The organism is Streptomyces sp. Mut1, from assembly GCF_030719295.1.
Taxonomy (GTDB): Bacteria; Actinomycetota; Actinomycetes; order Streptomycetales; family Streptomycetaceae; genus Streptomyces; species Streptomyces castrisilvae.
This window is the reverse complement of sequence record NZ_CP120997.1, coordinates 1,960,124-2,857,500: the sequence shown is the minus strand read 5'-3', so window position 1 is coordinate 2,857,500 and position 897,377 is coordinate 1,960,124. Positions and strand designations below refer to the sequence as shown.

Below are 897,377 nucleotides of genomic sequence, written 5' to 3'. Positions count from 1 at the left end.
TAGTGGCGAGCGAAACTGGATCAGGCCAAACCGTTTACGTGTGATACCCGGCAGGGGTTGCGTGAGCGGGGTTGTGGGATCTCTTTTTCATAGTCTGCCGGCTGTGAGACGAGTCAGAAACCGTTGATGTAGGCGAAGGACATGCGAAAGGTCCGGCGTAGAGGGTAAGACCCCCGTAGCTGAAACATTGACGGCTCGTTTAAGAGACACCCAAGTAGCACGGGGCCCGAGAAATCCCGTGTGAATCTGGCGGGACCACCCGTTAAGCCTAAATATTCCCTGGTGACCGATAGCGGATAGTACCGTGAGGGAATGGTGAAAAGTACCGCGGGAGCGGAGTGAAATAGTACCTGAAACCGTGTGCCTACAAGCCGTGGGAGCGTCGCGCATCGAGCTTGCTCGGTGCGTCGTGACTGCGTGCCTTTTGAAGAATGAGCCTGCGAGTTTGCGGTGTGTTGCGAGGTTAACCCGTGTGGGGAAGCCGTAGCGAAAGCGAGTCCGAATAGGGCGGTTTAGTAGCGCGCTCAAGACCCGAAGCGGAGTGATCTAGCCATGGGCAGGTTGAAGCGGAGGTAAGACTTCGTGGAGGACCGAACCCACCAGGGTTGAAAACCTGGGGGATGACCTGTGGTTAGGGGTGAAAGGCCAATCAAACTCCGTGATAGCTGGTTCTCCCCGAAATGCATTTAGGTGCAGCGTCGTGTGTTTCTTGCCGGAGGTAGAGCACTGGATAGGCGATGGGCCCTACCGGGTTACTGACCTTAGCCAAACTCCGAATGCCGGTAAGTGAGAGCGCGGCAGTGAGACTGTGGGGGATAAGCTCCATGGTCGAGAGGGAAACAGCCCAGAGCATCGACTAAGGCCCCTAAGCGTACGCTAAGTGGGAAAGGATGTGGAGTCGCAGAGACAACCAGGAGGTTGGCTTAGAAGCAGCCACCCTTGAAAGAGTGCGTAATAGCTCACTGGTCAAGTGATTCCGCGCCGACAATGTAGCGGGGCTCAAGCGTACCGCCGAAGTCGTGTCATTCATACACATATCCTCAACGGGAGTATGGATGGGTAGGGGAGCGTCGTGTGCCGGGTGAAGCAGCCGCGGAAGCGAGTTGTGGACGGTTCACGAGTGAGAATGCAGGCATGAGTAGCGATACACACGTGAGAAACGTGTGCGCCGATTGACTAAGGGTTCCTGGGTCAAGCTGATCTGCCCAGGGTAAGTCGGGACCTAAGGCGAGGCCGACAGGCGTAGTCGATGGACAACCGGTTGATATTCCGGTACCCGCTTTGAAACGCCCAGTACTGAATCAGGCGATGCTAAGTCCGTGAAGCCGGCCCGATCTCTTCGGAGTTGAGGGTAGTGGTGGAGCCGATGAACCAGACTTGTAGTAGGTAAGCGATGGGGTGACGCAGGAAGGTAGTCCAGCCCGGGCGGTGGTTGTCCCGGGGTAAGGGTGTAGGCCGTGTGGTAGGTAAATCCGTCACACATTGAGGCTGAGACCTGATGCCGAGCCGATTGTGGTGAAGTGGATGATCCTATGCTGTCGAGAAAAGCCTCTAGCGAGTTTCATGGCGGCCCGTACCCTAAACCGACTCAGGTGGTCAGGTAGAGAATACCGAGGCGTTCGGGTGAACTATGGTTAAGGAACTCGGCAAAATGCCCCCGTAACTTCGGGAGAAGGGGGGCCATCACTGGTGAGGGAACTTGCTTCCTGAGCTGGGGGTGGCCGCAGAGACCAGCGAGAAGCGACTGTTTACTAAAAACACAGGTCCGTGCGAAGCCGTAAGGCGATGTATACGGACTGACGCCTGCCCGGTGCTGGAACGTTAAGGGGACCGGTTAGCTGCCTTTCGGGGTGGCGAAGCTGAGAACTTAAGCGCCAGTAAACGGCGGTGGTAACTATAACCATCCTAAGGTAGCGAAATTCCTTGTCGGGTAAGTTCCGACCTGCACGAATGGCGTAACGACTTCTCGACTGTCTCAACCATAGGCCCGGTGAAATTGCACTACGAGTAAAGATGCTCGTTTCGCGCAGCAGGACGGAAAGACCCCGGGACCTTTACTATAGTTTGATATTGGTGTTCGGTTCGGCTTGTGTAGGATAGGTGGGAGACTTTGAAGCGGCCACGCCAGTGGTTGTGGAGTCGCCGTTGAAATACCACTCTGGTCGTGCTGGATGTCTAACCTGGGTCCGTGATCCGGATCAGGGACAGTGTCTGATGGGTAGTTTAACTGGGGCGGTTGCCTCCTAAAGAGTAACGGAGGCGCCCAAAGGTTCCCTCAGCCTGGTTGGCAATCAGGTGTTGAGTGTAAGTGCACAAGGGAGCTTGACTGTGAGACCGACGGGTCGAGCAGGGACGAAAGTCGGGACTAGTGATCCGGCAGTGGCTTGTGGAAGCGCTGTCGCTCAACGGATAAAAGGTACCCCGGGGATAACAGGCTGATCTTCCCCAAGAGTCCATATCGACGGGATGGTTTGGCACCTCGATGTCGGCTCGTCGCATCCTGGGGCTGGAGTCGGTCCCAAGGGTTGGGCTGTTCGCCCATTAAAGCGGTACGCGAGCTGGGTTTAGAACGTCGTGAGACAGTTCGGTCCCTATCCGCTGTGCGCGTAGGAATATTGAGAAGGGCTGTCCCTAGTACGAGAGGACCGGGACGGACGAACCTCTGGTGTGCCAGTTGTCCTGCCAAGGGCATGGCTGGTTGGCTACGTTCGGAAAGGATAACCGCTGAAAGCATCTAAGCGGGAAGCCTGCTTCGAGATGAGTATTCCCACCAACTTGATTGGTTAAGGCTCCCAGTAGACGACTGGGTTGATAGGCCAGATGTGGAAGCCCGGTAACGGGTGGAGCTGACTGGTACTAATAGGCCGAGGGCTTGTCCTCAGTTGCTCGCGTCCACTGTGTTGGTTCTGAAATAACGAACTGCCGTGTTGTTGTCCGGTTTTGTTTATTTCATAGTGTTTCGGTGGTCATTGCGTTAGGGAAACGCCCGGTTACATTCCGAACCCGGAAGCTAAGTCTTTCAGCGCCGATGGTACTGCAGGGGGGACCCTGTGGGAGAGTAGGACGCCGCCGAACAATTATTGTGGGAAAGCCCCGTGCCTCTGGCACGGGGCTTTTCTGCGTTTACGGACCTGTTTGTGTTGATGTGCTCGACGCCGCCTCCGGTAGTCATGCCCACTAAAGACGCCCCGCTGCTTTGAGAGCCAGGTAGGCGTCGGCAAGGGCGGGTGCGAGGCTGTCCGGCGGGGCATCGACGACGACCACTCCGTGGCGCCTGAGTTGCTCGGCGGTCCTACGGCGTCGGGCCTCGGCCTCAGCGCCGGCAGCCGCTTCGTATATCGCGTCCACTGTGCCTCGTACCCGGGCCATTTCCTCGACATGCGGGTCACTCACGGCCGCCAGCAGCACGGTGTGGCGCTGGGTGAGCTGGGACAGCACGGGCAACAAACCCTCTTCGACGGGGGCGGCGTCGAGAGTGGTCAGAAGTACGATCAGTGAACGGCGAGGAGCATCTGCCAGAGCTGCGGCAATGAGACCGCGCGCATCGGTCTCCACCAGTTCCGGTTCGAGTGGCGTCAGTGCATCGACCACGGCTGACAGAACCTCCCCGGCACCCCGGCCCTGGACCCTCGCCCTGACGCGGCGGCTGTAGGCGAGCAGTGCGACACGGTCGCCGGCGCGGGTCGCGAGAGCGGTGAGGAGCAGCGTGGCGTCCATGGCCGCGTCAAGGCGTGGCACGTCGCCGACCCGGCCCGCCGAGGTGCGGCCGGTATCCAGGACGACAAGGACGTGCCGGTCGCGCTCGGGGCGCCAAGTGCGGACAGCGACCGCGGACTGGCGGGCGGTGGCCCGCCAGTCGATCGAGCGGACATCGTCACCGGGGACATAGGCACGCAGGCTGTCGAACTCGGTGCCTTCGCCGCGGGTGAGGACGCTGGTGCGGCCGTCCAGTTCGCGGAGCCTGGCGAGCCGGGAGGGAAGATGCTTGCGGCTCGCGAACGGCGGAAGGACACGGATCGTCCACGGCACCCGGTGGTTGCCCTGGCGCGCGGCCAGCCCCAGCGGCCCGTACGAGCGAACGGTGATCTGCTCGGCTCGGCGGTCACCTCGGCGGGTCGGACGCAGCAGAGTTCTCAGGCGCCGTTGTTCGCCGGGCGGAACCGTCAGCGTGTGACGGGACGCGGCCGGTTCGGTGCCGGGCAGCCAGCTGCTGGGAGGCCACGCATCGCGGAGGTGTGCACGCAGGCGCCGACGGGAAGGGTTGGTTACGGTGAGTTGCACTTCTGCCTCGTCACCGAGTCGAACGGATGTGTCACCGGATCGGGTGAACTGTAGCGAACGCACTGGCGCTGCCAGGGCGTAGTCGCACAGAATTGCCAGTGAGAGCGGGGCATTGACCGCGAGCATTCCCGTCCAGCTCGGGGCCACGATGCCTACAGGGAGTGATCCGAGGGCGGCCAGCAAGGCGGCGCGTCCGGTGAGGGTCACAGTTCATCGCCTCATCGGGGTACGGGGACATGGGCGAGAACAGCGGTGATGAGGGAGTCGGGGGTGACCCCTTCCATCTGTGCCTCGGGGCGCAGTTGGATGCGGTGCCGGAGCGTGGGGAGGGCCAATGCCTTCACGTCGTCCGGAGTTGCGTAGTCGCGACCGGTGAGCCATGCCCAGGCTCGGGCGGTGGACAACAGCGCGGTCGCTCCACGGGGAGAGACACCGAGTGAGACCGAGGGGGAATCACGCGTGGCACGACAGATATCCACTACGTAGCCGGCGATTTCGGGCGAGACGGTTGTCCGCGCGACCGCGACGCGGGCGGCTTCCAGATCGGTGGGACCGGCGACCGGGCGTATGCCCGCTGCCTTCAGATCGCGTGGATCGAAACCGCCGGCGTGGCGCGTGAGGACGTTGATCTCGTCCTCGCGGTTGGGCAGCGGGACCGTCAGTTTCAGCAGGAACCGGTCCAGTTGGGCCTCGGGCAGCGGGTAGGTGCCCTCGTACTCGACGGGATTCTGTGTCGCGGCGACGAGGAAGGGATCCGGCAGAGGGCGGGGTGTTCCATCGACGGTGACCTGACGTTCCTCCATCGCCTCCAGAAGGGACGACTGGGTCTTGGGAGGCGTCCGGTTGATTTCATCGGCAAGGAGGAGGTTGGTGAAGACGGGGCCCGGCTGGAAGGAGAACTCGGCGGTGCGGGAGTCGTAGACGAGCGAGCCGGTGACGTCGCTGGGCATCAGGTCGGGCGTGAACTGGACGCGTTTGGTGTCGAGTTCGAGTGACGCGGCAAGGGCTCGAACCAGCAGCGTCTTGGCGACCCCCGGGACGCCTTCGAGGAGGACGTGCCCTCGGCACAGGAGGGCGACGACCAGCCCGGTCACGGCCGGGTCCTGGCCGACCACGGCCTTGGCGATCTCGGCGCGCAGCGCCTCCAGGGAAGCGCGGGCCGCGTCGTCGCCGCTGACGGTCCCGGTTGTGCCGACGGGCACGGGTGGCGGGGCGCTCATGAGGTTCGGACCTCTCTTTCGAGGGAGTCGAGTTGGTCTGCAAGAAGCACGAGGGCGGCGTCCGCGGCAGGGGCCGGGCCGAAGAGCAGGTCGTTGGTCACGCCGTGACCACGGGGGAGGCGCGCCGACAGAGCGGGGAGGAGGACGGCGGGGGAGTGGGCGTCCCGGGGAGAGACGCCCACGAGGGGCGCCACGCGGGTACGGGTGGCGCGGCGGAGTGAGGCGGCGGCCCTGTCGCGTGCGTTGGCCTTGCGGTTGAGCCGGGCGCGGCCTTCCGTGGACTCGGAGGCTCGGATGGCCACCGGCAGGCGTTCGGTGACGAGAGGACCCAGGCGCCGGGCCCTCCAGATCGCGGCGAGCACCGCGGCGAGTGCGAGTTGCAGCGTGCCCCACAGCCAGCCGGACGGGATCAGCTCGATGAAGCTGCTCTCACCGTCGGCCGTGTCGCCGTTCGTAGTGCCGTCGCCCGGGGCGCCGGCGGCGGAGGGATCAGCGAGCGAGGGGAGGTACCAGACCAGATGGGGGCGGGAACCGAGGAGTTGCAGGGCCAGGGAGGCGTTCCCCTGGTGGGCCAGGCGCTCGTTGTACAGGAGGTCGGGGGAGCCGAGAAGAACGGTGTCGCCCGCTGTGGGCTGCCGCAGGAGGAGAACGGAGGGCAGGCCGGCGGCCGGGTAGCAGGCGATGGCGTCGAGGCCGCTCGATGCGTAGCGGATGCCACCCGTCTCAACGGCGCCGGCTCTCCGGGCCTCGGCCATGGAGCAGCCGGGGGGACGTGTCACCACGGAGGCGGAGGGTTCGGCGCGGACGCCGGGGGCCAGGGTGCCCAAGGATGCGGAACTCGCACCGAGGAGAACGGTGCGGCCGGATGTGGCGGTGGTGGCCGCGCGCAGAGTGGTCTGCTGGTGGGGCGTGAGCAGATTGGGGGCGGTGACCAGGAGGGTTGTGTCGGCGCCGGTCGCGGAGACGGCGTCCTGGAGCGTGGTGACGACGCGGACGGATATGCCGTGGTCCTTGAGGAGTTCGGCGATGGCCTTGCTGCCGTAGCGGTCGGCGGAGCGGGGGTCGAGGCGACCGTGCTGGTCCCCGGAGCGGGTGGCGGCCAGGGCTGTGCCCGTGACGACGAGCAACAGGACGGCCAGCAGTACTCCGCGGGCGCGGAGCCAGACCTGGCGAGGGGTGACGGAGGACGAGGTGGGAGGGGTGGATACCGCGGTCACTCGGCGGCCCCCTCGCGCGTGCCGGACAGGTGTGGTTTGGCGGACTGGAGGGCGAGGTCCAGATCGAGCAGGGGCAGATACGTCGACTGGTCGGCGATGCGGCCGCCGTATGCGACGTCGTCGAACCGGCGGGCCGCCGCCCGCAGGCGGCTGTCGTGCGCCGGGAGGGCGAGCCCCGCTTCCGCGGCCGCTTCGTCGGCGGTCCGTCCGGGGCGCGGGTCCAACAGGGCCCGTTCCTCCAGGGAGCGGACGATGGCGCGCATCCGTTCCTGGACGGCCTGGTTCCAACGACCGGCGGCGGCGTGGGCCTCGGCGGCGGCGCGGTGGTCCGCGGTGCTGCGGGGGCCGTCCTCGAAGAGCGTGTCGGCGGGCCGCGCGCCACGTTGCGGAATGCCGAGCCGCCACCAGAGGGCGGCGGCCAGGGCGACGACGATCAGGAGGAGCACGACCAATCCGGCCGGGCCGCCCGGCGAGGCCCCGGCGGCAGCCGAGATGAGGTCGCCGAACCAGGTCCACACATGGTCGAGAGCGCGTTGGAGGAGGTTCGGGTCGTTCTCGTGGTACGCGCCCTTGGACAGTTCGCGTTCCGCCGCCTCCCGGGCCGGGAGGCGCCCGGTGTCCACGGGAGTGCCGTCGCCCGTCCGCATCAGCCGGAGTGCTGCTGCCCCGCCCGCCCCCGACACGGTGTCAGTTCCTGCTGTCGTAGCCCGGCAGGCCCGCTGCCCTGGCGAGGTCGAGGTCGAGTGCCTCGCGGCGGATCCGCTGGTCCACGTAGAGCAGGGCCATGACGCCGGCGTAGAGGGGATAGGTGATCGTCGTGACGACCACGTCGCCGATGGCGGAGATGATCAGGAACGGCCAGCCGAAACCGGTGATGCTGCCATCGAGGAAAGAGTCCATTGTGCCGCCGTCGGCACTGATCGCGATCTGCGCGAAGGGGATGCCGACGAGCACGGCAACGACGAGCACCAGAGCCATGGTCAGGGCGAGGATGCCGAAGATCCTCCACCAGGCACCGCGGACCAGCTTGGCGGAGCGTCGCATGGACAGGATGATCGGCTGCCGTTCCAGCATCAGCGCCGGGGAGGCGAGGCTGAAACGGACCGTCAGCCAGAGGAAGACGCCCGTTGCCGCGAGCAGCACGAGCACCGCGAGGCCGGCCGCCGCGGTGTCGCCGACCAGGAAGACCGGGAGGATGCCCACGGCCATGACCGCCGCGCCCAGGACGGGAATCAGGAGCGTGAGGCCCAGCAGGGGAAGGAGCCTGGGCCGGGCCTCGGTCCAGGCGTCGGACAGGGTGACCGGGCGCCCCAGCACCGAGCGGCTGATCACCACGGTCAGTACCGCCGTGATGAAGATCAGGGCCAGCATGGAGATGAGCATGGACGGGGCGGACTCGAGCAGGCGGAAGCGGAGGGAGTCCGCGGTCTGGCGCAGGGCCTCCGGGCCGGTGGCGTTCCGGTCGAATGCCGGAGGTTCGGGCAGCAGGTATCGCTGAACGAGGAGGTTGGCGGTCTGGGCGACCACGGAGACCGGGAGCGAGATGCCGAGGACCGTGCGCCAGTGCGCGCGCATCGCGGTGACGGCACCGTCCAGGATCTCGCCGACGCCGAGCGGCCGGAGCGGGATGACGCCGGGCTTCGCAGCGTCCGGCTGACGGCCCCAGCCGGGCCCCTGCGGGGCGGAGCCCCAGCCCTGCCCCTTCGGGGAGGGGCCCCAGCCGGGGCGGGGAGGCTGGGTGCCGGGGCCGGTCGGGGTGTTGCTCGGCGGGGACCACTGCCCGGCGGGCGGCTGCGTGGAAGCCCAGGTTCCCGTGGTGCCGCTGCCGTCGACGGGCTCGGAAGGCCGGGGGACGCCCGTCTCCTGGCCGTCGGAGGAGGCATCGGAGGGGGCAGATCCGGGCGAGGCCCAGCCCGGAGTGTCGTTCATTGTTGCTCCTTCACGGTCCTGGCCGCGCATCGGGGCGTCAGGTTGGCAGCCATCGTGCCACGCGTCGCACGGGTGCGGGCCTGGCCCTGTATCTCCCCAGTCCCTTCATGTCCGGGCGAGTCACCGGGCAGACTGGGCGGATGGCTGATCAGGACGCACAATCGCCGGTGGGCAGCGAGCCCGCCGGGCTATCCGTACTCCGCTGGGAAGAACCTCCGGAAGGCCCCGTACTGGTGCTCCTCGACCAGACACGGCTGCCGGCCGAGGAAACGGAGCTGGTGTGCACCGACGTACCGGCACTGGTGGATGCGATCAGGACCCTCGCCGTGCGGGGCGCCCCTCTGCTGGGCATCGCGGGGGCCTACGGGGTGGCTCTGGCAGCGGTGCGGGGCTTTGACGTGGCGGAGGCCGCCGGGCTGCTGGAGCAGGCGCGGCCCACCGCGGTGAACCTCGGGTACGGCGTACGGCGGGCTGCCGCGGCGTACTGGGCGGCCCTCGACAAGGGGGCCGGGCCGGAGCAGGCGGGGGCGGTCACGCTGGCGGAGGCCAGGGCGCTGCACCGGGAGGACGCCGAGGCCAGCGGGCGGATGGCCCGGTTCGGGCTCGACCTGCTGGACGAGCTGGTTTCGGGCGGCAGCCACCGGTTGCTGACCCACTGCAACACCGGGGCGCTTGTCTCCGGGGGCGAGGGGACCGCCCTCGCGGTGGCGATCGGGGCGCACCGGGCAGGCCGGTTGCGGCGGCTGTGGGTGGACGAGACGCGTCCGCTGCTCCAGGGCGCCCGGCTGACGGCGTACGAGGCGGCGCGCAATGGCATGCCGTACAGCCTGCTCACGGACAACGCGGCCGGTTCGCTGTTCGCCGCGGGGGAGGTGGACGCGGTGCTGATCGGGGCGGACCGCATCGCCGCGGACGGTTCCGTGGCCAACAAGGTGGGGAGCTATCCGCTGGCGGTGCTCGCGAAGTACCACCACGTACCGTTCATCGTGGTGGCGCCGACGACGACCGTGGATCTGCTCACCGCGGACGGGGCGTCGATCACCGTGGAGCAGCGATCCGGGCGAGAAGTGACGGAGCTCACATTCCCGCCGCGCGGGGCGGGGGACGAGGGGACCGGCGGGGTGCCCGTGGCCCCGGTGGGAACCCAGGCGTACAACCCCGCATTCGATATCACGCCGCCGGAACTGGTCACGGCGATTGTCACGGAGGAGGGCGTAATCTCGCCGGTCACGGGGGCCGGGCTGGCAGAGCTGTGTGCCAGATCATCGCAGGTAACGATTAGCTAATGGGATGATGTCGTTTATGAAGGGACGCGTCCTTGTCGTCGACGACGACACCGCACTGGCCGAGATGCTCGGCATTGTGTTGCGTGGTGAGGGTTTCGAGCCGTCGTTCGTAGCGGACGGTGACAAGGCACTTGCTGCATTTCGAGAGGCGAAGCCGGACCTGGTCCTGCTCGACCTCATGCTGCCCGGCAGGGACGGCATCGAGGTCTGCAGGCTGATCAGGGCCGAGTCGGGTGTGCCGATCGTCATGCTCACTGCCAAGAGCGACACGGTTGACGTGGTGGTGGGCCTGGAGTCCGGGGCCGACGACTACATCGTCAAGCCGTTCAAACCGAAGGAGTTGGTCGCCCGCATCAGGGCACGTCTGCGCAGGTCCGAAGAGCCGGCCCCGGAGCAGCTGACCATCGGGGATCTGGTCATAGATGTCGCCGGGCACTCGGTGAAGCGGGACGGGCAGTCCATCGCTCTGACGCCGCTCGAGTTCGACCTGCTGGTCGCCCTCGCCCGGAAGCCGTGGCAGGTCTTCACCCGTGAGGTCCTGCTGGAGCAGGTGTGGGGTTACCGCCATGCCGCGGACACCCGCCTGGTCAACGTGCATGTTCAGCGGCTCCGCTCCAAGGTCGAGAAGGACCCGGAGCGGCCGGAGATCGTGGTGACCGTGCGGGGCGTCGGTTACAAGGCCGGACCGAGCTGACATGTCCCTGGGTAGCACTGCTCCGAAGCCCGGGGAGCCGGGAGTCCGTGCGGAGCGGGCTGCCGGTTCAGGGCACACGTCGTCTCCCGTCGAGCGCTTCCTGCAGGGCGGCCGGTTGTTCCAGGACCGGGCGCCCGGCGGGCCGGTGCCTCGGTTGCTGATGCGCTGGGTGCGGCGTCCGCTGCTGCCCGCCGTACGGCTGTGGCGGCGCAACCTCCAGCTGCGGGTCGTCGCCGGCACGCTGCTGATGTCACTCGGAGTGGTGCTGCTGCTCGGCCTCGTCGTGATCGGGCAGGTGCGCAACGGCCTGCTGGACGCGAAGGGCAAGGCCGCCCAGACGCAGGCCGCGGGCGGGTTCGCGGCGGCCCAGGAGAAGGCCAACGCGCCTCTCACCCCCGCCACCGGCCAGGGCGACGACGCAGTGGACGGCACGACGGCCAACAACTCCTGGCGCACCGAGCTCGTCGACCAGCTCGCCAGTGGCGGGAAGAACGCCTTCAACGTGGTGGCGCTCAGCGCCGACGAGGGCTCCCGTGCGCCACGCGGCTCGGGAAGCGTCGAGGCCGCGAGCATTCCGCAGAGCCTGCGCGATTCGGTGAACAAGGGCCCCGGGGCGTTCCAGACGTACTCCCTGATCCAGTACGCGAACGGGCAGGAATCGCAGCCCGGTCTCATCGTGGGCAAGCGCCTCTACGACATCGACCGCAATCCCTACCAGCTGTACTACGTCTTCCCGCTGACGCAGGAGGAGAAGTCCCTGACCCTGGTCAAGGGCACCCTGGCGACGGCGGGGCTGTTCGTGGTCGTGCTGCTGGGGGCCATCGCCTGGTTCGTGGTGCGCCAGGTCGTCACCCCGGTACGCATGGCCGCCGGGATCGCCGAACGGCTCTCCGCGGGCCGGCTCCAGGAACGGATGAAGGTCACCGGCGAGGACGACATCGCCCGCCTCGGTGAAGCCTTCAACAAGATGGCGCAGAACCTCCAGCTGAAGATCCAGCAGCTGGAGGAGCTGTCCAGGATGCAACGGCGTTTCGTCTCGGACGTCTCGCACGAGCTGCGCACACCCCTGACCACGGTGCGGATGGCCGCAGACGTCATCCACGAGGCGCGCGTCGACTTCGACCCCGTCACGGCCCGGTCGGCCGAGCTGCTGGGGGACCAGCTCGACCGCTTCGAATCGCTGCTGTCCGACCTGCTGGAGATCAGCCGCTTCGACGCCGGCGCGGCCGCGCTCGAGGCGGAGCCGATAGACCTGCGGCAGGTCGTGCGCAGGGTGATCGGCGGCGCCGAGCCGCTGGCCGAGCGCAAGGGCACCCGCATCCGGGTGGTCGGGGACGAGCAGCCGGTGATCGCCGAGGCCGACGCGCGGCGGGTCGAGCGGGTCCTGCGCAATCTCGTCGTCAACGCCGTCGAGCACGGCGAGGGACGCGATGTCGTGGTGCGGATGGGAGCGGCGGGCGGAGCGGTCGCCGTCGCCGTCCGGGACTACGGCGTCGGGCTCAAGCCCGGCGAGGCGACCCGGGTGTTCAACCGCTTCTGGCGGGCCGACCCGGCCCGTGCGCGGACGACCGGCGGCACCGGCCTCGGCCTGTCCATCGCCGTCGAGGACGCACGGCTGCACGGCGGCTGGCTGCAGGCCTGGGGCGAGCCGGGCGGGGGTTCGCAGTTCCGGCTGACGCTGCCGCGCACGGCGGACGAGCCGCTGCGGGGCTCGCCGATACCACTGGAACCCGAGGACTCGCGGCGCAACCGGGAGGACCGGGACCGGGCCGCGGACCCCTCCGCCACCGGCAGCGAGCACAGGCTGCTCGCGGTGCCCTCGCAGCACGCCACCACGGGCCGCTCGCCGCTGCCCGTCCCGTCCCGCGCCCCCATGCGGGCCAGGACCGCGCCCGCCTCGGTGAACCCGGCGGCCCTGCCGGGCAACGGGGCGCGTGTGGTGCCGCGCCCCGCCGAGGAGCGGCAGGCCGGATCCAACGACTCTCCGGGGCGCGGTACCGGGGCGGGAGGACACGACTCGTGAGCACTGAGCGTCTTCAGGGCGGCCGTCGGCGTGCGGCGGGGACGACCGTGCTGATCGGGTGCGGCGCGCTGCTGCTGTCCGCGTGCGGCTCGATGCCCGTCACCGGGGACGTCAAGGCCGTAGACGCCTCGCAGCCCGGGGACTCGCAGGTGCAGGTGTACGCGGTCGCCCCGCGGGACGGCGCCACACCGAACGAGGTGGTCGACGGCTTCCTGGAGTCGATGACCAGTGACGACTCCGACTTCCGGACGACGCGCAAGTACCTCACCAAGGAGGCGTCGCGCCGCTGGAAGCCGAGCGCGGGGACCACCGTCCTGGCCAAGGCGCCGAACCGGAGCGACCGGCCGATCCACGAGGGTGACCACAGCACCACGGAGGTCACCTACACCCTGACCGGGGAGAAGGTCGCGACGGTCGACGAGCAGAACGCGTACCAGCCGCTCGCCCCCTCCGACTACTCGCGCACGCTCCACCTGGTGCGGGAGAAGGGGCCGGACGGCAAGGAGTGGCGCATCGACTTCGTGTCCGACGGGCTGGTGCTCGGCCAGTCGGACTTCAAACGGCTCTACCGCTCCGTCAACAAGTTCTACTTCGCGTCCGGCCTGTCCGACGCGCAGGCCACCCTCGTCGCCGACCCCGTCTACCTCCGGAACCGGACGGACCCCGCCACCGGGATGGACACGGTGACGCAGGCGGTCCGCAGCCTTCTGCGGGGCCCGACCGACTGGCTGCGGCCGGTGGTCAAGTCGAGCTTCCCCGCCGGGACCGGACTGAAGAAGGGCGTCGCCTCCCTGACGCCCGACGACCGCAACGTCCTGAAGGTGCCGCTCGACAAGAAGGCCGACGGGACCGGGCAGCGGTCCTGCCGGATGATGGCCTCGCAGGTCCTCTTCACCCTCCGCGACCTGACCTCCGCGCGGGTCGAGCAGGTGGAGTTGCAGCGCTCGGACGGTTCGCCGCTGTGTGTGCTCGCCGCGGACCAGGCCGAGGAGTACGCCCCCGACCGTTCCTCGGGCGGACCCGACAGCCAGTACTTCGTGGACGCCAAGGGGCGCGTGGAGCGCATCCCCGGCAGCACCAGGGGCAGCGGCGAGCCGGAGCCGGTGTCCGGCCCCTTCGGCAACGGCGCGCTGCGGGTGAGCGCGGTCGGGGTGGCCCGGGACGAGCAGTCGGCGGCGGCGCTCTCGCAGCACAACGACGCGCTCTATGTGACGTCCATAGCCGTGGACGGCGAGCTGCCCGTACCCGCCGTGACCAGTCTGGCGGGCAAGGCCGAGGACCGGCTGACCGCGCCCAGCTGGGACGGCCGGGGCGACCTCTGGGTCGCCGACCGCGACCCGAAGAACTCCAGGCTGCTGCGCCTGCCCCAGGGCAAGGGCAAGCCGCAGGAGGTCACGGTGCCGAGCCTCGACGGCAGCCGGATCACGGCGCTGCGGCTGTCCTCGGACGGGGTGCGCATAGCGCTCCTGCTGACCAAGGACGACCACACGACGCTGAAGATCGGCCGGATCGAGCGGCAGGGACCGCAGGACGACGCGCAGGTGTCCGTGGTGGACCTGCGGCAGGCGGCACCGCAGCTCGCGGACGTCACGGCGATGTCCTGGTCCGGCCGCAGCCGCCTCGTGGTGGTCGGCAAGGAGCAGGGCGGCGTGCAGCAGGTCCGCTACGTCCAGGCGGACGGCTCGACGCCTTCGTCCGGGGTGCTGCCCGGGGTCAACCAGGTGCTCGCCATCGCCGCCGCGGACGACGATCAGCTGCCGCTGATGGCGGACACGTTCGGCGACGGGATAGTGAAACTGCTGCCGGGCGACAACTGGCAGACGGTCCTCAAGGAGGGCTCCGCGCTCGTCTACCCGGGCTGAGACCGGCGGTTGTCCACAGGGGTGGCCCGGTCGCCCCGATGCGCGCACAGTGGAGTCATGCGCGGGTGGTGGCGGGAGATCACCGGACTCGTTCTGCCGGTGTCCTGTGGCGGCTGCGGCAGAGCGCGTACGGAGCTGTGCGAGACCTGCGGCGCACAGCTGCACGGCGGGGCGCCACGCCGGGTGCGGCCCGCCCCCGAGCCGCCCGGCCTGCCCGTGGTCCATGCCGCCGCCGGATACGAGAACGCGGTACGGGCGGCGCTGCTGGCCCACAAGGAGCGGGGCGTGCTCGCCCTGGCACGGCCGCTCGGCAGGGCCCTGGCGGTGGCCGTGAGGGCCGGGGCGGGGCAGGTACCGGACGGGCGGCCGCTGCTGCTCGTCCCCGTGCCGTCCACGCGGCGGGCGGTGGCGGCGCGCGGGCACGACCCGGGGCGGCGGATCGCGTGGGCGGCCGCCGCGCACCTGAGGCGGACGGGTACGCCGGCGACGGTGGCCGCGGTGCTGCGCCTGCGGCGGGCGGTGGCGGACCAGGCCGGTCTCACCGCGCCGGAGCGCCGGGCGAATCTGGCGGACGCGCTGAGCGTGGTGACGGGAGGCGGCCGGCTGCTCGCCAACGGGCGGGTGGTGCTGGTGGACGACCTGCTGACAACGGGGGCCACGCTGGCCGAGGCGGCACGCGCGCTCACCTGCGCCCAGGGGCGTGCGGGCAGCGGTGCGGCGGTGCGCGACGCTGCCGTCGTCGCGGCGTCCCCCGCGGCCTTCGACGCAGCATGTCCCGCCGCCCGCGAAATAAACCGGAACTGAAACTGAACTTGCATCGTTGCAGGTAGTGAGTGGGTAAAGAGACCTGAACGGAGGTACGCGTGAGTAGCGGGTGCCGACATCCGTCCGGGCAGGCTATGTTCGGTTGTGAGGAATGGTGAATGCCAAACCTCGACGAATGCACCATCAGGTTTCGGGCAGGCGACCCACCAGTAGCCGGCAGTAGCCGAAGAACCGGAAATTCGGTGGGGTGGATCCCCTGCCGACGGGGGAGGAGGAGGTGGAAGTCACCGAGTCCGCGGCTCCGGTCGTCACCGGAGCCAGGTGCAAAAGGGAGATGCTCCGCCACTGAGCGGAGTGATCCGGGAACGGAGTTCTGCGTGGACATCGTCGTCAAGGGCCGCAAGACCGAGGTGCCCGAGCGGTTCCGCAAGCACGTGGCCGAGAAGCTGAAGCTGGACAAGATCCAGAAGTTCGACGGCAAGGTGATCAGCCTCGACGTGGAGGTGTCCAAGGAGCCGAACCCTCGTCAGGCAGACCGTTCCGACCGGGTGGAGATCACGCTCCGCTCGCGTGGACCGGTCATCAGGGCAGAAGCGGCCGCAGGCGACCCGTACGCAGCGCTGGACCTGGCCACCGGCAAGCTGGAGGCCCGGCTGCGCAAGCAGCACGACAAGCGCTACAGCCGTCGGGGTTCGGGGCGCATCCCCGCTGCGGAGGTCGGCGAAATGGTGCCGGACGCGGCATCGTTCAACGGCGACGGCGAACTGATCGCCGACGAGACGGCACAGCCCGTACCCACCACCAGGATCGGCTCGCTCGAAGTCCAGGGCGAAGGGCCGCTGGTGATGCGCGAGAAGACGCACGTCGCGGCGCCCATGTCGCTCGACCAGGCGCTCTACGAGATGGAGTTGGTCGGACACGACTTCTATCTGTTCGTCGACAACGAGACGAAGGAGCCCAGTGTCGTCTACCGACGGCACGCCTACGACTACGGTGTCATCCACCTGAGGACCGATCCGCTGGCCGCCGATGAGGCGGGCGGCGCCGGCGGTGCGCTCGGCGGCTGACGCCACCCGCGTGGTGCCCCTGGAGCGTCTGTGCGCCCCCAGGGGCACCTGTGTGCCACCGAGGGATCACCGCGCTGAGCGCCACGGCATGAAATCATGGCGGCCCAAGCCAATCGGTGCTCTGTGAACTGCCGTTGGCGGACAGTTCGTGAACTTCAGGCCGTGGCCTTCAGGGGGAGGAACGATGGCGGACACCTTCGGGCCCGTGCGCGATGCGAGGGGCGCCGGCGAAACGGCGGCCGTCCCGGCCGGTGACGACCGGGACAACGGCTACCGCAAGGAGCCGATCAGGGTCCTGGTCGTCGATGACCACGCCCTTTTCCGCAGAGGCCTGGAAATCGTCCTCGCGCACGAGGAGGACATCGAGGTCGTCGGCGAGGCGGGGGACGGGGCGGAGGCGGTCGACAAGGCGGCCGACCTGCTCCCGGACATCGTGCTGATGGATGTGCGGATGCCCAGGCGGGGCGGCATCGAGGCCTGCACCTCGATCAAGGAGGTGGCCCCCAGTGCGAAGATCATCATGCTGACGATCAGCGACGAGGAGGCCGACCTCTACGACGCCATCAAGGCCGGTGCCACGGGATATCTCCTCAAGGAGATTTCCACGGACGAGGTGTCCACCGCGATTCGCGCGGTCGCCGACGGGCAGTCACAGATCAGCCCGTCCATGGCGTCCAAACTGCTCACCGAGTTCAAATCGATGATCCAGCGGACCGATGAACGCCGGCTGGTACCGGCGCCCCGGCTCACCGAGCGCGAACTCGAAGTCCTCAAACTGGTTGCCACCGGCATGAACAATCGCGATATCGCGAAGGAACTGTTCATTTCCGAGAACACCGTGAAGAACCACGTCCGCAACATTCTGGAGAAGCTCCAGCTGCACTCCCGCATGGAAGCAGTGGTCTATGCCATGCGGGAGAAGATCCTCGAAATCAGGTGACCCGCGGGCACGGCGCGGCGAACGGCGGCGCGCCCGGCGGGGTCAGGCCAGGAGGCGCGCGATTTCCGCCGTGAGCGGACCGCGCAGCTCCGGCGCCTCCACCCGCTCCAGCCGGACGTCCGTGCAGCCGACCCAGGAAGCGGCCTCCACCAGAGCCTGGGCCATCGGCGCCACGGCCTTCCTGCCGGCCAGGGACACCTGCCGGGCGATCAGCGTGGTGCCGTCACGGGCCGGGTCGACCCGGCCCTGGAGCCTGCCGCCGGCCAGCAGCGGCATCGCGAAGTAGCCGTGGATCCGCTTCGGCTTGGGCACGTACGCCTCAAGGCGGTGCGTGAAGCCGAAGATCCGCTCGGTGCGCGCACGCTCCCAGACCAACGAGTCGAAGGGCGACAGCAGCGTCGTCCGGTGCCGGCCGCGCGGTTCGACGGCAAGCGCCGCCGGGTCCGCCCAGGCCGGCTTCGCCCAGCCCTGCACGGTCACCGGGACCAGACCGGAATCCGCCACCACCGCGTCGAACTGCTCCCCCTTGAGCCGGTGGTAGTCCGCGATGTCCGTCCGGGTGCCCACGCCCAGCGACTGTCCGGCGAGCGCCACCAGCCGGCGCAGGCACTCCGCGTCGTCCAGATCGTCGTGCAGCACGGCGTCGGGCAGGGCGCGCTCCGCGAGGTCGTAGATCCGCTTCCAGCCGCGCCGCTCGGTGCACACCACCTCGCCGTACATCAGGGCGCGCTCGACGGCGACCTTCGACGCCGACCAGTCCCACCACTCCCCGCCGTTCTTCGCGCCGCCCAGTTCCGTCGCCGTCAGCGGGCCCTCGGCGGTCAGCTGCTTGATGACCTTGTCGTACGCGCCGTCGGGCAGGTCGTGGTGCCACTGCGGGCGCGCGCGGTAGGCGCGGCGGCGGAAGGCGAAGTGCGGCCACTCCTCGACGGGCAGGATGCACGCCGCGTGCGACCAGTACTCGAAGGCGCGGCCGCCCGACCAGTACGCCTCCTCGACCGTGCGCCGGCCGATCGCGCCCAGGCGCGCGTACGGAATCAGTTCGTGCGAACGCGCCAGCACCGAGATCGTGTCCAGCTGTACGGCGCCGAGGTGGCGCAGCACTCCGGGCACCCCGGATCGGCGGTCCGGGGCGCCCAGGAAGCCCTGGGCGCGCAGGGCGATCCTGCGGGCCTGGTCGGCGGAGAGTTCGACTGCGGGTGGCTGCACAGACGTCATGCCCCGCACTTTATGGGGCGGCACTGACATCGCCCGCCGGGATGTAGACCCGGGTGCTGGGCAGGCCGAGGTCGGAGGGGAGCAGCGCGCCGACCCACGTATCGCGGCGCACGCCCTTGTTGAGCAGCCCCGAGCGCTGGTCGCCCTCCATCCGGAAGCCCGCCCGCAGCGCGACGGCCCGCGACGGGACGTTGCCGGTCTCGGCCTTCCACTCCAGCCGGTCGCAGCCCAGCGAGGTGAAGCTCCAGCGGGCGGCGCACAGGACCGCCTCGGTCATGTAGCCGAGGCCCCGGTGCTCCTTCGCGGTCCAGAACCCGACCTCGTACGTGCCCGGTCCGCTCCGGCTGTTGATGCCGAGGGCGCCTATGAGGGCCCCGCCCGTGCGGGGCACCACGGCGAAGTTGTACATCGAGCCGTCCCGCCAGCCGTCCGGACAGAGCCGCGCGGTGAAGAACTCCGCGTCGGGGCGGCCGTACGGCGAGGGGACCACCGTCCAGCGCTGGATGTCCGGGTCCTGACAGGCCTCGTACACCGCGTCCGCGTCGTCCGGGGCGAAGGGGCGCAGCCGCAGGCGGCCGCTGGTGAGAATGATCGGTTCCATGAAGGGATTCTGGTGAGACGGCGGCGGGGAAGCGAGGACTTTTCGCGTTTCCCGGCACCTTCCGCACCCTTCGTCCGTTGATTCGGAAGGGCACCGCGGGGACAACGCGGTGGCAGCCCTCCCGGCGCGGCGGGGTCCTCGCTTACGATGGCCGTTGCGGTGGGGCCCACCTGCCGTGCCCGCGCCAGAGTCCATAACACGACCCAGTGCCAGGCCCGACCGGCAAGGAGACCAGCCTCAGTGTCCGTCTTCAACAAGCTCATGCGTGCAGGCGAAGGCAAGATCCTGCGCAAACTGCACCGCATCGCGGACCAGGTCAGCTCCATCGAAGAGGACTTCGTCAACCTCTCCGACGCCGAGCTGCGGGCGCTCACCGACGAGTACAAGGAACGGTACGCGGACGGCGAGAGCCTGGACGACCTGCTTCCCGAGGCGTTCGCGACCGTCCGCGAGGCGGCCAAGCGCGTCCTCGGCCAGCGCCACTACGACGTCCAGATCATGGGTGGTGCCGCGCTGCACCTGGGGTATGTGGCGGAGATGAAGACCGGTGAGGGCAAGACCCTCGTCGGCACGCTGCCCGCGTATCTCAACGCCCTGTCCGGCAAGGGCGTGCACCTGATCACGGTGAACGACTACCTCGCCTCGCGTGACTCCGAGATGATGGGCCGGGTCCACAAGTTCCTCGGCCTCGACGTCGGCTGCATCATCGCGAACATGACTCCGGCCCAGCGCCGTGAGCAGTACGCCTGCGACATCACGTACGGCACGAACAACGAGTTCGGCTTCGACTACCTCCGCGACAACATGGCGTGGTCGAAGGACGAGCTGGTCCAGCGCGGCCACAACTTCGCGATCGTCGACGAGGTCGACTCGATCCTGGTCGACGAGGCCCGTACGCCGCTGATCATCTCCGGCCCGGCCGACCAGGCCACCAAGTGGTACGGCGACTTCGCCAAGCTGGTCACCCGCCTGACCAAGGGCGAGGCGGGCAACCCGCTCAAGGGCATCGAGGAGACCGGCGACTACGAGGTCGACGAGAAGAAGCGGACCGTCGCGATCCACGAGCCCGGCGTCTCCAAGGTCGAGGACTGGCTCGGCATCGAGAACCTCTACGAGTCGGTGAACACCCCCCTCGTCGGGTACCTCAACAACGCCATCAAGGCCAAGGAACTCTTCAAGAAGGACAAGGACTACGTCGTCATCGACGGCGAAGTCATGATCGTCGACGAGCACACCGGCCGTATCCTCGCCGGCCGCCGCTACAACGAGGGCATGCACCAGGCGATCGAGGCGAAGGAAGGGGTGGACATCAAGGACGAGAACCAGACGCTCGCCACGATCACCCTGCAGAACTTCTTCCGCCTCTACGGCAAGCTCTCCGGCATGACCGGTACGGCGATGACCGAGGCCGCCGAGTTCCACCAGATCTACAAGCTGGGCGTCGTGCCGATCCCGACGAACCGGCCGATGGTCCGGGCCGACCAGTCGGACCTGATCTACCGCACCGAGGTCGCGAAGTTCGCCGCCGTCGTCGACGACATCGCGGAGAAGCACGAGAAGGGGCAGCCGATCCTCGTCGGCACGACCTCCGTCGAGAAGTCCGAGTACCTCTCGCAGCAGCTCTCCAAGCGCGGTGTCCAGCACGAGGTGCTCAACGCCAAGCAGCACGACCGGGAGGCGACGATCGTCGCCCAGGCCGGCCGCAAGGGCGCGGTGACCGTCGCGACGAACATGGCCGGACGAGGCACCGACATCAAGCTCGGCGGCAACCCGGACGACCTCGCCGAGGCCGAGCTGCGGCAGCGGGGCCTCGACCCCGTCGAGCACGTCGAGGAGTGGGCGGCCGCGCTGCCCGCCGCGCTGGAGAAGGCCGAGCAGGCGGTGAAGGCGGAGTTCGAGGAGGTCAAGGACCTGGGCGGGCTCTACGTCCTGGGCACCGAGCGGCACGAGTCGCGCCGTATCGACAACCAGCTGCGCGGTCGTTCCGGCCGTCAGGGCGACCCGGGCGAGTCCCGCTTCTACCTGTCCCTCGGCGACGACCTGATGCGGCTGTTCAAGGCGCAGATGGTCGAGCGCGTCATGTCGATGGCCAACGTGCCGGACGATGTGCCGATCGAGAACAAGATGGTGACGCGGGCGATCGCGTCGGCGCAGTCGCAGGTCGAGCAGCAGAACTTCGAGACCCGTAAGAACGTCCTGAAGTACGACGAGGTGCTCAACCGGCAGCGTGAGGTCATCTACGGCGAGCGGCGCCGGGTTCTGGAAGGCGAGGACCTCCAGGAGCAGATCCGCCACTTCATGGACGACACCATCGACGACTACATCCGCCAGGAGACGGCGGAGGGCTTCGCCGAGGAGTGGGACCTGGACCGGCTGTGGGGCGCGTTCAAGCAGCTCTACCCGGTGAAGGTCACCGTCGCCGAGCTGGAGGAGGCGGCGGGGGACCTGGCCGGGGTCACCGCGGAGTTCATCGCCGAGTCCGTCAAGGACGACATCCACGAGCAGTACGACGAGCGGGAGAAGACGCTCGGCTCCGAGATCATGCGTGAGCTGGAGCGGCGCGTGGTGCTTTCGGTGCTGGACCGCAAGTGGCGTGAACACCTCTACGAGATGGACTACCTCCAGGAAGGAATCGGCCTGCGGGCCATGGCGCAGAAGGACCCGCTGGTCGAGTACCAGCGCGAGGGCTTCGACATGTTCAACGCCATGATGGAGGGCATCAAGGAGGAGTCCGTCGGCTACCTGTTCAACCTGGAGGTCCAGGTCGAGCAGCAGGTCGAGGAGGTGCCGGTCCAGGACGCGGAGACGTCGCTGACCAAGGAGGACGCGGTGCCGGCCGCGCGGCCGGAGATCCGGGCCAAGGGGCTGGACGCTCCGCAGCGGCCGGACCGGCTGCACTTCTCCGCTCCCACGGTGGACGGGGAGGGCGGCGTGGTCGAGGGCGACTTCTCCAACGCGGACGCTGCGGGATCGGGCGCGGGTGGTGCCGGGGCCGGGTCGGACGGGCTTACTCGGGCGGAGCGGCGTAAGGCGCAGAAGAGTGGGGGCGGTGGGGGGCGGCGGCGTAAGAAGTAGCTTGCGCTGACGTTGTGGTTTGCGGCCGGGCCGGACACCGATTGGTGTCCGGCCCGGCCGTGTGTGGGGGTGGGGGCGTGTGTGGCGGTGAGGGTGCGGGTGTGGGGCGCCTGCGGCGGGCCTGTTCCCCTACCCGCCCCTTCCCGAAACCGGGGCGCTGCCCCGGGCCCCGCTCCTCAATCGCCGGAGGGGCTGGGGTGGGGCGTGGGCGGGGGTGACCCGCGGGCTGGGAGGTGGGTGGGGCTGGGGATCGGCCCGGGGTTCGGGGTTCGGGGCTCTGCCCGGGTTCGGGGCTCCGCCCCTGGCCCCGGGGCCTCAAAGCCGGCGGGGCTGGGGTGCCTCAGGGGCCCTGGAGGCCTCCAGGGCCCCCACCGCCACCCTTGGGCTCTCTTGATGGTTCCCTGGGTCCCTGCTTGGCCCCAGAGGCCCCCAGAGCCGCAAAAGGGCCCCTGAGAGCGCCCCAAGCCTCTTGGGCGCTCTCAGGGCGGCCCCTGGGGGTTTCTGGGGCCTTTGAGGGCTCATGCGGGCCTCTGTCAGGGGTCTGTAGGCCCCCTGACAGGCCCCTGCGGGCCGACGGGCCCCTCCGCAGTCCTTGTGAAGCCGCGGGGCCACCGCCGACCTCTTCAGCCCCCTGTGGCGCCTGCCGGCGCCCCGGCCGCCCCTGCGGGCCTGCTGTCCCGTCCGCCCCTGCGCTCGTCCGCCCCTGCGCCCCTGCGCCCCTGCGCCCCTGCGGCCCCGGAGAGGCGCCGGCGCGGGCGGGGGAGGGGTGTTGGCGGGTGGAGGGGCTCGGTGGGCAGGTGCGCCGGAGGGGCGCGGATTTGTTGGCATCGGTGGGTCATCGTGTTCGCATCGGGGTGTTGCCCAGTTCCACCGCCGCGCAGCGCCAGCGGAGGTCGGGGCCCTGTTCCAGGCGGAAGGCCATGGCTCGTACCTCTTCGCCCGCGGCGATGCTGGCGCAGGCCTCCACCACGCCGGGGGCCGGCTGGGCGCCTCGGCAGAGGCGGATGCCGGGCGGGTGCCTCGGGTTCTGAGGGGGGTGTGGGGGGCCAGTTCGGCGAGTTGGTCGTAGGCCTCGCCGATGGTGTGGCCGAGCATCCAGTGGACCGGGCGCTGGCCGCTCAGGACCGCCAGCAGGCGTTCCGCGAACCAGTGGTGGGGGCGCATGCGCCTCGGGGTCCGGTGGCGTTGGGCGGGTACGGTCTCGGGCCTGCGTGCGTCGTGCCGGCCTGCGGGCCGGGTCCTGTTCGTGGTCATCGCTGTAGCCCCCGTGCTCCAGAGGCCCGGTGAATACCGGGCGGTAACTTCTGCTGGTGATCTTCTACGGGGGCGCGGGGGCCGCCGCAAGCGTGGGTGGGGCCGGTCGGGTACCGGCTCGAATTCACCTGTCCGGGTGGTCGGGGCCTGCCGGAGCGGGGGCCCGGGGCGGGCCGGGCAGGGTGAGCGGACGTCACCGGGTGGACGGGGCGGGGCCCGTACGCGTAACTCCAAAGGGGGACGTCGCACGTATCCTGAGGGGGTCTCCGACTACGAAAGCGGCCCTGCCATGCGCGTGTACGTTCCTCTGACCCTCGCCGGTCTCGCAGCGGCGCACCGGGCCGGCGAACTGGGGCCCGGTCCGTTCACCGCCTACGCGGTGACCCCCGCCCTGCGCGAGTGGTACGTCTCCGACGACATCGAGGAGCTGGAGTACGCGGCGCTCAGCCGGGCCGCCTCCGCCTCGCTGCGGCTGATCGCCGGGGACCCGCAGGCCGTCCGGCGCCGGGTCGTCGTCGCCGTCGATGTCCCGGACAACGCCGCGGTCGCCGACCCGGACCACATTCTCGACGCCTCCTCGCTCGGCGAGGTCACGATCCCCGTCGCCGTGCGGCTGACCGCCGCCGCAGCGGTCCATGTCGACTCCGACGACGCGGACAAGGACGTCACGGCCGCCGCCGCCGCGCTCGGGGCCGCGGACCTCGGTGACGACGACGCGCAGTTCACCGTGGACGGCGCCGAGGACCACGAACTGCTCTGGTTCGGGGTCCAGGAGATTCCCCACCTCATCGGGTAGCCGGTCCGTTGTCAGTGGGGGCGAGTATTTTTCTGGGCATGGGTACTACGCCGGGAAATCGCCGCACGCATCTGGTCTGGGACTGGAACGGCACGCTGCTCGACGACAACACCGCCGTCGTCGGCGCGACCAACGCCGCGTTCGGCGAGATCGGCCTGGCCCCGATCACCGTGGAGCGGTACCGGGAGACGTACTGCGTCCCGATACCCCGTTTCTACGAGCGGCTGATGGGCCGCCTTCCCACCGACGCCGAGTGGGAGCGCATGGACGGCGCCTTCCACCGCCACTACACCGAGCAGCGGGACGCCTGCGGGCTGACCGCCGGCGCCGCCGAGCTGCTCGCCCAGTGGCAGCTGACCGGGCGGAGCCAGTCGATCATGAGCATGTACCAGCACGAGGAGCTGGTCCCCGTCGTACGGGGGTACGGCATCGAGCGGCACTTCGTGCGCGTCGACGGGCGCACCGGACCGTCCGGCGGCAGCAAGGCGCGGTACATGGAGCGGCACCTCGCGGAGCTCGCGGCCCTGGGCGGGATATCCCCGCGCCACACGGTCGTCATAGGCGACGCGGTGGACGACGCCGTGGCCGCCGCCCACGTCGGGGCCAAGGCGGTCCTCTACACGGGCGGCTCGCACAGCCGGGCCGGTCTGGAGAAGGCCGGTGTGCCCGTCGTGGACAGCCTGGCCGAGGCCACGGCCCTCGCGGAGCGGCTGGCGGAGTAGGGCGTTCCCGGTCGGGTGGGCCGTTCCCGGGTGCGCAGCCGTTCCCCGCGCGGCGGGCCCGGTCTGTCCAGAGTGTCAAATTTCGTGGCGTTCTTTTGTACACATCCGGAACGTGACGGTGACGGGCGCGGGCGAGATAGCCTGGACCCCGTGATCAGCGCGATACGCCTCGGGGGCAGCGAAGCCCCCGGCCGCCGCCCGGAGCGCCACAGTGCCCGGGTCGTCCCGACTGATCCTTCTTGCCCGGCCCGACCGCCGAAAATGGCCAATAAGGTCCCGGGGATCTCTCATCGCGGCATAGCGTCGACCCAGACCGGAAACCCCGCGTCTTGGCGTTACGCCGACCTTTTCACCTACGTCACGCAACGGCGCGCGACAGGAGCCAGAGGACATGCAGACCAAGCTGGACGAAGCCAAGGCCGAGCTGCTCGCACGGGCTGCCAAGGTAGCTGACAACAGCCCGGGCGGTGGTGTCGGCGGGCCGGGCGGTGCGGCCCGGGTGCGCGTCGCGGCCGCCTCGGCCGACGACGGCACGGGGGCCGGTCAGGAGGGTTCCCGCCAGGACGTCCTGCTCTCCTATCTCCAGCGCTACTACCTCCACACCGCTCCCGAGGACCTCGCGGGCCGGGACCCGGTCGACGTCTTCGGCGCCGCCTCGTCCCACTACCGGCTCGCCGAGGACCGGCCCCAGGGCAAGGCGAACGTCCGGGTGCACACCCCGACCGTCGAGGAGAACGGCTGGACGTGCAGCCACACCGTGATCGAGGTCGTCACGGACGACATGCCGTTCCTCGTGGACTCCGTCACCAACGAGCTCTCCCGCCAGGGCCGCGGCATCCACGTCGTGATCCACCCGCAGGTCATCGTCCGGCGTGATCTGACCGGCAAGCTGGTCGAGGTCCTCACCGAGGGCGCCGGTATCTCCACCGGACCCCAGCTCGGCCGGAAGAACGCCAAGGGGGCGAAGGACGCCAAGGCGGCGCTGCCGCACGACGCGGTCGTCGAGTCCTGGATCCACGTCGAGATCGACCGCGAGACCGACCGCGCCGACCTCAAGCAGATCCAGAGCGACCTGCTGCGCGTCCTGTCCGACGTACGGGAGACCGTCGAGGACTGGGAGAAGATGCGGGACGCGGCGCTGCGCATCGCCGACGACCTGCCCGGCGAGCCGCTCGACGACCTCGCCGACGACGAGATCAACGAGGCCAGGGAACTGCTGCGCTGGCTCGCCGCCGACCACTTCACCTTCCTCGGCTACCGCGAGTACGAGCTGAAGGACGACGACGCCCTGGCCGCCGTCCCCGGCACCGGCCTCGGCATCCTGCGCTCGGACCCGCACCACACCGAGGACGAGGCGCACCCGGTCAGCCCCTCCTTCGACCGGCTGCCCGCCGACGCCCGCGCCAAGGCCCGCGAGCACAAGCTGCTCGTCCTGACGAAGGCCAACAGCCGGGCGACCGTGCACCGCCCCGGCTACCTCGACTACGTCGGCGTGAAGAAGTTCGACGCCGAGGGCAACGTCATCGGTGAGCGCCGCTTCCTCGGCCTGTTCTCGTCCGCCGCCTACACCGAGTCCGTGCGCCGGGTCCCCGTCGTCCGCCGCAAGGTCGCCGAGGTGCTGGACGGCGCGGGCTTCACGCCCAACAGCCACGACGGCCGCGACCTGCTCCAGATCCTGGAGACCTACCCGCGCGACGAGCTGTTCCAGACGCCCGTCGACCAGCTGCGTTCGGTCGTCACCTCGGTGCTCTACCTCCAGGAGCGCCGCCGGCTGCGGCTCTACCTGCGCCAGGACGAGTACGGCCGCTACTACTCCGCGATCGTCTACCTGCCGCGCGACCGCTACACCACCGGTGTGCGGCTGCGGCTGATCGACATCCTCAAGGAGGAGCTGAACGGCACCAGCGTCGACTTCACCGCCTGGAACACCGAGTCGATCCTGTCCCGGCTGCACTTCGTCGTCCGGGTCGCCCAGGGCAGCGAGCTGCCGAGCCTCACCGACGCCGAGGCCGACCGCATCGAGGCCCGCCTGGTGGAGGCCGCCCGTTCCTGGGCCGACGGCTTCCAGGAGGCGCTGAACGCCGAGTGCGGCGAGGAGCGCGCCGCCGAACTGCTGCGCCTGTACGGGCACTCGTTCCCCGAGGGCTACAAGGCCGACCACTCGGCGCGCGCCGCCGTCGCCGACCTGGTCCACCTCGAAGCCCTCAAGGACAGCGAGCGGAACTTCTCCCTCAGCCTGTACGAGCCGGTCGGCGCCGCCCCCGGCGAGCGCCGCTTCAAGATCTACCGCACCGGCGAGCAGGTCTCGCTGTCCGCCGTCCTGCCCGCCCTCCAGCGGCTCGGCGTCGAGGTCGTGGACGAGCGCCCGTACGAGCTGCGCTGCGCCGACCGTACACACGCGTGGATCTACGACTTCGGTTTGCGGATGCCGCAGGGCACGGGCAGCGCCGGCTACCTGGCCGACGGCGCCCGCGAGCGGTTCCAGGAGGCCTTCGCCGCCGTCTGGACCGGCGAGGCGGAGAACGACGGCTTCAACGCGCTGGTGCTGGGCGCCGGTCTCGACTGGCGGCAGGCCGTGGTGCTGCGTGCCTACGCGAAGTACCTGCGCCAGGCCGGTTCCACGTTCAGCCAGGACTACATGGAGTCCACCCTCCAGAACAACGTCCACACCACCCGGCTGCTGGTCTCGCTCTTCGAGGCCCGGATGTCCCCGGGGCGCCAGAGCGCGGGCACCGAGCTGATCGACGGGCTCCTCGAAGAGCTCGACGGCGCCCTCGACCAGGTCGCCTCGCTGGACGAGGACCGCATCCTGCGGTCCTTCCTCACCGTCATCAAGGCGACCCTGCGCACCAACTTCTTCCAGCGCGGGGACGACGGCGGGCCGCACGCGTACGTGTCGATGAAGTTCGACCCGCAGTCCATCCCGGACCTGCCCGCGCCCCGCCCGGCGTTCGAGATCTGGGTCTACTCGCCGCGCGTGGAGGGCGTCCACCTGCGCTTCGGCAAGGTCGCCCGCGGCGGACTGCGCTGGTCGGACCGGCGCGAGGACTTCCGTACCGAGATCCTCGGCCTGGTCAAGGCGCAGATGGTGAAGAACACCGTCATCGTGCCGGTCGGCGCCAAGGGCGGCTTCGTCGCCAAGCAGCTTCCCGACCCCTCCGTGGACCGGGACGCCTGGATGGCCGAGGGCGTCGCCGCCTACCGCACCTTCATCTCCGCGCTGCTCGACATCACGGACAACCTGGTGGCCGGCGAGGTCGTGCCGCCCAAGGACGTCGTCCGGCACGACGAGGACGACACCTACCTCGTGGTCGCCGCCGACAAGGGCACCGCGAAGTTCTCCGACATCGCCAACGAGGTCGCCGTCGACTACGGCTTCTGGCTCGGTGACGCGTTCGCCTCCGGCGGGTCCGCGGGTTACGACCACAAGGGCATGGGCATCACCGCCCGCGGCGCCTGGGAGTCCGTCAAGCGGCACTTCCGGGAACTCGGGCACGACACCCAGACCGAGGACTTCACCGTCGTCGGCGTCGGCGACATGTCGGGCGACGTCTTCGGCAACGGGATGCTGCTCTCCGAGCACATCCGGCTCGTCGCCGCCTTCGACCACCGGCACATCTTCATCGACCCGACCCCGGACGCCGCGACCTCCTACGCCGAGCGGCGCCGCCTCTTCGACCTGCCGCGCAGCTCCTGGGCCGACTACGACAAGGAACTGATCTCCGCGGGCGGCGGCGTCCACCCGCGCAGCGCCAAGTCCATCCCGGTCAACGCCCACATGCGCGAGGCGCTCGGCATCGAGCCGGGGGTCATCAAGATGACGCCCGCCGAGCTGATGCAGACCATCCTCAAGGCCCCCGTCGACCTGGCGTGGAACGGCGGCATCGGCACGTACATCAAGTCCTCCGCCGAATCGAACGCGGACGTCGGCGACAAGGCCAACGACGCGATCCGCGTCAACGGCGCCGACCTGCGCGCCAAGGTCGTCGGCGAGGGCGGCAACCTCGGTGCCACCCAGCTCGGCCGGATCGAGTTCTCCCGGGGCGGCGGCCGGATCAACACCGACGCGATCGACAACAGCGCCGGTGTGGACACCTCCGACCACGAGGTGAACATCAAGATCCTGCTCAACGGCCTCGTCCGGGACGGCGACATGACCGTCAAGCAGCGCAACAAGCTGCTCGCCGAGATGACCGACGAGATCGGCCACCTGGTGCTGCGCAACAACTACGCGCAGAACACCGCCCTGGCCAACGCCGTCACCCAGGCACCCTCGCTGCTCCACGCCCACCAGCGGTTCATGCGCCGGCTGGGCCGCGACGGGTATCTCGACCGGGCCCTTGAGTTCCTGCCCACCGACCGGCAGATCCGTGAACTGCTGGCCGCCGGCAAGGGGCTCAGCCAGCCCGAGCTGGCCGTGCTGCTCGCGTACACGAAGATCACGGCGGCGCAGGAGCTGATCGGGACCAGCCTGCCGGACGACCCGCACCTGCAGAAGCTGCTGCACGCCTACTTCCCGCAGCAGCTGCGCGAGCGTTACGCCGAGGCGGTCGACGCCCACGCGCTGCGGCGCGAGATCATCACCACGGTCCTCGTCAACGACACGGTCAACAGCGGTGGTTCGACCTTCCTGCACCGGCTGCGGGAAGAGACCGGTGCCTCGATCGAGGAGATCGTGCGGGCGCAGTTCGCGGCCCGCGAGATCTTCGGGCTCAGCCAGGTGTGGGACGCCGTCGAGGCCCTCGACAACAAGGTCGCCGCCGCTGTGCAGACCCGTATCCGGCTGCACTCGCGCCGGCTCGTCGAGCGGGGTTCGCGCTGGCTGCTCGGCAACCGGCCGCAGCCGCTCGCCATCTCCGAGACGGTCGACTTCTTCCGCGACGGCGTCGAGCAGGTGTGGGCCGGGCTGCCCAAGATGCTGAAGGGTGCCGACCAGGAGTGGTACCAGGGCATCCTCGACGAGCTCACCGAGGCGGGCGTCCCGGACGAGCTGGCGCAGCGCGTCGCCGGCTTCTCGTCCGCCTTCCCGGCGCTCGACATCGTGGCGATCGCCGACCGTACGGGCAAGGATCCGCTGGCCGTCGCCGAGGTGTACTACGACCTCGCGGACCGGCTGGGGATCACCCAGCTGATGGACCGGATCATCGAGCTGCCGCGGGCCGACCGCTGGCAGTCCATGGCCCGTGCGTCCATCCGTGAGGACCTGTACGCGGCGCACGCGGCGCTCACGGGCGATGTGCTGAGCGTGGGCGACGGGGCGTCCTCGCCGCAGGAGCGGTTCGAGGCGTGGGAGGAGAAGAACGCGGCGATCCTGGCGCGGTCGCGGTCCACGCTGGAGGAGATCCAGGGGTCGGACGCGTTCGACCTGGCGAACCTGTCGGTGGCCATGCGGACGATGCGGACGTTGCTGCGTACGCACGTGTAGGCGTGGTGTGGCGGTGAGGTGAGGCGGCTGCCGGGGCGTCCCGGCAGCCGCCTTGTCCTTGCCGGACGGGCTTGGGTGGGGGCGCGGTGATTGCGGCTCGGGCTTTGTCCTCAAGCGCCGGACGGGCTGAAGGACGTCCTCAAGCGCCGGACGGGCTTGAAAAGTGTCCTCAAGCGCCGGACGGGCTTGAAAGATGTCCTCAAGCGCCGGACGGGCTGGGGGTGGTCGGGCGGGCTTGGAAGCGTTGTCGCGGTTTCTGGCCGGGGCCTTGTCCTCAAGCGCCGGACGGCTCGAAGGACGTCCTCAAGCGCTGGACCGGCTTGAAGGACGTCCTCAAGCGCTGGACCGGCTTGAAGGACGTCCTCACGTGTCGGGCGGGTTGGGTTGGTCTCAGGTGGGTGGGCCGGGTGGGCTCACTTGGTTCGTCGGTCGGGGCGGGTGGACTTTTCGTAGGCTGCCACCACTTCCTTCGCCGGGCCGTCCATGCGTAGCGTGCCGGCCTCCAGCCAGAGGGCCCGGTCGCAGGTTTCGGTGATCGACTTGTTGTTGTGGCTGACCAGGAACACCGTGCCGGCCAGACGGCGGAGTTCGATGATCCGGTCCTTGCTGCGGCGCTGGAACTTCGCGTCGCCCGTCGACAGGGCCTCGTCGATCAGCAGGACGTCGTGGTTCTTCGCGGCGGCGATCGAGAAGCGCAGGCGGGCGCCCATGCCGGAGGAGTACGTGCGCATCGGCAGCGTGATGAAGTCGCCCTTCTCGTTGATACCGGAGAAGTCGACGATCTCCTCGTAGCGCTCGCGGATCTCCGCGCGGGTCATGCCCATCGCGAGGCCGCCGAGCACGACGTTGCGTTCACCGGTCAGGTCGTTCATCAGTGCCGCGTTCACCCCGAGCAGCGAGGGCTGTCCGTGCGTGTGGACGCGGCCCTTCGTGGCGGGCAGCAGTCCGGCGATGGCCTTCAGCAGGGTGGACTTCCCCGAGCCGTTGGAGCCGATCAGCCCGATCGCCTCGCCCTTGTACGCGGCGAAGCTGACGCCCTTCACGGCATGCACCTCGCGCACCCCCGGGCTCTTGCGGCGCGAGGCGATGCGGCTCAGGGCGGAGGTGGCGCTGCCCCTGCCGGCGCGGGCGCCGTTGACCTTGTACGTGATGTGGACGTCGTCGACGACGACCGTCGGCACCGCGGAATCCGTGTGCTCAGCCACGTCCGTAACTCTCCTCGGCCTTCCAGAAGTAGATGAAGCCGCCCACTCCGCAGATCAGTGCCCAGCCCGCCGCGACGGCCCATACGTGCGGGGGCAGTTGGCCCGCGCCGAAGCTGTCGATGAGCGCGAACCGCATGAGGTCGATGAAGACGGCCGCCGGGTTGAGTTCCAGGGCGAGCTTCACCACGTGCGGGACGCTGTTGCCCCGCAGCATCGTGTCCATGCTCCACATCACGCCCGACGCGTACATCCAGGTGCGCAGGATGAACGGGGTGAGCTGGGCGATGTCCGGCGTGCGCGCGGCCAGGCGGGCCACGACCATCGAGACGCCCGTGTTGAAGACGGCCTGGAGGGCCAGGGCGGGCACCGCGAGCAGCCAGGACGGGCGCGGGTACTGGCCGAAGGCCAGCAGGATCAGGGTCAGCGCGCCCAGCGAGAAGAGCAGTTGCTGGAGCTGTTGCAGGGCGAGCGCGATGGGCAGCGAGGCGCGCGGGAAGTGCAGCGCCCGGACCAGCCCGAGGTTGCCGCTGATGGCACGGGTGCCCGCGGTGATCGAGGAGCTGGTGAAGGTCCAGATGAAGACGCCCGTGACCAGGAACGGGACGTAGTCCGGCACGCCGTGCTTGGTCTTCATCAGGATGCCGAAGATGAAGTAGTAGACCGTCGCGTTGAGCAGCGGGGTCATGATCTGCCAGATCTGGCCGAGCTTCGCCTGGCTGTACTGGGCGGTGAGCTTGGCGGTGGCGAAGGCCGTGATGAAGTGCCGCCGCCCCCACAGCTGCCGTACGTACGCCGGCAGGGACGGCCGCGCTCCGCTCACGGTCAGCCCGTGCCGTGCGGCGAGGGCCGCCAGCTCGCCCGATCCGTACACGGGCGGTTCGTACACCGGCGGTTCGTGCAGGGGCGGGGAGGCGGGCGGCGGGGCGTCCGCCGGGGCCTGGGCTGTTGTCTGGCTCACCACGATCGCTTTCGACGGGAGGCGGAGGAAGCGGAGAAGCGGGGATGCGGGGTGCGGGGGTGCGGGGGTGCGGGGTGCGGGGGTGCGGGCAGGTCAAGGCAGGGAAGCGGGTAGGGCGGGACGGCGAAGAGGGAACCGGCACCGCAGGGCCCGCGAGCCAGGCCGCGTGGCCAGGAAAGGACCGCTCGGCGACGGGACGGGACCGTATCGTCGCTACGCCGAGGGTAGGACGGTCCGACGCCGGAACGCAACCGTTTCGTCGTCGCGGACTATGATTCGGCCATGACCACCGACCCCGGAAGCCGCCGCCGAGCCCCGGCGGGAGCCGCCGTCCTGCGCGAGGACGTGACCGACGCCATCCGCAGCGCGGTGTTCGCGGAGCTGGCGGCGGTCGGCTTCGCGCGGATGTCCATCGAGGGCATCGCGCGGCGGGCGGGCGTCGGCAAGACCGCGGTCTACCGGCGCTGGAAGTCCAAGCTGCACCTGGTCCTGGACCTGGTCTCCGCCGTCGCCGCACAGGGCATGCCCGCCCCGGCCACCGGCTCGCTGTACGGGGACGTGCGCGCCGTGCTCGAACTGGCCGCGTACGCCCTGCGCCACCCGCTGGCCTCCCAGGTCATCCCGGACCTGCTGGTCGAGGCGGCCCGGAACCCGGAGATCTCCGATGCCATCAAGGCCGCCCTGCTCGACCCCCAGCAGGGCGTCGCAGCCGTGGTCGTCCGGGACGCCGTCGCACGCGGCGAGCTGCCGCCGGACAGCGACCCCGACCGCGCCCTCGACCTGATCGTCGGCCCGCTCTACTGGCGGCTCGCGGTGGTCCGGGGCGAGCTGCCGGCGGGGTATCTGGACGACCTCGCCGCCTCCGCCGTGGCCGCCCTCACACACCGGGCGGACCCCGCCGTGTGACGCTTCGATCATGTGTCCAAGCGTGCTTGTAGGGGTCACCCTTCCATCGGTTAGTCTGGTGGGCGGGCCGCCCACCGGGCCTTCCGGAGCACGCGTTCACCGTGCACCAGGACCGCCCGGGTGAAGCCCCGGGCAGGCGAGCACGGTGCAGGCGTAGTCACTCGTTCGGGACCGTAACCGGTGACCCCCGACCGTCCATACGGTTGAGCCCTACGGATAGCCAGGCCCTTGATGAACGGACGTGCTCAACATGCCGCCACGGCTCAGTGTCGTTGTCCCCGTCTACAACGTGGAACTCTTCCTGACGGACTGCCTGAAGTCCCTCGCGGAGCAGACCATGACCGACCTCGAGGTGGTGATGGTCGACGACGGGTCCACCGACGGCAGTGCCGCTCTGGCCGCCGAATTCGCCGCGCGGGACGACCGCTTCAAGCTGGTCAGCCAGAAGAACGGCGGACTCGGGCACGCCCGTAACACCGGTGTCCGCAACTGCGACCCGGAGAGCCGCTACCTGGCCTTCGTCGACAGCGACGACGTGATCCCGCCGAACGCGTACGAACTGCTCGTCGGCGCCCTGGAGGAGACCGGCTCGGACCTCGCGTCCGGCAACGTGCTGCGCCTGCGGGGCGGCGGCAAGCTCCAGCAGTCGCCGATGTTCCGCAAGCCGATGGCCACCACCCGGCTGAAGACCCACGTCTCCCGCGACCTGGACCTCCTCGGCGACCGCATCGCCTGCAACAAGGTCTTCCGGCGCTCCTTCTGGGACAAGAACGAGTTCGCCTTCCCGGTCGGCGCGCTGTACGAGGACATCCCCGTCGTGCTGCCCGCGCACTTCCTGGCCAAGTCGGTCGACATCATCAAGGACCCCGTCTACCACTGGCGCGACCGCCCCGGCTCGATCACCACCAGCCGGGCCGTCGTCCGGGGCGTCCGCGACCGCGTCGCGCACGTGCAGGGCGTCTCGACGTTCCTGGCCCAGAACCGCACGCCCGCCGACAAGAACCACTACGAGGACCACGCGCTGGCCAACGACCTCTGGTACTTCATGGAGGTCCTGCCCGACGGCGACGAGGAATACCGCGCCGCGTTCCTCACGTACACCAACAAGTTCCTGGACCAGGTCGACCCCTCGGTGCTCGACGGGCTTCCGCTGCGCCTGCGCGTGATGTGGTACCTGGTGCGCGAGCACCGCATGGACGAGCTGCTGGCGCTGCTGATCCAGGAAAAGCGCGAACCCGGCGCCTTCGAGGTCAGCGGTGTGCGCCGGCGCCAGGCCAACTACCCCGTCCTCACCCGGCCCGTGCCCGCCCCGGTGCTGCGCGTCGCCGACCGCGACCTGCCGCTCGCCGCCCGGCTGCGCGACGCCCAGTGGCGCGACGGCAAGCTGCACCTCAAGGGCTACGCGTACGTCCGCAACCTGCCCGTCACCTCCGGGCCCAGCGAGTTCCGGATCGGCTGGCTCCGCGCCGGCCGGCGCAACGTCGTCCCGCTGCGGCTGCGCCGGGTCGACGAGCCCGAGGCCACCGCCCGCGCCCGCCAGAGCCTGCACGACTACCACCGGTCCGGCTTCGAGACCTCCGTCGACGCCTCCAAGCTCCGCATCCGGGGCGACGGCGGCCCCAAGCAGCTCACCTGGCAGTTCGAGGTCGGCATCGCCAGGAACGGCCTGCTGCGCCGCGCCTACCCGTCCGTCCGGGAGGCATCCGTCGCGCCGCCCGTCCACCGCCCCGACGGCGACCACCGCATCGTGCCCGCCTTCGAGGGCGACAAGCTGGTGGTGCACGCCGAGCGGGTCGACGCCCGGTTCGAGTCGCACGACGCGGGCGACACGGCCGGCACCGTCCGGGTCACCGGCGTGGTCCGGTCCCGCCTCGTCAAGGGCGAACTGACGCTGCGTCTGACGCACGGCGCCACCAAGGCCACGTACGAGGCCCCGGTCACCGTGAGCGGAGGCGGCGGCCCCGCCGCCGGCTGGAGCCGCTTCACCGCCGAACTCCGGCTCTCCGCGATCGAGGAGGCCCGCCCCACGGAGGACGACGCGCCCAGGAGCGTGGCGTACAGCGTCCACCTGACCGGCCCGGGCGGCCTGAAGGCGTCGCTCGACACACCGGGCGCGGTGCCGCCCGGCCGCTACCCCCTCGCCGACTCCTCCGGCGGCGGGGCCGGCGAGCTGGCCTTCTTCGCCAGCGCGCGCGGCAACCTGGTGATCAGCGACCGCCCCGTGCAGCCCGCCGTCGAACTGGCGAGCTGGACGGACGACGGCCGGCTGTTCCTGGAGGGCACCTACCCCGAGGACCCGGAGCACCCGGTCGAGCTGGTCGCGCAGAACAGCAGCCACCGCGAGGAGCAGATCTTCCCGGTCGAGTTCACCGGACCCGAGGACGCGCGCCGCTTCCGCGCCGAACTGCGGCCCGACGCCGTCGAGGGACCGGGCGGCGCGCTGCCGCTGGGCGAGGGCAACTGGTACTTCTTCCTCCGGGACAGGGGCGCCGCCGACGAGAGCCGCGACCGCGCGCTGCGCATCCCCGCCTCGGCCTTCCACACCCTGCCCGTCACCCGCCACCTCTCCGGCCGCGACTACACCCTGGAACGGCGCTTCGGCGACCAGCTCCTCGTCGTCTCCGGCTCCGTGCTCGGCGCCGCCGAACGCGGCCCGCGCGCCAAGCGCCTGCTGAGCGAGGCCTACGCGGCCCAGCGCACCGAACCGGTGCGCGCCGCCGCCCTCTACAGCACCTTCGACGGCCGCCAGTTCTCCGACTCGCCGCGCGCCGTCTACGAGGAGCTGGTGCGCCGGGGCACCGAGGTGGAGCACCTCTGGGTCGTCCGCGACCAGCAGGCCATCATCCCCGAGGGCGCCACCGCCGTCGAGCACGGCTCGGTCGCCTGGCACGAGGCGCTGGCCCGCAGCCGCTACATCGTCACCAACACGCAGCTGCCCGAGTGGTTCGAGCGGCGCGAGGACCAGACCGTCGTCCAGACCTGGCACGGCACCCCGCTCAAGCGCATCGGCCTCGAACTCGCGGGCACCGCCCAGGCGAACGCCGCCTACATCGCCACCCTCGCCGAGCGGGCCAGGCAGTGGAGCTTCCTGGTCTCGCCGAACACGTACTCCACACCCGTCCTGCGCCGTTCGTTCGGCTTCGAGGGCGAGGTCCTGGAGTGCGGCTACCCGCGCAACGACATCTTCCACGCCCCCGACCGCGCCAAGGTCGCCGCGGCGGTACGGGAGAAGCTCGGCATCCCGGCCGGCAAGCGCGTCGTCCTGTACGCGCCGACCTGGCGCGAGGACCAGCGCCTGGGCGGCGGCCGCTACTCGCTCGGCCTCCAGCTCGACCTGGCCGCCGCCGAACGCGAACTCGGCGACGACACCGTGCTTCTGGTGCGCCGTCACTACATGGTCACCGACCGGCTCCCGGACAGCGGCACCGGCTTCGTCCGCGACGTCTCCCGCTACCCCGACGTCGGTGAACTCATGCTCATCAGCGACGCCCTGGTCACCGACTACTCCTCGCTGATGTTCGACTTCGCCCAGACCGGGCGGCCGATGCTCTTCCACACCTACGACCTGGAGCACTACCGCGACACGCTGCGCGGATTCAGCTTCGACTTCGAGTCCCGGGCGCCCGGACCCCTGATCCCGGGCTCCGACGACCTGATCGAGGCGCTGCGGGACCCGGAGCGGGCCATCGCGGGACACGCCAAGGCGTACGAGCAGTTCCGGCACGACTTCTGCGACCTCGACGACGGCCGGGCGTCCGCCCGCGTGGTCGACCGCATGCTGTAGCCGACACCCCTGGGGCCCACCGCCCCTCCCGTGCCCGGCCGGTACCGCCACCGGCCGGGCACGGGTGTGTCCGGGGCGGGGGGTTTACGCGACGGTGACGGTTCGGTGCGTTGCTTAGCGTCGCCTCCTTGCTACGTTCTGCTTTCATGGGTATCCGAATGTGGGGCGAAAGGGACGTACGGCGGGCCGGAGCCGCCGTACTCCTCGCGGCGGCCGCCGGCCTCATCGCCCGCATGATCATCGCGGCCAACTCGCCCGGCCCGGCCGACGTGCGCATCTTCCGGGGGTTCGCCGAGGCCATCACCGTGTACGGCCCCGTCCGCATCTACGAGCACCCGCTTCCCGGCCTGCCCGTCTACAACCACCCACCGCTGGCCGGCTGGATGCTGATGGGGCTGGACAGCCTCACCGGCCTCGGCTTCTCCTTCTCCACCCTGATCAGGATCCCCGCGTCGGCCGCCGACTTCTGCTGCGCGCTCCTCGTGTTCGAGATCGTCCGCCGCCGGGCCGCCCCGCGCACCGCGATGCTCTGCGGCATCGGCGTCGCCGTCAGCCCGGTGCTCATCGCCACCTCCGGCTACCACGGCAACACCGACGCGGTCGCCATCGCCTTCGCCCTGGCCGCGGCCCACCTGCTGGCCGACCGGAAGGCGCCGCTCGCCGCGGGCGTGGCCGCGGCGCTCTCGATCAGCGTCAAGTTCATCCCGGTGGTGGTGATCCCCGCCCTGTTCGTGGCCGCGCTGCGCGGCGGGCGCCCGGTCCTGGTCCGCTTCGCCGCCGGCTTCGCGGGGCTCGGCGCGCTCGTGTGGGGGCCGGCCCTGGTGACCGTGCCACTGGACCTGGAGCGCAACGTCCTGGAGTACGCGGGCGGCAGCTACCGGCTGTGGGGCCTCGTACGGTTCGCGGACGTCATCGGGCTGCCCGAGTCCGTCATCACCTTCATGCAGGGCGGCGGCCACTTCCTCGTCGTACTCGTCTGTGTGGCCGCCGGAATCCGGCTCGCCTGGCTGCGGCCCGCCCAGCTCCCCGGTGTCGTCGCCCTCACCCTGGGCCTGCTGCTGCTCCTGTCCACCGCCTCCGGCCTCCAGTACCTGACCTGGGCGGCCGCCGGGATGTTCGTACTCGGCGCGGCCGAGGGGTTCACGTACAGCGCGGTCGTCGGCCTGGTCGCCGTACTCGGCTACAGCGGGCGCTCCGCCGTGCGCTGGAGCGAGCCCGTGCTGTACCTGGGCGCCGCCGGCTGGCTCGTACTGGCGGCCGGGCTCGCCACCGGTCTGCGCCGGGTCCTCGCGGCCGCCGGCCCTGCCCATCCGTCGACCGAAACCGCCCCCCGAGCGCAACTGGAGAACGCCCCGTGAAGGAAAGCCCGAGTCCCAGGATCGGCATCCTGGTGGTCGCGTACAACGCGGAGACAACGCTGGAGAAGACCCTCGACCGGATTCCGGAGGACTTCCGGTCGAGGATCGACGAGGTCCTCATCCTCGACGACGCGAGCCACGACGCGACCTTCACCGCGGGCTGCCGCTGGTCGCAGGCCGAGGGAATGCCGCGGACCGTGGTGATGCGGCACACCAAGAACCTCGGCTACGGCGGCAACCAGAAGGCCGGATACGCCCTGGCGGCCGAGCACGGACTGGACATCGTCGTGCTGCTGCACGGCGACGGACAGTACGCCCCCGAACTCCTCCCCGAGATGGTCGCCCCCATCGAACGCGGCGAGTGCGAAGCCGTGTTCGGGTCACGGATGATGACGTCGGGCAGCGCCCTCAAGGGCGGCATGCCGATGTACAAGTGGCTCGGCAACCGCGTCCTCACCCGGCTGGAGAACGGCCTGCTCGGCTCCGGACTGACCGAATTCCACTCCGGATACCGCGCCTACAGCGTCGCCGCCCTGAAGCAGCTGCCGATCGACCGGAACACCGACGCCTTCGACTTCGACACCCAGATCATCGTCCAGCTGCTGAACGCGGGCATGCGGATCAAGGAGATCCCGGTGCCCACGTACTACGGCGACGAGATCTGCTACGTCAACGGCATGAAGTACGCCAAGGACGTCGTCAAGGACGTCCTCGAATACCGGCTGGCCGTCAAGGGGTTCGGGACCTGCCCCTGGATCCCCAAGCCCGTCGACTACGCCTTCAAGGAGGGCGACGGCTCCTCGCACGCCGTCATCCTGGAGAAGATGCGCCGGCTGCCGCCCGGCCGGGTCCTCGATCTCGGCTGCTCCGGCGGCCTGTTCGCCGAACGCCTGGAGTCCCTGGGCCACGAGGTGACCGGCGTGGACTACGTCGAGGTGCCGGGCGTGCGCGAGAGGTGCACCCACTTCCACCTCGCCAACCTGGAGGAGGGGCTGCCCGCGGACATCGGCACCGGCTTCGACTACGTGGTGGCCGGGGACGTCATCGAGCACCTCTCCCGCCCCGAACGCGTCCTCGCCGAGGTCGCGGGCGTGCTGCGGCCCGGCGGCCGGGTGCTGCTGTCCGTGCCCAACTTCAGCCACTGGTACTCCCGGCTGCGGGTCGCCGTCGGGGCCTTCGGCTACGACCGCCGGGGCATCCTCGACGAAACGCATCTGCGCTTCTTCACCCGGGCCAGCCTGCGCCGTACCGTGCGCGCCGCCGGATACGACGTCCTGGACCTCGCGTCCACCGGGGCGCCGTTCTGGTCGCTGCTCGGCCGGGGACCGCTCGCCGCGGTGCTCGGCGGGATGTCGCGGCTGCTGACCCGCATCAGGCCGACGCTGTTCGGCTATCAGCACGTCGCACTGCTCACCCCGCATGCGGCCGAGACGATCATCGCTGGAGAGCACGTCGATGTACAGGACATCCTCAACCGACAGTACGTCCCCGCCGACCGGGTCGGTGTCTGAGGCACCCCGCCCCGGGCCCGCCGCGGTCCCGGCGCCCGAGCCCCCCGCCCCCGCAGTCAGGAGCAAGGCCTTGACCCTCCCCAGTGTGCTGCTGCTCCTGTTCGCCGTGTTCTCGTCGGCGGGCGGCCAGATCATGCTCAAGCACGGGATGAAGGGCGCCGCTGCCGCCGCCGGGCGGGACGGCGGCTCCGTCGCCCTGCGCGCCGCCGGCAGCCCCTGGGTCGTGCTCGGCCTGGTGGTCTTCGCGGTGTCCGCGCTCGCCTGGATGACGACACTGGCCAAGGTGCCGCTCTCCGTCGCGTACCCCTTCAACGCGCTCGGCTACCTGCTGATCGTGCTCGCCGGGGCGACCGTGCTGCACGAGCGGACCTCGCTGTGGACCTGGGGCGGCTCGCTGCTCGTGGTGGTCGGCCTCGTCACGGTCATGGCCGGTCAACAGGGCTGAGTCCGTACGACGCCGAAGGGCCCGCCACCGGAACGTTCCGGCGGCGGGCCCTTCGGCGTCGTACAAACTCAGACGGTCCCGGCGGCCGGCGGCTCCTCGCCCAGCAGGACGCGGCGCACGACGCGCTCGGAGGCGCGGCCGTCGTCGTACGGGCAGAACCGCTCCTTGAACGCCTTGAGCAGCGCCTCGTTCTCCGGGCTGTCCCAGCTGCCGTCGGTGAAGGCCGCCGCCAGCTCCTCGGTGGTCGTGGCCACGGCGCCCGGCGTCTCGCCCGGCTGCCCGGACAGCAGGTCGAAGACGACACCGCGCACCGTGCGGTACGTCTCCCAGTCCGGGGCGTGGACGACGATCGGGCGGCCGAGGTGGGCGTAGTCGAACATCACCGACGAGTAGTCCGTGATCAGCGCGTCCGCCGCCAGGCACAGGTCCTCGACGCGCGGGTACGTGGAGACATCGATGACCGACGCGTTCTCGGGCAGGCCCGCCCCGCCGTAGAAGTAGTGGGCGCGCATGAGGACCACGGTGTCGGGGCCCACCTCCGCGCAGAACTCGTCCAGGTCCAGGCGGTTGGTGAAGCCGGACTCGTAGTCGCGGTGGGTCGGCGCGTACAGCAGGGCGCGCTGCCCGGGGCGGATGCCGAGGTCCTCGCGGATCCTGGCGATCTGCTCCTCGGTCGCCGTCGCGAAGACGTCGTTGCGCGGGTAGCCCGTCTCCAGCGCACGCGCGGCGCTCGGGTAGGCGCGGGACCACACCTCGGTGGAGTGCGGGTTGGCGGAGACGCTCCAGTCCCAGCGGTCGACGCGCTTGAGCAGCCGGTCGAAGTTGAGCCCCTGGGCGGCCGCCGGGTAGTTCTGCTGGTCCATGCCCATGATCTTCAGCGGGGTGCCGTGATGGGTCATCACATGGATCTGGCCGGGGCGCTTGACCAGGTGGTCGGGGAAGTTGACGTTGTTGAAGAAGTACGTGGCGCGGGCCAGCACCGACCAGTAGCGGCGGGTCCCGGGCACCACGTAGTCGATGCCCTTGGGCACCGAGTCCACCTGGTTCTTCGACACCACCCACACTCCGTGGATGTCCGGTGCCAGTTCCTTCGCCTTGCGGTAGATCGCCTCGGGGTTGCAGCTGACGCCGCGGTTCCAGTAGGCGGCGTACACGGCCAGCTTGGGGTCGAGCGGGAGCTTGAGCTGCGCCTTGTAGTAGCGCTTGGTGAACTGCTTCTTCGCCTTCGCCCGCGCGGTGGTGGGCGCGGAGCGCAGGTTGCGGCGGGTGGCGAGCGCGGTGTCCAGGGCGCCGAGCGCGGCGTACTTCCCGCCGCCCATCAGCTGCGGGCGCAGGCCCTTGGCGCCGCCGGGGAACTTGAAGCCGTCCGGGCGGTGGGCGCCGTGGAACGAGGCGACCGCGCTCACGTACTGGCGGCGGCGCCTGGTCACCCCCGGGTAGGCGGACAGCAGCTCCTGGACCGCGCGGTCGAAGAGGAGGCCGCGCACCGGCTTCAGGGCCGGGCGTGCCTCGACGAAGGTCATCAGCGCGTCGTACGCGTCGACGAGCTCCAGCGGCGTCGAGCCGACCGAGGGCTCGGCGTCGTCCACGAGGCCGGGCAGGTGGCGCTGCGTGCGGTGCTCGACGCAGGCCGTGTCCAGGGTGGCGACGGAAGCGGCGACGGCGACGGCCTCCAGCGCGTACATCCGCTCGCCGTGCGGGCCGGGGCCGAAGACCAGGCTCTCGCGCTCGGCGAGGGTGCGGCGCACCGCCCGGTTCCAGGACACCGGGGCGATGTCGAGGAGGTCGTGGCGCTCGGCGAGGGTGAACGGTCCCTCGGGCATCGCGGCCAGCTTCTCCAGCGACCTGGTCGAGCGGGTCTTGCCGCGGAAGGGGCGCTTGCGGTGGCCGAACAGCAGGGCGTCCGGGTCGCCGGTGGCCTCCAGCCGGTCGGCGATGGCCTGGAGCGCGCCGGGCAGGTGGATGTAGTGGCCCTCCAGGAAGAGGAGGTAGTCCCCGGTCGCCCGCTCGGCACCGGCGTTGCGCCGTCCGTGCGCGCCGGCGCCGGGCGCCAGGTGCACGGCCTGTACGCGGCTGTCGCGCGCGGCGAACTCGTCCAGAACCAGGCCGGAGCCGTCCGGAGCACCGTCGTCGACCCCGATGACCTCGATGTCCGCGAACGACTGGGAGAGCACCGACTCCAGGCACTCGCGCAGACTGCCTCGGGCGCGACGGACGGGGATGATGACACTCAGCCGGGGCATACGGACTCTTTCTCGGACTGTGCGTACTGGGAGAGCACACAGCGTACTGGGGGTGCGCTCCGCAGGACGGTCAGGGGGCGGGCAGACGTACGAGGGTCGAAGAGACGGGCGCGTCGGGCCCGGGTGAGTGGTCGACCGCGCGGCTGATAAAGGCCCCACTTATCATACTACCCGGGACAGTAAGTGAACCTTGGGCAATTCGGGGCGCACGGGTGGATGCCGGGCGCCCCGGCCCGTGCGCGGCGGTGCCAACGGCCCGTACGCGGCAGGGCGGGGCGGTCCGTGACTGCCGGACCGCCCCGCCTGCTCGCGTCTGCGCGTGTGTCCCGCCGGTTATTTCACCGCCCCCGCCATCACGCCCGAGACGAACTGGCGCTGGAAGGCGAAGAAGACGGCGAGCGGGATCACCATCGAGATGAAGGCGCCGGGAGCCAGCACGTCGATGTTGTTGCCGAACTGCCGCACCTGCTGCTGGAGCGCCACCGTGATCGGCGGGGACCCGGAGTCCGCGAAGATCAGCGCGACCAGCATGTCGTTCCAGACCCAGAGGAACTGGAAGATCCCGAGCGAGGCGATGGCCGGCCCGCCCAGCGGCATCACGACCCGGGTGAAGAGGCGGATCTCACCCGCCCCGTCCAGCCGCGCCGCCTCCAGCAGTTCCCGGGGGATCTCCGCGAAGAAGTTGCGCAGCAGGAAGATCGCGAAGGGCAGCCCGAAGGCCGTGTGGAACAGGATCACCCCGAGCGTCGTCTCGAAGATCCCGATCTCGCCGAACAGCTTCGACACGGGGATCAGCGCGACCTGCACCGGGACCACCAGCAACCCCACGACCAGCAGGAACCACCAGTCCCGGCCGGGGAAGTCCATCCAGGCGAACGCGTACCCGGCGAGCGAGCCGATCACCACCACCAGGACCGTGGAGGGCACGGTGATCATGATCGTGCTGAACAGCGAGTGGGTGAACGTCGAATTGTCCAGCAGCCGGGAGTAGTTGTCGAAGGTCAGCTCGGACGGGGCGGTGAAGATCTTCCACCAGCCGGTCGACGCGATCCGTTCCGGGCTGCGCAGCGAGGACAGCAGCAGCCCGATGGTCGGCATCAGCCAGAACAGGCCCACCAGGATCAGGAAGACCCGCATCGCGCCGCCGCCCGCACGCGCCGCGATCCGGGCGCCCCGCGACCGCCGGGCCTTCAGCGTGCCGATGTCCGGGGCGCCGTTCGGCCCGCCGGGGGCGGTGGTGGCCGAGGGAGTCGTCATCGGCGCCCCTCCTTCCGTATCCGCCTGATGTTGAAGAGCATCACCGGGATCACCAGCAGCAGCAGGAGTACGGCGATGGCGCTGCCGATCCCCAGGTCCGCGTCCGTGCCGAACGAGGACCGGTAGAGCTGGAGCGCCAGCACGTTCGCGTCGTCCTGGGACGAGCCCGGCGCGATGATGAACACCAGGTCGAAGACCTTCAGCACGTTGATCATCAGCGTGACCAGCACCACCGCGAGGACCGGGCCGAGCATCGGCACGGTGATCCGGCGGAACACCTGCCACTCGTTGGCCCCGTCCACCCGGGCCGCTTCGAGGAGTTCACGTGGCAGACCGGCGAGGCCCGCCGCGATCAGCACCATGGCGAAGCCCGCCCACATCCAGACGTAACTCCCGATGATGCCGGGCGTCACGAGGCTCGGGCCGAGCCATTCCACGCCGTTGTACGGCTCCTTGAAGTTGGACGCCGGGAGCCGGAGTTCGGCGCCGTCCGCGGACGCGGGCAGCGTGAACGTACCGTCGGCGCCAGCCGTGGCCGAGGCGACCACCTTGCCGTCCTTGACGGCCTCCACCTTGATGCCCTTGAGCCCCAGCTCCTTGGCGTCGATGACATTGGGTCTGCCCCCGCCGCCCTTGGTGAAGTCCAGCCACGCGGTGCCGGTGATCTCCCCTTCGTTCCCCGGTCCGGGTGCCCTGGCCGGCTTGGCGTCACCCGGCATCTTCGCCGGAAGGACGCCGACCAGGGGCAGCTGGACCGGCTCTCCCGCCCGTACCGGAGTCTTCGTCACGAAGGCCCCGCCGCCCGCCGCCTTCAGCGGGTGGACGGGCAGCGGATGCGCCTTGGGGAAGCCCGACGACTCGGCGAACGTGTCGTGCACGCCCACCCACACCGCGTTGGCCACCCCGCGCTCCGGCGCCTGGTCGTACACCAGCCGGAAGATGATGCCCGCGGCGAGCATCGAGATCGCCATCGGCATGAAGACGACCAGCTTGAACGCCGTGCCCCAGCGGATGCGTTCGGTGAGGACCGCGAAGATCAGCCCGAGGGCGGTGGCGACGGTCGGGGCGAACACCACCCAGATCGCGTTGTTCTTGACCGCCGTACGGATGGTGTCGTCCGTGAACAGCGCCTTGTAGTTGTCGATGCCGGCGAAGCCCGTACCCGCCTGGTCGAAGAACGACCGGTAGACGGAGTACACGATCGGGTACACCACGAGCGCCCCGAGCAGCACCAGCGCGGGCAGTAGGAAGACCGCCGCGATCACCCTGCGGGTGCCCGTTACGCTCCGTCCGCTCCGCGCGCCGGGGGAGCCGGACGGGGCGGGCCCGGCCTTTCTGGGGGCGGGTACCGAAGTCCCGCCTGGAGGTTGCTTGTCGGCGGGGGGCGCCTCGTCGGCGCCCCCCGCTGCCGCTGTCGTCATGCCGTCAGCTCTTGTACGCCTTGGCCGCCGCCGACTCCAGCGCTGCCTGGGTCCCGGCGATGTCCTTCGGGTTCTTCAGGAAGTCCTGGAGGATCTTCCACTCGCCCTTGCCGGGCGTCCCGCCGAACGACTGCGGAGTCTGGTCGGACATGTCGAACCGGACGGCGTCACCGGCCGCGATCAGCGCCTGGGCCATCGTGCGCTGCACCTCGTTCGGGTACGCGGCCGGGTCCAGGGCCTTGTTCGGCGAGATGAACCCGCCCTGCTCGGCGGCGATCTTCGCGGCCTCGGTGGAGGCCAGCCAGGTCAGCAGCGCCTGGGCGCCCTTGCCGTCCTTCAGCGCGATCGCCGCGTCGCCACCGGTCACCACGGGCGACTCGGCGCCGACCGCGGGGAACGGGAAGACCTTGGCGTCCGTGCCGATCTTCGCCTTCGTCTGCCCGATGTTGACGGCGACGAAGTCGGCCTCGTAGACCATGGCGGCCTTGGGCTGGTCGCCCCCGGTGAAGGTCTGGGTGACCGACGCCGGGAACTCGGTCTGGAGCGCGCCGTCGGCGCCGCCCGCGATCAGGGACGGCTTGCCGAAGAGCTGGGCCAGCGTGGTCAGCGCGTCCTTGACGGACGGGTCCGTCCACTTGATCTTGTGCTGGGCCAGCTGGTCGTACTTCTCCGGGCCCGCCTGGGAGAGGTAGACGTTCTCGAACCAGTCGGTGAGCGTCCAGCCGTCCGCGCCGCCGACCGAGACCGGGGTGATGCCCGACGCGGACACCGTCTCGGCCGTCGCCAGGAAGTCCTTCCAGGTCTTCGGCTCGGACGCGCCCGCGTTCTCGAACACCGCGGTGTTGTACCAGACCAGCGACTTGTTGGCGGCCTTGTAGTAGACGCCGTACTGGGTGCCGTCCACCGCGCCGAGGTCCTGCCAGACCTTCGCGTAGTTCTTGCCGAGCTGGGCCTTCGCCTCGTCACCGAGCGGCTTGGCCCACTTCTTCGCCACGGCCTGCTGGATCGCCCCGACCTGCGGGATCACCGCGACGTCCGGCGGCTGCCCGCCCGCGATCTTCGTACCGAGGAAGTTGACGATCGGGTCCTGCGCCGGGACGAACGTCACCTTTGCGCCGGTCCGCTTCTCGAACTCCTTGAGGACCTTGACGAAGTTGGCCTGTTCGGCACCCGTCCAGACCGCGGCGACAGAGAGCTTCTCGCCGTCCAGTTTCGGTAGAACGACGCTCGGTGTGGAGTCCTTGCCCGTCGTGGAGCCGCCTTCGTCCGTCTTTTTGTCTCCGCCGTCACCGTCGTCGCTGCAACCGGTGAGGGCCAGTGCGCCGATGGCGGCGAACACCACGGCTGCCCTGCGCATCCGAAGGGTTGTGCCCATTCCTGCCCCGTCTCTCTGTGCGCGTGCGCCGTGACCGGCACCGGTCCGGAAAAACCGCGCTGCCGGTCGTGCGTCACGTCGTCGTGTGCGCACAGTCCTACGCCCGGTGACCGGGCGCCGCAATACCGTCTTCGGGGCCAACTCCTTGATCGTGATGGGCTCGTGACGTCCCCTCAGTGCAGGTATCCGGCCATTGGGGGATGAGGGGGGAGTGGGGCTCCGGTGCCGCTCAGGGGTGGCTCCGGCATGACTCGGGTTCCGCTCAGGGCGCGGCCCGTTCCCAGGGGTCGGCCCGGCCTCCCGTACGGGGCCCGCCGGCGTCCCCCGAGGGGGGTACGGGGGTGGCGCGGCCCCGCACGCGGGGTGTAGGGCCTGTCGGACTTCGTGAGGGCGTGCGGGACCTCGGTCCGGGCGTGCGGGACTTCGGGAGGGCGTGCGGGACCTCGGTCGGGCGTGCGGGGCTTCGCGGTGGCCGGGCCCGGTTCCGTCAGACGTGCAGGGGCGTGAGCGGTTCCGCGTTGACCGAGCGGGCCGCCCGCTCCAGCGCGCTGGCGAGCAGCGCCAGGTCCGTCGGCCCGTTGCCCAGCTCCCGGACCGGGCGGCGGGTCGGCGGATCGCCCATCCGCTCCCACTCCAGCGGGACGACCGTCGGCCGCAGCGTCGCCGTACGCGGGATGCGGCCCGTCACCCGGCCGCCCTGGAACGGCGTCACCCGCCCGTCCGGATGCCCGAGCCGGCCCCGGCCCGGCGCCGGCTCGTCCGGCGAGGGCGGCACGGCGGGCGGGTCGAGCACGATGCGCAGCCGCGCCCCGCGGGCCAGCTCGGTGTCCTCCGTACGGTCGGGGCGGGCCGAGGTCGCGACCAGGTGGATGCCCAGCCGGCCGCCGTCCCTGGCCACCGCCTCCAGCGCCCGCACGACCGAACCGGCGGCGGGCCGCCCCGGGCTGCCGAGCGCCGGGGCTATGAGCGCGTCGAAGTCGTCCACGAGCACCACCAGCCGGGGCAGCGGCGACGGCCCCGGGTCCACGGTCCGGCCGGCCGCCGGGCGCAGCCGCAGGGTGCCGCTCAGCGGCGCCTCGATATCGCCCCGCTGCTCGGACGCGCCGGGGGAGCGCGGGCCGGCCGCGCGCCGGTCCGCCTCCTGGGCCGACGCCGACTTCTGTGCCGGAACGGGCGCGGACATCCGCCCCGCCTCGTGCCGGCTGTGCCACTCGGCGAAGTCCAGCCCGCCCAGGAGCTCGGCGCGCCGCTTCACCTCACCGCCCAGCGCCTGCGCGAACTCCCGCATCCTGACCGGGTCGGAGGCCACCAGGTGCGTGAACGCGTGCGGCAGCTCGGTGCAGGGGCGCAGGCTCTCGCCGCGCTCGCCGCCCGCCCCGTCGACCAGCACGATGCCCAGCCGGTCCGGCCGGGCGGCGGCCGCCAGCGACGCGGCGACGGCCCGCAGCAGTTCCGTACGCCCGCTGCCGCCGGGGCCCTCGATGAGCAGGTGCGGCCCCTCGTCGGCGAGATCCACACTCACCGGACCCCGCGGCCCGGCCCCGAGCACGACGACCGGCCGCCCGGCGTAGACGGCGGGGCGGGGGACGGGGGCGCCGGAGGACGTGCCGGTGCCCGTCCGTGTCCTCGGGGTCCTCGGGTCCGGCTCGGCGGCGCTCGGATACGGGGTGCGGCCGGAGCCGCCCGTGGTGGGGCCCGGATACCGGGAACGCCCCGAACCCGGGGAGTCCAGGGACTCCGGAGACGTCCGCTGGGCGCCCACCCGCGGCGCCGCCGGACGGGCCTCGTCGCCCGCTCCGCGCACCGTCGCCCCCGGCTGGTCGTCCGCCGTGGACGCCCAGCGGGCCATCAGGGACGCCGGGGTGGCACGGGCGAGGCCCAGCTCGTCGAGGAGGCGCGTGGACGGCGGGAGCGCCACGGGCGCCTGGCGGCCCGGCAGCGCGGCCGAGCCCTCCGCGCGCAGCGGGGCCAGCGCCCGGCCGAACCGCTGCGCCCAGTGCGCCGACACCGCGTCCACCGCCGCGACCGTGCCGTGCCCGGCCGCGCGTCCGCCCGCCGTGCGCAGCAGCCGCAGCGCCGTCGCCACGTCGCCGCTCAGCATCCCCACCGCCCCGCACTCGCGGAAGGCGATCGACGCGTGGCACGCCGCCTCGTACGTCGCGGCGACCGGCGAGGTGGGCGTGGCGGCCGGGGTCCGGGCCAGACAGATCAGATGGATGCCCGCCGCAGCGCCGGCCGCGGCCAGCCGTGCCGTGTTCTCCCGGAGCACCGCCGAGCCCGGGTCGCCGTCCACGATCACCACGGTGAACGGGCCCTCGTACCGCGCGACCGCCTCGGCGACCGTCGCCGGATCCAGGCTCGCCCAGCCGGGGCCGAGCGGCCCGTCGTCCAGCCGCCGCACCAGCTCGGCCGTCCTGGCGAGGGCCTGGTCGCGGTCGTACGCCAGCAGCAGCCGGCAGTCCTGGCCGTGCATCGGCCGCAGATGGGGCAGCCAGCCCAGCCAGGCCCACTCGCGGCGCCGCTCCTCGACGGTGCGCGACCGGTCCGTGCTGATCAGCACGATCTCCAGATCCGTGGGGGAGTGCAGTGCGGCCAGCTGCGCCACGGCGGACCTGGCGAGCCCCGACAGCCGCTCCGGGGGACCGGCGAGCCCCAGCGAACCGGCCTCCCGCAGCCCGACGGTCACCGGCACGGCGGGCAGGTCGGCCCGGTCGGTCGTGCCCAGCCGGACCACCAGCGCCTCCGGGTGCGCGGGGTCGCGCTCCCAGAGCCGGGGGCCCGGCCCGAGGGCGGTCAGCAGGATGGCCGCCGGATCGGGCCAGGTGCACTCCGGGGCGGTGGGCAGCGAGGTGAACGTGGCGTCGGGGGCGGGCGGGGCGGGCGCCTCGGGGGCGCTCGCGGGGACGGGCTCGGATCTGCCGCCCTTGAACCGGCGGGCCCAGGCGCCTATGCCGCCGCGCCGGGGCATCTCCTGCTCCGGGAAGCGGCCGGGGTGCCCGTCCGCCGAGCCCGGCCGGGCCCCGGTCCCGTCGTCGGCTTCGGGGCGGTCGTGGCCGGCCGGCCGGCCCTCGGGGCCGCTGCCGGGGGCGGCGGGGGCGTCCGGGCCGTCGTACGCGGGGTCGGGGACGGGCTCGGCCGGGGCCTTGGCCACCCGCAGGTGGCCCTCGCCGTCCGGGGTCGTCCGCAGCGTCGGCGTACGCGCGCCCGACGCGAGCCTGAGCGTCGATTCGCCGAGGCGCAGCAGCGCGCCGGGCTTCAGCCGGACCGGGCGGTCGCGGACCTCCGCCCCGTCCAGCGAGGTGCCGTTGGTGGAGCCCAGGTCGGCCACCGTGACCCGGCCGTCGTCCGCGACGGTGACCTCGCAGTGCAGCCGGGACACATCGGGGTCGTCCAGCGGGACGTCGGCCTCGGCCGAGCGGCCGATCCGTATCGTGCCGCCGTGCAGCAGGTGGACCCCGCCCGCGTCCGGTCCGGCGATCACCCGCAGCTGGGCGGGGACGGGATCGTCCGCCGTCTCGCCCTCGCCGGGCGCCTGGAGCGAGAGCACCGCCCCGTCCACCAGGGGCGGTTCACCGAGGGCGCACCGCTGGGCGTCCAGCCGCTCCCGTCCGGCGAAGAGCACCACGGCGCCGCTGCCGAGGGACCCGTCGGGACCGGCGACGGCCATCGCCAGGCCGGACGCGACGGCGGCCAGGGCCGTCCCCGCGGGGGCGGTGACCAGCACATCGCAGGCGCGCGCCGGGGTCTGGCCGCTGGGCGGCGCGAGGACGGTCAGCCGGATCTGCATCGCCGTCAGCGGTCCCTTCTGCGCGTGGTGCCCGGCAGGGGGAACGCCCTGTGATTCCCCCCACCCGGCACGGACGCGTCGTCCGGTACAGGTTCGTCACGCACCGCGGGGCTCCCGACCCACAGTCGTGCTGGAGGCATCCTCGCACCTGCCACTGACAACACGCCCGGCGGTGACCAGTAAGTGATCTTGAAAGGTCTGCTGTGGCCCCAAAAGTGCCGCATGACCGGTTCTCCCGGCCCCGCCCGGACCCCGCCCGGCAACCTTCCCGTCCGCGCGGACGTCTTCCTCCGCGATCGGGGCCACAGGCGCGGTACTCCGTACAGGACCTAGAGTGGGCCGGAAACTCCGGAGGGACATCCGGGGACCGCGAGCACCGACGAGAACCATCAACCACCATGACCAGCAGGGAGCGCATGACGTGCGGCCGGTAGGCAGCAAGTACCTGCTTGAGGAGCCGCTCGGACGCGGCGCCACGGGCACCGTCTGGCGTGCCCGCCAGCGCGAGGAGGCGGGCGCCGAGGCGGCCGTGACCGGCCGGCCCGGCGAGACCGTGGCGATCAAGGTCCTCAAGGAGGAGCTGGCCAACGACGCGGACGTCGTGATGCGGTTCCTGCGGGAGCGCTCCGTCCTGTTGCGGCTGACCCACCCCAACATCGTGCGCACCCGCGACCTCGTCGTCGAGGGCGACCTCCTCGCCCTCGTGATGGACCTGATCGACGGCCCCGACCTGCACCGCTACCTCCGCGACAACGGCCCGCTCACCCCGGTCGCCGCCTCCCTGCTCACCGCGCAGATCGCCGACGCGCTCGCCGCCAGCCACGCCGACGGCGTCGTCCACCGCGACCTGAAGCCCGCCAACGTGCTGCTGGCCGACCCCGACGGCGAGATGCACCCGATGCTCACCGACTTCGGCATCGCGCGCCTCGCCGACTCCCCGGGCCTGACCAGGACCCACGAGTTCGTCGGCACCCCGGCGTACGTGGCGCCGGAGTCGGCCGAGGGCCGCCCGCAGACCTCCGCCGTCGACATCTACGGCGCCGGCATCCTGCTGTACGAGCTGCTCACCGGCCGCCCGCCGTTCGCCGGCGGCACCGCGCTCGAAGTCCTGCAACGGCACCTCAGCGAGGAGCCCCGCCGCCCCAGCACCGTCCCGGCACCGCTGTGGACGGTCATCGAGCGCTGCCTGAGCAAGGACCCGGACCGCAGGCCGAGCGCCGAGAGCCTGGCCCGCGGCCTGCGTACGGTCGCCGCCGGCATCGGGGTCCACGCGAACGCCGCGCAGATCGCGGCCGCCGACGGCGTCGGGGCCCTCCTCGCGCCCGACCCGGCGCCCACCGCGGTCCCGGAGGTCCCCGGAGCCGCCGACCCGACGCAGGTGCTGCCGAGCAACGCGGGCTCGTACGACCCGGGCGCGCCCACCAGCGTGCTGCCGCACAGCGGCGGTCCCGGCGCCGGTTCCCAGGCCGACCCGACCGCCGTGCTGCCGCCCGTGCCGCCGAACGACGGCGTCCCGCCCTCCGACGAGCCGCACCCCTGGCAGTCCCAGCTCCAGGCCGCCCGGGACCGCAACGAGCAGACGCAGGTCCAGTACCTCGACCCGAGCCAGGACCCGCTGCGCCGCCGCCCGCAGCGCCAGCAGCAGCCGCCGCAGCAGCAGCCGCAGCGCGGCCGGCAGCAGTACCCCCAGCAACAGCAGCAGCAGCCGCAGCAGCAGTACCCCCAGCGCCGGCAGCAGCAGTACCCGCCGCAGCAACAACAACAGCAGCAGTACAGGCCCCAGCCCCAGCAGCAGTACCAGCCGCAGCAACAGCAGTACCAGCCGCAGCCGCAGCAACAGCCGTACGCGCCGCCGCAGCAGCCCCAGCAGCCCGCGCAGCGCCCGCCCCGCGAGCCGAGGCAGCGCAGCGCCAACCCGATGAAGATCCCCGGGCTCGGCTGCCTCAAGGGCTGCCTGTTCACGCTCGTCCTGCTCGTCGTGGCGAGCTGGCTGATCTGGGAACTCACCCCGCTCAAGGACTGGATCGGCGAGGGCCAGAGCTACTGGCACGCGATCACCGACGCCGTCTCCACGGTGAAGGACTGGATCTCCGACCTGGGCGGCGGAGCCTGACCGCGCCGCCACCGGCCGGCCGGAGAACCCCGGCCGGCCGCACAACTCTGTAGCTATATCGACTTCCGCGGACCAATTCCGAGGCAATTCGCCCGCAGAAGTGAAGGTTGGCGCCAACCAGGGCGCACAGGCCCCCGATCGCCGCGTAACTTTGTCGACCGGGGGTTGTTGAGCGAGGGTCCATCGCCAGCCGCTGAGGGAGCAGTCTTGGCACGGAAAATCGGCAGCCGGTACACCGCCCACCAGATACTGGGGCGCGGCAGCGCCGGCACGGTGTGGCTCGGGGACGGCCCCGAGGGGCCCGTGGCCATCAAACTGCTCCGCGAGGACCTCGCGTCCGACCAGGAGCTCGTCGGCCGCTTCGTCCAGGAGCGCACCGCGCTGCTCGGGCTCGGCCATCCGCATGTCGTCGCCGTCCGCGACCTCGTGGTCGACGGCAACGACCTCGCCCTGGTCATGGACCTGGTCCGGGGCACCGATCTGCGCACCCGGCTCGACCGCGAACGCCGGCTGGCCCCCGAGGCCGCCGTCGCCATCGTCGCGGACGTCGCCGACGGTCTCGCCGCCGCGCACGCCGCGGGCATCGTCCACCGCGACGTCAAGCCCGAGAACATCCTGCTCGACATGGAGGGCCCGCTCGGCCCCGGCAACGCCCACCCCGCGCTGCTCACCGACTTCGGCGTCGCCAAGCTCATCGACACCCCGCGCCGCACCAAGACCACCAAGATCATCGGCACCCCGGACTACCTGGCGCCCGAGATCGTCGAGGGCCTGCCGCCGCGCGCCGCCGTCGACATCTACGCGCTGGCCACCGTCCTCTACGAACTCCTCGCGGGCTTCACGCCGTTCGGCGGCGGCCACCCCGGAGCCGTCCTGCGCCGCCATGTCACCGAGACCGTCGTCCCGCTCCCCGGCATCCCCGACGAGCTGTGGCAGCTGCTCGTCCAGTGCCTGGCCAAGGCCCCGGCCTCCCGGCTGCGCGCCTCCGAGCTGGCCGCCCGCCTCCGGGAGCAGCTGCCGCACCTGGCCGGCATCCCGCCGCTGGAGGTGGACGAGCCGGACGACGAGCCGGAGGCCCCGCAGGGCTACGACGAGCAGCAGTACACCCCGGCCGGCGACGAGCCCCGCAGGCGCGGAGCCGTACCGCTGGTCCCCGGCTCCTCCCCGGACTCCAACCGGGACACCCACACGAGCATGCGCGTCCCGGCCCCCGACGAGCTGTCCGGCGGCCCCCGGGGCACCGCCCGCGCCCCGCGCGCCCCCGGCCGGCCCCGCCCCGGCTCGGCCCGCAACAGGTCCGCCGCCATCCGCAAGCGCCGCCTCACCCTGGGCGCGGCCGCGCTCCTCCTGGTGGCCGGGATCGGGGTGGGCGGCTGGTTCGCGCTGAGCGGCGACGACTCCGGCGAGGGCCCGCAGGACACCAGGAACTCCGCCCCCGCGGCCCCCTGAGGGCGGCCCGGCCCGCCGCGCCGGGACGGCCCGGCGGGCGGTGATCGGGCGGCCCGAGGAACGTACGCGCCGACAGCCGTTACGCTGGACCCGTGGCAGTCGTCGATATTTCCGAAGAGCTGAAGTCCCTCTCCTCGACCATGGGGTCGATCGAGGCCGTCCTTGACCTGGATGCGCTGAGGGGGGACATCGCCGTGCTCGAGGAGCAGGCGGCCGCCCCGTCCCTGTGGGACGACCCGGAGGCGGCGCAGAAGATCACCAGCAAGCTTTCGCACCTCCAGGCCGAGGTCCGCAAGGCCGAGGCCCTGCGCGGCCGGATCGACGACCTCGAAGTCCTCTTCGAGCTCGCCGAGGACGAGGGCGACGCGGACGCGCGGGCCGAGGCCGAGACCGAGCTCGAAGCCGTCCGCAAGGCGCTGGACGAGATGGAGGTCCGCACCCTGCTGTCCGGCGAGTACGACGCCCGCGAGGCGCTCGTCACCATCCGGGCCGAGGCCGGGGGCGTCGACGCGGCGGACTTCGCCGAGCGGCTCCAGCGGATGTACCTGCGCTGGGCCGAGCGGCACAACTACAAGACCGAGGTCTACGAGACGGCGTACGCCGAGGAGGCCGGCATCAAGTCGACCACCTTCGCCGTCGAGGTCCCGTACGCCTACGGCACGCTCTCCGTGGAGCAGGGCACCCACCGCCTCGTCCGTGTCTCCCCGTTCGACAACCAGGGCCGCCGCCAGACCTCCTTCGCGGGTGTCGAGGTGCTGCCCGTGGTCGAGCAGACGGACCACGTCGAGATCGACGAGTCCGACCTGCGGGTCGACGTCTACCGTTCCTCCGGCCCCGGCGGCCAGGGCGTCAACACCACGGACTCCGCGGTGCGCCTGACCCACCTGCCGACCGGCATCGTCGTCTCCTGCCAGAACGAGCGCTCGCAGATCCAGAACAAGGCGTCCGCGATGAACGTCCTCCAGGCGAAGCTCCTTGAGCGCCGCCGCCAGGAGGAGCAGGCCCGGATGAACGCCCTCAAGGGCGACGGCGGCAACTCCTGGGGCAACCAGATGCGTTCCTACGTCCTGCACCCGTACCAGATGGTCAAGGACCTGCGTACGGAGTTCGAGATGGGCAACCCGGAAGCGGTCTTCAACGGCGAGATCGACGGCTTCATCGAGGCCGGTATCCGCTGGCGCAAGCAGAGCGAGAAGTAGCCGGCAGGCGGCGGCCCGCGGGCCGGAATGCGGAGAAGGTGTGGCGGGTGCGTCACAGTCGTGGCCCTGAAACGCCGTCAACTCCCCCTGAAACCGGCCATACTGCCCCGGAACCGCCTTGACGTTCTCCTTAACTCTGGCAAGGGTGCTGGGGCAGCGTGTGTATGTCTGGACGGTTGTGAGCGGGGGCGGGCGGCATGGCCACAGCACCACGTGAGCCGGCGCTCGGAGCGAACCCTGCCGGAGAACCACCCCGTATACCGCTGCTCCACTGACGAGAACGGCTACTGGGGGTAGCAGTACATGACGAAGAAGACGCGCGTACGCGTCGCGCGCATCGCGGCGGGCGCGGTCATCGCCGCGGGTGCCTCGCTGACCGCCGCGGGCGCGGCGCAGGCCGTCGGCATCAATGTCGCGGGGGTGCAGATCGGCGCCGGAACGTCGGCCGACGACCCGGGTGACGACGACGGCGAGCCGTGCAGCCCGGTCGACCCGCGGTGCGAGCCGACGGACCCGCCGACCGATCCCACGGACCCGCCGACGGACCCGACGGACCCGCCGACCGACCCGACGGACCCGCCCACGGACCCGACCGACCCGCCGACCGATCCCACGGACCCGCCGACGGGCCCGACGGATCCCACGGACCCGCCGACCGACCCGACGGACCCCACCCCGGACCCGACGGACCCGACGACGGACCCGACCGACCCCTCGGACCCGACCACCGACCCGACCGACCCCGGTGACGGCAGCGCCACCGCCGGTCAGACCGGTTCGACCGGTGGCGGCGGCAACACCGACACCGACTCGGTCGGCAACCAGCCGGTCGAGCAGGGCAAGGGCAAGGACGAGCTCGCCGAGACCGGCGCCGCCGAGACCACGTTCCTGCTGGTCGGCGCCGCGACGATGATCGCCGGAGGCATCGGCTTCCGCATCCTGCCGCGCCTGGTGAACAGCCGCACGGCCGCCTGAGGGTGCTGACGCACAGCTACGAGAGGGGCCCGGACCGCGATCGGCGGTCCGGGCCCCTCCTGTGTGAGCCGGTGGCAGGTGTCGGTCTACACGGTCTGGTGGGCCAGCAGGGCCAGGGCGCCCAGGAGCACCACCATCAGGACGGCCAGCGTCGCGGGGCTGATTCCGGCGAAGAGCCCCTGTCCCTGCTCCCGCATCCGTTCGCGGCTCGCCCGGCACACGGGGCATCGGCCCTCGTTCACCGGCGCCGCGCAGTTCGCGCACACCAGTCGGTCATAGGTCATGCGCTTTCCTCCTCCCGCGCGGCGGAGCCGCACAAGCAATCCCTCCGCACAACGCTCACGGAAACGCAACCGTTCCCCTACCACTGTGCCAGCTCGCCGGGCTTTCGGCCCGTCCCGGCGGATTCGCCCCCGCCTCTTCCCCGCCGCATCGCCCGGGAATCGGGGCTGTTTCACCGTAAATCACCCATCCCGGTATACGTGCCTGCACGCCAGAGCCCGGTTCGCGTATGGTCACGCTCACCTACTCCCGGCCGACCGTGGTGCATCCGTGATCCGATTCGACAACGTGTCCAAGACCTACCCGAGGCAGAGCCGTCCCGCTCTACGGGATGTGTCTCTCGATATCGAGAAGGGCGAGTTCGTCTTCCTGGTGGGCTCTTCCGGCTCCGGCAAGTCCACCTTCATGCGACTCATCCTGCGTGAGGAACGCGCCAGCACGGGGGCCGTCCACGTCCTCGGCAAGGACCTCGCGCGCATGTCCAACTGGAAGGTGCCGCACATGCGCCGCCAGCTGGGCACCGTCTTCCAGGACTTCCGGCTGCTGCCGAACAAGACCGTCGCCCAGAACGTGGCGTTCGCCCAGGAAGTGATCGGCAAGCCGCGCGGCGAGATCCGCAAGGCGGTGCCGCAGGTCCTCGACCTCGTCGGACTCGGCGGCAAGGAGGACCGGATGCCCGGCGAGCTCTCCGGTGGTGAGCAGCAGCGCGTGGCGATCGCGCGGGCCTTCGTCAACCGGCCCATGCTGCTGATCGCGGACGAGCCGACCGGAAACCTCGACCCGCAGACCTCCGTCGGCATCATGAAGCTGCTGGACCGGATCAACCGGACCGGCACCACCGTGATCATGGCGACGCACGACCAGAACATCGTCGACCAGATGCGCAAACGCGTCATCGAGCTCGAAAAGGGCCGTCTCGTACGCGACCAGGCGCGCGGCGTCTACGGCTACCAGCACTGAGCACCCAGCACTGAAAGGACGCCATGCGCGCCCAGTTCGTCCTGTCGGAGATCGGCGTCGGCCTCCGTCGCAACCTCACGATGACCTTCGCCGTCGTCGTCTCCGTCGCCCTCTCGCTCGCCCTGTTCGGTGGCGCGCTGCTCATGCGCGAGCAGGTCAGCACGATGAAGGACTACTGGTACGACAAGGTCAACGTCTCCATCTACCTCTGCGGCAAGGGCGACGCGGAGACGGTGGTCCAGTGCGCCAAGGGTGCGGTCACCAAGCAGCAGAAGGACGAGATCCAGGCCGATCTCGGAAAGATGGACGTCGTCGAGAAGGTGCTCTACGAGTCCTCTGACGAGGCGTACAAGCACTACCAGGAGGAGTTCGGCGACTCCCCGATGGCCGGCAACATCACGCCGGACCAGATGCCGGAGTCCTTCCGCGTCAAACTGCACGACCCGACCAAGTACAAGGTGGTCGCCACCGCCTTCGCCGGCCGGGACGGGGTGCAGTCGGTCCAGGACCAGAGAAGCATCCTGGACAACCTCTTCGGCCTGATGAACGGCATGAACGTCGCCGCGCTGTTCGTGATGGCGCTGATGCTCGTCATCGCGCTGATGCTGATCGTGAACACCGTCCGTGTCTCCGCGTTCAGCCGGCGCCGGGAGACGGGCATCATGCGGCTCGTCGGCGCGTCCGGCTTCTACATCCAGGCGCCGTTCATCATGGAGGCGGCCTTCGCCGGTCTGATCGGCGGTGTGCTGGCCTGCGTGATGCTGCTGGCCGGGCGCTACTTCCTGATCGACGGCGGACTCGCCCTCCAGGACAAGCTGAATCTGATCGACTTCATCGGCTGGGACGCGGTCCTCACCAAGCTGCCCCTGGTGCTGGCGATCGGCCTTCTGATGCCCGCCGTTGCCGCTCTCTTCGCGCTGCGCAAGTACCTGAAGGTGTGATGTGCGCCCCGTGAGGCGCGTGGCCAACGCACCATGCGCCCCCTGGACGTTGTCCTAGAATCGGCGCCATGTCGGACCCCGAGTGTCGCGTCGGGCCCCGCGGTCTGCGCCGCGGGGCGGCCCTGACGTTGGTCTTCGCGAGCGTCCTCGCCGCCGGAGCCGCGACCGGTGCGCTGCCCCACGGGGAGAAACCGGAACCCCCGGTGCACGCCCGTTCCGTGGCCGCCACCGCCGACCGCGACGCGGTGGCCGAGGCCGCCGCGGAGGCGGTCGCCGACGGCAAGTCCGGTACGGAGGCGGCCGAGGAGGCCGTCAGCCGGAGCGGCGACCGCTGGGGCGCCGTCTACGACGAGCGGGAGTACCAGGAGTTCGAGCAGGCCCTCGACGGCACGTACACCGGGGTCGGGCTCGCCGCCAGGCGCTCGGCGGACGGGCAGGTCTCCGTCTCCCGCGTCCAGCCGGGCAGCCCGGCCGACCGGGCGGGCATCCGCGCGGGCGACCTGCTCCGCACGATCGACGGCCGCCGCGTCGACCGCCTGCCGGTCTCCGACGTGGTGGCCCTGCTGCGCGGCGACGCCACATCGGCCGAGGTAGGGAGCACGGTCAGCCTGGGCGTCCGGCGCGGGACCGTCAGCAGGACCGAGACGCTGCGCCGGGCCCGTCTCGCCGTCGAGGCGGTGACCGTGCGGCGGATCGGGGGTTCCGGTTCCGCCGGGGCCGTGCTGATCGAGGTCGGCTCGTTCACCAAGGGCTCGGGTACGGCGGTGCGCGACGCGGTCCGGCAGGCGCCGGCGGGCGCCGGGGTGCTGCTGGACCTGCGCGGCAACCCGGGCGGGCTCGTCACGGAGGCGGTCACCGCGGCCTCCGCGTTCCTGGACGGCGGCCTGGTCGCCACGTACGACGTGCACGGTGAGCAGCACGCCCTGTACGCGGGGGCGGGCGGGGACACCGAGCGCCCGGTCGTCGTCCTCGTCGACGGCGGCACCATGAGCGCGGCGGAGCTGGTGACGGGTGCCCTCCAGGACCGGGGCCGCGCGGTCACGGTCGGCTCGCGCACCTTCGGCAAGGGTTCCGTCCAGATGCCGAGCGAGCTGGCGGGCGGTTCGGTGGCCGAGCTGACTGTGGGCCACTACCGCACACCGGCCGGGCGCGGGGTCGACGGGAAGGGCATCACACCGGACCTCGCGGTCAGCTCGCGGGCCCAGGAGCGGGCCGAGACGGTATTGAGTGGCCTCGGGGGTGGGTCGTAGTGCGAAAATGGCCGCACTATGGCTAAGGAAAAGGACACCGGGCGCAAGCTCATCGCGCAGAACAAGAAGGCGCGCCACGACTACACCATCCTCGACACCTACGAGTGCGGCCTCGTGCTCATGGGCACCGAGGTCAAATCGCTGCGCATGGGCCGCGCGTCCCTGGTCGACGGGTTCGTCCAGATCGACGGCGGCGAGGCGTGGCTGCACAACATCCACGTCCCGGAGTACGTCCAGGGCACCTGGACCAACCACTCCGCCAAGCGCAAGCGCAAGCTGCTGATGCACCGCGCCGAGATCGACAAGCTGGAGTCGAAGTCGCAGGAGACCGGGCACACGATCGTGCCGCTCGCCCTGTACTTCCTGAACGGCCGGGTCAAGGTCGAGATCGCGCTCGCGAAGGGCAAGAAGGAGTACGACAAGCGCCAGACGCTGCGCGAGAAGCAGGACACCAGGGAGACGAACCGCGCCATCTCGGCGGCCCGCCGCCGTCAGCGGAGCGCCTGAGAGGGTCCCGGCACCGGCCGCCGGCCGGTCCGGCAGGAATACGCTGGCATCGGTCCGTGTTGTTCACGTACGATGGCACCGCACCCCGGCGAGGGTGTGTACCACCTTTGAAAAATCAACATGGGGATGATCGGTTTCGACAGCGGATGTCGAAGCAGGGGAAGCGAGTCGAGGAAGCGGCAATGATCTCGTAAACCATATGTCGCAACCAATAATCGCCAATTCCAAGCGCGATTCCTCCGCCTTCGCCCTTGCTGCCTAATTAGCAGCTAGCGAAGACTCTGCGGAGTGTCAGCCCGGGGGTGATCCCGACCCGGATCCTGGCATCATTCAGGGATCTAAACTTCTGAGTCCGGTCACGGGTCTCTGAAGGAAATCAAACAGTGACTGGGCCTGTCGGAGGCTTGTCCGTGTGACCTCCGGGGCCGAGAAAAGCGCAGCGGACTGCACTCGGAGAAGCCCTGGTTCCGCACCGTTGGACGCGGGTTCGATTCCCGCCATCTCCACAATTCCCATGTGAACGAGGACCCCGTTGCCACCCGGCAGCGGGGTCTTCGCGTTGTGCGCCCGGACGGGCTCACGCGCGGGTCCGGCGCGAAGGGGCGTGCGCCCGGCGTGCGTGCCTGTGCCGCGCTCCCACCGGAGAGACGTTCGCAGCACGGTTCGAAAACAGATGTATCTCTCATGTTGAACAACAACGGTCAGCGGGTTCGGACTGTCCTCGGCGTGCGCTACATTCAGGGACCGGGTGCACGTGGTATGGGCTCGTGGACAGGGTGGGGGCCCGGTCCTGAGACACACGGCCGGTCAGTTGTGCGCACCCGATCCTGAGTGGGGGAAGTGCGTACACCAGTGGAAACTTGGCGTGAAGGTGCCCGGACGGGGCACACACACGAGCCGAACGAAGTCACCATCCAGCTGGACGGCCTGGGACGGCAGCTCTCCGAGCTCCTCCCGGAACCCAGCGCTCCGGATGACTCCGACGGCCCCGTCTTCGTGGACGAGAGCGGCCGTCGCGGCAAGACGTTGCGCCGGGTCGGCTGGGTCCTGGCCGCGGTCTTCGTCTGTTACGCGGTGACCCTGGTCATCGCCATGCTCGGCGGCAACTCCAGCGCCCCCTCCCTCCCGATCTCCGGCCAGGAGGAGCACCAGAAGACGGAAGAGGTGCAGGCGCCCGCATCGCCCGACGCGAGCCCCAGCACCGAAGCCACCCCCGGTGCGAGCACCGGCGCCTCGCAGTCCGCCCCCGACCCCGGAAGCAGCGCGGTCCTGCCGGGCGGCACCGGCACCGAACGCTCCCCGGCCCCCGGAACCAGCTCCGCCGCCTCGACGCCGGCCACCCCGAAGGGGGACGCGGGCACCGCCGGGAGCAGCGGCAGCAGCACACCCGCCGGGGAGGCGACGGCCTCCGGGCGGCCCGCCGACGACGGGACCCCGGTCGCCGATCCGGATCCGCCGGCCCCCGACACCACGTCTCCCACCGCCGGGCCCCCGGACCCGCCCGCGGAAGAACAAGAAGGCGCCAACTAGATGACCACCCCTGCCCCCCGGGGCAGGCGCAACAACCACAGGAAGAAGCAGACGCGCCGGCGCAGACTTCCCATGCGCTACATGCTGCCCCTCCTGTTTCTCGTTGCCCTGCTCGCCATGCTGATGCTGCGTGGCTACGTACACAGCGAAATCCTCGCCGACCACCGCATCCAGCACCCGGTCGGCACCGACCGCGTGCCCGACGAGGTGCTGGAGGGCGGGCCGGTCATCGACGCCCGGAGCACCACCGAGCCCGCGAAGTCCCTGCGCATCCCCGACCACAAGATCGTGCTGACCTTCGACGACGGCCCGGACCCGGTGTGGACGCCGAAGGTGCTGGACGAGCTGAAGAAGTACGACGCGCACGGTGTCTTCTTCGTCACCGGCACCATGGCCTCGCGCTACCCGGACCTGGTCGCGCGCATGGTCAAGGAGGGCCACGAGGTCGGGCTGCACACCTTCAACCACCCCGACCTCTCCTACCAGTCCACCAGCCGCATCGACTGGGAGCTGTCCCAGAACCAGCTGGTGCTGGCGGGCGCCGCCGGCATCCGCACCTCGCTGTTCCGGCCGCCCTACTCCTCGTACGCCGACGCCATGGACAACAAGTCCTGGCCGGTGACCCAGTACATCGGCAGCCGCGGCTACCTCACCGTCGTCAACAACACCGACAGCGAGGACTGGAAGCGGCCGGGCGTCAGGTCGATCATCAAGCGGGCCACGCCCAGGCACGGCAAGGGCGCGATCATCCTGATGCACGACTCCGGGGGCGACCGGTCGCAGACCGTCACCGCGCTGGGGAAGTTCCTGCCGAAGATGCAGAAGCAGGGCTACGCGTTCGCCAACCTCACCGACGCCCTCGGCGCGCCCAGCGCGCACACCCCGGTCACCGGCTTCGACCTGTGGAAGGGCAAGGCGTTCGTCTACGCCGTGGACGTCTCGGACCACATCACCGATGTGATGGTGGCCGGCCTCGCCGTCATCGGCGTGCTGGTCTTCGCCCGCTTCGGGCTGATGCTGCTGCTGTCCTTCGCACACGCCCGGCGGGTCCGCCGACGCGGCTTCCACTGGGGCGAACCGCTCACCCGCCCGGTGACCGTCCTGGTGCCCGCGTACAACGAGAGCAAGTGCATCGCGAACACGGTGCACTCGCTCGTGGCAAGTGACTATCCGGTCGAAGTCATCGTGATCGACGACGGCTCCACGGACGACACCGCGGACATCGTCCAGCGGATGCGCCTGCCGAACGTCCGGGTGGTGCGCCAGCGCAACGCGGGCAAGCCCGCTGCCCTGAACAACGGCATCGCGCACGCCCGCAACGACATCATCGTCATGATGGACGGCGACACGGTCTTCGAGCCGTCCACCGTCCGTGAGCTGGTGCAGCCCTTCGGCGACCCGCGCGTCGGGGCCGTCGCGGGCAACGCCAAGGTCGGCAACCGCGACTCGCTCATCGGCGCCTGGCAGCACATCGAGTACGTGATGGGCTTCAACCTCGACCGCCGCATGTACGACCTGCTGCGCTGCATGCCCACCATCCCCGGCGCGGTCGGCGCCTTCCGCCGGGACGCGCTGGACCGCATCGGCGGCATGAGCGAGGACACCCTCGCCGAGGACACCGACGTCACCATGGCCCTGCACCGGGACGGCTGGCGCGTCGTCTACGCGGAGAACGCCCGCGCCTGGACCGAGGCGCCGGAGACCGTCCAGCAGCTCTGGTCGCAGCGCTACCGGTGGTCGTACGGCACGATGCAGGCCATCTGGAAGCACCGCCGCGCGGTCATCGAGCGGGGTCCCTCGGGCCGCTTCGGACGCGTCGGACTGCCCTTCGTCGCCCTGTTCATGGTCGTCGCCCCGCTGCTCGCCCCCCTCATCGACGTCTTCCTGCTCTACGGGATCGTCTTCGGCCCCACCCAGAAGACCGTCGTCGCGTGGCTCGGCGTCCTCGGGGTGCAGCTCGTCTGCGCCGCGTACGCGTTCCGGCTCGACCGGGAGCGGATGACGCATCTGATCTCGCTGCCCCTCCAGCAGGTCCTCTACCGGCAGCTCATGTACGTGGTGCTGCTCCAGTCCTGGATCACCGCTCTCACCGGAGGCCGGCTGCGCTGGCAGAAGCTGCGCCGTACGGGGGTCGTCGAGGCGCCCGGTGCAACGCAGTCCCAGAGCAGGCGCGGCAACGACCGGAGGCCCGTCGCATGACCCACCCGAACCACCCCTCCGGGTACCCGCAGCAGCCGTACGGGGAGCCGCACACCGTGCCGTTCCCGGTGCAGCCGCCGCCGCAGCACCGGGCGCGCCCGGCCGGCGGCCCGGCGCCGTGGGCGGAGCGGCCCGAGCTCCGGGTCCCGGAGCCGGCGCCCGCGGCGACGCTCGCGCCCGCCCCCGGGCAGGCGCCCGCCGCGGCGCCCGCCAAGGGCGGCCGGGACCGCTATCTCGACCTGCTGCGGGCCGTCGCGCTGGTCCGTGTCGTGGTCTTCCACCTCTTCGGCTGGGCATGGCTGACCGTCGTCTTCCCGTCCATGGGCGTCATGTTCGCCCTGGCCGGATCGCTGATGGCCCGGTCGCTCTCGCGGCCCGCGTGGAGCGTCATCCGCAGCCGGGTGCGCAGGCTGCTGCCGCCGATGTGGGCGTTCGTCGCCGTCGTCGTGCCGGTGGTCTTCCTGCTGGGCTGGAAGCCGGTGCGGGAGGAGGGCATCTGGTGGTTCCTCAAGCTGGCCTGCTACGTCTTCCCGATCGGCACGCCGCCCTTCCCCTGGGAGAACGGCTCCGAGAGCGGCCTCCTGGAGTCCTCCTGGGCCGAGCAGGCGCTCGGGCCGCTCTGGTACATCCGCGCCTACCTGTGGTTCGTCCTGGCCTCCCCGCTGCTGCTGAAGGCCTTCCGGAAGCTGCCCTGGGTGACGATGCTCGCCCCGGTCGGGCTCACCGCCGTCATCGGCACCGGCCTGGTCACCGTGCCGGGCACGGCCGGTGAGGGGCTGGTCGACTTCGCGGTGTTCGGCTCCTGCTGGATCCTCGGCTTCGCGCACAACGACGGGCTGCTGAAGACCGTGCCGCGCTACCTCTCGGTGTCGCTGGCCGCGATCCTCATGGCCTTCGCGCTGTGGTGGGCCTCCGGCCACCTCACCGAGGAGGGCTGGAACCTGGACGAGATCCCGCTCGCCCAGTCCGCCTGGTCGCTGGGCTTCTGCGTGATCCTGCTCCAGTACGCGCCCTCCTGGCGGGAGCTGCCGGGGCGGCTGGCCGGCTGGGACAGCCTGGTCACGCTCGCCAACAACCGGGCGGTGACGATCTACCTCTGGCACAACCTGCTGCTGATGGCTACCTTCCCGATCATCGACCAGCTGTGGGAGGTGCCCTGGGTCGGCGACCACCTCGGCACCTACATCGACGCCTCGTACAACACGCTGGCCCTCATCCTCATCTGGCCGCTGATAGGGCTGATGATCGTCTCCGTCGGCTGGGTCGAGGACGTCGCGGCCAAGCGCCGCCCGAGGCTCTGGCCCAACGGGACCGGCAAACCCCGCGCCCGGCACTGACCCCCGTCTCACCGGGCCGGCCCCGGCCCGGTGAGAGCAAGGTTGCCCACAGGTCACCTCGCGGCACCGCGCCGAAACGCGCGCTCCCTAGGTTCGGGACAACACCCCCGAGCCCCCCGTGGAGGCGCGTGATGGCCGGCCGTTGGATCGAGCAGTGGGACCCGGAGGACGAGACCTTCTGGCGGACCAGGGGCGAGCGGATCGCCCGCCGCAACCTCTGGTTCTCCGTCCTGTCCGAGCACATCGGCTTCTCCGTCTGGACCCTGTGGTCCGTGATGGTCCTGTTCATGGGACCGGAGTACGGGGTCGACCCGGCCGGCAAGTTCTTCCTGATCTCCACCGCGACGCTGGTCGGGGCCCTCGTCCGGGTGCCGTACACCTTCGCGGTGGCCCGGTTCGGTGGCCGGAACTGGACGGTGTTCAGCGCGCTCACCCTGCTGGTGCCGACGGTCGCCGCCCTCGTGGTGATGAAGCCGGGGACCTCGTACGCCACCTTCCTCGCGGTGGCCGCGCTCACCGGGATCGGCGGCGGCAACTTCGCCTCCTCGATGACCAACATCAACGCCTTCTTCCCGCTGCGCCACAAGGGCTGGGCGCTCGGCCTCAACGCGGGCGGCGGCAACATCGGCGTGCCCGTGGTGCAGCTGGCCGGGCTTCTGGTGATCGGCACGGCGGGGGCCGCGCACCCGCGGATCGTGCTCGGCGCGTACATCCCGCTGATCCTGCTGGCCGCGGTGTGCGCCGCGCTCTTCATGGACAACCTGGCGCCCGTACGGAACGACACCGGGGCCGCGAAGGACGCGGTGCGCGACCCGCACACCTGGATCATGGCGGTGCTCTACATCGGCACGTTCGGCTCGTTCATCGGCTACAGCTTCGCGTTCGGGCTCGTCCTCCAGACCGGGTTCGGCCGCACCCCGCTCCAGGCCGCCTCGCTCACCTTCATCGGCCCGCTGCTCGGCTCGCTGGTCCGGCCCGTCGGCGGCCGGCTGGCCGACCGGTACGGCGGCGCCCGCATCACCCTCGTCAACTTCGCCGCGATGGCCGCCGCGACCTGCGTCGTCGTATACGCGTCCCGCACCGCGTCACTGCCCGTGTTCCTCGTCGGCTTCACCGCCCTGTTCGCGCTGTCCGGGCTCGGCAACGGCTCGACGTACAAGATGATCCCCGGCGTCTTCCACGCCCAGGCCCTCGCCCGTGGGCTGCGCGGCGAGGAGGCGGCGGCCCGGGGGCGGCGGCTGTCCGGGGCGGCAATGGGCCTGATCGGCGCGGCCGGGGCGCTCGGCGGGCTCGCCGTCAACCTCGCCTTCCGCCGGTCCTTCGAGACCTCGGGCACCGGAACGGCCGCCTTCTGGTCCTTCCTCGCCTTCTACGCGGTGTGTTCGGCACTCACCTGGGCGGTATACCTTCGCCCCGCCGCGGCCGCCCTGGCGAAGCCGCAGCTCAGCCACGCCGAGGTGGGATGATGTACGGGCGGCGCCCGGCGCCGTAACGAGCGGGAAATACGGCTGAACCGGGTCTGTCACGCGGCGTTGGCAGGCTCGGTCCTCCGCACCATCGAGCAGCAGCGGGACGAGAGCCGGGTAGACCTCATGCACGACGGACAGCACGACGAAGCACAGTACGGGCCTCTTTCGGGCTTCACGGTCGGGGTCACCGCCGCACGCCGGGCGGAGGAGCTGGGCACCCTGCTGCGGCGCCGGGGCGCCGCCGTGGTGCACGCCCCCGCCCTGCGGATCGTGCCGCTCGCCGACGACGGCGAACTGCTCGCCGCCACCGAGGAACTGATCGCCGACGCCCCGGACGTGGTCGTCGCGACCACCGCGATCGGCTTCCGCGGCTGGATCGAGGCCGCCGACGGCTGGGGCATCGGCGACCGGCTCCTGGAGACCCTGCGCGGCGTCGAACTCCTGGCGCGCGGCCCCAAGGTGAAGGGCGCCGTCCGCGCCGCCGGCCTGACCGAAACCTGGTCACCGGCGTCCGAGTCCATGGCCGAGGTCCTCGAACGGCTCCTGGCCCAGGGCGTCGACGGCCGTCGCGTCGCCCTCCAACTGCACGGCGAACCCCTCCCCGGTTTCGTGGAGTCGCTGCGGGAGGCCGGCGGCGAGGTCGTCGGCGTCCCCGTCTACCGCTGGATGCCGCCGGAGGACATCGCGCCCCTCGACCGCCTCCTGGACCTCACCGTCGCGCGCGCCCTGGACGCGGTGACCTTCACCAGCGCCCCGGCCGCCGCCTCGCTGCTGCGCCGGGCCGAGGAGCGCGGGCTGCTCGCCGAGGCGGTGACCGCCCTGCGCGGCGACGTCGTGCCCGCCTGCGTCGGCCCGGTCACCGCCGTGCCGTTGCAGGCGCGCGGCATCGACACCGTCCAGCCGGAGCGCTTCCGGCTCGGCCCGCTCGTCCAGCTCATCTGCCGGGAGCTGCCCGCCCGCGCCCGCACGCTGCCCGTCGCCGGCCACCGCGTCGAGATCCGCGGCCACGCCGTCCTGGTCGACGAGGAGCTGCGCGCGGTGCCGCCGGCCGGGATGGCCCTGCTGCACACCCTGGCCCGCCGGCCGGGCTGGGTGGTCTCCCGCTCCGATCTGCTGCGCGCCCTGCCCGGCAGCGGTACGGACGAGCACGCGGTGGAGACGGCGATGGCCAGGCTGCGCACCGCGCTGGGCGTGCCCCGGCTGATCCAGACCGTGGTCAAGCGCGGCTACCGGCTGGCCCTGGACCCGGCGGCCGACGCCAAGTACGCCGGCTCCTGAGCGGGGCCGCTCCGGCGCGCACCGGCGTACGGGGCGCGCAGCAGGAGCGCGAGCGCGGCGGTGCACAGGAGGGCACGCACGGTGTTCCACGCGTTCCAGGCGTCCTCGAACCGGTCCCGCACCGTGGCCGGATCGGCGAGGCGCGCGGGATCCCCGGCGTCGGCGAGGGCGTTGTTGAGGGGCACGTTGACGCCCGAGGTGAGCAGGAACGCCACGGCGTACACCACGAGCGCGGCGACGATCCACCCGCGCGGCCCGGGGGAGCGGCGGTGCTGCCAGGCGGCGACGGCGGTCAGCAGCAGGGCGCCGAAGAAGCCGGCGAAGAAGACCGGGTTCTCGATGACGTCGTTGATGTCCCGCATGACCGCGATGAAGGTCCGGTCGTCGCTGCGCCCGAGCGCGGGCATCACCGCACAGGAGAACGCGTAGAAGGTGCCCGCCGTCAGACCGGTGGTGACGGCGGCGGCGCCGAGGACGAGACGGCGGGATGCGGGGGTCGGCCGGTCGGGCCGGTTGGTGATGGTCATGGGTCCAGTGAAGGGGCGGCGAGGCGCCCGTTCCATGGCCGGGAAGCGCAGCCGCCTACGCGAGCGTCCACGCCACCGGCGGCCCGGATAGCGTGCGGTCATGATCGATGACGTGCACCCGCTCGACGCGGAGATCCGGCTGCGCCCCGCGTCGGCGTCCGACGCCGCCTCCCTCGCCGCCTCGCTGACCCGCAGCCGGGCGTACATGAAGCCCTGGGAGCCCGAGCGGCCCGACTCCTTCTACACGCCGCAGGGGCAGCGCGAGCGGCTGGCCGGACTCCTTGCGGAGCGGGAGGCGGGGCGCGTGGTGCCGTGGGTGCTGTGCGACGGCGAGGACCGGGCGGTCGGCGGGTTCAACCTCAACGCCGTGGTGCTCGGCCCGTTCCGCAGCGCGACCCTCGGCTACTGGGTGGACGTCGCGTACGCGGGCCGGGGCCTGGCCACGGCGGCGGTGCGGCTCATCTGCGGGCTGGCCCGGGACGAGCTGCGGCTGCACCGGATCGAAGCGGGCACGGTCCCGCACAACACGGCGTCCCAACGGGTGCTCGAAAAATGCGGGTTCGAGGAGTTCGGCATGGCCCCGCGCTACCTCCACATCGACGGCGAGTGGCGCGACCACCGGCTCTTCCAGCGCATCCTGCACGACGGCCCGGTGACCGGCGCGTGTGACTGAGGCCGGCCGGCTACCCCTCGCGCGTGTGGCGGTGGCCCTCGTCCGGCCACGGCGGGCACGGGGGCAGCAGCTCCGTGAAGGCGTACCCGGCCTTCTCCGCCACCCGGCACGACGCCTCGTTGCCCACCTGGTGCAGCAGTTCGAGCCGGGCGAGCCCGTCCCCGGCGAACCGCGAGAACGCCCAGTCCGAGAGCGCTTCGAGGGCGCGCGGGGCCAGGCCCCGGCCGCGTGCGGGCGCCGCCGTCCAGTACCCCACCTCGGCCGAGGGCGAGCCGGGCGCCGGGAAGGAGAGGGCGACGTTGCCCACCGGGCCGTCCCCGAGCCCCGGGTCCACCACCGCGAAGCCGTACCGCAGACCCGAGGCCCGGCCCTCCTCCTGGGTCCGCAGCCACGCGGCGGCCGCCGCCTCGTCCGCCACGGGCGCCCGCGAGCCCGCCCGGATCGCCGGGTCGCGGTAGGCGTCGAGCAGCACCCCGAGGTCGCCGGGCAGCCAGGGGCGGAGCACCAGCGAACCGGCCAGGAGACGGTCGTCGCGCGGGTCGGCGTTCATCCGGTCATCGTACGAGGGGAGTTGACGCGGCCGCCCCGGCACCGGCGGTGCGCCCCGGGGGCCCGTCACGCAATCGATATCCGGAAGCGCCCCGCGCGGGCGGGGCGGCAGGTGCGCGAAGGGCCCCCGTCGCATAGGCTTGACGGCTGCCCAATGCACGTCAGAAGGGGGCCTCGGTGGCCGCGCAGGATGCCGCTGTCGATTCGTTGCGGGACCGGGAGATCGGTGTCGAGCAGGAACATCTCGACCGTGTGTACCAGCGCCTCGAGGAGAAGATCCACGAGGCGGAATTTCTCATGAACGATGCCGCCAAACGCGGCCAGGTGGGGACACCGGGGGCGCTCGCCGAGCGCGACGCCCAGGTCTTCCGCGCCGGAATCCACCTCAACCGGCTGAACAGCGAGTTCGAGGACTTCCTCTTCGGCAGGATCGACCTGCTGCTGGGCAAGGACGGCGAGCGCGGCCCGGACGGCGCCTTCACCTCCGTCGAACCCGCCGACGACGTGGTGCGCGAGGACGGCACCGCCGACATCGCCGAGACGCTGCACATCGGCCGCATCGGGGTCCTCGACTCCGACTACGCCCCGCTCGTCATCGACTGGCGCGCCCCGGCCGCCGCGCCGTTCTACCGCTCGACGCCCAAGGAGCCCGGCCGGGTGGTCCGCCGCCGCGTCATCCGCTCCAAGGGCCGCCGGGTCCTCGGCGTCGAGGACGACCTGATGCGCCCCGAGCTGACCGCGTACCTGGACGGCGACAAGCTCCCGGTCGTCGGCGACGGCGCCCTGATGGCGGCGCTCGGGCAGGCCCGCAGCCACACCATGCGGGACATCGTCTCCTCCATCCAGGCCGAGCAGGACCTCGTGATCCGGGCGCCCGCCGCCTCCGTCACCGAGGTCTCCGGCGGCCCCGGCACCGGCAAGACCGCGGTCGCCCTGCACCGCGCCGCGTACCTGCTCTACCAGGACCGGCGGCGGTACGCGGGCGGCATCCTCGTCGTCTCGCCGACGCCGCTGCTGGTCGCGTACACCGAAGGCGTGCTGCCCTCGCTCGGCGAGGAGGGGCAGGTCGCGATCCGCGCCGTCGGCTCGCTCTCCGACGAGGCGGCGGGGCCGGACGGGGCGACCACGTACGACGAGCCGGCCGTCGCCCGGATCAAGGGTTCCTCGCGGATGCTCCCGGTGCTGCGCAAGGCGGCCCGCGGCGCGCTGGAGCAGCCCGCGCCGCGCCCCGCGCCCCGGGACGGGCAGCTGGAGTTCGGCGGGGCGGACGAGGCCCCGCAGCGCACCGGCACGCCCACCCGGCTGCGCGTGGTGGCCTTCGGCGCCCGGGTCGAGCTGCTGGAGGACGAGCTGCGGCGCATCCGCAACAACGTGCTCAGCGGCACCGCCCCGGTCAACCTGCTGCGCCCGCGCGCCCGCCGGCTGCTGCTCGACGCGCTGTGGAATCGTTCCTCCGGCCGGGGCCGCTACACCGACCCCGAGCTGGCGGCCGAGCTGCGCTCCTCGTTCGACGAGGACGTGTCCACCGAGACCCCGTTCATCGAATTCCTGGACGCCTGGTGGCCCGAGCTCACCCCGCGCGGGGTGCTCGCCGCGATGGCCGACGAGAAGCGGCTGGCCCGGTGGGCGCGGCGCACCCTCAACCAGGGCGAGGTGCGCCGGCTCGCGCGCTCCCTCAAGCGCCTGGACGCCGCGGGGCGGGGGCCGCTCTCGGTCCACGACGTGGCGGTCCTGGACGAGCTCCAGACGCTGCTCGGCACTCCCAGCCGCCCCAAGCGCAAGCGCGAGGCGGACCCGCTGGACCAGCTCACCGGCCTGGAGGAGCTGATGCCCCGGCGCGAGGAGACCCAGTGGGAGCGCGCCGAGCGGCTCGCGGCGGAGCGCACGGAGTACGCCCACGTCATCGTGGACGAGGCACAGGACCTCACGCCCATGCAGTGGCGGATGGTCGGCCGGCGCGGCCGGCACGCCACCTGGACCATCGTCGGCGACCCGGCCCAGTCCTCCTGGTCCGACCCGGACGAGGCGGCGGCCGCCCGTGACGAGGCGCTGGGCAGCCGCCCGCGCCGGAACTTCACGCTGACCGTCAACTACCGCAACCCGGCGGAGATCGCCGAGCTGGCCGCGAAGGTGCTGGCGCTCGCGATGCCGGGCATGGAGTCCCCGGCGGCGGTCCGCTCCACGGGTGTGGTGCCGCGCTTCGAGACCGTGCGGGACGGCGACCTGGCCGGCACCGTGCGCGCGGAGGCGGGGCGGCTGCTCGGCGAGGTGGACGGCACGGTCGGGGTGGTCGTGGCGATGAACCGGCGCGCGCAGGCCCGCGAGTGGCTCGCGGAGCTGGGCGAGCGGGTGGTGGCGCTGGGCAGCCTGGAGGCGAAGGGGCTGGAGTACGACGCCACGGTGGTCGTCTCACCGGCCGAGATCGCGGACGAGTCCCCGGCGGGGCTGCGGGTGCTGTACGTGGCGCTGACCCGGGCGACGCAGCAGCTCACGGTGGTCTCGGGGGAGCGCGACCTGCCGGACGGGGACGGGGTGCCGGACCTGCTCAGGGACTGAGGGCGGGGGCGGCGGACGGCCCTTCCCGGGGTCAACCCGCGCGGGGGAATCACTTTTCCAGGTGGTTTGTTAGCCTGGAAGCGGCACCGACTCGATCCAAGCCCCCGGGCCCAACCTTAGTCGCTTCGAGCGACCACTTGCCGCGAGGCGAGCATGGCGGGTCGGTGCCGTTCAACTGAACGAAGAGGCCCGCGTCACCCTCCGGTGGCGCGGGCCTCTTCGCGTTCCCTCCCCGTTCCCCTCGCGACCCTCGGCAGGGGTTCCATCGCACCCCCGTCTTCTCGTATGGTGGAAAACAGTTTCCGCGCTGCGACAGTCATTAACGGCTACTCGTCGGTAGGTGCGAATATCGGAAGGCATGTCCGCTACCGAGGATGCTCGGGCTTCGGACACGCGTAGCAATGAAGCTAAGGAAAGCGAAGGACTCGGCCATGGCAACGGCGCCCAGCGTCTCGTACTCGATGACGGTCAGGCTGGAGGTGCCCGCGAGCGGCACAGCGGTCTCCCAGCTCACCACGGCCGTGGAGTCCTCCGGCGGCTCGGTCACCGGCCTCGACGTGACCGCTTCCGGCCACGAGAAGCTGCGGATCGACGTCACGATCGCGGCCTCCTCCACGACGCACGCCGACGAGATCGTCGAGGGGCTGCGGGCCATCGAGGGCGTCGTCCTCGGCAAGGTCTCCGACCGTACGTTCCTCATGCACCTCGGCGGCAAGATCGAGATGGCGTCCAAGCACCCCATCCGCAACCGTGACGACCTCTCGATGATCTACACCCCCGGGGTGGCCCGCGTCTGCATGGCGATCGCCGAGAACCCCGAGGACGCCCGCCGCCTCACCATCAAGCGCAACTCCGTCGCAGTCGTGACGGACGGCTCCGCGGTCCTCGGCCTCGGCAACATCGGCCCCAAGGCCGCGCTGCCCGTGATGGAGGGCAAGGCGGCCCTCTTCAAGCGCTTCGCCGGCATCGACGCCTGGCCGATCTGCCTGGACACCCAGGACACCGACGCCATCGTGGAGATCGTCAAGGCCATCGCGCCGGGCTTCGCGGGCATCAATCTGGAGGACATCTCCGCGCCGCGCTGCTTCGAGATCGAGGCCCGGCTGCGCGAGGCCCTGGACATCCCCGTCTTCCACGACGACCAGCACGGCACCGCCATCGTGGTCCTCGCCTCGCTGACCAACGCGCTGCGCGTGGTGGGCAAGGCGATCGGCGACGTGCGGGTCGTGATGTCCGGCGCCGGCGCGGCGGGTACGGCGATCCTCAAGCTGCTCATCGCGGCCGGCGTCAAGCACGCCGTGGTCGCCGACATCCACGGTGTGGTGCACTCGGGCCGCGAGGACCTGCGCTCCGCCGCCCCCGACTCGCCGCTGTGCTGGATCGCCGACAACACCAACCCCGAGAACGTCACCGGCACCCTCAAGCAGGCCGTCGTCGGCGCCGACGTCTTCATCGGCGTCTCCGCCCCCAACGTGCTGGACGGGGACGACGTGGCGGCCATGGCGGAGGGCGCGATCGTGTTCGCGCTCGCGAATCCGGACCCGGAGGTCGACCCGGCCATCGCCCGTCGCACCGCGGCGGTCGTCGCCACCGGACGCTCGGACTTCCCCAACCAGATCAACAACGTGCTGGTCTTCCCCGGCGTCTTCCGCGGACTGCTCGACGCCCAGTCCCGCACCGTCAACACGGAGATGATGCTCGCCGCCGCGCGCGCCCTGGCCGACGTGGTCGCCGAGGACGAGATCAACGCGAACTACATCATCCCCTCGGTCTTCAACGACAAGGTCGCCGGAGCGGTCGCCGGGGCCGTCCGGGACGCCGCCAGGGCGGCCGGAGTCGCTGTGACGGGGCCCACGTCCGTCTGACGTACGGCGCGTCGCGGGTCGCGGTGCCCCAAACGCCCCTTTAGGGTGGGCGGGCGACGCGTCCCGCAGAGCCCCGCATCCGCTGCGGACCGCTTTGGGGGAGTCGACGAGACGTCACCACGACGAGGCAGTGGTGGTTTTCGTCCGACTCCCGGAGGGTGCCGGATTGGCTTTCCCGCCGCAGGTGGGGGCAGGATGCTTCCTCAAGGACTACGTCCAGGGGAGACCCCACAGGGCGCGAGGTCTACCGGACCCTCTGAAGGGCAGACCCGGGTACGGGGACTGTCCGAGGGCCCTGGCAGCATCGGCTTCGATCTCACGCCTCACAGGCAAGAAGAACACGGGAGTAACAACATGAACCGCAGTGAGCTGGTGGCCGCCCTGGCCGACCGTGCCGAGGTGACCCGCAAGGACGCCGACGCCGTGCTGGCCGCGCTCGCCGAGACCGTCGGTGAGATCGTCGCCAAGGGCGACGAGAAGGTCACCATCCCCGGTTTCCTGACCTTCGAGCGCACCCACCGTGCCGCTCGTACCGCTCGTAACCCGCAGACCGGCGACCCGATCAACATCCCGGCCGGCTACAGCGTGAAGGTCTCCGCGGGCTCCAAGCTCAAGGAAGCCGCCAAGGGCAAGTAGGACCCCTGGGCACGACGAAGGGCGGTCACCCCGACCAGGGTGGCCGCCCTTCGGTGTTCGGCCCGCAGAGAGCCGTTCCGTGCCGTCCGGGGGGCAACACAGGCCGGTTCCGGGCTACCGCCGCGGCGAACGGCGCCCCTACGTTGAGTCCTCGGCCTCGGACGTGGGGCCGTCGACCGCTGAGAACCAGCACCCGGGGGGACCGTGTCCAGACACGCCACGCTGCACATCCGGCGCCGGACCGCGCTGCGCTACCTGGCCCTGGGGGCCGCCGCGTCACTCGTTTCGGCCTGCGGGGGCAACGGGGCGGGCGGCGGGCCGAAGCGGCAGGCGATCAGGGCCTTCGTCGTGGGCAAGTGGCGTTACCGGGCGGAGGGCACGGCCGTCGACGCCACCCTCACCGTCCACGAGGACGGGACCTGGGAGAGCGACCAGTGGGACGGCATCACCGGCGCGTGGCGCTCCGACGGCGACGGCGTGTCCGTGGAGGCCCCGAACGGCTTCGGGGCCTCCGGTGAGGAGGACGTGTCCGCGCTGTCGGTCAGCGGCTTCCCGGGAGCGATTCCGTCGGATTTCGACGGCGACTGCGCATACGCGCCCGGCTGGGACGGGCTGCCGGTGGACAGCCTCCACATGCGTGTGACGGGACGCGACGTCCGGCTGACGCTGTCCCGGGGCACCGAGAAGGGCGCCGTGATCAACTGCAAGCGCCTCTGAGCGCGCGGGGAAGCACCCGGGCCCCGCGCATGCGCGGGGCCCGGGTGCTTCCCCGCGCGGACAGGCCGGTCAGACCAGTGAGCCGCCCGGCAGCTCCACCTTCGCGCCGAGCTTCTCCAGCTTGTGCATGAAGTTCTCGTAACCGCGGTTGATCAGGTCGATCCCGTGCACCCGGGACGTGCCCTGGGCCGCCAGCGCGGCGATCAGGTACGAGAAGCCGCCGCGCAGGTCCGGGATGACCAGGTCCGCGCCCTGGAGCTTCGTCGGGCCGGAGACGACCGCGGAATGCAGGAAGTTGCGCTGGCCGAAGCGGCAGTCGGAGCCGCCCAGGCACTCGCGGTAGAGCTGGATGTGCGCGCCCATCTGGTTCAGCGCCGAGGTGAAGCCGAGCCGGGACTCGTACACCGTCTCGTGCACGATCGACAGGCCCGCGGCCTGCGTCAGCGCGACGACCAGCGGCTGCTGCCAGTCGGTCTGGAAGCCGGGGTGCACGTCCGTCTCCAGCGCGATGGCGTTCAGCGCGCCGCCCGGGTGCCAGAAGCGGATGCCCTCGTCGTCGATCTCGAAGGCGCCGCCGACCTTGCGGTAGGTGTTCAGGAACGTCATCATCGAGCGCTGCTGGGCGCCCCGCACGTAGATGTTGCCCTCGGTCGCCAGCGCGGCGGACGCCCACGAGGCGGCCTCCAGGCGGTCCGGGAGGGCCCGGTGCGTATAGCCGTCGAGGCGGTCCACACCGGTGATCCGGATGGTCCGGTCGGTGTCCATCGAGATGATCGCGCCCATTTTCTGCAGGACGCAGATCAGGTCCTCGATCTCCGGCTCCACGGCCGCGTTGGACAGCTCAGTGACGCCCTCGGCGAGCACCGCCGTCAGCAGCACCTGCTCGGTGGAGCCCACCGACGGGTACGGCAGCCGGATCTTGGTGCCGCGCAGCCGCTGCGGGGCCTCCAGGTACTGGCCGTCCGCCCGCTTCTCGATCGTCGCGCCGAACTGGCGCAGCACGTCGAAGTGGAAGTCGATCGGCCGGCCGCCGATGTCGCAGCCGCCGAGACCGGGGATGAACGCGTGGCCCAGCCGGTGCAGCAGCGGCCCGCAGAACAGGATCGGGATGCGCGACGAGCCCGCGTGGGCATCGATGTCGGCGACGTTGGCGCTCTCGACGTGGGTGGGGTCAAGGATCAGCTCGCCCGGCTCGTCACCGGGGCGGACCGTCACCCCGTGCAGCTGGAGCAGTCCGCGCACGACCCGCACGTCACGGATGTCGGGCACGTTGCGCAGCCGGCTGGGCCCGCTGCCGAGCAGCGCGGCGACCATCGCCTTGGGCACCAGGTTCTTGGCGCCTCGGACGCGGATCTCGCCCTCCAGCGGGGTTCCGCCGTGGACAAGCAGGACATCGTCTGTGCCGGTCATGGATCTCGCGTTCCGGAGTGGTCGGGCAGGGGGGCCAAACGAAAGGGTAATGGGCCCGCGCGCCCCTTCCGTAAGGGAACGGGCGGTGTACGAACGATGGGGAACCGCCGCGCCACGCTCTGCTGTTCGGCTCTTGCGGAGGGTCACCGTCCGGATGCCCGGCCCCGGCGTGCGCTCCTCATGCACCCGTGCGCCCTGAGCTGCGCTCGGGCACCCAGTGCGACGGCCGGGTCACTTGGGCCCCGCGAGGGCCGAAGATGCGGGATCATTTCTGCCATGACCGAGGTGTCCTCGCTCACAGGGCGGCTGCTCGTGGCCGCGCCCGCCCTGGCGGACCCGAACTTCGACCGCGCGGTCGTGCTGCTCCTCGACCACGACGAGGAGGGCTCACTCGGCGTGGTCCTCAACCGCCCCACCCCGGTGGGCGTCGTGGACATCCTGGCGACCTGGGCCGGGCTGACCGGCGAGCCCGAGGTCGTCTTCCAGGGCGGACCCGTCTCGCTGGACTCGGCGCTCGGCGTGGCGGTGATCCCGGGCGGCGAGGGGCCTCTCGGCTGGCGCCGGGTGTACGGGGCGATCGGATTGGTCGACCTGGAGGCCCCGCCGGAGCTGCTGGCCGCGGCCGTCGGATCGCTGCGGATCTTCGCGGGGTACGCGGGCTGGGGGCCGGGGCAGCTGGAGTCGGAGCTGTCCGAGGGCGCCTGGTACGTCGTCGAGTCGGAACCCGGAGATGTCTCCTCGCCGCGCCCGGAGGGCCTGTGGCGTGCGGTCCTGCGCCGCCAGCGCAGCGAACTGGCCATGATCGCCACGTATCCGGACGACCCTTCGCTGAACTGATGTCCCGTCTTTCAGTACGCTTGGCGGTTATGAGCACTCTTGAGCCCGAGCGCGGGGCAGGTACCGGAACCCTCGTGGAGCCGACGCCACAGGTGTCGAACGGCGACGGCGACCACGAGCGCTACGCCCATTACGTCCAGAAGGACAAGATCATGGCGAGTGCCCTGGAGGGCACCCCCGTGGTCGCACTGTGCGGCAAGGTCTGGGTACCGGGGCGCGACCCCAAGAAGTACCCGGTCTGTCCGATGTGCAAGGAGATCTACGAGTCCATGGGCGCCGGCGGCGACAAGGACAAGGGCGGCAAGGACAAGAAGTAGGCGCAGCGGCCGGTACCGGCAGGAGCTGAACGACCCGGGAGAACCCCCGGGGCACGCATCCGCGTGCCCCGGGGGTTCTTCGTCGTCCGGGACCGGGTGCGTTGCACGGGCTGCTTCGCCGGGTCACAGAGTGGTGGAGACCACTTGTCGCCGCCCTGGTCCGCACCTACTCTCCTGCCTGTTGTGCAGAACGAAACGAGCGTTGCGTATGTTGCAATGCCTACCGGTAGGGGTTCCGGATGAAGCTTTCTGCCCGAATCGCCGCCCCGGCCGCGGCGCTGGTCCTGGCGGGCCTCACGGCCACCGCCTGCGCGCCGCAGACCTCCGACACCGGAGCCAAGGGGGACGAGAAGACCGGCACACTCCGCGTCTGGCTGTTCCAGGAGGTCGGCAACAAGCCCAAGGAGAAGGTCGTCGACACCGCGGTCGCCGCCTTCGAGAAGGCCCACGAGGGCGCGAAGGCCGAGATCGAGTACATCCCGGTCGAGACCCGCGCCCAGCGCGTCAAGGCCGCCTTCAACGACCCGAAGAGCGCCCCCGACCTCATCGAGTACGGCAACACCGACACCGCCGGATACGTCAAGGACGGCGGACTCGCCGACATCACCGGCGAGTTCGGCGACTGGGCGGACGCCAAGGACACCGACCCGGCCGCCAGGCAGTCCGTGACGGTCGGCGAAAAGGTCTACGGGGCCCCGCTCTTCGTCGGCGTACGCGCCCTGTACTACCGCACCGACGTCTTCGCGGACCTGGGGATCGAGGCACCCAAGTCCCAGGCCGAACTGATCTCCACCGCGAAGAAGGTCCACCAGGCGAAGCCCGGCATGTACGGGCTCGCCGTCGGCGGCGCCTACACCTACGGCGCGATGCCGTTCATCTGGGCCAACGGCGGCGAACTGGCCGACCGGGACGGCTCCTCGTACAAGGCGGCCATCAACAGCCCGAAGGCCCGCGAGGGCATCGAGGCCTACACCTCGCTGTTCGGCGACACCAACTGCCCGCCCGCCAAGTGCGCGGCCATGGGCGGCAACGCGACCGTCACCGCCTTCGCCTCCGGCAAGGCCGCCATGGCCATCGGCGGCGACTTCAGCCACGCCGCCGTGGAGGCCGGCAGCGTCAAGGGCAAGTACGCCGTGGTGCCGCTGCCGGGCGTCGCCGAGGGCTCCGTCGCACCCGCGTTCGCGGGCGGCAACAACATCGGCGTGCTGAAGAGCAGCAAGCACCGCACCCTGGCCGTCGCCCTGATGAAGGAGCTGACCGGCAAGGAGACCCAGGCACGGATGTTCGACGCGATGGGCTTCCTGCCGACCTACAGCGACGTACGGGCCGCAGCCGCGAAGCGCGAGCCGTTCGTCGAACCCTTCGTCAGGACGCTCGCCGCCGGAGCCAGGTTCGTCCCCGCGTCCCCGGCCTGGGGACAGATCGACTCCTCGCTGATCCTGCCCACGATGTTCCAGGAGATCGTCAGCGGCCGTAAGGACGTGGCGAAGGCATCGGACGACGCCGCGAAGAAGATGGACGCGGCGTTCGCCGACGCGGGCTGACGATGACCGCGAACAGCACGGCGTACCACGCGCCCCCCACGCCCGCGCCGGGCCGTCCCGCACGCTCCCCGCGCCGCCGCCCGGTCTCACCGGCCCGGCGGCCGGGCTGGACACCCTGGCTCTACCTGCTGCCCGCGCTCGTCCTGCTCGGCGGGCTGCTGGTCTACCCGATCTACCAGCTCGGCCTGATCTCCTTCCTGGAGTACACCCAGGCCCAGGTCAGCGGCGGCGAACCGGCCACCTTCCAGGGATTCGGCAACTACACGGCCCTGTTCGGCGACAGCCAGTTCTGGCAGGTGCTCGCCGCCACCGTGGTCTTCGCCACGGCCTGCGTCCTGGCCACACTCCTCGTCGGCTGCGCCCTGGCCGTCCTGCTGACCCGGATACGGGCCGTGCCCCGGCTCGCGCTCATGATGGCCGCGCTCGGCGCCTGGGCGACGCCCGCGATCACCGGGTCCACCGTCTGGGTCTTCCTCTTCGACGCCGACTTCGGCCCCGTCAACCGGATCCTCGGCCTCGGCGACCACTCCTGGACGTACGGGCGCTACAGCGCCTTCGCGCTGGTGCTCCTCGAAGTCCTCTGGTGCTCCTTCCCGTTCGTGATGGTGACCGTCTACGCGGGCATCCGGGCGATCCCCGCCGAGGTGCTGGAGGCGGCCGCGCTGGACGGCGCCTCGCAGTGGCGGATCTGGCGGTCGGTCACGGCCCCGATGCTGCGGCCGATCCTGACCGTCGTCACCATCCAGTCGGTCATCTGGGACTTCAAGGTGTTCACGCAGATCTACGTCATGACCAACGGCGGCGGCATCGCCGGACAGAACCTGGTGCTCAACGTGTACGCGTACCAGAAGGCGTTCGCGTCCTCGCAGTACAGCCTCGGCTCGGCGATCGGCGTCGTGATGCTGCTGATCCTGCTCGCCGTCACGCTCGTGTACCTGCGCCTGGTCCGGCGTCAGGGGGAGGAACTGTGAGCCCGCCCACCCTGTGGCGCGTCCGCCGGCCCGGCCGGCTCGCCGCCGAGGCGGCGGCCCTGCTGATCGCCGCCGCCGTCGCCTTCCCGCTCTACTGGATGGTGCTCTCCGCGTTCAAACCGGCGGGCGAGATCCAGTCCACGCACCCCAGGCCCTGGACCCTGTCGCCGTCCCTGGACTCCTACCGGCGGGTCTTCCAGCAGCAGGACTTCGGGCGCTACTTCCTCAACAGCCTGCTCGTCGCCGGCACGGTCGTCGTCGCCTCCGCGCTCATCGCCTTCCTGGCGGCCACCGCGGTCACCCGGTTCAGATTCCGCTTCCGCACCACGCTGCTGATCATGTTCCTGGTCGCGCAGATGGTGCCGGTCGAGGCGCTGACCATCCCGCTGTTCTTCCTGATGCGGGACTTCGGGCAGCTGAACACGCTCGGTTCGCTGATCCTGCCGCACCTGGCGTTCTCACTGCCCTTCGCCATCTGGATGCTGCGCGGATTCGTCCGGGCCGTGCCGGAGGCCCTGGAGGAGGCCGCTTACATCGACGGGGCGAGCCGCACCCGCTTCCTGTGGCAGATCCTCTTCCCGCTGGTCCTCCCCGGCCTCGTGGCGACCAGCGTCTTCTCGTTCATCTCCACCTGGAACGACTTCCTCTTCGCGAAGTCCTTCATCATCAGCGACACCTCCCAGTCGACGCTCCCGATGGCGCTGCTGGTCTTCTTCAAACCCGACGAGAACGACTGGGGCGGGATCATGGCAGCCTCGACGGTGATGACCGTGCCCGTGCTGGTCTTCTTCGTACTCGTACAGCGACGCCTGGTCTCCGGACTCGGCGGAGCGGTTAAGGACTGACGTCATGGACCTGGAACTGATCCCGGCGCCCCTGCGCGCCGACGACCGGGGGCGGTGCGGATTCGTCCTCGATCCGTCCACCACCATCGCGGCGGCCCCCGGCACCGAAACCACCGAGCGCTGGCTGCGCGCCACCCTGGGCGCCGCCTTCGGCCTGCCCCTCGCGCCCGGCACCGACACCGCCCCGCGCGCGATCGTGCTGCGCACCGACGACTCCCTGGAGCCCGAGGGCTACCGGCTGACCACCGGACCGGACGAGAGCGTCGCCATCACCGGCGGCAGCCCCGCCGGGGTCTTCTGGGGCGCCCAGACACTGCGCCAGCTGCTCGGCCCCGAGGCCTTCCGCCGGGCGCCCGTCGGCGAAGCCGCCACGGCCGGCTTCGGATTCACCGACATCGAGGACGCGCCCCGCTTCGGCTGGCGCGGCCTGATGCTCGACGTGGCGCGGCACTTCATGCCCAAGGACGACGTCCTGCGCTACCTCGACCTGCTCGCCGCCCACAAGCTGAACGTCTTCCACTTCCACCTCAGCGACGACCAGGGCTGGCGCGTCGAGATCAAGCGCCACCCGCGCCTGACCGAGATCGGCGCCTGGCGGGCCCGCACCAAGTACGGCCACCGCGCGTCCGAGCTCTGGGACGAGATGCCGCACGGCGGCTACTACACCCAGGACGACATCCGCGAGATCGTGGCGTACGCCGCCGCCCGGCACATCCGGGTCGTCCCCGAGATCGACATCCCGGGCCACTCGCAGGCCGCCATCAGCGCCTACCCGGAGCTCGGCAACACCGACGTCGTCGACACCGCGGCCCTCACCGTCTGGGACGACTGGGGCGTCACCCCGAACGTCCTGGCCCCCACCGACCACGTCCTGCGGTTCTACGAGGGCGTCTTCGAGGAACTCCTCGAACTCTTCCCGCCGGAGACCTCGCCGTTCGTCCACATCGGCGGCGACGAGTGCCCCAAGGACCAGTGGAAGCAGTCGCCGGCCGCCCAGGCCCGCATCAAGGAACTCGGCCTCGCCGACGAGGACGAGCTCCAGTCCTGGTTCATCCGCCACTTCGACACCTGGCTCACCGCGCGCGGCCGCCGGCTCATCGGCTGGGACGAGATCCTGGAGGGCGGCCTCGCCCCCGGCGCCGCCGTCTCCTCCTGGCGCGGCTACGCCGGCGGCATCGCGGCCGCCGAGGCCGGGCACGACGTGGTGATGTGCCCCGAGCAGCAGGTCTACCTGGACCACCGTCAGCACGGCGGCCCCGACGAGCCGATGCCCATCGGATACGTCCGCACCCTGGAGGACGTCTACCGCTTCGAACCCGTTCCGCCGGCCCTGGGCGAGGAAGCGGCCCGGCACGTCCTCGGCACCCAGGCCAACGTCTGGTCCGAGGTCATGCAGAACCGCTCCCGCGTCGACTACCAGGTCTTCCCCCGTCTCGCCGCCTTCGCCGAGGTCGCCTGGTCGGCCCTGCCCGCCCCCGCCGAACGGGACTTCGCCGGCTTCGAGCGCCGCATGAACGCCCACTACGCCCGGCTCGACGCGCTCGGCGTCGGCTACCGGCCGCCGTCCGGCCCGCTGCCCTGGCAGAAGCGCCCCGGCATTCTCGGACGCCCGATCGAGGGAGCACCCCCGAACGTGTGAGCCAGGCCGCAACGCCCTCTCCCGCCACCACGGTCCCTGCGACCGTGGTGGCGGCGTCATGAAGCGGGGTACTCCCGGAACGGATGAAGCCGTACGAGTACACAGAAGACCGGCAAAGGGAACTCACCGCCGAACAGTCGGGAAACCGGGACCATTACCCTGACTGCGGACGGATGCTCCCTTCGCGGACCTGCGCGTCGGGCCGGTCCGAAGATGTGCCAGAGTTGCCACGTCCGGGCTTCGAGCACGTACCGTACGGCGAAACAGGCGGGAGCGCCGGGACACCGGGAAGGGGCAGCTGGGTTGACCACGCACGCACCGCAGGCGGCGCAGTCCGTCACGCTGCCTGCCTCACTGGACGAGGCCGTGGCGGCACTCGGCGCCATGCCGGCCGCCGTCCCCGTGGCAGGCGGCACGGACCTGATGTCGGCCGTCAACAAGGGGCTCCTGCGCCCCTCCGGTCTGGTCGGTCTCGGCCGGATCAGTGAGCTGCGCGGCTGGCACTACCAGGACGGTCACGCCCTGCTGGGCGCCGGCCTGACCCACGCCCGCATGGGACGGCCCGACTTCGCGGCCCTCATCCCCGCGCTCGCCGCCTCCGCGCGTGCCGCGGGCCCCCCGCAGATCCGCAACGCCGGGACGCTCGGCGGCAACATCGCCACCGCCGCCCCGACCGGCGACGCGCTTCCGGTGCTCGCCGCGCTGGAGGCCGAACTCGTCATCGCGGGACCCGGCGGCGCCCGCCGTGAGATCCCGGTCTCGCACCTGCTGGCCGGGCGCGAGATGCTGGAGCCCGCCGAGCTGATCGGCTTCGTCCGCGTGCCCCTGCTGCACGCCCCGCAGGTCTTCCTCAAGGCCACCGGGCGCACCGGCCCCGGCCGCGCCACCGCCTCCGTCGCGATCGTCCTCGACCCGGCCAGGCGCGGGGTGCGCTGCGCGGTCGGCGCCATCGCGCCGATGCCGCTGCGCCCGCTGGAGGCCGAGCGCTGGATCGCCTCGCTGATCGACTGGGACGGGGCGCGCGGCCTCGCGCCCGACGCGCTGGCCGCCTTCGGCGAGTACGTCGCGGCCGCCTGCATCCCGGACCAGGAACCACCCGCCGACGGGGGCCAGGCACCGCCGCTGCCCCCCGCCGTACTGCATCTGCGGCGCACCGTCGCCGCGCTGGCCCGACGCGCGCTGGGGAGGGCACTGTCGTGAGCAAGGAGAACCCCGCCGAGCAGCACGGCGGCTGGGAGCCGACCCCGCAGGGCGGGGAGTACGACGGCGAGGCGACCGCCTTCGTCCACCTGCCGCCGGAGGATCTCGCGGACATCCCGCTGGCCGCCCCCGGCCACGGATACGTGCCGCCGATGATCCTGCCGCTGACCCCCGCCGCCGGGCTCGACCCCGCCGCCACCGGCAACTGGGCCGTCCAGCCCCCGCCGCCGCAGGCCGGGCAGCAGGAGCACGGCACGCAGGCGCAGCCGCCCGCGCAGGGCGCGGTGCACTGGCCCGACCCGAACCAGCAGTCCGGCTACGGCTACCCGCCCCCCGGGGCGCAGCAGCCGCCGAGCCCCTACCAGGAGCCGTACGCGGGCGACCCGGCCGCCACCGGTCAGTGGTCCGTCGACGCCACGGCCTGGCCGCCGCCTGCCCCGGAGGCCCCGGAGACCCCGGCGTCCGGGCCGCTCTCCGACGACTCCGGCGAGCTCTACACCGCCCCGCCGGCCGCCGACTGGTACGCGGACCGCCCCGCGACCCTGCCGGGCGGCGCGACCGCGCCGTGGGCGACGCGGGAACCGGCGCCGGAGCCTTTGGCGCCGGAGCCTCCGCCGGCGGAGCCTTCGGCCGCGGAAGCGGAAACGGAAGCCGAAACGGACGCCGAAGCGGAAGCGGAACAGGCCGCCGAGAACGCGCCCGATGCCGCCGCCGCTGATGACGCGCCTGCCCGGAGCCGCGAAGACGCTCCGTCGGACGCGCTCTCGGACGCGCTCTCGAACGTCCCCTCCGACGCCACCCCGGGTGTCCCGTCGGAACTCCCCGAGGCGCGGCCGGCCGCCGGAGAGCAGCCCGAAGCCGCCGAACGGCCGGCACCCGCATCCGTACCGGCGGACGAGGACGTCGTCCCGGACGCCGGACCGGAGCCCGTGGCGGAGGCGTCCGACACCCCGCCCGCCGCCGGGCCCCCGCTGCCCAGCGAGCACCCCGCCGCCTCGTACACGCTGCACGTGAACGGCGTGGACCGGCCCGTCACCGATGCCTGGATCGGTGAGTCGCTGCTCTACGTGCTGCGCGAGCGCCTCGGCCTGGCCGGTGCCAAGGACGGCTGCTCGCAGGGCGAGTGCGGGGCGTGCAACGTCCAGGTGGACGGCCGTCTCGTCGCCTCCTGCCTGGTCCCCGCCGCCACCACGGCCGGCAGCGAGGTCCGTACGGTCGAGGGCCTGGCCGTCGACGGGGAACCGTCCGACGTGCAGCGGGCGCTGGCCTCCTGCGGGGCCGTCCAGTGCGGCTTCTGCATCCCCGGCATGGCGATGACCGTCCACGACCTCCTGGAGGGCAACCACGCCCCCAGCGAGCTGGAGACCCGCCGGGCGCTGTGCGGCAACCTCTGCCGCTGCTCCGGCTACCGGGGCGTCCTGGACGCCGTCAACGAGGTCATCGCCGGCCGCGAGGCCGCCGCCGAGGCCGCCGCGCCCCCGCCGGAATCCGCGGAACCGGAAGAGGCCCGCATCCCGCACCAGGCGGCGCCCGGCGCGGGTAGTGTGCAGGCCCACCAGCAGGACGGAGGCATGGCGTGAGCAACGACGCGGCCACGGCGATCAGCATCCCGTCACTGGACGGCCCCGGCGGCCCGGAGGCCGAGCGCCCGCTGCTGGGCATCGGCGCCTCGCTGCCGCCGGCCGACGCCCGCGCCAAGACCGAGGGCACCTTCCCGTACGCCGCCGACCTGTGGGCCGAGGGCCTGCTCTGGGCGGCCGTCCTGCGCTCCCCGCACGCGCACGCCCGCATCCTGTCCATCGACACCTCGGCCGCCGTGGAGATGCCGGGCGTCCGGGCGGTCGTCACCCACGAGGACATCCCCGGCGAAGCCCTGTACGGCCGCAAGGTCGTGGACCGCCCGGTCTTCGCGTCCGACCTGGTCCGCCACCACGGCGAGCCGATCGCCGCCGTCGCCGCCGACCACCCCGACACCGCCCGGCTGGCCGCCGCCGCCATCGCCGTCGAGTACGAGGTGCTGGAAGCGGTCACCGACCCGGAGAAGGCCTTCGCCGCCGAGCCGCTGCACCCCGACGGCAACCTCATCCGCCACATCCCGCTGCGCTACGGCGACCCGGAGGCGGCCGGCGAGGTCGTCGTGGAGGGCCTGTACCGCATCGGCCGCCAGGACCCGGCCCCGATCGGCGCCGAGGCCGGGCTCGCCGTGCCCCGGCCGGACGGCGGCGTGGAGCTCTACACCGCCTCCACCGACCCGCACACCGACCGCGACCTCGCCGCCGCCTGCTTCGGCCTGGAACCGGACCGGGTCAAGGTCGTCGTCACCGGAGTGCCCGGCGCGACCGGCGACCGCGAGGAACCCGGCTTCCAGCTGCCGCTCGGCCTGCTCGCCCTGCGCACCGGCTGCCCGGTCAAACTGGCCGCCACCCGCGAGGAGTCCTTCCTCGGCCACGCCCACCGCCACCCGAGCCTGCTGCGCTACCGCCACCACGCGGACGCCGAGGGCCGCCTGGTCAAGGTCGAGGCCCAGCTCCTGCTGGACGCGGGCGCGTACGCCGACTCCTCGTCCGAGTCCCTGGCCGCCGCGGTCGCCTTCGCCTGCGGCCCGTACGTCGTCCCGCACGCCTTCATCGAGGGCTGGGCCGTCCGTACGAACAACCCGCCCTCCGGCCATGTCCGGGGCGAGGGCGCGATGCAGGTCTGCGCCGCCTACGAGGGCCAGATGGACAAGCTGGCCGCCAAGCTGTCCATCGACCCGGCCGAGCTGCGGCTGCGCAACGTCCTGTCCACCGGCGACATCCTGCCCACCGGGCAGACGGTCACCTGCCCCGCCCCCGTCGCCGAACTCCTCAGCGCGGTACGGGACTTCCCGCTGCCCGCGTTGCCCAAGGACGACCCCCAGGACGACTGGCTGCTGCCCGGTGGCCCCGAGGGCGCGGGCGAGCCGGGCGCGGTGCGGCGTGGCGTCGGGTACGCGCTCGGCATGGTCCACATGCTCGGTGCCGAGGGCGCCGACGAGGTGTCCACGGCCACGGTCCGGGTCCACGACTCGGTCGCCACCGTCATCTGCGCGGCCGTCGAGACGGGCCAGGGCTTCTCGACACTGGCCCGCCAGGTCGTCCAGGAGACCCTGGGCGTCGAGGAGGTGCACGTCGCCTCCGTCGACACCGACCAGCCCCCGGCGGGCCCGGCCACCCACGGACGCCACACCTGGGTCTCCGCCGGCGCCGTCGAACGCGCGGCGAAGATGGTCCGCACCCAGCTCCTCCAGCCGCTGGCCCACAAGTTCGGCATGTCCACGGAGCTGCTCCAGATCGCCGACGGCAAGATCACCTCGTACGACGGGGTGCTCTCCACGACCGTGGCGGAGGCGCTGGACGGCAAGGAGCTGTGGGCCACCGCCCAGTGCCGCCCCCACCCCACCGAACCCCTGGACGGGTCCGGCCAGGGCGACGCCTTCGTGGGCCTGGCGTTCTGCGCGGTCCGCGCGGTGGTGGACGTCGACATCGAGCTCGGCTCGGTCCGGGTGGTCGAGATGGCGGTCGCCCAGGACGTCGGCCGCGTCCTCAACCCCTCCCAGCTGGCGACCCGCATCGAGGCGGGCGTCACCCAGGGCATCGGCGCCGCCCTCACGGAGAACCTGCGCACCGCCCGCGGCCTGGTCCGCCACCCCGACCTCACCGGGTACGCGCTGCCGACCTCCCTCGACGCCCCGGAGATCCGCATCGTCGAACTGATCGAGGAGCGCGACGTGGTGGCCCCCTTCGGCGCCAAGCCCGCGTCCGCGGTCCCCGTCGTGACCTCCCCGGCCGCGGTCGCCGCCGCGGTCCGCTCGGCGACCGGCCGCCCGGTCAACCGCCTCCCGATCCGCCCGCAGGCGGCGGTGGCGGCGCCGAAGGTCTGAGCGGTCCGTAGACGCAACCCCGGTGGCGGTCGGTGACTGAGTATCCGTACTCAAGTCACCGGCCGCCACCGGGGTTAATTTGTGGCGGACCTGCGACCGAGGGGGGAAGCATGGGCACGCCGATCAGCGGCGGCACGCGAGGACTCTGGATCGATCCGCACGAGGTGGGGAAGGCGGCCAAGGCCGCCGACAAGGTCGCCGAGGACGTACCCGGCGACATCAAGGGCTTGTTCGCACCGACGGACGCGGCGGTGACGGGGCTGGCGGGTTTCCAGTCCGCCCACGCGCTCGACGAGTGCGTGGAGGCATGGACGAAGGCGCTGCGCGCGCTGGCGGGCCTGGTGGGGGGCGCCGCGGACGCGGTACGCGAATCGAACAACGGCTTCGCGCACGACGACCGGCAACGGCGCGAGGCGTTCCTCGGCCCCTACGCGCCGGGCGCCGAGCCGCCGGACATGTACTACTCCTCGTACACCCCGTACACCCCGGACTTCACCACCCCGCCGTCGGCGAACGGGGGGCGCTGAGATGCGGTTGCCCGAACTCCGTGACGCGGAGCCCCTCCTGATGACCGACGCGGGCGACGCCTGGTCCGCGCTGGCGGAGAGGATCACCACGCGGGCCGGCGAGTTCGGCACGTACCTGCACCGTCCTCTCGTCGAGGAGCAGGCGTGGGGCGGGATCACCGCCGAGTCCGTCGCGGAACGGCTCGGCCGGATCCGGTCGTACATGAACGTCGCCAAGACGGAACTCGACAGCGTGTGCACCGTGCTGCGGGCCTGCGGCGAGGAACTGATGAACCAGCAGGACCTGCTCAAGACCGCGCTCGCGGACGCGTCCGGCGCCGGCTACAAGGTCGCCGACGACGGCTCGGTCACCGCCCCCACTGTCGACACCGCCCACATGGCGCCGGGCGACGTCGGGATGATGCACCGGGACCAGGCGGCCCGCGCCCAGGAGTACGCCGACCGGATCGCCGATGCGTGGCGCGGGGCGCAGGCGGCGGACAAGGCGTACGCGGCGAGGATCAAGCTCTTCACCGACGCGGCCGAGCGGTGCGCCAAGGGCGACTGGTCCCGTCTTCTGATGGAGCTGGCGACGGTGAGCGCGCTCGACAACGAGCTGCTGACCAGGCTCGGCATGCCGGACGCCAAGGCCCCGGCCGACGCCGTCCAGTCCTGGTGGTCCTCGCTCTCACCCGCGCTGCGGGCCGAGCTGATCCAGAACCACCCGGAGGTGATCGGCAACCGCGACGGCATCCCGGCCGTCGACCGGGACCGGGCCAACCGCACGTACCTGCCGATCCTCCTGGACAGCCTGGAGGCCCAGTACGCTGCGGCCTCGGGGGACGAGGCGGCGGCGCTCAAGGACAAGATCGAGGGCGTGAAGGGGATCCAGCAGCAGTTGGACCAGGACCGTGAGTTTCGCCCGTACCTGCTGGGTCTCGGGGCTCAGGGCAACGGTCGGGCCATTGTGTCGTTCGGCAACCCGGATACGTCGCAGAACGTGTCCGCGTACGTGCCGGGTCTCAATACGAAGCTCAGTGGCCATTTCGCGTCGGCGGACGTGGAACGCGCGTGGAATGTGGCGCAGATGGCGCACGACAAGTACCCGGGCACCACGACCGCGTCCATCGTCTGGCTCGGCTACGACGCACCGCAGTTGGACGGCTTCACGTGGTCGTCCACCGAGGTCACGCGCGAGGGTGACGCCAAGGAAGGTGCTCCGGCCTACAACAGCTTCCTGAACGGCATTCGTGCCACGCACGAATCCGGATCGCCGCATGTGACGGCCATCGGCCACTCCTACGGATCTCTGACCGTGGGCCAAGCCACCCAGTTGCCCGGCGGAATCCCCGCCGACGATGTGGTCCTTGTGGGCAGCCCGGGCGTCGGCGTCGACCGGGCCGCACATCTGGGTGTGGGCGCCGACCACGTCTACGTCGGTGCGGCGGAGAATGATCAAGTGACCGACCTGACGGCGGCACCTCCGGGGAGAGAGTACGGGGGCGAGAAGCGCAACTGGTTCGGCACCGACCCGGCCGACAGCCACTTCGGAGGGCATCACTTCAGCGTCGCAGCCGGCGAGGACACCGGCATTGTGGGACTTGTGACCGGAAATACCCCAGCGCATTCGATCTATTTCGATCCGAAAGAGGGGGGCAACTCTCTGTACAACATCGCGAGCGTCGTAGCCGGTCACGGTGAGGCGATCAAGACGACGGCACCGAGGTGACGAGTGTGAGGAGGTCGGTGCGGCTGCTGGGCTGTGTGCTTCTGGCCGTGTTGCTCACTGCTTGTCGAGTCGAGAAGGATCAGGAAGAACCCAAAATGGACATGCAGCAGGCGGGTCAGCGCGCGGAGGCGATTCTCGATGGCACGATGGCGGCGATCCAGCCGCCGGTGGAATGGGTCCGAGGGTCAACGTCGGAATCGCCGTGCAGCACCGGCCTCAATGAGCCGACCGGGACGACGACCGTCATGCGTGGCAGAAACATCCTTACCGTGATCTCCGAGCATCGACGTGGCGAATTGCTGGAGATGGTCCAGCGGTACTGGGAGGATCAAGGGTTCCGGGACTTCGACATCGACCACGACAAGAAGATGCCGCAGATCCGTGCCACGGCTGCCGACGGACTCACCGTGATCCTGGACGTCGGCAATATCGGCAATGTCTACATCCACGCCGGGTTCGGGTGTGCGCAGGACTCCGAGATGACCTACCCGGAGGGGACGCCCGGCCGGCCAGGGGGGCCGAAAAAGGTGGAGCGGATTCCCCGGGAGCACTCGCCCTACTGGTCCGTCACCGGTCCGTGAGGAAGCCGGTGCGGCTGCTGGGCTGTGTACTTCTGGCCGTGCTGCTCACTGCCTGCCAGGGTGGCAAGGAAAGGGAAGACCCCCAGATGAACATGCAGCGAGCGGGGGAGCGGGCGGAGGAAATCCTGGACGGCACGATGGCGGCGATCCGGCCGCCGGTGACGTGGTCCTACGGGAACCCTTCGGACACGGCGTGCAGCACCGGTCTCAACGAGCCGTCCGGCACCACGACCGTCTTCCGTAGCCGGAACATCACCACCGTGGTTTCCGAGCAGCGGCGGGACGAGCTGTTGAAACAGGTCCGGCAGTACTGGGAGCAGCAGGGCGCACGGGGCTTCACCGTTCACTCCGGCAAGGGAATGCCGCGTATGCGGGCCCGGACAGCTGACGGATTCGCTGTCATCCTGCAGGTCGGCAGCATCGGAAACGTTTTCATCGAGGCGGGTGCCGGCTGTGTCGCGGATTCCGCAATGACCTACCCGGCAGGGACACCCGGCCTTCCAGGCGGCCCCGACGAGCCGGACCTCAGGCCCCGGGAGCACTCGCCCCACTGGTCCGTCACCGGTGTGCCGCGCTGACCCGTAACGCCGCACCGCCCGCCCCTCGGAGTGAGGGGCGGGCGGTGGTGTGGAGACCGTGACCGGATTCGAACCGGTGTAACTCGAGTTGCAGTCGAGCCCCTGAGCCTCTCGGGCACACGGTCCTGCGTGGTGTCGCTGGAATGAAGGTAGGCCCGGACGGGTGGGGTGCGAAAGGGTGCGTGGCGGTGTGCAACGCGACTGCCATGCCGCGTTCACGATCCGGGCGCCGGGCCTACGACCAACGGTGGAGCGCGGGGGCGACTTCCGACAGGGCCCATCGTGGGTTTCGCCCCTTACTCTTGGCTCATGACCGCCCTGGAACCGCGTGACGCCGATGTCTCGCCCCTCATCGAAGCCACCGACGGCACCGGCCCCATCGATCACACAGACCCCTCCGGCCCCGCGTCGCCGGAGGGGGTTCTCGGGCGGACCTACCGGGCGCTGAGCATCGGCATCGTCTCCGTGGTGTTCCTGATCGCCTTCGAGGCGACCGCCGTGGGGACCGCGATGCCGGTCGCCGCCCGGGAGCTGCACGGCATCCCGCTGTACGCGTTCGCGTTCTCGGCGTACTTCACGACCAGCCTCTTCGCGATGGTGCTGTCCGGGCAGTGGGCCGACCGGCGCGGGCCGCTGGCCCCGCTGGCCGCCGGGATCAGCGCCTTCGCGGTGGGGCTGCTGCTGTCCGGGACCGCGGGCTCCATGTGGATGTTCATCGCGGGCCGGGCCGTGCAGGGGCTCGGTGGCGGGCTGGTGATCGTCGCGTTGTACGTGGTGATCAGCCGGGCCTACCCGGAGCGTCTGCGGCCGGGGATCCTGGCCGCGTTCGCCGCGAGCTGGGTGATCCCCTCGGTCGTCGGGCCGCTGGCCTCCGGAAGCGTCACCGAGCACCTGGGCTGGCGCTGGGTCTTCGTCGGCATCCCGGTCCTGGTCGTCTTCCCGCTGGCGCTCGCGCTGCCCGAGATCCGGCGCATGGCGTCCGGGCCCGCCGACCCGGCGGCGCCCGTCGAGCCGTACGACCGCCGGCGCATCGCGCTCGCGCTGGGCATCTCGGTGGGCGCCGGGCTGCTCCAGTACGCCGGTCAGGAGCGGAACTGGCTCTCGCTGCTGCCGGCCGCCGCCGGGGTCGCGCTGCTCGTCCCCGCGATCCGGGGCCTGCTGCCCCCGGGCACGGGCCGCGCGGCGCGCGGGCTGCCGTCGGTGGTGCTGCTGCGCGGGGTCGCGGCCGGGTCGTTCATCGCCGCCGAATCGTTCGTCCCGCTGATGCTGGTCACCGAGCGCGGCATGTCCCCGACCCTGGCGGGGCTCTCCCTCGCGGCCGGCGGCGGTACGTGGGCGCTGGGCTCCTACGTACAGTCCCGGCCCCGCCTGGAACCGCATCGCGAGCGGCTGATGGTCGGCGGCATGATCCTGGTCGCCGCCGCCATCGCGGCGGCCCCCGCCGTGCTGATCCACTCCGTGCCGGTCTGGACCGTGGCGGTCGCCTGGACCTTCGGCTGCTTCGGCATGGGCATGGTGATCGCATCGACCAGCGTCCTGCTCCTGAAGCTGTCCGCCCCCGAGGAGGCCGGCGCCAACTCGGCCGCCCTCCAGATTTCCGACGGCCTCTCCAACGTCCTCCTGCTGGCCGCGGGCGGCGCCGCGTTCGCGGCCCTCGGCGGCGGCGCGGTGGACGCCGCCCACGAGGCGGTGGAAGCGGGCTCCGCCACCTCACACCCGGCCGCGTTCGCGGTGGTCTTCCTGCCGATGGCGGCGGTGGCCCTGGCGGGGGCGTGGGTGGCGGCGCGGGTGCGGACGACGTAACTGGTGCCAGTCCGGCCCCAGGCGGCGTAGCGTTTCGGTACGGCTATGAACCTGCGCCTCCGCGACGACCAGACCGAAGCCCTCAAGCAGCGCGCCGAGCAGGAGGGCACGAGCTTGCACGCCATAGTGCTCCGGGCCGTGGACGACTACCTGGCCCGGACCGCTCAGCAGGCCATCGTCCGCCGGACCGCCAAGGAGCAGGCCGCCAAGTGGGGCGAGCTCATGGAGCGGCTCAAGTGAGCTGTGTCCACCCGAGCTCCGAGGACATCCTCGTCATCGCCGAGCACGCCTGCCCGGACATGCAGATCGTGCTCCGCGACGTCGGCCTCCTGGAGTCGGCGGCCCACCGGCCGTCGGCGTCCATGTTCGGCCAGGAGGCATATCAGGAGGCATATACGGACGTTATCGACAAGGCGGCCGCACTCCTGCAGTCCCTGGCGATCAACCATCCGCTCTTCGACGGCAACAAGCGCACCGCCTGGCTGTCGTGCGTCACCTTCCTCGCCATGAACGGGGTCGGTCTCCGCCCCGATATCGACGCGGCGGAACGCCTCATCATCGCGGTCGCGACGGGCGAGACGGACGAGGTGAAGGTCATCTCCCAGGGCCTTTGCGACCTGACGGCCGACCCCGTGTGAGAGCCGTCGCAATTCCGTGCGGGGCGGTGCGGTACGCGGCGGAGCCGGGTGCCGGTCCCGGTAGGGTGGCCCGGTTGTCGTATCGCGTGCGGGGCCGGCCCGGCCCTTGCGGACAGCGCCACACGTACCCGAGAGACCCGAACCGGAGACCGTGACTACTACCGCCTCCCACCACCTCTCACCCGCCTTTCCCGGCCGCGCCCCCTGGGGCACGGCCGGCAAGCTGCGAGCCTGGCAGCAGGGCGCCATGGAGAAGTACATCCAGGAGCAGCCGCGCGACTTCCTCGCGGTCGCCACCCCCGGCGCGGGGAAGACCACCTTCGCGCTGACCCTCGCGTCCTGGCTGCTGCACCACCACGTCGTGCAGCAGGTCACCGTCGTCGCACCCACCGAGCACCTGAAGAAGCAGTGGGCGGAGGCGGCCGCCCGGATAGGGATCAAGCTCGACCCGGAATACAGCGCGGGGCCGCTGAGCAAGGAGTACCACGGGGTCGCCGTCACATACGCCGGCGTCGGGGTGCGCCCGATGCTGCACCGCAACCGGTGCGAGCAGCGCAAGACCCTGGTGATCCTGGACGAGATCCACCACGCCGGTGACTCGAAGTCCTGGGGCGAGGCCTGCCAGGAGGCGTTCGACCCGGCGACCCGGCGGCTCGCGCTCACCGGTACGCCGTTCCGGTCGGACACCAACCCGATCCCGTTCGTCGTGTACGAGGAGGGCAACGACGGAATCCGCAGGTCCTCGGCCGACTACACCTACGGCTACGGCAACGCCCTGGCCGACGGCGTCGTGCGCCCGGTGATCTTCCTCAGCTACAGCGGCAACATGCGCTGGCGCACCAAGGCCGGCGACGAGATCGCCGCCCGGCTCGGCGAGCCGATGACCAAGGACGCCATCGGGCAGGCCTGGCGCACCGCGCTCGCGCCGACCGGCGAGTGGATCCCCAACGTGCTCAGCGCCGCCGACAAGCGCCTCACCGAGGTCCGCAAGGGCATCCCGGACGCGGGCGGGCTCGTCATCGCGACCGACCAGGAGTCGGCGCGCGCGTACGCCAAGATCCTGAAGAAGGTCACCGGGGAGACACCGGCCGTCGTCCTCTCCGACGAGAAGGCCGCCTCCAAGAAGATCGACAAGTTCAGCGCGGACGACTCGCGCTGGATGGTCGCCGTCCGCATGGTGTCCGAGGGCGTCGACGTGCCCCGCCTGGCCGTCGGCGTGTACGCCACCACCATCTCGACGCCGCTGTTCTTCGCCCAGGCCGTCGGCCGCTTCGTGCGCTCCCGCAGGCGCGGCGAGACCGCGTCCGTCTTCGTCCCCACCATCCCGATGCTCCTCGACTTCGCCAACGAGATGGAGGTCGAACGGGACCACGTCCTCGACAAGCCCAAGAAGGGCAGCGACGAGGAGAACCCGTTCGCCGAGGAGGACCAGCTCCTCGCCGACGCCGAGAGGCTGGAGGACGAGGAGACCGAGGAGCAGCTGCCCTTCGAGGCGCTGGAGTCCGACGCGGTCTTCGACCGGGTGCTGTACGACGGCGCCGAGTTCGGCATGCAGGCGCACCCCGGCAGCGAGGAGGAGCAGGACTACCTCGGCATCCCCGGGCTGCTCGAACCCGACCAGGTGCAGCTGCTGCTCCAGAAGCGGCAGACCCGGCAGATCGCGCACAGCCGGCAGAAGCCCGCGTCGGAGGCCGACCTGCTGGAGAAGCCGGCCGAGGACCGGCCGGTCGTCACGCACAAGCAGCTGCTCGGCCTGCGCAAGCAGCTGAACACCATGGTCTCGGCCTACACCCACCAGAGCGGCAAGCCGCACGGCGTCATCCACACCGAGCTGCGCCGGGTCTGCGGCGGGCCGCCGAGCGCGGAGGCCACGGCCGGGCAGATCGAGCAGCGCATCAAGAAGGTCCAGGAGTGGGCCACCCGGATGAGGTGAGCCCCGTACGGCACACGTGCGGGCACCGGCCCGGGGCAGGGACGGCCGTCCCCGCCCCGGGCCGGCGTCATACCGGGCCCGCTACCAGACGAACGGCGCGGACAGGGCGGACGTCGCCACACACGGCACGGTGGCGGACGTCGGGGACGAGGCCACGATCTGCAGTGACCAGTTGGAGGCGCCCGGGGGAGTGGGCAGCACCACGGAATCGGTGCTGTCCCCGGCCGCGAGCGTGCCGGAGGTGAGCTTCAGCGGTCCGAGCGTGATCGGATTGCCGCCGCTCAGACCGGGGTTGGTCTTCGCGGAGAACTGCACCTGACTGGTGACACCGCCCGAGCTCTTGGTGAGCTTGAGCGTCGTCGTGATGCTGTTCGGGTCGGCACTCGTGCCGGCCGGCATCGTGATCGCCGTGGACGTGACCTTGATGGTCTTGCCCGAGGCGCCGTCGGCGGCGGTCAGGGTGGCGAGACCGCTGCCCCAGGAGCCGCAGTCGTAGGTGGCCGTCGCCGTGAGCGGGGCCACCGCCGACGCCGTGGGGGCGGACAGGGCGAGCAGCGCTCCGGTCGAACACGCCGCCGCCAGGACCAGCGGCAATCGTCTTCGGCCCGGCGCTCTCGAAGCGCGTGAAGAGATCGACATGACGGGTGGAACTCCTTCCGGTTGAATTCCGCGGATTCGCCGTACGCGCCGTGTGCGATGCCTTGCTCGTACGTACGGATCTGCGTGCCGGGCCCGGCATGTCGGGTGCAGTGAAACGGTGATCTTCGAAGAAGTCAACAGGCGTGCGGGGGCGCTGCGGAAAACCGTCGGGAATTCCTTTCGGGGGCGGCCGGAGCGGCTCCGAAAAGGATCAATTCGGTGTCTCTTGACTTCTCTGGACGCGGCCTCCTCAATGTGCGCAATCAACGCTCCAGGAAAGGGTGTCAGGTGATCCGACGACGAAGACCCGGAGTGACCGGGCTGCTCGCTGCCTGCTTCGTGCTGTCGCTGGGCTGCGCCGGTGCCTCGGCCTCCCCGCGCCCGGTCCCCCTTCCGGAATCGGCGGCGGGGACGGTCACCCCGACCGTCCACTGCACCCTGCCGGCCGGGCAGGGCGAGGCGACCGGGCCGCAGCAGATGGACGTGGAGCTGTCGCCCGCCGTCGTCGAACCCGGCGGCAAGGTGCATGCCAAGGTGACGCTGGGCCCGTCCCCGGCCACCAGCGCGCTCGCCCTCGCCGAAGTGCCGACGATCCCCAGCATCGACCTCGCGATGTCCGGCGGCGCCACGGGTACGGTCACCGTGCGCGGCCCCGAGATCGTCATGGACATCCCGGCCGGGGTGCCCATCGAGATCCCGGCGTACGAGGGTGACTTCCTGGTCCCGGCGGACGCGTCCGGAGACATCGCGTTCGCGGTGGTCCGCACGCTGACCCAGACCAAGGTGCTCGGCTCCGTCTTCGAGACGCCCTGCGACATCGTCGGCGGCGAGGCCGGTGTCGGCACCGTCACGGCGGAGGGCTCCGCATCCGACCCGGCCACTCTGACCGCTCCCGCCGACCCGGTACGCCCCAACACCGCGGTCAGGCTGAGCGGTTCCGGCTGGACCCCGGACGCCTCACCCGTGCCGTCGCTGTGCGCGGCCGGCGGCGGAGGCTGCGACCCGCTGAAGTTCACCTCGCACACCCTGCGGATCGACGCCTACGGGACCCTCACGGGCACCGCGACCCTCGGCGAGGCCGGGGCGGTGCCGAACGGTTCGTACCTGGTGAAGGTCGGCGACGGTACGAAGGAGGCAACCGCCCCCCTCACCGTCGAGGCCGTCGCGGCCGGCAACCGGGAGATCGCGCTGACCCCCGACAGCGGCCCGGTCGGCGGCGTGATCACCGTCAGCGGCCGCAACTACAACCCCGACCGCTGGATCAACGTCATCGGCCTCGACGCGTCGGGCACCGCGCTCGACGACAGCGCGGTCTACGTCAAGAGCGGCGCGGACGGCACCTTCGCCGTCGACTTCACCGTGATCTCGGACGCGGTGACGGCCGTCCAGGCGGACGAGGGCAACGACCCGGCGACCGTACGCACCGCGCCGTTCACCGTCACCACCGAAGGCGGCGGGGGCGGCGGCGGTACGGCCGAGCAGCGCCTGACCACCGAGATCAGGGCCGGGACGCTGTCCATGACCCAGGACGGCGATTCCGTCGACTTCGGTACGACGGTGCTCGGCGAAGGCGGCGGGGTGCAGCGCGCCCGGCTCAACCGGGTGGAGGTGGAGGACGCCCGGGGCGTCAACAGCGGCTGGTCCCTCACCGGCACCCTGACCGCCTTCACCAGCGCGGGCGGGGACACCATCCCGGCCGGAGCCGTGCGCTGGGCACCCGCCTGCACCCCGCAGGACGGCAGCGTGGGGACCCCGGTGGCCGGATCGCCCACCACGCTCGGCGGCGAGGCGGCGAGCCTGTGCCGGATGAACCCGGACGGATCACGTCCGTTCACCGGCGGAAAATTCGACGCCGACGCGGGACTCGCACTCACCGTTCCCGAATTCACCCGCCCCGGAGATTACAGCGCAACGCTCACCCTGACCCTGCTCTAAAGGGGCCGGGAAAGATCCGCCGACGCCCGCCTGTTCCGTCGCCCGTTCCGTACGGCAATGGAACGGGCGGGCGCCGCCATTTCGCCCCGCATTCGGGGTCTCCGCATTCCCCTTTCCTTCGGAGGAGCCACATGTTCGCGCAGCGCGGATCCACCGGCGGTCCCGGCCGCCGCCCGGCTTTATGCCGGGCCGTCGCCCTCGGCGCCACAGCCCTACTCGTCTGGACCGGCGGAGCCGTCGCCCTCGCCCCCGTCGCCCACGCCGGCACCATCACCCCCACCGTCCACTGCACGCTGCCCGCCGGCCAGGGCCAGGCGGACGGGCCGCAGGAGTTCGGCGTGGAGCTGACCCCCGACGTGGTCGACCCCGGGGGCAAGGTGCACGCCAAGGTGACGCTCGGCCCGTCCCCCGCCACCAGCGGGCTCAGCCTCAGCGACGTACCGACCACCCCGAGCCTCGACCTCGCCATGTCCGGCGGCGCCACCGGCACGGTCACCGTCACCGGGCCGCAGATCAACCTCGACGTGCCGTCCGGCAAGCCGATCGAGATCCCGCCCTACGAGGGGGACTTCCTCATCCCCGCCGACGCGAGCGGGCCCATCACCTTCACCCCGCTGCGCAACCTCACCCGCACCAAGGTCCTCGGCTCCACCTACGAGACCACCTGCGCCATCACCGCGGGCGGCGGGCCCGTCGGCACGGTGACGGCGGAGGGCAGCGCCGGGAAACCGCCCACCCTGATCGCCCCCACCACACCCGTCCGGCCGTCCACGGCCGTCACCCTCTCCGGCAGCCGCTGGACCGCGGGCGCCACCCCCGTGCCCTCGCTCTGCGCGGCGGACGGCGGCGGCTGCGACGCCGGGAAGTTCGCCGGCTCCACCCTCGCCATCGACGGCTCCAGCCTGCTGACCGGCAACGCGGTCCTCGCGGAGGCCGGCGCCGTGCCGGACGGCTCGTACCTCCTGAAGGTCGGCGACGGTACGAAGGAGGCGACCGCGTCCCTGACCGTCCAGTCCTTCGTCCCCGCCGGGCCCCGCACGATCGCGCTGTCCCGGAGCAGCGGGCCCGTCGGCAGCGTCGTCACCGTCACCGGTAGCGACTACTACCAGGACCGGTGGATCAACACGGTCGGTCTCGACGCCACCGGGGCGACGCTCGACGACACCGCGGTCTACGTCAAGAGCCGGCCCGACGGCACGTTCTCGGCCGAGTTCACCGTCTCCGACCCCGCCGTCGCCGCCGTCCAGGTGGACGAGGGCAACGACCCGGCGACCGTCCTGACCACCCCGTTCACCGTCACCGAGGCCACCGCGACGCTCTCGGCCGGTGCCGCCAAGGTGAAGCCCGGTGCCACGATCGGGGTGTCCGGTGACGGCTGGCCCTCCGGCGTCGCCCCCTCCGCCGCCCTGTGCGCGGCCGACGGCAGCGGCTGCGACGCGGCCGGGATCAGCGGCTCCACCCTGCGGATCGCCGCCGACGGCACCCTCGCCGGTACGGTCACCCCGGCCGGTTCCACCCCGCGCGGGGTCTACGCCCTCCGGGTCACCGCCGGAGTCTCCGAGGCACTGACCCAGCTGACGGTCTCCCCGACGTTCGTCGTCCTCACCCCGGACGCCGGGCCGAAGGGCACCGCCGTCACCGTCCTGGGCCAGGGCTTCGCGAAGGTGGCCACCGTGTCGATCACCGGGCTGCGGGCGGACGGCTCCAGGACCTCCGACCCGGTGCGGACCAAGGTCGTCGGGCTCGACGGGGCGTTCTCGCAGACGTTCACCGTGGGCGCGGCCGACACCGTGGCGATCCAGGTCCGCGAGGTCCTCGTCAACCCCCGGACCGAGACCGCCGCGTTCACCGTCCAGGACGGCACCGCGCCGGCCGGCGCGTCCTTCGCGCTCTCGCCGCCCGAGGGGCCGCCCGGCACGGTCGTCCAGGTGACCGGCAAGGGCTTCGCCCCCGTCGCCACGGTCTCCGTCACCGGGCGCACGGCTTCCGGGGACCGGACCTCCGACGGCTACGTCACCCGGGTCATCGGGCTCGACGGCACCTTTGCCCTCAACTTCACTGTGCGGGACCCCTCGACGAGGTCGATCAGAGCCTGCGAGGTCCTCGTCAACGGAAAAATCGTCCAGAAAATGTTCACGGTGAGTTAACGGCGGTTTACATCCCGTCTACGGAGCGTCGCGAGGGGAGTCGGCCGACATGGACGCGCGTAGATGCGCCGTGATCGGCCGACGCGCCGCTGACCGGCGCTTATGCTCCCGCGGCGCGGCCGCGTCCTTGGAGGAGACCGGATTCTGGACGAGGTCTTCCGCTGAGCGGACTCGCTCGCTACTGTCCCAAAAATGTGAACGCCCCGTGGCAACGCCGCCGCGGAGCAGCCGGTGCCTTGGCCAGGCCGGCGGCCTCTCCGTGCGTCGCCGCTGGGACCGGCGACGCACAATCCACGGGAACCAGCCGCCGCCGCTCACCACAGAGGAGAGGGCGTCGTGACCGCGGAGACCTCCCAGACGCTCGACCGAGGACTGCGTGTCCTCAAACTGCTCGCCGACACCGATCACGGCCTGACGGTCACCGAGTTGTCCAACAAACTCGGCGTCAATCGCACCGTGGTCTATCGTCTGCTCGCCACCCTGGAACAACACACCCTGATCCGCCGCGACTTGGGCGGCCGGGCACGGGTCGGTCTGGGCGTCCTGCGCCTGGGCCGTCAGGTGCATCCGCTCGTACGCGAGGCGGCGCTGCCGGCGCTGCGGTCGCTGGCCGAGGACATCGGGGCCACCGCCCATCTGACGCTGGTCGACGGCGCCGACGCGTTGGCGGTCGCGGTCGTCGAACCCACCTGGACCGACTACCACGTGGCCTACCGGGCGGGCTTCCGCCATCCCCTCGACCGGGGCGCGGCCGGCCGGGCGATCCTGGCCGCCCGCCGCAAGCCGGTGAGCGAGACGGCCTTCACCCTCACCCACGGCGAACTCGAAGCGGGCGCGAGCGGGGCGGCGGCCGCGCTGATGGGCGTCACGGGGGTGGAGGGCAGCGTCGGCGTGGTCATGCTGGCGGACTCCGTCCCGGAACGGGTGGGGCCCCGCGTGATCGACGCGGCCCGGGAGGTCGCGGACGCGCTTCGCTAGCGCGGGTGCGGTGTGCGGGCGGGCCCGCTCTGCGGTTCGGGCCCGCCGCGTGGTGCCGGCCCCCGGCGGGCCGGTTCCGCCCTCAAGCGCCGGGCGGGCTTGGGTGTGCCGCGCGGCCCGGGCGGGCTTGGGTGTGCCGCGCGGCCCGGGCGGGCTTGGGTGTGCCGCGCGGCCCGGGCGGCCTGGGCGTCCCCGGCGGCGTGCCGGGGTGGGCGGGTTAGATTGGGCGGGTGTTCACACCCGGTACCCGCCCCCGCACCCTCGCCCTCTGCGGCCTTCCCGTCGTCGCCCTCCTCGGGGTCGCCGCCTTCGCGCCGTTGCCGTTCACGTTGGCGCAGCCGGGGACGACCGCGAATGTGCTGGGGGACGATCACGGGGCCCCGGTGATCAGTATCGAGGGGGCCCCCACCCGGGACACCAAGGGCGAGCTGCGGATGACGACGATCGTGGCGACGGGGCCCAAGGCCGACGTCGGCATCGGTGACGTGGTCGACAGCTGGTTCCGTACGGACCGGGCCGTGCTGCCCCGCGACTCCGTGTACCCGACCGGCGGCTCCGAGAAGGAGATCGAGAAGCACAACCTGGACGACATGGCGCGGTCCCAGGACGACGCCGTCGACGCCGCGCTCAACCACCTCGGCAGGAAGCCGGGCTCGGTGGACGTGACCCTGCACCTGGCCGACGTGGGCGGCCCCAGCGCCGGCCTCTTCTTCGCGCTCGGCATCGTGGACAAGCTCGACGGCGACGGCTCGGGCGGCGACCTGACCGGCGGCCGCACCGTCGCGGGCACCGGCACCATCGACGCGGACGGCAAGGTCGGCGCGGTCGGCGGTGTCTCGCTGAAGACTCAGGCGGCCCGGCGGGACGGGGCGACCGTCTTTCTCGTACCGAAGGCCGAGTGCAAGGAGGCGAAGTCCGAGCTGCCGAAGGGCCTGCGGCTGATCCCGGTCACGACGCTCAAGGACGCGGTGAACTCGCTGCGGGCCCTGGATCACGGGGGCAGGATCCCGAGCTGCTGACCGGGGCCGCCCCGGGGGTCCCGGCCCCCGCCGCCTCCGGCGCCCCGGACATACCGGCCGCACCGGACGCGTCGGCCGAACCGGCCCCCGACGCCCCGGAGACCTGGGCCGAACCGGCTCCCGACGCCCCCGGCGCCTCGGCCGCCCCGGCCGAACCGGCCCCCGACGCCCCGGCCGCCCCCGGCGTCACGTCGTCCAGCGTCCGCCAGGACGGGAAGACCAGCGGGCTCAGCGTGGCGAGCAGATACACCGCGCCCATGGCCAGCAGCGCCCCGTCCGCGCCCGCGCTCTCCACCAGCAGGCCGGCCGCCAGGCCGCCCACCGGCATGGCCAGCTCGGCACCCGCGGTGATCGCCCCGGAGACCCGGCTGCGCAGCGCGTCGGGCACGCTCCCGTAGATCACCGTCGTGAGGATCGGGTTGAGGACGCCGCCCGCGATCCCGCTCAGGACCATCGTCACGGCGAGCGGCAGCGTCGTACCGGTCAGCGCGGCGACCAGGAACCTCGGCGCCCCGCACAGCACCACGCACACGCTGAACACGGCCCGCGCGGAGTAGCGGTGCCCCACCGCCCCGTACACGAGGGCGCCGGTCAGCCCGCCCGCCCCGAACAGCGCGGTGAGCAGTCCGAGGTCGCGGGCCCCGCCGAGTTCGGCCGAGGTGTGCACCGGGAGCAGGACGGCGTTCCAGCCCTGGTCGGTGCCGTTCATGAACAGGACCATCACCACGACGCCCAGCAGCAGCCGGTTGCCGAACAAGTACGCGTAGCCCTCGCGCAGTTCGTGGCGGTAGGTGCGCAGCGAGACCGGTGCGGCGGCCTTGACCGGCTGCGCCGCGCGTACGCCCCGCAGGCCCGCCGCGACCAGCGCCGCCGAGGCGAGGAAGGTCGCCGCGTCCAGCAGGAGCACGGTCTCGGCGCCGACCAGCGCGATCAGCACTCCGGCCAGCGCGGCACCGACCATCCGGGCCCCGCGCGAGACCGCGTCGAAGAGGCTGGCGGCGCGGGGGAGCGTGGTGCCGGCGTGCTCGGCGAGGTCGGGCACGAGGACGTAGCGGGCGGTGTTGCCCGGGGTGTGGACGAGTCCGTTGAGCGCCATCAGGGCGCACAGCATCCAGAAGGCGAGCGCGTCGGCGAAGTACAGCAACGGCACCGCGCCGACGGCGAGTCCGCAGACCGTGTCGGAGGCGATGGCGACCCGGCGCCGGCCGATCCGGTCGATGACGGGACCGCCGATCAGCGCGGAGACGACGATCGGGAGCGTCGCGCAGAAGGCGACCAGTCCGGCCTTCCCGGCGCTGCCGGTCGTCTCCAGGACGAACCAGGGGACGCCGATCAGGGTGAGTGAGGTACCCGCTGTGGAGATGGAGTTGGCGGCGAGGACGGCGACGAGCGGCATCCGGCCGGGTGTGTGCTGCGTGTTCTTCCCCCCGTCCATGGCGCTACGCCGTGCGAGCGGCATGGGCCTGGCCGACGCGGGCCGGCACCAGGCGCAGGCCGCACTCGATCAGGGTCCAGCCCAGCTTGCTCCGCAGCTCCTGACGCCGGGCGGTGCGGCGGGCGAGACGGAGGCTCTCGGTGTGGAAGCGCAGTTCGGTGTTGTGGACGCGGTACAGGGCGAGGTGGGCCTCGGGGTGCATGACGGTGGTCCCTTCGGTTCGGTTCGGTTCGCTGAGGAGGCTGGGCCGGTTCGGACGGTCGAGCTGGTTCAGTCCGTGGGGCGCGGGAAGACGTGCAGGTGGGTGCGGACGACGGCGGATCCCTCGGTGCCCTCGGGGACGCGGCCGCGGTAGCTGTTGATCAAGTCGTGCATCTTGTCTGCCAGTTCGCGGGAGAGGTCCGGGGTGAGCCGCACCTTGAAGTCGCTGAGGTCCGAGCCCTCGTACCACTCGCGCGGCCACTCCTGCATCGTGCCGAGCCAGGTGCTCAGCTCCTGTGCGTGCACCGTCGCGACCTCGTGGAGGACGACACCCATGGCGCTGCGGACCTCGGGATCGGCGTCGTACAGGAACTCGGCGTCGAAGGAGGCGCCGGCGTGCACCGCCCGCCACCAGCGCTCGCGGCCCTTGCCGCGGGTCGGGTCGTCCTCGACGAAGCCGAACGAGGCCAGCTGGCGCAGGTGGTAGCTGGTGGCGCCGCTGGACTCGCCGAGCCGGTCGGCGAGGCCGGAGGCGGTGGCGGGGCCGAACTCCCGCAGGGCGCTGAGCAGGCGCAGCCGCAGCGGGTGGGCGAGGCCGCGCAGGGCGCGGGCGTCGATGCTGAGGACGTTGGGGTCGGACGCCGTGGCGGTGTGGTCGTCGTTCGGTTCCTTGGTGGGCATGGCTCAACAGTAGAGTTGCAAAGAAGCTTTTGCAACAGTGCTTTGCAAAGAATCTTTGCAACTTCTCGGGGCCCGCTTCTCCCGGCTCTCACCCCTCCTTGATGAACCCCTCCGCGACCAGCCAGTCCTTCGCCACCTCGTGCGGGTCCTCGCCGTCCACGTCCACCTTGGCGTTCAGCACCTGCGCGACCTCCGTCGTCAGCCGGGCGCTGAGCGGGTTCAGGAGGCCGGCGATCTCCGGGTACTTGTCCAGCGTCGCGGTGTGCACGACGGGCGCCGCGTTGTAGTTGGGGAAGAAGTGCTTGTTGTCCTCCAGGACGTCCAGGTGCATCGCCTTGATGCGGCCGTCCGTGGTGAACACCTCGCCCAGCAGGCAGGAGTTGGACTTCGAGACCTGGGTGTAGACGATGCCCGCGTCCATCTTCTTGATGTTGCCGGCCGGCAGGGACATCCCGTACGCCTTCTCCATGCCGGGCAGCCCGTCGTCGCGCGAGGCGAACTCGTTCTCCACGCAGACCGTCACCGCCGACGGGTTCTTCTTCGCCAGGGCGGCGACGTCGGAGAGCGTCCTGAGGTGGTACTTCGCGTTGTTCTTCCGGCTGATGGCGAGCGCGTACGTGTTGTTGAGGGTGGAGGGCCGCAGCCAGGTCACCCCCTTCCTGAGGTCGGCGTCGCGCACCGCACGCCACTGCTTCATCGGGTCGGTGATCGGCTTCGCGTGCCCGAGGTAGGTGATCCAGCCGGTGCCCGTGTACTCGTACATCGCGTCCGCGTCGCCCTTGACGATCGCCTCGCGGGCGCTGATCGAGCCGGGCAGGTTCGTCCGGTCCAGGACCTCCGCGCCGGCCGCCTTGAAGACGAGGCCGATCATCTGGCCCAGGATGATGTTCTCGCTGAAGTTCTTCGAGGTGACCGTCAGCGAAGCGCCGTCCAGCGGCTGCCCCTGCCCGACCGACCCGGGCGCCACGTCGTCCACCATCGGGGAACCGCTCTTCAGCCCGCACCCGGCCAGCACCAGCGCCAGCGCCGCCCCGCCCAACAGGGCCGTACGCATCCGCCGCGCCGCCCGCCGCGCCGTCCGCCGGGTCCTCATCGCCCCACCTCCAGTCCGCGCGGGGTGAGCGCCACCTCGGCCAGCGAGGCCAGCCAGTCCACCAGGAGCGCCAGCACCACCGTCAGTACGGAGCCGAGCACGAGCACCGGCATGCGCTGGGTCTGGATGCCCGAGGTGATCAGGTCGCCGAGCCCGCCGCCGCCCCCGAACGTCGCCAGGGTCGCCGTGCCGACGTTCAGGACGAGCGCGGTGCGGACACCGGCCAGGATCAGCGGGACGGCGAGGGGGAGTTCGACCTTGGTGAGGGTGCCCATGGCCGACATGCCGATGCCGCGCGACGCCTCCACCATGCTCGGCTCGATCGCCTTGAGGCCGGCGACCGTGTTGGAGAGCACCGGCAGCACCGCGTAGATCACCATGCCGGTGATGGCCGTGGACGGGCCGATGCCGAGCCAGATCACCAGCAGGGCCAGCAGGCCGATCGCCGGGGTCGCCTGCCCGATGTTGGCGATGGCCGTGACCACGGGCGCCGCCCTGCTCACGCCGCGCCGGGTCAGCGCGATGCCCAGCGGAATGGCGATGATCAGCACCCAGAACGTCGAGATCGCGGTCAGCCGCACGTGCTGCCACCAGCGCACCTGGACCGTGTCACCGGCCAGCGAGTTCTCCGCGATCGAGTCCAGATGGACGTTGTTGATCCAGACGTACGTGAGGACCAGCACCACCGCCAGCGCCGCCGGGAGCACCACCAGCTTGCGCCAGGTGATCCGGCGCGGCGGGCGCGAGGGCGCCGGGGCCGGCTCGTCCTCCTCCTTGTCGCGGAAGGCGAGACCCTTCACGTCGTGCTCGCCGGGCGGCCGGTCCCTGCCGGGAGCCCGGGAGGAGCCGGAGGGGGAGTCGGGGGTCATGCGCCCGCACCGCCCTCCTGCTCCTGGGCGGTCTGCTGGACGCGCAGCTCCTCCAGGTCGTGCTGGTGCTCGATGGCGGTGAGCCGGTCGGCCTCAAGGAGTTCGTGCACCGAGTTCATCAGGGTGTGCATGTCCACGACCCCGGTGAACTCCCCGCGCCGGCCGGTCACCGCGACCCGCCCGCCGCTGTCGGTGAGCACCGCCTCCAGCGCGTCGTGCAGCGTCGCGTCCCTGGTCACCGTGTCATGGACCAGCTGCCCGGCCCGCGCCAGCGAACCCCTCGCCCGCATCAGGTCGCCGCGCCGCAGCCACTTGTACGGGCGGTTCCTGCGGTCCAGCATCAGCAGCTCGTTGTGCGGACCGCTGCGCAGCTTGTTGAAGATCGACTGGAGCGGGTCGTCCACCGTCACGGTCGGGAACTCGGCGATCTCCACGTCCCGCACGCGGGTCAGGTTGAGCCGCTTCAGCGCCGCGCCCGCGCCGACGAAACCGGAGACGAAGTCGTCCGTCGGGTTGGTGAGGATGGCCTCCGGGGTGTCGAACTGCGCGATGTGCGAGTGCTCGCGCAGCACCGCGATCCGGTCGCCCAGCTTGATGGCCTCGTCGAAGTCGTGGGTGACGAAGACGATCGTCTTGTGCAGTTCGTGCTGGAGCCGGATCAGCTCGTCCTGGAGGTGGTCGCGGGTGATCGGGTCGACCGCGCCGAACGGCTCGTCCATCAGGAGCACCGGCGGATCGGCGGCCAGCGCCCGCGCCACGCCCACGCGCTGCTGCTGACCGCCGGAGAGGGCGCGCGGATAGCGGCCGTGGAACTCGCGCGGGTCCAGCCCGACCAGGTCGAGCATCTCCTCGACCCGCTCCTTGACCCGCGACTTCGACCAGCCCACCATCTTCGGGACGAGGGCGATGTTCTCGGCGACCGTCATGTGCGGGAAGAGACCGGACGACTGGATCGCGTACCCGATCTTGCGGCGCAGCCTCACCGGGTCGATGTCCGTGACGTCCTCGTCGCCGATCCTGATCCGGCCCGACGTCGGCTCGATCAGCCGGTTGATCATCTTCAGCGTGGTCGACTTCCCGCAGCCGGACGGTCCCACGAGGATCACCGTCTCACCGGCCCTGATCTCCATCGAGACGTTGTCCACGGCCGGGCTCGGGTTGCCCGGGTAGCGCTTGGACAGGCTCTCCAGCTGGATCGGGGCGCCGGATGTGGCGTCGGCGGCGGGCTGTTGCCCGGTCTCGGCCGCGGTCTCAGACACGGATCCCCCTCGGGATGGTGAGCCGCCCCAGCAGCACGTACGCGGCGTCGAAGAGCAGGGCGAGGATGACGATGCCGAGCGTGCCGGCGAGCACCTGGTTGATCGCGTTGGCGCTGCCCAGCGAGGCGATGCCACGGAAGATCTCGTTGCCGAGGCCGGGCCCGGAGGCGTACGCGGCGATGGCGGCGATCCCCATCAGCATCTGCGTGGAGACCCGGATGCCGGTCAGGATCGGTGGCCAGGCCAGCGGCAGCTCCACCCGGCACAGCCGCGCGGTCCGCGACATCCCGATGCCCTTGGCCGCGTCCACCAGCGCGGGATCGACGCCGCGCAGCCCCACGATCGAGTTGCGGACGACCGGCAGCAGCCCGTACAGCGTCAGGGTGATCACCGTCGGCGCCACACCGAGGCCGACCAGCGGGATGAGCAGACCGATGGCGGCGAGCGACGGGATCGTCAGGACGGTCGCCGTCGAGGTGATCGCCACCGACGCCCCCCAGCCGCTGCGGTAGCTGACGACCCCGATCAGGACGCCGAGCACGGTGGCGATGACCATGCACTGGAAGACGGCGCTCACGTGCTGGAACGCGTCGGTGAGCAACTGCTGGTGCCGGTTCGCCAGATACTCCCAGAAGCTCACCCGTCACTCCTCGGCTCAGTCGGTGTCCTGCGCCGCCTGTTCGACGAGCGGGATGACGCGCAGTGGCACCGGGTTCTCCATGACGATGGCCGTGGAGGCCCGGACAATGCCATCAAATCCGACAACCCGGTCGATCACCCGCTGGAGATCGGCGTTGGACCGCGCGACGAGCCGGCAGAGCATGTCGCCCTGCCCGGTGGTGGTGTGCAGCTCCAGCACTTCCGGTACGGAGCCCAAGTGCGCGCGTACGTCGGCGCCTTGGCCCTGTTTGATCTCCAGCGTCGCGAACGCGGTGACGGGATAGCCGAGCGCCGCCGGGTCGACATCGGGGCCGAATCCCCGGATGACGCCATTCGACTGAAGGCGGTCGAGACGCGCCTGCACCGTCCCGCGCGCCACGCCCAGCCTGCGCGACGCCTCCAGGACCCCGATCCTGGGTTCACGTGCCAGCAGCACGATGAGCCGCCCGTCCAGATGATCGATGGCCACGGTCCGCCTCCGAGGGGTTCACTGTGATGAGCACCATGTACAGATAGCCCGCCCATCATGGGCATCCGCTATGCAGATTGACCAGTGAATGCGCGAACTGTTGCGCACCTTGCGGAGTGGCGGGAACCTTCGGACATGACAGAGACGATGCACAGCACCCCCGAGACATCCCGGCAGGCCGATCCCTTCCCGGTCAAGGGCATGGATGCCGTTGTCTTCGCCGTCGGCAACGCCAAGCAGGCCGCCCACTACTACTCGACGGCCTTCGGCATGAAGCTGGTCGCCTACTCCGGACCGGAGAACGGCAGCCGCGAGACCGCCAGTTACGTCCTGAGCAGCGGCTCGGCCCGCTTCGTGTTCACCTCCGTCATCAAGCCGTCCACGGACCACGGCCGCTTCCTCGCCGACCACGTGGCCGCCCACGGCGACGGCGTGGTCGACCTCGCCATCGAGGTCCCCGACGCCCGCGCCGCGTACGCCTACGCCGTCGAGCACGGCGCGACCGGCCTGGACGAGCCCCACGAGGTGAAGGACGAGCACGGCACCGTCGTGCTGGCCGCCATCGCCACGTACGGCAAGACCCGCCACACCCTGGTCGAGCGCGGCGGCTACGAGGGCCCCTACCTGCCCGGCTTCGTCGCGGCCGCCCCGATCGTCGAGCCGCCCGCCAAGCGCTTCTTCCAGGCCATCGACCACTGCGTCGGCAACGTGGAACTCGGCCGGATGAACGAGTGGGTCGGCTTCTACAACAAGGTCATGGGCTTCACCAACATGAAGGAGTTCGTGGGCGACGACATCGCCACCGAGTACTCCGCGCTCATGTCCAAGGTCGTCGCCGACGGCACGCTCAAGGTCAAGTTCCCGATCAACGAGCCGGCCGTCGCCAAGAAGAAGTCGCAGATCGACGAGTACCTGGAGTTCTACGGCGCCGCCGGTGTCCAGCACATGGCGCTCGCCACGAACGACATCGTCGCCTCGGTGAAGGCGATGCGCGCCGCCGGTGTGCAGTTCCTCGACACCCCCGACTCGTACTACGACACGCTCGGCGAGTGGGCGGGCGAGACCCGGGTGCCGGTGGAGACCCTGCGCGAGCTGAAGATCCTGGTCGACCGCGACGAGGACGGCTACCTGCTCCAGATCTTCACCAAGCCGGTCCAGGACCGGCCGACCGTCTTCTTCGAGATGATCGAGCGGCACGGCTCGATGGGCTTCGGCAAGGGCAACTTCAAGGCCCTGTTCGAGGCGATCGAGCGCGAGCAGGAGAAGCGCGGCAACCTCTGACGGCTGCGCTGCGAGCAGAGGGGCGGGCCGTCGGCGGCCCGCCCCTCACCGTTGCCCGTCCCGCGGTCAGCCGGCCGCCGAGGGCCCCGCGGACGGCTGAGCGGGCGCGGAGGGCCGCGCCTGCTGCCCGGCCGGCGGTCCCGCCGCCGGGGCCGGCGCGCCACCGGGTGCCTGACCCGCGTCCGGGCCGGGCCCCGCCGGAGCGGCCGGCTCCGGCTCGGGCGCCTGCGGCGGCTCCGGTGCCGGGTCCGGCCGCATGTCCCGCGGCCCGCCCGCCGGAGGCTGCCCCATCGCGTCCAGGGCCTCCTGCGCCAGGGGCGCGTCCAGCGGGGAGAACTTCGGGTTCGTCCGCAGGGCCTCCTCCAGATGGCGGCGGGCCGGCCCGTAATCGTTCAACGCGCGCTGGACCATGCCCAGGTGGTACGCGTACGAGGCGTTCTGGCCGCCCGAGTCGACCGCCCGCTCCGCGTACTCCAGCGCCCCGTCCGAGTCACCCGACCGGTGCAGCGCCCAGCCCAGCGCGTCCGCCACCGCCGCGCTGCGGTGCCCCCGGTCCCACTCGGCCCGCAGCACCTCCACCGCCGCGTCCGCGTCCCCGTGCGCCGCCTCGAACCGGCCGAGCAGCAACGACTCGTCCACGCCCCGCGCCTTGCCCGCGTCCAGCGCCGCGCGGAGCTTCTCGTACTGGCCGACCGAGTCGCCGTCCAGCCCCAGCGACTCGTACAGCTCACCCAGCTCCAGCAGATACGCCGGGCGCGGCGACTTCGCCAGCGCCGCCTGGTAGTCGCGCAGCGCCTCGTCGGTGCGCCCGAGGGCCGCCAGCGCACGCGCCCGGCCGGCCAGCGAGGCGTGGTGGCCCTTGTCGATCCGCAGCGCGGCCCCGTACTGCGCCACGGCCTCCTTCGGCTCGCCCCGCTCCCAGGCCAGTTCGCCGAGCCGGGCCAGGCAGGCGGTCTTCTCGGCGGGTGCCGTCGCCCGGTTCGCCGCGTCCTGGGCGGTGGCCAGCGCGTCCTCGCGCCAGCCCCGGTCCCGGTACATCTCGGCCGCCCGGCCCAGCGCCGGCACCCCGGCCCGCAGCGCGGTGAACTTCTCCACCGCCGTGATCGCCGACTTCCGGTCGCCGAGGCCGTTGTACGCGTCGATCAGCTCCGGGTAGACCGACCACTCCTTCGGCTGCCGCGCCCGTACCGTCTCGCCCCACTTCTTCGCCGTCACGAAGTCGTGCCGGGCGTTGGCCAGCGAGGCGAGGCCCACCCAGGCCGCCGTGTTGCCGCTCTCGCCGGGCCGCACGTCCAGCGACCGCTTCAGCGCCTGTTCGGCCCGGGTGTAGTACGCCGGGTCGGCGGCCCGCCGCCCCCACTCCACGTACGCCGACCCGAGTACCGCCCACGACCCCGCGTCCGAGGGATGCGTGCCCACCCACTTCTGCCGGTCCCCGATGAGCGCGGTCAGATCGGAGAGCGAGGCGGGGGAGCCGGCGGCCGTCGCGGTCATCGCACGGGAGACGGGCCCCGGCACGGGCGGCGCCGCGTCCTTGTCGTCGTCGGGCACCGCGACCACCGCCCCCGTCACCAGCACCGCGCCCGCCACCATCCCGAACGCGGCCCTGCGCAGCGTCGTCCGCATCGTGGCGGGCGGCGGCTCGGCCAGGGACACCGGGTCCGGCGGCAGCCCCGGCGGGGGCTGGCCGGGCGGGGGCCAGTCGGCGTCAGGGGCGTAATCGGGGGCGAGGTCCGGCCCGGGGGCCTTCGGAGGCTGCTGAGGCGTGACGTCCATGCCGATCACTGTGCGTCAGTACGAAGATCACACCGCGTCTTGGGAACGTCACCGCAGACGGGTTCACACCAATGGGCCCGGGTGCCACGCTTGGATCATGGACGATCTCCTGGAACTCCTGCGGGCGGGTCTCCCCGCCGATGCCCTGATCACCGATCCGGACATCACCGCCTCCTACTCCCACGACATGGCGAGCTTCTGCGAGGCCGGCGCCCCCGCGGTCGTCGCACTCCCACGCACCGTCGAGCAGGTCCAGCACGTCATGCGCACCGCCACCGCGCTGCGCGTCCCGGTCGTCCCGCAGGGCGCCCGCACCGGGCTGTCGGGCGCGGCCAACGCCACCGACGGCTGCGTCGTGCTCTCCCTGGTCAAGATGGACCGCATCCTGGAGATCAGCCCCGCCGACCGCATCGCCGTCGTCGAGCCCGGCGTCATCAACGCCGCGCTGTCCCGCGCGGTCGGGGAACACGGCCTCTTCTACCCGCCGGACCCCTCCAGCTGGGAGATGTGCACCATCGGCGGCAACATCGGCACCGCGTCCGGCGGCCTGTGCTGCGTGAAGTACGGAGTCACCGCCGAATACGTACTCGGCCTCGATGTCGTCCTCGCCGACGGACGCCTGCTCACCACCGGCCACCGCACCGCCAAGGGCGTCGCCGGATACGACCTGACCCGGCTCTTCGTCGGCTCCGAGGGCAGCCTCGGCATCGTCGTGAAGGCCGTGCTCGCACTCAAACCGCAGCCGCCCCGGCAGCTCGTCCTGGCCGCCGAGTTCCCCGGCGCGGCCGCCGCCTGCGACGCCGTCTGCCGGATCATGGAAAGCGGACACACCCCGTCACTCCTCGAACTGATGGACCGTACAACCGTCCAGGCCGTCAACCGGATGGCGCACATGGGCCTCCCCGAGACCACCGAGGCGCTGCTGCTCGCCGCCTTCGACACCCCCGACCCCTCCGCCGACCTCGCCGCCGTCGGCGAACTGTGCACGGCCGCGGGCGCCACCGCGGTCGTCCCCGCCGAGGACACCGCCGAGTCCGAGATGCTGCTCCAGGCCCGGCGCATGTCGCTGACCGCGCTGGAGACCGTCAAACCGGCGACGATGATCGACGACGTGTGCGTACCCCGCTCGCGGCTCGGCGCCATGCTGGAGGGCACGGCGGAGATCGCCGAGAAATACGGCCTCACCATCGGCGTCTGCGCCCACGCGGGCGACGGCAACACCCACCCCGTCGTCTGCTTCGACCCGGCCGACGCCGACGAGTCCCGGCGGGCCAGGGAGTCCTTCGACGCGATCATGGCGCTCGGCCTCGGACTCGGCGGCACGATCACCGGCGAACACGGCGTCGGCGTACTGAAGAAGGAATGGCTCGCCCGCGAACTCGGCGACGTGAGCGTGGAACTGCACCGGGGCATCAAGCAGGCCTTCGACCCGCTGGGGCTGCTCAACCCGGGCAAGGTGTTCTGACCGGCCCCCGGCCACGCCGCTCAACTCTCCCCGTCCTGCGACTCGTCCGAGGGCCACGGGTCGCTCATCCACAGGTCGTCGGCCGGCAGCGGCGCCAGCAGATCCGCCAGCCCCTCGTCGATGCCGAGCCGCCCGCTCTCCGTACCGGGCGGCACCACCCGCAGCGTCCGCTCCACCCACACCGCCACCGCGACGGCCGGCACTTCGAGCAGGGCGTTGCCGTCCGGAGACGTCAGCGCCACACAGATGACGCTGCTCCCGTCGATCTTGGTGGGCCAGATCCGCACGTCCCCCTGCCCGCACGGCCGGAACACCCCTTCCACCAGCAGATCGCGGGCGAACGTCCAGTACACCGGCGAGTCGGAGCCGATGTGGAAGGTGATGTGCACGGCGTACGGGTCCTGTGTGCGGTACGTCAGCCGGGCCGGCACCGGGATGGAGCGCTCGGGGGACAGGACCAGCTTGAGCTCCAGCTCGTGTTCCACGACGGTGTGCATGAGGCGTCCTTTCGTTGCCCGCGGCCGGTCCCACGACCGGCCCGCACAGACAGAGAGCGCCCTCCCCGCCATCCATTACGCGACTTCGCGAAAAAAGTTCTGGGTGACCGGAAAGTGGTCCAAACAGCCGGACCGGCCCGGGGATACGCGGTGGTCTGATAGATGTGGACCCTTGTATTGAGACCGACCCCATCCCCCGACGGCCGGCCGGTCTGACGCCTCGAAGAGATACGGGACCACGGTGATGAGCGCCCCAACCCCGGCACCCGGTGACGAAGCCCCCCGCGAGGGGTACTACCCCGACCCGTCCATCCCCGGATACGTCCGCTACTGGAACGGCGCCTCCTGGGTGCCCGGCACGAGCCGCCCGGCCCCGGAACAGGGCGAGGCACCGCCCGCCGCCGCACCCGCTCCCACGCCCGCCCCGACCCCCGCTCCGGTGGACGAGACCGGTCCGGTCTTCCTGGAGGAGCCGTACGGGGCCACCCGCCCCGAACCCGCCACCGCCTGGCAGGCCGACGCCTCCCGCCAGGCCGGCTTCGGCGGCGACCGCGACCGCCGGGTCTCCTGGGGCGGCGCGGGAGGGGAAACGGACGGGGACACGGGCGCCGGTACCACCACGGGGGCGGGCGCGCCCGCCGCGTACCCCGCCCCGGCGGAAGCCCAGCCCGCCACCCCTTCCCCTTCCTCCTCCGCTCCTTCCGCTCCCTCCGCCGAGGTGGCCCGCCGCAGTCCCGCCTCCGCCGAGGTGGCCCGCCGGGCCCCGGCGGGCGGCGAGCCGGCCGGCCGCACCCCCGTGGACCCGCGCCGCCCCGCCGCTCCCGCCGCGCCCGGGGCGGCCGGTGGCGGGGTGCCGGGCATGCGGGAGGACGGGGCCCCGGCGCCCGAGAACACGGTCGCCATCCGCGTCGGCCGCCCCGGCGCCACGAGCGGGGAGGCCCCGCGGCCGCCCGCCGAGAACACCGTCGCGATCCGGGCCCTGCGCCGCACGGGCGGTGACCGGCAGCCCCCCACCGATGGCACGGTGACCATCCGCGCGATCGGTGCGGGCACCGGCCCCGCCGCCGCTCGGCAAAGCCCGCCCGCACCGATGCCCGCACCGACGCCCACGCCCCCGCGGCAGGCCGCCCGTCCCGCCCCCGGACCCTCCCGGCAGGCCGGCCCGGGAGCCGGAGCCGGAGCCGGAGCGGGCTCCGGGGCCTGGGGGCATCAGGCACCGGCGGCACCCGCCACTCCCGCGCAGCCCGCCTTCCCGCAGCAGGGCCGGTCCGACGAGCCGGTCGTGCCGTGGAAGCCCCCGGTCGACGACCACTTCCAGCAGCTCGCGGCCGCCCGGACCGCCGGGCGCCCCGCCCCGCTCGGCAAGCGGCTGGCCGCCCGGCTCATCGACACCGTCGTCGTCGGGGCGCTCACCGCTGCGGCCGCGGTGCCGCTCGCCGGCCGGGCCGTGGACCACATCAACGACAAGATCGACGCGGCCGAACTGTCCGGCGAGACGGTCACCGTCTGGCTGCTGGACTCCACCACGGCCGCACTGGCGGGCGCGGTGCTGGGCGTGTTCCTGGTGCTGGGCGTCCTCCTGGAGGCGCTGCCCACCGCCAAGTGGGGCCGGACGCTCGGCAAGAAGCTGTGCGGGCTCGACGTACGGGACATCGAGTCGCACGAGGCGCCCGGCTTCGGCGCCGCGCTGCGCCGCTGGCTGGTGTACGGGGTGCTGGGCGTCCTCGTGGTCGGGGTGGTCGATGTGCTGTGGTGCCTGGTCGACCGGCCGTGGCGGCAGTGCTGGCACGACAAGGCGGCGCGCACCTTCGTGGCGGGCTGAACCCCGTCCCCCGAACGCACCTGAGCCGTTGCGGGGCCCCGGGCGGCGCGATGCACTGACCCCCATGAGCAACGATCAGCCGCCGTCCGGTCCGCCGCCCGATGACGACCCGTTCCGGAAGAGGCCGCCGGGGGACCAGCCGCCGCCCTCGGGCTCGCCCTACGACAGCGCGCCGCCTCCGCCGCCGTACGATCCGGGTCCCTACGGGGGCGGCGGGCCGTACGGCGGGGCGGACCCGCTGGCGGGGATGCCGCCGCTCGCGGAACCCGGCAAGCGCATCCTGGCCCGGCTGATCGACTTCCTGATCATCTCGATCCCGCTGTACCTGATCTCGCTGCCCTGGGGCGGCGCGGTCGGGGGGTCCAGCGGCAACGGGAACGACGACAACGTGGGCGACATCTTCGCCCAGACCTACAGCGGGCATCAGCTGATCTGGTCGCTGATCGGCCTGGTGGTCTACGTCGCGTACGACACGTACTTCACGCACAAGGACGGCCGCACCCTCGGCAAGCGGCTGCTGAAACTGCGGGTCGCGATGCTCAACGACGGCCGGGTGCCGGACACCGGGGCCGCCTTCCTGCGGGCCGTGGTGCTGTGGCTGCCGGCGCTGCTGTGCTGCCCGTGCCTGTGGTGGCTGATCAACATCGTGCTGATGTTCACCGACAAGCCCTACCGCCAGGGGCTCCAGGACAAGGCGGCCAAGACCGTGGTGGTGACCGTCAACTGAACGGGCTCAGTGGCGCAGTGAGTGCTCGCGCTGCGTGGCGGTACGCGCGGCGGGAATCCCGCTCCGCAGGGAGACGGGGGCGTCCGTCCTCGCCGGACGCGCCGTGTGCCGTCGGGCCGGCGCGGGTACGGTGACGGACACCAGCAGCCCGAGGGCGAGCGCGACCGTGCCGACGGCGGCGATACCGAGGCCCGAACTGGTCCGGAACAGCAGCAACATGGCCAGGGTCGAGAAGACGACGGTGACCGAACCGTAGAAGAGCTGCGCGGCAGTGGGACGCGGCATGGCGTTTTCCAGTCCTCGGGACGTCGGATGGGCGATCTCTCGACACGGTCGTACTGTCAAGCGACTCTACGACGGTGGATGCCCGCGAGGAACGGCTAGTAAGCGTAACCTAACCCACAGTGCCGGTGCATGGGGGGCGCACGGAGTCATCTCGCGCGCCCGTACCGGGGTCTGACGCGCCGGTGGTTCGCGAACGCTTCGTCCGGATACCGGAATGGTGCTCCTGCATAGTGCACTTGCTCTGTTCAAGTCAAGGTCTGTCTTTTCTCCCGTAACTCCGGTCGAATGGCGTCACTTGTGACGCGTTTCCGCGCGCGGCCTCTCCACACTCCCGGGCCGACGCCGCGGGCGCCGGGGAGGACTGCATCACGTGATCATTAAGAGACGGGCGCTTCGCACCGGAGCGGTTGTCGTGGCCATGGCCGCGACCGCCGCCACCGCATCCGCCTTTGCCACCGCTCAGGCCGATGACCAGGCGTCAGGCGCCCCCGCCTCCATCGAACGCCGGGATCCGGGGTCGGCCGAGGGCAACGCACATAACCTGGAGGGCCCGTTCAGCAAGCAGCAGGACGCCCAGCGTCAGGCCGCTCTGGAACAGGTCATATCCGGCGACAAGAAGGTGTCGCCGCGCGGCGGCTCCAACGTCGTCAAGCTCGACGACAACAAGTACGTCGAACTCGGCCGTGAGAAGACCGACAAGATCTTCACCATTCTGGTGGAGTTCGGCGACCAGGTCGACGACACGACCATGTACGACCCGGACGGCGAGGGCCCCAAGCCCCCCGTCAAGAAGTACGGCGGCACGCCCGGACCGGCGCACAACAAGATAGCCGAGCCGGACCCCAAGAAGGACAACAGCACCGCCTGGCAGGCCGATTACAACCAGGCCCACTTCCAGGACCTGTACTTCGGCGAGGGCGCGGGCAAGAACTCCCTCAAGACGTACTACGAGAAGACCTCCTCCGGCCGCTACTCGGTCGACGGCGAGGTCTCCGACTGGGTCAAGGTCCCGTACAACGAGGCGCGTTACGGCTCGAACTTCTGCGGTTCGACCAACTGCTCCAACGCCTGGGACATGATCAAGGACGGCGTGAACGCCTGGGCCGCCGACCAGAAGGCCAAGGGCCGTACCGCCGAGCAGATCAAGGCGGACCTCGCCCAGTACGACCAGTGGGACCGGTACGACTACGACAACGACGGCGACTTCAACGAGCCCGACGGCTACATCGATCACTTCCAGATCGTGCACGCGGGTGAGGACGAGTCCGCCGGCGGCGGCTTCGAGGGCACCGACGCCATCTGGGCGCACCGCTGGTACGCGTACGGCACCAACGTCGGCGCCACGGGCCCGGCCGAGAACAAGGCCGGCGGCACCGAGATCGGCGACACCGGCATCTGGGTCGGCGACTACACCGCGCAGCCCGAGAACGGCGGCCTGGGCGTCTTCGCCCACGAGTACGGCCACGACCTCGGTCTCCCGGACCTCTACGACACCACCAACACCGCCGAGAACTCGGTCGGTTTCTGGTCCCTGATGTCGGCGGGCTCCTGGCTCGGCACCGGCAAGGACAGCATCGGGGACATGCCCGGTGACATGACCGCCTGGGACAAGCTCCAGCTGGGCTGGCTCGACTACGCCGAGGCGAAGGCCGCGACGAAGTCGACCCACAAGCTGGGCGTCTCCGAGTACAACACCAAGGACAAGCAGGCGCTCGTCGTCACGCTGCCCGCCAAGCCCGTCACCACCCCGGTCACGACGCCCGCGGAGGGCGCCAAGCAGTGGTGGAGCGACATGGGCGACAACCTCAGCAACACGCTGTCCCGCCCGGTCGACCTGACCGGCAAGACCGAGGCGTCCCTGGACCTCCAGGGCTGGTGGGACATCGAGGCCGACTACGACTACCTCTACACCGAGGTGTCCACGAACGGCGGCAGCAGCTGGACCGCGATCGACGGCACCGCCGACGGCAAGGCCATCCCGCGCGACGCCAGTGACAAGCCGGCCCTGACCGACGTCTCCGGCAAGTACCAGAAGCTCTCGTACCCGCTGAACGCCTACGCGGGCAAGAAGATCGACATCCGCTTCCGCTACGCCACCGACGGCGGCGCGGGCGGCGTGGGCTTCGCGGCCGACACCATCTCGGTCACCGCCGACGGTGCCACGCTCTTCAGCGACGACGCCGAGGGCGACGACAACGGCTGGACCAGCGACGGCTTCTCGCGGGTCGGCAAGTCGTTCACCAAGGACTACCCGCAGTACTACATCGCGGAGAACCGTCAGTACGTCAGCTACGACGAGACCCTCAAGGTCGGCCCGTACAACTTCGGTTTCTCCACGACCCGTCCGGACTGGGTCGAGCACTTCCCGTACCAGAACGGTCTGCTCATCTGGCTGTGGGACACCTCGCAGAAGAACAACAACGTCTCGCAGCACCCGGGCCAGGGTCTGATCCTGCCGGTCGACGCGCACGCGAAGCCGCTGACGTGGTCGAACGGCACGATCATCCGCAACAAGATCCAGCCCTTCGACGCGCCGTTCAGCTGGTACCCGACGGACGGCTTCACGCTGCACAACGCCGACGTGGCCACGAAGATCAAGCCGCAGCTCGGCGTGCCGGCCTTCGACGACCGCAAGGGCACCTACTGGTACAAGGAGAACCCGACCGGAAGCGTGAAGGTTCCTGACACCAACACCAAGATCACGATCATCAGCGAGCCGCTCAACGGCTCCACGATGACCGTCCAGGTGGGGTCCTCGACCAAGTAATCCGGCATCACCGCAGGTCACAGCATGATCGGCCGTCGCCCCCTAGCGGGCGGCGGCCGATCGTGTTTAGGTGCCTCTTGTTCACTTTCTTATTGACACGACGTCTCACGGGGGAGCGCGGAAGTATGGCAGGCGGAGGATTCAGCAAGTTGCCGAACGGCAGTGTGGTCGTCGCGATCACCCTGCCGAGACCGGCGGAGTGCGCGGCGGGGGGCACCCCCGTCCGCGTCCTGGTGCACGCGGGCAACCGGGCGCGGGCCCTGACCAGGCTCCGCAACCTGGGCCTGCGCGCCGTCTACCTGCGCGGCAACGCCGAGCCGCCCACGCCGGACGAGATCACCGCCGTCCTGCACCACCCGGACGGCCTCCTGTGGCGCGCGAGACCGGAGCGGGCCCAGGAGCTCTGGCACCCCATCCGCGCCCTCCTGCGGCCCGCCGTGGCGGCCGGACAGGGCTGAGGGAGCCTTCCCGGGCCCCCGGACGGGGCTGTCGCCCTCCGGGGCCCGGACGGGGCCGAGGGCCCCGGGGCCGCTCAGACCACCGGCTCGCCGGTCAGCACCACGCCCGCGTCGCGCATCTCGTCCAGCGCCCGGTCCGTCGTGGCCTCGGCGACACCCGCGGTCAGGCCGAGCAGCACCTGCGTGGCGAAGCCCTCACGGACGGCGTCCAGTGCGGTGGCCCGCACACAGTGGTCGGTCGCGATGCCGACCACGTCGACCTCGCGGACCTCCCGCTCCCGCAGCCAGGCGGCGAGCCCCGTGCCGTTCTCGTCCAGCCCCTCGAAACCGCTGTACGCCGCCGCGTGCGCGCCCTTGTCGAAGACCGTGTCGATCACCCCCGAGGCGACCGCCGGAGCGAAATTGGGGTGGAAGCCCACGCCCTCCGTACCGGCGACGCAGTGCGGCGGCCAGGAGTGCTCGAAGTCCGGCTCCGACGAGAAGTGGTCACCGGGGTCGATGTGGTGGTCCCGGGTGGCCACCACGTACCGGTAGCCGGGCCGGCTTCCGCCGATCAGGTCCGTGATGGCGGCGGCGACATCGGCACCCCCCGCCACGGCGAGGCTCCCGCCCTCACAGAAGTCGTTCTGAACGTCCACGACGATCAAGGCGCGGTGCATGCTGGGTGTCCTTCGGTGGGGGAGCGAGCGGTGGTCACGAGGTGACGGGGGTGGCTTGAGCCTAGGGATTCGGGCGCCGCAATCAAGCGCCCCGGGAAAATTCGGGCCCGCCCGCACCAAACCGGTCCGGGCCGCACAAAATCAAGCCGGGCCGCGCGCATTTCAAGCCCGTCCGGCGATTGAGGACAGAGCGGTCATCCGGACGCACCCGGCACCACGCACCGGCCCCCGGCACCACGCACCCGGCCCACCGCCCCGCCCTCACACGTACTCCGTGGGCAGCACCGGCTCCCCCCGGGACAACTGCATCGCCGACATCGGCAGCCCCGCCCGCGCCGCGATGTGCCGCTCCCGCGCCTCGTCCAGCGGCTCACGCGCGACCACCTCGCCGCCCTTGACCAGCTCCACCAGCAGCTGCTGCCCGGCCAGCTCGTCGGGGACCGGTCCGGTGCCGATCACCTCGGCCTCGGCCACGCCCTCCTCGTCCCGCCGGCGCGCCGCCCACTTGCGGCCGCCCTTCGAGGACTTCGAGCCCATCGACTTCTTCGCCACCGGCCGCAGCTCGTCCGCCGGATCGGCCGAGGCCGCGCGGGCGACCAGCTTGTAGACCATCGAGCAGGTCGGCTGCCCGCTGCCGGTCACCAGCTGGGTGCCCACCCCGTACGCGTCCACCGGCGCCGCCGCCAGCGAGGCGATGGCGTACTCGTCCAGGTCCGAGGTGACCACGATCCTCGTCTCCGTGGCACCCAGCTCGTCCAGCTGCTGGCGCACCCGGTGGGCCACCAGCAGCAGGTCGCCGGAGTCGATCCGTACCGCCCCCAGCTCCGGCCCGGCGATCTCGACCGCGGTACGGACCGCCTCCGTCACGTCGTACGTGTCCACCAGCAGCGTCGTGCCGCGCCCCAGCGAGTCGACCTGGGCGCGGAACGCGTCGCGCTCGGAGTCGTGCAGCAGGGTGAAGGCGTGGGCGCTCGTCCCGACCGTCGGGATGTTGTAGCGGAAGCCGGCGGCCAGGTCGGACGTGGTGTCGAAGCCGCCGATGTACGCCGCCCGGGACGAGGCCACCGCCGACAGCTCGTGGGTGCGCCGCGCGCCCATCTCGATCAGCCCGCGCCCGCCCGCGGCCGCCGACATCCGGGAGGCCGCGGCGGCGATGGCCGAGTCGTGGTTGAGGATCGAGAGGATCACCGTCTCCAGCAGCACGCACTCGGCGAAGGAGCCCTCGACCCGCAGGACCGGCGAGCCCGGGAAGTACACCTCGCCCTCCGGGTAGCCCCAGATGTCGCCGCTGAAGCGGTAGTCGGCCAGGTAGTCCAGGGTCGGCCCGTCGACGACGTCCTGGTCGCGCAGGAAGCCGAGCATCTCGTCCTCGAAGTGGAAGTTCTCCACCGCGTCCAGGACCCGCCCGGTGCCCGCGACGACGCCGTAGCGCCGCCCCTCGGGCAGCCGGCGGGTGAATGCCTCGAAGACCGAGCGCCGGTCGGCGGTGCCGGCCTTCAGCGCGGCCTGCACCATCGTGAGCTCGTACTGGTCGGTGAAGAGAGCTGTCGACGGCACACCGACCCGTCGCCCAAGGTCCGCAGAGTTCATGCCAGGGATGCTACCCCTATTTCGTCAAAGTGACGAGATGGGGGTCCGGGGCCGGGCGCGGCGCGGGGGCCGTTTGTGCGATGGGCCACTGTGAGTGGCAGCATGGGGTAGGTGAGTGTCGCCCCCGTAGAGATCGAACGTCCCGAATCGGCCGAGGAGAACCTCGTCGTCCCCGAGCCCGACGTCCCCTGGGTGACGCTGGTCCACAACGACCCGGTCAACCTCATGAGCTACGTGACCTATGTCTTCCAGGCCTACTTCGGCTACTCCAAGGACAAGGCGCACAAGCTCATGCTCGACGTCCACCAGAAGGGCCGCGCCGTCGTCTCCAGCGGCAGCCGCGAGGAGATGGAACGCGACGTCCAGGCCATGCACGGCTACGGACTGTGGGCCACGCTCACCCAGGACCGCAACTGACCCGCTCCGCACCGCCCCCGTCCGTCCCGCCCGACCACCATCGGAGACAACCCATGGCCGGCCACTTCGAGGCCACCCCCGGCGGCGGCGCGGCCGTCGCGCTCGACGAGGTGGAGATCGCGATCCTGCGCTCCCTCGCCGTCCAGCTGCTGGAACTCATCGGCCCCGGCGACGAGCCCGCCGAGGGCGAGGACCCGCTCGCCGCGCTGTTCACCGAGGGCCCCAGCGAGCCGCCCGCCGACCCGGCCCTGGCCCGCCTCTTCCCCGAGGCGTACGGCGACGAGGACGACGAACTGCGCGCCGCCTCCTCCGAGTTCCGCCGGTTCACCGAGAACGACCTGCGCACCCGCAAGCGCGAGGACGCCCTCGTCGTCGTCCGCACACTGGACGCGCTCACCCCGCAGTCGGAAGGGACCTCGCCCGGCGACTCGGGCAAGGGCGGCGGCGGGCGACAGGAGGGCGGCGCCGCCGTGCTCACCCTCACCGCCGACGAGTGCCGCAACTGGCTCGGCTCCCTCAACGACCTCCGCCTCACCATCGGCACCCGCCTGGAAGTCTCCGACGAGGACGAGGGCGACGAGGGCTCGCTGTACCGGCTCCCCGACAGCGACCCCCGCAAGCCCATGGTCATGGCCTACCTCTGGCTCGGCGCCCTCCAGGAAACCCTGGTCGAGACCCTGATGCGGTGACCGGGCGCGCCCGCGTCACCTGAACGGCCTTTCCCGCGGCGCCCGAACCGCCCCGCCCGCCTTTACTTGTGGTGTCCGCCACAAAACGTCCGCCGGACCGTCGTTGTGCCCGACCCGGTCCGCGGCCGAAAGGCGCGGACCGGCGTGGAGAAAGGCGCAGCCACATGACATCGGCGCAGATCGACGACAAGGAGCCCGACGGCCCGCACGCCGCGGTCGCGGATGCCGCCACCTCCGCCGAGGGATACCGCAGAGCCCTCGGCGCCCGCCAGATCCAGATGATCGCGATCGGCGGGGCCATCGGCACCGGCCTCTTCCTCGGCGCCGGCAAGGCCATCGCCAAGGCCGGACCCAGCCTCGTCCTGGCCTACGCCGTCGCCGGCCTGGTCATCTTCTTCATCATGCGGGCCCTGGGCGAACTCCTCATGTACCGCCCGGTGTCCGGCTCCTTCTCGGAGTACGCCCGCGAATTCATCGGCCCCTTCGCCGGATTCGTCACCGGCTGGACGTACTGGCTGTTCTGGGTCGTCACCGGAATCACCGAAGTCACCGCCGCCGCCCAGTACATGACCTTCTGGTTCGCCATTCCGCAATGGGTGTCGGCCCTCCTCTTCACCGTCATCCTCTACGCCGTGAACCTCATCTCCGTCAAAGTCTTCGGAGAGCTGGAATTCTGGTTCTCGATGGTCAAGGTCACCGCCATCGTCGGCATGATCCTCATCTGCGCCGGAATCCTCACCCTCGGCTTCTCCGACGCCGGGGACACCGCGAGCGTCACCCACCTGTGGTCCGCCGGCGGCTTCTTCCCGCACGGCGTCAAGGGCACCCTGATGACCCTGCAGATCGTGATGTTCGCCTTCCTCGCCGTCGAACTCGTCGGCGTCACCGCCGGTGAGTCCAAGGACCCCCGGACCGTCCTGCCCAAGGCCATCAACACCGTGCCCTGGCGCATCGCCGTCTTCTACGTCGGCGCGCTCGTCATGATCCTCGCCGTGGTGCCCTGGACCGAGTTCTCCGCCGGCGTCTCCCCGTTCGTCGAAGCCTTCGAGAAGATGGGCCTCGGCATCGGCGCGGGCATCGTCAACTTCGTCGTCCTGACCGCCGCGCTCTCCTCCTGCAACTCCGGCATGTACTCCACCGGCCGCATGCTGCGCGACCTCGCGCTCAACGGCCAGGGCCCGGCGCTCTTCACCCGGCTCACCCGCGGCGGCACCCCGCTCATCGGCACCACCTTCTCCGCCGCCCTCATGCTCGTCGGCGTCTGGATCAACTACCAGTGGCCCGGCGAGGCCTTCACCTACGTCGTCTCCTTCGCCACCATCTCCGGCATGTGGGCCTGGATCATGATCCTCATCAGCCAGCTCCGCTACCGCCGCCTCGCCGACCGCGGAGTCCTCCCGCAGTCCGCCTTCCGGGCCCCCGGAGCCCCGTACACCAGCGTCTACGCCCTGGCGTTCATCGCCCTGGTCATCGTCATGATGGCCATCGACGAGGACACCAGGATCTCGCTCTACTGCGCCCCGCTCTGGGCGCTGATCCTCGGCGTCTCCTACCTCGTCCTGAAGTCCCGCGACCCGCAGGGCAAGGCATTCGTCCGCCGCTGAGCGACCCGCCCCCACCAGGGCGTTCCCACGATACGGACCCCCACGTACCACTCCTCGGTACACCGCGGCCCGTCGTCCTATCCTGGGCGCCATGCTGACCATCACCCAGACGCTCCACGACCAGATCGTGGCGCACTCCCGCGCCGACCACCCCGACGAGGCCTGCGGCGTCGTCGCCGGACCCGTCGGCTCCGGCCGCCCCGAACGCTTCATCCCCATGCTGAACGCGGCCCGCTCACCCACGTTCTACGAGTTCGACTCGGCGGACCTCCTCAAGCTCTACCGCGACATGGACGACCGCGACGAGGAGCCCGTGATCATCTACCACTCGCACACCGCGACCGAGGCCTACCCCTCGCGCACCGATGTCACCTACGCCAACGAGCCCGGCGCGCACTACGTCCTCGTCTCCACCGCGGACGCCGACGACGCGGGCCCCTTCCAGTTCCGCTCGTACCGCATCCTGGACGGCGAGATCACCGAGGAGGAAGTCCAGGTCGTCGAGGCGTACCCGGCCGCCTGACCCCGCCCGCACCGCCTCCGCAGGGCCCGGACAGGGCCGCCGCACCCCGGCCCTGTCCACCCAGCGAACACCGAACATCCACCAGGTGAGATCACACTCCGAATCCCCGACCGGGAATCGATACGATGACCGCATGGTTCCCCATGACGTGAGTGACAAGACGCCGGGCACGCTGCTCGTGGCGCGCCTGCACGTCGACCTGTGCCGCCTCTCCAGCGCCATCTGTACGAACCACCGGTCAGCCGGCCGCGAGGCCTGAGCCCGGTCCCGGCGCCGCCCGGCCGGGCGCCACACACCACGCACCGACCCCCGCGCGGGGGCAGAGCCGCGCGCCCCACGCCCACCGCCACCACTCCGCTTCGACAGGAGCCCACGCCATGGCCATCGAGGTCCGCATCCCGACCATCCTCCGCACCTACACCGACGGCGCCAAGGCCGTCGAGGGCAACGGGGACACCCTCGCCGACCTCTTCACGGACCTGGAGAGCCGCCACACCGGCATCCGTGAGCGCATCGTCGACGGCGAGCAGCTGCGCCGCTTCGTCAACGTCTACCTCAACGACGAGGACGTCCGCTTCCTCGACGGCATCTCCACCAAGCTCAACGACGGCGACAGCATCACCATCCTCCCGGCCGTCGCCGGCGGCATGAACTGATGCGCTTCGACAGCCCGCTCGCCGCAGTGGGCAACACCCCGCTCGTCCGCCTGCCGCGGCTGTCACCGTCGGACGACGTCCGCATCTGGGCCAAGCTGGAGGACCGCAACCCCACCGGCTCGATCAAGGACCGCCCCGCGCTCCACATGGTCGAGCAGGCGGAGAAGGACGGCCGGCTCACCCCCGGCTGCACCATCCTCGAACCCACCAGCGGCAACACCGGCATCTCGCTCGCCATGGCGGCCAGGCTCAAGGGCTACCGCATCGTGTGCGTGATGCCGGAGAACACCTCCCAGGAGCGGCGCGACCTGCTCGCCATGTGGGGCGCCGAGATCATCTCCTCACCGGCCGCGGGCGGCTCCAACACCGCCGTCCGCGTCGCGAAGGAACTGTCGGCCGAGCACCCGGACTGGGTGATGCTCTACCAGTACGGCAACCCGGACAACGCGGGCGCCCACTACGCCACGACCGGGCCGGAGATCCTCGCCGACCTCCCCTCCATCACCCACTTCGTCGCGGGCCTCGGCACCACCGGCACCCTCATGGGCGTCGGCCGCTACCTGCGCGAACACGTCGAGGACGTCAAGATCGTCGCCGCCGAGCCGCGCTACGACGACCTCGTCTACGGCCTGCGCAACCTGGACGAGGGCTTCGTCCCCGAGCTCTACGACGCCTCGGTCCTCACCACCCGCTACTCCGTCGGCTCCGCCGACGCCGTCACCCGCACCCGCGAACTCCTCCAGCAGGAAGGCATCTTCGCGGGCGTCTCCACGGGTGCGGCACTGCACGCCGCGATCGGCGTCGGCAACAAGGCCGTCAAGGCCGGCCAGACCGCGGACATCGTCTTCGTCGTCGCGGACGGAGGCTGGAAGTACCTGTCGACAGGCGTGTACACCGCACCGACGACGGAGGCGGCGATCGCCACGTTGCAGGGGCAGCTCTGGGCGTAGCGCCCTCGCGCACCTTGTTCACCCCGGACGCCGGGGACCGGGACCACATCGGTCCGGGTCCCCGGCGTCCGCCGTTTCACGGGGGCGGAACCCCGAAAAGTCAGCCCCTCCGGCGCTTGAGGAGCAGGGTCCGGGGCCGAGCCCCGGTTCCGGGAAGGGGCGGGCAGGGGAACAGGCCCGCCGCAGGCGCGCACCCCACCCCCGCCACCCGAACCGGTGACACCACAGGTGAGTTCCCCCACAACGGCACTCCCCGAAGGAGCGACCAGCTCTTTCGCGCCTTACGCTCAACAAACCGCATCGCCCCGCAAGAACCGCACCGCACGAACCCTCCCCGTTCCCACGTCTCGGAGGTTCACGCTCCATGAAGCTCACCGTCGTCGGCTGCTCCGGCTCGTTCCCCTCCGCGGGATCGGCATGCTCGAGCTACCTCGTAGAGGCCGACGGCTTCAGGCTGCTCCTCGACATGGGCAACGGAGCCCTCGGCGAGCTGCAGCGTTACATCGGTCTGTACGACCTCGACGCCATCTTCCTCAGCCACCTGCACGCCGATCACTGCATCGACATGTGCGCGTACTTCGTCGTCCGGTACTACCCCCACGGCGGCGACCGCCCCGCCCGCATCCCGGTCTACGGCCCCGACGGCACGGAACAACGGCTCACCACCGCCCACGCCGACACCCCGTCCGACCACGCGATGGGCGAGGTCTTCGACTTCCACACCCTGAAGCCGGGCTCGTTCGACATCGGCCCCTTCGCGGTGCGTACGGAGAAGCTCTGCCACCCCGTGGACACGTACGGCATCCGCATCGAGCACGGCGGCTCCTCGCTCACGTACTCCGGGGACACCGGCACCTGCGAGGCGCTGGACGAGCTGGCCGAGGGCACGGATCTCTTCCTCTGCGAGGCATCGTTCGTGCACGGCAAGGAGGACATCCCGGACCTCCACCTCAACGGCCGGGAGGCCGGCGAGCTGGCCGAGCGGGCCGGGGTGGGGCGGCTGGTGCTCACCCACATCCCGCCGTGGACCGACGCGGAGCGCAACCTCGCCGACGCCCGCGAGGTGTTCACCGGGCCGACCGAGCTCGCGGCGCCGGGCGCGGTGTACCAGGTCTGAAGCTCTGAAACGGACACGGGGAAGCCCCTCACCTTCCCGGAAGGTGAGGGGCTTCCCCGTGTCCGTACGGGGACCGGGACCTACTTGGTCAGGTCCTCGATCTCCTCCTCGGGCTCGCGGCCCGGGGTGGTGAGGTTGAACTTGGTGATCGCGAAGCGGAAGACCACGTAGTAGATCACCGCGAAGACGAGCCCGATCGGGATGATCAGCCATGGCTTGGTCGCCAGGTTCCAGTTCAGGGCGTAGTCGATGAAGCCGGCCGAGAACGTGAACCCGGCGTGCACGCCCAGCGCCCAGGTGACGGCCATCGAGATCGCGGTGAGAACCGCGTGGATCGCGTACAGCAGCGGCGCGATGAACATGAACGAGAACTCGATCGGCTCGGTCACACCAGTGACGAACGAGGTCAGCGCCAGGGAGACCATCATGCCCATCACGGCCTTGCGGCGCTCGGGACGGGCGGAGTGCGCGATGGCGATGGCCGCGGCCGGGAGACCGAACATCATGATCGGGAAGAAGCCCGACATGAACTGACCGGCGGTCGGGTCGTGGGCGAAGAAGCGGTTCAGGTCACCGTGCACGACCGTGCCGGCGGCGTCGGTGAAGTCACCCAGCTGGAACCACGAGACCGTGTTGACGAACTGGTGCATGCCGACGGGGATCAGCGCGCGGTTGATCAGGCCGAAGAGGCCGGCGCCGCCGGCGCCGAGACCGGTCATCCACTCGCCGAAGTTGGATATGCCGTCGCCGATGGGCTCCCAGACCAGGCCGAAGAAGACTCCGAAGACCACGCCGACGAAGGCCATGATGATCGGGACGAGCCGGCGGCCGTTGAAGAAGCCGAGCCAGTCCACCAGCTTGGTGCGGTGGAACCTCTGCCACAGGAGCGCGGCGACGAGACCCATCAGGATGCCGCCGAGGACACCCGGGTTGTTGTACGTCGCCGCGGTGTCCTCGCCCTTCTGGATCACCGCTTCGGTGACCGGGAAGGCCTTGAGCACGTTGCTGTAGACCAGGAAGCCGACCAGGGCGGCCAGGGCCGTGGAGCCGTCCGACTTCTTGGCGAAGCCGATGGCGACACCGATGCAGAAGAGCATCGGAAGGTTGTCGAAGACCGCGCCGCCGGCCGTGGCGAACACGGAGGCGACCTTGTGCCAGCCGAGGCCGTCGTCGCCGAATACATCGTCCTGGCCGAGACGCAGCAGGATGCCCGCGGCGGGCAGCACAGCGATCGGCAGCTGAAGGCTGCGCCCCACCTTCTGCAGGCCCTGGAACAGGCCGGAGCTCCGCTTCTTCGCGGGGGCCGCCGAAGCGGTGGCCGTACTCATCAACTTCCTCCAGTAAGCAAGGCGCCGCCGGGGACAGGGGATTTGGGTGGGCGGCGACTCAGGAACGTGACGCGGGGACGCCACGTGGTCTGGACCACTGAGTGGTGTAGACCAGTTGTAGCACGGTGAGGGTTAGATAAGGAACCTGCGATTTCCGACTACTTCGCAGCAGCTACCGGGTACGGACCGTGACACGCGAAAGGCCCCCGGACCGCAAGGTCCGGGGGCCTTTCCGAAGGGGTCGGCGACCCCTTTGACCAGCTACTTCGTGAGGTTCTGCTCGATCTCCTCCTCGACCTCCTCGGGCTCGCGGCCCGGTGTCTGGAGGTTGAACTTGGTGATCGCGAAGCGGAAGATCACGTAATACACGACGGCGAACGCCAGTCCGATCGGGATGATGAGCCAGGGTTTCGTCGCCAGACTCCAGTTGATGACGTAGTCGATCAGACCCGCCGAGAAGCTGAAACCGTCCTTCACGCCGAGCGCCCACGTGACCGCCATCGACACACCCGTGAGCACCGCGTGGATCGCGTACAGAATGGGCGCGACGAAGAGGAACGAGTACTCGATCGGCTCCGTGATTCCCGTCACGAACGACGTCAGACCGACCGAGACCATCATGCCCGCCACCGCCTTGCGCCGGTGCGGCTTCGCGCAGTGATAGATCGCCAGCGCCGCCGCCGGCAGCGCGAACATCATGATCGGGAAGAAGCCCGTCGTGAACTGACCGGCCGTCGGGTCGCCCGCCAGGAACCGGTTGATGTCACCGTGCACGACCGTCCCATCCGGCTTCGTGAAGTCACCGAACTGGAACCAGACGAACGTGTTCAGGAACTGGTGCATGCCGATGACCAGCAGCGCGCGGTTGGCGATACCGAAGATGCCCGACCCCAGCCAGTTCAGGTCCACCAGCCACTTCGAGAAGCTGATCAGACCGTCACCGATCGGCTGCCACAGCCAGGCGCACAGCGCGGCGAAGAGCAGACCGACGAACGCCATGATGATCGGGACGAGCCGGCGGCCGTTGAAGAAGCCCAGCCAGTCCACCAGCTTCACCCGGTGGAACCGCCGCCAGAACCAGGCCGCCATCAGCCCCATCACGATCCCGCCGAACACCCCCGGATTCTGGTACGCGGCCGGAGTCACCGTCGCGTCGCCCGCGACACACGTACCGAACCAGACACCACCCGATACGAACGTCGACCCCTTGTCGCAGTCCACCGGGAACGCGTGCAGCACCGCGTAGAACACGAGGAAGCCCGTCACCGCGGCGAGCGCCGTCGAACCGTCCGCCTTCCGCGCCATCCCGATCGCCACACCGACGCAGAACAGCAGCGGGAGCCCCAGCCCCGAGTCCAGCAGCGCACCGCCCGCCGCCGCGAACACCTTGGCCACGTTGTTCCAGCCCAGACCCTCGTCGCCGAAGACGTCCGGCTGGCCGAGCCGGTTGAGAATACCGGCCGCCGGCAGTACGGCGATCGGGAGCTGAAGACTGCGCCCCATCTTCTGGAGGCCCTGGAAGAGGCCGTTCCACCACCGCTTCTGTGGGATGGCGGCTTCGCTGCTGGAGCTCATCGGCGTCCTCCCGGAACAAGCCTCATTTGGCGGTCGTCGCAGACTGGTGTAGACCAGTTGCGGTACGGTGCGGAGCCCGCTCGCGGGGCAGGGCGCCGGTGATCGTCATCATTGGTGACGGCCGGGGCGCTCGCTAGCGAAGTTGGGCCAACCGTGAGTTACCGTGACGAAACGGACCCACGGTGGGCCGTCGCATGTACGGGAAGAACCAGGGAGAAGGCCATGGCCAGCAAGGCTGAGAAGATCGTCGCCGGGCTCGGCGGAATCGAGAACATCGAAGAGGTCGAGGGCTGCATCACCCGCCTGCGCACCGAGGTCCACGACGCGAGCAAGGTCGACGAGGCCGCGCTCAAGGCCGCCGGCGCCCACGGCGTTGTCAAGATGGGCACCGCGATCCAGGTCGTCATCGGCACCGACGCCGACCCGATCGCGGCCGACATCGAAGACATGATGTGACCCACCGCTGAACCGGTCGGCCCTCGGCCGACACCGCCGGACCCCGCCGGCCGGCACCCCGCAGGCCCCGCCCCGACCAGGGCGGGGCCTGCGGCGCGTACCACCCCCGCGCCGGGGCGCCCCGCACCCCGGCGGGCACGGGCTCCGCACCCCGGCGGGCACGGGCTCCGCACCCCAACGGGCACGGGCTCCGCACCGCCCCCGCGCCGGGATTCACGCCTCCCCGCACCCGCTAGGCTCGACGCCATGTCTCGTATCGACGGCCGCACCCCCGACCAGCTCCGCCCCGTCACCATCGAACGCGGATGGAGCAAGCACGCCGAAGGTTCCGTACTCATCTCCTTCGGCGACACCAAAGTCTTCTGCACCGCCTCCGTCACCGAAGGCGTACCGCGCTGGCGCAAGGGCAGCGGCGAAGGCTGGGTCACCGCCGAATACTCCATGCTGCCCCGCTCCACCAACACCCGCGGCGACCGCGAATCCGTACGCGGCAAGATCGGCGGCCGCACCCACGAGATCAGCCGCCTCATCGGCCGCTCCCTGCGCGCCGTCATCGACTACAAGGCCCTCGGCGAGAACACCATCGTCCTGGACTGCGACGTCCTCCAGGCCGACGGCGGCACCCGCACCGCCGCCATCACCGGCGCCTACGTCGCCCTCGCCGACGCGATCGCCTGGGCCCAGGGCAAGAAGATCATCAAGCCCGCCCGCAAGCCGCTGACCGGCACCGTCGCCGCCATCAGCGTCGGCATCGTCGACGGCACGCCGCTCCTCGACCTCTGCTACGAGGAGGACGTACGCGCCGAGACCGACATGAACGTCGTCTGCACGGGCGACGGGCGCTTCGTGGAGGTCCAGGGCACCGCCGAGGCCGAGCCCTTCGACCGTACGGAACTGAACGCGCTGCTCGACCTCGCCACCGCCGGCTGCGTCGACCTCGCGCGCTTCCAGAACGACGCCCTGGCCGCCACGCTCGGCGCGTAGGACCGGCCCCGGAGCAACCAACTCCCTCTCCCACGGCGTCGATACGCATACGGGCGCACGGGTCGAACCGTGCGCCCGTCCGCGTATCCGCACCCGGGGAGGGACCACACCATGGCCGCGCGCCACCGGCACCACCGCACCGCACTGGCCGTCACCGCCGCGCTCCTCACCGTCACCGCGGCGGCGGGCTGCGGCGCCCTCGACAAGACACTCGACTGCGTCCGCACCGCCGACGCCATCGCCACCAGCGTCGACAACCTCCAACGGGCCGTCGCCAACGCCTCCAGCGACCCCACCCAGGCGTCCGAGGCCCTGGACGAGATCCAGAAGGAACTGGGCAACCTCGGCGACAAGACGGACAACGCCGACCTCAGCAAGGCCGTCGACGATCTCCGGTCCGGCGTCACCAACGTCCGCGACTCCATCGACAAGGGTGACGCCACGCCCGACATCACCCCGGTCACCGACGCCGCCAAGGAGATAGGCAAGGTCTGCACCCCGTGAGCGACCGGGACGGACACGGCGATAATCGACCCATGACCCGTCTCATCCTCGCCACCCGCAACGCCGGCAAGATCACCGAACTCCACGCGATCCTCGCCGACGCGGGCCTCACCCACGAACTCGTCGGCGCCGGCGCGTACCCGGAGATCCCCGACGTCAAGGAGACCGGCGTCACCTTCGCCGAGAACGCCCTCCTCAAGGCCCACGCCCTCGCGCAGGCCACCGGCCACCCCGCCATCGCCGACGACTCCGGCCTCTGCGTGGACGTCCTCGGCGGCGCCCCCGGCATCTTCTCGGCCCGCTGGTCCGGCACCCACGGCAACGACCGCGCCAACCTGGACCTGCTCCTGGCCCAGCTCTCCGACATCGACGCCCCCCACCGCGCCGCGCACTTCGCCTGCGCGGCCGCCCTCGCCCTGCCCGACGGCACGGAACGCGTGGTCGAGGGCCGCCTCACCGGCACCCTGCGCCACACCCCCGCCGGCGGCTACGGCTTCGGCTACGACCCGATCCTCCAGCCCGACGGCGAAACCCGCACCTGCGCCGAACTGACCCCGACCGAAAAGAACGCGATCAGCCACCGCGGCAAGGCGTTCCGGGCACTGGTGCCGGTGGTGCGGGAACTGGTGGGCTGACGCCCTTTGCGAACGCAGCAGGCCCGACTCGTCGCTGTTGCGAGTCGGGCCTGCCGATGGGGTGCGCGAGGAGGGACTCGAACCCTCACGCCGCTAGGGCACTGGTACCTAAAACCAGCCTGTCTCACCAATTCCAGCACTCGCGCCTCCCCGGCAGTCTACAAGGGGAGGCGCCGTCGGCCCGAGGGTTTAGGGCGTGCTCGTCTCTTTGGCGCGTCGGTTGCGACACCATGTCTCGGTGAGCGCATGGCAGTTGGGGCACAGATAGCGAAGGTTCTCGGCCCGGTTGTCGAGCCAGTTACCGTTGATGTGGTCGATCTGAAGCGTGAAGGACTGCCTCAGCCACTTCCCTCTGTTGCCGCAGGACGCGCACCGGTAGGCGACGCCGATCTCCTGCAGAGCGCGGTGAAGCCTTTCCCGGTTCGTGCGTCCCGACCCCGGCGGTCTGATAACCAAGGTCGTCGGCGCGATAGCCCTGGGCTTACGCGCTTGTGGCACTGCCCAGGCGCGGCGCTTGAAGTGGCTCGTGTCGAGCTCCAGTCGAAGAACCATGCGTCGTACGCGGCGGTGATTCGTGTCGTTGACCTCAAGACGGAGCGCGCGCATGACGTCCGCGTAGCTCGTGGCTTGCGGGAGGGCGCTTCTCAGTGCGGCCTCCGGAATGGCGAGACGTGCGTTACGGAAGTGGGAGGTGTTGATGCCTCTCCTGCGGAGCAGGGCGGCCAGGGCCGAGCGCGACTGGCTGTCGTCGCCCATTCCCAGGATTCTGGCCGCTCCGCGCACGCTGTCGGCAGTCAGCGCCGCGACCTGTAGTTCCTCCGTGGTGAAGATCAGATCCAGATGTGGGCGATTCATCCCGGGGAAGTGGCTGACATCGATTCCCGCCGCTTTGATGCGGCGGCTTATGTGAGACAGTGCGCCGGTCGCCGGTGGTGCGCCGAGTTTGACCACGACCTCACGCAGTGACGAGGACGATGCGACAGCCTCAGCGATCGCCGAGTCCGGGTACTTTCGCCATGGGCTGCGCTTCGTGAAGTGGGCTGTGTCCAGCTTGTGTCCGGCTACCTTCTCCTGGAGCACGCGCCGCTGGCCGCCGCTCTTCTTGAGCCCGAGCCGACGCATGAGGTCTGTCCAGTTCGTCGCCTCTGCGACAGCCTCGGCGAGCCGTTGCCGTTCGTACGCGTCAGACATGTCGCTGCCTCGTTGAGACGCCGCCTCTGCCGTTCGGCACTTCGCATGTGCACCGGACCTTCACGTTCCCCTCCGTATCCGGCCACCCGTTCGCGGCCTCGTACGGAGTAACGAACCGAATATCGGAGGGTCACGTCCGATATCCGACAAAATGCGGAACGGCCCGTACCGCTTCGAGGGGAAGCCGTGCGGGCCGCAGGTGGGGCGGGCAGGGTCAGAACTTCGGGTCCGGGGTCTGGGAGGCGACCAGTTCTTCCGCTTCTTCTGTCGTTTCCACCGACGGCGGGGAGCCCGCCAGGGGCTTGTTGGCGGTTTCCTTCATGCAGGCCACCGCGATCACGCCGACCAGGGCCGCGGCCATCGCGTAGTACGCCGGCATCAGGTTGCTGCCCGAGAGGCTGATCAGGGCCGTGATCACCAGCGGGGTCGTACCGCCGAACAGCGACGCGGAGAGGTTGTAGCCGACCGAGAGGGAGCCGTAGCGGACGTTCGTGGGGAACAGGGCCGGGAGGGCGGCGGACATCGTGCCGAGCATGCAGACCAGGGAGAGGCCCAGCATGAGCATGCCGATGATGATGGCCGGGATGCTGCCCTGGCGGATCAGGAGGAAGGCCGGGAGGGAGAAGATCAGGAAGCCCAGCATGCCGGTCATCAGCAGGGGTTTGCGGCCGAAGCGGTCGGAGAGCTTGCCGATCTGGTTGATGATCAGCATCAGGAAGACCATCACGCCGAGCAGGATGAGCAGACCGTGGGTCTCGCTGTAGCCGAGCTCGTCGGAGAGGTACGTCGGCATGTACGACAGCAGCATGTAGTCGGTGATGTTGTACGCGCCGACCAGGCAGATGCAGAGGATCAGCGTCGGCCAGTAGTCGCGGAAGATCTTGGCGAGGTCGCCCTTGGCCGTCGTCTCGACGCTGTCCGCCGCCTCCGTGGCGTGCGCGGTGCCGCCCTCCAGCTTCTGGAAGGCCGGGGTCTCGTCCAGGCGCAGTCGCAGGTAGAGGCCGACGAGGCCGAGGGGGCCCGCGACGAGGAAGGGGACGCGCCAGCCCCAGGACTCCATCTGGGCGTCGCTGAGCAGCGCGTAGAGCAGCGTGACCAGGCCGGCGGCGCCCACGTAGCCGGCGAGGGTGCCGAATTCGAGGAAGCTGCCGAAGAAGCCGCGCCGCTTGTCGGGGGCGTATTCGGCGATGAAGGTCGAGGCCCCGCCGTACTCGCCGCCCGTCGAGAAGCCCTGGAGCATGCGGAAGAAGATCAGCAGGACGGCCGCCCAGATGCCGATCGTCTGGTGCGAGGGGATGAGGCCGATCGCGAACGTGCCGATCGCCATCATGATCATGGTGAGGGCGAGGACCTTCTTGCGGCCGATCTTGTCGCCCATGGGCCCGAAGAACATGCCGCCGAGGGGGCGCACGAGGAAGGCGACCGCGAAGGTGGCGAAGGAGGAGAGGAGCTGGGTGGTGTCGTTCCCGGACGGGAAGAAGACATGGCCCAGGGTGGCGGCGAGGTAGGAGTAGATGCCGAAGTCGAACCACTCCATGGCATTACCGAGTGAAGCCGCCTTGACCGCGCGCTTGACCGCCTGGTCGTCCGTGATGGTGATGTCCGTGCGGCGCAGCTTGGGGTTCTGGCGCTTTCGGATGGCACGGAACAGGGCGGGGTGGCGTTTGACCGCTTCGGGGTCGGCCGACTGGTGGGGGTCGGAGGCCGCCATGGCCGGTTCCTTTCCTCGGCGAGTGTTTCAGGAAAGGCTTCTGCGCGGACATGGCGGTCGCAAACCGATTCGGCGAAGGATTGGGATGTCCATCACACGATTTCGGCCGTTCGGCCCAACGGTTCGGCTGGTGCCGGACCGCTCGGGGCCGCTCCGGGGGAACGGGCGGGTCTCAGATCTTGAGGTCCTTGATGATCTTGGCGACGTGGCCGGTGGCCTTCACGTTGTAGAAGGCGTGTTCGACCTTGCCGTCCTCGTCGACGACGACGGTGGAGCGGATGACGCCCGTCACCGTTTTGCCGTAGAGCTTCTTCTCGCCGAAGGCGCCGTACGCCTCCAGCGTCTCCTTGGCGGGGTCGCCCACCAGGGTGACCTTGAGGTTTTCCTTCTCGCGGAACTTGGCGAGCTTCTCCGGCTTGTCGGGGGAGACGCCGATGACGTCGTAGCCGGCGTCGGTGAGGAGGCCGAGGTTGTCGGTGAAGTCGCAGGCCTGCTTGGTGCAACCGGGGGTAAGTGCCGCGGGGTAGAAGTAGACGATGACCTTGCGGCCCTTGTGGTCCGCGAGCGAGACGTCGTTGCCGTCGGCGTCGGGGAGGGTGAAGGCGGGGGCGGTGTCGCCGGGCTTGAGGCGCTCGCTCATGGTTCTCCTCGTTGGTACGTGGGGTGTACGGGACCGAGGGTAGTAGGGGGTGCCGCCGGGTGCGGGGGCGGTGGAACTGACAGACTGTCGATGAAGGTTTACCGGACGAGGACCACGGAGGCGGCGCGGTGTCGGATGCCAGGACCCCTGCGCAGATCGAGGCGGACATCATCAGCAGGCGTGAGCAGCTTGCGGTGGTACTCGATGAGATCGGGGTGCGGGTGCACCCGAAGACGATCATCGGTGACGCGAAGGCGAAGGTGGCCGGGACCGTGGACCGGACGGCCGGGCGCGCGTACGTCGCGGTGAACCGGGCGGTGTCGGATGTGAAGGCGCAGTTCGTCACGGTGGAGGGCTCGCCCCGGCTGGAGCGGGTCATTCCGGTGGCGCTGCTGGCGGTCGGTGTGGTGGGCCTGGTCGTGGCTTCCGGGCGGCGCGGCAGGCGTTGAGGGGCCGTCGGGCCCGTTCGGCGGATCTTCGCGGGCCTGCCGGACGGGCCCCTCGCGCGCACGGCCGGGCGGTGGCCCGGTAGGTTGCGGGGCGTGAGCGAGAACACCGACGACAAGCTGCCCATCCGGATGCTGCACGATCGTGTGCTGGTCCGGTCCGAGTCGCCCGAGGGCGAGCGGCGTTCGGGCGGCGGCATTCTGATTCCCGCGACGGCCGCGGTGGGCCGCCGGCTGGGGTGGGCCGTGGTGGTCGCGGTGGGGCAGAACGTGCGGACGGTCGAGCCGGGTGACCGGGTGTTGTTCGACCCGGAGGACCGGGCGGAGGTCGAGGTGCGGGGCGTGGCGTACGTGCTGATGCGTGAGCGCGATCTGCACGCGGTGGCCGCGGACCGGTTCGAGGGTTCGGAGGATTCGACCGGGTTGTATCTGTAGCCCGCGCCGGTCCGCGCCGGTCCGCGCCGGTCCGCGTCGGTCCGCGCGGAGAGGCTCTGAGGGTCCGGTGACCGTTGTCACCGGGCCCTTTGCCTGTTTTTTGCTACGGTGGACGTACCCGACGAGACGCGCCGTACCGGGTTTCGCAAAGACGACGCACCCGTGTTGTTCGCGTGTTCTGTCTCGTCGGAGGTGCTGTCGTGGCGTGGGTTCTGCTGGTCGTCGCCGGTCTGCTGGAAGTGGGCTGGTCGATCGGGATGAAGTACACGGAGGGGTTCACCCGGTTGTGGCCGAGTGTGTTCACCGGCCTGGGGATCGTGGCGAGCATGCTGTTGCTGTCGCATGCGGCGCGGACTCTGCCGATCGGTACGGCGTACGGGGTGTGGGTCGGGATCGGTGCGGCGGGTGCGGCGGTGCTGGGGATGGTGGTGCTGCACGAGCCGGTGACGGCGGCCCGGATCTTCTTCGTCTGTCTGCTGCTGGTGGCCGTGGTGGGGCTGAAGGCCACGTCGGGGCACTGACGCCCTGGCGATCAGGGGCGGCCGGTGGGGGCCCTCGTGCCCTGGGGGCCTTCGAGGAAGCCGCCGGTCTCGCCGTTGCCGCCGCCCCCGTCGTCGTTCCCGCCGGTGTCTCCGCCGCCGTTGCCGCCCCCGTCCGCGCCGCCGGTTTCCGTACCGCCGTCCGTCGTGCCGCCGTTGCCGGTGCCTCCGGCGGGGGTGTCGGTGGTGCCGGGGGTGGTCTGCGGGGTGGACGGGGTGCTCGGCCGGGTGGTGGACGGGGAGCGGGTGGGGGAGTCGGAGGGGCGTCGGCCGGTCTCGCCGGGGGCGGTGTCCTCCGCGGTGGGCAGCGCGGTGTCGTCCGTGCCGCTCTCCAGGTCGAGGTCGAAGTCCTTGGCGGGGGTGGAGCGCAGGGCGGCTCCGGTGTACTGGGCCCAGGTCTCGGCGGGGGCGCCGCCGCCGTTGACGCGGGGGAGCCCGAGTGCGCCGTAGAGGGGTTTCTGCGCGCCGGTCTCCGGGTTCTGGCCCATGACGGCGATGACGGTGGCCAGGTCGGGGGTGTAGCCGGCGAACCAGGCGGCCTTGTCCTCCTCGGCGGTGCCGGTCTTGCCGGCGGCGGGGCGGCCGGCGGCCTGGGCGGCGGTGCCGGTGCCGCCGTCCACGACGCTGCGGAGGATCGAGGTGGTGGTGTCGGCGGCCTCGCGGCTGACGGCCTGTTTCACCGTGCGGCCGGGGAGTGTGACGCTCTCGCCGTTCTTGGTGATCTTGGTGACGAGGACGTGGTCGCCGTGTTTGCCGTGGTTGGCGAGGGTGGCGTAGGCGTCGGTCATGTCCAGGACGCTGGCGGTGGCGGGGCCGAGGGCGATGGAGGGGGAGGCGGTGAGGTCGGGGGTGTCCTTGGGGATGCCGAGTGCGATGGCGGTCTGCTTGACCTTCTCGGGGCCGACGTCCTCGGCCATCTGGGCGTAGACGGCGTTGACGGACTTGTCGGTGGCGGTGCGGACGGTGATGGGGCCGTAGTCGACGTCGTCCTCGTTGGCCGGGTCGTAGCCGGTGGGGCCGTCGGGGCCCTGGACCATGCGCTTGTTGGTGCCGTCGAAGATGGTCTCGGGGGTGATGCGGCGGCCGTCGCGGGTGGTGGAGTCGTTGGCGACGGCGGAGGTGAAGACGAACGGCTTGAAGGTGGAGCCGACCTGGTAGTCGCGGCGGGTCGCGTTGTTGACGTACTGCCGGGTGTAGTCGATGCCGCCGTAGAGGGCGACGACATGGCCGTTGGCGGGGTCGACGGACGCGCCGCCGACGCGGACGTTGCGGTCGGCGTCGCGGTCCTGGTCGGTGCGGGACATCACCTTGTCGTCCACGGCCTTGACCAGGGCGTCCTGGTTCTTCTTCTCCAGTGTGGTGGTGATGCGGTAGCCGCGGGTGGCGAGGGTCTTCTCGTCCAGGATGTCGCGGTCGACGAGGTAGTCCTCGACGGCTTGGACGATGTAGCCGCGCTGGCCGGAGAGGCTGTTGGCGGGCTTGACGGCGCCGGGGGTGGGGAAGGTCAGGCCGGCGCGTTCGCCGGCGCCGAGCCAGTCCTCCTTGACCATGCCGTCGAGCACGTAGTTCCAGCGGGCGACGGCCGCGGCCTTGTTCTCGGGGTGGGTGACGACGTCGTAGGCGCTGGGGGCGTTGAGCAGGGAGGCGAGGTAGGCGCCTTCGGCGGTGGTGACGTCGCCGACGTCCTTGCTGTAGTACGCCTGGGCCGCGGCCTGGATGCCGTAGGCGTTGCGGCCGAAGTAGCTGGTGTTGAGGTAGCCCTCGAAGATCTGGTCCTTGGACTGTTCGCGGTTGAGCTTGATCGCGATGAAGAATTCCTTGATCTTGCGGACGACGGTCTGTTCCTGGCCCAGGTAGTAGTTCTTGACGTACTGCTGGGTGATGGTCGATCCGCCCTGCTTGCCCTTGCCGGTGACGGTGTTCCAGCCGGCCCGGAACATCGCCTTGATGTCGACGGCGCGTTCGGAGTAGAAGTCGCGGTCCTCGGCGGCGAGGACCGCGTGCTGGACGGTGCGGGGGACCTGGGCGAGCTTGATGTTCTCCCGGTTGACGTCGCCGTCGCGGGCGATGACGCTGCCGTCCTTGTAGAGGTAGACGTTGGACTGGGCGGTCGCGCTGGCGTTGGCGGCGGGGATGTCCACGAGCTGGTAGCCGGCGATGAAGCCGCCGACCAGGATCAGGGCGATGAGCAGGGCGCCGCCGAGGACCATCCGCCAGGTGGGGACGAGCCGCCGCCAGCCGGTGCGCTTGGGGCGCTTGGCCTTCGGGGGCTTCTTCCCGCCGGTTCCGGCCGGTGCGCCCCGGCCTTCGGGGGCGGAGCCGGGGGCGGCAGCGTCGGCCGGCAGGTCCCTGGGGGCCCAGCCCCCGGGGTTGGAGTCCCCGTTCTGCTGCTGTGGCTCGTCGCTCATGTCGGTGCAGACTCCTCGGCCGCGGTCAGTTCCCCCATACTGCCCCCTTCTGTCGCATAAGCCTCGGAATAACCCTCGGATCGCCCGCCGAAAAGCGGTCGCGGCGCCCGGTCCGGCCGGACTAGGCTCTTGCGCTTTGGTGTCCACGCACGGTGCGGCACCCGTGAACGGGGGAGGCGGTTGCTGTGCGGGTCTACGCGGTGGTGGCGGCGGGTGGTTTCCGCCGCTATGCCACCTATCGGATCGAGACGGTCGCGGGGGTGTTCACCAACACCGTCTTCGGCTTCATCCTGGCTTACACGTACACCGCGTTGTGGGACGAGCGGCCCCGGCTGGGCGGGTACGACATGCCGCAGGCGCTCACGTTCGTCTGGCTGGGCCAGGCGCTGCTGATGACGTGCGTGATGATGGGCGGCGGTTTCGAGGACGAGCTGATCGAGCGCATCCGTACGGGCGACATCGCGGTCGACCTGTACCGGCCGGTCGACCTGCAAATGTGGTGGCTGGCGGGTGACTTGGGGCGGGCCGGTTTCCATCTGCTGGGGCGCGGGATCGTGCCGATGGTCCTCGGCGGGCTCGCTTTCGACCTGGCGCTTCCGTCGGAGGCCGGGACCTGGCTGGCGTTCCTCGTCGCGGTGACGCTGGGCGTGGTGGTGAGCTTCGCGATCCGCTATCTGGTGGCGCTGTCCGCCTTCTGGCTGATGGATGGCGCGGGTGCGGCGCAGATCGCGTTCCTGGCGGGGCTGTTCTTCTCCGGGATGCTGCTGCCGCTGACTCTGTTCCCCGGGCTGCTCGGCGAGGTGGCGCGGATGCTGCCGTGGTCGGCGCTGCTCCAGGTGCCGGCGGATGTGTTCCTCGGGAAGTACACGGGCTGGGGTCTGGTGCGGGTGTACGTGTTCCAGGCGTCCTGGGCCGCGGTGCTGCTGCTGGTGGGGCGGATGGTGCAGTCGGTGGCGACGCGGAGGGTGGTGGTCCAGGGTGGCTGAGGTGGTGGAGGGTGCCGTGACGCGGGCGCCCGAGGAGCTGTTCGTGCCGAAGCCGCGGCTCGTCGAGGGGGTGCGGGCGTACGGGCTGATCGTCGGGATGTGGCTGCGTTCCACGATGGCCTACCGGGCGTCGTTCCTGATGACGGCGTTCGGGAATTTCACGGCGACGGCGTTCGACTTCGTGACGATCGTGCTGATGTTCGGGCACGTCGACGCGCTGGGCGGTTACACGCTCCCGGAGATCGCCCTGCTGTACGGGGCCGCGGGGACGGCGTTCGGGCTGGCGGATCTGCTGATGGGGTCGATGGACCGGCTGGGCCGCCGGGTGCGTGACGGGACCCTGGACACGCTGCTGGTGCGGCCGGTGCCGGTGCTCGCGCAGGTGGCGGCGGACCGGTTCGCGCTGCGCAGGCTGGGGCGGATCACGCAGGGGCTGCTGGTTCTCGGTTACGGGCTGGTGGCCGCGGACATCGACTGGACCGTGGCGAAGGCGGCCGTGCTGCCGCTGATGGTGCTGAGCGGGTCGGTGATCTTCGGCGCGGTGTTCGTGGCGGGCGGGGCCTTCCAGTTCATCGCGCAGGACGCGTCGCAGGTGCAGAACTCCTTCACGTACGGGGGCAACACCCTGCTCCAGTACCCGCCGACGATCTTCGCGAAGGACCTGGTGCGCGGGGTGACGTTCGTCGTGCCGCTGGCCTTCGTGAACTGGCTGCCCGCGCTGTACGTCCTGGACCGGGACTATCCGCTGGGGCTGCCGCGCTGGGTGGCGTTCCTGCCGCCCGTGGTGGCGGCCGTGTGCGCGGCGGGGGCGGGGCTGGCGTGGCGGGCCGGGCTGCGGGCGTACCGGAGTACGGGAAGTTGACGAGGAACGGGCGAGAAGAGGCAGCGGGATGAGCACGGACACCGAGACGACCGCGGAGAAGGCCACCGGTAGGGCCTTCATCGAGCTGGACGGCCTGGAGAAGGTTTTCGACGTCCGTCGCAGGACGGGTTTTCTGCGCGCCGAGCGCCGTCAGGTGCGGGCGGTCGACGGGATCAGCTTCCGGGTGGAGCGTGGCGAGATGGTCGGCTACATCGGGCCGAACGGGGCCGGGAAGTCGACGACGATCAAGATGCTGACCGGAATCCTGACCCCGAGCGGGGGTTCGCTGCGGGTGGCGGGCATCGATCCGTCCCGGGAGCGTACGCGGCTGGCGCACCGGATCGGGGTGGTTTTCGGGCAGCGTACGACGCTGTGGTGGGACCTGCCGCTGCGCGATTCGTACCGGCTGATGCACCGGATGTACCGGGTGCCCGACGCCCGGTTCCGCGCCAATATGGAGCGGTGTGTCGAACTTCTGGATCTGGGTGAGCTGTTGGACGTACCCGTACGGCAGCTTTCGCTGGGGCAGCGGATGCGCGGTGACATCGCGGCGGCGCTGCTGCACGATCCGGAGGTGCTGTATCTGGACGAGCCGACGATCGGCCTGGACGTGGTGTCCAAGGCCAAGGTGCGGGAGTTCCTGCGGGACCTGAACGCGGAGCGCGGTACGACGGTGCTGCTGACGACTCATGACCTCACGGACATCGAGCAGTTGTGCCGGCGGGTGATGGTGATCGACCACGGTCGGCTGATGTATGACGGCGCGCTGGCCGGGCTGCACGAGGTGGGGGAGAGCGAGCGGACGCTCGTGGTCGATCTGGAGCGTGAACTGCCGCCGATCCGGCTGGAGTCGGAGCCGTCGGTGCGGACGGTGAAGGTGGAGGGGCCGCGGCAGTGGCTGGCGTTCCCCGCGTCGGCGTCGGCGGCGCCGCTGGTGGCGCGGATCGCCGCGGAGTACCCGATGGTGGACCTTTCGGTGCGGGAGCCGGACATCGAGGCGGTGATCGCGAAGATGTACGCGTCGGCCACCGGCCGGTAGATCGGTGACGTGAGCGTGCGCGTTCAATACTCTTCTCGGTATGACAAGCGAACTTCCGGATATGCGGGCCTCCGACGCCGAGCGTGAACGTATTGCCGAGATCCTGCGCGAGGCGGTGGCCGAGGGCCGGCTGGAGATGGAGGAGTTCGACCAGCGCCTCGACCGGGCGTACAAGGCCCGTACGCACGGGGAGCTGGAGCCGCTCGTCCGCGACCTTCCGGGGGTCGGTTCGCCGTCCTCGGCGCCGGCCGCCGTGCAGCCCCGGTCGGGTTCGGCGGCCCGTTGGTCGGAGCGGGTCGGCAAGCCGGCCACCTCGGGTGGTGCCTTCGCGTTCTGGGGCGGGTTCCGCCGCCGGGGCAACTGGACGGTCGGCAAGGTCTTCACCGCGTTCGCCATGTGGGGCGGCGGCGAGATCGATCTGCGCGAGGCGAATTTCGAGGACCGCGAGGTCGTCATCCGCTGCTTCACGATCATGGGCGGCATTCATGTGACGGTCCCGCCGGACCTCAACGTGGACGTCCGGGGCATCGGCATCATGGGCGGCTTCGGTGAGGACGCCAAGGACGACGCGGCCCCCGCGCCGGACGCGCCCCGGGTCCGGATCACCGGCTTCGCGCTGATGGGCGGTGTCGGTGTGGAGCACAAGCGCAGCAAGGCCGAGAAGCAGCGGCTGCGTGAGGCGGAGCGCGAGCGGGCCCGCCTGGAGAAGGGTGAGGGACGGGGCCGGCTGGAGAAGGGCGACGGGGGCGGCCGGTAGCGCGTACGCGCGGAGCGCCTGCCGTCGCCCGCCGTCCCCGGGGTCAGAGTGCGTCGGTCGTGGCCTTGGCCTTCAGCAGCGCGTCGGTGTCCACGAGTGCGCCCAGGTGTGCGTAGCCCGCGTCGTTCAGGTGCAGGTGGTCGCCCGCGTCGTAGGCGGGCCGCAGCCGCCGCGGGTGGTCCGGATCGCGCAGCGCGAGGTCGGAGTCGAGGACCTCGTCGAAGACGCCGCCCGCCCGGATCTCGGTGTTGACCCGCTCGCGCACCGCGTCCTGCGCGGGCGTCCAGGTGGCGTACCCCTGGTACGGCATGAGGGTCGCGCCGATGACCTTCATGCCGCGTGCGTGGGCCCGCTCGGTGAGGGTGCGCAGCGCGCCGGTGATCCGCATCGCGTCGGTCTCCTGCGGGAACGCCTGGATGTCGTTGACGCCGAGCGCGATGACGACGGTCTTCGCGCCCGCGATGCCGAGGACGTCGCGCTCGAAGCGGTCCAGGGCGCGGGGGCCGATGCCCTCGCGCAGCAGGCGGTTGCCGCCGATGCCCTGGTTGACCACCGCGTACCGGCCGCGCAGCCGGTCGGCGACGGTGTCCGGCCAGCGGGTGTTCGCGTCCGTGGTGGAGCCGGTACCCGCGGTGAGCGAGTCGCCGAACGCGACGAGCGTCGCGGTCGCGGCGCCGCCCCGCACGTCCACGGCGGTGAGGTAGCGCCACTGCGTGGTGCTCCAGGTGCCCCGCTCGTCCTCGGTGTAGGAGGTCTGGTGGCTGTTGGGGTGGGAGGTGACGGGGCCTTCGGCGGTCGGGGTGCGCAGCGTGACCACGAGGTCGGCGTCGGCGGAGACCGGGACGACGACGGCGTCGCTGACGGTCTGCCGGCCTGCCGCGACCGTGACGGAAGGGGCGCCGTCGAACGTCACGGGGCGGGTGTCCACGGTGACGTGGTCGATGAGCAGCGGCCGCGTACCGAACAGGTTGGACAGGGTGACGCGGGCCTGGGTGCCGCCGGCGCTGGTGTGTACGACGTTACGGATGGTGCGCCGGCTCTGGTCCCGGGCCTGGTCCGGGTCGCTCACCCCGACGACCGGGGCCGCCGCCCAGGTGGCGAGCCAGCTGCCGGAGGAGTGCGCGGGCGCGGCCGGGGTCCGGGCCACGCCCTGCGGGGCCGTGCTCGCCGCCGCCGTCGCCCGGGGCCCGGAGAACAGCAGGGAACCGGCGAACGCCACGGCGGCGGCGAGCGCGGCGGTGCCCGCCACTAGGGCTATGAGCAGGGCGTACCCCTGGCGCCTGGGCATGGGCGGTGTGTCTCCTTGCGGAAAAGAGGAAGAAGGGGGGATGGACCGGTTCCATGATGCGGCAGGGCGCGGGGAACTCGACGTGCGGCCCGGGAGTAGGTCAGGCAGGGACAATGCCTACGCGGCGCCGGGGGCGAAGCGCGGGCGGACGGGTGGAGCGGATGGAACGGATCGACGGTGCCGGGCGGACCGAGCGGGGCGAGCTGCCCCCGGGGCCCGGCGGACAGGTGCGGGGCGAGGGTGCCCGGGAGCGGCCCGCGGGCCTCGCCTCGTTCGCGTACACCGCCGCGGACGAGGAGAAGCGTCGTGGCGTACGCCGGATGAAGACCATGGCCACCGGCCTCCTTCTGCTGGTCGCGCTCGTGTACGTCCTCGCCACCTGGGCGAAGAACGAGGGGGTGAGCGGCTGGCCGGGCTTCGTCGCGGCGGCCGCCGAGGCGGGCATGGTGGGTGCGCTCGCCGACTGGTTCGCCGTCACGGCCCTCTTCAAGCGTCCGCTCGGTCTGCCGATTCCGCACACCGCCATCATTCCCACCAAGAAGGACCAGCTCGGGGCCTCGCTCGGTTCCTTCGTCGGCGAGAACTTTCTCTCCGGGGGCGTCGTACGTGACCGGATTCACTCGCTGGGCATCGGTGGCCGGGTCGGCGGGTGGCTCGCGGAGCCGGCCCACGCGGACCGGGTCACGGCCGAGCTGTCGACCGCGCTGCGCGGGGCGCTGACGGTCCTGCGGGACGCGGATGTGCAGGCCGTCGTCGGTGAGGCGATCACCCGGCGGGCGAACGCGGTGGAGATCGGCCCGGGACTCGGCAAGATGCTGGACAAGGTCGTCGCGGACGGCGGCCACCGCAAGCTCGTGGACCTGGTCTGCGCGCGGGCGCACGACTGGCTCGTCCAGCACGGCGACTCGGTGATGGACGCGGTGCAGGGCGGGGCGCCGGGCTGGACGCCCCGTTTCGTCGACAAGCGGGTCGGTGAGCGGGTCTACAAGGAGCTGCTGCGGTTCGTCACCGAGATGCGCGACATGCCGGGGCACCCGGCGCGCGGCTCGATCGACACGTTCCTGGCGGACTTCGCGGCCGATCTCCAGACCGACTCGGAGACCCGGGACCGGGTGGAGCGGCTGAAGTCGGAGATCCTGGGGCGTGGCGAGGTCCAGGACGTCATCGCCTCCGCCTGGGCGTCCGTGCGGGCGATGGTGATCGCGGCCGCGGAGGACGAGCAGAGCGAGCTGCGGCTGCGGGCCCGTGCGTCGCTGATGTCGCTGGGTGCCCGGCTGGCCACGGACGAGCGGCTCCAGGCGAAGCTGGAGGGCTGGCTGGAGGACGCGGCGGTGTACGTGGTGACGACGTACCGGGCGGAGATCACGTCGCTGATCAGCGACACGGTGGCCGGCTGGGACGCGGACCAGACCTCGCACAAGATCGAGGCCCATATCGGGCGTGACCTGCAGTTCATCCGGATCAACGGCACGGTGGTGGGTGCGCTGGCGGGCCTGGCGATCTACACGGTGTCGTGGGCGCTGTGGTGAGCGGGTCCCCCGGGGCGGTGGGCCGGGCGGTGGCCGGGGCCGCGGGGGACGGCCGTCTCAGGCGGACCGGCGGGTGACCGCCCAGGACGCCGCGGCCACGGTGCCCGCCGCGGTGAGGACGGCGGGCCAGGCGCCGACCTTCTTCGCGAGCGGGTGCGAGCCCGCGAACGCGGCCACATAGGCGGTGGTCAGGGCGGCGGCCGTGCGGGGGCCCGCCTGCCGGTTCCACTCGTACGCGGCCACGCCGCCCGCCGCCAGGAGCGCGACCCCGCCCAGCGGGCGCTTGCGGGTCCACCGCGCGACGGCGTATCCGCCGACCAGTCCGCCCGCCGCCACCGCCGCTGCCGGCACCTTCGCCATCGCAGCCACCTCCGCCTTCGTCACGTCATGGGGTGCGCGCCGGGCGCACAACCGGGTTCGGTCCGAGGCTAACGCGCGCTTCCGGCATCCCGTCGCGGAGGGGGTGCACAGACGTTTACCCTGAAGGTGAACAACTGTGCACCCCTGGCCCCGCAGTCGATCACCGCAACGGAGAACCATGCCCGCGGACATACCCGCCCCCGCAGCCCCGACGACTCCTGCGGCCCAGGCCCCGCACCCGCGCTTCGCGGTGGGCGTGCTCGCCTTCTGCGGGGTCGTCGTCGCGGTCATGCAGACGATCGTCGTCCCCCTGCTCCCGCACATCCCCGCCCTGACCGGCGCCACCCCGGCCGCCGCGAGCTGGCTGGTGACCGTCACCCTGCTCACCGGCGCGGTCTTCACCCCGGTACTCGGCCGGGTCGGCGACATGTACGGCAAGCGGCGGGTGCTCATCGCCTCGCTCGCCGTCCTGGTGGTGGGCTCCGTGCTGTGCGGGGCCAGCTCCCACATCGGCGTACTGATCACCGGCCGCGCCCTCCAGGGCGCCGCCATCGCCGTCGTACCGCTGGGCATCAGCATCCTGCGCGACGAACTGCCGCCCGAGCGCGTCCTGTCCGCCGTCGCCCTGATGAGCTCCACCCTCGGTATCGGCGCCGCCGTCGGCCTGCCGATCGCCGCGCTCGTCGTGGAGAACTTCGACTGGCACACCATGTTCTGGGTCTCCGGCGCCATCGGCCTCATCGACATCGTGCTCGTACTGGCCTTCGTCCCGGAGTCCCCGCTGCGCACCCGCGGCCGCTTCGACGCGCTCGGCGCCCTCGGTCTGTCCGGCGCGCTGGTCTGCCTGCTGCTCGCGGTGACGCAGGGCGGCGACTGGGGCTGGGCCTCGGCCCGGACGCTCGGCCTGCTCGGAGCGGCCGTGGTGGTGGCGCTGGTCTGGGGGGCGTACGAGCTGCGCGTCACCACGCCCATGGTCGACCTGCGGATCTCCGCGCGCCCGGCCGTCCTGCTCACCAACATCGCCGCTCTCCTGATCGGCTTCGCCTTCTACGCGAACTCGCTGGTCACCGCCCAGATGGTGCAGGAACCGAAGGCCACCGGCTACGGGCTCGGCGCCTCGCTCGTCGTCAGCGGTCTGTGCCTGCTGCCGGGCGGTGTGGCCATGGTGGCGCTGTCGCCCGTGTCCGCCCGGATCTCCGCCAAGCACGGCCCCAAGGTCAGCCTGGCGCTGGCGGCCGGCATCATCGCCGTCGGCTACGGCGTGCGCTACTTCACCAGCCACAGCCTCTGGCTCATCATCGTCGGCGCCACCGTGGTCGCCTCCGGAACGGCCATCGCCTACTCGGCGCTGCCCGCCCTCGTCATGCGCGGAGTCCCGGTCAGTGAGACCGGCGCGGCCAACGGCCTGAACACCCTCATGCGCTCGATCGGGCAGGCCTTCTGCAGTGCCACGGTCGCCGCCGTCCTGGCCAACATCACCTTCCAGGCCGGGGGCAGGACCGCCCCGACCCTCCACGCGTACCAGCTGGTCTTCGTCATCGCGGCGGGCGCGGCGCTCGCCGCGCTGGCCGTCACACTGTTCCTGCCGGGCCACAGGCGGACCGGGGCAGGTACGGTCGGAGAGAGCCGCGAGGCGCCGGGCACCCGGAAGGGCGGTGCGCGGCCGGCGGGAATCCAGGAGGGCGCATGACCGGCGGCCATGCCACCACGGCGGCCCCCGCCGACACCGGCACGGGGCGGGACGCCATCCTCCGTGCCGCGCGGCGGGCCTTCACCCAGCGCCCGTACGCGGAGGTGACGATCCGCCGGATCGCGGCGGACGCCGGGGTCAGCCCCTCCCTCGTGGTCAAGCACTTCGGCCGCAAGGAGGAACTCTTCAACACCGTGGCCGACTTCGGCCCGGCCGCCGCCGAACTCCTCGACGCCCCGCTCGACGCCCTGGGCCGCCACATGGTCGTCACGCTGGTGACCCGCCGCCGCGAGGCCCAGTCGGACCCGCTGCTGCGCGTCGTCTTCTCCCTCGGCAACCAGGACGAACGCTCCCTGCTGCGCGACCGCTTCCACGAACAGGTCACCGACGCGCTGACCGCCCGCCTCCCCGGCACCGACCGCGCCCTGCGCGCCGAGCTCCTGGCCGGCCACCTGCTGGGCCTCGGCGCGACGCTGAGCCTGCACCGCGAGGGCGCGGGCGCGCTGGCGACCCCGGAGCGCATCGCGGACCTCTACGCGCCCGCGCTCCAGCGGCTGATCACGGGCTGACGCCTCCAGGGGCGCTGCCCCCGGGCCCTCGCTCAGCAACCGCCGGAGGTGCTTGAGTTCGCGGGTCGTCGATGTCGACGGCGAGTTCGAACTCCGCGGTCGAGTGGAACGCAGCGACATTCCCTGACACCCGGATCCGGTCGAACGGGTTGGAGTCCGAGAAGAACAGCGCCCAGATCAGCTTACGGTCGGCAGTCAGCCGGGCGATGAATCCGTCCGCGCCCATTGGGCCCTCGCCGGCCCACAGGAGCCCCCTGTCCCCCAGATCCGCGACGGCGCGCCCGTCCACCGAGGACACCCAGGACGGGTCCTCCGCCAGCATCGCGTCGAGGTCGAAGGGCTCGAGCACCGTGAGGCCCGCAGGCGTTCCGGGGGTGATGGCGACATCATAGGAACGCCCGTCGGCGAAGTAGAGCCCGTCCTCGGCGGGAAGCTGGTAGTCCTCCGCCCAGAGCCGTTCGATCGTGGTCATTTCTTCTTGCACTTTCCGTTGCGCACGTGCTTTGGCCTTTCCTTCAGCCCGGTCGGTGGGACCGGCTCACCTAGTTCGTTTCTGTTCCGCGGGTCATTTCTGCGCCTTTTGAATTGCTCCGTCCAGGATCGTCCGCTGGGCGAATCAGGGTAAGGCGCGTTCGGGTCGAGGCGCTCGATGATGACCGGCCGCCCCACTTCGCGTGCCGCGTCGAGGCGTCGGTTGTCGTACGAGACCAGCTGACCGTCCACTTCCATGACCTTCAGCGCGGTGCCCGGGCGTTGCCAGTCCCACACCCCGGAGCGCATCCTCTCCACGTAGTCGTTCGGCGACACCGTACGTTGGGAGAAGTTGATGTCGTCCGGGTTGGCCCATTCCGGGTCGCCGGAGAGCCCCAGGTGGTCGGTCCAGCTGTGGGGGTTGCGGACGTAGGCCGCCGCGTTGGGTGCCGGCGCCAGTCCGAGCGGGTCCGGTGTGGTGTAGCGGGCGGTTTCCGGGTCGTAGTGCCGGAAGTAGTTGTAGTGGAGGCCGGTTTCCTCGTCCGCGTACTGGCCGGGGAAGCGGAGCGGGCAGTCCACCTCGTCTGCCGTGGCGGGCAGGGGGGTGCCCCAGAGGGTGGTGCGGGCCTGCCAGGCGAGCGTGCCGTCCGGCGTGACCAGTTCGACGGGCGTGCCGACCAGGTCCGTGACGATTGCGAAGAAGCGGGTGTCGTACTCCGACTGGGGGGTGGTGTCGGTCTCGGCCGACCGGCGGGTGGACTGGGCCATCGGGCGGTGGGTGCCGGGGGCATAGTCCCAGGTGGTCGTCGTGGCGTCCGGGGTGGACTGCTCGGCCAGGCTGGTGCCGTCCCAGGCGAAGGTGAGGAAGGTTCCGTCGGGACCTGTTTTGGAGACGCGGCGGCCCAGGGGGTCGTAGGCGTACGTCCGTTCCTCGCCGCTGGGGGTGGTGGCCCTGGTGAGGCGGTTCTCCCCGTTCCACGTGTACGTCCAGGTGCGGGTCTGGCCGTTGAGGAGCTTGCGGGTCCTGCGGATCAGCCGGCCGGCGGCGTCGTGTTCGTAGGTGGTGCGGCCCGCCCGGCGGATGAGCGCGCCGTCGTAGCTCCGCTCTCCGGTCGTGGGGTGGTGCGGTGCGTCGGCGTGGGTCTGGTTGCCCGTCCTGTCGTACGCGTATCTCTCGCTCCACCCGTGTGCCTGGACGTCCGTGACCCGGCCTATGGGGTCCAGCGTGAAACGCCGTGTTCCCGTGGTCAGTTCGCGTATCTCGGTGAGGTAGCCGTCCGGGCGGTAGGCGTAGGTGCGCTGCTGGAGGATCCGGTCCGCCTCGCTCCCGTCGTGGACGGCGAGGGTCTGGGTGGTGAGGCGGTTGCCCTTGTCCCAGGCCTGCGTGAGGGTGGTGTGCTCCCCGATGCGGCGTTCCGTCTCACGTCCCGCGGCGTCATAGGCGAAAGCGAGGTCCGCGTCGCCCCGGCGCAGCCCGGTGGGGCGGCCCGCCGGGTCGTAGGACCATTCCGAGCGCACACCGGCGGGGGTGATGCGCGAAGTGCGGCGGCCCATGGCGTCGTATGCGTAGGCACTGGTGCGGCCGTTGACCGACTCCGATATGACCCGGCCGACTGCGTCGTGCTCCCGAGCCACCGCCGTGTCCGCATTAGCCGCGTGGAGCAGGGCACCGTTCGCGGCGTACGCGTAGGACGTCACCTCACCGCTGGACTCGTCGAGCTGGGCGATCATGCGTCCGAGCGCGTCGAGGGTGAAGCGCAGTGTCTGGCCCACCGCGTTCGTCTGGGCCGTGAGGCGGCCTGCCGGGTCGCGTTCGTAGGTGCGGGTTGCACCGTCGAAGTCGGTCTCCGCGACCAGGTGGCCCGCCGCGTCGTAGGTGTAACGCCATTGCCTGCCCTGCGGGTTGGTGACCTCGGTCAGGCGCAGCTCGGTGTCGTAGACGAAGGTGTAGTGCGCCCCGTCGGGGTCGGTCCTCGTGGCGGGCTGGTCGAAGTGCGTGTACGTGTAGGTGGTGGTGTTGCCTGCTTCGTCGGTGTGGAGGACAAGGTTGCCCTCGGTGTCCCACTGCCACTCCTCGCGGGCGCCGTCCGGCCCCTCGCGCCAGGCCGGCATGCCCTCGATCGTCCAGCCGTGATGCGTGGTCTGGCCCAGGGCGTCGGTGACGGCAGTGACCTGGCCGTGCGGGCCGCGGCGCATGCGGAGGGTGGAGCCCATGGGGGTCGTCGTCTCGACCGGGAGGCCCGCGGCGTCCGTAATGAAATAGGTGGTGTGTCCCAGCGGGTCGGTGACGGAGGTGAGGTGGCCCGAGTCGTTGTAGCCGTAGTGGGTGACGGCGCCGCCGGGGTCGGTGGTGGACGTGTGGGAGCCGCGCTCGTCGTACGTGTGGCGCCACACCGCGCCGCCCGGCTCCCGGGTCTCCAGCGGCAGGCCGCGGTCGTCGTAGACGGTCCCGGCCACCGTTCCGTCGGGCCGCTCGACGGTGACCAGCCGGCCTTCGTCGTCGTAGCCGTAGCGCGTGGTGCGGCCCAGTGGGTCGGTGACGGCGACGGGATGCCGGTTGTCCTCGTCCCACTCCGTTAGCGTGGTGTTTCCCAGCGGGTCCGTGTAGGCGACGATCTTGTACGCCTCGTTGCAGACGTACACGGAGGTGTTGCCCTGCGAGTCGGTGTAGCGGGAGGTGCGGGCGTCCGTGTCGTAGTGCATGCGGCCCGACAGGATGCCGTCCGGCCCGACGCCCCGCAGGACACGGCCCTGCCGGTCGTAGACGTAGCCGTACGAGGTGCCGTTGCGGTCCGTCCACGACGTGACTCGGTGCGCCGCGTCGTATCGGTAACGCATTGCCCTGTCGGTCGAGTTGAAGACCTGAGCCAGGTTGCCTGCGGCGTCGTAGGAGTAGGAGACGAGCGTAGTGCTGTGTTCGCGCCGTGCGCCGTGCAGGAGGCGAAGGGCGGTGATCCGCGGTATGCCGGGGTCGGTGTCGACGGCGATGCGGTAGCCGCCGGAGTGCCTGATCTCCTTCGGCGTGCCCTCGGTGTCGTAGACGACGTCGATGCGGTCGCCGTCGCCGGTCCGGTCGGTGATCGCGGTCAGCGCCAGTTCGCGGCCGTTCACGGGCAGTGGGGCGAAGTGGAGCATGCGGTTGCTGTCCGGGACGACGATGCGCATGGTGCCGGCCGGGTCGCCGTCCCAGTACAGCGGCCAACGGGGTCCCGAGGTGGGGAGCGTGGCCTCACCGGGCGTCGGCACTGGGTACGTCAGCAGCATGCCGCCGTCCGTGATGTAGACGATCCCCTTGCCGTCGATTTCCAGCCGCTGGTCGAGCGTCCCCGCCCAGGTGGGCCCGTACCACCCTCCGCACGGGTGTCCCGAGACGTAGTGCCGCTCCAGGATCACCGGCAGGGCGCCAGGCAGCGTGACGTCGGTGGCGGACATGAGCATTTCGCCCGTCGCCACGTCGATCGGCTCGCCGGTCGTGGGGCGCTGCTGGTTGGGCGTGGTGTTCCTGTCCGGGTGGCTGTCCGTCCGCGTGCGGGCGCTGCCGTCCCTGCGCAGGCCCTCCGCCCGGCCGCGCAGCCGCTGCGCGGCGTTCTTGGCGACGGAGGCCCCGCGCCGAGCGGAGCCGGCGCCGCCGGTGGCGAGGGCGAGGAGGATCTCGGGCGTCAGCAGACCGGCAGCCCTGGCCGGGTTCCGTTGCCATTCGTCCCAGTGAACAACGGCCTTGGCGAACTCCTGGGGGTGCTGCACGGCGTACGATGCCCCGTCCACCATGCCCGCCAGGTGCAGACCGAGGCCGTCGGGGCCGTCGTTGACGAGGTCGTCGAACCCCTCGTACCAGCCGCGCATGGTGTCACCCGCGCCGCCGAAGAAGTCTCCGGCCCCCTTCTGAAACTTGTCCCATCCCTTGCGGGGCGGCGGCTTGTCGGGGGCTTCCTCTGCGGCGTTGTCGAGCTTGCGCTTTGCCGCGCCGATGACGGTGTCGAGCTCGCTCTCCAGCTTGTCCAGGCGGCCGTAGCAGTCCTGCAGCGCGGCCAGGCCCGGATCGTCGTCCGGCGGACGCTCCGGCAGCGGGTCTTCCTTGCGTTCCAGAGCGGCGTTGTAGTCCGTGACCCGCTGCCAGTACTTCTTGGAGGTCGCCCGGGCCTCGTCGGCGTCGTCGATGATCGGCCTGACACGAGTGTGGACCGAGCGCAGCGTGTACGCGTAGGAGTCCAGGGCCGTCCCGGAGGCTTCGAAGTATTTCTGTGCCGACTCCAGTTCCTGGGGGAGCTTTCGGGTGGCCTCCTTGAACCCCTCCGAGCCGGCCCCGGTCCAGTCCATCAGGGACAGGTCGTCGAGCTTGTCCAAGCCGTCCTTGAACGCCCCCGCGTAGGCGAGGAGTTTCAGGGCGAGGCCGTCGACGACCTCCGGGTCGCCATAGATGACGTCGTCCGGCTTGGCGTGCGGAGGTATGCGTTCACGTTCGCCGCCGGCCAGCGCGTCGCGGCTCGTCATATCACTGGCCCCTTATTCGATCCGCCGTCCACTTCCCAGCCGCCGTCCACCCGCAGGCGGGGGTGCCGGGGCACATCCTGGTAACTGCCGGAGCCGCCGTCGTCCAGCCACGGCTCCTGGTAGATCTCGGGCGGCGGGTCGAACTTCGGCCGGGACCCCTCCTGCCAGGCCTTCATGCCTTCCTCGCCGAACGGCAGCTTGGCGATGTTGGCCGCGGTCGGCGAGAAGTTCTCGATGCACAGCATGTCGGCCAGCACGTAGGCGGCGAGGACCACCCGGAGGGTCTCCACCACCGTGTCCGTGTCCTCGGCCACCCGCCCCATGCCGAAGCCCCACTTCTCGAGCATGGTCCGGGTCGGGCCGACGATGTCGAAGTCGGCCGACTCCGAGATCTGGGCAGACAACGTATTCCAGTCACGCTTGATCTGGTGCGCGGCGACCACGGACTCCTCCAGGGGAGCCAGCACCTTGCGCACCGAGTCGATCTCGATCCGGTACCCGTCTCCCGGGGCCGGCCCCGGCCCCGTCGGCGTCCTCCCGGCCTCAGGATCCGCCATCGTGTGCCTCCCCCGTCTTCGCCACTTCGAGTGTCTGCGCGTCCAGCACGAGCGGCCGCCGGCCCAGTGGGTCCACCAGCGCGCGGACGCCGGGGGGCAGTAGCTCCACGAGGTCCTCGACGGTGGTGGACGCCCACTTGCAGGGACCGGCGAACAGCCCCAGCGCTTCGACGGAGGTGAAGACCGGCACAACCGACCCCTCCGTGGTCTCACTCACCAGGAAACCGGGGGATTCGGGGCGTTGGAAGTACAGGCGGGCGGAGCGTAAGGCCGCCATTTGCTCGGAGCAGGACATCGACGCGAACATTTCGTTGCGCAGCAGGTCACGCAGCGACATGTTTTCCCCCGGTTTGCCTTCGCTTTCGCCCAGGAAAAGCTATCGCACGTGCGTGTTACGTCTCAGCGCATTTCGGCCGGGGCGTGTGGAACCCCACTGGCGTTCAACCGCTCATGGCTCCGCCGCCGTGTCGCCCCAACGCGCCGCTCACCCCAACGCGTTGCGCCAGACCGTGATGTCGATCGTGATGTAGTTGCTGGGCGAGTCCTCGGGGGACTGGCCCTGGAACGTCATGAGCCCCATGTGGCCGGTGCCCGTGGTGACGCAGACCTGGCGGCCCTTGGAGAGCTGGTCCACGTTGATGTGGTTCGCGAACCGGGTCTCCGCGCGGCAGATGTCCAGCGAACCGTGCTGGCCGGTGTCGAGCAGGATGAGCTTGCCGCCCTCGGTCTCCGAGTCGATGTACCCGTCGTCGTCGTAGGAGAGTTCGTACCCGTCGTTCTCGCCCTCCTGCGGGCGCACCTCGTCGTCCCCGAGCGTCAGGTGGTAGCCGGCGGTGAGGTTGATGCCGGGGAAGTCGTCGGGCGTCGGGTCGGCCGTCGGGGTGGGGTCGACGTCGGCCTCCTCCGGGCTGCCGCCGTCCGCCGCCTCGTCGGAGGTGTCCTCCGGGGTCGGCGTGGGAGTCGTCTCTCCGGCCGGCGGGGTGGCCTTGTCCTTGGCGGACGAGGTGCCCCGGTCGTCCTTGCCGTCGTCCTTGAGCATGAAGTACGCCGTTCCGCCGCCCGCGAGACCGAAGATCAGGGCGGCGGCGATGGCGAGGGCGACGATCCGGCCGCGCCGGCGCTTGGTGGGCGCGGGTGCCTGCGGGGTCGGCTGCGTCGGGTGCCCGGAAGCCGGCTGCGGGTAGCCGTACGTCTGCTGCGGATAGCCGTACGCCGCGGGCTGGACGGGCTGGGCACCGTACGGGCCCGGCTGCACCGGCTGCGGGCCCTGGCCCGGCGGCGGGGTGACCGGCGGGCCGTACCCCGGGGGCGGGGTGCTCGCCGCGGGCGCCGGCGGCTGCTGGACGGTCGCCGGTTCCGGTTCCGGGGCCGGGGGCGTGGCGGGCGTGGCCGTCTCCGCGGGGGGCGTAGCCGGCGCGGCGGACGGGGGCGGCGGGGTCTGGACGGGGGCGGGGGCCGCCGCACGGACGGTGATGTCGGCGGCGACCGGTGTCGGCAGCCAGTCCTCGGGGCGGCGGAGCACCGTCTCCGCGTTCGCCGTCTGGCACAGCTGGATCACCTCGGCGACCGAGGGCCGGTCCTCCGGGTCCTTGGACAGGCAGCGCCCGACCAGTTCCATCAGCCGCTCCGGGACGCCGGTGAGGTCCGGGTCCTCGTGCACGATCCGGTAGAGCACCCCGTGCGAGGTCCCCTCGCCGAAGGCCGGCGATCCCGTGGACGCGAAGGCGGCGACCTGGCCGAGCGCGAAGATGTCCGTCGCCGGGGTGACCCGGCGTCCGGCGGCCTGCTCCGGGGCCATGAACGACGGGGTGCCGATCGTGACACCGCTGCCGGTGAGGGACGTCGCGTCGGCCGCGTAGGCGATGCCGAAGTCGATGACGCGGGGCCCGTCCGCCGCGAGCAGCACGTTGGACGGCTTGAGGTCGCGGTGCACGATGCCGGCCCCGTGGATGACGTGCAGCGCCTCCGCCATACCGGCGATCAGCAGCAGCACCGCCTCGACCGGCAGCGCCCCGTGCGCCACGACCGCGTCGGCGAGCGAGGGCCCCGGCACGTACGCGGTGGCCAGCCACGGCTGCGCGCCCTTGGTGTCGGCGTCGATGACGGGCGCGGTGAACAGCCCCTGCACGCGCTGCGCGGACTGCACCTCCTGTGCGAACCGCCTGCGGAATTCGGGGTCCTCACCGAATTCGGGCCGGATCACCTTGATGGCGACGGGCCGTCCGCCGGGCGTGTACGACAGGTAGACCTTGCCCATGCCGCCCGCGCCGAGCTTGGCGGCCAGCCGGTATCCGGCGATGGTGGTCGGGTCGTCGCCCGCGAGGGGCTGGAAGACCTGCGAGGCGCCGGCTCTGCGTGGCTGCTGACCGCTCATGAACTCGTAACTCCCCCGGAGAGCTCTGCTGTAGACACGGCACTTTATCCAAATCCCGGGGGCTTCGGACCTTCCGGAGCACGAAGGTTGGGACGGACGGGGAAAACGTGAACGGCGCCCCCGTGGCCTGTTCCGGCGCCCGCGGCCGCCGCCGCCGGGCGGTGTCGGAGGGCCGCACTAGGACCTGTCTTCAAACTGCCGTCTGCCGGGCGACGCCATGCACGCACTCTCGCCGCACCGGCCCCAGACCCCGGTACGTCCAGTACAGGGGCCTGGGGCCGGCACACCGAGAGCACACACCTGACGCCGCCCGGCCGCCCTTCGGGCGACGACGGCAGTTTGAAGACAGGCCCTAGGCTGTCGATCATGTCGGACGACCTCCCTCTCATACAGAGCCTGCGCACCGCGGTCGCCGCCGCGCCCGCCGACGTGCCCCTGCGACTGCACCTGGCCCAGCTCCTGTTGGAGGCGGACCGCGCCGACGAGGCCGTTGCCGAGGCGGCCGTGGCCCTTCAGCACGCGCCCGGGGACGCCCGGGCCAGGGACCTGATGCTCAGAGCGATGGGCGCGCCGCCCGCACCCGTACCCGCGCCTCCGTCCGCGTCCGCACCCGCACCCGCACCCGCACCCGCGTCCACGCCCACGCCCGCGTCCCCGGACGAACGGCCGCGTCCGCGCGCCGGGTTCGACTGGAGGGCCGCCGAGGACCAGGTCGGGGACGTCGTTCCGCCGCGGTTCGCCGGGACACCGGTCCGCGCGGACGGGCAGGACGAACCGGGCGACGCCGAGGCGTGGGACGTGGAGCGGCCCGGCGCCGTGCGGCTGGCCGACGTCGGCGGCATGCAGGACGTCAAGGACCGCATGGAAGCCGCCTTCCTCGCCCCGCTCCGCAACCCCGAACTGCGCAAGCTGTACGGGAAGAGCCTGCGCGGCGGGCTGCTGCTGTACGGCCCGCCCGGCTGCGGCAAGACGTTCCTCGCGCGGGCGGTGGCCGGCGAACTCGGCGCCGCGTTCCTGTCCGTCTCCGTGAACGACGTGCTCGACATGTGGATCGGCAACTCCGAGCGCAACATGCACGAGATCTTCGAGACCGCCCGCCGCAAGGCCCCCTGCGTGCTCTTCCTGGACGAGCTGGACGCCCTCGGCGCCAAGCGCAGCCGCACCGCGCACAGCGGCATGCGCAACGTCGTCAACCAGCTGCTCAGCGAGCTGGACGGCATCGAATCCGCGGCCAACGAGGGCGTCTTCGTGCTCGCCGCCACCAACGTGCCCTGGGACGTGGACAATGCCCTGCGCCGCCCCGGCCGGCTGGACCGGACCATCCTCGTCCTCCCGCCCGACGGGCCCGCCCGGGAGGCGATCCTCCGCTACCACCTGCGCGACCGCCCCATCGAGAACGTCGACGTGGGCAAGCTGGTCAAGGCCACCGACGGCCTGTCCGGCGCGGACCTGGCCCATGTCTGCGAGGCGGCGGCCGAGCGGGCCCTGCTGGACTCGGTGCGGACCGGAACCGTACGGATGATCGGCACGAAGGACCTGCTGGCCGCCGCGAAGGAGACCGTGCCGTCCGCCGAGCCGTGGTTCGCCTCCGCGCGCAACGTGGCGATGTTCGCCAACGAGGGCGGCATGTACGACGACCTGGTGACGTACCTGAAGAAGAGGCGCAAGCTGTGACCGGCTCCCCGCATCCCGCCGTGGAGCGGGCCGATCTGCTCATCGACCTCAAGCGGTACGAGGAGGCCAGGGAACTGCTGGCCCGGCGGCTCGCGGAGGACCCCGAGGACATCCGGGCCTGGACCGAACTCGCCCGGAGCCATCTCGGGGACCAGCAGAACGGCGCGAAGGCCCTGGAGGCGACCGAGCGGGCCCTCGCCCTGAACCCCGAACACGTCGGGGCGCTCCTCGTGCACGCCAACGCCCTGCGCGTGGGGGGCCGCTTCCCGGAGTCCGAGGGCGTGCTGCGCGAGGCGATACGCCTGGCCCCCGACCACTGGTTCGGCTACGCCCGGCTCGCCGACTGGCTCTGGCGCATCCGGATGATCAGCTCGGGTCAGGCCAACGGCGGCCAGGTCCGGCGCGAGGACATGACGGCCGGGCTGCGGGAGGCCGACCTGATCGCCCAGGAGGCCATCCGGCTGGCCCCCGAGGAGGTGTACGTCTACGAGGTGGCGTGGCTCATCGCCGACATGTCCGGCGACCGCGCCGCCGCCGACCGGATGGACGAGGCGATCCTCCGGCTCGACCCGCAGCACGAACGCGCCCTGGCCCGGCGGACGCGGAAGGCGGCGACCGCCCCCGGCGTCAAGGCGACCGAGGCCGCCACCCTGTACGCCGACGCGCTGGCCTCCGCCCCGGGTTCCACACCGATGCGGCAGGGCCTGGACGCGGCCTCGTACCGTCTGCTGCGCGGCCTGCGCTGGCCGGCCCTGCTCTGCCTGGCGTTCGCCGCCGCGGGCATCGACCTGTTCCGGACGGACGGCGAGACGCAGCGGGAACTGCCCCTGGTCCTCGGCCAGCGGCTGTGGGACCTCGTCCTCATGGCGGTCATCTGGGCCCTGTGCGCCCTGCTGCGCTACCGCCGGCTGCGGGCCGGGATCCGGGTCAACCTGCCCTCGCTCATCCGGCGGCTGGCGTGGGCCCGCATCGTCCTGGGGCAGGCGGCGTGGGCCCTGCTCTGCGCGCTGCTGATCACCCAGGTCCCCTGGACGGAGCGCACGGTTCCGCTGGTGCTCTTCTGGGCGGGGCTGGTGCCGTCGGTGGCGACGATGTGGTTCGACCGGCCGAAGAAGGGCTGACCCCGGCCGGGCCCTGGAAGGCCGGATTCCCGTTGCGTGCGCGGAAAGGCCTGTCCGACCATGGCGGCCGACGGCCCCGACGGGCGGCGGCCGCCACCGGACGAAAGGCCGTACGTGCGCAAGCTCGTGTACTTCATCGCCTCCACCCTCGACGGCTTCATCGCCGGACCGGACGGGGACGACCCCAGCGGACCGGACGGCTTCTGGCCGATTCCGGAGGACTACCTCACGCATCTGATCGCCACCTACCCGGAGACCCTGCCGGGTCCGGCGCGGGCCGCGCTCGGTGTGACGGCGGAGGGCACGCACTTCGACACGGTGCTGGAGGGCCGCAGGTCGTACCAGGTCGGCCTCGACGCCGGAGTCACGGACGCCTACCCGCATCTGCGGCACCTCGTGTTCTCCCGCACCCTGGGCGAGAGCCCCGACCCGGCGGTGGAGATCGTCGCGAGCGACCCGGTCGCGAAGGTGCGGGAGCTGAAGCAGGAGGACGGCAAGGACCTCTGGCTGGTCGGCGGCGGTGAACTGGCCGGTGCGCTCCACCCGGAGATCGACCGGCTGATCGTGAAGCTGAGCCCGATGACGCTCGGCGCGGGCATCCCGCTGTTCGGGCGGCGGGCGGCCTTCGACCCGACGGCCTGGTCGCTCACGGACCACACGGTCCTGGAGAGCGGGGCGGCGTACCTGACGTACGAGTGCGCCACCACGAAGGTGGCCGTCACCGACTGAGGTCCGGGCGCCGGCCGGCGGGGCCGGGAGGCTCCCACCGGCCGGCACCGTGTCAGGCGACCGTGCAGGCGGCGCCGTTGAGAGTGAACGCGGCCGGTGCGGTGTTCGTGCCGTTCTGGCTGCCGGTGAACCCGACGGTCACCGAGCCGTTCGCGGCGATGGCGGAGGTGTACGAGGCCGGGACGACGGTCACCGAACCGCCGCTCTGGGCCGGCGTTCCGCCCCACATGTTGGTGACGGTCTGGCCGTCGGCGAAGGCGAAGCCGAGCGTCCAGCCGTCGATGGCCGTGGTGCCGGTGTTGCTGATGGTGATCTCGCCCTGGAAGCCGCCCTGCCACTCGCCGACGACGTCGTAGCCGACCGCGCAGCCGCCGGCCGGGGCGGTGGAGCCCTCGTCCGTGGTGACGCTCACGGCGGCCGAGCGCGCCGAGCGGTTGCCGGCGGCGTCCCGTGCGTAGACGGCGAAGGAGTACGCGGTGCCGGCGGTGAGGCCCGGGACGGTGACGGTGGTGCCGGCGGATGAGGCGACGGTGGTCTCCGTGGCACCGTTCACGCGGACGACGTCGTACCCGGCGACGGCAACGTTGTCCGAGGACGCGGCCCAGGTCAGGGACACGGAGGTGTCCGTCACCGCGGAGGCCGTCGGGGTGCCGGGCGCGGTCGGGGCCTCGGTGTCGTCGGACGCGCCGCCGAAGACGGTGGCCTCGTGGGAGGTCTGGGCGATGCCGTCGGCGCCGTGGAAGACGCGCTCGCCCCAGGAGCTGAGCCGCGCCGGGTCGAAGTCGATGGCCAGGTCGAGGACGGGGTCGGTGTTGCCGCTCCAGGACCAGGCGATCCAGCCGAGCCCGAGCTGCTCGGCGTCGGCCATCATCGTGTCCTCGTCCGGGTCGCCGTACTGGTCGGCGGGCCCGCCGAACTCGCCGATGACGAGGGGCAGTCCGGCGTCCACGAAGGTGTTCAGGTAGTCGGTGACCTTCTGGGCGGTGTCGTAGACGCTGTACATGTGGATCGAGAAGAGGAGGTTGCCGGTGGAGTCGGCGTCGTAGAGCGCCTGGGCGTTGTCCCGCATGACGCCCTCCCAGTCCTGGCCCCAGTTGGGCGCGTCGATCATGATCGTGTGCGCGAACCCGGCGGCGCGCAGCTTCTGGATCGCGGCGGTGGTGGGGGCGGTCCAGCCGGCCGGGTCGGTGTTGCCCCAGGGCTCGTTGCCGATGTCGATGACGACGTAGTCCTCCTGGCCGTCGAGGACGTCCTTGAGGCTGATCCAGTAGTCGGCCGCGTGATCCAGCGTGCCGGCGGCGGAGTCCTCCCCGTACCCGGTGGTGTCGTGCACCTCCAGTACGCAGATGAGCCGGTTGGCCTTGCACTGGTCGATGACGGCGGCGACGTCCTCGGGGCTGTTCCTGCTCCAGCGGTAGCCGTCGGACAGCACAACGCGGACGGTGTTGGCGCCGGTCGCCTTGATGTCGGCCAGCGACTGGGTCTCGCCCGGATACCAGGCGTGGGCGTGGTTGACGCCGCGCATGATGAAGTCGTTGCCGTTGCCCTCGACCAGCCGGCCGTCGCTGATGTGGAGACCGGTGCCGGCCGCGGACGCGGCCTGCGCCGGGGCGAGGCCGCCGAGGGCCAGGAACCCGAGGAGGGTGGACAGGACGGTGAGGATGACGGTGGTGGTGCTCTTCGCTGTGCGTCTCGCTGTTCTCACTGCGGCTCCAGAAGGGGGAGGGAGAAGGGCGGATCAGCGGAGTGGGAGCGCTCCCACACCGGTGCGCTCCCATGAAGCCATTCAGTCAGGGGCACGTCAAGAGATCGGACGACTCGGGTTGGCGGGGGTTATCGTCAACCCGGCTCCGTCGCTGTCTCCGGTCCCGCCCCCGGTGTGGTGTCGGATTCGGCGGCGGCCGTTCGTCGTCCTCATGAAACGTTCGGAACGCCCGCAAGGAGAACGGTCATGAAGTACGTGTTGTTCATCGCCACCGACCCCGCCGGGGAGCCTGCCGACGAGAGCCCCGAGGCGTGGGTCGAGAAGTGGAACGGCCGCGGTGTCCGCGTGGAGGGGATGCCGCTCAAGCCGGTCGCCGAGACCAGGACGGTCCGCGCCCGCGGGGACCAAGTGCTGGTCACCGACGGCCCGTTCGCCGAGACCACTGAGTGGATCGCCGGGTACGACCTCGTGGAGGCCGCGGACCTGGACGAGGCGATCGAGGTCGCCGCCTCGCACCCGATGGCGACCGCCGGACGCATCGAGATCCGCCCCGTCGAACCGGTCGACCTCGGCCCCGGCACCGGCAACGTCCCGCACGAGGGCGACGCGCCGGCCTCCCGCTTCCTCGGCATCCTGCGCACGGACCCGGGCGCGCCCCCCTTCACCCCCGACCCCGCCGCGGTCGCCGCCTGGGTCCGCGACGGCCTCGCCTCCGGCCGCTACCTCGGCGGCGAGCACCTGAGCCCCGTCCGGGACGCCACGCTCGTGCGCCGACGCGGCGGGGAACTGCTGATCACCGACGGCGCCTACACGGACGTACCGGAGTGGGTGTCCGGCATCGTCTTCGTCGACGGGACCTGGCAGGAAGCGGTCGACTACCTCGCGCGGTGCCCGATGACCCGGTCCGGGGCCGCCGAACTGCGGGAGTTCTGGCGGGACTTCTCGTGAGCCGGGGCAGGCTTCGAGCGAGTCCGGACGGACCTTCCGCGCGTCCCGGGCCGGCCCAGGTGCGGGCGGTGCTCGCCGGGGCGTACCGGGAGGAGTGGGGTGTCGTCTTCGGCACGCTGGTGCGCCTGACCGGTGACTGGGAGCTTGCCGAGGACTGCGCGCAGGACGCGTTCGCCCGCGCGCTGCCGGCCTGGGAGCGTGACGGGGTGCCGGACAGGCCGGGGGCGTGGCTGGTGACCGCCGCCCGGCGCCGGGCCGTCGACGTACTGCGCCGCCGGACGGCCGAGCGCGGCAAGCTGGCGGAGATCGCGGAGATGACGCGGACCGGGACGAGCGCCGATGTCGCGGAGAGCGCCGAGGCCGCCGCGCTGGAAGCCGTCCACGAACCGCGCGCCGCCGAGGACGAGCGGCTGCGGCTGATCTTCACCTGCTGCCACCCGGCGCTCCCGCTCGCGTCCCGGGTGGCCCTCACCCTGCGGACGGTCGGCGGCCTCACGACGCGCGAGATCGCCCGCGCGTTCCTGGCGGGCGAGGACACCGTCTCGCAGCGCGTCCTGCGGGCCAAGCGCAAGATCGCGGCGGCCGGAATCCCGTACCGGGTCCCGCCGCCGGGGGCGCGCGCCGAACGGCTGGCCGGCGTCCTCGCCGTCATCTACCTGATCTTCACCGAGGGTTACGCCCCCAGCGACGGCAGCACCACCCGCGACCGGCTCGCCGACGAGGCCGTCCGGCTCGCCCGTCTCGTCGCTGCCGAGGCGCCGGACGAACCGGAGGCGCGCGGTCTGCTCGCCCTGCTCCTGATCCAGCACTCCCGGCGCGCCGCCCGGCTCGCCGCGGACGGCCACCTGGTCACGCTGGAACACCAGGACCGCACGCGCTGGGACCACGCCCTCATCACCGAGGGCGTCACCCTCGCCCGCGAGGCCGAGGCGGCGGGCGGCCCCTACGCGCTCCAGGCCGCCATCGCCGCCCGGCACGCCCTCTCCCCGACTGCCGCCGCGACCGACTGGGCGGCGATCGTGGCCCTGTACGACCGCCTCCTCGCCCTGCGTACGAACCCGGTCGTCGCCCTCAACCGCGCGGTCGCCCTCGGCATGCGCGACGGCCCGCGGGCCCAGCTCGACGCCGTGGACGCGCTGGGTACGCCGAAAGAGCTGGCCGGCCACCACGCCCTGCCCGCCGTCCGCGCGGACGCGCTGCGCCGCCTCGGCCGTACGCGGGAGGCCGCGCGGATGTACGAGGCGGCGAGGGCCGCCGCCCCGAACGAGGCGGTCGCGCGGGAGTACGCGCGGTGGCTCGACGGGGGCACCGAAAGCAGCACAGGCAAGAGCGCCAGCTGAAGCGTCAACCGAAGGGAAACGTACCGCCGTGGCCGATGCCCAGCACGAAGAAGTCCTCGCCCGGATCGCCGAGGGGCTCCTCTACACCGAGACCGAGGCGGCCTTCCTGGCGCCCCGCCGCCGCCAGGACGAGATCTTCGCCTACAACCACACGCCGCCGGGCGAAGCGGAGCGACGCCGGGAGCTGCTGGTCGAGATCCTCGCCTCCGTCGGTGAACGCACCGTGCTGCTGCCCCCGTTCCACGCGGCGTTCGGCAGCAACGTCCACATCGGCGACGACTTCTTCGGCAACGTGAACCTGACGTTCGTGGACGACGTCGGCATCCGCATCGGCGACGACGTCATGATCGCCCCCGGCGTGACCCTGACCACGACGGGACACCCGGTCCATCCCGCGCGCCGCGCCGACTTCGGCCGGTTCTCCGAACCGATCGTGATCGAGGACAAGGTGTGGATCGGCAGCAACGCGGTGGTCCTGCCCGGCGTCCGTATCGGATACGGCTCGGTCATCGGCGCCGGCAGCGTCGTCAGCCGCAGCATCCCTCCGATGAGTGTCGCCCTCGGAACACCGTGCCGGGTGGTCCGCCCCATCACGGAGGAGGACCTCGCGGAACGTACGGCGTAGGCGTGGCGGACAGGCCCTAACGGGCGCCGTGGTGGAGGACGCCCAGGATCAGGGCGGCCACCGCCGTGGCGAGGAAGACGATCCCGCCGACGATGTCGCGGGAGCCCACCCGCAGATGGGCGATGATCGCGCCGATGAAGTAGAGGATGAGCCCGGACGCGGCCAGGGTCCCGAGGAGCGGTACGGCGAGCCCGGCCAGCAGACCCACCGTGCCGGCGGCCAGCAACAGGCCGAGGACCGGCACGTACGTGCGCGGGATGCCCTTCATGTCCGCCTGGGACTTGGGGTATTCGTGACCGATCAGGTAGGTCACGGCCGCCGCGCCGTTGAAGAAGATGCCGAGGATGGTGACCGTGAGGTACGCGGTGCGCATGATGTCTCTCCGCTTCCGAGGGGTAGGTGCCGCCGGCCGCCCCGAGGCGGGACGTCGCTCTCCCGGCCTGACGATCCACGCCGCCGTTTCGTGAGGTTGCCGAGGTCAGGGCCTGTGCGGTGGCTCGTCGGTGAGCAGTTCGGCCAGCCGGTCCGCGAACGCGGTGATCCACTCCAGCTCCGGCCCGCCCCGCGCCACCCGGAACCCGTGCCTGCGCGCCCAGAACGCCGCCTGCACGGCATGGAACTGCGCCCACCGCCGCACCCGTTCACGCTCCAGCTCCGCCGCGTCGGCGAAGACGTCCAGGACGCGGTGGACGGCCCGGCCCAGGTCGTCCGCCTCCGCGAGGCTGAAGGCACGGGACTTCAGCAGGGTGCCGCCGTCGTACGCCGGGTCGCCGACGTAGCCCTTGGGGTCGACCGCCAGCCACGGTTCGCGTTCGGCCCGCAGGATGTTACGGGCGTGCAGGTCACCGTGGACGAGGGTGTCCGGCTGGTCCCGGCCCAGCTCCCGGGCGGTCGCCACGGCGGCGTCCACCACCGCCCGGGGCAGCGCGTGGGTCAGCTCGGCGGCGTCCCCGCGCAGCTCCTCCTCCCACGCGTCGGCCCGCTCGGACAGCCGGGGCAGGCCGTCCGGCGCGGGCACGGCCAGCCGCCGCCCCAGACGCCCGGCGACCGCCACCACCTCGTCCCCGTCCGGCACCGAATCCGCCAGGGTCTGCGGCCGGGCCCGCTCCAGCAGCATCGCGTACCGCGCGTCGTCCCTCTCGTACAGCTCGACGGCCCCGCGCCCGCCCCACGCGACGAAGGTGTCCGGCTCGTGGTCGTTGCCGGGATGCGGGAAGGACACCTTCAGCACGGCGGGCGGCGTCCCGGGCCGCCGCACGGGCACGATGAGGCCGACGCCCCCGTACATGACGTCGCCGTCCGGCGCGCACCCCCAGCGCCCGGTCAACTCCGTCACGATGCCGGGCAGTTCCCCGAGCCACGCGGACCCGGCCCCGCCCTCCCGCGCGACGGTGGTCCGCGCGAACTCCTCCGGAATCACGATCATCCGGGCACCCTACGCGCGGCCCCCTTCCCCCGTCCCGGCCAGCCGGTCCAGCGCCGCGGCCGTGAGGGCCGTGATCGCCGCGGGCAGTGCGGTGCGGACGGCGGGGGCGAAGTGCGGGGAGTGGTTCGGGGGAATGTCCCTGCCGCCGGTGGCCGCCCACTGCCGGGGGCTCGTGGTCCCCAGCATCCAGTAGACCAGCGGGATTCCCGTCTCGCCGTGGAGGTCGCGGCCCGCGTCCCCGTAGAGGGGGAAGTCCTCGGCGGCCAGCGAAGGGGGCCAGACGGTGACGCGTTCGCGCCCGTACAGGGCGGTGTGGGCGGCGCGGACCGCCTCGGTCGCCGCCGGGTCGCAGTGCAGGGCGGGGGAGCGGGAGAGCAGGGTCAGGTCCGGGTCGCGGGGGCAGGCCGACGCGGCGCACTCGGCCCGGACGATGCGTTCCACCGCCGCCAGCGCCCGGTCCAGGGTGTCATCGGTGAGGGCGCGCAGGCCGATGCCCAGTTCGGCGGTGTCCGGGACGACGTTGACGGCGGTGCCGGCGCGCAGGGTGCCCACGGTGAGGGTGAGCTGCTCGGCGGGGGCGGCCTCGCGGGCGACGACCGTCTGGAGGCGGCCGATCACCGCCGCCGCCGTGACCACGGGGTCGACGGTGAGGTGCGGGGTCGCGGCGTGACCGCCCCGGCCGTGGACGAGGACGGTGAGGGCGGCGCTCGCGGCGGCGACCGGGGTGTGGGGGCCGCCGTGGGCGATCAGGCCGGCGGGGAGCGGCGCGGCGTGCTGGGCGAGGACGGCACCGGGTCTGCCGAACCGCTCGTACAGGCCGTCCGCCAGCATGGCGCGGGCGCCGGTCAGGGTCTCCTCGGCGGGCTGGCCCACGACCACGAGGGTGCCGCGCCAGTGCTCGGTGGTGCGGGCCAGCAGGTCCGCCGCCCCGGTGGCCGCCGCCAGGTGGAGATCGTGGCCGCAGGCGTGCATGGCCGGGCCGGTGCTGGCGTACGGGAGGCCGGTGCGTTCCTGGAGCGGCAGGGCGTCGAGTTCGGCCCGCAGGTAGACGCGGGGGCCCTCGCCGTTGCGCAGCACGCCGACGACTCCGTGGCCGCCGACGCCCCGGGTCACGTCGAGGCCGGCGGCGGTGAGCCGGTCCGCGAACAGGGCGGCGGTGCGGGCCTCGTCGCCGGAGGTCTCCGGATGGCGGTGGACGTCCAGATAGAGGGTGAGGGCGGGGCGGACCGTCTCCTGGGCGAGAGCGGGGGACAGGGCGGGGTGGGCCGCGTCCTGGGGGTGGGTCATGGGGCTCCTGGCGTGCTCGTCGGGGCCGCTGGCGCCGGGTGCCAGCGATGTGTGTGCGGGAGGCATGCCGAGCGGTGAGCGCCGGGCGGTCCAATGGGCGGCGTACGCCCCCCTCGGGGCGTACGCCAGGTGGTGGCCCCCGGACACGGCGGCCCCGGACCGGAGGAGACACCATGGAGAAGAACCTGAGCACCCTCGCCGACGAGATCCTTGAGCTGGAGGCGGAGACCTTCGAGATCTCCGACTACTCGGACGCCAGCGAGGTCGTGCTCGCCGGTTCCACCAGCACCAGCTCGACCTCGACGTGCAGCTCCACCACCAGCACCACCTCCTGCTCCGCCTGACTTTCGGTCAGCAGTGCTGCCGGTAGGCCGTGTTCGCGCCCGGTACCCGTTCGACGGGTACCGGGCGTCGCGGTGTCCGCGGGGCGGGGAAGGGCGGGGCATGGGGCTCCGGGGCTGCTCGTCGGGGCGCTGGCGTGAGGTGTCAGCGATGTGTGTGCGGGAGGCATGCCGAGCGGTGAGTGCCGGGCGGTGCAATGGATGGCGTACACCCCGCCGGGGCGTACGCCAGGTGGTGGCCCCCGGAGACGGTGGCCCTGGACCGGAGGAGACATCATGGAGAAGAACCTGAGCACCCTTGCCGACGAGATCCTTGAGCTGGAGGCGGAGACCTTCGAGATCTCCGACTACTCGGACGCCAGCGAGGTCGTGCTCGCCGGTTCCACGAGCTGTAGCTCGACCTCGACGTGCAGCTCCACCACCAGCACCACCTCCTGCTCCGCCTGACCTCGCGTCAGCAGCGCTGCCGGCAGGCGGTGTGCGTGCGCCCGGTATCCGGCTCCCTTCCGACGGGTACCGGGCGTCTCGCCGTCCTCGGCCGGCGGGCACCGTTACGGGAAGGGGTGCGGCACCATGCGCATCTCCGCCTCGGTCAGGTCCGTCGCGCGGTGGCCGCCCCGGCGGAGCGCGGTGCGCAGGCGGGGCATGAAGGGGGCGCGGCGGCGGTTCCAGCCGAAGTCGATCGGCAGGAGCCCGGGGGCGAGGGTGGCGACGGTGCGCAGGCCCATGCGTTCCTGTTCCGGGGTGGTCTGGTCGACGGCGATCACGTCGTGTCCGGCGCGGGCGAGTTCGTCGATGACGGCCCGCAGGTCGTCCCGCAGGTCGCCGGTCCGGGGACGGCCGGTGGTCTCCCAGTCCCGGTAGACCTCGCCGAAGGGGCGTACGGCCAGGGGGCGGAGGTAGCTGTCGGCGTGGGCGGTCATCCTGGGCAGCCCGTAGAGCTGGGCGTGGTCCTTGAGGTGGCGCACCCGCTCGAAGTCGTCGGCCATCGCCTCCAGTTCGTCGCGGCGCTCCTCGGTCTGGCGGGAGAGGTGCGGGATGTAGGTGAGGACTTCGGAGAGGGCGCCCTCGACGGCTGCCCGTGGGTCCAGCGAGGCGGCCGCGGCGAAGGAGAGGGCGCCGGGGCCGCCGTCGCGGCGTACGGCGAGCGCGGTCACGACGGGGACGGCCAGGTCGACGCGGTTGTCCAGGGCGTGGACGTCGTAGCCCTGGAGCGCGGCGCGTTCGGCCATGGCGGGCGCGGCCCGTCCGCCGACGGTGGCCAGGTCGATCTCGGTGAGCCGGGCGTCGCCGTACCAGGCGTTGAGGAAGGCGTCCCGCTCCACGAGTTCGAGGAGACCGCCGAGTACGGCCTCCTCCAGGCCACCGCCGATGGCGCAGCCGTTGGAGCACTCGAAGACGAAGTTGTCGGCGGCCAGTCCGGCGCTGTAGTAGACGAGCCGGGACGGGACGAGGACGGGCTTGTCGTCGCGCAGGGACCAGCCCCATTCCCACGGGATGGCGCGGTCCGGGTCGAAGGGGTCGACGAGCGGGTCGTCACGGTAGGTGCCCGGGTCGTAGAGGCCGCACACGGCGGGGTCGAGCGCGTCGGCCTTCAGCTCCGTCCAGGAGCCGGTGACGGGGGTGGTGCGGCCGCGCCGGTGGGTTCCCGCGTAGCGTTCCAGGCCCTCCAGGAAGGCCAGGGTGCGGCTGGTGGAGAAGGCGTTCTCCTGGCCGCTCCAGGTGACGTCGTTGAGCCCGGCGTAGCCCCGGACGAAGACGCTGCCCGCGACGGGCGCCGTCGTCGGCGAGGTGACGTCGTTCCAGGTGCCGCCGCCGAGCATCCCGCAGACGGGGTTGGCCAGGGCTTCTTCCGGCAGGGGGTACGCGGACGCGGGGCGCATCCGGTAGCCGTCCGGGTCGGGTTTGGGGCGGGCGACGAGGGTGAGCGGACGGGGCCCGGCGGGGGCGGGCGGCGGGGCGCAGTCGGGGCAGAGGGGGTCGGCGAGCAGGGGGTACGTCCGTACCTGGAGGGTCGCCAGGTCGAGCCGGGTGACCTGGGGCAGGAGCCGGTCGGCCGGGCCGGTGGCGGGCGGTTCGGCGCCGGGGCCGTCGAGCAGCGCGCGGCACAGCGCGGCCACGGCGTCGTAGGCGTGGTCGGTGAGCAGCGGCCAGGCGCCCGCGGGACGGGGCCCGTCGGGGCCGCCGGTCTCCAGGGCGTCCCGTTCGCTGCGGCTGCGCAGGCGCTGCCAGCGCATCGCGAGGCAGCGCCCGCAGGCGGGGGCGGTGCCGTCGCCGCCCCAGGGGCCGATCAGGACGGCGGAGGCGGTGAGGTGGACGCGGGCGCCGGGGCGTTCGGCCGCCCAGGGGTCCGGGGCGCCCCGGTCGCCGAGGGCGGCGGTGGCGTCGGTGGCGCCGACCGGGACCACGGGGACGTCGCGCCCGGCGCGGCCGGCCAGGGCGGTGTGGAGCGCGGTGCGGGCCAGGTCCATGGGCACGGGGACCGGGGCGGCGGGGGCTGTGCGCGTGGGGGTGCTCATGAGGACCTCGTCCAGCGGAAGGTCTTGACGGCGGCGACGCCGAAGACCAGGGCGAAGGCGACGAGTCCGGCGCAGCCCACCCAGACGTCGGAGAGGTCCCCGCGTCCGGCGAGCGCGTGGGACACGGCGTCGTTGAGGTAGCGCAGCGGCAGGACCACGGAGACGTGCTGCAGCCAGGACGGCATCGAGTCCAGCGGGAAGAAGGAGCCGGACAGGAACGCCATCGGCAGCATCAGGAAGTTGGCGACGGCGGCCACGGACTCGGGGGTGTCGGCGAAGGAGCCGATGATGACGCCGAGCAGCAGGAAGGTGGTGACGCCGAGGAGGAGCACCGGGATCAGCAGGGGCCATCCGGAGGCCGGTTCGAGGCCGAACAGCGGCAGCATCGCGACGCCGACGAACAGCAGCGACTGTACGGCGCCGACGGCCAGGGCGATGACGTAACGGGAGCCGATGACGGCGGAGAGGGGGGCCGGGGACATCCGGATCAGGCGCAGGATGTCGTCGGTCCGCCACTGCATCAGGGTGAACGCGATCCCGAAGACGGCGGCGTTGGCGACGCCCCAGGACAGCACCCCGGCGGCGGTGTACGAGAGGTAGGACAGGCCGCTCTCCTCGACGTCCTGGCCGCGGAAGATCAGGCCGAAGACGACGAGGAAGAGCAGCGGGAAGGCGAAGGTGAAGAAGAGGGTGGTCTTGTCGCGGATCTGGGCGCGGTAGCCCGCTGCGGCCAGTGCGGCGTAGGCGCTCATGGCTGGTGCTCCGTGGTGTCGGCGTCCCGGGGGGACTGCGGGGGGCGGGTGAGCCGTGCCGTGAGGTCGAGGTAGACGTCCTCCAGGCCGGCGGTGCGGGTCTGGATGCCGTCGAGGCCGGTCAGCTTGTCGACGGCGCTGAGGACCCGGCCGGCCTCGCGGGTCTCCAGGACGAGGGAGCCGCCCTGGACGGTGACCCGGTCGACGCCGGGGATGGCCGCCGCCTCCTCCTCGCCGAGGCGGCCGAGCGGCAGCATCAGCCGGCTGGGTGCCTTGAATCCGCCGATGAGGTTGTGCGGGGTGTCGGTGACCGCGATCCGCCCGTCCACGAGGATCGCGATGCGGTCGCAGAGGGCTTCCGCCTCGTCCAGGTGGTGGGTGGTGTAGACGATGGTGCGGCCCTGCGCCTTGAGCGCGCGCAGCACCTCCCACAGGTCCCGGCGGGCCTGCGGGTCGAGGGCGGCGGTCGGCTCGTCCAGGAAGATCAGCTCGGGGCCGTGGACCAGGGCGGAGGCGATGGCGAGGCGCTGGCGCTGCCCGCCGGAGAGGCTCTCCACCTGGATGTCGCGCTGCTCGGTGAGCCCGACGGACTCCAGGGTGGCGTCCACGGCGTCGCGGGGGGCGCCGTAGAGGGCGGCGACGGTGCGCAGGTGCTCGTGGGCCTTCTGCCGGACGAAGAACGCGGAGGACTGGGTCTGTACGCCGACGCGGGGGAGCAGCGCGGTGTTGCGGGGCCAGGGGGATTCGCCGAAGAGGGCGACGGTGCCGCTGTCGGCCCGGCGCAGCCCCTCCATGATCTCCACCAGGGTCGATTTGCCCGCGCCGTTGGGGCCGAGCAGGCCGAAGAACTCGCCCCGTCCGATCTCCAGCGACACGTCGTCCAGGGCCTGGCGTTCTCCGTACCTCTTGGAGACGTGCCGGACGTGGACGGCGGGGGCCGGGGGGCCGTCCTGGCCGGGGGTGCTTGGCATCGCCTGTACCTCACTCATGTGGTGCGTGTTTCCTTCCGGTCGGGGATGTGCGCGCGGTGCGGTCACCTCGGGTCACCCCGTCAGGAGCAGGTACGCCGCGGTGCAGGTGCCGGCCGCGGCGAGGAGGACGAGCACGGCGAAGCCGGCGGCGTACGCCGTGTAGAGACGCCGGGCCCGGCGCGGGTACGCGGCCGCGGCGCCCGCGTCGCTGCGGCGCAGCGCCAGGTAGGTACGGGTCTCCGGGGCCAGGCGTGCGGTGCCGAGCAGGTGGCCGAGCATGCGGTAGCCGTCGAGCGGGGGCAGGGGGACGAGGTTGCTGAGCCCCTGGACGGCGCCGAGCAGCAGGAGCCCGGCCAGCAGCGCCCTGGTGGGGTCGCCGTGGGGCAGCAGCGACCACCAGAGGGCGAAGGGCAGCAGCAGCACCATGTTGAGGTGCGCGCCCGCCCCGGCGATGACGAGCCGGGCGCGCAGGCCGGGGATGAAGAGGTAGTTGTCGACGGTGCAGTAGAGCATCGCCGCCGGGAGCCGCCAGCGCAGCCCGATCTCGGTGACCCGGCCGCCGTAGTGCTGGGCGGCGATGCCGTGGGCCAGTTCGTGCAGGGTGATGCTGAACCACAGGAACAGGGCGACGGCCACCAGGGCGGCCGGCTCCCGGATCAGCCGGGCCGTGCCGTCGAGGAGTTCCCCGGCGTTCAGGGCCAGGGCCACGACGGTGACCAGGACGGCTGCCAGCAGGGGGAGTTGGACGGCCCGGTGGAGCAGGGGGCGCAGCACGCGGTGCAGCCGGGCGGTGGTCGCGTCGGCGTCGGCGACCAGGAGGCGGGTGCCGGACCAGAGGCCGCCCGTGCGGGCCGGGGCCGGGGTGGCGGGCGGCGGGTCGGGGGCGCCCGCCAGCAGGCTCCGGGTGCCGAGGAGGCCCAGGAGCCTGTTCCAGTGCTCCTCGGCGAGCCGGCGGCCGAAGCGCTCGGCGTAGGCGGGCGCGAGGTCGTCGAGGGTGCGGGTGCCGTCGAGGCGGGAGATGAGGAAGTGCTCCTTGGGCCCGACCTCGAACGCGGCGCCGCTCACGGGGTGCTTGAGCAGGTAGACCGTGCGGGGCCCGCGCAGCAGGGGAGGGCTGATGAGGACCCCGGGCCCGAGCGCGGGCCGGTACGCGCGGGCGGCGGCCCGCGCGCGGTCGGTCGCCGGGTTCACGCGCCCGCCGCCGTTTCCGTACCGGCGTCGTCCGCCGCGGCACCGGCCGGGGCCGCCGGCTCGCGCAGCACCTGGCCCAGGACGAAGGAGAGGTAGGCCTCGTCGCGGATCGTCACATGCAGCCGGTTGTTGGTCATGTGCATGTACGGGGAGAGCAGCCGGGGCAGGACGGCCGGCACATGGGTGAGCTTCTCCAGGGGGGCCGCCTCGGCCGGCTCGGAACGCTCCTGGCCGGTGTCCTCGCGGGCGGGCCCGTCCCAGACAGGGAAGAGGAGTTCGCCCCGGGTGGCGAGATCGGCGACGCGGTCCCGCAGTTCCAGGCAGTGTTCCGCCCAGCCGCGCAGGAAGGACGGCAGCCGGCCCAGCTCACCGGCGGCGACGGCGGAGCGGATCGCGGCGAAGCGGCTCCCCAGGGCGGGCGCCATCTGCGTGTAGTTGCGCTCGTACTCCTGCGATCCGATGAAGCCGGTGCCGGGGAACGCGCGGTGCCAGAACGCGTAGTAGCCGTCGAGGTAGTCGGCGAGCCGGTCCTCCTGGGGCAGGAAGCAGCTCGCCATGACCATCATCAGCTGGGCGGAGGTGCCCAGCAGCACGGTCCGCAGGTGGAGGTTCATGGTGCGGAAGGCGTCGATGACCAGGTCGCTGGAGTGCCGGAAGTGCCACTCGGCCAGCTCGACGCCGGCCGGGCCGCCGTATTTGGCGTACTCGGGGGCGTACCGCTCCAGGCTGAAGGAGTTGTTCGGCCGCAGGTTCATCCGGCCGTCCTCGCCCATGTACCGGGCGCGGTCCTCGCCGGGGAACTCGATGTCGAACAGCTCGTTGTAGAAGTCCTTGAGGAACCCGGAGTCGACCTCGTAGAGGGCGGGCCGGGTACGGAGGAAGCCGGTGAGGGCCTCCTCGGCGCGGCGCCGCACCTCGGGGGCGGCCTCGGGGCTCGCGGGGCGCAGCCGGAGCCGGACGTGCGGCCCCTCCAGCCAGTAGTTGATGAAGAAGTGGCCGGCCAGCAGCCCCTCGGCGGTCAGCTCGGCGACCAGCGGCCGCACGCAGTTGACCAGCATCGGCCGGGGGCTGGCCGCGTAGAAGACGTGCAGGGCGATCCACTCGCCCCGCTCCGTGTCCACGGGGCGGGCGGCGGGGCTGGACGAGATCAGTTCCGGCATGTCGGGCCGTCCTCGGTACGCGGGCGGGAGGTGAAGGTTTCCACGGCCAGTTCGGCGACGTGGTGCCCCTGCTCGGAGATCACGTGCGGGGCGTCCTCGGACGGGAGCGCCTCCCGCAGGACCACACAGTCGCCGGGGCCGCGTTCCAGCAGGGCGTCGAACGCGGTCAGGGACAACGGGCTGTCGAAGTCGACGTAGAGGGGCTTGGCGCCCAGGGCGCGGCGCCCCTCGCGCAGGACCGTCGCGAAGACCTGGGCGGGCAGCTGGTGGGTGCGCCGCCAGCGCCGCCAGCCGAGGAACCACCCCGCCTCGTCGGCGCCGGGCGTCCGGGCGGGCAGGACGCGGGCCTCGGCCGTCCAGCTGCGGCGGCTGATGACGACCCCGTCGTGGACCACGCGCGGCCTGCGGGTGACCCCGTCGTGGGCGGGGCCCTCGGGGACGCCTCCCCACGGGTCGGTGGGGGTCATCGTGCTCGGGGAGAGCAGCAGCAGGGTGCGGGGGATCTCCGGCAGTGCGACGGGCACGAGGTAGCCGAGGTAGACGGGGACGACCTCGCACTCCAGCCGCCGGGACCGCAGGGCGAGCCGGTCGGTGTCCTCGTCGTGCTGGAGGTAGAGGTCCTCCAGGTGGATACGGGCGTCCTCGGGGACGGTGGAGGTCTCACCGGGGCAGACGATCTGGTGGCTCGTCAGCCGCTCGTGCAGATTGAGGTTGGTGGTGATCGGCCCCCCGGTCAGCTCGGCGAGCACGGCGCCTCGGGGGGCGTGGGCCAGGAGTTCGCCGCGCAGCCGCTCCGAGAGGCCGGGGGTGGTGTCCGGGGCGGTCGTGCCGTCGGGGTCGAAGACATGGGTGAACCGGCTGAAGGGGAAGGCGAGTCCGCCGTACGAGCGGTTGAGGACGATCAGCGGCTGCCCGTCCGGGCCCGCCCCGGCGACCTGGATGTGGTGGCTCTGCGGTGTGAAGTCCGGCGTGATCGGGGCGAGTTCACCGGACACCTCGGCGAGGAGACCGGCCGGGAGCCGGATCTCGTCCGCTGCGCCGTGCTTCTCCCACTGCTCGCGCATACCCGCGACGAAGCGCCGCCGGGCGGTGTCCAGGGTGCGCAGGGCGCTCTGGCCGAGCCAGTTCTCCTCGGGGACGTACTCCCCGTCGGCGTCGAAGGCGCTGCGCTTGGAGGTGAAGGAGATGTACTGGTCGAAGAAGTCCTCGTGGAAGTCGTGCACCAGGCCGAGCAGGTCGTCGCAGCGCCCGCCGCTTCCGTGACGGGCCAGGAAGAAGCCGCGCAGGGTGATGCGCTGGGGCAGCGTGATGTCGTACATCGGGAGGATGCCCTCGACCCGCCGCAGCGCCTGTCCGGTGGCACCGGCCAGCGGTCCGGGCCCGCCGGGCAGGTCCTCGCCCGCGCTGACGTCCTCGTACACCAGGGTCTGCGGGAGCGCGGGGTCCTCGGCACCCAGCTCCCGCTGGACGTCCAGGAGCTGGGCGCGCAGCGTGCGGAGCAGGGTGCGCCGCTCGGTGAGCGGGGCGCCGGGGTACGCGGCCAGGCAGGCGGCCGGTCCGTCCAGTCCCGCCGCGACCGCGTCCGCCCAGGGGGCCCCGAGACCGCGCAGGGCCCGCTGGAAGGAGCGCAGCGGGTCGGGGCTGTGCACATCGGTGCGCAGGCCCGGCACCTGCACCATGCCGAGCTGGAGCAGGGCGGCGGCGTAACGCTCGGCCTCCTCCGGCTCGGCGCCCCGCTCGGTGCGCAGCATGTCCACGAGGTCCCGGTGGCGCAGCCGTTCGTGGGTGGAGAAGAAGGTGAGCAGCCGGTCCAGGGTGCCGCTGCTGCGGAGGTAGAACAGCCGGTCGCGTACGGCGTCGAAGGTGACGGCCGCGCTGTCGTCGCCCGTGGTCACCCACTGGCGGACGTAGCGGATGCGGTCCTCGTCGCGGCCCCAGCCCGGGGCGAGGACGACGGGGAGGTCCTGGCGGCGCACGGGGTCGGCGAGGATCAGGTCGGCCAGCCGGCCGAGGACGACGACATTGAGCCGGACATGACTGGTCCACTCCTCGCCGACGCGCAGGGCGGGCGGAGCGGAGTCCGGGGCGCCGGCGTCGAAGGTGCCGGTGGCGACGGCGGTCAACGTGCTGAAGGGGCTCGTCTTGCACGCGGTGCGGTAGAGGTACGTGAGCGCCGAACGCTCGATCTTCCGCATCCGCTTGCCGGGCTCGGCGCTCGTGTCCTTCAGGTATCCGTCGAGCCTGCTGTCCAGCGTGGGCGAGGCCAGCAGCAGCCCCAGCCGGAGGCGGTCCCCGGACAGCGCCTCGCGCAGCGCCCGGCGCGCGGCCCGCATCTCCCCGGCCAGCAACCCGGGTCCCTGGGCCAGGAGATCGCGGTACCGGGTCCGGCGGGCCAGCCAGCCGGCGAGCCGTGCGCCCGCAGGTTCGGCCAGCCCGGTCACCAGGCGCTCGGCGGCCCCGGGGTCGGCGGGCAGACGGTTGTTGAAGACCTCGCGGCGGAGGGTGAGCAGCAGGCGGCGGGCGTCGCTGCCGGCCGCGTCGGCGGCGCCGAGCAGCCCGTGCAGCAGCTCGCTGAGCGCGGCGCCCTCGGCGGTCAGCCACTGCTCCAGTTCCAGGACCGCGTTCGCCCAGTCGCCGGTTCCGGGGCAGCGCAGGCCCCGGACGGTCTCCAGGGGCAGGCCGGCCGCACGGAGCAGGAAGCGGTGCCCGGGTTCCCACACGTCGGGCGGACGGGGGGCGGTGTCGGGTGTCAGGAGTGTCATCGATGGATTCCCGTCAGGCGATCTCGTGCCGGAAGTCGGCGGGCCGGGGGCGCTCGTTGCCGAGCGGCATGATCAGCAGGGGTGCCTCGTCGCCGTCGCCCGGGACGTCGCGGACACGGTCCAGGCCGAGCTTCTCGATGAACGAGATGTTGTCGAAGCCCAGGGCGACGCCCGCGCCGAGCCCGAGCGCGGCGGCGGCCACGTAGAACGTCTGGGCCACGGCGCCCGCCGTTCCGGCCGCCAGGCGGTAGCCGCGGTCCCCGACCGCGTCCAGCACGGCGGTGGTGCGGACGGTCGGCACGAGGACGGCCCCCGCCTGCTCCAGGTTGTAGTTGGCGAGGAAGTAGTTGTCCTGGAGGAACGCCCCCTGCGGCCCCGCCTCGACGAGCCGCAGCTCGCCCGCCTCGGGGTCGTAGACGTACGCGCCCGGCTCGATGGACTCGACGTGGTTGACGAAGGCGTACATCCGGGCCTGCCGCACCGCGCCGTCCGGGTCCGCCTCGCTGGGCAGCGAGGTCCCGGCGCAGGCCGCGAGGACGGCGGAGAGCTGGGCGGGCGTGACGGGGTTCGCCGAGTCGAAGCGGCCGAAGCTGCTGCGCCGGGTGCGCAGGGCGCGCCGTACGGGGACGGCGGGGAAGACGGGGGCCGGGAGGGCGACGCGGGTGCCGCCCGCCGGGGCGGGCGGCGCGGCGGCGGCGGCCAGCGCCCCGGGGGCGGGGCGGTCCGTCGCGTCGCGGGTGGTCGCGGCGTGCATGGCGAGGAGCGTGGGGAACTCCAGCACGGTGCGCGACCGTTCGGCGTCGCGGTGGCGGACGGCCGGGTCGGGTCCCTCGGGGACCGCCGCGGCGGCCGGGGCCGGGGCGTCCCAGCGCAGCGGGACGACGGCGAACACGCCCTCCTCCTCGCCCTCGGTGCCGAGCAGGCCGTTCAGCCGGGGCTCGTCGAACCACAGGACGGGCGAGGTGACGAGGCCCCGGGCGCCCGCCCAGATCCGCCAGGTCTGCACGAGGGTGCCCAGGTCGGTGGAGACGACGTGGTAGGAGAAGCTGTTGTACTTGAACGCGTTCTGCCAGTACTTGACTCCGAGGATCAGGTACTGGTCGGTCTCCCGGGCCCCGGCGGGGGCGTCCGGCCCGAGCGCCTCCCGGACGCGGGCCGAGACGTCGCCGGTCAGCACCCGCTGCACGGCGTGCCGCTGGACGTCGTAGTAGTGGATGCCGGGGGTCAGCGGGCCGGACGGGCCGGACGCCCAGTAGACGCTGACCGGGTAGAGGCCGCCGCCGCCCGCGGTGCCCCGGGACCAGTTGGCGTGGGTGTGCAGCGGCAGCCCGGACAGGTCGCTGTTGGCCTGGATGCCGAGGCGGCGGCCGGTCAGCCCGTAGGAGTCCTTGAGCATCGCCGAAAGCAGCGGGAGGGTGAAGCCGGCCGGGTCGTCCGCCGCCCTGCCGCCGTCCGGGGCGGGCAGCAGACCGCGTGCGGCCGGGGCGTCCGGGAGGCCGTCGCCGTCGGGGAGGGCGTAGGGCTCCACGCCCGGGTAGAACTTGCCCCTGCGCGGGGCGTCGGGCCAGTCGGGGACGAAGTCGGCGGGCTCCATCGGGATGCGGCCGCGGTGCAGGACGGCGTCGGCGTACTCATGGGCGTATCCCATGGGGTCGGTCCCCTCTCGGATGGGCGGGCGGAGCTGACGTGCGGTCATGGGAACGGGTGGGGTGCGGGGTTGAGTCCGGCGGGGCCGAGGGTGGTGCGCATCCGGGGCATGTGCCGGGCGCGCTGGCGGGACCAGCCGAAGTCGATGGGGAGCAGCCCCGGGACCAGCACCTTGACGGTGTGCAGTCCGAGCGCGCGCTGCTCGGGCAGGGTCTGGTCGACGACGACCACGTCGTATCCGGCGGCGGTGACGGCGCCGACCGCGCGCAGCAGGTCGGCGCGCAGGTCGGGGGTGGCCTGGGCGCCCCCGCTGTCCGGCCAGGCCAGGTCGGCGACGGCGAGCGGCGGGCGGGGTCCGGGCTGCCGCAGCAGGAAGTCGGCGTGCCGGCCCATCTCGGGGATTCCGTAGGACAGCGGGTGGTCGTGGAGGGTGGTGACCCGGTCGAAGTCGGTGGCCATGGCGCGCAGCCGTTCCTCGTCGCGCAGCGTCCGGCCGACGAGGTTGACCGCGTCGGTGGCGATCTCGCAGAGCGCGGAGTCCAGGGCGGATTCGGGGTCGAGCCCGGCGCCCGCGCCGAAGCACATCCGGCCGGTGGCGCCGTCGAAGCGTTCGGCGCAGCCGGTGACCACGGGGACGGGGAAGCCGATCCGGGTGTCGAAGAAGCGGGCCCGGTAGCCGTACATGGCCAGCCGGTCCACCATGTGCCGGGTGGCGGGGCGGGAGCTGGTCGACGGGTCGATCTCGCGCAGCGGCACCTGCCCGTACCAGGAGAGCAGGAAGGCGTCCCGCTCGATGACCTCCATCAGGCCGAAGTAGACGGCCTCCTCAGTACTGCCGCCCGAGGCGCAGCCGTTGGAGCTCTCCTGCACGAACCGGTTCTCCAGGCCGGGCGCGTGGTAGTAGGCGAGGATCTCGGGGACCGGGCGCGGGCGGTCGTCGCGGAGCGACCAGCCCCACACCCAGGGGATCTTCCGGTCGGGGGCGAACGGCCGCACCCGGGGGTTGGCCGTGTGGAACTCCTCGGCGTACAGCCCGGTTTCGCGCGGGTCGACGGCGTCGGGGCCCAGCTCGTCGAGGGAGGCGGTGAGACGGGTGGTCCTGGCACGGGCCCGCATCCCGGCGTAGCGCTCCAGCGCCTCCAGGACCCCGATGCTCCGGCTGTGGGCGTACGTGTCCGCGTGGCCGCCCCAGAACGTCTCCCGGAGGTAGTCCCCGGAGCGGGTCGAGAAGCAGCCGACGGTGGCGGACGTGGTGGTGGAGGCGACGTCGCAGATCACCGAGGAACCGAGCGCGCCCCAGTGCGGGTTGACGAAGGCGTCCTCCGGCAGCCGGTAGTCCTCCACCCGCCGCACCCGGAAGACACCCGGCCGGTACGGGGGTGCCGGCCGCAGGGTGAGCGCGGCGCCCTCGGCGGTGTCGGGCCGGGGCGTGGAGCAGCCGGGGCACTCCGGGTCGGGGACGAGGGGGTGGCCGCGTACGGTCATGGCGTCCAGGTCCAGCAGATGGACCCGGGGGTACGGTCCGGGCTCCGGCTCCGCCCCGGCGAGCCCCGCCACCAGGGCGGCGACGGCGGTGGCGGCGAAGGCCGTGCCGTAGGGCCAGTCGCCCACCGGCCGGGTGCCGTCGCCCAGTTCGAGGCCCTCGCGCAGGGACACCGAGCGCACGCCCTGCCAGCGGCGCGCGAGACAGGTCCCGCACCCCGCGCGCCCGTCCCGGGCGGGCCACGGCCCGATCAGCACCTGGCGGCCGTACAGATGGACGGGCAGGGCGCCGTCGGCCGGGGCGTCCCCGCCCGTGGTGCCGGCCGGCGCGTACGCGTCCCGGACGCCGAGCCGCGCCACGGTCACGGGCTGCGCGCAACCGGTCTCACCGAGCGCGTCCCGCAGGGCCGCGGCGAACCGGTCGACGGCTTCGGAGCGCTCGGCCGGCCGGGGGCGTACGGCGGTCTCAGCCGGCATCGGAGGCCGCCCGGGTGAGCAGGACGCGGACGGTGTGGATGCCCGCGGTGGGCAGGTCGGCGGCGTGGGTGGGCACGACCAGGGCGTCCCGCCCGGCGGCGGCGAGGCGTTCCAGGACGCGGGTCCACCCGGCGTCGTTCCCGCCGGCCGGGGCGTCCGGGGCGGCGGGCTGTCCGGAGGTGACCGGGACGAGCGCCGGGTCCAGGTCGCGCAGCAGCGGGTCCCCGGTGTCCGGGGCGCCGGTGCCGTCGGCGGACTCCGCCCGCCCGGCGGCCGTCTGCGCCTCGCCGAGCAGGTCCCGCAGGGCGTCCACGGCAGCCGAGGCGAGGTCCGGGGCCGCGCCGACGGCCCAGAGGGCGGGGGCGGGGGTGCCGGTCGTCCTGGCGAGGACGACCGATGCCCCGGAGTGCGCCCGCTCGCCGAGGTCCAGCAGCTCGACGGTGAGGCCGAGGTGGGCCGCCGACCGCAGCAGGAACACCGGTTCGGGCTCTTCGCCGAGCGTCTCGGGCGTGATCACGCAGACCGCTCCGGCTCCTCGCACGGCCCGGCGCAGCGCGTCGTGGGCGAGCGCCGACAGCAGGCCGGCCGCGGCGGCCTCGGGCAGGTCCGCACCGGCCCCGGCACCGGCCCGGGTGGGTTCGAAGCGCCGGTCCGCGTTGTCCGCGCCGAAGGGGCGCACCGCGCCCGCCGGCACCCGCAGCGCCTCCTTGGTGAGCAGGGAGACGGCCGCCGTCCAGCGGGTGGCCGCCCCGGTCCCGCCGGTCCCGGAGGCGACGGTGAGGGTGTCCGGGTCCACGGCGGGCAGCTCCGCCGTGGCGTCGTCGGGTCCCGGGGCGGGCACCACGTGCTCGGCGTAGACCGTGGCGGCGGCGTTCAGTGCCCGCAGCCGGGCTCCGGCGGTGTGGTGGATGTCGAAGGCGGTGACCGTCCTCGGGCCGGGGGCGCCCAGGCCGCCCAGGACGACCGCGCCCACCTTCAGCGGGGTCTGGGTCAGCTGCTCGTCGGCGTAGGCGGTGAACACCCCGGCGTGCGGGCGGACGAGGGCGGAGCGGCGTTCGAGTTCGGCGAGCGGGCCCTGCGCGGCCTCGTCGTCGGGGGCGGTGGCCACGGTCGGGAGGAACGCCGGGCGGGCCGGAGCGGAGGCCAGGTCGACCGGCTCGGGAAGGGCGGCGGGGAGCGCGCAGAACGGGCAGGCGGGGTGCGGCAGCAGCGGCTCCGACGCCACGTCGAAGGAGGCCATGTCCTGGATGAGCAGCCGGTCACGGGTCTCGGCCGGCAGCGCGTCGGTGACCAGGCGGAACACCTCGTAGCCGAGCAGGTTGCCGAGCATCGCCGCGAGCGGGCCCGATGGCTGGGCGCCGGGGGTGCCGGTGCCGAGGGCCAGCCCGCTCCAGAGCCCGGCCGCCGCCGCGTCGGCCGCACCGCCGGCCGCGCCCAGCCGCAGGGCCGCGCAGGCCCAGCAGGCCGCCGCCCGGGAGGTCATGACCGGCCCGACGACGGCCCGGCCCTGGAACGTCCACGCCGGGAGCAGCGTCCGTCCCTCGGGCACCCCTTCCCGCAGCAACGACAGCACGGTGCCCGGCACATGGGGACCGGCCGCGGTGACGACGAAGTCGTACCCCTCGTACGCCGCCCAGCCGTCGCCGGCGGCCCCTGGGGCGGGCGGCTCGGGGAGCACGGACAGCTCGACGGGGCAGTCCTCCTCGGCCAGCCGGGCCGCCTCCCGGTGGACCTCGGCGAACTCCTCGGCCGTGGTGCCCCCGGAGCCGTCGACGAGGGCGGGATCGACGCCGATGGTGGCGCAGCCGTTGCGGATGAGCGACAGCACGCACCAGCGGGCCACCGGTCCGTCGCCGAGCACGGCGACCCGGGTGGCGCGGTAGCGGGCGAACCGGGCGTCGGCGTCGTCCGCGTAGTGGTCGACGTAGGCGATCTGCTGGGCGAAGCGCTCGGCGGGGGCGGGGGCCGTCCGCAGGGCCGCCGATTCGTCCGGTGCCGGTACGGGGCGGGCGAAGCCACGGGCGTAGAGGGCCGTCACGAGTTCGCCGACCATCGCCTTCTGCCGGTCGCCGAAGCCCTCGCAGATCTCCTCGACGGATCTGCTGCCGTCCAGGTGGGGCACGATGAGCGTGGCGAACCGGTAGCCGGACCTGGCGGTGAGCCGGAACCCTCCGTCGGCGTTGTGGAAGATCACGCCGTCGGGTGTCTCGGTGAACAGGACGTCACGGCGGACTCGTGGCCGGGTCCCTGCGGTCTCTGTGTACGGCGTTGCTGCCATGGGTGCGTCACACCTCTTGTTCTGGGGGTGGGACGGCCGGCCCGGGGCACGGGCCGCCCTGTCCGGCTGTAAGGGGCGTAGGGGGGGGTGTACGGAGCGGGTGGTGCCAGGTGTCATGGGCGGTAGACGTGGTGCTGGTGGTGGTGCTGGTGCTGGTGCTGGTGGTGCTGGTGGTGCTCGTGGTGTGCGTGTGGTGCTGGTGGTGCCCGTGGTGTGCGTGTGGTGCTGGTCCGGGCACGGCCGGGCGGAGGCTGCCGGATCCGGGGGCTCAGGCGCCGGGTGGCCGGTGCGGGCGGACACGGGGGGCGGTGTCCGCGGCGCGGTGACGGAGTGTCACCGCAGGGCGGTGGGACGGGTACTGCCCGCCTGGGGTGTCTCCCCGCGCCGCGGCGGGCGCAGGAGGGCCGAGGCATGGCCGACGGAGGGGGCGGCCGCGCGCCGGGCGTGTGCGCGCAGCAGTTCGTGCATCCGGAAGGCGCCGGGGTGTTCCTCCTCCAGGAGGCCCGCGTCGAGGAGCCGTTCCATCACGTCTTCGGCCGTTTCCCACGGAACGCCGAGGGCGGCGGCGGCCAGATCCGCGGTGAGCCGGCCGTGCGTCGCCGCCCCGAGCCGCAGATGCGCTTCGGCCAGCACCGGGGGGAGCCGGCCCAGGGCCTCGTCCAGGGTCAGGGGTACGGACATCCGGGGGTCGTCGGCCAGGCTGAGGCGGCCCGGCAGGTCGTGCCGGAGCCAGTCCGCGCAGTCGGCCAGCTTGAGGAGGGGCCGGGTGAGCAGCCGGGCGGTGGCGATCCGCAGGGCGAGCGGGTGGTGCCCGCACACCGAGGCCAGCAGCCGTGCGGCCGACGGCTCGGCGGCGACACGTTCCCGGCCCAGTACGGCGGTGAGCAGCGCGTCCGACTCCTCGGGGCCGAGTGCGCCGAGCCGGTGCACGGTGCCGCCGTGCGTGGCGACGAGGGCGGCCAGCCCCATCCGGCTGGTGACGATCGCGGCACCGCCCGCGTTGGCGGTGAGCAGGGGGCGCACCTGGTCGGGGTGGACGACGTCGTCGAGGATCAGCAGGGTGCGGCCCCGCCCGGTGCCGGGGTGGGCGGGCAGCGCGTCGCGGAGTTCGGCGGCGGCCTCCTCCGTCGGGCGCGGGGTGCCGTCGGGCAGGGTCAGCGGGAGCAGCAGACAACCGCCCGGGAAGTCCCCGCCCACCAGGCGCGCCACGTGCAGGGCGAGCGCGGTCTTGCCGATGCCGGGTGCCCCGGAGAGCACCGCCACCGGGGCCCGCTCGGGCCCCGTACCGGGCCGCCCGTCGAAGGAGTGACCGTCGAAGGGGTGGCCGTCGAGGGAGCGGCTGTTGGGGGAGTAGCCGTCCCCGTCGGCGCCGAACAGGGCGGGGCCGGTGTCCGTCAGCAGGGCGACCAGCTCCTCCACCTGCCTCCGCCGGCCGGTGAAGCCGGGTACCGCCGGGAGGGGCGCCACCGCGGGGAGGGGTGCCACCGCGGGGAGGGGTGCCACCTCCGTACCGCCGCCGGGGCGGGATACGGCTCCGCCCCCGCCCGGGGCGACCGGCGGAAGCGGGGCCGGCGGGGCGGCGGGGGACACGAGCGAGACGGGGGCGTGCCCGGTGTCCGGGGCGCCCAGCTCGTCGCCCCGCAGGATCGCCAGTTCCAGGCGCTGGAGTCCGGGCCGGGGGTCGACGCCGAGTTCCTCGCGCAGGTACGTCTTGATCCTCCGGTACTCCGACAGCGCCTCCGTTTGCCGCCCGGTCCGGTACAGGGCCAGCATCAGCTGCTCGGAAAACCGCTCGTGGGCCGGGTATACGCGCGTAACTTCCCAAAGATCAACAAGAGTTTCGCGGCAGCGGCCGTGTTCCAGTTCGATGTCGCAGACCCGTTCCAGGACCCGCAGGCGCTCCTCCGCCAGCCGGGGCACCTCGTCCCGGTGCAGCAGCCCGGAGGGCACGTTGGCGAGCAGCGGCCCCTGCCAGAGGGCGAGGGCGGCCCGCAGGGTGTACAGCTCGGAGTCCTCACCGGCCGTCGCGGCCCGGCCGACGAGCTGCCGGAAGTGGAGCAGGTCGAGGGTCTCGGCGTCGGCGTGGATGCGGTAGCCGCCGGCGACCGCCACGACAGCCTGGTCCTCGATGCCGTACTTGGCGAAGATCCGGCGCAGCCGGAGCACACAGCTCTGGAGCGCGGCCTTGGCCGTCGTGGGCTGCTCCTCGCCCCAGACGGCCTCTTGCAGGTGGTCGGTGGAGACGACCCGCCCCGGCCGGATGAGCAGGGCGGCCAGTAACGCGGTCGGCTTGGAGGGCGGGAGAACCACGACATCCCGCCCATCGGTGATGCTCAGGGGCCCGAGCAGTTGGAACAGCACCGTCGTCCGCCTTCCCGTGCACTCTCCGCGGCCCGTCGGGCCGCCTGCCTCGTAGCGCCGTCCCGGAGGGGACGACTACTGCCAGCCGAAGTCGTGCGGTTGGTCGCCCGGGGGCGTGAGCAGGGCGGCGGGACCGGGGGCATCGGTGGTGGTGGCGGAGTCGGAGGCGGCCGGGGCGTTCTGTACGGCGGAAGCGGTTGCGGCGTACGCGGGGGTCATGGCGAGAACCCCGCCGCTGAGCGCCAGGGACAGGAGAGCGGTACAGGAGAACCGGTGGAGACGCGTCATGCGGAAGCCCTTCGAACCATCGGTGGGGAGCGTTCGACAGCACCGTGAGTTTTGTACGCGAGCGACGCAACGGTGAAGGTGAGACCGGTGGACCGATGAGGCCATGGCCCCTTCCGTCCAGCATGTGGACGCCCGCATCCGTCCGTCCCGGTCACCAGGAGGCCGTCTGCCCTCCGCTCACGCACTCGTGCCATGCTCTTTACCGCAGCGTCAACGGGGTACTGAAGAGTAGACGGCGGCGTCTGCGGAAATAACTCCGTTAAGCGACAGAGCTCCTAGCAAGGAGGGACGATGCTCGACCCTTTGGGTCTGGACGCCACGGCGGAGGTCGTCTACCGGGCACTGCTCGGCCAGCCGTACGCGTCCCTCGCGGAGCATCGCTCTCACCTCCAACTGACACAAAATCAGTTCGACACCGCTGTCAAGGAGTTGCTCGACCTCGCCCTGGTGCGCCCGGCCGCGAACGCCGGGGAGCGGCGACTGCACGTGGTCGACCCCCGGCTGGGCCTGGAGATGCTCCTGTCCCGCCGCCGCGCCCGGCTCGCCGCCGAGCGTCAACGGCTGGCGGACGGCGAGGCCGCCGTGGCCGAACTCCTCTGCGGCCTCCCCGCCACCCACCCCGCAGCCGGTGAGTCACCCGTGGTCCACCTGGACGGCGTGGACCACGTACGGGACTACCTGACCCGGCTGCACGAGGAGGTGGAGGAGGAGATCCTCACCTTCGCGACGGGCGGCGCGCAGACAGAGGAGAACATGCACGCCTCCCGCCCGCTCAACCAGGAACTCCTGGAGCGCGGGGTGCGGATGCGTACGGTCTACCTCGACAGCATCCACAACCACCCGCCCACGGTGGCCCATGTGACCTGGCTGGCCTCGCTCGGCGCCGAGATCCGCACCGCCCCCTCGCTCAGCACCCGCATGATCATCACCGACCGCCGCCTCGCCCTGGTCGCCCTGGATGACCAGGACTCCTCGCTCGGCGCGCTCGTCGTGTCGGGTCCGGGCCTCATCGCGGCGCTGGAGGCCCTGTTCGAAAGCGTCTGGGACCGCGCCGAACCCCTCGGCCCGTCCGAGAAGCCCGCGGACCACTCGCTGACCCGGCAACAACACGAAACCCTGCGCCTGCTGGCCCGCGGCTACACGGACGAGGCCATAGCCAAGCGCCTGGGCGTCTCCCCCCGAACCGCCCGCCGCATAGCCACCGGCCTCCTCGGCCACCTGGACGCCCGCAGCCGCTTCCAGGCAGGCGTCCACGCGGCCCAACTGGGATACCTGCCGGCGGACGGGGGGCGGGCTTGAGGGGGAGGCGACCTTGAGGGGGTCGGCCCTTGAGGGGGGCGTCCCTCAACCGCCGGGCACGCCATCGACGTTGGACCCGGTCGAGACGGCGAGACGGCGAGGCCCTGGCCGGAGGCCGAACGGTTCGGTGCGCTGACATTCGGCCTGAGCCTTGGGTGCGCGCGTGGTGGGTGGGGGTGGGGAGATTGGCGCGGACGGTAGGGTTGTTGGCCGGGACTGGGCTGTTTGCCTGCTATCCGATTGTTGAGGTGGATATGCCGGACTGTGCGAAAGTGGTCAGAAACCGCGCGCTCGCCGCGTAAAGCCGCAGGTCACGTAGTCTGCTCCCCGCGCGTGCGGGGATGGCCCCGTCCTGTCTCGCCGTGCTACCGGCGCGAGATACTGCTCCCCGCGCGTGCGGGGATGGCCCCGAACCGGGCCCCCCTCCAGAGAAGTTGGAGGGCTGCTCCCCGCGCGTGCGGGGATGGCCCCCGGCGCTGACGGCCGGCGAACGGGGCGACCGGCTGCTCCCCGCGCGTGCGGGGATGGCCCCATGGGCGTGGACATCGTGCTGGACGGGGGCGGCTGCTCCCCGCGCGTGCGGGGATGGCCCCGGGTACGGCGTGGCCGGCTCGCGAGTTCCTGGCTGCTCCCCGCGCGTGCGGGGATGGCCCCATCGCCATGGACCGGTGGGGCGAGCACACCAACTGCTCCCCGCGCGTGCGGGGATGGCCCCTGGACCGGCTCGCGGGCGTCGCAAAGCGCCTGCTGCTCCCCGCGCGTGCGGGGATGGCCCCCTCTTCGCCGTTGCGGCAGCCAGGTAGGGCTTCTGCTCCCCGCGCGTGCGGGGATGGCCCCAGGCAGCACGCCATGCTGTGACACCGGGCCTGCTGCTCCCCGCGCGTGCGGGGATGGCCCCGCCAGGCTGGCGGCACCAAGTCCGGCCGATCCCTGCTCCCCGCGCGTGCGGGGATGGCCCCCGTTGGGCGCCGGCCAAGGCCCACGCCGCGGTCTGCTCCCCGCGCGTGCGGGGATGGCCCCTACGGGACTGGATCTGTTCGATCTCGGTCTCGCTGCTCCCCGCGCGTGCGGGGATGGCCCCGGCGGCGGCCCCCCTCCGTCTCCTCCGCCGGGCTGCTCCCCGCGCGTGCGGGGATGGCCCCGCGACCCGTGCGGGGGTTTCGCCGTCCAGCACCTGCTCCCCGCACGCGCGGGGATGGCCCTGCGATGCGCGCGGGCGCCGCGTACATCGAATTCTGCTCCCCGCACGCGCGGGGATGGCCCCGCCCGGACGATGACCGCGCCGATCGTGCCGCCCTGCTCCCCGCACGCGCGGGGATGGCCCCGTGATCCGGCCACCGGCGCGGGAGCGGGGGAAGGCCCTGGCTCTGCTCCCCGCGCGTGCGGGGATGGCCCCGGCAACGGGCTTGCGGTCGCAGCCGCCAACGCCTCCTCCCCGCCCGCGCGGGGATGGTCCCCGGTCCGGGGGCAGGGCCACAACGGGGCGTGCCGGCTCCCCGCGCGTGCGGGGGTGGGCCCGTGGCCGTGATGCAGGGCCCGGTGTCCTGTGCAGGGGACGCCTGCGACAGGCTGAGCCGATCGTCTGCGGCTCGCAGGAATCAGCTGGCGGATCGGCGCCGAGTCCGTACAGGTTGACCTTGCGGATTCGACAGGAGGGCGGGTAGCAGATGGCACCGGACGGGCTGCGGGCAGACGACGAGGGCGGAGACGACGAGGTGCACGAGCGCTGGTTGCGGCTACTCAACCGCTCCACCCGGGACCCCGACTATCGGGACGAGTGGTTCGACGAGCAGTGCGGTGGATGCAAGTTCTGGATCGCTCTGAGCGGCGAGCTAGGCCTGGACTGGGGAGCGTGCGCCAACGCCGACTCGCCGTTTGACGGACAAGTGCGTTCGAGCACGACGGCTGCGAACGCTTCTTCGCCCGAGCCGATGGCACCTTCGGCTGAAGGCGTTTTGGACCCGACGTTTGGCAAGGTACCCGCGGACTACGCAATGTCCCTCGCAACCTTGATCCGGAACCCGCAGGGTTCACCTACGCGGGACACCCGGACGGGCTGCTCTGCTCCCCGCACGCGCGGGATTGTCCTGGTTTCAGTGATACAGACGACCAATACGTAGGCCGAGCGGCACATGGGCGAAGCCCGTAGGCCCGGTCGGCGAAGGCATCGGTGGAGACGGTCACGACGGGGCGGTCGCTTGCTCGGAGTCACTGACAGGGACGATCCCGGCTGTGGTGGCACGGGGAGCCCTTCCGTAACCGGCTGATCATGGCCACTGACTCCGCTTGCGACAGCGACTCGCTCTGAAGCTGATGGTAGGCCGTGAGCATGGGCACAACGAGCGAGGTCTCGCGCTCGACGTGGCCCTGGGCTTCGGACTCGGCGTACGCGACGATGGACCGGTCGGCGAGAGTGAGCAGGTTGACGGGCAGGTGGAATGCCCGCCGCGCTCCCAGGGAGAACGGCGCCACGTGAAGGATCCAGTTCGGGAGCGCGGCCAGCTCTTCCAACCGTTGTAGCTGGGCGTTCATGACCTCCGGGCCGCCGACTTCCTGGAGGAGGCAGCTCTCGTCCACGACGACGAACACCATGGGCGGTCCGGGTCTCGCCAGCGTGGCCTGCCGCTCCAGCACGAGCGAGACGCGTTCCTCGGACTGTTCGGCGGTGACGGACCCACGTTGTACGTAGCCATCGTTCAAGGCCCGTGCGTACTCCGGGGTCTGCATCAGGCCGGGGATGACACTGACTTGGAAGAGCCGGACCTCCACGGCCCGGCTCTCATAACCCACGTATTCGGGGAATCCCTCCAGCATGCTGCCGTGCTTGATCCCGCGCCATTCGCGCTCGAAGGATTCGGGCGTACCGACCAGGCCGAACGCGGCATCAATCTTCCGTGAGAAAAGCAGGGTTGCCGATTTGCGACCGGTCTCGATCGCCGAGATATGGCGCCCGCTGCACCCGACCACCGTGGCGAGGTGATCCTGAATCCAGTCCCGTCCCTCACGCATCGCGCGCAATCGCGCGCCGTAGGCGGCTCGCGGTGACGAGCCCGGATTCAGCTTCTTGATATTGACCAACGTGCCCTCCCTGACCGCTACGTTGCCACGTTGCTCTCCCCGTGAAGCTAGGCCACGCTAAGCGCTCCTGGTAGTGAAATGGCTACGGAGGGACACGAAAGCGTGCCTGCAGAAGAGCATGGAGCCGCCCCGACATCCGGCCCACTTCCCACCCGCGCCGGCGAGGACGCCCTGCGGAAGGGCCCCGACCTCACGCGCTACGCATCGCTGGCGGAGTTCCCTCCGTGCAGATGCGGCGCGGCCGTCTGCCCGGACGCACCGCCGCAGCCGGGATCGCCGGACGGCATCCGCGAACGCGTACGAGAAACCAACAGCAGACACGCCCGGTACCGCCTGTAGAAGCCGCGTCAGAACGAATGCCCCCACCGAGAGGACGGAACAGATGAGTTCGACGAACAACCTGGTCGCCCGCGCGGCCGGCGGCCCCGGTGTCCCCAGGCCGGCCGAAGTCCCTGTGCACGGCATGAGCGAGCGGACAGCAACGGCGTACCCCACCCGCGAGGAGGTGGGGTACGCCCTCACGACGGCCGGCGTACTGAAGCGAGGCTGGCTGGACGCGTACACGCAGGTGCCTCGGGAGGCGTTCCTGCCGGACCGCATGTGGCCGTTCGACCTGACGAAGGGGACGACGGTCCACGCCTCGCGCGCCGAGGACGTGGCGGCATGGCGTGGCTACGCGAACGCCGACGTGCCGATCGTCACGCAGTGGGACGACGGCGACCACGAGGGCAGCGAGCCAGGACGCTTGGCGACATCGTCCGCGTCGATGCCGAGCGTCGCGTTCCGGATGCTCGACGCACTGACGGTGGACGACTACTGCCGCGTGCTGGAGATCGGTACGGGGACGGGCTGGAACGCCGCGCTTCTGGCCCACAAGGTGGGCGAGGAGAACGTCGTCAGCGTAGAAGTGGACGAGGCGGTGGCCGTACGGGCACGAGGCGCCCTGTCCCACTTCTTCGGCGCCCCGGTCGAGGTCATCCACGGCGACGGCTGCGCGGGCGCGCCGGCCCACGGCCCCTTCGACCGGGTGATCGCGACGTGCGGGGTCCGCGAACTCCCGTACTCCTGGGTCAGGCAGACCCGCCCCGGCGGAATCATCGTCGCCCCGTGGGGAACGGCCTTCACGAACGCCGACGGGATCGTCAGGCTCAGGGTGGACCCGGAGGGGGACAGGGCGAGCGGCCGGTTCACGGGCCCGGCCGAGTTCATGAAGCTACGGTCCCAGCGGGTGACCCCGATCGACCACGAGACGTACGCACCGGGCCCGCCGACCTCCGCCCCGACCCTGGAACCGGGCCCCGCACCGGCGGCCCTCGCGTCCGGCGACCGCTTCAGCGCGCTGACGTTCGCACTGAGCCTGCGCGTACGCGACTGCACGTACGTGGCCGCGGAGAAGCGGAACGGCGCCCAACCCCACTGGTTCTACAGCCTGAACGACCGCTCCTGGGCCTGCGCCCTGACCCACGACGGCCGGGAAACCCGCATCTGGCAGCACGGCCCCCGCCACCTCTGGGACGAGGTCAGGGCCGCCCACACCTGGTGGACGACCGAGGGCCACCCGGACTGGCCCCGCTTCGGCCTGACGGTGAGCGGGGCGGGGCAGCGGGTGTGGCTGGATGAGCCGGGGAACTATGTGTAGGGCCGAACTACAACGGGGTTCGATTGATGGGGCGTTGGGTGGCGGCTCGGCGGGCCGACGGGGAGGCGGGGAGGACGGGCGGGTTCAGCCGCTGAGGCTGTTCGCCTAAGCTGCCGTGCACGCGTGCTGTGGGAGCCTGGAGATGGTCACGCTGGCCTGCATGAAGGCGGCCGGAACCCCCGCTCCGGCGGGGTAAAGCCGCAGCGCGCGCTGCCTGCTTCCCGCACACGCGGGGATGGTCCCATCTACACCGCCCTCTTGACCGAGGAGGGGTGCTGCTCCCGGCGTGCGTGGGGATGGTCCCTACGCCGGAACCGCGTTCGGCGTCCACGAAGGCTGTTCCCCGCACGGTCGGGGATGGTCCCTACACGCGCTACACCGGATCCGTGACGCTGGTCTGCTCCCGCACGCGCGGGGATGGTCCGATGCTGGGCAGCATCAGGGCGAACAGGCTGTTGTGCTCCCTGCTGAAGCGGGGATGGTCCCAGGCCGATGGTGCGGGTGGCCGGGTGGTCGCCCCTGTTCCCCGCATTCGCGGGGCTGATCCCGGTTTAGGCAGCCTGAACCGCCGCTGCTGCCCGCCCGCGCAGGCGGGCGCGCGCCAGCCCGACCGACAACGAGCGTCGTATCCAGGCCAAGGAGATCCTCTTCCGCTCACCGCCCCCCCCGGAGGCCTCGGCTCCATCCGCAAGGACGAATCAGGAATGGTGGCCTCACTGGGCCGGCCACGTGCTCGCTCCTACGGTCAGCGACGGGCACCGCGCACGCACCGCCACTCGGGGAGGCGTATGTGCGGGCACGGGGCGCACTGCGTCATCAGGTCCTAGACGTCGGGCTCACGCCGGCCACCGGCATCGCGCCCGCCCGGAGTTCTACGAGTCGCTGCCATCCTGGGAGTTGGAGGGACGGATGGTTTACGGCTCGACGCGTGTCATCTCAGTTGGTTGCGCCGCCGCAGTGGACGGGCGAGAGCGGTGGCAGAGCGAGGCGGATGCGGATGGGCGGGGTGTAAGACTTGCGGCATGGATGCGGGACGCGAGTCACGGTGGGAAAAGGACGCGATGACGGTAGAGATCGTCTTCGCCCTGGTGACGGCTGCGCTGCTGGCTGCGGTAGTGCTCGCCGCCGCGCTGGTTCTCGTGCTGGTCTTCGGCGTCTCTGGTACGGCGCGGGACGGTGTATTGACTGGGGGCGCGCTGGTGGGAGCGGCGACAGGAGTGTGGCGCGTGGTGCGCGTATTGCGCCGGTTCGACGCGCGACGTCGGTTGGGTCATTGACGCGTCGCGTGAGACAAGGAGAAGGCGCTCTCAAAGGCGGGATCGCTCGGCGGGTACGACAGGTCGCGTACCTTTCCTGTGTCTCGCGTCTCCACGATGAGAATTGGGCCTTGGAGGACTCCACGAGGACCACGAAGCAATCGATCGAGAGGGCGCGCACGGTGGCCGGGCTGATGAGTTGGCCTCGCAACGTGCCGCTTATGCCTGCTGTGGGAGCCTTGGGGTGGTTATGCCGGACTGCGTGAAAGTGGTCAGAAAGCGTACCTTCGCGGGGTAACGCCGCAGGTCACACAGACTGCTCCCCGCTCGCGCGGGGATGGTCCTGAGTCGACCCTGTTTGAGGTCATCAAAACGGACTGCTCCCCGCTCGCGCGGGGATGGTCCCCGGGCCACGGGCACGAGGTACCGGCGCTCCCGCTGCTCCCCGCTCCCGCTGCTCCCCGCTCGCGCGGGGATGGTCCTGTGGTCGGGGACCCCGTTGGCGTCCTTGTCGGCTGCTCCCCGCTCGCGCGGGGATGGTCCCAACGATCAACCCGTACCCGGTCGCCAACGACACTGCTCCCCGCTCGCGCGGGGATGGTCCCGGCCGGCAGAAGCTCGGCGACCTGCTGTCCGACTGCTCCCCGCTCGCGCGGGGATGGTCCCCTCCAGGTCGACCACAACACGCTGCTGGGGAACTGCTCCCCGCACGCGCGGGGATGGTCCCACATCATCTCAGACCCTTCAGCAGCAGGGGTCCTGCTCCCCGCACGCGCGGGGATGGTCCCTTGGCCGCGTACAGCGAGATCATCGAGGTGGCCTGCTCCCCGCACGCGCGGGGATGGTCCCTCGGCCGACGCGAACTTCAGCCGGTGGTCCCCCTGCTCCCCGCACGCGCGGGGATGGTCCCCTGCCGGGTACCCCCGTATGCCAGCACGTTCGCTGCTCCCCGCACGCGCGGGGATGGTCCCGCGATCCCTTCACGGCGGGGGATCTGGGTGGACTGCTCCCCGCACGCGCGGGGATGGTCCTGCGCCTCCAGCGCCACCACGGGCTCAGCAGCCCTGCTCCCCGCACGCGCGGGGATGGTCCCCTGCCGGTGTGGTGGGCGGCGCCGGCCGCGCTCTGCTCCCCGCACGCGCGGGGATGGTCCCGACGCTGGCGTACGCGTCCACGGCCTGGGCATCTGCTCCCCGCATGCGTGGGGATGGTCCCCCGGCACCGGAGCAATCGGCTGCGCCGGAACTCGTGCTCCCCGCACGCGCGGGGACGCTCCCACGTCTCAACCCGTCGAAGCGCTCGAACCCGTCGAAGCCCTCACCCAAGAAGACAAGAAGAGGGGAATCAGCCAGGCCAACAAGTCGTCGTAGCTGCCTTCGAGCGCAACATCGAAGGGCCGGACGGAGACATCACCGGCCGGCCCTGAACTCGCCGCTCAGACCAGCAGCGGGTTCACCTCCTCGGTGCACCCGGACGCGAAGACAACCAGCCCCGGAACCGGAGGACCATCACTTCCCGGAATGGTGAACGCACCATCCACACTCACCGAGTCCGTGCAGTACTGCTGACGCGGCGCGTACTCGCCCGCACGAAGAACGACCGGACCCTTCCTCAGGTACGGAGTCGATTCCGAATAGGCGTCGGTACGAATCGCGACATCGCATCCGCCTCCGGCCACCGTAGGAACCTCACGCAAACCCAACCCCCTGGCCGCCTCGTTCAGGAGGTCCAGATTCGTTCCGGCGGGCAGCGTCCTGACGTCGACGAGCCGCCCACAGGATACGGCGGGCGTACCGCCGGGCGCGGCACTGGATACCGGTGCGAAGACCAGACCCGCGACGAGGGCGAGAGGAGCGACAGCGAGCATGCGCTTGTTCAACAAGAGGGCGTCCAATCAGGTAGTTCGGTGCGACATTGCCGTATGCAAGGCTCCAGAGCCCCGAGGGCAGGCGCAGACGGACACGGCAAACTCACCCGCATGAGCTAAGCCCTTGACCGGCGCGCGAAGGAGAGGCTTGGCGCGTGCTGGGCAACCGTCCGCACGACCGGTGCGAGAGCCTGAGAACGGACCGTGGATGCCGCCGGCTTGAGCGGTCGCGCAGACCGAATCCCGGCGAGTTACCCAGAGTTGATGCATCGCAATGACGCATTACCATGCAGCCGTGTCAGAGTTCATAAAGCAGCTTCCCGCCCTGCTCGGCTTGGTCATCGGAGCTCTTGGCTCATACGTGGTGGTCATGCGTGGTGATCGGGCGAGGTTCCGGCGGGAGCAAGGGGCCCGCTGGCAGGAGCGGCGGCTCGCGGCCTACAGCGATTACGCGTTGACGCTGAAGAAGACCGTCACTCTGAATCGCCGTGTCGCCGCGCATCTCGGCCACGACGGGCACCGTCAGCCCTTGCCGCCCGACGACGCGGCCCCCCTTCTGGACGAGGCCGCTGACGCCCGGTCACCCGCTGGAGAGGGGCTGCTGATACTCGGTTCCCCCGAGGTGGTCGATGCTGCGCACCTATGGGCGCTCACAGTGGTGGAGCTCGAAGCCCTTCTCCGTACACCGGCCTGTACCGCCGACACATGGTCGGCCCAGCTTGAGAAGCAGCGCGTGGCACGGGAGAAGTACTACACGTCGGTCCGTCGCGACTTGGAACTGCCGCCCGGCCACTCCGGCCGCTGGCGGCTCCCGCCGGTTCAGCCCTCCTGACCAATCGGCGGAACCCTTGCTGCGGCCACCGCCGGCTACCGGAAACCGTGGCCCAGATTGCCGCGCGTAGTGCGTGGCCTGAGTGAGCGGTGCAGGTGGTCGGGCTGATGGGGTGATCGTGGCTTGGGTGGTCCTATAGGCTGCCGAGTATGCCTGCCGTGGGGGTCTTGAGGTGGATATGTCGGACTGTGTGAAAGTGGTCAGAAAGCGCACCTCCGCGAGGTAACGCCGCAGGTCACGCAGACTGCTCCCCGCACGCGCGGGGATGGCCCCTGGCCAGCCACCACCGAAGACGAGTGCCGTCTCCTGCTCCCCGCACGCGCGGGGATGGCCCCCGCGGAGCGCATCGACGTTCAGGTGGGAGGGCCTGCTCCCCGCACGCGCGGGGATGGCCCCCTCGACGTCCATCTCATCGCCGCCCTCGGCCTCTGCTCCCCGCACGCGCGGGGATGGCCCCGATGCGCTCCGCATCCTGATCCGGCGCGGGGCCTGCTCCCCGCACGCGCGGGGATGGCCCCGCCTTCTCCATGGCTGTCCAGATGATGTCCGGCTGCTCCCCGCACGCGCGGGGATGGCCCCGGTGGCAGTGCTGCTTTCGGTACGCGTGACGGCTGCTCCCCGCACGCGCGGGGATGGCCCCGTCGGGGGAATCGATGGAAGCGGAGGCGACGGCTGCTCCCCGCACGCGCGGGGATGGCCCCGACGCCGCACCGCACGTCGTCATGTCGCACGGCTGCTCCCCGCACGCGCGGGGATGGCCCCACCCGCCCCACGATCACCGACCTCTACGCCGACTGCTCCCCGCACGCGCGGGGATGGCCCCCGGGGGAAGGGCAGCCCGGACAAGTGCTTGATCTGCTCCCCGCACGCGCGGGGATGGCCCCACCGTTCCCACCTCGTTCTACGACCGGCTCGTCTGCTCCCCGCACGCGCGGGGATGGCCCCCACTCGGCGGTGCTGAGGTTCCAGCGGACGAGCTGCTCCCCGCACGCGCGGGGATGGCCCCGGGTATCAGCTACGGCGCCTCGCGCGCGGAGGCTGCTCCCCGCACGCGCGGGGATGGCCCCGGACACCTGGACCTTCCCCAGGACTTCATCTCCTGCTCCCCGCACGCGCGGGGATGGCCCCCAGTCGGTCTTCCACGACGAGGAGATCGACTGCTGCTCCCCGCACGCGCGGGGATGGCCCCTGCCCGTGCCACACGGGCAGGGTCTGCGCCGACTGCTCCCCGCACGCGCGGGGATGGCCCCGCTGGGTGTATGACGACCGGCACCCCATCGGCCTGCTCCCCGCACGCGCGGGGATGGCCCCGGGCGGGCCCCGTCAGCCCCCTGACCTCGTACCTGCTCCCCGCACGCGCGGGGATGGCCCCGGGCCCGGCTTCCCTTCGACGCGGGCGAGGAGCTGCTCCCCGCACGCGCGGGGATGGCCCCCCCGCTTTTCCCTCCGGTCGCGTTCTTGCAGGTCTGCTCCCCGCACGCGCGGGGATGGCCCCCCGACTGCCCCACCCCCGAAGGGACGTACACCTGCTCCCCGCACGCGCGGGGATGGCCCCTGGCGTTCCGTGGGCAGGCTGCGGGCCGTCGACTGCTCCCCGCACGCGCGGGGATGGCCCCGTCGGCCTGAACTGCGGCCGCAGCGGTGGTGACTGCTCCCCGCACGCGCGGGGATGGCCCCGACGCGGTCGTCTCGTCGGGGGTGTCGTCGTCCTGCTCCCCGCACGCGCGGGGATGGCCCCTGGATCGGGACGTGGAGGATGAAGGCGAAATGCTGCTCCCCGCACGCGCGGGGACGCCCCCGTCCACGGCCCGAGGCCACCCGTAACAGCGTCTACTCCGCCTCCGCAGGGGTTGCCCTCGTGTCCGCGTCGCGGGCACCCGCCTTGAGGCCGGCTTCCCGCACGGGGCCCCGCACACCCCACAGCACAGGCGCCCACACACGGCGAGCACCGAAGAACGACAGCGCACTCAGGAACCGTCCAACACCCACGAAGGCCCGTCCGGCCCCCGGTACCACGCTCGCTGGCCCGCTGGCGTGACCGTAAGGCCGAAGTCCTCCCGGGCAGGGGCGCCGTCGGGGAATACGGAGGCAAGTTCCTCCACCGTGTCCCAGAGGCGGCGCGGGCCGGTCTGCCGTGCCCTTCCCGAGACGTGGACCGTGGCGGTGGAGCCGTCCTCGGTCCAGAGCCCCACCCCGGATACCTCGCCGGCCTCGTCCCGCCAGGAACACGAGCGGTGCCCGGGGAGGGCCAGGGAAAGGGGGAACCTCAGCCTGTCGAGTAAGTCGGTCGCTCGAACGGACGTGGCCCGGCCGGATTGCGCCTCCAGTCCCGCGAAGTCCGGGCTCTTCACGGGACGGCGGCGTGGCATGAAGAACGCGGGCACGGGCAGGAACCGCCCGGTCGCCTCGCCGCCGGCCGAGACGGTCACCTTCGCGACGCCGAAGCCGATGGGAGCGACGACGACCGCTCCCGCACGGGCCTGGCTCAGCAGGGCGGGAGGAATACGGCGCAGAGCGGCCGTCGCGATGACGCGGTCGTACGGTGCTCTGTCCGGGCAGCCCTCCGTACCGTCCCCGGCGAAGACGTAGGGGCGATACCTCCCCCTTTCGAGTCGCTTCCGGGCGAGTCGGACGAGATCCGGGTCGACATCCACGCTCACCACGTTGTCGCTTCCGAGCAGCGACGATGCCAGCGCGGCGTTGTACCCGGTGCCGAGGCCGAGTTCGAAGAGCCGATGACCGGGCTCGGCATCCAGGGCGTCGAGCATGGTCAGCATCAGCCGGGGTTCACTGGACGAGGACGTGGGAATGCCGTGCTCGCCCAACTGTGTTGTCAGCGCGGTGTCCGAGTACACGGCTTCCAGGTAGCCCGGGTCGCCTTCGGAGACCTCGTACCAGCGCCCGTTCTCATCCTGCTGGTAGAAGCTCGGGACGAAGTGCTCCCGCGGGACCCTGGAGAATGCGCCCACCCACTGGCTCTGGCCACCCCCGCCGAGGGAGGCGGCGAACCGGGCGCGCAGCGCGGACGACGACGTGTCGTTCGGCTCGGTCATGTCGTGGTCCCTTGCAGGTAGTCGGCGTGTGCGGCGGCGATGGGCAGGCCGGTGCGATTCTCGACCCACGACCATGTGCCGGCCGGATTGTTCTCGAAGAACACCCACTCGTCGTCGGGGGTGACGGCGAAATCGAAGGAACCGAACACGATTCCGTACGAGTCCATGAACCGGCGGACGGCCGCACCGACCGAGGCGGGCGCCTCGGTCGTACCGTACTCAAGGTTCTCGTAGTCCGTGCGCCAGTCGGTGCGCGCCTTCTCGGACGTACCGACGATGGTTCCCGCGAAGAGCTTGCCGTCCACGACGACCAGGCGCACTTCGTACTTCTTGGGAACGTCCTCCTGGAAGTAGTGCGCGGTCAGTCGCACACTGTCGTCGAAGTCGGACGGATTCACCCGGTGCGTGGCCACCATGAGCTGCCGCTCCGCGCCGGTGTTCAATCGGCCACCGAGGACGGGTTTGCAGATCAGGCGGTTGTCCACGGTTCCGGCGAAGGCGCGGGCCTCGGCCGGATCGTTCGTGATGAGGCTGCGCGGCACCCGAAGGCCCGCACCGGCCGCCGCGACCAGTTGCTGGGGCTTGTGCGCGGCGACGCGGTCGTGATGCGGATTGTTGATCCAGCGGACGGGCAGCGCGGACAGGACATTGAGCATGGCCGCGTCCGCCTGGTTCTGTGCCCACGTTGCGTACGGTTCTGCCACGGTGTCAGCAATGCGGGGATGTCCGGGCCGACGGTAGTAGACGGCCCGAACGTCTTCGAGCCGCACCGACCGGCATCCGTCGGTCAGCGAGCCTTGCCAGCCCCCCGCCGTCGGCCGGTGGCCCGCGGTCAGTGCCAGGCGTTGAGGGAAGTCGGCGGAGTCGAACCGCATCACTGGCACGCCACGCTGGTTCAGCTGGTCCACAACCATGTCGGCGGAGGCGTCGAGGCGTTCAGCGACAACGAGTACGGGCCGGGCGGCGGTCATCAGGAGGCGGGGGCGAAGTAGGGGTCGGTCACGTCGTCGCCCTTGCCGTCCAGGTTGGTGTCGGTGGTCGACGCCGCGTGGTCGGCGGTGTGCCAGGCCGAGCCGTCCGCTTGGACGTTGAGCTGGCGGTCCTCGTCCCAGGTGACACCGGCGATGGATGTGGTCACCAGGCAGGGCGGTTCGGCGGCGCGAGTGGCGAAGGGGATCGTACCGGCGGTCGTCATGTCTTCTCCTTGGTTGTCGTGCGTCGGCTTTCCGGCGATCGCGCGGAAAGGGGCGTGGAATCCGGTCGGTGAACCGGCGCTTTCCGGAAGTTCTCGAAGACGTCCAAAAAGCGCTGGGTCATGCGCGCCGCATCGCGGAGGTACTCGAACGCCTCGAAAGCCGGAGTTGCCTCGTCGGGGCGTCGGCCGGAGGAGAGCAGGGCGTACGCCTGCCTGAAGAGATCACGGACAGCGTTGTCGGAGTCGTACCCCAACTCCTCGCCCATCAGGAGGTTGAGATGCCCTCGGACCTGGCGAATGTTCGTGTCGATGGCCTCGCGCGTGGTGGTGGACAAGGGCAGTTCGAGCGCCGCGATCAGCCCGTCGCGGATGCACTCCACGTCGATCGGGAGGTCGCCGACCCCGGTATCGGAGGTCGGGGCGCTCCTCTCTTGTGCCATGGCGGTCACCACATATCTCCCTCGTGTCGGTTGGCGGCGGTGTGTGAAGAGATAACCGCGCAGAGGGCGGAGACGGGTACCGTGGAAGCGAGGGCAAAGCATGAATCCCATGAATGCGCGGGGAGTTGACGTGGCTAAAGCCTCCGAGAAGCAGCGCAACACCGGAATGAAATGCCTGCTTGGCCAGGCGCGATGGTCCGAGACACAACTCGCTCGGGCCGTGAACCGGCTCGGGACCGAGACCGGCATGGGTCTCACGTACAGCCAGTCCACGGTGGCGCAGTGGATCAGGGGCTCACAGCCGAACGAGCGGGTCAGGCCACTGATCATCGAGGCCTTCGAACGCAAGCTGGGGCGACCCGTTTCCTACGCCGAGGCCGGTCTCAGGTGCCCTGAGGGAGTGTCGGGCGCCGCGCAGGACGACTCCGTCGAGTCCTTGCTCCAACTCGGGAAGGCGGACATGGACCCGTCACGCCGTGGCCTGCTTGCCACCGGCCTGTACTCGGCCGTGCTGTCGGTCCCGTTGTTCGCCGACGTCGCCCACGCTGACGACGCCCAGCGGATCACCAGGCCAACGGGGAGGATCGGCCGGGGCGAGGTCGAGACGGTCAGACGGATGACCGACAAGATCGCCGACATCCTCGACGAACTCGGCGGCGGACACGCGCGGCCCATGGCCGCCGCGTTCCTGGTCAACACGGTGGCCTCGTACCTCAAGGCCGGAGCCGCCGAGGACGTACACAACGACATGCTGTCCGCGGCCTCCGACCTCACGTACCTGACCGGGTGGATGGCCATGTACGAACGGGCCCACGGACTCGGACAGAAGTACTACCTCCAGGCCCTGAAACTCGCGGCTGAGTCCCGCGACCAGGTCACGTACTGCCGGACGCTCAGGGGAATGAGCTTGCAGGCGACCAACCTGCGCCACGGTCGCAAGGCCCTGGAACTTGCCGACTCCGCCGCCGAGGCGGCGCCCCAGGCGGGGCCCCGGCTCGTCGCGTTCCTCCGAGGGCAGCAGGCGCATGCGTCGGCGATGGTCGGGGACAAACGGGCCGCTGTGGCGCGGCTGCGTGAGACGGAGACGGCGCTCTCGAGGGCGGACTCACGTCGTGAATCGGTTGGCGGCTACGACCAGGCCGCGTACCTCTTCCATGTCTCGCATGTCCACTACGAGAACGGGGAGTTGGCAGACTCGATCAAGGCCATGAAGCATTCGATCAAGGCAACGCCACGCCAGGAGAGGCAGGGGCGCTTGCACGCGAACGCGGTGCTGGCTCAGCGGCAGTTCGAGCTGGGCCACGTCGAGGAGGCGTGCGCCTCCTGGAGCACCTTCCTCGACGACTATGCGGTGCTCTCGACGGCCCGGGGCGATGAGCATTTCGAGACGATGCGCAGGAGCCTGGCCCGGCATGGGAAGTCCCGCGCTGTACGGGGCTTGGATGAGCGGGTGCGCGCGGTGGCTGCGGTGAAGGGGTGAGCGGTTGGGGTGGTCCTGTGCGCTGTTCCGCGTATGCCTGCTGCGGGGGCCTTGGGGTTGTTATGCCGGACTGCGTGAAAGTGGTCAGGAAGTGGGACTCTGTGGGGTAATGCCGCAGGTCAGGGAGACTGCTCCCCGCACGCGGGGATGGCCCCTAGCGGGAGGAACATTGTCCGCCTTCGTCTACCTGCTCCCCGCGCGCGCGGGGATGGCCCCCTGCCGGGAGCCGAAGGCGGGCTACTAATCACCTGCTCCCTGCGCGGGGGGATGGCCCCTGCTCGAAGAGCGGGGCGCCGGTCTCGCAGTGCTGCTCCCCGCGCGCGGGGATGGTCCCCGTGACGTCGGCGTGGCCAGAGTTCTGCGAGGCTGCTCCCCGCCCGTGCGGCGTCGACTACAGCGGCAGCGCCGACGAGGACTGCTCCCCGCACCCGCGGGGACGAGCACGCCGCAGCACCGAAAAGAAGCCTCGCCGCCCAGCACAGCAACCCCCGCCCCGCACAAGTCGCGAGCGAACATCGCGCCCGCCACCCCCCCCCGCCCCGAACGCGTCACCCGCCCAAGGCCGGCACAGGCCGCACCGCACCCAGCCGGCGCCAAGGCCGCACGCGCCGGCCCCCACCCAACTACCGTGGCCCACATGCAAAACCCGCACGCGCAAACGCGCACCCACGCCCACGCCGACACCCACGCCACCACCCCCGCCGACATCACCGCCGACATGATCCGCGACCTCCTGCGCGACCAGCACCCCGACCTGGCCGAACGGCCCCTGCGGCTCGGTGCCCGGGGCTGGGACAACCAGTTGTGGCGGCTGGGCGACGACCTGGCCGTACGGTTGCCGTGGGCGACGGAGTCCGCAGACGAGCTGCTGCACAAGGAACACACCTGGGTGCCCTCGCTCGCGCCGAACCTCCCCCTCCCGGTCCCCGTCCCGCAGCGCCTGGGCGTACCCACCGAGCGCTTCCCGCGACCTTGGCTCGTCACCACCTGGGTGCCGGGTGAACCGGCCGACCGTGTCCCGGCCACGCGCGGCGAGGAGGCGGCCGACGCCCTGGCCGCGTTCCTGACGGCTCTGCATCAGCCGGCCCCTGCCGGGGCACCCGCCGGCCGGGGGCGGGGCGGGCCGCTGGCACCGTACGGGGAACACTTCGCGCAGGGCCTGGGCGCCGTCACCGAACGTGGCCTCGTCTCCGACCCGGACGGCATCCGCGCGGTGTGGGCGGACGCGGTCGCCGCTCCGGACTGGACGGGGCCGGCGCTGTGGGTCCACGGCGACCTGCATCCCGCCAACGTGCTCACCGCCAAGGGCACGTTCTGCGGCGTCATCGACTTCGGTGACCTCTTCGCGGGCGACCCGGCCAACGACCTGGCCGCCGCGTGGAACTTGCTCCCGTCCACCACGGCCATGGACCGTTTCCATGCCGCCTACCGCCCGACCCCGGACGTGGCAACTCTCCGCCGGGCCCGGGGCTGGGCCGTCCTGCGGGCGTTGGGCGCCCTCCTCATCGCGGACGACGGCGAGCGGGGTCTGCCCAACGGGAAGCCCACGTGGGGGCCGCCGGCGCGGGCGGCGCTGGGGCGGCTCGTCGCGACGGCGGGGCGCTGACGGACGGGGTACACGTACACAGGGCGGTATGCGTGGCTGCGCGTGAGGGCGGTGCTGGTGTGTAATCACGCCAAGACGGAGCGCGTCGGCGTGGTGAGGGGGACGAACGGGTGGACGAGCTACAACCGACCGATCCGCGTCAGGTGGGGCGGTACCGGATCACCGGGCGGCTGGGCGGTGGTGGCATGGGCCAGGTCTACCTCGGGCACTCGCCCAGCGGGCGCCTGGTCGCGGTGAAGGTCGTACGGCCCGAACTCGCCCAGGACCCCGGCTTCCGCCGCCGGTTCGCCCGCGAGGTGGAAGCGGCCCGCAGGGTCACCGGCTTCTTCACGGCAGCCGTGGTCGACGCCGACCCCGAAGGCGCGACGCCGTGGCTCGCCACCGCGTACGTCCCCGGGCTGCCCCTGAACGAGGCGGTCGCCGCGCACGGGCCGTGGCCGGTGGAGTCGGTACGCACCCTGGGCGCGGGCCTTGCCGAAGCGCTGGAAGCCATCCACGCGGCCGGTCTGGTGCACCGGGACTTCAAGCCTTCGAACATTCTGCTCGCGTCGGACGGGCCCCGGGTGGTCGACTTCGGGATCTCCGTGGCCGCCGAGGCCACCGCGCTCACCCATACGGGAATGATCGTAGGCACCCCGGGATTCATGGCCCCGGAGCAGTTGGTTGGCAGGCCCGTCACACCGGCTTCCGACGTGTTCGCGCTGGGCGCCGTACTGGCGTACGTGGCCACCGGTACCAGTCCCTTCGGCACGGGCTCGGCCCAGGCGCTCAACTTTCGTATCGCGTACGAGGAACCGGACCTCTCCCGACTGCCGGGGCCGGGCCTGGAAATCATCGAACGCTGCCTCGCGAAGGACCCCGGACAGCGCCCGTCGGTGACGACGCTCATCGGGGAACTCGCTCCGGTACGGAGAGAAAGCCGCTCGGCCGAGCCGACCGCGCCCCGGACCGCCACGTGGCTACCCACGCCTGTCACCGGCGCGCTCTCCACCACCCTCCCGCTGATGTCCGCCCGGGAGATTCCGCCACCCGCAATCGAACGGCCGCAGCCCGCGCCCGTCCCAACACCCAGCGCGAGGCCCACCGCCCCGGCCCGCCCGGCCGCGCCCCCACCGCCAACCGCCTCCGGCGGCCGCACCACCTACCCCTTCTGGACCGCCATTTTGGCACTGGCAATTGCCATGGTCCTACCTCCCGTCGAGGGGTCGACCGTCGCACTGACCAGCATGTCCGAGGGCTCCTGGCCCTTTGTCATCGCTGCCGCGTTCGGGGTGGGCACCTGCACAACGGCGCTGTTCCTCGCGCACAGCTCCCACACCGCCCCCGTACCACGCTGGCCGCGCTACCTGCACGCCCTGGCCACCGTCCTCAACGGCTCGTTGCTGCTTCTTTACCATTCCGTGGGCGAGAAGGACTTCGCGCTGTACCGCGGCGGTGGGTACGCCCTCGCCCTTGCGTCGGTCACGCTCCTCCTCGGCCTCATCCGGTTCCCCACTTCCCGGCGAGGTGCGACGTGGTGAGGGACAGGTGGGGGACTTGAGCGTGGCCGGCGCGGCGAGCGGGTACGTCCGGGGCGGGGCAGCTCAGCCCCCGTACGGCCCCACGCCCTGACTGCGGGCGTGCCCATGCGCCAACCCCTGCGCGAGCCCCTGCTCCGCCGCGCCACGCGCCACAGCCCCGCGCTCACCGGCCCCACCTCGACGCCGGAGGGCGACGAGGCATACGGCGACGGCGACCACGAGCACGGCCGCGACCGAAACGATGACCATCATGATTCCCCCGCTTTCCCGCAGGGGCCGCGCTGCTGCGGCCCCTCGCTTGTTCCTCCCATGGTCGCCTGTCGCCGACTCGAAGAACAGGGAGGTTTCGGCTCGGTACCGCTCGCCGGCATGAATCGACCGGTGCCCGACCGAAGCGGCCTGAGCCCGGTCGCGCTGCCCGCAGCCGGAGTCGCCGGCCGCGTGACCGAAGATCGTTGAGCGCGTTTACCCGGCATGAACAGAATGAGGCGCATTCTTACCGGCCTTGCCCTCGCGGCGACCGTACTGACCACATCCGGAGCCGCCCACGGCGAAGGCGTCGTGGCGCCCGAGGCCGGCCAGGTCGTCCGGCTGAGTACGGGCGGAGCCCCTGTGGGCGTATTGGATGGCGACCAGTTGTTCGCCCTCCTCATTGACGGGGAGAAGGCGGCGGAGTGGGTGGTGGTCCCCGATGGCGACCACGTCCGGTTCGCCGTGCGGGGCACCAACAACGTGATCACCGCGCCGAACGAGGAAGCACGCACCCAGGCCGTCGTCCGGCCCGACGCCACGGACAAGTCCCTGTGGGACGTACGGGAGTTGGACGAGGAGGGCGGCGAGGGGGCACCGGTCACCAAGCTTGAGAGCGGCTACTACACCATCAAGCAGGACGGCAACGTCCTCGGGCGGAGCCGAGTGGAGGACTACTCCCTGCTCCCCAAGCGCGTATACAGCAGGACGGACAACCCCCGGGCGACCTGGATCATCGAAGTCACCGGCTGACCGGCTGACCGGCTGACCCGGCGAGCCCTCGGCCGAGGGCTCGCTTCGGCACAGCACGTTGCGGAGCCCATGGACCGGTGGTTCTCAGCCCCTTGGCGCGGCGTCTGCGGCTCGGCGGGGGCCGCGCCACGCTTGAGCCGCCCGCGGAGCGAACCAGTGCCCTGAAGTGCGGTGTACGGAAGCCGAGTTGGCTGCCTAGAGTTACATCCCGGGCAGGAGCGAGGGAGGGCAGGGGATGGACGCGGAGATCACCCTTTTGGCAGGCACGGCAGGGACGGCGATCGCGACGCTGCTGGCAACCGACACCTGGAACGGCGTGCGGAGCGGCGTGATCACGCTGTGGCGGCGTGTCCGGCCGGACCGCGAGGAGCAAGTCGCCGCCCAGCTCGATACTTCACGCCAGGACCTCCTGGGCGCGCGGAGCAATGGTGACGAGGAGACCGAGCGGGAGATCGCGGCGGAGTGGCAGGGCCGCATCCGCCGCCTCCTCGTCGCCCACCCCGAGCTGGTGACGGAACTACGCTCCCTGCTGACCGAAATCGACCCCGGTACATCCGCCGCTCCGGCCGTCACCCAACGCGCGACCGCTTCCGGCAGCTCACGCGTCTACCAGGCCGGCCGTGATCTGAACGTCGACCAGCGATGACTGGCCGCAACGACGGCCGGGCCACTGATCAGGGGCGGGTCTACCAGGCTTCCGGTGACCAGCACATCACCGAACACCACCATCACGGCTCCGCCTGGACGGGCCCGGACTCGGTGAGGCACCCGCCCATCGGCCGGGCGCCGGCGATCCTGAGGGATCGTGGCGAACTCATCGAACGTCTGAAGGCGGCGGTGACCGAGGGTGCCGGAAGCACCGTGTTCGTTCTGCATGGTCTGGGAGGATGCGGCAAGACCGCTGTGGCGTGCACGCTCTTCGGACACGCCACCCGGGAACGCGGGCGCGTGGGCCTGTGGGTCAACGCCTCCGACCAGGCCTCCCTGCGGGCCGGGATGCTTGCTGTGGCCGCCGACCGCGGGGCCGGCGACGGTGAGCTGATGGCTGCGCGCAACGGTTTACGCGCGGCCGCTGACCTGGTCTGGGACCGCCTCGACCGGTCCGACGTCCCGTGGCTGCTGGTGCTGGACAACGCCGATGATCCTGCGGTGCTGCGGGACGGCGGATGGCTGCGTACCAGCCCGCGTGGAACCGTCCTTGTGACCACGAGGCAGGCCGCAGGACACTGGTGGCCCGCCGCCGAGCTGCTGCATGTGGATGTCCTGCCTCGCGAGGAGGCGGCTCAGGTCCTGCGCGATCTCGCCCCGGGAACGGGTTCCGCCGAGGACGCGGCCGCCATCGCCGACAGCCTCGGCCGCTTGCCACTCGCCCTGACTCTCGCCGGAGGATTCCTGGCCCACCAGGTGATCGACCCCTGGACGATGGAAGAGTACGGGCGTCGCTTGCAGGAGCGTCCGGACCCCATCGAACTGATTGACCAGGGAGCCATCGGCGCGGGCGGCGACTCACGCCACCTGGTGAGCGGAACGTGGCAGCTTTCGCTGAACTCCCTGGCCGGGCAGAATCTGCCCGAGGCCGTCACGCTGCTGCGCCTCCTGGCCTGCTGGTCGAATGACCCGCTGCCCCTGTCGCTGCTGGCCGACGTCCGGCTCGGCTCGCCCCTGCCCCTGCCCGCCCATCGGGTGGAACTCGCGCTTCGGGGGCTGATCGACCACTCGCTCACCGAACTCGTTCCCAGCGACATCCGCTGCTTGCGTACGCACGGAGTGCTGCTCGACAGCGTCGCGCGCGTCACTCCGGCCGGTGAACGCGACCCACTCGCTGCCGCCGCTGCCGGAGTGCTTCTTCACGCCCTGCCCGCGTCCCCGGAACGCGGTTTGCGCGACAGCCTGCTCACCGCTCTGGCCCCGCATGTCCTGGGCCTGCTTCGCCGTGTCATCACCTGGCCCGAGACCACGATCGGCACCGCAGAGTCCGCGGCTACCTGCGCCCTGCGTCTGGCGACGGCCCAGCATCGTTCCGGCGATTACGCGTCCGCGCTGGCCATGGCCGAACAGGCGACGGTGCTCGCGCGACGACGGCTGGGAGACGATCACCTCCTGGTGCTGCGCCTGCGGCAGCGGATCGGGAAGGCGACCGATCGTCTGGGGCGTCTCGATGAGGCAGCGCATTTACACCGCGAGCTGCTCGATGACCTCGAACGGGTCTGTGGTCCGGAGGCGTTGGACACCCTGACCACCTGCCTCCATCTGTCCCGCCCGTTGGTCTGGATCGATCGGCTGGCGGAAGCCCTGGGGTTGATGCACCGGGCGGTGGCCGGGCGAGCCGCGCAGTTGGGCCCATGGCACCCGCTGACGCTGGAGGCGCGAGCGTGTCTGCTCGAACTGCCTCCTGGACCGGAGTTGGACCGTGAGGCACCGGCAGGACCGGAACTGGTTGCCGACTGCCGCAGAGAGTTGGGCCCTGAGCACCCAATCACCCTGTCGGCCGAGCTCAACTGCGCGGGAGCGCTGCTCGGCGCCGGAAGGCACGCCGAAGCGCTGCTGTTGGCCCGTCGTGCGCTGGCGGCGCATGAACACCGGTTCGGAACCGCCTACCCCATCACGCTGGCGGCACGAAGCCTGCTCAGCAATGTCCTGCACACGGTTGGTGAGGACCAGGAAGCCATCGAACACGCGGAAACCGTCAGGGAGTGGCGCGAGCGGGTACTCGGTCCGGAACATCCGTGGACCACGGGGATCCGGGACAAGCTCAGGCGGTACCGACGCTCTCTGGCGGAAGCAACGTCATCGGACCCGGCCTGACGTGCTGCGGATCGCTGCACGTTCAGGACTCGGAGTCCGTCACCGGTGCGGACTCCGTGATCCACACGGGGCCATTCCCGCACATCACCTTGATTCCGTCTGCCGGCTGCAACGACGTGCGCAGAACCCGCAGACGACGGCCGGCCACGGTGGCAAGGGGGCCGGATTTCCCTGAGCTGCCGAACCTGATGGCGCGTACCTGGTTGTGGATCACTTCCCTGGCGGTGCTCCAGTCGATCTGCGAGAACTCGGGTTCCATCCAGCCCGCGTAGGTCGCGGACCCTTCCCCCTGCGGTGAACCGGGCGAACCGGCCACGGCCAGCGAGAGCGCGCGGGGCAGGAGGCGCTCGATGCGGCGGTCGACCTCTTCCCACAGCGGCTGGGGGACGACATCGTCGCCCAGCGTGATCCCTGCCTCTTGCGCCAGGACCCCACCGGAGTCGAATTCGCTCTCCATCCAGTGGATGCTGACGCCGATTTCCTTGTCGCCGTTCCTGATCGCCCAATTGACCGGGATGGGCCCTCGGTATTTCGGCAGCATCGACGTATGTACGTTGATGGCCCCCAGGTTCGTCGCTCGAAGGACTGCCGGCGGCAGCTTCCAGGGGAATCCGTAGCAGACGATGAGATCGGCCTGGTACCCCGCGACGATGTGCGGCAACGCACTTTTCCGGCCCGGAATCAGCAGGTCCATCCCGTTCGGCAACGCATCGACGATCTCGCCCACGACATCGCCCGCACCGCGTCGCGTGGGTTCGCCCGGCCGCAGTGATCGCGCGTGCAGGTAAGCGACGGGAGTGTGCCCGGCCCGCTCGCACACGCTGTGCAGGAGAGCGAAGCCCTGAGCGGAGTATGAAATCAGGATGACGCGCATACGCAGCCCTTGTGCCTTGTGGTGCGACCGGTACTGGCCAGAAGTTGTTGTCGTGCCCATTCCGGGACTCGCTGCCGAGTTCCGGGCGGGACCGGTTGGAGCTACTCCTCGGTCACGGTCGGTGGAGGCATCCGGGCGACCTGGCGGCTGAAGAAGCTGTCCAACGGCTCGCCGGACTGGTGCATCTTCTGGATCGCCTGCCGGCACCGGGAAATGTCACGCGGATCGTCGAAGCGGATGCCGCCGGCGAGCCTTCCGGCATCGTCGTAGAGCACCTCGTACATCACCAAGGAGCCGAGGACGACGATCTCCGGCAGCGGGCGCTGCGATTCGTACTGCGGGATGTCGCCCCCGGGGAGAACCCTCGTGTCCTCCCCGCACTGGGCCTTCAGATGCAGCAGGTGCAGTTCCCACTGGAGATACGGAGAGATGGGCTCCTCCACACAGCGGACGCGGTGGAGGGCGAATCCGCTTCCGGCGATTCGCTGGAAGTACTCCTCATAGTGGCCCCGCTGTCCCTCGATCAGCGCCAGGGACTCGTCCCAATGCCCCTTCCGGAAGGCCTCCCAGCTCTCCACCCCGGGCTCCTGGAAGCTCTGCTGACGTTCGAGCTTCCAGAACCCATCGGAGCCGGAACGCCAGAAGTGCCGGCTGAAGTCCGCGGAGTAGTCGTCAAGTGCGAGGCGCTCACCTGGGCCTTCGGCCCGCAGGCTAGGCATCGGGAAGGTCCTCCTTCGCCGCGGCAGCCGTCCTGCGGGGGATGACGACGATCCGTTCGTCCGGGGCGACAACGAGCCCTGGGGGAAGGCTGGGCAGGTACGAATCGGTGAGGTCGCGGCCAACGACGGCGATGTCCCCGTTCTCCAGTTCCCAGATGTCCGGGCATCCCTGCTCACCACCCGTGGTCCCGAGTTCGGCGGGGGATTTACCCAAACGGCGCACCAGCGGCGAAGAAGGATCGGCTTCCCAGCCCCGAGTCATCACGGCTCTCCATTCAGTCCCACCGAAGGTAACCGAGATCACACCCGACGCGAGGCCGGATAGCGACTTCCGGCCACCGAACGCAGCGGCGCTCCCGCCGCATCGAGCGGACCGCCAGGCGGATCGGGGCCGAGCCGCCGCCACGAGCACTACGGGACTCCGTTGTCGTAGCGCGACGGGCGGTGAGGCGGAAGGGGGGGTGCGCACGCCCCAGAAGGGGGGCGCGCAGGCCTGGAGGGAGAGAACGACCGGGGATTGGCTCGGCTCCCTCGCTCGTCCCGGGCGAGGTCGCGCGACGCATGGCGTGTAGCCACCGCTCAGCGACCTACCGCTCCGCCTGCCCCTGACAGTCGCCCGTTTCGGCGTCGGCGAGTCGGGACCGTGTTGCGCTATCGGGGGGTGCCGGCCGCGGGGTTGGTTCCACGGCCGCATCAAGGTCCTGGCCCCTGGCGAGCCTTGGCCGGGCAAGTTCGGGCAGCAGCGCCGCGGTGATTGCCTCGACGGCTTCCGCGTTCAGGATCCCGAGGTAGACATACGGTCTGCCGGTCGAGGTCGTGGCCGGTCGGATGCTGCGATAGCTGCGCTCCGGGAGGCCCAGCCTTGCAAGTGCTGCCCGCAGTTCGTTGCTTGCATTCAGGGCAGCCGCACAGCTCTCGCGCCACTGAGCGAGGCTGACGTCAGTCACTGTGAATCCCCGGCGGTGTGAGGATGCCGGCCGATTCGTACGGAGGCATCGGTAGCGCGCGAGTAGTCGCCCGCACGTCTGGCTGCCCGTCGTTGTTCGGCCAAGTCGAAGCAGACGGGGCAGTTGTCAGATGGCTTGGGCGGTGCGGGAGGGATGGGAAGGTCGATGGGCTGGACGATTGTGGCTCGCGGGCTCTTCATGGCGGCAAGGATGACCACCCCTGTGGGACGTATCTTCGCTGACCGCAGCGACAGTTGGATGGGCTGCCGCTATGGTCCAAGAAGGCCCAAACGTCGCAGGGGGAAGTCTTGAATGTCGCTCTACGATCGGCTATGTCAGATGCTCGGTTGTCGCCGCGCAGGCTTGCGGCCCGCATTGGTGTCGCACCCAAGACCGTGGAGCGGTGGCTGGCCGACGCCGAGCTTGTACCCCACGCAAGAAATCGTGCTGACGCCTGTCAGGCGCTGAAGGTGGATGAACAGATGATCTGGCCGAAGGCTGTGCAGGACCGGGTGAAGTCGGGCCACGACCGAGAGCTCGTTCAGGCCTATCCCTACCGGTCCGCGTGTCCCTCGACGGTGTGGGGCGATTTGGTCGACGGGGCCACGGAGCAGATCTTCCTGGCCGGGTACACGAACTACTTCCTCTGGCTGGAGCAGCCGGCCTTCGTCGAGACCCTTCGCAAGAAGATCGATGCGGGTTGCCGCGTCCGGTTCCTGCTGGGGGATCCCGACGGTGAGGTCACCCGGCAGCGCGAGACGGTCGAAGACGTCGCTCTGAGTGTTTCCACGCGCGTCAGGATCACCCTTGAACACCTGGGGCGTCTGGGCGCCTCCAGCCGCGTCGAGGCCCGATTCAGCAGCCACGAGGACGCTGTCAACCACGTGTCCCTGTCCGTGTTCCGTTTTGATGAGCAGGCGCTGGTCACTCCACACCTGGCGCGGCTTGTCGGACATGATTCACCGTTGCTGCACCTCCGGCGTCAGGGGGATGCCGGGATGTTCGACCGGTTCACAGAACACGCCGAAGAGCTGTGGAGCCGCGGCCTGCCGGTGACCGTCTGAACCGGGCCGGCTGCGGCGAAGAGCTGAAGGTCAGAGAGCGAAGAAGCCCGGCACCCGCCCGTCGGGTGTTCCCACCAGGGCAGCGCGGTCGAGCAATATGTTGTTGTTCTCGCAGCTCGTCTCCGGAAGGAGCAGGCAGGCGTGGCAAGCGGCCATGTTCAGGCTGTCCGCCCCGCTCGCCTCGGCCTCCATGCACAGAGGGTCGTTCGAGCACCAACTCGCTCTGTGCAGGGCGGCCCGGAGGGAAGCTGCCAGACGGTCCGGCTCACCTTGTGCAACGACCCCGCCAAGGCTTCCGGCGGAGTCGCTGGTCGCTGTGTAGATCAGTACGCCTGCCATGTTCTCATCGCTGTAGAGACGCTCGCGCAGGGATGCGGCCGGATAGCCGCCGTCCAGGCTCCATTCGTTGATCAGGGCATGGGCCAAGGCGTGCAGAAGGAGGAATCGAGGCGTGGCGGGCGAAGGCGGAACCGGATTGCCCGAGTCGCCCGCACGTGCTGACAGCAGCCTCTCGTGGTTCTGGCGGATCCGGGTCGCGCGAGCGACCTGTTCCGGCTGCCTTTCCCAGGTCTGAAGCCGCTCCTGGTCGAGGCGAAGGAACACGCCTTCACCACTGACCTCGAACGCGGGTAGCCAAGTCGGCTGCGCCAGTGAGATGGCTGCCTGGCGCAGTTGGGAGTCCGCCTGGCTCGGTTCCTCAACACGCCGAAACGACTGCAGCGCTCGTACTTCGCGCAACCGCTTGACGAGCATGACCTGGGCGAGTCCGAACGACGAGCGCAGGGCGTCGGTCGGAGCGATCGGGGGCTCGCAGACGAATTCCTGTTCCTCCTCGGCGTCCTCGGGATGAGGCTTGGACAGACTTCGATACTCGCCTTCGTAGAGCCTTCGTCGGTAGTCGCCGGCGCGCTTGGCAGCCTCTGTGTCATCGGCTTCCCCCACAGCGGCGCTCTCGGCTGTGCGCCTCCGGGTCACCTCCGCCACCACGTCCTCGTCCGTGTATTTGGGGTGATGGAGCAGCAGTTTTCTTATGCGCACATAGGCCTTGATCGAAGCCGTGTCCTCGTCCTTCAAGACGTCATAGAGCGGCGCGACGAGCTTGGCGATGCCCTGACTCCACGGCGGGATGGACAGCGCCGAGTACATGACAGGGAACCAGACGGAGGAGGAACCACGCTGGAGGGCGCGCGGTGGTTCCTGGCAGACCTCGGCCGGAGCATCTCTGAGCCACGGGCGACGGCCACCGCACCGGATACCGAGCTCCCGGAGGGCCTGGCGTCGGAACGACCCCTCCATGGACACCTTCTCCACCCCGCAACTGCAACCGATCTGCACGGCACGCAGCGACGCGGTCGAGCCGTTGGCATGGAGGGTCAGTCGGCCTCCGCAACTTCCGGATTCCGTCCGGTTGCCCCGATGGACCCACTTCCAGTAGGGAAAGTCCTCCAGATGGCCGTGCGTGCACGCGATCACGAAGCGGGACGGGACCAAGCTCTCCTGGCACGTCGAGCATTCGGCGCGCCCTCGGGAGGAATTGAATTTGCGAAATGGCTGCAATTGATGGCACTGCGGGCATGAGTACATCTCCGGGAAACGCACCGCTCGTACGCCGTCCCGGGCCGAGTCGGGATCGGGGGCCGGAGGCATCCGGAACCCGGAGACACCCAACTGCCACGCCAAGCGGGGCTCAGAGATGAAGGGTGCCTCGGAGATGTCCCACGAATCGATACCACGGACGAGGAAGGACTCGTTCTCCACCGCGATCATGGCACCGACACCGTAGGTCGTGATGAGTTGGGCGCGACGGATCTCCCCGAGCTTGCGGGCGGCACGTGCGGCCGTCGAGGGGAGACCGCGGCGTCGGGTGCGGGGCGGGACGGGTCCCATGGTCAGCGCTCCTCGAAGAAGGTGGACGAGGCGTCCACGTCTCGCAGACTCCACAGGGTCTTCCACGGCGACGCGTCAGGCGACTCGTCGTCGTAGTTGGCCAACAGAGCGGCGGCGTGAGACCCGCGTGGCGCTTCGTACACGAGGTTCGGGCGCTCGTACGCCTCGCTCCGCCACCATGCGACGAACGCCTCGAAGGCGGCGGTGGTGGCTTCGACCTCAGCCGGTTCGACGGCCGAGACTCGGTCGAGCAAGGCCGCCCCGACCTGTTCACGGAGGTCGGTGAGGAAGTCCTCCACACGCGCGGCCGCGTCATTGGGCCGTGCTGCGGGCACCATCAGCCGGACCAGGGCCACCACAACAGCATGGAGTCCTCGGTCCCGGGCCCGCGCGGAGAACGGCGTGACGCTCGTGGATTCCACCTCACGGTACAGGGCGGAGTGGAAGCCTTGGAAGTCCTCGTAGTGCGACCGGTCCCTCGACCTGGTGGAGTTGAGCATGACTGCGACCAAGCCCGGGTGTTGGCGTCCGACTCGGCTCGTCGCCTGGATGTACTCGGCCGTGGTCTGCGGTTGTCCCATCACGGCCATCAGCCCGAGGCGATCGACGTCGACACCCACGGAGATCATGTTGGTGGCGAGCAGTACGTCCAGCGCGTCGGGGCTGGGGAGTCGGCGCTCAATGTCCTTGAGCCTGCGAGAGATGTCACTGGCGTTCGCGCGGCTGCTCAATTCTGTGAGAGCGTCCGCGCGGCGCACATCGGCCCCGTCCCTCGCCGCCAGGTGACCCAGCCGCTCCTGGACGTCGTCGAGTACTTGGAGCTCCGCCGCCGACAGCAGGCGCAGGCTGTTGAAGTAGCCGACCAGGGTCCAGTACGCGTCCTTCACCTCAGGCGGAGCGTCATATGCCTGCGCCCGGTGCAACAGAGCCGCATATACGCGGATCAGCAGGGTGGCCTGACTCGTGCTGGAGGTCAGCAGGCCGACATAGCATCGTGCCGCCTTGCGCTCCCGTGGCGTCTCGACGGCGAACCAGGAGTCTCGCGCGTCCAGGCCGCCGGGCGGGAACTGCGCCACCTTGCGGTCGAACAGGCGGGTGCCCTGTTCGTCGGCGCGTCGGATGGTCGCGGTCGAGGCAATCACCTTGGGGCGTTTCGACAGAGCGTCCACGGCCGTCTCGTACAGGCCGGTGAGGGTGCCGAGTGGGCCGGAGATGAGGTGGAGTTCGTCCTGGACGATGAGCTCGGGCGGTCGAACACCCTCCACGTCCCGGTTGAAGAGCGCTGCTGACGCCGGCCGCCAAGGCATCGAGGCGAACTTGTCGACCGTTGCGATGACCAAGGTAGGACGGTGGGCATAGACGGCCTCGTCGACGAGATGGACCGGGAGCCCGCGGCCGAAGTCGCAGGCTCCTGACGGGCAGTGCACCGTCATACGTTGCGCGTCCTTGTCGACCGCGTAGTCACGGGGACGCAACGGCTCTCCGCACCATGGACAGGTGCGCAGTTGGACCGGGTTCTCCGTCTGCAACTGCAAGGCGTCGTTCCGCATGAGGTCAGCCAGTTTTGCGTCGGCGGCCGCCAGGGTGTTGGGCGTTGCCGAGCGGCCCACCCACATGCCGATGGAGATCTCCTCGTGACCCAGCCGTGCCGGGTCGGCGGCCCGGAGCAGGTCCATGGCGCAGATCAGTGCCGCGGCTCGCTCGAACTGCTGCAGCGTGAGCAGCCGGAGCGTGTACCGCATGAGCACGGTGACGCCCGCTCCGGCCACCCCGTCCCGCAGCCGCCGGAAGAACGTGGTGAAGGCGATCAGGCCGAGGTACGCCTCTGTCTTGCCACCACCTGTGGGGAACCACAGCAGGTCGGAGATCTTTCGGTCGTCGTGATCGGGATCGACGATTCCGGCCAGGCAGAGGAGCATGAAGGAGAGCTGGAAGGGCCGCCACCGCCCGGCATGTTCGTCAGGGCGGCCGGACCGGCCTGTCTTGATCCACACGGTGCGTGCCCGTTGGTCCGCCATCGCCAGGTTCGCCAGCCGGAACGCGTGCATGATGTCCGGTCGCTCGCTGTCGTCCAGCAGATCCACGCCCTCACGCATCCGACGCAGGGCCTGCCGGCACAACAGGACCTGAGCAGCCGCGGCTTCGCCGTCCTCGGTCCCGCACAGCAGATCGGCCTGGTCCTTCTGGGTCTCGATCCACCGCTCGTACCCGTCCAGCAGGGTGCGCAGGGCGGACACGACCTCGTGGGCCGGGTCGGTCCCCAGCCGGTACATGGTGAGTGGCTTGTCGTCGATCCCGGGGTTCGAGTCGGTCAACAGCACCTCGTGGGAGGGGACGAACTCGGTGCGCAGGGCGGTGACTGTCGGGCGGTCCAGCGCTACGGACCCCACCGGCGGCGGCTCCCAATCCCAGTACGCGGCGCACCCGTGGCCGATGGCGAAGCTCGGCGCATGGCGATGCACGAGCCTGCTGAGTGCCTGCTCGGAGTCGACTGCGCCCGACGTGGCCGGTCGAACCACGAACACCGGGCTGGTGCCGTCTCCCGCTGTGACGGTGAGTACGGGCTGGTAGAAGCAGTGCGCGTCGCGTAGGTCGAATCGGCCCACTTCGAGGCTGTTGACGACCGTGGCGGTCACGGTCACGGTCCCGTCCGACGTGGACCGGGGGCGGACCAGCACTCGTAGTTGCAGACCCGGGTGAAGGACGAAGGGGGCGAGCAGTCCGGGGCGGGTGACATCCACATCGACGGGTTCGATCCGCAGGTCGGAGCGCCGCCAATGCTCGCGCTGGGCCTTCGTGCTCCGCGCCTCGCTCCGCTTCGCGTCCACCGGCTTCCCTTCGGCGTCCTCGGGGAGGTAGACGGCGGCGGTCACGGTCAGTCGGAGCCGGGCCGAAACGGTCGGGTCCACGGCGAAGGTCAGGCCGATGGACGAGGGCATCCGGACGTTCGCCAGCGAGACACCCAGATCGCCCGGGCCGTCCTCGATATCCCGACGGACTCCGAGCGATACCGCGTCGAGGCCGTCCCGCTCGGACTCCAGCTCGGTCGGCTCGGGCCGAGCCGGGTCGTCGGGGGATTTCGGACGTGAGCGCGGGAAGAGCACGCCGACCGGGTACATGGTGATCGGCGCGTCATCCGTGAGCACCTCGTCCACACCACCCACCGGGCCGAGCAGGTCCTGCCGCAGGGCATCGAGGAGCGAGTCGCGCACCTCGTAGTGCGCCTGGTGGGTCGACCCGCTCATCCTGTGTTCACCTCAGGTCCGTCCGTGTACCAGTGGAAGCGTCCCAGGCCGCACAGACGCGGGGCGACCCAGGCGCCGTGCGTACCCAGGCCCGCGGCCTCGGTCGCGGCGGGGCTGCCGGCGACACTCTCCACACACTCGACCCTGAGGCCGGTGATCAGCGGCGGCCACCGATCCACCTCGGAGTGGGAGGTACGGCGAAGCAACCGGTGCAGGTCTGTGCGGAACCGTTCGGACACCACCGCGATCCGCCGCCCGCCGACCACTACCGCGTACGGCGGCGACTGGTCGGCGGCGACGGGAATGCCATGCAGCAGGACCAGCTCGGCTTCGACGCCGGCGTGGACATCGGCCATGAGATGACGCCGGAGCTCCTCGGCGTTCTGTCGCAACCCCTCCGTACCTGGGGGTTGCTCGTGGGACACGTCCGCACCGATCAGTTCGATTCCGTTCCGGGCCCACGTGCTGCGACCGCCCAGATACCAGCGGTCGACCCGCTTGTCCTTCCGGACGAGCCACGAGGGGGGTGCGTCCAAGACGTAGAGATCGTCCCGTGCCCGTGTCATGGCCACATACAGCAGCCGGGCCTCCGCAGACGGGTCGTAGTCGTACTTCTTCTTCCGGACCGGGGCCGGCTCCTTCAATACTCGTGGCTCCACGATCAGAACCCGATCGAACTCCAGGCCCTTGGCCCGGTGCATGGTCGAGACCACGAGTGAGGACGGCTGGGCGGCGGTCAGCTCATCAGGAAGTCCACCTTCGGCGAGCGCCCGGTGCAGCGCGACGACGTCAAGGGTTCCGCGGCCGCGACCACGTGCCACCTTCCGGACCGATCGCCACAGCGCCTCCGGCGCGCTACCCACGGGAACGGGCAGGCCGACCAGCAAATCCTCGAAGCGCTCCCGAGTGAGAGCGGTGGTGCCGGTCGAGGCGAGTAGTTCGGCGATCCAGACAGGGGCCGAGCGCTCGCGGGCCGAACGCTGCAGTGTGTGGGGAACGCCGGCTGTGGCCAGAGTGCCGGACAACGACAACGCCTGGCCGTTGTCGCGGGTCAGGATGGCGGTCGAGTCGGGAGAGTCCCGCAGGGCTGCCAACACGAACGGGTCGTCCAGGCTTCCGAAGTTCGGTGTCGACAGGAGCAGCGCGCGCAGGTCGCCGTGGATGCGCTCCGCCTCGCCCCGGGCGGCGGTCCGGTCCCGAGGCAGGTGCTGCAACTCGGAGCCGTGGGGCAGGGCCATCCGTGCCGTGTCGCTTCGGGCACGGAAGTTGTCGCCGAGATGGATTTCCACCAGGTCCTCACCGAACGTGGCACGCACCCACTCCAGGAAGCGGTCGGTCTCCTCCGCTCGTTGATCCGGATCGGACACCTGGAACCCGTACACGGACTGGGCGGAGTCCCCCACCACGGTGAACCCGCTGTTCTCCTGGAAGCGGTCGAGCAACGCCTCGACCATTTCCCGACGGACGCCGATGAGGTCTTGGACCTCGTCGATCATCACATGGGCCGGGACGTACTCGCCGCCCTCGACGGCTCCCTTGTCGAGGGCCTCGGTGGCTGCCTCGATACGGCCGTCGAAGGAGTACGTCCCCCAGTCCACGTCAGGGTAGGCGCGGTGCAGCAGGGCAGAGGCCCAGCCGTCGAAGGTCTGCACACGGATGCGCTGCGCGGCGACGGCGTGTCGCTCGATCCGCTCGGTGAGTTCGCGAACGGCGGCGCGGGAAAAACTGAGGACCAGGATCTCTCCGGCTTCCAGTTCCTCGCGTTCCACCAACACGTCGAGCCGTCGGACCAGGGTGTACGTCTTCCCGGCGCCGGCTCCGGCCGTGACCAGGACGCGGGCGTCCCAGGGCTGGTCCACCACGGCTTGCTGCTCGGGTGTGAGCCGATGCTCGGAGGAAAGGAGAGGAGTCACCGGGCCTCGTCCCACAGGTACTCGAATTCGGTGAACGCGAGGTCGTCGCCGTAGTTGGTGATGTTGTCCCGCACGTTCAGGATCAGGCAGTTTTCCTTGCCGCCGTTCTTCGGGCCACGCAGACCACGTCCGATCATCTGCTGGTAGACGTTGGGGCTGTAGGTCGGGCGGGCGACCACCACCGCACGGGTGGCCGGGGCGTCGAAGCCCTGGGTCAGCACACCGTAGTTCGTGAGTACCTGGGTCCTGCCCTTGCGGAAGTCGTTGATCCGTTGGCGGCGTTCGTTGGTGGGTGTGCTCGAGTCGATGGCCGCGGCCTTGATGTCTCTGTCACCCAGCTTGGCGGCGAGCAGTTTGGCGTGGGCGACGGAGGTGGCGAACACCAGAACCGGCCAGTCGGAAGGCATGGCGGCGATCTCGTCGACGATGCGCTGACTGCGGTCGTGATCCTCCGCAAGTCGTTGTTCCGCACCCTTGGGCAAGGTGGCGAACGTCTCGGACTGCGCACGCTCGTCGGCTGTCAGGGAGATCGCGGCGCCCTGCAGCTCTCGGTGCTTCACCTGGGCCAGTACGCCGATGTGCTGCAAGGATTTGATGGCGACCGACAGATCTCCGTCGAAGACCCCGGTGTCCAGGCGGTTGCCGAACCGCTGGACCAGGAGCCGGGTCAGCTCCGCGTTGTTCTTGTACGGGGTCGCGGTCAGACCGACCAGGTGACGGCTGGTCCGGTGGTGCGTGAGGCCGAGCTGTTCGAGAAGACGTGTGTAGCGCTTGGACATCGCGGTGTGTGCCTCGTCGACGATGACGAGCGAGGTGGAGTCCCGCAACCAGGCGTACTTCTCCTCCGCCATGCAGCGGTCCAATTTCGCGTCGGTCGCGACGACCAGATGCGGACGCCCGTCGACCGGTGTGGCCTCGTTGGACGCCCACAAACGGCTGATGACGAGAGGGTGCTCCGGGCCCACCTTCGACCAGACGAAGCTCCAACTCTGCACGGCCTGCTCACACAGTTCTTCCGTCTGAGCGATCCACAGGACCGGGCCCGGAAGATTCTCGCGGTCCCGGATCCAGCGGATCACGCCTTCCGCCGTGACACGCGTCTTACCGGCCCCCGTCGGCAGGCTGAGCATGCCGCGCTGGGGCATCGGGTTCTTCAGCAGACCCAACAGTGCCTGAGCGAGGTCCTCCTGGTACGGGTGCAGTGCGGGGAACTCGGTCGGGCCTTCGACCTCCACGCGAGCATCCAGGGAGGGCACCTGGGCGCCGGCGAAGGAGTCCGGAAAGCCGAGGTCGGTGACGAAGAGCAAGGCCTTCTGGCCACCGCTGAAGGACGTGGGTGCCCGGGTGGGGAAATGCAGCGTGAGATCGTGCGAGTGGATCCGCAGAATCGCCTCGCCGTGTGCGTTGAATGCCATCTCGGCGACGCGCCGAGGGCTGGGTTCGCTTCCGTGCTCATGGATCTCGCTCTCCATCAGCCCGGGCGGAAGCCCGCCACGCAGGGCTTCCTCACCGATGAGCAGAGCGATCTTGTCAATGACGCTCTCGGCCTCCCGCACGGCGCGCAACCGCTTGAGGAGAGCCTGGTCGTGCTCCTGCCTCTCCTGGAGGGCGAGTGCCTGGCTGCAGCCCGCGGGTCCGAAGCCCCACTTGAACTCCTCGTCGGCGGCCCGGAGCACCTGGAGACGGTCGAGCGAGTCCAGTACGTAGAGGGTCTGGGCCTTTCTCGCGAATTCGAGGGGCTTCTGCTTGCTCCCCATGGGGGTCCGCATGACGTGAGCGAGTTCGGAACAGCGCTGGATCTTGTAGTTGCTGCCTGCCTGGCCGAGGCGGGCCTTGACCGTGGGGAACTCCTCGAGGAGGGAAGAGGCCCGCCCGATCTTCACGGCGTCGATCTCACGGCTGATGACGTCGGAGACCTTGAGCATGCCCCAGTCCTCGATCATCGCCTTGGCGGAGGCCGCATCGGCCTTCTCGGCGACCAGGAGCGCGGGGAGCTTCTCGCGGACGAGTTCGTTGAACTCCGGGGCACTCGTCGCCACGGCGATCTCGTTGTCCGGGCGTCCTTCCCAGGAGGCCCCCACGCGGCATCGGGTGGGCACGTCCTCGGGGAACTCGAATCCCACGCGGTGCAACAGGGCGTAGGCATGCCCGATGAACGCGTCGTCCTCGCTCTTCAGGAGGAGGTCCAACAACTTGCCCCAACGCCGGGCGGGCACGTCATCGGTGGTCGTGGGCATGCCCAGCCGCCGCGCTGTTTCGTCCGAGATCTCGGCGACGGGCAGCACGGAGTCGAAACTCTTGAGCTGGGGCCCGACAGCCTCGAACACACGGGTCAGACCCATGGAGGTGCGCACGAGGCCGTGCTTGGAGATCATCCACCGCAGCGGAGACACCACAGGGGTGCGTGTGTTGGCGTTGGTTCCGTACCGCATCTGCCAGTGCTGCGAGATGTCGGACGGAGGCAGGGCCGACACGAAGGCGGCGCGCCCCTCGTCGGACAGAACCGGCAGCAGGTGCAGCGGGCCCAGGGGCGCGGCGCCTTCCACCACGAGGCGGGAGATGTTGGGGCGCGGTGCCGTGCTCGGCAGGCTACGGAGATGCTGTTCGTGCACAGCCTGCCGATACTCCTCGAACCAGGTCTCACCCTGCGGCAGGTGGCCGCCGGTGGGGCGGTCGAACAGCCCGAAGTCGCGGAATACGGACTTGTCGCTGTCATGGAAGCCCATGTCGACGGTGACGCTGTTGTCCCGACTTCCGTCGGCGGGTACCACGGGGCCCGGCAGAAGACAGTCGCGCATCGGTCGGTACCGGCCGTCCAGCGTACGGACGCGCAGCGTGCCCGAGGGCTTCGGCACCTTCGTACGGATGCGTTCGGTCTGCGCGCTGCCACCGGCACTCCGGAGCAGAACCCAGAAGTTGGTCCAGGCGTCGGTGTCGTAGCCGGCGAAACCCTGGTCGAGGACGCCCTCGAACCGCCCCTGCGCGTCGGCGACCCTGATACCGATGTTGTGCAGATGCCTGGACATCTCGGGACGCTCGGAGATTGACGGGTGCACGTAGACCATGTCGTCGCGGAGGGCGTCGGCGGAGGTCCGGTGGAAGATCTCGCCGGCGACGGGCGCCACCATCCCGTGTTCCTCGGTCAGGACGATCTTCGCCCGGCGGGCCGCGGCAGTGGTCTCCGAATCGCCGCGCAGCCGGCCGGCCTGATCCTTGAGCACCATCAGGGAGAGGATTTCGATGGCGTGGGTCGAGGCCTCCGCGGAGCCGTCGGAGACAAGAGCTTCGAGCCAGTCCTTGACGCTCTCGGGAGTCTTCCCCGCCTGATCCAGGATGTGGTTCATCTTGCCGCGCCGGACCGTGGTGTCGGACGCGTCGACGGACGGGTGGAGCCAGCCGAGGGGGCGGCCGTCGTACTCGGCCCAGATCCGGACCCAATCCTTGTCGAGGTTGGGCGGCGTGATGAAGAGCTCGCGAGGCCTCTGGAGCACCCCGTTCTGGTCGGGCAGCGAGGGGCTTTCGGCGGCGTACTCCCACACGCGGCGAAGGAGGTATTCGTCGGCCCAGTTGAGCTTCTCCTTGGTGCGTCCCGGCAGCAGGGGGAGGTAGGCGGCGGGATCCTCTGCGGGTACGAGTGAGGGCAGGGTGTCAACCACCAACCGCGCCGCGACCTCTAGGAGTTCGCGGTTGAAGGGGCTTCCGTCGAGAAGGTGCTGACGATCCTCGTTCGTCTTCCACGGCGCGTTGAGGATGCCGGTCAGCGACACCTCGTACTTGGTGGGGAAGAACGCCCAGAAGGCACCCTTACCGACGGGCACGGTATACAGGCCGTTACGCACGGTGTACTCGGGCATCGCCCAGGAGACCTCCAGCACGGGCCGGCCGTGAAGCTCGCCCGCGCTCTCCTCGGCCTCGCCGGTGGGGGAGTAGGAGGCCGAGAACACCTTCCACTGTTCCGTCGTCTGTTTGGTGCCGCTCGCCACCTCCTTGAGCGTCCGGTAGGTGCCCTTGTGCTCGATCGAGATCTCCCGGCGGACCTGAGGCATGGAGCGCCGGTCGTGCAGGAACAGTTCGCCGACGTGGGGGGAGAACAACTGGAAATGGGAAGGGAAGGCCTCGGTCTCGCGTCCGTTGCGACCCCTGTGGCCGACGATGTCGCGGGCGAGGCGTTCGGCGGCGCCCGGCACCAGGGGCAGGCGGACGACGGTGGTGGCCCAATTCAGCAGCTTGCTCAGGGTGTCGTCATCAGCACGTTCCTGCTCGACGTCGAGGGGTCGGGCCATGCGCAGGACCGGCGTGTCCATGTCGAGATCGCCCTGCCGGCCGAGAGCCTGCGCGATCTCGGCAGCGGACCAGTGCTTGTCGAAGCCGAAACCGAAGGCACCGTTCCCACTGAAGAACTGGGGTGAGTCGCTCACCGAGAGCACGGACTTGACGCCGACGCCGAATCGGCCGATCTGCCCGCCACGCTTACGGGACACACCCATCCGCAGGATCGTCTCGGCTCCCTCCGGCGTGACGGGGGCGCCCACGTTCGCGCAGTAGAGGTGGGTGTCAGTGAGGACCACGTGCAGCTTGCCGCCGGGCTCGGCCGCGATCTCGTCCGCCGCGTTCTGGACGAGTTCGTACAACTGGCGCTCGCCGTAGCCGCCCTGGGTGATGCGACGCTCGCCGTTGGCGTGCTCCTGTATCAGCCCCGGATCGACCTGATAGGTCTTCAGGACGGTGGCGGACTGCCGCATCACGGTGTCGATCACGGGCGGGAGCGAGCGGTCGGCGAGCTGCCGGTCGGGCATGGGGCACCTGTCTCGAAGAGGAGAACGAACCGAGGATGCGCGGGGGGAGCGGGTGCCGGCACGCATGCCGGCACCCTGTGGGACGACGTGGAGCTGCTGAGTGGAGGGGCAGCGGAGGGTTCAGCCGCGGGTGGTCGTGACCGTGGTGACGGTCGTGACGGTCGTCGTCACCACCGTCACCGTCCCCCCGGCCGTGTGGATCCGACGGGTGCTACGGGTGACCTGGTAGCTGCGGGGGCGACCGGCGCGCCGAGGGGTGGCGGGGCGGCGGGTGGCCCGAGAGGTGCGACGCACGGCAGGGTCGGAAGGGGTGGCGACCTGCTCGGTGGGTGCGGTGGAGGGGCGGGTGAGGCGCCGCCGCTCCGCAGCAAGGACCTGGGGGTGGATCCCGTGACACGCCAGGAGCTCGGCCCGGAGGTCCGGGTCCTCCAAGGCGTCGTACTCCCGAATGAACCGGGTCATCCAGGCATCGTCGTCATCGATCATGTGGGGTTCCCCTCCCTTGGGTGTGCCAACGAGTGCTCTTGACCGGTTGGCGCACGTAAAGACCGCTTTGTGATCGAACATGAGGGCATGGCTGTGCCGCCTTCAGGAGGCGCATCCCTCAACGGTCCTGACCGGGTTGGGAGTTGCCGAGAAGAACCGTAGCACGCGCTGATCGGCTGGCCGATCAGAACAGGGGAGAATAAAAACAACCTCCGCTGGCGCTCGAACGAGACATGGGCGTCAAGTAACATTTGACAAAGCGCTGACGTCAACTGCGGTGCTACCGTGTCCCCCCTCGGCACGAAGAGGAGTGGGGTCGATGGAGGACAGCGAGGACTTCGGTGTCTGGCTCGGGCGGCAGCTGCGCCGCAAGGGCCTGTCGCAGCAGGGGCTCGGCCAGGAGCTGGGTCTGACGCGCGCGGCTGTGTCGGCGTGGGTGACGGGCAGGGCCCGGCCGAGGCCCGAGGTGATGGTCAGGATCGCCGAGATCCTGGAGACGGATGTCGCCACTCTGATCACCAGGGACGCCGACGCCGGATCGGACCGGCCGATCGGTTGGTATCACCGTCTCGCCCACCACGACGGCGGCCGGGAGTACGGCAATGCCGCGGCCTTCGCCTTCGATGCGAACCTGTCCGTGTTGGCCCGGGAGGCCACGCAGAACGCGCTGGACGAACGGCTGGACCCACGCCGTCCTGTACGGGTGCGTTTCACGCTGCACGAGCTGACCGGTGAGCACCTGCACGCCTTCCTTTCCGCGCTGAAGTGGGACGAGCTGGAATCCCACTACGCTGCCGCCGCTGAGTCCCGGCAGAAGGCGGGTCGGGTTCTGGCCGAGGGGCTCAGGGCACTGCGCGAGGACGCTTCCCTTCTGCTTCTACGGATCGATGACTACAACGCGTCGGGCCTGACCGGGCCCGAGTACGGGGACGGCCGGTACGCCGCGGTGGTCCGCCGTCAGCTGGACAGTCACAAGAGCAACGATCGGGCGGGCGGCTCGTACGGATTGGGCAAGGCGACGCTGTGGGCGGCCAGCCGGCTCGGCCTGGTCCTGATCAACAGCACCCTGTCGGAGGCGCACGAAGGTCGGACGGCTCGCCGGGTGGTCGGCCGTCTGGATCTCCCCTGGCGTGAGGTCGAGGGGGTCGCCTACGCCGGGCCCGCGTGGCTCGGCCAGCCTGACAGCGAGAAGGCGCACGAAGGCGTCTCCCGCTCCTGGTGGGCCGACGAGCGCGTGGTCGCGGACCTGCGACTCGACCGGGAAAACGACGACCCCGGAACCTCGTTCCTCGTCGTCGGCGCCCACGACGCGGCCGGCGGCAGTGACACGCTGGAGGACCTGCACGCGGCCCTCGGGCGAGCGCTCTCCGACAACTTCTGGGCCGCCATGACCTCCGGACGCTCGACGCCGGCACTGCTCGAAGCGTCGGTGCGTGCCCTTCGCAACGGCGAACCGGTGGTTGCGGAACGCCGGGTCGATCCGCTCGACCGGCACCCCGCGCTCGTGCACGCGCTGCGTGCGTACATCGACGGTGAGACGGTCGATGAGCTCACGGCCCCCGGGCAAGTAGCTGCCACGGAGGTCGCTCTCGCCGTCCCGTCGCTGCGCACGACGGGACGCAGGGGGGTGGGAAGCAGCCATCACGCGGTGCTCCTGGTCACCCAGGCCGCCGATCAGGACGAACAGCACAGCCGCATCGTGTGCATGCGGGGTAACCGGATGACCGTCATGGCTCGGCCCCCTCGCAACCTGGGGATCGGGGTGGACCCGTTCCAGGCCGTCCTCCTCGCCGGCTTCGCCACGGGCGACGACAGCTCGGCGGCACATGCCGCTGAGGAGTTCCTGCGGGCCGCCGAGCCGCCGGAGCATGACAGGTGGGGGGTGACCGACGAACTCACCGCCGCCTACGCCAACGCTCCCCGCCGCTTGTCCGAGTTCAACGCGGCCATGGACACGGCATTGAGGGGCGTGATCGGGCGGCGTGCGATGGGCCGTGGAACGGTCGGCCACGAGGTCCTCCGGAAGTTGCTCCGTCTCGACCTGCCCCCGACGGCGAGCGGCCGTCGTAGACACCCGCTGGTGGACAGGGTGGTCGGGAAGGTGGACGCGACCGGAGCCTGGACCTTGGATGTGACGTTGGACGTTCCACAACGGGATGTCGGCTGGCAGCTGTCGCCGGTGGTCAAGTTCGACGTGCGATCGGGCGGCCGCCCCTCGCTCGAGTGGGCGGAGCTGTCCGCGAAAGAGAACTGTCGGGTCGTGGAGGGAAGGCTGGTCATCGATCCGGATGTGCGTTCCGCGCGTTTCGGCGGCGTGACCGCCGTGAGCAGTCATCCGGTGGCTGCGGCCATGGCCGGTGTGATCGTGGATATTCAGCAGGTGGGAGAGGCCTCGGCATGAGCGCGGTGTACGCGTACCCGACGTTGGTGGGGAAGATCGAGGTCGCTGTCCGAGGGGCGAACATCGACGGGAAGCCTCTGCAGCTCTCGCTCATCTCGCAACGTGATCAGGTCGTCGCCCTCCATCAGGTCGAGCGGGACGACTGGAACGAGGGTGTCCTCGACATCGAAGTCTCGCTCCCCATGGACGAGTTGGCTGACGGCCCGTGGTCCGGGGTCAGCTGTGTCGCCGTACTGACCGAGGGGGCTACGAACACACGTGTGGTGAGTGGCCTGGAACGGCGCCGGCACGATACGCACTGGCGGGGCGAGGTCCGGGTGCGTCGCTCCGTCCACGCCGCGCGTGCCCTGCTCGACGTGAGCGTCGTGGGTAGTCACGGTGGCGTCGGCGGGCGCATCCTCGGTAAGGCGGACGCTCCATGGGTGGTGGACCTGCTGGCCCGTACGCCGGCCAGGCAACGCGACCTGGAGATCGTGGAGGAGGACTTCCGGGACGGCCCGCATCAGTGGTTGCGCCCGTTCGCGGAAGCGCCCTGGCTGGTCGATGCAGCGGGTGAGTCGCCGACCGTCCTGCTCAACACCTCCTTCGAGGGTCTCTCCGCACTGCTGTCCGGTGCGCGTGGTCCGTTGGAGAAGGCGACCGCAGGACTCGTGGCCGCCCAGGTCGCGGGTGAAGCATGGACGACCATGTTCCAGTCCGCTCTGAGCAACCTCGACTTCGACGAGGACGGAACCCCTCATCTGCCCACCGGTTGGCGGGGGGTTGTGTTGCGCTCGATGCTGCCGGAGGTGTTTCCTCGGCTGCCGCTTGCCGACGCGCTGAGAGAGGCCCACGACCGCCGGGCGGATGGCCGAGGATGGGCGGAGGTCCAGGCGCGGATCGAGTTCGCGGCCGGAAAGCGTAGCCAGTTGCCCAGGAACCTGCTGGCGACCATCCGAGCCGTTTCCCGTTCCCAGGAAGGTGCGCGCTGATGAACCGTACACACACGGAGATTCCTGCACGTCTCGCTCTTCTTCCCGGGGCCCGTGCCACGGGCTTTCTCACCCACGGCGTGCGTGCCGGTCAGGAGGCGCTCCCGCATGTGGCGCTCCTCCGCGCGAGCAGGCCGATCCAGGACGACTCCGTTCGGTGGAACGTCGACGCCGTACGCGAGATCGTCGAGGAGGCGATGCGCAGGTTCGACGCGGTCAGGACCGACGCCGACGCCTGGCTGGCGCCCCGGCTGCACGCCACTCTGCGCCTGACACGCGCGGAGGCGGCGGATGCCGGGCTCTGGAACTTCCTCGCCCTGGCCGTGGCACCGGACTTCGTTCTGTGGCGGCACCTACCGCCCGGCGCGGCCGGCGACGGCTCTCCCAAGAAGACCAACAGCGCCAGATTCGTGGGCCCGCACTACAGCCAGGCATTCGCCCGGCTCTGGTGGTCGGCCGAAATGTTCCGTGACGGGCCCGACTACAGGCCTGCGGAGATCGCGTGCGGTAACCAAGACATGATCAATACTGCTCTTCGACTCGACGCCATCGATCACAAGCCCACCGCTCTGGCCCTGGTATCGGTCCTCAAGGGACTTGCGGACGGCGGAGCCACGCGCCTCGGTGATCGGGTCAACGCGCTGTGCACGGCGGTCAACGTAGCGGGGAGCACACTCATGTACGAGGTGATTGCGCCCGACGATCCGCCCCGTCACGACGCGCTCACTGAGTGGATCGCGGATGCGGAGTCCGCCGCCGTGCCGTGGGAGAGGCTTCCCGACGGGCCGGACGACGGCACCGTCCGGCGCTCCTCCCTCGAGATCCTTTCACGCATGTTCGAGCAATTCTCCGCAGAGGCGCCGTTGCGTGACAGGGCCCCCTCGGGGGCTGCAAGGGATTGAATTCCCATGGGACCGAACAGCTCACACGTCCTCGGCGACGACCTCGTCCGCTTGGGTATCAAAGCGCTTCGGCTCCCATGACGCCAGCTTGTTGATCAACTCCTCGTCGGGTGGCGGGAGCCGGAGCGCACTGCTGAGGATATGCAGCGAGAGGAGCGGCGGAATGGCGTTTCCGATCTGCTGGGCCACGTCGGTGGACCGCCACGGATAGCGGGCGGGGAACGACTGGAGGAGCCCGCCCTCTTCGAGCGAGAGCCGCTCCAACTCCTCCCCCATCTCCTTCTCGCCCGCCTCGTTCTCCTTCAGGAGGAACAGTCGGTTGCGGCGGAATTTGCCGGTGATCGTCGCGGCCGGCTCCTCGGAGGTGCGGCGCCCCCGGTTCTTCGGGTCGCCGCCGGAACCGTAGTTGGAGACCAGGACGAAGTCGCGGGGGCGAGTGGCGGCGAGCGCGTCCCCGACGGACACCCAGGGCTTCTTCCTGCCGTCCGTGGAGCTCTTGGGCGGGGTGAACAGAGCGGAGCCCTGCTGTTCGGCCGTCTTGCGGTATCGCTGGTGGGTCGCCTCGGGGAAGTACACGTCCCGCCCCGTGTGCTCCGGGTCCCACTGGGCGATCAGCACGGCACGCCGACGTGTCTGTGGAACGCCGAAGGCCTCGGCTTGAAGGACATGGGCGCCGGCCGCATAGCCGATGCTGTTGAGTAGCTCGGCGTAGTGCTTCCACACGGGCAGCACGGTGGGTACCTGTTCCAGCACCACTACCTCGTAGGGCCTGCCACGCTTGAACTTCGCCTCCATGATCCAACGCAGCGGTTGGAGCACGAACCCCGTACGCGCGTCGGACATGGAGTCGGTCTCGCGCTCGACCGCGTTCCAGGCCTCGTCGAAGGCCTCGCGGTTCCTGGCGCCGACCAGGCAGCCGGCCAGCCGCTTCACGTCCTCCAGAGCCTTGTGGCCCTCCCGGTTGCCGGCCACGGAGAACGACTGGCAGGGCGGGCCTCCGGTGAGGACGTTCGCGTCCTTCACCTCCGGGTCGCACGGGCCCAGCGCGGCGACGTCCTTCTCCGTGGTGGTGCGGAGGCCGGCCGCGACGCGCGTCGCGCGGGTCGGGTCGTCCCACTCGACCCCGATGCTCTCCACTCCCATGATCGTGGCCGCGATATCGAGGCCACCCGGGCCCGCGAACAAGTCCACGATGCGGAAACTTGCAGGTGGGAGTGATGGGTGGGGCCTGGGGGTCATGGGATGGAAGTGTAGCCGGCTTTGGCTCCGCTCCCGACCGCTTCCCGCGCTCTCAATCGCGCAACGCCTCGGCGACGGCCGCGCCCAACGCCCTCCCCACCGCCGGCGGCGAGGCATGCCCGATCTGTCGATACCGAGCCGTCTTCCGGCCCGCGAAGCGCCACTCCGCCGGGAAGCCCTGCAACAGCGCCGCCTGCGCGTCCGTGAGCTTGATCAGCCCCTGGGTGTTGTCATCCTCCGGGCCGGGAACCTCGTCGGCCAGCGCCCCGCCGTTGACCCCCATCCGCGCCCAGGCGGCCTTCGTGCCGGTCGGCCCCAGGTCGGCGCCGCCTCGGTTGTCCGAGCCGCCGACCAGAGTCGGCGCCACGGCGGCCGCCCCGGCCGCCCAGGCGTCCGCGCCGCTCCACCCGCGAGCAGCCATGGAACACCGGAGCGCTCTGCCCACCGACACATGATCCTTCACCGTGGGCACCGGCGGTCGGAATCGGTCGAAGTACCGCTCCTTGAGGGCGACGACCACGCCCTGTTTACGGTCCTGCGGCACCCCGAAATCCGCTGCGTTCAGGACGAACCAGTGGAGCCGGTACCCGAGGTGCTCCAATTCCATCCGGACGAACTCGCGCAGCGGCTCGAAGGCCGCCACGTTGACGAGCCCCGGTACGTTCTCGATGATCACGGCGCGCGGCTGGATCGAGTGCGCGAGGAGGACGGCCGCCTTGAGCAGCTCCTCCTCCTCGTCGGTCTCGGCCCTTGCCGCCGTCGCGCTCGACTTCACGCGAGGAAGCCCCGCGGACAGCAGGTCGACGTCGTACGTGTGCGGATGCTCGTCCGGCACGAAGTCCAGCAGGTCCATCCGCAGGACCTTCCAGTGCGGTCGGTTCATGCCCAGCGTCTCGCAGGCGACGGGCTTCCTGTCCAACAGCAGCACCGGATCGAACCCGGCCTGTTCCAGCCCGAGGGCCAAGCCACCGGCCCCCGCGCACACGTCCACGAACCGCAATCCGCTCACGAGCCCCCGCGTCCCCTCTCCCGATCGACGGCTTCCGCCACCTTCTCCGCGACCTGGACCGGTGCCTGGTGCTCCCAGAAGCGCAGGACCGTCCAGCCCTCGGCGACGAGGTGCGCCGTGGTCTCCGCGTCCCGCGCCATGTTGCGATCCAGCTTCTGCCGCCACCATTGCGCGTTGGACTTCGGTTGCGTCGCGTGCTCGGGACAGCCGTGCCAGAAGCACCCGTCCAGGAACACGGCCACCTTGGCCCGCGTGAAGGCGATGTCGATCGTCCGCCGGGACATGTGGGGCACCCGCTCGTTGAGGCGGTACCGGTAGCCGGAGGCGTGCAACAGCTTCCGGACCGCCACTTCGGGCGCCGTGTCGCGGCTCGCCTGTCGGCTCATGCGGGCGGACACGGCCGGGGAGGAGGGTCTGGCGGTACTCATCACTGCCAAGTCTCCTACGGCCGACCCTCTTCGCGATCGATGACGGCGAAATCGTCCTTGCTCGAATCAATGGCACGGAAGCGCACCAGGTTCCGCTGTCCCGCCTTCGCCGAGGCCGGTGCGACCAGGGCGAACGCCATGACCACGTCCCCGGGGTCGATCGTGCCGCCGGGCCCGAGCCGCGGCTCGGCCTCGACCAGGGGGTAGAGGACCACGACTCCTCGCCGCTCCCGGACGAGCGATTCGACCAGGGGGTCGCCGGAGTCCTTCAGCGCACCGGCGATCCGCAGGGCGACCCCGCGGTGCTTCGGCTCGCTGATCGCTCCGAAGAGGTCGCCGCGACGTCGGGTACGACGCGCCAGGGAGAGAGGACCGTGTCCGAGAATGTTCGCCCCCGCCCCCCGTCCCGATGTCTGCTGCGGGGCGATCACCAGCCAGTCGTCGATGCCGTCGCCGGTCTCGCCCGCCGAGACCAGGGACTGGAGATGGGGCGAGAACTGGGCGGGAACGGACCACTTCAGGTCGCACAGGACGCCGAGCAGCGTGCTGTGGTCGATGGTGCCCAGCACCGCCTCGTAGCTGTCGTCCCGACCGGTCCCGGCGGCGGAGCAGCGCAGGGTGACCCGGGTCCGGTCCAACGCCCCCAACACCGCCCCCCAAGCCTCCACGTTCCCCCGCAGTTCCGCCGCCCCCACCGGGTATGCCGTCGGTTCCACCCACTGGCCCGGGGACCTGATCTCCACCAGTTCCGCGTTGAACATCTTGTTGCGGGCCGAGGGGCTGATCAGGGAGAGGTGCTGGGAGACCAGAGGGGGGATCTGGGCCGGGGTGACCTGGGGCTTGCCGTCGATCGGGGTGGCGTAGCGGGTGAGCTGGGCGCGGAACGTCTCCTCGTCGCGGCAGATGGCCTCGAAGGCCTCGTACAGGTCGATGGTCGTCGTCCTGCCCAGCGATTCCTCGCGGCCGATGTAGAGGCGGACCAGGTCGCGGTAGCCGGGGCGGAAGCCGAACCAGCGGCCCATCTGCATCAGGGTGTCGGCCTGCCGGGTGGTGCGGCGGTAGTAGGTGACCGTGAGGCCCTCGACGGTGAAGCCCCGGGAGAGCTTGGTGCCGCCGACGAGGATCTTCCACACGTGGGGGGTGCGCTCGAAGTCCAGGTCGGGCTGGTCGTAGTCGCGCTCGGTGTCGCCGTTGACGACCAGGACGGGGGTGCCGCCGGCGTTGATGAGCCGGCGGGCGCGCGAGACGTGGCCCCTGAGGTCCTCGTACGACTCCGGCATGGGCAGGCCGTCGTCGGCGAAGCGGTGGAAGTCGGAGGCGAGGAGGGCGGCCAGGCGGTCGTGGCCCTCGCGGCCGGTGTAGGCGGCCTGGTGCCACATGGAGTTGATGCGCAGGGCGAGGGCCGTGTGTTCGGCCATCCGTACGGACTCGTGGACGAGCATCGTGTGGTGGCGGAACGGTCCTGCGGGCACCCCGAGGTCGGCGCGGTACAGCTTGAGCGCGCCCGTGAGGACGAAGGCGTCCAGAGCCTCTTGGAGGCGGTCGCCCGTGTCCTCGTACACACCGCGGACGTGGGTCTCCTCGGCGGTGCCCCCGTCCGTGTCCAGGTCGTGGAAGTCCTGGACGCCCATGTAGCCGGCCGGGCGGGGCAGCGAGATGAGGAAGTCGCGCGGGAAGATGTCCTCGCCGTCGCCCGGGTCGACGAAGACGTTGGCGAACGGGGTCGCGGTGTAGCCGACGTACTGGGCGCGAGGCAGGAGGCCGAGCAGCTGGGAGATCTGGCCGTTGATGGCCGAACGGGCGACCTTGCCCTCCTCCCACTTCTTCGGGTCCGTCGTGTTGACCGATGCCTGGTCCGACTCGTCGTCGATGATCAGCGCGGGGATCTCGGAGAGGATCGGGCCGATCTTCTTCAGGTCCTTGATGAGCTTGGCCAGCACGGACTTGTTCTTCTTCACGACCATGACCCGGGCGGCCGCGTGGTGCAGGTTGGCCGGTGCGTACAGCGGCTCGGTACGGGACTGCTTCTCGAATTCGAGGGCGCGGATGCCGTTCAGCAGGCTCTTGTAGTCGTCGTCGCGGGTCGTGAGGCGCTCGATGTCGAAGGCGCCGAGGGCGGAGGGCCGGCCGCCGTGGCTGACGAACTTCTCCGGCCAGTCCGCGTCGTCCTGGTAGTCGATGCCGACCAGGGCGTCCGGGTCCGCCGGATCGGCGCCGCGCAGGATGTTCTCCTGGCCGATCAGTTCCATGTCCAGCCTGCGCTGGGTCTGGCCCCGGAGCAGGTTCAGGGTGCCGCCGAGGACGATGACCAGGCGGTATCCGGCGTCGATGGCCTTCGCGGTGACCCCGGTGAAGTTGGCGGTCTTGCCGGACTGCACGTAACCCACCACCAGGCCGCGCGCGCCGTAAGCCTCGGGGCGGGTGGGGTCCGCGAGGCGCTCGACCACGGCGTGGCTCGCCTCGTCGAGTCCGGAGACCGCCGTGTCCGGCCAGCCCTTGCGGCGCAGCAGCCGCTCGTAGGCGGGCCAGTAGAACGCGCGCGCGGCGGCCGCGTCGCGCGAGTACCAGGAGACGAACTCCTTGCTGATGACCGTCGGTCCCGGCTCCTTGAACACCGGGACCACGCTGTCCAGTGCCTTGCGCAGGCCTACTCCGAAGCCCAGCCGCTCGTACGTGTCCGAGCGGCGCGCGTCCGTACGGGCCGGTGCCGCCGACCAGTCCGCCTGCTCCACCAGGTCCCAGGCGGTCAGCGTACGGTGCCACAGAGTGATTAGCCCGTCGCCGAGGCCGGCCGCGAGAACGCGGTCCCTGAAGTGGGAGAGCCTGGTGTCGGCGGGGTCGTCGTCGTCCTCGGAGAGCGCGAGGACGAGCTTCGCGAAGGGCCTGGGTCCCCGCCGCATCGCGGCCAGGACATCGCCGTGCAGGGTGAACAGGGGGTCGGTCATGGCGGGGCGGCTCTCTCGGATCGGATCGGAACGGAACGGGGACGGGGACGGGGACGGAAGCCGGGTAGGCGGGACGCCGGGCGGGGGACGCCGGCGCGTGGATCAGCGGTCGAGTTCGCAGCGCGCCGCCGTGACCAGGACGCTGTTCCACAGCGCCACGTTGTCGGTGTGGACGGCCCGGACCCGCTCCTTCTGGAAGATCTCGTTGACCATCAGATAGAGCATGCTCTTGATCACCGGGGCGTCGTTCAGGCCCCCGCGCCGGCCCCCGTTGAGGACCTGCCGGTACGTCCTGTTGAGCCGGACCTCGCGGTTCTCCCGGTCCAGCTCGAAGAACACGTCCGCCGGCAGGCTGTCCCAGCGGAACGCGATCGGGTCCTCGCCCTCCAGCTCCGGCAGCTCGTCGCGCAGCGTGCGCCGCAGCTTCGGGTCCATCCCCTTCCCGGCCGGGAGGACGGCCTTGCGCTGCGGTTCGGTGGCGCGCCTGGCCGCCTCCCGGTACGTGAGCGCGGCCTCCTGGACGTACGCGGCGAAGCCGTGCCCCGTGGCGTCCACGGCCTGCTCCAGGCCCCGGGCGAACGCGGGGGTGACGGTGACGCCGTCCTTCTTCACCGTGAGGTTGAAGACGTCGTTCGGCGCGGACGGCAGGTCGACGGCGATCCGGGCGAGCGCGAGGTGGCCCTCCGGGCTGCGGGTGCTGTTCCAGCCGCCCGCCTGGACGAGGCGGTCGTTGCGGTAGATGTAGAAGCCCTGGCGTTCGGCGAGCGGCCCGATGCCCCGGAAGCTGACCAGCGGCGACTTCGGCGGCCAGATGTGCGCGGTCAGCGCGACCCCGCCGACGCCCTCGACCGGCGCGGTGTACGTACGGGGGAAGCCGGCCCGGCCGGGTATCCGGTAGCCGAAGGGGTCGATGGGCTCGACTCCGCGGTGGTCCAGCTCCTCCTTCGTCCGCACGTCCTCGACCACGATGTCGATGTTGAAGCCGTCGCGGGCCAGGAAGCGGTGGAGGTAGAGCCCCAGGTGGGTCTCCAGCTTCTCGATCGCGTCGTTGAGGTAGCGGTCGGCCTGGCCGGTGGTGATGGTGTCGAAGGCGCGGACCCGGTCCCAGCGCACGATCGTGCCCTGCCACTGGATGACGCCGTCGTAGCGGTCGACGAGGTCCTGGCAGTACCCCGGATCGACGATGTCGCAGGTGAAGTCGGCCTGGGCACGGGCCGTCAGCCAGCGGCGGCCGGTGGACGGGCTGCGCCTGGTACGGCTGATCACGGTGAGCGAGTCGGCGTGCGACAGCGACGCCGCCTTGAGCCCCGCGCCGAAGTGGCCGAGCGCCGCGTCGTCGTAACCCTGGCGGCCGCCCACCGTCATCGCGGTGTCCAGAGCCGCGTCGTCCATGCCGCGGCCGTCGTCGATGACGAGCAGGCTGACCAGGCGGTCCTCGTCGCGCAGGAGGCTGACGACGACGTTACGGGCGCCCGCGTCGATCGAGTTGTCCACGAGGTCGGCGATGGCCGCCTCGAACCCGTACCCCTGGTGCGTCAGCGACTCGACGTAGCGCGCGGCGGGCGGGAGCCGCTTGGTGCCGGTGGTGGGGACCTCGAACTGCCAGTCGGCAGAGGGCTGATACGGCGGCATGAAGCCTTCCTCGCGCACACAGAGCTGGGACCTGAGTGGGGAGGTGCGGCCCTGGGATGAGTAGGTGGGTTGTGATGATATTGCAAAGGTCGGACAGTGGGGAATCCCGGTGGCAAAGGGAGGGGAGCGCTGTCGGCAGGCGCGTCAGCGCCGCTGTCCGTCGAACCAGGTCCGGCACTCCGGCTGGTGGGACCGGGCCGTGAGCAGGATTGACAGGACGAGCCAGACGGCGATCAGGATCGGGACTGGCAGGAAGGCCCACAGGAGGACGGTGAAGAGGATGGCCACCCAGCCGTAGGCCATGGCCGAATTGCGCAGGTCGGGGTGGCGTGTGGGGAATTTGAGGGCCGTCACGATGCCCCAGGCGGCCACCGCCATGATGAGCAGGCCGACGAAGACCACCGTGCCCGCGTGCTCCTCGCCGGGGGACGACCGGCAGCACACCGAGGCGTCGGCCTCGCCCCAGACGGAGGTGGCGACGGAGACGCTGTTGGTCACCAGGGCGAGGCCGATGACGGCCTGGACGCCGCCGGTGACCATCATCAGCACCCGCAGGCCGCTGACCACGGCGGGCATTGGGGCGCCCTGCGGTCCGCCGCCGCCGGCGGTGGGCGGGTGCGGTGGGCGGGGCGGGCCGTCGGCTCCGGGGTTTTCGCGCTCCCAGGGGCGTGGCGGCCGCCTTCTGCCCGGTGTTCCCGGGTCGTCGGTGCTCATCCGGTGGCCTTCCCCCTGCGTCCGTGGTTCAGGAGGCCATGATCGGGGGCGGCCGGGTGCCCGGCCAGGCACAAGTCGGCCATACGTGGGGGGGAGTTACGCGGAGGCCGGTGCCGGTGCCGGTGCCGGTGTCTCCGGTCTCAGGTCCCGTACGTACCCCACCCCCGGCTTCCCGCCCAGCACCACCTCCTCGCCCGTCTCGACGAACCCCGTCCGGGTCAGGACCGACCGCGAGGCCGTGTTCGTCAGCGTGGCCGCCGCCCTGAGCGTCGTCAGGGCGTACGACGTGCCGCACAGCGTGAAGAGCCGGCGGACCGTTGCCGTCGCCAGGCCGCGCCCCGTCGCCTTCTCCGCGAGGCGGAAGCCCAGTTCGGCGGCGCCGTCGGCCACGTCCACCAGGTTGAAGCGGCCCAGGATCTCGTCCGTCCCGTCCGCCACCAGGACGTGGAAGTGGCAGGCGCCCGTCACCTGCTCGGCGAGCAACGCCGCGTGACGGGCGGGGAAATGGGCGAAGTAGTCGTCACCCCGGTCCGGGACCGACGCCGCGAAGAAGGCGCGGTTGGCCTCCTCGAAGGCGAGGACGGCCGGGGCGTGGTCGGGGCGCAGGCGCTGGAGTCCGGGCATGGCGGCAGGGTACGGAGGCGGGGTGCGGCCCGGCATCCGTAATACCGGCCGCCGCCCCGATACCGAGCAGCCCTGCTACCGGCCGGCCCCGTTATCGGCCGGGCCCCGCAACCGGTCGGCCCTGCTACCGAGCCGCACCCCCATGGCACTCCCGGTACGAGACCCCCGACCCGCACCAGCAGTCCGCGCTCTTCGCCGGGGGCCACGGGACCGCGCGGCCCCGGGCGGCCAGGGTGGTGGCGTACTGGGGGAGCAGGTCCGGGTCGGCCGGGGAGGCGGCTTCCGAGGCGGCGAAGGCTTCGTAGGAGGGGACCGTGCCCGTGACGATGCCGAGGTTGGGGGTGCCCGTGGCGTGCAGGTCGCGCAGCGCGGCCTCCAGGCGGTCCAGGTGGTCCGGGTGGGAGGTGTACTCGCTGCCCAGGCTCGGGTACGAGGTGAGGAGTTCGCGGAGTTCGTCCGCCGGCCAGTGCAGCACCGCCACCGGGAAGGGGCGCGACAACGCCGTGCGGTACGTGCCCAGTTCGGCGCGCAGGCGGGTGATCTCGGCCCGCAGCTCGCCCGGGTCGGAGGAGCCCAGCGACCACAGGCGCTTCGGGTCGTGGAGTTCGTCCAGCGGGACCGCCGCCGTGTGCAGCGTGTCGGCCAGCTCGTCCCAGGCGTCGTGCGGGACGCCCATCAGCCTGCGCACCCGGTGGCGGCCGGTGAGCAGCGACTGGGTGGCGTACGGGACCTCCTCGCCCGGCGCGATCAGCAGGCGCAGGGCCGTGGAGAAGACGTCGTGGGCCGCTTCCAGTTCGTCGTGGGCCTCCAGCGTCTCGGCCGCGATCTCCCAGGGGGCCGCCTGCTGCGGGGCCGCGGTGCGGATGCCGTCGATGAGCGCGCGGGCCTCCGCCTCGTGGCCGTACTCCCACAGGTTGGCGGCGTTGAGCGCCTTCACCAGGTGCGGGTGCTCGGTGCCGGGGGCGCCGAGCAGCTCGTCGTAGAGCGTCGTGGCGCGGGCGCGGTCGCCGGCGAGCTCCAGGTGGGCGGCGGCTTGGAGGAGCAGCGGTTCGTGGTCCTCGGGGTACTGCGCCGCGGTGCGGAGCAGGCGCTCGGCTTCTTTGAGGTGATCGGCGGGAGTGTCGGGACGCATGAATGACACCGTACTGCTGTGCGGGTGCGGGGCGGGGGTGTGTCCAGGGCCCGCCGGAGTGACTCTCGTCCCGCCTCTGGAGTGTTGCGGTGAGCGGGCCTATCGTGCGCGCCGTGGTCAAGCGGATACCGGTGGTGGTGCAGCGCGACCCGCGCCGCGGGCGTCTCGTCGCGCGCGGGCTGTGGACCGGGGCGGAGCTGGTGGTGACGCTCGGCGTCGTCCTGCTGCTGCTCGTCGCCCATCAGCTCTGGTGGACCAACCGCCAGGCCCGCGCCGACGCCGGCCGCACCGTCGACCGGCTGGAACGGGAGTGGGAAGCCCCCTCGGCGCAGCCGCCCGAACAGCCCGGGGCCGATGCCGGGCCGGAGGCCACCGCCCCGTCCGGCGGCGCCGCGCCTTCCCCGGCGGGCGGCGGCCCCTCCACCGGACAGCGCCCGGCAGCGGCGAAGCCCGTGACCGACCAGGCGTACGCCGTCATCCGCATCCCCCGCATCTCCCTCACCGCCCCCGTCGCCCAGGGCATCGGCAGGAGCGGTGTCCTCGACAAGGGGTACGCCGGGCACTACCCGGGCACCGCCCAGCCCGGCGGCCGGGGGAACTTCGCGCTCGCCGGCCACCGCAACACCCACGGCGAACCGTTCCGCTACATCAACCGGCTGCGCGCCGGTGACCGGATCACCGTCGAGACCCGGGACGCCGTCTACACGTACACCGTCGACAAGACCCTCGCCCGGACCACCCCCGGCGACAGCGGGGTCGTGGCCGCCGTGCCGCGCAGCAACATCGCGCCGTACCCCGGGTATCACCGGGCCGGGTCCTATCTGACGCTGACGACGTGCACCCCCGAGTTCACCTCCCGCTACCGGCTCGTCGTGTGGGGGAAGCTGACGGGGGCGCGGGGGCGCTGACCGGGGCGGGGCCGAGAGGCAGGCCGGCACCGGCCCAGTGGTGCCCGGCTGTCGGCCGGGCAGCTACTGACCGAGCTGCCTGGCCGAGAGGATCCGAAGGCGGCGGCGAGCGTAGTCGGTCTCGGGGTGTTCGGGGCCGAGGAGGCGCTCCCGGTCGGCCAGGACGCTTTTCGCCAGGGCGATGGCCTCCGTGATGCGCCCCGCGTCCCCGTATGAGGCGGCGAGGTTGGAGCGGGTGCGGAGGGTATCGCGGTGAACGGGGCCGAGGAACCGTTCGCAGTCGGCGAGGACGCTTTCCTCCAGCGCGATGGCGTCCGTGCTGCGCCCCGCCTGGGCGTAGTAGAGGGCGAGGCTGTTGCGGGCGCGGAGGGTATTGAGGTGGGTGGGGCCATGGAGCTGTTCCTGGCCGGTCAGGAAGCGTTCTGCCAGGGGGATGGCCTCCGTGACGCGCCCTACCTGGCTGTAGACGGAGGCGAGGGTGGCGCAGCTTGTCAAGGTGTCGCGGTGGGTGGGGCTGAGGTAGCGTTCCCGGTCGTTCAGGACGCGTTCCGTTTGGGTGATGGCGTCCTCGGTGCGCCCCACAGCCGCGTATGAGGCGGCGAGGTTGGCGCGGGTGCGAAGGGTGTCGGGATGTTCGGGCCCGAGGATTCGCGTCCGGTCGTTCAGGAGGTTCTCCGTCTGTGTGACCGACTTTCCGGTGTGCCCCACCTGTCCGTAGGCGAAGGCCAGAGCGTCGCGGGCGGAGAGGGTTTTGGGGTGTTCAGGGCCGAGGGCTTTCCTGCGGTCGGTCAGGATCTCTTTCGCCAGAGTGAGGGCTTCCGCGTTCCGTCCCGCGTCTGCGTAGAAGGTGACGAGGTCGGCGCGGAACTCGAGCGTGCTGTGATGTATGGGACCGAGGAGTCGTTCGCAGTCGGCCACGACACGTTCGGTCAGAGGGATGGCTTCCGCTTTCTGCCCCGTGCCCCTGTACAGATTGCTGAGCCCGGCGCAGGCGCGGAGAGTACTGGTGTGCGTCGGACCGAGAAACTCGCGGCTGGTGGTGACGAGGTGTTTCCAGTACGCGACCGCCGGTGCGGCGAAGCCGGTGCTGATCCAGCTTGATCCGGCGCGGTGGAGGACCTCGTGGCCCTTCGGGTGCCAGAGGTGGCTGCCAGTGAGTCGGTGGAGCTGGTCGGTGTTGGCGCGCAGGGACGCTGCCAGGTCGGGATGGTCGTGATCGGGGTCGGGCCAGATGTCCAGGAGACCATCGGCAGCCGCCCGGGCGAGGGCGGGCAGGGCTGCGTCCCCGAGCGGCTCGCGGGTGGCGCGGGCGGTGAGTGCGTGGATGCGCAGGGCACGTGGGTCCTGGCCACGGCCGCTGCTGATCAGCGCGTACCGGCGCAGGACGCGGAGGGTCGCTTCGGCCTGTTCGGCGGTGACGTCCTCGGGCCGGGGTGCGTCGTCCGGGGCCGGGTCCCGGTGTTCGGTGAGGTATGTCAGGACGGCCGGGGTCGTCCACAGGGCGCGGGGATGCCCGGCGGGGTCAAGGAAGGCGGCGAGGCGGAGGGCAGGGCGAGCGAGGCCGACTGGCTCGGTGCGCTGAGCGGCGTCGAGTGAGAGCAGCAGAGTGGTTGCGATCTCTCGTCCGTAACCCTCGGCGTCGGCTTCTTCGGGGAGCAACTGCCCGAGGGGCCGGGTGCGGTCGCTGAACAGGCCCAGATACCGCGTGCAGGAGAGGTCCTGGTTGAGCATGTAGGCGGCGGCGTGTCCGAGCGCCAGCGGCAGACGTCCGAGCACTGCGGCAAGGTCGCCGACGGCGTCGTCGAGAAGGTGCTCGGCGTCGTCCTCGGTCAGGCGGGTACGGAGGTACGCGGTTGCCTCGTCCGGTGTGTAGACGCCGACCCGTACGCGTCGTCGCCCGTTGCCCGTGAGGCGTGCGTCGTGGATACGGATGGTGGCCAGAACCCGCCCGGTACCGGTCCGGCTGGACGGCCACCAACCCCGCAGGCCCGCCGGGTCGGTGATGTCGTCCAGGACCACGAGCCACCGGCGGTCAGTGGTGGCCAGCCACGACAGAAATGCCCGCGCGTCCCGCTCGGCGTCCTCGCCGGTCGCATCCGGCACGGAGACGCGAGTGGCTGTCTGGGCGTACACCGCGATGACCTGCTGGACCTCGGTCGCGCCTGCCCACACCACGAGGTCCATGCCCGCGTGGACGGCCTCGGCGGCGTATAAGGCGGCGAGTTGGGACTTGCCCACCCCGCCGCCACCGGACAGGATCTGCGTCGGGGTAGCCGCAGCGCCCTGGGCCGGAGCGGCGTCGATCTCGTCCCGTAGCGCCGTCCGCGGCTGGAACGCCGAGGCGAGGGCGGGAACGATGCCGACCTCGATCGGCCAGGTCACCTCACGAGCGGCCAAGTGGATGTGCACGCTCCGGTTGTCGTTCACCTTGCTCTTGATGCCGACCGCGTTGTGGTTCGCGTCTCTGCCTGCCCCCACCGCACCGTCGCCCACCATGATGTGCTCGGGACTCCCCGGTGCGCGTTGAGGGTCGGGAACGGGCGCCTTCGCCGTTGTGGAGGCCGCCTCGGCGCTCCGGCGCCACCGCCAACGAGGGCTCATCGGCGTTCGCTGTCGTCGCCGAGGGCGTTATCCCGTACGTCCCCGGCGGCGGCGATTCCGTCCCGCCCGGCGCGCACGTCCGTCGGCTGCCCAGCGGCACGATTTCTGCCGGGTGCTGTGGAGGTACCGACGACTGCGGAACGGTCACCGACGGCATTGCCGACCACATCTCCGCCGGCAGCGATGCCACCTTGCCCGGCGCGCACCTGCCGTCGCCCACCACTGCTTCCGGAACCACGTGCCAGAGCGACCACGGACAACACGAGAGCGGCGAGCCCCACGACGGCACCCGTCACACTTGCGGTGCGGTCGGCCATGCCGGGATTGACGACCAGTGCCGCGATCAGCCCGGCCGAGACCAGCCCGGCCGCGATGGCGACAATCCACGCGGTGGTGCGCGCAGCCCCCGAAACAGTCATGTCCCAACCTCCCCGTCGGACCTGAAAGCACGTCAATTATCGCGTATTCGGCGGTTGCGCGACAGAGGTTCGGCGCCCAGGTGCTCGGACATGACCGGCCCACACATTCGTATCCGCACCGCGAACGGCACGAAGAGTCGGCACGACCGCTGTCAGCGCGCGCAACGGCCGGGTCGTAAGGTTTCCCGACGTGCTCAGACGACGTCCGCAGTTGTTGTGGTTGCTGGTCCCCTACGTGCTCTACCTCGGCGCGCTGCCGTTCGTGAACCGGGTGCGGCCCGTCGTTCTCGGGCTGCCGTTCCTCTTCCTCTGGCTGCTCGGAGCGACCCTGCTGACCCCCGTTGCCGTGTGGCTGACCCGGCGGGGGGACCGCCGGTGAACGCCGCCGTCGCGACCTCCGTCTTCGGGGTCTTCATGGTGGCCACCGTCGCCCTCGGGCTGTTCGCCGTACGCGGCCGGCGCGGCGGTGAGGGCGGGGGCGGGCTCGCCGAGTGGTCGGTGGGCGGGCGCAGTCTGGGGACCGTCTTCATCTGGGTGCTGATGGCCGGTGAGGGCTACACCAGCTTCAGCTACCTCGGCGCCGCGGGCTGGGGCTACAACTACGGGGCGCCCGTTCTCTACGTCGTCGCGTACATGTCCTGCGGGTACGCCGTCGGCTACGTCGTCGGGCCGCTGCTCTGGGCGTACGCGCGCGAGCACGGACTCGTCGGGATCACCGACATGGTCGCCCACCGCTTCGCGCGGCCCTGGCTCGGCGCGCTCGTCGCCGTCCTCGCGACCGTCTTCCTGCTTCCGTACATCCAGCTCCAGATCACCGGCATGGGCGTCGTCGTCTCGACGATCTCCTACGGTGCCATCAGCCTGAACTGGGCCTACTTCATCGCCTTCGCCGTCACCACCGGCTTCGTCGTCGTCAGCGGGCTGCGCGGCAGCGCCTGGGTGTCCGTGCTGAAGGACGTCCTGGTCATCGCCACGCTCGGCTTCCTGGCGATCTACGTGCCCGTGCACTACTTCGACGGCTACGGGCCCTTCCTCGACCGGCTCGTCACCGAGAAGAGCGAGTGGCTGACCTTCCCCGGGCACGGGGACAGCGGGCTCGGGCAGGCCTGGTTCATCACCACCTCGTTCCTCAACTCCCTCACCGTCGTGATCTTCCCGACCACCGTCGCCGGCTACCTCGGCGCGAAGAACGCGGACGTGCTCCGCCGCAACGCCATGTGGCTCCCCGCCTACAACGTCCTGCTCTTCGTCCCGATGCTGCTCGGCATGGCCGCCCTGTTCGTGGTGCCGGGGCTCGTCGGCGCCGAGTCCAACCTCGCCCTCTTCAAGCTCGTCGTGGACTCGCTGCCCGCCTGGTCGGTCGGGATCATCGGGGTCGCCGCCGCGCTGTCCTCGATCGTGCCCATGGCCGTCTTCATGCTGGTCATCGGCACCATGTGGGGGCGGAGCGTGCTCTCGCTCTTCCCGCGCTGGGAGCGGCGGCAGAAGGGCGCGGCCCAGCTGGTCGTCGTGGTCGCCGGAAGCCTCGCGCTCCTGCTCACCTACACCGCCCCGAACACCCTCGTCCGGCTCTCGCTCATCTCGTACGAGGGCATGGCGCAGCTGCTCCCCATGGTGCTGCTGGGGCTCGTATGGCGGCGGCTGACGTTGGCCGGGGCGATGAGCGGGCTCGCGGTCGGGGTCGGTGTGGTGTGCGGCTTCGTGTTCACGGAGAACGATCCGGTGTGGGGCGTGAACGCGGGCATCGTCGCCCTCGGTGCCAACCTCGCCGTCGCGCTCGTGGTCACGTACGCCGGTCCGCGCGAGCGCGACGAGCGGCCCGACGAGGAGGTACTGGCCCGGGACGACCTGGACGCGCCCGTCGGGGTGAGCTGACGCCCGCCTGTCCGGAGGCGGGCGCGCGGGCCTGCGCACGGGCTGTCAACGGCCGTTGACCGCTTCGGGGCATCGTGTATAACGGATGGACGGTTGGAAGCGAGTGAGTGAGCGAGTGAGCGAGCTGGGAAAGGGGGCAGCCCCATGAATGCCGACGCCATGAACCGCGTACGCCGTGGTCTCTCCCGCGCCCTGCGCCCCGCCGGGCTCCTGCTCTTCCTCCTCACCGAAGTGCTCCTCGCCGAGGGCGGCAGCCTCTCCGCCGCCGTCGCGCTCGCCGCCACCGCGGCCGCCGGCACGGCGCTCGTCGCCTGCTCGGTCATCAGCGCCCGCTGCGCGACCCCGGTGCCCCGCACCCAGGTCCGTACCGCCATGCGCGACCGGGAGAAACGCACCGCGTTCCTCCCCCAGCGGGACCCCGACGCCCAGGGACGCCGCCGCCCCCGAGCCCCGGGCCGTGCCCTCCTGACGGCCGCGTAGGGCACACCCCGTACAGGGCACACCCCCGTAGTGGGGCACACCTCCCGCCTCCCCTTCCGTGGGACGGACGGGCTCTCGCGGACCGTCATGCCGAAGCAGCAGCCCCTTCACTTCCGGCACGACGAGACCCCCGGAGGGCTCAGCCATGTCCGCCTTCATGTCCGCTTTCGCCAGCCTGGTCGGCGCCCTCGCCGACGTGCTCCACCCGCTCTTCCGGAACGGCTCCACCGCCGCCGCGATCATCCTGTTCACCGCGCTCGTCCGGCTCGCCGTGCACCCTCTGTCCCGGGCCGCCGCGCGCGGGCAGAAAGCACAGCGCCGGCTCCAGCCGCAGATCGCCGAGCTGCGCAAGAAGCACGCCAAGAACCCCGAGCGGATGCAGAAGGCGCTCATGGAGCTGCACCGCGAGGAGAAGGTCTCGCCGTTCTCCGGCTGCCTGCCGAGCCTGTTGCAGATGCCGGCCTTCTTCCTGCTCTACCACCTCTTCTCCAGCCAGAAGATCGGTGACGAGGCCAACGCGCTCCTCGGCCACCAGCTCTTCGACGCCCCACTCGGCGAGCGCTGGCACGACGCGCTGTCGCACGGCGGAGTGTTCGGCGCGCAGGGCCTCGTCTACCTGGGCCTCTTCGCGATCGTGGCCGCCGTCGCCACGTTCAACTACGGGCGCACGAAGCGCCAGATGGCCGCCAACCCCGTCACCCCGGCCACCGGCCCCGACGGTCAGCCGATGCCGGGCATGGGGGCCATGACCAGGATGATGCCGCTGATGTCCTTCTTCACCCTCTTCACCGTCGGCTTCGTGCCGCTGGCCGCCGCCCTGTACGTGGTCACGAGCACCACCTGGACCGCGATCGAGCGGGCCTACCTGTACCGGGACATGCCCGCCCCCGGCGCCGCGGTCGCCACCGCGGCGTGACGACGGCACCGGAGGGCCGGTCCAGGGGGTGAACAGGGTCTTGCGGAGTGATCGGATGTCTTGGAGGATCGGACAAGCCTGCGATGGCCGCCACCCATCCGACGGGCCCGATCCCGACCGAGGAGAGAAAGACTCTTGAAGCTGCTTCGTGTGGGTACGGCAGGCGCGGAACGACCGGCTCTGCTGGACCAGGACGGAACCCTGCGCGACCTGTCGGGCATCGTCCCCGACATCGACGCCGCGCTGCTCGCGGACGCGGACGCGCTCGCCCGGGTACGGGCCGCGGCCGCCGCCCCCGGCGAGCTGCCCGCGCTCGACGCCGAAGGGCTGCGGGTGGGCCCGCCGCTCGCCCGGATCGGCAAGATCGTGTGCATCGGGCTGAACTACCACGACCACGCCGCGGAGACCGGGGCGCAGATCCCCGACGAGCCGATCCTGTTCTTCAAGGCGCCGGACACCGTCGTCGGGCCCGAGGACACCGTGCTCGTGCCGCGCGGCAGCGTGAAGACCGACTGGGAGGTCGAGCTCGCCGTCGTCATCGGGCGCACCGCCCGCTACCTGGAGACCGCCGAGGAAGGACTCGCGCACGTCGCCGGATACGCGGTCGCCCACGACGTCTCCGAGCGCGAGTTCCAGATCGAGCGCGGCGGCACCTGGGACAAGGGCAAGAACTGCGAGACGTTCAACCCGCTGGGCCCCTGGCTGGTGACCGCCGACGAGGTGCCCGACCCGCAGGCGCTGCCGCTGAGGCTCTGGGTCAACGGCGAGCTGAAGCAGGACGGCACGACCGCCGAGCAGATCTTCCCGGTCGGCGAGGTCGTCCGGTATCTGAGCCGGTTCATGACGCTCTACCCGGGCGACGTGATCAACACCGGGACGCCGGCCGGTGTCGCGATGGGGCGGCCCGAGCCCAAGCCGTATCTGCGGGCGGGCGATGTCGTGGAGCTGGAGATCGAGGGGCTGGGACGGCAGCGGCAGGAGCTGAAGGACGCGTAACGCGTCGCGGGCCGGGCAGGGCGTTCAGAAGACGACCTGATGCCGCGGCCCCAGACATCGGAGGGGTGAGGTCCGTCGTGTGCGGACCTCACCCCTCCGCGTACGTCAGCGGCCGAGCCGCGACACGAACTGCTCCAGCGCCTCCACCACCAGCGCGTGATCCTCCGCCTGCGGCAGCCCCGACACCGTCACCGAGCCGATGACGCCCGCGCCCTCCACCGCGATCGGGAACGAGCCGCCGTGCGCCGCGTACCTGTCCGGGTCCAGCCGGGACGCCTCGTCGAACGTCGTCCCCTTCGCCCGGAACCGCGTACCGACCAGGTACGAGCTCTCCCCGTACCGCTCCACCACCCTGCGCTTGCGGTCGATCCACGCGTCGTTGTCCGCGCTCGAACCCGGCAGCGCCGCATGGAACACCTGCTGCGCCCCGCGCCGGACATCGATCGCCACCGGGGCGTGCCGCTCCCGGGCCAGGGCGACGAGCAGGCCGCCCAGCGCGTAGGCGTCGTCGTAGCCGAAATGCGGCAGGGTCAGCCGGCGCTCCTGGGCGATCAGCTCGGAGATGGTCGGAGCGGTGGGGTTCATACGGGCTGCTCCTCGGGGGTGTGGGCGGGGGAGGGGACGGGGGCTTCGGTGCCGGCGGGCCGCAGGGTGACGGTGACCCCCTCGCGGGCCGAGCGGCGGGCCGCCTCCAGGACGTCCAGCGCTTCGGCGGCCTGAAGGGCGGTCACCGGATTGTCGCCCTTTCCGCGCAGCGCGTCCGCGACCGCCGCGTAGTACGCCGGATAGTCGCCCGGCAGCGTGCGGACCGGGGTGCCGCCGCCCGTCAGCGGGGACTCGCCCGAGCCGAGCCGGCCCCACAGCTCCTCGGGCTCCTCGCCCCACGCCCCGCCGTCGGCCGGGCGGGCGCCCTCGCGCAGGTCGGCCTCCTGGGGGTCGAGGCCGTACTTCACGAAGCCGGCTTCTGACCCCAGCACCCGGAAACGCGGGCCGAGCTGGGCCGCCGTCGCGCTCACATACAGGTGCGAGCGGACCCCGGAGGCATGCGTGAGCGCCAGGAACGTGTCGTCGTCGGCCGCCGCGCCCGGACGCCGTACGTCCGACTCCGCGTACACCCGGACCACCGGGCCGAACAGCGTCAGCGCCTGGTCGACGACATGGCTGCCCAGGTCGTACAGCAGCCCGCCGATCTCGCGCGGGTCGCCCGACTCGCGCCAGCCGCCCTTCAAGCCGGGCCGCCACCTCTCGTACCGCGACTCGAAGCGCCGCACCTCGCCCAGCGCGCCGTCCGCGAGGAGCGCGCGCAGAGTCAGGAAGTCGTTGTCCCAGCGGCGGTTCTGGAACACCGAGAGCAGCAGCCCGCGCTCATCGGCCAGCGCCGCCAGCTCCCGCGCCTCGGCCGCGGTACCGGCGACGGGCTTGTCCACGACCACCGGCATCCCGGCCTCCAGCGCCGCCCGCGCCAGCGGTACGTGCGTCCGGTTCGGCGAGGCGATGACGATCAGGTCCAGCTCGTCCGCCCGCTGCCACAGTTCCTCGGGCGACGCGGCGAACCGCACGCCGGGGCAGGCGGCGCGAGCCTGCGCGCGGCGCCCCTCGTCCGTCGTGACGACCGTGTCCAGGGCGAGGCCCCCGGTCGCCGTGATCAGCGGGGCGTGGAAGACGGACCCCGCCAGGCCGTAGCCGACGAGTCCGACGCGCAGGGGGGAGCCGGTGGTACCGGAGGTGGTGTGGGCGGTCATGACTCCCACTTTGGCAACGCTGTTGCCAAAGTGCAAGCGCAGGGGACAATGGGCGCGTGAACAGGAGCAACAGCGGCGCCAATCTGCCCGCCCTGCGCAGCCACAACGCGGCACTCGTGCTGGACCTGCTGCGGGTGGCCGGCGAGCGCGGCATCAGCCGGCTCGAACTGGCCGAGCGCACCGGGCTCACCCCGCAGGCCGTCAGCAAGATCACCGCCCGGCTGCGGACCGAGGGCCTGGCCACCGAGGCGGGCCGGCGCGCCTCCACGGGCGGCAAGCCCAGGACCGTGCTGCGGCTGGTCCCGGAGGCCGGGCACGCGGTGGGGCTGCACCTGGACCGCGACGTGCTGACCGTGGTGCTCGTGGACCTCGCGGGGGCCGTGGCCGGGAGCCGTACGGCTCCGCTGGACTTCGGGGCCCCGGCGGACGAGGTGCTGGCGGCGGCGGCCGGGGCGGTCGCCGCCGTGCGGGGGGACGGGGTGCTGCCGGTGCTCGGGGTGGGCGTCGCCGTGCCGGGGCCGCTGGATCACCGGGGCGGGGTGCTGCACCGCGTCACCGGGTTCCCGCAGTGGGACCGGTACCCGCTGCGGGACGCCCTGGCCGACCGGACCGGGCTGCCCGTCGTCCTCGACAAGGACACCAACGCCGCCGCCCTCGGCCTCGCCCTCAAGGCGCCCGGCCCCGCCGACTTCGCCTACCTCCACCTCGGCACCGGCCTCGGCGCGGGGCTCGTGCTCAGCGGGGCGGTGCACCGGGGGGCCAGGACGGGGGCCGGGGAGTTCGGCCACCAGACCGTGCAGCTGGACGGCATCCCGTGCGGCTGCGGCGGGCGCGGCTGCCTCGAAGCGCTGTGCCTGGCCGCCGCGCACCGGGGCGACGCGGCCGAGGCGGCCAGGGTGCTCGGGACCGGAGCCGCCAACCTCGTCGGGCTGCTCGACATCGGCCGGGTGGTCCTGGGCGGCCGCACCGTCGCCGCCGACCCCGGCACGTACGTACGCGGGGTCCGCGCCGTGCTCGACGAACGGGCGGGGCGCGACGGGGCCGACGGCGTCCCGGTGCCGGTCGTCGCCGCCGGGGGAGGGGACCGGCCGGTCGCGGAAGGGGCGGCGCAACTGGTCCTCGCCCCACTGTTCGGCCGGGTGGACGAGGCGGCGGCGGACGGGCGGGGGCCGGTCCCCGCCGGACTGGGCTGAGCTGGCGGTGACCGACGGCCGTCCGGGTCCGGGCCGATCTACCCGGGGCGGGCGGTGGCAGGCAGGGGCGGGCGGCGATGCCCGCGTGGGGGCCGGTCACCGTTGTCGGCCGGGTGGCCGGGTGGCCGGGTGGCCGGGTGGCCGGGCGGTCGGGGTGGCCGGTCACCGTGGTCGGGGGGCCGGGGTGGTCGGGTGGCCGCCGACGCCCGCCCGGGGCCCGTCCCCGTCGTCCGGCTCGGCCGATCGGGCGGGGCCGTGCCGCCGTCCGGGGCGCCCGGCGCCGCGCCTGCGCGGGCCGCCCGTGCGCGCGTGGCAGGGTCGCCGCCCAGTGCGTGTTCCGCGAGCGGTGCCGTCCGCCCGGCCGGCAGCACGGCGTGACCGGCGGAGCACGACCAGACCGGTGAACTCCGGACCCGGGGCGCGCCGACCGTTTCCGCGAGAAGTGAAGGGCTGGCCGCCATGCCCCCCGAATCACCCGAGCCTCCCGAGTCCCCCGAGCCCCCCGGAGCCGGCCGGCCCCGGCACGGACTCGCGCTCGGGCTGGCCGCCGCGAGCGTCATGCCCGTGGTCCTCGGCGGGGCGACCGCCTCCGCCGCGCCGCAGCGCAACCCCGTCGCCGGTCCGGCCACCCGCCTGGCCCCGTCCGCCCCGTCCGAGTCCGCCACCGCCGAGCAGCAGCCCGCCTGCGGGAAGCCGGGGGCGACCGACTTCCCGATCGACACCCGCATCCACGGCGGGCCCGACACCTACGCGTCCGGCGGCGGCTACGGCACCTGGTTCCTGGACCTGACGAACACCACCACGGAGTCCTGCCGCGCCATCCACCCCGTGCTCGTCCTCACCGACGAGGACCGCGCCCTGACCTCGGACCAGATCCAGCTGGAGTTCTCCGAGCGCGCCCACCCCGGCGTCGAACACCGCGTGACCTGGGAGACGACGGACCGGGACGAGCACATCGGGGTCTTCGGCGGGGCCGGCGACGACTCGTTCCCCGGATTCACCGTGCCCGCCGGCCACACCGTCACCGTCCAGGTCCGGCTCGCCTTCACGTCCGACACCAGCCCCGGCCGGATCACCGCGAACGCCGCGATCGTCCAGCGGCGGGGCGCCGGAAGCGGCGCGGACACCACCGGCAGGGGCACGAAGGACGGCGACGGGGAGTGGGTCGGCGAGTCCGACGACTACCCGTTCACGGTGGTCGAGGACGCATCCGACGGGGACGGCACCGACAGCGGCGAGACCGGCGAGACGGACGGCGAGCGCGAGAGCGCGGGAAGGGAAGACGTGGGCGGCATCGGCCAGGATCAGGAGCAGCACAACGGCACGGGCAGGGGGAAGGGCGAGGAGGGCTACGCCGACCCCGGCCGCCGCCCCGGCGGCACCGGCACCGACCCCGCGGGAGTCCCGGAACTCGCCAGGACCGGCATCTCCGTCCCCGTACCGCTGCCCGCCCTCACCGTCTCCGGCTTCCTGATCGGCGGCGGGGCGATGGTGATCGCGGCCCGGCGGACCCGCCGCGCGCAACGCTGAGCATCCGCCCGGCGGGGCGGCGCCCGCGACGCCGGACACGCGCGCCGGTCGGGGGGTGCGCGCACCTCCCGAGCATCGGCCCGGTCGGGCGGTACGCGCGCCCGCTGAGCATCCGCCCGGTCGGGCGCTGCGCGCGACGCCGGGCATCCGCCCCGGTCAGGCAGTACCTCCACGTCGAACAGTCGGCCTAAACTCGGGTACGTCGGCGCTGCACAACGCGGTGCCGCCGGCGTCCCCGCACCTGGCGTACGGCAACTGGAGTCCCACATGGCAGAGCGCAAGCCGATCTCGTCCTGGCTCACCGACATGGACGGAGTCCTCATCCACGAGGGGACGCCCATCCCCGGTGCGGACGCCTTCATCAAGCGGCTGCGTGACTCGGGACTGCCCTTCCTGGTCCTGACCAACAACTCGATCTACACCGCCCGCGACCTGCACGCCCGCCTCCAGCGCATGGGCCTGGACGTGCCCGTCGAGAACATCTGGACCTCGGCCCTCGCGACCGCCCAGTTCCTCGACGACCAGCGGCCCGGCGGCACCGCCTACGTCATCGGCGAGGCCGGGCTCACCACCGCGCTGCACGACATCGGTTACGTCCTCACCGACCACGACCCCGACTACGTGGTGCTCGGCGAGACGCGTACGTACTCCTTCGAGGCGCTCACCAAGGCGATCCGGCTGATCAACGGCGGCGCCCGCTTCATCTGCACCAACCCCGACGAGACCGGCCCGTCCGCCGAGGGCCCGCTGCCCGCGACCGGCTCCGTCGCCGCCCTCATCACCAAGGCGACCGGCAAGGCCCCGTACTTCGCGGGCAAGCCCAACCCGCTGATGATGCGCACCGGGCTCAACGCGATCGGCGCCCACTCCGAGTCCAGCGCCATGATCGGCGACCGGATGGACACCGACGTGCTGGCCGGTCTGGAGGCGGGCATGCAGACGTTCCTGGTGCTCACCGGGCTCACCACGGTCGCCGACATCGACAAGTACCCGTTCCGGCCGTCCACGGTGGTCGACTCCATCGCGGACCTGGTCGACCTCGTCGACCTGGGCTGACACCGGATTGCGGTGGGGGGCGGGCCCGGACCGCGCCCGTCCCCCCACACTCCACCGGCCCAGCGCCCCCGCGCTGCGGATGCGAAAAGTCCCCGCACGCGTGAACCTGCCATCAGGAGGTTCACGATGCGTTCCATACCCCTCACGTTCTGTGCCGCCGCGGTGGCCGCGGCGACCCTGGTGCCCGTCCCCTCGGCACTGGCCGAAGCCGGTTCCGGCCACGAGGACCCACGGTCCCGGGCCACCCTGTCGGTCAGCCCCTCGTCCGTCGCCCCGGGCGGCGAGGTCGACCTGGAGTTCGCCGGCTGCAAGGGCAAGGAGGCCACCGGGAGTTCCGACGCCTTCGTCTCCCAGGCGCGTTTCTCGCCCGGCGCCGACCGGGCCGCCCTCTTCGCCGAGGCCCGCATCCGTTCGGACGCCGAGCCCGGTGACTACGACGTCCAGGCCGTCTGCAAGGACGACAAGCGCACCAAGGCGTCCGCCGTCGTCACCGTGGTCCACCGCAACCGGCCGATGCCCGTCGCCCCGGTCCGGGCCGGTGGCGGAGGTACCGCCGCGCTCGCGGGTGAGGCGACCGAGCAGGCCGGTCCCGGCACCGCCCACGAGGTGATCGGCCTCGCCCTGGCAGCCGTCGCCGCCGTCGCCGTCGCGTTCCGCAGCGTGCGCCGCCGCCGCCCGGCCGCCGACTGACATGTCGGCCCCGGAGGACTCGGCCGGTCACGGCAGGCTGCTCACCGGAGTGGCCTGGGCCGTCATCCTGCTGGGTCTGTGGCTGTGGGGGCGCGGGATCACCGACGGCTCGGGCATCGGCTCGGCCCCGACCACGGGCGACGTCGCCGCGGTCGGACGTCCGCTCGGCGTGCCGCTGCCCCCGGCGCACAAGCCGATCGCGGGCGTGGCGCCGCAGAGCGTCGAGATCCCGTCGATCGGTATCCGGGCCCCCGTCGTCCCCCGGGACCTGGACGCCGAGGGCGCGATCGAGCCGCCGTCCTTCGACACGCCCCAGACCGTCGGCTGGTACGGCGCCGGCACCGAGCCCGGAGCCAAGGGCCCCGCCCTGTTCGTCGGCCATGTCGACACCGAGACCAAGCCGGCCGTCTTCTACGGGCTCAGCGCGGCCCGCCCCGGCGCGAAGGTCGACGTGACCCGCACCGACGGCACCGTCGCCGAGTTCACCATCGACGACGTCCAGGTCCTCACCCGCGAACGGTTCGACGCCCAGAAGGCGTACGGCCCCCGCGAGGACGGCCGGGCGGAACTCCGGCTGATCACCTGCGGCGGCACGTACGACCGCGCCTCGCGCTCGTACACCGCGAACGTGGTCGTCTCCGCCTACCTCACCGCGGAGAAGAGCACCGGAGAGCGGAGCGCCGGGGAGAGTGCCGAGGAGAAGGTTCCCGCCGGGGCCGTCTGAGATCGCGGCACATGGCACACGGCCCGGCCCGCCGCCCGTCCTCCGGGCGGCGGGCCGGGCCGGTCCTCGACCGCGGTGCGCGGGCCGCGGGAGTGGCCCGGCGCGGACACGGGAGGTCGGTGGCGTCCGGGTCCGCCGCACGCCCACTGTAGGGGGACGAACTCCGCCCGCCCAGAGCATTTCTGACGTTACGTCGATAATCGGTCACCCTCCGCAGGCGACGAACCGGGGCAGAGCGCGGTGAAACCGCCGTAACGGCCCGGTGGCGAAACCGCACAAGGCCGTGGCCGCCCCCGCGCGCTGTGCCAGGATGGGCCGCGATGCGACAGGGCACCGCCCTCGCACCCGAGGGGGAGTGGATGTACGGCAGTCACAACGGCCGGTTCGCCATGCGTGGGGTGGCCGCGGCGGCGGGCCTGGTGCTCCTGCTCGCCGGCTGCTCCGCCTCCGAGGACGGCAAGGGTGACGGCGACCGGGCCGGCGCGGGCGCGAGCGAGGGCGGCGGGAATCCCGCCGGTATCGGCCAGCGGCCCGCCGGCACGGTCCCGTACTGGGTGAACCCGGACGGGACCGCCGCCCGTCAGGTCGCCGCGTACACCAAGGACGGCAACGCCGAGGCCGCCGCGCTGATCCGGCGCATCGCCGAGCAGCCGGTCGCCGAGTGGGTCGGCGCGGAGAATCCGGAGGCCGAGGCGAAGGGCTTCACGCGGGCGGCGGCGAAGGCGGACCGGCGGGCGCTGCTCGTCCTCTACAACATCCCGCACCGCGACTGCGGGCAGTTCTCCAAGGGCGGGGCGGCCGACGGCGACGCGTACCGCGCCTGGGTGGAGGCCGTCGCGCGGGGCATCGGGGACCGCGGTGCCACCGTGATCCTGGAGCCCGACGCGGTGGTGCACCTGGTCGACGGCTGCACCCCGCGGAAGCTGCACGAGGAGCGCTACGACCTGCTCAAGGGCGCGGTGGAGCGGCTGAAGAAGCAGCCGGGCACCCGGGTCTACCTGGACGCGGGCAACGCCGGCTGGCGCACCCCCGACGCGCTGTTCGACTCGCTGCTGCGGGCGGGCATCGGGGCGGCGGACGGCTTCGCGGTCAATGTGTCCAACTTCCAGACCACCGCCGCCAGCAAGGAATTCGGCAGGCAGCTGTCGGCGAAGGTCGGCGGCAAGCCGTTCGTCATCGACACCAGCCGCAACGGCAACGGCCCGTACACCGCGTCCGACTCCGAGGAGACCTGGTGCAATCCGCCGGGCCGGGCCCTCGGCGAGCCGCCGACCGCCGACACGGGCGACGGCCTGGTCGACGCGTACCTGTGGATCAAGCGCCCCGGCGAGTCGGACGGCGACTGCCGGGGCGGCCCGAAGGCGGGCGAGTGGTGGCCCGCCTACGCGCTGGACCTGGTCCGCGCCACGAAATAGCGCCTCCTACGGCACCTCCACCCACGTGCCCTCGGACGGGGTGCCCCGGTCGTCGGTGACGAAGAGCATGTACCAGCCCGACGGCACCAGCGCCCGGTTCTCGGGCACGGTCACCGAGATCGTGCCGTCCGCCTTCTTCAGGTCCAGGGCCACCGAGCGCTGGTCGGTGTCGGTGACATGGGTGACCGCGCTCGGCCGCATCAGCTTCGCCGAGGTGATGGACCGGGCCTGGTGGGTGGTGAAGACCGCCGTGGAGCCGCGCTCGATCTTCTTCGGGCCCGCCGTCAGCTCGGGCCGGGAGTCGCGGTAGAGGTAGGGCGGGGTGTAGATCTCGATGCGCTGCTCGAAGACGCCGGGCCGGGTGTTGGCCTTGTCGGAGTAGAGCGAGTCGGAACCGAAGATCATGACCCGGCCGTCCGGCAGGAGCACGGACCCGGAGTGGTAGTTGCGGCCCACGGCCGGGTCGGCGACCCGCTGGTAGGTGTCCGTCTTCGCGTCGTACAGCCGGGCCTGGAGCACGTCGGAGTCGCTGCGGCCCCGGTAGTCGTTGGAGCCGCCGGTGACCAGGACGGAGTCGTCGGGGAGCAGGGACGCGCTCGGGTAGCGGGTGCCCTCGTCCAGCGAGGCGCCGTCCTTGAACTCGGGGTCGGGGTCCTTGAGGTCCACCAGCCGGGACTTCTCGCTGGACTTCTCGGACTCGCCGACGCCGCCCCCGCCGATCACCATGAACTTCTCGTCCTGGGCCGGAGGCAGCCGCACCGTCGCGGAGGTCTCCATCTTGTCCGGGTCGCTCAGGCCGGGGATCTTGGTGAACTTGTTGGTCGCCAGGTCCCAGACGCCCGGGTCGCGGCCGACGTCGGCGGGGCCGTAGCCGGCGTTCGAGCCGGAGTAGAAGAGCTTGCCGTCGTCGAGGAGGAAGACCGCCGGGTAGGTGGGGAACTTCCGGACGATGCCGGTGTACTCCCACTCCTTGGTCTCCGGGTCGTAGATCTCGTCCTTGCCCGGGACGATCTGCCCGATCTCGTCCAGACCGGAGAGGGCGAGGACCTTGCCGTCCTCCAGGGTGGTCAGCGTCGGGTACCAGCGGGCCTCGTTCATCGGGTCGACGGTGATGTACTTCTCCGCCACCGGATCGAATTCGAAGGCCTCCCGGATGCCCTGGAAGTCCTTCTTGTCGAGGGCGAGCTTCTGGGCGATCCCGTAGACGTTGCGGGCGTCGGAGCCGGTCAGGCCCTGGACGCGGTAGTTGTCCTCGGCGCCCGTCTCGTACTGCGTACCGGACTTCTCGGCCTCGACGTAGATCCGGCCGTATCCCGGGTCGTTGCGCAGGAAGGCGCCGGTCTCCTTGTCGAAGACCTTGGTGGCCTTCTCCACCAGGACCGGGTCCTTGGTGACGAAGGTCTTGCCGTTGCCCTTGCCGGTGAAGCGGGTGCCGGCGGGGAGGGTGACCGGCTTGTCGGGGTCCTCGTTGTGCACGATCATCAGGCCGCCGGCCTTGGTGACGTCGCCCTTGAGCTTCTCGTACCGTCTGGTGCCGCCGGCTATGAGGAGCTTGCCGTCGGGGAGTTGGGTGTGACCGGCGCAGAACATGTCCTTGGGCGTGGGGATGTTCTTGAAGGTGTTGGTCCTGGGATTCCACAGCACCGAGCGGAAGCTCTTGGCGTCGAAGTTCTTCTGGTTGTTGCCCGAACCGGCGACGAGCAGCACCTTGCCGGTGTGCAGGAGCGCCGCGTGGATCGTGTTGATCCGGAACTCGGAGGGGATGTCCAGGAAGTCCCAGTGGCCGTTGTCCGCCTTGTAGCCGGCCCGGTTGATCTTGTAGTCGTGGTAGCGCTCGGTGCCGAAACGGTACAGCCACGGCCCGTTCGCCCCCGCGAGCGCGAGAACCACCGCCGTACTGATCGCCATGCGGCGGGTACGGCGGCTCGGACGGTACTTCATTTCTTACGACCCCCCAGGGCGATCTGCATGGTCTCGTCGTTTCCGGCCCGGTGCCCCCGGGCCGATGTCTCCGGCTGCGGCAGCGGCCGAGGAGGTGCCGCGGGCGGTGGCGTTCCCGCGCGGCGCTTCTTCTTCTCCGCGCGCACGGTGTACTGCCAGCCGATGACCGGTGCCGCCGTGATCAGCAGGGCCAGCGAGGCCCAGGTGACCATCGCCGGGTGGCTGTGGCCCAGCACGTACGAGGCCACGATGGAGCCGCCGAAGACCGCGATGAAGAAGAGGTGGATACGGAACGTGCCGAACAGCGTGTCCGGGCTGGAGGAGTCGCCCTTGGGCGTCACCACGAAGGAGCTCTTGCGGCGCAGCACGGCGTCCATCAGCGAGCGGGCGTAGACCGGCGCGGAGAGCGCGGACATCACCATGCCGGCCAGCCCGCCGGAGCCCTCGGGCTCGTGCGGCGAGACGTTGTGCCGGCGGTTCCAGACGTACAGGCCGATCTGGAGGGCGGAGGCGTTGCCGTAGAGCATCATCCAGACCGTCGGGTCGATCTGCACGCCGGACGCGCCCATGCCCAGGAACAGCGCGCAACTCAGGGCCGCGAGTATCCAGTTCATGGCGGACATCGGGTAGAAGATGATCATCATGGTGTAGTTGAAGAGCTTGCCGGCGGGCAGCGAGCCGAAGCCCTTCCAGTACTGCTTGAGGATCGTCTCGTAGGTGCCGCGCGACCAGCGCAGCTGCTGGGTGAAGAAGTCCGTCCACGCGGTGGGCCCCTCGCCCACGGCCAGCACGTCCGGGGTGTACACGGAGCGCCATTTGCGGCCGGTGCGCGGATTGCGGGCGCGGTGGATCTCGAAGCCGGTCGCCATGTCCTCGGTGATCGAGTCGTACAGCCCGCCGATCTGCTTGAGGGCGGAGATCCGCACCGCGTTGCTGGTGCCGACGAACATCGGGGCGCCGTACCGGTTGCCCGCGCGCTGGATCAGCGCGTGGAAGAGGAACTGCTGCGACTCGGCGGCCTTGGTGACGAACGTGTCGTAGTTGCCGTAGACCTGCGGGCCGATGACGAAGCCGACGTCCGGGTCGCGGAAGTAGCCGAGCATCCGCTCCAGGTAGTTGGGCATCGGTACGTGGTCGGTGTCGACCGAGGCGAAGAAGTCGTACGCGTCGCCGTGCGCGTCGAGCCACGCGTTGTAGTTGCCGTGCTTGGTCTTCGCCCGGTGCGGGCCCTTGGCCTGGTTCCAGTGCGCCACGCCCTTGCGGGAGAAGTGGTGGACGCCGAGCCGCTCGCAGACCGCCTTCACCGCCGGGTCGTCGCCCTCGTCGAGCAGCCAGACGTGCATCAGCCCGCGGTGGCGGATGCGCACCGCGGCCTCCAGGGTCTTCGTCACCATTTCCAGGGGCTCCTTGCCCGGGACGAAGGAGGTGAGGAAGGCGACCCGGGTGCCGTTCTCCGGGACGACCGGGACCGGGTCGCGGGCGACCAGCGTGGCGTGCGCGTTGGACAGGACGTTCATCGTGCGGAACAGCTCGATCAGGCCGATCGAGACCAGCATCACGACGTCGAGGACGAGCAGCGTGTCGTTCTTGAGGTTCGGGTCGCGCTGCGTCCAGTGCTCGGGCTGCATCAGCCAGACGAAGAGGCCGAGCGAGACCAGCGGGGCCGCGCCCAGCAGGAGCGCGGCGCGCACCCGGTGCGGCTCCTGGGAGAGGAGCGAGCGGTACTTCACGGTGTACGGCTTCGCCGGGTCGGGCTGGGTCAGGGGCCCGGCGAGCCGGCTGTAGTGCTCGTAGTCGTACCGGGGAAGCGGCTTGGGCTGCCGGCGTCGGTGACCGCCGGAGCGCAGGGGCCGGAGTATGCGGAGCTGGGTCGTCCGGGAGGGGTCGTCCTCCTGCCGGGGTATGCGGAGCCGGGCCGTCCGGGACGGGTCGTCGTCCTGCCCGGGTATGCGGAGCCGCGTGGTCCGGGAAGGGTCGTTGTCCTGCCGGTCACCCGGCGGCGTCGACGTCATGGGTCGTCCCCCTGCACGCAGGCGGGGCTGCGCGGTCGCTCGGTCGTTTCGTCCGCCGCGTCTCCCCCTGAAACGCGGCCGACGGGCTCAGAGCATGATGCCTGTTCGACTCCGGTCCCGTACAAGGGCCCCGTACGAGGGAGCTGTGCGAGGCCCGTCCCGCAGCGGCCGGCCAACTGCTGGACGCGACGACGCGATTGGCACCGGCCCGGGGCCGGTGCGCGAAAACTGTCAAGGCCCCCTCACCTGGAGTGAGAGGGCCTTGACTGTGCGTGCGCCGCCAGGGACTCGAACCCCGGACCCGCTGATTAAGAGTCAGCTGCTCTAACCAACTGAGCTAGCGGCGCCTGCTGACCTGGAGAACTCTACCCGATCCCGAGTGGTGCTCCCGACCATTTCATCTCTATCCCGGCCTGTCGGATGGTCGTTTTTTCTCTTCTATCCGTCAAAATGCGGTATGTCAGGACAGTTGAGACACTGACGCCCGTGCAGATGCGCCCAAAGATCTTGACGACTGCGGAGGGATTCGCATGACTGTGCCGGCCTTCGAGGAGTACGTACCCGCCATCGACTGCCCCTGTCCGGGCTGCGCCGCCCAGCGGCGCTCCGCGGCCGGCGGACTGCCCACGCGGCACGGGGGGAACCCGGCCGCGCACGGCGCGCGGCGCGTGATGGTGCTGTTCACCACTGCCGGGGTGGTGCTGAGCGCCGGCGTGCTGGAGTCCGCGGGGGCGGTCGCCGATCCGGCCCCGGTGCCCGGCACGGGAGCGCTGACCGGTCTGGCGGGACCGCTGCCGGACAGCCCCCAGGGCGGACCGGGACCGCTGCGGGGGCCGGGGTCCGGCGTCCAGGGAGCCCCCGCGGCCGACACGGCGGCGCCCGTGCTGCGGCCGACGACCCGGGCCGACATCATCAACCGCGCCAAGAAGTGGGTCACCGCGCAGGTCCCGTACAGCATGGAGAAGTACTGGTCGGACGGGTACCGGCAGGACTGCTCCGGCTATGTGTCGATGGCCTGGAACCTGGCGGGCAACGAGTGGACCGGCAGCCTCGCCACGTACGGCACGCGCATCGCCCGCGAGGACCTCCAGCCCGGCGACATCCTGCTCTTCCACAACCTCGCCGACCCCGCCAAGGGCTCCCACGTCACGATCTTCGGCGGCTGGACCGACTACACGCACACCTATTACACGGCGTACGAGCAGACCAAGCCGCACGCCCGCAAGCAGACGACGCCCCTGGCCTACTGGACCAACTCCGGCAGCTATGTCGCCTACCGCTACAAGGGGCTGACCTCGGGAAACGGCGGCAGCGAGGCGACCCCGGCCCCGTTCCCCGGCGCGGCGGAGTTCGGGCCGGGCGCGAACAACGCGAACGTCACGCGGCTCGGCACGATGCTCGTCGCCCGGGGCGGCAAGCGCTTCTACAAGGTCGGCCCCGATCCCGTCTGGACCGATGCCGACCGGCAGGCGACCCGGGCGTTCCAGGAGGCCCAGGGCTGGAAGGGCGCCGAGGCCGACGGCATCCCCGGCCCCGACACCTGGGAGCTGCTGGTGACCGGAACCGGCCACGACATCCCCGCCGCGAGCGGCCAGAACGGCCCGGCGGGGGTTCCGGCCTTCCCCGGGCGGGGCTATTTCCGGCCGGGTCAGTCCAACACCCATGTCGACAGGCTCGGCAAACAGTTGGTGAAGAAGGGATACGGCACGTACTACCTGTCGGGCCCCGACCCTCGGTGGACCGAGGCGGACCGGCGCAATGTCGAGGCCTTCCAGAAGGCCCAGGGCTGGCGGGGCACGGAGGCCGACGGCTATCCGGGCCCGGAGACCTGGCGGCGACTCTTCGCGTGACACGACGACGCACATGACGGAGGCGGTAATGCGATCCACGGTGTCGGACAGCTCCGGGAAGCCGGAGTACGGGCAGGAGCCGGAGTACGGGGAGGAGAGATACGGGACGGTCCCGGTACGGGAATGGGTCGGTCCGGGCGGCGCCGGCAGCGTCACGGACGCCTGGGCGGCAGCGGGGGAGCGGGCCGCGGAGGCGGTGGAGGACGCGGTGCCGGTTTCTGGCGGGGTGCGGGACGCGGTGCCGGTTCGCGATGGGGTGTGGGACGCGGTCCCGGTGCGGGACGCGGTGCCGGTGCGGGACGCGGTCCCGGTCTCGGACTCCGTTTCCGGGGCGGCCCCGGTCTTCGGGCCGGTCGCGGTCTCGGTGCCCGCCGGGGGTGAGGTGGTGGTCGACGTGCCGGGGAGCGAGGACGAGCCGGCGGGTGCCGGCGTGCGCGCGGAGGAGGGACCCCGTGCCGAGGCCGCGTCCGACTCCGTCGTGGACCTGGTGCTCGATCTCGTGCCGGGTGAGGACGACCGCAGGGGGCCGCTCGGTGCGACCTCGGCCTCCGTCTCGGTGCCGTCGGCCGGGGAGCGGGACGCGGCCGAAAAGGACGAGGCGGTGGCCGTAGCGGTGGACGGGACCGCGCCCGCGACCGTACCCGCGCCCGATGCCGACCCGCCGTCGGACGCCGACGCCGACGCCGACGCCGATGCCGACGCTCCCGAGCCCGTCCTCGTTCTCGCCGGAGCCGGAGCCGGGGCCGGAGCCGGAGCCGGAGCCGGAGCCGGAGTCGCAGCCGGGGCGGAGGCCGAGACCGCCACCCGCGTACCCGGGCCCGACGCCGGGCCCCCGCGTACCGACTCGGTCCGGGACACCGGGCGGCACCAGGCCGTCATCGCCAACGAGCGCACCGCCACCATCCCCGTGCACCTGCTCTTCCGCGAGGACCAGCGGCCCGGGGCCGACGCCGCCGCCCTGCCCGGGAGCGTCGTGCGGCGGGCGGGCGGGGGCGAGCCGGGGGCCGGGGTGCGGCGGCCGCCCGTGCCGAGGACCCCGCAGGTGCGGCCCTCGACCCGGCCGGCGCCCGACGCCGACCCCCGGCTCCACGAACGGCCGGGGCCCGCGCTGCCCGGCTGGGCCGCCCTGCTCACCGGCTTCGGCGGGACCGTGGCCGCGGCCGGTGTCCTGTGGTGGACGGGCGCGGTGCCGGACGCGCTGTCGGCCAGGGTCGGGCTCGGTCCGCGACCGTACGACGGGCTCGGCACGGGCGCCTGGGCGGCGCTCGTCGTCCTCGCGACCGTGGTGCTGTTCGCGCTCGGCGGGCTGAGCCGGGGACGGGTCGGATACGCGTGGGTGCTCACGCTCTTCGGCCAGTACCGGGGCAGCGTGCGGCGGACCGGGCTGATGTGGGTCAGTCCGCTGCTGCTGCGCCGCCGGGTCGACGTACGGCTGCGGCACTGGCGCAGCGAGCCGCTGCCCGCGGTGGACGCGAACGGAACGGCTCTGCGGGTCGTCGTCCTGGTCGTGTGGCGGGTCAAGGACACCGTGCGGGCGGTGCTGGGGATCGAGGGCCACGAGGAGTACCTGCGCGAGCAGGTCGAGGCGGCGATGGCGCGGGTCCTGTCCCAGCTGCCCGCCGACGCCTTCCACGAGGACGCGCACACCCTGCGCAACGCGGAGGCGGTCGGCGACGCGCTGACGCGGATGCTGAAGGCGGACTGCGAACCGGCCGGCATCGAAGTGTACTCGGCCCAGCCGACCGGCATCGAGTACGCGCCGGAGGTGGCGGCGGCGATGCAGCGGCGCCGCATCGCGGCCATCGACGCCAAGCACCGGGACAGCGTGCTGACCACGGTCGTGGACGCGGTCGATGACACCGTGACCCGGCTGACCGCCCGGGGCCTCGTAGAACTCGACGACTACGAACGCAAGGCCCTGGTCAAGGACTTGACGGTGGCCTTCTACACCGGCCGGGCCGGGGGTGACGGCGCCTGACGCCGGGTGGGGGGAGCTTTCGGGGCAACCGGAATCACGCGCTCATTGGTCTGGACATGTTCAAGCCGCGTCAATAATCTAGGCCTTGGTCTAGACCGCAGAACCCGCGCGCACAGCAATGCTCATGGAATCCCCCCTCCCCCCACGCATCCGAGGAGCGACAGCAATGCGTATGAAGGCAAGTGCGGCCCTGGTGGGCCTCGCGGTAGCGGGCGTCTCGATGTTCGCGACCAGCAGCGCCAGCAGCCACGGCTACACGGACAACCCGATCAGCCGTCAGAAGCTGTGTGCCAACGGCACGGTGACGGGCTGCGGCAACATCCAGTGGGAGCCGCAGAGCGTCGAGGGCCCCAAGGGCTTCCCGGAGGCCGGTCCCGCGGACGGGGCGATCTGCTCCGGCGGCCACGGTGAGTTCGCGCAGCTCGACGACCCGCGCAACGGCGAATGGCCCGCCACCAAGGTGACGGCCGGTCAGGGCTTCAGCTTCCGCTGGCAGTTCACCGCCCGCCACGCCACGTCGGACTTCCGCTACTACATCACCAAGGACGGCTGGGACCCCACCAAGCCGCTCAAGCGCTCCGACCTGGAACCGCAGCCGTTCATGACGGTGCCGTACAACAACCAGCAGCCCCCGGCGACCCTGACCCAGCAGGGCACCATCCCCACCCAGAAGTCGGGGAAGCACATCATCCTGAGCGTCTGGAACGTCGCGGACACCGCCAACGCGTTCTACGCGTGCTCCGACGTGCAGTTCTGACAGTACCGACGTTTCGCCGGCTCCCGTACGGCGTAACGGACGTGCTGTCGGCGGGCAGCACAATGAGCCCCGGGGTGGTGTGGGACACCACCCCGGGGCTCGCCCTTTCGCCGTCCGGCGAGGGCATGATCAGACCCGCGCGGGGACCTGGGGCGCCTCGGGAGCCCCGGCCACCGGCGCCTCGGCGGCGGGGGGCGCCGGACGGGTCGCCCGGCGCAGCAGGGTCGCGGCCAGCACGGCCCCCGTCAGCAGGATCAGCGAACCGGTCACCGAGGCGTACCGCATGCTGTGCACGAAGGCCTCCCGGCCGATCGCGATCAGCGAGTCGTCACCGGTGGTCAGCGCGCCCGGCAGGGTCCTGCGGGCCACGTCCGGGGCCGAGGCGGGCATGTCCGCCCGGTAGACCGCGGTGGCGACGGCACCCAGCAGGGCCATGCCCAGCGCACCGCCGAACTCCTGCCCGGTCTCCAGGAGCGAGGCGGCCGCACCGGCCTTCTCCGGCGGGCTGGCGGTCATCGCCAGGTCCGAGACCATGGCCATCACGGCGACGATGCCGCTGCTCATCACGCCCGAGCCGATGAGCAGCAGGGCCAGCGAGTCGGTCCCGGCCAGCGTGAAGACGCCGAAGCCGGCCGCCCCGATGACGAACCCGCCGCAGACGACGTACGCACGCTGGGTCCGCTGGCCGATCGCGGTCGCCGCGGGCGCCGCCGCACCCACCGCCAGGGACGGGGCCAGGCTCCACAGCGCGGCCTCCATCGTGCTCATGCCGAGCACCGACTGCAGGTACTGGGTGGTGAAGAAGGCCGAGCCCATCATCGCGAAGGCGGCCAGCGCGTTCAGCCCGATCCCGACACCGAAGCCGCGGCCCCGGAACAGCTCCCGGCTGATCATCGCGTCGGAGCGGCTGCGCTGCCGGCGTACGAAGACCCAGCCGATGACGAGCCCGGCGGCGATGATCAGGGCGCGCCGCGCGTCGAGTCCGTGGGCGGCGCTCTCCTTGATGCCGTAGACCACCGGCAGGACGGTGCCCATGGACAGCGGCACGCTCAGGAAGTCGAAGCGGCCCGGCTTCGGGTCCTTGAACTCCGGGACCAGCAGCGGGACGAGCACCAGCAGCAGCAGCATCGCGGGCACGTTGATCAGGAACACCGAGCCCCACCAGAAGTGCTCCAGCATCACCCCGCTGAGCACCGAGCCGAGCGCGACCCCGCCGGCCATGGCGCCCGACCAGATGCCGATGGCCTTCGCCCGCTGCTGCTCGTTGTGGAACATGTTGCGCACCAGGCCGATGGTCGAGGGCATCAGCGTCGCCCCGCCGATCCCGAGCACCGCGCGGGCCGCGATCAGCATCTCCGGGCTGGTGGCGTAGGCGGCGCAGACCGAGGCGGCACCGAAGGCGAGGGCCCCGATCAGCAGGAGCCTCCGGCGGCCGATGCGGTCGCCGAGCGAGCCCATCGTGATGAGCAGGCCCGCCAGGGCGAAGGCGTACACATCGAAGATCCACAGCTGCTGGGTGGCGCTGGGGGCGAGGTCCCGGTCGATGGACGGGATCGCGAAGAAGAGGACGGACACGTCCATCGAGACCAGGAGGAGGGGGAGGAGCAGGACCACGAAGGCGGTCCACTCCCGACGGCCGGCGAGGCCGCCGGATGCGGCGGCGGTGGTGCTCGGAGGGTTCGTCATGCCAAGGAATATACGACTGTTTAAAACAGGTGTCTAGTACGGCTGTGTAAAACATCTGTACATGACCCTGGGCAGCACAAAACGCACGAGGCGGTCTCCGTGGATACGGAAACCGCCTCGTGCGTTGTCTGTGCGCCGCCAGGGACTCGAACCCCGGACCCGCTGATTAAGAGTCAGCTGCTCTAACCAACTGAGCTAGCGGCGCCTGCTGACTCGAAAATAATACCTGGTCCCGAGGGGTGCTGATGACACGCCTAGGGCCTGCCTTCAAACTGCCGTCGTCGCCCGAAGGGCGGCCGGGCGGCGTCAGGTGTGTGCTCTCGGTGTGCCGGCCCCAGGCCCCTGTACTGGACGTACCGGGGTCTGGGGCCGGTGCGGCGAGAGTGCGTGCATGGCGTCGCCCGGCAGACGGCAGTTTGAAGACAGGTCCTAAAGCGCCAGCGACAGCAGCATCGGGGCCGCGCGCCGGTTCAGCGTGTCCGCCGCCGCGCGCAGTCGGTGGGCGTCCTCCACCGGCATCGACAGGGCCAGGCAGCCCGCCGCCGATCCGGCGGTGAGCGGCACCGCCGCGCAGACCGTGCCCACCGCGTACTCCTGGAGGTCGAGCACCGGAACCGTCGCCGGCTGGCTGTCCAGCTTGGAGAAGAGGACCTTCTCGCTGGTGATCGTCCGCGAGGTGAGCCGGGCCGTCTTGTGCCGCGCGATGTGGTCGCGCCGCCCGTTCTGGTCGAGCTGGGTCAGCAGGCACTTGCCGATCGCCGACGCGTGCGCCGCCGACCTGAAGTCCACCCACTCGTTGACCGCGGGGGTGTGCGGGCTGTCCGCGTACTGCGTGACGCGGATCTCGCCGTCCACGTACCGGCTGATGTAGACCGCTGCGCCGACCGAGTCGCGCAGCTGGGCCAGGGTCTGCTGGAGCTTGATCTCCAGGGCCTGGCGGCGGGCCGTGCCCGAGCCGAGCAGCAGCAGCGAGGCGCCCACCACGTACGCGCCGTCGGTGATCTGCTCCACGTACCCCTCGCGGCGCAGCGTCAGCAGCAGGGCCGAGAGGTGGCCGATGGGCAGGCCCGTCTCGCGGGAGATCTGCGCGTCGGTCACACCGCTGCCGTGCGTGGAGACCGTTTCGAGCACGCGGAGGGCGTACTGAACCGAGTGGAACGGAGCAGTCGGTTCGGGCTTCAACGGCACGGTTTCCCCCCTACCAGTTGTGACCGGAGGCCGGCTTGTCGGCCGGAGGCACGCCACCACGATAGCCGTCCCCGCCCTGTTCGGGGGGTGGTCCCGCGGACTTGTGGGTGCGCCCCGGAGCTGTCAGCAGGGGCGCACCCGTATGGCATATGCCACCGTCATGCGCGGACGACGGATGCCGAGGTCACAGCACCGCGTTGAGGAATTCGCGCGTGCGTTCGTGCGAGGGATCGGAGAAGATTTTTTCCGGCGAACCGGACTCCACGACCCGTCCGGCGTCGAACATCAGCACCTTCTCCGAGACGTCCCGGGCGAAGTTCATCTCGTGCGTCACGCAGAGCATCGTGATGTCGGTGTTGCGGGCGATGTCGCTCAGCAGCTCCAGCACCCCCGCCACCAGCTCCGGGTCCAGCGCGGATGTCACCTCGTCCAGGAGCAGGATCTCCGGCTCCATCGCCAGCGCGCGGGCGATCGCGACACGCTGCTGCTGGCCGCCGGAGAGCTGCGAGGGATGCGCGTCGACCTTGCCGGACAGACCGACGAGGTCCAGCAGCTCCCGGGCGCGGGTCTCCGCCTTGTCGCGGTCCATGCCGAGCACGTTGACCGGCGCCTCGGTGATGTTCTGGAGCACCTTCATGTTGGGGAAGAGGTTGAACTGCTGGAAGACCATGCCGATCCGCCGGCGGGCCGCCCGCAGGTGCTTCTCGGACGCCGGCCGCAGCGAGCCGTCCGGCGCCCGTACATGGGTCAGCGGTTCGCCGTTGATCCAGATCACGCCGTCGCTGACCTTCTCCAGCGTCATCAGCAGCCGCAGGATCGTCGTCTTGCCCGAGCCGCTGGGCCCGATCAGGGTGACGTGCTCGCCGCGCTCGACCGAGAACTCCAGCTGGTCCAGGACCGTGTGGTCGCCGTAGCGCTTGACGACCTTGTCGAAGCGGACGAGCGGGTGTCCGTCGTCCTTGGAGGTGTCGACCGGCACGACGGCCTCGGGGGCCGCGGCCGTCTTCTTCTGCAGAGGGTCAGTGGCCAAGGCGCTTCTCCAGCTTTCTCATCAACAGCGAGGTGGGGTAGCTCGCCACCAGGAAGATCAGTCCCGCGAGGGTGAACACCTCGGTGAAGACGAAGTGTTGGGCTCCGTAGTCGCGTGCCTCGAAGACCATCTCGTGCACCGTGATCACGGCGAGGAAGGGTGTTTCCTTGAACATCGAGATCGCGTAGTTGCCGAGCGCGGGCACCACGTTGCGCACCGCCTGCGGCAGGATCACGGCCTGCCAGGTCCGCCGGGGCGTCATCGACAGCGCCCGGCACGCCTCCCACTGGCCCTTCGGTACGCCGTCGATCCCGGCGCGGTACACCTCGGAGGTGTACGTGGCGTAGTGGACGCCCAGCACCACGATGCCGATGGTCAGCGGCTCCACCGAGGTGAACAGCGCGGCCGCGCCCACCAGCTGGACCAGCAGCGGGGTGGAGCGGATGAACTCCATCACCACCTTCACCGGCACGGTCACCAGCCGGGACGGCGCCCGCCCGGCGACCGCGATGGCCAGCCCGAGGACCGCGGCGACCAGGGTGCCGAACACCGTGGCCAGCAGGGTCGTCTCGAACCCCTTGAGCAGCAGGGGGAACGCGTCACCGACGGCGCCCCAGTTGAAATCACTGTTCACCGGGCACCTCCGGTGGCCTGGGCGGTCACGGCACTGCGGGACTTCAGCAGACTCTTCCCGCCGGCTGCCAGGCCGAGCCGCCGCTTGGCGGACCGCTCCAGCAGGTTCATCAGCAGGGTCAGCGCATAGGCCAGGACGAAGTAGCAGGCCAGCAGCGTGACGTAGGCGGTGAGGGTCTCACCCGTACGGCTGCGGAGCTTCTCGATGGCGGTCATCAGGTCCGCCGCCGAGATCAGCCACAGCAGCGGGGTGGCCTTCAGCAGCTGGATCAGCAGGTTGGTGAACGACGGGATCATCTGCACCCACGCCTGCGGCAGGATCACCTTGCGCATCCGGTGCAGCGGCGACATGTTCAGCGCGAGCGCCGCCTCGTACTGCCCGCGCGGCACGGAGTTGATCGCGCCGCGCACCACTTCGGCGCCGTACGCCCCGTAGTTCAGGCCGAACGCCAGCACCCCGCAGACGACCGGCGTCAGTTCGTACCCGGTCAGCTGCGGCATCGCGTAGTACAGCCAGAACAGCTGCACGTACAGCGAGGTGCCGCGGAAGAACTCCACGACCACGCGGGAGACCCCGCGCGACAGCATGAGCCGGCTGAGCGACATCAGGCCGAGGACGAACGACAGGAGCAGCGCCACCAGGGCGCCGAACACCGTGGCCTCCAGGGTCACCCACAGGCCGGACCGCAGTTGCGGCAGATCGTCGGCGAAGGCCGAGAAGAAATCATTCATGCGGTGGGTACCGTCCCTGTCAGCCCTTGCACAGATCGGCCGTCTTCAAGGTCGCCGGCGGAAGCTCGGTCGCCCCGAAGCCGTAGTCCCGGAGCAGCTCCACATAGCGCGACTTGTCCGCGACGATCTTCTTCAGCTCGCGGTTGAACGCGTCCCGCAGCTCCTCGTTGCCCTTGCGGAAGACGGCGCCGCCGGGGCTGTACTGCTTGGAGCCGTCCAGCTCGGGCAGGAACGCCTCGGTGACCTCGGTGCCCTCGTTGGTCTTGGCGAGCCAGCGCAGCGAGATACCGGTCAGCAGGAACGCGTCGACCCGGCCGCCCTTGACCGCGTCCGCCCCGTCCTGCGGCTTCTGCAGGGTCTTGATCTTGCCCTCGGGGATGCCGGCGCCCTTGGCGTACGAGCCCTCGACCGCACCCGCCATCACACCGACGGTGATCCCGGCCTCCTTCGCGGACGCGAGGTCGGTGACCTTCTTCGGGTTGCCCTTCTTGACCATCAGCGCGGTCGGCGAGATGAACTCGGGCTCCGAGAACAGGGCGTTGGCGCAGCGCTCCGGGGTGATCGCCATGCCGGCGCTGACCACGTCGTACTTGCCGGCCTGGAGGCCGGGGATCAGGCCGTCCCACTCGGTGAGGGTGGGCTTCAGCTCATCGACGCCCAGCGCCTTGAAGATCTCCCGGTGCAGCGTGGGCGCCTCGCCCTTCAGCTCCTTGCCCTCCATGTAGCCGTACGGGGCCTCGTCGGCGTACGCGACCCGCACGAACCCCTGCTTGCGGAGCTTTTCGAGCGCGCCCTCGCCGTCGGCGGAGCCCTCGCCGGCCTTGCTGCACGCGGCGAGGAGGCCGGGGACGACGAGCAGACCGCCCACCGCTGCCGATCGGTTGAGGAATCCCCGGCGGGACAGGTTCGGGAAGTCAGCCATGGTTCGCAATCTCCTGAAGGGGTCGAACAGTCCGGACAGGCTTGGGCCTGTCCGGCGGACAGGCCCTGGGCGCCTGCCCGATCCCCCGTGTCTATTCAGGAAGAACGCGCATGTAATCGAACGGTGGCCGGAGGGTGACCTTCCCGTGTCCGCCCGCAGGCCGGAAGGCGGTGTTTGCGCGGGATGTCCGGTACTCCGCTCCGGTACCCCGCTCCGGTACCGCGGCGGCTTCCCGGCGGGCCGCCGTTCATGCGTGCGGCCGGCGGTGCGAACGGTGGCCCGTCCTGCTCGGAGCGATAACCGGGGCGGATGGCGGAATACTGGAACAGGAGCGGGGAAACCGGTCAGTGCCGCCGCGGGTCAAGCGGCGGACGCGGCGGCCCAGCCGCCGCGGCAGACGCAAGGTGCAGAGAAAGGGTGGACATGACGACCGTCGGATTCCTCTACCCGGGCCACTTCGCCGAGGACGACTACCCGCGCATGGAGATCCTTCTCGACAGCACCATCAGACTCGTCGTCCACCACACCGAGTGCCCGGACGGCGCCTACCGCGAGGAGGCCCTGCGCGAGCTGGGCACCTCCTCCCGGCTCGCCGCCGGGATCGAGGAGCTGCAGCGCTCCGGGGTCCAGTCCATCGTCTGGGCCTGCGACGGCGGCAGCTTCCCGCACGGGTGGCAGGGCGCGCACGACCAGGTCGCGGGCCTCGCCCGCGCGGCGGGCGTACCCGCCTCCAGCACCTCCATCGGCTTCGTCCACGCGGTACGCAAGCTGGGCGCCGAACGCGTCGCGGTCGCCGCGACCTACCCCGAGGCCCTGGCCGCCCGCTTCACCGCCTTCCTCCAGGAGACCGGCGTGGAGGTGACCGCCACCCACGCGGCGGGCGTCACCGACGCCGCCGAGGCCGCGGCCTGGGGCCCGGAACAGCTGCGGGAACTGGCCGAGGCGGCGGACAGCCCCGAGGCGCGGGCGATCCTGCTGCCCGACACCGCCCTGCACACCGTCGCCCATCTCCCGGACCTGGAGGAGGCGCTCGGCAAGCCCGTCCTCACCGCGAACCAGGTGGCGGTCCGCGAGGCCCTGCGCCTGACCGACCGCCCCGCCTGGGCCCCGAGGCTCGGCGCGCTCTTCGCCCACCGCGAGGAGCCCCCGGCCCCGGTGGACCGGGGCAGCGGCAGCGGACGCGCGTACGCCCACGGGCAGCGGGGCCGGGGCCGCGCCTACGCGCACGGGCAGCGAGACGCGTAGGGGCGCCGAGGCCGGTCCGCCGGTCGCGCGCCGCGGCGAGGAAGGTCGGCCGCGCCGTTCCGGACCCGTGCGTTCCGGGCCGCCGCGTTCCGGGTCGGTGCGGCAACGGCCGGTGCGGCAACGGTCGGTGCGGCAACAGCCCGTCCGGCAACAGCCCGTCCGGAATAAACGGAGTCATCCTCCTGTTGCCGCCTTCCGGACATCGAGGGACCGAAACGCACCACCGGAGAGGCCAGGACGTGGACGAGATTCGAGGCGACGAGATCCAGGGCGACGAGATCCGCGGCACGGCCCGGGGCACCGCCCCCGTGCCGCTGTCCGTGCTGGACCTGGTGACCGTCGGCCAGGGCCGCACCGCGAGCCAGGCCCTGCGGACCGGCGTGGAGATCGCGCGGCTCGCCGAGCGCCGGGGCTTCCACCGCTACTGGGTCGCCGAGCACCACTCGATGCCCGGCGTCGCCTCCTCCTCGCCTGCCGTGATCCTCGCGCACACCGCTGCCCACACCGAGCGCATCCGGCTCGGCTCGGGCGGCGTCATGCTGCCCAACCACGCCCCACTCGTCATCGCCGAACAGTTCGGCACCCTGGAGGCGATGGCCCCCGGCCGCATCGACCTGGGGCTCGGCCGTGCCCCCGGCACCGACGGCGCCACGGCAGCCGCCCTGCGCCGCACCGACCGGCTGAACGAGGGTGCGGATGATTTTCCGCAGCAGCTCATGGAGCTGACCCGCTTCCTGGACGACGACTTCCCCGACGGTCACCCCTACGCCCGCATCCACGCGGTCCCCGGACCCGTCCAGGCCACCTCCGAGGGCGGCGTCCAGTCCCCGGCGCGCCCGCCCCTGTGGCTCCTCGGCTCCTCCGGCTTCAGCGCCCGGCTGGCCGGCATGCTCGGGCTGCCCTTCGCCTTCGCCCACCACTTCTCGGCCCAGAACACCGTGCCGGCGCTTGAGCTGTACCGCGAGTCCTTCCGGCCGTCCACGGTCCTGGACGCCCCCTACGCCCTGATCGGCGTCGCCGCGCTGGCCGCCGACGACGAGCGCGAGGCCCGCCGCCAGGTGCTGACCGGCGCCCTGTCCATGCTCCGGCTGCGCACCGGGCGCCCGGGGCTGGTCCCGACGCCCGAGGAGGCGGAGGCGTACGCCTTCTCCCCGGCGGAGCGCGAATTCGTGGACGGCTGGCTCGTCAACATCGTCCACGGCACCGCCGACGAGGTCCGCACCGGCCTGGACGACCTGGCCAAGCGCACCGGGGCCGACGAGTTGATGATCACCGCCAACGCCCACGGCGGCGAGGCCCGGCTGCGCAGCTACGGCCTCATCGCCGACGCGTACGGGCTGCCGGGAGCCTGAGCCGGCCCGACCGTGAGCGGGGCCCTCGGCCCTGTCCGGCGGTTCCGGGCGGGCGGCGCCCTACGCCCCCAGCGCGGGCATCCCGATCAGCTCGGCGATGCGCTCCGGGGCGACCGCGCGCGAGTAGAGCCAGCCCTGCCCGGTGTCGCAGCCGATCCGGCGCAGCCGCTCCGCCTGGCCGGCCGTCTCCACGCACTCCGCGGTGACGGTCAGGCCCAGCCGGTGCGCCAGCTGGACCATGGCCTCCACGATCGTCTCGTCGGCGGGGCTGGGGTGCGTGCCGTCCTCGTAGCGGAAGCCGCGTACGAACGCGCCGTCCAGCTTCAGTACCGACACCGGCAGGCGGCTCAGGTAGGCGAGGTTGGAGTAGCCGGTGCCGAAGTCGTCGATGGCGATGCGCACGCCCATGTCGCTGAGGGCCTGCAGGGCTCTCAGCGGCCGGCCCGCCGAGCCCATCACCGCCGACTCGGTCAGCTCCAGTTGCAGCAGCGCCGGGTCGAGGCCGGTCTCCGCCAGGATCTCCGCGACATCGGTGACCAGATCGGAGTCCCAGACCTGGCGCACGGCGACGTTGACGCTGATGAACAGCGGCGGCTTCGCCGGGTGGTCGAGCTGCCAGCGCCGGGCCTGCCGGCAGGCCGAGCGCAGCACCCACCGGCCGAGCTGCACGATCGAGCCGTCCTCCTCGGCGATGGCGACGAACCGATTCGGCGAGAGCATGCCGAACTGCGGGTGGTTCCAGCGCACCAGCGCCTCCACCCCGCGCACGATCCCGTCGGCCATGCCCACCAATGGCTGGTACTCGATGGTGAACTCGCCGCGCTCCACCGCCGGGCGCAGGTTGGACGACAGTGCCTGGCGGGTCATCCGGTGGGCGTTGCGCTCCGGGTCGAAAAGGGTCCAGCGGGCCTTGCCGTCGGCCTTCGCCCAGTACAGCGTCGTATCGGCGGCCTGCATCAGGCCGGTGGCCGAGGTGCCGGCGACGGGCCGCTCCACCACCCCGATCGACGCCGAGACCGAGAGCCGCCGGCCGGCCAGGTCGAAGGGCTGCTGGAGCGCGCCCAGCACCGTGCGCGCCAGGTCGGTCAGCTGCTCGGTGCCGGTGGACTCCTCCACCAGGATCGCGAACTCGTCGCCGCCGAGCCGCGCCACCAGCGGGGTACCGGCCGGGTACGTGCCCTCCTGCTCGGCGCAGTCCGTGAGCCGGGCGGCGACGGCAGCCAGCAGCCGGTCCCCGATCCGGTGGCCCAGGGTGTCGTTGACGGCCTTGAAACCGTCCAGGTCCAGATAGCAGAGCCCGATCCGGCCCCGCTCGGGCAGGCTGTCGTCCTGGTACGGCGGGGTACGGAGCACCGTCGAGAGCCGCTCGAAGAACAGCGTCCGGTTGGGCAGCCGGGTCACCGGGTCGTGCATCTGGAGGTGGTGCAGCCGCTTCTGGAGTTCGCGCCGGTCACTGACGTCCGCGACGGAGAGCAGCACCTGACCCGGCGCGTCGTCGTCCCCCGCGTCCTGGCCGCCGGGCATCGGCACGACGGTGATCTCGGCCCACAGCGCGCGCCCGTCGGGGTGCTTGAGCCTGCGGGTGCAGCTGAAGCGGGAGCGCCGCCCGTGCAGCACCTCGCGGTACGCGTGCCAGGCGCGGGCGTCCGCGGCGAGGTCGACCAGATCGGAGGCCGACTGCGCGGTGAGCGCTACGGCGCCGACGCCCGCCAGGGCGCCCAGTGCCTCGTTGGCCGTGACGATCAGGCCCTCGTGGTCGACGACGGCCATCGGCAGGGCGGCGGCCCGGAACGCGGCCCGGTAGTCGTGCGCCTCGGTCGCCGGGCCACGGGGCGGCCACGCTTCGTGACCCTCCGTGACCGTGGGTCTCGGTGCAGAGGGTGCTGTGCCTGCCGTGGGCCTCGGCCCCTCGGAGGTTGCGCTCACCGTTCGCTCCCGCCCTGCAGTTCTGTCCCGGACACCTCTGTGGTCGGACTGGCCCGCCGCGTGGAGTGCCGCGTCAGAGGCGGAAACCGCGCAGGAAAGCGAGGTGAAGCATAGAGGCTGGCGCCTCGGCCGTTCCAGCGCCCCGCCTCGCGCGCACCGTGCTTGCGACGCGCGTCAGCCATTCGCGCACGCATCCGGTTTGTCCCTGACTGATTGTTTCTGCGCGCCTCTGTTCTCTCTCGCTATGCGAGTGATCGATTGTGACTGTGTGTGAAGGGTGAGGGGGGTGTGGCGGCTGACCCGAGTGGGGCAGTCCGATGTGACGTAATGGAAGAAAGGTCACAAAGTGGACGGGAGGGTTCCGGAGTCCGCGCCCCGCACCGGAGGCATCCGCTCCCCGCACGGAGGTAGTTGTGCCGCGTCAGCCCGGACCCGCAGGGGTGGAGAGGCCGAGTCCGCGCGGGCTGACGGCCGGGCTGATCTCCTTGGTGGCGCTCGTCGCCACCTCCCTCGTCGCCGGGCCGTCCGCGGCCGCGTCCGGCGACGCCGCACCCTGTGCGCTGCCCCGGACCACGGCCCACCACTCGCTCGGCGTCGACCGGTGGAACGGCGCCTACCCGCGCCCGGACCGCCCCCTGGACGCCGTGATGGTGTTCCTGTCGTTCCCCGACGCCCGGCCGGTCACCACCCCCGCCGAACTCACCGCCGACTACTTCCCGGCCACCACCGAGTTCTTCGAGCGCGCCTCGTACGGCAAATTCACCCTGCGCCCGCATCCGCAGCGGCACTGGATCCGGATGCCGAAACCGTCGTCCTGGTACGGCATAAAGCGCGACTGGGCCAACGACCGGCGCAGCGCCTACCTGCGTGACGCGGTCGCCGCGGCAGACCCCGAGGTCGACTTCTCGCGGTACGACATCGTCTACCTCGTCGCGGACCCGGATGCCCCCGGCGTCGACTCCGACGCCACCAAGGTCGTCAACTTCGACCGGCCCCTGCACGCCGACGGGACGGACATCAGGCGCGTCGTCACCGTCTTCGAACAGCACCCGCCGGACCACAACGTCCTGGCCCACGAGACCGGACACGTCTTCGACCTGCCCGACCTCTACCACCGGCCGTCCGACGGCAAGGGCGACTGGGACACCTACGTCGGCGACTGGGACGTCATGGGGAGCCAGTTCGGGCTCGCCCCCGACCTGTTCGGCTGGCACAAGTGGAAGCTGGGCTGGCTGGACGACCGCCAGGTGGTCTGCGTCCAGAGCGACCGGGTCGTCACCCTCGAACCGATGGCCGCCGTGCCCGTGGCCGGCGCTTCCCTCGGCACCCGGCTCGCCGTGATCAGGACCGGCGAGGGCAGCGCGGTCGCCATCGAGGCCCGCAGCTCCACCGGCAACGACCGCTCGACCTGCGCCGAAGGCGTCCTGCTCTACCGGATCCGCAACGAGACCCCGTCCGGCGGCGGGCCCGTCGACGTGCTCGACACGCACCCCGAGACGGACGCCTGCTGGGACCGGTCGGTCTACCCGCCGCTCGCGGACGCCCCGCTGCGCGTCGGCGAGACGTACACCGTCCCCGGCGCGCACACCACGATCGAGGTCGCCGACCGCACCCCGTCGGGAGCCTGGACGGTCCGCATCACCACAGGGACGTGACGCGAGAGCCGCCGCACACGAAGAAGCCCCCTCGCTCTCGCGAGGGGGCTTCTCCCGTCTGTGCGCCGCCAGGGACTCGAACCCCGGACCCGCTGATTAAGAGTCAGCTGCTCTAACCAACTGAGCTAGCGGCGCCTGCTGACGTCGTAGACCTTAGCACCCTGATCCGGGAGAGGAAAAATCGAAATACGGGGAGTCGGGGAGGGTGCCGACCGGGCCACCCGGACACAGGCCCAGAGCAGCACGTCGGGCCCCGGCAGCCACGGGCTGCGGGTGTCCGGGGCCACCAGCCAGCGCGGCCCGGAGTAGCTCGCGCCGCAGGTCAGGGGCGGGACCGTCACCGCGTCCCCGGTGCCGTGACAGAGCAGCGGGGGCACCGTCGCCACCCCGCCGTCCGGGCCCTGCGGTCCGCCCGTGCCCCACTCCTCCCAGTCGAGGAGCGAGGGCAGCCGCTGGGCGGTGCCGGGGGAGGCGAACAGCAGCATCCGGCCCCGGTGCGAGGCGACCGGACCCGAGCCGGGGCCGTCCGCCCACAGGTGCTCCAGCATCCGGCGGCCGAACAGGGTGGGCACGTTCACCACGTCGAAGGCCGAACCGCACGGCAGCACCCCCGGCGCCGTCGGGCGCGACTCCCACTGGGCCAGAGTGCTGCGCGGATACGCCGTCGCTCCGGCCAGCCACGCGGCGCCGGCCGCGGTGACCTGAGCCGTCTGGTGCCGCGCCTGCTCGCGCAGGACGGAGAAGAGGTCGGCCTCGTGGCCCGCGTGGAGGCAGGGTCCGTCGCCGTGGTGCAGGGTCGTTTCGTCGGGCAGCCATGCGGTCATGCACACAGGTCTACCCGGAGTGATCAAGTGGATTCCGAGAGTTGCCGAAAACCGGGACAGGTCCAGGCCGCAGGGCGTAAGGTGCACCCGGGCATATGCCAGTGGTTGTACCCGGAGTCACGAACCGGCCCCGCTCCGGGCCCCCGCCCCTGGGGCCCGCGAAGATCCGGCCGGACAGTCCCTAAGGCTGCGTGGTGGTGTTCAGCAGGGTGCGGCCGTACTCCACCATCTTCTTCGCGTAGTCCTCGGTCCACTCGGCGCGCTCGGCGATGTCCGCCGTCGTCAGCCGGTCGAACCGGCGCGGATCGGCCAGCTGGGCCGCCGCCATCGCCTGGAACTCCACCGCGCGGTCCGTCGCGGCGCGGAACGCCAGCGCCAGCTCCGTGGCCCGGTCCAGCAGCTCCTTCGGATCCTCCGTCGACTCCAGGTCGAAGAAGTGCTCCGGGTCCGCGGCCGCAGCCGACGGCTCGAAGAGCAGGGGGGCGGGACGCAGCCGTTGCCGCTCGCTCCGCTCGGGTTGTGCCATGTGGTCTTCCTCCTCCGTTGGACCGCCGGACGGCCCCTCCATTCTCCAGACCCCCGCAAGGGCGCCCGGGAGCCGAGTGCGCCCCCGGCGCACTCAACAAGCCCAGCGCACGCGGTGTTCCGCCAAGTGCGCCAGCACCGCGTGGTTCGCCTCCCAGCCGTCGGGGAACTTCACCGTGACGCCCAGCTGGACCGGCTCCGTCGACGGATGCTCGTCCAGCAGATCGGCCACGCCCTCGCGGCAGACCACGACGCAGGCGTGCCGGTGCCGGGAGGCCAGGACACAGAGCCGGCCCGTCTCCAGATGGAACGCGGTGGCGTCCGGGCGGCCCGACAGCGGGTGCAGCACCACCGTCACGTCGAACTCCCGGCCCTGGAGCCGGTTCGCCGTGTCGACCGCGACCCCCGTCACGCCCAGCTCCGCGAGCGCCGCGCGCACCGCCGCCGCCTGGTCGCGGTGGGCCGTGCCGACCGCGACCCGGTCCGCCGTCACCGGGGCCGGCTCCGGGGCGCGCTCGCTGGTGGCCGCGCCGCCCCGGTCCAGGAGCCGGCGCACCACCAGCGCGACCGCCCGCACCGCCTCCGGGTCGGTGCGCGGGGTGTGCCGGGCCGGCAGCTCCAGCAGCCCCCAGCCCGACTCCGCCGCCTCGTCCAGCACCCGGTCCGCCGCCGAACCGTCCGAGGCCACCCCGAACGACAGCCGCCGGTCGCCGTGATCCGTACCGCTGCGGAACGGCGTGTACGGGTAGAACGCGTCCGACACCAGCGGCGCCGCCGAGGCCGGCAGCCGCCACGAGACGGGCAGCCGGTGCTGCGGCAGCTCCGGATTGTGCGCGAGCAGCGTGCTCACCGCGCTGGCCGACGGGTCGTAGCTCAGCCCCGCCCACTGGTCCGCGCCGACGATCGAGAACGGGTCCAGCTGCCCCGGGTCACCGACGAACAGCGCCCGCTCGAAGAGACCCGCCACGGCCAGCAGCGCGTCCGAGCGCATCTGGTACGCCTCGTCCACGATCGCGTGGCCCCACGGCTCCACGTTCTTCACATGGGCCCACTTCGCTGCCGTCGAGATGACGACGTCGAGCCCCGCCAGATCCGCCGCCTTCGCCGACTTGCGCACGTTGTCCAGGCCGTCGAGCACCTTGTCGTACGGGTCGGAGTCGCTGCTGTGCAGCCGGCCGACCGGCAGTCCGGGGTCCTTCTCGGCGAGCCGCACCACCAGGTCGTCCACCTGCGCGTTCGTCTGCGCGACCACCATCAGCGGGCGGCCCGCGGCGGCCAGTTCCAGCGCGGCGCGCACCACCAGCGTCGACTTGCCCGCGCCCGGCGGGGAGTCCACCACGACGCCGCGCGCCGTGCCGTTCAACGTGTCGTCCAGAATCGCGGCGGTCGCCAGGCCCGCCGCCGCCCCCGGGTCGAATACGGCCGTCACAGCAGGTCCTCCGGGGTCACGGGGTCGGGGCGCTCGGCCGCTTCGACGGCGCCGGGCGGGCCGCCGTGGGTCCACGGCGTCTCCTCCGCGTCCGGCAGTTGCGGCCCGCCGCGCTGGTCGTGCTCGAACAGGGTCCAGGCGATCCGGTCGCCCGGCTCCGGGACCGACCCAGGGGCGGGCTCCTTGCCGCGCCCCATCCGGTCGGTGATCCGCAGCACCAGCGAGGGCGCCCCGCCCTCCTCGTCCGCCGGGCCGTGCCCCACGAACTCCGCGGTCTGCGGCTTGCCGTCCAGCGAGCGGTAGACCTTCACCCGCTCGCCCAGCTGCGGCCGCTCATCGGTCCGGACCGTGACCAGCGGGCGCGGCGAGGGCCGCTTCGACTCGCTGTACGCCATCTCCACCGCGCTCACCTCCCCGACGAACGCCTCCCCGGCCAGCCGGCGGCCCGCCAGCACCAGCGGATCGTCCAGCGCCTCCTGGGCCTCCAGCTGCGCCTGCGCCGTCTCCCGCGCGGCCAGCTTGCGGGCGGCCGTCACCGCGTCGTCCCTGCGCGGCTGGGGCGGCTCACCGGCCCGCACCCGGTCGCGGTGGGCGGTGAACGACCAGCGGTCCCGGGTCCAGCGGTCCTCGGTCCTGGCGCCCTCCGGCAGCTCCCGCAGCAGGTCCAGCCCCCGCCACACCGCGTCCCAGGTCGGCCGCAGCACCCCGGCGAGCAGCGCCCTGATCTCCCGCTCGGCGCCGGTCAGCCCGGCGAGCCCGGCGTCCGCCGCCAGGCCGTCCTCAGCCGCCGCGAGCGAGGAGCGCGCCCGGTCGTACTTCTCGATCGCCGGGGCCAGCAGCCGGTTGTCGAAGTCCGGGTCGGTGGCGGGACCGGCCGGCGGGCACAGCAGCCGGCCCGCCGCGTCCCGGGCCAGCTCGGCGCGGAGCGCGGCCTCGGCGCCCGACTCACCGGCCGGCGGATCGATCCAGGCCAGCAGGGCCCCCAGATGCTGGTCCTCCAGATTCGACTGGCCGGTCGCCCAGTGCCGGTTGAGGAGGTCGGTGCAGGCGAGCAGGAGCGAGGAGCCCGGGACCCGGGCCCGCTCGCCGTAGTGCGTCAGCCAGCGCCCCAGCAGCGGGACCCGGGCGGGCGCCGGATACGGGGTGTCCGGGTCGTCCTCGGCGGTGCGCCGGAACCGCATGGAACGCCCCAGCAGCCGGACGAACTCGATGCCCGCCCGGCTCGGCACCACGATCTGCGCCGCGTCCACACACAGCTCGGTCTCGACCTTGACCCGCTTCCCGGTCGCGGGATCGGTCTCGTTCCGCTCGGCCGGCTCGATGACGTCGGCGTACGCCTCGATGTGCGGCAGGACCGCCTCGGCCAGGTCGGCGAGGAAGGCGAAGCGCAGGTCCCGGTCGCGCGGCTGGGCCACGGCCAGCAGCCGGGGCGCCTCCCGGTCGGTGCCGACGAGGGCGCCCAGCGGGGCGCCCGCCTCGCCCGCCGTGGTCAGCGGCACCAGGACGAGCGGCCGGCCGGTCAGCCGGCGGTGGCGGACCGTGGCCGTGGGCCGGGCCCGGCCGCTCTCCACGGCCTCCAGCCGGGCCAGCGTGCTGATCAGCGACATGCGACGCGGCCCTCCAGTGCCTCGGCGCGCAGGGCCGCCGCGCGACGCAGGGCGGCGACCGCGGGATCGGCCGGATCGCCCTCCTTGCCCGCGGCCGCGGCCAGCACCCCGGCGACCGTCGTCAGCCCGCCCAGCTCGCCCCGCACCCCGCGCCCCAGCGACTCCACGGCCCCCTCGGCGCGCGCCCGGGACCGGCAGTGGAACGCCAGCTCGCACGAGGACAGGCACTCCGGCGCATAGGCCGCGGTCACCGCCTCGACAGCCGTCTCCAGCTCCTCGGGGGAGCGCTCCGGGTCGAACGTGGTGCCCTCGGGCAGCGCCGCGGCGATCTCGTCGACGCGGGTGAGCCTGGTCAGCTGCCTGCGGGTCACCGCGCGCTGCTTGCGTACGTCGACGACGGACGCGGCCGGCAGGTTCGAGAAGTCCTTCGGGCACACCAGCAGCACCCGGTGGCCGACCCGCGCCCCGTCCGTGACCTCCGCGACCCGTTCGAGGGCCAGCACGTACACCGCGGACTGGCGGGCCGCCGCGCCCACCTTCGCCGCGTCGGCCGAGCCGTCGATCATCGGGAACGACTTGATCTCCACCACGCTCCAGGTGCCGTCGGGGTGCACCACCACCGCGTCCGGCTCCAGATAGGCAGGGGAGCCCGCCACCTCCAGGGCCAGCATCGGGTGGTCGAGCAGCGCCCAGCCGCCCGCCCGCGTCGCCTCCCGCAGGGCCAGCGCGGTCCTGGCCGCACGGCCCTCGGGCCCGGCGGCCGTCAGATCGGGCACCGCGACATCGCGCGGCGGTTCGCCGGGGCCGCCGAGGCGCTCGTACAGCAGGCGCATCAGCTCCGTACCGCCGTCGGCCTTGACCCTGGCCTCGAAGGCGTTGCCCCGCATGAAGGCGAACTGGGACTGGCCGAAGGGGGCCGGGGAGCCCAGCGCGGTGGCGAGCGCGCCCTTGTCGACGCCCGCCCCGTCGAGCAGGGCGCGGCGCTTGCAGCCGGGGTTGGCGGCGAGGGCCGCGAGCGCGCGGGCGTCCAGCGGGCGCGGGAGCGCGGGCCCCCTCAGCTCAGCGAGCCGCTGTCGCAGGGTCCCCCTCGGGGGCTCGTCCGGCCGGGGCGGCGTCTGGCCGGGCAGGCGGACCGGCCGCGGCTGCCGCGTCGGATGGTTCTGCGGAGGAGGTCCGCTGGCCGGGGATTCGCTCACCCGCCGAAGTCTTGCACCCGGCACTGACATCCGGGGACCCGCCGGACGGGAGCCCGGCCGCGAAGCGGGGGAGTACGGCCTGCTTGACCCGGTCGGCCAGGCGCATCACGGGCCGGGCCAGCAGGGCCCCGGCACCCATCACGACGGCGCCGGCGACGGCGTCCAGCAGGTAGTGGTTGGCGGTGCCCATCACCACGAACGCCGTGATCAGGGGGTAGGCGACACCGGCCGCCCGCAGGAGCGGGTGCTTGGCGTGGCGCCACAGCAGGATGCCGCACCACAGCGCCCAGCCGACGTGCAGGCTCGGCATCGCCGCGTACTGGTTGGTCATGCCGCCCATGCCGCGCGGGGCGCTCGCCTCCGTGCCCCACCACCCGTACGAGCTGTACTGGGCCATCGTGTCGACGAATCCGTGCCCGGCGGCCAGCAGCCGCGGCGGGCAGGTCGGCATCAGCGTGAAGCCGATCAGGCCGAGCATGGTCGAGGTCATCAGCCAGGTGCGCGCCCTGCGGTACGCGGCCGAGTGGCGCCGGAACATCCAGATCAGGACGGCCGGGGTGACCACGTAGTGCAGCGAGGCGTAGGCGAAGTCGGCGGGTATGCCTATGGAGGCGTGCGCGGTGAAGAGGCGGTTGAGCGGGTGCTCGGCGTTGAGGAAGAGGGTCTTCTCCAGGTGCAGGATGCGCAGCCCGTGATCGACGGCCGTCGAGACGTCGCCGCGTGCCAGGAGCCGGCCGCCGGAGTACGCCGCGTACACCAGGGCCAGGAGCGGCAGCTCGGTCCACCAGCGGGGCCGGTGGCGCGGCGCGGGCGCGGTGGTGGCATGCGGCATCCGGAAGTTCTCCATCATGTGTTCATGCGGCCGACTGCGGGCGTTCAACCGTACGGTGCGGGTCGGCCGCGGTTCCCCCGGGGGTGTGGTCGGCACCCCTCAGCTGTGCGGATCGCTCTGTGGACAGTGGGACGCCGCTGCGGCCCCCCGGGTTGCCTCGCGGGCAGGTGCGGGATGATGGAAAACCGGACGATCCGTTCGTCTCTGCTCCGTTGCTCCGCTCCGTACCAAGATTTCAGATTCCGCATCTCAGGTCTCAGCTTTTCGGGAGAACCCTCTTATGGCACCGCGCATCCTGCTCGCCCGGCACGGGCAGACGGAATGGTCCCTCAACGGCAGGCACACCGGCAGGACGGACATTCCGCTGCTCGACGCCGGCCGGGACGGGGCCAAGCTGCTCGGCGAGCGGCTGCACCGGGGGCCGTGGGACGGGCTGTCCGGCCTGGAGATCCGCACCAGCCCGCTCGTACGGGCCGCCGAGACCTGCGGACTCGCCGGCTTCGGCGACCGGGCCGAGCCGTGGGACGCGCTGATGGAGTGGGACTACGGGGCGTACGAGGGGATGACGCCGGCCGAGATCAAGGCGGGGCGGCCGGACTGGTTCATCTGGCGCGACGGGGTGCCGGAGGGGGAGACCCCGGCCGAGGTCGCCGCCCGCGCCGACGAGATCGTCGACTGGGCGCGCTCGGCCGACCGCGATGTGCTGGTCTTCGCCCACGGCCACATCCTGCGGGCGCTGGGTGCGCGGTGGCTGGGCGAGGACATCTCCTTCGGCGCCCGCATCTGGCTGGCCCCGACGTCGCTCTCCGTCCTCGGCTGGGCGTACGGGGCACCGGCGATCCAGCGCTGGAACGACACGGGGCACCTTGAGCGGTGAGCCCGCCCGGGACCGGTGCGCCGGAAGCCCTGCCCGGCCCGGGGTAACGGTTCCGTCCTCAAGCGCCGGACGGGCTGGGTTTTCCGGGGTAACGGTTCCGTCCTCAAGCGCCGGACGGGCTGGGTTTTCCGGGGTAACGGTTCCGTCCTCGAACGCCGGACGGGCTGGGTTTTCCGGCGCGCCGGTCCCGTCCTCGAACGCCGGACGGGCCGGAAGGGGCCGGGCCCAGGCGTTACGTGGCGGACGTCGCCGCTCGGTGGCGGTCCACGAAGTCCTGGATGTCCGTCGCGCCCCGCCCTCGCGGTTCCAGGACCGTCACCGCGTCCGTCAGCATCGTGCGGATGCGTGAGGACCGGACCTGTTCCAGGAGGTCCAGGACCTCGTGGCCCGTGGCCGCCGCCTCCTCCGCGAGGCCCGCGCGGGCCAGGTCCACGGTGAGTTCGGCCCGGTACAGAGCGAGGTTCCGGGTGAAGTGCGGGTCCTGCATCCGCACCGCCCGCCGTGCGTGCCGCGCGGCCCGCGACCACTCGCCCAGCGCCGCCCAGCACTGCGCCTCCAGCATCTCCAGCTCCGCCTCGCGGAAGAAGCTCATCCACTCGGGGTCCGCCCCCGACGGCCCCCGCGAGAACGCGGTGTGCGCCCGTCCGAGCGCCCGCTCGCAGCCCGTGCGGTCCCCGAGCCCCGCCCGGCCCCCCGCCTCCCGCAGCGTGAGCAGCGCCCGCAGCCGGGGTGAGCCCAGCGGCTGGGCGGCCCGCAGCCCCGCCTCCGCCGCGCGTACCGCCTCGCGCGGCCGTCCCGTGTCGCGGGCCAGGAACGACGCGTTGCAGAAGGCGTGCGCCTCCAGGGCCGCGTCCCCGGCCACCCGCGCCGTGGCCAGCGCCTCCGCGTAGTGGGAGCGGGCGTCCTCGAAGCGGGCCGAGTCATGGGCCAGCCACCCCACCGAGATGGCCAGCTCACCGGCCCCGGAGTGCAGCCGGTCCGCCGTGGCGCCCCGGCTCGCGGTCCCGGCGTCGAGCAGCGCGTACGCCGCCCGCAGCGGCTGCGCGGCACGCCGGTAGAGCCGGTCGCCGCCGTGCCGGTCGTCCAGCAGCCGGATCTCGCGCACCGCCCTCTCGACGGCGCTCACCTCCGCCTCGCCGAACCGGCGCTGCGTGGGCAGGGAAGCGGACGCCGGGCCGCCGAGGCCCAGGCCCAGGGAAGCGGAGGCCACCGCGGTGGTGCCGCTCGTCATGAATACGCGACGCAGCACGTCGCACTCCTCGTCGGTGTCGCTGCCGGGCGCGAGCAGCGGGGCAGTCGGGGGTCGCGGGACGTCGGCGGGGGGCCTCGCCGCCCGGCCGCGTACCGACGCACGCGGCGAGAAGCCGAGGTCCTCCAGGGACGCCCCTGGGAACATGTGCAGGAAGACCCGCTCGTACGCGTAGTTGGGACAGCGGATCTCGCCGGACTCCACGCGTCCGATGTACCGGGCGTCGCACGCGACCTGCTCGCCGATCTCGCGCGCGGCCCTGCGTACCGCCGCGGCGAACTCCCCGGCGGAGCGCGAGCCGCGCAGCCGCCGGAACGCGAGGTTGGGAACTGCCCGTGTCGACACCATGGCGGGGCCCTCTCTGGTGCGAGCCGGGCGTCGTTTCCGGGGTCCCGGCGGAGCAAGAACGTACCCGCTGTGATGAGGCACACACGCAGCGTTTCCCTATAAACCGGGCATCTCGCCCGCGATCCGCCATGAACTGCCACCCTTTGCGGCGGTGCTGCACCGTAGCCCTTGACGCGGTTGGGGCGTTGGTCCATGCGGAGACGGAGTCCGGCTCCACCCCGGCGATGAGAGGAGAGGTCCCTTGTTGCATGTCGACATGGCGACCGGCTCGCGGACGACCGCGACGGCCAGCAGTACAGCACCCGCCGACGAACCCTGTGATCTGGTGACCGTGCCCGCCCGGCAGGGTCTGGAGGCCGTCGACATCCTGCGCCGGGGCGCGGACCAGGAGGCCGTGGGCCCGGTCATCCACGACGGCGCCTGCGACACCCTCGGGTTCCTGGTGCCGCCCGGCACCGCCCAGGGCTGGGACGTACCGGGCAGCGCCTGTACGCGGACCGACGGTCGCGGGCTGCGCATCCCCGCCGAGCCGCCGGTCTCCGGCAGCGGCTGGCTGCTGCCGCCCGCCGAGAACATCCCGGTCACCGACCCGGCCGTGCTGCGGGCCGCGCTCGACCAGGCGGCCCGGCTGATCGAGGCGGCCGACAACTGCTGCTGAGCTCATAATGGCCGGACGGCGGGTCGCACCGATCGGCCCGTCACCGGACGCGATGAGCAGTGAGCAGGGCGAGAAGCAGTGGCACGTCGAGGAGCGGCCGGCGGCGACCGCAAGCAGCGCGCGGACCGCAGGGCCGACCGCAAGGGGGCCCGCGGCCGGGCAGCGGCCGGTGACGTCTCCGAGCAGGTCGACGGCGGCCTCGCCGAACTCGTCCCCGACCGGGAGCGCCGGCGCGCCTGGACGCTGACGATCGACGGCGCCCCGCAGTCCCATGTCGACCTGGACGACCCGGAGTACCTCTCCTTCGAATACCAGCGCAGGATCGGTCACATCGCCGACCTGGCCGCCCCCGCCGGGCAGCCGCTGCACGTCGTGCACCTGGGCGGCGGGGCGTTCACCCTCGCCCGGTACATCGCCGCCACCCGGCCCCGCTCCACCCAGCAGATCGTCGAGGCGGACGCCGCCCTCGTCCAACTGGTGCGCCGCGAACTGCCGCTGGACCCGCAGGCCAGGATCAGGGTCCGCGCCACCGACGCCCGCGCCGGGCTCGGCAAGGTCCAGGACGGCTGGGCCGACCTCGTCATCGCCGACGTCTTCAGCGGCGCCCGCACCCCCGCCCACCTCACCACCACCGAATTCCTCGCCGAGGTGCGCCGCGTCCTGAAGCCCGGCGGGAGTTACGTCGCCAACCTCGCGGACGGGCCGCCGCTGGCCCACCTGCGCGGCCAGATCGCCACCGCCGCCACCGTCTTCCCCGAACTCGCCCTCGCCGCCGACCCCACGGTGTGGCGGGGCCGCCGCTTCGGCAACGCCGTCCTGCTCGCCTCGGACACCGCCCCGAAGACCGCGGAGCTGACCCGCCGGGTGGCGACCGATCCGCATCCCGGACGCGTCGAACACGGGCGGGCGCTGGCCGACTTCACCGGCGGCGCGGCCCCGGTCCACGACGCGGACGCCCGCCCGTCACCGCCGCCGCCCCCGTCCGCCTTCCACTGACCCCGCCGGGCAGGCCTGATGACGTGACGATTGACCCCGCCGGACCGGCCCTATGACGTGACGATGTCCACCAGGGGCGCGTGGTCGTTCCAGGTGCAGTAGACGGAGACCGTCGTGCCGTCGTCCCGGGCGAAGTTCACCCTGATCCACGTCGTGTTCGCCCAGACCCGCACCGACCAGCCCGGTTCCGGGGTCGCGGACACCAGCCGCGCCGACTCGGCGCCGATCTCGAACACGATCCGGCCGCCGTCCGTCGCGTAACTCTTCGCCGTTCCGGCCGACGCGGTGGCCCCGGACGCCGGACCTGGCGTGTTCGCCGGGGTGCGCGACGGCGACGGCGCACCGGACGGGGAAGCGGCCGGCTTCGGGGTGGTGGCCCGGGGCGACGGGGCCGGCGAGGCCGAAGGGGACGGGGCGGGGCGGTGCGTGGAGGACGTCAGGGGCTCCGAGGCGGGCGCCTGGACCGGCACCGCTCGCGGCGGGTCGTACACCGTCCCCGCCAGTACGGCGTGCACGCCCCACCAGGACACCGCGACCGCCCCGCCGGTGGCGAGCGACCACGCCAGCGCGTGTACGAGACCTCGTTGCATCATCAATATCCTGCACCACGAACCCGAGGGACCCGACACCCCCGCACGGGCCCGATGGCGTACGGTGCCGCCCATGCCCAGTGTGCTCGTGGTCGAGGACGACCAGTTCGTACGATCCGCCCTCATCCGGCACCTGACGGAGGCCTCCCACACCGTACGGAGCGTCGGCACCGCCCTCGAAGCCCTGCGCGAGGTCGCCCACTTCCGCTTCGACCTGGTCATACTCGACCTCGGACTGCCCGATCTCGACGGCTCCGAGGCCCTGAAGATGCTGCGCGGCATCACCGACGTCCCCGTCATCATCGCGACCGCGCGCGACGACGAGAGCGAGATCGTCCGGCTCCTCAACGACGGCGCCGACGACTACCTCACCAAGCCGTTCTCCGTGGAACACCTCTCGGCCCGGATGGCCGCCGTGCTGCGCCGCGCCCGGTCCGCCGGCGGCGAGGCACCGCCCCCGCGCGTCATCCGGGTCGGCGGCCTCGCCATCGATCCGCTGCGCCGGCAGGCCGAACTCGACGGCACCGCACTCGACCTCACCCGCCGTGAGTTCGACCTGCTCACCTTCCTGGCCGGGCGCCCCGGCGTCGTCGTCCCGCGCAAGGAACTCCTCGCCGAGGTGTGGCAGCAGTCCTACGGCGACGACCAGACCATCGACGTCCACCTCTCGTGGCTGCGCCGCAAACTCGGCGAGACGGCCGCCAGGCCCCGCTATCTGCACACCCTGCGCGGCGTCGGCGTGAAGCTCCAGCCACCGGCCCCGGAGCGGCCCGCATGAGATGGGCCCTGGTCAAGGTCTGCGTGGCCGTCACCGCGATGGTCGTGATCGCCTTCGCCGTGCCGCTGGGGCTCGTCGTCCGGGAGATGGCCCGCGACCGCGCGTTCACCGACGCCGAACGCCAGGCCGCGACGATCGGCCCCACCCTCTCCATCACCACCGACCGGACCAAGCTCGAAACGGCCGTGCTCACCACCGAACCGGGCGCGGCCGGCCGGATGGCCGTCCACATCCCGGCCTCCGGCGAGGCGGACGGCGCCGCGGCGGACATCGGCCGCGGGCGCGCCACCGGCGAGGACCTGGAGAGCGTACGCACCTCGGGCCGCGCCGCCGTCACCGAGGTGGCCGGCGGCTCGGTGCTGCTCCAGCCGACCGCGCTGGGCTCCGGCGGCATCGCGGTCGTCGAGGTGTTCGTCCCCGACGACGAGGTCTCCCACGGGGTCGCCACGGCCTGGCTGATGCTGGCGGGCGTGGGCATCGCGCTGATCGTCGGCTCGGTCGCGGTGGCCGACCGCCTCGGCGTCCGCATGGTCGAGCCCGCCCGGCGCCTCGCGGGCGCCGCGCACGACCTGGGGGAGGGGCGGCTCGGCACCCGGGTCCGGGAGGAGGGCCCGGCCGAACTGCGCTCCGCCGCCGTCGCGTTCAACTCCATGGCCGACCAGGTCGTCCAGCTCCTCGCCAACGAGCGGGAACTCGCCGCCGACCTCTCGCACCGGCTGCGCACCCCGCTCACCGTCCTGCGGCTGAACGCCGCGTCCCTCGGCGAGGGCCCGGCCGCCGAGCAGACCAGGGCGGCCGTCGAACAGTTGGAGCGCGAGGTCGACACGATCATCAGGACCGCCCGGGAACAGCGCCCGCAGACCCAGCCGGGCGGGCCCGGGGCCGGCTGCGACGCCGGCGAGGTGATCCGCGAACGGATGGCCTTCTGGTCCGCGCTGGCCGAGGACGAGGGCCGCGAGGTGCGCCTCGCGGGGGTTGACCGCACGGTACGCATCCCGGTCGCCCGCGCCGAACTGGCCGCCGCGCTCGACGCGTTGCTCGGCAACGTCTTCCGGCACACGCCGGAGGGCACCGCCTTCGCGGTCGACGTGCACCACAGCGGGGACGCGGTGATCGTGCTCGTCTCGGACGCGGGGGGCGGCATCGCGGACCCGAAGGCGGCCCTGGCGCGCGGCGGCAGCGGGCGCGGCCGGGCCCGGGGCGAGGTGGGCTCCACCGGTCTCGGCCTGGACATCGTGCGCCGGGTCGCCGAGTCCACCGGCGGTGACGTGCGCATCGGCCGCTCGGTGCTCGGCGGCACCGAGGTGCGGGTCTGGATCGGGCTCGACGGGCAGCGGCCCGAGCGGCGCGGGCGCGGCCACCGGGTCGGCCGGCAGCGGCGCGGGGCCAAGCGGCGCGGCCCCCGGGGCGTGGCCTGAGCGCCGGCCCCGTTCCGGGCCGTTCCGTGCCCCGGGCGGGCCGAACCTTTAGGGCGGCCGATGCGCCCCTTAAGCCAACCCTAAGAACATCAACTCCGGTCCGGATCACCCCGTTTGCCCCTTTCGCTGGCGCTAGCGTGCTCCCGCATCCCCCACTTCCGTATGACGAGGCAGGAACGCGATGGGCACCAGCACGCACCGGCGCACGGTGGGCACCAGGACGAAGGCGGTCGGCGCCGTCGTCGCCGCGGCCGTGATCGGCGCAACGGTCTTCGCCCTCAACGGCACGGCCCAGGCCGCGGCGGTCGGGGCCGCCTACACCCGGACCAGCGGCTGGGGCGGCGGCTACACCGGGCAGTACGTCGTCACCAACGACACCGACCGGGCCAAGAGCGACTGGACGCTCGAATTCGACCTGCCGGCGGGCACGAGGCTCAGCTCCCTGTGGAACGGTGAGCACACCGTCAGCGGCGGCCACGTCACGGTCGGGCCCGCCGACTGGGACAAGGAGCTCGCCGCCGGAGCCTCCGTCACCATCGGCTTCGTCACCAGCTCCGACGGCACGGCCGCCGACCCCACCGGCTGCCTCATCGACGGCCAGAAGTGCTCCGTCGACACCGGGGCGACCCCCGAACCCAGCGGCCGCCCCACCGGGACCGCGACCCCCACCCCCACGGACACCCCCACCGACGAGCCCACCGGGCAGCCCACTCCCACCCCGACCCCCACACCCACCGGGACCGACGACGGCGGCGGCACGGCGAGCGGCGCCCGCTTCGCCCCGTACGTCGACACCTCGCTCTACCCGGCGTACGACCTGCTGGACACCGCCTCCAGGACCGGGGTGAAGGAGTTCAACCTCGCCTTCATCACCTCCGGCGGCGGCTGCGCCCCGCTCTGGGGCGGGGTCACCGGCCTCGGCGACGACCAGGTCGCCTCCCAGATCGGCGCCCTGCGCGCGGCGGGCGGCGACGTCCGGGTCTCCTTCGGCGGCGCCGCCGGCTCCGAGCTGGCGCTGAACTGCACCTCGGCCGCGGACCTGGCCACCGCCTACGGCAAGGTCGTCGACACCTACGGGCTGACCAAGGTCGACTTCGACATCGAGGGCGGCGCGCTGCCCGACGCCGCCGCCAACACCCGCCGCGCCCAGGCCATCGCCCAGCTCCAGAAGTCCCACCCCGGTCTGGACGTCTCCTTCACCCTGCCGGTGATGCCCGAGGGCCTGACCCAGCCCGGCGTCGACCTCGTCGCCGACGCGAAGAAGAACGGCGTGGACGTCGGGGCCGTCAACATCATGGCGATGGACTACGGCGCCTCCTACAGCGGCGACATGGGCACGTACGCCGTCCAGGCCGCCACCGCCACCCAGGCCCAGATCAAGGGCGTGCTCGGGCTCTCCGACGCGGACGCGTGGAAGGCCGTCGCCGTCACCCCGATGATCGGGGTGAACGACGTCAGCACCGAGGTCTTCCAGGTCGAGGACGCCACCCAGCTGGTCGCCTTCGCCAAGGAGAAGGGGCTGGCCCGGCTCGCGATGTGGTCGGGCACCCGGGACAAGGAGTGCGCGGGCGGCGCCAAGCCGGCCGCCGACGCGACGTGCAGCTCCATCACGCAGGAGCCCCTCGCCTTCACGAAGGCGTTCGGCGCCTACAAGTAACCACGCCCCCCGTCACCCCACGAACCATCTCCCCCCGCGCATCCCGGCCGGTCCCCATTCCCCCCACCCCCGGCCGGGGTGCGCCCCCTTCGTCCGCCGGTGGCGCTACCCCCGCGCCCGGTTCACCGCCGACAGCACGGCCGCCACCGAGGCGGCGACGCCCGAGACGTCCCGGCCCGCGCCCCAGCTGTCCTCGCCGCCGACCCGGCAGCGCGCGTACGCCGTGGTCACCCCGGCCGGCCCCGTCGGCTCCTGCTCCGTGAGACCGAGGACGGCCACCTCCACCCCGGCCGCCGCCAGCGCGTCCGCGAACGCGGTGACCGTGCCGGTGCCCGTCCCCTCGTGGTCGGCCTCCCGGCCGTCCACCCGCAGCGTGCAGACGAACCGGTGCTCACCGGCCGGCCCGGTCTGCGCCGCCCAGGACGTCAGGGCGACGGCCCCGTCCCGCCCGGGGGCCAGACAGGCCGCTTCGAACAGGTCCCACAGGTCCTCCCCGGTGGCCTCCAGGCCGCTCGCGTCGGTCGCGCGCTGCACCGTACGGGAGAAGTCGGCCCGCATCCCGGCCGGCAGGTCCACCCCGTGCCCGGTGCGCAGCAGATGGGCGATGCCGCCCTTGCCCGACTGCGAGTTGACCCGGATGACCGCCTCGTACGTACGCCCCACGTCCGCCGGGTCGATCGGCAGGTACGGCACCTCCCACAGCTTCGCGTCGCCGCTCGCGCGGTGGGCGAAGCCCTTGCTGATCGCGTCCTGGTGGGTGCCGGAGAACGCGGTGTACACCAGGTCGCCGCCGTACGGATGGCGCGGTGGCACCGGCAGCCGGTTGCAGTGCTCGACCGTGCGGCGGATCTCGTCGATGTCCGAGAAGTCGATCATCGGGTCGACGCCCTGGGCGTGCAGGTTGAGCGCCAGGTTGACCAGGTCGACGTTGCCGGTGCGCTCCCCGTTGCCGAACAGGCAGCCCTCCACCCGCTGGGCGCCCGCCAGCACGGCCAGCTCCGCGCAGGCCACGCCCGTGCCCCGGTCGTTGTGCGGGTGGACGGAGAGGATCACCGCCTCGCGCCGGGCCAGATGGCGGTGCATGTACTCGATCTGGTCCGCGTACACATTGGGGGTGGCGATCTCCACCGTGGCCGGCAGGTTGTGGACGACCGGGCGGTCCGGCGAGGCGTCCCACAGCTCGGTCAGGCTGTCGCAGACCTCCAGGATGTAGTCCGGTTCGGTCAGGATGAAGACCTCGGGCGAGAACTGGAACCGGATGTCGGCCCCGGGCCTGGCCCGCGCCAGCCGGTCCATCTGCCGCGCGGCCTCCAGCACCACGCCGTGCACCCCGGCCCGGTCGCGGCCGAGGACGACCTCGCGCCAGACGGGCGCGGTCGCGATGTAGAGGTGGACGACGACCCGGTCCATGCCCGCGACCGCCTCGAAGGTCCGCTCGATCAGGTCCGGCCGGGCGGGGGTGAAGACGACCACCGTGACGTCGTCGGGCACCGCCCCGCTCGTCGCCAGGTGCCGTACGAAGTCGAAGTCGGTGCCGCTCGCGGACGGGTAGCCGATCTCGATCTCCTTGAAGCCCATCGCGACCAGCAGATCGAACATCCGCCGCTTGCGCGCGGTGTCCATCGGCTCCGCCAGCGCCTGGTTGCCGTCCCTGAGGTCGACGGGGACCCACAGCGGGGGCCGTTCGATCCGGGCCTGCGGCCAGCTCCGGCCGGTCAGCGGGATCTCGACGCGGTCGAAGGCGGAGCGGTAGCGGTGTGACGGCATGGAGCTGGAGCGCTGGGGGTTCCAGCGGGGCGCGCCGTCGGGCACGGGGCCGCGCGGGGTGCAGATCGTGGGGAAGCCGTGCAGGGGTGACCGGGCGTCGGACGTGGCCGCGGACATGGAGTCGGGCATGAACGGTGTCTCTTCTCGCATCGCCGGATGCGACCGGCCCAGCACGGCACCCCGCGGCGGGGTGCCGATCGCTTCAGGCCCCGCCGCGGCAGCCGAGAAGAAGGAGACCGCGGTACGTCATGGCCGGTACAGTAACCAGAACGCAACCCCTCAGACAACCTGACAGGTGAACCACGTGTCCTCGCTCGGCCCGCTCCGCCCCAGTCCCCTCGTCGAACAGGCGGCCAGCCATCTGCGCGTGCGGATCACCGAGGGGCACTGGCCGGTCGGCACGAAGCTCCCGGGCGAGACCACGCTCGCCCGGGAGCTGGGCGTGGGCCGCTCCACGGTCCGCGAGGCGGTGCGTACGCTCGCCACGCTCGGCCTCCTCAGGTCCCGGCAGGGCGCCGGCGTCTTCGTCGTGGCCACCGACGCCGTGGAGGACTGGCCGGTGCGGCTGCGGCGGGCCTCGGTCGCCGACGTCTACGAGGTGCGCATGCTGATCGAGGTCCAGGCCGCCCGGCTGGCCGCGCGCCGCCGTACCGACGAGGACCTGGCCGCCCTGGACGCCGCGCTCACCGCCCGGCTGGCGGCGGGCGCCGGAACCGACGACGCCCGCTTCGTGGACGCGGACATCGCCGTGCACCGGGCGGTCGTGGCGGCCGCGCACAACCCGGTGCTGAGCGACCTGTTCGCGGAGTTCGTGCCCGCGCTGCGGCAGGGGCTCATCGACCTGGTGGAGCTGCTCGGGCTGCGCCGGGAGGACCCGCGGCACGGTCACGCGGGCCACCGGGCCCTGGTCGCGGCGGTCGTGGCGGGCGACGCGGACTCGGCGGCGCGGGCGGCCCAGGAGGAGCTTGAAGGCACCCTGGCCCGTCTGCGTACGGCCTGACCGCTCGCCACAGGGCAATGTTTCGGCCACCGTGCCCACTTGGTTCCGGCCACCGCGGGAGGTCCCGCGTCCGCCACCATCCGGACATCGAGTTCGGGCAAAGAACGCGCGAGTGCGCTCCGGCGACCTCTCCGCGCGGTGTCCCGTTCACTTCCCGGCGGGCCCCCGGGGGGAGTTCGGGGTCCCGGAAAAGTGTTTCCGGGGGATGCCGAAAAACCGACTGGTCAGCCGGTTTTCCTCGGCCGCGGCTCCATGTCACCTCCCCAACACGCCCCCCACCTGCGGGAATTCGGGAACTCCGGCTTCCGCATATTGCGCCGGTCCGCTTTGGCAAGCCCTCGGCCGGACACGGTCTCGTGACTTGCAGGACACGCTCGCGCAACGGAAGCGTCTTCAACTCTTGACACCCACCCCTCCCAGGCAGCAATCTTCCGACATCGACGCATGGGAGCGCTCCCACATCGCCCGAGGATTTCTCAGGTGAACGGCACTGCCCGTGTCCTTCCCCCCGACCCCATCGGCACCCGCACTCACCAGCGCGTATGCCACGCAGTGAGCCAGTCCCACCCTGGAACAAGGAGTAGTGGAATGCGTATCACCCGCACCGCCGCCGGTCGGAGCCGCAGAGTCGCGGTTCTGGCCACCACGGGCCTGACAGCCACGGCCCTGTTGCTGACCGGCTGCAGCAGCGACTCGGACGACTCGGACAGTGCCGGCGCCGATGCGAACGGGAAGATCACGCTGACCGTCGCCGACTTCGGCCAGTTCGGCTACAAGGAAGCCGGTCTCTTCGAGAAGTACCACGAGCTGCACCCGAACATCACGGTGAAGGAAGAGACCACCGCCAAGGAGGAGGACTACTACCCCAAGCTGCTCCAGCAGCTGAACGCGGGCAGTGGTCTCGCCGACGTCCAGGGTCTTGAGGTCGGCCGCATCAAGGAGCTCGTCGACACGAAGGCGGACCAGTTCGCCGACCTGAGCAAGGTCATCGACGTCAACGAGTGGGTGTCCTGGAAGGCGAAGCAGGCCACCACGGCCGACGGCAAGGTGATCGGCGCGGGCACCGACATCGGGCCGATGTCGCTCTGCTACAACACCGAGCTCTTCAAGAAGGCCGGCCTGCCGACCGACCGCAAGGAGGTCGCCGCCAAGATCTCCGGCGGCTGGGAGGACTACCTCAAGCTCGGTGAGGAGTTCAAGAAGAGCGCGCCTGCGAAGACGTACTTCATGGACTCCGCCAGCGCGATGTTCAACGCCGTGGTCAGCTCGAACCCGAAGCAGTACTACGACGAGAGCGGCAAGGCGATCTACAAGGACAGCCCCAGCGTCAAGCAGGGCTGGAACCTGTCGGCCGAGGCCGCGGACAAGGGCCTGACCGAGGGCCTCGCCCAGTTCGGTGACCCGTGGAAGGCCGCTCTGCGCAAGAGCACCGTGGCCACCGTGGTCTGCCCCGCCTGGATGGCCGGACAGATCTCGATCGCCGCCGGTGACGCCAACAAGGGCAAGTGGGACATCACCACCGCCCCGGGTTCGGCCGCCGCCAACTGGGGCGGATCGTTCCTCGGTGTGCCCAAGTCGGGCAAGAACGTCGAGGAGGCCGGCAAGCTCGTCAAGTGGCTGACCGCCCCCGAGCAGCAGGCCGCCGTCTTCAAGGCGATCGGTGTCTTCCCGTCCAACAAGGGCGCGTACGACCTGGCCGACGTGAAGGGCGCCACGCTCCCGTACTTCAGCGACGCCCCGATCGGGCAGATCTACGCCGACGAGGCCAAGTCCATCCCCGAGGCCGTCATCGGCCCGAAGGACGCCGCCATCAAGGAAGCCATCTCCACCCAGATCAACAACATGGAGCAGCGCGGAACCAAGCCCGACAAGGCGTGGGACGCGGCGACGGAGAAGATCGACAAGGTGATCGGCTGACGTTCGCAGCGGCGGGCGGCCTCCGGGCCGCCCGCACCTGCACGTCTCCGTCCCGCGGGTGCGGAGCCGCGCGGGGCACGTCTGCCGGCGGGCTTGCACGGGGCGACCGGGTACCTCCCCGGCCGCCCCGTGGAAGCCCACCGCACACGTCCTCGGCCCCCGCCTCGTACCCGGGTAACTCAAGCACTCCAGGGAAGGAATCCCGCCCGTGGCCACCTCGTCTCCCACCCGGGACGTATACGCCCCGCCGCCTCCTGGCTCCCAGCGGAAGCCGGCGGACACCCGCCGGCAGACGTGGCGGAGCCGCCTCTGGCGGTTCGATGACAAGGCGTCGCCGTACGCCTACATCGCCCCGTTCTTCCTCGTCTTCGGCGCCTTCGGGCTCTACCCGCTGATCTACACCGGCTGGATCGCCCTGCACCGGGTGGAGATGACCGGCCTGGACCGGATGGAGTGGGTCGGCTGGGAGAACTTCGACAAGATCCTGCACGACTCGGAGTTCTGGACGGCCGTCACCAACACCTTCCTGATCGGTGTCATGTCGACGGTCCCGCAGTTGCTCGTGGCCCTGGGCCTGGCGCACCTGCTGAACTACAAGCTCCGCGCCAGCACCTTCTGGCGGACGATCATTCTCACCCCGTACGCCACCTCGGTGGCCTCGGCCGCCCTCGTCTTCGCCCTGGTCTTCCGGGCCGACGGCGGTCTGCTGAACTGGGTGCTGGAGTTCGTCGGACTCGGTGACACCAACTGGGCCAACGGCCACTGGACATCCAAGATCGCCATCTCCGTCATCGTGATCTGGCGCTGGACCGGCTACAACACCCTGATCTACCTCGCCGCGATGCAGGCCGTGCCCTCCGATCTGTACGAGGCCGCCTCGCTCGACGGCGCCTCGCGCTGGCAGCAGTTCCTCAAGGTGACCATCCCCTCGCTGCGGCCCACGATCCTGTTCACGATCGTCATCTCGACCATCGGTTCCATGCAGCTGTTCGGTGAGCCCCTGCTGCTGGAGGGCGGCAAGCTCGGCGCGATCGGCGGCAACGAGAACCAGTACGAGACCCTCAGCATCTACCTCTTCAACTACGGCTGGAACCTGGGGCATCTCGGCCCGGCCGCCGCAGTGGCCTGGGCGATGCTCGCCCTCCTGCTGCTCATCGCCGCGGTCAACTGGCTCATCGGCCGCTTCGTACGCAAATCCGCGGTCTGACCGGGAGCGATATCCATGACCATCACCAGCCCCACCAAAGTTCCCGGGTCCGTCCGCCCGGTGCGCACCGCGCACCGCGCGCAGAAGCGCCCGAGCCGTTTCAAGCCCGGTGCCGGTCAGCAGCTGAAGGGCGGTCCGTTCGCCTACATCGCGCTGGCCGTGGTCGGCATCGGCTCGCTGCTGCCGCTGTACTGGACCCTGGTGGCCGCGTCCCACACCCAGGACGAGGTCCTGGCCACCACGCCGCCCTTCCTGCCCGGTGGACGGCTGTTCCACAACCTCGAAGCCGCCTGGGAGCAGGCGAACCTGGGCAAGGCGATCGTCAACAGCTTCATCGTCTCCGGCTGCATCACGGTGGCGACGCTCTTCTTCTGCACCCTGGCCGGCTACGCCTTCGCCAAGATGCGATTCCGCGGCCGCGGCGCGCTGATGACCGCGGTCATCGCGACCCTGACCATCCCGCCGCAGCTCAGCGTCGTCCCGCTGTTCATGATGATGGCCGACCTCGGCTGGGGCGGAAGCCTGGAGTCGGTGATCTTCCCGACTCTGGTCAGCGCGTTCGGCGTGTTCTTCATGCGGCAGTACCTGATCGAGGCGCTGCCGTACGAACTGATCGAAGCCGCCAAGATCGACGGTGCGAACAACTTCCGCATCGTGCTGAGCGTCGTGCTCCCGGTGGCGCGCCCCGCGATGATGGTGCTGGGCATGCTCACCTTCGTCCAGGCGTGGAACGACTTCTTCTGGCCCTACCTCGCCCTGAACCAGCAGAACCCCACCCTCCAGGTGGCCCTCGGCCAGCTGAAGGCCTCCTACACCCCCGACGAGAGCATCGTGATGGCCGGCGCGCTGATCAGCACCCTGCCGCTGCTCGTGGTGTTCGTGATCTTCGGCAAGCAGATCGTCGGCGGGATCATGTCCGGCGCCGTCAAGGGCTGACCCCCCGCCCGCCGCTTCTCCGTCCCGGACGCCCCGTACGGTCCTCGCCCGCCCCGCGGACCGTACGGGCTCCGGAGCCCCACCCTGTCACCGCCCCTGTCCGTCACTTCCCTGGGAGCGCTCCCGCATGACTGCCGTACGACCCGACACCGCACCGAAGCCGGCGCCCGAGGCCACGAAGTTCCCGACGGGCTTCCTCTGGGGGGCGGCCACCGCCGCCTACCAGGTCGAGGGGGCCGCCGCCGAGGACGGGCGCACGCCCTCCATCTGGGACACCTTCAGCCGCACCCCCGGCAAGGTCCGCAACGGCGACACCGGCGACATCGCCGCCGACCACTACCACCGCTACCGCGACGACGTGGCCCTGATGAAGCAGCTGGGGCTGAAGGCGTACCGCTTCTCCATCTCCTGGTCCCGGGTCCAGCCCACCGGCCGCGGCCCCGCCGTCGAGCGCGGCCTCGACTTCTACCGCAAGCTCGTCGACGAGCTGCTGGAGGCCGGGATCGCCCCCGTCGCCACCCTCTACCACTGGGACCTGCCCCAGGAGCTGGAGGACGCCGGCGGCTGGCCCGAGCGCGCCACCGCCGAGCGGTTCGCGGACTACACCGCGATCATGGCGGGCGCCCTCGGCGACCGCGTCGGTACCTGGACCACCTTCAACGAGCCGTGGTGCTCGGCCTTCCTCGGCTACGGCTCCGGCGTGCACGCCCCGGGCCGCACCGAGCCCGCCTCCGCCCTGCGGGCGGCCCATCACCTCAATCTCGCACATGGCCGGGCGATCGAGGTTCTGCGCACTCAACTCCCCGCTAGCGCGCAGACCTCGGTCACCCTCAACCTCCACCAGGTGCGCCCGCTCACGCCGAGCCCGGCGGACGCGGACGCCGCCCGCCGCATCGACGCGGTCGGCAACCGGGTCTTCACCGGCCCGATGCTGCACGGCGCCTACCCCGAGGACCTGCTCGCCGACACCGCGCACGTCGTGGACTGGTCGAAGCTGGTCCAGGACGGCGACCTGGAGGCCATCGCGCGCCCGGTCGACATCCTGGGCGTCAACTACTACACGCCGACCCTGGTCTCCACGCCCGGCGAGGGCGCGGGCGACACCCGCAACGACGGCCACGGCGCGAGCGACTTCTCGCCGTGGCCCGGCTCGGAGCACGTCGCCTTCCACCTCGCCGAGGGCAAGGCGACCACCGCCATGAACTGGTCGATCGACCCCAACGGGCTCTACAACCTCCTCATGGACGTCACCCGGGAGCACCCCGGCATCCCGCTCATGGTCACCGAGAACGGCGCCGCCTTCGACGACTACGTCTCGCCCGAGGGCCGGGTCCAGGACCCCGAGCGCATCGCCTACCTGCACGGCCACCTCGACGCCGTGCAGCGCGCGGTGGCCGACGGCGCGGACGTGCGCGGCTACTTCCTCTGGTCGCTGATGGACAACTTCGAGTGGGCGTACGGCTATTCGAAGCGGTTCGGCACCGTGTACGTGGACTACGCGTCCCAGCGCCGCATCCCCAAGGACAGCGCCCACTGGTACGCCGACGTGATCCGCCGCCACGCCCTGCCCCCGCGGGGCGACCGCGCCTGACACGTCCGTCCCTCTCCGGTACGTCCTGACCCGTACCGACCCGCTGAGACCCGGCACCCGTGCCGGGTCTCGGTCGTTTGTGCCCCTTCGGCCGCCCGCAGCGCCCCGGCCTGTGCGTCCCGCTTGACCACGCGCGTAGAGTGGGAGCGCTCCCATAGAACGGAGCGGGGGAGCGGCCGACCGGTCCCGCAGAGTGTCAAGGGAACCAACACCAGGACTTGGTTTGGTTATCCGACTGTGAGAAATTGACCGCGAACGGGAGGCAGCCATGACGGCAGCGCGAGTACGGAGCGGGGGCCGGCCCACGCTCGAAGAGGTCGCGGCACGGGCGGGGGTGGGTCGGGGCACGGCCTCGCGCGTCATCAACGGATCGCCCCGGGTCAGCGCCCACACCCGGGAGGCGGTGGAGGCGGCCGTCGCCGAGCTGGGATACGTACCCAACCGCGCGGCCCGCGCCCTGGCCGGAAACCGCACGGACGCCATCGCGCTCGTCGTTCCCGAGTCGGAGAGCCGCTTCTTCGCGGAGCCGTACTTCTCCGACATCGTGCGCGGGGTCGGCGCCGCCCTGGCCGACACCGAGATGCAGTTGCTGCTCACCCTCGTCGGCAGCGACCGGGAACGCCGCAGGCTCGCCCAGTACTTGACCGCGCACCGGGTGGACGGCGTGCTGCTGGTCTCCGTGCACGCCGACGATCCGCTGCCCGACCTGCTCGAACAGCTGGGCATGCCCGCCGTGATGAACGGCCGAAGATCTGCCACCGAGCCCCTCTCCTCGGTCGACTCGGACAACTTCGAGGGAGCCCGCGGCGCGGTGGAGCACCTGGTCTCGCGCGGCCGCCGCACCATCGCCACCATCACCGGACGCCTCGACGTCTACGCCTCCCAGCGCCGTCTGGACGGCTACCGTCAGGCCATCCGCGAAGCCGGCCTGGAACCGGACGAGCGGCTGATCGCCCCCGCCGACTTCTCCGAGGAGGGCGGCGTCCAGGCCATGCGCGACCTGCTCGCCCGCCGCCCCGACGTGGACGCCGTCTTCGCCGCGTCCGACGTCATGGCCGCCGGCGCCCGCCAGATCCTGCGCGAGGCCGGCCGCCGCATCCCCGACGACGTCGCCCTCATCGGCTTCGACGACTCCGCCGTGGCCCGCCACATGGACCCGGCGCTGACGAGCGTGCGCCAGCCGATCGAGGAGATGGGCCGGGCGATGACCCGGGTTCTCCTCGAACAGATCGCGGGCGAGAACACGGAGCGCCCGCAGATCGTGCTGCCGACGGAACTGGTGGTCCGGGACTCGTCGTGAGGGCGGGCGCGGCTTCCGTCCCCTTCCGGCTGCGGCCGCCGGTGCCCGGTCCGCCCGATCGGCCGCGTTGCGGGCAGGGCATCAGCGGGGTCGGGCCGGGTGCCGACGCCGGGCTTTGCCACTCCGCCTCCGGCGGCGCCCGAGGTCACCCATGCCGGTCGAGCTCCCGGCGAAACGTCAGCCCGCGCCGGGTGCGGGGCAGGCACTCCGGCGACTTCGGAGGGTGGGCGTGGAAATCCTGCCGCGCGGCCGACATCGACTCGCCTGCGGCGATCACCACGTACGCGCCCGTGATCCCCCGATCGCAGTCGACGCAGATCACGGCTGTACCGCCTGTTGGCGATCCTGGCGCCACTGCTGCCTCAGCCGCACCCCATCCGGACACAGGCCGGGGCCGCACCGGTCACACATGTACGTGTGGCCCACCCACGCCCTGTACGTCTCCTCGCCTTGGGGCCGGGGCTGCTTCATCTTGCTGAGGGTGTGAATCACGGAGCGCCTCCTCCGGGCAGGCCCGACAGCGCCGGGGGAAAGATGAAAACGGACGCGGAATCCCAACTCGGCCCCTTTCTGCACGAGCCGATGACTCGGCCTCACGAGGAGCAGCTTGAGCTTCGAGCCTTTCAGAAATGGTTCATGCATAGAGGCACCATGAAGTACGGCCTTCCCGTCCTGTTCCCGTTCCCCTCCCCGTACGGGCCGACCGTGAACTGAAGGCGGCGGAGAGGGAGGGCGAGGCGGTACACAGGCCTGGAACTCTGAGGTTCCGCGCGCTCTCACCGTGGCGGAGGACGGCGGGACGCGGCCTGCGGACCCGGGCTCCGAAATCAGTCGGCTGGGTTCGAGCTCTTGCGTTTGCTGGCGAGAAAGCGTTCTTTCTTCTCGCGATTGCCGCAGGTGTTCATCTCGCACCATCTGCGTGTGTGGCCCCGGCTGGTGTCGAAGAACGCGGCGCGGCACGTCGGTGACGCGCACAGGGCGATCTTTCCGGGGCGTTCTCCCGAAATGACACTGATCGCATCGGCCGCGATCACGCTGAGAGCATCTTCCACAGACCCGGAACGCAGCCGCCACTCCCAGCCCCCCTCGGCCGTCAGAACCGGAGAGGCCTGCCCGTGCGTACTGCAGTCGTTGATGACCCGGGCGGCCGAGGGGGGAATCGGATTCCGCTCCGCGACGGCAGTGGCGGCCGCATGGATCGATTCCCGTAGTTCTCGGGCGCGGTCGAGCTGGGAATCGGAGCAGGAGTCGACCACGAGTCCGTAGACCGCCAGCCAGTCCACGAGCCGGGAGGGCACGGGCACCCGCTCCACCGGCTCACCGCGACGCTCTGTGAGGGTCGCCGTGAAGCTGGTCGCCAGCACCTTGCCGAGACGGAACTCAGGGACGAATGTAACGGACATGGAACCATCTTAGCCGGTTTCCCGTGGTCGGGCAAGGTGAGGTGGGCGCGCGGAAGCCTTCGCCCGGAGCCCGGTGCGGCGTTCCTCGGCCGCCGACGGGCCTGAACAGGTCAGGCCCGGTTCAGGCCCGCCGCCGGCTCTTCCCTTGGCCGCGGGAAAGCTCGCAGAATCGAAATCGCTGGAGCGCGAACCGGCGAGAGGCGGGCGATGAAATGCCCGAGCGGCCCGGTGCCCGCATTTTCGCCGCCTCGCAGAACAGGCCCCGGTACGGGTGAACCGAAATACCGCTACCCCGCGAAGGAGACCATCACGTGAGTACCACTGTGCGCCCCGACCTGTATCCGACCCGGATCATCGGTGAGTCCGTCCCCCAGCCGCGAGTCGATCCGACGGTATGGGGAATTCCCCGGGCCCGCTGAGCAGTGAACAGTTGAACCGGTACGAGTCCGGTGGCTATCTGGTCCTCGACGACCTGCTGTCCGGCCAGGAGGTCGAGACGTACCTCGCCGAACTGCAGCGACTGGGCGAGGACCCGGTGCTGCGGGCGAGTGAGCGGGTGATCCTGGAGCCGGATTCGGACCAGGTGCGGTCCGTTTTCGAGGTCGAGAAGGTCAGTGAACTCTTCGCCGATCTCCTTCGGTCGCCCCGGCTCACCGATATCGCCCGGCAGGTCCTCGACTCGGAGGTGTACGTCCACCAGAGTCGGGTCAACTACAAGCCCGGATTCGGCGGTGCGCCGTTCCACTGGCACTCCGATTTCGAAACCTGGCATTCCGAGGACGGAATGCGCCGGCCGCGTGCGTTCAGCGTCTCGATCTCGCTGACCGAGAACCACCCGTTCAACGGTCCGCTCATGGTGATGCCCGGCACCCACAAGTCGTTCGTTCCCACGGTCGGAGAGACGCCGGAGGACTATCACGTGGAGTCGCTGCGTGTGGCCAGTCCCTCGGTCGGTTCCCCGAGCCGGTAGCACCTGACGCACATGGCGGAGAAGCACGGAATCGAGCAGATCACGGGCCCCGCCGGATCGGCGGTGATGTTCGACTCGAATCTGCTCCACGGCTCCAACGGAAACCTGTCGCCCTTCGCGCGCTCGAACATCTTCATTGTGTACAACAGCGTGGAGAACGCGCTGGAAGCCCCGTTCGCCGCGCTCAAGCCGCGTCCGCAGCACCTCAGCAACCGCGAGTTCCCGTCCGCCGAGGCCGAGTAGCGGGCGGGCGTCGGCCGTTGGCGGCCGTCGCGAAGCCGGCCGGGCCGTGCCGCGCCAGTTCCCCGCCGCGGGTGGGCCAGGACCAGTCGGCCCTGGCCCGCCCGCGGTGTGTGCCCGCGTGCGCCGCCAGGCCCGGCACGGAGGTCCGGTGCGTACCGCGCCCCTCGCCCGGCGCACTGCCCGGAGGGTGGTCGGCGAACCGCCCTGGCCGGTTGCTCCCTAAGTGTGGGCATGGTAGAACCGTCTTAGGTGGTTCTTCGTCGACTCGGAGGGGGTACTCGGCGCCCCGTGGATCCGGAGTGACTGCCGTGCTTCCTCGCAGTGATCCCGCTCTTTCTCCACTCGCCACAGAATTCCTACCGGGACGAGGTCTGCCATGTCCGTTGATGTCCTTTCTCCGGCGCGGTCCGCCGTGCCCAAGAAAATACTTTTCCCGCTGCTCCTGGTCCCGATGTTCCTCGGCGGTGTGGACTCGACCCTGTTCAACTCCGTCGCCTACGACCTGCCGGTGCTCACCGACTCGTGGCGGCTCTGGTTCATCGACGGGTACACGATCGCGCTCGCCGCGAGTGTCGTCCTCGGGTCGCGTCTGGGCGCACGCCTGGGCCCGGGCGTGACGTTGGCGGTCGGGCTCCTCGTCTTCGCGATCGCGGGCGCCGCTCCCGCACTGCTCGGTTCACCGGAGGCATGGACGGTGACCCGGTTCGTACAGGGCTTCGGCTACGCGCTGATCGTCTCCAGCGTCGCCTCGGTCATCGGCGGGCTGCCGCACACCGCGGAACGCACCCTGGGCTACTCCCTGTGGATCACCACGTACAGCATCGGCGCTGGTACTGGGCCCCTGATCGGCCGGGCGTTCGTCGACATGGGCGCCTACACCCTGCTGTTCTGGCTGCCGGCGGCGGTCGCCGTGGTGTGCGGAGTGCTCGCGACCCTGATGCTGCGCGGAATCGATCTGGGGCAGGCCGTGTCGGCCAAGATCGACGTCGTCTCCTCGGCCCTGGCACTTCTTGGCTTCGGGCTCTTCGTGGCAGGTCTGCAGAGTCACGGCGGAGTCCTCGGACGGGTCCTGGCGACGGTCGCCGGCTGCGTCATCCTGGGCGTGTTCTGCGTGCGTCAACTTAGCTCGCGGGACCCGCTCATCGATGTGCGCATGCTCCCCTTCTCCCGGCTGGGCGCGTGTTCGCTCTCGCTCGTCGTCGGCTCGGCGTGCTACACCGGATCGGTCTTCCTCTTCAGCGCGCAGGCGGATTCGCTGTTGTCCGTCCTGCCGATCTCGGTTCTGGCGCTGTGGGTCTCGCTCGGAGGATTCACCTTCCACCGGTTGCAGTCCCGGTTCTCTCCCGTGCACATGCTTCAGGTCAGCCTGGCCGCGTGCGCTGTCGGTCTGGTGACGGCGGCCTTCGTCGGACTGTGGCCGGCCAGTTTCCTGATCGGCCTGGGGGTGGGGGTCTCGATGGCATCCGGAGACGCGTACCTGCTCGGAAGCGTGCCGCCCAAGGACGTCGCACGGGCTGCGGCTCTCCAGGAGACGAGCCTCGCCGTGGGTGCGGCTCTCGGTGTGGCCGGATTCGGTGGGATCTTCGCCGCCACCGGCTCGGTCGCGGCGACGGCCGTCATCGCAGCGGTTCTCGTCACCGTCACCGTGTGGGCCCTCCGTCACAACCGCGGAGTCCTCACGGCGTAGGCGGACGGCCGCGCGGCCCGGGTGTACCGACCGCGCGCCCCGCCGGCCGCTCAGGACCAGCCGGATTCGGCGTCAACACCCGTCACCTTCAACGGCGTACGGGTGTCGCTCTGCCGGTGCGGCCGCCATGGCCGTGATGCGGCACCGCAAGCGCGTCTGATCCCCGGATCGGGTACGGCTGCGTCCCAGGCCGGGGGTGCGTGGAGTTGAAGAAGGGGGCGCACGGCGGTCAGGTGCTGAGCGGCAGCGTGGTTCGCGTGCTCACCCCTCCCGGGCCCGGGGCGCGGGCGGCTGCGAGAGCGCGGACGCCCCGCCCGGCCGATCGCACCGCCCGGCCTCCCGGATCGGATCAGGCACCGGGCGATCGGCGGCTCGTCACACGTCGGTACCGGCCTCGTCGGGAGCGGCCGGTTCGGCCGTGAGGAGTGCGGTGATCTCCTGGGCGAGGTCCGGGCCGAGCTCGCCCCAGCCGTCCTTGTAGCCGTAGACGCCCGCCAGGACGCGGGCCTCGTAGTCGCCGTTCATGATCTCAATGTCGCCGGTGGTGATGAGCGCCGGGTGGGCGACACCCACAGCGCCCGAGATCTTCAGCAGCTCCTTGCGCAGGGTGCGCAGGTAGACGGCGGCGCGGGTGGCCTTCGAGGGGGCGTCGACGCCGCGCACCAGCCACGGGTCCTGGGTGGCGATGCCGGTGGGGCACTTGTCGGTGTGGCACTTCTGCGCCTGGATGCAGCCGATGGACAGCATCGCCTCACGGGCGACGTTGATCATGTCGACACCCAGGGCGAACGCGACGACGGCGTTCTCGGGCAGGCCGAGCTTGCCGGAACCGATGAAGGTGATGTCGTCCGTCAGGCCCCGCTCGGCGAACGTGCCGTAGACGCGGGAGAAGCCCATCCGGAACGGCAGCGACACCGAGTCGGAGAAGATGAGGGGTGCCGCGCCGGTGCCGCCCTCGCCTCCGTCGACGGTCACGAAGTCGACCCCGCGATCACCCCGCGCCATCAGGGTGGCCAGCTCCTCCCAGAAGCTCATCTCCCCGACAGCGCTCTTGATCCCGACCGGCAGCCCGGTCGCGTCGGCGATCAGTTCGACGAAGTCGAGCATCGAGTCGACGTCGTGGAAGGCGGTGTGCCGAGAGGGGGAGGCGCAGTCCTCGCCGGCCGGGATGCCCCGGATCTCGGCGATCTCGGGGGTGACCTTCGCACCCGGCAGCAGCCCGCCGAGCCCCGGCTTCGCGCCCTGCGAGAGCTTGATCTCTATCGCCTTGACCGGGGCGCCCGCGACCACGCCCTTGAGCTTGTCGAGGCTGAAGGTGCCGTCCTCGTTGCGGCAGCCGAAGTACGAGGTGCCGATCTGGAGGATCAGGTCGCCGCCGTTGCGGTGGTACGGGGAGAGGCCGCCCTCGCCGGTGTTCTGCAGGGCGCCGGCCAGTGCCGCGCCCTTGTTCAGAGCCGTGACGGCCGCGCCCGACAGCGAGCCGAAGCTCATCGCGGAGATGTTCACCACGCTCGCCGGACGGAACGCCTTGGCCCGCCCGCGCGGACCGCCCAGCACCTTGGCCGAGGGCAGCGGGGCCTGCGGGTCGTGGAGGTCGGGCAGCGGGCCGGCGAATGTGCGCTGCTTCACATACGCGTGGCCCTGCACATGCTCCACGTCCATGTCCGTGCCGAAGCCGAAGTAGTTGTTCTCCTCCTTCGCGGAGGCGTAGATCCAGGTGCGCTGGTCGCGGCTGAAGGGGCGCTCCTCCTCGTTGGAGGTCACGACGTACTGCCGCAGCTCCGGCCCGATCCTCTCCAGCAGATACCGGGCGTGGCCGATCACGGGAAAGTTCCTGAGCAGCGCGTGCTTCTTCTGCACGAGGTCGCGGGCTGCCACCAGCGCCAGTGCCGCCGCTGCGGCCGTGCCGATACTCCGGGCGCGCATGAGCGTTCCTCTCTTCGACTGTGGGACAGCCCCGACCATAGAGAAGGGCCGGTTCGCCCAAGCGAACCGGCCCTTCTTCATCAAGGGTGAGTAACGGGACTCGAACCCGCGACATCCTGGACCACAACCAGGTGCTCTACCATCTGAGCTATACCCACCATGTCCGGTCGTTTCCGACCGGCCGAGAAAAAGTGTACAGGGTCTCGGAGGGTGCTCGCGCCCCCATTGCCCGGCCGCCGGTCACGGCCCCCGGAAGGGCGGTGACCAGCGGCTTCGCGGCGGTGTCAGGCGGAGGGCTGCGACAGGCGCGCCGCGATCCCCTTCGCCCGCTCGGAGTCCGGGCCGGGCTGGGGCACGAAGACCGCCTCGCGGTAGTACCGCAGCTCCGTGATGGAGTCGCGGATGTCGGCGAGGGCCCGGTGGTTGCCGTTCTTCTCCGGGCTGTTGAAGTACGCCCTCGGGAACCAGCGGCGGGCCAGCTCCTTGACCGAGGAGACGTCCACGATCCGGTAGTGGAGGTAGCCCTCCAGCAGCGGCATGTCGCGGGCGAGGAAGCCGCGGTCGGTGCCCACCGAGTTGCCGCAGAGCGGCGCCTTGCCGGGCTCCTTCACGTGCTCGCGGACGTAGGCGAGGACCTGCTCCTGGGCGTCGGCCAGCGTGGTGCCGCCGGCCAGCTCGTCCAGGAGGCCCGAGGCGGTGTGCATCTGCCGCACCACCTCGGGCATGGTCTCCAGTGCCGCGTCCGGCGGGCGGATCACGATGTCCACCCCTTCGCCGAGCACGTTCAACTCCGAGTCGGTGACCAGTGCGGCCACCTCGATGAGTGCGTCTTCCGTCAACGAGAGCCCGGTCATCTCGCAGTCGATCCACACCATGCGGTCGTTCATGCGCCCCACCCTAGGGCCTGTCGTCGCATTCCCGTCGTCCGCCCGGAGGGCGGGAACGCGACGACAGGCCCGGCCCTACGGGGCACTCCGCTGTCCGGGCAGGGCCGGGCGCCCCGCGGCGTACACGTCGGCGCCCGCCTTCCCGTGCTCGGCGCGGCCCGCGTCCAGCGCCGAGGGTGCGGCGGCGGACGGGCCCGCGACGGCGGTCCGGCGGGTCGTGGCGGTCCCCTGGGCGGGCACCGCCACCTCCGTGACCGTCGCGACCGGCTCCGGCATCCCGCCCTGCGGACGGCGGGCCCGGTAGGCGGCCCGGTACGCGGCGGGGGAGGAGCCCAGCTGGCGGCGGAAGTGCCCGCGCAGCGCGACCGGCGAGCGGAAGCCGCAGCGGCCCGCGACCTCGTCCACCGAGTAGTCGGACGTCTCCAGCAGCCGCTGTGCCTGGAGCACCCGCTGGGTGATCAGCCACTGGAGCGGTGCGCTGCCGGTGAGCGAGCGGAATCTCCGGTCGAAGGTGCGCCGGCTCATGTAGGCACGCGCGGCCAGCGTCTCCACGTCGAACTGCTCGTGCAGATGCTCCAGCGCCCAGGCGACGACCTCGGCGAGCGGGTCGGAACCGATTTCCTCCGGTAAAGACCTGTCGAGGTAGCGCTCCTGTCCGCCACTGCGCCGGGGCGGCACGACGAGCCGGCGGGCCAGTGCCCCGGCGGCCTCCGTGCCGTGGTCCGTGCGGACTATGTGCAGGCAGAGATCGATGCCGGCCGCCGTTCCGGCGGAGGTGAGCACGTCGCCGTCGTCGACGAACAGCTCGCGCGGATCGACGTGCACCGACGGATAGCGCTTGGCCAGCGTCGGCGCGTACATCCAGTGCGTGGTGGCCGGGCGGCCGTCCAGCAGCCCGGCGGCGGCGAGGACGAAGGCCCCCGTGCACAGTCCGACGATGCGGGCGCCCTCCTCGTGGGCACGGCGCAGCGCCTCCAGCGCCTCCACGGGCGGCGGTGAGGTGATCGAGCGCCAGGCGGGCACCACGACGGTGCCGGCCCTGCTGATCGCCTCCAGCCCGTAGGGCGCGGTCAGTTCGAGTCCACCGGTAGTGCGCAGCGGTCCCTCTTCACCGCTGCACACGAGCAACCGGTAGCGTGGAACTCCCGCGTCCTGGCGGTCGATTCCGAACACCGACAGCGGGATGGAGCTCTCGAAGATGGGGCCACCGCTGAACAGCAGTACGGCGACGACTTCCCGGCGTCGTCGTCCACCCAGCTTCCGTACAGCCTCCGTTGCGGTGGCGGAGTCCTGGCTCATGACGCTAAGCCCCCCTCGGTGTTCGCGTCTTCCTGGTCCTTACGGGCCTGTCGCACCTGCACTTGTCCCCTCGGTCGTGCACGAGTCCCCGGCCTTCGACGCCCAAGATCGAATCTACTGCGTCCCGTGGTGCCGTCGTGACAAGTTCACCAACCGGCTCATTGTCGACAAGGCAACCTGGCGGGAAGCGTTCGATCACGAAGCGTTTCACTCGTGAGTCGCACAGGGAAGTACGCCCGGCGTTCATGGCCCGTCCCCATTGGGCGGAAGCGTACCGCTCGGTCTCTTCCTGCCTGGTGGCAAGGGGGTTGACCGGCCATTTCGGCAAGGAATCAACCGGCCCCCGAAGTTGGCTGGAAATGTACGGTCGCGTGTGCGGAAATCAGTCGTTCTACCGGCGCACAACCCAGGGCGCCCATCCGCCCCCGCACGCCCCCTCGCCGGGGCGTGCGGCCGAGTCGGCCCGGCCGGCGCGCCGGGAGGGGCCGGCAGCCGAATACCGGCCACCGGACCGCGGCGGGGGTCACTCGCCCGATGGGTTCCGGACGCGCCTGCGCGCGACGGCTCCGTCGCCCGGACGGGTGGCTTCCGGTTGGCCGGGCAAAAGCCCCCGAGACGGACACCGGCCGGGCCCGGCAAGGCCGCACGGGGCGGCCGGGCCGGGGCGCGACGTCGTTGTACCGGGCAACCGGCATTGCCATCCGGGCCCGGTCTCGGGCATGCTCCGGGAAACGTCGCATGCGCCGTGCGCGGGACGGGCAGTGGAGGAATGGCGCCGTACCCTTGGGGGTAAGGGGTTGGGAAGATGATTCCCGGACACCACGACACAGCCCGCTGACGCACCTTCCCCACGTCGCTCTCCTCACGAGGACTCTCTTCGCCGAGACACCGATGGCCGGTCACGAAATCCCCGAACCCGCGGACCGCAAGCAGGTAGCCGACCCCATGTCGGGCCCGCAGGCGGCCGAAGAAGCGCGCCGTCCGTGCGATCCCGCCTTCCGGCATGGGGTCGTCGTCGGCTTCGACGGCTCGACCTCCAGCGAGCGGGCCCTCGCCTATGCCATCGGCATGTCCCGGAGGACGGGCTCCGGGCTGATCATCGTCCATGTCGCCAACCGGCTGCCGACCACGGTCTGGGCGGGCTGCGAGCCCCCCGTCTTCGTGGACGTGCCCGACCACCGCACCGAGGTCCTCGGTCTGGAGCTCGCCTGCGCGGACTACCTCGCCGAGGTGCCCTGGGTGCTCGTGGAGCGCGGCGGGGACATCTGCCACGAGCTGGAGGAGGTCGGCAGGGAGTACTCGGCCGACGCGATCGTCGTGGGCTCCACGCACGGCATCGTGGGCCGGATCTTCGGCTCGGTCGCGGGCCGGCTGGCCCGCCGCGCCCAGCGCCCCGTCGTCGTCATCCCGTAGCCCGCGCCGGACCGCCCGGGGCTCGCTCTTCCCGGCCTTCCGGGCATTTCGTACGCCTGCTCGCGGTGGCGTCAACTCGCCTGTGGAAAACGCCGATCGAGTGACATTACCGACACGTAGCGGGTTCCCCGGGCCCCTGTGGAAACGGCCCCGCACCCACGGGGTGTGGGTGCGGGGCCGTTTCCACGCGTGGCGGTGGGGTCACTCGACGGTGACGGACTTGGCCAGGTTCCGCGGCTTGTCGATGTCCCGGCCCATGGCCAGTGCCGTGTGGTACGCGAAGAGCTGGAGCGGGATGCCCATGAGGATCGGGTCCAGCTCGTTCTCGTTCTTCGGTACGACGATGGTGTGGTCGGCCTTCTCCTGGACCTGGTGGGCCACGGCGAGGATGCGGCCGCTGCGGGCCTTGATCTCCTCCATCGCGGCGCGGTTCTTCTCCAGCAGGTCGTCGTCCGGCACGATCGCCACGGTCGGCATCGCGGGCTCGATGAGGGAGAGCGGGCCGTGCTTCAGCTCGGACGCGGGGTAGGCCTCGGCGTGGATGTACGAGACCTCCTTGAGCTTCAGCGAGGCCTCGCGGGCGACGGGGTAGCCGCGCACCCGGCCGATGAACATCATCGACTTGGCGTCCGCGTACTCCGCGGCCAGCTTCTTGATCTCGTCCTCGTTGTCGAGGATCTCGCTGATCTGCGCGGGCAGCCTGCGCAGCCCCTCGATGATCCGCTTGCCGTCGGCGACCGACAGGTCCCGGATACGGCCCAGGTGCAGGGCGAGCAGCGCGAACGCGACCACGGTGTTGGTGAAGCACTTGGTGGACACCACGCACACCTCGGGGCCCGCGTGGACGTACGTACCGCCGTCGGCCTCCCGGGCGATCGCGGAGCCGACCACGTTGACCACGCCGAGGACCCGCGCGCCCTTGCGCTTCAGCTCCTGGACGGCCGCCAGCACGTCGTACGTCTCACCGGACTGCGAGACCGCCACGTACAGCGTGTCGGGGTCCACCACCGGGTTGCGGTAGCGGAACTCGGAGGCCGGCTCGGCGTCCGCGGGGATGCGGGCCAGCTCCTCGATCAGCTGGGCACCGATCTGGCCCGCGTGGTACGAGGTGCCGCAGCCGAGGATCTTGATCCGGCGGACCCCGCGCGCCTCGCGGGCGTCCAGGTTGAGCCCGCCCAGGTGCACGGTGGAGAACCGGTCGTCGATCCGGCCGCGCAGCACCCGGTCGACCGCGTCGGCCTGCTCGGAGATCTCCTTGTGCATGTACGTGTCGTGGCCGCCCATGTCGTACGACTCGGCCTCCCACTCCACGGTGGTCGGCGTGGCCGTCGTGGTCGAGCCCTCCGTGGTGTACGTACGGAAGTCGTCGGCCTTGAGGGTGGCCATCTCGCCGTCGTCCAGGGTGACGACCTGGCGGGTGTGGGCGACCAGGGCGGCGACGTCGGAGGCGACGAACATCTCCTTCTCGCCGATGCCCAGGACGACCGGGGAGCCGTTGCGGGCGACGACGATGCGGTCGTTGAAGTCGGCGTGCAGGACCGCGATGCCGTACGTGCCCTCGACGGAGCGCAGGGCCTCGCGGACCTTCTCCTCCAGGGTCTTGGCCTCCGAGCGGGCGATCAGGTGGACCAGCACCTCGGTGTCGGTCTCGGAGAGGAAGGCGACGCCGTCGGCGGTCAGCCGGGCGCGCAGCTCGGCGGCGTTGTCGATGATCCCGTTGTGGACGACGGCGACCTTGCCCTCGGCGTCCAGGTGGGGGTGGGCGTTCTCGTCGCTCGGGGCGCCGTGGGTGGCCCAGCGGGTGTGGGCGATGCCGGTCGTGCCGGCGAAGCGCTTGGGGACCCGGGACTCCAGCTCGCGGACCCGGCCCTTGGCCTTGACCGACCTCAGGGCGGCGGGCTTCCCGGCCGCCGGCTTCCCGGTGATCACGATGCCCGCGGAGTCGTACCCCCGGTACTCCAGCCGCTGGAGGCCCTCCAGCAGCAGCGGGGCCACGTCACGCTTTCCGATATAACCGACGATTCCGCACATAGAGCTTTCCGCCCTCCATCGACGTACAGGTAAAAGGGGTGCCCGGCCGTGAGGCGGTCTCAGCCGTAGACGATGCGGCGCAGCTGACGGAGCGAGAGCTCCGGGGGTGCGACGGCCCGGTGCGGCAGTTCGGCCGCGATCCGTTCGAAGATGTCCTTGTTCACCAGGCCGCCGGACTGCAGTTCGCGGTGGCGGCGGCGGACGAAGGCCTCCGTCGTCTCGTCGAAGTACGCCAGCACGTCGAGGATCACCCGGGCGGCTTCACCGCGGGGCAGCGCGGTGCTGCGCACCACGTGGTCAATGAGGTCGTCGTACGACGAGCGGCGTTCGAGCACCCGTCGATATTGCTGCGCACGGAGCGCGAGCGCAACAATCCTGCCCGATATCGGGCAGAGAAGTGGGAGAGTGGCCCTCTTTTTCTGGCTTGGGTGGATTTCGCGGGGTGGTGCGCGGCCACGCGGGAGGGGGTGGTCGCGGCACTGGTCGGAGCCGATGGGGTGAATTGGTCGATAAGCCATAAAGCATCTACCGGGTGCCGGACCGGCCAACGCCCGGCCGTGGTCTACACCTTGACCATCCGTGAGGCACGCGGTACGCATGGCGACGGTGCGAAAGGCCGAAGACCCAGCAGAGCGAACCCGTAGAAAGGGACCCGGTTGTGAGACTGCACACCGCCCGGCGCAGGGCTCTTCCCCGCACGCTGCCCCGGCTTCTCGGCTCGTTGCTCCTCGTGGCGGCGGCCGGTGTCTCCACCGCGTGCGCGGCCCCCACCGCGTCCGCCGCCGGCAACACCGCAACCGCGTGGGCCCCCCGGCCCCTCGGCCAGGTGGTGCCGGCGCCCGCCTCGGTGAGACCGGGCGGCGACCCGTACACCCTCACCCCGGCCACCCGCATCCGGGCCGTCGGCGCGTCCGGCGAAGCCCGGAAGGTCGGCGAGTACCTGGCGGGCCTGCTGCGCCCCTCCACCGGATACGCCCTCCCGGTCACCGAGGGCGACGGCGCCGACGGCATCCGGCTCCGGCTCGACCCGCGCGCCGGCAAGCTGGGCGCCGAGGGATACACCCTCACCTCGGCGGCCGGTTCCGTCACCATCACCGCCCGGCAGCCGGCCGGCCTCTTCCACGGCGTCCAGACGCTGCGTCAGCTGCTCCCGGCCCAGGTGGAGCGCGACAGCCCGCAGAAGGTGCAGTGGCGCGTCGCGGGCGGCAGCATCACCGACACCCCGCGCTACGGCTACCGGGGCGCGATGCTCGACGTCTCCCGGCACTTCTTCTCGGTCGACGAGGTCAAGCGCTACATCGACCAGGTCGCCCAGTACAAGATGAACACCTTCCACATCCACCTCTCCGACGACCAGGGCTGGCGCATCGCCGTCGACTCCTGGCCGAAGCTGGCCACGTACGGCGGCTCCACGGAGGTCGGCGGCGGGACCGGCGGCTACTACACCAAGGCCCAGTACCAGGAGATCGTGCGCTACGCGGCCTCCCGCTACCTGGAGGTCGTGCCGGAGATCGACATGCCCGGCCACACCAACGCCGCCCTCGCCTCGTACGCCGAGCTGAACTGCGACGGCGTCGCGCCCCCGCTCTACACCGGCATCAAGGTCGGCTTCAGCTCCCTGTGCGCCGGCAAGGACGTCACGTACGACTTCATCGACGACGTCGTGCGCGAGGTGGCCGCGCTCACGCCCGGCCGGTACTTCCACATCGGCGGCGACGAGGCGCACTCCACCAGCCACGAGGACTACGTCACGATCATGGAGCGGGCGCAGGCCGTCGTCGGGAAGTACGGCAAGACCGTGATGGGCTGGCACCAGCTCACCGGGGCCGACCCGGTCAAGGGCGCGGTCGCCCAGTACTGGGGCTACGACGCGACGAGCGCCGCGGACCGCGCCCAGGTGGTCGACGCGGCGAAGAAGGGCACCAAGCTGGTGCTCTCCCCGGCGGACCGGGTGTACCTCGACATGAAGTACAACGACCAGACGGAACTGGGCCTGAAGTGGGCCGGGCTGGTCGAGGTCAAGCGCTCCTACGACTGGGACCCGGCGACCTACCTCCCCGGCACGCCCGAGAGCGCCGTCCTCGGCGTCGAGGCGCCGATCTGGTCGGAGACCCTGACCGACAGCGACGACATCGACGCGATGGCGTTCCCGAGGCTGCCGGGCGCGGCCGAGCTGGGCTGGTCACCCGCCTCCACGCACGACTGGAACACCTACAAGGTGCGGCTGGCGGGCCTCGGGGAGCGGTTCACCGCGCAGGGGATCGACTACTACCGCTCGCCCCAGGTCCCGTGGCCGGCCGCCGCGGGGTGACATGACGGAGGCCGGGGGCCGCGTGCCCCCGGCCTGCCGCACGGACCCGGTCCGCCGGGGTCAGGCGACCTTCTTGGCGTCCTCGATGGCCTTCGCCAGGTCCTCCAGGATCGGCGCGCACTTGTCGTAGCTGTAGATCGGCTCGGTGGTACGCGGGATGACCTGGCCCGCCTTGACGGCCGGCAGCTGCGCCCAGGTCGGCTTGGAGGTGAGCGCGTCGGGCTGGAGGGCCGAGGAGCGGTTGTCCATCATGATGATGTCGGCCGCGTACTTGTCGACGTTCTCCCAGCTCAGGTTCTCGAAGAAGCCCGCCTCGTCCACCTTCGGCTCGACGAAGCCCACGCCCAGCTCCTGGAAGTACAGGGTGTCGGCGGACATCTTGGCGAGCGAGACGTAAAACAGGTCCTGGCTGGCCGAGCCGATCATGACCTTGATCTCCGGCTTGGACTTCGCGGCGGCGCGCAGCCGGGCCGCGGCCTTCTCGAAGCGGGTCTTCGCGGCGACGACCCCGGCGGCCCCGACGTCGGCGCCGAGCGAGGCCGCGAGGTCCTCGTGGCGCTGGATGGCCTTGGGGATGGTGGTCCGGGCGGCCCACAGGGCGACGCTCGGGGCCAGCTTCAGGATCTTGTCCTTGGACTGGTCCGGCACGTACCAGAGGGCGTCCTTCTCCCACATCGCGGTGACCAGCAGCTCCGGGCCGAGCGCCGCGTACTTCTCGACGTTGAACTCGCCCCAGACGTTGCCCAGGATCTCGACCTTGCTGATGTCCAGGTCGCCGGCCTGCACATCGGCCTTGCCGTCCTTGGTCCTCGTCGGGCCGAAGACGGCCTTGACCTCGATGCCGTAGTCGTGGAGGGCGGCGGCGACACCGGTGAAGGCGACGATGTTCTTCGGGACGGACTTCGCCTCGGCACTCTGCCCGCGGTCGTCCCGGAACTTCCACGGCCCGGCGTCCGCGCTCCTGGAGCCGGAGGCGGCCGAGTCCTTCGAGCCGCTGCCGCCGCAGGCCGCGAGCACGGCGCCGAGACCAACGGCGCCGCCCATGGCCAGCAGGCCACGGCGGGTGGGACGGGACGCTCGGGCAGTGCGCATGACGGAATCCGCTTTCGTACGAGCCGGAGACCGGCAGGTGACACGTTCGAAGGAAGGCTAGCCTAACCTCAGCGTGTGGCGACCTGCCGATGGGGCCCGGCCCCGGTGGACGCGGCGCCGCCCTCAGGCCTCCGTCGCCCAGACGTGCTCGTACCAGGCGCTGCCGCCCTTCGTCGCGTCGTGGTGCGGGTCCTGCTTCCACTCGCTCCTGGTCACCTTGAAGTTCGCACCCGGCATGAGCAGGACCTCGGACTCGGTGTTCTGGTAGCGGTGGAAGGGTTCGACGTCACGGCCGTACTTGCCGGTGAGCGTCAGCTCCAGCAGGATCCGGTGCGTCGCCTTGCCGGAGACCTTCTGGCCGCGCATGAAGCCCATGGCCACGGGTTCGTCCCTGCTGGTGCTGTCGAACGAGGTGGTGAAGACGGACCCCGGCCGGTAGTTCAGCGCGGCCTGCTTGCCGAGCTGGTACACCGACTCGTCGCCGCCCGCGTTCCAGTCGCCGCGGAAGACGGTGCCGGACGGGGGGCAGCCGCTTCAGCGCCTCCATCGTCATGTCGGCGTGCGCCTTCATCTCCTCGAAGAGCACGGGCGCGAGAAGGTCGATGCGCGCGTCGATGACGGCGACGGCCGCCTTCTTGGCCGTCGGGTCCGTGCCCTGGGCGGCCGCGAGCTGCGGCGCGATCACCGCGTCCTCGTCCAGGGTGTTCACCGGCTCGCTCTTGGGGTCCTGGGCGGCCCACTTGAGCTGCTTCTTGATCTGCTGGAGCGACAGCGCCTCGGCACCGGTGGTGGCCAGGCCGGCGGTGCCGTACGGCGCGTACCCCTCGGGCAGCAGCCGGCTGCGCACCACCGAGTTGATCATCTGGTGCGCGCCCCCGGTGTACGCCATCAGCGCGGTCGCGTGGGCGGGCTTGAGCCGCTCCGCGAGGGCCGCGGTGGAGGCACCGTTGTTCCTCGCCTTCCAGCCGGCGATCTCCGGCGTGGGCGCCGTGTCGCCCGCGAGGAAGTCCGCGTACCTGCGGGGTACTTCACCCGCCGTGGCCTGGCCGGGCTCCATGAAGCCGCTCGCCGCGGGGTCGACCGCGCGGGGCGTGTTGGCCTGGGCGAGATACATCAGTTCGTGCGGGAACTGCCCGTCGACGCAGACGTGTTGGCGCAGCTCCTCCTCCGTGAAGGGTGCGATGCTCTGGTACATCAGCGCCGCGCCCTTGCCCGCCCGGGCGACGGTCTCGCCCGGCCCCTTGACCCCGGCCGCCCAGGAGCCGCGCAGGATCTCGTAGAGCGAGTGGTCCCAGGACGGCAGCATCCAGCCCATCAGCGCCATCCGGTAGTCGAAGACATCCACCCCGGGCACGTTGATCCACTGGAAGGTCTTGAGCATCCGGGTCGTGGTGCCGGACATGCCGGCGACGATCGGGATGCCCCGCTCGGCGTTCGCCTTCGGCCAGGCCTGGTTCTGCTGGATCTCCCAGTAGGCCGCGCCCTCGTTCCAGGGCAGCTTGTCGTCGGGTCCGGGCTTTCCCGCGAACTCCAGCTCGCGTGCGCCGAGCGGAGCGCCGCGGTTCTCGTAGTCCCGGGGCGTTTTGCGGTTGGCGAGCTTGTCGGCCTCGCTGCGCTCCTTGCGGGGTCCCTGGCTGCCGATCATCTCCCAGGTGTCGCCGGCCATGGTCTCCGGGTCGGACTGCCACAGCAGGCCGCCCAGCGCGTACGGGTCCTTCTCGTAGTTGTACCCCTTGCCGACGGCACTCGCCCCGGCCCACAGGGACAGCCGGGTCCAGCTGTTGAGGAACGCGGAGTGCTTCTTCAGCTCCTCCTCGTTCATGCCGAGGGTCGACGCCAGCTGCGGCTTGGGCCCGATGATGCTGTTGAGGATGTTCTTGAGCGACAGCTCGGCGCCCTTGTTGTAGTAGGCGGCGTTGTAGACGGCCGTGATCAGCTCACGGACGTTGCCGTCCCGGGAGAAGAAGTCTTTGATCTGGGCGGTGGTCATCTCCTCGCCCACCTGCCCGGCGCTCGTCCGGTCGTCCTTGAAGAACGACTTGTTGGCGAGCGCGGAGTCCTTGTGCTCGATGCGGCTGTACTTGATGAGCAGCTGCTTGAGCCGGTTCACCGTCTTGCGCGCCGCCGCGAGCGCCCTCGGGTGCCCGAAGGCGTACGCGCCGAGCCGCTGCTCGAACTGCTCGGCCGACGCCTGCCAGTTCGTGTGCGCGTAGTACTGGGCGTGGTCGAAGGGAGCCTCGCCCTCGCCGAGGCGTTGTACGGCGATCTCCCCGCCGGTACGGGCCGGGCCGTCCGCCGTCCGCTGCACGGGCGCCGCCGCGGTGGGCGCGGGACCGGCCAGGACCCGGCGGGCGTTCTCCTCCGCCGCGCGCTCGAAGCGGTCGGAGGGGTCCGAGACCCGGAGCCCCGAGCCGTTGTCGGTGCCCGCGACCGGTCCCTGGCGCTGCTGGATGACGTGCGTCAGCTCATGGGCCAGCGTGTGCCGGTCCGCGCCGCCGGAGCCGATGACGACATGGCTGCCCGAGGTGTAGGCGCGGGCCCCGACCTCGGCCGCCGAGCGCTGTGCGGCCGGCCCGGTGTGCAGCCGCACATCGGAGAAGTCGGCGCCGAGCCGCGCCTCCATCTCCGTACGGACGTCACCGCCCAGCGGCCGCCCGGGGCCGCGCAGCACGTCCGGCACGGACGAGCGCTGCACGGGATCCGGCTCGCCGCGCCCGCAGGAGGGCCCGTGCTCATGGCGCTGTACGGGCGCCGACCCGCCGTTCCCGTGGGGGAGTTCGGGTATCCGGCAGTCGGCCTGCCACTGCCGCTCCAGCGCCCGGACGACGGCGGCGTTGCCCATCGAGCGCTGCAACGCCCCCAGCCGGCCCCCGGACCCCGCGCCGCCGGAGCCGACCGCGCCCGCGAGACCGTCGAGACCGGCCACCCCGGCGAGGCCGACCGGCCCGGCCGGCCCCACGGCCCCGGAGACCACGGCCGGCCCCACGGCATCGGCCGAGCGCGCGGCAGCGGGCTCCGTACGGACCGGGCGAGGGGCGGCGTCCTGCTTGTCCTGTGCGCGCATGCTCCGATCATTGGCCATCGCGCCCCCTGCGGGCTAGGGGTGTCTTGCGCATCACACGCGGGGGCTATCCGTACGCGTTGGCCCCGTCCGCGATGAGCCGGCTCGTGAAGCCGGCCCGGCACAGCCGCTCGTACGCGGCAGCCACGTCGTCCGGGACGGGGTCGGCGGCCATGAAGCCCCGCGCCGGGTAGATCATCAGACGCTGCAATGCGCCGACCAGCATGTCGATGACCATGCGGTCGTTTTGGATCGAGGCCAGGTACTCCTCGAACGTGACGGGGGCCGAGGCACACACGAAGGCGACTCCCGGCCACAGTTTGCGTGCGGTGGCGTGGGCGCGACGTTCCTCGTACGGCTTGCTCACCAGCAGGACGGACGAGATCGGGACGCCTGCCTCTTCGAGGACCGCCCGGGAGAAACGGATGTTCTCCCCGGTGTTGCGGGCGCGCGGCTCGATGAGCACCGCGCGGTCGGGGACGCCGAGTTCGAGTGCCCGCTCGCGATAGTGCACGGCCTCACCGCGCGGCATGCGCGCACGGGTGGTGGGGCTGGTGGCGCCGGTGAACACGATGAGGGGGGCCATACCGCCTTGGTAGAGGCGCACGGTCATGTCCGCGACCCCCAGGTCATGGCTGCCCAGGCCGATTGCCACCGAGCAGGGGCGCGGGTCGTGGTGCATCAGGTGGTGGTCCCACAACAGCAGGGCGTCCGACCACGACTGGGAGGAGACGGTCACGTGGTACCTCCGCCCTGGGCGGAGTCGGGAACGTCGAAATCGTACGACCAGGTGAATCGTGAGGCGGCGTGCACGCCTATCGCGAACTCGACGACCGTTCCGTCCGCCGTGTACACGGTCCTGTGCAGTTCGACCACCGGTTCACCCCCGGCCGGCATGAGCAGTTTCGACTCCTCGGGGGTCGCCGCGCGTGCAAAGAGTTCCTCGCGCATGCGGTCGATTTCGTAGCCCGCGTCGTAGAGCACGCGAAAGCCGCCGCCCCGGCCGGCAGGGCCCGGGGAAGGGTCGACCAGACATGTGCCCTCGACGTGCTCGGGGCGGTAGTAGCTGGTCAGCGTATGCGTCGGCTGCCCGGCCTCGCGTACGACGCGTGCGCGGGCGTAGACGTGCGAACCGGGAGCGAGGCCGTGCGCGGCAGCGGCGGCGGGTGGTGCCTCGACCCGTGTCACCGTCTGCGTCTGGTCGTCTCGCTTGTGGGCGCGCCCGGAAGCCACGCGGTCGGCGATGAACGCGACCTCGTCGCCGTCGCGCCACTTGGCCTTGTCGTACCGGCTGACACCGAGACGCTTGAGCGGACGCCGTTGCCGTACGACTGTGCCGTGTCCGCGCGACGAGGTGACCAGACCCTCGGCCTCCAGGGCGATTCGGGAGGGACGGCGTCCTCATCGTCCCGACAGCCGATTCGGGGGCGGAGGGAGCCGACCTCGTGCCTGGTGCGGCGCTGCGTTGGCCTCCGTGTGAGTGCGGGCATTCGTTGTGCCCCGACTACGTGCCGGAGGGCGAGGACTGAGGGGTTCGGCCCGCGCGGGGCCGGATAGCCGATCGGGGGCCCGGTGCCGGACCCCCGATCGGTGCACTCGGTGCAGTTCCTCAGGCCTGGAGCCCCAACTCCCGGGCGATCAGCATCCGCTGCACCTCGCTCGTGCCCTCGCCGATCTCCAGGATCTTGGAGTCGCGCCACATGCGGGCCACCGGGTACTCGTTCATGAAGCCGTAGCCGCCGTGGATCTGGGTCGCCTCGCGGGCGTTGTCCACGGCCACGGTCGAGGAGTACAGCTTGGCGATCGCCGCCTCCTTCTTGAACGGCTCGCCCGCCAGCAGCCGGGAGGCCGCGTCCCGCCAGCCGATCCGGGCCATGTGCGCCCGCGTCTCCATGTCCGCGATCTTGAACTGGATGGCCTGGTTGGCGCCGATCGGCTTTCCGAAGGCGTGCCGCTCGGCGGCGTACTTCACCGACTCGTCCACACAGCCCTGCGCCAGGCCCGTCGAGAGCGCCGAGATGGCGATCCGGCCCTCGTCCAGGATGCGCAGGAACTGGGCGTAGCCCCGGCCCTCCTCGCCGAGCAGGTTCTCCAGCGGGACGCGGACGTCGGAGAAGGACAGCTCCCGGGTGTCCGAGGCGTTCCAGCCGACCTTGGAGTAGGGGGCGGCGACCGTGAAGCCGGGGGTGCCGGACGGGACGATGATCGAGGAGATCAGCGGGGCGCCGTTCTCCTTGCGGCCGGTCACCGCCGTGACCGTCACCAACTCGGTGATGTCCGTACCGGAGTTGGTGATGAAGCACTTGGAGCCGTTGATCACCCACTCGCCCGACGCCTCGTCGCGCACCGCCGTCGTCCGGGTGCCGCCCGCGTCCGAGCCGCCGTCCGGTTCGGTCAGGCCGAACGCGCCGAGCGCCTCACCGGAGCAGAGCCTCGGCAGCCACCGCTGCTTCTGCTCCTCCGTGCCGAAGCGGAAGACCGGCATCGCGCCCAGCGAGACCCCGGCCTCCAGCGTGATCGCCACCGACGAGTCGACCCGGGCCAGCTCCTCCAGGGCGATGCCGAGCGCGAGGTAGTCGCCGCCCATCCCGCCGTACTCCTCCGGGAAGGGCAGCCCGAACAGGCCCATCCGCCCCATCTCGCGCACGATCTCGTACGGGAACTCGTGCCGCTCGTAGAAGTCGCCGATCTTCGGGGCGACGACGTCGTGCGCGAACTCCGCGACGGTGCGGCGCAGTTCCTCGTGCTCGGCGGTCAGCCGGTGGTCCAGGGACATGGGGACGTTCACTCCTTGTAGGGCTGGGGCGCGAGTGCGCGGACCGTACGGGACGGGCTGGGTCGGCCCAGGTGTCCGGCGAGCCACACGCTGGTGGCGGTCAGCTCGTCGAGGTCGACCCCGGTTTCGATACCGAGGCCGTCGAGCATCCACACGAGATCCTCGGTGGCGAGATTTCCGGTCGCGCTCTTCGCGTACGGGCAGCCGCCGAGGCCGCCGGCCGACGCGTCCACCGTGGTCACGCCGTGCCGCAGCGCCGCGAGGGTGTTGGACAGGGCCTGCCCGTACGTGTCGTGGAAGTGCACGCCGATCGTCTCCGTGCGCACCCCCGCCTCGTTCAGCCCGGTCAGCAGGGCCTGTACGTGGCCGGGGGTCGCGACGCCGATGGTGTCGCCGAGGGACAGCTCGTCGCAGCCGAGGTCCATCAGCGCCTTCGCCACCCGCACGACCTGGGGGAGCGGGACGGGCCCCTCCCAGGGGTCGCCGAAGCACATGGAGAGGTAGCCGCGCACATGCACCGCGTCCGCCTTGGCACGGGCCACCACGGGTTCGAACATGGCCAGCGACTCGTCCACCGTGCGGTTGAGGTTGCGGGCGGCGAAGGTCTCCGTCGCGGAGCCGAACACGGCGATGGCGCGGGCCCCGAGCGCCAGGGCCCGGTCGAGTCCCCGCTCGTTCGGCACGAGGACCGGCAGCGCCACGTCGCCCACGTCCGCGATGTCGCCGAGCATCGGGAACAGCTGCTCGGCGTCGGCGAGCTGGGGCACCCACTTGGGGTGCACGAAGCTCGTCGCCTCGATCGTGGTCAGCCCGGCGACCGCGAGCCGGCGGACGAACTCCGCCTTGATCTCCGTCGGTACGACCGCCTTCTCGTTCTGGAGGCCGTCGCGGGCGCCGACCTCGTGGATACGGACCCGGGCGGGCAGACCCTCGGCGGGCACGGTCATCGGCAGGGTGCGGGCGGTACGGGCGGTCGTCATGCTTCCTCCCCGGCGGCGGGGACCACGACCGCCAGTACCTGGTCCATGGCGACCGTGGCCCCGGCCGTGACATCGAGTTCGGTGACGGTGCCGGCGTGCGGGGCGGAGATGACGTGCTCCATCTTCATCGCCTCCACCACCAGCAGGCTCTGCCCGGCGACGACCTCGTCCCCGACCGCCACCTTGACCACCGTGACGGTGCCGGGCATGGGCGCGGCGAGCGTGTCTGCGCCGGAGCGGGCCGCGCCGGTCAGCGACGCCTCCACCGGGTCGTGGTCCCGTACGTGCCAGCTGTCGCCGTCCCGGCCGAGCCAGTGCCCCTCCGGGGAGACGGCGTACGCGAACACATGGGTCACCCCGGCGAGTTCGAGCGTGACGCGGCCGCCGTCCACCGCGAGTGTCCGCGCGGTCTCCGGGCCGCCGGGCAGCGGTCCGAGCGGGCCGCAGGCCCCCGATTCCGGGGCCGGCGGGCCGCAGACCTCGCCGACATGGCCGAACGTCAGCTCCGTGGACCCGCCGCCGCACGGCCGCAGGGCCACCTGGACCGGGTCGTGGCCCGGGATGTGGAAGTCGCGCAGGGTCCGGGCCGGGGTGCCGCCGAGCCGCCAGCCGTCACCGGCCGAGAACGGGTCGGCCCAGGCCCCGGCGCGGGGGGCGGCGGACGCGGTGTGCTGCCGCAGCAGCGCGGCCGCCGCGTACACCTCCTCCGGTACGCCCTCGGGGACCAGCGCGTCCACCTCGCGCTCCACCAGACCGGTGTCCAGTTCGCCCGCCACCACGGCCGGGTGGCCGAGGAGCCGGCGCAGGAAGCCCGCGTTGGTCGGGACGCCGAGGACGACGGTGTCCGCGAGGGCCGCCCGCAGCCGGCGCAGGGCGGTCGCCCGGTCGGGGCCGTACGCGATGACCTTGGACAGCATTGGGTCGTACAGGCTGCCGACCTCGCCGCCCTCGCCGAGCCCCGAGTCCGTGCGCACCCCGCCGCCCTGCGGCTCGCTGAGCGCCAGCACCCGCCCGCCCGAGGGCAGGAAGCCGCGCGCCGGGTCCTCGGCGCAGACCCGGGCCTCCACCGCGTGCCCGGTGAGCGTGATGTCGTCCTGCCCGTACGGCAGCCGCTCCCCGGCGGCGACCCGCAGCTGCCACTCCACCAGGTCCAGACCGGTGACCAGCTCGGTCACCGGATGCTCGACCTGGAGGCGGGTGTTCATCTCCATGAAGTAGTACGAGGACGGGTCGTTGCCCGGGACGATGAACTCCACCGTGCCCGCGCCGACGTAACCGCAGGAGCGCGCCGCCTGGACGGCCGCCTCGCCCATCGCCGCCCGTGTCCCCTCGTCGAGCAGGACGGACGGCGCCTCCTCGATGATCTTCTGGTGGCGGCGCTGGAGCGAGCACTCGCGCTCGCCGAGGTGCACCACGTTGCCGTGGGCGTCGGCCAGCACCTGGATCTCGATGTGGCGCGGCCGGTCGATCCACCGCTCCACGAGCAGGGTGTCGTCGCCGAAGGAGGCGCGGGCCTCGCGCCGGGCCGCCGCGATCTCGTCCGCGAGCAGCGCCGCGTCCCGCACCAGGCGCATGCCCTTGCCGCCGCCGCCCGCCGAGGGCTTCAGCAGCACCGGCATGCCGATCGCGTCCGCCGCGTCCGCCAGCTCGCCGTCGCTCAGCCCGCTCCCGGAGGAGCCGGGCACCACCGGGACACCGGCAGCGGCGACCGTCTCCTTGGCCCGGATCTTGTCGCCCATCAGGGAGATCGCGTCGGCGGGCGGCCCGATGAAGACGAGCCCCGCCTCCGCGCAGGCACGGGCGAACGCCGCGTTCTCCGCGAGGAAGCCGTAGCCGGGGTGGACGGCCCGGGCTCCCGTGCGGCGGGCCGCCTCCAGGAGCCGGTCCGCGCTCAGATAGCTCTCCGAGGCGGAGGCGGGCCCGATCCGTACCGCCGTGTCGGCCTCCCGTACGTGCCGCGCCCCCTCGTCCGCGTCGCTGAAGACGGCGACCGAGCGCACGCCCAGCTCGCGCAGGGTCCGGATGACCCGGACCGCGATCTCGCCCCGGTTGGCGACGAGGACCGTGTCGAACATCGTCATCTCTTCCTCACATCCGGAAGACGCCGAAGCCGGCGTCGCCCAAGGGCGCGTTGGCGCACGCGGTCAGGGCGAGCCCCAGCACCTGCCGGGTCTCCAGCGGGTCGATCACGCCGTCGTCCCAGAGCCGGGCCGTGGCGTAGTACGCGTTGCCCTGGGTCTCGTACTGCTCGCGGATCGGGGCCTTGAAGGCCTCCTCGTCCTCGGCGCTCCAGTCGTCGCCCAGCTGGTCGCGCTTGACGGTGGCGAGGACGGATGCGGCCTGCTCGCCGCCCATGACGGAGATCTTCGCGTTGGGCCACATCCACAGGAAGCGGGGGCTGTAGGCCCGGCCGCACATGGAGTAGTTGCCCGCCCCGTAGGAGCCGCCGACCACCACGGTCAGCTTCGGCACGCGGGTGCAGGCGACGGCGGTGACCATCTTCGCGCCGTGCTTGGCGATGCCGCCGGCCTCGTAGTCCCGGCCGACCATGAAGCCCGAGATGTTCTGGAGGAAGACCAGCGGGATGCCGCGCTGGTCGCACAGCTCGATGAAGTGCGCGCCCTTCTGGGCGGACTCGGAGAACAGGATGCCGTTGTTGGCGACGATGCCGACCGGGTGGCCGTGGATGTGCGCGAAGCCGGTGATCAGCGTCGTCCCGTACTCCGCCTTGAACTCGGCGAACCGGGAGCCGTCGACCACCCGGGCGATCACCTCGCGCACGTCGTACGGGGTGCGCGAGTCGACGGGCACCGCCCCGTACAGACCGGCCGGGTCCACCTTCGGCTCGTCCACCGGCCGCACCGACCAGGGCAGCGGGGCCCGGTCCGGCAGCGTCGCCACGATGTCGCGCACGATCCGCAGCGCGTGCGCGTCGTCCTCGGCGAGATGGTCGGTGACCCCCGACGTACGGGAGTGCACCTCGCCGCCGCCCAGCTCCTCGGCCGTGACCACCTCACCGGTCGCCGCCTTCACCAGCGGCGGGCCGCCCAGGAAGATCGTGCCCTGGTTCCGGACGATGACGGCCTCGTCGCTCATCGCCGGGACGTACGCCCCGCCGGCCGTGCACGAGCCCAGCACCGCCGCGATCTGCGGGATGCCGGCGCCGGACATCCGGGCCTGGTTGTAGAAGATCCGCCCGAAGTGCTCCCGGTCGGGGAAGACCTCGTCCTGCATCGGCAGGAAGGCGCCGCCGGAGTCCACCAGATACAGGCAGGGCAGCCGGTTCTCCAGCGCCACCTCCTGGGCCCGCAGATGCTTCTTCACGGTCATCGGGTAGTACGTGCCGCCCTTGACGGTCGCGTCATTGGCGACGACCACGCACTCCCGGCCGCTGACCCGGCCGATCCCGGCGATCACCCCGGCGGCCGGCGCGGCGCCCCCGTACAGCCCCTCGGCCGCCAGCGGGGCCAGCTCCAGGAAGGGCGAACCGGGGTCGAGCAGCGTGTCCACCCGCTCCCGGGGCAGCAGCTTGCCGCGCGCCACATGCCGGGCGCGGGCCTTCTCACCCCCGCCGAGCCTGGCCGTGGCGAGCCGCTTGCGCAGCTCGTCGGCGAGCGCGTGATGCGCCGCCTCGTTGGCCTGCCAGGCCTCCGAGGCGGGATCGGCCGCGCTCGCCAGCACCGGTGCCTGCTGCATCCTGTCGAGCCCCCTTGCCCGTACCGCAGTGTCGTGATGAGCGTCAACGCGACGATGTTAGTGACCGTTAACGTGTCCACAGGTTAACGACCGCTAACGCGCCTGTCTAGAATGGCTGCTCATGAGCACCCATGCCGCCGCCCGCGTCGCGGCTCCCACCCGTCGCGAGCAGATCCTCCGGGAGGCCGCCCGGCTCTTCGCCGAGCGCGGCTTCCACGGTGTCGGCGTCGACGAGATAGGGGCCGCGGTCGGCATCAGCGGCCCCGGCCTCTACCGGCACTTCCCCGGCAAGGACGCGATGCTCGCCGAGCTCCTCGTCGGCATCAGCGAACGACTGCTGGCCGGCGGGGAACTCCGGGTGTCCGAGGACGCCGTCTCGGGCGACAGGTCGCCCGAGGCCCTGCTGGACGCGCTCATCGAGGGCCACATCGACTTCGCCCTCGACGACCGCCCCCTGATCACCCTGCACGACCGTGAGCTGGACCGCCTGCGGGACACCGACCGCAAGCGGGTGCGCCGGCTCCAGCGGCAGTACGTCGAGGTCTGGGTCACCGTCGTCCGCGACCTCTACCCGGACCTCCCCGAGCACGAGGCCCGCGCCGCCGTCCACGCCGTCTTCGGCCTGCTCAACTCGACCCCGCACCTCGGGCCCGTCCGGGGCTCCAGCGCGGGGGAGGGGGCGGACGCCGTGACGCCGAAGGGGGACTCCGGACAGGCCCCGGGCCGCCCCGACGCCCTGCCAGGGCGCACCGAGACGGCGGCGCTGCTGCACCGGCTGGCGCGGGGGGCCTTCGCCGCCGCGGGGGCCCGGGAAGGTTCCTGACCGGCCGCGCCCGGACCACGGCACAATGGGCCCATGCCGATACCCAGCCGTGCCGCCCTCGTCGAACAACTCGTCCGCACGCGCATCGCGGGAGACGTCGCCACCCCGCGCGACAACAACCTCTCCCACTACCGCAAGCTCGCCAACGGCGACCGGTACTTCTGGCTGGGTCTCGAACTGGGCGACCGCTGGCGCGACGAGCAGGACGTGCTGGCCGTGATGGCCGAGCGGTGCGGGGTCAGCGACGACCCGGAGCACCGGTTCGGGCAGGACACCATCGACCCGGAGCTGACCGTCGCCGCCCTGGACCGGGCGGCCGCCCGGCTGCGGAAGGCCGCCGACGGGGCCCAGCGGGTCCTGTTCGCCACCGGCCACCCCGGCGGGCTGCTGGACGTCCACCGGCAGACGGCGGCGGCGCTGCGGGCGGCCGGCTGCGAGATCGTACGCATCCCGTCCGGGCTGATGGCGGACGAGGGCATGGTCTTCCAGTTCGCGGACGTCGCCGTCCAGGAGCGCGGCGCCACCCTCTGGCACACCCACTCCCCGGCCCCCATGGCGGCGATCCTGGACGGCCTGGAGCGGGAGGGCCGCCCGCTGCCCGACCTGGTCGTCGCCGACCACGGCTGGGCCGGGTGCGCGGCGCAGCGCGGCCTGGACGCCATCGGGTACGCGGACTGCAACGACCCCGCCCTGTTCCTCGCGGAGTCCGAGGGCACCCTCCAGGTGGCCGTCCCCCTGGACGACCACGTCCTGGACCCGCGCTTCTACGACCCGATGACGGACTACCTGCTGGACGCGGCGGGGCTGCTCTAGAGCCTGTCCTCAGGGGCTTCGGGGGTGGCGCGGGCGTACCGCGCGGCCAGGTCCCGCAGGTGGGCGACCAGCTCGGCGGGCTCCGTCACCGTGAAGTCGTACCCCAGCATCCCGAGGTGGACGGCGAGGCTGTCCAGCGTGTCCGCCCCGGTGTCCAGCACGCAGGTGTGCGCGTCGACCGGCTCCACCACGCCGACCGCCGGGTTGATCCGCTCCAGCACGGCGCCGGCCGGGGCGTGCACCGTCACCCGCGCCCGGTACCGCCAGGCCGCGGCCGACACCTTGCCCGCCACATAGACGGCGGCGTCCCCCTCCGGGTCCTCGCGCGGCGCGAAGCGCGGCCCGGACGGCGTGCGCGGCGTGATCCGGTCCACCCGGAACGTCCGCCAGTCCGCGCGGTCCACGTCCCACGCGACGAGGTACCAGCGGCGCCCCCAGTTGACGACGCGCTGCGGCTCGACCAGCCGGCGCGACGCGTTCCCCGCGTGGTCCCGGTAGTCCAGCCGCAGGCGCTCGCGGTCCCGGCAGGCCGCGGTCAGCGTCATCAGGAGGTCCGGGCCGACCCCCGGATCGGCCCGGTCGGCGGGCACCGGCACGGTGTACTGCTGAAGCGCCCGCACCCGCCGCCGCAGCCGCGAGGGCAGCACCTGCTCCAGCTTGGCCAGCGCCTGGAGCGATGTCTCCTCCATGCCCGGCATCGCGCCCCGCGCGACCGTGCGCACCGCGATCGTCACCGCCACCGCCTCGTCGTCCTCCAGCAGCAGCGGCGGCATCGCGGCCCCGGCCGCCAGCCGGTAGCCGCCGGCCGAGCCCCGGGTGGCGTCCACCGGGTAGCCGAGGGTGCGCAGCCGCTCGACGTCGTTGCGCACGGTCCGGCCGCTCACCCCCAGCCGTTCGGCGAGTTCGGAGCCCGGCCACTCACGCGGTGACTGGAGCAGGGACAGCAGCTTGAGCAGGCGCGCGGAAGTTTCCAGCATGGTCCGCACTCTCTCCGTTCATCAGGAACGAACCTTTCCTACATCGATTCTAGAGTTCTTTCCATGGAGAACAGCAGCGCCACCGCAGCCCGCACCGCCCAGGACGACTCCACCGAGGAGATCCGCCCCTTCCGCGTCGAGATCCCGCAGGCCGACGTCGACGACCTGCGTGACCGCCTCGCCCGTACCCGCTGGAACACCGGACTGCCGGGTGTCGACGGCTGGACCCGGGGCGTGCCCGCCGAGTACCTCAAGGGCCTCGCCGCGTACTGGGCCGACGGCTTCGACTGGCGGGCCGCGGAGGACCGGCTGAACGCCTTCCCGCAGTTCCTCACCGAGATCGACGGCCAGGACATCCACTTCGTCCACGTCCGCTCGGCGAAGGCCGGCGCCCCCGCCCTGCTGCTGGTCCACGACTGGCCCGGCTCGTTCGTCCAGTTCGCCGACGTCATCGAACCGCTCTCCCGCGACTTCGACGTGGTCGTCACCTCGACCCCCGGCGTCGGCTTCTCCGGACCGCTGACGTCGACCGGCTGGAACACCGGCCGGATCGCCGCCGCCTTCAACACGCTGATGGCCCGCCTCGGTTACGGAAGCTACGGGGTCCAGGGCAACGGCGGCGGGGCCTGGATCGCCGCCGAGATGGGCCGGCAGGCCCCCGACTCCGTCAACGGCGTCCACGTCAACGGCCTCGTCACCTTCCCCTCCGACGACCCGGCCGACTTCGCTGGGCTCACCGAGGCCGAGCAGGCCCGGCTGGAGCGTCTCCAGAACTTCCGCGACGACAAGATGGGCTTCAACGTCATCCAGTCGACCCGGCCCGAGACCCTGGCGTTCGGCCTGCACGACTCGCCGGTGGGCCAGCTGGCCTGGATCATCGAGAAGTTCAAGGAGTGGACCGACCCGGCCGCCGAGCTGCCCGAGGACGCCGTCGACCGCGACACCCTGCTGACCAACGTCAGCCTCTACTGGTTCACCGGCACCGCGGGCTCCTCCGCCCACCTCTACTACGAGATGGCCCACGACCCGGCCGCCTGGGCGCCGAAGGAGCGGGGCACCGTCCCGACCGCCGTCGCCGTGGCGCTCCAGGCAGACGTGGCGATCCGCCGGTTCGCCGAGCGCGACCACCACGTGGTGCGCTGGACCGAGGTCGACCGGGGCGGCAACTTCCTCTCGCTGGAGCAGCCGGAACTGCTGACGAAGGACGTCACGGAGTTCTTCACGACGCTGGGCTGAGCGGAGGTGGCGGCGGGATCAGGGGATCAGGGGGTGAGCGGCCGGCCCCCGCCACCGGGCCCGCCACGCCCCTCGCCGGGCCCGCGGCCTTCTTCGCCGGGCCCGCCACGCCCCTCGCCGGGCCCGCGGCCTTCTTCGCCGGGCTCGCCACGCCCCTCGCCGGGCCCGCGGCCTTCTTCGCCGGGCCCGCCACGCCCCTCGCCGGGCCCGCCCGCCGGATCGTCTCCGGCGGTGCGGGCCCGGCGCCGTTGTTCCCGCCCCGAAGTCGGGTCCAGATACACCCGCTTGATCGACGCGTAGCGCTCCCGCAGCCGCCGCTCGGCCACCTCGCAGGCCCGCTCGACCTGCTCGGCGCTGACCGTGTCCAGAAAGTCGACCTTCGCGGCGACCAGGACCTCGTCCGGCCCCTGGATGAGCGTGGTCAGCTCCAGTACGGCGATGACGTGGTCCACCGAGAGCAGCTCCTCCCGGATGCCCGCCCGCATCGGTGCCGACACCGGCCGGCCGATCAGCAGCTGGGCGTTGGACCGGCCGAGCACCCAGGCCACGTACACCAGCAGCGCCCCGATCAGCAGCGAGGCGACGCCGTCCCAGACCCCGGAGCCGGTCAGCCGGCCGCCGAGCAGCCCGCCCGCCGCCAGCAGCAGCCCCACCAGGGCCGCCGAGTCCTCCATCACCACGGCCTTGACGGCGGTGTCGGGGGTGCGCCGGAAGTAGTGCCTGGCGGGCGCGCCCAGCCGGACGGCCTCGCCGCGCACCTGCTTCAGCCCGGTCCGCAGCGAGAAGCCCTCCAGCAGGAAGGCGACGGCGAGCACGAGGTACGAGATCAGCGGATTGCCCAGCTCCTCGCCCGCGAGCAGGGTGTGCACGCCGTCGTAGACCGAGAAGACCGCGCCGCCGACGAAGGTGGCGACGGAGGCGAGCAGCGCCCAGATGTACCGCTCGGGGCCGTACCCCAGCGGGTGGTCCTCGTCGGCCGGCTTCCCGCTGCGCTTGAGCGCGGTGAGCAGCAGCACCTCGGTGACGGTGTCGGCGACGGAGTGCGCCGCCTCGGAGAGCATCGCGCTCGATCCGCTGATCAGCCCGGCGACCGCCTTCGCCACGGCGATGCCGAGATTGGCGAGTGCCGCGACGACGACGGTGAAGGTGGACCCCCCGCCACTGCTTTTCGCGTCAGTCATGCTGGGGAGTATGTCCGCGGCCGGGCCGCCGGTGTCCGACGCGCGGCCGGGGCCGGCGGGCCGGTCAGCGGGGGACGCGGACGACACCCTCCTGGATGACGGTGATCGCCAGGCGCCCGTCCTGGGTGTAGATGCGGGCCTGGCCGAGCCCGCGCCCGCCGGACGCGGACGGCGACTCCTGGTCGTACAGCAGCCACTCGTCGGCCCGGAACGGCCGGTGGAACCACATCGCGTGGTCCAGGCTCGCCCCCACCACGTCGCCGACCGCCCAGCCGCCGCGCCCGTGGGCGAGCAGGACGGAGTCGAGCAGCGTCATGTCGGAGACGTACGTGGCCATGCAGACGTGCAGCAGCGGATCGTCCGCCAGCTTGCCGTTGGTACGGAACCACACCTGGGAGCGCGGCTCGCGCGGCTCGCCGACCGTGCCGAACGGCGGCGCGTCCACGTACCGCAGATCGACGGCGGCCCGCGCCTCGATCAGCCGGTCCACGACGTCGGGGCCGTTGAACCGGTCGGCGTAGCGGGGCAGCATCTCGGCGGCGGTGGGCAGCGTCTCGGGGTCGGGCGCGGCCGGCATCTCCGCCTGGTGCTCCAGGCCGTCCTCGTACGTTTGGAACGACGCGGAGAGGTGGAAGATCGGCTGCCCGTGCTGGACGGCGACGACGCGCCGGGTGGTGAAGGACCGGCCGTCGCGGATGCGGTCGACGCTGTAGACGATCGGCGCGCCCGGGTCGCCCATGCGCAGGAAGTACGCGTGCAGCGAGTGCGCGATGGGGTCTCCCCCGCCCGAGTTCATTCGAGAGCTTGGGGAACGGTCGGCCGGCACGGTGCGGCCCGCGGCGACGAGCGCCTGGGCCGCAACCTGTCCGCCGAAGACCCGGGGCACGAGCGCGGACCGGCTGCTGCCCCGGAAGATGTCCCGCTCGATCTGCTCCAGGTCGAGCAGATCGAGCAGGGAACCGAGTGCGGTGCTCATGGAAGGAACGTAGTCGTTCTGCGGCTTCGCCCTACAGGCCCATGGACTTGGCGATGATCGACTTCATGACCTCGCTGGTGCCGCCGTAGATGCGGTTGACCCGGTTGTCCGCGTACAGGCGGGCGATCGGGTACTCGTTCATGAAGCCGTAGCCGCCGTGCAGCTGGAGGCAGCGGTCGATCACGCGGTGCGCGACCTCGGTGCAGAACAGCTTCGCGGAGGCGGCCTCGGCGGCGGTCAGCTCACCGGCGTCCAGCGCCTCCAGCGCGCGGTCGGCGACGGCCTGGGCCGCGTCGACCTCGGCCTGGCAGGCGGCCAGCTCGAACTTGGTGTTCTGGAACGAGGCGACGGTCTTGCCGAAGACGGTGCGGTCCTGCACGTACTCCTTGGCGAACCGCACGGCCGCCGCGGCCTGCGCGTACGCGCCGAAGGCGATGCCCCAGCGCTCGGACGCCAGGTTGGTGCCGAGGTAGCCGAAGCCCTTGTTCTCCTCGCCGAGCAGGTCCTCGACGGGCACCTTGACGTCGACGAACGCCAGCTCCGCGGTGTCGGACACCCGCAGTCCCAGCTTGTCGAGCTTGCGGCCCACGGAGTAGCCCTCGGACTTGGTGTCCACGGCGAACAGCGAGATGCCGAAGCGGCGGTCGTCCTCGCGCGGGGCGGAGGTCCGGGCGCAGACGATCACCCGGTCGGCGTGCACCCCACCGGTGATGAAGGTCTTGGCACCGTTGAGCACGTAGTGCGTGCCGTCCTCGGAGAGCTTGGCGGTGGTCTTCATGCCCGCGACGTCCGACCCGGTGCCCGGCTCGGTCATCGCGAGGGCCCACATCTCCTCACCGGTGACGAACTTCGGCAGCCAGCGCTTCTTCTGCTCGTCGGTGGCCAGCATCTTGATGTACGGCAGCCCGAGCAGCGTGTGCACCCCGGAACCACCGAACGACACGCCCGCCCGCGCGGTCTCCTCGTAGATGACCGCCTCGTACTTGTGCGACTCGATGCCCGCCCCGTCGTACGCCTCGTCCACCGTGATCCCGAAGACGCCCAGCTCCGCGAGCTTCGGATAGAACTCGCGGGGCGCCTGCCCCGCGGCGAACCACTCGTCGTACACGGGCACGACCTCGGCCGCGATGAAGGCGCGGATGGTCTCCCGGAACGCCTCGTGGTCCTCGTTGAATACCGTACGGCGCACGGGGTGCCTCCCTGATCGGCGATCTCGGCTGCTGCGGTTCATTTCCGGCATGGCTAAGCGCTTGCTCAGCCATGGTTAAAAGTTACCCGGCGGTCACGGAGCTGTCCAGGGTGATGCTGAGCACGCGGGACGGGAACGCGTGCGCCCTCGGGGGTGATCTCCGGGCCGGAGGCCCAGGGGTGCCCGAGCGTGCGGTATGTCCTTTCCGGCCGCACGCCGAGGCGTGGTGAAGGGCGGAAACGGCCCGGGTGATCGCTGCGATGCGTTTGGTGCCGCAGCTCGCTCCACTGTCCGCGGCCCGTTCTCGATTCGGCCATCTTGTGCTCCGGAAAGGCTTGCTGGTCGGCCGGAAGTCGCCCTGCTCCGTATCGCCGCGCGGCCCGCCGTAAGGAGACGCGCCGCAGAGGGGGCGCGGTCCGCCGTAAGGAGACGCGCCGCAGAGGGGGCGCGGTCCGCCGGGGTGGGCCCTCACCTCGCGGACCCACCCTCCTCACTGACATGAACATGTGTTTTTCGCCAACCGGTCATCGACGTGTCGGACTTGACAGAGGCTCATGATCGTCCGGTGATACGCTCGCGGGCACATGCCAAGTGAGTGTTCGCCTTGGCGTGGCTACAGCCAGGGGGCTCTCCGGGCGGTGGCGTCTGCCCACAGCCGAGGGTCCGCTTGGACAGATTTCGAGAGCTGGACTCCAGCCGCTCAATAGAGAGTCACATGACGAATTTTTGGCAGGATCCGACAGTCTGGGCGCTTGCCGTCGGCGTCGCTGTCGCCGCCACGGCAATCACTCGCCAGCGAATAACGATCAAGGCGCTACGTCGTCAGAAGCAGGGCTTTCAAGGTGAGCTGAACGCATCGCAGGGCAGGGTCGCCGACCTCGACTCCACCGTCACCGAGCTGCGCAGCGGCTACGACGAGGTGGTCCGCCAGGCCAAGGAAGAGGCGGAAGAGGCCACAAACACCGTACTGAAGTCGGCCATGCGGACCCTTCAAGGTCTCGCCGCGGAGCAGCAGCGGGCCATCTCCGGGCTGCAGAAGAAGTACGGCGACTCGACCGTGTTGCGGGACATGCTGGACATCGACCACATGAACTCGCAGTTCAACAGGCGTGCGCAGTCCATTGCCGTGCTGTGCGGCGGGTGGCTCGGCCGGCAGCGGGAAGCCGCGGCGGTCTATGACGTGATCCGCGGAGCGCAGGGCCGTATCCGGCACTACCAGCGCATCGAAATCGCCTCACGGGTCGATTTCGCGGTGACCAGCCGCGTCGTCGAACCGATCGCGCTGACGGTGGCCGAGCTGCTCGACAACGCGACCAGCTACTCCGAGCCGTCCACCATGGTCGAGGTCGAGGTGCGGACGGTGCCCCGGGGCATCTGCATCGTGATCGACGACGCCGGTGTCGGCATGAGCGAGGAAGAACGGACGAACGCCACCGCCCTGCTGACCAGCGGGTCCGCGGTGAGCGTCTCGGAGCTCGGCAACCCTCCCGCGTTCGGTTTCGCGGTGATCGGTGCCCTGTGCGCGCGGTTCGGCTTCACGGTCGCCATCGACAGCACCTCTCCCTACGGCGGCGTCCGCGCGGTGGTGATGGTGCCGAAGGAGTTGCTGACCGAGATGCCCGAGCCCAAAACGCCCACGTCCACACAAGAAGTCAACGCTGCCGCGAGCCGTGGTGCGGCTCTCGCGGCGACAGAGGGCGGGCTGCCCCGGCGACGGAACAAGCGCGGCATGGCGCTCGTGCCGGACGGCGGCCGCAGGTCCGATGAAGCGCCGCCGGCCCGGTCACCAGAGGCACGGGTGGCGGCCATGGGCGCGTTTCAGCGTGGCACTCTCAGCGGCCGAGGTGCGGGGGGACCGGCCGCCGAAGGTGATACCGCTGCCGATTCACACGAAGGATTCGATGCCCCGTGAGCGACGACCTGTCCTGGATGCTTGAGGACGCGCTGCAGATTCCGCATGCTCTCCACGCGGTCCTGATTTCTGCCGACGGCCTCCAGATGTCCCGTACCGCGGAGATTGACAGAGGCGATGCCGACAAGGTGGCCGCCGCTGTCTCCGGCCTGCAGTCGCTCAGCCGTGCCGTCAGCTTCTTCTGCGGTGAGCACGCGGCGAACTGGCGCCAGACGCTCATCGAGTTCGACGGGGGCTGGGTGTTCCTGAACGCCGCCGGTGGCGGCAGCTACCTTGCCGTGGCCGCCTCGGCCGAGGTCGACATGCAGGACATCACGTACCGGATGCAGCAGTTGGTCAGCCGGCTGGGCAAGGCGATGTCGACCGGCCTTCGCGGCGACACGGTCACCTCATGACGGAACCCGGCCGTCCCGAGCTCGAGTTCGTGTCCGAGGCCGGAGAACTGGTCCGGCCCTACGTCATCACCCGGGGCCGTGACCTGCCCGGTGAGGGCGAGTTCGCCCTCATCACTCTCGTCACGACGGCCACCGACGAGCAGCAGCGCCCCCAGCGGCTCTCGCCCGAGGAGCAGCAGATCCTGGAGATGTGCTCCAACGGCTACCTCTCGGTCGCTGAGATCGCCGCGCACTCCCAGCTGCCGCTCGGGGTGGTCAAGGTGCTGCTCAGTTCCCTCGCCGAGGGGGGCTATCTCGTGACCCGGGCGCCGGTGCCCTCGGCCCGTACCACCAACAAGGCCTTGCTTAAGGAGGTGCTCGATGGCCTCAAGGCTCTCCCTGTCTGAGGATGCCTATGTGCCCAGCGGCGCACAGCAGACTGCAGTGAAAATCCTGGTCGTCGGGCATTTCGCCGTCGGCAAGACCACCCTGATCGGCTCACTTTCCGAGATCACGCCGTTGTCCACCGAGGAGCGGATGACGACGCTCTCGGAGCAGGTCGACGACCTCAAAGGGGTTCAGGGGAAGGCCACCACCACCGTGGCCCTGGACTTCGGCCGGCTGACGCTGAGCGAGCGCATCGTTCTGTATCTGTTCGGCTCCCCCGGACAGCAGCGCTTCGTGAGCCTGTGGGACGACACGGCCCGCGGAGCGCTGGGCGCCCTGGTCCTGGTGGACCCCGAGCGCCTGGCCGACTCCTTCGACGTCATGGATCTGGTCGAGAGCTACGGCCTCGATTTCGCCGTGGCCATCAATCACTTCGACGGCAGTACGGCCCACACCCCGGAGGAAGTCCGGGTGGCACTCGACCTGCTGCCCGACACCCCGGTCGTCACCATCGACGCGCGCGACGAGAAGTCGTCCGTCGACGCCCTGATCACCTTGGTCCGCTATCTGCACGAGCGCGCCGACCTGGAGCACCCATGACAACCCCCTCCGTACCTCCGCCCGGCTGCCCCGCACACGGCAGCGGGCAGCGAATACCCCTGGACAGCGCGGAGTTCGCCGCCAATCCGCACGCGTACTACCGCTACATGCGCGAGCTCGGCCCCACCGCTCCGGTCACCATCGCCCCCGGCGTGGAGGCGACGCTGGTGACCGATTACAACGCGGCTCTGGAGCTGCTCCAGGATTCGACGACCTTCCGCAAGGACTCACGCCGCTGGCGTGCGCTGGCCGAGGGCTGTATACGCCCCGACAGCCCTGTCCTGCCGCTGCTGGCCTACCGGCCGAACGCGATGTTCACCGACGGCGCCGAGCATGTGCGGCTGCGGCAGGCCATCACCGACTCCTTCGCCCGCGTCAGCGACAAGCGGCTGAGCCGGATGGTCCGCCAGGCAGCCCAGTTCCTGATCAACCAGTTCAGTGCCCGCGGCAGCGCCGACCTGCTCCGCGACTACGCCCAGCAGCTCCCGCTGTACGTGTTCAACGAGCTGTTCGGCTGTCCGGCGGGGATCGGTGACCGGGTGCTGTTCGGCATCTCCGGCATGTTCGACGGAGTCAACGCCGAAGCGGCCAGCCAGGTCCTGCTCGGAGCGGTCGGCGAACTGGTGGCGCTCAAGCGCGCCCAGCCCGGGGAGGACATCACGTCCTACCTGATGCAGCATCCGGCGCAGCTGAGCGACGAGGAACTGGCGCACACGCTGGTGTTGCTCCTCGGTGCGGGCGGCGAGCCGGAGGGCAACCTGATCGGCAATGCCTTCTACACGATGCTGACCAACGAGGAGTTCGCGCGCCTGGGGCAGTTCGACAAGGCCGTGGACGACACGCTGTGGCGCAACGCGCCGATGTCCAACTACGCGCCCCACTACCCGGTGGTCGACACGGACGTGGCCGGCGACAAGGTGCGCGCCGGTGACCTGGTGCTGGTGTCCTTCGGCGCCGCCAACACGGCGCTCGCGGACCGCGGTGCCGACACCCGTGGTCACCTCGCCTGGAGCGCGGGCCCGCACGCCTGCCCGTCGAAGGAGCCGGCCAGGCTGATCGCCCTGACGGGCCTGGAGACGCTGTTCGACGCCCTCCCCGACGTTGAACTCGCCGTCCCCGCGGACAGCCTCGCCTGGCGGCCCGGCCCCTTCAACCGGGCCCTGGCCTCCCTGCCCGTCCGGTTCAGCGCGGTCACCCCGCGCGCCGCGGCGGCACCGGAGCCGACGGCCACGCCCCGCTACCAGGCACCCTCCGTCGCGGCCACGCCCACGCCCGCGGCGGCGCAGCCCGCCGGCAACAACACGGGGCGCTGGAGCAGCTTCATGAAGTGGCTGACGGGCCAGTAGCCCACACCCCCTGTGACGCATGTGACACAGGCAGTTGACGTCGCCTGCATGAATGATCAACTTCCTGGGTAGGACGGCGCGGAGTGTCTGGAGTGACAAAAGATGAAGGAGAGGCAGTGGACCTCGCAAGCATCTCCGCGCCCCCATCCGCGAGCGCCCGGCCGGGCTCGCAGCGCGCCACCCGCAGCAGGCGGGACCCGCGCGGGGACGCCGGCCCCGACCAGCCGCGGGACCGAATACCCGCTGCCCCCGGCAGCGGACCGGCCCTCGTCCCGTCCCCGGCCGGCGGAGCACGTCCCCGTACTCCCGCACCGTCCGGACGCGTTGCGCGCCACGACGTGCGAGGAACACGATGACCTCCCGACCGGGCCCCGGCATACCGGCAACCAGCCCCGGTGAGACGACGCTCGGCGACCACGTACTCGGACAACTGCGGCGCCTGGGCGCCGCGGCGGGCCTGAGCGAGGCGGACACCGACCTGTACGGGCAGGTCCTGATCGGCTCCCTCGCAGACGCCGCCCACCGGCCGCTGTTCCTGCCGCCGGCCTCGCCCAGCTTCCTCTCCGACGACCACACCCCCGTCGAGTTCTCCCTCGCCGGCTCCCCGGACGCCGCCCCGGCCCTGCGCGTGCTCGTGGAGCCCGGGTGGGCCCACGGCGACATGGCCGACAGCGGCCGCGCCGGGCTCGCGGTCATCCGTGAGATGGGCGCCCGCTGGGGTTTCGCCACCGACCGGCTCGACGCCCTGGCCGACCTGTTCTTCCCCGACGCGGCCCAGGGCCCCCTGGCCCTGTGGTACGCGCTCGATCTGCGCGCCGGAGGGGTCCCAGGGGTCAAGGTCTACCTGAACCCCTCCGCCTCCGGCCCGGAAAACGCGGCCCGCACCGTGCGCGAGGCACTGCGGCGGCTCGGCTACGGCCAGGCCTTCGAGCAACTGCCCCCGGCGGCCGGCTATCCGTTTCTCGCTCTGGACCTGGGCGCCTGGACGTCCCCCCGCGTCAAGGTCTACGTGCGACACCCGCGCATGTCGGCCGATGACGCCTGCGCGCTCAGCCGTACCTCCGGAGCCACAGCGGCCGACATCCGCTATTTCTTCCACGCGGCCGCGGGCTCCCTCGCGCCGTCCGAGCGCGGCGGGAACGACCCCCTGCGACTGGTGCGGCGGCCGGCGCTCACCTGTCACTCCTTCACCGGAGGCGACAGCACCCCGAGCGGCTTCACGCTCCACATTCCCGTTCGCGACTACGTGCGCGACGACGAGGAGGCCCTTGCCCGCGCCACAGCCCTGCTGACCCGGGCCGGCATGGACCCCACCGCCCTGAGCCGAAGTCTGGGAGCGCTCACACAGCGGACCCTCGCCGACGGCGTGGGGCTGATCGCCTACCTGGCCCTGGTGTACGAGCGCAACCGGCCGCCCCGGCTCACCGCCTACCTGAGTTCCGAGGCCTACCGCGTCCGGTCACCGCAGGAGCAGTACCCGCGGGGCACCTGGATGCCCGCGCAACGCACCCAGAGCACCCTGGACCTCGGGCACCGGGCCGTCGGCCACGTCAGCCCGCACATCGCACAGAAGGAAGTCACGTGGAGCCCTACCGCATCAAGGTCGTAGAACCTCTTGCCTTCACCACCCGGGAGGAGCGCGAGGCCGCGCTGAAGCGGGTCGCCTACAACCCCTTCGAGCTGCGGGCCGACGAAGTCACCATCGACCTGTTGAGCGACTCCGGGACCGGTGCCATCTCCGCGGACCAGCTCGCCGCGGGAATGCAGGGCGACGAGTCCTACGCCGGCAGCCGCTCCTTCTACCGGTGGCACGAGGTCGTCTCCGAACTCACCGGCTACCCCCACATCCTGCCGGCCCACCAGGGGCGCGCGGCCGAGCGCATCCTCTTCTCCTCGCTGCTGCGGCCCGGCACGAGTGTGCTGTCCAACACGCACTTCGACACCACCCGCGCCAACGTCGAACTGACCGGCTGCACGGCGTACGACCTGCCCTGCGCCGAGGCCAAGGACCTCGACAGCGACTTTCCGTTCAAGGGCAACATCGACCTGATCGCCCTCGAACAGGCCCTGGAGAACGCGGACCAGAGGCCCGTTGGGGCCGTGCTGATGACCATCACCAACAACGGTGGCGGCGGCCAGCCGGTCAGCATGGACAACCTGCACCGCACCGCCGAACTGTGCCGCCGTCACAACGTGCCGATGATCCTCGACGCGGCCCGCTTCGCGGAGAACGCCTGGCTGGTGACCCAGCGCGAACCCGGCTACGCCGACCGCACCCCGCGCCAGGTCGCCGAGGAAGCCTTCCGCCTCGCCGACGGCTGCGTCATGAGCGCGAAGAAGGACGGGATCGTCCACATCGGCGGCTTCATCGGCCTGAAGGACGCCGAACTCGCCGAGCGGTGCGGCGGTCTGCTCATCGCCACCGAAGGATTCACCACCTACGGCGGTCTGTCCGGACGCGACCTCGACATGATGGCCCGCGGCCTCATCGAAGTGACCGAGCCGGCCTACCTCGCCGAGCGTGCCGACATAGCCGCCCATCTCGCCGCACGCATCCGCGAGGCGGGCGTCGACATCGTGGAACCCGCCGGTCTGCACGCCCTCTACGTCAACGCCGGACGCCTCCTGCCCCACATCCCCCCGCACCAGTACCCCGGCACCGCACTCGTCTGCGAGCTCTACCTGCGCGGCGGCATCCGCTCGGCTGAGCTGGGGTCGCTGTACCTCGGTGAGGAGGACGAGCACGGCAACCCCGTCAAGACGGCACCCTACGAACTCGTACGGCTGGCTCTCCCCCGACGGGTCTACACCCGCAGCCACTACGACCACGTTGCCGCCACCCTGGCGGATATCGCGAAGAACCCTGAATCGGTCCGTGGCTACCGGGTTACGGGCCAGTCCCCGATCCTCCGGCACTTCAGCATCAAACTGGAGCCCGTGAAGTCCGGCGACTGATCAGCCGCTCCTGGTTCGCTACGACGCGAGACGGGTCCACGCAACGACGAAGCTCCTGGCAGCCGGGTCCTCGACCGAGATCACCCGTGTCCGCCAGGGGCTTCGCGTGCTTGTCCACCCGTCGGCGACCGGCCTGTCCGGCCGGACCCTGCGGGTTCCTGCACCGGCCCACCCGCGATGCGGACGATGCGAGAGAAGGCGTTCGTCATCCCCTGACGGCACGGGACCGTCGAAGCCCTCGCCGATGCAGGACTCGGATGCTGGGCGGGCAGGGCGGACAGGGCGTACCAAGACGCCAAAAGCCCCGTCCGCGTACCGATTCGGGGCAGGCGTCCCAAGGCGACACAGAGTTGTTCCCTCGGTCTGGCCAGCGGCCGCGAACAGGGAAGAATGCACCTGCGGCGCCGTGGTCACGGCTTCCATTTCTGCAGTGCTGATGCATCCGGATCGATGATCAGGGCCACGTGGGCTCGGAGATCCTGGTTGGCCGGATTCATGCTCGGCGTTCAGTGACCTTCGGAATGATTTATTTACTTTCGTTTGCATGCTGCGTCAAGCGCAACGTGAGTTCCGCACTGGCGAGCATCCTGACCACTTCGATTGAATCATTCATGAGCTCTTCTCGGACAATGTCGACCGGATCGACTCCGTGGGTATCTCCGTCCAGGCCGGTTGCCTCGATCACGTAGCGGTAGCCTCTGGTCGTCCTGGAGTCGTCCACGATGGTCCACCAAGCCCCATGGCATTGGATCAAAAAGTCTGCAACGTAAGCCATGAGGTCTGTCTGGAAGGTTACCCAGTCCGACTCTTCAAATTCGTGAAATGGCAACCTTGATGCGTAATTCTGCAGGGCGGGAACCAGGTTTAGCGGGTCACTTGCGTAACTGGACGGCGGGACGCCGAGCATGTCGGCAACATCGATGATGGTGAGGCGTCCCTCCTCGGCCCAGCGCTCAAGCCTGGGGTCCGGGATTCCTTCCTTCGTCATGTTGCGCCCTTCTTCTCTGGTGGATCTTGGTCGTGACACCTCCTGCCAGGAGCTTCATCGCGTTGCAGAGACGCCCAACCTGGCGGACATCGCCGTCAGGTTGGAATCAGCTCCCTGCTGCTGCCATGGATCACCCTGTTGGCGAGTTCGAAGGAGGAGTCCTCATCGTCGGCTCCTGAAGCTGCTGTGAATCGAGCCATCGGTGAAGTCGATGACCGCCAGAGGGTCCTCTCCGGCCCAGTGCCTGAGGTCGTGGGCTGGGGCCCTTTCAATGATGTCTTGACTTGATCGGTGAGGTTTTGCTTGGTGTCCGGATCAAGTTTACCGAGCCCTTGGTGTCGACCATGAAGGTCCGGAAATCGGCGCCGGAGTGTTCCAGTTGCTGCATGCTGTCAAATAGAGAAAGGGTCACCCCGCATCCCGCGCACAGCACGGCGGTGACCGCGATTCCCGCGAACACCTTGCCCAACCGCTCATCGGCGGTTCGCCGTGCGCGTCCGGCGCCGAACAGCAAGGCGTCCCGCATTCGCCGACGGCGTACTCCCACCGACTCCAGCAGTTGACTGTCGTAATCCCGTGCCATGCGCCCCCCCTTGCCGCTGCAACCTATGTCAGTGCCAGTGATCGGGACACGTCAGGGTGGCCGAATCGGGGGCACCGCGGCCGCATCCGTGGTCACCCCTGCCGCAGCGCGAGCCACAACTCCGTGCGTACGTCCATGGCGTCGAGGTCCACCCCCAGCAACTCCCCGCACCGCGCGATCCGCTGGCGGACGGTGTTGCGGTGCACGGACAGGGCCACCGCTGTCCGGTCCCAGCTGCCGTGCAGGGAGAGCCAGCAGCGCAGGGTCTCGGCGAGCGGCGCGGTGAGCGGGGCGAGGAGGGCGCGGGCGTGGGCGGCGGCCGGGCCGGGCGGGAGCAGGGCGGCGAGGCCGGTGACCGGGGTCTCCGTGTGCAGCGGGGCGCGGGTCGCCTCGGCGTGGCGCAGCGCGCGGGCCGCCCCCGTGTCGGCCTCGGCGAGATCGGCGGCGGGGCGGGGAGCGGAGGCGCCGAGCGTCCATCCGGGCTGCGGGGCCGCCGTACGGCCCCCGGGGAGCAGGACCCGCACGGGTGCGGGGCGCGCGCCCGCGCCGGAGGCGGGCCCCTCCGACCCCGAGCCGCTCCCGCCCCGGTCGTCCCCCGCACCCCCACCCGCACCGGCCGGGCGCCCGTCCCCCGCACCCCCACCCACACCGGCCGGCCGCCCGCCCCCCGCGCCCCCGCCGCCGTCCACCAGCCCCGACCCCAGCGCCGCCCCCAGCGCCTCCGCCGTGAAGTGGTCCGTCGGGGTGCCGTCCGTGCGGTGGGCGTGCACCACCGTCCACGGGGCTTCGCCGAGCAGCGGGGACACCTCGTCGGGGGTGGCCCCGAGCAGCAGGCGGGTGAGGGCCGTCGAGCGGGCGGCGGCGGGCGCGCCCCGGTGGGGGGCCGTGAGGAGGGCGAGCAGGACCGCGGCGATGCCCGCGACCGTGTGGTCGCCGGGCCGGCGGTGGGGGGTCGCGAGTGTGAGGGCCGGCTGTTCGGCGCCGCCCAGGGGGTACGCGAGCAGGTGGACGCCGTCGACCGTGTCCGTGGCGGAGGCGGGGGCGCCCGGACCCTCCCGCGCGACGAGGCGGGCCAGGCGTCCGAGCGCGTCGGTCACCCCGGGGGCCGGGCGCGGGCCCGCCGCGTGCAGTTCGTCGCCGTCCGCCGTCATCAGGGCGGCCCGGCCGTCGAGCCGGCCCGCCAGCCGGCGCAGCACCTCCGGTACCGGGTCCGGGCGGGCCGCCGCGGCGGCCAGGGCCTGCTGGGCGCGGGTCACCCGGCGCAGCTCGCGCTCCCGGGTGGCGGCCATCAGCCCCCACACCGCCCGCGCGACCGCGGTGAACGGGGTCCCGGGGTCCACCTCGACCAGCGGCATCCCGTGCCGGTCGCACGCCGCCACCAGCCCCGGCGGCACCGCCTCGTGCACCGGCCGCACCCCGAAGCCGAGCGCCGCCGCCCCCGCCTCCACCAGCCGGGCCACATACGCGTCCGGGTCGGTCAGCAGCACCCCGGCCGTCAGCAGCAGCTCGCCGCCGAGCAGGTACGGGTAGGGGTCGGCCATCTCCGACGCGTGCACCCACAGCACCTCCGCCTCGCCCGGACCCGCGATCAGCCGCAGCCCCAGTTCCTCGCGCGCCAGCAGCTCGGCCAGCCGCACGGGCGGGGCCGGGGGAGGGGAGGAGGGGGAGGGCAGCGGGGAGGGGGCAGAGGACGAGGGCGGGGGCGGGGTTGGGGGCGGGGTTGACATGGATGGTTCGTCCGTTTCTTGGGGGCGGAGTGGAGGAAACGTACACTTCAGTGCGGGCCCCGGGCCACCTAGCGTCTCCTCGGCACCCCGCACACCGAAGGAAGGGCAACCCCCACCATGAGCAGCAACGAAGCCCCGCGCGGCCCCGTCGACTCCTCCCGCGTCCCTCGGTACGCCGGGCCCGCGACGTTCGCGCGGCTGCCCCGCCTGGACGAGGTCGGCACGGCGGACGTCGCCGTCGTCGGGGTGCCGTTCGACTCGGGCGTCTCCTACCGGCCCGGCGCCCGCTTCGGCGGCAACGCGATCCGGGAGGCCTCGCGGCTGCTGCGGCCCTACAACCCGGCGCAGGACGCCTCGCCGTTCGCCCTCGCGCAGGTCGCCGACGCCGGGGACATCGCGGCCAACCCCTTCAACATCGAGGAGGCCGTGGAGACCGTCGAGGCCGCGGCGGACGAGCTGCTGGCCACGGGGGCCCGGCTGATGACCCTCGGCGGCGACCACACCATCGCGCTGCCCCTGCTGCGTTCGGTCGCCAAGAAGCACGGCCCGGTCGCGCTGCTCCACTTCGACGCCCACCTCGACACCTGGGACACCTACTTCGGCGCCGCCTACACCCACGGCACGCCGTTCCGCCGGGCCGTCGAGGAGGGCGTCCTCGACACCTCGGCGCTCTCCCACGTCGGCACGCGCGGCCCGCTCTACGGGAAGCAGGACCTCACCGACGACGCCAAGATGGGCTTCGGGATCGTCACCTCCGCCGACGTCATGCGGCGCGGCGTCGACGAGGTCGCCGACCAACTGCGGCAGCGCATCGGGGACCGGCCGCTGTACATCTCCATCGACATCGACGTACTGGACCCGGCGCACGCCCCCGGCACCGGCACCCCCGAGGCCGGCGGCCTCACCTCCCGTGAGCTGCTGGAAATCGTGCGCGGCCTGTCCTCCTGCCATCTGGTCTCCGCCGACCTGGTCGAGGTGGCGCCCGCGTACGATCACGCGGAGATCACCTCGGTCGCCGCCTCGCACACCGCGTACGAGCTGACGACGATCATGACCCGACAGATCGCGGAGGCCCGGCACCAGTGAGTCACGACCACCACGACGAGCGGCCCGCGCTCACCCCCGCGCAGATCGAGGCCGCACTGAACCCCCCACCGGGGCGCAACGGCGGCGACCTCGTCGTCGAGACGCTGCGGGGGCTCGGCGCGACCACCGTGTTCGGGCTGCCCGGACAGCACGCGCTGGGACTGTTCGACGCGCTGCGCCGCTCGTCCCTCGACTACGTGGGCCTGCGCGTCGAGAACAACGCGGGCTTCGCCGCCGACGCCTACGGGCGTGTCACCGGCGAGGTCGCCCCGCTGTTCCTGTCGACCGGGCCCGGCGCCCTGACCTCGCTCGCCGCGCTCCAGGAGGCGGCGGCCGCGTCGGCGCCCGTGCTCGCGGTGTCCAGCCAGATCCCGCTCCGGGGCCTGGGCGGCGGGCGCCACGGCCATCTGCACGAGCTGCGCGACCAGCAGGCGTCGTTCCGGGACGTCGTGAAGTCCGTCCACACCGTGCGGACCGCCTCGCAGATCCCGTCCGCGATCGGCGCCGCCTGGGAGTCCGCGCTGACGGCCCCGCACGGCCCCGTCTGGGTCGAGATCCCGCAGGACGTCCTGGAAGCGGCCACGGCGCTGCCCGTCGTCTCCGGCCTGGACGCCACCCCGCGCGAACTGCACGCCCGCCCCGAACTCGTCGCCGTGGCCGCCCACCTGCTGTCGCGGGCCGAGCGCCCGGTGATCGTCGCGGGCGGCGGAGTCGTACGTTCCGACGCGTCCGGCAAGCTGCGCGCGCTCGCCGAGCGGCTCGACGCCCCGGTCGTGACCACGTACGGCGGCAAGGGGGCCTTCCCCTGGGAGCACCCGCTCTCGCTCCAGTCCTGGGTGGAGGACAGGCACGTCACGGACTTCCTGGAGGACGCCGACGTCCTGCTCGTCGTCGGCTCCGGGCTCGGTGAACTCTCCTCCAACTACTACACGTTCGCCCCGCGCGGCCGGGTCGTCCAGATCGAGGCCGATGCCGGGAAGCTGGAGGCCAACCACCCGGCGCTCGGCATCCACGCCGACGCCCGCGACGCGCTCGCCGACCTGATCGAGACGGTCGCCCCGCGCGAGGACCCGGCCGCCGCCGAGCGCGTCGCCGGGGTCCTCGCCCGCGTACGGGAGCGGATCGCCGGCCAGGGCCGCGACCTGGAACAGAGCCTCCTGACCGCGATCCGCACCGCCCTGCCCGACGCGTCGCCCAGCTTCTGGGACATGACGATCCTCGGCTACTGGGCGTGGGCCGCCTTCGACGCGCGCCGCCCGAACACCATGCACTCCGCCCAGGGCGCGGGCGGCCTCGGCTACGCCTTCCCGGCGGCGCTCGGCGCGGCGGTGGCCGACCCGACCCGGCCGGTGCTCGCGGTCTCCGGCGACGGCGGCGCGATGTACTCGATCGCCGAACTCGCCACCGCCCGCCAGTACGGCCTGCCGGTCACCTGGCTCATCGTGGACGACGGCGGCTACGGCATCCTGCGCGAGTACCTCACCGGCGCCTTCGGCGAGACCACCGCGACGGAACTGGCCCGCCCGGACTTCGCCGCCCTCGCCGAGTCCTTCGGCGTCCCGGCGGTCCGTACGGCCCCCGAGACGCTCGCCGCCGACCTGGCCGAGGCGTTCGCGCGGCCGGGCCCCTCGGTCGTCGTACTCCCGGCTGTGCTGAAGATGTTCGAGCCGACCCACCTGTAGATGGCGCCTGTAGGCTCCCCGGACCTGCCGGCGCGCACAACTTTCCCGCCGTCCGTGAGTCATCTCTGACGGGGCGCGCCGGGGGGCCGCCCGCAGGAAACGCTCAGGGGGAATCGCACCATGACCACGTCCCGTATACCGGCGCGCGCCCGCGCCGCGCTCTGTGCCGCCGTCGCGACCGGGGTCCTCGCCCCCGTGGTGATCGGCGCGGCGCCCGCGTCGGCCGCCACCGCGCAGGTGAGCTGCGCCTCCGGCCGGGCCGGGCTCGCCGCCCAGCTGTCGAAGGACATCACCGCCGCGCTCAAGGGCCGCGCGTCGACCGTGTCGGTCGCGCTCTACGACCGGACCACCAGGACCACGTGCACGCTGCGCGCCACCTCGAAGTACGACTCCGCGAGCGTCGTGAAGGCCACCGTCCTGGCCACGCTGCTCTGGGACAACGCCAAGAACAACCGCTACCTCACCCAGCGCGAGACGGACCTCACCACCAAGATGATCACCAAGTCCGACAACGACGCGACCACCAGCCTGTGGAAGCAGCTCGGCGTCGGCAAGATCAACGCCTTCCTCAAGGCGGCCGGGATGACCCACACCGTGCCCGGCTCCGGCGGCTACTGGGGCCTGACCCAGATCACCGCCCAGGACGAGCAGCGGTTGCTGACCCTGCTCACCTCGAAGAACTCCGTGCTCAGCGACAGCGCCCGCTCCTACCAGCTCGGGCTGATGAAGAAGGTCGTCTCCTCGCAGCGCTGGGGCACCCCGGCCGGTGCCCTCACCGGGACCACCGTCCAGGTCAAGAACGGGTGGCTCCAGCGCGCCACGCACGGCTGGCGGGTGCACAGCATCGGCGCCTTCACCGGCAACGGCCACGACTACGCACTGACCGTGCTCACCCAGGACAACAAGACGATGAACGAAGGCGTCAACACCATCGAGGCCGTCGCCCGTGCGGTCCACAAGGACCTCAACCCGCGCATCATGCACCCCAGGGTCTTCACCGTCCCCGCCGCCCCGCAGGAAGCCCTCCCGCCGGTCCCGGAGGCCCCCGCCGGCCGCATGCTCACCGCGAAACCGCGCTAGGCCCTGTCCGTACGGGACCTACGACCAAGGTCCCGTATTTGTTAACGCGGGATGAAATCCGCAGCCCACCGCGTTGGTGCCTTCCGTCGGGTCAGGTCGAACGGGAGGCACCGGGTGGCGGACGCACAGGAGACGGGGCGCGGGCAGCGGGGCGGCTGGGCGCGGAGACTGAGCGGCTATGCCTGGCGCTACCGGCGCAACGTCCTGCTGGCGCTCGGCTCGTCACTCGGCGGGATGGCCGTCATGGCCCTCGTCCCGCTCGTCACCAAGGTGATCATCGACGATGTGGTCGTCGGACACACCCGCTCCCTGGCCGTCTGGACCGGCCTGCTGATCGCGGCGGCGGCCCTCGTCTACGCCTTCACCTACGTCCGCCGCTACTACGGCGGCCGGCTCGCCCTCGACGTCCAGCACGACCTGCGGACCGGCATGTACGGGACGATCAGCCGGCTCGACGGCAGACGGCAGGACGAACTGTCCACCGGGCAGGTCGTCGGACGCGCCACCAGCGACCTCCAGCTGATCCAGAGCCTGCTCTTCATGCTCCCGATGACCATCGGGAACGTCCTGCTCTTCCTGATCTCCCTGGTCATCATGGCGTGGCTGTCCCCGCTGCTGACCCTCGTCGCCGTGGCCGTCGCCCCCGCCCTCTGGTACATCGCCCGCCGCTCCCGCACCCGCCTCTTCCCCGCCACCTGGTACGCCCAGTCGCAGGCCGCCGCCGTCGCCGGGGTCGTGGACGGGGCCGTCTCCGGCGTCCGTGTCGTCAAGGGCTTCGGGCAGGAGGACCAGGAGACCGGCAAGCTGCGCGAGGTCGGGCGCAAGCTGTTCGCCGGCCGGATGCGCACCATCCGGCTCAACTCGCGCTACACCCCCGCCCTCCAGGCCGTCCCCGCGCTCGGCCAGGTCGCGATGCTCGCCCTCGGCGGCTGGCTCGCCACCCGGGGCGAGATCACCCTCGGCACGTTCGTCGCGTTCTCCACGTACCTCGCCCAGCTCGTCGGCCCGGTCCGGATGCTCGCCATGGTCCTCACCGTCGGCCAGCAGGCCCGCGCCGGCGTGGAACGCGTACTCGAACTCATCGACACCGAGCCCACCCTGAAGGACGGCACCAGGGAACTGCCCGCCGACGCCCCGGCGAGCGTCGAGTTCGAGGACGTGCGCTTCGGGTACGCCACGCCGCGCTCCGCCCCCGCCGGTGACGAGGACCTCGGAGGCGGAGCCGAGACGCGGCGCCCGGTCCTCGACGGCTTCTCGCTGACCGTCGAACCCGGCGAGACCGTCGCCGTCGTCGGCGCCTCCGGCAGCGGCAAGTCCACCGTCTCGCTGCTGCTGCCCCGCTTCTACGACGTCTCGCACGGCGCGGTCCTCGTCGGCGGCCACGACGTGCGCGAGCTGACCCTCGACTCGCTGCGGGCCGCCATCGGACTCGTCCCCGAGGACAGCTTCCTGTTCTCCGACACCGTCCGCGCCAACATCGCCTACGGCCTCCCCGGCGCCACCGACGAGCAGATCGAACAGGCCGCACGCTCCGCCCAGGCCCACCGCTTCATCGCCGAGCTGCCGAACGGCTACGACACCAAGGTCGGCGAGCACGGACTCACCCTCTCCGGCGGCCAGCGCCAGCGCGTCGCGCTCGCCCGCGCCATCCTCACCGACCCCCGCCTGCTCATCCTGGACGACGCCACCTCCGCCGTGGACGCCCGCGTCGAGCACGAGATCCACGAGGCGCTGCGTCAGGTGATGGCGGGCCGCACCACTCTGCTCATCGCCCACCGCCGCTCCACCCTGAACCTCGCCGACCGGATCGCCGTCCTGGACAACGGCCGCCTCGCCGACCTCGGCACCCACGAGGAGTTGGAGCGCCGCTGCGCGCTCTACCGGCGCCTGCTCACCGACCCGGACGAGCTCGGCACCACCTCACCCGGGCACCGGCCCGTCGCCGCCCCCGAGGACCCCGAGCAGGAGCGCGCCCTCCTGGAGGAGATCGACGCCGAGTTCGACGCCGGGCGCGGCATCACCCCCGAACTGTGGATCCGTACGGGGGAGGAACGCAGCACCGATGCGGCTGGCATGCCCGCGACGCCCGAACTGCTCGCCCAGGTCGACGCCCTGCCCCCGGCGGACGACACCCCGGAGGTGGACGAGGCCCGTGCGGTCCGCGCCGAGGACTCCTACGGGCTGCGCAGGCTGCTGCGCGGCTTCGGGCTGCCGCTGCTGGTGAGCCTCGGCCTGGTGGCCGTGGACGCCGGGGCGGGGCTGCTGCTCCCGGTGCTGATCAGGAACGGCATCGACGACGGGGTCACCAAGCTGGCCCTGGGCGCGGTCTGGGCGGCGTCCGCCGTCGCCCTCGGCGTCGTCCTCGTGCAGTGGGCGGCCCAGATCGGCGAGACCCGGATGACCGGCCGCACCGGCGAGCGGGTGCTCTACGCGCTGCGGCTGAAGATCTTCGCGCAGCTCCAGCGTCTCGGCCTGGACTACTACGAGCGCGAACTGACCGGCCGCATCATGACCCGGATGACGACGGACGTGGACGCGCTGTCCACGTTCCTCCAGACCGGCCTGGTCACCGCCTTCGTCTCCGTCGTCACCTTCCTCGGCATCATGGTCGCGCTGCTGGTCCTCGATGTGGGACTGGCCCTCGTCGTCTTCGCGACCCTGCCGCTCCTCGTGGTCGGGACCGTCTTCTTCCGCCGCAAGAGCGTCAAGGCGTACGAACTGGCCCGGGAACGGATCGGCGTCGTCAACGCCGACCTCCAGGAGTCGGTCGCCGGGCTCAGGATCGTGCAGGCGTTCCGGCGCGAGCGGGACGGCGCCGACCGCTTCGTCGCGCGCAGCGACGAGTACCGCCGGGCCAGGGTCCGGGGGCAGTGGCTGATCTCGGTGTACTTCCCGTTCGTCCAGCTGCTGTCGTCGGTGGCCGCGGCGGCCGTGCTGATCGTCGGCGCGGGCCGGGTCGACAACGGCACGCTCACGACCGGCGCGCTGGTCGCCTACCTGCTCTACATCGACCTGTTCTTCGCGCCCGTCCAGCAGCTTTCCCAGGTCTTCGACGGCTACCAGCAGGCCGCCGTCTCCCTCGGCCGCATCCAGGAACTCCTCCAGGAACCGGAGTCCACCGCCGGCCGGGGCGAGGCGCGCGAGGTGGAGTCGCTCAGCGGCGAGATCGCCTTCGAGGACGTGTCGTTCGCGTACGGCGGCGAGGAGGCCGCGCTCAGCGGTGTCGACCTGCGCATCCCGGCGGGGCAGACCGTCGCGTTCGTCGGCGAGACCGGGGCCGGGAAGTCGACCCTGGTCAAGCTCGTCGCCCGGTTCTACGACCCGACGGGCGGCCGGATCACGGCGGACGGCACCGACCTGCGCGAACTCGACCGCACCGCGTACCGCCACCGGCTCGGCGTCGTACCGCAGGAGGCGTACCTCTTCTCCGGGACGGTCCGGGACGCCATCGCCTACGGGCGGCCGGAGGCCACCGACACGGAGGTGGAGGCGGCCGCCAGGGCGGTCGGCGCGCACGACATGATCGCGACGCTGGACGGCGGCTACCTCCACGAGGTCGCCGAGCGCGGCCGCAACCTCTCGGCCGGGCAGCGCCAGCTGATCGCGCTGGCCCGCGCCGAACTGGTCGACCCCGACATCCTGCTGCTGGACGAGGCCACCGCGTCCCTCGACCTCGCCAGCGAGGCCCAGGTCAACCGGGCCACCGACCGGCTCGCGGGGCGGCGCACCACCCTCGTCGTCGCCCACCGCCTGACCACGGCCGCGCGCGCCGACCGGGTCGTGGTGATGGACCACGGCCGGGTCGTGGAGGACGGCACGCACGACGAACTCCTCGCCCTGGACGGGCACTACGCGGTGCTGTGGCGCACCTTCATAGGGGAGGACGAGCCGGCGGGCGTGTGAACCGCCGGGGCTCTGCTCGCGGATACGGCCTACTCGCGGATGGCGGAGACCTTCCCGGTCGCCAGGTCCGAGCGCACGTTCAGGTAGGTGTAGGTGGGGTTGTCCGGGGAGCCCCAGGTGAGGCGGACCGTGGACCAGGTGTGTCCGGCGCCGCTGTCGCCCGAGGTGACCCGGTAGGCGGCCGGGACGTCCTGGGCGCGCAGGACGCCGTCGGCGTGGTTGGCCGCCTCCCAGTCGGCGAGCCTGGAGCGCAGCGCCGGCGTGAGGTAGAAGCTCCGCAGCGCGGTGGCGAGGGAGCCGCCGTCCTCGGCGGACACGGCGTCGATGTAGGCCCCGTAGAAGTGGTCGACGAGCCGGGAGTCCTGGGTGGCCACCTCGTCGCCGGCCGGCGCCGCCGCGGTCGTCCCGCGCGGGGTGGCCGCGGCTGCCGGTACGGCGACGGCAACGGCGGCCAGGAGCGCGGAGGCGAGCAGCGTACGGCCGACGGCACGCCGGGCGCGGGGGCGCCGGGCGGAGCTGGTGCGGGTCATGGCGGTTCCTGCCTTTCGTGACGGTCTGTCCTGTCCGGCTCCATGGTGGGGCGCTGGGGCCGCCGGGGAGACCGAGCGCGCCGGGTGCAACCTCCGGATGGCGTCCCGCGTCGTAGGCAGGTACACGCATATGCGTCCAGGTGTCGGGTAGGGGCGCGAATGTTCGATGAGGCTATGGGGCTGCTGTGACCAGAGGGACCGAAGGACATGCCCGGGGCGTGCGGCGCGGGGTGTGCCGCCGCTTTGTGGTCCTCTCCCTGGCCACCGCCTTCGCACTGGTGATCGGCGGGGCGGTCGCGGACAGCGCGGATGCCGCCTCGGTCTGCGCGGGACGGCCCCGTAAGACGGTGAAGTTCGCGACGGGGGAGCTGCGGGTCTACAAGTCGCGCGCCTATGCCTGCGCCACCGCCGTCGCCGCGAAGCCCGGCAAGCGCCGCTCCATGTCGGTGACGATCCAGCCGCGCGGCGGCCACCCCGTCACCGACAGCGGCAGCTTCACGCAGCTGGCGGGCCCGGTGACCGTCCACGCGCTGAACCGGTGCGTGCGGGTCTCCGGGAAGATCGCCGGGAAGAGCGCGAGTACGGGCTGGATCCTGTGCTGACCGGGTGACATGTTCCGGGCCCCGGCAACGGGGTCTGGTGCCCCCGGGGTTGCCCCGCTAGGTTCACGGCGTCAATGGTGATCTCAGGGGAGGACGTGCATGCATGCGTAAGGCGCTCAGAGGAATCCTGTCGCTCGCGGTGCTCATCGGCACGGTGAGCGCGACGGGTGCCTCGGCCGGGGCGGCCACCGCCGCCGAGCCGGCCGCGCTCCGTACCGCCGCAGGTGACAGCGGGACGAGCACGGACATCAAGGACCGCATCCTGGCCATCCCGGGCATGAGTCTCATCGAGGAGAAGCCCTACGCTGGTTACCGCTACTTCGTCCTCAACTACACCCAGCCGGTCGACCACCGCCACCCGTCCAAGGGCACGTTCCAGCAGCGCGTCACCCTGCTGCACAAGGACACCTCCCGCCCCACGGTCTTCTACACGGGCGGCTACAACGTCTCCACCAGCCCCAGCCGTTCGGAGCCGACGCGGATCGTGGACGGCAACCAGGTCTCCCTGGAGTACCGTTTCTTCACCCCCTCGCGCCCCTCGCCCGCCGACTGGTCCAAGCTCGACATCCGGCAGGCCGCCGACGACCAGCACCGGGTGTTCACCGCGCTCAAGCGGATCTACTCCAAGAACTGGCTGACCACCGGCGGCTCCAAGGGCGGCATGACCGCCACCTACTACGAGCGCTTCCACCCGAAGGACATGGACGGCGTCGTCGCCTATGTCGCGCCCAACGACGTCGTCAACAACGAGGACTCGGCCTACGACCGGTTCTTCGCGAACGTCGGCACCAAGGAGTGCCGCGACAAGCTGAACGGAGTGCAGCGCGAGGCGCTGGTCCGCCGCGCGCCGCTGGAGGAGAGGTACGCGCGATACGCGGCCGACAACGGCTACACCTTCGACACGGTCGGCACCCTCGACAAGGCGTACGAGGCCGTCGTCATGGACTACATCTGGGCGTTCTGGCAGTACAGCCTGCTCGCCGACTGCGACGCGATCCCGGCCGACGCCGAGCACGCGAGCGACCAGGCGATCTGGGACTCCGTCGACTCGATCTCGGGATTCTCCGCCTACGCCGACCAGGGCCTGGCCAACTACACGCCGTACTACTACCAGGCGGGCACCCAGCTCGGCTCGCCCGACATCAAGCAGCCCTGGCTCGGCAATCTGAGCCGCTACGGCTACCAGCCGCCGCGCACCTTCGTGCCCCGCTCCATCCCGATGAGGTTCCAGCCCCAGGTGATGCGCGACATCGACACCTGGGTCAGGCACCACGCCGCCCACATGCTGTACGTCTACGGCGAGAACGACCCGTGGGGCGCGGAGCGCTTCCGGCTCGGGGCGGGCGCCCGTGACAGCTACGTCTTCACCGTGCCCGGCGGGAACCACGGCTCGAACGTGGCCGGTCTGGTCCCCTCCGAGAACGCCACGGCCACCGCGGCGATCCTGCGCTGGGCGGGCGTCGCCCCGGCCGCCGTCCAGCAGGACGAGTCGAAGGCGAAGCCCCTCGCGAAGTTCGACGCGCGGCTCGACAACAAGGAGCTGACGACCGACCACCGCCTCGGCGTCAGGCGCCCTTAGCGCCCTCCCGCCCCGGCGTCAGGCGCCCTTAGCGCCCTCCCGCCCCGGCGGCCGTCGTCGTACGGCCGCCGGGGCGGGGACGCCTCAGTACTTCAGCCCGTAGCCCACCGGGTACAGCACCTTCGAGGGGTCGTCCGCGCGCTGCACCGGCACCGGCAGCTTCCCCTCCGGCCGCGCCCGGCCCGCGATCACCCGGGCCGCCGCGCGCAGTTCGACATCGGTCCAGGAGTACGCGGCCAGGTGCGCCGCGTGCCCGGTCCCGGCCAGCTGGGCGATGTCGTACGGGTTGCGGATGGCCAGCGTGATCACCGGCACGCCCGTCGCGGCCAGCGCGCTGACCAGCGTCCGCTGCGAGCTGGTCGCCGAGACGTTGTACGTCCCCACGACCACCGCGTCCTTGCCCTGCGCCGCCGCCACCGCCGCGTCGATGTCCGCCTGGGCGGGCGCGGTGCCGGTGGACAGGGCGGTCGCCCGGTACCCCAGCTCGTCGAACGCCTCCGCCAGCGTGGTCGTCGGCGGCCCCGTCGTGCCCGAGGGGGAGGCCGGGTCGGCGCCCACCACCAGCAGGTTCCGGTGCGAGCGGCGCGACAGCGGCAGCAGCCGGCCCTCGTTGGCCAGCAGGGTGGTGGTGTGCTCGGCGATCCGGTCGGCGGCGGCCAGGTGCGCCCGGGTGCCGACCGTACGGTCCACCCCGCGCCCGGTGACGAACGGCGAGTCGAAGAGCCCCAGCTTCGTCTTCAGCCGCAGGACGCGCAGGATCGATTCGTCGAGCCGGGCCTCGCTGACCTCGCCGCTCTTGACGGCCTCCAGCAGGGCGTTCCAGGAGACGTCCAGGCTCGGCGGGTTGAGCAGCTGGTCGACGCCCGCCTGGAGGGCCAGGACCGGCACCCGGTCGTCGCCGTACTTCGTCCGCACGCCCTCCATGCCCAGCGAGTCGGTGACCACGACGCCGTCGTAGCCCAGCTCCTCGCGCAGGATGCCGGTGAGGATCGGCCGGGACAGCGTCGCCGGGTCCTCGGAGGGGTCGAGCGCCGGAACCACGATGTGCGCCGTCATGATCGAGTCGATGCCGGCGGCGATGGCGGCCCGGAACGGCGGCGCGTCCAGCTCCGCCCACTGCTCGCGGGTGTGGTTGATGACCGGCAGGCCGGTGTGGCTGTCGGTGCTCGTGTCGCCGTGGCCGGGGAAGTGCTTGGCCGTGGAGGCGACCCCGCCGCTCTGGTACCCCTTCACCTGCGCGGCGACCATACCGGCCACGGACTGCGGGTCCGAGCCGAAGGACCGTACGCCGATGACCGGGTTGGCCGGGTTCACGTTGACGTCCGCGTCCGGCGCGTAGTTCTGCCGGATCCCGATCGCGGCCAGCTCGGCGCCGGCGATCTGCCCGGCCCTGCGGGCGTCGGAGCGCGAACCGCCCGCGCCCAGCGCCATCGCGCCCGGCATCAGCGTGGCGGGCTCGCCGACGCGGCAGACGATGCCGTGCTCCTGGTCGGTGGAGATCAGCAGCGGCAGAGAGGTCGGGCCCGCGAGACCGGCGCGCTGGATGCCGTTGGAGAGGTCGGCGATCTGGTGCGGGTCGCGGGTGTTGTTCGCCCAGGAGAAGTAGATGATGCCGCCCACGTGGTACTTGGCGATCATCTCGGCCGCCGTGCGCACCCCGATCTCGGCGAGGTTGGAGTCGATGTCGGCCTGGTCCGGGTCGGTGGCGGAGTGCCCGTAGACCCGCATGACGAAGAGCTGGCCGATCTTCTCCTCCAGGCTCATCCGGGAGATGAGCCGCTTCAGCCGCCGGGTCGTGGCGGCGGAGGTGTGGCTGCTGTGCGCGGAGCCCTGCGAGGCGAGGGCCCCGGGGGCTGCCGCCACGCCCGTGGCCGCCGCGACGGCGGTGGCGGCGGTGGCGGTGAGAAGGGTGCGTCTGGAGGTGCGGTGGTGCACGTGAGCTCCTTCGGCCGTGCTCGGTGACGAGGGGGTGGTGAAAGAAACTTCCAAGGAGCACGGATATCCAGAAAATAACTTCCGGTCAAGAGCGCGGACCGTTTTCAGCGCGTCCCTGCCCGTCGTCGCCCGTCGCCCGTCGCCCGTCGCCCGTCGCCCGTTGCCCGTCGCCGCGTACGCCTGCGGCTCGTCCGCCCCCGGCCCCGCGGCTCATCCCTGTCGCAGCCCCGCGCCCGCCCCGAGCGCCTGGAGCGCCGGCACCGCCGCCGTGGTCGCGGGCCTGCGGGCCCGCTCGACTTCATGGTCCGGGTCTCGACCGTGCCCGTGCTGCCGCTGGTCTTCGGGGGTTGGGGCCGCGCCGCCCCGCCCCGGAATCGGCCCCCGCCGGAAAGGGGTTACTGCTTGGGCGCGCCCAGCCGCAGCAGGTGCGCGCGCCCCGCGTCCAGCAGCCCCGGCAGCTCGGCCGCGTGCGGGTACCAGCGCTTCTCGTACTCCCAGCAGACCCAGTCGTCCGCGGCCGGGGTGTCCAGGCACGCCCGCAGCGGCAGCACCCCCGCGCCCAGCGCCACCGGAGTGGTGTCCTCGGCCGACACGACGTCCTTCACCTGTACGTATCCCAGGTGTGGGGCCAGCACCGCGTGACTGGCCACCGGCTCCTCGCCCGCCAGCCAGGTGTGCAGGACGTCCCACAGCGCGCCGACGCTCTTGTGCCCCACCGTGCCGGCGACCCGGGCCACGTCGGCCCCCGCCCGGTGCGAGTCATGGGTCTCAAGGAGCACCCGCACGCCCAGATCGGCGGCGTACGGGGCGGCCGCGCCCAGCCGGCGCGCGGCGATGGCGTCGGCCTGGGCCGGGTCTTGGCCGCCGCCGCCGGGGAAGACCCGGACGTTCGGCGCGCCCAGGTCGCGGGCCAGCTCGGTCAGCGCGGCCAGCTCGTCCAGGACCGGCTGGTCCTCGCCCTCGGCGGCGACCTTCGCGTACCCCGCCACGGTCAGGATCTCGACCCCGCCGCGCTCGAACAGGGCGCGCACGGCGGCCCGTTCGGAAGCGGAGAGCCCCAGGTGCACCGGCTCCTCGGGGTGGGCGCGCAGCTCCACCCCCTGGTAGCCGTGCGCGGCGGCCAGCCGGACGACCTCGGGCATGGGCAGCCCCGGAACCCCGAGGGTGGAGAAAGCGAGCTTCACGTGCGAGTTCCTTCCGTCGGTGCGTTCCGCCGCAGCCTATGAGGGGCCGCCGCGCCGTCCGCGTACCCGGCGACCGGTGGTCTCATCCCCGGGGCGCGGCCGTCGAACCGCGCACCATCAGCTCGGCCGGGACCAGCGCGATGCCGCCGGGCGGCGGGTTCTCCTTGCCCATGGCCAGCCGGCCGGCGCGCGCCCCCGCCTCGAAGAGCGGCAGCCGCACGGTCGTCAGGGCCGGGACCACGTCCACCGAGAACGGCAGGTCGTCGAAGCCGGCCACCGAGATGTCCTCGGGGATGCGCAGCCCCCGGTCGCGGATCGCCGCGGCGGCGCCCAGCGCCACCGTGTCGTTGGCGGCGACGACGGCGGTGATCTCCGGTTCGCGGCGCAGCAGTTCGACGGTGGCGTCGTAGCCGGACCTGCGGTCGTACGAGCCGTGCACGGTCAGCCGGTCCTCGTCGCCGCACAGCCCCGACCCGCGCATCGCCTCGCGGTGGCCCTCCAGGCGGTGGCGGGTCGTGGTGCGTTCCAGTGGGCCCGCGACATAGCCGATGCGGCGGTGGCCCAGGGAGAGCAGGTGCTTGGTCAGCATCCGGCCGCCGCCCTGGTTGTCGAAGGCGAGCGCGGCCACCACGGCCGCCCCGTCCGGCAGCGGGGGCCGCCCGCACAGCACGACCCGGGTGCCCGCGTCCGCGAGCCTGGCGAGCTTCGCGGCCATCGCCGTCTGGTACGCCGGGTCCTCCACCGCGCCCCCGGTGAGCACGACGGCGGCGGCGCGCTGGCGCTGGAGCAGGGTGAGGTAGGTGAGTTCGCGGTCGGGGGAGCCGCCGGTGTTGCAGACGACGGCCAGCTTCTCGCCGCCCGCCCGGCCCGAGCCGTCGCCCGGACCGCCGATCTCGGACTGCGCCGCGCCCGCCATGATCCCGAAGAACGGGTCGGCGATGTCGTTGACGAGGATGCCGACGAGGTCGGATGTGGCGGCGGCCAGGGCGCTGGCCTGCCCGTTCAGCACGTAGTCGAGGTCGTCCACCGCACGCAGCACCCGCTCCCTGGTGGCCGCTGCCACCGGGTAGTTGCCGTTCAGCACACGGGAGACGGTGGCCGGGGACACCCGGGCGCGGGCCGCCACGTCCGCCAGCGTGACTGTCATCGCATTCCTCCGTGGAGTGGTGAGGGGGCCGGGACCAATCAGGGCGCCCCCTCTTGTCCGGGCCGCTGTCGGCAGGCTAGCGTCATCCCGAATAGAAAGCGCTTGCTACGGCTGTACGGAGGGAACTTTCGTGACACGCAGGACAGTGCGCATCGCCATGAACGGCGTCACGGGGCGCATGGGATACCGGCAGCACCTGGTGCGCTCGATCCTCGCGATCCGCGAGCAGGGCGGCCTCGACCTCGGCGACGGCGAGGTGCTGTGGCCGGAGCCGGTCCTCGTCGGCCGCCGCGCCCACGCGCTGGAGGAGCTGGCCGCGCGGCACGGGCTGACGGAGTGGTCCACGGACCTGGACGCGGTGCTCGCGGACGAGACCGTCGACATCTACTTCGACGCCCAGGTCACCTCGGCCCGGGTGGAGGCGATCAAGAAGGCCGTGGCCGCCGGCAAGCACATCTACACCGAGAAGCCCACCGCCACGGACGTCGAGGGCGCCCTCGACCTGGCCCGGCTGGCGCAGGAGGCGGGCATCAAGCACGGCGTCGTCCAGGACAAGATCTTCCTGCCGGGCCTGCTGAAGCTGAAGCGCCTCATCGACGGCGGCTTCTTCGGCGAGATCCTCTCCGTGCGCGGCGAGTTCGGCTACTGGGTCTTCGAGGGCGACTGGCAGGAGGCCCAGCGCCCCTCCTGGAACTACCGCGCCCAGGACGGCGGCGGCATCGTCGTGGACATGTTCCCGCACTGGGAGTACGTGCTGCACGAGCTGTTCGGCCGGGTCACCACCGTCCAGGCCCACGTCCAGACCCACATCCCCGAGCGCCGGGACGAGCACGGCAGGCCGTACGCGGCGACCGCCGACGACGCCGCCTACGGCATCTTCCAGCTCCAGGGCGGCGCCGTCGCCCAGATCAACTCCTCCTGGGCGGTCCGGGTCAACCGCGACGAGCTGGTCGAGTTCCAGGTCGACGGCACGCACGGCTCCGCCGTCGCCGGCCTGCGCAACTGCCGCGTCCAGCACCGCTCGGTCACCCCCAAGCCGGTCTGGAACCCGGACCTCCCGGTCACCGAGTCCTTCCGCGACCAGTGGCAGGAGGTCCCGGACAACGCCGCCTTCGACAACGGCTTCAAGGCCCAGTGGGAGCTGTTCCTGCGCCACATCGTGCTGGACGAGCCCTACACCTGGGACCTGATGGCCGGCGCCCGGGGCGTGCAGCTCGCCGAGCTGGGCCTGAAGTCCCACGCGGAGGGCCGCCGTCTCGACGTACCGGAGCTGACCCTGTGACCAGCCCTCTCCCCCAGGGATCACCGGAGGCAACCCCATGACCATCCACCTCCCGCAGGGCCCGTACGAACCCCGGGCCACCCCGCTCGCCCTGGCCCCGGCCGCGACGCCGCTCGCCTCCCGTACGGTCTTCTCCGCCGCCCATGTCGTCGCCGACCCGTACGCCGACGCGGGACCCGGCTCACCGGCCGCCGTCGACTGGGACGCCACGCTCGCCTTCCGCCGCCACCTCTGGTCGCACGGCCTGGGCGTCGCCGAGGCGATGGACACCGCGCAGCGCGGCATGGGCCTGGACTGGGCGGGCGCCGAGGAACTGATCCGCCGCTCGGCAGCCGAGGCGAAGTCGGCCGGCGGCCGGATCGCCTGCGGTGTCGGCACGGACCAGCTGCCCCCGGGCCCGGCCACCCTCGCCGAGGTGCGTTCCGCGTACGAGGAGCAGCTCGCCGTCGTGGAGGAGAGCGGCGCCCAGGCCATCCTGATGGCCTCCCGCGCCCTCGCGGCGGCGGCGAAGGGCCCGCAGGACTACCTGGAGACGTACGCCCACCTGCTGCGCCAGGCCACCGAGCCGGTCGTCCTGCACTGGCTCGGCCCGATGTTCGACCCGGCCCTCGAAGGCTACTGGGGCTCCGCCGACCTCGACCGGGCCACCGACACCTTCCTTGAGGTCATCGCGGAACACCCCGACAAGGTCGACGGCATCAAGATGTCCCTGCTCGACGCGGACCGCGAGATCGACGTGCGCCGCCGGCTGCCGGGCGGGGTGCGCTGCTACACCGGGGACGACTTCAACTACCCCGAGCTGATTGCCGGCGACGACCGGGGCTTCAGCCACGCGCTGCTCGGCATCTTCGACCCGCTGGGCCCGCTCGCCGCGCACGCGGTACGGGTGCTGGACACGGGTGACACGAAGGGCTTCCGCGAACTGCTCGACCCCACGGTCGAGTTGTCCCGGCACCTCTTCAAGGCGCCGACCCGGTTCTACAAGACGGGCGTGGTGTTCCTGGCCTGGCTGGCCGGCCACCAGGACCACTTCACGATGGTGGGCGGCCTCCAGTCGGCCCGCTCCCTGCCGCATCTGGCCAAGGCGTACGAACTCGCCGACCGGCTGGGCCTGTTCCCCGATCCGGAGCTGGCCGAGTCCCGGATGCGCGCGTTCCTCACGGTCAACGGAGGCACCCGATGAGCGACGGCCGTCTCTCCATCAACCAGGAGACCGTCAAGCAGTGGTCGCTGCCCGAGCTGGCCGAGGGCTGCGCCAAGGCGGGCATCGACAAGGTGGGCCTGTGGCGGGCCCCGGTCCAGGAGTACGGCGTCGAGCGCACCGCCCGGCTCCTCTCCGACCACGGCCTCTCCGTCACCAGCCTGTGCCGGGGCGGCTTCCTCACCGCCCTCGACCCGGCGGAACGGGCCCGCGCCCTGGACGACAACCGCGCCGCGATCGAGGAGGCGGCGGGCGTGGCCACGGACACCCTGGTCCTGGTCTCGGGCGGCCTGCCGGAGGGCAGCAAGGACCTGTACGGCGCCCGCGAACGCATCGCGGACGCCCTGGCCGAGCTGGCCCCCTACGCGGCCGAGCGCGGGGTCCGCCTGGCCATCGAGCCGCTGCACCCGATGTTCGCGTCGGACCGGTGCGTGGTCTCGACGCTCTCCCAGGCCCTCGACCTCGCGGAGCGCTTCCCCGCCGAACAGGTCGGCGTGGTGGTCGACACGTACCACCTCTGGTGGGACGACCGGGCCCCCGCCCAGATCGCGAGGGCCGGCGCGACCGGCCGCGTCCACTCCTTCCAGCTCGCCGACTGGATCACCCCGCTCCCGGCGGGCGTCCTGCTGGGACGCGGCCAACTGGGCGACGGCAGCGTGGACTTCAGGGCGCTGCGTACGGCGGTGGAGGCGACCGGCTTCGACGGCCCGATCGAGGTGGAGATCTTCAACGAGGCGCTGTGGGCGCGCGACGGCGCCGAGGTCGTGGCCGAGGTGGCCGCCCGCTACGCGGAGCACGCCTGCTGAACCCGTCCTCCACCCGGGGCCCGGCTGTGCGGTCCGGGCCCCGGGGGAGGGCGGCCCTACATGGCGGGCGCCTCGATGGTGACCGGCTCACCGAGGTCGTAGAAGTGCTGCGACACGGTCTTGGGCGCCCCTCCCGTGTGCGAGGTGGACTGGGCGCCCACCGGGGTCCCGTCGTCCTCGATCCACAGGATGTACTCGGTCATCTCCGCGCCCCGGTAGTCGAAGTGCGCCGCGTTGGTGATGCGCCAGGCGTGGGTGTCCTTGCCGTTCTCCAGCGAGATCAGGGCCTTCTCGGTGTCGACCTTCCAGGTCGCGAACGTCCCGACGATGTCCGAGACGACCTGCGGGTCGGAGAGCGTCCGGTACTTCCCGCCCAGCTCGGCGTCCATCGCCTCCTTGGAGTCGCTCTTCTCCCAGACCCCGTCGGACTTGATCCACTCCTCGCCGCCCAGCGAGACGAACGAGTTCTTGGCGCGCGACCCGTCCGCCCCGTCGACGTCCCCCGCCAGCGCCGGATCGTCCCCGACCCGGAACCGGGTGGTGCCCGACCGGTCCGCGTTGAGCATGTACTCGGTCCCCGTGCCGTAGGCCGCGAACGCGGCGGTCACACACGCCGCCAGGTCCTTGCCGGCGAGCTTCTTGTCCGACGCCAGTCCCAGGCTCGCGCACTCGGCCGGCTCCACGTACTCGGTCGCCTCGCTCTCCTGCGGTGCGGGGGAGGACGCGACCGCGGAGGGGGACGCGGCCGGCGACGAGGCAGCGGGCCCCGCCGCGTCCGTGTCCGGGTCGTCGGACGAGCAGCCTGTGAGGAGAGCGGCGCCAACCGCGGTGACCGTGAAGGCTGTTATGAGGTGCTTCGATCTACCCATGGCCGGGATGGTAGCGGGCCCGGGGCCCTCTTGACGGAGGGGGTGGATTGCCGCTTCGCTGACGGCGAATCACCCCCACACTCCATCGGCCCCACCGGAGGATTCCCGATGCCCCTCGCCCCGCCCTCCCCTCACCGCCCCGCCCTACGCGCCCTGTTGGCCGCGTCCCTCGCCGCCGTGCTGGCCCTCGGCGCGCTCTCCGCCGCCCATGCGGCCGGTGCGCCGGACACCTCGGCGGCGGCGCAGCTCTGCAACAAGCACTGCGACGCCCTCGACCCCGCGAGCGCGACCGGCGACCGGGTCCCGGTCACCGCCTCCCTCTACGGGCGTTCCATCGCCCTGCACCTCTCCGACAACGATGTCATGGGCTGGGCCTCCATCGACGGGGGAACCGGCGGCGACCAGGTCTGGCTGGACCGCTCCTTCGACGGCGGCCGCACCTGGGCCTCCGGCAGCAAGCTCGGCGCCACCGCGGTCCCCGACGGCCGGACCGGCTGGCGGTCGCAGATGTACAACGTGGACGACTGGAACACGGGCGGCATCGGCGCCCTCCGCGCCTGCGGGAAGGCGGGCGACCGGGCGGAGATCGCCTGCACGGACTGGGCCCGCGTCGACTGGAACGCCGGCAGCCGGAGCACGGCCGCGGCGACGGCCCTGATGATGAACTACGACCGCAACACCGGGAAGTTCGCCGGCTGGTGGACCTCGGCCACCGCGCTCACCTCGCTGATCGACAACATCCGGATCAGCCACATGCCCAGCTACCAGTACGCCGTCTCCACCACCTACGAGAAGCTCATCCACGACGAGGGCGGCGACTTCACCAACTCCTACCTGGACGACACCGGCTGGTGGGGCCTGGCTTGGGTGGCGGCGTACGACCTGACCGGCGAGCAGCGGTATCTGGACACCGCCCGCAAGGACGCCGACCACATGGCCGCGTACTGGACGGACAAGTGCGGCGGCGGGGTGCAGTGGGCGACCGACAAGCCGTACAAGAACGCCATCACCAACGAGCTGTACATCCAGCTCAGCGCCGCCCTGCACAACCGGATCGCCGGGGACACCACCTATCTGGACCGCGCGAAGGACGGCTGGGACTGGTTCAGGTCCAGCGGCCTGATCAACTCCGGCAACACGATCAACGACGGCCTGAAGGACGACTGCTCCAACAACGGCGACACCACCTGGACGTACAACCAGGGCGTCATCCTCGCCGGCCTCGCCGAACTCGGCCGGGCCACCGGCGACGGATCGCTCCTGGACAGCGCCCGCACCCTCGCCGACACCTCCACGTCCTCCGGCTACCTCAACCCCGGCGGCACCCTCCACGAGCCCTACGAGCCGGACACCGACTGCACCAGCAACGGCGACTCCTTCAAGGGCGCGTACGTCCGGGGCCTCGGCCTCCTCAACAAGGCGCTCCCGGACCACCCGTACAGCGCCTACCTCGACCAGCAGGCCGACACCACGTACGCGCAGAACCGCAACAGCCTCGACCAGTACGGCCCCCACTGGGCCGGCCCGCGCGCCGGCACCGGCAACGGCTGCCAGCACAGCGCACTCGACCTGATGAACGCCGCCCAGGACAGCTGACGCCCTGCTCGTTCCCCCCACACTCGAAGGAATCACCATGCCCGAGATACGCCCTGTCCGACGCGGACGCACCCTGCGCCGCGGCCTGACCGTCGCCCTGTCCACCATCACCTTCGTCCTGGGCGCGGCGGCCATGGCCCACGCCGAGCCGCCGCCCGCCCTCCCCGGCAACGCGGACGAACTGGACCGCACGTTCCAGCCGGCCGTGGACTACGACAAGGACGGCTGCTACGCCACCTCCGCGATCGGCCCCGACGGCACGATCGCCCCCGGTCTCAAACTGGGCGGCGCGGTGAACGGCAACTGCCGGGACCTGTCCGACCTGAACAGCAGCAACACCTACTCCCGCTCCAAGTGCGACAACGACTGGTGCGCCGTCCTCTACACGTACTACTTCGAGAAGGACCAGGCGGCGGACGGCGTCGTCTTCGGCGGCCACCGCCACGACTGGGAACACGTCGTGGTGTGGGTCCACGACAACAAGGCCGAGTACGTGGCCACTTCGCAGCACGGGGGCTTCGCCGTCCACAAGGCGGCCGACGTCCCCTTCGACGGCGCGCACCCCAAGGTCGTCTACCACAAGGACGGCATCGGCACCCACTGCTTCCGCAAGGCCACCGCCAACGACGAACCCCCGGAGAACCACCTCGGCGTCTGGCACTACGCCCCCCTGATCGGGTGGAACGGCTACCCGGACGGCCTGCGGGACAAGCTGGTGTCGGCGGACTTCGGCAGCGCGACGATCGGCATCAGGGACGACCGCTTCATCGACCAGCTGACGAGGGCACTCCCGGCGGACGTACCGTTCGACCCGACGGGCTGAGCGGGGCGGGCCGGGGCGGGTGCACGAGCACCGACCGGCCCGCAGCCGGGCGAGGTCCGACGCATCCTGCCGGGCCTCGCCCCTTCCGGTGCTTCCGGGGCTTCCGGTGCTTCCGGGGCCGGAGGGCTCCTGGCAGCCCCATGCCTCGTAGACTCGGCCCTCCGAGTGATCCGCACGCTTTCGGTACCCTCTATCACCGCATACCGCTCAGGTCCGGGCAGATCGGTTCGGTGAAGCCGCGGCCGATGAAGAGTTCGCCGAGACGCTGGGCGGCGGGATCCGGCCCACGTGGAACCGGAACAGCCTGCCCCGCTCCTCCACACCGGACGGAACCGTTACTCATGTACGTCTCCCGCGTGTACGTCGAGAACATCAAGTCGTTCCACGGCCCGCGCGCCGTCGATCTGACGCTGACCCGCCCGGACGGCACGCATGCCGGCTGGACGGTCCTCGCCGGACGGAACGGCGCGGGAAAGACAACACTGCTGCGGGCGCTGGCCCTGGCACTCAGCGGGCCGGTCGCCGCGCGGGGACTCGTGCAGGGGTTCGAGAACTGGATGTCGCGTGGAGCGGTCGAGGGCTCGGCGCAGGCGAAGATCGTCAGGGACGCGGCCTTCGACCGTTTCAGCGCGTCCGGGCGCACCCAGACCAACTTCTGGGCGGGCCTGCGCTGGACGGCTCCGGCGGAAGACATGAGCAGCCGCAAGGGCGCGCAGCCGGCACTGGAAGGCATCAGGCAGAACCCCGAAGCCACGAGCGCCACCCCCGCACAACGCGGTCCCTGGGCGGACAACCCGGCGGGCTGGTTCTGCGCCGCCTACGGACCCTTCCGGCGGATGGCCGGAGGATCGGGCGAGGTCCAGCGGCTGATGCTCGCCTCCGGACCGGTGGCCCGACAGGCCAGCCTCTTCCACGAAGACGCCTCACTGGCCGAAGGAGTCGCCTGGCTGATCGAGCAGCACCTACGGGCGCTCGAAGGCCGAGAGGGCGCCGCAGCACTCAAACGGGCAGCGCTGTCGGTTCTCGGTCACGGGCTGCTTCCCGACGGCTACCGGGTGGAGGACGTCGACTCCGAGGGGCTGTGGGTGACCCGCGACGGCCACCGGTACCCGCTACGGGAGATGAGCGACGGATTCCGCACGGTGGCCGCACTCGTGGTCGATCTGCTCAAGCAGATTCACGATGCCTTCGGCGACGACGCGTTCAGCGGAGACGAGGGGGAGCACAGTCCCGGCCTCCTGCCCGTGCCCGGTGTCGTGATCATCGATGAGATCGACGCCCACCTCCACGTCTCCTGGCAGCGCCGCATCGGCCCCTGGCTGACCGAACACTTCCCCAACATCCAGTTCATCGTGACGACCCACAGCCCGTACATCTGCCAGGCCGCCGACCCCGGCGGCCTGATCCGCCTGCCCGGTGTGGAGGAGGAAGCGGCCCCCGAGGTGGTGTCGGAGGACCTGTACGAGCGAGTGGTCTACGGCAGCGGCGACGACGCGGTCCTCTCCGAACTCTTCGGGCTCGACACCCCGTACTCCGAACAGGCCGAGCGCCGCCGTGCCGAGTTCGTGGCGCTGGAGTCCCGGGTGTACGAGGGGGACACGTCACCGGAGACGGTCGAGCGCTACAAAAAGCTCAAGGAACTGCTCACCAGCTCACCGGCCGCGCGGGTCCATGAAATGTCCGCCCAGCTCCACCGCCTCTCTGAGGAGATCGGTGACGGAGAGGGCGGCAAAGGTCAGTGATCCGGCTGGAACGGGCTCCGCTGCCTGCGGACACGGCAGCACACCTCACCACGTACACCGATCGGATCGAGCGGACCGCCGAGGCCGACCGCAAGGCGAAGGCCGCTGACCTCTGGGCCCACACCACCGTCCGCCGTCGCGTACGTGGCGGTCTCCTGGCCACCCTCGCGGACATGGCCCCCGGCCACCAGCGCTGCATGTACTGCGGCGACAGTCAGGGCACGGACATCGACCATTTCGAGCCGAAGAGCCTCGCCCCGCTGCGCACGTTCGAGTGGCTCAACCACCTGCTGGCCTGCGCGTACTGCAACAGCAACCAGAAGCGGAACACCTTCCCGCGCTCGGAGAGGGACGGCAGCCCGCTCCTTCTCGATCCCACACTTCAGGAGCCGCTGGAGCACCTGCGGCTGATCCTGCCGGTGGGCAGGTACAAAGGGCTGACGCCCCAGGGGGAGGCGTGCATAGCCGTGTTCGGACTCAATTCCCGGGGAGTCCTCGTCGACGGCCGCAGAACGGCTTACGCAACCGCCAAGCAGTCGGTCGAGCTGTGGCGGATCGCCACGGACCGAGGCCAGCACGACAAAGCGGCGGAGATCGTCCGGGTGGCCTGGAACCGGCCGCTCGCGGACGTGCTGGCGGCGATGTTCCACCAAGCCGGCCATCGCACGGCGGAGCTGTTGTTCACGGGCGAGGAAGAGACCCTGGGACTTCTGCGCGACCAGGACCTGCGCGCGGCGTTCCTGTCCCGCGTGTGACGTCGGCCCGGCGGCCCCGACGGGCGGGGCCGCCCCCGGCGTGGGGTGAGGTCAGGCGGAGAGGTGCCCGTCCTTGAGCGCGGTGACGAAGGAGGACCAGCCGGCGGGGGAGAAGGCGATGGCGGGACCGGCGGGGGTCTTGCTGTCGCGGACGGGGACGGTGGCGTGGCCGACTGCTACTTCGAGGCAGTCGCCCCCGGAACCGCCGCTGTAGCTGGACTTGAACCAACCGGTCAGCGCGCCGATGTCAGCGGCGGTGCGGTTGATGCTGCGCATGTTCGTGCTCCTCTGCGATGGCCCTGATGAGGTCCAACGATGTTCGTACGGGGGCTGCCTCGCTCAGGGCGAGAGTGTAGGACGCCTGGCAGGCGGCGACCAACGCCGGATCATCCATCAGGTTTCCTGTGCGGAGCCCCTCGACGTAGGCGAGCGGCGGTCCGTCCGCGAAGTCGAGTAGGTAGAGTGCGCTCTCCATAAGGGCGTGTGCTCCCGCCTCGAAGGGCAGCACATGAAGGCGCAACCGCCCGGAATCCGCCAAGTCCGCGACACTGCGCAATTGTTCCGCCATGACGCGCGGGCCGCCGACCCGCCGTCGGAGCGATGCCTCGTCGAGGAGCGCCCAAGCGACGGTGGCCGTCGATTCCCTGAGCATCCGGCCGCGCTCCACTCGGTTGACAACAAACGCGTCAAGCTCGTCCATGCGGTAGTTGGGGTCGTACGCCTGGAGAACGGCACGAGCGTACGCCGAGGTTTGGAGGAGCCCGGGAATGAGAGACAGGCCGTAGAGGCGTACCTCGGTGGCTTCGCGTTCCAACTCGGCCACCGGCGCGAAGAACTGGGCGAGCCCGGAGCCCAGGTCCCTCAGCCACCGCGCGAAGAAGCCGTCGGTGCTCAGTGCGGCATCGATACGCCGCGCGTCATCCGGCTTCGGTAGCCGCCGTCCTGCCTCCCAGTGGCTGATCAGGGTGGGCGAGCAGACAACGAGTTCGCTGAGTGCCTCCTGCGTCAACCCGGCGGCGAGGCGTCGCAGCCGCAACTCCTCGCCGTACATCTCTCGAAGGCTCCGCGGCGTGCGCTTCGTTCCCATGCAGTCCAACTCCCCGTCTTGACACACGTGCTGTCATCCCCGACCCCCTGGCAGCGTAGCCACGAATGACCCCACTCTGTGATGGGTTCGCTACGGAAAGAAGCGGCCGACCCTCGAACGAGGAAACCGAGAGACCCCCGCGACCGACGCAACCGGTCCGGGGGCATGGTCACCCCCCAGAAAGCAGGCTGACATGAAGCACGCTATCGCCCGACTCCTGAAGCCGGTACGCCGGCGGCCGACCCCCGCACAGCGCCAACAGCCCCCCGTGGTCCACTCGCACGCCTACGCGTACCCCTACTCGTGCACCTGCGCCGGCCGGGCCGTGGCATGAGGATGAGCACCGAACCGACCGACCGCGCCGACGCGTCGGGGATGCGGCTGCTGCCGTGGACGGGGACGGGCGGGAAGCCCTGTTACGTCGTCGGGGACGGCACCGGCTACGTCTCGCGGATGGCCGACGACGTGGAGGACATCCAGCTGGACATGGCGAACGAACTGCTCGGCCACGCCGCCGATCTGCTGGCGGACGACGCGTCCACCGGGTCGCAGGTCCGCTTCGTCGCCGACAGGCTGAACGAGTCGCTGCGACAGATCGTGCGCGTCGCGGAGAGCCGCGGGGCGCGGCTCGAAGCGCTCGCCCCGGCGAACGGGGCGCCGGACGGCTGACGCCCACCCGTCCGGCGCTCCCCGCACCGGGGGCGCCGGACGGGCGAGAGGCCCTACATCCCGGCGACGCTCCCGCAGGTGATGGTGCCGTCGACGGTGATCGAGTCACCGGTCGGGTCGGTCGGTCCGAGTTCCAGCCCGGCCACGGTGATGACCCAGGTGCCGCCGCTCTTGCTGCCGGTGATCCCGGGTGCGGAGGTGTGGAGGTAGCTCGTGCCGTCGTTCGTGGTGAGCGTGGTCATCGCCTTGTCGTCGGTCACGACGGCGGTGAACGAGGGTTTCGCGGGGGTGGAGCTGTCCGCGCTGTCCGGCGCGGTGATGGCGGCGAGCTTCCCGTTCATCACGGCGCACCCGACGCTCTTGATGGAGACCTCGCCGCTCGCCCCACCCTTGTAGCTGAGCTGCGCGGACCCCTTCCCGTCCCCCGCCGGCTCCGAGCCCTCGTCGTCCTTCGCCTTGTCGTCCTTCCCCGCGTCGGCGGGCGCGCTCGCCGAGGAGTCGGACGCGTCCTTCTTGGAGTCATCGCTGTCCGACGAACACCCGGTGAGGGCCAGCGCGGCGGCGGCCAGGGCTATGAGCGGGACGGTCAGGGCGCGGGACCTGTGCATCTTCGAAACCTTTCAACAGCCTGTGAGGACGCTCACCGTACAGGGACCGCACCTGCGGACGGCGGGACTCCGGGGGAGGGGGAGGCTCACGCGGCCACCGCACCGGTACGGACCGCGAATTCTCGTAGCCCTTCTACCCGGCTCGGACCGTACAGAAGATCCAGGGTGAGCCCGCGCAGCGCCGGTCGCCGTACCTCTTGGGGCGCCTCCTGTTCGACGCGTCGCAGCGCTGTGAAGGTCTGGGGCCCGTAACCGAGCGCGTGGTTCATACGAGCGATATCGGTCCATGCACGAGCCCTGCGTTCCGGCGTTGGCATGTGGTCGACGTTCAGGCCGGCCGTGACCTTCACCCCCTCGTCGGGCGTGCCCAGAGCGTTCAGAGCACCGATGCGGTAAACGTCGACCTGGGCACGGGTGGCTTCGACGGTGAACAGCCCCGCGACGTCGGGGAGCCGCTCAACACCTTCCTCAGCCTCGTCGAGCAGGGAAAGAGCCGTTGAGCGGTCGCCACCCGTCGCTGCGGAGTACGCCGCAGTGAGCAGCAGCGTGGTCCGTACGGCTGCGGGGCGATACTCGACGGCATCGAGTGCCGCCGCCTCGCGGGCCAGCAGGCCAACGGCGGACGACCAGCGACCGGAGCGTCGCATCGTGATCGCCAGCACTCGGGAGGCTTCTCCGACGGGTACCGGAAAACCACTGTCCCGAGCTGCCGAGAGTGCCCGGTCAGCGGCGACCCACGCTGCATCGGAGTGCTGCTTCGACGCCAACTCGGCTGTCACTACGTAGGCCCGGGCCAGGACTGCGGAGGCTTGCTGCCGCGCCAGGCCCGTTGCTGCGTCCCGGGTTGCGGCGGCGGTGGCCAGCAGGCCGGGTAGCGCACGCTCGAGATCGTTGTAGTGGGCGGCGCGGAAGGCCCTGCGTGCTGCGGCCACCCGCGCAGTCAGGCGTGGCAGTTCCAACGGTTCCTCTGTGGCCAAGCGAAAGAGGGCGTCCTCCAGTCCGGAGACCGGGTCCCCGGATGAGGGCGCGGCGGACGCACTGCCCGCGCCCACCATGGCTGTCGCGCCGGTTGCGAACGCTCCGGCCAGTAGGTTCCTGCGACGCACCGAATCCTCCTCGTCAGCCGGGTCCACGTTCGTCACCGTAGCGACCGCCGGCCCACCCATAACAGCGGAACCACCCATCCGCTCGGGTGGAATGGCCAACACCTCGCACATACGTAACATGGCGGATTGCTCCGGCCGCAGCTTGTTGGCCTCGATCCGCGAGATGGCGGACGCCGAGTAGCCGCACCTCGCACCTAATTCAGTCTGGGTGAGCCGGGCGGTGCAGCGCGCGCCGCGGATTAGAGCGCCGAAGTCGGGCAGCCCGGTGACCTGGGTCATTGGGGGTCTCCTGTGCCGTTGGGGACCAACGAACCTAGCGCCGTCCTTCACCCGCGCGACAGGGCGCGCGGAGGCACACGCTGTGCAGGCGTCGCACACCGTGTGCGGATGCGATCCGGGCCCACGCCGGAACAGCGTCCCGGCCGGAATGCTGGGTCTCACAGACGGACGGCACGGGCAGCCCTCTCGCTGTCCGTACTCCCACCGGAGGCACGCCATGGACAAAGTGCTCGTCACCGGCGGAGCCGGATTCATCGGCTCCCACTTCGTCAAGCGCATCCTGAACGCTGAAGAGGTCACCCAGGTGACCGTCCTCGATGCACTCACCTACGCAGGACACATCGAGAACCTTGGTGAGTCCTTCCTCAACCCGAAGCTGACGTTCGTGCAAGGCAACGTCGCCGACACCGATCTCGTCGATCAGCTGGTACGGGCCCACACCGACATCGTTCACTTCGCCGCCGAGTCCCACGTCGATCGTTCGTTCTTCACCGCCGGCACATTCCTCACCACGAACGTGCTCGGAACCCAGACACTCGCCGACGCCGCCATGCGCCATGGCATCGAGCGCTTCGTGCATGTTTCCACGGACGAGGTCTACGGTCCGCTGCTCGAAGGAGCGGCGGCCGAGGACCACCCGCTTCGGCCCACGGTTCCGTACGCCGCGTCGAAGGCCGCGAGTGACCTGGTGGCCCTGAGTTACCACCGCACATACGGCGTACCGGTGTGCGTGACGCGCTCGTCGAACAACTACGGGCCGTACCAGCACCCCGAGAAGATCATCCCGCTGTTTGTGACCCGCCTCCTGCGGGGACAGCCCGTCACCCTTCACGACCGGGGACAGCACGTACGTAACTGGCTCCACGTCGAGGACAACTGCGCCGCGATCGAACTCGTCCTGCGCGGCGGAGTTCCCGGGGAGGTCTACAACATCGGCGGTGGCACCGACCTCACCAGCCGTGCCCTCACCGACGAACTCCTCCGGATCTGCGGTGCCGACTGGGATGCGGTCACCCACATCCCCGACCGGCGTTGCAACGACCTGCGCTATGCAATGGACTGGACGAAGATCGCTCACCAGCTGGGCTACCAGCCCACTCACGACCTTGGCACGGGGCTCGTCGAAACTGTCGACTGGTACCGGCGCAACCCGGACCGCTGGGCCCCGCTCGCGCGTAACCCGTACTCCCCGATGCCCACCGTCCACACCCTTGCCACAGGCCAGGAGCGTGCCCATGTCCAGTGAGCGGCCCACCAATCGCCGTATCCTCGTCACCGGCGTCGGCGCCAACCCTGGCTTCGGCCTGACACGCAGTCTCCAGCGGCTCGGCCACCGAGTCATCGCGACCGACGCGCACCCCCTCGCGCCGGGGCTCCTTCTGCCCGGCACCCAGCCCAGGGTGATCCCCCGCGCCGATGAGCCCGACTACCCCGAGGCCGTCGCTGAACTCTGCCGCGAACTGGCCGTGGATGCGGTGGTAGCCGGCATCGAGAACGACATCCCACCGCTTGTGACGATGGCGCCCGGCCTGGAGGCGTCCGGTGTGCGCCTATGGCTTCCGGACGCCGCTTCGGTGCGAACTTGCATCGACAAGGCCGAATTCCACGATGTGCTCACCGAACACGGTATCGACACCCCTCGCACCTACCGTCCCGACGAGATCGACCAGGTGCCCGACGGTACGGAGCTGGTCGTCAAACCGAGACGCGGCCACGGGGCGCAGGGCGTTCACTTCTGCGAGCGGCGAGAGCAGGCACGCGTCCTGTGTGAACTTGTACCGGATGCCCTGGTGCAGGCGCGGGTCCGAGGCCGAGAGTTCACCGCCGACTGCCTGGTGGACCGCACCGGGCGGGCATCGGTGATCCTGCGGCGCCGGGACCTGGTGAAGGCGGGACTCTCCGCCGTCTCCACCACGTTCCACGACTCCACGGTGTGCTCCCTCGTCGAGAGGACGCTCTCCGCCGTCCGTGCCACCGGCCTGTCCTGCGTACAGGGGTTTATTACCGATCGGGGCACCGTCACGATCACCGAACTGAACGTCAGAGCTGCTGGAGGGTTTCCATTGACCGAGGCTGCTGGCGCCGACCTCGTCGGTCAGATGGTGCACGGCTTGTTCGGGGAGCCGGTCGACCACGACCGGCTCACCTACCGGGCGGGAATGTACCTGACCAATTACGTCGAGACCCTGGCCGTCGGCGACGCCGCAACACTTACCGATCCGGAGGGAGGACTCCGGTGACCACCGCTTCCCCAAGGCCCGACATGAAGCGCAACGCAAGCCCTTACCTTCACGGCAAGGAAGCGGCGGCAGTCACCCGTGTCCTGGAGAGCGGCCAGTACGGACATACGGCCGTTACGGAGGAGTTCGAGCAGAGGATCGCCGAGTTCCTTGGGGTCAGTGACGCTGTAGCAGTCACATCGGGAACCGCGGCCCTTCACACGGCGTTGCTTGCCGCCCGGGTTGGCGCCGGTGACGAGGTGGTCGTCCCCTCCATGACGTTCTGCGCAACAGTCCAGGCCATCCTGGCTGTCGGCGCTACCCCGCGGTTTATCGAGATCAACCCCTCTACTCTGTGCGTCGACCACCAACTGGTCCTCGACGCGGTCAACGCGAACACGGTCGCAGTCCTACCCGTCCTCTTCGGAGGCCGGGCGGTAGACCTCGGCCCCATCCAGTGCGAGCTTCAGGAACGTGGCATCAGCGTCATCGAGGACGCGGCGCACGCCTTCGGGTCCTACAACGGAGCCCGCCGTGTGGGCGCGACAGGCGCACTCACCTGCTTCTCGTTCGGGCCGATCAAGAACCTGACCTGTGGCCAGGGCGGCATGGTCATCCCACGTACCCAGAAGGAAGCCGACACGATGCGCCGGCTGCGACTCCTCGGAGTCACCCAGTCCCAGAGAGAACGCGCGAACCGCACCTGCTACCAGGTCGACTCCTTCGGGCTGCGCTACCAACTGTCGGCCATCAACGCAGCCATCGGACTGGCTCAACTCGACCACTTCGAAGACACCGTGCACACCCGACGGCACCAGTGGCGCACCTACCGTGAGCTTCTGAGGCACCTGCGGGGCGTGACTCTGGTTGACGTCGGCCTCGAGACGGCCGTACCGCACCTTTGCCAGATCCGGGTCCCTCGCCGCGACCAGGTGTTCACCGAGATGCGCGCTCACGGGGTCGGCGTAGGGGTCCACTACCCACCGAACCACCTTCAGCCGGCGTTCGCGGCATGGCGGCGGGCGCTGCCCGTCACCGAACAAGCGGGGCGGCAGATCCTCAGTCTGCCGTTTCACCAGCACCTGACCGACGATGACATCAACCACGTGGTGGCCGCCCTCGGCCAGGCCGTCGAGACTGCGAGGGCCGCGCAATGAAGAACATCCTGACGGTGTGCTTGGGGAACTATTGCCGCTCCCCGTTCGCGGCTGCCGCACTTGCCCGCCGCGGCGGGTGGGACGTACAGGTCCGATCAGCCGGACTGATCGGCAAGTGGCAGGACCAGCCCGCCAACCCGGCCATGATCAAGGCAGCCGCCCGGTTCGGCCACGACCTCAGCGCCCACCGTGCCCAGCAGATCACGCTGGAGGCGCTGGACTGGGCCGACACCGTTCTGGCGATGGACACCGCCATCCTGCAAACGCTGCGCGTGATCTGCACCGAGGGCAACGTGCGCAAGCTCGCCCTCTACCTGGGAGACCGTGACGTTCCCGATCCGATGGGCCAGGACGACGCGGTCTTCAACGACTGCGCCGTGCTGATCGAGGCCGGCACGGCGCTGCACCTCGGCCGCCGGCTATAACGCCGCGCATCAGCCATCAGCCGGACGCGGCGGACAGAATCACATCCACGAGCCTGGATGCCGCGTCCGGCCTGCCGTGTGCCCGAGCCCGGTCCGCCATCGCGTTGCGACGGGCGGGGTCCGTCAGGAGCGGGCCGACCGCTTCGGTGAGGCCCGCCGCCGTCACCTCTCCGAGCAGCGCGACAGCGGCACCGGCCTCCGCCAGGTGCCGGGCGTTGTGGGCCTGCTCGTTACCGGCGGACGTCGCGAGCGGAATGAATACGGCCGGCTTGCCCAAGGCGGTGAGTTCGGCGAGCGTGCCGGCACCGCTGCGGGAAACCACCACGTCGGCGAGAGCCAGCACGTCGGGGAGTTCCGGACCCATGAATCCAGCGAGGTGGTAGCGGCTCGCCGGCTCGGCCGCGAGGCCCGCGGCACGGCGCCGCAGCTCCTCCACGTTCGCCGGACCGCACTGGTGGATCACGTTCGCCCGCTCCAGCAACCATGGCAGAGCCCCTGCCACGACCTCGTTGATCTGCTGCGAGCCCTGCGCGCCACCGGTGACGTACACGGTCGGCAACCGCCGGTCGAAGCCGTGCAGACCCAGGGCCGTCACTGCCTTGTCCGGGTGCCCCGACAAGACCTCTGCCCGCACCGGGTTGCCGGTCACGACTGCCGCGCCGCGAACTGATTCCGGCAGCAGCGGAACGGTCGACTCCGAAGACACCGCGATCTTCGCCGCCGAGCCCGCAAGCTTCCGGTTCGCCAGTCCCAGCCGCACGGTCTGCTCATGGAGCACCAGGGGACGCTTGCACAAGCGGGCCCCCAGACCGGCGGGAACCGCCACGTACCCGCCCGTGGCAAGCACTACATCCGGCCGGAAATCCGAAATGATCTTCCGGGCCTGTGCCACCCCGAGCGGTACACGGGCCATGTCCTTCGCGTTGGCCGGGCTCAGCATCTTCAGCGGATTGCTGGATCGCCGGATCTTGCCGGTGGCGACCGTGGTGAAGGGGATCCCTTCCGCCGGGGCAACCCTGGCCTCCAAGCCGCCGGGCGTCCCGATCCACAGCACGTCGAGCCCTCGCCCCTCACCGGCCAGCCGCTCCTGGAGAGTACGGATCGCGGTCAGGGCGGGGTATGTGTGGCCGCCTGTGCCTCCGCCCGTGACGATGAGACGGAAGGCGCGAAGAGTGAGGGAAGCACTGTTCATTCGGGGCACGCTACCGGTCGCCGCCGCCCGCGACGGCCACTCCCGGATGATCAGGCGCAGAGGTGCAGCCCTTGACCGCGGTGATGAAGGAGGACCAGCCGGCGGGGGAGAAGGTGATGGCGGGCCGGAGGGGTCTTGCTGTCGCGGACGGGGACTACGGGGTGGCCGCCTGCAACGTCAAGGCAAGCGCAGATGGCCGGCCGCGCCCAAGGCCGGGTAGCGGCCGGAGGGGGCGGTCAGGCGTGGTGCCAGCGGTTGCGCCCGTCGGCGGCGGGGCCGCAGACCATCGGGGTGCCGGCGGCGGTGACGCCCGTGTCGGGGGGAGAGCAGAACGCCCCGGGGTGCACGGTTCCGGCGCTGCCGCCCGAAGTGCCTCCGCCCGAGGAACCGCCGCCGGAGGACGACCCGCCGGAGGAGCCGTCGCCCGGGGGGTTTCCGCCCGGAGGACTCCCGCCGCCCCCGGAGCTTTCGGACCGGGCGGCGCCGGATGAATGCCCGTCCCCACCCGAGGCGCTTCCGCTTCCGACCTCGTCCCCGTCGTCTTGGCTGCCGGGAGCGTTGGCCGGGTCCTCGTAGGTGGTGTCCTTGGACTCGGGACAACTCCGCACGCTGCTCTCGTCGGTCCACCGCCCCAGATCGAGTCGGACCTCGGTGGTGGAGTCCACCTGCCTCTTGTCGTCCGGCGACTGGAAGCAGACATGCCACTCGTTGCCGTTCTCCGCCGCTTCCTCGACGGTGGGGGCGTCGACATCGAGGTAGACGTCGTCCAGCGTGACGCGGCCGAGCGGGATGCCGGCGTGCGTCAGGGACTTGACCGCCGAGGCGTAGGTGGCGCCGACGACGTCCGGCATCATCGGCCACGCAAGCGGGCCCCCGTCCTCCTCCGGGCACGGCTCGCCGCTTTTGGCCGCCGCGAAGTCGATCGTCATCCTGGCCGTGTCGGCGTCCTGGAAACACACGCTCCAGTTCGCGCTGTTCTGGATGGCGCGGTTCTCCGTGGACGCGTCGTGACGGGCGGGGGTGAAACCGACGGACCGGGTCCCCTTCTCGGCCTCGGCCAGTGACCTGCCGGTGTAGTCGGCGATCACCGGAGGCGCGGACGCGGTGGCGGACGACGCGGGTGTATGCCGCTCGTCAGCCGCCGCGGGAGCCTTCGCGTTGGCCTTGTCCGCGCTGCCGTCGTCGAGTTGGCCACCGACACCCCCGCCGATGGCGAACAGCAGGAAGGCGCCGAACGTCGCGCCGAGCTTGGCGAACCAGCGCCACGGCGGAACGGTCCACATCGCCACCATCGCGGCCATCATCGAAATGACGCCGAGGTAGAGATTGAGTGCGCCGGTGAGGGCGACAAGCAGGAGAAGCCCCAGCGCGACCGGAGTGGACCTCCACCGAGACCGAGGCCGAGGCGCAGGCGAAGGCGCAGGCGAGGGCGGAGGCGGGGGTGGGGACGGGACGTTGTACGGGTTCATCGACGTTTCGTTTCTCTGGCACCTGTGGGCGGTCGGCGTACTCCCGGTGAAGTGGTGCCACGGCGAAGGCGAGATCCTGCGGCCGAACCGTGCCGTACCGGCCGGTCGGCGTGAGTGGATTCGTGGGATTCCTCGCCGTGGGCGCCCGCCCGTGCCTGGAGTAACGATCATCCGGGCGTGACGCTACGGGCGGTGGAAACGCACGGCGTTCCGGGGCGGGGCCAGGGGGGTCGAGAAGCCCTGACCGATGTCGTGCCGCCCTCCCCACGAGACGGGACGCAGGGCATCTCAAGTGCCGCGTACAACCAGTCACATAACCTCATGCGCGGAGGTCCCGCATGAGGGCGTGTTCCTCCGACCCGAGGAGGCGAAGGTGACCGGAACCGGCGCGCGGTGGCTCGTGGGGGCGCTGATCGTGGCCTGCGTGCTGCTGGCCGGCCCCAGTGCGCCGGACGGCGCCTACATCGCCAAGCCGCTGCCGGCCGACGCCCCCCAGGAAGTCGTGCCGAACCGCGTCATGACGTGGAACATCTGCAACCCCTGCAAGGGGAACGGCCGGAACATCGGCCGGGCGGCGGAGATCGCCACGTACGCGCCTCAGGTCATCGGCCTGCAAGAAGCGTGCGTGGGTGATGTCGAGAGGATCCGGGATCATCTCCGGCACCTGTACGGGCTGGTCTACCACGTCGAGTACGGCTCCGTGCTGCGGAGTTGGAGCCGCTGCGGGGGTCTGCCGTGGAGTCCGGGGGGCTTCGGCCAGGCGATCCTCTCGGCCGCTCCGATGACCGACCCCGTGAACGTGGAGTACCCCGACGGCGGTTCCGAGGACCGCGGGTACATGGCCGTCACCACCCTCGTGGACGGCTCGCCCGTCCGGGTCTTCAACACGCACCTGGCCCAGTGGAGTCAGGCCTCGGTCCGCGCCGGGCAGACCGGCGTGCTGGCGAAGGCGGTCGCCCGGCATGACCGCACGATCGTTCTCGGCGACTTCAACGCCGTGCCGGATGCCGCCGAACTCGCCGTGATGTGGGGCCTGGCCGCGGACGCGGACCCCGGGTGCGATCCCTCGGCGGCCCGTACGTGCGAGCCGACCACCGATTGGCGCCGCAAGTTCGACTACATCTTTCTGCGCGGCTTCACCCCGCTCGACCACGGTGCGCATCTCACTCCGCACTCCGACCACGATCTGGTGCGGGCCGACCTGAGGCCGGCGTAGCGAGGTGTTCTCCGGGCGGCCTGCGGGGAGCGGACGACGAGTCCCGGCCCCGGCGACGACTCCAAGGACCGGCACCGGACAAGGCTTAGGCTCGCTTTCATGCTGAGACTAGGAATCCCCGTCATCGGTGTTACGAACGTTCCCCGCGCGGAGGCTTTCTGGACCGCCGCCCTGAACCTGGTCCCCGCCGAGGAGTGGAAGACCGATACGTGGCGGACGCTCACCTACCGCGACGGTTCCGGCCGAGCCCTTGGCCTGTTGCGCAGCGCTTCGCCGGCGGAGCCGCACCCCCGTCTCCACCTGGACCTCTTCACGGACACGGCCGAGGAACAGCGGGCGGAGGTCCGGCGACTGGTCGGTCTCGGCGCGCGAACCGTCGACTGGGACCACTACCCGCCCGATCCCGACTTCGTTGTTCTCGCCGACCCGGACGACAACATCTTCTGCGTCGTGGACCTGAGCCACGCACCCAGCGGCGGTGACCGGCCGACACCCTGACGGCCCCGGCGACGGCCGGACCGGCGAGAGTCCTGCCGCCCCGGGACCCGGGCCCGGTGTCACCCCCGCCCGATACCGTCACACTCATGTCCGTCACGCCACACGCACCCAACCTGGCCGTCCTCGAAGGGGTCCTGGAGAGGATCACGTACGCCAACGAGGAGAACGGGTACACCGTCGCCCGCGTCGACACCGGGCGCGGGGCCGGGGATCTGCTCACCGTGGTGGGGTCGTTGCTCGGGGCGCAGCCGGGGGAGTCGCTGCGGATGGAGGGGCGCTGGGGCTCCCACTCGCAGTACGGCAAGCAGTTCACCGTGGAGAACTACACGACGATCCTCCCCGCCACCATCCAGGGCATCCGCCGCTATCTCGGCTCCGGGCTGATCAAGGGCATCGGCCCGGTCATGGCCGACCGGATCACCACCCACTTCGGTGTCGACACCCTCGACATCATCGAGCGGGAGCCGAAGCGGCTCGTGGAGGTCCCCGGGCTCGGGCCGAAGCGGACGAAGATGATCGCCGCCGCCTGGGAGGAGCAGAAGGCGATCAAGGAGGTCATGGTCTTCCTCCAGGGCGTCGGCGTCTCGACGTCCATCGCCGTCCGTATCTACAAGAAGTACGAGGATGCCTCGATCTCCGTCGTGAAGAACCAGCCCTACCGGCTGGCCGCCGACGTCTGGGGCATCGGCTTCCTCACCGCCGACAAGATCGCCCAGGCGGTCGGCATCCCGCACGACAGCCCGGAGCGGGTCAAGGCCGGGCTCCAGTACGCGCTGTCGCAGTCCACCGACCAGGGGCATTGCTTCCTGCCCGAGGAGCGGCTGATCGCGGACGCGGTGAAGCTCCTCCAGGTGGACACCGGGCTCGTCATCGACTGCCTGGCCGAGCTGGCCGGGGAACCGGAGGGCGTCGTACGGGAGAAGGTGCCGTCGCCCGAGGGCGGGGAGCCGGTGACGGCCGTCTATCTGGTGCCCTTCCACCGGGCCGAGATCGCGCTCGCCGCCCAGGTGCGGCGGCTGCTGCGGACGCCCGACGAGCGGATGCCGGCCTTCGCGGACGTGGACTGGGACAAGGCCCTGAAGTGGCTCGCGGGGCGGACCGGAGCCAAGCTGGCGCCCGAGCAGGAGGCTGCCGTACGGCTCGCGCTGACCCGGAAGGTCGCCGTCCTGACGGGCGGGCCGGGCTGCGGCAAGTCGTTCACGGTCCGGTCCATCGTGGAGCTGGCCCGCGCGAAGAAGGCGAAAGTGGTGCTGGCCGCGCCGACCGGGCGGGCGGCGAAGCGGCTCTCGGAGCTGACCGGGGCCGAGGCGTCCACCGTGCACCGGCTGCTTGAGCTGAAGCCCGGCGGTGACGCGGCGTACGACCGGGACCGTCCGCTGGACGCCGACCTGGTCGTCGTGGACGAGGCGTCGATGCTCGATCTGCTCCTCGCCAACAAGCTCGTCAAGGCGGTGGCACCGGGTGCCCACCTGCTGCTCGTCGGCGACGTGGACCAGTTGCCGTCGGTGGGGGCGGGGGAGGTGCTGCGGGACCTGCTCGCGGACGGCGGACCGGTCCCCGCGGTCCGGCTGACCACCATTTTCCGCCAGGCCCAGCAGTCGGGTGTCGTCACCAACGCGCACCGGATCAACTCCGGCGTACCGCCGCTCACTCAGGGGCTCAGCGATTTCTTCCTCTTCGTCGAGGACGAGACGGAGGACGCCGGGGTGCTCGCGGTGGACGTCGCGGCCCGTCGTATTCCGGCCAAGTTCGGGCTGAACCCGCGCCGGGACGTACAGGTCCTCGCCCCGATGCACCGGGGCCCGGCCGGGGCGGGCCATCTCAACGGGCTGCTCCAGCAGGCGATCACCCCGGGGAGGCCCGGGGTGCCCGAGAAGCGGTTCGGCGGCCGGGTGTTCCGCGTCGGCGACAAGGTCACCCAGATCCGCAACAACTACGACAAGGGGGAGAACGGCGTCTTCAACGGCACGGTCGGCGTCGTCACCGCCCTTGACCTGGACGAACAGCGGCTGACGGTCCTCACCGACGAGGACGAGGAGATCGGTTACGACTTCGACGAGCTGGATGAGCTGGCCCACGCGTACGCCATGACGATCCACCGTTCCCAGGGCAGCGAGTACCCCGCCGTGGTCATCCCGGTGACGAAGAGCGCCTGGATGATGCTCCAGCGGAACCTGCTGTACACCGCGGTGACCCGGGCCAAGAAGCTCGTCGTGCTGGTCGGCTCCCGGCAGGCGATCGGCCAGGCGGTCCGCACGGTTTCCGCAGGCAGACGGTGTACGGCGCTGGATTACCGGCTGGGTGGAGGCCCCGAAGGAGGATCCTCGGAAAAAAATGATCGATCAAATCGGTGGGAAACATCACGGGGGTCTTCCGGAACCGCAGTCAAGGGGGCAGGATGAATAAGTTCGCGGCACTCAGTGCCGCGAGTAGGTCCAATGGACGACCCCGAGTGCACTCTCCTGAGCCAAATGGGGGAGGGTGGAGACAGTCAGGGAACCTCGAAGAAGAGGCACTACGTCGGTGAGGGATGACGTGAGCGAGCACACCAACAACGCTGTGGTACTGCGGTACGGCGATGGCGAGTACACCTACCCGGTGATCGACAGCACCGTCGGCGACAAGGGCTTCGACATCGGGAAGCTCCGGGCGAACACCGGCCTGGTGACGCTGGACAGCGGATACGGCAACACCGCTGCCTATAAATCGGCCGTCACCTACCTCGACGGCGAGCAGGGCATCCTGCGGTACCGCGGCTACCCCATCGAGCAGCTCGCCGAGCGCTCGACGTTCCTGGAGGTCGCGTACACGCTCATCAACGGTGATCTTCCCAAGGTCGACGAGCTGTCGGCCTTCAAGAACGAGATCACCCAGCACACCCTGCTGCACGAGGACGTCAAGCGGTTCTTCGACGGCTTCCCGCGTGACGCGCACCCGATGGCCATGCTGTCCTCGGTCGTCAGCGCGCTGTCCACGTTCTACCAGGACAGCCACAACCCGTTCGACGAGGAGCAGCGCCACCTCTCGACGATCCGGCTGCTCGCCAAGCTCCCGACCATCGCCGCGTACGCGTACAAGAAGTCGATCGGTCACCCGTTCGTCTACCCGCGCAACGACCTCGGCTACGTCGAGAACTTCCTGCGGATGACCTTCTCGGTCCCCGCCCAGGAGTACGAGCTGGACCCGGTCGTCGTCTCGGCGCTCGACAAGCTGCTCATCCTGCACGCGGACCACGAGCAGAACTGCTCGACCTCCACCGTGCGTCTGGTCGGCTCCTCGCAGGCGAACATGTTCGCCTCGATCTCCGCCGGCATCTCGGCGCTGTGGGGCCCCCTGCACGGCGGCGCCAACCAGTCCGTGCTGGAGATGCTGGAAGGCATCCAGGCCAACGGCGGCGACGTCGACTCCTTCATCCGCAAGGTGAAGAACAAGGAGGACGGCGTCCGCCTGATGGGCTTCGGCCACCGGGTGTACAAGTCCTTCGACCCGCGCGCCAAGATCATCAAGGCCGCCGCCCACGACGTGCTGTCCGCGCTCGGCAAGTCCGACGAGCTGCTCGACATCGCGCTCAAGCTGGAGGAGCACGCGCTCTCCGACGAGTACTTCGTCTCGCGCAACCTCTACCCGAACGTGGACTTCTACACGGGCCTGATCTACCGCGCCATGGGCTTCCCGACCGAGATGTTCACCGTGCTCTTCGCACTCGGCCGTCTCCCGGGCTGGATCGCCCAGTGGCACGAGATGATCAAGGAGCCGGGTTCCCGCATCGGCCGCCCGCGCCAGATCTACACCGGTGAGGTCCTGCGCGACTTCGTCCCGGTCGAGGGCCGCTGACCGCCTGACCGGCTCTTCGCTTCACCCCGGCCCTGACTGACGCCGGATTCCTTCGCCCCTGACTGCCGCGCCCTCGCCCCGAGCGAGCGCGGAGTCCGGGGCGATGCGCGTTTTTCGGGGGTGCGACGCCGATGTGGGTTTGTCGGGGGCCCGCCCGCCGCCTACGGGAGCGCTCCCGTGAAAGCGAGAAGCGCCCCGCCATCGATCCCCCCACGGGCCGACAGCGAGGCGCTTCCCATATCCCGGAGCGGATTCCCCCCACGGGATCCGGCCGGGCGTTCTGTGGGAGCCGAAGCTCCTGGGTTGTTCCTCGGTACTGCTTGTCCTGCTCTTCTTCCACCTGCTCCTGTGGTCTGCCGGGGTACGTACCGACGGGAGGGCCGCTCAAAGCTCCCCGGTGTACGTGCCCCGGCCCACGCTTGCCCGGAGCATCCCCCAAGACGCTCCGCCGGACGTCCCCCAAGACATCCTTGGCATCGCACTCTAAGACTCGCGAACCCATCGAATGGTTACCCTGAAACCGATGTGATCTGAATCTCATTGTGGATATTACGTGAAGGACCGCAGGCGCAGGCTGTTCGTCACGACGAAGACCGATGAGAAGGCCATCGCCGCTCCAGCAATCATAGGGTTGAGCAGGCCAAATGCCGCAAGGGGTAGAGCGGCAACGTTGTAGCCGAATGCCCAGAACAGGTTGCCCTTGATCGTGGTGAGGGTGCGCCGGGAGAGCCGGATGGCGTCTGCGGTCACCTTGAGATCTCCACGAACCAGGGTCAGGTCGCTCGCCTCGATCGCCGCGTCCGTGCCGGTGCCCATGGCCAGGCCGAGGTCGGCGGTGGCCAGCGCGGCGGCGTCGTTGACCCCGTCACCGACCATGGCGACTACCCGTCCCTGGGCCTGCAAACCCTCGATGACGTGCGCCTTTTCCTCCGGAAGTACCTCCGCGCGGACCTCCTCGATACCGACCTCGCGGGCCACGGATTCGGCCACCGCCCGGTTGTCGCCGGTCAGCAGGATCGGGGTCAGGCCGAGTGCCCGGAGCGCGGTGATGGCCTCCGCGCTGGAGTCCTTGACCGCGTCGGCCACTTCGAGAACGCCGCGCGCCTCGCCGTCCCAGCCGACCGCGATGGCCGTACGACCCTGTGTGGCGGCCTCGGTCAGTGCGGCGGTCAGCGTGCCGGGGAGGTCGATTCCGGCGTCGGTGAGCAGCCGGGGGCGCCCGACGAGGACGGCGTGGCCGTCGACGGTGCCCTGGACGCCGAGTCCGGGGATGTTGGTGAAGTCCTCGGGGGTGGGGAGGGCGGCTCCGGTGCGGTCGGTGGCGCCGGTGGCGATGGCTTGGGCGATGGGGTGTTCGGAGGCGTGTTCGAGTGCTCCGGCGAGGCGGAGGACGTCGGTTTCGGTGGTGGTGGGGGTGGTGTGGATGGTCTGGAGGGTCATGCGGCCGGTGGTGACGGTGCCGGTCTTGTCGAGGACGATGGTGTCGACGCGGCGGGTTGATTCCAGGACTTCGGGGCCCTTGATGAGGATGCCGAGCTGGGCGCCGCGTCCGGTGCCGACCATGAGGGCGGTGGGTGTCGCGAGGCCCAGGGCGCAGGGGCAGGCGATGATCAGGACCGCGACCGCCGCCGTGAACGCGGCCGTGACGTCGTCCGTGGTGAGCAGCCAGACGATCAGCGTGCCGAGGGCGATGAGCAGGACCACGGGGACGAACACCGCGGAGATCCGGTCGGCCAGGCGCTGCACCTCGGCCTTGCCGTTCTGCGCGTCCTCGACCAGCTTCGCCATCCGGGCGAGCTGTGTGTCGGAGCCGACCCGGGTGGCCTCCACGACGAGCCGGCCGGAGGCGTTCACGGTGGCGCCGGTGACCTGGTCGCCCGCGCCCACGTCCACCGGGACGGACTCGCCGGTGAGCATGGACGCGTCCACCGCCGACGCACCCTCCACCACCGTCCCGTCGGTCGCGATCTTCTCGCCCGGCCGGACGACGAAGCGGTCGCCCACGACGAGCCGGCCCACGGGGACGCGGACCTCGGCGCCGCCCCGCAGGACGGCCACGTCCTTGGCGCCCAGATGCATCAGGGCGCGCAGCGCCGAACCTGCCCTCCGCTTGGACTTCGCTTCCAGATAGCGGCCCAGCAGGATGAAGGTGATGACGCCCGCCGCGACCTCCAGGTAGATGGTGTCCGAGGCGTCGGCGCGGGAGACCGTGAGATCGAAGCCGTGCCGCATGCCGGGCATCCCGGCGTCACCGAGGAACAGCGCCCACAGGGACCAGCCGAAGGCGGCCAGGGTCCCGACGGAGACGAGGGTGTCCATGGTGGCCGCGCCGTGGCGCAGGTTGGTCCAGGCGGCCCGGTGGAAGGGCAGTCCGCCCCAGACGACGACGGGAGCGGCGAGGGTGAGCGAGAGCCACTGCCAGTTGTCGAAGTGGAGCGCCGGGATCATCGCGAGGGCGACGACGGGGACGGCGAGCACGGCGGAGACGATGAGCCGCTGCCGGAGGCGGACCAGCTCGGGCGCGGCCTCGGTCTCGGGCCGCAGCGGCCCCTCCGGTTCCGCTTCCGGTTCTGTCGTGTGCGGCTCGGCGCGGGCGGCCTCGGAGAGCGCGTCGGTCGCTCCGGCGGTCTGCGGGGCGGTCTGCGCGGCGGCCTTCGGGGCGGGCCGGGGCACCGGCTTCGCGGTGTAGCCGGTCTTCTCGACCGTGGCGATGAGGTCCTGTACGGAGACGTCGGTGGCCGGGTAGCTGACGCGGGCCTTCTCGGTGGCGTAGTTGACGGTGGCGGTGACGCCGTCCATCCGGTTGAGCTTCTTCTCGACGCGGGCCGCGCAGGAGGCGCAGGTCATGCCGCCGATCACGAACTCGGCTTCCGAACTCGCCGCCGCCGCGGTCCCGGCCTCTGTTGCGCTGTGCATGTCCGAACTCCTGGAACGCCGACCGGGCCGTACCCCCACCAGTGTCTGCTGGTCGGTCCGGCCCGGCGGAACGGGGTGGTGCGGGGAAGGGATGGTTCCCGAGGCGGTCAGGCGCGCCCGGCGAGTTCGTAACCCGCCTCGTCGACGGCGGCGCGTACGGCCTCGTCGTCCAGGGCGGCGCCGGAGACCACCGTCACCTGGCCGGTGGACGCCACGGCCTTCACCGAGGTGACACCCTCGATGGCGGAGATCTCCTCGGAGACCGCGCCCTCGCAGTGTCCGCAGGTCATGCCGGTCACCTGGTAGGTGGTGGTCACGCCGGCCGGGGCGGCGTCCGTACCCGCGCTGTCGTGGCAGGAACCGCTGGGCGAGCAGCAGGAGCCGGTCGCCTGGGGGAGCTGGGTCTCGGCGGTCATCACATTCTCCTCTTCGACGGGCACACAGGGGTGGGCGGGCGCACACGGAGGCGCCGCCACACTCTTCACTTTATACCCCTAGGGGGTATGACGCGAGTCGTCGCCCGGCCGCTGTCCGCCGGTCCTGGGCCGTTATCCACCGTTCGGCGGAGCGTCCGCCGGGTCGGGCCGTGCGTGCGCGCCGTCGCGGACCATCGGTTCCAGGTACCGGTACAGGATCGTCTTCAGCTCCCGGATGTACGCCTCCCGCTCGTCCCCCTCGTACGCCATGATTACGTCGAGTCCGGCCTTGACGAGGTTGAAGATCATCGTGGCGACGCGGGTGACGTCGGCGGGCGGCGCGTCCGGCAGGTATCCGGCGATGATCGTCTCGACCCGGGCGAGCATCGTGACGTGCACCGCGTCATGATCCTTCGCGGGCATTCCGGGGATCTCGGAGCCGTGCATCAGCACCGTGAACGCCGGGTTGGCGCAGTTGAACTCGATCAGCGGGTCGAGGGTGGCGTCGAGGACCCGGTCCAGCGGCTGATCCCGCCGGACAGCCTGGAGGGCGGCCCCGTAGGTCTCCTGCCAGCGGGTCAGGAGCCGGTCGCCCAGCTCGACCGCGATGGCCTCCTTGTTCGGGAAGAACTGGTAGAGCGTGCCGGGCGAGACCCCGGCCTCGCGGGCGATGGCGTTGGTGCTCGCGGCGGTGTAGCCCGTCGTGCAGAAGACGTCGGCGGCGGCCTTGAGCAGCTGCGCGATGCGGGCCTCGCCCCGGGCCTGCCGCCGGCGCGGCCGGGCGGGGCCGGCTGCCGTCCCCGGCTTCTTGGTGGCGGCTTCCGCGGCCCCGGTGTCCCCGGTGCTCTCCGCTCTGGCCTGCGACACGGTGAATCCCCAGCTTTCGCGAGCAGTTGACAAACACGAGTGATCGCTCGCATTCTTATGAAACGCGAGCGGGGACTCGTGTTTGCCAGTGTATGTGGCAACGACTGATCCATGCTGCCCTGCGCGGCTGCTTCGTGCTGCCGCCCGGCGCACCCGGATCCGGGGAAAAAGGGGACATCGCACCATGTCTGAAGTCAACGGCCCGCAGCGATTGGGGGGCTGGACGCGCTTCGTCACCGCGCGCCCCCGGCTCACGCTGCTGGCGGCTCTGGTGATCACGGCGCTCGCGGTCTTCGCGGGCAGCGGGGTCGCCGACCGGATGGGCAGCGGCGGCTGGCAGGCCCCGGACGCCGAGTCGACCTACGCGACCAATGCGCTGGAGCGCGAGTTCCCCGCCTCCCAGCCGAATCTCCTGCTGCTGATCGACAGTGGCAGCGCCTCCGTCGACGACCCCGCCGTGGCCGCGGAGGCCGCACGCCTGGCCGAGCGGCTCTCCGGTGAGGCGGATGTCGTGGGGGTGCGCTCCTACTGGCAGGACAAGGCGCCCGCGCTGCGCGCCGAGGACGGCAAGGAAGCGCTGATCGCGGCCCGGATCGAGGGCGACGACAAGGCGACGGGGGAAGTGCTGGACCGGATGGCCCCGGCCTACCGGGGGACACACGGGCCGGTGCGCGTCTCGATCGGTGGCCCGGTCGCCGTGCAGCACGAGATGCAGACACTCATCGAGGAGGACCTGCTGAGGGCGGAGATGATCGCCCTGCCGGTGACGCTGGTCCTGCTCGTGATGGTCTTCGGCAGCGCGATCGCGGCCCTGCTGCCCCTGGGCGTCGGCATCGTCGCCATCCTGGGGACCAACGCCGTGCTGCGCGGCATCACCGAGCTCACCGATGTCTCCGTCTTCGCCCAGAACCTCACCACCGCACTCGGCCTCGGACTCGCCGTCGACTACGCGTTGTTCATCGTGCGCCGGTTCCGCGAGGAGCTGGCGACCGGGGCCCCGACCCGGACAGCGGTGGGTACGACGCTGCGCACCGCCGGGCGGACCGTGCTGTTCTCGGCGCTGACCGTCGCGGTCTCGCTGGCCGCGATGCTGGTCTTCCCGCAGTACTTCCTGCGTTCCTTCGCGTACGCCGGAATCGCCGTGGTGCTGCTGGCCGCCGCGGCCGCGTTGATCCTCCTGCCGGCCGCGCTGATGCTGCTCGGCCACCGGGTCAACTCCCTCGACCTCAGGAAGCTGCTGAGGCGGGGGCGCGCGAAGTCGCCCGATGCGGCGGCCGGTGCGGGCTGGGGCAGGTTCACGGCGCTGGTGATGCGCCGGGCGCCCGTCTTCGCCATCGTCACGAGCGTCGGACTCGTCCTGCTGGGGCTGCCCTTCCTGGGCGTCGAGTTCGGTACGGCGGACGACCGGCAGCTGCCCGCGTCCTCCGAGTCGCACGTGGTGCAGCAGCATCTGCGGGACGGCTTCCCCGGCAGCCCGGGTGGCGGCCTCGACATCTTCGCGGAGGGCGGGGCGACACCCGCCCAGTACGCCGACTACCGGAGCCGGATCGCCGCGCTCCCGGGGGTCCTGCGGGTCGACGGCCCGGTCACGGAAGGGAAGGCGGCCTACTTCAGCGTGCTGGGGAAGGGCGAGCCGGTCGGGCAGGAGACGCAGCGGCTGGTGAAGGACCTGCGGGCGGAGCCCGCCCCCTTCGACACCACCGTGACGGGGACCGCGGCGGTACTGGTCGACTCCAAGGCCGCCATCGGCGACCGCCTGCCGTGGGCGGTGGGCATCATCGCCGTGGTGACGCTGCTGCTGGTGTTCCTGCTGACCGGAAGCGTGCTGATCCCCGTCCAGGCCGTCGTGCTCAACGCCCTGAGCCTCACCGCGATGTTCGGGGCGGTGGTCTGGGTCTTCCAGGACGGGCACCTGTCCGGGCTGCTCTCCTTCACCAGCACGGGGGACATAGAGACGACACTGCCGGTGCTCATGTTCTGTGTCGCCTTCGGTCTCTCCATGGACTACGGGGTGTTCCTGCTCTCCCGGATCAAGGAGGAGTACGACCGCACCGGGGACCACGAGCACGCGGTCGGTTACGGGCTGCGGCACACCGGCGGACTGATCACCGCGGCGGCAGTGATCCTGGCGGTCGTGATGGTCGCCATCGGCACCTCACGGGTCACCAACACCAAGATGCTGGGGCTCGGCATCGCGCTCGCCGTGCTGATGGACGCGATGGTGGTCCGCAGCCTCCTGGTCCCGACGGTGATGAAGCTGATGGGCCGCGCGACCTGGTGGGCCCCGGCGCCGCTGCGCCGGTTCCACCAGCGGTTCGGGCTGAGCGAGGGGGAATCGGTGCGACCGGAGGCCGGGGCCGGGGCCGGGGTCGGGGTCGGGGCCGTGCCGGAGCCGTCCGCCGAGCCGGAGCGGATATCCAGCGGGGCGTAGAAGGGGCGGGGCGCGGGACGGGCGCGTTCCGGGACGTGGGGTGCGGGGCAGGCGGGGGCCGGACGAGCGGGTGGCCGGTCGGGCGGGGGCCGGACGGCGGACGGCGTACGGCCCCCGGTCGGCCCCGTCAGCCGCGGCGGCCCCGGTTGCCGGGGCGGGCGGCGACCCAGGCGCGGACCGTGTCCGCGTACCAGTAGGGCTTCCCGTTCTCCACGTGATCCGGCGCCGGCAGGAGGCCGTGCTTGCGATAGGAGCGGACCGTGTCCGGCTGAACCCGGATGTGCGCGGCGATGTCCTTGTAGGACCAGAGCCCTCTGTCCGTCATGGTGCCACCTCTCTGCACCGCGGCGGCGGCCTGGGGGCCGTCGGGGGAACTGCGCCGCGGTCACTGACGATCGCTCAGCCTGTGTGGGGTGAACGACGGGAGGCGGGAGGGGGCGGGGCCTGTCGAGCGGCTGTGACGGAAGACCCGCAGAACGGAGATATGCGTGACGAGGGGGTGATCTCGGCGAGCCGTCGGCGGGGCGGCGGGCGGCTTTTGTGCCACGGGGTGGGTGGCGGCCGGCTCGGCCCACCGGGTGGGTGGCGCCGGTTGGACGGACCAGCACCGGCCGGCCTGCGGGGTGGGTGGCGGCCAACGGGGCGGGCCCGGGGGCCCGGTCTCACCGAGGGCGACAGCAAGTACCGGCCCGACGTCACTGCCCGGGTCCGTCCGGCGTGTCAGGGAGCCCGGCGCGGGGTGCCGCAGGAGCGGAGGAATTCCCGGGTGCGGCGGGCGATGGGGAAGGGGCGGTCGGGCGGGCACGGGTACATGTCCTGCTCGACGATCGCGAACAGGTCGACGTCCAGCCGGCGGGCGGCGGCGAGGACCGGTTCCAGGGCCGGGACCCCGCCCGGCGGTTCGCACATGACGCCGCGCGCCACGGCCGGCCCGAACGGCACCTCGTTCGCCACCACATCGGCCAGGATCTCCGGGTCGACCTGCTTGAGGTGGAGGTAGCCGATCCGCTCGCCGTAGGTCTCGATCAGCTCGACGCTGTCGCCGCCGCAGTACGCGTAGTGGCCCGTGTCGAGACAGAGCGAGACGAGGTCCGGGTCGGTGGCGTCGAGGAAGCGGCTGACGTTCTCCTCGGTGTCGATATGGGTGTCGGCATGGGGATGGACGACGATGCGCAGCCCGTAACGGTCCAGGACCTCGCGCCCCAGCCGCTCGGTCTGGGAGGTGAGATGGCGCCACTGCCCGGCGGTGAGCGCGCGGTCCTCCAGCACCTCGCCCGTCCGGTCGTCGCGCCAGAACGACGGGATGACCACGAGATGGGCGGCGCCCATCGCCCGGGTGAGTGCCGCGATGTCGGCGACATGCGCCCAGGTCCGGTCCCAGACCTCCGGGCCATGGTGCAATCCGGTGAAAACGGTGCCCGCCGAGACGGAGAGCCCGCGGCTGCGGGTCTCGTCCGCGAGGCGGGCCGGATCGGTCGGGAGGTAGCCATAGGGGCCCAGCTCGATCCACTCGTAGCCCGCGGTGGAGACCTCGTCGAGGAAGCGCCGCCAGGGCACTTGGCGCGGATCGTCGGGGAACCACACTCCCCAGGAGTCGGGCGCTGAGCCGATGCGGATACCGGCCGGGGCGGAAGCGGAGGAGGAGGCCATGGGCCCACCCTCACCACGCGGGGGCGCACATGTCAAGGATACGTCCGTATGTCCGTACAAATGATTGACAGTGATCGGGGGAAGGGTTAGAACCGGGTACCGGCCGCCGTTGCGGCAGCCGCCCCACCGGTAGCCCGAAGGGCGCCCAGCCGAAGGGACGCTGAATGCCTGAGCCGTACGACGTGATCACCATGGGGCGGATCGGGGTGGACCTCTATCCGCTCAGGACCGGCGTGCCGCTGGCCCGGGTCGACACCTTCGGGAAGTTCCTCGGCGGCTCTCCCGCCAACGTCGCCGTCGCCGCGGCCCGCCTCGGCCGGCGCACCGCCGTGGTGACCCGGACCGGGCAGGACCCCTTCGGCACCTACCTGCACGACCAGTTGCGGGAATTCGGCGTGGACGACCGATGGGTGACCCCCGTCGCCGCCTACCCGACCCCGGTCACCTTCTGCGAGGTCTTCCCGCCCGACGACTTCCCGCTCTACTTCTACCGGCAGCCCAAGGCCCCGGACCTGGAGATCCACGCCTCGGAGCTCGACCTGGCGGCGATCAGGGCCGCCCGGGTGTTCTGGATGACCGGTACCGGGCTGTGCGCCGAGCCGAGCCGGACCGCGACGCTCGCCGCGCTGCGCGCCCGCGACCGGTCCGGCATCACCGTCTTCGACCTCGACTGGCGCCCGATGTTCTGGGAGCAGGCCGGCGAAGGGGCCGGACCCGCGGCCGGACCCGCGGCCGGCCCGAATGGCGCCCCGACCGGCGCCCCGGCCGACGGCCCGACGGCCGGGGCGAACACCGGGGTCACGGCTGGGGCACCCGCCGGGGCGAACACCGGCGCGGCGACCGGCGCGGCGACCGCGACGACGGCCGGCCCGACGGACGGCGCAACGGTCGGCCCGACGGCCGGGACGACGGCCTGGACACCCGCCGGGACGGCCAGGGCACCCGCCGGGACGGCCGGAGACCCCGCCGGGGCGTCCGGCGTGGTCTCCCCGTCCGCCCGCTACCGCGAGGCCCTCGCGCACGCCACCGTCGCCGTGGGCAACCTGGACGAGTGCGAGATCGCGACCGGCGAGCGCGAACCGTACGCGGCGGCCCGCGCCCTCATCGACGCGGGCGTCGAGCTGGCCGTCGTGAAGCGGGGCCCGGCGGGCGTTCTCGCCGTCCACCGGGACGGCACCGTCGCCGATGTGCCACCGCTGCCCGTCGACGTGGTCAACGGCCTCGGCGCGGGCGACGCGTTCGGCGGTTCGCTCTGCCACGGGCTGCTCGCCGGCTGGGAGACCGCCCGCACCATGCGCTACGCCAACGCCGCCGGCGCCATCGTCGCCTCCCGGCTCGCCTGCTCCTCCGCCATGCCCTTCCCGCACGAGGTCGAAGCCGCTCTCGCCGAAGGCGCCGTCACCGCCCGGGCCCCCGGAGCGGCCCGATGAGCCCGGCCGCCTCCCGCGTCTCCGACCTGGTCGACCTGCGCGTGCACCATCCGGAAGCCGTCGCCGAGGCCGCCGCCCGCCGCGCCAGGCGCCCGCTGGTCACCGGGCGCGGCCGGCTGATGATCGTCGCCGCCGACCACCCCGCCCGAGGCTCGCTAGCGGTCGGCGGCCGCGAACTGGCCATGGCCAACCGCTTCGAGCTGCTGGAACGGCTCTGCCTCGCCCTCTCCAGGCCCGGCGTCGACGGCGTGCTCGCCACCGCCGACATCCTGGACGACCTGCTGCTCCTGGGCGCCCTGGAGAACAAGGTGGTCATCGGTTCGATGAACCGGGGCGGACTGGTCGGCGCCTCCTTCGAGCTGGACGACCGCTTCACCGGACACCGCCCCGAGGACCTGGCCCGCCTCGGATTCGACGCCGGAAAGCTCCTGCTGCGCATCGACCACCAGGACCCCGGCTCCCTCGACACGATGCACACGACCGCCCGCGCCATCGACGCCATGGCCGCCCACCGGCTGCCCGTCTTCGTCGAACCCTTCCTCTGCCGCCGCGCCGCGGGCCGGGTCCACAACGACCTGAGCGCCGCCGCCGTCAGCACCGCCATCGCCATCGCCTCGGGACTGGCCGGCACCTCCGCGTACACCTGGCTCAAGGTCCCCGTCACGGAGAAACCCGACGAGATGGCCCGGGTCATGGAGAGTTCGACGCTGCCCGCCGTGCTCCTCGGTGGCGAGGTCGGCGACGAGCAGGACGCGGCGTACGAGAAATGGCGGGCCGCGCTGCGCCTGCCGACCGTCCGGGGGCTGGTGGTGGGGCGCTCACTGCTGTATCCCGCAGACGGGGAGGTGGCCGCCGCCGTCGACACGGCCGTATCACTGCTCGGTCCGGACACCACGGCCGGGGAAGGGACATGAGTATGCGAGGACAACCGACGTACCACCTGCCCGCGGGCCGCACCGCCCACGGCCCCTACGCCCTCGACATCGGCCCGGAACAGGCCGGCTGGGAGCGGTCGAGCCTACGAGTGGTGGAACTGGAACCGGGAGGAGTTCACACACTTGTCACCGGGGAGAGCGAGTGGATCGTACTGCCGTTGACCGGCAGCTGTACGGTGCACATCTCAGATGAGATCTTTGAACTGCTGGGCCGTAAGAGCGTGTTCAGCGGCGTATCCGACTTCGCCTATGTACCGCGCGACGCCCACGCACAGATCGCCTCCGGCGCAGGAGGCCGCTTCGCCCTGGCAGGAGCGAAGTGCGAGCGACGACTCCCCGCTCGCTACGGCCCCGCGCCGGAGGTACGCGTGGAGCTTCGCGGCTCCGGCAACTGCTCCCGACAGGTCAACAACTTCGCCGCCGCCGACGCCTTCGACTGCGACCGGCTGATCGCCGTGGAAGTCCTCACGCCCGGCGGCAACTGGTCCTCCTACCCGCCGCACAAACACGACGAGCACCACCCCGGCGAGGAATCCGTCCTGGAGGAGATCTACTACTTCGAGGTGGCAGACGGAGGCCTCGGCTACCACCGGGTGTCCCCGTCCCGGCCCGGCGGCACCGATGTTCTGGCCGAGGTCCGCAGCGGTGACACCGTCCTCATCCCCGACGGCTGGCACGGCCCCTCCATCGCCCCGCCCGGCCGCACCCTCTACTACCTCAACGTCATGGCGGGCCCCGGCGAGAAGCGGGAGTGGCTGATCCGCGACCACCCCGACCACCGCTGGATCCGCGACACCTGGCCGTCCCAGCCGGCCGACCCCCGGCTGCCGCTCTACGGGCCGGAGGACCAGGGATGACAGAGCGCAGCGCAACGACCGGAACGACCGGCGGGACCGGATCCACCGGCGCGCCCGGATCCACCGCGACGCCCGGAACCACCGGGGCGCCCACGCGGCGGCTCACCACCGCCCAGGCACTGATCGCCTTCCTCGCCCGCCAGTACACCGAGCGCGACGGCCACCGCCATCGGCTGATCGCCGCGACCTGGGGCATCTTCGGCCACGGCAACGTCGCGGGCATCGGCCAGGCGCTCCTGGAGACCGGCCCCGCCATGCCCTACCTCCAGGGCCGCAACGAGCAGTCCATGGTGCACGCGGCCGTCGGATACGCCCGCCAGTCGGGCCGGCTGTCCGCGCAGGCCGTGACCACCTCCATCGGCCCCGGCGCCACCAACCTCGTCACCGGCGCCGCCCTCGCCACCGTCAACCACCTGCCGGTCCTGCTGCTGCCCGGTGACACCTTCGCGACCCGCCCCGCCGACCCCGTGCTCCAGCAGCTGGAGGTGCCGTTCGCGGGCGACGTCTCCGTCAACGACTGCCTGCGCCCCGTCTCCCGCTACTTCGACCGCGTCACCCGCCCCGAGGCCCTGATCCCGGCCGCGCTGCACGCCATGCGGGTCCTCGCCGACCCGGCGGAGACCGGCGCGGTCACGCTCGCGCTGCCCCAGGACGTGCAGGCCGAGGCGCACGACTGGCCGGAGGAGTTCTTCGCCGAGCGCGTCTGGCACGTACGCCGCCCCGCCCCCGACCCGCACGAACTCGACCGGGCTGCCTCGGCGGTGCGTGCCGCCCGCAGGCCGCTGATCGTCGCGGGCGGCGGGGTCCACCACAGCGCCGCCGAGGAGGCACTCGCCGCGTTCGCCGACGCCACCCGCATCCCCGTCGCCTCCACCCAGGCGGGCAAGGGCTCCCTGCGCCACGACCACCCCGCCGACATCGGCGGCATCGGCCACACCGGCACCGCCACCGCCGACGACCTGGCCCGCACCGCCGACCTCGTCATCGGGACCGGCACCCGCTTCACCGACTTCACGACCGCCTCCGCGACCCTCTTCCAGAACCCGGACGTCCGGTTCCTCGGCGTCAACATCACCGGTTTTGACGCCCACAAGCTCGCCGCGCTCCCGCTCGTCGCCGACGCCCGCACCGCCCTGGAAGCCCTCACCGCCGCCCTGGCCGGGCACCGCACGGACCCCGCGTACGAGGCCGAGTACACCGGGGCCAAGGACCGCTGGGAGCGGCGCGTCGACACCGTCTACGCCACCCCCGACCCCCGGGCCCGCCCCACCCAGACCCAGGTCCTCGGCCTCCTGGACGAGTTGGTCACCGACGACGACATCCTCATCAACGCGGCCGGTTCCCTCCCCGGTGACCTGCACAAACTCTGGCGGACCCGCTCCCCGCGCCAGTACCACGTGGAGTACGGCTACTCCTGCATGGGCTACGAGATCCCGGCCGCGATCGGTGTCCAGCTCGCCGCCCCCGGCCGCCCCGTCTGGGCGCTCGTCGGCGACGGCACCTACCTCATGAACCCGACCGAGATCGTGACCGCCGTCCAGGAGGACCTGCCCGTCAAGCTCGTCGTCCTCCAGAACCACGGATACGCGTCGATCGGCGGCCTCTCCGAGTCCACCGGCGGCGAACGCTTCGGTACGGCCTACCGCCACCGCGCCGCCGACACCCGCTTCACCGGGCCCCCGCTCCCCGTCGACCTCGCCGCCAACGCCGCCTCGCTCGGCATGCGGGTGCTGCGCGCCGGGACGGTGGGCGAGCTGCGCGAGGCCCTGGCCGAGGCCCGCGCGGCGGACCGGCCCGTCTGTGTGCATGTGGAGACCGAAACACCTGGTGCGGGACAGGGGCCCCCGGACGCACAGGCGTGGTGGGATGTCCCCGTGGCCGAGACGGCCACCCGCCCCGCGGCGGTCGCAGCACGGAAAGAGTACGAACGCCACAGCGCCGGCCGACGCCGTCACCTCTGAAGGAGCCGCAGCATGAAGACCGTGAACCACTGGATCGGTGGCAAGACCGTCGAGGGCACGTCGGGCACGTACGGCCCGGTGACCGACCCGGCCACCGGTGCCGTCACCACCCGGGTCGCGTTCGCCTCCCCGGACGAGGTCGACACGGCGGTGGCCGCAGCGAAGGACGCGTACACGACGTGGCGCTCCTCGTCGCTGTCCGCCCGCACGGGGATCCTGTTCCGCTACCACGCGCTGCTGGACGCCCACCGGGACGAGATCGCCGCGCTCATCACCGCCGAGCACGGCAAGGTGCACTCGGACGCGCTCGGCGAGGTCGCGCGCGGCCTGGAAATCGTCGAACTGGCCTGCGGGATCACCACCCAGCTCAAGGGCGAGCTGTCCACCCAGGTCTCCAACCGGGTCGACGTCTCATCGATCCGGCAGCCGATCGGCGTCGTCGCGGGCATCACCCCGTTCAACTTCCCGGCCATGGTGCCGATGTGGATGTTCCCGCTGGCCATCGCCTGCGGCAACACGTTCGTGCTCAAGCCCAGCGAGAAGGACCCCTCCGCCGCCAACCTGCTGGCCGAGCTGGCCGCCGAGGCCGGTCTGCCGGACGGCGTGCTGAACGTCCTGCACGGCGACAGGGTTGCCGTCGACGCCCTCCTGAACCACCCGGACATCGCCGCCGTCTCCTTCGTCGGCTCGACCCCCATCGCCCGCCACATCCACGCCACCGCCTCCGCCAACGGCAAGCGCGTCCAGGCGCTCGGCGGCGCGAAGAACCACATGCTGGTCCTGCCCGACGCGGATCTGGACGCCGCCGCCGACGCCGCGGTCTCCGCCGCGTACGGCTCGGCCGGGGAGCGCTGCATGGCGATCTCCGCGGTCGTCGCCGTGGGCGCGATCGGCGACGAGCTGGTCGCCCGGATCAAGGAGCGGGCCGAGAGGATCAAGATCGGCCCCGGCACCGACCCGGCCTCCGAGATGGGCCCGCTGATCACCGCCGCCCACCGCGACAAGGTCGCCTCCTACGTGACCGGCGCCGCCGCCCAGGGCGCCGAAGTCGTCCTCGACGGCACCGGATTCACCGTCGACGGCTTCGAGGACGGCCACTGGATCGGCCTCTCGCTCCTCGACCACGTCTCCACCGGCTCCGACGCGTACAAGGACGAAATCTTCGGCCCGGTCCTGTGCGTGCTGCGCGTCGGCACGTACGAGGAGGGCGTCGCCCTCATGAACGCCTCGCCGTTCGGCAACGGCACCGCGATCTTCACCCGCGACGGCGGCGCGGCCCGCCGCTTCCAGCTGGAGATCGAGGCCGGCATGGTCGGCGTCAACGTGCCGATCCCGGTCCCGGTGGGCTACCACTCCTTCGGCGGCTGGAAGGACTCCCTCTTCGGCGACCACCACATCTACGGCAACGACGGCGTGCACTTCTACACCCGCGGCAAGGTCACCACGACCCGCTGGCCCGACCCGGCCGACACCCCGGCGGGCGTGGACCTGGGCTTCCCCAGGAACCACTGACGCACATCACGGGCCGGGGCCGACGCCCCGGCCCGTACCTCACACGTCCCTACCCCAACTCCAGCTCGCCGACCGTCTCGTCCCCGCTCGTCTCGCCCGTGGGCCGGAAACCGAGCCCCAGGTAGAAGCCCTCGGGGCCGTCGTCGCCCGGGTGCCAGGTGACGTACATGCGAGTGCCGCCGCGCCTGCGTATCTCGGTGGCCACGGACTCGACCGCGAAGCGGCCGTAGCCGCGTCCCTGTTCACCGGCCGCGATGTTCAGGCGCCAGAGCCCCGAGCGGATGTCGCGGCCCGTGCCGTCGTCCGCGAAATCGATGCCCAGGAAGGCCATGAGGAAGCCGACCAGTCGGCCACCGTCGAACACGAGGCGAGGCCAGGCGGCTTCGGGGTGCAGATACGCCTCGGCGAGGGACTTCACGACCGGGTCCACCAGATGCTCCTGGTCGGCGCGGACCTTCAGGCCGATCGCGGCGTCGAGGTTGTCGGCGGTGACCTTGGCCAGCCTGAGCGAAGTCGTCATGCCAAGACGGTAGAACACGTGGGCAACCGCATTTCGCGGCGTTTGCCGGCCGTCCGGCGACGTCAACGCGACCGTGGGGCCGCTCCCCCCCCGGAAGCGGCCCTGCGAAAACTGTGGGAGACGGTCAGCTCCCGGCCGTACGCGCCTCGTCCTCGATCATCCGCTCCATCGGCGCGACCGCGATCCGGCCCGAGACGACGAACGCCAGCACCATCGAGGCCACCAGGATCACGGTCCCGGCCCACACCATCGTCTCGACCGGCACGGTGTACGCGCCCACGGCCCGCACCGCGCACTCGGCGAGCAGCGCCCCGCCCCACACCGCCGAGAACCGCGTCTCGGCGGCCCGGAACGCCGGCGAACCGGCAGAAAGCCGTTCCCAGGCCGCCGTCTTGGCCGTCTCACCTCGCGTCAGCCACGGGCGCAGGGCTGCCGTCATCATCGGCCGCCCCCGCAACGCGGTCAGCAGGAACGCCAGGCCGATGGTGCTGCTCACCGCGCTGTCCTTGAGGAGCAGCAGCCGCGGATCACCGGCCACCAGGCCCAGCAGCAGCGAGACCACGTTGACCGACACCATCAGCGCGGCGAGCGCGTTGAGCCGCCGCTCGCGCACCACGCCCCACACGGTCCGCACCGCCGGCACCAGGCTGCTCCAGGCCAGCGCCCCGAACGTGGAGAGCCCCGCCGCCTTCAGCGCGTAGTAGGAGGCGAGCGGCACCCCGACGTCCATCAGCAGCGGCATCAGGCTGTCCAGGAGGGCCTTGCGGGGAGCGATCGGAGCGACGGTGGCCGGGGCGGCGACAGGGGCGGCGACAGGGGCGGTGAGTGTGGCGGCCGGGCTGCTCATGTCGGTTCCTCCCGTATCGGCGGCGCCCTCGCGGCTCCCGCTCTCGACACGTACAGACTGTCGGCCCGACCCCCCTTCCCGGCAGAGCCGCGTGTACTCACCTCCGTATGACGAATGTCAGTGTCCTGACGTGCAGTTGTACGGCTCCGAGCGCGTGACCGGATCGTTGCCGTGCCGCGTACAACCGTGCGCGGGTCTTCCTGGTCCCACAGGCGGTCCGGTTTTCCAGGAGAGGGGCTTGCACACACATGGCGAAGAGAATGTGGAACGCGGCGGTGGCCGGGGGAGCGGCAGCCGTGTTCACCGTGATGGCGGCGGCGCCGGCCGGAGCGGCGAAGGGCGGGGTCTCCTACTCCCAGGTCTCGGTCAACGGCGGGAAGCCGATCGTGATCGGGACTCAGGAGGAGGTCGCGGTGCCCGTGACCTTCCGGATGACGACCACGCGCACGTGGGACTGGCCTCCGATGGTCTACCCCTACCGGGGGAAGCTCGACCTCGTGAGTTCGGACATGCTGTACAGCGACTTCTCCACCAACGGCTGCCGGCCCGTGGGTAAGACGGGCTGCGACTTCGACGCGAAGCTGTACATCAACCCGAAGTACGCCATCGACGGGAACGGGGACGCCGGCACCTGGAAGACGGCCGCCGACCTCCCACTGCCCGGCGGCGACCATGTCCTCAACGACCTGAACCTCCCCCTCCAGGTCCAGCGCGCCACCCGCGTCACCGTCAACGCCGCTCCCGAGCCCGTCGTGAAGGGCAAGACGATCACCGTGACGGGCAAGGTCACCCGGGCGAACTGGGCGACCCACACGTACCAGGGGTACGGGGGCCGCACGGTCAGTCTCCAGTTCAAGGCGGACGGCGCGTCCGCGTACACCACGGTCAAGAAGGTGACGTCCAGCTCGACGGGGGCGCTCAAGACCACGGTGAAGGCCGCCGAGTCGGGCACCTGGCGGTGGAATTACTACGGCAACTCCACCTCCGGCGCGAAGGCGTCGAGCGGGGACCACGTCATCGTGTGGTCCGGCGTCCGCGTGATGCACGCGGCGAGGTAGAGAACCCGGCGGAAATTCGGTCGCCCTCCGCCCACGCCCGGTGCTGGGATGTCCGAATGACCGCATCGACCCCGCCGCAGCACGAGATCCGCGCGCTCCACACCGCCACCACCGTGACGGTCTACCAGGCCTACGCCCCGTCGCTCGGGCTGCCCGCGGCCCGCGACGGGCGTTTCCCGCCCGCCTGGAAACGGGACCGCATGACCTGGATCAAGCCGAGCTTCCTGTGGATGATGTACCGCTGCGGCTGGGGTGCGAAGGAGGGCCAGGAGACCGTCCTCGCCGTCGAGATCACCCGTGAGGGCTTCGACTGGGCCCTCGGCCACGCCGAACTCTCGCACTACGAAAGAGGCGTGCACCCCGACCGCGCCACCTGGCAGCACGACCTGCGCCGCGCGCCCGCCCGCGTCCAGTGGGACCCGGAGCGCGACCTCCACCTGGACCGGCTTCCCTACCGCTCCCTCCAGCTCGGCCTGGCGGGAGAGGCGTCGCGGCGGTACGCGGACGAGTGGACGGTCGCGATCCGCGATGTCACCCCGCTGGCCCGGGAGATCCACGAGCTGGTCCGGGCGGGCCGCACGGACGCGGCGGCCGCACTCCTGCCCGGGGAGTCCCCGTACCCCCTCCCGCAGGGCACCCCGCTGCCGGTGGCGCCGGCTACCGCCTAGTGCCTGTCCGCCGGACAGGCACTAGGCACGGGCCCACCCCGTCACGGTCACGATCTCCCGCGCGATGTCCGCCACCGTCCGCCCGTCCGTCGCCACCCGCACGGTGTCGGCCGGTGCGTGGGCGTCGAGCAGCCGGGCCTTGCGCATGCTGCCGCGCAGCTCGCTCTCCAGCTCGGAACCGATCTCGCGGCCGGTTAGCCGCTGGGCGGCCGTCGCGTCCGTCGCGGTGAGCAGGACCCGTACGATCCGCGGGCCGTCGCCCATCGCGCGCTCGAACATGGGCGCCGACTCGGCGAGCACGCACACCGTGTTGGTGTAGACGAGGCGGTGGTGGCCCAGGTCCGCGTAGTGGGACCAGACCGCCGTCAGATTGCGCTCGGTGATCCGCGAGCGGTGCGGATCGTCCTCGGGCGCCGGGTGCACCGCGCTCATGAAGTCGCCGTCCACGACGGCGTGCGCCGCCCCGGCCTCCCGCAGCAGCGTCGACACCTCCCAGGCCACCGTCGTCTTCCCCACGCCCGCGCGCCCGCCTATCAGCAGTACCTCTGGTCGGTTCATGGCGGCAGCGTTCCAGAGACGCCGGGCGGTACGCGACGCGATTACGCGGGCACGGAACCCTCGCCGCATACCGCGTGCGGAGTACGCGGGGCGCGTGCCGTACGCCTTGAGGAGGCCCGGGACCTCCGCCTGACGGCAGGCGGGGCGGGGCGGCGGGCCGCATAGGCTCGACCTATGGAGACCCCTGTTGCGCGTACGTCCCGGTGGCGGCGCCTGCTGCCCCGTACCCGAGGCCGGTGGGCGGCGGCCGCGGCCGCGCTCCTCGTGCTGGCCGGTGCGGGCACCTGGACCGCGGTGGCCGACGACAGCGCGCCGGCCGTGCACCGCGAGGACCGGATGCTGCGCGTCGACGGGGTGTCCCTGGACACCTCGTACTTCACCGGTGGAGGCACCGGGCGCCGCCCCGCCGTGCTCATCGGCCACGGATTCGGCGGCAGCAAGGCGGAGACCCGGGCCCAGGCCGAGCAGTTGGCCGCCGACGGGTACGCCGTGCTCACCTGGTCCGCGCGCGGCTTCGGCAAGTCCGGCGGCACGATCGGGCTCAACGCCCCCGACCGCGAGGTCAAGGACGTCTCCCGGCTGATCGACTGGCTCGCCGCGCGTCCCGAGGTGCGGCTCGACGCCGACGGCGACCCCCGCGTCGGCATCACCGGGGCCTCCTACGGCGGCGCCGTCTCGCTCCTCGCCGCCGGGTACGACCACCGCGTCGACGCCATCGCCCCGCAGATCACCTACTGGAACCTCGCCGACGCGCTCTTCCCCGACGGGGTGTTCAAGAAACTCTGGACCGGAATCTTCGTCAACAGCGGCGGCGGCTGCGGGAACTTCGAGAAGCAGTTGTGCGACCTGTACGAACGGGTCGCCGTCAGCGGCAAGCCCGACACCGCCGCGCGCACCCTGCTCACCGAACGGTCCCCGAGCGCCGTCGCCGACCGCATCAAGGTCCCCGCGCTCATCGTCCAGGGCCAGACCGACTCCCTCTTCCCGCTCGGCCAGGCCGACGCCATGGCCAAGGCCATCAAGGCCAACGGCGCCCCCGTCTCCGTCGACTGGATCGCCGGCGGCCACGACGGGGGTGACATGGAGACCGGCCGGGTACACGAAAGGATCGGGAACTGGTTCGACCGCTATCTGAAGGGGGAAGAGGGCGCCGACACCGGCCCCGCCTTCCGCGTCACCCGGACCGGCGGCATCGACTCCACCGACGGCGCGGCCCTTACCCGGGGCGCGAGCAGCGACACCTACCCCGGCCTGCACAGCGGCGGGGAAACCGTCGAACTGCGCGGCCGCACCCAGAAGGTGACCAGCCCGCCGGGCGGCGACCCGCCGGCCATCTCCGCCGTCCCCGGCATCGGCGGCTCGCTCGCCCAGCTGTCCACCCTCGGAGTCGGCGGCCTCTCCCTCGACTTCCCCGGCCAGTACGCCCGCTTCGACTCCGCCCCGCTGACCACCTCGCGCCGCATCACCGGCTCACCCACCGTGCGGGTGACCGTCAAGGCCGACCACGGCGACGCGGTGCTGTTCGGCAAGGTGTACGACGTGCCCCCGGACGGCAAGAAGCAGGTGCTGCCCGCCCAGCTCGCCGCCCCCTACCGGATCACCCCCGCCGAGCAGGGCAAGCCCCTGGAGCTGACCCTGCCCGCCGTCGACCACGCACTCGACAAGGGCCACCGGCTGCGCCTCGTCCTCTCCGCGACCGACCTCGGCTACGCATCCCCGGCCGAGTCCGCCACGTACACCGTCTCCCTCGACGGGCCCCTCACCGTTCCCACCGCGCCCGGCCTGGAAACCGCGTCCGCCGCGCTGCCCTGGTGGACCTGGGGCCTCCCGGCCGCCGCCGTCCTGATCGCCGCCGCCCTGCTGCTCACCGCCCGGCGCCGTACCGCGCCCCCCGCGCCCGACCCGGCGCTCTTCGACGTACCGCTCCGGATCACCGGCCTGTCCAAGAAGTACGCCAGGTCCGCCAACCTTCCCCAAGCCCTCGGCTTCGTTCGGGCGGAGGAGACCCGATTCGCCGTCCGGGACCTCTCCTTCCGTGTCGAGAAGGGCCAGGTGCTCGGCCTCCTCGGGCCCAACGGCGCGGGCAAGACCACCACGCTGCGCATGCTCATGGGGCTCATCACCCCCGACGACGGCGAGATCCGCGTCTTCGGACGGGCCATCCGCCCCGGCGCGCCCGTGCTGTCCCGGGTCGGCTGCTTCGTGGAGGGCGCCGGATTCCTGCCGCACCTGTCCGGCCGCGCCAACCTGGAGCTGTACTGGAAGGCCACCGGACGCCCCGACGCGGACGCGCGCATCGACGAGGCCCTGGAGATCGCCGGCCTCGGCGACGCCCTGGCCCGTGCCGTGCGCACGTACTCCCAGGGCATGCGGCAGCGCCTGGCCATCGCCCAGGCCATGCTCGGCATGCCGGACCTGCTCATCCTGGACGAGCCGACCAACGGGCTCGACCCGCCGCAGATCCGCGAGATGCGGGACGTGATGATCCGTTACGCGGCCGGCGGCCGCACCGTCATCGTCTCCAGCCACCTCCTCTCCGAGGTCGAGCAGTCCTGCACCCACCTGGTCGTCATGGACCGCGGCCGGCTCGTCCAGGCGGGACCGGTCGCCGAGATCACCGGCTCCGGCGACATGCTCCTGGTCACCGCGGCCGACCCGCTCACCGAACCCCTCGTGGAGAAGATCGCCGCCCTGCCCGGCATCGGCTCCGCCGTCCGCACCGACGACGGGCACGGGCTGCTGGTCCGGCTCGACGGGGCGACCTCGCCGCAGCTGATCGCCGAACTGGTACGCCTCGACGTACCGCTCACCGGGGTCGGACCGCACCGCCGCCTGGAGGACGCCTTCCTCACCCTGATCTCCGGAGGCTCCGCATGAGTACCGCAGCCGACCTCGCCGCGGCCCCCGAGGCCCCCGGCTACCACGCCCGCCGCACGCTCCCGCTGCGCGTCGAGGCCGTCCGGCAGCTGCGCAGACGGCGCACCCTGCTCATGGGCGGGGTGCTGGCCGCGCTGCCGTTCATCCTGATCACCGCCTTCGCCATCGGCGGCACCCCCGACGGCGGACCCGGGGGCGCCGACCGTGTCACGCTGATGGACACCGCGACCGCGTCCGCCGCGAACTTCGCCGCGACCTGCCTCTTCGTCTCGGCGGGCTTCCTGCTCGTGATCCCGGTCGCGCTGTTCTGCGGCGACACCGTGGCCTCCGAGGCGAGCTGGTCCTCGCTGCGCTACCTGCTGGCCGCGCCCGTGCCCCGGGCCAGGCTGCTGTGGAGCAAGCTCGTCGTCGCGCTCGGCTTCAGCCTCGCCGCGATGGTGCTGCTGCCGCTCGTCGCCCTCGCCGCCGGGGCGGCCGCGTACGGCTGGGGGCCGCTGGAACTGCCCACCGGGGGCGCGCTGGCGGCCGGGGACGCGGTGCCGCGCCTCGCGCTCGTCGTCGCGTTCGTCTTCGTGTCCCAACTGGTGACCGCGGGTCTGGCGTTCTGGCTGTCGACGAAGACCGACGCCCCGCTCGGCGCGGTCGGCGGAGCGGTCGGGCTGACCATCGTCGGCAACGTCCTGGACGCGGTCACCGCGCTCGGCTCCTGGCGCGAGTTCCTGCCCGCCCACTGGCAGTTCGCGTGGGCGGACGCGCTCCAGCCCGGCATCGAGTGGGGCGGCATGGTGAAGGGCGCTGCCGTATCGGTGACCTATGCCCTGATCCTGTTCGCTCTCGCCTTCCGGGGATTCAGTCGTAAGGACATCGTGTCCTGAGGTTGACATTCCGCCCGCCGGCCGCCCGCCGTTGCCGCATCGAAACCGTTCCGCAACGCTTTCGACCGGTCCGCGTCCCCCGCTCGCACGTCACATTCACCAGTGCTGACATGACGACACAGGGGGGTACGGCATGGAACGCCGCACACGCACATACCGAGGCGCGCTGGGGCTGCTGCTCGCGGCCGGCGTGCTGCTCACCGGCTGCTCGGGGGAGACGGGCCAACGGGACAAGGCGTCGTCCCAGCAGCGTGGCGGAGCACCCGCGCCCGCACCCGCCCGTACCGGCGGGACGGCCGAGGACGGCGCGAAGGGCAAGGAGGCGGCGGACAAGGCGGACGGGCTGAAGGAGACCGCCCCGCCGGACTACCTCTCCACCTTCGCCCTGGACGTGGACACCGCCTCGTACGGCTACGCGCGCCGCACCCTGGGCGAAGGCCGGCTGCCGGGCCCGGAGACCGTGCGGCCGGAGGAGTTCGTCAACAGCTTCCGCCAGGGCTACCACCGCCCGTCGGACAACGGCTTCTCGGTCTCGGTCGACGGGGCGCGGGCCGGCGGCGATGACGACAACTGGTCGCTGGTCCGGGTCGGCCTGGCCACCAAGGCGGCTCCCGCCACCGCCGAACGAACCCCGGCCGCCCTCACCTTCGTCGTAGACATCTCCGGCTCCATGAACTCCCCGGACCGCCTCGGGCTGGTGAAGAGTTCGCTGGGCATCCTCACCGACGAGCTGCGGGACGACGATTCGGTCTCCCTGGTCACCTTCAGCGACGAGGCGACGACCGTCCTGCCCATGACCCGGCTGAGCGGCGGGCGCGGCAAGATCCACGACGCCGTCGACTCGCTGAAATCCGCCAACTCCACCAATGTGGGGGCGGGCATCGAGCGCGGTTACGAGGAAGCGGTGGAGGGCCGCCGCAAGGGCGCCAACAACCGGGTCGTCCTGCTCTCCGACGCGCTGGCCAACACCGGCGAGACCGACGCCGACACCATCCTCGAACGGATCGACTCGGCCCGCCGCGACTACGGCATCACCCTGTTCGGTGTCGGCGTCGGCAGCGACTACGGCGACGCGTTCATGGAGCGGCTGACCAACAAGGGCGACGGCCACACCACGTACATCGCCGACGAGGAACAGGCCCGCAAGGTCTTCGTCGACCAGCTCCCCGCCCACCTCGAACTGACGGCCCGCGACGCCAAGGCACAGGTCGCCTTCGATCCGAAGACCGTCGAGAAGTTCAGGCTGGTCGGCTACGAGGACCGCAAGGTCGCCGACGAGGACTTCCGCGACGACAGCGTGGACGGCGGCGAGGTCGGCCCCGGCCACACGGTCACCGCCCTGTACGCGGTGCGCCTGCGGGACGGCGTGTCCGGCCATGTGGCCACCGCGACCGTGCGCTGGCTCGACCCGAGGACCCGCACCCCGCACGAGAAGTCCGCCGCCGTGGAGACCGGCGCGATCGGCGGGAAGCTGTGGGGCGGCAGGAGCACCCGGCTCCAGGTGACGGCCGTCGCCGCCTACTTCGCGGACACCCTGCGCGGCACCAGCCTGCCCGGCACCCCCACCCTCGCCGAACTCGCCTCCCGCGCACGGAAGCTGGCCACGGCCACGGAGGACGCCTCGGTGACGAAGCTGGCCACCGCGATCACCCAGGCGGACCGGCTCAAGAGCGGCGACCGGGACGACGGGAGCACGGTCCAGGAGGGCGAGATGGACTGAGCGCGGCTCCGGGAAGCGGCTCGCACGCATCAGCGAAATCCGGCTGTGCGGCCGCTTCCCGCAGGCCATGATGGGCGCCATGGCCTCTCTGTTCCTGACCCTCGCCGTGCTCATGAACGGCCTCTACGCGGGCTTTCTGCTCACGTTCCTCATCGCGGTGATGCCCGGCCTGGCCGCACTCCCGGACGAGGGTTTCACCGCGGCGATGCGCCGTATCAACGAGAAGGTCCCCGGACCCGCCTTCCTCCTGCTCTTCCTCGGCGCGGTCGCGTTCCCGGTGGTCGCGGTGTTCACACAGGCCGGCGAGGAGTCCTGGTGGCTGCTGATCGGCGCTTCGGCCTGCGCCGTCGCCTCCCACCTGGTCACGATCGCCGGCAACATCCCGCTGAACAACGCGCTCGCCGGCTCCGAGGGCGACGACGACACCGCGGCCCGCACGGCGTTCGAATCCCGCTGGAACACCCTCCACTACGTCCGGACCGCTCTCTCGCTCCTGGCGTTCGTCCTGCTGGCGGTCGCCGCGACCTGAAACGGGCAGGCGGGGGGCAGGTTTACGCCGTCACTACGCGGTCCTCGCTACCGTGCTCGGACCCGCCGCGCACAGACGCGCCGCCGCACAAGACGGAGGCCCTCCCGGGGGAGGGCCTGGCACGGGCTGGGCAGAGGCGCCCCCGGCAGGACTCGAACCTGCGGCCAAGTGCTTAGAAGGCACCTGCTCTATCCACTGAGCTACGGGGGCCGGTGGTGGCTGCGGTGGTCTGGAGCCCCGGGACCCGGGCGGTCCGTGACCTTGCCGGGACAAGGATAGGGCTCCGAATGGCTCGACCCGGTTGCTTCACCTGCGTGGCACGATGTGGAGGTTCAGTGAAGCGAGACGATAATCGCAGGTAGGTGCGAGCCGTGCACCGCTTTTGACGCCTCGCGCCCCGGGTGTTGTGCACTCGTTATGCCTGCGTCCCACTCATCCCCTCTGTCCGGACGGAGGAACCGGCGCGCAGAGGTGGCTATACGCTTCAAAAAGGCGCCAAAATTGGGCATTCTTCGCATGTGGTGACCTTGGACGTACGGCCTCAGCTCATCGACGCACTCTCCGCCCTGCGCGACCGTGTCGCTGCCGTGCGTCTCCCACTTCCGCTCCCCGGGGCCCCCCGCGCCAGGCAGACCAGGACCGAGCTGCTCGCCCAGCTCGACGACTACCTGCTGCCCAGGCTGAAGGATCCCGAGGCGCCCCTGCTCGCCGTCATCGGCGGATCGACCGGCGCCGGCAAGTCGACGCTCGTCAACTCCCTCGTGGGGCGCCGGGTCAGCGAGGCGGGGGTGCTGCGCCCGACCACGCGTACGCCCGTCCTCGTCTGCCACCCCGACGACCAGCACTGGTTCGCGGGCGTACGGGTGCTGCCGCAGCTCACCCGGGTCTGGCTGTCGCCCGACGAGTACGCCGACCCCGGCCAGTGCGACGACCTCGACGGACCCGACGGGCACGCGGCCGAGAGGGGCACCGCGCTGCGCGTCGAGACGGCCATGGGCCTGCCGCGCGGCCTCGCCCTGCTGGACGCCCCCGACATCGACTCCCTCGTCGTACGCAACCGCGTCCTGGCCGCCGAACTGATCTGCGCCGCCGACATCTGGGTGATGGTCACCACAGCGTCCCGGTACGCCGACGCCGTCCCCTGGCACCTGCTGCGCACGGCCAAGGAGTACAACGCCTCGCTCGTCACCGTCCTGGACCGGGTCCCGCACCAGGTGATCGCCGAGGTCTCCCGGCAGTACGGCGCCCTTCTCACCAAGGCCGGCCTCGGCGAGGTGCCGCGCTTCACCATCCCCGAACTGCCCGAATCGGCCGGCGGCGGCAGGGGACTGCTGCCCACCACCGCCGTCGCCCCGCTGCGCGCCTGGCTCACCCACCGGGCCCAGGACCCGGCCGCCCGTCAGCAGGCGGTCGGCCGGACCGCCGCCGGGGTCATCGACTCCCTGGACGTCCGGATGCCCGCACTCGCCGGCGCCGTCGCCGCGCAGTACGCGGCAGCCGTGCGGCTGACCGGTGTGGTGGAGGACGCGTACGGGAAGGAGGGCGCCCGGGTGCGGCGCAGGGTGAAGAACGGCGGCGCGCTCGCCGGCGACGCCCGCACCCGGTGGCGCGGCTACCCGCTGTACAGCACCTCGGAGGAAGTGCTCGACGCGCTGGTGGAGAGCCTGGCCGCGCTCCTGGAGTGCGCCGTCGCCGCCGCCGACGAGCAGATCCGCACCACCTGGCGGCGGGAACCGGCCGCGGCGGCGTTCGCCTTCGAGGCGGCGGGCCGGGAGGAAGGCGGATGGGGTCCGGCCGAGGACATCCGGGGCCGGATCGCCATGACCGTACGACGCTGGCGCCGGATTCTGGAGGAACTGGCCGAGGAAGAGCTGCGCCTGATGGAGCGCAACACCGCCCCGGACCCCGAGACCGTCGCCACCCTGCTGGCCGCCGCCCTGCTCGGCGGACGCCGGGCCCGGACCGCGGGTGAGCAGCTCGCCGAACGGATCGGGGCGCAGGGCGCGCTGCGGCTGCGCGACAAGGGCGGCGCGCTGCTCACCACCTATCTCGACCATGTGCTGAACGGTGAACGCGACCGGCGGCTCGCGCCCCTGGACGCCCTCGACGTGGCCCCCGAACCGCAGGCCGAACTGATCGCCGCACTGTCCCTACTGCAGAAGGAGAGGTGGCAGCGATGACTGCCGTCACTGACGAAAATCCGGGACAGGGCCGGGGCAGGACCCGCGGCCGCGGCCGCCGCACCGAGGCGGCGGGGCACCCGCGCGAGGCCGCCGGACCCGACGCGGGCCACGGCGCCGGGACGGGCTGGGACGACGGGCTCATCGCCCGCCGGGCTCAGGCCGCCCGCGAGGAGGCCACCCCCGAGACCACCTCCGAAGCCGTGGCAGCGGCGGAGGACGACGGCCGGCCCCAGGTCGAGGCGTACGTGTCGTCCGGCAGCCCGCTCCGGCACCGCCTGGACGCCCTGCGCGAACTCGTCGGACTCTCCAGGGCCCGCCTCGACCGTTCCGCCCTCGCGGAGGCGGGCCGGGTGCTCGACGAGGCGGCCGCCCGGCAGCGGCTCTCTTCCCGGCACACCGTCGTCGCCATCGCCGGGGCGAGCGGCAGCGGCAAGTCGACCCTCTTCAACGCGCTCGCCGGCGCCCAGCTCTCCGAGACCGGCCTGCGCAGGCCCACCACCTCCCAGCCCCTGGCCTGCTCCTGGACGGACGGGGCCGCCGGTCTGCTCGACCGGCTGGCCGTGCCCGGACGGCTCCGGCGCAGGCCGCAGCCGGGCGGTGCGGCGGCGGACGAGGCGCTCCAGGGCCTGGTCCTGGTCGACCTGCCCGACCACGACTCGGCGGCGAGGGGCCACCGCGACCAGGTGGACCGGGTGCTGGCGCTGGTCGACGCGGTGATCTGGGTGGTGGACCCGGAGAAGTACGCGGACGCGGCCCTGCACGAGCGCTACCTGCGGCCGCTCGCCGGCCACGCGGAGGTCACCTTCGTCGTTCTCAACCAGATCGACCGGCTGCCCGGGGACGCCGCCGACCAGGTCCTGGACGACCTGCGCCGGCTGCTGGACGAGGACGGTATGGCCCTCGGTGAACACGGCGATCCCGGGGCGACCGTGCTGCCCCTGTCCGCGCTGACCGGCGACGGCGTGGGCGAGCTGCGCGAGCTGCTCGGCCGGTTCGTCCAGGACCGCACGGCGGCCACCCGGCGGCTCTCCGCCGACGTGGACGCGGCGGCGGCCAGGCTGCGCCCGGTGTACGTCGCCGAGGGACGGCCGGGGCTCGGCGAGCAGGCTCGCGAGGAGTTCGCCGACCGCCTCGCGGAGGCCGTGGGCGCGGCGGCGGCCGGACAGGCGGCCGAGCGCGAGTGGCGCCGCAACGCCGGACGGGCCTGCGGCACGCCGTGGCTGCGGCTGTGGCGCTGGTACGAGGCCGCGCGGCAGCCCGGAAGCCGGGACCGCGCGCCCCTGGCCGCCCCGCCCGAGGAACGGCTCACCGCACGTCAGCGGGTCGAGCAGGCCGTGCGCACGGTGGCCGACGACGCCGCGGCCGGACTGCCGGGACCCTGGGCGCAGGCGGTGCGCGAGGCGGCGGTGTACGGAGCACAGGGACTGCCGGACGCGCTGGACGAACTGGCCGGACGGGCCGGGGCCGCTGAGGGCCGGGAGGCGGGCGCGGGCGCAGCGGGAGCCGAGGAGCGGGGCGGCAGCGCCGGGGCGGCGCCGGGGGCGGGAAGCGGGCGCGGGGCCGGGCGGCCGCCGCGTCCCGCCTGGTGGCCGGCGGCCGTCCTGGCGCAGGTGGCGATGACTCTGTTGCAGATCTTCGGCGGCCTGTGGCTGGCCGGTCAGATCATCGGGGTGCTGGAGCCGGGGCTGCTGACGCCCGCTTTGGTGATGCTGGCGGGGATCATCGGCGGCCCGCTGGTGGAGTGGTCGTGCGCGGCGGCGGCCAGGGGGCCCGCGCGGCGGTACGGCCAGGAGGCCGAACGGCGGCTGCGCGAGGCGGCGGCGGCCTGCGGGCGGGCCCGGGTGCTCGACCCGGTGTCGGCCGAGCTGGTGCGCTACCGCGAAGTGCGCGAAAGGTACGTGGCGGTGACGGAGTTTTCCACAACGGGCCGTTAGTCCACAGCCCCCAGCGGGATTTCCGCCTCCCCTCCAGCATGGGATCAGTGACCGCGCACACGGCGGTCACGGAGACCGGGCGAAGGGGAGGCGGAGTCATGAACGAGACCTTGGTGACGCTGGTGGGCAACGCGGCGACGGCCGTGGAGTTCCGGGACACGGCGACCGGGGGGATGGCCCGGTTCAGGTTCGCGGTGACGCCGCGACGGTGGGACCGGGTGAAGGAACTCTGGGCCGACGGACACACCAGCTTCTACACCGTGTGGGCGTGGCGCACGCTGGCGATGAATCTGTCGGGTTCGGTCGCGGTGGGGGAGCCCCTGGTGGTGCACGGCAGGCTGAAGGTGCGTGAGGAGGAAAAGGACGGGCAGCGCCGGACGTTCGTGGACATCGAGGCGATGGCGGTGGGGCACGACCTGACGCGGGGTACGGCGGCATTCCGCCGGGTGGTGAGGGGGGAGCCGGTGCCGGCCGCCCGGTCCGGCCCGGTCTCCGCCCCCGGGGCCGATCCGTGGGCGGTGCGGGAGGGTCCGGGGGAGCGGGGCGGGGCCGAGGAGCCGGTGGCGGGCGCGGAGCCGGGCGGGTCCGACGAGCCGCCGCAGGAGCGGCCCGAGCGCCCGGTGGCGCGGCCGGCGGCGCGGCGGCGGACGGCGCGTCAGAAGACGGGAGCCGCGCCTCGGCGGGCCGAGTCCGATCTGGTGACCGCGTCATGACGAGGCGTGCGGGACGGACGGTGACCCTCCGGGACCTGGGGTTACCAGGGATAACGATTCCGAGTCGGAATGGTTGTCCGACGGTATGACGGGGGACTGTGCATGGCTCGCTCCATAGGATTTCCCCGTACTCACAGGGCACTTGAGTAGGCAGGCGGGACATTCCCCACACGCGTACCGGGCGCGAGGGTCTCGCCCGGAGGGGAAATCTGTGTTTTCTGCTTCTTCAGCGACCGCCTCGTCATCCACGGCGACGGCCCGCTCCGGGCGGGGCCGGCGCATAGCCCGGCTGACCGCTTCGGTGGTGGCGTCCGGCCTCGCCGTGGCCGGGGTTCTCGTCGGCGCGGGCGGTGCGGCGGCCGACGAGGCGCCCCCGCACCAGGGCGGGGCGACCGCCGTGCTGGACGGGCTGAAGACCTACGACACCGCCGTCCTGCGCGTGGACGGCAGGAAGCAGAAGCTGCCCGCCGGGCTGTTCGAGATGACCGTCGACGGCGGCGGCAAGCTCAAGACGTACTGCATCGACATCCACAACCCCACCCAGGACCAGGCGAAGTACCTGGAGACCCCCTGGGACCAGACCTCGCTGGGCAGCAACAAGGACGCCGGCCGAATCCGCTGGATCCTGGAGCACTCCTACCCGCAGATCGACGACCTCTCGGACCTCGCCGAGAAGGCCGGCACCGGGCCGCTCACCGAGAAGACCGCGGCCGCCGGCACCCAGGTCGCCATCTGGCGCTTCTCCGACAAGGCGGAGGTGACCGCCTCCGACAAGCAGGCGGAGAAGCTCGCCGACTGGCTGGAGAAGAACGCCGCCAACAGCGCCGAGCCCAAGGCGTCCCTCGCGCTCGACCCGGTCGCGGTGTCCGGGCGCTCCGGCGAGCGGATCGGCCCGGTCACCGTCCGCACCAACGCCGGCCAGGTCTCGGTGGCCCCGCCCGCCGACTCGGCCAGCGGCATCGGGATCACCGACAAGAAGGGCAAGCCCGTCACCACGGCCGCCGACGGCGACCGGCTCTACTTCGACGTGCCCGCCGACTCCCCGGACGGCTCCGCCGCGCTGACCGTCCAGGCCACCACCTCCGTCCCGGTCGGCCGGGCCTTCGCCGGGGTCACCCGGAGCCAGACCCAGATCCTGGCCGGCTCCAGCGAGTCCACGGTCTCCGCGAGCGCCACCGCGTCCTGGGCCGAGAAGGGCGCGGTCCCGGCGGCCACCGCCAGGAAGAACTGCGAGAGCGGCGGCGTCGACATCACCGTCGGCAACAAGGGCGACGAGGCGTACACCTTCGAACTCGACGGCACCGAGCACCTCGTCGAGGCCGGCAAGTCCCTGACCGTCACCGTGCCCGTCGCCGAGGACCAGGCGTACGACGTCACGGTCACCGGGCCCGGCGGGTTCGCCAAGACGTTCAAGGGCGTCCTGGACTGCCGGACCAGCGGCAGCACCACTACGGGCGGCGTCGACACCCAGACCCTCGACCAGCCCACCACGACCACCGCCACGGCCGGCGGCGGCACGGCGGGCCCCGGGGGCAACCTCGCCGAGACCGGCAGCTCCAACGCCACCCCGGTCATCGCGGGCATCGCCATCGCCTTCGTCGTCATCGGCGGCGGCGCGGTCTTCCTCCTCCGCCGGCGCAAGGGACAGTCCACCGGTGAGTGAACGGCGGTAGCACACCGTCACACCCGCTGATGAAGGCCCCGGCGAGGCATCGGCCCACCGGGGCCTTCGCGTACCGCGGGCCGGCCCTACGCGTACCGCGGGCCGGTCTCGTGCGTACCAGGGGCGGGTCCTGCGCCTGCCGCGGGCCGGTGTCGCGCGTACCGCGGGCCGGGATTCCGCGTATCGCGCACCGGACCGGTTTCCGTCAAGAGGCGGCCGTCAGGCAAGATGGGGTGTATCTGCCCACACATCGATTGCCGGACGGTTTCTCTTGGCTGAGTACATCTACACCATGCGCAAGACGCGCAAAGCGCACGGCGACAAGGTGATTCTCGATGACGTCAACCTGAACTTCCTGCCCGGCGCGAAGATCGGTGTCGTGGGGCCCAACGGTGCCGGTAAGTCCACGGTGCTGAAGATCATGGCGGGCCTGGAGCAGCCGTCCAACGGTGACGCGTTCCTGTCGCCCGGGTTCAGCGTCGGCATCCTCATGCAGGAGCCGAAGCTCGACGAGTCGAAGACGGTCCTGGAGAACGTGCAGGACGGCGCCGCCGAGACCATGGGCAAGCTCAAGCGCTTCAACGAGGTCGCCGAGCTCATGGCGACCGACTACTCCGACGCGCTCATGGACGAGATGGGCAAGCTCCAGGAGGACCTGGACCACGCCAACGCGTGGGACCTGGACGCCCAGCTGGAGCAGGCCATGGACGCCCTGGGCTGCCCGCCCGGCGACTGGCCCGTCACCAACCTCTCCGGTGGCGAGAAGCGCCGCGTCGCGCTCTGCAAGCTCCTCATCGAGGCCCCCGACCTCCTGCTGCTCGACGAGCCCACCAACCACCTCGACGCCGAGTCGGTGAACTGGCTGGAGCAGCACCTCTCGAAGTACGCGGGCGCCGTGGTCGCCGTCACCCACGACCGCTACTTCCTGAACAACGTCGCCGAGTGGATCCTCGAACTGGACCGCGGCCGCGCGCTCCCCTACGAGGGCAACTACTCCACGTACCTCGACAAGAAGGCCACCCGCCTCAAGGTCGAGGGCCGCAAGGACGAGAAGCGGCAGAAGCGGCTCAAGGAAGAGCTGGAGTGGGTGCGGTCGAACGCCAAGGGGCGCCAGACCAAGTCCAAGGCCCGTCTCGCCCGGTACGAGGAGATGGCGGCCGAGGCGGACAAGATGCGGAAGCTGGACTTCGAGGAGATCCAGATCCCGCCGGGGCCGCGGCTCGGTTCCATCGTCGTCGAGGTCGAGAACCTCTCGAAGGCCTTCGGCGACAAGGTCCTCATCGACGACCTGTCGTTCACGCTGCCGCGCAACGGCATCGTCGGCGTCATCGGTCCGAACGGCGCGGGCAAGACCACGCTGTTCAAGATGATCCAGGGCCTGGAGACGCCCGACAGCGGCTCCATCAAGGTCGGCGACACGGTCAAGATCTCCTACGTCGACCAGTCCCGCGCCAACATCGACCCGAAGAAGACCCTCTGGGCCGTCGTCTCGGACGAGCTGGACTACATCAACGTCGGCCAGGTCGAGATGCCCTCGCGGGCGTACGTCTCCGCGTTCGGCTTCAAGGGCCCGGACCAGCAGAAGCCGGCCGGCGTCCTCTCCGGTGGTGAGCGCAACCGCCTGAACCTGGCGCTGACGCTCAAGGAGGGCGGCAACCTGCTGCTCCTCGACGAGCCCACCAACGACCTCGACGTCGAGACCCTGTCCTCGCTGGAGAACGCCCTCCTGGAGTTCCCGGGCGCCGCGGTGGTCATCTCCCACGACCGCTGGTTCCTGGACCGCGTCGCCACGCACATCCTGGCGTACGAGGGCGACTCCAAGTGGTACTGGTTCGAGGGCAACTTCGAGTCGTACGAGAAGAACAAGGTCGAGCGGCTCGGCGCGGACGCGGCCCGCCCGCACCGCGCCACGTACAAGAAGCTCACGCGAGGCTGATCGTCTTGGCACGTCACATCTACAGCTGCCCGCTGCGCTGGTCGGACATGGACGCCTTCGGCCACGTCAACAACGTGGTCTTCCTCCGCTACCTGGAGGAGGCGCGCATCGACTTCATGTTCCGGCTGGCGCCGGGGGACGGCTCGCCGTCCTTCGCCGGCGGCTCCGTCGTGGCGCGGCACGAGATCGACTACCTGCGGCCCCTCGTCCACCGGCACCGTCCGGTGACCGTCGAGTCCTGGGTCACGAAGATAGGCGCCGCGTCGCTGACGATCGCCTACGAGGTCAAGGACCCGGAGCAGGTCTACGTACGGGCCTCGACCGTCGTCGTGCCGTACAACCTGGCCGAGGAGCGCCCCCGGCGGATCTCCGCGGAGGAGAAGCTGTTCCTCCAGGAGTACCTCGCCGAGGAGCCCGCCGCGGTATGACCGTGTCCGTACAGTCGCTGCGGTTCGCCGACGCGAGGGAGGCCGCGGATCTCGCGGCCTTCCTCGGACGGCTGCTCCACTACGACCGGGCCGCGGCCGTACGCCTCCAGTCGGGCGGCGGCGCGCTCGCCGTGTTCGGCAGGCCACCGTCGTTCGACGTGCTGGCGATCCGGGCGGCGCGGCTGGCGGACGCGCACGACTTCGACGTCACGGTGTCGGCCGGGGAACTCCTGGAGTCCCTCTCCGCCGAGGGCCCGGACGCCGGCACCGGCGTCCTGCCCGCCCCGGTGACCGGGCCGCCCTGGGCCGGTGTCCTCCCGCCGCGCGGCGGCTGGGCCGAGCGTCCCGGGCTGCCCGACCCCGCCTCCCTGCGCGCCGCGCTGAACGCCGCGGTCACCGAGTTCAGGACCCGCGACGAGGCCCTGCCCGAGGAACTGCGCACCCGGGCCGAGCGGGACCGCATCGGGCACGACATCTGGTCGCGCACCGTCGCCGCCACGGAGCTCCCGCTGCGCGCCGTGCACGCCGCGCAGGCTCTCGGCTTCCTGCGCGCCGCCCCCGGCTTCCCCGTCGCCTTGCTGGCGGCCGGTGGCTGGCTGAGGCTGCGCACCCCGTACGGTTCCATCGCGCTGCGCCGGGCGGGCGCGGCCGGCGGCCTCGGGAACCTCGCGGTCTCCGTACGCGGCTGACCCGCCGCCCCGGTCACCAGCGCATGTGCACGTCCTCCGCCCAGCCCAGCAGGCGGTCCACCGCGATCTCCTTGCCGTCGTCGGTGCGGACACGGCCGTCGTAGTGGCCGAAGCACTGGTCGGTGCGGTTGGCGATCAGGCCGGCCTCGGTGCGGGCCCTGCGGTTGTGGAACGGGGTGAACGTCAGGTCCACCTGGCCGGTCAGCGGGGTGCGGATGGTCCACGGGGCGAGCGGATCGGCCGGTGACCAGCGCCAGGCCAGCTCCTCGCCGATCTTGCTGAGCCGGCCGTCCACACAGAGCCCGTTCTCCGTGGAGCCGCTGCCCAGGGTCCAGCGCCCGCCGAACTGGAGGCCCACGGTGTGCCCGTCGGTGCGCCCGGAGGCGGCGCCCCAGTTCCAGTCGACCGTACGCGGCCAGCGGCCCCGGCCGTGGTCCAGGACGGCCCAGGTGTCGTCCCCGTCGAACTCCAGGAACTCGCTGCCGATCCGGACCCGGCCGGACGCGGGCAGCGCGGTCTGCTTCGAGGTGTACTGGAAGCGCCGGCTGTCCCAGGGCACGACCACGGAGAGCGACTCGTGGCCCGGCGGCCGGGCGACCAGGAGGTCCACTTCGAGCGGCAGCCGCTCCTGGGTCAGGCAGCGCGCCCGCAGCCGGGTGCCGCCGGGCTCGTCGCGGATCTCGACGCGCACCTTGCCGCCCGTGGGGCGCGCCGGGCCGGTCACCACGTCCGGGGAGCCGGGGGCGCCTGCCACGGTGTCGGGGAGGTGGACTCCGCGGCCCGCCGGGATGATCGCGGTCCGCTCCAACTCCAGGCCGCCCGGCGCGTATTCGAGCAGGTAGACGGTGTTCAGGGCGAGGAAGTCCAGGTCGCTGACGGTCAGCGCCACCAGATGCGTGGGCGTCGTCACGCACCAGTACTCCCAGCGCTTCGTCCGGCCCCAGCCGCGCAGATTGGCGCGGTGCAGCGGCACCCGCGACCAGCCGACCGCCGCCTGATTGAGCGTGCCGTCGGGCAGACACAGGTCGACCGGCTCGGTGATCTCGCGTTCGAACGTCGTCATGGCCGGATCCTAACGGCCGTTCACCGGCCGGCCTCGGCTGCGGTCACCCCGCGGCCGCTACTCGGGGCCGGCGCTCTCCGGCTCCGCGCTCTCCGGCTTCGGGCCGTCCGGCCACACGCCGATGTGGTCCTGCTCCAGTTCCAGCATCACCCGGTGCTCCATGCCCAGCGCCTCGGTGTAGTCGGCGGGCAGTTGCAGCCGGCCGGCGCGGTCCAGCATCGCGTACTCGCGGGCCACCTGGGACTCCTGGCCGGTCGCCGCGTCGACCTCGGTGCGGCGCAGCACCTCGAAGGAGGTACGGCCGTCCCGGATAGCGACCGTACGGCGTACCTCGTTCGCGACCGCCTGGTCGTGGGTGACGATCACGATCGTCGTGCCCAGCTCCTCGTTGGCGCGGCGGAACGCGGCGAAGACCTGCTCGCCGGTGGCCGAGTCGAGTTCGCCGGTCGGCTCGTCGGCGAGCAGCACCGAGGGGGAGTTGGCGAGCGAGACCGCGATCGCCACCCGCTGCTGCTGGCCGCCGGACATCTGCTGCGGGCGCCGGTCGCGGCAGTCCTCGACCTCCAGCATCCGCAGCAACGCCTCCGCGCGCGCGGCCCGTTCGCGGCCGCGGACTCGGCCGCGCAGTTGCATCGGCAGCGTGATGTTCTGGATGGCCGTCAGATACGGCAGGAGGTTGCGGGCGGTCTGCTGCCAGACGAAGCCGACGACGTCCCGGCGGTAGCGGAGCCGTTCCTTCTGTCCCATGGACAGCAGGTCGCAGCCCGCCACCTTCGCCGCCCCCGCCGTGGGCTCGTCCAGCCCCGCCAGGATGTTCATCAGCGTCGACTTGCCGCTGCCGGACGCCCCGACCAGCGCCAGCAGTTCGCCCTCTTCCACCAGCAGGTCGAGGCCCTGGAGCGCCTGCACCTCCACGCCGTCCGTGGTGAAGATGCGCACCAGACGGTCGCAGGCGATCAGCGCGTCGTGCCCGTAGGAGGGCCGGTCGCGCCGGGCGGTGGCCCGCTGTTCGAGCTCCGCCAGCGTGGAATCGGTCGACGGCGTCGTCATCGGGAGTCTCCTGCCCTGAGTTCGGTGATCGATCCGCGGCGGCCCGCCCACCAGGCCTGCGCCCCGGCCACCGCGGCGGCGAGGACGATCACGCCCAGCGCCGGCAGGACCAGGGACCACGGGTCGGTGCGCAGCGGTGCGGTGTCCAGCAGGCTGGAGCCGGGGCCGGTCGAGAGCGCGAGGTGCACCAGGTCGATGCCCGGTGCGAGCAGTGCGATGGTGGCCCGGCCGACGAGCAGCCCGCCCACGGCGGCGAGCAGGGCCTGCGGCATGGCCTCGAAGCCGAGGAGGCGCCCGCCCTGCCGGGAGGTGAGGCCCATGGTGCGCAGCCGGGCCAGCAGCGTGGTGCGTTCCGGGGCGGTCCGCAGCAGCGAGAGGAGCACGGCGAGCAGGGCGTACCCGGCACCGGCCGCGATGGCCGCCAGGTAGATCCGCTCGGCGCCGTTCTGCATCGGGGTGTCGACGTACGAGGCGCGCTGCTCGGAGCGCAGCTGTACGGAGAACCCCTTGCCCGCGTCGGCGGCGGCCTCGCGCAGCCCGGCGGCGTCCGGGCGGTCGCCGGTGAGGAGGAGCGCGGTGGTCTGCCGGTGGGTGAGGGCGGAGGCGTCGACGATCATGAAGGAGGTGTCGGAGACGGCCGGAGTGCGGGTGACCGTGCCGGCCACCCTGACCTTGAAGTCACCGGCCAGCGACTGGAGATCGCGCGCCCCGTCCCCGAGCCGCTCGGCGACCGAGGGCGAGGCGATCACCGGCAGGACCCGGTCCTTCGACGCGGGCCGCCCCTTCTCCGGCCGCGCGTCGGTGGCCTTCAGCCGGCCGGCCGGGAAGGAGCCGAGGCCGACGGCACGGGCCAGCCGGGCGTACACGTCCGGGTCGACGCCGATCAGCGTCGCGCCCTTCGCGTCCTCGAACCCGCCGGCCGCGGGCGGCAGCGAGACCCCGTACTCGATCTGGACCCGCACCACCTCGCGTACGCCGTCCGCTGCGCCGGCCGCGCGGATCAGGGCGGCGGGCAGCGGTACGGAGTCGCCCGGACCGCTGATCCGGGCGTCGGCCCCGGTGGCGAGCACGGCCGCGTCGTCACGGGCGTCCGCGACCCCCGCGAGGACCGAGCCGCCGAACGCCGCCGTCGTCAGCGCGACCAGCAGCGCGAGCAGCGGCAGGGTGCCGGAGGCCGAGGAGCGGCCCGCCCGCGCCAGCGACAGGAAGCCGACCGCACCGCGCAGCCGGGCCACGGACCGCAGCGCGAGCCGCAGCGGCAGCGGGTAGAGCCGGACCAGGACCACGGCCGCGATCAGCGCGACCAGCACGGGCGCGGCGCTGACCAGCAGGTCGGTGCCGCCCGCGCTGTCCGTGCCGCGCCGGCGCAGCGCCGCGACGGCGCCGACGGCCAGCACCAGCAGGGTCAGCTCGGCGACCGTACGCCGCCGGGACGGGCGGGCGGTCGCCAGGTCGTCCCGGGCGCCGTGCAGCTGGTGCTTGCGGTGCAGGAGGGCCGTGTGCAGCGGGAGCGCCGCGCAGACCAGCACGACGACCGCGCCGGCCCCGGCCACGGCGGGCAGCATCCTGGCCTCGCCCACGGCAAGGACCGCGAGCAGCAGCCCCAGCGCACCCGCCGGTACGGCCGTCACCGCGGTCTCGGCGAGCAGCCGGCCCCCGATGCCGGCCAGGGACCCGCCGCGGGCCCGCAGCAGGGCCAGTTCGGCGTGCCGGCGGCCCGCGATCAGGCCGCCCGTCATCAGCAGGACGACGGCGGCGACGGCCCCGATACCGACGGCGGCCACCGTGACGACCGGCTCGATCGCCGCGCGCATGCCGTCGTAGGAGGCCAGGATCTCGTCCAGGTCAGTGGTGACGGTGACCGTGTCCCCGGCCAGTTGGCGCATCGTGAGCAGTCCGGGGCCGCCCTCCAGCGAGGCGACCGCCGTACGCAGCCGGTCCACGTCGCGGGAGTCCAGGCGGGAGCTGTCCGGCGCGAGCCGCCAGTACAGCTCGGGCTGCCCCGTCGTGGCGAGCAGGGCCGGGCCGGCGTCCGGGGGCAGCAGCAGCGCGGCCGTCCAGTAGTAGCGCGGGCTGTCCTTGCTGGGGATGGGGACCAGCGACGGGGTGCGCAGCAGCTGCTCGGCCGACCAGTAGGAGGCCTTCGGGTGCTTCGGGGCGACGATGCCGGTGACGCGTACGGTCACCTTCCCGCCGCCCCGGGTCGGGACGGCGACCGTCGCACCGGCCTCGATCCGCAGCGCCTTCGCGGTCGCCTCGGTCACGGCCGCCTCGACCTCGCGGGTCTGCATCGTCACCTGGCCGCGCGCCTTCGGCCACGACCCCGTGCGCAGGGTGGCGTGGTCGGGCAGCGCGGACTGTGTGACGTAGGTCAGGGCCGGGTCGATGCCGTACGGGCGGGGGAGCCAGGTCTCCTTCGCCGCGACCGGGTCCGAGGTGCGGACCCCGTAGGCGGACTGGGCGGCGTCGGCCCGCACCGGGTCGGGCAGCGCGTCCAGGATGCGGCGCTGCGCGGCGGCCATCGTGGCCCCGCGCACCGCCTCCTCGCGCGCGGCGGCCGGCAGTTCCAGTCCCGGCTGCGGGCCGCTCACCTCCAGGACGCTGCGCCTCGGTTCGACGACGTCGAGGTCGTGGCGCAGCCCCTGGCCCTCGTAGCGGTCGACGGAGCGGGGGAAGGCGGCGGCGAGGAACGCCGTCACCAGCACCAGCAGGAAGAACGCGCAGGCGGCGCCGGGCGCGGTCCGCAGCCGGGTCCGTACCCAGGGGGCGGATGCGGCCGCCGTGCGGGGGGTTCTCGAACGCGGGCTCATGTCAGTGGTCCCCCTGGTGGCGCAGCGAAATCGCGGGGTCGGCGCGGCGCAGGGCGAGGGCCGCGACGATGAGCAGCGGCAGGGCCGCGACCCCGGCCAGCAGCAGCGCGACCTGTCCGGCCGGCAGTCGCACCAGCACCGACGGCACCGGCTGGGCCGCCTGTCCGGTCAGCACGATCAGCGGCACCACCGCCCGGGTGAGCAGTGCCCCCAGCGCGCCCCCGACCAGCAGGGCGATGGCGATCAGCACGCCCTGCTCGGCCGCGGTCATCCGGGCCAGCTGGCGGCGCGGGGTGCCCAGCGCGCGCAGCACGGCGAATTCGGCGGAACGCTCCCGCTGCGAGCCGGTCGCCGCCACCGCGAAGCCGACCGCGGCCAGGGCCGCCGCGACGACCGCCACCGCGAGCAGCGCCGACTGCGGGCCCGCCCCCAGCGGATCGCTGACCAGTTCGTCGGCGACCTCGTCGCGGACCAGCACCTGCGCGGGGTCGGTGTCGGGCAGGGCGCGCAGCGCGGCGGCGGCCTCGGCGGTGCGGCCGGGGGCGGTGCTCAGCCACCACTCGGTGGCGGTGAGCCGGGCGCTCGGCCGCTGGGCGAAGACCTGGCCCAGGGACCTGAGGTCGAGCAGCAGCGCCCCGCCGTCCCTGGCCCGCCGGTACTCCGTGGTCGCCTCGGCGGAGCCGCCGGGGCCGGTCGTCGGCAGCCGGTGCACGGTCCGGGCGATCTTCACCCGGACCCGTTCGCCGGCCAGCGTGACGTCGACGGCCTGCCCGGTCTTCGCCCCGGTGGCCTTGAGATAGGCGTCCGTGGCGACCGCCTGGATCATGGCCGGGGTCTTGGGCCGCTCCGCGGTGATCCGCACGTTGAGGGCGGGCACCGAGTACACCGCGTCCTCGTAGGTGACCGAGCCGGTGAGGTAGTCGACGCCCAGCGGGGTGGCGGCCGACGCGGTGGGGAAGGCGGCCGCGCCGGGCTGCACGTCGCCGAACGAGTCGGCGCTCACGGCGGCCTGCCAGCGGAAACCGGAAGGCAGCGGGACCGGCCGCTCGGCGCCGTCCTCGCCGACCGTGCGCAGCTGGGTGACGGCGAGCCGGTGCGACTCGCCGTGAGCGACGGGCTGCTTGTCGTCCAGTTCGAAGCCGGTGACGGCCAGCCCGCCGGCGGCGGCCACCTTGATCTCGAACGGGCGGACCTTCCCGTCGGCCGGCACGGCCCCGGCGGCCACCTGGTACGGGAGGCCGTAGCGGTCCTCCAGCAACACGGTGAGCTGCGGGGCCATGCCGGAGGGCGAGGTCTGGTGGGCGGCGGCCGGTACGGAGATCGCCAGGTCGAAGCGGAGCCGGGTGCTGCCGTCGGGCAGCGGCAGCCCGGTGCGCGCGGTCTTCTCCGGAGCGAGCGAGTCGAACAGCCGGGCGGTGGAGCCGCCGCCGAGGTCGTCGCGCATCAGCATCCGCTCGTCGGCGTGCGTGGTGTCCAGCGCGAGGATGTCGGCGGTGCGCTCGTCGGAGAGGTCCACCGTCGTCCGGAAGGCGGGCGCCACCTCGCGTACGCCCGGCAGCCCCTCGTACGCACCGGACTTGGCCGGGTCCGCGCTGATGCCGCCCGTCATGCGCACCGAGGCACCGGACCTGAAGTCGGCCTGGTCGCTCTGCGAACGGTTCCACGAGGCGCTCTGCCCGATCGCCAGCATGCCCATCGCCACCGAGAGGACCAGCAGCAGGACCGGCCCGGCACCCCGCAGGGGGCGGCGGCTGAACTGCCAGCCGGCCAGGGCGGTCGCGAGCCCCCGGCCGCCCGCCGCCCGGCGCTCCGCGAGGCGCGCGGCGGGCGGCAGCAGCCGCAGGGTCAGCACGGTCCCGGCGAGCAGGGCCAGCGCGGGCGCGGCCACGAGCAGCGGGTCGATCCCGAGCCCGCCCGAGCGGTCGCCGCTGAGCGCGCCGCTCCCCGAGCCCTTGGTCTGCCGGTCCAGCTGCCAGTACGCGACGGCCGCGATCAGCAGCAGCGCCAGGTCCGCGCCCGCCCGGACCGGTGCGGGCAGCGCGGCCGAACGCGTCGAGCGCCTGCCCCCGGAGCTGGCGGCCAGCGCGGGCGCCACCACGGCGAGCGCGCAGGCCAGCGCGGTGACGGCGGCGATCAGCCACACCTGTCCCGTGACCCCGGTGTCCAGGCGCAGACCGATCCGGGAGAGTTCGCCGCGGTCGGCGAGGAGCCGGGTCAGCGGGCCGGCGAGCAGCGGCGCGACGACGGCGGCGGGCAGCGCGAGCAGCAGCGCCTCGACGGCCGCGAGCGAGGTGATCCGGGCACGCGATCCGCCGCGTGCCCGCAGCAGTTCGGTCTCCCCGGCGCGTTCGCTGCTGAGCAGCCGGGCCACGAGCAGCAGGGCGTACCCGGCGAGCAGGACCAGTTGCACGGCCACGATCGTCAGCGTCGAGCGGGAGACCAGCAGCGCGCGGTCGACCTGGTCGAGCACGGTGGGCAGGGATGTCCGCGCGCTCGCCCCGTCCTTGAACTCGGGCCGGGCCAGCAGCTTCTTCGGGCCTGTGGTCGCCGCGTCGTGCAGGGCCTCCATACGGCCGGTGGTGACGGTCCGGAAGTCGGCGGAGGCCAGCCAGGACACCTCGCCCGAGCTGATCCGCCCCGAGCCGAGCACCGCCGGGTCGGTGAGCAGCGGGCCGTAGGTCGTGAAGACGACCTTGCGGACGCCGCGACCGCCGAGCGCGTCCAACTGCCAGTACGGGTCGGCCTGGTCGGCGGCCTTGTAGAGCCCGGTAATCACGATGCGCACCGGCTTGCCGCCCAGCCGGTCGGTGACCTTCAGCCGCGCGCCGGGCTTCAGCGACAGGGCAGCGGCGGCGGTCGAGGGGAGGGCGACCTCGACGGGGCCGCCGCTCTTCCCCGCCCCGGCGACGGGCATGCGGCCTGCGGTGAGGCGGACGCGGCTGCGGTCCAGCGAGGCGAAGTGGGTGAGGTCCGGGTCACCGCGCCGGGCGGCCGGGGCCTGGAGGCCGCGCGGCAGCGCGTACGGACCGGAGGCCTCCAGCTTCCGCACGGTCACCGGCAGGCCGTCGAAGGACTCCCGGGCGGCCTCGCGCGCCGCGGTGTCGGCGGACTCCCGCTCGCCGGGCTCCAGTTGCGCGGAGACCAGGAGCGCGGCGGGGACGGCCGAGCGGTGGGTGAGGGTGTGGCGCAGCGCGGCGTCCCCGATGGAACCGGAGAACGCGGTGAGCGCGGCCAGTACCGAGGTGGTCAGGAGCACGGCCAGCACGGCCGCGGCGAGAAGGAGCCGGTGCGCCCTCACCCGCAGAAAGACGAACCCCGTCACACCTGGCCCCCTAGTCACCACTCACGCAACGCCCGCCCCCTGCGCTGCCTGGATGCTGTCAGACGGCCGCTGCGTGTGGAAACCGCTTACGGGTACAACTTGATGGGATTGTGACCGGTATCCGGCCGCAGAGCACCGGATTCCGCACGTATATGTTCGCCCTGTGACCGCTTCTCAGCCGTCCGTGTTCACCATCGAGGCGGCGGCGTAGGTGAGGTAGTCCCACAGCTGACGCTCGTGCTCGGGTGCCAGGCCCAGTTCGTCCAGGGCCACGCGCATGTGGCCCAGCCAGGCGTCGTGCGCCGCGCGGTCCACCCGGAACGGCGCGTGCCGCATCCGCAGCCGGGGGTGCCCGCGCCGGTCGCTGTAGGTGCGCGGGCCGCCCCAGTACTGCATGAGGAAGAGCGCGAACCGCTCCTCGGCGGGCCCGAGATCCTCCTCCGGATACATCGGCCGCAGCAGCGGGTCGTCGGCGACGCCCTGGTAGAAGCGGTGGACCAGGCGCCTGAAGGTCTCCTCGCCGCCGACCTGCTCGTAGAAGGTCAGCTCCTGCACCGTGTCGCGCGGATTCTCAGTCACCCGTCCATGGTCGCAGACGCGCCGCCCGCGAGGAGAGGGCCCGGGTGACTCCGCCGGGGCAGCGGCATGAGCGCTTTACAGTTCGTGACACGAACCATTATGTTCGTGTGGCGAACTATATGATGCGCGTACTTATGCGTGCTCATTCAGGGATGGGGATCGGCATGGCAAACGGAACGGCCCGTCGCACGGTTGTGGTCATCGGTGGGGGATACGGCGGATCGGCGGTCGCCAAAGCGCTCGACGAGGAAACCGATGTGGTGCTCATCGACCCCAAGGACGCATTCGTCCACGCGGCGGGATCACTTCGGGCCCTGGTCAGGCCCGACTGGGCGGAGAACATCTTCTTCCCGTACGACACCCTCCTGAAGCGCGGCACCTTCCGCCGCGAACGGGCCGTCGCCGTCGACCCGGGCGGCGTCACCCTGGCCTCCGGCGAGCGGATCGCCGCCGACTACCTGGTGCTCGCGTCCGGCTCCGACTACCCGTTCCCCGCCAAGACGGACACCGACCTCTCCGGCGACGCGCTGGCCCGGATACGCGAAGCCCACGCGGAACTCGCCGCCGCCGGGCGAGTGCTGATCGCCGGCGCCGGACCGGTCGGCCTCGAACTCTCCGGCGAGATCAAGGCGGTCTGGCCCGGCAAGCACGTGATCGTGACCGACCCGGCCGATGAGCTGATGCCGGGCTTCCTGCCGGAGTTCCGCGAGGAACTGCTGCGCCAGCTGGACGGGATCGGCGTGGAGCTGCGGCTCGGTACCGCGCTCGCCGGGGAACCGCCGGCCGAGCCGGGGCGCCTGAAGCCGTTCACGGTGACCACGACGGGCGGCGACGCGATCGAGGCCGACCTCTGGTTCCGCTGCTACGGCGTGCGCTCCAACGGCGGCTACCTCGCCGACGGCCGGGTCGCCGCCCGCGACGCGCAGGGCCGCGTCCCGGTCACCGAACGCCTCAACGTCGTGGGCCACGACCACATCTACGCCCTCGGCGACCTCACCGGCCTGGCCGAGGCCAAGATGGCCGGGTACGCCATGAAGCACGCCGAGGTGGTGGCGGGCAACGTCCTGGCCCAGGTGCGCGGCGAGGTTCCGACGGGCACCTACCGGCCGTCGCCGCCCTCGGCGCTGCTGCCGCTCGGCCCCGGCGGCGGGGTGGGGCAGGTGCCCACCCCGGACGGCCCGGCCGTCCTGCCGGCCGCGCAGGTCAGCGCGTACAAGGGCAAGGACCTGTTCACCGGCCGCTTCGCCGAACTCTTCGGAATCACCCGCGACGAGGGCACGGCCTAACAGCCGGGGGTGTCCGTGGGCGCGTTCTCGCAGGGACCGCGGAAGACCACCGGCACCTTGTTGTCCAGCACCAGGCGGCCGAGGAGGGCGGCCAGCAGCGCGCGGTCGGGGGCGTCGACGCCGTCCGCGAGTGCTTCCACCCGTCGGCTGGTCTCCTCGTAGAACACCTCGGCCAGCTTGCTTCCCGCCCCGGTCAGCGCCACCCGCACGGCGCGCCCGTCCTCCGGATCGGCCTCGCGGCACACCAGGCCGCGCTGCACGCTCCGGTCCACCAGTCCGGTGAGGCTGGACTTGGCCAGACCCAGCACGGTGCCCAGCTCGCGCATGCCGTACGGCTTGAGCATCAGGACGCAGAGCAGCTGGCCCTGCTGGGCGGTGATGCCGTGCTCGCGGCCGGAATCGGCGTACACGGCGTTCACCAGAAATGCGGAGCGCACCAATGCGGTGGCGATCCCCATCTGTTCGCCTTCGGCCTTTCGCATTCGCCCAGAATACGGCAGGTGGTGACGGTACGGCCCCGCCCGGGACGGACATTCGCGGCGCGAACTATCCGCACGGCAGAGCGGCCGGTGAGAGGCTTTCCGTCTTTCACCGGCCGCTCTGTGCCCGGCGGCGTCAGTCCCGGCGGACCGTGATCGTCGTCCACGCCCCGACGTGCACCCGGTCGCCGTCCTGGAGCGGAACGGGGACGTAGGGCTGGATCGGATCCTCGGCGCCGTTGACCGTGGTGCCGTTGGTGGAGTTCTGGTCGACCACGGCCCAGCTGCTGTCGGGCTGCTGGACGAGCACCGCGTGCTGGTGGGAGACGCCCGGGTCCTCCGGCGGCACCGACAGGTCGATGTCCGGGGACTCGCCCGTGCTGTGCCGGCGGCGGCCGATCGTGATCTGGCTGCCGGTGAGCGCGAGCTGCTGCTCCGGGGAGTACGCGGGCAGGTTGAGCCCGGTGGCCTCGGGGCCGCTGCGCTGCATCATCGCCAGGAAGTAGTCACGGTCCGGGGCGATGAACGCCGTCCAGTTGTTGGACAGCGGAGCCTGCCCGTGCCCCTGCCCGGGTCCGTGCTGCTGACCCGGGCCCTGCGGCCCCGGGCCGTGCTGCTGGCCCGGGAAGGGCGGCTGCTGCATCGGCGTCTGCGGGCCCTGGGCGGTCTGGGACGGCGGGGAGAGCAGCCAGTCGTCCCCGTCGGAGCGCGGCGGGGCCTGCGGGGGAGCCGTCTGCTGGAAGGCGTGCGGCGCCTGCTGCTGGCCCTGCTGCTGGAACGGCGACGGCGGGGGTCCGCCCTGCTGGCCGCCCTGAGGCCCCTGCTGGTACGGGGGCGGAGGCGGCGGACCCTGCCGGCCCTGCTGTCCGGGCTGGCCGGGCGGTCCCTGCTGGTACGGCGGCGGGGTGCCCTGCGGGCCCTGCCCGAACGGTGCGGGAGGACCGGACTGGCCGGGCCCCGCGGACAGCGGCTCGGCCGAGCGGTTCATCTGCGAGGGCCGCGAGCCCTGGTAGTCGAACGGGTCGCGCTGCTGCTGCGGCGGTTGCTGCTGCTGGGAGGGGAAGCCCTGCGGCGGATTGTGCCCGGGACCGGGACCGGGGCCGCCGTGTTGCGGGGCCAGCGGGGTGTACGAGGTCGCGGTGCTCGTGAGGAAGTTCCAGCGGCACTCCTCGCAGAACGGCGCCATCGCCTCCCTCGGCGTGCGGCACTGCGGGCACAGCTCGGCCTGGGCCGTCGCGTTCGGGTCGTGGGGCTGCGGATATCCGTAACCCCGCGCGGGCGGCGGAGGAGGCGGCGGGGGAACCGCACCCGCAGGCGCGCCCGGCCCGGTCATGCGGTGGCCGCAGACCTCGCACCAGTCCTCGGAACCCGACTGGTGTCCGTTCGGGCAGGTCGGCATGTCGGCGCTTCCCCCTCTCCTTGTCCGGCCCGCAGGCCGTTATTCGTCTTGCTCCGCGGCCCGGCGGACCTGAACCGGCGGGCTGCTGATCGGTGTGGATATGTGGCTATTTCTTGACGCGTACCGTCTTCGTGGAGCGGGTTTCGAGGGTCATCTCGTCCGCTTCCGCGACCTTCGCCTTCAGTCGCACAGTACCCGTCGCCGCGTCGACGACGTCTACCACCTTCGAAAGCAGTTTCGCAGTGTCCTCGTTCCCGGACGCGGATGCCAGCTGTACCGCACGACCCAGTTTGGCCGTGGCGCCGTCGAAGTCTCCCGACTTGCGGGCATCAAGACCCTGCTGGATGACTTGTGCCAGTTCGGCCTGACCCGTGTAGTGCGCGACCTGCGGATTGATCGAGGTGGACGCCACCATGTCGTCCGTCCACACCGCCCGCACCAGGCCCTGCGAAAGCGTCTGCGGCGCCCCGCCGGCCGGGTCGGGAAGGATCAGGGAGACCCGGGCCGCGAGCATCTCCTGACCGATTCCGGCCTCCGGGACCCGGACGCAGACGTGGTAGTCGCGGGACTCGTCGCCCCAGGAACCCGTGGGGTAGTCCCCGGCCCTGGGGCCCGCCTCGGTGCGGCGGTCGGTCAGGTCGGCGACCGTCGGCGCCACCTGCTTCACGTACTGGATCTCCACGCCGACCGGGGTCCACAGCCGCAGCGCGACGTCCGCGACCTCCTTGCCCATGGCGTTCTCCATCATCTGCGTGAAGTCCGCCGCGAGCCCCGCCGGGTCGGCGACGATGTCGGCCGTGCCGAGCAGCGCCGAGGCGATGGCTGTGACTTCTTTCACTTCCCAGTCGGTGCCGACCCCGCGGGCGTCACAGGTGAACCGCCCCGCGCAGGCGTCCAGCGCCGCGCGCAGGTCCTCCGGCGACTCGTGCTCGTTGCGCCCGTCCGTCAGCAGGATGCCGTGCCGGATGTCCACGTCGGCGGAGCCGAGCAGCCGGTCCGCCAGCCGCAGCCAGGTCCCGATCGCCGTACCGCCGCCCGCGCTCAGCCGGCGCAGGGCCTCCTTGGCCTGGGCCCGGGTCCGGGCGTCGGCGACGGCGAGCCGGCCGTTGCCCGGGTAGACCTCCCTGGCCACATGCGTACCGTCGACCACGGCGAACGAGGTGCCGTCGCGCAGGGTGTCGATCGCCGCCGCCGTCGCGTCGCGGGCGTTGCGCATCTTCGTCGGCGGGTAGTCCATCGAACCCGAACAGTCCACCATGATCACCACGGCGGCGCCGGTGGCCCGCCCCGGCCCGGACGCGCCCGCCAGGGGCACGCCCCCGGTGGTGCCGCCCCCGGTCGAAGTGACCGTGATGATGCCGTTGACCTCACGGCCGCCCTCGGGCAGGAATTCGTTCTGGTACACCTCGACGGAGAACTGCGGCACGTTCGACTTGGAGAAGTTGGCCATCTGATCGGCTCCTTGAGGCTCCACGTGTCAGATGAAGACAGATGTACGGACAAAGGCATCAAAGGTGGGCAGGGTGAACCGCCCGGTTCAGGCGGAGCCTGCCCCCTGCGGTGACACGGCGAACGGCAGCAGGGCCACTGTTACGTTGTCGTGGCCCCCGCCGTCGAGGGCGTGACCCACCAGCACCCGTGCGCCGTGCAGCGGTCGTTCGTACGCGTCCTCGGGGACCGCGGCGGCCATCTCGGCCGCGGACTCCGCGTAGTTCCACAGGCCGTCCGTGCAGACCACCACGAGGCCGGGCCGGTCCGGTTTGAACGAGACGGTGTGCGGCTCCAGTTCGTAGGCGTCGGCGCCGAGCCAGCCCGTGATGGCGTGGGCGCGCTCGTCCGCGTACGCCTCCGCCTCGCTCATCAGGCCCGTCGCGACCATCTGCGCGGCCCAGGAGTCGTCCTCGGTCAGCCGGGCGGGCGCCGTGGAGCGGTCCTCGGGCACCCAGTACACGCGGCTGTCGCCGACCCAGCCGACGACCAGCAGACCGCTCGCCATCACCGCGCCGACCAGCGTGCACGCCGGGGCGTTCTGATGGCGGTGCGGTTCGCGCCCCCGGTCCGGCTCCTGGGCCAGCCGGTTGACCGACTCCGAGGCCGCCACGATCGCCTCGTGCATCGCCTGCTGCGGATGCGTGCCGCGCGGCAGCGCCTCCAGCAGGGACTCGTTGGCCGTGCTCGCCGCCGCGGCCGAGGCCTCGTCCGGCCGGCTGGCCGACGACACCCCGTCGCACACGATCGCCACCACGGCCGCCGAGCCGTCCGGCAGGGCGGTCGTGGACACCGCGAACGAGTCCTCGTTGCGGTGGTGGCGCAGCCCCCGGTCGCTGACCGCGGCGACCGAACCGAGCTCCTGCTCCATGTGGTCGCGCTCGCGCGGCTGCGCGTGGCCGCAGTTCTCGCAGTAGCCGTCGCCGTCGACCCGGCCGGCCCGGCAGGCCACACACAGCTTGGCGCCGGCCGCGGGGGCCGTCGCGACGGCCTGCGCCGGCTTCGGGGACAGCCGCGGATCGGGCGCGGCCGCCCCCGGGGCGGCCAGCTCGAAGTCCCCGGAGCGGGCCGGGCCGTCGAGGCGCGCCCCGGAAGGCGCGGCGGCGCGCGGCGCCCCGGCATGCGGCGCACCCGCGCCGGGCGCACCGGCCGGCGGCGCGCCCGTACCCGGGCCCGGCGTGGCGATGGCGACCGTCGGGCGGTCCGGCGGCGGCTCCGGCACGGCGGACAGGTCGTACCCGCACGCACCGCAGAACAGGTCGCCCTGCTCCAACGGCTCCTCGCAGCCGGGGCACCTCGGCAACGCCGACTCCTGGCGGTTCTGCGACATGTTCACACCCACGTTCGGGGGCGGAAGCGGTTGGCCCGCTCCACCAGTTCGATCCTCTCGGCGCCGGGCTCCGCGAGCCGGGCGAGCATCCGGTACGCGCGCTCAAGACCGAAACGCAGCCCGCGCTCGTCCAGCTCGCTGCCGAGCAGCGTCCCCGGGCCCTGCGGCCCGCCGTGCGCGGACTGCTGCGGGCCCGAAGGGCTACCGGAGAGTACCCAGTCGAGCGCGGTGCCCAGCACCTCGGTCGACAACTGCTCCCGCCGCACCGCGTCGAGCCCGAGACCGGCGAGCCCCGACACCTGCGCCGAAGCGGCCGTCAGGTCCGTCAGCAGCGGTTCGCCCGGGGCCCGTTCGCGCAGCCGCGCCCGGACCGAGGCGACCCGGGCCGCCGTGAAGTGGATCGACGCCTCGGGCACCGACTCCAGCGACCGGACGGCGGCGTTCCGGTCCCCGGCGGCGAGCTGCACCCGGGCCAGGCCGAACGCGGCGCTCACGAAGCTCGGATCGGTCAGCCACACCAGCCGGTAGTACTCGGCGGCGTTGTCCAGCTGACCCAGCACCTCCGCGCAGATACCGAGGGCCAGCTTCGGCGCCGGCTCCCCGGGAAACGCGTCGTACACCGCGTCGAACGACAGCGCCGCGTTCTCCCTGTCGCCGGTCACCAGGGAGGTGAGGCCCCGGTACCAGACCACCCGCCAGTCGTCCGGGTGCCGGCTCTCCAGCTCCGTCAGGGTCTTCCCGGCCGCGTCGAGGTCGCCCATCTCCAGATACGCCCGCAGCTCACGCAGCCGGGTCTCCAGCGAGGCCGCCGGAACCGCCTGCAACGCGGCGATCAGCTCGGCGGGCGCCGACGCCATCACCCCGGCCAGGAAACCCGCGTTGGGGTCGTTCGCGTCGACCCGGGGCACCGGCAGCGCCAGCGAGGTCCCGCGCACGTCCAGCCCGGCCAGCCGGGGCGCCGGCGCGTCGGGCGGCGTCTGCGGGGCGGCCGGCACGGGCACCGGACTGCGGGGGGCGGGGACGCTCGCCGTGGCCGGCGTGTGCGGCAGGGGGCCGGAGCCGGTGCCGGGCCCGCCGGGGGCACGGACATGGGTGGCGACGGAGGGCACCGGGGCGGCGCCCGTCGCGGAGGCGGGCGGCGGACCGGCGGGCAGCGCCCCCGGAACACCCCCGGGCGGGGTCACCGCGGCGGGCGGCAGTGCCGATCTCGCCGCCCCGCCCCGCCGGCGCCCCAGGAACCCGGAGCCGCCGGGCTCGGCCCTGCGGACACCCAGCCGCGACACCTCGCCCGTCGGGGCGGCGAACAGCTCCGTGTCGGTGACCCGCAGCTCCGCGCCGAACAGCGTCGACAGCGCCGGACGCGGGCGCCCCGTCTGGAGCGACACCACCTCCCGCAGCACACCCGTCAGCTGCTCGGCCATCTCCGCCGCCGAGGCGAACCGGCGGGCCGGATCCGGGTCGGTGGCCCGCACCAGGAGCCGGTAGAACGACTCGTAGGTCCGGAACACCTCGATGTTGTCCGGGTCCGGCAGCGAGTCCACGAAGACGTTCGTGTACCCCTGGAAGTCGAAGGTGAGCACCGCGAGCGTGCGCGCCACCGTGTACAGGTCGGAGGCGACCGACGGGCCCAGGTCCGCGACCTCCGGCGCCTGGTAGCCGACCGTGCCGTAGATCGCCGACTCGTCGTCGTCCATCCGGCGGACCGCGCCCATGTCGATGAGCTTCAGCTGGTCCTCGGTCTGGATCGCGTTGTCGACCTTGAAGTCGCAGTACAGCAGGTTGCGGCTGTGCAGGTGGCCCAGCGCCTCCAGGGCCTCGATGCCGAACGCGCACGCCTGCTCGACCGGCAGCGGGTCCCGCTTCCCGGCCGGCGTGCGGCGCTCGTTGGCGATCTCCTTGAGCGACTTGCCGCCGACGTACTCCATGACGATGTACCCGTCCAGCGAACCGGTCCGCTGGTCCAGGTGCTCGACGAAGTTGTAGATGCGCACGATGTTCGAGTGCTCGATCTCGGCGAGGAACCGGCGCTCCGAGATGGCCGCCGCCATGGCGTCCTGGTCACCCGTGTCGAGCAGGCCCTTGAGGACCACCCACCGGTCGGAGACCGCGCGGTCCACCGCGAGATAGACCCAGCCGAGCCCGCCGTGCGCCAGACAGCCCGCCACCTCGTACTGCCCGTGGACGACATCGCCGCCCTGGAGCTTGGGCACGAAGGAGTACGGGTGGCCGCACTTGGTGCAGAACCCCTCGGTGCGGCCCGTCCGCTCGCCCCGCGACCGGCCCACCGGAGCCCCGCAGTCCGAACGCGAACAGAACCGCTTGCGCTCGGGCACCTCCGGGTTCTCCATCACGGCGGTACGCGGATCGGGGCGCGGCACGTCCGGGACCTGCACCAGACCCGCGCCCAGCCGGTTGCGGCCCGAGGCGTTGGTCGACTTGGCCGACGAGCGCACCGAGACCGAATGCGAGCCGGTCCGGCCGGACAGCGAGCGCGACAGCCGCCCCGAGACCGAACGCCGCGAGGTCGACGAACGCGAGGAGGCCCGGGACGACGCCCGCGACGAGGACTGCGAACTGCTGCGGGCGGAGGAGCTGCCGCTGCTCCGGCCGCTCGCCCGCCCGCCGCCCGTGATCCCCGTCGCCGGCGAACTCACCAGGCCATTGGGCGATACCACCGGCGCCAGACCGCAGGTGTCGCAGTACAGCTCACCGCCGCCCATGTCCTCGTAACCGCCCTCGCACGCGGGGCGCTGGCACTGCGTACTCATGTTCGTTCCCCCTCTTCGCCCCGCCGCCTCGGCGGCCTCGACGGTCCGTCACTCCTGCTCATGCCCGCTGCGCGCTCCCCGGACCCGGTCCGTCTCACGGGTGCCCCCGCCGGTCCCGCGGGCCGGACCCGCCCCGGCCGCTCAGCTGGTCCAGCGCCGCGTCCTGATAGCGCTGCACCGCCTGCGCGGCCACCCGCAGATCGCACGGGGCGCTCCACAGCATCCGGCGCGCCGCGTCGTAGCGCTCGATGAGGACCGGGTCCTCCGCCAGGCCGTGCCGGGCCACCTTCGCCTTGTACGCGTCGAGCCGGCCGCGCAGCTCCGCCCGGACGGCCAGCGGCGCGGTGACCGCCGTCAGTTGCTCCCGGGCCCGCAGCAACTCCTCCTCGGCCTCCCGCTCCAGGGTCTCCAGGAGCGGCGAGAGCCGGTGCCAGCGGGCGTGCCTGCGGTACTCCGACGCTGCCGCCAGGCGCTCCTGGAGCACGGTCGGCGGGCCGTTGACCACGGGCACCTCGGACGCGGCGATCTTGGCCAGCACCTCGCCGCGCGCCGTGCGGGCCTCGGCCAGTGTGCGGTCGGCCCGGGAGAGCACGTCGCGCAGGTGCACGAGGCGCTGTTCGGCGTCCTGCCGGACGGCGAGCACCGCCTCGACCTCGCGCCGCACCTCCTCCAGCGCCTGCGCCGCCCGGTCGTAGCGTGTGGTGTCCGGACGCCCGCCGCCGGGCGCCGCGCTCCCGGGCCCCGGCAGCCAGAACGCCAGCGGGTCCGAGATCACCTGCGCCCGCAGCGTCGTCAGCTCCTGGGTGATCGACTCCAGGTCGTCGCCCGCGGGGTGTTCCCCGGGCCGCACGCCCACCGAGTGCGCCAGCGAGTGGGTACGGCGCAGCTCGGCGGCGAGGAGGTCTATGCGGGCGGGCATCGCCGACCACACGGCGTCGGACGCGACGACCATGTCGAGGGCGCGCGCGTACAGCCCGTTCATCCGGGAGACCAGCTCCTCCAGCGTGAACCGCTCGGAGAGCCGGGCCGGGCCGCTGACCGACGGGTCGTGCCCGGCCGCCGCGTGCGCCACCGTGACCCCCTGGCCGCGCAGCAGCTCGGTCAGGGTCGCCAGGTCCTCCCGGTTGGGGTGGCGGCGCCTGGCCCGCACCTCGCGCGCCTCGTTCAGCACACCCGCGTACGCGTCGAAGTAGCTCCACAGCAGCGTGATCGACCGCTCGGTGACGGTCCACCGCTCCCGGGTGACACCGGTCAGCTCGGCGCCCTCCAGGAGCCGGCGGCCGGCGTGGTCCTGGAGGGCCAGGAGAGAGGTCTCGATCGCCTCGTGCTCCGCGCCGAGCCGGGCCAGCGCGCGGTCGGCCTCGTCCCGGTCCATGACAGGGCCGGGGGGCCGGGCCGCGTAGCTGGGGAAGGGACCAGCGACGCCCATCGATCACCTCTTCGCTCTCCCTGCCGGGCGGGGGGCCCGGCAGGATCAGTGCCGCCACCGCCGGCCGGACGGCCCAGGGCCTTGTCTCTGGATCGTGCCGGGCCCGCGGGCTCTGTCCCGCCTACTGCGGTTTCGGCGGCCCTTCGATTCCCGGCAGGCCGTTCGCCAGCCACTTCTTGTACGACGTCATCCAGGGGCTGCCCGCGCCACCGGAGGTGTAGTCGAGCAGCACCTTGTTGACCCGGGCCACCAGGTCGTCGGCGCCCAGCTTCGTGGCCACGCCGTAGTACTCCTCGGTGAACGGGGTGCCCTTGAGCTGCACGGCCGGATCCTGGGCGGCCTGGCCGGCGGCCAGCGCGTTGTCCGTGACGATCGCGTCCACCTCGCCCAGCTGGAGCCGCACCAGGCAGTCCAGCTGGTTGGGGACGGTCAGCTGGTCCTCGTCGGCCGGGGTGCCGTCGTGCTCGTCCTCGAAGACGGCGCCGTACGACTTCTTCTTCAGCTCGTCGTACGCCGTGGAGCCCTCGGCGGTGCAGATCCGCTTGCCGGCCAGCGTGGAGTTGTAGCCGGTGATCGAGTGGTCCTCCTTGGCGGCGAGGACCTGCTGGCCGGCCAGGAAGTAGGGGGTGGAGAACGAGACGTCGCGCAGCCGGGCGCAGTTGATCGTCATCGTCCGCACGACGACGTCGACCTTGTCGTTCTCCAGCGCCTCGATGCGCTGGTTGGTCGGGATCGCCCGGAAGATCACCTTGTTCTCGTCGCCGAGGACGGCCTTGGCGATGGCCCGCACCAGGTCGATGTCGAAGCCCTCCAGCTTCCCGGTCTCCGGGTCACGGAAACCCCACTGGAAGCTGTTCTGGTCGACGCCCGCGATGAGCTTGCCGCGCTCCTTGATCCGCCTGACCGCCTCGCCGTCCACCTCGGACGGCGGGACGCTGGCCAGCGGGTCCTTGCAGGAATCGGCCCGCGTCTGGAGGGCGTTCAGCGCGCCCGGCCCCGTCGCCTGGGGGCCGAACACGTCGTCGCCGTCGTGGGAGAGCGGCAGCAGGGTCAGCGACGCCGTCACCGCGCAGGCGGCGGCCATGGCGCTCACCCCGCCCCAGCCGCGCAGCCGGCGCAGCGGGCCGCGGCCCGTCCTCGGGTCCTTCGCTGTCATCGCTTCCCCTGTCACCGGAACTCCGAGAGCCTGCGGTTGACCCCGACGATGGCCGCGACCGCGCCCAGCACGGCCAGGACCACCGCGCCGACCGGCAGGCCGCCCAGGGCGCCGCGCCCGTCCTCCGCGGCCCGGGTGAAGTCGCTCTGTTCGTGGTCGAGCGCCTTGCGCAGGGCCTCGTCCACCTTCGTGAAGGACTCGCCCGTGGAGTTCTTCTGGCCGATGATCTGCTCCAGGGCGGTGTCGTAGTCGCCGCTGTCGTCGGCCTTGCGGGCGGTCCGGTGGCGGCCCTGCCACTCGGTGACCGCCTTGGCGGCCGAGGCCACCGGCTTGCCGCCCTCGGTGTCACCGGTGTCCTCGGCGAGCTTCGCCGCCTCGGCCAGTTCCTCGCCGAGCGCCTTCATGCCCGCGGTGTAGTCCGTCTCGTACTTGTCGCTCTTGCCGTCGGCGGTGAGCACCGCGCCCCGGGCGACCACCGTGAGGTTCTCGTCGGCGCGCGCCTTCAGCGAGTCGATGCGCGCCCGGTTCAGCACGTCCATGGACCGCTGCCCGTGCGAATCGGCCTGGGCCAGGTCGGAGCGGGCCACCGTGTGCCCCACCGCCAGCCACAGCAGCAGCACCGTCGCCGCGGCCGTCGCGGCCAGCAGACCGTGGTTGAACACCCGGTTCGTCCGGCGGTAGTTGCGCCGCTGCGCCCAGAACAGCACCGCCAGCGCGACGATTCCGATGCCCAGCGAGAAGAACGGCCGGGCCCGCGCGGAGTGCTGGTCCCGGTCGAGCCGGCCGGTCTCCGCCTCGTACAGCCGCTCGGCGGCCGGCAGCAGCTGGCCGGACATCTGCTGGTTCGCGTACCGCAGGTAGGCGCCGCCCAGCGGCAGGCCCTGCCGGTTGGTGGCGCGGGCGCGCTCGATCAGACCCGTGTAGCGCGGCAGTCCCTCGTTGAGCGTGGTGATCTCGCGGCCGGACGCCGAGGAGGTGTCCGTGTTCGCCGCGGCCTTCACCAGCAGGCGGGACGCCTCCTCGATGTCCTTCACATACTGGTCGTGCACCGCGCGCGGCTCCCGCGGACCGGCCAGGAAGCCGCTCGCCGCCGCCGCGTCCGCGTCCGCCAGCGAGCGGTAGATGCCCGCCGCGTCCGCACTGAGCGGCTGGCTGCGCTCCACCACGTCGTTGGCCGAGGCCGCGCGGTCGTTGATCTCGACCGCCGCCACCGCCCCGAACGCCAGGACCAGGAGCGCCAGTACGGCCCCGATGATCCGGAGCCTGCCCGGTTCGGTGGTCGCCGCGGCACGCAGCAACTCGACCGCGACCGCCCGGCCGCCGCGCTGCGGCGGCACGGGTACGGCCGCCGGCGCGGGTGGCTGCTCCGGCGCGCTGTGCGGCGCCCGGCGCACACTCGGCGGGTGTGTCACTCGACCTCCCCCTCGGTCACTGACGGCGGCCCGCCCCCCGGCCGATCGGGGGACTGGTACCCGGCCAGAAGTATGGCCGCAGGGACCGGTACACACATCCAGAACGCCTGGATCGAGCACCGGGCCCGTGGTGCGGCCGAACGTGGCCGGCCGCGGTCAACAGCAATTCGATCAAGACCTGCGCCGTTGATCAAGGCGAACGGCACGATCCCCCACCGGCCGTCCTCCCCACCCTTCAACACGTCCGGGCCGACCGATCGGTTCCCGTACGCGCGAGGGCGCCCCACAACCCGAAGGCTACGGGACGCCCCTGCCGCCCATCCGTCAGGCGTACTGCGCACGCAGCCTGGTGTGCACCTCGGGCTCCGCACGCGTGTGGTCCAGGCCCAGGAGACCGGCGCCCAGCACGGGGGACTCCCGCACCACCCGCACCACCGCCTTCGGGGCCCGCTCCGCGAGGAGTCCGGCGATCCGGGCGTCCAACTGCGGGTGCCGGGCCGCCAGTACGCTGCCGCCCAGGACCACCGGGGCCTCCTCACCGAGCAGCCCCAGGCGGGACAGCGCGACCGAGGCCAGCGCCACGACCTCCTCGGCCAGCCGGTCCACCAGGGCCCGCGCCACCGGGTCGCCGGCCGCGCTCGTCGCGAAGAGCACCGGCGTCAGCTCGTGCCGGCGCTCCGGCGCGATGCGGCCCAGGTGCAGCGCCTCGATCAGCGCGTACATCGAACCGAGCCCGAAGTGCGCGGGGAGCGCGCGGGCCAGCTCCGTCGGCTCGCCGCGCCCGTCCTCGGCCCGCGAGGCGAACCACATCGCCTCCTCGGACAGACCCGAACCGCCGCCCCAGTCACCGGAGATCCGGCCTATCGCGGGGAAGCGGGCGGTCCGCCCGTCCGGCACCATGCCGACGCAGTTGATCCCCGCGCCGCACACCACGGCCACCCCGCGCGGCTCGTCCACCCCGGCCCGCAGGATCGCGAAGGTGTCGTTGCGCACCTCGACCGTGCGGCCCCAGCCGCGCGCGCCGAGCGCCTCGGTCAGCTGCTCCTCCTCGACCGGCAGATCGGCGTTGGCGAGGCAGGCGGACACATGGGCGACCGCCCCGGTGTCCACGCCGGCCGAGGCCAGCACCCGCTCCACCGCCGCGCCGAGCACGTCCACCGCCGTACCGATACCGACCACGGGCGGCTGGAAGCCGCCGCCCCTGGCCGTGGACAGCACCGTGCCGTCCGCACCGATGAGTGCCACATCGGTCTTGCTGTTCCCCGCGTCGATCGCGAGGACCGAACCGTTCACGCCCACGGGAGGTGCTCCCGGTTGTGCGCGATCAGCTTGTCGGTGAGCGCCTCGGCGTACTCGAACTGGCCGATCAGGGGGTGCGCGAGCAGCGCCTTGAACACCCGGTCCCGGCCGCCGTGCAGCGCGGCCTGGAGCGCGAGGTGCTCGTACGCCGTGACGTTGGCGATCAGCCCCGCGTACATCGGGTCCAGGGCCGGCACGGCGAGCGGCGTCGCACCCGAGGCGTCGACCTTCGCCTGCACCTCGATCACCGCGTCGTCCGGCAGGAACGGCAGGGTGCCGTTGTTGTACGTGTTCACCACCTGGTGCGAGGAGCCGCTGCCGCCGAGCAGGCCGGCGGCGAGGTCCACGGCGGCCTCCGAGTAGAAGGCGCCGCCGCGCTTGGCGAGCAGCGCGGGCTTCTCGGCCAGCTCCGGATCGCCGTACATCGCCAGGAGTTCCTTCTCCATGGCGGCGACCTCGGCCGCCCGCGAGGGCTTGGTGCCCATCTCGCGCACGACCTGGTCGTGCGCGTAGAAGTAGCGCAGGTAGTACGAGGGGACGACGCCGAGGCGGTCCACGATCGCGCGCGGCATGTGCAGGTCGTCCGCGATGGCGTCGCCGTGTTCGGCGATCAGCCGAGGCAGGACGTCCTCGCCCTCGGGGCCGCCGAGGCGCACCCCCAGCTCCCACGTCAGGTGGTTGAGCCCGACGTGGTCGAGGTGCACCTCGCCGGGGGTCACGTCCAGGAGCGCGGCGAACTTGCGCTGGAAGCCGATCGCCACGTTGCACAGGCCGACGGCCTTGTGGCCGGCCTGGAGCAGCGCGCGGGTGACGATGCCCACCGGGTTGGTGAAGTCGATGATCCAGGCGTCCGGGTTGGTGCGCCGGACCCGTTCCGCGATGTCCAGGACGACCGGGACGGTGCGCAGGGCCTTGGCGAGGCCGCCGGCCCCGGTGGTCTCCTGGCCGACGCAGCCGCACTCCAGCGGCCAGGTCTCGTCCCGGTTGCGGGCGGCCTGGCCGCCGACGCGCAGCTGGAGCAGGACGGCGTCGGCGCCGGCGACTCCCGCGTCGACGTCCGATGTGGTGACGATGCGTCCCGGGTGGCCCTGCCTGGCGAAGATCCGCCGGGCGAGGCCGCCCACGAGTTCGAGCCGGTCGGCGGCCGGGTCGACGAGGACCAGCTCCTCGACCGGCAGCGTGTCACGCAGCCGGGCGAATCCGTCGATCAGTTCAGGGGTGTAGGTGGACCCGCCACCCACTACTGCGAGCTTCATGAATCAGCCCTTTACTCCGGTCAGTGTGACGCCCTCGACAAAGGCCTTCTGTGCGAAGAAGAAGACGACGATCACAGGGGCCATGACCAGAACGGTCGCGGCCATGGTCAGGTTCCAGTCGGTGTGGTGTGCGCCCTTGAAGGACTCCAGTCCGTAACTCAGGGTCCAGGCCGCCGGGTTCTCGGAGGCGTAGATCTGCGGGCCGAAGTAGTCGTTCCAGGCGTAGAAGAACTGGAAGAGGGCGACCGCGGCGATGCCCGGCTTGGCCATCGGCACCACGACGCGCAGCAGGGTGCGCAGTTCGCCGCAGCCGTCGACCTTCGCCGCGTCGAGGTACTCGTCGGGGATGGTCAGCAGGAACTGCCGCAGCAGGAAGATGGAGAACGCGTCACCGAAGGCCATCGGGATGATCAGCGGCCACAGCGTGCCGGACAGGTCCAGCTGCTTGGCCCAGAACAGGTACATCGGGATGACCACGACCTGCGGCGGCAGCATCATCATCGAGATGACGAGCATCAGCGACAGACGCCGCCCGCGGAAGCGGAACTTGGCGAGCGCGTACGCCACCGGCAGCGAGGAGACCACCGTCAGGACGGTGCCCGCGCCCGCGTACAGCAGGGTGTTCCTCCACCAGGTCAGAAAGCCCGGGGTGTCGAACACCTTCTTGTAGTTGGCCCACTCGAAGGGGTGCGGCCACAGGTCACGGGTGAGTGCCTGCTGGTCGCTCATCAGTGAGGTGAGCAGGAGGAAGACGAACGGCAGCACGAAGAAGAGGGCGGCCGCCACGCCGAGCGCGTGCACGGCGATCCAGTGCAGCAGCGCCTTGCGGCGTGCGACACGCCGGGCCGGGGTGTCGGGGTCGTTCGCCGGGCCCGCGGTCTTCGGGATGTCGAGAACCTGCGCCACGTCACTCACCTGCCTGGATCAGTCCGCTGCGGCGCCGCATCAGCAGTGCGGTGAACGCCATGGCGAGGACGAAGAGAACGAGCGCGACCACACAGGCGGAGCCGTAGTCGAAGCGCTGGAAACCGAGGTTGTAGACGAGCTGCGGAAGCGTGAGTGTCGATTTGTCGGGATAGCCCGGTTCGAACTGCTGGCCCGAGCCGCCCATCACACCCGACGCGACCTTCCCGGCCACCAGGGGCTGGGTGTAGTACTGCATCGTCTGGATGATGCCGGTGACCACGGCGAACATGATGATCGGCGAGATGTTCGGCAGCGTGACGTAGCGGAACCGGTGGTATGCGGTCGCCCCGTCCAGCTCCGCCGCCTCGTACTGCTCCTTGGGTACGTCGAGCAGCGCGGCCATGAAGATCACCATCAGGTCGCCCACCCCCCACACCGCGAGGGCGGTCAGCGCCGGCTTGGACCAGGTCGCGTCGGTGAACCAGCCCGGGGTCCCCATCCCGAGGTCACCGAGGATCGAGTTGACCGGCCCGGTGCCGGGGTTGAGCAGGAAGACGAAGCCCAGCGTGGCGGCGACCGGAGGCGCCAGGTACGGCAGGTAGAACAGCGTCCGGAAGACCCCCGTGCCCGTCTTGATCTTGGTGATCAGCAGCCCGACACCGAGCCCGAAGACCACCCGGCAGGCGACCATGACCACGACCAGCCACAGCGTGTTGCGCAGCGCCGGCCAGAACAGCGGGTAGTCGTTGAAGACGAACGACCAGTTCTTCAGGCCGCTGAACTCGGGGGCGGCGAACCCGTCGTAGCTGGTGAAGGAGAAGTAGAGCGTGGAGATCAGCGGGTAGGCGAAGAAGACGCAGAACCCGATCAGCCACGGCGACATGAAGGCCGCCGTCCGAAGCGCCGACCTGCGGCGCTTCGAACGGAGTGTGTACGTGCTCATCGTGGCGGCTCTACTTCGCCTGGGCGATCGCCGCGTCGATTTCCTTCGCGGTCTTCTCCAGGCCGGCCGCGATGTCCTTCTGCTTGCCCTTCTCGACGTCGAAGCCGAGGTTCTGGAGGGAGACCAGGTACGCGCCGCCGTTCACCGAGGGCGGGGTGGTCGTGGACTTCGGGTTCGCCGCGATGTCCAGGAAGGTCTTGAAGCGCGGGTCGTACTTCAGCCTCGGCGACTTCAGCGCCTCCAGCGTGGAGGGCACGTTGTTGATCGCATTGGCGAAGTCCACCACCGCGTCGGTGTCGGTCGTCATGAACTTCACCAGCTCCCACGCGGCGTTCTGCTTGCCGGACGTCGCCGCGATCCCGGCGATGGTGCCGGTCAGATAGCCCTTGCCGTAGGTGTCGGCCTCGTCGTCGGCGACGGGCATCGGGGCCACGCCGATCTCGAACTTCGGCTTGGTCTCCTCGGCCATGCCGAGCCGCCACTCGCCGTCCAGCTGCATGGCCACCTGGCCGGTGTGGAAGGGGTGCTTGGCGCCCCACTCGTCACCGAAGCCGGTCCGGAACTTCTCCAGCTTCTCGTAGCCGCCGAGCGAGTCGACCAGCTTCTTCTGGTTCGTCAGCATCGAGGCGAACGCCGGGTCCTTGGCGATGTTCGACTTGCCGTCCGCGTCGAAGTAGGCCGGATTCCAGCCGCCGAGGTAGTGCTCGGTGGTGGACTCGTAGCCGTGGTAGTTCGGCATGAAGCCCAGCTGCTCGTACGAGTCGCCCTTGGCCTTCGTCAGCTTCTTCGCGTCGGCCGCGAACTCCGACCAGGTCTTCGGCGGGTTCGCGATGCCGGCCGCCTCGAACGCGTCCTTGTTGTAGTACAGCCCGTACGCGTCACCCAGCAGCGGCACCGTGCAGCGCACCCCGTCGAACTGGGTGTACTCGTTCATCGCCTTCGGGAAGGTGGTGTCCGGGTCGATGCCGTCCTTCTTCAGGAACGGGTTGAGGTCCACGAACGCCTTCGAGGAGCAGAACTTGCCCACGTTGTTCGTGGTGAACGAGGACACCACGTCCGGCGCCTTGGAACCACCGGCGCGCAGCGCCTGGTTGATCTTGTCGTCGGTCATGTTGCCGACGACCTTCACATGGATGTTGGGGTGCGCCTTCTCGAAGGCGGCGATCGTCGCCTCGATCCCCTTCACCTCGCCCGGCGCGCTCCAGCCGTGCCAGAAGGTGATGGTCGTGTCCTTGGACGCGTCATCGCTGGCACCGGAGCTGCTCTGCCCGGTACAGGCGGAGGCGAACAGGGCTATCGCGGCGGTCGCGGCGAGTGCGGCGGCCGGCTTCCGGCGGTTTCCGGACATGGTGGTGTCTCCCGGTGAAGGGGTGGGCAGGAAGGACGGAACGTGTACGGGGAAGCGGGGGGCGTGAGGGGTCAGCGCGAGGTGTCGAACACTTCGTCGCGGGTGGTGGCGAGCGCGCTCTCCAGCGCGCCGCGCAGAACGGGCCGGTCGGTGACGTCACCGGCGATCAGCCGGGGCCTGGACGCCGCGAGCTGGGCCAGCTCCGCGGCGACCCGGGCGCGCAGCGGCTCGGCGCCGGCCGAGAACAGCTCGCCGGACAGGACCACGATCTCCGGGTCGAGCACGGCGACCATGGAGGCGAGACCGGTCGCCAGGCCGGTGGCGAACAGGTCGAGCAGCCGGCCGTGCGGCCCGCCCTCCTCCTCGCCGTCCGCCACGGCCCCGGCGGCCCGGCCGACCAGTACGGCGGCGATCTCGTGATGGGTGCCACTGCCGCGCACCGCCTCGTCCTCGATGCCGAGTTCCCGGGCCAGCCGGGCGAGCACCTGGGCGCCGGCCAGCTCCTGGAAGCCGCCCGCGTTGGCCTTGGTGACCTGGCGGACCAGCGGCGCCCCCGGCACCGGCAGGAAGCCGACCTCGCCGGCGCCCCCGGTGAAGCCGCGGTGCAGCCGGCCGTTGATGACGAGTGCGGCGCCCAGCCCCTCCTCGTTCCACAGCAGGACGAAGTCGTCGTGGCCCCGGGCCGCGCCGAGCCGCTGTTCGGCCACCGCGACGAGGTTCACGTCGTTCTCGTACTCCACCGGCATCGGCAGCACGGCCGCCAGCTCGTCCAGCAGGGTGGGGGAGTGCCAGCCGGGCAGGTGCGAGGCGTAGCGCAGCCGGCCCGTGCCCGGGTCGAAGGCGCCGGGGGTGCCGATGACCACCCGGTGCACGTCGGACCGGGTCAGTCCGGCGTCCTTGACCGCCCCGTCCAGCGCCCCGGTCACCTGCCGCACGACGCTGTCGGCGCGCCGCCCGGGGGTGCGCAGCTCGAACCTGCCCACCGTCTCGCCGGTCACGTCGGCGACGGCGGCGACGATCCGGTGGGCGTTCACGTCGAGCCCGGCCACATGGGCGGCCGAGGCGTTGACGGCGTACAGCTGGGCGTTGGGTCCGGGGCGCCCGGCGGCGGTCCCGGTGGCGACGACGAGCCCGGCGGCTTCGAGGCGGGCCAGGAGCTGGGAGGCGGTGGGCTTGGAGAGGCCGGTGAGCTTCCCGATCCTGGTCCGCGAGAGGGGGCCGTGCTCCAGCAGCAGATCGAGGGCGGCCCGGTCGTTCATGGCGCGCAGAACGCGGGGGGTGCCCGGCGTGGTTCCGGCCATGATCTCTGCCACCTGCCCTCTGTTAGGAAAGTTTCCTATTCGGTGAGAGGACCGTAGGGCGCCCGCCACCGGGGCGTCAATGGGCGGCACCCCGGTGGCAACCAAAGCGTTACCTGAGCGGAGACGGAACCGGCCGGGACCCGTGCGGGCCCCGGCCGGGGAGTGTCACTTCGCGATGTTCGGCGGCGGGATCGGGGTGGCCGCGAGCGACTGCGGCGAGGTGGCCGACGCGTACGCCGAGGGGGCGGCCATCCCGGCCGTGGGATCGCCGGCCGCGTCCTCGTCCGGGGCGGCGGCCACCATGGTGATGCCCGCCTCGTCCAGGGCCCTCTTGATGCGCCAGCGCAGCTCGCGCTCCACGCCCACGGCCTGCCCCGGCATCGTCTTGGCGCTCACCCGGACCGTCATCGACTCCAGCAGCACGGTGTCCAGGCCGAGGATCTCCACCGGGCCCCACAGGCGCTCGGTCCACGGGTCCTCCTTGGCCATCTCCTGGGCGGCCTCGGTGATCACCGCACGGATCCGCTCCAGGTCCTCCGTGGGCCGCACCTGCACGTCGACATTGGCCGTGGACCAGCCCTGGCTGAGGTTGCCGATCCGCTTGACCTCGCCGTTGCGTACGTACCAGATCGCGCCGTTCTCGCCGCGCAGCTTGGTGACGCGCAGGCCGACCTCGACGACCTCGCCGGAGGCCACGCCCGCGTCGATCGTGTCGCCGACGCCGTACTGGTCCTCCAGGATCATGAAGACCCCGGACAGGAAGTCGGTGACCAGGTTGCGGGCGCCGAAACCGAGCGCGACGCCGGCGACCCCGGCGGAGGCGAGCAGCGGGGCCAGGTTGATCTGGAAGGCGCCGAGGATCATCAGCGCCGCGGTGCCCAGGATCAGGAACGAGGCCACCGAACGGAGTACCGAGCCGATCGCCTCCGAGCGCTGGCGGCGGCGCTCCGCGTTGACCAGCAGGCTGCCGAGCGCGGTGGCCTGGACCGCCTGGGCGCTGCGGTTCATCCGTTCTATGAACTTGCTCAGGGCGCGGCGGACCAGATGGCGCAGCACGACCGCGACGGCCGCGATGAGGATGATCCGCAGTCCGGTGTTCAGCCAGGTGGACCAGTTCTCCTCCACCCAGCCCGCGGCGTTGCCCGCCTGCTTGGCGGCTTCGTCCAGCGAGCCTCCGGGCTCCGGTGACGGGGCTGCGGCCAACAGGGCGGACAGGGACACGGTGAGACCTCCAGGGGGGAGCGCTGAGCGGGGGAGCGCTGAACGACCACACTAACGGGGCATCGTCCGTGCTCCGTTGCCGTGACCGGGGGGAGAGACACGACTCACCCGGGGATACGGAACGCATAAGGAAACCGGTCGGAAGCGGTGCGTGTGGCGAAGCGCACACCGGGCGCGGGAGGGGCGGCGAACGGCGTCACAAGCGCCTGTTCCGGGGTGTCCGCACGGCCCGGGGCCCCCGTGCGGACGAAAAACCTTCCGGCCCGTTGCCCGTACGTGGTGGCGCTTCGACCAGGCAGGAGGGGAAACTGAGATCGGATCGTCCCGGCGCGAGCCACGCGCCGCCGGCGTACAAGGAGGCATCACCCGTGCCGCATGTCCTGGTTCTCAACGCGTCGTACGAGCCGCTCGGCGTCGTACCGCTCCGCCGCGCGCTCGTTCTCGTCCTGGAGAACAAGGCCATCTGCCTGGAGGAATCCGGCGCCTTCATGCACAGCGCCACCCGTGCCGTCCCGGCCCCCAGCGTCGTCCGTCTCAAACGGTTCGTCCGCGTCCCCTACCGGGGGCCGGTGCCGCTGACCCGGCGGGCGCTGTTCGCCAGGGACGGAGGGCGCTGCATGTACTGCGGCGCCGCCGCGACCAGCGTCGACCACGTCATTCCGCGCAGCCGCGGCGGACAGCACGCCTGGGACAACGTGGTGGCGGCCTGCCGCCGCTGCAACCACGTCAAGGCCGACCGCCATCTGCCCGAGCTCGGCTGGCGGCTGCACCAGCAGCCCGCCCCGCCCACCGGGCTCGCCTGGCGGATCATCGGCACCGGGCATCGCGACCCGCGCTGGCTGCCCTACCTGCAACCCTTCGGCGCGGACGACGCGATGGCCCGGATCGACGGCATCTCAGCCTGAGAACCCGGGCCCGCGTCGTCTTCGGGCCCTGTCACCGGCCGGCGACGGGGCCCGGTCAGCCGTGCCCGGCCACCGCGTACGCCCGTACGGACCAGAGCGAGTAGCCGTACTCGGTGGCCCGTGCGTCGCCCTGGACACGGATGAAGCGCGTGTCCTTCGCGTCCATCCGCACCGACTCCTGCCCGCCCGCGCCCTCCCGGACGGTCGCCGCGGTGCGCCAGGTGCGGCCGTCGGACGAGACCTGGACGCGGTAGCGCGCGGCGTACGCGTCCTGCCAGTCGAGCACCACCCGGCCGAGCCGGACCGGGGCGGGCAGTTCCGCCTGCCACCAGGCCGCGTCATCGGGCGGTGAGGACCAGCGGGTCTCCGGGTCGCCGTCCGAGGCGGCGGACGCCGGGAAGTCCGCGGTCTCCTCGCCCGAGGCGGAGGCGGCGGCCCCGCGCAGCAGGTCGGGTCCGGCGGTGCGCGGGTAGGCCCGGACGGTCAGGGTGGTCCGCTCACCGCCGAAGCTGAACGGCACCTCGTACTCGCCCGCCGGGGTGTCCGCCGGCACCTCGATCTCCACCGGGACCTCGGTCCGGGTCCCGCGCGGCACGGTCGTCCGCTTCGGCACCCGGACCTCGATGCCCTCGGGGGCCTTCGCGGTCAGCCTGCCCCGCACCTCGGCCGGGCGGCGGCCGGACAGCCGGGCCCGCACCTCCTGCGGCCCGCCGCCGATCACCGCGTCCGTCTCGCCGCGTGCGAGGTCGAGCCGGGCGGCGGGCTCGTCACCGAACCACGGAACCAGCGACCGCACGTCCGGGGCCGTCCCCGCACCGGCGGACGCGACCGCCAGGGGCGGGATGATCAGGGGCGGCTCCCCGGCGACCACGGGGGTGGCGGCCGGCCGGCTGATCCGGACCGCGTCGGCCCGCAGCCCCTGGCCCGCCGCCTGGGTCCAGCCGCTCTCCGACAGCGGGCCGAGCGCGTGCCAGCCCTCGCCCGGCACATGGGCCTGGAGCGTGGCGCCCGAGTTCCCGGCGCCCGGCAGGGTCGTCGCGGTGACGGCCTCCAGCTCCCTGGCCCGGTCCAGGCGCACCGTGTAGCCGCCCGGGGCCTCGGTCACCTTGCCGCCCGCCCGGTCCGTGCCGGTCCAGGAGGCCGCCTCCTCGCGCGTCCGGTCCAGGAACGGGCCGAGCACGCCCTCACCGACCGTCGCCCCGTCCGCCGCGATGGCCCCCCGCACCGGCTCCAGCGCCAGCGAAGCCTGCCAGGCGGCCGCACCGTCCCCGCGCGCCTGGGCCCGGAGCTGATCGACGGCCAGCTCACCGGCCCGGCCGTAGCGGGACAACTGCGCGGTCCAGGGCCGCACTTCCTCGCCCAGCCGCCCGCCGGCCGTCGCCGCCAGCTCACCCGGGGCCTCGCGCATCACGGTGAACGCGTCCCGCAGCCGGTCCGCCGCCCGGTCCAGGGCCTTCGCGTCGGCGCCCGCGTACGCCTTCCAGAACGCGCTGATCAGCGGCCGCAGATACGCCGACTCGGTGCCGCCCAGCACCGAGCCCGCGCTGTTGCCCGCCAGCGCGCGCAGCGCCTTCCCGCTGCCACTGTCCCCGCCCGCGAGGTCGTCGATGGCGGCCTGCCAGGACTCCTCGGCCCGGTACGCCTTCGGGTTCCACGCGAAGTCGGCCGAGGTGAACAGCGGGATGCGGGAGGCGGACGGCTGCTCCATGGCGTTGGCCAGCAGCGCCGCCGAGCCGGCCGCGACCGCCGGGTCCCGCCCGGTGTACGGGCCGAGGAAGATCCGGTCCTGCGCGTAGTCGTTGACCGGGTAGTTGTCCATGGTCACCAGCGGATGGCGGAACGCGGCCCGCGCCCCGGCCAGTTCGCCGCCCGTGATGGTTCTCGGCACGACCCCGACGCCCGTCCAGGCGACCTGCACGTCGTCCGCCAGCCGTGCGGCAAGCGCCGTGCGGTACTCCGTGGCGCCGTCCTGGTAGAACTCCGTCGGCATCACCGACAGCGGCTCCGCGCCCGGGTGGCGCCCCGCCAGATGCCGCGCCACGCCGTTCACGACGCGGGCCTGTGCCTCCGCCGCCGCCTCGGGGCCGCTGCCGAAGGTGTCCGCGTCGGCCGAGCAGTGCCACTCGCTGTAGCTGACGTCCTGGAACTGCACCTGGAAGACCCGCACCCCCAGGTCCCACATCGCCTCGATCTTCCGGTTCAGCGCCTTCAGGTCCCCGTCCGAGGACAGGCACATGGACTGCCCGGGGGCCACCGCCCAGCCGAGCGTCACATGCGCGGCCCGCGCCCGTTCGGCCAGCGCCCGGAAATCCGCCCGCCTGCCCTCCGGGTACGGGTCGCGCCAGCGGGCCTGCCGGTACGGGTCGTCACCCGCCGCGTACAGATAGCGGTTCTGCTTGGTGCGGGCCAGGAAGCCGATCTGCGCGAGCCGTGCCTCCTGGCTCCACGGCTGCCCGTAGAACCCCTCGGTCAGCCCGCGCACCGGGGTGGACGGCCAGTCCCGGACGGTGACGGCGGCGACCTCGCCGCCCCGGATCAGCCGGCGCAGCGTCTGCACCCCGTGGAACAGCCCGTCCCCGCCGACGCCGTCCAGGGCGACGGCGGCGCGCCCGGCGATCCGGCCCGTCGCGAGCCGGTAGCCGCCGGACGGCAGATCGGCGCGGTCCGCGGCGCCCAGGGCGCGCAGCGCGTCGGACGCCCCGTCGCCGCCGAGCCGGATCACCGGCCCGGCGCCCGGCAGCGCCTCGTGGACGGTCCGCACTCCCGCGTCCCGCAGGACCGCGCGCAGAGCGGCCACGGCGTACGGGTCGGCCGCCGCGTCGGCGACCAGGGTGACCGCGTCGCCGAGGGCGACCGCCTTCCCGGCGGCCTCGATGCTCTGCGGGCGCGGCCACACGGCGGGCGGCGTGGTGCCCTGCGTACGGCCGGGGCCCGCCACGGCGGTGGTACCGGGGTCCGCGGGGGCGGCGAGGGAGGGCGGGGCTCCGGCGGCGAGCAGCCCGCCGAGCACGGCCACGGCGACGGCCGTCGCCCGCGTCCTGGGCCTGAGCCGCATCCCTGTTCTCCCCTCGCTCCCACCGCCGGCCCCCGAGCCCACCACCCCGCGCGCGAGAGTGTCAACGCAAGGGGTGATCGGTACGGAAATGCCCGATGTGAGCGGTGTGATGAACGGGATGCGCGGGACGGGGCAGCACGCGAAAGACAGCGCCGAATGGCCGAAAAAAGCGAATGTCTTGCGGACAATCGGCCTTCCGGGAACGGATTGTGACCCGGAACACGTTGAACTCGTTGTCGTAACGCCTGGTCTGCGGCGGCGTCCGCTGGGTAGGTCTGCTCCGTCCTGTTCTCCACGGCCAGGAGGCCACCATGCCCGCCACCGCGCAGCTCCTGCTCTCCGACCTGCCCAAACAGGTATCCGGCCCCGACCCGCTGATCAGCGCCTGCCCCGCCACCGCGCCCGGCCCGCTCACCAGCGAAGCGCCGCTCGCCGACGCCATACCCCTGACCAGCGAGCCGCCGCTCGCCGAGGCCGTCCCCCTGACCAGCGAGCCCCCGCTCGCCGTCCTCGCCCCGCTGACCAGCGAACCGGCCATGTCCGGCAGCGCGTGGGGCACGGAGTCCCCAGGAGTCTGAATGGGCTTGTCCCGGCTCGCCGCACTGCACGGCGTCGCCACCTCCTTCTCCCCGTCCGCCGGAGTCACCGCGCCCGTCCCCGAAGGCACGGTCGTCGCCGTGCTCCGAGCGCTCGGCGTCGACGCCACCACACCCGAAGCGGTACGGGACGCGCTCGCCGCCGCCGAGTCGGCGGCCCGCTCCCGGCTGCTGCCCGCCACCGTCGTCGTGTGGTCCGGGGAGCCCCTGCCCGCCGCCCTGACCGGCCTGCCGCCCGGCACGGAGCTGACCGTCCGTCCCGAGCAGGCCGACGGAACCGGGCCGGACCGGATGCGGGTCCCTGGCGGGGGAGGGCATCCGGCCGACCCGGCCGCCACGCCCCGCTGGTGGGCCGAGCCGCCGCTCGGGGTGCACCGGCTGACCGCCCGCGCCCCCGGCCGCGCGGACCGCTCCTGCACGCTCGTCGTCGCCCCGGCCCGCGTCCCGCAGCCGCCCGGCCGCACGCACGGCTTCCTCGTCCAGCTCTACTCGCTGCTCTCCGCCCGCTCCTGGGGCATGGGCGACCTCGGTGACCTCGCCGACCTCGCCTCCTGGGCCGGCCGCGGCCTCGGCGCCGGATTCGTCCAGATCAACCCGCTGCACGCGGCGGTCATCGGCGACCCCACCGACCCCTCCCCCTACCGCCCGTCCTCCCGGCGCTTCCCCGACCCGGTGCACCTGCGCGTCGAGTCCGTCCCGGAGTACGGGCACGCCACCGACCCGGCCGCCCTCGACGAACTGCGCCGCGAGGCCGCCGAGCTGAGCGACGCCGTGCTGAGCAAGGGCGCCCTCATCGACCGGGACGCCGTCTGGGCGCTCAAGCGCCGGGCCCTGGAACTGCTCGTCGCCGTCCCGCTCACCCCCGGCCGCCGCGCCGCCTACTGCGACTTCCTCGCCGCGCAGGGCCGGGCCCTGGAGGACCACGCCCTGTGGTGCGCGCTCGCCGAGGTGCACGGCTCCGACTGGCACCACTGGCCGGCCGAGCTGCGCGACCCCCGCTCCGACGCCACCGCCCGCGCCCGCTCCGAACTGCTCGACCGGGTCGACTTCCACTGCCGGCTCGCCTGGCTGACCGACTCCCAGCTCGCCGACGCCCAGCGCGCCGCCCGGGACGCCGGGATGGCCGTCGGCATCGTCCACGACCTCGCCGTCGGCGTGCACCCCGGCGGCGCCGACACCTGGGCCCAGCAGGACGCCTTCGCCCACGGCATGTCCGTCGGCGCGCCCCCGGACGCCTTCAACGCGCGCGGCCAGGACTGGGGGCTGCCGCCCTGGCGCCCCGACACCCTCGCCGCCTCCGGCTACGCCCCGTACCGCGGACTGCTGCGCGGACTCCTCGCCCACGCGGGCGCCCTGCGCATCGACCACGTGATGGGCCTGTTCCGGCTCTGGTGGGTGCCCGAGGGCCGCCCGCCCACCGAGGGCACCTATGTCACCCACGACGCGGAGGCGATGCTCGCCGTCCTGGTCCTGGAGGCGCACCGGGCCGGCACCGTCGTCATGGGGGAGGACCTGGGCACCGTCGAACCGGGCGTCCGCGAGGCGCTGGCCCGGCGCGGCGTCCTCGGCACCTCGGTGCTCTGGTTCGAACGGGACTGGTCGGGCACCGGCCGCCCGCTCGCGCCCGAGCAGTGGCGCGAGGACTGCCTGGCCACCGCCACCACCCACGACCTGCCCTCCACCGCCGCCCGGCTGACCGGCGACCATGTGACGCTGCGCCACAGCCTCGGCCTGCTCACCCGCCCGCTGGACGAGGAGCGCCGGGAGGACGGCGCCGACACGGCCGAGTGGCTGGCCCTGCTCGCCCGGCTCGGGATGCTCCCGGAGGGCGAGGACGACGAGGAGGCGGCCGTCCGGGCCGTCCACCGCTTCCTGCTGAGCACCCCCGCCCGGATGGCCGGGGTCTGGCTCCCCGACACGGTCGGCGACCGCCGCCCGCAGAACGTCCCGGGCACCTGGGACCAGTACCCCAACTGGCGGCTGCCCATCGCCGACGCGGAGGGCCGCCCGGTCATGCTGGAGGAGCTGGCCGCCTCGCCCCGGCTGCACCGCCTGATGGACGTCCTGCGCCCCTGTCAGGAGCCTCCGGGTGCCGGTGCGGTGCCTTCCGGGACCCGTACGGCACCCCCGGGCGCGCGGCCCTCCTAGGCGTTCGCTACGTTTGCACCGTGGACAAGAAGAACGCTATGCGCGCCGGCGCCGTCGCCGCCGGAACGACGCTGATGATGCTGCTCATGTCGTCCCCCGCGCTCGCGCTCATCCGCGACGACGGCGACGACCCGGGTCCCGGCCTGAGCGTGATCGACACGGTCGGGCTGTACGTGGTGGCGCCCATCGTCCTGTTCCTGGTCATCGCGGGCCTGGTCATGGTCCTCGACAAGTCCAAGAAGCAGGTCTGACACCTGCCCGGTGACCAGGGCCCCCGGGCCCCGGTCCCGCCCCGCACAGCGCGGGCGCGCCGCACGGTAGCCGCTACCGCGCGGCGCACACGCATGTCCGGACCTCCCCCCGGCGGTAGGTTGCGGCCATGACCGAGTGGGACGTCAAGAAGCTCCGCATCCTGCGCACCCTGCGCGACCGGGGCACGGTCACCGCGACCGCCGAAGCCCTGCTGATGACCCCGTCGGCCGTCTCCCAGCAGCTCTCCAACCTGGCGAAACAGCTCGGCGTGCCGCTTCTGGAGGCCCAGGGCCGGCGCGTCCGGCTGACCGACGCCGCCCACCTCGTGCTGCGCCACGCCGAGGCGGTCTTCGCCGAACTGGAGCGCGCCGACGCCGAACTGACCGGCTATCTGCGCGGCGAGGCGGGCGAGGTGCGCGTCGCCGCCTTCGCCACCGCCGTACCCGCCCTCGTCGTCCCGGCCGTCCAGCGGCTGCGCGCCGACGGCCGCCCCGGCCCGCACGTCCGGGTCCGGGAGGCGGAGGCCGCCCGGGCGTACGAGCTGCTGGCCGCCGCCGATGCCGACCTGGCCCTGTCGCTGGCCGCCCACGCGCCGACCGCCGCCGATCCCCGGTTCGCCGTGCTGCCGCTGCTTGCCGACCCGCTCGACGTGGCCCTGCCGGCCGGGCACCGGCTCGCGGACGCGGCCGGGCTGCGGCTGGCCGACCTGTCCGCCGAGCCGTGGATCTTCGGCGGCTCGGAGCCCTGGTCGGAGATCACCACCGCCGCGTGCCGGGCCGCGGGCTTCGTACCCGAGCAGGCGCACAGCGCCTCCGGCTGGACCGCCATCCTCGCCATGGTCGCCGCCGGCATGGGCATCGCGCTGGTCCCGCGCATGGCGTCGGCGGAACGGCACGGCCGGGACGGCGTGGTGCTGCGGGTGCTGGACGCCGACCGGCCCCGGCGCCATGTGGTCGCCGCCGTCCGGCGCGGTGCGGAGGAGGGGCCCGCGGTGGCCCGGCTGCTCGAAGCGCTGCGCGAGGTCGCGGAACCGTTCAGTCTGCCTTAACGATCCGTGCGAAAACTTTCGATGGACCTGATCGCTCCCGCGTACGACAGTGAACGCATGACCTTCGAACAGAACGACCCGGGCGCACGGAATGAGAACCGCCACGAGACCACCCCCGACGACCCCCACGCCAACGACGCGGCGCCGTACGGCGGCGGCGACCCGTACGCCGACTACCGCACCGCCGCCCACCTCCCCTTCACCGGCCTCGTCGACCTCGCCGACCGCCGCCTCGGCGCGGGCGTGATCGCCGCCAACGACGAGTTCTTCGCCCAGCGCGAGAACCTCCTGCTGAGGGAGCGCGCGGTCTTCGACCCCGAGCACTTCGGCCACAAGGGCAAGATCATGGACGGCTGGGAGACCCGCCGCAGGCGCGGCGCCGACGCCGGGCACCCCTTCCCGGCCCCCGACGCGCACGACTGGGCCCTGATCCGCCTCGGCGCCCCCGGCATCATCCGCGGCATCGTCGTGGACACCGCCCACTTCCGCGGCAACTACCCGCAGCGCGTCTCCGTCCAGGCCACCTCGGCCGAGGGCTCGCCCGGCCCGGACGCACTCCTCGCCGACGACGTGAAGTGGGAGGAGATCGTCCCCCCGACGCCCGTACGCGGCCACGCCGCCAACGGCTTCGAGATCACCGACAGCCGCCGCTACACCCACATCCGCCTCTGCCAGCACCCCGACGGCGGCATCGCCCGCCTGCGCGTGCACGGCGAAGTGGTCCCCGACCCGTCCTGGCTCGCCACGCTCGGCACGTTCGACCTGATCTCGGTCCTGAACGGCGGCAGCTACGAGGACGCCTCGGACCGCTTCTACTCCTCGCCGACCCAGATCATCCTGCCCGGCACCTCCCGCAAGATGGACGACGGCTGGGAGAACCGCCGCCGCCGGGTCCGCGACACCAACGACTGGGTCCGCTTCCGGCTGCCCGCCCAGGGCGCCGTCCGCGCGGTCGAGATCGACACCGCCTACCTCTTGGGCAACGCGGCCGGCTGGATCGCCCTCCAGGGCCGGGACGGCGAGAGCGGCGAGTGGTTCGAGATCATCCCGCGCACCCGGCTCCAGCCCGACACCCCGCACCGCTTCCCGCTGCCGTCCGAGGCCGTGGTCACCCACGTCAGGCTGGACGCCTTCCCCGACGGCGGGGTCGCCCGGATGCGCCTGCACGGCTCCCTGACCGAGTCCGGAGCCGCCGCACTCACCACCCGCTTCGAGGCCTCGGCCCCGTAACGACCGGCCCCGTAACGACCGGCCCGTAACGACCTCACCCACGACAGCGAGCGGGCTCCCGACGCCCTGCGGTCGTATGCACCCCCTGCTCCCGCCCGGCGGACGGCTGCGCGTCAGCGCCTGCCCGCCGGGCGGTCTCCAGCAGGACCGCTACGCGGTGGCCGCCGCCGCGTCCGCCGCCCGCGCCCGCAGCGCCCGCTCCACACCCGAGCGGGACTCCGAGACCAGCCGGCGCAGACCCGCGCCCGGCTCGGCCGATGCCAGCCAGGCGTCCGTGGCGTCCAGGGTCTCCTGCGAGACCTGGAGCGCCGGGTACAGGCCGATCGCGACCTGCTGGGCCATCTCATGGCTCCGCGAGTCCCAGACGTCCTTCACCGAGGCGAAGAACCGCTCCGCGTACGGGGCCAGCAGCTCACGCTGGTCCGTCTGCACGAAGCCGGCGATCACCGCCTCCTGCAGGGAGTTCGGCAGCTTGTCGGACTCCACGACCGACGCCCACGCCTCGGCCTTCGCCTCCTCGGAGGGCCGCGCCGCACGGGCGGCCGCCGCGTGGCGCTCACCCGCCGCCGTCCGGTCGCGGGTGTACTCGGCGTCGATCTCGTCCTCGTCCAGCAGCCCGTTGGCCGCCAGCCGCTGCACGAACGCCCAGCGCAGCTCGGTGTCGACGGCCAGGCCCCCGACCTCCTCGGTGCCGTCGAGCAGCGACTGCAACAGGTCCAGCTGCTGCGGGGTGCGGGCGGTGGCCGCGAAGGCGCGCGCCCAGGCCAGCTGGTGGTCGCTGCCCGGCTCCGCCGCGCGCAGGTGCGCGAGCGTCGCCTCGGTCCACTGCGTCAGACCCGCGTCGCGCCACTCGGGCGCCGCGTACAGGTCGAGCGCCATCTTCACCTGGCGGTGCAGCGACTGCACGACCCCGATGTCGGACTCCTTGCCGATCCCGGACAGGACCAGCGCGAGGTAGTCGCGGGTGGCCAGCTCGCCGTCCCGGGTCATGTCCCAGGCCGAAGCCCAGCACAGGGCGCGCGGCAGCGACTCGGTGAAGTCGCCCAGGTGCGCCGTGACGACCCGCAGCGACTCCTCGTCGAGGCGGACCTTCGCGTACGACAGGTCCTCGTCGTTGAGCAGGACGACGGCCGGACGCGCGGTGCCGGCCGGGAACGGCACGGTGGTGCGCTCGCCGTCCACGTCCAGCTCGATCCGGTCCGTACGCACCAGCTTCCCGGCCTCGTCGAGGTCGTAGAAACCGATCGCGATGCGGTGCGGCCGCAGCGTCGGCTCGCCCTTCGCGCCTGCGGGCAGCGCGGGCGCCTCCTGAAGCACGGTGAACGAGGTGACGTGACCGTTCCCGTCCGTCTCGATCTCCGGGCGCAGGACGTTGATCCCGGCCGTCTCCAGCCACGCCTTCGACCAGGTCTTCAGGTCGCGGCCGGAGGTCTTCTCCAGCGCGCCCAGCAGGTCGGCCAGCCGGGTGTTGCCGAAGGCGTGCGCCTTGAAGTACGCCTGGACGCCCTGGAAGAACTCGTCCATGCCGACGTACGCCACCAGCTGCTTCAGGACGGAGGCGCCCTTGGCGTACGTGATGCCGTCGAAGTTGACCAGGACGTCGTCCAGGTCGCGGATGTCGGCCATGATCGGGTGGGTCGAGGGCAACTGGTCCTGCCGGTAGGCCCAGGTCTTCATGGAGTTGGCGAACGTGGTCCAGGAGTGCGGCCACTGCGAGCCCTCGGCGTACGCCAGGCAGGCGATCGAGGTGTACGTGGCGAACGACTCGTTCAGCCAGAGGTCGTTCCACCACTCCATCGTCACGAGGTCGCCGAACCACATGTGGGCCAGCTCGTGCAGGATCGTCTCGGCCCGCGTCTCGTACGCCGCGTCCGTCACCTTGGAGCGGAAGACGTACTGGTCGCGGATGGTGACCGCGCCCGCGTTCTCCATCGCGCCCGCGTTGAACTCCGGGACGAAGAGCTGGTCGTACTTGGCGAACGGGTACGCGTAGTCGAACTTCTCCTCGAACCAGTCGAAGCCCAACCGGGTCACGTCGAAGATGGCGTCCGCGTCCAGGTACTCCGCGAGCGACGGCCGGCAGTAGATGCCGAGCGGAACGGTCCGGCCGTCCTTCTCGTAGCTGCTGTGCACCGAGTGGTACGGGCCGACGATCAGCGCGGTGATGTACGACGAGATCCGGGGCGTCGGCTCGAACGACCAGACGTCGTCCCTCGGCTCGGGCGTCGGCGAGTTGGAGATCACGGTCCAGCCGGACGGGGCCTTCACGGTGAACCGGAAGGTCGCCTTCAGATCGGGCTGCTCGAAGCTCGCGAAGACGCGGCGCGCGTCCGGCACCTCGAACTGGGTGTAGAGGTAGGCCTGCTCGTCGACCGGGTCGACGAAGCGGTGCAGCCCCTCGCCCGAGTTGGTGTACGAGCAGTCGGCGACGACCTTCAGCTCGTTGGCACCCGCCAGCAGGTGCGGCAGGGTGATGCGCGAGTCGCGGAACACGGCCGCGACGTCCAGGGCCCTGCCGTTCAGTTCGACCTGGTGCACCGCGGGGGCGACCAGATCGATGAAGCTCTCCGCACCGGCTTCGGCGGAGTCGAAGCGCACGACGGTGACGGACCGGTAGGTCCCGCCCTCCTGCGCCCCGGAGAGGTCGAGATCGATCTCGTACGCGTCCACGGTCAGCAGGCGCGCCCGCTCCTGTGCCTCTTCGCGGGTCAGATTCGTGCCAGGCACGCGGTCATCTCCTTGATCTGTGATGTTTCCCGTCATCCTTCCACGGCCTCGCACCCAGGGCGATGTCCGATTTCCGCCGGACCGGGGGGCCGCGTCGCGGCACGCTCGTCGTATGACCACATACGAGGCACGCGCGATCGGCCCGGACGCGCTCAAGGAACTCCGGGAGACCGACGACGCCGGGCGTCCCTGCGTCCCGTACACCGCCACCGAAGCGGGCAGCCCGCTGCGGTGCTGCCTGCGCGGCAACGAGGCGGGGGAGCGCGTCGCCCTCGTCTCCTACGCACCCCTGCGGCGGTGGGCGGCCGAGACCTGGGCCCGCCCGGGGGCGTACGACGAGCAGGGACCCGTCTTCATCCACGCCGAGGAGTGCGAGGGGCCGGCGCCCGGCCGGAAGGGCTATCCGTTCTCCCGGGCGGGCGCGCTGCGGACCGTACGGCGCTACGACGCGGACGGCCGCATCGCGGGCGGCCGGCTGCTGGAGATCCCGGCGGACGAGGAGCGGGGGTACGACGAGGCGTTCGCGGAGGCGTTCGCGGACCCGGAGGTGGCCCTGGTCCACGTACGCGCGGTGGAATACGGCTGCTGGCACTTCGAGGTGCGGCGCGCCTGAGCCCTCCCGGGGCGCCGCACCGGACCCCGCTCCTCGACCGCCGAGCGGGCTGGAAATCCAGCTCCTCCGGGGATCGAGGGCACGCGGGGTCCGGGCCGAGAGGTCAGCCCCGCAGCTCCGCCGCCACCAGCTCCGCGATCTGGACCGCGTTCAGCGCCGCGCCCTTGCGCAGGTTGTCGTTGGAGACGAAGAGCGCGAGGCCGTTCTCCACGGTCTCGTCGTTGCGGATGCGGCCCACGAAGGACGCGTCCTGCCCGGCGGCCTGGAGCGGGGTCGGGATCTCCGAGAGCTCGACGCCCGGCGCGTCGTTCAGCAGCTCGTACGCGCGCGCCACGCCGATCGGGCGGGCGAAGCGGGCGTTGACCTGGAGGGAGTGGCCGGAGAAGACCGGGACCCGGACGCAGGTGCCGGAGACCTTCAGCTCCGGGATCTCCAGGATCTTGCGGGACTCGTTGCGGAGCTTCTGCTCCTCGTCCGTCTCGAACGAGCCGTCGTCGACGATCGAGCCGGCCAGCGGCAGCACGTTGAAGGCGATGGGGCGCTTGTAGACGGCGGGCTCGGGGAAGGCGACGGCCGATCCGTCGTGGGTGAGCTTGTCCGCGTCGGCGACGACCTCGGACGCCTGGCCGTGCAGCTCGGCGACGCCGGCCACACCGGAGCCGGAGACCGCCTGGTACGTGGCGACGGTCAGCGCTTCGAGGCCGGCCTCGTCGTGCAGCGGGCGCAGCACCGGCATGGCGGCCATCGTGGTGCAGTTCGGGTTGGCGATGATGCCCTTGGGGCGGTCGGCGATCGCGTGCGGGTTGACCTCGGAGACGACCAGCGGGACCTGGGGGTCCTTGCGCCAGGCGGAGGAGTTGTCGATGACGACGGCGCCCTGCGAGGCGACCTTCTCGGCCAGCGCCCTGGAGGTGGCGCCGCCGGCGGAGAACAGCACGATGTCCAGGCCGGTGTAGTCGGCCGTGGAGGCGTCCTCGACGGTGATGTTCTGTCCCTGCCACTCGATGCTGGAGCCCGCCGAGCGCGCGGAGGCGAACAGCCGCAGCTCGTCGGCCGGGAACTTCCGTTCGGCCAGGATGCTGCGCATGACTGTGCCTACCTGACCGGTGGCGCCGACGATTCCGACCTTCACAGGAACTCCCTCAGACATACGAACGGGCACGGTTGCCGTTCCATGATGCGTATGTCCACGGCTGCCTTGTCCAATCCATTGTCCGGCCTGCGGACAAGGGCGCGGACGCACAGATGGGGCGGGCGCCCGGTGAGCGCCCGCCCCACTGTTGTACGGATCACATGTTCAGCACGGTGTGGCTACGGTGTGACCTTCTCGATCACGACGCTGCCGGTGCCCGCGGAGGTGCCCCGGGCGTTCACCAGGCTGATCTCGCCGAAGAACTGCCGGCCCTCGGGCGCGGCGCCCGCGACCTCGACCTCGGCACCGACCTCGGCCGAGGCGCCGGAGGCCAGGTTCACGGCCCTCGACTCGTCGACGGAGATCGTGCCGAGCGACGCGGAGTAGTACACGTCGCGGTAGTCGTACTCGGTGGTCCCGGCCGGGACGTCGTAGCCGTCGACGACGACCGTGTACGTGCCGGCGGCCGGCTTCACCAGGCTGACGGACTCCTCGGAGCCCGCCGTGGTGGAGGCGCCCACCTGGGCGGAACCCTTGAAGATGTACAGGTCGAGGTCGGCGTTGGCGTCCGAGGTGCCGCCGATGGCGAAGTCCAGCTTCTCCACGCCCTCACCGATGGTGACCTCCTTGACGTACTCGCCGCCCGTGGAGATCGAGGGACGCTCGACGGCGGCCGAACCCAGCGAGCCGCCCGCGAGCCTGCCCTCCAGCGCGCCCGCGTTGTTGGTGACCGTCCAGTCCACCGTCGCCGGGGTGCCGATCTTCGCCTCGGCGATGGTCTGCACCGCCGGGTCGAAGGTCGCGCCGAGCAGCGCGACATCCAGCTTGTACGGGTTGTCCAGCAGCGGCGACGTGCGCCGGGCCTCGACCTCGATCTCCCAGACGCCGGCCTGCGGGTCGGGGTACGAACGCACGTCGGGGCGGCAGGTGTTGGACGGGTTCTCGTAGTTCGGGTAGCAGTACGGCGTCCCGCTGTCGTCGACCGCGACTCCGTACGGGTGGATCGAGATGAAGCGGGTCTGGCTGCCCGAGCGCAGCGCGCTCATCGAGACCTCAAGGGTCTTGGCGCCCTCCGGCACGGTCACGAAGTACGACGTGGTGCCGTTGCGCTGCACCGAGCCGGACGCCTTGAACGCGTACGACGGCTTCGCCAGCTCCTTGGAGACGACGACCGTGGCGAGGATCTGCTGATCCGTTCCGGCGGTCTTCTTGTCGTCCAGCTCCAGGATCGCGCTGTGCACGCCCGCGCTGCCCGGCTTCGCCTGGACCTTGACCGTCACCGGCTTGCCGAGCGGCAGGGCGACCTTCTTCGAGCCGACCAGCTTGAAGGTGCCGTCGTTGTACTTCCAGGAGAGCTTGTGCTCGACCTTCTTGTCCGGGCCCGTGGTGCGGGTGACCGTGACGTCGTAGGTCTTCTTCTGGCCGGCCTTGAGGCCGCCCTCGCGGTCGTAGAGGCCGGTGCCGAAGCCCGGGGTCTTCAGCGCGAAGTCGATCGCGGTGTCGACGGGGGCCTTGACCGTGTACTCGTGGGCCGGGGAGCCCTGCTTCTTGATCAGCTTCCAGGCGTCCACGATGTTGATCAGACCGGCGCCCTGGGCGTGCGCGGGCACGTCCTTGATCCGGGTGGCGGTGCTGGTCAGCGCGGTGCGCAGGTCGGCCGGGGGCAGCTCGATGTGCTTCTGCTTCGCGGCGGACAGCAGCAGCGCGGTGGCGCCCGCGGCCTGCGGGGACGCCATCGAGGTGCCCTGGAGCATGGAGTAGCCGGCCGGCAGGGAGTAGCCCGCCTCGGCGACCGGCGAACCGGGCAGCCAGGTCTGCGTCGAGTTGATCGAGGCGCCGGGCGCCGTCAGGGTCGGCGTGAAGCCGCCGTCCTCACGCGGGCCGCGCGAGGAGAAGGGCAGCATGTCGTACTTCTTGGTGACGGCCGAGCCGTAGTTGGCGGCCCAGGTCTCCTTGGAGATGGACGCGCCGACCGAGATGACGTGGTCGGCGAGGCCGGGGTCACCGATGGTGTTGACGCCGGGGCCGTCGTTGCCGGCCGAGATGACGAGCTGGACGCCGTAGATGTCGACCAGGCGCTTGTACAGCTCGGCGCGGGCGTTGTTGCCGTCGTTGAGCGCCGGCAGACCGCCGATCGACATGTTGACGACGTCGACGCCGCGGTTCACGACGAGGTCGATCATGCCCTCGGTGAGCGCGATGTTGGTGCAGCCGCCGGACCAGGTGCAGGCGCGCGATGAGACGATCTTCGCGCCGGGCGCGGCACCGTTCATCTTGCCGCCGAACAGGCCGTTGGCGGCGGTGATGCCCGCGACGTGCGTCCCGTGCTCGGACTCGATGACCCCGATGTTGACGTAGTCGGAGGTGTCGCCCGCCGCGTTGTAGACGACGTTCTCGCGGTTCTCCACGACGAACGGGATGCGCTCGACGACGTCGGTGCGCGGGTCGTCCTTGCCGAAGTAGGAGACCTGGTGCTTCTCCTTGTACGGCTTGAGCGCGGTGTCGTCGGTGAAGTCCGCGTTGTCGTTCAGGTCGACCCGGGTGGTGCCGGTGACCGGGTCGTAGAGCACGGCCCAGGTGTCGGTGGTGTCGCCGTCGCGGTTGAGGTCGCCCGCCATGTCGCCGCCCTTGGTGGCGGCTTCGGCGAACACGCTGATCCGGTACGAGCCCTTGGGGGCCTTGTACGTACGCCCCTTGTAGGTGAACACCGGACCGGAGACGGCGTCCGTCATCCGCAGCCAGGTGCCGTCGCCGTCGCTGACCGGGTCGGTCGCGGTCACCCAGTCGACGATCTTGCGCTCACCGGTCGTCGTCTTCTGGAGCGCGGGGTGACCGAGGTCGACGCCCGCGTCCAGGACACCGATGGTGATGCCGCGGCCGTCGGCCTTCGGGTTCTTCTTGACGAAGTCGACCGCACCGGTCTCGAAGGACGGGTTGTACGGGTTCTTCGCGGGGGTCTTCTTCCCGGGCGCCGCGTAGGTCCCGGTCGACTTCACCTTGGCCTTGCTGCCGGTCGCCCGGTCGGCCGCGGGGGTCGGGTCGTCCAGCATGATCTCCTGCTTGAGATCGATGCCGTGGACGGAGCTGAGCTTCGACGCCGCCTTGATGGTGGCCTCGGCGGCGGAGGTCGGCACGGTCGCCCGTACGTACCCGAGCTTGTCGTACGCACGCCCCAGCACGGACCCCTTGACGGCGTCCAGCTGCTTGGTGACCTGCTCGGTCGCACCGGGGGTGGTGGCGACCATCATGGTGATGTTCTTCTCGCCCTTGGCCTTGGCCTTGGTCAGGACTTCGGCGTCGGCCGTGCCCAGCTTGTCCGCCGGGGCGGTGCCGGCGGCCTTCACGGGTGCGCCGGCCGGGTCGTCGGCGGCGAAGACGGGGGTGACACCGGTGGCGGCCAGCGCGGCCACCAGACTGGCGGCGGCCGCCACACGGGCCGCACGTCTCGCGCCGGATATGTAACCGGGGGATTCGGAGGTCATCAGCATCCCTGTATGTGAAAGAGAGAGTCCGGAAATCGGTACCGGATGACCGCTCACCCTTTCGTAAATGACAGGGGTTTGTGGAGAGTTGCAGGAGGCTTGTTGCGGACATGGCGGAATCCCGCCACTGTGACGGAAGCGTCAGCGGGGGCGAACGGGGCGATACGTACCAATCGGCGAAGCCCTTGCCCGCGAGCGGGCAAGGGCTTCGGTCTCACGCCGGACGGGCCGTCACCGGATCAGGCCACCGCGTCGACCGCCTGCGCCCGCAGCCCCCGGGCGAGGTCGTCGCGCGCCTCCAGCACCAGCCTGCGCAGGGCCGGCGCCGCGTCCGCGTGCGACTCCAGCCACGCGTCGGCCGCCGCCAGCGTGCCGGGGCTGTCCTGGAGGGACGGGAACAGGCCCCTGACCACGGCCATCCCGATCTGGATGGACCGCTCGGCCCACACCCGCTCGATCGCCTCGAAGTACCGCTCGGCGTACGGCGCCAGCAGCTCCCGCTGCGAGGGCTGCGCGAAGCCCGCGATCGTCGCCTCCACCAGCGCGTTGGACAGCGCGTCCGACTCCACGACATCCGCCCACGCCCGCGCCTTGACCTCGGCGGACGGCCGGGAGGCCAGGCACCGCACCTGGTGCCGCTCGCCGGACGCCGTGTCGTCCCGGGCCAGTTCGGCGGCGACCGCCGACTCGTCCGCCACCACATGGGCGACCAGCGGGGTGAGGAACGCCCAGCGCAGCTCCTGGTCGACATCGAGCCCGTCGATCCTGGCCGTGCCGTCGAGCAGCCCGGACAACAGCTGGAAGTCCGTGGCCGACGCGGCGACCGAAGCGAAGAACCGGGCCCAGGCGAGCTGGTGCTCACTGCCGGGCTCCGCGAGCCGCAGCTCGCCGAGCGCGCCCTCGGCCAGCGCCCGGCCGCCCTCCTCGCGCCACTCGGGAACCGCGTAGTGCGCCAGCGCGGTGCGGGTCCAGGCGTGCAGCATCTGGAGCACCCCGATGTCCGTCTCGCGCCCGGCGAAGGCCAGGACCAGCGAGACGAAGTCACGGGCCGGCATCAGCCCGTCCCGGGTGAGGTTCCACAGCGCCGACCAGCACAGGGCGCGCGCCAGCGGGTCCGTGATGTCGCCCAGGTGCGCCCGCAGCGTGGCGAGCGACACCTCGTCGAAGCGGACCTTGCAGTACGTCAGGTCGTCGTCGTTGACGAGGATCAGCTCGGGCCGCTCGGCCCCGGCCAGCTCCCCGATCACCGTGCGCGGCCCCGACACGTCCGCCTCGGCACGCGCGTAACGCACCAGGTCGCCGTCCGGGTCGCGCCGGTACAGGCCCACCGCGACCCGGTGCGGCCGCAGCTCCGGGTGGGACTCGGCGGCCTCCTGGAGGACCGCCAGCTCGGTGATCCGGCCCGCCGCGTCGTAGGTCGCCACCGGGGTCAGCGAGTTGACGCCCGCCGTCTGGAGCCAGGAGCGCGACCAGGCGGTCATGTCCCGCCCGGAGGTGTCGGACAGCACCGACAGCAGGTCCCCGAGCCGGGTGTTGCCGTACGCGTGCTTCTTGAAGTAGCGCCGGGCACCCTCCAGGAACGCGTCCCGCCCCACGTACGCCACCAGCTGCTTGAGCACGGAGGCGCCCTTGGCGTACGTGATGCCGTCGAAGTTCAGCTTGGCGTCCTCCAGGTCACGGATGTCGGCCGTGACCGGGTGCGTGGAGGGCAGCTGGTCGGCGCGGTACGCCCACGACTTGCGGTTGTTGGCGAAGGTGATCCAGCCGTCCTGGAAGCGGGTCGCCCCGACCATCGCGAAGACGCCCATGAAGTCGGCGAAGGACTCCTTCAGCCACAGGTCGTCCCACCACCGCATGGTGACGAGGTCGCCGAACCACATGTGCGCCATCTCGTGCAGGATGACGTTGGCCCGGCTCTCGTACGACGCCTGCGTCACCTTGCCGCGGAAGATGTACTCCTCGCGGAACGTGACACAGCCCGGGTTCTCCATCGCGCCGAGGTTGTACTCCGGCACGAACGCCTGGTCGTACTTCCCGAACGGGTACGGGTAGTCGAAGTTGTCGTGGAAGAAGTCCAGGCCCTGCTTGGTGATCAGGAAGATGTCGTCGGCGTCGAAGTGCTTGGCGAGCCCCTTGCGGCACAGCGCGCCGAGCGGGATCTCCAGCGTCGTGCCGTCCTCGAAGGTGCGGCTGTAGGAGTCCGTGACGTAGTGGTACGGACCGGCGACGACCGCAGTGATGTACGTCGAGATCGGCTCCGTCTCGGCGAACCGCCACACCCCGCCCTCGCGGGACTCCTCCGCTCCGTTGCTCCAGACCGTCCACTCCTCGGGCGCCGTCACCCGGAAGCGGTAGGGGGCCTTGAGGTCGGGCTGCTCGAAGTTGGCGAAGACACGGCGCGCGTCCGCCGGCTCGTACTGGGTGTAGAGGTAGACCTCGCCGTCCTCCGGGTCGACGAACCGGTGCATGCCCTCGCCGGTACGGCTGTACGCGCACTGCGCGTCGACCACCAGGACGTGCTCGCCCTCCGTCAGGTCCGCCAGCGCCACCCGTACCCCGTCGAAGACGGCCGCCGGGTCCAGCGCCACCCCGTCCAGGGTCACCGCGTTCACGGCGGGCGCGATCAGGTCCGCGAAGGTCGACGCGCCGCCGCGCGCCGCGCGGAACCGGATCGTCGTCACCGAGCGGAACGTCGGCGGACCGGCGGTCCGGTCGTCCCGGCCGGGCTCACCTACCGCGGAACGCACGTCGAGTTCGACGTCGTAACCGTCGACGGTCAGCAGCTCGGCCCGCTCGCGGGCCTCGTCTCGGGACAGGTTCTCACCGGGCACGAGCACACTCCTTTGTGTCACGTTCGAATAGTTTGATCCTCCCATGCCGCCTTCCGGCCGGGCACTCGGGAATGGCCGGAGCGCCCCGCGGTGTTCTCGCGCACAGAGTGAGATCGGTCCGCATGAGGAGAGACATGTCTGACAACAGCACGGCAACCGGCAAGACCCCCGCCGATTTCTGGTTCGACCCGCTCTGCCCGTGGGCCTGGATGACCTCCCGCTGGATGCTGGAGGTGGAGAAGGTCCGCGACGTCGAGGTCCGCTGGCACGTGATGAGCCTGGCCGTACTCAACGAGAACCGGCTGGACGAGCTGCCCGACGAGTACCGCGACATGCTGGAGAACAAGGCCTGGGGCCCGGTCCGCGTGGTGATCGCCGCCCAGCAGAAGCACGGCGACGCCGTCGTCGGCCCGCTCTACACGGCCCTCGGCACCCGCTTCCACAACAAGGGCGAAGGCCCCACCCGGGAAGCGATCGCGGCCGCCCTGAAGGACGTCGGCCTGCCCGCCGAACTCGCCGACTACGCGGACTCCGACGCCTACGACACCGAGCTGCGCGCCTCCCACCGGGAGGGCATCGAGAAGGTGGGCCAGGACGTCGGCACCCCGGTCATCGCCGTGCCCGGCGCGGACGGCGAGCAGATCGCCTTCTTCGGCCCGGTCGTCACCCCCGCCCCCAAGGGCGAGGAGGCGGCGAAGCTCTGGGACGGCACCCTGCTGGTCGCCTCGATCCCCGGCTTCTACGAGATCAAGCGCACCCGGACCCAGGGGCCGATCTTCGACTGAGCCGGCACGGCGGACACCCGGCAGACGCGGGGCCCGGCCGGACGGCCGGGCCCCGCGGCGCCGCTGTGACGCTGTGACGCTGCTGTGACGGTGAATGTGACCTGGAGCACAGCCCGGCGCGGCACTCTTTGATCTTCTGGGCGGATGCGCCCCGCCACCGCCCTCGCCCTGTGTGCCGCCCTCGCGAGCACCGCGCTGCTCACCGGATGCGGGAAGGAAACGGCCGGGTCACGGGCCGCGTCGCCCGGCGCCACCTGCGCGTCGCCCACACCGGTCGACGACCCCTCCGGGCGCAGGTGGGACAACGCGCGCGTCATCAGCAGCGACTGCGGTCCCTCCGGCGCCCCGTCCACCGGGTTCGAGGTCACCAACACGGAGAAGGAACCGCTCACCTTCACCATCACCTTCACCCTGCTGAACGGCTTCGGCGAGGCCATGGACAACACCACGCGCACGGTCGAGGCCGTCCCGCCGGGGCAGACCGTGCGCCGCCCCCTCGACGCGGGGGACGGCCCCGGCTCCGCCCGGACGCGGCAGGCCCGGATCATCAAGGTGCGCGCCGTCCCCGCCAAGGAGGCGTCCGACGCCGGGGCATGCCCGGTCTCCGGGGTCCGCATCACGAACGACCGGGGCGACGCCGCGATGGGGCTGCGCGTCGTGGGCATCGTCCTGGAGAACTGCGGCACCACTGACTACCGCCTCGACGGCTACCCCGCACTCCAGCTGCTCGGCGAGGACCGCGAACCGGTCACCGGGGTGGACATCCTGCACGGCACCGACAAGATCTCCACCGGCATCGGCGGAAGCGACGCGCCCCAGCCCGTCAGCCTGCGCCCGGGGGAGTCCGCCCGCGCGACCCTCGCCTGGCGCAACACCACCACCGAGGGCGACCCGGTGAACGCCCCCTACGTCCGGGTCACCGCGAAGCCCGGGGCCACGCCCGTGACGGTGACCCCGGAACTCGACCTCGGGACGACGGGCCGACTCGGCGTCGGCCCGTGGACGAAGACCCCGCTGACGTGACGGTCAGGCGTAGAAGTCCCGCTGCCACCGGTGGCCGGCCAGCACGGCCAGCTGGCCGGCGGTGAGCGGATTCCCGTCGCTCAGCGCGGTGTTGCGCTCCACGTTGCGCACACTGCGCATGCCCGGGATGACCGTGGAGACCGCCGGGTGGCTCAGGACGAACCGCAGCGCGTGCTCCGCGATCGCGTCCTGCTCGATGCCCAGGTCGGCGACGATCGCCGCGACGCGCCGCTCGACCTCGGCCGGGCGGTCGTCGCGGAAGTACCGGTTGCGCCAGTCGCCCTCGGGGAACGTCGTGCCGGCGGTGATCCGGCCGGTCAGCCCGCCCTCGTCCAGCGCGACCCGCACGATCACCCCGACCCCGTGCTCCTGGCAGGCCGGCAGCAGCGCCTCGGCCGGGGCCTGGTCGAACACGTTGTAGATGACCTGCACGCTGTCCACCACGCCGCTGCGGACGAGCGCGAGGGCGCTGTCGGGCAGATGGTCGTTGACGGAGACACCGAACAGGCGGATCTTCCCCTCCTGCTTCAGCGCGGCGACCGTCTCCAGCCAGTCCCCGCGCCCCACCCACTCGTCGTTCCAGACATGGAACTGGAACACGTCGAAGTGGTCCAGGCCGGACGCGCGCAGGCTCGTCTCCAGGCTGGTACGGATGTGCTCGCCCGGGAACGCGTCGGCCGGGTCGATGCCGTCCTTCGCCGGCCACACCCCGTTCCCCGGCGGCACCTTGGTGGCCACCAGCACCTCGTCACCGGACCGTTCACGCACGACCTGCCCGACGATGCGCTCGCTCTCGCCGTAGCCGCGCGCCGTGTCGATGAAGTTCACGCCGAGGTCGATCGCCCGGTTGAGGGCGCGTACGGACTCGTCCCGCGTCGCCCCCACCCAGCTCGACTCACCGATGCCCCAGGCCCCGTAGCCGATCTCCGACACCGAAAGTCCGCTGCGTCCCAGCTCGCGGTAGCGCACAGTCATCCTCCACCTCGTCGTCCGGCTCCGCCCGGTGCCCGTCGCCTCCAGGGCGCACACCGGGCCGACCCTAGGCGACGCGCCCGCCCCGGGGCAGGTGGTTTTACGGGTGCTCAGCCGCCGACCGGGCTGCCGATCGAGACCCGGTCACCGACCCGCACCACGCCCTCGCGGACCACCGCGTTCTTCGCGCCGAAGCTGACCTTGTTGCCGTACTCCGGCTCCCGCCGGTACGTGGCCAGGGTGCGCAGCGGCTCGGGCCCCGCGCCGCGGCCGGTCAGCTGGTCGACGAGCGTGACGTTGCACCGCAGCGCCTTCACGGAGTGCGCGAGTTCGACGGTGCCCAGGGTCATCCGCGCCGCCCCGTCCTCGAAGTGCGGTGTGTCGTCACCGGTCAGCACGATGTTGGGGCGGAAGCGGTCCATGGGCACGGGCGCGGCGCCCCGGGCGGTGATCCGTTCGTTGAGACCGGCGAGGGAGGCGGTCGAGGTGACCAGGACCGCGTGCGCGTCGGCGAAGTTGAGCTTGCCGGGGGTGTCGCCCCAGCCGTCGCGGTCGAAGCCGGGGACCACCCGGACCAGCCGGGAGGGGAGCCCGAGCGCGTCGGAGAACCACTGCGCGGCCTCGTCCCCCTGGTCGACGGCCGGCCCGAGGTCCTTGCCGAACATGCTGACCTCGCGGCGCGGTCCGTCCGGGACGATGTCCGTGCGCAGCGCCCCGACCCCCTCGGTGAAGAGGGCCAGCACGGTCCCGGAGTCCAGGACCTCGGCCCTGAGCACGGCCATCGCGGGGTGGGCGCGCTGGCTGCGGAACGTGCCCTCGGCCGCGTCGACCACCATGAACGTACGGTCGTGTTCGAGGCCGGTCCCGGTGACCCGCGCCGTGTCGACCCTGACCCCGGCACAGCCCTTGACCGGGTAGTACGCCAGCTCCCGGACGGTGATCGTCATGATGTCCTCCTCATGGCGGACATCATGGCACCCGCCTCGCACCCCGTGAGTTCCTTTTCTGAACCCACTGCCCGGCGGGGCGGGCGGAAGAGAGGCCCCCGCCTGTCACGTCCAGGCGGGGGCCTCCCCTTCATCCGCCTGCCCGGTGAAGGTTGAGAAGACGATCACGAGGCAGGACGTCCGGTGCGGCGCCCGGGGCGCGCCGGGTCAGGGGGCGAGCAGCAGGACGTCCGCGCGCTCCTTGGCGGCGGCGTAGCGCTTGGCCACGTCCTGCCAGTTGACGACGGCCCACATCGCCTCGATGAAGTCGACCTTCTGGTTCTTGTACTGGAGGTAGAAGGCGTGCTCCCAGGCGTCGAAGACGAGGACCGGGACCGAGCCCTGCCCCACGTTGCCCTGGTGGTCGTAGACCTGCTCGACGATCAGCCGGCCGCTGACCGGCTCGTACGCGAGGACGCCCCAGCCGGAGCCCTGCGTGGTGGCCGCGGCCTTCGTCAGCTGGGACTTGAAGCCCGCGAAGGACCCGAAGGACTCGGTGATCGCGTCCGCGAGGTCGCCGACGCCGTCCGCCGCGAGGGGCTCGCCGCCACCGTCACCGGTCATGTTGTGCCAGTAGATGGAGTGCAGGATGTGGCCCGAGAGGTGAAAGGCGAGGTTCTTCTGGAGGCCGTTGATCGCTCCCCAGGTCCCCTTGTCGCGAGCCTCCTCCAGCTGCTCCAGGGTGTCGTTCGCGCCCTTCACGTACGCGGCGTGGTGCTTGTCGTGGTGGAGCTCGACGATCTGCGGATTGATGACCGGTTCGAGCGCGGCGTAGTCGTACGGGAGTTCCGGGAGCGTGTACGTGGCCATTGGTTTCGAACCCTCCAGCTGCTGAGCTGTTGTTATTGCAACCTATATGCAGGAGCAGGCTAACAGCAGGAGTGGCTGATAGGGGGTCAGCCCTTTGTCCTAGGGCCTGTCGTGCCGCTGGTGTACGACTCCGATCGCGGCCAGGGCCGCGGTGAGGGCCCCCGAGGCGAGCAGCTGGTCGCGGGTGCCGGGCTGGCGGAGCATCAGGACGAAGATGCCGGCCATCGCGAGCAGTGCCGCCACCGTCAGCCCCGGGAACAGCCACATCCGCACCACGAGCCGCTCCGGCGTCCCGCGTTCCAGCCGGGCGCGCAGGATCAGCTGGGAGACGGCGATGAAGATCCAGACGACCAGGATCACCGCGCCGGTCATGTTGAGCAGCCAGGGGAAGACGTCGTCGGGCCGCCAGTAGCTCAGCAGCACACATAGGAAACCGAAGGCGGAGGAGACCAGGACCGCCGTGCGCGGCACCCCGGCGGACACCCGGCCCAGCCGCCGGGGGCCCTGGCCGCGCGCCACCAGCGAGCGGGCCATCCGCGAGGCGCCGTAGATGTTGGCGTTCATCGCGGAGAGCAGCGCGACCAGGATGACCACGTTCATGATCTGCGCCGCCCGGCCGATGCCGAGGTGGTCCAGCGCCGCGTAGAACGGCCCCACCGCCACGACCTCCGGATCGCTCCACGGGACCAGCGTGACGACGACCGCCATCGAGCCCACGTAGAACAGCGCGATCCGCCACATCGCCGTCCGCACCGCCGTCGCGACGCCCCGCACCGGGTCCTTTGACTCGGCGGCGGCGATCGTGACGGTCTCCAGGCCGCCGTACGCGAACAGGGAGGCGAGCAGCCCGATGACCAGCCCCTCGGCGCCGTTCGGCAGGAAGCCGCCCGCGCCGCTCAGGTTGGCGGTGCCCGGCGCGTCCGTGCCCGGGAGCAACCCGAGGACCGCCAGCACGCCCAGCACCAGGAACAGCGTGATCGCGGTGACCTTGAGCGCGGCGAACCAGAACTCGAACTCGCCGAACCTCGCCACCGAGGCCAGGTTCGCGCCCAGGAACATCACCATGAACAGCGCCACCCAGGCCCACTCCGGGGTCCCGGGCAGCCAGCCCGTGACGATCTTCGCCGCGCCGATCCCTTCGAGCCCGACGGCGACACAGAGCAGCACCCAGAACGCCCAGCCCACCGTGAACCCCGCCCACGGGCCGATCGCCCGCTCGGCGTGGACGGAGAACGAGCCGGACGCCGGATCGGCCGCCGACATCTCGCCGAGCATCCGCATCACGAGCATGACCAGCAGCCCGGAGACCGCGTACGCGACGACGATCGAGGGACCCGCGGCGGCGATCCCCGTGCCGGAGCCGACGAAGAGCCCGGCGCCGATGACACCGCCCAGCGCGATCATCGACAAGTGGCGCTGCTTGAGCCCGTGCGAGAGGGCGGTGCCGGGCCCGGTGTCCGGCGCGACGGCCGGGGAGCCGGTGGGGGAGGGCGTGGGGGGCCGGGACATGGACGAGCTCTGTTCGTTCGGTGGGGCGGAGGGGCGTCCTCCAGTCTGAACACGCGTCCCGGCCACCGGGAACCGTGGTCCGGTATGCGGTCACCGCCCCCGTACCGCACCCCTACGGGGCGGCGGGCGGCGGGCCGCCGTCACGGGGCGGGCTTTTAGAGGGAGTTCACAGTCCCGCCCCCGCGCCCGCTCCCGGGCGGCGCCGGGAGAACGCGCCCCCACCACCGTGACAAGCATCACGCCTCGCGATGATTGCGTGGCCCACGTTGTGTGAATCCCACCAACGCCCCAACCGCCGCTTTGTGGGCCGCTGATGGTGATCGAGCGCGACTCCGTCGGCTAACGTCAGGCTCAGTCCGTCCCTGTCTGCCCTCACCCCGCGGAGTCCCGATGAGCACTGCTGCCGCCCCCGTCCGTACCGGAGTGGTCCTCGCCGACCTGCTCCCCGCCGTCCGGCACCGCTACGCCGTGGACACCGCCCTCGTGCTCGGCGGCGCCGCGCTCACCGGCATAGCCGCCCAGATCGCCGTGCCGGTCCCGGGCTCCCCGGTCCCGGTCACCGGCCAGACCTTCGCCGCGCTCCTCGTCGGCACCGCGCTCGGCGCCCGCCGCGGCTTCCTCTCCCTCGCCGTGTACGCGCTCGTCGGCATGGCGGGCGTGCCGTGGTTCGCGGGCGGCAGCTCCGGCGCGGGCGGCGCCTCCTTCGGCTACGTGCTCGGCATGCTGCTCGCCGCCACCGTGGTCGGCGGCCTCGCCCGCCGCGGCGGCGACCGCTCGGTGCTGCGCACGGCCGGCACGATGGTGCTCGGCTCCGCGATCATCTACGCGGTCGGCGTGCCGTACCTGGCGCTGTCCACCGGCATGTCGGCGAGCGCCGCGATCGCCGCGGGCCTGACGCCGTTCCTGCTCGGCGACGCGCTGAAGGCGGCGCTCGCCATGGGCGCGCTGCCCACCTCCTGGAAGCTCATCGGCCGCCGGGGCTGACCAGGCCACCGCTTCCGTAAGGACCTCCGAAGAGGCTCGCCGGGTCGTACCGCGACACCAGACCGTCGAGCCTCTCGGCCGTCCGCGCACACCCTTCGTCGGTCACCCGGCGCCGCTCGTGCCACACTCCTCCCATGCGCGTGTACCTCGGATCCGACCATGCCGGTTACGAACTCAAGAACCACCTCGTGGAGTGGCTCAAGGCACAGGGCCACGAAGCCGTCGACTGCGGTCCCCACATCTACGACGCCCAGGACGACTACCCGCCGTTCTGCCTGCGGGCCGCCGAGAAGACGGCCGCCGACCCGGACAGCCTGGGCATCGTGATCGGCGGCTCCGGCAACGGCGAGCAGATCGCCGCCAACAAGGTCAAGGGCGTCCGCGCCGCACTCGCCTGGAGCGAGCAGACCGCCGCCCTGGGCCGTGAGCACAACGACGCCAACGTGATCTCCATCGGCGGCCGGATGCACACCGTCGAGGAGTCCACCAAGTTCGTGGAGATCTTCCTCGCCACCCCGTACTCCGGCGAGGAGCGGCACACCCGCCGCATCGACATGCTCACCGCCTACGAGAACACCGGCGAGCTCCCCCCGGTCCCGGCCCACCACCCGCAGCAGGGCTGACCCCCGACCCCCTGTGCCGCCGGTCCTTCCGGCGGCACAGCCATGTCCGCCCCCGCCCCACCCAGGAGACCCGCCACCGTGCCCGAGGGACACACGATCCACCGCCTCGCCGCGGACCACCGCGAGCGCTTCGCCGGCCGCCCGGCCCGGGTGAGCAGCCCGCAGGGGAAGTTCTCGGACAGCGCCGCCCTGCTCGACGGCCGGGTCCTGGAAGCGGCCGACGCCCACGGCAAGCACCTCTTCCTCGGCTTCCACGACATCGGCTGGGTCCACATCCACCTCGGCCTGTTCGGCAAGCTCGGCTTCGGTACGGTGCCGGCCCCGCCGCCCACCGACACCGTCCGGCTGCGCCTGCTGAACGACGCCCACCACGCGGACCTGCGCGGCCCCACCACCTGCGCCCTGATCACCGACGCCGAGAAGCGCGCGATACACGACCGGCTGGGCCCCGACCCGCTGCGCGGCGACGAGGACGGCGAGCGTGCCTGGCGGCGGATCTCCCGCAGCCGGATCACCGTCGCCGCCCTCCTGATGGACCAGAAGGTCATCGCGGGCGTCGGCAACGTCTACCGCGCCGAGGTGCTGTTCCGGCACGGCATCGACCCGTACCGGGCGGGCAGGGACCTCACCCGCCGCGAGTGGGACGCGATCTGGGCGGACCTGGGCGCGCTGATGCGCGAGGGCGTACGGAACAACCGGATCGACACCGTCCGCCCCGAGCACCTGCCCGAGGCGATGGGCCGCCCGCCGCGCGTGGACGACCACGGCGGTGAGGTCTACGTCTACCGGCGCGCCCGCCAGGCCTGCCACATCTGCGGCGGTGAGATCCGCACGGCCGACCTGGCCGCCCGCAACCTCTTCTGGTGTCCCGGCTGCCAGCCCGCGTGAACACACCCGGCTACCCGCCAGTACGACACCGGTCGGGCCGATTTCGAACACATTGTCATGGGGTCCCCCTGCACCGGAGGCCGCCGGGTGGATAAGGTCCCCGCAATGGCCCGACGCGCAGGAGCAGACACGTACCCGGCCCGATTGCGGAAATCGGCGCACCGGGTCCGCAGCACGCTGCGCAGGTCCGGGGTCGACTACTTCCGCGGCGACGGCTCCGACTGGATCGCCCTGGCCGGTCTGCTGCTCGTCATCCCGGTCATCACCTGCGTCACCCTGGCCGACCCGGTCTGGTGCGCGCCCACCATGCTCGTCCTGCCGATCGTCGCGGGCGGCCTGCTGCTGCGCCCCGCCAGCCTGCTCGGCCTGTACGCGACGGCGGCCGCCGCCCTCATCGTGGAGTCGATCTGGCTCGGCCCCTACGAGAACGGCCCGGCCAGGGTCACCCCCGGCACCGTCCTGACGGTCGCTGCCTGCGGGCTCCTCGGACTGATCCTCGCTCAGTTCCGCGCCCGCGTCGGCGTGCCCTGGCGGCGCGGCGGCACCATGCTCTTCGACCTGCGCGAACGCATCCGCGTACAGAGCGCGCTGCCCCGCCTCCCGCAGGGCTGGCACCGCGAGATGGCGCTCCGCCCGGCCGGCGGGCAGTCCTTCTCCGGCGACTTCGTCGTCGCGGCCCGCACCCACGGCGGCCGGACCCTGGAGGCCGTCCTGACCGACGTCTCCGGCAAGGGCATGGACGCGGGCTCCCGCGCCCTGCTGCTGTCCGGCGCCTTCGGCGGGCTCCTCGGCTCACTGCCCCCGCACGGCTTCCTGCCCGCCGCCAACGGCTATCTGCTGCGCCAGGACTGGGACGAGGGCTTCGCCACCTCGATCCATCTGGTCCTCGACCTCGAAACGGGCGACTACGAACTCCTCTCGGCGGGCCATCCGCCCGCACTCCAGCTCCACGCCGGCAGTGGCCAGTGGGAGGAGATGGCGGCGGAGGGCCCGCTGCTCGGGGTGTACGACGGGGCCGAGTTCGACCCGGTGAAGGGCCATCTGGCCCCGGGCGACGTGCTGATGCTGTTCACCGACGGACTGGTGGAGGCATCGGACCGGGACATCGCGGAGGGCATCGACCGGCTGACCGGCGAGGCCGACCGCTATGTCGCCACCGGCTTCGAGGGCGCCGCCTGGCATCTGATCGAGGCCTGCGCGAAGGACGTCAACGACGACCGGGCCCTGCTGCTCCTGTCACGGAAGTCCTGAACCGTACGCAAACGCCGTGAACCGGGCACGCGTCAAGGGGAGTCGCACCCTCACCTGTTCGAGATTCACGGGACCGGGGTCCGCGGCAGCGGCGCGAGGGCCGGTTCCGGCCTGCCCGGCAGGAGGCGGGCCAGCCAGTGCGAGCGCCCGGCCGCCAGCGGAGCCAGGACCGCAAGGACGAGCACATAGCCCGCGATGAACGGGGAGAGCCGTTCGTTCAGGCCGGCACCGGCCGCCATCGTGGCGAGGATCAGGGCGAATTCGCCGCGCGCCACCAGGGTGGTGGCGATGTTCGCGGCGGCCTGCGGGCCGAACGCGTACACCTTGGCGGTGGCGATTCCGGAGAGGATGTTCATCGCGAGGGTGACCGCGACGGCGGCCAGCACCGGCCACAGCACGGTCGGCAGGTCGCCGGGGTCGATGGAGAGCCCGAAGGCGAAGAAGAAGATCGCGCCGAACGCGTCCCGCAGGGGGTGGACCAGCTTGCGGATGCGCTCGCCCGACGACGTGTTGCCGAGCATCAGTCCCACCATGAAGGCACCGATCGCGTCCGCGACCCCGAACCACTCGGAGATCCCGGCCACCAGGACGGCCGCCCCGAGGAAGGAGATGACGAGGAGTTCGTCGTCCCGGGTGCTGATCAGCTTGCCGATGACCCGGATGCCGTACCGGGCGGCCAGGGCGAGCACGAGCAGGAAGCCGAACGCCTTGCCGCCGTCGGTCACCGCCGCGCCGAGGCTGTCCGCGCCGGAGAGGACGGGCTGGAGGGCGGCCAGGTAAAGGGCGAGGAAGATGTCGTCGACCACGATGATGCCGAGGATCGGCCGGGTCTCCGGATCACCGAGCCGGCCCAGGTCGACCAGCACTTTGGTGACGATGGCCGACGAGGAGATGCCGAGCACGCCGGCGAGCACCAGCGCCTCGGAGGTTCCCCAGCCCAGCGCGAAGCCGAAGCCCAGCCCGGCGCCGACGTTCAGGACGAGGTAGGCGCCGCCGGCGACGACCATCTTGCGGCCGCCCGTCTTGAGGTCGTCCAGGTGGAACTCCAGGCCCAGGTAGAAAAGGAGCAGCACCAGGCCGAGCGCGGAGAGCATCTCCAGCTCGTGCGGATCGGCGACGAGGACGATGCCGGGGGTGTGTGGGCCTAGGAGGATCCCGGCCAGGATGAACAGGGGGATCGTCGGCAGCCCGATGCGGCGGCCGACGCGTGCGAGGACGGCGGCGGCGAGGAAGGCGCCGCCCATGGCGATGAGCGTGTCTGCGTGTCCGATGAGCCTGACCTTTCAAAGAGTAAAGAGAGTGTCAAGAAATGGTCAGAAGTTAGTTTACCGAATGATTGAAGTTGCAACTGAGGGGGTGGTCGGACGGCCTACATCCCCTCGCCTCGGGAACCCCCGCCGAACAGCGGAATTGAGCCAACACCCGCGAACACGACGAAGCCCGGCCGCAGTGGGCCGGGCTTCGTCAGTGGGGAGCTGAGGCGGGGTCTCAGAGCTTGGCGGACTCCTTGCGGAACGCCCAGTTCATGTCCGGCTCGGTCACGCAGCGCAGGACCCGGCGCACCGGCGGCGTGCACAGCAGCGTCACACCGGCGGATGCGACCACGGTCACGATCACCAGGCCGGTCGGCGACACGAGCCCGGGGTGGTCGTCGAAGACGCCCGCGTAGCCGACGCCCTTCACGAAGAAGCCGTGCAGCAGGTAGCCGCAGATCGTGCCGGCGCCGAGCACGGTGAACCACATGTGCCGGCGCGGCACCAGGGCCAGGAACGCGGCGGTCAGCAGTGTCGCGCAGCCGAACATCGCGAGCGTCATCACGGCGCCGGACCACCACGGCGCGCCCATGTCCTGGGCGCTGGAGTCCCGCAGGAACCAGCCCAGTTGCATCCGGGGCGCCGCCCAGTACGCGAAGACGAGGGCCACGGCGAACAGCGGCAGGGCGGCCAGCCGCGCCTCGCGGCGGCGCACCAGCTCGAAGTGCTCCGGCTTCAGCTGGAGCCCGAGCACGAAGAAGGGCAGGAACTGCAGGACGCGCGGCAGGTCGAGGTCGTCGCCGATGCTGGGGGCGAGCGAGGCGAGGACGGCGATCACGAGGGAGACGGCCAGCGGGTGGCGGAGGCTGCGCCACACCGGGGTGGTGAGCCGCCAGATGAACAGGGCGGCCAGGAACCAGGTCAGATACCAGGGCTCCAGCAGGCTGATCGGGGCGTCCGGCTGGTCGTTCGCGTACCGCCGGAACAGCGAGTACGCCGTCTCGAACACCACGTAGGGCACGGCGACCCCGGTGACCAGCCGCTTCACCTTGGCGGGGCTCAGATCGAACGACCGTGAGAAGTATCCCGAGATGAGGATGAACGCCGGCATGTGGAAGGTGTACGTCACCATGTACAGCGCGCGGGCGGCCCGGCTCCCCTCCATGACCGGGACCCATGAGTGCGCCACCGCGACCAGCACGATGGCGAGGTACTTCGCGTTGTCGAAGTGGGCGTCACGCTTCTTGGCGGGCGCGCTCCGCGCAGGCTCGTTCGCTACCGGAGCGGGTGCTTCCCCGGTCGCCGTCGGCGCAGGGTGTCTGGGCTCCGACTCCCCGGTCGCCGGGGAAACCTTGGCCCTCTGCAATGCGTTCGGAGCGTGGAACATCTCAAGCACCCTAGACGTCTCGATTGCCATTCGTGAAACCGCCATCGAATAGCGCGTGTTCCCTGCATATCAAATGGCAAACCAACGTAACTTGCCCGTTCTGCCTGGTTTTATCCGCATCAAAAGGTGCATACCGCCAGCAGGTTGACCGAAGTGAATTGCGTCGCGTTCGGCGGCGAATTTCCCTGTGAATAAACTGTGTGGATACCGAAACGATCACCGTTGCATATCGCTGCGAGGTGCGGATTCACAGGAACGGCCGATAGTGCGGCAGGGGTACGGAGCGGCCGAGTGGGGTACGTGTGCACGGTGCTGGCGCACAGGTTCGAGCCATCCGGCGCACAAGGGGCGCAGAAGGGCGCAGGATGGCGTGATATCGACAGGTCGATTCGTCACCCGGCAGCGACCCGGGGGGAGTTGGTGGCACGATGGGCGCGACGGAGGGGTGCACGGCCGCACAGCTCCGGGCCTGCAAGGCGGACCGACCGAAGGTGTGATCAGTCGTGGCCATTTCACTGTCTGTGGTGCTTCTTCTGGCCATCATCCTGGTGGTCTTGATCCGAGGCGGCTCCATCAAGGCCGGGCCCGCGGTCGTCGCGGTGCTCTTCGGCTTCTTCCTGGCATCGACCGGCATGGCGCCGTCGATCAACAGGTTCATGAACTCGATAGCCGAGACGGTCAACCAGATCAGCTTCTGAGCCGGCCCCGGGCCGCTGCCCGGCCCGGGGAACGACGAGGGGCCCGGTCCACCGGACCGGGCCCCTCGTCGTGCGTGGAGCGGGCGACGGGAATCGAACCCGCGTAGCTAGTTTGGAAGACTAGGGCTCTACCATTGAGCTACGCCCGCAAGCGGCGCGCCGCAGGTCACGGGGACCGCGGCACGAGGAGCATCGTAGCGGGTCGCGGACCCTGCCCGCACACCCCTTGCCGCGCCGGGTGGTGTCGCGCCGGACCGGCCCGCGCGAAAGCGGCCGGGCCCGAGCCTGACGGCATGTACCCTACGTGTCGCACCGACGGGGTGTGGCGCAGCTTGGTAGCGCGTCCGCTTTGGGAGCGGAAGGTCGTCGGTTCGAATCCGGCCACCCCGACCACCGGCAAGATCGCGTTCGATGATCGCGTTGTGGGAGTCCTCCCCCTTGCCGTTACTATGCAAAATGCGTGCCCGTGTGTCTGATGTACCGGGCTCGGTCCGCGAAGCCGCCTCCTGTGCGGCCGAGCAGAACCCCAAGAAGTCAGCCACCAAGGAGACCGAACCGTGAAGAGCGCCGTGGAGACCCTGAACCCGACCCGGGTTCGGCTCAGCATCGAGGTGCCCTTCGAGGAGCTCAAGGACAGCCTCGACGCGGCGTACAAGAAGATCAACCAGCAGGTCACGGTGAAGGGGTTCCGCAAGGGCAAGATCCCCAGCCGGGTCATCGACCAGCGGTTCGGCCGTGGTGCTGTGCTGGAGGAGGCCGTCAACGACGCCCTCCCGAAGTTCTACACCGAGGCCGTCAACGAGGGTGAGCTGAACGTCCTCGGCCAGCCCGAGGTCGACATCACGGAGCTGAAGGACGGCGAGCTGCTGGCCTTCACCGCCGAGGTCGACGTGCGCCCCGAGATCGAGATCCCGGACTACTCCGGCATCGAGGTCACCGTCGACGCCCTTGAGGTCAGCGACGAGGACGTCGAGAAGGCCGTCGAGCAGCTCCGTGAGCGCTTCGCCTCGACCAACCCGGTCGAGCGCGCCGCCGCCGCCGGTGACGTCGTGACGATCGACCTGCAGGCCAAGGTCGAGGGCGAGGTCCTGGAGGACGGCGTGGCCGAGGGTGTCTCGTACACCATCGGCTCCGGTGAGCTCCTCGAAGGCATCGACGACGCCGTGACCGGCCTGGAGGCCGGTGGCGAGGCCACCTTCGCCTCCGAGCTGAAGGGCGGCTCCGCCGAGGGCAAGGAGGCCGAGGTCACCGTCAAGGTCACCGCCGTCGCCGCCCGCGAGCTGCCCGAGCTGGACGACGAGTTCGCCCAGATGGCCAGCGAGTTCGACACGCTGGAGGAGCTGAAGGCGGACAGCCGCAAGCGCCTGGAGAGCACCAAGCAGTACGACCAGGCCACCCAGGCCCAGGAGCGCGTCCTGGAGGAGCTGCTCAAGCTCGCCGAGGTCCCGATCCCGGAGAAGCTGCTCGCGGACGAGGTCCAGACCCGCAAGCACAACCTGGAGCACCACCAGCTCGGCCAGATGGGTCTCACCCTGGAGAAGTACCTGGAGATCCAGGGCAAGACCCTTGAGGAGTTCGAGGCCGAGACCTCCGAGCAGGCCGTCAAGGGCATCAAGACCCAGTTCATCCTGGACGAGCTCGTCAACAAGGAGAAGCTGAACGTCAACCAGGAGGAGCTCACCGAGCACCTCATGCGGCGTGCGGCCTCCTCCGGCATGAGCCCGGACCAGTTCGCCCAGGCCGTCGTCGAGGGTGGCCAGGTGCCGATGCTCGTCGGCGAGGTCGCCCGCGGCAAGGCGCTGGCCGTCGTGGTCGAGGCCGCCAAGGTGGTCGACACCAACGGTGAGGTCGTCGAGCTGGAGGACGACGAGGAGGCCGCCGAGGAGACCGTGGAGGCCACCGAGGCCGCCGCCGGCGACGCCGAGGAGAAGACCGAGGCCTGAGCCTCGCGCTGACCCCGCACGACGGGCTCCGGACGCCACGCGTCCGGAGCCCGTCGTCGTACCGCGGCCGATTCGCCACAACCCGTGTGCCAACTGCGGACCTTGCGCTCCCAGCGAACAGTTGCGGAAGCGGGATGGCGTTGTCCCACCTGCGCGTTAGGGTCCATGAAGAGGAAGGGTCGGGGAGTCCCGGCCCACCCGGTACGAAGACGCTGAGACGGCCGGAGCCGTCAGAGACGAGCAGGTGGATACGTGACGAATCTGATGCCCTACGCCGCCGGAGAGCCGTCCCTCGGTGGAGGCCTCGGTGACCAGGTCTACAGCCGGCTGCTCGGCGAGCGCATCATCTTCCTCGGACAGCAGGTCGACGATGACATCGCCAACAAGATCACCGCACAGCTGCTCCTCCTTGCCGCCGAGCCGGACAAGGACATCTACCTCTACATCAACAGCCCCGGCGGTTCGGTGACGGCCGGCATGGCGGTCTACGACACCATGCAGTACATCCCGAACGACGTGGTCACCATCGGCATGGGCATGGCCGCCTCGATGGGTCAGTTCCTGCTCACCGGCGGCACCGCCGGCAAGCGCTTCGCGCTCCCGAACACCGACATCCTCATGCACCAGGGCTCGGCCGGCATCGGCGGTACGGCGTCGGACATCAAGATCCAGGCCCAGTACCTGCTGCGCACCAAGCAGCGGATGGCGGAGATCACCGCCCGCCACTCCGGCCAGACCGTGGAGACGATCATCCGCGACGGCGACCGCGACCGCTGGTACACCGCGGAGGAGGCCAAGGACTACGGCCTCATCGACGAGATCATCACGATCGCATCGGGCGTTCCGGGCGGCGGCGGCACCGGCGCCTGATCCGGCCCCCCGGACAGCGCCCGCGCCGCACCGCGCATCTCTCGTACGCCGAGACACCCAGCCACAGAACGCCACCAGGATGGTGAACACCCACATGAACAACTTCCCCGGCGCCTCCGCGAGCGGTCTCCACACCGGCCCGCAGGTGGACAACCGCTACATCGTCCCGCGCTTCGTGGAGCGCACCTCGCAGGGCGTGCGCGAGTACGACCCGTACGCGAAGCTCTTCGAGGAGCGCGTGATCTTCCTCGGCGTGCAGATCGACGACGCGTCCGCCAACGACGTCATGGCGCAGCTGCTGTGCCTGGAGTCGATGGACCCGGACCGGGACATCTCCATCTACATCAACAGCCCCGGCGGCTCGTTCACCGCGCTCACCGCGATCTACGACACGATGCAGTTCGTGAAGCCGGACATCCAGACGGTCTGCATGGGCCAGGCGGCCTCCGCCGCCGCCGTCCTGCTCGCCGCCGGTACGCCCGGCAAGCGCCTGGCGCTGCCGAACGCGCGTATCCTCATCCACCAGCCGTCCTCGCAGACCGGCCGTGAGCAGCTCTCCGACCTGGAGATCGCGGCCAACGAGATCCTGCGGATGCGGACCCAGCTGGAGGAGCTGCTGGCCAAGCACTCCACCACACCGATCGAGAAGATCCGCGACGACATCGAGCGCGACAAGATCCTGACCGCCGAGGACTCCCTCGCCTACGGTCTGGTCGACCAGATCGTGGCGACCCGCAAGAGCGCGGCCGGAGCGGCCGCCTGACGTGGGCCCCGACCCCTTGGCACGGACGGACACCCGGTCCCGGCCGTGTGAACCGTGCCAAGGGGGGCCCGTATGGGGGGCCAGGCAAGGTACCGTCGGATAGAGGCACCAGGAGCCGCTGAACCAGGCGTCTCCCAGGCGAAGGGGAAGCACCTCGTGGCACGCATCGGTGATGGCGGCGACCTGCTCAAGTGCTCGTTCTGCGGAAAGAGCCAGAAGCAGGTGAAGAAGCTCATCGCGGGTCCCGGTGTGTACATCTGCGACGAGTGCATCGATCTCTGCAACGAGATCATCGAGGAGGAGCTCGCCGAGACGAGCGAGGTCCGCTGGGAAGAGCTTCCCAAGCCGCGCGAGATCTACGAGTTCCTCGAGGGGTACGTCGTCGGGCAGGAGCCCGCGAAGAAGGCCCTCTCGGTCGCTGTGTACAACCACTACAAGCGGGTCCAGGCCGGGGAGAACGGCGGCGGGGCCGGCCGCGACGACGCGATCGAGCTCGCCAAGTCGAACATCCTGCTGCTGGGCCCCACGGGCTCCGGCAAGACGCTGCTGGCGCAGACGCTGGCCCGCATGCTCAACGTCCCGTTCGCCATCGCGGACGCGACGGCGCTGACGGAGGCCGGCTATGTCGGCGAGGACGTCGAGAACATCCTGCTGAAGCTGATCCAGGCCGCGGACTACGACGTCAAGAAGGCCGAGACCGGGATCATCTACATCGACGAGATCGACAAGGTCGCCCGCAAGAGCGAGAACCCGTCGATCACCCGTGATGTCTCGGGCGAGGGCGTCCAGCAGGCCCTGCTGAAGATCCTGGAGGGCACCACCGCCTCCGTACCGCCGCAGGGCGGCCGCAAGCACCCGCACCAGGAGTTCATCCAGATCGACACGACGAACGTCCTGTTCATCGTGGGCGGCGCCTTCTCCGGCCTGGAGAAGATCATCGAGTCCCGGGCCGGCGCCAAGGGCATCGGCTTCGGCGCCACGATCCGCTCCAAGCGGGAGATCCAGGCGAGCGACCAGTTCCAGGAGGTCATGCCGGAGGACCTGGTGAAGTTCGGGATGATTCCCGAGTTCATCGGCCGCCTCCCCGTCCTGACCTCGGTCCACAACCTGGACCGCGAGGCCCTGCTCCAGATCCTCATCGAGCCGCGCAACGCCCTGGTCAAGCAGTACCAGCGCCTGTTCGAACTCGACGGCGTGGAGCTGGACTTCGAGCGCGAGGCGCTGGAGGCCATCGCCGACCAGGCGATCCTGCGCCAGACCGGCGCGCGCGGCCTGCGCGCGATCATGGAGGAGGTCCTCCAGTCGGTGATGTACGAGGTGCCGTCCCGCAAGGACGTCGCCCGTGTCGTCATCACCGCCGACGTGGTCCGCAACAACGTCAACCCGACCCTGGTTCCGCGCGAGCCGCGCACGATCGGCAAGGGCGACGAGGGCCGGCACGAGAAGTCCGCGTAGCACCGCTCGATACGAGCGCGAAGGGGCGCCCGGCCGGGAGAACCGGCGGGGCGCCCCTTCGGGGTACCGCGGTCAGATCTTGGTGCGGGAGGTGTTGTAGAGCTGCGCGGCGAGATCGGCGACCTCGTCGGTCGACATGCTCTTGTTGGTCATGGCCGCGCCGATGTCCACGGCGATGACGATGCCGACCGTGCTGTAGTCGGACCAGATGCAGACGGGGGTGTTCAACTCCTTGGGTCCGTTCTGCACGGTGCCGTCCGCCTTGTCGTTGACGGTCTTGAACACCTGGCACTTCATCAGCGCGCCGTCGAAGTTCTTGGGGTTGACGGTCTCGGGCGAGCCGACGAGCGAGACCTTGCTGTCGTCGTCGCCCTCGCTCTTGCCCATCTCCTCCTTGGCGCTGGCGAACGCGGCGTCGACCGTCTTCGCCGGGTCGTCGACCTGGCCCCACAGGCCCTTGAGCATGAGCATCTTCGTGGTGAGCGGGTTCTTCTCCATGTCCCCGCTGGCGTAGCTGGCGCTCGCCTCGGTGGGCGACTTGATGCCCATGTCCTCGGCCTCGGTCTTGTCCTTGCCCGTCAGGGGACCGGACTTGTTGTCCGAGGCGTCGTCGCCCTTCTTGTAGTCGCCCACCGCGTCCGGCGGCGTCAGCTTGTACCCCTTGGTGGAGTCCGCGACCGAGGCGCTGCCGCCGTCCGACGTCAGGTAGTACACCCCGCCCGCGACGACCGCCAGGGCGACGACCGCGGCGGCGACGATCAGGCCGGTCTTCTTCTTCGGGGGCTCCGGTGCCGGGAAGCCCGGCTGCTGGCCGTAGACCGGCTGGCCGCCGTACGGCGGAGTCGGGGGCTGCTGGCCGTACGGTCCGGGCTGCTGGGCCTGCGGGTAGCCGTAACCGGGCTGGGGCTGCTGCTGGGGCGGGACGCCCTGGGGGGCCTGCTGCGGGTAGCCGTAGCCGGGCTGCCCCTGGGGCTGCCCCTGCGGGGGCTGGCCGTACGGGGGCGTGGGGGGCTGCTGGCCGTACGGTCCGGGCTGGCCCTGCGGCGGCTGGCCACCGTACGGGCCCGGCTGGTTGTAGCTCATCTGCGGTGTCCCCTGTTCGTGATGCTTACGCGTTCCGAACATCCTGACGGAAGCCCTGCGGGCACGGACCACCGGGAGGCACACCGTTACGGAACAAACCGGTTTCAGTGCATGACTGTGACGGCTCTAAACTGTCCGCGTGACCGAGAACCCAGCGCAGCAGCCAGCCAGCAACCCCGAACTGCCGACCCAGTACACGCCGGCCGAGGTAGAGGGGAAGCTGTACGAGCGCTGGGTGGAGCGCGGGTACTTCGAGGCGGACGAGCACAGCGACAAGCCGCCGTACTCCATCGTCATCCCGCCGCCCAACGTCACCGGTTCCCTGCACCTGGGCCACGCCTTCGAGCACACGCTGATCGACGCCCTCGTCCGCCGCAAGCGCATGCAGGGCTTCGAGGCGCTGTACCAGCCGGGCATGGACCACGCCGGCATCGCCACCCAGAACGTCGTCGAGCGCGAGCTCGGCAAGGAGGGGAAGTCCCGCCACGACCTGGGCCGGGAGGCCTTCGTCGAGCGTGTCTGGCAGTGGAAGAACGAGTCGGGCGGCCAGATCTCCGGCCAGATGCGCCGCCTCGGTGAGGGCGTCGCCTGGTCCCGCGAGCGCTTCACGATGGACGAGGGCCTGTCCAAGGCCGTCCAGACCATCTTCAAGCGGATGTACGACGACGAGCTGATCTACCGCCGCGAGCGCATCGTCAACTGGTGCCCGCGCTGCCTCACCGCGATCTCGGACATCGAGGTCGAGTACCAGGAGGACGACGGCGAACTCGTCTCCATGACGTACGGCGAGGGCGAGGAGATCATCGTCGTCGCCACCACCCGCGCCGAGACGATGCTCGGTGACACCGCCGTCGCCGTCCACCCCGACGACGAGCGGTACAGGCACCTCGTCGGCAAGCGGATCAAGCTGCCACTGACCGACCGCACGATCCCGGTCGTCGCCGACCACCACGTCGACCCCTCGTTCGGCACCGGTGCCGTGAAGGTCACGCCCGCCCACGACCCGAACGACTTCGAGATCGGGCAGCGCCACGACCTGCCGTTCCTCACCGTCCTCGACGAGCGCGCGGTCATCACCGTCCCCGGCCCCTTCGAGGGACTGGACCGGCTGGAGGCCCGCTCCGCCATCGTCGCCGCGCTGCGCGCCGAGGGCCGGATCGTCGCCGAGAAGCGCCCGTACGTCCACTCCGTCGGCCACTGCTCGCGCTGCAAGACCACCGTCGAGCCGCGCCTCTCCATGCAGTGGTGGGTCAAGGTCGCCCCGCTCGCGCGGGCGGCCGGTGACGCCGTCCGCGACGGCAAGGTCAAGATCCACCCGCAGGAGATGGAGAAGCGGTACTTCGACTGGGTCGACAACCTCCACGACTGGTGCATCTCGCGCCAGCTGTGGTGGGGCCACCGCATCCCCGTCTGGCACGGCCCCGACGGCGAGATGGTCTGCGTCGGACCGGACGACGAGCCGCCCACCGGAGAGGGCTGGACGCAGGACAGCGATGTCCTGGACACCTGGTTCTCCTCCGGCCTGTGGCCCTTCTCCACGCTCGGCTGGCCCGAACGGACCGACAGCCTCGCGAAGTTCTACCCGAACTCCGTCCTGGTCACCGGCTACGACATCCTCTTCTTCTGGGTCGCCCGGATGATGATGTTCGGCCTGTACATCAACGACGGCGTCCCGCCGTTCGAGACGATCGTCCTGCACGGCATGGTCCGCGACGAGCACGGCAAGAAGATGTCGAAGTCCTTCGGCAACGTCGTCAACCCGCTGGACTGGATGGACAAGTACGGCTCCGACGCGCTGCGCTTCACCCTCGCGCGCGGCGCCAACCCGGGCACCGACGTCCCGATCGGCGAGGACTGGGTCCAGGGCTCCGCCAAGTTCTCCAACAAGATCTGGAACGCCACCCGCTTCGCCCTGATGAACGGCGCGACGATCGAGGGCGAGCTGCCGTCGGCCGACGAGATGTCGGTCACCGACCGCTGGATCCTGTCCCGGCTCAACAAGACGGTGGCCGAGGTCGACTCCTACTACGACGACTACCAGTTCTCCAAGCTCAGCGAGTCGCTGCGGCACTTCGCCTGGGACGAGGTCTTCGACTGGTACGTCGAGCTGTCCAAGACCACGTTCTTCGGCGGCGGCCGCCCGGCCGAGGTCTCCGGCCGGGTCCTGGGCGAGGTCCTCGACGTGATGCTGCGCCTGCTGCACCCCGTCGTCCCCTTCGTCACCGAGACCCTGTGGACCGCGCTCACCGGCCGCGAGTCCGTCGTCATCGCCGACTGGCCGAAGGACTCGGGCTTCCGCGACGAGGCGGCCGAGCGGGAGATCGAGCTCGTCCAGCAGGTCGTCACCGAGGTCCGCCGCTTCCGCTCCGACCAGGGCCTCCAGCCCGGCCAGAAGGTTCCGGCCGAGCTGACCCTGACCGGCACCCCGCTCGCCCCGCACGAGACGGCGATGCGGCAGCTGCTCCGGCTCCAGCCGGCCGGTGACGGCTTCCACGCCACCGCGTCGCTGCCCGTCGCCGGGGCGACCGTCGCGCTGGACCTGTCCGGCACGATCGACGTCGGCGCCGAGCGCAAGCGGCTGACGAAGGACCTGGAGGCGGCCCGCAAGGAGAAGGGCCAGGCCGAGGGCAAGCTCGGCAACGAGGCGTTCCTCGCCAAGGCCCCGGACAACGTGGTCGACAAGATCCGCGGCCGGCTCACCAAGGCCGAGGCCGACATCGAGCGGATCACCGGCCAGCTGGCGACCCTGCCGCAGGCCTGAGACACACCGCCGCGAGGCCCCCGTCCTCCTCGTCCGAGGGGTGCGGGGGCCTCGCCGTGTCCGGTCCCCGGGCGGCTGCGCACGTTGTCGGTGCCCATCCGTAGACTGGCCCCGTGAGTGAGCCCCGCCCTTCCGACCGGCCCGACGCGTCCGATCCCGACGACACCTTCGCGGAGATCGTCGACGAAGCGACCCAGCGCGACCCCGACCTGGCGGTGATCGAGGCGGGGAGCCGCACGCTGCGCGCCGCCTCGGGGCCGCCCCGCGGTGACGAGATCCCCGCCCGCCCCGCCGACCCGGAGGTGGACAAGGCGCTGCGCGCGGTGGAGCAGGAGCTCGCCGGGCGCTGGGGCGAGACCAAGCTGGAGCCGTCCGTGACGCGCATCGCCGCGCTGATGGACGTGCTCGGCGAGCCGCAGCGCGCGTACCCCTCGATCCACATCACCGGCACCAACGGCAAGACGAGCACCGCCCGCATGATCGAGGCCCTGCTCGGCGCCTTCGACCTGCGCACCGGCCGCTACACCTCGCCGCACGTCCAGTCGATCACCGAGCGGATCAGCCTGGACGGCGCGCCGATGGACCCGGAGCGGTTCATCTCCACGTACGAGGACGTCAAGCCGTACGTCGAGATGGTCGACGCCCAGCAGCCCTACCGGCTGTCGTTCTTCGAGGTGCTCACCGGCATGGCGTACGCGGCCTTCGCCGACGCGCCGGTGGACGTCGCCGTGGTCGAGGTCGGCATGGGCGGCACCTGGGACGCGACCAACGTGATCGACGCGACGGTCGCCGTCGTCACCCCCATCTCGCTGGACCACACCGACCGCCTGGGCTCCACGCCCGGCGAGATCGCGACGGAGAAGGCCGGGATCATCAAGCAGGGCGCCACGGTCATCCTCTCCCAGCAGCCCGTGGACGCCGCCCAGGTGATGCTGAAGAAGGCCGTCGAGGTCGACGCCACCGTGGCCCGCGAGGGCATGGAATTCGGCGTGGTCTCCCGGGAGATCGCGGTCGGCGGCCAGCTGCTGACGCTGCGCGGCCTCGGCGGTGAGTACACGGACGTCTTCCTCCCGCTGTACGGCGCCCACCAGGCGCACAACGCGGTGGTGGCGCTCTGCGCGGTCGAGGCGTTCTTCGGCATCGGCGCGGAGCAGGCCGGTTCGCTGGACGCGGACATCGTGCGCAGGGCGTTCGCCTCGGTGATCTCGCCCGGCCGCCTCGAAGTCGTCCGCTCCAGCCCCACGGTCGTCCTGGACGCCGCGCACAACCCGGCCGGCGCCCGCGCCACCGCCGACGGCCTCTCCGAGGCGTTCGGCTTCTCCCGGCTGATCGGGGTGGTCGGTGCCAGCGGCGACAAGGACGTGCGGGGGCTGCTCGAAGCCTTCGAGCCGATCTTCGCCGAGGTCGTCGTCACCCAGAATTCCACCGCGCGGGCGATGGACGCCGACGCGCTCGCGGCCGTCGCCGTCGAGGTCTTCGGCCACGACCGGGTGCAGGTCGAACCCCGGCTCGACGACGCGCTGGAGGCGGCGATCACCCTCGCCGAGGAAGAGGACGAGTACGCGGGCGCCGGGGTGCTGGTGACCGGTTCCGTGATCACGGTCGGCGAGGCCCGGCTGCTTCTGGGAAGGCGCTGACCCATGCGCACGCTCTGTGCTTCGACGCTGATCGGCGAGTTCTTCGTGATCGGGTTCGCCGGACTCGTCGCGATGAAGTCCGACGACCTGACGAACGCCACGGTCTGGACGGTCTGCGGCATCGGGATGCTGTTCTCCGTGCTGCTGTGCGGGATGATCACCCGGCCGGGGGGCGTCCAGCTCGGCTGGGCGCTCCAGATCGCCCTGGTCGCGAGCGGCTTCGTGGTGCCGACGATGTTCATCCTCGGCGTGGCCTTCGGCGCGCTGTGGTGGGCCTCGGTGCACTACGGCCGCCGGATCGACGCGGTGAAGGCCCGGTGGGCGGCCCAGGCGGAGGCCGAGGCGCCCGCCGCGAGCTGACCCCGCCCCGGGGCGGGAGCCACGGCAAACCCGGCCGATGGCCCGCCGCCCCGCCCCTGTAATCTCGCCTCACCGCACCCGTATGCCTGCAAGGAGCCGCACATGACCCAGCGCACCCTCGTCCTTCTCAAGCCCGACGCCGTCCGTCGCGGCCTGGTCGGCGAGATCGTCGGGCGCATCGAGCGCAAGGCCGGCTGGAAGATCACGGCGCTGGAGCTGCGTACGCTGGACCGCGGCACGCTGGAGCAGCACTACGCGGAGCACGTGGGCCGCCCGTTCTACGAGCCGCTGATGGAGTTCATGCAGTCCGGTCCGGTCGTCGCCCTGGTGGCCGAGGGCGAGCGGATCATCGAGGGCGTCCGCGCCCTGGCCGGCCCCACCGACCCGATCGCCGCCGCGCCCGGCTCGATCCGCGGTGACTTCGGCACGATCACCCGGGAGAACCTCATCCACGCCTCGGACTCCGAGGAGTCCGCGGAGCGGGAAATGAAGCTGTTCTTTCCCGGACTTTCCTGAGCCGCACTCAGCCGAACAGCGCTCATGACCTGGGGCGACCGAAGTAATTCGGTCGCCCTTCGGCATAGGGTCCCCGATCGCGGGAACGCATCCCTGCGACGTAACGTCACCATGAGTGGAACGGCCACCCGTTCTGCCCAGCAAGGCGGCGGACCCTCGCGCTGTGTCGGTGCATCCGGCACTACGATGGAACCTTCCACGCCCGCAGCGCTCATCTCGCCTACCAAAACAAGCCATCAACGCTTTCGCTTGGGAAGGCCCGACGCATCCTCATGGGGAACAAGGGGAACTCAATGTCGTTCATCGGCCGTGACATGGCTATCGACCTCGGGACTGCCAACACGCTGGTGTACGTCAGGGGGCGCGGCATCGTTCTGAACGAGCCGTCCGTCGTGGCCATCAACACCAACACCGGCGGAATTCTGGCGGTCGGCGCCGAGGCCAAGAAGATGATCGGCCGTACGCCGGGCAACATCGTTGCCGTACGGCCCCTGAAGGACGGCGTGATCGCCGACTTCGAGATCACGGAGCGGATGCTCCGCTACTTCATCCTGAAGATCCACAAGCGCCGCTACCTGGCCCGCCCCCGGGTCGTGGTCTGCGTGCCCTCCGGCATCACCGGGGTCGAGCGACGCGCCGTGATCGAGGCCTCGACCCAGGCCGGCGCCCGCCAGGTGCACATCATCGAGGAGCCCATGGCGGCGGCCATCGGCTCGGGCCTCCCGGTCCACGAGGCCACCGGCAACATGGTCGTGGACATCGGCGGCGGCACCACCGAGGTCGCGGTGATCTCGCTCGGCGGCATCGTCACCGCCCAGTCCATCCGGGTCGCCGGTGACGAGCTGGACAACGCGATCATCCAGCACATCAAGAAGGAGTACTCGCTCCTCCTCGGTGAGCGCTCCGCCGAACAGATCAAGATCACCATCGGTTCGGCGTTCGATCTGGAGAAGGACGAGCACACCGAGATCCGCGGCCGCGACCTCGTCTCGGGCCTGCCCAAGACCGTGGTCATCTCCGCGACCGAGGTCCGCAAGGCGATCGAGGAGCCGGTCAACGCGATCGTCGACGCGGTCAAGACGACCCTCGACAAGTGCCCGCCGGAGCTGTCCGGCGACGTCATGGACCGCGGCATCGTCCTCACCGGCGGCGGCGCGCTGCTGCGCGGCCTCGATGAGCGGCTCCGTCACGAGACGGGCATGCCGATCCACATCGCCGAGGACCCGCTGGACTCGGTCGCGCTCGGCTCCGGCAAGTGCGTCGAGGAGTTCGAGGCGCTCCAGCAGGTGCTGGACGCCCAGCCCCGACGGTAGTGACCCCACGACCCTCCGCGCGGACGCTGCCGTTCCGCGCGGGGGATCGTTGATATACAGGCACGAACATTCCTACGAGGAAGGCACGGCCGCCGCACGTGAGGGACACACGAGAGAGCCGGCTGCTCCTGGTGCTGCTGATCGCCATCGCATTCGCACTGATCACGGTGGACATCCGCGGCGGTGAGGAGTCACCGGTGGACGGTGCCCGGCAGGCCGCCGCCACGGTCTTCGGCCCCGTGGAGAACGGTGTGGCGTCGGCGGTCGACCCGGTGGGCAACGCCATAGGAGCGGTGCGCGCCTCCGGCGCCCGGCACGACAAGATCGCCGCGCTGGAGAAGCAGAACGCCGAGCTGAAGGCCGAACTCGGCAGCGACGCCCGCAACCGCAGCCGGGTCCGCGAGCTGGACAAGATGCTGAAGAAGTCGGCCACCGGCCAGTACGGCATCAAGGCCGCCGAGGTCATCGCCATAGGAGCGGCCCAGGGCTTCTCCTGGACGGTCACCATCGACGCGGGCTCCAAGGACGGCCTCAAGCGCGACATGACCGTACTCAACGGGGACGGGCTCGTCGGCCGCGTCACCACCGTCGGCCCGGACACCGCGACGGTACTCCTCGCCAACGACCCCGACTTCACCGTCGGCACCCGGATGGAGTCCACCGACGAACTGGGGTTCGCCACCGGCCAGGGCTCGCGCCCGCTGTCCGTGCAGTTCCTGAACGGCAAGGCCAAGGTCAAGAAGGGCGACCGGCTCGTCACCTTCGGCTCCAGCAAGGACAAGCCGTTCGTGCCCGGCGTCCCGGTCGGCGAGGTCGTCCGGGTCGACCCGTCCGGCGGTGACCTCACCCGTACCGTCTACGTCCGCCCGTACGTCGGCTTCACCAAGCTCGACATCGTCGGCGTCGTCGTCCAGGCACCGCGCGAGGACCCCCGCGACATGGTCCTGCCGAAGAAGCCGAAGGCGTCCGCGAAGCCGAAGCCCACCCCGACCGTCACCGTCACCATCTCGCCCAACGGCGACATCGTCGACACCGAGGGCAACGTCGTGGGCAACATCCACGAGAGCCCCAGCCCGGACCCCAGCGAAAACGCCACGCCGAACGCCGACAACGCGGTCAACGAACAGAGGTAGAGCTGATCCCCATGCACGTCAACCGGACCCTGCTCTCCATCGTTCTGGTCGTCTTCGCCCTCGTCGTCCAGGTGTCCGTACTGGCCCGGCTCCAGCTGCCCGGTGCCGTGCCCGACCTGCTGCTCATGGTCGTCCTCGGCCTGGCCTTCGTGTACGGGCACGTCAGCGGCGCCCTCATCGGCTTCGGCGCGGGTCTCCTCGCCGACCTGGCGCCCCCCGCCGACCACGCCGCCGGGCGCTACGCCCTGGTGCTCTGTGTCATCGGCTACCTCGCGGGCCTCGCCCGGCCGGAGAACGGGCAGCTCAGGTCGGCCTTCCTGCCGATGGCCGTGGTCGTCGCGGCCGCGATCGGCTCGACCCTGCTGTACGCGGGCGTCGGCGCCCTGGTCGGCGACACGGCGGCCCGCCATGTGGGCCTGGGCAGTCTGCTGTTCACCGCCGCCGTCTACGACCTGCTCCTCGCGCCCTTCACGGTGCCGCTGATCATGGCGCTGGCCAGACGTACGGTGAACGACCCCGTCACCGAGTCCTCCTCCGGCCGCGGTGACGTGGCGGCCGGCTGGCTCGCGGCGGGCACCGGGCTGCGGATCGGCAGCCAGCGCGGCGGACTGCGCGTGAAGGCGGCCCGCAACCGGGCGGCACGCGCCGGACGGATCAAGGGAGTCAAGCGACTGTGAGGCTGCGTTCCCCGGGGCACGACCCCCGGACCACGACGGGAGGCGCCCCGTGAGCAACATTCCCGAGACGGGCCGGACGCAGCGGGTCCAGATCCGTCTCATCGTCATCCAGGTCCTCGTCTTCTCCCTGCTGCTCACCCTCGGCGGCCGCCTCTGGTACCTCCAGATCCGCAACGGCCAGGAGTACTCCGACGAGGCGAAGAACAACCACGTCCAGCAGGTCGTCCAGCCCGCGGCCCGAGGCTCCATCCTCGACGCGCGCGGCGTGCCGCTGGCCGACAACGAGACCCGCCTCGTCGTCTCCGCCAGCCGCACCGACCTGCTGAAGATGGCCGACGACGGCAAGGCCGTGCTGACCCGGCTCGCCGGCGTGCTCGACATGAAGCCGAAGGACGTCTTCGACAAGGTCCGGCTCTGCGACGCCAAGACCCCGCAGCCCTGCTGGAACGGTTCGCCCTACCAGCCGATCCCGGTCACCGACGAGGCCACCACCCAGCAGGCCCTGACCATCCGCGAACGCGCCGAGGACTTCCCCGGCATCACCGCCGAACCCACCGCAGTGCGCCGCTACGCCGCACCCGGCAAGGCCAACACCGCCCAGGTCCTCGGCTACCTCTCGCCCGTCACCGACGAGGAGATCACCAAGGCCCAGGACAGCGAATCGCCCTACCTGCGCTCCGACATGGTCGGCCGCTCCGGCCTGGAGCGCACGTACGACAAGGAGCTGCGCGGCAAGGCGGGCGTCACCCGCTACGAGGTCGACAACCTCGGCCGGGTCATCGGCCAGGCCAAGAACGACGAGGCGGAGGCCGGCGCCAGCGTCGTCACCTCCATCGACGCCCGCGTCCAGGCCGTCGCCGAGTACGAGCTCAACGAGGCCATGAAGGCGGCCCGCAAGGAGTTCGACACCAACACCGGCGAGAACTACAAGGCGGACTCCGGCGCCGTCGTCGTCATGGAGGCCAAGACCGGCCGGGTCGTCTCCATGGCCTCCCTGCCCAACTACGACCCCAACTCCTGGGTCGGCGGCATCTCCGCCAAGGACTACGCCAAGCTCACCGGCAAGAACAGCAACTTCCCGCTGCTGAACCGGGCCATCCAGGGCCAGGCCGCCCCCGGCTCCATCTTCAAGGTCATCTCCTCGACCGCCGCGGTCAACGCCGGATACCCCTTCGACGGCAACTACCCCTGCCCCAGCTCGTACTCCATCGGCGGCCAGACCTTCAAGAACTTCGAGTCCCAGGGCTACGGCAACATCACCATCGGCCGCGCTCTGGAGGTCTCCTGCGACACCGTGTACTACGGCATCGCGCACAAGGAGTGGCAGAAGGACGGCGGCAACAACCCCAAGAAGAACCCCAACGACTGGTTCTACAAGACCGCCCACCAGTTCGGCCTCGGCAAGGAGACCGGCATCGACCTCCCCAACGAGGTCAGCGGCCGCGTCCCGGACCGCCAGTGGAAGAAGGACTTCGCGGCGGCCAACCACGACTCCTGGTGCAAGCAGGGCAAGAAGGACGGCACGTACGTCGAGAAGATCGCCTACGAGAACTGCCTCGAAGGCGACAAGATGCGCGCCGGTGACTCCGTGAACTACTCGATCGGCCAGGGCGACACCCTCGTCACCCCGATCCAGATGGCCACCATCTACGCGGCCATCTCCAACGGCGGCACGCTCTACGACCCCACTGTCGGCAAGGCGATCGTCAGCGGCGACGGCAAGACCGTCCAGAAGATCGAGCCCAAGTCGCACGGCAAGCTGCCCTTCACCCGGAAGACGCGCAACGAGATAGACGAAGCCCTCGCGGGTGTCGCGACCCGCGGCTCCGCCGCCTGGCGATTCGGCGGCTGGCCGCAGGACAAGATCCCGATGCACGCCAAGACGGGTACCGCCGAGGTCTACGGCAAGCAGACGACCTCCTGGTTCGCCACGTACACCAAGGACTACACGGTCGTCATGACGATCTCCCAGGGCGGTACGGGTTCCGGCGCGTCCGGGCCCGCCGTCCGCAACATCTACAACGCGCTCTACGGCCTCGACGCCACCGGCAAGCAGGACCTCAAGAAGGCCCTCCTGCCGACGCCCCAGAAGGGGCTGCCGAAGATCGGGACGGACGGCACCATCGACGCCCCGACGATCAAGCCGTACAACCCCGCCTCGCAGAACCCGGCCACCGAGCAGACGCTCGCCGCGGTCCTCGGGAGGCGCGACTGATGGCCGGCTTCTCCGTCCAGCGCTACGCCCCCGAGCGCTCCACCTGGGGCCGGCTCGTCGCACGCGACTCGCTCGTGCGCCGGCTCGACTGGCCGCTGCTGGGATCGGCGATCGCGCTCTCCTTCATCGGCTCGCTGCTCGTCTGGTCGGCGACCCGGGGACGCGACTCGCTGACCCACGGCGACCCGTACTACTTCCTGTTCCGGCACGCCCTCAACACCGGCATCGGCATCGCGCTGATGATCGGCACGATCTGGCTCGGCCACCGCACGCTGCGCGGCGCGGTGCCGGTCCTGTACGGGCTGTCCGTGCTCCTCGTGATGGCGGTCCTCACCCCGCTGGGCGCCACCGTCAACGGCGCCCACGCCTGGATCCTGCTGCCGGGCGGGTTCTCCCTCCAGCCCTCCGAGTTCACCAAGATCACCATCATCCTGGGCATGGCGATGCTGCTCGCCGCCCGCGTCGACGCGGGCGACCAGCTGCACCCCGACCACCGGACCGTCGCCAAGGCCCTCGCCCTGGCGGCGCTGCCCATGATCGTCGTCATGGGGATGCCGGACCTCGGCTCCGTGATGGTCATGGTCGTCATCGTGCTCGGGGCGCTCCTGGCGTCCGGCGCCTCCAACCGCTGGGTCTTCGGACTTCTCGGCACGGGGGTGGCCGGGGCGGTCGCCGTCTGGCAGCTCGGGCTGCTCGACGACTACCAGATCGCCCGGTTCGCCGCCTTCGCCAACCCGGCGCTCGACCCGGCCGGCGTCGGCTACAACACCAACCAGGCGCGCATCGCGATCGGCTCCGGCGGCCTGCACGGCACCGGCCTCTTCCAGGGCACCCAGACCACCGGGCAGTTCGTCCCCGAGCAGCAGACCGACTTCGTCTTCACGGTCGCCGGTGAGGAGCTGGGCTTCCTCGGTGCCGGGCTCATCCTGGTCCTGCTCGGCGTCGTCCTGTGGCGTGCCTGCCGCATCGCCCGCGAGACCACCGAGCTGTACGGCACGATCGTCGCCGCCGGGATCATCGCCTGGTTCGCCTTCCAGTCCTTCGAGAACATCGGCATGACGCTCGGCATCATGCCGGTCGCGGGTCTCCCGCTGCCGTTCGTCTCCTACGGCGGCTCCTCGATGTTCGCGGTCTGGGTGGCCATCGGGCTGCTCCAGTCGATCCGGGTGCAACGGCCGATAACGGCCTGAGCGGTCACCCGGCGGCGCGTAGATTCGGTACATGGCGGACTCCAGGCGCGAGATCGAGCGGAAGTACGAAGCCACCGACGCCACCCGGCTGCCCGACCTGAGCCGGGTGGCCGGGGTCGGGGAGGTCCGCCACGAGGGCCTCATGGAACTCGACGCCGTGTACTACGACACCGAGGACCTCCGCCTCGCCGCCGGCCACCTCACCCTGCGCCGCCGCACCGGCGGCCCGGACGCCGGCTGGCACCTCAAGCTCCCGGTCGCCGCGGGCGTCCGCGACGAGATCCGCGCTCCGCTCTCCGACACCCCGCCGCCCCGCCTCGCCGCGCTGATCCGCTCCCGCGTCCTGGGCGCCTCCGTCGTCCCCGTGGTCCGGCTGCGCTCCGCCCGCGACGTCCACGTGCTCACCGGACCGGACGGCACGCCGCTCGCCGAACTCGGCGTCGACGAGGTCCACGCCGAGCGGCTGCACGGCGGCGACCGCACCGCCACCTGGACCGAGATCGAGGTCGAACTCGCCGACGACGGCGACCCCGCCTTCCTCGGCACCGTCGGGCGCGCGCTTGAGGAGGCCGGCATCCGGCCCTCCGCCGCCCCCTCCGAACTCGCCCGCGCGCTGGCCGAGACGGCGCCCGACGCCACGCTGCCCCGGGAGGACGAGCCGGCCGAGCCGCGCACCGCGGGCGACCACGTCCTCGCCTACGTACGCCGTCATGCCGAGGCGATCGTCGCGCTCGACCCGGCCGTGCGGCGGGGGCTGCCCGACTCCGTGCACAGGATGCGCGTCGCCACCCGGCGGCTGCGCAGCGCCCTGCGCACGTACCGCCGCGTCCTGGACCGCGAGGCCACCCGCCCCCTCGGCACCGAGCTGAAGTGGCTCGCGGCCGAGCTGGGCGTCGACCGGGACCAGGAGGTGCTGGACGCCCGGCTGCGCGCCCGGCTGGACGAGCTGCCCCGCGCCCTGGTCCTCGGGCCGGTCCGGGCCCGGCTGAGACTGTGGTCCGTGGCGGGGCGCGGCGGCTCGCGCCGGCGCACGGCCGCCGTCCTGGACTCCGCGCGCTACCTGGCGCTGCTGCGCGCCCTGGAACGGCTCCTCGCACAGCCGCCCCTGCTGCCGGCGGCCGCCGCCGCGCCCGGCGAGGAGCTGGCCCGCGCCGTCCACAAGGACCACAAGCGCCTCGCCGCCCGCGTCGCGCACGCCCGCGCACTGCCCCCGGGGCCGGACCGCGACGCCGCCCTGCACCGCGCCCGCAAGGCGGCCAAACGCGCCCGGTACGCGGCGGAGGCGGCCCGGCCCGCGCTCGGGAAGCCCGCCAAGAAGTCCGTCAAGCGGCTGAAGGCCGTACAGAGCCTCCTCGGCGACCACCGGGACGGCGTGGTCGCCCGCGAGACCCTGCGCGCCCTGGCGGTCCGGGCGCAGGGCGCGGGGGAGCCGTCGTTCACCTGGGGACTGCTGTACGGGCGGGAGGAGGCGGCGGCCCGGGAGGCCGAGCGCGCGCTGCCGAAGGCCTGGCGCCGAGCGGCCCGGACGGACGTCCGGCGGGCGTCCGGAGGCTGAGCAGCGCGGTACGCTGGATGGTCACCCCTGCCGGCTCTCGAAAGTTCGCGATGTCTGTCGATTCGGTCTTCCCACAGCTCGAAGCTCTGCTCCCGCATGTGCAGAAGCCCATCCAGTACGTCGGCGGTGAGCTGAACTCCACCGTCAAGCCGTGGGACGAGTGCGACGTCCGCTGGGCACTGATGTACCCGGACGCGTACGAGGTCGGACTGCCCAACCAGGGCGTCATGATCCTGTACGAGGTGCTCAACGAGCGTCAGGGCGTCCTCGCGGAGCGCACGTACAGCGTGTGGCCGGACCTGGAAGCGCTGATGCGCGAGCACAAGGTGCCGCAGTTCACCGTGGACAGCCACCGCCCGGTGAAGGCGTTCGACGTCTTCGGGCTGAGCTTCTCCACCGAGCTGGGCTACACCAACATGCTCACCGCCCTGGACCTGGCCGGCATCCCGCTGGCCGCGAAGGACCGGGGCATCGACGACCCGATCGTGCTGGCCGGCGGGCACGCCGCGTTCAACCCCGAGCCGATCGCGGAGTTCATCGACTGCGCGGTCATCGGCGACGGCGAGCAGGCCGTCCTGGAGATCACCGAGATCGTCCGCGCCTGGAAGGCCGAGGGCCGCCCCGGGGGCCGCGAGGAGGTGCTGTTCCGCCTCGCCAGGACCGGCGGCGTCTACGTCCCCGGCTTCTACGACGTCGAGTACCTCCCGGACGGCCGCATCGGCCGCGTCGTACCGAACAGGTCGGGCGTGCCGTGGCGGGTGTCCAAGCACACCGTCATGGACCTCGACGAGTGGCCCTACCCCAAGCAGCCCCTGGTCCCGCTCGCCGAGACCGTCCACGAGCGGATGTCCGTGGAGATCTTCCGCGGCTGCACCCGCGGCTGCCGTTTCTGCCAGGCCGGCATGATCACGCGCCCCGTGCGGGAGCGAAGCATCACCGGCATCGGCGAGATGGTGGAGAAGGGCCTCAAGGCGACCGGCTTCGAGGAGGTCGGGCTGCTCTCCCTGTCCTCCGCCGACCACACCGAGATCGGCGAGATCGCCAAGGGCCTCGCCGACCGCTACACGGACGACAAGGTCGGCCTCTCGCTGCCCTCCACCCGCGTCGACGCGTTCAACGTGGACCTGGCCAACGAGCTGACCCGCAACGGCCGCCGCTCCGGTCTCACCTTCGCCCCCGAGGGCGGCTCCGAGCGCATGCGCAAGGTCATCAACAAGATGGTCTCGGAGGAGGACCTGATCCGCACGGTCGCCACCGCGTACGGCAACGGCTGGCGCCAGGTGAAGCTGTACTTCATGTGCGGGCTGCCCACCGAGACCGACGAGGACGTCCTCCAGATCGGCGACATGGCGGTCAACGTCATCGCCAAGGGCCGCGAGGTCTCCGGGCAGAACGACATCCGCTGCACCGTCTCCATCGGCGGTTTCGTGCCCAAGCCGCACACCCCGTTCCAGTGGGCCCCGCAGCTCGGCGCCGAGGAGACCGACGCCCGGCTCGGCAAGCTCCGGGACAAGATCCGCGGCGACAAGAAGTACGGCCGCTCGATCGGCTTCCGCTACCACGACGGCAAGCCCGGCATCGTCGAGGGCCTGCTCTCGCGCGGTGACCGCCGGGTCGGCTCCGTCATCCGCGCCGTCTACGAGTCCGGCGGCCGCTTCGACGGCTGGCGCGAGTACTTCAGCTACGACCTGTGGATGAAGAGCGCCGAGGCGACGCTGCCGGACTTCGGCGTGGACGTCGACTGGTACACCACCCGCGAGCGGACGTACGAGGAGGTCCTGCCCTGGGACCACCTGGACTCGGGCCTCGACAAGGACTGGCTCTGGGAGGACTGGCAGGACTCGCTCGACGAGACCGAGGTCGAGGACTGCCGCTGGACCCCGTGCTTCGACTGCGGCGTGTGCCCGCAGATGGACACCAGCATCCAGATCGGCCCGACCGGCAAGAAGCTCCTGCCGCTGACGGTCGTGAAGTAGCCCGCCGGCATGTGACAGCTCGGTGACGAAGGCCCGGCCCGGGGAAACCCCGGACCGGGCCTTCGCGTCATGAGGTGCATGGAACAGGGAAGACACCGCGCACCCGTACGGACGGAGTACGGGAAGCACCAGGTGCCCGCGCACTACGAGAGCGGTGACGGCTGCCTCACCACGCTGATCCGGATTCCGGTGCGGATCGTGGTGCTCGTGATCGTCCTGCCGGTGCGCCTGCTGTGGGACGCCCTGGTCGCGACCGCCCGCGCCGCGGACCGCCTGCTGCTGCGGCCGCTGGGCCGCGCGCTCGCATGGCTGGCCGAGGTGCTGGTGGCGGTTCCGGCCCGGTGGCTGTGGCGTCATGTGCTCGTCCCGCTGGGCCACGGGCTGGTGTGGCTGGCCCGCGCGGTGTTCGTATGGCCGTGGGTCGCCCTGTGGCGGTACGTCGTGGTGCCCGGGGTGCGGTACGGGATCGTGGTGCCGCTCCAGTGGCTGTACGCGCACGTGCTCACCCCGCTCGGACACGGGCTGCGGTGGGTGTACCGGGAGATCCTGGTCCCGGCCGGGCACGCTCTCGCCACGGGGGTGCGGTGGCTGGGCACGGCGGTGGGATGGCTCGGCACGGCGGTGAAGTGGCTGCTCACCGCCTTGTTCGTGGTGCCGGTGGTGCTGCTGTGGCGCTATGTCCTGGTGCCGGTGGGGCGGGCCGTCGGGTGGCTGGTGGAGCACCTGCTCGTCCTGCCGCTGGTGTGGGTGTACCGGAACGTGCTCACTCCGATGGGCCAGGGCATCGCCTGGTTCCTCGATCTGCTGATCCGGGGCGTCGAGGCCGTCTTCCGGGGGGCCGGGGCCGTGCTGCGGTGGCTCGTCGTGGTGCTGCTCGTCACGCCGCTCATCTGGCTGTACCGGCGCGTCCTGACCCCGGTCGCCCACGAGATCGCCGTCGCGTTCGGCGTCGCCTGGCGCGTCGCCGGATTTCTCTCGCGGGCCGTGGGCCGGGCGCTGGTCTGGCTGGCCCGGAACCTGATCGGCGCGCCCGTGCGCTGGGCGTACCGCACGGTGTGCGTCCCGGCCGGCCGTTTCGTACGCGATGCCGTCCTGGCCCCCGCCGGGCGGGCCCTTCGCGCGGTGGGCCGCACGGCCCGTCAGACGCTGCGCGCGGCCCGCGAAACGATCCGGCAGGCCAGACGCGACGCGTGGCGCGCGCTGGTCGGCGGGCCGGTGCAACCCGAGCCCGGGGAACTCGGGAGCCCCCTTGCGCGTACTCTGGGCAGTGCAACGACTGTGCCCAGCGTGGCGCCCGAACCAGAGATCTCCCTGCTCCCGGAGAAATCCGTCCAGCAGGGGTGAGCCGGTCCGGACCCCCGGGCCACCCGCATTTCGAGGGCGGCGTGCCACCGCGTCCGCCCCGCACCGAGGAGAAGAACCACTGGGCAAGCGACAGCCCGAAGGCCCGCCGCCCGCACCGGCGGTGCAGCGCATCCGACTGCGCTACACCAAGCGCGGCCGCCTCCGGTTCACCAGCCACCGCGACTTCCAGCGCGCCTTCGAGCGGGCGCTGCGCCGCTCCCAGGTGCCCATGGCCTACTCGGCGGGCTTCACCCCGCACCCCAAGGTCTCGTACGCCAATGCCGCCCCCACCGGCACGGGCAGCGAGGCCGAGTTCCTGGAGATCGCCCTCACCGAGGCGCGTGACCCGGACGTCCTGCGCGAGCTGCTCAATGACTCGATGCCGGACGGCCTGGACATCACGGACGCCGTGGAGGCCCGCACCTCGGGCCTCGCCGACCGGCTGACCGCCTCCATCTGGGAGATGCGCCTGGACGGGGTCGGCCCGGAGGAGGCCGAGAAGGCCGTGGCCGCCTTCAACACGGCCGAGACCGTCGAGGTCGAGCGCCGTACGAAGAACGGCATGCGGACCTTCGACGCCCGCGCGGCGGTGGTCGAGCTCAGGACGGTCGATCTTCCGTCCGATAGGCCCGGTGACAGGGCCTGTGCGATACTGCGGCTGGTTGTTCGGCACGTGACACCTGCCGTACGGCCTGACGACGTCCTGTCCGGTCTCCGCGTTGTGGCCGACCTGGCGCCGCCCGTCGCCGCAGCGGTGACCAGGCTGGCGCAGGGGCTCTTCGACGAGGAGTCCGGCACGGTGACCGACCCGCTCGCGCCCGACCGCGAGGCAGCCCCGGCCGCATCAACCACGGCCACCGGGACAGCTGTCGCGACGGCGCCGGAAGGTGCAGGTTCCGCGTAAGGCGGTCGTTGTAGCGCAGCCCTCGCGCTCGGGAGCCACCTGGGCCGGGCCGCGCGCTGACCCATAAGACTTTCGCCAGGCCGTTCGCACACCGCGTACGGAACCGGCGAGCCAGACATTCAGCTCCCGTGCGGCGCCCGCGCCCCGGACGGCGGTGCCGCGACCACCATGCGGACCGAGCCGGACCGGAATCAGGTGCGGCGCCCGGGAGCGCGACGGGAGAAACGCCCGCATGCCCCAGCCGAACGAACCCGGCACCACCGGGAACGCAGAAGACAACAACACCCCCGGGGACAAGCTGCCGCCGCGCCGCAGGCGCCGCGCCGCCTCCCGCCCCGCGGGCCCGCCGTCGGCGGGCGAGCGGGCGGCCTCCGAGGCGCCGGCCATACCGGCCGTTGACGCCGGAGTGTCCGAGACCAGCACCGAGAACACCGCCGAGGCCGAGACCGCCGCCCCGGCCCGCTCCCGCCGCCGCGCGGTTCGTAAGGCGACTGCCCCGGCCGGTGCGCCGAAGGCCGCCGAGTCCGCTGAGGTCGTGGAGCCGGTCGTAGCGGAGGAGCCTGCCGAGGAGCCGGTGGAGGAGGCCGTGGCTGAGCCCGTCGCCGAGGCGCCGCGTGCCCGCCGCCGTGCCGTCCGTAAGGCGACTGCCCCGGCCGGTGCACCCAAGGCCGCTGAGGTCGTGGAGCCGGTCGCGGTCGAGGAGCCTGCCGAGGAGCCGGTGGAAGAGGCCGTGGAGGAGCCCGTCGCCGAGGCGCCGCGTGCCCGCCGCCGTGCCGTCCGCAAGGCAACGTCCCCGGCCGGTGCGCCCAAGGCCGCCGAGCCCAAGGCCGCCGAGCCGGCCGAGATCGTCGAGGAGGCCCCCGTGGTGGAGAGCCCCGAGCCCGCAGCAGAGCCCGTCGCCGAGGCGCCGCGCGGCCGTCGCCGTGCCGTCCGCAAGGCAACGTCCCCGGCCGGTGCGCCCAAGGCCGCCGAGCCCGTCGAGATCGTCGCGGAGGCGCCGGCCGCCGCCGAGAGCGCGGAGCCCGCCGCCGCGGAACCGGTCGCCGAGCCCGCCGAGGCCCCGCGCGGCCGCACCCGCCGCCGGGCATCCGCCCCGGCCGGCGCCCCGCAGGCCGCCGCCCAGCCCGCCGACGAGGCCACCGCGCCCGCCGACGAGGTCACCGAAACGGCCGAGGCCGCCGAGCAGGCCGAGCCCGTCGCCGAGGCGCCGCGCGGCCGTCGCCGTGCCGTCCGTAAGGCCACCGCCCCGGCCGGCGCCCCGCAGGCCACCGAGGAGCGCGCCGAGGTCCAGACCGGCGAGAGCCTGCCCGAGGAGGCCGTCGAGGAGCTGGCCGCCGAGGTCGCCGAGGTCGAGGAGGCCGCCCCGCGCGGCCGTCAGCGCCGCCGCGCCACCGCCGCCGCGGGCCGCCCCGAGTTCACCGCCAAGACGGAGGAGCCCGCGCGCCGCAGCCGCCGGGCGACGCGCCCGGCCGTGGCCGTCTTCCAGGCGCCGGTCTTCGCCGAGCCGATGTTCCAGACCCCGGAGACCGCGGCCGCCGCCGCTGCCGCCGCGGGCCCCGCCTCGCAGGAGGAGGAGCCCGAGGAGGAGATCACCACGGCCGAGGAGCACACCGCCCCCGCCGAGGCCGCCCCGCAGGGCGGATCGCGCCGCCGTCGCCGCCGTCGCGGTGAGGCCGCCGACGCCGAGCCCGTCGAGCAGGTGGCCCCGGCCCAGGAGCAGCCCGCCGAGGACGAGCACGAACCCGCGGGCGAGAACGACTCCGAGCACGACGGCGAGGACACCGACGAGTACGGTGACCGGCCGTCGCGCCGCCGCCGTCGGGGTGGCCGCCGCCGCCGTCGCGGCGAGTCCTCCGAGGACGACGCCGCCGAGCAGCAGCACCAGGACGAGTCCGCCGCCGAGCACACCGAGGACGAGCCCGAGGCCGCCCAGGAGTCCGACGACGAGGGCGACGAGGAGCAGGACGACCACGAGGGCGCCGCCTCCGGGTCGAGCAGCAGCCGCCGTCGCAGGCGCCGCCGTCGTCGCAGCGGTGACGCCGGGTCCGACGCGGAGAACGGCACGGACGACCCCGAGCGCACGGTCGTCAAGGTCCGCGAGCCCCGCAAGAAGGAGGAGCGGGAGCTCGGCACCGGCTTCGACGAGGTCCAGTCCATCAAGGGCTCGACCCGCATGGAGGCCAAGAAGCAGCGCCGCCGCGAGGGCCGCGAGCAGGGCCGCCGCCGGGTGCCGATCATCACCGAGGCCGAGTTCCTGGCCCGCCGCGAGGCCGTCGAGCGCGTCATGGTCGTCCGCCAGAGCGGCGAGCGCACCCAGATCGGCGTCCTTGAGGACAACGTGCTCGTGGAGCACTACGTCAACAAGGAGCAGGCCACCAGCTACGTCGGCAACGTCTACCTGGGCAAGGTCCAGAACGTGCTGCCGTCCATGGAGGCCGCCTTCGTCGACATCGGCAAGGGCCGCAACGCCGTCCTGTACGCCGGTGAGGTCAACTTCGAGGCGCTCGGCATGGCCCACGGGCCGCGCCGCATCGAGACCGCGCTCAAGTCCGGCCAGTCCGTCCTCGTCCAGGTGACGAAGGACCCGATCGGCCACAAGGGCGCCCGCCTGACCAGCCAGGTCTCGCTGCCCGGCCGCTACCTGGTCTACGTGCCCGAGGGCTCGATGACGGGGATCAGCCGCAAGCTGCCCGACACCGAGCGCGCCCGGCTCAAGACCATCCTCAAGAAGATCGTCCCCGAGGACGCGGGCGTCATCGTCCGCACCGCCGCCGAGGGCGCGAGCGAGGACGAGCTGCGCCGTGACGTCGAGCGGCTCCAGCAGCAGTGGGAGGACATCCGGAAGAAGTCCAGGAGCACCGGCAGCTCCAACGCGCCGACGCTCCTGTACGGCGAGCCGGACATGACCGTCCGGGTCGTCCGCGACATCTTCAACGAGGACTTCTCCAAGGTCATCGTCAGCGGCGACGAGGCGTGGGAGACCATTTACGGCTACGTCTCGCACGTGGCGCCCGACCTGACGGACCGGCTGTCGCGGTGGACCTCCGAGGTCGACATCTTCGCGACGTACCGGATCGACGAGCAGCTCATGAAGGCACTGGACCGCAAGGTCTACCTGCCGAGCGGCGGCTCGCTGGTGATCGACAAGACCGAGGCGATGGTCGTCGTCGACGTCAACACCGGCAAGTTCACCGGCCAGGGCGGCAACCTGGAAGAGACCGTCACCAAGAACAACCTGGAGGCGGCCGAGGAGATCGTGCGCCAGCTGCGGCTGCGCGACCTCGGCGGCATCGTCGTCGTCGACTTCATCGACATGGTGCTGGAGTCCAACCGGGACCTGGTGCTGCGGCGCCTGCTGGAGTGCCTGGGCCGCGACCGTACGAAGCACCAGGTCGCCGAGGTCACCTCGCTGGGCCTGGTCCAGATGACCCGCAAGCGGGTCGGCCAGGGTCTGCTGGAGTCCTTCTCCGAGACCTGCGTCCACTGCAACGGGCGCGGCGTGATCGTGCACATGGAGCAGCCCGCGTCGGTGGGCGGCGGTGGCGGCGGCAAGCGCTCGAAGAAGCGCCGCGGCGGGTCCGGCCAGGACCACGAGCACGACCACGGCCACGAGCACGTCTCCGACACCGAGGCCGAGACCGAGGCCGAGGTGGCGGCGGAGGCCGCCGCCCCGGTGGCGCTGCCCGAGCCGGAGTTCGTCGCGGACGAGGAGCTGTACAGCAGCCCCGCCGAGGCCGAGGCCGCTGCGCGCGGCCGTGGCCGCCGCCGGGCGTCCCGCAAGGCGTCCGCCCCGGCGGGCGCCCCGAAGTCCGCGTCCGCCCCGGCCGAGGAGACCGTGGCCGAGCCGGTCGCGGAGCCGGAGCCCGTCAAGGCCCCGGAGCCGGTGGCCGAGACGCCCGCCGAGGCACCTGCCGAGGCGCCCCAGGGCCGTACGCGCCGCCGGGCGACCCGTAAGGCGACCGCCCCCGCGGGCTCGCCCGCCCCGGCCGAAGCGGTCGTGTCCGAGCCGGTCATGGCGGAGCCCGCCGAGCCCGCTCCGGCCGCCGAGGAGCCGGCGTCCGGGCCCGACCCGGTCGCCTCCGAGGACCCGGTGGTCGAGGCCGCGCACGAGGAGGTCCCGGCCGATGAGCCGGCCGCGCCGCCGCGTGTCCGGCGCCGCGCCACCCGTAAGGTCAGCGCGCCCGCCGGTCCCCCCGCGGGGGCCGAGGAGGCCGCGGTCGTCGTGGTGGAGGCCCCCGAGGCGGAGGCCGAGGCCGAGCCGGCACCGGCCAAGAAGGCGGCCCGCAAGACCGCCAAGAAGGCCACGGCCAAGAAGGCGGCCGTCAAGAAGACCGCGGCCAAGAAGACCGCGGCGAAGAAGACGACGGCCAAGAAGGCGGCGGCGAAGAAGACGGTGGCGGCGGAGCAGCAGACCGCGTCGCCCGTCACGGCCACGGCCGACGAGGCCTGACCTCCTCGCACCGCGCGCGACGCAGTCGGGCCGGTCCCCCCGCGGGACCGGCCGGCTGCGTTGAGGCCCCGGGCCGCTCCCGTCCCCGACACGAAAGCCCCCCACATGCGCAAGATCCAGAAGGCCGTCATACCGGCCGCCGGGCTCGGCACCCGGTTCCTTCCGGCGACGAAGGCCACTCCCAAGGAGATGCTGCCCGTCGTCGACAAGCCGGCGATCCAGTACGTCGTGGAGGAGGCCGCCGCCGCGGGGCTGAGCGACGTGCTGATGATCACGGGGCGCAACAAGCGGGCACTTGAGGACCACTTCGACCGGAACTACGAGCTGGAGTCGGCGCTGACCCGCAAGGGCGACGCCGCCCGGCTGGTGCGGGTCCAGGAGTCGAGCGACCTCGCGACCATGCACTACGTCCGCCAGGGCGACCCGCGCGGCCTCGGCCACGCCGTGCTGTGCGCGGAGCCCCATGTCGGGGACGAGCCCTTCGCGGTGCTGCTCGGCGACGACCTGATCGATCCGCGCGACCCGCTGCTGGCCCGGATGACCGAGATCCAGGAGCGCGAGGGCGGCAGCGTCGTCGCACTCATGGAGGTGGCGCCCGAACAGAGCCATCTGTACGGGTGCGCGGCGGTGGAGCCCACCTTGGACAGCGACATCGTCCGGGTGACCGGGCTGGTCGAGAAGCCGGAGCCGGGCGACGCGCCCAGCAATCTGGCGGTCATCGGCCGTTATGTCCTGGACCCCGCCGTCTTCGCCGTCCTGCGGGAGACCGCGCCGGGCCGGGGCGACGAGATCCAGCTGACCGACGCGCTCCAGCAGCTGGCCGCGGACGAGAAGCTCGGCGGCCCGGTGCACGGCGTCGTCTTCCGGGGCCGCCGTTACGACACCGGCGACCGCGGCGACTACCTGCGTGCCATCGTCCGCCTCGCCTGCGAGCGCGAGGACCTGGGCCCCGACTTCCGCAGCTGGCTGCGCGCCTACGTGGCGGCCGAGCTCTGACCCGCCCGCCGGGCCCGTACGCACGCCCGCCCCGGGACATCCGCAACACCGCACCAAGGACCAAGGAGAACCCCATGATCGGCATGATTCTGGCGGCCGGCGCCGGCCGCCGCCTGCGCCCCTACACCGACACGCTTCCCAAGGCCCTGGTGCCGGTCGGCCCCGAGGGCGACGAGGAGAGCCTGACCGTGGTCGACCTGACGCTCGGCAACTTCGCCGAGGTCGGCCTGACCGAGGTCGCGATCATCGTGGGCTACCGCAAGGAGGCCCTGTACGAGCGCAAGGCGGCGCTGGAGGCCAAGTACGGCGTCAGCATCACGCTGATCGACAACGACAAGGCCGAGGAGTGGAACAACGCCTACTCCCTGTGGTGCGGCCGGGACGCCCTCAAGGACGGCGTCATCCTCGCCAACGGCGACACCGTGCACCCGGTCTCCGTCGAGAAGACGCTGCTGGCCGCCCGTGGCGACGGCAAGAAGATCATCCTCGCCCTCGACACGGTGAAGCAGCTCGCCGACGAGGAGATGAAGGTCGTCGTGGAGGACGGCAAGGGCGTCCGCCGGATCACCAAGCTGATGGACCCGGCCGAGGCGACCGGCGAGTACATCGGCGTCACCCTGATCGAGGGCGAGGCCGCCGCCGAGCTGGCCGACGCGCTGAAGACCACCTTCGAGCGCGACCCGGACCTGTACTACGAGGACGGCTACCAGGAACTCGTCAACCGCGGCTTCACGGTCGACGTGGAGCCGATCGGCGACGTGAAGTGGGTCGAGATCGACAACCACGAGGACCTGGCCAAGGGCAGGAAGATCGCGTGCCAGTACTGACCCGGCTGATACCCGCACCGGTCGTCGTCGACATCCGGCCCGGCGCTCTGGCGGATCTGGCGAGTGTCCTCGCCGATCAGCGGATCTCCGGCTCGGGCAAGCTGGCGGTGGCGATCAGCGGGGGCAGCGGCCGGGCGCTGCGCGAGCGGCTCTCGGACAGCCTGCCGGGCGCCTCCTGGTTCGAGGTGGGCGGCGGCACGCTGAACGACGCCGTCAAGCTCGCCGAGGCGATGAAGTCCGGGCGGTACGACGCCGTGGTGGGCCTCGGCGGCGGCAAGATCATCGACTGTGCGAAGTTCGCCGCCGCGCGCGTCGGGCTGCCGCTGGTCGCCGTGGCGACGAACCTGTCCCACGACGGCCTGTGCTCCCCGGTGGCGACGCTGGACAACGACGCGGGCCGCGGCTCGTACGGTGTGCCGAACCCGATCGCCGTCGTCATCGACCTCGACGTCATCCGGGAGGCCCCGGCCCGCTTCGTCCGCTCCGGGATCGGGGACGCGCTGTCGAACATCTCCGCCGTGGCGGACTGGGAGCTGGCCCACCGGGTCAACGGCGAGGACATCGACGGCCTGGCAGCCGGGATGGCCAGGCAGGCCGGTGAGGCCGTGCTGCGCCACCCCGGGAGCCTGGACGACGACGCGTTCCTCCAGGTGCTGGCCGAGGGCCTGGTGCTCACCGGGATCTCGATGTCGGTGGCCGGTGACAGCCGGCCCGCCTCCGGCGCCTGCCACGAGATCAACCACGCCTTCGACCTGCTCTTCCCGCAGCGCGCCGCCAGCCACGGCGAGCAGTGCGGACTCGGCGCGGCCTTCGCGATGCATCTGCGCGGCGCCGTGCAGGAATCCGTACGGATGACCGAGGTGCTGCGGCGCCACGGTCTGCCGGTGACGGCCGAGGACATGGGCTTCGACGTGGACGAGTTCGTCTCGGTGGTCGAGTTCGCCCCCCGGACCAGGCCGGGCCGGTACACGATCCTGGAGCACCTGAACCTGTCCGGGGACGGGATCAGGGACGCGTACGCCGAGTACGTCAGGAACGCCGCGGTCTGAGCGGGGCGGGGCCGTACCGGACCCGGTTTGACCGGTTGTCCGGGGCCCCGTAATCTTGACCCTCGGCGTTTGTTCGCCACACCTCTGAGCACTGACCTCCCGCTCGTACGGGAGAGGCCGCTCGTCCAATCCGGATCGTCACGGGTCCCCGGACCCGTGTGAGCGGCTGGCATCAGGGGTTTCCGCTTCGAGTGAGAGTGAGATCCGCGTGTACGCCATCGTGCGCAGCGGTGGCCGCCAGCACAAGGTTGCTGTCGGCGACATCGTTGAGGTTGACAAGATTCCCACCGCCAAGGTTGGCGACACGGTAGAGCTCTCTACCCTGCTCGTTGTCGACGGCGACGCCGTGACCAGCGACCCGTGGGTGCTGGACGGGATCAAGGTCCAGGCCGAGATCGTGGACCACCACAAGGGCGCGAAGATCGACATCCTTCGCTACAAGAACAAGACCGGCTACCGCCGTCGCCAGGGTCACCGCCAGCAGTACACGGCGATCAAGGTCACCGGTATTCCCGCGGCTGCGAAGTAAGGGACTGAGGAGACATGGCACACAAGAAGGGCGCATCGTCCACCCGGAACGGGCGCGATTCCAATGCTCAGCGGCTCGGCGTGAAGCGCTTCGGCGGTCAGGCCGTCAATGCCGGTGAGATCCTGGTCCGCCAGCGCGGCACCCACTTCCACCCGGGCACGGGCGTCGGCCGCGGCGGCGACGACACGCTGTTCGCCCTGGCCGCCGGCGCGGTCCAGTTCGGCACGCACCGTGGCCGTAACGTGGTGAACATCGTTCCGATCGCCGGCTGAATTCCCGGCGCTCGTCGAGCGGTATGACGTGGAGGCGGACCTCACTTCCTGTTAGGGGAAGTGGGTCCGCCTTTCGCGTGTTGCACCTATGAGGGCTGCACGAGCACTTTTCTGCACGTATGTAACTGGAGGATTCATCCATGACCACCTTCGTGGACCGCGTCGAACTGCATGTCGCCGCGGGTAACGGAGGCCACGGCTGTGCCTCCGTTCACCGTGAGAAGTTCAAGCCGCTCGGCGGCCCGGACGGCGGCAACGGCGGCCGTGGCGGCGATGTGACCCTGGTCGTCGACCAGGCCGTCACCACGCTCCTCGACTACCACCACCACCCCCACCGCAAGGCCACCAACGGCCAGCCCGGCGCGGGCGACAACCGCACCGGCAAGGAGGGCCAGGACCTGGTCCTGCCCGTGCCGGACGGCACCGTCGTCCTCGACCGCGACGGCAATGTGCTCGCCGACCTCGTCGGCCACGGCACCGCCTTCGTCGCCGGCCAGGGCGGCCGCGGCGGCCTGGGGAACGCCGCGCTGGCCTCCGCCCGGCGCAAGGCCCCCGGCTTCGCGCTGCTCGGCGAGCCCGGCGAGGCGCGGGACATCGTCCTGGAGCTCAAGACCGTTGCCGACGTCGCCCTGGTGGGCTACCCGAGCGCCGGCAAGTCCTCGCTGATCTCCGTGCTGTCGGCCGCGAAGCCGAAGATCGCCGACTACCCGTTCACCACCCTCGTCCCGAACCTGGGCGTGGTCACCGCGGGCAGCACCGTCTACACCATCGCCGACGTCCCGGGGCTGATCCCGGGCGCCAGCCAGGGCAAGGGCCTCGGCCTGGAGTTCCTGCGCCACGTCGAGCGCTGCTCGGTCCTCGTCCACGTCCTGGACACGGCGACGCTGGAGTCCGACCGTGACCCGGTCTCCGACCTCGACATGATCGAGGAGGAGCTGAAGCTGTACGGGGGGCTGGAGGACCGGCCCCGGATCGTCGTCCTCAACAAGATCGACATCCCGGACGGCCAGGACCTCGCGGACATGATCCGGCCCGACCTGGAAGCCCGCGGCTACCGCGTCTTCGAGGTGTCCGCTGTCGCCAGGACCGGGCTCAAGGAGCTGTCCTTCGCGCTGGCCGGCATCATCGCCGAGGCCCGTGCGGCCAAGCCGGTGGAGGAGACCACCCGTATCGTCATCCGGCCCAAGGCCGTGGACGACGCCGGGTTCACCGTGACCCTGGAGGACGACGGCATCTACCGGGTGCGCGGCGAGAAGCCGGAGCGCTGGGTCCGCCAGACCGACTTCAACAACGACGAGGCCGTCGGCTACCTCGCGGACCGGCTGAACCGGCTGGGCGTCGAGGACGCGCTGCGCAAGGCCGGAGCCCGCGCGGGCGACGGCGTGGCGATCGGCGCCGAGGACAACGCGGTCGTCTTCGACTGGGAGCCGACCGTGTCGGCCGGTGCGGAGATGCTCGGCCGCCGGGGCGAGGACCACCGCCTGGAGGAGCAGCGTCCGGCCACCCAGCGCCGTCGTGACCGCGAGGTGCAGCGCGACGAGGCCGTCAAGGAGTACCAGGAGTTCGACCCGTTCGCGTGAGCGTGAGCCGCTGACGGCGAAGCCCGCAACGGCGAAGCCCCGCAACGACGACGGTCCCGGCACCCCCTCGGGGAGCCGGGACCGTTTCGCGTGCTCAGACCCGCCCGGCGCGCTCCAGTGCCTCGGCGGGGGAGGGGGCCGGGGTGCGCTCGGCGAGCGGGACGACCGGCGGCAGGGCCTCCTCGCCCAGGAACACCCGGCGCACCACGCGCTCGGCGGCGTGCCCGTCGTCGTAGTCGCAGTAGCGCTCCCGGAACGCGGCGCGCAGCTCCGCCGCCTTCTCGTCGCGCCACGCGTCCGAGCCCAGGACGGCGGTCAGCTCCTCCTGCGAGGTCGCGACGGCGCCCGGGGGCTCGGCCATGAGGTCGAAGTAGGTGCCGCGCACGACCCGGTAGGTGTCCCAGTCGTCCGCGTAGATCACGATCGGCCGGTCCAGGTTGGCGTAGTCGAACATCGCCGATGAGTAGTCGGTGACCAGGGCGTCGGCCGCGAGGTAGAGCTCCTCGACGTTGCCGTGCGCGGAGACGTCGATGACCCGGCCGCTGGCCTGGAGCTCGGCGAGGCGGCCGGTCGGCTTGTAGAAGTAGTGCCCGCGCACCAGCAGGGTCACGTCGGGGCCCAGCGCCTCGGCCAGCTTCGGCAGGTCGACCCTGGGGGCGAAGGACTTCTCGTACTCGCGGTGCGTCGGCATGTACAGGAACGCGGTCGAGCCGTCCGCGAGGCCCAGGTCGTGCCGGGCCCGCACGACGTCGGCGGCGGTGGCGCGGAGCAGCACGTCGTTGCGCGGGTAGCCGGTCTCCAGCGTGGTGTACCGGCAGGGGTAGACCCGCTCCCAGACGGTGGTCGAGAACCGGTTGGAGGTCAGGCTGTAGTCCCAGCGGTCGCACCGGCGCAGCAGCAGCTCCATGTCCATGTTGGTGGACGCGGGGTACTGGGCCTGGTCGAGCCCCATCGTCTTCAGCGGGGTGCCGTGATGGGTCTGGAGATGGATCTGCCCCTCGCGCTTCACGATGGTGTCGCCGAAGTTCACGTTGTTCGTGAGGTACTTGGCGCGGGCCATGACCGCCCAGTACTCGCGCGAGCCGACGATCACCTTCTCGACGCCCTTGGGCACCCGGTCGCGGTGTTCGGAGCGCACGGCCCAGACCCGGCGCACGCCCGGCGCGAGACGGCCCAGCTCGGCCTCGATGGCCGCCGGGTTGCAGGAGTAGCCGCGCCCCCAGTACGCGGAGAACACCGCCAGGTTCTCGTCCAGCGGCATCCGCAGCTGCGACCGGTAGAACATGCCGAGGGCGGCCCGCTTGGCCCGGCCGATACGGGCCTGACCGCCCTGCCGGGCGCGGTGGCGCACGTTGTTGGCGCGGGTCACGCCGAAGAACGCGGAGTACGAGTCGACCCCGAGCAGCGCGTACTTGTAACCGCGCCCGCCCGGCGGCCGCTCGAAGCCCTCCGGGAGGCGGCCGCGGTAGTCCTTGGCCGCCCGGTGAAAGAATTCGGCGCGCGCGTTGCGCGGGAGCCGGCCCGGCCTTTCCAGAATGGTCAGGAAGTGGTCGACCATCTTCCTGAACAGCGCCGGCCGCCAGCGATCGAGTTCCGGCCGCTCGTCGAGGAACGCGAAGACCCGGTCGTACTGGTCGAAGACGTCGAAATGCTTCCGGCTGACCGTGTGGAGGATGTTCCCGCCCTCACGCCGCTGCCGGTACAGCACACAGGAGCGGTCGAGCACGGCGATGCGCTCCGCCGCGATCATCGCGCTGTACGTCCAGGGCGCGTCCTCGTAGTAACCGGGCGGGAAACGGAGTCCGTGGCGGGTGACGAAATCGCGCCGGTAGGCCTTGTTCCAGACGATTTGCAGCAGGTCCAGCAGCTGTGGCCGCTCCGCGAGGGAGAAGACCTTCGGGTCGGCCTCGGACATCAGGTCGGAGCGCTTGTTGCGCAACAGCTGCCCGTCCCAGTAGGCGCGGGTGTAGTCGTAGACCAGGATGTCCGGGTCGTCCGCCGCGTCGAGCCGCGCCGCGATGGCCGCCAGGGAGCCCGGCGCCAGGGTGTCGTCGCTGTCGAGGAAGAGGACGTAGTCACCGGTCGCCAGGTCGAGACCCGCGTTGCGCGCGCGGCCCAGGCCCACGTTCTCCGTGAGGTGCAGCACACGGATCCGGGGGTCGCGGGCCGCGTAGGCGTCCAGGATCGCGCCGGAACCGTCGGGGGAGCAGTCGTCGACACCGATGACTTCGAAGTCGGTGAAGTCCTGCCCGAGCACGGAGTCCAGACACTCCCCGATGTACCCCTGCACGTTGTACGCAGGCACGATGAGTGTCAGTCGAGGCATCGTCCACCAGTTCCAGAGAGCTTCCGCAGGGTTTGTGCGAGGGGCGCGGTCGGCACCGTGGAACAGTGGGGTGCGTCCGGCACCCGGACAGCGTAATTGATCGCCCCGGCCGCTCCCGGAGGGTGGCTCGGGCCGTCCACGTAGGGTGGAACGCTGACGGGTACAGCATCTGACAGGGAGACGCACGACATGACCTGGATGGTTACGGGCGGGGCGGGGTTCATCGGTGCGCACGTGGTGCGCGCGATGCTCGCGGGTGGTCAGCAGGTGGTCGTGTTCGACGACCTGTCGACCGGAAGCGCCGACAAGGTACCCGCCGGGGTACCCCTGGTGACCGGCAGCGTTCTCGACCGCGGGGCCCTCGACGCGGCGATCCGGGACCACGGGGTGACCGGGGTGGTGCACATCGCCGGCAAGAAGCAGGTCGGCGAGTCCGTCGAGCGCCCCCTCCACTACTACAAGGAGAACGTCACCGGCCTGGAGGTCCTGCTGGAGAGCATGGTCGCCGGTGGCGTCGACCGGCTGGTGTTCTCCTCGTCGGCCGCCGTCTACGGCATGCCCGACGTGGATCTCGTCACTGAGCAGACCCCGTGCGCGCCGATGAGTCCCTACGGGGAGACCAAACTCATCGGCGAGTGGCTGATCCACGCCGCCGCCAGGGCCCACGGGCTGCGCTGCGCCTCGCTGCGCTACTTCAACGTGGCGGGCGCCGCGTCTCCGGAGCTGGCCGACGCCGGGGTCTTCAACCTGATCCCGATGGTCTTCGAGCGCCTGGAGGCGGGCGAGTCCCCGCGCATCTTCGGCGACGACTACGCGACCCCCGACGGCACGTGCGTCCGCGACTACATCCACGTCGAGGACATCGCCTCCGCCCACCTCGCGGCCGCCCGCCGGCTCCAGGACGCCGAGCCCGGCACGGACCTCACGCTGAACATCGGCCGCGGCGAGGGCAGCTCGGTGCGCGAGATGGTCGACCGCATCCTCAAGGTCACGGACAACGGCGCCGTCACCGCCGAGGTGACCGCCCGCCGCCCCGGCGACCCGGCCCGGGTGGTCGCGGGCGCCGACCGCATCCGCGAGGAGCTGGGCTGGTCGGCCCGGTTCGGCCTGGACGAGATGATCGAGTCCGCCTGGCAGGGCTGGCGCCTGCGCCACCCCTGAGCACGGTCCGGTACGCGGGGCCCGGCACCGCTCTCGTCGGTGCCGGGCCCCACGTGTGTCCTTCGGCCCCTCAGGGCTCCCGCGCCGGTTTCGCCGCCTCCGCGCGGCGCTGGGCGGGGATGCCGGGGAGCAGCCGCTCCTCCATCCGCCGGCGGTGCGTGTCCGCGGCCCGGCACAGCTCGCGCGCCGCGTCGGCGAACCGGACGGCGGACGGCGGGTCGGACGGGCCGAGGAGCCGGAGCTTCAGGTCCGCCCGGGCCGGGGCGAGCCCGTCGCCGCCGGGGTCGCGCACCGAGGCGAGGAGGGCGGGGACGCCCGCCGCGTCCGGGGTCAGGACGGTCGCCGCCGAGACCGTCGGGAAGGCCTCCCGGAACTCCGCGTCGGACAGGGCCCCGGTGTTCGCCACGGCGTACGGCTTCTCGCCGGCCAGGTAGTCGCTGACCACGCTCGACACATCGCTGATCAGCAGGTCCGCAGCGTTGAAGCAGGCGTACAGCGCGGGCCTGTCCGACGTGACGATCTGGTGCTCCCCTTCGGGCAGGGACGCCCAGTGGGCCGCCTCCCATGCCGCCGTCGCCGCGTCGACCGCCGCCGCCCGGCCGGGCTCGGGGGTGCCCTGGGCCAGCATCCGTTCGGCGTCGTCCGCGTCGGGGCGGAAGGCGGAGGCGGTCAGGGCGTCCAGCTCCGCGGTGCGCCGGGCCAGTTCGGCGGCGGCCCCGGGGGCGGGGCGCGGGCCGGGGCGGGCGCGGTTGGCCGCGTGGATCAGTTCCTGGATGCGGGCGTCGGCGGCGCCGGCTCGCGGGTCGACCGAGCCCGTCATGGGGTGCGGTTTGTAGAGGAGCCGGACTCCGGGGTCGGCGAGCAGTTCCCGGACGATGTTCTCGCCGGCCAGGACGACGGAGGTGTTGCCGGGGTTGCCGTCCCAGCCCTCCCAGGTGGGGGCGTAGAGCACCGTCGTGTACGGGCCGGTGGGAGGGCCCGCGTACGGGGCGATCGGGGCCAGCTGGGGGCGGCCGATCTCCACCACGTCACCGTCCCGTACGCCGACGTCGGCCAGGGCGTAGCGTTCGCGCGCGGCGGGGCCCGCGACCCACACCTCGTCGTACGCCTTCGCGTACGGGTTGCAGCTGGACAGCTTGTCGCTCTCGCCGTGGTTGACGAAGGCGTGCTTGATCGTCGGGACGCGCAGGACCTGCGAGGTCCTGCCGGAGTTCGCCGGGTGGATCAGCATCTTGAGGCTGGACTGTTCCAGGCGCAGCAGCTGGGAGACCTTCGGGAGGCAGATGACGGGGAGGTCGGTGGCGCCGATGCGCTGCATCATGAAGCGCTCGCGCAGCAGGATGACCGGCCGGCCGTCGAGCGAGGCCAGCGCGTCCAGCCACATGTTGGCCTGGTACGCGGACGAGGCCCCGCCCGAGAAGTACATGCCGACGGTGGGCCGGTAGTCGGCGAGCCAGGCGTCGAACCACTCCTGCACCTCGTCGGGCGTGGCCGGCCCGCGGCGCAGCAGGCACCGCGCCAGCGTGCCGAGCGACACCGCGGCGAGGCCGACCGAGACCGCGATGCCCATGGCCGCGTACTGCGGCCGGTCGTTCGTGGCGGTCACCAGCAGCCCCGCGGTGAGCGGCAGGCCGAAGAGGATGAGGCGGGGGCCGTGGCGGCGGGTCAGCAGGGCCCGGGGAGCCGGGGTGATGCGCAGGGCCGAGGCGTCGATGTTGCGGGTGAGCAGGGGCAGGGTGCGGGACTGGCGTACCCGGATCGCCGCCGCGTGGGTGGCGAGGTGCAGCGCGTAGAAGAGGAGGAGGCCGAGGACCAGCGGCAGGTAGACCGCCTCGCTCCGTTCGCCCGGCATCCTGATCATTCCGACGAGCAGCAGGAGATCGCAGGCCAGGCGGCGGACCATGGTGTCCGCGCGCACCCTGGCGAGCAGCGTGACCTGGCCGGGCAGCCATCGGTGCAGGGCGGCTTCGGCGCACAGGACGGCCGCGGTCGCCACGATCAGCAGGACGAGGTGGGGCTCGACGGCCGCCGCTGCCTGGACGGTGAGGGCGACTACCAGCAGGCCGAGGGGGAGGGCCCTGGCGGCGGACCGCAGAGGGGGGAGAAGTGGTGGCACGGGTGGGACTCCAAAAGAGCTCAGGCTCCTGTGCGTGCGCCGTGGGGGCGGCGGCGGCGTCCGGCCGGGTCCGGACGAGCGGGGGTTCGGACGAGCGGGGGGTTCGGACATCACCGTAGGGAAACTCAGTCAATCCGATGATGAGACAAGAGTGAAGACTTTGTGAGAAACGGGCCTCCGCACGCAACCATCTGCCATGTCCATGCATACGCGCGGTGCCGGTCACGGCCGGCCGGTTACGGGAGATCGCCACTTTTCCTCCGGATGTGTCGGCAATGGGTGGGCCGGTGACGTTTTGTCCTGGATGGGGCGATAGATCTCAGTAAGGTCGCCGGTAGGTCGCAGCCGCGACAGGACCGCCGTCTCATCGGCCACATCTCATCGTGGGGGCAGAAACTGTGAAGGCTCTCGTACTCGCCGGTGGGGCAGGCACCCGGCTCCGCCCCATCACCCACACCTCGGCCAAGCAACTGGTCCCGGTGGCGAACAAACCGGTCCTCTTCTACGGCCTGGAGGCCATCGCGGAAGCCGGAATCACCGAGGTCGGCATCATCGTGGGCGACACCGAGGAGGAGATCCGCGCGGCGGTCGGCGACGGCTCGCGCTTCGGCATCGACGTCACCTACATCCGGCAGTCCGAGCCCCTCGGCCTCGCCCACGCGGTCCTGGTCGCCCACCGCTTCCTGGGCGACGACGACTTCGTCATGTACCTGGGCGACAACTTCATCGTCGGCGGGATCGCCGGCCTGGTCGAGGAGTTCCGGGCGGACCGGCCCGACGCCCAGATCCTGCTGACCCGGGTGCCCGACCCGACCTCCTTCGGCGTCGCGGAACTGGACGGGGACGGCAGGGTGGTGGCCCTGGAGGAGAAGCCCGAGTACCCCAAGAGCGACCTCGCGCTCGTCGGCGTCTACCTCTTCACCCGGGCCGTCCACGAGGCCGTCCGCTCGATCCGGCCGTCCTGGCGCGGCGAGCTGGAGATCACCCACGCCATCCAGTGGCTCATCGACCAGCAGCGCGACGTGCGCTCCACCACGATCCGGGGCTACTGGAAGGACACCGGCAACGTCACCGACATGCTGGAGGTCAACCGGACCGTGCTGGAGAGCGTGGAGCCGAGCACCGAGGGCGCCCACGTCGACGGCGAGAGCGAGATCATCGGCCGGGTGCTGATCGAACCGGGCGCCCGGGTCACCCGCAGCCGGATCGTCGGGCCCGCCATCATCGGGACCGGCTCGGTCATCAGCGACGCCTACGTCGGCCCGTTCACCTCCATCTCCCAGAACTGCCGGATCGAGGACAGCGAGATCGAGTACTCCATCGTGCTGCGGGGCGCCTCGATCGACGGGGTGCGGCGCGTGGAGGCCTCGCTGATCGGCCATGACGTCGAGGTGACCCCCGCGCCCCGCAGCCCGTCCGCCCACCGTCTCGTCCTCGGCGACCACAGCAAGGTGCAGATCTCCTCATGACCGACCCCACGCGCATCCTCGTCACCGGCGGCGCCGGCTTCATCGGCTCCCACTACGTCCGCACGCTGCTGGGCCCCGACGGCCCCGGCGACGTCACCGTCACCGTCCTGGACAAGCTCACCTACGCGGGCAACCCGGCCAACCTGGCGGAGGTCCGCGGCCACCCCGGCTTCGCCTTCGTGCACGGCGACATCTGCGACGCCGGCCTGGCCGCGCGCCTCATGGCCCGGCACGACCAGGTGGTGCACCTCGCCGCCGAGTCCCACGTCGACCGCTCCATCGACGGCGGCGCGGCCTTCGTCCGTACGAACGTCGTCGGCACCCACACCCTGGTCCACGCCGCGCACGAGGCTGGCATCGCCACCTTCGTCCACGTCTCCACCGACGAGGTCTACGGCTCCATCGACGAGGGCTCCTGGACCGAGGACGAACCCCTCGCGCCCAACTCCCCGTACTCCGCGTCCAAGGCATCCAGCGACCTCATCGCCCTGGCCTACCACCGCACCCACGGCCTCGACGTGCGGGTCACCCGCTGCTCCAACAACTACGGCCACCACCACTTCCCCGAGAAGGTCGTCCCGCTCTTCGTCACCAACCTCCTGGAGGGCCGGCCCGTACCGCTCTACGGCGACGGCGCCCATGTACGCGACTGGCTGCACATCGACGACCACGTCCAGGGCATCGAACTCGTCCGCACCGAGGGCCGCCCCGGTGAGGTCTACAACATCGGCGGCGGCACCGAGCTGTCCAACAAGGAACTCACCCGGCTGCTCCTGGAGGCGTGCGACGCCGACTGGGACACCGACGTGACCCACGTCGAGGACCGCAAGGGCCACGACCGGCGCTACTCGGTGGACTGCGCCAAGATCCGCGAGGAGCTGGGCTACGCGCCCCGCAAGGACTTCCGCACCGGCCTCGCCGAGACCGTGCGCTGGTACCGCGAGAACCGGTCCTGGTGGGAGCCGCTCAAGGAGAGGGCCGCCCTGTGAGCCCCCGCTGGCTGGTCACCGGGGCCGGCGGCATGCTCGGCCGGGACCTGACGGCCGCGCTCGCCCGCGAGGACGCCGCCGTCGTCGCCGCCGACCGGGCGGCCCTGGACATCGCCGACCCGGCCCGGGTCCGTGAGGCGTTCGCCGTCCACCGGCCCGCCGTCGTCGTCAACTGCGCCGCCTGGACCGCCGTCGACGACGCCGAGAGCCAGGAGGAGGCCGCGCTGCGGGTCAACGGCACCGGACCCGCCGTACTCGCCGCGTCCTGCCGCGAGTACGGCAGCGTCCTGCTGCACGTCTCCTCCGACTACGTGTTCGCGGGCGACGCCGTCCTGCCCTACGCGGAGGACGCCCCGACCGCCCCGCGCAGCGCCTACGGACGCACCAAACTGGCCGGCGAACGCGCCGTCCTCGCAACCCTGCCCGACACCGGCCACGTCGTGCGCACCGCCTGGCTGTACGGCGCGGGCGGCGCCAACTTCGTCCGTACGATGATCAAACTGGAGGGGGCCAAGGACACCCTCGACGTGGTGGACGACCAGCGCGGGCAGCCCACCTGGACCGTCGATCTCGCCGCCCAGCTGGTCCGCCTCGGCCGTGCCGCGCTCGACGGCACCGCCCCGGCGGGCGTCTACCACGGCACCAACGGCGGCTCGACGACCTGGTACGGGCTGGCCCGGGAGGTCTTCCGGCTGCTGGGCGCCGACCCGGACCGCGTCCGCCCGACCAGCAGCGCCGCCTTCGCCCGCCCCGCGCCCCGGCCCGCCTGCAGCGTGCTCGCGCACGACCGGTTCGCGGCCGCCGGGATCGAACCCCTCCGCGACTGGCGTACGGCCATCGGCGAGGCCTTCCCCGCGCTGCTCGCCGCCGAACGTCCGCTCAGCGCCGGGGCGAGGTGAGCGAAGGCTCGCCGGCCCGGACCCCGGGGAGCGCGGGACCACCCACCCGCAGCCGCGCGTAGTACGCCTCGCAGGCGGCGTACGAGGGGAGCAGACCCCGCGCCTCGGCCTCGGCGAGCGAGGGGGCCGAGGCGTCCTTCGGGGAGAGCAGCGGCGCGACGTCCCCGGGCCACTCGATGCCCAGGTCCGGATCGAGCGGGTCGATGCCGTGCTCGCGCTCGGGCGCGTAGCCCTCGGAGCAGAGGTAGAGGACGCACGCGTCGTCCGTCAGCGCCACGAAGGCGTGGCCCAGCCCCTCGGCGAGGTAGACCGCCCGGTGATCGGTGTCGTCGAGCCGCACGCCCTCCCACCGCCTGTACGTGGGTGAGCCGGTGCGCACGTCCACGATCACGTCGAGCACCGCACCCCGCACGCACTTCACGTACTTCGCCTGACCCGGCGGCACGTCCGCGAAGTGGATCCCGCGCAGCGTGCCCCGGCGCGAGCACGAGAAGTTGGCCTGCGCGAGCCCCAGCGCGTGGCCGGCCGCCGCAGCGAGATCCGCCGCCCTGAACCACTCGTGGAAGCTGCCGCGGCCGTCCGGGATGACCTCGGGCTCGTGCACCCAGGCCCCGGGTACGGAGAGCCGGCGCATGCGATCACATCCTCTTCCCCATCAGCCGGGCCTTCGGACGGCACCGGTACCTCATCTGCAACGAGCCGTAGGGGCGAACAGACACGGAACGGGACGAAGAGGGCGAAACGGGGTCCACGGTACGGAATGCGAAGGCGTCGTTTTCCGCTCTCGCGTAGATTGCGGGGTCCAGCGAGCGAACCTTGGGGGATGCGGGTGTCAGGGGCAAGGCAGGGCGTCACGGAAGCCCGCAGGGTCGTGGTCAAGGTCGGTTCCTCCTCCCTCACCACCGCCGCGGGCGGCCTCGACGCCGACCGGGTCGACGCCCTCGTCGACGTACTCGCCAAGGTCCGAGACGGCGGCGAGCGGGAGGTCGTCCTCGTCTCCAGCGGCGCCATCGCCGCCGGGCTCGCCCCGCTCGGACTGCACCGCAGGCCCAGGGACCTGGCGCGCCAGCAGGCCGCCGCCAGCGTCGGCCAGGGACTGCTCGTCGCCCGCTACACCGCCTCCTTCGCCCGCTACGGCGTCCGCGTCGGCCAGGTCCTGCTGACCAGCAACGACACCAGCCGCCGCGCCCACTACCGCAACGCCTACCGCACCCTCGACCAGCTCCTGGACATGGGCGCGCTGCCCGTCGTCAACGAGAACGACACCGTCGCCACCGACGAGATCCGCTTCGGCGACAACGACCGGCTCGCCGCGCTCGTCGCCCACCTCGTCCGCGCCGACCTGCTGGTCCTGCTCTCCGACGTGGACGGCCTCTACGACGGCGACCCGAGCATCCCCGGCACCACCCGCATCGCCCAGGTCACCGGCCCCGCCGACCTGGCGGGCGTCAGCATCGGCAGCGCGGGCAAGGCGGGCGTCGGCACCGGCGGCATGGTCACCAAGGTGGAGGCCGCCCGGATCGCCACGGCCGCCGGCATCCCGGTCGTCCTCACCTCCGCGAGCCACGCCGCCGACGCGCTGGCCGGACGCGACACCGGCACCTACTTCCACCGCACCGGACGCCGCTCGGCCGGCCGGCTGCTCTGGCTCGCCCACGCCTCCACCCCGCAGGGCTCGCTCACCCTGGACGACGGCGCCGTCGAGGCGGTCGTGGAACGGCACAGCTCGCTGCTGCCGGCCGGGATCGCGGCGGTCGAGGGCGAGTTCACCGCGGGTGAACCGGTGGAGCTGCGGGATCTGCGCGGCCGGCCGGTGGCACGCGGGCTCGTCAACTTCGACGCCAAGGAGATCCCGCAGCTCCTCGGCCGTTCCACCCGCGACCTCGCCCGGGACCTCGGCCCCGCCTACGAACGCGAGGTCGTACACAGGGACGATCTCGTCGTCCTGCACGCCTGACGGACCCCTGAAACGGCTGAAAGTCCAGCCATCGGACAGAGAGCTTCACGAAAACCACCCCACACCGGGCCCCGGACTGGTCCACTTTGTAGCAGGGAAACTGCGGGGTACAGCAAAGCAACACATCACAGGAGGCCGCCGGTGAGACGAGCGCGCCCGGGGGCGCCGCCCCGAGGAACGGGTGGCCGCACCCTGACCAGCGTGGGAGCGGGGACCGGTTTCGAGGGGAGCGGACCCGCGGACCGGAGGGACGAGCACACCGCCCGGCCGGAGCCGACACCGGCCGGCCAGGAGCACGTGCAGTCGAAGCTGTGGCACGTCACGCTCTGCGTCTCCGGGACCGAGTTCCCGCTGAAGGAGATCAGACGCGGCCTCGAACAGCTCGCGCACGACCACCCGTTCCTGCTGACCAGCCGTTATGCCAACGACCACGCGGAGATCCGCTACTGGGAGGAGGCCCGCGACCTGCACGACGCGGCGGCGGTGGCCCTGCGGCTGTGGGGCGAGCACCGCTCCAGCGCCGGCCTGCCGCCCTGGGTGATCGTCGGCCTCGAAGTCATCGACCGCGAGACCTACCACCAGCGCGTCGCCGAGGGATACGGACCGCCCCCGGCGGCCCCGGTCGGCGTCCACCCGTACTGACGCGGCGGCCGTCGCGGGACGGCCGTCTCGCATCACGGGATACGTGAGGAATGCCCGCAGCGTGCGCACTACTCTGCGGGCATGACCACGCTTTCGCCGTACGACAACATGTCTCCGGTGGCCCAGGCCGCCTACCGGGCCCGCTCCGCAGCCGCCGACATCGCGCCACTTCCGCGCGCGGCGAAGGACGACGCGCTGCTGGCGATCGCTGACGCGCTCGAAGTACGGACGAGCGACATCCTCCAGGCCAACGCCGAGGACGTGGCGCGCGCCCGTGAGGCGGGGACCAGCGAATCGGTCGTCGACCGGCTGACCCTCACCCCGGAGCGCATCCGCGCCATCGCCGCCGACGTACGGGACGTCGCCGCGCTGCCCGACCCGGTCGGCGAGGTCGTGCGCGGCTCGACCCTGCCCAACGGCATCGACCTGCGCCAGGTCCGGGTGCCGCTCGGCGTCGTCGGGATCATCTACGAGGCCCGGCCCAATGTGACGGTGGACGCCGCGGCCCTCTGCCTGAAGTCGGGCAACGCCGTCCTGCTGCGCGGCTCGTCCTCCGCCTTCGCCTCGAACACCGCCCTGGTGCGGGTGCTGCGCGACGCGGTCGGCGGCTCCGGCCTCCCGGCCGACGCGGTGCAGCTGGTGCCCGGTGAGAACCGCGACTCCGTGCGGGAGCTGATGCGCGCGCGAGGACTGGTCGACGTCCTCATCCCGCGCGGCGGCGCCTCGCTGATCCGCACAGTGGTCGAGGAGTCCACCGTCCCCGTCATCGAGACCGGCACCGGCAACTGCCACGTGTACGTGGACGCGCGGACCGACCTCGACATGGCCGTCGAGATCCTGGTCAACTCCAAGGCCCAGCGCCCCAGCGTCTGCAACGCCGCCGAGACCCTCCTCGTCCACAAGGACATCGCCGACGCCTTCCTGCCGCGCGCCCTGGACGCCCTGGCCGAGGCCGGGGTGACCGTGCACGGCGACGAAAGGGTGGTGGAGTACGCCGAGGGCTCCAAGGCCACCGTGGTGGCGGCGACGCCGGAGGACTGGGAGACCGAGTACCTCTCGTACGACATCGCGGCGGCCGTCGTGGAGTCGCTGGACGCGGCCGTGGCGCACATCCGGCTCTGGTCCTCCGGGCACACCGAGGCGATCGTGACCACCTCGCAGGCCGCGGCCCGCCGCTTCACCCAGTTGGTGGATTCGACCACGGTCGCCGTCAACGCCTCGACGCGCTTCACCGACGGAGGCCAGTTCGGATTCGGCGCCGAGATCGGCATCTCCACACAGAAACTGCACGCCAGGGGCCCGATGGGGCTGCCGGAACTGACGTCCACGAAGTACATCGTGACCGGCGACGGCCACGTGAGGTGAGCCCGTGAGGCGCGAATGCGCCGTCTCCCTGCCCAAAGCGCCCCGCCGGGGCTAGTCTGAAGTCGTGCCGGACGACGTGGGGGGCAAGCCGTATCCGAACGGCTGGGAGCCCGACGACGACCGCGGAGGCGCGGACGAGGACTTCGCCTCCGTGGTGTTCGACGAGGACTTCGTACGGGCCGCCGAGTTCCACGAACCGACCGCCGTCGAGCGGCTGTTGGCGGCCGCCGAAGCGCGCGCCGAGGCCGATGCCCGGCGCGCCGGCGCCCGCGGCGGCCCCCCGGACGACGAGCTGTACGACGACGGCTACGGACCGGGCGGCTACGGCGGCCCGTACGGCTACGACGACCGGCTCGACGCGGACGAGGACGGCGCCTACGACGACGGGCCCTACGGCCGCCACGGCGGCTCCCTGCGCCCCTACCGGGGTGCGGCCCGCTGGCACCGGCCGATCGCCTGGCTGCTCGCCGTCCTGATGGGCGTCGGCATGGTCGCCCTCGCCTTCAGCGCCGTCTACCGCAACACCTCCGGCGACCGCCAGGACCCCGCCCCGCCGCCCGCCACCACGGGCGTGGACAGCGCCCCGGGAGCCACCTCCGCCCCCTCCGACGCGAACGGCCACTCCCGCCCGATGGTCTCCGCCGTCCCGCGCACCCCCTGAGCCCCGCGCACCCGGCGAGACTCTCCGGTGGTTGCCGGCCGTCGTCGCGTTTACGGTCGTCGTGATCGACCCACCCTGAAGGTATGACCCCTCACGCGCTCGACGAGGGGACTTCTCACGGAGTCGGGAGAAGTCATGGCACACCGCGGAGACCCACCCGATGGCCCGGCGGAGAACGGCGCGAGCGGTCAGGACGACGAATACGGCTCACTCGTCTTCGACGAGTCCTTCGTGCGAGCCGCCCGGCTGCAGGAATTCTCCGCCCAGGAACGCATGGGCGAGCACGCCCGCGCCGTCCGCAGCCTGCACGGGCGGTCCTTTCGCAACGGCTCCCGGCTCGCGCTCGCCCTGATGATCCTGATCGCCATGGCCTTCGGCACCGCCGTCTTCATGGGCCTGCGCCACCCCTACGAGAGCCCGGCGGGCCGGCGGGCCGAACCGCTGCGGATGACCGTCGTCCCCCTCGCCCCCCGCGGCACCGTCCCCGCCGGCACCCCGGCCGCCCTCTTCGCGAGCAGCGCCGCCGCCGAATACCCGAAGGGCAAGGACGGCATCAACGCCCCGGCCGCCCGGGGCACGGCTGACTTCTCCGAGAACCAGGTCACCGCCGCCCTGGCCACCGCCAAGGACTACCTGGTCGCCTCCTCGCTCGACCCCGACGTGCTCAGCGGGAACGTGGTGCGCCCGGTGGAAGCACTGCTCGACCCCGACCAGATGGAGCAGTTCGACCGCAGCGTCTCCGAGCCCTACGACGACGGGCAGCACGCCGCGACCGGCTGGCTCGTACGCTTCGACCCGGCCAAGGTCACCCCGGACCCCGAGGTCAGGGTCCGGGGCACCCTGCGCTACGCCCAGACGGGGACCGACACCCTGGAGGTGGTCTCCGACCACACCTTCACGTACGCGCTGCGCCCCGCCGTCTCCGGGCCCCGGCAGGAGGGCGGCGCCTCGCTGTTCACCGTGCGGCGGGAGCTGCGCTTCCGGTTCGACCGGGAGGACCTGCGGCTGCACCGCCTGGAGGTGCTGACCAGCTACCTCCAGGCGGGACCGCAGTCCTGCCCCGCCGACACAGCGGCCGCGCTGCGCCCCCTGCTGGCGGGCGAGCGGGCGGCGTCCCGGGGCCCGGCGGGCACCGACCCGTACGCCACGGGCCGGCCCGTGGCCGCGCTCTGCGGGACGCTGGAGGTCAGCTCCCTGCCGTCCCGGGCCCCTGGGAATCCTCCGGGCCCTCCGTCTCCGACGACGGCGCGGAGCCGCCCGTAGCACCGCCCTTGGCGCCACCGCCCCCGCCGGTGAACTTGTCCCGCAGCTTCCCGCCCAGGTCCCCGGCGCCACCGGCTATGTCGCCGACCAGCTTCATCAGCGGGTCCTTGCTGTTGCGCACCGAATCGGCGTAGTGCGAGGCGGACTCCTTGAACGAGTCCGTCACCGAGGTGTCCTTGTCCTCGTCGCGCCGCGGGTAGTGGCCGTCCATGATCCGCTGGTAGTCGCGGGTCTCGGACCACTTCTTCAGCTCCGCCGCGCGGACCGTGGTGAAGGGGTGCGAGCGCGGCAGCACGTTGAGGATCTTGAGGACGGAGTCACGCAGGTCGCCTGCCTTCTCGTACTCGTCGGCCTGGGCGAGGAAGGCGTCCACGTTCATCTCGTGGAGGTGGTTGCCGCCGGCGATCTTCATCAGGCCGCGCATCGACGCCTGCGAGTCCTGCCCGACCAGCAGCCCGGCCCGGTCCGCCGACAGCTCCGACTTGCGGAACCACTCGCGCAGCGCCGTCACGATCGCCATGATCGCGACGTTGCCCAGCGGAATCCACGCCACCTTGAGCGCCAGGCTGGTGAGGAAGAGCAGGATCGTGCGGTACACGGCGTGGCCGGAGAGGGCGTGCCCGACCTCGTGGCCGACGACCGCCCGCATCTCCTCCTCGTCGAGCAGTTCCACCAGCCCGGTGGTCACCACGATGATCGGCTCGTCGAGTCCGATGCACATGGCGTTGGGCCGGGGGTCCTGGTTGACGTACATCGGCGGGACCTTCTCCAGGTCCAGGATGTAGCAGGCGTCGCGCAGCATGTCGTTGAGATGCGAGAACTGGGCGTCGCTCACCCGGACGGAGTCCGACAGGAAGAGAAGTCGCAGACTGCGCTCCGGCAGCAGCCCGCTCAGCGCCTTGAAGACGGTGTCGAAGCCGCTCAGCTTGCGCAGGGCGACCAGGGCCGAGCGGTCCGCGGGGTGCTCGTAGGCCCGGGAGGAGATCCCCGGGAAACGCTTGCGCTGCCTGCTCGGCACGCGCTCGTGGTTCTCGTGGCTGCTGTCGGTCATGGATGGGCCCCCTGTGTTCGTACGAGACGTCGCTCGCCCCCTGACGCCGCCCAGCCTAGGCGCTGGGGCTACGGTGTGCGGGGGGCTGTGGATAACTGAGGAGACGCCCGACATGCCGCATACCGTTGCTCTGCTCGCCGCCGCGTCCGACGAGCAGGGGCCGGGCAACACGATTCGTATCGTGCTCATCGTCTCCCTCGTGGGAGCCGCCCTGCTGGCCTGGTTCCTGCTGCGCGGATACCGCAACGACGACACCAACGACTGAGTCGGCGTGAGCGTGCCCGAGGCCCCCGCATACGATGTCCGCGACGTCTTCCCCCGACTCCCGATCGATAGGTCCTGCCGAAGATGAGCCTCACGAGCACCGCACACCAGCTGGTCACCGTCGCCGCCGAGGGCGCGGAGCACGGCGGTAACCACAACAGCCTCCAGCCGCTCCTCACCGGCGGCGGTGCGTTTGTCGCGCTTCTCCTCCTTCTGTGGATCACCACGCGCTTCAACCGCGACCGCTGAGGCCGAGGCGTACAGCTGTGCCAGTAGGCTCTGCACGCATGGGAGAGCAGGAAGTGCCTACCGGCCCCGGAAAACGCCGACTCGGCGTGATGGGCGGGACATTCGACCCGATCCATCATGGACACCTGGTGGCGGCCAGTGAAGTGGCCGCCCAGTTCCACCTCGACGAGGTGATCTTCGTGCCGACCGGGCAGCCGTGGCAGAAGAGCCACAAGCACGTCTCCCCGGCGGAGGACCGTTATCTGATGACGGTCATCGCGACGGCGTCGAACCCCCAGTTCTCGGTCAGCCGGAGCGACATCGACCGCAAGGGCCCCACGTACACGATCGACACCCTGCGGGATCTGCGCGCGGTCCACGGCGACGCGGACCTCTTCTTCATCACCGGCGCCGACGCGCTCTCCCAGATCCTCACCTGGCGCGACGCCGACGAACTGTTCTCGCTCTCGCACTTCATCGGTGTGACCCGGCCGGGCCATGTGCTCACGGACGACGGGCTGCCGAAGGGCGGCGTCTCCCTGGTGGAGGTGCCCGCGCTGGCGATCTCCTCGACGGACTGCCGCGCGAGGGTGGCCGAGGGGGAGCCGGTCTGGTATCTCGTGCCGGACGGTGTGGTCCGCTACATCGACAAGCGCCAGCTGTACCGCGGCGAGTGAGCCACGGAAAGGGGCACCGGTGAACGACCGACAGAACCCGTACGACCCGTACTACCAGCAGCCGCAGATCATCGGCTACGACGAGTACGGGCAGCCGGTGTACCAGCAGCCGGGTCAGCAGCAGTACGACCCGTACGCCCAGCAGCCTCATCAGCAGCAGCCTCATCAGGATCAGCAGCCTCATCAGCAACAGCAGTACCAGCAGCCTCCGCAGCAGGCCCCGCAGGGCGGCGGCCAGGGATACGGGTACGACCCGTACGCCCAGCAGCAGCCCCCGGCCCCGCCGCCGCAGCAGTACGACCCCTACGCGCCCCCGCAGCACCACCAGGCGCCGCAGCAGGGCTACGGCTACGACGGATACGGCTACGACACCGGGCAGCAGCCCGCCGCTGTCGACACGACCCAGCAGTGGAGCGTCCCGCAGCAGGCCCCCGCGCCCGCCCCCGAGGCTCCGGCGGCCCCTCCGGAGCCCGAACCGCAGCCGGCGCCCGAGGCGGCCGTCCCCGGGCAGCGGCGCGCGGGCCAGGACCAGGACTACCGCACCGAGCAGTTCTCCTTCATCGAGGAGCCCGACGAGGACTCCGAAGACGTCATCGACTGGCTCAAGTTCACCGAGAGCCGCAGCGAGCGCCGAGAGGAAGCGCGCCGCCGGGGCCGCAACCGGATCGTCGCGCTGATCGTCGTGGCGGCCCTGGCCGTGCTCGGCGGCGTCGGCTACCTGTGGTCCGCGGACAAACTCCCCGGCATGTCGGGCGGGGAGAAGGAGAACACCGCGACGACCGGTCCGCAGCGCCGGGACGTCATCGTGGTCCACCTCCACAACACCAAGGGCGGCGGCACGTCCACCGCCCTGCTCGTGGACAACGTCACCACCAAGCAGGGGACCACCGTCCTGCTCCCCAACTCCCTCGCCGTCTCCGACGAGGACGGGACCACCACCACGCTCGGCAAGTCGGTGGAGGACGACGGGACGTCCGGGACCCGGGAGTCCCTGGACACGCTGCTCGGCACCGACATCAGCGGCACCTGGCGGCTCGACACCCCGTACCTGGAGAACCTCGTCGACCTGGTGGGCAACATCGAGGTCGACACCGACACCGCTGTGCCGGGCGCCAAGAAGGGCGAGGGCGACCTGGTGGAGAAGGGTGAGGGGCAGACCCTCAGCGGCACGATGGCCGTCGCCTACGCCACGTACCGCGGTTCCGACGAGGCCGAGACCAAGCAGCTGACGCGGTTCGGGCAGGTCATACGCGGGGTGCTGCGGAAGCTGTCCGACGACCCGAAGGCCGCGACGGTCACCGTGCAGACGCTGGCCCAGATCCTGGACCCGTCGCTGCCCGAGAAGGACCTCGGGGCCTCGCTGGCGAAGCTGGCCGAACACGCCAAGATCGGCGCCTACAAGACGGCGGTGCTGCCGGTCCAGGACGACGGCACCCTCACCGACGCGGCCACGGAGAGCGTCGTCAAGGACATCCTGGGCGGCGCGGTCAAGGCGCCTTCCGCGGACGGGGTGATCCGGGTCGGGATCAAGAACGCCACCGGTGACACCGGCGGCACCGAGTCCGCCCGGGGCAAGCTGGTCAACGGCGGCTTCGCCTTCGTCAACGGCGGGACGGCCGACGCGGTGGCCACCTCGCAGGTCGTCTACGCGGAGGCGGCGGACAAGGAGAAGGCGACCGAGGTCGCCAAGACCCTCGGACTGCCGACGAGCACGGTGCAGAAGGGCAAGCCGGCCGGGAACGCGGACGTGTCCGTCCTCCTCGGCCAGGACTACAAGGTCAAGGCCAAGGCCGAGTAGCCGCGGCGGGGAGGGCCGGGGCCGGGCTCGGCCCCGGCCCTCCCCGCGAGAGGCTTCCGGGCCTCCCCGGAATACGACTGCGTGGACTGTCGGTTCCCCGTGAGACCCTAGGGGTCTATCCGACCGACGACGAAAGCCTGCTTGTGACCGCCACGGACCGCTCCATCGAGCTCATCAACGCCGCCGCGCAGGCGGCCGCCGACCGGCTCGCGCACGACATCATCGCGTACGACGTCAGCGATGTGCTGTCGATCACCGACGCATTCCTGCTGGCCTCGGCCCCCAACGACCGCCAGGTCAAGTCGATCGTCGACGAGATCGAGGAGCGGCTCCAGAAGGAGCTCGGCGCCAAGCCGGTCCGCCGCGAGGGCGACCGCGACGCCCGGTGGATCCTCCTCGACTACGTCGACATCGTCATCCACGTCCAGCACAGCGAGGAGCGCGTCTTCTACGCGCTGGAGCGGCTCTGGAAGGACTGCCCCGAGATCGCTCTGCCCGAGGACGCGGTGAAGACCCGCGGCAAGGCCGCTGAGCACGCGGAGCTCAACGGCGGTACGGAAGGGGACCAGCACTGAACGGCAGCAGAAGCGGCAGGGGCCGCAGGATCGTCCTCTGGCGGCACGGCCAGACCGCGTGGAACCTGGAGCGCCGCTTCCAGGGCTCGACGGACATCGATCTCACCGAGTCCGGCTTCGCCCAGGCCCGACGGGCCGCCCGGCTGCTCGCCTCGCTGAAGCCGGACACGATTGTGGCCTCCGACCTGCGGCGGGCCGCGGCCACGGCCGCCGAGCTCGCCGCGGTCACCGGGCTCGACGTCACGTACGACCCGGGGCTGCGTGAGACGTACGCGGGCGCCTGGCAGGGCCTGACCCACGAGGAGATCGTGGAGCGCTACGGCGAGCAGTACGCCGCCTGGAAGCGCGGCGAGCCCGTGCGGCGCGGCGGCGGCGAGCTGGAGACCGAGGTCGCCGACCGGGCCGCCCCCGTGGTGCTCGCGCACGCCGACAAACTGCCCGACGACGGCACGCTCGTCGTCGTCAGCCACGGCGGCACCATCCGGACCACCATCGGCCGGCTGCTGGGCCTGGAGGCGCACCACTGGGAGGGGCTCGGCGGGCTCTCCAACTGCTGCTGGTCCGTGCTGGGCGAGGGCGCCCGCGGCTGGCGTCTGCTGGAGCACAACGCGGGCACCCTGCCTCAGCCGGTGCTCGGCGACGACGCCTGACCGGTCCTCCCCGGACCGCCTCCGGGAGGCCGCGGCCGGATTTCACTTTCCGGCTGGTCACAGGCTAGAGTTCTTCTTGTTCGCAGCGCGGAAGCGCAGGGAAACACAGCGGACAGCGGGGCTATAGCTCAGTTGGTAGAGCGCTTGCATGGCATGCAAGAGGTCAGGAGTTCAATTCTCCTTAGCTCCACAATCGGAAATCCCGTCCCCGGTCAGGGGGCGGGATTTCTGCTTGCCGCGCCCCCTTCCCGGGCCCCCGTCCCGCACGGCCCCCGACGGCGCGTGCGCAGCGTCGCCAGCCGCCCCACGCTGTCCTCGTCGGCCGGTGTGTACGCGACGATCCGGCACTCGGGCAGTCCGTTGACGGTCAGGGAGACCGACGTCAGCCGTATGTCGCCGGTCACCGCCCAGTGCCGGAAGGTCTTCACGCGCCGCCCCGGCGGGACGACGTCCCCGCTGCGCCACAGCTTCGTGAAGTACGGGCTGGCCGCCGAGAGCGCCTCGATGAACGACTCCCAGGCCGGCTCGCCCGCATGGCGTCCGTAGCCACTGCGCAGGGTCGCCACCATCAGGGGCAGCTCCTGGGTGCGGTGGACGACCGGGCAGGTCCGCTCCGGCGTCGTGAACAGCGTCCACAGCACGTTGCGCGCCCGGGTCTCGTCCATGTGGGGGACGCCGAAGAGGTCTCGGTAGGCGGCGTTGGTCGCCAGCACGTCGTAGCGCGCGTTGTAGACGACCGCCGGGTGCGGGTCGAGCGCGTCGATGATGCCCTGGATCTCCTCGCCGACCTCCAGCGTGTCGGACTCCCGGCCCGGAATGAAGGCGACCCCGGCCAGTTGGTAGAGGTGCTCGCGCTCGGGCGGGTCCAGCCGCAGCGTCCGCGCCACCGCGTCCAGGACCTGCGGGGACGCGTTGATCGGGCGGCCCTGTTCCAGCCAGGTGTACCAGGTGACGCCGACGCCGGAGAGCTGGGCCACCTCCTCGCGGCGCAGCCCCGGAGTGCGGCGCCGCAGCCCCGGCGGCATGCCCACGTCGGCCGGGGTCACGCGTGCCCGGCGGCTGCGCAGGAAGGCGGCGAGCTCGGGCCGCCGGCCGGGCGCCGGTCCGTGTCCGTCCCGGCCGCGCCCGGCCTGGGTGTCCCGTCGTGTGTGCTGTTGTGTCGTCACCGTCGTCACGCCCCCATCGTCGGTGCTTCACCCGGGTGTTGCCAGGTGCTGCCAGTACCAGCATCAACGGGCTCTCGTTACCCGTATGAGCCCGGCACCAGCCTTGAGGCCATGACCGCGACATCCGAGACGACGGCCTCACGTTCCGTCACCAGTAAAGACCCCACCACTGACAAGGGACCCGGCCGGCTGCTCGCCGTCGTGCTGACGGCCCAGTTCATGGCCATGCTCGATCTCTTCATCGTGAATGTCGCCGCCCCGACCATCCGCGCCGAACTCGGCGCCTCCGCGGCCGGATTGCAGCTCGTCGTGGCCGGATACACCATCTCGTACGCCGTCCTGCTCGTCGCCGGCGCCCGGCTCGGGGGCGTGTTCGGGCACGGCCGCGCGCATCTGGCCGGGCTCGCGGTGTTCACCGCGGCCTCGCTGGCCTGCGGACTGGCGTCGGGGGAGGGCCAGTTGATCGCCTTCCGGGTGATCCAGGGGGCGGGCGCCGCGGTGATGATCCCGCAGGTGCTCAGCCTGATCCAGCAGCACTTCACCGGGGCGGCCAGGGTCCGCGCGATCGGTGCCTACAGCGCCGTCCTGGCCGTCGGGGCAGCGGCGGGACAGGTGGTCGGCGGGGTGCTGGTGAGCGCCGACCTGTTCGGGGCGGGCTGGCGGCCGGTCTTCCTGGTCAACGTGCCGATCGGGCTGGCCCTGCTGTGGCTCGGCGTCCGGGTGCTGCCGGGCGAACCCCGTACCGGGCGGGCCAGGCAGGAGGCGCGGGCGCGCGGCTTCGACCCGGTGGGGCTCGTCGTGCTCGCCGTGGGGGTCACCCTGCTGACCGTCCCGCTGGTGCTCGGCCAGGAGCTGGGCTGGCCGGACTGGACCTGGATCAGCCTGCTCGCCTGCGCGGCGGTCCTCACCGGCTTCGTGCTGTACGAGACGAGGCTCGCCGCGCGCGGCGGTGCGCCCCTGATCGCGCCCCGTGTGCTCCGGTTGCCCGGAATCTCCCTGGCCGCCCTGCGCATCCTGCTGGTGATGGCCGCCAACGCGGGCTTCCTCTTCACGCTGACCCTGCACCTCCAGGGCGGTCTCGGATACTCGGCGCTGCGCTCGGGGCTGATGTGCGCGCCGACCGCGGTGGTCTTCGGCGCGGCCGGGCTGACCTGGCGGCGGTGGCCCGCCGGGCTCCGGAGCGCGCTGGTTCCCGGCGGCTTCGTCCTGATGGCGGCCGGTGCCGCGCTCGTCGGGCTCGCGCTGCGGAGCGGTGGAGGCGGGGGTGCCGTGCTGTACGCGGGTTTCCTGCTCATGGGGGCGGGCATGGCGCTCGCGTTCAGCCCGAACCTCGCGGGTGCCCTGGCGAACGTACGGCCGCAGGACGCCGCCGACGCCAGTGGCGTCCTGGTCACCGTGACGCAGCTGGGCCAGGTCATCGGTGTCGCGACGGTCGGCACGCTCTACCTCAACCGCCTTGCGGTGCCTGGGCCGCACGCGTCGGGGGAGGCGCTGTGGGTGTGCGAGCTGGTGCTGGCGGGGGCCGCGTGCGTGGGTGCCGCGGCGGGGTTCGTACGGCGACGGCGGCCGGTGCGGACTGCGGCGGGCTGACCGTGTCGCGGGGTCATGGCAGAATCGGACCGCCGGAGGGGGCGACGGACCGAACGGGAGGGTGTGCGCGATGCCTGGGAGCCGCCACGAGGTCCCGAAGCCGCCACTCGTCCGCCGGAGCCGGAGCTGACCCATGGGTGCACACAGGCGGAAGTGCGACTGGTGCGGCAGCGGTACGCCCATCGTCAGGGACATGGACCCCGTCAACGCCGACTACCAGTACTGGTGCGAGGAGTGCGCGCGGGCGCTGATCATAAAGGGCGACCCCATCGAGACCTACCGGGAACTGGAGGGGGAGCCGATCTACGGCCGGCTCCTGGAGGAGCACTGCACCCTCAAACGCTTCTACTCCTTCGCCACGGCGTGACGGCTTCCCCGCCTCCGGCCGGTGAAAACCGGATGGACCGGAATCGATTTGGTGGACGGCCGGGGTGACCGGTACTGTTCTCGATGTCGCCAGGGAGACCGGGCGGCGCAACGAGGGGCTATAGCTCAGTTGGTAGAGCGCTTGCATGGCATGCAAGAGGTCAGGAGTTCAATTCTCCTTAGCTCCACAGTGAAGAAGGAACACAGCGGGTCATCCGGTTCGGATGGCCCGCTGTTCCGTGTGCGCGGAGTCCGGCGGGGACAACCGCCCGGAGGTGGACCGGGTCCGTGCGGTACCCTGACGCCATGCGTGCCGTAGGCCTTCTGCTTAGCGAGCCGCGCTGATCAGTCCCGACCGGTGAGAATGCCTGGTCGGCATCGGCGCGGCGTCCCCTCCTGTGCGAGGGGATTTTTCGTTTCCGTGGACGAGTGTCCGTAAACGTGGGCGCCGGCAGATGACGATCGATGGAGCTTTGAGGATCATGAGCGAGACGAATTCCGCAGCCGACGTCGCTGCGACGCACCGCTATACGGCAGCGATGGCCGCCGACATCGAGGCACGCTGGCAGGACTTCTGGGACGCCGAGGGCACGTACGAGGCGCCCAACCCGACCGGTGACCTGGCGGGCGACCCGGAGCTGGCCGCCAAGCCGAAGAAGTTCATCATGGACATGTTCCCGTACCCCTCGGGTGCGGGGCTGCACGTCGGCCACCCGCTGGGCTACATCGCCACCGATGTCTTCGCCCGCCACCAGCGGATGACCGGCCACAACGTCCTGCACACCCTGGGCTTCGACGCCTTCGGCCTGCCCGCGGAGCAGTACGCCGTCCAGACCGGCACCCACCCGCGGATCTCGACCGAGGCCAACATCGAGAACATGACGGCGCAGCTGCGCCGGCTGGGCCTGGGCCACGACAAGCGCCGCTCGTTCGCCACGATCGAGTCCGAGTACTACAAGTGGACCCAGTGGATCTTCCTGCAGATCTTCAACTCCTGGTACGACACCGAGGCGGACCGGGCCCGGCCGATCGCCGAGCTGGTCGCCCAGTTCGAGAGCGGCGAGCGCGCCACCCCGGACGGCCGTGACTGGAGCGAGCTGAGCGCCGCCGAGCGCGCGGACCTGCTGGGTGACTACCGGCTGGCCTACGCCTCCGACGCCCCGGTCAACTGGTCGCCCGGCCTGGGCACCGTCCTGGCCAACGAGGAGGTCACCGCGGACGGCCGCTCCGAGCGCGGCAACTTCCCCGTCTTCAAGGCCAAGCTGCGCCAGTGGAACATGCGCATCACGGCCTACGCCGACCGGCTGCTGAACGATCTGGACGGGCTGGACTGGCCCGAGGCCATCAAGCTGCAGCAGCGCAACTGGATCGGCCGTTCCGAGGGTGCGCGGGTCGACTTCCCGGTCGACGGCGCGGGCAGCATCACCGTCTTCACCACCCGCCAGGACACCCTGTTCGGCGCCACGTACATGGTGCTGGCGCCGGAGCACGAGCTGGTCGAGCGGATCATCCCCGCCGCCTGGCCCGAGGGCACGCACCCGGTCTGGACGGGCGGCCACGCCTCCCCGGCCGAGGCGGTCACCGCGTACCGCAAGCAGGCGGCGGCCAAGTCCGACGTCGAGCGGCAGGCCGAGGCCAAGGACAAGACGGGCGTCTTCACCGGCGCGTACGCCACCAATCCCGTCAGCGGCGAGAAGATCCCCGTCTTCATCGCCGACTACGTCCTGATGGGCTACGGCACCGGCGCGATCATGGCCGTACCGGCGCACGACGCGCGCGACTTCGCCTTCGCGCGCGCCTTCGAGCTGCCGATGCGCTGTGTGGTCGAGCCGTCCGACGACCGCGGCACGGATGCCTCGACGTGGCAGGACGCCTTCGGTTCGTACGACGCGAAGCTGGTGAACTCCGCCAACGACGAGGCATCCCTGAACGGCCTGGGCGTCACCGAGGCCAAGGCCCGGATCACCGAGTGGCTGAAGGAGCACGGCGTCGGCGAGGGCACCGTCAACTTCCGGCTGCGCGACTGGCTGTTCAGCCGCCAGCGCTACTGGGGCGAGCCCTTCCCGATCGTGTACGACGAGGAGGGCATCGCCCACCCGCTGCCCGAGTCGATGCTGCCGCTGGAGCTGCCCGAGGTCGACGACTACTCGCCGCGCACCTTCGACCCGGACGACGCCGACACCCAGCCCGAGACCCCGCTGTCGCGCAACGCCGACTGGGTCGACGTCACGCTGGACCTGGGCGACGGCGCCGGCCCGAAGAAGTACCGCCGCGAGACGAACACCATGCCCAACTGGGCCGGTTCCTGCTGGTACGAGCTGCGCTACCTGGATCCGAACAACTCCGAGAAGCTGGTCGACCCGGCGATCGAGGAGTACTGGATGGGCCCGCGCGAGGGGCAGCCGACCGGGGGCGTCGACCTGTACGTGGGCGGTGCGGAGCACGCCGTTCTGCACCTGCTGTACGCCCGCTTCTGGTCCAAGGTGCTGCACGACCTGGGCCACGTCTCGTCCGCCGAGCCGTTCCACAAGCTGTACAACCAGGGCATGATCCAGGCGTTCGTCTACCGGGACAGCCGTGGCATCGCGGTCCCGGCGGCCGAGGTCGAGGAGCGCGACGGGGCCTACTACTACCAGGGCGAGAAGGTCTCCCGCGTCCTGGGCAAGATGGGCAAGTCCCTGAAGAACGCCGTGACGCCCGACGAGATCTGCGGCGAGTACGGCGCGGACACCCTGCGTCTGTACGAGATGGCGATGGGTCCCCTGGACGTGTCGCGGCCCTGGGACACGCGTGCGGTCGTCGGCCAGTACAGGCTGCTGCAGCGGCTGTGGCGCAACATCGTCGACGAGGAGACCGGCGAGGTCACCGTCGTGGACGGCGAGCCCGGCGAGGACACGCTGCGCGCGCTGCACAAGGCGATCGACGGCGTCGGCGGCGACATGGCCGGCATGCGTTTCAACACGGCCATCGCCAAGGTCACCGAGCTGAACAACCACCTGACGAAGGCGGGCGGCCCGCTGCCCCGCTCCGTCGCCGAGGCCCTGGTGCTGCTGGTGGCGCCGCTGGCCCCGCACATCGCCGAGGAGCTGTGGCACCGGCTGGGCCACACGGAGTCGGTCGTGCACCAGGACTTCCCGGTGGCCGACCCGGCGTACGTCGTGGACGAGACCGTGACCTGCGTGGTGCAGATCAAGGGCAAGGTCAAGGCGCGCCTGGAGATCTCCCCGTCGGTCACGGACGCGGAGCTGGAGGCACTGGCCCTGGCCGATCCGGCCGTCGTCGCCGCGCTGGACGGGGCCGGTATCCGCAAGGTGATCGTCCGGGCGCCGAAGCTGGTGAACATCGTTCCCGCATAGCCACGGCCGCGGTGGGGAAGGCGTGAGGGCTTTCCCCTACGGGCAGGTTGGGGGTTCGGACAGGACCCCCAACCTGCCCGTTGCGTTTACGGTGGAGGCGACCGGTGAACGCGTGCCGGAGGCCGTCACACGATCCGAGGGGCGCTCATGGGAGTGGAAGCCGTGATCCTGATCCTGGGGCTGCTCGTCGTCGCCTTCATGGCTCTGGGCGTCTACGCGACCGTCAAGGCCGTCGGGGCGGCCAAGCGCGGCGTGGACCGGACGATCACGCAGGCCCGCCGCACCGTCGAGGACACCACCCTGCGGGCGAAGAGCTACGGACAGCTGGGCGTGGGCGCCGAGCTGGCGCAGCTCCGCCTCTCGCTGCGTACGTCGATGCGTGCCACGCAGGAGGCGCTGCGGGCGGGTCTGGCGGAGGACGCCTCGCTCTCGGAGTCCCTGGGCCTGTTCGAGCGGCTCGGGGTGCACGGCCGGGAGCTGGACGAGGAGCTGAAGGCGCTGGAGCGCGAGCCGGACAAGGCGACGGTCGCGGCCCGGCTGCCGGGCCTGAAGGAACGCACCGAGCGGATCACCGGGTCCGCCGATTCGCTGCGCTGGGCCGCCCGGGACCGGGCCCGTCAGTTCGCCGACGACGACCTGTCGACGCTGAACGCACAGATCGACATGGAGGCCGGGGCGCTGCGGCACTGGACGACGGACGAGCCGGCGGCCCGGCCCGGACGCCCGGCCGGCCGGGGCGGGGAACCGGAGGCCCCGGACGCGCCGGGCGGGGACCGGACACCGCCGGAGGCCATCACGGCTCGGGACCCCCGGCAGCACACCACCTACCCGTGGCAGAAGGCGGCCCGGCCCGAGACCACGAACTGAGCGTCGGTGCGGTGCGGTGCGGTGCCGTGCGGTGCGGTGCCGTGCGGTGCGGTGCGGTGCGGTGCCGTGTGGTGCGGTGCGGTGCCGTGTGGTGCGGTCGCGGCTGCCGCGACCGGCCCGCCCGGGTACCGTCCGGGTGCGCCGGGACCATCGGTGACCGAGCGTGGCAGGATGCGGTGCGAAGCGACCATGACTGATCAATCGCGCGGGGTCGGACTGCCGAGTCCCCGCCCCTGCGGGTAACCTCCCGCTCATGTCCCGCCATGTCGCGATCGTCACCGATTCCACGGCCTACCTGCCGCCCGACGCGATGCAGCGGCACGGCATCACCGCGGTGCCGCTGACCGTGGTCCTGGGCGACCAGGCCCTGGAAGAGGGCACCGAGATCTCGGCCCGTTCCCTGGCCCTCGCCCTCCAGAAGCGCCGCTCCGTGACGACGTCGCGCCCCAGCCCCGAGGTCTTCGCCGGCACATACCGGGCCGCCGCCGAAGCCGGTGCGAGCGGAATCGTCTCGCTCCATCTGTCCGCGGAGTTCTCCGGTACGTACGACGCGGCGCTGCTGGCGGCGAAGGACGCTCCGGTGCCGGTGCGGGTGGTGGACACGGGGATGGTCGCGATGGCCCTCGGTTTCTGCGCCCTCTCGGCGGCTGAGACGGCTGAGGCGGGCGGCGGTCTGGACGAGGCGGTGGCGGCGGCCGAGAAGCGCGCGTCGGGCACCTCCACCTACTTCTACGTCGACACCCTGGACTACCTGCGCCGAGGCGGCCGGATCGGCACCGCGCAGGCCCTGCTCGGCTCGGCCCTCGCCGTGAAGCCCCTGCTCCAGCTGGACGGCGGCCGGATCGAACTGCTGGAGAAGGTGCGGACGGCCTCCAGGGCCATCGCCCGGCTGGAGGAGATCGTCGTCGAACGCGCGGGCAGCGGGCGGGTGGACATCGCGGTCCACCACCTGGCGGCTCCGGAGCGGGCCGAGCGGCTGGCCGAGCGGCTGCGGGAACGGGTGCCCGCGCTGGTGGATCTGCATGTCAGCGAGGTGGGCGCGGTGATCGGCGCGCACACCGGCCCGGGGCTGCTGGGCGCGGTTGTCTCGCCGCGCTGACTTCACTCTCCGGAGTGGCCGAGTTATGCACAACGATCCGGTTTTCCACTGAAATCACTGGCGCTCAGCGGGTTTTGGCGGAACTGCCTAGCGTCGTGAGGCATGGCTTCCCGATCACATCGTGCAACCAGCGGACCCGGCGGACCGGGGGCCGGACCCGGCAGCGGGCCCGGACGCGCCCCGGCTTCCGACGGGCGCTTCCGGCGAGCGACGGGCCCCGGCCCCGGCCGGCGGCGCCGGACCACGGGCCGCACCGAGGCGGCGGCGCTGGCCGCGGCTGCCCGCAGCCGGGCGGACGCGCTGATGGCGGGCGGGTACGGAGGGCGCGTCGCGCGGTGGGGAGTGGACGGCGCGGAGCCGGGGGAGGGTGGTGCGGGGCCGCCGGGTGAGGCGGTCCCGGGCCGGGCTCGGGCCTCGGCCCCGGCGTTGCCCCCGGCCTCGGCGTTGCCCCCGGCCCCGGCGGTGCCGGCCTCGGCGTCGCCCCCGTCTTCGGCCGCCCCGGTGCCGGCGTCGGCTTCGCCCTCGGATGCCGGGGCTCCCGGTTCGGCTGAGGCGGTCGCGTCCGCCGCTTCCGCTCCGATGGGGCGGTGGGCGGCGGGGGTTCTCGCGGTGCGGGAGCGGTTACCGATGTGGGTGCAGCTCAGATGCGGCCTGGAGCCGAAGACCCTTGCCGCGCTCGCCGTGATCCTGGTCGCCGCCGCCGTGTTCGCCGGGATCCACTTCTGGTCCGCCGGTCCCGAGGGAGTGGAGGCTCCGGATGTCGTCGGTGAGGCGGCGCACGGGCCCGGCCCGGTGACGGACCCGGACGCGGACATGGCCGCGACCGGCCGGCCCGAGCCGTCCCCGGGTCCGGCGGCCGTGCCCGGTGCGGGCGGTCAGATCGTGGTGGACGTGAGCGGCAAGGTGCGCAACCCGGGACTGCAACGACTGCCGTCCGGGGCGCGGGTGGACGATGCGCTGGACGCGGCGGGCGGGGCGCGCCCCGGGACGGACCTGGCGGGCCTCAACCGGGCCCGGGTGCTCATGGACGGCGAGCAGATCGTGGTGGGCGCCCCACCGGCTCCGGCTCCGGCCTCGGGCGCGGGCGGCCCGGCGGCTGCCGGGGGCGGCACCGGGCCGGTGAGCCTGAACACCGCTACGGCGGACCAGTTGGAGGGCCTGCCGGGCGTCGGCCCCGTCCTCGCCCAGCACATCGTCGAGTACCGCACCGAGCACGGCGGATTCCGGTCCGTCGACGAACTCCGCGAGGTGAACGGGATCGGCGACCGCAGGTTCGCGGACCTGCGCCCCCGGGTGCAGCCATGAGCGCCCCGGACGTCCACGCGGCGTCGGGCCTGCGACTGGGTGTCTCCGACCCGCGGCAGGAGGGTCCGGCCGACCTTCGGCTGCTCGCCCCGGCAGCCGCGGCCTGGGGCGGTGCCGCGCTCGCGGTGGGCGCCCCCGGGCAGTGGACGGCGATGGCGGTGGCGCTCTGCCTGGGGGCGGCCATGGTCCTCCTCGCGGCGCCCGGCCTCCTCCGGGCCCGCGCGGCGGGCAGGCGGGGCGGCAACGAGGCGCGGGACGGCGGGGCCGCCGCGGCCCGAGCGCATCGGCGGGCGCGCGTCGCGGCCGTCGTGGCGGTGCTGCTCTGCGCGGCGGCCGGGGCGGCCTCCGCCGGGCTGCACGGTGCCGATACGCGCCGGGGGCCGGTGCCCGGCCTGGCCCGGCAGTTCGCACGGGTCGAGGTGGAGATCACCCTCACCTCCGATGCCCGGCGGACGTACCCCCGGGTGCGCGGCGACCACAGCACGCCCGCGTCCCTGCTCCTGGACGCGGAGGTCACCCTGTTGACGCGGCCCGACCGGACGGCCGTGCGCTTGCGCACACCGGTGCTGGTCATCGTCCCGCCCGGCGGCGCGACGGAGGTATGGCAGCGACTGCTCCCCTCCACCAGGCTGCGGATCGCCGGACGGCTGGCGCCGCCCCTCCACAAGGGCGAGCGGGCCGCCGCGGTGCTACGGCCCGAGGGCAAGGGCCCTCCTCGCGTCACGGGCCCTCCCAGCCTCCTCCAGCGCACGGCGGGACGGCTGCGCGCCGGGCTGCGCCGGGCGACCGAAGGACTCGGACCCGACGCACGGGCGTTGCTGCCCGGATTGGTCGTCGGTGACACCACCCGGATCACTCCGGAACTGCACGAGGCCTTCCGGGCGACCGACCTCACGCACCTGATGGCCGTGTCCGGTTCCAACCTGGCGATCCTGCTCGTCCTGTTCATCGGACCGCCCGGCAGGGCGCTGCGGGCCGAACGTGGGGGACTGGCGCCCAGGCTCGGGATCTCGCTGCGGATGACCGCGCTGCTCGGCGGCGGGCTCACGCTCGCCTTCGTCCTGGTCTGCCGGCCCGAGCCGAGTGTGCTCAGGGCCGCCGCGTGCGGGCTGATCACGCTGCTCGCCATCGCCACCGGACGGCGCAGGACCCTGATCCCCGCGCTGTGCGCCGCCGTTCTGCTCCTGGTGCTCTACGACCCCTGGCTGGCGCGCAGTTACGGCTTCGTCCTGTCGGTGCTGGCCACCGGCGCCCTTCTGACCCTCGCCCCGCGGTGGAGCGAGGCGCTGCGACGGCGACGGGTGCCGTCGCGCCTGGCGGAGGCGCTGGCCGCCGCGGCAGCCGCGCAGGCGGTGTGCTCGCCCGTCGTGGTGCTGCTCGCCTCCCGGGTGAGCCTGGTGGCGATCCCGTGCAACCTGCTCGCCGAGTTCGCGGTGACACCGGCCACGGTGCTCGGGTTCGCCGCGCTGGCCCTGGCGCCGGTGGCGATGCCGGTGGCCGTGCTGTCGGCCCGGGTGGCGGGGTGGCCGGCCGGGTGGATCGCGTCGGTGGCCAGGACCGGAGCGGCGTTCCCCGGCGCGGAGACCGACTGGCCCGACGGCCTGTCCGGCGCCGTGCTGCTGGCCGCGCTGACCGCGGTGCTGGTGTTGGCCGCCCGGTGGGTGGGGCGCCGGCCCTGGGTGTGCTCGGCCGCGGTGCTGCTGCTCGTGCTCGCCGTGCTCCGCCCCGTGCCGCTGACCCGGGTGCTGACCGGATGGCCGCCGCCCGGCTGGGCGTTCGCGATGTGTGACGTCGGGCAGGGCGATGCGCTGGTCCTCGCCGTCGGCCGGGGCTCCGGTGTGGTCGTCGACGCCGGCCCCGATCCCCGGCTCGCCGACCGGTGCCTGCGCGAACTGGGCGTCAGCCGCGTCCCCCTGCTCCTGCTCACCCACTTCCACGCCGACCACGTGCGGGGCCTGCCCGGTGTGCTGCGGGGCAGAGCGGTGGGCGCGATCCAGACGACGAGCCTGGACGAACCGCCGGAGCAGGCCGCGTTCGTCCGGAGAACGGCGGCTCGGGCGCGTGTCCCGGTGGTGCGGGCCGTCCCCGGTGAGCGGCGGCGGATCGGGGCGCTGGACTGGCAGGTGCTGTGGCCGCCGGGCGAGGCGGGCACGGGCCCGGTGGCCGGACCCGTGCCGCAGGACCCGAACGATGCCAGCGTCACGCTGTTCGTGCGGGCCGGCGGGCTCACCCTGCTGCTCCCCGGGGACCTGGAACCCCCTGCCCAGCAGGCGTTGTTGCGCAGCCGCCCGGGATTGCCGCGGGTGGACGTGCTCAAAGTCGCCCACCACGGCTCCGCGCACCAGGACAGTGCCCTGCTGCGCGCCGTCCGGCCCAGGTTCGCGCTGGTGAGTGTGGGCCGGGGCAACCCGTACGGGCATCCGGCGCCGCGGACGGTCGACGCGCTTACGGCGCAGGGGGCGGTGGTGCTGCGTACCGACAAGGACGGTGCGATCGCGGTGACGGGCACGGGGAGCGGGCTGCGGGCGGTGGGACGGTCATGACGGCGTACGTGCCCAGGCGGAGGGAGCCGCGGACCGCTCCCCGGCCGGCGGAACTGTTGGCCGCTCCCCGGCGGGTGGTGTCCTCGGCCGCTCCCCGTTCTCCGGGGCTTCCGGCCTCAGACCAGCCAGTGGCCGTCGGCCATCAGGTCGCGGCCGGGCTGCTCGTTGGACTCCCGCCACGCCCTGACCGCGTGCGGAGTGAAGCGGAGGTACACCCAGGCGGCGCGCCCCCGCAGATCCCAGTCGAACTTCGCGGCGAAGGCGTCACCCGACGCCTTCGGGAGATCCGCGCCCTCCACCATCTCGGCCGTCGCCTCGATGAGGACCACATCGCGGGTGTGGCCCAGCGCGATCCGGGCCCGGCCGTCCGGTGTCACGTTGACCGCTGTCGGGTTGGTGCGCCGGGTGGCCATCAGCAGGGTCTCCCCGTCCCACACGAACGACAGCGGCACCAGGGTCGGAACACCGTCGGCGGAGGCCGTCGACACCCAGGCGTCCTTGTCCTTCTCCAGGCGATCGAGTACGTCCTGCTTGCGCTGTTCGCGGCTGCGAGCCGGTTCCGGACGGGGCATGCACCGCACGCTAGCCGCCGGGCGCCAGCCGCAACACCGTCACCGGACCTAGGACCAGTGGCTCATGGCGCGGTCATGCGGCGCCGGACCAGACTGGGCCCATGGACCCGCACCTGCCGCAGACGATCGACGCCTATCTGGAACGCGTCGGCGCGGCCGTACCCGCCCGCGCCGACGCCCCGGCTCTGCGCGAACTGCAACTGCGCCACCTGCTCACCGTGCCCTTCGAGAACCTCTCGATCCATCTCGGCGAGGACATGGTGCTCGCGGAGGACTCGCTCCTGGACAAGATCGTGGCCGGCCGGCGCGGCGGCTTCTGCTATGAACTCAACGGGGCCTTCGCCGTACTGCTGCGGGCGCTCGGTTTCCGCGTCACCCTGCTCCAGGCGCGGGTCCACTCGGACGATGGCCGGCTCGGCATTCCGTACGACCACATGGCGCTGCGGGTCGAGACGGACGACGGGACCGGGCCGTGGCTCGCCGACGTCGGCTTCGGCGACCACGCCCGGCACCCCCTCGCGCTCGATGACCGCACGGACCAGGAGGACCCGGGCGGCGTCTTCCGGATCACGCCGATCGCGGCCGGGGGAGGTGAGGACTTCGGGGACCTCGACGTGCTGTGCGACGGCAAGCCCCGGCTCCGCCTGGAGACGCGGCCCCGGGTGCTCGCCGACTTCCGGGCCGGCGCCTGGTATCACCGCACCTCGCCCGACTCCCACTTCACCCGGGCCCCGGTCTGCTCGCGCTGCACGGACGACGGCCGGATCACGCTCACCGGCCGCAAGCTGCTCACGACGGTGGGCACCGAGCGGCGCGAGACGCCCCTGGAGAGCGACGAGGAGGTGCTGGCCGCCTACCGAGAGCATTTCGGAGTGCGCCTGGACCGGCTGCCCGTCAATTCGGACCTTCGGTAACACCTGCACCCAAGCCACTGCGAGATGCTCTGTTTGCCTCGAACGCCTCAAGGGTGGTCGAATGCATGCTCGTCGGCGGGCCGCTGCTCCGACAACGACGTCTGCCCTTCGGCCCGAGGTGGAAGCGCGCCCGGGAGTGTGTGGAGATGTTCGGACGTTGGTTCGGAAACAAAACTGCGACGGGTGCCGCGCGCGGCAACGCCCTGGCCGGACTGGTGGTACCGGACTCGGCGGGCGTACTCAGCTGCCGGGTGCTCGACCCGGTCAACGAGGCGGTGCCGCAGGCCGAGTTCGTGCTGACAGACCGGGCGGGCCGCAAGGTGGTCGGGGGCGAGACGGACCCGTACGGCAGTGTGCTTGCCACGGTGCCGGCGGGCGAGTACCGGCTTGCCGTCACGGCGGAGGGGTTCACCCCCTTCCACGGCTCGGCCACGGTCACCGAGGGCGGTCACGCGAGCCTGGGCGATGTGACCCTCCAGGTCACCACGCCGCCGCAGCTGCCCGACCCGGGCGACTGGGAGATCGAGCCGACGCACTCCCAGATCGGCTTCACGGCCCGGCACATCGGGATGGCCCGCATCCACGGCCGGTTCAACACCTTCGCGGGAGCGGTGCGGATCGCCGACCGCATGGAGGAGTCGGCGATGCACGTGATCATCGACGCCGCGTCGATCGACACGAACGTCCAGATGCGCGACGACCACCTGCGCTCCAGCGACTTCCTCGATGTCGGCCGCTACCCGACGCTGGAGTTCTACAGCGACCGCTTCGTGCACCGGGGCGGGACGCGCTGGGGTGTGAGCGGGGCGCTGACCCTGCACGGGGTGAGCCGTACGGTGACGCTGGACACCCAGTACCTCGGCCTCGGGAACGGGCTGGAGGGCGAGACCAGGGCGGCCTGCCGTGCCACCACGCAGCTGCACCGCGAGGACTTCACGCTGACCTGGCAGACGATGCTGGCCCGGGGCATCGCGGTGGTCGGCCCCAGCATCTCCATCGACATGGACATCCAGATCGTCCCGAAGGGCTGACCTGTTGGGCGGCCGGGCTACGGCGCCTCCAGCCACCCCTCGTACTCCGCGGCGAACGCGTCGAGCGCCGTGGAGTCCAGCCGGCGGTCCGGGTCCTCCACGACGACCAGCCACTGCGCGTCCTCGGCGTCGTCCTCGCCGGCCAGCGCGTCGCGCACGAGCTGCGGTTCCTCGGTGACCCCGAAGCGGTCGGCGAGCTCGTCCGCCACTTCCTGGGCGGCGTCGCGGTCGGGCAGCACCAGCACGTGTCTCTCATCGCTCACCCGCCCATTCTCGGGTACGGGCGGGGGCGCGGCGGACCCGGCCGCAGCCGGGCTGTCAGTGGCCCGTGGGATGCTGGACGGCGATGGCCACCAGAAGGAATTCCACCGACGACCCGCTCGCCCCGCTCACGCTCGCCGTGGGCCAGGAGGACCTGCTCCTGGACCGCGCCGTGCACCAGGTGGTGGCGGCCGCGCGCGCCGCCGACGCCGACACGGACGTTCGGGACCTCGCCTCCGACCAGCTCCAGCCGGGCACGCTGGCCGAGCTGACGAGCCCCTCACTGTTCGCCGAGCGCAAGGTCGTGGTCGTGCGCAACGCGCAGGATCTCGCCGCGGACACCGTCAAGGACGTCAAGAAGTACCTCGACGACCCGGTCGAGGAGATCACCCTCGTCCTGCTGCACGCGGGCGGCGCCAAGGGCAAGGGGCTGCTCGACGCGGCCCGCAAGGCGGGGGCCCGCGAGGTCGCGTGCCCGAAGACGACCAAGCCGGCCGAGCGGCTCTCCTTCGTGCGCGGCGAGTTCCGCGCGCTGGGGCGCTCCGCGACGCCCGAGGCGTGCCAGGCGCTGGTCGACTCCATCGGCAGCGATCTGCGGGAGCTGGCGAGCGCGGTGTCGCAGCTGGCCGCGGATGTCGAGGGCACGATCGATGAGGCGATCGTCGGGCGCTACTACACGGGGCGGGCGGAGGCGTCGAGCTTCACGGTCGCCGACCGGGCGGTCGAGGGGCGGGCGGCGGAGGCTCTGGAGGCCCTGCGCTGGTCGCTGTCGACGGGCGTTGCCCCTGTCCTGATCACCAGCGCGCTCGCGCAGGGCGTACGGGCGATCGGCAAGCTGTCGTCGGCGCGTGGGGGACGGCCGGCGGATCTCGCGCGTGAGCTGGGCATGCCGCCCTGGAAGATCGACCGGGTGCGTCAGCAGATGCGGGGCTGGACGCCGGACGGGGTCGCGGTGGCGCTGCGGGCGGTCGCGGACGCGGACGCGGGGGTCAAGGGGGGCGGGGACGACCCGGAATACGCGTTGGAGAAGGCGGTGGTCGCTGTGGCGGGCGCCGCGCGGAGCGCGCGCTAGCGGTGCGGTGGGGTGCCGGCTGACCGCGGTGTCCTCGATCGCCGGACGGGCTTGAACTTGCCGTCCGGGGTGTCCTCGATCGCCGGACGGGCTTGACGGTGGCCGGGGCGGGCGTTGCTCGGGCGGGGGACGTGTGGGCGCATGCCGAAGGCCCCGGCCGGGTCCTGGGGAAGGGCTCGGGCGGGGCCTCGGGGTGAGAATTGGTGCGTCGCACCCGCGTGGCGAACGCAGGTTCGGTGTGCGGCGCGGGTGCCGGGCAGGAGCGGGAGAGAGGGCCCGCGTGGTCCGTTCCGGCGGTTACATCAGAATGCTCAGCCCTGAAGGGTGGCGGCCTTGGCAGCCAGCGCCGACTTCTTGTTGGCGGCGGAGTTCTTGTGGATGACACCCTTCGAGACGGCCTTGTCGAGGGCACGCGAAGCGTCGCGAACGGCCACGGTGGCCTTCTCGACGTCGCCCGCGACAACGGCCTCACGGGCCTTGCGGATCGCGGTCTTGAGCGACGACTTGACGGCCTTGTTGCGCAGGCGCGCCTTCTCGTTCGTCTTGTTCCGCTTGATCTGGGACTTGATGTTCGCCACGAAAGAGCCTTTTCAGGTTCGTTGGATTTCTAGGTGTGTCCGCGGGGCCCGAAAGCCACGGGGCACAGCTGCCCACGGTAGCAGGAGCGGTCCGACCGGCCCAAACCGGTCGCCGCCCCGCAGGCGTGGGACGATGGGAGCTACGTACAGATCCGCCCCGACCCGACATCGACCCGAGACACGGCGTCCGGCGTCTCAAGAATCAGGACCCTGCGTGCCCGCGACTCCTCTCCACGTGCCCGAGCCGAGCCGTACCGACCCGGCGCTGATCCGCAACTTCTGCATCATCGCGCACATCGACCACGGCAAGTCGACCCTCGCCGACCGGATGCTCCAGCTGACCGGGGTGGTCGACCAGCGGCAGATGCGCGCTCAGTACCTCGACCGGATGGACATCGAGCGTGAGCGCGGCATCACCATCAAGTCCCAGGCGGTCCGGCTGCCCTGGGCGCCGACCACCGGCGAGGGCCAGGGCAGCACCCACGTCCTCAACATGATCGACACGCCCGGACACGTCGACTTCACCTACGAGGTCTCCCGGTCGCTCGCCGCCTGTGAGGGCACGGTCCTGCTGGTCGACGCCGCGCAGGGCATCGAGGCCCAGACCCTGGCCAACCTCTACCTGGCGATGGAGAACGACCTCACCATCGTCCCGGTGCTCAACAAGATCGACCTGCCGGCCGCCCAGCCCGAGAAGTTCTCCGAGGAGCTGGCCAACCTCATCGGCTGCCAGCCGGAGGACGTGCTCAAGGTCTCCGCGAAGACCGGCATCGGCGTGGACGCGCTGCTCGACCGCGTGGTGCGGGACGTCCCGGCGCCCGTGGGCGAGGCCGACGCGCCCGCCCGCGCGATGATCTTCGACTCGGTCTACGACTCGTACCGGGGTGTGGTCACCTACGTCCGTGTCGTCGACGGCTCGCTCAACAAGCGTGAGCGCATCCGGATGATGTCGACCGGCGCCACCCACGAGCTGCTGGAGATCGGTGTCTCCTCCCCGGAGATGACCCCCTCCGACGGCATCGGCGTCGGCGAGGTCGGCTACATCATCACCGGGGTGAAGGACGTCCGGCAGTCCAAGGTCGGTGACACGATCACCTCGCTGAGCGGCGGGGCGACCGAGCCGCTCGGCGGTTACAAGGACCCCAAGCCGATGGTGTTCTCCGGGCTCTACCCCCTGGACGGCTCGGACTACCCGGACCTGCGCGAGGCTCTCGACAAGCTCCAGCTCAACGACGCCGCCCTGGTGTACGAGCCGGAGACGTCCGCGGCGCTCGGCTTCGGTTTCCGCGTCGGCTTCCTCGGGCTGCTCCACCTCGACGTGGTCCGCGAGCGGCTGGAGCGCGAGTTCGGTCTCGACCTCATCGCCACCGCCCCCAACGTGGTCTACCGGGTCGAGATGGAGGACGGCACCGAGCACACCGTCACCAACCCGAGTGAATTCCCCGAGGGCAAGATCGACAAGGTGCACGAGCCGGTCGTCCGGGCCACGGTCCTGGCGCCCAGCGAGTTCATCGGCGCGATCATGGAGCTCTGCCAGCAGCGCCGCGGCACGCTCCTGGGCATGGACTACCTCTCCGAGGACCGGGTCGAGATCCGCTACACCCTGCCGCTCGCCGAGATCGTCTTCGACTTCTTCGACCAGCTGAAGTCCAAGACCCGGGGCTACGCCTCCCTCGACTACGAGCCCACCGGCGAGCAGTCCGCCCAGCTCGTCAAGGTCGACATCCTGCTGCACGGCGACAAGGTCGACGCGTTCTCCGCGGTCACGCACAAGGACAAGGCGTACGCGTACGGCGTGCGGCTCGTCGCCAAGCTGCAGAAGCTCATCCCCCGGCAGAACTTCGAGGTGCCGATCCAGGCGGCCATCGGCTCCCGGGTCATCGCCCGTGAGACCGTCCGGGCCATCCGCAAGGACGTCCTCGCCAAGTGCTACGGCGGCGACATCTCCCGTAAGCGCAAGCTGCTGGAGAAGCAGAAGGAGGGCAAGAAGCGGATGAAGATGGTCGGCAACGTGGAGGTGCCGCAGGACGCGTTCATCTCCGTGCTGTCGACCGACGAGTCCGCAGGGGAGAGCAAGGGCAAGAAGTAGGGCACGCGAGAGAACGAGGAGCCCTACCGGCAGGTAGGTACGCGGGCCCCCGCATCGCAGGAACGCTGCGGAGCGGGGGTCCGTTCGTTATCAAGCGGGGTCCGATTGCCTCTTACGCGGGGCGCGCGGGCGCTCTACCCTGATCACGGCTTCGTAGTTACTCGCCAGTTAAGCAAGCAGGATTTCAGCACGCAGAGCAAGCAGCAGCAAGCACCCACAGGCGGAGAGCGCACCGCAACCAGCAGCCGGTCGTGAAGTACTGCCGCAGGCCCGGAGGATGTCGTGAGCGACACACAGACCATGATCGAGAACCGTCCGCCCTCCGTGGCGACCCTCTTCATCGACCGCGTGGCGGCCACCCCGGACGGGGAGGCCTACCGCTACCCGGTCCCCGCGGCCGACGGCCGGGGGCCCGACGAGTGGAAGTCGCTCAGCTGGGCGCAGGCCGCCGAGCGGGTGTACGCCGTGGCCGCCGGGCTGATCGCGCTGGGCGTGCGCCCCGAGGAGCGCGTCGCGCTCGCGGCGTCCACCCGGGTCGAGTGGATCCTCGCCGACCTCGGCGTGATGTGCGCGGGCGCCGCGACCACCACGATCTACCCCTCGACCAACGCCGAGGAGTCGGCGTTCATCCTCTCCGACTCCGACAGCCGGGTCCTGATCGCCGAGGACGCGGTCCAGCTGGCCAAGGCCCGCGAGCGCCGCGCCGAGCTGCCGGACCTCGCCCACGTCGTCGTCATCGACGCGGAGGGCGCGGGACCCGCGGAGGGCGACCCCGAGGGCTGGGTGCTCACCCTGGCCGATCTGGAGGCCCTGGGCACCGAGCACCTGGCGAAGGACCCGGCAGCGGTCCGCAGCCGGGTCGACGCCATCACCTCCGACCAGCTGGCGACCCTCATCTACACCTCGGGCACCACCGGCCGCCCCAAGGGCGTCCGGCTGCCGCACGACAACTGGTCGTACATGGCCAAGGCCACCGTCGCCACCGGCCTGATCACCAAGGACGACATCCAGTACCTCTGGCTGCCGCTCGCCCACGTCTTCGGCAAGGTCCTCACCTCCGGGCAGATCGAGGTCGGCCACGTCACCGCCGTCGACGGCCGCGTCGACAAGATCATCGAGAACCTGCCGGTCGTCCAGCCGACGTACATGGCCGCCGTCCCGCGCATCTTCGAGAAGGTCTACAACGGCGTCGCCGCCAAGGCGCGCGCGGGCGGCGGGGCCAAGTACAAGATCTTCCAGTGGGCGGCCGGCGTCGCCCGCGAGTACGCCAAGGTCTCCCAGGACAACTTCCGGCGCACCGGCAAGGCGTCCGTGCCCTTCGCGCTCGGCGCCAAGCACAAGGTCGCCGACACCCTCGTCTTCGCCAAGATCCGCGAGGCCTTCGGCGGCCGGCTCCGCGCCTGCGTCTCCGGGTCCGCCGCGCTCGCCCCCGACATCGGCCTCTTCTTCTCCGGCGCCGGCATCCACATCCTGGAGGGCTACGGCCTCACCGAGTCGAGCGCCGCCTCCTTCGTCAACCCGGGCGAGAGCTACCGCACCGGCACGGTCGGCAAACCCCTGCCCGGCACCGAGGTCCGGATCGCCGACGACGGCGAGATCCTGCTGCGCGGCCCCGGCATCATGGAGGGCTACCAGGGGCTGCCGGAGAAGACCGCCGAGGTGCTGGAGGCCGACGGCTGGTTCCACACCGGCGACATCGGCGAACTGTCCGTGGACGGCTACCTGCGGATCACCGACCGCAAGAAGGACCTGATCAAGACGTCGGGCGGCAAGTACATCGCGCCCGCCGAGGTCGAGGGCCAGTTCAAGGCGGTCTGCCCGTTCGTCTCGAACATCCTGGTGCACGGCGCGGACCGCAACTTCTGCACCGCGCTGATCGCCCTGGACGAGCCCACCATCCTCGGCTGGGCCGCCGAGAACGGCATGGAGGGCAAGTCGTACGCGGACGTCGTGGCCTCGCCGAAGACCGTCGAGCTCATCGACGGCTACGTCAAGCGCCTCAACGAGGGGCTCCAGCGCTGGCAGACGATCAAGAAGTTCCGGCTGCTCCCGCGCGACCTCGACATCGAGCACGGCGAGGTGACGCCCAGCCTCAAGCTGAAGCGGCCCGTCGTCGAGCGCACGTACAAGGACCTGATCGAGGACATGTACGCCGGTTCCCGGGAGGCGTGACGGGCGCCTCGCCCGGCGCTCGCCCACTCTCGTACGCCCCCTGCAAGCCCCCCGCGTGCTCCGGCGCGGGGGGCCGGCGCGTTCAGGCCGCGCCGTCTTCACCACCCACTTCGGTAACTCGGCGCGTATCGGGAGGGCCGATCTGTCACTCTGTCGGTGTCGTCAGCGGCGCATAACGGAGAACAGGCAGAGCGAGAACAGGTCAGGAGCCGCCCTGTGGGGTCCATTCCCTTGCAGCGGGACATCGTGCAGCGTCCCGGAACCACCGCCGCTTCCACCGGCACACAGCCGGCCGCCCGGACCAGCCTGCCCGGGAACCTCCTCGCGCCCTCCGCGGCCCGGCGGTTCGTCGCCGCCGCGATCGCCGAGTGGAGCGGGCTCGGACTGCCCGCCGCCGTGGGGTTCAGCGACCGGCTGTCTGACGACGCGGCGACGATCGTCAGCGAGCTGGTCACCAACGCCGTCGTCCACGCCGGCACCACCGTCGAACTGCTCTTCCGGCTGGAGGAGGCCACCGAGGAGGAGGCGTCCGCCCTCGTCCTGGAGGTCTCCGACCACCACCCGGCCCGCGCGTTGCGCAGCGACCACGGGAGCGGCGACGAGGGCGCGGGCGAGCCGGCCGACTACGGGCGCGGCCTGGAGATCGTCGCCACCCTCGCCGAACGCTGGGGTGTCACCTACCGCACCGGCCTCAAGACCGTCTGGGCCCGCCTCCCCGTGGACGACTGGAACCCCTTCCCCGACGCCGGCGCCGAGCCCGGTTTCGAACGCGGACTGCGCGCCGCCGAACTCCTCGCCCCCACCGCGCGGCGCGCCCTGCGCGACGACGGGGACTGGGCCGGGCGCGGCGCGCTCTCCTTCCTCGCCGAGGCATCCGACCTGCTGGCCGGACAGCTGGACGAGGACATCGTCGCGGCGCTCGCCGGACAGTTACTCGTCCCCCGGCTCGCCGACTGGTGCGCGATCTGGCTGGAGCCCGAGAGCGGCGGCCCCTCGGCCGTCCCGCGCCTCGCCAAGGTCTGGCACGTGGACGAGGACCGCATCCCGCCGCTGCGCGCCCTTCTGGAGGGGGACCCGCTCCGGCTCCCCGAGCGGGTCGGCACCGGCGCCGTCTCCATGCCGTGGCCCGGCGGCGCCGAGGACGGCGGGACGCCGGAGAAGGACGAGGCCGAGGGCGTCGCGCTCGCCTACCGGATCACCTCGGGCGGCCGCACCCTCGGAGCCGTACTCCTGGGCCGCGAGTCGACCGCGCGCGTCCCCGACGAGCTGACCGCCCTCATAGAGGACTTCGTCCGCAGGGTCGGCCTCGCCGTCGGCGCGGCCCGCGCCTACACCCGGCAGGCCACCATCAGCCGCATCCTGCAACGCGGGCTGCTGCCCAGCAAGGTCGCCCGGATACCGGGCGTCGCCAGCTCCCTGGTCTACGAACCGAGCGACGACGGGGTCGTCGGCGGCGACTTCTACGACATCTTCCCGTGCCCCGGCGACCGCTGGTGCTTCGTGCTCGGCGACGTCCAGGGCAGCGGCCCCGAAGCCGCCGTCGTCACCGGGCTCGCCCGCCCCTGGCTGCGGCTGCTGGCCCGCGAGGGCTTCCAGGCCGACGAGGTCCTGGTCCGCCTCAACCGGCTGCTCCTGGACGACGCGATGGAGGCCGCCGAGGCGGCCGCGCTCATGGTCGCCGCCGCCGGCGGCCAGCACTCCGCGGACAGCGGCCAGTCCCGCTTCCTGTCCCTGCTGTACGGGGAGCTGGTTCCGCTGCCCGGCGGCGGCGCCCGCTGCACCCTGGTCAGCGCGGGCCACCCGCTGCCGCTGCTGCTGCGGCCCGACGGCACCGTGCGGCCCGCCGCCGAGCCGCAGCTGCTGCTCGGCGTCATGGACGACGCCGTCTACGAGACCCAGAGCTTCGACCTCGCCCCCGGCGACAGCCTGCTCTGCGTCACCGACGGGGTCACCGAGCGGCGCTCGGGCCCGCTGATGTTCGACGACGGCGACGGGCTCGCCCGCGCCCTGTCCGGCTGCGCCGGGCTGAACGCCGAGGAGATCGCCGACCGCATCAAACACGCCGTGCACGCCTTCGCCGAGCGCCCGCCGGACGACGATCTGGCGCTGCTGGTCCTCCAGGCCGAGTAGGCGGGGGCACGGGCGTGGCGTCCGGTTGCCGGGCGGCGCGCGACAATGGACGGTATGCCTTCCGTACTGCCCGATGGTGAGCCCGTGCCCGACGACGGGGCGCTGCCCCGCCACGCCCTGGAAGGCGCAGCCGGCCGCCCGCTCGGCTTCTACCTGCACGTGCCGTACTGCGCGACCCGCTGCGGCTACTGCGACTTCAACACCTACACCGCGACCGAGCTGCGCGGCTCCGGCGGTGCGCTCGCCTCCCGCGACACCTACGCCTCGCACCTCGTCGGCGAGATCCGCCAGGCCCGCGAGGTGCTCGGCGACGACCCACGGCCGGTGCGCACGGTCTTCGTCGGCGGCGGCACGCCGACCCTGCTGGCAGCCGCCGACCTGGTCCGGATGCTGGCCGCGGTCCGCGAGGAGTTCGGGCTCGCGGACGACGCCGAGATCACCACCGAGGCCAACCCCGAGTCCGTCGGCCCCGCCTACCTGGCCGAGCTGCGCGAGGGCGGCTTCAACCGGATCTCCTTCGGCATGCAGAGTGCCCGGCAGCACGTCCTGAAGATCCTCGACCGCACCCACACCCCGGGCCGGCCCGAGGCGTGTGTCGCCGAGGCGCGGGCGGCCGGCTTCGAACACATCAACCTGGACCTGATCTACGGCACCCCCGGCGAGTCCGACGACGACTGGCGCGCCTCCCTGGACGCGGCGATCGGCGCCGGACCCGACCACGTCTCCGCGTACGCGCTGATCGTCGAGGAGGGCACCGGGCTCGCCCGCCGGATCAAGCGCGGCGAGATCCCGATGACGGACGACGACGCGCACGCCGACCGGTACCTCATCGCGGACGAGGCGATGGCCGCGGCCGGTTACTCCTGGTACGAGGTGTCGAACTGGGCCCGCACCCCCGAGGGCCGCTGCCTGCACAACGAGCTGTACTGGCGCGGCGCCGACTGGTGGGGCGCCGGCCCCGGGGCGCACAGCCATGTCGGGGGCGTGCGCTGGTGGAACGTGAAGCACCCCGGGGCGTACGCGCAGGCGCTCGCCGAGGGGCGTTCCCCGGGGGCCGGGCGCGAGATCCTCTCCGCCGAGGACCGCCGCGTCGAGCGCATCCTGCTGGAGCTGCGGCTCGTGGACGGCTGCCCGCTGTCCCTGCTGGCCCCCGCCGGTCTCGCGGCGGCCCGCCGGGCGGTGGACGACGGGCTCCTGGAGCCGGCGCCGTTCGACGACGGGCGGGCCGTGCTCACCCTGCGCGGACGCCTGCTGGCCGACGCCGTGGTGCGCGACCTCGTGGACTGAGGCGGGGCGCTCACTTCGGCAGCAGGCAGTCCGGCGGGGTGAGGACGCGCTTCCCGGCCGCGCGGCCGCAGATGATCCGGGCGTGGCTGCGGCCGGACGTCGTCACCAGCCGGACGACGGCGAGCCCCAGCAACGCGCCCCACCAGGTGCCGGGGCCGCGCCGTCCGGCCCGCCGGTCCAGGGCGGCGTCGTACGGGGTCTCGCCGCGCCCTTCGAGCAGCTTCAGGGGGACCCGGCGCGGCAGGTTGGCCCGGTGGGTCCGGCGGGTCCGGCGCACGATCTGCTCGACCCGGGCGTCCACGGCGGCCGGCACACCGGCGTCGGCGGCCTGGAGGATCCACCGGACATCAGGCCGGAAGGGTGACGAAATCGATCAATTCCTCGACCCGGCCCAGGAGTTCGGGCTGGAGGTCCCGGTAGGAGTGCACCGAGGACAGGATGCGCTGCCAGGCCGCGCCGGTGTTCTCCGGCCAGCCCAGCGCCCGGCACACGCCCGTCTTCCAGTCCTGGCCGCGCGGCACCACCGGCCAGCCCGGGATGCCCACCGACGACGGCTTCACGGCCTCCCACACGTCGATGTAGGGATGGCCGACCACCAGGACGTCACCGTCCGAGACCCGCGCCGCGATCCGGGACTCCTTGGAACCGGGCACGAGATGGTCGACCAGCACCCCGAGCCGCGCGTTCGGCGCGGGCGCGAACTCCCGCACGATCGCCGGCAGGTCGTCGATGCCCTCCAGGTACTCGACGACCACGCCCTCGATCCGCAGGTCGTCGCCCCAGACCCGCTCCACCAGCTCCGCGTCGTGCCGCCCCTCCACATAGATCCGCCCGGCCCGAGCCACCCGCGCCCGCGCCCCGGGCACCGCCACCGAGCCGGAGGCCGTACGCGCGGGCCGCACCGGCCCGCCGGCCGACGGGCGCACCAGCGTCACGACCCGGCCCTCCAGCAGGAAGCCGCGCGGCGCCATCGGGAAGACCCGCTGCTTGCCGAAGCGGTCCTCCAGCGTCACCGTCGGCCCCTCGGCGGTCTTCTCGCACCGGATCACCGCCCCGCAGAAGCCGGTGGCGACGTCCTCCACCACCAGATCGGGCTCGGCGGGCACCTCGGGGACGGGGGCGGACTTCTTCCACGGCGGGGTCAGATCCGGCTGGTAGCTGCGCATCGCACGACGATAAGCGGGGAAGGGCTACGACACGCCGAACCGTTCCGCCAGTGCCTCGCGCTGTGCCCGGACGAACGCCGCGTCCACCACGGCGCCGTGCCCCGGCACGTACAGCGCGTCCTCGCCGCCCAGTGCCAGCAGCCGGTCCAGCGCGCCCGGCCAGCGGGCGGGGCGGGCGTCCGGGCCCGCCTGCGGTTCACCGGCCTCCTCGACCAGGTCGCCGCAGAACACGAGGGCGGGCGAGCCGCAGGAGCCCGGGACCAGCACCGCGAGGTCGTGGCCGCTGTGCGCCGCGCCCACGTTCACCAGCAGCACTTTCCGGCCGCCGCCCAGATCGAGCGCGCTCTCCCCGGACACCTCGTGGCCCGGGGCCACGAGCACATCGGTGGACTCGGCCGCGTCCGGCTCGGGCAGGCCCTGGCTCACCGCGTCGGCGTACAGCTCCTCCGCCCCCCGCCGCATCAGGTCCCGCGTGCCCGCCGCGCCGTACACGCGCACCCCGGCGAAGGCCGCCGTGCCCAGCACATGATCGAAATGGGGGTGGCTGAGTGCGATGTGCGTCACCCTCCGGCCGAGCAGCGCCTGCGCCTGGGTGCGCAGCTCCACCCCCTCACGCAGCGACGCACCGGTGTCGCAGAGCAGCACCCCGTCCGCCCCGGCCACCAGCAGGGCCGTCGCGTCCCACACCGGAAGGCGCCGACGGCCCACTCCGTGACCGAGCCGCTCCCACCCGAAGTCTTCCCAAGAGGCGTCCATACGGCGACGCTATCGGCATCGGCCCGCGCGCTCCCGCAGTGGTGTGGCCGGTCGCCCTTGCTAGGGCACCACCCCGTCGCCGTACACTGACCGGGGATCGTTGGCACTCGTACGCACCGAGTGCCAGGAGGAATCCCGGGAACGGCCCGAGAACCACCGAGGTAGACAGCTGGAGGTGTGCGCGATGCTCAGCGAACGCAGACTCGAAGTGCTGCGCGCCATCGTTCAGGACTACGTCGGAACCGAGGAGCCCGTCGGCTCCAAGGCGCTCACCGAGCGGCACCGGCTGGGGGTCTCCCCGGCCACCGTCCGCAACGACATGGCGGTGCTGGAGGACGAGGGCTTCATCGCCCAGCCCCACACCAGCGCGGGGCGCATCCCGACGGACAAGGGCTACCGGCTCTTCGTCGACAAGCTCGCGGGCGTCAAGCCCCTCTCGTCGCCGGAGCGCCGCGCCATTCAGAACTTCCTCGACGGCGCGGTCGACCTCGACGACGTCGTGGGCCGGACCGTACGGCTGCTCGCGCAGCTGACCCGGCAGGTCGCCGTCGTGCAGTACCCCTCGCTGACCCGCTCGACGGTGCGGCACGTGGAACTGCTGTCCCTGGCTCCGGCGCGGCTGATGCTCGTGCTGATCACGGACACCGGCCGGGTCGAACAGCGGCTGGTCGACTGCCCGGCGCCGTTCGGCGAGACGTCTCTCGCCGATCTGCGGGCCCGGCTCAACAGCCGGGTGGTGGGGCGCCGTTTCACGGACGTCCCGCAGCTGGTGCAGGACCTGCCGGAATCCTTCGAGAGCGAGGACCGGGGAACCGTGTCCACCGTGCTCTCGATCCTGCTCGAAACCCTCGTCGAGGAGACGGAGGAGCGGCTGATGATCGGCGGCACCTCCAACCTCACCCGCTTCGGACACGACTTCCCGGTGATGATCCGGCCGGTGCTTGAGGCACTGGAGGAGCAGGTCGTGCTGCTGAAGCTGCTCGGCGAGGCCACGGACTCGGGCATGACCGTACGTATCGGGCACGAGAACGCCCACGAGGGGCTCAACTCCACGTCCGTCGTCGCGGTCGGCTACGGTTCGGGCGACGAGGCAGTCGCCAAACTCGGCGTGGTCGGACCGACCCGCATGGACTACCCCGGAACGATGGGAGCGGTACGCGCAGTGGCACGTTACGTCGGACAGATCCTGGCGGAGTCGTAAGTGGCCACGGACTACTACGCCGTACTCGGCGTGCGCCGCGACGCCTCTCAGGACGAGATCAAGAAGGCATTCCGGAGGCTCGCCCGCGAGCTGCACCCGGACGTCAACCCCGATCCGAAGACCCAGGAGCGGTTCAAGGAGATCAACGCCGCTTACGAGGTCCTGTCGGACGCACAGAAGAAGCAGGTCTACGACCTCGGCGGCGACCCGCTCTCCCAGTCCGGGGGCGGCGGCGCGGGCGGGTTCGGCCAGGGCGGCTTCGGTAATTTCTCCGACATCATGGACGCGTTCTTCGGTACGTCGTCGCAGCGCGGACCCCGTTCGCGCACCCGGCGCGGCCAGGACGCCATGATCCGGCTGGAGATCGACCTGTCCGAGGCGGCCTTCGGCACGACCAAGGACATCCAGGTCGACACGGCCGTCGTCTGTACGACGTGCAGCGGCGAGGGCGCGGCCCCCGGCACCTCCGCGCAGACCTGCGACATGTGCCGCGGCCGCGGTGAGGTCTCCCAGGTCACCCGGTCCTTCCTCGGCCAGGTCATGACCTCGCGGCCCTGCCCGCAGTGCCAGGGCTTCGGCACGGTCGTGCCGACCCCGTGCCCGGAGTGCGCCGGCGACGGCCGCATCCGTTCGCGGCGCACGCTGACCGTGAAGATCCCCGCGGGTGTCGACAACGGCACCCGCATCCAGCTCGCGGGCGAGGGCGAGGTCGGCCCCGGCGGCGGCCCCGCCGGGGACCTCTACGTCGAGATCCACGAGCTGGCGCACGCGGTGTTCCAGCGCCGCGGCGACGACCTGCACTGCACGGTCACCATCCCCATGACGGCGGCGGCCCTCGGCACCAAGGTGCCGCTGGAGACGCTCGACGGCCTGGAAGAGGTCGACATCCGGCCGGGCACCCAGTCCGGCCAGTCCGTCCCGCTGCACGGCCGCGGCATCACCCACCTGCGGGGCGGCGGACGCGGCGACCTCATCGTGCACGTCGAGGTCACCACCCCGGTCAAGATGGACCCCGAGCAGGAACGCCTCCTGCGCGAACTGGCCAAACTGCGCGGCGAGGAGCGGCCCACCGGCCAGTTCCAGCCCGGCCAGCAGGGCCTGTTCTCGCGTCTGAAGGACGCGTTCAACGGCCGCTGACGGCACCCGTCCGTCCGGTACGGGCCCGGCCCCGGGCCCGTACCGCACCGGACGAAAGCTGTCGTGGGGCGGGCATCACGGGACAGGAGGGACATGACACGATGCGGTCATGTCCTCCGCATTGACCGATCTCTGCCGGTATCCGATCGTGCAGGCCCCGATGGCGGGCGGTCCGTCCTGCCCGCAGTTGGCGGCGTCGGTCGCCGATGCCGGCGGGCTCGGTTTCCTGGCCGCCGGGTACAAGACGGCGGACGGCATGTACCAGGAGATCAAGCAGGTGCGCGGGCTGACCGGACAGCCCTTCGGCGTCAACCTCTTCATGCCGCAGCAGAAGCTCGCCGACCCGGGTGCCCTGGAGGTCTACCGCCACCAGCTCGCCGGCGAGGCCACCTGGTACGAGACGCCCCTCGGTGACACCGACGCCTGCGGGGACGACGGCTACGAGGCCAAGCTCGCCATCCTGCTGGAAGACCCGGTTCCGGTCGTCTCCTTCACCTTCGGCTGCCCCTCGCGCGACACCCTCGACGCGTTCGCCGCCGCCGGTACGTACACCGTCGTCACCGTCACCTCGCCCGAGGAGGCCCAGGCCGCGCAGTGGGCCGGCGCCGACGCCGTCTGCGCCCAGGGCACCGAGGCGGGCGGCCACCGCTCCACGTTCCGCGACGACCCGGAGACCGACGGCGGCGGGACCGGGCTGCTGTCCCTGGTGACCCAGGTGCGCGAGACCGTGCAGATACCGGTGATCGCCGCGGGCGGGCTGATGCGCGGCGCGCAGATCGCCGCGGTGCTCGCGGCGGGCGCCGACGCCGCCCAGCTCGGCACCGCGTTCCTGGTCTGCCCCGAGTCCGGCGCCCACCTGCTGCACAAACAGGCCCTGACCAACCCGCTGTTCGTCCGCACCACGCTGACCCGGGCCTTCTCCGGGCGCCCGGCCCGCGGCCTGGTCAACCGCTTCGTGCGCGAGCACGGACCGTACGCCCCCGCCGCCTACCCCCAGGTCCACCACATGACCTCCCCGCTGCGCAAGGCGGCGGCCCGTGCCGGGGACGCGCAGGGCATGGCGCTGTGGGCGGGGCAGGGCCACCGGATGGCCCGCGAGCTGCCCGTGGGCCGGCTGGTCCGGCTGCTCGTCGAGGAACTGGACGCCGCACGGACGGCAGTGAGCGCAAGGAGTACACAGTGACGGCACCCGTCTTCGTCGTCGAAGACCTGCCCGGCGGGACCGAGTTCGTCCTCGACGGGCCCGAGGGACGGCACGCCGTCTCGGTGAAGCGCCTGCACGCCGGGGAGGACGTCGTCCTGACCGACGGCCGCGGCCGGTGGGCCGAGGGCGTCGTGAAGGCCGCCGAGGGCAAGGACCGGCTGGTCGTGGGCGGCCTGGACCCGGTGCACGAGGAGCCGCGCCCGGCCGCCCGGATCACCGTCGTGCAGGCCCTGCCCAAGGGGGACCGGGGCGAGGTCGCCGTCGAGACGATGACCGAGACCGGGGCCGACGCGATCGTGCCGTGGCAGGCGGCGCGCTGCATCACCCAGTGGAAGGGCGACCGGGGCCTCAAGTCCCTCGCGAAATGGCGCAGCACGGCCCGGGAGGCCGGCAAGCAGTCCCGCCGGGTGCGGTTCCCGGACGTGGCGGACGCGGCGTCCACCAAGCAGGTCGCCGCGCTGGTGGCCACCGCGGACTTCGCGGCCATCCTGCACGAGGACCGCGGCCACGACAGCGAACCGCTGGCCACCGTCGACCTGCCCGAGGCCGGTGAGATCGTGCTGATCGTCGGCCCGGAGGGAGGCGTCTCGCCGCAGGAACTGGCCGTGTTCCAGGCCGCCGGGGCCCGCGTCTGCCGGCTCGGCCCGACCGTCCTGCGCACCTCCACGGCGGGCACGGCGGCGACGGCGCTGCTGCTGGGACGCACGGGGCGCTGGTCGTAACCCCGCCCCGATGGGGTGGTTGTGGCCACAAGCGGTCTACCGCACCGTCAGGAGCGGTGGGAAGCTGCCTTTATGGGGACATCAAGGGCATGGAGCCGTCGCGCGGTCCGTCGCTTTCCGGCCGCACTCTGCCTCGCCGCCGCAGCCGTCACCGGCCTCACCGCCTGTGAACCGGCCGACGGCCTCGACACGCTGAACACCGCGGCCGTCGCCGTGACCACCGACCGGACCGCCACCCGCGCGCTGGAGCACGAAGGCATCGACGTGAGCTGGCTGAGCTGCACCGCCGGCCTCGGCAAGGACGAAGCGAAGGCCTCCGCATCCGCCTCCGCGCAACGGGTGGCCGAGGTCCACTGCGACGGCAGGACGAAGGACAGGCAGAAGATCACACTCGACGGCCGGGTGACCCACGCGGTCAACGGCCGCTGCGTACGCGGAGACATGACGGCCAAGACCGGCGGGCGCGCCGTCTTCCGGGCCACCCTGCTCGGCGACTGCGCGGCCCCCGCCACGACCGCACCGCCCGCCGGGGGCGCGGGGCCGGTCAACGGGCCGACGGCCACCGTGACGGTGACGGTGACCGCGTACCCCGGCAAGTGAGCGCCGCTCCGGAGGGGGCGGCCGGACGTGCGAGGGGGCGCATATCCCAGGGGCATGTGCGCCGCACTTCCACCGTGCCACGACGTACTCCGGCCAACCCCGTACCACCTCGGACGTCCGCGGCCTAGGCTGAACCGTGTGACACAGCCTTCCTACCTCCGGTACCCCCATGTCCACGGTGACTTGATCGCCTTCACAGCCGAGGACGACGTCTGGCTCGCCCCGCTCGACGGCGGACGGGCGTGGCGAATCAGCGCCGACAACCGTCCAGTCGCCCAGCCGCGCATATCTCCCGACGGCACCCTCGTCGCCTGGACCTCCACCCGCGACGGGGCGCCCGAGGTGCATCTCGCCCCCGCCGACGGCGGGCCCTCGCGACGGCTCACCCACTGGGGCGACGCCCGCACCACCGTGCGCGGCTGGACCCCCGATGGGGACGTACTGGTCACGAGCACCCAGGGCCAGGTCTCGCTGCGCCGCAGCTGGGCTCGGGCCGTCCCGGTCGACGGCGGTCCCGCGCGGACCCTCCCGTACGGGCCCGTCGGCTCCCTCGCGTACGGGCCCGGCGGACGGGTCCTGCTGCTTTCGGCCACCATGGGGCGCGAGGCCGCCACCTGGAAGCGCTACCGCGGTGGCACGGCCGGCAAGCTCTGGATCGCGGCCGGGGACGACCCACAGGAGTTCGCCCGCCTCCACGAGGACCTCGACGGCAACATCGAGTGCCCGATGTGGGTGGGGGAGCGCATCGCGTTCCTCTCCGACCACGAGGGCGTCGGCGCCCTCTACTCCTCCCTGCCCGACGGCGGCGACCTGCGCCGGCACACCGGCACCGACGGCTTCTACGCCCGGCACGCCACCACCGACGGCACCCGGGTCGCCTACGCGTCGGCCGGTGAACTCTGGCTCCTGGACAGCCTGGAGAGCGAGGAGCCCCGCCGCGTCGAGATCCGGCTCGGCGGCCAGCGCGCCGACCTCCAGCCCTACCCGCTGCACGCCGACAGCCACCTGACCAGCGCGTCCCCGGACCGCACCGGACGCGGCAGCGCGGTCTGCACCCGGGGCGCCGTCCACTGGGTCACCCACCGCGAGGGCCCCGCCCGCGCGCTCGCCGCCGAACCCGGCGTACGGGCCAGGCTGCCCCGTACGTTCCAGGCCGACGGCGACCAGCACGTCGTCTGGGTCACCGACGCCGAGGGCGACGACGCGCTGGAGTGCGCCCCCGCCACCGGCACCGCGCCCGGCGCCGAGCCCCGCCGCCTGGCGGCCGGCCGGCTCGGCCGCGTCCTGGACCTGGCCCCCGCCCCCGACGGCAGCCGGTTCGCGGTCGCCGCCCACGACGGGCGGGTCCTGGTCGTGGAGCGGGAGAGCGGCGAGATCCACGAGGTGGACCGCAGCGAGAACGGCGACGCCTCCGGGCTCGCCTGGTCGCCCGACTCCGCCTGGCTCGCCTGGTCGCACCCCGGCCCCGAGCCGCTCAGCCAGCTCAAGCTGGCCCACATCGCGGACCTCTCGGTCTCCGAGGCCACCCCGCTGCGCTTCCGGGACTTCGCGCCCGCCTTCACCGCCGACGGAAAGCACCTGGCCTTCCTCTCCGAGCGCGCCTTCGACCCGATCTACGACGCCCACGTCTTCGACCTGGCGTTCATCGGCTCCTGCCGGCCGCACCTGCTGACGCTCGCGGCGACCACCCCTTCCCCGTTCGGGCCGCAGCTGCACGGCCGGCCGACCGAGAAGGAGAAGGGGGGCGAAGGCGAGGACAACCCCACCGCCCTGCCCATCACCCGCATCGACCTGGAAGGCCTCGCCGACCGGATCGTGCCCCTTCCCGTCGAGGCCGCCGTCTACTCCTCGCTCCGGGCCGCACGGGACGGGCTGCTCTGGCTGCGCCACCCGGTCACCGGGGTCCTCGGCACGAGCGGGGCGGGCCCCGACGCCCGCCGCCCGGAGACCGTCCTGGAGCGGTACGACCTCGAAAAGCTGCGCTGCGAGGAACTCACCTCCGACGTCAGCCGTTTCGCGGTCAGCGGCGACGGGAAGCGGCTCGCCCTCGTCAGCCACGGCAAGCTGTCCGTCGTCCCGTCCGACAGCCGGGTGCCCGCGAGCTCCGACGACGACCACGACGACCCCGTCACCGTCGACCTGTCCCGCATCCGCCGCACCCTCGACCCGGCCGCCGAATGGCGCCAGATGTACGACGAGGCCGGCCGCGTCATGCGGGACAACTTCTGGCGCCCCGACATGGGCGGCGTCGACTGGGACGGGGTCCTGGACCGCTACCGGCCGGTCCTGGAGCGCGTCGCGACCCACGACGACCTCATCGACCTGCTCTGGGAGGTCCAGGGCGAGCTGGGCACCTCCCACGCCTACGTGACCCCGCCCGGCGGGTGGCGCGACGAGTCGGCCCGGCAGGGGCTGCTCGGGGCGGACCTCTCCCGCGCGGAGGACGGCAGCTGGCGCATCGACCGCATCCTGCCCTCCGAGACCTCGGACCCGGCCGCCCGCTCGCCGCTCGCCGCGCCGGGCGTCGCCGTCCGGCCCGGGGACGCGATCCTGGCGGTCGACGGCCACCCCGTCGACGCGCTCACCGGCCCCGCGCCCCTGCTCACCGGCTCGGCCGGCAAGCCCGTCGAGCTGACCGTCTCGCCGGCCGACGGCGGCGAGAGGCGCCATGTCGTCGTGGTGCCCGTCCACGACGAGGAGGCGCTGCGCTACCACGCGTGGGTCGCCGACCGGCGCGCGTACGTGCACGAGCGGTCCGGCGGGCGCCTGGGCTACCTCCACGTCCCCGACATGGTCGGCTCCGGCTGGGCCCAGATCCACCGCGACCTGCGCACCGAGGTGGCGCGCGAGGGCCTGGTCGTGGACGTACGGGAGAACCGTGGCGGCCACACCTCGCAGCTCGTCGTGGAGAAGCTGGCCCGCCGCATCGTCGGCTGGGACCTGCCGCGCGGCATGCGCCCCGCCAGCTACCCGGGCGACGCGCCGCGCGGGCCCGTCGTCGCCGTCGCCAACGAGTTCTCCGGCTCGGACGGCGACATCGTGAACGCGGCGATCAAGGCCCTGGACATCGGGCCCGTGGTCGGCGTGCGCACCTGGGGCGGCGTGATCGGCATCGACAACCGCTACCGGCTCGTCGACGGCACGCTGGTCACCCAGCCGAAGTACGCGTTCTGGCTGGAGGGGTACGGGTGGGGCGTCGAGAACCACGGCGTCGACCCGGACGTGGAGGTCGTCATGACGCCGCGGGACCACGCGGAGGGGCGTGACCCGCAGTTGGACGAGGCGGTCCGGATCGCGCTGGAGTCGCTGACGGAGGCGCCGGCGAAGACGGCGCCGGAGCCGCCGGGGCTTCCGGAGTGAGGTGAGGGGTGGGGAGCGGGGCCGTCGCGCCCGCGGCGGGCCCGCTCCCCACCCCGCCCCTTCCCGAGACCGGGGCGCCGCCCCGGAAGCGGCCGGCCCCCGGGCCCGCCCGGATAGGCTGGCCCGCAACGGATCACCCAGACCAAGGAGCGCGCAAGCAATGGCAGGAGAACCGCAGCCCGACTGCCTGTTCTGCAAGATCGTCTCGGGGGAGATCCCGGCCACCATCGTCCGCGAGACCGACACCACCGTCGCCTTCCGCGACATCAACCCCCAGGCCCCCACGCACGTCCTCGTCATCCCGCGCCTCCACTACGCCGACGCCGCGTCCCTCGGTGCCGCCGAGCCGCAGGTGCTCGCCGACGTGCTGTGCGAGGCGGGAAACGTGGCCGCCGACGAGAAGGTCGACCAGACCGGTTACCGGGTCGTGTTCAACACCGGGGCCGGCGCGGGACAGACCGTGTTCCACGCCCACGCCCACGTCCTGGGCGGCCGCGGTCTCGCCTGGCCCCCCGGATAATGTCCGCACGCGAACTCGTTGTCCTCGGGACCGCCAGCCAGGTCCCGACGCGCCACCGCAACCACAACGGCTACCTGCTGCGCTGGGACGGCGAGGGCATCCTCTTCGACCCGGGCGAGGGCACCCAGCGCCAGATGCTGCGGGCCGGCGTCGCCGCCCACGACATCAACCGGATCTGCGTCACGCACTTCCACGGCGACCACTCGCTGGGCCTGGCCGGGGTGATCCAGCGGATCAACCTCGACCAGGTCCCGCACCCCGTCACCGCCCACTACCCGGCGAGCGGGCAGCGTTTCTTCGACCGGCTGCGGTACGCCACCGCCTACCGCGAGTCCGTCGAGCTGACCGAGGCCCCGGTCGCCGCCGACGGACCGCTGGCCACCACCGCCGCGTACACGCTCGACAGCCACCGGCTCTCGCACCCCGTCGAGTCGTACGGCTACCGGCTCACCGAGCCGGACGGGCGGCGGATGCTGCCGGCGAAGCTCGCCGAGCACGGCATCGCGGGGCCGGACGTCGGACGCGTCCAGCGCGAGGGCGCCCTCGGCGGTGTCACGCTCGGCCAGGTCTCCGAGCACAGGCGCGGACAGCGGTTCGCGTTCATCATGGACACCAGGCTCTGCGACGGCGTGTACGCGCTCGCGGAGGGGTGCGACCTGCTGGTCATCGAGTCGACCTTCCTCCACGAGGACCGGAAACTCGCCTCCGACCACGGCCACCTGACCGCGGGGCAGGCGGCCCGGGTCGCCCGCGAGGCGGGCGTACGGCACCTCGTTCTCACGCACTTCTCCCAGCGCTACCCGGACCCCGAGGCCTTCGAGGCCGAGGCCAGGGGGGCCGGGTACGAGGGCGAGCTGACCGTGGCCCAGGATCTGATGCGGGTAGCGGTGCCGAGCCGTCACCCGTAGACCCCGTAGAACCACCCAGCACCACATGCCTGAGCGAGAGACACCGTGCACATCCCCAAAGCGGAACTTCACCTCCACATCGAGGGAACCCTCGAACCCGAACTGGCCTTCGCGCTCGCCGCGCGCAACGGTGTGACCCTGCCCCACGCGGACACCGAGGCCCTGCGCACCGCCTACCTCTTCGAGGACCTCCAGAGCTTCCTGGACCTCTACTACGCGCTGATGGCGGTGCTGCGGACCGAGGACGACTTCACCGAGCTCGCCGACGCCTACCTCACCCGCGCCGCCGCCCAGGGCGTGCGTCACGCGGAGATCTTCTTCGACCCGCAGGCGCACACGGCACGCGGCGTGCCCATCGGGACCGTCGTGGAGGGCCTGGGCCGGGCGCTGGAGCGCAGCGAGGAGAAGCACGGCGTCTCCACCCAGCTGATCATGTGCTTCCTGCGCGACCAGTCCGCCGAATCGGCCCTGGAGACCCTGGAGGCGGCCAAGCCGCACCTGCACCAGATCAGCGCCGTCGGCCTGGACTCCGCCGAGGCCGGCCACCCGCCCGCGAAGTTCCGCGAGGTGTACGAGGCGGCCGGGGCGCTCGGGCTGCGCAAGGTCGCCCACGCGGGGGAGGAAGGGCCGCCCGCCTACATCCGCGAGGCGCTCGACGTCCTGGGCGTGGAGCGCATCGATCACGGACTGCGCTGCCTGGAGGACCCCGACCTCGTGAAGCGGCTGGTCGCCGACCGCGTCCCGCTCACCCTGTGCCCGCTGTCCAACGTACGGCTGCGGGCCGTCGACACCCTGGAGCAGCACCCGCTGCCCGCCATGATGGACGCCGGGCTGCTCTGCACGGTCAACTCCGACGACCCCGCCTACTTCGGCGGGTACGTCGCGGACACCTTCCACGCCGTGCACGAGGCACTCGGCCTGGACCACGAGCAGCTGCGCACCCTGGCGCGCAACTCCTTCGAGGCGGCCTTCCTCGACCACGACGAGGAGCGCAGGGCGCGCTACCTGTCCGAGGTCGAGGCGTACGCGTTCGACTGACCGCCGTCCTCCGGGCCGGCCGTCCGGAACGCGCTCCTGCCCAGCCGCCTGCGGCGCAGGGCCGGGACGCTGATCTCCGTGACGGCCTGCTCGGGCGCGCCCACCTTCGGCACCGCGCCGGGCACCGCACCCGTGGTGACCGCGAGCAGGGCCACCGGTGCGCCACCCCTGCGCCGCACCGAACCCGGCACCAGCGGCCGGCCACCGGTGTGCAGCGCCACGGCCGTCACCGGAGCCGCGACCAGCAGGGTCGCCGCGCCCAGGATCAGCCCCATCACCGGATATCCGGCCTCCTCGGACAGCACACTGCCGAGCACCGGGCCGCAGGCCACGCCGACCGATGAGGCCGAGCCCGCAAGGACCGCCCACCGGCCGCGCACGTCGAGCGAGGCGGCGAGGCCGATCAGGTACGACAGGACCACCGGGTAGACGGTGTTCCACAGGATCTCGCCGGTCGCGAAGGAGCGGAGGCTCCCCGCCGACGAGCTGAGCACGATGCTCCCCGCGATGACCGCCGTGCCCACTCCGATCGGCACCGCCCGCCCGAACCTGGAGCCGAGCATCCCGGCGCCCATCACGCCGAGCAGACCGGCGCCGAGGGCGGCGGCGAACACCGCGCCTATGGCCACCTCGGACAGCCCGACCTGGACCACGCCGATCCGGCTGCTGACGCCCCACAGCGCGTTCTGCGCCATCGACCAGACGAGCATGCCGCCCGCGAGCACCAGACCGGAGCGGCGGTGCGGCAGCCGGCCGGCCGCGGGGACGGCCGGTCCCGCCGGGACGGAGCCGCCGAGCCGGGAAGTCGCCGGCCAGACGAGCAGCGCGACCAGGGCGATCGAGGCGAACGGCAGCCGGTGGCCGCCGCCCAGGTGCGGGATCGTCAGGTACAGGGCGCCCGCGGTCGCCGACACGCTCAGCAGCCCCAGGGACGAGGTGCGGTGCGGGTCGCGCTGGGCGGCGATGCCGGCCGCCGCGACGGCGGTCGCCGTACCGGAGCCGAAGCCGCCGACCGCCGCGCCGGCGACCACGAGCGGTACCGACCCGGCCAGCGCCGCGCAGCTGTACCCCGCTACGCAAAGGATCAGTCCGGCCCGTGCCGGTCCGCACGGCCCGTACCTCTCCACGCGCCCGGCCAGGGCGAAGCCGGCGGCGGCCGAACTCAGCAGCAGGGCGCTGCCGACCAGCCCCGCCTGGGCGGTGCTGAGGCCGAGGTGGACGGAGAGACGTCCCACGATGGTGGGGAGGAGATAGGAGGCGAGGTAACCGGCGGTGAACACGGCTACCAGGGGCCACGCGGCGCGGGGGCGCGAGGACATGGGCGTTCCTGAAGGGCATGCCTGAGAAGGCAGAGGGGGGGTGAGGGGTGAGGCGAAGAGGGTGATGCGAAGAGAGGCAATGCGAAGAGGGGTGATGCGTAAATACGATGAAATCGGCGCTTCCGTCGGGTACGTCGCCAACGGTGCTCGCGGGCCAATTTGTATCAAGTGCTCCCGGCGCGCCGAAAGCCGACGTGATGTGATGTGGATCACGTTTGTGTTTATGGCGTGCGCGGCTGGGTAGCTGCGCGTATTTACGCAGGTCAGTGCCGGTGAACAGGAGTCCGGCGTGCACACGGCCCACGCCACCGGAAATCGGGCACACTGGCCGCAACCGCCACGACCGGGGAGTGCAAGGTGAGCGCTGACGTACCCGACATCGACCCGCTCGACGGGCTGCGCGCACCGCAGGACCCCGACTGCGACGTCTTCCTCACCGGTACGGTCTTCCTCGACATCGTCTTCACCGGCCTGGACACCGCCCCCGTGCGCGGCACCGAGTCCTGGGCGCGCGGCATGGGCTCCAGCCCCGGCGGCGTCGCCAACATGGCCACGGCCCTGTCCCGACTCGGCCTGCACACCTCGCTGGCCGCCGCGTTCGGCGACGACCACTACGGCGAGTACTGCTGGGACGCGCTCGAACAGGGCGAGGGCATCGACCTCTCGCGGTCGCACACGGTCCGCGGCTGGCACTCCCCGGTGACCGTCTCGATGGCGTACGAGGGCGAGCGGACGATGGTCTCGCACGGCCACGAGGCCCCGGCCCTGCCCACCACCGCGTCCCCGGAGGCCCCCGCCTTCCCCCGCTGCCCGCCCAGGGCACGCGCCGCCGTCACCTCGCTCGTCCCCGGCCGCAGCGAGCCCTGGGTCGCCGAGGCCGCCCGCCAGGGGGCCCTGATCTTCGGCGACGTCGGCTGGGACGACACCGGGCGCTGGGACCTGGACGCCCTGAGCGGCCTGGAGCACTGCCACGCCTTCCTGCCCAACGCCGAGGAGGCGATGCGCTACACCCGTACCGGCTGCCCCCGCGCCGCCGCGCACGCACTGGCCGAACGCGTACCGCTCGCCGTCGTCACCCTCGGCTCCGAGGGCGCCTACGCGGTCGACGCGGCCACCGGCACCGCCGCCGAGGTCCCCGCCATCGAGGTCGAGGCGCTGGACCCGACCGGGGCGGGCGACGTCTTCGTGGCGGGCTTCGTCACCGGGACCCTGGCCGGCTGGCCCCTCGCCGACCGCCTCGCCTTCGCCGGACTGACCGCGGCCCTCTCGGTCCAGGAGTTCGGCGGTTCGCTGTCGGCCCCCGGCTGGGCGGAGATCGCCGCCTGGTGGCAGCAGGTGCGCACCTGCGCCGGCCAGGACCCGGCCGCGCTCCAGCGCTACGCCTTCCTCCAGGACCTGCTGCCGGCCGCTGCCCGCCCCTGGCCGCTGCGCCGGGCCGTACCCACGATCGGCTTCCGCTCGTAACCTCCCCGACAGCTACCGCCCGTGAAAACCCCTGGTGTTGTCGGTGCGGAGTCGTAGGCTTGGTGCAGAAGAGGTTTTCGAGCAGCGAGAACCCTGCAACGGGAGGTATGCGCAGGCCCGAGGGCCGGCCCATGACTCAGTCACCCACACAGCCGCAGGCGCGTGCCCACATCAGCATCCCGGCCGCTCACCCCATGGTGATGCTGCTCGGAGCGGGCGACTCGCTGCTGCGCGTGATCGAAGCGGCGTTCCCGGCGGCCGACATCCACGTCCGGGGCAATGACATAAGCGCAACGGGAGACGCGGCGGACATCGCCCTGATCCAGCGCCTGTTCGACGAGATGGTGCTGGTGCTCCGCACCGGTCAGCCGATGACGGAGGACGCTGTGGAACGGTCGATCGCGATGCTCAAGGCCAGTGACAACGGCCAGGCGGACGGGGCCGAGACCCCGGCCGAGGTGCTCACCCAGAACATCCTCTCCAGCCGCGGCCGCACCATCCGCCCCAAGACGCTCAACCAGAAGCGGTACGTCGACGCGATCGACAAGCACACGATCGTCTTCGGCATCGGCCCCGCCGGTACGGGCAAGACCTACCTCGCCATGGCCAAGGCGGTCCAGGCCCTTCAGTCCAAGCAGGTCAGCCGGATCATCCTGACCCGTCCGGCCGTCGAGGCGGGCGAGCGGCTCGGTTTCCTGCCCGGCACGCTCTTCGAGAAGATCGACCCGTATCTGCGCCCGCTCTACGACGCCCTGCACGACATGCTCGACCCCGACTCGATCCCGCGTCTGATGGCGGCGGGCACGATCGAGGTCGCACCGCTGGCGTACATGCGGGGACGGACCCTGAATGACGCCTTCATCATCCTGGACGAGGCGCAGAACACCAGCGCCGAGCAGATGAAGATGTTCCTGACCCGCCTCGGCTTCGACTCGAAGATCGTCGTCACCGGTGACGTCACCCAGGTCGACCTGCCGAGCGGCACCAAGAGCGGTCTGCGCCAGGTGCAGGAGATCCTGGAGGGCATCGACGACGTGCACTTCTCCCGGCTCACCTCCCAGGATGTCGTCCGGCACAAGCTGGTCGGCCGTATCGTCGACGCGTACGAGAAGTACGACAGCAAGGGCGATCAGGACGGCAACGGCAAGGGCCGGGGCCGCCACAACGGGAAGCAGTAGCAGCGCACCATGTCGATCGACGTCAACAACGAGTCCGGAACCGAGGTCGACGAGCAGGCGATCCTCGACATCGCCCGCTACGCGCTCGCGCGCATGCGGATCCACCCGCTCTCCGAACTCTCGGTGATCGTGGTGGACGGCGCCGCCATGGAGCAGCTGCACATCCAGTGGATGGACCTGCCGGGCCCGACGGATGTCATGTCCTTCCCGATGGACGAGCTGCGTCCGCCGGCCAAGGACGACGAGGAGCCCCCGCAGGGGCTCCTCGGTGACATCGTGCTCTGCCCCGAGGTCGCCAAGCGGCAGGGCGAGGAAGCCGAGACGCAGCACTCCATGGACGAGGAGCTCCAGCTCCTCACCGTCCACGGAGTGCTGCACCTGCTGGGCTACGACCACGAGGAGCCGGACGAGAAGGCCGAGATGTTCGGCCTCCAGGCGGCCATCGTGGACGGCTGGCGCGGTGAGCACGGGCTGACCGGCCCGTCCCCCGCCCCGACCCTCTCGTGAGCCTGCCCCTGATCTCCGGCGTCGTCCTGCTGGTCGTCGTCGGCTGGCTCGCGGCCTGCGCGGAGGCCGGTATCGCCCGCACGTCGAGCTTCCGGGCCGCCGAGGCGGTCCGCTCGGGCCGGCGCGGCAGCGGCAAGCTGGAACAGGTCGCGGCCGATCCGACGCGCTATCTCAACATGGCCCTGCTGGTGCGGGTCGCCTGCGAGATGGCCGCCGGGGTGCTCGTCACGTACGCCTGTCTGAAGGAGTTCCCGGAGACCTGGGAGGCGCTGGCCGTCGCCATCGGCGTGATGGTCCTCGTCTCCTACGTCGCGATCGGCGTCTCCCCGCGCACCATCGGCCGTCAGCATCCGCTGAACACGGCCACCGCCGCGGCGTACGTCCTGCTGCCGCTGGCCAGGGTCATGGGCCCCGTCCCGCAGCTGCTGATCCTCATCGGCAACGCGCTGACCCCCGGCAAGGGGTTCCGCAAGGGCCCGTTCGCCAGCGAGGCCGAGCTGCGGGCCATGGTGGACCTCGCCGAGCAGGAGTCGCTGATCGAGGACGAGGAGCGCCGCATGGTGCACTCCGTCTTCGAGCTCGGCGACACCCTCGTGCGCGAGGTGATGGTGCCCCGCACCGACCTGGTCTGCATCGAGCGCTACAAGACGATCCGCCAGGCGCTCACCCTCGCGCTGCGGTCCGGATTCTCGCGGATCCCGGTCACCGGCGAGAACGAGGACGACATCGTCGGCATCGTCTACCTCAAGGACCTGGTCCGCAAGACGCACATCAACCGGGAGTCGGAGGCCGATCCGGTCTCCACGGCGATGCGCCCCGCCGCGTTCGTGCCCGACACGAAGAACGCCGGTGACCTGCTGCGCGAGATGCAGCAGGAGCGCAGCCACGTCGCCGTCGTCATCGACGAGTACGGCGGCACGGCGGGCATCGTCACCATCGAGGACATCCTGGAGGAGATCGTCGGCGAGATCACCGACGAGTACGACCGCGAACTGCCGCCCGTCCAGGCGCTGGAGAACGGCTGCTTCCGGGTGACCGCCCGGCTCGACATCGGCGACCTCGGTGACCTGTTCGGGCTCGACGAGTACGACGACGAGGACGTGGAGACGGTCGGCGGGCTCCTGGCCAAGGCGCTGGGGCGGGTTCCGATCGCCGGCGCCTTCTCGGAGGTCGAACTCCCCGACGGGCGGCGGCTGCGGCTGACGGCCGAATCCCCGGCGGGCCGGCGGAACAAGATCGTCACGGTGCTGGTGGAGCCGGTGGCTTCCGAGGAGGAGGACGTCCCGGAATGACACCGCAGCAGCTGAGGGCCTTCTGCCTGAGCTTCAACGCGAGCGCCGAGGAGTTCCCGTTCGGCCCGGAGGCGTCCGTCTTCAAGGTGGTCGGCAAGATGTTCGCGCTGAGCTCGCTGGACGCACGGCCGCTGACGGTGAACCTCAAGTGCGACCCGGACGACGCCGTGCGGCTCCGCGAGGAGTACGAGGCGGTGGTGCCCGGGTGGCACATGAACAAGCGGCACTGGAACACCGTCACCGTGTCCGGACTGCCCGACGCGAAGCTGCGCGAGCTGATCGAGGACAGCTACGACCTGGTGGTGGCCGGCCTCCCGAAGGCGGAGCGGCTGCGGCTGGACCGGCCGTAGGGCCCGGCCGGCTCCCGCGTGCCCGGGTCGGCGCCGGGCTTCGTATGCTCGGCACATGACTGAGAGCACCGACCTCGGCGCCGAGGACCGCAAGATCGTCACCCTCGCGCGCAGCGCCCGCGCCCGCAACGGTGTGCCGGAGGGCGCGGCCGTACGGGACGAGACCGGACGCACGTATGTGGCGGGGACCGTCGAGCTGGAGTCGCTGAAGCTCAGCGCGCTGCGGACGGCCGTCGCGATGGCGGTGGCCAGCGGGGCGACGTCCCTGGAGGCCGCCGCGGTCGTCTCCGACGCCGAGACCCCCTCCGACGAGGACCGGGCCGCCGTACGGGACCTGGGCGGGGCCGACACGCCCGTGCTGCTGGCCGGGCCGGACGGGCAGCTGCGGCTCAGCGTCACGGCCGGCTGACCTTCTCGCGTACCGGCGCCCCGCCTCCCGCGTGTGGGAGGCGGGGCGCCGGTACGAGCGGATCTTGACAGCATCTGATGGCCCATCAGTCGGCGCCGGACGATTCCATTGACTTCTCTCCGGCCGGAGTCATCAATGGCCCCCTGCCCGGCGCGGACGAGCCGTCGCGCCGGATTCCGCGGGAGGGGGCTCCATGCGTCCAGCCAGCCGACGTACCGGCATCCGAAGAACCGACGAGCGACGAGCCGACGAGCGAAGAGCCGGTGCGGGAAGAACCGGCGTGCGAGCGTCCGATGCCGGGTGGTCCGGCGCGGGGTGGTCCGGAGACCGGCGGTCCGGCGGCCGGTGGCTCGGAGATCGGCGGTCCGGCGGCCGGGTGGGTCGCCGCCGGGGCCGGCGCTGGGCCGCCGTGCTGGGGGCCGGGGCGCTCGTCGTCGCCGGGGGAGGGCTGCTCGCCGGGCCGGCGCAGGCCATGGCGACGGCCTCGGTCGCGGTGGACTTCCCGACCCACTGCATTCCGCCCGCCATCGCGGGCATCCCGCCGATCGACGGGACGACCTCGGCCGAGATCACCGTCGACAACGCCGCCCCGAAGGTCGGCGACACCGTCACGGTGACGTACACCGTCGTCGAAGCCGCCGCGAGCAACCCGGTCGACCTCGCGCTGCCCGCCGACATCATGACGCCGACCGGCAAGGTCTTTGTCGCGGGTGCGCAGTCCGGGGACATCACGGTGGCGGGCCCGAAGAAGAACGAGCCGGTGCCCGGCAAGGGGGCGTTCCCGTCGTTCTCGATGAGTGGCACCTTCACGGTCACCGCCCCCGGCGAGATCACGCTCTCGCCCGGCGACTACAACATCCACACCGGCTACATCATGGAGCTGGACACGCCCTGCACGGTCACCGATCCGCCTGCCCCCGTCTCTCAGACGATCATCGCCTCCGGCGGCGGCCAGGTCGACGAACGGTCCATCCGGCTCGGCGCGGCCTCCGGGAAGGCCGGCGACCCCGTCACCGTGACCGGGACCGGCTTCACCGCGGGCGCCCCGGTCACGCTCGCCGGCCGCGCCGGGGACGCGCGGACCGGCGACACCGCGACGGCCGAGGCGGACGGCTCGGGCTCCTTCAGCGGGCAGCTCACCGTCAACGACCCCGCCACCACCGGCATCGTCGCCTACGAGGGCGCCGCCTGGGACCCCGACAAGGGCGCCGGGCCGCAGCCCTACACCGTCACCCAGGGCGGCGGTGAGACGCCGGACGGCAGCCAGCGGCTGACCTCCTCCGTCCAGGCGGGCACCCTCTCCATGACCCAGGCCGGGGACTCGGTCGCCCTGTCCGCGGTCGACTTCGGGCAGGGCGGCGCCTCCAGGGGCGCACTGAACACGGTGATCGTCAAGGACTTCCGCGGCGGCCCCGCGGGCTGGTCCCTGACCGGCAAGGTCACCGACTTCACGGGACCGGGCGGGGCCGCCATCGGCGCCTCGGCGCTCGGCTGGGACCCGGTCTGCGAGACGAAGTCCGGCAGCCCCAGCACCTGTGCGGCCGGGTCGAAGGGAACGGTCGGCGGCGCGGGAGCCACCCTGGCGTCCACGCCGGACGGCACGCTCACCGGAGGCGAGTTCACCGTGGACGCCCGGCTGGCGCTGGACGTACCGGCCTTCACCGCCCCCGGCGCGTACACCGGGGTGCTCACCCTCACCCTCACCTGAGCGCCCCTCGGGTGTGTCCCGTGATCAACCGGTGGGCCGGGCGCGCACCCGGCCGGCCCATCCCGCCCGAGCGTGCACCCTGGGGGCCCGCACCGTGCGTTCCAAGCTGTCCGTCCTTCTGTCGGCCCTGCTGACCGGGGCCCTGATCCTGCTCGGCGCCCCTGCCGCCGGCGCCGCCGACAACGGCAGTTGGTCGGTCTTCCCGGCCACCGCCGACGCGGGCGGGCGCCCGTACTTCTATCTGTCGGCCGACCCCGGCGCCACCCTCACCGACCGGGTGACCGTCACCAACAAGACCGGCACACCGCTCACCTTCCGGCTGTACGCGGCCGACGCCTACAACACCGCGCGCGACGGCGGCTTCGCGGTCCGCTCACGCGCCGAGAAGCAGCGTGCCGTCGGGGCCTGGGCGACGGCGGGCCGCGACCGGGTCACCGTGAAGCCGCACGGCTCGGTCACCGTGCCCGTCACCATCCGCGTCCCCGAGGACGCCGAGCCGGGCGACCACCCCGGCGCTCTCGTCGCCCTGGACGAGCGCATCGACCCGGCCGACGCGGGCGCCGTCGCCGTGGGCATCCAGAAGGCCGTCGGCGCCCGGATCTATCTGCGGGTCAACGGCCCGACGATGCCCGCGCTCTCCGTGGACGACGTGAAGGTCGAGCACACCCAGCCCCTGGTCCCGGGCACCGGCACGTCCCGGGCCGTCATCTCGTACACCCTGCGCAACCGGGGCAACGTCACGCTCGACCCCGAGGTCGCCCTCAAGGCCAAGGGGCTCTTCGGCCGCACCCTGCTCGCCCGGGACCTCAAGCACGTCCCCTCGGAGCTGCTGCCGCACCAGGCGGTCCGGCTCACCGAGGAGTGGGCGGGCGCGCCGCAGCTGGAGTGGGGCGAGATCACCCTCACCGCGACCGCCCGCGAGACCCGCGAGTCCGCCTCCGCCTCGTACTTCGCCCTGCCCTGGCTGGTCGCCGGGGTGCTCGTGGCCCTGCTCGCCGGGGGCGCGGCGCTGTGGACACGGGCCCGGCGCAGACGCCGCCGCGCCGCGTGAAGCGGGGCCCCGGGGGCCGTGGCGGGCGCCTCGGTGCCCCGAGGTCCCCGCGATCGGGGACAATGGGCGCCATGAGCGCTCGACCGAACCCTGAAGCCGCTGCGCGGCAGGCTGAGAACACCGACCCCCACCGGGCCGGTTTCGCCTGCTTCGTGGGACGTCCCAACGCGGGCAAGTCCACCCTGACGAACGCTCTGGTCGGCCGGAAGGTGGCCATCACGTCCAACCGGCCGCAGACGACCCGGCACACCGTGCGCGGGATCGTGCACCGGCCGGACGCCCAGCTGATCCTGGTCGACACCCCCGGCCTCCACAAGCCGCGCACCCTGCTGGGCGAGCGGCTCAACGACATCGTGCGCACCACCTGGGCCGAGGTCGACGTCATCGGCTTCTGCCTGCCCGCCGACCAGAAGCTCGGCCCCGGCGACAAGTACATCGTCAAGGAACTCGCGGGCATCAAGAAGACCCCCAAGATCGCGATCATCACCAAGACCGACCTGGTCGAATCCAAGCAGCTCGCCGAACAACTGCTGGCCGTCTCCCGGCTCGGCGAGGAGCTCGGCTTCGAGTGGGCGGAGATCATCCCGGTCTCGGCCGTCAAGGACCGCCAGGTCGAACTGCTGGCCGACCTGATCGCCCCCCTCCTGCCCGAGGGCCCGCCGCTCTACCCCGAGGGCGACCTAACCGACGAGCCCGAGATGGTCATGGTCGCGGAGCTGATCCGCGAGGCCGCGCTCGAAGGCGTACGCGACGAGCTGCCGCACTCCATCGCGGTCGTCGTCGAGGAGATGCTGCCGCGCGAGGACCGGCCGGCGGACAAGCCGCTGCTGGACATCCACGCCAACGTCTACATCGAGCGCCCCAGCCAGAAGGGCATCATCATCGGCCCCAAGGGCAAGCGGCTGAAGGACGTCGGCACCAAGTCCCGCAAGCACATCGAGGCCCTCCTCGGCACACCCGTCTTCCTCGACCTGCACGTGAAGGTCGCCAAGGACTGGCAGCGCGACCCGAAGCAGTTGCGGAAGCTGGGGTTCTGAAGCACCCCCGCCTCAGCCCCGCTCGCCTCGGATCCGCCCCCGCCTCAGCCCCGCCCGCTCGCGCCCGTCCCTCTCACGCGCCCTCCTTCAGGACGCGTGAGATCAGGGCGCGCTGGGCGTCGGTGAGGCGTGGGTCCGCGCAGTGCACGGTCCGGCCGTCGACCGTTATCCGGTAGCTGAAGCCGTCCGGGACCCCTCGGGGCGCGGTGTCCTGGCCCTCGGCCAGCGCCGAGCCCGCCAGGGCCTCCCACTCCTTGGCGTCGGCCAGTTGGGAGGTGTCGATCTCGCGGTGGCGCGCGATACCGGCGAAGCCGCCGGTCCTGCTCACCTGAATCCGCATGTGCTGTCCTTCCACGCCGGACGGGCCGGTCGGTGTGCGTGCCTAACTGGTCGGAACGCCCACCTCCGACCAGGCCTTGAGGACCGCCTCGACCTCGTCGCCGTCCCCGAAGCGGTCACGGGCCGCCGCCACGGTCAGGCGGGCGAAGTCCGCGAAGTCCGCGTCCACCGCCAGTTCACCACCTGTGAGCACATCGAACCAGAGCTGGCCCGCCCGCTCCCAGGAACTGCCGCCGAGCGCGGTCGCCAGGAGGTAGAAGGCGCGGTTGGGAATGCCGGAGTTGAGGTGCACCCCGCCGTTGTCGTCGCCGGTGCGGATGTAGTCGTCCATGGAGGCCGGCTGCGGGTCCTTGCCGAGCACGTCGTCGTCGTAGGCGGTGCCGGGCGCCTTCATCGAGCGCAGCGCCACGCCCTGGACCCGGGGCGCCAGCAGCCCCTCGCCGATCAGCCAGTCCGCCTGCTCGGCGGTCTGCCCCAGCGAGTACTGCTTGACGAGGGAGCCGAAGACGTCCGAGACCGATTCGTTGAGCGCGCCGGACTGGCCGTAGTAGCTGAGGTTGGCCGTGTACTGCGTGAGGCCGTGCGCCAGTTCGTGGGCGATCACGTCGATGGCGACGGTGAAGTCGAGGAAGATCTCGCCGTCCCCGTCACCGAAGACCATCTGCTCGCCGTCGAAGAAGGCGTTGTTGTACTTCTCGTCGTAGTGGACGGAGCCGATGAGCGGCAGGCCGTGGCCGTCGATCGAGCGGCGGCCGTAGGCGCTGAGCAGCAGTTCGAAGGTGGCGCCGAGGCCCGCGTACGCGCGGTTGACGCTGGCGTCGGACGTGGGGTCCTCGCCCTCGGCGCGGACCTTGGTACCCGGCAGATCCGTGCCGTGGCGGCAGTCGTAGAGCGTGCGGTCGGGTGTGGTTGACCCGTCGTCGTCCGGCTCGGGTGCGGCGGTTGGCCTGGCGACGGTGGTCATCTGCCGCCGGGTGCGCCGGGCGGCGTCGGACTGCAAGGTGCGGCGGGCCGGGTCCGCGAGGACGGGGTCCTCGGACTGGGAGAGCTTGTCGAGGAGGTGGGGCGGAACAATGGTGCAGAAGACGGGGTGAAACCCCTGCTGGATTTGAGGCTGCATACACACGACTGTGGCAGTGCGTAAGCGCAATGTCACTGGTTGCAACCGGGATTGACGAAATAGAGTGATTGATCACTGTTGGGTGTTTCAGCCGCTCGATCCCGCATACTGATACGGCACCGACGTCTCGGGCGCCCCTCGGCTAGTCTCGACGCATCATGCGTTTCGGGCTGCTTCTTCTTAGCTGCCGCGGCGAGGGCCTGTAGTCGTAGGCCGACCCCCTCCCCGCGGAGTCTGGTGTTGCAGTGACACAGTCGGCCGTCCCGTAGAAGGACCCCGAGGAGCCCTACGCCATGACCGCAGTGAATCCCGCGCAGACCCCCGCCTCGGACGCCGTCGGCCGTCCCACGCCCGTCACCAACGCCACGGGCCTCCAGAAGCCGTCCGGGATGCCGGTCCACAAGTACGGCCGCTACGAGGCCGTGGACATCCCGGACCGCACCTGGCCCGAGAAGCGGATCACCAAGGCGCCGCGCTGGCTCTCCACCGACCTGCGCGACGGCAACCAGGCGCTGATCGACCCGATGTCGCCGGCCCGCAAGCGCGAGATGTTCGACCTGCTCGTACGCATGGGCTACAAGGAGATCGAGGTCGGCTTCCCGTCCTCGGGCGAGACCGACTTCGCCTTCGTCCGCTCCATCATCGAAGAGGGTGCGATCCCCGAGGACGTGACGATCTCCGTCCTGACGCAGGCCCGCGAGGAACTGATCGAGCGGACCGTCGAATCGCTGGTCGGGGCCCACCGCGCCACCGTCCACCTGTACAACGCGACCGCCCCCACCTTCCGCCGCGTGGTCTTCCGCGGCAGCCGGGACGAGGTCAAGCAGATCGCCGTGGACGGCACCCGGCTGGTCAGGGAGTACGCCGAGAAGATCCTGGGCGACGAGACGATCTTCGGCTACCAGTACAGCCCCGAGATCTTCACCGACACCGAGCTGGACTTCGCCCTGGAGGTCTGCGAGGCGGTCTGTGACGTCTGGCAGCCCGAGGAGGGCCGCGAGATCATCCTCAACCTGCCCGCCACCGTGGAGCGTTCGACGCCTTCCACGCACGCGGACCGGTTCGAGTGGATGTCGCGCAACCTGTCGCGCCGCGAGTTCGTCTGCCTGTCCGTCCACCCGCACAACGACCGCGGGACCGCCGTTGCCGCCGCCGAACTGGCCCTGATGGCCGGGGCGGACCGGGTCGAGGGCTGCCTGTTCGGCCAGGGCGAGCGCACCGGCAACGTCGACCTGGTGACGCTGGGCATGAACCTGTTCTCGCAGGGCGTCGACCCGCAGATCGACTTCTCGCAGATCGACGAGATCCGCCGCACCAGCGAGTACTGCAACCAGATGGAGGTCCACCCGCGCCACCCCTACGCGGGCGACCTGGTCTACACCGCCTTCTCCGGCTCCCACCAGGACGCCATCAAGAAGGGCTTCGACGCCATGGAGGCCGACGCGGCTGCCCGGGGCAAGACGGTGGACGACATCGAGTGGGCGGTCCCGTACCTGCCGATCGACCCCAAGGACGTCGGCCGCTCCTACGAGGCGGTCATCCGGGTCAACTCGCAGTCCGGCAAGGGCGGTATCGCCTACGTCCTGAAGAACGACCACAAGCTGGACCTGCCGCGCCGGATGCAGATCGAGTTCTCCCGGATCATTCAGGCCAAGACAGACGCCGAGGGCGGCGAGGTCACGCCGACGCAGATCTGGAGCGTGTTCCAGGACGAGTACCTGCCCAACCCGGACAACGCGTGGGGCCGGGTGCAGATCCGCTCCGGCCAGAGCACGACCGGTTCCGACGGCCGCGACACGATCACCGTCGAGGCGACCGTCGACGGCGCGGACACCGTGCTGACCGGCACCGGCAACGGCCCGATCTCCGCGTTCTTCGAAGCGCTGCAGGCCATCGGCATCGACGCCCGGCTGCTGGACTACACCGAGCACACCATGAGCGAGGGCGCGAGCGCGCAGGCCGCCTCGTACATCGAGTGCGTCATCGACGGAAAGGTTCTGTGGGGCATCGGCATCGACGCCAACACCACCCGTGCCTCCCTGAAGGCGGTCGTCTCGGCGGTCAACCGCGCCACCCGCTGATCCGGCGCCCGAAAGGGCCGGAGTCGTACGGTCCGTGAACCCCGCCCACCCGCTCTTCGGGGGGCGGGGTTCAGCCATCTCCGGACGGTTGTGACAGGCGAGGTGCTGACGGCGCTACGGGGATGTGGTTAACATCACGTTCACACGGCAATGATGCCGAGGGGTACCTCCCGCGACCTTGGGGCCACGGGGGAGTTACGGAGGTGTGCGACGTGCGGTCAGCCCTGGGACAACGCGCCATGAAGCTGCGTATCTGCGGCACCCGCACGCTGTGGGACGCCGTGGGCGACGGGGAGTTCTTCTGCCCCGGCTGCGGAGGCGACCGCAACTACCGCCGTCTCACCGGGCGTCGCCGCTTCACCGTGCTCGGCGTGCCGCTGCTGCGGCGCGGCACCGCGGGCCCGGTCGTCGAATGCGCCGCCTGCCACCAGCACTTCGACCCGGAGGCGCTCGACCACCCCACCACCACCCGGTTCTCCGCGATGCTCAGGGACGCCGTGCACACCGTGACCCTCGGCGTCCTCGCGGCCGGCGGCAGCACCTCCCGTACCGTCCTGGAGACCGCCGTCGAGACGGTGCGCGGCGCCGGATTCGACGACTGCACGGCGGAACAGCTCGCCACCGTCGTGGAGGTCCTGTCCGCCGACATCGGCCACGGTTCCGCGTTCGACCCCGCGGCCGAGGCCTGCGGCGCGGCCCTCGCCATCGAACTCCACGAGGCGCTGGAACCGCTCGCCCCGCACCTCGCCCCCGCCGGACGCGAATCGATTCTGCTCCAGGGCGCGCGGATCGCCCTCGCCGACGGGGCGTACAGCCCGGCCGAGCGCGAGGTGCTGACCACGGTCGGCGGGGCGCTGCGGCTCCGCGCCGAGGACACCGCCCGCCTCCTCGCCGCGGCGGCGCGTACGCCCTCCTGACCTTCGCCCCGCAACCGCCCGCTACTCCCCAGGGAGTAGCGGGCGCGCCGCACCCTCCCGGGCAGTAGCCGGGAAGTCGGCCTCCGGCGCGACGAAGCGCCCCCTCCCCGACGGGAGTCTGGACATGACCGGACACCCGTACGGAAGGGGGGCCTCCCATGAGGTCCGCAGCACAGGACAGTGGCGGACGGACGCGAACGGTGAGCCGGTGGCGGCTGCTGCCCTGGGCGGTCGTCGCGCTCTGGGCCGCCGCGATGGCCCTCGCGGGACCGTCGGCGGGCAGACTCGGGGACGTACAGGTCAACCGGGCCGTCGACTACCTCCCCGCGAGCGCCGACTCCACCCAGGTCGCCAGTATCCAGGACGCCCTGCCCGGCGGCGAGTCCACCGACCTCGTCCTCGTCTACCACCGCGACAGCGGGCTCACCGCCGCCGACCGCGCCCTCGCGGACCGGCAGACCGCCGAGGTGGCCGCCGGACACACCCTCGGCGCACCCCCGCGCGCCGTCCCGTCGAAGGACGGCACCACGCTGATGTACCCGGTCTCCACGACCGAGCCCGGACAGGACGACGAGGCCCGCACCGCGCTGGTCGACGACGTGCGCGAGACCGTCCGGGGCGGTGACGGGCTGTCCGTCGCGGTCGGCGGGCCCGGGGCGCTGACCGTGGACGCCCAGAAGGTCTACGGCTCGCTCGGCGGACCGCTGCTCTACACGACCGTCGCGGTCGTCGCGGTCCTGCTGATCCTCATCTACCGCAGCCCGCTGCTGTGGCTGGTGCCGCTCGGCGTCGCCGGTGTCGCCGACGCCCTGTCGATGGGAGTCGTCCACGCCCTCAACCGGGCCTTCGACGTCACCGTCACCGGCCAGAGCTCCGCCGTGATGACCATCCTCGTCTTCGGCGCGGGCACCGACTACGCCCTGCTGCTCGTCTCCCGCTACCGCGAGGAACTGACCCGCGCCGAACGCCCCCACGAGGCGATGGCGGCGGCGCTGCGCGGCTGCGGGCCCGCGGTCCTCGCCTCCTCAGGGACCGTCGCGGCGGGCCTGCTGTGCCTGCTGGCCGCCGATCTGAGCAGCAGCCGGGGAATGGGCCCCATCGCCGCCGTCGGCGTGCTGTGCGCGCTCCTGGCGATGCTGACGCTGCTGCCGGCCGTCCTGGTCCTGCTGGGCCGCCGGGTGTTCTGGCCGCTCGTGCCCGTGTACGGCTCCGAGCCGCGCCGCCGCTCGCTGTTCGCCGCCATGGGCGGCTCCGCCGGGCGCCGGCCCGTCGCCGTCCTCGTCACCGGCGGGGTCCTGCTGGGCGCGCTGTCGCTCGGGGTCCTCAACCTGCCCGGCGACCTCAAACAGGAGGACTCCTTCACCACGAAGCCGGACTCGGTCGCGGCCATGGCGACCCTCGCCGACGCCTACCCCGGCCGCTCCAGCCAGCCGATCGCCGTGACCACGCGCACCGAACGGGCCGCCGAGACGCTCGCGCAGGTCCGGGCCACCGAGGGCGTCGCCGCCGCCGAGCGGGGCCGCAGCGGCGGCGGCTGGACCGAGCTGTCCGTCACCGCCGCTGCCGCCCCCGAGTCCGCCGGCGAGAAGGCCACCGTCCTGGCCCTGCGCGAACGGCTGCCCGGCAGCCACGTAGGCGGGCCGGGCGCCCAGCAGATGGACCTGGAGACGGCAGGCACCCGGGACCTGAGGGTCGTCGTCCCGCTCGTCCTGCTCTCCGTCCTGCTCATCCTGATCGCCCTGCTGCGCAGCCTCGTCGCACCCCTGCTGCTCGTCGCCGCCGTCGTCGCGGTCTGGGGCGCCTCCCTCGGCATCGGCGGACTCCTCTTCGAACCGCTCCTCGGGCTCAAGGGCACCGACCCCGGACTGCCCCTGCTCTCCTTCGTCTTCCTGGTCGCCCTCGGCGTCGACTACGGCATCTTCCTGATGCACCGGGTCCGCGAAGAGGCCCGGCGCGGCGCCGAGCCCACCGAGGCCGCGCTCACCGCCCTGCGCACCACCGGCGGGGTCATCGCGTCGGCCGGGCTCGTCCTCGCCGCCACCTTCGCCGTCCTGACGAACATGCCGCTGGCCGGCCTCGTCGAAATGGGCTTCGTGATCGCCGTCGGCGTCCTCCTGGACACCTTCCTCGTCCGCACCTACCTGGTGACATCGGCGAGCGTGGCCCTGCAACGGAGGATCTGGTGGCCGGGCGCGCTCAGCCGCACCCCCGAAGCGCCCGCGCCCCGCGCACCGGAACCCGTCGAAGCCCCCTGACAGCGGTCCGCCCCGTACCGGAGGATGGCGACGTGCCCCCAGCCCCAGCCCCAGCCCCCGCCCCGAGCCGCCGTGACCGCGTCCTGGCCGTCGTCAACCGCGACCCCATGCGGGCGCCGCACCGCGAGCGCAACGACGCCCTGATCGCCGCGGGTGCCGGAGCGCTCTCCGCGGGTCTCGCGCTGTCCGCCGGCGGCGCCCACACGCTCGGGGCGGCGGGGTGGGCCCTGCTGCTGGGCAGCGCCGTTCCGCTTGCCTGGCGGCGGCACAGCCCCGTGCTGGTCCTGCTCGCCATGGTGCCGCTGCTGGCGCTCTACCATGGCGGCGACAACCTCCACTCGGCCCCGATGCCGCAGACCTGGATCGCGCTCTACACGGTGGCCGTGACCGGCCGCCCGCTGCGCACCCTGCTCGTCGGCATCGGCGTCACCTCCGTGATGGTGACGGTGGTGCTCGTGCTCAGTGCGCACGACGGGCTCGAACTGCTGCGGATCTCCGGGTGGATCGTCGCGGTGCTGTTCTGCGGGGTGGACGTGCGCATCTACCGCCAGTACGTCGCCTCGGTGCTGGAACGTGCCGAACGCGCCGAACGGACCCGGGAGGAGGAGGCCGGGCGGCGGGTCGCCGAGGAGCGGCTGCGGATCGCCCGCGATCTGCACGACCTCCTCGCGCACAGCATCACCCTCATCGGAGTGCAGACCTCGGTCGCCTCGCACATCCTGACCGTCGACCCGGACCGGCTGGACCGGCAGGCGGTGGCCGCGTCGCTGGACGACATAGCCGAGACCTGCCGGGAGGCCAGGGCGGAGCTCCGGACCACCCTCCAGGTGCTGCGCGGCACCGGGCAGGAGGGCGGGGACGGTACGGACCCGGAGGGCCCCCTACCCGACCTGGCCGCCCTGCCCGGCCTCGTACGGGCCGCCGAGGCGGCCGGGGCGCACGTCGGCCTCCAGGTCCGCACCCCGGCCGGCCGCCTCGCCCCGGCGATCGGAGCCGCCGCCTACCGGATCATCCAGGAGTCCCTGACGAACGCGGTACGGCACGCGGGCGCCGGGGCCCGTATCCGCGTCGTCGTGGAGCCCGCCGCCGGGGCGCTGCGGGTCACCGTCACCGACGACGGCACCGGTCCGGTGGACGACGGCTCCGCACCGGGGTTCGGGATCCTCGGAATGCGGGAACGCGCCCGCAGCACCGGGGGCACCCTGACCGCGGGACCCCGCCCCGGCGGCGGCTTCGAGGTCGCGGCCCTGCTGCCGTTCCCGCCCCCGCCCGAGGGAAACCAGGCACGACACCTCCCCGCGCACACACATGAACACGCACCGGAACGGGAAGCGGAGACCACCTCATGATCCGGGTACTGCTCGCGGACGACCAGACGCTCGTGCGGGCGGCGTTCGCCATGCTCGTCGGCTCCGACCCGGAGATGGAGGTGGTCGGGGAGGCCGCCACCGGCCTGGAGGCGGTCGCGCTCGCCCGCTCGGCGCGCGCCGACCTCGTCGTCATGGACATCCGGATGCCCGAACTCGACGGCATCGGGGCGACCCGGCTCATCGCCGCCGACGAGGACCTGGCCGGGGTGAAGGTGCTGGTCCTGACCACCTACGACACCGACGACCACATCGTCGAAGCGCTGCGCGCCGGCGCCTCCGGCTTCCTGGTCAAGGACACCCGGCCCGCCGACCTGCTCGCCGCGATCAGGACGGTGGCCGCGGGCGAGTCGCTGCTCTCGCCCGGCCCGACCGCCCGCCTCATCGCCCGGGTGCTCAGCGCCCCACGGGCCCCCGCCGGTCCGGGGCCCGGCGCCCTCGGCATGCTCTCCGAGCGCGAACGCCAGGTCCTCGCCCTGGTCGCGCGCGGCCTCAACAACACTGGGATCGCGGAGAGCCTCGGCCTCAGCCCGCTCACCGCCAAGACCCACGTCAGCCGGATCATGGGCAAGCTGCGCGCCCGGGACCGGGCCCAGCTGGTGATCGCCGCCTATGAATCGGGGCTGGTCGTGCCCGTGGGCGGCGGCGCCGGCGGAAGCTGAGCGGACCGGGTCGCGGGGGCGGGCCCGGTGCCCCGGGCCGCGTACCGGACAATGGACGCATGAGCTTGTTCCGGGACGACGGCGTGGTGCTGCGCACGCAGAAGCTGGGCGAGGCCGACCGGATCATCACGATACTGACCCGGGGCCACGGCCGGGTGCGGGCCGTCGCGCGCGGTGTGCGCCGCACCAAGTCCAAGTTCGGGGCCCGGCTGGAGCCGTTCTCCCATGTGGACGTGCAGTTCTTCGCGCGCGGCAGCGAACTGGTCGGGCGCGGGCTGCCGCTCTGCACCCAGAGCGAGACGATCGCCCCGTACGGCGGCGGGATCGTCACCGACTACGGGCGCTACACCGCGGGCACCGCGATGCTGGAGACCGCCGAGCGCTTCACCGACCACGAGGGCGAACCCGCGGTCCAGCAGTACCTGCTGCTGGTGGGCGGGCTGCGCACCCTGGCCCGGGGCGAGCACCAGCCGCATCTGATCCTGGACGCCTTCCTGCTGCGTTCCCTCGCCGTCAACGGCTACGCCCCGAGCTTCGTCGACTGCGCCCGCTGCGGGCTGCCGGGACCGAACCGCTTCTTCTCCGTCGCGGCGGGCGGCGTCGTATGCGGCGACTGCCGGGTGCCCGGCAGCGTCGTACCCTCGGCTGAGGCCGTCGCCCTGCTGAGCGCCCTGCTCACCGGCGACTGGGAGACGGCGGACGCGTGCGAGGCGCGTCACGCCAGGGAGGGGAGCGGGCTGGTGTCCGCGTATCTGCACTGGCATCTGGAGCGCGGGCTGCGTTCACTGCGGTACGTGGAAAAGTGACACAGGGAGACTGAGAAGCTCATGGCAGTACGCGGGATGCTCGGCGGCCGTAACCGGCGCGACTACAAGACCCCGGAGCCGCACCCGTCCGGTGCCGTGCCCCCGAAGATCCCCGGTGAGCTGGTGCCCAAGCACGTCGCCATCGTGATGGACGGCAACGGCCGCTGGGCCAAGGAGCGCGGTCTGCCGCGCACCGAGGGGCACAGGGTCGGCGAGGGCGTCGTCATGGACGTGCTCAAGGGCTGCATCGAGATGGGCGTCAAGAACCTCTCGCTGTACGCCTTCTCCACGGAGAACTGGAAGCGGTCCCCGGAAGAGGTGAAGTTCCTCATGAACTTCAACCGGGACGTCATCCGGCGCCGCCGTGACGAGATGGACGAGCTGGGCATCCGGATCCGCTGGGTGGGCCGCATGCCCAAGCTGTGGAAGTCCGTCGTCCAGGAGCTCCAGGTCGCTCAGGAGCAGACCAAGGACAACGACCGGATGACGCTGTACTTCTGCGTCAACTACGGCGGCCGGGCCGAGATCGCGGACGCCGCGCAGCGGATCGCTCAGGATGTCGCCGCCGGGCGGCTCGACCCGTCGAAGGTCAACGAGAAGACGTTCGCGAAGTACATCTACTACCCGGACATGCCGGACGTCGACCTGTTCGTGCGGCCCAGCGGTGAGCAGCGCACATCGAACTACCTGATCTGGCAGAGCGCGTACGCCGAGATGGTCTTCCAGGACGTGCTGTGGCCGGACTTCGACCGCCGCGATCTGTGGCGGGCCTGCCTGGAATTCGCCCAGCGGGACCGCCGGTTCGGCGGCGCCGAAGAGGTCGCGGCCTCCGGCAGCTGAGCAGCGGGCCCGGCGGGGGCGTACCACGCTGTACGCCCCCGCCGGGCCCGGATCACTTCACTTCTCGTTGCTCGCGCAGTCCGCGCAGGTGCCGAAGACCTCGACGGTGTGCGCCACGTTCACGAAGCCGTGCTGCGCCGCGATGGTCTCCGCCCACTGTTCGACCACCGGCCCCTCGACCTCGACCGCCTTGCCGCACATCCGGCAGACCAGATGGTGGTGGTGGTCGCCGGTCGAGCAGCGGCGGTAGACGGACTCGCCCTCCGTGGTGCGCAGGACGTCTACCTCGCCCGCGTCGGCGAGGGACTGCAGGGTGCGGTAGACCGTTGTCAGGCCGACCGAGTCCCCGCGGTGCTTGAGGACGTCGTGCAGCTCCTGGGCGCTGCGGAACTCGTCCACCTCGTCGAGCGCCGCCGCCACTGCTGCCCGCTGCCGGGTCGACCGGCCACGGACCGGAGCCGCGTTCGTACCACTGATCGGCGCCGTCGCCACAGGAGCCTCCTCGTGTCGCCCGTACATCTGTCGGGCCATTGTGCCAGCCCGCACCCCGCCGGAGAGGCCCCGGCGGTCAGACGCCGACGTCGTCCGGTGCCGGGCGGGCGGCCGGTACCTCCAGGGTGCACCGTTCCGCCGCCGTCTCGCTGCGCCGGGCCCGGCCGCGGGCCAGCGGGGCGGCGAGCACGGTGAGGGCGACGAAGACCCCGATCGCGAGCAGCACGATCGTCGCGCCGGGCGGGACGTCCTGGTAGTACGAGGTCACGGTGCCGGCCAGGGTGACGCCGACCCCGATGAGGACGGAGAGCACGAATGTCACCTTGAAGGACCGGGTGATCTGCTGCGCGGCGGCGACCGGGACGACCATGAGGGCGCTGACCAGGAGCAGCCCGACGACCCGCATCGCGACGGTGACGGTGACCGCGGCGGTGACCGCGATCAGCAGGTTCAGCACGCGCACCGGCAGACCGGTCACCCGGGCGAACTCCTCGTCCTGGCTGACGGCGAACAGCTGCCGCCGCAGCCCCACGGTCACCAGCAGGACGAACGCGGCGAGCAGCGAGATCGCGGTGATGTCCTCGGAGGAGACCGTGGACAGCGAGCCGAAGAGGTACGAGGTGAGGTTGGCGTTCGAGCCGGTGTCGGAGAGGTTGATCAGCAGGACACCGCCCGCCATGCCGCCGTAGAAGAGCATGGCCAGCGCGATGTCGCCGCGGGTGCGGCCGTACCAGCGGATCAGCTCCATGACGACCGCGCCCGCGACGGCGACGGCCGTGGCCATCCAGACCGGGCTGGTGGAGAGCAGGAAGCCGAGGCCGACGCCGGTCATGGCGATGTGCCCGATGCCGTCGCCCATCAGGGCCTGCCGGCGCTGCACCAGGTAGATGCCGACGGCGGGCGCGATGACGCCGACCAGCACGGCGGCGAGCAGGGCCCGCTGCATGAAGGGGGGTTCGAGGAATTCCATGATCAGCTCAGCAGTCCCGTCCGGACGGGCTCGGAAGCCGCGTGGGGGTGTACGTGGTCGTGGCCGGGCAGGGCGTGCTGCCCGACGGCCTTCGGGGGCGGCCCGTCGTGCATGACACACCCGTCGCGGAGCACGACCGCCCGGTCGATCAGGGGCTCCAGCGGGCCGAGCTCGTGCAGGACGAGGAGCACAGTGGCACCGGCCGCGACCTGTTCGCGCAGGGTGGCGGCGAGGATCTCCTGGCTGGCCAGGTCGACGCCCGCCATCGGCTCGTCCATGATCAGCAGCTCGGGCTCGGCGGCGAGCGCGCGGGCGATCAGCACGCGCTGGTGCTGGCCGCCGGAGAGGGCGCCGACCGAGTCCTTGGCGCGGTCGGCGAGGCCGACGAGCTCGATGGCCCGGTCCACGGCGGCGCGGTCGGCCTTGCGGGGCAGGCCCAGCCGGGTGCGGGACAGCCGCCCGGAGGCGACGACCTCGCGGATCGTGGCGGGCACGCCGCCGGCGGCCGTGGTGCGCTGCGGCACGTAGCCGACCCGGGCCCAGTCGCGGAAACGGCGCAGCGGGGTGCCGAAGAGCTCGACGGTGCCGCCGCTCAGCGGGACCTGGCCGATGACGGAGCGGACGGCGGTGGACTTGCCCGAGCCGTTGGCGCCGAGCAGGGCGACGACCTCGCCGCGGCGCACGGTCAGGTCGATGCCGCGCAGCACGGGGCGTGCCCCGAGGGTGGCGGTGGCGTCGCGGACGACGATCACGGGGTCGGGGGTGGTGCTCTGGGGCTCGGGCATGAGCGCCTCCGGTGCTGCTGCGCGGGTCGGGCCGAGGGGTTCGGTGGGGTCGTCGCTCACTTCGCGCCGAGCGCTGTGCGCAGGGCGGCGAGGTTGGACTTCATGACCTCGATGTAGTCATCGCCCTTGGAGGTGTCGGTGATTCCCTCCAGCGGGTCCAGGACGTCGGTCTTCAGCCCGGTGTCGCGGGCGACGGTCTTCGCCGTCTTGTCGCTGGCGAGCGTTTCGAAGAAGACGGTGGTGACCTTCTTCTCCTTCGCGATGGAGTGCAGGGCGCTGATGCGGGCGGGGCTGGGCTCGGCCTCGGGGTCGATGCCCGCGATGCCCTCCTGGGTGAGGCCGTAGCGCTCGGCCAGGTACCCGAAGGCGGAGTGGGTGGTGATGAAGGTCTTGGTCGCGGTGTCCTTCAGTCCCGTGCGGTACGCCGTGTCGAGTGCGCCGAGCTCCTTGACCAGGGCGGCGGTGTTCTCGCGGTAGTCCGCGGCGTGGTCCGGGTCGGTCTTCTCCAGGGACTTGCCGACGCCCTTGGCGACCTCGGTGTACTTCACCGGGTCCAGCCAGATGTGCGGGTCGGCGCCGGCCTCCTCGCCCTCGTGCTCGTGCGCGTCGTGGCCGTGCTCCTCGTCGCCGACCTCCGTGCCGTGGTCCTCCAGCGTGGTCAGCGTCGTGACGTCGAGGGTGTTCGAGGAGTCGGACTGCTTGATCGCGTCGTCCACGGCGGGCTGGATGCCCTTGAGGTAGAGGATGAAGTCGGCGTCGCCGAGGCCGCCGATCTGCCGGGGGCTGAGCTCCAGGTCGTGGGGTTCCACGCCGGGCTTGGTCAGGGTGGAGACGGAGACGTGGTCGCCGCCTATTCGCTCGGCCAGGAACTGCATCGGGTAGAAGGACGCCACCACGTCCAGCCGGTCGCCGTTCTTGTGGTCGGAGGCGTTGGAGGTCGAGCAGGCGGAGAGGGTGGTGAGCCCGAGGACGGCTGCGCCTGCGACGGCGGCGGTGGGTATGAGGCGGCGTACGTTCATGACAGTCATTTTCAACAAAAGTGGAAACGATTGTCAACAAGTCGGGTGGGGCGGCGGGCGCGGTGAGTGGCCGGCACCGGGCGAAGACGGCGGCTCCGGTACCGATTTGATCGAAGGGGCGTGCCCGCCGGTAATCTGGGCCATTCGCCCGCTCGTCTCCCGACCACCACCCCCACAGAGGCGCCCCGGGCCACCCTTGTCCAGTTTCCGTCGTCGTAATGAAGAGAGCACCGTGGCCGCCGACAAGATCGACTCCATCGTCAGCCTGAGCAAGCGCCGTGGCTTCGTCTACCCCTGCAGTGAGATCTACGGTGGTCAGCGCGCCGCCTGGGACTACGGGCCGCTGGGCGTCGAGCTCAAGGAGAACCTCAAGCGCCAGTGGTGGCGCTACATGGTCACCTCCCGCGAGGACGTGGTCGGCATCGACTCGTCGGTCATCCTGGCCCCCGAGGTGTGGGTGGCCTCCGGCCACGTCGCCACGTTCTCCGACCCGCTGACCGAATGCACCTCCTGCCACAAGCGCTACCGCGCGGACCACCTGGAGGAGGCGTACGAGGAGAAGCACGGCAAGCCGCCGGTCAACGGCCTGGCCGACCTCAACTGCCCCAACTGCGGCAACAAGGGCACCTTCACCGAGCCCAAGCAGTTCTCCGGCCTGCTCTCCACGCACCTCGGCCCGACCCAGGACTCCGGCTCCGTCGCGTACCTGCGCCCCGAGACCGCCCAGGGCATCTTCACCAACTTCGGCCAGGTGCAGCAGACCTCGCGCAAGAAGCCGCCGTTCGGCATCGCGCAGATGGGCAAGTCCTTCCGGAACGAGATCACTCCGGGCAACTTCATCTTCCGCACGCGCGAGTTCGAGCAGATGGAGATGGAGTTCTTCGTCAAGCCGGGCGAGGACGAGCAGTGGCAGGAGTACTGGATGGAGCAGCGCTGGAACTGGTACACCGGTCTCGGCCTGCGCGAGGAGAACATGCGGTGGTTCGAGCACCCGCAGGAGAAGCTCTCCCACTACTCCAAGCGCACCGCTGACATCGAGTACCGCTTCCGCTTCGGCGGCAGCGAGTGGGGCGAGCTGGAGGGTGTCGCCAACCGCACGGACTACGACCTCACGGCCCACTCCAAGGCCTCCGGCACGGACCTGTCCTTCTTCGACCAGGAGAAGAGCGAGCGCTACACCCCGTTCGTCATCGAGCCCGCGGCCGGTGTCGGCCGCGCGATGCTGGCCTTCCTCCTCGACGCCTACAGCGAGGACGAGGCGCCGAACGCCAAGGGCGTCATGGAGAAGCGCGCCGTGATGCGTCTCGACCCGCGCCTGGCGCCGGTCAAGGTCGCGGTCCTCCCGCTGTCCCGCAACGCGCAGCTCTCGCCGAAGGCCAAGGGCCTCGCCACGGACCTGCGGCAGAACTGGAACATCGAGTTCGACGACGCGGGCGCCATCGGCCGCCGCTACCGCCGCCAGGACGAGATCGGCACGCCGTTCTGCGTCACCGTCGACTTCGACACCCTCGACGACAACGCGGTCACCGTCCGCGAGCGCGACACGATGAAGCAGGAGCGCGTCTCCCTGGACCAGATCCAGGGCTACCTCGGCTCCCGCCTGCTCGGCTGCTGACGGCCGCATCCGCCGACCGGGGCCCCCGGTTCCGCGCCCGCCGCGGAGCCGGGGGCCCCGTGCGTCCGGAAAACGGGGTGAGGAGGGCGCCCCGTTTGGGTACCGTCATCCACATGTATTCGTTCTTCCAGATCTACGAGTGAGCGCGCGGCGGGCCCGACCACCCGCCGCCCCCCGTATCGATCCAGGGTCGCGACAGACCTCACTGAGACCAGGAATGGGAGAACCCCGTGGCCAAGAGCCGTAACAACCTCCTCGGCGTCGGCGGACAGCGCAAGAAGCTGTCCCGCACCGGGGCGCAGGGCGCCGGCCCCGCGCGCGACGCCGACCGCAGGACGGCCGCCGACCAGAAGCAGGAGCTGCTCCGCAAGATGCGGGAGCGGGCCACCGGTGTCGCCGAGCCGGAGACCCCGGACGCCGGCCAGGAGACCGCCCAGGAGCGCGAGACCCCGCAGGGGAGCGCCGGGCAGAGCTGAACCGTACGACGGAGCCCCGGCGGGCGAACCGCGCGGTCCGCCCGCCGGGGCTCCGGCTTTCCGGCAGAACCCGCCTCACCCCACCGCGCGCGGCAGCCGCAGGCTCAGCAGCGTCGTCAGGGCGACCGCCGCCAGCTGGACCAGCAGCGTGATGATCAGGGCGTCCCGCATCCCCGAGCCCGGCACCAGGGCCAGGAACAGCGAACCGAGCGTCGCCACGCCCAGCGTCAGCGCGGCCTGCTGGGTCGTCGTCATCACCCCGCCGCCCACCCCGGCCCGCTCCGGCGGCACATCGGACAGGACGATGCGGAACAGCACCGGCAGCTGGAGACCCTGGCCGAAACCGGCGACGGCCATCCCGGGCACCAGCCCGGCCGTCCCCAGGTCCGGCCAGCCGCGCCACACCGTGAGCGCGAGCACCACGACACCGGCCGCCTGCACCAGCCCGCCCGCCGTCACGACCCGGCTGCCGTAGCGCCGGACCAGCCGGGGACCGGCCAGCGAGGCCGCGAAGAAGGCCACCGCCATCGGGGCCATCGACAGCCCCGAGGCGGCCGGGCCCAGCTCAAGGCCCTGCTGGAGCGCCACCGCGATGACGAACATGAAGCCGCCGAAGCCCACCGAGAACGGCGCCACCAGCGCCAGCCCGCGCCGCAGCGATTCCAGCCGCAGCAGGCTCGGCGGCACCAGCGGGATCAGCCCGCGCCGGTCCGCCCGCCGCTCCACCCGGTAGAAGGCGCCCGCCGCGAACGGGAACAGCGCGAGCGACACCCAGGTCCACAGCGGCCAGCCCGCCGCCCGCCCCTCGGTGAGCGGGGCCAGCAGGGTCACCAGCGAGACGGCGAGCAGCAGCGTGCCCGGTACGTCGACGGGCGCCGGCCGCTCGGAACGGGTCTCCGGCACCGCGCGCGCCGCCAGCACCAGCCCGACCGCCGCCACCGGGACATTGACCAGGAACACCGAGCGCCAGCCCGCGCTCTCGCCGAACACCGACGACAGCGGCGCGGCGGCGACCAGCGCCCCGCCCAGGATCTGGCCCGCGACCATGGAGAGCCCGGCCGTCGCCCCGTACAGGCTCATCGCGCGGGCCCGGCGGTGGCCCGAGGTGGCCGCCTGGATGGTGGCGAGCACCTGCGGCAGCATCAGGGCCGCCGCCGCGCCCTGCGCCACGCGCGCCCCGACCAGGGACCAGGCGTCCGGCGCGAGCCCGCAGGCCAGGGAGGTCAGCCCGAAGGCCGCCATGCCGGTCAGGAAGAGCCGGCGCCGGCCCGCCATGTCGCCGAGCCGCCCGCCGAGGACGAGCAGCACGGCGTAGGAGAGCCCGTAGCCCGCGACGACCAGTTCCAGCAGGGCGGGGCCCGCCGCCAGGTCGTGGTCGATGGTGGGCAGGGCGACGTTGACGATGAAGAAGTCGATCAGGGGCAGGGCCGCGCCCAGCAGCACGGTGAACAGCCCCAGCGCCCCGAGCGCCGGGGCGGGGTGGTCGTGCCGTGGCACCGGAGACGCGGTGGGGCCTGATGTTGTCGTGCGTACAGATGGCGTGCGTACAGAGGAATCACTCACGACAGCGACTCTCGCTCCAGCCGGAGCCTGGTACCAGAGTGTCTTTATCCTGGTACAAGTACCACCTGGAACAGCCCGCCTCTTACCCGCGGAACCTGGAATCGGCCCGGTCCGTCCCGCACCCTGGAGGAATGACGACGATGGCGACCCCGGCCGCGCGGACGGCCGCCCCCGGCCGCAGCGAGCCCGAGATCCGGCGGCACGAACTCGCGAACTTCCTGCGCAGCCGCCGCGAACGCATCACCCCCGAGCAGGTCGGGCTCGTCCGGGGCCGCCGCCGGCGCACGCCGGGGCTGCGCCGCGAGGAGGTCGCCCAGCTCTCCGCCGTCGGCGTGACCTGGTACACCTGGCTCGAACAGGCCAGGGACATCCAGGTCTCGCCCCAGGTCCTCGACGCGCTCGCCCGCGCCCTGCTGCTGGACCGCAGCGAGCGCAGCCACCTCTTCTCGCTGGCGGGCGCCGCCGACCCCGCGCCCGGCACCGACTGCCCGCACATCACCCCGGCCCTGCGCGCCATGCTGCGGCAGCTGGAGCCGATCCCCGCCTGCGTGCAGAACAGCCGGTACGACATCCTCGCCCACAACCGCACCTACGGGCGGCTGCTCTGCGACATGGACGCGGTCGCCCCCGAGGACCGCAACGTCATGCTGCTCGCCTACACGAACGAGCAGTGGCGCTCCTCGGTCATGGACACCGCCGAGGTCGCCCGCTATCTGACCGCCAAATTCCGCGCGTCGATGGCCGACCACCTCGCCGAGCCCTCCTGGAAGGATCTGCTGGGGCGGCTGGAGGCGGCCTCACCGGAATTCCGCGAGAACTGGGCCCGGCACGAGGTCGTGGGGGCCGGCAGCCGCTCGAAGATCTTCCGCAACGCTTGGGTGGGCCTGCTCCGCGTGGAGACCACCGACCTCTGGCTCGGCCCGGCGGCAGGACCCCGGCTGGTCAGCTACGCCCCCCGGGACGAGGAGACCCGCGAGCGCCTGGAGCGCCTTCAGGAACTGGTCCGCGCCGCCGAGGACTGAGCGGCGGACAGCGCGTCCATGTCCCCGGTCCCGGGCTCCGCGAGGCGTTCGGCGGTCCGGCGGGCCGTGTCCCGCGCCCAGCGTCCGCTGCTCAGCGCCCCGACCAGCAGGACGCACAGCCCGCAGCCGGTCACGATCCACCAGCCGGGCCTGCTCGCCGCCACGAAGCCGTCCGTCGCGCCGGCCGAGGAGCCCGCGCCGCTCATGCCCGCCGCGAGGGCCGCGCCGATCACGGCGACGCCGAGGGTCTGCCCGATCTGCCGGCTGGTGGAGGCGACGGCCGCCGCCACGCCCGCCTGGGAGCGCGGCATGCCGGAGACCGCGGTGTTGGTGATGGGCGCGTTCACCATGCCGAAGCCCAGGCCGAACAGCACATAGGCGGCGAACATCGAGACCGTGCCGGTCTCCGCGTCGAACGCCGCGAGCATCAGTCCGCTCACCGCCATCGCGCAGCCCGCGACCAGCAGCGGGATGCGCGGCCCGCGCGCGGCCACGAGCCGCCCCGAGAGCGGCGCCAGAACGCAGACCATGGCCGCCATCGGCAGCGTGTACAGACCGGCCTCCAGCGCGCTCAGCCCCCGGACGTCCTGGAGGTAGAGGGTGTTGAGGAAGAGGAATCCGCCGAGACCGGCAAAGGCGCTGACCGCGATGACGGTGGCCCCGCTGAACGGGGCGCTGTGGAAGAACCGCAGGTCGATCAGGGGGTCCGTGCGCCGGGGCTCGTACACCAGCAGACCGGCCAGGGAGGCCGCCGCGAGCGAGGCGAACAGCAGGATCTCGGCGGAGACCCAGCCCTTCTGCGGGGCCTCGATGATCGCGTACGTCAGCGAACCCAGGAGCGTGATCACCAGGAGCTGCCCCACCGGGTCCGGGCGGCGGGCCCGGTGGGCGCGCGACTCGGGGACGTAGCGCCAGGTCAGCAGCAGGGCGGCGATGCCGACCGGCAGGTTGACCCAGAAGATCGACCGCCAGCCCACCGAGTCGACCAGGATGCCGCCGGCCACCGGGCCCGCCGCCATCGAGATGCCGACGACACCGCCCCAGACCCCGATGGCGCGGGCGCGCTCACGGGGGTCGGTGAAGGTGTTGGTGATGATCGACATCGCCACCGGGTTGAGCATGGAGCCGCCGACGGCCTGCACCATCCGGAAAGCGATCAGCGCCTCCAGGTTCGGCGCCAGCGAACAGAGCGCCGAGCCCAGCGTGAACAGGACGAGCCCCGCCATGAAGACCTTGCGCCGGCCGATCCGGTCGGCGGTGGAGCCCGCGAGCATCAGCAGGGATGCGAGGACGAGCGTGTACGCGTCGATCGTCCACTGCATCCCCGCGACGCTCGCGTCCAGCTCCCGGCGCATGGCGGGCAGGGCGACGTTCAGGGCGGTGGTGTCGAGGCTGACGATCAGCAGACTCATGCAGCAGATCGCCAGCACCAGCATCCGCCGCCGGTGGCTGAGCTCAGGCATTCATCGATAGTACGACTAACTAACGACCCCTGCCGCCAGGGCCTTTGCCGCGTCCCGGACCAGCGGGTGGTCGCCCGCGGCGGCGGAATCGCCGTCGGGCTTCGTCGTCAGCACCGCCAGGACCACCGGCGCCCCCTCGGGCGTCCACGCGATCCCCACGTCGTTGCACGAGGCGTACGAGCCGCCGCCGGTCTTGTCCGCGACCGTCCACTCCACCGGCAGACCGGCCCGGAAGCGGGTGCCGCTCGTCCGGCAGTTCAGCAGCCACCCGGTCAGCCGTTCGCGGTCCCCGGGCTCCAGCACGTCCCCCAGGACGAGCCGCGCGTAGTCACGGGCGATCGCGGCGGGGCTCGTCGTGTCCGTGACCCGGCCCGGCTCGGCGGAGTTGAGCTCGGGCTCCCAGCGGTCCAGCCGGGTCACCCGGTCGCCCAGCGAGCGGGCGAAACGTGTGACCGCGCCGGGGCCGCCCAGCTCGCGCAGCAGCAGATTGCCGGCGGTGTTGTCGCTGTCGCCGATGGCCGCGTCGCACAGCCGGGCGACGCTCAGCCCGTTCGCGATGTTCTCCGGGGTGTTCGTGACCGGCGAATCGGAGACGCAGTCCGCCTCGGTGTAGTGGATCACCTTGTCCAGGACCTCCCCGTCCCGGTCCAGGTCCCGCAGGACGGCCGCAGCGGCGAACGTCTTGAAGGTGGACAGCATGGGGAAGCGCTCGTCGGCCCGGTGGCGGACCGCGACCCCGGTGGCCACGTTGTACGCGAAGGCCCCGACGCGGGCGCCGTGCACCCGCTCCAGCTCGCGCAGCCGGGCCGTCGTGGACGCGGACGCCCGCGCGGTCGCCGCCCGAGCGGGTCCCGCGCCGAGCAGCAGCGCCCCGGCGGCGCCCGCGCCGCCGAGCGTGAGCAGCCTGCGGCGGCTGGGGGCCGCGGTGCCGGTACGGATTAAGCGTGAGGTGGGCAGCATGGCCTTCGTCTCCTTCGTGAGCCGGCTCGTTGCCGGAAACCCCACGCTACGGCGGTGCTCCGACAATGCCCGCCCCTTTCCCCCGCCCCGGCGGGCCCCGGCCGCCCGCGGAGCAGTGGCGCGGGTACGGGACAATAGGGCCATGACCACGCTCGCCCCCTCGCCCCCGCTGCTCCGCATCGGCCCGCACACCGTGCAGCCGCCGGTGGTCCTGGCCCCCATGGCCGGCATCACCAACGCCCCCTTCCGCACGCTGTGCCGGGAGTTCTCGGGCGGCAAGGGGCTGTTCGTCAGCGAGATGATCACGACGAGGGCGCTGGTCGAGCGCAACGAGAAGACCATGCAGCTCATCCACTTCGACGCGAGCGAGACCCCCCGCTCCATCCAGCTGTACGGAGTGGACCCGGCCACCGTCGGCAGGGCGGTCCGCATGATCGTGGACGAGAACCTCGCCGACCACATCGACCTGAACTTCGGCTGCCCCGTCCCCAAGGTCACCCGCAAGGGCGGCGGCTCGGCCCTCCCGTACAAGCGGCCGCTGCTGCGCGCGATCCTGCACGAGGCCGTCTCGCAGGCCGGGGACCTGCCCGTCACCATCAAGATGCGCAAGGGCATCGACGACGACCACCTCACCTTCCTCGACGCCGGCCGGATCGCCGTGGAGGAGGGCGTCACGGCCGTCGCCCTGCACGGCCGTACGACCGCCCAGCACTACGGCGGCACCGCCGACTGGGAGGCCATCGCCCGCCTCAAGGAGCACGTCCCGGAGATCCCGGTCCTCGGCAACGGCGACATCTGGTGCGCGGACGACGCCCTGCGCATGATGCGCGAGACCGGCTGCGACGGCGTGGTCGTGGGGCGCGGCTGCCTGGGCCGCCCCTGGCTGTTCGGCGATCTGGTCAGCGCGTTCGAGGGGACGGCGACGAGGCAGGCGCCCACGCTGCGCACCGTCGCGGACGTCATGCTGCGCCACGCGACGCTGCTGGGGGAGTGGATCGGGGACGAGGCCCGGGGTGTGATCGACTTCCGCAAGCACGTGGCCTGGTACCTCAAGGGCTTCGCGGTCGGCTCCGAGATGCGCAAGAAGCTGGCGATCACCTCCTCGCTGGAGGAACTCGGCTCCCAGCTCCAGGAGCTGGACCTGGACCAGCCCTGGCCGGACGGCGCCGACGGTCCGCGCGGGCGCACCTCGGGCAACAACCGGGTGGCCCTTCCGGACGGCTGGCTGAAGGACCCGTACGACTGCGCGGGCATCGGTGCCGACGCGGAGCTGGACACCTCCGGGGGCTGAGGCTGAGAGAGCGGTGTGACGGGAGGGGCACGGGGTGCCCCTCCCGTTCTTCTTACCCCCTCCCACATCACCTGCTCATTTGAGCGCTTTATGGGGCGCGAATCGGGTCACCTGTCCCTGGATCGGTGCTCTGCGCATGCGTATGGCCCAGGCTTCTGCCTCTGCGTGAGCGCGATCTCTGCGTGCAGTTACCAAACGGGTGTCCGGATGGTGACATCTGAGCGGCTATTCCGGCGTGATTCTCGCCACTCTGAGAGTGCTCGCGCTCTGATGAGCGCGAAAATGGGGGCTGCATTTCTCAAATGATGGCACTGGGTGCCAGGTGCCTCTACTTTGATCGATCGAGGCTTCGGCTACTTTCAGCCACCGAATCGCCGGTATCGGGATGCTCTCCGTAATTCTGTGTACGAGTCCTGAACGCACTGATCCATGGGGCCCGTCGACGGGGTGACTTTCGATCTGCTGGCGGACGGGTGGTTGCGGCCCCATGACGCGCAAGTGGACGTACCCACGCACCTTCGATCTGGGTATGTTCCTCGCCGTCAGGGCAGCCACCGCGTCTTCGAGGAGTCGAGACCGTGTCGGAAAACAGTGATGTGCAGAAGTTCGTCTACGACTTCACCGAAGGCAACAAGGATCTCAAGGACCTGCTCGGCGGGAAGGGGGCCAACCTCGCCGAGATGACCAACCTCGGTCTCCCCGTCCCTCCCGGGTTCACCATCACCACCGAGGCCTGCAAGGTCTACCTGGAGAGCGGCGAGGAGCCGGTGGCGCTCCGCGACGAGGTGAGTGCGCACCTCGGCGCCCTGGAGACGCGGATGGGCAAGAAGCTCGGCCAGGCCGACGACCCGCTGCTGGTCTCGGTCCGCTCGGGCGCCAAGTTCTCGATGCCCGGGATGATGGACACGGTCCTCAACATCGGCCTCTCCGACGCCTCCGTCGTGGGCCTCGCCGACCAGGCCGGTGACGAGCGGTTCGCGTGGGACTCCTACCGCCGCCTCATCCAGATGTTCGGCAAGACCGTCCTCGGGGTCGACGGCGACCTCTTCGAGGAGGCGCTGGAGGCCGCCAAGGAGGCCAAGGGCGTCACCGTCGACGTGGACCTCGACGCGGCCGACCTGAAGAAGCTGGTCAAGCAGTTCAAGAAGATCGTCACCCGCGACGCGGGCCGCGACTTCCCGCAGGACGCGCGCGAGCAGATGGACCTGGCCATAAAGGCGGTCTTCGACTCGTGGAACACCGACCGGGCCAAGCTCTACCGCCGCCAGGAGCGCATCCCCGGCGACCTCGGCACCGCCGTCAACGTCTGCTCGATGGTCTTCGGCAACCTCGGCCCCGACTCCGGTACGGGCGTCGCCTTCACCCGTGACCCGGCCAGCGGCCACCAGGGCGTCTACGGCGACTACCTCCAGAACGCGCAGGGCGAGGACGTCGTCGCGGGCATCCGCAACACCGTGCCGCTCGCCGAACTGGAGACGATCGACAAGAACTCCTACGACCAGCTGCTCAAGATCATGGAGACGCTGGAGACCCACTACAAGGACCTCTGCGACATCGAGTTCACCATCGAGCGCGGCCACCTGTGGATGCTCCAGACCCGGGTCGGCAAGCGCACCGCCGGTGCCGCCTTCCGCATCGCCACCCAGCTGGTGGACCAGGGGCTGATCGACGAGGCCGAGGCCCTTCAGAGGGTCAACGGGGCGCAGCTGGCGCAGCTGATGTTCCCGCGCTTCGACGACACCGCCAAGACCCGGCGGCTCGGCCGGGGCATCGCCGCCTCGCCGGGTGCGGCGGTCGGCAAGGCGGTCTTCGACTCGTACACCGCCGTCAAGTGGTCCCGCTCCGGCGAGAAGGTCATCCTGATCCGCCGCGAGACCAACCCGGACGACCTGGACGGCATGATCGCCGCCGAGGGCATCCTGACCTCGCGCGGCGGCAAGACCTCGCACGCCGCCGTCGTCGCCCGGGGCATGGGCAAGACCTGTGTGTGCGGCGCCGAGGAGATCGAGGTCGACACCAAGCGCCGCCGGCTGATGGTCGGCGACACCGTGGTGGAGGAGGGCGACCTCGTCTCCGTCGACGGCTCCACCGGCAAGGTGTACCTCGGTGAGGTCCCCGTCGTGCCGTCCCCGGTCGTCGAGTACTTCGAGGGCCGGATGCACGCGGGCGCCGACGACGCCGACGAGCTGGTCGCGGCCGTGCACCGGATCATGGCGTACGCGGACCGGGTGCGCCGGCTGCGGGTGCGGGCCAACGCCGACAGCGCCGAGGACGCGCTGCGGGCCCGCCGCTTCGGCGCCCAGGGCATCGGGCTGTGCCGCACCGAGCACATGTTCCTCGGCGAGCGCCGCGAGATGGTCGAGAAGCTGATCCTGGCCGACACCGACCAGGAGCGCGAGACGGCCCTGGAGCAGCTGCTGCCGCTCCAGAAGGCGGACTTCATCGAGCTGTTCGAGGCGATGGACGGGCTGCCGGTCACCGTACGGCTGCTGGACCCGCCGCTGCACGAGTTCCTGCCCGACATCACCGAGCTGTCGGTGCGGGTGGCGCTCGCGGAGTCCCGCAAGGACGCCAACGAGAACGACCTGCGGCTGCTCCAGGCCGTGCACAAGCTGCACGAGCAGAATCCGATGCTGGGTCTGCGCGGGGTCCGCCTCGGGCTGGTCATCCCCGGCCTGTTCGCCATGCAGGTGCGGGCCATCGCCGAGGCGGCCGCCGCCCGTAAGAACGCCAAGGGCGACCCGCGCGCCGAGGTCATGATCCCGCTCGTCGGCACGGTCCAGGAGCTGGAGATCGTCCGTGAGGAGGCGGACCGGGTCATCGCCGAGGTGGAGGCGGCCACCGGCACCGACCTCAGGCTGAAGATCGGCACGATGATCGAGCTGCCGCGCGCCGCGCTGACGGCGGGGCAGATCGCGGAGGCGGCGGAGTTCTTCTCCTTCGGCACCAACGACCTGACCCAGACGGTGTGGGGTTTCTCCCGCGACGACGTGGAGGCCTCGTTCTTCACCGCGTACCTGGAGAAGGGCATCTTCGGGGTCTCGCCGTTCGAGACGATCGACAAGGACGGCGTCGGCTCGCTCGTACGCAGTGCCGTGGCGGCCGGCCGCGCCACCCGCCCCGACCTGAAGCTGGGCATCTGCGGGGAGCACGGGGGTGACCCCGAGTCGGTGCACTTCTTCCACGAGGCGGGCCTCGACTACGTCTCCTGCTCGCCGTTCCGCATTCCGGTGGCGCGGCTGGAAGCGGGCCGGGCGGCCGCCGGGCCGCGGGGCAGCGACAGCCGCTGACGCGGCACCCAGCACTGATTCCGCGGCCGCCGCCGGTTCGTCCGACCCTCACCGAACCGGCGGCCGACGCGGAATTCCGGAGGCGGCGGCACCCTGTGCGGGGGTGCCGCCGCCTTGTCGTACCCGCCCCCCAGTAGTTGTCATGTCCGGGTAATTCCTACTCCGGCCGACGGCCGGGTTACCAGCGTCCATTGCTTCGTTTAATACGCAAAGAAATCGGTCCGAACGAACCGGGGTGCGGCCCATGGATCCCCATCCATGGGCCGCACCCCGCTTACCCCCATCGAGTGCGGAGCCGCACCATTGCCAACCGCCGCCGAACGAGCAAAACCCCCCACGGCCTTCACTCGCTCTTCCGGTGGCTCCGGATTCGCACCCGACGTCGTACAGCCTTTCGTCCGGCGGCGGGTCGGGGCGAGACGTTTCACCTCTGGCCGAAACCCCGTGGTGACGTGCTGTTACGGTTCGCATACTCTTGCGAGAGGGGAATTGCAGGTGCAAGGGGTGGGAGTTCGGTGCTGCGTATCCATGTCTCCGGATGGGACCTTTCCAAGGTGCGGATGGCCGCCGGGCCCGACGCGCTGTGGGAGACCATTCTCAGCTTTCACCGGCTGAGGGACCGGAGGGCTTCCGCGGTGTTCGGAAAATGGCGCACGGAAACCCGCCCCCGGCTGAGCGGTGAAGTGCGTCTGCTGTCCGCGGTGGTTCCGCCGCGCGGATATTTCCCCGACTTTCTGACGCCTTCTCAGGAAAGCGCGGAACCACTCGCTCTCGACGCCGGAATGGAGGCCGTGCGCGCGACCCCGCCCGAGCGACTGCGGGCCGAAATAGCGATGGTGGACGACCGGACCGCGCCCGGCGCCCGGCGCACGGCCCGGCGCGCCCGGCTCGAACCGCTGCGCGAGGGCGGCGACGCGCACCTGGGCCGGCTCGTCGGGGCCCTGCGGGACTACCACCGCGCCGCGGTCGAGCCGTACTGGCCGCACATCCAGTCCGCCGTCGAGGCCGACCGCGTCATCCGGGGCCGCGCGCTCCTGGACGGCGGCACCAACGAGCTGCTCGCCTCGCTCCCGCCCGTGATCCGCTGGCGGGCGCCCGTCCTGGAGGCTGACTACCCCGTCGACCGCGATCTCCACCTGGACGGGCGGGGACTGCTCCTCCAGCCGTCGTACTTCTGCCGGGGCACGCCCGTCGTCCTGCGCGACCCCCTGCTCCCGCCCGTCCTCGTCTACCCGGTCGCCCACCCCGCGGCCCCCGCCTTCGCCGAACCGGGCCCCTGGCTCGGCCGGCTCCTGGGCCAGACCCGCTCCACGGTCCTGCGGGCCATCGGCGACGGCTGCACGACCAGCGAACTGGCCCGCCGCGCCGGGGTCTCCCTCGCCTCGGCCAGCCAGCACGCCTGCGTGCTGCGCGAGGCCGGGCTCGTCCACACCCTGCGGCACGGCAGCTCGGTCCTGCACACCCTGACCCCGCTCGGCGGCTCACTGCTGCGGGGCGGGGCGCCGCTCGCGGTGACCTGAGCGCCCCGGCGGTTTTCCGTCCGGCGCCGCGCGGAAAGGATCTGCCGCCCGCCACCGATGAGTTTCCGGCGGTGCGGGCGTCTACCTGTCGACACCTGTTCGACGGACACACATCCCGTACGCCGGACGACGCACACGGATCACGCACCGAGAGAGTGAGACAGCCATGGCTCAGATGATCTTCGTGAACCTGCCGGTCAAGGACCTGGAGACGGCCAAGGGCTTCTTCGGCAAGCTGGGCTACTCCTTCAACCCGCAGTTCAGCGACGAGCGCACCGCCTGTCTCGTCATCAGCGACACGATCTTCGCGATGCTGCTCCAGGAGGAGCGCTTCAAGGACTTCACCAAGAAGGAGATCGCGGACGCCTCGACGTCCACCGAGGTGATCCTCGCGCTCAGCGCGGACAGCCGCGAGAAGGTGGACGAGCTGGCCGACGCCGCCCTCGCGAACGGCGGATCGCCCGCCAACGAGCCGCAGGACCTCGGCTTCATGTACGGCCGGTCCTTCCAGGACCCCGACCACCACATCTGGGAGGTCGTCTGGATGGACCTGTCCGCCGTCGAGGACCAGGGCTGACGCCCGGGGCTCAGGCCCCGGGCACCGCGAACGTCACCCCGGTCAGCTGCTCCGACGCCACCCACAGCCGCTCGCCCGCCACGTCGCTGCGCGTCCAGCCGGCCCGCCAGGACGGGCGGGGCGCGCCGCGCCACCCCAGCAGCCGCGGCCCGGTGAACGAGTCGGGGCGCACACCCGGCGCGGTGGCCGCGTACAGGGTGGGCAGGGCGCCGGCCGAAGCGGGCTGGGCGATGACGCGGTTGCCGAGCTCCATGACCCGCTCCGCCAGCCTGCGGTTTTCCATCCGGGCGCCCGCCGTCTGGAGGTTGGTCGACGCGTACCCGGGGTGCGCGGCGGCGGCGACCAGACCGCTGCCGGCCGCCGCCGCCCGCCGGGCCAGCTCATGGACGAACAGCAGGTTGGCGGTCTTCGAGCGCCCGTAGGCGACCCAGCGGCGGTAGTCGCGCTCGCTGTTGAGGTCGCCCATGTCGATGTCGGCCAGCGCGTGCAGCCCGCTGGAGACGCTCACCACCCGGGCGCCCGGGGTGGCCAGCAGCTTCGGCAGCAGCAGTCCGGTGAGCGCGAAGTGGCCCAGGTGGTTGACGCCGAACTGGGTCTCGAAACCGTCGGCCGTCCGCCCGTAGGGCAGGGCCATCACCCCGGCGTTGTTGATCAGCAGGTCGAGCCGGTCCGCCCGGTAGCCCGCCGCGAACTCGCGTACGGACGACAGATCGGCCAGGTCCAGCGCGGCGAACTCCACGTCCGCGCCCCGCACCGCGTACCGGATGCGGTCCGCCGCCTCCTTGCCGCGCCGCTCGTCACGGCAGGCGAGCAGCACCCGCGCGCCGCTGCGGGCCAGCTCCCGCGCGGTGATCAGCCCGATCCCGCTGTTGGCTCCCGTCACCACGGCCCTGCGGCCGCTCTGGTCCGGGATGTCGCGCGCGTTCCAGCCCTGATTCATGGATCAAGCGTACGACCGGGGCCCGGGGCGGCCGGAAGGGCCCGTTCAGAGGTTCTTCCGGCCGCCGGCGCGTGCGGGAGGTCAGTCCGCCCGGACCTCGAAGACCGGTACGTGGACCTCGTCGTCGTCCAGACAGGCGCCCGTCGCCAGGTCGAAGCGCTGCTTCAGGAGCGGCGAGGCGACGAAGGGCCGCCCGCCGTCCGAGCCGACCAGGCCGCGCGAGAGGACGTAGGCGCCGGTGAACGGGTCCCGGTTGTCGATCGCGTACGTCCGCCCCGCCCGGTCCACGAACAGCGCGACCTGGCGCCCGTCCGGGAGGAGGGCGGCGACCCCGCGGCCCGGGGTCAGCAGCGAGCGGTCGCAGACCGTGACCCAGCCGTCCCCGGTGGCGAGTCGGACGGCCCGGGTGCTCCGCGCGGTCTCCATCGTCTGCGTCGTCATCAGGAGGCGGTCCCTTCGAGAGTGCGGACGGCGAGGACCGGGCCGGCGAGGATGTCCAGATCGGGCTTGACCTGGTCGCGTTCCGGGACGAACCTCACCGACGGGTCGGGCATGTCCGGGGCGTTGACGAAGGTGACGAACCGGCGCAGCCGCTCCGGGTCGTTGATGGTCTCGGCCCACTCGTCGCGGTAGCCGCGCACATGGTCGGCCATCAGCCGCTCCAGCTCGTCGCAGAGCCCGAGCGAGTCGTGCACGACGACGTCCCGGACGTGCTCCAGACCGCCGTCGACGCGCTCCAGCCAGGCCGAAGTGCGCTCCAGCCGGTCCGCCGTGCGGATGTAGAACATCAGGAACCGGTCGATGAGCCGCACCAGTTCGGCGTCGGACAGGTCCTGCGCGAGCAGGTCGGCATGGCGCGGGGTGGCGCCGCCGTTGCCGCCCACGTACAGGTTCCAGCCGCCGGCCGTGGCGATGATCCCGAAGTCCTTGCCCCGGGCCTCCGCGCACTCCCGGGCGCAGCCCGAGACCGCCGACTTCAGCTTGTGCGGGGCGCGCAGGCCCCGGTAGCGCAGCTCCAGGTCGATCGCCATCTTCACGGAGTCCTGCACGCCGTAGCGGCACCAGGTCCGCCCCACACAGGACTTGACCGTCCGCAGCGACTTGCCGTACGCGTGCCCGGACTCGAAGCCCGCGTCGACGAGCCGGGTCCAGATCAGCGGCAGCTGGTCGACCCGGGCGCCGAGCAGGTCGATGCGTTGAGCTCCGGTGATCTTGGTGTAGAGCCCGAAGTCGCGGGCCACCTCACCGATCACCACCAGCTTCTCCGGGGTGATCTCGCCGCCGGGGATGCGCGGCACGATCGAATAGGAGCCGTTGCGCTGGAGGTTGGCCAGGAAATGGTCGTTGGTGTCCTGGAGCGCCGCCTGCTCGCCGTCCAGGACGTAGCCGCTCGCCCCGACCGTCGGCGCCAGAGACGCGATGACCGAGCCGACCGTCGGCTTGCAGACCTCGCAGCCGTCACCGCCGCGCGCCGCCTCGCGCCCGTGGGAGTCGAGGAGTTCCGCGTACGAGGTGATCCCCAGGGTGCGGACGATCTCGTACAGCTCGCTGCGGGTGTACGCGAAGCAGCCGCACAGGCCCGTGTCCCGGCTCCGCGGGAGCAGCCGGCCGATGGTCCTGACGCAGCTGCCGCAGCCGGTGCCCGCCTTGGTGCACTTCTTCACCTCGGGCAGTGTGGTGTGGGCGCGGATCGTGCCCTTGGTGACGTTGTGGCAGGAGCAGATCACCGCCTCGTCCGGCAGCGCGGAGGGGCCGAGCGCCACCGGGCCGCCCGCCCCGGCGGGCAGCACCAGCTGCTCGGGGGCGACCGGCAGCACGGTCCCGGTCATCGGGCGCAGCGTCCCGTACTGCTCGGCGTCGCCCACCAGCACCCCGCCCAGCAGGGTGCCGTCCGCCGCCATCACCAGCTTCTTGTAGACCCCGGACCTGGCGTCCGCGTACACGACGTCGAGGCAGCCGTCGGCGGTGCCGTGGGCGTCGCCGAACGAGGCCACGTCGACCCCGAGCAGCTTCAGCTTCGTCGACAGGTCGGCGCCGCCGAACGCGGCCCGCCCGCCCGCGATCACCTCGGCGGCCGCCAGCGCCATCTCGTAGCCGGGCGCGACCAGCCCGTACACCCGGCCGTCCGAGGCGAGCGCGCACTCGCCGATGGCGAAGACCGCCGGGTCGGACGTACGGCACTCCTCGTCCACGACGATCCCGCCGCGCGGCCCGACCGCCAGACCGCAGTCCCGGGCCAGCTGGTCGCGGGGACGTACGCCGGCGGAGAAGACCACCAGGTCCGTGGCGAGCGAGGAGCCGTCCGAGAGGGCCATCCCGGTCACCGAGCCGTCCTCGCCCACGGTCACCTCCTGGGTGCCGACCCCGGTGTGGACGGTCAGGCCCATGTCCTCGACGGTGCGCAGCAGCGCCGCGCCCCCGCCCTCGTCCACCTGGACCGGCATCAGCCGCGGCGCGAACTCCACCACGTGCGTGTCGAGACCGAGCCCCTTCAGCGCGCCCGCCGCCTCCAGACCGAGCAGCCCGCCGCCGACCACCGCGCCGGTCGTCGCCGTCCTCGCGTACGCCTCGATGGCGAGCAGGTCCTCGATCGTCCGGTAGACGAAGCAGCCCTCGCTGTCCTTCCCGGGGACCGGCGGGACGAACGGGTAGGAGCCGGTCGCCAGCACCAGCGTGTCGTACGCGAACACCTCGCCCGACCGCGCGGTGACCGTACGGGCCGCGCGGTCCACGGACTCGGCCGGGTCACCGAGCCGCAGCTCGAAGCCGTGCCGCTCCATGAAGCCCGGCTCCACCAGCGACAGGTCGTCGGCGGTCCGGCCCGAGAAGTACGAGGTCAGCCGGACCCGGTCGTAGGCGGCGCGGGGCTCCTCGCACAGGACGACGACCCGGGCGGTACCGGCCGCCGCGGTCAGCCCGCGCTCGGCAAGGCCCTCCAGGAAGCGCTGGCCGACCATCCCGTGCCCGACGACCACGATGGCCGGCGGGGAAGCGGGGGCGGGCGGGGGAGTGGGCACCGGCATCTCAGGGCCTCCGTCGTCGGTGAGCGGGTGGGGCAGGGGCCACGGGTACGGGGCCCGCGTGCTCATGACGGAAGCGTGGTCCGGCGGTGTTACCCGTCCGGATCCCCGCTGTTTCCCGGGAGGAACCTTGCGCTCAGCGGCCGGGGCCCGCGCCTGTGAGGGCCGGCCGGGGCGTTTTGGACACGGCCCGGGACGCCCCGCCGGTCACGGCCGTCCCCCGTGACACCTGGCACGGGGGACGGCCGTCCCGGGTGCGTCAGACGCCGAGTGCGGGCAGTTCGTGGGCGAAGGGCGGCTCGGCCCCGGCCCGCGCACAGGTGGCCGCGGCGGCGCGGGCGGCGAAGCGGAGTACCCGCTGCCAGCCGTCGGACGTCAGCCCGGCCAGGGCGTCGGCGGACAGCGGGCCGCGCGCGGACAGGGCGTGCAGCAGCGCCGCGTTGACGGTGTCTCCGGCCCCGATGGTGTCGATGACCCGGACGGGTTCACCGGGTACCGCGTGCGCGCCGGCGCGGGTGTGGGCCGTGAGGCCCGCTTCGCCCCGGGTGACCACGACGGCGGCGGGGCCGGCGTCCAGCCAGCCCGCGATGTCGTCACCGAGCCACCGCGCGTCCTCCTCGCTGAGCTTCAGGAGCGAGACGGAGGGCAGGAGCCGGCGGAAACGGGCCCGGTAGGCGTCCGGATCATCGATGAGGCCGGCACGGATGTTGGGGTCCAGGGCGATGAAGCGCCCGAGCCGTGCCTCGCGGCGCATCAGCTCCTCGTAGGCGCTCGCACCCGGTTCGAGTACCAGCGAGCAGGTGCCGAACGACACCGCCCGGGTATCGGCGGGCAGCGGTCCCGGCAGGGTGAAGAGGCGGTCGGCCGTGCCCCGGCAGTAGAAGGTGTACGCGGCCGAGCCGGCGGCGTCGACGGCGGCGACGGCCAGTGTGGTGGGCTCCGGACCCCGCTGCACCAGGCCGAGGTCCACCTTCTCCTCGTGCAGACGGGCGGTCAGCGACGCCCCGAAGGCGTCCGTCGAGATCCGCGAGCAGAAGGCGACCGCCGAACCGAGCCGGGCCAGGGCGACGGCCGTGTTGTACGGCCCGCCGCCGCGGGCGGGCAGCAACGGGGCCAGGGCGTTGCCGGAGGCCTCGGGTACCAGGTCGATCAGCGCCTCACCGGCGACGACGATCACGGCAGGGGCTCCTTTCGGGCGGGGGTGGTCATCGGAAACGGGCGATCCGAGCTTGTCACGCGCCGGCCACGGTGATCAGCACCTCGATGTGCTCCGGTGCCACCGAGGCGGCAGCCGTGACGATCGCGCCGAGCGTCATCACGGCACCGGAGACCGCGATCCGGCCACGGAGCCGGTACGTGGCCGAGCCGGCCGGCCTCCGCGGACGCGAGCCTTCAACTCCTCACCGACCGAGTCCATGCCCGTCGTTCCGTGCCCTGCCCGCCGTGACCGTGTCGCCGTTCCCTTAGGGTCGCGACCATGCCTGATATCACCCTGACCACGCTCGTCGTGCTGTGCATAGCCGCCGCGGCGGCCGGCTGGATCGACGCCGTGGTCGGCGGTGGCGGGCTGCTCCTGCTGCCCGCGCTCCTGCTGGGACTGCCGCACCTGCCGGCCGCGCAGATCCTCGGCACCAACAAGGCGGTCGCCATCGTCGGCACGTCGGGCGCCGCCGTCACCTACGCGCGCAAGGCGCCGGTGAAGGTCGGCACGGCGGTACGGATCGGGCTCGCGGCCCTGGCCGGATCGATGACCGGGGCGTTCTTCGCCGCCGGGATCAGCAGCGAGGTGCTGCGCCCGGTGATCATGGTGGTCCTGCTGGCGGTCGCCGGGTTCGTGATGCTGCGGCCCCAGTTCGGCCGGGCTGCCGGGGACGGCGTCCCGCCCCGGGTCACCCGGGCCCGCACGGTCACCGCGATCGTCCTGGTGGGCGGCGGCATCGGCCTGTACGACGGGCTGTTCGGGCCGGGCACGGGCACCTTCCTGGTGCTGGCGCTGACCGCGGTGCTCCACCTGGACCTGGTGACGGCCTCCGCGACCGCCAAGATCGTCAATGTCTGCACCAACGCGGGCGCCCTCGCGATGTTCGCCTACCAGGGCAACGTCCTGTGGCAACTGGCCGCGCTGATGGCGGTGTTCAACCTGGCGGGCGGACTGCTCGGGGCGCGGATGGCGCTGAGCAGGGGCAGCGAGTTCGTGCGCGGGGTGCTGCTGGTGGTCGTCTTCTCGCTGGTCGCCAAGCTCGCCTTCGACCAGTGGCACGCCTGAGCCGGGTGCCGAGGCGCCTCAGCGCACGCCGGTGAGGTGGGCGTACGCCACCACGTTGCCCCGGTAGCCCGTCGACTCCGAGAACCCGCCGCCGCAGGTGATCAGCCGTAGCGAGGCGTGCTCGGACGCGCCGTACACCCGCTGGTCGGGGAAGTCCTCGCTCTCGTACACCTCGATGGCGTCGAGCGTGAACACGGCGGTACGGCCGTCCTGCCGGTCCACCTCGACGCTGCTGCCCTTCTTCAGCGAGCCCAGGTCGTAGAAGACGGACGGGCCCCGGGCGTTGTCGACATGGCCGGCGACGATCGCCGTGCCCCTGGCGCCGGGCGGGGTGCCGTCCTTGTACCAGCCGACGATGTCGGTGTTCCCGGCCGGCGGTACGTCGAGGCTGCCGTCGGCCCCGAGGCCGAGCCGCATCATCGGCGCGTCGACCCGGATCGCCGGAATCCTGATGCGCACGGGAGCGGAGGGGCGCAGCGGTTCGGCGACCGGGGAGCCGGGCAGCAGGGCGGGACCGGCGGCGAAGGCCTCGGCGGCGGCGGGTCCGGGCGGGGTGAGCCGGGTGCCCGCGCCGTTCTGGATCAGCCAGACACCGGCCAGCGCCGCGACGACGAGCAGCCAGCCCTTGGCCTTCTGGGACACGGTCGTCCTCCGGGTGCGGAAACGGAACGGGTCCCGTCCCGGTGGCGCGAGGCCACCGGGACGGATACCGGGCGGGACGGAGGGGTGGATGCCTCCGTCAGCTGCCGTCCTGCGTGCCGCTCGCCCGGCGACGCAGGAGCCAGGCTCCGCCGACGGCGGCAGCGGCGAGTACGCCGGCTCCCGCCGCGATCTGGGTGGTGTCCGGTCCGACGCTGCCGCCGACTCCGGTCTTCACGTGCCCCGTGGGGGCGGTGGGCGCGGTCGAGGTGCGCGGCCCGGTGGGGGTCTCGTGCCCGCCGGACCCGGTCTCGTCCCACCCGGACCCGGACCCGGCCTCGTCCCGGCCGGGCGCGCTCTGGTGGCCGGAGGGGGCCGGGCGCTCGGTGGGCGTGGTGCGGCCCGCCTCCGCGGGCGCGTCGGGTACGAGGGCGGAACCGGCGGCCTCCGCCTCGTCCAGGCCGTCGAGCGCGTCGCGGCCGTCCAGCCCCTCCCGGTCGTCCTGGCCGTCCTGGCCGTCCTGGCCGTCCTGGCCGCCGAGGCCGTTCGGGCCGGTGAAGTCGTAGGCGGAGGCGCCGTCGGACGAGGCGGCGCCGGAGCCGGAGTCCCGCGAGACACCGGCCGCGCTGTCCCCGGCCGCCCGGTCCGCGGCCCGCACCTCGACCTCGCCGGTGGCCTCCTTGCCGTTCGCGCACTCCACGCCGATGCTGTACGGCCCCGGCTCGATGCCGCCCGGCACCCGGAACGAGCCGGCCAGCACCTCTTCGAGCGTGGCGGGCGCCAGTGGGAACCGGGGGGCGTCCAGCGCGCTCGCGTCTCCGGTGGCGCCGGTGTCGCTCCCGCAGGCGGTGGTGTCCACGGTGACCGTGGCACCCGGGGCGGCGCTCGCCGGGGTGATCCGCAAGGGTGCCGGCTCGTCCCCGTACGCGGACGGGGCGGCGGCGCTGAGGCCGAGCGCGGCGGCGGCGAGGGCCGCGGCAGCGGTGCCGGTCACGAGTCGGGCAGGACGGCGCATGGGGGTTTCCTCCGAGCAAGGGGCGCTGGCGGGTGTGTCCTGACCCCGAGCCAACAGCCGTACGGGCTCCCATGCCTGCTGACACCAAGTCAGCTTTCACCCGTACGGCCCGGCGCGGCCTCCTTGCCACGGGGCATCGCCGCAGGTCGTGGCGGTGGCGGCGGGCAGGGTGCGCGGTTCTTCGCCCCTCGGTGCCGATCGGGTGACGAGGTCCCCGGTAAATGTGTCGTACGTCACATGAGTGACCCCGCCCTGGGCGGGAACACGCATCACAACCCCCCACGGGACGGTGCGCACCGCCGCCCCCGGCCGCCGCCCCCTCCGGACCTACCCCCCCTGGGTCCGGAGGGGGCGGACTGCATTCGGCGCGTCCTGCGGTGCGTTGGCCGACCACTGGACGACCGGCGGCCTGATCCGGGCGCAGCGGGGCCGCCCCTCGCCGTCGGAGAGCGGGAGTCGTGCGGTGAGATGGCCGGAGCCGGTGGCCGCCGCCAGGACGCCCGCGTCGATGTCGGTGAACATCAGCTTGGCCCGCCGGAACATGGAGAACAGTCCGTCGCCGTCGACCGTGCCCCAGGACAGGTAGACGAAGCGCCCGCCGAGCCGGTTCTGCACGTACGGCCCGCGCACCGCGACACCCTCCTCGTCCGTGGCCGCCGTGCAGTCCAGGGTCCAGCGGGCGCCGGCCGCGTCGCCCGGGTGCAGGCCCAGGAGTTCGCCGGGCCGGTCCTTGCGCTGGACGCCCACGTGGACGTTCTCGTAACCGGGGAAGCCGGGCCCCGGCGGGCACGAGCGGCCGGGCAGCCGTGAGCCCTCGATGTGGATGCGCAGGGGCACGGTGTGCGGGCCTTCGGCGGGAGTCTCCATGGGGCCATGATCCCGCGCCGGACCACCGGCTCCGGCACTCTTCCCCGCCGCGCTTGACCTCAACCTTGGTTGATGTACGAACGTCTTCGCCATGGACCTCATCACCGCGGAATCCACCGCAGGCACCCCGGCCGGAACCACCCCTCTGAAGGTGGCCGTCATCCTCGCCAGCAACCGCGAGGGCCGGTTCGCGCCCGTCGTCGCCGACTGGTTCCTCGCCCATGCCGACGGCCACCCGGCGATCGAGACGGAGCTGATCGACGTCGCCGGGCTCGACCTGCCCACCGCTCTCTCCTACCGCCCGGAGCCGGGTTCCCGGGAGGTGGTCGCCGATGTCGGGGCGCGGCTCGCGCGGTCCGACGCCTTCGTCGTCGTCACCCCCGAGTACAACCACTCCTATCCGGCGCCCCTGAAGAACCTCATCGACTGGTACCGCGCCGAGTGGCAGGCCAAGCCGGTGTCCTTCGTCTCCTACGGCGGGGTCTCCGGCGGGCTCCAGGCGGTCGAGCACCTGCGGCAGGTCTTCGCCGAACTGCACTCCGTCTCGATCCGCGACACCGTCTCCTTCCACAACGCCGGCGCCCAGTTCGACGACGAGGGCAGGCACCGCGACCCGGCCGGGGCCGACGCGGCGGTGAAGTCGCTGCTCGACCAGCTGGTCTGGTGGGGCCGGGCGCTGCGGGCCGCGAGGGAGGCCCATCCGTACGCCGGCTGATGGCGCGTCGGGGGCGCGGGGGCCGACAATCGGCCGGGAAGCGCAACCGCCCACCCTGTGAGGAGACCGCGAAGTGACGACACCGGCATGGCTGACCGTACTGACCACGACGGACAGCGAGGAGAAGGCCAGGGAGCTGGCGCGGGGAGTGGTCGAGGCGCGGCTCGCCGCCTGCGTGCAGATCTCCGCGCCCGTCACCTCGGTCTACCGCTGGCAGAACGCCGTCGAGGCCACCGAGGAGTGGCAGCTGCTGTTCAAGACGACGGCCGAGCGGTACGACGAGCTGGAGGCCCACCTCCAGGAGGCGCACGACTACGACACCCCGGAGATCATCGCCCTGCCGATCCTGCGGGGCAGCGCCCGCTACCTGGGCTGGGTCTCCGCCGAGACGGCCCCGGTCACCTCGCTCTGAACGCCCCGCCCGGCCCGGCGGCGGCCGTCATCCGGCGGCCGCCGCGAGGGCTTCGTCCACGCCCCGCTCCCGGGGTCCCAGGAAGTGCGGGTCCGGCCTGAACAGGGCGTCCAGCGCCGCCTTCCCCGCCGCGAACACCTCCCGGGTCCCGCCGTAGTACCAGGTCACGTCATGCTTGGCGGTCACACCCACGCCGTACGCGTCGATCCCCGCCACCCGGCACAGCGCGATGGCCCGCCGGATGTGGAAGCCCTGGCTCACCAGTACCGCCCGGTCGACGCCGAAGATCTTCTTGGCCCGCACGCAGGAGTCCCACGTGTCGAAGCCCGCGTAGTCGCTGACGATCCTGTCGTCCGGCACGCCCTGCCCGACCAGGAACGTCCGCATCGCGTCCGGCTCGTCGTACTCCACCCGGCTGTTGTCACCGGTCACCAGTACGACCTTCACCTTGTCGTCCCGGTAGAGCGCGGCGGCCGTCCGCAGCCGGTTCGCGAGGTACGGGGACGGCTTCCCGTCCCACAGCCCGGCCCCGAACACCACCGCGACCTGCCGCGCCGGCACGTCGTCGGCCGACCGCACCCGGGAGTCGGCGACCGCGTGCAGCCAGGTCGCGGGCGACACGGTGCAGCTGACCCACTCCGGCGGGCGGGGGCTGCTGGAGATCAGCGCGCCCGGGGTCACCAAGGCCGGTGCGCTCGCGGTGCTGTGCGCGGCCCGGGGCATCGGGGCCGCCGAGGTCATCGCGTTCGGGGACATGCCCAACGACCTCACCGTCCTCACCTGGGCCGGCACCGGCTACGCCATGGCCAACGCCCACCCCGCGGTGCTGGCCGCCGTGCCGACGCACGCCCGGACCAACGAGGAGGACGGGGTCGCCCAGGTCATCGAGCACCTGTTCGCCACCCGGGACCGGCAGGGCACGGACGCCTGAGGTGGCTGTCCGGGGCGGTCGTCCGGGGCTCGATCCGGGCGTGCGCCGGGGCACGTACGCCCGGGTGCGCGCCGCCTCCTGACAGCGGGCCGCGTCCCCGGGTGAGGTGGCGGAAAACCCCCGTGACCGGCGTGCAACGACGCGGCAACCTGACTCCGCCACCATCGGCTCATGCACCGCATCCGATACCCGAGCCCGCCCGGCCACGCGAGCGGCACCGCGCCCGCAGCCCCCGCCCTGGTCGCCGTCGCCCACGGCAGCCGGGACCCGCGCGCCCTGCACACCGTGACCGAACTCCTCGCACGGGTGCGCGAGCTGCGTCCCGGGCTCGACGTCCGCCTCGGGCACATCGAGCTCAACGCACCGCTCCTCCCGGAGACCCTGCACGCCCTCGGCAGCGGTGACGCCGTCCTCGTACCGCTGCTGCTCGGGCGCGGGCACCACGTCAAGCACGACATCCCCGCCGCCGTCGCCGCGGCCCCCGCCCCGCGCGCCCGGACCGCGGGCCCGCTCGGGCCGCACCCGCTGCTGGTGGAGGCGCTGCACGGCCGGCTCACCGAGGCGGGCTGGCACCCCTCGGACCGGGGGAGCCGCGACAGCGCGGTCGTGCTCGCCGCCGCCGGATCGCGCGACCCCGAATCGGCCGCCGACACCCGGCGCACCGCACGGCTGCTCGGGGAACGGCTCGGCGGGGTGCCCGTCGTACCCGCGTACGCCTCCGCCGCCGCGCCCACCGTCCGGGCCGCCGTGCGCGCGCTCGCCGCCCGGGGCCACCGCCGGATCGCCATCGCCTCGTACTTCACCGCACCCGGGCGGTTCGCCTCCGCGGCGGCGGCCGGGGCGCCCTGGATCGCCGCAGCCCCGCTCGGCGCCCACCCGGCGGTGGCCCGGCTGCTCCTGCACCGCTACGACCGGGCGCGGGCGGGCGGCGCACCGGAGTACGAAACCCTGATGAACACACGTTTCCCGGCCCCCGCCTGACCCCTCCTGTCGGCGTGGCCGATTAGGGTCGGTGCCATGAACGGCACGGACGGCACACAGCACCCCGGGGCGGCGCCCTACGGCCCGGCCGACGCCGAGCGCTGGGACCCCGAGCCGGACAAACGACCGGGCCGCACCGCCTTCCAGCGCGACCGCGCCCGCGTGCTCCACTCCGCCGCGCTGCGCAGGCTCGCCGGGAAGACCCAGGTCGTCACGCCGGGCACCCGCAGCCCGGCCTGGGACGCCAGCCCGCGTACCCGGCTCACCCACTCCCTGGAGTGCGCCCAGGTCGGCCGCGAGCTCGGCGCCGCCCTCGGCTGCGACCCCGACCTGGTCGAGGCGGCCTGCCTCTCCCACGACATGGGCCACCCGCCCTTCGGCCACAACGGCGAGCAGGCGCTCAACGACTTCGCGTCCGACTGCGGCGGCTTCGAGGGCAACGCCCAGTCGCTGCGGCTGCTGACCCGTCTCGAACCCAAGCGCTTCGTCCCCGACACCCGCACCGGCGACCTGGTCAGCGTCGGGCTCAACCTCACCCGCGCCGCGCTCGACGCCGCCACCAAATACCCCTGGCCCCGGGCCGCGCACCCCACCGACCCCGGCTCACCCAAATTCGGGGTCTACGAGGACGACCTCCCGGTCTTCGAGTGGTTCCGCGAGGGCGCCCCGCTTCACCGCAAGTGCTTCGAGGCCCAGGTCATGGACTGGTCCGACGACGTGGCGTACTCCGTCCACGACTTCGAGGACGGGCTGCACGCCGGGCACATCGACCCCAACTGCCTGGAGGCCGAGCCGGAACGCCAGGAGATCTGGGGCGTCGCCGTCGGACGGTACGTCCCGGCCGACACCGACCCGGGGGAACTGGCCGAGGCCCTGGACCGGCTCATCGCCCAGGAGTGGTGGCCGCACGGCTACGACGGGTCCGCCGTCGCCCAGGCCCGGCTGAAGGACGCCACCAGCCAGCTGATCGGCCGGTTCTGCCTCGCCGCCGAGACCGCCACCCGCGAGGCGTACGGCACCGGACGCCTCGGCAGGTACGGCGCCGAGCTCGTCGTCCCCCGGGGCGCGCGCAACGAGTGCGCGGTGCTCAAGGCCATCGCCGACCGCTACGTCATGCAGCGCGCCGAACAGGAGGAGATCCGGGCCGGCCAGCGGATCGTCATCGCCGAGCTGGCCGCCGCGCTGACCGCCCGCGCCCCCGAGGGCCTGGAGCCGCAGCTGCGCGCGCTGTACGAGGCGGCGCCCGACGACCGGGCCCGCAAGCGGGTCGTCGTCGACCAGATCGCCGCCCTCACCGACGCGTCGGCCCGATCCCTGCACCGCGCGCTCACCGCACCCCGCGTCTGACCGCCACCCGGGGTGACCTGATCGGGCCACACCCCCTTTCGCCACTACGCTGCGTGCGGGACGCTCGCAGTTGGCGCCGCGCAGCAGCAAGCACCGAGGAGGCATCACGTGGTCGACGCACATCGGACGTTCGTCATCGTCGGCGGAGGACTCGCAGGGGCGAAGGCAGCCCAGACCCTCCGGTCGGAGGGTTTCAGCGGCCGGGTCATCCTGATCGGCGACGAGCGCGACCATCCCTACGAACGCCCGCCGCTGTCCAAGGGGTACCTCGCGGGGAAGGAGGAGCGCGACAGCGTCTTCGTCCACGAGACCGCCTGGTACGCGTCGGCCGATATCGAACTCCACCTCGGCCAGCCCGTCACCGCCCTGAACCGCGACGCCCGCTCCGTGGAGCTGGGCGACGGCGCCGTCATCCACTACGACAAGCTGCTGCTGGCCACCGGCGCCGAGCCGCGCCGCCTTGATGTGCCCGGCACGGACCTCGCGGGCGTCCACCACCTGCGCCGCCTCGCCCACGCCGACCGGCTGCGCAACGTGCTGGCCGCGCTCGGCCGCGACAACGGCCACCTGGTGATCGCCGGGGCCGGCTGGATCGGCCTGGAGGTCGCGGCGGCGGCCCGCGGCTACGGCGCCGAGGTCACCGTCGTCGAACCGGAGGCCACCCCGCTGCTGCGGGTCATCGGCCCCGAACTGGGCCAGATCTTCACCGAGCTGCACAGCGACCACGGCGTCCGCTTCCACTTCGGCGGCCGGCTCACCGAGATCGTCGGCCAGGACGGCATGGTCCTCGCCGTGCGCACCGACGACGGCGAGGAGCACCCCGCCCACGACGTGCTCGCCGCGATCGGCGCCGCCCCGCGCACCGCGCTCGCCGAGGCGGCCGGCCTCGACATCGCCCCGCGCGAACAGGGCGGCGGCATCGCGGTCGACGCCTCGCTGCGCACCAGCGATCCGCACATCCACGCCGCCGGTGACGTGGCGTGCGCGGTCCACCCGCTGCTCGGCTCCCGGCTCCGCGTGGAGCACTGGGCCAACGCCCTGAACAGCGGCCCGGCGGCGGCCCGCGCCATGCTCGGCCAGGACGTCAGCTACGACCGGGTGCCGTACTTCTTCTCCGACCAGTACGACCTCGGCCTCGAATACTCCGGCTGGGCGCCCCCGGGCAGCTACGACCAGGTCGTCATCCGGGGCGACGCGGGCAAGCGCCGCTTCATCGCGTTCTGGCTGAAGGACCGCACCGTGCTCGCCGGGATGAACGTGAACGTGTGGGATGTCACGGAGACCGTGCAGAAGCTGATCAGGGCCGGCCGGCCGGTCGACCCGGACGCCCTGGCCGACCCGTCGGTACCGCTGGAGTCCCTGATCTGACGTCCGGGGCGCGCCTCGCGTCTGCGGCAGACGTAGGGCCGGTGTGCAGACGCACGCGAGAGCGGGTGGGGGCGTGCAGGGGAGTCCCCGCAGAAAATGGCGTACGACCCGGGTATCTGTCCGTCGTCGGGTGCGCACGCCATTTTTGAGGAGTCTCCCCGGAGGGGCCCCACCCCCACCCACCGCGCAAAGGCGCACCCCGCAGGGGACCCGCACCGATCAAGCCCGTCCGGCGATTGAGGACGGAACCCCGCATCCTGCGAGAGCCCGCACCCTGTGAGAGACCCGCACCCCGCAAGGGGACCGGCGTCCGGGCGTGGGTTGTCGTAGCTCCCCCGTAGACTTCACCCGTGGCAGGCAGGATCAATGACGACGATGTGAAGGCGGTACGGGACGCGGTCCCGATCGACGCCGTCGTTTCCGAGTATCTCCAGCTGCGCAACGCCGGCGGGGGAAACCTCAAGGGCCTGTGCCCCTTCCACGACGAGAAGTCCCCCTCCTTCCAGGTCAGTCCGAGCAAGGGCCTCTTCCACTGCTTCGGCTGCCAGGAGGGCGGCGACACGATCGCCTTCGTGCAGAAGATCGACCACCTGACCTTCGCCGAGGTGGTCGAGCGGCTCGCTGCCAAGGCCGGCATCACCCTGCGCTACGAGGAGGGCGGCTACAACCCCTCCCACCAGCGCGGCGAGCGGATCAGGCTGGTCGAGGCGCACAAGGTGGCCGCCCAGTTCTACGTGGACCAGCTGGACGGCCCCGAGGCCGAGATCGGCCGGAAGTTCCTCGCCGAGCGCGGCTTCGACCAGGCCGCCGCCACCCACTTCGGCGTCGGCTACAGCCCGGCCGGCTGGGACCACCTCACCCGCTTCCTGCGCGGCAAGGGCTTCAGCGACAAGGAGCTGATCACCTCCGGCCTCTCCCAGGACGGCAGGCGCGGCCCCATCGACCGCTTCCGCGGCCGCCTGATGTGGCCGATCCGCGACACCGCGGGCGACGTCGTCGGCTTCGGCGCCCGCAAGCTGCGCGACGACGACAACGGCCCGAAGTACCTCAACACCCCCGAGACCCCGATCTACAAGAAGTCCCAGGTGCTCTACGGCATCGACCTGGCCAAGAAGGACATCGCGAAGTCCAGCCGGGCCGTCGTCGTCGAGGGCTACACCGACGTGATGGCCTGCCACCTCGCCGGGGTCACCACCGCCATCGCCACCTGCGGCACGGCGTTCGGCGGCGACCACATCAAGATCCTGCGCCGGCTCCTCATGGACAACGGCAGCGCCCGAGTGATCTTCACCTTCGACGGTGACGCGGCCGGCCAGAAGGCCGCCCTGCGCGCCTTCGAGGATGACCAGAAGTTCGCCGCCGAGACCTACATCGCCATCGCCCCCGACAACATGGACCCGTGCGACCTGCGCCTGGCCAAGGGCGACGACGCCGTCCGCGACCTGGTCGAACCCCGCACCCCGCTCTTCGAGTTCGCACTGCGCCAGATCGTCGCCCGCTACGCCCTGGAGACCCCGGCGGGCCGCGCCGCCGCCCTGGACGAGGCCGCCCAGGTCGTCGCCAAGATCAAGACGGGCAGCATCCAGCGCGAGGTCGCCGTCCAGCTGGCCGGCTTCGTCGGCATCCTGGACCAGGAGTACGTAGTCCACCGGGTCAACCAGCTCGCCCAGTGGGCGCGCGGCCGGGGCGGCGACCGGCGCGCCCCCGCCACCCGCAACGGCGCCCGCCACCAGCAGCAGGTCCAGGCCCCGCCCGTGGTCTCCGGCCCCGCGCTCAACCTCCGCAGCCCCGCCCACCGCACCGAGCGCGAGCTGCTCAAGCTCGCCCTCCAGAAGCCCGAGCTGGTCTCGCCCGCCTTCGACGCCTACGGAACCGACGAGTTCACCGCCCCGCCCTACGCCGCCGTGCGCGAATGCGTCGCGGAGGCCGGCGGCGCCGAACAGGGCCTCGGCGACAACCGCGAATACCTGGTCCGGGTGCTCGACGCCACCCCCGACGAGACCGTCCGCAAGCTGGTCACCGAGCTGGCGGTCGAGGTCTTCCACGGCAAGTCCATCGACGAGGCCTACGCCGGCGAGCACCTGGTCAAGGTCCGCCTGCGCGCCGTCGACCGCCGGATCAACGACGTCCAGAGCAGCCTGGCCCGCCTCGGCAGCAACGTCGCCCCCGACCACCTGGCCGCCGCGCAGAACGAGGTCTGGGTCCTCCAGCAGTACGCCCAGTCCCTGCGCAACCACGGCGCCGCCGCCCTCTGACCCCCGGCCCGCCGCGGCCGGCCGGTCACGGAAAGCCCCTCCCGGGTCCCAGAAAGTCACCGCACGCCCCTCGTGGCAGCCATGTGTCGTACCCCACACTGGATGGCGGTGCCTGAGTCATCGGAGCGCGGCCCCATCCCCGCGGTCCGGCAGCGATCACCTGGAGGTCGCCCCCCGTGCAGACCCGGACCGTGACCGATACCGAGAGCCTCCCTGCCATCCCCGTGCAGGCCGGGGCCGCGCGCCACCCCGAGGCGGTCATGGAGGAGTCCGTGGAGCCGGACGAGCCCCCTCGGCCGCGCGGCCGGCCGGAGACCGGTCCCACCTCCGACCTGTTCCGCCAGTACCTGCGCGAGATCGGCCGCATCCCGCTGCTCACCGCCGCCGACGAGGTCGAACTCGCCCGCCGCGTCGAGGCCGGCCTGTTCGCCGAGGAACGCCTCGCCCGCACCCCCGACCCGGACACCCGCCTCGCCGTCGACCTGGACCGCCTCGTCGTCATGGGCCGGACGGCCAAGCGCCGCCTCATCGAGGCCAACCTGCGTCTGGTGGTCTCGGTGGCCAAACGCTACGTGGGCCGCGGCCTGACCATGCTCGACCTCGTCCAGGAGGGGAACCTCGGCCTGATCCGGGCCGTGGAGAAGTTCGACTACGCCCGCGGCTACAAGTTCTCGACGTACGCGACGTGGTGGATCCGGCAGGCCATGTCCCGCGCCCTCGCCGACCAGGCCCGGACCATAAGGGTCCCGGTCCACGTCGTCGAGCTGATCAACCGCGTCGTCCGGGTCCAGCGCCGCATGCTCCAGGAACGCGGCTACGAGCCCACGCCCGAGGAGGTCGCCGCCCACCTCGACCTCACGCCCGAACGGGTCGGCGAGATCCTGCGCCTCGCCCAGGAACCCGTCTCCCTGCACGCCCCGGTCGGCGAGGAGGACGACGTCTCGCTCGGCGACCTCATCGAGGACGGGGACGCCGCGTCCCCCGTGGAGTCCGCGGCCTTCCTGCTGCTGCGCCGGCACCTGGAGGCCGTTCTCTCCACCCTGGGGGAGCGCGAACGCAAAGTGGTCCAGCTGCGCTACGGGCTGGCCGACGGCCGGCCCCGCACCCTGGAGGAGATCGGCCGCCTCTTCGGCGTGACGCGCGAACGCATCCGCCAGATCGAGTCCAAGACCCTCAACAAGCTGCGCGACCACGCCCTGGCCGACCAGCTCCGCGGCTACCTCGACTGACGCGCACGCGCGTACGGCCGGGGCAGCCGCGGAACTCCGTACGGCTCAGTCGACCTCGACGACCGCCTGGGCGAACTGCGCCGCGTACAGCCGGGCGTACGCGCCGTCGGCCGCCAGCAGTTCGTCGTGCGTGCCCTGCTCGACGATCGACCCGTTCTCCATGACCAGGATGATGTCGGCGTCCCGGATGGTGGAGAGCCGGTGCGCGATCACGAAGCTCGTACGGCCGTGCGCGAGGCCCGCCATCGCCTTCTGGATCAGCACCTCGGTACGGGTGTCGACGGAGCTGGTCGCCTCGTCCAGCACCAGTATCACCGGGTCTGACAGGAACGCGCGGGCGATGGTGATCAACTGCTTCTCGCCCGCGCTGACCCCGGCGCCGTCGTCGTCGATCACCGTGTCGTAACCGTCCGGCAGGGTACGGATGAAGCGGTCGGCGTGGGCCGCCTTCGCCGCCTCCTCGATCTGCTCCCGGGTGACGTCGCCCGACGCCCCGTACGCGATGTTCTCCGCGATGGTCCCGCCGAACAGCCAGGTGTCCTGGAGGACCATGCCGATGCCCGACCGCAGATCGGCCCGCGACATCTTCGCGATGTCGACCCCGTCGAGCGTGATCCGGCCGCCCGTCACCTCGTAGAACCGCATCAGGAGGTTGACCAGCGTCGTCTTGCCGGCGCCCGTCGGGCCGACGATCGCGACCGTGTGGCCCGGTTCGACGTTCAGCGACAGGTCCTCGATGAGCGGCTTCTCCGGGTCGTAGCGGAACGCCACCTTCTCCAGCGCGACGCTGCCGCGCAGGATGCCGGGGTGCTCGCCCTTGTCCTTCGCCGGGTCGGGCTCCTGCTCGTCGGCGTCCAGCAGCTCGAAGATCCGCTCCGCCGACGCCACCCCCGACTGCACCAGGTTCGCCATCGAGGCGACCTGGGTCAGCGGCATCGAGAACTGCCGCGAGTACTGGATGAACGCCTGTACATCACCGATCGAGAGCGTGCCGGACGCCACCCGCAGTCCACCGACCACGGCGATCAGCACATAGTTCAGGTTCGAGACGAACATCATCAGCGGCTGCATGATCCCGCTGTTGAACTGCGCCTTGAACCCGGCCTCGTACAGCGCCTCGTTCTGCTCGGCGAAGTCCCGCGCGGACTCCTGCTGCCGGCCGAAGACCTTCACCAGGGTGTGCCCGGTGTACATCTCCTCGATGTGGGCGTTGAGCTTGCCCGTCACCTTCCACTGCTGGACGAAGTGCGGCTGCGAACGCTTGCCGACCTTCGTCGCCACGACCACCGACAGCGGCACCGTCACCAGTGCGACCAGCGCCAGCAGCGGCGAGATCCAGAACATCATCACCAGCACGCCGATGATCGTCAGCAGTGAGTTGATGAGCTGGCCCATCGTCTGCTGCATCGTCTGCGAGATGTTGTCGATGTCGTTGGTCGCCCGGCTCAGCACGTCGCCGCGCTTGGCGCGGTCGAAGTACGACAGCGGCAGCCGCGACAGCTTCGTCTGGATGTCCTCGCGCAGCTGGAAGACGACCCCGTTGATCACCCGGATCGCCAGCCGCGTCGACACCAGCATCAGCAGACCGGCGCCGAGGTACACCGTCAGCGCCACGAGCAGCACCTGGGCCACCGCGGTGAAGTCGATGCCCTGCCCCGGTGTGAAGTCCACCGTGGACATCACGTCGGCCAGGCCGCTGTTGGTCCTGCGCAGGCCCTCGACGGCCTGCTCCTTCGTCGTCCCCGCCTCCAGGCCCCGGCCGACGACCCCGGCGAACACCAGGTCCGTCGCCTTGCCGAGGACCTTCGGGCCGACCACGGAGAGCCCGACGCTCAGCGCTATGCCCGCCAGCATCGCGTACAGGGTGTTCTTCTCGACGCCGAAGCGTTTCAGCAGCCGCTTCGAGGACCCCTTGAAGTCCATGGACCGCTCGGTCGGCGCCCCGCCCGCCATCATGCGTCCGCCAGGCCCGGCCATTACGCGGCCTCCGCTTCCGTCAGCTGGGAGAGCACGATCTCCCGGTAGGTGTCATTGCCGTCCATCAGCTCGTGGTGGGTGCCGGCTCCGACGACCCGCCCCTCGTCCAGCACGATGATCCGGTCGGCGTCACGGATCGTGGACACCCGCTGGGCCACGATCACCACCGTCGCCCGCGCGGTCTCCCGCAGCAGCGCCGCCCGCAGCGCCGCGTCCGTCGCGTAGTCCAGCGCCGAGAACGAGTCGTCGAAGAGATAGATCTCCGGCTGCTGCACCAGCGTCCGCGCGATCGAGAGCCGCTGGCGCTGACCGCCGGAGACATTGGTGCCGCCCTGCGCGATCGGCGCGTCCAGCCCGTGCTCCAGGCCCTCCACGAACTCCTTCGCCTGGGCGACCTCCAGCGCGTGCCACAGCTCCTCGTCGGTCGCGTCCGGGTTCCCGTACCGCAGGTTCGTCGCGACCGTCCCGGAGAACAGGTACGGCTTCTGCGGGACCAGGCTCACGGTCTTCGCCAGCAGCACCGGATCCAGCGTCCGCACATCCGTCCCGTCGACCAGCACCTGACCGTCCGACACATCGAACAGCCGGGGTACGAGACCGAGCAGCGTCGACTTCCCGCTGCCCGTCGACCCGATGATCGCGGTCGTCTCGCCCGGCCGCGCCACAAGGTCCACCGACCGCAGCACCGGCTCCTCGGCGCCCGGGTAGCGGAAGTCCGCGCCGCGCACCTCCAGATGGCCGTGGGCGCGCAGCTCCCGCACCGGCTCGCTGGGCGGGACGACGCTGGAATCGGTCTCCAGGACGTCCTGGATGCGCTCGGCGCAGACCTCGGCGCGCGGCACCATGATGAACATGAAGGTGGCCATCATCACCGACATGACGATCTGCATCAGATAGGCGAGGAACGCGGTCAGCGCGCCGATCTCCATCCCGCCGCTGTCGATGCGGTGCGCACCGAACCAGACGACGACGATCGAGGACACGTTCACGACGGTCATCACGGTCGGGAACATCAGCGCCATCAGCCGGCCCGTGGACAGCGTCACGTCCGTCAGCTCGGTGTTCGCGCCCCGGAAGCGCCCCTCCTCGTAGTCGTCGCGGACGAAGGCACGGATGACGCGGTTGCCGGTGATCTGCTCGCGCAGCACCCGGTTCACCGTGTCGAGCCGCTCCTGCATCAGCCGGAACAGCGGGCGCATCTTCCGCACGATGAGGCTGACCGCGATCCCGAGGACCGGCACCACCGCGAGCAGCACCGCCGACAGCGGGACGTCCTGGCCGAGCGCCATGACGACGCCGCCGATGCACATGATCGGGGCCGACACCATCAGCGTGAACGACATCAGGACCAGCATCTGTATCTGCTGGACGTCATTGGTCGTACGGGTGATCAGCGAGGGGGCGCCGAACCGTCCGACCTCGCGCGAGGAGAACGACTGCACCCGGTCGAAGACCGAAGCACGCACATCGCGCCCGAGCGCGGACGCGGTACGGGCACCGATGTAGACCGCCCCGATGTTGCAGACCACCTGGGCGATGCTGACGACGAGCATCACGCCGCCGGACTGGAGGATGTAGCCCGTGTCCCCCTTGACGACACCGTTGTCGATGATGTCGGCGTTGAGGGTCGGGAGGTAGAGGGTCGCGGAGGTCTGCAACAACTGGAAGACGACCAGCACCGCGAGCGGTTTCTTGTACGGAGCGAGATAGGCCCGCAGGAGTTTTATGAGCACGCGTGTCTCTCGGAGTCGGCGTAGGGCTGGGGGAGTCGACCCATCTTCCGGCACCGCTCACCGGGACCGCGAACGGTTTTGTTCAAGTCCAGGTCAAAAACCAGACTCGGTCCATAATTCCGCGGCCCCGCCCTCACTCACCGCACCGGGGAGAACGCTCCCGGGTGGATCTGGTCCCGCGTCGCCACGTACTGCTGGCGCACGGCCTGCCCCACCGGCAACTCCTCGCCCGGCTCCAGCACCTGCGCCGCGGCACCCTGCCAGGCCGGGGGCGTACGCCCGTCGAGCGACCCCTGCGAGACCCCCAGCGCCCAGGCCGCCTGCCGGGCCGCGCCCAGCGCCGCGTACTGCGCCGGCTGCGGTACGACGACCTGCGTCCCCAGCAGCGCGGGCGCCAGCTGCTGCACGGCCGGCAGTTCGGCCGCCGCCCCCAGCAGGAACACCCGCCGCACCTCCACGCCCCGGCCGCGCAGCACGTCGAGCGCGTCGGCCAGCGAGCAGAGCATCCCCTCGAACGCGGCCCGCGCCAGATGCTCCGGCTTCATCGACTCCCGCCGCAGCCCGCACAGGGTCCCGGCGGTGTGCGGCAGCTGCGGGGTGCGCTCACCCTCCAGATACGGCAGCAGTACGAGCCCCGAGGAGCCCGGCGTCGACTTCAGCGCCAGCGCCGAGAGCGCGTCGAGCCCCTCCACGCCCAGCATCTCGGTGGTCCCGCGCAGGACCCGCACCGCGTTCGACGTGTGCACCACCGGCAGATGCATGCCCGTCGCGTCGGCGAACGAGGTGATCATCCCGGTCGGATCGGCCAGCGCCTCGTGATGCACCGCCATCACCGAACCCGATGCCCCCAGCGACACGACCGCGTCCCCGACCCCGACGCCGAGCCCGAAGGCCGCCGCCATGGTCTCGCCGGTCCCGGCGGAGATCAGCAGCCCCTCCGGCGTCGTCCCGGCGGCCTCGGAAGGACCGAGCACCTCCGGCAGCGCCGCCTGGTGCCCGAGCGCCAGCTCCACCAGCTCCGGCCGGTAGGACTCGCTGCCCGCCGACCAGTACCCGGTCCCGGACGCCGCGCCCCGGTCGGTGGTCCGCCGGGCGGGCCGCCCCAGCAACTGCCACACCAGCCAGTCGTGCGGCTGCATCACCGCGGTGACCCGCTGCGCCTGCTCCGGCTCGGTCCGCGCCAGCCAGCGCAGCTTCGAGACCGGCTGCGCGGCCTGCGGCACCGCCCCGACCGCCTCGGCCCAGGCCTGCCGCCCGCCGAGCCCGTCGATGAGATCGGCCGCGGCGGCCTGCGCCCGCTTGTCGTTGCCGAGCAGCGCCGGGCGTACCAGGTTGCCCTGGTGGTCCAGTGGTACGAGGCCGTGCTGCTGCGCGGACACCCCGATCGCCTGCACGCCTTCGAGCAGCCCGCCGGTGGCGGCCTCACCGAGGGAGAGCAGCCACGCCTGCGGGTCGACCTCGGTGGCCTTCGCCTCGACGGGATGCGCGGCGTACCCCTGCCGCAGTACGGCGCCCGTGTCCGTATCGCAGACCACGATGTGAGTGAACGCGGAAGAACTGTCCAAGCCGGCGACTATGCCCATACACAGATTCTGCCGCACCACCGGAGGTTTCCCGTACCGATGGTGCGGCAGACGTGGGTCCGGCCCGAATCAGGTGTTGGTGGTCCCCCAGTCGTCCTCGCGGCCCGCACCGCGCCCGCGCAGCGACCGCACCCGCTCCGTCACGGACGCGGGCACCTTGTCACCGACCTTCTCGCCGACCGCGTGGTACGCCTTCCCCGCGAACTCCCGGCCGCTCTGGGCCGCGGTCTCGCAGGTGTTGCGCACGGCCGGGTTCTGGGCGAACTGGCGTGCGGACTTCTTCAGCTGCTCGTAACGCTCGCGCCCGGCCCGCGTGCCGAGCACGTAACCGAGGGCCACTCCGGCGATGAACGTGAGCCGGTACCGCATGGGTGCCACCCTTCCTTCGCTCCGTGCGACGTGTGCTGCCCGCCTACCCGCAGACGCCCGAGATCACCCCGGTCACTACCGATTGGCGAAGCACCCCCCTGCTTGCGCTAATGTATGTGTCGCAGCGAACGCGCGCCGCCCGGCATCCGCCAGGCAGGTGCGTTCGAGGCACCGCAGCAATCCCCTGTAGCTCAATTGGCAGAGCAGCCGGCTGTTAACCGGCAGGTTACTGGTTCGAGTCCAGTCGGGGGAGCGCGATCCCCTGTAGCTCAATTGGCAGAGCATTCGGCTGTTAACCGGAGGGTTACTGGTTCGAGTCCAGTCGGGGGAGCGATCGGAACAGGGCCCCTCAGGGGTCCTTTTTCGTATGTCCGGAACCGGCCGCCGAGCAGCGCCGTCTTCATGGTCATCAGCGACCGGGCATCCGCAGCGGCAGATCGTATGACCGGCTATGCTGCGGCAGACGGTGCGCACACATGTACGCGCCACGCCGAAACGGGGCGGTAGCTCAGCCGGTTAGAGCAGCGGACTCATAATCCGTCGGCCGTGGGTTCGAGTCCCACCCGCCCCACCACAGCAGAAACGTCGCGACCTGTGAGGATGCCGGTCCGGCGGGGTCTGCGGGCCCGAGGCCCCGCGGGGCGTGAGCCGCACGGCGGGGCCTCGGGGCCGTTCCGGGCGTGGTCAGCCCGTCGGCTCCGTGTCGGCCGGTTCCGTCGGCGTGACAGGTGTGACGCGGATGGTGGCGAAGGCGTCGCTCAGGAAGCGGTCGAGTTCGGCCGAGTCGCCGGGGCCGACGACGCCGGCCAGCGGGATGTCGGTGTCCGCGTAGCTGAGGACCGTCTTGATCGGCTCGTCCTCGGGCCGCTGGCTCCACCGGTAGACGAGCGGGCTCTCGCGGAAGGGTGCCTCGCCCTCGATGCGGCAGTACTCGGCGCCCAGCTTGTGGCTCGGCCAGCAGAACCAGCCGTAGCGGGAGCCGTCGGCCTCGGGCCAGGTCAGCTCCTCGGCCGAGACGCCGCCCGTGACCAGTTGCAGGTAGCGCGAGGGCAGGTGGACCCCGGTGGCGAGCTCGAAGGTGTCCACCACGTCCGCGCCGCCGAAGCGGGCGCCGACCTCCAGGAACACCACACCGTCCGGGGTCTCGATGCCCTCCAGGTGGAAGAGGCTGGTGGTGATGTTGACGGCGGCCAGGCAGTCCAGGGTCCAGCGGCTCAGCTCCGGGGTCAGCTCGATCTGCACCGAGCCGAGCGGCGTTCCCTCCGCGTATCCCAGACAGGTGCCGACGTAGCGGCTGGCCTGGACCGCCATCGGCTTGCCGTCGATCAGCATGCCGTCCACGTGGATGATGGGGCCCGTGACGAACTCCTCGACCTCGAAGCCGGCCGGCTCGGTGCCCTCGGGCACCCCCGCCTCGCGCACCGCGGCGAGGGCGTCGGCCGGCGTCGGGTGGATGGTGACGTTCATGGCCGCCGCGCCGTCCAGCGGCTTGAGCACCGTCTCACCGCTCCAGGGCAGCCCGTCGGGTCCGGCTTCGAGCGCCTCCGTCAGGGACAGGTACCGGGGGACCCGCAGACCGGCCGCGGCGACCATGGACTTCATGACGACCTTGTCGCGCCAGGGCCGGATGTCCTCCTCCGAGTCGCCGGGCACGCCGAGGGCCGCCCGTACCCGGGCACCGGCTATCAGGTCGAACTCGGAGAGCGCGAGCACCATGTCGAAGGGGGGAAGCCCGGCGACGGCGGCCAGCACCTCTTCGGCGAGGTCGCCGGTGTCGGGGCGCTCGATGAGCGTGCAGCGCAGACCGGTCGGGAGAGTGGCCAGCCGGTCCGCGGGGCCGACGTAGGTGACGTCATGGGCCGCGTGGTCAATTCCCGTCGCGTGCCGGATCATTTTGTCCGTGACTCGGTGCAGGATCAGGATGCGCATGATAGTTCCTCAGGCGTGCGAGAAGCGGAATGAGTAGGGCGACGGCACAGACGGAGCCGATGACGGAACCCAGGGCGATGCTCTGGGGGCTGAAGGACGTGGTGAAGAGGGTTACCAGGAGTCCGGCCGCGGGCAGGGACAGCTGGTTCAGGAGAATGATGATGGCGATCGTCTTCGCGAAGTGCTCGCGCGGAATTCTCCTGACGCGCTCCGTGCGTATGACGACGTTGAAGAACCCGACGGTCCCGAGCAGGACCGCGTAGCTCAGTGCGTACTGGGTGAAGGTATTCGCCAGGCCGACTCCGATGCCGCCCAGCGCGATCAGGGAGTAGGACGTCATCAGGGCGGCGAAAGGATTCAGCCGCTTCGTCACCTTCGGGACGACGAAGAACGTCAGGATGCCCACGATGCCGGCGCCGGTGCTCAACGCCCCGTAGTACTTGTCCGGTTGGTGGAAGACGCCCACGGTGGTCGCGGCGCTGGTGGCCATTCCGACGCCGACCATGAGGTTGACCGTCATGGTCAGTCCGACCAGGCCCAGGATCGCGGGCAGCTTGAGCAGGGTCGTCACGCCCTCGCCGATGCCGGTGGCCACGGAACGGACGGTGGTGGGTTCCCCGGTGTTCCCGGAGAGCGTCTCGGTGCGCAACCAGCGGCGCAGCGTAAGGGTGTTGAGCGTGGTCAGCCCGTAGACCACACCGATCACGGCGAGCAGGCTGGTGGTCGGCAGCGCGGAGGCGAGCAGCGCGGCCAGGACGGGGCCGATGACCTCACTGGTCTGCTCGGTCCCCTGGATGATCGACTGCGCCCGGACCATCTGGTCCATCGGGACGAACCGGGGGAGCGTGGCCTCAAGGGCGACGTACGACTGCGCGCCGGCCACCGACATGCCGGCGGCCAGCACGCACAGCGTGAGGAACTTGCCGTCGGGCACGAGGAACATCAGGGCGAACGCGGTCAGCGCAAGACCGGAGCGGACGAAGTCCGAGCCGATATACAGGAGGTAGCTGCGTATTCGGTCCGCGAACACCCCGGCCACGGGCAGGAATATCACCCGGGGCAGCCATTCGACCAGGAAGATCAGGCCGGTCTGCGACGCGCTGCCCGTCATTTTGTAGGCGAGCAGCGGAATGGCGAACAGGAGGAACTGATCGCCCAGAGCGGCCAGTCCGCGACCGCCCACGAAACGCGCCACCTGGGGGCCCGGCATATAGGCGCGGGGCGGCGTCCTCGTATCGCTGCCGCCGTCCTCCCCGGGCGCCTCGGCCGTGTTCTCCCTCGCTTCGTGACTCATGCTCCCCCGTATTTCGTGTCACCGAGTTCGTTGAACAGGATCTCCGTGGTCGTGGCCGGCCGGGAGGCGGGGCCATGAACCAGTCCGCATTCCGAGATAGTTGGGCGAACGCGCTCACTCGCAGGGCGGTGCCAGAGTATAAGCACCCGGCTGCCGCCCGCAGGCCTTACACCAGGATCGCGGCCGCGTCCGCTGAGCGGGGAAGGAAGTGGGTGATGTACCAACATCCGAACAACCCTTGCCTGTTGGGGAGTCACGCCGCTAGCTTCCTGGATCGAACGGTTCGGATGAGGCGCCGATCAGGCACGTTCCCTCTGCGGGACTCATCCGAGGGGCACTAACGGGGGGTGCTGTGGGGCCGCGTACTGTCGCCACACTTCTGGAGTTCGAGCGAAACGTCGTTCCCGCGGTCAACTCCCTGAGAGTTCTGCGCAGTCGGCCCCGGGCCGGCGGAAGTGAGCCGTCCGGTGCCGCTCCGGCGGGCTCCGACGAGGAGATACGTTCCGCCATCGACGCGATCTGTACCGCCGTCGAGGGCATGCGGGGCCTGATGCCGCAGGCGCAGATCGCCGCCACCTGCAAGGACCTGCGGGCCTGGCAGGACGCGGACTGCGAGGGCGTACCGCACTTCGACGCCACCCGCGACAGCGTGCCCGCGCCCAGGGACGGCGAGGCCGCCGCCTTCGTGGGGCCCGTGACGCTGCCCAACAGCGACCGGCACGACGTCCACATCGAAGCGTTCTCGGTGATCCGCGAGGACCCCGAGAGCACCCCTGCTCTCCAGGCCGCCTACCCGCACCCCAAGGCCGTCTTCCAGTCGACCCGGCTGCTGTCCGCCTCGCGCGGTCTGCGGGAGGGCAACTGCGTGGTCTTCTTCCCCGAGAACATCCCCTCCGCCACCCGGTGTACCGACCAGAACTTCGCCTGGTTCTTCTTCAACCGGCACACCGAGATCTACGCCCAGACCCTGGCGATCACCGAGCGTCTGTGCGGACCCGGCTCGCCCTTCGAGGGTGAGGACACCCTCGTCTCCGCGGACGTGGACCCGGAGGACACCTACCAGGCGCGCTGCGTCTGGGGATACATGCACGACTACTTCCACCACACGGGCCCGCGCCCCCTCGACCAGCACCTGGCGATCAAGACGACCTGGCGGCCCGGACTCCTGGAGGAGCTGAAGGTCGACATGCTGTCGGCCATCGCCTGCTTCGAGGAGGACGTGCCGTACGGCCGGATCGTCTTCGAATACATCATTCTCGAACGGCTCCTGCGCTACCCGGCGCAGCCCGAGCCCCTGCGCAACTTCGACGCGGGCACCGGCTTCGCACTGGGTACCTGGCTCGCGTCCCAGGGGCTGTTCACCCAGGACGACCAGGGGCGCCGATGTCTGGGTTCCAAGGCACGGATCGTCGCGTCGGTACGTGAACTCGTGGGCCTGATCGAGGAGATCGAGCGCACCGAGGACGACGCGGCCTACCGGTCGGCGGCCGTGGACTTCCTCTTCGGGACGCTGCTGCGCCGCCCGGAGGGCAAACCCGACCGGTACGGCGGGCCTCTCGCACCGCTCGGCCTGTGGGGTTCCGAAGTCCATGTCTGAGCCGCGCCGCACCGCGGAGCTCGACGCGATCCTCAGGGACCCGGGCTTCTGCCGTCACTCCACCGGACACACCACCGTCGTCGACTGGGACGCAGGCACCGGCTGGTCCGAGCCGCGCGTCGAGCCCTGGTCCGATCTCGCGATGGACCCCGCCACCCTCGGACTCCACTACGGGCAGGCCGTGTTCGAGGGCCTGAAGGCGTTCCGGGCCGCCGACGGATCGGTGCACCTCTTCCGGGCCGAGGACCACGGGCGACGCCTGGCCAGGTCCGCCGCGAGGCTCGCGATGGCCGAGATGCCCGCCGAGCTGTTCGTACGGGCGTGCGCCGCCCTGGTCGCGGCCGACGAGCAGTGGGTGCCCGGCGGCTACGGGCAGAGCCTCTACCTGAGGCCGCTGCTCATCGCCACCGAGCCGGACCTGGGGCTGAGGCCTTCCAGGCGCTACCGGTGCGTGATCCTGGCCTACCCGGCCGACCCCTGCTTCGGGGCCGACTTCCGGCCGCTCTCGGTGACCACGTCGACCGACACGGTGCGGGCCGTACGCGGCGGGACCGGTGAGTCCAAGTGCGCCGGCAACTACGCCGCCGGCCTGCTCACCCGGACCGAGGCACAGGCCGCCGGGTACGACGAGGTGCTGTGGCTCGACGGGCTCGAACGGAGCCGGATCGAGGAGCTGAGCACCATGAACGTCTTCCTCGTCTGGCGCGACGGGACGGAGCCCCGGCTGTCGACCCCGCCGTGCGACGGCACCATCGTCCGCGGCCTGACCCGCGACTCGCTGCTGACCCTGGCCCAGGACCGGGGGATCGCGGCGGCACAGGAGCACACCACGATCGACGCCGTCCGCGACGGGCTGCGCTCCGGCCGGCTGGCCGAGATGTTCGCCTGCGGCACGGCCGGTGTCGTCGTCCCGGTGGGCCGGGTCGGCATCGGCGGCGAGGACATGACCGTCGGCGACGGCGGAGAGGGACCGATGACGGCGCTGCTACGCAACAGCCTGCTCGACGCCCAGCACAGACGTACGCCCGACGCGCACGGCTGGCTGCGGACCATCGGGCGGGCCGACGAGAACGGGGGACGACGCGCATGAGCGACAACAACGCGGCCTTGAAGGGCGACCGTGAGGGCGCGCTTTCGAGGGTCACCGTGATCCACACGCTGGGCCCCATGGGCACCAACCTGGAGAAGGCCGCCCACCACTGGCTCGCCGGGCGCGGTATCGCGGGGGACGTGACGCTGCACACCGAGGTGGAGGACGGCCTCGACGCGATGGCCTTCGACGGCACCGAGGCCATCCTCGCCTGCGCCGTCTACCCCCGGCTGCACGACCTCGTCTTCCAGAACCTGCACCGCCTGGAGATGGCCGACAGCTTCATCCTCGACACCCACGACATGGTCCTGGCCGGACGCCCCGACCACTCCGGCACGGCCACGATCGTCAGCCACCCGGCGCCCAGCAGCCTGGTGGCCGGGCTCGGCGACGTCACGCTCACCAGCAGCAACTCGCGCGCCGCCGCGCTGTGCGCGGCCGGACAGTACGACGCATGTGTGACCACCGGGCCCGCTGCCGCCGCCGAAGGACTGAGGCTGATCAGAAACTTCGGCCCGGTGCCGATGATCTTCACCCTGCACGTCGGCCGGACCCCCGGTGACGAATCCGGCACCGACACGGGGAGCACGCACGCATGTTGATCGTCGTCCAGCCCCTGTCGGCCGGCGTCCGGCTCACCGCCCGCATGGTGGCCGCCGGCGTCCCCTGCCTCGTTCCCACCCAGTTCCCCGAACTGCTGCCGCCCGAGGTGCGCTCCGGGGCGACCGTCGTCGACTGGCACCCCGACGCGGGGGTGGCCGGGCTGCTCAGCCTGGTCGAGGAGGCGGCCGCGAAGACCGGGACCGCGCCGACCGGGGTGGTCGCCGGCTTCGAGTACGCCGTGCAGGAGGCCGCCGAGCTGGCCCGGACCCTCGGGCTGCCCGCGCTCGGCGCCGGGGCGGCCGAGGCCGTGCGGCAGAAGGACGTCATGCGCCGGCGCTGCGTGGAGCGCGGCGTCGCCCACCCGCGCTCGGTCGTGGTCGGCCCCGGGGACGCGGGCCCCTGCCCGCTGCCGTTCCCGGTCGTCGTCAAGCCGGTCGACTGCGGCGGCAGCCTGATGGTGAGCCTCTGCCACGACCAGGACGCCTACGCACGGGCCTGCGCCGTCGTCCACGACCCCGGCGAGGACGTGAAGTTCCACCCGGACCCGCGCCGGACCGCCCTGGTCGAGGAGTACGTGGAGGGCCCCGAGTTCTCCCTCGACGGCTGGGTCGACGCACAGGGCCCGCACCTCGCGAGCGTCACCACCAAGTTCCTCTCCACCCCGCCGGACTTCTTCGAGATGGGCCACATCGCCACCGCGCCGGAGCGCTCGCCGCACGGCGAGGTCCTGGAACGCTTCGCCCGCGAGGTCGTGGCCGGCTTCGACCTCACGGTGGGCCCGTTCCACATCGAGGCCCGGATCGACCGCGACCGCGGCCCCGTCCTGATCGAGGTCGGGGCCCGGCTCGCCGGCGACAACATCCCCGAACTGGTGCTCGCGGGCCCCGGCGTGGACCTGTGCGCGGCCACGGCGGACGCCGCACGCGGCGTGGTCCACGACCCCGGCGCGCTGTCGCCGGTCAGCGCGGGTCTCGCGTTCGTCACCACCGACCGGCCCGGCGCCTTCGCCGGAACGCTCCCCGGTATCGACGCCTTCACCGAGGCGGCCGAATTCCGCGGCCTGCTTCCGGAGGCCGAGCCGGGGGCGGTGCTCGACCCGGGCGACATTTTCAGCAACCGGGTCGCCCGTATCCACTTCGAGGGCGACCTTGACCGGGTCGAGCGCCTCGTCGCCTCGGTCCTCGCAGACGTGAGGGTCGACGTCGACGGCGTCGGCCACCAGGACAAGGAAGGTGTCCCCGCATGAGCAACGAACTGACCGTCACCCCCACGACCACCCCACGCCCCAGGCCCGAGGCGGACGGGCCGGCCGGTGCCGTCCTCACCGACCACGCCTTCTTCATGCGGACCGGCAAGCGGCGCGGCTGGCAGCGGCTGACCGTGGCCGACCGGGACAGCGTCCCGGCGCTGCGCCCCACGGCCGCCGCCGTGCTCAGCGGGCAGAGCGTCATCGACGAGCTCGCCGCGTACCGGCTCGCGGACGGCACGGTCGCCGTGTTCCGTCCCGACAGCCACATCAAGCGGCTGAACAACGGGGCCCGCCGTCTCGCGATGCCGCAGGTCGACTTCGACCGGGTGTGGAGTTCGGTACGGGCGATGGTCGAGCTGGACGAGGGCTGGCTGGCGCGGGAGGCGGGGTCCTGCCTGCGGCTGCGCGCGGTGCTCGCCGCCGACGGCTCGGGCCTGACCGCGGGACCCGCGGACGACTGCCTCTTCTACGTGCTCGGCTCGGTGCCGGCCGCCGCCGAGGCCAAGCCGCTGAAGGCCCTGACCCTGGACGGATACGTACGGGCCTGGCCCGGTGGCACCGGTGACGTGAACACCGCGGGCGGGCTCGCGGCGGGCGTGGTGCCCGGGGAGATCGCCGACAACTACGGCAACGACCACGTGCTGTGGCTCGACGGGCCGCAGGGCCGCTTCATCCAGCAGATCGGCGAGCTGAACGCCTTCTTCGTGATCGACGGCGTGCTCACCACGCCCGCGCTCGACCGCACCGTCCTGCCCGGCGTGACCCGCGACTCCGTCGTGAAGCTGGCCAGGGACGCGGGGACCGAGGTCGTGGAGCGGCCGGTTGAGCTGGCCGAGGTCCTCAAGGGCATCGCCGACGGCACCGTCACCGAGTGCTTCGCCACCGGCACGGCCGCCGGGGTGGCCCCGGTGGGCTCCCTCGGCCACCAGGGCGAGGAGTACCGGCTCGCGTCCCAGGAGGCCGGCCCGGTGACCGCCCGCTTCCGGGACCTGCTGGACGGCATCCACCGGGGCGAGTCCGTCGACCGGTTCGGCTGGATGCGGCGGATCACCGAAGTGGCGCCCGTCCACGCCTGAGGGAGGAGAGAACCATGGCGTACGTCGTCACCGACGAATGCGTTGGCTGCAAGTACACGGACTGTGTGGACGTCTGCCCCGTGAGCTGTTTCCACGAGGGTCCCGAGATGCTCTACATCAACCCCGAGGAATGCATCGACTGCAACGCGTGCGTAGCCGAATGCCCGCCCGAGGCGATCTGGGCGGACGTCGACCTGCCGGAGGACAAGTTCCAGTGGATCGAGATCAACGGCGAGATGAGTAACAAGTACCCGGTCATCTTCGAGAGCCGGGGCACCAAGGGGGAACCAGCCGAGGCCCCCACCGAGCCCTCCAGCCAGCCTTCCTGACCGAAAGAGCGGGAGCCTAGGTCATGACGACCCACGTCGAGAACCCCTTCATGCTGGGCCTCGACTCGAACTTCTATCTGAAGGACGAGTTCGAGAGCCCCGAGAAGCGCACCAACGTCACCTGGTTCTACCCGAAGATCTGCGCCTTCCAGGACGCCCTCGACAACGAGGGGAAGAAGGCCGAGTACTTCTCCTTCCTGGACCGCCAGTCCCACCCGGAGCAGACCGACATCCTGCTCTACTTCCACATCCCGTTCTGCGAGGCCTTCTGCAACTTCTGCGCCTGCTTCAAGGAGTCGGCGGCGAAGTACCAGGGCGAGCGGCAGAAGCGCTTCGTCCAGGCCATGGTCAAGGAGATCCAGCGCAACGCCCGCTCGAAGTACTTCGAGGGCACGAAGGTCAGGTACGTCCAGTTCGGCGGCGGCACGCCGTCCGCGCTGGAACAGGAGTCGATGGCGACCATCCTGGAGGCCGTCCACCGCGAGTTCGACCTGAGCGAGGTCGACGGCATCTCCCTGGAGGGCAGCCCGCTCGGCCTGTCCAAGGACGGCTACATCGAGATGCTGAAGTCCCTCGGCATCACCCGTATCTCCTTCGGCGTCCAGACCCTCGACGAGGACATCCGCCGCAAGCTCACCATCAAGGCCAGCGTCGAGCAGGTCCACCAGACCGCCGAGAACATCCGCAAGGCCGGCATCCGCACCTTCGCCCTGGACCTCATGTACAACCTGCCGGGGCAGGACGACGAGGTCCTCGGCCGTGACCTGGAGGGCATCTGCGGCGAGCTGCGCCCCAGCTTCGTGCAGACGTACCGCTTCAACCAGTGGGAGGGCACCCGCCTCGACCAGCAGATCCGGGCCGGCAAGGTCGCCGAGGTGAAGCCGTCGGGTGCCATCGAGCGCGAGCAGTACCGGCAGATCAAGGACGGTCTGGCCGGGTACGGCTACGACAAGCAGCTCCTGATCAACTTCTTCACCCACCTCGACGACGCGGGCGAGATCGGCCTCAACCACGCCTGCGGCGGCAACGGTTACCGCGCCAGCTACACCCTGGGGATCGGCCCCGCCGCCGAGAACTACATGGGCGAGCGCAGCTACCGCAACCACACCGACGTCGAGCGGTGGATGCGGGAGGTCGAGGAAGGCATCATCCCGATCGAGCAGGGCCGCATCTGCTCCGAGGACGAGGTCGAGAACCGGGTCATGGTCTTCTTCCCGGTCTTCGGTACCGTCCGCAAGGCCGACGTCGCCAACTTCGAGAAGTACCGCCGCGAGGTGGACTGGCTGGTCGAGGGCGGCTACGCGATCGAGACCGACGAGGACCTGACCCTCACCGAGGTCGGCCGCGAGAACGCCGGCAACATCGCCTTCCTCTTCTACTCGGACGAGGAGAAGGCCCGCGCCCGGCGCACGATGTACCTGTCGCTGAAGAACAAGCGCAACCCCTTCCACCAGGACGCGCAGAACATCCCGCGGACCCCGCTCTTCCTCCAGACCCGCCCGAAGACGGCGGAGGAGACCGCCAAGGAGAGCACCCCCGCCGAACCCGAGAAGAGCTGATCCACCGATGGACGCCCGCAAGACCCAGGCGGAGATCGAGGACGACCTCCGTGGGGTGATCGCCCAGATCTTCCCGCAGCAGCTGGTCGAACTCGCCTCCGACACCCCGCTGTTCAACGGCGGACTGTCGCTCAACTCGACCCAGATGATCGAACTGACCCTGGCCTTCGAGACGTTCTACGACATCGAGCTCGAACCCGAGCTGCTGACGACGGAGAACTTCGCGACCCTGGGTTCCCTCTCCGGTCTCCTGGAGGAACTCCTCGAAGACGAGGTGTCCCCTGTCTGAGATCCACTCGGACGTGCGCGTGGTGCTGATCCACGGGAACGCCGGAGCGAGCGTCGAGGGCATCTGGTTCCCGTACCTGAAACGGGAACTGGAGGCCCTCGGCGTCGAGGTGGTGGCCGAGACCTTCCCCGACCCCATCAAGGGCCGGATGCGCTACTGGCTGCCCTACCTCACCGACGTCATCCGCCCGGACGAGCGGACGGTCATCGTCGGCCACTCGTCCGGCGCGCTGACCGCCTTCCGGTACGCGGAGACGGCACCGCTCCTGGGCACCTTCGCCGTCGCCGGGCACCACCACGACTGCGGCTTCGAACTGGAGCGCCGCAGCGGCTTCTTCGACACCCCGTGGGACTGGAAGGCGATCCGCGCCAACCAGTCGTTCATCGAGCAGTTCCACTCGAAGGACGACCCCTGGGTACCCTTCGCGGTCGCCGAGGAACTGCACGAGCTGACCGGTTCCACCTTCAACGCCATGGACGGCATGGGCCACTTCGGCTCCTACGACCAGCAGATGGACACCTTCCCGGAGCTGCTGGAGGCGGTCCGCCGCCGCCTCGACGGGACACCGCTGGAGGAACGATGAGCGTCGCCTTCGCCGACGAACTGCTGGAGCGGCGGCGGGACAGCGGGGCCACCGCCGTCGTCGACCTGGAGACCGGGGAGCAGGTCTCGTACCGCACCCTCGCCCGGCGCGTCCAGGCCCTGACCGGTCTCCTCGCCGGGCTCGGCGTGGGCCGGGGCGGGACCGTCGCGATGGTGATGGACAAGTCCGCCGCCTCGGTCGCGGTCATGTGGGCCGCGCTGCGCCTCGGCGCCCGCTACGTGCCGCTGGACGAGTCGCTGCCGGCGGCCCGGATCGCGCTGCTGCTCGGCACGTGCGCGCCCACGGTCACCGTCGTCCAGCCCGCCCACCGGGAACTCCTCGACGGGGCGCCGGCCGGGACGGTGGTCACGGTGGGCGGGGACCCCGGGGAGGCGGGCACCGGCTGGGACCCCTCGGCCGAGGCCGCGCCGGGACCGGCCGGCACCGGGGGACGGACCCCCGACGACGACGCGTACGTCGTCTTCACCTCCGGCTCGACCGGCACCCCCAAGGGCGTCGTGATCAGCCACCGGTCGATGTGCGCCCTGCTGACCGGGGTGCAGGAGACCGTCGGCTTCGAGGACGGCATGCGCTTCCTCAACGTCGCGCCGCTCTTCTTCGACGCCTCGGTCGTCGACCTCTGGTCGACCTTCCTGGTCGGCGGCACCGTGCACCTGCTGCCCCGGCTGCGCATGCCCACCCAGGTCACCCGCGCGATCGAGGAGTGGCGGATCACCGACACGCTGCTCGTGCCGTCCGTGATCCGGATGCTGGTCAGCCGGTTCAGCGACGCCGGGCGGCGCGACCTCGGCTCGCTGCGGCGGCTGTGGTTCGGCGGCGAGTCCTGCCCGGTGTCGGTCCTGGAGGCGTTCTCCGCCCTCGTACCGGGACTGCGGTACGTGCACGGGTACGGGCCCACCGAGACCACGCACAGCGCCACGCTCTTCCTCACCGGCACCCCCGGCAAGGACGGCGAGGAGTTCCTGCCCATCGGCCATCCGCTGCCCGCCGTGGACGTGCTCGTCGTGGACGACGCGCTGCGGCCGGTGGCCGACGGGGAGACCGGTGAACTCCTCATCGGGGGCGCGCAGGTGATGACGGGATACTGCGGCGAGCCGGAGCGCACCGCTCGGGCCGTGGTCGAGGACCCGGCGGGCGCCGGGGGGCGCTACTACCGTTCCGGCGACTACGTGCGCCGCCGGCCGGAGGACGGCGCCCTGGTCTTCCTCGGGCGCCGCGACGACGCCCTGAAGATCAACGGCAACCTCGTCCACCTCTCCGAGGTGGAGGCGGCGACCCTGGCCGTGGACGGGGTGTCGGACTGCTGCGCGGTCCCGGTCGCCCACCCGCTGACCGGCCGGGCGATCATGCTCTTCGTCCTCGGCCGGCAGGACGCCGGCACCGGGCCGCGCGAGGAGGAGCTGCGCCGGCGGCTCGCGCTGCGGCTGCCCGACTACATGCTGCCGGCCCGCGTCGAGTTCCTGGCCGACGGGGACGTGAGCCTCACGCCGTCCGGCAAACTCGACCGCGACCGGCTGCGGGCCCTCGCGGACGGGCCCGGAGAGGGGGCGAAGTCCAGGTGACCGAGAAGGAGCTGGCCCGGTTCGAGCAGTGCGGCGTGGTGACCGTCGTGCCCCGCTCGGCCACCGGTCTCGCGCTCGGCGACGACCCCGCGCTGCTCCTCGGGCACCGGGCCGAGGAGTTCCTCGCGGCTCCCGGAACCATCGACCGGCTGGCCGACGCCTACACCCGCGAGGGGCTCGCCGTCGAGGCGAGGACCGAGGCCGGCCTCACCGTCTCCGGCGCCCCCGCCCTGCTCGCGGAGGTCTTCGGCCACCCGGTGCGGCCGGTGCGGAACAAGTACATCCGGGAGACGGTCCGCTACGAGTTCGCCGCCGCGGGCCCGCTCGGCTCCCGGCTCCACGCCGGCCTGGTCCAGGAGGTACGGGCCCCGCGTGCCGGCTTCGAGCTGGGTGCCGGGGCCACCCCGCCGCTCCCGCCCGACGCGCGGTATCTGCGGCTGCCCGAGGACGCCGTCCGCGTCGCCGGCGCCGGCCGGCCGCACGCGGCGGGCGTCCGGGGCGACGGCGTCCGGGTCGTGATGGTCGACACCGGCCTGTACGGCCACCCGCACCACCGTGCCCACGGCTACCGCACGACGGTCGTCCCCGGCCTGTCCGCCCTCGACCCCGCCGTGGACGAACGCGGCCACGGCACCGCCATGTCGGCGCTGCTGCTCGCGGTCGCGCCCCGGGCCGACCTCACCATGGTCAAGATGGCCTGCGAGAGCTTCTCCTTCCCGCTGGCGGCCTTCCAGCGGGCGGTGGAGCTGGCACCGGACGTCATCTCGTGCAGTTGGGGCACCCTGCGCGCGGAGCCGCACCTGCACCTGGAGGTCGCGAACGCGGTGCGGCGCGGGATCACGGTCCTGTTCGCCGCCGGGAACGGCTCGACGGACCGGCGCACCGCCATGTTCCAGTCGGTGGCGACACCGGGCGCGATCACGGTCGGCGGGGTCCACGTGGGGCCGGACGGACAAAGGCGGGCCGCCGACCTGGCGTCCAGCTACCGCTCGGACGTCTTCCCCGGCCGGCGGGTGCCCGACCTGTCCGGGCCGTGCGGAATGCTGCCGAACGGCGACTACGTGGTGTTCCCGACCCAGCCCGGGTGCATGTTCGACCGCCGCAACAGCGCGTACGACGGGACCGCCCCCGACGACGGCTGGCTGGTGTCCAGCGGGACGTCCGGAGCGACGGCGTACGCGGCCGGGGTGGTGGCGCTCGCGGTACAGCAGGGCGTCGGCAAGGGCCGCGCGCTGAGTGCCGAAGACCTGGCGGGCGCCTGCCTTCCGGTGACGGAGGGGCGGACCCTGACCGGCGACGACTGCGGCGGCGTCTGCCCGAACGAGGCGGTGGGCTACGGCCTGCTCACGGCAGCGCGCCTCCCATGACATGGACGGAAGGCCTGGTCGGCCGGCGGGTCCTGTGCGTGGGCACGGACCTCGCGGACGTGGCGGAGATACGGGGCGTGCTCACCCGCCAACCGGCCTTCAGAACCAGGGCGTTCACCGAGGCCGAGCGCGCCTACTGCGACATCCCTCGGGACCCGGCGGAGCGGTACGCGGTCCGGTTCGCGGCCAAGGAAGCGGTGCTGAAGGCACTGGGCACGGGCCTGGCCGGGGCGCCGCTCACCGATATCGAGGTCCGGCGGGCGCCCGGCGGGAAGCCCTCCCTCCACCTCGCGGGCCGGGCCGCGGCGCTGGCGGAAGCGGCGGGCGTCCGCACCTGGCTGATCAGCCTCACGCACACGGCTGCCCAGGCGCACGCGATGGTGGCGGGGATCGGCGACGAGACGTGAACGCGCTACGTCACCTCACCCTCTCCAGCTTCGGCATCTCACCGCCCGTCGTCCCGCTGTCGATCAGCGAGAACGGCGAGCCGTCCGGGTCCGTCAGCGCCGCGAACCTGCCGAACGGCATCGTCATCGGGCCGAACCGCAGCGTCGCACCCAGCGACTTCGCCTTCTCCACCGCAGCGTCGCAGTCCGCGACCGTGAAGTACACGTTCAGGTACGGCGGCACCTCGGGCGGGAAGTCGTCCGTCATCTTCATCCGGCCCATGACCGGGTCCGCGCCCAGGTCGTAGAGGGTGAAGTCGACCGCGTCGTCGGCCATGCGCTGCACGCCGTATCCGAAGACGGCGGGGAAGAAGGCGTCCGCCTTCTCCGGCTCACGGGTGAAGACCTCGGCCCAGCTGTAGGCGCCGGGCACCGTCCGGGCCCCGAAGCCCTTGTGGCTGCCGGGCTGCCACACGCCGAAGGTGACCCCGCCGGGGTCGTCGGCCACCACCATCGTGCCGAACTCGCCGACCTGCATGGGCTTCACCTGGACCGTGCCGCCGTTGTCGCGGATCTTCGACGCGGTGGCCGCCGCGTCGGGCGATTCCAGGTACAGGCACCAGCCGGTCGGCATCTGCTCCGACTGCCGGGGCATCAGCGCGGCGACCGCCTTCTCGTTCACAAAGGCCTGGGTGTAGCTGCCGTACTCGGCCAGTGTGTCGCCGAACGTCCAGCCCAGCAGCTCACCGTAGAAGCGTTTCGCCTCGGCGAGGTCGCCGACCGTCGCGTCCGCCCAGCACGGCGTGCCTTCTGCTTCTGCGGGCATGGTGGGTCATCTCCTCGGGTGACGGGTCTGCCCCCTCTGTCCACGCTAGCCACCCTCGGCCGCTCCTGCGCGTCGGCCCGGCGCACCGGCCACCGAGCGGGCCACGCCCAGGTCCACCAGGTCCTGCGGGCGCAGCCGCAGCTGGCCGGCCGTGGCCCGGACGCGGTCCGGGTCCCGCTTCAGGATCGCCGCGGCCAACTCGGGGGCGATGACCGAGAAGTAGCTGTCCGGGGTGACGTGCGTGCGGTCCGGCGCGGCCAGGGCCAGCGCGCCGCCCGATCCGCCCTCGCCGATCACCAGGGTCGTGACCGGGACCCGGGCCGCCGCGATCGACGCGAAGGCGTCCGCGATGGCCGCGCCCGCGCCGGAACGTTCCGCCTCCGCGTCGTTGGCCGCGCCCGGGGTGTCGACCAGGGTGAGGACCGGGATCCCCAGCCGGTCGGCGAGCCTGATCACCCGGGCCGCCGTGCGGTACCCGGCCGGGCGCGTCGCGGTGCCGCACTGCGCCACGTACGCCACCGGCCGCCCCTCGCGCAGCCCGAACCCGCAGAGCAGCCCCGGGTCCGTCCCGCCGCAGCGGTCGCCGCTCAGCGGGAGGCGCAGGCCGAAGTAGGCGTCCAGGTAGGCCCCGGCGCGCGGCCGGTCCGCCGCCCTGGCCCGCAGGACCGCGTCCCAGCCCGTGCGGGGCAGATCGGTCGCCCCGAGCGCGTCCGGGACCGGGGCGGGCGCGGGCGGGGCGTCGTGGTGGGCGAGCAGGCCCAGCCAGCGGCCCACCGTGGCCGGCAGCTCCCCGGGCGGGACGATCGCGTCGACGGAACCGGCCGCGAGCTGGCCCTCGGCCCCGTACGCGGCGGGGTCCGCGTCCGCCGGACGCACCCGGGAACCGGCGAACCCGACCTGCGCCCCGGGCAGTGCCAGGATCACATCGGCGCCCGCGCCCAGCGTGGCCCAGCCGCCGCCGGTCGTCGGGTCGCGCAGGACCGCGAGCTGGGCCGGTCCCGCCGCCCGCAGCCGGGCCGACGCACGGGCCACCCGGTGCAGCTGGGTCAGCGCGATCATGCCTTCCTGCATGCGGCTGCCGCCCGTCGCGATCAGCGAGACGAGCGGCAGCCGCCGGGTTATGGCCTCCTCGTACGCGGCCTCCAGCCGGTCTCCGGTGCGCTGCCCGAGCGAGCCGCCCAGGAAGCCGAACTCGAACGAGATCAGGACGCAAGGATGCCCGCCGACCGTGGCGGTGCCGTGGACGACGGACTCCTGCTCGCCGGTACGGGCGGTGGCCCGCGCCCGGGAGTCGGCGTAGCCCGCCCAGCCGAGCGGGCCGTCGCCGGCGGTGTCCCCGGCGGGGGCGGCGGACTCGGTGAAGTCGGCGGTGAGCGCGCCGATCGCCTCGCGTGCCGTCAGCCGCTCAGCCATGGAGCGCCCGCTTCATGATCTTGCCCAGGTCGTTGCGCGGCAGGGCGTCCAGGTAGCGGACCGTGCGCGGGCGCTTGTGCGGGGCGAGCTGGGCCGCGACATGACCGGCCAGCGCGTCGGCGGTGGGCGGGGCGGCGGGGTCGGCCGGCACCACCCAGGCCACGATCCGCTCGCCCAGGTCCGCGTCCGGTTCGCCGGTGACGGCCGCCTCCCGGACGCCGGGGTGGTCGAGCAGGGCGTTCTCGATCTCGCCGGCGCCGATCTTGTAGCCGCCGCTCTTGATCAGGTCGGTGGCCCTGCGGCCGACGATGCGCACATATCCGTCGGGGTCGAGCGTGGCCATGTCGCCGGTACGGAACCAGCCGTCCCCGGTGAGCGCGGCGGCCGTCGCGTCGGGGCGGTTCAGATAGCCGGTGAACAGGTTCGGTCCGCGCACCTGGATCTCACCGATCGACTCCGCGTCGGCGAGCGGGCTGCCGTCCTCCTCGACGAGGCGCAGTTCCACGCCGCGCAGGGGCGGTCCGACCGTGCCGGGGCGCGGGGCGCCGTCGGCCCGTACGCCCGTGTTCATCAGGGTCTCCGTCATGCCGTACCGCTCGATGACCCGGCGGCCGGTCGCCGCCGCGATGCGCTCGTGGTCGTGGACCGGCAGCGCGGCCGACCCGGAGACCAGCAGCCGGGCGCCCGCGAGGGCCTTCGTGAGACCGGCGCAGGCGTCGGGGTCCGCCAGCGCCTCCGCGAGCCGGTGGTACATGGTGGGTACACCGAACAGCATCGTGCCGCCCGCGCCCAGCTCCCGCGCCACGCCCTCGGGGGAGAACCGGCCCAGGTGGCGCACCGAACCGCCCCGGCGCAGCGGGCCGAGCACGCCGAGGATCAGGCCGTGCACATGGAACAGCGGCAGCGCGTGGACGAGGACGTCCTCGGAGGTCCACTGCCAGGCGTCCTCCAGCGCGTCCAGCGAGGCGGCGAGCGCCCGGCGCGGCAGGACGGCCCCCTTGGGCGGCCCGGTCGTCCCGGAGGTGTACACGACCAGGGCGGGGGCCTCGGGGTCCGGCTCGGACGGCGCCGCGGGGGCGGGCCCGGTGGCCGTCGTGGTGACGTCCACCCGCTCCAGGGCGGCCAGGGCGGGCGGGAGCACGTCGTCCGGCGAGGCCAGCACCGCCGAGGGCGCGCTGTCCGCGACGATGTGCGCCAGCTCCCGTTCCCCCGTCTTCGGGTTCAGCGGTACGGCCGGTACGCCCGCCCGCAGCGCGGCGACCACGGCGACGACGGTCCCCGCGGTCGGTGTGGCCCAGACGGCGACCCGGCGGGCGCCCGCGAGCCGGGCCGCGAGCGCGTCCGTGACCTCGGTCAGCTGTGCGTACGTCAGGGAGACTTCGTCGAACCGGACGGCCTCTCGGGCGGCCGCCGGACCGGACACGTCCTGGAGTGCAGGCAGAAGTGGCATCACCCTGGGCACCCTAGAGCGATACCGCGTCCCCGTCCCTCGAATCCCGCTCGAACAGGGGTGCCCGGGATGTGACGGTTCCCTCACCCGTCCCGCTGGATGCTCCGCATGCGGCCGTACGCGTACACACAGCCCGCCAGGGCCAGGTCGGACAGGAGCATGAAACCGATCGAGAACGAGTCCTTCGCGCTGTAGATCGCGCCCATCACCAGCGGCGGCACGAAACCGCCGAGCCCGCCCATCGCGCCGACGATCCCGGTCACACTGCCCACCTTCGCCTGCGGGGTCACCTGCGAGACCAGGGCGAAGACGCTGCCGCTCGCGGTGCCCAGGCCCGCCGCCATCACGAGCAGCGCGATCGTGCCGCCCGGCGACAGCTGCGGGTCGAACGCCTGGACGATGGCGGTGAGAGCGGCGACGCCCAGCGCCGCGGAGGTGACGAGCGCCGGGTGCATGCGGTCCGACAGCCGGCCGCCGATCGGCCGGAAGATGACCGTGACCAGTGCGAACCCGGCCGCCTTCGTACCGGCGTCGGTCGGCGACAGCGCGTACCACGTCTTGAGGTACGTCGGCAGGTACACGCCGAACGCCACGATGCCGCCGAAGCCGATCGCGTACAGCGCGGACAGCTCCCAGGTGACCCGCAGCCTGCCCGCCGCGCCCAGCCGGTGGACCAGCGAATCGGCCGGCACCTGGCGGCCCGGCCGGTCGCTGACGAGCAGGGCGGCCAGCGCCGCGTACACCAGCAGCGCGGCGGCGACCACCAGGAACGGCAGGTTGTCGCCGTGCCCGGCGATGCGCGGGGTGAAGTAGCCGGACAGCGCGACCCCGCCCATGCCCATGCCGAAGATGCCCAGCGCGAGGCCGCGATCGGCGGGCGGGAACCAGGAGTTGACCAGCGGAATGCCGATCGCGAACGTCGTCCCGCCGAGTCCCAGCAGGAAGCCCACCGCCAGCATCGCCCCGTACGAGTCCCTCGCCGGGATCAGCAGCAGCACCGGCACGACGGTCAGCGCCGAGGTGAGCGGGAACATCACCCGCGCCCCGTACTTGTCGGTGAGCGCGCCCACCGGGATACGGCCCAGCGAGCCGACCAGCACCGGCACGGCGACCAGCAGCGACTGCTGGAACGAGCTCAGCCCCAGGCGGTCCTTGTAATCGGCCGACATGGGCGCGATCAGGTTCCAGGCCCAGAACGTGAGCGTGAAGCCGATCGTGGCCATCACCAGGTTGCGGTAGGCGGCGGCCGGGGCTCCGGACGGTGCGGGTGACTGCTTCACTGCTGTGTCCACACGGCCAGTCAAGGTCGGGCACGGGCCGCGAGCCCGTCGGCCTGCGCCATACGGGGGAGGGGTTCCGGCCCCCGCCCGGCTTCTCATCCGCGCCGAAGCTGCGACAATTGGGACCATGGACCGTCTGGACAGGGAAATCCTCGGTGTCCTCCAGGAGGACGCCCGGATCTCGTACCGCGACCTGGGCGTACGGGTCGGGCTCAGCGCCAACGCGGCGGCCGACCGGGTGCGGCGGCTGCGCAAGGACGGCGTCATCCGCGGCTTCACCGTGATCATCGACCCCGCGGCCGACACCCGCACCGGACTCGTCGTCTTCATCGACGTGACCCTGCGGATGGACACCACCAACGAGACGTTCGAACGGGCGGTGCTGGCCCTGCCTGGCATCACCGAGGTGGTGCACGTGACGGGCGGACACGACTATCTCGTACGGGCGACCGCCGCCGACACCGCGGCGCTCGACACCCTCCTGCGCCGCCTCAAGCGTGAGGCGGGCGTCGCGCACTCCCACACCCGTGTCGCCCTCAGAGCGGCGCCCGGCGGCCCATAAGCGCCAACGCCCCGGCTCACAGCGGCGCCTCCCATGTCACCACCGGCGCCCGCGTACCGTCCGGATCGCGCCCGTCGTCCGCGACCGTGAGGCGGACCGCACCCCGCCCGTCCGGCAGCGTCGCCGTCACGTCCACCGCCACCTCGATCGCCGACACCCCGTCCCTCCGGTGCGCCGCCGCCAGCGCGCTCCGCAACGCGGCGAGCAGCCGCCCGCCCGCCGGCTCCGTCACGAGCGCGTCCACCGCCCCGGCGAACCGCACCGACGGCTGGAAGCCGAGCACCGCCGCCGCGCCCCCGGTCTCCCGCAGCACCCGGCCCCGGAAGGTGGCGGGCGCCTCGGCGGGCGGCTGCTGGAGGGCGAAGATGGCCGTCCGCACCTCCTGGATCGTCGAATCCAGCTCGTCCACCGCCTTGGAGAGCAGCTCGCTCGTCTCCCCGGCACCGGCCCGGCGGCGCGTCGACTCCAGCATCATCTCGGTGGCGAACAGCCGCTGGACGACCAGATCGTGCAGGTCGCGCGCGATCCGGTCGCGGTCCTCGTACACCGCCAGCTGCTCCCGGTCGTGCTGCGAGTCCGCCAGCACCAGGGCGAGCGCCGCCTGCGAGGCGAACTGGGCGGCCAGCAGCCGGTCCAGGTCGGTGTACGGGCGGGCGCCGCGCCCGCGGGGCAGGGCGAGGGTCCCGATGAGCCGGCCCCCGCTCTGCAACGGCAGCATCATGCTGGGGCCGAAGCGGGACCGTACCGGTGTCGTCATCCGGGGATCGGTCGCCGAGTCGTCGATGAACACCGCCTCGCCGCCCAGCAGTTGGACCAGGACGGGGGAGCCGGGCGCGATGGCCGTGCCCACGAGCCCGGCCGGGTCCTCCTGTGTGGAGGCGACGACGATCTCCATGCCGCCCTCGTCGGTGGGCTGGAGGATCACCCCGGCCGCCGCGTCGCTGAGGATGCGGGCCCGTTCCGCCACGGTCGTCAGCGCGTCGGACAGATTCTCGCCGGTGAGCAGGGTGTTGGTGACGGCGGCCGCGCCCTCGATCCAGCGTTCGCGCTGCCGGGCGCTCTCGTACAGCCGGGCGTTGCCGATCGCGATGCCGGCCTGCGCGGCGAGGACCCGCAGCAGCCCGGCGTCGGTCTCGGTGAAGTGCCCGGTGGTCTTCTCGGCGAGGTAGATGTTGCCGAAGACCTCGTGCCGGACCCGGATCGCGGCGCCGAGGAACGAGCGCATCGGGGGATGGCCGGGCGGGACGCCGGTGGCGCGCGGGTCGGTACACAGGTCGTCGGAGCGCACCGGCCCCGGCGCGTCCACGAGGGCACCGAGCATGCCCGTGTGCCCGTCGGGGAAGTCGCCGATGGCCGCCTGCTCGGCCTCGCTCATCCCGCGGACGAACAGCTCGCGGATCGTGCCGTGCCCGGGGTCGAGCACGCCCAGCGCCCCGTACCGGGCGCCGGTCAGGGCGGTCACGGTGTCGATGATCTGCTGGAGCGTGGCCCGGAGTTCGAGGTCCGAGCCGACGCTCAGCACCGCTTCCAGGAGCCGTGGCAGCAGGGGCGACTCCGGCAGGCCGCGGTCCGGTGCCGCGCCGGCCGGCTCGTCGGTCATCGGCCGTTCCCGGCGCGCCGGTCAGCCGGCCAGCGGATCGAGGACCATCGGGCTGATCTCCCCGTCCAGCATGGCGCCCAGGCCCAGGATCGAGCAGGCGTCGGGCCGTTCGGCGATGTGCACCGGCATGCCCGTCGCGTCGCGCAGCATCTGCTCGAGGCCGGGCAGCAGGGCGCTCCCGCCGACCATCATGATCCCGCAGTCCGCGAGGTCGGCGACCAGGTCGGGCGGGCAGTCCCGCAGGACCTTGCCCAGGCCGTCCAGGACCGCGGTGAGCGGGCGGTGGATCGCCTGCCGGATCGCGGCGGTGTCGACCTCGACGGACCGGGCGAGCCCGGTCGCCACGTCCCGGCCGTGGATCTCGGTGACCGAAGGGCCCTGCGCGGTCAGCCCGTTGCCGTTGAGGGCGAGCTGGAGGGGGCGCACGGACTGGCTCGGCAGCATCAGCTCGTGGTACTGGCGCAGGTGCTGGATCACCGCGTGGTCGATCGCGTCGCCGCCGATCGGCAGGCGTACCGCCGTCACGATCGAGCCGAGCGAGAGCACCGCGATCTGCGTCGTCGCCGCCCCGCACACCATGATCATGGTCGCGGTCGGCTGCTCGACGGGCAGCCCGCAGCCGACGGCCGCCGCGATCAGGGTGTCCACGAGCTCGACCCGGCGCGCGCCGAGGCCGACCAGGGTCTCCACGGCGGCCCGGCGGGCGAGCGGATCGCTCTCGTGCGGGATGCAGGCCGCGGCACGCAGCCAGGGCTTGCGGCGCAGCTGGCGGCGGAGCTTCTCGCCGAGCAGGTGGCGCAGCATGCGCTGGGCCATCTCGATGTCCACGACGGTCCCGCCGGACACGGGGCGGACGACCCGGATGTAGTGGGGAGTACGTCCCGTCATCTGTTCGGCGAGCGCGCCGACGGCGATGAGCGAGCCGGTACGGATGTTGACGGCGGCGACGCTCGGCTCGTCCACGACGAGGCCGGGTCCCTTGACGTACACCCGGGTACGGGAGGCCCCGAGGTCGACGGCGACATGGCAACGGCGCAACTGCTCAAGGCTGACGGTCACGGCGGGTCCTCCCGAGAGCGTTGAGGGTGACCGACGGACAGCCGGCTCTCCTCGAATCGTGCGCCGCGAGGAACCACCACGCCCGCTGGGGTGCGCCGTAGGAGGGACACCCGCCCGCAGTTCAACGCCCGCCCCGGCGATCCCGGCCTGTCCGGTGTTTGCGGACGCCCGCCCGCAGTTCAACGCCCGCTCCGGCGATCCCGGCCTGTCCGGTGTTTGCGGACGCCCGCCCGCAGTTCAACGCCCGCTCCGGCCGTTCAACGCCCGCCCCGGCGAACCCAGCCCGTCCGGCGATTGAGGACGCCCGAACGGCACGTTCAAGCCCGTCCGGCGATTGAGGACACCGCCCCGCCCCCACCCGCCGGCACCACCCGCTGCAACAACCCCCACGTGAACTCCGCGACACACGCCCCCGCCCCGTCCCCGATCCCCAGCGCCCATCGCGTCGGCGCGCTGCCCTCCATCGGGCGGGCCGGCGCGAAGGCCCGCGCCACCTCGTCCACCGTGCACGACCACGGCACCAGGTCCGCCACCGTCCGCAGCTCGGGGCCCGCCGCACCCGGCGCCCGGACCAGCCACTCGTTCCACACCGCCCCGCCCGGCGCCACCATCACCTCGAACCGCAGCTCCGGCCAGAGCGGTACCGCCCACCGCAGCACGTCGAACTCCAGGTCACCGACGACCCGTCGCCCGGTCGCCCCCGGCTCGCCGAGGACCGAGCGGTAGCGCCGCAGCGCGCCCCGCCCCCGGGGCCCCCGCACCATGGCCTGCCACCGCCGGTTCGCCTCCCGCATCTCGGCGAGTGTCGCGCTCAGCTCGTGCCGGGCGTCCTCCACCAGACCGGGCTGGTGGTCGGCCATCCGGCGCAGCAGGACGAGCTGGAACTCGCGGGGCCCGAAGGGGGTGGGAGCGGTCATGCGCTCCATGGTGCCGGTCCGGCCTCCGGATCGGTCCCCACCATCCGGCGCAGCAGGTCCCGCAGCACCGTGCGGTCCGCGTCCGACAGGCCGGCCAGCGGCTCTCGGGCGAAGTCCAGCGCCTCGCGCAGTCGCAGCGCGGTCCGCGTGCCCAGCTCCGTGGGCGCGGCCAGCTTCACCCGGCGGTCGGCCGGGTCCGGGCGCCGCTCCACCAGGCCGTGCGCCTCCAGCCGGTCCACGATGCCGGTCACATTGGACGGTTCGCACTTCAGCTTCTGGGCGATCCGGCGCATCGGCAGCGGCTCGACCGAGAGCAGCCCGAGGACCCGCGCCTGCGCGCCGGTGAGGCTGTGCGCGGCCGCGGCCTGCTCGTATTCCTCGTAGTAGCGCGCCACGACGGTGCCGATGAGCTCGATGACTTCGAGGGTCAGGGGATCTATGCGCGAGGTGGCCATGACACCCAGGATACCCAGTTGCTTGACAAGGTGAAATATCCAGGCGCATGGTTGTTTCATGTGGTGAAGCTTTTCGCCGCCGCACCGCACACCTCGCAGCAGCCGAGGCACCGACACACAGACACCGACATCGAGGAGACCCCGAGCCCATGTCTGCAAATCTTCCCGAGTCCAGCCGTGAATGGCACCTCGTAGCCCGTCCGCACGGCTGGCCGAAGGCCGAGGATTTCGCGCTGCGTGAGGCACCGGTGACCGCTCCCGCCGAGGGCCGGATCCTCGTGCGCAACCTGCACTTCTCGGTCGACCCCTACATGCGCGGCCGGATGAACGACGTGAAGTCGTACACCCCGCCGTTCAAGCTGGACCACCCGATGGACGGCGGCGCGGTCGGCGAGGTCGTCGCGTCGAACGCCGAGGGCTTCGAGGTCGGCGACCACGTCCTGCACGGCCTCGGCTGGCGCGAGTACGCGAGCGTCCCCGCCAAGCACGCGGTGAAGGTCGACGCCTCGCTCGCCCCGCTCTCCACCTACCTCGGCGTGCTCGGCATGACCGGGCTCACCGCCTACGCCGGACTCTTCGACGTGGCGTCCTTCAAGGAGGGCGACGCGGTCTTCGTCTCCGGCGCCGCCGGCGCGGTCGGCAGCCAGGTCGGGCAGATGGCCAGGATCAAGGGCGCCTCCCGGGTCATCGGGTCGGCCGGCTCCGACGAGAAGGTCAAGCTCCTCGTCGAGGAGTACGGCTTCGACGCCGCGTTCAACTACAAGGACGGGCCCGTCGGCGAGCAGCTGCGCAAGGCCGCCCCCGACGGCATCGACGTCTACTTCGACAACGTCGGCGGCGAGCACCTGGAGGCCGCGATCTCCTCGTTCAACGTGCACGGCCGCGCCACCATCTGCGGCATGATCGCCCAGTACAACGCGACCGAGCCCACCCCCGCCCCGCGCAACCTCGCGCTGGTCATCGGCAAGCGGCTGCGCCTCCAGGGCATGCTCGTCGCCGACCACTCCGACCTCCAGGAGCAGTTCGTGCGGGAGGTGGCCGGCTGGCTGGCATCGGGCGAGCTGAAGTACCGCGAGACGGTGGTCGAGGGCATCGAGAACGGCTTCGACGCGTTCGTCGGCCTGCTGCGCGGCGAGAACACCGGAAAGATGATCGTCTCCCTCGGCTGAACCGCCCCGCCGGCACCCGTTAGTCTCGTTCCAGGCCGTCGCGATCGTGGGCGCGAGTCGCGGCGCACCAGCAGGAGGAATCCTCAGCATGACCATTCAGGACATTGCCGTCGCGTACACCGCTGTCGCCACCGCGGAGAACGGCCGTGACGGCCGCGTCTCCTCGGACGACGGCAAGCTCGACGTCGTCGTCAACCCGCCGAAGGAGATGGGCGGCAGCGGCGCCGGCACCAACCCGGAGCAACTGTTCGCCGCCGGCTACAGCGCCTGCTTCCAGGGCGCGCTGGGCGTCGTCGCCCGCCAGGAGAAGGCCGACATCTCCGGCTCGACGGTGACCGCCGCGGTCTCCATCGGCAAGACCGAGGCCGGCGGCTTCGGCCTGGAGGTCGCGATCACCGCGACCATCCCGAACGCCGACGCGGCGACCGCGCGGGCGCTCATCGAGAAGGCCCACCAGGTCTGCCCGTACTCGAACGCCACCCGCGGCAACATCAAGGTGGAGCTCTCGGTCGCCTGACCTGCCCCTCCTCGCCGAACAGGCCCCGCCCCCGATCCCGTTAGGCTGACGCCATGCGTGATCTCGGGGCGGGGCTCGGTTATCTGATCAAGGGCCAGCGCTGGGTCCTCGGCCACGGCAGATGGTTCGGCATAGGGCTGCTGCCCGGCCTCATCACCCTCGTCCTGTACGCGGGCGCCCTCATCGGCCTCGGCTACGGCGCCGACGACCTGGTGGAATGGGCGACGCCGTTCGCCGACGACTGGTCGTCGCCGTGGCCCGGCCTGCTGCGCAACGCCCTGACCGTGCTGGTCTTCGTCCTCGGCCTCTTCCTGGCCGTGATCACCTTCACCGCCGTGACCCTGCTGGTCGGACAGCCCTTCTACGAGGCGCTCTCCGAGGAGGTCGACCGCACCGAGGGCGGCACGGTCCCCGAGTCCGGGCTGCCGCTCCTGCGCGAGCTGTGGATCTCCGCCCGCGACAGCGTGCGCATCCTGGCGCGCGTCGGGCTGTACGCGGTCCTCCTCTTCGCCCTCGGCTTCGTGCCCGTCGCCGGGCAGACCGTCGTGCCCGTCATCGGCTTCTGCGTCACCGGGTACTTCCTCGCCGAGGAGCTGACCGCCGTCGCGCTCCAGCGCCGGGGCATGGTGCTGAAGGACCGCCTCGCCCTGCTGCGCGGCCACCGCCTGCGCACCCTCGGCTTCGGCGTACCGCTCGGGCTCGCCTTCATGCTGCCGTTCGTCGCCGTCTTCCTGATGCCGGGGGCCGTCGCGGGGGCGACCCTGCTGGCCCGCGGACTGACCGGCGAGGCGGAGACGGACGACGAGAAGGGCGGGGGCGCGGTGGCCGCCGAGGGCTGAGACGCCTCAGCGCACCGAGAACCCGTACACCGTCGTCGACACGTACTCCTCGCCCGGCCGCAGCACCGTGCTCGGGAACTCCGGACGGTTCGGCGAGTCCGGGAAGTGCTGCGTCTCCAGGGCGATCCCGGCGCACGGGCCGAACGGCCGCCCGTCGAAGTGGTCCGCCGTGTACAGCTGGAGCCCCGGCTCGGTCGTCGTGACCGTCAGGACACGCCCCGACACCTCGTCGTGCAGCTCCGCCGCCGGAAGCGGCCCCGGCGCGTCCAGCACGAAGTTGTGGTCGTACTCCCCGGTCACCGGCCGGGGCTCGCGGAAGTCGAACCGGGTGCCCTCCACCGGCAGGAACTCGCCCGTCGGCAGCGACTCCGCGTCCACCGGGGTGACCGCCCCCGCCGCGATCCGCAGCCGCTGCCCGAGCGCGCTGCCGCTGCCGGCGCCCGCGAGGTTCCAGTAGGTGTGGTTCGTCAGGTTCAGCACGGTCGGCGCGTCCGTCACCGCCCGGTACGCGATCCGCAGCGCGCCGCCCTGGTCCAGGGTGTACGCCGCCGTCAGCTCCACCCGGCCGGGGAAGCCCTCCTCGCCGTCCGCCGAGACGAGGGACAGCTCCACACCGCCCTCGACCTCGCGGGCGTCCCACACCCGCTTGTCGAAGCCGCACGCCCCGCCGTGCACATGGTTGCGGCCCTCGTTGCGCGTGAGGTGGTGGGTCCGGCCGTCCAGCTCGAAGGCCGCCCCGCCGATCCGGTTCGCGTACCGGCCGACCAGCGCGCCGAAGTACGGGCCCGTGTACTCCTGGTACGAGGCCAGGTCCGGCAGCCCGAGGGCGATGTCGTCCCGCGCCCCGTCCCGGTCCGGGACCTCGGCCGACTGCACGATGCCGCCGTACGTCAGGACGCGCACCCGCGTGCCGTCCCGCTCCAGCGTCCAGCGGTGCACGGCGGTGCCGTCCCCGAGCGTGCCGAAGTGCTCCGTACCGACCACCGTATTCGAACGCGTCTCCATGATCACCGACTTTACGCGGGCGGGCGGACCGCCGTGACGTTGCGGTACGCGATCTCGGCGAGCCTGGCCTGACCGTTGCGGCCGGGGTGGAACCAGTCCCACTGGCTGAGCTGCTTGCCGGTGAACCGGTAGTCGAACACCGCCCCGCCGTCGTACCGGCAGCGGCTGTCCTTCGCGCACACCTCGCGCAGCACCTCGTTGTACGCCACGACGCGGTCCTGCACGGCCGCGCGGCGGGCGACCGCCGCCGCGCCCATGTTGTCCGCGTCGCTCAGCATCGACTTGCAGATGCCCAGCTTCCAGATCTGCTTGCCCAGCTGATTGGCACGCCCCTGCGACCACAGCCGCTTCAGGTCCGGCACGCTCGACACGTACACCTGCGCCTTGGGCGCCCCGCCGCGCAGCCGGCGCATCGACGCCTCGAACGACGCGCGGAAGTCGTCCACCGGGGTCATGGCCCGCACCGAGTCCCGGCAGGCGTCGTTGGCGCCGATCATCACGGTCACCAGGTCCGGGTCCTCCGCCGCTGCCGCCGCCATCTGCTCCGGCAGCTGGGCCATCCGGGCGCCCGTCTCGGCGTGGTTCCAGGTGTGATCGGCCGCTCGGGCGCCGAGGAGGCGTACCGCGAGACTCTTCACCGCGCTGTCCGTGCCCGTCGACCACGACACCTCCGGGCAGTCGGCCAGCACCGAGCAGGCGTCGAACCCGCGCGTGATCGAGTCGCCGACCGCCGCGATGGAACCGGGGCTCGGGTTCCAGACGGGGCCCGCCGCCGGGGCGTGGCGCTCGGCCGGAGCCGACCCCTTCGTCGTCCCGTCGTGTCCCGTGTCACAGCCGGTCAGCACCGCCGCACCGGCGAACGCCAGGGCCGCCAGCCCGGCCAGTGCGGTGCGCGAGCGGTGCCGTACGGACCGATCCGGCATGGCCTGGTCTCCTCCTCATTCACGCCCGGACGCTCTGCCGGGTGAAGACTGAGCGAAGAAGGGCCCCGGACCGACGGTACGTCACACCCGGGACGGCCGGGCGCGGTAGTTTTTCCCCGTCGGACCAGTGGCTCCCTCGGACGCCCGGCTCCACTCGGGTGGCATCCGAACATCACATCACGTCACATACTGTCGCTTTTCCGGAGAATAACCCCCGATGCTGTTTACTGATGACAGGCCGCTGGGGAAGGCGAACCTCGTCCCACACTGGAGGTCCCGGTGACGACACGTGGAGTCCTGTACGTTCACTCCGCACCGCGCGCGCTCTGCCCCCACGTCGAGTGGGCGGTGGCGGGTGTCCTCGGTGGGCGGGTGCAGCTGGACTGGATCAGACAGCCGGCCGCGCCGGGCACCTGGCGCTCGGAGTTCTCCTGGCGGGCCCGCCCCGGCACGGCGTCGAAGCTCGCCTCCGCGCTCCGCGGCTGGGACCTCCTCCGCTTCGAGGTGACGGCGGAGCCGTCTCCCACGGCGGAGGGCGAGCGCTACAGCTCGACGCCCGCGCTGGGCATCTTCCACGCGGTCACCGGCATGCACGGCGACATCCTCGTCCCGGAGGACCGCCTGCGCGCGGCGCTGGCCCGCTCGATCGGCGGCGAGACGGACCTGGAGTCCGAGATCGCCAAACTCCTCGGCAAGCCGTGGGACGACGAACTGGAGTCGTTCCGCCATGCGGGCGAGGGCGCGCCCGTCCGCTGGCTGCACCAGGTGGTGTGACCGCCGGGGGCTGCCGAGCCCCCGGCGACAACGACGAAGCCCGCGCCCCCACACGGGGGACGCGGGCTTCACGCGCGAGCGCGCGGAAACGTCACACGCTGCGGAACGCCAGCACCACGTTGTGCCCGCCGAATCCGAACGAGTTGTTGATCGCCGCGATCGGACCCTCCGGAAGCGGCCTCGGCTCGCCGCGGACGATGTCCGCCTCGACCGACGCGTCCAGCTCGTCGACGTTGATCGTCGGCGGAGCCATCCGGTGGTGCAGCGCCAGGACCGTGGCCACGGTCTCGATGCCGCCCGCGCCACCGAGCAGGTGACCGGTCATCGACTTCGTCGCGGAGATCGCCACGTGGTCCAGGTCCTCACCGAGGACCTTCCGCAGGGCCTTGACCTCCGCGATGTCGCCCTGGGGCGTGGACGTCGCGTGGGCGTTCAGGTGGACGACCTCCGACGGCTTCAGGTCCGTCTGGTCCAGCAGGTTCTGCATCGCCGCGGCGATGCCGCGGCCCGTCGGCTCGGGCTGCGCGATGTGGTGGGCGTCCGCGGACAGTCCCTGGCCCAGCACCTCGCAGTAGACCCGGGCGCCACGCTTCGCCGCGTGTTCCGCGGACTCCAGCACGACGACGCCGGCGCCCTCACCGAGGACGAAGCCGTCGCGGCCCACGTCGTACGGCCGGGACGCCTTCTCCGGCTCGTCGTTGCTCTTGGACATCGCCATCATGTTGGCGAACGCGGCGATCGGAAGCGGGTGGATCGCCGCCTCGGTGCCCCCGGCGAGGACCACATCGGCACGGCCGGTGCGGATCATCTCGACGGCGTAACCGATCGCCTCGGCCCCGGACGCGCAGGCGGAGACCGGGGTGTGGACGCCCGCCTGGGCGTTCACCTCGATGCCCACGTTCGCCGCCGGGCCGTTGGGCATCAGCATGGGCACGGTGTGCGGGGAGACGCGGCGTACGCCCTTCTCCTTCAGCACGTCGTACTGGTCGAGCAGGGTGATCACGCCGCCGATACCGGAGGCGATGACCGAACCGAGCCGCTCGGGCTGGATCTTCTCGTCCTCACCGGCCTTGCCGGTGAAACCCGCGTCCGCCCACGCCTCACGGGCCGCGATCAGCGCGAACTGCGCCGAGCGGTCCAGACGACGGGCGAGCGGACGGGGCAGGACGTCAGCGGGATCGACGGCGGCCAGGGCCGCGATCCGAACAGGCAGCTCGGCGAAACGTTCGCCCTCAAGAGGCTTGACGCCGGAACGGCCGGCCATCAGACCTTCCCAGGTCGATGCGGAATCGCCACCCAGCGGAGTGGTTGCGCCGATACCGGTGACGACCACGGTGCGATTGGTCGAGTTCACTGGAAAATCTTCTCCACGTGTAGGGGGTCGTGAATCAGCGGCGCCACCGCCGGGTGGCGACACACGATCCGGCTGGATCAGGCCTGGTGCTTGAGGATGTAGTCCGCGGCGTCGCCGACGGTCTTGAGGTTCTTGACGTCCTCGTCGGGGATCTTCACGTCGAAGCGCTCCTCGGCGGCGACGACGACCTCGACCATGGACAGCGAGTCGACGTCCAGGTCGTCCGTGAAGGACTTGTCCAGCTGGACGTCCTCGGCCGGAATGCCGGCGATCTCGTTGACGATGTCGGCGAGACCCTTGACGATCTCTTCCTGCGTGGCGGCCATGTCGGCGCTCCTTCGGTGTATATCTGCTGGGTTCGGACGTCCGGGCGAAAAGACCCGGTGTGCCTAGGGGAGGGTAACGACCGTCGCGGCGTAGACGAGACCCGCCCCGAAGCCGATGACGAGCGCGGTGTCGCCGCTCTTTGCCTGACCGGTCGCCAGAAGCCGCTCCATCGCGAGCGGAATCGAGGCGGCGGAGGTGTTGCCGGTGGTTTCCACGTCACGGGCGACCATGACGCCCTCCGGCAGCTTCAGGGTCTTCACCATCGAGTCGATGATCCGCATGTTGGCCTGGTGCGGGATGAAGACGTCCAGGTCTTCCGGGGCGATCCCGGCCGCGTCCAGCGCCTGCTGGGCGACCTTCGCCATCTCGAAGACGGCCCAGCGGAACACCGCCTGGCCCTCCTGCGTGATGGCCGGGAACTTCTCCGGCCGGTCGGCGTGGAAGGTGTCCCACGCCACGGTCTGCTTGATCGTCTCGGACTTGTCGCCCTCGGAGCCCCAGACGGTCGGGCCTATGGCGGGCACGTCGGACGGGCCCACGATGACCGCGCCGGCGCCGTCGCCGAACAGGAACGCCGTGGCCCGGTCCGTCAGGTCGGTGAGGTCGCTCAGCCGCTCCACGCCGATGACGAGTACGTACTGGGCCGAGCCCTCGACGATCATGCCCTTGGCGAGGGTCAGCCCGTAGCCGAAGCCCGCGCAGCCCGCCGAGATGTCGAAGGCGGCGGGCTTGCCAGCGCCGACCTTGTGGGCGATCTCGGTCGCGATGGCCGGGGTCTGCTTGAAGTGCGAGACGGTGGAGACGATGACGCCGCCGATCTGCTCCGGCGTGATCCCGGCGTCCGCGATGGCCTTGCCGGCCGCCTCGACGGACATCGCCGCCACGGTCTCCTGGTCGGAGGCCCAGTGACGGGTCGCGATGCCGGAGCGGGAGCGAATCCACTCGTCGGACGAGTCGATCGTTTCGAGGATCACCTCGTTCGGCACGACCCGGGTCGGGCGGTAGCCGCCGACACCCATGATCCGTGCGTACGGGGCGCCCTTGCTGGGCTTGATCTTCGACATGCTCTCGGGCTCCTTAGGCGCCCGCGTGCTCAGCGATGAGCGCGCGGGCCGCGTCGAGGTCGTCGGGGGTCTTGAGCGCGAGGGTCCGCACGCCGGGCAGCGCCCGCTTGGCCAGACCGGTGAGCGTGCCGCCGGGGCAGGCCTCGATGAGCGCGGTGACCCCGAGTTCCTTGAACGTCTCCATGCACAGGTCCCAGCGCACCGGGTTGGCGACCTGGCCCACGAGCCGGGTGATGACCTCGTGGCCGGTCGCGACGGTCCTGCCGTCGGCGTTCGAGACATACGTCACGGTCGGGTCGGACACGTCCAGGTCCCCGGCGGCGGCGCGCAGCCGCTCGACGGCGGGAGCCATGTGGTGCGTGTGGAACGCGCCGGCCACCTTCAGCGGCACCACGCGGCGCACACCCTCCGGCTTGTCCTCGGCGAGCGCGGTGATCTGCTCGGCGGTGCCGGCGGCGACGATCTGGCCGCCCCCGTTGACGTTCGCCGGGGTCAGCCCGAGCTTCTCCAGATGCTCCACGGTGACCTCGGGGTCGCCGCCGAGCAGCGCCGCCATGCCGGTCTCCGTGACCGCGGCGGCCTCGGCCATGGCGAGCCCGCGGGTGCGTACGAAGCGGAGCGCCGCCTCCTCGCCGATGACACCGGCGAGGGTGGCCGCGGTGATTTCACCGACGCTGTGACCCGCGACGGCACCCGGCGAAACGTCGAGCGCGGCGGCCGAGAGCAGACCGGCGGCGACCAGCAGCGGCTGGGCCACCGCGGTGTCGCGGATCTCCTCCGCGTCGGCCTTGGTGCCGAAGTGGGCAAGGTCGAGCTCGATGGCGTCGGACCAGGCCGCGATGCGGTCGGTGGCACCGGGGAGGTCGAGCCAGGGAGTCAGGAAGCCGGGCGTCTGAGCGCCTTGGCCGGGAGCGACGAGTACGAGCACCCTCACACTCTCTCTTGTGAACGGTCCGGAACACCCGTGGGGACAGGGACGAAGAACCGTAGGGGGAATTGTTGATGTCCGACAAAAGTCTAGGACTGCACATCCCGGTCGGCCAGACGCCCCAGGATCAGGGCGATTCGCAGAGTGAACGCCGAACGGACATCGGAAGGCGACCAGCCGGTGACGTCTGTCACACGTCGGAGCCGGTAGCGCACGGTGTTGGGATGCACGAACAGCATCCGGGCCGCGCCTTCGAGGCTGCTCGCCTGCTCCAGATAGACACTCAGCGTCTCCAGGAGCGCGGAGCCCGCTTCTTCGAGCGGTCTGTAGATCTCCTCCACCAACTGCTCGCGCGCGGCAGGGTCGCCCGCCATTGCGCGCTCCGGCAGGAGATCGTCCGCGAGCACCGGCCTCGGCGCGTCCTGCCAGGCGCCGCACGCCTTCAGGCCGGCGGCCGCCGCCTGCGCGGACCGGGTCGCCGCCAGCAGGTCGGCCACCACGGGACCGGCCACCACGGGACCCGCCGCATACGGTCCGATCAGGGCCTTCGCGACCTGGAGCGGGTTGTCGCTGCCGCCCGCGATGACGACCAGGCGGTTGCCGAGCACCCCCGTCAGCACCTGGAGCTTGGCGTGCCGGGCGGCCCGCCGGATCGCTTCCACGGTCAGCTCGCTGTCCCCGTCCGGGGCCGTGCCGAGCAGTACGCAGACGTGCTCCGGCGAGTTCCAGCCGAGCGCCGCGGCCCGGGACACCGCGCCCTCGTCGGCCTCCCCGGACAGCACCGCGTTCACCACGAGCGATTCCAGCCGGGCGTCCCAGGCACCCCGGGCCTCCGCCGCCTGCGCGTACACCTGGGCGGTCGCGAACGCGATCTCGCGGGCGTAGACGAGCAGCGCCTCGCGCAGCACCGACTCGTCGCCGGGCGCGGCCACCTCGTCGATCGCGGCCTCCATGACCTCGATCGTGGTGCGCACCATCTCGACGGTCTGCCGCAGTGTGATCGCCCGGGTCAGCTCGCGCGGGGCCGTCCCGAAGACGTCCGTCGAGATCGCCTGCGGGGTCTCCGGATGCCGGAACCACTCGGTGAACGCGGCGATACCGGCCTGGGCCACCAGGCCGATCCAGGACCGGTTCTCCGGAGGCATCGCCCGGTACCACGGCAGCGACTCGTCCATGCGGGCGATCGCGTTCGCGGCCAGCCGGCCGGAGGACTGCTCCAGCCGCTTCAGGGTCGCGGCATGGAGATGGGCGTCGTTCGCAGCGGGCTGCTCAGGATCGGGTCGGGGCACGGACACAAGACTGCCTTATCCGGACGGGGGCACGGAGGGCCGGGGCCGGTGGCGGGTCGTACCGCCCGGTAGCAGGGGGTTCCTCCGGACGGCCGGACATGATCACGTGATCACGTTACTGAAGCCGCGAATCCATAGGGCACTCGCTCGCCCCCGGCGGGCTACCGTGGACGGGTGATCTCCGTACACCGCGCGGCCGACCGGTTCGAGGGCGGGGACGAGGCGGCCGGTATCTCCTCCCGGCACTCCTTCTCCTTCGGCCCCTTCTACGACCCCGACAACCTCCGCTTCGGCCCGATCCTCGCCTGCAACGAGGAACGCCTCGCACCCGGCGCGGGCTTCGAGGAGCACCCGCACAGCCACACCGAGATCGTCACCTGGGTCGTCGAGGGCGAGCTGACCCACCGCGACACCGCCGGTCACGCCACGGTCGTGCGCGCCGGGGACGTCCAGCACCTGAGCGCCGCCTCCGGCGTCCGTCACGTCGAACGCAACGACGGCGCCACCGGGCTGACGTTCCTTCAGATGTGGCTCGCCCCCGTGGAGCCCGGCGGCGACCCCTCGTACACGACGGTCCCCGGCATAGCCGACTCCACCCCGTACGCCCTCCCCGAGGCGGGCTCGATGCTGCACGTGCGGCGGCTCACGGAGGGGGAGCGCGTGGCGGTCCCGGACGCTCCGCGCGTGTACGTCCATGTGGTGCGCGGCGCGGTGGCGCTCGACGGCGAGCGCCTGACACCGGGCGACGCGGCCCGGATCACGGGCGAGAGCGGGCTGGAACTGGTCGCGGGGCAGGCGGCGGAGGTGCTGATGTGGGAGCTGCCGGACTGAGGCGCACCGCCCTTTGCCGCCGTCAAGTCCCCGAAGTGGAAAGGGATGACCGGATCCCCCCGCGCATCGCACTTCAGCGGCGTTGCTGCCGCCGTCCGGTCTCGGACCGGCAGACGGCCAGTTGTGAACGGGTGTCCAGGGAGTCCGGGTGATCGGTGCCCAGTATGCGCACGCGGCCGGCGAGGGTCTGTTCCAGTAACTCGGCGGCCTGAGCGTGTTCGCCCATCCGGTGCAGTGCGGTCGCGAGATTGTTTCCGCTGGTCAAGGTATGCGGATGGTCCGGGCCGAAGGCACGGCTGCGGTCTGCGAACACGGTCCGGTGCAGTTCCGCGGCGCGGGCCGGATCGCCTTGATGATTGACCGTGGCGGCAAGGTTGTCGCGGCTGGTGAAGGTGAGGGGATGATCGGGGCCCAGTACGCGGGTGCATTCGGCGATGTTCTGCGTATGCAGCGTGGTCGCCGCGGTGTGATCACCGAGCTGGTCGAATGACTTGGCCAGGTTGTCGCGGCTGATCAGGGTCAGGAAGTGATCCGCTCCCAGAAGTCTGGTGCGGTCTGCGAGCACCATGGAGTGCAGCGAGGCGGCCTCGGCGAACTGACCGCGAAGCTGCAGAACGTATCCGACATTGCTGCGACTCGTGAGCGAATCGGGATGCTCCGGTCCCAGCGCCCGGATCCGGTCGGCCAGATTCTGCCGGTGGATCCCTTCGGACTGTTCGTACCTGCCGAGACTGTGGAGGCTGTTGGCGAAGTGGTTGCGGGCGGTGAAGGTGTCCGGGTGCTGGTCGCCGAGGAACTCGGCGCAGTGGGCGAGTACGGTCTGCCGCAGACCGAGCTGGAGGGCATAGCTTCCCGCGTCGCCCAGCACATCCGCCAGTGTGTTGAGGTCGGCGCGGGCCTCCTCGGACGGCACGAGCGCCGGGTGGTCGAGCAGAAGAGGCAGATGCGGGACGAGCAGCCGTGCGGTGGTCCAGCCGGCCGCTCCGGCAATACGGAGATCCGTCACCTCGCTCCGCAGGGCGTCGGTCATCGCTTGCTCGTAGCGGTGGAGACGGTCCGTCTCATCGGTGGTCAGAGCCAGTGCGGTGATCTCGCGGACGAGCGGGTGGAGGGTGACACTGCTCCCTGCGCGAGGGCCTGCTCCGGGCACGCTCGGTTCTTCCGCCGGAACCCCCAGCAAGCCGTAGCGTTCGAGACCGGTCAAGGCCTGGTCCAGGGCGGCCTGGCCGACGGGCCGACCGACTGCCGTCGTCAGGAGTCGCGGTGTGATGAAGGCCAGGGGCACCGGTGCCTCCGCGAACAGTGACAGCTGGCGCAACAGCGGGCGGGCCAGTGGTACACCTTCGCGGTCGAGTTGATCGAGTGAGACCTCCCAGGTGCGCCGGACGGTGGACCTGGCCACGTTCGGGTCCGTGGGACGCGGGTTGTCAGCACCTACCAAGGCGGTCAACTCCTCTTGCAGCGCGTTCTGGTACGCGGCGAAGTCACGGTGTCTGCTCGTGGATCCCGTCACATAGCGTCCGGCTGCCTGGAGGGCCAGGGGCAGCCCGCCGAGCCGGGAAGACAGCGCTTGGGCCTCCACCGGAGTGCCGCCATCGGGTGCACTGTCCAACAGGACCTTGCCGCCCGCCGCCGCCGGAAGCGGCTCCAGCCTGATCAGTTCCGCCGCGTGTCCCCACGTCGCGGAGGACGTATCCCGGCTGGTGACCAGGAGCAGGCCCCGTCCGTAGGGGCGGATCCAGCCGCGGTAGTCGGCGACGCCCTCGCCGTCCGGGCTGATCTGCTCGGCTTCGTCGGCGTTGTCCACGACCAGCAGCCACTTTCTTGTTCTGGAGAAGTGCCGCCACACAGCATCAGGCAGATTGCCGCCGACGGACTGCGCGCCACTGATCGCGGTGCGTGGCATGCCACAGCCGACGGCCGCCTGGATGAAGCCGTCCGTGAGGGATTCCGGACCGCGCAAGCGAATCCAGAACACCGTATATCCGTCGCGGCGGGCGTACTCGGCCAGTGCTGCCGCGAGCGTCGTCTTGCCCATGCCGCCCACCGCGCACAGCACCGCGAACCGGCCGTCGGGCTTTCTGAGCAGCGCCCTGAGCCGGGCGATTTCCCTGTCGCGGCCGCGCACGCGCTGAAGGACCACGTGCGGCGGATGCAGTGAACCGGTCCGGGCGCTGGTTGCCGGGCCTCCGTCGTTCTCGGCGGCACCGTCCAGCCAGCGGCTCGCGGTGGCCAGACCCGCGCTCAGGACGCCGAGTGCACCGAACACCGTCCAGACCACCCAGGGATGGCCGACCCATTCCGGTGCCACCGCACCCGCGCGTTCGGCGACGGTGCCCAGCACCACCGTGACAGAAGCCCCCAGTCCGGCAGCGGCGGCACCCGCTCTCGCACGTGTCCGAACCACTCGGATCCGTCGCATGCCGGAACCCTCCCCGCGAGAGCGCTGCACTGTACGGATGACGCAGCGCATCGTAGGACGAACGGTTCCACGGCATCGCCGACCTGTCGAGGCTTGGACGAGCGGGGAAGGCTGTCCTCCTGGACCCTTCGCGTGGGAGAGCCGGAGGCCGCCGGACGGTGACGGTTCAGGGCCGGCCGGTCTCCCGCCGCCACATCGACCACATCGGCGGCCCCGAGCGGAAGACCATCTCCTCCTGGAGGGTGAACCCGTGCCGCTCGTAGAAGGTCAGGTTGCGGCGGTTGCTCGACTCCAGGAACACCGGCCGCCCGTCCGCGTCCGCCCGCTCCAGCAGCGCGCCCAGTACCCGTGACCCGCGCCCGGTGCCGCGCGCGTCGGCGTGGGTGCCGATGTACTCGACGTACCAGTGCTCGGGCCCGGCCGGGTGGCGGTGCTCCATGGCGAGCAACCGCATCCCCGTGCGGGGGAGTTGGGCCCGCCCCGCCCGCAGCAGCGTGCCCGCGTTGCGCAGCAGGTAGCCCGCCGGGAGCTTCCACGCGCCGGGCTCCGCCCAGATGGCCGCCACCGTGCGGTCCGCGTCCGTCCACACCCGGCCCGCCGGGATCTGCTGGGCCAGATGCGCGGTGAACAGCAGCCGCAGCCGCCGGTCCCGGTCGGTCGGCATCAGCCACGACCAGACCGGGTCCTCGGCGTACGCGCTGGCCAGGACCCCGGCGAGCGCGGGGACATCGGATGCGGTGGCGCGGACCACGTCGTCGCTCATGGCCGGGGAGCGTAGCGCCGCCGGGGCCGTTACGCCCCCAGTTCCGCCAGCACCGCGTCGGTGAGGACCGGCCACACCTCGACCGCCCACGGCCCGAAGGCGCGGTCGGTGAGCGTGACGCACGCCGCGCCGGCGACCGGGTCGATCCACAGGAAGGTGCCGGACTGCCCGAAGTGGCCGAAGGTCGCGGGGGAGGAGGCGGCGCCGGTCCAGTGCGGGGACTTGGAGTCGCGGATCTCGAAGCCGAGGCCCCAGTCGTTGGGGTTCTGGTGGCCGTAGCCGGGAAGGACGCCCTTCAGGCCGGGGTGGACGACGGTCTGCGCGGCGAGCACGGTGCGCGGGTCGAGCAGGCGCGGGGCCTGCACTTCGGCGGCGAAGCGCGCGAGATCGTCGACCGTGGAGACGCCGTCCTTGGCGGGGGAGCCGTCCAGGGTGGTGGCGGTCATCCCGAGGGGTTCGAGGACCGCCTGCCGGACGTACTCCGGGAACGGGATGCCGGTGGCCTCGGCGATGTGGTCGCCCAGAACCTCGAAGCCCGCGTTGGAGTAGAGGCGGCGGTTGCCGGGCGGGGCCATCACGCGGTGCTCGTCGAAGGCGAGGCCGCTGGTGTGGGCGAGCAGGTGGCGGACGGTCGAGCCCTCGGGGCCCGCAGGTTCGTCCAGCTCGACGGCGCCTTCCTCGTACGCCACCAGCGCCGTGTAGGCGGCGAGCGGTTTGGTGACGGAGGCGAGGGGGAAGCGGTGCGCGGTCGGGCCGTGCGTCCCGACGACCGTGCCGTCCGCTCGTACGACGGCCGCCGCCGCGGTGGGGACGGGCCAGTTCTCGATCATCGCCAGGCTGTTCATAATCACGAGATTAGGTTCTGCGCGCCGCCCGTCGAAACCCGCACCCGGTCATGCTTGCTTCGAGTGCACTCCAACGTTCTAGCGTGGAGGGCATGACGGTGATGGAGACCACTTCGACAGGGACCGACGCCTGTGCTTCGGGCCCGGCCGCGCACCCGCGCCCCGAAGGGCAGGACCAGTACACGATCAGCGAAGTGGCGGCGTTCACCGGTCTGACCGCGCACACCCTGCGCTGGTACGAGCGGATCGGCCTCATGCCGCACGTGGACCGGTCGCACACCGGCCAGCGCCGCTTCACCAACCGGGACCTGGACTGGCTCGCCTTCGTCACGAAGCTGCGGCTGACGGGGATGCCGGTCGCGCACATGGTGCGGTACGCCGAGCTGATACGGGAGGGCGACCACACCTTCGAGGAACGGCAGGAACTGCTGGAGGCGACCCGCCGCGACGTGCGGGCGCGGATCGCGGAGCTCCAGGACACTCTGGCCGTACTGGACTACAAGATCGACTTCTACGCGGGCGCCCGCACGGCGCCGGAAGGGCCCAGTGCCGCATGACTGACAACAAGATCGCCACCGTGGAGCTCGGCGGGGGAGGCCCGCGGGTCGGCGTCCAGGGACTCGGCTGCATGGGCATCAGCGAGTTCTACGGTGCCACCGACGAGGCCTCCGCCCGCGAGACGCTGGAAACGGCGCTCGCGGCGGGCGTCACCCTCTTCGACACCGCCGACATCTACGGCAGCGGCGCCAACGAGACGTTCCTCGCGCCGTTCGTCGGGGCGCACCGCGACGAGATCACCCTCGCCACGAAGTTCGCCATCGAGCGGCGCGACGAGGACCCGGACTACCGGGGCGTGAACAACGACCCCGCCTACATCCGCAAGGCCGTCGAGGCCAGCCTGCGCCGGCTGGACACCGAGGTGATCGACCTCTACTACATGCACCGCCACGACCCGGCCGTCCCGTTCGCCGAGTCCGTCGGCGCGATGGCCGAACTGGTCGAGCAGGGCAAGGTCAAGCAGCTCGGGCTCAGCGAGGTGACCGGGGCGGAGCTGCGCGAGGCGCACGCGGTGCACCCGATCGCGGCCCTGCAGTCCGAGTGGTCGCTGTTCAGCCGGGACGTGGAGCGCAGCGCGGTGCCCGCCGCCGTTGAGCTCGGGGTGACCGTGGTGCCGTACTCGCCGCTCGGCCGGGGCTTTCTGACCGGGTCGTTCGCGGACGCGGGTACGGAGCTGTCGCCGGGCGACATCCGCAAGCAACAGCCGCGCTTCAACGGGGACAACGCGCGGACGAACGCCGCGCTTCTGGAGCCGGTCCACAAGATCGCCGCCGCCCACGGGGCATCGGCCGCGCAGGTCGCGCTGGCCTGGGTCCAGCAGCGCGCCCAGGTTCACGGCGTCACCGTCGTCCCGATCCCGGGCACCCGCAGGAGCCACCGCCTCCTGGAGAACGTGGGCGCGACCCGGCTCACCCTGACCGCCGGCGAACTGGCCCTGCTGGAGCCGATCGCCGGCCAGGTGGCCGGGGACCGCTACCCGGACATGAGCCTGACGTCGGCGGCCCGCGAGTAGCGGGTCCCCGGCAGCCGGGCGCCCCGTGGCGATCGCGCCCCGGATGCCCCTTTCGTCACGAAAACGCGTGGCCGGGTTAAGGTCGCGCCATGCGTACGATGCCGTCGGCCGAGATGGTCAGCCTGATCTCGTTCCTGGCTGTCCTGTTGATCTTCTTCAGCATCGACGTGCGGTCGAGGGACTCCGGGGCGTCGAAGCCGTGGCACGCGCGCCTCTTCGAGTGGGCCTCACGCGTCGGTGGCATCGCCACCGCTCTGGCCCTGACGCTGGGCTGGGTGGACCTGTTCCTGCCGGACGAGAACAGCGCGATCCATGTGGCGTTCGTGGCCGTGCCCGGATCGGTCGCGGTGCTGTGCGCGATCGTGCTGGGCCTGGAAATGCTCTGGCAGCGATGGGAAGCACCGTGAGACAGGCGGTGGCGACGGTCTCCGGTGGGGCCCGGGGAGCCCGCGGCGGCGGGCCCCCGCCTGCCGGTCAGCCCTTGGCGACCTTGATGACGACGGTGTTGCACACCTTGTCGGCGAACGTCTGCCGCTTGGGGTCCCACAGCGGCCACAGCCAGCCGAGGTAGCAGCTGAAGCTGTCCAGCGCGTGCGCTATCTTGCGCACGAAGGCCATGCCGAAGCCGAGCGTGTTCCCGTCGCGCTCCCGGCGCACACTGATGCGCAGGACCTTCTTGCCGGTCGTCTGACCGGTCTTCCCCTCCCGGTAGAGCTGGTAGAAGCCCATGACGAAGAAGTAGACGACGCCGACCGCGAAGAAGGCCCCGGGATCGGCCGTCTCCGGGTCGTCGCTCCGCGCGAGGTCGACGAAGCCGAGGGCGTACATCGGGGCCACGATGATCAGCAGGTCGAGCAGCCACGCCCCCACCCGCTCCCCCCAGTGGGCCAGCGGCGGCAGCCCCGGCATGCCCATGCCCGGCATCCCGGCCGGCGGGTACGCCCCGTACGGCTGGGCCGGGTAGCCGTACTGCGGGGGCATGCCCTGCGGGGGCACGCCTTGCGGAGGCACGCCCTGCGGGGCCTGCTGCGGATATCCCGGCTGCTGCCCGTACGAGGGCTGGTTCCCGTAGGGGTTGTTCGGGTCCCCGAAGCTCATGGCGAAGTCTCTCCCGTGCCGTTGAAAGATGTGGGGCGCGGGGCGGTGGACAGCTCGCCGTACCAGCGGTTTGCCTCCGCACACTCGCGCTCAGGAGCGCTCATCGTGTGCGGAGCACCATGGGGTTGTCCAATCCGATGACCACATCTTCGCAACCGGCAACCCTTCAGGCCGCGTTCACGCCCCCCGCGTTCACCCCCTCGGCAATCGCCGCGAACGCGCGCAGCGACTTGGTGCCGGGGGCGAAGTAGCCCGTGTGGCCCTCGGCGTCGTCGGCGGGTACGCGGCGGGCCCCGAAGTCCGGGGACGCGGGATCGGCGCCGTGGCCGAGGCCGGCGAACTCGATGTGCGGGACCTTGCCGATCCAGTCGCCCGGGTCCTTGGCCGCCCAGACGCGCGCCCCGGTGCGCAGGCCGGAGACGTGGTCCGCGCGCATCCCGGGGGAGCCGAGGACCACCAGGTCGGCGATGTGCAGGCGGGACGCGGCCAGGCCGCAGACGACCGAGCCGTAGCTGTGGCAGAACACCGTGGTGACGGGCACTCCGGCCGCCGCGAGGCCCTCCGTGAAGCGGGCGAGACGGGTGGAGCCGGCCTCGGCGAGGGTGCCGGTCGCGGCGTCCGGGCCGAGACCCACCGGGGTGGTGTACCCGGCCCAGGCGATCACGGCGGTGCCCGGACCCGTCCGCGCGTACAGGGACTTGGCCATGCCGGCCGGGGTGCCGTACACATCGGTCGTCCGGTCGAAGGTGCCCGCGTCGATGTCGGAACCGGGCACCACCACCGACACCCGCCGGGCCGTCGCCAGGTCGCCGAAGACCTCGGCCACCTGGCCCCGGCCGCGCGGGTCGAACGCCAGGATGCGGCGGCGCGGGTCCTCGGCGAGGTGCGCGTACCGGGGGTCGTGGGCCGCCTTCAGGGCGCGCGCGTTGGCCCGGATGCGCAGCTCCACCGGGGCGCCGTCCAGGTTGCCCACGACGAGCGGGTGCCGTACCGCCAGCGCCTGCTGGTCCGGTGCGCTCAGCCCCCGGAAGAAGTCCGCCACTTCGGCGGGCGTGGCCCGTTCGGGATCGGGCAGCTCACGTCCCAGCGTGTGGTCGGCCCGCCAGGACGCCGTGCCCGGCGGCGGGCCCGTCACGGCCCGCTGGGCGTTGCCCGAGACCCATCCGGCCGTTCCCGACACCACGGTGGTCGCCAGCGCGACCGCGACCAGGGTCCTCGCGTAACGCCGCATCCGCCCCGCCCTCCCACTCCGGCCCAACGGCCGGTCCCCGCACGCCGTGCGGCGCGACGGGAGGAAGGTAGGGAGGGGGCGGGTGCGCGGACGTCACACCGGGGAGCCAACTGCCGGGTGATACCTGGGTAGGGGGTGGCCGGGACCGGAGCCGGTGCCGGTCAGGCGGTGCCGGGGACCACAAGTCCCGCCTCGTACGCGAAGATCACCGCCTGCGCCCGGTCCCGCAGGGACAGCTTCGCCAGGACGCGTCCGATGTGCGTCTTCACCGTCTGCTCGGCGAGCACCAGCTCCCCGGCGATCTCCTGGTTCGACAGGCCGCGCGCGATCAGTTCGAGGACCTCCGTCTCGCGCGGGGTCAGCCCGTTGAGCCGGAGCGCCGCCCCGCTGCGGGACGCCGCCTGCGGCCGCTGCCGGGCGAAGTCGGCTATCAGACGGCGCGTCACGGACGGGGCGAGCAGGGCGTCGCCCGCCGCCACCACCCGTACCGCCGCGATCAGGTCCGCCGGGGGCGCGTCCTTCAGCAGGAACCCGGACGCCCCGGCGCGCAGCGCCTCGTACACGTAGTCGTCCACGTCGAACGTGGTGAGCATCAGCACCCTGGGCACATGGACCACACCGGGCGGCGGGTCCAGCAGCGCGCGGGCCGCCGCCAGGCCGTCCATCTCGGGCATCCGGACGTCCATCAGCACCACGTCGGGGTGGGCCCGGCGGCTGACGTCGATCCCCTGGCGCCCGTCCGGCGCCTCACCGACCACGTCGATGTCGGCCTGCGCCGCCAGCAGGGCCGCGAAACCCGCCCGCACCATGGCCTGGTCGTCGACGATGATCACACGGATGGTCACGGGTCCTCCGGGCTCGGGGTGGCGGGGGCGGGCGGCTCCTTCGGAGGGAGCGGCAGCCGTGCGGCGACCCGGAACCCCCCGTCCGGCAGCGGCCCGGTGTCCAGCGTGCCGCCGGTCAACCGTACGCGTTCGCGCATCCCGACAAGGCCGTGGCCCGTTCCCGCCGTCTCCAGCGGTGAAACCGGCTGCCGGGGAGGGCCGTTGACCACCAGCACCGTCAGATGCGCCCCGTCCGTGCCGACCGATATCCGGGTCGGGGCCCCCGGCGCGTGCCGGACCGCGTTCGCCAGCGCCTCCTGCACGATCCGGTACGCGGACAGGTCCACGGCCGGAGGCACCCCGTCCAGTCCCGCGGGCATCGACAGCTCGGCCGGAAGCCCCGCCCGTACCGTCGCCTCCACCAGCTGCTGCAAGCGGTCGAGCCCCGGCTGCGGGGTCCGTTCGCCCTCCGTACCGTCGCCGCGCAGCACCACCAGCAGCCGCCGCATCTCCGCCAGCGACTCCCGCGCGCTCGCGGCGATCGTCCCGAACTCCTCGCGCGCCTCGTCCGACAGCTCCTGGAGCCGGTAGGGCGCCGAGTCCGCCTGGACGGTGATCACGGACATGTGGTGGGCGACCACGTCGTGCAGTTCGCGAGCGATCCTGGTCCGCTCCTCCAGCAGCGTCCGCCGGGCGCGTTCCGCCTCGCTGACGGTCTCCTGCTCGGCGAGCCTGCGCTGCGCGACGCGCCGCTCCCGCACCGCCGCGCCGATCACCAGCGCCACGGCCCCGAAGACGGGCAGGAGCAGCGCGCTGCCGTTGCTGCGGTCCGGGCCGGCCAGATGCAGGACGAGGCTCGCCGCGCCGGTCGCCAGCCAGACGGCGGCCAGGGTGCGGCGGGGCTCACGCAGGGCCAGCGCCAGGAGCAGGAAGAGGTAGGCGATCAGCGGGGCCGGCGGCCACGGCCACACGTCGTACTTCTCGGCAGGCTGCCCGAGGATCACCAGCGCGCCCACCACATCCGCCGGGAAGACGATCCACCAGGCCCGCAGCGGCCGGTGCGCCAGCATCAGCAGGGGCCCGGCCTGGGCGACGGCGAGGGTGGCCGCGACCGCGCCGCCGATGCCGTACTGATCACGCAGGTTGACGAGGGTGACCGGGAGGAAGAGCGCCGTCAGCACGACGACGGCGGCGTACGGCAGGAACCGCCCCCGCCGCTTCGGGCCGGGGGCGGACGGGGGCTCGGCCGTGGAGGCGGTCACGGGCGGCGGCTACAGCTCGGCGAGGAGCTGCGCCTTCTTCGCGCTGAACTCCTCGTCGGTCACCAGACCCGCCCGGTGCAGCTCCCCGAGGTGATGGATGCGCTCCGCGATGTCCGCCGGATCGCGCCGGGCGGTGGTGGCGGTGAGCGCGGTGGTGGCCGGGGGCACCGACTGCTTCCTGCGTACGGACTCCAGGACGGCCGCGGCGAACGGCAGCGACTCGTGGACCGGGCCGTAGCCGAGGCCGAAGATCACGGCCGCCGGGTCCTGGTCGGCGCGGGCGGGCCGGGGTATCACCGGGTGGACGCTCTGGGCCGTATCGGTCCCGATTCCCGCGGTCACCGTCCCGGTGAGCGTGTCCGGCCCCGGGGCCAGGCACTCGGACCCCCTGGGCAGCAGCCGCAGATAGCCCTCCAGGCCCTCCGGCGAACGCCACTCGACCCCGCACAGGTCCGTCACCGGGAACGTCTGGTCGCCCGCCTTCCACTTCTCCGACGAGGCGCCCGTCCAGAACCAGCGGAAGGAGATCCGCTCCCCGTCGAAGCCGGCCCGTCCGTCGTACGCCTTGAACTGCATCGGGGCCTCGGGGGCGGCGACCAGGAAGCGGTCGGCCGGCTCGCCCGCGTCCGGCCCGAGACAGGCGCGCAGCTCGTCCGCGTAGTACTCGGCGAGGGTCTCGCGGCCGGCGGGGAGCACCAGGCGGTACGGGTCGCAGCCGTCCTTCAGCTGCCCGGCGGCGGCCTCCACCAGGGGGTCGGCACCGGGTCTCGGGACCGCACGCAGCACCACCGTGCCCCGCTTGCCCGGGGTCAGCGTCACCGACGACAGCGCCGTGTGCGGGACGCGGCGCTCGCGCAGGCTCTGGAGGAGCCTCGGCGTGCGGATACCCCGTTCGTAGCGGATGAGCACGGAGTCGGTGTCGAACTCCCAGGTGGCATGAATTCCGGCCAGCACATCACCCATGCGCCTCATCGTATGCGGCACTTGCCCGCCCCGTCCCCTCTCGGCGTCGACCGCTTCGGTGGGGACGAGGCGGCCGTCTTCTACGCGCGTCAGGCAGTCGTATCCGAGTAAACCCCGTTGTTGCAGACGCTGTCGGCCTGTGCGCAGGTCACCGACGTGTACGCGCCCACGCCGATCGCGGCGAAGTTGTCCAGGCTCTCGGTGCCGGGCTCGAAATAGCCGCTGTGCCCGCTCGCGCCGGCCGCCGAGACGACCCGGGCGCCGAAGGCGTGGTCCACCGGGTCGGCGCCGTGGCCCAGGCCGCCGAACTCCAGGTTCGGGACGTCCTCGATCCAGTCACCGCTGTCCCGGGTCGCCCAGACGTGGGCCCGGGTGTGCAGCTGTCCGGCGTTGTCGGCCCGCATGCCGGGGCTGCCCGCCACCGCGATGTCCTCCACCCTGCCGGGCAGTCGCTTCGCGGCGAGCCCGCACAGCACGGAGCCGTAGCTGTGGCAGAACAGCGAGACGGGGGCGGGGCCCGGGAGCGCCCGGACGAGCGCGTCGAGCCGGACCGCCCCGCGCTCGGCGAGGTTGCCCAGGGCGGCGTCCATGCCGATGCCGACGGGCGTGGTGTAGTCGGCCCAGGCGATCACGGCGGTGCTCACCCCGGGGCGCGCCGCTCGCTCGGCGGCGTACAGCGACTTGGCCATGCCGACGGGCGCGGCGTTCGTCCTGCTGCCGGTGCGCTCCAGGGTCAGGAGGCCGGTGTCGACTCCGGGCACGACGAGCGAGATGCGTTTCGCCCGGTCGAGGTCGCCGAACACCTCGGCGGCGAGCCCGCGCCCCGACGGGTCGAACGCCAGGAAGTGGCGGCCTGGGGCCAGCATCGAGCGGAAGCGCTCCAGGCGGTGCTGTGCCTCGGCGCGGCCGGTGGCGGAGAGTCTGGTGTCGTGGACGCGCCGCCGCTCGACCGTGCTCGCCTGCTGGATCGCCCGCCGGTTCGCCCGGTAACGGACGGTGACCGGGGCGCCGTTGAGGTTCCCCACCACCAGCGGGTACCTGTCGGCGAGACTGCCGCGCTGCGCGGCGGTCAGCGTGGCGAAGAAGTGCGCCAGCTTGTACGACGGGGCGTCGGCGTCCGGCAGCGGCCGGCCCGCTATCGATCCCTTGGCCCAGGAGGCGAGCGCGAGCGTGCGCGAGTCGGAGGACCGCTGGTGGTGCACGGCGGTCCAGCCGGTCGTCGCGAGCATCACGAAGACGACCGCGAGGGCGAGCAGAGCGCGCCAGGCGGTGAGCGTGGGGGAGGAATCGAAGGAAGTCACTCCGGACCACCCTAGGAGACGCGGGGAGCCGCTTTGCGAGCAGGGTGACGCACATCACCCGACTGTGCGGAAGGACACGGCGATTGCCTCACGCTGCGTACGCCCTTCCACCACGGTGAGCGCCGCCGTCGCGTGTGCCTACGGTGTGCGCCAGGTTTCGGAGAGGGCCGGGGTGAGGGCGTCGAGATACGTCTCGGTCAGCGTCCGGAGCGACTCCATGCTGGTGTCCCGCCCCTGCCCCCACAGTTGACCGGCCGCCCGCATCACTCCGGAGAACGCGGCGACCGCGACCCGGGGGCGGGGGTCGTGCGCCATGTCCAGGCCCTCGCGCCGCGCGATCAGTTCGGCGGTCTGGTGCTCCAAGTCCATGCTGCGGCGCAGGTGGGCGGCGAGCAGCGAGGGCGTGGACTCGATCATCCGGTAGGCGCGCATGTGGAGTTCGACCGGGATGATGGCCTCGACGGCCTCCCCGATACCGTTCCAGGCGCACAGCACGGCGCGCCGCATGGCCTCGAAGGGGGCTTCGCCGGCGGGCCGTTGGAGCAGCTCGGCGAGGAAACGCGACTCCACCATGTCCTGCACGGCGAAGACGACCGCCTCCTTGCCCGCGAAGTAGCGGAAGAAGGTGCGCTGGGAGACCTCCACCGCGTCGGTGATCTCGTCGACGGTGGTCTCCTCGTACCCGTGGGTGGTGAAGAGTTCGAGGGCGGCGACGAGCAGCGCGTCGCGGGTGCGCCGCTTCTTGCGCTCGCGCAGCCCGATCGGGAGGGCCGCGGACGGCTGCCCTTCGGTCACTGAACTGGTCCTCTTTTCCCTGCTTTGTCCAGCTCAGCCTACCTGTGAGCTACGTGACAGTTACCGACTTGTGAATTGGTTTGTCAACTGTCAGTGACTGACACTAATCTCCCGCGTATGACTAGTCAGACCACCGTCGAAAAGGCACCGCGGGACCCTCAGGACCCTGTCGGTCCCGCATCTGCCAAGGGGCTGCGCGGCCACCCCTGGCTGACGCTGTTCTCCGTGGCCATCGGCGTGATGATGGTCGCGCTCGACGGCACGATCGTCGCGATCGCCAACCCCGCCATCCAGCAGGACCTCGGCGCCTCGCTCGCCGACGTCCAGTGGATCACCAACGGCTACATGCTCGCCCTCGCGGTCTCCCTGATCACCGCGGGCAAGCTTGGTGACCGGTTCGGCCACCGGCAGACCTTCCTCATAGGCGTCGTGGGCTTCGCCGCCGCGTCGGGGGCCATCGGGCTCTCCAGCAGCGTCGCCTTCGTCATCATCTTCCGGGTGCTCCAGGGCCTCTTCGGCGCGCTGCTCATGCCGGCCGCGCTCGGCCTGCTGCGCGCCACCTTCCCGGCCGAGAAGCTGAACATGGCGATCGGCATCTGGGGCATGGTGATCGGCGCCTCGACCGCGGGCGGCCCGATCCTCGGTGGCGTGCTCGTGGAGCACGTCAGCTGGCAGTCCGTCTTCTTCATCAACGTGCCGGTCGGCGTGATCGCCCTGGTGCTCGGCATCCTGATCCTCAAGGACCACCGCGCCGAGAACGCCCCGCGCTCCTTCGACATCGCCGGCATCGTGCTGCTGTCCGGTGCGATGTTCTGCCTGATCTGGGCCCTCATCAAGGGCGCCGAGTGGGGCTGGGGCGACACCCAGACCATCGGCTTCCTGGTCGGCGCCGTCGTCCTGTTCCTCGCGTTCGCCCTGGTCGAACAGCGCGTCAAGGAGCCGCTGGTCCCGCTGGCGATGTTCCGCTCCGTCCCGCTCTCCGCGGGCACGGTCCTGATGGTGCTGATGGCCTTCGCCTTCATGGGCGGCCTGTTCTTCGTCACCTTCTACCTGCAGAACGTGCACGGCATGAAGGCCGTGGACGCGGGCCTGCACCTGCTGCCGCTGACCGCGATGATGATCGTCGCCTCGCCGCTGGCGGGCGCCCTGATCACCAAGTTCGGCCCGCGCGTCCCGCTGGTGGGCGGCATGGTCTGCACCGCCGTCGCCATGTTCGGCATGTCCCAGCTGACGGTCGGCACGGGCACGCTGACCATGTCCGTCTGGTTCGCCCTGCTCGGCCTCGGCCTCGCCCCCGTCATGGTCGGCGCCACCGAGGTCATCGTCGGCAACGCCCCCATGGAGCTCTCCGGCGTCGCCGGTGGCCTCCAGCAGGCCGCCATGCAGGTCGGTGGCAGCCTCGGTACGGCGGTGCTCGGCGCGATCATGGCCTCCCGCGTCGACGCCGAGCTGGCGGACAACTGGAAGGCGGCGAAGCTTCCGCCGCTGTCGCCCGAAGGTCTCGGCGAGGCGTCCTCCGCGATCAAGGTCGGCATGCCGCCGGTCAACGAGGAGACCCCGCCGGAGCTCGTCGGCAAGATCGCGGGCGTCGCCCACGACACGTTCGTCTCCGGGATGAGCACGGCGTTCATGGTCGCGGGCATCGTCGCGGTGATCGCCGCCCTCGTCGCCACGCTGACCAAGCGCGGCGAGAACGCGGAGGCGGGCGCGGGAGCCGGCCACATCTGACGTTCCCGTCACGCGAGGTTCCCGTCACGCCGTTCGCGTCAGCACAGCGCGTCCAACAGCCCCGCCGGACCGATCCGGCGGGGCTGTCACCTGTCAGGATGAACCCGGCCCCGAACCCTTCCGGTTACGCAGAGTAATCATTCAGGGTTGGTGGTGGAAGATCCACATCGGTGGACGCTCCACTCAGCAGTTCCATCACCACGGGGGTTCATCTCGCATGCGTACGACCACTCTCGCGGCCGCCCTGGCCGCCGCGCTGCTCGTTCTGACGGCGCTGTTCTCGTCCCCGCCGGCCCGCGCCACCGCCGCGCCCGCCCGATCCGCCGCGTCCGTGGCCCCGGCCACCGCGCCCGTCGGGCTCGGCAACTGCGCGAGCGGGCAGCTCTGCCTCTGGGCCAGGCCCGACTTCACCGGCGCCCGGCAGATCCACGAGCTGTCCACGATCGACATCGAGAGCTGCGTGCCGCTGAAGACCGGCACCACCGCCCAGGCCCTCGCCAACCGCACGGGCAGGCCCGTCACCACCTACCAGTCCGCCACATGCGCGGAGACCGGAGAGTTCGAGACGTACCCGGGCGGCGGCACCTGGCTGCCCCGCTCCCCGTACCAGGTCCGCGCCTTCAAGGTCTGGGAGAACTGACCGGCCCCGGACACGCCGCGGGGCGGCGGCACCCTTCCGGGCACCGCCGCCCCGCACCGGTCACGGTGTTACGCGTCGCCGCCCGCGGCCCCCGGATCGGCCGAGGCCACATCCAGCAGCTCGTAGCGGTCGACCGCCGTCTTCAGCACCGAACGGTCGACCTTCCCGTCCTTCGCCAGCTCGGTCAGCACCGCGAGCACGATCGACTGCGCGTCGATGTGGAAGAACCGCCGGGCCGCACCCCGCGTGTCCGCGAAACCGAACCCGTCCGCACCCAGCGACTGGTACGCACCGGGCACCCAGCGCGCGATCTGGTCCGGCACCGAGCGCATCCAGTCCGACACCGCCACGAACGGCCCCTGGGCCCCGGAGAGCTTGCGCGTCACATACGGCACGCGCTGCTCCTCCTCCGGGTGCAGCAGGTTGTACCGCTCCACGTCCACGGCCTCGCGCCGCAGCTCGTTCCAGGAGGTCGCCGACCAGACGTCCGCCTTCACATTCCACTCGTCGGCGAGGATGCGCTGCGCCTCGACGGCCCAGGGGACCGCCACACCGGACGCCATGATCTGGGCGGGGATCTCGCCCTTCTCGCCGCTGCTGTAGCGGTAGACGCCCTTCAGGATGCCCTCGACGTCCACATCGGCGGGCTCGGCCGGGTGCTGGATCGGCTCGTTGTAGACGGTGAGGTAGTAGAAGACGTCCTCGTTCTCCTCGGGGGTCCCGCCGTACATCCGGCGCAGACCGTCCTTGACGATGTGCGCGATCTCGTACCCGAAGGCCGGGTCGTACGCCACACAGCCCGGGTTGGTCGAGGCCAGCAGCTGCGAGTGCCCGTCGGCGTGCTGGAGACCCTCACCGGTCAGCGTCGTACGGCCGGCGGTGGCGCCCAGCACGAAACCGCGCGCGAGCTGGTCGGCCATCTGCCAGAACTGGTCACCCGTGCGCTGGAACCCGAACATCGAGTAGAAGACGTACACCGGGATCAGCGGCTCGCCGTGCGTCGCGTACGCCGAACCCGCGGCGATCAGCGAGGCCGTGCAGCCCGCCTCCGAGATGCCGTCGTGCAGCATCTGCCCGGTCGGCGACTCCTTGTACGCGAGCAGCAGATCGCGGTCGACCGACTCGTACTGCTGCCCCAGCGGGTTGTAGATCTTCGCGCTCGGGAAGAACGCGTCCATGCCGAAGGTGCGGTACTCATCGGGCGCGATCAGCACGAAGCGCTTGCCGATCTCCTTGTCCCGCATGAGGTCCTTCAGGATGCGGACGAACGCCATGGTGGTGGCGATCGACTGCTGACCCGAACCCTTCTTCGCCGTCGCGTACGTCTTGTCCCCGGGCAGCTCCAGCGGCTTCGCGCGCACCACACGGGTCGGGACGTAGCCGCCCAGGCCCTTGCGGCGGTCGTGCATGTACTGGATCTCCTCCGAGTCGCGGCCCGGGTGGTAGTACGGCGGGTTGCCGTCCTCCAGGTCCTTGTCCGCGATCGGGATGTGCAGCCGGTCCCGGAACCGCTTCAGGTCCTCGGCGGTCAGCTTCTTCATCTGGTGGGTCGCGTTGCGGCCCTCGAAGTTCGGCCCGAGGGTCCAGCCCTTGACCGTCTGCGCGAGGATCACCGTCGGCTGGCCCTTGTGGGCCTTGGCCGCCGCGTACGCCGCGTAGACCTTGCGGTGGTCGTGACCGCCGCGGCCCAGGTGCAGGATCTGCTGGTCGGTCATGTCCTTGACCATCTCGCGCAGCCGCTGATCGTCACCGAAGAAGTGCTCCCTGATGTACGCGCCCGTCTCCGTCGCGTACGTCTGGAACTGCCCGTCCGGCGTCGTGTTCAGCTTGTTGACCAGGATGCCCGTGCGGTCCTGCGCCAGCAGCGGGTCCCAGGAGCGGTCCCAGACCAGCTTGATGACGTTCCACCCGGCACCCCGGAACTGCGACTCCAGTTCCTGGATGACCTTGCCGTTGCCGCGCACCGGGCCGTCGAGGCGCTGGAGGTTGCAGTTGACGACGAAGGTCAGGTTGTCCAGGCCCTCGCGGGCGGCGATGGACAGCTGGCCCAGCGACTCAGGCTCGTCCATCTCGCCGTCGCCGAGGTAGGCCCACACATGGGAGTTCGACGTGTCGGCGAGGCCGCGCGCCTCCATGTAGCGGTTCATCCGCGCCTGGTAGATCGCGCCGAGCGGGCCGAGACCCATCGACACCGTCGGGAACTCCCAGAAGTCCGGCATCAGCCGCGGGTGCGGGTAGCTGGACAGCCCGTTCGGCGCCTTCGACTTCTCCTGGCGGAACGCGTCGAGCTGCGCCTCGCTCAGCCGGTCCAGCAGGAACGCGCGGGCGTAGATCCCGGGGGAGGCGTGCCCCTGGAAGAAGATCTGGTCACCGCCCAGACCGTCGTCCTTGCCGCGGAAGAAGTGGTTGAAACCGACGTCGTACAGCGAGGCGGAGGAGGCGAACGTGGCGATGTGCCCGCCGACGCCGATCCCCGGACGCTGGGCACGCGAGACCATCACGGCCGCGTTCCAGCGGGTCGCGTTCAGGATCTTGCGTTCGGTCTCCTCGTCGCCGGGGAAGAACGGCTCGTCCTTCGTGGCGATCGTGTTCACGTAGTCCGTGCTGCGCATCTCCGGCACGGCGACACGCTTCTCGCGCGCGCGCTCGATCAGCCGGAGCATGAGGTAGCGGGCCCGCTCACGGCCTCGCTCGTCGACGGCGGCGTCGAGGGAGTCGAGCCATTCCTGGGTCTCTTCGGGATCGAAGTCCGGGACCTGACTCGGAAGGCCGCCAATGATGATCGGGTTGCGATCGGATCCGGAAGCCACGCTGTTCCTTCGCTGTTCGGTACTACGCTTCGGGGCCTGTTACGGGAGTCCGCCCCCGGACATGAGGAATGTGTACGCCAACCCCATCGTGTACCGCTGGAACGCGTACGTCATCTCTACCGAGAGGTAACCGCCGACGCGTCCCGACCCGTCCGCGCCGGGACGGATGGATGGCCGCGGACTGGGTATCGGTGCAGGCAGATGGTGTCGGACAGGATGGGGCAGGCAGGATGGTCCGGGCCGAACCGCAACCATACGCCCAAGGCGTCCAAGTGTTCCCAAATGCTGCTCGGCTCCGAATGCCGGACCGAAACGGCATAAGCTGTCCAAGGACGTAAAGGGAACGGAGGAGGACGTGGGCTCCCGCAGGGGGCCGTCGGCATGACGGCGACGTGGTACGAAACGTCACCGTTTAGGCGGTCTCGTACGCTGGGTACTTGCGCGATCCGCCGCTCCCGTGTGGACTACGGCCAACGCCCCGCGCACGCGCGTGGCTGAAGCATTTTCCGAAACATGATCAGGAGGCAACCCGTGAGCGCGACCGCGGACCACGCGGAGGAGCGGACCAACCCGGCGGTACGCCTGGGGTTCGAGCCCGGACAGGTGGTCCAGGAGATCGGCTACGACGACGACGTCGAGCTGGAGCTCCGTGAGGGCATTGAGGCCACTATCGGCCAGGAACTCGTCGATGAGGAGTACGACGACGTCGCGGACGTCGTTCTGCTCTGGTTCCGCGACGAGGACGGCGACCTTACGGACGCGCTGGTGGATGCCATCGGTCTGCTCGAGGACGGCGGCGTTGTCTGGCTGATGACCCCGAAGACCGGCCGTGACGGATACGTCGAGCCGAGCGACATCAACGAGGCCGCCCAGACCGCCGGTCTCGCCCAGACCAAGAGTGTCAACGCGGGCAAGGACTGGTCGGGAAGCCGGCTCGGGACGCCGAAAGCGGCGAAAGCCAAGCGCTGACCCCCTTCATCCCTGAAGGCCCCCGACAGGCATCGAGCCGGCCGGGGGCCTTCGTACACCCGTCCCCGCGCCGACAGGCCCCAGCCGCGTGTCCCCGGGAAGCTTTCACGGGTGCCGCACGGCCGCCCGCGCCCTCTGCGTAGGGTGGGGGTCACCCGGACAGCCCAGCCCGGCGGACGTAGCGAAGGGACGCGTTTCATGGCGATCGAGGTCGGCACCAAGGCCCCGGATTTCGAGCTGAAGGACAACCACGGCCGGACCGTGAAGCTCTCCGATTTCCGTGGCGGGAAGAACGTGGTGCTGCTGTTCTACCCGTTCGCCTTCACCGGCGTCTGCACGGGCGAGCTGTGCGCGCTCCGCGACGAGCTGCCCACGTTCGAGAACGACGACACGCAGCTGCTGGCCGTCTCCAACGACTCCATCCACACCCTGCGCGTCTTCGCCGAGCAGGAGGGCCTGGAGTACCCGCTCCTGTCCGACTTCTGGCCGCACGGCGAGACCTCGCGGGCCTACGGGGTCTTCGACGAGGACAAGGGCTGCGCGGTGCGCGGCACCTTCATCATCGACAAGGAGGGCGTGGTGCGCTGGACGGTCGTCAACGGCCTGCCCGACGCGCGCGACCTCAACGACTACATCAAGGCGCTCGGCGCCCTCTGATCCGGCTTCGGGTGGATCATCCGGCGGGACCCCGGCCCGAAAGCCTGCTCAGGCCGGGAACCGGTCACTAGGATCCACTCGTTGATCCGATGCCAACACGACGTGGAGGCGCCGGCACCGGCCGGCCCCCAAGAAACCAATGGGAGGACTCGTGGGAGTCAGCCTCAGCAAGGGCGGCAACGTCTCGCTGACCAAGGCCGCGCCCAACCTGACCGCGGTCATCGTGGGTCTGGGCTGGGACGCCCGTACCACCACCGGCGGGGACTTCGACCTCGACGCCAGCGCCCTGCTGACGAACGCCGAGGGCAAGGTCGCCAACGATGGCAACTTCGTCTTCTTCAACAACCTCAAGAGCCCCGACGGCTCCGTCGAGCACACCGGTGACAACCTCACCGGTGAGGGCGAGGGCGACGACGAGGTCATCAACGTCAACCTGGCCACTGTTCCGGCCGACGTCGACAAGATCGTCTTCCCGGTCTCGATCTACGAGGCCGAGACCCGCCAGCAGAGCTTCGGCCAGGTGCGCAACGCGTACATCCGCGTCGTCAACCAGGCCGACAACAGCGAGCTCGCCCGCTACGACCTGTCCGAGGACGCCTCGACGGAGACCGCCATGGTCTTCGGCGAGCTGTACCGCAACGGCGCGGAGTGGAAGTTCCGTGCCATCGGCCAGGGCTACGCCTCCGGCCTGCGCGGCATCGCGCAGGACTTCGGCGTCAACGTCTAGGCAGCTGCCCGGGGCCGCACGGCCCCGGCATCAGCGTTTCTCCGTCCGGCGCCGCACGACGTGCGGCGCCGGACGCGCTCATCACACGGTTCATCGACTCGGGGAGGACACACCATGGGCGTCACGCTCGCCAAGGGAGGCAATGTCTCCCTCTCCAAGGCCGCACCCAATCTCACCCAGGTGCTGGTCGGGCTCGGCTGGGACGCACGATCCACGACCGGCGCGGATTTCGACCTCGACGCCAGCGCGCTGCTGTGCCAGTCGGGCCGGGTGCTCGGCGACGAGTGGTTCGTGTTCTACAACAACCTCACGAGCCCCGACGGTTCCGTGGAGCACACCGGTGACAACCTCACGGGTGAGGGCGAGGGCGACGACGAGTCGATCATCGTGAACCTCACGCAGGTGCCGGCCCATTGCGACAAGATCGTCTTCCCGGTCTCCATTCACGAGGCCGACAACCGCGGTCAGACATTCGGCCAGGTCAGCAATGCGTTCATCCGCGTCGTCAATCAGGCGGACGGCCAGGAACTCGCGCGTTACGACCTCACCGAGGACGCCTCGACGGAGACCGCGATGATCTTCGGCGAGCTCTACCGCTACAACGGCGAGTGGAAGTTCCGTGCAGTTGGTCAGGGGTACGCGTCAGGGCTGCGGGGCATCGCTCTAGACTTCGGGGTCAACGTTTCGTAAAGCCGCGCACGGCGCGGGGGAGCCCCGTACACCTCGGGGGAGACCCGTTACATACATGATGGGGTAGCCAGTGCTTCTGAAAACCTTCGGGTGGTCGCTCGCGATCACCGCGATCGGCCTCGTGGCCGCGTGGTTCTACGGGGGGTGGGAAGCCTTCGGAGTGGTGGCGATCCTATCCGTCCTGGAGATCTCGCTGTCGTTCGACAACGCGGTGGTCAACGCCGGAATTCTGAAGAAGATGTCTGCCTTCTGGCAGAAGATCTTCCTCACGATCGGTGTGCTGATCGCGGTCTTCGGTATGCGGCTGGTCTTCCCCGTCGTGATCGTGGCCATCACCGCCAGTCTGAACCCGATCGACGCCATCGATCTCTCCTTCAACGACGCGGACCGCTACAAGGAACTGGTCACGGACGCCCACCCGGCGATCGCCGCCTTCGGTGGCATGTTCCTGCTCATGATCTTCCTCGACTTCATCTTCGAGGACCGTGACATCCAGTGGCTGCGCTGGATTGAGCGCCCGCTCGCCAAGCTCGGCAAGGTCGACATGCTGTCGGTCTGCATCGCGCTCATCGTCCTGCTGATCTCGGCCATGACCTTCGCCACCAGCGCGCACCAGCACGGCGGCGGGCACGTGGACAAGGCGGAGACCGTCCTGCTCTCCGGCATCGCGGGTCTGATCACGTATCTCATCGTCGGCGGGCTCTCCGGCTACTTCGAGGACAAGCTCGATGAGGAGGAGGAACGCGAGCACGAGGAGGAGGAAGAGGCCAAGCGGAGCGGCAAGAAGATCTCCGCGATCGCCCTCACCGGCAAGGCCGCGTTCTTCATGTTCCTCTACCTGGAAGTGCTCGACGCGTCCTTCTCGTTCGACGGCGTGATCGGCGCCTTCGCCATCACCAACGAGATCGTGCTGATGGCGCTCGGCCTCGGCATCGGCGCCATGTACGTCCGTTCGCTCACGGTCTACCTGGTCCGCCAGGGCACCCTGGACGACTACGTGTACCTGGAGCACGGCGCGCACTACGCGATCGGCGCGCTGGCGGTCATCCTGCTCGTCACCATCAAGTACGAGATCAACGAGATCATCACCGGTCTCGTCGGCGTCGTCCTGATCGCCTGGTCCTTCTGGTCCTCGGTCCGCCGCAACAAGGCGCTGGAGGCCGAGGAGGGGCGGAGCGAAGTCACCGCCGGGGTGTGACCCGGTAGCAATTGAGGGAACGCTCTCTGCGGGGCGGCTCGTAAGGTGGCGGCCCGGGGTCATGCCCGGGACCGGCCCGGAGCCGCCCCGCAGCGGTGCGTGCGTCGCGTGCGCCGCGTGCGACGACTGGAGCAGGACCGAGAGGTGGGGGTCGGGATGGCGTTCTGGGACAACCTGTGGCCGGGGCGGGAATCACAGTTCGAGTCGGGCAACGCGGCCAGCAACTCCATCGTGCTCACCCGGCGCCGCGCCACGGTCTCGCTGACCAAGCAGGGCGCGCTCAGCGGCAACCTCCGGGTCAACCTCTCCTGGCGGATGCGCACCTCCGACATCGAGGGCCGCTCCCGCCAGAGCAGCCGGCTGCTACACCCCCTGAAGCTCTTCCAGCCCGAGCCCGTCCAGGCGCACACCCAGGGCGTGGTCAACGTCGACCTGGACCTGGGCTGCATGTACGAGCTGGCGGACGGCACCAAGGGCGTGGTGCAGCCGCTGGGCGACCTGCTCGGCGATCTGAACGGGCCGCCCTACATCAGGCTCAGCGGCGACGACCGCTTCGGCGCGCCCTCGGGCGAGACGCTCTACGTCAACCTCGACCAGCGCGAGAACATCAAGCGGCTGATGGTCTTCGTCTACATCTACGACCAGACGCCGGCCTTCGACCGTACGCACGCCAAGGTGACGCTCTACCCGGGCAACGGGCCGCGCATCGAGATCGAGCTGGACGAGCGCGCCCCGCAGGCCCGCTCCTGCGCGGTGCTCACGGTGGAGAACATCAAGGACGAGCTGGTCGTGCGCCGCGAGGTGAAGTTCGTGTACGGCTTCCAGTCGGAGCTGGACCGGATGTACGGCTTCGGCATGCAGTGGGGGCGCGGCTACAAGTCCCGCACCTAGGGCCTGTCCGACGGATCTTCGCGGGCCCACGACGCCTGGCACGCACTCTCGCCGCACGCCCGAATCACCCAAGTACGTCCAGTACGGGGGCGATCCGGGCGCACGCCGAGAGCACGCACCAGACGCCGCGGGCTGATCCACGAAGATCCGCCGGACAGGCCCTAGGGCCGTATGAACTGCGGGCCCTGCGGGGGCAGCGTGAAATTCGGGTCGGGCGCGGGCGCGGCCGCCGGGGCGGGCTGCGGATAGCCGTAGGCGGGCTGCGCGGAGGACGGCTGGGGGTAGCCGTACGCGGGCTGCGGAGCCGGTGCGGCGGTCTGCGGATAGCCGTACGAGGGCTGCTGGTGCAGCACCGTCGCCTGCGAGTCGGGCGCGGGGACCGGCGCCGGCGGGAACGGCGGCGCGGGCGGCACCGGGTCCGGCCGGTACTGCGGCTGCGGCGGCTGCCGCGGATGGGGCTGGGGCTGCGACGCGGGCTGCGGCTCCGGCTCGGACTCCCCCTCGTCGACCGAGATCCCGAAGGCGGTCGCGAGGCCGATGAGCCCGGTCGGGTAGCCCTGCCCCACGGCCCGGAACTTCCAGCCGTCCCCGCGCCGGTACAGCTCGCCGCAGATGATCGCGGTCTCCTCGCCGGTCTCCGCGCGCACGTCGAACACGGCCAGCGGCTCGCTGCCGGCCGCGGCCGCCGCGTCGTGGATGAGGATGCGCAGATCGCGTACGTGCTCGAAGGCGGCCCCGTCCGACGACGCGGCGATGACCACCTGGTCGACCGAGGGGTCGAGCGCGCCCAGATCGGCCTCGATGGTGTCCGTCAGGCCCTCGGGCAGGCTCCGCTTCGGCAGCCGGCGCACCAGGCCGGACGGATGGCGGGGCTGGTTGTAGAAGACGAAGTCCTCGTCCGAGCGCACGCGGCCGCCGGCACCGAGCAGCAGGGCCGAGGCGTCCACATCGGGCACCCCGGCGCCCGGCGTCCAGCGCAGCACGGCCCGTACGGCCATGGCGTCGAGGGGGACGTTCGAGCCTTTCACCATCGCGTGCGTCATGCCGGTCATCCTGCCTGCTGGCGGCCTGTGCGGACAACGCGGGGGTCGGGACCCGTGTCCCGGTGGCAGGCGGCGATCACCCGCTCCCGCCCCTTCGAAACCCGCGCGAAACGGGTGAGCCACCCCGAATTCATCCGGCCGGGGAACCACGGACACCCGCTCGTACGTACTATTACCGGCCACACGTTGTCCGATCGGTCAGAGAGTACGGGGGGAATTGCATGCGTCATTTCGGGCATATTGCAGCTGCTGCGAAGGACGGGCTGTTCTTCCAGGAGCCCTGCGTGTTCGACGCGGACTCGCCGCGTACCCTCCTCTCCGCCGCTCTGGGCGCCACGCTCTACAGCCCCGCCACCCGCCCCCGCCTCGCCGACGACATCGTCAAACTGGCCGGGCGCGGCGTCGTCTCCATGGTGCTGTGCCTGGAGGACTCCATCGAGGACTGCGAGGTCGCCGGGGCCGAGGAGAACCTCGTCCGGCAGTTCGCCGACCTCGACGCACGCGGAGCCGATCTGCCGCTGCTGTTCATCCGGGTCCGCGAACCGGAGCAGATCACCGACCTGGTACGCCGCCTCGGGACGTCCGTCCGGCTGCTGTCCGGGTTCGTGTTCCCCAAGTTCACGCGCGAGCGTGGCGTGCCGTTCCTGGAGGCCCTGACCAAGGCCGAGGCATGCGCCGGACGGCAGCTGTTCGCCATGCCCGTGCTCGAATCGCCCGAGCTGCTGCACCTGGAGACCCGCCGGGACGCCCTCCAGGGCATCGCGGAGACCGTCGGCGCCCACCGCGACCGGATCCTCGCACTGCGGCTCGGCGTCACCGACTTCTGCTCCGCCTACGGACTGCGGCGCGCGCCCGACATGACGGCGTACGACGTGGGGATCGTCGCCGACGTCATCGCCGACGTCATCAACGTCCTCGGCCGGGCCGACGGGACCGGCTTCACGGTCACCGGCCCCGTGTGGGAGTACTTCCCCCGCCAGGAGCGCATGTTCAAGCCGCAGCTGCGCCGCAGCCCCTTCCAGGAGAACCGCGCCGACGAACTGCGCACGGCGCTCATCGCGCACGACCTGGACGGACTCCTGCGCGAGATCGAGCTCGACCGGGCCAACGGCCTGCTCGGCAAGACCTGCATCCACCCCTCGCACGTCGCCCCCGTGCACGCGCTGTCCGTGGTCAGCCACGAGCAGTTCAGCGACGCCCAGGACATCCTGCGGCCCGAGAGCAACGGCGGCGGGGTGCTGCGCTCCGCGTACACGAACAAGATGAACGAGGTGAAGCCGCACCGGGCCTGGGCCGAGCGCACGCTGCTGCGCGCGGAGGTCTTCGGCGTGGCCCGTGAGGACATCGGTTTCGTGGACCTGCTGACGGCCTGCCTCGCGGAGTGAGCCCGGCCGGCGGGACCATCGGAGAAGGACCCCCGGCGCCGGCTGCGGCACCGGGTAGGACGGGCGAGTGGAAAGAGACGGCGAACGTGGTGTGGTCGGGTAGCTGGGTGGCGGAGCGACTGGGCGTCGAGCTGGTGGGCGACGCGGAGCTGCGCGAGCTGCTGGGCCTCGCCCTGCGGCGCAACCCCAAGCGGGCGCACCTGCTCGTGTCCCAGGTGCTCGGCAAGCACGTGCCGCAGCACCCCTCGGTGGTGTACGCCGCCGGATTCGACCTCGGACGCCGGGTGCGGGCCCTGCTGGGCGACGAGGGGGCACGGCGGGCGGTCGTCCTCGGATACGCGGAGACGGCCACCGGCCTCGGCCACTGTGTCGCCGACGGCCTCGGCGACGCGCCCTACCTCCACTCGACCCGCAGGCCCGTGCCCGGCGTGCCCCGGGCGGGCGGCTTCGAGGAGTCCCACTCGCACGCCACCTCGCACCTGCTGCTCCCGCAGGACCCGCGGCTGCTGGCGGCGGACGGGCACGGCCCGGACGGCTCGCCGGACGCGGCGCTCGTGCTGGTGGACGACGAGTTCTCCACCGGCAACACCGTCCTCAACACGATCCGCGCGCTGCACGAGCGCTACCCCCGCGACCGGTACGTCATCGTGGCCCTGGTCGACATGCGCTCCCCGGCCGACCGGGGGCGGCTCGCCGAGTTCGCCGCGGAGATCGGGGCCCGGGTCGACCTGGTGGTCCGCAGCACGGGCACGGTCGGCCTCCCCGATGACGTCCTGGCGAAGGGGCAGGAGCTGATAGCCGGGCAGGAGGCGCTGCGAGCGGCCGGGGACCCCGTCGAGCAGCCGCCCTCGCGAACGCCCCGCACACGCATCGACCTCCCCTGGCCCGCAGGCGTCCCCGACGGCGGCCGGCACGGCTTCACCCGGGCCCACCGCGCCCTCCTGGAACCCGCCCTGCCCGCCCTGGCGGACCACGTCGCGAAGGCCCTGGGCGACGGACCCCGCCGCGTCCTGGTCCTCGGCTTCGAGGAGCTGATGTACGCCCCGCTGCGCCTGGCCACCGCCCTGGAGGCACGCACCGCCGCCGAGGTCCACTACTCCACGACGACCCGCTCCCCGGTCCTGGCCGTGGACGACCCGGGATATGCGATACGCACCCAGCTGGTCTTCCCGGCCCACGACGACCCGGCCGACGGACCCGGCGAGCGCTACGCGTACAACGTGGCGGGCGCCGGCTTCGACGCCGTGGTGGCCGTGGTCGACTCGGCGGGCGACACCCCGGCGCTGCACGCCCCGGGCGGCCTCCTGGACCAGCTCGCCGCGCACACCGGGCAGGTCCTGCTCGCGGTGATCCCGTCGTACGTACCGCGGCCGCCCGCCGCCGCCCTCCCGCCCGCCTCCGAACGGCAGGAAGACCCCCACATGCTGCTGCCCGAGCCCCTTCGCGGCCCCGCCTTCTCCTCGTACGCGCCGGACGAGGTCGGCTGGCTGCTCCAGGACCTCTCGGACACCCGCCTCGAAGCACCCACGGAGGAGCGCGAGGAGGCGATACAGAGCGGGGGAGCGCACTACGCGGAGTCGCTGCCCGTCGAGTACCAGCCGTCCGCCCAGTACCAGGAGCTGTTCAAGGCCGCCCTGGACCTCTCGGCCGCCCGGATCGCCCGCGCCGTGGGCACGGTCACCGAGACGGTCCTCGCCGAGCGCGGCCCGCGCCCGGTGCTCGTCTCGCTCGCGCGGGCCGGTACGCCGGTCGGCGTGCTGATGCGCCGCTGGGCCCGGGTGCGGCACGGCATCGACCTGCCGCACTACGCCGTCTCCATCGTGCGCGGACGCGGCATCGACGCCAACGCCCTGCGCTGGCTGGCCGCCCACCACGACCCGGCCGACATCGTGTTCGTCGACGGCTGGACCGGCAAGGGCGCGATCACCCGCGAACTGGCCGCCGCGATCACCGAGTTCGAGGAGTCCGAGGGGGTGAAGGGCTTCAACCCGGAGATCGCGGTGCTGGCCGACCCGGGCGGCTGCGTGCGTACGTACGGCACCCGCGAGGACTTCCTCATCCCCTCCGCCTGCCTCAACTCCACGGTCTCCGGGCTCATCTCCCGCACCGTCCTGCGCGCCGACCTGGTCGGGCCGCACGACTTCCACGGCGCGAAGTTCTACCGCGACCTCACCGGCTCCGACGTCTCCGGCCTGTTCCTCGACACGGTCACCGAGCGCTTCGACGAGGTCGCCGGCGCCGTGGACGCCGAGGTGAAGGAGCTGCTGGCCGCGGACCGGGCCCCGACCTGGGAGGGCTGGGCCGCGGTGGAACGCATCAGCGAGGAGTACGGCATCCACGACGTCAACCTCGTCAAGCCCGGCGTCGGCGAGACGACCCGCGTCCTGCTGCGCCGCGTCCCGTGGAAGATCCTCGCCCGGCGCGGCGCCGGCCCGGACCTGGAGCACATCAGGCTGCTGGCCGAGCAGCGCGGCGTCCCCGTCGAGGAGGTCGACGCGCTCCCGTACACCTGCGTCGGGCTGATCCACCCCAAGTACACGCGCGGGGCGACCGGCGCCGACGGCAAGGCGGTGGAGTCCGCGTGACCGCCTCCCCGGTGACCCTGATCGCCAGCGACCTCGACCGCACCCTCATCTACTCCGCGGCGGCCCTCCAGCTCACCATGGACGACGCGCGGGCACCCCGGCTGCTGTGCGTCGAGGTGTACGACCACAAACCCCTCTCGTACCTCACCGAGACGGCCGCCGGGCTGCTCGCCGACCTGACCGGCGCCGCGTCCACCGTCTTCGTACCGACCACGACCCGCACCCGCGAGCAGTACCACCGCATCCATCTCCCGGGCACCCCCGCCGAGTTCGCGATCTGCGCCAACGGCGGCCACATCCTGGTGAACGGCGAGTCCGACCGGGACTGGCAGCGGACGGTGGCCCGCCGGCTCTCCGACGAGTGCGCCTCGCTCGCCGAGGTCCGCGCCCATCTCGTCGCCGCCGCCGACCCCGCGTGGCTGCTCAAGGAGCGGGTCGCCGAGGACCTGTTCGCCTACCTCGTCGTGGACCGCGCCGAACTCCCCCCGGACTGGATGAAGGAACTCGCCGCCTGGACGGAGCCGCGCGGCTGGTCCGTATCGCTCCAGGGCCGCAAGATCTACGCCGTACCGCGCCCGCTCACCAAGAGCGCCGCCATGCGCGAGGTCGCCCGCCGCACCGGAACCACCCTCACCCTCGCCGCCGGCGACTCACTCCTGGACGCCGACCTGCTGCTCGCCGCCGACCGGGGCTGGCGCCCCGCCCACGGCGAACTCGCCGACGCCGACTGGAGCGCCCCGCACATCGAGGTGACCGCTGAGCGCGGCGTCGCCGCGGGCGAGGAGATCCTGCGCCGCTTCGTGCGGGCGGCGAGCCGGTGACGTAGGAGCGGGGCCCCTTGCGACGCACCGTGGAAACGCGCGTGTACGGGCAGGGGCGGACGACTGACGACTACAGTCACGCCGTTCCCGCCCGCCGGGGGACACGCGGCCGACCAGGGAGTACTGCGATGACCAAGGGAAACGAAACCAGGATCACGGACGAGCTGTACGCGTACACGCTGGCGCACAACCCGCCGCTCGACGCCGTACAGCGCGAACTCGTGGAGACCACCTACGCCGAGCTGCCCGACCGGGCCGGCATGCAGTCCGCCGAGGAACAGGGCCCGCTGCTCGCCTTCCTCGTCCGGCTGACCGGCGCCCGGCACATCGTGGAAGTCGGCACCTTCACCGGCTTCTCCGCCCTGGCGATGGCCCAGGCGCTGCCCGCCGACGGCCGGCTGATCGCCTGCGACATCTCGGAGGAGTGGACGGCCTACGGCCGCGCGGCGTGGGAGAAGGCAGGCGTCGCCGACCGCATCGACCTGCGCATCGCCCCCGCCCTGGACACCCTGCGCGCGATGCCGCTGGAACCCCACATCGACTTCGCCTACCTGGACGCGGACAAGAGCGGCTACATCGCGTACTGGGAGGAACTGGTGCCCCGGCTGCGGCAGGGCGGCGTCATCGCCACGGACAACGTGCTGTTCCACGGCCGGGTGACCGACCCGCACGCCACCGGCGCGGCGAAGGACATCCAGGACTTCAACGACCACGTGTCGGCCGACCCGCGCATGGACAGCGTGCTGCTGACGGTCGCGGACGGCCTGACACTGTCGCGCAAGCGGTAGCCGCCGGGAGGCGGCGGGCCCTGCCGGGCGGCCGGATCAGCCGCGGCAGTCCTGGATCAGCATCAGCCACAGGATTCCTGGGTCAGCCGCAGCAACCCCCGCCGCAGCAGCCGCCGCCACCGCCGGCCGAGGGCGCGGGACCGGAACTGCCCGATCCGCCCACGGCGACCGTGGAGAGCAGCTTCACGGTGTCCTCGTGCCCGGCCGGGCAGGAGGCGGGGTCGGCGGACTCGGCCATCGGACGGCTGAGTTCGAAGGTGTCTCCGCAGGAGCGGCAGCGGTACTCGTAACGAGGCATGGGCCCAGGCTATCCGCAGTGGGCCGAAGTCAGTTGGCTCCGGCCCCGCGTTCTTCGCGGATCTCGGCGACGACGTCGGCGGCCGTCTGCCGCAGGCCCTCCGTCACCGTGAGGAAGTGCCAGTAGTCGGGGTGGCGGCCCTCAAGAGCCGTGATGGCCTGGTCGAGGCGGGCCACCGCGTCGTCCAGCGGGCGGGCATGGCGCGGCTCGGGGGTGTGGCGCCCGGCCATGGCCAGCCGCTGGGCGTCACGGATCGCGAACCGGGTCCGCTGGATCTCCTGCTGCGGGTCCTTGGCCACGAGGTCGAGCCGGTGCAGCCGGTCACCGGCGGCGGACACCGCCTCGTCCGTGGCGTTGAGCAGGGCGCGCACCGTGCTCAGCCGTGAGGTGGCGTCGGCCCAGCGCTGCTCCTCGCGGGCACGGGCGGCCTCCTTGAGCTTCTCCTCGGCCCGGCGCACATTGACGGCTGCCTGCTCGGGAACCGGCTGGAGGTCCTGCCAGCACGCGGCGGAGAACCGCCGCCGCAGCTCGCTCAGCACGGGCTCGACGGACGCGGACCGGGTGGTCAGCGCCTGGGCCCTGGTCCGCAGGGACACCAGCCGGCGATCGATCTCGGCGGCCCGCTCGGGCAGCTTCTCGGCCTCCGCCCGTACGGCCTCGGCGTCGCGCAGCACCTGGTCGGCGCGCTGAAGGGTCTCCGGCACACCGTGGCGCCCGGCCCCCTGATTGAGCTTGGTCAGCTCGGGGCCCAGGGCGGCGAGCCGGGCGGCGAGGTCATCGGCGCGCAGTCCGGACGCCCGCACCGCGTCGAGCGCGTTGCTCGCGGCGAGGAGCGCCTGTCGCGCCCGCTCGACGGCCGGGGCGAGCCGGGCGAGCTGGGTCTCGGCGCTCCCGAGCAGGGGCCCGAGCCCGGCGGCGAACCGCTCCAGGTCGCCCTTGACGCGCACCAGCTGGTCCTTGGCGGAGGACAGCTCGGCCCGGGCCCGGGAGGCGACGGACGGGTCGAGATCGTCCCGGTCGAGGTCGTGGGCGTCGACGGCGGTGATGTAGGCGTGACTGGCCTCGTCGATGCGCTGTCCGAGCGCGGCGAAGTCGTCGACGGCCTTGCGGGCGGCCGGCGAGCTGTCCACCGCGGTGATCGTCTCGATGGAGATCTTCAGGTCGCGCTGCGCGGTGTCGAGCTCGTAGAAGGCCTCGGCGGCGGCATCCTTGGCCGCCTGCGCCTCGGCCCGCTGCCCTTCCCCACGCCCCCCGAACCACCGCCGCGTACCCCCGCCGGTGACGGCGAGGGGAAGAGCGGCGGCGAGGAGGGGGAGCGGGGCGAGGACGAGGAGACACACGTCACGTACGTCGCGCCCGAGCGAACGGCGCCGCCCGCGCCGCGCGTACGCCCCGATCGCTCCGGGCGTCCCGATTGCTCCGGGCGCTCCGACGACGGAACCCACACCCCTCCCGCCCGCTCTCGCCTGCGGCTGCGCGTGTGTTGCCGTCACATGCCTCTCCCGTGCCGTTTCGCCTTGCCCCGGTACATTCTCCCACCAGGTAATAACGAACACACGGGCCGGTTGGTTCGCGCTGGGCGCGGTGACTCGGTGTTGCGGGGTGGTGCTGTGTGACGTGGCGCGGTGGCATGTGACGTAACGGGCGTGACAGACGTAACGGGCATGACAGGCGTGACGGATGTGGCGGATGTGGCGGATGTGGCGTCGTGCGGGGCGGCGGCTGTCCGTGCGGCGGCTGTCCGCGTGGCGGCTGTCCGTCCGGAGGCTGTCCGCGCGGGGAGGTCAGTCCGCGTGCCGGACGGAGACACCGCCGTTGTCGCTGTGGGCCTTCACGACGTGCGCGCTGTCCTCGCTGCGCGGCACGTCCACGGAGACGTGCCCGTTGTCGGCCGACGCGGACACGGCGTACCGGGTCTTGCCCGCGGGAAGGTCGATGGTGATGCGCCCGTTGTCACTGACGGTGTCTACGAGATCCGGCGCCTTGCTGAGGCCGAGCTTCACGGACCCGTTGTCCGACCGCGCGATCACGGACGCGGACGAGATCCGCTCGGCCAGGACGGACCCGTTGTCGCTCTTCAGCTCCAGGGGGCCGCTGACGTCCCGTACGACGACCCCGCCGTTGTCCGAGTAGAGCTTGAGCGGCGTGGTGAACTTGGAGGCGGTGACCTTGCCGTTGTCGGCATCCACGGTGAGCGCGAGCCCCCGGGGCACCTTCACCTCGTGCCGCCCCTCGCAGTCGCTGATCATGGCCTTGCACTTCACCCGGAGCGTGAGGGTGTCCCCCTCCAGCTTCCACACGGGGTCCGGCCCGCTGCCGAGCACGGCCCAGCCGTCGACCTGCCGGGTCACCTCGACCTCGTCCACATCGGCGGGGACGACCACCACGGTGGAGTTCTCCGCGTCGATGGTCAGCGCCTTCCCGCCGTACGCGAACGACTTGTGCTCAACGGGCGCGTCCTCCACATCCGTGCTCCCGCACCCACTGAGCGCCCCGACGAGCAGAACGGTGCTCCCGATGGCCACGAGAACGCTGCGATTACGGATGGTCATGGTGATAGGTCCCCCTGGGCCGGCGCTGCGTTATGCCTCTTGCGATGCCCCTACGGTATGCAGCCCCTGCCGCGCCGACGATCCGGTCGGCTACCGTCTTGGGGGTGGGGGTAGCCCCCGTACGCCCCGGGCCGACGCGGCCGTGCGACCGGGGCTCCGGCCCGGCTCACGACCCGGCACCCGGCCTGCCTTACGATCCGGTTCGGCCCGGCTTCGGCCGGACTCGGGCAGGCTTCGGCCCCCGGGATAACCGATTGTCGACATGTGCCGTGAGGCATGTAACCTGTTGCCTCATCCACGGGTGCGTAGCTCAGGGGTAGAGCGCTGCTCTTACAAAGCAGATGTCGGCGGTTCGAAACCGTCCGCGCCCACCAGCACAGAGACCCCCAGCCGATCATGGCTGGGGGTCTTTGACATCCACTTTTGACATCAACGGGCACGATCACCCACGGTCGGGACGCTGCCGCTTCAACATCCGGTCGAGGTGACTCACGGCCTCGCGCTGCGTGTCCTGGACCACGTGGGCATAGATGTTCATCGTGACCGCGATCTGACTGTGCCCCAGGATCTCCATCACGACGCGGGGCGGAACGCCGGCGGCGGTCAGCAGCGTCGCGCAGCCGTGCCGGGCATCGTGCAGGCGGATCACACGAAGGCCGGCGGTCGCGGCGACGCGGGTGAACGAGCGGTACAGGTTGCGCGGTTCGATCGGCCGGCCAGTTCGGGTGGTGAAGACGTATCCCGTGTCCTCCCACTGATCACCGGCAGCCTCACGCCGAGCAGCCTGCCGCAGCCGTTCCCATCGGAGCGGAGCGACGCACAGGGCGGGGAGGGGGAGCGTCTGTTTCCTGCGGCGCCCCTTGGGATCGTCCTCGTACGCCTCGCCGCGGACACGCTGTCGCTGAGTACGCACTCGAATTTCCCGCTTGTCGAGGTCCACGTTTTCCCATCGGAGGCCGACGATTTCACCGCGGCGGAAGCCGAGCGCGATGGCGAGGACGAAGCCCGCGTAGAGCGGGTCCTTCCGGGCCGCGGTGAGGAAGGACAGCGTTTCGTCCAGCGACCAGGGGGAGAGGTCTCGCGCTTCGGCCGAGGGCGGCTCCACGAGGGTTGCCACGTTCCGCATGACGAGTTCTTCCCGGCAGGCCGCCGTCAGCGCGGTACGCAGGACACGATGGGATTCCTTGGCGGTCGCGGCGGTGGTCTGCTGTTCCAGACGGCCGAGGAAGCGGCGGACGTCGGCGACACTCAACGATTCGAGGCGCTTCGAGCCGAGCATGGGCACGAGGTAGAGGCGGATGTGCGTCTCGTACTTGGCGTAGGTCGTCCGCTTGCGGCGCGGCTTGACGATGTTCTCCAACCAGTAGGGCAGCCACTCGGAGAGCTTGGCCGACCGCGTGGGCACGGGCACGCCGTGGTCCACCTTGGCGAGCAGGTCACGGCGCTTGGTGTCGCACTCGGCCCAGGTCTTGCCGTAGGCGAACTTGCGGGCGCGGGTGCCGTCCGGCTGGAGGACGTAGACCGCGGCTTGATAGCGGCCGTCCTTGCGCTTGGTGATGGTGCCCGCGCCGTTGGGATTGCGCTTGCGCTGGGGAGGCATCAGGCGGCTTCCTCGATCGCGTTGACGATGAAGTCCCGTACGGCGTCGGCGGGGATGCGCCGGGAACGGCCGATGGTGATGGAGACCAGCCGGCGGGAGCGGATCAGGTCGTAGACGGTGGAGCGTCCGAGCTTCAGTCGGGCCATGACCTCGGGCACGGTCAGGAGTTCGGCGGTGGCGGTGGTCATGCGTCGGTTCCTTCCAGGGCGAGTTGGTCCATGAGTTCGGCGCGGTGTTCGCGTGCGGTCTCGCGGTTGTGTTGGATGTCGCGGTGGATGTTGGCGGCGAGCCACGATTCGCCGGGGGTGTGGCCGTTTCCGGCGTAGGCCCAGTGCGCGAGCGTGAGTGTCGTCGCTTCGGGGTGGTCGTCGGGGTCGGGGAGGCCGAGGGCGGCGCGTTGTTCGGCGGCGCGGTAGTCGGCGCGGACCTGGCGGAGGGCGCCGAGGGTGGTGGAGTAGGCGCGGGATTTGGTGGAGAAGTGGCCGCGGAAGCCGAGCATGTGGGCCCAGTCGCGGAGCTTGCGGTCCGGGTAGGCGTGGTGGAGGTCGAGGCATGCTTCGATCAGCCGGCGGGGGTGCTCGGGCACGTCGAGGAGGACGAGGGCTTCCTTGTTTCCGATCCGGTGGTCCACGGTGCCGGTCGTTTCGGCGGCTTTGGTGGCGTACTTGGCGACGTAGGAGGCCACGGCCTGTTCGGTGAGGTCTTCGCCGTTGCCGAAGGCGCCGATGGGCTGGACGTCGAGCTGGGTGCCCCAGCGCAGCACCCATTCCGAGGGGAAGCCGGCTTCCTCGTTCGCGGGAACGGTGACTTCGGCGCGGGCGGCGGCGGCGCGGATCGCGTCTTCCAGGAGGTCGAGGGTGGCCCAGGCCGGGGGCGGGGTGTCCGGTCCTTCGGGTCCGTCGAAGCGGATCACGGCGTGGAAGTGGACGGCGCCGCGTTTCTGGTATTCGGCGACCTTGCCGAAGGAGACCTTGGACTGTTCGCGGGCGGCTTTCTGGGTGAGGCCGGCACGGCGGGCGATTTCGCGGCGGAGGTAGATCGTGAAGTAGCGCCAGAGGTCGGATGCGTGGTTGTTCCAGAGCACCGCGCCGGCGTAGTCGTATCGGTCGGGGTCGAGGGGGGTGCCGAGTTCCGGGGCGTTGTCGGGGTGGTGGGTGCCGCAACGACAGGGCCGGTTGCCGGGGCGGTTGTGGACCGGGCCGAACGAGGGGGCGGTGAGGGTGGCAAAGACGCGGGGATGGTCGCGGATGGTGTGGGGGGTGCCTTTGTCGGGGTCGCCGGTGAGGCCGGCGCGGATGAGGTGGTAGGTGTCGCCGGCGTAGGTCCAGGCGCAGGCGGGGCAGCGGGAGGCGCGGCGGTTGCCGCAGGCGATCCGTAACCGGCCGCCGGGCTCGTTGTCGGTCGTGTAGTGGTGGAGCAGGGTGCCAGTTGCCCGGTCGATGGTCTTGGTGGCGCCGGTGAGGTGGATGGGCTGGGAGCAGCCGCCGGTGCGGCGAAGTTGTTCGGTGAGGCGGTCGAAGCCGGGAGACCCGGCCACCCTCAGCAGGTCGGTGAGGGTGGCCGGGTCCAGGCCCGCCGCAGTGGCGGTGGTGTTCACGCGGCGGCCTCCAGCGCGGCGGTCAGCAGGGGGCGCAGGGCGGCGGTGGCGAGCAGGGGCGGAACGGCATTGCCGATCTGCTCGAACTGCTTGGTGCGGGAGCCGGCCCACGGGTAGTCGGCAGGGAATGACTGGAGAACCGCTGCTTCTGCCAGTGCGAGGTTGCGTTCCTCGACTCCGTCCCTCACCCACTTACAGCGGTTCGCTGAGCCGGTGATGGTGAAAGAGGGTTCGCTGATCGCACGCTCGAACCGTGCGATGCCGTTGCCTGCGGAGCGGCCAGCGGGCAGCTTCCAGCCTTGCCCGGAGCGGAGTTTCCAGGAGCGGCTACGGCCGGTGAGCGCGTTGCTCGGGCCGTCGGCCGAGAACTCGTTGCCCCCGGCTGCTCGGCCCTTATTGTCCGTGGGGCGGTCGCCACGGGTGTTGACCTTGATCCCAGGCGGTAGATCCAGCGCGTCGGCCATGGACGCCCACGGGCTGAGGCACGCACCGAACAGGTCGAACTGCGGCACGTTGGTGTGTGTGGGTTCCGGAGACAGGGCCGGGCGGGTGCGGGAGGCGAGCAGGAAGGCGCGGCGGCGCGTCTGGGGCAGGCCGAAGTCAGCGCTGTTGAGGACACCGACCCACGTCGAGTATCCGATCCTGTGCAGCAGGTGGGCAGTGTGCTCGAACAGGGGCACCACGGCGGGGACTTCCTCCAGGGCGATCCACTCGGGGCGCAGGTCGAGGGCATAGCGCAGGGGCTCCACGACGAGCAGGGAACGAGGGTCGGCGCAGGTGGCGCGCAGGGTGGCGCGGGTGTCGTTCCCGCGAGCGATGTCGTCGAGGGCTTGGTGGCACAGGTCCATGTCGTCGTTTCCAGCGCGCAGTCCGGCGGTGCTGAAGGTCTGGCAGGGCGGGGAGGCGATCAGCCCGGAGACCTTCCTGCGGAGCGGTGCGGTGGCGTACGTGGCGACATCGGCGCGGATCGTGGTGTGTCCGGCGGCGGCGCGAGTGGCACAGGCCGCCGGGTCGATCTCGATGCCGATCTCCCGGATACCGAGAGCGCGTAATCCCTGGGACCAGCCGCCGGGGCCGGCGAAGAGGTCCAGGACCGGGAGTGTGTTCATCGCCTGCCCCCGTCGTGGTGGGCGGCACCGTGGTTTGCCGTGTAGCCCTCGACCAGGGCCTTGACCTGGGCGTCGCCCGTGGCGGTAGCGGTGGCGCCGCAGTGGCAGACCGCCGAGCCGGTCGCCGGGGCGTTCGGGGACGGCTTGCTGACGTGGAGGCCGGGTCGGTCCGGGGTCGGGGTCAGGTCAGCCATGGAGGTCACGCCCCGATCCGGGCGTGGGTGCGGGTGGCGGGGAGGGTGTGGCCGGTGCCGTGGCAGGCGGGGCAGTCGGCGGTGATCGTGCGGCGTTCGCCGGCCGGGGTGTGGGCGCCGGTGGTGATGGCGACGGTGGGGAAGCCGTCGCAGTGGCCGCAGATCGGCCGGGGCGGGGTGCGCTGGGGCATGATGGTGTCTCCCTTTCGGGTCAGCTAGATCTGGAAGGTGTTGAGGCGCCCGGGGCGGCGAAACTTGGCGGTTGAGGCCGCCCCGGGGGCCGTTAAGAGCGAGCGCGCGGGGTGTTGTTGCGTCGGCCGCGTCCCTTGACCGCGTACATGGCCGAGTCCGCAGCGGACAGAGCGTCGGTGAGGGTGCGTGCGGGCAGGGCGGCGAGGTGACAGACACCGATCGAGGCGCCGACCGGGACCGTCTGGCAGCCGTAGGCGACTGGGCGGTGCAGAGCTTCGCGAAGCGCGGCCAAGCCGGGAGTGCGGGCGGGGGCGGTGATGATGGCGGCGAACTCGTCGCCCCCGAGGCGGGCCGCGATCCCGTGGCCCGAGACCCAGCCAGTCAGCCGTGCGGCGGTTGCCGCAATGACGGCGTCGCCAGCCAGGTGGCCGTACGTGTCATTGATGGCCTTGAAGTCGTCCAGGTCCACGAGCAGGGCGGCGGCGTCGGGTGAGCGGGTAGCGATGCGTTCGGCGCGGGCCGTCCAGCCGGTTCGGGTGTGCAGGCCGGTGAGCGGGTCGCGTCGAGCGGTGGACAGACGGTGGGTGAGCAGGCTGCCGTGCAGGGCCCACCCGAGGGCAGGTAACGCTGCGGCGACGATGGACAAGTCCATGCCGATCACCGGGCCTTGCTGTTGAGGAGCGAGCGCAGGACCACGGCGCAGATCGCGACCGAGGCGGCGGTGATCGCGGTGGCCAGGAGCATGGAGACCAGGACCGTGCCGATGATCAGGACCATCGCGGTCCCGCCGGCGGCGGTGAGGATCAGGGAGCCCGGGGTCAGCCGGACGGTCGGCCGGGTGGGCGGAGCCACCGGGGCCGGGGCCGCGGGGGTGTGGTGGCAGGTGCAGGCGGGGGTGTGGGTGATGCCGGTGAGCGGGCGGTCGAGGGGCGTCGAGAGGGGGGTGGGCGCGGTGTCCGGGGGTGGGATCTTCGGGGTGAACACGGTTCCTCCTGTCAGGGGTTGCAGCGGTGGGTGCGGGCGGCGAGTTCGGCAGCGGAGCGGTTGTGGTAGTTGGCGGAGAAATTGCAGCCGGGGGCGGTGCAGGCGGCGGTGTGCTTGGTGCGGCCCCGGCCGTCGTGATGGGTGCCGACCTGGACGGGGCCGATGCGGATCACGTCGGTGAAGCGGTTGGGACGCGGCATGGTCAGTCCTCCTGACGGAGGCTGTTGCCGGGGAACTCGGCGCGGATACGGTCGGCCTCTGCCGGGTCCGTCGTGCGGTCGGCCGCTTCCTCGGCGAGAAGCCGGGCGAGAGTGGGGCGGCCGGTGGCGGCCATCTCCCGGGCGGCGTCGACGTAGTCGGCGGGGCGATTGAAGTTGAACAGGGCCATGAGTCGAGATCCCTTCTGATCAGGCGAGTTGGGCGGTGATGGCGTCGGCGAGCGGTGCGGGGACGCCGAGGCGTGCGCGCAGGGTCGCGGTGTCGATCCGGTTGCCGGTCGTGGCGTGGTGGGTGTCAGCGACCTTCCGGGCGTGATCCAGCAACGCCGGCGGAACAGTCACCGCGACAGGCGCCGGGGCCGCAACGGGTTCCGGGGCGGGTACGGGTTCGGGTGCCGCCGGAGTCGTGACGGGCGGGAGTTCGGGCGCAGGTTCCGGGGCCGGGTCGGGCTCGCGCTCGACGGTCACGGGCTCGGGTGCCGAGGCGTTCAACGGCGCTGCTGTATCGGCCAGTTGGGCCGCGGGGGCGACGCTGTTCGTGTGGGCGAGGAGTGTTCCGCCGAGGAAGGCGAGGGCCGGCCAGCCCGCGACCAAGATGCGGAGCCAGGGCGGGACGTTGTCCAGGTCGAGCATTCCGGCGGTCGCGATGTTCGCGCCGAGGGATGCGGCCAGGGCGATGACGAACCAGACCCAGGCCGTTCCGTTGTCCGCGCTCGTGCGCATCTGGCGCCAGGCGGCGACCAGGAGCAGGTCCACGCTGATCGGGTAGGCCCAGGCTTTCCAGCCGTCCTGTCCGGCAGCGTCGGCCAGGTCATGCAGGTGTGAGAAGGACAGGGCACCGGCGATCACGGCCTGAACCAGGACGGCATCGGGGCGGATGGTGCGGGGCATGGTGGTCACCTCCAATCTGTGGTGGTGCCGGGGCCGGGCGGGGTGCGGGTGGTCACCGCCCGGCACCCGGAGCAGAGGGGGTCAGGCGTCGGGGTCGGTTCCGGTGCCGAAGCAGTTCAGGCACAGGCCGTCCTGCTGGCCGACCGGGCGGCGCTTGCGGCCGACGCGAACCGTGGTGGGGACGTTGCCGGTCCCGCCGCACGGCTTGCAGTCACCGTTCGCGACCACGGGCGGAGGCTCGGGGGTGGTCCGTCGAGGTGCCATGGCGGGGGTTCCTTCCGGTTCCGGGCATGGGCGGGGTAGGGACCTGGCGTGAGACGGTCACGCCGACCGGGACGGGCAGGGGTGCTACTCGGGGACCGGGACCAGCTTCAGCAGTGGCGCGGCCGGTGCCGGGGTGGTGTGGACGGTCGGCCGGAAGGATGCCAGAGCGGTGAGGTGCGGGGTGAGGTGCGCGTATTCCTGGCAGACCGCGACCGCGTCGGCCGGGGTCATGGCGGGGGTTCGGATGCGAGACCAGCCGCCGGACGCGTCACCGGCAACGGCGACACCGGGGCGGTCGGGCGCGATGGTGGTCGCGGCGAAGACCGCTTCCGGGGCGATGTCGCCCAGGGCCATTTCGGCGGTCTGCTTGTCGTTGACCCGGTGCACCACACGCCCGGTGAGCTGGGCACGGAGGGCGGTCGCGCCCTTGCCGAGGTCGGAGCCGAATCGCTGTCCGCAGACCTCCAGGAAGATCCCGACCGCCCGGGCCATCTGCGCGAGCCGGATCATGCGCATCACCATCCGGTCCCGGCGTTCCTCGTCCTTCTTTGCAGCGACGAGGAACAGTTCCGCGACCTCATCGACCAGGACGACCAGCGGCACCGGCCGCACCTTCGCCGGCAGGGCCCACATGTCCGGGACACCGTGAGAGCTGAGAACGTCGAAGCGCTCTTCCATCTCGCCCACAAGGGCTTCCAGCAGCCCGTCCGCCTCGTCCGGAGTCACCGCCAGGGCGGAGAGCCGAGGCGCGTAACCGCCCTGCTCCACACCCCTCTTGCAGTCGATCCCGACCAGGCCGACCGGGCGCTTGGCCAGCTCGGAGATGAGGTTGCGCTGATACATCGACTTGCCCGACTGGTTCGCCCCGACCGTCAGGGCGTGCGGGATCTTCTGGTAGTCGCGGACAAACGCCGTGCCGTCCTCCCGGAGCGCGACGGGTACGACCAGCGGGCCGGCGGTGGTGGTACGGGGCAGGCGGCGGGGCATCTTCACCCGGCGCAGTACGTCGTAGCCAGTCATCCGCAGTTCCACGAACCCCGGCTTCACCTCCACGACGTGCACGGAGTGGACGCCCCAGGCGTGCCGCAACCGTTCCGAGGCGGCAGACACGTCGGCGGGTTCCAGGCCGGCCGGGAGGCGCAGCGTCGCCCGCATCCCGGTCGAGGAGTAGCGGACCCGGTGGACCCTCGGCGGTACCGGCTGGACTTCCTGACGGGCCACGTTGCGGACCATGAACGCCCGCAGGCGGGACGGTTGGACCGTCAGCCCGCACACATCCATCGTCGCCCGGTACGTCACCGAGAACCGGACCCGGGCAACCGGGGCACCGACCAGCGACCAGAACACCCGAGGAGACCGAACCTTCGCGTAGCCGAGGCCGCCGGCGGCCGATAATGCCCCCGCCACCTCGATCACCGTGGAAAGATCCGACATGGTCAGACACCCGCCGTGATGGCCACCGCGCGGAAGCTGATCCCGTGCCGGGTCTGGCCGTTGAACGTGTTCTCCCAGTCCCGGGCCTTGAGGCCGATCACCGTGACCGGGGTGCCGGGGACCAGGTTCTCCGGGACGCCCGTGCTCGGCACGGTCACCTGGTAGAGGTTGCCCTCCCCCTCGTCCGAGATCAGCAGGCCCACCGTCGCGAGTTGGGCCCCGGTCTCCCGGTCCACCGCGATCTCGCCGGTCTGCTTGCTCACGAGCTTCGGCGTCGGAGGCGTCGCCACGAACACGACAGCGGTCGAAACGTCGATCTTGAAAGACGGCATGAGCGCATCCCTTGTTCAGGAGGTCACCGCCAACCGGCAACCTCTCTAGACATCTACAGTGAACCAGCTCATCTCTAGAGACGTCAACACCTGTCTAGAGATGTGTTGTTGTGCCACCTCAGGGCATGCGATCGGTTCGTAACGAGCACGTTCCGCTCGTGGGACGTACGTTTCTTTCGTGAAAGAAAGCTCTAGGCTGTCTAGAGAGGAGAGGAAGAGATCACTCATGTCCACCGAGGGCGCCAAGCGGCAGCCGAAGTACCAACGGATCGCCGATGAGCTGCGAGACGCCATCCAGTCCGGGCGGTACCAGCCGGGCGATCGGCTGCCAGGCGAGAACGACCTCATGGCCGGCCACGGCGTGGCCCGGATGACCGCGCGCCAGGCCCTCGGCGTTCTGCAAAGCGAGGGCATCGCCGAGTCTCGCAAGGGCGCCGGCGTCTTCGTGCGGTCGTTTCGTCCGCTGCGTCGCCAGGGCATCAAGCGCTTGGCTCAGTCCCAGTGGGGCGAAGGCCGGTCCGTCTGGGCCGTCGACACAGAAGACCGGACTCTGGTCGTTGACCAGGTGAGCGTCACCGAGCAGGGTGCCCCGGAGCGTGTGGCCCGCGTGCTGGGAGTGGAGCAGGGCGACCCCGTGTGCGTACGCAGCCGACGGTTCGTCCTGGACGACAAGCCAGTGCTCATAGCTACGTCGTATCTGCTGGCAAGCCTGGTAGCCGGTTCTGCGATCACCCAGGAGGACACAGGGCCTGGCGGCATCTACGCCCGGCTTGCTGAACTCGGCTCCAAGCCGGTCCACTTCCGCGAGGAGATTCGGTCTCGCATGCCGTCGACGGACGAGGCGGAACAACTGAAGCTCTCCACCGGGACGCCCGTCATGCTGATCTGCCGGACGGCGTTTGCGGACGAGGGACGTGCCGTCGAGGTCAACGAGATGACTCTTGACTCCGCTTCATACATCCTCGAATACGCCTTTGACGCGTAAGGGCTCCTCAGCGCCCAGCCCAGGTTTCGCCCCGGCGGGCAACGTTGAATATCCGCTCAACCCGCTCTGGCGGAAGCACAGGTGCGAGTCCGGAGAGGACTGTGTGCACCGTGGTGCCATCAATGACGAGAACCGGAGGCGCCGCGTTCTTCACGGAGAGTCTGGCCGCACCCACGATCGCGATGACCGGGCGGACAGGCACAAGGAACCCGCAGTGGTCTGACAGAGCGCGCGAGGTGCGTCGAGCCTCGTGCTTGCTGACCACGATGTACTTGGTGGGGGCGCGGTTGACCGTGATGGCGTGATCGCCGTACCAGACGGTCTTGCCCCTGCGGCACTTTGAGTTGATGGTGAAGACGCCCGAGGGGCCTATGGCCAGGTGATCGATGTCCGACCCGCTGGGCCATTGGACGGAGTGAAGGACCCGCCAGCCCTGTCGTCTGAGAGTGTTCAGGCGCCGGCCAGTCGTACGCTCACCGACCAGCCCTAACGCCCAGTTGCGTATCTCCCGATCCGGCGACCAGCGGGCGAACGGCCTCTTCACTCGGTTGGGCTCCAGTTCTGCGAGCTTCCTCCGGATCGCATCTCCCGGCCGATTGCCCACCAAGTCCTCTTGCAGCACAGCTGCCCACCCTCCTCGGTTCGGGAGTCCGCCGCACCATGCCCCCGCAGAGGTGCCAAGACGCCGATTCCGGCCACCGAGAGCTGTTACAGGTTTCTCTACCTCATCAAGGCACCCGGCTGCGCTCCGCTCCGCCGGGCGCGCTCCCGGCTCTGGCTGCGCCCGCGCTCCTGCCTGCGGCCCGCTCAGCGCTGCCGCCGCCGACGCGCGCCCACTACTGGATAGGCCCGGGGCATGAGTCGAGAACCGAGCCCGCGGCTTCAAGACGATGCCTCCGGCGGGGGCGCTCAGACTCCGGGATGGACGGGGCGCCGTTCGCGAGTGCCGGCCGGAGCGTGGCGAGCGTCGTGGGGCTCCCATCCCGACCACCTTCGACCCAGGCAGAGCCGAGCAGTCGCGGCCCAGGGCGTCAAGGTCGTTCGTACAGTGGCGCGCTCCACCTTGACGCCCTGAACCACGACCGCTCCACGGTGTGTGGGTCGAAGGCGGACGGGATGGGAGCTGGGGTGAGTGGTGGGAGGTGGCGGAAGCGTGGTGCGGGTATCGCACCCCCGAGTTAAGGCGATACCAAGCCAGCCAATCGGAGGCCAAGCGCCCCGTTCTCCGCCTAGCATGCATCTGTCAGCCTCGTGCACGTGTGGCCGTGTAATACGGAACGAGTTGACGTGGCGTCAGGTAGTCACTCAGGAGGCATTATGGGTACCGGTGGTAACAGTGCACAGTTCGCCACGGCCGAGGTGACGCAACTCCTCAAAGACCTGCAAGAGGCAACACGTGCGACGCCCTTCGGTGGCCCTCAGAGCTACGTCCCGCCTAAGGGTGGAGAAATTGCCGAGGCTAACTACCATCATTTCGTCTTTGGTCAGCGCGGATCGGGAAAATCGAGCCTCCTCCGTCACCTACAGGAGCAAGTGACCGAAGAGGACCGGGCAGCCGTTTGGATCGACCAGGAGATTTTCGCGAACCTCAGCTACCCGGACGTGCTCGTCAGCGCTGTACATGAACTGATCAAAGGAGCGCGTGAAGCGCTTCTTTCGAAGATCCCCGAAGCTCAGAAGCCAGGGTTCTTTAAGAGGATCTTCGGTGCAAAAGAGCCCGCACACCCGATCGCGACCCTCGCGACCTCTCTGGGCGAGGCCGCGAACCAGTTGGAGCTCCTGAAATTCGCCCCGCTCGATCGCAAGGTTCAGTGGACAGTAAACGACGAAGCCGGCAGCACTGTGGGTGCGGGTGCTGGCGTCAAGATGAAGATCGTCTCGTTGGATGCGAAGACGGAAGGGACTGCAAAGCTTTCGGTATCGTCCAGCGAGGTCGTTGAGGGATCAAAGGAGCAGTACCTGGAACGCGCTCTAACTAACTTTCGTTCCCTCATCGTCGATACAGCCAAGGTTACTGGTGGGGGATTCGTCTTTGTGGACGACCTGTACCAGCTCCGCCGAGACGTCCAGCCTCTGGTGTTGGGATACCTTCATCGGCTCGTCAAGGACACGGGGGTGTGGCTAAAAATCGGCAGTATCCGCTATTCGACAGTGACGTTCAAGCCGGGGGATCCTCCACGAGGTATGCAAATTGGCCACGACGCGCATGAGGTTCCACTCGACCGAGGGTTGCGTCACTTTAAATCCACCCATGAATTCCTCGAACAGATCCTTTCGAAGGTCGCCTCCAAATCGGGCGTGGATATCAAGGCATTGTTTACCGATGACGCGAGGAAGCGCCTAGTTCTCGCGGCCGGCGGGGTCGCGCGCGACTATCTTCGACTGGCCTCGGGTTCGATCACCGAGGCTCGGAATCGCGGGGTTAGTGAGAAAACGGGTTCCCATCGTGTAATTGTTGAGGATGTAAATAAGGCTGCGGGCCTGATTAGTCCTTCGAAATTCGATGACCTGCGCAAGGATGAGCCAGATGAGGCCCTAGAGCTGGAGAAGATCGTCAGGCAAATTACCGAGTTTTGTCGAGAAAAGAAGTCTGCATATTTCCTTGTCGCGACCGACGAGGCGATTCTTAGCGAGCAAATCAATAAGCTTCAACACCTGCGCTTCACTCACCTGCTGGTCGAGAGTGAGACGATTCCGGATAAGGGGTCCCAGCGCTTCAACGTTTGGCTCCTCGATGTTGCCGAGCTAAGTGCGCAGCGTGCTACGACGGGCATGGACTTCCTGAAATGGGAAAAGCGAGAGAATCGCCGTAACCGGCGACTCATCTTTTCTTCCGTCGAAGCGGCAGGAAGCGGCGTCTCACCAGTGACCCAGCCAAACGATCTTAGGCGTGGTCCGGCGCTTCCGCAGCAGCCAACGCTAGACGATGCTGAATGACAGTGGTGTGCTGGTAGCTCGCCGCTGTCAGGCCGTCCGAGAACAGGTCCACAACGCTCAACGGTGCCCCCTTGACGGCGGTCGCTCAGCGAGTCGACATCCACGACTGACATCAACGGCAGCACACAATGGCGGTTCCTGAGAACCTTAGACAGCAGCGGTAGCCGGGGCAGACCGGGTGCTCAAGCAGATCCGGCCGAACTTACAAAGCAGATGTCGGCGGTTCGAAACCGTCCGCGCCCACCAGTGCGAAGGCCCCTCGTCGATCATGGCGGGGGGCCTTCGGCATCTTTCTCCGACATCAACGGGCGGAGCCAGGAGCGGACGCGGGGTATCCGAGGACCCGAGGCGGGCGGGATGGGCGCCGGGGCGAGCAGTGGGCCGGGGATCGCCTCGTCCATGAGCAGTAGAGCAGCCCGACGAGAGAGCCGGCACCTCGCTGCCGTGCAGCAACGAGTGCAGCAACCTCAGATGCCTTGGGACTGCTGCACGGATAGGTGACACCTGACCTGGCTTGCTGAGAGGCGGCCTGGAAGGATGTTGCAGTGCCCAAGCCGTATCCGAAAGAGTTCCGCGAGGACGTCGTGCGGGTCGCACGCAACCGCGAGCCCGGCGTCACGCTGGAACAGATCGCCGCCGACTTCGGCGTCCACCCGATCACGTTGTCGAAGTGGCTGCGCCGCGCCGACACCGACGAGGGCGGCGCCAAGCCCGCGCCGGTGTCGGGTGAGTCGGCCGAGCTGCGCGAGGCCCGTAAGCGCATCCGGCTCCTGGAGCAGGAGAACGAGGTACTGCGCAGGGCTGCGGCGTATCTGTCGCAGGCGAACCTGCCGTCAAAATGATGTACCCGCTCGTCCGCGAGCTGGCCGCCGCCGCTGCCCCTGACCGGGTGCCGGTGGCGGTGACGTGCCGGGTGCTCAATCTGGCCCGCCAGCCCTACTACCGGTGGCTGGCTTCACCGGTCACCGACACCGAGAGGGCCGAGGCATACCGGGCCGACGCCCTGTTCGACGCGCATCGCGACGACCCGGAGTTCGGACACCGTTTCCTGGCCGACGAGGCCCGGGCGGCCGGTGAGGCCATGGCCGAGCGGACCGCCTGGCGGATCTGCCGCGACAACCGCTGGTGGAGCGCGTTCGGCAAACGCCGAGGCCGAGGCAAGAACACCAAGGCCGGCCCGCCGGTCCACGACGACCGGGTCCGGCGGGACTTCACTGCTGCCGGGCCGAACCGGCTGTGGCTGACGGACATCACCGAGCACGCCACCGGCGAGGGCAAGCTCTACCTGTGCGCGGTCAAGGACGTGTACTCCAGCCGCATCGTGGGCTACTCCATCGACGCCCGGATGAAGTCCAGCCTTGCCGTCAAAGCCCTGGAATCCGCCGTCGCCCGCCGCGGCCAGGTCGCTGGATGCATCGTGCATTCCGACCGAGGGTCGCAATTTCGTTCCCGGAGGTTCGTTGCCGTTCTCGCACGTCACAGCATGATCGGATCGATGGGCAGAGTCGGTGCCGCCGGCGACAACGCGGCCATGGAAAGCTTCTTCGCGCTGCTGCAGAAGAACGTCCTCGACCGCCGCACCTGGGCCACCCGCCAGGAACTGCGGATCGCCATCGTCACCTGGATCGAGCGCACCTACCACCGACGCCGGCGTCAGAAACGCCTGGCCCGATTGACCCCCATCGAGTACGAAGCCATCATGACCCCACCCGCAGCCCTGGCTGCATAGAACCCGCTGTCACCTACGCGTGCAGCAGTCCCCTTCTCGTGCCCGTCTCCATGGATAACTGGGCTCGCAGGGTGCGTCGTTCGTCATGTCGATAACCTTCCCTCGTGACCAAAGTTGGGGGCCGAGAGGGACGTGACGGCGATCTTGGGGCGGAGGTCCCGGGTGCCACGAGGTCGTGGGTGGAGGAGCGACTTGGTGCCGGGCAGCGGATAGCGGGGGTCGAGCGTCTGCGTGGCGGCTGGACCTCGGAGATGCGCAGACTTTGTATCGAGGGGCCGGGGGGCAGCGGGCACCTGGTGTTGCGGTCCTTCGTGAAGCCCTTCTACGTGCGGCACGCGGACGGTCTGTTGTCCCGTGAAGCCGAGATCCTGCGCCTCCTCGGGGCAACGGACGTACCCGCGGCCGCGCTTGTGGACGTGGACGCGACCGCGACGGACTGCGACCACCCGTCTCTCCTGATGACGTTGCTGCCCGGGGCGGTTCGGCTGGACGACCGAGGCGCCGAGCGCCGGGCGGACCTGTTGGCCGAGCAGCTGGTGCGCATCCACCGGGTGGAGGTCTCCGCCGACACGAGGCCGCGTGCCTGGCAGGCGTGGACGTCGCCGGAGCGGGTGACGCCCCCGCAGCAGACGGCGCGGCCCGAGCTGTGGCAGCGGGCCGTGGATGTCATCCGGCAGGATCCGCCCGCCTTCCGCCCCTGTTTCCTGCATCGGGACTTCCATCCGGGCAATGTCCTCTTCGAGGGCGAGCGCGACGATGCCCGCGTCAGTGGTGTCGTCGACTGGGTGGAGACCTCCTGGGGGCCGGCCGACCTCGACGTGGCCCACTGCTCGACGGCTCTGGCTCTGCTCCACGGCGTTTCCCTCGGGATGACCTTCGCCGATCGGTACGCCGCCGCGGGCGGGCGCCTCGCCGAGCGGGACGCGGCGCACCTCTACTGGCGGGTCATCGACGCCCTGGCATTCGCCCCGGACGCGGAGAAGGTCGCCGTCCCTTGGCGCGAACTCGGCCGCACGGACCTGACTCCCGTCCTTCTGAGCAGCCGACTTGAGGATTACCTCCGGGCTCTGTTCGACCGCTACGCGTAGGTTATGAAGGTCCGCGGGCGCGTCAGGGGAGGGTTCGAGCCCAACCGGCCCGGTGAGTGACGACCGCATCCGTGGGCTTGGCCCCTCACCGCTTCCGCCGTTGTGTCTTCCACTTGCGCGGGCCGGTCGCCTCCGGGGGTGGAGACCCGACGCGCTTGACGCCCGTGCCCGCCCAGCGTGCTGTTCGGCTGTTGCCGGTCCCGTCGTGTCTGTGCAGGGCGTCTGCTCGTGCTTGCTTGTGCGGGCACGCGTCCGGCGCCGATGATCGGTGACGACTGCCCGCGAGGTCCGGGCTCGGGAGGGGCGGGGATGATGACAGCCGATCTTCGGTTCGGTTGGGAATTGAGCGGCTCGGGATGGGCGACCGTTCGCATTGCTGACAGTGTTGCCGAGCACAAGGAAGACGTCAGCTATTGCACGGACGCCTTGGCCGACCTGCTTCATGCGGTGGCGGGGCTGTACGGCGGCTCCGCCATGCAGAGGGTCTCCTTTGATCTCGAACCGGCCGAGGTGAGGTGGCGGCTCCGGCGCCGGGGCGAAGGAGTGGACCTCGCCATCCATCGGTTCCCGGACATGGCGAGTAGTTGGGACGCGCCCGACAGCGACGGCACCCTCGTCTGGAGCTCGACGCAGCCCCGCAGCACGCTGGGGCATGCGGTGATGGAGGCCGCTGAGAGCGTGCTGAGGTTGCACGGAGAGGACGGCTATCGGAAGAAGTGGGTGCTGTACCCGTTCCCCGTTTCGGCTCTCCAGGACCTTCGAAGGCTGCACCGGAGCGAGGACCGGTGCCGGTACGAGTCGTGCCTGAACGGGACCGTGACCTGCTGAGGCGTCAGCCTCGCAGGTGCGGCCAGCCGTCCTTGTTGGAGAAGGACTCGAAGCAGTACCGGGTCGCGCGGTCCCACTCCTTTCCCGTGGCCAGCTCGTACGCCTCGTCCGGTACGTACAGCAGTCGCTCACCGTCGTACCCGGTCGAGGTGTACGGGGCGAAAGCGCCGGCGTCGGAGAACGCGCTCTCCCAGACGTCCCGGCCCGCGGCCACCACCGCGCACCGTGCGTAGAGGAACGAGTCGCCCGACTGCGGGAAGGGCTCGCCCTTGTCGTCAGTCATGTCGGCGACGGGCAGTGATCCGAACTTCTCCTGGTCCAGGCGGTAGAGAGCTTCGGCGTGGCGCTCCGCGAAGCCGATGATGTCGGGGAGGGGCCGGCGGCTCAGCTCCTTGGCGAGGCGGCGGCAGTTGGCTTCGGTGGCTTCGCCGTTCAGGGTGGCTGTCAGCGCCCAGAAGTCGGCCCATGTCATGGTCACGGGGGGAAGGATGTCAGGGCGGTCTGACAATGGGGCCCGGTGCAGCCGATGGCCGTAGGGCCGGACGGTACACGTACTCCGTGGGCACGATCGGCGCACCCTGTGCCCTGCGGCAAATCGGAGGATCGCCGTCCCATTCAGCTCCCGTCGTGAACCGCCCCGACATCTCAGGACGACGGCATCGAGAGCTTCGGCGACCTGTGGGGCGTCCCTCGAATGGCATGCTCCCTTCTCGTCAGGCTCTCGGCGCGAAGTCAGGGTTCGACTGAAGAACAGCCAGCAACTCCGCGAAGCGCTGGTCCTGAGATGTCCCGGCGGCCATCTCGCTCAGCGCGTACGCCGTGGTCTTGAACCCGTCTCCGTGGTGGAACTCCGCGCCCCACGCACCGAGCCGCACCGAAGCCACCTCATTCAGCGCCAGTCGGTGAGTGCCCCACGGATTGACCGCCACGATCCCGGCAGGACCGACTTCGAGGCGGACTCTGAGAACAGCCCACCAGAGGAACAACGCGATGCCGGCGGTCAGTCCCGTCCACAGCCCGGCCGTCCGTGCCGCGTCCACTCCCGGCGAGGAAACCCACCCGGCCCAACTGGTGAGAGCACTCACCCCCACAACCGTCGGGATGGCATAGCCCACCACGAGAGCCGGTCCGCCAATACGCCAGACCGACACCGAGTCCCCACCCTGGTCGTCCATGCCCGCATTGTGAACCACGTAGCTCGAACCAACGCATGGGGCACCCGCGGTTGCAGGGGCGCTCGCACAATTGACCTGCTGGTTGTCATCGGTGGGCCGTACGCTTCCGGCATGCGCAAAGGGGCGATCAGCCGAGACGGTGTCCTCAAGGCTCTGTTGGAGTACGACGAGCTGGGGCGAGACCTGTTTTTGACCAAGTACGGATACAAGCCCGCCACCGGGTATCTCCTCCTGCACGAGGAACGGACGTACGACTCGAAAGCCATTGCCGGTGTGGCGCACAAATTTGATCAAGGCCGAGCGTTGAAACCGGAGGAGCTGAGCGGGGGAAGGTCCCACGCAGCCCGGTGGCTGGCCAGGCTCGGCTTCACCATCCGTTCGTCCCGCAGCCCGGACTGGACGCGCGACGAGATCATTCTCGCCTGCGAGTTGGCCATGGCCAACGGGTGGAAGCGACTGGAGTTCAACGACCCTCGTGTGGTCGAGCTTTCCGCGTTGCTTCAGACCATGCCGATCCATCCCGAGGAACTACGCAACGAGCTGTTCCGGAACCCCAACGGCGTCGCGCGCAAGACCGTTGACATCACCTCCCGGCACCCTGCGTACACAGGTAAACCGACCAACGGCAACGCGCTGGATGTCGAAGTCATGAACGACTTCCTGGCCCGACCGGCTGAGATGTCGGAGGTGGCACGGCGCATTCGGCAAGGCCTTGGCGCTGGAGACCTCCAGGACCTGCCTGCTGCGGCCGAGGAGGAGGACGATTACAGCGCGCCGGAGGGCAGGCTGCTGCTACGCCGCCACCTGAGCCGTGAGCGGAACAAGGGGTTGCGCAAGAGGAAGATCGACGGTGTGCTGCGCCAGGGAGGACAACTTGCCTGCGAGGCGTGCGGCTTCGACTTCGAGGAGATCTACGGGGATCGGGGCAAGGGGTACATCGAGTGCCACCACGTCATCCCACTGCACAAGGCCGGTGAAGGCCGGACCAAGCTCAGTGACCTTGCCCTCATATGTGCCAACTGCCATCGTATGATCCACCGGCGGGCGCCGTGGCCGACACCGGGGGAGCTGCGGGCTTCCATGGAGCAGCGGCACGCAGCGGACAGGCGTGCAGCCGAGGTTCTGGGGCGACCACGCAGTTCGGCTGACGTGCAGGTGGTTCCGGAGCCGTGAACGAGAGCTTTGGGCGTTGTCGACGTAGGGGTTCTCCTCGTGTCTGGGAACGGACACGACTCCGCGCTCTCTCCGTATCTGGCAGCCTGGCTTCCTCGCCACTCAGCCCCAGGGGGACCATGAACACCCGCATCGCCGCCCCGCTCATCGTCGTCGGCCTGCTCGTCGGGCTCACCGCGTGCGGGAGCAGTGACGATGACAAGGCTGCCGCAGCGCCCGGCAGGACCGTCAGCGAGGCCGATCGGGATGCCGCGCGGAAGGCTGCCGGGCTTCCCGAGGAACCGAGCGCCCATGACCGGTACGCGTTTCTCGAAGCCCTCGACGCGATCGACCCGCGCATCTCGAAGGCCGATATGGACGAGCGGTCCGTGAGCCGTGGGCTCAATCAGTGCGGGTCGATCAGGACGACCAAGGACCGGGCGAAACTGATCGAGCTGACCCTTGAGAGGTTCACCATCGCGACGCGCCTGCCCGACATCAACAACGCGGACACCGGGGGCAAAATCCTGGACGCCGTGCACAAGCATCTCTGCCCCGACTTCTGACCGGCCCCACGCCGGCCCGCCCTTCACAGCCTCACTCGGTAAGGTCCCCGTGTGACGAGCAAGCCTGAGCCGACGATTCCCGAGATCACCCGCACCGACTGTGCGCGGTGCGGCACCGAGGTGCATGGTCTGGCCGGGCGGTACGCCTGTGCGCTCTGCGGGTGGGTCAATCACTACTCGGAGGGGCATGAGGAACTGCCCGGGTTGGACGAGGATCCCGATCACGGGCGCGGGTGAACGCATTCGGCGTACGGGGCGTGTGGGCGGGCGTGTGCGCCGAGCCGTTCAGCCCGCGATCAGCAAGCGGTAGCCGTAGTCCACGGAATCGCGCGTGAGCAGGTCCGCGTGGCGGGTGTGCCAGGTGCCCGATGCCAGGTCCTTGTGGAGCCGGGCGATCGCCGGTTCGACCACCGATGCGGGGAGCTGGGCGAACGTGGAGCTCGCGCGGCGGATCATCGGGTCGAGGTAGGACTCCGGGCGGCGCCAGTACGCGATCTGGAAGCCGTCCGTGAAGTCGTGCGGGATGGGGAACGGGACCACGGTGTGGGCGCCCAGGGCCTTTGCCACCGTGGACAGCGGGGTGAAGCGGGCGTGTTCGAGGTGGCGGATCTCCGGGAGGTACTCGTTGATCAGCCACAGCTCCTCCGCGTGCCGCGGGTCCCAGGTGAAGACCAGTTGCCGGTGCGATACGCGTCGCAGCTCGGTCAGGCCCCGTCGCAGGTCGGGCCAGTGGTGCACCGTCATCACCGCCATCGCGGCGTCGAACGCCCCGGCGGGGAACGGCAGGTTCTCCGCGCTCGCCAGGACCTTCCAGCCGCCCGGGTGCTGGTCGAGCATGACCTGTGACGGATCGACCGCGGTGACCCGCGCGGTCCTCGCGCCGGGTTCGTAGGAGCCGGTCCCCGCGCCGACGTTGACGACCGTGCGGGCTCCGGCCAGCGCCTCGTGGATCAGGGCGGCGAGACGGGGGTCCGGGCGGCGGATGTCGCGGTAGCCCGTGCCGATGCGGTCGTACGTCGCGGTGGGTGAGGTGTGTCCTGGTGTGGAATGCGTCATGGAGGAATGCCACCACGTCCGCACACCGACCGGCCAGGTAGGCGGCGCGGCCCGCCGTGGGCTGCCGGTGCCCCGGCGCGTACCGGCGCGTGCCGGCCCGGGACTGTCACCCCGTCCGGCCGAGGTGCGGCGGTCCCGGACAGCCGGGTGCTACGCCCTCGCGCGTACCGGACCGGGCTCGTCACCCGGGCCCGGCAGGGGCACCTCGTCCTCTACTCGCGCAGCGCGCTCGGGGACCAATTGGCCGCCTGAGGAGCCCTTACCGGCCACCTCCGGACGGTCGGGTGCCCCTGCCCCGCCCCCACCCCTAACCTGGCCGCCATGGGTGACGTGCGTGAAGGGCCGGCTGTTGGTGTCGATCACCCGAGTGAGCCTCCCCCTCCCGCCGCCGGGTCCCCGTTGCGGCTGCCCGTCTTCCGGCGCTTCCTGCTCGCGAACCTGATCTCGGCGACCGGCTCGGCGATGGCCCCCGTGGCGCTGGCCTTCGCGGTGATCGGGCAGGGCGGGGGAGCGTGGTCGCTCGGGGTCGTGCTCACCGCCAACACCGTGCCGAGCCTGCTCTTTCTCCTGGTGGGAGGGGTCCTGGCGGACCGGGTCTCGCGCAGCCGCCTCCTCTTCCTCGGGAACCTCGGGGCGGGGGCCGCGCAGGCGGTCGTCGCCGTGCTCGTCGCGACGGGGGCGGCGACCACCCTCGCGATCAGCGTGTGCGCGTGCGCCTCGGGAGCGGCCTCCGCCTTCACCACGCCGGCCGCCCGGGGCATCGTGTCCCGGCTCGTGCCCGTGGAGCAGCTCCAGCAGGCCAACGCGCTGGTCCGGGTGCCCCGTAACGCCGTCAAGGTCATCGGTCCGGTCGTCGGCGGGTTCGTCGTCGCGCTGGCCGGGCCGGCCTGGGCGCTCGGGTGGGACGCGGCCACGTTCGTCGCCGCCGCGCTCCTGATGGCCGGGCTGCGGCTCGCGGGTTCCGCGGCTCCCGGGGGCCCTCGCGGCGGTCTGCTGGTCGACCTGAGGGTCGGGTGGGCCGGGTTCCGGTCCCGGGCCTGGCTGTGGAGCTACACGCTGTCCGGGACCGCTGTCGTGGCCGCCTGGCTGGCCGGCTACCAGCTGCTCGGGCCGCTCGTGGCGGACCGCAGTTACTCGGGTGCCGGTTCCTGGGGGCTGGTGCAGGGGGCCTTCGCCACCGGGCTGCTGGCGGGGACGGCCGTCTGTCTGCTGTGGAAGCCGCAGCGCCTCATCCTGGTCTGCGTCATCACCAGCTCCGGGCTCTTCCTGCCGCTGGCCGCCATGGGTCTGGGGCTGCCGCTGCGCTGGGTGCTGGGCGCCGCGGCCGTTGCCGGGGCGGGGATGGACGTTGCGATCGTCGCCTGGTCCACCGCCATGCAACAGCAGGTGCCCGACGAGGAGTTGGGGCGGCTCAACGCCTTCAACTCCCTGGGGGAGCAGATCGCCATCCCTGCCGGGTACCTCGCGGTGGGGGTGGCCACCGCGTACTGGAGCACCCGGACTGTCCTGCTGGTCTGCGCGTCCGTCATCGTCTTCGCCGGGCTCGCCAACGCCTGCGTACGCGATGTGCGCCGGATCAGGAGGGTCTGAGGGTCCGGGGTCACTCACCGGCATATGCCGGTCCCCCGGCCGACTGCCCCGGTTCAGCGGCCGGGAGGTGTCTGCCCAGGCGGGACAAGGGGGAGAGCGCCATGAACGCCGGGGAGAGGGCGAGCGCCACGGCGGTGAGCAGCAGGCTCGTACGCAGGCCCCACGCCGTGGCCAGGAAGCCGCCCAGCAGCGAACCGAACGGCGTGAGGCCCATGCCCGCGAAGTTGATCGTCGCCACCACCCGGGCCTGGATGCGGACCGGGGTGACGGCCTGCCGTACCGACATCACCGTGACGTTGACCAGCTGGCCGAACGTACCGAAGAGGAAGTTGACGGCCATGAGCGCGGGCAGGACGAGGGCGCCCGCGCCGGGCAGTGCCGGTACGCCGAGCATCACGCCGTCCGCGAGGACCGCCGCGCCCACCAGCACGGGCCCGTAACCCAGCCGTTCCGGCAGTTTCGCGGCCAGCAGCGAACCCAGCACCGCCCCCGGGCCGGTCGCCGCGAGCGCGAGGCCCACCTCCGCGCCCGACAGGCCGAGTTCGCGCGGGAGGAAGAGCAGGTAGACGGTCATCAGGGCGGCCAGCGAGAACTGGAAGAGGGCCGAAGCCAGTCCCACCGCACGCAGCGCCGGATGCCGGGCCACGAAGCGGAGGCCCTCCCCGATCTCCCGCAGGACCCGGGGGCGGCCTTCGAAGGGCGCGGGAACACGTTCACGGCGGCGGATGCGGCAGATCGACAGGGAGGACAGCGCGAAGAGGACCGCGCCGGTGACGACGGCCAGGGGAGGCGCGAACACCGACACCAGCGCGCCGCCCAGCGCCGGGCCGCCGATCTGCGCCGCCGACCTGCTGCCCTCCAGGGCGCTGTTGCCCCGCATCAGCCGGCCGCGGTCCACCAGCCGGACCAGCGAAGCCTGGTACGCCACGTCGAAGAACACGCTGCCCACGCCGGTCAGCGCGGCGGCCACGAGCAGCGCGGGCAGCCCGAGCACGCCGAGCAGATACGCCACGGGGACCGCCGCCAGGGCCAGTGCGCGGCCGATGTCCGCCGCGACCATCACTGTGCGGGTGTGCCGGCGGTCGACCCACGCGCCCGCGAGCAGCGAGAGCAGCAGGATCGGCGCCTGCTCCACCGCGCGCAGAACGCCCAGCTCGCCCGCGTCGGCGTGCAGGGAGACGACGGCGACGAGCGGAAGGACGACCTGGATGGCCTGCGCGCCGAACTGGGACGCGGTCTGGCCCGCCCACAGGCGCAGGAAGTCCGGGTCCCGCCGGAGGGAGGGGCGGGAGGTGCGGTGGCCGGGGGTGTGGGAAGCGGGATGCACGGGTGGCCCCTTGGGCTGCGGAGGACAACGCTCCGCCGCCGCCGGGGCACGTGTGCGCGCCGGCGGTCGGGCGGGAAGGGCTCGCTGTGCCGCAGTCGGAGGCAGCACGCGATGACGGGTCGATCACGACCTACGGCGTCAGCGCGCGCTCGGGCTACCGGGCAACTTTCCCTCCTCGTGGCCGTCGGGTGAGGGGAGGTTAGCCCTTGGACGGCGCGGGGAACAGCGGGTTTTCGTCGCCGTCCCGCGGGGCCTCCTCGCGTGCCAGGTCCCGGAAGCGGCGCCCCGTAGCCAGGCGTGCGCCGGGTCCGCGTCGTGGCGTGGGTGCCAGGCCATGCCGAACGGCAGCGGCGACAGCGGGAAGGGGATCTCGAACGTCCGCAGGCCCAGGGGGAATGGGCCGTCCGCAGGCCCAGGGGGAACGGGCCGGCCACAGGGCTCTCCATCAGGAAGCGGAGCCGCACGCCCGGCGCCTCCCGCGCGATCCCGGCGAACAGCGCGGGACCGGACGTCGCCGCCAGGAGGTCCTGGGCGAGCACCGTGAAGGTCCGCGACAGGGCGCGCGCGGGTCCACCGTGCCGCCCGACAGGAACAGCCCGCGCGCCCGCTCCACCACGGCGCGCACCTCGCCGCGCACCTCGCCGTGGATGGGCGGGGCGTGCGGGGTGGGCACCATCGTGCGCCCGGCGCGCACCAGCACAGGATCGCCGAACGGGAGCGCGGGCGGCCCCGCAGGTCGGTGGTGACGCAGCCGTTCTGGACGCCGGGCAGGCGCGGCCCGGAGTAGGGGGAGCGCGGGCGTCCGGGCCGGGCGGTGGGGCCTGTGCGGGGCGCGGGCGTTCACCCGTACGGGTGTGTTCGCGTGGCCGTACCCGGGTAGCCGCCGCAGGGTCGGGCTGACGTGTACTTCCGCCGGCCCAGGAGTCCCCATGGCACACACCGCGCCCCCGCCGGGCACCCCCTCCTCGCCCCAGCCGCCCGCCGGTCCGGGGTCGCCCGGCCCGGGCGGCGGTTCGGGTTCCGGTTCCGGGCCCGACATCAGTCCCTGGGCGGCCGGCGGGATCATGTTCGCCGGTGTGCTGCTGATGGTCGACGGGGTGCTCGGGGCGATCAAGGGCATCGCCGGAATCGCCTCGAACGACGTCTACGCGCGGATCGACGACTATGTCTTCAAGTTCAACGCGACGTCCTGGGGGTGGATCCACCTCGTCCTCGGCGTCGTCATCGCCGTGGTCGGCTGGGGCATCCTGCGGGGCTCACCCTGGGCGCGCGGGGCCGGTGTGGGGCTGGCGGCGCTCAACATGATCGCCAACTTCATGTGGCTGCCCTACCAGCCGGTCTGGGCCGTCGTCTCGCTCGCCATCGACACCTTCGTGATCTGGGCGCTGTGCACGGGACGCACCAAGCCGGTCGTCTGACGGCCGCCGCGCGGGCCGGAAACAGGGCCGGCGCCGGACGGCCGCGCGCTGTTGTCAGTGGTGGGCGTCACACTGGAGGCATGTGCCGCAGTATCAAGACGCTCCGACCGCCCGCCCTCCCCGAAGAGGCCACCGAGGAGGACATCCGCGCCGCCGCCCTGCAGTTCGTCCGCAAGGTGTCGGGCTTCCGCGCCCCGGCCGCGCACAACAGGGAAGTCTTCGACCGCGCCGTCGACGAGATCGCCGAGGCGACCGCCCGGCTGCTGGACGGCCTGGAAATACACGGTGGTGGTGTCAGGACGCCGTAGGGACCGAGGCGGCGGCAGCGGCGGCGGCCGCCGCCGGGCGCCGCATGAGGAGCGCGGCGAAGGAGCCCGCGACGAACAGGGCGAGGACCGAGATCGCCGTGCCCAGCCAGCTCGCGCCCAGCCATTGCGCGCCGAAGTAGCCGAGGCCCACGCTGTAGCCCGCCCAGGCCAGGCCGGCGACGGCCGACCACGGCAGGAATTCCTTCACCTTGCGCTGCGAGGCGCCCGCGCCGAGCGAGACGACCGAGCGCCCGGCGGGTGCGAAGCGCGCGATGACGACGAGGACGCCGCCGCCCCGGCTCAGGGCGGCGCCGAGACGTTCCTGCGCCGAGGTGAGGCGGCGGGAGCGGGCGATGGCCCGGTCCAGCCGCTCGCCGCCGTGCCGGGCCAGCCGGTAGGCGGCCAGGTCGCCGAGCACCGACGCGGTGGCCGCGCACAGGAGGAGGGCCAGCAGGGAGGGGACCTCGGTGACCTGGCGGGCGGCGCCGGCCGCGTCGGCGGCGACGCCGGTGGTGCCCGCGGCCGCGGCCGTGGCGGCGGTGATCACCAGCACGCCGCTGGGCAGTACGGGGAGGAAGACGTCCAGCAGCACCGACAGGGCGACCACGGCGTAGATCCATGGGCTGCCGGTCAGCGCGCCCACACTCTCCAGCACCTTCTACTCCCCGGTCGGTGACAACGCCGCGACGTCGCAGGGGAGCGGCAGGAGCGGCAGGTTCAGCTGTACAGCGTACGCCTGCCGTTCAGCTGGAGATCCCTATATATGCGTGATGTTGGGCACCTCGGTCCAGCGGGGCTCGAACGCGTACCGCCGGGGAGCGGTTTTCCCGGCGGTACGCGTGGGTTTCGGCGGGCCCGGTCGGCAGCGGGCCCAGGGGAGGGGAGCGGGTCAGACGGCGACCGGGGAGCTCTGTTCCGTCGTGTGGTTCCGGTCCTGCCGGTTGGGGGGCCGGGAGGTGAACAGCCGGTCCAGGGCGAAGGCCCCGGGGCCGGTGAAGACGAGCAGGAGGAACACCCAGGAGTAGACGGCGGAGGGTTCGCCGCCGTTCTGCAAGGGGAAGAGTCCTCCCGACTGGTGGACGCTGAAGTAGGCGTACGCCATGGAGCCGGAGGAGATCAGGGCGGCGATCCGGGTGCCGAGACCCAGGGCCACGAGGACGCCGCCGATGAGCTGGATCACCGCGGCGTACCAGCCGGGCCAGGTGCCGGCGGGTATGGAACCACCGCCCCTGGCGCCGCCGAGCACGCCGAAGAGCGAGGCGGCACCGTGGCAGGCGAAGAGCAGGCCGACGACGATTCGGAAGAGCGCGAGGGCATAGGGCTGGGCCCGATGCAGGTGTGTGGACATGGGGGGGGAGCTCCTTCGGTCTGGTGGGGACGTGAACCGACTGAGCCCAAAAGATTAGGTAGACCTCACCAATACTTGCAAGTTCAACGTTTTGTCGACTGGCTGAAATTCGACGGCCTGTCATGAGTCAATGGGCGGGCCAATACCGCCGCGAACTGGGCACCTTCTTTCCTTTACTTGGCCTGAACCATTGACGGCGCAGTTTTCCGGCCATGGGGGTGCGTGTGGTGGTCCGACGCCCCGACCATGGCACGCCCTTTCTTTCGCTGGAGTTCCGGTGGAATTCCGGGCCTGCCGGGCCCTGTTGAGGGGTGATCGGGGCGTTGCCCGGTGGCCGGCTCGCGCGAGCGCTTGTCATGGACATCTGTAGTAGGCCGAAAACACGTCGGTGGCCCCATCGGCCGGCCCGGCGTGCGGGCGTCGGCCGGTGGGGCCACCGGGCGGATGGTTCAGCAGCCGCTGAGCGCGGACTGGAGCGCCGCCTTCTCGGCCGAGTCGACCGTCAGCTTGTAGTAGTGCTTCACATGAATCCAGGCGCGCACATATGTGCACTTGTAAGCGGCGCGCGGCGGCATCCACTTGGCCGGGTCCTTGTCGCCCTTGGACTGGTTGACGTTGTCCGTGACCGCGATCAGCTGCGGGCGCGTCAAGTCGTTGGCGTACGCCTGCCGTTGGGCGTTGGTCCAGCTGGAGGCGCCGGAGCGCCAGGCCTCGGCGAGCGGGACCATGTGGTCGATGTCCAGATCGGAGGCGGCGGTCCAGGTGGCGCCGTCGTACTCCGAGTACCACTTGCCGCTGGTGGCCGCGCAGCTGGAGTCCTGCGAGACGTTCGTGCCGTCCCGCTCCAGGACGACCTCGCGGGTGTTGCACGTTCCCGACTGGGTGATCCAGTGCGGGAACTTGTCCCGGCTGTAACCGCTGGACGAGCCTTCGGCCTTGACGGTCAGCTGGCTCAGATACGTGCGGGCGGTGGAAGCGGCGATCGGGGTGGGCATGGCGGCCTGGGCGCTGGGGGCGGTGAGCAGACCGGTGGTGGCCGCGAGGGCGGCGGATGCGACGAGTACGGTTATGCGACGCGCGTAGACACCTGACATGCGAACTCCCTTGACGTGGGGGGCTGGTGGACGGGCTGTCCGGAACGGCCCGGCCATCGTGGCGGCGCCGGGTTTCCGTGGGGTGGGCGCCAGGTAACAGAGTGGCGACATGGGCACGTCACATCAAGGGGTCTGACACAGGGGTTCGCCGTACGGGGGGCGTGCGCGACCGTGCGCGCGGGCGCGGGGAGCTGAGGGGTTGCCAGTTTCGGGGCGGGGCGAGGGCCCCGGCCTGCGGGGGGTCACACGCGTACGGCCCTCACCCGGAGTGGGTGAGGGCCGTACGGCTGTTCGCGGTGTGGGTGTGCGGTTGGGGTGCGGGGACCCCGGCCAGGGGCTAGCGGGCGTCGAAGTGCAGGGTGATCGCGCCGTCCGCCGCCGCCTCCACGCGGAGGTGGGTCAGATCGTCGACGTGGGCGTCGGGGGAGAGGGCCGCCGCGCGCGGGCCGACGCCCACGACGCGCATGCCGGCCGCCCGGCCAGCGGCGATGCCCGCCTCGGAGTCCTCGAAGACGACGCAGTCGGCCGCCGTGAAGCCGAGTCCGGCGGCGCCCTTGAGGAAGCCCTCCGGGTCCGGCTTGCTGGCGCCGACGCTCTCGGCGGTGACGCGGAAGTCGGGCATCCGCAGACCGGCCGCGCCCATCCGGGCCGTCGCCAGCGCCAGGTCGGCCGAGGTGACCAGGGCGTGCGGAAGGGCGGCGATGGCGTCCATGAAGGCCGGGGCGCCGCCGACCGGGACCACACCGTCGGTGTCGGCGGTCTCCTCGGCGAGCATCACCCGGTTGTCCGCGTGGTTCTGCTCCATCGGGCGCTCGGGCAGCAGGACCGCCATCGTGGCGTACCCCTGCCGGCCGTGGACGACCTTCAGCGCCTCTTCCGGGTCCAGCCCGTGCCGCAGGGCCCAGCGTCGCCAGCAGCGCTCCACGACGGCATCGGAATTCACCAGGGTGCCGTCCATGTCGAGCAGGAGGCAGCGGGCGGTGAGGGTGGTGGCCGGCATGGGCGGGCTCCAGAACGGGGAAGCGAACGCCGCCGGGGGAGCGGCGCGGGAAGAGATCAAGCGGCCCCCGCCCGCCGGTCAGGGTGTGCGCGCGGAGGCCACTTTGTTTCTCCACGATACAAAAACGGGCCGATGAAAGCGAATCGCCCCGGCCCGGAGGTGTGCGGCTCCGGGTGCCGGGGTCTTCCGTGCAGGTCGGCGCCGGGTCAGCGGCGGCCCTGCCCTGTCGTGCGCGCCTCAAGAGCGCGCCGGGTGCTCGGGCCGTAGACCCCTCCCGGGTCGTCCGTGATGCTCCACCAGCTCTGGAGCTCGCGTACGGCCCGCTCCGTGCGGTCCGAGTAGTCGGAGTCGACGGGGCCGTTGTACACCCAGACCTCGCGGAGCCGGTTCTGCAGCTCGGCCACCTCCGGGCCCCGGTCGCCGCGCCGCAGCGTCGAGGAGTCGCCGGGCGGCTCGGGAGGCGGTGCCACGCCCTCCGTGGGGCCGCTGCTCTCCGTGGTGGCCGCCGGGGACGAGGGGGCGCCCGCGCCGGGCGCCGTCGCCGAGGCGGTGGCGGAGCGGGACGCGGAGGCGGTCGCCGAGGGGGACGCGGGCGCCGAGGCGGAGGCGGAGGAGGACGCGGAGGGGGAGGGTGAGCGGGACGGTGGGGCGGAGGCGGACGACGTGGTGGACGGCTCGGGCTCGGCGCTCTCGTCGGGCAGGCTGGCCACCGTGGAGGGCAGGGCCTGGTCGAGGTCCACCTCCCCCTTGTCGTCCCCGTTGAACAGTCCGCCGATGAACGCGGCCGTGCCGACCACCGTGACCACGGCCGCCCCCGCGACCAGGGCGGCGAAGGGCTTGCGGCGGCGCGGCGAGACGGGGTCCTGGCCGGTGAGCAGGATGCCGGTGGGCGCGTCCCCCGCCGGGGCCTTCGCGCCCCCCGCCGGGTCCTTCGCGTCCGGCGCGGGGCCGAGGAGGAGCGGCATCGTGGTGGCGGCGTCGCCCCCGGGGCCGCCGGGCCCGTAGCCGTGCGGGGTGCCGGGGCCGTGCGCGCCGTCCGAGGCGTGCGAGGTGCCCGGGGTGTGCGGGGTGCCTGGTGGGTACGCGCTGCTGTCCGGGGCATGCGAGGTGCCCGGGGTGTGCGGGGTGCCCGAGGGGTACGCGCTGCCGTCCGGGGTGTGCGCGCCGTCCGGGGCGGCAGGCGCGGGCGCCGCCGCGGTGTCGCCGCCCAGGGTCACGTACGGGCGGATGCGCAGCGGGTCGAAGTCCTCCGCCGCCGCCATCTCCGCCGACCGGCCGGCGTGGTGCGCCTCGGTGATGCGCTGCTGTTCGGCGGCCCGCTCCCGGTCGGTGGCGTACCGCGGTGCGCAGGCGCAGCCGGGACCGGTGCCCGGTCTGCTGTCCGTACCGCACTCCGGGCATATATGTCCGGCCATGGTGGGTCCCCTCCCCTTGAATGGTTGCGATTATGCAGCCCGCCGCCGAGAAGCCCAATCATGCGGGTCCCCGGCAGGCCATAACGGTGTGAAACAGACAGGATGGGGGTGTAACGGATCATCCGAGGAGATGTTTCATGGCCCAGCAGCTGAGCCCCACGGCCCAGGCCCCCGGTGGGGACCGCTCCACGCGCTCGGTTCTGGTGGCGATCGGCGCACTGCTTCTCGGCATGCTGCTCGCCGCGCTCGACCAGACCATCGTCTCCACCGCGCTGCCCACCATCGTCAGCGACCTCGGCGGGCTCGAACACCTGTCGTGGGTGGTCACCGCCTATCTGCTGGCCTCCACCGCCGCGACCCCCCTCTGGGGCAAGCTCGGCGACCAGTACGGCCGCAAAAAGCTGTTCCAGGCCGCGATCGTCATCTTCCTGATCGGCTCGGCGCTCTGCGGCGTCGCGCAGAACATGCCGCAACTGATCGGCTTCCGCGCCCTCCAGGGGCTCGGCGGCGGCGGTCTGATCGTGCTGTCCATGGCGATCGTCGGTGACATCGTCCCGCCGCGCGAACGCGGCAAGTACCAGGGGCTCTTCGGGGCCGTGTTCGGTGCGACGAGCGTCCTCGGCCCGCTGCTCGGCGGCTTCTTCACCCAGCACCTCAGCTGGCGCTGGGTCTTCTACATCAACCTCCCCATCGGGGTCGTCGCCCTCGTCGTGATCGCCGCCGTGCTGCACATCCCGGTCCGCCGGACGAAGCACACCATCGACTACCTCGGCACCTTCCTCATCGCCTCGGTCGCCACCTGCCTGGTCCTCGTCGCCTCACTCGGCGGCACCACCTGGGCCTGGGGCTCGGGCCAGATCATCGGCCTCGCGGTGCTGGCCGTGCTGCTCCTGGCCGTCTTCGTGCACGTGGAGCGGCGGGCCGTCGAACCGGTCCTGCCGCTGAAGCTGTTCCGGATCAGGACCTTCAGCCTCGTCGCGGTGATCAGCTTCGTCATCGGCTTCGCGATGTTCGGCGCGATGACCTATCTGCCGACCTTCCTCCAGGTGGTGCACGGCATCACCCCGACGATGTCCGGCGTCCACATGCTCCCCATGGTGTTCGGGCTGCTCCTCACCTCGACCGCGTCCGGTCAGATCGTCAGCCGGACGGGCCGCTGGAAGGTGTTCCCGATCGCCGGCACCGGCATCACCGCCATCGGCCTGCTGCTCCTGCACCGGCTCACGGTGTCCAGCGGCACCTGGGAGATGAGCGCCTACTTCTTCGTCTTCGGCGCCGGGCTCGGCCTGGTGATGCAGGTCCTCGTCCTCGTCGTGCAGAACGCCGTCTCCTACCAGGACCTCGGCGTGGCGACCTCCGGCGCGACCTTCTTCCGGTCCATCGGCGCCTCGTTCGGTGTTGCGATCTTCGGCACCATCTTCACCAACCGGCTCACCGACAAACTCAACGCGGCGCTCGCCGGCCGGTCGATGCCGCCCGGGGTCGACGCGAAGAGCCTGGCCGCCGACCCGCGCGCCCTCGGCCAGCTGCCGCCCGCCCTGCGCGGACCCGTCCTCCAGTCGTACTCGACGTCGATCACCGACGTGTTCCTGTACGCGGCACCCGTCGTCCTGGTCGCCTTCCTCGTCGCCTGGTTCCTCAAGGAGGACAAGCTGCGCGGTTCGGTGACGGCGCCCGACACGAGCGAGACCCTGGCGTCGAACCCGGTCGAGCGGTCCTCGTACGACGAGTGCGCGCGGGCCCTGTCCGTCCTGGCCACCCGGGAGGGGCGGCGCGAGGTCTACGTCAAGATCACCGAGCGGGCGGGGTTCGACCTGCTGCCGGCCGCCAGCTGGATGCTGCTGCGCATCAAACGGCACGGCACCGTCGAGCCCGCCCGGCTCGCCGAGGTGGCCCCCGTACCGCTGCGGGTGATCAACGAGGCGGCCCGGCAGCTGGAGGGACGCGGCCTCGTCCGGCGGGTCGGGGTGCAGATGGTGCTGACCGAACCGGGCGCGGAGGCGGTGGTGAAGCTCTCGCAGGCCCGCGAGGACTCGCTCGCCGAGCTGCTCGGCGACTGGTGGGGGCCGGACCGGCCGACCGACCTGGTCGCGCTGATCTCCGAGCTGACGGCGGAGACGAGCGGTTCGAGCAAGGAGCGCCCGCACAGCCCGGAGCCGAAACGCGACCACGCGGCCGGCCACCCGCGCCGCGGGGAGTAGGCCCCCGGCGTCAGGAGGAAGACGACGCCTGTGCCGCCCGCAGCTCCTTGGCGAACCAGTGCTCGGCGTACGCGCGCCGGTGGAAGGCCGGGACCTCGCGGTAGCCGTGCTTCGCGTACAGGCCGCGCGCCTCGACCAGGTCGTGACGGGTGTCCAGGCGCAGCCGGCTCAGCCCCAGCGCCCGCGCCCGGGACTCCACCGCGGTGAGCAGCAGCCCGCCGCCGCCCGTGCCCCGGAACTCCGGACGTACGAACACCCTGGTCAGCTCCGCGACGTCCGCGTCCACCAGGACCAGGCCCGCGCAGGCCGCGGCCCGGCCCCCGAAGCGGCCGACCACGAAGTCACCCGTCGGGGCCGTGAGCAGCTCGGCGCCGTCCCCGGTGAGCCCGTCCTCGATCTCCTCGGGCGTCGCCGGACGGTCCCAGTAGCGGCCGGCCACCTCCGCGTAGTACTCCCACCGCAGCTGGGCGGCGTCCGCGGAGTCGAAGGGCTCGGGCGTCACGGTCCAGGTCATGGGTTCATTCTGACGACCGCGCTACGGGCCCCGGGGCCCGCCCCCGCCCTCACCGCAGCGGCGGCGGGGCGAAGACCGGCGGCGGGGGCGGCACCGGGCGCCGCCGCCGGGCCCGCACCACCAGCAGCAGCGCCACGACCACCACCACGGCCGCGCCGAGCAGCGTCAGCAGCCAGGCCGGCACGCCGCCCACGGTCAGCAGCTCGTCCCGGTACACCACGGTCCGGTACGGGGTGTCGTCGGCGGTCGCCCGCAGCTCGTGGTCGCCGTCGATCCGCTCGGGCGACGGGAAGTACTGGCCGATCGCCGTCAGGAAGACCGGCTTGCCGCCCGTGACCGCCGCCAGCGCCTCGTACGACTCCTTCGCCGGGTCCACCCGGCCCGCGTAGGCGACCTTCGGGGGCCGCCCGCCGATCGCGCCGCGCGGCTCCATGCGGTGGTCCGCCAGCACATACAGGTCCAGCGACTGCGGGGTGGCGGCGAGCCGGGACAGGCGCATCGGGTAGACCAGCCGGTCACTGGCGAACCGCAGCCGCAGCGGGTCCAGCGTGCCGCTCAGCCGCGAGCCCTGCTCCTGGGGCGCGAGGCGCACCGCCACGTACTCCCACTTCTGCTCCACGTACGGGGTCAGGGCGGTGGCCAGACGGTCCGGCAGCTCGAAGCCGTTCTCCTCCAGCCAGCCCTCCAGCGCCGCCGGGTCGGTCGCCGCCAGCCGGGCCACGTCGAACGGCCCGAGCCGCTCCCGGCCCACCACCTCGACCGGCGCGGCGGCCGATGGCGCGGGGGCCCCGTCGCCGGACGCGTTGCCGGAACCGCCGAACGGCCAGTCCTTGTCGCGCGGCCAGAAGTAGTGCCGCTCCTCGGTGACCGGTGCGGTGATCGCCTTCAGCTCGGAGAAGAGCGCCGCGTCACCCAGCTCGACCGTGGCGCGGTGCGGCACCGGCATGATCCAGGCGGCGTCCGGCGCGTTCCCCCGGACGGTCAGCCGCATCACGATCTGCTCGGTGGTGCCGTCCCAGCCGACCGCCGAGGTCTCCCGGTCGACCGCCACCTCGCTGTCGCGGTGCACGACCATCGCCCCGCAGCCGCAGGCGTACGCCGGTGCGATCAGGGAGCCCAGTTGCAGCGACACCAGCATCAGGGCCAGGGAGAGCGCACGGGCCGCCCAACCGCGTGCCCCGCTCCCCGCCCCTCGTTCTCTCCCCGCGCGCCGCATGTTCCGGTCCTCCCCCGTCGGTGCCGATCACGGGCTCAGACGTGCGCGGACTCCGGCCGGTTCCGGACCCCCGGCCGGCATCCGAAACGGCCGACCGGGCAGTCTTTCGGACAAAGCGGGATGACAGTCAGGCGAACAGCGGGTTGATTGGGTCTACCTCAGAGCACAATGCGAAGGTTTCACACATGCCGGACAACTGGCCCGGCGACAGACCTTGGGAGGGTCGGCGCAGGGTGGCGAACGCGGAGCAGAGTGGGAGCGCAAGCGCGACGGGGGGAGCGAGGACCGGCACGGCACGGGCGGTGCTCTGGCTGGTCGTGGCCGCACTGGCGGTCCGGCAGATGGCGGTGGTGCTGCGGCAGCCGCCGGGCGAACGGCTCACCGATCTGGAGACCTGGATCGGTGAGAACGGTGTGCTCCATGTGACCGGCTCGCTCTACGACACCGACCGGTTCAGCGGCACCCCCTTCTCCGGTCTCGTCCTCAAGCCGCTGACCCGCACCGCGGAGCAGAGCCTCGGCGTCGCCTGGACCTTCGGCTCGCTGCTGCTCGTCGCTGCCCTCGGCCTCGTCGCGGCCCGCGCCCTGCCGAAGCCCGTGGGCCGGCGCACCGCCCTGCTCGCCGCGCCCGTCGCGATCAGCCTGCTCATGCTCTCGCTGCCGGTGCGCAACGCCCTCCACCTCGGCCAGGTCAGCATCCTGCCCGTCCTCCTGGTCCTCGTCGGCCTCTTCGCCGTCCGGGGCGAACGCAAGGCGGGCGTGCTCATCGGGGTGGCCGCGGCCCTCCAGCCGACCGTGCTCCTGTTCGCCGTCCTGCTCTGGCTGACCGGCAGACGCCGGGCCGCCCTGACCGGCGGCGCCGCGTTCGCCGCCTGCACGGCCCTGGCCTGGGCCGCGATGCCGCACGACTCGTGGACGTACTGGGTGCACCATGTCGCCGGGGCCGGCCTCGGCGACCAGGCGGACAGCCTCGCCAACCAGTCCCTGCACGGCGCGCTGCTGCGCCTGGGCCTCGCGGGACCGGTGGAGATCGCGCTCTTCCTGGCGCTGGCCGCTGCCGTCTGCGTCCTCGGTCTGCGCCGCGCCGTGCGGTACGCCCGCGACGGGCAACTCCTGCTCGCCGTGGCCGTGACCGGCTGCGTGGCGGTCGCGGTGTCGCCGACCGCCTGGCAGCACCAGCTGCTGTGGGTGCTGTTCGCCGTGGTCGGCAGGGCGGGGCGGAGGGCGTCCGACCGGCTGGTGTGGCCGGCCGTCGTGGTCCTGGTGACCACCCTGCCGGGCGCGATGCTGCTGCCCAACATCGAGGCGGTGTTCCCGGTGCGCGACAACGTGCTGCTGATCGCCGCGCTCGGCGCCGCCTGCGCCGCCCCCTTCCTGCCGCGCACCTCCCCGTACTGGCAGCGGCCCGTCCCCACCGACTACGCGGCGCCCGTCCCGGCGCGCTGGAGCCGGGTGCCGCTGCTGCCGGTGTGGCGGCGCGTCCTCACCCGCCCCAACCTGCTCCTGGAACTCCTGCTGATCCGCGTCGTCTACTCGGCGTACGCGCATGTCAGGCTGGCCGCGACGGCGGGGCGGCCCACCGCCGAGCGGCACGGCCGGCAGATCCACTCGATCGAGCAGTGGCTGCACATCGACATCGAGCACCGGGTCAACCACGCGGTCGCCGGGGTCGCCCGGCTGCGGGACTTCTTCGACTACTACTACTCGACGTTCCACTTCATCGTCCCGCTGGCGATCCTCGCCGTGCTCTACGTACGCCGCCCCGCGGACTACCGCTGGGCGCGCAGCACCCTCGGGTTCGCCACGCTCCTGGCCCTGGTCGGCTTCTGGCTCTACCCGCTGGCCCCGCCGAGGCTGATGCCGGGGCTCGGCTTCATCGACACGGTCCACGGGGTCCAGGACTTCGCCAAGCCGGACTACGGGGCGCTGACGGCGATGACCAACCAGTACGCGGCGATGCCGTCGCTGCACTTCGGCTGGTCCCTGTGGTGCGGGGTGATCATCGTGCTCCTCGCCCCGAAGACGTGGATGAAGGCGCTCGGGGTGCTGCATCCGCTGTTCACGGTCTCCGCGATCGTCGCGACCGCCAACCACTGGGTGCTGGACGCGGTGGGCGGGGCGACGGTCGTCGCGCTCGGCTTCCTCATCGCGTACGTGCTTGCCGGGCCGCGGAGGCTGCGGAAGCCGGAACCGGAACCGGAACCGGAACCGGAAGTGGAGGCGGCGGAGGCGGACGTGAGAGTGGCGCCGGGGAAGGCGGCCCGGGTGCCGGTCCCGGCCCCCGCCCCGGCACCGGAGGCGGAAGCGGACGGCGAGGCGGTGGCGGGCAGGCCGTAGCCGCCCGCGTGCGCGGTACGCGGACGGCTCACGGGCCCAGCGCCCAGGCGGCCACGGACAGCGTGACCATGGACACCAGCGTGGACGCCACGATCGCGTCGCGGGCGGGCCCGGTGTCCAGGCCGTACTCGCGGGCGTAGATGAAGGAGTTCTGCGCGGTCGGCAGCGCCGCGCACACCACCACCGCCAGCAGCTGTTTCTCCGGCAGGTGCAGCAGCGGGCCGGCGACCAGCAGGGCGGCCAGGGGCTGCCCCAGCGTCTTCACGGCGACGACGACCGCGGTCTCCGCCCGGTCCGCGCGCGGGGCGGTCCCGCCGGCCGGGCCCCGGTGCAGCGACAGGCCGAGCGTGATCAGGGCCGTGGGTACGGCGGCGGCGCCCAGTACGTCGCAGGGGTGCGCCAGGGCGGCCGGCAGCCGCAGCCCGGTCGCGGAGACGGCCACGCCGAGCAGCGAGGCCATGATGACCGGGTTGCGGACGGGCATGGTGAGCATCCGCCGCAGCCCGCCGCCGGGGCGCGGGCCGTCCGGTCCGTCGGGCGTGCGGGTCCCCGAGTCCAGCAGCGTCAGGATCACGGGCGAGAGCACCAGCACCTGGAAGAGGATGACCTGCGCGACGAACGAGGCGTCCCCGAGCACCTGCACCGCCACCGGGATGCCCAGGTTGGCGGAGTTCACCTGGCCCGATGACATGGCGCCGATCGCCGCCCGCGCCCGCCCCCGGCCGAAGACGCGCCGGACGGCCACGAATCCGAGCCCGGCGGCCAGGGCCGTGCTCACCGCGAACGCCACCATCGACGGATGCCCGAAGTCGTCCGGCTCCGACCCCGACACCATGGTGAACAGGGCGGCGGGCATGGCCACATGGAAGACGAACCGGCCGAGCACGGCCTCCGCCTGCTCCCCGAGGAGTCCGCCGCGCCCGACCGCGTAACCGATGCCGGTCAGGACCCAGATGGGCGCGAATCCGGAGAGCAGGGCATGCATGCCCGCCATGATCCTCGTACGCCTGTCCGGAATATGGATGGGGGTACGAGGATCGGGGCGTTCTCGGCGCGTTCTCTCAGCGGGCCGATGTGCTCACCTGGAGCTGTTTGATGCCGTTGAGCCAGGCCGAGCGCAGCCGACGCGGGTCGCCGGCCGGCCGCAGGCCCGGGAGCACGTCCGCGATCGCGTTGAAGATCAGGTCGATCTCCATCACGGCCAGGGACTTGCCCAGGCAGAAGTGCGGACCGCCGCCGCCGAAGCCGAGGTGCGGGTTGGGGTCGCGGGTGATGTCGAAGTCCTCCGGGCGGTCGAAGACCTCGGGGTCGTTGTTGGCCGACGAGTAGAACAGGCCGACCCGGTCGCCCTTCCTGATCCGCTGCCCGCCCAGCTCGGTGTCCTGGGTGGCGGTCCGCTGGAAGGAGACCACCGGGGTCGCCCAGCGGACGATCTCCTCCGCGGTCGTCGACGGCCGCTCGCGCTTGTAGAGCTCCCACTGCTCGGGGTGGGTGAGGAAGGCGTGCATGCCGTGGCTGATCGCGTTGCGCGTGGTCTCGTTGCCGGCGACCGCGAGCAGGATCACGAAGAAGCCGAACTCGTCGGATGAGAGGTTTCCCTCGCCCTCGGCCGCGACGAGCTGGGAGACGATGTCCCGGGCCGGGCACTCCTTGCGGGCGGCCGCCAGGTTCATCGCGTACGAGACGATCTCCATGGCCGCCTCGGTGCCGACCTCCTCCGTGATCGCGTACTCCGGGTCGTCGTACGCGGCCATCTTGTTGGACCAGTCGAAGATCTTGGCCCGGTCGTCCTGCGGTACGCCGATCAGCTCCGCGATGGCCTGGAGCGGCAGTTCCACGGCGATGTTGGTGACGAAGTCGAACGAGCCGTCCGCGTCGGCCGAGGCGAGGGCCGTCTCCACGATCGAGCGCGCCCGCGTCCGCAGGGCCTGCTCCAGGGAGCGTATGGCGCGCGGGGTGAATCCGCGCTGGACGATCTGGCGGACCCGGGTGTGCTCGGGCGGGTCCATGTTCAGCATGATCAGCTTCTGGACGTCGATCTGGTCGCGGCTGATCGACTCGTTGAAGCGGATGACCGCGGTGTTGAGGTTCGAGGAGAACAACTCGGGGTGCGTCGACACGTACTTGACGTCCGCGTGCCGGGTGACGGCCCAGTAGCCGTCGTCCTGGAAGCCGGAGATGCCGGTGGGCTGGGCGCACCACCAGACCGGTGCGGTCTCCCGCATGCGCGCGAACTCCGGGTGAGGCACGCGGGATCGGAGCAGGTCGGGGTCGGTGAAGTCGAACCCTTCGGGCAGATGGGGGCAGGGCATCGGCAGCTCCAGGTCGAAGACTCCGGGTCGGTCCGCGAGCCGCCGTACGGCGCCTGACGACCCCACAGCTGACGACCCATCAGAAGATGTCCGCAAGGTAGTAACGAGTTCTACAACTCACAAGGGGCGCGGCCCGATCTGTTGCGCCGGACGCCCCTGCGGCTGGCCGATTCCTGTCGGTTGTGGGGCGTCTTGTGCCGTTGTCGTGGGTGCACGACCCTTGCGTACCGGGGGTAAGCCTCATAAGACTGCTTGCAGAACTAGAACGCGTACTAGTTCCTTCCGTGGGGCGCCGGGACGCCATCGCGGGAGCGCGAGGAGAGGACGAGCTCATGGCCGCGGAACCCGTCATCGTCGAAGCCGTACGCACTCCCATCGGCAAGCGCCAAGGCGCGCTCGCCAATCTGCACCCCGCCTATCTGCTGGGTGAGACCTACCGTGAACTTCTCGGCCGGACCGGCATCCAGGCCGACTGCGTCGAACAGATCGTCGGCGGCACCGTCACCCACGCCGGCGAACAGTCCATGAACCCGGCACGCAACGCCTGGCTCACCGTGGGACTTCCGTACGAGACGGCCGCGACCACAGTCGACTGCCAGTGCGGCTCCTCGCAGCAGGCCTCGCACATGGTGGCCAACATGATCGCGGCCGGGGTGATCGACGTCGGCATCAGCTGCGGCGTCGAGGCGATGTCGCGGGTGCCGCTGGGCAGCGGCTCCAAGCACGGCCCCGGCAAGCCCTGGCCCGACGAGTGGAACGTCGACCTGCCCAACCAGTTCGAGGCCGCCGAGCGCATCGCCCGCAGGCGCGGCCTCACCCGCGAACGCGTGGACGCGCTCGGCCTGCGCTCCCAGCAACGGGCGGCCGCCGCCTGGGCCGAGGAGCGGTTCAAACGGGAGACGTACGCCGTCCAGGTGCCGACCACCGAGGAGGAGCAGGCCGCCGGGCAGGGCATGTGGCGGCTCGTCGACCATGACGAGGGGCTGCGCGACACCACGATGGAGGCGCTCGCCGGCCTCAAGCCGGTGATGCCCACCGCCGTCCACACCGCCGGCAACTCCTCCCAGATATCCGACGGCGCCTGCGCGATCATGTGGTCCTCCAAGCGGATGGCCCGCGCCCTCGGGCTCAAGCCGCGGGCCCGGATCGTGGCCCAGGCGCTCGTCGGCTCCGACCCGCACTTCCACCTCGACGGACCCGTCGACGCCACCCGCGCGGTGCTCGGCAAGGCCGGGATGTCGCTCAAGGACATCGACCTGGTCGAGATCAACGAGGCCTTCGCCTCCGTGGTGCTGAGCTGGGCCCAGGTCTTCGAGGACGACCTCGACGGCCTCGCGAAGGTCAACGTCAACGGCGGTGCCATCGCGCTCGGCCACCCGGTCGGCGCCACCGGGGCCCGGCTGATCACCACCGCCCTGCACGAACTGGAGCGCTCCGACAAGGAGTTCGCCCTGATCACCATGTGCGCGGGCGGCGCGCTGGCCACCGGCACGATCATCCAGCGGCTCTGAAGCGCGTCCGGCGGGTGGCCCCCGGCCGAGGGTGCACTCAAGTGCACCCCGGGCCGGGGGCTCACGCGGATGTCGGCGCCGCGTCCCCTTTTCTAACGTCATGGACATGAACAGCAACGCGAGCAACTCGCCCCGGAAGCACCGCGCCCGACGCCTCCTCGCCGCGGCCACCGTGGTGGTCCTCGCCGCACTGGGCACGGTGCCGGCCACCGCCGCGACCCGGCCCATGACGGGCCACGACACCGCGTCCGCCACCGCCGGCCGCCACGAGGCGCGGGGGACCCTCCTCTCGGTCACCCCCGTCGCCCGCCTCGGCCGGGCCGAGGCGGCCGCCTTCATCAGCGGGGCCGGCATGAGCGCGGACACCGTCCGCCACGGCGTCCGCGCCTACCGCCTCAGCTACGCGACGATCACCCCGCAGGGCCGCCCCACCACCGCCACCGGCCTCCTCGTGCTGCCCGAGGGCGGCAGCCACCGGCTCGACCTCGTCTCCGACACCCACGGCACGATGGCCCACCGCGACTACGCGCCGTCCGTCGGCGAGGACTTCGGCCGCTACGCCCCCTACCTGCACGCCTCCGCCGGGCGCGCGGTCGCCGCCCCGGACTACCTGGGCCTCGGCCAGGGGCCCGGCCGCCACCCGTACATGGACACCGACTCCGCCGTCAGCGCCTCGCTCGACATGCTCCGCGCCTCGCGCACCGCGTCGCGGCACCTGGGCCGGCCGCTCACCGGCGACGTGTACGCGAGCGGCTTCTCGCAGGGCGGCCAGGTCGCCATGGCCCTGGGCAAGGCCCTCCAGGACGGCGCCGACCGGCACTTCCGGCTGCGGGCCCTGGCCCCCGTCTCCGGCCCGTACGACATCGAGCACGCCGAGACGCCCGCCCTCTTCGACGGCCGCGTCAACGACACCAGCGGCCTCTTCTACATGACGTACTTCCTCACCGCGCAGAACCGGCTGCACCCGCTGTGGAAGGACCCCTCCGAAGCGTTCCGGGAGCCGTACGCGGGCATCGTCGACGACCTCTTCGACACCCATCACTACGAGGAGCAGATCATCCCCGCCCTCCCCGCGACCCTGAAGGAACTGCTCACCGACGACTACTACCGCAAGCTCCAGCACCCCACCGGCGCCCTGCTCGCCGCGGTCCGCGCCCAGGACGGCACCTGCGCCTGGAAGCCCGCCGTCCCCGTGCGCCTCTACACCTCGTCGGGCGACACCGACGTACCCATCGCCAACGCCCGCAGTTGCGCGGCCGATCTGGCGAAGCGGGGCGTGCAGGCGCCGGTCATCGACCAGGGTGAGACCGGTCACAACGAGACCTATCTGACGTCGGGCCCGCAGATCGTGCGCTGGTTCGACCGGCTGGCGGCGCGCGGCTGACCGCGTCCGGACGCGCCGGAGCCCCGGCCGCGGTGCGGTCGGGGCTCCGTTGCTCACTGGACGGCCGGGCCGGCTCAGTACCAGCTGTTGGCCTGCCAGAAGGACCAGGCGGCGCAGGGGCTGCCGTAGCGGGAGTTCATGTAGTCCATGCCCCACTTGATCTGGGTGCCGGGGTTGGTCTTCCAGTCGGAACCGGCGGACGCCATCTTCGAACCGGGCAGCGCCTGGACCAGGCCGTAGGCACCGGAGGAGGCGTTGGTCGCGCTCGGGTTCCAGCCGCTCTCGTGGCTGACGATGTTGCTGAAGCACTGGAACTGGGCGTCGTCACCGATCATCTGCTTCGCCGTGTCCTGAGCGCTCGCGGCGGCGGACGTCGGCGCGGCGGACGGAGCCGCCATGGCCGGGGAGACACCCAGGCCCAGGCCGGTGGCGCCGAGCAGTACGGCGGCGCCGGCGACGACGGTCTTGCGACGGGCGGTGCGGGGCTGGGCGAGGATGTTGCGGGCGAACGACACAGGGAACCTAACGTCGGGGACGGGGGAGTCGCGGGCTCGGTCCGAATCCTGTGTGGACCGGCGCTCGTTGACCGCGATCCGATCGATGGACCCTGCGGTGCTCGGCGACGGGTTCCAGTCTTAGCGGCGCCGGTCGGCCGTCGCAATGACCCCCGGTACGACCCCGCCTCGCACCCCGGACCGAAGGTCCCGAACCGCCCCAAACCGCTCCATAGCAGGTCGGAGGGGTCGGGTCCGGTCCCACGGGCCGCCCGCGCGCCTCCTATCCCGCTTCGTACGGGACCAAAGTCCTGTGGGTGCCCTCACTCGCCACGGGCGTCGAATGTGACCTGGGCCTCGAAGGCGGCCCGCCTGGTGGCCCGCCGCAGCGCCTTCAGCAGCGGCGCCCCGGCCGTCAGCGTCAGGACGACGGTGAGCACGGCCCGGCCCAGGTCCCAGCCCAGCGACGTCGTCGCGCAGTACACGAGGAACCGCACCAGGTTCTCGCCCAGCGGCCCGCCGGGATGGAAGGAGATGCCCGAGGCGAGGCCCGGCACGATCGTCCACCCGTACAGATTCATGATCGTTCCGTACGCGAACGACGCCACCGCCCCGTACGCCGCGAGCATCCACAGCTCGCCGCGCCCGCGCAGCCGGTCCGGGCCCGGCAGCAGCCCCGCACCCATCGCGAACCAGCTCATCGACAGCATCTGGAACGGCATCCACGGCCCCACCCCGCCGGTCAGCAGCGCCGAGGCGAACATCGTCACGGAACCGAGCACGAAGCCGAAGCCCGGCCCCAGCACCCGGCCGCTCAGCACCATCAGGAAGAACATCGGCTCAAGCCCCGCCGTCCCCGCCCCCAGCGGGCGCAGCGCCGCGCCGACCGCCGCCAGCACCCCCAGCATCGCCACCGCCTTCGCGTCGAGCCCGGCGTCCGCGATCATCGCGACCACCACCCCGACCAGCAGCGGAAGCAGCGCGGCGAACAGCCACGGCGCGTCCTGCGCGTGCGCGAGCCCCGAGTCCGCGCCCGCCAGCAGCGGCCAGCCGAAGGCCACCACCCCGATGGCGCTGATCAGCACCAGCGCGGCGACGGCACGCGGGCCGAGCCGGACCGGGCCGCCGCCGAGCCCCTTCACGCCGCTCACGCGCTACCCCCGAGCGCCGCGCGCACCTGGGAGACGGTGAGCCATTCCTGCGGGGCGAGGACCTTCGCCGTCTGCGGGGCGAACGCGGGCGACGACACCACGACCTCGGCGGTCGGCCCGTCCGCGACGACCTCCCCGTCGGCGAGGATCACCACCCGGTGGGCCAGCTCGGCGGCCAGCTCCACATCATGGGTGGCCAGCACGATGGCGTGGCCCTCGGCGGCCAGCGCCCGCAGCACCCCGACGAGCCGGGCCTTCGCCGCGTAGTCCAGGCCCCGGGTCGGCTCGTCCAGGAGCAGCAGCGGGGGCCGGGCGGTGAGCACGAGGGCGAGGGCCAGCGCGAGGCGCTGCCCCTCGGACAGATCGCGGGGGTGGGTGTCGTCCGCCACCCCGGGCAGCAGCTCGGAGACCAGCGCCCGGCAACTGCCCGGCTCGGCCCCCGCGTCGGCGTCGGCCGCCGCGCACTCGGCGGCGACCGTGTCCGCGTACAGCAGATCGCGCGGCTCCTGCGGTACGAGGCCGACCCGGCGCACCATCTCGCGCGGCGGGGTGCGGTGCGGGGTGCGGCCGCCGGTCAGGACGGTGCCGGAGGTGGGCTCGACCATGCCGACGAGGGCGCCGAGCAGAGTGGACTTCCCGGCGCCGTTGCGGCCCATCAGCGCCACGGTCTCGCCGGGGCCCACGGTCAGCGACACCCGGCGCAGCGCCTCGATCCGGCCGCGCCGCACCCCCAGCCGCTCGACCCGGGCCGCCGCGTCGCCGCCGACGGACTCCGGGGCCGGGGCCTCCTGCGGGGCGCGGCCGAACAACTGGGCGAGCCCGCCCCGGCGCGGCGCGGGCGCGAGGGGCGGCGGCGGGAGGAGCCTCTGATCCACGACACCGCCGACGGGCCGCGGCACCACACCGGCCAGCCGCTCCCGCATCCCCGAAGCCCGCCGCCGGGCGTCCCGGACCGAGAGCGGCAGCGGCTCCCAGCCGGCGAGCCGCCCGAGCGCGACGACCGGCGGGTACACCGGGGAGACCGCCATGACGTCGCCGGGCGCCCCCATCACCGGGGCGGCGCCCGGCGAAGGCAGCAGGACGACCTGGTCCGCGTACTGCACCACGCGCTCCAGCCGGTGTTCCGCCATCAGGACCGTCGTACCCAGGTCGTGGACGAGCCGCTGGAGCACCGCGAGGACCTCCTCGGCCGCCGCGGGGTCCAGCGCGGACGTCGGCTCGTCCAGCACCAGGACCCGGGGGTGCGGGGTGAGGACCGAGCCGATCGCGACCCGCTGCTGCTGGCCGCCGGAGAGGGTGGCGATCGGGCGGTCGCGCAGCCCGGCCAGCCCCAGCAGGTCCAAGGTCTCCTCGACCCGCCGCCGCATCACGTCCGGGGCCAGGCCCAGCGACTCCATGCCGTAGGCCAGCTCGTCCTCGACCGTGTCCGTCACGAAGTGCGACAGCGGGTCCTGGCCCACCGTGCCGACCAGATCGGCCAGCTCCCGGGGCTTGTGCGTGCGGGTGTCCCGCCCGTCCACGGTGACCCGGCCGGACAGCCGGCCGCCCGTGAAGTGCGGCACCAGCCCCGAGACGGCACCCAGCAGTGTCGACTTGCCGACCCCGGAAGGGCCGACGAGCAGCACCAGTTCGCCTTCCGGGACCGTCAGGTCGACCCCCGACAGGGTGGGGCGCTCCACGCCCTCGTACCGCACCGAAACATCGTCGAACCGGATCACACCTGCTCCTCGAAGCCTGTGGGGGAGGGCGGGACGGGCGCGGCCACCGCCGGCAGCAGCCCGAGCAGCACGGCGGCCGCGGGCCACAGCGGCAGCACGGGAGCGGTCAGCGGTACGACCCCGGGGTGCAGTGCCGCGGGATCGGCGCTCCCGGCCCAGATCATCGCCGCGGCCACCGCGACGCCCGACCCCGCGACCAGCCAGGCCCGCGCCCCCCACCGGTCGGGCCGGTAGCGGGTCCGCACCGAACGCGCCCCGCCCAGGCGCAGCCCGGCCGTCGCGGCGACGAGACCGGCGATCAGCACGGGCAGCCCGTACACCGCGCCCTGCGCGGCGAGCAGCCCGTACGTACCCGCGCACACGCCGAGCAGCCCGCCGAGCGTGAGGATGTTCGTGGTGTGCCGGACGGCGGCCGGGACCCGGGCGGTCCGCCCGTAGCCGCGCGCGTCCATCGACGCCGCCACCGCGACCGACCGCTCAAGGGCGCCCTCCAGGACGGGCAGCCCGATCTGGAGCACCGCCCGCACCCCGCCGGTCGGACGGCCGCGCAGCCGCCGGGCGGTCCGCAGCCGCAGCACGTCGGCCACCATGTTCGGCGCGAACGTCATCGCGACGACGACGGCGACCCCGGCCTCGTACAGCGCGCCGGGCAGCGACTTCAGGAGCCGGGCCGGGTTGGCGAGGGAGTTCGCCGCGCCGACGCAGATCAGCAGGGTCGCCAGCTTCGCCCCGTCGTACAGCGCGAACAGCAGCTGCTCGGCGGTGACCCGGCCGCCGATCCGGACGCCCTTCGCCCAGTCGGGCAGCGGCGCCTCGGGCAGCGTGAACACGATGTGCGTGCCGGGGATCGGGGAGCCCAGGAAGGCGGAGAAGAGCAGCCGCACCGCGATGACGAACAGCCCGATCCGGATGAACATCCCGTAGGACCGGGCCCACGGGGCGTCGGTGCGGCGCGCGGCCACCACGTATCCCGCGACCCCGGTCAGCAGGCCGAGCAGCAGCGGGTTGGTGGTCCGGGACGCGGCGGTGGCCAGCCCGAGCGCCCACAGCCACCAGGCCCCGGCCGGCAGCGCGTTGCTGCGGGTGGCGGTGGGGGCGCGCCAGGCGGGGAGCCGGGCCGGCGCGGTGTCCGTGCGGCCGGCCGTCGGGCCGGTCATCCGCGGCGGCGGCGGGCCTGCGCGACTGCGGCGATGCCGAGGAGCAGGACGGCGCCGATCCCGACGAGGACCCCGGCGGACGGGCCGCCGCCGCTGCCGGAGGAGGAGCCGGCGGCGGACGCCGATGTGGGCGCCCGGCTGCCGCCGGAGTCGGAGCCGCCGTCCCCGTCGCGGGAGGTCTGCTCGCCGCAGCCGGTGGCCGGGTAGCCGGAGATCGCGCAGAGCATCGCGCTCGTGTCGTAGCGCAGCGGCTCGGCGACCGAGGCCAGCGCCTCCGCGCTGCTCGCGTCCCCCGGGACACGCGCGCAGGCGGTGCGCGGCGCGGGCGGGGTCTCCCCGGCCGGCGCGTCCGCCGCGACGCCGGGGTCGATGACGAGCGCGACGCGCTTGCTGCCGTCCTCGGCCGGAGTGTCCGCGCAGATCTTCGCGAAGTCGGGGGCGCGGCGGGGCTTCGACGCGTCCTGCGAGTCCGCGCTCACGGCGAACCGGAAGCCCTGCACCGAGCCGTCGCCGGGCCGCACGAGGGACGGCCCCTGGGTGGCGTACGTCCAGCCGCTCGCCGAGCCCTCCCAGAACGACCAGTAGCGGTAGCCGGCCGCCTGCGCCGTGCCCGAGCCGAGCACGGCCGGCACGGCGCAGGCGACCAGGAGCGCGACGGTCCTGACGACGTTCCTCACAGCTGCTGGTTCTTGCGGCGGCCGCTGATCAGGAAGCCGACGCCCGCGCCGACGGCGAGGCCGATCCCGACGAACCACCAGAGGCCGCCGATGCCGTCGCCGTCGCCGCTGTCCTTCTTCTCCTCGTCCTCCGTGGCGGCCGCCTTCGGCTTCTTCACGGCGGCCGGCTCGGGGCCGGTGGCGTTCAGCTGGGCGACCAGGTCGGCGCCGCCGAAGTCGCGGAGGTCGGCGCCGGTCGCGTGGGCGGCCAGGATCAGCTGGGCGTAGGCGGCGGGGCCGTTCTCCTTCGCCCAGCCGGCGGAGTTCTTCTCCAGCCAGGCGACGGAGGCGGCGGCCTTGTCCTTGTGGCCGGACGCGGACAGGGCGACGACCGCGTCGGCGGTGTTGCCGAAGTCGGGCTGCGGGGCGCTGTCCTCCGCGCCGGGCATCGGCGCCGAGTCGAGGTGGCCGCTCTTCGCGAGGGTGGCGGCGAGGTAGGAGGCGCCGTTCTGCGCGGCCTGCTCGGGTTCGGGCGCGGAGCCCTTGTGGCAGGTGGGGTCCTTGACCGCCGCGTTGTTCCCGACGACGAGCCCCTTGCCGAGCGCGCCGAGGACTCCGGCCGCGGTGGCGTCGGCGTTGGCGGCGAGCTTGCCGTCCTTGTCGGGCTGGTAGGCGAAGGCGCCGCCGTCCTTGCCGCCGCAGGGGATGGCGAAGGTGAGCAGCGCGGCGTACGGGGTCCGGCCGCCGTCCGTCGTCACGTCCCCGAGCTTCTCGCCGGCCCGCGCGAGGGCGCCGATCACGATGGAGGTGGAGTTCGCGTCGCTGGGGCTGCCCGCGGTGTAGCCCCAGCCGCCGTCCTTGTTCTGGACGGACTTGAGCCAGCTGACGGCGTTCGCGACGGCGTCCTGGTGGCCGCCGACGTCGCGCAGCGCCTGGACCGCGGCCGCCGTCGCGTTGGTGTCGACCATCGTCTTGTCGGTGCAGGGCGCGGAGGCGTCCGCCCGGTACGCGGGGAACGCGCCGCTGTCGCACTGCTGGCCGGTCAGCCAGTCCACGGCCTTCGCGGCGGGCGTGACACCCGCGGTGCGCTGCGCGAGGAACGCCAGCGACTGCCGCCACACCCCGTCGTACGTCGGGTCCTTCGTGCCGTAGAGGCCCGAGGGCAGCGCCACGGAGGGGGAGGGGGACGGCGCGGCTACGGCGGCCGGCGCTGCGGCCGCACAGAGCACGGTGGCGGTGGCGGCGAGCGCGACTGCGCTGCGGCGTACGGTCATGGCGGCGGGGGCCTCTCCTGGGGGAACCGGGCACAGGCACACACAGGCACCAGGCTCCGGCTCCGTATACCTCGACGGTGCCGGCCGCCGGGGGTTCCCGACGACGCGAGCCGGTCACGACACGGACAGGGCATTCCGACTTCCGCCGGAGGCGGCGGTTCACGGAGTGGGGTCTCCCCTGCTCAAGCGAAGCCGAGAGCTTGGGGAATGGTCAGTGCCGGATTCGCACCGGCTTCCCCCTGAACGGGCATGATGACGACTCGCACACTCTACCGGGCGGGTCCCGGGGCGGTCCTGGCCGGGAGCGGCCGCCGGGGCAGAATGCGGGCGGACGGTGCGGCGGGACGGCCGGGGGCCGGAGGCCGGGAGGGACGGGGCCGGAATGGATACGACGACGAGCGGCGGGCCGGGGGCCCCGGAGCGCTGGAGGCTGCTGACGCCGGCGTGCGTCGGGCTGCTGTGCCTGCTGGCCGGGGCGGTGCTGTTCGCGCTGGTTCCGGGAACGGTCGCGGACGTGGACGCGTACGCCTCCGCGCCCGCGTGCCGGGCCGGGCAGCCACGGTCGGCCTCGTGCACGACGGCGGTGCCGGCGACGGTGCGGACCACGGAGAAGGTGTCGAACGGCCGGGGCATGCGCTACTGGCTGACCGCCGGGGAACGGGACGCGGCGCCGGGCGCGGACGCGGTGCATCGCATCCGCATGACCGGCGCGAAGCCGGTGCACTCCGCTGTGCGTCCGGGCGACGAGGTGACCCTCGTGTACTGGCGCGGCGAGATCCGCACGGTGCGCTTCGGCGAGGCCGCCCAGGAGACCGGGGAGTCGCCCTCCGAGAACTGGCGCCTCCCGGTGGCCTTCGGCCTGCTGGCCGTGTCCTTCGGCCTCGTCCTGCTGTACGCCGCCTGGTGGTACCGCTACCGCTCCCGGACCACGACGCACATGGCGCCCATGCGGTACCTGGTGTGGCCGCTGGCCCTCACGCTGGTGGCCGTCGCCGGATTCACCGCGGGCATGGTGGGCAGCGGGATCGGGAACGCGTTCACGGTCACCGCGTGCGCCGTCCCGCCGTCGTTCGCGCTGGCCGTCCTGTGCGCCTGGTGGCTCCAGCGCCGCTCGACGCGCGCCGCCGACACGAGCGACATCGTGCCGGTGGCCCTGAAGGGCCGGCGGTGCGTGAGCGCGTCCGTCCACGGCGACGTCCCGTACAGCCGGGCCGGCTTCGGCACGCTGGTCCTCGGCGACGGGCCCGTGACGACGACCCCCGACCCGACGGGCCGCTTCGCCGGCCGGGCGCTGCCCCCGACGCTGACCGTGCGCGGCGTGCGGGGGCTGCGGCCGGGCGATCCGCATGCCTGGTACGGCATGTACAAGTACGACGCGGCCGTCATCGAGTGCGCCGACGGCGACCGTACGGTCCTCATCGGCGCACCGCGCAAGGAGGCCGGACCGATACTCGGCTCACTGGCCCCGCCGGACTGGGCACCGCCGCCCACCGGGGCGGTGGGCTGACCGGAGAGAACCCCGCCCTACGCCGTACCGGGCGCGGGTGCCGGGGTGCGCTCCGCGAGCGGGACCGGTGCGGGCCCCGGGTCCTGGGAGAGGAAGAGGCGGCGCACGACGCGCTCGGCGGCGTGCCCGTCGTCGTACTGGCAGAAGCGCTCACGGAAGGCGGCCCGCAGCGCCGTGGCCTCGGGGCCGCGCCAGCGACCGCTGAGGAAGACGTCGGCGAGCTCCTCCTCGGTGGCCGTCACGGGCCCGGGGGTGTCGCCGGGGAGACCGGAGAGCAGGTCGAAGGTGACCCCGCGCACATGCGAGTAGGTCTCCCAGTCGTCGGCGTGGACGACGATCGGGCGGTCGAGGTTGGCGTAGTCGAAGACGACGGACGAGTAGTCCGTGACGAGCGCGTCCGCCGCGAGGCAGAGCTCCTCGACCGACGGGTGACGGGACACGTCGATCACGCGGTCGTGCCCGGCGAGTTCGGCCGGCAGCGGGCTCCCGCTGTCCAGGCGATGGGGCCGGACCAGCAGGACGAAGTCCTCGCCCAGCGCCTCGGCCAGCCGCGCCGGGTCGAAGGGAGGCGTCCACTCCTTCCGGTAGTCGCGGTGGGTCGGCGCGTACAGCAGGGCGGTCTTCCCGGCCGGGATGCCCAGCCGGTCACGGGCGGCGGCGACATCCTCGGCGCCGGCGGTGTAGTAGCGGTCATTGCGCGGGTAGCCCGTGGCCAGGGACTCGAAGGCGCCGGGGTAGACGCGTTCCCACTGCGCGGTGGAGTGCTGGTTGGCGGAGACGCTGAGATCCCACTGGTCCACCCGCTCCAGGAGACGGCCGAAGTCGATGTTCCGGGCGGCGGCGGGATGGGCCTTGCGGTCCAGGCCCATGCGCTTGAGCGGGGTGCCGTGGTGCGTCTGCGTGTAGACCTGCCCCGGACGCTTGACGATACCGTCCGGGAAGTCGCCGTTGCTCACGAAATGCGTGGCACGGGCCATCACCTCCCAGTAGCGGCGCGACCCGTGGACCACGTGGTCGATGCCCTCGGGCACCTCGGGGGCCAGTTCCTCGCGCACCAGCCACACACCGCGCACCCGCGGGGCCAGCTCCCTGGCCTTCTCGAAGACCGCCAGCGGGTTGCAGGAGGGCAGCCCGTTCCCGTACGAGGTGTAGACGGCGAGGTCCGGATCCAGGGGGCGCCGGCGGTGCACGGTGTACAGGCCCGCCGACGCGCGCCTGCTCGCCGCGTCCGTGATCCTGACGACCTTCTTCGGGCCCCTTCTCCTGACCCGCACGGCGAACTCGGCCGCCCGGTAGGTGCTGAACGACCGCTTGGCCAGGGCGCGCATGGCGGCCCCGACCGCCCCGCCCGGCGGCGTGAAACCCGCCGGGACGTGCTTCGCGTAGAAGTCCGCGGTGAGGGCGAAGAACTCCTTGCGGTCGCCGGCCTGCACCCGGTCGGGGCGCTTGATCACGAACAGCATGTGGTCCATGGCCCGCTCGAACAGCAGACGCTGGGCCCAGGCCAGTCCGGGGCGCTCGGCGAGGGCGGCGAACAGCCCCTCGTACTGCGCGAAGATGTCGAAGTGCCTGCGGCCCGGCGTCTTCGTGATCGCGCCGTGGCGGCGCTGGCGGTACTCGACACCGACCCGGTCCAGGCAGCCGATGCGCTCGGCCGTGACCATCGCCAGGTGGGAGACCGGCGCGTCCTCGTACAGGCCGGGCGCGTACTGGAAGCCCTCCTTCAGGAAGAACTCACGGCGGAACGCCTTGTTCCAGGCCACCAGGAACAGCTCGATGAACTCGGGCCGGTCCTCGATGCGGAAGACATCCGTGCCCGCGCGCGCGACCAGGTCCGCGGTCTGGCTGCGCGGGCCCTTGCCGTACCAGTGGGTGCGCACGTGGTCGAAGACGAGGATGTCCAGCTCACCCACCGCGTCGAGCCGGTCCGCCAGCGCCTGGAGCAGGCCGGGGGCGTAGGCGTCGTCACTGTCGAGGAAGAGGACGTAGTCGCCCCGCGCGTGTCGCAGCCCCGCGTTCCGCGCCCGCCCCAGGCCCACGTTCTCGGGCAGGTGCACCGCCTCGACACGGGCGTCGCGGGCCGCGTACTCGTCGATGATCGCCCCGCAGGCGTCCGGGGAGCAGTCGTCGACGGCGATCACTTCGATGTCCCGGAACGACTGCCCCAGGACCGAGTCCAGGCACTCGTGAAGGTATCCCTGAACCTTGAACACAGGGATGACAATGCTGAAACGGGGCATTTTCGGGAACTCCAGGTGAAGTGCTGGGTCGCGGGGGTCGGACAAGGATGACTCCCGAGCCCGCTGAAGCGTTGTACGGGGGTGTTGTACCAGGTGGGGGGAGGGCGCGTCCCCTCACCGGAGTCCTCGCCGGTGGTGCGGGCCCGTGTCCGGGCCCGCTCCCCGTCACACCGCCGCGTACGTCACCGGCTCGCTCCCCGCCACCGCCTCGGCCCGGCCCAGCTTCACCAGCCGCCGCAGATGCGCCTCGGCCTCCGAAACGGCGATGTTCCGCGAGCCGTGGGGGATCTGCGCCCAGGGGCGGTTCCACTCCATGCGCTCCGCCAGCTGCCACGGGGTGAGCGGTTCGGCGAGAAGGGCGAGCAGCCCCGTCAGGCGCTCCTCATGGTGGTCCAGCAGCTCGCGGACCCGGCCCGCCGCGTCCGCGAAGGCGTGCTGATGGGCGGGCAGCACCTCGGCCGCGCCCAGCCGGCCGATGCGTTCCAGCGAGTCGAGGTAGTCGCCGAGCGGGTCGGTGGCCGTGGCGTCGTCCGGGTCCTCGTACAGGCCCACGTGCGGGCTGATGCCGGGAAGCAGGTGGTCGCCGGAGAAGAGGCGGCCCCGGCCCGGGAGGTTCGCCGGGTGCTTCTCCTCCAGGTGCAGGCAGACATGGCCGGGGGTGTGGCCCGGGGTCCAGATCGCGCGCAGCGAGCGGCCCGCGAGGTCCAGGAGTTCGCCCGGTACGATCTCGCGGTCCGGGAGCGCGGCCCGCAGTCCCGGCAGGGTGCGCATGCGGCCGCCCTGCTCGCGGGCGGCCAGCAGCGGGGCGATGTGGTCCTCGGGGGCGCCGACCGCCGTCAGCTTCGCCGCCAGGTACGACAGCCAGCTGCCGGGCTCCGACTCGCGGGTGCGGCGCACGATCGCCGTGTCCGCCGCGTGCATCGCGATCCACGCCCCGGAGGCCTCGCGGACCTGCCCGGAGAGGCCGTGGTGGTCGGGGTGGTGGTGGGTGATCACCACGCCGTGGATGTCCGCCACGTCCACGCCCACGGAGGCCAGGCCCGCCGTGAGGGTGTCCCATGCCTCCGGGTCGTCCCAGCCGGTGTCGATCAGGACCGGCCCGCGGCCGGTGTCCAGGAGGTGGACCAGGGTGTGGCCCAGTGGGTTGTCCGGGATGGGGACCTTGATGCTGTGGACACCGCCACCGTGATTGATCACCTGCGTCATGGACTCCCCATCTCTGCGCGGTATCGGCGGCGTCCGGGTGCGGCCACGACGCGCCGCGTCCACTGTAACGAGAACTTGTTCCAGCGGGAGCCCCGGGGCGGGGCGCCCGCCCTCCGGCGGCGGTGTTCGGGGTGGACTCCTGCAACAGGAACTGGTATCAGTTCTGACTATCAGTCAGATTCGGTCGCGGGGCGGGTCGCCGAGCCGGATCACGTGCCGCGTCGCGGAAGGCAGCAGCCATGAGCGAGCTTGTCGAACACGGAAAACTGTTCATCGGCGGGGAGTGGGCCGATCCGCTCGGCCGGGACGTCATCGAGGTCGTCTCGCCGCACACCGAGCAGGTCATCGGCCGCGTCCCGCACGCCGCGGAGGCCGACGTGGACCGGGCCGTCGCCGCCGCCCGGCAGGCATTCGACCACGGCCCCTGGCCCCGGACGAGCCTGGACGAGCGGATCGCCGTCGTCACCCGCATCAAGGACGCCTTCGCCGCCCGGTACGAGGAGATGGCCCGGGTCATCAGCGCGCAGAACGGCACCCCGTACACGTCGAGCGTCATGGTGCAGGCGCTGGCCGCGATGATGGTGTGGGACGCCGCCCTCACCGTCGCCCGCTCCTTCTCCTACGAGGAGCGCAGGGACGGGGCGCTCGGGCCGCTGCTCGTGCGCCGGGAGCCGGTCGGGGTCGTCGCGGCCGTCGTCCCCTGGAACGTGCCCCAGTTCACCGCCGCCGCCAAGCTCGCGCCCGCGCTGCTCGCCGGGTGCACGGCCGTCCTGAAGGTGTCGCCCGAGACGCCGTTGGACGCCTACCTGCTGGCCGGGATCGCCGCCGAGGCCGGGCTGCCCGAAGGAGTGCTGTCGATCCTCCCCGCCGACCGCGAGGTCAGCGAATACCTGGTGGGGCACGAGGGCGTCGACAAGGTGTCCTTCACCGGGTCCGTCGCCGCCGGCCGCCGCGTCATGGAGGTCGCCTCCCGCAACCTCACCCGCGTCACGCTGGAGCTGGGCGGCAAGTCCGCCGCCGTGATCCTGCCCGACGCCGACCTGGACGCGGCAGTCGCCGGCATCGTGCCCTTCGCCTGGATGATCAACGGACAGGCGTGCGTGGCCCAGACCCGCATCCTCGTGCCGCGCTCCCGGTACGAGGAGTGCGCCGGGGCCTTCGCCGCCGCGGCCGGCGCGCTCAAGGTGGGCGACCCGCTCGACCCCGCCACCGAACTCGGCCCGCTCGTCGCCCGCCGCCAGCAGCAGCGCTCCCTGGACTACATCCGCATCGGCCAGGACGAGGGCGCCAAGCTCCTGACCGGCGGCGGCCGCCCGGCCTCGCAGGAACGCGGCTGGTACGTCGAGCCCACGCTCCTCGGCGACGTCGACAACTCCATGCGCGTCGCCCGCGAGGAGATCTTCGGCCCGGTCATCTGCCTGCTGCCGTACGGGGACGAGGAGGAGGCCGTCCGGATCGCCGACGACTCCGAGTACGGGCTCAGCGGCAGCGTCTGGACCGCCGACACCGAGCGCGGCATCGACATCGCCCGCCGGGTCAGGACGGGCACGTACAGCGTCAACACCTTCAGCCTGGACATGCTCGGCCCGTTCGGCGGCTACAAGAACTCCGGCCTGGGACGGGAGTTCGGGCCCGAGGGGTACGGCGAGTTCTTCGAGCACAAGATGATCCATCTGCCCGCCGGATACGGGAGCGGGGCCTGATGGGGGACCGCTGGAGCGTCGAGGTCGACCGCGGGGTCTGCATCGGCTCGGGGATGTGCGTGAACCACGCGCCGGACGGCTTCCGGCTGGACTCCGCCCGCCAGTCCCACCCCGTCGACGCGGAGGCCGACGCCAACGAACGCGTGCTCGCCGCCGCCGAGGGCTGCCCGGTCGAGGCGATCACGCTCACCCTGGCCGGCACCGGAGAGGTGGTTTTCCCGCCGGAGGAGTAGCGGCCCTAACGGCCGGCCCCCGACAGCAGATGCAGCCGCAGCGCCAGTTGCAGTTCCAGCGCCCGGTCCGGTTCGTTCCAGTCGCGGCCCAGCAGCACCTGGATGCGGTCCAGGCGCTGCACCACCGTGTTCACGTGCACATGCAGCTCGTCCTTGGCCCGGATCAGGCTGCCGCCCGCGCCGAAGTACGCGCTCAGCGTCCGCACCAGATGCGTGCCGCGCTGGGCGTCGTACTCCAGCAGCGGTCCCAGCGTCGCCGACACGAACCCGTCGACGTCCCGCGCGTTGCCCAGCACCACGCCCAGGAAGCCCAGCTCCTCCACGCACGCGCCCTCGCCCGCACGCCCCAGCACCCCCATCGCCCGCAGACAGCGCGCCGCCTCCGCGTAGGCGGCGGCCAGCTCCTCGGGGCCCCGGGCCGGACCCGCGGCGGCCACCGTGACCGGCGCCTGGGCCAGCTGCCCGAGCTGGGCCGCCGCCGCACGGGCCGCCGCGCCCGCGCCCGTACCGCCGTACTCGGTCAGCAGCACCACGGCGCCCGCGTGCTCGGCGCTCACGCCCTGGTTCTCGCCGCCGAACAGGAAACGCATCGCGGCGGGCGCCAGCCGTTCGCGGGCCTCGGTCTCCGCCACCAGCAGCAGGTGCGGGCGGTCCAGGTCGATGCCGAGCCTGCGCCCCCGCTCGGCCAGGCCCGCCGGATCGCGGCCGCTGTCGGTGAGCAGGTCGGCGATCAGCTCGCCGCGTATGCGGTTCTCCGTCTCGGCCACCGTGCGCCGCAGCAGCAACAGCAGCCCCGTCACCACCGCCGACCGCTCGAACAGCCGCCGGTCGGAGTCGTCCAGCGGGCGGCCGCGGTGCAGCACCAGACCGGCCAGCAGCTCCTGGCCGGCGAGCACGGCACACACCACCCGCCCGTCGCGGTGCACGGCCCGCGCCCCCGTACGCGACTCCTCGGCCGCCTCCGCCAGCCATCCGGCGTCCATGCTGTCGGCGGCGAAGCCCGTACCATCCGGGCGGACCGCGGCCAGCGGGCGGCCACCCGGGTCGTGGATGGTCAGCGGTGAGCCGAGCAGCCCGGCCACGGCCGCCCCCACGTCCCTGACGTCCCGGCCGCGCAGCACCAGGTCGGTGAGCCGGTCGTGCGACTCCTCGGCCCGCCGCATGGCCGCCGAGTGCGCCCGCACGGAGGCGTTGGCCTCGGCCAGTTCCGCGTTGGCCTCCGCGAGGTCGGCGAGGGCCGATGTGGTGTCGGCGAGCGCGCGGGCCGTGTCGATGGCGATCGCGGCGTGCGCGGCCAGCGAGCAGAGCAGGGCGACCTCGTCGGGGCTGAAGACCCGGGGCGCCCGGTCCGCCGCGAACAGGACGCCGATCACCTTTCCCGTACCGCCCCGGCTGGAACCCAGCAGCAGCGGCACGCCCAGGATCGCGACCAGGCCCTCGTCCAGGACCCCGGCATTGATGTTGCGGGTGTGGCGGAAGCGCTCGTCGGTGCGGTAGTCCGGTGTCGCGTACGGGCTCGCCGTCTGCGCCACCAGGCCGCCGAGCCCCTCGCCCAGCTCCAGGCGCAGCCGCTGGAAGAGCACCGAGACCGAGCCGTCCGTCACCCGCATATAGGTGTCGCCCGCCTCCTCGTCCGGGAGGGTCAGATACGCGGTGTCCGTGCCCAGCAGCATCCTGGCCCGCCGCACGATCGCCTTCAGCACGTCGTCCAGGTCGCGGGAGGCGGCGAGGTCGCCCGCCGTGTCGAAGAGCGCGGTGAGCTGGAGCTCGCGCCGCCGGTGCTGGCGCAGCACGCTCCTGATCCGCAGCGCGGTCGCCGTCGCCCGCTCCACCTCCGCCAGCTCCTCGGCGGGCACCCCGTCCCCCCGGGCCCGCGAGGAGACCGCCCCCAGCGCCTCGGCCGGCGCGTCGTCGGCCAGCAGGTCGAACAGGCGCCGGAGGTGGGGTGCGGCGGAGGGGAGCGGTTCAGGCATGGCGTCCAGAGTTCCTCGGGGGTGTTGTCCGGCCGGTCAGTTCGCGGTCCAGCCGCCGTCCATGGAGAGCGAGGAGCCGGTGATGTGACCGGTGCGCGGGCCGCACAGCCACAGGACCGCGTCGGCGACGTCCGCCGGCTCGATCAGGCGCTTGATCGCGCTGCGCTCCAGCATCACCCGCTCCACCACCTCCTCCTCCGAAATGCCGTGCGTCCGGGCCTGGTCGGCGATCTGGTTCTCGACCAGCGGGGTGCGGACGTAACCGGGGCAGACGCAGTTGCTCGTCACCCCGTGCTCCGCCGCCTCCAGCGCGACCACCTTGCTCAGCCCCTCCAACGCGTGCTTGGCCGTCACATAGGCCGATTTGTACGGGCTCGCGCGCAGCCCGTGCACCGACGAGATGTTGACCACGCGCCCCCAGCCGCGTTCGTACATCCCCGGCAGGGTCCGGCGCAAGATGCGGAACGGGGTCTCCACCATCACGCGCTGGATCAGGGCGAACCGGTCCGGCGGGAACGCGTGCACCGGGGCCACGTGCTGGAGCCCCGCGTTGTTGACCACCACGTCCACATCGGCCGGCAGGGTGTCCACGACCGCCGGCTCGGACAGGTCCACCACCCAGGGCGTCCCGCCGATCTCATCGGCCAGGAGCCCGGCCGCCTCACCGGCCCGGTCCACCACGTGCACATGGGCGCCCGCCGCGGCGAGCGCCTGGGCGCAGGCCCGTCCGATCCCGCTCGCCGCCCCGGTCACCAGCGCGGTGCGCCCGGCCAGGACGGGTACTGCGGGCGCCTGCGTCGGTCCGCCGGGCGCGGGGGCGGCGGGCTCGTGATCCGGTCTGCGGGAAGTCTCCATGGCCGTCACCGTAGGTACGCGGCGGCCCGTGTCACATGGCGCCGGTGCACACACCCTCCCGCCCCGGCATGGTGGCGGCGTACGTGGTGCCGGTCCCCGCCGGGGCGACCCCCGCGCCGGGCCCGGGTACGGCGCAAGGGAACGGCCGCACACACCCGGGGCCCGCCGGTGTCCGCCTGCCACATGGGCGGGGGCGTGCGCTGCTCGTAGGTTCCGGCAGCAACCCATCGGTCCGCCCACCCCCACGACAGGGAGATGCAGCCCCGTGCGTCCAACGATCCTGAAACGCCTCTTCCGCCGCGTCGCCTCCACGGCCGCCCTCGGCCTGCTCGCCGCGACACTGAGCGCCACCACCGCGGCCCAGCCCGCGGCTGCCGCCTCCGGCCTCCAGCAGGTGACCGGCTTCGGCTCCAACCCCGGCAACCTCCAGATGTACGCGTACACCCCGGCCGGGCTCCCCGACGATGCCCCCCTCGTCGTCGCGCTGCACGGCTGTGCCCAGAGCGCCGACGCGTACTACACCAACTCCGGCTGGCCGAAGTTCGCCGACGAGTGGGGCTTCGCGGTCGTCTTCCCGCAGACCACCTCCGCGAACAACGCGCTGTCCTGCTTCAACTGGTTCGACCCGGCCGACGACACCCGGGGCAAGGGCGAGGCCGCGTCCATCGTGCAGATGGTCGACTACGCGAAGCAGACCTACGGCACCGACGCGGGCCGGGTGTACGTCACCGGACTCTCGGCGGGCGGCGGGATGACCGCCGACCTGCTCGCCGCCTACCCGGACGTCTTCGCCGGCGGCTCGGTGGCCTCGGGGATGCCCGCCCAGTGCGCGACGAGCCAGCTGGCCGCCTCGACCTGCCAGTACGGTCCGCAGAGCCAGACGCCCGCGCAGTGGGGCGACAAGGTCCGCGCCTCCTACCCCGGCTACAGCGGCCCGTGGCCCCGGGTGGCGATCTGGCAGGGCACATCGGACTACACGGTCTACCCGGCCAACGCCACGGCCCTGCGCGACCAGTGGACCAACGTCTGGGGCATCAGCCAGACCCCGTCGTCCACCGACACCCTGCCCGGCAGCACCACCCGTACCGTCTACAACGACGCCTCCGGCAAGCCGGCCGTGCAGATGTACTCGATCTCCGGCATGGGCCACGGCCTGGCCGTCGCCCCCGGCTCCGGCGACCAGCAGTGCGGCTCGACGGCCGCCTACTTCCTGAACACCATCTGCTCCTCGTACTACACGGGCGTCTTCTGGGGCCTGGACGACGGCACCGCCCCCGGCGACGGCGGTGACCCGGGCGACGGCGGTGACCCCGGTGACGGCGGTGACCCGGGCGACGGCGGCGACCCCGGTACGCCCGACCCCGCCGCGTGCTACACCGCCTCCAACTACGCCCACGTCACGGCCGGCCGGGCGCACACCTCCGGCGGGTACGTCTACGCCAACGGCTCCGACGAGAACATGGGCCTGTACAACCTCTTCGTCAGCCACACCCTGAAGGAGACCCCGGCGGGCTACTTCGTCATCGCCGACAGCGGCTGCACCACCTGACACGCACGACGGAGGGGCCCGGCGGACGGTGTGCCGCCGGGCCCCTCCCGTCGTTCCCGGTCAGGCGCGCGCGAACGCCACCAGCCGGTCCGCGATCTCCCGCGCGCCCCGGTCGCCCGTGAGGACCGTGTAGTGGTTCACGTCCTTCACCGCGACCGGCTCCACCCGGGTCCCGCCCAGGCCGGCGGCGGTCAGCCGGCCCTCGTCGTACAGGCCCTGCTCCTCGTCCATCAGACCGCGCGCCGCCCACAGCAGCACCGCGTCGGCGGGCAGCTTCCGCACCGCAGAGAGGACCTCCTCGTCGAACAGGCCGACCCCGTCCGTGCGGATCGCCTCGATCCGGCAGGTCGAGCGCAACTCCGGCTCCTCGCCCGTCAGATCGCGCTGGATGTACGCGTCCACCTCGTCCGACCAGGCGTCCGCGAACGCCGGGTGGGCCTGCCAGAACGCGCGGTAGGCGGCCCGGTCCGGGAAGGTCATCGACAGCCGGTCCATCGCCGGGCCGATCACCGCCGTCATCAGCTCGTCCGGGGTCAGATGGGTGGGGGCGGGGAAGCCGATGCCGCCGTCCACGAGCAGCAGCGGCCCGAAGCGGTCCGGGTGGCGCACCGCGGCCAGCGCCGCCACGAACGCGCCCATCGAGTGGCCCGCCAGCACCACCCGGTCCGGGCCCAGGGCCTCGGCGAGGGCGGCGATGTCGTCGGTGTGCGCGCCGATGCCGTACGGCCCCGGCAGGTGCGCGCTGCCGGCCCGGCCCCGCAGGTCCGGGGCGATCAGCGTGACGCGGCCGGCCAGCTGCCGGGCCACCGCCGCCCAGGACAGCGCGTTGGCGGTGATGCCGTGCAGCGCCACCACCACCGGGGCGTCCGGGTCGGCGGCCGGCCAGCGCAGCGCGGTCAACGCGCCCCCGCGCACGGGGACCTCGATCTCTTCGTACTCCGGGTGCGCAGTCACTGCTCTCCGGTCTCCTTCCGGTTCGATGCGGCCCGCAACCGGGACGGCAGCCGGGCCAGGCCGCCGGGCAGCAGATGTACCACGGCCACGAACAGCACGCCCAGCAGGAACAGCGGCTGCGAGAGCGGTACGCGCAGCACCGCCGGCAGATCGGCGACCGCGCCCGAACCGGCCAGGTCGCCGAGCCGGTGGTCGGCCCAGGTGTAGAGGATGCCGCCGACCATCGGGCCCCAGCGGGTCCCCGAGCCGCCGAGCACCACCATCACCAGCAGCGACAGCGTGAAGTCGGAGGTGGTCGTCTGCGGGGTGGAACCGCCCGTCAGCAGCAGGTGCACGATCCCGCCGAGCGCCGCGAGCCCGCCCGCGACCACGAACGCCGTCAGCTTGAACCCGTACGGCTTCAGGCCCAGCACCTCCACCCGGCGCTCGTTCTCCTTGATGCCCTCCCAGACCCGGCCGGTGGGGGAGCGGACCGCCCAGTGGACGACGCCCAGGGTGAGGACGAGGTAGGCCAGCGCGATCCAGTACAGGTTGGCGGTGTTGTCGATGCCGACGAGCGAGGACGGCAGCAGGTCGGAGGGGGCCGCCCGGCCCTCCTCGCCGCCGGTGATCCCGCCGGGGTTGCGGGACACCAGGATCGAGCCCGCCTGGGCGAACGCCAGGGTCACCATGGAGAAGCCGATGCCGGTGACGCGCAGGCTCACCGACCCCAGGGCCAGCGCGAGCGCGATCCCGAAGAGCAGCCCGAGAACGGTGGCGAGGGCGAACGGCAGCCCCGCCTCCAGCAGGAACAGGTTGGTGGCGTAGCTGCCCGCCGCGAAGTACAGGGCGTGGCCGAACGAGAGCAGCCCGGTCCGCCCGAGCAGCAGGTCGTAGCCGGTGGCCAGGGCGCCGAAGAGCAGGCACGTCGCCAGGAGTTGCAGACTGCCCGCCGAGCCGAGGGGCCCGTCGAGCACGCCCGGAACCGGTACGGCGCTGAACGGCGCGACCACCAGCACCAGCAGGACGACGGCCGGCCACCAGCGCAGCGGCCGGGTCCGCCCGGCCCGGGCCGGGGCCTTCGCCGGGCGCTTGTCGGTGCGGTCGGGTGTGTCGGTGGCGGTGCTCACGCGAGCCTCCCCGTCAGTCCGCGCGGCCGGATCAGCAGCAGCACGGCGAGCAGGACGACGACCGCCAGATCGCCGAGCCCCGCTGCGGTGTAGTAGTTGGCGAACTGCTGGACCAGGCCGATGACCACGGACGCCACGGCGGCGCCGGTCACCGACCCCATGCCGCCGGTGACCACGACGACGAACGCGAAGATCAGCAGCGAGGTGCCCTGGTGGGGGTCGACCGAGCCGAAGTACAGCCCGCCGAGCGCCCCGCCGAGCGCCGCCGCGCAGCCGCCGATCGCGAAGACCAGCGTGAACGCCTTGCGGACGTCGATGCCGAGCGCGGTGACCATCGCCCGGTCCTCGACCCCCGCCCGGACGACCAGGCCGTGCCGGGTCCGGCCGAGGAACAGCCGCAGCGCCACCAGCACCACGACCGCCGCCCCCACCAGCACCAGCCGGTTGACGGGGACCTGCGCGCCCAGCAGCCCGAAGGTCCCGCCCAGCGCCTCGGGCCCGGGGAAGGTGTGGGCGTCCGAGCCCCAGATGCCGGAGAGCAGCGCGGGGACGGCCAGCCCCACCCCGACCGTGGCGAGCACCTGCTCGCGCGGCCGGGTGTAGAGCGGGCGGACGACGGCGAGTTCCAGGAGCACGGCGGCGGCGGTGCCCACCGCCGTACCGAACAGGACCGCCAGCACGAAACCGGCCCCGCCGGGACCCGCGCCGGGCAGATTCCCGGACGCGGCCCACCAGGTGCCGTACGCGCCGATGGACAGCAGCGCCCCGTGCGCGAAGTTGAGCACGTCCATCAGACCGAAGATCAGCGAGAGTCCGGACGCGACGAGGAAGTAGAGGGCCCCCAGACCGAGTCCGGTCATGGTGAGCAGGACGAGGGTGGACATCAGGAATCCGCCTTCACGGAAGGGTGTGCGGGGAGCGGGCCGTGCCCCACGCCGAGCAGCGTGCGGGCCGCCTCCGCGTCGTCCAGCAGCTCGGCGGCCGGGCCCCGGTGGGCGGTACGGCCGTCGGCGAGGACCACGCAGTGCCCGGCGAGCCGGCGCACCACGGCGAGGTTCTGCTCCACGAGCAGCACCGGAACCGCCTCGGCGGCCCGCTCCAGCACCTGCGCCACCTCGGTGACGACCTTCGGTGCCAGGCCCTTGGTGGGCTCGTCCGCGATGATCAGCCGGTTGGCGTTGAGCAGGGTGCGCCCGATGGCGACCATCTGCTGCTGCCCGCCCGACAGCGTCCCGGCCAACTGCCGGGCCCGCTGCTTGAGTTCGGGGAAGAGTTCGTGGACCAGGCCGTATGCGGGCTCGCCCGCGCCGCGCCGCTCGGCCAGCCGCAGGTTCTCCGCGACGGTCAGCCCGGCGAAGACGCCCCGGTCCTCGGGGGCGTAGCCGACACCGCGCCGGACCAGGGCGTGCGTGGGCAGGCCCACGGTCTCCTCGCCGTCGAGCCGGACGCTGCCGGCGCGCGGGACGAGCCCGAGGACGCCTCGCACGGTGGTGGTCTTCCCGGCGCCGTTGCGGCCGAGCAGCGCGGTGACGCCGTGCGCGGTGACGTCCAGGTCGACGCCGTGCAGGATGTGCCGGCCGCCGATCAGGACCCGCAGGTCCCTGACGTCCAGGAGGGGGCGCTCCGTCACAGCCCCTCCCCGAGGTAGGCCTGCTGCACGGTCGGGTCGGCGGTGACCGCCTCCGGGGTGTCCAGGGCGAGCAGCCGGCCGTGGTGCATCACGGCGAGCCGGTCCGCGAGGCCCAGCAGGACGTCCATGTGGTGTTCGACCATGAGGACCGTGCGCCCCTCCTCCCGGTGCAGGGTGCGGATGAGTTCGGTCAGCGCGGGGACCTCCTCGGCGCTGACCCCGGCCATCGGCTCGTCGAGCAGCATCAGCCGGGGCTCGCCCACCAGCAGCACGGCCAGCTCCAGTTTCCGCTTCTCGCCGTGCGACAGTTCGGCCGCCGTGGCCTTCGCCCGGTGGCCGAGCCCGGTGCGTTCCAGGACCCCGGCCACCTCGGCGGCGTACGCCTCGGCGCGCCGCCACAGCCGGTACGAGCCGCCCCGGGCCGCCTGCGCGGCGAGCCGGACGTGGTCGGCGACGGTCATCGCGGGCCACAGGCTGGACGTCTGGAACGTCCGGCCGACGCCGCGCCGGGCCCGCACGTGCGTGGGCCGGTCCGTCATCTCGGCGCCGTCCAGCTCGATGCGGCCGGCGGTCGGCAGGTTCAGCCCGCTGATGAGGTTGAACAGGGAGGTCTTGCCCGCCCCGTTGGGCCCGATGAAGGCGAGGAACTCGCCCTCGCGGACGCTCAGCGTGACGTCCTGGACGATGGTGGCGCCGCCGACGCTCCAGCCGAGTCCCTCCAGCTGGAGCACGGGCGCCACCCGGTCCGCCGGGCCGGCCTGCCCGAGGGTGTGGGGTGCGGTCACGGTTCAGCCCGCCGCGGGCTTCACGGGCGGGGCCACGGCGTCCATCTGCTCGGTGTCCAGCAGCTTCGGCTCGGCCGTCTTGCCCTTGCCGTCCAGCTTGGCCACGAACATCGGCTGGAGCAGCGCGTGGTCCTCGCCGCGCACCCGGGTCTGTCCCTTGACGCCGTCGAAGCTCCAGCCCTCCAGGGCCTTCACCATCGCGGCGGTGTCGGTGGCGCCGCCCTCCTCGATGGCGCGCACGATCATCTGCGCCGCGGTGAAGCCGTCCGGGGTGAACAGGTCGGGCCGGCCGCCGTCCTTCTTCACCGCGTCCAGCATCGCCTTCTCCACGGCGTTGTCACCGCCCGCGCCCGGGAAGTAGTGCGCCAGGAACGACACCTTGGAGCCGGCGGCCCCGAAGACCGGGTACGAGGCGGTGCCGGCCAGGCCGGTGACCACCTTGCTCGCGCCGAGTACGCCCTGCTGGTCCAGCGCGGTCCACAGCGCCGGGGCGGTCGACCCGGCCCAGGCGACGAAGACCAGGTCGGGCCCGCCCGCCTTGACCTGCCGGGCGAACGGCGTCAGGTCCGTCGCGCTGGGCGGCGCCAGCACCGAGCCCACCTTCGCGCCCTTCTCGCCGAGCACCGCCTTGACGGCGGCCACGTTGGCCTGGCCGAAGGTGGAGTCCTGGGCGAGCACCGTGACCTTCTTGCCCTTGGCGTCCCCGAGCATCGTCCCCGCCGTCAGGATGTCCTGGTAGGACTGGCGGCCGGAGCGGAAGGTGTAGTCGTTGATGCCGGTCACCGCGTCGGTGGCGGCCGGGCCGCAGATGTAGAGCACCTTGTTCTGGGCGGCGAGCGGGGCCATCTGGAGGGCGACACCGGAGTCGGTGGTGCCGGCCAGCACCTTGTAGCCCTTGCCGATGAGGTTCTTCGCGGCGGACACGGCCTTGCCCGGGTCGCCCGCGTCGTCCTGCTCGGTGACCTCGATGGGGTGGCCGCCGGCCTTGCGGGTGCCCTTGGTGGCGTAGTCCAGGCCGGCCATGAAGCCGTCGCGGTACTGCTTGCCGTAGTCGGCCAGCAGCCCGGTCCTGGAGTACACCAGGCCGACCTTCACGGCCGAGTCGTCGGCGGACTCCGCGGAGTCGGACCCGCCCGCCTTCCCGGCGGCGGTGCAGCCGGTCAGCAGCAGGCCGGCCGCGGCCAGGACGGCGACGGTACGGACGGGGGTGAGGGATCTGAGGGATCTGCGGGCTGTGCGGGGCATGGTGACCGGCTCCTCGGCGTGTTCCTGTGATGTCGCCGAACCGTATGAACACCGTGCCGTCGTCGATATGGTGCAGGGCACCCCACCTGGACCCCGGGGCGTGTGGGCGCCGCACATGGCAGGCGCCCGCCCGGGTCCAGGGCCTGTCTTCACACTGCCGTCGTCGCCCGGCAGACGGCAGTGTGAAGACAGGCCCTAGGGGGCCGGGTCCGGCGCCGACAGGTCGATCAGCCGGCACACCGTCTCGATGTCCGTGCGCACCTGCGCGATCGACGCCCGGCCCGAGAGCCAGGTGATCAGCGCCGAGTGCCAGGTGTGCTCGATCACCCGGACGGCGGAGAGCTGTTCCGGCGTCGGGTGGCCGGTGCCCATCGCGTCCAGGATGATCGCGGTCGTGAGCCGCGAGACCGTGTCCACCTCGGGGCTCACGCTGCGGTCCGCGAACGTCAGCGCCCGGACCATCGCGTCCGCGAGGTGCGGTTCGCGCTGCATCGCGCGAAAGGCCCGCATCAGGGTGTCGGTGACCCGGGCCGCCGCGTCGTCCCCGGCCGGGGGGCGCTTGCGGAGGGTCGTGTGCATGTGCTGGAGCTGGTCCTGCATGGTGGCGACGAGGAGGTGGACCTTGGACGGGAAGTACCGGTACAGGGTGCCGAGGGCGACCCCTGCGGCCTCCGCCACCTCGCGCATCTGGACGGCCTCGAAGCCGCCCTTGCCGGCGAGCTGGGCGCTGGCGTGCAGGATGCGGCGGCGGCGGGCCTCCTGGCGTTCCGTCAGGGGCGGCGATGCCGGTCTGGCTTCCGCTGTCATGTGTCCCATCCCCGTGGCTTGCGTCCGCGTCCGCGAGGGCGCGACGGCCGGTGCGGCGGCGCACAGCATGCCAGGGTGTGTGCCGTGGCGCGAATCACCTGATCCCGCCGTTGCACCGTCGCTACCTGCCGGTAGATTCGTAGCTCATTGAACGACCCGGTCTATAACTTGTTCTAGATTAGCGTGAGCGGTTACGCTCCGGCGAACACGCAGTGAGAAGGGGGCCGAGTGTGACCGCTGAGGCCATAGAGTCGGGCCCCCGCACGGGCCCGGGTACGTCGGGCACGGGCGACGGAGACGGCCCCCTGCGCATCGCACTCCTCACGTACAAGGGCAATCCTTTCTGCGGCGGACAGGGCGTCTACGTACGCCACCTCGCCCGGGAGCTCGCCCGCCTCGGCCACAGCGTCGAAGTCATCGGCGCCCAGCCCTACCCCGTGCTCGACGAGGACGTCCCGCTCACCGAACTGCCGAGCCTCGACCTCTACCGGCAGCCCGACCCGTTCCGTACCCCGAAGCGCGGCGAGTACCGGGACTGGATCGACGCCGCCGAGGTCGCCACCATGTGGACCGGCGGCTTCCCCGAACCGCTCACCTTCAGCCTGCGGGCCCGGCGCCACCTCGCCGCCCGCCGCGGCGAGTTCGACGTCATCCACGACAACCAGACGCTCGGCTACGGGCTGCTCGGCGACCTCGGCGCCCCGCTGGTCACCACGATCCACCACCCCATCACCGTCGACCGGCAGCTCGACCTGGACGCGGCCCCCAACCGCCGCCGCCGCGCCTCCGTACGCCGCTGGTACGCCTTCACCCGCATGCAGAAGCGGGTCGCGCGCCGGCTGCCGTCCGTGCTCACCGTCTCCGGCTCCTCCAGGCAGGAGATCGTGGACCACCTCGGGGTGGACCCCCGCCGCGTCCAGGTCGTCCACATCGGCGCCGACACCGACCTGTGGTCGCCCGACCCCTCGGTCGCCGAGGTCCCCGGCCGGATCGTCACCACCTCCAGCGCCGACGTCCCGCTCAAGGGTCTCGTCCACCTCGTCGAGGCCCTCGCCAAGCTCCGCACCGGCAACCCCGCGGCCCACCTCGTCGTCGTCGGGCGCCGCGCCGAGGACGGGCCGGTCGCCCAGGCCATCGAGCGGCACGGGCTCTCGGACGCCGTCGAGTTCGTCAAGGGCATCAGCGACACCGAGCTGGTCGACCTGGTGCGCGGCGCCCGGATCGCCTGCGTCCCCTCCCTGTACGAGGGCTTCTCGCTGCCCGCCGCCGAGGCCATGGCCACCGGCACCCCGCTCGTCGCCACCACCGGAGGAGCGATCCCCGAGGTGGCCGGCGCGGACGGCGAGACCTGCCTCGCGGTGCCGCCCGCCGACCCCGGCGCCCTCGCGGACGCGCTCGGCCGGCTGCTCGGCGACGCGGAGCTGCGCGCCCGGCTCGGGGCCGCGGGGCGCGAGCGGGTGCTCGCCCGGTTCACCTGGAAGCAGGCCGCGATAGGCACCGCCGCCCTCTACCGGCAGGCGATCGCCGCCCGCGCCGCGACCGGCCCCGGCGGCCGGCGATGAACCCGGCCCGCCCGCCGGGCCCCTGACTCCCCTGACCACCCTCCCGACCCCGACCGCGAAAGCAGGCATTCGTGCTGACCGTGGACTTCACCCGCTTCCCGCTCGCCGCAGGCGACCGAGTGCTCGACCTGGGCTGCGGCGCCGGACGCCACGCCTTCGAGTGCTACCGGCGCGGCGCCCAGGTGGTGGCCCTCGACCAGAACGGCGAGGAGATCCGCGAGGTCGCGAAGTGGTTCGCCGCGATGAAGGAGGCCGGGGAGGCACCCGAGGGCGCCACCGCCACCGCGATGGAGGGCGACGCGCTGAACCTGCCGTTCCCCGACGAGTCCTTCGACGTCGTGATCATCTCCGAGGTCATGGAACACATCCCCGACGACAAGGGCGTGCTCGCCGAGATGGTCCGGGTCCTCAGGCCCGGCGGCCGGATCGCCGTCACCGTCCCGCGCTACGGCCCCGAGAAGGTCTGCTGGGCCCTCTCCGACGCCTACCACGAGGTCGAGGGCGGCCACATCCGCATCTACAAGGCCGATGAGCTTCTGGGCAGGATGCGCGGCGCCGGCCTCAAGCCGTACGGCACCCACCACGCCCACGCCCTGCACGCGCCGTACTGGTGGCTCAAGTGCGCCTTCGGGGTCGACAACGACAAGGCGCTGCCGGTGCGGGCGTACCACAAGCTGCTGGTCTGGGACATCATGAAGAAGCCGCTGGCCACCCGGGTCACCGAGCAACTGCTGAACCCGGTCGTCGGCAAGAGCTTCGTGGCCTACGCGACCAAGCCGCACCTGCCCGTCGCCGCGGCAGCCGAGGCCGAGGCGTGAGCCTTCCCGAGCGGACCGAACACCTCGTCCTGCCCGGAGTCCTCACCGCCGCGCAGGCCACCGAGACCGTCGCCGCCGTGCTCGCCGTGCAGCGCCCGGACGGCGCGATCCCGTGGTTCCGCGGCCACCACCTCGACCCGTGGGACCACACCGAGGCCGCCATGGCCCTGGACGCCGCCGGTGAGCACGCCGCCGCGGAACGCGCGTACGAGTGGCTGGCCCGCCACCAGAACGAGGACGGCTCCTGGTACGCCGCCTACCACGACGGCGACCCGCTGCGGCCGACCGACCTCGGCCTGGAGTCCAACTTCTGCGCCTACGTGGCCGTCGGCGTCTGGCACCACTACCTCGCCACCGGCGACGACGCCTTCGTCGACCGGATGTGGCCGACGGTCTTCGCGGCCGTCGAGTTCGTCCTGCGGCTCCAGCTGCCCGGCGGCCAGATCGGCTGGAAGCGGGAGGCCGACGGCACGCCCGTCACGGACGCGCTGCTGACCGGCTCCTCCTCCATCCACCAGGCGCTGCGCTGCGCGCTCGCCATCGCCGAGCGCCGTGAGGAGCCCCAGCCGGACTGGGAGCTGGCGACCGGCGCGCTCGCCCACGCGATCCGCAGCCACCCGGAACGCTTCCTCGACAAGAGCCAGTACTCGATGGACTGGTACTACCCGGTCCTCGGCGGCGCCGTCACCGGCACGGCCGCCAAGGAGCGGATCGAGGAGGGCTGGGACCGTTTCGTCGTCCCGGACCTCGGGGTGCGCTGTGTGCTGCCCAACCCGTGGGTGACCGGCGGCGAGAGCTGCGAACTGGCCCTCGCCCTCTGGGTCATGGGCGAGTCGGACCGGGCGCTGGAGATCCTCCAGTCCATCCAGCACCTGCGGGCGGACGGCGGCATGTACTGGACGGGGTACGTCTTCGAGGGCAACCGGGCGTTCTGGCCCGAGGAGCACACCTCGTGGACCGCCGGTTCCCTCCTGCTGGCGGTGGCCGCGCTCGGGGGCGACGAGGCGACCACCGCGGTCTTCAGCGGTGAACGGCTCCCGAAGGGCCTTGAGCCGGACTGCTGCGGCTGAGGGCTCCGGGGAGGTTCCGTCAGCGCCGGATGCGGCCTGCCACGGCGTGCCCGATGAACAGGTACACCAGGGCGGCCAGGCCGTATCCGGCGACGACGTTGGCCCAGGCCCGGTCGAAGGTGAACAGGTCGTGCGACCAGCCCGCGAGCCACCGTGCGGTGTCGCGTACGAACTCCACCAGCTCGTTGCCCCGGTTCGCGTCGAGCAGGTACATCAGGATCCACAGGCCGATGATGAAGGCCATGACGTCGGCCACCACGGCGATGACACGTGCCGCGGTGATGCTTCCACTGCCTCTGCTGTAGGACATGGACTCCGCGTTGCCCCTTTCGCCGCGCCGAAACCCGCACGGCCCGCGGCCCGGCGGATATCCGCATGTGGGGGGAGCCTCGATCGCACTAGGGTGCGAGCATGGATCTTCGCGCGCATGGGCGCTACTGCGATGAAATCGTCCGGCTGACCGGTGAGTTGAGGGCGACGGTCAAGGGGGCCGACCTCGACGCCACCGTGCCGACGTGCCCGGACTGGACGCTGCGCGAACTCGCCCAGCACGTCGGCCGCGCCCACCGCTGGGCCGGCGAGATCGTCCGCACCCGCGCCACCGAGGCGGTCGCCCCCGAGAAGGTGCCGGCGCACACCCCCGAGGGCGACGGCCCCGACGCGCTCGACGCCTGGCTCGCGGACGGGGCGGCCGGGACCGCCGCCGCGCTGCGGGAGGCGGGGCCCGAGGCCGAGGTCTGGAGCTGGGCCTGGGAGCGGCGCGCCGGCTTCTGGTCGCGGCGCATGGCCCTGGAGACCGTCGTCCACCTCGCGGACGCGGCCCTCACCGCGAAGGTCCCGTACACGATGTCCCCCGAGCTGGCCGCGGACACGATCGACGAGTGGCTCCAGATCGTCGCCTTCGCCCAGGCCCAGGGCGATCCGGAGATGGCCGAGCTGCGCGGGGCCGGGCGCTCCCTGCACCTGCACGCCACCGACGTGCCCGACGCCGAATGGCTGATCGAGCTGGGCGAGGACGGTGTCACCTGGCGCCGGGCGCACGGGAAGGCGAACGTGGCGCTGCGGGGGCCGCTCACCGACCTGATGCTGGTCTTCAACCGGCGCCTGGCCCCGGACAGCGACCGGGTGGAGGTGCTGGGCGACGCCGCGCTGCTGGACCTCTGGCTGGCGCGTACGTCCTTCGGCTGAGGACGGCGGGCCCTCCGGTGTGCGGGCCGGGCGGTGCTGGGCCAAGCTGGACGGGGCGGCCGAAACCGCCCCGTCCCGCACGAGGAGGTGCCGATGGACCCGGTCGGGGCCCTGGAGCGGATCGCCTTTCTGCTGGAACGCGACAGCGCGGTCACCTACCGCGTCCGGGCCTTCCGCACCGCCGCGCGGACCGTCGCCGCGATGGACGACGGCGAACTGGACCGGCGGCTGGCGGACGGCTCCCTGGAACGCGTCAAGGGCATCGGCCCCCGCACCGCCCAGGTCATCCGTGAGGCGGCGGCGGGCGAGACCCCCGGCTACCTGGACCGGCTGGAGTCCGGGGCCCGGAGCGCGGGCCCGCTCGCGAAGGGCGGCGAGCACCTGCTCTCCCTGCTGCGCGGTGACTGCCACACGCACTCCGACTGGTCGGACGGCGGCAGCCCCATCGAGGAGATGGGCCGCGCCGCCGCCGAGCTGGGCCACGACTGGACGGTGCTCACCGACCACTCGCCCCGGCTCACCGTCGCGAACGGCCTCTCGCCGCAGCGGCTGCGCCGGCAGCTCGCCGAGATCGCCGAACTCAACGAGTGCTGGGCGCCGTTCAGGCTCCTCACCGGCATCGAGTGCGACATCAACCTCGACGGCACCCTCGACCAGGAGGAGGACCTGCTGGAGCAGGTGGACCTCGTGGTGGTCTCCGTCCACTCCAAACTCCGCATGGACCCCGCCCCGATGACCCGGCGCATGCTCGCCGCCGTCCGTCACCCGCAGGCGAACGTCCTCGGCCACTGCACCGGCCGCCTGCTCACCGGCCGGGGCCGTCCCGAGTCCACCTTCGACGCGGACGAGGTCTTCGCCGCCTGCGCCGAGTCGGGCACGGCCGTGGAGATCAACAGCCGGCCCGAACGCCTGGACCCGCCCCGCCGCCTCCTTCGCCGGGCCGTCGCGGCGGGCACCCTGTTCGCCGTCGACACCGACGCCCACGCACCGGGCCAGCTGGACTGGCAGGCATACGGCTGTGCCCGCGCCGAGGAGTGCGAGGTCCCACCGGAACGCGTGGTCACCACCTGGCCGGCCGGCGAACTGCTCGACTGGACCCGCGAGGGCAAAGTCCCGGAACGCGGCACTAGTTGAGCTCCGCCAGCACCCGCAGCGTGTCCGGGTCCGGCGCCGTCACCAGCAGGTCGGTGACCGGGCCCGCGCGCCACGCCTCCAGGCGTTCCGCGATCCGTTCCCTCGGGCCGACCAGGGAGATCTCGTCGGCGAACGCGTCCGGCACGGCCATCACCGCCTCCTCCTTGCGGCCCTGGAGGAACAGGCGCTGGATGCGGTGCGCCTCCTCCTCGTAGCCCATCCGCGCCATCAGATCCGCGTGGAAGTTGCGGGCGGCGGCCCCCATGCCGCCGATGTAGAAGCCGAGCATCGCCTTCACCGGCAGGAGGCCCTCGGCGACGTCGTCGCAGACCCGGGCCCGTGCCATCGGCGCGACCATGAAGCCCTCGGGGAGGCCGGTGAGCGCGGCCTCGTAGACGTCGGTGCGCTGCGGTGACCAGTACAGCGGCAGCCAGCCGTCCGCGATCCGGGTGGTCTGCGCGATGTTCTTCGGCCCCTCCGCGCCCAGCAGCACCGGGAGGGAGGCACGCAGCGGGTGGGTGATCGGCTTCAGCGCCTTGCCGAGGCCGGTGGCGTCCGGGCCGCGGTACGGGTGCGGGTGGAAGCGGCCGTCCAGTTCCACGGGGGCCTCGCGGCGCAGCACCTGGCGGATCACGTCCACGTACTCGCGGGTCGCGGTCAGCGGGCTCGCCGGGAACGGGCGCCCGTACCAGCCCTCCACGACCTGCGGGCCCGAGAGGCCGAGGCCGAGCATCATCCGGCCGCCGGAGAGGTGGTCGAGGGTCAGTGCGTGCATGGCCGTCGCGGTGGGGGTGCGGGCCGCCATCTGCGCGATGGCCGTGCCCAGACGGATGCGGGAGGTGTGGGCGGCGATCCAGGTCAGCGGGGTGAAGGCGTCCGAACCCCAGGCCTCCGACGTCCACACCGAGGCGTAGCCCAGGTCCTCCGCCGCGCGCGCCAGCTCCAGCTGGGCCGCGTCCGGGCCGCGGCCCCAGTAACCGAGAGCGAGTCCGAGCCGCATTCCGCTGCCTCCCCGGGATTCTGACGTGGCATCAGCTATCCCGGGAGGGTACGGCAGCGGCCCCCCGCCCGGAAGGGGCGAAGGGCCGCCGGCTGGGCGCGGGGCGTCAGCCGCGCTGGATGCCCGTGGTGTCCTGGAGGACGCCGCGACGGCCGTCCTGCGTCTGGGCGATCAGCGCGGCACCGCGCTGCTCGACCGCGAGGTACCAGGTGCCCGGCGCCAGTTCGGCGATCGGGGCCTGCGAACCGTCCTCGTTGTACAGCTGGCGGGCCACCGGCACCGCGAACCAGAACGGGGTGAACTCACCGGACTGCCCGCCGGCCGCCGGCGCCTGCGGGGCCGGGGCCTGCGCCTGCTGGGCGTCGGGCTGACCGACCTGCTGCGGGGCACCGTACGGCTGGGGCTGGCCCGGCTGACCGCCGAAGGAGGCCTGCGGGCCGCCCGGGTAGCCGTAGCCCTGGCCCGGCTGGGCGCCGTACGGCGGCACGGCCTGCGGCTTCGGGGCGCCCGCGAGCGGGGCCTTGAGGGCCGGGACCAGCGGGGCGGCGACCGCGCCGCCGGCCAGCACCAGGGAGGCGATGAAGCCGAGGATCAGACCGGCGCCGGCGTCGATCTGGCCGAGGTCGATGATCGTCCAGAACATGTTCCACGCCGTGAAGACCGTGGCGGCGACGCCGAATGGGGCGAGGTCGAGGCCGAGGACCTTGCGCGGCTGGGGCTGCGAACGGGAGAGCACGATCAGTGCCGCTCCGATCACCCCGACCATGTAGACGCCGATGCCGTTGCCCAGGGAGTCCCAGGAGTTGGGCGCGTCGATGTGGCTGCTTCCGTAGTCGACGTAGTCGAGGAAAGAGGCGATGAACAGCACGACCGCTGCTCCGATCACCACGCCATCGCCTCGAGTGAGGGAGCGGATATTCACGTGAAGGTCCTTAGTCGGTCGTCTCGTCGGGGCGGTCGTCGCTGGCACCGCGTCTACGGCGGGCACGGCACGTAGCTCGGGAACGGCTCCCCATCGTACGGATGAATCTATCGTCTGATCGGCCGGGTTGTGTTCCTGCCCGGTTGGTGCGCGGACATCCTCCCGAATTCATCGCAGAACCACCTCTTGCCTACCCCTTGAGGAAGCTGCTGATGCCGTCGGCGATGCCCTGGGCGGCCTTCTGGCGCCAGCCGGGACTGGTGAGCAGGGCGGCGTCCTTGGGATCACGCATATTGCCGCATTCGATGAAGACTTTGGGCACGGTCGACAAATTAAGTCCGCCAAGATCCTTGCGGACGTCCAAACCGGTATTGCCGCCTACGTAATTGGAAGGGGAACTTCCGGTACTGCGTACGAACAGTCCGGCGATACGGGTACCGAGATCGCGCGAGGGCGCGACGATCTTCGAGGTGTCCGCGCCCCCGCCGCGCACCGATGCGGGCAGAATCACATGGAAGCCCCGGTTGCCGACGGCCGATCCGTCCGCGTGGATCGAGACCACCGCGTCCGCGTGCGCCTTGTTGCCGATGCGCGCCCGCTCGTCCACGCACGGTCCGAACTCCCGGTCCCCGTCGTACGTCAGGATCACCGTCGCGCCCTGGGCCCGCAGCAGCGTCCGCAGCCGGTGCGCGACGTCGAGGTTGAACGCCGCCTCCGCGTAACCCCCGTTGGTGGATGTGCCGGTGGTGTCGCACTCCTTGTGCCCGGTCCCGATCTCCACCTGGCGGTTGATCTCGGCGGTGTGCAGGTGGTTGGCCGGGTTGTGCCCGGGGTCGATGACGACCGTACGGCCGGACAGCGGGCCCGAGGGGGCGGCCGGCGGCTTCGAGGGCGGCGCGGACGGGGACGCGCTCGTGCGCGACGGCGTCGGGGAGCGGGACGGGGAGGGCGGAGCCGGGTCGGCGGACGGGGTGACCGTCCCGGTGGCGCTCGGGCCCGGCCGGGCCTGCGCGGTGCCGCCGTCGCCGCCGCAGCCGGCGAGACCCAGGCACATCAGGGCCGCCGCCGCCGCGAGCAGGACCGGGCGGCGCGGGGTGGGGGGAACGCTCTCGTCGTGACGCACCCGGCGATGCTATCCGCCGAGGGCGGCGGCGTCCGGGGCGTTCACGGACCGGCCGGGAACACCCGGGGCAGGCCCCCGCCCTCAGATCCCCGGCCCCGTGCGCCGCAGGACGCGCAGCGAGTCCGTGACGGAGACCTCCGTGAACGCCCCCGACTCCAGCGCCCGCAGATACACCCGGTAAGGGGCCTGCCCGCCGTGCGCCGGGTCCGGGAAGACGTCGTGGATCACCAGCAGCCCGCCCTCGGCGACATGCGGCGCCCAGCCCTCGTAGTCACCGTTCGCGTGCTCGTCGGTGTGGCCGCCGTCGATGAAGACGAGGCCGAGCCTGCCGCTCCACACCGCCGCGACCTGCGGCGAGCGCCCCACCAGCGCCACCACGTGGTTCTCCAGGCCCGCCGCGTGCAGCGTCCTGCGGAACGTGGGCAGCGTGTCCATCCGGCCGACCTCGGGGTCCACCACCGTCGGGTCGTGGTACTCCCAGCCCGGCTGCTGTTCCTCGCTGCCCCGGTGGTGGTCGACGGTGAGCGCGGTCACGCCCGCCGTACGGGCCGCGTCGGCGAGCAGGATCGTGGAACGCCCGCAGTAGGTGCCGACCTCCAGCAGCGGCAGGCCCAGCGCCGCCGCCCCGGCCGCGGCGTCGTACAGCGCGAGCCCCTCGACCACCGGCATGAAGCCCTTGGCGGCCTGGAACGCGGCGAGAATCTCCGGCTTGGGCTCGGCGGACACGGGGTTCCTCCTGGTGGGACGGGTACGGCGACGACGGGCGGGCGACGGCGCCTTATCGTGCCGTACGCCCCCGCCGAAGGTACCGGCGGGGGCGTACGGCGGGGCCCGCGCGGGCTCAGCAGCTCTGCCAGAGGCGGGTCATGACACGGACGCCGAAGCGCAGCCCCTCCAGCGGGACGCGCTCGTCCACCCCGTGGAAGAGGCGGCCGTAGTCCAGGTCGTGCGGCAGCTTCAGGCCCTTGAAGCCGAAGCAGCGGATGCCCAGGTGGGTGAAGGCCTTGGCGTCCGTGCCGCCCGGGTTGCAGTACGGCACCGGGTGGCCGTCCGGGTCCTCGGCGCGCACCGCCGCGCACATGGCGTCCACGAGCGGGCCGTCGAACGCCGTCTCCATCGCGATGTCGTGGTTGACCCACTCGCGGCTGACCGAGGGCAGCAGGAGCCTGTCGATGGTGTCGATCAGCTCCTGCTCGTGGCCGGGCAGGAAGCGGCCGTCCACACGGGCGGTGGCCTTTCCGGGGATGACGTTGGTCTGGTAGCCGGCGTCGAACATGGTGGGGTTCGCCGAGTTGCGCAGGACCACCTGCATGAAGTCGGCGACCGGGCCCAGCTTCGCGAGGCTGCCCTCGATGTCGTCCTCGTCGAACTCGACCCCGTAGAGCCGGGCGGCCTCTTCGAGCAGGGCGCGGACCGGTTCGATCAGCCGGACCGGGAAGGTCTCGCGGCCGATCCGGGTCAGCGACTCCGCGAGGTCGGTGACCGCGTTCTCGTCGTTGGGGGACGAGCCGTGACCGGCCCGGCCGGTGGCGGTCAGCTCCATCCAGGCCATGCCGCGCTGGGCGTTCTCGATCGGGTAGAGCCGCCGGGTGCCGTCGATGGCGAAGGAGAACCCGCCGCCCTCGCCGATCGCCTCGGTGACCCCGGCGAACAGCTCCGGGCGGTGCTCGACCAGCCAGTGGGCACCGAACTTGCCGCCCGCCTCCTCGTCGGCGAGGAAGGCCAGGACCAGATCGCGCGAGGGCTTCGTCCCGGTGCGGGCGAAGTGCCGGGCGGTGGCCAGCATCACGGCCACCGTGTCCTTCATGTCGATCGCGCCCCGGCCCCAGAGGTAGCCGTCCCGGATCTCGCCGGAGAAGGGCGGCACCTGCCACTCGGCGGCGTCGGCCGGCACCACGTCCAGATGGCCGTGGACCAGCAGGGCGCCGCGCTCCGGGGCGCGCCCGGCGATCCGCGCGACGACGCTGGCCCGGCCCGGCGCGGACTCGATCAGCTCGGAGGCGATGCCCACGTCCGCGAGGCGGGCCGCGACCCACTCGGCGCTCGCGCGCTCGTCGCTCGTGGGGTTGGAGGTGTCGAACCTGATCAGCTCGGCGCAGAGGTCGACGACCTCGGCCTGGGCCTCGTCGGAGGCCGGGACCAGGGCGGGGGAATCGGATGCGGTGCTCATGCTGCTCCCACGGGGGTGGTGGTGCGGGCGGCGGGGGTGGTGCCGTCCTCGTCGTCCAGGGCGGAGGTGCCGTAGGGCCTGATCCAGCCCAGCAGGCCCAGGACGCTGTACAGGACGAAGGCGGTGGCCAGCGAGTTCAGGGCCGGGATGCCGCCGTCGTAGAACTTGCCGACGCAGAACGCGGCGACCCAGATGGCGAGGGACGCGGGGACCCAGGTCGGCGAGGACGCCGGCAGGGTCTCGGAGGCCCGGGTCTCGTCCAGCGGCCTGCGCATCCGCTTCACGATCCAGTACTCGGCCACGATGATGCCGCCGATCGGCGGGATCGCGACGCCGAGGATCGTGAGGAACTCGGTGAAGTGGCTCATGATCCCGACCGCGGACAGAAGCGTTCCGGCGACGCCGAGGACGATGGTGACCGCGCCGCGGTGGACGCGCTTGCCGAAGACGACCTGGAAGAAGTTGACGACGCCGAGCGAGGAGCCGTACAGGTTCCAGTCGTTGATCTTCGCCGTGGACATCAGGACGACGAGCACACCGAAGGCGCCGGAGGTGGAGAGCACGATGTGCGAGACCTCGCTGCTCTTGACCAGGTGGCCCAGGAGCACGCCGGTCAGGCCGACGATGTACTCGGAGAGGATCATGGACGAGGCGCTCTGCAGGAAGACGTGCGAGCCCTTGCGGTTGTAGCGGGTCATCTCCGGGGAGACGATCGCGCCCGTCATGTAGCCGCCCGCGATGGCGGTGGCCGCGACGGCCAGCGGGATCGTGTCGCCCGGCGGCGGCGAGTGGACCAGCTCGCTCAGCGAGTGGTCGTTCAGCGTGCGGATGACGGAGAAGGCCACCATCGCGAAGAAGAGCGGGGTGACGATCTTCGCGAAGTTCGCCATGTACTTGAACCCGAAGATCACCAGGGCGGTGATGGCGATGCCCGCGAGCACGCACCACATCCAGGACGGTCCGCCGACCAGCGCCGAGACGCTGTCGCCGAAGATCGTGTTCTGGACACCGAACCAGCCGACCAGGCTGACCGCGATCACGAAGCTGACCAGCGCGGAGCCGTTGCGGCCGAAGCCCACCCAGCGGGTCAGCATCGGGGTGGCGAGACCCTCGCGCATCCCGGCCAGGCCGATGGCGAAGATCACGACCTCCAGGATCACCGCGCCCAGCGTGAACGCCCAGAAGGCGTTGGCGAAGGTCATCCCGACACCGATGGTGGCGCCGAGCGTGAACTGCGAGATCGAACCGGACTGGGCCAGCCACTGGAGCAGCATCGACCAGAAACCGAACCGCTTGTCGCGCGGGACGCGCGAGAGCGCGTAGTCGTCGCTGCCGATGCTCTTGGCCTCACGGGCCACGGCACCGGACTGAGGGGCGGCTGCCATCAGGACTCCTGGGGTGTACGGCCGAAGGTCTGGAGGTGGGTCAGCGGGCCGTAGCGGCTGACGAGGTTGTCGAACTCCACGGCGTCGTGGAAGTCCAGCCGGCCGCCGCCGAAGGCCTTGGCGACCTCCACGGCGTAGCGGGCGGCCGACGCGATGTCGCTCTCGTGACTCGCGCCCGTCCCGCAGCCCGGCACCGCGGCGGCCGAGGTGACGGCCAGGCCGACCACGGGGGCGGCCGTGGCGGTGGAGGGCTGGAGGATCGAATTGATGTGGTGTGCACCGTTACCGTACGGCGTGATGTCCTGCGTGGTCACGGGGTACGTGACCAACGGCTCACCGGTCACCACGGCCAGCAGCTCGCCCAGCTGCTCGTTGACCCGCAGCACCCAGCCCTCCTTGACGGTGGGTGACAGGGCGAGGCCCTTGTGGTTGATGATCCGGTTGCCCTTGGTGGTGTCGATGGAGAGCACCGCCTCCATCTCGCCGGTCACCTCGTGCCGGTTCATGGTGGCGATGTCCACGGGCGAGCCCATGAACGGCACCGGGTCGTGCGGCTCGGTCGGCGCGCTCGGGCAGATGTGGGTGGCGACGATCACATCGCCGGGCAGCACATCGCCCCGGCGGCGCATGTCGAGCAGCTTCGCGGCGGCGGCGAGCGCCGAGACGGCCCCGTCCGCGTCGGAGACCAGGCCGGTGACCTCGGGCCGGGCGCCGATACCGCCGAGCCGGCCGACGACGCCGAGCGTGCGGGCGTCGCCCCCGGCCGTACGCCCACGGGAACCGGGGACGCGGACCGAGACGAAGTCCGTCGAGCCCCGCTCACCGGCCACGGTGGTGACCTGTGCGGACGAGCCCTCGGCCCCCGCCGCGGCGTCCAGGTAGTCGACGACCGTCCTGCCATCGGCCCGGGGGTCGTCGAGCAGGTCGACGAGGTCCAGTACGTACTTCAACATGGGGGGCCTTTCTCGCGCATCCGTCACACCCGTCCGGAGCCCGCCAGGGAGCCGGGGCTCCGGACGGGGTGCTGAGAGCAGATTCGGGATCGGATAGCGTTGAGCGCAATGATTTCCCGTTATCTGCAATTCACGTCTGAATGGTGAGATGGCCATGACGGAGTTCGATCTGGACCGGCGCACCCCCGCCGGAGCCCTGCAAACCGTGGACCGGGCGCTGCTCGTGCTGCTGGCCTTCGAGCGGACCCGGCCCGACTGGGGCGTCACCGAGGTCGCGGCGGAGTTCGGCTGGGACACCTCCGTGGCGCAGCGCCTCCTCGCCACCCTCGCGGGGCGCGGCTTCCTGGTCTCCGACCCGGCCACCCGGCGCTACCGCATCGGCCCCGCCGTGCTGCGCCTGGGCAGGCTCTGGGAGCGCTCGGGATCACTGGAGCTGCTGGCCGGACCGGTCCTGGAGGAGCTGCGCCGCGTCACCGGCGACACCGTGCTGTTCTGCCTGCCCGACAACTTCCACATGCGGTGCGTGGCCGCCGAGGAGGGCGAGACGGGACCGCTGCGCTACTACCCGCTGGTCGGCGAGCTCTACCCGGCGCACGCCGGGGCGACGGCCAAGTCCTTCTACGCCTGTCTGCCCGACGAGCAGCGCCACCGGCTGTTCCGTGGGCGCCCGATGGCCCGCTTCACCGACCGGACCGTCACCGATCCGGACGCGCTGGAACAGGAGTTCCTGAAGGTCCGCGCCCAGGGGTACGCCTGGACGGTCGGCGAGTACGACACCGGCATCGCGACCGTCGCCGTACCCGTCTTCCTGGGCCGCGAACCCTACGGAAGCCTCAGCCTGGGCGGGGCCGAGGAGCGGTTCGACGGGGCGCCGGAGAACCGCCTCGAAGCGCTGCGGCACGCCGCCGGACTGCTGGAGAAGCGCCTCACCCACCCGCCGCAGCGCCCGAAGCCCCGGACGCGCCGCACCCCCACGACCTGACCGAGCAACCCCGAAGAGGAACCCCGTGAATCTGCTCCTGCTCTCCAACTCCACCCAGTACGGCCGCGGTTACCTGGAACACGCCCTCGAAACGGTCACCGCCTTCCTGCCCGCGGGCGCCCGGCTGGCCTTCGTCCCCTACGCGCTCGCCGACCACGCCACGTACACCGCACGCGTCCGCGACGCCCTCGAACCGGCGGGGATCGGCGTGCACGGCGTCCACGAACACACCGACCCGGTCGCCGCGCTGGAGGCCGCCGACGCGGTGTTCGTCGGCGGCGGCAACTCCTTCCGGCTGCTGAGCGCGCTGTACCGGACCGGGCTGCGGGACGCGGTGCGCGGGGCCGTGCGGGCGGGGCTGCCGTACATGGGGGCGAGCGCCGGGACGAACATGGCGGCGCCCACCCTGCGGACGACCAACGACATGCCCATCGTGCAGCCGCCGTCCTTCGAGACCCTCGGCCTCGTCCCGTTCCAGATCAACCCGCACTACCTCGACCCGGACCCGGACAGCACCCACAAGGGCGAGACCCGCGAGGAGCGGCTCACCGAATTCCTGGAGGAGAACGACGTGCCCGTGCTCGGCCTGCGCGAGGGGTCGTGGCTGCGCGTCGAGGGCGAGACCGCCCGGGTCGACGGGGCCCGCCCCGCCCGGCTGTTCACGCGGGGCTCGGCGCCCCGGGAGCTGGCGGCGGGGACGGATGTGTCCCGGCTGCTCACGACCGCAGCGCGGTTCGACGCTCCGGCACGCTGACCGTCAGCACCAGGTCCGTGTCCACCGCGCCGCCGCCCGCGGGGCAGGCCGCCGGCCAGGCGCGCGGCGCGTAGTCGGTGGCGGACACGGCCAGCACGAAGGTGCCGGAGCCGGGGGCCGTGAGCGCCCAGCGGCCGGAGGCGTCGGTGGTGGTCAGCCCGGCCTGCCGGCCCTGCCGGTCGATCAGGGTCACATTGGCCCCGGCCACCGGCGCCCCGTCGGCCTCCAGCACCCGGCCCCTGAACCCCTGCGGGCCCGGCAGCGGGAGCGGGGCGACGGCCCCTCCGGCAGCGTCCAGGATTCCGGCGTCCAGGACCCCGGCGGCGGCGCGCCGGGCCGCCGCGTCGCCCTCGCTGCTCGCCAGGAGCACCGGGGCGGTGGCGGCGCGCCGCGACGGCAGGAACGAGGCCAGGACGAGCCCGGCCACCACCGCCCCCGTCGCGATGAGGAACGAGATGCGGAACCCCTGCATGGTGGGCACCGCGACCGTCCCCATCCGCGTCGAGGTGTGGGCCAGGACCATGCCGATCACCGCGCTCGACACGGAGGTGCCGATGGAGCGCATCAGGGTGTTCAGCCCGTTGGCCGCGCCGGTCTCGGAGGCGTCGACGGCGCCGATGATCAGGGCGGGCAGCGAGGAGTACGCGAGCCCGATGCCGGCGCCGAGCATCACCGCGATCACCACGGTCTGCCAGGCGGCGCTCATCAGGCCGAGCCCGGCCCCGTAGCCCACGGCGATGACCAGCATGCCGAGGATCAGGGAGACCTTCGGGCCGCGCCGGGCGGAGATCCGGGCGTACAGCGGGGCGACGAACATCATCGTCAGGCCGAGCGGGGCCACGCAGAGGCCGGCGACCACCATCGACTGGCCGAGGCCGTAGCCGGTGGACTTCGGCAGCTGGAGCAGCTGGGGCAGGACCAGTGAGACGGCGTAGAAGGCGACCCCGACCATGATCGAGGTCAGGTTGGTCAGCAGCACCTCGCGGCGGGCCGAGGTCCGCAGGTCGACCAGCGGGGCGTCGCTGCGCAGCTCGAACAGCGCCCACAGCACCAGCACGACCAGGGAAGCGGTGATCAGCCCGAGCGTGGTGGGCGAGGCCCAGCCCCAGTCGCCGCCCTTCGTGATGGGCAGCAGCAGGAGGACCAGGCCGAGCGAGAGGCCGAGCGCCCCGACGACATCGAACCGGCCGGGGGCGCGCGACGAGGTCTCGGGCACGGCCAGCACGGTCAGCACCATGGCCAGCACGCCGAGCCCGGCGGAGCCGAAGAAGAGGGTGTGCCAGTCGGTGTGCTGGGCGACGAGCGCGGCGGCGGGCAGCGCGAGTCCGCCGCCCACCCCGATCGAGGAGCTCATCAGGGCCATGGCCGAACCGAGCTTCTCGCGCGGCAGCTCGTCGCGCATGATGCCGATGCCCAGCGGGATCGCGCCCATGGCGAAGCCCTGGAGCGCGCGGCCCACGATCATGATCACGAGGTCGTCGGTGAAGGCGCATATCAGTGAGCCGACGACCATCACGGCGAGGCTGGCCAGCAGCATCCCGCGCTTGCCGTTCAGGTCCCCGAGCCGCCCCATGATCGGGGTGGAGACGGCTCCGGCGAGCAGGGTGGCGGTCATCACCCAGGTCGCGTCGGAGGGGGAGGTGTGCAGAAGGGCGGGCAGATCCTTGATGACGGGGACGAGCAGGGTCTGCATCACCGCGACGGTGATGCCCGCGAAGGCGAGGACGGGAACGATCCCCCGGCCCGCCCTCGCGCGCGGATCAGGAAGCTCCGCGGCGGGCTGTTCGTGCGTCGGCTGTGGCATGCGTGCGGCCTCCGGGCAGCGGTGGGAGCGGCGACAGGGGTGGGGCGAACGGTCGTGTGTCCCGGTCGTGGACAGCGTCGACCGCCAAGTCTGTGCAGGGTGAACCTTCTTCGGCTACGGCGTATTCCGGTGAACCAGGTGCGAACGGGGCGCGCTCGCCCCCGGGCCCGCACAACCGTCGGGATCGAGCCTGCGTCTGACCTTCCGTCAGATTGAAACGTGTTCTACTCTTGCGCCGTTCCAGTGGCTGCGACCGGCGAGGATGCGCATGGGCATCGGGATCACCGAAGAACACAGGGCGCTCGCACAGGCGGTACGAGGATGGCTGGCCAGAGCCGTACCCCCCGGCGCGGTCCGCGAACTGCTCGACGCGGACGCCCCCGCACCCCCCGGCGCACGCCCCGCGTACTGGGACGGCCTCGCCGGACAGGGCCTGCTCTCCATCCATCTGCCCGAGGCGTACGGGGGCTCCGGCGGCGACCTCCTCGACCTCGCCGTCGTCCTCGAAGAGGCCGGCCGGGCCGCACTGCCCGGCCCCTACCTGGCGCACGCCCTCACCACCGCCGCCCTGCACACCGCCGGCGCGGACGCGCTGCTCCGGGACCTCGCCAGCGGCCGCCGCACCGGCGCCGCCGCCCTCGGCCCCGGCAGCCTCACCGCCGTCCCGCACGGCGAGGGCCACCTGCTCGAAGGCACGGCGCCCCCCGTCCTGTCCGGGGCCGACGCCGGACTGCTCCTCCTCCCCGCCACCCGCGAGGGCGCGGTCCGCTGGTTCGCCGTGGACGCCGAGGCGCCGGGGCTCACCGTGCGCCCCCACCTCGGCGCCGACCCGACCCGGCCCACCGCCGAGGTCCGGGCCGCCGGCGTCCACGTCCCCGCCGGACGGCTGCTGCGCCTCGGCCCGGACCTCGTGACCGACCTGGCCGCCGTCCTGTTCGCCGCCGAGGCGTGCGGAACCGCCGCCCACGCCCTGGAGACCGCCACCGAACACGCCAAGGTCCGCGAGCAGTTCGGCCGGCCCATCGGGCAGTTCCAGGGCGTCAAGCACCTCTGCGCCGACATGCTCGTACGCCTCGAACAGGCCCGCGCCCTCACCTGGGACGCCGCCCGCGCGGCCGCCGACCCGCACCGCAGCGGTGACGTACGGGGGCTGACCGCCGCCCTCGCCGCGGCCACCGCGCTCGACGCCGCGTACGGCTGCGCCAAGGACGCCATCCAGATCCTCGGCGGCATCGGCTTCACCTGGGAGCACGACGCCCACCTGTATCTGCGCCGGGCCCTGGTCGCCCGCCAGCTGCTCGGGTCCGGCGACACCCACCGGCAGCGGGCGGTACGGCTCGCCGCCGCCGGGGCCCGCCGCGAACTCGCCCTGGAACTCCCGCCGGAGGCCGAGGCCCACCGCGCCGCGGCCCGCGAGGCCGTCGCCGCCGCCCGGGGCCTCGACCCGAAGGCCGCCCGCCGCGCCCTCGCCCCCACCGGCTACGCCGCACCCCATCTGCCCGCACCCCACGGCCTGGACGCGGGCCCCGTACAACAGCTGGCGATCCAGCAGGAGTTACGCGCCCAGGGCGTGAAGCTGAGCGACCTCTCCATCGCCACCTGGGTGGTGCCCTCGCTCCTCGCCCACGGGACGGCCGAGCAGCAGGAGCGCTACCTCCCGCCGACCCTGCGCGGCGACCTCCTGTGGTGCCAGCTCTTCTCCGAACCCGGCGCCGGCTCCGACCTCGCCTCGCTGCGCACCCGGGCCGAACGCACCCCCGAGGGCTGGCGGATCAACGGCCAGAAGGTGTGGACGAGCGCCGCCCAGTGGGCCGACCACGGGATCCTCCTCGCCAGGACGGACCCGGACGCGCCCAAGCACCAGGGCCTCGGCTACTTCCTCGTCGACATGAAGAACACCGAAGGCATCGACATCCGCCCGCTGAAGGAGATCACCGGCGACGCCCTCTTCAACGAGGTGTACTTCGACGACGTGCTGCTGCCCCTCGACGCGCTCGTCGGCGAGCCCGCCGGCGGCTGGCGGGTCGCCCGCAACACCCTGGGCAACGAACGCGTCCACATGGCCGACCAGATGACCTTCGACACCGGCCTGGAAGCGCTGATCGGCCGCGCCGCCGCACTCGACGGGGCCCAGCGCGCCCGGATCGGAGCCCTCGCCGCCGAGGCCCACGCCCTGGCCTGCATCGGCCTGCGCACCACCCTCCAGCAGGTCTCCGGGCTCGAACCGGGCGCGGGCGCCTCCGTACGCAAGCTCGTCCGGACCACGCACCAGCAGAAGACCGCCGAACTCGCCCTCGAACTCCTCGGTCCCGCGGGAGCGGTGTGCGAAGGGCCGGGGGAGCGGGCGGTGCACGGCTTCCTGATGTCGCGCTGCCTGACCATCGCGGGCGGCACCACCCAGGTACAGCTCAACGTCGTCGCCGAGCGCATCCTCGGCCTCCCCCGGGACTGAAGGGAAACCGTGATCATGATGAGGTCCTACATCGTCGGCGTCGGGATGACGAGGTTCGAGAAGCCCGAGACCCGCGACTGGCAGTACTGGGACATGGCGAAGGAGGCCGGCACCGCCGCCCTCGCCGATGCCTCGCTCGCGTACCGCGACATCCAGCAGGCCGTCACCGGCTACTGCTTCCAGGCGTCCACCGCCGGACAGCGCGCCGTCTACGAACTCGGGCTGACCGGGGTGCCCGTCTACAACGTCAACAACAACTGCGCCACCGGCTCCACCGCCCTCATGATGGCCCGGCAGTTCGTGGAGGGCGGCGCGAGCGACTGCGTCCTCGCGCTCGGCTTCGAGAAGATGGCGCGCGGCTCGCTCGGCGGCGGCGGGGCGGACGGCGGTGCGGGCGATTTCAAGACGTCCCCGGTCGCCCGCCACTACGCGGTCATGGCCGCCGCCCACGGCTTCGAGATGACCCCGCCCACCGCCCAGATATTCGGCAACGCCGCCCGCGAGCACATGGAGCGCTACGGCACGACCGAGGCGCAGCTCGCCGCCGTCGCCGCCAAGAACCACCGCCACTCCGCCGGCAACCCGTACGCCCAGTTCCAGGCCCCGTACACCGTCGACGAGGTCCTCGCCGCCAAGCCCGTCCACCTCCCGCTCACCCGGCTCCAGTGCTCCCCGACCTCCGACGGGGCGGCCGCCGCCGTCGTCGTGTCCGAGCGCTTCGTGGAGCGGCACGACCTCGGCGCGCGGGCCGTCGAGATCGCCGCCCAGGCCATGACCACCGACACCGAGGCCTCCTTCGCCTCCGGGACCTGCGTCGACGCGGTCGGCCTGCCCATGTCCCGGGAGGCGGCCCGGCAGGTGTACGAGGCGTCCGGCACCGGCCCCGACGACCTCGACGTCATCGAGCTGCACGACTGTTTCTCCATCAACGAACTCCTCACCTACGAGGCGCTCGGGCTGTGCGGCGAGGGCGAGTCCGGGCCGCTCGCCGAATCCGGCGCCACCACCCACGGCGGGCGCTGGGTGGTCAACCCGTCCGGCGGCCTGATCTCCAAGGGCCACCCGCTCGGCGCCACCGGAATCGCCCAGGCCGCCGAACTGACCTGGCAGCTCAGGGGCGAGGCCGGGGCCCGCCAGGTACCCGGCGCCCGCACCGCGCTCGCCCACAACATCGGCCTCGGCGGCGCCGCGGTGGTGACCCTGCTGCGCCGTTGAGGAAAGCCCGGGTCCTACGCCGCTGGACCGAGGCCGACCGGACCGGAAACCGATGTACGGGGCGCACGGCGGCTGCGAGTATGACACCCATGGTTGACGTCTCCACGCCCGCACCGCCCACCGACCGGATCAAGGCCCGCACCTGGGCGGTGGTCCTCGCCGCCTGTGTGGGGCAGTTCCTGGTGGTGCTCGACGTGTCCGTCGTCAACGTCGCGCTCCCGTCCATGCGCACCGACCTGGGGCTCAGCGCCGCCGGGCTGCAATGGGTGCTCAACGCGTACTCGATCGCGTTCGCCGGGTTCATGCTGCTGGGCGGGCGGGCCGCCGACCTCTACGGCCGCAAGCGGATGTTCCTCGTCGGCCTCGGCCTGTTCACCGCCGCCTCGCTGGCCGGCGGCCTCGCCCAGGAGGGCTGGCAACTGCTCGCCGCCCGCGCCGCACAGGGGCTCGGCGCGGCCGTCCTCGCCCCCGCCACCCTCACCCTGCTCACCGCGGCCGTCCCCGAGGGCCCCGCGCGGACCAAGGCCATCGGCACCTGGATGGCGGTCGGCGCGGGCGGCGGCGCGGCGGGCGGGCTGGTCGGCGGGGTGCTCACCGACACCCTGTCCTGGCGCTGGGTCCTCCTGATCAACGTGCCCATCGGGGTGCTCGTCCTGATCGGCGCCGCGCTCTGGCTCGCCGAGGGCCGCACGGGCGGCCGCAGCCGTATCGACCTCCTCGGCGCCGTCCTCGTCACGGCCGGCCTGGCCTCCCTGGCGTACGGCATCGTGCAGACCGAGGAGTCCGGCTGGACCGCCGCGCCGACCCTCGTACCCCTGCTCGGCGGCCCCGCGCTGCTCGCCCTGTTCGCCCTGGTGGAGACCCGCACGGCGAAGCCCCTGATGCCGCTGCGGGTCCTCGCGGCGCGGCCGGTGGCCTCCGCGAACGTCGCCATGGTCGTCATCGGCTCGGCCACGTTCTCCATGTGGTACTTCATGACGGTGTACGCGCAGAACGTGCTGGGCTACAGCGCGCTGGAGGCCGGACTCGCCCTGATGCCCTCCTCCTTCGCCGTGGTGCTCGGCTCCAAGGCCGCGCCCCGGCTGATGGCCCGCGTCGGCGCGAAGAACCTCGCGCTCATCGGCGCCGCCGTCGCCGCGACCGGCTTCGGTTGGCAGTCCACGATGACCGTCCACGGCTCCTACCTCACCGCCGTCTGTCTGCCCGGGGTGCTCATGATGGCGGGCGCCGGGCTCGCCTCCACCCCGCTCGCCTCCCTCGCCACCTCCGGCGCGGCCCCCGGCGAGGCCGGCCTCGTCTCCGGACTCGTCAACACCTCCCGCACCATGGGCGGCGCCCTCGGCCTCGCCGTGCTCTCCACGGTCGCCGCCGCCCGCACGCACGACGGGGCGGACCCGGTCGAGCTGACCGCCGGCTACGCACTGGCCTTCCGCACGGCGGCCGGGGTCCTGCTCGCCGGGCTCCTCGTGATGGCCCTCTGGCTCCCGCGCCACCGGCCGACCGTCATCAAGGTCTGAGCCCGTACGAGGCCGGGCGCGGAGCCCGTACGAGGCCGGGCGCGGGGCCCGTACGACGCCGGGCGCGCGGGGTCCGTACGAGGCCGGGCGTGCGAGGCCCCCCGGACGCCCGGCGCGCGAGGCCCCCCGGGTCACCGTCGTGTTCGCCCTGTCACTGCCGTGCCCGCCCCGTCACTTCCGCTCGTACAGCGTCACCCGCCGGCCGCGCACCCGGGCGTCCGCGACCACGGTGAAGTGGTCCCTCAGCACGGCGGCCTTCACCTTCTCCCGCTGTTCCGCTTCCGGCCGGGCCGCCTCCGGCGTGTCCGTCACCAGCAGTATCCGCGGCTGCGCCAGCATCGCGTCCCGTATCCGGGCCGGCTCCGCCTCCACCCCGTTCAGCGTCCCGGACTCATGCGGGCCCCGGGCCAGCGCTATGTCCCGCAGGCCGGTGAACGCGCCGGGGGAGACCAGCATCGTGTCCCGCCGGGCGCTCGGCAGGAACACCACCGCCGCCCCCGGCTCCTTCAGCCGCCGTATGTCCGCCGTGGTCGCCAGCACATCGTCCACCCGGCTCTCCGGGGACCGCTTGGCCAGGGACTGCGGAAGGAGCGCCGCCACCGTCGCGGCCAGCAGTACCGGGACCAGCCACCTCGACGCCGCGGGGAACCGGGGCGCCGCCGCCCGCACCGCCGCCGCGAGCCCGGCGCCCGTCAGCAGCGCCAGGCCCAGCAGGCTGAACAGCACGTACCGGTCCAGGAACAGCGGCTTGACCAGCGAGAGCGCGACCAGGCCCAGCTGGGGGACCGCCAGCAGGGGCAGCCCGACCGAGGCCAGGGAGAGCCGCCCCGCCCCCGGCCGGTCCGCCAGCGCGCCGAGCCCGCCGATCGCCAGCAGCACGGCGGGGCCGATCAGCATGTGCCAGGTCAGCGGCGGTATCCAGGACACCTGCTCGGCCTGGCCCGCCGTGAACAGGATCAGCGGCAGCGCACCGGCCACCGCGGCGGCCGAGGCCACCGCCCACCGCGCCCACACCCCGCGCCCGGCCCCGCTCCACGCCAGCGTCGCCAGATGCGCGGGCAGGATCAGCAGCGAGAACCAGTTCAGCAGCGCACCGGCCAGGACCGCGCCCGCGTACGCCGCCCAGCGCCCCCATCCGCCGCGCCCCTGGAGCAGGGCCACCAGGAGCAGCGTCGAGATCCCGGCCGCCGCCGCGACCAGGGCGTACGGGCGGCCCTCCTGGAGGTAGAACTGCACGGCGGGAAGGAGACCGAGCACCATCCCGCCGCCCAGACCCGCCCACGGCCCGGCCAGCCGCCCGCCGATCGCCGTCACACAGGCCGCCGCCACCGCCATGGCCAGCACGGACGGCAGCCGCAGGGTCGTGGTCGTCGCCCCGAACCAGTCGAACAGCCCGTGCATCAGCAGGTAGTAGACCCCGTGCACCGCGTCGACATGGCTCAGCAGGCCCCGTATGCCGGCGGCGGACCGCAGGGCCACCTGCCAGGTGGCGGCCTCGTCCCGCCAGACGCTGTCCTGCCGCGAGAGCCCCCAGAGCCCGAGGCCCAGGGTCCAGAGCGCCGGTATCGGCCAGAGCGGAAAGGCGCGCCGGAGCGCGGTGGTGCGGGAAGTCATCGATGTGGCCGGGCCCCTGGGTGGTGACGGTACGGACGAAGCGGTGGCGGTCAGAGCCAGCCCTGCTGCCGGGCCGCGCGGACCGCTTCCATCCGGTTGCGGGTGCCGGTCTTGCCGATCGCCGACGAGAGGTAGTTGCGGACCGTCGACTCGGAGAGATGCAGCTTGGCCGCGATGTCGGCGACGGTCGCCCCGTCCACCGACGCGACCAGCGCGTCACGCTCGCGCGCGGTCAGCGGGCTCGGCCCGGAACTCAGCGCGGCCGCGGCCAGCGCCGGATCGACCACCGTCTCCCCGGCCAGCACCCGGCGGATCGCCTCGGCCAGGTCCTCGACCGGGCCGTCCTTCACCAGGAAACCCGCCGCCCCGGCCTCCATCGCGCGGCGCAGATAGCCGGGCCTGCCGAAGGTGGTGAGGATCAGCACCCGGCAGTCCGGCACCTCCTCGCGCAGATCGGCCGCCGCGTCCAGCCCGCTGCGGCCCGGGAGTTCGATGTCGAGCAGCGCCACATCGGGCCGCGACGCCCGCGCGGCGGCCACGATCTCGTCGCCCGCGCCGACCTGGGCGACCACTTCCATGTCCGGCTCCAGACCGAGCAGCAGGGCGAGCGCGCCGCGCATCATCCCCTGGTCCTCGGCGAGCAGTACGCGTACGGACGGGGCCGGCGGGTGCTCCTGTGGCATCTCGTTCACCGGCCCAGGGTAGGCGAGTTGTCCGCGCCACCCCTCACATCCGGCTCCGCGGCGTCGCCGTCCGCCCCGTCGCCCGCGTCCACCGGGAGTTCGGCGGTGACCACGAAGCCGCCGTCCGGTCCCGGGCCGGCCACCAGGGAGCCGCCGGCCGCGGCGAGCCGCTCGGTCAGCCCCTTCAGGCCGGTGCCGCCGATGCCCGGGGTCGGCGCGGGGCCGTCGGGCCTGCCCCGGCCGTCGTCGGTGACGGTCAGCCGGACCCGTTCCCCGCCGCCGCCGAGCTCGAACACACAGCGGGCGGCGGTGGAGTGGCGTACGACGTTGGTGACGGCCTCCCGCACCACCCAGCCCAGCAGCGCCTCGGTCTGCGGAGCGAGCGGGGGTCCCGAGCGCCGGACGACCGGTTCGATCCCGGCGGCGGTCAGCGCGGACCTGGCCCGGTCCAGCTCGGTGGCGAGGCTGCCCTCGCGGTAGCCGGTCACCGCCTCGCGGATCTCGGTGAGCGCCTGGCGCCCGACGGACTCGATGTCGGCGACCTGGGACAGCGCCGCGTCCATGTCGCGCGGGGCGAGCCTGCGCGCGGCCTCCGACTTCACGACGATGACGGAGAGCGTGTGGCCCAGCAGGTCGTGCAGATCGCGGGAGAACCGCAGCCGCTCCCGCTCGACGGCGGTGCGGGCCAGCTCCTGCCGGGTGTCGCGCAGTTCCATCACCGTCTCCGACAGGGTGAGGATCGCCGCCGTCACCGCCCCGGAGATGAACGTCCCGTACCCCAGCGTCCACGGGGTCGACGCGCTGTCCCCGCGCCAGATGGCGATCCAGCACGCGGTGATCGCGAGGCCGAGCAGCCCGAGCACCAGCCGGCGGCTGCGCAGGACCGTACCGCAGGCCAGCGACAGCAGCGGGAAGAACAGCAGCCAGCTGCCGCCGTAGCCGATGGCCAGGGCGAAGGTGACCGCGGCCAGCGCGCCCAGCAGCACGTACGTCACCGGGCTCTCCCGCTTCTTCTTGACGAAGCCGCGGAACACCACCGAGATGTACAGGGAGTTGAAGGCGAGGAGGCCGGCGCCGCCGATCCACGGGCTGGGGGTCTCGCCCTGGAAGAGGTTGGAGAAGGCGCCGAGCCCCATCAGCAGCCAGGGCATCAGAGCGTACGGGCCGGGAGGGCCGGGGCGGCGGCCCTCCCTGCGCAGCCGGCGCCGCTCCTTGCGTGATGGTGTTGCGTCGCGCGGCATGTTCGCTCCCGTCACACGGTCCTGGCGGACCGACGGTACGAGATCCGGGCGTACACGCCGAACAGCAGCAGCCACACGGCGAGTACACCCAGCGTCGTCGCGCCCGGCGCGTGTCCGTCGGTGGTCGCCCAGCCCAGGTCGGCGAACCGGTTGGCGGGGGTGAACCGGCCGACCGAGCCCAGCCACCCGGGCAGCAGCTCCAGCGGGAACCACAGCCCGCCGACGACCCCGAAGCCCATCAGGCAGGCGACGTTGACGACACCCGTGCCCTGCGGGGTCAGGCGGTAGCCGTTGCCCAGGCCGAGGAGGGTGAAGGGCAGCGCGCCGGCCCACAGCACCAGCACCAGCACGGCCCACTGCCAGCCCGCCATCCGCACTCCGTTGACCAGCGCGCCGGCCAGCAGCACGGTGAGGATCACCGGCAGTACGGTCACCGAGCCGCTGACGGCACGGCCCACCACCGCCTGCGTGGGGGAGAGCGGGGTGACCCGCAACTGCTGGAGCCAGCCCAGCGACTTGTCGGAGGCGACACCCGTACCGATCGACATGGCCGAGCCGAGCGCGCCGTACGCGGCCATGCCGACCATGGAGGCGGTGCGCCAGCCGTCGGCGCCGTCGCCGGAGCCGATGTTGGTGAAGATCAGGTACATCAGGACCGGCATACCCGTGCCGAAGACGAGGAAGGAGCCGTCGCGCAGGGTCCGGCGGATTTCGAGCAGGATGTAGGGGAACATCAGACGGTCTCCTTCTCGTTCTTGAGCGTGGTGCCACCGGGAGCGGTGAGGGCGAGGAAGGCGGTCTCCAGCGTGGCCACCGAGACCTGGAGGCCGCGGACCATGCCGAGCCGGGCCAGCTCCATGACGGTGGCGTCCGAGTCGTCGGTGTGCAGCAGGGCGCGGTCCCCGGTCACCTCGACGGTGGCGACCCCGGGCAGCAGTTCCAGGCCCTCGGTGGAGCGGCCCGCGAGGTCGAAGGAGACCTGGTTGCGGCCGGCCGAGCCCTTGATGGTCTCGCCGCTGCCGTCGGCGACGATCCGGCCCCGGTCGATGACGACGATCCGGTCGGCGTTCTCGTCGGCCTCCTCCAGGTAGTGGGTGGAGAAGAGCACGGTGTTGCCGCGCCGGGCGTAGGCCCGCATCGAGTCCCAGAAGTCGCGCCGTCCCTCCACGTCGAGGGCGGCGGTCGGCTCGTCCAGCACGATCAGCTCGGGATTGCCGGCCAGCGCGACGGCGAACCGGACGCGCTGGATCTGGCCGCCGGACAGCTTGTCGATGCGCCGGTCCGCGTACTCCGTGACCCCGGCCAGGACCAGCGCCTCGGCGACCGGCAGCGGGTGCGGGTAGGTGGAGGCGACGAAGGCGACCAGCTCACGCACGGTCACCCGGGGGATCGGGCGCCCGTCCTGGAGCATGGCGCCGACCAGACCCGCCCGCACCGCCTGCTCGGGGGAGCGGCCCAGGACCCGCACGGTCCCGGCGTCCGGCTCGTCCAGCCCGAGCAGCAGCGAGATGGCGGTGGACTTGCCCGCGCCGTTGCGCCCGAGCAGGGCCACGGTCTCGCCGCGCCTCATCGTCAGTTCGATCCCGTCGGCGGCCCGTACGCTCCGGCCGGCCCGCCCGAAGGTCTTCACCACCCCGGTGAAGACCACCGCTGCCTCGTCATCCCTTGTCTGCGTCATGTCTACGAGATTACGGAGGGTGAGCGTGCTGTGGCAGAGGCACATGTACGCAGTCGGCGATGACATATGTCACCGCCGCCACCGGACGGAATGCTGAACCGGTTGCCCCGTAAGCGATCTGACGGAACGTCAGCAGTCTTCACAACTTCCGGGCGCTGCGTTATACAGGGGGGCAACCGGCTAGAACGCGTTCTAGAACAGGCGCGGTCCGCCCGGTCCCCGCACGACCTCGGTGCGGCCGACGGTGCGGACGGCCGTGCCGAGGTCTCCCACCGTCGAGGAGCAGTCGAGGAGCAGCTTCCCCATGCCCATTGATGCCGAGAAAGCTCTCGCCGCCGAACCCCGGACCAGCCGGATCGGCTGGGACCACAAGGACGTCCAGCTCTACCACCTCGGCATCGGCGCGGGCACCCGCCCCGGCCTCGCCGACCCCGCCGTCGACCCCGGCGAACTGCGCTACACGCTGGAGTCCCGGCTCCAGGTGCTGCCCTCCTTCGCCACGGTCGCCGGCGCCGGTACGGGCATGGCGGGGCTCGCCTCGCCCGGCATCGACGTGGACCTCGCCGCCGTCCTGCACGGCGGGCAGAGCGTACGCGTGCACCGGCCGATCCCCGTGAAGGGCGACGCCGTACAGACCTCCGAGGTCGCCGCCGTGTACGACAAGGGCAAGGCGGCCGTGCTGGTGCTGCGGACCGAGGCGGCGGACGACGACGGCCCGCTGTGGACCAACGACTCCGAGATCTTCGTACGCGGCGAGGGCGGCTTCGGCGGTGAGCGGGGTCCGTCCGGACGCACCCCCCGCCCGGCCACCGCCCCCGACCAGGTGGTCGAGCGGCCCGTCCGCCCCGACCAGGCCCTGCTGTACCGGCTGTCCGGCGACTGGAACCCGCTGCACGCAGACCCCGGATTCGCCGCGCTTGCGGGCTTCGACCGGCCGATCCTGCACGGGCTGTGCACGTACGGCATCACGCTCAAGGCCGTCACCGACACCCTGCTCGACGGTGACGCGAGCCGCATCCGCTCCTACCGCGCCCGGTTCGCCGGAGTGGTCTTCCCCGGCGAGACCCTCCGTATCCGGATGTGGACCGCGACCGCCGGGAACGAGGTACGGGTGGAGGTGACGGCCGCGGAGCGGAACGACGCCGTGGTCCTCGGCGACACCTCCGTCACGCACTCCTGAACCGCGCACTTCTGAACCGCGCACTCCTGAACCCGCGCACTTCCGAGCCCATGAACCGCCCGTGTACCGAGGGGAGCCGCACCATGCGCGCAGCCGTACTGCACGAGATAGGCCAGGACAAGCTCGAAGTCCTCGACGACGTCGAGGCGGTGGGCTTCGGCCCCGGCAAGGTCAGGCTCCGCATCCGGGCCACCGGCCTGTGCCACTCCGACGTGTCCGCGATGAGCGGGGTGCTGCCCCAGCCCGCCCCCTTCATCCCCGGCCACGAGGGCGCCGGCGAGGTCATCGACGTGGGCGACGGGGTGAGCGGGCTGAGCGCGGGCGACCGGGTCCTGGTCTGCTGGCTGCCCGCCTGCGGCTCCTGCCCGGCCTGCAAACGCGGCCAGACCCACCTGTGCCTGGCCGGCTTCATGAACGCCGGCACGCCCAACTTCAAGCGCCCCGGCGGGGACGTCTTCGGCTTCGCGGGCACCGGCACCTTCACCGAGGAGGTCGTCGTCGGCGCCGGCTGCGCGGTGCCGATCCCCGACGACGTCCCGTTCGAGATCGCCGCGCTGATCGGCTGCGGGGTCACCACCGGCCTCGGCGCCGCCATCAACACCGCGCGGGTGGAGGCCGGTTCGTCGGTCGCCGTGATCGGCTGCGGCGGCGTCGGCATCTCCACCGTCCAGGGCGCCCGGGTCCAGGGCGCCGCCCAGATCGTCGCCGTGGACCCGGTCGCCTCCCGGCGCGAGGCCGCGCTCCGCTTCGGCGCGACCGAGGCCGTCTCCCCCGAGGAGTTCGCCGACGCCAAGCAGCGGATCACCGCGGGTGAGGGCTTCGACTACGTCTTCGAGGTCGTCGGCAAGTCCGCCACCGCCCGCACCGCGTACGAGAACACCCGGCGCGGCGGCACCCTCTGCATCGTGGGCGCGGGCGCCCTGGACGACAACTTCCAGGTCAACATGTTCGAGCTGTTCTTCGACGAGAAGCGCATCCTGCCCTCCATGTACGGGGGAGGGGACGTGCTGCGCTCCTACGAGCGGGCCATCGCGCTCTGGCGGTCCGGCCGCATCGACCTCGCCTCGATGATCACCCACCGAGTGGGGCTCGACGGCATCAACGACGCCCTCGACCAGATGCGGACCGGCGAGTCGCTGCGTACCTGCGTCGAGCTCTGAACCCGCCCCGCCGCCCGTTGTCTCCCGAGAGGACCCGAGAACCGATGTCACTTCCCCTGGACGGACTGACCGCGGTCGTCACCGGCGCCGGTCGCGGCCTCGGACGCGCCGAGGCGCTGGAACTCGCCCGGCTCGGCGCCGCCGTCGTCGTCAACGACTACGGGCAGCCGGGCCGCGACGGCTCGGGCGCGGCGTCGGCCGCCCCGGCCGAGGAGGTCGCCGAGGAGATCAGGGCGGCGGGCGGCCGGGCCGCCGCCCACCTCGGCGACGTCTCCGACCACGAGCAGGCCCGCGCCCTGGTGGAGCTGGCCGTCGAGACGTACGGGCAGCTCGACATTCTCGTCAACAACGCGGGCATCCTGCGCGACCGGATGATCTTCTCGATGACCGAGGACGAGTGGGACTCGGTGATACGGGTCCATCTCAAGGGCCACTACAACACCACGCACTTCGCCGCCGCGCACTGGCGCGCCCGCTCCAAGGCCGTCGGCGGCCCGGTCCACGGCCGCGTCGTGAACACCTCGTCGGAGGCGTTCCTCGCCGGATCGGCCGGCCAGCCCAACTACGCGGCGGCCAAGGGTGGCATCGTCGGCCTGACCACCTCCACCGCCCTCGCCCTGGGCCGGTACGGCGTCACCGCGAACGTGATCTGCCCGCGCGCCCGGACCAGGATGACCGAGGACGTCTTCGCGGGCTTCGAGGAGCCGGGGGACGGCCGGCTCGACGCCCTGGCCCCCGAACACGTCTCCCCACTCGTCGGCTACCTCGCCTCACCGGCCGCCGCCCATGTCAACGGGCAGCTGCTCGTGGTGCACGGCGGGATGGTCGCGGTCATGGAACGCCCCCGGGTGGCCGCGAAGTTCGACGCGGCCAAGGACGCGTTCTCCTTCGAGGAACTGGACGAGGCGCTGACCCCGTACTACGCGGACCGCCCGCCGAACGAGACGTTCGCGGCGGCCGAGGTGCTGGCCCTCAAACGCGGCTGAACAGAAGGGCTGAACAGAGCAGCTGAACAGAGGGGCTGAACAGAGGAGCTGAACAGAAGGCTGAACAGAGGGGTGCCCCCGCGGCCGGAACGCTGTGGCCGGCCGCGGGGGCACCCCTCTCCCCTCCGTTGTTCTCCTGGCGGGCGGTGGTCAGGCCGCCGCGCTGCCCTCGTCCTCGGGACGGCGGTGACGGCCGGCCGGCTGGGCAGCCGTGTCGTCCGTCGCCACACCCCCTCGGTGCTTTCCGGAGCCGCCGGCTTCGCCCTGCGCGTCCGCCCTCGGCGGGCGTGTCTGGGTCGTGTCGGTGCGGGCTTCAGACATGTGGGAAGTCACCCCGTTGTGATCGCTTACGTGTGTGTCGTCCGGAGCGTCACGCCCCCGCCATCCCGGGAAAAGGCCACGGTCGGTGACCGCAGTGCACGGTTGCGTGAGCCCGGCCCAAGCTTAGCCAGGAGCCGTACGCCCCACGAGAGGCGCCTGCCCCAACGGAACCGGCCTACACACAGGAGGAGGCGCCACAGCCGCGGAAGGTTGCGTACCGCTTTCACCGCAGCCGGGACCCTCCACCGGCTCCACCTCCTCCGGCATCTCCAGCAGGGCCACCGCGCAGGCCGTCGCCCCGTCCGCGTAGGGGAGTCTGAGCACGCCGTCGCGGGACCAGACACCGCTGCCCGCAAGCCAGCCCCCGGGCGCGGCGAGCTGGTGCAGCCGGCGGCCCGACGGGCGCCACACCCCGACCCAGCTGCCCGCCGCCCCGTCGATCCGCAGGGCCACCGCGCAGCTCTCCGGCATCAGCATCTGGCCCGGCTGCACGGCGAACGGCTCCACCGCGCAGTCCGGCAGGCGCAGGCACTCCGGAAAGCGCACCGGCAGGCAGCTGCCGAGCACCCCCCAGCCGAGCCGGTCGTGCCCCGGCGCGTCCGAGCGGATCAGCAGCAGTCCGCTGTCGGGGTCGGCGAGCAGCAGCCGGTCGTTGCTGTCGGGCGCGATCTGGAGCAGCGGCGTCATCTCCGCGCCCCGCCCCAGGTCCACGGCGACCGCCTTCACCGGACCGCCGCCGGCCGGTTCCCGGTCCAGGGCCAGCAGCCGTCCCGCCCGGTCCAGCCAGACCCCGCCGGAGCAGCGGCCCGGCAGATTCGCCAGGTGCTCCGGCCCGGACGCCCCGCCGGCCACCCGCCACAGCGTGGTGGAGTACTCGCCGACCGACAGGGCGTACACGCAGGCACCGTCCGGCGAGGGCGGCAGCAGCGTCAGCGAGTCGCTCTCGACGGCGCCCAGCAGCAGTTCGCCGGTGCCGGGGCCGGTCGGGTAGAGCAGCGAGAAGGTATGCCGCTCCGCGACCCGGCGCCGGATCAGCACCCGCCCGTCGGCGAGCGGCAGCACCTGCGAATCCGCCTCCTCGGGCTGGTTCGTCGGCAGGGGGACGGCGTACGGCTCGGGCCCGTCGAGCGTCCAGCGCTCCGCGAACCAGGCGGTGTCGGCGCCCGCGCCCGCTTCCACGGTCCCGGGCGCGGCCGTCAGCCGGGCGCCGTACGCGCCGTCGGCGGTGAGCGTGAAGCCGGGCAGGACCGTTTCGGCAGGGCCGGCCTGGGCGCGGCCGGGCCGAGCGGGGCCGACCTCGGCGGGCGCGGTCCGCGCGGGCACACCATCCCCGGGGGCGCTCTCCGCGTCGGCGGCCCCGCCCACTGCGGCCCCGCCCACTGCGGCCCCGCCCACTGCGGCGGCGGCCGCTCCGGCCCCGCCCGCTCCGGGATCGCTCGGGTCGGGCTCGGGCTCCGACGGCTCACCGGTCCCGGTCGCCTCGGCGGAGCCGTTCCCTTCGGCGGATCCCTCCGCGTGTGTGGTCCCGTCCTCGATGGCACAGGCAGTCATCGACTCATCACCTCCGGCAACCGAAGCTAGTTTTCGCACTTCCAGCCGAACAACACGAGACCCCCCACTTCACACATAAGGGTGGTGATGGTCGGATTCGGCTGTGACACCGAGGGCGGGTGTGCTTCGCGAGGGGCCGCGCTCGGGCCGCGGGCGGGCGGTCCGTTCCCGGGGCTCCCGGGGACGCGCCGGGCAGGTAGCCTTTCCCCCGTGCCCCGTCTGTCTGATGTCATCTCCGAGCTCGACGCCCTCTGGCCGCCCGAGCGGGCCGAAGGTTGGGACGCGGTCGGCACCGTCTGCGGTGATCCGGACGCCGAGATCCACCGGGTGCTCTTCGCCGTCGACCCCATCCAGGAGATCGCCGACGAGGCGATGGAGCTGGGCGCGCACCTGATCGTGACGCATCACCCGCTCTATCTGCGCGGTACGACGACTGTCGCGGCGACCACCTTCAAGGGCCGGGTCGTGCACACCCTCATCAAGCAGGGCATCGCGCTGCACGTCGCCCACACCAACGCCGACACCGCCGACCCCGGCGTCTCCGACGCCCTGGCCGCCGCCCTCGACCTGCGCGTCGAGCGCCCCCTCGTCCCGGACCCGACGGACCCGGCCGGCCGCCGCGGACTCGGCCGGATCTGCGTGCTCGACCACCCCGAGACCCTGGGCGCGTTCGCCGCCCGTGCCGCCGCCCGGCTGCCCGCCACCGCGCAGGGCATCCGCCTCGCCGGCGACCCGGAGGCGCTCGTGCGCACCGTCGCGGTGAGCGGCGGATCGGGCGACAGCCTCTTCGACGCGGTGCGCGCCGCGGGCGTGGACGCCTTCCTCACCGCCGACCTGCGCCACCACCCGGCCTCCGAGGCCACCCAGCACTCGCCGCTCGGCCTGGTCGACGCCGCGCACTGGGCCACCGAGTGGCCCTGGTGCGAGCAGGCCGCCGCACAGCTCGAAGCGATTTCCGACCGCCTCGGATGGGACCTGCGGGTCCATGTCTCGAAGCAGGTCACCGACCCCTGGACCGCCCACCACTCTTCTGGAGCCCCCAACTGAACGCCGCGCCCGCCGACCAGATCCGACTTCTCGACGTCCAGGCGCTCGACCAGCGCCTCTCCCAGCTCGCGCACCGCCGCAAGTCCCTGCCCGAGCACGCCGAGATCGAGTCGCTCACGGCCGACCTCGCCCAGCTCCGCGACCTGCTCGTCGCCTCGACCACCGAGGAGAGCGACACCGCCCGCGAGCAGACCAAGGCGGAGCAGGACGTCGACCAGGTCCGCCAGCGCGCCGCCCGCGACCAGCAGCGCCTGGACTCCGGCGCGGTCACCTCGCCGAAGGACCTGGAGAGCCTCCAGCGCGAGATCACCTCGCTCGCCAAGCGCCAGGGCGACCTGGAGGACGTCGTCCTCGAAGTCATGGAGCGCCGCGAGTCCGCGCAGGAGCGCGTCACCGAGCTGACCGACCGCGTCGCCGCCGTGCAGGCCAAGGTGGACGACGCCACCGCCCGCCGCGACGCCGCCACCCAGGAGCTCGACACGGAGGCCGCCACGGTCACCAAGGAGCGCGAGGTCGTCGCCGGTTCGGTCCCCGCCGACCTGCTGAAGCTCTACGACAAGCTCCGCACCCAGCAGGGCGGGGTGGGCGCCGCACGCCTCTACCAGCGCCGCTGCGAGGGCTGCCGCCTGGAGCTCAACATCACCGAGATCAACGACGTGAAGGCCGCGTCCCCCGACACGGTGCTGCGCTGCGAGAACTGCCGCCGCATCCTGGTCCGCACCGCGGACTCGGGCCTGTAGTGAGCCGGCCGCGCCAGTTCGTCGTCGAGGCCGACGGCGGCTCCCGGGGCAACCCGGGCCCCGCCGGCTACGGCGCGGTCGTCATCGACCCGGAGACCGGCGAGACGCTGGCCGAGGCCGCCGAGTACATCGGGGTCGCGACGAACAACGTCGCCGAGTACAAGGGCCTCATCGCCGGCCTCCGCGCCGTGAAGGCGCTGCTGCCGGACGGCCCGGGGGAGGCCGGGGCCCGGGTCCACGTCCGGATGGACTCCAAGCTGGTCGTGGAACAGATGTCCGGCCGCTGGAAGATCAAGCACCCGGACATGAAGCCCCTCGCGGCCGAGGCGGCGAGCGTCCTGCCGGGCTTCGCCCTCACCTACGAGTGGATCCCGCGCGAGCGGAACAAGCACGCCGACCGCCTGGCCAACGAGGCGATGGACGCGGGCCGGCGCGGCGACCGGTGGGAGCCCTCGGCGTCCACGGCCGCCTTGGACACCCCGCGCTCCTCGGTGGCCGCCACCGCGCAGTCCTCGAACCCGCCGCCCTCCGACCCCGTCACCCCGCAGGTGGGCTGGGGCTCGGCGCCCGACCTGGGCGCGCCCGCCACCCTCGTCCTGCTGCGGCACGGCGAGACGGCCCTCACCCCGCAGAAGCGGTTCTCCGGAAGCGGCGGCACCGACCCCGAGCTCTCCGCCGCCGGCCGCGAACAGGCCGAGCGGGCGGCGGCCGCATTCGCCGCGCGCGGCACCGTGCAGGAGATCGTCAGCTCACCGCTGCGCCGCTGCCGCGAGACGGCCGGCGCGGTCGCGGCCCGGCTCGGCCTGGAGGTCCGGGTCGAGGACGGGCTGCGGGAGACGGACTTCGGCGCCTGGGAAGGGCTCACGTTCGGCGAGGTCAGGGAGCGGTACGCCGCCGACCTGGACGCCTGGCTGGATTCACCGGACGCCGCGCCGACCGGTGGCGGTGAGAGCTTCGCCCAGGTAGCCGTCCGGGTGGCGGAGGCCCGCGACCGCCTCGTCGCCCGCTGCGCCGGCCGCACGGTCCTCGTCGTCACGCACGTCACGCCCATCAAGACCCTGGTCCGGCTGGCCCTGGGCGCGCCCCCGGAGTCGCTGTTCCGGATGGAGCTGTCGGCGGCGTCCGTCTCGGCCGTGGCGTACTACGCGGACGGCAACGCCTCCGTACGCCTGCTGAACGACACGTCCCACCTGCGGTAGCGCGTACGTACCTCCGGGCAGCACAAGGCCCCACCGGCCGAGGGGGGGAGAAGAGGCCGGTGGGGCCGAGGCGGTTCCGGCGGGCTGGGGGATGGCCTGCCGGAACCCGGGTCACCCGCGTGCGGGTCACGTCCCCTACAAGGTGTCGTGCCCCGGATACGGGGGAGCATGCGTGCCGATGTGCGGCGGGTTCTCCCGCCGCCGCGCTCAGGCCCCCAGAGCGGCGGCCTCGGCGGCCAGCCGCTCCACCCGCCCCCAGTCCCGGGCCGCGACCGCGTCGCCGGGAACCATCCAGCTGCCGCCCACGCAGCCGACGTTGGGCAGCGCCAGATACGAGGGCGCGGAGGCGAGCGAGATGCCGCCGGTCGGGCAGAAGCGGGCCTGGGGGAGCGGGGCCGAGAGGGCCTTCAGATAGGCCGTGCCGCCCGCCGCCTCGGCCGGGAAGAACTTCATCCCGGTGACCCCGCGCTCCAGCAGGGCCACCACCTCGGAGGTGGTCGAGACCCCCGGCAGGAACGGCAGCCCGGACCCCTGCATGGCGTCCAGCAACGCGTCCGTCCAGCCGGGGCTGACCAGGAACCGGGCCCCCGCCGCCACGGTGTCGGAGACGTTGCCGGGCGAGATGACCGTGCCGGCCCCGACCACCGCGTCCGGCACCTCGGCGGCGATGGCGCGGATCGCGTCCAGGGCGGCGGCGGTGCGCAGGGTGACCTCGATCGCCGGAAGCCCGCCCGCGACCAGGGCACGGGCGAGCGGCACCGCGTCGGCCGCGTCCTCCAGGACGACGACGGGCACGACGGGGGCGAGGTCCAGCACGGAGGAGGTCATGCGGCCATCCTGCCCGGTCGGCGGCGCAGTGCGCAACGAGCGTTGCGGAGGGTGCAACGTACGGTCAGTGGATCTCCGTCACGACCACATCGAGCTGCCACGGCCGCCCCGCCCGCGTGGGCGCCTCGCCCTCGACGACGTACCCGAGGTCCCGCAGTACGCCCATCAGCTCGGCGGGCCCGGTCGGCCGCGCCCCCGCGAGCAGCAGATCGCGCACCATCCGCCCCTTGGTGGCCTTGTTGAAGTGGCTGACCACGGACCGCTTCTCCACCCCGTCCACGACCTGCGCGTGCAGCACCCGCACGCTCGCCGTGCGCTCCGCGACCGCCCCCTTCGGCTTCCAAGCCGCCGTGTACGCGGACGAGCGCAGGTCCAGCACGAGCCCGTCGCCCGCCGCCTCCGGCATCACCTCCGCCATCGGCCCGCGCCAGAACGCCCCGAGCGCGCCGAGACCCGGCAGCTTCACCCCCATCGAGCAGCGGTACGGCGGAATCCGGTCGCCCACCCGTACCGCGCCCCACAGCCCGGAGAACACCAGCAGCGACTTCCCCGCAAGGCGGCGGGCGGCCGTGTCGAGCGAGTCAAGGCCGAGAGCGTCGTACAGCACACCCGTGTACAGCTCCCCGGCCGGACGCGTCCCCGCCGTCCGCAGCTCCGCGTTCTTCGCGACCTCGCCCCGCAGCCCCTCGCTGAGCCCCAGCACGTCCCGCGCCTTCTCCTCGTCGGCCACGCACAGCTCCACGAGCGCGTCCAGCACCTCGGCCCGCGCCCCGGCGAGACCGGGCAGCGACAGGGACTCGGGCTTCAGGGGCGCCCCGCGCCCCGAGGCGGCCTTTCCTTCGGAGGGCGGCAACAGCACGAGCACGGCGGTTCTCCTTCGTACGTACGGGGAAGAGGCGCGGCGGTGTGCGGACCGCACGGACGCCCCAGGTCAGCGTACGGGGACGGCGAGGCAGTTCGTACGGGGCGGAGGGGCCCACCGCACGGGCACAAGGCCCTCCGTTCGGAATGCCGCGTTCCGCGCTCCGCCCTACGCTCGGGACCATGCCCCGCCGTCATCTGCACATGACCGGCGCAGCCGAGACCCCGCTGCGGGCGGCCCTGCGCGGCCTGCGCACCGAGCTGTCGCTCCCCGACGACTTCCCGCCCGAGGTGTTCGCCGAGGCGGCGGACGCCGCGCGGAGCCCGGAGCTCGCCGGGCACGCGGACGCGACGGACCTTCCCTTCCTCACCGTCGACCCGCCCACGTCCACGGACCTCGACCAGGCAATGCACCTGGAACGCCGCGCCCACGGCTACCGCGTGCACTACGCCATCGCGGACGTGGCCGCGTTCGTGCGCCCAGGCGGCGCGCTCGACGCCGAGGCCCACCGCCGGGGCACGACGCTGTACTTCCCGGACGGCAGGGTGTCCCTCCACCCGGAGGTCCTGTCCGAGGACGCCGCGAGCCTGCTGCCCGGCCGGGTCCGCCCCGCGGTCCTCTGGGAGATCGACCTCGACCCGGAAGGCGCGGCGGTCGCGACCCGGGTGCGCCGGGCCCTCGTACGCAGCCGCGCCAAGCTGGACTACGCGGGCGTGCAACGGCAGATCGACGCGGGCACAGCCGAGGAACCGCTCGCCCTGCTCCGGGACATCGGCACGCTCCGCGAGGAGCAGGAGGTGGCCAGGGGCGGCATCTCGCTCAATGTGCCCGAGCAGGAGATCACCGAGCACGACGGCCGCTACGGCCTGGCCTACCGCGCCCCGCTCCCCGCCGACGGCTGGAACGCCCAGGTCTCCCTGCTCACCGGCATGGCGGCGGCCCACCTCATGGCGGAGAGCGGCACCGGCATCCTGCGTACGCTGCCGGTCGCGCCCGACGGCGCGGTGGCCCGGCTGCGGCGCAGCGCCGACGCCCTGCACATCGACTGGCCGCACCACGTCCCGTACGCCCGGCTCGTCCGCTCGCTCGACCCGGGGCGCACGGATCACGCGGCGTTCCTCCAGGAGTGCACGACGCTGCTGCGCGGCGCGGGCTACACGGTCTTCGACGGCGGCGACCTGCCGGTGCCCGCCGTGCACGCGGCCGTGGCGGACCTGTACACGCACTGCACGGCGCCGCTGCGCCGCCTCGTGGACCGTTACGCCTCCGAGCTGTGCGTCGCGGCCTGCGAGGACCGGGACCCGCCCGAATGGGTCCTGGCCGCCCTGCCCGCGCTGCCCAAGGAGATGGCGGAGGGCACGCGCCGGGCCAACACCGTGGAGCGGGAGTCGGTGGACCTGGTCGAGGCGGCGCTGCTCAAGGACAAGGTGGGCGAGGTCTTCGACGGTTACGTGGTGGACGTGAAAGAGAACGAACCGGCCACCGGCACCGTCCACATCGACGCCCCGGCGATCGTCGCCCGCGTCGAGGGCACCGCGCCCCTGCCCCTGGGCGAGCGCCTGCGGGTCCGGCTGGCCCAGGCCGCTCCGGGCACGGCGAAGGCCCTGTTCGTACCGGCCTGACGGCGTCTCGTACGATCGCGAGTCCGGCCCCCGCGCCCCGCGCCCGTACGACGGAAGGACCGGCGTGACCGACCGTGCCCGCCAGCACCAGATCCTGGCCGCCGCCCGCATGCTCCTGGAGCAGGAGGGCGCGGAGGCGCTGACCATGCGCCGGCTCGCGGGGCTGCTGGGCATCACGGCCCCGTCCCTCTACAAGCACTTCCCGGACAAGTCCTCGGTGGTCGACGCGCTGGCCGACGCGATGCTGACGGAGACCGCCGAGGCCCTGGAGGCGGCGGAGACGGCCGCCCCCGGCTCCTTCCCCGCCCTGGCCACGGCCTACCGCGCCCACGCCTTGGCCCACCCCCACCTCTACCGTCTCACCACGTCCCGCCCCCACCCCCACCCCCTGGAGGACCGCGCCGCCGCCCCGCTCTTCCGCGCCCTGGCCCCCGAGGACCACCTGGCCCGCGCGGCCTGGGCCTTCGCCCACGGCATGGTCATGATGGAACTGAACGGCCGCTTCCCCACCCCGGAGTCCGTCACCACGGCTTGGACGGCGGGCATCACCGCGTTGGCGTCGAGCCGGTTGTGACAGCGGCGGGTCCGTTTGTGCCACGATGGCCCGTTCCGGCGAGCGACCGAGGAGAGGGCGCCACATGTCCGCTGTTCCGCATGAACGGCTCTCGCAGGCGGACGTACTGCTGGAAGGCTTCGAGGCTCTGGACCCACCGGAGGGTTTCCGGGCGGAGTTGCTTCAGGGAGAGATCTCCCTGAAGCCGCCACCGGACGGCGATCATGAGGACTGCATCGGCCTGGTCCTCGGACAGGTGCTCGGGCGCGCGAAGACGGACATGGACTTTTCGGCACACAAGGGTCTGAAGCTGAGAGGCGGCCGGGGCTGTCCAGCGAAACATGTCATCCCCGACGGTACGTTCGCGCCGACGGCGCTACGGCTCTACCGGGGCGCGGACCCGTGGATGCCGTGCGAGGGAGTGGCGCTGGTCGTGGAGGTCACGTCGTCCAATCCGGCCGCCGACCGGGAGGCCAAGCGCCACTGCTACGCGAGGGGCCCGATCCCGCTGTACCTGCTGGTGGACCGGGAGGAGTCCGCGGTGACGCTGTTCAGCGACCCGGAGGGCGACGACTACCGGCAGCACCGCACGGTCCCGTTCGGCGAGGCGGTCCGCCTCCCGGAGCCGTTCTCGTTCGACCTGGAGACGGCGGAGTTCATCTGATTCGGCCAGGTAGCATGGGCCCCACGGCAGACGAGCCGGGCGGACGGCCGCGTGGGGATCTCCGGATCCTCCCGAGGAACGTCCGGGCTCCACAGGGCAGGGTGATGGCTAACGGCCACCCGGGGTGACCCGCGGGACAGTGCCACAGAAAACAGACCGCCCGGGACCTCGGTCCCGGGTAAGGGTGAAACGGTGGTGTAAGAGACCACCAGCGCCTGGGGCGACCCAGACGGCTAGGTAAACCCCACCCGGAGCAAGGTCAAGAGGGAGCACCCCGGTGCTCCTGCGCGAACGTTTGAGGGCTGCCCGCCCGAGTTCGCGGGTAGACCGCACGAGGCCGGCAGCAATGCCGGTCCTAGATGGATGGCCGTCTCCCCGGCCGCCGCGAGGCGACCGGGCGACAGAACCCGGCGTACAGCCCGACTCGTCTGCCGCTACCTGCGGCTCCGCCGCCGGACAGCGGTCCTGGCTTCCTTCGGGTGGCCCGCCGCCCCCTGCGTTCCGTACGGCCGAGGGCCCCGCCGGTGTGTGCGTCGGCGGGGCCCTCGGGGTGGTCGGGGTCGTTCAGCAGGCGCCCTGGTCCTTCCAGACGCCCCAGTCGCCGGTGCTGCCCGGGGTTTCGTTCTGGGTCCACCACTGGGCCTTGTACGTGCGGCCGTTGTGGGAGACCTCGTCGCCGGCGTTGTAGACCGTGCCGGCCACGTACGCCGGGACCGAGCCGCAGTCACCGGCGGGCGGGTCCGTGGGGTCGGTGGTGGGCGGGGTGGTCGGGTCCGTGGGGTCCGTGGTCGGCGGGGTGGTGGGCTCGGTGGTGGAGCCGCCGATCGCGGTGTTGATCTGGTTCAGCAGGGTGGTCTTGTCGTCCAGGCCGAGGAGGGAGTACATCATCGCGCCGGCCAGGCCGCGCTGCTTGGCGTAGTCGGCCCTGGCCTGGATGGACTTCTGGTCCAGGCCCGTGAAGAACTCGCCGTCCTTGTAGAAGTAGGACGCCTTCGCCTCGTCGTCCCAGTACGTCGTCGCCGGGTTGTCGACGATGCCGCCGAGTTCCTTGTAGTGCGCGATGCCGGCCTGCTGGCTCAGCGGGCGGGCGGCGGAGCCACCGGTCGCGGACTGGGCCAGGCCATGGGTGGTGCCCTCCGGGACGCCCTTCCAGCCGCGGTAGTAGAGCTCGTAGCCCAGGGTCAGCTTGTTCGCGGGGAAGCCGCCGGCGATGCCGTAGGCCGGCTTGCCGTCGATCCAGGAGTCGACCGCGTTGTCGATCGAGTACTTCTCGGTGCCGGGCGCGACCGGGTCGGACGGGTCGTCGGCGCCCGAGTAGAGCGGGGACTGGTGGTACGTCGGGCCGTCGCCGTCCCAGGCGCCGTGCATGTCGTACGTCATCAGGTTCGCGTAGTCGAGGTACTGGCCGATCTTGTCGGTCTCGATGTTCGCGATCTTGTCCTGGCCGGCCCCGAAGGCGGCGGTCAGCAGGTACTTCTTGCCGCCGTTGGCGGTGCCGTACGCGTCGAGCTGCTTACGGAACTCCGCCAGCAGGAGCGTGAAGTTCTGCTTGTCCTCGGGGGCGTAGTGGTTGCCCAGGTGGCCGCCCGAGGAGGCGGGGTACTCCCAGTCGAGGTCGATGCCGTCGAAGACGCCGGCCGCGGTGCCGGGGCCGCCGAAGCCGCCCTCGACGGGCAGGTTGCCCTTGATGTACTGGTCGATGCAGGAGGAGACGAGCTTCTTGCGGCTCGCGTCCGTCTTCGCCGCGTCGCTGAAGTACTTGGAGTAGGTCCAGCCGCCCAGCGAGATGTTGATCTTCAGATGGGGGTACTTCGCCTTCAGTTCCTTGAACTGGTTGAAGACGCCGACGATCGGCTGGTCCCAGGTGTCGGCGACGCCGTCGACGCTGTCGGCGGCGCTGAAGGACTTCTGGTAGTCGGCGTACGAGTCGCCCGCGCCGTCACCCGCGTTGGGGTTGTTGTCGTCGCCCGCCGCCTTGTTGGCCTCGAAGCAGGTGAGGTCGGTGGGGTGGATGTTGCCGAACGAGTAGTTGATGACGTCCAGTTGACCGGCGATGCCCCGGGTGTCGAGGTGCTTGGGGTAGAAGGCGTTGCCGTAGACGCTCCACTGGTCGTAGTACGCGATGCGTACGTTGCCCGCGGATGCGGTGGCCGGCGCGTCGGCCGCCTGTGCCGAGCCGAGGCCGACGGTCGCCGCGAGGGCTCCGGCCGCGAGGGCCGTGCTGAGCAGCGCGGCGGTCAATGTCTTACGGGGGTGCACGTGCGGCCTCCAGCGAGGGGGAGCGGTGGTGCTGTTGATGGGCTGGAGCAGTGATAACCGGCCTGTGACCAGCACGTCAACGATCTCGACGAGATCAGGACTAGACCAATTCGGGGCTCTGTGGCCCCTTCGGGTGTGCGCGTGGCGCGGCCGGGAAAAAGTGCGGTGCCGGTGACCAGCGGCTTAAGGATCATTTAAAGATGGCGTACAGGTGGTTCAGCGATGAACCACCCGGTCTCGGTATGTGGACGATCGGGCCGCCGGGCTCCCCGCCCCGCTCGGGCGCGGACCGGCCCTCCCCATACGCCGGGCCCGAGCGGGACGGCCGTGCGGCGCGGTCCGTCCGTCGCTACCCGCGGCTTCTGCCGGGAAGGGGCCTCCGGCCCGAGCCGGAGGCCCCTTCCGGCCTTCTCAAGTGGTGCGTGGCGCCTACCAGTAGGTACGCGTGACCTTTTCAGGCGGTTGTCCCTGCCGCTCCCATTCCTGGAAGATCGCCGACACCACGGTCAGGAAAGCGCGGCGGAGCTTCGGGTCCGGGTCGGGATTTTCGACATTTCCGTTTCCTTTGTCCAGGAGCATGTCGCCGATGGCCGTTCCCTGCGGGGTGCAGGGGCGGGCGACCGAGCCCTCCGGGTCGATCAGGATGTTCCCGGTGGCGCCTTCCGCGGTTTCCCAGGCGTAGACGGAACCCGCTTCGAGAGAAGCGGTCCTCCTACACGTCAGTGATGCTGTCACGGGGATTTCCACCCATTCGCTCGTGCCAGGATTTTGATCACCGGTACCCTACTCCGTCCGCCGCGGGAGCGTGCTCGTCCCAGGTGTGCCCGGCGTCCAGGGTGGCCTGATGGGCGCGGCGATAGTTCTGGTCGCCGTGCTGACGCATCCAGCTCGACTCGTAGAGTTCATGCGCGAGCAGATCGAAATCGCTGGGATGCGGATTTCCGTTCTGGAGGCGTTCCCAGGCCCTGGCGATACGCGGATTGGCGTCGAATCGCAGCATTCCCGCGTCGAGCTGATGCGATTCGGTGAACAGGTGGTTGTAGATCTGATTGATGTCGGCGGCGGAATATCCGTGCGACGCCGCGGTCTGCGCCACCCGGCCGAGCTGGGCGTCCGCGCGGATCGCGTCATAGGCGTGGTCGGCCCATTCCAGCTCGAAGTCCATCTCGCTGCGCGGCCGCCGGAAGGACGAACCGCCGGACTGCAGCTCCCGCTCCGTGGCCACCGCGGTCCGCCGCCACCCGGTCAGCCCGCTGAGCCCGGTGACGACCAGCTGCTGGGCGAGTTCGTCGGCGGTCTCCGCGTACAGGTCGGCGAGCGCGTCGCAGCCCTGCTGGCGGAGCATGTACTCGGCGCGGTAGAGCCGGTAGGCGGGGCGCACCGGGAGGTACTTGTCGATGAACGCGCCCGCGCCGCCGTTCTTGCCCGTGAACGCGTCGTGCAGATCCCCGAGGAACACGAACGGCGACTTGGCGACGTCCACGAAGGCGTCACCGAAGATGCCGAGCGCTTCGCCGAAGCTGTCGACCCGGTCGTTGTCCGGGTCGTCCGGGCTCAGACCGCTGGGGTCGGTGAGCGCGCTGGGCGCGTTGTCGGCGTAGGCGTACGCGGAGACGTACGGCGTCGACAGGTCCCGGGCGGCCGGGTCGGACCGGGTGAAGCGGCCGGTGGTGGTGTCGTACTGACGGGCGTGCAGGTCGAGGTTGCCGGTGCTGGTCTCGTAACGGGCGCCGGTGTAGGACGGGGTGCTCGCCGGCGCGCCGGCGGCAGTGGTGTCCAGGGTGCGGGTGCCGAACGAGTCGTAGGCCCAGCGCTGGTGGAGGGTTCCGGTGCTGCCGGTGACGTCGACCGGGGAGCCCTGGGTGTCGTGGTGGTAGTAGAAGACCTCCTCGGTGCCCGTCTCGGTGGCGGTGGGCTGGCCGAGGGGGTCGTAGCGGTAGGACTGCTCGACGGCCCAGTCGCTGTCGTACTCGGTGGCCAGGACGGGCAGGGGAGCGTTGGGGTCCCACTGGGTGCGGCTGGTGACCGCGCCGTCCTTGGTGGTGGTGACCTGGTTGCCGCTCGCGTCGTGGCCGTAGGTGTGGGCGGCGCCCCCGACGGTGGCGGCGGAGATCTGTCCGGCCAGGTCGTAGCTGTAGGTGTCGGCGCCGGCCTTGGTCCGGTTGCCCTCGGCGTCGTGGTCGTAGGCGGTGGTCGTCGTGCCGGTGGTGGTCGAGGTGAGCTGGTCGGCCGCGTCGTAGGCGTAGCCGGTCGAGGCGGTGCCCAGGGTGGAGGTCAGCCGGTTGCCGACGTCGTCGTAGGTGTAGGACGTGGTGCGGCCCGCGGCGCAGCCGGTGACCTCGGGCTGCGGCGCGCAGCCGGAGGTGAGCCGGCCGGCCGCGTCGTAGGTGAGGTCGTAGCCGCCGGTGCCGACGCCTTCGCGGGTGACGTCGACCCGGGAGGGCAGGCCCGCGGCGGACAGGGTCAGCGCCGTCCCGGTGACCGTGGTGCCCGCCCGGGTGGCGGTCACCGCGGTGACCCGGCCCGCCCGGTCGTAAGCGCGGTTCTCGGTGCTGGAGTCGGGCAGGGCCGAGGCGGTCAGGTTGCCCGCCGGGTCCCAGGTGTACGTGGTGGTCGCGCCGTCGGCGTCCATCGTCGCGGTGCGGCCGTCGTCGTCGTAGGTGTACGCGAACGTGCTGCCGTCGGCGTACTCGCGGGTGAGCATCTGCCCGGCGGCGTCATAGGTGTAGGCGAAACCGCGCGTGCCGGACAGGTTGCCGACCTCGTCGTAGACGAAGTCCTCCAGGACCTCGGAGTTCGCGCGGGCGGTCAGCTGCCCGGCGTCGTCGTAGCCGAAGGACGCGTCGGGGGTGGTGTCCGAGTAGTCGATCGCGGTGAGCAGCCCGCGCGGGTCGTAGGTGTACCCGGTGGTGCCGCGAGGGGTGGTCTTCCCGGTGACATGGCCCTCCGCGTCGTAGGCGTAGGCCGTCTCCCGGTCCAGCGGGTCGGTGACCGAGGTGAGGCGGTGCACCGCGTCGTAGCCGTACGCCGTGACGTGGTCGTTGGCGTCGGTGCGCTCGGTGAGGTTGCCGAGCCGGTCGTAGCCGTAGGTGGTGACCGCGCCGCCGGGGGCGGTGACCTCGGTCAGCCGGTCCAGGTCGTCGTAGCCGTAGGAGGTGGTGCGTCCGTCGGCGTCCTCGCGCTCGACGACCTTGCCGGTGGCGTCGTAGGCGGTGGTGGTCGTCCCGCCGAGCGGGTCGGTGACCTCGGTCGGGTGGCCCGCCGGGTCGTAGCCGTACGTCGTCGTGTACTGGGCGGGGTCGGCCCCGGTGGCGTTGCCGCGCGGATCGACCGCGGTGGCCCGGCGGCCGTCGCCGTCGTAGGTCCAGCTCGCCCTGTGGCCGAGCGGGGAGGTGCGGCTGAGCAGATTGCCGTCGGCGTCGTAGCCGTAGGCCGTGGTCCTGTCCAGCTCGTCGGTGCTGCTGCTGAGGCGGTTGTTCTTGTCGTAGACGGCGGTGGTCGTCCCGCCCGCGGCGTCGGTGGTCCTGGTGACGTTGTTGTTGGCGTCGTAGGTGTAGCCGGTGGTGCGGCCCAGCGGGTCGGTGACCACGAGCGGCCGGTTGACCGCGTCGTACGTCGTCTTCGTCGTCGCGCCGGTGGGACCGGTGGTCTCGGTGAGGTTGCCGGCCGTGTCGTACGCGTAGGACGTGGTGTAGGCGGCCGGGTCGGCGCCGGAGACGTTCCCGCGCGGCGAGACGCTGCTGAGCAGCCGGCCCGCCTTGTCGTACGTGAAGGTGGTCCGGCCGCCGGCCGCGTCGGTCCTGGAGGCGAGCCGTCCGCCCGTGTCGTAGGCGCGCGTGAGGGACTCGCCCGCCTGGTCGGTGGTCCGGGTCAGGTTCCCCGCGTCGTCGTAGCCGAGTGTGGCGGTGTCACCCGCGGGGTTGAGCACCGACGCCAACTGCTCGGCGCCGTTGTACTCGTAGGTCGTCGTACGGCCCAGGGCGTCCGTGGCCGAGCTGAGCAGACCGCGGCCGTCGTAGGCGTACGTCGTGGTGTACGCGGCCGGGTCGGCGCCCGTGACGTTCCCGCGCGGGTCCGTCCTGGTCAGGACGCGGCCCGCCGGGTCGTAGGTGAACGTCGTCCTCTCGCCCAGCGGCGTGGTGACCGACGTCCGGTTGCCCGCGGTGTCGTAGCCGTAGGTGGTGACCTTGCCGCGCGGGCTCGTCACGGTCTCCAGCGAGCCGAGCGCGGTGTACGTGTAGGCGGTCTCGCCACCCGTCGGGTCCGTCGCCGACATCAGCCGGTTCGCGGTGTACGCGTAGGTGGTCTTGTTGCCGCGGCCGTCGGTGTGGCTGGTGAGGTTGCCCGCGCTGTCGTAGCCCCAGCTCTCCTCGTAGCCGAGGGCGGCCGGCGCGCTGCGGGTGAGCATCCGTCCCGCGGAGTCGTACGTCATCTCCGTGGTGTTGCCGCGCTGGTCGGTGATGGCGGCGGGACGCAGGTAACGGTCGTAGTCGTAGGCGATGCTGTTGCCGTACGGGTCGATCGTCTCCATCAGGACGTTACTGGCGTAGACGTCGGTCCACACACCGCCGTCGGGCGCGGTGGTGTGGGACTCGCTCCTGCCGTCCCAGGTGAACGTGGTGGTCTCACCGTTCTGGTCGGTCTGCGACGTGATGCGGCCCGCGCTGTCGTAGACGTTGCTGACCTCGCCGCCCGCCGGGTCGGTGTACGACGACAGCCGCTTGTCCGTGTCGTACGTGTACGAGGACGTCCGGCCGGCCGGGTCGGTGACCGAGGTCAGCAGGCCGCCGGTGTATCCGTACGAGACCGATGTGCCGTCCGGCAGGGCCACTTCGGACAGCAGCCCGTCGGTGCCGGGGGTGAAGGAGGTGGTGCGGCCGGCGGCGTCCTTGACGGAGGCGAGCCCGCCCGACGCGTACGTCAGGCTCAGGCCCTTGCCCGCCGCGCCGGTCACGGAGGTCAGCAGACCGGCGCTGTCGAACGTCCGCACCGTGTGGTCGGGGGTGGTGACCGTGTACGTACTCGTCCCCTTGACCAGCTCGGCCGTCGTGCCCGCCGGGGCCGTGTACGTGCCGTTGGCCGCCTGCGTGAACACGAACGACGCCCCGTCGCCCGTCCGGTAGGTCGCCTTCCCCGTCGCGAGGGTCAGCCGCGCGTCGAACGGCGTCGCCCAGCCGCGCCCCAGCAGACCGGTGGAGGCCGAGTCGGAGCGGTAGGTGCGCTCCAGGGCCAGCGGCACCCCCGGCCCCGTCAGCGAGGCGTCGGTGAGCTGCTCGTAGAACATGCCGGTCGCCGTGTTGACCGGGTCGGCGCGGTGGGCCTGGGCGTAGCACGTGCAGATGCCTGCCGCGGCGCCGGGGATGCCGGGTGTGTAGAAGGCCTCCACCAGCAGCGAGGTGGTGCCGCCGGGGCTGGAGCCGTCGGCGTTGCTCAGGAAGACCCAGGCGTAGTACTTCTTGCCGTCCTCCAGGATTCCGTCCAGTTCACTGCCGGCCCACCAGAAGCACTGGTCGGTGGGGTAGGAGTTGCTCGACCACCAGTCGTAGCACCAGGCTCCGGTGTCCGGGGTGTCCCCGCTGGGGTCGTCGGTCGACCTGTTGATCTCCTGCTGGACGACGGGGTAGCCCGCCTCGTCCAGGACGTACAGCCACATCCCGGTGTACGTGGACCCCCGCAGCGGCAGCTTCACCTGCCCGCCGATCGACAGCATGCCGGGGTACGCGGTCGCCCACGCGGACACCGAGACCGGGTTCCCGGGCGCGGCGGCGAGGCGCTTCGAGGCCGCGCCCTTCCCGGCGGCGGGGCCCCGCTCGACGTGCTCCGAGTCCGGCCGGCCGGGCGGCGCGCCCTTCGCGGTCCGCTCCGGCGCGTCCATGTAGCCCCGCATGGGCGATACTTCGTGCCGGTCCTTCGCGACCTGCTTGCGCCGCTCGGCCAGCGTCATCGCCCTGGGCGGATCGGGCAGGTCCTCGGCCGTACGGGCCTTGACCTGGACCACCCCCTCCCCGGCACCGCCCGGCCGGTCCCGTGGAGCCGCCCAGGACGGGGCGGTGGCGGCCGATATCGCAAGGAGAACGAAGGCCAGGAGGGTCGTGACGAGTCTTCGCGCTTGTGTGCGCATGGTGAATCACCTGTGAGGCAGCAGTGAGTGAGCAGAGACTCGGTGATGTTGATCCATAAAGCGTCCGGAGTAACGCGTGGTACGAAAAGCGGCTGGATTGCGAGGGCGAGGCTGAAGCGGCGCCTGGGAAAACGCCTGCTCACGAGGGTGGGCCCGGACGGGCAGGTGATCAAGTTGGCGTGGACGCGACGATGCGGAGGGACCGGCCCGCCCTCCGCCCGGTTGCCGTGGATTGACCCTCCCCTTACGTCAGGCCCAATGCTGGGTGGCGACGAAAGGGCAGGTGGATGAGTTATTCCGTGGGGCAGGTCTCGGCCTTCGCCGGGGTGACGGTGCGTACGTTGCATCACTACGACAAGGCGGGGCTGCTCTCCCCCAGCGGGCGCAGCCAGGCCGGTTACCGGCTCTACAGTGACGCCGATCTGGTCCGGCTCCAGCAGATCCTCTTCTACCGGGAACTCGGCTTCCCGCTCGACGAGATCGGCGAGATCTTCAAGGACCCGCAGGCGAACGCCCTGGAGTATCTGCGGGCCCGGCAGGAGCAGTTGGGGGCGGAGATCGCCAGGCTGCAACGGCTGTCCGAGGTGGCGCAACGCGCGATCGAGGTGCAGCGGACCGGGGTCGCCCTGTCCCCGAGGGAACGCTTCGAGGTGTTCGGTGAGATCACCTTCGACCTGAGCTACGCCACCGAGGCGGCGCTGAAGTGGGCGCACTCGCCCGGACAGCGCGAGGCGATGGCCCGCGCGGCCGCCCACACCAAGGAGGACTGGCGGCAGCTCATGGGCGAGGCCACCGTCTGGCGCGCGGAGTTGCTGGCGGCCTTCGACGAGGGGGAGGCGAGCGACGGGGAACGGGCCATGGACCTCGCCGAGGAGCACCGCCTGCACGTCTCGCGCTGGTTCACCTCCTGCCCGCCCGGCATGCACCGGCGCATCGCGGACGACTTCGCCGCCGACCCCCGTGCCTTCGCCCTGGTCGTCCCGGTGTCCCAGCAGCGCCCCGGATTGGCCGCCTACCTGTGCAAGGCCGTCCACGCCAACGCGGCCCGCCGGGCCGACGGCCGTACCGGTGCCGATGAGGACCGATGAGGACCAGGGGGACCGATGAGGACCAGGGAGGACCGATGAGGATACTGATCACCGCCGCCGGATCGCGCGGGGACATCGCGCCCTACACGGGCCTGGGCTCCGCACTGCGCGCGGCCGGCCACGACGTCGCCCTCGCCACCACGGACGCCTTCGCACCCCTCGTCCGCGAGGCCGGGCTGGAATTCCGCGCGCTCCCCGCCGACCCGCGCAAACGGGGCGCGGGCACCGGGCAGCGGGAACTCATGCGGACCGCCGCCGCGTTCATCACCGACCTCGGCCAGGGGTTCGCCGACGCGATGGACGACCGCACGGAACTGCTGCTGCTGTCGACCTCGACCGCCCCGCTCGGCCTGCACCTCGCCGAGGCCACCGGCATCCCGAGCATCGGGGTGTACCTCCAGCCCACCGTTCCGACCGGCGACTTCCCGCCCGTCGTCACCGGCTCCCGCTCCCTGGGCCGCCCCGCCAACCGCCTGGCCGGCCGCTTCGCCCTGCGGATGACCGACCGCCTCTACGCGCCCGCGGTGGCCCGGCTGCGCGAGCGCCTCGGGCTGCCCCCGGCCTCGCCCTCCGAGACGCGCGGCCGCCAGGAGCGCTCGAACTGGCCCATCGCGCACGGCTTCAGCACCGCCCTGGTGCCCCGGCCCGCCGACTGGCGTCCCGGCCTGCACGTGGTGGGCAACTGGTGGCCCCACCACCCGGCGGCGGCACGGCTCCCCGAGGACCTGGAGGACTTCCTGCGCGCCGGACCCCCGCCCGTCCTCATCGGCTTCGGGAGCATGGCGGCCGGCGACGGGGACCGGCTGAGCGGGATCGCCGTGCGGGCCCTGCGCCGCGCCCGGCTGCGCGGCATCCTCCAGTCCGGCAGCGCCGGGCTCGCCGCCGACGGCGACGACGTGCTCACCATCGGGGACGTACCGCACGCCCTGCTCCTTCCGCGGCTGGCCGCGGTGGTCCACCACGCCGGGGCCGGTACGTCGGCCGCCGCCCTGCGCGCGGGGATTCCCTCGGTCACGGTCCCGGTGACGGCCGACCAGCCGTTCTGGGCCCGCCGCCTCGCCGCCGTCGGTGCCGCCGACGAGCCGGTTCCCTTCCGCACCCTCACCGCCGAACGGCTCGCCGACGCGCTCGGCCGCGTCGTGCGCGAGCCGGCCTACGCGGAAGCCGCCGCGAAGGGCGCACGCCATATGGCGGCGGAGGACGGGGCGGGGCGGACCGTCGAACTCGTTCAGCGGCTGACCGGCGGATGAGGGGGACTGGCCCCGGGGCAGGAGGGCCGCGAGGGTCCCCGGTACGGCAGCGTCTGGCTGTAGACGACGCTGGTGGTCGTGGAGCCGAAGCCGGCCAGCTCGTCCATGAGGGTCTCCAGATGCTCCATCGAGGTCGCGGCCACCTTGAGGGTGTAGCAGTCGTCGCCGGTGGTACGCAGACACTCCAGGATCTCCCGCCTCTCGGCGAGCAGCCTGCGCAACGGCTGGTGGCGGTTGCCGGGGTACTTCAGCCGGACGACCGCGAGCACCGGGTAGCCGACCCGGGTCAGGTCGACGACGGCGCGGTAGCCGGTGATGACGCCCATCGCCTCCAGGTTCCGCACCCGTTCCGTGGTGGCCGACGAGCCGAGACTGACGCGCCGCCCCAGCTCGCTGAGGGAGATCCGCCCGTCCTGCTGCAGTTCGTCGACGATCGCCCAGTCGATGTCGTCAAGGTTCCCGGTCATATAGAAATTCTACCGGGAATTCGATGCCGAAGTCCCTCTTGTGCCGGGAGGATTGTCTTCCTCGGGCCCTGATCACCGGCATATCCTCCACCCATGCGACTTGGCGTCAACGTAACGAACTTCGGGCCCGGGACCGATCCCGGTGTGCTCCGCGAGTGGGCGCGGACCGTGGAAGGACTCGGATTCGATCTGCTCATGGTCTCGGACCACGTGGTCGTCACCCCCGATGTGGCCGCGCGCTATCCGGAGCCGTTCTACGAGCCCTTCACCACGCTGTCCTGGCTGGCCGGGATCACCACCAGGGTGCGGCTGGGCACGACCGTGCTCGTACTGCCCTACCGGCACCCGCTGTTGGTGGCCCGTATGGCCACCAACCTTCAGCAGCTCAGCGGCGGCCGGTTCGTGCTCGGGGTGGGGATCGGCTGGGCGCGCCAGGAGTTCGACGCGCTCGGCGTGCCTTTCACCGCACGCGGCAGGCTGACCGACGAGCACCTCGGCGCCCTTCGCGAGGCATGGCGCGAGGAGGGGGACGGGCCGGCCGGGCCGATTCCCGTCTGGGTCGGCGGCAACAGCGAGGCCGGAATCCGGCGCGCCCTCTCGTACGGCGATGCCTGGCATCCGTTGCGGGGCACGCTGCCCTGGATGCGTTCGGTCCTCGCGAACCACACGCTGCCGGCGTTCGCGCCCCGTATCGCCCTGCGGCTGACCGGCTCCCCGGTCGACGGCCCCGAGCGGCTCGCCGGCACCGGCAGCCTCGAACAGATCCTGGACGATCTCGGCGAGTTGCACCGCCTCGGCGCCGACACCGTCGTACTCGACCCGTACCACGGGGACCCGCAGGACACCCTCCGGCCCCAAGAGGCCTGGCGGGCCCTGACGGCCGTGGCCACACACTGGAGGACACCATCGTGATCACCACCGCCGACGAGGCACTCCTGCGGCGGGCCGTCGCCCTCGCCGCCCGCGCCGTCGAACTGGGCGACGCGCCCTACGGCTCCCTGCTCGCCGGCCCGGACGGCGCGGTCATCGCCGAGGCCCACAACACGGTGCGCCGCGACAACGACATCAGCGCCCACCCCGAGCTGAAGCTCGCCCGCTGGGCGGCCCGCGAGCTGGACCCCGACGCGGCCGCGCGCACCACCATGTACACCAGCTGCCAGCCCTGCGGCATGTGCGCCGGCGGCCTCGCCCGGTCCGGGCTCGGCCGGGTCGTCTACGCGCTCTCCACCGAGCAGCTCATCGAACTCAACCCGGAGTCGGGCGCCTGGCCGGTACCGGAACAGGACGGCCCGGCACTGTTCGACGAGGCGCGCGCGCCCATCGCGGACTACTACCGGCGCTGAGGCATCCCTCCCTCCACGGCCCGCCCGCCGAATCCGCCCCTCATGCCCGCTCCGCCGCTGCGGCGGGCGGTGCCGCCGGGCCCGGCACCCGGGCGGTACGGCCGGGCCACCGGATGACCAGCCGGGCGGACGGCATGTCGAAGACGTCGCCCGGCGGCAGTGCGTCGGCACGGGTGTCCGCCGGGTGCACGGTCATCGGCGGGTAGCCGCGGTCGCGTACGTGGCGGTCCCAGGCCCTGACGCATCCGGCCAGCCGCTCGGCCAGACCGGGTGCGGCCGGGCCGTAGGCGTGGACGCGGAACTCGCTGAGGCGGTCCGCCGGGTCCGGGGCGTCGTGGATCGCGACGTGGGTCAGATACGCGAGTGAGCCGCCCGACACGATCGCGGCCGCGTCCTGCTGGGCGATCAGCGCCGGGTCCTTCGCGCCGCTCAGGCGGCAGAAACCGCGCTGGGTGGTCGCCGCGTAGAGCTGCAACGTCTCGAACGAGTACCGGCCGGGGACGACGACCCCCGTGGCCAGCTCGTGGCGCCGGCCGCGCAGGGCATCGTCCAGCGCGGGCACGTCACCCGCGACGCCGCCCTCCCAACGCGCCGTGACCGCCCCGCCGGCCAGCACGGCGGCCGGGACCGCGCGGGCGGCGCCCCCTCGGTCGCGTACGAAACCGCAGTACGTCCAGTGCTCCGCCACCAGCACGTCGCCGCGCCTGACCAGGGCGACCGAGCGGGTGTAGCCGGCCACGTCGAGCGGGACGACCAGCCGGCCGCCCTCCGCCAGCTGCTCCCGCCAGGCCGGGGCGATGTCCGAGGCGGTGTGCGTGATGATCACACCGCCGAACCCGCCCGCCGGTACGTGAGCGGGCGCGCCCAGGGCGCCGTCGCCGAGGACGGCGGTGACCCGGCCGCTGCCGGCCTCCGCGCACAGCCGCCGGGTGCGCCGCACGACGTACGGGTCGATGTCGACCGTCACCACCCGGCCGCGCGGTCCGACGAGATGGGCGAGCAGCTCCGCGTTGTATCCGCCCGAACCGACCTCCAGGACGGCTCCGCCGGGCTCCAAGCGGAGCCGTTCGGCCATGTCGGCCTGAAGCCAGGGGGCCGATACCGAGCTGACCGCGGTCCCGGGGGCCTCGCGGACCGTGACCACGGCGAGATCGTCGTCGTAGGCCGTCTCCAGGGACGCCTCGGGGACGAAGCGGTGGCGGGGGACCTCGCGCAGGGCGGCCCGGACGGCGGGGGAGGGGGCCCAGCCCCTCCGGATCACCGCGTCCGCCATCCGCCCGCGCAGGCGTGCGGCCTCGGCGGGCTCACCGGGCACGGGCGGGACCCCGGACTCGCAGGGGTAGGAGTGGACGGGCGGCAGACCGGGCAGCACGCCGGGCCACACCGCGTTCAGCGCCTGGGCGGACGGCATGAAGATCCGGCCCAGGGACGCCAGGGTGTGCGGAGGGTGCCACTCCCAGCGGGAGAACCTGTGCGGTTCCGGCAGCCCGAGCTCACCCGCCCAGCCGGTGACGCGGACGACGGGCGTGACGCGGCGTACGTCGAACCGGTCGTCGTGCAGGACGGTGACGACGTGCGCGGCGTCCTCGCGTGCCGTCAGCCCGGTCTCCTCCGCCAACTCCCTTACGGCGGCGGCCTGGGCGGACTCGCCCGTCTCCACGCGGCCACCCGGCAGCTCCCACATGGACCGGGTGGAGCGGCCCAGCAGAACCCGGCCGGCGCCGTCGGTGACCACGGCGGCGGCGCCCAGAACGGCCTGCGGTGCCGGGCGGAGCTTCTCCACGGCGGTGAACGAGCCTCCGGGTCCGCGCAGCACGAGCACCGCCAGGCCCTCCGCGTCGAACCTGCCGGTCTCCTCGAAACCCTCCGCGATCAGGTCCAACTCGCCTTCTTCCAGGGCGATGTGGCGCCGCGCCTCGGGGGTGTGGGCCACGACCGGGGTGATCACGACGAGCGCGCCGCCCGTGCGCAGCCGCGCGCCCAGAGCGTGCAGCAGGCGGGACCGGTCGCGGATGAAGGCGACGCACGACCGCATGGTGATCAGGTCGTATCCGGGGCCGCTGCCCTCCGGCGGGTTCGGCAGCTCGTCGTGCTCGACGTCCAGGCAGCGGAAGCGCACCTGCGGCAGCACGCCGGAGTGCTCCGCGCGGGCCCGGGTGATCGCCTCCGGCGCGAAGTCGACCGCGTCGACGGCGTAACCCAGGCCGGCCAGTGCGGCGGCGAGTTCACCCGTACCGCAGCCGACGTCCAGCGCCCGGCCGGGCCGCCCGTCCCGGGGCGCCGGTGCGTGCTCGGCCAGCAGCGCCCGTTCCCGTACGCCCAGGGGGCGAAACCCCCGGCCCTGCGCGTAGTGCTCGCGCCAGATCTCCGTCCGGTCCTGCTTCAACGTGCCTCTCCTCTCGTCGCCGTGCCGGTCACGCGTCCCCCCACCCCCACGCGTCGAAGTACGCGGCCGTGCCCGTCAGCCGCGCCGTCATCACCGCTTCCAGGCGGGCGAAGTCCTGCGGGGGCATCAGGGGGTGCCACTGGGCCAGGGACAGGGCCCGGACCGCGTCGTGCTCGTCCGGGTCCAGGACGATGGCGCGGATCTGCTCGTCCGTGAGCCGGCCGCCGTCGAAGACGCAGCCCGATGTGCTGAACGGCCAGTCGGTGCCGGGCGGGCCGAAGACCGAGGCCAGCAGGCGGGGCGGCCCCGGCACCACGATGCCCGTCTCCTCCAGGCACTCGCGCCGCGCCGTCTCCCAGGGACGTTCGCCGTGGTCCATCGTGCCGCCGGGGAACTGCCACGGGTGAGTCCGGGAGTACGTCGCCCGCAGCTGCACCGGGCGGTGGTGCTCGTCGGTGAAGAACACGCAGGCGAAGCCGGTCGACTTGGGCACCGAGCGGGCGTACTCCTCCGGCGGGAGCATCACCCGCCCGGACGGTGCGGGGACGCCGTGGGCCGTGCCGGTCCCGGTCATGCCGCCTCCCAGCCCATCTCGGTGAACAGGCGCCCGGCGCGGATGCCGTCGATCGCGGCCCGGGTGTAGGGGACGATCGGGTCGGGAAGGGCGTCCACGGGCCACCAGTCCCAGGACACGCACCGGTCGGGTTCGTACACGGCGGGCTCGCCCCGGGCCTCCGCGCGGAGGAAGAGCTGAATCCTCGGCGGCCCGCCCGCCGCGTCCACCAGGTGCACCACATGGACCAGTTCGGCACCTGCCGGGTCGACGACGAGGCCCGCCTCCTCCCACGCCTCGCGCGCCAGACAGGCGGCGGCGCTCTCCCGCTCGCAGTGCCCGGCCAGGGCGTGGTGGACGTTTCCCGCGTACGCGCTGTCCGGGTGCCTCAGGCCCAGCAGGACCTTTCCCTCGCGCTCCAGGTAGAGGTGCACGCCGACGACGCGCGGAACCGCGCCGCTCCCCGGCACCGGCTTCGGGGGGCCGGCCTGCCGCGCGTGCCGCTGGATCAGGGCGAGGGTCGAGGGCGCCATCCGCAGCCGGGGCATCGTCTCCGGGTCGAACCAGGCCAGCATGACGCCCTCCGTCAGGGGGAGGGCGGCGGCGTCGCCGTTCCAGCGGCCGGCGAAGACCTGGATGAGGTGGCTGGTGCCGTCCAGGCTCACGGCCTCCTCCACCGCGAACGGCGCCAGGCCGGGAAGCACGAGGCCGGTCTCCTCGCGCAGTTCGCGGCGGGCCGTCGCCTCCAGAGAGGCGTCCTGCCGCTCCCGCCCGCCGCCGGTGACCGACCAGGCGCCCGGCTCCCAGATCAGGCCCGGGTAGTGGTCGCGCAGATGCAGCAGGTACTCGCCCCGGTCGTTGCGGATGAGGACGGAGGCGCTCAGCGGCTCCGGCGCCGCGCCCAGGGGTGCGGCGAGGAGCTTGGCGCGCAGGGCCGGGCACGTGGTCTCGGCGAGCGGCAGCCAGGTCACCGCCGAGACCTCGTCCGCCCGGACCGTGGTCTCCACGGTCTTTGGGACGAGGTGGAGGACGAACCGGAAGTCGTAGTGCCGGTGCGCGGGTTCGCCCTTGGCCGGGTTCGCCTCGATCTCGTGCACGTCGATGTCGGCCGGCTCGGCGCGGAAGGCGGCGGTGTGGCTGAGCCGCGCGGCCGGGATGCCGGTCTCCTCCTCCACCTCCCGCAGCGCGGCCCCGAGCAGGGTCGCGTCGCCCGGTTCGACATGGCCGCCGGGGGCGAGCAGCAGGCCGCCCGAAGCGTTGTGCCGCACGTGCAGGACCCGCCCCGCGCGGTCGATGACGGCCGCGCTGCACGTGATGTGCCCCGGCAGCGTCGTCCGGGCGATCGGATCGTCCGCCGCGTCCAGCGCGGACAACAGCGGGGCGAGAGCGTCTCGTTCGGCCGGATGGCGGGCCAGGTACGCGGTCACCACGGCGTGGACGCGGGAGCGGGTGAGGGGTGGCTGTGGCACGGGGGCCTCTCGTTTCGTTGTCGTGGGGCGGAGGGTGCGGGGCGGCGGTCGGCCGGTCAGGGGGTGCCCGGGTCCTGGCCCGTGCGCTGCTGGAGTTCCCACAGCGTTCTGAACAGGCCCGGCTCCCGGGTCAGTTGCTCATACGTCCCCTCCTGCACGATGCGGCCCCGGTCCAGGACCACGATCCGGTCGGCGACGCTGACGTTGGTGAGGCGGTGGGTGATCAGCAGGACGGCCCGGTCCTTGGCCAGGTCCCGCAGGCCGGTGAAGACGCGGTACTCGGCGCGGGCGTCCAGGGCCGCCGTGGGCTCGTCCATCACCAGCAGGGAGGCCTGCCGGTGGAAGGCCCGGGTCAGGACCGTGCGCTGCCACTGCCCGCCGGACAGCTGCTGGCCGCCGAACCACTCCGCCGTCAGCAGGGTGTCGAGGCCGGAGCGCAGCGCGGGCAGCATGTCGATCGCCCCGGACGCCTCGCAGGCGGCGAGCACGGCCGCGTCGCCGGTGTCGCCCTGGCCGAAGGTGATGTTGTCGCGCATCGTCAGCGGCAGATACGTGTACTTCTGCGGGACCAGCGCCACATGGCGCCACGCCTCCCACGGGTCGAGCTCGGCGGTCGTGGTGTGGCCCCAGGCCACCGCGCCCTCGGTCGGCAGCAGCAGCCCGCACAGCAGGCGGGACAGGGTGGTCTTGCCCGAGCCGTTCTCCCCGACCAGGGCCACGATCTCGCCGCGCTTCACATGCAGGGAGACCCCGGCGAGGCTGTCGGCGGGCGCGCCGTCGTACCGGTAGGTGAGGTCGCGGGCCTCGAACCGCTCCGGCGCGGCCGGCAGGGTCCTGGTGCCCCGGGAGTCCGCCATCGCCTGGCCGTGGGCGTTGTCGAGGAACCGCTGCCAGTCCTGGACGTACCAGCCGGTGCGCACCAGCCGCGCCCCGCCGTTGATGATGCCGCGCACGGACGTGGTGGCGGTCTGGAGCGCGAAGACGGCGCCCCCGCCCGCCGCGAGGTCCATGCGGCCGGTGGCCAGGAGGTACAGCAGGGCCGCCCATACGGTGGCCGACGCGACCCCGCCCACGGCGGCGCCGGCCAGCCCCATCCACGCGCCCGTGTCGGCGGCCCTGCGCTCGGCGGCGTTCACGGACGCGGCGAGGCGGCGGTACCGCCCGACGAGGAACGGGCCGGCCAGGCAGGCCCGCATCTCCTCGCTGGACTCCGTGTAGGCCATGTGCCAGCGCAGCTTGGACAGCATCCGCCGGCGCCCCGACGTCTCCAGGTTCGCCAGGTACAGGACACGGGCCGCCCGTACGTACGCGGCGGCCTGCGGCAGGCACGCCACCAGGAGCAGCGGCAGGAGCGCCGGGTGCAGGACCGCGAGCACGGCCGCCCCGGCGGCGAGTGTGGCGGTGGCGGCCAGCACGTCCTGGGACTCGGCCACCAGGTCGGGGGTGACCTGGGCGCCCCGGTCCGCGATGTCGTAGAAGTCGTTGTAGCCGGGCATGTTGTTCGCCGCGAGCTCGGCGCCGAGCGCGGCCTCGATCATCGTCAGCTCCGCCGCACGGGCCAGGACCGGGCGCAGCCTGCCCGTCAGCCACGTCACCACGATGCCCAGCAGGGCGCGCAGTCCGGCGGCCGCCGCGATGACCGCCAGCTGCGGGGCGGCCTCCCACAGCCGGTCCGTGATGTCGCCGGAGGCGATCAGCGCGTTGATGGTGCTCGTGACCGCGAGCAGTTCCAGCGCGGCGAGCACCCCGGTGCCCACCTGGCAGGCCAGCAGGCCCGCCGTCGCCGCCCGGTCCACCCGCCAGGCCATCCTGAGCGACCGGAGCACCAGCGCGGGCAGCCGCCGCGCCATCGTGCCGCTCGTCAGCTGCGCACCGGCCCGGAGCCGGGACTCGTCCCGGTACAGGAACTCCTCCTCCCGCGCCGGGCTTCCGCTACCGCTGTCCGGTGGTGCTTCCTTCTCCGTGCCCGCTGGTTCCGCACTCAGCTGTTCGGGCGTGCTGGCCGAGGTCAAGGTGGCCCCCTCCGTGGTCGGTCGCCGCTGGGTCACACGGCTTAACGACCACGCCCGGAACTCGAACACCTGTGTTTCGGTCGGCCTGCGATCCCCTCCGCGCCGGGCCGCACGGGCGTGCGGGATACATCCACCCGTGCCCCGCACGGGGTCCGGTACGGGGCCGGGTTGGCCGAAACGCCGAGAGCAGCGCATGCGGACACCCGAGCCTCCGGCTCGCGCGCCGGTGCGCGCGGGCGGGGGAACGGGCGCCCGGGGCTCAGCGGTGCGTCAGCACATTGATCACGCGCCCGTTCGGGTCGCGTACGAAGAAGCGGCGCACGCCCCACTCCTCGTCGTGCGGGCCGTACACGATCTCCGCGCCGGCACCGGTCAGCGAGGCGTGCACCGCGTCCACGTCCTCGACCTCGACGCTGAGGTCCGGGGTGACCGGCCCCGTCCGGTCGGCGGTCATGACGCTGATCTGGGCCGTGGGCCGGGTGGGCGACGCCAGGGTCATGATCCAGCCCTGGTTCATGACCTCCTCGAAGCCCAGCAGGCCGTAGAACGCGGCGTTGTCCCGCATCGCCGCCGCGCCGGCCTCGGTGCCGTCGCCCGCACCGACCGGGATGTTGGGAACCACGCGGCGAATCGACATGGGGCACTCCTGTCACAGGGATGACGGCCGGTCACTCCCACCACAATAAGGGCCGCCCCAGGCCGGGCCCCGGATCAGGCCGGCTCCGGCAGGCGGGTGCCCGTGCCGCTCACCCGCACCCGTGCGTCGCCCGCCCGCAGCGTCACCGTGAGCGTGCCGGGGCGGCCCATGTCCTCGCCCTGGCGCAGGGTCAGTTCGGCGGTCTCCGGTACGAGGGACAGCGCGCGCAGGTACGCGCCGAAGGCGGCCGCAGCCGCGCCCGTCGCCGGGTCCTCCACCACACCGCCGACCGGGAACGGGTCGCGGACGTGGAACACGGTGGGGGAGGCACGCCACACCAGTTGGAGCGTGGTCAGGTCCAGCCGGTGCATGAACGCTTCCAGGCGCGCGAAGTCGTAGTCCAGCGCGGCCAGCCGCTCCCGCGTTCCGGCGGCCAGCACGAGGTGGCGTGCGCCCGCGTAGGCGATCCGGGGCGGCAGGGCCGGGTCGAGGCCGGCGGCCGGCCAGTCCAGGGCCGCCAGCGCTTCCGCCAGGTCGGCCGCACCGACGTCCTCGATGTGCGGTTCCACGCTGGTCAGTGTGGCCGTCAGCGCGCCGCCCGCACGGACCACGGTGACCGGCACGCTCCCCGCGCGGGTGGTGAACTCCAGCTCGCCCGGACCGTCCCGCTCGGCGAGGGCCAGAGCGGTCGCGACGGTGGCGTGGCCGCAGAACGGCACCTCGGCCTTCGGGCTGAAGTAGCGGATCACATACCCCCGCGCACCGGGCCCCGCCGCCTCGGCCCGCCCGGTCAGGAACGCCGACTCGCTGTAGCCGAGCCCCGCCGCCACGCCGAGCATGGCCGCGTCGTCCAGGCCGGCGGCGTCGAGCACGACCCCGGCCGGATTGCCGCCCTCCGGATCGGCGGAGAACGCGGTGTAGCGCAGCACTTCGGGGAGCCCGGTGGCGGAAGGATCGCTCATGCGCCGCACAACCACGGGCCCGGCGGCGGCATTCCCGGGCCCGTGGTTGTGCGGCGTTCCCGGGCCCGCCCGCCGGCGGTGCGGACCCGGGGCGGCCCTCAGTGGCAGTTCTTGACGCCGTTGCCGGACTTCGTCCAGGAACAGGAGTCCAACAGCGCGCCGCTCGGCTTGATCAGCCGCGCCTTGTCGCCGGTGTTGTTCCAGACGTAGGAGCCGCGGTTCCAGTACAGGTGGCCGGGGGCGGCCGTGCCCCTGCCGGTGTGCACCCTGACGGTCTTGCCGGGGCTGATGTTGTAGCTGCCGAAGGTGTACGTGTAGCCGGTGTTGTCCTTGAGCTTGTAGCCCTTGAGCTGGAACTTCGACCTGGTGTTGTTGTGTATCTCGACCCACTCCGCCTTCAGCGAGGCGTTGGACCGGGTGTCCTTGCCGGGGCTGTCGTACTGGATCTTGCCGAGGTGCACCCCGCCCCGGTGCTTCGCGGCCGAGGCCGGGGCCGCGAGGAGCAGCGAACCGGCGAGTGCGGTCGTGGCGACCAGAGCGAGGGGCGCCGCGGTGCGTATGCGCATGCTGTGTTCCTTGTGTGGTGTTCCGGTGAAGGACCGTGAGCATAAAGGGCGTACGCACCCGCCGGCGGGGTTATCGCACGATTCGCCTCAACCGCGCCCCACATACGGCATGGCCGTCGCCATGACCGTGGCGAACTGGACGTTGGCCTCCAGCGGCAGGTCCGCCATGTGGAGGACCGTGCGGGCCACGTCGTCGGCGGCCATCACCGGCTCCACCGCCAGTTCGCCGTTGGCCTGGAGGGTGCCGGTCCGCATCCGTTCGGTCATGTCGGTCGCCGCGTTGCCGATGTCGATCTGGCCGCAGGCGATCCGGTGCGGGCGCCCGTCCAGCGACAGCGACTTCGTCAGACCGGTGATCGCGTGCTTGGTCGCGGTGTACGCCACCGAGTGCGGGCGGGGCGTGTGCGCCGAGATGGAGCCGTTGTTGATGATCCGGCCGCCCTGCGGGTCCTGCTCCTTCATCTGCCGGTACGCCGCCTGGGCGCACAGGAAGGCGCCCGTCAGGTTCACATCGACGACGCCGCGCCAGTCCTCGTACGCCAGGTCCTCCACCGGCACCGAACCCGGCCCGAAGGTGCCCGCGTTGTTGAAGAGCAGGTCGAGGCGGCCGAAGCACTCCCGCACGGAGGAGAACAGCGCGTCCACGTCCTCCGGGCGGGTCACGTCGGCGGGGACGGTGATCACCCGGGCCTGCTCGCCGGCCAGCGCGGCGGTCCCGGCGAGCGGGTCCGGGCGCCGGCCCGCCAGCGCGACCGCCCAGCCGGCACCGGCCAGGGCGAGCGCCACCGCACGGCCGATCCCGGAGCCGGCGCCCGTGACCAGAGCCGTCCTCGTCGGGGCGTTCGGCGCGTTCAACAGTCTGTTGTCCATGCGGCCGCAGCGTACGCGCAGCGGCCGCGCGCCCTCGCGCGCCGCCGCCGATTCCCGTCCCCCAGGGGTGATTCCGCAGACCGGTCCGGCGATTCACGGCCCCTCGCGGGCCCGCTCGATGATCATGGCTTTGGCCGCGTACGCGGAGTTTGCCCCCGGGGGCACCATCCTGCCGCACTCCTCATCCAGGCGACGCCCGCGCGACGCGGGCACGACAGCCGCAGGATGCGCCGGCCCGGTGGACTTCCCTCACATCACCAGTCAGGGGAGGACAGATGACGCACTCATCGCCACAGCAGGAGCTGCGCGACGCCGCCCGGCACACCGACCGCCGCCGCTTTCTCACCGTCACCGGAGCCGCCGCCGCGCTCGCCTTCTCGGTCGGCCTGCCCGCCGCCGGGACGGCGAGCGCCCGCGAGATGGAGGCCCGGCAGATCGGCGAGGACCCGTTCACCCTCGGCGTCGCGTCGGGCGACCCGCTGCCCGGCTCCGTCCTCCTGTGGACGCGGCTCGCGCCCCGCCCGTTCGAACCCGACAGCGGGCTGCCGAACGCCCGCGTCGAGGTCCGCTGGGAGCTGGCCCACGACGAGCGCTTCACCCGTGTCGTCCGGCGCGGCACCGCCTACGCCCACCCGGAGTTCCACCACAGCGTGCACGTCGAGGTGGGGGGCCTGGCCCCGGACCGCGTCCTCTACTACCGCTTCCGCGCCGGACGGTGGACCAGCCCCGCCGGCCGGACCCGCACCGCGCCCCCGGCCGGTGCCCGCAAACGCGAACTGAGCCTGGCCGCCGTCTCCTGCCAGGCCTACCACGACGGCTACTTCACCGCGTACAAGCACCTCGCGCAGGAGGACGTCGACGTCGTCTTCCACCTCGGCGACTACCTCTACGAGTACGCCGTCACCGCGACCGGCGGCGCCCGCGACTACACCGACCGCACCCTGCCCGCCCTCTTCAACCGGGAGACGGAGACGCTGGAGGACTACCGGCTGCGGTACGCCCTCTACAAGTCCGACCCCGACCTGCGCGCCGCCCACGCCGCGCACCCCTTCGTCGTCACCTGGGACGACCACGAGACCGAGAACAACTACGCCGGCGACATCCCCGAGAACGACGTACCGCCCGAGGAGTTCCTGATCCGCCGGGCCGCCGCGTACCGCGCGTACTGGGAGAACCAGCCGCTGCGCGCGCCCCAGCGGCCGACCGGCCCCGACATGCGGCTCTACCGCCGCCTGAACTTCGGCCGGCTCGCCCAGTTCGACGTCCTCGACACCCGCCAGTACCGCAGCGACCAGGCGTACGGCGACGGCTGGCAGACCCCCGGACCCGAGTCCGAGGACCCGAAGCGCACCCTGACCGGTGCCACCCAGGAGCGCTGGCTCATCGACGGCTGGCGCCGCTCGCACGCCACCTGGAACGTCGTGCCGCAGCAGGTCACCTTCGCCCAGCGGCGCGACCTGCCGACCGACGCCTTCAAGCTGTCCATGGACTCCTGGGACGGCTACCCGGCCTCCCGCGACCGCATTCTGAAGGGCGCGCGGAGCGCCGGCGTGGACAACCTCATGGTCCTCACCGGCGACGTGCACGTGAGCTACGCCTTCGACCTCAAGCAGGACTTCGACGACCCGGCGTCGCGCACCGTCGGCACCGAGATCGTCACCACGTCCATCACCAGCGGCAAGGACGGCTCCGAGAAGCCGTCCAACTACAACAACCTCACGCGGGCCAACCCGCACCTGAAGTTCTACAACGGGCGCCGCGGCTACGCCGTCGTCACCCTCCAGGAGCGCCGGGCGCGCGCCGACTTCCGTACGGTCTCCGCCGTCACCACGCCGGGCGCCCCCGTCACCACCGCCGGCTCCTACGTCACCGAGGCCGGTGACCCGGGCCTGAAGCCGGCCTGACGCCTACGCGTCCACCGGGTAGCGGACGCCGACGCGGTCACGCACCGCGTCGAGCGTCCGCATCACCGCGAGCGAACCCTCCAGCGGCACCAGCGGGGACTCCGTCTCGCCCGCCCGGACCGCGCGCATCACCTCGGCCGCCTCGTACTGCATTCCCGAGAGGCCCTGCGGGCCCGGACCCGAGGTGATCTCCTCGGGCTCGGCGCCCGCCCGGTGCAGCACGAAGCCCTGCGGGTGGAAGAAGCTGTGCGGGATGTCGATCCGCCCGCCCGTGCCGATCACCGTGGCGGCGGTCGGGTGGTGCCCGACGATCGAGCAGGACAGCAGCGCCGTGGCGCCCGAGTCCCAGCCCAGCAGCATCCCGGTGTTCAGGTCCACGCCCTCCGGCGACAGCAGCGCGTCCGCCTGCACCCGGTCCGGCTCGCCCAGCAGCAGATGTGCGAACGACACCGGATACACGCCCAGGTCCAGCAGCGCGCCGCCGCCCAGCCGCGGATCGCGCAGCCGGTGATCGGGACCCAGGTCGCCCGCGAAGCCGAAGTCGGCCTGCACGGTACGGATCTCGCCGATCGCCCCGTCCCGCACCAGCTCGGTCAGCCGCCGCACGACCGGGTTGCAGTACGTCCACATCGCTTCCATCAGGAAGACCCCGCGGTCCCGGGCGAGCTTCACCAGCTCCCGGGCCTCGCGCTCGTTCAGCGTGAACGCCTTCTCGCACAGCACGTGCTTCCCGGCCTCCAGCGCGAGCGCGGCGGCCTCCCGGTGCGCGGAGTGCGGCGTGGCCACGTACACCACGTCGACCTCGTCGTCCGCGACCAGACCGGCCCAGTCGCCGTACGCCCTCGGTATCCCGAACCGCTCGGCGAAGGCCCGCGCCGAGGCGTCCGTACGGGAGGCCACGGCCACCACCTCCGCGTCGGGCATGGCCTTCAGATCAGCGGTGAACGTCGCCGCGATCCCGCCTGTCGCCAGCACGCCCCAACGGACAGTCCTGCTCATGCACGCTCCAAAAGGTGTCGACCACTCCCGCTGAGCTGAGAGCATAGAGCCGGATTCAACAACTATGGAGATGAGAATGCCGGAGAGCGGCGTCAGCCGGGCCCAGCACATACGCACCACCGACCCCACCCCCGACAGCACCACCGGCACCGGCACGGCACAGCCCCGGGCCGTCACCGCGGCCGCCCGGCGCACCGGCCTCCTCGTCACCCTGGTCCTCGGCGGACTGACGGCGCTCCCGCCGCTGTCCATGGACATGTACCTCCCGGCGCTCCCCGCCGTCACCGACTCGCTGCACGCACCCGCCTCCACGGTCCAGCTCACCCTCACCGCCTGCCTCACCGGCATGGCGCTCGGCCAGGTCATCGTCGGACCGATGAGTGACCGCTGGGGCAGGCGCCGCCCGCTGCTCCTCGGCATGGCCGTCTACGTCCTCGCCACCGCGATCTGCGTCTTCGCCCCGTCCGCCGGGCTCCTCATCGCCTTCCGCCTGATCCAGGGCCTCGCGGGCGCGGCCGGCATCGTCATCGCCCGCGCCGTGGTGCGCGACATGTACGACGGCGTCGCGATGGCGCGGTTCTTCTCGACCCTGATGCTGATCTCCGGCGTCGCCCCCGTCATCGCACCGGTCATCGGCGGACAGGTCCTGCGGCTCACCGACTGGCGCGGCATCTTCGCCGTCCTCACCGTGGTCGGCGTCCTGCTCACCTTCGTCGTCTGGAAGTGGCTCGACGAGACCCTGCCGCCCGCCGAGCGCCACACCGGAGGCGTCGGCGACGCGCTGCGCACGATGCGCGGGCTGCTCGCCGACCGCGTCTTCACCGGCTACATGATCGCGGGCAGCCTCGCCTTCGCCGCCCTCTTCGCCTACGTGAGCGCCTCGCCCTTCGTCATCCAGGAGATCTACGGCGCCTCCCCGCAGACCTTCAGCCTGCTGTTCGGCATCAACTCCATCGGACTGATCGCGGTCGGCCAGATCAACGGCAAGCTGCTCGTCGGCCGGGTCAGCCTCGACAAGGCCCTCACCTGCGGGCTCGTCGCCATCGTGGCCGCCGCGGTCGCCCTGCTCCTGATGACGTCCGGGGCCTTCGGCCACGTCGGTCTCGTGCCGGTGGCCGCCGGACTGTTCGTCCTGATGTCGGCCATGGGCCTGGCGATGCCCAACACCAACGCCCAGGCACTGATGCGGACCAAGCACGCCGCCGGATCGGCCTCCGCGCTGCTCGGCACCTCGCAGTTTTTGATCGGCGCCATCGCCTCCCCGCTCGTCGGGATCGCCGGCGAGGCGACCGCGGTGCCCATGGCCGTCGTCCAACTGGTCTGCGCGGTCGGCGCCCTCGCCTGCTTCCTCGGCCTGTGCCGTCCCCAGGGGGTATCTCCCCGGCAGCGCACCTCCGCGATCTGAGAGCCCCCCACCCCGCCTACAATTCCTCGGTGAACGCCACCCTCCCCACCGCGGAAGCCCTGCGCGCCGCCCTGTCCGGACTCCTGGACGGGCTGCCGCCCAAGCAGGCGGGCCAGGCCGTCGACCGGCTCATCGCCCACTACCGGGGCACGATTCCCACCGACACCCCGGTGCTCCGCGACCGCTCGGACGTGGCCGCGTACGCCGCGTACCGGATGCCCGCCACCTTCGAAGCCGTACGGGCCGCCCTCGGCGCCCTGCGCGCGGCCGCCCCCGACTGGGCGCCCGCTACGCACACCGACGTCGGCGGCGGAACCGGGGCCGCGAGCTGGGCCGTCGCCGGGGCGTGGGAGGGTCACCGCACCACGGTCCTGGACTGGGCCGAACCCGCCCTCGCCCTCGGCCGCGAACTGGCCGCAGCCTCCGGCCTGCCGGCCCTGCGCACCGCCGAGTGGCGGCGCGCCCGCATCGGCGAGGACCTGGACCTCGCCCCCGCCGACCTGGTCACGGTCTCCTACGTGCTCAACGAGCTGACCGGCCCGGCACGCACCGCGCTCATCGACGCCGCCGCGGCCGCCGCGCGGGCCGTCGTGGTCGTCGAGGCCGGCACCCCCGACGGCTACGCCCGGATCATCGACGCCCGCGACCGGCTGACCGCCGCAGGGCTCACCGTCGCCGCGCCCTGCCCGCACAGCGGCGCCTGCCCCATCGAGCCGGGCACCGACTGGTGCCACTTCTCGGCCCGGGTCAGCCGCTCCTCCCTGCACCGCAAGGTCAAGGGCGGCACGCTGCCGTACGAGGACGAGAAGTTCAGCTACGTCGTCGCCACCCGCTTCGCGCCCCGGCCCGTGACCGCCCGGGTCACCCGCCGGCCGCAGATCCGCAAGGGCCAGGTGCTCCTGGAGCTGTGCACCCGCGACGACGGCCTGGAGCGGGCCACGGTCACCAAGCGGCACGGCGAGCTGTACCGCGCCGCCCGGGACACCGACTGGGGCGACGCCTGGCCGCCCCCGCAGGCCGGTTAGCCGCGCAGCTCCTGCGTGCAGCACTTCACGCTGCCGCCGCCCTTCAGCAGCTCGCTCAGGTCCATCGGCACCGGCTCGAAACCGCGCGCCCGCAACGGGTCGAACAGGCCCGTCGCGGCCTGCGGCAGCAGCACATGGCGCCCGTCGCTCACCGCGTTCAGACCGAGCGCCGCGGCGTCCGGCTCCTCGGCGATCAGCGCGTCCGGGAAGAGCCGGGCCAGCACCGCGCGGCTGCCCGGTGAGAAGGCCGGCGGGTAGTACATGACCTCGTCGGCCGCGTCGTCCAGCACGCTCAGGGCCGTATCGAGGTGGTAGTAGCGCGGGTCGACCAGATCGAGGCCGATCACCGGACGGCCGAAGAACTCCTGCGCCTCCGCGTGCGAGAGCGGACTCGACCGGAAACCGCGCCCGGCCAGGACGTACGAGGCGGTCACCGCGAAATCGCCCTCGCCCTCGTTGACGTGGTCCGGCTCGTGGATCTCGGCGAAGCCGCGGTCACGGAACCAGTCGCGGTGGGCGGCGGCCTCCTCGAACCGTTCCCGGTAGGCGAAGCGGGCGCCGAGCACCCGGCCGTCGATCACCGTGGCCCCGTTCGCCGCGAAGACCATGTCGGGCAGGTCGGGCCGGGGCTCCAGCAGATCCACCGTGTGACCGAGCGCACGGTAGCGGTCGCGCAGGTCCTCCCACTGGGTCTGCGCCAGCGGCAGGTCGACGGGCTTGGTGGGATCCATCCAGGGATTGATGGAATACGTCACCCTGAAGTGGGAAGGGGCACACATCAGATAGTGCCGGGGTGTGGCTTCACGAGGCAAGGAAGGCTCCTCACGAAATCGTCGCTGCGGCTGTGGCCGCTGCGGCCGGTGCGTCGCACGGGTGTGTGCGTGAGCCCATGGTGCGGCCTGCGGGCCCCCGGGCGCAGTGGTCCGATCGGGTGGTTCGGGCGGACACGCCGCGCCACGTGCGCCCCCCGCCCGGTTCCGGGCCGGGGACACACGCGCTCTTTCGTGACAAAGCGTGTGATAGCGCCCACCCTGCGGCACCGGCCGTCCCACCCCGCTTCCGGACTCTGGCCACCCGAGGCGCAGGATGGTGGGACCATGGGCAGGGGCAACGCAAAGGCAAGGGGATAGATGGGCGCCGATTTCGGCCGTAATCGCGGCTCAGAGAGCAAGTTTTCCCAGTGGCTGCGGCGACGACCCAAACCGCAGCAGCGCGAGGTCGACGACACCGCACGGGAGGCGCTGCTCCTGGCTGTCGCCGAAGCCGGAATGCCGATCGCGCCCGCCGCCCACCCGGTCGGCTACCGATGTTCGTGCGAACGCATCGGCTGTCCCACCCCCGCCCGCCACCCCATCTCCTTCGCCTGGCAGACGCAGTCCACCACCGACCGCGCCCAGATCGAGCGCTGGGCGCGCAGCCAGCCGCAGGCGAACTTCATCACCGCGACCGGCATGATCCACGACGTGCTCGACGTCCCGCTGTCCGCCGGCGCCCAGGCGCTGGAGCGGCTGCTCGAAGCCGGGATCGAGGTCGGCCCGGTCGCCCGCTCCGGCGACGACCGGATGCTGTTCTTCACGGCGACGCGCGGCACGCCGGAGGACGAGGACGAGTGGTGGCCGTGCGAGCTGGACTGCCACCCCGAGACGATGGACGAGCACCCGGGCCTGCGCTGGCACTGCCGGGGCAGCTACGTCCTGCTGCCGCCGGCCCAGCTCCCCGGCGAGCTGGACGTCGCCTGGCTGCGGGGCCCCGAGCACCCGCTGCCCGACCCGCTGACGCTCCTGGAGACGCTGACGGACGCCTGCGCGCGGTTCGTGGGCTCCGCCGAGCAGAGTGAGGTCGATCACGACGCGGTGGCCTGGCCGCTGCGCCGGTGACCGGGCGGGGCCCGGGTCCTCCGGCGCCCCGCTACGAGCCCTTCGCCGCCGTCAGGCCGGGCAGCCGGTTCAGCACGGTCACCTTGAGCTCCGCGGCGCCCTTCCCGGGGACGTACACCAGCTGGCTGGAGATCCGCTCCTTGGTCAGGGTGCTCTTCACCTCACCGGTGAGCAGCGCCTCCACATCGGGGTCCACCGTCGGCCGCAGCCCCTTCGCCGCGGTCTGCCGTTCGTAGTGCTTGCTGCTGAAGAAGACCAGCGCGCCGCCGTTCCCGGTCGCCAGCGCGAGAGGCGCGAACGTGCCGTTGTCCAGCGGCTGGTCGACGTACTGGTAGGAGAAGCCGGCCCGCTTGGTGTTCAGCCGGGCGTCGCGCCACTGGGACGTCGCGGTGCCGGGCGCGAACACATCGGGCGTGCCCTTCTGCAGGTACCGCGTGTACTGCGTGCCCAGGTCCCGCGGGGCCACCGCCAGGTCCGCGCTGTCCACCGCGACCGGCTCGGCGAGGCCCTCGGCGTCCTTCGGGAGGACGGGTATCCGGTCCGGGGCGACGACCGCCAGATAGGCGGCCTTCCAGCCCGCGTCGGGGCCGGACTTGACGAAGGCCAGCAGCCAGCGGGTGTCCTGGTCGCCCGTGTCCCGGTCACGGTTGGAGTCCGTGTCGGCGAGGAACCAGCGCGGCCAGCCCGCCTTCTTCGGGATGACGAACTCGGCGTCCGTCAGCTCCAGCGGCTGGTGCCGGGCGTTGCCGGTCGGCTCGATCGTGTGACGGGCCTTGAGCCCCGCCTGGTTGATGGCGCCGAGGGAGCCCGTCACCAGGTCGGCGTCGAGCGCCGGATCGTACGCCTTGTCGGCGGCGTTGTACGCGGCGGTGAACTCCTTCAGGACCCGCGCGGCCTCGGACTTCGTCGCGGCCGGCACGACTGCCTCCTCGCCGTGCACGGTCACGCACCCGCTCGCCGCCAGGCTCAGCACCGTCGCCACCGCGAGTCCCGTCACCGGCCGTGCCGGCTTCAGACTTCTCATCCGTTGCTTTCCGCGCCTTCTGATCCGTCGCCACTGACCGTCCGAACCCTACCGGGGAGACGAACACCGCGAGGGCCGGGACCGGATTGGGCGGTGCCGAGGTCAGGCGGTCCGGTCCGGTACGACGAGCGGCACGCCCGTCCGCGGGTGCGGGAACACCTCGACCGGCTGCCGGTAGACCCTGCCGAGCAGTTCGCCGGAGAACACCTCGGCCGGCGGGCCCGCCACCGCGATCCTCCCCTCGTGCAGCACGGCCGCCCGGTCCGCGTAGGCGGCGGCGAGCCCCAGGTCGTGCAGGACGACGACGACCGCGTCCCCGGCGGCGGCCCGCTCCCGGCAGATCCGCAGCACCAACTCCTGGTGGCGCAGGTCCAGCGCGGCCGTCGGCTCGTCCAGCAACAGCAGCGGGGCCCGCTGCGCCAGCACCCTGGCCAGCGCGACCCGGGCCCGCTCACCGCCGGACAGCGCGGAGAAGGGGCGCGCGGCGAACTCGGTGACCTCGGTGGCCGCCATCGCGGCGGCGACCGCCGGATCGTCCTCGTCCGCCCGGTCCGTACCCGCCCAGGGCGCGCGCCCCATCCGTACGACGTCCTCCACCGGGAACGGGAACGCGAGGGCCGCGGACTGCGGCAGAACGGCCCGGCGCAGGGCCAGTTCGGGGGCGGCCCAGTCGGTGACCGGCCGTCCGTCGATGCGTACGGCACCGCTCTCGGCCGGCAGGTCGGCGGCGAGCGCGGCCAGCAGGGTGGACTTCCCGGCCCCGTTCGGGCCGACGAGGGCCAGGACCTCGCCCGCGTGCGCGGTCAGGTCGATGGAGTCCAGCACCTGCCGCCCGCCGAGCCGCACCCGCAGCCCGCTCACCTCGGCGACCGGGGCGCCGGCCGGTACACGTACGGGCAGCTGCCGGCTGTTCGTGGGGAAGAGGTTCCGCAGCGACTTCATGCCCAACCACCTTGCTTGCGACGGGTCCTGCGCAGCAGCCAGAAGAAGAACGGGCTGCCGAAGAGCGCGGTCAGCACACCGAGCGGCAGCTCCGCCGGGTCGGCGACGGTACGGGCCGCGAGGTCGCCCGCGACCAGCACGAGCGCGCCGCCGAGCGCGCTGCCGGGGACGAGGAAGCGGTGCCCCGGACCGTTCGCCATGCGCAGCAGGTGCGGCACCAGGAGCCCGACGAACGAGATGATCCCGGCGACCGCGACCGCCGCCGCCGTCAGCAGCGCCACGACGAGCACCAGCACGAGGCGCAGCCGCTCCACATCGACGCCGAGATGCCGGGCGGGCCGCTCCCCGAGCGCGAGCAGGTCCAGCTTGCGCGCGTAGAAGGGGGCGACGACGAGCCCCAGCGCCGCGCACGGCAGGACGGCCAGCACCTTGGGCCAGGTGGCCTGGGCCAGCGAGCCGAGCTGCCAGAAGGTGATCTGGGTGATCTGCGCGTTGTCGGCGAAGAAGACGAACAGGCCGATGAGGGCGCCCGCGAAGGCGTTGACGGCGATCCCGGTGAGGATCAGTGTCACCACCTCGGTCCGGCCGCCCGACCGCGACAGCGTGTAGACGAGGAGCACGGTCAGCAGACCGGCGGCGAACGCGCAGACGGTGATGGTCCAGTTGCCGAAGAAGGTCAGTCCGAGCGCGATCGAGGCGACCGCGCCGACCGCGGCGCCCGCGGAGATCCCGATGACGCCCGGCTCGGCGAGCGGATTGCCGAACACGCCCTGCATCAGGGCGCCCGCGCAGCCGAGCGAGGCGCCGACCAGCAGCGCGAGGACGACCCTCGGCAGCCGTACGTTCCACAGGACGCTCTCGCCGACCCGGTCCAGGGCGTGCCCGCCGAGCCCCATCCGGTGCTGGACGGAGGCGAGGACGTCACCGAGCGGAATGCTGTACGCGCCGAGCCCGGCGGACAGCAGGCAGCCCAAAATCAGCGCCGCGAGCAGCCCGGCGGTGAGGGTGACGGCGGTGGAGCGCCGGGCCCGGGGCAGGGCCGCTGGAGCCTCGGGCCCGGCTGTCTTGGCGGGTGCTTCGTAGGAGGTCGTCACTTGCCCGCACCGCTCTCCGGGTAGAGCTGGGCGACCAGTTCACTCAGGACGCGGTCGGTGCGCGGGCCGTAGTTCAGCAGGACCCCGTCGTCGACGGAGACGATCCGCCGGTCCATCCCGGCCGGGGTCTCGGCGACGCCCGGGATCTTCACCAGGCCGTCGACGCCGCCGACCGATTCGAGGCCCTTGGTCATGACGAGGATCGCGTCGGGCGCGGCCTTGGCCAGCGCCTCGCTGGTGATGGCGGTGAAGTCCTTCTTCAGCCCGGACTCCTTGCCCGCGTCGACCGCGCCCGCGGCCTCCAGCAGCGAACCGGCCCCGGAATCGCGGCCGCCCAGCAGGTAGACGGAGGCGGAGCCGCGCAGATAGAGGAAGGCGACGCGCGGCTTCCCGGCCCCGCCGGCCGGTGCGGGCACGGACTCGCGCACGGCGTCGATGCGGTCCTCGGTGCGCTGCTTCAGCGTGGCCCCGGCCTGCGGCACGCCGAGCGCCCCGGCCACGGTCTCGATCCGGCGGCCCACATCGGCGAGTTCCTTGGCGGGCTCGACCACCACGAGCGGAATCCCGGCGTCGCGGATCTGGCCGATCGCCTCGGCGGGGCCGGTCGTGGTGTCCGCGAGGACCACGGTGGGCTTCAGCGACAGGACGCTCTCGGCCGACACGTCGTGGGCCCGGGTCACCACGGGGAGCTTCTCGGCCTGTTCGAAGGTGGCGGTGATGTCGCGGGCCACGACCTGCTTGCCGAGCCCCAGCGTGAACACGATCTCGCTCAGGCTGCCGGTCAGCGGCACGATCCGGTCCGCGGAGGTGATGGTGGTCCGCTTTCCGTCCGCCGAGGTGACGGTCACGGGCAGCTTCGGGGCGGGCGTGCCGGTCAGCGGCTCTATCCGGTCGGCGTCCGCCGCCGACGAGGCCCCCGCGCCGGAGGTCTTCGCCGAGGGCGGCTCCGTACCGCCGCAGCCGGACAGGAGCAGGACCGAGGCCAGGGCGAGGGCGGTGGTCAGGACGCCGGTGCGCCCGCGCCCGGTTCGCCGGGCGCTGCGGCCCGGCGGGGCGAAGTCCTGCGAGAAGCGCACGGGGCACCGTCCTGTCGTTGTGCGGCTCGTACTACGGCGAGCAGTTGGTGGCGATCTGGGAAGAATGTGACGGAAGGGGGTACCGGCACGGGATGTACATACCTTAGGTTAGCCTTACCTGTGTTTCCAGACTTCGGAGGGGCCCCATGCCACCGTTCAGACCTGCCCGCGCTCTCGCCGTGGCGCTTCTCGCGGTCCTGCTGGGCGCTCTGCTCCCGGCGACCGCCGCGCAAGCGGCGAGCCGTACGGTGCAGGGCGGACGGCTGGACTGGGGCATCAAGTCCTCGTTCCAGAGCTATGTCACGGGCCCGATCGCCCAGGGGAGTTGGGGGCTGACCGGCGGTGCCGCCACGGTCGGCGGCAGCCAGTTCCGCTTCCACTCCGCGACCGGCTCCTACGATCCGGCGAACGGCGCGTTCCGGGCCGGCTTCTCGGGCGGAGTCCGCTTCGTGGGGCACAAGAAGTCCGGCGGATCCTACGAACTCGACCTCACCATCAGCCGTCCCACCGTCCGCATCCAGGGCGGCAGCGGCACCCTGTACGCGGACATGGTCAGCAAGGAGCGGGGGAGCGGACGCGTCACCTCCGCCGCCCAGGTCCCGATGGCCACGCTCAACCTGTCCGGGATCGACATGCGGGGCGGTTCCACCCCCATCGCCCTCAACAACATCCCGGCCACGCTCACCTCACAGGGCGCCAAGTCCTTCGCCGGCTACTACACGGCCGGCACACCGCTGGACCCGGTCAGCCTCTCCGTGGACACCACAGGCCCGGCCGCGAAGCCCAGCCCCTCGAAGTCCTCGGCCACGCCCGGCAAGAGCACCGAGCAGAAGAAGAAGAAGAAGACCGCGGCCGGTCCCTTCGAGGACGGTGCCGTCGACTGGGGCGTGCGCCGCACCTTCCGCGAGTACGTGACCGGCTCGATCGGCCAGGGCGAGTGGACCCTCGCCGACGGCGCCCAGGACGGCGGCGCGCTCTTCCGCTTCCCGAAGGGGAAGGGCACGTACGACCCCGAGAAGCAGACCCTGGCGGCCACCTTCGCGGGCAGCGTCCGCTTCACCGCCGCCGACGGCCTCGATCTGAAACTGTCCGGGTTCGCGGTGGGCGTGAAGGCGGGCAAGGGCACGCTGCGCGCCGACGTGCTGAGCGACGGCGCGGCCACGAAGGCGGTGCCGCTCGTCACCTTCACCGCCAAGGACTTCGCGCCGAAGGACGGCCTCGCGGTCCTCACCGAGGCTCCCGCCACGCTGACCGCCGACGGCGCCAAGGTGTTCGGCTCCCTCTACAAGGCGGGCACCGCCATGGACCCGGTCTCGCTCGCCGTGGCCACCGACGCGAAGGCGGAGCTGCCCGCCCTGCCCGACCTGGGCAGCGACGCCACCGCCACGCCGGAACCGTCGAAGAGCCCGGTGACGAAGGCCGCCGCGGTCCCCACCGCGGCCGAGGCGGACGACGACTCCCGGACCGGTCTCTACCTGGCCGTCGGCGGCGCCGGAGTGCTTGCCGCGGCGGCCGCCGCGCTGCTGCTCGTACGCCGCAACCGGGCGAAGCCGGACGCCTCTTCCTGACCCCCCGCACCACCCCGTCCCCACCATCCCCGTCGACCTGTTCATCCCTGAGGAGACCCCCGATCATGGCAGCCACCCGCCGCCCCATAACCCTCGCCGCAGCCGTCGCCACCGCCGCCGCACTCGGCGCCTCGCTGGCCCTTCCGGCCCTCGCCGCCGACCGTTCCGCGCCGAACGCCACCGCCGCCGCGCCGACGATCGAGCTGAAGGACGGCACGCTGGACTGGGGCTTCAAGGAGTCCTTCCGCAAGTACATCGGCGGCGCCGGCAAGATCACCGTGAAGGACGGCGCCACCCAGGCCGACGGCAACGGTGTCTTCACCTTCGTCAACGGCAAGGGCACGTACGACATCACCACGCACGGCACCGACACCGCCTTCGACGGCGGGGTCAACTTCTTCGCCCACGGCGGCGTCCTGGACATCACGCTCTCGGACGTCAAGGTCTCCACCGCCGGCACGAGCGGCGCGATCACCGCCGACGTCGCGACCGCGGAGGGCACGCAGAACGACGTGGCCGTCGCCGACCTCGACCTCTCGGCCGTGAAGCCCGGCCAGGGCGCGGGCGGCGCGATGGTCTTCAAGGACATCCCCGCCAAGCTGACGAAGGCCGGCTCCGAGGCCTTCAACGGCCAGTACAAGGAAGGGGAAGCGCTCGACCCGGCCACGCTCACGGTGACGGCCGCCGCCACCCCGACCGAGAAGCCCACGGACGAGCCCACCCCCACCGAGAAGCCCACAGACACGGCCACCCCGACCGAGAAGCCGACGGACGAGGCCACCCCCACCGAGAAGCCCACCACCGAGCCCACGCAGCCGACGACGAAGCCCAGCCCGACCGCCACGGCGACCGCCACCGACAAGCCGGCCGCCGAGTCCGGCCCGATCGTCGACGGCACCCTGGACTGGGGCGTCAAGGCGTCCTTCCGCTCGTACGTCACGGGCCCCATCGCCGGCGGCAAGGTCGAGACGACGGACGGCGCGAGCGCGACCGCCGACGGCTACCGCTTCTCCGACGCCACCGGCAGCTTCGACGCCGCCGGGCAGACCCTGAAGGCCGAGTTCGACGGCAAGGTCCGTTTCCTCGGCCACAAGGAGGACGGCGCCTACACCCTCGACCTGTCGCTGACCAACCTGGCGATCCGGTCGGACGGCACCAAGGCCCAGCTCGTCGCCGACGTCTCCTCCAAGGACCGGGAGACGAAGAAGGTGTCCAGCTACACCGCGCTGGCCATCGCCGACCTGAAGCTGCCCGCCGGCAAGCTCGCCGCCAAGGACGGTGTGGTGACCCTGTCCGGTGTTCCGGCCACCCTCACCGCCGACGGCGCCACCAAGGCGTTCGGCTCGATGTACGACGCGGGCGCGGAACTCGACGCCCTGACCGTCGCGGTCTCCCTCGACAAGGACGCCACCCTCCCGTCCGGCTCCACCACGGGCGGCTCGTCCACCGGTGGTGGCACGGGCGGCTCGTCCACGGGCGGCTCCGGCAGCGTCGGCGGTTCGGGCAGCGTCGGCGGGGCCGGCACGATCGGCGGCTCGGGCGCCCTGGCCTCCACCGGCTCCGACATCCCGGCCGGCGCGCTGTTCGCCGCCTCGGGCCTGGTCGTCGCGGCCGGCGCGGGCGCGGTCGCCGTCGCCCGCCGCCGCCGTACCGCCTGACAACCCGGCACCTGGTGACACCACCGCCCGGGTACCGGCCCTCTCGTGGGGCCCGGTACCCGGGCGGTGCTTGAATGCGCACGTGAACGACTACGACGTACCCGCCGGCATCGATGTCCTGCGCGTGTTCTGCGGCCCCGACGGCCAGCACGGCAACGCCCTCGGGGTCGTACGCGACGGGCGCCGCCACCCGGACCGGCCGGCCCGCCAGGAACTCGCCCGCCGGCTCGGCTTCAGCGAGACCGTGTTCGTGGACGACCCCGAGCGCGGGCGGCTCGACATCTACACCCCGGGCCTGCGGCTGCCGTTCGCCGGACATCCCGTGGTCGGCGCCGCCTGGCTGCTCGACCTGGAGATCCTGGAGCTGGAGGTGGGCGATGTGTTCGCCCGCCAGGACGGCGAGTTCAGCTGGATCACCGCCCGCCCCGAGTGGGCGCCGCCGCGCACGCTCCAGCGGTACGCGTCGGCCGCCGAGGTCGACGCGCTCCCGGCTCCGCCGCCCGGCGAGGGCCGGCTCTACGCATGGGCCTGGGAGGACGAGGCGGCGGGCCGGGTCCGGGCGCGGGCGTTCCCGCGCGGGTTCGATGAGCGCGGCGCCGGCCGCTCCGGTGGAGCCGGTGCCCGCACCGGGGGCATCGCGGAGGACGAAGCGACGGGAGCCGCGGCCCTGTTGCTGAGCGCCCGACTGGGTCGCGCACTCAACATCACACAGGGCCGCGGCTCCCAGATCCTCACCGCGCCCGCGCCGGACGGCTCGGTGGAGATCGGCGGCAGGGTCGTCCTGACCCACCACGGTTAGGGCCTGTCCGGCCCACGGCTGTCGGTCGCCCGTCAGGCGGCCCGGAACACCTCGCCCAGCTCCCGGAACACGGCCGTGTTCAGCGCGAAGGCGCGCTTGCACTCGTCCACGATCCGCCGCTTCTCCAGGTCGTCGGCGTTCACCGCGTCCAGCAGCTCACGGTAACCCCGCTTGAAGGACGCGGGGTTGGCGATCTCCTCGAAGACGTAGAACCGCACCCCGTCGCCCTTGCGCGCGAAGCCCCAGGTCTTCTCCGCCTTGTCGCGGATGATCTGACCGCCCGACAGGTCGCCCAGGTACCGCGTGTAGTGGTGCGCGATGTATCCGGCGGGCCAGGTACGGGCGCACTCGGCGACCCGTGCGGCGTAGGCGGCGGTGGCCCCGAGCGGCTCCAGACCCTCGCGCCAGTCGGCACCCCGCAGATGCGCGAGGTCGCGCTCCAGCTCGGTGGTGCGCATCAGCTCGGGCTGTATGAAGGGCCCGGCGACCGGGTCGGAAGCCAGTGCCTGGGCGCCCTCCTCCAGGGCGCGGTACACGAACCACAGCTGCTCGGTGTACCGCGTGTACGCGTCCACCCCGAGGCGCCCGCCGAGCAGATCGCTCATGAAGGTCGAGGTCTCCGCCTCGGTGTGCTGCTCGTGCGACGCGGTGCGGATCAGCGTCGAGAAGGGCGTGGCGGTGACGGTTGCGTCCAAGGCGGGCCTCCGGGGCCGAGGGGACGGGAAGTCCAGAAAGAGACGGAAATATCGGCCCGCCGCGGTTGCCCGCCGCAGCGCCTGCCGATGGCTCGATCTTCCTACTTAGGCATACCTAAGTCAACTCCTTGCCGACGACTTGTCGGTAACTTCGGCGCCGCTGTGCCGCCAGGGGGGTGCGGTGGTCGTGGTGCCGCTGTGCTGCTCGGGGTGCGGTGCTGCCGTGTCACCAGGGGGGCGTGGTGCCGCTGTGCCGTCGGGGGGTGCGGCGGCGGGTTGCTGGTCAGGTGCCCGCTTCGGGTGCGGCCGAGATGCGGTCGAGCAGCTCCGCGAGCAGGGCGCGCTCGCCCGAGGTCAGTGCGCCGGTCCGGGGGAGCAGTGCGTGCAGCGCGACCGCCGCCGCCGCGGGGCCGGAGGCGGGGGTGGCCGGGGCCTCGGTGGTGATCGCGGCGATCACCGCCTCCCGGGCCAGATGGGACACGCTCATGTCCCGGTGGTCCTCGGGGGTGGCGATGAGGGAGAGGGTGGTGCCGCCGCCCACGGCGTGCACCAGGTGGGTGGCGCGCGTCTCGTCGATCCTCAGGCGCCCGGCCTCGGCGATCCGGTGGATGTGGGTGGCGAGGATCTCCAGCGCTGCGGTGGCCGCGGGGGAGGGGGTGCCGGGGCCGGGCTGGGCGTACATGAGGGTGTAGAGGGCCGGGTTGGCCAGCCCGAACTCGGTGTTGAAGTCCCAGCCGGTGCGCAGGTCCTGCACCGGGTCGCCGGTGAGCTCCAGGGTGGCCTTCTCGCCGACATGGCTCGCGAAGCCGTGCGCGGCGACGGCGTCGAGCAGGCCCTGCTTGTCGCCGAACAGCCGGTAGATGGTGGGCGCCTGGACGCCGGCCGCGGCGCTGACCGCGCGCGTCGACACCGCCTCGCGCCCCTCTTCGGCGAGCAGCCGGGTGGCGGCGGCGATGATCCGCTGGCGGTTGTCCCGTGCGGGGGCGGGGTGGTCGGTCTCCATGGTTTCCGATGATAACGGAATTATGTTAGCGGTTTGCGATATCGGCGTTAGCGTGCCATCGTTATCAGTGGAAACGGTGGCCGGTCGGTGACCGGCCGGCACGCCGCGTCCTTGTCCACAGCCATGCTTCGGAGGCTTCCGTGATTGTCGTTACCGCTCCCACCGGCCGGATCGGCCACCAGGTCGTCGACGCGCTGCTCGACGGCGGCCGACAGGTGCGGGTGATCGCCCGCGACCCCGCCCGGCTCACCCCGAGGGCGCGCGAGGGCGCCGAGATCGTCCAGGGCTCGCACAGCGACCCGCAGGTCCTGGCCGAGGCGTTCAAGGGCGCCGACAGCGTCCTGTGGCTGGTCCCGCCGAATCCCGTCGCCGACGACATCCAGGAGCACTACCTCGGCTTCACCCGCCCGGCCTGCGAGGCGATCCGGGCACAGGGCGTCCGCCGTGTCGTCGGCGTCAGCAGCCTCGGCCGCGCCCACGGCTCGGGCGCCGGGCAGTTGTCGGCCGCGTTCGCGATGGACGAGATGATCGAGAGCACCGGGGCCGGCTACCGGTCCCTGGCGATGCCCTTCTTCATGGAGAACCTCCTCCACCAGGCCGAAGCGCTCGTGACGCGGGGCGTGCTCTCCCTGCCGGTGGCCGCCGACCGCCCGCTGGCGCTCGTCGCCACCCGCGACATCGCCGCGACCGCCGCCCGTCTGCTGGCCGACGACTCCTGGTCGGGGCAGGACACCGTCCCGGTGATCGGCCCGGACGCCCTGTCCCCCCACGGCATGGCCCAGGTCCTGTCCGAGGTCCTGGAGCGCCCGGTCCGCTTCGAGGAGCCCGACCGCGAGGCCTACCGGGCGACGATGACGCGGTACGGGATGAGCGAGGCCTGGGCGCAGGGCCTGTTCGACATGGCGGACGCCCAGGACAACGGCGTCTACGACACCGAGTGGCGGGCGCTGACCACCCCGGCCCCCACCGCCTTCCGCGAGTGGTGCCGGGAGGTGCTCATACCCGCCGCGCGCGCTACGGCAGCGTGAGGATGTCCGCGCCGGTCTCCGTGACCACGAGCGTGTGCTCGAACTGCGCGGTGCGCTTGCGGTCCTTGGTCACGACGGTCCAGCCGTCGTCCCACATGTCGTAGTCGTGGCTGCCGAGCGTCAGCATCGGCTCGATGGTGAACGTCATGCCGGGCTTCATCACCGTGGTGGCGTGCGGGCTGTCGTAGTGCGGCACGATCAGCCCGGAGTGGAACGAGGTGTTGATCCCGTGCCCGGTGAAGTCCCGCACCACGCCGTACCCGAAGCGCTTCGCGTACGACTCGATGACCCGCCCGATCACATTGATCTGCCGGCCCGGCCGCACCGCCTTGATCGCCCGCTTCAGCGACTCCTCGGTGCGCTCGACGAGCAGCCGGGACTCCGCGTCCACGTCGCCGCAGAGGTAGGTCGCGTTGTTGTCGCCGTGCACGCCGTTGATGTACGCGGTCACGTCGAGGTTCACGATGTCGCCGTCGCGCAGCACCGTGGAGTCCGGGATGCCGTGGCAGATCACCTCGTTGAGCGAGGCGCACAGCGACTTGGGGAAGCCCCGGTAGCCCAGCGTCGAGGGGTAGGCGCCGTGGTCGCACATGAACTCGTGGGCGACGCGGTCGAGTTCGTCCGTGGTGACGCCCGGGGCGATGTGCTTGGCGGCCTCGGCCATCGCCTGCGCGGCGATCCGACCCGCGATGCGCATGCGCTCGACGGTGTCGGCGTCCTGGATCTCCGGGCCGGTGTACGGCGTCGGGGCGGGCTTGCCGACATACTCGGGGCGCCGGATGTTTCCGGGCACGGAACGGACGGGAGTGAGCTCCCCTGGTACAAGCAGCGACTGGCCAGACATGCCAGCGAGTCTAACCAGCGTGTCTGGGGCAGCATGGCACAGAGGAAAGGAACCGACGATGGCCCTGTTCAAGAAGCGCACGGTGGGCAAGCCGGGCGAGTGGTTCTACTGCCTGGAGCACAAGAAGGTCGAGGAGGGCCCCGAGTGCCCGGCCAAGGACCGCTTCGGCCCGTACGCCACCCGCCAGGAGGCGCAGCACGCCATGGAGACGGCCCGGGAGCGGAACCTGGAGTGGGAGACCGACCCCAAGTGGCACGACCGCCAGGGCCCGGACGAGGACGACGCCTGACCCGACCCCTCGGGCTCCCCGAGACCTCCGGGACCCCTGGGGCCCGAGATCCCCGGGGGCCCCGGCTGAGGCGGCCGGCTCAGGCGGTCGGGGCCGCGTCCAGTCCCTCCGTGTGCTGTGCGCGCCTGCGCACCGCGTCCTCGTCCGTCGCCGCGTCGTACGTGAGGAGCTTGGGGAGCGCCGCGGCCAGCAGCGCAACGGAGGCGACGCAGGCCACGCCGCCGGTCCAGATCGCGGGCCGGGTCCCGGTCCATCCCGCCATGCCGCCGGCCCGGACCTGGCCGAGCTGCGGCCCGACGCTGTACGAGAGCACCTCGATGCCCGCGAGGCGGCCGCGCAGCTCCTCGGGGATGGTCTGGTTCCAGATGGTGGAGCGGCCGAGCCCGCTGAGCATGTCGCCCGCCCCGGCGAACCCGAGGCAGACCAGCACCAGCCACACGTTGCCGAACCAGCCGGCCGCCGCGATGGCCATGCCCCAGACGGCGGCACCGCACACGACGAACAGCCCGTGCCTGCGCACCCGGGAGGTCCAGCCGCTGGTCAGACCCAGGACGAGGGAGCCGACCGAGCCCGCCGCGTACATCAGGCCGAGCGACCAGTCGGCGTCCAGCTCGTCCGCGAGGAACGGGAAGATGGTGTTGGGGAAGGCGAAGAACATCGCGGCCATGTCGATCGCGTACGTCCCGAGGAGCACCGGCCGGCTCCACGCGTAGCGCGCGCCCTCCACGATGCCGCGCAGCGAAGGCTTCTGCCCCTTCTCGGCGGGCGGCGCGGGGGCGAGCCTGCGGCACATCAGCACGGACACGGCGAAGGTGACCACGGTGACGGAGTACGCGGTGGCGTGCCCGGCGTAGGCCACCACGAGGCCCGCCAGCGCCGGGCCCATGATCGCCCCGGCCTGCCAGCGCAGGGCGTTCAGGGCGGCGGCAGCGGGCAGCTGCTCGTGCGGCACGATGCGGGCCATCAGCGAGTCCAGCGCGGGCCGTTGGAGCCCGGCGAGCGCGGAGACGCCGCCCGCCACCACGTAGAGCGGCCACAGCAGCGGGTCGGGCAGGGCCGCGTTCACCAGGAGGATCAGCGCGAGGAGCCCGAGCCCGGCCTCGGTGACCAGGATGATCTTCCGCCGGTCGGCCGCGTCGGCGAGCGCGCCACCGTACAGGCCGCATATGACCAGCGGCACCAGCTCGACCGCGCCCATCGCGCCGACGGCGAGGGGGGAGCCGGTGAGGTCCTTGATCTGGAGGGGCAGCGCGATCAGCGCCATGAAGCTGCCGAAGTAGGTGACGATCCCCTGCACCCACAGCAGCCGGAAGTCGGCCGACGAGCGCCAGGGCGAAAGGTCGGGAAGGAGCGCGGCGAGCCTGGCGGCGAGGGAGGAGCGAGAGGTCACGAGGAGACATGGTCTGTCGGGATACGTGCCCAATGCAAACGGTATTCGCGGCGGAGGCAGGGGGCAGGGCCGGACCCCGGGGCGCCGGGGCCCGTACACCCCCGGGGCCCCGCCCGCCTCCTCCGCGGCGACCGGCAGCGACCCCGGCGAGGACAGGCGCGGGCGGACGCGGGCGGGCGATGGCCGGGCGCGGTCAGGCGCGGCCCGGGGCGGGCAGATGCGGGCGGGCAGGCGCGGCCCGGCGCGGACATGGGCAGGCGCGGGGGCGGGGGGCGCCGGGTTCTCCGGATGGCGTCCCGCCTCTCACCACCGAGGCGGCGGAGGTGCGGTCAGCTGGTCGGCGAGGCGGGACAGCCGGTCGCGGAAGGTGCGCCGGCCGCCGCGCGGGACGGGCGTGCCGTTCTCCCCGGCGGCGGCGCTCACCAGGTGCTGGACGGTGTCCAGGTCCACATCGTCGCCGTCCGTCACGGACAGCGCCTCATGGGCGAGCCCGCGTACCTGCGGATCGCCGTTGTCCAGCGAGAGGACCGTCGCCCCGGCCCGGCGGGCGTCGTGGACCCGTTCGAGGAAACCCTCGCCCGGCCGCTCCGGCGTCACCACGAGCAGCGTCTCGCCCCGCCCCGCCGCCTCGATCCGGCCGAGCCCGACCGAGAGGTGTTCGGGGACGCCGGGTTCCACCCGGTGGCGGACCAGGATGGGGCGGAGTTCGGGCAGCCCCGCCCAGGTGGACTCGTCGACCAGATGGGCCGCCAGGTGCCAGGGCTCGTACACCTCGGTCCCGACCAGCAGCAGTCCGCCGCCGTGCGGGACCACGGAGGAGCGCAGGGCCCCGGCGAACTGCCGGGCGGCCGCCGGCCACCGGGTCCTGGCGAGCACTTCACGCAGCAGCGCCACACGTACGGCATCCATGGCCCGGCATCATCCACGAGCCCGCTGCCCGTCATCGGTGAACGGCCCCGCGGTCATCCGCACGGGTGGTCGTCCGGAAGGCTGTCCGATGATCCGTCCCACTGGTCGGGGACACAGGGTCCTGACGCCGTACCTGGCAGTAGTGTCGAGGCCATGACTACGAATGACAGCGGCAGCGCGCCCAAGCCCCCCGCCAAGGACCCGTGGGACCTGCCCGACGTGTCCGGCCTGACCATCGGCGTGCTCGGCGGCACCGGCCCGCAGGGGCGCGGGCTCGCCTACCGGTTCGCCCGCGCCGGGCAGCAGGTGATCATCGGCTCCCGCGCCGCGGACCGCGCCGAGGCCGCCGCCCAGGAGCTGGGGCACGGCGTACGGGGTGCGGACAACGCCGCCTGCGCCCGCGACAGCGACGTGGTGATCGTCGCGGTGCCGTGGGACGGGCACGCCAAGACGCTGGAGTCGCTGCGCGAGGAGCTGGCCGGAAAGCTGGTCGTCGACTGCGTCAACCCGCTCGGCTTCGACAAGAAGGGCGCCTACGCCCTGAAGCCGGAGGAGGGCAGCGCCGCCGAACAGGCCGCCGCCCTGCTGCCGGACTCCCGCGTCACCGCCGCCTTCCACCACCTGTCCGCCGTGCTGCTCCAGGACGAGGCGATCGAGGAGATCGACACCGACGTCCTGGTCCTGGGGGAGGCCCGCGCCGACACCGACATCGTCCAGGCCCTGGCCGGCCGCATCCCCGGCATGCGCGGCATCTTCGCCGGCCGGCTCCGCAACGCCCACCAGGTCGAGTCGCTGGTCGCCAACCTGATCTCGGTCAACCGCCGCTACAAGGCCCACGCCGGACTGCGTACCACCGACGTGTGAGCGGGAGGCCACCCTGCTCCGGGCGGCCGGAGGCGTGGGGGACACTGGAGGGGACCGCGTACCAGCCCCCGACAGGAGCCACCCCCATGCCCCGCCTCGCTCTCTACGCCCTCGTCGTCTGCGTCCTCGCCGTTGCCGCGGCCGTGACGTCCTTCGTGGAGGGCATGTGGCTCATCGGGGCCGTCTGGGTGCTGCTCGTCGGACTCTCGTCCAACATGGCCTGGTACTACCTGCGCCGCCGCCGCACCGAGGCCACCGCCCGCCCGGCGGACCAGAGCCTCTAGGGCCTGTCCGGCGGATCTTCGCGGGCCCACGACGCCTGGCACGCACTCTCGCCGCACGCCCGAATCACCCAAGTACGTCCAGTACGGGGGCGATCCGGGCGCACGCCGAGAGCACGCACCAGACGCCGCGGGCTGATCCACGAAGATCCGCCGGACAGGCCCTAGCCTGTCCCCCGCCCCCGCTCACCCTCCGATTGCGCACACCGGACTGGCCCCCTGCCAGAACCGGTAGGCGTCCAGCCCGCAGTCCACCCAGAACCGGTGCACGCCCAGCGACCTCAGCACCGCGTAGACGGCGTCGAAGAAGACCGCGTTCAGCTCGGGGATCCACAGCAGGGCGAAGACCGCGATCAGTCCGAACGGCGCGATCGGCTCCACCGACCGCCGCACGGAGTACGACAGCCACGGCTCGATCACCCCGTAGCCGTCGAGCCCCGGCACCGGCAGGAAGTTCAGGATCGCCGCCGTCACCTGGAGCAGCGCCAGGAAGCCCAGCGCGTTGCGGAAGGCGGGCGGGACCCCGTCCAGCGCGTGCAGCCAGAACGGCGCGGTGCACACGAGGGCGAACAGCACATTGGTCAGCGGCCCCGCCGCCGAGATCAGACTGTGCCGCCACCGCCCCCGGATCCGTCCCCGCTCGATGAAGACCGCCCCGCCCGGCAGCCCGATCCCGCCCATGATCACGAACAGCACCGGCAGCACGATGCTCAGCAGCGCGTGCGTGTACTTGAGCGGATTCAGCGTCAGATAACCCTTGGCGCCGATCGAGATGTCCCCGCTGTGCAGCGCGGTCCTGGCGTGCGCGTACTCATGCAGACACAGCGACACCACCCAGGCACCGGTGACGAACAGGAACGTCGCGAACCCGGGCTGCGCCGCGAAGTCCGTCCACACTCCCCACCCGGCCACGGCGGTCACGGCGGCAATGCCGAGAAAGACCGGGCTGATCCGCTGCTGTGCTGCGCCTGCCATCCCTTGAGCCTAAGGGCTGAACGCCGCTCGCAGGGCTCTCGCCGCTTTTCCCGCCGCGTCCGCGTGGCCGCCGGCCACCGCCACTCGACCGGCGTGGTGAACGTCTTTCAGGGGTAGGCGAGTTGGAGTGTTCGAACGACGGGGGCGGCGATGGGTGCGTCGACGGTGAAGGAGCGCCTGGGAAAGGCGTTGAGCGTGCCGGGGCGGTGGAGTCCGCGGCGGCCCCGGCTCGTGGGGGCGATCCTCGCGCTGAGCGGCGGGGTCGCGATCACCGGCTGCGGTGTTCTGGGCGCCATCATGCACGACGGGCCCTGGTTCGTCACGGTCGGCTACGCGGTGGTCGTCACGGGGAACATACTCGGCCTGATCGCGCTCTGCATTCCCTCGTGGAAACACGCGGTGGCTCTGATGGTGCCCTGCTTGTTCCTGCTCGCCATGGTTCCCTACGGCTTCCGCAGCGCGGTCCTCGACTGGCGGGGGGAGCAGGTGCGGGCCACGGTCACCGAGGTGAAGCAGCGGCGGACTCCGAGGGTCGGCGGCGTGGACTACGGCTGCAAGGTCGAGACGCCGGGACGTTCCTCCTGGCTCTGGGGCAGCGAGCAGTGCGGCCGGAACACCCGCCCCGGCGACCGCTACGAGATCCTGCGCGACCCCCACGACCTGGTGGCCGTGTCCACCTCCAGCCGGCCGATCGGCTTCCCGGTACTGGTGGCGGGCACCGGCGCGGCACTGCTCCTGATGTCCGCGGCCGGCGCCTGGACCATGACCCCGTCGGCGCGCGGCGGCGGCGCACCACCGGCCGGGCCCCGGAGGCCGTGAGCGCCCCCTGCTAACGTCCGGCTCCGTGAACGACAACGTAGACAACGTATACGTGGGCAACGCCGGCAAGGACGCCGCGCTCGACCGGGGATGGATTCTCGGGCACTTCAAGGACGCCGGCGATCCCCGGCACAGCGAGGACGTCGAGATCAAGTGGGGCGTCCATCCGCCGGGGGACGAGCGGACGCAGTGGGTGCGGGGGGAGAGCCGGACCGCGCTGCTCGTGCTCATCAGCGGGCGGTTCCGGGTGGAACTGCCGGGGCGCAGCGTGCTGCTGGAGGAGCAGGGCGACTACGTCGTGTGGGGCAGGGGCGTCGATCACTCGTGGATCGCGGAGGCGGAGTCCGTGGTCCTCACCGTCCGCTGGCCGTCCGTGCCCGGGTACGCCGTCGGGCCGGAGAACCACGAACCGGTACGGGACTGACGACCGACGACTGACGACCGACGACCGCGACGCGCGACACGCCGAAAACGCCTCGCTTCCGGACCGGGGTTCCGGAAAGGGTGGGGGCATGACGAGCGGGGCGGGAGCACGGGGCGGGGCGGCTGTGCGCGCGGTGCCGGGGGTCACGGACAATGGGCGCGTGCGCTACGGCATCCTCGGGACCACCCAGGCACTCCGCGACGACGGCACACCCGTATCCGTCGGCGGGGCGCGCCTGCGTGCCCTGCTCACCGTGCTCGCGCTGCGGGCCGGGCGGACGGTCCCGGTCGCCGTGCTCGTGGACGAGGTGTGGGACGGCGACCCGCCCGCCGACGCGGCCGGCGCGCTCCAGGCCCTGGTGGGGCGGCTGCGGCGGGCGCTCGGGCACGAGGCGGTCGCCTCGGCGGAGAGCGGCTACCGGCTGGCCGCCGCACCGGAGGCCGTCGACCTGTTCCGCTTCGAGCGGCTCGCCGGAGAGGGCGCGCGGGCCCTCGCGGAGGGCGACCCGGCGCGGGCCATGAACCTCCTGGACGACGCGCTGGCGCTCTGGCGGGGCCCCGCGCTCGCCGACCTCCCCGACCGGCACACCGCCGCCACGCGCTGGACTGCCCGGCGCCTCGACGCCCGCCGGGCCCGGCTCACCGCGGCGCTCCGGCTCGGCCTTGCCGCCGAAGTGCTGCCGGAGCTGGCCGCGCTCTGCGGCGAGCACCCGCTCGACGAACCGCTCCAGGCCCTCCGGCTGCGGGCCCTGCGCGACGCGGGCCGCACCGCCCAGGCGCTCGCCGCGTACGACGAGGTGCGCACCCTCATCGCCGACCGGCTCGGCACCGGCCCCGGGCCCGAACTGACCGCCCTCCACGAGGAACTGCTCCGGCAGGAACCCGCGCCCGCCGCCGGCCCGCCCGCCCCGGCCGTCGCCGCACCGGCCCCCGTCGCACCGCTCGGCAACCTGCGGGCCCGGCTCACCAGCTTCGTCGGCCGGGAGCGCGACATGGAGGCGCTGCGCGGCGACCTCGCCCGGGGACGGCTCGTCACCCTTCTCGGGCCGGGCGGGGCCGGCAAGACCCGGCTCTCGCAGGAGGCCGCGGACACCACCGACCCGCGCACCTGGCCGGACGGCGTCTGGCTGGCCGAGCTGGCGCCCGTGGACGACCCCGACGCGGTGCCGGAGGCGGTGCTCGCCGCGCTCGGCGCCCGGGAGACCGTGCTGAGCGCGGCCGGCGCCGGGGAGCTCAGGGCCGTCGAACGGGCCTCGGGCGAGGAACGGGCCGCCGGTGAATCGCTCGCCCGGCTCACCGAGTACTGCTCCCGCCGCCGCATGCTGCTCCTGCTGGACAACTGCGAGCACGTCATCGAGGCCGCCGCCGCCCTCGCCGACCACCTGCTGGCCCGCTGCCCGCAGCTCACCGTCCTCGCGACCAGCCGCGAACCCCTGGGTGTGCCGGGCGAGGCCGTCCGGCCCGTCGACCCGCTGCCGGACCCCACGGCCCTGCGGCTGCTCGCCGAACGCGGCGCCGCCGCACGGCCCGGCTTCCGGGTCGACGCGGACGAGGCGACGGCGGCGGCCGCCGCCGAGATCTGCCGCCGCCTCGACGGGCTGCCGCTCGCCATCGAACTGGCCGCCGCCCGGCTGCGGATGCTCACCCCGCAGCAGATCGCCGAGCGGCTGGACGACCGGTTCCGGCTGCTGACCAGCGGCAGCCGGACCGTGCTCCCGCGCCAGCAGACCCTGCGGGCCGTCGTCGACTGGTCCTGGGAGCTGCTGGACGACGCCGAGCGCGTCACCCTGCGCAGGCTGTCCGTCTTCGCCGGCGGCTGCACCCTCGAAGCCGCCGAGGACGTCCTTGCCGACCGGGCGGACCGGGCGTACGAGGTCGCCGGGCTGCTGGGCTCCCTCGTGGACAAGTCCCTGGTCGTGGCCGCTCCGGCGCCGGACGGCCAGATGCGCTACCGGCTCCTGGAGACCGTGGGCGAGTACGCGGCGGAGCGGCTGGCGGAGTCGGGGGAGCGGGACGCCGTCGAGCGCCGGCATCTCGTCCACTTCCGCGAGCTGGCCCGTACCACCGACCCGCTGCTGCGCGGCTCCGGACAGCTCGCCGCCATCGAACTGTTCCAGCGCGAGTACGAGAACCTGCGCATCGCCCTGCGGCACGCCGTCGCCGCGGGCGACGAGCAGGAGGCGCTGTGCATGGTGCTGTCGCTCTCCTGGTACTGGCAGATCCGCAATCTGCGCAACGACGCCCTGCACTGGGCCGACGCGGTCGCGGCCCTCGGCCCGGACCCGTTCGCCCCGCCCGTACGGCCCGCGCCCTCCATCTACGAGCGCTGCACCGACGCGCCCCCGCCCATGCGGCCGGAACTGCTCCAGGAGGCGCGGCGCCAGGTGGCGCTGGTCCAGCTGGTCAGCATGGACCACGCGATGGACGAGTGGACGAACGAGTGCGGCATGGACCGGCTGCGGGCGATCGTCGCCACCTACCGGGCCGGCCAGCCGCAGACCTGCCGCAGCCCCGCCTCGCTCTGGTTCTTCGCCGTGATGCTGACCGGCGGTGTCGCCGACCTGCGGCACCTGCTGGACGAAACCGTCCGCGCCGCCCGGGAGTTCGGCTACGAGTGGGAGCTGGCCGCCGCCCTCCAGATGCGTGCCAACGTGCTGGCCAACCGACCCGACTGGGCCGGGGAGGCCCACACGGACGCCGCCGAGAGCCTGGCGATCTTCCACCGTCTCGGCGACGACTGGGGCATGGCCGAGGCGCTCTCCTCGCGCGGCGAGGCCAACGAGAGGACGGGCGCCTACGTCCGGGCGGCCGAGGACTTCCAGGCAGCGATCGGCTCGGCCGGGAAGCTGGGCGCCCTGGCCCAGGTGTCCGTGCTCCGCATCCGCTACGCCGCCGTGCTCACCGAACTCGGCCGCGGGGCGGAGGGCGAGGCGATCATGCGCGAGGTGCTGAGCGACGAGCGCCGGACCGGGCACGAGGCGAGGCCGGCGGCACGGCTGTTCCTCGCCATGTGGCTGGGGCGGTCCGGCCGTACCGCCGAGGCGCGTGAGCAGTTCACGCTCCTGCTCGAAGCGTTCCGGTCCCGGACCATGGCGATCTTCGAGGGGTTCGTCACCGGTGGTCTGGCCTGGCTGGACAATCAGGACGGTGACTACGCGAGCGGTCTTGAGCGGAGCCGGCGGGCCCTTGTGGGGCTGAGCGACCCGCTGACGCGGATGGTCGCTCCGCAGATGGCCATGATCAATCTGGTGATCGTGGCGTGGGCGCTGGGCGGCCTCGGCGGCGAGGACCGGAGCGGTCTCGCGGCGCGGCTGCTGGGCGCCGCCCGGACGCATCTGCCGGCGGGCCACTTCCTGAACGGGATGGAACGGGAGAACTTCGCCCGTGCCGAGGCCCTGGTCCGCGACCGGCTCGGCGACCGCGCCTTCGAGGCCGCGTACGCCGAGGGCGGCGGCCTCTCCCTGGAGGAGGCCGCCGCCCTCGTCGACGCGTACCGGGACTGAGCCGGAGTCCTGAGGGGTCAGGACTTCTTGCGGAACTTGGACACCGCGAGCGGGGCCACCGCCGCCGTGATGACCGCGGCCCAGCCGAGCGTCAGCCAGACCGAGTGGCCGAGCGGGGTGCCCATCATGAGGCCGCGGGCCGCGTCCGCCAGGTTCGACAGCGGGTTGTAGTCGGTGAACGACTGGAGCCAGCCGGGCATCGTCGTGGGCGGGGCGAAGATCGAGGAACCGAACTGGAGCGGCATCATCACCAGCATCCCCATTCCCTGGACCGCCTGGGGCGTCTTCATGGCCAGCCCGAGCAGGATGAAGATCCACATGATCGCGGCGCCGAACGCGGCCGACAGGGCGATGGCCCCGATCAGCCCGAGCACGGAGCCGTGGAGTTCCAGGCCGAGGGCGAAGCCCATGCCCAGCAGGATGAACGTGGCGACCATCATCCGGCCCAGCTCGACCACGATCTTGGCGATGAGCACCGAGGACCGGGCGATCGGCATCGTGCGGAAGCGGTCCATGACGCCCTTGCGGAAGTCGTCGTTGACACCGCTGCCGACGGCCATGGCGATGTTCATGCCCATCATCGCCATCAGCCCGGGGATCAGGTAGTTCAGATACTCCTGCCGGCCGCCGCCCATGCTGCCGCCGACCGAGCCGCCGAAGACGTACACGAACAGCAGCACGAAGATGACGGGCATCAGCAGCGCGTCGAACATCGACTCCGGATCCTTTTTGATCTGGAGCAGATTGCGCCGTACCAGCGCGCCGATGTGGCGCAGGTTGTTCCGGAGGCCGATCCCGCCCTCGTCGTGGAGCTTCGTGGCCGGTGCGGGGCCGCCGGTCGTGCCGGTGGGGGCGGGCGTCAGAGTCGTCGTGCTCATGCCGCGACCTCCTGGGGAATCGTGTCGGTGACGGTGGCCTTGTCGCCCGTGATGGCGAGGAAGACCTCGTCCAGGCTGGGCAGCGCGGTGGCGACGTGGGCCAGCGAGAAGCCGCGGGTGCCGAGCAGGCCGATGACGGCGGTGAGCTGCTCGTCGCTGAGGATCGGTACGTAGAGCACGCCCTCGTCCGGGACGGCCTGCGCGCCCGCGATCCCGTCGAGCCCGGTCTCCCGCAGCGCCTGGGCCATCGCGGCCAGCTCGGCCGGGTCCGTGGGCCGGATCTGGAGGGTGCGACCGCCGACCTTGGCCTTCAGCTCGTCCACACCGCCCCGGGCGATGATCCTGCCCTTGTCGATGACGGTGAGTTCGTTGGCCAGCTGTTCGGCCTCTTCCATGTACTGGGTGGTGAGCAGCACGGTCGCCCCCTCCGCGACCATGCGCTGCACCTCGTCCCAGACCTCGTTGCGGGTACGGGGGTCGAGCCCCGTCGTCGGCTCGTCCAGGTAGAGGACGGCCGGGTTGCCGATCATGGAGGCGGCCAGGTCGAGCCGGCGGCGCATCCCGCCGGAGTACTCCATCGCGGCCTTCCTCGCCGCGTCCGTGAGCGAGAAGCGCTCCAGCAGCTCGTCGGCCCGCGACCGCGCCTTCTTGCGCGGGAGGTCGAGCAGCCGCCCGATCATGTAGAGGTTCTCCCAGCCGGAGAGCTTCTCGTCGACCGAGGCGTACTGCCCGGTCAGGCCGATCGTGCGGCGCAGCGCGCGGGGCTGCTTCACCACGTCGAAGCCGGCCACGACCGCCGTTCCGGCGTCGGGCACGATCAGTGTGGACAGGCAGCGTACGAGGGTGGTCTTGCCGGCGCCGTTGGGGCCGAGCACGCCGAGGACGGTGCCCTCGCGCACATCGAGGTCCACACCGTCCAGGGCCTTGGTCTCGCCGTAGTGCTTGACCAGTCCCCGGACCTCCACGGCGTTCCCGCCGCTCCCGCCGTTTCGGGGGTTCTTGTCGATTCGCGTCATGCCGACTATCAGACCAGCCGCCACCGACAGCCCACCGACATCCCGCCTACAGCCGTCCGCGCAGGCCGACAGCCCGCCGATGGGGGAAGTCGGCGGGCTGTCGTTGGTGCCGGTGGTGGTCATCGGGGGCGGGCCCCGGTCGTCGGGGGACCGGCCCCCCGCGGCCTCAGTGGAAGGTGTGCTCCGGGGCCGGGAACGTGCCGCCGACGACCTCTTCGGCGTACGCCTTCGCCGCGTCGCCGAGGATCTGCCGCAGGTCGGCGTACTGCTTGGTGAAGCGCGGCACCTTGCCGCCGGTCAGCCCGACCATGTCCGTGTAGACCAGCACCTGCGCGTCGGTCTCCGGGCCCGCGCCGATCCCGATGGTCGGGATGTGCAGGGTGCGGGTGACCTCCGCGGCCAGCTCGGCCGGTACGAGTTCCAGGACGACGGCGAACGCGCCCGCGTCCTGCACGGCCTTGGCGTCGCGCAGCATCTGCTGGGCGGCCTCCTCGCCGCGGCCCTGCACCCGGTAGCCCATCGCGTTGACGGACTGCGGGGTCAGGCCGATGTGGGCCATGACCGGGATACCGGCGTCCGCCAGCAGCTTGATCTGCTCGTGGCTGCGCTCGCCGCCCTCCAGCTTGACCGCGCCGACGCCGGACTCCTTGATGAGGCGGGTCGCGTTGCGCAGGGCCTGGACCGGGCTCTCCTGGTACGCGCCGAAGGGGAGGTCCGCGACGATCAGTGCGCGCTCGGTGCCCCGGACGACGGCGGCGGACAGGATGGCGATCTCGTCCATCGTGACGGGCACGGTGGTCTCGTAGCCGAGGTGACAGTTACCCATGGAGTCGCCGACGAGCATGACCGGGATGCCGGCCTCGTCGAAGACGGACGCGGTCATCGCGTCGTAGGCGGTGAGCATGGGCCACTTCTCGCCGCGTGCGGTGGCGGCGGTGATGTCGTGAACGGTGACCCGGCGGTTCCTCTTGCCCCCGTACAGCGACTTGCCGCTGTCGGAGGGGGTTCCCGCGGGGGTGGCGGACTGGTTCTGCGCAGCCTGAAGCGACATGGCAGGTGGCTCCTTCGTCATCTCGAGGCGCCCTGACGGCGTCCCCGGATCCCTTCCATGGTGGCATCCCGGAGCCGGTCGCGGGAAGTGGGCCGCGCTGCCGGGCCCTCGGTAAAGAATTTACAATACGAGACGGTCTCGTATCGAAAGCCGTTTAGGCTGCTCCCCATGTCCACACCGTCCGGCGCTCCCGCCGTGTCCCAGATACCGGAGGCGGTCCACCGCCGCCGCTGGGCGATTCTCGTCGTCCTGATGTTCAGCCTGCTCATCGTGGTGCTCGACAACTCGATCCTGAACGTCGCCGTCAAGACGATCGCCTCCCCCTCGCCCACCGGGCTCGGCGCCACCCAGAGCGAGCTGGAGTGGGCGATCAACTCCTACACGCTCGTCTTCGCCGGGCTCCTCTTCACCGCCGGCCTGCTGGGCGACCGCCTGGGCCGAAAGAAGGTCCTGCTCTTCGGGATCACCCTCTTCGGCATCGGCTCCGCCCTCGCCGCCATGTCCGGCTCGCCCGGCCAGCTCATCACCTGGCGCGCCCTGATGGGCTTCGGCGCCGCCTTCGTCATGCCGGCCACGCTCGCCGTCCTGATGAACGTCTTCGAGCGCGACGAGCAGCCCAAGGCCATCGGTATCTGGGCGGGCAGCGTCGGCCTGGGCATCGCGATCGGCCCCATCACCGGCGGCCTGCTCCTCGAACACTTCTGGTGGGGCTCGATCTTCCTGGTCAACGTGCCCGTCGTGGTCATCGCGCTGGTCGCGATGGTGCTGCTGGTGCCGGACTCGAAGGACCCGAAGCCGGGCCGGCTCGACCCGATCGGTGTGGTGCTCTCCATCATCGGCCTGGTCCTGCTGGTGTACGGCATCATCCGCGGCGGCGAGCTCGCCGACTTCACCGACACCTCCGTCCTCCTCCCGGTCATCGGCGGACTCGTCGTCCTGGCGGGCTTCGTCCTCCACGAGAAGCGGAGCGCCAGCCCGGCGATCGACATCTCGTACTTCAGGAAGCCCGCCTTCTCCGCCGCCGTCGCCGCCATCGCGCTGGTCTTCTTCGCGCTGATGGGCGTGACCTTCTTCTCCGCCTTCTACATGCAGAGCGTGCGCGGCTGGAGCGCCCTCCAGTCCGGGCTGCTGATCCTGCCGCTGGCCGTGGCGCAGATGATCTTCGCGCCCCGGGCCCGGCTCGTCGTCGCCCGGTTCGGCGCCCGCGCCGTCTGCACGGTCGGCATGCTGGCCGTCGCGCTCGGCCTGGCCGCCTTCGCCCTGTTCGACGCCGACACGCCCGTCTGGCTGATGTGCGTGGTCTTCTTCGTCCAGGGCACCGGCATGGCGCATGTGATGCCGCCGGTCACCGTGGCCGTGATGCAGGCGCTGCCGCGCGAGAAGGCGGGCTCGGGCTCGGCCGTCAACAACACGTTCCGGCAGGTCGGCGGCGCGCTCGGGATCGCCGTCCTCGGCTCGGTGCTGTCCGCCGTCTACCGCGGTGGCATCGAGGACCACCTCGGCGGGGTGCCGGCCGCCGCCCGGGGCGCTGCGGGGGAGTCCATCGAGGCGACGCTCGCCGTCGCGGAGAGGATGGGCCCCTCCGGCACCCCGCTGGTGGCCGCCGCGCACGACGCCTTCATGAGCGCCATGCACGTCACCGCCATCGGCTCGGCCGGCGTCGCGCTCCTGGGCACGGTCGTGGTCGCGCTCTGGCTGCCGGGCCGCGAGCCCGCCGGGCAGCCGCCCGTACGGGAAGAGGCACCGGCCGCCGCGGCGGGCGCCGAACGGTGACATCGGCGGCCGCGCACGGCTGAATCTTTCGTGTGAACCGGGCGGCGTGCGCGGCCCGGTTCACACGCGGGGGGCCGGGACGCGGCAGAGCCCCCCGGTCGCGTCGGGGAGAATCGGGGCGGCGAAAGGTGGGTTTCACGTGCAGGCTCAGGCACCGGACCGGGACGAGCGGGCCACGGGCGGGCGGGACGGGCGGTCGGACGGCGGCCCGGGTCCCGACCCGGGCCGCCCGGGTGCCACCGGACGGCGTCCCGCCCCGGCCCCCGCCCCGGCCCCGGTCTCAGCCCCGGCGCCCGCCTCCGCGCCCGCCCCCGCCTCGGCACCCGCCCGCGCCTCGGCACCCGCCCCCGCCTCCGCGCCCGCCCGCGCACCGGCTTCCGCCCCCGGCGAGGAGCCGGAGCCGCGCCGGGGCCGGCCGCGCAGCGCCGCCGCCGAGCGGGCCATCCTGGACGCCGTCGTGGAGCTGCTGGAGGCCGGCGAACCCCTCGCGGCCCTCTCCATCGAGCGCATCGCCCGCACCGCGGGCGTCGGCAAAGCCACCATCTACCGGCGCTGGGCCGGCAAGGAGGAGCTGTTCGTCGACGTCCTGCGCGCCATCGAGCCCCCGGAGCCGGACGTCTCCGGCACCGGCGGCCTGGACGACCTGCGCATCCTGCTGGAGTCCATCCGTACGCGCGGCCTCGCCCAGCGCTCCTCGGCCCTGCTGCACAACGTGTTCGCGCAGATGAAGACCCACCCCAAGCTCTGGCACGAGTACCAGCGCACCGTGATCGCCCCCCGCCGCGTCGCCATGGCCGCCGCCGTCCGGCGCGCCGTCGATGCCGGTGAGCTGCGGGACGACACGGACGTGGAGCTGATCAACGACCTGTTCCTCGGCCCCATGCTCGTACGCACCATCCACCGGCTCGACGCGCCGCTGCCCGAGGACCTCGTCGACCGCGTCATCGCCCTGGCGATCGAGGGCCTGGCACCGCGGCGGGCCGCGGACCACGGCAAGGACCGGGGCAAGGACCGGGGCTGACGCGCCGGGCGGGTACGAGTGTGCGGGCTTCGTCACAGACCCGCGCGTACCGCCCCAGGCCGGAACTGCCGGCGCCGCCCGCTACGTCCTCGTGGCAGTACGGCAGCCGACGGAGGCATGAGTCGGCGGCATGAAACACATCGCGCATCCCCTAGGGTCGGGGGCGCGGCGATGTGTACGGCAAGGCAGTGAGGACAGTGCGATGGCGCAGGCGTACAGGGCGGACACGGAGACCGGCGGCACGGAGCCGCAGCGCTCCGGATCCCGCTTCCGGGACCTGCGCGAGAGACTGATGAAGGACCGGGGCATCTGGCGCCGCGGGATCGTCCTGGCCTGCTGCTCGGTGCTGCTGACCCTCGTGATGGCCTTCCACGCCCGCATCCCGAACACCATCGGCAACCTGGGCAGCCTCTCCGAGACGTTCCTGCCGTGGATCGCCGTGTTCATCCCGCTGCTGCTGATCCTGGGCCTGGTGCGCCGCTCGGCGACCGCCCTGATCGCACTGCTGCTGCCGGTCGTGGTCTGGCTCAACGTGTTCGGCGGGCTGCTCACCGACAAGTCGGGCAGCGGCGGCGATCTCACCGTCGCCACCCACAACGTCAACGCCGACAACCCCGACCCCGCCGCCACCGCCGAGCAGGTCGCGGGCTCCGGCGCGGACGTCGTCGCCCTCCAGGAACTTCCCGCGGGCAAGGTCGCGGCGTACGAGAAGGCGCTCTCCGGCACCTACCGCTACCACTCCGTGCAGGGGACCGTCGGCCTGTGGAGCAAGTACCGGCTCAGCGACACCCGGCCGGTGGACCTCAAGATGGGCTGGGTCCGCGCCATGCGCACCACCGTCGCCACGCCCGAGGGCCCGCTCGCCGTCTACGTGGCGCACCTGCCGTCCGTACGGGTCAAGCTCCACGCCGGCTTCACCGCCAACCAGCGCGACCAGAGCGCGGACGCGCTGGGCAAGGCCATCTCGCACGAGTCCCTCGCCCGGGTCGCCCTGCTCGGCGACCTCAACGGCACGATGAACGACCGCGCGCTCAACGCGGTCACCTCCCAGATGCGCTCCACCCAGGGCGCGGCCGGTGACGGCTTCGGGTTCAGCTGGCCCGCGTCGTTCCCGATGGCCCGGATCGACCAGATCATGGTCAAGGGCGTCGAGCCGATGTCGTCCTGGACGCTCCCGGCCACCGGCAGCGACCATCTCCCGATCGCCGCCCGCGTCAAGCTCTGACGTAACGGGCCGTTCACCCAGGGGTGTCCGACCTCTGAGAGACTTTGTTCCGAACGGGAACAAGGCCGCCGGCGAAGAGGCCGGTCCGCCACCGTCCGCCCCGCCCACCCGGCGGACCGCGCCGGTACGCGTACGGCCACGTTCCTCCCGTCCCTCCCGCACCCCCGCAGGCCCCGACCGGGTCCCGGGCGCCGGGCGGGGCTCTCCGCGGAAAGGTTTCTCCTCATGCCCCTGGCCCTGCTCGCGCTGGCCGTGAGCGCCTTCGGCATCGGCACCACCGAGTTCGTGATGATGGGCCTGCTGCCCAACGTCGCGGACGATCTGGGCACCTCCGTCCCCACGGCCGGCTACCTGGTGTCGGCGTACGCGATCGGTGTGGTGCTGGGTGCCCCGCTGCTCACCGCCGTCGGCTCACGCATCCCGCGCAAGCGGATGCTCCTGCTGCTGATGGCCCTGTTCACCGTCGGCAACCTCGCCTCCGCGCTCGCCCCCGGCTTCGGCTGGCTGATCGCGGGCCGGCTGCTGGCGGGACTGCCGCACGGCGCGTTCTTCGGCGTCGGCGCCGTCGTCGCCTCCCGGCTGGTCCCCGAGGGGCGCCGGGCGCGCGCCGTCGCCACGATGTTCCTCGGCCTGACCGTCGCCAACATCGTCGGCGTACCCGCCGCGACCCTGCTCGGCCAGCACCTCGGCTGGCGGGCCACCTTCCTGGTGGTCGCGGCCATCGGCGTCTGCGCGATGGCGGCCCTCGCCCGGCTGATCCCGCAGATTCCGGTCGAGGCCCACCAGAACGTCCGCCACGAGCTGCGCGCCCTGGGCAACCGGCAGGTGCTGCTCGGCCTGCTCACCGCCGTCTTCGGCTTCGCCGGGGTCTTCGCCGTGTACTCCTACCTCTCGGCGATGACGACCGAGGCGATGGGCTTCGGCGAGTCCTCCGTGACGCTGGTGCTGGCGCTCTTCGGCATCGGCATGACCCTGGGCGCCCTCGCCGCGGGCCCGCTCACGGACCGGGCACTGCGCCCGACGCTGTACGGATCACTCGGCGCGCTCGCCGTGGTCCTGGTGGTCTTCCCGTTCGCCGCGCAGGTGAAGTGGGCCGCGCTCGTGATGGTGGTGCTGCTGGGCGGCGTCGGCTTCATGACGACCACACCGCTCCAGATGCTCGTCATGAACAAGGCCAAGGACGCCCCGACCCTGGCGTCGGCCTCCAACCACTCCGCGTTCAACCTGGCCAACGCGGGCGGCGCCTGGCTCGGCGGCGTGGCCATCGCGGCGGGCTGGGGCTGGACGTCCCCCGCCCTGGTCGGCGCGGCCCTCGCGGTGGCGGGCCTGGCGGTGGCGGTCACGGCGGGCGTCCTGGACCGCGACGGCGGCAGGTCAAAGGTGGTGGCACGCCAGAACCCGGCCCGTCCGGCGTTCGACGACAGCACGTCAGCCGCGACGGGCCACCACTGACCCGGTGGCGTCGGCCGCATCCGGCCCGTCCGGCCGTTTGGGGACAACACCTCGGCCCGGCTGGGCGGTCACTGACCGGGACCCGCCGCATCCGACCCGTCCGGTGCTCGACGACAAGACATCAGCTGACCCGGTGGCGTCGGCCGCATCCGGCCCGTCCGGCGCTTGAGGACAAACCCCCAGCACCGGACGGGCCGGCGTACCCGGAGACCCGCCGGCGTCAGCCGGCCTCGCGCCACCGGTTGGTGATCGGCAGCCGCCGGTCCTTGCCGAACCCCTTGGGCGAGATCTTCGTCCCCGGCGGGTACTGCCGCCGCTTGTACTCCGCCGCGTCCACCATCCGCAGCGTCTTCGCCACCAGAGCCCGGTCGAAACCGGCCGCGACGATCGCGTCGAGCCCCTGGTCGCGGTCGACGTACAGCTCCAGGACGCGGTCCAGCACGTCGTAGTCCGGCAGCGAGTCCGTGTCGACCTGGCCGGGCCGCAGCTCGGCGCTGGGCGGCTTGGTGATGGACGCCTCCGGGATCGGCGGCGTCTGCCCGCGCTCCTCGGCGGCCCGGTTGCGCCACTTCGCCAGCCGGAAGACCGAGGTCTTGTACACGTCCTTGATCGGCCCGTACGCGCCGACCGAGTCCCCGTACAGCGTCGAGTAGCCGACGGCCAGCTCCGACTTGTTGCCGGGGGCCAGGACGATCTGGCCCTCCTGGTTGGAGATGGCCATCAGCGTCGTGCCGCGCAGCCGCGACTGGAGGTTCTCCTCGGCCAGCCCGGTGAGCCCCAGCGACCCCATGTACGCGTCGAACATCGGCTCGATCGGGACGGTCCGGTAGTTCAGCCCGGTGCGCCGGGCCAGCTCGGCCGCGTCGCCCTTGGAGTGGTCCGAGGAGTACTTCGACGGCATCGAGACCCCGTACACCTGCTGCGCGCCCAGCGCGTCGCAGGCGATGGCGGCGACCAGCGCGGAGTCGATGCCGCCGGAGAGCCCGATCAGCACGCTGGTGAAGCCGTTCTTCGCCGCGTACGCCCGCAGGCCCACCACGAGGGCCGTGTACAGCTCCTCGTCGTCGTCCAGCCGGTCCGCGTAACCACCGGCCAGCTCGGCCTCGTACGGCGCCAGCGGCTCCTCGGAGAGGACCACGTGGTCGATTTGCAGGCTGTCGTTGACCTCGCCCGACGGCGCGTCGGCGGAGGCGGCCGGCAGCTCCAGGTCGAGGATGACGCTGCCCTCGGCAAACTGGGGGGCGCGGGCGATGACCTCGCCCTCCCGGTCGACCACGATCGAGTCGCCGTCGAAGACCAGCTCGTCCTGGCCGCCGATCATCGCGAGGTAGGCGGTCGTGCAGCCGGCCTCCCGGGCGCGCTTGCGCACCAGTTCCAGCCGGGTGTCGTCCTTGTCCCGCTCGTACGGCGAGGCGTTGACCGACAGCAGCAGCCCGGCCCCGGCGGCGCGCGCCGCCGGGACCCGGCCGCCGTCCTGCCAGAGGTCCTCGCAGATCGCGAGTGCGACATCGATGCCGTGCACGCGTACGACGGGCATCGAGTCGCCCGGCACGAAGTACCGGAACTCGTCGAAGACGCCGTAGTTGGGCAGGTGGTGCTTGGCGAAGTTCAGCGCGATCCCGCCGCGGTGCAGCACCGCGGCGGCGTTGCGCGGCGACCCGGCGGGCTGGCCGTAGCGCTCCGCGGCGAACTCCGAGCGGTCGAGGTAGCCGACGAGGACGGGGAGCTCCCCGAGGCCCTCCGCGTCGAGGCGGGCGGCGAGCGCGCGCAGCGCGTCGCGTGACGCCTCGACGAAGGACGACCGCAGGGCCAGGTCCTCGACGGGGTAACCGGTCAGCACCATCTCGGGGAACGCCACGAAGTGGGCGCCCTGTTCGGCGGAGTGCCGGGTCCAGTGGACGATCGCCTCGGCGTTGCCGGCGAGGTCGCCGACGGTCGAGTCGATCTGATTCAGTGCGAGGCGTAGTTGAGGCACGCGACCCACTCTAATCGTCTGACTGACGCGATGTCCTGGCGGGCCGGGTAAAAGCAACGACGCCCGCGGTGGATCAGCCGGTGGAGGTCCGCGCGTAGACCTGTTCCGCCCAGTCGGCGATCTGGTCGTCGGAGAGGTGCCGGGCCAGGTCGGCCTCGCTGATCATGCCGATCAGCTTCTTGTCCTCGACGACCGGGAGCCGGCGGATGCGGTGGTTCTGCATCTCCCGGAGCACGGCTTCCACGTCCGCGTCCGCCTCGATCCAGCGGGGCGTGCCCTGGGCGAGGTCGCCCGCGGTGACCTTGGACGGGTCGCGGCCCTCGGCCACACAGCCGACCACGATGTCGCGGTCCGTGAGGATGCCGATCATCCGGTCCTCCTCGCCGCTGGCCGAGATGGGCAGCGCGCCGACGTGGTGCTCACGCATGAGCTGGGCGGCGCGGTCGAGGGTCTCGTGCGCCGGGATCCAGGTGGCGCCGGTGTGCATGATGTCCTTGGCGGTGGTCATGGGGATTCCTCCTGCGTGCCGATGGGCAGCCGTACGTGCGTCCCCGAGCGAACCCATCGTCATGGGCCCGTTCGGGCGACGCGACCGCTATCGGCCATTCGGGTGTATTTACCTCACAGGGGAACTTTTCGTACAAGGGCATGCCAGTGACGGCTCAGGGCGCGCTCAGTCCGCCCGTGCAGGCGGCGCCCGGCTCGGGCGTCTGCGGGCCCTGCACGTAATGGGCGAAGAACTGCGCCACCCGCGGGTCGTCCGCGCCGTCCACGGTGACCTGCTTGCCCCAGGCGGTCAGCATGATGGCACCGGTCTGGTCCTTGTAGGGGCTCATCAGCGAGTACGGCGTCTTCGACACCCGGTCGGCGAGCTTGTCGACATCGGAGGCCGGCGCGTCGTCCGTGTACGTCACCCATACGGAACCGTGCTCCAGGGCGTGCACGGCGTTCACGTCGGGGATGGCCTTCTTGTACACCTCGCCGTCGCAGTTCATCCAGACGGGATTGTGGTCACCGCCGACCGGGGGCCTCATGGGGTACTTCACGTCCTCCTGGACATGGTCGCGGCCCAGCTTCGCCGCGTCCCAGGACTTCTCGCCCTCGATGGGCCCGGTGGCCAGGTCCCCGTCCTTCTGGTCCGAGCCCTTCGCACCCTTGTCGTCACCGCTCATCGAACTGGCCGAGGCGTCGGACTTGTCGAGGATCGTGTACGTACCGAAGGTGACGAGCCCGGCGACGACGAGGGCGCCTGCGCCTATGACCAGGACGCGGTTGCGGCGGTCGCGCGCGCGGTCGGCGCTGCGCATCTGCTCCATGCGGGTCCTGCGGTCGTAGCTCATGTCGTGGGTCCTTCTGCGAAGGGGTGATGAGGGGGACGGGGAGAGCGGGAATCCGGTGCGCGCGGGGCGGTGGCGAGGCGGCTGGGCCCTGCTCGCACCATGGGCGCCGATCGTAGTGGGTGGCCGGGTGCTCCACGTCACGTCGGGTGCGTAATCTGGGGGAAATCCGGGGTCGCGATACTGGAGTCTCTCCCCAGCCCCGGGAGGTGGAGCACAGACCGTCTGAACTGCAAGGATGTGGCTATGGACAAGCAGCAGGAATTCGTCCTCAGGACCCTTGAGGAGCGCGACATCCGGTTCGTACGGCTGTGGTTCACCGATGTCCTCGGTTACCTCAAGTCCGTGGCCGTCGCCCCCGCCGAGCTGGAGCAGGCGTTCGACGAGGGCATCGGCTTCGACGGCTCCGCCATCGAGGGCTTCGCCCGGGTGTACGAGTCGGACATGATCGCCAAGCCGGACCCGGGCACGTTCCAGATCCTGCCGTGGCGCGCGGAGGCCCCGGGCACGGCCCGCATGTTCTGCGACATCCTGATGCCGGACGGCTCGCCGTCCTTCGCCGACCCGCGGTACGTGCTCAAGCGCATCCTGGCCAAGACCTCCGACCTGGGCTTCACCTTCTACACCCACCCGGAGATCGAGTTCTACCTGCTGAAGGACAAGCCGGTCGACGGTACCCGGCCCACCCCCGCCGACAGCTCCGGCTACTTCGACCACACCCCGCAGAACGTCGGCATGGACTTCCGCCGCCAGGCCATCACCATGCTCGAATCCATGGGCATCTCGGTCGAGTTCAGCCACCACGAGGGCGCGCCCGGCCAACAGGAGATCGACCTGCGGTACGCGGACGCGCTGTCGACGGCCGACAACATCATGACCTTCCGCCTGGTCATGAAGCAGGTCGCGCTGGAGCAGGGCGTGCAGGCGACGTTCATGCCGAAGCCGTTCTCGGAGTACCCCGGCTCGGGCATGCACACCCACCTCTCCCTCTTCGAGGGCGACCGCAACGCCTTCTACGAGTCCGGCGCGGAGTACCAGCTCTCCAAGGTCGGCCGCTCCTTCATCGCAGGCCTGCTCCGGCACGCGGCGGAGATCTCCGCCGTCACCAACCAGTGGGTCAACTCCTACAAGCGCATCTGGGGCGGCTCCTCCCGCGCGGCGGGCGCCGGCGGCGAGGCCCCCTCGTACATCTGCTGGGGCCACAACAACCGCTCCGCGCTGATCCGCGTCCCGATGTACAAGCCCGGCAAGACCGGCTCGGCCCGCGTCGAGGTCCGCTCCATCGACTCCGGCGCGAACCCCTACCTCACCTACGCGGTCCTCCTCGCCGCCGGCCTCAAGGGCATCGAGGAAGGCTACGAACTCCCGGCCGGCGCCGACGACGACGTCTGGGCCCTCTCCGACGCGGAACGCCGCGCGATGGGCATCGAACCCCTCCCGCAGAACCTGGGCGAGGCGATCTCCCTCATGGAGAAGAGCGAACTGGTCGCCGAAACCCTCGGCGAGCACGTCTTCGACTTCTTCCTGCGCAACAAGAAGCGCGAGTGGGAGGAGTACCGCAGCGAGGTCACGGCCTTCGAGCTGAAGAACCTGCTGCCGGTGCTGTAGACGCAGGTCAGGCGCCCAGAGACCAGAAAGCGGGCGGGCCACCCGGTTCAACCGAGGTGACCCGCCCGCAGCCATGATCAGCTCTGGGCCGCCCGCGGGCCGTCAGGCCCGAACGGGCGGCCCAAGTACACCTTGTCCATGGCGACGTCAGTCTGCCCTCGCCCACTGACAACGTTCCTGAGCTCATAAGAACCCGACCCGGGGAAGGGCACAGCACTCGTGGCAAGCAGCAGTTACGGGGCAGGCCTTGAGCTCCGGGACGTTGCAGGTTTCTCCAACTCATCAAGGCACCCCGGCTCCGCTGCACGGGCGCGCTTCCCGACATGGCTCTTCCGGTCGTGTGCTCGTGGCGCGGGATCCGACGTCGCAGCCCCACCGAACTCCGCGCAGGGAAGGGGTACGACTACTCGGAGATCCGCCACTGGCTGCGGAACCGGAGCATCACACCAAAAGATCGCGCGACGTGGCATCGAGTCACCACATGAGACGACGTCTTGGACGTTGTCTCATGTGGTGCAGTCAGGAAGGAATGGCATGGGCTGGGTCATGGTGCCGTATCTGGATCCTCCGGCCGATTATGTCGGCGGAGCCGGGTGACTGATCATCGGGCCATGAACACGGACTACTGGACAGTGCTTGCGGACTCCGAGCGGGAGCAGTGGGGGTACGTGCCCGCAGAGGCTGTCGGGCCGCTGGCCTTCGGGATCGATCGGCCCGCCGCCGTCACAGTTATGGCAGGGCGCGGCTTCATCGCCGAGGAGAGTGAGATAGAGCGCTGGAACTCGTTGCGTGCCCAGTGGCGGGTCAACTTTCGCAGGGCTGCGTCGGACGAGCAGTGGTCGGCTGTGAAGTGTTATTTCGTCGAAGGGGTGGGGCTGACGTGCGTGCTCGTCGATGGGTTGCGTGGCCCTCAGGTCATCTGCGAGGGGATCCGGCTGATCGGCCGTGTGCCGTCGGAGTTGTCCACTGAGATGGAGGCCCACGCGCTGGGGCGGGGCGAGGGCATTCAGTTCAGCCTGACGGGAGACCTGTGCTGGCCCGGCTTCGCATTCGAGCGGGGTGCGCGGCGTGCAGGGGACGCTGTCGTGAGCTGGGCTCTGTTCTTCAACACTGGGGGTATAGCGGGTACTTCCTGGGACATTGCTCGGCAGAGGTCTGGCACCACTCATAGGCGGCCGCCACGATTCCGAGAAGGAAGTGTTCAGCCTTGCGCTCGTAGCGTCGATGGAGTCGCAGGCAGGCTCATCGAATCGATCGCGCACCGCCACCAGTCCAACTGGCCACTTGCCTCTGGCCGGGCCAGTACTGCCCGATGCACTTCAGCCCGTACCCGACCCTTCGACCAGTCGGAACAGCGTCGATGAACTGTCTGCCCGGAGGCTCCGAAGATCGGGGGGAAGTTGCCGTCAGATACAGCTTGACGTGGCCACGAAGGTAGTTGCCGTGAACACCATCCGGTCAGCGCACCGCCGCCGACCGCCAACGGCACCACATCCTTGAGCATGTCCCACAGCCTGTCCGGTACCAGATGTCCCACCGTCCTTATGCCAGCTCAATGATTCGGCACCAATCAAGGCATCGCCTCAGGTGCGAGCCAATGAGGACCGCAAGGCGGCCATGAGCTTCTGACGGGCATCGCGGAATGCGCGTCGCGCCTCCGCACACTCAGGATCGTCGCGGAGATGTCCAGCAATTACCGCGTCCCTGTACTGAAGCAGTTGATAGGCCGCGTTGCCAGCGAGCCCTGCCACCTCCGGCGTGGCCAATAGCTCCAATTGGTACTGCTTTGAGTGCACACCGTGAGTGAGGACGCTGGTACGAGCGAGTTGGGCGCGTTCATCCACGTGTACGTGCCCTGATCTGCTGGCATCGCTTATGGTGTCGCGCGCTTCCGTCAAGGCCTCCAAAAACTGGGCAGCCACTGCGCGCAGAGTCTCTCTGTCCTGCGCCCTCGTGTTCCGCCGCCAAGACGCGCGGTCTGTGACGAGGGTGCTGCCAACCCCGATAACCGCACCTACCGCTGTAGCAACCAATGCTGTCCATTCCATGGCTGGGAGCCTATGAGTCCGCCATATCTGCTGCTAGGGGGTATCCCGCCGGAGCGCTCCTGTGAGGTCGTCTGGGCCCCGCGCGGGGAGCACTCGTTGTCGACCAATGGTGACAACTGTCAATTGCTCACCCGCAGGTCACAGTGCAGATCACGTCAGTGGCCGCATGTCGCGAACCCGGCACACCACTTCCTCCGCAACAAGAAGCGCGAGTGGAAGGAGTACCGCAGCGAGGTCACGGCCTTCAAGCTGCGGAACCTGCCGCCCTGTTCCGGTGAAGCGGTGACGGCGCCGGGCGGCTCCGCCTAATCTGGGCGCGTTGCCGAGGGGGGCCATGGACGCATTCATCAACGCGACCTTCGCAGTGACGACTGGCAGCGCCGCCGGACTGCTGGCCATGGGGTTCGCCTCCAGGCTGTCGAGGCGTGCGGAGGACAGGGCGTACGAACTCACGAGGTCGGTCCGGGAGATCCGGGAGCTCCTGCGCACGCAGGAGCTCGATGTGTCGGAGGCCGCCCGGTCCCAGCGCCTGGTGCCGGAGCTGATTGAACGCCTTCCCGACGAGATCGCCTTCCGGGTCCGGCAGGATCTGAAACGCCGGCCGCAGCCTGTCACCAACGTGACCGCCGAGGTCGTCCACATGAGCTCGGCCGACGTGAGCGCCGAACGGGCCAAGCTGACGCAGGAGATCGCCCACTCGCTCAGTACCCCGCTGGCCCAGATCGAGGCCGCGGCGCTGTCCATGGAGTCCCGGGCAGCGGGCGGGGACGAGGCGGTGGCGCTCCCGGTCCGGCGCATCCGGGAGGGTGTCGAGATATGCAAGTGCTTCATCAATGCGTACAGGAATTACGGGAAACTCCAGGAGGGTGTGGGTGAATCGTTCACCGGCACCGGTGCGGCGGCGCTGAGAATGGCGGTCGACTTCTACGCGAACGCGGTCGACAAGGCGATCGAGCCGGAGATCGGCGACATCCCGGAATCCTTCGACGGCTATGCGGACGACTTCGTCATCGCCGCACTCCTGCCGCTTCTCGAAAACGCCGTCGATGCCTCTCCGGAGGGTGGAAAGGTTGCGGTGTATTTCACGAGGGGGGCGGACACCATTGCCTTCGTCATCTCCAATGTGTGCGCGAGCGGTCCACCGGGCGGCGAAGTATTCGACAGGGGCTACACCACGAAGAGCGGTCATCAGGGCGTGGGCCTGTCCGTCAGTAAGGGCCTGGTCGAGGGCTTCGCGGGCGGCGAGATATCCATGAAAGCCGACGGTGACGAAGCCGCGTTCACCGTTTCGCTCCCTTCCCGGAGGCAGGAGGACGGCGGTGTACACGGTACTCGTGGTCGATGACTCGCGCAGCATGGCCGAGCAGCTCGCTGAGCTGATCACCCAGCAGACCGGCTTCCGCACGCTGGCGTGCAGTAGGCCGGAACGCGCCGTTGCCGCCGTTCAGGAACACCCGATCCGGGTGGCCCTGCTGGACCAGCGGATGCCGGTCAAGAGCGGCACCGAGCTCTACCGCGAGCTCCGGGAGGTGAATCCCGCACTCAACGCCATCATGATTACCGGAGAGGCCAGCTCGAACGAGGTCGGCCAGGCCATGAGCCTCGGCTTCTCGGACTACCTCGCCAAGGCCGACATCGCGAGACTGTCCGAAGTCGTCCTCAAATGGCACACCCAGTACGAGGTGGACCGGGCGGCCCAGTGGCGGGTCGGCTCCCCTGAACTCCTCCATTCCGAACGCAGGAAATTTCTCCTGTTCGGTGACAGGGTCAGGTATTACCTGGCAGCCGTCCAGGTCCTCGATGAAGCCCATGTGATCCCGGACAGCTGGGTCACGGTCCAGCAGATCAATGCGGGCCAGGAAAAGAAGTACACGTACAGCACGTCCGTCAAAGAGACATTTATCGTGGAGACCTCCCATCAGTACAACGCCAAGGGAAGCCTGGCCGCGGACATCGCCAAGAAATCGAAGGTCGGCGCGCGGATCGAGGCCGCGGTCACCCGGATCGTGAAAAAGGCCCGGACGACCGAGACGACGGCCACCGCATCGACGGAGGAGACCTACCGACTCCCCGAGGAATCGTCCGACCCGGCGGAGAACTATGTGAAGTCCCGCCACATCGAAAGCGCCCCCGTCTACAGGAAGCTGCGCCTCTCCTTCGTGAAGGAATGCAGTTGCTGCCGGGAGGACACCGCGGTCCCGTTGGTGGTGCTGGTGTTTGACGACGCCTACGCGACCAGGCATACGGACTACTACCGCGACGGGACGTCGGAGTTCATCGACACGGGCCACATCCGCTGACCCGGCCCCGAAATCGCGTGGCCGCCGCGATTCCGGGGCCGGTAACGTCCGCCCACATGACCGGCCGACAAGCAACGACGACCCTGTGGCGCCCCACCGGCCCCGAGGAGCTGGACCTGGTGCGCGAACTGAACTGGCGCGCCTGGCCCCCCAGGCTCCCCGAGCAGCCGATCTTCTACCCGGTCCTCAACGAGGACTACGCGATCCGCATCGCGAGGGACTGGAACGTGAAGCACAGCGGCGTCGGCTACGTCACCCGCTTCGAGGTCGAGTCGGATTTCCTGAGCCGGTACCCCGTACAACAGGCGGGCGGACGGACGATCCTGGAACTTTGGGTCCCGGCCGAGGAGTTGGACGAGTTCAACGCGCACATCGTGGGTGGGATTCAGGTGGTGCACGAGTTTCGCTGACCTCCGGCGAGGAAGCGGGTGATCTCGTCCTCGGCACCGCGCGGGAGACCGGCGCAGGCGGACCCCGGCAGTGCCGAGACGACGGCACGCAACTGGTCCGCGAGGTCCGGGAGCAGAGCCCAGACCGTCGCCGGGACGCCCACGGTGGCGAGCAGCAGATCGCCCTCGTAGAAGTACGCGTCGATCAGCGGCTCCTCCAGCAGCAGGCGCACGGCGAGCGGAACGACGTACGGCAACGCCACCTGCTGTGAGACGAGCGTGCACAGGTCCGCCGGGCGGAGTTCACCCAGGGGTACGCGCCTCAGCGCACGCACCTTTCGTGCCAGATGGGTCGTTGCGGAGGGCGGAGCCGGCCGGCGGGGCGGGTCCAGGTCATCGAGCGTCCGGTCGAGGTGCAACAGAGGGCCCATGGCGTTCATTGTCGCCCCACCCGGCTTCCCCCTCTTCTTGCGGACGGGTCTTGTCCTCCCACGTGTGCCGGCCGGCGTGGGCGGGGACGCCTGGCTTCAGCGCTGGAGGTCGGCCTCCACCCTGTTTCTGCTTGCCAGGAGGCCCTCAAGCAAACGGCTTTGGCCCCCGGGCAGTCCTACCGGCGACGGGCCGCCGTGCTTGTCGACCTGGCCGCCGTCGGCGCGAAACGGCGCGATCCGGACCAGGTGATCGCGTACGGGAACGAGGCCGTCGGCCTGGCGTGCGCCTTGGGGTCCGGGTATGTCGCCCGTAGACTCCGAGCCCTGTGCGACGAGTTCGGGCCCTTGAGCCGCGACCGGCGTGTGGCAGAGCTGGGGGCGGAAAACGGCGTGCTCAACACACTGTGAGGAGAGGCGTGGTTATGTCACGGACCGAGGGTGCGCGGTTGTTCCGGGAGAGCTGGATCGCCGGTGTGCGGCGGCACTTTCCCGGGGAGCCGAAGGCCGGGTACGTCACGCCGTGGGACGGCACCCCGCAGTGGGAGCGGGAGGCGGCGGGTGCCGTGTACGAGCAGGTGCGGCAGTTCCTCGCGGTGAGTGGCGGGCAGGCGGCGCGGCTGTCGCGGGAGCAGAAGGGGCGGTTCGTCGCCCTGTGCTGGACGGCCCAGATGTACAAGCACTTCGAGGACCCGAAGCCCGGGTACGTCGCCGACTGGGGTGTGTTGCCCGAGTGGCAGCGGGAGACCGATGCCGACATCTTCGAGGCCATCGAGGCCATTGACGCCGTGCGGTGAGCGCTGGTTCTGTGCGGCGGTCTGCTGGGTGGCGCGGAGGACTGCGCGATCCGTATCGCGCGTGACTGGGGTGATCCACGAGCTCCGGTGACGTGCCCTCATTCGGAGTCGGCCATGAATCGAGAGGTTTGCCCAGTGGCGCCGGAGAGCTCGTCAACGCCGTTGCACTCCGTGTCCGTGGCCGGAGTCGTCGTCCGGGAGGACGGCCGGGTATTGGTGATCAGGCGGGCCGACAACGGGGCCTGGGAACCGCCCGGGGGTGTGCTCGAACTGGCCGAGGCTCCAGAGGACGGTGTCCGGCGCGAGGTTTATGAGGAGACCGGCATCACGGTGCGGGTGGACCGGTTGACCGGGGTCTACAAGAATTCGTCGCGCGGCATCGTCGCCCTGGTCTTCCGTTGCCGCGCCGAAGGCGGCTACGAGCAACTGTCCGACGAATCAACGGCAGTCGAGTGGCTGACTCCGGACGAGGTGGCCGGCCGCATGGCCGAGGTCTACGCGGTCCGGGTCGCCGATGCCCTTCTGGACGGTGCGCCGCAGGTGCGCACGCACGACGGCACGACGTTTGCCCAGCCTCCCGGACGCGTCGCGAAGAGGCGGTAGTTGTGTCGCGGGTTGCCCCGGACCCCGCCTTCGCCGGCTGTACCGGGCGGGTCGGCGTCGTCCCGGATCGCTCAACGCGTCTGCGCCGAGAACCATGGGCCGCGGCGGGCTTTCTCGCCGCGGCCCATGGCCTGATCGGTGGCAGTGGTTTCGAAGGGGTGGTGGTCTTCGAATCGCCGGCACCGCAGCCGGGCCGGAACCGGGAATCATCTGTGGATGAACCGTTCCTGCCTGCATGGTGGCCTTTCGGGCTTCGTCGAAATTCTAGGGAGTGAATCGCTGCCGATTCCATACGGACCGCCGATTTACGGATACGTAGAAAAAGGCAGAGTCGGTCAGAAGGTCAGAAACGCGCTGCCGCGTTCGTCCCTCCGTACGGCCAGGTGTCCACGGTCGCGGCAGGCCAGTCGAAGACCCAGCCGGGGCGCAGGCCGCGCGCTCCCCAGCCGTCCGGGCGCCGGCGGGGGAGCGGGAAGCCCGCCTGCTGCGCGGCGGCGGCCGTGTCGCAGGTCTCGCGGGCGATGCGGAGGGCGTCCGACCAGGTGTCTGCCGGCCCCGTGAAGATGTGCAGCCCACGCTCCTCGGGTGGTCCGGAGTTCGTTATGGGGACATTGACCTGGTAGTAGACCTGGGGCATGGCGCCGTCTCCTCGGTCACTGCGGAGGGTTGCGTTCCTTGGTGACCGCTCGGCTTCGTGCCCGTGCGGTCGCTGACCGGCCTCCGCCAGCGTACGAAGCCGCCCGGTTCCCGAATATCCGGAACGGTCAATCACCCATACGTATCCCGGGCCATCGGCTGAGCCCCTGGGTGCGCCGGGTTTTCTGCGTATACGTGAATCCGCCCTCCTGATGTAACGACGAGCCCGACTCCTCTAGGGTCCGGGGCGGGCGGTACCGCTGGGCGTGACCCGAGTTCCGAAAGGGCATCAGGTGACGCCCTTTCGCTTGATTTCTATTCAACAGGAATGCCACGGACTCTGTTAAGAAAGATTCCCGCTGCACGCGTATTGAAATCCCTTCGATCGCTGGGCAATAGTTCCGTTCGCGGCGAGTCGATGACTCTCCGCCAGCCAGAAACCGCCTTCGCCGGACGGCGCGTTGTTCGTGCATTCCGGTGTACACCCCCCTTGAGTTTCTGGCTGCCATCAGAAGGGATCAACGTGCGTAACTCCCGTAAGTACCGCATGGCAGCGCTGGGCATCGCGCTCTCGGCCTCGGCAGTCCTCGGAACCCAGACCCTGGCCCAGGCACAGGAGACGGAGTCCGCCCCCCGCTACCAGCCCGAGATGGTCCGGGCGTTGGCCGCCTCGCTCGGTGTGAGCGAGAAGGCCGCGACCGAACGGCTGGACCGGCAGAGCGCCCAGCAGGCCAGACTGGCCGCGCTCACGAAGAGCGGCATAGCCGACGACGGGGCCTTCTTCGACGGCTCGGGCAAGCTGACCGTCAACGTCGGCGACAAGGCCGAGGCGGCCGAGGTGGAGAAGGCCGGCCTCACGGCCCGGGTGCCCGTGCGAGGGCAGGCGGCGCTCGACGAGGTCAAGTCCCGGCTGGACGCCCTCGCCGCGAAGAAGGTCCCCTCCGGAGTGGCTTCCTGGTCCGTGGACCTGGCCGCCGACAAGGTGACCGTCAAGGTCAACAACGACCGGGGGGCCGCCGCCAAGGCGTTCCTCGCCAAGGCCGCCGAACAGGGCGCGGCCGTCGAGATCGTGCGCGGCCAGGAACAGCTCGAAGCCAAGGCCGCGATCTACCCCGGCAGCAAGATGACGCTGAACAACACCACCGGCTGGTGTTCCGTGGGCTACGGCGCCCACGACAGCTCCGGCAGGCAGTACCTGGTGAGCGCGGGGCACTGCGTCGTGAACACCCTGCGCTACGACGGCACGGCCTTCGCCCAGGGCTACAACACCCGCTACAGGCTCGGCAGCAACAGCGTCGACATGGGCATCGCGACCCTCAACTCCGGCCACTCGATCGTCACCGCCGTGGGCACCTGGGGCCAGGGCAGCACCTCGACGATCGCCGTCAAGGGCGGCAACCGGGCGGCCGTCGGCTCCGCGCTCTGCAAGTCCGGTGCCACCACCGGCTGGACCTGCGGTTCGATCACCTCGTACAACAACACCGTCACGTACGTCGATCTCAACGGAGGCCCCGACACGGTGATCACCGGACTGGGCGCGTCCAGCGTCTGCGTCGAGGGCGGTGACAGCGGTGGTGCGTACATCTCCGGCAACCAGGCCCAGGGCATGACCTCCGGCGGCCCGACCAACCAGCAGTGCACCGGCGGGGTCAACTCCCGCGGTTCCTCGTACTTCCAGCCCCTCAGCGACGCCCTCCAGTACTACGGGCTGACGCTCAACACCAACTGATCACATCCGGGGCAGGCAGGGCCGGGGGTCGTTCGCGCAACAGGGCGGGCGGCCCCCGGCCGCTTGCCGAGGGGACGACCCCGGCCCTCGGGTCCAGAACCCCCGGCTCCCGTCCGAAGACAGTCCCTCCACCGCTGGAAGACGCCATGGCGAACGCTCCCCGCACCGACGACCCGGACACGTTGTTCGCGACCACGTTCAAGACGGCTCTCCAGCGGCGTGAGCTGTCATTGGAGGTGGTACGCGATCATCTCAAGTCGCACGGAATCACCCTCAGTGTCGCCACCCTCAGCTACTGGCAGAGCGGCCGCAGCCAGCCGGAGAGGTCGCAGTCCCTGCGCGCCGTCGACGCCCTGGAGCCGTTCCTCGGCCTGCCGGGTGGCGCTCTGCGGTCCCTGCTGCGGCGCCGGCCGCGCGGCTGGGTCCCACCCCACGACCCGGCCGCCGTACGTGGCGTCTACGGCGAGAACTCCGACGTCGAAAGGGCCCTCGGCGACGCCTTCCCGCACCTCAACGCCGGCCTGCGGCGGCTGGTCGTCCACGAGGCGGTCCGCGTCAACGAGCACCGCCTCGTGGACGAGGTACGCGTCACCGTCGCGGTCAGAGCCGCCCGCACCAACGCGCGCCACCTGACGGTCGTCCATACCCTGGACGCCGCGAAGGACAACGCGTTCGACGTCACCGTTCCCTCGGGACCGCCTCCGCGCACCTGGTTCCGGCCGGAGCCGAACTGTGTGGTCGCCGAGATACCGCTCGGCCGCCCACTGGCCAGAAACGAGACCGCTGTCGTCGAGTACACCGTCCGTACCGCCGCGACCGGGGGCGTCTCCCACCAGCACGAGTCCCGCGTCACCACCCCCTTGCAGACCTACCTGCTCCAGGTCCGCTTCCACCCCTCGGCCGTGCCGGCGACGTGCTGGCACTACTACCGCAGACACCTCGGCGCCGAGCCCAGCCGGCAGCTCGCGGCCCTCGACGGCCTCCACACGACCCATCTGCTGCCGATGAAGTCGGCACCGGGCGTCCACGGCGTCGAGTGGCGCTGGCCGGACTGAACACCCGCGGCCCACGCCTCTGCCCCTGCCTCTGCCTCCGCCTTGGTACGGTGCGGGCCCGGCGGGGCGAGGTGCCCGGCGCGCCGTCTCCGCACCTTCCGGAAGAACGAGAGCGAGGGTGATGACGTGATCGAGACGCGTGGTTCCGCTCTGCGGCTCCTGGCCCGCACCCTCACGGGCGAGCGCGCCGAACCGGTCCTGCTGTACGTCGAAGGTGCCGCCGGCGAGGGGAAGAGCCACCTGCTCCAGGCACTGGCCGGCCTGCCCGGGACGCCGCACACCGTGCGGTGGCGGTGCGGAGCCGACGCCGGGCCGCCCGGCGAGGACGGCACCCTGCGGGCACCGGCCCTGTGGCTGGTGGACGACGTCCACCGGGCGGACGAGGAGGAACTGCGGTGGCTGCGCCGCGTCCTCGGTGAGCTGGGGCCCGGCTCGGCCGCCGCCGTGGCCTACCGGCCCGAGGAACTGCCCGTACCCGGAATGCCGTTGGGCGGCACGCCGATGACGTACCCCTCGCGGCTCAGGTTGCTCCGGCACCGGCTGACGCCCTGGGACGAGGCACGCGTCCGCCGGGCCGCCGACGAGGCGCTGAACGGGCCCTGCACCGCAGAGGCGGCGCGCAGACTGCACGAGCTCAGCGGCGGCGTGCCCCGGGTGGTCGTCGACCTCCTCTCCGCACTGAGGGAACGGCAACCGGCGTTCACAGGCACGGCGGCCGAGGTGGAGGCGGCCGGGGTACCGACCCGTCTCGCGGAACTCGTACTGAGCCGTACGCACGCGCTGCCCCCGGAACACCGGCCGGTGGTCTGGGCGGCCGCCGTCCTCGGCGCCCCCGCCCACCGGGACGAGCTGATCGCGGTGTCGGGGCTCGGACCCGGGGCGGGAGCCGGTGCGCTGCTCGCGGCTCTGGAGAAGGCGGCCCTTGCGGAACCGGCCGAAGGCCACTACGGCTTCGCCGTCCCGCTGGCCGCCCCGGCCGTTCGGGCCCGCGTGCCCGGCCCCGTCCGCCAGGACTTGCACGGCCGGGCCGCGGGCGTACTGCGCCGCAGACAGCCCGTGCCCTGGGCGGAAGTGGCCGAACACCACCGGGCGGCCGGCGATTCCGGCAGATGGCTGGCGGCGGTGGAGAAGGCGGCCGAGGCCGCGGCGGCGGCCGGCCTGCACCAGCAGGCCGTCACCCTGCTGGAGAGGACCCTGGCCATGCCTGGCCCGCCCCCTCGGAGCCGGGCCCGTCTCGCGCCGCTCCTCGCCCGCAGCGCGGTGACCGGGCTGCGCTCGGACCAGACCGTCGAGGTGCTCGCACAGCTCGTGCGCGACGCGTCCCTGCCCCCGGCGATCCGTGGCGAGCTGCGGCTCGACCTGGGCCTGATGCTGGCCAACCAGATGGGCCGGGGGCCCGAGGGACACCAGGCACTGGAGATCGCCGCCGCCGAACTGCGCGAGGTCCGGCCGGGCCTGGCCGCCCGCGCCATGGCGGCACTGTCCAGTACGTTCGTGCCGGGGAACCACATCGAGGCCGGCCGGAAGTGGCTGGCCGAGGCCGTCTCCGTCGCGGACGCCGACGGGGACGAGGCCATGCGCACAGCGGTCCTCGCCAACCGGGCCGACCTCGCCCTGAGCTGTGCCGACCCGGGGGCGTGGGAGCTGGTCGAGGAACTGTCCGGGAAGGACACGGACCCCGCGTGCGCCCGGCAGGCGGCACGCGGCCTGTGCAACGCCGCGAACTCCGCGGTCTGGCTCGGCTTCCACGACCGGGGGGAGGAACTGCTCGCGGAAGGACTGGATCTGGCCGCACGCAGTGGTGCGCCCTACCAGGAGCACACCGCGCTGGGGGCGCGGCTGCTCCACGAGTGGTGGACCGGCCGGTGGCAGGGGCTGGCCCAGCGGTGCGAGGACTTCGTCGCGGCGACCGCCGACATGCCGTTCCTCGCCTCCGACGCCTACGTCGTGCGCGGACTGCTCGCCCTCGCCGAGGGGGACTGGGGCGAGGTGGGGCCCTGGCTGTCCCAGCGCGGGGCCGCCCGGGCCGGGAGCCTTCCCGTGCCCCTGGCCGCGACGACGGCCGGAGCCGCGATCCGCCTCGCCCTGGCCCGCCAGGAGGTGGAAGCCGCGGCGGAACAGGCGCGCGCCGCCTGGACCGCCCTTGCCGGGAAGGGGGTGTGGACCTGGGGCTGCGAACTCCTGCCGTGGGCTGTGGAAGCGGTGGCCCGCGCGGGCGACGAAACCGCGGCGCACGCCATGGTCCGGGTCTTCTCCCAGGGCCTCGGCCGGCGTGACGCGCCCGCCGCGCAGGCCGCGCTGATCCGGAGCAGAGCCGTTCTGGCCGAGACGGCGGCGCTCGCCCGGGAGGAGCCGGACGAGCTTTTCCCAGCCGCCGCGCTCTACCGGCAGGCCGCGGCGGCGTTCGCGGCCATGGCCCGCCCCTACAGCCGGGCACTGACCGCGGAGGGCGCCGCGCGCTGTGTCCTCGCGGCGGGCACCGACGCGCCCGCCGGGCCGGCCGAACAGGGCGGGGACACCGCCACACCGCCGGAACCCGGCTCCGGCCGCCTCTCCACCCTGTCGGCGGTGGCTGAGCTGGAGAGCTGCGCCCGGACCTTCACCGAGCTGGGCGCCGGATGGGACGCGGCGCGGGTCAGGGCCCTGCTGCGCACACAGCGGCCGGTGAAGAAGGGCCGCCCTCCCGGCCGCCCCTCGCACGCCGACGAACTGTCCCCGCGGGAAGCGGAGGTGGCTCAGCTCGCTGTGTCCGGCCTGACCAACCGGGAGATCGCCGCGACCCTCCATCTGTCGCCCAGGACGGTGGAGCAGCACATCGCCCGCGCCATGCGCAAGACCGGTGCGCTCTCCCGCCGCGACCTCGCCGACCGGCCGGCCGCGGCACGTCCGCCCCATCCGCGCGGCGGGCCGGCTCAGGGCGCGGGAGACCTCCGCCGAGCCGGCGCCGGGAGCGCGTAGCCGGCCGGCTTCCCCCTGGGCGTCCTCCCGGTGCGTCTGCCGGTCAGGGGGCAGGCCGGCCGGATACGGCCTTCGCCAGTCGCGCCAGGCCGAGGAGGCGGCGTTGCAGGGAGGCCGGTTGGAGCATCCCGTCGAACCGTACGGTCAGCATCCCGTCCTCCAGATCCCAGCCGTCCAGGTTCAGCCGGCGCGTCATGAGGCGGATCCCCTCCGTCACGAGCGCGTGGGCGCGGTCGCTGTCGCTGTCGTCGGAGACGATCTCGTAGCGGCGGTCGAACAGGTCGGGTTTCTGTGCCGCGGGGGCGGAACCGCCGCGCCGGAGGGTCACGTACATCGTCGGCGTGTCCTCGATGTGGTGCACGGGCAGCAGATGGGCGAGGAGGGACTGGCGCCGGGCGCCTCCGAACGCCATCGTCTCCCGGGCGACCGCCCAGATGTCGACGTCCTCGGTGCGCCGATGAGCCAGCATCAGGACCCGCACACCGCCTCGGGTGTTGTGACGCACCGGCTCCGGAAGGGCGGAGGCGTCCTCGATGACGCGCCAGCCGGCTTTCGTCGCCCGTGCCTTGCGGGTTTCGTCCGCCTCCGTGGCGGCCTCGTTCTGGTGCCGGATGCTCGGGACCAGGACGAAGAGCGCGACGGCCGGGATCGCGAAACATGCCAGAGCCACGATGGCGATAGTGACCATCGCCTAGTGCTACCCCCTTCGGGCGGACCCCAACCCCCTTGTCCGGGAGGCGACTTCGGCAGGGGTGCGATGACGGGACGCAACTGGGCCGCGATGCCTGGGCGCAGCCCGGAGGTGTGCTCGACCGGTATTTCGCTGTCGTACCGAAGGCGGGTACGAGAGGCTGTCCACGAGCGGACGGCGGTCGAGTGGCTGCCCCCGGACGAGGTGGCCGACCAAGAGGGCAGGCATGGCGCGGACCGGCGGTGTTCAAGTGTGGCGGCGGCCTTTCGAGGGCCCGGGGCCCGGGTCCGTGGCGGGCCGGGCCCGGCCGCCGGGACTGCGGTGGGAGGCCGGTGCCCGCACCTTCGAGGGCGCGGAGGGCGTGCGGTGAGCGCCGGGGCCGAGCCTCGGATCGCGTTGCTCGGAGGCGGGTTCTCCGCCGACGACGACGGGTTGCTGGACGACTGGGTGCTCGGGCAGGTGGCGAGTCCGCGGCCACGGGTGTGCTTCGTGCCGACGGCCAGTGGTGATGCTCCCGAGTACATCGCGCGGTTCCACCACGCCTTTCGGACGCGCCCCTGCGAGCCCGGTGTACTGGATCTGTTCCGGCGGGAATTGGACGACGACGCCCTGCGCGCGTTCCTGCTCTCTCAGGACGTCCTTTACGTGGGCGGCGGCAACACCGCCAACCTGCTGGCCGTCTGGCGTACGCAGGGAGTGGACCGGCTGATGCGCGAGGCGTACGAGCGCGGAGTGCTGCTGTGCGGGATCAGCGCGGGCGCCAACTGCTGGGCCGAGGGCTCGCACACCGATTCCTTCGGGCCGTTGACCCATCTTCCCGACGGGCTGGGCCTCCTGCCCGGATCCGTCTGCCCGCACTACGACAGCGAGCCGGGCCGCCGCCCGTCCTACGGGGCCGCGGTGGCGGCCGGTGTGCTGCCGGCCGGGTGGGCGGTGGAGGACGGCGCCGGGGCGCTCTTCGGCGACGGCGGGCGGCTGGTCGAGGCCGTGGCGCGCACGGACCGGGCCCGGCTGTACCGGGTGGAACCCGACGGGCACGGCGGCGTCCGGGAGCGTGCCCTGCCGTGCCGGCGGCTCGGGACGGGGGCGCGCACGGTTGCTGACTAATCGTCAGATCCGTGTCATGCTGCGCCCCATGGCGGGCGGAGAGAAACGCGTCGTACCCGATGTGCTGGCCCCGGCCCGGCTGGGGCCGCTGAGGTTGCGCAACCGGGTCATCAAGGCGGCCACCTTCGAAGGGGCCGCCCCCGAGGCACTCGTGACGCAGGAGCTCATCGACTACCACCTGCGCCCCGCCGAGGGTGGTGTCGGGATGACCACCGTGGCGTACTGCGCGGTGTCGCCGGAGGGGCGGACCGAGCGGCGGCAGGTGTGGATGCGGGGCGAGGCGCTGCCCGGGTTGCGGAGGCTGACCGAGGCGGTGCACGCCACCGGGGCCGCGGTCTGCGCTCAGCTCGGGCATGCCGGGCCGGTGGCCGACGGGCGGTCCAACGGGGTGGCCTCCCTCGCGCCGATGGGCGGGTTCAACGCGCTCAGCATGCGCCGCAACAAGGCCGCCACCGCCGAGGACATCGCCCGGGTGGTGACCGCCCACGCCGACGCGGCGCTGCTCGCGGCCGAGGCGGGGTTCGACGCGGTGGAGATCCATCTCGGCCACAACTACCTGGCCAGCGCCTTCCTTAGCCCCCGGCTGAACCGGCGTACCGACGCCTACGGCGGGTCCCTGCGGGCCAGGGCGGCCGTGGCGCTGGACATCGCGCGGGCCGTACGCGAAGCGCTGGGCGACCGGCTCGCCATCACCGCGAAACTGAACATGAAGGACGGGGCGCCCGGCGGGATCACCGTGGAGGAGAGCCTTCAGGTCGCCCGCTGGCTCCAGGACGACGGCAGCGTCGACGCCCTCGAACTCACCGCGGGCAGCTCCCTGCTCAACCCCATGTTCCTCTTCCGGGGCGACGCCCCCGTCACCGAGTTCGCGGCCAACTTCCCGCTCCCACAACGCGTCGCCATCCGGGCCCTCGGGCGCGCGTTCTTCCGTACGTACCCCTACCGGCCGCTCTATCTGCTGGAGGACGCCCGCCGCTTCCGGGCCGCCCTGGAGCTGCCGCTGATCCTCCTCGGCGGGATCACCGACCGGGAGGGCATGGACCGTGCCATGGCCGAGGGCTTCGACTTCGTCGCCATGGCCCGCGCCCTGCTGCACGAACCCGACCTGCTGCGCCGCATCGCCGGCGACGCGGCAACCGTGTCCGGCTGCATCCACTGCAACCGCTGCATGCCCACCATCTACACGGGGACCCACTGCCCACTGGTATAGGGGTGTTGGCCCTGGACTGGGCGTTGTCGGTCACCCACAATGATGTGGAGATCACGTGCCCCACCGGCCGGCCGACGGGGGACCGCCGAGGCCGTGACCGGGGGAATGGGGGAGGGACACGATGTACGCGGTCCTCACACTGCTCGGGCTGCTCCTGGGCGCGATCGTCCTTCTGATCGCGAAGCTCACGTTGCAGCAGCGCCGACGCCGTACGGAAAACTTCGACGGCCAGCAGATCGAACGGCACCACAGCGCGGAGATACGAGACATCCGCGCCGCCAACAGGTCGATCGCCGTCCACAACCGCCTCGTGGACGGCGGCAACGACTACCGGCCCCGGAAGCGCTGAGCGGATCTGGGGTAGTCTTTCGCATCCCCGCACGGGGACATGGCCAAGGAGGTGGGACCCATTACCGCTGTATCGACCCGGGTGCTCACCCCCAGCGATCGCGTGGCCGACCGGACCTGACCGGCTGCGGAGCACCCCTCGGCGTTCCTCCGAAAGGCTCCGCACCATGCCGGTCCCCCTGTCACCGCCCGCTCTCTCCGTCCTCGTCGCCACCCTGCGTGCCGCCGGCTGTGTCTTCGCCGAGGACGAGGCCGCGCTCATCGCCGCCACCGCCGCCGGCCCCGCCGAACTCACCGCCATGGCGGAGCGCCGCGCCGCCGGTCACCCCCTGGAACACGTCCTCGGCTGGGCCGAGTTCAACGGGCTGCGGATCGCCGTGGACCCCGGCGTGTTCGTACCCCGCCGCCGCACCGAGTTCCTGATCGGCCGGGCCGCCGCCCTCGCCCCCGACCCGGCCGTCGTCGTGGACCTGTGCTGCGGCTCCGGCGCGCTCGGCACCGCGCTCGCCGCCGCCCTGGACCGCGTCGAACTCCACGCCGCCGATGTCGAGCCCGCCGCCGTACGCTGCGCCCGGCGCAACATCGGGGACCGGGGCCGGGTTTACGAGGGCGACCTCTTCGCCCCCCTGCCCGGCACCCTGCGCGGGCGGGTGGACGTGCTGCTCGCCAACGTGCCGTACGTACCGACCGGCGACGTCGCCCTGCTGCCCGCCGAGGCCCGCGTCCATGAACCGCTCGTCGCCCTCGACGGCGGCGGCGACGGCCTCGACGTCCTGCGCCGGGTCGCCGCCGAGGCCCCCCACTGGCTGGCCCCGGGCGGCAGCCTTCTCGCCGAGACGAGCGAGCGGCAGGCGGAACGCGCCGCAGGGGTCCTGGCGGACAGCGGGCTCGTGGCGCGCGTCGACTCCTGCGAGGAGCGGTACGCGACCGTGGTGACGGGGACCAGGACGCCGATCGCGGCCGGATGACCGCCGGCCCCGTGGATCACGACGCCCGGTGAGACCGGAACGGTCCTCGCGAAGCCCCTGGTACGGGGAACGGCGGCCCGGGAGACGCGGGCGGACCACCGCCACCCGCGCGCTCCGAATCCGGGGGCGGAGGGCTAGGCTCGGGAGGCCGGAAGCTGATCGGGCGGCGAGCGGGAGAGCGCGGAATGACGATGGTGCCGGGGCGCAGGAGCAGTACGTTCACCCGACTGCTGCGGCACGGTTTCACCGACCCGTCCGCCGCCGAGCGGCTGCTCGACCTGCCCGGCCTCTCCTCCGTACGCTCCGACTCCGTGCTCCTCGACGCGCTCGGGGCCACCGCCGACCCCGATCTGGCGCTGCGCGGCCTGGTCCGGCTGGTCGAGGCCGAGGAGGCGGACCAGCGGCAGATCCTGCTGGACACCCTGGTCACGGCGAAGCCCCTGCGGGACCGGCTGCTCGGGGTGCTCGGGGCGTCGGAGGCGCTCGGCGACCACCTGGCACGCCACCCCCGCGACTGGCAGGTTCTCGTCACGTACGAGGCCACCGACCTGCACCCCGGGGTCACCGAGTTCGAGCAGGAGCTGGCCGGGGCCGATGATCCGGACGAGCTGCGCGCCGGCTACCGGCGGTGCCTGCTGTCCATCGCCGCCCGGGACGTCTGCGGCACCACCGACGTCGCCGAGACCGCCGCCGAGCTGGCCGACCTCGCCACCGCGACCCTGCGGGCCGCCCTGCGCATCGCGTCGGCGGCGGCCCCCGACGATGCCGCGCGGTGCCGGCTCGCGGTCATCGCGATGGGCAAGTGCGGCGGCCACGAGCTGAACTACGTCTCCGACGTCGATGTCATCTTCGTCGCGGAACCCGCCGACGGCGCCGAGGAGAACAAGGCCATACAGGCCGCCACCCGGCTCGCCGCGCACCTCATGCGGATCTGCTCCGACACGACCGCCGAGGGCACCATCTGGCCCGTCGACGCCAACCTCCGCCCCGAGGGCCGCAACGGGCCCCTGGTCCGTACGCTCTCCTCGCACCTCGCCTACTACCAGCGCTGGGCCAAGACCTGGGAGTTCCAGGCGCTCCTCAAGGCCCGGCCGGTGGCCGGGGACACCGCGCTCGGCGCCGAGTACGTCGAAGCCGTCTCGCCGCTCGTCTGGCAGGCCGCCGACCGCGAGAACTTCGTCCCCGACGTGCAGAAGATGCGCCGCCGCGTCGTGGACACCATTCCCGCCGACCGCGTCGACCGGGAGCTGAAGCTCGGCCCCGGCGGGCTGCGGGACGTCGAGTTCGCCGTCCAGCTGCTCCAGCTCGTCCACGGCCGCAGCGACCCCGCCCTGCGCAGCGGATCGACCCTGAAGGCGCTGGGGGCGCTGGCCGACGGCGGTTACGTGGGGCGCGTGGACGCCGTACAGCTGGACGACGCCTACCGGTTCCTGCGCGCCATGGAACACCGCATCCAGCTCTACCGGCTGCGCCGCACCCATCTCGTTCCCGACGACGAGCCGGACCTGCGCCGCCTCGGACGCTCCCTCGGACTGCGCACCGACCCCATCGCCGAGCTCAACCAGGCCTGGCGGCGGCACGCGTCCGTGGTGCGACGGCTGCACGAGAAGCTGTTCTACCGGCCGCTGCTCGACGCCGTCGCCCAGCTCGCGCCCGGCGAGTCCCGGCTCAGCACGAAGGCCGCCACCGCCCGGCTCGTGGCCCTCGGCTACGAGGACCCGGCGGCCGCCCTGCGGCACCTGGAGGCCCTGTCCTCCGGGGTCTCGCGCAAGGCCGCCATCCAGCGCACCCTGCTGCCGGTGCTGCTCGGCTGGTTCGCGGACTCCGCCGACCCGGACGCCGGACTCCTCGGCTTCCGCAAGGTGTCCGACGCGCTCGGCAAGACCCCCTGGTACCTGCGGCTCCTGCGCGACGAAGGGGCCGCGGCGGAGAACCTCGCCCGGGTCCTGTCGGCCGGCCGGCTCGCCCCCGACCTGCTGCTGCGCGCCCCCGAGGCCGTCACCATCCTCGGCGACCCGCACGGCCTCGCCCCCCGCAGCCGCGCACACCTGGAACAGGAGGTGCTGGCCGCCGTGGGCCGCGCCGGCGACGCGGAGTCGGCCGTCGCGGTGGTGCGCGGGGTGCGCAGGCGCGAGCTGTTCCGCACGACGGCCGCCGACCTCATCGGCTCCTACGGCACGGAGGACAGCCCCGCCGAGTCCGACCCGGGCGCCCTCGTCGACCGGGTCGGCGGCGCCGTCACCGACCTGAACGCCGTCACCATCGCCGGGGCGCTGCGGGCCGCCGTCCGCGCGGAGTGGGGCGACACCCTGCCCACCCGGTTCGCGGTCATCGGCATGGGCCGCTTCGGCGGGCACGAGCTGGGATACGGCTCCGACGCGGACGTCCTGTTCGTCCACGAGCCGCGCGAGGGCGTGGACGAGCAGGAGGCGAGCCGGGCCGCGAACCGGGTGGTCTCCGAGATGCGCCGGCTGCTCCAGCTGCCCACCGCAGACCCGCCCCTCATCATCGACGCCGACCTGCGCCCCGAGGGCAAGAGCGGCCCGCTGGTGCGCACCCTGAAGTCGTACGGGGCGTACTACCGGCGCTGGTCGCTCGGCTGGGAGAGCCAGGCCCTGTTGCGGGCCGAGCCGATGGCCGGGGACCTGGACCTGGGCGCGGACTTCGTCGCGCTGATCGACCCGCTGCGGTATCCGAAGGACGGGCCGGGGGAGGACGCGGTCCGCGAGATCCGGCGGCTCAAGGCCCGCATGGAGTCCGAGCGGATGCCGCGCGGCGCGGACTCGACCCTCCACACCAAGCTGGGGCGGGGCGGCCTGAGCGACGTCGAGTGGACGGTCCAGCTGATGCAGATGCAGCACGCCCGGTCGGTCCCCGGCCTGCGGACCACCCGCACCCGCCAGGCACTCGCCGCGGCGTGCGCGGCGGGCCTCATCCCCGAGGACGACGCCCGGACCCTGGACGAGGCGTGGGTCCTGGCCACCCGGGTCCGCAACGCGGTGATGCTCGTACGGGGCCGGCCAGGCGACACCTTCCCCTCGGTCCCGCGCGAGCTGACCGCGGTGGGCCGTTACCTCGGGTACGAGGAGGGGCACGTGGGCGACATGCTGGACGACTACCGCCGCATCACGCGGCGGGCGCGGGGGGTTGTGGAGGAGCGGTTCTACGGGGGGTGAGGCGCGGGCTCGCGGGGCGCTGCCCCACACCCCGCTCCTCAATCGCCGGACAGGCCCTAGTGGCGGGTCGCCGCCGCCTCGCGCGGCTGCGCCGACAGCGCGCTCAGCCGTGGTCTGCGCCCCGTCTTCGGCGCGATCCGCTTCGGCAACCGGTGCGGCAGCGACCCGTACCAGGCGTACGACACCGCGTAACCGAACGCCAGGCAGGCCACGCCGCCCACCGCGTCCAGCCAGAAGTGGTTCGCCGTCGACACGATGACCATCAGGGTCACCGTCGGGTAGAGCAGGCCCAGGACGCGCGCCCAGGGGGCCGAGGCCAGGGCGAAGATGGTGAGGCCGCACCACAGCGACCAGCCGATGTGCATCGACGGCATCGCCGCGTACTGGTTCGACATGTTCTTGAAGTTGCCCGACGCCATCGAGCCCCAGGTCTGGTGGACCAGGACCGTGTCGATGAAGTTGCCGCCGTTCATCAGGCGGGGCGGCGCCAACGGGTACAGGTAGTAGCCGACGAGCGCGACCGCCGTGGTCGCGAACAGGGCCAGCCGCGCTGCCGCGTACCGGCCGGGGTGTCTGCGGAACAGCCACACGAGCACACTGATGGTGACGATGAAGTGCAGGGTCGCGTAGTAGTAGTTCATCGACACGATGAGCCAGGACACCGAGTTCACCGCGTGGTTGACCGACTGCTCGACCGCGATGCCGAGGAACCGCTCGACCGACCACAGCCAGTCCGCGTTGGCCAGGGCGGCGGCCTTCTGCTCCGGGACCGCGTTGCGCACCAGCGAGTACAGCCAGTAACTCAGTGCGATGAGCAGGATTTCGAACCAGAGCCGGGGCCGCCGGGGCGACCGCGGGGAGCGCAGTCGTGACACGACGTGGCCGAATGGTCTCTCGACCGCTCTGCCGATCCCGTGCGCGCGACCGGATTGCTTCGTGTTCGCCTCGGGAGCCGCCTCGTTCACGATGGGTGACGGGGTGGCCTCCGTGCGGCCTTCCTGTCGTTTCACGCTCAATTCACCCATAGGCACAGAGTCTGCCAGATTTGCCCTCTCCGCCCGATGATCCTCCGGCGGGGCGCGAGTTGCACGTCCGGCAGGCCTGTTACGGGCGGGCGTGCGATCCTGGGGGAGCGGCCTGCGAGGTGGCGGCCGTGCCGGGGCCGGCGGCCGTCGAACCGCGTACGACCAGCTCCGGCATGAAGACGAACTCGCTGTGCGGGGCGGGCGTGCCGCCGATCTCCTCCAGGAGTGTGCGCACCGCGGCCTGGCCCATCGCCGTGACCGGCTGGCGGATCGTGGTCAGCGGCGGGTCGGTGAACGCTATGAGCGGCGAGTCGTCGTAGCCCACGACCGAGACCTCGCGCGGGACCTCGCGGGAGAGCCTGCGGGCGGCCCTGATCGCGCCGAGCGCCATCATGTCGCTCGCGCACACCACCGCCGTGCAGCCCCGCTCCATCAGCGCCGACGCGGCTGCCTGACCGCCTTCGAGCGTGTACAGGGAGTGCTGGATCAGCTCCTCGACCTCGTCCGCCGTCAGGTTCAACTGCTCGCGCATCGTGGTGTGGAAACCCTCGATCTTGCGGAGCACGGGGACGAAGCGCTTGGGGCCGACCGCGAGCCCGATCCGGGTGTGGCCGAGCGACACCAGATGGGTCACCGCCAGCCGCATCGCGGCCCGGTCGTCCGGCGAGATGAACGGCGCCTGCACCTTGGGCGAGAAACCGTTGACCAGGACGAAGGGCACGCCCTGCGCGCGCAGTTGTTCGTAGCGCTGCATATCGGCGGAGGTGTCCGCGTGCAGCCCGGAGACGAAGATGATCCCGGAGACGCCCCGGTCGACCAGCATCTCCGTCAGCTCGTCCTCGGTGGAGCCGCCCGGGGTCTGGGTCGCCAGCACCGGGGTGTAGCCCTGCCGGGTCAGCGCCTGCCCGATGACCTGGGCGAGCGCCGGGAAGATGGGGTTCTCCAGCTCGGGCGTGATCAGGCCGACGAGCCCCGCGCTGCGCCTGCGCAGGCGTACGGGCCGTTCGTAGCCGAGGACGTCGAGCGCGGCGAGGACGGATTCGCGGGTGGCAGCGGCAACCCCGGGCTTGCCGTTCAGTACGCGGCTGACCGTCGCTTCGCTGACCCCCGCCTGAGTTGCGATATCGGCAAGCCGTGCGGTCATGGCAATGGACTGTACCGGGAGCGGGTCGGATTGCCCACCAGGCAGGGAATCGGGCGGGAGCGGCGGCGGTGGGCGGGCTTGCAGCCCGGGGGAGCGTCCCGCAGGGGTCCGCAGCAATGTCTTGCAAGGTCTTGCGGCGGTGGTTCGCCGGCTGCGGTCGGATCGTCGCACTGCGGAATCGGGGCTGGTGACCCTTCTCTGTCAGGGGTCGACGGGTTTCGTCAAGAGTCTTGACGGCAACCTTGAGGACACGCCAATGTAACGATCACCGGGGCTTGCAGAAATCTTCCGCAAAGTCTTTCGGTCGTCTTTCATCCTTGTTACGTTCACGTCGACCCGGCGCCGCGACGGAGCGGTACGGCAGTTGAAGGAGTTCAGATGCGACGTGGCATAACGGCCACCGCCCTGGTCGCGGCCCTGGCGCTCGCGGCGACCGCCTGCGGCAGCGATGACGACAGTTCCGACAGCACCTCCAAGAGCTCGGGCGAGCTCTCCGGCACCGTCACGTGGTGGGACACCTCCACCGCGGGCAGTGAGGACAAGGTCTTCAAGAAGATCGCCGAGGGCTTCGAGAAGCTGCACCCGAAGGTCGACGTCAAGTACGTCAACGTGCCTTTCGGTGACGCGCAGAACAAGTTCAAGAACGCGGCTCAGGCGGGCTCCGGCGCCCCCGACGTGATCCGCTCCGAGGTCGCCTGGACCCCCGAGTTCGCTGACCTCGGCTACCTCGCCCCGCTGGACGGAACCACGGCCCTCCAGAAGCAGGACGACTTCCTGAAGCAGGCCGCCGCTTCCACCAAGTACAACGGCAAGACGTTCGCCGTTCCGCAGGTGATCGACTCCCTGGGCATCTTCTACAACAAGAAGATCTTCAAGGAGGCCGGCGTCGAGGTCCCCACCACGATCGACGAGCTGAAGTCCGCCTCGAAGAAGATCAAGTCGAAGACCGGCAAGACCGGCCTCTACCTGCGCGGCGACGACGCGTACTGGTTCCTGCCCTTCCTGTACGGCGAGGGCGGCGACATGGTCAACGCCTCCGACAAGGCCGTCACCATCGACAACGCGGCCGGTGTCAAGGCCATGAAGCTCGTCAAGGACCTGGTCGACTCCGGCGTCGCGAAGACGGACGCCACGGACGGCTGGGACAACATGCAGGCGTCCTTCAAGGACGGCGACGTCGCGATGATGATCAACGGCCCGTGGGCCGTCGCCGACACGTACGCCGGCAAGGAGTTCAAGGACAAGGCCAACCTCGGCGTCGCCCCGGTCCCGGCCGGCTCCGTCGCGCAGGGCGCCCCGCAGGGCGGTCACAACCTGGCCGTCTACGCCGGTTCCAAGAACCTTGAGGCCTCCTACGCCTTCGTCGACTACATGACCTCCGTCAAGACGCAGGCCCAGGTCACCAAGGAGCTCAACCTCCTGCCGACCCGCACCTCCGCCTACGCCGAGGAGTCCGTGGTCGACAACGAGATCGTCGGCTTCTTCAAGCCGGTCGTCGAGAGCGCCGTCGAGCGCCCCTGGATCCCGGAGACCGGCAGCCTCTTCGCGCCGCTCGTCACCGAGTACACCAAGGCCCTCACCGGCCAGACCTCCCCGGAGAAGGCGGTCAAGACGACCGGTACCGCCTACCGCAAGCTCCTTGACGGCTGGAAGTAACTCAGGAAGGCAGGCCGGCTGATGGCTGTCCACACCAGCCAGTCGGTGGCGAAGGCCGCGGGCGACGACGTCGCCCGCGGCCGGAGCCGCGGTACTGGCAACCCCCCGCCGCCGGGCAAGCTCCGGCGGGCGCTGTCGACACACTGGTACGCCTGGACGATGGTGGCCCCGGTCGTCGTCGTGATCGGCGTGATC

At 71.7% G+C, this 897,377-nt stretch carries 746 protein-coding genes, 15 tRNA genes, 2 rRNA genes, 2 other RNA genes, 6 pseudogenes, 3 CRISPR repeat arrays and 1 riboswitch (2 of these 775 running past the window's edge); of the genes and pseudogenes, 421 read left to right on the top strand and 350 right to left on the bottom strand.

Annotation, left to right across the window (positions count from 1 at the left end):
• Positions 1-2,880, top strand: a 23S ribosomal RNA gene (locus P8A18_RS12140); it begins 245 nt to the left of the window's first position.
• A gap of 78 nt (positions 2,881-2,958) precedes the next feature.
• A 5S ribosomal RNA gene (rrf, locus tag P8A18_RS12135) occupies positions 2,959-3,075 on the top strand.
• A gap of 102 nt (positions 3,076-3,177) precedes the next feature.
• Here the strand turns inward: rrf and P8A18_RS12130 are convergent.
• From P8A18_RS12130 to P8A18_RS12110, 5 genes are read right to left on the bottom strand one after another with little or no spacing between them, the layout of a single operon-like run.
• The gene (locus tag P8A18_RS12130) at positions 3,178-4,488 is read right to left on the bottom strand and encodes a DUF58 domain-containing protein (protein WP_306054081.1); all 1,311 of its coding nucleotides are present in this window, start codon (positions 4,486-4,488) and stop codon (positions 3,178-3,180) included.
• A gap of 11 nt (positions 4,489-4,499) precedes the next feature.
• Positions 4,500-5,501: an AAA family ATPase gene (locus P8A18_RS12125; protein WP_306054080.1), complete on the bottom strand. Its 1,002-nt coding sequence runs from the start codon at positions 5,499-5,501 to the stop codon at positions 4,500-4,502.
• Entirely contained in the window at positions 5,498-6,718 is a 1,221-nt protein-coding gene (locus P8A18_RS12120; RefSeq protein WP_306054078.1) for a DUF4350 domain-containing protein, read from the bottom strand. The genes P8A18_RS12125 and P8A18_RS12120 overlap by 4 nt, the downstream gene beginning before the upstream one ends.
• Positions 6,715-7,401, bottom strand: a complete 687-nt coding sequence (locus P8A18_RS12115) for a DUF4129 domain-containing protein (protein WP_371933663.1) — start codon at positions 7,399-7,401, stop codon at positions 6,715-6,717. The genes P8A18_RS12120 and P8A18_RS12115 overlap by 4 nt, the downstream gene beginning before the upstream one ends.
• A 4-nt stretch (positions 7,402-7,405) precedes the next feature.
• Entirely contained in the window at positions 7,406-8,647 is a 1,242-nt protein-coding gene (locus tag P8A18_RS12110; RefSeq protein ID WP_306054076.1) for a DUF7847 domain-containing protein, read from the bottom strand.
• 140 nt (positions 8,648-8,787) lie between these two features.
• Between P8A18_RS12110 and mtnA the strand changes: the two genes are divergently transcribed.
• From mtnA to P8A18_RS12075, 7 genes are all read left to right on the top strand, one after another.
• Positions 8,788-9,933 (top strand): S-methyl-5-thioribose-1-phosphate isomerase, encoded by a 1,146-nt coding sequence (gene mtnA, locus P8A18_RS12105; protein WP_306054074.1) that lies wholly within the window; start codon positions 8,788-8,790, stop codon positions 9,931-9,933.
• Between the two features lie 4 nt (positions 9,934-9,937).
• Positions 9,938-10,627 (top strand): two-component system response regulator MtrA, encoded by a 690-nt coding sequence (gene mtrA, locus P8A18_RS12100; RefSeq protein ID WP_005316841.1) that lies wholly within the window; start codon positions 9,938-9,940, stop codon positions 10,625-10,627.
• A 1-nt stretch (position 10,628) separates the two neighbouring features.
• Positions 10,629-12,650, top strand: coding sequence for an MtrAB system histidine kinase MtrB (gene mtrB, locus P8A18_RS12095; RefSeq protein WP_306054072.1), 2,022 nt, complete (start codon positions 10,629-10,631; stop codon positions 12,648-12,650).
• Entirely contained in the window at positions 12,647-14,512 is a 1,866-nt protein-coding gene (locus P8A18_RS12090; protein ID WP_511101551.1) for an LpqB family beta-propeller domain-containing protein, read from the top strand. Before mtrB ends, P8A18_RS12090 begins: the two co-directional genes overlap by 4 nt.
• Before the next feature lie 57 nt (positions 14,513-14,569).
• On the top strand, positions 14,570-15,316 hold the full coding sequence (locus P8A18_RS12085) for a ComF family protein (protein ID WP_306054071.1): 747 nt from the start codon (positions 14,570-14,572) through the stop codon (positions 15,314-15,316).
• A 338-nt stretch (positions 15,317-15,654) separates the two neighbouring features.
• On the top strand, positions 15,655-16,344 hold the full coding sequence (gene hpf, locus P8A18_RS12080) for a ribosome hibernation-promoting factor, HPF/YfiA family (RefSeq protein WP_018555972.1): 690 nt from the start codon (positions 15,655-15,657) through the stop codon (positions 16,342-16,344).
• A 184-nt stretch (positions 16,345-16,528) separates the two neighbouring features.
• On the top strand, positions 16,529-17,284 hold the full coding sequence (locus P8A18_RS12075) for a response regulator (RefSeq protein WP_018555971.1): 756 nt from the start codon (positions 16,529-16,531) through the stop codon (positions 17,282-17,284).
• A gap of 42 nt (positions 17,285-17,326) precedes the next feature.
• Here P8A18_RS12075 and P8A18_RS12070 read toward each other — a convergent pair whose 3' ends face one another.
• Positions 17,327-18,502, bottom strand: coding sequence for a winged helix-turn-helix domain-containing protein (locus P8A18_RS12070; protein WP_306054070.1), 1,176 nt, complete (start codon positions 18,500-18,502; stop codon positions 17,327-17,329).
• Positions 18,503-18,512: 10 nt separating this feature from the next.
• Positions 18,513-19,103 (bottom strand): GNAT family N-acetyltransferase, encoded by a 591-nt coding sequence (locus P8A18_RS12065; protein ID WP_306054068.1) that lies wholly within the window; start codon positions 19,101-19,103, stop codon positions 18,513-18,515.
• A gap of 240 nt (positions 19,104-19,343) precedes the next feature.
• Between P8A18_RS12065 and secA the strand changes: the two genes are divergently transcribed.
• Complete coding sequence (secA, locus tag P8A18_RS12060) at positions 19,344-22,178, top strand: preprotein translocase subunit SecA (protein ID WP_306054067.1); 2,835 nt, start codon at positions 19,344-19,346, stop codon at positions 22,176-22,178.
• An 835-nt stretch (positions 22,179-23,013) separates the two neighbouring features.
• Here secA and P8A18_RS12055 read toward each other — a convergent pair.
• Positions 23,014-23,432, bottom strand: a pseudogene (locus P8A18_RS12055) (Rv3235 family protein).
• 289 nt (positions 23,433-23,721) lie between these two features.
• Here P8A18_RS12055 and P8A18_RS12050 point away from each other — a divergent pair.
• The 3 genes from P8A18_RS12050 to P8A18_RS12040 all read left to right on the top strand — a co-directional run bounded on the left by P8A18_RS12050 (position 23,722) and on the right by P8A18_RS12040 (position 30,375).
• The gene (locus tag P8A18_RS12050) at positions 23,722-24,228 is read left to right on the top strand and encodes a DUF6912 family protein (protein ID WP_306054065.1); all 507 of its coding nucleotides are present in this window, start codon (positions 23,722-23,724) and stop codon (positions 24,226-24,228) included.
• 38 nt (positions 24,229-24,266) lie between these two features.
• The gene (locus tag P8A18_RS12045; RefSeq protein ID WP_306054063.1) at positions 24,267-24,950 is read left to right on the top strand and encodes an HAD family hydrolase; all 684 of its coding nucleotides are present in this window, start codon (positions 24,267-24,269) and stop codon (positions 24,948-24,950) included.
• Between the two features lie 391 nt (positions 24,951-25,341).
• On the top strand, positions 25,342-30,375 hold the full coding sequence (locus tag P8A18_RS12040) for an NAD-glutamate dehydrogenase (protein WP_306054061.1): 5,034 nt from the start codon (positions 25,342-25,344) through the stop codon (positions 30,373-30,375).
• 413 nt (positions 30,376-30,788) lie between these two features.
• On the opposite strand, the gene P8A18_RS12035 is transcribed toward P8A18_RS12040, so the two are convergent.
• Both P8A18_RS12035 and P8A18_RS12030 read right to left on the bottom strand, forming a co-directional pair.
• The gene (locus P8A18_RS12035) at positions 30,789-31,580 is read right to left on the bottom strand and encodes an ABC transporter ATP-binding protein (protein WP_306054060.1); all 792 of its coding nucleotides are present in this window, start codon (positions 31,578-31,580) and stop codon (positions 30,789-30,791) included.
• A complete protein-coding gene (locus tag P8A18_RS12030) occupies positions 31,573-32,481 on the bottom strand; it encodes an ABC transporter permease (RefSeq protein WP_306060843.1) in 909 nt (302 codons plus the stop codon). Before P8A18_RS12030 ends, P8A18_RS12035 begins: the two co-directional genes overlap by 8 nt.
• Positions 32,482-32,820: 339 nt before the next feature.
• Between P8A18_RS12030 and P8A18_RS12025 the strand changes: the two genes are divergently transcribed.
• From P8A18_RS12025 to P8A18_RS12005, 5 genes are all read left to right on the top strand, one after another.
• A complete protein-coding gene (locus P8A18_RS12025; RefSeq protein ID WP_018555961.1) occupies positions 32,821-33,444 on the top strand; it encodes a TetR/AcrR family transcriptional regulator in 624 nt (207 codons plus the stop codon).
• 241 nt (positions 33,445-33,685) lie between these two features.
• On the top strand, positions 33,686-37,228 hold the full coding sequence (locus P8A18_RS12020; protein WP_306054058.1) for a bifunctional glycosyltransferase/CDP-glycerol:glycerophosphate glycerophosphotransferase: 3,543 nt from the start codon (positions 33,686-33,688) through the stop codon (positions 37,226-37,228).
• A gap of 158 nt (positions 37,229-37,386) precedes the next feature.
• Complete coding sequence (locus tag P8A18_RS12015) at positions 37,387-38,586, top strand: glycosyltransferase family 39 protein (protein WP_371933770.1); 1,200 nt, start codon at positions 37,387-37,389, stop codon at positions 38,584-38,586.
• Positions 38,583-40,097, top strand: coding sequence for a bifunctional glycosyltransferase/class I SAM-dependent methyltransferase (locus tag P8A18_RS12010; protein ID WP_306054054.1), 1,515 nt, complete (start codon positions 38,583-38,585; stop codon positions 40,095-40,097). The genes P8A18_RS12015 and P8A18_RS12010 overlap by 4 nt, the downstream gene beginning before the upstream one ends.
• Before the next feature lie 70 nt (positions 40,098-40,167).
• Positions 40,168-40,542: an EamA family transporter gene (locus P8A18_RS12005; protein WP_202453469.1), complete on the top strand. Its 375-nt coding sequence runs from the start codon at positions 40,168-40,170 to the stop codon at positions 40,540-40,542.
• Positions 40,543-40,610: 68 nt separating this feature from the next.
• On the opposite strand, the gene P8A18_RS12000 is transcribed toward P8A18_RS12005, so the two are convergent.
• From P8A18_RS12000 to P8A18_RS11980, 5 genes are all read right to left on the bottom strand, one after another.
• Positions 40,611-42,785 (bottom strand): bifunctional glycosyltransferase/CDP-glycerol:glycerophosphate glycerophosphotransferase, encoded by a 2,175-nt coding sequence (locus P8A18_RS12000; protein WP_306054051.1) that lies wholly within the window; start codon positions 42,783-42,785, stop codon positions 40,611-40,613.
• Positions 42,786-43,118: 333 nt separating this feature from the next.
• On the bottom strand, positions 43,119-44,042 hold the full coding sequence (locus P8A18_RS11995; protein ID WP_306054049.1) for a carbohydrate ABC transporter permease: 924 nt from the start codon (positions 44,040-44,042) through the stop codon (positions 43,119-43,121).
• Positions 44,039-45,463 carry a carbohydrate ABC transporter permease gene (locus P8A18_RS11990; protein ID WP_306054047.1) on the bottom strand — a complete coding sequence of 475 codons (1,425 nt, stop codon included), beginning with the start codon at positions 45,461-45,463 and terminating at the stop codon, positions 44,039-44,041. The genes P8A18_RS11995 and P8A18_RS11990 overlap by 4 nt, the downstream gene beginning before the upstream one ends.
• Before the next feature lie 4 nt (positions 45,464-45,467).
• Positions 45,468-46,838, bottom strand: coding sequence for an ABC transporter substrate-binding protein (locus tag P8A18_RS11985; RefSeq protein WP_306054046.1), 1,371 nt, complete (start codon positions 46,836-46,838; stop codon positions 45,468-45,470).
• Between the two features lie 487 nt (positions 46,839-47,325).
• Complete coding sequence (locus tag P8A18_RS11980) at positions 47,326-50,625, bottom strand: FHA domain-containing protein (protein ID WP_306054044.1); 3,300 nt, start codon at positions 50,623-50,625, stop codon at positions 47,326-47,328.
• 421 nt (positions 50,626-51,046) lie between these two features.
• Between P8A18_RS11980 and P8A18_RS11975 the strand changes: the two genes are divergently transcribed.
• From P8A18_RS11975 to P8A18_RS11960, 4 genes are all read left to right on the top strand, one after another.
• Positions 51,047-52,738, top strand: coding sequence for a serine/threonine-protein kinase (locus P8A18_RS11975; protein ID WP_306054042.1), 1,692 nt, complete (start codon positions 51,047-51,049; stop codon positions 52,736-52,738).
• Positions 52,739-52,945: 207 nt separating this feature from the next.
• Positions 52,946-54,187: a serine/threonine-protein kinase gene (locus P8A18_RS11970; RefSeq protein ID WP_306054040.1), complete on the top strand. Its 1,242-nt coding sequence runs from the start codon at positions 52,946-52,948 to the stop codon at positions 54,185-54,187.
• Between the two features lie 92 nt (positions 54,188-54,279).
• Positions 54,280-55,386, top strand: a complete 1,107-nt coding sequence (gene prfB, locus P8A18_RS11965; RefSeq protein WP_306054038.1) for a peptide chain release factor 2 — start codon at positions 54,280-54,282, stop codon at positions 55,384-55,386.
• A gap of 303 nt (positions 55,387-55,689) precedes the next feature.
• Positions 55,690-56,361: an LPXTG cell wall anchor domain-containing protein gene (locus P8A18_RS11960; protein WP_306054036.1), complete on the top strand. Its 672-nt coding sequence runs from the start codon at positions 55,690-55,692 to the stop codon at positions 56,359-56,361.
• Positions 56,362-56,447: 86 nt separating this feature from the next.
• On the opposite strand, the gene P8A18_RS11955 is transcribed toward P8A18_RS11960, so the two are convergent.
• The gene (locus P8A18_RS11955; protein ID WP_306054034.1) at positions 56,448-56,645 is read right to left on the bottom strand and encodes a hypothetical protein; all 198 of its coding nucleotides are present in this window, start codon (positions 56,643-56,645) and stop codon (positions 56,448-56,450) included.
• A gap of 268 nt (positions 56,646-56,913) precedes the next feature.
• Between P8A18_RS11955 and ftsE the strand changes: the two genes are divergently transcribed.
• The 10 genes from ftsE (at position 56,914) to P8A18_RS11905 (ending at position 68,114) form a co-directional block, all read left to right on the top strand.
• On the top strand, positions 56,914-57,603 hold the full coding sequence (gene ftsE / locus P8A18_RS11950) for a cell division ATP-binding protein FtsE (protein WP_018555946.1): 690 nt from the start codon (positions 56,914-56,916) through the stop codon (positions 57,601-57,603).
• A 23-nt stretch (positions 57,604-57,626) separates the two neighbouring features.
• Positions 57,627-58,544: a permease-like cell division protein FtsX gene (gene ftsX, locus P8A18_RS11945; protein ID WP_306054030.1), complete on the top strand. Its 918-nt coding sequence runs from the start codon at positions 57,627-57,629 to the stop codon at positions 58,542-58,544.
• A 68-nt stretch (positions 58,545-58,612) separates the two neighbouring features.
• Positions 58,613-59,794 (top strand): S41 family peptidase, encoded by a 1,182-nt coding sequence (locus P8A18_RS11940; protein ID WP_306054028.1) that lies wholly within the window; start codon positions 58,613-58,615, stop codon positions 59,792-59,794.
• A gap of 18 nt (positions 59,795-59,812) precedes the next feature.
• Complete coding sequence (smpB, locus tag P8A18_RS11935; RefSeq protein WP_306054026.1) at positions 59,813-60,301, top strand: SsrA-binding protein SmpB; 489 nt, start codon at positions 59,813-59,815, stop codon at positions 60,299-60,301.
• A 122-nt stretch (positions 60,302-60,423) separates the two neighbouring features.
• Positions 60,424-60,810: a transfer-messenger RNA gene (gene ssrA, locus P8A18_RS11930) on the top strand.
• Between the two features lie 343 nt (positions 60,811-61,153).
• Positions 61,154-61,831 carry a hypothetical protein gene (locus tag P8A18_RS11925; protein ID WP_306054023.1) on the top strand — a complete coding sequence of 226 codons (678 nt, stop codon included), beginning with the start codon at positions 61,154-61,156 and terminating at the stop codon, positions 61,829-61,831.
• Entirely contained in the window at positions 61,832-64,030 is a 2,199-nt protein-coding gene (locus tag P8A18_RS11920; protein ID WP_306054021.1) for a bifunctional polysaccharide deacetylase/glycosyltransferase family 2 protein, read from the top strand.
• Complete coding sequence (locus P8A18_RS11915; RefSeq protein WP_306054019.1) at positions 64,027-65,367, top strand: acyltransferase family protein; 1,341 nt, start codon at positions 64,027-64,029, stop codon at positions 65,365-65,367. The genes P8A18_RS11920 and P8A18_RS11915 overlap by 4 nt, the downstream gene beginning before the upstream one ends.
• Before the next feature lie 131 nt (positions 65,368-65,498).
• The gene (locus P8A18_RS11910; RefSeq protein ID WP_306054017.1) at positions 65,499-66,833 is read left to right on the top strand and encodes a nitrate/nitrite transporter; all 1,335 of its coding nucleotides are present in this window, start codon (positions 65,499-65,501) and stop codon (positions 66,831-66,833) included.
• Positions 66,834-66,959: 126 nt separating this feature from the next.
• Positions 66,960-68,114 (top strand): uroporphyrinogen-III synthase, encoded by a 1,155-nt coding sequence (locus P8A18_RS11905; protein ID WP_306060841.1) that lies wholly within the window; start codon positions 66,960-66,962, stop codon positions 68,112-68,114.
• Here the strand turns inward: P8A18_RS11905 and P8A18_RS11900 are convergent.
• The gene (locus P8A18_RS11900) at positions 68,063-68,641 is read right to left on the bottom strand and encodes an anthrone oxygenase family protein (RefSeq protein WP_306054015.1); all 579 of its coding nucleotides are present in this window, start codon (positions 68,639-68,641) and stop codon (positions 68,063-68,065) included. The genes P8A18_RS11905 and P8A18_RS11900 overlap by 52 nt on opposite strands.
• A gap of 100 nt (positions 68,642-68,741) precedes the next feature.
• On the opposite strand from P8A18_RS11900, the gene P8A18_RS11895 reads away from it, so the two are divergent.
• A complete protein-coding gene (locus tag P8A18_RS11895; protein WP_306054013.1) occupies positions 68,742-69,314 on the top strand; it encodes a GNAT family N-acetyltransferase in 573 nt (190 codons plus the stop codon).
• A gap of 10 nt (positions 69,315-69,324) precedes the next feature.
• Here the strand turns inward: P8A18_RS11895 and P8A18_RS11890 are convergent, their stop codons facing one another.
• Positions 69,325-69,864 carry a GNAT family N-acetyltransferase gene (locus P8A18_RS11890; protein WP_306054011.1) on the bottom strand — a complete coding sequence of 180 codons (540 nt, stop codon included), beginning with the start codon at positions 69,862-69,864 and terminating at the stop codon, positions 69,325-69,327.
• A gap of 176 nt (positions 69,865-70,040) precedes the next feature.
• Between P8A18_RS11890 and P8A18_RS11885 the strand changes: the two genes are divergently transcribed.
• The 4 genes from P8A18_RS11885 (at position 70,041) to P8A18_RS11870 (ending at position 75,637) form a co-directional block, all read left to right on the top strand.
• Positions 70,041-72,419 (top strand): HelD family protein, encoded by a 2,379-nt coding sequence (locus tag P8A18_RS11885; RefSeq protein WP_306054009.1) that lies wholly within the window; start codon positions 70,041-70,043, stop codon positions 72,417-72,419.
• A 431-nt stretch (positions 72,420-72,850) separates the two neighbouring features.
• Positions 72,851-74,284: an NAD-dependent malic enzyme gene (locus tag P8A18_RS11880; RefSeq protein WP_306054006.1), complete on the top strand. Its 1,434-nt coding sequence runs from the start codon at positions 72,851-72,853 to the stop codon at positions 74,282-74,284.
• A 354-nt stretch (positions 74,285-74,638) separates the two neighbouring features.
• Complete coding sequence (locus P8A18_RS11875) at positions 74,639-74,920, top strand: HU family DNA-binding protein (RefSeq protein WP_003968811.1); 282 nt, start codon at positions 74,639-74,641, stop codon at positions 74,918-74,920.
• Positions 74,921-75,124: 204 nt separating this feature from the next.
• The gene (locus P8A18_RS11870; protein ID WP_306054004.1) at positions 75,125-75,637 is read left to right on the top strand and encodes a hypothetical protein; all 513 of its coding nucleotides are present in this window, start codon (positions 75,125-75,127) and stop codon (positions 75,635-75,637) included.
• 69 nt (positions 75,638-75,706) lie between these two features.
• Here P8A18_RS11870 and murA read toward each other — a convergent pair whose 3' ends face one another.
• A complete protein-coding gene (murA, locus tag P8A18_RS11865; RefSeq protein ID WP_018555932.1) occupies positions 75,707-77,047 on the bottom strand; it encodes a UDP-N-acetylglucosamine 1-carboxyvinyltransferase in 1,341 nt (446 codons plus the stop codon).
• Positions 77,048-77,323: 276 nt separating this feature from the next.
• Here murA and P8A18_RS11860 point away from each other — a divergent pair, with 276 nt between their 5' ends.
• From P8A18_RS11860 to P8A18_RS11800, 13 genes are all read left to right on the top strand, one after another.
• Positions 77,324-77,884 (top strand): YqgE/AlgH family protein, encoded by a 561-nt coding sequence (locus P8A18_RS11860; protein ID WP_018555931.1) that lies wholly within the window; start codon positions 77,324-77,326, stop codon positions 77,882-77,884.
• A 29-nt stretch (positions 77,885-77,913) separates the two neighbouring features.
• A complete protein-coding gene (locus tag P8A18_RS11855) occupies positions 77,914-78,201 on the top strand; it encodes a DUF3039 domain-containing protein (protein WP_026250415.1) in 288 nt (95 codons plus the stop codon).
• A 239-nt stretch (positions 78,202-78,440) separates the two neighbouring features.
• Positions 78,441-79,745, top strand: coding sequence for an extracellular solute-binding protein (locus P8A18_RS11850; RefSeq protein WP_306054001.1), 1,305 nt, complete (start codon positions 78,441-78,443; stop codon positions 79,743-79,745).
• Positions 79,746-79,747: 2 nt separating this feature from the next.
• Positions 79,748-80,716, top strand: coding sequence for a carbohydrate ABC transporter permease (locus P8A18_RS11845; protein ID WP_306053999.1), 969 nt, complete (start codon positions 79,748-79,750; stop codon positions 80,714-80,716).
• Positions 80,713-81,561 (top strand): carbohydrate ABC transporter permease, encoded by an 849-nt coding sequence (locus P8A18_RS11840; RefSeq protein ID WP_306053997.1) that lies wholly within the window; start codon positions 80,713-80,715, stop codon positions 81,559-81,561. The genes P8A18_RS11845 and P8A18_RS11840 overlap by 4 nt, the downstream gene beginning before the upstream one ends.
• A 4-nt stretch (positions 81,562-81,565) precedes the next feature.
• Positions 81,566-83,200, top strand: coding sequence for a beta-N-acetylhexosaminidase (locus P8A18_RS11835; protein WP_306053996.1), 1,635 nt, complete (start codon positions 81,566-81,568; stop codon positions 83,198-83,200).
• Between the two features lie 303 nt (positions 83,201-83,503).
• Positions 83,504-84,400 carry an FAD binding domain-containing protein gene (locus P8A18_RS11830; RefSeq protein WP_018555925.1) on the top strand — a complete coding sequence of 299 codons (897 nt, stop codon included), beginning with the start codon at positions 83,504-83,506 and terminating at the stop codon, positions 84,398-84,400.
• Positions 84,397-85,980, top strand: coding sequence for a 2Fe-2S iron-sulfur cluster-binding protein (locus tag P8A18_RS11825; protein WP_306053994.1), 1,584 nt, complete (start codon positions 84,397-84,399; stop codon positions 85,978-85,980). The genes P8A18_RS11830 and P8A18_RS11825 overlap by 4 nt, the downstream gene beginning before the upstream one ends.
• Positions 85,977-88,301: a xanthine dehydrogenase family protein molybdopterin-binding subunit gene (locus tag P8A18_RS11820; protein ID WP_306053992.1), complete on the top strand. Its 2,325-nt coding sequence runs from the start codon at positions 85,977-85,979 to the stop codon at positions 88,299-88,301. The genes P8A18_RS11825 and P8A18_RS11820 overlap by 4 nt, the downstream gene beginning before the upstream one ends.
• Positions 88,302-88,411: 110 nt before the next feature.
• On the top strand, positions 88,412-88,828 hold the full coding sequence (locus P8A18_RS11815) for a hypothetical protein (RefSeq protein WP_306053990.1): 417 nt from the start codon (positions 88,412-88,414) through the stop codon (positions 88,826-88,828).
• Positions 88,829-88,868: 40 nt separating this feature from the next.
• Complete coding sequence (locus P8A18_RS11810; RefSeq protein ID WP_306053988.1) at positions 88,869-90,536, top strand: alpha/beta hydrolase; 1,668 nt, start codon at positions 88,869-88,871, stop codon at positions 90,534-90,536.
• A 17-nt stretch (positions 90,537-90,553) separates the two neighbouring features.
• Complete coding sequence (locus tag P8A18_RS11805; protein WP_306053986.1) at positions 90,554-91,117, top strand: hypothetical protein; 564 nt, start codon at positions 90,554-90,556, stop codon at positions 91,115-91,117.
• 8 nt (positions 91,118-91,125) lie between these two features.
• Positions 91,126-91,695 (top strand): hypothetical protein, encoded by a 570-nt coding sequence (locus P8A18_RS11800; protein WP_306053984.1) that lies wholly within the window; start codon positions 91,126-91,128, stop codon positions 91,693-91,695.
• A 50-nt stretch (positions 91,696-91,745) separates the two neighbouring features.
• On the opposite strand, the gene P8A18_RS11795 is transcribed toward P8A18_RS11800, so the two are convergent.
• Positions 91,746-91,820 (bottom strand) — tRNA-Cys (locus P8A18_RS11795).
• Positions 91,821-92,004: 184 nt separating this feature from the next.
• Here P8A18_RS11795 and P8A18_RS11790 point away from each other — a divergent pair.
• The 4 genes from P8A18_RS11790 to P8A18_RS11775 all read left to right on the top strand — a co-directional run bounded on the left by P8A18_RS11790 (position 92,005) and on the right by P8A18_RS11775 (position 96,069).
• Complete coding sequence (locus P8A18_RS11790; protein ID WP_306053983.1) at positions 92,005-93,498, top strand: MFS transporter; 1,494 nt, start codon at positions 92,005-92,007, stop codon at positions 93,496-93,498.
• A gap of 45 nt (positions 93,499-93,543) precedes the next feature.
• A complete protein-coding gene (locus tag P8A18_RS11785; RefSeq protein ID WP_306053981.1) occupies positions 93,544-93,738 on the top strand; it encodes a CopG family transcriptional regulator in 195 nt (64 codons plus the stop codon).
• Positions 93,735-94,136 (top strand): type II toxin-antitoxin system death-on-curing family toxin, encoded by a 402-nt coding sequence (locus tag P8A18_RS11780; protein ID WP_306053979.1) that lies wholly within the window; start codon positions 93,735-93,737, stop codon positions 94,134-94,136. Before P8A18_RS11785 ends, P8A18_RS11780 begins: the two co-directional genes overlap by 4 nt.
• Before the next feature lie 151 nt (positions 94,137-94,287).
• Entirely contained in the window at positions 94,288-96,069 is a 1,782-nt protein-coding gene (locus tag P8A18_RS11775) for a DEAD/DEAH box helicase (RefSeq protein ID WP_037711330.1), read from the top strand.
• An 81-nt stretch (positions 96,070-96,150) separates the two neighbouring features.
• On the opposite strand, the gene P8A18_RS11770 is transcribed toward P8A18_RS11775, so the two are convergent.
• The gene (locus tag P8A18_RS11770; protein ID WP_306053976.1) at positions 96,151-96,708 is read right to left on the bottom strand and encodes a hypothetical protein; all 558 of its coding nucleotides are present in this window, start codon (positions 96,706-96,708) and stop codon (positions 96,151-96,153) included.
• A gap of 288 nt (positions 96,709-96,996) precedes the next feature.
• Between P8A18_RS11770 and P8A18_RS11765 the strand changes: the two genes are divergently transcribed.
• From P8A18_RS11765 to P8A18_RS11750, 4 genes are all read left to right on the top strand, one after another.
• A complete protein-coding gene (locus tag P8A18_RS11765) occupies positions 96,997-98,643 on the top strand; it encodes a WxL domain-containing protein (protein WP_306053974.1) in 1,647 nt (548 codons plus the stop codon).
• A 131-nt stretch (positions 98,644-98,774) separates the two neighbouring features.
• Complete coding sequence (locus P8A18_RS11760) at positions 98,775-100,790, top strand: hypothetical protein (RefSeq protein ID WP_306053972.1); 2,016 nt, start codon at positions 98,775-98,777, stop codon at positions 100,788-100,790.
• Between the two features lie 336 nt (positions 100,791-101,126).
• Complete coding sequence (locus P8A18_RS11755) at positions 101,127-101,768, top strand: IclR family transcriptional regulator (protein ID WP_018555915.1); 642 nt, start codon at positions 101,127-101,129, stop codon at positions 101,766-101,768.
• Positions 101,769-101,998: 230 nt separating this feature from the next.
• Positions 101,999-102,787, top strand: coding sequence for a YlbL family protein (locus P8A18_RS11750; RefSeq protein ID WP_018555914.1), 789 nt, complete (start codon positions 101,999-102,001; stop codon positions 102,785-102,787).
• Here P8A18_RS11750 and P8A18_RS11745 read toward each other — a convergent pair.
• The 8 genes from P8A18_RS11745 to P8A18_RS11710 all read right to left on the bottom strand — a co-directional run bounded on the left by P8A18_RS11745 (position 102,726) and on the right by P8A18_RS11710 (position 109,454).
• A complete protein-coding gene (locus P8A18_RS11745; RefSeq protein WP_306053970.1) occupies positions 102,726-104,222 on the bottom strand; it encodes an MFS transporter in 1,497 nt (498 codons plus the stop codon). The genes P8A18_RS11750 and P8A18_RS11745 overlap by 62 nt on opposite strands.
• A gap of 4 nt (positions 104,223-104,226) precedes the next feature.
• A complete protein-coding gene (locus P8A18_RS11740) occupies positions 104,227-104,424 on the bottom strand; it encodes a hypothetical protein (RefSeq protein WP_306053968.1) in 198 nt (65 codons plus the stop codon).
• A 68-nt stretch (positions 104,425-104,492) separates the two neighbouring features.
• Complete coding sequence (locus P8A18_RS11735; protein ID WP_306053966.1) at positions 104,493-105,104, bottom strand: winged helix-turn-helix domain-containing protein; 612 nt, start codon at positions 105,102-105,104, stop codon at positions 104,493-104,495.
• A gap of 88 nt (positions 105,105-105,192) precedes the next feature.
• Positions 105,193-106,158 carry a glycine betaine ABC transporter substrate-binding protein gene (locus tag P8A18_RS11730; RefSeq protein WP_306060839.1) on the bottom strand — a complete coding sequence of 322 codons (966 nt, stop codon included), beginning with the start codon at positions 106,156-106,158 and terminating at the stop codon, positions 105,193-105,195.
• 35 nt (positions 106,159-106,193) lie between these two features.
• Positions 106,194-107,066: an ABC transporter permease gene (locus P8A18_RS11725; protein ID WP_306053964.1), complete on the bottom strand. Its 873-nt coding sequence runs from the start codon at positions 107,064-107,066 to the stop codon at positions 106,194-106,196.
• Positions 107,063-108,325 carry an ABC transporter ATP-binding protein gene (locus tag P8A18_RS11720; RefSeq protein ID WP_306053962.1) on the bottom strand — a complete coding sequence of 421 codons (1,263 nt, stop codon included), beginning with the start codon at positions 108,323-108,325 and terminating at the stop codon, positions 107,063-107,065. Before P8A18_RS11720 ends, P8A18_RS11725 begins: the two co-directional genes overlap by 4 nt.
• On the bottom strand, positions 108,318-108,965 hold the full coding sequence (locus tag P8A18_RS11715; protein ID WP_018555907.1) for an ABC transporter permease: 648 nt from the start codon (positions 108,963-108,965) through the stop codon (positions 108,318-108,320). The genes P8A18_RS11720 and P8A18_RS11715 overlap by 8 nt, the downstream gene beginning before the upstream one ends.
• Positions 108,966-108,980: 15 nt before the next feature.
• Complete coding sequence (locus P8A18_RS11710; protein WP_018555906.1) at positions 108,981-109,454, bottom strand: Lrp/AsnC family transcriptional regulator; 474 nt, start codon at positions 109,452-109,454, stop codon at positions 108,981-108,983.
• 135 nt (positions 109,455-109,589) lie between these two features.
• Between P8A18_RS11710 and hppD the strand changes: the two genes are divergently transcribed.
• Positions 109,590-110,735, top strand: coding sequence for a 4-hydroxyphenylpyruvate dioxygenase (gene hppD / locus P8A18_RS11705; protein WP_306053960.1), 1,146 nt, complete (start codon positions 109,590-109,592; stop codon positions 110,733-110,735).
• A 66-nt stretch (positions 110,736-110,801) separates the two neighbouring features.
• Here the strand turns inward: hppD and P8A18_RS11700 are convergent, their stop codons facing one another.
• On the bottom strand, positions 110,802-112,511 hold the full coding sequence (locus P8A18_RS11700) for a tetratricopeptide repeat protein (RefSeq protein WP_306053958.1): 1,710 nt from the start codon (positions 112,509-112,511) through the stop codon (positions 110,802-110,804).
• Between the two features lie 97 nt (positions 112,512-112,608).
• Between P8A18_RS11700 and P8A18_RS11695 the strand changes: the two genes are divergently transcribed.
• Complete coding sequence (locus tag P8A18_RS11695; protein WP_306053956.1) at positions 112,609-113,976, top strand: FAD-binding oxidoreductase; 1,368 nt, start codon at positions 112,609-112,611, stop codon at positions 113,974-113,976.
• A gap of 20 nt (positions 113,977-113,996) precedes the next feature.
• On the opposite strand, the gene P8A18_RS11690 is transcribed toward P8A18_RS11695, so the two are convergent.
• Positions 113,997-114,473: an SsgA family sporulation/cell division regulator gene (locus tag P8A18_RS11690; RefSeq protein WP_306053954.1), complete on the bottom strand. Its 477-nt coding sequence runs from the start codon at positions 114,471-114,473 to the stop codon at positions 113,997-113,999.
• Positions 114,474-114,717: 244 nt separating this feature from the next.
• Here P8A18_RS11690 and P8A18_RS11685 point away from each other — a divergent pair, with 244 nt between their 5' ends.
• Together P8A18_RS11685 and P8A18_RS11680 are read left to right on the top strand one after the other, a co-directional pair.
• Complete coding sequence (locus tag P8A18_RS11685) at positions 114,718-116,295, top strand: RDD family protein (protein WP_306053952.1); 1,578 nt, start codon at positions 114,718-114,720, stop codon at positions 116,293-116,295.
• A gap of 64 nt (positions 116,296-116,359) precedes the next feature.
• Positions 116,360-117,022, top strand: coding sequence for an RDD family protein (locus P8A18_RS11680; RefSeq protein ID WP_306053950.1), 663 nt, complete (start codon positions 116,360-116,362; stop codon positions 117,020-117,022).
• Between the two features lie 6 nt (positions 117,023-117,028).
• Here the strand turns inward: P8A18_RS11680 and P8A18_RS11675 are convergent, their stop codons facing one another.
• Positions 117,029-117,307, bottom strand: coding sequence for a hypothetical protein (locus P8A18_RS11675; RefSeq protein WP_306053948.1), 279 nt, complete (start codon positions 117,305-117,307; stop codon positions 117,029-117,031).
• Positions 117,308-117,677: 370 nt separating this feature from the next.
• On the opposite strand from P8A18_RS11675, the gene P8A18_RS11670 reads away from it, so the two are divergent.
• Positions 117,678-120,074, top strand: coding sequence for an immune inhibitor A domain-containing protein (locus tag P8A18_RS11670; RefSeq protein WP_306053946.1), 2,397 nt, complete (start codon positions 117,678-117,680; stop codon positions 120,072-120,074).
• Positions 120,075-120,199: 125 nt separating this feature from the next.
• Positions 120,200-120,532, top strand: coding sequence for a hypothetical protein (locus P8A18_RS11665; RefSeq protein ID WP_199783877.1), 333 nt, complete (start codon positions 120,200-120,202; stop codon positions 120,530-120,532).
• A 74-nt stretch (positions 120,533-120,606) separates the two neighbouring features.
• Here the strand turns inward: P8A18_RS11665 and P8A18_RS11660 are convergent, their stop codons facing one another.
• Positions 120,607-121,191 carry an isochorismatase family protein gene (locus P8A18_RS11660; RefSeq protein ID WP_306053944.1) on the bottom strand — a complete coding sequence of 195 codons (585 nt, stop codon included), beginning with the start codon at positions 121,189-121,191 and terminating at the stop codon, positions 120,607-120,609.
• 261 nt (positions 121,192-121,452) lie between these two features.
• Positions 121,453-122,781 (bottom strand): nicotinate phosphoribosyltransferase, encoded by a 1,329-nt coding sequence (locus P8A18_RS11655; RefSeq protein ID WP_306053941.1) that lies wholly within the window; start codon positions 122,779-122,781, stop codon positions 121,453-121,455.
• Between the two features lie 111 nt (positions 122,782-122,892).
• Here P8A18_RS11655 and clpS point away from each other — a divergent pair, with 111 nt between their 5' ends.
• The 8 genes from clpS to P8A18_RS11615 all read left to right on the top strand — a co-directional run bounded on the left by clpS (position 122,893) and on the right by P8A18_RS11615 (position 128,737).
• Positions 122,893-123,198: an ATP-dependent Clp protease adapter ClpS gene (gene clpS / locus P8A18_RS11650; RefSeq protein WP_018555894.1), complete on the top strand. Its 306-nt coding sequence runs from the start codon at positions 122,893-122,895 to the stop codon at positions 123,196-123,198.
• Positions 123,199-123,251: 53 nt separating this feature from the next.
• Positions 123,252-123,887, top strand: a complete 636-nt coding sequence (locus tag P8A18_RS11645) for a DUF2017 domain-containing protein (protein ID WP_306053937.1) — start codon at positions 123,252-123,254, stop codon at positions 123,885-123,887.
• Positions 123,888-124,051: 164 nt separating this feature from the next.
• Positions 124,052-125,491, top strand: coding sequence for an amino acid permease (locus tag P8A18_RS11640; protein ID WP_306053935.1), 1,440 nt, complete (start codon positions 124,052-124,054; stop codon positions 125,489-125,491).
• A gap of 91 nt (positions 125,492-125,582) precedes the next feature.
• Positions 125,583-126,014: a M67 family metallopeptidase gene (locus tag P8A18_RS11635; RefSeq protein WP_306053933.1), complete on the top strand. Its 432-nt coding sequence runs from the start codon at positions 125,583-125,585 to the stop codon at positions 126,012-126,014.
• A gap of 133 nt (positions 126,015-126,147) precedes the next feature.
• The gene (locus P8A18_RS11630; RefSeq protein WP_018555890.1) at positions 126,148-126,273 is read left to right on the top strand and encodes a putative leader peptide; all 126 of its coding nucleotides are present in this window, start codon (positions 126,148-126,150) and stop codon (positions 126,271-126,273) included.
• Positions 126,274-126,391: 118 nt separating this feature from the next.
• On the top strand, positions 126,392-126,670 hold the full coding sequence (locus P8A18_RS11625) for a MoaD/ThiS family protein (protein ID WP_018555889.1): 279 nt from the start codon (positions 126,392-126,394) through the stop codon (positions 126,668-126,670).
• Positions 126,670-127,620: a PLP-dependent cysteine synthase family protein gene (locus P8A18_RS11620; protein ID WP_306053930.1), complete on the top strand. Its 951-nt coding sequence runs from the start codon at positions 126,670-126,672 to the stop codon at positions 127,618-127,620. The genes P8A18_RS11625 and P8A18_RS11620 overlap by 1 nt, the downstream gene beginning before the upstream one ends.
• A gap of 364 nt (positions 127,621-127,984) precedes the next feature.
• Complete coding sequence (locus tag P8A18_RS11615; protein ID WP_306053928.1) at positions 127,985-128,737, top strand: MBL fold metallo-hydrolase; 753 nt, start codon at positions 127,985-127,987, stop codon at positions 128,735-128,737.
• Positions 128,738-128,817: 80 nt separating this feature from the next.
• Here P8A18_RS11615 and P8A18_RS11610 read toward each other — a convergent pair whose 3' ends face one another.
• On the bottom strand, positions 128,818-130,065 hold the full coding sequence (locus P8A18_RS11610) for a PTS transporter subunit EIIC (protein ID WP_306053926.1): 1,248 nt from the start codon (positions 130,063-130,065) through the stop codon (positions 128,818-128,820).
• A gap of 261 nt (positions 130,066-130,326) precedes the next feature.
• Entirely contained in the window at positions 130,327-131,640 is a 1,314-nt protein-coding gene (locus P8A18_RS11605; protein ID WP_306053924.1) for a PTS transporter subunit EIIC, read from the bottom strand.
• Between the two features lie 114 nt (positions 131,641-131,754).
• Here P8A18_RS11605 and P8A18_RS11600 point away from each other — a divergent pair, with 114 nt between their 5' ends.
• The 4 genes from P8A18_RS11600 to rdgB all read left to right on the top strand — a co-directional run bounded on the left by P8A18_RS11600 (position 131,755) and on the right by rdgB (position 134,219).
• The gene (locus P8A18_RS11600; RefSeq protein WP_371933662.1) at positions 131,755-132,096 is read left to right on the top strand and encodes a PTS sugar transporter subunit IIB; all 342 of its coding nucleotides are present in this window, start codon (positions 131,755-131,757) and stop codon (positions 132,094-132,096) included.
• A gap of 246 nt (positions 132,097-132,342) precedes the next feature.
• Positions 132,343-133,080: a ribonuclease PH gene (gene rph / locus P8A18_RS11595; RefSeq protein ID WP_306053922.1), complete on the top strand. Its 738-nt coding sequence runs from the start codon at positions 132,343-132,345 to the stop codon at positions 133,078-133,080.
• A 111-nt stretch (positions 133,081-133,191) separates the two neighbouring features.
• On the top strand, positions 133,192-133,584 hold the full coding sequence (locus P8A18_RS11590; protein WP_306053920.1) for a DUF8711 family protein: 393 nt from the start codon (positions 133,192-133,194) through the stop codon (positions 133,582-133,584).
• Positions 133,585-133,616: 32 nt separating this feature from the next.
• Positions 133,617-134,219: an RdgB/HAM1 family non-canonical purine NTP pyrophosphatase gene (gene rdgB / locus P8A18_RS11585; protein ID WP_306053919.1), complete on the top strand. Its 603-nt coding sequence runs from the start codon at positions 133,617-133,619 to the stop codon at positions 134,217-134,219.
• Positions 134,220-134,281: 62 nt separating this feature from the next.
• On the opposite strand, the gene P8A18_RS11580 is transcribed toward rdgB, so the two are convergent.
• The 4 genes from P8A18_RS11580 to bcp form a co-directional block, all read right to left on the bottom strand.
• Positions 134,282-134,365, bottom strand: a tRNA-Leu gene (locus P8A18_RS11580).
• Between the two features lie 43 nt (positions 134,366-134,408).
• Positions 134,409-135,410, bottom strand: a complete 1,002-nt coding sequence (locus tag P8A18_RS11575) for an HNH endonuclease signature motif containing protein (protein ID WP_306053917.1) — start codon at positions 135,408-135,410, stop codon at positions 134,409-134,411.
• Between the two features lie 214 nt (positions 135,411-135,624).
• On the bottom strand, positions 135,625-137,121 hold the full coding sequence (gene proP, locus P8A18_RS11570; protein WP_306053915.1) for a glycine betaine/L-proline transporter ProP: 1,497 nt from the start codon (positions 137,119-137,121) through the stop codon (positions 135,625-135,627).
• A gap of 172 nt (positions 137,122-137,293) precedes the next feature.
• Complete coding sequence (gene bcp / locus P8A18_RS11565; RefSeq protein WP_306053913.1) at positions 137,294-137,761, bottom strand: thioredoxin-dependent thiol peroxidase; 468 nt, start codon at positions 137,759-137,761, stop codon at positions 137,294-137,296.
• A 128-nt stretch (positions 137,762-137,889) separates the two neighbouring features.
• Here bcp and P8A18_RS11560 point away from each other — a divergent pair, with 128 nt between their 5' ends.
• The 3 genes from P8A18_RS11560 (at position 137,890) to P8A18_RS11550 (ending at position 139,163) form a co-directional block, all read left to right on the top strand.
• Positions 137,890-138,210 (top strand): DUF3618 domain-containing protein, encoded by a 321-nt coding sequence (locus P8A18_RS11560; RefSeq protein ID WP_306053911.1) that lies wholly within the window; start codon positions 137,890-137,892, stop codon positions 138,208-138,210.
• A 93-nt stretch (positions 138,211-138,303) separates the two neighbouring features.
• Positions 138,304-138,642: a GroES family chaperonin gene (locus tag P8A18_RS11555; RefSeq protein WP_018555876.1), complete on the top strand. Its 339-nt coding sequence runs from the start codon at positions 138,304-138,306 to the stop codon at positions 138,640-138,642.
• A 99-nt stretch (positions 138,643-138,741) separates the two neighbouring features.
• Positions 138,742-138,803, top strand: a riboswitch (guanidine-III (ykkC-III) riboswitch).
• A 39-nt stretch (positions 138,804-138,842) separates the two neighbouring features.
• Positions 138,843-139,163: a DMT family transporter gene (locus P8A18_RS11550; protein ID WP_136201942.1), complete on the top strand. Its 321-nt coding sequence runs from the start codon at positions 138,843-138,845 to the stop codon at positions 139,161-139,163.
• Positions 139,164-139,174: 11 nt separating this feature from the next.
• Here P8A18_RS11550 and P8A18_RS11545 read toward each other — a convergent pair whose 3' ends face one another.
• A complete protein-coding gene (locus P8A18_RS11545) occupies positions 139,175-141,589 on the bottom strand; it encodes a transglycosylase domain-containing protein (protein WP_306053908.1) in 2,415 nt (804 codons plus the stop codon).
• A gap of 185 nt (positions 141,590-141,774) precedes the next feature.
• Here P8A18_RS11545 and P8A18_RS11540 point away from each other — a divergent pair, with 185 nt between their 5' ends.
• From P8A18_RS11540 to P8A18_RS11525, 4 genes are all read left to right on the top strand, one after another.
• Positions 141,775-142,575, top strand: a complete 801-nt coding sequence (locus P8A18_RS11540) for an ABC transporter permease (protein ID WP_306053906.1) — start codon at positions 141,775-141,777, stop codon at positions 142,573-142,575.
• Complete coding sequence (locus P8A18_RS11535; protein WP_306053904.1) at positions 142,568-143,437, top strand: ABC transporter permease; 870 nt, start codon at positions 142,568-142,570, stop codon at positions 143,435-143,437. Before P8A18_RS11540 ends, P8A18_RS11535 begins: the two co-directional genes overlap by 8 nt.
• Before the next feature lie 28 nt (positions 143,438-143,465).
• On the top strand, positions 143,466-144,476 hold the full coding sequence (locus P8A18_RS11530) for an ABC transporter ATP-binding protein (protein WP_306053902.1): 1,011 nt from the start codon (positions 143,466-143,468) through the stop codon (positions 144,474-144,476).
• Between the two features lie 61 nt (positions 144,477-144,537).
• Positions 144,538-145,233, top strand: coding sequence for a DUF1707 SHOCT-like domain-containing protein (locus P8A18_RS11525; protein ID WP_306060837.1), 696 nt, complete (start codon positions 144,538-144,540; stop codon positions 145,231-145,233).
• Positions 145,234-145,276: 43 nt separating this feature from the next.
• On the opposite strand, the gene P8A18_RS11520 is transcribed toward P8A18_RS11525, so the two are convergent.
• On the bottom strand, positions 145,277-146,521 hold the full coding sequence (locus tag P8A18_RS11520) for an SGNH/GDSL hydrolase family protein (protein WP_306053900.1): 1,245 nt from the start codon (positions 146,519-146,521) through the stop codon (positions 145,277-145,279).
• 320 nt (positions 146,522-146,841) lie between these two features.
• Here P8A18_RS11520 and P8A18_RS11515 point away from each other — a divergent pair, with 320 nt between their 5' ends.
• On the top strand, positions 146,842-148,050 hold the full coding sequence (locus P8A18_RS11515; protein WP_371933769.1) for a DUF445 domain-containing protein: 1,209 nt from the start codon (positions 146,842-146,844) through the stop codon (positions 148,048-148,050).
• Positions 148,051-148,107: 57 nt separating this feature from the next.
• Here the strand turns inward: P8A18_RS11515 and P8A18_RS11510 are convergent, their stop codons facing one another.
• Positions 148,108-148,410 (bottom strand): hypothetical protein, encoded by a 303-nt coding sequence (locus tag P8A18_RS11510; RefSeq protein WP_306053896.1) that lies wholly within the window; start codon positions 148,408-148,410, stop codon positions 148,108-148,110.
• Between the two features lie 178 nt (positions 148,411-148,588).
• Between P8A18_RS11510 and P8A18_RS11505 the strand changes: the two genes are divergently transcribed.
• Positions 148,589-150,100 carry an MFS transporter gene (locus P8A18_RS11505; RefSeq protein WP_306053894.1) on the top strand — a complete coding sequence of 504 codons (1,512 nt, stop codon included), beginning with the start codon at positions 148,589-148,591 and terminating at the stop codon, positions 150,098-150,100.
• Complete coding sequence (locus P8A18_RS11500) at positions 150,097-150,669, top strand: TetR/AcrR family transcriptional regulator (protein ID WP_018555865.1); 573 nt, start codon at positions 150,097-150,099, stop codon at positions 150,667-150,669. Before P8A18_RS11505 ends, P8A18_RS11500 begins: the two co-directional genes overlap by 4 nt.
• Here the strand turns inward: P8A18_RS11500 and P8A18_RS11495 are convergent.
• The 5 genes from P8A18_RS11495 to P8A18_RS11475 form a co-directional block, all read right to left on the bottom strand.
• Positions 150,659-151,141, bottom strand: coding sequence for a hypothetical protein (locus tag P8A18_RS11495; protein WP_306053893.1), 483 nt, complete (start codon positions 151,139-151,141; stop codon positions 150,659-150,661). The two genes, P8A18_RS11500 and P8A18_RS11495, sit on opposite strands and share 11 nt — an antisense overlap.
• The gene (locus P8A18_RS11490) at positions 151,138-155,631 is read right to left on the bottom strand and encodes a putative T7SS-secreted protein (protein WP_306053892.1); all 4,494 of its coding nucleotides are present in this window, start codon (positions 155,629-155,631) and stop codon (positions 151,138-151,140) included. The genes P8A18_RS11495 and P8A18_RS11490 overlap by 4 nt, the downstream gene beginning before the upstream one ends.
• Positions 155,628-156,188, bottom strand: coding sequence for a hypothetical protein (locus tag P8A18_RS11485; protein ID WP_306053890.1), 561 nt, complete (start codon positions 156,186-156,188; stop codon positions 155,628-155,630). Before P8A18_RS11485 ends, P8A18_RS11490 begins: the two co-directional genes overlap by 4 nt.
• Positions 156,175-156,525 (bottom strand): SseB family protein, encoded by a 351-nt coding sequence (locus tag P8A18_RS11480; protein ID WP_306053888.1) that lies wholly within the window; start codon positions 156,523-156,525, stop codon positions 156,175-156,177. Before P8A18_RS11480 ends, P8A18_RS11485 begins: the two co-directional genes overlap by 14 nt.
• 147 nt (positions 156,526-156,672) lie before the next feature.
• Positions 156,673-158,562 (bottom strand): serine/threonine-protein kinase, encoded by a 1,890-nt coding sequence (locus tag P8A18_RS11475; protein ID WP_306053886.1) that lies wholly within the window; start codon positions 158,560-158,562, stop codon positions 156,673-156,675.
• Between the two features lie 366 nt (positions 158,563-158,928).
• On the opposite strand from P8A18_RS11475, the gene P8A18_RS11470 reads away from it, so the two are divergent.
• The 3 genes from P8A18_RS11470 to P8A18_RS11460 all read left to right on the top strand — a co-directional run bounded on the left by P8A18_RS11470 (position 158,929) and on the right by P8A18_RS11460 (position 162,086).
• Entirely contained in the window at positions 158,929-160,236 is a 1,308-nt protein-coding gene (locus P8A18_RS11470) for an ATP-binding protein (RefSeq protein WP_306053884.1), read from the top strand.
• Complete coding sequence (locus P8A18_RS11465; RefSeq protein WP_306053882.1) at positions 160,233-161,357, top strand: tetratricopeptide repeat protein; 1,125 nt, start codon at positions 160,233-160,235, stop codon at positions 161,355-161,357. The genes P8A18_RS11470 and P8A18_RS11465 overlap by 4 nt, the downstream gene beginning before the upstream one ends.
• A gap of 114 nt (positions 161,358-161,471) precedes the next feature.
• The gene (locus P8A18_RS11460) at positions 161,472-162,086 is read left to right on the top strand and encodes a dihydrofolate reductase family protein (RefSeq protein ID WP_306053880.1); all 615 of its coding nucleotides are present in this window, start codon (positions 161,472-161,474) and stop codon (positions 162,084-162,086) included.
• Between the two features lie 52 nt (positions 162,087-162,138).
• Here the strand turns inward: P8A18_RS11460 and P8A18_RS11455 are convergent, their stop codons facing one another.
• A complete protein-coding gene (locus P8A18_RS11455; protein ID WP_306053878.1) occupies positions 162,139-163,791 on the bottom strand; it encodes a cellulase family glycosylhydrolase in 1,653 nt (550 codons plus the stop codon).
• Between the two features lie 246 nt (positions 163,792-164,037).
• Between P8A18_RS11455 and P8A18_RS11450 the strand changes: the two genes are divergently transcribed.
• From P8A18_RS11450 to P8A18_RS11440, 3 genes are read left to right on the top strand one after another with little or no spacing between them, the layout of a single operon-like run.
• Positions 164,038-164,739, top strand: a complete 702-nt coding sequence (locus P8A18_RS11450; protein WP_306053876.1) for a YciI family protein — start codon at positions 164,038-164,040, stop codon at positions 164,737-164,739.
• 59 nt (positions 164,740-164,798) lie between these two features.
• Positions 164,799-166,079 (top strand): RNA polymerase sigma factor, encoded by a 1,281-nt coding sequence (locus tag P8A18_RS11445; RefSeq protein WP_306053874.1) that lies wholly within the window; start codon positions 164,799-164,801, stop codon positions 166,077-166,079.
• Positions 166,080-166,107: 28 nt separating this feature from the next.
• A complete protein-coding gene (locus P8A18_RS11440; RefSeq protein ID WP_306053872.1) occupies positions 166,108-166,704 on the top strand; it encodes a sugar O-acetyltransferase in 597 nt (198 codons plus the stop codon).
• Positions 166,705-166,720: 16 nt separating this feature from the next.
• On the opposite strand, the gene P8A18_RS11435 is transcribed toward P8A18_RS11440, so the two are convergent.
• From P8A18_RS11435 to P8A18_RS11425, 3 genes are all read right to left on the bottom strand, one after another.
• A complete protein-coding gene (locus P8A18_RS11435; protein ID WP_306053870.1) occupies positions 166,721-167,077 on the bottom strand; it encodes a DoxX family protein in 357 nt (118 codons plus the stop codon).
• 105 nt (positions 167,078-167,182) lie between these two features.
• Positions 167,183-168,130 carry an aminoglycoside phosphotransferase family protein gene (locus tag P8A18_RS11430; RefSeq protein WP_306053868.1) on the bottom strand — a complete coding sequence of 316 codons (948 nt, stop codon included), beginning with the start codon at positions 168,128-168,130 and terminating at the stop codon, positions 167,183-167,185.
• A 9-nt stretch (positions 168,131-168,139) separates the two neighbouring features.
• Entirely contained in the window at positions 168,140-169,417 is a 1,278-nt protein-coding gene (locus tag P8A18_RS11425; RefSeq protein ID WP_306053866.1) for an amidohydrolase, read from the bottom strand.
• A gap of 173 nt (positions 169,418-169,590) precedes the next feature.
• Between P8A18_RS11425 and P8A18_RS11420 the strand changes: the two genes are divergently transcribed.
• Positions 169,591-169,761, top strand: coding sequence for a thiazolylpeptide-type bacteriocin (locus P8A18_RS11420; RefSeq protein ID WP_018555848.1), 171 nt, complete (start codon positions 169,591-169,593; stop codon positions 169,759-169,761).
• A gap of 273 nt (positions 169,762-170,034) precedes the next feature.
• The gene (locus P8A18_RS11415) at positions 170,035-170,205 is read left to right on the top strand and encodes a thiazolylpeptide-type bacteriocin (protein WP_018555847.1); all 171 of its coding nucleotides are present in this window, start codon (positions 170,035-170,037) and stop codon (positions 170,203-170,205) included.
• Between the two features lie 104 nt (positions 170,206-170,309).
• On the opposite strand, the gene P8A18_RS11410 is transcribed toward P8A18_RS11415, so the two are convergent.
• The 11 genes from P8A18_RS11410 to P8A18_RS11360 all read right to left on the bottom strand — a co-directional run bounded on the left by P8A18_RS11410 (position 170,310) and on the right by P8A18_RS11360 (position 187,646).
• Positions 170,310-172,277: a TOMM precursor leader peptide-binding protein gene (locus P8A18_RS11410; RefSeq protein ID WP_306053861.1), complete on the bottom strand. Its 1,968-nt coding sequence runs from the start codon at positions 172,275-172,277 to the stop codon at positions 170,310-170,312.
• On the bottom strand, positions 172,274-173,029 hold the full coding sequence (locus P8A18_RS11405; RefSeq protein ID WP_306053859.1) for an ABC transporter permease: 756 nt from the start codon (positions 173,027-173,029) through the stop codon (positions 172,274-172,276). The genes P8A18_RS11410 and P8A18_RS11405 overlap by 4 nt, the downstream gene beginning before the upstream one ends.
• Positions 173,026-174,018: an ABC transporter ATP-binding protein gene (locus P8A18_RS11400; RefSeq protein ID WP_018555844.1), complete on the bottom strand. Its 993-nt coding sequence runs from the start codon at positions 174,016-174,018 to the stop codon at positions 173,026-173,028. Before P8A18_RS11400 ends, P8A18_RS11405 begins: the two co-directional genes overlap by 4 nt.
• 54 nt (positions 174,019-174,072) lie before the next feature.
• Positions 174,073-175,191, bottom strand: coding sequence for a M50 family metallopeptidase (locus P8A18_RS11395; protein ID WP_306053856.1), 1,119 nt, complete (start codon positions 175,189-175,191; stop codon positions 174,073-174,075).
• Positions 175,188-176,351 (bottom strand): lantibiotic dehydratase C-terminal domain-containing protein, encoded by a 1,164-nt coding sequence (locus P8A18_RS11390; RefSeq protein ID WP_306053854.1) that lies wholly within the window; start codon positions 176,349-176,351, stop codon positions 175,188-175,190. Before P8A18_RS11390 ends, P8A18_RS11395 begins: the two co-directional genes overlap by 4 nt.
• Positions 176,339-179,113, bottom strand: a complete 2,775-nt coding sequence (locus P8A18_RS11385; RefSeq protein WP_306053853.1) for a lantibiotic dehydratase — start codon at positions 179,111-179,113, stop codon at positions 176,339-176,341. Before P8A18_RS11385 ends, P8A18_RS11390 begins: the two co-directional genes overlap by 13 nt.
• A gap of 13 nt (positions 179,114-179,126) precedes the next feature.
• Positions 179,127-180,761 (bottom strand): nitroreductase family protein, encoded by a 1,635-nt coding sequence (locus P8A18_RS11380; protein ID WP_306053851.1) that lies wholly within the window; start codon positions 180,759-180,761, stop codon positions 179,127-179,129.
• A gap of 44 nt (positions 180,762-180,805) precedes the next feature.
• Positions 180,806-182,719 carry a TOMM precursor leader peptide-binding protein gene (locus tag P8A18_RS11375; RefSeq protein WP_306053849.1) on the bottom strand — a complete coding sequence of 638 codons (1,914 nt, stop codon included), beginning with the start codon at positions 182,717-182,719 and terminating at the stop codon, positions 180,806-180,808.
• Complete coding sequence (locus P8A18_RS11370; protein ID WP_306053847.1) at positions 182,709-184,997, bottom strand: TOMM precursor leader peptide-binding protein; 2,289 nt, start codon at positions 184,995-184,997, stop codon at positions 182,709-182,711. The genes P8A18_RS11375 and P8A18_RS11370 overlap by 11 nt, the downstream gene beginning before the upstream one ends.
• Before the next feature lie 333 nt (positions 184,998-185,330).
• Complete coding sequence (locus P8A18_RS11365; protein WP_306053846.1) at positions 185,331-187,358, bottom strand: AfsR/SARP family transcriptional regulator; 2,028 nt, start codon at positions 187,356-187,358, stop codon at positions 185,331-185,333.
• Positions 187,359-187,433: 75 nt separating this feature from the next.
• The gene (locus P8A18_RS11360) at positions 187,434-187,646 is read right to left on the bottom strand and encodes a hypothetical protein (protein WP_306053845.1); all 213 of its coding nucleotides are present in this window, start codon (positions 187,644-187,646) and stop codon (positions 187,434-187,436) included.
• Positions 187,647-187,937: 291 nt separating this feature from the next.
• On the opposite strand from P8A18_RS11360, the gene P8A18_RS11355 reads away from it, so the two are divergent.
• Together P8A18_RS11355 and P8A18_RS34295 are read left to right on the top strand one after the other, a co-directional pair.
• A complete protein-coding gene (locus P8A18_RS11355; protein ID WP_306053843.1) occupies positions 187,938-188,945 on the top strand; it encodes a helix-turn-helix domain-containing protein in 1,008 nt (335 codons plus the stop codon).
• 320 nt (positions 188,946-189,265) lie between these two features.
• Positions 189,266-190,463: direct repeats of the CRISPR family, unit length 29 nt; unit sequence CTGCTCCCCGCGCGTGCGGGGATGGCCCC.
• Between the two features lie 149 nt (positions 190,464-190,612).
• Entirely contained in the window at positions 190,613-191,065 is a 453-nt protein-coding gene (locus P8A18_RS34295; RefSeq protein ID WP_371933661.1) for a DUF3027 domain-containing protein, read from the top strand.
• An 88-nt stretch (positions 191,066-191,153) separates the two neighbouring features.
• Here P8A18_RS34295 and P8A18_RS11350 read toward each other — a convergent pair whose 3' ends face one another.
• The gene (locus tag P8A18_RS11350) at positions 191,154-192,023 is read right to left on the bottom strand and encodes a helix-turn-helix domain-containing protein (RefSeq protein ID WP_306053842.1); all 870 of its coding nucleotides are present in this window, start codon (positions 192,021-192,023) and stop codon (positions 191,154-191,156) included.
• 463 nt (positions 192,024-192,486) lie between these two features.
• Between P8A18_RS11350 and P8A18_RS11345 the strand changes: the two genes are divergently transcribed.
• Positions 192,487-193,662, top strand: a complete 1,176-nt coding sequence (locus P8A18_RS11345; protein ID WP_306060835.1) for a methyltransferase domain-containing protein — start codon at positions 192,487-192,489, stop codon at positions 193,660-193,662.
• A 1,022-nt stretch (positions 193,663-194,684) separates the two neighbouring features.
• The gene (locus P8A18_RS11340; protein WP_306053840.1) at positions 194,685-194,939 is read left to right on the top strand and encodes a DUF6332 family protein; all 255 of its coding nucleotides are present in this window, start codon (positions 194,685-194,687) and stop codon (positions 194,937-194,939) included.
• A 295-nt stretch (positions 194,940-195,234) separates the two neighbouring features.
• A CRISPR array of direct repeats spans positions 195,235-196,195; the repeat unit is 29 nt; unit sequence CTGCTCCCCGCACGCGCGGGGATGGTCCC.
• A gap of 158 nt (positions 196,196-196,353) precedes the next feature.
• Here P8A18_RS11340 and P8A18_RS11335 read toward each other — a convergent pair.
• Positions 196,354-196,797, bottom strand: coding sequence for a hypothetical protein (locus P8A18_RS11335; protein WP_306053839.1), 444 nt, complete (start codon positions 196,795-196,797; stop codon positions 196,354-196,356).
• A 283-nt stretch (positions 196,798-197,080) separates the two neighbouring features.
• Here P8A18_RS11335 and P8A18_RS11330 point away from each other — a divergent pair, with 283 nt between their 5' ends.
• Positions 197,081-197,617 carry a hypothetical protein gene (locus P8A18_RS11330; RefSeq protein ID WP_306053838.1) on the top strand — a complete coding sequence of 179 codons (537 nt, stop codon included), beginning with the start codon at positions 197,081-197,083 and terminating at the stop codon, positions 197,615-197,617.
• A gap of 244 nt (positions 197,618-197,861) precedes the next feature.
• A CRISPR array of direct repeats spans positions 197,862-199,416; the repeat unit is 29 nt; unit sequence CTGCTCCCCGCACGCGCGGGGATGGCCCC.
• 168 nt (positions 199,417-199,584) lie between these two features.
• Here the strand turns inward: P8A18_RS11330 and P8A18_RS11325 are convergent.
• The 4 genes from P8A18_RS11325 to P8A18_RS11310 are packed head-to-tail and all read right to left on the bottom strand — an operon-like array spanning position 199,585 to position 202,314.
• A complete protein-coding gene (locus P8A18_RS11325; protein ID WP_306053837.1) occupies positions 199,585-200,670 on the bottom strand; it encodes a methyltransferase domain-containing protein in 1,086 nt (361 codons plus the stop codon).
• On the bottom strand, positions 200,667-201,641 hold the full coding sequence (gene tgmB / locus P8A18_RS11320; protein ID WP_306053835.1) for an ATP-grasp ribosomal peptide maturase: 975 nt from the start codon (positions 201,639-201,641) through the stop codon (positions 200,667-200,669). Before tgmB ends, P8A18_RS11325 begins: the two co-directional genes overlap by 4 nt.
• Positions 201,641-201,865, bottom strand: coding sequence for a hypothetical protein (locus tag P8A18_RS11315; protein ID WP_306053834.1), 225 nt, complete (start codon positions 201,863-201,865; stop codon positions 201,641-201,643). Before P8A18_RS11315 ends, tgmB begins: the two co-directional genes overlap by 1 nt.
• Complete coding sequence (locus P8A18_RS11310) at positions 201,862-202,314, bottom strand: hypothetical protein (RefSeq protein ID WP_306053833.1); 453 nt, start codon at positions 202,312-202,314, stop codon at positions 201,862-201,864. The genes P8A18_RS11315 and P8A18_RS11310 overlap by 4 nt, the downstream gene beginning before the upstream one ends.
• Before the next feature lie 91 nt (positions 202,315-202,405).
• Between P8A18_RS11310 and P8A18_RS11305 the strand changes: the two genes are divergently transcribed.
• The 6 genes from P8A18_RS11305 (at position 202,406) to P8A18_RS11280 (ending at position 210,718) form a co-directional block, all read left to right on the top strand.
• A complete protein-coding gene (locus P8A18_RS11305) occupies positions 202,406-203,785 on the top strand; it encodes an NsdA family TPR-like regulatory protein (protein WP_306053832.1) in 1,380 nt (459 codons plus the stop codon).
• A gap of 637 nt (positions 203,786-204,422) precedes the next feature.
• Positions 204,423-205,391, top strand: coding sequence for a phosphotransferase (locus P8A18_RS11300; RefSeq protein WP_371933660.1), 969 nt, complete (start codon positions 204,423-204,425; stop codon positions 205,389-205,391).
• Positions 205,392-205,501: 110 nt separating this feature from the next.
• Complete coding sequence (locus P8A18_RS11295) at positions 205,502-206,911, top strand: serine/threonine-protein kinase (RefSeq protein ID WP_306053831.1); 1,410 nt, start codon at positions 205,502-205,504, stop codon at positions 206,909-206,911.
• Positions 206,912-207,394: 483 nt separating this feature from the next.
• Positions 207,395-207,913, top strand: a complete 519-nt coding sequence (locus tag P8A18_RS11290; RefSeq protein WP_306053829.1) for a ricin-type beta-trefoil lectin domain protein — start codon at positions 207,395-207,397, stop codon at positions 207,911-207,913.
• A gap of 235 nt (positions 207,914-208,148) precedes the next feature.
• Complete coding sequence (locus tag P8A18_RS11285; protein WP_306053827.1) at positions 208,149-208,559, top strand: hypothetical protein; 411 nt, start codon at positions 208,149-208,151, stop codon at positions 208,557-208,559.
• The gene (locus tag P8A18_RS11280) at positions 208,556-210,718 is read left to right on the top strand and encodes a tetratricopeptide repeat protein (protein WP_306053826.1); all 2,163 of its coding nucleotides are present in this window, start codon (positions 208,556-208,558) and stop codon (positions 210,716-210,718) included. Before P8A18_RS11285 ends, P8A18_RS11280 begins: the two co-directional genes overlap by 4 nt.
• Positions 210,719-210,740: 22 nt before the next feature.
• Here the strand turns inward: P8A18_RS11280 and P8A18_RS11275 are convergent, their stop codons facing one another.
• The 3 genes from P8A18_RS11275 to P8A18_RS11265 form a co-directional block, all read right to left on the bottom strand.
• Positions 210,741-211,592 (bottom strand): methionyl-tRNA formyltransferase, encoded by an 852-nt coding sequence (locus tag P8A18_RS11275; RefSeq protein WP_306053825.1) that lies wholly within the window; start codon positions 211,590-211,592, stop codon positions 210,741-210,743.
• 101 nt (positions 211,593-211,693) lie between these two features.
• Positions 211,694-212,311, bottom strand: a complete 618-nt coding sequence (locus P8A18_RS11270) for a DUF6879 family protein (protein WP_306053824.1) — start codon at positions 212,309-212,311, stop codon at positions 211,694-211,696.
• A complete protein-coding gene (locus P8A18_RS11265) occupies positions 212,304-212,573 on the bottom strand; it encodes a hypothetical protein (RefSeq protein ID WP_306053822.1) in 270 nt (89 codons plus the stop codon). The genes P8A18_RS11270 and P8A18_RS11265 overlap by 8 nt, the downstream gene beginning before the upstream one ends.
• Positions 212,574-213,590: 1,017 nt before the next feature.
• On the opposite strand from P8A18_RS11265, the gene P8A18_RS11260 reads away from it, so the two are divergent.
• A complete protein-coding gene (locus P8A18_RS11260) occupies positions 213,591-214,322 on the top strand; it encodes a DUF5919 domain-containing protein (RefSeq protein ID WP_371933659.1) in 732 nt (243 codons plus the stop codon).
• Positions 214,323-214,352: 30 nt separating this feature from the next.
• On the opposite strand, the gene drmB is transcribed toward P8A18_RS11260, so the two are convergent.
• The 5 genes from drmB to P8A18_RS11235 form a co-directional block, all read right to left on the bottom strand.
• Entirely contained in the window at positions 214,353-216,209 is a 1,857-nt protein-coding gene (gene drmB, locus P8A18_RS11255; RefSeq protein ID WP_306053821.1) for an MrfA Zn-binding domain-containing protein, read from the bottom strand.
• A 2-nt stretch (positions 216,210-216,211) separates the two neighbouring features.
• Positions 216,212-219,454, bottom strand: a complete 3,243-nt coding sequence (locus P8A18_RS11250) for a helicase-related protein (RefSeq protein WP_306053820.1) — start codon at positions 219,452-219,454, stop codon at positions 216,212-216,214.
• Positions 219,451-221,367, bottom strand: coding sequence for an ATP-dependent helicase (locus tag P8A18_RS11245; protein WP_306053818.1), 1,917 nt, complete (start codon positions 221,365-221,367; stop codon positions 219,451-219,453). The genes P8A18_RS11250 and P8A18_RS11245 overlap by 4 nt, the downstream gene beginning before the upstream one ends.
• Positions 221,364-226,163 (bottom strand): DEAD/DEAH box helicase, encoded by a 4,800-nt coding sequence (locus tag P8A18_RS11240; RefSeq protein WP_306053817.1) that lies wholly within the window; start codon positions 226,161-226,163, stop codon positions 221,364-221,366. The genes P8A18_RS11245 and P8A18_RS11240 overlap by 4 nt, the downstream gene beginning before the upstream one ends.
• A gap of 120 nt (positions 226,164-226,283) precedes the next feature.
• A complete protein-coding gene (locus tag P8A18_RS11235) occupies positions 226,284-226,649 on the bottom strand; it encodes a hypothetical protein (RefSeq protein ID WP_306053816.1) in 366 nt (121 codons plus the stop codon).
• Between the two features lie 319 nt (positions 226,650-226,968).
• Between P8A18_RS11235 and P8A18_RS11230 the strand changes: the two genes are divergently transcribed.
• The 3 genes from P8A18_RS11230 to P8A18_RS11220 are packed head-to-tail and all read left to right on the top strand — an operon-like array spanning position 226,969 to position 230,923.
• Complete coding sequence (locus P8A18_RS11230) at positions 226,969-229,050, top strand: helix-turn-helix domain-containing protein (RefSeq protein ID WP_306053815.1); 2,082 nt, start codon at positions 226,969-226,971, stop codon at positions 229,048-229,050.
• Complete coding sequence (locus P8A18_RS11225; protein ID WP_306053814.1) at positions 229,047-230,021, top strand: tautomerase family protein; 975 nt, start codon at positions 229,047-229,049, stop codon at positions 230,019-230,021. Before P8A18_RS11230 ends, P8A18_RS11225 begins: the two co-directional genes overlap by 4 nt.
• On the top strand, positions 230,021-230,923 hold the full coding sequence (locus P8A18_RS11220; protein WP_306053812.1) for a DUF6339 family protein: 903 nt from the start codon (positions 230,021-230,023) through the stop codon (positions 230,921-230,923). Before P8A18_RS11225 ends, P8A18_RS11220 begins: the two co-directional genes overlap by 1 nt.
• Positions 230,924-230,944: 21 nt before the next feature.
• Here the strand turns inward: P8A18_RS11220 and P8A18_RS11215 are convergent, their stop codons facing one another.
• From P8A18_RS11215 to P8A18_RS11180, 8 genes are all read right to left on the bottom strand, one after another.
• Positions 230,945-232,114, bottom strand: a complete 1,170-nt coding sequence (locus P8A18_RS11215; RefSeq protein WP_306053811.1) for a DNA cytosine methyltransferase — start codon at positions 232,112-232,114, stop codon at positions 230,945-230,947.
• Positions 232,115-232,214: 100 nt separating this feature from the next.
• Positions 232,215-233,171, bottom strand: coding sequence for a DNA cytosine methyltransferase (locus P8A18_RS11210; protein WP_306053810.1), 957 nt, complete (start codon positions 233,169-233,171; stop codon positions 232,215-232,217).
• Complete coding sequence (locus P8A18_RS11205; RefSeq protein WP_306053809.1) at positions 233,168-233,599, bottom strand: very short patch repair endonuclease; 432 nt, start codon at positions 233,597-233,599, stop codon at positions 233,168-233,170. Before P8A18_RS11205 ends, P8A18_RS11210 begins: the two co-directional genes overlap by 4 nt.
• A 14-nt stretch (positions 233,600-233,613) precedes the next feature.
• Positions 233,614-236,544, bottom strand: a complete 2,931-nt coding sequence (locus P8A18_RS11200) for a Z1 domain-containing protein (RefSeq protein WP_306053807.1) — start codon at positions 236,542-236,544, stop codon at positions 233,614-233,616.
• A 102-nt stretch (positions 236,545-236,646) separates the two neighbouring features.
• Positions 236,647-238,176 (bottom strand): ATP-binding protein, encoded by a 1,530-nt coding sequence (locus P8A18_RS11195; RefSeq protein ID WP_306053806.1) that lies wholly within the window; start codon positions 238,174-238,176, stop codon positions 236,647-236,649.
• 144 nt (positions 238,177-238,320) lie between these two features.
• Complete coding sequence (locus P8A18_RS11190) at positions 238,321-238,752, bottom strand: hypothetical protein (protein WP_306053804.1); 432 nt, start codon at positions 238,750-238,752, stop codon at positions 238,321-238,323.
• A 234-nt stretch (positions 238,753-238,986) separates the two neighbouring features.
• Entirely contained in the window at positions 238,987-239,514 is a 528-nt protein-coding gene (locus P8A18_RS11185) for a GNAT family N-acetyltransferase (protein WP_306053802.1), read from the bottom strand.
• A gap of 124 nt (positions 239,515-239,638) precedes the next feature.
• Positions 239,639-240,646 (bottom strand): SEC-C domain-containing protein, encoded by a 1,008-nt coding sequence (locus tag P8A18_RS11180; RefSeq protein ID WP_306053800.1) that lies wholly within the window; start codon positions 240,644-240,646, stop codon positions 239,639-239,641.
• Between the two features lie 104 nt (positions 240,647-240,750).
• Here P8A18_RS11180 and P8A18_RS11175 point away from each other — a divergent pair, with 104 nt between their 5' ends.
• On the top strand, positions 240,751-241,554 hold the full coding sequence (locus tag P8A18_RS11175; protein WP_371933767.1) for a class E sortase: 804 nt from the start codon (positions 240,751-240,753) through the stop codon (positions 241,552-241,554).
• Positions 241,555-241,617: 63 nt separating this feature from the next.
• Here P8A18_RS11175 and P8A18_RS11170 read toward each other — a convergent pair whose 3' ends face one another.
• Both P8A18_RS11170 and P8A18_RS11165 read right to left on the bottom strand, forming a co-directional pair.
• Positions 241,618-244,032 (bottom strand): tetratricopeptide repeat protein, encoded by a 2,415-nt coding sequence (locus P8A18_RS11170; RefSeq protein WP_306053798.1) that lies wholly within the window; start codon positions 244,030-244,032, stop codon positions 241,618-241,620.
• A gap of 119 nt (positions 244,033-244,151) precedes the next feature.
• Positions 244,152-244,574 (bottom strand): hypothetical protein, encoded by a 423-nt coding sequence (locus tag P8A18_RS11165; protein WP_306053796.1) that lies wholly within the window; start codon positions 244,572-244,574, stop codon positions 244,152-244,154.
• A gap of 220 nt (positions 244,575-244,794) precedes the next feature.
• Here P8A18_RS11165 and P8A18_RS11160 point away from each other — a divergent pair, with 220 nt between their 5' ends.
• The 5 genes from P8A18_RS11160 to P8A18_RS11140 all read left to right on the top strand — a co-directional run bounded on the left by P8A18_RS11160 (position 244,795) and on the right by P8A18_RS11140 (position 248,841).
• Positions 244,795-244,953, top strand: a complete 159-nt coding sequence (locus tag P8A18_RS11160) for a DUF3311 domain-containing protein (RefSeq protein ID WP_018555811.1) — start codon at positions 244,795-244,797, stop codon at positions 244,951-244,953.
• Entirely contained in the window at positions 244,950-246,449 is a 1,500-nt protein-coding gene (locus tag P8A18_RS11155; protein WP_306053795.1) for a sodium:solute symporter family protein, read from the top strand. Before P8A18_RS11160 ends, P8A18_RS11155 begins: the two co-directional genes overlap by 4 nt.
• A gap of 144 nt (positions 246,450-246,593) precedes the next feature.
• A complete protein-coding gene (locus P8A18_RS11150; RefSeq protein ID WP_306053793.1) occupies positions 246,594-246,929 on the top strand; it encodes a DUF6412 domain-containing protein in 336 nt (111 codons plus the stop codon).
• 145 nt (positions 246,930-247,074) lie between these two features.
• Positions 247,075-247,845: a YidC/Oxa1 family membrane protein insertase gene (locus P8A18_RS11145; protein ID WP_306053791.1), complete on the top strand. Its 771-nt coding sequence runs from the start codon at positions 247,075-247,077 to the stop codon at positions 247,843-247,845.
• 135 nt (positions 247,846-247,980) lie between these two features.
• Positions 247,981-248,841 (top strand): fumarylacetoacetate hydrolase family protein, encoded by an 861-nt coding sequence (locus P8A18_RS11140; RefSeq protein ID WP_306053789.1) that lies wholly within the window; start codon positions 247,981-247,983, stop codon positions 248,839-248,841.
• Between the two features lie 105 nt (positions 248,842-248,946).
• On the opposite strand, the gene P8A18_RS11135 is transcribed toward P8A18_RS11140, so the two are convergent.
• Both P8A18_RS11135 and P8A18_RS11130 read right to left on the bottom strand, forming a co-directional pair.
• The gene (locus P8A18_RS11135) at positions 248,947-249,426 is read right to left on the bottom strand and encodes a heme-degrading domain-containing protein (protein WP_306053787.1); all 480 of its coding nucleotides are present in this window, start codon (positions 249,424-249,426) and stop codon (positions 248,947-248,949) included.
• Positions 249,423-250,583 (bottom strand): Gfo/Idh/MocA family oxidoreductase, encoded by a 1,161-nt coding sequence (locus P8A18_RS11130; RefSeq protein ID WP_306053784.1) that lies wholly within the window; start codon positions 250,581-250,583, stop codon positions 249,423-249,425. Before P8A18_RS11130 ends, P8A18_RS11135 begins: the two co-directional genes overlap by 4 nt.
• Before the next feature lie 56 nt (positions 250,584-250,639).
• On the opposite strand from P8A18_RS11130, the gene P8A18_RS11125 reads away from it, so the two are divergent.
• The 6 genes from P8A18_RS11125 to P8A18_RS11100 all read left to right on the top strand — a co-directional run bounded on the left by P8A18_RS11125 (position 250,640) and on the right by P8A18_RS11100 (position 257,191).
• Complete coding sequence (locus tag P8A18_RS11125) at positions 250,640-251,776, top strand: ROK family transcriptional regulator (protein WP_306053782.1); 1,137 nt, start codon at positions 250,640-250,642, stop codon at positions 251,774-251,776.
• A gap of 459 nt (positions 251,777-252,235) precedes the next feature.
• On the top strand, positions 252,236-253,306 hold the full coding sequence (locus tag P8A18_RS11120) for a hypothetical protein (protein ID WP_306053780.1): 1,071 nt from the start codon (positions 252,236-252,238) through the stop codon (positions 253,304-253,306).
• Between the two features lie 267 nt (positions 253,307-253,573).
• Complete coding sequence (locus P8A18_RS11115; RefSeq protein ID WP_018555802.1) at positions 253,574-254,362, top strand: HAD-IIA family hydrolase; 789 nt, start codon at positions 253,574-253,576, stop codon at positions 254,360-254,362.
• 126 nt (positions 254,363-254,488) lie between these two features.
• Positions 254,489-255,052 (top strand): hypothetical protein, encoded by a 564-nt coding sequence (locus tag P8A18_RS11110; protein WP_306053776.1) that lies wholly within the window; start codon positions 254,489-254,491, stop codon positions 255,050-255,052.
• A 1-nt stretch (position 255,053) separates the two neighbouring features.
• The gene (locus tag P8A18_RS11105) at positions 255,054-255,776 is read left to right on the top strand and encodes a class F sortase (RefSeq protein WP_306053774.1); all 723 of its coding nucleotides are present in this window, start codon (positions 255,054-255,056) and stop codon (positions 255,774-255,776) included.
• A 359-nt stretch (positions 255,777-256,135) separates the two neighbouring features.
• Positions 256,136-257,191, top strand: coding sequence for a glycoside hydrolase family 6 protein (locus P8A18_RS11100; protein WP_306060827.1), 1,056 nt, complete (start codon positions 256,136-256,138; stop codon positions 257,189-257,191).
• Positions 257,192-257,197: 6 nt separating this feature from the next.
• Here the strand turns inward: P8A18_RS11100 and glxA are convergent, their stop codons facing one another.
• From glxA to P8A18_RS11085, 3 genes are all read right to left on the bottom strand, one after another.
• A complete protein-coding gene (glxA, locus tag P8A18_RS11095; RefSeq protein WP_306053772.1) occupies positions 257,198-259,132 on the bottom strand; it encodes a radical copper oxidase GlxA in 1,935 nt (644 codons plus the stop codon).
• Positions 259,129-261,144 (bottom strand): glycosyltransferase family 2 protein, encoded by a 2,016-nt coding sequence (locus P8A18_RS11090; RefSeq protein WP_306053770.1) that lies wholly within the window; start codon positions 261,142-261,144, stop codon positions 259,129-259,131. The genes glxA and P8A18_RS11090 overlap by 4 nt, the downstream gene beginning before the upstream one ends.
• A 273-nt stretch (positions 261,145-261,417) precedes the next feature.
• Positions 261,418-261,491 (bottom strand) — tRNA-Lys (locus tag P8A18_RS11085).
• A 183-nt stretch (positions 261,492-261,674) separates the two neighbouring features.
• On the opposite strand from P8A18_RS11085, the gene P8A18_RS11080 reads away from it, so the two are divergent.
• From P8A18_RS11080 to P8A18_RS11070, 3 genes are all read left to right on the top strand, one after another.
• Complete coding sequence (locus tag P8A18_RS11080) at positions 261,675-262,994, top strand: peptidoglycan-binding protein (protein WP_306053768.1); 1,320 nt, start codon at positions 261,675-261,677, stop codon at positions 262,992-262,994.
• 28 nt (positions 262,995-263,022) lie between these two features.
• Positions 263,023-264,972, top strand: a complete 1,950-nt coding sequence (locus P8A18_RS11075; protein ID WP_306053766.1) for an SPFH domain-containing protein — start codon at positions 263,023-263,025, stop codon at positions 264,970-264,972.
• A gap of 166 nt (positions 264,973-265,138) precedes the next feature.
• A complete protein-coding gene (locus P8A18_RS11070) occupies positions 265,139-265,729 on the top strand; it encodes a lytic polysaccharide monooxygenase auxiliary activity family 9 protein (protein ID WP_037711324.1) in 591 nt (196 codons plus the stop codon).
• A gap of 129 nt (positions 265,730-265,858) precedes the next feature.
• Here P8A18_RS11070 and P8A18_RS11065 read toward each other — a convergent pair whose 3' ends face one another.
• The 7 genes from P8A18_RS11065 to ehuB all read right to left on the bottom strand — a co-directional run bounded on the left by P8A18_RS11065 (position 265,859) and on the right by ehuB (position 271,920).
• A complete protein-coding gene (locus P8A18_RS11065; RefSeq protein WP_306053764.1) occupies positions 265,859-267,415 on the bottom strand; it encodes an MFS transporter in 1,557 nt (518 codons plus the stop codon).
• Between the two features lie 131 nt (positions 267,416-267,546).
• Positions 267,547-267,620, bottom strand: a tRNA-Lys gene (locus P8A18_RS11060).
• Positions 267,621-267,844: 224 nt separating this feature from the next.
• Positions 267,845-268,603, bottom strand: coding sequence for an IclR family transcriptional regulator (locus tag P8A18_RS11055; protein ID WP_306053762.1), 759 nt, complete (start codon positions 268,601-268,603; stop codon positions 267,845-267,847).
• Between the two features lie 184 nt (positions 268,604-268,787).
• Complete coding sequence (ehuA, locus tag P8A18_RS11050; RefSeq protein WP_306053760.1) at positions 268,788-269,633, bottom strand: ectoine/hydroxyectoine ABC transporter ATP-binding protein EhuA; 846 nt, start codon at positions 269,631-269,633, stop codon at positions 268,788-268,790.
• Positions 269,623-270,267, bottom strand: coding sequence for an ectoine/hydroxyectoine ABC transporter permease subunit EhuD (gene ehuD / locus P8A18_RS11045; protein WP_306053758.1), 645 nt, complete (start codon positions 270,265-270,267; stop codon positions 269,623-269,625). The genes ehuA and ehuD overlap by 11 nt, the downstream gene beginning before the upstream one ends.
• Positions 270,264-270,998: an ectoine/hydroxyectoine ABC transporter permease subunit EhuC gene (gene ehuC / locus P8A18_RS11040; RefSeq protein WP_306053757.1), complete on the bottom strand. Its 735-nt coding sequence runs from the start codon at positions 270,996-270,998 to the stop codon at positions 270,264-270,266. Before ehuC ends, ehuD begins: the two co-directional genes overlap by 4 nt.
• Positions 270,999-271,017: 19 nt before the next feature.
• Complete coding sequence (ehuB, locus tag P8A18_RS11035) at positions 271,018-271,920, bottom strand: ectoine/hydroxyectoine ABC transporter substrate-binding protein EhuB (RefSeq protein ID WP_306053756.1); 903 nt, start codon at positions 271,918-271,920, stop codon at positions 271,018-271,020.
• Positions 271,921-272,343: 423 nt separating this feature from the next.
• Between ehuB and P8A18_RS11030 the strand changes: the two genes are divergently transcribed.
• Positions 272,344-273,165, top strand: coding sequence for a maleate cis-trans isomerase family protein (locus P8A18_RS11030; RefSeq protein ID WP_306053754.1), 822 nt, complete (start codon positions 272,344-272,346; stop codon positions 273,163-273,165).
• A 239-nt stretch (positions 273,166-273,404) separates the two neighbouring features.
• Positions 273,405-274,517 (top strand): LLM class flavin-dependent oxidoreductase, encoded by a 1,113-nt coding sequence (locus P8A18_RS11025; protein WP_306053752.1) that lies wholly within the window; start codon positions 273,405-273,407, stop codon positions 274,515-274,517.
• A gap of 60 nt (positions 274,518-274,577) precedes the next feature.
• On the opposite strand, the gene P8A18_RS11020 is transcribed toward P8A18_RS11025, so the two are convergent.
• Positions 274,578-276,443 (bottom strand): putative bifunctional diguanylate cyclase/phosphodiesterase, encoded by a 1,866-nt coding sequence (locus tag P8A18_RS11020; RefSeq protein WP_306053750.1) that lies wholly within the window; start codon positions 276,441-276,443, stop codon positions 274,578-274,580.
• A 413-nt stretch (positions 276,444-276,856) separates the two neighbouring features.
• Between P8A18_RS11020 and P8A18_RS11015 the strand changes: the two genes are divergently transcribed.
• Entirely contained in the window at positions 276,857-278,098 is a 1,242-nt protein-coding gene (locus tag P8A18_RS11015; protein ID WP_306053748.1) for a M6 family metalloprotease domain-containing protein, read from the top strand.
• A 61-nt stretch (positions 278,099-278,159) separates the two neighbouring features.
• Here the strand turns inward: P8A18_RS11015 and P8A18_RS11010 are convergent.
• The 7 genes from P8A18_RS11010 to P8A18_RS10980 all read right to left on the bottom strand — a co-directional run bounded on the left by P8A18_RS11010 (position 278,160) and on the right by P8A18_RS10980 (position 284,511).
• Positions 278,160-278,233, bottom strand: a tRNA-Lys gene (locus P8A18_RS11010).
• Positions 278,224-278,922: a bifunctional DNA primase/polymerase gene (locus P8A18_RS11005; RefSeq protein WP_026250395.1), complete on the bottom strand. Its 699-nt coding sequence runs from the start codon at positions 278,920-278,922 to the stop codon at positions 278,224-278,226. Before P8A18_RS11005 ends, P8A18_RS11010 begins: the two co-directional genes overlap by 10 nt.
• A gap of 181 nt (positions 278,923-279,103) precedes the next feature.
• The gene (locus tag P8A18_RS11000) at positions 279,104-279,448 is read right to left on the bottom strand and encodes a DUF8844 domain-containing protein (RefSeq protein ID WP_018555783.1); all 345 of its coding nucleotides are present in this window, start codon (positions 279,446-279,448) and stop codon (positions 279,104-279,106) included.
• 93 nt (positions 279,449-279,541) lie between these two features.
• Positions 279,542-280,876, bottom strand: coding sequence for an AAA domain-containing protein (locus P8A18_RS10995; protein ID WP_306053746.1), 1,335 nt, complete (start codon positions 280,874-280,876; stop codon positions 279,542-279,544).
• The gene (locus P8A18_RS10990) at positions 280,873-282,483 is read right to left on the bottom strand and encodes a hypothetical protein (RefSeq protein ID WP_306053744.1); all 1,611 of its coding nucleotides are present in this window, start codon (positions 282,481-282,483) and stop codon (positions 280,873-280,875) included. The genes P8A18_RS10995 and P8A18_RS10990 overlap by 4 nt, the downstream gene beginning before the upstream one ends.
• Positions 282,474-283,562: a hypothetical protein gene (locus tag P8A18_RS10985; RefSeq protein WP_371933766.1), complete on the bottom strand. Its 1,089-nt coding sequence runs from the start codon at positions 283,560-283,562 to the stop codon at positions 282,474-282,476. The genes P8A18_RS10990 and P8A18_RS10985 overlap by 10 nt, the downstream gene beginning before the upstream one ends.
• Entirely contained in the window at positions 283,543-284,511 is a 969-nt protein-coding gene (locus P8A18_RS10980; protein ID WP_306060823.1) for a phosphatase PAP2 family protein, read from the bottom strand. Before P8A18_RS10980 ends, P8A18_RS10985 begins: the two co-directional genes overlap by 20 nt.
• Before the next feature lie 280 nt (positions 284,512-284,791).
• On the opposite strand from P8A18_RS10980, the gene P8A18_RS10975 reads away from it, so the two are divergent.
• Entirely contained in the window at positions 284,792-285,388 is a 597-nt protein-coding gene (locus tag P8A18_RS10975) for a histidine phosphatase family protein (RefSeq protein WP_018555778.1), read from the top strand.
• A 232-nt stretch (positions 285,389-285,620) separates the two neighbouring features.
• Here P8A18_RS10975 and P8A18_RS10970 read toward each other — a convergent pair whose 3' ends face one another.
• On the bottom strand, positions 285,621-286,985 hold the full coding sequence (locus P8A18_RS10970; protein ID WP_306053743.1) for an NsdA family TPR-like regulatory protein: 1,365 nt from the start codon (positions 286,983-286,985) through the stop codon (positions 285,621-285,623).
• Between the two features lie 256 nt (positions 286,986-287,241).
• On the opposite strand from P8A18_RS10970, the gene P8A18_RS10965 reads away from it, so the two are divergent.
• Together P8A18_RS10965 and P8A18_RS10960 are read left to right on the top strand one after the other, a co-directional pair.
• On the top strand, positions 287,242-287,643 hold the full coding sequence (locus P8A18_RS10965; RefSeq protein ID WP_306060821.1) for a hypothetical protein: 402 nt from the start codon (positions 287,242-287,244) through the stop codon (positions 287,641-287,643).
• 78 nt (positions 287,644-287,721) lie between these two features.
• Positions 287,722-288,639 carry a spermidine synthase gene (locus P8A18_RS10960; RefSeq protein WP_306053742.1) on the top strand — a complete coding sequence of 306 codons (918 nt, stop codon included), beginning with the start codon at positions 287,722-287,724 and terminating at the stop codon, positions 288,637-288,639.
• A 50-nt stretch (positions 288,640-288,689) separates the two neighbouring features.
• On the opposite strand, the gene P8A18_RS10955 is transcribed toward P8A18_RS10960, so the two are convergent.
• On the bottom strand, positions 288,690-289,232 hold the full coding sequence (locus P8A18_RS10955) for a hypothetical protein (protein ID WP_306053740.1): 543 nt from the start codon (positions 289,230-289,232) through the stop codon (positions 288,690-288,692).
• Positions 289,233-289,302: 70 nt separating this feature from the next.
• On the opposite strand from P8A18_RS10955, the gene P8A18_RS10950 reads away from it, so the two are divergent.
• The 3 genes from P8A18_RS10950 to P8A18_RS10940 all read left to right on the top strand — a co-directional run bounded on the left by P8A18_RS10950 (position 289,303) and on the right by P8A18_RS10940 (position 293,082).
• Positions 289,303-290,007 carry a response regulator transcription factor gene (locus tag P8A18_RS10950; protein ID WP_306053739.1) on the top strand — a complete coding sequence of 235 codons (705 nt, stop codon included), beginning with the start codon at positions 289,303-289,305 and terminating at the stop codon, positions 290,005-290,007.
• On the top strand, positions 290,004-291,425 hold the full coding sequence (locus P8A18_RS10945; RefSeq protein WP_306053738.1) for a sensor histidine kinase: 1,422 nt from the start codon (positions 290,004-290,006) through the stop codon (positions 291,423-291,425). The genes P8A18_RS10950 and P8A18_RS10945 overlap by 4 nt, the downstream gene beginning before the upstream one ends.
• Before the next feature lie 181 nt (positions 291,426-291,606).
• Positions 291,607-293,082 (top strand): glycoside hydrolase family 18 protein, encoded by a 1,476-nt coding sequence (locus P8A18_RS10940; RefSeq protein WP_306053736.1) that lies wholly within the window; start codon positions 291,607-291,609, stop codon positions 293,080-293,082.
• A 105-nt stretch (positions 293,083-293,187) separates the two neighbouring features.
• Here the strand turns inward: P8A18_RS10940 and P8A18_RS10935 are convergent, their stop codons facing one another.
• A complete protein-coding gene (locus tag P8A18_RS10935; RefSeq protein WP_306053735.1) occupies positions 293,188-294,978 on the bottom strand; it encodes a 2-isopropylmalate synthase in 1,791 nt (596 codons plus the stop codon).
• A gap of 166 nt (positions 294,979-295,144) precedes the next feature.
• Between P8A18_RS10935 and P8A18_RS10930 the strand changes: the two genes are divergently transcribed.
• The 6 genes from P8A18_RS10930 to P8A18_RS10905 all read left to right on the top strand — a co-directional run bounded on the left by P8A18_RS10930 (position 295,145) and on the right by P8A18_RS10905 (position 302,800).
• Complete coding sequence (locus P8A18_RS10930; RefSeq protein ID WP_371933658.1) at positions 295,145-295,849, top strand: FadR/GntR family transcriptional regulator; 705 nt, start codon at positions 295,145-295,147, stop codon at positions 295,847-295,849.
• Between the two features lie 588 nt (positions 295,850-296,437).
• A complete protein-coding gene (locus P8A18_RS10925) occupies positions 296,438-297,766 on the top strand; it encodes an ABC transporter substrate-binding protein (RefSeq protein ID WP_306053734.1) in 1,329 nt (442 codons plus the stop codon).
• A 208-nt stretch (positions 297,767-297,974) separates the two neighbouring features.
• Positions 297,975-298,973, top strand: a complete 999-nt coding sequence (locus P8A18_RS10920) for a carbohydrate ABC transporter permease (protein WP_306053732.1) — start codon at positions 297,975-297,977, stop codon at positions 298,971-298,973.
• 15 nt (positions 298,974-298,988) lie between these two features.
• On the top strand, positions 298,989-299,909 hold the full coding sequence (locus P8A18_RS10915) for a carbohydrate ABC transporter permease (protein WP_306053731.1): 921 nt from the start codon (positions 298,989-298,991) through the stop codon (positions 299,907-299,909).
• 127 nt (positions 299,910-300,036) lie between these two features.
• A complete protein-coding gene (locus P8A18_RS10910; RefSeq protein ID WP_306053730.1) occupies positions 300,037-301,500 on the top strand; it encodes a GH1 family beta-glucosidase in 1,464 nt (487 codons plus the stop codon).
• Between the two features lie 268 nt (positions 301,501-301,768).
• Positions 301,769-302,800 (top strand): LacI family DNA-binding transcriptional regulator, encoded by a 1,032-nt coding sequence (locus tag P8A18_RS10905; RefSeq protein WP_306053728.1) that lies wholly within the window; start codon positions 301,769-301,771, stop codon positions 302,798-302,800.
• 827 nt (positions 302,801-303,627) lie between these two features.
• Here the strand turns inward: P8A18_RS10905 and P8A18_RS10900 are convergent.
• A complete protein-coding gene (locus tag P8A18_RS10900; RefSeq protein WP_306053727.1) occupies positions 303,628-304,203 on the bottom strand; it encodes a CGNR zinc finger domain-containing protein in 576 nt (191 codons plus the stop codon).
• Positions 304,204-304,514: 311 nt separating this feature from the next.
• Here P8A18_RS10900 and thpD point away from each other — a divergent pair.
• Both thpD and P8A18_RS10890 read left to right on the top strand, forming a co-directional pair.
• A pseudogene (gene thpD, locus P8A18_RS10895) lies at positions 304,515-305,416 on the top strand (ectoine hydroxylase).
• A gap of 376 nt (positions 305,417-305,792) precedes the next feature.
• On the top strand, positions 305,793-307,103 hold the full coding sequence (locus tag P8A18_RS10890) for an MFS transporter (protein ID WP_306053726.1): 1,311 nt from the start codon (positions 305,793-305,795) through the stop codon (positions 307,101-307,103).
• A 375-nt stretch (positions 307,104-307,478) separates the two neighbouring features.
• Here P8A18_RS10890 and P8A18_RS10885 read toward each other — a convergent pair whose 3' ends face one another.
• The 4 genes from P8A18_RS10885 to P8A18_RS10870 form a co-directional block, all read right to left on the bottom strand.
• Positions 307,479-309,029, bottom strand: coding sequence for an FMN-binding glutamate synthase family protein (locus P8A18_RS10885; protein ID WP_306053725.1), 1,551 nt, complete (start codon positions 309,027-309,029; stop codon positions 307,479-307,481).
• An 85-nt stretch (positions 309,030-309,114) separates the two neighbouring features.
• Positions 309,115-309,187: transfer RNA gene (locus P8A18_RS10880), tRNA-His, on the bottom strand.
• A gap of 126 nt (positions 309,188-309,313) precedes the next feature.
• On the bottom strand, positions 309,314-309,916 hold the full coding sequence (orn, locus tag P8A18_RS10875) for an oligoribonuclease (RefSeq protein ID WP_306053723.1): 603 nt from the start codon (positions 309,914-309,916) through the stop codon (positions 309,314-309,316).
• 75 nt (positions 309,917-309,991) lie between these two features.
• Complete coding sequence (locus tag P8A18_RS10870) at positions 309,992-311,215, bottom strand: helix-turn-helix domain-containing protein (RefSeq protein ID WP_306053721.1); 1,224 nt, start codon at positions 311,213-311,215, stop codon at positions 309,992-309,994.
• Between the two features lie 891 nt (positions 311,216-312,106).
• Here P8A18_RS10870 and P8A18_RS10865 point away from each other — a divergent pair.
• Complete coding sequence (locus tag P8A18_RS10865; protein ID WP_018555760.1) at positions 312,107-312,628, top strand: universal stress protein; 522 nt, start codon at positions 312,107-312,109, stop codon at positions 312,626-312,628.
• Positions 312,629-312,829: 201 nt separating this feature from the next.
• On the opposite strand, the gene glmS is transcribed toward P8A18_RS10865, so the two are convergent.
• On the bottom strand, positions 312,830-314,659 hold the full coding sequence (gene glmS / locus P8A18_RS10860; protein WP_306053720.1) for a glutamine--fructose-6-phosphate transaminase (isomerizing): 1,830 nt from the start codon (positions 314,657-314,659) through the stop codon (positions 312,830-312,832).
• A gap of 59 nt (positions 314,660-314,718) precedes the next feature.
• Positions 314,719-314,994: a hypothetical protein gene (locus tag P8A18_RS10855; RefSeq protein ID WP_018555758.1), complete on the bottom strand. Its 276-nt coding sequence runs from the start codon at positions 314,992-314,994 to the stop codon at positions 314,719-314,721.
• A 323-nt stretch (positions 314,995-315,317) separates the two neighbouring features.
• Between P8A18_RS10855 and P8A18_RS10850 the strand changes: the two genes are divergently transcribed.
• Positions 315,318-316,970, top strand: a complete 1,653-nt coding sequence (locus tag P8A18_RS10850; RefSeq protein ID WP_306053718.1) for a beta-N-acetylhexosaminidase — start codon at positions 315,318-315,320, stop codon at positions 316,968-316,970.
• A gap of 60 nt (positions 316,971-317,030) precedes the next feature.
• Here P8A18_RS10850 and P8A18_RS10845 read toward each other — a convergent pair whose 3' ends face one another.
• The 9 genes from P8A18_RS10845 to P8A18_RS10805 form a co-directional block, all read right to left on the bottom strand.
• Positions 317,031-318,014: an ABC transporter substrate-binding protein gene (locus P8A18_RS10845; protein WP_306060818.1), complete on the bottom strand. Its 984-nt coding sequence runs from the start codon at positions 318,012-318,014 to the stop codon at positions 317,031-317,033.
• A 171-nt stretch (positions 318,015-318,185) separates the two neighbouring features.
• The gene (locus P8A18_RS10840) at positions 318,186-318,428 is read right to left on the bottom strand and encodes a hypothetical protein (protein WP_306053716.1); all 243 of its coding nucleotides are present in this window, start codon (positions 318,426-318,428) and stop codon (positions 318,186-318,188) included.
• Positions 318,349-321,126, bottom strand: coding sequence for an eCIS core domain-containing protein (locus P8A18_RS34290; RefSeq protein ID WP_371933657.1), 2,778 nt, complete (start codon positions 321,124-321,126; stop codon positions 318,349-318,351). The genes P8A18_RS10840 and P8A18_RS34290 overlap by 80 nt, the downstream gene beginning before the upstream one ends.
• A 64-nt stretch (positions 321,127-321,190) precedes the next feature.
• On the bottom strand, positions 321,191-321,805 hold the full coding sequence (locus P8A18_RS10830) for a YdcF family protein (RefSeq protein WP_306060815.1): 615 nt from the start codon (positions 321,803-321,805) through the stop codon (positions 321,191-321,193).
• 53 nt (positions 321,806-321,858) lie between these two features.
• Positions 321,859-322,506 carry a UTRA domain-containing protein gene (locus tag P8A18_RS10825; protein WP_306060813.1) on the bottom strand — a complete coding sequence of 216 codons (648 nt, stop codon included), beginning with the start codon at positions 322,504-322,506 and terminating at the stop codon, positions 321,859-321,861.
• Positions 322,507-322,732: 226 nt separating this feature from the next.
• Positions 322,733-323,899, bottom strand: coding sequence for an acyl-CoA dehydrogenase family protein (locus P8A18_RS10820; protein ID WP_306053715.1), 1,167 nt, complete (start codon positions 323,897-323,899; stop codon positions 322,733-322,735).
• 8 nt (positions 323,900-323,907) lie between these two features.
• The gene (locus P8A18_RS10815) at positions 323,908-324,879 is read right to left on the bottom strand and encodes a hydroxymethylglutaryl-CoA lyase (RefSeq protein WP_306053714.1); all 972 of its coding nucleotides are present in this window, start codon (positions 324,877-324,879) and stop codon (positions 323,908-323,910) included.
• Positions 324,876-326,960, bottom strand: a complete 2,085-nt coding sequence (locus P8A18_RS10810) for an acetyl/propionyl/methylcrotonyl-CoA carboxylase subunit alpha (RefSeq protein WP_306053713.1) — start codon at positions 326,958-326,960, stop codon at positions 324,876-324,878. The genes P8A18_RS10815 and P8A18_RS10810 overlap by 4 nt, the downstream gene beginning before the upstream one ends.
• Positions 326,961-326,967: 7 nt before the next feature.
• A complete protein-coding gene (locus P8A18_RS10805) occupies positions 326,968-328,575 on the bottom strand; it encodes a carboxyl transferase domain-containing protein (protein ID WP_306053711.1) in 1,608 nt (535 codons plus the stop codon).
• Between the two features lie 121 nt (positions 328,576-328,696).
• Here P8A18_RS10805 and P8A18_RS10800 point away from each other — a divergent pair, with 121 nt between their 5' ends.
• Positions 328,697-329,398 (top strand): SACE_7040 family transcriptional regulator, encoded by a 702-nt coding sequence (locus P8A18_RS10800; protein WP_306053710.1) that lies wholly within the window; start codon positions 328,697-328,699, stop codon positions 329,396-329,398.
• Positions 329,399-329,431: 33 nt separating this feature from the next.
• Positions 329,432-330,211 carry a phosphatase gene (locus P8A18_RS10795; protein WP_037711345.1) on the top strand — a complete coding sequence of 260 codons (780 nt, stop codon included), beginning with the start codon at positions 329,432-329,434 and terminating at the stop codon, positions 330,209-330,211.
• On the opposite strand, the gene P8A18_RS10790 is transcribed toward P8A18_RS10795, so the two are convergent.
• On the bottom strand, positions 330,208-331,188 hold the full coding sequence (locus tag P8A18_RS10790; protein ID WP_306053708.1) for a helix-turn-helix transcriptional regulator: 981 nt from the start codon (positions 331,186-331,188) through the stop codon (positions 330,208-330,210). The two genes, P8A18_RS10795 and P8A18_RS10790, sit on opposite strands and share 4 nt — an antisense overlap.
• A gap of 63 nt (positions 331,189-331,251) precedes the next feature.
• Between P8A18_RS10790 and P8A18_RS10785 the strand changes: the two genes are divergently transcribed.
• Complete coding sequence (locus P8A18_RS10785) at positions 331,252-332,424, top strand: epoxide hydrolase family protein (protein WP_306053707.1); 1,173 nt, start codon at positions 331,252-331,254, stop codon at positions 332,422-332,424.
• 203 nt (positions 332,425-332,627) lie between these two features.
• Here P8A18_RS10785 and P8A18_RS10780 read toward each other — a convergent pair.
• The 3 genes and pseudogenes from P8A18_RS10780 to P8A18_RS10770 form a co-directional block, all read right to left on the bottom strand.
• A pseudogene (locus P8A18_RS10780) lies at positions 332,628-333,605 on the bottom strand (cation diffusion facilitator family transporter); the annotation flags it as partial.
• A 64-nt stretch (positions 333,606-333,669) separates the two neighbouring features.
• Positions 333,670-334,581 carry an acyl-CoA thioesterase gene (locus P8A18_RS10775; RefSeq protein WP_306053706.1) on the bottom strand — a complete coding sequence of 304 codons (912 nt, stop codon included), beginning with the start codon at positions 334,579-334,581 and terminating at the stop codon, positions 333,670-333,672.
• 31 nt (positions 334,582-334,612) lie between these two features.
• Positions 334,613-335,770, bottom strand: a complete 1,158-nt coding sequence (locus tag P8A18_RS10770) for an acyl-CoA dehydrogenase family protein (protein WP_306053705.1) — start codon at positions 335,768-335,770, stop codon at positions 334,613-334,615.
• Between the two features lie 715 nt (positions 335,771-336,485).
• On the opposite strand from P8A18_RS10770, the gene P8A18_RS10765 reads away from it, so the two are divergent.
• From P8A18_RS10765 to P8A18_RS10735, 7 genes are all read left to right on the top strand, one after another.
• Positions 336,486-337,682: an ATP-binding protein gene (locus P8A18_RS10765; protein WP_306053704.1), complete on the top strand. Its 1,197-nt coding sequence runs from the start codon at positions 336,486-336,488 to the stop codon at positions 337,680-337,682.
• The gene (locus P8A18_RS10760; protein WP_306053702.1) at positions 337,679-338,077 is read left to right on the top strand and encodes a roadblock/LC7 domain-containing protein; all 399 of its coding nucleotides are present in this window, start codon (positions 337,679-337,681) and stop codon (positions 338,075-338,077) included. Before P8A18_RS10765 ends, P8A18_RS10760 begins: the two co-directional genes overlap by 4 nt.
• Entirely contained in the window at positions 338,074-338,463 is a 390-nt protein-coding gene (locus P8A18_RS10755; protein WP_306053701.1) for a DUF742 domain-containing protein, read from the top strand. The genes P8A18_RS10760 and P8A18_RS10755 overlap by 4 nt, the downstream gene beginning before the upstream one ends.
• Positions 338,438-339,043, top strand: coding sequence for a GTP-binding protein (locus P8A18_RS10750; RefSeq protein ID WP_306053700.1), 606 nt, complete (start codon positions 338,438-338,440; stop codon positions 339,041-339,043). The genes P8A18_RS10755 and P8A18_RS10750 overlap by 26 nt, the downstream gene beginning before the upstream one ends.
• A complete protein-coding gene (locus P8A18_RS10745) occupies positions 339,040-340,389 on the top strand; it encodes a cytochrome P450 (protein WP_306053699.1) in 1,350 nt (449 codons plus the stop codon). Before P8A18_RS10750 ends, P8A18_RS10745 begins: the two co-directional genes overlap by 4 nt.
• Positions 340,390-340,741: 352 nt before the next feature.
• Positions 340,742-341,998 (top strand): tryptophan dimethylallyltransferase family protein, encoded by a 1,257-nt coding sequence (locus P8A18_RS10740; protein WP_306053697.1) that lies wholly within the window; start codon positions 340,742-340,744, stop codon positions 341,996-341,998.
• Entirely contained in the window at positions 341,971-343,344 is a 1,374-nt protein-coding gene (locus P8A18_RS10735) for a tryptophanase (RefSeq protein ID WP_306053696.1), read from the top strand. Before P8A18_RS10740 ends, P8A18_RS10735 begins: the two co-directional genes overlap by 28 nt.
• 526 nt (positions 343,345-343,870) lie before the next feature.
• On the opposite strand, the gene P8A18_RS10725 is transcribed toward P8A18_RS10735, so the two are convergent.
• The 3 genes from P8A18_RS10725 to P8A18_RS10715 form a co-directional block, all read right to left on the bottom strand.
• Positions 343,871-344,332 carry a hypothetical protein gene (locus tag P8A18_RS10725; protein ID WP_306053695.1) on the bottom strand — a complete coding sequence of 154 codons (462 nt, stop codon included), beginning with the start codon at positions 344,330-344,332 and terminating at the stop codon, positions 343,871-343,873.
• A 268-nt stretch (positions 344,333-344,600) separates the two neighbouring features.
• Entirely contained in the window at positions 344,601-344,915 is a 315-nt protein-coding gene (locus P8A18_RS10720) for a hypothetical protein (RefSeq protein WP_306053693.1), read from the bottom strand.
• A 92-nt stretch (positions 344,916-345,007) separates the two neighbouring features.
• Complete coding sequence (locus P8A18_RS10715; RefSeq protein ID WP_306053692.1) at positions 345,008-346,642, bottom strand: PucR family transcriptional regulator; 1,635 nt, start codon at positions 346,640-346,642, stop codon at positions 345,008-345,010.
• Between the two features lie 117 nt (positions 346,643-346,759).
• On the opposite strand from P8A18_RS10715, the gene speB reads away from it, so the two are divergent.
• The 4 genes from speB (at position 346,760) to P8A18_RS10695 (ending at position 354,393) form a co-directional block, all read left to right on the top strand.
• Entirely contained in the window at positions 346,760-347,728 is a 969-nt protein-coding gene (speB, locus tag P8A18_RS10710) for an agmatinase (RefSeq protein ID WP_306053691.1), read from the top strand.
• Entirely contained in the window at positions 347,725-349,410 is a 1,686-nt protein-coding gene (locus tag P8A18_RS10705; RefSeq protein WP_306053690.1) for a thiamine pyrophosphate-binding protein, read from the top strand. The genes speB and P8A18_RS10705 overlap by 4 nt, the downstream gene beginning before the upstream one ends.
• 120 nt (positions 349,411-349,530) lie before the next feature.
• On the top strand, positions 349,531-350,490 hold the full coding sequence (locus P8A18_RS10700; RefSeq protein ID WP_306053688.1) for a serine hydrolase: 960 nt from the start codon (positions 349,531-349,533) through the stop codon (positions 350,488-350,490).
• 114 nt (positions 350,491-350,604) lie between these two features.
• A complete protein-coding gene (locus tag P8A18_RS10695; protein ID WP_306053685.1) occupies positions 350,605-354,393 on the top strand; it encodes an ABC transporter ATP-binding protein in 3,789 nt (1,262 codons plus the stop codon).
• Between the two features lie 29 nt (positions 354,394-354,422).
• Here the strand turns inward: P8A18_RS10695 and P8A18_RS10690 are convergent, their stop codons facing one another.
• A complete protein-coding gene (locus P8A18_RS10690) occupies positions 354,423-354,923 on the bottom strand; it encodes a hypothetical protein (RefSeq protein ID WP_306053683.1) in 501 nt (166 codons plus the stop codon).
• A gap of 185 nt (positions 354,924-355,108) precedes the next feature.
• On the opposite strand from P8A18_RS10690, the gene P8A18_RS10685 reads away from it, so the two are divergent.
• Positions 355,109-355,525, top strand: coding sequence for a hypothetical protein (locus P8A18_RS10685; protein ID WP_360462961.1), 417 nt, complete (start codon positions 355,109-355,111; stop codon positions 355,523-355,525).
• 103 nt (positions 355,526-355,628) lie between these two features.
• Positions 355,629-357,104 carry a S28 family serine protease gene (locus P8A18_RS10680; RefSeq protein ID WP_306053681.1) on the top strand — a complete coding sequence of 492 codons (1,476 nt, stop codon included), beginning with the start codon at positions 355,629-355,631 and terminating at the stop codon, positions 357,102-357,104.
• An 84-nt stretch (positions 357,105-357,188) separates the two neighbouring features.
• On the opposite strand, the gene P8A18_RS10675 is transcribed toward P8A18_RS10680, so the two are convergent.
• The 3 genes from P8A18_RS10675 to P8A18_RS10665 all read right to left on the bottom strand — a co-directional run bounded on the left by P8A18_RS10675 (position 357,189) and on the right by P8A18_RS10665 (position 361,370).
• Positions 357,189-359,039 (bottom strand): glycoside hydrolase family 3 protein, encoded by a 1,851-nt coding sequence (locus P8A18_RS10675; RefSeq protein WP_306053680.1) that lies wholly within the window; start codon positions 359,037-359,039, stop codon positions 357,189-357,191.
• A gap of 395 nt (positions 359,040-359,434) precedes the next feature.
• Entirely contained in the window at positions 359,435-360,223 is a 789-nt protein-coding gene (locus P8A18_RS10670) for a sugar phosphate isomerase/epimerase family protein (protein ID WP_306053678.1), read from the bottom strand.
• Between the two features lie 82 nt (positions 360,224-360,305).
• A complete protein-coding gene (locus P8A18_RS10665) occupies positions 360,306-361,370 on the bottom strand; it encodes a LacI family DNA-binding transcriptional regulator (protein WP_306053677.1) in 1,065 nt (354 codons plus the stop codon).
• A 130-nt stretch (positions 361,371-361,500) separates the two neighbouring features.
• Here P8A18_RS10665 and P8A18_RS10660 point away from each other — a divergent pair, with 130 nt between their 5' ends.
• From P8A18_RS10660 to P8A18_RS10650, 3 genes are read left to right on the top strand one after another with little or no spacing between them, the layout of a single operon-like run.
• Positions 361,501-362,652 (top strand): Gfo/Idh/MocA family protein, encoded by a 1,152-nt coding sequence (locus P8A18_RS10660; RefSeq protein ID WP_026249826.1) that lies wholly within the window; start codon positions 361,501-361,503, stop codon positions 362,650-362,652.
• A gap of 37 nt (positions 362,653-362,689) precedes the next feature.
• Positions 362,690-363,835 carry a dihydrodipicolinate synthase family protein gene (locus P8A18_RS10655; protein ID WP_306053676.1) on the top strand — a complete coding sequence of 382 codons (1,146 nt, stop codon included), beginning with the start codon at positions 362,690-362,692 and terminating at the stop codon, positions 363,833-363,835.
• Complete coding sequence (locus P8A18_RS10650; RefSeq protein WP_306053674.1) at positions 363,832-364,659, top strand: sugar phosphate isomerase/epimerase family protein; 828 nt, start codon at positions 363,832-363,834, stop codon at positions 364,657-364,659. The genes P8A18_RS10655 and P8A18_RS10650 overlap by 4 nt, the downstream gene beginning before the upstream one ends.
• A 56-nt stretch (positions 364,660-364,715) precedes the next feature.
• Here the strand turns inward: P8A18_RS10650 and P8A18_RS10645 are convergent, their stop codons facing one another.
• Positions 364,716-365,528 (bottom strand): hypothetical protein, encoded by an 813-nt coding sequence (locus P8A18_RS10645; protein ID WP_306053673.1) that lies wholly within the window; start codon positions 365,526-365,528, stop codon positions 364,716-364,718.
• A 108-nt stretch (positions 365,529-365,636) separates the two neighbouring features.
• On the opposite strand from P8A18_RS10645, the gene P8A18_RS10640 reads away from it, so the two are divergent.
• From P8A18_RS10640 to P8A18_RS10625, 4 genes are all read left to right on the top strand, one after another.
• Positions 365,637-367,124, top strand: a complete 1,488-nt coding sequence (locus P8A18_RS10640; RefSeq protein ID WP_306053672.1) for a glycoside hydrolase family 76 protein — start codon at positions 365,637-365,639, stop codon at positions 367,122-367,124.
• Positions 367,125-367,161: 37 nt separating this feature from the next.
• Positions 367,162-367,947: an NPP1 family protein gene (locus P8A18_RS10635; protein WP_306053670.1), complete on the top strand. Its 786-nt coding sequence runs from the start codon at positions 367,162-367,164 to the stop codon at positions 367,945-367,947.
• A 341-nt stretch (positions 367,948-368,288) separates the two neighbouring features.
• The gene (locus tag P8A18_RS10630) at positions 368,289-369,689 is read left to right on the top strand and encodes an AAA family ATPase (protein WP_306053668.1); all 1,401 of its coding nucleotides are present in this window, start codon (positions 368,289-368,291) and stop codon (positions 369,687-369,689) included.
• Positions 369,686-370,444, top strand: coding sequence for an HNH endonuclease family protein (locus tag P8A18_RS10625; protein ID WP_306053667.1), 759 nt, complete (start codon positions 369,686-369,688; stop codon positions 370,442-370,444). Before P8A18_RS10630 ends, P8A18_RS10625 begins: the two co-directional genes overlap by 4 nt.
• Before the next feature lie 51 nt (positions 370,445-370,495).
• Here the strand turns inward: P8A18_RS10625 and P8A18_RS10620 are convergent, their stop codons facing one another.
• Positions 370,496-370,720: a DUF397 domain-containing protein gene (locus P8A18_RS10620; protein ID WP_306053665.1), complete on the bottom strand. Its 225-nt coding sequence runs from the start codon at positions 370,718-370,720 to the stop codon at positions 370,496-370,498.
• Positions 370,692-371,531 (bottom strand): helix-turn-helix domain-containing protein, encoded by an 840-nt coding sequence (locus P8A18_RS10615; RefSeq protein WP_306053664.1) that lies wholly within the window; start codon positions 371,529-371,531, stop codon positions 370,692-370,694. The genes P8A18_RS10620 and P8A18_RS10615 overlap by 29 nt, the downstream gene beginning before the upstream one ends.
• A gap of 336 nt (positions 371,532-371,867) precedes the next feature.
• Here P8A18_RS10615 and P8A18_RS10610 point away from each other — a divergent pair, with 336 nt between their 5' ends.
• Complete coding sequence (locus P8A18_RS10610) at positions 371,868-372,200, top strand: hypothetical protein (RefSeq protein ID WP_306053663.1); 333 nt, start codon at positions 371,868-371,870, stop codon at positions 372,198-372,200.
• Positions 372,201-372,253: 53 nt separating this feature from the next.
• On the opposite strand, the gene P8A18_RS10605 is transcribed toward P8A18_RS10610, so the two are convergent.
• Both P8A18_RS10605 and P8A18_RS10600 read right to left on the bottom strand, forming a co-directional pair.
• Positions 372,254-372,808, bottom strand: a complete 555-nt coding sequence (locus P8A18_RS10605; protein ID WP_306053661.1) for a hypothetical protein — start codon at positions 372,806-372,808, stop codon at positions 372,254-372,256.
• Between the two features lie 86 nt (positions 372,809-372,894).
• Entirely contained in the window at positions 372,895-374,193 is a 1,299-nt protein-coding gene (locus P8A18_RS10600) for a helix-turn-helix domain-containing protein (protein ID WP_306053660.1), read from the bottom strand.
• Between the two features lie 217 nt (positions 374,194-374,410).
• On the opposite strand from P8A18_RS10600, the gene rfbB (P8A18_RS10595) reads away from it, so the two are divergent.
• From rfbB (P8A18_RS10595) to P8A18_RS10580, 4 genes are read left to right on the top strand one after another with little or no spacing between them, the layout of a single operon-like run.
• Positions 374,411-375,439 (top strand): dTDP-glucose 4,6-dehydratase, encoded by a 1,029-nt coding sequence (rfbB, locus tag P8A18_RS10595; RefSeq protein ID WP_306053659.1) that lies wholly within the window; start codon positions 374,411-374,413, stop codon positions 375,437-375,439.
• Positions 375,429-376,433: an ATP-grasp domain-containing protein gene (locus P8A18_RS10590; protein WP_306053657.1), complete on the top strand. Its 1,005-nt coding sequence runs from the start codon at positions 375,429-375,431 to the stop codon at positions 376,431-376,433. The genes rfbB (P8A18_RS10595) and P8A18_RS10590 overlap by 11 nt, the downstream gene beginning before the upstream one ends.
• The gene (locus P8A18_RS10585) at positions 376,430-377,569 is read left to right on the top strand and encodes a DegT/DnrJ/EryC1/StrS family aminotransferase (protein WP_306053656.1); all 1,140 of its coding nucleotides are present in this window, start codon (positions 376,430-376,432) and stop codon (positions 377,567-377,569) included. Before P8A18_RS10590 ends, P8A18_RS10585 begins: the two co-directional genes overlap by 4 nt.
• Entirely contained in the window at positions 377,566-377,994 is a 429-nt protein-coding gene (locus tag P8A18_RS10580; protein WP_306053655.1) for an arsenate reductase/protein-tyrosine-phosphatase family protein, read from the top strand. Before P8A18_RS10585 ends, P8A18_RS10580 begins: the two co-directional genes overlap by 4 nt.
• Positions 377,995-378,010: 16 nt before the next feature.
• Here P8A18_RS10580 and P8A18_RS10575 read toward each other — a convergent pair whose 3' ends face one another.
• Entirely contained in the window at positions 378,011-379,186 is a 1,176-nt protein-coding gene (locus P8A18_RS10575) for a UDP-N-acetylglucosamine--N-acetylmuramyl-(pentapeptide) pyrophosphoryl-undecaprenol N-acetylglucosamine transferase (RefSeq protein WP_306053654.1), read from the bottom strand.
• Positions 379,187-379,422: 236 nt separating this feature from the next.
• The gene (locus tag P8A18_RS10565) at positions 379,423-380,478 is read right to left on the bottom strand and encodes a Stk1 family PASTA domain-containing Ser/Thr kinase (RefSeq protein ID WP_306053653.1); all 1,056 of its coding nucleotides are present in this window, start codon (positions 380,476-380,478) and stop codon (positions 379,423-379,425) included.
• 550 nt (positions 380,479-381,028) lie between these two features.
• Here P8A18_RS10565 and P8A18_RS10560 point away from each other — a divergent pair.
• From P8A18_RS10560 to P8A18_RS10545, 4 genes are all read left to right on the top strand, one after another.
• Complete coding sequence (locus tag P8A18_RS10560) at positions 381,029-381,871, top strand: endonuclease/exonuclease/phosphatase family protein (protein WP_306053651.1); 843 nt, start codon at positions 381,029-381,031, stop codon at positions 381,869-381,871.
• Positions 381,872-381,970: 99 nt separating this feature from the next.
• Positions 381,971-382,369: a VOC family protein gene (locus P8A18_RS10555; protein WP_306053650.1), complete on the top strand. Its 399-nt coding sequence runs from the start codon at positions 381,971-381,973 to the stop codon at positions 382,367-382,369.
• An 86-nt stretch (positions 382,370-382,455) separates the two neighbouring features.
• Positions 382,456-384,771, top strand: coding sequence for an SF1B family DNA helicase RecD2 (gene recD2, locus P8A18_RS10550; RefSeq protein WP_306053649.1), 2,316 nt, complete (start codon positions 382,456-382,458; stop codon positions 384,769-384,771).
• A gap of 133 nt (positions 384,772-384,904) precedes the next feature.
• On the top strand, positions 384,905-386,203 hold the full coding sequence (locus tag P8A18_RS10545) for a citrate synthase (RefSeq protein WP_306053648.1): 1,299 nt from the start codon (positions 384,905-384,907) through the stop codon (positions 386,201-386,203).
• 549 nt (positions 386,204-386,752) lie between these two features.
• Here the strand turns inward: P8A18_RS10545 and P8A18_RS10540 are convergent.
• From P8A18_RS10540 to P8A18_RS10530, 3 genes are all read right to left on the bottom strand, one after another.
• Positions 386,753-389,119: a heavy metal translocating P-type ATPase gene (locus tag P8A18_RS10540; RefSeq protein WP_306053646.1), complete on the bottom strand. Its 2,367-nt coding sequence runs from the start codon at positions 389,117-389,119 to the stop codon at positions 386,753-386,755.
• A gap of 107 nt (positions 389,120-389,226) precedes the next feature.
• A complete protein-coding gene (locus P8A18_RS10535; RefSeq protein WP_018552760.1) occupies positions 389,227-389,535 on the bottom strand; it encodes a heavy-metal-associated domain-containing protein in 309 nt (102 codons plus the stop codon).
• Positions 389,536-389,667: 132 nt separating this feature from the next.
• The gene (locus P8A18_RS10530; protein ID WP_306053645.1) at positions 389,668-390,402 is read right to left on the bottom strand and encodes a TetR/AcrR family transcriptional regulator; all 735 of its coding nucleotides are present in this window, start codon (positions 390,400-390,402) and stop codon (positions 389,668-389,670) included.
• A 184-nt stretch (positions 390,403-390,586) separates the two neighbouring features.
• Here P8A18_RS10530 and P8A18_RS10525 point away from each other — a divergent pair, with 184 nt between their 5' ends.
• On the top strand, positions 390,587-392,833 hold the full coding sequence (locus P8A18_RS10525) for an MMPL family transporter (RefSeq protein WP_306053644.1): 2,247 nt from the start codon (positions 390,587-390,589) through the stop codon (positions 392,831-392,833).
• A 127-nt stretch (positions 392,834-392,960) separates the two neighbouring features.
• Here P8A18_RS10525 and P8A18_RS10520 read toward each other — a convergent pair whose 3' ends face one another.
• Together P8A18_RS10520 and P8A18_RS10515 are read right to left on the bottom strand one after the other, a co-directional pair.
• Positions 392,961-393,158: a helix-turn-helix transcriptional regulator gene (locus tag P8A18_RS10520; protein ID WP_018552763.1), complete on the bottom strand. Its 198-nt coding sequence runs from the start codon at positions 393,156-393,158 to the stop codon at positions 392,961-392,963.
• A gap of 395 nt (positions 393,159-393,553) precedes the next feature.
• Positions 393,554-394,483, bottom strand: coding sequence for a sugar phosphate isomerase/epimerase family protein (locus P8A18_RS10515; RefSeq protein ID WP_306053642.1), 930 nt, complete (start codon positions 394,481-394,483; stop codon positions 393,554-393,556).
• Between the two features lie 164 nt (positions 394,484-394,647).
• Here P8A18_RS10515 and P8A18_RS10510 point away from each other — a divergent pair, with 164 nt between their 5' ends.
• From P8A18_RS10510 to P8A18_RS10490, 5 genes are read left to right on the top strand one after another with little or no spacing between them, the layout of a single operon-like run.
• Positions 394,648-395,913 (top strand): 5-dehydro-2-deoxygluconokinase, encoded by a 1,266-nt coding sequence (locus P8A18_RS10510; RefSeq protein ID WP_306053641.1) that lies wholly within the window; start codon positions 394,648-394,650, stop codon positions 395,911-395,913.
• The gene (locus P8A18_RS10505) at positions 395,910-396,827 is read left to right on the top strand and encodes a Cgl0159 family (beta/alpha)8-fold protein (protein ID WP_306053639.1); all 918 of its coding nucleotides are present in this window, start codon (positions 395,910-395,912) and stop codon (positions 396,825-396,827) included. Before P8A18_RS10510 ends, P8A18_RS10505 begins: the two co-directional genes overlap by 4 nt.
• Positions 396,824-397,705, top strand: coding sequence for a 5-deoxy-glucuronate isomerase (gene iolB, locus P8A18_RS10500; RefSeq protein WP_306053638.1), 882 nt, complete (start codon positions 396,824-396,826; stop codon positions 397,703-397,705). The genes P8A18_RS10505 and iolB overlap by 4 nt, the downstream gene beginning before the upstream one ends.
• A complete protein-coding gene (iolD, locus tag P8A18_RS10495; protein WP_306053637.1) occupies positions 397,702-399,666 on the top strand; it encodes a 3D-(3,5/4)-trihydroxycyclohexane-1,2-dione acylhydrolase (decyclizing) in 1,965 nt (654 codons plus the stop codon). Before iolB ends, iolD begins: the two co-directional genes overlap by 4 nt.
• A gap of 12 nt (positions 399,667-399,678) precedes the next feature.
• The gene (locus P8A18_RS10490; RefSeq protein WP_306053636.1) at positions 399,679-401,178 is read left to right on the top strand and encodes a CoA-acylating methylmalonate-semialdehyde dehydrogenase; all 1,500 of its coding nucleotides are present in this window, start codon (positions 399,679-399,681) and stop codon (positions 401,176-401,178) included.
• A gap of 49 nt (positions 401,179-401,227) precedes the next feature.
• Here P8A18_RS10490 and P8A18_RS10485 read toward each other — a convergent pair whose 3' ends face one another.
• Together P8A18_RS10485 and P8A18_RS10480 are read right to left on the bottom strand one after the other, a co-directional pair.
• A complete protein-coding gene (locus tag P8A18_RS10485; RefSeq protein ID WP_306053635.1) occupies positions 401,228-401,698 on the bottom strand; it encodes a GNAT family N-acetyltransferase in 471 nt (156 codons plus the stop codon).
• A 124-nt stretch (positions 401,699-401,822) separates the two neighbouring features.
• Positions 401,823-402,545 carry a VC0807 family protein gene (locus P8A18_RS10480; protein ID WP_306053634.1) on the bottom strand — a complete coding sequence of 241 codons (723 nt, stop codon included), beginning with the start codon at positions 402,543-402,545 and terminating at the stop codon, positions 401,823-401,825.
• Between the two features lie 248 nt (positions 402,546-402,793).
• Here P8A18_RS10480 and P8A18_RS10475 point away from each other — a divergent pair, with 248 nt between their 5' ends.
• Together P8A18_RS10475 and P8A18_RS10470 are read left to right on the top strand one after the other, a co-directional pair.
• Positions 402,794-403,603 (top strand): hypothetical protein, encoded by an 810-nt coding sequence (locus tag P8A18_RS10475; RefSeq protein ID WP_306053632.1) that lies wholly within the window; start codon positions 402,794-402,796, stop codon positions 403,601-403,603.
• A gap of 56 nt (positions 403,604-403,659) precedes the next feature.
• A complete protein-coding gene (locus P8A18_RS10470) occupies positions 403,660-404,271 on the top strand; it encodes a DUF4291 domain-containing protein (RefSeq protein ID WP_306053630.1) in 612 nt (203 codons plus the stop codon).
• 21 nt (positions 404,272-404,292) lie between these two features.
• On the opposite strand, the gene P8A18_RS10465 is transcribed toward P8A18_RS10470, so the two are convergent.
• Positions 404,293-404,829: a nucleoside/nucleotide kinase family protein gene (locus P8A18_RS10465; protein ID WP_306053629.1), complete on the bottom strand. Its 537-nt coding sequence runs from the start codon at positions 404,827-404,829 to the stop codon at positions 404,293-404,295.
• 174 nt (positions 404,830-405,003) lie between these two features.
• Between P8A18_RS10465 and P8A18_RS10460 the strand changes: the two genes are divergently transcribed.
• From P8A18_RS10460 to P8A18_RS10445, 4 genes are all read left to right on the top strand, one after another.
• Complete coding sequence (locus P8A18_RS10460; protein WP_306053627.1) at positions 405,004-407,706, top strand: alpha/beta fold hydrolase; 2,703 nt, start codon at positions 405,004-405,006, stop codon at positions 407,704-407,706.
• Positions 407,703-408,581: an ABC transporter permease gene (locus tag P8A18_RS10455; protein WP_306053625.1), complete on the top strand. Its 879-nt coding sequence runs from the start codon at positions 407,703-407,705 to the stop codon at positions 408,579-408,581. The genes P8A18_RS10460 and P8A18_RS10455 overlap by 4 nt, the downstream gene beginning before the upstream one ends.
• A gap of 133 nt (positions 408,582-408,714) precedes the next feature.
• A complete protein-coding gene (locus P8A18_RS10450; RefSeq protein ID WP_306053624.1) occupies positions 408,715-410,301 on the top strand; it encodes a vWA domain-containing protein in 1,587 nt (528 codons plus the stop codon).
• Between the two features lie 79 nt (positions 410,302-410,380).
• Positions 410,381-410,830, top strand: a complete 450-nt coding sequence (locus P8A18_RS10445; RefSeq protein ID WP_306053623.1) for an anthrone oxygenase family protein — start codon at positions 410,381-410,383, stop codon at positions 410,828-410,830.
• A gap of 137 nt (positions 410,831-410,967) precedes the next feature.
• Here the strand turns inward: P8A18_RS10445 and P8A18_RS10440 are convergent.
• Positions 410,968-411,040, bottom strand: a tRNA-Arg gene (locus P8A18_RS10440).
• A gap of 317 nt (positions 411,041-411,357) precedes the next feature.
• Here P8A18_RS10440 and P8A18_RS10435 point away from each other — a divergent pair.
• The 7 genes and pseudogenes from P8A18_RS10435 (at position 411,358) to P8A18_RS10405 (ending at position 420,376) form a co-directional block, all read left to right on the top strand.
• Positions 411,358-413,010, top strand: coding sequence for a dynamin family protein (locus P8A18_RS10435; protein ID WP_306060809.1), 1,653 nt, complete (start codon positions 411,358-411,360; stop codon positions 413,008-413,010).
• Positions 413,007-414,947 (top strand): YfjP family GTPase, encoded by a 1,941-nt coding sequence (locus P8A18_RS10430; protein ID WP_306053621.1) that lies wholly within the window; start codon positions 413,007-413,009, stop codon positions 414,945-414,947. The genes P8A18_RS10435 and P8A18_RS10430 overlap by 4 nt, the downstream gene beginning before the upstream one ends.
• Before the next feature lie 98 nt (positions 414,948-415,045).
• A pseudogene (locus P8A18_RS34285) lies at positions 415,046-415,441 on the top strand (single-stranded DNA-binding protein); the annotation flags it as partial.
• A 430-nt stretch (positions 415,442-415,871) separates the two neighbouring features.
• The gene (locus tag P8A18_RS10420; protein WP_306053619.1) at positions 415,872-417,323 is read left to right on the top strand and encodes a Cys-Gln thioester bond-forming surface protein; all 1,452 of its coding nucleotides are present in this window, start codon (positions 415,872-415,874) and stop codon (positions 417,321-417,323) included.
• 271 nt (positions 417,324-417,594) lie between these two features.
• Complete coding sequence (ettA, locus tag P8A18_RS10415) at positions 417,595-419,259, top strand: energy-dependent translational throttle protein EttA (RefSeq protein ID WP_306053618.1); 1,665 nt, start codon at positions 417,595-417,597, stop codon at positions 419,257-419,259.
• A gap of 5 nt (positions 419,260-419,264) precedes the next feature.
• Positions 419,265-419,687, top strand: coding sequence for an acyl-CoA thioesterase (locus P8A18_RS10410; protein ID WP_026249842.1), 423 nt, complete (start codon positions 419,265-419,267; stop codon positions 419,685-419,687).
• A complete protein-coding gene (locus P8A18_RS10405; protein WP_306053617.1) occupies positions 419,684-420,376 on the top strand; it encodes a DUF8010 domain-containing protein in 693 nt (230 codons plus the stop codon). The genes P8A18_RS10410 and P8A18_RS10405 overlap by 4 nt, the downstream gene beginning before the upstream one ends.
• 13 nt (positions 420,377-420,389) lie before the next feature.
• Here P8A18_RS10405 and P8A18_RS10400 read toward each other — a convergent pair whose 3' ends face one another.
• From P8A18_RS10400 to P8A18_RS10380, 5 genes are all read right to left on the bottom strand, one after another.
• On the bottom strand, positions 420,390-421,439 hold the full coding sequence (locus P8A18_RS10400; protein WP_306053615.1) for a DUF2804 domain-containing protein: 1,050 nt from the start codon (positions 421,437-421,439) through the stop codon (positions 420,390-420,392).
• A 57-nt stretch (positions 421,440-421,496) separates the two neighbouring features.
• The gene (locus tag P8A18_RS10395; RefSeq protein ID WP_306053613.1) at positions 421,497-422,489 is read right to left on the bottom strand and encodes an ABC transporter ATP-binding protein; all 993 of its coding nucleotides are present in this window, start codon (positions 422,487-422,489) and stop codon (positions 421,497-421,499) included.
• On the bottom strand, positions 422,486-425,299 hold the full coding sequence (locus P8A18_RS10390; protein WP_306053612.1) for an FtsX-like permease family protein: 2,814 nt from the start codon (positions 425,297-425,299) through the stop codon (positions 422,486-422,488). The genes P8A18_RS10395 and P8A18_RS10390 overlap by 4 nt, the downstream gene beginning before the upstream one ends.
• 1 nt (position 425,300) lies before the next feature.
• The gene (locus tag P8A18_RS10385; protein ID WP_306053611.1) at positions 425,301-428,621 is read right to left on the bottom strand and encodes an FtsX-like permease family protein; all 3,321 of its coding nucleotides are present in this window, start codon (positions 428,619-428,621) and stop codon (positions 425,301-425,303) included.
• A 174-nt stretch (positions 428,622-428,795) separates the two neighbouring features.
• Positions 428,796-429,200 (bottom strand): globin, encoded by a 405-nt coding sequence (locus P8A18_RS10380; protein WP_026249843.1) that lies wholly within the window; start codon positions 429,198-429,200, stop codon positions 428,796-428,798.
• Between the two features lie 164 nt (positions 429,201-429,364).
• Here P8A18_RS10380 and P8A18_RS10375 point away from each other — a divergent pair, with 164 nt between their 5' ends.
• Complete coding sequence (locus P8A18_RS10375; RefSeq protein ID WP_306053609.1) at positions 429,365-430,486, top strand: NAD(P)/FAD-dependent oxidoreductase; 1,122 nt, start codon at positions 429,365-429,367, stop codon at positions 430,484-430,486.
• On the opposite strand, the gene P8A18_RS10370 is transcribed toward P8A18_RS10375, so the two are convergent.
• The 5 genes from P8A18_RS10370 to P8A18_RS10350 all read right to left on the bottom strand — a co-directional run bounded on the left by P8A18_RS10370 (position 430,483) and on the right by P8A18_RS10350 (position 437,635).
• The gene (locus tag P8A18_RS10370; protein ID WP_306060806.1) at positions 430,483-430,944 is read right to left on the bottom strand and encodes a MarR family winged helix-turn-helix transcriptional regulator; all 462 of its coding nucleotides are present in this window, start codon (positions 430,942-430,944) and stop codon (positions 430,483-430,485) included. The genes P8A18_RS10375 and P8A18_RS10370 overlap by 4 nt on opposite strands.
• A gap of 157 nt (positions 430,945-431,101) precedes the next feature.
• The gene (locus tag P8A18_RS10365) at positions 431,102-432,364 is read right to left on the bottom strand and encodes an FHA domain-containing protein (RefSeq protein ID WP_306053608.1); all 1,263 of its coding nucleotides are present in this window, start codon (positions 432,362-432,364) and stop codon (positions 431,102-431,104) included.
• 106 nt (positions 432,365-432,470) lie between these two features.
• A complete protein-coding gene (locus tag P8A18_RS10360; RefSeq protein ID WP_018552793.1) occupies positions 432,471-433,814 on the bottom strand; it encodes a vWA domain-containing protein in 1,344 nt (447 codons plus the stop codon).
• A gap of 87 nt (positions 433,815-433,901) precedes the next feature.
• A complete protein-coding gene (locus P8A18_RS10355) occupies positions 433,902-435,188 on the bottom strand; it encodes a PP2C family protein-serine/threonine phosphatase (RefSeq protein WP_306053607.1) in 1,287 nt (428 codons plus the stop codon).
• Positions 435,185-437,635, bottom strand: a complete 2,451-nt coding sequence (locus P8A18_RS10350) for a serine/threonine-protein kinase (protein ID WP_445978192.1) — start codon at positions 437,633-437,635, stop codon at positions 435,185-435,187. Before P8A18_RS10350 ends, P8A18_RS10355 begins: the two co-directional genes overlap by 4 nt.
• Here P8A18_RS10350 and P8A18_RS34435 point away from each other — a divergent pair.
• Positions 437,619-437,912 carry a hypothetical protein gene (locus P8A18_RS34435; RefSeq protein WP_445978191.1) on the top strand — a complete coding sequence of 98 codons (294 nt, stop codon included), beginning with the start codon at positions 437,619-437,621 and terminating at the stop codon, positions 437,910-437,912. The genes P8A18_RS10350 and P8A18_RS34435 overlap by 17 nt on opposite strands.
• 132 nt (positions 437,913-438,044) lie before the next feature.
• Here P8A18_RS34435 and P8A18_RS10345 read toward each other — a convergent pair whose 3' ends face one another.
• The 10 genes from P8A18_RS10345 to P8A18_RS10300 form a co-directional block, all read right to left on the bottom strand.
• Entirely contained in the window at positions 438,045-439,379 is a 1,335-nt protein-coding gene (locus P8A18_RS10345) for a hypothetical protein (RefSeq protein ID WP_306053605.1), read from the bottom strand.
• Positions 439,380-439,500: 121 nt separating this feature from the next.
• Complete coding sequence (locus P8A18_RS10340; protein WP_306053604.1) at positions 439,501-440,535, bottom strand: glutamate ABC transporter substrate-binding protein; 1,035 nt, start codon at positions 440,533-440,535, stop codon at positions 439,501-439,503.
• Between the two features lie 11 nt (positions 440,536-440,546).
• On the bottom strand, positions 440,547-441,947 hold the full coding sequence (locus P8A18_RS10335) for a GlnX family signal transduction membrane protein (protein WP_371933656.1): 1,401 nt from the start codon (positions 441,945-441,947) through the stop codon (positions 440,547-440,549).
• 324 nt (positions 441,948-442,271) lie between these two features.
• Entirely contained in the window at positions 442,272-443,246 is a 975-nt protein-coding gene (locus tag P8A18_RS10330) for an N-acetylglucosamine kinase (protein WP_306053603.1), read from the bottom strand.
• The gene (locus P8A18_RS10325; RefSeq protein WP_026249848.1) at positions 443,237-444,502 is read right to left on the bottom strand and encodes a 6-phospho-beta-glucosidase; all 1,266 of its coding nucleotides are present in this window, start codon (positions 444,500-444,502) and stop codon (positions 443,237-443,239) included. The genes P8A18_RS10330 and P8A18_RS10325 overlap by 10 nt, the downstream gene beginning before the upstream one ends.
• Before the next feature lie 3 nt (positions 444,503-444,505).
• The gene (locus P8A18_RS10320) at positions 444,506-445,408 is read right to left on the bottom strand and encodes a carbohydrate ABC transporter permease (protein ID WP_306053601.1); all 903 of its coding nucleotides are present in this window, start codon (positions 445,406-445,408) and stop codon (positions 444,506-444,508) included.
• A gap of 1 nt (position 445,409) precedes the next feature.
• Positions 445,410-446,351: a carbohydrate ABC transporter permease gene (locus tag P8A18_RS10315; protein ID WP_306053600.1), complete on the bottom strand. Its 942-nt coding sequence runs from the start codon at positions 446,349-446,351 to the stop codon at positions 445,410-445,412.
• A 10-nt stretch (positions 446,352-446,361) separates the two neighbouring features.
• Positions 446,362-447,699 (bottom strand): ABC transporter substrate-binding protein, encoded by a 1,338-nt coding sequence (locus P8A18_RS10310; protein ID WP_306053598.1) that lies wholly within the window; start codon positions 447,697-447,699, stop codon positions 446,362-446,364.
• Between the two features lie 71 nt (positions 447,700-447,770).
• Entirely contained in the window at positions 447,771-449,000 is a 1,230-nt protein-coding gene (locus P8A18_RS10305; protein WP_306053597.1) for an ROK family transcriptional regulator, read from the bottom strand.
• A gap of 165 nt (positions 449,001-449,165) precedes the next feature.
• On the bottom strand, positions 449,166-450,221 hold the full coding sequence (locus tag P8A18_RS10300; RefSeq protein WP_306053596.1) for a mechanosensitive ion channel family protein: 1,056 nt from the start codon (positions 450,219-450,221) through the stop codon (positions 449,166-449,168).
• Between the two features lie 368 nt (positions 450,222-450,589).
• On the opposite strand from P8A18_RS10300, the gene P8A18_RS10295 reads away from it, so the two are divergent.
• Positions 450,590-451,126, top strand: coding sequence for an HNH endonuclease (locus P8A18_RS10295; protein ID WP_018552807.1), 537 nt, complete (start codon positions 450,590-450,592; stop codon positions 451,124-451,126).
• Between the two features lie 55 nt (positions 451,127-451,181).
• Here P8A18_RS10295 and P8A18_RS10290 read toward each other — a convergent pair whose 3' ends face one another.
• Positions 451,182-454,181 carry a beta-N-acetylglucosaminidase domain-containing protein gene (locus P8A18_RS10290; RefSeq protein WP_306053594.1) on the bottom strand — a complete coding sequence of 1,000 codons (3,000 nt, stop codon included), beginning with the start codon at positions 454,179-454,181 and terminating at the stop codon, positions 451,182-451,184.
• Positions 454,182-454,492: 311 nt separating this feature from the next.
• On the opposite strand from P8A18_RS10290, the gene P8A18_RS10285 reads away from it, so the two are divergent.
• The 5 genes from P8A18_RS10285 to alc all read left to right on the top strand — a co-directional run bounded on the left by P8A18_RS10285 (position 454,493) and on the right by alc (position 459,455).
• Complete coding sequence (locus tag P8A18_RS10285) at positions 454,493-454,759, top strand: hypothetical protein (protein ID WP_306053593.1); 267 nt, start codon at positions 454,493-454,495, stop codon at positions 454,757-454,759.
• On the top strand, positions 454,760-456,925 hold the full coding sequence (malQ, locus tag P8A18_RS10280; protein ID WP_306053590.1) for a 4-alpha-glucanotransferase: 2,166 nt from the start codon (positions 454,760-454,762) through the stop codon (positions 456,923-456,925).
• A 20-nt stretch (positions 456,926-456,945) separates the two neighbouring features.
• The gene (locus P8A18_RS10275; RefSeq protein WP_234018165.1) at positions 456,946-457,176 is read left to right on the top strand and encodes a hypothetical protein; all 231 of its coding nucleotides are present in this window, start codon (positions 456,946-456,948) and stop codon (positions 457,174-457,176) included.
• Positions 457,177-457,304: 128 nt separating this feature from the next.
• Positions 457,305-458,225, top strand: a complete 921-nt coding sequence (locus tag P8A18_RS10270) for a LysR substrate-binding domain-containing protein (protein WP_306053589.1) — start codon at positions 457,305-457,307, stop codon at positions 458,223-458,225.
• A 57-nt stretch (positions 458,226-458,282) separates the two neighbouring features.
• Positions 458,283-459,455, top strand: a complete 1,173-nt coding sequence (gene alc, locus P8A18_RS10265) for an allantoicase (RefSeq protein WP_306053587.1) — start codon at positions 458,283-458,285, stop codon at positions 459,453-459,455.
• 150 nt (positions 459,456-459,605) lie between these two features.
• Here the strand turns inward: alc and pepN (P8A18_RS10260) are convergent, their stop codons facing one another.
• Positions 459,606-462,182, bottom strand: a complete 2,577-nt coding sequence (gene pepN / locus P8A18_RS10260; RefSeq protein WP_306053586.1) for an aminopeptidase N — start codon at positions 462,180-462,182, stop codon at positions 459,606-459,608.
• A gap of 112 nt (positions 462,183-462,294) precedes the next feature.
• Between pepN (P8A18_RS10260) and P8A18_RS10255 the strand changes: the two genes are divergently transcribed.
• Positions 462,295-462,795 carry a DUF1203 domain-containing protein gene (locus P8A18_RS10255; RefSeq protein ID WP_306053585.1) on the top strand — a complete coding sequence of 167 codons (501 nt, stop codon included), beginning with the start codon at positions 462,295-462,297 and terminating at the stop codon, positions 462,793-462,795.
• Positions 462,796-462,898: 103 nt separating this feature from the next.
• Here the strand turns inward: P8A18_RS10255 and P8A18_RS10250 are convergent, their stop codons facing one another.
• The 3 genes from P8A18_RS10250 to pepN (P8A18_RS10240) form a co-directional block, all read right to left on the bottom strand.
• Complete coding sequence (locus P8A18_RS10250) at positions 462,899-463,927, bottom strand: aspartate-semialdehyde dehydrogenase (protein ID WP_306053582.1); 1,029 nt, start codon at positions 463,925-463,927, stop codon at positions 462,899-462,901.
• 179 nt (positions 463,928-464,106) lie between these two features.
• A complete protein-coding gene (locus P8A18_RS10245) occupies positions 464,107-467,415 on the bottom strand; it encodes a S8 family serine peptidase (RefSeq protein WP_306053580.1) in 3,309 nt (1,102 codons plus the stop codon).
• A 233-nt stretch (positions 467,416-467,648) separates the two neighbouring features.
• Complete coding sequence (gene pepN / locus P8A18_RS10240; RefSeq protein ID WP_306053578.1) at positions 467,649-470,240, bottom strand: aminopeptidase N; 2,592 nt, start codon at positions 470,238-470,240, stop codon at positions 467,649-467,651.
• Between the two features lie 134 nt (positions 470,241-470,374).
• Here pepN (P8A18_RS10240) and P8A18_RS10235 point away from each other — a divergent pair, with 134 nt between their 5' ends.
• Together P8A18_RS10235 and P8A18_RS10230 are read left to right on the top strand one after the other, a co-directional pair.
• Positions 470,375-471,025, top strand: a complete 651-nt coding sequence (locus P8A18_RS10235) for a mycothiol-dependent nitroreductase Rv2466c family protein (protein WP_306053577.1) — start codon at positions 470,375-470,377, stop codon at positions 471,023-471,025.
• A 144-nt stretch (positions 471,026-471,169) separates the two neighbouring features.
• Positions 471,170-472,048 (top strand): DUF4232 domain-containing protein, encoded by an 879-nt coding sequence (locus P8A18_RS10230; protein ID WP_306053575.1) that lies wholly within the window; start codon positions 471,170-471,172, stop codon positions 472,046-472,048.
• Positions 472,049-472,051: 3 nt separating this feature from the next.
• Here P8A18_RS10230 and P8A18_RS10225 read toward each other — a convergent pair whose 3' ends face one another.
• From P8A18_RS10225 to P8A18_RS10210, 4 genes are all read right to left on the bottom strand, one after another.
• Positions 472,052-473,017, bottom strand: a complete 966-nt coding sequence (locus P8A18_RS10225) for an aldo/keto reductase (RefSeq protein ID WP_306060802.1) — start codon at positions 473,015-473,017, stop codon at positions 472,052-472,054.
• Between the two features lie 113 nt (positions 473,018-473,130).
• Positions 473,131-473,967, bottom strand: a complete 837-nt coding sequence (locus tag P8A18_RS10220) for an MOSC domain-containing protein (protein WP_306053574.1) — start codon at positions 473,965-473,967, stop codon at positions 473,131-473,133.
• 207 nt (positions 473,968-474,174) lie between these two features.
• Positions 474,175-474,816 (bottom strand): superoxide dismutase, encoded by a 642-nt coding sequence (locus tag P8A18_RS10215; protein ID WP_306053572.1) that lies wholly within the window; start codon positions 474,814-474,816, stop codon positions 474,175-474,177.
• A 99-nt stretch (positions 474,817-474,915) separates the two neighbouring features.
• Positions 474,916-476,325, bottom strand: coding sequence for an amino acid permease (locus P8A18_RS10210; RefSeq protein ID WP_306053571.1), 1,410 nt, complete (start codon positions 476,323-476,325; stop codon positions 474,916-474,918).
• Positions 476,326-476,715: 390 nt separating this feature from the next.
• On the opposite strand from P8A18_RS10210, the gene P8A18_RS10205 reads away from it, so the two are divergent.
• The 4 genes from P8A18_RS10205 to P8A18_RS10190 all read left to right on the top strand — a co-directional run bounded on the left by P8A18_RS10205 (position 476,716) and on the right by P8A18_RS10190 (position 480,071).
• Positions 476,716-477,309 (top strand): biotin transporter BioY, encoded by a 594-nt coding sequence (locus tag P8A18_RS10205; RefSeq protein ID WP_026249599.1) that lies wholly within the window; start codon positions 476,716-476,718, stop codon positions 477,307-477,309.
• 134 nt (positions 477,310-477,443) lie between these two features.
• Positions 477,444-477,932, top strand: coding sequence for a ribose-5-phosphate isomerase (locus P8A18_RS10200; protein ID WP_136319840.1), 489 nt, complete (start codon positions 477,444-477,446; stop codon positions 477,930-477,932).
• Positions 477,933-478,010: 78 nt separating this feature from the next.
• Positions 478,011-478,820, top strand: a complete 810-nt coding sequence (locus P8A18_RS10195) for an Fpg/Nei family DNA glycosylase (RefSeq protein ID WP_306053569.1) — start codon at positions 478,011-478,013, stop codon at positions 478,818-478,820.
• Between the two features lie 105 nt (positions 478,821-478,925).
• Positions 478,926-480,071: a PP2C family protein-serine/threonine phosphatase gene (locus tag P8A18_RS10190; RefSeq protein ID WP_026249600.1), complete on the top strand. Its 1,146-nt coding sequence runs from the start codon at positions 478,926-478,928 to the stop codon at positions 480,069-480,071.
• A gap of 65 nt (positions 480,072-480,136) precedes the next feature.
• Here P8A18_RS10190 and P8A18_RS10185 read toward each other — a convergent pair whose 3' ends face one another.
• Together P8A18_RS10185 and P8A18_RS10180 are read right to left on the bottom strand one after the other, a co-directional pair.
• The gene (locus tag P8A18_RS10185) at positions 480,137-481,315 is read right to left on the bottom strand and encodes a cation:proton antiporter (RefSeq protein ID WP_306053568.1); all 1,179 of its coding nucleotides are present in this window, start codon (positions 481,313-481,315) and stop codon (positions 480,137-480,139) included.
• Between the two features lie 244 nt (positions 481,316-481,559).
• On the bottom strand, positions 481,560-482,711 hold the full coding sequence (locus P8A18_RS10180) for an acyltransferase family protein (protein WP_306053566.1): 1,152 nt from the start codon (positions 482,709-482,711) through the stop codon (positions 481,560-481,562).
• Positions 482,712-483,214: 503 nt separating this feature from the next.
• On the opposite strand from P8A18_RS10180, the gene P8A18_RS10175 reads away from it, so the two are divergent.
• Complete coding sequence (locus P8A18_RS10175; RefSeq protein WP_306053565.1) at positions 483,215-483,409, top strand: hypothetical protein; 195 nt, start codon at positions 483,215-483,217, stop codon at positions 483,407-483,409.
• A 75-nt stretch (positions 483,410-483,484) separates the two neighbouring features.
• Here the strand turns inward: P8A18_RS10175 and P8A18_RS10170 are convergent.
• A tRNA-Gly gene (locus P8A18_RS10170) sits at positions 483,485-483,558 on the bottom strand.
• 167 nt (positions 483,559-483,725) lie between these two features.
• Here P8A18_RS10170 and P8A18_RS10165 point away from each other — a divergent pair.
• The 5 genes from P8A18_RS10165 (at position 483,726) to clpX (ending at position 488,440) form a co-directional block, all read left to right on the top strand.
• Positions 483,726-483,802, top strand: a tRNA-Pro gene (locus P8A18_RS10165).
• Positions 483,803-483,966: 164 nt separating this feature from the next.
• On the top strand, positions 483,967-485,352 hold the full coding sequence (gene tig, locus P8A18_RS10160) for a trigger factor (RefSeq protein WP_306053564.1): 1,386 nt from the start codon (positions 483,967-483,969) through the stop codon (positions 485,350-485,352).
• A gap of 264 nt (positions 485,353-485,616) precedes the next feature.
• A complete protein-coding gene (locus P8A18_RS10155; protein ID WP_018551584.1) occupies positions 485,617-486,222 on the top strand; it encodes an ATP-dependent Clp protease proteolytic subunit in 606 nt (201 codons plus the stop codon).
• A 79-nt stretch (positions 486,223-486,301) separates the two neighbouring features.
• On the top strand, positions 486,302-486,985 hold the full coding sequence (locus tag P8A18_RS10150; RefSeq protein WP_306053562.1) for an ATP-dependent Clp protease proteolytic subunit: 684 nt from the start codon (positions 486,302-486,304) through the stop codon (positions 486,983-486,985).
• Between the two features lie 156 nt (positions 486,986-487,141).
• On the top strand, positions 487,142-488,440 hold the full coding sequence (gene clpX / locus P8A18_RS10145) for an ATP-dependent Clp protease ATP-binding subunit ClpX (protein ID WP_018103185.1): 1,299 nt from the start codon (positions 487,142-487,144) through the stop codon (positions 488,438-488,440).
• Between the two features lie 72 nt (positions 488,441-488,512).
• Here the strand turns inward: clpX and P8A18_RS10140 are convergent, their stop codons facing one another.
• Entirely contained in the window at positions 488,513-489,523 is a 1,011-nt protein-coding gene (locus P8A18_RS10140) for a hypothetical protein (protein WP_306053561.1), read from the bottom strand.
• A gap of 139 nt (positions 489,524-489,662) precedes the next feature.
• On the opposite strand from P8A18_RS10140, the gene P8A18_RS10135 reads away from it, so the two are divergent.
• The 20 genes from P8A18_RS10135 (at position 489,663) to obgE (ending at position 516,807) form a co-directional block, all read left to right on the top strand.
• Complete coding sequence (locus P8A18_RS10135) at positions 489,663-492,284, top strand: valine--tRNA ligase (RefSeq protein ID WP_306053559.1); 2,622 nt, start codon at positions 489,663-489,665, stop codon at positions 492,282-492,284.
• A 113-nt stretch (positions 492,285-492,397) separates the two neighbouring features.
• On the top strand, positions 492,398-493,921 hold the full coding sequence (gene folC / locus P8A18_RS10130; RefSeq protein ID WP_306053558.1) for a bifunctional tetrahydrofolate synthase/dihydrofolate synthase: 1,524 nt from the start codon (positions 492,398-492,400) through the stop codon (positions 493,919-493,921).
• A gap of 3 nt (positions 493,922-493,924) precedes the next feature.
• Complete coding sequence (locus tag P8A18_RS10125) at positions 493,925-494,281, top strand: DUF4233 domain-containing protein (protein ID WP_306053557.1); 357 nt, start codon at positions 493,925-493,927, stop codon at positions 494,279-494,281.
• 102 nt (positions 494,282-494,383) lie between these two features.
• The gene (gene ndk, locus P8A18_RS10120) at positions 494,384-494,797 is read left to right on the top strand and encodes a nucleoside-diphosphate kinase (protein ID WP_018551590.1); all 414 of its coding nucleotides are present in this window, start codon (positions 494,384-494,386) and stop codon (positions 494,795-494,797) included.
• 293 nt (positions 494,798-495,090) lie between these two features.
• Positions 495,091-496,110: a rod shape-determining protein gene (locus P8A18_RS10115; RefSeq protein ID WP_018551591.1), complete on the top strand. Its 1,020-nt coding sequence runs from the start codon at positions 495,091-495,093 to the stop codon at positions 496,108-496,110.
• Between the two features lie 98 nt (positions 496,111-496,208).
• Positions 496,209-497,243 (top strand): rod shape-determining protein MreC, encoded by a 1,035-nt coding sequence (mreC, locus tag P8A18_RS10110; RefSeq protein WP_306053556.1) that lies wholly within the window; start codon positions 496,209-496,211, stop codon positions 497,241-497,243.
• Between the two features lie 11 nt (positions 497,244-497,254).
• A complete protein-coding gene (mreD, locus tag P8A18_RS10105; protein WP_306053554.1) occupies positions 497,255-497,920 on the top strand; it encodes a rod shape-determining protein MreD in 666 nt (221 codons plus the stop codon).
• 49 nt (positions 497,921-497,969) lie between these two features.
• Positions 497,970-500,135, top strand: a complete 2,166-nt coding sequence (mrdA, locus tag P8A18_RS10100; protein ID WP_306053552.1) for a penicillin-binding protein 2 — start codon at positions 497,970-497,972, stop codon at positions 500,133-500,135.
• Positions 500,135-501,325 (top strand): rod shape-determining protein RodA, encoded by a 1,191-nt coding sequence (gene rodA, locus P8A18_RS10095; RefSeq protein WP_306053551.1) that lies wholly within the window; start codon positions 500,135-500,137, stop codon positions 501,323-501,325. The genes mrdA and rodA overlap by 1 nt, the downstream gene beginning before the upstream one ends.
• A gap of 31 nt (positions 501,326-501,356) precedes the next feature.
• Positions 501,357-502,880, top strand: coding sequence for a CYTH and CHAD domain-containing protein (locus P8A18_RS10090; protein WP_306053549.1), 1,524 nt, complete (start codon positions 501,357-501,359; stop codon positions 502,878-502,880).
• A gap of 50 nt (positions 502,881-502,930) precedes the next feature.
• Positions 502,931-504,856, top strand: coding sequence for a TIGR03960 family B12-binding radical SAM protein (locus tag P8A18_RS10085; RefSeq protein ID WP_306053548.1), 1,926 nt, complete (start codon positions 502,931-502,933; stop codon positions 504,854-504,856).
• Between the two features lie 78 nt (positions 504,857-504,934).
• Positions 504,935-506,200: a hypothetical protein gene (locus P8A18_RS10080; protein WP_306053546.1), complete on the top strand. Its 1,266-nt coding sequence runs from the start codon at positions 504,935-504,937 to the stop codon at positions 506,198-506,200.
• A 121-nt stretch (positions 506,201-506,321) separates the two neighbouring features.
• Positions 506,322-507,104 carry a TIGR03936 family radical SAM-associated protein gene (locus tag P8A18_RS10075; protein WP_306053545.1) on the top strand — a complete coding sequence of 261 codons (783 nt, stop codon included), beginning with the start codon at positions 506,322-506,324 and terminating at the stop codon, positions 507,102-507,104.
• 232 nt (positions 507,105-507,336) lie between these two features.
• Positions 507,337-511,554: an Rne/Rng family ribonuclease gene (locus tag P8A18_RS10070; protein ID WP_306053543.1), complete on the top strand. Its 4,218-nt coding sequence runs from the start codon at positions 507,337-507,339 to the stop codon at positions 511,552-511,554.
• A 105-nt stretch (positions 511,555-511,659) separates the two neighbouring features.
• Positions 511,660-512,550, top strand: coding sequence for a UTP--glucose-1-phosphate uridylyltransferase GalU (gene galU / locus P8A18_RS10065; protein ID WP_306053542.1), 891 nt, complete (start codon positions 511,660-511,662; stop codon positions 512,548-512,550).
• A 74-nt stretch (positions 512,551-512,624) separates the two neighbouring features.
• Positions 512,625-513,377 (top strand): phosphocholine cytidylyltransferase family protein, encoded by a 753-nt coding sequence (locus tag P8A18_RS10060; RefSeq protein WP_018551602.1) that lies wholly within the window; start codon positions 512,625-512,627, stop codon positions 513,375-513,377.
• Positions 513,365-514,426 carry an iron-containing alcohol dehydrogenase family protein gene (locus P8A18_RS10055; protein WP_306053540.1) on the top strand — a complete coding sequence of 354 codons (1,062 nt, stop codon included), beginning with the start codon at positions 513,365-513,367 and terminating at the stop codon, positions 514,424-514,426. Before P8A18_RS10060 ends, P8A18_RS10055 begins: the two co-directional genes overlap by 13 nt.
• Before the next feature lie 208 nt (positions 514,427-514,634).
• Positions 514,635-514,955 (top strand): 50S ribosomal protein L21, encoded by a 321-nt coding sequence (gene rplU, locus P8A18_RS10050; RefSeq protein WP_018551604.1) that lies wholly within the window; start codon positions 514,635-514,637, stop codon positions 514,953-514,955.
• Between the two features lie 14 nt (positions 514,956-514,969).
• Positions 514,970-515,227, top strand: coding sequence for a 50S ribosomal protein L27 (rpmA, locus tag P8A18_RS10045; protein WP_018551605.1), 258 nt, complete (start codon positions 514,970-514,972; stop codon positions 515,225-515,227).
• 140 nt (positions 515,228-515,367) lie between these two features.
• On the top strand, positions 515,368-516,807 hold the full coding sequence (obgE, locus tag P8A18_RS10040) for a GTPase ObgE (protein WP_306053535.1): 1,440 nt from the start codon (positions 515,368-515,370) through the stop codon (positions 516,805-516,807).
• Positions 516,808-516,901: 94 nt separating this feature from the next.
• Here the strand turns inward: obgE and P8A18_RS10035 are convergent, their stop codons facing one another.
• Positions 516,902-519,133: a bifunctional glycosyltransferase/CDP-glycerol:glycerophosphate glycerophosphotransferase gene (locus P8A18_RS10035; RefSeq protein WP_306053534.1), complete on the bottom strand. Its 2,232-nt coding sequence runs from the start codon at positions 519,131-519,133 to the stop codon at positions 516,902-516,904.
• A 189-nt stretch (positions 519,134-519,322) separates the two neighbouring features.
• Between P8A18_RS10035 and galE the strand changes: the two genes are divergently transcribed.
• The gene (gene galE / locus P8A18_RS10030) at positions 519,323-520,294 is read left to right on the top strand and encodes a UDP-glucose 4-epimerase GalE (RefSeq protein ID WP_306053532.1); all 972 of its coding nucleotides are present in this window, start codon (positions 519,323-519,325) and stop codon (positions 520,292-520,294) included.
• A gap of 70 nt (positions 520,295-520,364) precedes the next feature.
• Here the strand turns inward: galE and P8A18_RS10025 are convergent, their stop codons facing one another.
• On the bottom strand, positions 520,365-522,410 hold the full coding sequence (locus P8A18_RS10025; protein WP_306053530.1) for a hypothetical protein: 2,046 nt from the start codon (positions 522,408-522,410) through the stop codon (positions 520,365-520,367).
• 398 nt (positions 522,411-522,808) lie between these two features.
• On the opposite strand from P8A18_RS10025, the gene P8A18_RS10020 reads away from it, so the two are divergent.
• From P8A18_RS10020 to rfbD, 3 genes are read left to right on the top strand one after another with little or no spacing between them, the layout of a single operon-like run.
• The gene (locus P8A18_RS10020) at positions 522,809-523,879 is read left to right on the top strand and encodes a glucose-1-phosphate thymidylyltransferase (RefSeq protein ID WP_306060799.1); all 1,071 of its coding nucleotides are present in this window, start codon (positions 522,809-522,811) and stop codon (positions 523,877-523,879) included.
• Positions 523,876-524,868, top strand: a complete 993-nt coding sequence (gene rfbB / locus P8A18_RS10015) for a dTDP-glucose 4,6-dehydratase (protein ID WP_306053528.1) — start codon at positions 523,876-523,878, stop codon at positions 524,866-524,868. Before P8A18_RS10020 ends, rfbB (P8A18_RS10015) begins: the two co-directional genes overlap by 4 nt.
• A 32-nt stretch (positions 524,869-524,900) precedes the next feature.
• Positions 524,901-525,767, top strand: a complete 867-nt coding sequence (gene rfbD / locus P8A18_RS10010; RefSeq protein WP_306060797.1) for a dTDP-4-dehydrorhamnose reductase — start codon at positions 524,901-524,903, stop codon at positions 525,765-525,767.
• Here rfbD and P8A18_RS10005 read toward each other — a convergent pair.
• Positions 525,748-526,401, bottom strand: coding sequence for a dTDP-4-dehydrorhamnose 3,5-epimerase family protein (locus tag P8A18_RS10005; protein ID WP_306053526.1), 654 nt, complete (start codon positions 526,399-526,401; stop codon positions 525,748-525,750). The two genes, rfbD and P8A18_RS10005, sit on opposite strands and share 20 nt — an antisense overlap.
• Positions 526,402-526,638: 237 nt before the next feature.
• Here P8A18_RS10005 and proB point away from each other — a divergent pair, with 237 nt between their 5' ends.
• The 5 genes from proB to P8A18_RS09980 all read left to right on the top strand — a co-directional run bounded on the left by proB (position 526,639) and on the right by P8A18_RS09980 (position 531,655).
• A complete protein-coding gene (proB, locus tag P8A18_RS10000; RefSeq protein WP_018551614.1) occupies positions 526,639-527,724 on the top strand; it encodes a glutamate 5-kinase in 1,086 nt (361 codons plus the stop codon).
• 141 nt (positions 527,725-527,865) lie between these two features.
• Positions 527,866-528,366, top strand: coding sequence for a DUF8830 family protein (locus P8A18_RS09995; protein ID WP_306053525.1), 501 nt, complete (start codon positions 527,866-527,868; stop codon positions 528,364-528,366).
• An 81-nt stretch (positions 528,367-528,447) separates the two neighbouring features.
• The gene (locus P8A18_RS09990; RefSeq protein ID WP_306053523.1) at positions 528,448-529,731 is read left to right on the top strand and encodes a glutamate-5-semialdehyde dehydrogenase; all 1,284 of its coding nucleotides are present in this window, start codon (positions 528,448-528,450) and stop codon (positions 529,729-529,731) included.
• A gap of 64 nt (positions 529,732-529,795) precedes the next feature.
• A complete protein-coding gene (locus P8A18_RS09985; protein WP_306053521.1) occupies positions 529,796-530,392 on the top strand; it encodes an SCO2584 family spore wall biosynthesis protein in 597 nt (198 codons plus the stop codon).
• A 135-nt stretch (positions 530,393-530,527) separates the two neighbouring features.
• The gene (locus tag P8A18_RS09980; RefSeq protein ID WP_306053519.1) at positions 530,528-531,655 is read left to right on the top strand and encodes an SCO2583 family membrane protein; all 1,128 of its coding nucleotides are present in this window, start codon (positions 530,528-530,530) and stop codon (positions 531,653-531,655) included.
• Here the strand turns inward: P8A18_RS09980 and P8A18_RS09975 are convergent.
• Positions 531,579-532,706, bottom strand: a complete 1,128-nt coding sequence (locus tag P8A18_RS09975; RefSeq protein ID WP_306053517.1) for a M48 family metallopeptidase — start codon at positions 532,704-532,706, stop codon at positions 531,579-531,581. The genes P8A18_RS09980 and P8A18_RS09975 overlap by 77 nt on opposite strands.
• 112 nt (positions 532,707-532,818) lie before the next feature.
• Here P8A18_RS09975 and P8A18_RS09970 point away from each other — a divergent pair, with 112 nt between their 5' ends.
• The 7 genes from P8A18_RS09970 (at position 532,819) to P8A18_RS09940 (ending at position 537,088) form a co-directional block, all read left to right on the top strand.
• Positions 532,819-532,971, top strand: coding sequence for a hypothetical protein (locus tag P8A18_RS09970; protein ID WP_018551620.1), 153 nt, complete (start codon positions 532,819-532,821; stop codon positions 532,969-532,971).
• A gap of 83 nt (positions 532,972-533,054) precedes the next feature.
• Entirely contained in the window at positions 533,055-533,219 is a 165-nt protein-coding gene (locus tag P8A18_RS09965; protein ID WP_018551621.1) for a hypothetical protein, read from the top strand.
• Positions 533,220-533,257: 38 nt separating this feature from the next.
• Complete coding sequence (nadD, locus tag P8A18_RS09960) at positions 533,258-533,875, top strand: nicotinate-nucleotide adenylyltransferase (protein ID WP_306053515.1); 618 nt, start codon at positions 533,258-533,260, stop codon at positions 533,873-533,875.
• A 19-nt stretch (positions 533,876-533,894) separates the two neighbouring features.
• Positions 533,895-535,673, top strand: a complete 1,779-nt coding sequence (locus P8A18_RS09955; RefSeq protein ID WP_306053514.1) for an LCP family protein — start codon at positions 533,895-533,897, stop codon at positions 535,671-535,673.
• 143 nt (positions 535,674-535,816) lie between these two features.
• Positions 535,817-536,248: a ribosome silencing factor gene (rsfS, locus tag P8A18_RS09950; RefSeq protein ID WP_018551624.1), complete on the top strand. Its 432-nt coding sequence runs from the start codon at positions 535,817-535,819 to the stop codon at positions 536,246-536,248.
• On the top strand, positions 536,245-536,898 hold the full coding sequence (locus tag P8A18_RS09945) for a histidine phosphatase family protein (protein WP_306060794.1): 654 nt from the start codon (positions 536,245-536,247) through the stop codon (positions 536,896-536,898). Before rsfS ends, P8A18_RS09945 begins: the two co-directional genes overlap by 4 nt.
• A gap of 117 nt (positions 536,899-537,015) precedes the next feature.
• Positions 537,016-537,088 (top strand) — tRNA-Ala (locus P8A18_RS09940).
• A gap of 22 nt (positions 537,089-537,110) precedes the next feature.
• On the opposite strand, the gene P8A18_RS09935 is transcribed toward P8A18_RS09940, so the two are convergent.
• A complete protein-coding gene (locus P8A18_RS09935) occupies positions 537,111-538,073 on the bottom strand; it encodes a helix-turn-helix transcriptional regulator (protein ID WP_306053512.1) in 963 nt (320 codons plus the stop codon).
• A gap of 102 nt (positions 538,074-538,175) precedes the next feature.
• On the opposite strand from P8A18_RS09935, the gene P8A18_RS09930 reads away from it, so the two are divergent.
• The 8 genes from P8A18_RS09930 to P8A18_RS09895 all read left to right on the top strand — a co-directional run bounded on the left by P8A18_RS09930 (position 538,176) and on the right by P8A18_RS09895 (position 549,190).
• Positions 538,176-539,654 (top strand): MFS transporter, encoded by a 1,479-nt coding sequence (locus P8A18_RS09930; RefSeq protein WP_306053510.1) that lies wholly within the window; start codon positions 538,176-538,178, stop codon positions 539,652-539,654.
• Between the two features lie 133 nt (positions 539,655-539,787).
• On the top strand, positions 539,788-540,021 hold the full coding sequence (locus P8A18_RS09925; protein WP_018103228.1) for a hypothetical protein: 234 nt from the start codon (positions 539,788-539,790) through the stop codon (positions 540,019-540,021).
• A 114-nt stretch (positions 540,022-540,135) separates the two neighbouring features.
• Positions 540,136-540,208, top strand: a tRNA-Ala gene (locus tag P8A18_RS09920).
• 294 nt (positions 540,209-540,502) lie between these two features.
• On the top strand, positions 540,503-543,376 hold the full coding sequence (leuS, locus tag P8A18_RS09915) for a leucine--tRNA ligase (RefSeq protein WP_306053508.1): 2,874 nt from the start codon (positions 540,503-540,505) through the stop codon (positions 543,374-543,376).
• Between the two features lie 153 nt (positions 543,377-543,529).
• Positions 543,530-544,243 carry a hypothetical protein gene (locus tag P8A18_RS09910; protein ID WP_306060793.1) on the top strand — a complete coding sequence of 238 codons (714 nt, stop codon included), beginning with the start codon at positions 543,530-543,532 and terminating at the stop codon, positions 544,241-544,243.
• A gap of 253 nt (positions 544,244-544,496) precedes the next feature.
• Positions 544,497-545,342 carry a DegV family protein gene (locus P8A18_RS09905; protein ID WP_018551629.1) on the top strand — a complete coding sequence of 282 codons (846 nt, stop codon included), beginning with the start codon at positions 544,497-544,499 and terminating at the stop codon, positions 545,340-545,342.
• A gap of 627 nt (positions 545,343-545,969) precedes the next feature.
• Positions 545,970-546,647, top strand: a complete 678-nt coding sequence (locus P8A18_RS34280; protein WP_371933655.1) for a ComEA family DNA-binding protein — start codon at positions 545,970-545,972, stop codon at positions 546,645-546,647.
• Entirely contained in the window at positions 546,644-549,190 is a 2,547-nt protein-coding gene (locus P8A18_RS09895; protein WP_306053505.1) for a ComEC/Rec2 family competence protein, read from the top strand. The genes P8A18_RS34280 and P8A18_RS09895 overlap by 4 nt, the downstream gene beginning before the upstream one ends.
• Positions 549,191-549,306: 116 nt before the next feature.
• Here the strand turns inward: P8A18_RS09895 and P8A18_RS09890 are convergent, their stop codons facing one another.
• On the bottom strand, positions 549,307-549,762 hold the full coding sequence (locus P8A18_RS09890) for a pyridoxamine 5'-phosphate oxidase family protein (protein ID WP_306053504.1): 456 nt from the start codon (positions 549,760-549,762) through the stop codon (positions 549,307-549,309).
• Positions 549,763-549,863: 101 nt separating this feature from the next.
• Between P8A18_RS09890 and P8A18_RS09885 the strand changes: the two genes are divergently transcribed.
• Together P8A18_RS09885 and P8A18_RS09880 are read left to right on the top strand one after the other, a co-directional pair.
• Positions 549,864-550,676, top strand: a complete 813-nt coding sequence (locus P8A18_RS09885; protein WP_306053503.1) for an arylamine N-acetyltransferase family protein — start codon at positions 549,864-549,866, stop codon at positions 550,674-550,676.
• Between the two features lie 146 nt (positions 550,677-550,822).
• Complete coding sequence (locus tag P8A18_RS09880) at positions 550,823-551,707, top strand: YceI family protein (protein WP_306053502.1); 885 nt, start codon at positions 550,823-550,825, stop codon at positions 551,705-551,707.
• 17 nt (positions 551,708-551,724) lie between these two features.
• Here the strand turns inward: P8A18_RS09880 and P8A18_RS09875 are convergent, their stop codons facing one another.
• Complete coding sequence (locus tag P8A18_RS09875) at positions 551,725-551,970, bottom strand: hypothetical protein (protein WP_306053501.1); 246 nt, start codon at positions 551,968-551,970, stop codon at positions 551,725-551,727.
• 83 nt (positions 551,971-552,053) lie between these two features.
• Here P8A18_RS09875 and holA point away from each other — a divergent pair, with 83 nt between their 5' ends.
• Positions 552,054-553,040 carry a DNA polymerase III subunit delta gene (holA, locus tag P8A18_RS09870; RefSeq protein WP_306053500.1) on the top strand — a complete coding sequence of 329 codons (987 nt, stop codon included), beginning with the start codon at positions 552,054-552,056 and terminating at the stop codon, positions 553,038-553,040.
• A gap of 311 nt (positions 553,041-553,351) precedes the next feature.
• Here the strand turns inward: holA and rpsT are convergent, their stop codons facing one another.
• Positions 553,352-553,618, bottom strand: coding sequence for a 30S ribosomal protein S20 (gene rpsT / locus P8A18_RS09865; RefSeq protein WP_018551637.1), 267 nt, complete (start codon positions 553,616-553,618; stop codon positions 553,352-553,354).
• Between the two features lie 214 nt (positions 553,619-553,832).
• Here rpsT and lepA point away from each other — a divergent pair, with 214 nt between their 5' ends.
• From lepA to hemW, 4 genes are all read left to right on the top strand, one after another.
• Positions 553,833-555,707, top strand: coding sequence for a translation elongation factor 4 (gene lepA, locus P8A18_RS09860; RefSeq protein WP_306053499.1), 1,875 nt, complete (start codon positions 553,833-553,835; stop codon positions 555,705-555,707).
• Positions 555,708-555,989: 282 nt separating this feature from the next.
• On the top strand, positions 555,990-557,879 hold the full coding sequence (locus P8A18_RS09855) for an AMP-dependent synthetase/ligase (RefSeq protein ID WP_306053498.1): 1,890 nt from the start codon (positions 555,990-555,992) through the stop codon (positions 557,877-557,879).
• Between the two features lie 231 nt (positions 557,880-558,110).
• A complete protein-coding gene (locus tag P8A18_RS09850; RefSeq protein WP_306060791.1) occupies positions 558,111-560,009 on the top strand; it encodes an ATP-binding SpoIIE family protein phosphatase in 1,899 nt (632 codons plus the stop codon).
• A 45-nt stretch (positions 560,010-560,054) separates the two neighbouring features.
• Entirely contained in the window at positions 560,055-561,296 is a 1,242-nt protein-coding gene (gene hemW / locus P8A18_RS09845; RefSeq protein WP_306053497.1) for a radical SAM family heme chaperone HemW, read from the top strand.
• A gap of 10 nt (positions 561,297-561,306) precedes the next feature.
• Here the strand turns inward: hemW and P8A18_RS09840 are convergent, their stop codons facing one another.
• From P8A18_RS09840 to P8A18_RS09830, 3 genes are read right to left on the bottom strand one after another with little or no spacing between them, the layout of a single operon-like run.
• Positions 561,307-561,609: a hypothetical protein gene (locus P8A18_RS09840; RefSeq protein WP_306053495.1), complete on the bottom strand. Its 303-nt coding sequence runs from the start codon at positions 561,607-561,609 to the stop codon at positions 561,307-561,309.
• Positions 561,610-561,643: 34 nt separating this feature from the next.
• The gene (locus tag P8A18_RS09835) at positions 561,644-562,462 is read right to left on the bottom strand and encodes a DUF3097 domain-containing protein (protein WP_306053494.1); all 819 of its coding nucleotides are present in this window, start codon (positions 562,460-562,462) and stop codon (positions 561,644-561,646) included.
• 24 nt (positions 562,463-562,486) lie between these two features.
• Entirely contained in the window at positions 562,487-563,218 is a 732-nt protein-coding gene (locus tag P8A18_RS09830; protein WP_306053492.1) for an MBL fold metallo-hydrolase, read from the bottom strand.
• Between the two features lie 184 nt (positions 563,219-563,402).
• Between P8A18_RS09830 and hrcA the strand changes: the two genes are divergently transcribed.
• The 9 genes from hrcA to P8A18_RS09785 all read left to right on the top strand — a co-directional run bounded on the left by hrcA (position 563,403) and on the right by P8A18_RS09785 (position 573,908).
• Positions 563,403-564,419, top strand: coding sequence for a heat-inducible transcriptional repressor HrcA (gene hrcA / locus P8A18_RS09825; protein ID WP_018551644.1), 1,017 nt, complete (start codon positions 563,403-563,405; stop codon positions 564,417-564,419).
• Entirely contained in the window at positions 564,420-565,556 is a 1,137-nt protein-coding gene (gene dnaJ / locus P8A18_RS09820) for a molecular chaperone DnaJ (protein WP_306053490.1), read from the top strand. It begins immediately after the preceding gene.
• A gap of 109 nt (positions 565,557-565,665) precedes the next feature.
• A complete protein-coding gene (locus P8A18_RS09815; RefSeq protein ID WP_306053488.1) occupies positions 565,666-566,739 on the top strand; it encodes a nitronate monooxygenase in 1,074 nt (357 codons plus the stop codon).
• Positions 566,736-567,482 carry a 16S rRNA (uracil(1498)-N(3))-methyltransferase gene (locus tag P8A18_RS09810; protein ID WP_306053487.1) on the top strand — a complete coding sequence of 249 codons (747 nt, stop codon included), beginning with the start codon at positions 566,736-566,738 and terminating at the stop codon, positions 567,480-567,482. Before P8A18_RS09815 ends, P8A18_RS09810 begins: the two co-directional genes overlap by 4 nt.
• Positions 567,483-567,554: 72 nt before the next feature.
• Positions 567,555-568,082: a hypothetical protein gene (locus P8A18_RS09805; protein WP_306053486.1), complete on the top strand. Its 528-nt coding sequence runs from the start codon at positions 567,555-567,557 to the stop codon at positions 568,080-568,082.
• A gap of 138 nt (positions 568,083-568,220) precedes the next feature.
• Positions 568,221-571,442 (top strand): S41 family peptidase, encoded by a 3,222-nt coding sequence (locus P8A18_RS09800; protein ID WP_306053485.1) that lies wholly within the window; start codon positions 568,221-568,223, stop codon positions 571,440-571,442.
• A gap of 160 nt (positions 571,443-571,602) precedes the next feature.
• Positions 571,603-571,962, top strand: coding sequence for a histidine triad nucleotide-binding protein (locus P8A18_RS09795; RefSeq protein WP_306053483.1), 360 nt, complete (start codon positions 571,603-571,605; stop codon positions 571,960-571,962).
• Complete coding sequence (locus P8A18_RS09790; protein WP_306053482.1) at positions 571,962-572,870, top strand: ribonuclease Z; 909 nt, start codon at positions 571,962-571,964, stop codon at positions 572,868-572,870. Before P8A18_RS09795 ends, P8A18_RS09790 begins: the two co-directional genes overlap by 1 nt.
• Positions 572,871-572,915: 45 nt before the next feature.
• On the top strand, positions 572,916-573,908 hold the full coding sequence (locus P8A18_RS09785) for an adenosine deaminase (RefSeq protein ID WP_306053480.1): 993 nt from the start codon (positions 572,916-572,918) through the stop codon (positions 573,906-573,908).
• On the opposite strand, the gene P8A18_RS09780 is transcribed toward P8A18_RS09785, so the two are convergent.
• A complete protein-coding gene (locus tag P8A18_RS09780) occupies positions 573,872-575,227 on the bottom strand; it encodes an MFS transporter (protein ID WP_306053479.1) in 1,356 nt (451 codons plus the stop codon). The two genes, P8A18_RS09785 and P8A18_RS09780, sit on opposite strands and share 37 nt — an antisense overlap.
• Positions 575,228-575,584: 357 nt before the next feature.
• Between P8A18_RS09780 and P8A18_RS09775 the strand changes: the two genes are divergently transcribed.
• From P8A18_RS09775 to era, 9 genes are all read left to right on the top strand, one after another.
• On the top strand, positions 575,585-576,691 hold the full coding sequence (locus P8A18_RS09775; RefSeq protein ID WP_306053478.1) for a PfkB family carbohydrate kinase: 1,107 nt from the start codon (positions 575,585-575,587) through the stop codon (positions 576,689-576,691).
• Between the two features lie 131 nt (positions 576,692-576,822).
• The gene (locus tag P8A18_RS09770; protein WP_306053477.1) at positions 576,823-577,869 is read left to right on the top strand and encodes a PhoH family protein; all 1,047 of its coding nucleotides are present in this window, start codon (positions 576,823-576,825) and stop codon (positions 577,867-577,869) included.
• 9 nt (positions 577,870-577,878) lie between these two features.
• On the top strand, positions 577,879-578,376 hold the full coding sequence (gene ybeY, locus P8A18_RS09765) for an rRNA maturation RNase YbeY (protein ID WP_018551655.1): 498 nt from the start codon (positions 577,879-577,881) through the stop codon (positions 578,374-578,376).
• Entirely contained in the window at positions 578,373-579,668 is a 1,296-nt protein-coding gene (locus tag P8A18_RS09760) for a hemolysin family protein (protein WP_306053476.1), read from the top strand. Before ybeY ends, P8A18_RS09760 begins: the two co-directional genes overlap by 4 nt.
• On the top strand, positions 579,665-580,018 hold the full coding sequence (locus P8A18_RS09755) for an MmcQ/YjbR family DNA-binding protein (protein ID WP_306053475.1): 354 nt from the start codon (positions 579,665-579,667) through the stop codon (positions 580,016-580,018). Before P8A18_RS09760 ends, P8A18_RS09755 begins: the two co-directional genes overlap by 4 nt.
• A gap of 55 nt (positions 580,019-580,073) precedes the next feature.
• Positions 580,074-580,427 carry a cytidine deaminase gene (locus tag P8A18_RS09750; RefSeq protein ID WP_306053474.1) on the top strand — a complete coding sequence of 118 codons (354 nt, stop codon included), beginning with the start codon at positions 580,074-580,076 and terminating at the stop codon, positions 580,425-580,427.
• 376 nt (positions 580,428-580,803) lie between these two features.
• Entirely contained in the window at positions 580,804-582,135 is a 1,332-nt protein-coding gene (locus tag P8A18_RS09745; protein ID WP_306053473.1) for a beta-xylosidase, read from the top strand.
• A 94-nt stretch (positions 582,136-582,229) separates the two neighbouring features.
• Entirely contained in the window at positions 582,230-583,186 is a 957-nt protein-coding gene (locus P8A18_RS09740; RefSeq protein ID WP_371933654.1) for a WxL protein peptidoglycan domain-containing protein, read from the top strand.
• A gap of 62 nt (positions 583,187-583,248) precedes the next feature.
• A complete protein-coding gene (era, locus tag P8A18_RS09735) occupies positions 583,249-584,223 on the top strand; it encodes a GTPase Era (protein ID WP_371933653.1) in 975 nt (324 codons plus the stop codon).
• A 73-nt stretch (positions 584,224-584,296) separates the two neighbouring features.
• Here era and P8A18_RS09730 read toward each other — a convergent pair whose 3' ends face one another.
• On the bottom strand, positions 584,297-584,563 hold the full coding sequence (locus P8A18_RS09730; RefSeq protein WP_306053470.1) for a protealysin inhibitor emfourin: 267 nt from the start codon (positions 584,561-584,563) through the stop codon (positions 584,297-584,299).
• Positions 584,564-584,605: 42 nt separating this feature from the next.
• Complete coding sequence (locus P8A18_RS09725; protein ID WP_306053469.1) at positions 584,606-585,682, bottom strand: M4 family metallopeptidase; 1,077 nt, start codon at positions 585,680-585,682, stop codon at positions 584,606-584,608.
• A gap of 293 nt (positions 585,683-585,975) precedes the next feature.
• Here P8A18_RS09725 and leuA point away from each other — a divergent pair, with 293 nt between their 5' ends.
• The 7 genes from leuA (at position 585,976) to P8A18_RS09690 (ending at position 594,610) form a co-directional block, all read left to right on the top strand.
• A complete protein-coding gene (gene leuA, locus P8A18_RS09720; RefSeq protein ID WP_306053468.1) occupies positions 585,976-587,763 on the top strand; it encodes a 2-isopropylmalate synthase in 1,788 nt (595 codons plus the stop codon).
• Positions 587,764-588,002: 239 nt separating this feature from the next.
• Positions 588,003-588,680: a TerB family tellurite resistance protein gene (locus P8A18_RS09715; protein ID WP_018551665.1), complete on the top strand. Its 678-nt coding sequence runs from the start codon at positions 588,003-588,005 to the stop codon at positions 588,678-588,680.
• Between the two features lie 158 nt (positions 588,681-588,838).
• A complete protein-coding gene (locus P8A18_RS09710) occupies positions 588,839-590,935 on the top strand; it encodes an MMPL family transporter (RefSeq protein WP_306053466.1) in 2,097 nt (698 codons plus the stop codon).
• A gap of 107 nt (positions 590,936-591,042) precedes the next feature.
• Positions 591,043-592,284: a sensor histidine kinase gene (locus tag P8A18_RS09705; protein WP_306060786.1), complete on the top strand. Its 1,242-nt coding sequence runs from the start codon at positions 591,043-591,045 to the stop codon at positions 592,282-592,284.
• A complete protein-coding gene (locus tag P8A18_RS09700; RefSeq protein WP_306053465.1) occupies positions 592,281-592,964 on the top strand; it encodes a response regulator in 684 nt (227 codons plus the stop codon). The genes P8A18_RS09705 and P8A18_RS09700 overlap by 4 nt, the downstream gene beginning before the upstream one ends.
• Before the next feature lie 59 nt (positions 592,965-593,023).
• Positions 593,024-593,770, top strand: a complete 747-nt coding sequence (gene recO, locus P8A18_RS09695) for a DNA repair protein RecO (RefSeq protein ID WP_018551669.1) — start codon at positions 593,024-593,026, stop codon at positions 593,768-593,770.
• Between the two features lie 21 nt (positions 593,771-593,791).
• Positions 593,792-594,610 carry an isoprenyl transferase gene (locus P8A18_RS09690; RefSeq protein ID WP_306053464.1) on the top strand — a complete coding sequence of 273 codons (819 nt, stop codon included), beginning with the start codon at positions 593,792-593,794 and terminating at the stop codon, positions 594,608-594,610.
• Positions 594,611-594,667: 57 nt separating this feature from the next.
• On the opposite strand, the gene P8A18_RS09685 is transcribed toward P8A18_RS09690, so the two are convergent.
• The 4 genes from P8A18_RS09685 to P8A18_RS09670 form a co-directional block, all read right to left on the bottom strand.
• Positions 594,668-595,102: a Fur family transcriptional regulator gene (locus P8A18_RS09685; protein ID WP_018551671.1), complete on the bottom strand. Its 435-nt coding sequence runs from the start codon at positions 595,100-595,102 to the stop codon at positions 594,668-594,670.
• Between the two features lie 76 nt (positions 595,103-595,178).
• Positions 595,179-596,072, bottom strand: a complete 894-nt coding sequence (locus tag P8A18_RS09680; RefSeq protein ID WP_018551672.1) for a metal ABC transporter permease — start codon at positions 596,070-596,072, stop codon at positions 595,179-595,181.
• 2 nt (positions 596,073-596,074) lie between these two features.
• Positions 596,075-596,857: a metal ABC transporter ATP-binding protein gene (locus P8A18_RS09675; protein ID WP_306053463.1), complete on the bottom strand. Its 783-nt coding sequence runs from the start codon at positions 596,855-596,857 to the stop codon at positions 596,075-596,077.
• A 56-nt stretch (positions 596,858-596,913) separates the two neighbouring features.
• Complete coding sequence (locus P8A18_RS09670) at positions 596,914-597,876, bottom strand: metal ABC transporter substrate-binding protein (protein WP_306053462.1); 963 nt, start codon at positions 597,874-597,876, stop codon at positions 596,914-596,916.
• Between the two features lie 232 nt (positions 597,877-598,108).
• Here P8A18_RS09670 and P8A18_RS09665 point away from each other — a divergent pair, with 232 nt between their 5' ends.
• Together P8A18_RS09665 and P8A18_RS09660 are read left to right on the top strand one after the other, a co-directional pair.
• Positions 598,109-599,491 (top strand): glycine--tRNA ligase, encoded by a 1,383-nt coding sequence (locus tag P8A18_RS09665; protein WP_306053460.1) that lies wholly within the window; start codon positions 598,109-598,111, stop codon positions 599,489-599,491.
• Positions 599,492-599,721: 230 nt separating this feature from the next.
• Positions 599,722-599,967, top strand: coding sequence for a DUF6243 family protein (locus P8A18_RS09660; RefSeq protein ID WP_306053458.1), 246 nt, complete (start codon positions 599,722-599,724; stop codon positions 599,965-599,967).
• A gap of 75 nt (positions 599,968-600,042) precedes the next feature.
• Here the strand turns inward: P8A18_RS09660 and P8A18_RS09655 are convergent, their stop codons facing one another.
• A complete protein-coding gene (locus P8A18_RS09655) occupies positions 600,043-601,464 on the bottom strand; it encodes an MFS transporter (RefSeq protein WP_306053457.1) in 1,422 nt (473 codons plus the stop codon).
• A gap of 197 nt (positions 601,465-601,661) precedes the next feature.
• On the opposite strand from P8A18_RS09655, the gene P8A18_RS09650 reads away from it, so the two are divergent.
• Positions 601,662-602,552: an MmyB family transcriptional regulator gene (locus P8A18_RS09650; RefSeq protein ID WP_026249623.1), complete on the top strand. Its 891-nt coding sequence runs from the start codon at positions 601,662-601,664 to the stop codon at positions 602,550-602,552.
• On the opposite strand, the gene P8A18_RS09645 is transcribed toward P8A18_RS09650, so the two are convergent.
• Both P8A18_RS09645 and bla read right to left on the bottom strand, forming a co-directional pair.
• Positions 602,522-604,015 carry an MFS transporter gene (locus P8A18_RS09645; protein ID WP_306053455.1) on the bottom strand — a complete coding sequence of 498 codons (1,494 nt, stop codon included), beginning with the start codon at positions 604,013-604,015 and terminating at the stop codon, positions 602,522-602,524. The two genes, P8A18_RS09650 and P8A18_RS09645, sit on opposite strands and share 31 nt — an antisense overlap.
• Positions 604,016-604,030: 15 nt before the next feature.
• A complete protein-coding gene (gene bla / locus P8A18_RS09640; RefSeq protein WP_306053454.1) occupies positions 604,031-604,975 on the bottom strand; it encodes a class A beta-lactamase in 945 nt (314 codons plus the stop codon).
• A 142-nt stretch (positions 604,976-605,117) separates the two neighbouring features.
• Here bla and dusB point away from each other — a divergent pair, with 142 nt between their 5' ends.
• The 4 genes from dusB to P8A18_RS09620 all read left to right on the top strand — a co-directional run bounded on the left by dusB (position 605,118) and on the right by P8A18_RS09620 (position 611,653).
• Positions 605,118-606,266 (top strand): tRNA dihydrouridine synthase DusB, encoded by a 1,149-nt coding sequence (dusB, locus tag P8A18_RS09635; RefSeq protein WP_306053453.1) that lies wholly within the window; start codon positions 605,118-605,120, stop codon positions 606,264-606,266.
• Positions 606,267-606,844: 578 nt separating this feature from the next.
• Complete coding sequence (ppdK, locus tag P8A18_RS09630; RefSeq protein ID WP_306053452.1) at positions 606,845-609,556, top strand: pyruvate, phosphate dikinase; 2,712 nt, start codon at positions 606,845-606,847, stop codon at positions 609,554-609,556.
• Between the two features lie 515 nt (positions 609,557-610,071).
• A complete protein-coding gene (locus P8A18_RS09625; RefSeq protein ID WP_306053450.1) occupies positions 610,072-611,076 on the top strand; it encodes an ArsR/SmtB family transcription factor in 1,005 nt (334 codons plus the stop codon).
• A gap of 166 nt (positions 611,077-611,242) precedes the next feature.
• Positions 611,243-611,653, top strand: a complete 411-nt coding sequence (locus P8A18_RS09620; protein WP_306053449.1) for a VOC family protein — start codon at positions 611,243-611,245, stop codon at positions 611,651-611,653.
• A gap of 10 nt (positions 611,654-611,663) precedes the next feature.
• Here P8A18_RS09620 and P8A18_RS09615 read toward each other — a convergent pair whose 3' ends face one another.
• The 4 genes from P8A18_RS09615 to P8A18_RS09600 form a co-directional block, all read right to left on the bottom strand.
• The gene (locus P8A18_RS09615) at positions 611,664-612,593 is read right to left on the bottom strand and encodes an oxidoreductase (protein WP_306053448.1); all 930 of its coding nucleotides are present in this window, start codon (positions 612,591-612,593) and stop codon (positions 611,664-611,666) included.
• Positions 612,594-612,674: 81 nt separating this feature from the next.
• The gene (nirD, locus tag P8A18_RS09610) at positions 612,675-613,034 is read right to left on the bottom strand and encodes a nitrite reductase small subunit NirD (protein WP_306053447.1); all 360 of its coding nucleotides are present in this window, start codon (positions 613,032-613,034) and stop codon (positions 612,675-612,677) included.
• Positions 613,034-615,616 carry a nitrite reductase large subunit NirB gene (nirB, locus tag P8A18_RS09605; protein ID WP_306060784.1) on the bottom strand — a complete coding sequence of 861 codons (2,583 nt, stop codon included), beginning with the start codon at positions 615,614-615,616 and terminating at the stop codon, positions 613,034-613,036. The genes nirD and nirB overlap by 1 nt, the downstream gene beginning before the upstream one ends.
• A 256-nt stretch (positions 615,617-615,872) precedes the next feature.
• Positions 615,873-616,790 carry a carbohydrate kinase family protein gene (locus tag P8A18_RS09600; protein WP_306053445.1) on the bottom strand — a complete coding sequence of 306 codons (918 nt, stop codon included), beginning with the start codon at positions 616,788-616,790 and terminating at the stop codon, positions 615,873-615,875.
• 300 nt (positions 616,791-617,090) lie between these two features.
• On the opposite strand from P8A18_RS09600, the gene P8A18_RS09595 reads away from it, so the two are divergent.
• Positions 617,091-617,879 carry a sulfite exporter TauE/SafE family protein gene (locus P8A18_RS09595; protein ID WP_306053444.1) on the top strand — a complete coding sequence of 263 codons (789 nt, stop codon included), beginning with the start codon at positions 617,091-617,093 and terminating at the stop codon, positions 617,877-617,879.
• Between the two features lie 18 nt (positions 617,880-617,897).
• Here P8A18_RS09595 and P8A18_RS09590 read toward each other — a convergent pair whose 3' ends face one another.
• The 3 genes from P8A18_RS09590 to P8A18_RS09580 form a co-directional block, all read right to left on the bottom strand.
• The gene (locus tag P8A18_RS09590; protein ID WP_306053443.1) at positions 617,898-618,521 is read right to left on the bottom strand and encodes a class F sortase; all 624 of its coding nucleotides are present in this window, start codon (positions 618,519-618,521) and stop codon (positions 617,898-617,900) included.
• Between the two features lie 97 nt (positions 618,522-618,618).
• Positions 618,619-619,533 (bottom strand): GVDTG sorting domain-containing protein, encoded by a 915-nt coding sequence (locus tag P8A18_RS09585; RefSeq protein WP_306061302.1) that lies wholly within the window; start codon positions 619,531-619,533, stop codon positions 618,619-618,621.
• A gap of 327 nt (positions 619,534-619,860) precedes the next feature.
• Complete coding sequence (locus tag P8A18_RS09580) at positions 619,861-620,400, bottom strand: DUF5990 family protein (RefSeq protein ID WP_306053442.1); 540 nt, start codon at positions 620,398-620,400, stop codon at positions 619,861-619,863.
• 91 nt (positions 620,401-620,491) lie between these two features.
• Here P8A18_RS09580 and P8A18_RS09575 point away from each other — a divergent pair, with 91 nt between their 5' ends.
• Positions 620,492-621,115 carry an NADPH-dependent FMN reductase gene (locus P8A18_RS09575; RefSeq protein WP_306053441.1) on the top strand — a complete coding sequence of 208 codons (624 nt, stop codon included), beginning with the start codon at positions 620,492-620,494 and terminating at the stop codon, positions 621,113-621,115.
• A 73-nt stretch (positions 621,116-621,188) separates the two neighbouring features.
• Complete coding sequence (gene cutA, locus P8A18_RS09570) at positions 621,189-621,527, top strand: divalent-cation tolerance protein CutA (RefSeq protein ID WP_018551698.1); 339 nt, start codon at positions 621,189-621,191, stop codon at positions 621,525-621,527.
• Between the two features lie 27 nt (positions 621,528-621,554).
• On the opposite strand, the gene P8A18_RS09565 is transcribed toward cutA, so the two are convergent.
• Positions 621,555-622,148, bottom strand: coding sequence for a SanA/YdcF family protein (locus tag P8A18_RS09565; protein ID WP_371933652.1), 594 nt, complete (start codon positions 622,146-622,148; stop codon positions 621,555-621,557).
• Here P8A18_RS09565 and P8A18_RS09560 point away from each other — a divergent pair.
• The 6 genes and pseudogenes from P8A18_RS09560 to P8A18_RS09535 form a co-directional block, all read left to right on the top strand.
• A pseudogene (locus P8A18_RS09560) lies at positions 622,123-622,458 on the top strand (HAD family hydrolase); the annotation flags it as partial. The gene P8A18_RS09565 and the pseudogene P8A18_RS09560 overlap by 26 nt on opposite strands.
• 171 nt (positions 622,459-622,629) lie before the next feature.
• A complete protein-coding gene (locus P8A18_RS09555) occupies positions 622,630-623,439 on the top strand; it encodes a sirohydrochlorin chelatase (RefSeq protein ID WP_306053439.1) in 810 nt (269 codons plus the stop codon).
• A 36-nt stretch (positions 623,440-623,475) separates the two neighbouring features.
• Complete coding sequence (locus P8A18_RS09550; protein ID WP_018551702.1) at positions 623,476-624,786, top strand: deoxyguanosinetriphosphate triphosphohydrolase; 1,311 nt, start codon at positions 623,476-623,478, stop codon at positions 624,784-624,786.
• Between the two features lie 108 nt (positions 624,787-624,894).
• Positions 624,895-626,154 carry an NAD(P)/FAD-dependent oxidoreductase gene (locus P8A18_RS09545; protein ID WP_018551703.1) on the top strand — a complete coding sequence of 420 codons (1,260 nt, stop codon included), beginning with the start codon at positions 624,895-624,897 and terminating at the stop codon, positions 626,152-626,154.
• Between the two features lie 350 nt (positions 626,155-626,504).
• Positions 626,505-628,409: a DNA primase gene (dnaG, locus tag P8A18_RS09540; protein WP_306053437.1), complete on the top strand. Its 1,905-nt coding sequence runs from the start codon at positions 626,505-626,507 to the stop codon at positions 628,407-628,409.
• A 176-nt stretch (positions 628,410-628,585) separates the two neighbouring features.
• Positions 628,586-629,638, top strand: a complete 1,053-nt coding sequence (locus tag P8A18_RS09535; RefSeq protein WP_306053436.1) for an RNA polymerase sigma factor — start codon at positions 628,586-628,588, stop codon at positions 629,636-629,638.
• Between the two features lie 45 nt (positions 629,639-629,683).
• Here P8A18_RS09535 and P8A18_RS09530 read toward each other — a convergent pair whose 3' ends face one another.
• From P8A18_RS09530 to P8A18_RS09515, 4 genes are all read right to left on the bottom strand, one after another.
• Positions 629,684-631,615, bottom strand: coding sequence for an ABC transporter ATP-binding protein (locus P8A18_RS09530; RefSeq protein WP_306053435.1), 1,932 nt, complete (start codon positions 631,613-631,615; stop codon positions 629,684-629,686).
• The gene (locus P8A18_RS09525; RefSeq protein ID WP_306053434.1) at positions 631,615-633,348 is read right to left on the bottom strand and encodes an ABC transporter ATP-binding protein; all 1,734 of its coding nucleotides are present in this window, start codon (positions 633,346-633,348) and stop codon (positions 631,615-631,617) included. Before P8A18_RS09525 ends, P8A18_RS09530 begins: the two co-directional genes overlap by 1 nt.
• 137 nt (positions 633,349-633,485) lie before the next feature.
• The gene (locus tag P8A18_RS09520; RefSeq protein WP_306053432.1) at positions 633,486-634,931 is read right to left on the bottom strand and encodes an FGGY family carbohydrate kinase; all 1,446 of its coding nucleotides are present in this window, start codon (positions 634,929-634,931) and stop codon (positions 633,486-633,488) included.
• A gap of 69 nt (positions 634,932-635,000) precedes the next feature.
• Positions 635,001-635,300, bottom strand: a complete 300-nt coding sequence (locus P8A18_RS09515; RefSeq protein WP_306053431.1) for a YtxH domain-containing protein — start codon at positions 635,298-635,300, stop codon at positions 635,001-635,003.
• Positions 635,301-635,480: 180 nt separating this feature from the next.
• Between P8A18_RS09515 and P8A18_RS09510 the strand changes: the two genes are divergently transcribed.
• The 3 genes from P8A18_RS09510 (at position 635,481) to P8A18_RS09500 (ending at position 635,874) form a co-directional block, all read left to right on the top strand.
• Positions 635,481-635,553: transfer RNA gene (locus P8A18_RS09510), tRNA-Asn, on the top strand.
• Positions 635,554-635,558: 5 nt separating this feature from the next.
• A tRNA-Asn gene (locus tag P8A18_RS09505) sits at positions 635,559-635,631 on the top strand.
• Positions 635,632-635,797: 166 nt separating this feature from the next.
• Positions 635,798-635,874: transfer RNA gene (locus P8A18_RS09500), tRNA-Ile, on the top strand.
• Between the two features lie 110 nt (positions 635,875-635,984).
• On the opposite strand, the gene P8A18_RS09495 is transcribed toward P8A18_RS09500, so the two are convergent.
• Both P8A18_RS09495 and P8A18_RS09490 read right to left on the bottom strand, forming a co-directional pair.
• On the bottom strand, positions 635,985-637,229 hold the full coding sequence (locus tag P8A18_RS09495; RefSeq protein WP_306053430.1) for an ATP-grasp domain-containing protein: 1,245 nt from the start codon (positions 637,227-637,229) through the stop codon (positions 635,985-635,987).
• Entirely contained in the window at positions 637,168-638,523 is a 1,356-nt protein-coding gene (locus P8A18_RS09490; protein ID WP_306053428.1) for an MFS transporter, read from the bottom strand. Before P8A18_RS09490 ends, P8A18_RS09495 begins: the two co-directional genes overlap by 62 nt.
• 352 nt (positions 638,524-638,875) lie before the next feature.
• Here P8A18_RS09490 and P8A18_RS09485 point away from each other — a divergent pair, with 352 nt between their 5' ends.
• From P8A18_RS09485 to P8A18_RS09430, 12 genes are read left to right on the top strand one after another with little or no spacing between them, the layout of a single operon-like run.
• The gene (locus P8A18_RS09485) at positions 638,876-640,120 is read left to right on the top strand and encodes a DUF6421 family protein (protein ID WP_306053427.1); all 1,245 of its coding nucleotides are present in this window, start codon (positions 638,876-638,878) and stop codon (positions 640,118-640,120) included.
• The gene (locus tag P8A18_RS09480) at positions 640,113-641,210 is read left to right on the top strand and encodes a branched-chain amino acid aminotransferase (RefSeq protein WP_306053426.1); all 1,098 of its coding nucleotides are present in this window, start codon (positions 640,113-640,115) and stop codon (positions 641,208-641,210) included. The genes P8A18_RS09485 and P8A18_RS09480 overlap by 8 nt, the downstream gene beginning before the upstream one ends.
• Positions 641,207-641,812, top strand: a complete 606-nt coding sequence (locus P8A18_RS09475; RefSeq protein WP_306053425.1) for a bacilysin biosynthesis protein BacA — start codon at positions 641,207-641,209, stop codon at positions 641,810-641,812. The genes P8A18_RS09480 and P8A18_RS09475 overlap by 4 nt, the downstream gene beginning before the upstream one ends.
• Entirely contained in the window at positions 641,806-643,059 is a 1,254-nt protein-coding gene (locus tag P8A18_RS09470) for an ATP-grasp domain-containing protein (protein WP_306053423.1), read from the top strand. Before P8A18_RS09475 ends, P8A18_RS09470 begins: the two co-directional genes overlap by 7 nt.
• The gene (locus tag P8A18_RS09465; protein ID WP_306053421.1) at positions 643,056-644,138 is read left to right on the top strand and encodes an aminotransferase class IV; all 1,083 of its coding nucleotides are present in this window, start codon (positions 643,056-643,058) and stop codon (positions 644,136-644,138) included. The genes P8A18_RS09470 and P8A18_RS09465 overlap by 4 nt, the downstream gene beginning before the upstream one ends.
• Positions 644,139-644,152: 14 nt before the next feature.
• The gene (locus tag P8A18_RS09460) at positions 644,153-644,467 is read left to right on the top strand and encodes a 4Fe-4S dicluster domain-containing protein (protein ID WP_306053420.1); all 315 of its coding nucleotides are present in this window, start codon (positions 644,153-644,155) and stop codon (positions 644,465-644,467) included.
• A 23-nt stretch (positions 644,468-644,490) separates the two neighbouring features.
• Positions 644,491-646,026, top strand: coding sequence for a coproporphyrinogen-III oxidase family protein (locus P8A18_RS09455; RefSeq protein WP_306053419.1), 1,536 nt, complete (start codon positions 644,491-644,493; stop codon positions 646,024-646,026).
• 7 nt (positions 646,027-646,033) lie between these two features.
• Complete coding sequence (locus P8A18_RS09450) at positions 646,034-646,315, top strand: phosphopantetheine-binding protein (RefSeq protein WP_306053418.1); 282 nt, start codon at positions 646,034-646,036, stop codon at positions 646,313-646,315.
• Between the two features lie 13 nt (positions 646,316-646,328).
• Positions 646,329-646,898, top strand: coding sequence for an RBBP9/YdeN family alpha/beta hydrolase (locus tag P8A18_RS09445; RefSeq protein ID WP_306053417.1), 570 nt, complete (start codon positions 646,329-646,331; stop codon positions 646,896-646,898).
• A complete protein-coding gene (locus tag P8A18_RS09440) occupies positions 646,895-648,481 on the top strand; it encodes an amino acid adenylation domain-containing protein (RefSeq protein ID WP_306053415.1) in 1,587 nt (528 codons plus the stop codon). Before P8A18_RS09445 ends, P8A18_RS09440 begins: the two co-directional genes overlap by 4 nt.
• Entirely contained in the window at positions 648,478-649,848 is a 1,371-nt protein-coding gene (locus tag P8A18_RS09435; protein ID WP_306053414.1) for a S8 family serine peptidase, read from the top strand. Before P8A18_RS09440 ends, P8A18_RS09435 begins: the two co-directional genes overlap by 4 nt.
• Positions 649,845-650,255: a holo-ACP synthase gene (locus tag P8A18_RS09430; RefSeq protein ID WP_306053412.1), complete on the top strand. Its 411-nt coding sequence runs from the start codon at positions 649,845-649,847 to the stop codon at positions 650,253-650,255. The genes P8A18_RS09435 and P8A18_RS09430 overlap by 4 nt, the downstream gene beginning before the upstream one ends.
• A gap of 10 nt (positions 650,256-650,265) precedes the next feature.
• Here P8A18_RS09430 and P8A18_RS09425 read toward each other — a convergent pair whose 3' ends face one another.
• The 4 genes from P8A18_RS09425 to P8A18_RS09410 form a co-directional block, all read right to left on the bottom strand.
• Positions 650,266-651,060, bottom strand: a complete 795-nt coding sequence (locus P8A18_RS09425; protein ID WP_306053411.1) for a VOC family protein — start codon at positions 651,058-651,060, stop codon at positions 650,266-650,268.
• A 45-nt stretch (positions 651,061-651,105) separates the two neighbouring features.
• On the bottom strand, positions 651,106-652,473 hold the full coding sequence (locus tag P8A18_RS09420; protein ID WP_306053409.1) for a carboxyl transferase domain-containing protein: 1,368 nt from the start codon (positions 652,471-652,473) through the stop codon (positions 651,106-651,108).
• The gene (locus P8A18_RS09415) at positions 652,466-653,923 is read right to left on the bottom strand and encodes an acyl-CoA synthetase (protein ID WP_371933651.1); all 1,458 of its coding nucleotides are present in this window, start codon (positions 653,921-653,923) and stop codon (positions 652,466-652,468) included. The genes P8A18_RS09420 and P8A18_RS09415 overlap by 8 nt, the downstream gene beginning before the upstream one ends.
• A gap of 83 nt (positions 653,924-654,006) precedes the next feature.
• Entirely contained in the window at positions 654,007-655,215 is a 1,209-nt protein-coding gene (locus P8A18_RS09410) for a nitrate/nitrite transporter (RefSeq protein WP_306053407.1), read from the bottom strand.
• Positions 655,216-655,330: 115 nt separating this feature from the next.
• On the opposite strand from P8A18_RS09410, the gene P8A18_RS09405 reads away from it, so the two are divergent.
• Complete coding sequence (locus P8A18_RS09405; RefSeq protein ID WP_018556477.1) at positions 655,331-655,765, top strand: Lrp/AsnC family transcriptional regulator; 435 nt, start codon at positions 655,331-655,333, stop codon at positions 655,763-655,765.
• Between the two features lie 16 nt (positions 655,766-655,781).
• Here the strand turns inward: P8A18_RS09405 and P8A18_RS09400 are convergent, their stop codons facing one another.
• The 4 genes from P8A18_RS09400 to P8A18_RS09385 form a co-directional block, all read right to left on the bottom strand.
• Positions 655,782-657,365, bottom strand: a complete 1,584-nt coding sequence (locus P8A18_RS09400; RefSeq protein ID WP_306053404.1) for a GAF domain-containing protein — start codon at positions 657,363-657,365, stop codon at positions 655,782-655,784.
• A gap of 21 nt (positions 657,366-657,386) precedes the next feature.
• Positions 657,387-658,424, bottom strand: a complete 1,038-nt coding sequence (locus P8A18_RS09395; RefSeq protein WP_306053403.1) for a rod shape-determining protein — start codon at positions 658,422-658,424, stop codon at positions 657,387-657,389.
• 317 nt (positions 658,425-658,741) lie between these two features.
• On the bottom strand, positions 658,742-659,341 hold the full coding sequence (locus tag P8A18_RS09390; RefSeq protein WP_371933650.1) for a hypothetical protein: 600 nt from the start codon (positions 659,339-659,341) through the stop codon (positions 658,742-658,744).
• Positions 659,338-659,796, bottom strand: a complete 459-nt coding sequence (locus tag P8A18_RS09385) for a MarR family winged helix-turn-helix transcriptional regulator (protein ID WP_306053400.1) — start codon at positions 659,794-659,796, stop codon at positions 659,338-659,340. The genes P8A18_RS09390 and P8A18_RS09385 overlap by 4 nt, the downstream gene beginning before the upstream one ends.
• A gap of 149 nt (positions 659,797-659,945) precedes the next feature.
• Between P8A18_RS09385 and P8A18_RS09380 the strand changes: the two genes are divergently transcribed.
• From P8A18_RS09380 to P8A18_RS09370, 3 genes are all read left to right on the top strand, one after another.
• The gene (locus P8A18_RS09380; RefSeq protein WP_306053398.1) at positions 659,946-660,965 is read left to right on the top strand and encodes an NADP-dependent oxidoreductase; all 1,020 of its coding nucleotides are present in this window, start codon (positions 659,946-659,948) and stop codon (positions 660,963-660,965) included.
• 88 nt (positions 660,966-661,053) lie between these two features.
• Positions 661,054-661,482 carry an organic hydroperoxide resistance protein gene (locus tag P8A18_RS09375; RefSeq protein ID WP_306053397.1) on the top strand — a complete coding sequence of 143 codons (429 nt, stop codon included), beginning with the start codon at positions 661,054-661,056 and terminating at the stop codon, positions 661,480-661,482.
• Between the two features lie 53 nt (positions 661,483-661,535).
• The gene (locus tag P8A18_RS09370; protein ID WP_306053396.1) at positions 661,536-662,321 is read left to right on the top strand and encodes an EI24 domain-containing protein; all 786 of its coding nucleotides are present in this window, start codon (positions 661,536-661,538) and stop codon (positions 662,319-662,321) included.
• Between the two features lie 6 nt (positions 662,322-662,327).
• Here the strand turns inward: P8A18_RS09370 and P8A18_RS09365 are convergent, their stop codons facing one another.
• Positions 662,328-663,326 carry an aldose epimerase family protein gene (locus tag P8A18_RS09365; protein WP_306053395.1) on the bottom strand — a complete coding sequence of 333 codons (999 nt, stop codon included), beginning with the start codon at positions 663,324-663,326 and terminating at the stop codon, positions 662,328-662,330.
• An 11-nt stretch (positions 663,327-663,337) separates the two neighbouring features.
• Entirely contained in the window at positions 663,338-664,249 is a 912-nt protein-coding gene (locus P8A18_RS09360) for an SGNH/GDSL hydrolase family protein (protein ID WP_306053394.1), read from the bottom strand.
• Positions 664,250-664,528: 279 nt separating this feature from the next.
• Here P8A18_RS09360 and P8A18_RS09355 point away from each other — a divergent pair, with 279 nt between their 5' ends.
• On the top strand, positions 664,529-665,023 hold the full coding sequence (locus P8A18_RS09355; protein ID WP_306053392.1) for a DUF3145 domain-containing protein: 495 nt from the start codon (positions 664,529-664,531) through the stop codon (positions 665,021-665,023).
• A 91-nt stretch (positions 665,024-665,114) separates the two neighbouring features.
• Here P8A18_RS09355 and fabF read toward each other — a convergent pair whose 3' ends face one another.
• The 5 genes from fabF to P8A18_RS09330 all read right to left on the bottom strand — a co-directional run bounded on the left by fabF (position 665,115) and on the right by P8A18_RS09330 (position 669,985).
• A complete protein-coding gene (gene fabF, locus P8A18_RS09350; protein WP_306053391.1) occupies positions 665,115-666,377 on the bottom strand; it encodes a beta-ketoacyl-ACP synthase II in 1,263 nt (420 codons plus the stop codon).
• Positions 666,378-666,454: 77 nt separating this feature from the next.
• Entirely contained in the window at positions 666,455-666,703 is a 249-nt protein-coding gene (locus P8A18_RS09345) for an acyl carrier protein (protein WP_018556465.1), read from the bottom strand.
• A 63-nt stretch (positions 666,704-666,766) separates the two neighbouring features.
• Complete coding sequence (locus tag P8A18_RS09340; RefSeq protein ID WP_306053390.1) at positions 666,767-667,768, bottom strand: ketoacyl-ACP synthase III; 1,002 nt, start codon at positions 667,766-667,768, stop codon at positions 666,767-666,769.
• Between the two features lie 13 nt (positions 667,769-667,781).
• Positions 667,782-668,696: an ACP S-malonyltransferase gene (locus P8A18_RS09335; protein ID WP_018556463.1), complete on the bottom strand. Its 915-nt coding sequence runs from the start codon at positions 668,694-668,696 to the stop codon at positions 667,782-667,784.
• Between the two features lie 89 nt (positions 668,697-668,785).
• The gene (locus tag P8A18_RS09330; RefSeq protein WP_306053389.1) at positions 668,786-669,985 is read right to left on the bottom strand and encodes a PucR family transcriptional regulator; all 1,200 of its coding nucleotides are present in this window, start codon (positions 669,983-669,985) and stop codon (positions 668,786-668,788) included.
• A 174-nt stretch (positions 669,986-670,159) separates the two neighbouring features.
• Between P8A18_RS09330 and P8A18_RS09325 the strand changes: the two genes are divergently transcribed.
• The gene (locus P8A18_RS09325) at positions 670,160-670,816 is read left to right on the top strand and encodes a pirin family protein (RefSeq protein WP_306053387.1); all 657 of its coding nucleotides are present in this window, start codon (positions 670,160-670,162) and stop codon (positions 670,814-670,816) included.
• 73 nt (positions 670,817-670,889) lie between these two features.
• Here the strand turns inward: P8A18_RS09325 and P8A18_RS09320 are convergent, their stop codons facing one another.
• From P8A18_RS09320 to P8A18_RS09310, 3 genes are all read right to left on the bottom strand, one after another.
• Positions 670,890-673,160, bottom strand: coding sequence for a tetratricopeptide repeat protein (locus P8A18_RS09320; RefSeq protein ID WP_306053386.1), 2,271 nt, complete (start codon positions 673,158-673,160; stop codon positions 670,890-670,892).
• 244 nt (positions 673,161-673,404) lie between these two features.
• Positions 673,405-674,001 carry a GNAT family N-acetyltransferase gene (locus P8A18_RS09315; RefSeq protein ID WP_306053384.1) on the bottom strand — a complete coding sequence of 199 codons (597 nt, stop codon included), beginning with the start codon at positions 673,999-674,001 and terminating at the stop codon, positions 673,405-673,407.
• A 29-nt stretch (positions 674,002-674,030) separates the two neighbouring features.
• On the bottom strand, positions 674,031-674,846 hold the full coding sequence (locus P8A18_RS09310; protein ID WP_306053383.1) for a serine hydrolase domain-containing protein: 816 nt from the start codon (positions 674,844-674,846) through the stop codon (positions 674,031-674,033).
• Positions 674,847-674,938: 92 nt separating this feature from the next.
• Here P8A18_RS09310 and P8A18_RS09305 point away from each other — a divergent pair, with 92 nt between their 5' ends.
• The 3 genes from P8A18_RS09305 to P8A18_RS09295 all read left to right on the top strand — a co-directional run bounded on the left by P8A18_RS09305 (position 674,939) and on the right by P8A18_RS09295 (position 676,823).
• Positions 674,939-675,403, top strand: coding sequence for a MerR family transcriptional regulator (locus P8A18_RS09305; RefSeq protein ID WP_306053382.1), 465 nt, complete (start codon positions 674,939-674,941; stop codon positions 675,401-675,403).
• Complete coding sequence (locus P8A18_RS09300) at positions 675,400-676,416, top strand: aldo/keto reductase (protein WP_306053381.1); 1,017 nt, start codon at positions 675,400-675,402, stop codon at positions 676,414-676,416. The genes P8A18_RS09305 and P8A18_RS09300 overlap by 4 nt, the downstream gene beginning before the upstream one ends.
• Before the next feature lie 89 nt (positions 676,417-676,505).
• Complete coding sequence (locus P8A18_RS09295) at positions 676,506-676,823, top strand: hypothetical protein (RefSeq protein ID WP_018556456.1); 318 nt, start codon at positions 676,506-676,508, stop codon at positions 676,821-676,823.
• A gap of 67 nt (positions 676,824-676,890) precedes the next feature.
• Here P8A18_RS09295 and P8A18_RS09290 read toward each other — a convergent pair whose 3' ends face one another.
• The 7 genes from P8A18_RS09290 to P8A18_RS09260 form a co-directional block, all read right to left on the bottom strand.
• The gene (locus P8A18_RS09290; protein ID WP_306053380.1) at positions 676,891-677,514 is read right to left on the bottom strand and encodes an RDD family protein; all 624 of its coding nucleotides are present in this window, start codon (positions 677,512-677,514) and stop codon (positions 676,891-676,893) included.
• Between the two features lie 166 nt (positions 677,515-677,680).
• Positions 677,681-678,745: an alpha/beta hydrolase gene (locus P8A18_RS09285; protein ID WP_306053378.1), complete on the bottom strand. Its 1,065-nt coding sequence runs from the start codon at positions 678,743-678,745 to the stop codon at positions 677,681-677,683.
• A gap of 161 nt (positions 678,746-678,906) precedes the next feature.
• Entirely contained in the window at positions 678,907-679,590 is a 684-nt protein-coding gene (locus P8A18_RS09280; protein ID WP_306053376.1) for a response regulator, read from the bottom strand.
• A complete protein-coding gene (locus P8A18_RS09275; protein ID WP_306053375.1) occupies positions 679,587-680,831 on the bottom strand; it encodes a sensor histidine kinase in 1,245 nt (414 codons plus the stop codon). The genes P8A18_RS09280 and P8A18_RS09275 overlap by 4 nt, the downstream gene beginning before the upstream one ends.
• Before the next feature lie 9 nt (positions 680,832-680,840).
• The gene (locus P8A18_RS09270) at positions 680,841-681,794 is read right to left on the bottom strand and encodes a DUF4429 domain-containing protein (protein WP_306053373.1); all 954 of its coding nucleotides are present in this window, start codon (positions 681,792-681,794) and stop codon (positions 680,841-680,843) included.
• Between the two features lie 89 nt (positions 681,795-681,883).
• On the bottom strand, positions 681,884-683,095 hold the full coding sequence (locus tag P8A18_RS09265; protein ID WP_306053372.1) for an alpha/beta hydrolase: 1,212 nt from the start codon (positions 683,093-683,095) through the stop codon (positions 681,884-681,886).
• Positions 683,096-683,233: 138 nt separating this feature from the next.
• Positions 683,234-683,890, bottom strand: coding sequence for a TetR family transcriptional regulator (locus tag P8A18_RS09260; RefSeq protein WP_306053371.1), 657 nt, complete (start codon positions 683,888-683,890; stop codon positions 683,234-683,236).
• A gap of 117 nt (positions 683,891-684,007) precedes the next feature.
• Between P8A18_RS09260 and P8A18_RS09255 the strand changes: the two genes are divergently transcribed.
• Both P8A18_RS09255 and P8A18_RS09250 read left to right on the top strand, forming a co-directional pair.
• Positions 684,008-685,618 carry an MFS transporter gene (locus P8A18_RS09255; RefSeq protein WP_306053369.1) on the top strand — a complete coding sequence of 537 codons (1,611 nt, stop codon included), beginning with the start codon at positions 684,008-684,010 and terminating at the stop codon, positions 685,616-685,618.
• Between the two features lie 217 nt (positions 685,619-685,835).
• Complete coding sequence (locus P8A18_RS09250; protein ID WP_306053368.1) at positions 685,836-686,258, top strand: peptidase inhibitor family I36 protein; 423 nt, start codon at positions 685,836-685,838, stop codon at positions 686,256-686,258.
• Between the two features lie 68 nt (positions 686,259-686,326).
• On the opposite strand, the gene aceE is transcribed toward P8A18_RS09250, so the two are convergent.
• Complete coding sequence (gene aceE, locus P8A18_RS09245) at positions 686,327-689,068, bottom strand: pyruvate dehydrogenase (acetyl-transferring), homodimeric type (protein WP_306053367.1); 2,742 nt, start codon at positions 689,066-689,068, stop codon at positions 686,327-686,329.
• Between the two features lie 531 nt (positions 689,069-689,599).
• Here aceE and P8A18_RS09240 point away from each other — a divergent pair.
• From P8A18_RS09240 to P8A18_RS09215, 6 genes are all read left to right on the top strand, one after another.
• Positions 689,600-690,037 carry a DUF3052 domain-containing protein gene (locus tag P8A18_RS09240; RefSeq protein ID WP_306053366.1) on the top strand — a complete coding sequence of 146 codons (438 nt, stop codon included), beginning with the start codon at positions 689,600-689,602 and terminating at the stop codon, positions 690,035-690,037.
• Positions 690,038-690,235: 198 nt separating this feature from the next.
• Positions 690,236-690,694: a peroxiredoxin gene (locus P8A18_RS09235; RefSeq protein ID WP_306053364.1), complete on the top strand. Its 459-nt coding sequence runs from the start codon at positions 690,236-690,238 to the stop codon at positions 690,692-690,694.
• A 151-nt stretch (positions 690,695-690,845) separates the two neighbouring features.
• Entirely contained in the window at positions 690,846-691,421 is a 576-nt protein-coding gene (locus tag P8A18_RS09230) for a TerD family protein (RefSeq protein WP_026171553.1), read from the top strand.
• Between the two features lie 114 nt (positions 691,422-691,535).
• A complete protein-coding gene (locus P8A18_RS09225) occupies positions 691,536-692,111 on the top strand; it encodes a TerD family protein (RefSeq protein ID WP_018103347.1) in 576 nt (191 codons plus the stop codon).
• A gap of 70 nt (positions 692,112-692,181) precedes the next feature.
• Complete coding sequence (locus tag P8A18_RS09220) at positions 692,182-693,309, top strand: DUF475 domain-containing protein (RefSeq protein ID WP_306053361.1); 1,128 nt, start codon at positions 692,182-692,184, stop codon at positions 693,307-693,309.
• Positions 693,310-693,465: 156 nt separating this feature from the next.
• Entirely contained in the window at positions 693,466-694,200 is a 735-nt protein-coding gene (locus P8A18_RS09215; RefSeq protein WP_306060780.1) for a TerD family protein, read from the top strand.
• Between the two features lie 161 nt (positions 694,201-694,361).
• Here the strand turns inward: P8A18_RS09215 and P8A18_RS09210 are convergent, their stop codons facing one another.
• Entirely contained in the window at positions 694,362-695,243 is an 882-nt protein-coding gene (locus P8A18_RS09210) for a TerD family protein (RefSeq protein WP_306053360.1), read from the bottom strand.
• A 221-nt stretch (positions 695,244-695,464) separates the two neighbouring features.
• Here P8A18_RS09210 and P8A18_RS09205 point away from each other — a divergent pair, with 221 nt between their 5' ends.
• From P8A18_RS09205 to P8A18_RS09190, 4 genes are all read left to right on the top strand, one after another.
• Positions 695,465-696,628: an HpcH/HpaI aldolase/citrate lyase family protein gene (locus P8A18_RS09205; RefSeq protein WP_306053358.1), complete on the top strand. Its 1,164-nt coding sequence runs from the start codon at positions 695,465-695,467 to the stop codon at positions 696,626-696,628.
• Positions 696,629-696,735: 107 nt separating this feature from the next.
• Positions 696,736-699,213, top strand: coding sequence for a phosphoribosyltransferase (locus P8A18_RS09200; RefSeq protein WP_306053357.1), 2,478 nt, complete (start codon positions 696,736-696,738; stop codon positions 699,211-699,213).
• On the top strand, positions 699,210-700,034 hold the full coding sequence (locus P8A18_RS09195; RefSeq protein ID WP_306053356.1) for an HAD family hydrolase: 825 nt from the start codon (positions 699,210-699,212) through the stop codon (positions 700,032-700,034). The genes P8A18_RS09200 and P8A18_RS09195 overlap by 4 nt, the downstream gene beginning before the upstream one ends.
• Before the next feature lie 128 nt (positions 700,035-700,162).
• Positions 700,163-700,822: an O-methyltransferase gene (locus P8A18_RS09190; protein ID WP_306053355.1), complete on the top strand. Its 660-nt coding sequence runs from the start codon at positions 700,163-700,165 to the stop codon at positions 700,820-700,822.
• An 82-nt stretch (positions 700,823-700,904) separates the two neighbouring features.
• On the opposite strand, the gene P8A18_RS09185 is transcribed toward P8A18_RS09190, so the two are convergent.
• The 3 genes from P8A18_RS09185 to P8A18_RS09175 all read right to left on the bottom strand — a co-directional run bounded on the left by P8A18_RS09185 (position 700,905) and on the right by P8A18_RS09175 (position 703,672).
• Positions 700,905-701,120 carry an FmdB family zinc ribbon protein gene (locus P8A18_RS09185; RefSeq protein ID WP_018556436.1) on the bottom strand — a complete coding sequence of 72 codons (216 nt, stop codon included), beginning with the start codon at positions 701,118-701,120 and terminating at the stop codon, positions 700,905-700,907.
• Positions 701,121-701,149: 29 nt separating this feature from the next.
• Complete coding sequence (locus tag P8A18_RS09180) at positions 701,150-702,613, bottom strand: hypothetical protein (protein ID WP_371933649.1); 1,464 nt, start codon at positions 702,611-702,613, stop codon at positions 701,150-701,152.
• A gap of 291 nt (positions 702,614-702,904) precedes the next feature.
• Entirely contained in the window at positions 702,905-703,672 is a 768-nt protein-coding gene (locus P8A18_RS09175) for a DUF4097 family beta strand repeat-containing protein (RefSeq protein WP_306053354.1), read from the bottom strand.
• Positions 703,673-703,971: 299 nt separating this feature from the next.
• Here P8A18_RS09175 and P8A18_RS09170 point away from each other — a divergent pair.
• Positions 703,972-704,046, top strand: a tRNA-Val gene (locus tag P8A18_RS09170).
• Between the two features lie 68 nt (positions 704,047-704,114).
• Here P8A18_RS09170 and P8A18_RS09165 read toward each other — a convergent pair.
• The 14 genes from P8A18_RS09165 to P8A18_RS09100 all read right to left on the bottom strand — a co-directional run bounded on the left by P8A18_RS09165 (position 704,115) and on the right by P8A18_RS09100 (position 712,487).
• Positions 704,115-705,272: a tyrosine-type recombinase/integrase gene (locus tag P8A18_RS09165; protein WP_306053353.1), complete on the bottom strand. Its 1,158-nt coding sequence runs from the start codon at positions 705,270-705,272 to the stop codon at positions 704,115-704,117.
• A complete protein-coding gene (locus tag P8A18_RS09160) occupies positions 705,272-705,460 on the bottom strand; it encodes a helix-turn-helix domain-containing protein (RefSeq protein ID WP_306053351.1) in 189 nt (62 codons plus the stop codon). Before P8A18_RS09160 ends, P8A18_RS09165 begins: the two co-directional genes overlap by 1 nt.
• The gene (gene repSA, locus P8A18_RS09155) at positions 705,457-706,869 is read right to left on the bottom strand and encodes a replication initiator protein RepSA (protein WP_306053350.1); all 1,413 of its coding nucleotides are present in this window, start codon (positions 706,867-706,869) and stop codon (positions 705,457-705,459) included. Before repSA ends, P8A18_RS09160 begins: the two co-directional genes overlap by 4 nt.
• Entirely contained in the window at positions 706,866-707,978 is a 1,113-nt protein-coding gene (locus P8A18_RS09150; RefSeq protein ID WP_306053348.1) for a DNA cytosine methyltransferase, read from the bottom strand. The genes repSA and P8A18_RS09150 overlap by 4 nt, the downstream gene beginning before the upstream one ends.
• Complete coding sequence (locus tag P8A18_RS09145; RefSeq protein ID WP_306053346.1) at positions 707,975-708,172, bottom strand: hypothetical protein; 198 nt, start codon at positions 708,170-708,172, stop codon at positions 707,975-707,977. Before P8A18_RS09145 ends, P8A18_RS09150 begins: the two co-directional genes overlap by 4 nt.
• Before the next feature lie 5 nt (positions 708,173-708,177).
• The gene (locus P8A18_RS09140; protein ID WP_306053345.1) at positions 708,178-708,363 is read right to left on the bottom strand and encodes a hypothetical protein; all 186 of its coding nucleotides are present in this window, start codon (positions 708,361-708,363) and stop codon (positions 708,178-708,180) included.
• A 92-nt stretch (positions 708,364-708,455) separates the two neighbouring features.
• Complete coding sequence (locus P8A18_RS09135; RefSeq protein WP_306053344.1) at positions 708,456-709,016, bottom strand: GGDEF domain-containing protein; 561 nt, start codon at positions 709,014-709,016, stop codon at positions 708,456-708,458.
• 5 nt (positions 709,017-709,021) lie between these two features.
• A complete protein-coding gene (locus P8A18_RS09130) occupies positions 709,022-709,348 on the bottom strand; it encodes a SpdD protein (RefSeq protein ID WP_306053343.1) in 327 nt (108 codons plus the stop codon).
• A gap of 11 nt (positions 709,349-709,359) precedes the next feature.
• The gene (locus tag P8A18_RS09125; RefSeq protein ID WP_136205901.1) at positions 709,360-709,548 is read right to left on the bottom strand and encodes a mobile element transfer protein; all 189 of its coding nucleotides are present in this window, start codon (positions 709,546-709,548) and stop codon (positions 709,360-709,362) included.
• A 2-nt stretch (positions 709,549-709,550) separates the two neighbouring features.
• Complete coding sequence (locus P8A18_RS09120; protein ID WP_306053342.1) at positions 709,551-709,736, bottom strand: hypothetical protein; 186 nt, start codon at positions 709,734-709,736, stop codon at positions 709,551-709,553.
• Positions 709,737-709,755: 19 nt separating this feature from the next.
• The gene (locus P8A18_RS09115) at positions 709,756-710,457 is read right to left on the bottom strand and encodes a DUF2637 domain-containing protein (RefSeq protein ID WP_306053341.1); all 702 of its coding nucleotides are present in this window, start codon (positions 710,455-710,457) and stop codon (positions 709,756-709,758) included.
• An 81-nt stretch (positions 710,458-710,538) separates the two neighbouring features.
• On the bottom strand, positions 710,539-710,721 hold the full coding sequence (locus P8A18_RS09110) for a hypothetical protein (protein ID WP_306053340.1): 183 nt from the start codon (positions 710,719-710,721) through the stop codon (positions 710,539-710,541).
• Between the two features lie 84 nt (positions 710,722-710,805).
• Positions 710,806-712,155, bottom strand: a complete 1,350-nt coding sequence (locus P8A18_RS09105) for an FtsK/SpoIIIE domain-containing protein (RefSeq protein WP_306053338.1) — start codon at positions 712,153-712,155, stop codon at positions 710,806-710,808.
• 2 nt (positions 712,156-712,157) lie between these two features.
• Positions 712,158-712,487 (bottom strand): SCO3933 family regulatory protein, encoded by a 330-nt coding sequence (locus P8A18_RS09100; protein WP_018554023.1) that lies wholly within the window; start codon positions 712,485-712,487, stop codon positions 712,158-712,160.
• A 226-nt stretch (positions 712,488-712,713) separates the two neighbouring features.
• Here P8A18_RS09100 and P8A18_RS09095 point away from each other — a divergent pair, with 226 nt between their 5' ends.
• Positions 712,714-713,472 (top strand): GntR family transcriptional regulator, encoded by a 759-nt coding sequence (locus P8A18_RS09095; protein ID WP_306053336.1) that lies wholly within the window; start codon positions 712,714-712,716, stop codon positions 713,470-713,472.
• Between the two features lie 7 nt (positions 713,473-713,479).
• Here the strand turns inward: P8A18_RS09095 and P8A18_RS09090 are convergent, their stop codons facing one another.
• Entirely contained in the window at positions 713,480-714,094 is a 615-nt protein-coding gene (locus P8A18_RS09090) for a nuclease-related domain-containing protein (protein ID WP_306053335.1), read from the bottom strand.
• A gap of 695 nt (positions 714,095-714,789) precedes the next feature.
• Here P8A18_RS09090 and P8A18_RS09085 point away from each other — a divergent pair.
• The 4 genes from P8A18_RS09085 (at position 714,790) to P8A18_RS09070 (ending at position 720,054) form a co-directional block, all read left to right on the top strand.
• On the top strand, positions 714,790-716,409 hold the full coding sequence (locus P8A18_RS09085) for a hypothetical protein (RefSeq protein ID WP_306053334.1): 1,620 nt from the start codon (positions 714,790-714,792) through the stop codon (positions 716,407-716,409).
• A gap of 545 nt (positions 716,410-716,954) precedes the next feature.
• Positions 716,955-718,138, top strand: a protein-coding gene (locus tag P8A18_RS09080) for an IS3 family transposase (RefSeq protein ID WP_306053333.1) whose coding sequence is annotated in 2 segments (ribosomal slippage) — positions 716,955-717,242 and positions 717,245-718,138 — 1,182 coding nt in all. Because the reading frame shifts where the segments join, the coding sequence is not laid out codon by codon here.
• A 179-nt stretch (positions 718,139-718,317) separates the two neighbouring features.
• Positions 718,318-719,226: a phosphotransferase family protein gene (locus tag P8A18_RS09075; protein ID WP_306053331.1), complete on the top strand. Its 909-nt coding sequence runs from the start codon at positions 718,318-718,320 to the stop codon at positions 719,224-719,226.
• Positions 719,227-719,535: 309 nt separating this feature from the next.
• Entirely contained in the window at positions 719,536-720,054 is a 519-nt protein-coding gene (locus tag P8A18_RS09070) for a hypothetical protein (protein WP_306053330.1), read from the top strand.
• A 4-nt stretch (positions 720,055-720,058) separates the two neighbouring features.
• Here the strand turns inward: P8A18_RS09070 and P8A18_RS09065 are convergent, their stop codons facing one another.
• Positions 720,059-720,526, bottom strand: coding sequence for a DUF4240 domain-containing protein (locus P8A18_RS09065; protein WP_306060776.1), 468 nt, complete (start codon positions 720,524-720,526; stop codon positions 720,059-720,061).
• A 241-nt stretch (positions 720,527-720,767) separates the two neighbouring features.
• Positions 720,768-721,229, bottom strand: a complete 462-nt coding sequence (locus P8A18_RS09060) for a PH domain-containing protein (protein ID WP_306053328.1) — start codon at positions 721,227-721,229, stop codon at positions 720,768-720,770.
• Positions 721,230-721,340: 111 nt separating this feature from the next.
• Here P8A18_RS09060 and P8A18_RS09055 point away from each other — a divergent pair, with 111 nt between their 5' ends.
• The 3 genes from P8A18_RS09055 (at position 721,341) to P8A18_RS09045 (ending at position 723,184) form a co-directional block, all read left to right on the top strand.
• Positions 721,341-722,402: an HNH endonuclease gene (locus P8A18_RS09055; RefSeq protein WP_306053327.1), complete on the top strand. Its 1,062-nt coding sequence runs from the start codon at positions 721,341-721,343 to the stop codon at positions 722,400-722,402.
• 119 nt (positions 722,403-722,521) lie between these two features.
• On the top strand, positions 722,522-722,947 hold the full coding sequence (locus P8A18_RS09050) for a hypothetical protein (RefSeq protein WP_306053326.1): 426 nt from the start codon (positions 722,522-722,524) through the stop codon (positions 722,945-722,947).
• 51 nt (positions 722,948-722,998) lie between these two features.
• Positions 722,999-723,184: a hypothetical protein gene (locus P8A18_RS09045; protein ID WP_026250501.1), complete on the top strand. Its 186-nt coding sequence runs from the start codon at positions 722,999-723,001 to the stop codon at positions 723,182-723,184.
• Between the two features lie 48 nt (positions 723,185-723,232).
• Here P8A18_RS09045 and P8A18_RS09040 read toward each other — a convergent pair whose 3' ends face one another.
• Complete coding sequence (locus P8A18_RS09040; RefSeq protein WP_306053324.1) at positions 723,233-724,003, bottom strand: class I SAM-dependent methyltransferase; 771 nt, start codon at positions 724,001-724,003, stop codon at positions 723,233-723,235.
• A gap of 399 nt (positions 724,004-724,402) precedes the next feature.
• Between P8A18_RS09040 and P8A18_RS09035 the strand changes: the two genes are divergently transcribed.
• Complete coding sequence (locus P8A18_RS09035; protein ID WP_306060774.1) at positions 724,403-725,593, top strand: MFS transporter; 1,191 nt, start codon at positions 724,403-724,405, stop codon at positions 725,591-725,593.
• A gap of 10 nt (positions 725,594-725,603) precedes the next feature.
• Here the strand turns inward: P8A18_RS09035 and P8A18_RS09030 are convergent, their stop codons facing one another.
• Together P8A18_RS09030 and P8A18_RS09025 are read right to left on the bottom strand one after the other, a co-directional pair.
• Positions 725,604-726,920, bottom strand: a complete 1,317-nt coding sequence (locus P8A18_RS09030) for an MFS transporter (protein ID WP_306053323.1) — start codon at positions 726,918-726,920, stop codon at positions 725,604-725,606.
• A gap of 199 nt (positions 726,921-727,119) precedes the next feature.
• Positions 727,120-727,629: pseudogene (locus P8A18_RS09025) on the bottom strand (LysR family transcriptional regulator); the annotation flags it as partial.
• Between the two features lie 220 nt (positions 727,630-727,849).
• Between P8A18_RS09025 and P8A18_RS09020 the strand changes: the two are divergent.
• Together P8A18_RS09020 and P8A18_RS09015 are read left to right on the top strand one after the other, a co-directional pair.
• Entirely contained in the window at positions 727,850-728,338 is a 489-nt protein-coding gene (locus P8A18_RS09020) for a DUF7144 family membrane protein (RefSeq protein ID WP_306053322.1), read from the top strand.
• 80 nt (positions 728,339-728,418) lie between these two features.
• Positions 728,419-728,646, top strand: a complete 228-nt coding sequence (locus P8A18_RS09015) for a DUF2277 domain-containing protein (RefSeq protein ID WP_306053321.1) — start codon at positions 728,419-728,421, stop codon at positions 728,644-728,646.
• On the opposite strand, the gene P8A18_RS09010 is transcribed toward P8A18_RS09015, so the two are convergent.
• The 5 genes from P8A18_RS09010 to P8A18_RS08990 form a co-directional block, all read right to left on the bottom strand.
• On the bottom strand, positions 728,633-729,301 hold the full coding sequence (locus tag P8A18_RS09010) for a DedA family protein (RefSeq protein ID WP_306053319.1): 669 nt from the start codon (positions 729,299-729,301) through the stop codon (positions 728,633-728,635). The genes P8A18_RS09015 and P8A18_RS09010 overlap by 14 nt on opposite strands.
• A 234-nt stretch (positions 729,302-729,535) precedes the next feature.
• A complete protein-coding gene (locus tag P8A18_RS09005; protein ID WP_306053318.1) occupies positions 729,536-729,994 on the bottom strand; it encodes a DoxX family protein in 459 nt (152 codons plus the stop codon).
• A gap of 449 nt (positions 729,995-730,443) precedes the next feature.
• Positions 730,444-731,088, bottom strand: coding sequence for an HNH endonuclease family protein (locus P8A18_RS09000; protein ID WP_306053317.1), 645 nt, complete (start codon positions 731,086-731,088; stop codon positions 730,444-730,446).
• A 337-nt stretch (positions 731,089-731,425) separates the two neighbouring features.
• A complete protein-coding gene (locus P8A18_RS08995; protein WP_306053316.1) occupies positions 731,426-732,088 on the bottom strand; it encodes an HAD-IA family hydrolase in 663 nt (220 codons plus the stop codon).
• A gap of 206 nt (positions 732,089-732,294) precedes the next feature.
• Positions 732,295-733,503, bottom strand: a complete 1,209-nt coding sequence (locus tag P8A18_RS08990) for a peptidoglycan-binding domain-containing protein (RefSeq protein ID WP_306053314.1) — start codon at positions 733,501-733,503, stop codon at positions 732,295-732,297.
• Between the two features lie 137 nt (positions 733,504-733,640).
• On the opposite strand from P8A18_RS08990, the gene P8A18_RS08985 reads away from it, so the two are divergent.
• The gene (locus P8A18_RS08985; RefSeq protein WP_306053313.1) at positions 733,641-735,704 is read left to right on the top strand and encodes an MDR family MFS transporter; all 2,064 of its coding nucleotides are present in this window, start codon (positions 733,641-733,643) and stop codon (positions 735,702-735,704) included.
• Positions 735,705-735,714: 10 nt separating this feature from the next.
• On the opposite strand, the gene P8A18_RS08980 is transcribed toward P8A18_RS08985, so the two are convergent.
• Positions 735,715-736,218 (bottom strand): GNAT family N-acetyltransferase, encoded by a 504-nt coding sequence (locus tag P8A18_RS08980; protein WP_306053312.1) that lies wholly within the window; start codon positions 736,216-736,218, stop codon positions 735,715-735,717.
• A gap of 49 nt (positions 736,219-736,267) precedes the next feature.
• Positions 736,268-737,356 carry a DUF2330 domain-containing protein gene (locus P8A18_RS08975; RefSeq protein ID WP_306053310.1) on the bottom strand — a complete coding sequence of 363 codons (1,089 nt, stop codon included), beginning with the start codon at positions 737,354-737,356 and terminating at the stop codon, positions 736,268-736,270.
• A 380-nt stretch (positions 737,357-737,736) separates the two neighbouring features.
• Between P8A18_RS08975 and P8A18_RS08970 the strand changes: the two genes are divergently transcribed.
• Positions 737,737-739,770: a bifunctional glycosyltransferase 87/phosphatase PAP2 family protein gene (locus P8A18_RS08970; RefSeq protein ID WP_306053309.1), complete on the top strand. Its 2,034-nt coding sequence runs from the start codon at positions 737,737-737,739 to the stop codon at positions 739,768-739,770.
• 28 nt (positions 739,771-739,798) lie between these two features.
• Here P8A18_RS08970 and P8A18_RS08965 read toward each other — a convergent pair whose 3' ends face one another.
• Positions 739,799-740,755: an AEC family transporter gene (locus tag P8A18_RS08965; RefSeq protein WP_306053307.1), complete on the bottom strand. Its 957-nt coding sequence runs from the start codon at positions 740,753-740,755 to the stop codon at positions 739,799-739,801.
• Between the two features lie 76 nt (positions 740,756-740,831).
• Entirely contained in the window at positions 740,832-742,082 is a 1,251-nt protein-coding gene (locus P8A18_RS08960) for a cytochrome P450 (protein ID WP_306060772.1), read from the bottom strand.
• Between the two features lie 332 nt (positions 742,083-742,414).
• On the opposite strand from P8A18_RS08960, the gene P8A18_RS08955 reads away from it, so the two are divergent.
• Positions 742,415-743,593, top strand: a complete 1,179-nt coding sequence (locus P8A18_RS08955; protein WP_018556410.1) for a steroid 3-ketoacyl-CoA thiolase — start codon at positions 742,415-742,417, stop codon at positions 743,591-743,593.
• Positions 743,594-743,693: 100 nt separating this feature from the next.
• Positions 743,694-744,977 (top strand): alpha/beta hydrolase family protein, encoded by a 1,284-nt coding sequence (locus P8A18_RS08950; protein ID WP_306053306.1) that lies wholly within the window; start codon positions 743,694-743,696, stop codon positions 744,975-744,977.
• Between the two features lie 74 nt (positions 744,978-745,051).
• Here the strand turns inward: P8A18_RS08950 and P8A18_RS08945 are convergent, their stop codons facing one another.
• The 6 genes from P8A18_RS08945 to P8A18_RS08920 form a co-directional block, all read right to left on the bottom strand.
• Positions 745,052-745,492, bottom strand: coding sequence for an aggregation-promoting factor C-terminal-like domain-containing protein (locus P8A18_RS08945; protein WP_018556408.1), 441 nt, complete (start codon positions 745,490-745,492; stop codon positions 745,052-745,054).
• Positions 745,493-745,794: 302 nt separating this feature from the next.
• Positions 745,795-746,622: an ECF transporter S component gene (locus P8A18_RS08940; protein WP_306053305.1), complete on the bottom strand. Its 828-nt coding sequence runs from the start codon at positions 746,620-746,622 to the stop codon at positions 745,795-745,797.
• On the bottom strand, positions 746,619-748,340 hold the full coding sequence (locus P8A18_RS08935; protein ID WP_306053304.1) for an ABC transporter ATP-binding protein: 1,722 nt from the start codon (positions 748,338-748,340) through the stop codon (positions 746,619-746,621). The genes P8A18_RS08940 and P8A18_RS08935 overlap by 4 nt, the downstream gene beginning before the upstream one ends.
• The gene (locus P8A18_RS08930) at positions 748,337-749,497 is read right to left on the bottom strand and encodes an energy-coupling factor transporter transmembrane component T family protein (protein WP_306053302.1); all 1,161 of its coding nucleotides are present in this window, start codon (positions 749,495-749,497) and stop codon (positions 748,337-748,339) included. The genes P8A18_RS08935 and P8A18_RS08930 overlap by 4 nt, the downstream gene beginning before the upstream one ends.
• Positions 749,494-750,174 carry an SCO2322 family protein gene (locus P8A18_RS08925; protein ID WP_306053300.1) on the bottom strand — a complete coding sequence of 227 codons (681 nt, stop codon included), beginning with the start codon at positions 750,172-750,174 and terminating at the stop codon, positions 749,494-749,496. Before P8A18_RS08925 ends, P8A18_RS08930 begins: the two co-directional genes overlap by 4 nt.
• Positions 750,171-751,427 (bottom strand): SCO2321 family membrane protein, encoded by a 1,257-nt coding sequence (locus P8A18_RS08920; RefSeq protein ID WP_306053299.1) that lies wholly within the window; start codon positions 751,425-751,427, stop codon positions 750,171-750,173. The genes P8A18_RS08925 and P8A18_RS08920 overlap by 4 nt, the downstream gene beginning before the upstream one ends.
• A gap of 382 nt (positions 751,428-751,809) precedes the next feature.
• Here P8A18_RS08920 and P8A18_RS08915 point away from each other — a divergent pair, with 382 nt between their 5' ends.
• A complete protein-coding gene (locus tag P8A18_RS08915; protein ID WP_306053297.1) occupies positions 751,810-752,934 on the top strand; it encodes a hypothetical protein in 1,125 nt (374 codons plus the stop codon).
• 17 nt (positions 752,935-752,951) lie between these two features.
• Here P8A18_RS08915 and P8A18_RS08910 read toward each other — a convergent pair whose 3' ends face one another.
• On the bottom strand, positions 752,952-755,174 hold the full coding sequence (locus P8A18_RS08910; RefSeq protein ID WP_306053296.1) for a bifunctional glycosyltransferase/CDP-glycerol:glycerophosphate glycerophosphotransferase: 2,223 nt from the start codon (positions 755,172-755,174) through the stop codon (positions 752,952-752,954).
• Positions 755,175-755,339: 165 nt separating this feature from the next.
• Positions 755,340-756,380 carry a Strvi_7410 family MBL fold metallo-hydrolase gene (locus P8A18_RS08905; protein ID WP_306053294.1) on the bottom strand — a complete coding sequence of 347 codons (1,041 nt, stop codon included), beginning with the start codon at positions 756,378-756,380 and terminating at the stop codon, positions 755,340-755,342.
• 239 nt (positions 756,381-756,619) lie between these two features.
• Here P8A18_RS08905 and P8A18_RS08900 point away from each other — a divergent pair, with 239 nt between their 5' ends.
• Complete coding sequence (locus P8A18_RS08900; protein WP_306053293.1) at positions 756,620-758,083, top strand: aldehyde dehydrogenase; 1,464 nt, start codon at positions 756,620-756,622, stop codon at positions 758,081-758,083.
• Positions 758,083-758,316 carry a ferredoxin gene (locus tag P8A18_RS08895; protein WP_018556398.1) on the top strand — a complete coding sequence of 78 codons (234 nt, stop codon included), beginning with the start codon at positions 758,083-758,085 and terminating at the stop codon, positions 758,314-758,316. The genes P8A18_RS08900 and P8A18_RS08895 overlap by 1 nt, the downstream gene beginning before the upstream one ends.
• Positions 758,317-758,321: 5 nt before the next feature.
• Here the strand turns inward: P8A18_RS08895 and P8A18_RS08890 are convergent, their stop codons facing one another.
• Entirely contained in the window at positions 758,322-760,289 is a 1,968-nt protein-coding gene (locus P8A18_RS08890) for a helix-turn-helix domain-containing protein (RefSeq protein ID WP_306053292.1), read from the bottom strand.
• A 36-nt stretch (positions 760,290-760,325) separates the two neighbouring features.
• Positions 760,326-761,144, bottom strand: coding sequence for a 3-hydroxybutyrate dehydrogenase (locus P8A18_RS08885; RefSeq protein WP_306053290.1), 819 nt, complete (start codon positions 761,142-761,144; stop codon positions 760,326-760,328).
• A gap of 265 nt (positions 761,145-761,409) precedes the next feature.
• Between P8A18_RS08885 and P8A18_RS08880 the strand changes: the two genes are divergently transcribed.
• Positions 761,410-762,693, top strand: coding sequence for an extracellular catalytic domain type 1 short-chain-length polyhydroxyalkanoate depolymerase (locus P8A18_RS08880; RefSeq protein ID WP_306053289.1), 1,284 nt, complete (start codon positions 761,410-761,412; stop codon positions 762,691-762,693).
• A 60-nt stretch (positions 762,694-762,753) separates the two neighbouring features.
• Here P8A18_RS08880 and P8A18_RS08875 read toward each other — a convergent pair whose 3' ends face one another.
• The 7 genes from P8A18_RS08875 to P8A18_RS08845 form a co-directional block, all read right to left on the bottom strand.
• The gene (locus tag P8A18_RS08875; RefSeq protein WP_306053288.1) at positions 762,754-763,647 is read right to left on the bottom strand and encodes an alpha/beta hydrolase; all 894 of its coding nucleotides are present in this window, start codon (positions 763,645-763,647) and stop codon (positions 762,754-762,756) included.
• Positions 763,644-764,756: a branched-chain amino acid ABC transporter permease gene (locus P8A18_RS08870; RefSeq protein WP_306053287.1), complete on the bottom strand. Its 1,113-nt coding sequence runs from the start codon at positions 764,754-764,756 to the stop codon at positions 763,644-763,646. The genes P8A18_RS08875 and P8A18_RS08870 overlap by 4 nt, the downstream gene beginning before the upstream one ends.
• On the bottom strand, positions 764,753-765,640 hold the full coding sequence (locus P8A18_RS08865; protein WP_018556392.1) for a branched-chain amino acid ABC transporter permease: 888 nt from the start codon (positions 765,638-765,640) through the stop codon (positions 764,753-764,755). The genes P8A18_RS08870 and P8A18_RS08865 overlap by 4 nt, the downstream gene beginning before the upstream one ends.
• Positions 765,640-766,386, bottom strand: coding sequence for an ABC transporter ATP-binding protein (locus P8A18_RS08860; protein WP_306053285.1), 747 nt, complete (start codon positions 766,384-766,386; stop codon positions 765,640-765,642). The genes P8A18_RS08865 and P8A18_RS08860 overlap by 1 nt, the downstream gene beginning before the upstream one ends.
• Positions 766,383-767,171, bottom strand: a complete 789-nt coding sequence (locus tag P8A18_RS08855) for an ABC transporter ATP-binding protein (protein ID WP_306053284.1) — start codon at positions 767,169-767,171, stop codon at positions 766,383-766,385. The genes P8A18_RS08860 and P8A18_RS08855 overlap by 4 nt, the downstream gene beginning before the upstream one ends.
• A 3-nt stretch (positions 767,172-767,174) precedes the next feature.
• On the bottom strand, positions 767,175-768,416 hold the full coding sequence (locus tag P8A18_RS08850; RefSeq protein WP_306053282.1) for a substrate-binding domain-containing protein: 1,242 nt from the start codon (positions 768,414-768,416) through the stop codon (positions 767,175-767,177).
• A gap of 195 nt (positions 768,417-768,611) precedes the next feature.
• A complete protein-coding gene (locus P8A18_RS08845) occupies positions 768,612-769,223 on the bottom strand; it encodes a TetR family transcriptional regulator (RefSeq protein WP_306053281.1) in 612 nt (203 codons plus the stop codon).
• Positions 769,224-769,453: 230 nt separating this feature from the next.
• Between P8A18_RS08845 and P8A18_RS08840 the strand changes: the two genes are divergently transcribed.
• The 3 genes from P8A18_RS08840 to P8A18_RS08830 all read left to right on the top strand — a co-directional run bounded on the left by P8A18_RS08840 (position 769,454) and on the right by P8A18_RS08830 (position 772,673).
• Positions 769,454-770,785, top strand: coding sequence for a glycosyltransferase family 4 protein (locus P8A18_RS08840; protein ID WP_306053279.1), 1,332 nt, complete (start codon positions 769,454-769,456; stop codon positions 770,783-770,785).
• A gap of 71 nt (positions 770,786-770,856) precedes the next feature.
• Positions 770,857-771,603 (top strand): class I SAM-dependent methyltransferase, encoded by a 747-nt coding sequence (locus P8A18_RS08835; RefSeq protein WP_306053278.1) that lies wholly within the window; start codon positions 770,857-770,859, stop codon positions 771,601-771,603.
• Positions 771,600-772,673: a prenyltransferase/squalene oxidase repeat-containing protein gene (locus tag P8A18_RS08830; RefSeq protein WP_018556385.1), complete on the top strand. Its 1,074-nt coding sequence runs from the start codon at positions 771,600-771,602 to the stop codon at positions 772,671-772,673. Before P8A18_RS08835 ends, P8A18_RS08830 begins: the two co-directional genes overlap by 4 nt.
• Positions 772,674-772,692: 19 nt before the next feature.
• Here the strand turns inward: P8A18_RS08830 and P8A18_RS08825 are convergent, their stop codons facing one another.
• A complete protein-coding gene (locus P8A18_RS08825) occupies positions 772,693-772,983 on the bottom strand; it encodes a hypothetical protein (protein WP_018556384.1) in 291 nt (96 codons plus the stop codon).
• Between the two features lie 101 nt (positions 772,984-773,084).
• Between P8A18_RS08825 and P8A18_RS08820 the strand changes: the two genes are divergently transcribed.
• Together P8A18_RS08820 and P8A18_RS08815 are read left to right on the top strand one after the other, a co-directional pair.
• Positions 773,085-773,861: a maleylpyruvate isomerase family mycothiol-dependent enzyme gene (locus P8A18_RS08820; RefSeq protein ID WP_306053276.1), complete on the top strand. Its 777-nt coding sequence runs from the start codon at positions 773,085-773,087 to the stop codon at positions 773,859-773,861.
• Between the two features lie 93 nt (positions 773,862-773,954).
• Positions 773,955-774,995, top strand: a complete 1,041-nt coding sequence (locus tag P8A18_RS08815; protein WP_306053275.1) for a PHP domain-containing protein — start codon at positions 773,955-773,957, stop codon at positions 774,993-774,995.
• On the opposite strand, the gene P8A18_RS08810 is transcribed toward P8A18_RS08815, so the two are convergent.
• From P8A18_RS08810 to P8A18_RS08780, 7 genes are all read right to left on the bottom strand, one after another.
• The gene (locus P8A18_RS08810; protein ID WP_306053274.1) at positions 774,988-775,995 is read right to left on the bottom strand and encodes an LLM class F420-dependent oxidoreductase; all 1,008 of its coding nucleotides are present in this window, start codon (positions 775,993-775,995) and stop codon (positions 774,988-774,990) included. The two genes, P8A18_RS08815 and P8A18_RS08810, sit on opposite strands and share 8 nt — an antisense overlap.
• 106 nt (positions 775,996-776,101) lie before the next feature.
• Positions 776,102-776,884, bottom strand: coding sequence for a DUF5336 domain-containing protein (locus tag P8A18_RS08805; protein ID WP_306053272.1), 783 nt, complete (start codon positions 776,882-776,884; stop codon positions 776,102-776,104).
• A gap of 223 nt (positions 776,885-777,107) precedes the next feature.
• Positions 777,108-778,040, bottom strand: a complete 933-nt coding sequence (locus tag P8A18_RS08800; protein ID WP_306053271.1) for an N-acetylmuramoyl-L-alanine amidase — start codon at positions 778,038-778,040, stop codon at positions 777,108-777,110.
• 81 nt (positions 778,041-778,121) lie between these two features.
• A complete protein-coding gene (locus P8A18_RS08795; RefSeq protein ID WP_371933765.1) occupies positions 778,122-778,709 on the bottom strand; it encodes a class I SAM-dependent methyltransferase in 588 nt (195 codons plus the stop codon).
• Positions 778,710-778,881: 172 nt separating this feature from the next.
• Positions 778,882-780,210 (bottom strand): M20/M25/M40 family metallo-hydrolase, encoded by a 1,329-nt coding sequence (locus tag P8A18_RS08790; protein ID WP_306053267.1) that lies wholly within the window; start codon positions 780,208-780,210, stop codon positions 778,882-778,884.
• On the bottom strand, positions 780,207-781,595 hold the full coding sequence (locus P8A18_RS08785; RefSeq protein WP_306053265.1) for a cytosine permease: 1,389 nt from the start codon (positions 781,593-781,595) through the stop codon (positions 780,207-780,209). Before P8A18_RS08785 ends, P8A18_RS08790 begins: the two co-directional genes overlap by 4 nt.
• Positions 781,595-782,548, bottom strand: a complete 954-nt coding sequence (locus P8A18_RS08780) for a DUF1177 domain-containing protein (protein ID WP_306053264.1) — start codon at positions 782,546-782,548, stop codon at positions 781,595-781,597. The genes P8A18_RS08785 and P8A18_RS08780 overlap by 1 nt, the downstream gene beginning before the upstream one ends.
• 148 nt (positions 782,549-782,696) lie before the next feature.
• Here P8A18_RS08780 and P8A18_RS08775 point away from each other — a divergent pair, with 148 nt between their 5' ends.
• Together P8A18_RS08775 and pepE are read left to right on the top strand one after the other, a co-directional pair.
• On the top strand, positions 782,697-783,530 hold the full coding sequence (locus P8A18_RS08775; protein ID WP_306053263.1) for an IclR family transcriptional regulator: 834 nt from the start codon (positions 782,697-782,699) through the stop codon (positions 783,528-783,530).
• Positions 783,531-783,555: 25 nt separating this feature from the next.
• Positions 783,556-784,284, top strand: coding sequence for a dipeptidase PepE (gene pepE / locus P8A18_RS08770; RefSeq protein ID WP_306053261.1), 729 nt, complete (start codon positions 783,556-783,558; stop codon positions 784,282-784,284).
• Here pepE and P8A18_RS08765 read toward each other — a convergent pair.
• Positions 784,247-786,088: an MFS transporter gene (locus P8A18_RS08765; RefSeq protein ID WP_306053260.1), complete on the bottom strand. Its 1,842-nt coding sequence runs from the start codon at positions 786,086-786,088 to the stop codon at positions 784,247-784,249. The two genes, pepE and P8A18_RS08765, sit on opposite strands and share 38 nt — an antisense overlap.
• Positions 786,089-786,356: 268 nt before the next feature.
• On the opposite strand from P8A18_RS08765, the gene P8A18_RS08760 reads away from it, so the two are divergent.
• From P8A18_RS08760 to P8A18_RS08750, 3 genes are all read left to right on the top strand, one after another.
• Positions 786,357-788,540, top strand: coding sequence for an acyl-CoA dehydrogenase family protein (locus P8A18_RS08760; RefSeq protein WP_306053259.1), 2,184 nt, complete (start codon positions 786,357-786,359; stop codon positions 788,538-788,540).
• Between the two features lie 18 nt (positions 788,541-788,558).
• The gene (locus tag P8A18_RS08755; RefSeq protein WP_306060770.1) at positions 788,559-789,755 is read left to right on the top strand and encodes a lipid-transfer protein; all 1,197 of its coding nucleotides are present in this window, start codon (positions 788,559-788,561) and stop codon (positions 789,753-789,755) included.
• An 80-nt stretch (positions 789,756-789,835) separates the two neighbouring features.
• Positions 789,836-791,272, top strand: coding sequence for an MFS transporter (locus P8A18_RS08750; protein WP_306053257.1), 1,437 nt, complete (start codon positions 789,836-789,838; stop codon positions 791,270-791,272).
• A 171-nt stretch (positions 791,273-791,443) separates the two neighbouring features.
• Here the strand turns inward: P8A18_RS08750 and P8A18_RS08745 are convergent, their stop codons facing one another.
• From P8A18_RS08745 to P8A18_RS08725, 5 genes are read right to left on the bottom strand one after another with little or no spacing between them, the layout of a single operon-like run.
• Positions 791,444-792,886, bottom strand: a complete 1,443-nt coding sequence (locus P8A18_RS08745; protein ID WP_306053256.1) for a glycosyltransferase family protein — start codon at positions 792,884-792,886, stop codon at positions 791,444-791,446.
• Positions 792,887-792,936: 50 nt separating this feature from the next.
• Positions 792,937-793,569 carry a response regulator transcription factor gene (locus P8A18_RS08740; RefSeq protein ID WP_306060768.1) on the bottom strand — a complete coding sequence of 211 codons (633 nt, stop codon included), beginning with the start codon at positions 793,567-793,569 and terminating at the stop codon, positions 792,937-792,939.
• A gap of 5 nt (positions 793,570-793,574) precedes the next feature.
• A complete protein-coding gene (locus tag P8A18_RS08735) occupies positions 793,575-794,810 on the bottom strand; it encodes a sensor histidine kinase (protein WP_306053254.1) in 1,236 nt (411 codons plus the stop codon).
• An 11-nt stretch (positions 794,811-794,821) separates the two neighbouring features.
• A complete protein-coding gene (locus P8A18_RS08730) occupies positions 794,822-795,544 on the bottom strand; it encodes an ABC transporter permease (protein ID WP_306053253.1) in 723 nt (240 codons plus the stop codon).
• Positions 795,544-796,488: an ABC transporter ATP-binding protein gene (locus P8A18_RS08725; RefSeq protein ID WP_306053252.1), complete on the bottom strand. Its 945-nt coding sequence runs from the start codon at positions 796,486-796,488 to the stop codon at positions 795,544-795,546. The genes P8A18_RS08730 and P8A18_RS08725 overlap by 1 nt, the downstream gene beginning before the upstream one ends.
• A 304-nt stretch (positions 796,489-796,792) precedes the next feature.
• Here P8A18_RS08725 and chsH3 point away from each other — a divergent pair, with 304 nt between their 5' ends.
• The 3 genes from chsH3 to P8A18_RS08710 all read left to right on the top strand — a co-directional run bounded on the left by chsH3 (position 796,793) and on the right by P8A18_RS08710 (position 799,814).
• Complete coding sequence (gene chsH3, locus P8A18_RS08720; RefSeq protein WP_306053250.1) at positions 796,793-797,668, top strand: enoyl-CoA hydratase ChsH3; 876 nt, start codon at positions 796,793-796,795, stop codon at positions 797,666-797,668.
• A gap of 83 nt (positions 797,669-797,751) precedes the next feature.
• Positions 797,752-798,828 (top strand): Zn-dependent alcohol dehydrogenase, encoded by a 1,077-nt coding sequence (locus P8A18_RS08715; protein WP_306053249.1) that lies wholly within the window; start codon positions 797,752-797,754, stop codon positions 798,826-798,828.
• Positions 798,829-798,872: 44 nt separating this feature from the next.
• A complete protein-coding gene (locus P8A18_RS08710) occupies positions 798,873-799,814 on the top strand; it encodes a 3-oxoacyl-ACP reductase (protein WP_306053247.1) in 942 nt (313 codons plus the stop codon).
• Positions 799,815-799,964: 150 nt separating this feature from the next.
• Here the strand turns inward: P8A18_RS08710 and P8A18_RS08705 are convergent, their stop codons facing one another.
• Together P8A18_RS08705 and P8A18_RS08700 are read right to left on the bottom strand one after the other, a co-directional pair.
• Entirely contained in the window at positions 799,965-800,135 is a 171-nt protein-coding gene (locus tag P8A18_RS08705; RefSeq protein ID WP_306053246.1) for a hypothetical protein, read from the bottom strand.
• A gap of 123 nt (positions 800,136-800,258) precedes the next feature.
• Positions 800,259-801,686, bottom strand: coding sequence for a hypothetical protein (locus tag P8A18_RS08700; RefSeq protein ID WP_306053244.1), 1,428 nt, complete (start codon positions 801,684-801,686; stop codon positions 800,259-800,261).
• A gap of 210 nt (positions 801,687-801,896) precedes the next feature.
• Here P8A18_RS08700 and P8A18_RS08695 point away from each other — a divergent pair, with 210 nt between their 5' ends.
• Genes P8A18_RS08695 through P8A18_RS08685 form a run of 3 tightly spaced genes read left to right on the top strand, consistent with a single transcriptional unit; the run spans position 801,897 to position 804,672 of the window.
• Positions 801,897-802,733: a Nif3-like dinuclear metal center hexameric protein gene (locus P8A18_RS08695; RefSeq protein WP_306053243.1), complete on the top strand. Its 837-nt coding sequence runs from the start codon at positions 801,897-801,899 to the stop codon at positions 802,731-802,733.
• Positions 802,730-803,473, top strand: a complete 744-nt coding sequence (locus P8A18_RS08690) for a zinc ribbon domain-containing protein (RefSeq protein ID WP_306060766.1) — start codon at positions 802,730-802,732, stop codon at positions 803,471-803,473. Before P8A18_RS08695 ends, P8A18_RS08690 begins: the two co-directional genes overlap by 4 nt.
• Positions 803,473-804,672, top strand: coding sequence for a bifunctional RNase H/acid phosphatase (locus P8A18_RS08685; protein ID WP_306053242.1), 1,200 nt, complete (start codon positions 803,473-803,475; stop codon positions 804,670-804,672). Before P8A18_RS08690 ends, P8A18_RS08685 begins: the two co-directional genes overlap by 1 nt.
• A 207-nt stretch (positions 804,673-804,879) precedes the next feature.
• Here P8A18_RS08685 and eda read toward each other — a convergent pair whose 3' ends face one another.
• Together eda and yaaA are read right to left on the bottom strand one after the other, a co-directional pair.
• Positions 804,880-805,500: a bifunctional 4-hydroxy-2-oxoglutarate aldolase/2-dehydro-3-deoxy-phosphogluconate aldolase gene (gene eda, locus P8A18_RS08680; protein ID WP_306053241.1), complete on the bottom strand. Its 621-nt coding sequence runs from the start codon at positions 805,498-805,500 to the stop codon at positions 804,880-804,882.
• A gap of 64 nt (positions 805,501-805,564) precedes the next feature.
• Entirely contained in the window at positions 805,565-806,365 is an 801-nt protein-coding gene (gene yaaA, locus P8A18_RS08675) for a peroxide stress protein YaaA (protein ID WP_306053240.1), read from the bottom strand.
• A 200-nt stretch (positions 806,366-806,565) separates the two neighbouring features.
• Between yaaA and P8A18_RS08670 the strand changes: the two genes are divergently transcribed.
• The 4 genes from P8A18_RS08670 (at position 806,566) to rnpB (ending at position 809,632) form a co-directional block, all read left to right on the top strand.
• The gene (locus tag P8A18_RS08670) at positions 806,566-807,984 is read left to right on the top strand and encodes an RNB domain-containing ribonuclease (protein WP_306060764.1); all 1,419 of its coding nucleotides are present in this window, start codon (positions 806,566-806,568) and stop codon (positions 807,982-807,984) included.
• Positions 807,985-808,048: 64 nt separating this feature from the next.
• The gene (locus tag P8A18_RS08665; protein WP_306053239.1) at positions 808,049-808,558 is read left to right on the top strand and encodes a TetR/AcrR family transcriptional regulator; all 510 of its coding nucleotides are present in this window, start codon (positions 808,049-808,051) and stop codon (positions 808,556-808,558) included.
• A 64-nt stretch (positions 808,559-808,622) separates the two neighbouring features.
• Positions 808,623-809,201, top strand: a complete 579-nt coding sequence (locus P8A18_RS08660) for a Uma2 family endonuclease (RefSeq protein ID WP_306053238.1) — start codon at positions 808,623-808,625, stop codon at positions 809,199-809,201.
• Between the two features lie 31 nt (positions 809,202-809,232).
• Positions 809,233-809,632, top strand: an RNA gene (gene rnpB / locus P8A18_RS08655) — RNase P RNA component class A.
• Between the two features lie 133 nt (positions 809,633-809,765).
• Here the strand turns inward: rnpB and P8A18_RS08650 are convergent.
• The 3 genes from P8A18_RS08650 to P8A18_RS08640 all read right to left on the bottom strand — a co-directional run bounded on the left by P8A18_RS08650 (position 809,766) and on the right by P8A18_RS08640 (position 817,404).
• Entirely contained in the window at positions 809,766-811,460 is a 1,695-nt protein-coding gene (locus P8A18_RS08650; RefSeq protein WP_306053237.1) for a glycosyl hydrolase family 18 protein, read from the bottom strand.
• Between the two features lie 429 nt (positions 811,461-811,889).
• The gene (locus P8A18_RS08645) at positions 811,890-812,195 is read right to left on the bottom strand and encodes a hypothetical protein (RefSeq protein ID WP_306053236.1); all 306 of its coding nucleotides are present in this window, start codon (positions 812,193-812,195) and stop codon (positions 811,890-811,892) included.
• A gap of 37 nt (positions 812,196-812,232) precedes the next feature.
• Positions 812,233-817,404, bottom strand: coding sequence for a DUF6531 domain-containing protein (locus P8A18_RS08640; protein ID WP_306060762.1), 5,172 nt, complete (start codon positions 817,402-817,404; stop codon positions 812,233-812,235).
• Positions 817,405-817,868: 464 nt separating this feature from the next.
• On the opposite strand from P8A18_RS08640, the gene P8A18_RS08635 reads away from it, so the two are divergent.
• A complete protein-coding gene (locus P8A18_RS08635; protein WP_306053235.1) occupies positions 817,869-818,669 on the top strand; it encodes a MerR family transcriptional regulator in 801 nt (266 codons plus the stop codon).
• 35 nt (positions 818,670-818,704) lie between these two features.
• A complete protein-coding gene (locus P8A18_RS08630) occupies positions 818,705-819,919 on the top strand; it encodes a glycosyltransferase (protein ID WP_306053234.1) in 1,215 nt (404 codons plus the stop codon).
• Here P8A18_RS08630 and P8A18_RS08625 read toward each other — a convergent pair.
• Positions 819,898-820,386, bottom strand: a complete 489-nt coding sequence (locus tag P8A18_RS08625) for an Lrp/AsnC family transcriptional regulator (protein WP_306053233.1) — start codon at positions 820,384-820,386, stop codon at positions 819,898-819,900. The two genes, P8A18_RS08630 and P8A18_RS08625, sit on opposite strands and share 22 nt — an antisense overlap.
• Positions 820,387-820,479: 93 nt before the next feature.
• Between P8A18_RS08625 and P8A18_RS08620 the strand changes: the two genes are divergently transcribed.
• Positions 820,480-821,298 (top strand): LLM class flavin-dependent oxidoreductase, encoded by an 819-nt coding sequence (locus P8A18_RS08620; protein ID WP_306053232.1) that lies wholly within the window; start codon positions 820,480-820,482, stop codon positions 821,296-821,298.
• Positions 821,295-821,729, top strand: a complete 435-nt coding sequence (locus P8A18_RS08615; RefSeq protein WP_018556323.1) for a nucleoside deaminase — start codon at positions 821,295-821,297, stop codon at positions 821,727-821,729. Before P8A18_RS08620 ends, P8A18_RS08615 begins: the two co-directional genes overlap by 4 nt.
• A 40-nt stretch (positions 821,730-821,769) precedes the next feature.
• Here the strand turns inward: P8A18_RS08615 and fxlM are convergent, their stop codons facing one another.
• The 8 genes from fxlM to P8A18_RS08575 all read right to left on the bottom strand — a co-directional run bounded on the left by fxlM (position 821,770) and on the right by P8A18_RS08575 (position 831,184).
• The gene (gene fxlM, locus P8A18_RS08610) at positions 821,770-824,115 is read right to left on the bottom strand and encodes a methyltransferase, FxLD system (RefSeq protein ID WP_306053231.1); all 2,346 of its coding nucleotides are present in this window, start codon (positions 824,113-824,115) and stop codon (positions 821,770-821,772) included.
• A 28-nt stretch (positions 824,116-824,143) separates the two neighbouring features.
• Positions 824,144-824,689, bottom strand: a complete 546-nt coding sequence (locus P8A18_RS08605; protein ID WP_306053230.1) for an NUDIX domain-containing protein — start codon at positions 824,687-824,689, stop codon at positions 824,144-824,146.
• A complete protein-coding gene (locus tag P8A18_RS08600) occupies positions 824,686-826,137 on the bottom strand; it encodes an NUDIX domain-containing protein (protein ID WP_306053229.1) in 1,452 nt (483 codons plus the stop codon). Before P8A18_RS08600 ends, P8A18_RS08605 begins: the two co-directional genes overlap by 4 nt.
• Positions 826,138-826,193: 56 nt before the next feature.
• Entirely contained in the window at positions 826,194-828,149 is a 1,956-nt protein-coding gene (locus tag P8A18_RS08595; RefSeq protein ID WP_306053228.1) for an ATP-binding cassette domain-containing protein, read from the bottom strand.
• Positions 828,150-828,408: 259 nt separating this feature from the next.
• Positions 828,409-828,786, bottom strand: coding sequence for a VOC family protein (locus P8A18_RS08590; RefSeq protein WP_306053227.1), 378 nt, complete (start codon positions 828,784-828,786; stop codon positions 828,409-828,411).
• Positions 828,787-828,860: 74 nt separating this feature from the next.
• A complete protein-coding gene (locus P8A18_RS08585; protein ID WP_306053226.1) occupies positions 828,861-829,748 on the bottom strand; it encodes a PhzF family protein in 888 nt (295 codons plus the stop codon).
• A gap of 98 nt (positions 829,749-829,846) precedes the next feature.
• Positions 829,847-830,314 carry a lamin tail domain-containing protein gene (locus P8A18_RS08580; protein WP_306053225.1) on the bottom strand — a complete coding sequence of 156 codons (468 nt, stop codon included), beginning with the start codon at positions 830,312-830,314 and terminating at the stop codon, positions 829,847-829,849.
• Between the two features lie 87 nt (positions 830,315-830,401).
• A complete protein-coding gene (locus P8A18_RS08575; RefSeq protein ID WP_306053224.1) occupies positions 830,402-831,184 on the bottom strand; it encodes an SDR family oxidoreductase in 783 nt (260 codons plus the stop codon).
• 275 nt (positions 831,185-831,459) lie between these two features.
• On the opposite strand from P8A18_RS08575, the gene P8A18_RS08570 reads away from it, so the two are divergent.
• Entirely contained in the window at positions 831,460-833,088 is a 1,629-nt protein-coding gene (locus P8A18_RS08570) for an alkaline phosphatase D family protein (protein ID WP_306053223.1), read from the top strand.
• Positions 833,089-833,091: 3 nt separating this feature from the next.
• Here P8A18_RS08570 and P8A18_RS08565 read toward each other — a convergent pair whose 3' ends face one another.
• Positions 833,092-834,087, bottom strand: a complete 996-nt coding sequence (locus P8A18_RS08565; protein ID WP_306053222.1) for a Gfo/Idh/MocA family protein — start codon at positions 834,085-834,087, stop codon at positions 833,092-833,094.
• Between the two features lie 76 nt (positions 834,088-834,163).
• On the opposite strand from P8A18_RS08565, the gene P8A18_RS08560 reads away from it, so the two are divergent.
• Both P8A18_RS08560 and P8A18_RS08555 read left to right on the top strand, forming a co-directional pair.
• The gene (locus P8A18_RS08560) at positions 834,164-835,492 is read left to right on the top strand and encodes a multidrug effflux MFS transporter (protein WP_306053221.1); all 1,329 of its coding nucleotides are present in this window, start codon (positions 834,164-834,166) and stop codon (positions 835,490-835,492) included.
• 29 nt (positions 835,493-835,521) lie between these two features.
• Entirely contained in the window at positions 835,522-836,517 is a 996-nt protein-coding gene (locus P8A18_RS08555) for a small ribosomal subunit Rsm22 family protein (RefSeq protein WP_306053220.1), read from the top strand.
• Here P8A18_RS08555 and ddaH read toward each other — a convergent pair.
• On the bottom strand, positions 836,514-837,329 hold the full coding sequence (ddaH, locus tag P8A18_RS08550; RefSeq protein WP_026250482.1) for a dimethylargininase: 816 nt from the start codon (positions 837,327-837,329) through the stop codon (positions 836,514-836,516). The genes P8A18_RS08555 and ddaH overlap by 4 nt on opposite strands.
• 318 nt (positions 837,330-837,647) lie before the next feature.
• Here ddaH and P8A18_RS08545 point away from each other — a divergent pair, with 318 nt between their 5' ends.
• On the top strand, positions 837,648-838,394 hold the full coding sequence (locus tag P8A18_RS08545) for a bifunctional DNA primase/polymerase (protein WP_306053219.1): 747 nt from the start codon (positions 837,648-837,650) through the stop codon (positions 838,392-838,394).
• A gap of 31 nt (positions 838,395-838,425) precedes the next feature.
• Here P8A18_RS08545 and P8A18_RS08540 read toward each other — a convergent pair whose 3' ends face one another.
• The 4 genes from P8A18_RS08540 to P8A18_RS08525 form a co-directional block, all read right to left on the bottom strand.
• Positions 838,426-839,418, bottom strand: a complete 993-nt coding sequence (locus tag P8A18_RS08540; protein ID WP_306053218.1) for an SCO2278 family lipoprotein — start codon at positions 839,416-839,418, stop codon at positions 838,426-838,428.
• 102 nt (positions 839,419-839,520) lie between these two features.
• Positions 839,521-840,360 (bottom strand): heme ABC transporter ATP-binding protein, encoded by an 840-nt coding sequence (locus P8A18_RS08535; RefSeq protein ID WP_306053216.1) that lies wholly within the window; start codon positions 840,358-840,360, stop codon positions 839,521-839,523.
• Positions 840,357-841,454, bottom strand: coding sequence for a FecCD family ABC transporter permease (locus P8A18_RS08530; RefSeq protein ID WP_306053214.1), 1,098 nt, complete (start codon positions 841,452-841,454; stop codon positions 840,357-840,359). The genes P8A18_RS08535 and P8A18_RS08530 overlap by 4 nt, the downstream gene beginning before the upstream one ends.
• The gene (locus tag P8A18_RS08525) at positions 841,451-842,530 is read right to left on the bottom strand and encodes a heme/hemin ABC transporter substrate-binding protein (protein WP_306053213.1); all 1,080 of its coding nucleotides are present in this window, start codon (positions 842,528-842,530) and stop codon (positions 841,451-841,453) included. The genes P8A18_RS08530 and P8A18_RS08525 overlap by 4 nt, the downstream gene beginning before the upstream one ends.
• Before the next feature lie 146 nt (positions 842,531-842,676).
• On the opposite strand from P8A18_RS08525, the gene P8A18_RS08520 reads away from it, so the two are divergent.
• The 3 genes from P8A18_RS08520 (at position 842,677) to P8A18_RS08510 (ending at position 846,555) form a co-directional block, all read left to right on the top strand.
• Complete coding sequence (locus P8A18_RS08520; protein ID WP_306053212.1) at positions 842,677-844,098, top strand: HtaA domain-containing protein; 1,422 nt, start codon at positions 842,677-842,679, stop codon at positions 844,096-844,098.
• A 65-nt stretch (positions 844,099-844,163) separates the two neighbouring features.
• Positions 844,164-845,756 carry an HtaA domain-containing protein gene (locus tag P8A18_RS08515; protein ID WP_306053211.1) on the top strand — a complete coding sequence of 531 codons (1,593 nt, stop codon included), beginning with the start codon at positions 844,164-844,166 and terminating at the stop codon, positions 845,754-845,756.
• An 82-nt stretch (positions 845,757-845,838) separates the two neighbouring features.
• Complete coding sequence (locus P8A18_RS08510) at positions 845,839-846,555, top strand: PhzF family phenazine biosynthesis protein (RefSeq protein ID WP_306053209.1); 717 nt, start codon at positions 845,839-845,841, stop codon at positions 846,553-846,555.
• 32 nt (positions 846,556-846,587) lie between these two features.
• Here the strand turns inward: P8A18_RS08510 and P8A18_RS08505 are convergent, their stop codons facing one another.
• Positions 846,588-847,250 carry a biliverdin-producing heme oxygenase gene (locus P8A18_RS08505; RefSeq protein WP_306053208.1) on the bottom strand — a complete coding sequence of 221 codons (663 nt, stop codon included), beginning with the start codon at positions 847,248-847,250 and terminating at the stop codon, positions 846,588-846,590.
• A gap of 283 nt (positions 847,251-847,533) precedes the next feature.
• The gene (locus P8A18_RS08500) at positions 847,534-848,253 is read right to left on the bottom strand and encodes a TetR/AcrR family transcriptional regulator (RefSeq protein WP_306053207.1); all 720 of its coding nucleotides are present in this window, start codon (positions 848,251-848,253) and stop codon (positions 847,534-847,536) included.
• Between the two features lie 140 nt (positions 848,254-848,393).
• Here P8A18_RS08500 and P8A18_RS08495 point away from each other — a divergent pair, with 140 nt between their 5' ends.
• Positions 848,394-849,281: an NmrA family NAD(P)-binding protein gene (locus P8A18_RS08495; protein WP_306053206.1), complete on the top strand. Its 888-nt coding sequence runs from the start codon at positions 848,394-848,396 to the stop codon at positions 849,279-849,281.
• Here P8A18_RS08495 and map read toward each other — a convergent pair.
• On the bottom strand, positions 849,268-850,125 hold the full coding sequence (map, locus tag P8A18_RS08490; RefSeq protein ID WP_306053204.1) for a type I methionyl aminopeptidase: 858 nt from the start codon (positions 850,123-850,125) through the stop codon (positions 849,268-849,270). The two genes, P8A18_RS08495 and map, sit on opposite strands and share 14 nt — an antisense overlap.
• Positions 850,126-850,183: 58 nt before the next feature.
• Here map and P8A18_RS08485 point away from each other — a divergent pair, with 58 nt between their 5' ends.
• Entirely contained in the window at positions 850,184-850,414 is a 231-nt protein-coding gene (locus P8A18_RS08485) for a hypothetical protein (protein ID WP_018556296.1), read from the top strand.
• Between the two features lie 79 nt (positions 850,415-850,493).
• Here the strand turns inward: P8A18_RS08485 and P8A18_RS08480 are convergent, their stop codons facing one another.
• Positions 850,494-851,804, bottom strand: a complete 1,311-nt coding sequence (locus tag P8A18_RS08480) for an MFS transporter (RefSeq protein ID WP_306053202.1) — start codon at positions 851,802-851,804, stop codon at positions 850,494-850,496.
• A 303-nt stretch (positions 851,805-852,107) separates the two neighbouring features.
• A complete protein-coding gene (locus tag P8A18_RS08475) occupies positions 852,108-852,713 on the bottom strand; it encodes a hypothetical protein (protein WP_306053201.1) in 606 nt (201 codons plus the stop codon).
• Between the two features lie 153 nt (positions 852,714-852,866).
• On the opposite strand from P8A18_RS08475, the gene npdG reads away from it, so the two are divergent.
• Together npdG and P8A18_RS08465 are read left to right on the top strand one after the other, a co-directional pair.
• Positions 852,867-853,577: an NADPH-dependent F420 reductase gene (npdG, locus tag P8A18_RS08470; RefSeq protein WP_306053199.1), complete on the top strand. Its 711-nt coding sequence runs from the start codon at positions 852,867-852,869 to the stop codon at positions 853,575-853,577.
• Between the two features lie 86 nt (positions 853,578-853,663).
• The gene (locus P8A18_RS08465; protein ID WP_306053197.1) at positions 853,664-853,861 is read left to right on the top strand and encodes a hypothetical protein; all 198 of its coding nucleotides are present in this window, start codon (positions 853,664-853,666) and stop codon (positions 853,859-853,861) included.
• 183 nt (positions 853,862-854,044) lie between these two features.
• Here P8A18_RS08465 and P8A18_RS08460 read toward each other — a convergent pair whose 3' ends face one another.
• The gene (locus P8A18_RS08460; protein ID WP_306053195.1) at positions 854,045-854,833 is read right to left on the bottom strand and encodes a site-2 protease family protein; all 789 of its coding nucleotides are present in this window, start codon (positions 854,831-854,833) and stop codon (positions 854,045-854,047) included.
• A 150-nt stretch (positions 854,834-854,983) separates the two neighbouring features.
• On the opposite strand from P8A18_RS08460, the gene P8A18_RS08455 reads away from it, so the two are divergent.
• The 3 genes from P8A18_RS08455 to P8A18_RS08445 all read left to right on the top strand — a co-directional run bounded on the left by P8A18_RS08455 (position 854,984) and on the right by P8A18_RS08445 (position 859,578).
• On the top strand, positions 854,984-855,652 hold the full coding sequence (locus P8A18_RS08455) for a hypothetical protein (protein WP_306053194.1): 669 nt from the start codon (positions 854,984-854,986) through the stop codon (positions 855,650-855,652).
• Positions 855,653-855,677: 25 nt separating this feature from the next.
• A complete protein-coding gene (locus tag P8A18_RS08450) occupies positions 855,678-856,076 on the top strand; it encodes a cupin domain-containing protein (protein ID WP_306053192.1) in 399 nt (132 codons plus the stop codon).
• A gap of 160 nt (positions 856,077-856,236) precedes the next feature.
• Entirely contained in the window at positions 856,237-859,578 is a 3,342-nt protein-coding gene (locus tag P8A18_RS08445; RefSeq protein ID WP_306053190.1) for an ATP-binding protein, read from the top strand.
• A gap of 17 nt (positions 859,579-859,595) precedes the next feature.
• Here the strand turns inward: P8A18_RS08445 and P8A18_RS08440 are convergent, their stop codons facing one another.
• The 3 genes from P8A18_RS08440 to panB all read right to left on the bottom strand — a co-directional run bounded on the left by P8A18_RS08440 (position 859,596) and on the right by panB (position 862,523).
• Complete coding sequence (locus P8A18_RS08440) at positions 859,596-860,456, bottom strand: ABC transporter permease (RefSeq protein ID WP_306053189.1); 861 nt, start codon at positions 860,454-860,456, stop codon at positions 859,596-859,598.
• On the bottom strand, positions 860,453-861,472 hold the full coding sequence (locus P8A18_RS08435; protein ID WP_306053187.1) for an ATP-binding cassette domain-containing protein: 1,020 nt from the start codon (positions 861,470-861,472) through the stop codon (positions 860,453-860,455). Before P8A18_RS08435 ends, P8A18_RS08440 begins: the two co-directional genes overlap by 4 nt.
• 166 nt (positions 861,473-861,638) lie before the next feature.
• Complete coding sequence (gene panB, locus P8A18_RS08430) at positions 861,639-862,523, bottom strand: 3-methyl-2-oxobutanoate hydroxymethyltransferase (protein ID WP_306053186.1); 885 nt, start codon at positions 862,521-862,523, stop codon at positions 861,639-861,641.
• A gap of 168 nt (positions 862,524-862,691) precedes the next feature.
• On the opposite strand from panB, the gene P8A18_RS08425 reads away from it, so the two are divergent.
• The 4 genes from P8A18_RS08425 to P8A18_RS08410 all read left to right on the top strand — a co-directional run bounded on the left by P8A18_RS08425 (position 862,692) and on the right by P8A18_RS08410 (position 867,994).
• Positions 862,692-864,296: a DHA2 family efflux MFS transporter permease subunit gene (locus P8A18_RS08425; RefSeq protein WP_306053184.1), complete on the top strand. Its 1,605-nt coding sequence runs from the start codon at positions 862,692-862,694 to the stop codon at positions 864,294-864,296.
• A 139-nt stretch (positions 864,297-864,435) separates the two neighbouring features.
• Entirely contained in the window at positions 864,436-865,317 is an 882-nt protein-coding gene (locus P8A18_RS08420; protein WP_306053183.1) for a TetR/AcrR family transcriptional regulator, read from the top strand.
• A 292-nt stretch (positions 865,318-865,609) separates the two neighbouring features.
• A complete protein-coding gene (locus tag P8A18_RS08415; protein ID WP_063831080.1) occupies positions 865,610-866,542 on the top strand; it encodes an endonuclease/exonuclease/phosphatase family protein in 933 nt (310 codons plus the stop codon).
• Between the two features lie 225 nt (positions 866,543-866,767).
• Positions 866,768-867,994: an MFS transporter gene (locus P8A18_RS08410; protein WP_306053180.1), complete on the top strand. Its 1,227-nt coding sequence runs from the start codon at positions 866,768-866,770 to the stop codon at positions 867,992-867,994.
• A gap of 220 nt (positions 867,995-868,214) precedes the next feature.
• Here the strand turns inward: P8A18_RS08410 and P8A18_RS08405 are convergent, their stop codons facing one another.
• The 3 genes from P8A18_RS08405 to P8A18_RS08395 form a co-directional block, all read right to left on the bottom strand.
• Positions 868,215-869,969 (bottom strand): NAD+ synthase, encoded by a 1,755-nt coding sequence (locus tag P8A18_RS08405; RefSeq protein WP_306053178.1) that lies wholly within the window; start codon positions 869,967-869,969, stop codon positions 868,215-868,217.
• A 73-nt stretch (positions 869,970-870,042) separates the two neighbouring features.
• Positions 870,043-870,477, bottom strand: a complete 435-nt coding sequence (locus tag P8A18_RS08400) for a CBS domain-containing protein (RefSeq protein ID WP_306053175.1) — start codon at positions 870,475-870,477, stop codon at positions 870,043-870,045.
• 154 nt (positions 870,478-870,631) lie between these two features.
• Positions 870,632-871,309: a thioredoxin-like domain-containing protein gene (locus P8A18_RS08395; protein WP_306053173.1), complete on the bottom strand. Its 678-nt coding sequence runs from the start codon at positions 871,307-871,309 to the stop codon at positions 870,632-870,634.
• Between the two features lie 243 nt (positions 871,310-871,552).
• Between P8A18_RS08395 and glnA2 the strand changes: the two genes are divergently transcribed.
• From glnA2 to P8A18_RS08375, 4 genes are all read left to right on the top strand, one after another.
• A complete protein-coding gene (gene glnA2 / locus P8A18_RS08390; RefSeq protein WP_306053172.1) occupies positions 871,553-872,914 on the top strand; it encodes a gamma-glutamylpolyamine synthetase GlnA2 in 1,362 nt (453 codons plus the stop codon).
• 2,382 nt (positions 872,915-875,296) lie between these two features.
• Complete coding sequence (locus P8A18_RS08385; RefSeq protein ID WP_306053170.1) at positions 875,297-876,307, top strand: sensor histidine kinase; 1,011 nt, start codon at positions 875,297-875,299, stop codon at positions 876,305-876,307.
• A gap of 10 nt (positions 876,308-876,317) precedes the next feature.
• Entirely contained in the window at positions 876,318-877,262 is a 945-nt protein-coding gene (locus P8A18_RS08380; protein ID WP_306053169.1) for a response regulator, read from the top strand.
• Between the two features lie 56 nt (positions 877,263-877,318).
• Entirely contained in the window at positions 877,319-877,672 is a 354-nt protein-coding gene (locus tag P8A18_RS08375; protein ID WP_306053167.1) for a hypothetical protein, read from the top strand.
• Here P8A18_RS08375 and P8A18_RS08370 read toward each other — a convergent pair.
• Complete coding sequence (locus P8A18_RS08370) at positions 877,648-878,082, bottom strand: contact-dependent growth inhibition system immunity protein (protein WP_306053166.1); 435 nt, start codon at positions 878,080-878,082, stop codon at positions 877,648-877,650. The genes P8A18_RS08375 and P8A18_RS08370 overlap by 25 nt on opposite strands.
• Positions 878,083-878,504: 422 nt before the next feature.
• Here P8A18_RS08370 and P8A18_RS08360 point away from each other — a divergent pair, with 422 nt between their 5' ends.
• Together P8A18_RS08360 and P8A18_RS08355 are read left to right on the top strand one after the other, a co-directional pair.
• Positions 878,505-878,876, top strand: coding sequence for a hypothetical protein (locus P8A18_RS08360; protein WP_306053165.1), 372 nt, complete (start codon positions 878,505-878,507; stop codon positions 878,874-878,876).
• A gap of 114 nt (positions 878,877-878,990) precedes the next feature.
• Positions 878,991-879,479, top strand: coding sequence for an NUDIX hydrolase (locus P8A18_RS08355; protein WP_306053163.1), 489 nt, complete (start codon positions 878,991-878,993; stop codon positions 879,477-879,479).
• Positions 879,480-879,822: 343 nt separating this feature from the next.
• Here P8A18_RS08355 and P8A18_RS08350 read toward each other — a convergent pair whose 3' ends face one another.
• A complete protein-coding gene (locus P8A18_RS08350) occupies positions 879,823-880,116 on the bottom strand; it encodes a hypothetical protein (RefSeq protein WP_306053162.1) in 294 nt (97 codons plus the stop codon).
• A 522-nt stretch (positions 880,117-880,638) separates the two neighbouring features.
• Between P8A18_RS08350 and P8A18_RS08345 the strand changes: the two genes are divergently transcribed.
• The 3 genes from P8A18_RS08345 (at position 880,639) to P8A18_RS08335 (ending at position 885,857) form a co-directional block, all read left to right on the top strand.
• Positions 880,639-881,844: a S1 family peptidase gene (locus P8A18_RS08345; protein ID WP_445978190.1), complete on the top strand. Its 1,206-nt coding sequence runs from the start codon at positions 880,639-880,641 to the stop codon at positions 881,842-881,844.
• Between the two features lie 146 nt (positions 881,845-881,990).
• The gene (locus tag P8A18_RS08340) at positions 881,991-882,899 is read left to right on the top strand and encodes a hypothetical protein (protein WP_306053161.1); all 909 of its coding nucleotides are present in this window, start codon (positions 881,991-881,993) and stop codon (positions 882,897-882,899) included.
• Between the two features lie 126 nt (positions 882,900-883,025).
• Entirely contained in the window at positions 883,026-885,857 is a 2,832-nt protein-coding gene (locus tag P8A18_RS08335; protein WP_306053160.1) for a LuxR C-terminal-related transcriptional regulator, read from the top strand.
• Between the two features lie 43 nt (positions 885,858-885,900).
• On the opposite strand, the gene P8A18_RS08330 is transcribed toward P8A18_RS08335, so the two are convergent.
• Complete coding sequence (locus P8A18_RS08330; protein ID WP_306053158.1) at positions 885,901-886,545, bottom strand: hypothetical protein; 645 nt, start codon at positions 886,543-886,545, stop codon at positions 885,901-885,903.
• Positions 886,546-886,914: 369 nt separating this feature from the next.
• Between P8A18_RS08330 and P8A18_RS08325 the strand changes: the two genes are divergently transcribed.
• The 5 genes from P8A18_RS08325 (at position 886,915) to P8A18_RS08305 (ending at position 893,357) form a co-directional block, all read left to right on the top strand.
• The gene (locus P8A18_RS08325) at positions 886,915-887,655 is read left to right on the top strand and encodes a Type 1 glutamine amidotransferase-like domain-containing protein (protein WP_306053156.1); all 741 of its coding nucleotides are present in this window, start codon (positions 886,915-886,917) and stop codon (positions 887,653-887,655) included.
• 28 nt (positions 887,656-887,683) lie between these two features.
• Complete coding sequence (locus P8A18_RS08320; RefSeq protein WP_306053155.1) at positions 887,684-888,865, top strand: NADH:flavin oxidoreductase; 1,182 nt, start codon at positions 887,684-887,686, stop codon at positions 888,863-888,865.
• Between the two features lie 121 nt (positions 888,866-888,986).
• A complete protein-coding gene (locus P8A18_RS08315; RefSeq protein ID WP_306053154.1) occupies positions 888,987-889,214 on the top strand; it encodes a hypothetical protein in 228 nt (75 codons plus the stop codon).
• 166 nt (positions 889,215-889,380) lie between these two features.
• The gene (locus tag P8A18_RS08310) at positions 889,381-890,181 is read left to right on the top strand and encodes a putative protein N(5)-glutamine methyltransferase (RefSeq protein WP_306053152.1); all 801 of its coding nucleotides are present in this window, start codon (positions 889,381-889,383) and stop codon (positions 890,179-890,181) included.
• 185 nt (positions 890,182-890,366) lie between these two features.
• Complete coding sequence (locus tag P8A18_RS08305) at positions 890,367-893,357, top strand: bifunctional [glutamine synthetase] adenylyltransferase/[glutamine synthetase]-adenylyl-L-tyrosine phosphorylase (protein ID WP_306053151.1); 2,991 nt, start codon at positions 890,367-890,369, stop codon at positions 893,355-893,357.
• Between the two features lie 56 nt (positions 893,358-893,413).
• Here the strand turns inward: P8A18_RS08305 and P8A18_RS08300 are convergent, their stop codons facing one another.
• The gene (locus P8A18_RS08300) at positions 893,414-894,322 is read right to left on the bottom strand and encodes a phosphatase PAP2 family protein (protein WP_306060758.1); all 909 of its coding nucleotides are present in this window, start codon (positions 894,320-894,322) and stop codon (positions 893,414-893,416) included.
• A 139-nt stretch (positions 894,323-894,461) separates the two neighbouring features.
• Positions 894,462-895,526, bottom strand: a complete 1,065-nt coding sequence (locus P8A18_RS08295; RefSeq protein ID WP_306053149.1) for a LacI family DNA-binding transcriptional regulator — start codon at positions 895,524-895,526, stop codon at positions 894,462-894,464.
• A 378-nt stretch (positions 895,527-895,904) separates the two neighbouring features.
• Here P8A18_RS08295 and P8A18_RS08290 point away from each other — a divergent pair, with 378 nt between their 5' ends.
• Positions 895,905-897,182 carry an extracellular solute-binding protein gene (locus P8A18_RS08290; RefSeq protein WP_306053148.1) on the top strand — a complete coding sequence of 426 codons (1,278 nt, stop codon included), beginning with the start codon at positions 895,905-895,907 and terminating at the stop codon, positions 897,180-897,182.
• A gap of 21 nt (positions 897,183-897,203) precedes the next feature.
• Positions 897,204-897,377, top strand: partial view of a carbohydrate ABC transporter permease gene (locus tag P8A18_RS08285; RefSeq protein WP_306053146.1) — the 5' end (the start) only. It continues 843 nt past the right edge of the window; 174 of the gene's 1,017 nt are visible here — the first part of the coding sequence; its start codon is at positions 897,204-897,206; its stop codon lies beyond the right edge, outside the window.

Excerpts from the sequence above, each read along its gene's own strand:
- P8A18_RS10460 (WP_306053627.1), top strand. The coding sequence starts at position 405,004 with ATGGAGACCCCTGTTGCGCGTACGTCCCGGTGGCGGCGCCTGCTGCCC.
- P8A18_RS10035 (WP_306053534.1), bottom strand. The coding sequence starts at position 519,133 with ATGCCTCGACTGACACTCATCGTGCCTGCGTACAACGTGCAGGGGTAC.
- P8A18_RS11860 (WP_018555931.1), top strand. The coding sequence starts at position 77,324 with ATGACCGAGGTGTCCTCGCTCACAGGGCGGCTGCTCGTGGCCGCGCCC.
- P8A18_RS11005 (WP_026250395.1), bottom strand. The coding sequence starts at position 278,922 with ATGACCGCATGGCTGCCCGACGAAACGACCCTGCACCACGGCGACGGA.
- P8A18_RS11030 (WP_306053754.1), top strand. The coding sequence starts at position 272,344 with ATGACGACCGTCGGATTCCTCTACCCGGGCCACTTCGCCGAGGACGAC.
- P8A18_RS34295 (WP_371933661.1), top strand. The coding sequence starts at position 190,613 with ATGGCACCGGACGGGCTGCGGGCAGACGACGAGGGCGGAGACGACGAG.
- P8A18_RS12000 (WP_306054051.1), bottom strand. The coding sequence starts at position 42,785 with ATGCCCCGGCTGAGTGTCATCATCCCCGTCCGTCGCGCCCGAGGCAGT.
- P8A18_RS08625 (WP_306053233.1), bottom strand. The coding sequence starts at position 820,386 with ATGACCGGGAACCTTGACGACATCGACTGGGCGATCGTCGACGAACTG.
- P8A18_RS10285 (WP_306053593.1), top strand. The coding sequence starts at position 454,493 with ATGCCCGCCACCGCGCAGCTCCTGCTCTCCGACCTGCCCAAACAGGTA.
- P8A18_RS10680 (WP_306053681.1), top strand. The coding sequence starts at position 355,629 with ATGCGTAAGGCGCTCAGAGGAATCCTGTCGCTCGCGGTGCTCATCGGC.
- P8A18_RS08790 (WP_306053267.1), bottom strand. The coding sequence starts at position 780,210 with ATGAGCACCGCATCCGATTCCCCCGCCCTGGTCCCGGCCTCCGACGAG.
- P8A18_RS10430 (WP_306053621.1), top strand. The coding sequence starts at position 413,007 with ATGACTGCCGTCACTGACGAAAATCCGGGACAGGGCCGGGGCAGGACC.
- P8A18_RS08750 (WP_306053257.1), top strand. The coding sequence starts at position 789,836 with ATGACACCCATGGTTGACGTCTCCACGCCCGCACCGCCCACCGACCGG.
- P8A18_RS09085 (WP_306053334.1), top strand. The coding sequence starts at position 714,790 with ATGGGTACCGGTGGTAACAGTGCACAGTTCGCCACGGCCGAGGTGACG.
- P8A18_RS10650 (WP_306053674.1), top strand. The coding sequence starts at position 363,832 with ATGAGCGACGGCCGTCTCTCCATCAACCAGGAGACCGTCAAGCAGTGG.
- P8A18_RS10890 (WP_306053726.1), top strand. The coding sequence starts at position 305,793 with ATGTCCGTTGATGTCCTTTCTCCGGCGCGGTCCGCCGTGCCCAAGAAA.
- P8A18_RS12065 (WP_306054068.1), bottom strand. The coding sequence starts at position 19,103 with ATGGAACCGATCATTCTCACCAGCGGCCGCCTGCGGCTGCGCCCCTTC.
- bcp (WP_306053913.1), bottom strand. The coding sequence starts at position 137,761 with ATGAGCGAGCGCCTCAAGCCCGGCGACACCGCCCCCGCCTTCACCCTC.
- P8A18_RS08355 (WP_306053163.1), top strand. The coding sequence starts at position 878,991 with ATGAATCGAGAGGTTTGCCCAGTGGCGCCGGAGAGCTCGTCAACGCCG.
- P8A18_RS11280 (WP_306053826.1), top strand. The coding sequence starts at position 208,556 with ATGACTGGCCGCAACGACGGCCGGGCCACTGATCAGGGGCGGGTCTAC.
- P8A18_RS08975 (WP_306053310.1), bottom strand. The coding sequence starts at position 737,356 with ATGCTGGTGTCGCTGCAACTGGGCTCCCTGATCGCACCGGCGTACGCC.
- P8A18_RS08380 (WP_306053169.1), top strand. The coding sequence starts at position 876,318 with ATGGCCGAGCAGCTCGCTGAGCTGATCACCCAGCAGACCGGCTTCCGC.
- nirD (WP_306053447.1), bottom strand. The coding sequence starts at position 613,034 with ATGACGACGCAGACGATGGAGACCGCGCGGAGCACCCGGGCCGTCCGA.
- P8A18_RS11470 (WP_306053884.1), top strand. The coding sequence starts at position 158,929 with ATGTCGGACGACCTCCCTCTCATACAGAGCCTGCGCACCGCGGTCGCC.
- P8A18_RS11090 (WP_306053770.1), bottom strand. The coding sequence starts at position 261,144 with ATGACGTCGACGCCGCCGGGTGACCGGCAGGACAACGACCCTTCCCGG.
- P8A18_RS11660 (WP_306053944.1), bottom strand. The coding sequence starts at position 121,191 with ATGCACCGCGCCTTGATCGTCGTGGACGTTCAGAACGACTTCTGTGAG.
- P8A18_RS11635 (WP_306053933.1), top strand. The coding sequence starts at position 125,583 with ATGCTGACCATCACCCAGACGCTCCACGACCAGATCGTGGCGCACTCC.
- P8A18_RS10840 (WP_306053716.1), bottom strand. The coding sequence starts at position 318,428 with ATGCGCGGCCAGAAGGTCTCCGGCAAGGCGACGCACCGGATCCTGCTG.
- P8A18_RS09040 (WP_306053324.1), bottom strand. The coding sequence starts at position 724,003 with ATGACGCATTCCACACCAGGACACACCTCACCCACCGCGACGTACGAC.
- P8A18_RS10475 (WP_306053632.1), top strand. The coding sequence starts at position 402,794 with ATGGCGAAGAGAATGTGGAACGCGGCGGTGGCCGGGGGAGCGGCAGCC.
- P8A18_RS11260 (WP_371933659.1), top strand. The coding sequence starts at position 213,591 with ATGTCAGATGCTCGGTTGTCGCCGCGCAGGCTTGCGGCCCGCATTGGT.
- P8A18_RS09360 (WP_306053394.1), bottom strand. The coding sequence starts at position 664,249 with ATGCCGGATCGGTCCGTACGGCACCGCTCGCGCACCGCACTGGCCGGG.
- P8A18_RS11485 (WP_306053890.1), bottom strand. The coding sequence starts at position 156,188 with ATGGCGGATCCTGAGGCCGGGAGGACGCCGACGGGGCCGGGGCCGGCC.
- P8A18_RS10340 (WP_306053604.1), bottom strand. The coding sequence starts at position 440,535 with ATGACAGCGAAGGACCCGAGGACGGGCCGCGGCCCGCTGCGCCGGCTG.
- P8A18_RS09700 (WP_306053465.1), top strand. The coding sequence starts at position 592,281 with ATGATCCGGGTACTGCTCGCGGACGACCAGACGCTCGTGCGGGCGGCG.
- P8A18_RS09420 (WP_306053409.1), bottom strand. The coding sequence starts at position 652,473 with ATGGCTGAGCGGCTGACGGCACGCGAGGCGATCGGCGCGCTCACCGCC.
- P8A18_RS11145 (WP_306053791.1), top strand. The coding sequence starts at position 247,075 with ATGTCCGCCTTCATGTCCGCTTTCGCCAGCCTGGTCGGCGCCCTCGCC.
- P8A18_RS08895 (WP_018556398.1), top strand. The coding sequence starts at position 758,083 with ATGGGGGACCGCTGGAGCGTCGAGGTCGACCGCGGGGTCTGCATCGGC.
- P8A18_RS11770 (WP_306053976.1), bottom strand. The coding sequence starts at position 96,708 with ATGTCGATCTCTTCACGCGCTTCGAGAGCGCCGGGCCGAAGACGATTG.
- P8A18_RS08995 (WP_306053316.1), bottom strand. The coding sequence starts at position 732,088 with ATGCCGGCCACCACCCTCACCGCCCGCTGCCTCCTGCTCGACATGGAC.
- P8A18_RS08515 (WP_306053211.1), top strand. The coding sequence starts at position 844,164 with ATGGCAGCCACCCGCCGCCCCATAACCCTCGCCGCAGCCGTCGCCACC.
- P8A18_RS09645 (WP_306053455.1), bottom strand. The coding sequence starts at position 604,015 with ATGCCTGAGCTCAGCCACCGGCGGCGGATGCTGGTGCTGGCGATCTGC.
- P8A18_RS09880 (WP_306053502.1), top strand. The coding sequence starts at position 550,823 with ATGTTCGGACGTTGGTTCGGAAACAAAACTGCGACGGGTGCCGCGCGC.
- P8A18_RS08820 (WP_306053276.1), top strand. The coding sequence starts at position 773,085 with ATGGATCTTCGCGCGCATGGGCGCTACTGCGATGAAATCGTCCGGCTG.
- P8A18_RS09405 (WP_018556477.1), top strand. The coding sequence starts at position 655,331 with ATGGACCGTCTGGACAGGGAAATCCTCGGTGTCCTCCAGGAGGACGCC.
- P8A18_RS10310 (WP_306053598.1), bottom strand. The coding sequence starts at position 447,699 with ATGTCCGGAAACCGCCGGAAGCCGGCCGCCGCACTCGCCGCGACCGCC.
- P8A18_RS08705 (WP_306053246.1), bottom strand. The coding sequence starts at position 800,135 with ATGTCTGAAGCCCGCACCGACACGACCCAGACACGCCCGCCGAGGGCG.
- P8A18_RS08795 (WP_371933765.1), bottom strand. The coding sequence starts at position 778,709 with ATGCCGGTGGTCGAGGGGCTCGCGCTGTACGACGCCGCGGCCGGGGCG.
- map (WP_306053204.1), bottom strand. The coding sequence starts at position 850,125 with ATGTCTGGCCAGTCGCTGCTTGTACCAGGGGAGCTCACTCCCGTCCGT.
- P8A18_RS09795 (WP_306053483.1), top strand. The coding sequence starts at position 571,603 with ATGGCAGGAGAACCGCAGCCCGACTGCCTGTTCTGCAAGATCGTCTCG.
- P8A18_RS10665 (WP_306053677.1), bottom strand. The coding sequence starts at position 361,370 with ATGACAGTCACGCTGGCGGACGTGGCGGCCCGCGCCCGGGTGTCCCCG.
- P8A18_RS10455 (WP_306053625.1), top strand. The coding sequence starts at position 407,703 with ATGAGTACCGCAGCCGACCTCGCCGCGGCCCCCGAGGCCCCCGGCTAC.
- P8A18_RS09580 (WP_306053442.1), bottom strand. The coding sequence starts at position 620,400 with ATGGAGACTCCCGCCGAAGGCCCGCACACCGTGCCCCTGCGCATCCAC.
- P8A18_RS10060 (WP_018551602.1), top strand. The coding sequence starts at position 512,625 with ATGATCGGCATGATTCTGGCGGCCGGCGCCGGCCGCCGCCTGCGCCCC.
- P8A18_RS11810 (WP_306053988.1), top strand. The coding sequence starts at position 88,869 with ATGACCGACGCGGGCGACGCCTGGTCCGCGCTGGCGGAGAGGATCACC.
- P8A18_RS08630 (WP_306053234.1), top strand. The coding sequence starts at position 818,705 with ATGAGGATACTGATCACCGCCGCCGGATCGCGCGGGGACATCGCGCCC.
- P8A18_RS09650 (WP_026249623.1), top strand. The coding sequence starts at position 601,662 with ATGACGACGATGGCGACCCCGGCCGCGCGGACGGCCGCCCCCGGCCGC.
- P8A18_RS09465 (WP_306053421.1), top strand. The coding sequence starts at position 643,056 with ATGAGCAACGAACTGACCGTCACCCCCACGACCACCCCACGCCCCAGG.
- P8A18_RS08885 (WP_306053290.1), bottom strand. The coding sequence starts at position 761,144 with ATGGAGACTTCCCGCAGACCGGATCACGAGCCCGCCGCCCCCGCGCCC.
- P8A18_RS08930 (WP_306053302.1), bottom strand. The coding sequence starts at position 749,497 with ATGACCGGCCCGACGGCCGGCCGCACGGACACCGCGCCGGCCCGGCTC.
- P8A18_RS11430 (WP_306053868.1), bottom strand. The coding sequence starts at position 168,130 with ATGATCGTGATTCCGGAGGAGTTCGCGCGGACCACCGTCGCGCGGGAG.
- P8A18_RS08415 (WP_063831080.1), top strand. The coding sequence starts at position 865,610 with ATGAAGGACCGGGGCATCTGGCGCCGCGGGATCGTCCTGGCCTGCTGC.
- P8A18_RS10085 (WP_306053548.1), top strand. The coding sequence starts at position 502,931 with ATGTCTGTCGATTCGGTCTTCCCACAGCTCGAAGCTCTGCTCCCGCAT.
- P8A18_RS09615 (WP_306053448.1), bottom strand. The coding sequence starts at position 612,593 with ATGAATCAGGGCTGGAACGCGCGCGACATCCCGGACCAGAGCGGCCGC.
- P8A18_RS08640 (WP_306060762.1), bottom strand. The coding sequence starts at position 817,404 with ATGACGCTGGCCGAGCGGCGCAAGCAGGTCGCGAAGGACCGGCACGAA.
- P8A18_RS09055 (WP_306053327.1), top strand. The coding sequence starts at position 721,341 with ATGCGCAAAGGGGCGATCAGCCGAGACGGTGTCCTCAAGGCTCTGTTG.
- P8A18_RS08730 (WP_306053253.1), bottom strand. The coding sequence starts at position 795,544 with ATGTTCCCCTACATCCTGCTCGAAATCCGCCGGACCCTGCGCGACGGC.
- P8A18_RS08865 (WP_018556392.1), bottom strand. The coding sequence starts at position 765,640 with ATGTCCACCCTCGTCCTGCTCACCATGACCGGACTCGGTCTGGGGGCC.
- P8A18_RS08330 (WP_306053158.1), bottom strand. The coding sequence starts at position 886,545 with ATGGTCACTATCGCCATCGTGGCTCTGGCATGTTTCGCGATCCCGGCC.
- P8A18_RS08765 (WP_306053260.1), bottom strand. The coding sequence starts at position 786,088 with ATGCCACAGCCGACGCACGAACAGCCCGCCGCGGAGCTTCCTGATCCG.
- P8A18_RS11895 (WP_306054013.1), top strand. The coding sequence starts at position 68,742 with ATGATCGATGACGTGCACCCGCTCGACGCGGAGATCCGGCTGCGCCCC.
- P8A18_RS08560 (WP_306053221.1), top strand. The coding sequence starts at position 834,164 with ATGCCGGAGAGCGGCGTCAGCCGGGCCCAGCACATACGCACCACCGAC.
- P8A18_RS09980 (WP_306053519.1), top strand. The coding sequence starts at position 530,528 with ATGGCACACCGCGGAGACCCACCCGATGGCCCGGCGGAGAACGGCGCG.
- P8A18_RS09255 (WP_306053369.1), top strand. The coding sequence starts at position 684,008 with ATGACTAGTCAGACCACCGTCGAAAAGGCACCGCGGGACCCTCAGGAC.
- proP (WP_306053915.1), bottom strand. The coding sequence starts at position 137,121 with ATGGCGGCCTCCGACCCCCACCAGTCGGCCGACCCCGAAGCGGTCAAA.
- P8A18_RS11655 (WP_306053941.1), bottom strand. The coding sequence starts at position 122,781 with ATGAACTCTGCGGACCTTGGGCGACGGGTCGGTGTGCCGTCGACAGCT.
- P8A18_RS08990 (WP_306053314.1), bottom strand. The coding sequence starts at position 733,503 with ATGGCCGGACATATATGCCCGGAGTGCGGTACGGACAGCAGACCGGGC.
- P8A18_RS08760 (WP_306053259.1), top strand. The coding sequence starts at position 786,357 with ATGGGCATCGGGATCACCGAAGAACACAGGGCGCTCGCACAGGCGGTA.
- P8A18_RS08540 (WP_306053218.1), bottom strand. The coding sequence starts at position 839,418 with ATGAGAAGTCTGAAGCCGGCACGGCCGGTGACGGGACTCGCGGTGGCG.
- P8A18_RS11490 (WP_306053892.1), bottom strand. The coding sequence starts at position 155,631 with ATGACGAGCCGCGACGCGCTGGCCGGCGGCGAACGTGAACGCATACCT.
- P8A18_RS11685 (WP_306053952.1), top strand. The coding sequence starts at position 114,718 with ATGAGCGCCCCAACCCCGGCACCCGGTGACGAAGCCCCCCGCGAGGGG.
- P8A18_RS10535 (WP_018552760.1), bottom strand. The coding sequence starts at position 389,535 with ATGACCGCCGAGACCCAGCTCCCCCAGGCGACCGGCTCCTGCTGCTCG.
- P8A18_RS10215 (WP_306053572.1), bottom strand. The coding sequence starts at position 474,816 with ATGGCCACGTACACGCTCCCGGAACTCCCGTACGACTACGCCGCGCTC.
- P8A18_RS10490 (WP_306053636.1), top strand. The coding sequence starts at position 399,679 with ATGAAGACCGTGAACCACTGGATCGGTGGCAAGACCGTCGAGGGCACG.
- P8A18_RS10245 (WP_306053580.1), bottom strand. The coding sequence starts at position 467,415 with ATGCTGATGACCTCCGAATCCCCCGGTTACATATCCGGCGCGAGACGT.
- P8A18_RS10845 (WP_306060818.1), bottom strand. The coding sequence starts at position 318,014 with ATGGGCGGCGCCGTTGGTCTCGGCGCCGTGCTCGCGGCCTGCGGCGGC.
- P8A18_RS10820 (WP_306053715.1), bottom strand. The coding sequence starts at position 323,899 with ATGTCCCTGGACCACCGGCTGACCGCCGAGCACGAGGAACTGCGCCGC.
- P8A18_RS10220 (WP_306053574.1), bottom strand. The coding sequence starts at position 473,967 with ATGACGATCACCGTCCGGGAGCTGGCGTACTACCCGGTCAAGGGCTGT.
- P8A18_RS09495 (WP_306053430.1), bottom strand. The coding sequence starts at position 637,229 with ATGCGCATCCTGATCCTGCACCGAGTCACGGACAAAATGATCCGGCAC.
- P8A18_RS09115 (WP_306053341.1), bottom strand. The coding sequence starts at position 710,457 with ATGCCCCGCACCATCCGCCCCGATGCCGTCCTGGTTCAGGCCGTGATC.
- P8A18_RS11075 (WP_306053766.1), top strand. The coding sequence starts at position 263,023 with ATGCGATCCACGGTGTCGGACAGCTCCGGGAAGCCGGAGTACGGGCAG.
- P8A18_RS12050 (WP_306054065.1), top strand. The coding sequence starts at position 23,722 with ATGCGCGTGTACGTTCCTCTGACCCTCGCCGGTCTCGCAGCGGCGCAC.
- P8A18_RS11315 (WP_306053834.1), bottom strand. The coding sequence starts at position 201,865 with ATGACGACCGCCGGTACGATCCCCTTCGCCACTCGCGCCGCCGAACCG.
- P8A18_RS11240 (WP_306053817.1), bottom strand. The coding sequence starts at position 226,163 with ATGCCCGACCGGCAGCTCGCCGACCGCTCGCTCCCGCCCGTGATCGAC.
- P8A18_RS11725 (WP_306053964.1), bottom strand. The coding sequence starts at position 107,066 with ATGACCCCCGACTCCCCCTCCGGCTCCTCCCGGGCTCCCGGCAGGGAC.
- P8A18_RS10655 (WP_306053676.1), top strand. The coding sequence starts at position 362,690 with ATGACCATCCACCTCCCGCAGGGCCCGTACGAACCCCGGGCCACCCCG.
- hemW (WP_306053497.1), top strand. The coding sequence starts at position 560,055 with ATGGACGGTATGCCTTCCGTACTGCCCGATGGTGAGCCCGTGCCCGAC.
- P8A18_RS11225 (WP_306053814.1), top strand. The coding sequence starts at position 229,047 with ATGAGCGCGGTGTACGCGTACCCGACGTTGGTGGGGAAGATCGAGGTC.
- P8A18_RS10525 (WP_306053644.1), top strand. The coding sequence starts at position 390,587 with ATGTCTGAAGTCAACGGCCCGCAGCGATTGGGGGGCTGGACGCGCTTC.
- P8A18_RS10900 (WP_306053727.1), bottom strand. The coding sequence starts at position 304,203 with ATGTCCGTTACATTCGTCCCTGAGTTCCGTCTCGGCAAGGTGCTGGCG.
- P8A18_RS10520 (WP_018552763.1), bottom strand. The coding sequence starts at position 393,158 with ATGACGGACAGAGGGCTCTGGTCCTACAAGGACATCGCCGCGCACATC.
- mtrA (WP_005316841.1), top strand. The coding sequence starts at position 9,938 with ATGATGTCGTTTATGAAGGGACGCGTCCTTGTCGTCGACGACGACACC.
- P8A18_RS11995 (WP_306054049.1), bottom strand. The coding sequence starts at position 44,042 with ATGACGACTCCCTCGGCCACCACCGCCCCCGGCGGGCCGAACGGCGCC.
- P8A18_RS09345 (WP_018556465.1), bottom strand. The coding sequence starts at position 666,703 with ATGGCCGCCACGCAGGAAGAGATCGTCAAGGGTCTCGCCGACATCGTC.
- P8A18_RS11695 (WP_306053956.1), top strand. The coding sequence starts at position 112,609 with ATGGACGATCTCCTGGAACTCCTGCGGGCGGGTCTCCCCGCCGATGCC.
- P8A18_RS11165 (WP_306053796.1), bottom strand. The coding sequence starts at position 244,574 with ATGACTGTTTCGGGGGCTGCGCGCACCACCGCGTGGATTGTCGCCATC.
- P8A18_RS10200 (WP_136319840.1), top strand. The coding sequence starts at position 477,444 with ATGCGCGTGTACCTCGGATCCGACCATGCCGGTTACGAACTCAAGAAC.
- P8A18_RS09780 (WP_306053479.1), bottom strand. The coding sequence starts at position 575,227 with ATGTCCTCGCGCCCCCGCGCCGCGTGGCCCCTGGTAGCCGTGTTCACC.
- P8A18_RS10155 (WP_018551584.1), top strand. The coding sequence starts at position 485,617 with ATGCCCTACGCCGCCGGAGAGCCGTCCCTCGGTGGAGGCCTCGGTGAC.
- P8A18_RS11345 (WP_306060835.1), top strand. The coding sequence starts at position 192,487 with ATGAGCGAGCGGACAGCAACGGCGTACCCCACCCGCGAGGAGGTGGGG.
- P8A18_RS11360 (WP_306053845.1), bottom strand. The coding sequence starts at position 187,646 with ATGACGCGTCTCCACCGGTTCTCCTGTACCGCTCTCCTGTCCCTGGCG.
- P8A18_RS09890 (WP_306053504.1), bottom strand. The coding sequence starts at position 549,762 with ATGCCCCGTCCGGAACCGGCTCGCAGCCGCGAACAGCGCAAGCAGGAC.
- P8A18_RS11735 (WP_306053966.1), bottom strand. The coding sequence starts at position 105,104 with ATGCCCACCAAGGAACCGAACGACGACCACACCGCCACGGCGTCCGAC.
- P8A18_RS10965 (WP_306060821.1), top strand. The coding sequence starts at position 287,242 with ATGGCGACCGGCTCGCGGACGACCGCGACGGCCAGCAGTACAGCACCC.
- P8A18_RS09160 (WP_306053351.1), bottom strand. The coding sequence starts at position 705,460 with ATGACCACCGCCACCGCCGAACTCCTGACCGTGCCCGAGGTCATGGCC.
- P8A18_RS11910 (WP_306054017.1), top strand. The coding sequence starts at position 65,499 with ATGGCCGGCCGTTGGATCGAGCAGTGGGACCCGGAGGACGAGACCTTC.
- P8A18_RS08305 (WP_306053151.1), top strand. The coding sequence starts at position 890,367 with ATGACGATGGTGCCGGGGCGCAGGAGCAGTACGTTCACCCGACTGCTG.
- P8A18_RS09100 (WP_018554023.1), bottom strand. The coding sequence starts at position 712,487 with ATGCCGTCTTTCAAGATCGACGTTTCGACCGCTGTCGTGTTCGTGGCG.
- P8A18_RS08315 (WP_306053154.1), top strand. The coding sequence starts at position 888,987 with ATGTACGCGGTCCTCACACTGCTCGGGCTGCTCCTGGGCGCGATCGTC.
- P8A18_RS10715 (WP_306053692.1), bottom strand. The coding sequence starts at position 346,642 with ATGTCAACCCCGCCCCCAACCCCGCCCCCGCCCTCGTCCTCTGCCCCC.
- P8A18_RS08700 (WP_306053244.1), bottom strand. The coding sequence starts at position 801,686 with ATGACTGCCTGTGCCATCGAGGACGGGACCACACACGCGGAGGGATCC.
- P8A18_RS08950 (WP_306053306.1), top strand. The coding sequence starts at position 743,694 with ATGGACATGAACAGCAACGCGAGCAACTCGCCCCGGAAGCACCGCGCC.
- P8A18_RS08570 (WP_306053223.1), top strand. The coding sequence starts at position 831,460 with ATGACGCACTCATCGCCACAGCAGGAGCTGCGCGACGCCGCCCGGCAC.
- P8A18_RS10830 (WP_306060815.1), bottom strand. The coding sequence starts at position 321,805 with ATGCACCACGACCCGCGCCCCTGCTCGGTGGCAATCGGCCTGGGCAGC.
- P8A18_RS10740 (WP_306053697.1), top strand. The coding sequence starts at position 340,742 with ATGACCTCCCGACCGGGCCCCGGCATACCGGCAACCAGCCCCGGTGAG.
- P8A18_RS09210 (WP_306053360.1), bottom strand. The coding sequence starts at position 695,243 with ATGACGCACGCGATGGTGAAAGGCTCGAACGTCCCCCTCGACGCCATG.
- P8A18_RS11305 (WP_306053832.1), top strand. The coding sequence starts at position 202,406 with ATGAATCCCATGAATGCGCGGGGAGTTGACGTGGCTAAAGCCTCCGAG.
- P8A18_RS11105 (WP_306053774.1), top strand. The coding sequence starts at position 255,054 with ATGTCGGCCCCGGAGGACTCGGCCGGTCACGGCAGGCTGCTCACCGGA.
- rfbB (WP_306053528.1), top strand. The coding sequence starts at position 523,876 with ATGACCGACCCCACGCGCATCCTCGTCACCGGCGGCGCCGGCTTCATC.
- P8A18_RS10915 (WP_306053731.1), top strand. The coding sequence starts at position 298,989 with ATGACCATCACCAGCCCCACCAAAGTTCCCGGGTCCGTCCGCCCGGTG.
- P8A18_RS08910 (WP_306053296.1), bottom strand. The coding sequence starts at position 755,174 with ATGCCCCGTTTCAGCATTGTCATCCCTGTGTTCAAGGTTCAGGGATAC.
- P8A18_RS12085 (WP_306054071.1), top strand. The coding sequence starts at position 14,570 with ATGCGCGGGTGGTGGCGGGAGATCACCGGACTCGTTCTGCCGGTGTCC.
- smpB (WP_306054026.1), top strand. The coding sequence starts at position 59,813 with ATGGCTAAGGAAAAGGACACCGGGCGCAAGCTCATCGCGCAGAACAAG.
- P8A18_RS10865 (WP_018555760.1), top strand. The coding sequence starts at position 312,107 with ATGGCCGGTCACGAAATCCCCGAACCCGCGGACCGCAAGCAGGTAGCC.
- P8A18_RS10080 (WP_306053546.1), top strand. The coding sequence starts at position 504,935 with ATGGAACAGGGAAGACACCGCGCACCCGTACGGACGGAGTACGGGAAG.
- P8A18_RS11340 (WP_306053840.1), top strand. The coding sequence starts at position 194,685 with ATGGATGCGGGACGCGAGTCACGGTGGGAAAAGGACGCGATGACGGTA.
- P8A18_RS11265 (WP_306053822.1), bottom strand. The coding sequence starts at position 212,573 with ATGACTCGGGGCTGGGAAGCCGATCCTTCTTCGCCGCTGGTGCGCCGT.
- P8A18_RS10505 (WP_306053639.1), top strand. The coding sequence starts at position 395,910 with ATGAGCCCGGCCGCCTCCCGCGTCTCCGACCTGGTCGACCTGCGCGTG.
- P8A18_RS10565 (WP_306053653.1), bottom strand. The coding sequence starts at position 380,478 with ATGGTGGCGATGTGGACCGTTCCGCCGTGGCGCTGGTTCGCCAAGCTC.
- P8A18_RS11920 (WP_306054021.1), top strand. The coding sequence starts at position 61,832 with ATGACCACCCCTGCCCCCCGGGGCAGGCGCAACAACCACAGGAAGAAG.
- P8A18_RS11960 (WP_306054036.1), top strand. The coding sequence starts at position 55,690 with ATGACGAAGAAGACGCGCGTACGCGTCGCGCGCATCGCGGCGGGCGCG.
- leuS (WP_306053508.1), top strand. The coding sequence starts at position 540,503 with ATGAGCGAGACGAATTCCGCAGCCGACGTCGCTGCGACGCACCGCTAT.
- P8A18_RS09065 (WP_306060776.1), bottom strand. The coding sequence starts at position 720,526 with ATGACATGGGCCGACTTCTGGGCGCTGACAGCCACCCTGAACGGCGAA.
- P8A18_RS11690 (WP_306053954.1), bottom strand. The coding sequence starts at position 114,473 with ATGCACACCGTCGTGGAACACGAGCTGGAGCTCAAGCTGGTCCTGTCC.
- P8A18_RS10375 (WP_306053609.1), top strand. The coding sequence starts at position 429,365 with ATGGCAAACGGAACGGCCCGTCGCACGGTTGTGGTCATCGGTGGGGGA.
- P8A18_RS10700 (WP_306053688.1), top strand. The coding sequence starts at position 349,531 with ATGACCACGTCCCGTATACCGGCGCGCGCCCGCGCCGCGCTCTGTGCC.
- P8A18_RS10255 (WP_306053585.1), top strand. The coding sequence starts at position 462,295 with ATGACCACATACGAGGCACGCGCGATCGGCCCGGACGCGCTCAAGGAA.
- P8A18_RS09770 (WP_306053477.1), top strand. The coding sequence starts at position 576,823 with ATGACTCAGTCACCCACACAGCCGCAGGCGCGTGCCCACATCAGCATC.
- P8A18_RS11290 (WP_306053829.1), top strand. The coding sequence starts at position 207,395 with ATGAGGCGCATTCTTACCGGCCTTGCCCTCGCGGCGACCGTACTGACC.
- P8A18_RS11180 (WP_306053800.1), bottom strand. The coding sequence starts at position 240,646 with ATGCGTCCCGACACTCCCGCCGATCACCTCAAAGAAGCCGAGCGCCTG.
- mtnA (WP_306054074.1), top strand. The coding sequence starts at position 8,788 with ATGGCTGATCAGGACGCACAATCGCCGGTGGGCAGCGAGCCCGCCGGG.
- P8A18_RS09340 (WP_306053390.1), bottom strand. The coding sequence starts at position 667,768 with ATGTCGAAGATCAAGCCCAGCAAGGGCGCCCCGTACGCACGGATCATG.
- P8A18_RS09235 (WP_306053364.1), top strand. The coding sequence starts at position 690,236 with ATGGCGATCGAGGTCGGCACCAAGGCCCCGGATTTCGAGCTGAAGGAC.
- P8A18_RS09835 (WP_306053494.1), bottom strand. The coding sequence starts at position 562,462 with ATGCGCAGCTACCAGCCGGATCTGACCCCGCCGTGGAAGAAGTCCGCC.
- P8A18_RS11915 (WP_306054019.1), top strand. The coding sequence starts at position 64,027 with ATGACCCACCCGAACCACCCCTCCGGGTACCCGCAGCAGCCGTACGGG.
- P8A18_RS10990 (WP_306053744.1), bottom strand. The coding sequence starts at position 282,483 with ATGTCGCTGATCAGCACGCTGGCCCGGCTGGAGGCCGTGGAGAGCGGC.
- P8A18_RS10005 (WP_306053526.1), bottom strand. The coding sequence starts at position 526,401 with ATGCGCCGGCTCTCCGTACCCGGGGCCTGGGTGCACGAGCCCGAGGTC.
- P8A18_RS11575 (WP_306053917.1), bottom strand. The coding sequence starts at position 135,410 with ATGTCTGACGCGTACGAACGGCAACGGCTCGCCGAGGCTGTCGCAGAG.
- P8A18_RS11115 (WP_018555802.1), top strand. The coding sequence starts at position 253,574 with ATGGCAGAGCGCAAGCCGATCTCGTCCTGGCTCACCGACATGGACGGA.
- P8A18_RS11480 (WP_306053888.1), bottom strand. The coding sequence starts at position 156,525 with ATGTCGCTGCGTGACCTGCTGCGCAACGAAATGTTCGCGTCGATGTCC.
- P8A18_RS11610 (WP_306053926.1), bottom strand. The coding sequence starts at position 130,065 with ATGAGTACGGCCACCGCTTCGGCGGCCCCCGCGAAGAAGCGGAGCTCC.
- P8A18_RS11785 (WP_306053981.1), top strand. The coding sequence starts at position 93,544 with ATGAACCTGCGCCTCCGCGACGACCAGACCGAAGCCCTCAAGCAGCGC.
- P8A18_RS08755 (WP_306060770.1), top strand. The coding sequence starts at position 788,559 with ATGAGGTCCTACATCGTCGGCGTCGGGATGACGAGGTTCGAGAAGCCC.
- P8A18_RS09595 (WP_306053444.1), top strand. The coding sequence starts at position 617,091 with ATGCCTGATATCACCCTGACCACGCTCGTCGTGCTGTGCATAGCCGCC.
- recD2 (WP_306053649.1), top strand. The coding sequence starts at position 382,456 with ATGTCCGTCACGCCACACGCACCCAACCTGGCCGTCCTCGAAGGGGTC.
- P8A18_RS09460 (WP_306053420.1), top strand. The coding sequence starts at position 644,153 with ATGGCGTACGTCGTCACCGACGAATGCGTTGGCTGCAAGTACACGGAC.
- P8A18_RS09190 (WP_306053355.1), top strand. The coding sequence starts at position 700,163 with ATGACCAAGGGAAACGAAACCAGGATCACGGACGAGCTGTACGCGTAC.
- P8A18_RS11815 (WP_306053990.1), top strand. The coding sequence starts at position 88,412 with ATGGGCACGCCGATCAGCGGCGGCACGCGAGGACTCTGGATCGATCCG.
- P8A18_RS08825 (WP_018556384.1), bottom strand. The coding sequence starts at position 772,983 with ATGTCCTACAGCAGAGGCAGTGGAAGCATCACCGCGGCACGTGTCATC.
- P8A18_RS09000 (WP_306053317.1), bottom strand. The coding sequence starts at position 731,088 with ATGTCAGGTGTCTACGCGCGTCGCATAACCGTACTCGTCGCATCCGCC.
- P8A18_RS11505 (WP_306053894.1), top strand. The coding sequence starts at position 148,589 with ATGCCCGCGGACATACCCGCCCCCGCAGCCCCGACGACTCCTGCGGCC.
- P8A18_RS11520 (WP_306053900.1), bottom strand. The coding sequence starts at position 146,521 with ATGCCCAGGCGCCAGGGGTACGCCCTGCTCATAGCCCTAGTGGCGGGC.
- P8A18_RS09430 (WP_306053412.1), top strand. The coding sequence starts at position 649,845 with ATGACATGGACGGAAGGCCTGGTCGGCCGGCGGGTCCTGTGCGTGGGC.
- drmB (WP_306053821.1), bottom strand. The coding sequence starts at position 216,209 with ATGGGACCCGTCCCGCCCCGCACCCGACGCCGCGGTCTCCCCTCGACG.
- P8A18_RS08575 (WP_306053224.1), bottom strand. The coding sequence starts at position 831,184 with ATGGACAACAGACTGTTGAACGCGCCGAACGCCCCGACGAGGACGGCT.
- P8A18_RS09105 (WP_306053338.1), bottom strand. The coding sequence starts at position 712,155 with ATGTCGGATCTTTCCACGGTGATCGAGGTGGCGGGGGCATTATCGGCC.
- P8A18_RS10980 (WP_306060823.1), bottom strand. The coding sequence starts at position 284,511 with ATGCCGCATGCCACCACCGCGCCCGCGCCGCGCCACCGGCCCCGCTGG.
- P8A18_RS09165 (WP_306053353.1), bottom strand. The coding sequence starts at position 705,272 with ATGCCTCCCCAGCGCAAGCGCAATCCCAACGGCGCGGGCACCATCACC.
- hppD (WP_306053960.1), top strand. The coding sequence starts at position 109,590 with ATGACAGAGACGATGCACAGCACCCCCGAGACATCCCGGCAGGCCGAT.
- era (WP_371933653.1), top strand. The coding sequence starts at position 583,249 with ATGGGCGCCATGAGCGCTCGACCGAACCCTGAAGCCGCTGCGCGGCAG.
- P8A18_RS11355 (WP_306053843.1), top strand. The coding sequence starts at position 187,938 with ATGCTCGACCCTTTGGGTCTGGACGCCACGGCGGAGGTCGTCTACCGG.
- P8A18_RS11900 (WP_306054015.1), bottom strand. The coding sequence starts at position 68,641 with ATGACCATCACCAACCGGCCCGACCGGCCGACCCCCGCATCCCGCCGT.
- panB (WP_306053186.1), bottom strand. The coding sequence starts at position 862,523 with ATGTCGCTTCAGGCTGCGCAGAACCAGTCCGCCACCCCCGCGGGAACC.
- P8A18_RS10590 (WP_306053657.1), top strand. The coding sequence starts at position 375,429 with ATGTCCAGTGAGCGGCCCACCAATCGCCGTATCCTCGTCACCGGCGTC.
- tgmB (WP_306053835.1), bottom strand. The coding sequence starts at position 201,641 with ATGACCGCCGCCCGGCCCGTACTCGTTGTCGCTGAACGCCTCGACGCC.
- P8A18_RS11120 (WP_306053780.1), top strand. The coding sequence starts at position 252,236 with ATGCCCCCCGAATCACCCGAGCCTCCCGAGTCCCCCGAGCCCCCCGGA.
- P8A18_RS11000 (WP_018555783.1), bottom strand. The coding sequence starts at position 279,448 with ATGGCACAACCCGAGCGGAGCGAGCGGCAACGGCTGCGTCCCGCCCCC.
- P8A18_RS11880 (WP_306054006.1), top strand. The coding sequence starts at position 72,851 with ATGGCAACGGCGCCCAGCGTCTCGTACTCGATGACGGTCAGGCTGGAG.
- P8A18_RS09470 (WP_306053423.1), top strand. The coding sequence starts at position 641,806 with ATGTTGATCGTCGTCCAGCCCCTGTCGGCCGGCGTCCGGCTCACCGCC.
- P8A18_RS09315 (WP_306053384.1), bottom strand. The coding sequence starts at position 674,001 with ATGAGCGACGACGTGGTCCGCGCCACCGCATCCGATGTCCCCGCGCTC.
- P8A18_RS10870 (WP_306053721.1), bottom strand. The coding sequence starts at position 311,215 with ATGAGCCAGGACTCCGCCACCGCAACGGAGGCTGTACGGAAGCTGGGT.
- P8A18_RS09440 (WP_306053415.1), top strand. The coding sequence starts at position 646,895 with ATGAGCGTCGCCTTCGCCGACGAACTGCTGGAGCGGCGGCGGGACAGC.
- P8A18_RS10745 (WP_306053699.1), top strand. The coding sequence starts at position 339,040 with ATGACAACCCCCTCCGTACCTCCGCCCGGCTGCCCCGCACACGGCAGC.
- P8A18_RS09425 (WP_306053411.1), bottom strand. The coding sequence starts at position 651,060 with ATGCCCGCAGAAGCAGAAGGCACGCCGTGCTGGGCGGACGCGACGGTC.
- glxA (WP_306053772.1), bottom strand. The coding sequence starts at position 259,132 with ATGAAGTACCGTCCGAGCCGCCGTACCCGCCGCATGGCGATCAGTACG.
- P8A18_RS11630 (WP_018555890.1), top strand. The coding sequence starts at position 126,148 with ATGGTTCCCCATGACGTGAGTGACAAGACGCCGGGCACGCTGCTCGTG.
- P8A18_RS10950 (WP_306053739.1), top strand. The coding sequence starts at position 289,303 with ATGCCCAGTGTGCTCGTGGTCGAGGACGACCAGTTCGTACGATCCGCC.
- P8A18_RS11625 (WP_018555889.1), top strand. The coding sequence starts at position 126,392 with ATGGCCATCGAGGTCCGCATCCCGACCATCCTCCGCACCTACACCGAC.
- P8A18_RS09020 (WP_306053322.1), top strand. The coding sequence starts at position 727,850 with ATGGCACACACCGCGCCCCCGCCGGGCACCCCCTCCTCGCCCCAGCCG.
- P8A18_RS10815 (WP_306053714.1), bottom strand. The coding sequence starts at position 324,879 with ATGACGACCGCCCGTACCGCCCGCACCCTGCCGATGACCGTGCCCGCC.
- P8A18_RS11700 (WP_306053958.1), bottom strand. The coding sequence starts at position 112,511 with ATGGACGTCACGCCTCAGCAGCCTCCGAAGGCCCCCGGGCCGGACCTC.
- P8A18_RS08475 (WP_306053201.1), bottom strand. The coding sequence starts at position 852,713 with ATGGATGCCGTACGTGTGGCGCTGCTGCGTGAAGTGCTCGCCAGGACC.
- P8A18_RS09095 (WP_306053336.1), top strand. The coding sequence starts at position 712,714 with ATGTCCACCGAGGGCGCCAAGCGGCAGCCGAAGTACCAACGGATCGCC.
- P8A18_RS09125 (WP_136205901.1), bottom strand. The coding sequence starts at position 709,548 with ATGCCGCGTCCCAACCGCTTCACCGACGTGATCCGCATCGGCCCCGTC.
- P8A18_RS09490 (WP_306053428.1), bottom strand. The coding sequence starts at position 638,523 with ATGAGTCACGAAGCGAGGGAGAACACGGCCGAGGCGCCCGGGGAGGAC.
- P8A18_RS10785 (WP_306053707.1), top strand. The coding sequence starts at position 331,252 with ATGGAGAACAGCAGCGCCACCGCAGCCCGCACCGCCCAGGACGACTCC.
- P8A18_RS10645 (WP_306053673.1), bottom strand. The coding sequence starts at position 365,528 with ATGGGTAGATCGAAGCACCTCATAACAGCCTTCACGGTCACCGCGGTT.
- P8A18_RS08845 (WP_306053281.1), bottom strand. The coding sequence starts at position 769,223 with ATGACAGCGGAAGCCAGACCGGCATCGCCGCCCCTGACGGAACGCCAG.
- P8A18_RS10945 (WP_306053738.1), top strand. The coding sequence starts at position 290,004 with ATGAGATGGGCCCTGGTCAAGGTCTGCGTGGCCGTCACCGCGATGGTC.
- P8A18_RS11400 (WP_018555844.1), bottom strand. The coding sequence starts at position 174,018 with ATGAGTGAGGTACAGGCGATGCCAAGCACCCCCGGCCAGGACGGCCCC.
- P8A18_RS10805 (WP_306053711.1), bottom strand. The coding sequence starts at position 328,575 with ATGCAGCAGGCACCGGTGCTGGCGAGCGCGGCCGATCCCGCCTCGGAG.
- P8A18_RS11385 (WP_306053853.1), bottom strand. The coding sequence starts at position 179,113 with ATGACACTCCTGACACCCGACACCGCCCCCCGTCCGCCCGACGTGTGG.
- P8A18_RS08785 (WP_306053265.1), bottom strand. The coding sequence starts at position 781,595 with ATGGCAGCCGCCCCTCAGTCCGGTGCCGTGGCCCGTGAGGCCAAGAGC.
- P8A18_RS11380 (WP_306053851.1), bottom strand. The coding sequence starts at position 180,761 with ATGGGATACGCCCATGAGTACGCCGACGCCGTCCTGCACCGCGGCCGC.
- dusB (WP_306053453.1), top strand. The coding sequence starts at position 605,118 with ATGACCACGCTCGCCCCCTCGCCCCCGCTGCTCCGCATCGGCCCGCAC.
- P8A18_RS11640 (WP_306053935.1), top strand. The coding sequence starts at position 124,052 with ATGACATCGGCGCAGATCGACGACAAGGAGCCCGACGGCCCGCACGCC.
- P8A18_RS08385 (WP_306053170.1), top strand. The coding sequence starts at position 875,297 with ATGGACGCATTCATCAACGCGACCTTCGCAGTGACGACTGGCAGCGCC.
- P8A18_RS09390 (WP_371933650.1), bottom strand. The coding sequence starts at position 659,341 with ATGACCGCTCCCACCCCCTTCGGGCCCCGCGAGTTCCAGCTCGTCCTG.
- P8A18_RS08410 (WP_306053180.1), top strand. The coding sequence starts at position 866,768 with ATGCCCCTGGCCCTGCTCGCGCTGGCCGTGAGCGCCTTCGGCATCGGC.
- P8A18_RS10485 (WP_306053635.1), bottom strand. The coding sequence starts at position 401,698 with ATGACGACTTCGCTCAGGCTGGCCAAGGTCACCGCCGACAACCTCGAC.
- P8A18_RS11850 (WP_306054001.1), top strand. The coding sequence starts at position 78,441 with ATGAAGCTTTCTGCCCGAATCGCCGCCCCGGCCGCGGCGCTGGTCCTG.
- mtrB (WP_306054072.1), top strand. The coding sequence starts at position 10,629 with ATGTCCCTGGGTAGCACTGCTCCGAAGCCCGGGGAGCCGGGAGTCCGT.
- rfbB (WP_306053659.1), top strand. The coding sequence starts at position 374,411 with ATGGACAAAGTGCTCGTCACCGGCGGAGCCGGATTCATCGGCTCCCAC.
- P8A18_RS08440 (WP_306053189.1), bottom strand. The coding sequence starts at position 860,456 with ATGAGCACGACGACTCTGACGCCCGCCCCCACCGGCACGACCGGCGGC.
- P8A18_RS09620 (WP_306053449.1), top strand. The coding sequence starts at position 611,243 with ATGGCTCAGATGATCTTCGTGAACCTGCCGGTCAAGGACCTGGAGACG.
- hrcA (WP_018551644.1), top strand. The coding sequence starts at position 563,403 with ATGCTCAGCGAACGCAGACTCGAAGTGCTGCGCGCCATCGTTCAGGAC.
- P8A18_RS08905 (WP_306053294.1), bottom strand. The coding sequence starts at position 756,380 with ATGACGCAGGTGATCAATCACGGTGGCGGTGTCCACAGCATCAAGGTC.
- holA (WP_306053500.1), top strand. The coding sequence starts at position 552,054 with ATGGCCACCAGAAGGAATTCCACCGACGACCCGCTCGCCCCGCTCACG.
- P8A18_RS11855 (WP_026250415.1), top strand. The coding sequence starts at position 77,914 with ATGAGCACTCTTGAGCCCGAGCGCGGGGCAGGTACCGGAACCCTCGTG.
- P8A18_RS09150 (WP_306053348.1), bottom strand. The coding sequence starts at position 707,978 with ATGAACACACTCCCGGTCCTGGACCTCTTCGCCGGCCCCGGCGGCTGG.
- P8A18_RS08890 (WP_306053292.1), bottom strand. The coding sequence starts at position 760,289 with ATGCCTGAACCGCTCCCCTCCGCCGCACCCCACCTCCGGCGCCTGTTC.
- P8A18_RS09290 (WP_306053380.1), bottom strand. The coding sequence starts at position 677,514 with ATGAGCTTCGGGGACCCGAACAACCCCTACGGGAACCAGCCCTCGTAC.
- P8A18_RS11220 (WP_306053812.1), top strand. The coding sequence starts at position 230,021 with ATGAACCGTACACACACGGAGATTCCTGCACGTCTCGCTCTTCTTCCC.
- P8A18_RS10230 (WP_306053575.1), top strand. The coding sequence starts at position 471,170 with ATGCGCCCCGCCACCGCCCTCGCCCTGTGTGCCGCCCTCGCGAGCACC.
- P8A18_RS11200 (WP_306053807.1), bottom strand. The coding sequence starts at position 236,544 with ATGACCGACCCCCTGTTCACCCTGCACGGCGATGTCCTGGCCGCGATG.
- P8A18_RS11270 (WP_306053824.1), bottom strand. The coding sequence starts at position 212,311 with ATGCCTAGCCTGCGGGCCGAAGGCCCAGGTGAGCGCCTCGCACTTGAC.
- P8A18_RS08985 (WP_306053313.1), top strand. The coding sequence starts at position 733,641 with ATGGCCCAGCAGCTGAGCCCCACGGCCCAGGCCCCCGGTGGGGACCGC.
- malQ (WP_306053590.1), top strand. The coding sequence starts at position 454,760 with ATGGGCTTGTCCCGGCTCGCCGCACTGCACGGCGTCGCCACCTCCTTC.
- P8A18_RS08740 (WP_306060768.1), bottom strand. The coding sequence starts at position 793,569 with ATGCCACAGGAGCACCCGCCGGCCCCGTCCGTACGCGTACTGCTCGCC.
- murA (WP_018555932.1), bottom strand. The coding sequence starts at position 77,047 with ATGACCGGCACAGACGATGTCCTGCTTGTCCACGGCGGAACCCCGCTG.
- P8A18_RS10150 (WP_306053562.1), top strand. The coding sequence starts at position 486,302 with ATGGTGAACACCCACATGAACAACTTCCCCGGCGCCTCCGCGAGCGGT.
- P8A18_RS10345 (WP_306053605.1), bottom strand. The coding sequence starts at position 439,379 with ATGGGCGTCGCTGGTCCCTTCCCCAGCTACGCGGCCCGGCCCCCCGGC.
- P8A18_RS08660 (WP_306053238.1), top strand. The coding sequence starts at position 808,623 with ATGTCCGCTGTTCCGCATGAACGGCTCTCGCAGGCGGACGTACTGCTG.
- P8A18_RS11940 (WP_306054028.1), top strand. The coding sequence starts at position 58,613 with ATGTCGGACCCCGAGTGTCGCGTCGGGCCCCGCGGTCTGCGCCGCGGG.
- P8A18_RS11760 (WP_306053972.1), top strand. The coding sequence starts at position 98,775 with ATGTTCGCGCAGCGCGGATCCACCGGCGGTCCCGGCCGCCGCCCGGCT.
- P8A18_RS11405 (WP_306053859.1), bottom strand. The coding sequence starts at position 173,029 with ATGAGCGCCTACGCCGCACTGGCCGCAGCGGGCTACCGCGCCCAGATC.
- P8A18_RS10125 (WP_306053557.1), top strand. The coding sequence starts at position 493,925 with ATGCGCACGCTCTGTGCTTCGACGCTGATCGGCGAGTTCTTCGTGATC.
- P8A18_RS11275 (WP_306053825.1), bottom strand. The coding sequence starts at position 211,592 with ATGCGCGTCATCCTGATTTCATACTCCGCTCAGGGCTTCGCTCTCCTG.
- P8A18_RS08290 (WP_306053148.1), top strand. The coding sequence starts at position 895,905 with ATGCGACGTGGCATAACGGCCACCGCCCTGGTCGCGGCCCTGGCGCTC.
- P8A18_RS08745 (WP_306053256.1), bottom strand. The coding sequence starts at position 792,886 with ATGACTTCCCGCACCACCGCGCTCCGGCGCGCCTTTCCGCTCTGGCCG.
- P8A18_RS09285 (WP_306053378.1), bottom strand. The coding sequence starts at position 678,745 with ATGCGGCGTTACGCGAGGACCCTGGTCGCGGTCGCGCTGGCGACCACC.
- P8A18_RS09185 (WP_018556436.1), bottom strand. The coding sequence starts at position 701,120 with ATGCCTCGTTACGAGTACCGCTGCCGCTCCTGCGGAGACACCTTCGAA.
- P8A18_RS12070 (WP_306054070.1), bottom strand. The coding sequence starts at position 18,502 with ATGACGTCTGTGCAGCCACCCGCAGTCGAACTCTCCGCCGACCAGGCC.
- rfbD (WP_306060797.1), top strand. The coding sequence starts at position 524,901 with ATGCTCGGCCGGGACCTGACGGCCGCGCTCGCCCGCGAGGACGCCGCC.
- P8A18_RS09755 (WP_306053475.1), top strand. The coding sequence starts at position 579,665 with ATGACACCGCAGCAGCTGAGGGCCTTCTGCCTGAGCTTCAACGCGAGC.
- P8A18_RS11410 (WP_306053861.1), bottom strand. The coding sequence starts at position 172,277 with ATGAGCACCCCCACGCGCACAGCCCCCGCCGCCCCGGTCCCCGTGCCC.
- P8A18_RS10885 (WP_306053725.1), bottom strand. The coding sequence starts at position 309,029 with ATGCGCGCCCGGAGTATCGGCACGGCCGCAGCGGCGGCACTGGCGCTG.
- P8A18_RS10515 (WP_306053642.1), bottom strand. The coding sequence starts at position 394,483 with ATGGCCTCCTCCTCCGCTTCCGCCCCGGCCGGTATCCGCATCGGCTCA.
- P8A18_RS09060 (WP_306053328.1), bottom strand. The coding sequence starts at position 721,229 with ATGGACGACCAGGGTGGGGACTCGGTGTCGGTCTGGCGTATTGGCGGA.
- ehuB (WP_306053756.1), bottom strand. The coding sequence starts at position 271,920 with ATGGCTGACTTCCCGAACCTGTCCCGCCGGGGATTCCTCAACCGATCG.
- galU (WP_306053542.1), top strand. The coding sequence starts at position 511,660 with ATGCGCAAGATCCAGAAGGCCGTCATACCGGCCGCCGGGCTCGGCACC.
- P8A18_RS09715 (WP_018551665.1), top strand. The coding sequence starts at position 588,003 with ATGAAGCTGCGTATCTGCGGCACCCGCACGCTGTGGGACGCCGTGGGC.
- P8A18_RS09120 (WP_306053342.1), bottom strand. The coding sequence starts at position 709,736 with ATGGCCCTGTTCAACTTCAATCGCCCCGCCGACTACGTCGACGCCGCC.
- P8A18_RS09830 (WP_306053492.1), bottom strand. The coding sequence starts at position 563,218 with ATGGACGCCTCTTGGGAAGACTTCGGGTGGGAGCGGCTCGGTCACGGA.
- P8A18_RS10935 (WP_306053735.1), bottom strand. The coding sequence starts at position 294,978 with ATGCCCGACTCCATGTCCGCGGCCACGTCCGACGCCCGGTCACCCCTG.
- P8A18_RS09550 (WP_018551702.1), top strand. The coding sequence starts at position 623,476 with ATGAACGGCACGGACGGCACACAGCACCCCGGGGCGGCGCCCTACGGC.
- rph (WP_306053922.1), top strand. The coding sequence starts at position 132,343 with ATGTCTCGTATCGACGGCCGCACCCCCGACCAGCTCCGCCCCGTCACC.
- P8A18_RS08915 (WP_306053297.1), top strand. The coding sequence starts at position 751,810 with ATGGATACGACGACGAGCGGCGGGCCGGGGGCCCCGGAGCGCTGGAGG.
- P8A18_RS08295 (WP_306053149.1), bottom strand. The coding sequence starts at position 895,526 with ATGACCGCACGGCTTGCCGATATCGCAACTCAGGCGGGGGTCAGCGAA.
- P8A18_RS11100 (WP_306060827.1), top strand. The coding sequence starts at position 256,136 with ATGTACGGCAGTCACAACGGCCGGTTCGCCATGCGTGGGGTGGCCGCG.
- P8A18_RS11890 (WP_306054011.1), bottom strand. The coding sequence starts at position 69,864 with ATGAACGCCGACCCGCGCGACGACCGTCTCCTGGCCGGTTCGCTGGTG.
- P8A18_RS09365 (WP_306053395.1), bottom strand. The coding sequence starts at position 663,326 with ATGGAGACGCGTTCGAATACGGTGGTCGGTACGGAGCACTTCGGCACG.
- P8A18_RS11620 (WP_306053930.1), top strand. The coding sequence starts at position 126,670 with ATGCGCTTCGACAGCCCGCTCGCCGCAGTGGGCAACACCCCGCTCGTC.
- P8A18_RS09530 (WP_306053435.1), bottom strand. The coding sequence starts at position 631,615 with ATGGCCGGGCCTGGCGGACGCATGATGGCGGGCGGGGCGCCGACCGAG.
- P8A18_RS10630 (WP_306053668.1), top strand. The coding sequence starts at position 368,289 with ATGTACGTCTCCCGCGTGTACGTCGAGAACATCAAGTCGTTCCACGGC.
- P8A18_RS09015 (WP_306053321.1), top strand. The coding sequence starts at position 728,419 with ATGTGCCGCAGTATCAAGACGCTCCGACCGCCCGCCCTCCCCGAAGAG.
- P8A18_RS10400 (WP_306053615.1), bottom strand. The coding sequence starts at position 421,439 with ATGACGACGTTCGAACGCGAGATCACCGAGCCGGTCGACCTGTGTCTG.
- ftsX (WP_306054030.1), top strand. The coding sequence starts at position 57,627 with ATGCGCGCCCAGTTCGTCCTGTCGGAGATCGGCGTCGGCCTCCGTCGC.
- P8A18_RS09895 (WP_306053505.1), top strand. The coding sequence starts at position 546,644 with ATGAGCGCCCCGGACGTCCACGCGGCGTCGGGCCTGCGACTGGGTGTC.
- P8A18_RS10800 (WP_306053710.1), top strand. The coding sequence starts at position 328,697 with ATGAGCACCCATGCCGCCGCCCGCGTCGCGGCTCCCACCCGTCGCGAG.
- P8A18_RS11195 (WP_306053806.1), bottom strand. The coding sequence starts at position 238,176 with ATGCCGCCGTATCAGCCCTCTGCCGACTGGCAGTTCGAGGTCCCCACC.
- P8A18_RS09270 (WP_306053373.1), bottom strand. The coding sequence starts at position 681,794 with ATGGGTGATGTGCTGGCCGGAATTCATGCCACCTGGGAGTTCGACACC.
- recO (WP_018551669.1), top strand. The coding sequence starts at position 593,024 with ATGAGCTTGTTCCGGGACGACGGCGTGGTGCTGCGCACGCAGAAGCTG.
- P8A18_RS11110 (WP_306053776.1), top strand. The coding sequence starts at position 254,489 with ATGCGTTCCATACCCCTCACGTTCTGTGCCGCCGCGGTGGCCGCGGCG.
- P8A18_RS09975 (WP_306053517.1), bottom strand. The coding sequence starts at position 532,706 with ATGACCGACAGCAGCCACGAGAACCACGAGCGCGTGCCGAGCAGGCAG.
- P8A18_RS10640 (WP_306053672.1), top strand. The coding sequence starts at position 365,637 with ATGCCCCTCGCCCCGCCCTCCCCTCACCGCCCCGCCCTACGCGCCCTG.
- P8A18_RS10450 (WP_306053624.1), top strand. The coding sequence starts at position 408,715 with ATGGAACGCCGCACACGCACATACCGAGGCGCGCTGGGGCTGCTGCTC.
- P8A18_RS11150 (WP_306053793.1), top strand. The coding sequence starts at position 246,594 with ATGAATGCCGACGCCATGAACCGCGTACGCCGTGGTCTCTCCCGCGCC.
- P8A18_RS12110 (WP_306054076.1), bottom strand. The coding sequence starts at position 8,647 with ATGAACGACACTCCGGGCTGGGCCTCGCCCGGATCTGCCCCCTCCGAT.
- P8A18_RS09805 (WP_306053486.1), top strand. The coding sequence starts at position 567,555 with ATGGGGACATCAAGGGCATGGAGCCGTCGCGCGGTCCGTCGCTTTCCG.
- P8A18_RS10905 (WP_306053728.1), top strand. The coding sequence starts at position 301,769 with ATGACGGCAGCGCGAGTACGGAGCGGGGGCCGGCCCACGCTCGAAGAG.
- P8A18_RS11545 (WP_306053908.1), bottom strand. The coding sequence starts at position 141,589 with ATGAGCGACGAGCCACAGCAGCAGAACGGGGACTCCAACCCCGGGGGC.
- P8A18_RS10210 (WP_306053571.1), bottom strand. The coding sequence starts at position 476,325 with ATGTCCCGGCCCCCCACGCCCTCCCCCACCGGCTCCCCGGCCGTCGCG.
- P8A18_RS10975 (WP_018555778.1), top strand. The coding sequence starts at position 284,792 with ATGGCACCGCGCATCCTGCTCGCCCGGCACGGGCAGACGGAATGGTCC.
- P8A18_RS11475 (WP_306053886.1), bottom strand. The coding sequence starts at position 158,562 with ATGAGCGGTCAGCAGCCACGCAGAGCCGGCGCCTCGCAGGTCTTCCAG.
- P8A18_RS11790 (WP_306053983.1), top strand. The coding sequence starts at position 92,005 with ATGACCGCCCTGGAACCGCGTGACGCCGATGTCTCGCCCCTCATCGAA.
- P8A18_RS10615 (WP_306053664.1), bottom strand. The coding sequence starts at position 371,531 with ATGGGAACGAAGCGCACGCCGCGGAGCCTTCGAGAGATGTACGGCGAG.
- P8A18_RS11390 (WP_306053854.1), bottom strand. The coding sequence starts at position 176,351 with ATGCCGGAACTGATCTCGTCCAGCCCCGCCGCCCGCCCCGTGGACACG.
- P8A18_RS10940 (WP_306053736.1), top strand. The coding sequence starts at position 291,607 with ATGGGCACCAGCACGCACCGGCGCACGGTGGGCACCAGGACGAAGGCG.
- P8A18_RS09585 (WP_306061302.1), bottom strand. The coding sequence starts at position 619,533 with ATGCGCCGTCCTGCCCGACTCGTGACCGGCACCGCTGCCGCGGCCCTC.
- P8A18_RS11300 (WP_371933660.1), top strand. The coding sequence starts at position 204,423 with ATGCAAAACCCGCACGCGCAAACGCGCACCCACGCCCACGCCGACACC.
- rpmA (WP_018551605.1), top strand. The coding sequence starts at position 514,970 with ATGGCACACAAGAAGGGCGCATCGTCCACCCGGAACGGGCGCGATTCC.
- P8A18_RS10790 (WP_306053708.1), bottom strand. The coding sequence starts at position 331,188 with ATGCTGGAAACTTCCGCGCGCCTGCTCAAGCTGCTGTCCCTGCTCCAG.
- bla (WP_306053454.1), bottom strand. The coding sequence starts at position 604,975 with ATGCTGCCCACCTCACGCTTAATCCGTACCGGCACCGCGGCCCCCAGC.
- P8A18_RS11420 (WP_018555848.1), top strand. The coding sequence starts at position 169,591 with ATGGAGAAGAACCTGAGCACCCTCGCCGACGAGATCCTTGAGCTGGAG.
- P8A18_RS09225 (WP_018103347.1), top strand. The coding sequence starts at position 691,536 with ATGGGCGTCACGCTCGCCAAGGGAGGCAATGTCTCCCTCTCCAAGGCC.
- P8A18_RS08465 (WP_306053197.1), top strand. The coding sequence starts at position 853,664 with ATGCCCCGCCTCGCTCTCTACGCCCTCGTCGTCTGCGTCCTCGCCGTT.
- P8A18_RS11285 (WP_306053827.1), top strand. The coding sequence starts at position 208,149 with ATGGACGCGGAGATCACCCTTTTGGCAGGCACGGCAGGGACGGCGATC.
- P8A18_RS10370 (WP_306060806.1), bottom strand. The coding sequence starts at position 430,944 with ATGGGGATCGCCACCGCATTGGTGCGCTCCGCATTTCTGGTGAACGCC.
- P8A18_RS08455 (WP_306053194.1), top strand. The coding sequence starts at position 854,984 with ATGGGTGCGTCGACGGTGAAGGAGCGCCTGGGAAAGGCGTTGAGCGTG.
- P8A18_RS11985 (WP_306054046.1), bottom strand. The coding sequence starts at position 46,838 with ATGGGCACAACCCTTCGGATGCGCAGGGCAGCCGTGGTGTTCGCCGCC.
- P8A18_RS08460 (WP_306053195.1), bottom strand. The coding sequence starts at position 854,833 with ATGGCAGGCGCAGCACAGCAGCGGATCAGCCCGGTCTTTCTCGGCATT.
- iolD (WP_306053637.1), top strand. The coding sequence starts at position 397,702 with ATGACAGAGCGCAGCGCAACGACCGGAACGACCGGCGGGACCGGATCC.
- P8A18_RS10955 (WP_306053740.1), bottom strand. The coding sequence starts at position 289,232 with ATGATGCAACGAGGTCTCGTACACGCGCTGGCGTGGTCGCTCGCCACC.
- P8A18_RS09205 (WP_306053358.1), top strand. The coding sequence starts at position 695,465 with ATGCGTCATTTCGGGCATATTGCAGCTGCTGCGAAGGACGGGCTGTTC.
- P8A18_RS09730 (WP_306053470.1), bottom strand. The coding sequence starts at position 584,563 with ATGCGGATTCAGGTGAGCAGGACCGGCGGCTTCGCCGGTATCGCGCGC.
- P8A18_RS09480 (WP_306053426.1), top strand. The coding sequence starts at position 640,113 with ATGTCTGAGCCGCGCCGCACCGCGGAGCTCGACGCGATCCTCAGGGAC.
- P8A18_RS12025 (WP_018555961.1), top strand. The coding sequence starts at position 32,821 with ATGACCACCGACCCCGGAAGCCGCCGCCGAGCCCCGGCGGGAGCCGCC.
- P8A18_RS09140 (WP_306053345.1), bottom strand. The coding sequence starts at position 708,363 with ATGCCCCAGCGCACCCCGCCCCGGCCGATCTGCGGCCACTGCGACGGC.
- P8A18_RS10600 (WP_306053660.1), bottom strand. The coding sequence starts at position 374,193 with ATGACCCAGGTCACCGGGCTGCCCGACTTCGGCGCTCTAATCCGCGGC.
- P8A18_RS11665 (WP_199783877.1), top strand. The coding sequence starts at position 120,200 with ATGGCAGGCGGAGGATTCAGCAAGTTGCCGAACGGCAGTGTGGTCGTC.
- P8A18_RS10765 (WP_306053704.1), top strand. The coding sequence starts at position 336,486 with ATGACGAATTTTTGGCAGGATCCGACAGTCTGGGCGCTTGCCGTCGGC.
- P8A18_RS09110 (WP_306053340.1), bottom strand. The coding sequence starts at position 710,721 with ATGGCACCTCGACGGACCACCCCCGAGCCTCCGCCCGTGGTCGCGAAC.
- P8A18_RS10070 (WP_306053543.1), top strand. The coding sequence starts at position 507,337 with ATGCCCCAGCCGAACGAACCCGGCACCACCGGGAACGCAGAAGACAAC.
- P8A18_RS10270 (WP_306053589.1), top strand. The coding sequence starts at position 457,305 with ATGACCGAGTGGGACGTCAAGAAGCTCCGCATCCTGCGCACCCTGCGC.
- P8A18_RS09215 (WP_306060780.1), top strand. The coding sequence starts at position 693,466 with ATGGCGTTCTGGGACAACCTGTGGCCGGGGCGGGAATCACAGTTCGAG.
- P8A18_RS10605 (WP_306053661.1), bottom strand. The coding sequence starts at position 372,808 with ATGCACAGGTCCCGCGCCCTGACCGTCCCGCTCATAGCCCTGGCCGCC.
- P8A18_RS08360 (WP_306053165.1), top strand. The coding sequence starts at position 878,505 with ATGTCACGGACCGAGGGTGCGCGGTTGTTCCGGGAGAGCTGGATCGCC.
- P8A18_RS09790 (WP_306053482.1), top strand. The coding sequence starts at position 571,962 with ATGTCCGCACGCGAACTCGTTGTCCTCGGGACCGCCAGCCAGGTCCCG.
- P8A18_RS34290 (WP_371933657.1), bottom strand. The coding sequence starts at position 321,126 with ATGCGCGCACAGGACAAGCAGGACGCCGCCCCTCGCCCGGTCCGTACG.
- P8A18_RS08635 (WP_306053235.1), top strand. The coding sequence starts at position 817,869 with ATGAGTTATTCCGTGGGGCAGGTCTCGGCCTTCGCCGGGGTGACGGTG.
- P8A18_RS11185 (WP_306053802.1), bottom strand. The coding sequence starts at position 239,514 with ATGCCCGGACTCCAGCGCCTGCGCCCCGACCACGCCCCGGCCGTCCTC.
- P8A18_RS10750 (WP_306053700.1), top strand. The coding sequence starts at position 338,438 with ATGGCCTCAAGGCTCTCCCTGTCTGAGGATGCCTATGTGCCCAGCGGC.
- P8A18_RS08960 (WP_306060772.1), bottom strand. The coding sequence starts at position 742,082 with ATGCCCTGCCCCCATCTGCCCGAAGGGTTCGACTTCACCGACCCCGAC.
- P8A18_RS08590 (WP_306053227.1), bottom strand. The coding sequence starts at position 828,786 with ATGTCGATTCGCCGCGTGGTTCCCAACATCCCGGTCGGTGCGGGCGAC.
- P8A18_RS10315 (WP_306053600.1), bottom strand. The coding sequence starts at position 446,351 with ATGAGCACGTACACACTCCGTTCGAAGCGCCGCAGGTCGGCGCTTCGG.
- P8A18_RS11375 (WP_306053849.1), bottom strand. The coding sequence starts at position 182,719 with ATGCCGGCTGAGACCGCCGTACGCCCCCGGCCGGCCGAGCGCTCCGAA.
- P8A18_RS08780 (WP_306053264.1), bottom strand. The coding sequence starts at position 782,548 with ATGTTGAAGTACGTACTGGACCTCGTCGACCTGCTCGACGACCCCCGG.
- P8A18_RS08435 (WP_306053187.1), bottom strand. The coding sequence starts at position 861,472 with ATGACGCGAATCGACAAGAACCCCCGAAACGGCGGGAGCGGCGGGAAC.
- P8A18_RS11980 (WP_306054044.1), bottom strand. The coding sequence starts at position 50,625 with ATGCAGATCCGGCTGACCGTCCTCGCGCCGCCCAGCGGCCAGACCCCG.
- P8A18_RS08340 (WP_306053161.1), top strand. The coding sequence starts at position 881,991 with ATGGCGAACGCTCCCCGCACCGACGACCCGGACACGTTGTTCGCGACC.
- P8A18_RS09450 (WP_306053418.1), top strand. The coding sequence starts at position 646,034 with ATGGACGCCCGCAAGACCCAGGCGGAGATCGAGGACGACCTCCGTGGG.
- P8A18_RS10480 (WP_306053634.1), bottom strand. The coding sequence starts at position 402,545 with ATGAGCAGCCCGGCCGCCACACTCACCGCCCCTGTCGCCGCCCCTGTC.
- P8A18_RS09305 (WP_306053382.1), top strand. The coding sequence starts at position 674,939 with ATGACGGTGATGGAGACCACTTCGACAGGGACCGACGCCTGTGCTTCG.
- P8A18_RS11190 (WP_306053804.1), bottom strand. The coding sequence starts at position 238,752 with ATGCCCGCCGTGGTCAGCGGCCTGCGGGTGCTGATGATGGTCACCGGC.
- P8A18_RS08920 (WP_306053299.1), bottom strand. The coding sequence starts at position 751,427 with ATGACCGTACGCCGCAGCGCAGTCGCGCTCGCCGCCACCGCCACCGTG.
- P8A18_RS11745 (WP_306053970.1), bottom strand. The coding sequence starts at position 104,222 with ATGGACGGGGGGAAGAACACGCAGCACACACCCGGCCGGATGCCGCTC.
- P8A18_RS10610 (WP_306053663.1), top strand. The coding sequence starts at position 371,868 with ATGAGCACCGAACCGACCGACCGCGCCGACGCGTCGGGGATGCGGCTG.
- P8A18_RS08425 (WP_306053184.1), top strand. The coding sequence starts at position 862,692 with ATGTCCACACCGTCCGGCGCTCCCGCCGTGTCCCAGATACCGGAGGCG.
- P8A18_RS09670 (WP_306053462.1), bottom strand. The coding sequence starts at position 597,876 with ATGAACGTACGCCGCCTCATACCCACCGCCGCCGTCGCAGGCGCAGCC.
- P8A18_RS11450 (WP_306053876.1), top strand. The coding sequence starts at position 164,038 with ATGAAGTACGTGTTGTTCATCGCCACCGACCCCGCCGGGGAGCCTGCC.
- P8A18_RS11675 (WP_306053948.1), bottom strand. The coding sequence starts at position 117,307 with ATGCCGCGTCCCACTGCCGCGCAGCTCTTCTACGGTTCGGTCACCGTC.
- P8A18_RS09400 (WP_306053404.1), bottom strand. The coding sequence starts at position 657,365 with ATGACCGACGAGCCGGCCGGCGCGGCACCGGACCGCGGCCTGCCGGAG.
- P8A18_RS10205 (WP_026249599.1), top strand. The coding sequence starts at position 476,716 with ATGAGCACTGCTGCCGCCCCCGTCCGTACCGGAGTGGTCCTCGCCGAC.
- P8A18_RS08580 (WP_306053225.1), bottom strand. The coding sequence starts at position 830,314 with ATGCGCATACGCACCGCGGCGCCCCTCGCTCTGGTCGCCACGACCGCA.
- P8A18_RS09005 (WP_306053318.1), bottom strand. The coding sequence starts at position 729,994 with ATGTCCACACACCTGCATCGGGCCCAGCCCTATGCCCTCGCGCTCTTC.
- P8A18_RS11645 (WP_306053937.1), top strand. The coding sequence starts at position 123,252 with ATGGCCGGCCACTTCGAGGCCACCCCCGGCGGCGGCGCGGCCGTCGCG.
- alc (WP_306053587.1), top strand. The coding sequence starts at position 458,283 with ATGACCTTCGAACAGAACGACCCGGGCGCACGGAATGAGAACCGCCAC.
- P8A18_RS11530 (WP_306053902.1), top strand. The coding sequence starts at position 143,466 with ATGAGCACGGACACCGAGACGACCGCGGAGAAGGCCACCGGTAGGGCC.
- P8A18_RS10360 (WP_018552793.1), bottom strand. The coding sequence starts at position 433,814 with ATGGCCAACTTCTCCAAGTCGAACGTGCCGCAGTTCTCCGTCGAGGTG.
- P8A18_RS11525 (WP_306060837.1), top strand. The coding sequence starts at position 144,538 with ATGCGGGCCTCCGACGCCGAGCGTGAACGTATTGCCGAGATCCTGCGC.
- iolB (WP_306053638.1), top strand. The coding sequence starts at position 396,824 with ATGAGTATGCGAGGACAACCGACGTACCACCTGCCCGCGGGCCGCACC.
- P8A18_RS10795 (WP_037711345.1), top strand. The coding sequence starts at position 329,432 with ATGCCGATACCCAGCCGTGCCGCCCTCGTCGAACAACTCGTCCGCACG.
- P8A18_RS09385 (WP_306053400.1), bottom strand. The coding sequence starts at position 659,796 with ATGGCCACCTCGCGCATAGATCCCCTGACCCTCGAAGTCATCGAGCTC.
- P8A18_RS09520 (WP_306053432.1), bottom strand. The coding sequence starts at position 634,931 with ATGGGCATAGTCGCCGGCTTGGACAGTTCTTCCGCGTTCACTCACATC.
- P8A18_RS10470 (WP_306053630.1), top strand. The coding sequence starts at position 403,660 with ATGACCGCATCGACCCCGCCGCAGCACGAGATCCGCGCGCTCCACACC.
- P8A18_RS09925 (WP_018103228.1), top strand. The coding sequence starts at position 539,788 with ATGGGTGCACACAGGCGGAAGTGCGACTGGTGCGGCAGCGGTACGCCC.
- P8A18_RS10725 (WP_306053695.1), bottom strand. The coding sequence starts at position 344,332 with ATGACGAAGGAAGGAATCCCGGACCCCAGGCTTGAGCGCTGGGCCGAG.
- P8A18_RS12015 (WP_371933770.1), top strand. The coding sequence starts at position 37,387 with ATGTGGGGCGAAAGGGACGTACGGCGGGCCGGAGCCGCCGTACTCCTC.
- P8A18_RS08815 (WP_306053275.1), top strand. The coding sequence starts at position 773,955 with ATGGACCCGGTCGGGGCCCTGGAGCGGATCGCCTTTCTGCTGGAACGC.
- P8A18_RS10115 (WP_018551591.1), top strand. The coding sequence starts at position 495,091 with ATGTCGTTCATCGGCCGTGACATGGCTATCGACCTCGGGACTGCCAAC.
- P8A18_RS09690 (WP_306053464.1), top strand. The coding sequence starts at position 593,792 with ATGGCAGTACGCGGGATGCTCGGCGGCCGTAACCGGCGCGACTACAAG.
- P8A18_RS10305 (WP_306053597.1), bottom strand. The coding sequence starts at position 449,000 with ATGGCCGGAACCACGCCGGGCACCCCCCGCGTTCTGCGCGCCATGAAC.
- P8A18_RS09905 (WP_018551629.1), top strand. The coding sequence starts at position 544,497 with ATGTCCCGCCATGTCGCGATCGTCACCGATTCCACGGCCTACCTGCCG.
- P8A18_RS11845 (WP_306053999.1), top strand. The coding sequence starts at position 79,748 with ATGACCGCGAACAGCACGGCGTACCACGCGCCCCCCACGCCCGCGCCG.
- P8A18_RS09515 (WP_306053431.1), bottom strand. The coding sequence starts at position 635,300 with ATGCGGTACCGGCTCACGTTCATCGCCGGAGTGGCCCTCGGTTACGTG.
- P8A18_RS08810 (WP_306053274.1), bottom strand. The coding sequence starts at position 775,995 with ATGCGGCTCGGACTCGCTCTCGGTTACTGGGGCCGCGGCCCGGACGCG.
- P8A18_RS09070 (WP_306053330.1), top strand. The coding sequence starts at position 719,536 with ATGATGACAGCCGATCTTCGGTTCGGTTGGGAATTGAGCGGCTCGGGA.
- P8A18_RS09970 (WP_018551620.1), top strand. The coding sequence starts at position 532,819 with ATGCCGCATACCGTTGCTCTGCTCGCCGCCGCGTCCGACGAGCAGGGG.
- mreD (WP_306053554.1), top strand. The coding sequence starts at position 497,255 with ATGCACGTCAACCGGACCCTGCTCTCCATCGTTCTGGTCGTCTTCGCC.
- P8A18_RS11415 (WP_018555847.1), top strand. The coding sequence starts at position 170,035 with ATGGAGAAGAACCTGAGCACCCTTGCCGACGAGATCCTTGAGCTGGAG.
- P8A18_RS09475 (WP_306053425.1), top strand. The coding sequence starts at position 641,207 with ATGAGCGACAACAACGCGGCCTTGAAGGGCGACCGTGAGGGCGCGCTT.
- ndk (WP_018551590.1), top strand. The coding sequence starts at position 494,384 with ATGACCCAGCGCACCCTCGTCCTTCTCAAGCCCGACGCCGTCCGTCGC.
- P8A18_RS09815 (WP_306053488.1), top strand. The coding sequence starts at position 565,666 with ATGTCCTCCGCATTGACCGATCTCTGCCGGTATCCGATCGTGCAGGCC.
- npdG (WP_306053199.1), top strand. The coding sequence starts at position 852,867 with ATGACTACGAATGACAGCGGCAGCGCGCCCAAGCCCCCCGCCAAGGAC.
- P8A18_RS09380 (WP_306053398.1), top strand. The coding sequence starts at position 659,946 with ATGTCTGCAAATCTTCCCGAGTCCAGCCGTGAATGGCACCTCGTAGCC.
- P8A18_RS09680 (WP_018551672.1), bottom strand. The coding sequence starts at position 596,072 with ATGGAATTCCTCGAACCCCCCTTCATGCAGCGGGCCCTGCTCGCCGCC.
- P8A18_RS09990 (WP_306053523.1), top strand. The coding sequence starts at position 528,448 with ATGACCACGCTTTCGCCGTACGACAACATGTCTCCGGTGGCCCAGGCC.
- glnA2 (WP_306053172.1), top strand. The coding sequence starts at position 871,553 with ATGGACAAGCAGCAGGAATTCGTCCTCAGGACCCTTGAGGAGCGCGAC.
- P8A18_RS08715 (WP_306053249.1), top strand. The coding sequence starts at position 797,752 with ATGCGCGCAGCCGTACTGCACGAGATAGGCCAGGACAAGCTCGAAGTC.
- glmS (WP_306053720.1), bottom strand. The coding sequence starts at position 314,659 with ATGTGCGGAATCGTCGGTTATATCGGAAAGCGTGACGTGGCCCCGCTG.
- P8A18_RS12125 (WP_306054080.1), bottom strand. The coding sequence starts at position 5,501 with ATGAGCGCCCCGCCACCCGTGCCCGTCGGCACAACCGGGACCGTCAGC.
- P8A18_RS08585 (WP_306053226.1), bottom strand. The coding sequence starts at position 829,748 with ATGAGCGATCCTTCCGCCACCGGGCTCCCCGAAGTGCTGCGCTACACC.
- P8A18_RS10775 (WP_306053706.1), bottom strand. The coding sequence starts at position 334,581 with ATGAGCACCGCACTCGGTTCCCTGCTCGATCTGCTCGACCTGGAGCAG.
- P8A18_RS08520 (WP_306053212.1), top strand. The coding sequence starts at position 842,677 with ATGCCACCGTTCAGACCTGCCCGCGCTCTCGCCGTGGCGCTTCTCGCG.
- P8A18_RS11990 (WP_306054047.1), bottom strand. The coding sequence starts at position 45,463 with ATGACGACAGCGGCAGCGGGGGGCGCCGACGAGGCGCCCCCCGCCGAC.
- P8A18_RS09175 (WP_306053354.1), bottom strand. The coding sequence starts at position 703,672 with ATGACCATCCGTAATCGCAGCGTTCTCGTGGCCATCGGGAGCACCGTT.
- P8A18_RS10635 (WP_306053670.1), top strand. The coding sequence starts at position 367,162 with ATGCCCGAGATACGCCCTGTCCGACGCGGACGCACCCTGCGCCGCGGC.
- P8A18_RS11955 (WP_306054034.1), bottom strand. The coding sequence starts at position 56,645 with ATGACCTATGACCGACTGGTGTGCGCGAACTGCGCGGCGCCGGTGAAC.
- P8A18_RS11325 (WP_306053837.1), bottom strand. The coding sequence starts at position 200,670 with ATGACCGAGCCGAACGACACGTCGTCGTCCGCGCTGCGCGCCCGGTTC.
- P8A18_RS10925 (WP_306053734.1), top strand. The coding sequence starts at position 296,438 with ATGCGTATCACCCGCACCGCCGCCGGTCGGAGCCGCAGAGTCGCGGTT.
- rodA (WP_306053551.1), top strand. The coding sequence starts at position 500,135 with ATGGCCGGCTTCTCCGTCCAGCGCTACGCCCCCGAGCGCTCCACCTGG.
- P8A18_RS10810 (WP_306053713.1), bottom strand. The coding sequence starts at position 326,960 with ATGACGATGTTCGACACGGTCCTCGTCGCCAACCGGGGCGAGATCGCG.
- P8A18_RS08605 (WP_306053230.1), bottom strand. The coding sequence starts at position 824,689 with ATGACCGGGACCGGCACGGCCCACGGCGTCCCCGCACCGTCCGGGCGG.
- P8A18_RS08395 (WP_306053173.1), bottom strand. The coding sequence starts at position 871,309 with ATGAGCTACGACCGCAGGACCCGCATGGAGCAGATGCGCAGCGCCGAC.
- P8A18_RS09930 (WP_306053510.1), top strand. The coding sequence starts at position 538,176 with ATGACCGCGACATCCGAGACGACGGCCTCACGTTCCGTCACCAGTAAA.
- obgE (WP_306053535.1), top strand. The coding sequence starts at position 515,368 with ATGACCACCTTCGTGGACCGCGTCGAACTGCATGTCGCCGCGGGTAAC.
- P8A18_RS11510 (WP_306053896.1), bottom strand. The coding sequence starts at position 148,410 with ATGGCGAAGGTGCCGGCAGCGGCGGTGGCGGCGGGCGGACTGGTCGGC.
- P8A18_RS08565 (WP_306053222.1), bottom strand. The coding sequence starts at position 834,087 with ATGAGCAGGACTGTCCGTTGGGGCGTGCTGGCGACAGGCGGGATCGCG.
- P8A18_RS11065 (WP_306053764.1), bottom strand. The coding sequence starts at position 267,415 with ATGACGAACCCTCCGAGCACCACCGCCGCCGCATCCGGCGGCCTCGCC.
- P8A18_RS08370 (WP_306053166.1), bottom strand. The coding sequence starts at position 878,082 with ATGGGCCCTCTGTTGCACCTCGACCGGACGCTCGATGACCTGGACCCG.
- P8A18_RS08500 (WP_306053207.1), bottom strand. The coding sequence starts at position 848,253 with ATGGAGACCGACCACCCCGCCCCCGCACGGGACAACCGCCAGCGGATC.
- P8A18_RS11680 (WP_306053950.1), top strand. The coding sequence starts at position 116,360 with ATGAGCAACGATCAGCCGCCGTCCGGTCCGCCGCCCGATGACGACCCG.
- P8A18_RS08965 (WP_306053307.1), bottom strand. The coding sequence starts at position 740,755 with ATGCATGCCCTGCTCTCCGGATTCGCGCCCATCTGGGTCCTGACCGGC.
- P8A18_RS08485 (WP_018556296.1), top strand. The coding sequence starts at position 850,184 with ATGGCCCTGTTCAAGAAGCGCACGGTGGGCAAGCCGGGCGAGTGGTTC.
- P8A18_RS10405 (WP_306053617.1), top strand. The coding sequence starts at position 419,684 with ATGACCGTGTCCGTACAGTCGCTGCGGTTCGCCGACGCGAGGGAGGCC.
- P8A18_RS09455 (WP_306053419.1), top strand. The coding sequence starts at position 644,491 with ATGACGACCCACGTCGAGAACCCCTTCATGCTGGGCCTCGACTCGAAC.
- orn (WP_306053723.1), bottom strand. The coding sequence starts at position 309,916 with ATGAACGACCGCATGGTGTGGATCGACTGCGAGATGACCGGGCTCTCG.
- P8A18_RS09050 (WP_306053326.1), top strand. The coding sequence starts at position 722,522 with ATGAACACCCGCATCGCCGCCCCGCTCATCGTCGTCGGCCTGCTCGTC.
- nirB (WP_306060784.1), bottom strand. The coding sequence starts at position 615,616 with ATGCCGGTGCCCACTCCCCCGCCCGCCCCCGCTTCCCCGCCGGCCATC.
- P8A18_RS11250 (WP_306053820.1), bottom strand. The coding sequence starts at position 219,454 with ATGAGCGGGTCGACCCACCAGGCGCACTACGAGGTGCGCGACTCGCTC.
- P8A18_RS09310 (WP_306053383.1), bottom strand. The coding sequence starts at position 674,846 with ATGAACAGCCTGGCGATGATCGAGAACTGGCCCGTCCCCACCGCGGCG.
- P8A18_RS12040 (WP_306054061.1), top strand. The coding sequence starts at position 25,342 with ATGCAGACCAAGCTGGACGAAGCCAAGGCCGAGCTGCTCGCACGGGCT.
- P8A18_RS08710 (WP_306053247.1), top strand. The coding sequence starts at position 798,873 with ATGTCACTTCCCCTGGACGGACTGACCGCGGTCGTCACCGGCGCCGGT.
- P8A18_RS10395 (WP_306053613.1), bottom strand. The coding sequence starts at position 422,489 with ATGACGACGCCGTCGACCGATTCCACGCTGGCGGAGCTCGAACAGCGG.
- P8A18_RS11235 (WP_306053816.1), bottom strand. The coding sequence starts at position 226,649 with ATGATCGATGACGACGATGCCTGGATGACCCGGTTCATTCGGGAGTAC.
- P8A18_RS09250 (WP_306053368.1), top strand. The coding sequence starts at position 685,836 with ATGCGTACGACCACTCTCGCGGCCGCCCTGGCCGCCGCGCTGCTCGTT.
- P8A18_RS10540 (WP_306053646.1), bottom strand. The coding sequence starts at position 389,119 with ATGCACAGCGCAACAGAGGCCGGGACCGCGGCGGCGGCGAGTTCGGAA.
- P8A18_RS09370 (WP_306053396.1), top strand. The coding sequence starts at position 661,536 with ATGCGTGATCTCGGGGCGGGGCTCGGTTATCTGATCAAGGGCCAGCGC.
- P8A18_RS11875 (WP_003968811.1), top strand. The coding sequence starts at position 74,639 with ATGAACCGCAGTGAGCTGGTGGCCGCCCTGGCCGACCGTGCCGAGGTG.
- P8A18_RS08670 (WP_306060764.1), top strand. The coding sequence starts at position 806,566 with ATGACCGGCGCAGCCGAGACCCCGCTGCGGGCGGCCCTGCGCGGCCTG.
- P8A18_RS08735 (WP_306053254.1), bottom strand. The coding sequence starts at position 794,810 with ATGCCGCGCGACGCAACACCATCACGCAAGGAGCGGCGCCGGCTGCGC.
- P8A18_RS11515 (WP_371933769.1), top strand. The coding sequence starts at position 146,842 with ATGAAGACCATGGCCACCGGCCTCCTTCTGCTGGTCGCGCTCGTGTAC.
- P8A18_RS11615 (WP_306053928.1), top strand. The coding sequence starts at position 127,985 with ATGAAGCTCACCGTCGTCGGCTGCTCCGGCTCGTTCCCCTCCGCGGGA.
- P8A18_RS11435 (WP_306053870.1), bottom strand. The coding sequence starts at position 167,077 with ATGCGCACCGCGTACCTCACGGTCACCATCCTCGGCATCTTCTTCAAC.
- P8A18_RS11425 (WP_306053866.1), bottom strand. The coding sequence starts at position 169,417 with ATGACCCACCCCCAGGACGCGGCCCACCCCGCCCTGTCCCCCGCTCTC.
- P8A18_RS09375 (WP_306053397.1), top strand. The coding sequence starts at position 661,054 with ATGACCATTCAGGACATTGCCGTCGCGTACACCGCTGTCGCCACCGCG.
- P8A18_RS08955 (WP_018556410.1), top strand. The coding sequence starts at position 742,415 with ATGGCCGCGGAACCCGTCATCGTCGAAGCCGTACGCACTCCCATCGGC.
- P8A18_RS09145 (WP_306053346.1), bottom strand. The coding sequence starts at position 708,172 with ATGGCTGACCTGACCCCGACCCCGGACCGACCCGGCCTCCACGTCAGC.
- P8A18_RS09710 (WP_306053466.1), top strand. The coding sequence starts at position 588,839 with ATGAGGTCCGCAGCACAGGACAGTGGCGGACGGACGCGAACGGTGAGC.
- leuA (WP_306053468.1), top strand. The coding sequence starts at position 585,976 with ATGACCGCAGTGAATCCCGCGCAGACCCCCGCCTCGGACGCCGTCGGC.
- galE (WP_306053532.1), top strand. The coding sequence starts at position 519,323 with ATGACCTGGATGGTTACGGGCGGGGCGGGGTTCATCGGTGCGCACGTG.
- P8A18_RS11135 (WP_306053787.1), bottom strand. The coding sequence starts at position 249,426 with ATGAACCCCACCGCTCCGACCATCTCCGAGCTGATCGCCCAGGAGCGC.
- P8A18_RS10140 (WP_306053561.1), bottom strand. The coding sequence starts at position 489,523 with ATGAGCTACAACCAGCCGGGCCCGTACGGTGGCCAGCCGCCGCAGGGC.
- P8A18_RS08535 (WP_306053216.1), bottom strand. The coding sequence starts at position 840,360 with ATGAAGTCGCTGCGGAACCTCTTCCCCACGAACAGCCGGCAGCTGCCC.
- nadD (WP_306053515.1), top strand. The coding sequence starts at position 533,258 with ATGGGAGAGCAGGAAGTGCCTACCGGCCCCGGAAAACGCCGACTCGGC.
- P8A18_RS09675 (WP_306053463.1), bottom strand. The coding sequence starts at position 596,857 with ATGCCCGAGCCCCAGAGCACCACCCCCGACCCCGTGATCGTCGTCCGC.
- P8A18_RS11590 (WP_306053920.1), top strand. The coding sequence starts at position 133,192 with ATGGCCGCGCGCCACCGGCACCACCGCACCGCACTGGCCGTCACCGCC.
- P8A18_RS10620 (WP_306053665.1), bottom strand. The coding sequence starts at position 370,720 with ATGCGCAGCATCAACCGCACCGCCGCTGACATCGGCGCGCTGACCGGT.
- P8A18_RS10970 (WP_306053743.1), bottom strand. The coding sequence starts at position 286,985 with ATGGTGTCGACACGGGCAGTTCCCAACCTCGCGTTCCGGCGGCTGCGC.
- rdgB (WP_306053919.1), top strand. The coding sequence starts at position 133,617 with ATGACCCGTCTCATCCTCGCCACCCGCAACGCCGGCAAGATCACCGAA.
- P8A18_RS08775 (WP_306053263.1), top strand. The coding sequence starts at position 782,697 with ATGGCCATGACGGAGTTCGATCTGGACCGGCGCACCCCCGCCGGAGCC.
- P8A18_RS11835 (WP_306053996.1), top strand. The coding sequence starts at position 81,566 with ATGGACCTGGAACTGATCCCGGCGCCCCTGCGCGCCGACGACCGGGGG.
- P8A18_RS10180 (WP_306053566.1), bottom strand. The coding sequence starts at position 482,711 with ATGTTCCACGCTCCGAACGCATTGCAGAGGGCCAAGGTTTCCCCGGCG.
- P8A18_RS10390 (WP_306053612.1), bottom strand. The coding sequence starts at position 425,299 with ATGAGCCCGCGTTCGAGAACCCCCCGCACGGCGGCCGCATCCGCCCCC.
- ybeY (WP_018551655.1), top strand. The coding sequence starts at position 577,879 with ATGTCGATCGACGTCAACAACGAGTCCGGAACCGAGGTCGACGAGCAG.
- P8A18_RS08725 (WP_306053252.1), bottom strand. The coding sequence starts at position 796,488 with ATGACGCAGACAAGGGATGACGAGGCAGCGGTGGTCTTCACCGGGGTG.
- P8A18_RS10185 (WP_306053568.1), bottom strand. The coding sequence starts at position 481,315 with ATGGGCGGCGCCTTCCTCGCCGCCGCCGTCCTCGCACGCGTCGGCCGC.
- P8A18_RS10235 (WP_306053577.1), top strand. The coding sequence starts at position 470,375 with ATGTCTGACAACAGCACGGCAACCGGCAAGACCCCCGCCGATTTCTGG.
- P8A18_RS09295 (WP_018556456.1), top strand. The coding sequence starts at position 676,506 with ATGCGTACGATGCCGTCGGCCGAGATGGTCAGCCTGATCTCGTTCCTG.
- P8A18_RS09575 (WP_306053441.1), top strand. The coding sequence starts at position 620,492 with ATGGACCTCATCACCGCGGAATCCACCGCAGGCACCCCGGCCGGAACC.
- speB (WP_306053691.1), top strand. The coding sequence starts at position 346,760 with ATGAGCAGCAACGAAGCCCCGCGCGGCCCCGTCGACTCCTCCCGCGTC.
- P8A18_RS11070 (WP_037711324.1), top strand. The coding sequence starts at position 265,139 with ATGCGTATGAAGGCAAGTGCGGCCCTGGTGGGCCTCGCGGTAGCGGGC.
- P8A18_RS09965 (WP_018551621.1), top strand. The coding sequence starts at position 533,055 with ATGAGCCTCACGAGCACCGCACACCAGCTGGTCACCGTCGCCGCCGAG.
- P8A18_RS08400 (WP_306053175.1), bottom strand. The coding sequence starts at position 870,477 with ATGACCACCGCCAAGGACATCATGCACACCGGCGCCACCTGGATCCCG.
- P8A18_RS08350 (WP_306053162.1), bottom strand. The coding sequence starts at position 880,116 with ATGCCCCAGGTCTACTACCAGGTCAATGTCCCCATAACGAACTCCGGA.
- P8A18_RS09555 (WP_306053439.1), top strand. The coding sequence starts at position 622,630 with ATGCACCGCATCCGATACCCGAGCCCGCCCGGCCACGCGAGCGGCACC.
- P8A18_RS10325 (WP_026249848.1), bottom strand. The coding sequence starts at position 444,502 with ATGAAGCTCGCAGTAGTGGGTGGCGGGTCCACCTACACCCCTGAACTG.
- P8A18_RS09300 (WP_306053381.1), top strand. The coding sequence starts at position 675,400 with ATGACTGACAACAAGATCGCCACCGTGGAGCTCGGCGGGGGAGGCCCG.
- P8A18_RS09750 (WP_306053474.1), top strand. The coding sequence starts at position 580,074 with ATGACTGAGAGCACCGACCTCGGCGCCGAGGACCGCAAGATCGTCACC.
- P8A18_RS10465 (WP_306053629.1), bottom strand. The coding sequence starts at position 404,829 with ATGAACCGACCAGAGGTACTGCTGATAGGCGGGCGCGCGGGCGTGGGG.
- P8A18_RS10580 (WP_306053655.1), top strand. The coding sequence starts at position 377,566 with ATGAAGAACATCCTGACGGTGTGCTTGGGGAACTATTGCCGCTCCCCG.
- P8A18_RS08310 (WP_306053152.1), top strand. The coding sequence starts at position 889,381 with ATGCCGGTCCCCCTGTCACCGCCCGCTCTCTCCGTCCTCGTCGCCACC.
- P8A18_RS11205 (WP_306053809.1), bottom strand. The coding sequence starts at position 233,599 with ATGAGTACCGCCAGACCCTCCTCCCCGGCCGTGTCCGCCCGCATGAGC.
- P8A18_RS12075 (WP_018555971.1), top strand. The coding sequence starts at position 16,529 with ATGGCGGACACCTTCGGGCCCGTGCGCGATGCGAGGGGCGCCGGCGAA.
- P8A18_RS11370 (WP_306053847.1), bottom strand. The coding sequence starts at position 184,997 with ATGGCAGCAACGCCGTACACAGAGACCGCAGGGACCCGGCCACGAGTC.
- P8A18_RS08545 (WP_306053219.1), top strand. The coding sequence starts at position 837,648 with ATGGGCGCCGATTTCGGCCGTAATCGCGGCTCAGAGAGCAAGTTTTCC.
- P8A18_RS09135 (WP_306053344.1), bottom strand. The coding sequence starts at position 709,016 with ATGGACTTGTCCATCGTCGCCGCAGCGTTACCTGCCCTCGGGTGGGCC.
- ehuC (WP_306053757.1), bottom strand. The coding sequence starts at position 270,998 with ATGAATGATTTCTTCTCGGCCTTCGCCGACGATCTGCCGCAACTGCGG.
- P8A18_RS10690 (WP_306053683.1), bottom strand. The coding sequence starts at position 354,923 with ATGACCCGCACCAGCTCCGCCCGGCGCCCCCGCGCCCGGCGTGCCGTC.
- P8A18_RS09705 (WP_306060786.1), top strand. The coding sequence starts at position 591,043 with ATGCGGGCGCCGCACCGCGAGCGCAACGACGCCCTGATCGCCGCGGGT.
- P8A18_RS34280 (WP_371933655.1), top strand. The coding sequence starts at position 545,970 with ATGTGGGTGCAGCTCAGATGCGGCCTGGAGCCGAAGACCCTTGCCGCG.
- P8A18_RS12045 (WP_306054063.1), top strand. The coding sequence starts at position 24,267 with ATGGGTACTACGCCGGGAAATCGCCGCACGCATCTGGTCTGGGACTGG.
- chsH3 (WP_306053250.1), top strand. The coding sequence starts at position 796,793 with ATGCCCATTGATGCCGAGAAAGCTCTCGCCGCCGAACCCCGGACCAGC.
- P8A18_RS11495 (WP_306053893.1), bottom strand. The coding sequence starts at position 151,141 with ATGACCACGATCGAACGGCTCTGGGCGGAGGACTACCAGCTTCCCGCC.
- P8A18_RS08980 (WP_306053312.1), bottom strand. The coding sequence starts at position 736,218 with ATGACCTGGACCGTGACGCCCGAGCCCTTCGACTCCGCGGACGCCGCC.
- P8A18_RS10290 (WP_306053594.1), bottom strand. The coding sequence starts at position 454,181 with ATGCGGCTCAGGCCCAGGACGCGGGCGACGGCCGTCGCCGTGGCCGTG.
- P8A18_RS09725 (WP_306053469.1), bottom strand. The coding sequence starts at position 585,682 with ATGCAGCCTCAAATCCAGCAGGGGTTTCACCCCGTCTTCTGCACCATT.
- P8A18_RS10445 (WP_306053623.1), top strand. The coding sequence starts at position 410,381 with ATGGCCTCTCTGTTCCTGACCCTCGCCGTGCTCATGAACGGCCTCTAC.
- eda (WP_306053241.1), bottom strand. The coding sequence starts at position 805,500 with ATGACCTCCTCCGTGCTGGACCTCGCCCCCGTCGTGCCCGTCGTCGTC.
- P8A18_RS10510 (WP_306053641.1), top strand. The coding sequence starts at position 394,648 with ATGCCTGAGCCGTACGACGTGATCACCATGGGGCGGATCGGGGTGGAC.
- P8A18_RS10575 (WP_306053654.1), bottom strand. The coding sequence starts at position 379,186 with ATGAACAGTGCTTCCCTCACTCTTCGCGCCTTCCGTCTCATCGTCACG.
- P8A18_RS10755 (WP_306053701.1), top strand. The coding sequence starts at position 338,074 with ATGACGGAACCCGGCCGTCCCGAGCTCGAGTTCGTGTCCGAGGCCGGA.
- P8A18_RS10190 (WP_026249600.1), top strand. The coding sequence starts at position 478,926 with ATGGCCCGACGCGCAGGAGCAGACACGTACCCGGCCCGATTGCGGAAA.
- P8A18_RS11905 (WP_306060841.1), top strand. The coding sequence starts at position 66,960 with ATGCACGACGGACAGCACGACGAAGCACAGTACGGGCCTCTTTCGGGC.
- P8A18_RS11080 (WP_306053768.1), top strand. The coding sequence starts at position 261,675 with ATGACTGTGCCGGCCTTCGAGGAGTACGTACCCGCCATCGACTGCCCC.
- P8A18_RS11730 (WP_306060839.1), bottom strand. The coding sequence starts at position 106,158 with ATGCGTACGGCCCTGTTGGGCGGGGCGGCGCTGGCGCTGGTGCTGGCC.
- P8A18_RS08620 (WP_306053232.1), top strand. The coding sequence starts at position 820,480 with ATGCGACTTGGCGTCAACGTAACGAACTTCGGGCCCGGGACCGATCCC.
- P8A18_RS11230 (WP_306053815.1), top strand. The coding sequence starts at position 226,969 with ATGGAGGACAGCGAGGACTTCGGTGTCTGGCTCGGGCGGCAGCTGCGC.
- P8A18_RS08320 (WP_306053155.1), top strand. The coding sequence starts at position 887,684 with ATGGCGGGCGGAGAGAAACGCGTCGTACCCGATGTGCTGGCCCCGGCC.
- P8A18_RS08375 (WP_306053167.1), top strand. The coding sequence starts at position 877,319 with ATGACCGGCCGACAAGCAACGACGACCCTGTGGCGCCCCACCGGCCCC.
- P8A18_RS11605 (WP_306053924.1), bottom strand. The coding sequence starts at position 131,640 with ATGAGCTCCAGCAGCGAAGCCGCCATCCCACAGAAGCGGTGGTGGAAC.
- P8A18_RS10090 (WP_306053549.1), top strand. The coding sequence starts at position 501,357 with ATGGCGGACTCCAGGCGCGAGATCGAGCGGAAGTACGAAGCCACCGAC.
- P8A18_RS10910 (WP_306053730.1), top strand. The coding sequence starts at position 300,037 with ATGACTGCCGTACGACCCGACACCGCACCGAAGCCGGCGCCCGAGGCC.
- P8A18_RS08850 (WP_306053282.1), bottom strand. The coding sequence starts at position 768,416 with ATGCCCCGCACAGCCCGCAGATCCCTCAGATCCCTCACCCCCGTCCGT.
- P8A18_RS08900 (WP_306053293.1), top strand. The coding sequence starts at position 756,620 with ATGAGCGAGCTTGTCGAACACGGAAAACTGTTCATCGGCGGGGAGTGG.
- P8A18_RS10555 (WP_306053650.1), top strand. The coding sequence starts at position 381,971 with ATGCTGAGACTAGGAATCCCCGTCATCGGTGTTACGAACGTTCCCCGC.
- P8A18_RS09885 (WP_306053503.1), top strand. The coding sequence starts at position 549,864 with ATGGACCCGCACCTGCCGCAGACGATCGACGCCTATCTGGAACGCGTC.
- P8A18_RS10365 (WP_306053608.1), bottom strand. The coding sequence starts at position 432,364 with ATGCCGACCTGCCCGAACGGACACCAGTCGGGTTCCGAGGACTGGTGC.
- P8A18_RS10720 (WP_306053693.1), bottom strand. The coding sequence starts at position 344,915 with ATGGCACGGGATTACGACAGTCAACTGCTGGAGTCGGTGGGAGTACGC.
- P8A18_RS11130 (WP_306053784.1), bottom strand. The coding sequence starts at position 250,583 with ATGACCGCCCACACCACCTCCGGTACCACCGGCTCCCCCCTGCGCGTC.
- P8A18_RS11740 (WP_306053968.1), bottom strand. The coding sequence starts at position 104,424 with ATGCACCCCGAGGCCCACCTCGCCCTGTACCGCGTCCACAACACCGAA.
- P8A18_RS11500 (WP_018555865.1), top strand. The coding sequence starts at position 150,097 with ATGACCGGCGGCCATGCCACCACGGCGGCCCCCGCCGACACCGGCACG.
- P8A18_RS09415 (WP_371933651.1), bottom strand. The coding sequence starts at position 653,923 with ATGCCACTTCTGCCTGCACTCCAGGACGTGTCCGGTCCGGCGGCCGCC.